Here is a 654,848-nt window from a genome sequence, read left to right as displayed (position 1 = left end):
TCGTCCTGCGACGGGCACGCCACCCGCACGATGTCGCAGCCGGACGCGGTGAGCTCCGCGATCTGCTGCAGCGTCGCGTTGACGTCCGAGGTCAGGGTCGTGGTCATGGACTGCACGGCGACCGGGCTTTCGCTGCCCACGCCCACCGTGCCGACCTTGAGCTGTCGGGTGGTGCGCCGCGGTGCGAGCACCGGCGGGGGCATCGCGGGGAGGCCGAGTGCGACCTGGGTCATCGCCGTGTCCCTTCCAAGCTGGCGGTGTGCTGTGCCGAGACGGCGCCGTACAGGGTCAGTGCGGTTCCGGCGATGGACTCCGCGGTGAGGCCGTGCTCCGCCAGGATCGCGGAGCGGTCGCCGTGGTCCAGGAACTCCTTGGGCAGCCCCAGGTTGTGCACGGGCGTGGTGACCCGCGCGTCCGTGCAGGCCTGGGCCAGCGCGGCGCCGACGCCGCCGGTGCGCACGCCGTCCTCGACGGTGAGGACCAGGCGGTGCCGCGACGCCAGGTGCACCAGGGTCTGGTTGACCGGCAGCAGCCAGCGCGGGTCGACGACCGTGACGCCGATGCCGTTGCTGGACAGCAGTTCCGCGGCCCTGATCGCCGGTGCGGCGAACACGCCGGTGGAGACGATCATGACGTCGAGCGGCTGGGACCGGCCCCGGTAGAGGATGTCCAGACCGTCCATCCGGTTGATCGCGGGGATCTCCGGACCGGCGCTCGCCTTCGGGAACCGCAGCGCGGTGGGGCCGTCCGTCGTGGCCACGGCCTCGCGCAGCAGCGCGGCGAGCTGGGTGGTGTCGCGCGGCGAGGCCACCCGCATGCCGGGCACGGTGCCGAGCAGGGCGAGGTCCCACATGCCGTGGTGGCTCGCGCCGTCGGGACCGGTGATGCCCGCGCGGTCCAGCACGAACGTCACCGGCAGGCGGTGCAGGGCCACGTCCATCAGGATCTGGTCCACCGCGCGGTTCAGGAACGTGGCGTACAGGCAGACCACCGGGTGCAGCCCGCCCATCGCGAGCCCGGCCGCACTCGTCACGGCCTGCTGCTCGGCGATCCCGACGTCGAAGACGCGGTCGGGGAACGCGGTGGCGAACTCGTGCAGCCCGACCGGGCGCAGCATCGCGGCGGTCAGCGCGACCACCTCGGGGTGCGCGGCACCGATCTCGGTCAGCTCCGCGCCGAACGACGCGGTCCACGTGGGCGATCCGCCACCGCCCGACTTGCCGGTCTCGGGGTCGATGACGCCGATGCCGTGCATGCGGTCGGCCTCGTCGGTCACCGCGTGGGCGTAGCCGCGGCCCTTCTCGGTCACGCAGTGCACGACCACCGGGCGGTTCAGCCGCACGGCCTGCCGGAACGCCTCCTCGACCGCGTCGACGTCGTGCCCGTCCACCGGGCCGAGGTAGGAGAAACCGATCTGCTCGAACAGGTTCGGCCCGGTGTGGGTGCCCCCGCGCAGCGCGGAGAGGTGCACGGCCAGGCCGCCGATGGTGGGGTCGTAGGAGCGGCCGTTGTCGTTGAGCACGACCACGACGGGGCGGTTGCCCCCGCTGATGTTGTTCAGCGCCTCCCAGGCCACGCCGCCGGTCAGCGCGCCGTCGCCGATCACCGCGACCACGTGCCGGTGGTCCTCGCCGAGGATCCGCTGCGCCTTGGCCAGGCCGTCGGCGTAGGCCAGCGACGTGGACGCGTGCGAGCTCTCCACGTGGTCGTGCGGGGACTCCTGCCGGGACGGGTAGCCGGACAGGCCGCCCGCCGCGCGCAGCGAGTCGAAGGAGTCCAGCCTGCCGGTGAGCATCTTGTGCACGTAGGCCTGGTGGCCCGTGTCGAACACGATGCGGTCGGTCGGGGAGTCGAACACCCGGTGCAGCGCGATGGTCAGCTCGACCACCCCGAGGTTCGGGCCGAGGTGACCGCCGGTGCGGCAGACCTTGTCGACCAGGAACTCCCTGATCTCGGCCGCCAGCGGGACGAGCTGGTCCGGGCTCAGCTCCTTGAGCCGATCCGGACCGGTGACGCGGGGGAGCAGGGTCATGTCCTCGCAGCCTCTCCGGTGGGAACGCCGTTAGCCGACTTCGCCGCCGCGGCCCCGCGCACGACCGGGAGGCCGAAGTGGGTCGTCTCGCGGGTGACCTCGCGCTCCTCGACGGTGACCGGGCCGAGCGCGGCAAGCGCTTCCACGACCTCGGTGACCAGTGCGGGCGGCGCGGACGCGCCCGCCGTGAGCCCGACGGTGCGCACGCCCTCCAGCCACTCCGGCCGGATGTCGGTAGCGCGGTCGATGAGCTGCGCGGGGGTGCCCTGGCGGCGGGACAGCTCCACCAGGCGGACCGAGTTGGACGAGTTCGTGGAGCCGACGACCAGCACCAGGTCGGCTTCCCCGATGATCGCGTTGAGGGCGTTCTGCCGGTTGGTGGTGGCGTAGCAGATGTCGTCCGACGACTGCTCCTGCAGCATCGGGAACTTCTGCCGCAGCGCGTCCACGGCGGCGGCGGTCTCGTCGACCGCGAGCGTGGTCTGGGTCAGGTAGGAGACCCGTTCGGGGTCGGGCAGGTCGAGGTCGCGGACGTCGTCCAGCGTGTCGACCAGGACGATCGAGTCCGGCGCCTCGCCGAGGGTGCCCTCCACCTCCTCGTGACCGGCGTGCCCGATCAGGACGACCGTGTCGCCGCGGGCGGCGAAGCGGCGGGCCTTGGCGTGGACCTTGGTGACCAGCGGGCAGGTGCCGTCGATGACGTCGAGACCGCGACCGGCGGCCTCCTCGCGCACCGCGGGGGAGACCCCGTGCGCGGAGAACACGACCGTCGCGCCGTCGGGCACCTCGTCCAGCTCCTCGACGAAGACCGCCCCCTTGCGGGCGAGGTCGTCGACCACGTAGGCGTTGTGCACGATCTGCTTGCGGACGTAGACCGGGGACGTGTGCGACCGCAGGGCCCGCTCGACGATCTCGATGGCCCGCTCGACTCCCGCGCAGAAGGACCGCGGACCGGCCAGCAGGATCCGACGCGCGCCGTCGTCCTCCGGGTGCTCGTCCGTACTCGGATTTCCCATATCGGCACGGTAGGGAGAACAACACCGTCCCCTCAACGGCCGGTTCCGCTTTCCCGAACTGTCGTGCGACTCACGCGAATTGCTTCTCGGTGAACGTTTACCGGGCATCGCGAAGGCCGATCGGCACCGCCGGGTGTCGCTAACGGGCACGAACGCGTGATTTCGCGGGACAGCGCCTTTCCTCCCCCTTGGTCCGGCCCCGGCACTCGCGTAGTCATGGACTCAGTGGTGTGCCTCGGCGACGGGAGCGCCTCAGCGACGGGAGCATCGCGGTGAACTCTGCACGCACTTACCGGGACCTGACCCAACGGACGGGTCCGGTGTCGATCGCTCGTCCCCTCGGGGTCGACAGCCTGGTCGAAGAAGGTGGGAACGGGCCAGGTGGTGGCCCGTTGCGCAAAGCGCTCGGCGTGCTCGAGGTGTTGGCGGGCGCGTCGAGGCCGCTGTCGCTGTCCGAGCTTTCGCGGATGGTGGACCTGCCGAAGTCGACGCTGCACCGGCTCATGCGCGTCCTGACCGATCTGCGCCTCGCGGTGCGGATGGAATCGAAGTCCTACGAGCTCGGCGATTACATTTTCCAGTTGGCGGCCACGCGCGATGTGGCGAAAGTCCAGAACTTCGGCCACGCCATCACCCCGTTCCTGCTGGAGCTCTTCCAGCTCACGGGAAAAATGGTGAGCGTCGCCATGCTGTCGGGCATGAAGGTGCAGCACGCGGGCACCCTCTACACCCAGGAGCACAGCAGGCTCGCGTCCGCGATGAGGAAACCGATCCCCGCCCACTGCTCGGCGGCGGGCAAGCTGCTGCTCGCGAAGACGGTGCGGCACCCGGTGAACTTCTGCGGCACCTCGCCGGTGGCCTACACCCAGTGGACCGTCACCGGGGCGGACCGGATGAAGCGCGAGTTCGAGCTGATCCGGCGCACCGGGCTGTCCTACGCCCGCAGCGAGTACATCCCGGAGCTGGTCGAGGTGGCCGCGCCGGTGCACCTGGGCAACGTCGACCCCGTGGCCGCCGTCGTGATCGGCGGCACGGTCAACCGGACCGACCTCAAGAGCGTCGGGCGGATCCTGCTGGACGCCGTCGGCTCGATCGAGGAGAAGCTCGCCGGAGCCTGCTGAGGAGGCGTCGGGTGCGCGGTCGGCCACACCTCGCCCCCCGGTACCGGCGAAGACCGGTCGTGCCCCGGACCAGCCAGGTCCGGGGCACGACCGGGTCGCTGAGCACGCCGATGGCCGTGCTCGCGCCCCGGTCGACGAACGCGATCGGCGGAAGGGAACCCCTACGCGGTCGCGGTGTCCAGCGGGCGGCCGACGAGGGAGTCGAGGATGTCCCGCGCGGCGAGACGGGCCTCGACGTCCGCGGTGATCCGGGCGCGTTCCCGCGCCAGCCCGTCGAGGAGTTCGGGGCAGCGCCCGGCGAGCACGACGGTGTCGTCGACGACGCACGGCAGGATCTCGGCGATCACCGATGTCGACAGGCCCGCCGCGAGCAGCACCCGGACGCGCCGCACGGTGACCACCGCCCGGTCGTCGTACTCGCGGTACCCGCTCGACGCGCGTCCGGGTGTCAGCAGCCCGCACTCCTCGTAGTAGCGCAGCGCCCGTGCGCTGGCGCCGGTCCGCCTGGCCAGTTCGCCGATCCTCATCCGCCGAGCCTACGACTTGACCTTCACGTCGGCGTGAAGGTTTAGCGTCCCCGCCATGACCGACCTCCCCGCTGTCACCGTCCTCGGCCTCGGCCCGATGGGGCGGGCGCTCGCCGCCGCCCTCGCCGCCTCCGGCCACCCGACCACGGTCTGGAACCGCAGTCCCGGCAAGGCCGACGGCCTCGCCGCGCGCGAGGCCGCGTCCCTCGCCGACGCCGTCCACGCCTCCCCGGTCGTGCTGGCCTGCCTGGTGGACTACGCCGCCCTCACCTCGGCGCTCGAACCGCTCCGGGCGGACTGGGGCGACCGCGTCCTCGTCAACCTCGGCAGCGGCACCCCCGCCCAGGCGCGCGCCACCACGGGCTGGGCCGCCGCCCGCGGGATCGCCTACCTGGACGGGGCGATCCTCACCCCGACCCCCACGATCGGCACCCCGGCCGCGGTGGTGCTCTGCAGCGGCGGTCCGGACGTCCACGCCGCCGCGGCGGGCACCCTCGCGTCGCTCGGCGGCACCACGACCCACCTCGGTGACGACCCCGGTCTGGCCAACGCCTACGACGTGGCGCTGCTGGACCTCTTCGCCACCGCGGTGCACGGCGTCGTCCACGCCTTCGCCCTGGCCGCCGCCGAGCACGTCCCCGCGACGGCGCTGGCCCCGTTCGCCACCGGCATCGGCGCCCTGCTCCCGGAGATGATCACCCGCTTCGCCCGGCAGCTCGACGGCGGCACCCACCCCGGTGACCGCTCGACGATCGCGTCCGCGGGATCCGCCATCCGCCACGTCACCGCCACCGCGCGGGGGCACGGCCTGGACACGGGCGCGTTGACCGCGGCCGGGGCCGTCATCGATCGCGCCATCGCCGACGGCCACGGCGCCGACGGCCTGAGCAGGCTGACCAGGACCCTGCTTGGCGCCTGATCAGGCTCACCCGTCGCCCACCGCTCCGGGATGCGCGGTAGCCGGCGAGAATCCGTTGCAACGTGGCATTCCTGCCCGTACTGGTGCCCCCTCCGCCGCCGTTAACGTCGAGCTGATCAAGAACGAGGAGGGCTGATCAGGTGATGCACGCGCAGATCGTGTTGTTCGACGGGTTCGACCCGTTGGACGTCATCGCGCCGTACGAGGTGCTCGGCGCCGGGGCGATGCTGACCGACGGGCTGCTGGAGGTGGAGCTGGTCTCGGCGGAGGGCGAGCGGGACGTGCCCAGCGGGATCGCGGCGCTGTCGTTGCGCGCGACCGGTGGGCTGGAACCGTCGCGGGCGGGCTTGGTGCTCGTGCCGGGCGCGCTGGGACGGCTGCCCGACGACGACGACGAGCCGATCGACGACGACATCCCGGTGATCCTCGGGCGCACGCTCGACACCGCGTTGCCCGCGCTGCTCAAGGAATGCCTCGACCGCGACGGCCTGACGGTGGCGACGGTGTGCGGCGGCTCGCTGGTGCTGGCGATGGCCGGTCTGATCGAGGGGCGGCCCGCGACGACCCACCACCTCGGCATGGACGTGCTGGACGCCACCGGGGCGGTGGCGGTGGACGCCCGCGTCGTGGACGACGGCGACCTGGTGACCGGCTCCAGCGTGACCTCCGGCCTGGACCTGGGGCTGTACCTGCTGGAGCGCGAGCTCGGGCCGAAGGTGGCGATCGCCGTGGAGAAGCTCATCGCGCACGAGCGGCGGGGGACCGTCTGGCGTTCCGCCGGGGCCGAGCCGACCACGGGAGCCCGCTCGTGACGGTCGCGGAGGGGACCTGGGAGCTCGTCATCGACACACCGATCGGCAAGCAGCGGGCCGAACTACTGCTGTCCACAGTGGACGGTGTGCTGCGCGGGGTGGCCCGCGACCCCAAGCACGGCGAGGAGATCACCCTCACCGACCTCGTGCTCGACGGCGACCGGCTGACCTGGGCGCAGTCCATCACCCGGCCGATGCGGCTGAACCTGACCTTCGACGTCACCCTCGAGGGCGACGCGATGGCCGGGCGCTCGAAGGCGGGGCGGCTGCCCGCGAGCAAGGTCACCGGGCGGCGCGTCGCGGCCGGGGAGTCCGGAGTGGACGGATGACGAAGCTGCTCCTCTCGATCCACGTGCTGGCCGCCATCCTCGCCGTCGGACCGGTCGCGGTGGCGGCCAGCATGTTCCCGGCGGCGGCCCGCCGCGACCCCGACCCGGACCGGCCCGCGCTCCTGGTGCTGCACCGGGTCTGCCGGGTCTACGCCGTGGTCGGGATCGTCGTCCCGGTGTTCGGTCTCGCCACGGCGAGCAGCCTCGGGGTCCTCGGTGACGCCTGGCTGCTCGTGTCGATCGGCCTGACCGCGGCGGCGGCCGCCGTGCTGGGGCTGCTCGTGCTCCCCGGCCAGCGCGACGCGTTGGCGTCCGGCGCGCCGGTCAAGCGGCTGGCCATGCACACCGGGATGTTCAACCTGCTCTGGGCGGTCGTCACCGTGCTGATGATCGTCCGCCCCGGCTCCACGACGGGGGCGTGACATGACGTCCTCCCGACAGGCGCTGCGGATCGCCGCGGCGGTCGAGCTGGTCTCGCTGGTCCTCCTGCTGACCAACCTGTTCACCGTGCACTGGCGCGGGGTGTCCTCGCTGCTCGGCCCGACCCACGGGTGCGCCTACCTGTTCGTCGTCGTGCTCGCCTTCCGCTGGGACGCGGCGACCACGCGGACGCGGCTGCTGTCGCTCGTGCCCGGTGTCGGCGGTCTGCTCGTGCTGCGGCAGCCCGCCGCCGCGCCCCCGCGCGGGGTCAGGGGCGGATGACGGTCATCGCGAACCGGCGGTTGTCCTCGGCGGCGTGCGCGACGGCCTCGTTGGCGTGGTCCAGGTCGAACTCCGCGACGTCGAACATGGCCAGGTCGAGCAGCCCGGCGCGCACCATGCGGATCAGCCGGGTGTTCGCCTCCCGCGGCCCCATCCACTGCCCGCGCACGGTCACGCTGTTGCGCATGAGCCACGGGTAGGGCAGCGCGAGGTCGTCGCCGCCGAGCATCCCGACCCCGCCCATCAGGACGACCCGGCCGTACTCGCGGACGGTCATCGCGGCGGCCCGGACCGGGGTCGTGCTCGCCGACGGCGGCAGCAGGTCCAGCACGAGGTCGACCGGGCCGGGGGCCGCGCGCTTCATCAGCTCGCGGTCGTCGGCCTCGACCCCGGTCAGCCGGACGGTCCGCACCCGCGACCCGAACCGGTGCTCCAGGTCCGCCAGCACCTTCTCGTCACGGCCGGGCGCGACCACGCACCCCGCGCCCATGGCGAGGGCGACGGCCACCCCAGCGCTGCCGAAGTTCCCGGTCGCGCCGCTGACCAGGACCGTCTCGCCGGGCCGCAGGTCGCCCGCGAGCAGGCCGCCGAACGGCACCAAGCACAGGGTGAGGGCGCTCCACCGGCCCGCGTCGGCCGGGTCGACGGGGCCGAGCGGGTGGGCGTTCTCGGTCGGGACCAGCAGCCGCTCGGCGTACGAGCCGTGCCCGTAGTGCTCCTGCAGGCGCAGGCCGCCGTCGCCGCGGGCGCTCCAGCCCTGCAACGTGATGTCCGGCGTCAGCACGTCGTCGCGCGAGCGCACGGTCGGGTCGCACAGGACCCAGTCGCCGGGGGAGAGCCGGGTCGAGTCCGGGCCGACGGCGCGCACCCGGCCCACCGCCCCGGCGCCGGGGACGACCGGCAGCGTGAGCAGGTACCGGCGCTCGCCGCTGAACACCTCGGCCGCGTAGGGCAGCACCCCGGTGGCCACGACGTCGACGACCACCTCGCCCGTGCCGAGCACGGGGTCGGGGACCTCCCGCACGGAGAGCGGCGATCCGAAGTTCTCGAGCACTGCGGCTTTCATGGTTGGTCCGTTCCTTCGTGGTGATCGGGCACGGCCATCGTGCGCGGATCGCCGGACCGCATCCAGGCCTAGTACTGTCCTAGGACTGGGCAGTGCCACCCGACGGAGGGCGAGGGCGATGACGGAGGCGATCCGCACCGGGCTGGGCGACTTCCTGCGCTCCCGGCGCGAACGGCTGACCCCGGAGGCGGTCGGGCTGCCCCCTGGCCGCAGGCGGCGCACGCCCGGCCTGCGGCGCGAGGAGGTGGCCGAGCTCGCCGACATCGGCGTGGACTGGTACGTCCGGCTGGAACAGGGCCGAACCGTGACCCCCTCGGCCACCACGGTCGACGCGCTCGCCCGCGCGCTGCGCCTGGACGAGGCGGAGAAGGCGCACCTCAGGGCGTTGGCGCGCAACGTCGCCCGACGCGGGTTCGAGCGCGAGACCGTCCCGCCGACCACCCGGCGCCTGGTCGAGAGCCTGGATCGCCCCGCCTACCTCACCGGCCGCCGCTGGGACGTGCTGGCCTGGAACACCGCGGCCGCCGAGCTGATCACGGACTTCGGGAGCCGCGCCGAGGAGGACCGCAACATCCTCGTGTACCTCCTGCTGGACCCGGCCGCGCGACGGCGCTTCGCCGAGGGGTGGGAGGGCCAGGCCAAGCACGTCGTCGCCCAGTTCCGGGCGATGTACGACCTGTGGGCGCTCGACCCGGCGTTCGTCGACCTGGCCGACCGGCTGCGCCGCGGCTGCCCCGAGTTCGAGACCTGGTGGGACCAGCACGACGTGCTCGGCGGCGGGGCGGGCCGCAAGTCGCTGCACGACCCCGTCCGGGGCGTGACGGCCTACGACTACGCCACCTTCCAGGCCAACGAGGACCCGGCGTTGAAGCTGACGATCTACACCCCGGTCGTCGACGTACCACGAACGCGGTAGCCGAAGGCCTGCGCCGGGACGATGATCTCCGGCCCGCGAACGCGGAAGCTCGACCTGTGCAACGTCGAGAGCTCGCGGAGCGGCCATGATGATCGACCTCGTCCGGCGCGACCACCCCGCGCCGAGGACGCCGCGGGTGTCGCGGGCCCTGGTCGGCCAGGCCGTCCGCTTCGGGCTGGTCGGCACCGCGTCCACGCTGGCGACCTTCGCCGCGTACGGGCTGTTCCGGTTGGTGATCCCGGCGGTGCTGGCCAACCTGCTCGCCATCGCGGCGACGACGGTCGCGAGCGCCGAGCTGCACCGCAGGGTGACGTTCTCCGGCGCGACCGCCGTGCCGGACCGGATGGCCGTGCAGAACCTGGTCAGCTGGGCCTGGTCGAGCGGGGCGACCTCGGTGGGGCTGGTGGTGCTGGGGTCGTTCGTGGTCGAGCCGACGTACGTGCAGGAGACCGCCGCCATGACCGTGATGACGGTCGTCGGCGGGGTGGCCAGGTTCGCGGCGCTGCGCTGGTGGGTGCTGGTGCCGCGGCGGTCGGTTTGACCTTCCCCCTACCGGAAGGCGGAGCGTCGGGTCCACGTCCCGACGACCGAGGGGAACCATGGACGACCGCAGCAGGACCACGATCAGCGACTCACTTGCCGGACGACGGGCACTTGTCACCGGTGGCAGCAGGGGCATGGGCGCGGCCGTCGTCGCCCGGCTCGCCGCCGCGGGGGCCACGGTGATGACCACCGCGCGCACCGCGCCCGCCGACGCCGACCCAGGGCTCTTCATCACCGCCGACGTCAGCACCGCCGAGGGCGCCGCGACCGTCGTCGAGCGGGTGACCGAGCGGTTCGGCGGGCTCGACGTCCTGGTGAACACCGTCGGCGGCTCGCACGCCGGTCCCGGCGGGTTCGCCGCGCTGTCCGACGAGCGGTGGCACGCGGAGCTGGAGACGAACCTGCTCAGCGCGGTCCGGCTCGACCGGGCGTTCCTGCCCGCGATGATCACCGCGGGCGCGGGTGCGGTGGTGCACGTGTCGTCGATCCAACGGCGGATGCCGCTGTTCGAGGCGACCCTGGGGTACGCCGCCGCGAAGGCCGCGCTCACCACGTACAGCAAGGGGCTGGCCAACGAGGTCGGTCCCAAGGGCGTGCGGGTCAACAGCGTCGCGCCGGGGTTCGTCCGGACCGACGGCGCCGACGGGTTGGTGCGGCGGATCTCCGAGGGGCGGGGGATCGACCTCGAAGCCGCGTTGCAAGAGGTGATGGACTCTCTCGGGGGTATCCCGATCGGACGTCCGGCCTCCCCCGCCGAGGCCGCGGAGCTCATCGCCTTCCTGGTGTCGGACCGGGCGGCGTCCGTCAGCGGCGCCGAGTTCGTGCTGGACGGCGGCACCCTGCCCACGGTGTAGGCGCTACAGCAGCCCGGCGTAGGTGTGCAGCAGGCGGTGCATCCGGTAGTGGCCGTTGGGGAACCGCTCCAGCAGGCCCTCGGCGTGCAGCCGGTCGAGCGCGGGCCGGACCTGCGACGGGTCGGTGCCGGTGAGCGCGGCGACCCTGGTGGCGTCGGTTTCCGCGGGACCGCGGCCGAGGTGGCGGAACACCAGCGCGGCGCTGTCCGGCAGGCGCCGGTAGGCGGTCTCGAACGCGCCGCGCACGCTGAGGTCGCCCGCGGTCAGCGTGGCCAGCGCGGTGCGCGGGGCGCGCATCTGCTCCGCCAGGTGCGCGACGGGCCAGTGCGGCCGGGTGGTCAGCCGGTTCGCCGCGATCCGCAGCGCCAGCGGCAGGCCACCGCACTGCTCGACGACCTTCTCCACCGCCTGCTCCTCGCCCACCGCCCGTGCCCGGCCGAGCACGGACTCGAACAGGCGGCGAGCGGTCGCGGGGGAGAGGCCGCCGAGGCGGATCCGGGTGACCTGGTCGAGGTCCGCCAGGTCGCGGCGGCTGGTGATCACGGTCAGGCAGCCCGGTCGGGCGGTGAGCACCCGGCGGACCTGCCCGGTGTCGACGGCGTCGTCGAGGACCAGCAGCAGCCGCTTGCCCTGCGCCAGCGAGCGGTGCAGGTCGACGCGCTCGGCGAGCGACCCCGGCAGGCCCGACTCGGGCACGCCGAGCCCGGACAGGAGCCTGCCGAGCAGGGTCTCCGGCGCGGTCGGGGTGTCGGTGGTGCCCGCCAGGTCGAGGAGGACCTGGCCGTCGGGGAAGTGCTCGGCCACGAGGTGGCCGAGGCGGATCGCGGTGGCGGACTTGCCCGTTCCCGGCGCGCCGTGCAGCAGGACGACGTGACCGGACCCGCCCGCCGCGGACCGGGCCAGACCCGCCAGCACGGACAGCTCGGCGTCGCGGCCGGTGAAGTGGCCGGTGCCCGCGGGAAGTCGCGACCACGGCGCGGACACGACCGCCCTCGGGTCGACCGGGGGCTTGGCCACCTTGTCCTTGCGGGCCACGCGCAGGAACTCGTCGCGCTCCTCCGGGCTCAGGCCCAGCGCGGCGACCAACCGGTCCAGCGTCCGCTGCTGCGGCCACCTCGCGCGGGCGCCCTCCAGGTCGCTGATCGCCCGGACGCTGACCGAGGAGAGGTCGCTCAGCTCCTCCTGCGTCAGCCCGGTCCGCTTGCGGTAGGCCGACGCCAGTGCCGCGAGCCTGGCCGGGTCGGGTTCCGTCCCGTCCGCCACGGGCCGCGCGGGTGGGCGACCGGGCGGGTTCCGGGCGGTTCCGCCGTGGGACACGGTCATCAGGACAGGGTATCGCCTGCCCGTTCGGAGCTGCGGCCGGTGAACCGCCGCGCCGGGTACAGCCGATGATCACGGCGTCCGGCGCCGTGGCAGAATCCCGCCGTCCACACGTCGACGCCCGAGGGGAGGCGATCGGCAGGCATGGTCGATCCGTCGTTCGGTGACCTGCTGAGGTTCTTCCGGCTCCGCACCGCCCTCACCCAGGACGAGCTCGCCACCCGCACCGGCGTCAGCGTCCGCTCCATCCGGGACGCCGAACGCGGCCGCGCCCGGTCGCCGCAGCGGCGGACCGTCGAGCTGCTGTCCGCCGGTCTCGGCCTGTCCGCCGACGAGGCGGCGAGCCTCGCCCGGTCGGCACGCCCCGGCCGGGAGCGGGCCGGGGAGGACGCGCCGTGCGCGGTCCCGCAGACCATCGCCGACCTCACCGGCCGTGAACCGGAGCTGGTGCTGCTCACGGCCGCGGAGCCCGCCGACTCGACGCGGGTCGTCGTCGTGCACGGGGCGCCGGGGATCGGGAAGACCACCCTGGTCGTGCACGCGGCCCACCACCTGGCCGAGCGGTTCCCCGACGGCTCGTTCTACGTCGGGATGCACGGCGTGGACGACGTGCCGCTGTCGCCCGCCGACGCGGCGCACCGGCTGATGCTCGCGCTCGGGGTGCCGCCGGAGGCCATCCCGGCCGACGCCGAGCACCGGCTGGCCCGGTACCGCTCGGTGCTCAGCGAGCGGAAGGTCCTGCTGCTGCTGGACAACCCGGCTACCGAGTCCCAGGTCCGCCCGCTGCTCGCGCACAGCCCCGGTTCGACGGTCCTGGTCAGCAGCCGCAGCACCCTGGCGGGGCTGGACGCGGACCTGCGGGTCGAGCTCGGGCTGCTGCGCCTCGACCAGGCCGTCGACCTGCTCCGCGCCATCGTCGGCGCGGACCGCGTCGCCACCGACCCCGGTGCCGCGCGGCGGGTGGCCGACCTGTGCGGCGGTGTCCCGCTGGCCGTGCGGATCGCGGGCAACCGGCTGGCCAGCAGGCCCTCGTGGCCGGTCGCCAGGCTCGCGACCGAGCTCGCCGACGAGCGGCACCGGCTCTCCGCCCTCGAGGTCGGCGACGTGCAGGTGCGCGCGGCGTTCGAGATGTCCTACCGCCAGCTCGACGCCGACGCCGCGGCGATGTTCCGCGGGCTCTCCGCGGTGCCCGGCCCGGACACCGGCGTCGAGCTCGCGGGCGTCGTCGCCGACCAGCCGCCGGAGACCGCCGAGCGGCTGCTGGAGGTCCTCGTCGACGCCAGCCTCCTCGGGGCGGGCCGGTCACCCGACCGCTACGCCTTCCACGACCTGATCCGGGTGTTCGCGATGGAACGCCTCGAACACGACGAGGGCTCCGACGAGGCCGACCGCCGCAGGCTCGCCACCGGCCGTTGGCTGCTCACCACCGCCGTCTCCGCCGCCCTGCGCTTCCACCCCACCCCACCAGCCGACGCCGTTCCCGCGCGCTTCCAGGACCTCCCGGCCGCGGCGGCCTGGCTGGCCGACGAGACCGCCAACTGGCGCGGCGCCCTCCGCACCGCGTCCCGCGCGGGCCACCACCGCCACGTCCTCGACCTGGCCACCGCCATGCACTGGTACTCCGACACCCGCGGCAGCGGCGAGCTCTGGTCGGAGGTCTTCACCGCCGGCGAGCGCGCCGCGACCGCCCTCGGCAGCGTCCGCGACCAGGCCGTCATGTTGAACTTCCTGTGCTGGACGGCCATCACCAAGCTGGGCCGCACCCGCCAGGGCCTCGCCTTCCACCACCGCGCCACCACGGCCGCCGTCGCCGCGGGCGACCTCGTCGAACAGGGCTGGGCGCAGTACTACCGCGCCGCGATCGAACGCCTGGCCGACAACCTCCCCGAGGCCCTGCGCCGGGTCGACACCGCCATCGAGCTCTTCCACCGCGCGTCCCACGAGACCGGCGAACACCTCGCGCTGTCCTACCGCGGCGTCCTGCTGCTGCGCGGCGAGCGCTACGAGGAGGCGGCCGCCGCCCAGCGCGCCGAGATCACCCACCACCGCTCCCGCACACCCCGCGGCACCGACGACCAGAACCTCGGCCTCAAGCTCTCCCGCCTAGCCGAAAGCCTGCTCCCCCTTGGCGAGCTCGACGAGGCCCTGACCGCCTTGGACGAAGCCGAACAACTCCTCCAAGACGCCAGGGCGACCACCACCCTCGCCTACGTCAGGTACCTCCGCGGCCGCGCCCTCATCCACCAGGGCAACCCCACCACCGCCCACACCTGCCTCCTCAACGCCCTCGCCGACCTCGACCACCCCTCCACCGAGGTCAAGATCCTCCTCACCCTCGCCGACCTCCACGACACCCACCCCGACACCTTCCCCGACCCCACCAACGCCAGGCACTACCGCCTCAAAGCCCTGGCTGCCGCCACCGGCGACGACACCCCAGCCATGCACCAAACCAGACACGACCTCCGCCAAACCCTCGGCCTACCCCAAACCAGCCCCGACATCGCCTGACCCAACGACGCCGGAACAAAAGGCAAGCGGCCAAGCCGGCCAGCAGCGGCAAACAAGCTGCCCAACAACGCTGGAACCAACACACAACCTGCCCAACCCCAGCTGGAAGCGAGCTGCGATCAACCCGGCCGGCAGCGGCAAACAAACCCCCAACCCCAGCTGGAAGCGAGCGGTGCTCGTCCGCTAGTGCGGTCGGCTTGACTTGGGGTTTTTGGGCTTAGACTTGCGGCGGCGGGCAGGCTCTACCACCTGCCCTTTTTCGCCCGACGAAGCCCAAAAAAGGGGCCCCAAGTCAAGCCGACCGCACCTGGGTCCGCTGCAGCGACACCCCCGGAGTCCGCTGCACCCACACCGGCCGAGACACACGACGGCAAGAACACCCCGCGAGACAACACACCCCCCACAACCCCCACCTGAGACCCACCCAAGAGCCTCACCCTCCACCGTGGACAGCGGACCCGTGCGCCAAGCCCCACCACCACACGGCGTCCCCGCTGTTGTCCCCCACCTGGAGGTCCCGATGCGCTCCCTGGCCCGCCGCCTGCTGCCGACCTTGGCCGGGGTGGTCCTTCTGACGGCGACCGGATCACCCCCCGCTTCCGCCATCCACGACGGCTACGAGGCACCGTTCCCCTTGCACCGCTTCATGGTCTCCCTCCGCTTCGCCGACGCCCCCGACGACCACTTCTGCGGCGGCACCCTCCTGGCCCCGGACATCGTGCTCACCGCGGCGCACTGCGTAGCCGAGGCGGGTGACTCCGGTGTGGTCGCCGTCGTCGGCAAGGACGTCGCGGACTGGCCCCGTGCCCGCAAGGTTCCCGTTGTCGCCCAGCGGATCCCCGCCGACTACGACCTGTCCGTGGACAACCGGGCCGACGTCGCCGTGGTCCGGCTCGCCGAACGCCAGTCCGCGCCGACCGTCCGGTTGGCCCGCGACGAGCCGTCCGCCAGGGACCGCGTGGTCACGGTCGGCTGGGGTTACACCGACGCCCCTCCCGGTTACGGGTCGCTCCCGAAGTCGTTGCGCGGCGCGGCCATGTCCGTCGACCGGGACTCGGCGTGCGGCGCGGACGTGATGTGGAACCCGCCGTCCTACGGCGCCACCTCCATCTGCGCCAAGGCGAACCGGGCCGCGGTGAACTTCGGCGACTCGGGTGGTCCGCTGCTCGTCGTCGACGGCCGGGACGGTGTCCGGCAGGTCGGGGTCGTGTCGTTGTTCTCCGACGACCCCGGCAAGCGGTACGCCTCGTTCACGTCGGTCGCGGTCGAGTCGCGGTGGATCGCCGACGCCGTGAGGTCGTTGCGGAGGAGGTGACGCGCAAGGGTATCCCGGAACCAGACCGGTTCCGGGAAGCCCTTGCGCCGTCAGGGAACCAGCAGCAGGTCCGTGCCCGCCAGGAACGGGGCGCCGTAGGGGGAGACGTCGGTGTCGAGGTCACCGGTCAGGACGGTCAGCCGCAGCGGGGTGTGGCGCGTGATCGGCGCGGTGCCCGCGGGCTGGTAGGTCACCAGCAGCGACGGGTCGGTGAGCTTGTCCAGGCGCAGCACCATGGTCGCCTCGTCGGGGTCGTCCATCGTGGTGCCGAACAGCCGCGCCGGGACCGGGGTGAAGCACAGGCCGGCCTTGAACGAGAACAGGCCGGGCCTGGTCATGTGGCCGTACAGCGCGGGATCGGTGCCCAGCGAGATGTCGGTGTGCCCCATCTCCCGAGCGGTCTGGAACGCCCGCATGTACATGGCCCGCACCAGCCGCTGCTGCCTGCTGCCCGGCGCGGTCGTGGCGAAGCGGATCAGCACCGTCGAGGTGTCCCGGCGGATCCGGCACACGCACGCGCCGACGAGGTCGTCCGCGTCGTAGGCCATCACGGCGAAGTAGTCCTCGCCCTGGGCCAGGATCTCGTCGCGCTCCATGGTTGCGTAGGGGACGCCGTGCGGCATGGCGCCGATCTGCTCCTCGTACAGCACGCCGAAGGCGTCGAACGACTGGGCGTCCAGCGGCGTCACGACCTTGGTCGCGATGCCGTGCTCCGCGACGAACCGCTGCCCGGCGCGGACGCTGCGGCGCTCCTTGCCGGAGAGCCGTTCCAGGAACGCCTCCTCCGAGGGGCCGACGGTGGCGGTCCAGGTGATCCACGACGGGTGCACCCGGAAGCCCGCCACGTGCAGCGCGTGCCAGGAGTCGGCCGGTGGGTCCACGACCCGGACCAGGTCCAGGTCGGACCTCGCCACCCAGTTCGTGTTGAGCGCCTCGTGGACGGTGACCACGCCGGTGGTCAGTCCGAGCGCGGTCGTGACGTCCATCCTTGCCTCCTCGGCAGGGAAAGGCCCCGCCGGGCGGTGGGGGTGGGCCGCCCGGCGGGACGCGAGGGGTGGATCAGGCCGCCGGGGCGCGGACGACGGCCCGCACGTCCAGCCGCTGTTCACGGGTGCCCTGGCGGGTGCGCAGCACGACGGTCGGCCGGTCGCCGTCGAGCAGGACCTGGACGGTGCGCTCGTCGGTCCACCCGGTGAACCGGAACTCGCCGTCGCCGACGTGGACGAGCCCGAACGTCGGCTTGCCGTCGACGCTGAGCACCAGCCGGTCGCCGTCGGTGGCGATGCTCGCCGGGACGTGCTGCTGCGGCTTGGTGAACTCGCCCTCGGCCTCCTCGAAGTCGGGGAAGGACAAGGGGATGTCGAACTCGCAGCCGAAGCGCTCCAGGTCGCCCTCGACCGGCACCGCGGGGCGGTTGAACAGCACGTCGTCGGCGTCGAGCGAGTCCAGGAACTCCTGCGGGAACAGCGAGAGCAGCTCGGGGGTGACCGTGGTGTCGATGACCATGTGCACGCGCTTGCGGGTGCCCGTGTTCTCCACCTGGTGCATCCGGCAGAAGTCGCCGAACCAGAACGACCCCGGCTGCCACACGTGCAGGTCGCCGTCCATCAGCAGGGTCGCGCCCGCGTTGGTGACCAGCGGGACGTGCAGGCGCAGGTTCGCCCACGGGAAGCCGATCTTGGTGTCGAAGTGCAGCTCGCTCCGCGCGCCGGGCCCGAGGGCGAGCAGCCGCACGCAGCGCAGCGGCGCCGGGATCGAGGCCAGGATCTCCGCCAGGTACGGCGCCTCGGCGACCCACTTGGTGTCGGCGAAGTCGACCAGACCGGCCCCGCCGGGGTCGGTGCGCAGCTCGCTGCCGGTGGGGCTGCGCAGCGGGAGCGCGCGCCAGTCGAAGTCGGCTTCCTCGGCCGGGCCGGTGGTCTCGAACGTCGTCTGCAACGACCACTGGTGGCGGTCGAGGACCTTCAGGTCCTCCAGCAGCTTCGCCACGTCGAACTCCGGCAGCAGCGGGACGGCGGACGGATGGCTGCCGACGTGGGCCTCGCACAGCTTGTATGGGGCGGTCATGGTGTTGGCATCTCCGGGTTCTCCTCGGTTTCCGCTTCTCCTGCCACTGTGTTGGCAGCCGGTCTCAGCGACCTCTCCGCCTCCTCTCGCCTCACCCGACGGGCTCGGGCGCGTGCGACTCCGCCCTGGTGCTCGGCAGGAGGCCCTTGGCCCGGCCCGCCGCCAGGACGAGCGCGGCGAGCAGCAGCCCGCTCAGCGCGCCCAGCACCACGAACGAGAACCGGCCGGTGATCTCGTAGAGCACGACGCCGACGATCGGGCCGATGATGTTGCCGACGTCGGAGATGAACCCGAAGAGGCCGAAGGCCTTGCCCTGGTTGGCCGACGCCGACTTCAGCTCGACGATGCCCCGCCGCGCGCTCAGGAACAGCGCCGCGTAGCCGATCATGAACACCACGAACCACGCCGCGACCGGCAGCGCGCCCGCGCTGATGGCGGTACCCGCGAGGCCCGCGGTCATGAAGCCGAGCCCGATCTGGATCATCGTGACCAGCCGCAGCCGTTCGGCGAACCGGCCGAGCAGCCACATGCCCAGGCCCGACGCCGCGAGACCGGCGACGAACACGACCGAGATCGCCGACCGGGCCGAGCTGTCCTGCGCCGAGCTGAGGTAGAGCGGCAGCACGGGTTCGAGCGCCGAGTAGATGAACGCGGTGAACATGTCCAGGCCGCCGAGCACGAGCACCCAGATCCACCACCTGGTGGCCGGGGGCGCGTCCGCGACGGGTACCGCGGTCGCGGTGTCCTCTTCGGACGGTGGCGCCGCACCGGCCGGGATGGCGGTCAGCAGGCCGAACGCGGTGGCCGCGGTGACCGCCGCGCCGATGAGGAACAGCGCCTCCAGCCCGAGCGGCGTGGCCACGCCCGCGATCAGCGGTCCGAGCAGGAACCCGGCCACCGCCGCCGAGCCGAAGTTGCCCATCATCCGGCTGGTGGAGATGTCGTAGTGCTTGCACAGCGCGGCCATCCCGGCGTAGAGCGCGGGGGAGACCAGTCCCTCGCCCACGCCCCACAGCGCGCGGCCGGCGAGCAGCGTGGCGGAGTCGCCCGCGTACGCGGTGAGCACGATGCCCGCCGTGGCGATGAGCAGGGAGATGCACGCGACCCCGTTGGCGCGCCAGCGGTCGACCCACCAGCCGCCGACCGGCTGGGCGAGCGTCTTGGTGGCCGCGAACAGCGCGAACATCAACGCGATGACCGCGGCGTTCGCGCCGACCCGCTCCTCCAGGTCGGGGACGAACGGGATGAGCACCGTGTAGGAGGCGTTGACGCTGATGACGGCGATGAGCAGCAGCGCCGCCCGGCGCTGGCCGGGGCCCATCAGGTGCCCTCGATGTAGGCCGACAGCAGGTCGTGCATGCCGTCCAGCGCCGGGACGAGGTCCGGTCGGGGTTCCGGGGCGTACACGAGCGCCCAGAGGTCGGTGCCGGTCAATCCGTGCTTCTCCTTGAACCTGTAGTTGTCGCGGCCCCACTCGATCCGGTTCATGCCGTTGTCGTAGGCCCACTTCGTGCCGCCGTACATCAGCGCCACGTACGTGCTGAGCTCCTTGAGGCCCGCGTACTCGACGCCGCCGCACATGTAGGTGACCTCGTCGCCGTGCCGGAACGCGAAGAACGCGCCCACCAGCCGGTCGTCGACCTCGGCTGCCAGCATCATCGCGCCGGGGACGCGCAGCATGGAGTCGAGCGCGTCCTCGGTGAACAGCGCGGGCCAGTCGTTCTTGTCGCTGGTGTCGACGGTCAGCGGGTAGGCGTGCCGCACCAGCTCGTGCGCGTCCGGCCCCTCGACCATCCGCACCCGCAGCCCGCGCTCCTGCGACCGGCGCAGCCGCCGCTCCACGTCGCGCTTGATCTTGTTGGGCAGCTTGGTCACGAGGTGGTCGGTGAACGTGCCGGTGACGTCGCAGCTGTAGGTCCGCTCCAGCAGCACCCTGCCCACGGGCGGTCCGACGGCGGCCAGCCAGTCCTCGACGCCCTCGCCGGTGAGGTTCGGCACGACCAGCAGCTCCGCGTCGCCGGAGGAGATCCACTCCATCGCGGTCGCGTGGGCGCCGCGGGCCAGCTCGGCGGGCACGTGCCCGCGCTTGCTGTACATCGAGTAGGTGGAGCCCGCGAAGACCACGGGCCTCCCGAACCGGCCGACCAGGTCGCACTGCACCTCGTAGCCGTGCCAGAACGGGGACATGGTCACCTCGTAGAGCGGGACCACGGACGACCCGCCCGCCACCTCCGCGCTGACGTAGGTGTGGCGGGTGCGCTGCTCGACGGGGTTGGCCTCCCACGTGCGCAACCAGCCCGCGGAGTCGTACAGGCTGCTCGCCACGACCCGGTCGGGCAGTCGATCGGACCGCAGCCAACCGGTTCCCTGGCCGATGTGTGTGACAGTCATGCCGCATACCTCCCTGGGCGAAACGTATTCAGCGCCGGTCTCAGGTCGGTCTCACGTGATTTCCGGCGTATTCCGCGCGATTGTTGAGAGTTGCGTGATAGGGAGCCCCTTTACCGTGGGGGCGTGGAGCCTACAATCGTTGTTTCGCAGGATGACCAGCCTTCTGTCGACGTGGCGACGTTCCGCCGGGCGATGGCCCAGCTGCCCGCCCCTCTGACGGTCCTGACCTGCTACGGGCCAGATGGTGAACTGATCGGGCTGACCGTCAACGCGGTCTGCTCGGTGTCGATGTCGCCGCCGCTCGTGCTGGTCTGCCTGAACCGGACCAATTTCAGCCACGACATGGTCGTGGACTCGGAACGCATTTGTCTGCACGTCCTGGAACCGGGTCAGCAGGAGCTCGCCGTGCGATTCGCCTCGCCGGTCGACCGGTTCTCCGGGCAGAACGTGCGGCACGGCGCCGTCCCCGAGTTGACCGATGTCCGGGTGCGGATCACCTGCACACCGGACGGGGTCCGCGACGGCGGTGACCACACGATCCTGCTCGGTCGGGTGGTGGAGGTCGTCAGCCCCGAGAACGGTGACGGCGGCGGTCTGGTGTGGCACCACCGCGGCCCCGCCCAGGCGATCCGCCGGGTGTCCTGAGCGGTGCGGGACACCCGGCGGGAGCCGGTCAGCTCGTGATGTCCTTGCGGGCGAACCGGCGGGCGGCCAGCACGCCGAACAGGGCCGTGTAGCCGATCGACAGCAGCACCCCGTCGGCCATGCCGGTCCAGTCGACGTCGGTGGAGAACACGTCGATCCAGGCGAACGCGTGGTGCGTCGGCAGGTAGTCGCGGGCGGCGTCCAGCGCGGTGATCGAGTCCAGGATCTGCGACAGGATCGCCGCCATCACCCCGCCGCCGACCGCGCCGAGCGGCGAGTCCAGCGACACCGACAGGAACAGCGTGAACCCGGCCATCCAGCTCAGCTGCACGACGATGTACACCGTGGCGATCACCACCGCGAGCAGGCTCTTCCCGAACGGCACCGCGTCGCCGGTGGGGCTGGTCGCGTCACCCGCGCCGTAGGCGATCACGCCCACCAGCAGCGACGTCACCGGGAACAGCACCAGCGCGAACAGCGACAGCGCCCCGGCGGCGAGCGCCTTCTGCCGCAGCAGCCGCGCTCTGGGCACCGGGATCGACAGCAGGTACTTCAGGCTCGACCAGGACGCCTCGCCGGCCACCGCGTCCCCGAAGAACACCGCCACCACCAGCGGCAGCAGGAACGAGCCCGCGACGAAGAACCCGTAGACCACGAAGTTCGGCGCGCTCACCATCGCCAGGTCGGCGAACGTGCCGCCGCGCTTGTCCGGATCCGGGTCGTCGCCCATCCCGAACGCCAGCACCAGCACCACCGGCAGCACGGCGACCAGCGCGATCAGCAGCTTGGTCCGCCTGCGCCGCAGCTGCCTGCGCAGCTCGACCCCGAGCCGGAGCGTGCGCGACGTGCGGTAGCCCGGCACCGCGTCGACGTCCTGGACCTCGCTCATGACGACCCCTCCCCGACCAGTTGCAGGAACGCGTCTTCCAGCCTCCGCCGCGGTCCGGCGCGTTCGACCGACACCCCGGCGGCCACGAGAGCCGCCACCGCGTCGCCGCACGGCACGCCGTTGAGCACCGCGTGCACCTCGTCGCCGTCGACGTCCACATCGGACACACCGGGGACGGTGTCGAGGGCGAGGGCGGCCAGGCGCGGCTGGTCGACGGTGAAGCTGGAGGCGCCGCCCGCGGAGGCGATCTCGTCGACGGTCCCGGCCGCGATCACGTGGCCGTGGTGGACGACGACCACGTGCGTCGCGGTCTGCTCGACCTCGGCGAGCAGGTGGCTCGACACCAGGACGGTGCGGCCGGTGGCCGCGTAGCGGCGCAGGACGTCGCGCATCGCGTGGATCTGCGGCGGGTCCAGGCCGTTGGCGGGCTCGTCGAGCACGAGCAGGTCCGGCAGGCCGAGCATGGCCTGGGCGATGGCCAGCCGCTGCCGCATGCCCTGGCTGTAGGTCTTCACCCTGCGGTGCACCGCGTCGCCGAGCCCGGCGATCTCCAGCGCCTCGTCGAGGTGCGCCTCGTCGTCGGGGCGGCCGGTGGCGGCCCAGTAGGTGCGCAGGTTCTCCACGCCGGACAGGTGCGGCAGGAACCCGGCGCTCTCGACGAACGACCCGATCCGCGACAGCACGGGGGCACCGGGGGAGACCAGGCTGCCGAACACCCTGATCGTGCCGCCGGTCGGGGTGATGAGGCCCATCAGCATCCGCAGCGTGGTGGTCTTGCCCGCGCCGTTGGGCCCGAGCAGGCCGAGCACCTGGCCGCGCTCGACCCGGAACGACAGCCCGTCGACCGCCGTCACGCCACCGGGGTAGGCCTTCGTGAGGCCTTCGATCACCAGCGGGGTGTCCAGCAGCTCCGGGTCGACGTCACGCCGGTGCCTGCGCCGGACGGCCGCCACCACGGCGAGCAGCGCCACGGCCGCGAGCACCGCGCCGATGCCGGCGAACTGCGCGACGGGGAGCGACGACTCGACCGGGACCGCGGGCACGACCGGCACGTCCACCGGGCCCGCCAGCGACACCCGGTAGGACGCGGGGGCGGTGGGCGTGCGGTAGGTCTGGTCCGTGGTCGCCACCGAGATCTGCAGCTCGTGGCCGTGCTCGAACGGGCGGACGATGCCCGCGAGCGCCACGTCCACCTCGACCGGCGACCCGTCCGCGGGCAGCGGCGGCAGGTGGACGGGTGCCACGGCGTTGCCCGGCAGCGTCCTGGTGCCGTTGGGGTCCTTGTCGTAGAGCTTCACGAACAACACCCCCTCGCCCGGCGGTCCGACCGCCGACACCCGCAGCCGCACGGTCGCCGCGCCCGCGGCCAGCAGCTGGGCGTCCACCGGCGGGGAGGTGAAGGTGGCCTGCTGGCCCGGCAGGTCCATGCTGAACAGCGAGGCCATCCACGGCGTCTGGCCCAGTCGCCCGTTGAGCGCGGGCATGCCGCTGATCGCGGCGGGCAGGCCGCCGGGCGGGGCGATGACGACCTGCTCGTCGCCGTCGAGCCGGAACCGCTCGCGGCGGGTGGAGCCGTGGTGCATGCCGGGGTAGGAGTCGGCGCGGACGGTGCGCACCGACGGCGTGCCCTCCGGTGTGATGCCGCCCTGCACGTCGTACTCGAAGGCGCCGAAGGGGTTCTTCCCGGTGGCCGAGAGGCGGAACCTCAGCCAGTCGACGATCCGGCCGCGCAGCTTCGCGTCGGGGTAGGCGCCGTCGTGGCCCCCGGCGAACCACACCACCTGCACGTCGCCGCCTGCCGCGCTGATCTGCCGGGCGTTGGCGTCCGCGTGGTCGAGGCCGAACAGGGTGTCCTGCTCGCCCTGGACCAGCAGCGTCGGCACCTTGATCGACGCGGTCACGGAGGAGGGGGAGAGGGTGGCCAGCAGCCGCAGCGTCCGCTCGCTCATGGTCCCGGTCGTGGCGACCTCGGTCCACGCGCGGCAGACGTCGTCGGTGAAGCGACCGCACACCGAGCCGAGGTCGGTGTCCCGCTGGGCGGCGATCGGCTCGACCCGGTCCCGCGCGGACGCCTCGGAGTCCAGGCCCATGGAGTAGAGGAAGCCGCCCCAGGAGCTCTTGAACACACCACCGGGGGCGAACGCGCCGGGAGCGGGCGTGCCGTCCGCGACGTCCTGCACCGAGGCCGCGTTGGGCAGCAGGCCCTGCGCCAGGTCGTTGTAGGTGATGACCGGGACCAGCGCGTCGATCCGCGGGTCCGTCCCGGCCAGCAGCAGCGACAGCGAACCGCCGTAGGACGCGCCGGACACCGCGATCCGCGGGTCGCCGGGCCCGTCCAGCACCACGTCCGACCGCGCGGCCAGCCGGTCGACCAGGAGCCGGGCGTCCGCGACCTCGGCGTCCGGGCCGTTCAGGCCGATCCTCCCGGAGCTGCGGCCGAACCCGCGCGCCGAGTACGACTGCACCACGAACCCGGCCTCGGCCAGCTCGCGCGCGTCGGTGTCGACGCTGTGCTTGTCGCCGCCGAACCCGTGCGCCAGCAGCACGGCGGGCGCGGGCGTGCGTTCGGGGAGGAAGAGGCTCGTCTCCAGCGACACCCGGTCCGCCGAGCCGGGTGCCGCGGGGACCTCGACGAAGCCCTCCTCGACCCGGACCGCCGACGTCGCCGGATCGCCGTGCGAGACCCACACCGCCGTCGCGCCGAGGAGCACCGCGACGACGGCACCGAGCGCGACGAGGCGGCCGCGCGACCGTGTGACCTGCCAACGGATTTTCACGCCTGCGACGCTAGGCGCGGCCCGTATCAACCGGGTCTTGCCCGGTCATCACCGGTGGCCGCCGCGGCGCGCGGCGACGCCGATGTCGACGTGGTCGCTGAACACGCCGTCGACCCCGGCGCCGAAGTAGGCCTTCAGCTCGTCGGCGAGCCTGCCGCGGTCGGCGGGGTTGGTCGACGACCGGTAGGCCGCCGGGAGGAACTCGTTCTCGGCGGCGAAGGTGTAGACGTGGACGGCGAGCCCGAGCCGGTGGGCCTGCCGCACCAGCGCGGTCGGCGCACCGAGCCTCCCGTCCTCGGTCCAGGGGATGACCATGGTCTGCTCCGCGCCCACGCCGTCGGCGTAGCGCGCGATCTCGCGCAGCCGCTCGGGCGTGACCTGGTCCGGGGTCCAGACGAGCTGGATCAGCGGCACCCGCAGCTGGGTGTCGAGCTCCTTGAGGTTGTCGACCTCGAAGGACTGCACGAACACCTTGGCGTCGCGGCGGTTCAGGCCGTTGGCGTTGAGCGTGCGCACCAGCGCGGGCTCGATCGGCAGGCCCAGGGAGGCGAAGTAGGCGGGGTGCTTGGTCTCCGGGTAGACGCCGATCGTGCGGCCGAGCTGCCGGGAGAGCCTGCGCGACAGGTCGATGACCTCCTGGAAGGTCAGGATCTGGTAGCGGCCGTCGTAGGCGGTGTTCGCGGGCCGCAGCTCGGGCAGCCCCTCCTTGGCGCGCAGGGTCTTCAGCTCGGCCAGGGTGAAGTCCTCGGTGAACCAGCCGGTCATCTCCCAGCCGTCGATGGTCTTCGTGGTCCTGCGGTCGGCGAACTCCGGGTGGTCGGCGACGTCGGTCGTCAGCCCGATCTCGTTCTCGTGCCGGGAGACCAGCACACCGTCCTTCGTGGACACCAGGTCCGGCTCGATGTAGTCCGCCCCCATCCGGGCGGCCACCTCGTAGGACGCCGCCGTGTGCTCCGGCCGGTAGCCCGCCGAGCCGCGGTGCCCGATCACCAGCGGGTTCGCCCTGCCGTCCTGGCCGTGGTGGGACGCGCCCACGACCTCGTCGGCCGCGGCCGGGACGGCGAGGCCGAAGTGGAGCAGGAGCGCGGCCGCGGTGGCCGCGGTGAGTCGCCTCGGCGACGGCATCTTCATCATGGGCTTCTCCTGGCGTGCGCTCGGATGGCGGGGATGCCGCCATCCTGTGGCGCGCACCAGGAGCGGGCAATCGGATGAGAGCCGGGCGAAGACCCGGATGATAGGACCGCTCCGTAGCGTCGCTGACGTGATCGTCCACCAGGCGGCGCGACAGTAGGGGTTCGCCACATGAAGGACTACTCCCAGCAGGTATTGGTCGGCGAAGGCGGCGACGACTACGCGAGGTACATGCGCACCGACGCCTTGCTGTCCTTGCAGCGCAAGGCCGACGAGGTCGTGCACCGCGACGAGCTGCTGTTCCAGGTCGTGCACCAGTCCACCGAGCTGTGGTTGAAGCTGGCCTGCTCCGAGGTGGCCGAGGCGGCCCACTGCGTCGGTGTGGACAACCTGGAGACCGCCATCCGCCTGCTGGGCCGGGCCTCGCTCGGCGTCGTGCTGGTCACCGACCAGCTGGAGATGATGCGGCACCTGTCCCCTTGGGACTTCCAGACCATCAGGACGGTACTGGGCCACGGTTCCGGGGCGGACTCGCCGGGGTGGCGGTCGGTGCAGCGGCACAGCCGCCACATCGGACGCGTCTTCCACGACCTGGTCCAGCGGCGCGGGATCGACCTCGCCGAGCTGTACCGCAGCAAGGTCGACAGCGCGGAGCAGCGGCTGGCCGAGGCGATGATCGACTGGGACGAGCGCATCTCGCTGTGGCGGGTGCAGCACTACAAGATGGCCACCAGGGTGATCGGCCACCAGGTCGTGGGCACCCAGGGCACGCCGGTGGACGTGCTGGCGAAGCTCATCTCGTACAAGTTCTTCCCCGAGCTGTGGGACGTCCGCACCGAGCTCACCCGGACCGGCCCGATGGCCGAACCGCCTGCGGGGCGGACATGACCGTCACCACGCGCGGCGGCGCGCTCACGGCGGCCGCCTTCCGGGCCCGGTTCCCGGTGCTGGGGCGCAAGACCCACCTGTCCAGCTGCAGCCTCGGCGCCCGGTCGGACGACCTGGACCACGCGCTGCTGCGGATGGTCGACGACATGACCGCGGGCGGCGGCGCGTGGGAGGCGTTCGAGGGCGAGTTCCGGCGGGCGCGCAAGGGTTTCGCGGACCTCATCGGTGCCCACGTCGACCAGGTCGCGCTGGTGCCCAACGCCTCCACCGGCGCCTACCAGGTCGCGTCCACTCTGGACTACACGCGGCGGTGGAAGGTCGTCAGCACCGTCGAGGAGTTCCCGTCGGTCTCGCACGTGTGGCTCGGGCAGCGCCCGCGCGGCGCGGACGTCGTGCACGCCACCGCGCCGCAGGACTACGAACGGCTGGTCGACCGGCGCACCCGGCTCGTGTCGGTGCCGCTGGTCACCTACGCGCGCGGCCACCGGATGCCGGTCGACGACGTGGTGCGCGCCGCCCGCGCGGCCGGGGCCGCGGTGTTCGTGGACGCCTACCAGGCGATCGGCGTGCACCCGGTGGACGTGGGCCTGCTGGACTGCGACTTCCTGGTCGCGGGCGCCATGAAGTACCTGCCCGGCCTGCCGGGGCTCGCCTTCCTCTACGTGCGGTCGCCCGACCTCACCGACCGCGACCCCCGGCTCACCGGCTGGTTCGGCCGGGTGGACCCGTTCGCGTTCGACCCGGCCGTCCTCGACTTTCCCAGGGCCGCGACCAGGTTCGAGACCGGCACCCCGGCGGTCCCCGCGTGCTACGCGGCGAACGCCGCCCTTGGCTTGATCGGAGCGCTCGACCTCGCGGAGGTGCGTATGCACGTGCTGCAACTGACGGAGCTGGCCGCGGACCTGCTCAGCGGCCAGGGAGAAGAGGTGCGCGCGCTGCCGTCCGAGCGGCGCGGCGCGCACATCGGCCTGGTCGACCCGGACCCCGGCGGGCTCGCCCGCCTGCTGGCCGAGCGCGACGTCTCGGTGAGCCCGCGCGGTGACGCCGTGCGGCTGTCGTTCCACTACTACAACAACACCGATGACGTGGCGGCGCTCTGCTCGGCGCTGGCCGACCTGCGCTCGTCGGCCAGAGTCGGGCGGTAGCGCCATGTCCACCGCCGAACTGAGCTCCTGGCTGCGCGCCCCGGACGTCAAGAGGTTCCCCTACGGCGCCGTGGTCCGCGAGTACCACAGCGTCGGCAAGCACTTCGTCGCACCGGAGCTGCTGGAAGTGCTCGCCGTCGTGCGCGAGCTGCTGCCCGAGCTGGGCGGCCCGTGGCCCCACGTGCAGACGCTGGCGTCGTTCCTGAGCACCGCCCTGGACAAGCCGGACAAGCGCTACGACTACCCGACCTATCTGGCGCTGCCGCTGCTGCAGCTGCCCGGCGTGGACGACCCGGTCGAGCAGGCGCCGTTCGCGCGGACCCGGTGCGACCGCCTCACCGCGCAGCTCGTCGCCGACGCGCTGGCGTTCGAGCTGTCCGCCGTGGACGGGCGGACCACGCTGCTGCCGCAGGCGCGCCCCGCGGAGGTCATGGTGGGCAAGCGCTTCCGGCACGGGCTGCGGGTGATGCTGCCCGCGCTCGCGCGGATGTCGCTGGACGCCGGGCTCACCGCCACCGAGCCCGTCGACCTCGCCCGCCAGGCGTGCGCCGCCGTGCACGGCGACATGTCCTACGCCGAGCGCCGGGCCGTGGAGCTGAGCATCCTGCCCGTCTACACGATGCACGACGAGTACCTGTTCCTGCGGGTGCTCCAGACGTTCGAGACCACGTTCGCCCTGCTGGCCACCCAGATCCGCGGCGCCGTCGCCGCACTCGGCGACGGCGAGATCGAACGGGCCGTGCACTTCATGGCGAGCTCGGAGACCGCGCTGCGCGAGTCCTCACCGCTGTTCTCGATGCTGGCGACGATGCAGGTCGAGTCGTTCCGGACGTTCCGCGACTTCACCGAGGGCGCGAGCGCCATCCAGTCGCGCAACTACAAGCTCGTCGAGTCGCTGTGCAGGCACCCCGACGCCGACCGGGTCGAGTCGGCCGCCTACCGCTCGGTGCCCGACGTGCGGGCGCGGGTGCTGGGCGACCAGCCGACGCTCGACGAGGCCTACCGGACGATGTGCGAGTCCGACGTGGTGGCCGAGGACGCCCGCAAACCGCTGGCCGACGCCATGGGCTCGTTCGCCCGCGCGATGCTGCGCTGGCGGCGGACGCACTACCGGCTGGCCGTGCGGATGCTCGGCGAGGTGCCCGGCACCGGGTACACCGAGGGCACCCCCTACCTGCGCGCTGTTCGGGACATCCCGGTCTTCCACGCGGTCGAGGCCGACGTGAAGGTCGACAACGAGACGACGGGGGCACCGTGACCACCCGATTGGACGCGCCGGTGGGGATCGTCGGCGCCGGACCCGTGGGTCTGATCACCGCGCTGCGGCTGGCCGGGCTCGGCGTGCCGAGCGTGCTGCTGGAGTCCGACCCCCACCTGGTGAAGCAGGGCTCGAAGGCGTGCCTGATCCAGGGCGACGTCCTGGAGGTGCTGGACAAGGTCGGGTGCGCGCGGACCATCGCCGAGGAGGGCGTGACGTGGACGGTCGCCCGGACCTACGTGCGCAACCAGGAGATCCGGGCCGCGGAGTACCCGCGCGGCCAGGGGTTCGGGCCGTTCGTCAACATCTCCCAGCACCGCATCGAGCAGGTGCTCGCCGAGGCGGTCGAGGCCGAGCCGCTTTGCGACCTGCGCTGGGGGCACCGGGTCACCGGCCTGGCGCAGGACGCGGACTCGGTCACCGCCAGGGTCGTCACCGAACTGGGGGAGGAGGACCTGGTCTTCACGCACCTGGTCGCCTGCGACGGTGTCCGGAGTGGACTGCGCGACCTGGTCGGCGTGGAGTGGACCGGGTACACCCACCAGGACCGGTTCCTGATCACCGACATCAAGGCCGAGCTGCCGCTGGCCAAGGAGCGGCACTTCCACTACGACCCGGTGTTCAACCCCGGCCGGCAGCTCGTGATGCACCCGCAGCCCGACGACATCTGGCGGATCGACTGGCAGCTGCCGCCCGACGCCGACATCGAGGCCGAGCGCGCCGACGGCCGGTTCGACCAGCGGGTCCGCGCGGTGATCGGCGACGTCCCGTACGAGGTCGACTGGGTCAGCACCTACCGGTTCCACCAGCGGGTCGTCGACCGGCTGCGGGTGGGGCGGGTGCTGTTCGCGGGCGACGCCGCGCACGCGCTGCCGCCCTACGGTTCGCGCGGCATGAACAGCGGCATCCAGGACGCCGACAACCTCGCGTGGAAGATCGCGCTGGTCCGCTCCGGGGTGGTCGGCGAGGAGCTGCTGGAGACCTACCACCGCGAGCGGTACGCCGCCGCGCTGGAGAACCTGCGGGTCACCGAGGCCACGATCCGGTTCATGGTGCCGCCCAACAGGCTCCGCCGGTGGACGCGGGCGGTGCTGCTGCGGCTGTCGCGGACGCTGGGGCCGGCCCGCAAGCACGTGAACAGCGGCCGGATGGCGGAGCCGTACACCTACACCGACTCGCCGCTGGTGCGGACCGGCCACCCGCTGCTGGGCGCGTTCGCCCCGGACGGGCCGGTCGTCGTCGACGGCCGGCAGACCCGGTTGCGCACGCTGCTCGGCGCCGGGTTCGTCGGCCTGGTCTTCGCCTCCGACGCCAGTGAGGCCGCGGACGTCGCGGAGGCCGCGTGGGCCAGGCCGTGGGACGTCCCCGCGCGGCTAGTGGCGGTCCTGCCGCCGGGCGCGTCGGCCGACGGGCTGAGCCCGGAGATCACCGTCGCCACCGCCGTGGACGACGCGCTGGAGGTCTACGGCACGGGGTGGTGGCTGGTCCGCCCCGACGGCCACCTCGCCGCGCGGGACGGGCTGGGCGAGTCGTTCCCGAGCGCTCTTCGAGCGTCGGCGGGCATCGTCGGGTCGGGGCTGGTCAACGAGCGCTCGGGACAGTGAAGGGACACCGGACATGGGCAACACCTACAGCAGGCGCGCGGTGATCGTGGGAGCCGGCGCCGTCGTCGCGGGGACGACGGTCGCCGCGTGCGGCGAGGTCGCCCGCACCGCCGAACCGCCGCCGTCGGGCACACCGCTCGGCTCGAAGTCGGCCATCCCGGTCGGCGGCGGCCAGATCCTCGCCGAGTCCGGCGTGGTCGTGTGCCAGCCCCAGGAGGGCGTGTTCAAGGCGTTCTCCTCGGTCTGCACGCACCGCGGCTGCGCGGTGACCAGCGTCGGCAACGGCCAGATCACCTGCGACTGCCACCACAGCACGTTCTCCATGACCGATGGTTCGGTGACCGCCGGACCCGCGAAGCAGCCGCTGCCGGAGTTCAGGCTCAAGGTCGACGGCGACGACATCCAGGCGGTGTAGCGATGAGCGTGCTCACCGAGCTCGTGGACGCCCTGCGCGGCGGAGAGGTGGAGGTCGTCGACCTCACGGCCCCGCTGTCGGAGCGGACGCCGATCATCGCCCTGCCGCCGGAGCGCGGCCAGCCGTGGCCGTTCTCCCGCGAAGTGATCAGCGACTACGACGCCGCCGGTCCGACGGTGTACTGGAACAACATCCGGCTGTCCGAGCACACCGGGACGCACTTCGACGCGCCGGTGCACTGGCTCTCCGGCAAGGGGTCGGAGGACGTCTCGGAGGTGCCGCCCGCCCGGCTGGTCGGCCCGGCCGTCGTCCTGGACCTCTCCGCGCGGGTCGCGGCCGAGCCGGACTTCCTGCTGCGCCGCGAGGACGTGGAGGCGTGGCAGGCCGAGCACGGTCCGCTGCCCGACGGCGGCTGGCTGCTCTACCGGACCGGGTGGGACGCCTACAAGGACGACCCGGAGCGGTTCCTCAACGGCGGCCACACACCCGGCGTCCACCCGGACTGCGCGCGCTGGCTGGCCGAGCGGACGCCGCTGGTCGGCATCGGCGTCGAGACGGTGGGCACCGACGCCGGGCAGGCGGGCGAGTTCGACCGGCCCTACCCGTGCCACTGGTTCTTCCACGGCGCGGGCAAGTACGGCCTCACCCAGCTGCGCAACCTGGCCCTGCTGCCGCCCACCGGCGCCGTGCTGGTGGCGGGGCCGCTGCCGATCGTGCGCGGCTCCGGCAGCCCGACCCGTGTGCTGGCCCTGGTCGAACGGCGTCGATAATGTCTCATATGGGTAGGTCCGGGCCGGACGGCCACGACATGATCGAGGTCCGCGGGGCGCGGCACAACAACCTGGCGGACGTCTCGCTGGACATCCCGAAGCGCAGGCTCACGGTGTTCACCGGCGTGTCCGGGTCGGGCAAGTCTTCGCTGGTGTTCGGCACGATCGCGGCCGAGTCGCGCAGGCTGCTCAACGAGACCTACACCGCCTACGTCCAGGGCCACCTGCCGTCGATGAGCAGGCCGGACGTCGACTCGCTGCGGAACCTGAGCGTGGCGATGGTGGTGGACCAGGAGCGGATGGGCGCGAACTCCCGCTCGACCGTCGGCACGGCCACCGACGCGCAGACCATGCTGCGGGTGGTGTTCAGCAGGCTCGGCGACCCGCACATCGGCACGTCCAGCGCGTTCAGCTTCAACACCCCCGAGGGCGCCTGCCCGGTCTGCGACGGGCACGGGTACGTCTCCGACATCGACGTGGACAAGGTCCTCGACCGGGGGAAGTCCCTCAACGAGGGCGCGATCTCGGCCCCGCACACCGGTGTCGGCTCGTGGTACTGGCAGATCATCACCGGATCGGGGTACTTCGACCCGGACAAGAAGCTGGCGGAGTTCACCGAGCAGGAGTGGGACGACCTGCTCGAACGACCGGCGACCAAGCTCAAGAAGGGCGACAGCAAGGCCACCTACGAGGGCCTGCTGGTGAAGATGCGCCGCCACTTCCTGACCAAGGACCGCGACGCGCTGCGGCCCGACCTGCGCGCGTACGTCGACAAGATCGCCACGTTCGCCCACTGCCGCGGCTGCGACGGCACCCGGCTGAACCCGGCCGCGCTGTCGTCGAGGATCGCCGGGCGCAACATCGCCGAGTGCGCGGCCATGCAGGTCGACGACCTGGCCGCGTTCGTCCGCGACCTCGACACCCCGTCGGTCGGACCGGTGCTGGCCGCGCTGTCGACCACGCTGGACTCGCTGGTCGAGATCGGGCTGGGCTACCTGAGCCTGGACCGTGAGTCGTCCACGCTGTCCGGTGGCGAGGCGCAGCGCGTGAAGACCGTGCGGCACCTGGGTTCCAGCCTCAGCGACGTGACCTACGTGTTCGACGAGCCGACCGTGGGGCTGCACCCGCACGACGTGCAGCGGATGAACGGGCTGCTGCTCCGGTTGCGGGACAACGGGAACACGGTGCTGGTGGTCGAGCACAAGCCCGAGGTCGTCGAGATCGCCGACCACGTCGTGGACCTCGGTCCCGGCGCCGGGGCGGCCGGTGGCCACGTCGGCTACACCGGCGACGTGGCCGGACTGCGGGCGTCGGACACGGTGACCGGGCGGTACCTGGACCACCGCGTGCCGCTGCGCGAGGACCCCCGCGAGCCGTCCGGGTGGCTGCCGATCACCGGCGCGTCGCTGCACAACCTCCGCGACGTGTCGGTGGACATCCCGCTGGGCGTGCTGACCGTCGTCACCGGTGTGTCCGGCGCGGGCAAGACCTCGTTGGTGCACGGCTCGTTGGGGCGTCGCGACGACGTGGTCGTGGTCGACCAGTCCGCGATCCGCGGCTCGCGGCGCAGCAACCCGGCGACCTACACCGGCATGCTCGACCCGATCCGCACGGCGTTCGCCAAGGCCAACAAGGTGAAGGCCGCGCTGTTCAGCGCCAACTCCGAGGGCGCGTGCCCGAACTGCAAGGGCCTCGGGCTCATCTACACCGACCTCGCCATGATGGCCGGGGTGTCGTCGGTGTGCGAGTACTGCGACGGCAAGCGGTACACGCCCGAGGTGCTGGCGTACACGTTGCGCGGCAAGGACATCAGCCAGGTCCTCGCCATGCCTGTCGCGCAGGCCCAGGACTTCTTCCCCTCCGGCAGGGTCCGCGCCGTCCTCGACCGCCTCGCCGACGTCGGCCTCGGCTACCTCCGCCTCGGCCAACCGCTGAACACCCTGTCCGGCGGCGAACGCCAACGCGTCAAGCTCGCCATCCACATGGCCGAGGGCGCCGCCACCTACGTCCTGGACGAACCGACCGCGGGCCTGCACCTCGCCGACGTCGACCAGCTCCTGGCCCTGCTCGACCGCCTCGTCGACGGCGGCAGCACCGTCGTCGTGGTCGAACACCACCAGGCCGTCATGGCCCACGCCGACTGGCTCGTCGACGTCGGCCCCGGCGCGGGCCACGACGGCGGCCGGATCGTGTTCACGGGCACACCCGCGGACCTGGTCGCGAACGCCGACACGCACACGGCGCAGCACCTGAAGAAGTACCTGGAGGGCTGAGCCGGTCCAATCGGCCGGAAGTGGGTTGACGCAATATTGCGGAAAACCCGCTCAGTCCAGCGGGAACGGCGCCGATGATATCTTCCGGTGATCCACGGACAACGCGAAGAAGCGCGGAGCACCCATGCCCAAGGACCACCCTCTGACTTACCGCGGCGCGTTGCGGATCCTCGGCAGTGACGACCCTTCGTGGCTCAAGGCGGTCGACCGCGCGCTGGGCGGGGTCATTCTCGCAGCTCCCGCTGTCGCCCTCTTCGGTCCGGCCGGAGTGGCCGCAGCGGTGTGGGGCGCTGTCGACCAGAAGAACCAGGCATTCACGCTGATCCAGGACACCCTCCGGGCTGTCTCCCAACGTCGCCTCAAGACCGCGGGTTACGAGCGTCGGAAGCTGGTCGCGGCCGCGCACACAGTGCTCGTGGTGACATCGTTCTTCGAGTCGCTACGGGAACGGTTGGGCAATGCTGTTTTCGACGCTCTGGCGCTCACGACTGATGAGCAGGTCGGGATGGCGTCCGGCTGGGATCGAGGGCAGGGCGAGAAGCTGGTGGACAAGCTCTACGCCGTCGACGTTCCTGCCCCGTCGGCGACTCGGGGGTTCGAGGAGAACGTCGTCGTTGTCCAGGGATGGCTGGTCGAACTTGCGGACAGAGTGGTCTCGTACTTGGAGTTGCTTGCAGCGTGGCACGGTGGTGTGGACTTCGAAGAGGTTGTGAAGACCGCCACCGTCAAGTACCGCGAGCATTACCTTCGGATGGCGTCCGACGTGCCGGAGTTCCTGATGTGGGCTTCGTTCGGAGAACATGCGGCGACCCGTGCCGAAGTGTGCGACACCCGCCACGCTCTCGCCGCCGCACTCGACCATCACGGCGCTGCCCTGATCCGGATCGAACGCCTGCTGTCCCTGGATCCACCAGCTGTCCAGTCAGTCTTACCGGACAGTCGCGTGACCATCCACCAAGCCAACACTTCCGTGCTCAACCTCTCGATCGTGCCCGATTCCCGGCCTGGCCATCGTGATGGTGCCGAGTTCCCGACCGTTGGCCAGATCTACGTAAACCCCCGTTACCGGATTTCAGGTGGGGAGATGCCCGAGGTGAAACCGTGGGACGAGAAGTGGTGGCGTGACCGTTCGGTCCGCGACGACCTGGATATGCTTCTCGCCACGCACCTCACATCAGCCGACGGCGCAGAGTGGCCACTTCTCCTGCTCGGCCATCCTGGTGCGGGTAAATCGATGCTGATGAAGGTCCTCGCCGCGCGCTTACCGGTCTCCGAGTACACGGTTGTCCGAGTGCCCTTGCGCCGTGTGGATGTCGATGCCCCGGTCTACGACCAGGTCGAACAAGCGCTGAGCGCGACCACCCACGGTCGGGTGACTTGGCCGACGCTGGTCGAGCAGAGCAAGAGCACGGTCCGGGTAGTCCTGCTCGACGGCCTTGATGAACTGCTCCAAGCGTCCTCGAACCGGCGCATGGGTTACCTCCAGGAGGTCGTCGACTTCCAGCGTCGAGAAGCGGGGATGGACCGGCCCGTTGTCGTGATCGTCACCTCGCGCACGGTCGTGGCGGACCGGGTCACCATTCCCGAGCGCTCACCGGTGGTGCGGTTGGAGGAGTTCGACGAGACCGAGGTTGCAGCGTGGCTCGACATCTGGAACGAGGTCAACCGGGCAGGTGCTCGAGCGGGTACTTTCCGACCACTGGACGTCGAGACCGCGATGACCCACCCTGACCTGGTCGAGCAGCCGCTCTTGTTGTTCATGCTGGCCCTCCATTCGGCGGATCCGAACTCGGTGAGCCTGGACGCCGACTTGTCGAAGGCCGCTCTTTACGGGCATCTGCTGGAGTCCTTCGCCCGCCGTGAGGTCACCCGCCCATTCGGAAACCGCAGCGAGGAGGACTTCGAGGAAGCGGTCGAGGACCAGATGTGGCGGCTGGGCATCGTGGCACTGGGTATGTTCAACCGGGGGCGTCACGACATCACCGAGGTTGAGCTCGAGCAGGATGCGAGGGCGTTCGCCGAGGGGGACAGCCGCGAAGCCACTGCCTCGAAGTGGACTATTGGTCAGTTTTTTTTCGTCCACTTGGCTGAGACCAACGAACACGTGCAGCGGTTGAGTGAGAAGAGCTACGAGTTCCTGCACGCCACGTTCGGCGAGTATCTCGTCGCGAGGCACCTGCTCGGCGTGGTCATCCAGCAGTTGCCGTCCGGTGGTAGGCGCCGCGACCGAAACCATGACGACCTCATGTTCGCTGCCATGTCGCACCAGCCTCTGAGCAACCGGCGAACAGTCCTCACCTTTTTGCAGGAGTTGGTAGGAGCGCTTCCGCAGGCGCAACAGGACTCCATCATTCGGATGCTTCGGGAGTTGCTACCACAACACCGGAAGCGTAATCGATCGGACAGGTTCGCTGACTACCGCCCATTGCCTACCGACCATGTGCGTGAATTGGCTGCTTACTCGGCCAACCTGGTTCTGTTGCGACTCGTGTTCGCGCCTGATGGGATGCCCCTCGATCAACTCTGGTCCAGCGACGACAACCAAGTTCAGTGGCGTTCGATGGTCGAGTTGTGGAGGGCAGGACTCGATGGTGCGAGCTGGCAGGATCTGGTGAGCTCGCTCGGCCGACACGTCGACTTGATCTTGTTAGGACTTGAGGATATCCATGAGGCGGTTGTAGCGGATGTTAGTCATGCTCGGTTGACTGGTGACATTGATTTGGTGCGTCGACTTAGATATGGCTTCGCCGTGAACGACTCTATTCTTACTTGGGCTCGATTTGATGGCCCAAAGGAGAATGTTGATCTTCTAATTAGTGGTGCACTTGACTCATCGATCCCTGGACGTATGGTAAACCTCGTACTTCCTGATGAAGTCGAAGAATCTCAAACCTGGAACAGGGCGGTAGAGATTATTGGTAGAGTACTGAAAGATCGGGGATCGCGTTTACCTTACGAGGCAATTGACCTCATAATTGGATGGGGGTTGGGGAGTGTTCCGAAAGCGCGTTTTGGGTTGCAGGTACTTCGCGAACTAGTGGTCATGCACCCGAAACTTCTGGAGAAGTATCCTGACTTGCTTGAAGATTGTCCGGCGCCTAAGGTTGCTGATAATGGGCCGGTGGGTGAACTTGGGTATGTCATTACGGTGCTGAACGAAGATCAAATTCATAGTAGTGGCCGGGGCAGTGTGATACCTGTGGAAATCGCGACTAGAGATAGTCCAGTACAACCGATCGTGCTGAGTGAGGCTCTGGAGCCTCCGCCGGGACCCGAAGGTGCTGCCGGGCGGTGACCAGGGCCGAGACCTGCTCCACGATGTGGGCCAGCGGGCTCCCGACGCCGAACACCTGGTCCACCCCCAGCGCCACCAGCTCCACCTGGTCGCGCGGCGGGATCGTGCCGCCCGCGACGACGACCACGTCGTCGAGCCCGGCGGCGCGGAAGGCGGTCATGACCTGGTCGCACTCGGCCAGGTGGTTGCCGGACAACGTGGACAGCCCCACGAGCACCGGGTCCTCCTGCTCCACGGCGGCGACGAGGTCGGCGGCGAGGGTGTGGCCGAGGTAGACGACGTCCATGCCCGCGTCGCGCAGGGCGTTGGCGACGACGATGGCGCCGCGCCAGTGGGCGTCCATGCCGAGCTTGGCGACGATCGCCTTGCGGCCCTGAAGTGCTGCTACCACAGCGGGAACTCCCATCGTCCGAGCTCGTCGCGGAACACGCGGCCGAGCTCGCCGAGCGTGACGTCGGCGTCGACGGCGGCGAGCACCGAGGGCATGGTGTTCGCGTCGGAGCGGCACGCCGACGCGACGGCGTCCAGGGCCGCGGCGGCCGCGGCCGACGACCGCCTGGACCGCACGGCCTCCAGCTGGGCGGTCTGCCGTTCCAGGGTGCCGCCGGGGAGCTCGAACAGCGCCATCTCCTCGTCGTCGCCCTCCAGGTGGGTGTTCACGCCGACCACGAGCGACTCGCCGGTCTCGATGGCCATCTGGTCGGCGTACGCGGTGCCCGCCAGCTCGGAGTGCACCCAGCCCTGCTCGGTCGCGGCCACGATCCCGCCGAGCCCGTCGACCACCCGCACCACCGAGGCCGCGCGCTCCTCCAGCGAGTCGGTGAGGTACTCGACGAGGTGGCTGCCCCCCAACGGGTCCGCGACCTTGGCCACGCCGGTCTCGTGCAGCAGCACGTACTGGGTGCGCAGCGCGGTCATGGCGGCGTGCTCGCTCGGGATGCACACGGCCTCGTCGTACCCGTTGAGGTGCAACGACTGCGTGCCACCGCACACCGCCGCGAGGCCCTGCAGCGCGCTGCGGGCGATGTTCACGTGCGCGTGCCGGGCGGCGTTGGTCACGCCCGAGGTCTGCACGTGGTAGCGGAACAGCTGGGCGCGCGGGTCGGTGACGCCGAGCTCGTCGCGGACCCAGCGGGCCCACATCCGGCGCAGCGCCCGGTACTTCGCGACCTCCTCGAAGAAGTCGTTGTGCGCGCAGAGGAAGAACGAGATCCGGGACAGCGCGGCCTCGGGCCGGTGGCCGCGCCGCACGAGCTCGCGGGCGACGGCCTGGCCGTGCGCGAGGCACAGCGCCATCTCCAGCGTCGCGTCGGCACCGGCCTCGCGGTAGTTGTACCCGCTGACGCTGACCGGGTTCCACCGCGGCAGCTCGCGCAGCGCGAAGTCCGCGAGGTCGCACGCCAGCCGGAACGACCCGGCGGGCGGCAGCGCCTCCGGGGCGATGGTGATGGCGGTCTCCATCAGGAAGTCGTTCTGGCTCGTGCCCGCCAGCCGCCGCCGGTCGAACCCCTGGCGCTCGGCGGACCGCACGAACATCGCCAGGTGGGCCACGGCGCCGATCGGCTGCGACGACACCAGCGACACGCTGACCTCGTCCAGCGGGATGGCCTTGAACAGGGCGTCGAAGTCGTCGCGCACGTCGACGGCGACCCCGCCGCGGCCGACGTCGGTGCCGGCGCGCGGCTCGTCGGAGTCGAACGCCCGCAGGCTCGGGTAGTCGAAGACGCCGTTGATGCCGGTCGATCCGCCGTCGAGCAGCATCCGGTAGCGGACGTTGGTGTCCTGCGCGGTGCCGAACCCGGCGAGCTGCCGGATCGTCCACGGCCGCTCGCGGTACATCGTGGGCCGGATCCCCCTGGTGAACGGGAAACCGCCCGGCTCGCCCAGCCGCGCGGCCAGGTCCGGGGCCACGTGGTCGGGTCCGGCGACCGGCGGGAGGGGCACGCCGCTGGCCGTGGTCATCTCCTGCGTCATGTCGTGGCACCGGTCCGTTCTCGCAGGCTGTCCAGGAGGTGGGCCACGTCGTCCGCCCGGCCCACCGGGATCCGGACGTGGTCGGCGAGCCCGACGTCGGCCAGGTCGCGCAGTCCCGGCACCGGTCCGGGCAGCCGGGCCAGCACGAAGTCCGCCGCGGACGGGAGGAACTCGATGCCCAGCTCGGTCAGGCCGCGGCACAGCAGCGCGCGGGCGGCGCGGTTGTCCGCCCTGGCCCGAGCGAGGAAGGCGGGGTTCGCCAGGGCGTCGAACGCGGCGGTCCGCGCGGGGGTGTCAGCGGTCCCGCCCCTGATCCGCCCGGCCACCGCCGGGTCGCCGATCAGGTAGCCGACCGGGACCTCGGGGAACGACCGCAGCACGCACACGTTGTGGCCGTGGGCCGCCCACCAGCGGGCGGAGGTGAAGTCGGGGCCCAGCGCGTACTCCGCGCAGGTCTCGTCGAACACGACGAGCGCGTCGTTGTACCGGGCGGCGGCGCAGATCCGGCGCACGGACTCCGCGCCGAGCACCGTCCCGGTGCGGTCGTGGGGGTTGCTCACGAACGCCAGCCCGACCCCGCGTTCGAACCGCAGGCACAGCTCCGCCGCGGGGATCCGGTAGTCGAGCAGGGGCAGCTCGTCGGCGGGGATCCCCGCGGCGGCGAGGCAGCGGGTGTGGGACGTGTGGCCGCCGACCAGGACCGGGCCGCGGGTCCTGGCCAGCCGCAGGACGAGCTCGTCGGTGCCTGCTGCCACGACGACCCGGTCCCCGTCGACGAAGTGATGGGCTGCGATGCTCTCGACTAGGCTCCTCACCAGCCGAAAGTAGCGCGGGGGCCTCTCAGCCCGGTCTCCGTGCTCAGCGGTAGCCGGTGGTGTCCGCGGGCTTGCCGGGGTCCTGCACCTCGACCATGTACCGCCACGCGTCCGGCTGGCTGCCGTCGAGGTCGGTGAACCCGTAGACCTGCGCCAGCTGCCCGCTGGACAGCGACTTCCCGTTCCACCGCGACACGTCCGGGTCGGCGGCCAGCGCGGCCACCGCGCGGCCCACGTAGGCCGGGCTCTCCGAGATCGCGAAGTGCGGCTGGAACTTCGTGGCGTCGCGCCAGTTCTCCTCGGTCACGCCGAACTCGCCGAGCATGAACTCCGAGCGCAGCCACCCCGGCGTGAGCAGCACCGCCGTGGCGCCGTGCGGGGCGACCTCGTGCGCCAGCGCGAACGCCATCCGGCTCACGGCGCCCTTGGCCAGGTCGTAGAAGAAGGAGTTGCGGTAGTTGACCGCGTTGTACTCGTCGGTCCCGTCGGTGACCTCCACGACCAGCCCGCCCGGCGACTTGATCAGCAGCGGGAGCGCGAAGTGGCTGGTGATCGCGTGCGTGTCGACCGCGAGCCGCAGCGTGTGCAGGCCGTTGTCCAGGTCGGACTCCCACACCGCCTTCTGCCACTCCATGGCGGTGGTGCCCCAGATGTCGTTCACCAGCACGTGCAGCGCGCCCTGCTCGGACCCGATCCGGTCGACGAGCTCGCGCACCTGCTCGGGCACGAGGTGGTCGACCTGCACCGGGATGCCCTCGCCGCCCGCCGCGGTGACCTGCTCGGCGGTCTCCTCGATGGTCTCCGGCCGGTTCATCTCCGACTTCTCGGAACGGGTGGTCCGGCCGGTGACGTAGACGGTCGCCCCGGCCGCGCCCAGCTGGACGGCGATGCCGCGGCCCGCGCCGCGGGTTCCGCCCGCCACCAGTGCGACTTTGCCTGCCAAAGGTCGGTTCATCGCCCGACCGTATCGGGGACCTCTCAAGTCGCGCTTGAGCCGGTCTTCGCGGGCGGGTCGCGGCTCCAGGCGTTGGCACCATCGGGTGCATGGACCAGCGGATGGTGCGCGACTACCTGGAACGCATCGGTGCGCCGATGCCCCGCGCGGCGGACCTCGAGACCCTGCGCGAACTGCACGAACGGCACCTCTACGCGGTGCCGTTCGAGAACATCTACACCCGGATGGGGACACCCGTCGAGCTCGACGAGGACGTCTACGTCGACAAGGTCGTCCGGCTGCGCCGCGGCGGTGGCTGCTACGAGCTGAACGGGGCGTTCGGCGCCCTGCTCCGCGCGCTGGGGTACCGGGTGACCCTGCTCGCCGCCGCGCCGTTCAAGCCGGACGGCGAGCCCATGTTCGCCCTCGACCACCTCGTGCTGCGGGTCGACCTGGACAGCCCGTGGATGCTCGACGTCGGGTTCGGCCAGGGCTACGTGTTCCCGCTGCGGATGGACACCGACGAGGTGCAGGCCGACCCGGCGGGGGAGTTCCGGGTGGTCGAGGCCCCCTACGGCGACGTGGACGTGCTGTTCGACGGCGCGCCGAAGTACCGGGTGGAGGCGCACCCGCGGCGGTGGTGCGACTTCCAGCCGTCCTGGGACTGGCACCACGCCTCGCCGGAGTCGTTCTGGAACACCATGGACCTGTGCTCGCTCAAGACACCCACCGGTCGGGTGACGCTGCACGGGAACCGGCTGATCACCACCGACCGGGACGGCACGACTGAGCGCCTGCTGGACGAGCGGGAGCTGCTCGACGTCTACCGCGGCACGTTCGGCATCGAGCTCGACCGCCCGCCGTCGGCGTTCCGGCGCGGACCGGACATGGCCGAGGTGATCTGACCACCGGAAAGGCCCCTGGCGGCGGTGCTCCCGCTGCCAGGGGCCTTTTCCGCGCCCGGAGGTTCACACGTTCGTGCGCACCTCTTCCTGCCGCGGCGCGGCGACGTGGGTGTCCGTCGAGCGCCGGGACCGGATGAGCAGCGCGGCCAGGATCGCGGCGACGGCGAACACGCCGCCGGTCGCGAAGCCCGCCGTCATGGACTCGCCGAACACGAACCCGTCCAGCGCCTCCGCCGGCAGGTCGGACGGCGGGTTCGCCGCGGCCGCGGCACCCGCCGTGGCGGCGACCGCCACGATGATCGCCAGCGAGAGCGACGACCCGATGTTCTGCACCGCGTTGACGACGCTGGACGCCGACCCGGAACCCTCGTCGTCGACGCCGGTGGTCGCGCGGATGGTCGCCGGGATGATCGTGAACGCCAACCCCGCCCCCACGAAGAGCAGGGGTGGCAGCACGGCGGTCCAGAAGCTGTCGCCCGCCTGCATCCTCATCAGCCACGCGTTCGAGCCCAGCAGCATCAGCGCGCCGAGCACGACCACCGTCCTGGCGCCCAGCCTCGGCTCCAGCCGCGCCGCGAGCCCGGCCGCGCCGACCATGCCGACCGACACCAGCAGGAACGCCAGCGCGACCGCCATGGCGGTGTAGCCGAGGAACATCTGCAGGTACTGGCTGAGGAAGAAGAAGATGCCGATCTGGGTGCCGGGCATGAGCAGCAGGACCAGGTAGGCGCCGACCCTCGTGCGGTCGGTGAACAGGCCGAGGTCCAGCAGCGGCTCCCTGGTGCGCTTGGTGACGAGGACGAACAGCGCGAACGCGACGACCCCGGTGGCGTAGCAGGCGATCACCGGCGCGGTGCGCCAGCCGTCACCGGTCGAGTTGGCCAGTGCGTAGACCAGCGAGACCAGGCCGACGGTCGACAGGAGCGCGCCGGGCACGTCGAAGCGCCCGGACTGGCGCGGGGTCTCCGCGACCACCGCGGGGGTGACGACCAGCAGCGCCAGGCCGATGACGCCCGCCAGCAGCATCTGCAGCTGCCACGACCCGGTGGCCCCGAGGGCTCCGGCGACGAGCAGGCCGATGGCCGCGCCCGTGCCGCCCGCGATCGTGTACACGCCGATCGCCCTGCGCCGCAGCGGTCCCTCGGAGAAGGTGTTGAGGATCAGGGCGAGCACGCACGGCGTCGCCAGCGCCGCACCGGTGCCCTGGACGGCCCGAGCGGCGATCAGCGGCCAGGCGTCGGGGGCGACGGCGCGGGACAGGCAGCCGACCGTGTAGAGCGCCATGCCCGCGATGAACACCCGGCGCTTGCCGAGGATGTCGCCGATCCGGCCGCCGAGCAGCAGCAGACCGCCGAACGGGAGGAGGTAGGCGTTGACGACCCAGCCGAGCTCGGTCTGGCTGAGCTGGAGGGCTTCGGCGATCTGGGCGAGGGAGATGTTGACGACCATCTCGTCCACCAGGATGAGTCCCCAGAAGCTCACCACGACGGCTAGGGCGACCGCCGTGCGACCCCTGATCCTGGCGGGTTGGCCCTCGGCCAACGGTTTCGCGGACATGGCGGCTCCTTCTGGGGACTCCTCGTGGCTGGGTTCAGGACGCCTCCACCCCGCTCGCCGAGTGTTCTAGCCGCACCACAGCTTGTCAAGACGATACTGCTGTCTTGACAAGCTGTGGTGCGCCCAGAGATGGCTTCGGATCGGGGTGCAGGGTGGGGACTGGCTACGCCGGCATCGGCTTCGCCGACCAGGCATCCGGCTTCGCCGGACCGGGTGCGGCGGTCACCGGGCTAGGGCGCCGGGACGATGGACATGCCGTGCTTGAACACGTTGCGCGGGTCGTAGCGCTTCTTGATGCGCTGCAGCCGCGGGTAGTTGTCCCGGTAGTACAGGGCGTGCCACGGGACGCCGGAGGTGTTCCACGCCGGGTCGAGCAGGTCGCTGTCGGCGTAGTTGATGAACGCCCCGCCGTTGATCGCGTTGGGGACGGGGACGCCGCCGGTGCTCGCGTAGACGTCGCGGTAGAGGTTGCGGACCCAGGTCATGTTGGCCTCGTCCTCCCACTCGCCGGTCCAGCCGCCCGCCGTGAAGTAGACGCGCAGGATCGAGTCGCGGTGGACGGCGGCGGTCGCGTCGGAGGGGACGCTGTTGATCTGGCCGCCGAAGCCGGTGATGTTGACCAGGGCGTTGGGGTTGGAGTAGTTCGTGTCGGTGAGGTACCGGTAGATCGTGGAGATCTGCTGGTCGGTGTAGCCCTTGCGCAGGTCGGCCGTCTTGTTCTTCTGGCGGCCCGCCGGGTCGCTGACCCAGTTGCGCGGGTCGAGCCAGGAGGTGACCTCGCCGAAGTCCGACATCGGGGGGACGCCGACGCCCGCCATGACCGCGTCGAAGTGCGCGTTCAACAGGGCCTCGCCGCCCGGTACCGTGTCCTCGACGCCCGCGAGGAGGCCGATCGTGCCCGCCGAGGCGTGGTTGGCGAAGAGGGTGCCCCACACCTTGGTGTTGGGGGAGCCCGGCGCGCTGTTCTGCTCGAACCAGGTGCAGTAGTTGCGGATCAGCTTGACGAACGCCTGCTCGGACATCGACTCCCAGGACCACATGACCATGCGGGCGCGCTGGTTGCCGGTCTTGGGCAGCAGCTTGCTCGGGTCGTTGGAGGTGACGCCGGGGGTGCGGAACCAGTAGCGGGTCGCCACGCCGAAGTTGCCGCCACCGCCGCCGGTGTGCGCCCACCACAGGTCGCGGTTCGGGTCGTTGGCCTCGCGGGTGGCGGTGACGAGCCTGGGGGTGCCGTTGGCGTCGACCGTGACGACCTCGACGGCGTGCAGGTGGTCGACGGTGATGCCGTGCCTGCGGGAGAAGAAGCCGTAGCCGCCGCCGGGGATGTGCCCGCCGACGCCGACCTCAGCGCAGCCCGTGCCGGGGATCATCAGGCCCCAGCCCTTGAACAGGGACTCGGCGACCTTGCCGATGCTGGCGCCCGGCTCCACGGCGAAGGCGCGCTTGGCCTCGTCGTAGTAGACCTCGTCCAGCTGGGACAGGTCGATGAGCGCCTTGATGTCCGGCGTGGCGGTGAAGTTCTCCATGCAGTGCCCGCCGGAGCGGACCGCGAGCCGCTTGTTGTTCGCCACGGCCTCGCCGACGGCGTCCACGACCTGCTTGGGCGTGCCGACGACCTTGGCGTAGTCGGGCGTGCCGGTGTAGCGGGTGTTGTGCGCCTGCTGGATGCTCTTGTACCGCGGGTCACCGGCCGGGATGGTGACGGGGCCGAAGGGGCCGCAGTTGCCTGCCGCGTCGGCGCTCGCGGCCGCGACCGACGTACCCGTCACCAGGCTCGCACCGCCGATCGCCGTACCTGCCAGGAATCCTCGACGGGTCAGTCCGTTCATTTCTCACCTCTGGATCACGTGGTGCCGTGGATCGATGTGCGCCGAAATGCGATCCCCTCGACCCCGGCGGCGGAATTCATTCCACTCCGCCGCCGAGATCAAGCGAGACCACCGGTTCAGCTTTTTCTCAGACCTGTTCGCTTCCCGATGGGTCAGCGCTTGAACGGCTTTCCCATGGGGAAGGGCTTGCCGCCCAGAGCGGAGTTCACGGCGCTCGCGAAGAGGTACATGCCGACGACCGGCATGACGAAGAGCGCCACGACACCGGGGTGCAGGATGAACGGGTCGCCGCCCGCGCCCGGACGGGCGATGCTGACCGCGGCGAACAGCGTGATCAGCGAGAAGTCGATGAGCACGAACAGCAGCGTGTAGACCTTCTGCAGGCGCAGCGTCGCGAAGGTCATGACGACCATCGTGACGAACCACAGCAGCAGGAAGTTGGCCTGCGCACCCCGCTGGGCGGGCTCGGGGAGCTTGCCGAACCAGTTGTTCAGCAGGCCGAGGACCAGCACGGAGAAGCTCAGCCAGAAGGTGCCGAACAGGCCGAACATCGAGGCCATGACACCTTCGTTGCGGCGGATCGCCCACGCTGCGGAGGCGAACAGCAGGCCGCTCGCGATGATCATGATCGGCAGCGGCGCGGCGAGCGTGCTGGGGATCGTGGTCTGGTTGAAGCCGGTGAGGAACAGCGCGAGCGACAGCGCCGCGATCGCGAAGGCCGGGAAGCCCAGCAGCGCGGGGCTCGCGCTGAGGGAGGTCGGCACCTCGGTCGGGGCGGGAGCGGGCGCGGTGTCGACCGCGTGCCCGTTCGTGGTCTGGGACGGGATTGCCGTTGTGGTCATGGGACTCTCCGGTTGCTCGACATCTGGCGAACCGAAAGCTAGCGCCGTCCGATATCACTTCAGTAATCTCGCGCATTCGAAAGGGTCTTGCGCGGCTCTCACGTCGGTCTTGCGGTCTTGTTCCCGTGTGCGCACCTCCAATTTACTGCCCGAGGTGGCACGCCGATAACCAGGCTGAAATGGGGGTTGTATGCGCACGCTGCTCATCGACAACCACGATTCGTACACCTACAACCTCTTCCAGTTGATGGCCGGGGTTTACGGCACGCCTCCGGTGGTGGTGACCAACGACGACGAGCGGTGGGCCACGCTCGCGGTCGACGACTTCGACGCGGTCGTCGTGTCGCCCGGCCCCGGCCACCCCGGCCGCGAGCGCGACCTCGGCGCGGTGCGGGAGCTGCTGCGGCACACGAACGTCCCGCTGCTGGGCGTGTGCCTCGGCCACCAGGCCATCGCGCTGCTCGCCGGTGCCGACGTGGTCGGTGCCCCCCAGCCGCGGCACGGGCACCTCACGCGGGTGCGGCACAACGGCGCGGGGCTGTTCGACGGGCTGCCGCAGGACTTCGTGGCGGTGCGCTACCACTCCCTGTGCGTGCCCGCGCGGGACCTGCCCCCGTCGCTGGAGCCCACGGCGTGGGCCGAGGACGGCGTCCTGATGGGGCTGCGGCACCGCGACCGGCCGATGTGGGGCGTGCAGTTCCACCCCGAGTCCATCGCCTCCGAGCACGGCGCCGCGCTGATCGAGAACTTCGGCCGGGTCGCCGCGAAGACGTTGGCGGAGCAGGGGAAGGCGCTCGGCGCGCCCCTCGTCCTGCCGACCCCCCGAACCGTCCCGGTCGCGCCTGTCGCGCCGGAACCCGCGCCCTGGCGCCTGCGGCACCGCGAGATCGGCCGCCAGGTCGACACGGCGGCGGCGTTCACCGAGCTGTTCGCCGACCTGGACCACGCGTTCTGGTTGGACAGCAGCAGGATCGAGCCCGGCCTGTCGCGGTTCTCCTTCCTCGGCGCGCCGGAGGGACCGCACGGCGAGGTGCTGACCTACCGGGTGGACGACGGCGGCGAGTCGGTGTTCGACGCGCTGCGCGCCCGGCTCGCGGAGCCCGTGGACGGCGTGCCGGACCTGCCGTTCGACCTCGCCTCCGGGTACGTCGGCTACTTCGGCTACGAGCTCAAGGGCGAGCTGGGCTCGCCGAACCGGCACCGGGCGGCCACCCCGGACGCCGTGTGGATGTCCACCACCCGACTCGTCGTCGTGGACCACGAGCTGCACCGCACCCACCTGATCGCCTTGAGCCGCACCGGCGACGACCCGTCGGCCGCCGAGTGGCTCGACGACGCCGAGCGCAGGCTCGCCGACCTGGCCCCGCTGCCGGAGCCCCGGACACCGCTGGGCCTCGGCTACGACCCCGGTCCCGGTCTGCTGCGGCACCGCCAGGAGTACCTGGACAACGTCGAGGCGTGCCAACGGCAGCTGCACGCCGGCGAGAGCTACGAGATCTGCCTGACCACCCGCACGACGCTGCCGCTGGACATGGACCCGTTGGCGCTGTACCTGGTGCAGCGCCGCACGAACCCCGCACCGCAGGCCGCCTTCCTGCGCCTGGGCGGCATCTCCGTGCTGTGCTCCTCGCCCGAGCGGTTCCTGCGGGTCACCGGCGACCGGACCGTGGAGTCCAAGCCCATCAAGGGGACCGCCGCCCGCGGCACCGACCCGGTGTCCGACGAACGGCTGCGCGCGAGCCTCACCGAGGACCCCAAGGTCCGCGCCGAGAACCTGATGATCGTCGACCTGCTGCGCAACGACCTCGGCCGGGTGTGCGAGATCGGCTCGGTGCACGTGCCGAGGTACATGGCGGTGGAGAGCTACGCGACGGTGCACCAGCTGGTGTCCACCGTGCGCGGCACGCTGCGCGAGGACGTCGACACGATCGCCTGCGTGCGGGCGTGCTTCCCCGGCGGCTCGATGACCGGGGCGCCGAAGCTGCGCACGATGGAGATCCTCGACCAGCTGGAGAGCACCCCGCGCGGCATCTTCTCCGGCTCCATCGGCTTCCTGGGCCGCAACGGGACCGCCGACCTGAACATCGTCATCCGCACGGCCGTCGCCGAGGGGAAGAGCCTGCTCATCGGCGCCGGTGGCGCCATCGTGCTCGACTCCGACCCGGCCGACGAGTTCGACGAGATGCTGCTGAAGGCGCGCGCCCCGATGCGCGGACTCGGTGTGGACCTCGGCCGGGTGGCCCCCCAACCACACCTCATGGAGACACCGCGATGACGCGCACCGGCAAGGAGTACCTCGAATCCCTGCGGGACGGCCGGGTGATCTGGCTGGACGGCGAGCAGGTCGACGACGTGACCACGCACCCCGCGTTCCGGCGGTCGCTCGGCTCGATCGCGGGCCTCTACGACCTCACCCACGACGAGCGGTACGAGGACGTGCTCACCGCGCCGCTGCCGGGGTCGACCGAGAAGATGCTGCGGGCGCACCAGATCCCGACCTCCAAGGAGGAGCTGCGGGCCAAGGGCAGGGCGTTCAAGGTGTGGTCCGAGGCGACGTTCGGCTTCTTCGGCCGCTCGCCCGACTACATGGCCTCCGCCGTCGCCGGGTTCGCCACCGTGCCGGACGTCTTCGCGGGCGGCGAGTTCGACGGGTCGGCCAACGTCGTCGCGCACTGGCGGCGGATGGCCGAGAACGACCTCTACCAGGCGCACACCCTGGTCAACCCCCAGATCGACCGCACCAAGCCGCCGTCGGAGCAGGAGGAGGACGACCTGTGCCTGCGGGTGGTGGCCGAACGCGGTGACGGGATCGTGGTGCGCGGCGCCAAGATGATCGGCACCGCGGCCGCGTTCGCCGACGAGATCCTGGTGGGCGTCACCCAGCGGATGTCGCCCGCCGAGGCCGACTACGCGCTCAGCTTCTCCGTCCAGGTCGCCACCCCCGGCGTGAAGTTCGTCAGCCGCACGTCCTACGAGGCGCGCGCGACGAGCGTGTTCGACTACCCGCTGTCCAGCCGGTTCGACGAGAACGACGCCCTGGTGGTGTTCGACAACGTCTTCGTGCCGTGGGAACGGGTCTTCGCCTACCGCGAGCCCGACAAGTGCCACCACCAGTTCTGGAAGACCCCCGCCTTCGTCAGCTTCGTGCACCACGGCGCCATCCGGCTGTGGACGAAGCTCGAGTTCCTCACCGGCGTGGCGATCCTGGTGGCGAAGGCCAACAACACCTACGACCTGCCCCCGGTGCGGATGCAGATCGGCAAGCTCATGACGTGGCTCAACACCGCGAAGGCCATCGCGGTCGCCATCGAGGACGGCGCGGAGCCGGTGCCCGGCGGCGGTGGCGCGGTGATGCCCAACCGCGAGATGTCGTGCGCGCAGCTGGCCGTCGGCCCCGACCTGTACCCGAAGGTGCTGGCCGAGATCAAGCTGCTCGCGGGCGGCGGGCTGATCCAGCTCCCGTCCTCCTTCCGCGACCTGCGCAACCCCGAGGTCGCGGGGCTGCTGGCGAAGTACGTCCGCTCGCCGGGCCACGACTCCGAGGCGCGGATCAAGCTGCTCAAGCTCGCGTGGGACGCGCTCGGCAGCGAGTTCGCCGGACGGCACGACCAGTACGAGCGCTTCTACCACGGGTCGCCGCACGTCTACCTCCCCACGATCGTCCGCGAGGGCGACCCCGACGCGTACGCGGCGCTGGCGCGCCGGTGCCTCGACGGATACGGCCTCGACGAGCTGTGACACCGCCACCACCCGAGAGGACACCGAGATGACCGCCACCGAAGTCCGGCCAGTCGCCGGCACCACCTCCACCGCCCAGTCCCGGATGCTCGCCGGGTTCCGGATCGTCATGTCGTTCCTGTTCGTCCTGCACGGCTGCATGGGCCTGTTCGGCGCCTTCGGCGGTGTCGACGGCCAGGGCGGCATGGTCTCGTTCCCGACCTGGCCGGACTTCTGGGGGTCGGCGATCCCGTTCGGCACCGGGATACTCGTGCTGCTGGGCCTGTTCACCAGACCGGCCGCCGTGCTCGCCTCCGGCGCGATGGCCTACGCCTACTTCACCGTGCACGTCCCGATGGGCGGCCTGTGGCCGCTGGCCAACGGCGGTGAGCTGGCCGCGATGTTCAGCTGGATCTTCCTGCTGATCGCCGTGTTCGGCCCCGGCTCGCTCGCACTGGACGCCGTGCTCAAGCGCCCCAAGCGGTCGTGACCGGTCCGGTACCCGGCCGCCGCGCGTGGCGGCCGGGGGCAGGTCCCGTCACCCACCGGACGCTGCTGCGCGCCTACCTCGGACCGCAGCGCGGGAGCGTCGTGGTCATGGTCGTGCTGCTGGTGGCCTCCATCCTGCTGGAGATCGCCGAGCCGCGGATCGTCGCCCACTTCATCGAGTCCGTCCAGCTCGGCCGCCCGGAGGGCGCGCTGGTCGCGATCGCGCTGCTGTTCCTGGGCGTGGCCGCGTTCCGGCAGGTCGGTAGGGTCATCGCGGCCTACGCCAGCGAGCGGGTCTCGTGGACGGCGACCAACGCCGCCCGCGAGGACCTCGCCGCGCACGTGCTCGACCTCGACCTGAGCTTCCACGAGTCGCGCTCGCCCGGCGAGCTCATCGAGCGCATCGACGGCGACGTGAACCAGGTGGCCGAGTTCTTCTCCAGCCTCATCGTGCACCTGGTCGGCAGCGTCCTGCTGGTGGTCGGCATCCTGACCGCGCTGACGTTCCTGGACTGGCGCATCGGGCTGACGTTCGCCGCGGTGACCCTGGTCGGGCTGTACGGGCTGGCCAAGGTCGCCGCGATCGCCACGGTGAAGTGGGAGGACGACCGCGAGCAGAGCGCCCGGTTCTTCGGCTACGTCAGCGAGTCCGTGCGCGCGACCGAGGACCTGCGCTCGTCCGCGGCCACCGGCCACGCGATGGCCCGGTTCCACCGGCACCTGCGGGCGTGGCTGCCGGTCAAGGTCCGCGCCGAGGGGTGGGGCAGCGCGATCTGGGTCGTGCTGTCGCTGGTGTTCACCGCCTGCATGGCGTTCGCCTTCGGCTACGGCGGGCTGTTCTACCGCAACGGCACCATCTCGTTCTCCGGCGTGTACCTCGTCGTCGCCTACGCCACCATGCTGACCACGCCCATCGAGGTGCTCCGGCTCCAGGTGCAGAACCTCCAGCAGGCGGGCGCCGCGATCCGCCGCATCGCCGAGCTGTTCGGCCACCGGTCCACCGTGCTCGACGGCACGGAGCCGTTGCCGCACGGCGCCTTGTCGGTGCGGTTCGAGCGGGTCGGCTTCGAGTACACCTCCGAGGAGACCCCGGAACCCAAGAAGATCATGCACGAGCTCTCGTTCCACGTCCCCGCAGGCGAGACGCTCGGGCTGGTCGGCCGCACCGGCGCGGGCAAGAGCACCATCGCGCACCTGCTGTCCCGCATGTACGACCCCGGCGAGGGTCGGGTGCTGCTGGGCGGCGTCGACACGCGGGAGGCCACGCTGGCCTCGCTGCGGGCCCAGGTCGGTCTCGTCACGCAGGACGTGCAGGTCTTCGACGCCTCCCTGCGCGACAACCTGACGTTCTTCGACGACACCGTGCACGACGACCGGCTGATGGCCATCCTGGACGAGCTGGAGCTGCGGCCGTGGCTGGCCACCCTGCCCGACGGGCTGTCCTCGCGGATCTCGCCGAGCACGCTGTCGGCGGGCCAGGGCCAGCTGCTCGCGCTGGCCAGGGTGTTCCTCAAGGACCCCGGCCTGATCATCCTCGACGAGCCGTCCAGCAAGCTCGACCTCGTCACCGAGGCGATGGTCGAGCGCGCGCTGGACCGGATGCTCGCCGGGCGCACCGCGATCGTCATCGCGCACCGCCTCGACACCATCCTGCGCGCCGACCGGGTCCTCGTGCTCGACGGCGGCGCGGTGGTCGAGAGCGGCGCCACCTCGGACCTGCTCGGCGACCCGGGGTCCCGGCTGGCCGAGCTCCACCGGATCGGGCAGGTGCTGCGATGAGCAAGCAGACCACCGCGGAGAAGGCGGCCGTGCCGCCGACGCTGGCGTTCCTGTGGCGGCTGATCACCTACAGCCCGTGGCGCTACCTGCTGGCGGCGTCCGGGTGGGTGGTGTTCCACCTGTGGCCGCTGCTGCCCGGTGTGCTGGGCAAGCTGCTGTTCGACGTGCTGGAGGGCCGCGCCGCGGTGGGCGTCACCGTGTGGACGGTGGTCGCGATCATCGTGGCGGGCGGGCTCGCGCGGTGCACGGCGATCATCGGGGCCACGGTGGCGTGGGCCGGGTGGTACCTGCGGGCGCGCGGGCTCGTGCAGCGCAACCTGCTGGACCGGGTGTTCAGGCTGCCGGGCGCGCAGGCGATGCCGAAGACCGTGGGCGAGAGCATCTCGACGGTCCGCGACGACAGCGACGCCATCGCGCTGATGGGCGGCTGGGGCTTCGACATGCTGGCGGGCATCATCTTCGCCGTCGGCGGGCTGGCGATCCTGCTCACCGTCGACGTGAAGATCACGATCATCGTCATGGTGCCGCTCGCGGTCGTCCTGGCGCTGGCGCAGTTCGCACGGGCACGCGCCTACCGGGTCCGCGAGCAGAGCCGCGAGGCGACGGCGAAGGTCACCGGGACGATCGGCGAGATCGTCGTGGCGGTCCGGGCGATCAAGGCCGCGGACAAGAAGAACGAGGTCGTCGACCGGCTGCGCGCCGACAACGCGGTGCGCAAGACGGCGATGATCCGCGACAAGGTGCAGAGCCTGGCGATCGACTCGGTGTTCAACAGCACCGCGAGCCTCGGCGCCGGACTCGTCCTGCTGGTGGCCGCGGGGCAGATGAGGTCCGGCGAGTTCACCACCGGCGACTTCGTGCTGTTCGCGACCTACCTCATGCAGGTGGCCGAGTACACGTACTTCATGGGCTACCTGGTCCGCACCTACCAGCAGTCCGGGGTGTCGTTCGTGCGCGCGGCCGAGCTGCTCCAGGGCGCGCCGCCGATGACGCTGGTCGACCACCACCCGCTGCACCTCAAGGCCGAACCGCCACCCGCCGACCCCGTCCCGGCGGTGGAACCGCTGCGGGAGCTGGAGATCCGGTCGCTGACGCACGTGTTCCCCGGCACCGACCGCGGGGTGCGGGACGTGTCGCTCACGATCAGACCGGGCACGGTGACCGTGGTGACCGGCGAGGTCGGGTCCGGGAAGACGACGCTGCTGCGCGGTGTGCTGGGCCTGTACGCCGCGGGGCACGGCGAGATCCGCTGGAACGGCGAGCGCGTCGAGGACCCCGGCGACTTCATGGTGCCGCCGCGGGTGGCCTACACACCGCAGAACCCGACGCTGCTCTCCGGCTCGATCAGGGAGAACGTCCTGCTCGGTCTGCCCGACGACGGCCGGGTGGAACGCGCCGTGCACACCGCCGTGCTCGGTCCGGACCTGGAGCGCTTCGACACCGGGCTGGAGACGGAGATCGGTGTGCGCGGGGTGCGCCTGTCCGGCGGCCAGGTCCAGCGCACGGCGGCCGCGCGGATGTTCGCGCGGGAGCCGTCGCTGCTGGTGATGGACGACCTGTCCAGCGCGCTCGACGTCGAGACCGAGCAGGAGCTGTGGCGGCGCATCTTCGCGACGTCGACCACGTGCCTCGCGGTCTCGCACCGGCCCGCCGTGCTGGAGCGGGCGGACCAGGTGCTGCTGCTCAAGGACGGCCGCGTGATCGCGGCGGGCCCGCTCGCCGACCTGCTGGAGTCGTCCGCGGACATGCGGATGCACTACCGGACTCCCGCCCAGACCCCACTGCCTAAGGAGTGATCACGTTGTCGCCACGGGTGATCGTCGTCGGCGCGGGGCCCACCGGCCTCGCACTGGCCGCGGAACTGGCCGAGGCCAGGATCGACTGCCACGTCCTGGAGAGGCGCGGCACGCGCGCGGAGCTGTCCCGCGCGTTCACCATGGAGCCGCGGACCATGGAGCTGCTGGACATGCGCGGGCGGGTGGAAGGGCTGCTGGAGCACGGGCGGCCGTGTCAGCACCCGCCGGTCGGCGACGAGTCCGGCTACCTGGACTACGGCCTGCTGGACACCGGCTTCCCCTACAGCCTCATCATCCCGCAGCACCGCACCGAGAGCGTGCTCCAGGACGCCGCGCAGCGGGCGGGCGCGGTGATCCGCACCGGCGTCGAGGTGCTGGCGCTGCGGCAGGACGACACCGGCGTGGAGGTCGACGTCTGCGGCCCGGACGGCACGACCACGTCCGAACGCGCCGACTACCTCGTCGGCTGCGACGGCGTGAACAGCACGATCCGGGCGGCGATCGGTGTCGACTTCGACGGCTGGAACTACGACGACTCCGTCATCATGGGCGACTGCAAGCTGCGCAACCCGCCGTCGCCACCGGACTACGCGCGGATCACCAAGCGCGGCATGGTCGCGGTGTTCCGGTTCCAGGACGACACCTACCGGGTCATCGTGTTCGACCACGAGAAGATGAAGCTGCCCGCCGACCTCCCGCTGCCGCTGGAGGACCTGCGGGAGAGCTGCACGGCCATCCTGGGGGTGGACGTCGACCCGCACGACCCCGTGTGGCTGTCCCGGTTCCGCAGCTCGCAGCGGCACGCCAAGCGCTACCGCGTCGGCCGGGTGCTGCTCGCGGGCGACGCCGCGCACACGCACATCCCGTCGGGCGGCCAAGGCCTGCAGACGGGCATCCAGGACGCGTTCAACCTCGGCTGGAAGCTGCGCGCCGAGATCGAGGGCTGGGCACCGCCGGGACTGCTCGACAGCTACGAGGCCGAGCGGTACCCGATCGCGGCGGAGACGCTGCGCAAGACCGACCTGTCGTTCCGGTTCGAGACCTCCGACGGCGTCGGCGCCCGGCTCATCCGGTGGGCGGTCATGAAGCTGGTGCGCGTCAAGGCGTTGCAGCGGATGAACCTGGAGCACCTGGCGGGCCTGACCCTGCGCTACCCCAAGGGCGAGGGCGGCCCGTGGCAGGGCAGGCGGGTGCCGGACCGGCCGACGACCCGAGGACGGCTGTTCGAGTCCTTCCGGGACGGTCGGTTCGTGCTGATCGGCGCCGGGGCGGGGGAGTGGGCCGACCGCGTGGCCGAGGTGGAGCTGACCGAGCCCCTGGCCAGGCGCTGCCCCCGTGTCGTGCTGGTGCGCCCCGACGGCTACGTCGCGTGGGCGGGCGACGAGGCGGGACCAGCCCTGGAGGCGGCGCTGCGGCGCTGGTGCGGCGAGTCCGCGCAGCGGTACGCGTCGAGAGAGGTCTGAGAGTCCCCGCGCGAAGACTCGTGGGTACGCAGAGCAACCGAAAACGTTAGGGGACGCAGCATGCAGAACTATTCCGCGGAGTCGTACGGCAACGCGATCGCTGCGGTGTTCGACATCGTCAACGACGATCCGAAGGAGGTCGCCGGCATCGTCGACTTCCTGCGCGGTTACGTCGGCGACGGTCCGGTGCTCGAACCGGGGATCGGCACCGGTCGGGTCGGCATCCCCCTGGCGGAGTCCGGCGTCGACGTCTACGGCGTCGACATCAGCAAGGAGATGGTCGAGCAGCTCAGGACCAAGCCGGGCGCGGACAAGGTCACCGTCGAGGTCGGCGACATGAACGACGTCGACTTCGGCAGGCAGTTCTCCCTGGTGTACCTCGCCCAGGGCACGTTCGGCTCGCTGCTCTACGCCGACGCGCAGCGGCAGTTCCTCCAGTCAGCGCGCAAGCAGCTCGCCCCCGGCGGCAGGCTGGTGATCGAGTCGATGGAGGTCGACGACACCCGCTTCAGCCACGACCAGTACGTCACGACGTCGCTGCTCGACGTCACGCACGTCGTGCTCAGCGCCGCGATCCGCGAGCCGGAGGCGCAGCTGCTCAGCATCCAGAACGTGCTGCTCACCCCGCACGGCATCCAGCTGTACCCGGTGAAGTTCCGCTACTACACCGCGACCGAGCTCGACGAGATGGCGGGCGAGGCGGGCCTGCGGCTGCAGGAGCGCTACTCCGACTGGGAGAAGTCCGACTACACGCCGGGCGACCTCCGGCACATCTCCGTCTACGGCACCAACTGACCTGGAAGGGAAAGCGTCGATGACCACGTCAACCACACGAGCCCGCCGCGGCCTGGCGATGATCCTCGCGGTCGGCACCGCCGCGGCGGCGATCGCCGGATGCGCGCCGAGCCGTGCCAGCACCGCGGAGAACGGGGACCAGACGGTCCTCGGCGACACCGTGGCGCTCGGGCTCGGGATGATGAAGCCCTACGTCACCACCGACAAGTCCGGCAACCCCACCGAGGTCGGCGTGCGGTTCAGCGCCGTGTCCCTGGACGGCCTGCCGCAGGGCGACACGCCCACGCACTGGATGGTCACGTTCCCCGAGGAGGCGGGCAAGACCGTCGTCAAGAACGCGATGGTCAGCTGGTACCCCAAGGGCCGCAAGCCCGCCGAGATCTTCGGCGAGCCGCAGATCGCGTTCCACTTCTACACGATCGACGGCAACGAGGCGATGACGTCCATCGACCCCAAGGGCCACCCCGACCAGGCGCGGCACCTGCTCGACCCCAAGTACGTGGCCACCGACTACATCGCCGAGCCCGGTGACCCGGTGGAGAAGACCGTGCCCGCCATGGGCCTGCACTGGCTGGACAGCAAGCGCGAGTTCGGTCCCGGCAAGTCGGAGTTCGCCGAGGTCTTCGTGCACGGGTCGTGGGACGGCAAGCAGATCTTCCTGGAGCCGCTGGCCACCCGGAAGTTCCTGCTGACCAAGCCCAACATCAACGCCCCCGTCAAGCAGCCGTCCGCGGTGCAGTCCACCGGCTACTACCCGACGGACTACACGATCCGCTACGACCAGCCCACCAACGAGTACGTCGTCGCCATCGGCAAGATGATCCCGCGGCAGGCGTCCTGACGATGGGCACCTTGTCGGACGAGGACGTGGAGCTGCTGGTCGGCATCCGGCACTTCGAGCTGGCCCTGCTGCGCGTGTTCGGAGAAGGCAAGGTGAACGGCACGACCCACACGTGCCTGGGCCAGGAGTACGTCCCGGTGGCGCTGGCGCCGCTGCTCGACGGCGACTTCGTGCTGAGCAACCACCGCGGCCACGGGCACTACCTCGCGCAGTTCCGCGACCCGGCGGGCCTGCTCGCCGAGATCACGGGGCGCGCCGGGGCGGTCTGCTCGGGCGTCGGTGGCAGCCAGCACGTCCACCGGGACGGCTTCCTGTCCACCGGCGTCCAGGGCCAGAGCCTGCCGCTCGCGGTCGGCATGGGCCTGCACTACAAGCGCACCGGGGCGAACCGGGTGGCCGCCGCCTACATCGGCGACGGCACCTGGGGCGAGGGCGCGGTGTACGAGGCGCTGAACATGGCGTCGCTGTGGCGGGTCCCGGTGCTCGTCGTGGTGGAGCACAACGGGATCGCGCAGTCCACGCCGACCACCCGGCAGCTCGCGGGCACGATCGGCGACCGGGTGCGGGCGTTCGGCGTGGACTTCACCGAGATCACCACGCACGACATCCCGGCGATCCGCTCGGAGCTCGCCCCGGTCGTCGACCGCGTCCGGCACGAGCACCGGCCCGCGGTCGTGCAGTTCACCACCCGCAGGCTCGGACCGCACAGCAAGGGCGACGACACCCGGACCGCCGAGGAGGTCGAGGCCCTGCGCGCCGCCGACTGGCACGCGGAGCTGGCGGCCGCGCTGGGCGCGCGGTTCCACGCGATCGACGAGCGGGTGCGGACCGAGGTGGACCGGGTGGTCGCCGAGGTGCAGGCGCGTCCGCCCTCGCAGTGGGCGGACCTGGTCGAGGCGGGGGTAGTCCGATGAGCGAGCTGATCAACCTGGTGGCGACCGTGCTGCGGGTGCCGGTGGACGCGGTGGACGACGACACCGGCACCGCGACCACGGCGGCGTGGAGCAGCCTGCGGCACGTGGAGATCGTCGTCGGGGTCGAGAAGACCTTCGGCGTGCGGCTGACCCCGCGCGAGGCCCGGTCGTGCCGCTCGGTGCGCGCGCTGCGCGACGTGCTGTCCGGCAAGGGGGTCACGCCGTGAGCGACCTGGCGCCCCGCGTCGTGGAGAGCCTGAACTCGGCCCTGCGGCGGCTGTTCGACGAGCGCGCGGACCTGTACCTGCTCGGCGAGGACGTCGTCGACCCGTACGGCGGCGCCTTCAAGGTGACCAAGGGCCTGTCGACGAGCCACCCGGACCGGGTGCTGTCGACGCCGTTGAGCGAGGCCGGGATCGCCGGTGTGGCGGGAGGTCTGGCGCTGTCGGGCGACCAGGTCGTGCTGGAGGCCATGTTCGGCGACTTCGCCGCGCTCATGTTCGACCAGCTCCTCAACCTCGTGTCGAAGTCCGTGACGATGTACGGCGAGCGCAAGCCGATGCGGGTGCTGGTGCGCTGCCCGGTCGGCGGCAACCGCGGGTACGGGCCGACGCACAGCCAGAGCGTGCAGAAGCACTTCATCGGCATCCCCAACCTGTCGCTGTACGAGACCACCCCGTTCCACGAGGCCTACCCGCTCGTGTCGCACGCCCTGGACCACGGGCCGTCGATGCTGTTCGAGGACAAGGTCCTCTACACCCGGCGGCTCTACCGCGACGGCGTGGTCGACGAGCACTTCCGCTTCACCCTCGTCGGCGGGGCTCCCGGCTGGGCGCACGTGACGCCGGTCGACGGCCGACCCGCCGACGTGGCACTGGTGTGCCCCGGAGGTGTGGCCCACCGCGCGGTCACGGCGGCCAACGCGCTGCGCGCGCAGGGGATCTCCGTCCACCTGCTGGTGCCGGGACGGCTGTACCCGCTGGACGTCGAGCCCGTGCTGGACCTGCTGGCCGACGCCGGTCTCGTCGTCGTCGCGGAGGAGAGCACCGCGGGTGGCACGTGGGGCTCGGACGTCGCCGCGGTCCTGCACGACCGGCTGTGGTCCAGCCTGTCCGCGCCGGTCCTGCGGCTCTCGTCGGCCGACTCGATCATCCCGACCGCCCGGCACCTGGAGGAGAGGGTCCTGCTGGGGGAGCGGCACATCGTCGACGCGGTCACCACCGCGCTGGGCACCTGCCGTCGTACCGAGGGCGCCGAGGAGGCCGTGCCCACGCCGGTGGCGTCCGGTGTCCCCGTCACGGCCCCGAAGCTCAACAACAACGACGCCACCTACCTGGTGGTGGACTGGCTGGTCGAAGACGGCGCGACCGTCGAGCCCGGCACCCCGCTGGTGGAGCTGGAGACGTCGAAGGCCATCGAGGAGATCGCGGCGGCCGACGCCGGTGTGCTGCACGTCGTCGTGCCGTCCGGGACCGAGGTCGAGGTGGGCGCGCTGCTCGCCGAGATCGGCGGCACCGGGCCGCGGGCCGCGGCGGCGCAGGAGGTCCGGGAGGTCCATGACGTCCCGGAGGTCGTCGTGCCGTCGCCGCGCAGCTACGTGCTGGACCGGGCCCAGCAGGGCACCGCCGCCGTGGTCAGCCGCGCGCACCGCGAGGTCCCGGCCGCGTTCACCGCGATCGAGGTCAGGGTGGACGCGCTGCTGGAGCGCCTGCGCAGGCTGTCCGACGAGAGCGACGCGGACGTCGGCCTGGCGGAGGCGGTGGTCAAGGCGGTCGGCACCGCGCACGCCGACTTCGGGCACCTGTTCGGCAGCCTGGTCGACGACCGCACGGTCGCGCTGACCGACACCGCCGACGTGGCCGTGACGCTGGACGCCGGGCGCGGCCTGTACACGCCGGTGGTCAGGGACTGCTCCGGCAGGTCCATTGTGGACATCTCGGACGACCTGATGGACTACCGGTTGAAGGCGTGGCGGGCGGAGTTCGCCGCGGCCGAGCTCACCGGCGCCGCGATCACGGTGTCCCTCAACACCGACGACGACGTGCTGCTGGTGCAGCCGATCGTCATGTGGCCGCAGCTGTGCATGCTGTCGGTCGGCGGGCTGCGCGAGCAGGTCGTCCTCGACGACGGCGTGCCCGTCGCCACCACCGTCGTCGTGCTCGGCCTCGCCTACGACCACCGCGTGGTCAACGGCGCCGACGCGGTGCGGTTCCTGCGTTTCGTCGCGGACGGCCTGCGCAAGCCGGACCGGCTGGAGAAGCTCGTCAGTTGACCCACGGGAGGTCTCGGTGGCTTACGGCCTGGTCGCGTTCGGCACGGCGATGGGGGAGGAGGTCGCGGTCAAGGACGTCGTGGCCGAGTACACGGAGGACGTGGAACGCGTCCTCGGCTACGGCTACGACCACGTGCACCGGGCCGCCCCCGGTGTGGGGCTGACCGACCTCGCGGTCGACGCCGGGCGCTCGGCGCTCGCCGCCGCCGGACTCGCACCCCGCGACGTGGACCTGCTGGTCCTCGCCGTCACCGACCTCACCGAGTACCTGTACTGGGACGCGGCGGCCGCGACCGCGCACGGCCTCGGCCTGCGCCGCGCCGAGGCCGTCCTGGTCGACCAGGGCTGCGTCGGCGGCGTCACCGCGTTCGACGCGGTGGCGGGCCGCTTCGCCACCCACCCCGGCTACCGGACCGCGCTGGTGATCGGCGCCAACCGCACGGTCGAGGCCTACTGGAACCGCCTGGACACGCACTCGCTGCTGTTCTCCGACGGTGCCGCCGCCACGGTCGTCACCCGCGAGTCCACGTCGTTGCGCTGGCTCGCCTCGCACGCCGAGACCGACGGCGCCTACGCCGACTTCTTCCGGATGGACATCGGCGGCGGCGCCGAGCCGTTCGCGGCCGGGTCGCCCGCACCGATGGTGCGCGACGCGTGGGACATCATGGAGCACTTCGGGTACGACTCCGAGCGGTTCGCCGCGTTCGCGGACGAGATCAACGACCGCACCGCGCGGGCCGTGCACCGCGCGTGCAAGCAGGCCCGCGTCACCGAGGAGGACCTGCGGTGGCTGGTGCTGCTCAACGACAACACGCGGGTGCTCACGGCGCAGGCCGACCTCGTCGGCGTGCCGACCGCGCGGACGAACCTGAGGTGGGCGGGCCGGAACGGGCACTTCGGCGCCGCGGACCACCTGTTCTTCCTGGCCGCGCTGCGCGAGTCCGACGAGCCCGACCCCGGTGACCTGGTGGCGCTGGCCGCGAACGGCCGCGGCATGCACTGGGCGTCGGCGATCTTCTCCTGGTAGGGCGGAACGTCGAAGAGCCCCTCCGGTCCGCGGACCGGAGGGGCTCTTCGACGTTCAGGCGCCGCCGAGGGTGCGCTGGAGGCGGGGGATGACCACCTGCTCCAGGCGTTCCGGCAGCTCCGGCAGGTGGGTCGCCAGCTCGGCCACCGTCGGGTGGTCGAACACCAGGCGCAGGTCCAGCGGCGTGCCGGTGCGGCTGGTGACCCGGCTGACCATGCGGCTGGCCAGCAGCGAGTGGCCGCCGAGGGTGAAGAAGTTGTCGTGCACGCCGACCTCGCCGCGCCCCAGCAGCTCCGCCCAGATCCCGGCGAGCAGCTTCTCGGCCGCCGTCGTGGGCGGTTCGTGCCGGGTGGGGGCGACCGGGGTCGGGTCGGGGAGCGCGTTGCGGTCCACCTTGCCGTTGGGGGTCAGCGGGAGCGCGTCGAGCTCCACCACCTGGTCGGGGACGAGGTGGTTCGGCAGCCGGGTGGCCAGCGCTTGGTTGTCGACGTTGCCCACGACGTAGGCGACGAGCCGGTCGCCCTTGACCGCCACCGCGGCGTCGCTGACGGAGTCCTGGCCCCGCAACGCGGTCTCGATCTCGCCGAGCTCGATGCGGTGGCCGCGGAGCTTGACCTGGTTGTCGGTGCGGCCCAGGTAGTCCAGGTGGCCGTCCGGCCGCCACCGCACCAGGTCGCCGGTGCGGTAGAGCCTGCCGGGACCGTGCGGGTTGGGCAGGTAGCGCTCGGCGGTGAGCGCGGGTCGGTCGTGGTAGCCGCGGGTGATCCCCAGGCCCGCCAGGTACAGCTCGCCCACGGCCCCCAGCGGGACGGGCCGCAGGGCCGCGTCGAGCACGTGGGCGCGGGTGCCGTCGACCGGGCGGCCGATGGGGGTGCGGTCGTGCGCGGGATCCGTGACGGCGTGGGTGGAGTAGGTGGTGTCCTCGCTGGGGCCGTAGAGGTTGTGCAGCGCGTGGATCACGGGGTGCGCGTGCAGCTCCCGCACCAGCTCCGGCGGGAGCGGTTCACCGGCGAGGTTCATGGTGTGCGCCCGCGGTGGGACGGCGTCGGCCGCGAGGAGTTCCCGCGCGACCGACGGGACCGTGTTCACCAGGGTGACGTGCCGGTAGTCGTCGGCGGAGTGGATGAGGTCCAGCGCGTTGTTCGGCGCCAGGGTCACCGCACCGCCGGACACCAGGGGCGCGAAGATCTCGTAGACCGACAGGTCGAAGCAGATCGACGTGGCCGCCAGCGTTTCCGCCAGGACCTCGGGTGGGAACACCCGCACGGCCCAGTCGAGCATCGCGGACGTCTGGCGGTGCTCGATCATCACGCCCTTGGGCAGTCCCGTGGAGCCGGAGGTGTAGATCGTGTACGCCAGGTCGTCCGGCCGCGCGGTCGCCACCGGTCGGGTGTCCACATCGGACAGCGCGTAGGTGTCCTCGGTGATCAGCAGAGGAGCGTTGGTGTCGTCGAGGATGAACCGGACGCGTTCGGCCGGGTAGGCGGGGTCGATCGGCACGTACGCCGCGCCCGCCTTGAGCACCCCGAGGATCGCGACGACCATCCGGCTGGTGCGCGGAAGGCGGACGCCGACCAGCGTGCCCGGCCCGATGCCCCGCTCGCGCAGGTGGTGCGCCAGGCGGTTGGCCAGCGCGTCCAGCTCGCGGTAGGTGAGCGTCGTGTCGGTCGCGCGCAACGCGATGGCGTCCGGGGTGCGGTCGACCTGGGCCTCGACCAGCTCGTGCACGCACGCGGTCGGGACGTCGGCGGGGTGGCCGGTGTCCAGCGCGGCCACCAGTTCGCGCTCGGCCGGCGTGCGGACGTCCAGTTCGGCCAACGGGGTCTGCGGGGCCGTGGCCAGGAGGTCGAGCACGAGGGTCAGCCGCTCGGCGAACAGGGCCATCGTGGAGTGGTCGAACAGGTCGGTGTTGTAGACCAGCGACCCCGTGACGGCGTCCGGCCGTTCCTCGACCTGGAGGACGAGGTCGAACTGGGTGGCGCGCACCGGCACCGGCAGCGGCCGCACGACCATCCCCGGCAGCCGGTAGGCGGGCGGCGCGCTGTTGACGGCGAGCATGACCTGGAACAGCGGGCTGCGGCTCTGGTCGCGGGCGGGCGCCAGCTCTTGGACCAGCCGTTCGAACGGCACCTCGTGCTGCTGGAGCCCCAGAACGCTCCGGTGGGTCGCCTGCAGCACCGAGGCCAGGGTGTCCCGCGGTGTCGTGCGCAGGTGCAGGGGCACGGTGTTGACCAGCAGGCCGATCAGCCCGGTCGAGTCCGGGTGGTCGCGGCCCGCGGTCGGGGTGCCGATGGTGACGCCGGGCTGGCCGGTGAGCTTGGTCAGCAGCACGCCGAGCGCGGTCGCGAGGGTGGTGAACGCGGTCGTCCCGCCGACCCCGTGCGCGGGCAGCGCCACCGGGACCGAGGCGCCGACGTGCGTCTGGTGCGGAGGTCGCGGCCGGTCGGTCGGCAGGTCGAGCGGCGTCGACCCGGCGAGGTGGTCGCGCCAGAACTCCAGGTCACCGGGATTCCGCCGCCACTGGGCGAAGTCGGTGTACTGGACGGCCGCGGGCGGTGGGGCGGGGCTCGCCGGGTCGGCGGCCAGCCTGACGTAGTGGTCGGTGACCTCGCGCAGCAGCAGGTCCACCGACCACCCGTCGGAGACCACGTGGTGCAGGCTGAGCAGCAGCACGTGCCGGTCCGGCGACGTCCGGACCACGACGGCCCGCACCAGCGGGCCGGCGGCCAGGTCGAACGGCCGCGCCGCCTCGGCCTCGACGACCGGCGCCCAGTCGGGGGTGTCGAACTCGGTCAGCCGCACCACGGGGTCCGGCGAGACGACCTGCACGACCTCCTCGTCGATCTCGCGCAACGACGTCCGCAGCGACTCGTGGCGCTCGGCGGTCGCCCGCAGGGCGGCGCGCAGGACACCGACGTCCAGCGGTCCGTCGATCTCGGCGGCGCCGGTGATGTGGTAGGCCAGGTTCGCCCGCGGGTCGAGGCGGCAGAGGAACCACAACCGCTGCTGCGCGGCCGACGCGGGCAGTACGAGCGTGCCGTCCGCCTCCGGGACCCGGTCCAGCACGGGGATCGGCTCCGGCGCGGTCGCCGTGGTCGGCAGGGCGCGGGCGAGCTCGGCGATGGTCGGGTGGTCGAAGACCAGCCGCAGCGCGACGGTGGCGCCCAGCGCCGTCGTCAGCCGGTGGGTCAGCCTGGTCGCCAGCAGCGAGTGGCCGCCGACGGTGAAGAAGTCCTCGTGCACGCCGATGCCGGGCCGGTCCAGCAGGTCCGCCCAGATCCCCGCGACCAGTTCCTCGGCCGGGGTGCTCGGCGGCGCGTGCTCGGCCGCGGCGACCGGCGTCGGGTCGGGCAGCGCCTTGCGGTCCACCTTGCCGTTGGGGGTCAACGGGAGCGCGTCGAGCACGACCACCTGGTCGGGGACGAGGTGGTTCGGCAGATGGGCGCGCAACGCCGCCGCGTCGAGGGAGCCGACCACGTAGGCGACCAGCCGGTCGTGCCGGACCGCGACGACGGCGTCGGCCACGGACTCCTGGCGGCGCAGGGCGGTCTCGACCTCGCCGAGCTCGATGCGGTGGCCGCGGATCTTGACCTGGTTGTCCGTGCGGCCCAGGTAGTCGAGCAGCCCGTCGGGCCGCCACCGCGCGAGGTCGCCCGTGCGGTAGAGCCTGCCGGGGCCGTGCGGGTTGGGGAGGTAGCGCTCGGCGGTGAGCGCGGGCCGGTCGTGGTAGCCGCGGGTGACGCCGATGCCGGACAGGTACAGCTCGCCGACCGAGCCGAGCGGCACCGGGCGCAGTTCGGAGTCCAGCACGTGGGCGCGGGTGCCGTCCACGGGGCGGCCGATGGGGGTGCGGTCGTGCGCGGGATCCGTGACGGCGTGGGTGGAGTAGGTGGTGTCCTCGCTGGGGCCGTAGAGGTTGTGCAGCGCGCGGATCACGGGGTGCGCGTGCAGGTCCCGGACGAGCTCGGGGGACAGGGCCTCACCCGCGAGGTTCATGGTGTGCGCCCGCGGTGGGATCGCGTCGGTCGCCAGGAGCTCACGGGCGACCGACGGCACGGTGTTGACGAGGGTGAGGTGCCGGTAGTCGTCGGGGGAGTGGACGAGGTCCAGCGCATCGTGCGGGGCCACCGTGATGGCACCTCCGGAGACCAGGGGCGCGAAGATCTCGTAGACCGACAGGTCGAAGCAGATCGACGTGGCCGCCAGCGTTTCCGCCAGGACCTCGGGTGGGAACACGCGGACGGCCCAGTCGAGCATGGCGGCGGTCTGGCGGTGTTCGATCATCACGCCCTTGGGGCGGCCGGTGGAGCCGGAGGTGTAGATCGTGTACGCCAGGTCGTCCGGGCTCGTGTCGACGAGCGGCCGTGCGTCCACATCGGACAGTGCGTAGGAGTCCTCGGTGATGAGGACGGGCGCGTTGGTGTCGTCGAGGATGAACCGGACGCGGTCGGCGGGGTAGGCGGGGTCGATCGGCACGTACGCCGCCCCCGCTTTGAGCACCCCGAGGATCGACGCGACCAGACGGCTGGTGCGGGGCAGGCACACGCCGACCAGGTCACCGGGTCGCACACCGAGGCCGATCAGGTGGTGCGCCAGGCGGTTGGCCAGCGCGTCCAGCTCGCGGTAGGTGAGCGTCGTGTCGGTCGCGCGCAACGCGATGGCGTTCGGGGTGCGGTCGACCTGGGCCTCGACCAGCTCGTGGACGCACGTGGTCGGGACATCGGCGGGGTGGCCGGTGTCCAGCGCGGCCACCAGTTCGCGTTCGGCGGGCGTGCGCACGTCCAGTTCGGCGAGAGTGGTGTCCGGGGCCGATGCCAGGGTCTCGACCACTCCCGCCAGGCGCTCGGCGACCAGCCGTGCGGTGGACTCGGCGAACAGGTCCGTGTTGTACGTCAGGTGCCCGGTCACCGCGCCCGGTGACTGCTCCAGGTGCAGGGACAGGTCGAACTGCGTGCCCGCGGGCGGCTCGTCGATCCGGGTGAACCGCAGGCCGGGGATGTCCAGCGACCGCGGCGGTTCGACGTTGAGCGCGAGCATGACCTGGAACAGCGGGCTGCGGCCGCGGTCGCGTTCCGGGCGCAGGTGCCGGACCAGCAGCTCGAACGGGGTGTCGCTGTGCCGGTGGGTCTCGGTGAGCTCGGCGTGCGTGTCCCGCAGCGCTTCCGCGAGCGTGGTGGCCGGCGTGGTGGTGCGGCGCAAGGGGAGGCTGTTGACCAGGAACCCGATGACGTCGGTGGTGTCGGGGTGGGTGCGGCCGGTCACCGGGATGCCGATCGTCACGTCGTGCCCGCCGGTCAGCTTGGCCAGCAGCACGGTCAGCGCGGTCGTGACGACGGCGAACGCCGTGGTGCCCGTGGTGCGCGCCAGGCTCTCGACCGTCGTGTCGGACAGCGCGATCGGGACGGCGGCGCCGTTGTGGGTCTGGTGCGGCGGTCGCGGCCGGTCGGTCGGCAGGTCGAGCGCCGCCGCCCCGGCGAGCTTCCCGGTCCAGTGCGCCAGGTCGTCGGCCGGGGTGGTCCGCTGCCAGCGCACGACGTCGCCGTACTGCATCGGCGCCGGTGCGGCGGATCCCGGTGCGCGGTAGCGGTCGGCGATCTCGCGCAGCAGCACGGTCAACGACCAGCCGTCGGCGATGGCGTGGTGCAGCGACAGTTCCAGCACGTGCTCCTCGGCGGCCTTCCGGACGATCCGCGCCCGGAACAGCGGACCCCGTTCGAGGTCGACGGCCGCGGACGTCCAGTCGGCGTCGGGGTTCCAGGTCGGGTGCACGACCTGCACGACCTCGCCGTCGACCTCCCGCAGCGTCGTGCGCAACGCCTCGTGCCGCTGGGCGGTGGCGCGCAGGGCATCCCGCAGCACCTCCACGTCCAGCGACCCGTCGATCCGGGCCGAGCCGGTGAGCTGGTAGGCGAGGTTGGCCCGCGGGTCGAGGTGGCAGAGGAACCACAGGCGCTGCTGCCCGGCGGACGCGGGCAGCGTGACCGTGCCGTCGGCGGCGGGCACGCGCGGCGCCACCGGGATGGGCGCGTAGTCCTGGAGCGCGGGCAGGTTCCTGGCCAGCTCGGCGACGGTCGGGTGGTCGAACACGAGCCGGAGCGGGACCGCGGTGCCGAGCGTCGTGGTGAGCCGGTGCGCCAGCCTGGTGGCGAGGATCGAGTGCCCGCCCGCCGCGAAGAAGTTGTCGTGCACGCCGATCGCGGGCACGTCGAGCAGCTCGCGGCAGATGTCCGCGATCAGCTGTTCGGCCGGGGTGCGGGGTGCCGTGTGGTCGTCGGAGGTGATCACGGGCGCGGGCAGCGCCTTGCGGTCGACCTTGCCGTTCGGGGTCAGCGGCAGCTCGGCCAGCGGGACGAGGTGGGTGGGGATCATGAAGTCCGGCAGGGACGCGCGGGCGTGCGCCACGAGGTCGTCCAGGTCCACCGCGCCCACGACGTGCGCGACGAGCCGTTCGCCCACCACGGTGACGACGACGTCGGTCACCAGCGGGTGTCCTCCGAGGACGGTCTCGACCTCGCCGAGCTCGACGCGGTGGCCGCGGATCTTGACCTGGTTGTCGGTGCGGCCCAGGTAGTCCAGGTTCCCGTCGGTGCGCCAGCGGACGAGGTCGCCGGTGCGGTAGAGCCTGCCGGCGCCGTGCGGGTTGGGCAGGTAGCGCTCGGCGGTGAGCGCGGGTCGGTCGTGGTAGCCGCGGGTGATCCCCAGTCCTGCCAGGTACAGCTCGCCGACCGAGCCGAGCGGCACCGGGCGCAGCTCGGAGTCCAGCACGTGGGCGCGGGTGCCGTCGACCGGCCGTCCGATCGGGGTGCGCTCGTGGGTCGGGTCGGTCACCGCGTGGGTCGAGTACGTGGTGTCCTCGCTGGGCCCGTACAGGTTGTGCAGCGCCTCGACGACCGGGTGGGCGTGCAGCTCCCGCACCAGCTCGGGGGACAGCGGTTCGCCCGCGAGGTTCATGGTGTGCGCGTGCGGTGGGACGGCGTCGGCGGCGAGCAGTTCCCGCGCCACGGAGGGGACGGTGTTGACCAGGGTGATGTGCCGGTAGTCGTCGGGGGAGTGGACGAGGTCCAGCGCGTTGTTCGGCGCCAGGGTCGCGGTGGCACCGGAGACCAGCGGCGCGAAGATCTCGTACACCGACAGGTCGAAGCAGACCGACGTGGCCGCCAGCGTTTCCGCCAGGACCTCGGGTGGGAACACGCGGACGGCCCAGTCGAGCATGGCGGCGGTCTGGCGGTGTTCGATCATCACGCCCTTGGGGCGGCCGGTGGAGCCGGAGGTGTAGATCGTGTACGCCAGGTCGTCCGGACTCGCGAGGATCGCGGGTCGGGTGTCCACATCGGACAACGCGTAGGTGTCGGACGTCAGGAGCACCGGCGCGTTCGTGTCCTCGACGATGAACCGCACGCGGTCGGCGGGGTAGGCGGGGTCGATGGGCACGTACGCCGCACCGGCCTTGAGCACCCCGAGGATCGAGACCACCAGACGGCTGGTGCGGGGCAGGCACACGCCCACCAGGTCACCGGGTCGCACACCGAGGGCGATCAGGTGGTGCGCCAGGCGGTTCGCCGCCGCGTCCAGCTCGCGGTAGGTCAGGGTCGTGTCGGTCGCGCGCAACGCCACGGCGTCCGGGGTGCGGTCGACCTGGGCCTCGACCAGCTCGTGCACGCACCGCGTCGGCACCTCGGCCGGGTGCCCGGTGTCCAGCGCGGCCACCAGTTCGCGCTCGGACGGCGTGCGCACGTCCAGTTCGGCGAGGTCGACGTCCGGGTCGTCGAGCAGTGCCGTCAGCGCCACGCCGAACCGGTCGGCCAGCAGCCGCGCGGTGGAGGCGTCGAACAGGTCGGTGTCGTAGCCGAGGAACCCGGTCAGCCCCTCGGGGGTGAGCCACAGGTACAGCTCGACGTCGTGCTGGATCGCGGCCGGGGCCATCAGCAGCGGCCGCACCGGCAGGGCGTCCATCCGGAACTCCGGCAGCCCGTCCTGGAGCACGCACATCACCCGGAACGCCGCACCGCCCACGGCCTCCAGCGGCACGTGACCGCGACCGTAGGCGCCGAGGCAGGTGTCCCGCACGGCCCGCACGAGGTCGCGCCCGGTCCGCGTCCCCGCGCTGTCGGTGCGCAGCACCAGCATGTTCACCAGCGGCCCGATCGCCCGCGGTGCCCGCTGCCGCTCGCGGGTCGTGGACGGCGACCCGATCGCGACGTCCGTCTGCCCGGACACCTTCGCCACCACCAGGTGCAGGGCGCTCAGCAGCACCATGAACGGCGTGACGCCCTCGGCCGCGGCCAGCTCCCGCACCCGCCGGACGACCGCGGGGTCCAGCGCCACGGGGACGTCGTCCGACCGGAACCGCGGCCGCGCGGGACGGGGCCGGTCGGTCGGCAGCGCGGACGGCGGCACGTCGGCCAGCCGCGCCCGCCAGTACGCCAGGTCCTGCTCCGTCACGACCGTCGAGGTCGCGGGCATCGGTTCGGCGGGTGGCAGCTCGCCGCCGGAGTAGGCGGTGGACAGCTCGGCCAGGAACACGCCCAACGACCAGCCGTCGCACACCAGGTGGTGCGCCACGACCTGGAGCACCGTCTCGTCCGCCGTCGACCACACCGCGACCCGCCACAGCGGTCCCGTCGCCAGGTCCATCGGCTCGCCCGCGCGCGCCCTGCCCGCGGCCAGCGCCGCCGTCCGGTCCTCCGCGGCGAGGACGTCGAGCGGGGAACCCTTGCCCAGCACCGGATGCCGGGCGACCACCTCGGCCAGCGCCGACCGCAGCCGGTCGAGGTCCAGCGCGCCCGGCACGGACGCCGCGAACGACAGCACGTTGACCGCCGTGCCGGGGTGGACCTGTTCGAACAGCCGCAGGCCCGCCTGCGTCGGGGTGTCGCCCGACGCGGGCGCCGGTGCCGCGCGGGTGCGCCACCGCTTGACGAGATCGCGCCCCAGGGCAGCCGGGAATTCCACGAGAAGCTCCTCCGGTGAGATCAGGCTTGTGCGGTGGCCAGCGCGCCGATCCGGTCGACGACCTCGGTGCCGGTCACGCCGTCCTCGGCCCAGCGCGCCAGCAGTCGCCCGGCCAGCTCGCGCGGTGACTGCGCTTGGAGCACGTCGCCGATGGACACCGGCAGGTCGAGCGCGTCCTCGGTGATCGCCGCGATCTCCGCGCCGCGGATCGAGTCGCCGCCGATGCCGCTCAACGTCTGGGTCGGCGCGCAGTCGTCCACGTCGCACACGGCGGCGAACACCTCGGCCAGGAACAGCTCGACCGGCTCGCGGAGGTCGGTCTCCGGTACGCGGGCCACGGTCGACACGGTCGTCCCGGTCAGCTCCCCGGCCAGGTGACGGGTGCGGGTCAGCGCCCGCTGGATCTTGCCGCTGGTGGTGCGCGGGATCGCGCCCGGCGGGCACAGCACGACGGTGTCGACCCGCGCGCCGGTGGCGGCCAGCACCCTGGCCCGGACGTCCACGGCGAGCTCGTCGAGGTCGGCGACGTCGCGCTTGGCCAGCTCCACGGCCAGCACCAGCTCCTGGTCGTCGTCGACGGTGAACGCCGCCGCCGTGGGCCGCAGCACCGGGTTGTCCAGCACCGCCGCGGCCTCGAGGTCGTGGGCGTGGTGGTTCACGCCGTGCTGGATCAGCACGTCCTTGCGGCGGCCGGTGACGAACAGGTGCCCGTCGCGCAGGTAGCCGAGGTCGCCGGTGCGCAGGTACCGCCTGCCGTCGACGTACCCGACCAGCTCGCCCTCCGGCTGCCCGGTGTCGTTGAGGTAGCCGCGGCTCACGCTCGGGCCGCTGACCCAGATCTCGCCCTCGACGCCGTCCACCGGCGTGCCCGACTCCGGGTCGGCGACCACGAGGTCGTGCCCGGCGATCACCGGGCCGCAGTCCACCCGGCCGTCGGCGTCCACGTCGTCGCCCGTCCAGTGCCCGCCGGTGACGATCAGGGTCGCCTCGGCGAGCCCGTAGCACGGCAGGAACGCCTCGGGGCTGAACCCGTTGCCCGCGAACCGGTCGGCGAACGCGGCGAGCGTGCGGGCCCGGATGGGCTCGGCCCCGTTGAACGCGAGCCGCCAGCCGCTCAGGTCGACCCCGGAGAGGTCCTTGCCCGCCGCCCGGCGCACGCACAGGTCGTAGCCGAAGTTCGGCGCACCGGTGTGCGTGACGCCCAGCTCGCCGATCTGGCGGATCCACTCCAACGGATTCTTGAGGAAATGGATCGGCGACATCAACCGCACCGGAAAACCGCCGTGCACAGGCGTGAGAATGAATCCGATCAATCCCATGTCGTGGTACGGGGGAAGCCAGGAGATCGCGCGCGTGCCCTCGTCGAGCTTGAACACCGCGCTGATCGCCTCGATATTCGCGATCAGATTCCGGTGGTCGAGCACGACCCCCTTGGGCTGGTTCGTGCTGCCCGACGTGTACTGCACGAGCGCCACGTCCTCGGGCTCCGGCAGCGCGTCCCAGGTGCCCTCCGACGGGGTGTCCTGGTCGACGGTGACGACCGGCGGCAGCGCCTCGGGCGCACCGGACGAGGTGAGCATCGCGAGCACGAACGGGTCGGCGAGCAGAGCGGTCGCCCGCGAGTCGACCAGCACCCGCTCGAACCGCTGCTTGATCCGGTCGGCCGCCCCGAACAGCGGCGGATACGTCGGAACGGCCGGTACGCCCGCCAGGAAGCAGCCGTAGACCGCGACGACGAAGTCGAGTCCCGGCGGGTACAGCAGCAGCGCCGGACCGCCACCGGACTCCTCCCGCAGCCGCCGCGCGACGCGGGTGGCGCGGTCCAGCAGCTCGCGGTAGGTCAGCGTGTCGAGCCTGCCGTCGTCGTGCAGGTACTCGAAGGCGAGGCGGTCGCCGTCGGCCGCCACGTGGTCGAGCAGGACATGCGCCAGCGTGCGTCGTGGCATCGGCGGGACTCCATTTCTCCGGGACCGCTCCGGCAAATGTAAAGACACCCCCTCTCGCCTTGTTCTCACGCACCTACCGGCGTCCTCTCACCTTTCTCTGCATGTCTTGACGCCCCCCGAGGGGTGGCTGGTAACCATTTGTCTGTGCTCGCAGCAGGAATCAATTCGGAGGTGAGTGTGGCCGACATGGGAACCCGTTGGTTGACGTCCTTCGCCGACGTGGCCGAGCCGACGTGCGAGCTGGTGTGCTTCCCCCACGCCGGGGGCGGCACGTCGGTCTTCCAGGGTTGGCAGCGGCACACCGACGCGCTGCGGGTGTCCGCGGTCCGCCTCCCCGGTCGGGAGTCCCGGCTCCGCGAACCGGCCATCGCCGACCTCGACGAGCTGGTGGCGGTGCTGGTGACCGCGCTGGCCCGGCTCACCGACCGGCCCTACGCCTTCTACGGGCACAGCATGGGCGCCCTGGTGGCCTACGAGCTCACCCGCGCCCTGCGCGCGGCCGGTCTGCCGCTGCCCGTCGGCCTGTTCGTCGCGGGCATGGACGCGCCGCAGCGGCTCGACCTCGACCGGGCCCACGACCTGCCGCGCGACGAGCTGGTGGCCTGGCTGGTCGGCGTGAACGGCCTGGACCCCGAGGTGCTGGAGTACCCGGCCCTGATCGACCTGATGCTGCCGACCATCCGCGCGGACCTCGCCGTGGTCGAGGACTACACCCACCGGCCGCAGCCCCCGCTGCCGGTGCCGCTGCACGTCCTGCGCGGCCGCGACGACGTGCAGGTCAGCGTTGAGGGCAGCGGCGGCTGGGCCGAGCTGACCTCCGCGGGCTGCGCCGTCACCGACCTCGACGGCGACCACTTCTTCGTCCAGCGGCACGAACGGCTGGTCGTCTCGCTGATCGAGGCCGACCTCGTCAAGGAAGGGGCAGGCCGATGAGCAGCTCGTCCTACGTCGGCGGCGTGAGCAGTGGGCCCGCCCGCGACTACAGCGGCTTCTTCGTCCTGCCCGCCGCGCCCGCCCAGCGGCAGCTGTGGTTCCTGTGCCAGCTCGACGCGGCGAGCAACGCCGCCTACAACGTGGTCAGCGCGGTCCGGCTGACCGGGCGGCTGGACGCCGTGCTGCTGCAACGCGCGCTCAACGAGGTCGTGGCGCGGCACGAGAGCCTGCGCACCGGCATCGGCCTGGTCGACGGCGAGCCGCGCCAGGTCGTCGTGCCGCACACGCTGGTGTCGCTGCCGGTGGTGGAGGGCGACGTGCAGGCCCACGCCCGCGAGCAGGCCGCCATCCCGTTCACCCTCGACGAGCCGCCGCTGCTGCGCGTCGTGCTGGTCCGCGAGTCCCGCGACCTGCACACGCTGGTCGTGGTCATCCACCACGTCGCCTGCGACGGCTGGTCCACCGAGATCTTCTACCGCGACCTCGCCCACGCCTACCACCGCCTGGTCGACGGCGGCACCGCGGCGCGGCCGGAACTGTCGATCCAGTACGCGGACTACGTGGCCTGGCAGGAGGAGTCGCTGACCGGCGAGCCGATGCGCGACCTCGTGGCGCACTGGCGCGGCGCGCTCTCCGGTGTCACGCCGCTCGCCCTGCCCGTCGACCGCCCGCGGGGGAGTGCGCGCCGGATGGCGGGCGGACGCCTGGAGCTGACGCTCGACGCCGCCGAGGTGGCCCGGCTCGACGCCCTGGCCGCGGACCGCTCCGCGACCCGGTTCATGGTGCTGCTGGCGGCTTTCAAGGTCGTGCTGGCCCGGATCACCGGCCAGGACGACGTCGCCGTGGGCACGCCCGTCGCGGGCAGGCACCACCCGGACGCCGAGGAGCTGATCGGCTTCTTCGCCAACACGCTCGTGCTGCGCACCCGGCTGCCGCTGGCCGAGGGGTTCGGCGAGGCCGTGGCCGCGGTCCGGCACACCTGCCTGGAGGCGTTCGCCCACCAGCGGATGCCGTTCGACCGGCTCGTGGAGGAGATGCGCCAGCCCCGCGCGCTGGACCGCAACCCGCTGTTCGACGTGATGTTCTCCTTGCAGGACAAGACGGACTTCGCCGTGGAGCTGCCCGAGCTGACCATGACGCCGGTCGAGCTGGTCACCACGTCGGCGAAGTTCGAGCTGTGGCTGACGGTCCTGCCGCACGGCGACGGCCTGTGCCTGCGCCTCGACCACGACCGCGACCTCTACGACACGGCGACCGCGCGGGCGGTGCTCGACCTCTACCGCCGGGTGCTCGCCGAGGCGGGCCGCGACCCCGACACCGCCTCCGCCACGCTGCCCAAGGTGGACGACGCCGAGCGCGCGCTCGTCGACAGCTGGTCCGCAGGTCCACAGAGGACGGTTCCCGACGGCACGGTCCTCGACCTGCTCGGCGACGTGGTGGTGCGGGACGGCGAGGCCGAGCTGTCCGCCGCCGGGCTCCGCGCCCGCGCCGCCGACCTGGCCGACCTCCTGCGCGAGGAGGGCATCGGCGGGCCCGGTGTCGTCGTGTCCACGCCGCCGGTCGCCTCCGCGGCGCTCGCGGTGGTCGCGCTGGCGGTGTTCCAGGTCGGGTCCGTGCTGTCCTACGGCGAGCGCCACACCCGTGACGGCGCCTTCGTGAAACCCCGCGGCGACGGCTGGGTGATCACCACCGGGCCGAGGTTCGACCCCGCCGACGCCACGACCCCCGGCCCGGACGACCCGGCGTGGCGGACCTCCGTCGTGTTCTCCCACCGCGCACTGGTCGCCGCGGTCACGGCGGTGGCCGACCGGCTGGGGATCACCCCCGACGACGACGTCGCGCTGCCGGCAGGCACCCGCCCGGACCCGGTGGACGTGCTGCTGGCGCTGACCTCCGCGCGGAGCCTGGTGATCGGCGACGCCCCCGAGGGCGCGGTCGTGGTGGCGGACCCGGCGACGTGGCGGAAGGCGCTCACCGAGGGCTGGACGGCCCCGGCGGGCTCCCGGCTCGTCTGCCGCGGCGCGGTCGTCGCCGACGACCTCGTGGCGATGCTCGGCCGTACCGGCCGCCCCGTCCTGGTGGGCCGCGACACCCCGTGCGCGGCCGTCCCGGTCGGGCTCGGGCCGGACAGCTCCCCGCCGGCCAACACCACCCGGCTGCTGCTCGACGACACCGGCGCCCCGGTCCCCGTCGGCACGGTCGGCGAGCTGCACCTGGCGGGCCCGGCGGTCGCGGCCACCCGCACCGGCGAGCGCTACCGCTACACCCGGCGCGGCGACCTGGAGTTCGTGGGCTACACCGACGAACGCCTGGTCGCGGGCGACCACCTCGTGGTGCCCAGCCGGATCGAGGCCGCGCTCACCGACGTGGAGGGCGTCCGGTCGGCCGCCGTCGTGGCCGGAGAGGTCGGTGGAGCCACCCGGCTCGTCGGCTGGCTCGTGCTCGACGGCGCCCTCGCCGCGGGATCGCCGCGCGAGCACGACGAGTTCGCCGCCACCGTGCGCGCCCGCGCCCTCGCGGTGCTCCCGGCCCACGAGGTGCCCGAGGCGTTCGGCGTCGTGCCCGAGCTCCCGCGACTGGCCGACGGCACCGTCGACCGGCCCGCGCTGGTGGCGCTGGCGGCGTTGCGCGGGCAGTCGCTGCTCGGCGCGGTCGACGCCACCCCGCCCCGCAACCGGGTGGAGCGCGTCGTCGTCGCGATCTTCAAGGACACGCTGCCGGTGCAGGAGTTCGGCGTCCACGCCGACTTCTTCGCGCTCGGCGGCCACTCGATGCTCGCCGCCAGGGTCATCGGCCGGGTGCGCGACCAGCTCGGCGTGCTCGTCCCGGTGCGCGACTTCTTCCGCAGGCCCACCGCGGCCGGACTCGCGGAAGCCGTGGCGGCGCTGGAGGACGACCGGGCGCGCGGCCCGGCGGACAAGGCCACCGCGCTGCGCGGCCAACTCGACGGCATGTCCGACAAGGAGGTCGAGCAGCTCCTGCGCCAGCTCGGCTGACCACCAACAGAAGGAGACGCACGCAGATGGGCATCGACGACGCCGACACGACCTTCCAGGTCGTCGTCAACGACCAGGACCAGTACTCGATCTGGTTCGCCGACCGCACTCCGCCCGCCGGGTGGTCGGCGGACGGAACCACCGGCAGCAAGCAGGAATGCCTTCAGCACATCGAGAAGGTGTGGACCGACATGCTGCCCCGCTCGGTCCGCGACCGCGTCAGCTAGTCCCCGTTCGAACCCAGACGACAGGAGTGCCCGATGAGCCAGCAGCCCGAGCTGGAATCCATGACGCCGGAGGAGAAGCGCGCGCTGCTCGCCCAGCTCCTGGACGGTTCCGCCGAGGCAACGCCCAGCAACCTCTCCCTGGAGCAGCGCAGGCTGTGGATGCTGCTCCAGCTCGACGACAGCAAGCCGTGGCAGGTCAGCACCGCGGTGCGGCTGTCCGGTGACATCGGACCCGCCGCCATGCAGCAGGCCCTGACCGCCGTCGTGCAGCGCCACGAGGTGCTGCGCACGACGTTCCGCGAGGTCGACGGCCACCCGTTGGCCACGACCGCGCCCGCGGTGACGTTGCGGCTGCCCGTCGTGGACGTCGACGCCGCCGACCTGGACGCCGAGCTGGCCCGCGTGGTCGCCTCGGACACCAAGCTGCGGTTCGACCTCGCCAAGGGCCCGCTGATCCGCGCCACGCTGCTGCGCGCGGCCGAGGACGACCACGTGCTGGTGCTGACCCTGCACCAGATGGTCGCCGACCGCCGCTCGGTCAAGCTGCTGGCCGACGAGGTGCTGACCCGCTACGCCGCGCTCGTCGACGGCACCTCCGGCGACGTGCTCGCCACCCCGGTCGACTTCCACTCGCTCGTCAGCGCCCAGCGCGACTGGGTCAACAGCGACGACGCCACCAAGGACATCGACTACTGGCGCGACCAGCTCGCCGCGCTGACCCCGCTCGGCCTGCCGACCGACCGCCCGCGTCCGCCGCTCAAGACCATCCACGGCGACGCGGTCACCGTGCCGGTACCGCGCGGCCTCACCGACGCCGTGACGGCGTACGGCACCGAGTCCGAGGTGCTGCTGTCGGCCTACCTCGCCGTGCTGTCGCGCTACTCGCAGCAGCGCGACATCGCGGTCGGCGTCGCGGTGCCCGCGTCGTGGCACTCCGACGGCGCGAGCCTGGTGGGACCGCTGGAGAACACGGTGCCGCTGCGCGTCGAGCTGGGCGACACCGACTCGCTGTCCCGCCTGGCGCCCCGCGTCGGCACGGTGCACGCCGAGGCGCTCACGCACGCCCGCCTGTCGTTCGACCGGATCGTCGAGGCCGCGCAGCCCCAGCGCGACCTCAGCCGCACCCCGCTGTTCCAGACGTTCTTCACCTTCGAGGACGAGTCCGGCTCCCGCGAGGTGCCCGGCGCCACGGCCACGCCGCTCGACCTGCCGACCACGTGGACCCCGCACGACATCGACCTGTACGCGGTGCGCCGCAACGGGGAGCTGACCCTGCGGGCGCAGTACAACACCGACCTGTTCGACCGGTCCACCGTCCTGCGGTTCCTCGGCCACGTCCTGCTGCTGCTGGAGAAGGCCGTCGCCGACCCGTCGCTGCCGCTGGCGGAGATCCCGCTGCTCACCGACCGCGAACGCGAGCAGGTCGTGGGGGAGTGGAACGGCACCCGGCTGGCGCACGACCGCGCCCGGACGCTGCACGGCCTGGTGGAGGCCGCGGCCGCCGCCAACCCGACGGGCGTCGCGCTCGCCGCGGACGGCGTCGAGCTGACCTACGCCTCGCTCGACAACCGGGCCAACGCGCTGGCCGCCGAGCTCGTCGAGGCCGGGGTGGGCACGGAGTCCCGCGTCGGTGTGCTGGTCGACCGCTCGGTGCACGCCGTCGTCGGCCTGCTGGGTGTGCTCAAGGCCGGTGGCGCGTACGTGCCGCTGGACCCGACCTACCCGGCGGACCGGCTGTCGTTCATCGTCAACGACGCGGGCATCGGCCTGTTCGTCGGTCGGCCGGAGGCGCTGGACGGCCTCCCGGCGGAGCTCGCGGGGACCGGGCGGGTCACCATCCCGACCGCCGACGGGGAGAACGTCGCGCCCACGTCCACTGTGGACAGCGGCGACCTCGCCTACGTCATCTACACCTCCGGTTCCACCGGTCGTCCCAAGGGCGTCGCCGTCGAGCACCGCTCGATCGTGCACTCCACCGCGGCCCGCGCCGCGATCGAGGGGCCCGGTCTGCCGGAGCGCTACCTCGTCCTCGCCCCGCTCACGTTCGACGCCGCCGGCGGCGGTCTGTACTGGACGCTGGGCCGCGGCGGCACGGTCGTCCTCCCGACCGACGCCGAGGTGCTCGACCCGCGGCTGCTCGGCAAGCTCATCCGCGGCCGCCGGGTGACCCACGTCGACGGCGTGCCCTCGCAGTACGCGGTGCTCCTGGAGACCGACCTCGAACCCCACGACTCGGTGGTCACCACCGTCGTCGCCGGTGAGGCGCTGCCGCCGAGCCTGGTCGCCGAGCACTACCGCCGCTCGCCGGGCACGGCCCTGTTCAACGAGTACGGCCCGACCGAGGCGTCGGTGTGGGCGTCGGTGCACCCGGTGTCCCCGGCCGACGCCAAGCTGCCGAGGGTGCCGATCGGCCGTCCGGTCCCGAACGGCCGGATCTACCTGCTGGACAAGCGGTTCAACCCGGTGCCGCCCGGCGTCCCCGGTGAGCTCTACATCGGTGGTGACGGCGTGGCCCGCGGGTACGTCAACCGCGCGGCGATGACGGCGGAGCGGTTCCTGCCGGACCCGTTCGCCACCGAGCCCGGCGCCCGGCTCTACCGCACCGGCGACCTGGCCCGCTACCAGGCCGACGGCACGATCGAGTTCCTCGGCCGCACCGACACCCAGGTCAAGATCCGCGGCTTCCGCATCGAGCTGTCCGAGATCGAGAACGTCGTCCTGCGCCACCCGCTGGTCGCCGAGGCCGTCGTCACCGTGCGGGAGGACCAGCCCGGCGTGCCGCGCCTGGTCGCCTACGTGGTGCCGGTCATCGGTCGCGTGCTCACCCAGGAGACGCTGGTCAACCACGTCATCGGCCAGGTGCCGGACTACATGGTGCCCAGCGGCTTCGTGACGCTGGAGCGGATGCCCCTCACCCGGCACGGCAAGATCGACACCGCCGCGCTGCCCGCCCCGCAGGAGATCATCGCCAGCGGGTTCGTCGAGCCCGCCAGCCAGCTGGAGGCGGGCATCGCGGAGACGTTCGCCTCCGTGCTCGGCCTCCAGCACATCAGCGCCACCGCGGACTTCTTCGCGCTGGGCGGCAACTCGCTGCTGGTGGCCAGGCTCGCCGCGCAGCTCTCCCGCGAGAACGACATCGAGCTGCCGATCGACGAGGTCTTCCGCGTCCCCACGGTGCAGGGCATCGCGCGGGTCGTCGAGACGCACCAGCGCGACCGCAACGACGTGGACAGCGCGGCGCTCTACGCGCAGCAGGTGTCCGAGCTCGTCGCCGATGTGAAGCTCGACCCGGCCATCAAGCCCGACGGGCTGCCGAGGGCGAACTGGTTCGAGCCCAAGAACGTGCTCGTCACCGGCGCCACCGGCTACCTCGGCGTGTTCATCGCGGTCGAGCTGGTCAAGCGCACCGACGCCACCGTGCACTGCCTCGTGCGCGGCGAGAGCGCCGACGCGGCGTGGGACCGGCTGGAGGAGACGTTCCGCAAGTACCGCGCGTGGGACGAGTCCTACCGCTCGCGGATCAAGGTCGTCGTCGGTGACCTCGCCAAGCCCTACCTCGGCCTGTCGAAGGAGGAGTTCGACGGCTACGCCGCCTCGCTCGACTCGATCTACCACAGCGGCGCGATCGTCAACTTCACCTACCCGTTCGAGGCGATGAAGGCCGCGAACGTGCTCGGCACCGAGGAACTGCTGCGGCTGTGCACGAACACCACCCTCAAGGTGTTCCACCTCGTGTCCAGTGTGGACGTCTTCATGGGCACCGGCGCCGCGCGGCCGTTCACCGAGGACGACCTCGGCGACCGCCCGGTCAAGGTCCCGACCGGCTACCCGCGCACGAAGTGGGTCGCCGAGAAGATCACCGTCATCGCCCGCGACCGCGGTGTCCCGGTCACGATCCAGCGCCCGTGGATGATCACCGGCCACACCAAGACCGGTGCCTCGCACGACACCGACTACCTCTACGTCTACCTCAAGGGCTTCCTCGACCTCGGGGTCCTGCCGCTCTACAACGACGTGATCAACGCCGTGCCGGTCGACTACACCGCCGAGGCGATCGTCTACACCTCGCTGCGCGAGGAGAACCTCGGCAAGAACTTCAACATCACCAACCGCGAACCCACGACGATGCAGCAGTGCTACCAGTGGCTGCGGTCGTTCGGCTACGACCTCAACGTGGTGGCCGAGGAGGAGGCCCGCAGGCAGGCGCTCGAGGTGGACGAGGACCACATCCTCTACCCGCTCACCCCGCTGCTGCGCGTGGCCTCGATGCGGCACGCGGCGCTCGACCCCGAGCTGCAGCAGCAGGTCGACCCGCTCGACGAGTGCAAGGTGCTGCTCGAGGCACTGGAGGGTTCCGGCATCGAGTGCCCGCCGGTCAACGAGCAGTGGGCGCACTCGTGCTTCCGCTTCCTCGTCGAGAACGGATACCTGCCCGCACCTCAGGACGTCGTGCGCTGAAAAGCAAGGAAGGCACGTCATGAAGGGAAATCCGACAGGAACCACCGCTCTTGAGCGGACCGTCCGCTACCTGGACCTGTCCTCCATCGACGCCAAGGACGTCGACACGCTCACCCGCAACATCGCCGCCGACCACGGGTCCAGCACCGCTCCGGCGCTGCTGGCCGCGGCGGCGGGCCTGGCCCAGCGGTTCCCGCAGAGCCTGGTCGACGAGCTGCGGGAGTTCCGGCTCACCGAGCCCGCCGCCGCACTGGTGGTGCGCGGGCTGCGCATCGACGACGCCGAGATCGGCCCGACCCCGATGGACTGGCGCGAGACGCCCGCTCCGGACCGGGCCGCGGCCCTCACGGCGCACGAGGTCTACCTGGTGCTGGTGGCCAGCCTGCTCGGCGACATCTTCGGGTGGTCGACGCTGCAGAACGGCAGGCTCCTGCACAACGTGGTGCCGATGCCGACCGAGCAGCGGGAGCAGAGCGGTCACGGCACCGTGAAACTGGAGTGGCACACCGAGGACGGGTTCCACCCGCACCGGTGCGACTACCTCCTGCTGCTCGGCGTGCGCAACCACGACGCCGTGCCGACGACCGTGTCGAGCATCGACGAGGTGGACATCGCCCCTCGGCACCGCGAGGTGCTGGCGGAGCGGCGTTTCCTCATCCGGCCCGACAACGAGCACGTCAACCGGGCCCGCGCCCTCGTGGAGGGCACGGACCAGGTGCACACCATCGAGCGGATGAAGGACAGCCCCGAACCCAGCGCGGTCCTGTTCGGCCACCCGGACTCGCCCTACCTGCGCATCGACCCGGCGTTCATGACCGCCAGGCCGGGCGACCCGGAGGCCGCGGAGGCCCTGGACGCGCTGGTGGCGGTGCTGGACGCGAACCTCACCGAGATCGCGCTGGGCGCGGGCGACCTGCTCGTCGTCGACAACTACAAGGCCGTGCACGGCCGGAGCGAGTTCCGCGCCCGGTTCGACGGCACCGACCGCTGGTTGAAGAAAGTGATCGTCACGAGGGACCTGCGCAGGTCGCGCCACTACCGGGCGGCAGCCCACGAGCGCGTCCTGCTCTGAGTCCTGACCACGGGGTGGCGCACGTGCCACCCCGTGGTCGGCTCGGCGCCGTTACGGAGGAGGAGTCCAGTGCCCGACCCTACGCACCTGACCGACCGTGCCTGGCTGGTGCTGGGCGAGCTCGACCTCACCCGCACCAGGGCCCGGCTCGCCGCGGCCCACCCGGCGCTGCGCCTTGCCGGGTACGACTTCTCCGCACCACCGCACGAGTCCACTTCGGACCTGGGCACCGACGAGCGGGCCGCGGCCTGCTGGGGTGAGCTGGTCCGGGGCGAGATGGAGGCGGCGGGGGTCGACGCCGCACCGGCTCGGCTCGCGTTGGCCCGGCTCGCCCGCGACCGGCACCTCGCCGTCGTCGTCACCAAGGGGGACCTCGATCCCGGCACCGTGCTGTCCTGGGCGCTCGACCCGGAGCAGCGGGACGTGCCCGCCCAGGCCGCGGGCGAACGCGCCCTGGCCGCGGTCCCCCCGCTCGACCTGCCCGCCGCCTTGCGGGGCGGCGGGCAGCCGTCGGGGTCGGCGAGCACCCTGCGCAGGCCGTGCGGACCGGCACCCGCCGAGTTCGCGGCCGCGCACGGGGTGTCCACCGAAGCCGTCCTGACCGCCGCGGTCGCCGTCCTGCTGGCCCGCTACCGCGGCCTGCCCGACGCGGACCTCGTGGTGTCGGCACCGGACCCGGTCCTGGTGCCGGTGCGGGTGCGGGACCACGTGCGGGCCCAGGACCTGGTCCGCACCGTCCACAACGGACTCGCGCGGGGTGTGCCCGTGGTGAGGTCGGCGGGTGCGACCGTCGCCGTCGGCCGCCACGACGACGGCAGGCCGGAGACCTTCGGGGCGTTCACCGCCACACCCGTGCACGTGTCCGACGGCCGTGCGAAGCACGAGCTGGACATCGCCCTCACCGCCGACGGCACCCTGCGCATCGACTACGACGCCGGGCTCTACGAGACGCGGGCGGTGTTCGTGGCCGCCAACCGGCTCCTCGCCGTGCTCGCCGGGATCACCGCCGACCAGCGGGTCGGCGACATCGCCGCGCTCACCCCCGAGGAGCACGACGCCGTCACGGCCTGGTCGACCGGCGAGGACCGGTCGGTCGAGGACACCTGCCTGCACACCCTGGTGGAACGGCACGCCGTCGCCACCCCGGACGCCGTCGCCGTCGTGTGCGGCGGTGTCGAGCTGACCTACGGCGAGCTGGACGCCCGCGCCAACCGGGTCGCGCACGCGCTGGGAGCCAGGGGGATCGGCACCGGTGACCTCGTCGCGGTGCTCGCCGACCGGGCCGCGGAGCCGATCGTGGCGATGCTCGGCGTGCTCAAGGCCGGTGCCGGGTACGTCCCGGTCGAGCCGTCCTACCCGGCCGAGCGGATCCGGCACGTGCTGGCCGACTCCGGCGCGCGGGTCGTGGTGGCGCACCGACCGTTCGAGGCGCCCGTCCCGGTGCTGCGGCTCGCCGACTGCGCCGGGGAGCCCGACCACGCCCCCGCGGTCGCGGTCGCGGTGGACCCCACCGACGTCGCCTACCTGATCTACACCTCCGGCTCGACCGGCGTGCCCAAGGGCGTCGCGGTGAGCCACCGGTCGATCGTCGTCTCCACGCACGCGCGGGGCGTCGGCGGAGCGCCGCCCGAGCGCGACCTGGTGACGATGCCGCTGTGCTTCGACGGCGCCGCGGGCGGGCTCTACTGGACGCTCACCGGCGGCGGCACCGTGGTGCTGCCGACCGAGGTCGAGGCGCACGACCTGCTGGCGCTGCGGGCGTTGCTGCTGCGCGCGCCGATCACCCACATCCACTCCGTGCCCTCGCACTACGGCCTCGTCCTGCAGGCCGCGGGCGGCACCGGGCTCGAACGGCTGCGGCTGGTGTCGGTCGGGGGTGAGCCGATGCCGCCGAAGCTCGTCGCGTGGCACCTGCTCGACTGCCCGGAGGCGGTGCTGCTCAACGACTACGGTCCGACCGAGTGCTCGGTGTGGGCCACCGCGCACCGGTGCGGCTTCGCCGACGCGACCGGCGGCAAGATCCCCATCGGCGGCCCGCTGCCCAACTACCGCGTCCACGTGCTCGACGGACGGCTGCGGCCCGCGCCGCCCGGCCTGCCCGGCGAGATCTACATCGGCGGCCCGGCCGTGGCCCGCGGCTACCACCGCAGGCCCGGTACGACGGCCGACCGGTTCCTGCCCGACCCGTTCGGCGCGTCGGGGGAGCGGATCTACCGCACCGGCGACCGCGGCCTGTGGTCGGCGGAGGGCGAGCTGCACATCATCGGGCGCGTCGACAACCAGGTGAAGCTGCGCGGTTTCCGGGTCGAGCTCGGCGAGATCGAGGCCGCGGTGCGTAACCACCGGTCGGTCGCGGACTGCGTCGTCACGGTGCGGACCGGCGCCAACGGCGTGGACCAGGTGATCGCGTTCGTCGCGTCGCCGGACCCCGGTCTCACCGACGGCGACCTGCGCGGCGAGGTGGCCCGGCTGCTGCCCGCCTACATGCACCCCGACCGGTTCGTGGTGCTGCCGAAGCTCCCGCGCAGCCCCAGCGGCAAGATCGACGCGCAGCTGCTGAGGACCCTCGAGGTCGAGCCGGTGCCGACGCCATGACCCTCCTCGACTCGCGGCCGCCCGGCGGCCTTGACCTCGCCGCCGTCGCCAGGGGCGACGGCCTGTACCTCGCCGACGGGGGAGACCGGCTCGACCTCACCGCCCCCGACCCGTCCTCCGAGCTGCGCACCGCCCTGGCCGCGCACCCGCTGGTCGCCCAGGTGGTCGTCCTGCGCCAGGCGGGGCGCACCGTGGCCGTGGTGGTGCCGCGCCGGGAGCCCGCCGTGGTCCCGACCCGGCCCGCGCGGATCGCCCAGCTGCTGGACCGGGTGAACCGGCTGGCGCCCCGCCGGGTGCTGCAGATCGGCATCGGCGACGTCGACCTGCCCGCCGCGCTGTCCGCGCAGTGCGAGACCTACCGGCTGGTCGACCTGTCGCTGGACCGCGTCTGCGACGTGCTCACCCGCAGGCCCGACCTGCGGCGCCGGATGCGCGTGCGGGCGATCCCGTCGGTCGGCGACCCGCTCACCACGCCGGAGGCCTACGACCTGGTGCTGGTGGACCTGGGGTCGCCGTCGCTGTCCACATTGGACTTGCCGGCGACCGTGGCAGGCTGGCTGCGGATCGTCGGCGACACCGGCGCGGTGTTCGTGGCCAACCTGCGCGACCCCAGGGTCGAGCGGCTGACCACGTGGACCCGCACCGGCCACCCGCGCACCACCCCGGACGCCGCGGGCTGGTCGCCACCGGCGCTGCTGCGCGGACTCGCGGTCGGCCACGGCATCGAGGCGCACGCGTACCCGCCGCTCGGCCCGGTCGGCGACTTCGACGTCGTGCTGCGGCACGCCGACGCCCACCCGAAGCTGCCCATGCTGCGCTGGAACCGCGAGGTGCAGTCACCGGAGCACCTGGGCAGCCTGCTCGCCGGACGCGGGGTGGAACGGGTGCGGCTGGTCGGCATCCCGCTCGCGGGCGTCGTCGACTCGGTGCTCGCCTGGCGCGCGCACGAGTCGCGCTCGGCGGCCGTCCGCTACGGCTACGGACACGGCGTGGACTGGCACGAGGTCGAGGCCATCGGCGCGGACCACGGCTACGAGGTCACCTTCGCCGCCCCGCTCACGGGCGCGGAGTACCACTTCGACGCCGTCCTCCAGCGCTCCGGCGTCGCCTCCCGCCGGGCGGCGCGCACGCACGGCGGGCTGGCGCCGAGGCTGCGGCGCTGGCTCGCCCTGCGCGCCCCCGACCTGACCGGCCCGGTCGACCTGGTCGTGCTCGACACCGGTGGGCTGGCCGGGATCGCGGGGACGACGTGACCGGGCGCACGGTCGTGGTCGGCGGCGCGGGCGCGGTCGGCGGCCTGTTCGCCCGGCTCTGCCTGCGCCGGGGTCCGGTCGTCTCGGTCGACGTCCGCCCGTGCGACGTCGAAGGGGTCGAGTCGGTGGTGGGCGACGCCCGCGTGCCGTCGGTCGCGGTGCTCGACGCGGTGAGGTCCGCCGACGTCGTGGTCCTCGCCCTGCCGGAGTCCGTCGCGCTGGTCGCGGCCGAGGCCTGCGCACAGGCCGTCGGCGCGGGCGCGCTGCTCGTGGAGACGCTGTCGGTGCAGCAGGTCGTCACCCGCGGCCTCACCGCGCTGGCGGAGGAACGCGGTGCGGAGGTGTGCGGGCTGAACCCGATGTTCGCGCCGGGCCTGGGCTTCGCGGGCAACGCGGTCGCCGCGGTCCGGGTGGTCGACGGCCCGCGCACCGCGGAGCTGCTGGACCTGGTCGCCGCCGAGGGCGCGCGGGTGGTGGGGCTGTCGGCCGAGGAGCACGACCGCACGACCGCCGTCCTCCAGGTCGCCACGCACGCCGCCGTGCTCGCCTTCGGCGCGGTCGTGGCGGACCACGGCGACCCGTCCGTCCTCATCGGACTCGCGCCGCCGCCGCACCTCACGATGCTGGCCGTGCTGGCCAGGATCACCGGCGGCAACCCGGACGTCTACTGGGACATCCAGGCCGCCAACCCGCACGCGGCCGCCGCCCGCGCCGCGCTCGGCGAGGCCGTGCTCTCGCTCGACAAGCTCGCGTCGGCCGGTGACGACACGGGCTTCCAGGACTGGGTGCGCCGGATCGAGGACGGGCTCGGCGACCACGCGCCCCGGCTGCGCGACCGGTGCGCCCGGCTGTTCGCGGACGGGCCGATCAGGGGAATGGACGGGACATGGACGAGCTGACGGTGCGCGACGCGACCAGGGACCTGCTGCGCGAGTTGGGCCTCACCACGGTGTTCGGCAACCCCGGCACCACGGAGATCGCCTTCCTCACCGACTGGCCGGACGACTTCCGCTACGTGCTGGGGCTCCAGGAGTCCGTGGTCGTCGCGATGGCCGACGGCTACGCGCACGCGGCACGCCGCCCGGTGCTGGTGAACCTGCACTCGGCGGGCGGGCTGGGGCACGGGCTGGGCCACGTGTTCACCGCCTTCCGCAACCGCACGCCGATGATCGTGGTCGCGGGCCAGCAGATGCGCACGCTGCTGCCCGACGACCCGTTCCTCGGCGCCACCGACGCGGTCGACTTCCCCAAGCCGTACGTGAAGTGGAGCTGCGAACCCGCGCGGGCGCAGGACGTCCCGGCCGCCATCGCGCGGGCCTACCACGTGGCCACGCAGGCCCCGCAGGGTCCGGTGTTCGTGTCGGTGCCGGTGGACGACTGGGACGCCGTGGCGGAGAAGCCGGTCGTGGTCCGGCCGCGCATCCCCGGCTACGCCCCGGACCCGGCCGCGCTGGACGGGCTGGTGGCCGCGCTCGACGCGAGCGCGCGGCCGGGGATCGTGGCCGGGCCCGCGGTCGACGAGGACGGCGCGGTCCCCGACCTCGTCGCGCTCGCCGAACGGCTCGGCGCGGGCGTGTGGGCGAGCGGTGTGTCCGCCCGGTGCTCGTTCCCCGAGGACCACCCGCTGTTCCGGGGATTCCTCAGCCCGGAACGCCGGGCCACGGCCGCCGCGCTGGCCGAGCACGACGTGGTCGTGGTGCTCGGCGCGCCCGCGTTCACCTACCACGTGCACCGCGGCGAGGCCGAGGTCCCGCTGCCGCCGCTGTTCCTGGTGGGCGACGACCCCGACGCGCTGGCCAGGGCGCGGGAGGGCGTCGGCGTGCGGGCCACCGCGAAGCTCGCCCTCACCGCGCTGCGCGACCGCGTGCGCGAGGCCGACCGTCCACTCCCGACCCCACCACCCCGGCCGCCGCGACCGGTCGAGACGACCCCGATCTCCGGCGGCTACGCGTACGCGACGCTCGCGGAGCTGTTGCCGGACAACGCGATCGTGGTGGAGGAGACCCCGAGCCACCGCACCCTCCTGCACGACCACCTGCCGATCACGTCCACCGACACCGGGTTCCTCACCACCGCCAGCGGCGCACTGGGCTACGGCCTGCCCGCCGCGGTCGGCGTCGCGCTCGCCCGACCGGACCGCAAGGTCGTCGCCGTCATCGGCGACGGGTCCTCGATGTACGGCATCCAGGCACTGTGGACGGCCGTGCGCGAACAGGTGCCGGTGGTGTTCGTGATCCTGGACAACGCCCAGTACTCGGCCGTGCGCACCCTCGGCGCGGCCGCGGGCGGGCGCAACATCCCCGGCGTCGACCTGGGCGGGCTCGACTTCGTCGCCCTCGCCGAGGGAATGGGCTGCCCGGCCAGGTCGGTCACCGATCCCGCCGACCTGAAGGCGGCGCTGGCCGCCGCGCTGGCCGACGACGGGCCGCACCTCGTGCACGTCCGCGTCGACCCCGACCCCCCGACGATGTACTAGCGCGTCGATTCTTTCCTGATACCGCTGCGAGAGAGCCGGAAATTACCGTGAAGAGCAGGTGGGCGCCGACAGCGCCACCGCGTGGCTCTTCGAAAACAACCCCAGCGCGACGCGGAACGGACCGTCGCCTGTCGTGTGGCGAGAGGAAGAGATATGAAGGCGGAGCTGGCGATGTTCGGCGGCAAGCCCGCGGTGCGGCCGGAGTACCGGCGGCTGGAGTGGCCGGTGGTCACGGACGCGGAGAGGGACGCCGTCCTGCGTGTGCTGGACCACCGGAAGTTCACCGTCGGCGCGAAGAACGAGCCGGAGATCCACGGCCTGGAAAGCGAATGGGCCCAGTTCTGCGGCACCCGGCACGCGGTGGCGGTGAACTCCGGCACGGTGGCGCTGGAGCTCGCCCTCACCGCACTGGGCATCCAGCCCGGTGACGAGGTGATCGTGCCCGCCCTCAGCTACGTGGCGACCGCGATGGCACCGCTCTACCAGCTGGCGATCCCGGTGTTCGTCGACATCGACCCGGTCACGTTCAACATCGACGTCACCAAGATCGAGGAGAAGATCACCAACCGGACCAGGGCCATCGTCCCGGTCCACCTCGGTGGCCTGCCCGCCGACATGGACGAGATCCGCGCGCTGGCGCGGAAGTACGACCTGCTGGTCGTCGAGGACGCCGTGCAGGCGCAGGGCGGCCAGTACCGCGGCGAGACGATCGGCTCGCTGGGCGACGTCGGCTGCTGGAGCCTCAACGTCGAGAAGAGCATCCCCACCTGCGGTGAGGGCGGCCTGATCACCACCGACAACGAGGAGGTCGCCGAACGCGTCCGCAGCCTGCGCATCCTCGGCGAGGACCTCAGCACCGAGGAGCGGCTGTACGTCTCGGCCACCCGCGGCTCCAACCTCAAGCTGAGCTCGGTGCTCGCCGCGTTCACCCGCGCGCAGCTCGACCGGTTCTGGGAGTACCAGGCCAAGCGCGACCAGAACGTCCCGGTGTTCCTCGACCGGCTCGCGCAGCTGCCCGGCATCGTCATCCCCACCGTGCCCGCGGACCGCACGCACATGTGGCACATGCTCCGCTTCCGCTTCGACCCGGAGGCCGCGGGCCTGGAGGGCGTGACGGCCGGCCGGTTCCGCCAGGCGCTGCGCCGCGCGCTGCTGGCCGAGGGCGTGCCGCTCACCCATTACCAGATCATCCCGCTGCCCGGTCAGCCCGTGTTCCAGAAGCAGGACGCCTACGGCCAGGGCTACCCGTGGTCGCTGCCGGGCACCAACCCGCAGCGCTACGACCTCGCCGACTACCCGGTGACCTGCCAGGTCATCGAGGACTCGCTGTGCCTGCGCCGGATGCACCTCAACCCCGAGGCCGGTCCCGCGCTCGCCGAGTACGCGGACGCGTTCGACCGCGTGTGGCAGCACCTCGACGTCGTCGGCAGGTTCGCCCGGTCGCTGGACTACGAGCCCCCGTGGGCCGCGGTGCCCGGCTACTCCGAGACGAAGGTGGGTGCCGCGTGACCGTGCAGACCGCGGAGGCGCCCACCGGGGCCGGTGTGGACGTCGTCGGGCTGGAACGCCGGGCGCTGGCCGTGCGGGAGCACGTGCTGGCGATCGGCGCCGGTCCGATCGGCACCCACGTCGGCGGGTCGCTGTCGGCGGCCGACATCCTGGTGGCGCTCTACTTCGACGTGCTGCGCGTGCGGCCCGACGAACCGCGGTGGAGCGGTCGCGACCACTTCCTGCTCAGCAAGGGCCACGCCAGCGCGGCGCTCTACTCGACGCTGGCCGAGCGCGGTTTCCTGCCGCGCGAGGAGCTGGCCACCTACGGGCGGTCCGAGGGCAGGCTGATGGCGCACCCCACGCTGTCCGTGCCGGGCGTGGAGTTCGCGACCGGTTCGCTGGGCCACGGGCTGTCGCTCGGCGTCGGGCTCGCGCTCGCCGCGCGCCGGGCCGTGCTGCCCAACCGGGTGTACGTCCTGCTCGGCGACGGCGAGCTCCAGGAGGGCTCGGTCTGGGAGGCGGCGATGTCCGCCGCGCACCTCGGGCTGGACAACCTCACCGCGGTCGTCGACCGCAACCGCCTGCAGATCAACGGGTCCACCGAGGACCGGATGCGGTTGGAGCCGCTGACCGACAAGTGGCGCGCGTTCGGCTGGAACGCGTCCGTCGTGGACGGTCACGACTTCGCCCGGCTGGTCCCCGCCCTGCGCTCGGCGCCGGGGTCCGGGCGGCCGACCGTGCTGGTCGCGGACACCGTGAAGGGCCGCGGCGTCCGGCACCTGGAGCACCGCAAGCAGGGGCACTTCGCGAAGCTGAGCCCCGCCGCCTACGAGCGCGCGCTCGCGGCACTGCGGGCCGCGGCATGAGCGGGGCCCTGGTCGCCGCGGCGCAGGCGCCCGCCCCGGCGCCCGCGTCCGACCGGGCCGCCTACCGGGAGACGCTGCTGGAGCTGGCCCGCGCGGACGGCCGGATCTGGTGCGTGGACTCGGACATGGGCGGGCTGGAGAAGCAGTTCGAGGCCGAGCTGCCCGACCAGTACGTGGACCTCGGCATCGCCGAGGCCAACCTGATGTCCGTCAGCGCAGCGCTGGCGAGCACCGGGATCCTGCCGTTCGTCAACACCATGGCCGCGTTCGCCTCGGCGCGGGCGCTCGAACAGGTCAAGGTCGACATCGCCTACCACGCCCTGCAGGTGCGGATCGTGGCCACGCACTCGGGCTTCTCCGCCGCGCACCTCGGGCCGACGCACCACGCCCAGCAGGACCTCGCGGTCATGCGGACCCTACCCGGCATGACCGTGATGACCCCCGCCGACGCGGGGGAGACCGCCCGCATGGTCAGGGCGGCGGCCTACCTGCCGGGACCGGTGTACATCCGGCTCGGCCGGGCCGAGACCGACCCCGTCTACCCCGACGCGGACGCGGACGCGGAGTTCACCGTCGGCCGGGCGGTGGAGCTGCGCGCCGGCGGCGACGTGACCATCGTGGCCGCCGGGTCGTACCCCGTGCTGTTCGCGCTGGAGGCCGCCGAGACCCTTGCCGCGCGGGGCGTCGAGGCCACCGTGCTGAACATGCACACCATCAAGCCCCTCGACGTGCCGGCGCTGGTCCGGGCGGCGGCCACCACCGCCGGGATCGTGACGGTCGAGGACCACTCGCTGCTCGGCGGGCTGGGGAGCGCGGTCGCCGAGGCGACCTCGCTGCACCACCCCACCCGCGTGCTGCGGGTCGGCACGGCGGACGCGTTCTGCGCCAGGCCAGGCACCCACCGCGAGCAGCTGGAGGTGGCCGGGGTCTCCCCGGACCGCGTCGTGGCCGCCGCGAGGGCCGTGGTGCGCGGCCGCCAGGAGAAGGACATCCACGCCTGACCATCCACAGTGGATGAACAGTGAGAGGAGAAGTGCGTCATGACAACCGCAACAGCGAGCACCTGCCCCGACTGCACCGAGACCGTACCGGTGCCGGACGGCCTGCGCGTCACGTCGATCGTCGTGTGCCCCGGCTGCAAGGTCGAGCTCGAGGTCATCGCCCTCGACCCGACCGAGTTCGCCCTGGCGCCGGAGATCGAGGAAGACTTCGGGGAGTAGCGGTGCTGGCCGTCCTGACGACCCGCGTCCGCCTCGAAGAGCGGATGATCTTCACCGCGCTGGAGCGGCGCGGCATCCCCTACGAGGCCGTCGACGACCGCAGCCTGGTCGTCGACCTGCAGACGGGTCCCGAGGTGCGCTACCGCGGGGTGTTCAACCGGATCATGTCGCACACGCGCAGCGTGTACGCCGCCCGCCTGTACGAGGCCGCGGGTCTTCAGGTGGTCAACTCCAGCGCGGTCATCGAGACCTGCGGGGACAAGGTCCTGACGTCGCTGGCGCTCGTCCGCGCGGGTCTGCCGACCCCGCGGACGGTGGTCGCGGTGACGCCGGACGCCGCGCTGCGCGCGATCGAGACCATCGGGTACCCGGCGGTGGTCAAACCCACCGTCGGGTCCTGGGGGCGGCTGCTGTCCAAGGTCAACGACCGGGACGCGGCCGAGACCCTCGTCGAGCACAAGCAGGCGATGCGGTCGCCCGCGCACTCGGTGTTCTACGTCCAGGAGCTCGTCGACAAGCCGGGCCGCGACATCCGGGCCATCGTGCTCGGCGACCAGGTCGTGGCGGCGGTCTACCGCCGGTCGGAGCACTGGATCACCAACACGGCGCGCGGGGCGACCACCTCGCCGTGCGAGCTGAGCCCGGACCTGGTGAAGCTCTCGCTGCGCGCCGCCGAGGCCGTCGGCGGCGGCATGCTCGCCGTCGACCTGATCGAGCGGTCGACCGGCGAGCTGCTGGTCACCGAGGTCAACCACACGATGGAGTTCCACGGCCTCGCCGAGGTGGCCGAGGTGGACGTCGCGGACCTCGTCGTGGGTCATGTCGAGGAGGTGCTGTCCGGATGAAGGCGTCGGTGATCGGCGGTGGCGGGTACATCGGCGGTGAGGTCGTCCGGTTGCTGCTCCAGCACCCGGAGGTCGAGCTGGCCCAGGTGACGTCCACCCGCCACAGCGGTCGCCCGCTGCGCGCGGTGCACCCGAACCTGCGCGACCAGAGCGACCTGACCTACGTGACCGACGACGAGGTGCGGGACTGCGACGTGGTCTTCCTCGCCATGCCGCACGGCGCGTCGATGAAGGGGGTCGACCGCTGGTCGTCGGTCGCGCCGGTCGTGGTCGACCTCAGCGCCGACTTCCGGCTGACCGACCACGCCCGCCGAGAGCGCTACTACCGGGGGCCTGCACCGGACCCGATCTGGCTCTCCCGGTTCCAGGCGGGCATCCCCGAGCTGAACCGGGAGGGCCTGCGCGGGGCGAGCCACATCGCGGTGCCCGGCTGCATGGCCAACGCCGCGATCCTCGCCCTGCACCCGCTCGCCGCGGCCGGGCTGGTCGACGGCGCGGTGCTCGTGGACGCCCGCACCGGGTCCAGCGGCGGTGGCCGCACGCCCGACGAGGGCAGCCACCACCCCGAACGCAGCGGCGCGCTGCGGATGGCCAAGCCGCACGGGCACCGGCACACCGCGGAGATCGAGCAGGCGTGCGGGGTTCCGGTGCAGATGTCGGTGACCGCGATCGAGGCCGTGCGGGGCGTGCAGGTGGCCTGCCACATCAGGCCGTCGCGGACGGTCACCGAGCGGGAGCTGTGGTCGGTCTACCGCGACGCCTACCGCGACGAGCCGTTCGTCCGGCTCGTGCGGGAGCGCTCCGCGCTGCACCGGCTGCCCGAGCCGAAGATCCTCAGCGGCACCAACTTCTGCGACATCGGGCTCGCGCTCAACTCCGCGGGCGACCACCTCGTCGTGGTCGCCGCGCTGGACAACCTGGTGAAGGGAGGTGCGGGCAATGCCGTCCACTGCCTCAACATCGCCTCCGGCTGGGACGAGACCGCTGGACTCTCCTTCGCCGGTCTCCACCCGGTCTGAGCGGTTCGTGGTCAAGGTCGGCGGCTCGCTCGGCGACGACATGTCCCGCGCGTGCGCCGACATCCGCGACCTGGTCGCGGAGGGGAGCTCCGTCGTCGTCGTGCACGGCGGCGGAGCCGAGTCCGACCGGCTCGCCGCCGAGCTGGGCCGCACCACCCGGTACCTGACCTCCGGCGGCGGCAGGCGCAGCCGGTACACCGACGCCGAGGCGCTCGACTCGCTCACGCTGGGCATGCTGGGGCGGGTCAAGCCGCCGCTGGTCGTCGAGCTGCTGCGGACGGGCGTGCGCGCGGTCGGACTGTCCGGAGTGGACGGTGGGTTGGTGACCGCGCGCCGCACCCCGCCCGCGCGGGTGGTGGTCGACGGCGTCGACCGGGTCGTGCGCGACGACCTGTCCGGGCGGATCGCCGACGTGGACCCGCACCTGCTGCGCACGCTGCTCGACGGTGGGTACGTGCCCGTGGTGTCGCCACCCGCGCTGGACCCGGAAGCGGGACCGCTCAACGTGGACGCGGACCGGTTCGCGGCGCGGCTGGCGGTCGCCCTGGGCGCGGACTGGCTGATCGTGCTGTCGAACGTGCCGGGTCTGCTGCGCGACCAGGACGACCCGGCGAGCCTGGTGGCCGAGGTCCCCTGCGACGACCTGGCCGCTCACCTCGACCTGGCCGGTGGACGGATGAAGGTGAAGCTGCGCAGCGCGGGGGAGGCGCGGCTGGCGGGTGTGCCGCACGTCGTCCTCGCGGACGGCCGGGTGCCCTCGCCGGTGCTGGCCGCCCGCGCCGGTTCCGGAACAACGTTCGTCGAAGGAGCACGATGAGCACGCGCGCCGAGACCCTGCTGCTGCGGATGGTCGGCATCCCGTCGCCGTCGGGCGAGGAGGCCGCGCTGGCCTCCTACCTGGCGGAGGTGCTGCCGGACTTCGGGTTCGAGGCCCACGTCGACGAGGTGGGCAACGTCATCGGGAGGCGCGGGGACCCGACGGCGCCGATGATCATCCTGATCGGGCACATGGACACCGTGCCGAGCCAGATCCCGGTGCGGCTGGAGGGTCCGCTGCTGCACGGGCGCGGGACGGTCGACGCGAAGGGGCCGCTGGCCGCGATGATCTGCGCGGCGGCCGAGGCCGACGTCCAGGGCGTGCAGCTGGTGGTCGCGGGTGTCGTCGAGGAGGAGACGTTCGGCCGGGGCGCCACCCACCTCGCCGAGACGTTCCGGCCGGACGCGGGGTTCGTCGGCGAGCCGAACGGCTGGGCGGGCGTGGGTATCGGCTACAAGGGCCGGGTCATGCTGCGGTTCGACGTCAGCAGGCCGTCCGTCCACACCGCCAGCCCGGAGGAGAAGGCGACCGAGGCGGGGGTGGTGTTCTGGAACAGGGTCACCGCCTACTGCGACGCCCTGTCCACCGACGACGCCAAGGCGTTCGACCGTCCGATCCCGACACTGGTGGAGATGGGCGGCTCCATCGAGGAGGCGTCGCTGACCATCTCCGTCCGGACGCCGCCGGGGTTCGACCTGGACGCGTTCGAGTCGTTCCTCGCCGAGGCCGCGGCGGACGGGGTCCTGAAGATCGAGGACCGCACGCCCGCGGTGCGCGTGGACGCCCGCGGTCTCGTCGTCCGCGCGCTGTGCGCGGGGATCCGGGCGCGCGGGGAGCGGCCGAAGCTCAAGCTCAAGACCGGCACCGCGGACCTGAACATCGTCCAACCGCGGTGGGACGTCCCGATGGCCGTCTACGGCCCCGGTGACTCCTCACTGGACCACACCGACCGCGAGCACATCGACCTCGGCGAGTACGCCACGGCGATCGACGTGCTGCGGGAGGCGTTGGAGCTGCTGGCGCAGGAGCTGACCGGGGCGGGCTGACCACTCGGGACGCGAGGACGGCGCCGGACCCCGGCGGTACGCCGGGTCCGGCGCCCTCGTGCGCCCACCAGTAGAGTCGCTTGATCGTGAGCTCCGAACACGGCCAGGCGAAGGCCATGGCCGCCGTCTTCGTCGCGATGGTCCTCTGGGGACTGGCGCCGGTGGCGACCCGGTTCCTCGTCCAGGGCTCCGACCCGATGGCGCTGATCGCCATCAGGCTCGCGATCGGGTCGGTGTGCTACGTCCCGCTCATCCCGTGGACCGGGCTCACCGAGCTCCGCTGGACCCCTCGGCAGCTCGCCGCGGTGGCGGGCTGCGCGGTGGTCGGCATCATCGCCTACAACGTCTCGATGACCTACGGCGTCCAGCACGTGGAGGCCGGTCTCGCGGGCGCGCTGCTGGCCACCGAACCCCTCTGGATCGCCCTGCTCAGCGTCGTGGTCCTCAAGCAGCCGCTGACCCGTCCCCTGCTCTGGGGCTTCGTGGTCGCGTTCGCCGGCGTGGTCACCCTGAGCGTCGGCGGAGGTGTCGCGTTCGACCCGTCGATGCTGCTCGGGGCCTCGCTCGTGCTGCTCGGGGCGTTCCTGTGGGGCGTCTACTCGGTGGCCGTCGGCCCGCTGGTGCGGCGCTTCGGCTCGTTCCGGATCAGCGCGGTCACGCTCTGGCTGGGGACGCTGCCGCTGCTCGTCGTGTTCTTCGACGAGGTGGTCGCGACGGCGCGGGAGCTGGACGCCATCGGCTGGGTGGTGCTGGCGCTCTACGGCGTGGGCGCCCACCTGGTCGGGATGCTGCTGTGGAACTACGGCCTGTCCAAGGTGCCGAGCGCGCGGGCCGGGCTGCTGCTCAACCTGTACCCCGTGGTGAGCGTGGTCGGCGGGGTGGTGCTGCTGGGCGAGGGCGTCGACCCGGTGACGCTGGTCGGGTGCGCGGTGGTGGTGTTCGGGCTGGTGCTGTCGCAGGACAACGCCGTCTCGCGAGCACTGGTGCGGCGGCGCTGATCAGGCCACGTGGTGGCCCGCGGGCAGGGCCCTGGACTGCTGGGTGGGCAGCTTGGGGCCGCGGTGGTCGCGGGCGGTGGCGAGGGTGCGCAGCCAGGGCAGGTTGGGGCGTTCCTGGGCCAGCCACAGCTCGGCGTGGTGGGTGACGTCGCGCAGCAGGCCCTGGCCGATCCGCAGCACGCCCTCCGGCGGCAACGTCGGCTGGCCGGGCGCGCCGTGCGGGTCGAGGGCGCGGTGCGCGCGGTCCTCCAGCCAGGAGAACACGTCGGCCAGGCGGTCGAGCGCGTCGATGAGCCCCGCGGCGTCCAGCTCCTGGTCGGCCCGCTGACGGGCCAGGATGCGCAGGAGCGGGTGGTACTCGTAGTGCGAGCCGCCGAGCCGGTTGCCGTCGACGACGTCGATCAGCTGGTGGTCGGCCAGCCCGTCGAGCAGGCGCTGCGCCTCGCCCTCCGACGTGCCCGCCACAGTCGCGGCGACCCACGCGGAGATGTGCGGCAGCTCCAGGATGCTCAGCGCGAGCCACAGCCGTCGTTCGGCGGGGGAGAGCCGGTCGGCGGCGGCGGTGAGGCGCGCGCCGGTGTCGAGCGAGCCGTAGGTCAGCTCGGCGACCCGCCGCTTCTCGTCGGCGAGGTGGTCGACGAACCGCTCCAGCCGGAACGTCGGCCGGGTGTGCAGGCGGGCGCCCGCGGCGCGGATGGCCAGCGGCAGGTGGCCGCACAGGCCGATGATCGCGCGCGAGCTCTCCGGCTCGCGCGACACCCGCTCGGCGCCGATGAGCCGCGACAGCAGCCGCACGGCGTCCGCGGTGTCCAGGCCGTCGACGCGCCGGGTGGTCGCCCCCGGCGTCTCGGCCATGCTCGACTGGCTCGTGCACAGCACGGCGCTGTCGCTGCCACCGGGCAGCAGGGGCTCGATCTGGGCGCTGCTCGCCGCGTCGTCGAGCAGGACCAGCAGCCGCTTGCCCGCGGTGATGCTGCGGAACAGCGTGGCCTGGTTCGCGAGGTCCGACGGGATGCTGCGCTCCGGCGTGCCCAGCGCCTGGAGGAACCCGCTCAGCACCACCTGCGGGCGCAGGGGGCTGGTGCTGCCCCTGAGGTCCGCGTGCAGCTGGCCGTCGGGGAACCGGTCCTGGGCGCGGTGCGCGGCGTGCACGGCCAGCGCGGACTTGCCGACGCCGCCGCGGCCGATCAGCGTGATGATGGGGGTGCCGCCGGTGCGGTCGCGGCGCAGCTCCTGGTCGAGCCAGTCGAGGTCGTCGGAGCGGCCGGTGAAGTCGCCGGTGTCGGCGGGCAGCTGGGCGGGGATCTTGGCGGCGTACCGGGCGCGCTGCGGCTGCGGCGAGGACACCGGGTGGCCCGCGATGATCCGCCGGTGCAGGTCCTGCAGCCGCGCGCACGGGTCGAGGCCCAGGTTGCTGACCAGGGTCGCGCGGCCCGCGCGGTAGACGGCGAGCGCGTCGGCGCGCCGGTCGGACAGGTACAGCGCGGTCATCAGCCGTCCGCGCAGCTGCTCGCGCAGCGGGTACTCGTCGACCAGCAGCCGCAGCTCGCTGACCAGCTCGCGGTGCCTGCCCATGGCCAGCTCGATGTCCAGGCACTCCTCCAGCACCGACAGCCTGCGCTCCGACCAGTACGCGGCCACGGCCTCGATGGCGGGGCTGTCCAGCTCGGCCATCGGCCGCCCCTGGAACAGCGCCAGCGCCGAGCGGTACTCCTCGACGGCACCGGCCAGGTCGCCGTCCTCGGCGCGCTCGCGGCCGCGCAGCATCGCCCGCTCGAACACCTGGGTGTCCAGGCAGCCGTCGGGCAGCCGCAGCAGGTAACCGCCGCGCGCGGTCTCGATCAGCCCGGTGCCGCCCGCCTTCTCGAAGGCGCTGCGCAGCCGCCACACGCACGTCTGGATCTGCTTGTCCGCCGTCACGGGGGGAGCGTCACCCCACACGGCGTCGATGATCCGGCCACCCGAGACGACCTTGTTCGCCTCGGTCAGCAGCAGCGCGAGAACGGTGAGTTGCCGGTTCTTCGCGAGCTGGACGACCCGGTCCGCGATGGTCACCTGCAGTGGCCCCAGAATGCGGAAAAATACGTCGTATCCGTTGTCAGGAACGTAACCCGTGCGCATGCTGCCCCCGTGTCATCGGATTGGGCACAATGGCAAGACCCGGCGGATCGGTTGCCACGGTGGACTGTTCCAGCGGTAGGTGGAGCAGAACTTGAGTCCACCTCGAGAGGCTCATCCGGTCCGGACCCCCGGACCGTCGATGATCTCGTCCTCCAGCCTGCACGCCTCGCTGATCAGCAACGACGCCAGCTCGGACATGAACTCGGGCGACACGCCGAGCGCGCGACCGCGGTCGGCGTAGGCCGCGCGCACCGCGGCGACGCGATCCGGCTGCATCATCGGAATTCCTTCGGCCTTCTTCACGAGAGCGACCTCGGAACACACGGCGAGCCGGTCGGCGATCAGGACGGCGAGCTGCTCGTCCAGGCTCTCGATCCGCTCTCGGAAAGAACGCAGAATCTCCATCGGGCGAAAGTAGGTCCCGCTACTCTCAGTGCGCTCTCCGTTCGCGACCCGTGACGACGGAGGGTGAACGGTCGGTTTCGCGGAGCTAATGCCCCGAGGGGAGGCGTGAGTGGCAAGCGTGTAGTCGGGGACCTGCGGTAATCAATCATTCCTATAGGTGTTGGGGCATTCGGCGGAGTACACTCCGCATCCGGTGCAATTTCATAGCAGGCTCGGTCGTCGGGTGTAAGACTCAAGTTCTTTAGGGCAAGACGTGCAGGAGGCTCGATGATCAGGGTGCTGCTCGCCGAGGATGTGCAAATGGTCCGCGGTGCACTGGTCGCGCTGTTGAATCTCGAGCCCGACATGGAAGTCGTCGCATCGGTCGCCAATGGTGACGAAATAATTCCCGCGGTAGGCCTGAACAAACCGGATGTAGCCGTGCTGGACATCGACCTGCCCGGAATGGACGGCCTTTCGGCGGCGGTGCAGATCCACGAGGTGGCGCCGTCCACCCGGACGCTGATCCTGACGAGCCTCGGCCGTCCGGGGACGCTGCGCAGGGCGCTGACGGCGCGGGTCAACGGGTTCATCCTGAAGGACGCCCCGATCAACCAGCTCGCGGACGCGATCCGGGGGGTGTCGGTCGGCCGGAGGGTGATCGACTCGCAGCTCGCGCTGACGGCCTGGGACGGGGACGAGTGCCCGCTGACGCCCCGTGAGCTGGAGGTCCTCCGGATGGCGGCGGACGGGGCGGACGCGATGGAGATCGCGGGGTCGCTGTACCTGTCGGTGGGGACGATCCGCAACTACCTGACGACGGTGACCATGAAGCTCGAGGCGCGCAACCGGATCGACGCGGTGCGGATCGCCCGGAAGGCCGGCTGGTTGTAGCCGGGTTCCCGCAGGTCAGTCCCGCGGTGCCAGCGGGACGGACGCGAGCAGCCGGAACACGTCGTCGTCGCGGTGGGAGCTGAAGGACCCGCCGATCTCCAGCACGCGCTCGGTCATGTTCCGCACACCGCTGCCGGTGTGGTGGTCCTGCGGGGTGTCGCGCATGCCGTCGTTGACGATGCGCAGCTCGACCGCGTCCTCCTTGCGGCACAGGGTGATCTCGCAGCGCCCGGCCTCGCTGTGCCGCAGCACGTTGGTGACGCCCTCCCGGAGCACGGTGGCCAGCACGGTCGCGGCCGGTTCCGGGATGGGGTCGGTGTGCAGCTCCATGGCTACGTCGATGCCCGCCGACCGGAGCACGGCGTCCGCCGACCGGAAGGCCTCCTCGACGGAGAGCAGGCGGTAGCCCAGGGCGACCGACCGGACGTCGACGAGGGTGCGGTGGGTGATGTCCACGATCTCCGCGAGCGACTCGCGGGCCCGGTCCGGGTGCTCGGGGAGCAGCCGGTGGGTCAGCTCGCTCTTGAGCTTGATGGCGGACAGGCCGTAGCCGAGCAGGTCGTGCAGGTCGCGGGAGACGCGGACGCGCTCCTCGGCGACGGCGGCCCGAGCCAGGTCGCCCCTGGTGGCGCTGACCTTCACGGCGACGGCCGCGAGCCAGGGCATGCCGTGCGTGACCAGCCCGGTCATCGCGGTGGCGACGGCGCAGGTGGCGGCGTCGGAGACGTCGTGCTCGGCGGCGAACCTGGCCCAGGTCGCGGCGGCGACCACGGCCGTGAACGCCGACCAGCCCGCGGCGCGCGGCAGCACGAGCAGGACGCTGCCCGCGAGCAGGCCCGGCACGCCGATCCAGGTGTGCCCCACGGCGAGCACGGGCAGGGCGACCAGAACCGCCTGGAGGGCGAGCGCGAGGTGGCCGAAGGGGAAGCCGCGGCGCGCCGAGGGGTTGCTGAAATAGCACACCTGCGCGACGGCCAATACCGCTGTGTCCGCGATGAGGAAAGCCGATCGGGTAATTCCCGGATCGAGCGAGAGCACGTGCAGGAGTTCGACGAGCGAGAGCGCGCCCACTATCGCGACAACGGACCGAATCGTTCGGCGCGCCGGTGGCACCGACACGCTGACCGCACCCGGTGGATGAGTCAATGCCGCCATGTCCACCCCCGCACACCGCCTGAGCGAATACTACGACAGGGGACGGAGGCCCCGGTCAAGGCTCTGAATCGGTCCAGCTGTGAGTAGTTTCCCATTTGTTCCGCCGATTAGTGGGCGTCGACCGGTTGTAGGGGTTCGTGATCACGCAACGCGCCGGCGCGACTACTTTCGGCAGCGGTCCTCGGGTGTGAAAGTTTCACCGTGCGGGCGGTTATCCGTTCACCGCCCGGTCGTGCCGCGGTACGTGGCGCCGACCCACCCGTCTCGGATGGACTGTCAGTGCTGGAAAAGGTGTTCCGCCGTCACACCGCTGGGGAGAGTTCCATGGAGATCAAGGTGCTGGGACCGCTGGAGGCGTCCGAGAAGGGCGCGTCCATCACGCCGAGCGCGGGCAAGCCGCGCCAGCTGCTCGCGCTGCTCGGACTGCGGGCGGGTCACGTGGTGACCGTCCCCGCCCTGATCGAGGAGCTCTGGGGCGCGACGCCCCCGCGCAGCGCGCTGACCACGCTGCAGACCTACGTGCTCCAGATCCGCAGGCGCATCGAGGCGGCGGGCACGGGCGCCGCGAAGGACGTCCTGGTGACCCGGTACGGCGGCTACCTGCTGGACGCGGGCGACGGCTACGTCGACGTGGCCCACTACGAACGGCTGGCCGGGCAGGGGCAGCGGGCCCTGGAGGAAGGCGACCTGGAGGCGGCGTCACGGCTGCTGCGCTCGGCGCTGGAGGTGTGGCGCGGCCCGGTGCTGTCCGACGTGCCGACCGGTACCCGGCTCGCCATGGAGGTGACCAGGCTCGAGGAGAGCAGGCTCGGCGCGCTGGAGGCGCAGATCGACGCGGACCTCCGGCTCGGCAGGCACCAGGCGCTGCTCGGCGACCTCTCCATGCTCACCGCGCAGCACCCGCTGCACGAGAACTTCTGCGCCCAGCACATGCTCGCGCTCTACCGCTCGGGCAGGCCGTCGCGCGCCCTGGAGGCCTACCGGACCCTGCGCGACCGGCTCGTCGACGAGCTCGGCCTCGGACCGTCGGACCGGCTCCGCGGGCTCCAGCGCGCCATCCTCCGAGCGGACCCGAACCTCACCCCGGTGCCGCAACTCGCCGGGTAGCGCGGACGTCCGGGGGTCGGTTCACCGGACGCTAGGGTGTGCGGAACGGGTGGAGGGGAACGGCCGGGATGATCAGGGTTTTGCTCGCCGAGGACATGCACATGGTCCGTGGTGCGCTGGTCGCTCTACTCGACCTCGAACCGGACATCGTCGTCGTCGCCGAGGTGGACACCGGTGATCAGATCATGCCGATGGTCCGGCGTCACGACCCCGACGTCGCGGTGATCGACGTCGACCTGCCCGTGGTGGACGGGCTGACCGTGGCGGGCACCATCCGGTCCACGATGCCGTCCGTGCGCACCCTGATGCTGACCACGCTGGCCCGCCCCGGCACGTTGCGGCGGGCGCTGGCGGCGGGGGTGGACGGGTTCATCCTCAAGGACGCGCCGCCCGCGAAGCTGGCGGCGGCGATCCGGGACGTGAACGCGGGACGGCGCGTGGTGGACAGCCAGCTGGCGCTGGCGGCGTGGGACCGCGGGGAGTGCCCGCTGACGGAGCGGGAGCTGGAAGTGCTGCGGTTGGCGGCGGACGGGACGGACGCGCCGGACATCGCGAGGCTGCTGTCGCTGTCGTCTGGGACGGTGCGGAACTACCTGACGGCTGTTGTGGCGAAGCTGGATGCGCGGAACCGGGTGGACGCGATTCGGATCGCGTTGGACGCAGGGTGGTTGTAGGGCGGGTGTTGTTGCCGAGGGTCAACCGGGTGTCGCTGTCGAGGTAGACCTGGTGTCGCTGTCGAGGGCAAACGGGGTGTCGCTACAGCGGTCTCCGGGTGCGGCCGACTTGACTTGGGGCCCCTTTTTTGGGCTTCGTCGGGCGAAAAAGGGCAGGTGGTAGAGCCTGCCCGCCGACTCATTGTAAGCCCAAAAACCCCAAGTCAAGTCGGCCGCACGGGCGGACGAGCTTGCTCGGTTTCGTTGTGGTTGGGCTGTTTGCTCGGTGGGTGCGGCCATCGGGGCGGGGGTGTGCTCGTTGTTGTGTCAGCCGGCTTACACCTGTGCCAGGGGGATTTCCGCTCTTAGGCGGTAGGTGGTGCCGTCGGGGGTGCCTGCTTGGAGGGTGCCGCCGATGTCCTTGACGCGGGCGGTGAGGTTGTGGATGCCGCTGCCGGTGCCGTCGTCCGGGTCGGTGGTGAGCAGGCCGTCGTTGGTGATCTCCATGGTGAGGCGGTCTTCGGTTACGGCGAGGGTGATTTCGCAGTTTTCGGCGTTGCTGTGGCGAAGGAGGTTGGTGACGCCTTCGCGGAGCACGGTGGCGAGGGTGGTGCGGATGGGCGGGGGGAGGTCGCAGGGGTCGAGGTGGAGGACGACGTTGACGTTGGCGGCGGCGAGGAGGGATCTGGCGGAGGTGGTTTCCTCGTCGAGGGACATCTCGCGGTAGCTGGAGGCGACGGCGCGGACGTCGGAGAGGGCCTGTCTGGAGATGGCGAGGATGCCGGACAGCTCCTGCTGGGCGCGTTCGGGGTCGCGGCAGACGACGCGGTGGGTGAGCTCGCTCTTCAGGGTGATGGCGGACAGGCTGTAGCCGAGCAGGTCGTGGAGGTCGCGGGCGAAGCGGAGGCGTTCCTTGGTGACGGCGAGGTTCGCGAGGTCGGTGCGGGCGTCGTGGAGGTCCTGGACCATGGAGCGGAGCCGGGAGAGGCCGAAGACGACGAGGCCGTGGTTGATGGTGACGAGGAAGCCGTAGCCGACGTTGATGGTGTTGCCGCCGAAGACCCAGTGGGCGCCGCCGGCGCTGACGACGGCGGCGAGGAAGACGGGGATGCCGAAGCGGGCGGGCAGGACGAGCAGGGCGGCGCCCGCGAGGAAGCCGGTGAGGCCGAGGAACGGGTTCTGGAACAGGACGATCGGCAGGTAGGTGAGCACGACCTGCAGCAGCAGCGCGAGGACGCCCAGCGGTGAGCGGACGGGGGCGGTGGGGCGGCTGAAGAAGCCGAGCATCAGGGCCAGGGAGCCGGTGACGCAGGCCCACACCACGAGCCTGCTCGGCAGGGTGAGGTGGGCGGCGAAGACGAACACGGACGTGTTGAGGGCGTAGCCGGTGAAGACCGCGGTGGTGATGAGGAAGCTGCGCCGCGGGGCCATCTCCGGGCCGCGGCGGGCCTGCTCGTGGTCGGCGGGGGGATCGTCGTCGGCGGTGTCCAGGGGGATGGAGGCGCGCAGCCGGTAGTGGTCGTCGTCCGCGTCGGCGGTGAGCGTGCCGCCGAGGGCCCGCACGCGCTGGGTGAGGTTCCCGATGCCGTTGCCGTGGTCGGTGGGCACGGCGGCGCGCACGCCGTCGTTGACGACCTCGATGTCGACCGAGCCGCCCGCGCGGGACACGGTGATGGCGCAGTGCTCGGCCTTGCTGTGCCGCAACAGGTTCGTGACGCCCTCGCGGAGCACGGTCGCGAGCACGGTGCGGACCCGCGGCGGCAGCTCGGTGTCGTCGGCCCGCACGTCCACGACGACCTCGGCGGCGGCGAGCACCGACCGGGCGGAGGACAGCTCGTCGTCCAGGGACAGCTCACGGTAGCTCGACGCGACCTCGCGGACGTCGGACAGGGCCTGCCGGGAGATCTCCAGGATCTCGCCGAGCTCCTGTTCGGCGCGCTTGGGCTGGCGCGGCACCAGGCGGTGGGTCAGCTCGCTCTTCAACGTGATCGCGGACAGGCTGAACCCGAGCAGGTCGTGCAGGTCGCGGGCGAACCGCAGCCGTTCCCGCGCCACCGCGAGGCCCGCGACCTCGCGGCGGGCCTCCTGCAGCTCGTGCACGAGCTGCCGCAGCCGGGACAGCCCGTACACGACGAGCCCGACCACGACGGTCAGGTTCACGATGTAGGCGATCTCCAGCGGGATCCCGGTCAGCCGGGCCTGGACCACCCCGGTCACGGCGGTGATCGCGGCGAACGCGACCCAGCCCGGCGTCAGCCGCAGCACCAGCAGGGCGTCGCCCGCCAGGAACCCCGGCATGCCCGTCCACGCCTCGCCGTAGAACGCCATCGGCACGAACGTCAGCAGCGCCTGCACGGTCAGCGCGGCGTAGCCGAGCCTGCCCCGGACCGCGGCGCCGGGACGGCTGAAGAAACCCAGCTGCAGCACCATCATCAGGGCGAGGCAGACACCAGCGGGGATCAGCCGGGCGGGGGTCGCGCCCTCCTCGACCACGTACTGGAAGGCGTTGACGACGAAGGCGGCGAACACGACGGCGACGACGAACAGCGCGATGCGCGGAGCGAGCCCCGTCGCTCGGTCCTCGCTGCCGCTGCTCGGCGATAACACGGTGACGAGGCGTGCTGCCACATCCGCTCCCATGCCAAGAATCCGGGACTTCGCCGCCAGGGCGGATGCTACCGGGGCCCTGTCGAAGTCCTGTCGTTTTTGCCTGTTTCCGCCACGTGCACGACACCCGCGCTCGCCAGGTACGAAACCACGTCGGAGACTACCTCACCGCGCACGCCCAGACCGCCCGTGACCTGCGCGATCGTGGTCGGACCAGCCAACAGGGCGCGAGCGATCCCGGTGGCGGGCGGCCGGTGCAGCGCCACCGTGTAGGGCAGTCCGGGGCACTCCAGCAGCTCGTCGTCGACGACGTCCCGGATCGTGGTTCCCGGCCGCACGTCGATGGTGTCCTCGACGCCGACGTGGGGGCACCGGAACACCACGTCCGGCACGACGGCGACCAGGGACAGGATCGGCCCCGCGCCGTCGTGCAGCCCCAGCGACGGCACCATGCAGCCGCCGAGGAGGTCCAGGGTCCGCCAGAGCCGCAGCCACCTCGCCCCCAACCTCCCGCTCTGCCGCCACGTGGCGAAGTCCTCGTACAGCATCGGGATGTTCTCCAGCGACACCGGACCGAGGCCCATCCGGTGCAGCGCCTCGCGCACCAGCGGACTCGAGTCCTCCAACTCGATGACACCCCATCGGCCGTGAACGGTCAGCCGCCCGTCTTCGGTGGTGCCGACGAACGTGTCCTCCAGCAGCGAGAACAGCGGTCGCCCTGAAGGGAAGTGAGATGTCACGGCGCTTCTCCATGCTCTGCCCAAGCCGCGTGGGACCGACCCCGGTCACAGGAACAGCGGGACCGGGTTGAGTTCGCCGAACGCGGCACGTCGCTCGACCCGCCCCAGGCTTACCGGTACGTCGTAGAGCCTCCCTGGAGCCAGCCTGGACCAGAAGTGCCGCATGCCCGGCACCACGACCTTGACCACGGGCAGACCGACGTCGGGGCGGGTCTGGTCGAGCACGAGCAGTTCGAGGCCCTCGGCCTCCAGGCGCGCCTGGATCGTGCGGATGTCGTCGCGCAGGTCCTCCCTCGGGGTGTAGTGGTGCTCGTCCGGGCTCACCCGCCGGCCGGGGAGCACGTGCGGCTGGTTGTCCGCGGTGGCGTCGAGCAGCCAGTTGCGCAGGTCCACGTCCATCCGGCGCCAGTCGCGGTCGGCGAGCCGGAGCACCGGCGGGACGATCTGGTTCAGCTCGGTCAACGCGCGGCGCACGGCCACCCGAGGGTCGGGATGGGCTCCGAAGCCGAACATGATGTCGTCACGCGGCCCGTCGACCCGCCGCGACACCGCGGCGGCCACCGGCACGTCCAGGTCGGCTGTCAGGTCCAGCACCCAGACCTCGCGGCCCAGCCCCGCGTACACCTCGCGGAGCCGGTCGACGAACGGGTCGGCCATGCCGTCCAGGTCGACCGACGGCATCGTGGTGCGGTTGTACCACCACAGCGCCACCGCGTCCCGCTCGACGACCTCCAGGAGTCCCTGGAGGATCGCGTCCTCGACGCTCGCGCCCGCCGCGCACCCGTTGGAGTTCGCGGTGACCGACGCCGGGGCCGGCGCGCCGTAGTAGAGGGACCCGGTGGGCAGCAGCCGGTGGCACCGGTTCGTCACCGACCACACCGGCGTCCAGTCCAGCTCGCCGCGCTCGTCGAACGGCTCGGGCACGTGCTGGAACGGGGCGTGCTCCCGGTTCCAGGTCACCCGGTTGTCGAACTGGCCGGGGTGGAAGAGCTGGAAGGTGTCCGGGTGCACGGCCTCGTCGCCCAGCGACCGGAAGCTGCCGCGCACCACGGCCTCGTCGCCGTGCCACTTCCCGCTGTAGCGCTCCAGCGCCTCGCACAGCGCGCCGACCTCGGCCTGCAACGGCGTGACGCCCTTGCCGCCGTTGTCGCACCGCAGCGTGGAGCGCAGCCCGTCGATGCCGGGAGCGTGCGCCGCGGTGTTGGTGCCGGAGCGGTAGGAGTTGAAGAACTCGTCGCCGCGCTCGTCGCGCCAGATGCCCTTCACGACCCCGGCCACCGGGCTCACCAGGTGCCGGTGCCGGTCCAGCACCTCGCGCGGCGACGCCGACCGGTGCCCGCCGCTGTCGTGCGAGGACTTGAGCCGCGACTCGATCCGCACCGGCCGCAGCGACCGCCTGCGCACGAGGTCCGCGTCGCCGCAGGCGGGGCACTGCGGCAGGGCCCGCACGTCGTGCCGGGCCACGTCCAGGTCGAGGCTGTCGAACGCCCAGATCTCCCGCTGCCCCGCGTGCCGATGGCCCGCCAGCCACTTCGCCGTCTCCAGCGCGGCGACCTCGCACGCCGCGGCGACGACCGGCGCCAACCCGACCTCGGGCCGGGCCGCCGGGCCCCGCAGACCACGCCTGGCCTGCACGTGCGCCTCGGCCGGGCGGTTCGCGACGAGCCGCGAGGCCAGGCAGTGCCAGCACGCGCCCTCGCCCGGCGTGAACACCGGACCCACCCACACCCTGGCGCCGGTCGGCTTGAGGACCAGCCACGGCGTGCCGGTCCGCCGCTGCTCCTCGTCTACCTCCGCCAGCTCCGGGGCCAGGTAGTCGTCGCAGACGACCACGGTCATCGCCGCCGGGGTCGAGGTGTCGGGGGCGACCTCGACCCCGGCGCGGCGCAGCGCGTCGACCACGCCGTCCGGTCGCGCACCGCCGACCGCGACCACCCGGACGGGGGCCGTCCGCGTGGCGGTCACGGCCGCGGCGGCGTCCAGCCCGGCGGCGTCCCAGTAGGCGAGCGCCGCCTGGTCACCCGCGTCGTCCCGGGTGCGGGTGCCGATCAGGCCGGCGGCGTCGAGGCTGGTCAGCAGCCTGCCGACCTCGTCGGCGGACACCTCGCCCGGCAGGTCCCGCAGCAGCGCGGGCAGGTCCCGCGTGCCGTCCAGCAACGCGGCCAGCAGCTCCACGTGGGGCCCCTGCAGCGCGGTCACCCCGGCCTCGGAGAACAGGTAGACCGCCTCCCCGTGGACGATCTCCGGCCGGAGGTGGCGTTTGAACCCGATGCGCTCCCGCACGGCCCCCACCGACTCAGCCGGAGACGGCGGAGAGGTCGACGGGCCCGTGGCAGTGCACGGAGAACGCGACGAAGTCGACCCCGCCGGAACCGGGCGCGCGGTCGAACTCGTAGATCACCAGCTCGGTCTCGTCGGCGGGGTCCGAGGTACCGGGGAAACGCGTGGTGGTCATTGTTCTCTCCCTCGTCAGCGGTTCAGGAAGCGCTCGCCACGATTCTTGTTCCGCCGTCGTCCCGGCCGGTAGTTACCGTCTAATGCGCGTGAATATGAACTTCTCACCCCCGCGCACAGGGTGACTTCATGCGGGGTTGGTGGTAAGCGCACTCCCATTTCCCCGCGCGGTGCGATGGACTTGTCCCAAGATCGGGGGCCGCGATCAGGAGGAGGCAAGGGCGATGCAGATCAGGATCCTGGGTCCGTTGGAGGCCGCGCGCGAGGGCCGGTCGGCGTTGCCGACAGCCGCCAAACCCCGCCAGGTGTTCGCCCTGCTCGCCCTGCGCGCGGGCCAGGTCGTCCCGGTCGCCACCCTGGCCGAGGAGCTGTGGGGCGAACGCCCGCCGCGCAGCGCCCGCACCACGTTGCAGACCTACGTCATGCAGCTGCGCAGACTGCTCGGCGACGACGCCAACGACCTCCTCGCCACCCGGTTCGGCGGCTACTTACTGGACGTCCCACCGGAGTCCGTCGACGTCCACGAGTTCGAACGCCTGGCGCGCGCCGGCAGACGCGCGGGCGACGCCGGCGACCACGAGTCCGCGGCCAGGCTGCTCCGCGGCGCGCTCGACGTCTGGCGCGGCCGCGCCCTGGTCGACGTGCCCACCGGCGAACCGCTGGCCATCGAGGTCACCCGGCTGGAGGAGAGCAGGCTCAGCGTCGTGGAGAGCCGCATCGACGCCGAGATGAGCATCGGCCGCCACCACACGCTGCTCAGCGAGCTGACCGCGCTGACCGCGAACCACCCCATGAACGAGAACCTCTGCGCCCAGTACATGATCTCGCTGTTCCACTCCGGACGGCGCTGGCAGGCGCTGGACGCGTTCACCTCCCTGCGCCAGACGCTGATCCAGGAGCTGGGCGTGGAGCCGTCGACGCGGTTGACCGATCTGCAACGGGCGATCCTGACGGCGGACATCGAGCTGGAGGGCGCGAAGGTCGTGTCGCTGCGCCAGATGCTGGCGTAGTAGTCACCACTGCTTCAGTGTCGACCGAAATAAAGCCTCGGCCGTGGTCCAGGTCGGGCCCGTCGCCGAAGCCCTCGTGCGCTGCGAACGTGGACTGTGCCGGGTGATCCCCTTCGACTGCGAAAGACTGTCCGATGTGGACGGTAAGATCGCCACGGCTACCTCGCGCCGGTCGGTGGCCTTCCCGGCGGGTGGCACGAACCTGGTGGACCGGATGAAGCTCGGCGTCGCGGAGCCGGAGCTGCCGCCGCGCGGAACCCTTTCGCTGTACCGGAAGATCTGCGACCGGGCCTCGTTCGCCTTCGCGCTCGTGTCCGTCGCTGCGGCGCTGCGGGTCGAGGACGGGGTGGTGCGGGACGTGCGGATCGCGCTCGGGGGAGTGACGCACAAACCCTGGCGGGCGCCGATCGCCGAGGCGGAGCTGCTGGGCGGTCCTGCCACGGAGGAGGCGTTCCGCCGCGCCGCCGAGCTGGAGCTGGCCGCGGCGCGTCTGTTGTCCAACAACGGGTCCAAGGTGTCGCTCGCCCGCGGCACGGCCGCCACTATCGCCAACGCCGCCCACCACACCACCGGCATCCGGGTGCGCAGGCTACCGCTGACGGTCGACCACTTCCTGACCTGACAACGGGGACAGGGCTGGTGGGAGTCGCCGCTCCCGCCAGCCCTGTCGTGTCGTGCACCGCACTGGTAGACGCCTCTCGGCGTGTGGCCACTCGTGGTGGCGTTGGGTGAGGCCCGGGGGTCCTGACCAGTGCGGCACTCGGTACAACGCCTGGGGCGTCGGGATGTTCCCGGTGCCCGGAGGAATTTCTAACGGCCGTTCGCGCGGCGGGCGGAGGTGCTGAGGAAGACGCCGGTGGGCAGGGTGGCGAGGAGGGCGCGCTTGTCGGGTTTGCCGCTGGGGGCCATCGGGACGCCGGGGACGACGGTGATGGTGGCCGGGACGGCCGCGGGGCCGAGGGCGGTGGTGACGAGGGCGCGGAGGTCGTCGGGGTCGGGGTCGCGGTCGCCCGCGCGCACCACGAACGCGTGCGCGGCCTCGCCGGTGCGTTCGTCGGGCGCGCCGACGACGTAGGCCTGGTCGACGTCCGGGTGGGCGGCGAGGGCCTGCTCGATCGGACCGGCGTAGTGGATGATCGCGTTGACTATGATCACGTCGCGGGCCCGGCCGGTGAGGTGCAGGAAGCCGCGCTCGTCGAGGGTGCCGAGGTCGCGGGTGCGGACCCAGCCGTCGCGCACGAGGTCGGCGGTCTGCTCCTCGTCGCGCCAGTAGCCCTTCAGCGCGTACGCGGTGCGGACCCAGATCTCGCCGACCACCCCGGTGGGCACCGGGTTGTCGTCGGCGTCGCGGACCTCCAGCTCGATGCCCGCCCACGGGCGTCCCACCGAGCCGAGCGCGCCGGGCCACCCGGCTACGTCGTCGGCGACGAGCATGGAGATGAGGCCGATCTCGGTCTGGCCGTAGCCCTGCCGCACGGCGGGGCCGATCCGCTCGAACGCCTCGGCCATCCGGTGCGGGGTGACGGGTGAGCCGGACACGATCAGCACGCGCAGGGTGCCCAGGTCGACGGGCCGGTCGCGCAGCACGTCGAGCACGTGGTGCAGCCGCGCGACCGTCAGCAGGCACGCGGTGACCCGCAGCTCCGGGATGACCCGAGGGAACTCGGGCAGGCCCTGGGGGATCACCGCGGTGCCACCGGACATCAGGCAGACGTGCAGGTGCTCCTGCATCACCACGCTGGTCAGCGTGCCGAACAGCAGGAACCGCCCGTACCCCGCGGCGAGCTCCTGCGCCCGCGGGTCGGTGAGCGGCCGGTGCCACCACTTCGCGCTCATGGCGGCGTAGGTGATGGCGACGCCCTTCGGGGCGCCGGTGCTGCCGCTGGTGAACGTCACCACGGCGACGTCGTCCGGGTTCCCCCGCGCCACGGGCCTTTCCGGCGTGCCTTCCAGCTCGGGGCCGAGGCGGAGCACGGTGGCGGAACCCGCCGCGGCCAGCAGGCCGGGTGTCCCGACCGCGTCGTCGACCACCAGCGCGTCCACGTCGCCCACGACGTGCGGCAGCTGGGCCGCGGTGAGGCCGGGGCGCACGCCGACGACGCGGCAGCCCATCGCGTAGGCGGCCAGGAAGACGGCGAACCCCTCCGGCGTGACGGCGGTCCCGATCGCGACCCCGCGACCGGGACCGAGACCGGCCGCCCGAAGCCCTCCGGTGTACCGGCCGACCAGGTCGAGCAGCTCGCCGCGGGTCGTCGTGCGCGAGCCGTGCTCGAACGCGATCCCTTCGGGATCCCGGTCGAGCGACTCGAGCAGCGCCCTGGGGAACACGTCATCGGTCGGGATGCCCACGTCGATCTCCGCTCGTGCCGGTGCCGTCGTCGTGGGCACTCCCTACCAGTGGGCGGTGGCCTCGGTGTGAACCGACAGGAACTCGACAGGAAATCACTCCGTTCGGTCTAGTTCCTTATCTTCTTGCCATTCTTCTTGCGTCCTCCGAATGGCTGTGATCTGGACCACACTTGCCAAATAAGGGGGTTTGCTTTAAACCTCAACCACGTCAGCTCCACGGATCGGGGATCGGAGAAACTGGTGCCAGGCGAAGAGTCGGTCGATTACCTCGTGGTGGGCGCTGGACCGGCCGGTCTGCAAGCGGCCTATTACCTCGCCCGTGCAGGCCGCAGCTACCTGGTGGTCGAATCGGGGGATTCTCCGGGCACTTTCTTCACCCGCTTCCCCCGGCACCGGAAGTTGATCTCCATCAACAAGGTGCACACCGGCTGGGACGACCCGGAGCTGCGGCTGCGCACCGACTGGAACTCGCTGCTGTCGGAGGAGGGCGCGCCGCTGTTCACCGGCTACACGCCCCGCTACTTCCCGGCGGCCGAGGACATGGTCCGCTACCTGGCCGACTTCGCGACCGCCCACGACCTGGCGGTCCGCTACGGCACGCGGATCGTCGAGATCGCCCGACCGGACGACTTCGTGGCCCGTGACCAGGACGGGAACACCTACCGGGCCAAGCGCGTGATCATGGCGACCGGCGTCTCGCTGCCGTACGTACCGGACATCGAGGGCGCCGAGCTGGCCGAGCTCTACCGCGACACCCCGGTCGACCCGGAGGACTTCACGAACCAGCGGGTGCTCATCGTCGGACGCGGCAACTCCGCGTTCGAGACCGCGGACAACCTGATCGAGACCGCGGCCGTCATCCACGTCGCCGGACCCGGCTCGCTGCGGCTGGCGTGGCAGACGCACTTCGTGGGCCACCTGCGCGCGGTCAACAACAACTTCCTGGACACCTATCAGCTCAAATCGCAGAACGCGCTGCTCGACGGGCGCATTCTCAGTATTCGATCCGATGGGGAAAGTTTCCTCGTCCGGGTGGCATTCGCCCGAGTCGACGAGGTCGTCAAGGAAATTCGCTACGACCGGGTGATCCTGGCGACCGGGTTCAGGTTCGACGCCTCCCTCTTCGCGCCTGAATGCCGACCTGAATTGACCATCAAGGACCGGTTCCCGGCTCAGACGGAGGCCTGGGAATCGGTGAACGTCCCAGGTCTGCATTTCGCGGGGACCATCACCCAGGTGCGCGACTTCAAGAAGTCGACCAGCGGTTTCATCCACGGTTTCCGCTACGGCGTGCGCGCCCTGCACCGCATCCTGGAGCAGCGCCACCACGGCGTCGCGTGGCCCACCCGCGAGCTGGCCCCGACCGCCGAGGCCGTCGCCGACGCGGTGGTCGAGCGGGTCAACCGCAGCTCCGCGCTGTGGCAGCTGTTCGGGTTCCTGTGCGACGCGGTCCTGGTCGGCGCGGACGGTTCGGTGCGCTACGCCGAGGAGGTCCCGGTGGCGCACCTCAAGGTCGCCGCCGCGAAGGGCGAGCTCGGCGACGTCGAGGCCTACCTGACGACCACCCTGGAGTACGGCGAGGACCACGACCTGGTCAACCCGTTCGACATCTCGGCCGGGCGGAACTCCCAGCAGGACACCAGCGGCCTGGACGGGCGCTACCTGCACCCGGTCGTGCGCTGGTACCGGGGCGGGGAGCTGGTGGCCGAGCACCACATCACCGAGAACCTCGAGAACGAGTGGGACAGCGAGGCCGTGCACCGCGCCCCGCTGCGCGAGTTCCTGCGCGCGCACCTGGAACGGGCCGCGGCGGGCGCACCGTGAGTCCCGGTCTGTCCGACCTGCACGACCGGGCCCGCGCCCTGCTGGACCCGGTGCACTACGACTACTTCGCGGGCGGCGCCGCCGACGAGGTCGTGCTGGGGGAGAACGAGCGCGCGTTCGGGCGGCTCGCGCTGCTGCCCCGGATCCTGCGCGGCACCCCGGTCCGCGACCTCGCGGTGGCCCTGCCCGGCGCCCGCGCGTCGATGCCGGTCGTCGTGGCGCCCACCGCGTTCCACCGCCTCGCGCATCCCGACGGCGAGCTGGCCACGGCCAGGGCGACCGCCGCCGCGGGCACGGTGCTGGTGTCCAGCATGGCCTCCACGGTCGCGGTCGGCGCCGTCGTGGCGGCGGCCAGGTCGGTCGACCCGGCCGCCGCGGTCTGGTTCCAGCTGTACCTGCAGCCCGACCCCGAGGTCACCCGGTGCCTGGTGCGCCGGGCCGAGGACGCCGGGTGCACGGCGCTCGTCGTCACCGCGGACTCGCCGGTGTTCGGCCGCCGCGAACGCGACGTCCGCAACGGCTTCGACGACCTGCCCGAGGGGTTCGCCGCGGAGAACATGCGCGACCTGCCGGGCGGACCGCCGGGCGGGACCCGCGACATCGAGATGTCGGCCGCCCTGTCCTGGGAGGACCTCGACCGCGTGCGCGCCTCGACGGCGTTGCCCGTGCTCCTCAAGGGAGTGCTCCACCCCGAGGACGCCCGGCTCGCCGTCGACCGCGGACTCGACGGGGTCGTCGTCTCCAACCACGGCGGCCGCCAGTTCGACGCCGTCCCCGCCGCCCTCGACGCGCTGCCGCGGGTGGCCGCCGCCGTCGACGGCGCGATCCCGGTGCTGCTCGACGGCGGCGTGCGGCGCGGCAGCGACGTCGCGCTCGCCCTCGCGCTCGGCGCCACGGCGGTCGGCGTCGGCCGCCCCGTGCTGTGGGGCCTGGCGGCGGACGGCGAGCAGGGCGTGCGGCAGGTGCTGGACCTGCTGCGCGACGAGTTCGACCACGCGCTGGCGCTGTGCGGCGGCCGGGACCTCGCCGACCTGACCCGCGACCTCGTCGTCACCAGGGGGACGCCGTGGTGAGCGTCGCCAAGGTGGCCGTCGCGTGCGCCGTGCTGTCCACGCCGTACTGGCTGCCGAACCGGGTGGTCGCCTTGCGCGGCAAGGTGTTCGCGCGCGTCAACGGCGACAGCGCCATGACGTTCCCCAACGACCTGGTCGGCGCCGACCGGTTCGAGGAGATCTACTCCCACCCCGCCGCGAACGGCCGCAGCCGGGGCGCGGGCCTGTCGGACCTGTTCTGGTACTGGCTCTCACCAGGACCCGAGGTCCACCAGGAGCACCTGGAGGCCGGGCCGCGCTACGACGACGTCGCGCGCTGCACGCTGCGCATCCTGTCCGGGCCCAGCGCCGAGCTGTCCGCCGCCGCGGCCCGCCGCACCGCGTCCGTGCTCGACGAGCTGGTGGCCGGGCGGGCCGCCCTGGTGCGGTTGCGGGACCTGATGATGCCGGTGTGGGCGGAGTTCCTGTACGGCCTGGTGTTCCGGGAACCGTGCCCGCCCGAGGCCCGGCGGCTCATCGTCGGTCACGCCCGCGACGTGGTGACCTCGTTGAAGTGCACCGGACCCCGGCACCTCGCCCGCCGGGCGCGGCTGACCCGCTACCTCGAACGCCGGGTGCGCGCGGGGGAGGTGGCGCACGAGCTGCCGTCGAGCCTGACGCTCCAGGAGCGGGTGCACTACCTCCAGGGCACGTTCTTCAACACCGGTGTCGTGCAGATGTCCGAGGCGATGGCGCACGTGCTGCTCGCGCTGGCGCGGCACCACGACGTGCAGGAGCGCGTCGCCGCGGACCCCGACGACGACCGGTACCTGGGCCACGTGCTGGACGAGACCTTCCGGATGTACCCGCTGTTCGGCATCGCGCACCGGATCACCACCGCCGACATCGAGGTCGACGAGCGCACCACGCTGCCGTCGGGGTCGGTGCTGTGCTTCAGCTATCCCGACTACCACGCCACCGGGTACGCCGACCCGGAGGTGTTCGACCCCTCCCGGTGGGAGCGGATGTCGGCCCGCGCGGCCCACCACATCCCGTTCGGCGTCGCGGCCAACCGGCCGTGCCCCGCGTGGCGGCTGTCCCCGCTGGTGATGCGGGCCGCCGTCCGCGAGGTGCTGGCCCGTTTCACGCTCGACTCCACCGTCTCGCACACCCGGTCCATCCCGCACGCCGCCCCGTGCCTGCTGGTCCGCCGCGACGACCCGCTGCCCGCCCACCACGTCCTGCTGGTGCGCGGGTTCCTGCGGGCGCGGGACCGGTGGGAGGACCTCTGGCGCAGCCTCCTGCAACTGGGACTGGGCACCTGGATGGTGCTCGACGCCCGGCGCGCCCGGCTCGCCGGGACCTACTTCGACGCGCAGGACGCCGAGCCGCCGCAGGTCTGCCCGGCCCACCCGACCCGAAGGGCGTGACGACCTTGTCCAACACCCAGCTGGCGCCCGCGTTCTTCCTCGCCGTCGCCGTGATCCTCGTGACGTGCCGACTCGTGGGCAGGCTGCTCCGCTCGGTCGGCCAGCCACCGGTCGTCGGCGAGATGGTCGCCGGTGTCGTCCTCGGCCCGTCGGTGCTCGGCCTGGTCGCGCCGGGCGTCGAGGCGGCGGTCTTCCCCCAGCAGCTCCGCCCGGTCCTCTACGTCGTGGGCCAGATCGGGCTGGTGGTGTTCATGTTCCAGGCCGGCTACGAGTTCCGCGTCGACCGCGTCCGCCGCGTCGCCCGGCCCGCCGCGCTGATCTCCGCCGCCGGGGTGCTCGCCCCGATGCTGCTCGGGATCGGGCTGAGCCTGCTGGCCTACAACGTGGTCGACGTGTTCGTGCCGGACGTGTCGGTGCTGGTGTCGGTGCTGTTCGTGGGCGTCACGCTGTCGATCACGGCGTTCCCCATGCTGGCCAGGATCATCACCGAGCGCGGCCTGACCGACAGCCGGTTCGGGTCGATCTCGCTGGCCTCGGGGGCGTTGGACGACGCCGTTGCGTGGGTGCTGCTCGCCGGCGTGCTGAGCATCGCCGCGGGTACCGCGGGCCCGTTCGCGATCACCGCGGGCGGCGCCGTCGTACTGGTCCTCGGCTTGGCGCTGCTGGTCCGCGGCCGCGAGCGCATCGGCGCCGTGACCGCCCGGCTCAGCCCCGACCACCTGCTGCTGATGGTCGTCGTCATGCTCTTCATGGCCTGCTGGTACACCGATGTGATCGGCCTGTACGCGGTGTTCGGCGCCTTCGCCCTCGGCGTCGTGTTCCCGCGCTCGGCCGCCGTGGACAAGGCGGTCGCCACCGTCAACCCCATCAACCTGGTGTTCCTGCCGCTGTTCTTCACCTACTCCGGCCTCAACACCGACTTCGGCCTCCTGGTCCACCCCGCCCTGCTCCTGTTCGCCCTCGCCTGCGTCCTCGCCGCCGTCCTCGGCAAGTTCGGCGCCTGCTGGCTCGCCGCCCGCCTCGCGGGGGAACCGCAGGCCGTGGCGTTGCGGGTGGGGACGCTCATGAACGCCAGGGGGTTGATGCAGCTCATCGCGATCAACGTCGGCCTGGCCGCGGGGATCGTGACCAAGGAGCTGTTCAGCGTGCTCGTCGTGGTGGCTTTGGTGACCACCGTGATGGCTACCCCGTTGCTGAGCTTCTGGGACCGCCGCGACCGCAACCGCGAGCGGGTCGTGGTGGGGGAGTCGGTGGGGGTTGCTGTGCCGGTGGAGGTGCCCGTGCTGGCGGAGGTGCCCACGCCGGTGGAGGTTTCCGTACCGGCGGAGGTTTCCGCGCCCGCGGCGGACGAGGTGCGGTGAGCGGCTTGGGGCGGTGGGTTTCTACTGACAGTGGCCGTCATGGGTGAGATGAGGGCTGGTGCCGGGTCGACGGGAGCGGGCCGGTGCCATGGCCGTCTAGTGCGCTGCGCTTCCGTCCGGGGCGGGCAGGTGCGCGCGCTGAGACTCGATCGGTCACGCGCGTTGGCACACACCGACGCCTGAGCGGATGGCAGCTTAGGTCGGCTGTGGGCGGAGGGCGTGCTGAGGTCGAAGGTGATGACGCTCAGGCCGAGTCGCCAACGGTGTGAGTCCGCCGTCCAGCCCCGGTCTGCGATGGTCTCGTTCGGGCTGGGTGGCGGGCCTCCCAGGGGTTCCTGGCCATCAGCTGCTGGAGGTGGTGAGGTGGCTGTGTCCGCCGCCGATCCGCCTTTGTGCGGGGCGTGGGCGTGCGCTGCTACTTGAGCGGTCCGGACGCGGTGGCACACACCGAGGCCTGACCGGTCAGCGGATCACGCCGGTTGCGGCCGCAGGGCGTAGTAGCCGGCGAAGGCGGTGCCGAGGCAGAGGGCGATGGCGCTGAGGCCGAGGGACCAGTGGACGCCGGTGGCGGCGCCGAGCAGGCCGACGGTGAAGCCGCTGCCTGCGCGGAGGCCGCCGGAGGACATGCCGTAGAGGCCGATGACGCGGCCGCGGTCGGCTGGTGGGGCGAGGAGTTGGACGACGGTCTGGCCGATGGACATGGAGGCCATGTTGGCGATGCCGCCCGCGAGCAGCATGAGCAGTGCGATCGGGTAGCTGGTGGTGAAGGCGAAGAAGAGGCTGGTCAGGCCGTAGACGCCGGTGCTGACGACGGCGGCGAGGACGTTGGGTTTGATGCGGCCGGTGGCCTCCAGCAGGATGCCGCCGACCACGCCGCCGACGCCGTTGGCGAACAGGAGGACGCCGTAGGTGAGGCCCGCGCCGCCGGTGCCGAGGTCGTGGGCGAAGATCGGCATGGAGGACTGGAGGGAGGCGCCGACGAAGAACGAGCCGAGGCCCGCCAGGACGATCATGCTCACCAGGGTGCGGTTGGAGCGGACGTCGCGGAACACGCGCAACGAGTCGACGACGCCGAGCCGGGCCCGTTTCACGCCCTCGTTGCGGATGTGGCCGGTGAACTTCGTGCGGAACAGGAACAGCGTCAGCGGCAGGTAGAACGCGATGTTCGCGAAGATGCCGCCGATCGGCCCCAGCCCCAGCAGCAGCGCGGAGCCGACCACGGGTCCGAAGAGGACACCGAGGCTGCGGAACGTGGCGTTGAGCCGGACCGCGCTGGGCAGCTCGTCGGGTTCGACGAAGTCGTGCAGCAGCAGCTGCTCACCGGGCCCCCAGAGCGCGCCCGCGCAGCCGTGCAGCACCAGCAGGACGCACGCGTGCCAGACCTGGAGCGTGCCGGTGAGGAACAGGACGCCCCACGCCGCGGAGACGGCCATGAACAGCACCTGCGCGGCCTGGATGAGCCTGCGGCAGTCGAAGCGGTCGGCCAGCGATCCGAAGTAGACGGAGAGGAACAGGAACGGCAGCCAGTGGCTGATCACCTGGAACCCGCTGAGCGCGGGGGAGTGGAACTTCTCCCACAGCACCCAGTACGTGATCACGTGCTCGATGTTGTCCGCCATCATCGCCAGGCCCGCGCCGAACAGGTACGGCCTGCAGTCGCGGTTCCGCAGCGCGGCGAACTTCCGCGGTCCGGTGGGCGCGGGGACGGGGTCGGCGACCACTCCCGGCTCGGGGACGTGGGCGGGAACTCCGCACGCGGCGCACATGATCGCGGTCTCCTCGGGGCTGGCGCGGGTCGGGCGGGGGCGTCACGGGACCCCCGACGACCATTCGATCACCGAGGACCCCGCGCCGGGCGGCGCTTCGCGGCCGTGTGGCCGGAAGCACAGGTCAGGACGCGCCCTTGAGGTCGACCTCCTTGGTCTCCACCGTGCCCGCCGTCCGCCCCGGCGCCGCCTGGAAGCGCCAGTACAGGTTCGTGTGCGCGATGACCTGCTCCGTGGGCGGCGCGCCCCACGCCGACTTGTCGCCCGCGGTGTGCGCGTCACCGACCAGCGTCACGTCGTAGCCCCTGGTGAACGCGCCGTGCAGGGTGGAGCGGATGCACGCGTCGGTCTCCGCGCCGACCACGACGAGCCGCCCGACCTCCAGGCCCGACAGCACCTCCTCCAGGTCGGTGGCCTCGAAGGCGTCGCCGTAGTTCTTGCCCACCAGCGGCTCGGCCTCGGCGGGCACCAGCTCGGGCACGATCCGCCACTCGTCGCTCCCGCTCACCAGCTCCTCGTCCGAGTGCTGCACCCAGACGACCGGCACGCCCTCCTGCCGCGCCCTCTCCACCAGCCCACCGATGTTCGCGACGACCGAGTCGCGCTCGTGCGCCCCCGTGACGACGCCGTTCTGCACGTCGACCACGAGCAGCGCGCTGTTCGGCCGGTTCTCGAGTGTGGTCATGACTCCCCCTGCTCGTCCTGGACTACCGCTGGTCCAAGACGGTAGACCCGGCCACCGACATTTTCCTGTCGGGGGTGGGATAAGGCCAGGTCAGGGCACCTCGATGACCACCTTGCCCACCAGGTCGCGGCCCAGCTGCGCGCGGAACGCCGCAGGCGCGTCGGAGAACGCGAACCGCCGGTGGACCACCGGGTGGACGTCGTGCCGCTCGACCGCCCCGACCACGTCCCGGTGCATCCGCGCGCTGCCGACGCCCACGCCGCGCAGCCGCACACCCCTGGACATCAGCAGCACCCCGTCCACTGCGGGGCCGTCCAGGTCGAACAGCCCGACCAGGGCGACCTCGCCCGCGGGGCGCAACGACGCCATCGACTGGTTCAGCGTGGCCGTGCCGACCACGTCGACCACCTTGTCCACCCCGCCGGACAGCTCCAGCACCGCCGCGCCCCAGTCGGGGGTCGACGTGCTGTCGACGAACCCCTTCGCCCCGAGCGCCTCCAGCTGTCGCCCCTTGTGCGCCTGGCGCATCACCGCGAACACCTCCGACCCCGCGGCGAGCGCCAGTTGCAGCGCGAACACCGACACTCCGCCGCTGCCGATGACCAGGGTCTTCGACCCGGCGCCGACCGGGTTCGCCTCGAACAGCGCGTTCCACGCGGTCACCGCCGCCACCGGCAGCGTCGCGGCCTCCGCCGAGTCCAGGTTGCGCGGCGCGCGCGCCACCTGGTCGGCGGGCAGCAGGACGTGTTCGGCCAGCACCCCGTCCTCGTCCGCCGCGCCCATGCCGAACCCCAGCGGCCCCTCCGGCACCCCGTCCTCCCAGCCCCGGAAGTGCAGGTTCGTCACGTGGTCGCCCACGGTCCAGGTGCTCACCCCCGCGCCGACCGCGTCCACCACCCCCGCGACGTCGGACAGCGGCACCAGGTCCCGGTCGGGCAGCCGGGCGAACCCGCCCGCCACGACCAGCTGGTCGCGGTAGTTCAGCGACAGCGCCTCGACCCTGACCCGCACCTCACCCGGCCCCGGCACGGGCGTCGGCACCTCCTCGAGCACGAGCCCCGAGGCGTCCGTCGCCCCTGCCGTCAGCTTCCAGCGCTTCATCGCGGTCCTCCGGAGTCGGGCGGCGCTCCGCGAGCACCGCTGCCCCGACCCTGCTGATCTTCGAGCGGGCCAACCAGATCAGGCCGGGACTGGGCACGCCATGACCAGCATCGAGGTGGGGTTTTCCGCAGGTCGTTGTGCGGTGGTCCTCATGGTGGCGCTGTCCGCCGCCCACCAGCATGGGTCGCGTGATGATCAGAAGCGCAGTGGCCGCAACGGTTCTGGCTATGTCCGGCGTGTTCCCGGTGCTGGGGGACTGGGTGGAGCAGGGGTGGGTGTCCGGTGCGCTGCTCACCGTCGAGGACCCGACGGGGGTGCGTGCGGACGCCGCGGGCGAGGCCGAGGTGGGCGGGTACTTCCGGATCGGCAGCGTGACCAAGACGTTCGTCGCGACCGTGGTCCTGCAGCTCGTGGACGAGGGGTGGGTCGGGCTGGACGACCCGGTGGGCACTTACGTGGACGGGGTGCCCAACGGTGACCGGATGACGGTCCGGCAGGTCCTCAACCACACGAGCGGGCTGTACGACTACGCGCACGAGGAGGGGATGTCGACCAACCGGTGGCGGGGCGCGGCCCGGTTCCGCGGCTACCGGCCCGAGGAGCTGCTGGCCGTGGCGGCGTCGCGGGAGCCGTACTTCGGACCGGGGCAGGGGTGGCACTACTCGAACACCAACTACGTCGTGGCCGGGATGCTGGTCGAACGGGTGACCGGGCGGACCTACGGCGACGAGGTGCGCTCACGGGTGCTGCGACCGCTGGGGCTGACCGGCACGATCGTGCCGGGCCAGTGGGCGGGACTGCCGGAACCGCACGCCCGCGGCTACACCGAGGTGGACGGCCGGGTGGTCGACGCCACGCTGATGAACCCGTCCCTGGACTGGGCGGCGGGCGAGATGATCTCCACCGCCGCCGACCTCGACCGGTTCTTCGACGCGCTCCTGGGCGGCAGGCTGACCAGCGCCGCGTCCCTCGCGGCCATGCGGCAGACCGTGCCGACCGGAACGGTCTTCGCCTACGGCCTCGGCCTGCAGCGCTTCGACCTGCCGTGCGGGCGGTCGGTGTGGGGGCACGGCGGTGAGCTGATCGGCTACCTCACCTACGCCACCCGCGCCGACGACGGACGCCGGGCCGCGCTGTCGTACAACCCGCTCGGTGACGGGCTGCCGGGGGAGGAGCTGATCGGGCTGTTCGAGTCGGTCTACTGCTGACCCGGTGCGCCGGGCACAGCCACCACACGCACGAATGTTGATCTAGCCATTCGGGGGCTGTTCCCACCGCCGTGCCGTGGTTCGCTGGAGATTCCTTGGGGTGGAGGGGAATCCATGAAGAACGTCGGGTGGTCCCGGTTGCTGGTCGTGGTCGCGGTGGTGCTCGGCATGGTGGGGGTGGTGGTGCCGGGAGCGGTGGCGGCACCCGTCCCGATCTCCGCGGCGAGCGACCCGACGGCGGAGGAGCAGGAGGCCCTGCGGCAGGTGGCTGGGGCGATCTGGACGCCGGACCTGGCGGCCGGGTGGAACATGAACACCGATGTGGCGGACGTGCTGTCCACCGCGACCGGCGAGATCCTGCGGTGCTCCGAGGCGTTCGCGCTGGTGCCCCGCCCGCCGGGCTTCCTGCCGGGGATCGTGTACCTGGTGACCTACGCCCTGCGGCTGCGGGACTACTTCCTGGTGGTGCGGGACAGCCGCACGTACCGGGCCTGCGTGGTCACGGCGGCGGCCAACTACCGGACCGCCATCGAGCTCGCGTCGATGGGCATCTGACCCCGCGGGCGGGTGTCGGCGTTACGCTCGGGGTCGTGTCCTGGACCTGACGACGCCATCCGGAGCGGTCAGCGTACTGTCCGATGTGGACGATCAAGCGTCGGAAGGGGACCTCGCCGCAGCGAGGTCCCCGATCCGCCACCGTCCTTCGTCCACGTGACCACCACGGCTTCGGTTGGTTACCACCGGTTCCGGCGAACCCTCCGCAGGGCCAGGGCCACGGCCAGCCTCATCCGCCCGTCGGGCCCCGCCACCGAGTACCCCAGGGCCTGCCCCAGCACCTCCGCCCGGTTCTGCAGCGTCGAGTGGTGCACCCCCAGCACGACCGCCGCGCTCCGCAGGCTCGGCTCGGTCACCACGGCCGTCAGGGTCGCCAGCGCCCACGGGTACATCGGCACGACCCGGTCCAACAGCGCCGTCTCGGCCACCGCCGCGGGCGAGTCGCACCCGTCGGCCAGCGCCGGGATCCCGCCCAGCGCCTCGAAGTCCACGTGCGCCGGGCCCGGTTCGTCCACGGCCGCGAACCGCAGCGCCACCCTCGCCTGCTGGTAGGACAGCGGGAGGTCCACCGGTCCCACCGCGGGGCCGGTGGCCGAGCACGTCGAGAACGGTTCGCGGTCCTGGTAGGCGGCCTCCACGACGACGTCGAAGTCGCCGATCCGCGCCCCGAGCGCCCGGCGCCCGGCGGGAACGCCGATCCCGACGGTCACCGCGAACCTGGCGTCCTCGCCCAACCCGAGGCGGCGGGCCGCGGTGGCGCGGGTGCCCTGGTCGACGGTCGGGTCCAGCAGGAGCTCCACGACGGCCGGGTCGACCGACCACGTCCGGTCCAGCGCGGCCACGACGGCGGCCGCCAGCCGGTCCACCACGACCCCGTCCAGTTCGGACCTCGCCCGGTCCACGTCGGACGTCCGCTCCAGCCACACGACGCCGTGGTGCGGCGCGGGCAGGGGCGACACGACCCCGCTGGGCTCACCGTCCACCCGGCGACCGTCCGGCAGCACCCGCACGCGCAGTCTTCGCGTCCTGTCCAGCACCCCGGCGGGACAGCCCGCGAGCACGGCCGCCGCTCTCACCGCCTTCTCCGGTCCGGCACCCGCCTCGACGAGCGCGTCGAAGTGGGCGGCGACCTGCGCCGCCGCCCCCGCGTCCGGATCCACCGACCTCGACCGCCCGGCCAGTCCACGCACTCGGGCCCCCCTTTGTCGCGACCACCCTACGACCGGGCGGCATTCGACGACCGTAGCGGCACGCGGCGGAGTTTCGGCCGGCACGTCGAAATTGTTCGGTGCCCGTTGCCGCTGCTCACCGAACTGGACCGCCACCACGCCCTCGGCCGGGAAGGCGTTGGCGTGCACGGGATTCCTCCGATGATCCCCGCACCGTGCGACTTCGGGAGCGAAAGTGGACGGAGGCCCGCCGTCGGGCGGGCCTCCGGTTCGCGCGGTCAGAGCGTGCCGGTGCGCGGGTCCCAGTCCTCCGGCAGCGCGGGCGGCACGTCCACGGTGCTCGTCACGTCCACCGTCCGCCCGGTCGCGGCCGACTCGTCGATCGACAGCATCGCGTCGAGCACGTGGTAGGCCAGCTCGCCGGACGCGCGTTCCACCGCGCCGGACCGGATCGCGCGAGCCAGCTCCAGCACGCCGGTGCCGCGGGAGGCCGAATGCCCTTGCGGCGCCAGCGTTTCCGGGTCGTCCAGGCCGGTCAGGTGCAGCGCGGTGGACCCGTCGAAAGTGTTCGGGTCCGGCAGCACGGCCGTGCCGAGCGTGCCCCCGACCTCGACGAGACCCGTGCGCGCCACCACGGCGTCGAAGCTCAGCAGCAGCTGCGCCGAACCGCCGCCGGTGAACTCCACCAACGCCATGACCGTCGTCGGCACGGTCACCGCGAACTCCGTGCCCGCGCGCGGACCCTTGGCGATCACCCTGGTGTCGCGCGCCCGGTCCGCGGTGGCGGTGACCCGCCGGACCGGACCGAACAGCTGGACCAGCGTCGTCAGGTAGTACGGCCCCATGTCCAGCAGCGGTCCGCCGCCCGCCTGGAACAGGAACTCCGGCGCCGGGTGCCACCGCTCCGGCCCCGGCGTCTGGAAGATCGCCAACGCGGTGCGCGGCTCGCCGATCCGCCCCGCCTCCACGGCCCGCCGCGCGGTCTGCAACCCCGCTCCGAGCACCGTGTCCGGCGCGCTCGCCACCCGCAGCCCCCGGTCGTGCGCGCGGTCGAGCAGCTTGCGCGCCGACTCCCGGTCCAGCGCCAGGGGTTTCTCCGTCCACACGTGCTTGCCCGCGTCCAGCGCGGCGAGGCCGACCTCGACGTGCGCGGCCGGGATCGTCAGGTTGACCACGATCTCGACCGCCGGGTCGGCCAGCAGCTCGGCCACCGCGCCCGACCCGGGCACGCCGTGCTTCGCGGCCTGGGCGGCCGCCCGCTCCACGTCCAGGTCGGCGACGGCCAGCACCCGCACGTCGGGGAAGCCGGTGAGGTTCTCCAGGTACGTGTCGCTGATGACCCCCGCGCCGATGACGCCGACGCCGACCGGACCGAGCGGCGCGCTCACCGGTCGGCCCCGTCGGAGAAGTACGCGAGGCTGGCGGCGATGCCCTCGAACACGTCGCCGTCGTAGGCGTCGAACTCGATCACGCGCAGCGCCTGGGGCGCCGCGGCGAGGACGTCGGCCACGGGCACCACGCCCCGGCCCGCCGGGAGCTGGCCGGTGCCGTCGGTCGCCAGACCGCCGTCCTTGACGTGGATCGCGTGCACCTTCGCACCGAGTCGGCGCAGCAGCGCGGGGGCGTCCTCGCCACCCGCGGTGGCCCAGTAGGTGTCGACCTCCAGCACGACGGCGGGGTCGAGCTGGTCGACGAACACCTCCAACGCGCTGCGCCCGTCGATCCGGGACTCCAGCTCCCACCAGTGGTTGTGGTAGCCGACCCGCACGCCATGCCGGGCCGCGACCGCGGCGGCCTCGTTGAGGGCGGTCGCCGTCGCGGCGACGTCGGCCGGGTCGCGCCACTTCTCGGCTCCGACGTAGGGGTCGATGACGACGCCGATGCCGCACTCGGCGGCCACCGCGAAGACCGGGTCCTGGTCGACGCCGATGAGCTGAGCGTGCGCGGTGGGCGCGGTCAGGCCGTGCTCGGGCAGGCCCTTGCGCAGGACGTCGGCGTTCTGCGTGACGCCGTACGGCTCCACCTGCGTGAAGCCGATCGCGGCGAGCCGCCGCAGGGTGTCGGTCGGGTCGGCGGCGAAGGCGTCGCGGACGGAGTACAGCTGCACGGAGAGTGTGCTCGTCATCCCCAGCTCCCTGAAGTCGAAGGTGGAGCAGCGCGTGGGAGCGCTCCCACAATTTCTACCACGCGGTAGAATTTGTCACCAGGGGTTCACCGGGAGACCGGTTCGCCGGTAACGGGGCCCTGTTGCGGGACCTGGTTCCAGTCGTGTTCCGGGATCGGTCGTCGGTGCTGTCGGGCCATCACCGGAGCAGTGGTCCAGTCGGTTTTCCCATACCGCCTACGGATGGCATCTTGTCCTTTTTCGACCCTTTGTACTCGTTGCCGGAATGGTTCACCGCGCTCGCGGTTCGCGTTGCCCCTGTTGGCGTATATCCAAAGAGGAAGAACAGGTACACGCTCGTCGGGCCGGTGTTGACCCGACGAGCCCCCAGATGGGTTCCCCCATGTCCGGGAGGGATTTGTAGGGGTTCTCCGGTGCGCCGGGGACATCCTCTGGACCAGGCATGACCGGTCGAGGCCGTCGCGGAACGGGCGGTCCGCTCCGGCATGCCTTCCCGACGTCGGGAAACTGGTCGTGAAAATTGCTGTTAATAAGTTAGGACGGACGTCTGTTGATTCGCCGGTAGCCGCGGACGGATCCTGTTTCCGTTCGTGGCAACACTTTCACCTCTAACCCGGACACGACCCTCCCTGACTGCACGGGGTCGTGTTCGCCCTGCCCGGAGGAGTTTCACCGATGGAACTGAGACGCCCACTTGTCGTGGTCGCGACCAGTGCGATGGTCGCCGCCCTGTTCACCGCGACGACCGCCGCCCAGGCGCAGCCGTCCGCCAACGCGGTCCAGACCGCCGACGTGATGGCCGTGCAGGCCGCGTCGAGCCTCGTCGCCGACCGCCCGGCCGCGCTGCACGCCAGCGAGGCGGACACCTTCGTGCAGCACGAGGTGATCTCCTCCACGAACGGCCTGAAGTACGTCCCGTACGACCGCACCTACAAGGGCCTCCCGGTCGTCGGCGGCGACTTCGTCGTCGTCACGAACTCGACCGGCCAGGTGCTCGACACCTCGGTCGCGCAGGACACCACGATCAACCTGGCCAGCACCACGCCCAAGGTGGCCAAGGCCGACGCCGAGGCCACGGCCAAGGCCCAGCTGCCCACCGTGGACAGCGTCGGCGCCGCCCAGCTCGTCACCTACGCGCTCGGCACGCCCGCGCTCGCGTGGCAGAGCACGGTCGTCGGCCGCAACGCCGAGGGCCCGAGCAAGCTCGACGTCGTCGTGGACGCCACGACCGGCAAGGTGCTCCACACGCAGGAGCACGTCATGCGCGGCACGGGTTCCAGCGCCTGGAACGGCCCGGTCACGCTGAACACCACGCACGTCGGCTCCACGTACTCCCTGAAGGACCCGACGCTGACCAACGTCAGCTGCCAGGACGCCGCGAACAACACGACGTTCAGCGGCACCGACGACGCGTGGGGCAACGGCACCGCGACCAACCGCGAGACCGGCTGCGTCGACGTCCTGTTCGCCGCGCAGACCGAGAGCAAGATGCTCACCCAGTGGTTGGGCCGCAACGGCTTCGACGGCTCGGGCGGCGGCTGGCCGATGCGCGTCGGCCTCAACGACCTGAACGCCTACTACGACGGCAGCCAGGTCCAGATCGGCCACAACCAGAACAACCAGTGGATCGGCTCCCTCGACGTCGTGGCGCACGAGCTCGGCCACGGCATCGACGACCACACCCCCGGTGGCATCTCGGGCAGCGGCACGCAGGAGTTCGTCGCGGACGTCTTCGGCGCCTCGACAGAGTCCTTCGCGAACGAGTCCGCCCCCTACGACGTGCCGGACTTCCTGGTCGGCGAGACCATCAACCTCGTCGGCAGCGGCCCGATCCGCAACATGTACAACCCCTCCGCGCTCGGGCACGCCAACTGCTACTCCAGCTCGGTCCCCGGCTCCGAGGTCCACGCGGCCGCGGGTCCCGGCAACCACTGGTACTACCTGCTGGCCAACGGCTCCAACCCGACCAACGGGCAGCCGACCAGCTCCACCTGCAACAGCTCCACGGTGACCGGTGTCGGCGTCGAGACCGCGATGAAGATCTTCTACAACGCGATGCTGATCAAGACCTCCGGCAGCTCGTACCTGAAGTACCGCACCTGGACGCTGACCGCCGCGAAGAACCTCTTCCCCGGCAGCTGCACCGAGTTCAACAAGGTCAAGGCCGCCTGGGACGCCGTCAGCGTGCCCGCCCAGTCCGCCGACCCGACCTGCTCGGCCACCGGCACCGTCACGGTGACCAGCCCCGGCAACCAGTCCACCGCCGTCGGCACCGCCGTCAGCCTGCCCCTCTCGGCCAGCGGCGGCACCGCGCCGTACACCTGGTCCGCGACCGGCCTGCCCGCCGGCCTGTCCATCAGCTCCTCCACCGGCACCATCTCCGGCACCCCGACCACCGCGGGCACCTCCAGCGTCACGGTGACCGCGAACGACTCCGCCTCGCACAGCGGCACGGCGTCGTTCAGCTGGACGGTCGGCACCACCGGCGGCTGCTCGGGCCAGAAGCTGGTCAACCCCGGCTTCGAGTCCGGCAACACCACCTGGGCCTCCTCCAGCGGTGTCATCGGCCAGTTCGGCTCCAGCGGCCAGCCGACCCACGGCGGCACCTGGAACGCCTGGATGAACGGCTACGGCTCCACCCACACCGACACGCTCTCCCAGTCGGTGGCCATCCCGGCGGGCTGCCACGCCAGCCTGACCTTCTACCTGCACATCGACTCCGCCGAGACCACCACCACGACCGCCTACGACAAGCTCACCGTCACCGGCGGCACGACCACCCTCGCCTCCTACTCCAACCTCAACAAGGCCAGCGGGTACGTCCTCAAGACCATCGACGTGTCCTCGTTCGCCGGTTCGACCCTCGCGCTGAAGTTCAGCGGCGTCGAGGACAGCTCGCTGCAGACGTCCTTCGTCGTCGACGACGGTGCGATCACGCTGAGCTGACCGACTGACAGGTGACGGAGGGGAGGCCGGGACACCCGGCCTCCCCTCCGCCGCGCCCTAGGGCGTGTGTCGAAGTCCGTGTTCGCGGTAGCCGGGCCTGAGGCGGCCCCTGGGGGCACGGCCGACTGGCCCGCATACAACAGCGGTATGCGGGCCAGTCGGCCGCACCGCCAGGAACCACCTCAGGCGCGACTCCCATCGAACGAGACTTCGACACACGCCCTAGACCCGCGGCCCTGGCGCGGAACGCGAGACCGCTCCCTCGTAGGCCCGGAAGGCCGCCGACACCTCGCTCAGGAACGCGGTGTCGCTGTCCAGGTTCCCGCCCCCGGAGATCGGCACCTCCGGTGTGCCGGGCGGGTCACCCGCGGCACGGGACCGCAGGGCGATGGCCACGGTCATCGCCTCGACGGCGACCTCAGACCGCTCCCCGGTCAGGCCGGTCAGCCGGGCGTGCTCGCGCGCCGCCTCGGCCACCTCGCGCGTCCGGTACGGCTGCAACGCCAGCAGCCCGTCGCGGATCTCGATCACCCGCCGGTACAGCCGCGGCCGCAGTCGCCGCACCACCAGCAGGTCCGGCAGGGCAGGCGGTTCGAGGGCGATCGAGGGCTCGGCCCGGTACAGCGCCGTCCACAGTGGACCGAGCCGCCGGTGCAGCCGGTAGCGGCGCGCCCACCCCGCGGCGGCGGGGATACCGGCCCCCAGCAGCACCAGCACGGTCGAGGCGGTCGGCAGCACCTTGTTCGTCACCACGGCGTGGCTGAGCGGGTAGGCGATGTCGAACCGGGAGATCGCCGTCCGCAGCACCTTGTGCACCAGGTAGAGCAGCGACCCCAGCGCGCCCGCGGCGATCAGGCGCAAGCCCAGTCGCAGCACCGGTTCCGCCGTCAACCCGGCGTAGCGCGCGCACTGCCGGGCGATCCGCACCAGTCCCGGCCCCTGCGCCACCAGGTACACGACGCAGTACTCCAGGATCCACGGCGACTGCGGCCTGAGGTCGGGCGCGAGCGCGAACATCGCGCACATCACCGCGAACCAGCCGACGACCCACCGGGCGTGCCACCGCGGACCGCGGCTCATCCCGTTCATCCGGGCCGTGAACTCCACGCCCGCCCACACCACGACCAGCATCGCCGCGTGCCCGACCAGGCGGGCCAGATCCGGAACGCCGACCGCCGCACCCGCCGCGTACACCGCCGGGGTGAGGACGGTCAGCGACACCGCGAACCCCAGCAGCACCCACCGCACCGACCGGCGCGCCCCGTCCTCGTGCCTGCGCCGGGTCAGGACCAGCGCCCACGCCAGCGCGGCGGGCCCGTACTGGCGCAGCAGCTCAGCCATGACCGTTGTCGTCCAACGCCGCCCGCAGCCGGTCGGTCAGCGAACCGGCGGGCACCTCCCGCTGCCGGATCAGCGACGCCAGCGTCTCCGCCTCCCGCTCCTCCGCGCTCGAGTACCCCGCCCGACCCAGCACCCGGCTCACCACCTCCGGGTCCAGGCCCGGCAGCAGCAGCCGGGCCTGCTCGGCGAGGCTCGTCGACACCGGGTAGTGGTCGCACAGCACGTGGCTCAGCTCGTGCAGGATGATGTGCTCCCGGTGCGGGAGCGTCGTCTCCCGCTCGTAGAACACCAGGTCCGCCGTCGTGGTGGCGACCCACATCCCGCACACGCCGGTCAGCCCCGGCATCGGGATCAACCGCATCGGCCGTCCGCGCCGCGCCGCGACCTGCTCGCACAGCGCGTGGGCGTCGAACGGCACGGGTAACGGCAGGTCGCGCAGCACCGCCGCGCACCGCTCGCGGAGGCGCCGCCCGCGCAGCGGCCTCACGGGGTGGTGTCCGGCGTGGGCTTCGGCAGTCCTTCCAGCTCCCGCACCCGGTCGACCATCTCGGTGATCGCCTCCAGGCTCTTGGGGGACAGGCCGTTGACGCGCAGGGCGATCTGCCGGATCGGCGCGTCGCGCAACGCGGTCAGCAGCGCCAGCTCGGAGTCGATGCGCTCGGTCTCGGCGTCGTCGAAGAAGTACGCGGGCGGAACGCCGAAGAAGCCCGCCAGCGCTTCGAGGTGCCGCTTGGTCGGGTTGTCGCGCAGGCCCTTGCGCAGCTGCCAGAGGTAGGTGGCCGAGATGGTCGGGCCGCCCTTGGCCCTGATCGCCTCCGCGACCTCCTCGAACGAGTACTCGCCGCCGGTGCGCGGGTGGACGGTGCGGAACAGGTGGTCCACCTTCGCGGCGAGGGTCCGCTCGCCGACGTTCTCGGGCATGCGACGAGTCTACCGCCCGCGCCAGCTCAGATGAATGTGAAAAATGCTTCTCCTCCACCCTGGTTGACGGCTGGGTTCATGTCAGCTTACGCTCGAATGGATCGCGTCAACTGAGATGAAGAGTCGACGCGGGAGGGGATGGTCAGGGGGACCAGAAGGGGATGAGGGGACCGGTGTGCCGGTCCGATCGACGCGAAGCCGGGGGGTTTCCGCGTGCGACCGGGCAGCCGTTCCCCCGCACGTGGAATTCCATTGTCACAAGGGGAGGAAAACATGTCCGTTCGAAAGCTCGGTCAAGCCGCGTTCGCGTTCGTGGGAGCCGCGATGCTGGTGATGTCCGGTACCTCCGCCGCCTCGGCGGCGGTGCGCGACGGGAACTGCCAGGCCAACGAGTTCTGCTACTACTGGTACATCGACGCCACGGAGTCGGCGTCGGACTTCACCGGCACGGTCCAGAACTACGGCACGACGCAGCCGACGTGCTACGACTTCAAGGGTCCTGGTCTGGGCAAGGGCGAGTGCATCAAGAACAACGCCATGTCGGTCTGGAACCGCACCTCCAGGACCGTGCGCGTGTACTACAACTCCTACCTGGAGGGTAGTTACCAGGACATCGGCGCGGGCTACAAGGGGAACCTGAACAGCACCCTCACGAACAACAACGCGTCCCACGAGTTCCGGTGACGCGCCGGTCCCGTTAAACGGGATTGAGTCCCGGCACCCGGTCCTCGATGACGAAGGATGCTTTGGTCGAGACCGGGGCGCCGGGTCGGGAGACGTGGTCGAGTCCGCGGAAGTCCACCCGCACCTCATCGGGTGAGAAACGGGTGCGCACATATCCGCGCCTGTTGTTGAAGTACTTGATGTGCGGGTTCTCCGCGAACCACTCCGGCGTCTCCGGGTAGACCTCGGACCCGTCGCCGCCGGACGTGATCGACGTCCCCGCGATCTCCGTGCCCGCCGTCCGCGACGCCGGGTCGTCCCAGCGCTCCTTGACCTCCGCGCCCCACGCGGCGTGCACGTCGCCGGTCAGCACGACGGCGTTGCGCACCGAGGAGAAGCCGGCGACGACCCGGTCGCGGTCGGCGGCGTAGCCGTCCCAGGCGTCCAGGTTGGTCTCCTGCACGGGGCCGGGGGTGTGGTCGTACTGGGAGAAGAACACCTGCTGGCCCAGCACGTCCCAGCGCGCCGACGAGGTCCGGAAGCCGTCCAGCAGCCACCTCTCCTGCTCGGCGCCGAGCATCGTCCTGGTGGGCTCCAGCCGTTCCGGGCAGGGTTTGATGCCGTCACCGCACGGCTGGTCGTCGCGGTACTGCCGGGTGTCGAGCATGTGGAACGTCGTGAGCCCGCCCCAGCCGACCCTCCGGTACAGCCGCAGGTCGAAGCCGCGGGGCTTGCTCCGGATCGGCATGTTCTCGTAGTAGGCCTGAGCTGCGGCCGCCCGCCGGGCCGGGAAGTCGGGCTGCGGGATCTCGGGCTTGCTGTAGTGGGAGCCCGCCCAGTTGTCGGCCACGTCGTGGTCGTCCCACACGACCGCCCACGGCGCGGCGGCGTGCGCCGCCTGGAGGTCGGCGTCGGACTTGTACTGCGCGTACCGGTGCCGGTAGTCCGCCAGCGTCACGGTCTCCGGCCCGTCCACCTCGCGGACGTTGCCGTTGGGCGCCACGTGCACGCCCTTGCGGTACTCGTACTGGTAGTCGCCGAGGTGCAGCACCAGGTCGGGCTCGTCCTCGGCGAGCCGCCGGTAGGCCGTGAAGTAGCCGTGCTCGTACTGCGCGCACGACGCGAACGCCATGGTCAGCGGCGTGGTCATCGTCCCCGGCGCCGGTGTCGTCCTGGTCCGCCCGGTCCGCGAGAGGTGGCCTCCGGTCGCGAAGCGGTAGAAGTACTCCCGGCCGGGCTCCAGGCCGCCGACCTCGACGTGCACGCTGAACCCGGACTCGGGCCGCGCCCACTGCCTGCCGCGCCGCACGACGTGGCGGAACCGCTCGTCGCGCGCCAGCTCCCAGCTCACCTCGACCACCCGCGACGGCATCCCGCCCAGCCCGTTCTCGGCCAGCGGGTAGGGCGCGAGCCGCGTCCACAGCACGACCCCGTCCGGCGTCGGGTCACCCGAGGCCACGCCGAGCGTGAACGGGTCCACCACCCGTGCCGAGCCCGCCCCCAGCGCCGTGAGCGCCACGACGCCGGTGATCAGCGCACGTCGCGTCACTGTTCCCATGTCCTCAATACGGTTCAACCGCGCCGCCGGTTCGGAAATCGGGGCTCGGGTTTCCGGGCCGCGGGTGCGCCCCCGGTGGTCCTCGGTCCGAGTGTGACGTCCCGGTTTCGCGGAGAGCGCTTTCCGATCGCCCGACCGATCATCCCGCCATTGCCGGCCGCGTTCCCGAAACCGTTCTACCGGAACGGGTTCGCCATTCCTCCTGGTAGCGCGGGCGGATTCCCCCTGCGTTCGCCCGCGTGTATCCATGGGTGTTGGATCCACTCCTGTCTGTCGTACACGAGTGGAGTCACCGTGGACCGGAGGTGCCCGGCGTGGTGGTCGGACGGACTGGTGCGGATGTCGGCGGGTGGGAGTCCGGGTGGTGGTTCGGCGGTAGGACGCTGACCGAGAGGCTGGCCTCCGGGGCCGGGACCGGGACGTCCGCCTCCGAGGACGCCGAACGCCGCGCGCGCACCCGGCTGGACCGCTGGCGGGCCGAGCACGGCGCCGGGTCGGGCGACCGCTTCACCCGGCGGCTGGCCTCGGTCGGCGTCGACGAGGACGACCTGCTGCGGCTGCTCGGGGAGCGGTCGGCGACCGGGCCGAAACCCGCCTGGGCGACCGGGGTCGAGCGCGTGGTGGACCGCGCGGTCGGGCCCGCGGCGGTGGACGGCCGGTCGTGGCGGAGCGCGTTCGCGGTCGTGGTGAAGCCGTTCGTGCAGGACGCCCGCGGCCGGGTCGCGGCCGAGGTCGCCGACCTGGGACCGGACGTCTTCGTGGACGCCGACGACGTGGTGGACCGGTTCGCCGACGCGCTGCGCCGCACCCTGGTGTGGACCTCCACCCGCGTCCTCGTGCTGGAGCTCAACGTGGCCAGGGTGACCGGCCTCCTCGACGGCGACACGCCCGAGGAGCGGTTCGCGGCGTTCGCCCGGCGCGCTGGCACCCGCGCGGGCCGCACGGCGCTGCTGACCGAGTACCCCGTGCTGGCCCGCCTGCTGTGGCAGCACTGCGACGTCACCGCCGCGGCGTTCACCGAGCTGCTGCACCGGTTCGTCGACGACCGCGCCGACATCGTCCGCGAGCTGCTCGGCGGCCGCGACCCCGGCCCGTTGGCGCGGGTGGACGTCGGCGCGGGCGACACCCACCACGACGGCAGGGCGGTCGCCGTCCTCGGTTTCGCCGACGGCACCCGCGTGGTCCACAAGCCGCGCCCCTCGGCCGTGCACCGCCACTTCAACCAGGTCCTCACGTGGCTGGGCTCGGTGCTGCCGGGCCTGGACCCGCGCACGCTCGCCGTGCTCGACCGGGGCGACTGGGCGTGGACGGAGTTCGCGGCGCACCACCAGGTGTCCGACACCGCCCAGGTCGAGCGGTTCCACCACCGGCAGGGCGCGCTGCTGGCGCTGCTGCACGTCCTGGACGTCACCGACCAGCATTTCGAGAACCTGGTGGCGTGCGGCGAGCAGCCCGTGCTGGTCGACGTGGAGACGCTGTTCCACCCCACCTGGGCGACCCGCGACCTGGCCGACGACCCCGCGGCGCGGGCGCTGGAGGCCTCGGTGCTGCGCACCGCGCTGCTGCCGCAGCCGATGACGGGCGCGAACGGCGTGCTGGACATCTCCGGCGTGGGCGGCGACAAGGGGGCGACGCTGCCCGACGACGTCGTCGGGTTCGACGGCGCGGGCACCGACCGGATGCGGCTCGTGCGCGGACCGGAGGTGCTGGGCGGAGCGGAGAACCGGCTCCGCCTCGACGGCGTGGACGTCGATCCGGGGGAGTACCTGGAGCACCTCGTCGCCGGCTTCCGCGCGGCCTACGAGGCCGTGCTGACCCACCGCGCCGACCTGCTCGCGCCCGGCGGACCGCTGGACGCGTTCGCGACCGACGTGGTCAGGGTGATCGTGCGCGACACCTCCGAGTACGTGCGCCTGCTCGACGAGTCCACCCACCCCGACGTGCTGCGCGACGCGCTCGACCGGGACCGCGTCTTCGGCCACCTGTGGTCCTCCGACGCCGACCCGGCGCGGGAGCGGCTGGTCGGCCACGAGGTCGCCGACCTCTGGGCGGGTGACGTCCCGCTGTTCACCACCACGCCCACCTCGCGCGACATCCTCACCGCGCACGGGGTCCGCGTCCCGGACGCGCTGGGGGAGACCGGCCTGGACCGGGTGCGGCGCAAGGTCGAGGCGCTGGGGGAGGCCGACCTGCGGACGCAGGAGTGGGTGATCCGCGCGTCCTTCGCCACCCGCGGCGACCGGGGCGCCCACTCGCCCCGACCGCGGCCGGGCAGGCGTCCCGCGGCGGAGCGCCCGGACCCGGACCGGTTGCTGGCCGCCGCGCGCGCGGTCGCCGGCGGCCTGCTGGCCGACGCGCACGACGACGGCGAGCGGGTCAACTGGGTCGGCCTCGAGCACGACCGGTCGTGGCGGGTCCTCCCGCTCGGCGCGAGCCCGGCTACCGGTTTCCCCGGCGTGGCCCTGTTCCTCGGGCAGCTGGCCGCGATCACGGGTGACGACCGGTGCGCGGACGTGGCACGGCGCTCGCTGCGGTCGGTGCCGTCGCTGCTGGACCGGTTCGGTTCCGCGGAGGCGGCCATGCCCACCGGGTTCGCGGGCCTGGGTGGCCTGGCCTACGCCCTCTCGCACCTCGCCGTGCTGCTGGACGACCCGGACCTGCGCGGCTGGACCGCCACGGCGGTGGAGGCGGCCGCCGCGCACGTCGGCCGCGCCGGGACGACCGACCTGATGGGCGGCACCGCCGGGTGCCTCGCCGCGATGCTCGCGGTGCACCGCACGACCGGCCTCGACTCCGCCTGGCGCACGGCGACGGCCTGCGCCGGGCTCCTGGAACGAGCGGACGAGCCGTCGACGACCGGGTTCGCCCACGGCAGCGCCGGGACGACGTGGGCGCTGTGGCGGTACGCCGTGGCCGCGAGCGGCCCGTGCCGCCGCGAGCCCGTGCTCGCCGACAGCGCGGAGGCCGACGGCGGCACGTGGTGCCGCGGGGCCTCCGGTGTCGGGCTCGCCCGCGCCGACGTCCTGGCGCTGGAACGGGACCCGCTGATGGCCGGGGCGTTCGACCGGGCCGTGGACGGCGTGCTGCGCCGCCCGGCCGCGGTCGACCACAGCCTGTGCCACGGCGAGCTGGGCACCCTGGAACTGCTCACCGCGGCGGCGGCGCGCGGGCACGAGGCCGCCGCGGCCGAGGCACCGCGCCGGATCGGCGACCTGCTGGCGGCGCTCGACCGGGACGGCCCGGTGTCGGGCACCCCGGACGCGGTGCGCACGCCGGGGCTGCTCGACGGCCTGGCCGGGATCGGGCACGGACTGCTCCGGCTCGGCTTCCCCGACCGGGTCCCGGCGGTGCTGCTCCTGGGCGCGGCCCGTCCGCCCCGCTGAAGCTCCGGGTGGGACGGCCACCCGGTCCCCGAGGCCGCGCCCGCGCGGCCGGAGAAGGAGGAAACCATGACCGCACCAGCGATCGACGTCGCCGAGACCGTCCGCCTCTGGAAGGACCCCGACGCCAGGTGGGAGCTCGACCGGGCGTCCGCACCACCCCATCCGGCGGGCGAGATCATGCTGACGCCCGCCGCCCCGGAAGGTGCGGGGCCACTGCGCATGCACGGCGTCGTGGCGGCCGACCTCCTGACGCTGACCACGTTCGGGACGCCGTCGGTGTCCGCCCCGTGCCTCGGGTACGGGCTCACCGACGACCTGGACTGACGGACCGGTGCGAGGTGGAGTGGTGGACACCCGTCGCCGCGACACCCCGCCGGATCGACGACCAGCCCGGCCGCCCCGCTGAATCCCCGGGGGTGGACGGCCACCCGGTTCGCAGGTCGCGCGTCCGCGTGACCGGAGATGGAGGAAACCATGACCGCACCGACGATCGACGTCGCCGAGACCGTCCGCCTGTGGAAGGACCCGGACGCAAGGTGGAAACTCGCCCCGGACTCCTGTCCACCCCATCCGGCGGGGGAGATGGCGCTGACGCCCGCCGGTCCGACGGGTGCCGGAGCGCTGTGCGCGTCCGGCGTCACCGCGGCCGACACCTGGACCCTGTCCACGTTCACACCGCCGTCGGTGTCCGGCCCGTGCCTCGGGTACGGGTCGTTCGCGGACGACCGGTACTGACGGACGGGTGACGGGAGCCGGGGCTCGCATGACGGCGGTAGTGGTCCCCTCGCCGCGGACGGTCGGGCGCACGGCGGAGTCGCGCGTGCTCACCACCGCGGTGGAGGACGGTTCGAGGCAGCGGGGCGGCACGGTGTTCGTGCTCGGCGAGGCGGGGATCGGGAAGTCCAGACTGGTCACCGAGGCGGCCGAGCACGCGCTGTCGCGCGGGATGCGGGTGCTGCGGGGGCGGGCGAGCGCGAGCGGCGCGCCCGCGCCGTTCCGACCGATCTCCGAGGCGCTGTTCTCGCTGACCCGCGAGAGCGGGCTGCCCACCGACCCCGAGCTGGTGCCCTACCGCCCGTCGCTGGCCCGGTTCCTGCCGGAATGGCGCGACGCCACGGCCTTCGGCGACGACGAGTCGCTGCTCGTCGTCGCCGAAGGCCTGCTGCGGCTGCTCGCCGTGCTCGGCCGGGACGTCGGGTGCCTGATCGTCCTGGAGGACCTGCACGACGCGGACGCGGAGACGCTGGCGATCGTGGACTACCTCGCCGACAACCTCGTCGGCCAGCCGGTCGTGCTGCTGACGACCGCCCGCTCCCAGGCCGGTCCGGCCTGGGAGCTGGTGCGGGGCGGCGGACGGCGGTCGGGTGTCACGGTCGTCGAGCCGGGTCGCCTCGACCCGGAGGGGGTGCGGGAGCTCGTTGCGTCCTGCCTGGGCGTGCCGTCCGACGACGTGCCCGGCGCGGCGGTGGACCGGCTGTTCCGCGACAGCGACGGCGTGCCGTTCGTCGTCGAGGAGCTGCTGGACAGCATGGTCGCCGTGGGCGGGCTCGTGCGGGACCCGGACGGCTGGTCGGTGCGCGGCGAGGGGCACACACCGGTGCCGGTGACCGTGGTCCTCAGCGTCTCGCACCGGGTCGACCGGCTCGCTCCCGAGGTCGCGGCCCTGCTGCACGTCGCGGCCGTGCTGGGCCGTCGTTTCCCGCTGTCGGTCGTGCGGGCGGTGTGCGGGCTGGAGCAGGCGGACCTGTTGCGGCACCTGCGTTCCGCGGTCGAGGCCCAGCTGGTCACCCCCGACCGCCCCGCGCCGGAGTGGTACTCGTTCCGGCACGCGCTGACCGCGGACGCGCTGCTGGCCAGGCTGGGCGCGAGCGAACGGGCCGAGCTGGCCCGGCGCGCGGCCGACGCCGTGGAGGTCGACCACCCCGGCCTGCCCGGCGAGTGGTGCACGTCGGCGGCGATCCTGCGGCTGGAGTCAGGGGACGTCGCCACCGCCGCGGGCCTGTTCGCCGAGGCGGGCCGCCGGATGCTCGCCGACGGGGCGGCGGCCACCGCCGTCGACCTGCTGCGCCGGGCGCACGACCTGCTCGCGCACGACGACGAGGAACGGGTGGCGGTGCTGGAGCTGCTGCTCAACGCCCTCGCCGAGGCGGGCCAGGTGGAGCAGGCGCTCGCCTTGGCGCCGGACCTGGACGACCCCGGCCTGAGCGTGGAGCGGCAGGCGTCGCTGCACACCGTGCTGGCGCGGGTGGCCGTGCGCGCGGGACTGTGGGCGCAGGGCGCGGAGGAGATCGCCAGCACCCGCGCGCTGCTCGGCCCGGACGTCGCGCCGCGGCTCACCGCCGAGGTCGACGTGATCGCGGCGACGTTGACCCTGGAGACGCCGGGCGCCGACCGCAGGACCGTCGCCGAACGACTGGTGCGCCGGGCCCTGCGCGACGCGGAGCAGGCGGACCTGCCGGAGGTCGCGTGCGAGGCGCTGGAGCTGCTGGGAACCCTCACCCGCCAACAGGACCTCACCGAGTCCGACGGCTACTTCACGCGCATGGCCGAGCTGGCGCACCGGCACCGGCTGCGGTCGGTGCAGCTGCGCGCGCTCGCGCGGTCCGGCGTCAACGAGAACCTGCGCTCCGGCCGCGCGGCCCGGTTGCGGCGGGCCCACCTGCAGGCGTTCCAGGTCGGCGCGATCACCGAGGGGTACCTGCTCGAGGTCAACCTGGTCATGGTCGCGGTGCTGCGCGGCGAGTTCGTCCGGGCGGCGGAGCTGGCGGACCACTGCGTGCCCGTGGTGACGAGGATGCGGCTGCGGTACTCGATCCGCTACGTCCTGATGGCGAAGGCCGCGATGTTCGCCCACCGCGGCAGGCGCTCCGGGATGACCCGCGCGCTTGCCGAGTTCGACCGGTGGGACGGCCGCGACTCGCACCAGATGCCGTTGGTGCACGGTCTTTGCGAGGCGTTCTGCGCCCTGCTGGAGGAGAACCGGCCGCAGGCGGTGCGGGCGCTCGACGACGCGATCGCGAGCGAGGCGGAGAACCCGACCAACTACGTGCTGGCGGGCCGCTACGGGCTGCGCGTCCTGCTCGGCGTCCTCGGCGGCGAGATGGGGTGGCGCGAGTACGAGGAGGCGGCAGCCGTCCCGGCCGGCGCCCTCGCCTGGAACCGCCAGTTCCTCCACCTCGCCAAAGCCGTCCTCCTCGGCCGCGCGGGCCAGTCCGCGGCCGCCGCCGCCGCGATGGTCGAACACCTCCAGATCTCCGAACCCTTCGCCATGGCCCGCCACCTCGGCCTCCGCCTTGCCGCCGAAGCCGCCATCTCCGACACCTGGGGCTCCCCCGCGAACTGGCTCCGCGAAGCCGAGACCTACTTCCACCAGGACGACGTCCCCGCCATCACCAGCGCCTGCCGGGTCCTGCTGCGCCGCGCGGGCGTCTCCGCCACCCAACACCGCAACGGCACGGCGAACCTCCCCGCCCCCATCCGCTCGATGGGCGTCACCGTCCGCGAACACGAAGTCCTCCGCCTCCTGGCCGAACGCCTCGGCAACACCGAAATCGGCAAACGCCTCTTCATCTCCCCCCGCACCGTCGAAAAACACGTAGCCAGCCTCCTGGCCAAAACCTCCCAACCCGACCGCGCCGCCCTCAACCGCTTCGCCATCGACCACGTGATCGGGGGAATGGATTGAGGGATGGGCGGAGGGGAGGACGGGGAGACGGGGGACGGAGGGGATGGGCTGAGGGAATGGATTGTGAGGGTGGGCTGAGGGGATGGGCTGTGCGGATGGACTGAGCAGACGGACCGAAGGAGAGGCCGGAGGCGAACGGCCCACGGGCGCGCCGACGACGATCGGAAGGGCTGAAAGAACAAAGTGCACTCCGATCACCAACCGAGCAAACCGCCCAACCCCAACGAAACCGAGCAAGCTCGTCCGCCCGTGCGGCCGACTTGACTTGGGGTTTTTGGGCTTACAATGAGTCGGCGGGCAGGCTCTACCACCTGCCCTTTTTCGCCCGACGAAGCCCAAAAAAGGGGCCCCAAGTCAAGTCGGCCGCACTCGAAGTCCCCCGCAGCGACACCGACCCGACCACACAGCGCACCCCGCCCCAACGAAACCATCAAGACGAACCCCCCTCCAACCACCCCACGATCAACTCCGTAGCCTCATCCGGCGCAGGCATCCCGATCCCCATCGCGTTCTCCCTCCGCCACAGCTCGAACACCGCCCGCTCCTGCGGCTCCGCGACCGTGTGCCCGTCCTCCCGCAGCGTCGTCACGTGCCGCTGCGTGGACGTCTTCTTCCACATCGTCTGGTTCATGCTCGGGAAGAACAGCGCGGGCCCGTCGCACGCCAGCAGCACCGTCTGCGCGGGTGTGCCCGCCAGGCCGAGTGCGGCCGCTGCCAGCATGTTCGCGGTGGAGGGCAGCACCACGACGCCCAGTGACCGCTTGGCGAACTCCGTCGGGTTCAGGGTCGGGTCGTCGCTGGTGTAGACCTCTTCGGCGTACCAGTCCAGCACCTCGCGCCGCAGGAACCGCTCGGCGCCGCGGGTGAGCAGCACGCGCAGGCTCAGGTCGACCTCCTGGCGCAGCCACGTCAGGTAGCCGGGCATGCCCAGGGCGGCACTCGACCCGGACACGATGATCGAAAGCGCGTCGTCTCGCATGCGCCCCACCCTGCTGCCGCGACCGGCCGCCGTGCCATGGGGGAGTGCCCCCGCATCTTCTGCGCGTCCACCCGAAGAACACGGGGGCACGGCCCCCATGGCACGGGGTCCGGTGGCCGGCAGCGTCGTCGCCGTCGCCGGCTGCTCGACCCATCCCGCCGGCCGATCAGGAGGTGAAGAACATGAAGAAGATCGCCATCCGCAAGACCGGTTCGATCAAGCTCACGTCGTCCGCGGCGGGCTACTGCTCCCCCTGTTGCTGATCCGGTGAGCGGCCGCCCCCGAGCCCCAGAACCGGGGGCGGCCTGCACCGGTACGACCTGTCACGGAGATGCGCGATGTCGGCGAGCCACCTCGAGTTCCACCCCCTGACGTTCGTCCAGGACCGGGACGGGGTCACCGTCGGCCGGTTCGACGTCGAGTCCTACGCCGTGCTGCCCGAGGACGGCGCGGCGCTGCTGCGCAGGCTGTTCGACGGGATGCCGGTCGCCGAGGCGGCCGCCTGGTACGAGGCGGAGTTCGGCGAGCCCATCGACATGGCCGACTTCGTGGAGGCGTTGCGGGAGCTGGAGTTCCTGCGCGAGGACGGTGAGGTCGTCGAGGTCGCGCCGGTGCGGTACCGGGCGTTGGGGCGGGCGGCGTTCTCACCGCCCGCCTGGCTCGGGTACGCGGCGCTGGTGACCGCGGCGGTGCTCGTCATGGTCGCCCGGCCGGAGCTGCGCCCGCACGGGTCCAGCGTGTTCTTCACGCCGTCGCTGGTCGCGGTGCAGGTGGTGCTGACGTTCACGCAGGTGCCCGCCGTGCTGTTCCACGAGTGGTTCCACGTGCTCGCGGGCAGGCGGCTCGGTGTGCCGTCGAAGCTGAACGTGAGCAGGAGGCTGTACTTCATCGTCTTCGAGACCGAGCTCAACGGCCTGCTGAGCGTCCCGAAGTCCAAGCGCTACCTGCCGTTCCTCGCCGGGGTGGTGGCCGACGTGCTGTTGTTCAGCGCGCTGACCCTCGTGGCCGCGGTCGACGACTCGGCGTGGGGCGGGCGGCTCGCGCTCGCCATCGCCTACCTGGTGCTGCTGCGGCTGGTCTGGCAGTCCTACCTGTTCCTGCGCACCGACCTGTACTACGTGCTGACCACGATGGCGGGCTGCACGAACCTGCACGAGGCGGCCTCGGCCTACCTGCGCAACCGGTTCCACCGGCTGCCCTTCGTGCGGAAGTCCACAGTGGACGACAGCGCGTTCGCCCCGCGCGACCGGCAGCTGGCGCCCTGGTTCGCGCTGACCTCCGTGGCCGGTGTCGTCTTCCTGCTGGTGACGGTGCTGCTCGCGATCGTGCCGGTGGTGCTGGAGTTCGGCGCCCGGCTGTGGACCGCCCTGTCGGGTGGCACGGCGGGCGGCGCCGGGTTCTGGGACTCCGCGGTCGCCGTGCTGCTGATCGTGGTCCAGCTCGTCCTCCTGACCCTCGTCACCGACCGTCGGACCGACCGCACGTCGACCTGACCACCCGAGAGGAATGACATGAGCGAACACCTGTGGCGGGTCGACCCACGATCCGCGCACGACGACGGTGCCGACTTCCGCGTCGACTCCCACCGGCGGCTGCGCGGCCCGTACACCGGGATGGGGACGCTGCTGCGCGAGCTGGTGCCCGACGTCCAGTCGCGGTGGCCGGACCTGGTGCGCTCGCACTCGATCGAGATCCTGTCCGCCGCCCCGGAGCTGACCGAGGCGATCGGCGCCGCGCCGGAGACGCTGACGTCGGTGGCGATCCCCAGCGAGCGGACCCGCATCTACCCGGCCAACCGCACCCGGCGGCTGGCGCACGGCGTGGTCGAGCTCCTGGAGTCCTACGCGGCACTGGCCGACCGGCACCTGGTGCTGTCGTTCACCAACGTCGACGAGGCCGACCACACCGACCAGGAGTTCCTCGCCATCGCGGTGCGCCGCGCCCGGTCGGGCCGGGTCCGGTTCGTCGTCGGCACCCGGACCGACGCCGTCGTCGAGGAGCTGGCCGAGGCCCTGCGCGCCCACGCGGACCGGGAGGACGTGGTGAACCCGCCCGCCGACGGGCCCGTGCGACCGGCCGAGGAGCTGGTGCGCGCCTTCGTCGCGGGCGACTGCACCTCCAACGACCCGCACGAGCTGGCGGCCTACGCCGAGGCCGATCCCGTTGTCGTGGCGGCACTGCACGACGCGCGGGCGGCCGAGCTGGCCGACGGCGACTGGAGCCTGCGGCTCGGCGCGCTGCTGCACCACCTCGAACACGGTGGCGACCCGACCGGCGTGGGCGGCGACGCGATGCTGGACGCGGCCAACCACTGCTTCGACATGGGCTTCTACCACTCGCTGCTGGAGTACGTGCCGCGCGGCCGGGCGATCACCGACCCGGAGGAGCAGCAGGAGCGCTACTGGCTGCTGACGACGAAGATGACCACCGGGCTGGCGTCGTTGAACCGCAGCCTGGAGAGCCTGCCGCTCTACGACGAGCTGCGCGGCCGCTACACCCTCCCGATGGTGCACATGTTCTGCTCCTACGCGATGGCGATGCTCTACACCCGCCACCACCCGCCGGAGCACAAGGACCACCACCAGGCCAAGATCCTGCTCAACAACGCCGTGGCCATCGCCTCGGTGCTGCCCGACCCCGAGCAGCGGATCTTCCAGACCGTGTTCCAGAAGAACGGGCTGGCGCTCGTCGAGACGCACCTGGACAACCTGCCGGGAGCGTTGAAGCTGGTGACCGACGGCCTGGCCCGCCTCGACCGCGAGCTGGACCCCGGCAAGCACAAGCTGCACCGCTCGGTGCTGGTGAACAACCGCTCCAAGGTCCTCGGCGCGCTGGGCCGCTACGAGGAGGCGCTGGCCGACCTCGACACCGTGATCGGGCTGGACCCCAACTACCCGGACTACTACTTCGACCGGGCCGACGTCCGGCGCAAGCTCGGCGACCCCGAGGGCGCGCTGCTCGACTACGCGACCGCGACCACCCTCACCGCGCCGTTCTACGAGCTGCACTACAACCGGGCCGACGTCCTGGTCGAGGTGGGCGACCTGGAGGGCGCGATCGCCGAGCTGGCCTACGTGGTCGACCTGGAGCCCGACCAGGTCGACGCCCGGCTCAACCTGGTGAGCCTGCTGCTGGACACCGGCGACCTCGACACCGCCGCCGTCCACCTCGCCGAGGGCCTGCGCCTGCACCCCGCCGACGCGCGGCTCGTGCACGCCAACGGCCTGCTCGCCCTCGAGACCGACGACCGGGACCTGGCCCGGAAGGAGTTCGACCGTGCGCTGGAGCTCGATCCCCACCTCGTGGCCGCGCTGGCCGACCGCGCCGGGCTCGCCCACGACGACGGTGCCCACGACGCGGCGATCCGCGACCTCACCACCGCCGTCGAGGTCGACCCCGACAACCCCGACCTGCTGTACAACAGGGGGTTCGTGCACCAGGCCGCGGGCCACCTGGCCGCCGCCGTCGACGACTACACCCGCGCGCTGGTGCTCCCCGGTGCCGACCGCGACGAGCTGCTCCGCCAGCGGTCCCTGTGCCGCGACGAGCTCGTGGACGCCCGATGACCTCCGCTGAGCTCGACCGGATCACCGGCACCGCGTTCCGCTCGTTCATGCGCGACTGGGCCACCGGCGTCGCCGTCGTCACCAGCACCCAGGGTGCGGCTCCCGTCGGCTGCACCGTGAACGCCTTCACCTCCGTCTCCCTCGACCCGCCGCTGCTGCTCGTGTCGCTGGCGCGCGGCAGCCGCACGCTGGCCGCGATCACGGCGTCGAAGGTGTTCGGGGTGAACGTGCTGGACGACCGGCAGGGGGAGCTGGCGAAGCGGTTCGCCGTGGGGACGGGGGACCGCTTCGCCGGCACGCCGCACCGGCGGGAACTGGGGGTGCCGGTGATCGAGGACGTGCTGGCCGCGGTGGTGTGCGAGGTGGAGTGGTGCGTGGTCGGGGGAGACCACGTGCTGGTGCTGGGCAGGCCGCGGTGGTGCTCGCGGGAGAGGGCGGGGGAGCCGCTGGTGTTCTTCCGCGGCGGGTGGCGGTAGGGGCCGTCCGACCAGGGCGGGTCTGGTACTCCAGGCTGATCCGGGGTGGGGGCGGAACTCGTACCATCAGCGGGTGACAGGTCTGCTGCGCTCGCTGTGGGACGAGCCCCGTCCTGCCCTGGTGCCGCCGGTGGGGTGGCGGGACCGGGTGCTGGTGGGGGTGCTGGCGGCGCTGGTGGTGGTCGAGGGGCTGTGGCGGCCGGACCTGCGGTGGCCGGTGGTCGCGACCGGTGTGGCGCTGGTGCTGGTGCCGTTGTTGTTGGTGCGGCGCAGCAGGCCGCTGCTCGCGCTGGTGGTCGCGTTCGTCGTGACGGGGCTGTCGCCGCTGCTGACCGGGGGACGGGCGGCGGAGTCGTACTCGTTGGCCTTCGTGCTGCTGCTGGTGTTCTCGGTGGCGCGCTGGGGTTCCGGGCGCGAGGTGGTGCTGGGGCTGGCGGTCGTGGTCGCGAAGGTGTCGCTGTCGGTGGTGTTCGGGCAGGTGGACGCGGGCGACGCGGGCGCGGGTTTCGTGGTGACGTTCTCGGCGGTCACGTTCGGGGCGGCGCTGCGGTACCGGGCGGGGGCGCGGGTGCGGGAGCTGGACCGGGTGAAGCTGCTCGAACGCGGGCGGCTGGCGCGGGACCTGCACGACACGGTCGCCCACCACGTCTCGGCGATCGCGATCCGGGCGCAGGCGGGCCTCGCGACCGCGCCCGCGAACCCGGACGCCGCGGTCGACGCGCTGAGGCTGATCGAGGCCGAGGCGTCGCGGGCGCTGGTCGAGATGCGCACCCTCGTGCACGTCCTGCGGCAGGACCAGGAGGCCGAGCTGGCGCCGACCCCGCGCGTGTCCGACCTCGAACGGCTCGCGACCGGCGGGTCGCGCTCCGGGCCGTCGGTCGACGTGGGGATCGACGGCGACGTCGACGACCTCCCGCCTACGGTCGGCACGGCGATCTACCGGCTCGCCCAGGAGTCGGTCACCAACGCGCGGCGGCACGCCCGGCACGCGACCCGGATCGTGGTCAGGGTCGCGGCCGACGACACGTCGGTGCGGCTGCGGGTGAGCGACGACGGCGACGCGACCACCACCCGGCCGACCGGGGAGCCGGGCTACGGGCTGATCGGCATGATCGAGCGCGCGGGCCTGCTCGGCGGCACCTGCGAGGCGGGCCCGGACCCCGACCGCGGCTGGACCGTGACCGCGGTGCTGCCCAGGGCCGGGGCGGCGGGGTGAGCGTCCGCGTGGTCGTCGCCGACGACCAGGAGATCGTCCGCACCGGGCTCACCATGATCCTGGACGCGCAGCCGGGGATCGAGGTGGTCGGCGCGGCGGGGGACGGGCTGCGGGCCGTGGAGCTGGCCGAGCGGCTGCGTCCCGACGTGTGCCTGCTCGACATCCGCATGCCCGTCCTGGACGGCATCGAGGCCACCCGGCGGCTGGCCGGGCCCACCGCGGCCGACCCGCTGGCCGTCGTCGTGATCACCACGTTCGACCTCGACGAGTACGTCTACGCGGCGCTCCGGGCGGGTGCTCGGGGCTTCCTGCTCAAGGACGCCGGTCCCGCGCTGCTGTCCCAGGCGGTGCACGCCGCGGCCGAGGGCGACGCGCTCATCGCGCCGAGCGTCACCGCCCGGCTGCTCACGGCGTTCGCCACCGGCGGCCCGGCCGCTCCGCCCGCGCAGCCGGTGGAACCCCTGACGGACCGGGAGGAGCAGGTCCTCGTGACCGTCGCGAGTGGACGGACGAACAGCGAGATCGCCGACGAGCTGTTCATCACGCTGAGCACCGTCAAGACCCACGTCGCCAGCCTCATGGCGAAGCTCGGCGCCCGCAACCGGGTCGAGATCGCCATGTGGGCCTACGAGACGAACCGCGTCCGGCGGCGCTGAGGGCACCGGCGCCGCGCCGGAAGTACTACGCCGCCCTCGGCCGTCGGTACGGCTCGGCTCCGGCCCCGCGACCGATGAGCGGGCACCACCTCCGCGGCCATGATCGGAGCTCTCCAGTCGTCGTGACCGAAGGGCCTCGCCATGACCTCCACCGGCAGACCGGGGTGGCTCGTCCCCACCGGCCTGATCCTCCTGACCGCGATCCCGGTCGGGGCAGGTGCTTTCCGCGTGTCCCAGCTGGCGGGCGGTGCCGCCGTCACACCCGACAACGCGCGGTTCTTCGCCACGCCGCTGCCCGTGGTGCTGCACATCATCGGCGCCAGCGCTTACTGCGTGCTCGGCGCCTTCCAGTTCGCCCCGGCGTTGCGGCGCGAGCACCCGCGGTGGCACCGGGTCGCCGGACGCGTGCTGGTCCCGGCCGGGCTCGTCGCGGCGCTGTCCGGGCTGTGGATGGCGCTGTTCTACCCGCTGCCCGCCTTCGACGGCGACCTCGTGAAGGTGTTCCGGCTCGTGTTCGGCACGGGCATGGTCGCGGCGCTCGTGCTGGGCTTCCGCACGGCGCGGCGGCGCGACTTCCGCGCGCACCGCGCCTGGATGATGCGCGCCTACGCCATCGGGCAGGGGGCTGGCTCGCAGGCGTTCACGCACCTGTCGTGGATGGCGGTCTTCGGTGACCCCACGGTGTTCCAGCGGGCCCTGCTGATGCTCGCGGGCTGGGTGGTCAACCTCGCGGTGGCCGAGTGGTTCATCCGCAGGCGACCCGTCCTCGTCGCCCGTCGGTCCACCGAACCCGTGACCGCCTGAGGGTTCCCGCACGCCGCCTCGACCCCGATCATGATGGCCGTGGAGCGGACGAGGAGCACGATGGAACCTGCGGCGGTCACCCAGCTGATCACCGTGGGGGCGACGCTGTGCGGCGTCGCCCTGACGCTGGCGACCAACGCCTACCTGGACCGCCGCAAGGCCCGTGACGCCCACCGGCTGGAGGCGCTGAAGGTCGCGGCGGACCACTCGAAGTGGCTGCGCGACGAGCGCGTGAAGGCCTACGCGGGGCTGTCGCTGGCCGGTGAGGAGGTCCTGCAGTTCCTGCGGGCCGAGGTGCCGGAGCTGCTCGGGTCGGGCGGTGCCGGGCAGGCGACCGCGGACGCCCGCTGGCGCGAGCTGCGGACCGCGCTGCGCAAGGCGTACAACCAGGTGTCGCTCTTCGGCGCCGAGGGGCCGCGGACCACGGCGCTGGAGATCTGGCGGGCCGCCCGCGACGGTGGGAACGCCCTGCTGCGCGACGCCGCGGCGGGCTCCGACGACCTGGGCGTCCGGACCAAGGAGGTCACGTCGCGGCTGGGCACCACGGGGGACCGGTTCCTGGACGCCTGCCGCGAGGACGTCCAGGCCGCCGTGGGGTTCGGCACGGCCCCCGCGGCGCTCCCACCCGCGTCCTGACCGGCTACCGGAACGCGGCGGCGTTGCGTTCGCACCAGGCGCGGAACGTGCCCGGTGCCCGGCCGGTGACGTTGCGGACGTCGTCGGTGAGCACGCCCGCTCGGCTCGTGCGGAACAGGGAGTACAGGTCCTCGAGCACCGGCCCCATCGCGGCGGGCGTGCCGGCGGCCACGGCGGCGTCGGCGTGCTCGCGCGGGGTGGTGTCGACGAACCGGATCGGCCTGCCGAGCACGTCGGCGAGGACGTCGACCTGCTCACGGCTGGTCAGCGCTTCGGGACCGGTCAGGATGTAGCCGCGGCCCGCGTGGCCCGGCTCGGTCAGCGCGACCGCGGCCACGGCGGCGATGTCGTCGGTGTCGACGCACGGCATCCGGCCGTCAGCGCACGGGTCGCTCACCGTGCCGGTCTCCCTGACCGAGTCCCGCCACCAGAGCGCGTTGGACATGAGGGTGTTGGGGCGCAGGAAGGTCACGTCCAGACCGGACGCGCGCAGCAGGTCCTCCTTGGCGCGGAAGAACGAGCCCATCCGCACGAGCGGTTCCAGCACGGCGCCGATCGAGGTCATCGCCACGACCCGGTCGACCCCGGCGTCGCCCATGGCGTCGATGAACGTCCCGGTCTGCTCCGGTGCGGGGTCGGCCTGCATGTGGAACACGGCCTCGACGCCCTTGGCGGCCGCGGTGATGCCCACCGGGTCGTCGAGATCCCCGACGGCGACCTCCACGCCCTCGGGGAAGCGGGCCCTGGCGGGGGCGCGGACCAGGGCGCGCACGGCGTGGCCCTGGTCGGCGAGGAGGCGGACGAGCTTGCCGCCGACGTTGCCGGTGGCGCCGATGACGAGGAACACCGGTGATCACATCCTTCGTGGTCGTGGGGAAGTGGTTCCACCGTCGCACCGCCGCGGCCCGCCGGACTGGCCCGGTCCGTCCCACCCGCCTGGCCCGGATCGGGCCAGGCAGCCCCTCGGGCGAGCGGGCATAGTCGGACGGGTGACGCAGATGAGCCTGGGCGCGGTCCTGCGGGCGTGGCGGCAACGGGTGCGGCCCGCGGACGTCGGGCTGCCCGCCGGACGAGGTGAGCGGCGGACCCCCGGCCTGCGCCGCGAGGAGCTCGCCTGGTTGGCGGGCGTCTCGCCGGACTACGTCAAGCGGCTGGAGCAGGACCGGGCGCACCCGAGCGGGGACGTCGTCCGGGCGCTGGCCCGCGCGCTGCGCGTCACCACCGAGGAGCACGACCTGATGGCCCGCCTCGCGGGCCACGCCTCCGCGCCCGGCGGCCAGGTGCCCCGGCACATCACGCCGAGCGTCCAGCGCCTCGCCGACCGGCTGGCCGACGTCCCGCTGGCCGTCTACGACGTGACGTGGACGATGCTGGCGGCCAACCGGTCGTGGGCGGCGCTGTTCGGTGACCCGGACGCGCCGAAGGGGCGTGCCCGCAACCTCGTCTGGCAGCACTTCACCGGCGCCGGGAGCCCGGTCCGCCAGGAGGACCCGGAGCTGCACGAGCGCTCGCTGGTGGCGGACCTCGGCGACGCCGTGCTGCGCTACCCCGGCGACGCGGAGCTGGTCGCGATGATCGGCGCGCTGCGCGCGACCAGCGACCGCTTCGCCGAGCTCTGGGACCAGCCCGCGGTGTCCCGGCACGGCGGGAAGCGGAAGTCGGTCGCCAACGCCGTGGTCGGCGACCTCGTCCTGGACTGCGACGTGCTGACCGTGCACGACGCCGAGCTGCGGCTCGTGGTGCTCACCGCGGCGCCGAACACCCCGGACGCCGACAAGCTCGCCGTCCTCAACGTCGTGGGGCTGCAGGACATGACCGCCCCCGACGCGTACTAGGGCGTGTGTCGAAGTCCGTGTTCGCGGTAGCCGGGCCTGAGGTGGTTCCTGGGGGCACGGCCGACTGGCCCGCATACAACAGCGGTATGCGGGCCAGTCGGCCGCACCGCCAGGAACCACCTCAGGCGCGACTCCCATCGAACGAGACTTCGACACACGCCCTAGGGTCTTCGGCGTGTCCCGTCGTGACCAGATCAGGATGAGCCAGGACGAGGTGCGCGCGTTCCTCGACGAGGAGCGCGTGGTCACCGTCGCCACCGTCAACCCGGACGGCCGGGTGCACCTCGTGCCGCTGTGGTTCGTGCGGGACGGCGACGTGGTCGAGGGGTGGACCTACGGGCGGTCGCAGAAGGTCGTCAACCTGCGCCGCAGCCCGCTGGCCACGCTCCAGGTCGAGGCGGGGGAGACCTACGACCAGCTGCGCGGCGTGTCGCTGGAGTGCGACGTCGAGCTGGTCACCGACCCGGACGAGGTCGTGCGGATCGGTCTCGCGGTGTCGACCCGCTACGGCGGCGAGCGGAGCCCCGAGCTGGAGGGGTTCGTGCGCGCCCAGGCCGCGAAGCGGGTCGGGCTGCGGTTCACCCCGACGGGCACGGCCAGCTGGGACCACCGCAAGCTCGGCGGCACCTACTGACGGGCGGCCTTCAGCGTCGCGATCGAGGCGCGGACCGTCGCCCGTAGCCGGTTCGTGCTGCCGGTCACGGTCATCTGCACGATGCCGCCGAGGATGCCGGTGACGATCGTGCCCGCCGTGGTGTCCGCGTCGAGGTCGGGGCTGATCTTGCGCGCCGACTGCATCGACCGGATCCCGGCGGCGATCGCCTGCTCCCAGGACTCCAGGAGCCCGGCCAGCACCTCCCGGATCTCCGGCGCGTCCTGGTCGAGCTGGCCCAGCAGCGCGGCCAGGCCGCAGCGCGACCCGTTCTCGTCGTAGTGCCCGAGCAGTGCCTCGGCCCACTCGTCCCACGCCCGCCAGGTCCTCGTCGTGCGCAGCCGCGCGTCCTGGTCGGCCAGGATCGTGCGCGACTCGTAGCGCGCGACGGCGATCATCATCTCCGCCTTGCCCTGCGGGAAGTAGTGGAACAGCTGGCTGTTGCTGACGTTCGCGGCGACGCGGACGCACTCCATGCGCGTGTTCGCCGCACCCCGCTCGCGCGTCACGGCCGCGGCGTACTCGACGATGCGCTCGCGGGTGGCCAAGCCCTTCGCGGTCAGTTCGCGTTCCCCTGACATGGCGCGAGACTACCACCGCTTCTGGATCGCGTGGGCCAGAACGGGATGGCAGATTCTGGACTTGACAGGCCAGAATTTCCGCGCAGACTGGACCACACAGGCCAGAATCTCTGGTCGTGCTCCAAGGAGGAGAAGCGATGTCGACAGTGGGACTCATCGGTGCGGGCAAGATCGGCTCCACCGTGGCCCGGCTCGCGGTGGCGGCGGGGCACGAGGTGGTCGTGAGCAACTCCCGCGGCCCGCACACGCTCGCCGACCTCGTCGCGGAACTCGGCCCGTCGGCTCGCGCGGGTACGCCCGCCGAGGCTGCCGCCGCCGGTGACGTCGTGGTGGTCACGGTGCCGCTGAAGGCCTACCGGGACGTCCCGGTGGAGCCGTTGGCGGGCAAGGTCGTGATCGACACCAACAACTACTACCCGCACCGCGACGGCGTGATCCCGGAGCTGGAGGACGGATCGGCGACCACCAGCGGCCTGCTCCAGGCGCACCTGGCGGGTGCGTCGGTCGTGAAGGCGTTCAACAACATCTACTACCGCCACCTCGGGTCGCTGGCCCGGCCGGCGGGCTCCGCGGACCGCAGCGCGCTGGCCATCGCCGGTGACGACGCGGAGGCCAAGAAGACGGTCACCGCCCTGTTCGACGACCTCGGCTACGACACCGTGGACGCCGGTCCGCTCGCGGAGGGGTGGCGGTACGAGCGGGACCTGCCCGCCTACTGCACGATCTACTTCGCCCCCGGCACCGCGACCGACGAGCTCGGCCTGCCCGAGGCCCAGCCGACCGACAGCGCGGCCGTGACCGCGGCGCTCGCCAAGGCCGAACGCCCGACGGGCTGACCCGTCCGTGCCGGGGTGGCCGCCCACCCCGGCACCTCAGGGCTGCGACAGCACCTCGGCGGCCTCTGCGGCACCTCGTGCACGTGCGGCACGGCGACCCCGTCCACGCCTATCGGTGTGAACCTCGCTGACGAGGTGGCACGGGGTCCGCTGCCCCCGAACCCCGCGAACACCTCCGCTTCGGAGTAGCGTTGGCCCTTCGCCCCGGACCCCGGCGTCACCGACCGAGTCGACGCACCCGCCGGGTGGGGCCGCCCTTCCGCACCGGTACCGCCGTCGGACCCGCCAGAGGATCAACGAAGCAGAGGACCGGGCAGATGTCGATGGCCGACGTGCAGCCGAGCTCACCCGAACCGGACACCACCGGTGCCGCCGAGGAGACCTGCCGGGTGTGCCCGCACCCGTGGGAGGGGCACGACAAGATCGCCAAGCGGTTCTGCACCGCCATGGGGGTCAGCGGCGACCTCCGGAAGTGCCTGTGCTCCGGCGTCTCCGCGGGCATGACCTACAGCAACTCGACCAGGGGACCGATCAGCGGCTGACCCGCCGCGCGGTATCAGGCGGGTCCACCGCACCTCCTACCTGACGTGGACCCGACCGAGGCGCACCCGGACCACCGGACGGGCGTGCTCCCGGTCCGCCCGGTCGTCCTCCCGCGCCCGCTCGACGTCGAGGTGCCGCGGCCGAGGCTGGTTCGGAGCCTCGCGGGTCGGTGGGACCGGCCGGTGACGGTCGTCGTGGCCGGGCCGGGGTTCGGGAAGACGACGGCGTTGGCGCAGGCGGTCCGGGCGAACCTGCTGGAGCCCCGCGGGGTCGACGTGTGGGTCGACTGCGCCGCGGCGCACGAGGATCCCGTGCTGCTGGCCAGGACCCTGCTCGCCGCCCTGTCCACCGAGGACCGCGTTCGGGCGGCGCCGGGGGCGCGGGACGTGGTCGGCGCACTGGTCCGGCTCGCCCCGGTCGACGTGTGCCTGGTGCTCGACGACGTGCACGAGATCCCGGCCGGGTCACCGGGGGCGCGCCTGCTCGGCGCCGTGGTCAGGGCGCTGCCCGCGACCGCGCACCTGGTGCTGTCCGGACTGGACCTGCCCGACCTCCCACTGGCCCGCCGGGAGGCGGCGGGCGAGGTGGTCCGGATCGGCGCCGACGACCTGCTGTTCACCGACGTCGAGGTCGGCGTGCTCGGGCGCAGGCTCGGCCGCGAACCGGCGCGGGCCGGTGCGGTCACGGGCTGGCCCGCGCTCGTGCGGCTGGCGTTCGCGGTCGGCCCGGCGGCGTCGTGGCGGTACGCCCGCGAGGAGGTGCTGGAGGTGCTGCCCGCCGGGCAGCGCACGGCACTGGCCGCCCTGTCCGCGCTCGGCTGCGCGGACGCCGCCGAGGTCGCCGCGGTGGCGGGCCTGCCGGTGGACCTGGCCGGGCTGGCCCGGCGCGTCCCGCTCGTCACGGCGCTCGACGACGGCAGGTACCGCGTCCACGACCTGTGGACCGAGGCGCTGACCGGCACCGCGGCCAGGACGCCGCACCTGCACCGCCGGGCCGCGGCGGTGCTGGCGGACCGCGGTGACCTGGCCCGCGCGGGCGCGGTGGCGTGCCGGGCCCAGGACTGGTCGCTGCTCGCCGAGCTGGCCGTGGAGCTGGTGAACACGACGCTGTCCGCGCTGCCCCGCGCGCTCGCCGAGCGCTGGCTGGCCGCCGTCCCGCCCGCGCTGGTGTCCGACCCCGCGTTCCTGCTGCTGCGCGCCGCCGCCGCGCACGCCACCGACTTCGCCGACCCCGGCATCGACGCCGTGCTGGACCTGGCCTGGCACGGCCTGACCGACCGGGACACCATCGCGGCGGTCGTCCTGGGCCAGGCCGTGATCACCGCGCACTCGCGGGCGGACGTCGGCCGGCTGGCCGAGCTGGCCCGTCGGGCGGACGACCTGCCCGGCGCGCCGACGGCACTGGTCCGGCTGCTGCGGCACAGCCTGGCCGCGACGCTCGCCGAAGTGGGTGGCGACCCGGAGGCCGCGCTGGCCGAGATCGTCCAGGCCCCGGTGCGGGAGGTGCCGTCGGCCGTGGCGCTGGCGACGGCGCGGTTCCACCACCACTGCCTCGACATGTGCGGGTTCGGCCGGGAGGCCGCCGAGCTGGCCGACCGGGTCGGGGCCGACTCCGACGACGAGCTGGTCCGGCTCGCCGCCCCGCTGGCGCGCTGGTTCGACGGCGACCCGTCCGGGCTGGCCCTGCTGCGCGGCGCGGCGCCTCGGACCGCCGGGACGGCGCGCGACGCGTTCGTCACGGCCGCGTTCCTGGCGGTGGTCGCCTGCTGCTGCGGGGACGCGCGGCGGCCGTGCGGGGACCAGGACGACCACGACAACCCCAGGGACGCCGCCCTCGCCTGCGCGGCGCGCGCGGCGGTCGCCGTCGCGGACGGCGACGAGTCCACCGCGGCCAAGGCCTACGCCCGGCACCTCGACCGGTGGCCGGTCGGGGACCGGTTCAACGAACGGCACCTGCGCCGGTTCCTGTCCCTGGGCCACGTCCTGGACGACCGGCTGCGGGCGTGCTGGGACGAGGCCGAGCTGGGGCCGTCGCACCGCAAGGCCAGGGACGCCGCCCGCGCCCTGCTGCGGGCGCGCGCGGACGACCTGGCCCCGGCCGCGCGGCTGCCACCGGAGCACGCGCTGTGCTTCCTGCCGCTGCCGTGGTCGGTCGAGCTGGCCGCCCGGCTCACCGCCGCGCACGACCACGCCGGTCCCCGATTGGGCCGGTGGCTGGCGGACGCCGTCGGGCCCGCCGCGCACCGGGAGTTCCGCACCGCCTGCCGCTCCACCGACAGCGCGCTCGCCACCGGCGCGGTCCGGCTGCTCGCCCTCCTGCCCACGCCACCCGAGCACCGGACCGGGGTCGACGTCGTGGGCGCGCTGCGGGTGAGGGTGGACGGCGTCGTGGTCGACGCGCCCCAACTGCGCCGGGTGCGGGTGCGGCAGCTGCTGAGCGCGCTGGTCCTGCACCCCGTGCTGACCCGCGAACGGGCGATGGACCTGCTCTGGCCGGAGCTCGCCCCGGCGGCCGCCGCCCGGAACCTGCGGGTCACCCTCACCCACCTCCGCCACCTGCTCGAACCCGGCCGCTCCGGCGGGGAGGCGAACTTCCACCTGCGCGCCGACGGCGACGCGCTCCGGCTCGTGGGGTCCGACCGGCTCTCGGTCGACCTGTGGACGTTCGACCTGCTCGACGCCCAGGCCGCCCGCGCCCGCGCCGATGGGGACCTCGACCGGGCGCGGGATCTGCTGGCGGCGGCGGTGGCGCTGTGGCGCGGCGACCCGCTACCCGACCTGCGGCCCCTACCCGACCCGGACGTGGCCATCGAGGTCGACCGGATCCGCGCGCGGCACGTGCGCCACCTGCTCGACCTCGGCGAACTCCGGCTCGTGGCGGGTGACGCGGGAGAGGCCGGCCGGTTGGCGGCGCGCGCCTTGGCGGTGGAGCCCTACGACGCCCGCGGCCACCGCTTGGCGCTCGCCGCGGCGCTCAAGGGACGTGACCCGGTGAGGCTCGCGGCGGTCCGCGACCACGTCGTGGCCGCGTTCCGGCAGCTCGGTGTGCGTCCTGATCCGGCGACCGGTCTGCTGCTCCGACAAGCGTTGTCGCCGCGTCGGTGACATCGCGGTGCTCAAGGGGTGTCTCGGCACCCGCCCAGATCCGGCGACCGGTCTGCTGCTCCGACAGGCGTCGTCCCCGCGCCGGTGACACCTCGGCGCGGGGACGGCTGCCAGAGGGCTCAGGGGCAGCTGATCCTGATCTCCGTCGTGGGGCAGGCGTCGAACCCCGGCCCGCCGTTGCCGCGGTCGCCCTCCACGTGCGGGCCGCCCGTGAGGACGTCCAGACCGTCGCCGCCGGCCATGTCGTCGTCACCGCCCTGGCCGAAGACGTGGTCGTCGCCGTCGCCGCCGCCGAGGCGGTCGTCGCCGTCCAGCCCGCAGATCACGTCGTCGCCGGCGAGGCCCCGGATGTCGTCCTCGCCCGGAGTCCCGACGATCACGTCGTCCGCGGGGACACCGCCGGGGTCGCCGAAGGTGACCATGCCGGGCGCGGCCACGACGATGGTCGCGGGCAGGCCCGCGCAGGTGGGTACCGCGGCCGGGTCGGCGGCGCCGGTCGCCACCGACCCGCCGAGGCTGAGCAGGATCGTGCCGGCGAGCACCGCCGACCGAGTGGTCAATCGCATGAGGACTCCTCCACCGATGTGCGGCGCCCCCTTGGCTGCCGCGGCACCAGCGTCCGCACCGCGCGTTAACCAGGTGCTAGCCCGGCCGCCAGCCGCGCTTGGGCTGCCTCCCCTTCGGCTGCACGGGAGCGGTCCGGGGATCGAGGTGCGGGATCGGCAGCACCACGGGGGTGCCGGGCTCGACGGTGAAGTCCGTGCCGTGGTGCGCCGCGCGCAGGGCGGCGCCGGAGATGACCCGGTAGGTCGCCTGGTCCGGCTCGACCACGACGGACAGCCTGGTGCCGCGGAAGCACATCCGGAACGCGTACCGCCGCAGCGCCGGGGGAGTCCTCGGGGCGAACGACAGCGCGCCGCGGTGGTCGCGCATCCCGCCCAGCCCGGCCACGATCGCCGTCCACGACCCGGCGAGCGAGGCGATGTGCAGGCCGTTGCGCACGTTGTCGTGCAGGTCGTGCAGGTCGGTGAACGCGGCCTCGGCCAGGTAGTCGTAGGCCAGGTCGAGGTGCCCCACCTCGGCGGCCAGCACCGCCTGCGTCCCCGCCGACAACGACGAGTCGCGGACGGTCCGCTCCTCGTAGTAGGCGAAGTTGCGCACCTTCTCCTCGGCGGTGAACGCGTCCCCGCGCAGGTGCATCGCCAGCACCAGGTCCGCCTGCTTCACGACCTGCTTGCGGTACAGGTCGAAGTACGGGTAGTGCAGCAGCAGCGGGTAGTTCTCCTCCGGCGTCGCGTCGAAGTCCCACTCCGCGTGCCGGGTGAAGTTCTCCGACTGCTGGTGCACGCCCAGGTCGGCGTCGAACGGGATCACCATCCGCTCGGCCGCGGCCCGCCACCCCGAGGCCTCCTCCTCGGTGACCCCGAGAGCCCGCGCCACGTCGGCGTGCCGGTCGGCCGCGTCCGCGGCGTCGCGCAGGTTCTGCTGCGCGATCAGGTTGGTGTAGACGTTGTTGTCCACCACCGCGGTGTACTCGTCCGGCCCGGTCACCCCGTCGACGCGGAACCCGCCGTCGCGGTCGTGGTGGCCCAGCGACGCCCACAGCCGCGCCGTCTCCACCAGCAGCTCGGTCCCGCACTCCCGCTCGAACTCGGTGTCGCCGGTCGCCGCGACGTACTGCGACGTCGCGTGCGCCACGTCGCCGGAGACGTGGAACGCCGCCGTGCCCGCGGGCCAGTACGCCGAGCACTCCGCGCCGTTGATCGACCGCCACGGGAACGCCGCGCCGCGCTGGCCGAGCACCTCGGCCCGGTCGCGGGCCTTGTCCAAAGTGGAGTGCCGCCACCGCAGGGCGTCGCGGGTCGCGTCCGGCACGGTGTAGGTCAGCACCGGCAGCACGAACGTCTCGGTGTCCCAGAACGCGTGCCCGTCGTAACCGGGCCCGGTCAGCCCCTTGCTCGGGATCGCGCGGGTCTCGCCGCGCGCCCCGGCCTGCAGGACGTGGAACAGCGCGAACCGGATCGCCTGCTGGAGCTCGTCGTCGCCCTCGACGTCGACATCCGCGACCTCCCAGAAGTCGTCGAGGAACCGGCGCTGCTCGGCCAGGAGCCCGTCCCACCCGGTCTGCCGCGCACCGGTCAGCGCCGCCTCGACCTGGGCGCGCAGCGCGGGCACCGAGCGCTGCGCCGACCACCCGTACCCGAGGTACTTGGTCAGCCGCAGCCGCCCGCCCTTCGGGACGTCGACCGCGGCGGTGAAGCGGGCGAGGTCGGCCTCGGCGCGGATGCTCGTCCGGTGGCCGTCGGAGACCTCCAGGTCGTGGTCCATCGCCGCCGCCATCCGCAGCCCCGAGCGACGGGTGTGGTGCGCCAGCACGGCGCGGGTGCCCTCGGCGGTGGCGAAGTCGCCGACCAGCGGTGACGACAGGGCCGCGGCCACCCGCGGGTCGTCGGAGCGCTGGTCGATCGGCTCGTTGGCCAGCAGGTCGGACTGCACGACCAGCTGGAGGCCGTCGTCGGGCTCGACCTCGTAGCGGATCGCGGCCACCGAGCGCCGGGTGAACGACACCAGCCGCTCGGTGCTCACCACCACCCGCCTGCCGGTCGGCGACTCCCAGCGGGTCCGCCTGCGCAGCGTGCCGGTCCGGAAGTCCAGCACCCGGTGGTGCTCCAGCGCCCGCCCGTAGCGCATGTCCAGCGGCTCGTCCTCGACCAGCAGCCGGATCACCTTGCCGTCGGTGACGTTCACGACGGTCTGGCCCGCCTCGGGGTAGCCGTAACCGGCTTCCCCGTAGGGCAGCTGGTGCTCCTCGTAGAACCCGTTGAGGTAGGTGCCCGGCAGCCCGCGCGGCTCGCCCTCCTCCAGGGTGCCGCGCATCCCGATGTGGCCGTTGGACAGCGCGAACGTGGACTCGGTGCGGACCAGCTCCGCCACGTCCAGGCCCTGCCAGGCCAGCTGCCACGGGTGGATCTCGTAGGTCACGGCTTCGGCTCCAGCAGCTCGGCGAGGTCGGCGACGACGACGTCGGCACCGTGGTCGTGCAGCGCGGCCGCCTGACCGGTCCGGTCGACGCCGACCACGTGGCCGAACCCGCCCGCGCGGCCGGCCTCGACACCGGACAGGGCGTCCTCGAACACGGCGGCCTGTGCGGGCTCGACGCCGAGCCCTCGGGCACCGGCCAGGAACGCGTCGGGGGCGGGCTTGCCGCGCAGCCCGTCTCGTTCGATCACCACGCCGTCGACCCGCACCCGGACGAACCGGCTCAGGTCCGCCGCGGCGAGCACGCGCTCGCCGTTGGCCGAGGACGTGACGACCCCGATGGCCAGCCCGGCCCGTTCCGCGGCCTCCAGGTAGCGCAGGGAACCGGGGTACGGGGTCACGCCCTGCTCGGTGATGATCTTCTCCAGCAGGTCGTTCTTGCGGGTCGCCACCGCCGTGGGGGAGTCGCCGTCCGACCCGTCCTCCGGGAGCGAGATGCCCCTGGAGTCGAGGAACCCGCGCACCCCGTCGACCCGGAGCCTGCCGTCGACGTACCGGAGGTAGTCGTCCTCGGTGAACGGCCGGAAGTCCGCGCCGTCACGGGCCCTCAGGAACTCGTCGAACGTCGCCTTCCAGGCCTTGCGGTGCAGTTCGGCGGTGTTGGTGAGCACGCCGTCCAGGTCGAACAGGCACGCCGTGATCCCGACCGGCAGTCCTACCGTCTCGCGCATTCACCCCATCATGCCCGGAGCGGACCCCGACCGCGGCTCGGGGAGATCACCGCCACGCCCTACCCCGCGACCCGGCGGATGGTCGCGATCGGGCCGATGCCGTCGATGGTGCTGACCTTCACCGGTTCCCCGGCGGTCGAGGCCTGCACGGCCATCGTGCCGTCGATCGCCATCGCGACGTGGCTCACGGTGTCGTAGTAGAGCACCAGGTCGCCCGCCCGGACCTGGCCGCGCGGGACCGGTGTGCCGACCAGCGCCTGCGCGTAGGTGGTGCGCGGGATGGACACCCCGGCGTCGGCGAACGCGGTCATCACCAGCCCGGAGCAGTCGTAGGAGTCCGGGCCGACCGCGCCCCACACGTACGGCTTGCCGACCTGGGCCAGCGCGAACCGGACGGCGTCGCCCGCCGCGCCCTCGACGAGCGGGACGTCCACGGCGGGGCCGGTGCCCGCCAGCGCCGCCCGGTCGGCGGTGGCCAACCGGTCCAGGGCGCCGCGCACGTCGTCGATCTCCCGGTCCAGGTCCGCCTTGCGCCGCTGCGCGAGGTCCGCGGCCGCCACCGCGTCGTCGGTCAGCCGTCGCGCGGTGTCGCGGTCCTCGTCGGCCTTGGCGCTGCTCGCCTCCGCGCTGGTCCTGGCGTCCACGGCCACCTGCCGCGCCGCCAGCGCGTCGTCGGCGGCCGTGCCCGCGGCGGCCACGAGCCCGCCCTGCCGCTCGGCGTAGAAGTCCATGATCATGGCGGCGTCGAGGAACTCCTCGGGGGAGTCGGCGCTGAAGATCGCGGCGAGCCCGTTGAGCCGCAGGCCCTTGAACGAGATCTCGACGATGTGGTCGACCTCGTCGCTCAGCCCGTCCGCGGTGGCGCGCGCCCGGTCGGCGGCCGAGCTCGCGAGGATCTCCGCGGCCAGCGCGTCGTCGGCGAGCCGCCGGGACCGCCCGGCCGCGGTGGTCGCCTCGTCGAGGACCGCCCGCTTGTCGACGAGGTCCTGCGCGGTGGTCAGGACGTCCTCGTTGGTCCGCGCGCTCTCCCGGCTCAGCTCCTGGTACCTGGCGCTCTCGGCGGACTGGCCGGCAGGCGGTTCGGGCTCCGCGGGCGCCGTGGGCGCGGCGGTGAGCAGGGCGACCGCGAGCGCGACGGCGATCAGCTCCACAACGGACTCGGAAATGGCATCGGCCTGCTCCTGGAAGGGGTTGTCGGAGCCCCGACGCTATTCCCGCCGCGGCCGTCGCCCCCGGTTGTCCGGATACCTTGCGGATTACTTGAGGTTCCGCGTACCTCACCCAGAGGTGTGAGCGGGAGCGTCACTCCCATGAGGACCCCGCCGGACTCCGGGATCGCCGTCGGCGCCACACCTTCGGTGGCGCGGCAGGGGAGGACGCGGACAATGGCGCCGGTGAGCGTGCCCGCGAAAGTCCTGGTGGTCGAGGACAACCCGGACGTCAGCCAGCTGATCGGGATGGCGCTCTCGGCGGCCCGGCTGGACGTGCGCTCGGTGGACGACGGCGACCGCGCGCTGGCCGCCGCGCTCGACTGGGCGCCCGACGTCGTGCTGCTCGACCTCGGCATCCCCGGACCCGACGGGATCGAGGTCTGCCGTCGGCTGCGCCGGTTCTCCAACGCCTACGTGCTGATCCTCACCGCCCGCGCCGAGGAGGTCGACAAGCTGATCGGGCTCTCGGTCGGGGCCGACGACTACCTCACCAAGCCGTTCTCGCCGCGCGAGCTGCTGGCCCGCGTGCAGGCGATGCTGCGCAGGCCGCGGGAGCTGGCGGCCCCGCCGCCGTCCGCCGCCGGGGCGCTGGAGATCGACCGGGAGGCGCGCGAGGTGCGGGTGGCGGGCGAGCCGGTGCCTCTGACGAAGATCGAGTTCGACCTGCTGGCCGCGCTGACCGAGAACGCGCGCCAGGTGCACACGCGGGACCAGCTGCGGGAACGGGTGTGGGGCGGTTCGTGGCTGGCCGACGACCACGCCGTGGACGTGCACATGTCCAACCTGCGGCGCAAGCTCGGCGCGACGGGCGAGGACGGCCTGATCACCACCGTGCGCGGCGTCGGCTACCGGTTCGTGCGGAGGGACGGGTCGTGAGGGTGCTCGTGGTTGACGACGAACCGGACACCCGCGAGGTGCTGGCGCTGAGCCTGGTCGTGTACCGCGGCTGGGACGCGCCGACCGCCGCCACGGGCGGGCTCGCGCTGGAGGTGTGCCGGTCGGGCGGGGTGGACGCGGTGCTGCTCGACGTGCACATGCCGGTCATGGACGGGCCCGCCGTGCTGGCCGCGCTGCGGGCCGACCCCCGCACCGCGCACCTGCCGGTCGTGTTCGTCACGGCGGTGGTCGACCCGGTGCTCACCGCGCGGCTGCGCGCGCTCGGGGCCGCCGCCGTGCTGGCCAAGCCGTTCGACCCGCTGCGCATCGGCGACCAGGTCGCCGCCGTGCTCGGCTGGGCGCCGCTACCACCAGGCGAGGTCGACGTCCGGCCCGGCCGCGGGCAGCGCGACCTCGAAGGCGCTGCCACCGCCGTCGGCGGGGCGGGCGCCGATGCGGCCGCCGTGCGCCTCGACGATCCCGCGGGCGATCGCGAGGCCGAGGCCCGCGCCGCCCGACCGCCGCTGACCGGGCACGTCGAACTGCACGAAGGGCTCGAAGATCTCGTCCAGCTGCCCCTGCGGGACACCGGGGCCGTCGTCGCGGACCTCGATCCGCGCCCATGACCCGACCACCCCGCAGGTCACCACCACCCGTCCGGCGGGCGGGGACACGCGCACGGCGTTGACCAGCAGGTTGGTCACCACCTGGACCAGCCGGTCGGCGTCGCCGCGCACCTCGGCGGGGTCGTCGCAGACCGCCGCCACGGCGACCCCGGCCCGTTCGGCCACGTCCCGCACGGCGTCCACGGCCTGCCGCACGACCTCGGGCAGCGCGATCGCGCCCAACCGCAGGTGCAGCTGCCCCCGGTGGGCCTGGTGCAGGTCCAGGACGTCCTGGGACAGCCGGACCAGCCGGTCGGTGTTGCGCGCCGCGATGCCCACCAGCCTGCCGACCTGCGGCGGCAGCTCGCCGAACCGGCCGGACGCGATCAGCTCCAGCGATCCGTGGATGGACGTCAGCGGCGTCCGCAGCTCGTGGCTGACCACCGACACGAAGTCGCGCCGGGCCCGTTCGGTCTCCCGCTCCCACTCGGTCGACCGCACGGCCGCGCACTCCAGCTCGACCCACGCGGCGAGCTCGCCCAGCTCCTCGCGCTGCCGCCCGGTCAGCCTGCGCGGCACCCGGTCCAGCACGCAGAGCGTGCCGACGACGTGCCCCGACGGCGCCGTGACCGGAGTACCCGCGTAGAAGCGCAGGCGCGGGCCGCCGACCACCGCCGGGTTGTCCGCGAACCGCGGGTCGACCGAGGCGTCCGGGACCTCCAGGAACCTGCCGGAGTCGACCACGCACGCGCAGAACGACAGGTCGCGCGGGGTCTCGCGGAGCGCGGTCCCGGCTTTGGACTTGGTCCACTGCCGGTCGGCGTCGACCAGCGACACCAGCGCGATCGGCACGTCGAACAGGTCCCTGGCGAGACGGGTGATCCGGTCGAAGCGGTCCTCCGGCGGCGTGTCGAGCAGGCGCAGCGCGTGCAGCGCCGCCACGCGTGCGGCCTCGTGCTCCTCCGACGACATCGCCCGCCCTTCATCGAGGTAGGTGTACCCGTGGTATCGAGCCGGTCGCGCGTTCATTACATTTTCTTCTTCCGTCGTCCACGGACGGGTGAGAAAAACTCGATCGTTCGGCCACCATCGGATCTCGGGACTGTTGGTGCAGGTAGTCGTCGTGGCTGGCATTCGGGTGGCCCTGATGTTCCTGAGGGTGAATGACGAGTTCTGGCGTGAACGGCGAATTCCGTCAAACATCGCGGTGCCTCAATTCTTCGTCAACGTTTCCCCTTTTTTGGTTCTCGATCCGCCGATTCCCGGCCGACGGGTGCGCGCCCCGACTCGTGCCGTGCCTCAATCAGGTACCGGGTATTCCTCCACGGAAGGCGTTGTCATGGACCGCGATCCTGTTCGACCCCCGAGCGGCACACCGCTCCGACGTGCGCGCTGGGGTGCGGCCGGAGGGCTGGTCACGGCGGCGGCGACGCTGTTCGCCGTCGGCCTGCTGGTGACGCCGTCCGCCTACGCCGCCACGAGCCCGGTCGGGCTGGGCACCGTCGCGAGCTACTCGGTGCTCGGCGGCCAGACGGTCACCAACACCGGGCCGAGCACCTTGCAGGGTGACCTGGGCGTCAGCCCCGGCACCGCGATCACCGGGTTCCCACCCGGCACCTCGGCCGGTGCGACGCACGCGGGCGACGCGCAGGCCGCGCAGGCCCAGTCCGACCTGGTGGTCGCCTACGACGACGCCGCCGGACGCGCGCCGACCGCGAGCATCTCCGGTGACCTGGTCGGGCAGACGCTCCCCGACGGCGTCTACAAGTCCACCGGCCCGATCGGGCTGAGCGGCACGCTGACGCTGGACGGCCAGGGCGACCCGAGCTCGGTGTTCATCTTCCAGATCGCCTCCACCCTGATCACCGCGTCGGCCAGCGCCGTCGTGCTGGTCAACGGGGCGCAGGCGTGCAACGTGTACTGGCAGGTCGGCAGCTCCGCGACGCTGGGCACCACGTCCACGTTCGTCGGCACGATCCTCGCCCTGACGTCCATCTCGGTCACCACCGGGACCGTGGTCGAGGGTCGCGCGCTGGCCCGCAACGGCCAGGTCTCCTTGGACGACAACGTCTTCACGACACCGGGCTGCGACACCACCCCGACCACCACGACCACGACGGACGTGACGACGACCGACGACACGACCACCACCACGGAACCGACCACCACGACCGACGACACGACGACGACCACCGACGGGACCACGACGACCACGGACGAGACCACCACGACGACGGACGAGACCACCACGACCACCGGCTCCAGCACCACCACCACGGACGAGACCACGACCACGACGCAGCCGACGACCACCGACGAGACCACGACCACCACAACACCGACGACGACCACCGAGCAGTCGCCGACGACCACGACGGACGAGACCACCACGACCACCGAATCCAGCACGACGACCACCGGGGCGGGCACCACCACGACCGCGCCGAGCACCACGACGAGCCGGACGAAGCCGTCGAGGACGATCCCGGAGGAGTCGACCACCTGGTCGACCACCGACACGACGACCGACGACACGACGACCACCACCGACACCGCGATCGGCTGGTACCCGCAGGACACCACCGGCGCGGGTGAGTACTGGACCGGCGGTCCCGGACCGGACGACACCTACCACACCGCGGACACGTCCGGGCTGGCGAGCACCGGGGTGAGCGGCTGGTTGCCCGCCGTGGCAGGCGTCGGCGGGCTGCTGTTCCTCACCGGTGCACTGCTGCTGGTCGTCGGCCGGGTGCGCTCACGCCGGTCGTGACCACGTCAGGGGTGGCCGACCAGCTCGACCAGGTGCCCGGAGATGGACGCGGGGTCGTTGGTCGAGAGGTTCGTCAGCACCGTGACGGACAGGTCGTCGGACGGCCGGATGGTGTTCTCGCAGCGGTAGCCCGTGACGAGACCGCCGTGGGCGTAGGTCAGGTCGGCGCCACCGCCGTGCACCTCGATGCCGTAGCCGTAGTGGACCTGGGTGCCGGGGATGTCGGCGTGCGGGCTCATCATGGCGGCCAGCGAGGTCGAGCTGATCACGCCCGGCTTGTCGGCGAGCAGGAACGCGTTCCAGCGGGCCAGGTCGCCGGTGGTGGACAGCACACCACCGGCGGCGAAGTACAGCGAGACGTCGTCCTCGCCGGGGGTGGTCCAGTCCGTGTAGCCGTTGGCGCGCGGGGACCGGACGGTGTCGTAGCCGGTGTCGCGCATGCCCAGCGGGTCGAACAGCTGCTGCCGCAGGAACGTCGCGTAGTCCACTCCGGACAGCCGCTCGACGAGCACGCCCAGCACGACGTACCCGGAGTTGCTGTACTTCCACCGGGTGCCGGGGGTGAAGTCCAGCGGCTTGCCCTTCACGTAGTCGACCAGCTCCTGGGGCACCACGTGCCGGTTCAGGAACGGCTTGGCCTCGTCCTCGCCCGCCTCGGTGTAGTTGTAGAGCCCCGAGGTGTGGGTGAGCAGCTGGTCCACGGTGATCGGCGCCCACTCCGGCGGGCAGTCCGCGAGGTGGGCGCAGACCGGGTCGGTGACCCTCAGCTTGCCCTGTTCCTGCAGCCGCAGGACGGCCGCGGCGGTGAACTGCTTGGTGAGCGACCCGATCTGGAACCGGGTGTCGGGCGTGACGGGGGTGGCCGTGCCGACGTCGGCGTTGCCGTAACCCTTGCGCAGCAGCACGTCCGCGCCTCGGCGCACCTCCACCGCGCCGCGGAACTGCTGCTCGGCGGCCATCCCGCCCAGGTACTCGTCGAGCGCCCGGCCCGCCGGGTCCACGGTCACCGGCGCGGCGGCCGGGGGAGTCGTGGACGGCGGGACCACGACCGAGGCCGACGTCGGGGGTGACGGCGTCGGTGACGACGAGGCCGACGACGGCGCGGGCGCGCTCTCCGGCGTCGAGGAGCACGCGGCCCCCGTCAACGCCACCGACAGCACCACACCGACCAGCACACCCCGGACCACGGTCACCCCTCTCGCGGAGATGACCTTATGTCACGCTCCGCACATCACGCCCTGCGGAACACCAGCAGGGCGATGTCGTCGCGCTTGCCGCCGCCGAACCGCTCCAGCAGGCCGTCGGCCAACCCGTCCAGGTCGCCGCCGTGCGACACGGCCGTGCGCAGGGACTCCATGCCCTCGTCCAGGTCGCTGTCGGACCGCTCCACGAGCCCGTCGGTGGTCAGCACGACCAGGGTGCCGTCGGGCAGCGGGAAGGACGTGGCGGGCGGGTGGGGGAGGTCGATGCCCAGCAGCGGACCGCCGACGTCGAGGAACCGAGCCCCGTCCCCGTCGACCACCAGCGGGTGGACGTGGCCCGCGTTGGCCACCTCCATCGTGCCCGCCTCGAGGTCCACGAGGACCAGGCACATCGTCGTCAGGCCGCCGCGCGGGTGGTAGCGCACGAGCATCCGGTCGAGCTTGGTCAGGATCGTCGCCGGGTTGTCGGTCTCGATCGCGTACGCCCGCAGCGCGTGGCGCACCTCGCCCATGACGGTGGCGGCCTCGATCGAGTGGCCGCACACGTCGCCGATGGCGACCAGCAGCCGCCCGTCGAGGTCGATGACCTCGTAGAAGTCGCCGCCGATCTCGGCGTTGGCCGACGCCGGGACGTAGCGGGCGACCATCGGCAGGCCCGGCAGCACCGGCAGGGCGCTGGGCAGCAGGCTGCGCTGGAGCGTCAACGCGAGCAGGTGCTCCTCGGTCAGCGCGCGCAGACCGTCGGCGGCGACCGCCGTGGCCTGGCCCAGCTGCACGAGCAGGTTGCGCTCCTCGGGCGTCTGCGCGGCGGACGCCTCGACCGCGACGCACACCGGCGGCCTGCCGAGCTTGCTGCGCGCGACCACCACCGCCGCACGCGTGCCGGGGTCCCAGGGCGGACTGTCCACGAAGGACACCTCGACGCCCTCGCCGTCGCCGAGCACCGCGGCGACCACCCCGGTGATCAGCGGGACCTCCTCGGTCCGCAGGTCCACCTCACCCGCGTCACCGGTGGTGCCCACCCGGACGTCGGAGTCGGTGACCAGCATCGCGACCGCGGCGGTGTCGAGCACGTCGGCCGCCCCGGCCGCGGCGGCGGCGACCAGCGCGTCGAACCCGTCGGCCGAGTTGATCGACAGCGTGGCCCTGGTCAGCCTGGTGAGGCGGTCGGCGAGCTGCTCGGCCAGCATCCGGGCCCGGTAGTAGCGCAGCGCGGCCTCGACCGTCGCCAGCAGCTCGCCGGGGTCGACGGGCTCGGTCAGGTAGGCGTCCGCGCCGCGGGTCAGCCCGACGGTCTTGTCCTCGGGCTCGACGTAGGTGGCGGACACGTGGATCACCGGCAGCGCGGCGGTGGCGGGGTCGGCCTTGATGATCTCGCAGACCTCGAACCCGCTCATGTCCGGCAGGTGCACGTCCAGCATGACCAGGTCGAACTCGTTCTCGCCGAGGGCGGTGAGCGCGGCGCGACCGGTGATGGCCTCGTCCACCACGTGACCGCTGCGGCGCAGCCAGCTGGCCGTGATGTACCGGCTCGCGTCGAGGTCGTCGACGACCAGGATCCTGGCCGGACCGGACCGCGAACCCCATCGGCGCCGGGGGTTGCGAGGGCTCATGACGCCGTCCTCCGTACCGCCACGTGGGCCTCCCTGATCGCCTGCCGCACCGTCCCGGCGGAGATCAGCGATCTCGTCAGCAGGGCGGCGCCCAAAGTGGACGCCGCCAGTTCCATACCCCCGATGTCACCGCCGCACACCAGGACGACGGGCACCCTCACCAGGTTGGGGTCCTGGCGCAGCACGGTCAGCACCTCGACCCCGCTCATCAGGGGCGTGTCGGCGTCGAGGAAGATCAGGTCCGGCCGGGTCCCGGTGGCCGCGCTGAGCGCCGACCGGCCGTCCTTGGCCTCCACGACGTCGTCGGCGAGCGTGTCGACCTCCGCCCGCAGCCTGCCGCGCGACTCGTCGGCGCCGTCGACCAGCAGGGCGATCCCGACGGAGGTGAGCGGGATGTCCTCGACCGTCCCGAGCGGCAGGTCCAGCACGACCTCGGTGCCCTCGCCCGGTGTGCTGCTCAGGCTCAGGTCGCCGCCGAGGATCGTGGCGAGCGTGCGGGCGTAGGACAGCCCCAGCCCGGTCCCGGCCGCCCCGGTCTGCAGGCGGTTGGGCACCTGGTGGAACTCCTCGAACACCCGGTCGTGCTGGTCGGCCGGGATGCCGATCCCGGTGTCGGCGACGACGAACCGCAGCCGGTCGCCCTCCTCGCGCACCGACAGCCGCACCTCGCCCGCCTCGGTGAACTTCAGGCCGTTGGACAGCAGGTTGCGCAGGATCCGCACCAGCATCGTCGGGTCGGTCACGAGAGCGGGCATCACCGGCAGGTCCTCGACGACCAGCTCGACCGCGTCGGTGCGGATCATGGGCCGCAGCGCGCCGCGCAGCTGGACGAACATGTAGTTGAGGTCCACCGGCGCGGGCCGGGGCCGCAGGCTGCCCGACTCGGCCTTCGCCGTGTCCAGCAGCTCGTTGACGAGCGCGAGCAGCGTCGTGCCCGAGTCGTTGATCAGGTCGACCTGCCTGCGCTGCTCGTCGGTCAGCGGGTCGGCGCCGGGCACGGCGAGCAGGCGGGTCAGGCCGACCACCGAGTTGACCGGCGTGCGCAGCTCGTGGCTGATGTTGGACCAGAACCGGGTCCTCGCCTCACCGGCCTCGCGCAGCTGGGTCGTCTTCACGTCCAGCTCGGCGTAGAGGGCGACGACACCGGTGTTGGTCTGCTCCAGCTCGTCGGACAGCTCCTTGTACAGCGCCAGGACGCCGCGGTTGGTCTCCTCGAGCTCCTCGTTGGCCCGCTCCAGCTCCCGGCGCTTCTGCTCCAGGTCCTCCAGCGTCTCCAGCAGCTCCTGGTTCTGCGCGCGCAGCTCGTCGAGCGCGTTGCCCTCGCCCGCGGCCCCCAGCTCGCGGCGGACCCCGTCGATCCCGGTCGCAGACGGGGCCAGGACGCCCGCGGGGAAGTTGCGCAGCAGCGCGACGGTGCCGGTGTGCTCGTGCTGCTCGAACCGCACGTCGTGCAGCAGCATCCGCGCGGTGTTCCAGCCGGGACCGGTCGTGGTCACCACGCCCGCCCAGCCCAGGTCGACCACGAGGGCGGGGGCGGGCTCGGTCAGCAGGGTGAACACGGCCGTGGTGACGACCGACTGCCGGACCAGCTCGCGCCCCACGTCGCTGAGCGCCGTGGCGACCCGGATCTGGTCCTGCCCGTCCAGCCCGACCGCGGCGGCCACCTGCCTGCCCTTGCCGCGGAGCTGGAACACGTCCGACTCGTCGCGGATGGTCATCCGCGTCAGGTCGGTGCGCGCTGCGTCGAGGGCCATGGTCAGCGAGTCTTCCCCACCAGGACGCAGGCGTCGTCCTTGCGCACCCCCGCGTCGCGCAGCAGGGCGCCCGCGATCACCAGCGGCGCCGCGGTCATGAGGTCGTCGTCCTGCTCCACGGTCCACCGCTCGGTGAGGCCGTCGGAGTGCATGACGACCGCGGCGCCCTCGGGCAGCGGGTAGTCGAACGCGCGGATCGTGCGCGCCTGGTACCCGGCCACACCGGGGACCGAGATCATGCCCTTCTTCTGGCCGTCGGCCAGCACGGCGCCCCCGATGTTGCCCAGTCCCGCGTACCGCACGGTCCGGCCGACCAGGTCGAGGTCGGCGACCGCGACCGCGCCGCCGCGGGTGCCGCGCAGCTCCCGGTGGATCCTCGCGACGAGGTCCTCCGGCGCGGTCGGCCCCAGCTCGCAGAACAGCCGGACGGCCGCCTGGGACGCGGTGGCGGCCAGCGGGCCGTGCCCGGAGCCGTCGCACATCATCATGACCATCCGGCCGGGGCTCCGGCGCACCGCGTAGGCGTCGCCGCAGACTTCCTCTCCGCCGATCGCGCGGGTGATCCCGGCGGCGACGTCCTCGGGGATCTCCGGCAGGTCGCCCCGGCGCGGGTGGAACCGCGCGGACAGCGCGGTGCCGCGACCGGGCCGCGAGGTGATCGCGTACCGGTCGGCCAGCCTGGCCACCGCCCCGAGCCCGACCCCGAGCGTGCCCGTGGTGGACTGCCCGTCCTGGAACGCCAGCCCCACGTCGGCGATGCCCGGACCGCTGTCCACGGCGAGCACCTCGACGGCGGCCTGGGTCGTGCCGCGCACCGACCGCACCAGCACCACGCCCTCGCGCGCGTGCTTGTGCAGGTTCGTGGCGATCTCGGTCACCGCGATGCCGACCTCGGCGATCCGCGTCGCCGGGAACGCCAACCGCTCGGCCAGCGTCGTCGCGACCCGCCGGACCCGACCGACCTCGGCGGGCTCCTCCACGCGGACCCACTCGACGTCCTCGGCCAGCGGCAGGCACGTCGCCTCGTTCAGCGCTTCCACTTGACCACCGTCACCGTGGTGCCCCGGCCGACCTCGGTGTCGAGGTCGAACTCGTCGACGAGCCGGCGCGCGCCGGACAGCCCGAGCCCCATGCCCTTGCCGCTGCTCCAGCCGTCGGCCAGCGCGAGCGTCAGGTCCGGGATGCCGGGCCCCTCGTCCTGGAACGACGCCCGGATGCCCTCGCGCCCGTTGTCGGTGACGACCTCGATGCGCGCCGAGCCCCCGCCACCGTAGACGAGCGTGTTGCGGGCCAGCTCGCTGGTCGCGGTGACCAGCTTGGTCTGGTCCACCAGCGACAGGCGCACCTGCTGGGCGTACCCGCGCACGGCTTGGCGCACCCGGACCACGTCCTCGTCCGAGACGATGGGCAGCTCTTCGGGCCCGGAGGCCGTCACGACCACTCCAGTCCGGTCGGGTCGCCCGCGGGGATCCGCCCGCTCTCCTGGCCGAGGACCCGCAGGATCCGCATGCCGCGCTCCAGGTCCAGCGCGGTGCGCACCCCGCCGAGGGTGAGCCCCAGCTCGACCAGCGTGATCGCCACGGCGGGGCGCATGCCGACGACCACGGTGTCGGCGTCGAACAGCCGCGAGATCGAGGCGATCGTGGCGAACATCCGGCCGATGAACGAGTCGACGATCTCCACCGCCGAGATGTCGATCACGACGCCGTGGGCGCCCGTGGCGCTGATCCGCTCGGCCAGGTCCTCCTGGAGCGCGAGCACGCTCTGGTCGTGGAGGTCGATCTGGATCGAGACGAGCAGCACACCACCGATCTTGAGGATCGGTACGCGTTCCATCAGCGCTTCACCCCGTCGCCGCGGCGCACCACGTCCACGCCTTCCCGGCGCAGCGCGTGCCGCAGCGCGTCGGCGAGCGTCGCCTTGGTGGCGATGTCGCCGAACTCGATGCCCAGCGCCACGATCGTCTGGGCGATCTGCGGGCGGATGCCCGAGATGGTGCACTCGGCACCCATCAGCCGGGCGGCCACGACGGTCTTGAGCAGGTGCTGCGCGACCTGGGTGTCGACCGCGAGCACCCCCGTGATGTCGATGATCGCGTGCTCGGAGCCGGTCTCGACCAGCGCCTCCAGCAGCTTCTCCATCACGACCTGCGTGCGCGCCGAGTCCAGCGTGCCGACCAGCGGCACCGCGAGCACGCCCTCCCAGAGCTTGACCACCGGCGTGGTCAGCTCCAGCAGCTGCTCGGACTGCTCCTTGATGATGCTCTCGCGGGCGCGCGAGTAGGACTCGAAGGTCCACAGGCCCAGCGCGTCCAGCAGCGAGGAGAAGCCCAGGACCTGGCGGAACAGGTCCTGGTCGTTCTGCTCGTCGACCAGCTGGAACACCGGCTCCTTCAACGCGAACACGCTCGACGCCGTCTCCGCCGGGCTGAAGTTCTGCCGCGCGCGGGTGCGCGACAGCTCCTCCAGCAGCGACCGGATCTCGGCGTAGCCGTTCCCGGACAGGTCCCGACCGTCACCGGACGCGACCGGGAGCACGGCCGTGAACAGCTCGCGGAAGTCCCGTTCGAGCTCGGCGCTGGTGGACCGCCCGCGCGTCGAGGCCGCGGCTGACTCGACCCACCTGCCGATCAGCACATCCGCGTTCTCCCGCAACAGCTCGGTCAAGCGGTGGACGTGCCCTGCTTCGCCAGCCACACAAGCCTCCTAGTAACCCTGCTTTGGGGCAGACACTAATGCCGTGCCCGGCTCGGGGTTCATGCGCCGACCGCATGGGCGCGTCCGTGCCTCGTGCGGGCGCACGAACGTGATCGCCGGTCTACGCGCAGTGACGTGCGGAGGAGGGTGCTCGCGACCGCCCGATCAGCCCAGCGGGCTCCCGTGGGTGATCGACCTGTGGGTGAAGGTCGGCCGGGTGCCGGGGCTCATCCAGTGCGCGGTCAGCTCGCTTGACGGGAAGAACTGGAGGAACCGCGAGTCGGCCTGGGACCGGTCCACGACGCACTTCTCCAGCACCAGCGAGTTGTACTGGTCGGCGGTGGTCTCCAGGGTGTTGGCGTTGAGCACGACCTCCTGCTGCCACTCGCGCGTCCACCGGCGCACGCCGGGCAGCCTGCTGTGCTCGGGCGTGAGGCATTCGGCGGCGATGGCGTTCTCGCTGCTGGCCCAGATCCCGGTGCTGGTGTTGAGCATCAGCGTCTGGTTGCCGAAAACGTGGCCGGGCGTGGGCACCACGGCCACGCCGGGGCCGAGCAGCACGCCGCCGTCGACGGCCAGGATCGCCTCGGGGCGCAGGTCCTTGAAGTGCCCCGCCTGGTACCAGGGGCGCTGCAACGGGTGCAGCTGCTGCATGGCCGCGACCTCGTCGCGCTGGACGACCAGCCGCGCGTTGGGGAAGAACGGCTCCACCCGGCGGCCCAGGTCGGCCTGCTCGGTGGTGGTGCCGACCCAGCGCCGCAGGTCCTGCGTGTGCAGGTGGTCGAACAGCAGGTAGTCGACCTCCTCCGGGCGGATGCCCAGCCGGGCCAGGTGCTCGCCGACCGACGGGTTCTCCTTCACCATCAGCTTCTCGAGCGCGTCCGGCGTCTTCTTCGCCAGCGCCTCGAAGTACGGCGTGTACCGGCCCATCTCGACGTCGCTGGGCTCGAACAGCAGCGTCCGCTTCCGGCCGTCGCTCTCGGTCCACCGGATCACCAGCATCCGGTTGGTGATCGTCAGGAACGGCGCGGGGGACAGCGCGGCCCGGAACAGCCCGAACCGCGTCGGGTACGGCAGCGTGACCAGGTCGTGCGTGGAGACGCTGTCCGGCGTGCCGCTGGAGGAGAACTCGCGGCGGAAGTCGTCGGCCCTGGTCCTGATCCACTCCAGCTTCGCGCCGGGACCACCGGTCACGGCGGACAGGTCGGCGAACGTGGTCAGCGGGATCCCGAACCCGCCCGCGTCGGCCGCGTCGGGAAGTCCGGGGAGTGCGCGGTCGGTCACTTGAGCTCCTTGCGGGCGCCGAGGAGTGCCTTGATCACGAGCAGCCAGTTCTTGGGCTTCTTGAAGTCCAGGCCGCCGATGAGCTGCTTGAGCATCGTCAGGACGTCGAAGTAGATGCGCTCGCAGACCAGCACGTCGTCCTCGAAGATGAAGTAGGCGGTCATCCGCACCTTGAACCTGCTGCCGGTCGCGGGCACCGAGCCGAACGGCCCGAGGTGCGTGCCCAGCAGGTAGAACTCGCAGATCACGGCGTCGTCGCTGTGCCGGAGCTGGATCATCTCGTGGTGCTGGTCGGGGAAGGCCGTGCGGGTGTCGGCGTAGTACCCGCGCACCGCCGCGTTGCCGTCGTGCACGACCCCGGTGGCGATCACCTCGTAGCGCGGGTGCGGGAACGTCGACAGCACGTCGTCCCACTGCTGCGCGACCTCGTCGCGGAAGTGGTCCAGCACGATCTTCTCCCGCGTCGCGCGGAGCGTATCGGTGAGCATCGTCTTGCGCTTCTCCCTGTGACTTACGCTGTAAGTAAGGAAAAACGGTCCCACTTACGCCGTAAGCTTGTCAAGGGGCCCAGTGGAGGAGGACTGATGGGGGCACGCGAACCGCTCAGCAGGGCCAGGGTCGTCACGGCCGCGCTCGCGCTGGTCGAACGGCACGGCGTGGAGGCGCTCAGCATGCGCAAGCTGGCCGCCGAGCTGGGCGTCGAGGCCATGTCGCTGTACAACCACGTGAAGAACAAGGACGACGTGCTCGACGCCATCGCCGAGGTCGTCTTCGCCGACATCGCCCTGCCCGCCCCCACCGCCGACTGGCGCACCGACGCCCTCGCCCTCGCCCACGCCTTCCGCGCCGCCGCCCTGGCCCACCCCCGGACCGCCTCGCTCAGCCTCACCAGGCAGCTCGGCTACCCCGCCCTCCCCGTCACCGAGGCCGCCCTCGCCCTCATGACCCGCGCGGGCCACGACCCGGAACAGGCCGTCCACGCCTCCCGCGCCCTGCTGGCCTACGTCATCGGCACGCTGCTGCGCGAGATCAACTCCACCACCGACCCGGACGCCCTCCGGCACACCACCCTCACCACCTCCGGCCTGCCGCACGTCACCGCGTCCGCCGCCCACCTCGCGGTCTGCCACCACGAGTCGGAGTACCGGTTCGGGCTGGAGCTGCTGCTGGACGCGGTGGCGCTGCGGGTGGCCGGGTAGGCGTTGCGGGGAGCAGCCGATTCCCGTGTGACCGCCAGGCTCCCGGCCACCTGGTGCGGACGAAGGGATCGCCGAGCAGGGCGGCGAGGTGTCTGAGGCGTTGGGGTGGACGACCGGCCGTTCACCCCTGGACTGGTCGCGGGGTCCCAGGGGATCTACTCCGGCGGCCTGCCCGGTGACCGGGGCGCTGCCACCGGCGAACGCCGTCAAGGACCTCATGTCGTCGGGATGCCGAACGCACCGGCAGGGTAGGCGCCGCGGGGACAGGGCATCATGGACGGGTGGAGTCCACTCGTGTGGATCGCTGGTTGTGGGCGGTCCGGTTGACCAAGACCCGATCGGACGCCGCCGCCGCCTGCAAGGGCGGTCACGTGCGGGTCAACGATCGGCCTGCCAAGCCTGCGACGACGGTGTCGCCGGGGGACCACGTGCGGGCCCGTGTGGGGGATACGACCCGGATCGTCGAGGTCGTCAAGGTCATCCAGAAGCGGGTCGGCGCGGCCGACGCGTCGACCTGCCTGATCGACCACACGCCGCCCCCGCCGCCGGTCACCGCGATCGCGGCTCCGGTGGCCCGGCGCGATCGCGGCGCCGGTCGTCCGACGAAGCGGGAACGCCGGGTGCTGGACAAGTTCCGCACGGGTGAGCTCTGAGCGGTCAGCCGAGGAGCGCTGCCAGCACCCGTTCGCAGCGGGCGGGGTCGATCGTGAGCCCCTGTTCCAGGCCCCACGCCCAGTAGTCGGCGCTGCGCGCGACCGTCCAGCCGAACGCCGCGCACGGGTCCAGTGCGCCGGCCTCGACGATGGTGTGCAGCAGGCGTCGGACGTCGGCGTCGGACTCCACCGAGGGGTCGTCGGCGCGGGTCCACATCAGTTCGGGCACGGAGAACTCCGGGTGGCCGCGGATCGGGCGCGGGTCGACGGCCAGCCACGGTTCGCGGGTCCCGGCCAGGACGTTGCCGTAGTGCAGGTCCGCGTGCACCAGCAGGTCGCCGCCGCCCAGTTCGGCCGCGTACCCGCGCGCGGCGTCCACCCACGCGGGTGGCACGGGGGAGTCCGGCACCAGTCGGTCGACCATGGAGGAGGCGATCTCGTCGAGACCCGGCAGCCCGGCCGGGGCGGGGACGGCGAGCCTGCGGATCAGCGCGCCAGCGACCTCGGCGGCCTCCGGCAGGGCGACGTCGTGCAGGGTGCGGTGCGAGAGCCGTTCGAGCAGCAGGGCGTCGGGCTCGGCCTCCAGCAGCCGCACGGCGCCGCGCCCGCCCCACGCGGTCAGCGCCACGGCCTCGTCGGACGCCTCGCGGCTCAGCTTGAGCACGCACGGCACGCCCGCCCGGTGCACCATGACCGCCAACCCCGAACCGCCGTGCCGGACGGCGGTGTCGTCGACCACCAGGTCCCACCGCGCGCACAACCGCTCCACCAGCTCGGGCAGCGCCGCCACCCAGCTCCGACCGGCCGCGCCGTCGACCCTGCTCCGCCACTGGGCGAACTCGGGCGGCACGACGATCACGGGCGGCCCCTCAACGGCGGCAGAAGATCGCGTCGGGCGTCCGCCCCGACCCGATCCGCCCCGTGTAGGCGACCCCGGCGACGTACTCGTCCGCCGCGCACTGCCCCTTGTAGCTGCCGTACGCGAACTCCCCGCCCGGCCCGCCGGAGGGGCGGTTGTCGCCGCGGTCGAACCACACCGTGCGGCCGGTGCGCCCCAGCGGGACCGCGGACCGGGCGCACAGCGCGGCCGAGAACGCGGCGCCGTTGACGCTGTAGCCGACCAGGTAGTGGTCGGCCGGGCACTGCGCCTTCGTGTACCCGCCCGCCCAGTCGGTGTCCACGTAGGACTCGTCGCGCACCACCACGAAGGACGTCGGTGCCGCCGCGGAACCCGTGCACAGGCCGCGGTTCCCGGTGTGGCCCAGCCCGATCACGCGCTGGCCGTCCGGGCACACCGCCTTGCGGGCGCCGGAGTTCCAGTCGCCCAGCGCGCGGGCAGCCCTGGACTGCTGGAAGTCGCCGTGGTCCAGGGTGAGCATGGACCAGCGGTCGGCGACCGGGACCTGGCCGGTCCGACCGGCCGACCCGACGAGCCGCGACCACGCCGAGGCGCGCCAGTCGTCACCGTCGTACAGGCCCATCCGGTTGCCCGCGGCGTCCCAGTGCAGCAGCGCCCACCCGTTGCCGGTGCGGTTGGTGTGGAAGCCGACCAGCGGCCAGTAGGCGAAGTCCGCGTCGGTCTCCACGAGGTAGTCCACGAACCGCTCGAACCACGCCCGCGACGCGGGGTCGGTGTTCTCCCGGCCGCCGACGCCGAACTCGCTGATCCACACGGGCGCGGTGAAGTGCGTTCCGGTCTCCGCCGAAACGTAGAACGCCTGCCGGTACAGCACGTCCCGCAGCTCGGCGGGGGAGAGGTCCTGGTAGCGCGGGTCGTGCGTCTCGCCGATGCCGGTCGCACCGGAGTGGTTGGGCCCGGTGTAGCCGTAGAAGTGCGCGGAGTAGACGAGCTTCCCGGAGTCGACCAGCGTGTGCGACAGCGTCCGGACCGGTTCCAGCGTCGGCCGCCCGTGCGGGAGGCCGTCGACCGGGATGCCCGTCCAGTTGATGCCCTCGACGATGATCAGCAGGTCCGGGTTGGCCTCCAGCTGGATCCGGTCGGCCACCAGCTGGCTCGCCCGCTCCCAGTCGTGGTCGTCGCCCCAGCCCCAGTTCGGGTCGTCCAGCACCGTGCGCCGCACCTCGTTGTACAGGTCGGCGCCGACCACCCGCTTGTTGGCGGCGTACCGGCGCGCCATGAACAGCCAGTCGTCCTGCCACCGCGCGACGGACTGGCTGGTGTTCCACCGCTCGTTGCCGTCCACGCCGCAGCACCAGCGCGAGGTGTTGGTGTGGTTGTTGAGGATCACCGCGAAGCCGCGCGCGGTCAGCCTGGCCACGACCGCGTCGTACACCTGGAGCGGGGTCTTGCCGCGCAGGTCCGGGTTGGCCGCGACGGAGGAGTCCGCCAGCGGCGTGGTGTCGTGCAGCATCTGGTTGGAGAACTGGAGCCGCACGCTGTTGAGGCCCAGCTCGGCGAAGCCGTCGATGATCGCGTCCATCGGCGCCCGGTCGAGCCCCAGCGGGATCTGGTCGGACTTCTCGCCCGCGTGGTGGTTCGCCGGGTCGTCGATGTCGCCCGACCCGTTGTAGGTGCCGCTCGCGCCGTGCCAGTTGCCGGACTTGAGCTTGAACCGGTCGCCGCGCGCGTCGACGACGTAGCGCCCGCGCGTGCTCAGCGGGCCCACCCACGACACGTCGGCGGAGGCCGTCCCGACCGCCCCGGACGGCACCGCCACGGTCCCGGCGGCCACCACGACCGCCAGCAAGACGCGAGTAAGCTTCATGTCAGGACGGTAGCCGGGTTACCCGACCGGCCGGTAGCAGCCGAACGCAGGAAGCCTCAGCCGAACACGGCCAGCGAGATCCCCGACGGGTGCTCCGGGTCGTGGAACACCTCGAACCTGGTCGGCACCGCCGCCACCGCGTCCGCGGTCGGCTGGCCGTTGCCGTGGTTGCGCGCGAACCGCGGGAACGCGCCTCCCGACACCTGCACCCTGAGCCGGTGCCCGCGCCGGAACCGGTAGGCGGTCGGGTCCAGCGCGACCTCCGCGGTGGCGATCCCGTCCCCGGTCGGCAGCCGCAGCACGCCGTCCGTGACGTTGAGCGACACGCCCTTCGCGTCCACGTCGCACAGCCGCACGAACACGTCCGCGTGCCCGGTCGAGGTGCGCACGTGCACGGTCGCCGACACCTCGCCGATTACGTCCAGGTCCCGCTCCAGCGGCATCCCGGTGTAGACGAGCACGTCCGACCGCGCCTCCACCGCCCTGTTGTCGTGCTGCTTGGCCTCGCCGGTGAGCATCGGCCCGCCGACCGTCGGCGTCGGGTCGGCCGGGTCGTAGGTGAACACGTCCGGCGTCGCCTCGCCCGGCCGCTCGTCCGCGAGCCCTCCCGCCGCCCGCAGGTGCAGGAACCGCGGCTCCGACTCCGCAGGCGGCCACTGCTCGAAGTCCAGCCAGCGGTCCGCCCGCTGCAGGAAGATCCGCACCGGTGGGCGGCGCAGCTGGACGCGGTCGTCCAGCAGGTGCGCCGCTAGCCAGGACGCCTGGTCGGCCACCATCGGCCGGAAGCTCGCGGGCTCCCCGTGCTTCCACGGCCCGACCGTCAACCGCGTCCGCGTCCCCGCGGCCTGCAACGCCTTGAAGTCGCGCAGCTGCCTGGCCAGGAACAGGTCGTACCACCCCGTGACCATGCTCGTCGGTGTCGTCAACGCGTCCAGCCCACCGCTGTGGTCCGTCTCCGCCCACGACTCCGGCGACTCGGCGTGCGTGGTCACGTCCTCCAGGAACGGCACGGGCTTGCCGATCGCCGCCACGTCCGCGTGCCGCAGCGGCAGGTGCGACATCGCCGCGCGCGTCCGCTTCGTCTGCACCGGGTTCGGCACAGCGGCGAACCGCTCCTCCTGCCGCCCGATCGTCGCCGACCAGGACAGCATGTTGTCCAACGCCAACACCCCGCCGGGGTAGAACGCCGTCGTGAACTCCGACCCCGTCACGCCGAGGCACATCGCCTCCAGCGGCGGGTCCAGGTACGGCGCCACCGCCCACTGCGTGTGCCCGAGGTAGCTGGCCCCCGCCATCGCCAACCGGCCGTCGCACCACGGCTGCTGCCGCAGCCACGCCGCGGTCGCCAGGCCGTCCTCCTTCTCCTGCCGGAACGCCCGGAACTCGCCCCCGGACCCGAACGTCCCGCGCACGCTCTGCACGACGACCTGGAAGCCCCGGCGGGCGAACACCGCCCCGAACAGCAGCCCCATCGCCCCGCGGCGCCCGTAGGGCGACCGCACCAGCACCACCGGCAGCGGCTCGGTGCCCGGCGGTCGGTACCGGTCGGCCAGCAACCGCGCCCCGTCCGGCATCGGGATCACGAGGTCCCTGGTCACCACCGGCTTCGGCACCACCGCCGCGGGCAGACCGAGGACCTTGTCAACGAGGCGATCCAGCACGGGCGCCACCTTCGCACGGTGTGACATGGGCGAACCCGAGGCTACCCGCGCCCACCACGGCTCCGCCGGGACGAGGACGGCCGGTTCACGCGAACGGGGCGGCGGCCTCGGGGGCCCGCGGCGCGACCTCCTCGCGCAGCTCCGCCGCGGCCCTGGCGACGAGCTCGGCGAGGGACGCGTCCGGGGTGACCAGCCACCGGGAGGTGGCGCGCCGGGAGATCGCGATGGCCAGGTCGATGACGAAGCGCGCCCGGCCGGGCTCGACGCCGCGGCGTTCGAGCGCGGGCGCCAGCGCGTCGGCGATGTCGGCGAGCTTGATCAGGTCGCGCTCGGCCAGCGCCGGGCTGGCGGCGATCACCGCGGCGCGGCGCAGCAGGAACTCGCGCGGGCGGTAGACCGCGTCGGCGGTGCCCAGGGCGGTGAGCAGCGCGTCGAGGGGCGTGAGGTCGGGGTCGGCGTTCTCGACCCCGGCCACGAGGTGGGCCTCGAGCTCGTCGCCCGCGTAGAGGACCTCCCGCTTGTCGGGGAAGTAGCGGTAGAAGGAGCGCTCGGTCAGGCCGGCGGTGCGCGCGATCTGGGCGACGGAGGTGCGGTCGTACCCCTGGGCCTCGAACAGGTCGAGCGCCGCCCGTTCGAGCCTGCCCCGCGCGTCGGACTCCCATCTCGGCATGCCCGACAGGATATGACAGCAGGCGCTGTCGTCGCGGTGCTAGCGTTGATGACAACATATGCTGTCATCAAAACGGAGGCCGCCGTGAAGGCACTGCAGTTCGAGCGGTTCGGATCCCCGGACGTGGTCGTGCTCCGCGAGGTCCCGGTGCCGGAGCCGGGACCCGGTCGGATCCGGGCCGCCGTGCGGGCGTGCGCCCTGAACCCGGCCGACTGGGCGCTCGTCGACGGTCTCTTCGCCGACAGCCTGGCGCCGCTGCCGCGCGGGTTCGGCCTCGACGTCGCGGGGGTCGTCGACGCGCTCGGCGAGGGCGTCACCGGGGTCGAGGTCGGCGACCGCGTGTTCGGCCCGGCCGCCTTCGACGGCCCGACCGCGGGTGCCGCCGAGTACGCGCTGCTGACGGCCTGGGCCCGCGTTCCCGACGGGCTGGCCGACGAGCAGGCCGCCGCGCTGCCGCTGGCGGCCGAGACGGCGTGGCGGGCGCTCGACGCCCTCGGCGTCCGGCCCGGCGAGCTGCTGCTCGTCCACGGCGCGGGCACCACCGTGGGGGAGGCGGCGGTGCGCCTCGCGCTGCACCGCGGTGTCCGGGTGGTCGCGACCGCCGGGTCGACGCGCGCCGCCGCGCTGGCGGAGGCGGGCGCCGCGGTCACCGGTTACGGCGACGGGATGGCCGAACGCGTCGCCGCGCTCGCCGGTGGTCGGGTCGACCGGGCGCTGGACGCGGCGCCGACCGGTGGCCGGGTGGACCGCCCCGACCAGGCGGGCCCGGCCTCCGGGGCGTTGCCGACGCTGGTCGGGCTGACCGGCGACGCCGACCACGTCGTCACCGTCTCGGACTTCGCCGCCGCGGCCGAGCTGGGCGTCCGGACCAGCACCGAGCTGCGCTTCGACGCGATGGACGAGTTCGCCCGGCTGGCGGGGGAGGGCGTGCTGGTCGTGCCGGTCGCTCGCACGTACCCGCTCGACCGGGTGCGGGAGGCGGCCGAGCTCAGCCGGTCCCGCCGGGCGGGCGGCAAGCTGGTGCTCGTGCTGTGACGCTCCGCGGGCCCGGACGTCCGGGCGCTCAGGGCGTCAGGGCCCGCCGGATCCGCTCGTACTCTGCCGCCATCGCGGGGCCGGCCAGGAAGTCGTCCAGGTCCGCGGTCTCCTGGTGGTCCACGTCCTCGATGGACCGGATCGCCAGCTCGTACAGCTCGCCCCGCCGTCCCTCCTCCAGGAAGGTCGTCCAGTGCTCGATCGCCGAGAGCACGGCGATCACCCCGCCGTCGAGGTCCTCCTCCGCGAGGATGCCCTCGTCGACCGTCGTCAGCAGCGCGCGCAGCTCGGTCGCCGTGCCCGTCAGGACGGTCGCGCGGGCCGTGGTGAGCGCCGCCCACGCCTCCTCGGTCAGCTCGTCCTCGTCGGCGTCCTCCAGCTGTTCCTCGCGCACCAGCCGGGTCACGGTGTCCTTGGCGAACGCCAGGAGGTCGTCCTCGCTCGCGGCGATGACCCGTTGCAGCACATCGTTCGCCAGCTCCGCGTAGTCCACCGGGGCACCCTAGCGCCGAGCCCGCGACGGTGAGGGGCGTTCGCCGGAATCGTCCACTCCGGACTACTCCTGTCCGGTCTCCCGGTCGGTGACCGCCAGCGTCGGCGCCGAGTCGGTGATGCCGACGACCACGTGCTGGCCGCCGCGCAGCTCCCCGGCGAGCAGGGCTCGGGACAGCCTGCGGTCCAGCTCGCGGCCGATCGTCCGGCGCAGCGGGCGGGCGCCGTGCTCGGGGGCGTAGCCGCGCGCCGCCAGCCAGTCCACCGCCTGCTCGTCGACCTCCAGCGTGATGTCCTGCTCCAGCAACCGTTCCCGCGTCTCCTCCAGCAGCAGCCCGGTGATCTGCCGCAGCTGGTCGGCGTCCAGCCCGCGGAACAGGATGATCTCGTCGAGCCGGTTGAGGAACTCGGGGCGGAAGTAGCGGCGCACGGTCGTCATCAGCGGTTCGCGCACGTCCTCCGCCGAACGGCCCGAGGACGCGGCGGCCAGCAGCTGCTCGGCGCCGATGTTGCTGGTCATGATGATCGCGGTGTTGGCGAAGTCGGCGGTGCGGCCCTGGGCGTCGGTGAGCCGTCCGGCGTCGAGCACCTGGAGCAGGGTGTTGAACACGTCGGGGTGGGCCTTCTCGATCTCGTCCAGCAGCAGCACCGAGTACGGCGTGCGGCGGACTGCGCCGGTGAGCTGGCCCGCGTCGTCGTAGCCGACGTAGCCGGGAGGGGCACCGGTCAGCCGGGTCACGGTGTGCTGTTGGGAGAACTCGCTCATGTCGAAGCGGATCAGCCGGTCGCGCGAGCCGAACAGCGCCTCGGCGAGGGCGCGCGCCACCTCGGTCTTGCCGACGCCGGTGGGACCGAGGAACAGGAACGAGCCGATCGGCCGGTTCGGGTGCTTGAGGCCCGCGCGGCCCTGCCGGACGGCGTCGGCGACCGCCTCGACGGCCTCGTCCTGGCCCACGATCCGCTGGTGCAGGTGCTCCTCCAGGTGCAGCAGGCGGTGCCGCTCGGCCTCGGTGAGCCGGGAGACCGGGATGCCGGTGCTGCGCGAGACCACCTCGGCCACGTCGTCGGCGTCCACCGTCGGCGCGTCGACCATGGCGGCGCGCGCCGTCTCCAGGTCGGCGGTCGCGCGGGCCAGCTCGTCCTCCAGGTAGAGCACGCGCCCGTCGTCGTCCTGCGCGGTGGCGGCGGCGATCTCCCGTTCGAGGTTGGCGACCCGCCGTTGCAACGGGGCCGGGTCAGGCGCCGCGGACTTCTCCCGCAGCCGCACCCGCGACCCGGCGCGGTCGACCAGGTCGACGGCCTTGTCGGGCAGGAACCGGTCGGCGATGTAGCGGGTGGACAGCTCCACGGCGGCGACGAGCGCCTCGTCGGTGACGCGCACGCCGTGGTGGCTCTCGTAGCGGCCGCGCAGTCCCCGCAGGATCTCGACGGCCTGCTCGCGCGAGGGCTCGGCGACCAGGATCGGCTGGAAGCGCCGCTCCAGCGCGGGGTCCTTCGCGATGTGGCGCCGGTAGTCCTCCACGGTGGTCGCCCCGACGACCTGGAGCCTGCCGCCGCTCAACGCGGGCTTGAGCATGTTCGCGGCGTCCATCGGCGCGCCCTCGGCACTGCCCGCGCCCACCAGCGTGTGCAGCTCGTCGATGAACAGCACCACCATCCGGTTGGCCACCGACACCTCGTCGATCACGCCCTGGAGGCGTTCCTCGAACTCGCCGCGGTACTTCGACCCGGCCACCATGCCCGCCAGGTCCAGCGAGATCAGCCGCCTGCCCTCCAGCGTGGCGGGCACCTCGCCGCCCGCCATCCGCTGCGCGATGCCCTCGACGATCGCGGTCTTGCCGACGCCGGGGTCGCCGATCAGCACCGGGTTGTTCTTGGTGCGCCGGGACAGCACCTCCAGCACCTCGTCGATCACGTCGTCGCGCCCGACCACCGGGTCCAGCAGGCCGTCGCGCGCCTCGGCGGTCAGGTCGCGGCCGAAGCTGTCGGTGCGCCTGGTCGACGACCCGGTCCGCCCCGGACCTCCCAGCCCGCCGAAGAGCCTGCCGACCAGGTCGTCCAGCGAGTCGAACCAGTCGTCAGCCATCGCGGGCCGCCTCCGCTCGTGGGGATCCGTCACCCCGATCCTCCACGGGTTCCGCACCGGCGGCCACCGTCGTGCCGCGGGGTCGGTCCCGAGCGGCGGCCAGGTGGGTGTGGGCGCACTTGCGGAACGCGGCCACGAGGCGGTCGCGGTCGTCGGCGCGGGTCGCCAGCACGACGTGGCCGGGGTCGACGCCGTGCAGCGGGACGGTGGTGAGCTCGGGCTGCAGGCGCAGCGCGCCCAGGCTCGCCGCCACGATCGCCACCGCCTGGCCCGCCGCGATGAGCTCGAGCTTGTCCTCGATGGCCTCGACGAACGGGCCGTCGGGCGCAGGCGTGCCGTCGGGGCGGGGGTCGATGCGCCAGTAGGCGTTCCACTCCGGGTCGGCCAGCCGGGGCAGCGGCTCGTCGGCGATGTCGTCCAGGGTGACCGACTCCCGGCCCGCCAGCCGGTGGTGGCGGGGGAGCAGCAGCAGCCTCGGCTCGTCGAACAGCACCTCCACGCGCAGCCGCTCGGTGCCCAGCGGCAGCCTGCACACGACGGCGTCCACCCGGTGGTCGAGCAGCGCCCCGCGCGGCTGGTCCCAGGCCAGGTGCAGGGTGTGCACGTCGGCGTCGGGGTGCGTGCGGCGCAGCTCGCGCACCGCGGGGCCCACGTCGAGGCCCGTGGTGTGGCCGATGGTGAACCGGCTGGGCCGCGCGGCGGCGCGGGTCTCGACGGCGGCCTGGGCCGCGGACCGCAGCAACGCCTTGGCGCGCGGCAGGAACACCTCGCCCGCCTCGGTGAGCAGGGTGCCCTGCGGGGTGCGGTCGAACAGGCGCGCGCCGAGCACCCGTTCGAGCTGGTGCACCTGCCTGCTCAGCGACGGCTGGGTGATGTGCAGCGCCCCGGCGGCGCGGCCGAAGTGCCGGTGCTCGGCGACGGCGGTGAAGTACCGCACCAGCCTCAGGTCGAGGTCGATCGGCGCGGGTGCTGACTCGGGCATGACGTCAGCGTAGCCGTGTGCTTTGAGCTGCGCTCATGCCTGGAACGCATTGCCGTGCGGAACAGGTATTGGACCCCGCCCCGCGGTCGGCCGCAAGGTGGGGGAGCAGCCCGCACCGCCTCCTCCGGAGGCGATGGAACCCGACACTCCACTGGAGACACCATGATCGTCATCACGACTCCCGCGGGCCAGATCGGCCGCCAGGTCCTCGACGGCGTCGTCGACCGCGGCGAGCCCGTCCGCGTGATCGCCCGCGACCCCTCCCGGCTGGCCGAGGGGGTGCGCGACCGGGTCGAGGTCGTGCGGGGGTCGCACGGCGACGCCGACGTGCTCGACCGCGCGTTCGACGGCGCCGACTCCGTGTTCTGGCTGGTCTCGGCCGACCCGCGCGCCACCAGCCCCGAGGAGGCCTACGTCGGCTTCTCCCGGCCCGCCCTCAAGGCCTTCACCCGCCACGGCGTCAGCCGGGTGGTGGGCGTCTCCGCGCTGGGCCGCGGTGTGCCCGGCAACGCCGGTCACGTGACGGCGACGCTCGCGATGGACGACGCGATCGCCGCCACGGGCGTGGCCTACCGCGCGCTCGTGCTGCCCTCGTTCATGGACAACGCCCTGCGCCAGGTCGACCGGATCCGGGACGAGGGCGTGTTCTCGCTGCCGCTGTCGGGCGACCTGAAGGCGCCGACCTGCGCCACCCGCGACATCGCCGCGGCCGCCGTCCGGCTGCTGCTCGACCACTCCTGGACCGGGACCGGCAGCGTCGCGGTGCTCGGCCCGGAGGACCTGTCCGGCGAGGACATGGCGCGGATCATGGCGGAGGTGCTCGGCAGGCCGGTGCGCTTCGAGCGGACCCCGCTCGACGTGCTGAAGCCGACGATGGTCGCTCGCGGCATGTCCGAGGCGATGGCCCAGAGCTACGTCGACATGGTGGCGGCCAAGGACAACGGCCTCGACAACGCCGAGCCGCGCACGCCGGAGTCCACCAGCCCGACCGGTTTCCGCCAGTGGTGCGAGGAGGTGCTGAAGCCCGCCGTGCTGGCGTGAGACGCGGACAGGCCGGTGGGCTGAAGCCCACCGGCCTGTCGTCGCGACCTCCGCCCGCGGCGGGATGCGGTCCACTCATCCCGCCGCGGCGGGTGTCCCGCCTGCCGTCCGAACAGGACGGTGGTGTCAGGGCCTGCCGGGCAGGCGGTAGTTGTCGCCGAGCACCTGACCGCGGTCGGGCTTGTACAGGTCGAAGCCCTTCGGGTTGCACTGCAGGCCGCCGTTGATGCAGTGGCTCACCAGCGCCGCCAGCGTGGGCACGTCCCAGGCGTTGAAGAAGTCGTAGTGCCACGAGTAGCCGCGGCCGCTCGCCAGGCGCACGGCCGACATGTCGCCGTCCACCGGGAAGGCGATCTTGAACTCGAGCATCGGCACCGGCCGGGGGTGGCTGGCCGGGCAGACCCCGTTGACCGGGTAGGCCATGTGGCTCTTGTGGTCGGCGGTGTCGAGGTCGACCCCGTTCCAGCAGCTCGGGGCCTGGTAGCGGATGTTGAGCTGGGAGCCGACCGGGCAGTTGGCCGGGAAGTCCCAGTTCTTCGAGCTGTTGCCGCACTCCCAGCCCTCGACGGCGCCGGGCGCGGTGCGGAACTGGTCCTGGGTCGCGTTCACGCTGCCGACCACGTACCGCAGCCCCTGCGGGAACGGGCGGACCGCCTGGTAGTCCAGGATGCCGGACTTGTAGTAGACGACCTGGGCGAAGTTCGGCAGGTAGGGCTGGTCGCCCTTGTAGACGGTCGGGAACCAGTACGCCGAGAGGTCGTCGGGGTTCACGCACGACGTGGCGTACGCGCCGGGCGCGAGCAGCGACGGGAGCGTCGTGCTCGCGTTGGTCGTCTTGTTGCCGATGAACGTGTGGTCGTGCGAGGCGCCGGGGAGGTTCGGCAGCACGATGGGGTCGTCGGGGGCGTGCTTGGTCACCGAGCAGTTCGTCTGGAACTCGTGGTGGGTGACGAGCGTGTCGGCCTGGGCGGTGACGCCCGAGCTGACGAGTGCGGACGCGGCCAGCATCGCGGCCACACCCGCCGAGAAGAGCGAGAGTCTGCGGATCACGGATCCTCCTGCAGGGAGAGGAGCACCGCCGGATCGCGGTGCGAACCTGGAGCGGTGGGCTTGGAGAGCGCTCTCCCACAGGATGTGACCGTCTCCTGTGCCTGTCAAGCTCGGAGAACCGCTCCTGGCGTGTTCCGGTCGTAATTTCGCAGGTAGATTGCTTGACATCTCCGACACCTCCTCGTAACACTCAGGGCTCACCGGAGAGCGCTCTCCCATCGGTCCCCGCTGCCGGGGGAACGGGTAGCTCATGCCGGCGCGGTCCCCACCCCAGGTAGGAGATGTCATGCGCACCGATCCGCCCGACGCACCCCTGCGGCGCAGGCGAACCCGTCCGCTCGCCCTGGTCGCGCTGCTGGCCGTGTTCCTCGGCTGCCTCGTGGCCACGGCGAACCCGGCCCAGGCCGCCACCCTGCTGTCCCAGGGCAAACCCGCGACGGCCTCGACGAGCGAGGGTGCGGGCACCGCTCCCGCCGCCGCCGTCGACGGCGACCTGAACACCCGCTGGAGCAGCACGTTCAGCGACCCGCAGTGGCTGCAGGTCGACCTCGGGTCCACGGCCACCATCAGCGAGGTCGTGCTGCGCTGGGAGGCGGCCTACGCCACGGCGTTCCAGATCCAGGTCTCCGACAACGCGCAGGACTGGCGCTCGGTCTACAGCACCACCACGGGCCCCGGCGGCACGCAGACCCTCGCGGTGTCCGGCAGCGGCCGGTACGTGCGGATGCTCGGCACCCAGCGCGCCAACGGCTACGGCTACTCCCTGTGGGAGTTCCAGGTCAGCGGCACGCCCGGCGGCGGGAACAACCCCGGCAACCCCGGCGGCGGACCCGGCATCACCAGGGTGACCGGCACGCAGGGCAACTGGCAGCTCTCCGTCGACGGCGCGCCCTACGTGGTCAAGGGCCTCACCTGGGGACCCCCGGTCTCCGAGGCCGCGAGCCGGATGCCCGACGTGAAGGCCATGGGCGTCAACACGATCCGCACCTGGGGCACCGACGCGGGCAGCAAGCCGCTGTTCGACGCCGCGGCCGCCAACGGCGTCAAGGTCGTCGCGGGCTTCTGGCTGCAACCGGGCGGCGGTCCCGGCAGCGGCGGCTGCGTCAACTACGTCACCGACGCCACGTACAAGGCGAACATGCTCTCCGAGATCCAGCGCTGGGTCACCGAGTACAAGGCCCACCAGGGCGTGCTGATGTGGAACGTCGGCAACGAGTCCATCCTCGGCATGCAGAACTGCTTCTCCGGCACCGAGCTGGAGAACCAGCGCAACGCCTACGCCCGCTTCGTCAACGACGCGGCCCGCGCCATCCACGCGATCGACGCGAACCACCCCGTCACCAACACCGACGCGTGGACCGGGGCGTGGCCCTACCTCAAGGCGAACGCGCCCGACCTCGACCTGTACTCGGTCAACGCCTACAACGCCGTGTGCAACGTCAGGCAGGACTGGATCAACGGCGGCTACACCAAGCCCTACATCGTCACCGAGGGCGGCCCGGCCGGTGAGTGGGAGGTCCCCAACGACGCCAACGGCGTCCCGACCGAGCCGACCGACGTGGCCAAGCGCGACGGGTACCTCCGCGCGTGGAACTGCATCACCGGCCACACCGGTGTCGCGCTGGGCGCCACGCTGTTCCACTACGGCACCGAGGGCGACTTCGGCGGCGTGTGGTTCAACCTGATCCCCAACGGCGAGAAGCGGCTGTCCTACTACGCGGTGCGGCAGATGTACGGCGGCGCGGCGGCGGCCAACACCCCGCCGGTCATCACGAACATGGCGCTGAGCCGCACCACCGACGTCCCGGCGGGCGGCACGTTCACCCTGTCCGCCAACGTGAGCGACCCCAACGGCGACCCGATCAGCTACACGATCGGGCTGAACAGCAAGTACATCAACGGCGCGGGCGGCATCATCTCCGCGGCGTTCACCGGCAACGGCCCGTTCACGGTGACCGCCCCGCAGATGCTGGGCGTGTGGAAGGTGTACCTGTACGCCAGGGACGGCAAGGGCAACATCGGCATCGAGACCAAGTCCTTCCGAGTGGTCCCGCCGCCGGTGCAGGGCACGAACATCGCGGTGGGCAAGCCGACCACGGCCTCGTCCTACCAGCAGGTCGGCGACGGCGCCCCGTACCCGCCGGAGCGGGCCACCGACGGCAACGCCACGACCCGGTGGGCCAGCGACTGGAGCGACCCGCAGTGGATCAGGGTCGACCTCGGCTCGGTCCAGACGTTCAACCACGTCCAGCTGATCTGGGAGGCGGCGTTCGGCAAGGCCTACCAGATCCAGGCCTCCGACGACGGCAACACATGGCGCGACCTGTACGCCACCACGACCGGTGACGGCGGGGCGGACGACGTCGACGTGACGGCCACGGCCCGCTACGTCCGCGTCAACGCCACCCAGCGCGGCACCGCGTGGGGCTACGCGCTCTACGAGCTCGGCGTCTACCGGCGCTGAGCGCCGGGGTGCGGCGGCTCCCGTCCCTGCGCGGGAACCGCCGCACTCCTGCCTCAGCCCAGGACGAGGAAGGTGAAGTCCTCGCGGGCCTTCGCGTCCACGGCCACCGGCAGGCGGATCCGGCCGGCGTCGACCAGGGCCCGCACCGCGGGTCGGCCGAGGCCGAACCCGGCCGTCAGCAGCTTGTCGACCCGGACGGGTGCGGGCAGCTCGAACCGGACGAGGACCTGGAGCGACACAGGTTCCCCGAGGTCGTGGAACGGCAGGTCCGTCTCCAGCTCCCACGTACCGCCCCAGTCGAGCCGGTACCCGGTCCGGCCCGCCAGCGCCGCGTCCACGGCCAGCTCCCGCACCAGCACCGGGTCGTTGGCCTCGAACCGCAGCAGCCGCTCGTGCCGCAGCGACTGGACGTGGACGCGTTCGTGGACGGGGATCTTCGACGTGCGGCCGCACCGCTCGCAGCCGATCAGCATCCAGACGTCGAGCAGCTTGCCGCTCGCGTTCACCCGGAACTTGCCCGTGGGGTGGTGGCGCGAGGTGCGGCACGACACGCAGGTCTTGACGATGGTGGGCAGGCGGAGCTCCCTGACCACCCACAGCGCTTTCCGGTCGACGGCGGTGGGCACGCGGATACCGCGTTGGTCTTCCATGGTCGTGTTCGGTCCCTCGGTGTGCGGAGGACGGCGCGGGTGTGCGTTCGACCGCGCGCCGCGGCTCCTGCGGGATCAGGTGGTGGACGGCCGCGCACGGGGGCGGGGCACGTCGGCTCGCGCGACGTCGGAGACGACGCCACGGATGTGGAGGACCGCGATGCGGACCTCGAGCGGGCACGCCGGGATCGACGAGGCGCCTAGCCCTCGTCGTCGTCCCGCACGTGCGTCACCACTCACCGGCCCATGTCGGCAGGATGCTCAACCGCGGGTCGTCGGGCAACAGGTTTTCCGGCGACGCCCACGGGCCGCACCGGTGCGGGGGTGCCATCCGGTTGTGTTCCGGCGTGGTGGCCAGGAACGCCGTCGCGACCCTCCGGTACGCAGCGGGTGGTGACATCCGTTGCGCGCCAACGGATGTCGTGCTGCCCTCACTGCTGTGCACCAAGTCCGTTGCCGGGAACGCCCCTCGGTGGAGCTGGGTCTGCTGGGCGCGGTCGACGCGAACCGGGCAGCACTGCCCGGCACGCTCGACCGCGGTGCCGGGACCCTGTTGTCCACCACGGGAGGCGCCGCCGTCGGCGCGAGCGCGCCGCGGGGCCTGACCGTCCGGCGCGGACGGTCGCGGGCGGAGCCGGGGTGAAACCGTTTGAAGCGTGGACTTTCCCGTCCGCGCGCACAACCCCTGATCCGCGGGTGGCACCCCTATATATGGGCCGGGACGTGCTTCGTCAACCCCGGAAACAACATCGGACCCCTATTCGAGATTCACCACAATGGACGCTTGTTCTCGCGCCCACCCCTGAATGTCGTCCGCCGTTGCAACATTCCAAGATCTTTCATTGACCGTGTCCGAGGCGCGGCACTAGATTCGCCGGCGATGCCTGAGCCCGCACCTGCTGACCAGCGCCGAGGGAAGTACGTGAACCCATGATCAACGAAGATCAATCCTCCAGCCGGTCGACCAGGATGACCGTGCAGCGGCTCGGCGGGCACCTGGCGAGCATCGTCATGCCGAACATCGGCGCTTTCATCGCGTGGGGATTGATCACGGCGCTGTTCATTCCCGACGGCTGGCTGCCCAATCCCACCCTGGCGCAGTTGGTCGACCCCATGGTCCGGGTCCTGCTGCCGATCCTGATCGCCTACACCGGCGGCCGGTTGGTGCACGAGCACCGCGGCGGTGTGGTCGGCGCGGTGGCCACGATCGGCATCGTGGTCGGCACCGACATCCCGATGTTCTTCGGCGCCATGATCATGGGGCCGGTCGGCGCCCTGGCGATCAAGCTGTTCGACCGCTACATCGGCCACCGGGCGTCGTCGGGCTTCAAGATGCTGGTCGACAACTTCAGCGCGGGCATCATCGGCGGCGCGCTCGCGGTGGTCAGCATGCTCAGCATCGGCCCGGCCGTCGAGGTGGCGACCAAGGCGCTGGGCAGCGGGGTGCACTGGGTGGTCGACCAGCACCTGCTGCCGCTGGTGTCGCTGATCATCGAGCCCGCGAAGGTGCTGTTCCTCAACAACGCCGTCAACCACGGCGTGCTGGCACCGCTGGGCGTCGAGGACGCGGCGGCGACCGGCAAGGCGATCCACTTCCTGCTGGAGACCAACCCCGGACCGGGTCTGGGCATCCTGCTGGCCTGCTCGCTGTTCGGCGACCGGATGACGCGGGCGACCGCCCCCGGCGCGATCATCATCCACTTCCTCGGCGGCATCCACGAGATCTACTTCCCGTACGTGCTGGCCGCGCCGCGGCTGATCCTCGCCGCGATCGCGGGCGGCGCGACGGGCGTGTTCGTGTTCAACGCCACCGGAGCCGGCCTCATCGCCACGCCGTCGCCGGGCAGCATCATCGCGCTGATGGCCGTCACCCCCAGGGGCGGCTACCTGCCGGTGATCGCCGGGGTGGCCGCCGCGGCGATCGTGTCGTTCGTCGTGGCCGCCGCGCTGCTGAAGTTCGGCCGGGGCAAGGACGACGACGTGGAGAGCGGGGGACGGGTCACCGCGCACGCCGCCCCGCAGGCGGTAAGCCGTTGACCGGCACGACCGGGGAAGACGACGGCGCGGCGACGCGATGAGCAAGCGCGCGAAGAAACCCAAGTTCCACCCGCTGGCCTTCGGCGGGTGGCCCGACTACCAGCAGTGGGCCGACAACGACTTCCGCCCCTGCCCGCAGCAGCAGTCCCGACCGGAGCCCGAGCCGGAGCCGGAACCCGAGCCGACGCCCCCGCCGACGCCGGAGCCGCCCGTCCGCCGCCCGCACCTGTTCGAGGCGTTCGCCAAGACCAAGTCGCCCGTCGACCGCCCGCCTCCCGGCCTGCCCGTCGAACCCGAACCGCCCTCCGAGTGGAACGCGTTCACCAAGACGAACCTGGAACCGGTGTGGGGCGCCTTCACCGAGGAGCCGGTCGAGCCGCCCGCCCCGGTGCTGCCGCCGCGCCCGCCCGCTGCGGAGGACTCGTGGGAGGCCTTCACCGCGGTGAACCTCGAACCGGTCGTGGACCGACCGCGCCCCGAACCCAGCAGGCCGCCGGGTGGCGCGACCGACTCGGACGCCGTGTGGGCCGACGACGACCTGGTGGTGCGGCCCTACATCCGCACGCACGGCCGGGTCAACCAGGGCCACGACCTGCGCTTGGAGACCATGCTGTCGGTCACCAGGCTGCACGAGCGCGAGCCGGGCAACCCCGGCATCACCGCGGACACAGCCCTGATCTGCAACCTGTGCGTGAACGCGCCGCAGTCGGTCGCGGAGGTGTCGGCCTACCTCAACGCCCCGCTCGGCGTCGCGCGCGTGCTCATCGCCGACGCCATCGAGGCGGGCCTGATCGTGGTCGACCAGCATCCGTCCACCGTGGACACCAGGCCGAGCCGCGAGCTGCTCGAACGGGTCCGCGAAGGCCTGCTCCGGATGGCCTGACCGCCGTTCAGCGCACGACGACCAGGTACAGGCCGTAGACGATGACCGCGGTGCAGGCCAGGAAGCACAGCGCGGACGTCGCCGTCGCCGCGCCCGCCGGACGCCGCTCGGCCACCGCGCTGCTCCGGCGGTCCAGCGCGACGATCCCCAGCGAGAACAGCACGACCATCCCGACGGCCGCGGTCAGCGCGACGAGGAAGACCCCGCCCAGTGCGCTCCAGTTCACGTGCACGGTCGGCTCCTCGCTCAGACGGTGGCGTGCGCGGGCACGTCGTTGACGTTGTGCGCGCCCACGGGGTCGCGGCGCGAGGCGGCGTAGCACCCGGCGGCGACCGCGACGGCGGCGAGCGCCACCACGATCGTGCCGACGGTGCCCTGCGCGGCCAGCTCACCGGCCAGCGCGCCCACGACGGCCGCGGCGGGGAGGGTGAGCAGCCAGGCGACCGCCATCCGCCCGGCCACGCCCCAGCGCACCTCGGCCAGCCGCTTGCCGACCCCGGCGCCGATCACGCCGCCGGAGCAGACGTGCGTCGTGGACAGCGCGAAGCCCAGCTGAGACGAGGTGAGGATGACGGCGGCGGCGCTGGTCTCGGCGGAGAACCCCTGCGGGCTCTCGATGTCGGTGATGCCCTTGCCCATCGTGCGGATGATCCGCCAGCCGCCGAGGTAGGTGCCCAGCGCGATGGCGGAGCCCGCCGAGATGATCACCCACAGCGGCGGCCGCGCGCCCGCGGGCAGCGACCCGGCGGTGATCAGCGTCAGCGTGATGACGCCCATGGTCTTCTGCGCGTCGTTGGTTCCGTGGGCCAGCGACACCAGCGACGCCGACGCGATCTGGCCGATCCGGAACCCGCGGGTGCGCGAGTCGCCGGGCGCGCGGCGGGTGATCGTGTAGGCGAAGTAGGTGGCGATCGCGGCCACCACGCCCGCGATCAGCGGCGAGGCGACCGCCGGGACCAGCACCTTCTCCACCACCGTGGTGAACCGGACCGCGTCCGCGCCGGAGGCCACCCAGGTCGCGCCGATCAGGCCGCCGAACAGGGCGTGCGACGAGCTGGACGGCAGGCCGAGCAGCCACGTCGCCAGGTTCCACACCACCGCCCCGACCAGGCCGCCGAAGATGATCGCCGGACTGATCCTGCTCTCGTCGACGATCCCGCTGGAGATCGTCTTGGCGACCTCGATCGACAGGAACGCCCCCGCCAGGTTGAGCACCGCCGACATGCCCACCGCGACCTTGGGTTTCAGCGCCCCGGTCGCGATGGAGGTGGCCATCGCGTTGGCCGTGTCGTGGAACCCGTTGGTGAAGTCGAAAGCCAGGGCGGTCACCACGACCACCAGGACGATCACCGAGACGTCCATCGCGCCCTCCTCCGTCGGCGGTGGGGTTGCCCCGAAGGTACGAGCCGAATCCGAACAACGGGTGAACTCCCGTGGGTGGGCGGATTTCAGCCGCTGTGCGGCTGCTGTTCGGCGGGACGTCGACCGCGCGGCAGCCGGACCCGACAGGCTGGCCCCCCACCTACCGCGCACCGGGAGGCACCACCACCATGGCCGACACCCCGACCGTCGGGCGCCGCACCGTCCTGCAGGCCGCGTTCACCGCACCCGCGGTCGCCGCCCTGACGGCCACGACCGCCCCCGAGGCGTCCGCCCGGACCTCGCCCCGCGACCCGGACGACCCCCGCTTCACGATCGCGGTGCTCCCGGACACCCAGTACCTCCTCGACGAGGGCGGCTCCGACCCGGAACCGGTCCGGCACACCCTGCGCGCGCTGCTCCAGCGCCCGGACGTGGTGTTCCTGGCCCACCTGGGCGACGTCACCGAGCACGGCACCGAGAGCGAGATGCGCACCGCCGACGCGGTGTTCCGCACGATCGACGGCCGGATGCCCTACAGCGTGCTGGCGGGCAACCACGACGTGCCGGGCGGCACCGACGACCAGCGCGCCGCCACCCCGTACTCGCGCACGTTCCCGCCCGGCCGGTTCTCCCGGATGGGGACCTCCGCCGGCTTCGACGCCAAGGGCTACAACAGCTTCCACGTCATCCGCGCGGGTGGGCGGCAGTGGCTGCTGCTGGCGCTGGACTGGCGCGTGTCCGACCAGGGGATCCGCTGGGCCCAGCAGGTGATCGACCGGCACCCGACCCTGCCGGTCGTGCTCACCACGCACGACCTCGTCTCCGCCGACGACGGCGACGCGGTGCTGTCCGAGCACGGCAGGCGCCTGTGGGACGGCCTGGTCCGCCGCAACGACCAGGTCTTCCTCACCCTCAACGGGCACTACTGGCCGCCGGGGCGCACCACCCTGACCAACGACCACGGCAACGCCGTGCACCTGCACATCACCAACTACCAGGACCGCTACTACGGCGGCGCGGGCATGGTCCGCTTCTACACCTTCGACCTCGCGCGCGGCGTGATCGACGTCGAGACGTGCTCGCCGTGGCTGCTGACCCGCGGTTCCACGGTGCCCGAGGTCGAGACGGCCCGGCTGACCGGGGACGCCGACCGGTTCTCCGTGCCGATCGACTTCCGCGCCCGCTTCGCGGGGTTCGCCCCGCCCGCGCTGCCCGCGGCGCGACCCGCGTCCGCGGTGCTGGTCAAGGACACCGCGGCCTACTGGCGCTTCGACGCCGACGGCCTGCGCGCCGCGGGCACCGACGGCGGCCCGGTGGCACCCGGCAGCGTCGCCCGCGACCTGACCGGCCGCGGCAACGACCTCACCGTCGAGCTCATCGGCGCGGCGGGTCCCGAGGTGCTGACCTGGTCCGCCGACCACCACGACACCGCGCCCGCGCACGCGAGCCTCCGCTTCGGCGGCGGGCACGGCCCCGACCGCGGCGCGATCCTGCGGGCGGCCCCGAAAGCCCCGGTCAACAGCGCGCGGTTCGAGTCCGGCTACACCATCGAGACGTTCCTCAAGCTGCCCGAGCCGTTCGAGGGCGACCACGCGTTCATGGGGGTGCTGAGCTGGGAGGGCCGCAGCGGCGACGCGGGCAAGTCCAGCGGCTGGTCCCCGGAGGAGCCGACGTGCAGCCTCAACGTCTCCGGTGAGCGCTTCCTCCAGTTCGTCGTCTACCCCGTCCCCACCGACGCCGACCCCACCTCGTGGAGCCACGCCGTCCCGACCGGCCGGTGGACCCACGTCGCGGTGGTCAACGACGGCAGGCGCACCACGATGTACGTGGACGGCGCGAAGATCTCCCGCAACGCCTCCGAGGAGTCCAAGGGCATCTCCACGCTGGGCAAGCCGTTCGTCATCGGTGCCACCCAGTTCGCCCTGCGGTACGGGCACGGGTTCTACGGCTGGATCGGCGACACCCGCATCGTGGCCCGCGCCCTCCGACCGGCCGAGTTCCTGACGGCGGTGCCTGGCCGGTAGCCGCCCGTCGCGGACGGGTGTCCACAAAGGACAGGGTCATGGCGGCTCCCCGGCACCGGGGGCCGCCGTGGCCCCGACCCGTCGACGGGCCTCCGCGCGGACCGGACCGCTGTAGGCTCGGACCACGTGATCACCGACTTCCTGCTGGACCACTCGGACCTGGTGCCCGTGATGGCGGTCCTGGTCGTCGCCGTCTGCTGCGCACTGGGCTACCTGCTCGTCCGCACCCGGCGTTCGGACGCCGCGCCGGTCCTGTGGATCCTCGCGGTGCTGTCCGCCATCCCGCTCGTCGCGGTCACCCTCGTCCCCACCGGCATCCGCGCGGACGACGGCGTCCTCTGCGCGGTCCAGCTGTTCCTGCCGACGTCGGGCAGCGTGGAGCTGCTGGCCAACATCGCCCTGTTCCTCCCGCTGGTCCTCTTCGCCGCGCTGGCCTCCCGCCGACCGCTGCTCGTGGTCCTGGTGGCCGTGGTCGGGTCGTTCGCGATCGAGGCCGTGCAGGCCGTGCTGCCCGTGATCGGGCGCAGGTGCGACACCGAGGACTGGGCGATGAACACCGTCGGCATCCTGGTCGCGGGCGTGCTGGCCCGCATCGTGCTCGTGTTCGCGCGCTCCGCCGAGCGGTGACGAAGCGGTCCCGGCGGCCGGCGGGCACCGGATCGCGGGTCGACCGGCGGTGGGTGATGCTGGGCGGATGTTCGAGAACTTCGAGTCCAGGCTCGTGGAGGTGGACGACGCCACCGTCTTCACCCGGTTCGGCGGCGAGGGGCCGCCGGTGCTGCTGGTGCACGGCCACCCCCGGACCTCGGCGACCTGGCACCGGGTCGCGCCGCTGCTGGTGCGGGCGGGGTTCGCGGTCGTCTGCCCGGACCTGCGCGGGTACGGGCGGTCGCGCGGACCCGCGTTCACCGCGGACCACGCGGGCTACTCGAAGCGGGTGGTGGCGGGGGACCTGGTGGCGGTGATGCGGGCGCTGGGGCACGAGCGGTTCCTGCTCGCCGGGCACGACCGCGGCGGTGCGGTGGCGCTGCGGCTGGTGCTCGACCACCCGGGGGCGGTGCGGCGGGTGGCGTTCCTGGACTGCCTGCCGGTCAGCGAGCACCTCTCGCGCATCACGGCGCGGTTCGCGACGCAGTGGTGGCACTGGTTCTTCTTCGCCCAGCCCGACGTCCCGGAGCGGGTCATCAACGCCGACCCGGACGCCTGGTACCGCGGCGACCCGGAGGTCATGGGCCGGGAGAACCACGACGAGTGGCGCGCGGCGACGCGGCGGCCGGAGGTGGTGCGGGCGATGCTGGAGGACTACCGGGCGGGCCTGTCGATCGACCGGTTCCACGAGGAGGCCGACCGCGCGGCCGGGGTGCGGATCGGGTGCCCGGCACTGGTGCTGTGGTCGTTGCGCGACGACCTGGAGGACCTCTACGGCGACCCGCTGCGGATCTGGCGGGACTGGGCGCCGGACGTGCGCGGGCACGGGATCGACTCGGGGCACCACGTGGCGGAGGAGGCGCCGGACGCACTGGCGGCCGACCTGGCGGGGTTCTTCCGGGACGGGTCCTGACGGCGGCTCACGCCGAGTCCCACCAGCGCAGGACGCGGGTGCCGTAGAAGGTCAGCCACCTCGACGGCTCGCCCGCGGGCACCTCGACGTCGAACCACACCCGGCCCGGCTGGACCTCGCCCTGCGACCAGGTGCCGTCCGCCTGGCGGGCCGCCCGCACCACGGCGATCGCGTCGGCGACGCGCGGGTCCGGCGGGGTGCCGTCGAACAGCGTCGCGCGGCGGAAGTACTCGGTGGCGTTGAGCGCGTTGTAGGCCCAGCGCATCGGGTAGGCGAAGCGGGTCACCCACGGCCCCACCAGCTCACCGGTCGACAGCCGGTGCAGCAGGTCCCGTTCGAGCAGGTACTCCTCGCCGGACCGCCGGGCGGCGCGCGACGCCTCCGTGCCGCCGGTGGTGGTCTCGTCGTCCAGCAGCGCCTTCAGCGCGTTGAGGGTGGAGTGGAACGACGACCGGGTCGAGCCCTCGACCCACTCGCAGTTCCAGCCGCCGTCGGGCAGCCGGTGCTCCACGAACCACTCGACGTTCGAGGTCACGTCGACGCCGAGCCACAGTCCGTTCGAGACCGTCCACGAGTTGATGCAGCAGTCGACCTCGCCACCCCAGTAGGGCAGGTCGTCGTACTCCCAGCGGCAGTTCTCGTCCAGCAGCTCGGCCGTGCGCCGCCCGTGCAGGACGGCGGCGTCGAGTCCCCACTCCCGCAACGAGTTGAGCGTCCACGTCGTGGCCGTCCACGGCTGCCCGTCCTCCTCGGGCTCGTCGGGGGAGGGGGCCGGGAAGAACGCGCCGCCCGCCCACTGGCCGTCCGGGTCCTGCAACGCCAGCAGCCGCGCGCCGAACCCCTCGGTCGCCACCCGCGCCCGCGTCGCCTCCCACACCTCCGGCGGCGCGCCCACCAGGTCGCGCTCGACCTGCCAGCGCAACGCGGGGTCGGAGTCGAGCAGCCACGTGGTCAGGTCGCCGGAAACCATCCGGCGACTCTAGACCGCGCGGCACCGGATCTCATCCCGAACGGACCACGTGCGGCAGTGCCGCCGGGCGTTCCCGGCCTCGGTCGAGGTGCGGGTCGACGAGGTCGCGCCGGTCGAAGATGCCACGCCCGCCTCCCGCGCTGATCCTCCGATGGAGCCCTTTACCGCTGCCTCAGGTTCGCCTAGTCTCAGTGTGACTAGCGGAGGTGCCGCCGTGACTCTCGCCGACCACGCGCCGATCGGCTCGGTCGTGCACGAGGGCGACCGGGTCCTGTGCCACGTGTGCGGACGCTGGTTCAAGTCCGTCCTGGCCCACCTGCGCGCGCACGGCACGGACGACCTCGCCTACCGCGAGGAGTTCGGGCTGGAGCGCACCGCGCCGCTGGAGGGCGTGGGCACCCGGCAACGCCGGGCCGACGCGCTGCGCAGGCGCCGGGCGAGCGACCCGCTCGTCCGCGCGTGGTGCGAGGAGGGCGAGGACCGCGCCAGGTCCGGCGTGCTGACCGAGGCCGCCGCGCAGGCCGCGCGCGGCCGCAAGCACCCCGAACAACGCCGCCGCAAGACGTTGCGGGCGCTCGCCGCGATCTCCCCGCAGGCGCGCAACGAGGGCATCCGGCGGCACGCGCTCGTCCGGCTCCGCACCGTCGCCGCGAAGGCCGCCGCCGAGCTGGGGTTCCCCGACATCGGCGCGCTGGTCGCCGACCGGGTCCTGGCCGGGCGCAGCCTGGCCGCGATCAGCCGCGAGGCCGGGCTGCACAAGGACTGGCTCTCCCGCCACCTGCGCTCCGTCGACCCCGGCACGGCGGACGCGATCGCCGAGCACGCCCGCGTCCGGCGGCTGGACGCCCCGTGGCTGCCGGTGCTGGCCGGCCTCGGGTTCGACGGCGTGCCGGAGTACCTGCGCGACCGCCACCTGCGGCACGCCCGCTCGGTGCAGGCCATCGCCGCCGAGACCGGCCTGAGCCGTTCCGCCGTGCAGACCGCGCTCGCCAGGCACGGCCTCGCCCGCGTCACCCACGCGACCACCCGCCGCCTGGTCCAGGACCGGGCGGACGGCGTGGCCGCCCGGTTCGGCTTCCCGGACGTCACCGCCTACCTCGCCGACCGCCGCGCGTCGGGCCTGAGCTGGAAGTCCATCGCCGCCGAGTGCGGCCAGTCGCAGTCCTGGGTGCGCAGGCGCGCGGGCCTGATCCGCTGATGGCCGCGAACCGCCGTCGGTTCGGCTCGATCCTCTGCGCCGCAACGGTTGCCGCACCCGCCGGTCGGTGGCCCGCGTCAGCTGATCGGGTACGTGCCCCGACTTCTCGCCTGCCGCCCCAGCACGTGGTGGTGCCCGCGTGTGCGGTGCGCACACCCGTGATCATCGACGCACCTGCGGCGGCGGGCGGAAACCGTTGGGCCACAAGCGATCCGGAAGCGACGTACGCTGCGGGGGCAAGCGACGACGATCCCGAGGAGAGCACGTGCGACTGTCCACCCGCAACCAGCTGACCGGAACCGTGGCCTCGATCAAGGACGGCGCGGTGATGGCCGTGGTGACCGTGGACCTGGACGGCGGGCAGCAGGTGACCGCGTCGATCACCATGGACGCCGTGGCGGACCTCGGCCTCCAGGTCGGCCAACCCGTGACGGCGCTGGTGAAGTCGACCGAGGTCATGATCGGCGTCGAGTAGCTAGCCCATCGGGTAGGCGCGGCCGATCCAGACCTCCGCCTCCTCGCGGGTGACGTGCTCGGGCACGTACGGGCCCGAGCCGACGACGACGCCGAGCGCGAACAGCAGCTCGGCGTGCTCCTGGGAGTGCACGCCGTACGCGCCGACCTTGATGCCCAGCTCCTCGGCCCGTTCGACCAGCTGGCGGACGTTGCGCCGGGCCCACTCCGGCGGTTCGTCGACGTCGAGCACGTCGACGATCGCGCCGACCAGCATCACTGCGGGGGCCGGGACCCCCAGCGCGGGCACCAGTTCCAGGTCGGTGAGGCCGGTGACGTTGAGGATGAACAGCACGCCGAGCCCCGCCAGGTGGCCGATCGACTCGATCAGGTCACCGCGCTCGTCCAGCAGCGACGGGCTGTCGGTGCACAGCATGAGGTGGCGCGGGTCGAGGCCGTTGCGGTCGAGCTCCGCCCGCACGATGCCGACCAGGTCGCCGTCGATCGCCATCCGCTGCGGCAGGGTCAGGCACACCATCGGCGCGTCCGAGCCGAACCTGGCCCGCCAGTCCGCCGTCGTGCGCAGCGCCTCGGCGAGCAGGTACCGGCCGAGCGGCACGGTGAGCCCGGTGGTCTCGGCCAGCGGGTAGAACACGTCCGAGCGCAGGCGGCCCAGCTCGGGGTGGTCCCAGCGCAGCGCGGCGTTGAGCGAGGTCACGATCCGGGCGTCCGGCAGGACGACGTGCGGCTGGTAGGCCACCGACATCTCGCCGCCGGCCATCGCCCCCGCGATCGCGGAGGCGAGCCGGTAGCGCTCGCGGGCCGCCTGGTCCGCGGCCGGGTCGAACAGCACCCACTGCGCCTTGCCGAGCTCCTTCGCCCGGTGCAGCGCCACTTCCGCGGACCGCATCAGGTCCGTGTGCGCGGGGCCGGGCAGGTCGGCCAGCACGATGCCGACGCTCGCGCTCACCCCGACCCCGATGCCGTCGTCCACGTGGACCGGCTTGGCCAGCTCGGCGATCGCGCGTTCGGCCAGGTCCACCACCGTCGTCGACGTGAGCTCGCCGCGCAGCGCCACGGCGAACACGTCCCCGTACAACCGCGCGAGGAACGCCCCGTGGTCGGTGAACACCGTCCGCAACGCCCCCGCGACCCCGCGCAGCACGAGCTCCGCCGCCTCCGTGCCGAGCCCGTCGCTGACGACCTTGAAACCGTCGATGTCCAGGTGCAGCAAGGCGATCTGCTCCGCGGTGCCGGTACCCGTCATGGCTTCCAGCTTGGAGCGGAAGTGCGCGGCGTTCGGCAGGCCGGTCACCGAGTCGTGCAGGCTCTGGTACTCGAACGTCTCCTGGAGCAGCCGCAGCTCGTGCATGTCCTCGAACATGAAGACCGGCGCCCCGTCCGGGAGCCTCGTGACCGACATCCGCACGCGCCTCGTCGTGTCGTCGGCACCACCGATCTCGATGTCGTCGAGCACCGGACTCCCCGCCGAGAGCTCGTCCAACGCCTCCCGCAACCCGGCCCGATCCCCTTCGGCGGCCCCGACTCCGCTGACGTGCCTCCCGAGCACCCCGCCCTCGTCCGCCTGCCCCGCCAACCTCAGGAACGCCGGGTTGACCGCCGTGACCACCCCGGCGGGGTCGGTCAGCACCACGGCCGTCGGGCAGTCCCGGTACAACGCCGTGAACCGGTCGTCGACACCGCGGACGGTCTGCTCCCCGATCTCCTTCGCGAGCCGGACGACCATCGTCTCCAGCTCGGCGCCCCCGGAGCCCCTCAGGGCCGCTGCCCACCGGCGGGCGAACTCCAGCAGATCCGGTGCCACCTCAGGCTCCGGCACGCTTCACCTCTTCGCCCGTGGCGACTGTTCCGGGCCTGCGGTCGCGCAACGACAGCACAGCGATGTTAGGCCGAACGGCGGACACCGGATTGAACCACGTCAATGAAAGGGCTGTCGATCGCCCAACAGTGTGCCTGCGGCGCCTTATTTACTTGCGGAGTCGAGATCACGTGGAATGTGACTGGTGGGCTGATGTGCGCTTTTCGCTGCCGTTAAAGGATGTCCACGTTGGACAGGTGAGGTGAATCCGCAATTTTCGTATTTGCCTGCAAATCATTATTCGCGTGACGGCGAATCCCGGTCCGCGTGCGCGGCCGCCGCGAGACGGGCGGCGGTGACGTCGCCGTCGTGGATCGCGGCGAAGATCCGCGCGTGCGCCTCGTCGCGACTGCTCGCAGGCTCGGGGTGGAGGTCGGCGTAGCGGAGGGCGGCGACGGCGCAGTGGTGCAGGTCGCCGAGCAGCGGGTTGGCGGAGGCGGCGAAGACGGTGGTGTGGAAGACGTCCAGCGAGACCTCGGTCCGGCCGGTTGCGGCGCGGTAGGCGGACGTCCAGCACGGCTGCCGCGGCGCGGCGAGGGCGGCGCGGAGGACGGCGAGGTGCTCGTCGGTGCAGTGGGCGGCGGCCAGGCCGGTGGCCTCGACCTCCAGGGCGCGGCGGAGCCCGAGGGTCTGCTCGACGGGCTGGTCGCGCAGGTGGTCGCGCAGGACGGCGTCGACGGCGCTGCGGGCCCGGACGAAGGTGCCGCGGCCGCGGGCGCTCTCCAGCACCCCGTTGGCGGACATGGTCCTGATGGCCTGGCGCACGACCGCGCGGCCGAGACCCAGGGTCTCGATCAGCTCCTCCTGGCTGGGGATCCGGGAGTCCAGCGGCCACTCACCGGACTCGACGCGCCTGGTGATCCACTCGACGGCCTCTTCGAAGCCCGCCCGTTTCGGCGGCATGTGGTCCGGTGCCCTTCGCGCCCGAGGAGTCGGTCCGGCTCGGCGCCGTCGACCTGCCACACGACTGTAGAAGACCGGGGTGTCGGCTTGTCAAGTGGCGCACCGCCGACGGGGGAGGGTCAGTCGAGCTTGCCGAGCAGGTCCCGCAGCAGCCGCTCGTCCTTCTCGCTCAACGACCCGACGAACCGGGTGAGCACGGAGGCGTGGTCCGGGTCGCTGTCGAGCAGCCTGCCCATCCGCCACGCCACGAGGGCGGACGGCTCGGCGACGGCGGAGTAGCGGTAGGCGCGCCCGTCGCGGACGCGGGTCGCCATCTCCTTGTCGTGCAACCTGGTCAGCGTGGTGACGACGGTGCTGTAGGACAGCGACCCCGACGGGTCCAGCAGGTCGCGGACCTCGGCGGGGGTCAACGCGGAGTCGCTGGCGCCGAGCACCGTGAGGACCTCGGCGGCCAGTGCGCCGGGCTGGCGCCTGGACCGCGCGCCCTCGTCGTCGGTGGTGCCGCCGTCGCTCACGGGCGGAATGGTACAGATCGACACCACCCGCACGGGACGCCCCGCGACGGAGGACACTGTTGTCCCAGACCGAAGGGAGCGGGATGTTCGACCACTTCGCCTGGTCCGTCCTGGCGACTCCGCTGCTCGTGGTGCTCGGGGCGCACCTGCTGGCCGACCGGCTCCGCCCCGAACCGGCGCTCCGGGTGGTCGCCTGGTCGGCGGTGGTCGCGGCGGCCGCGAGCACGGTGACGCTGCTGCTCTTCGCGGTGAAGGCGCTGGTGGAGGTGCCCGCCGTGGCCGCGCTGGGCGGGTGGTCCGCCGAGACGGTCGCCGCCGACACCGCGGGGGTGCCCTGGGTGTCGTGGTTCTCGCTGGCGTGGGTGCCGCCTGCCGCGCTGATGGCCGCCTGGCGGTGGCGCGGCCGTCGCGCCGCCCTGCGCGAGGCCCGGTCCGCGGTCGACCGCCTCGAACCGCGGGGCGACCTGGTGACCGTGGCCGACGACCGGGTCGCCGCGTTCGCGCTGCCCGGTCTGCCGCGGCGGATCGTGGTGACCACCGGGATGCTGTCCGTCCTGGACGAACGCCAGCGCGGCGCCCTGATCGCGCACGAGCGCGCCCACCTGCACGGCGGCCACCACCGGCTCGTCTGGCTCACCCGGCTGGCCGCCACCGTCCAGCCCCTGCTCTGGCCGGTGGCCCACCAGGTCGCCTACCTGGTCGAGCGGGTCGCCGACGAGTCCGCGGCGGCGGAGGTGGGCGACCGCCGCCACGTCGCCCGCGCCATCGGCGTCGCCGCGCTGGCCGCCAAGGCCGACCGCGGCCCGCTCGGCGCCCTGATGGCACTGGGCTCCTCGCCGGGCACCGTGCCCCGCCGCGTCTCGGCCCTGATGGCGCCGCGCCGCCGCCTCGGCTGGCCGGGCGTCCTGCTGGTGCTGCTGGCGGTGGCCACGGTGGTGTGGACGGCCGAGGGCGCCCGCGACCTCCAGGAGCTGCTGGAACTGGCCTCGACCACCGGGCGCTAGGTTGTGGTGCCGGGGGTGACCAGCCCGCTCTCGTAGGCGGCGATCACGGCCTGCGCGCGGCTGCGCAGCCCGAGCTTGCCCATCAGGTTCTTGACGTGCGTCTTCACCGTGGACTCGCTGAGCACCAGGCGGTGGGCGATCTGGGCGTTGTCGAGGCCGAGCGCGACCAGGCGCAGCACCTCGACCTCGCGGGCGGTCAGCCCGGCCAGGCCGTCGCGGTCCGGGAGCTTCGTCCGGTGGTGCAGGGCGTAGGTCTCCACGAGCCGGTGGGTGACGGCCGGGCTGATGAGCACGTCGCCCGCGGCCACCGCGCGCACGGCGGCGATGATCCGCAGCGGCGGCGTCTCCTTGAGCAGGAACCCGGCGGCGCCCGCGCCCAGCGCGCGGTAGACGTACTCGTCGAGGTCGAACGTGGTCAGGATCAGGATCCGCGGCGACGGGTCGGTGACCGCCGCGAGGATCCGCTCGGTGGCCGCGATCCCGTCGAGCACCGGCATGCGGATGTCCATGACCACCACGTCCGGGCGGGTGGCGACCGCGAGGTCCACCGCCTGCGCGCCGTGCTCGGCCTCGCCGACGACCTCCAGGCCCTCCGCGGTCCCGATCAGCGCGGTCAGCCCGGCGCGCAGCAGCGCCTGGTCGTCGGCGACCAGGACGCGCGTGGTCACGGGGTCTCCTCGCAGGGCAGGCGCAGCAGCACGGCGAAGCCGCCCTCCGGACGCGGTCCGGCGTCCAGGACCCCGCCGTACAGCTCGGTCCGCTCGCGCATCCCGGCGATGCCGCGCGGAGTGGTCGCGCCGCGGTGCGCGGACGGCCCGTGCCCGTCGTCGACGACCTCCAGCGTCAGCACCTGCTCCCTGTAGTCCAGCCGCACCCTGGCCTCGGCGGGTCCGGCGTGCTTGAGCACGTTGGTGAGCGACTCCTGCGCGACGCGGTAGGCGCACAGGTCGAGGCCCGGCGGCAACGCGCGCCGCCTGCCGGTCACCGCGAGGTCCACCCGCAGCCCGGTCTCCCGCAGCCTGGCCACGAGTCCCTCCAGTTCGGACAGTCCCGGCTGGGGGCGCAGGCCCTCGGGTGCCTCCGGGCGCAGCACGGTCAGCAGGCGGCGCATCTCCGCCAGCGCCTCGCGGCTGGTCCCGCCGACGGCGGCCATGGCCTTGCGGGCCGTCTCCTGGTCGCTGGTCAGCACGTGCTCGGCCAGACCGGACTGGAGGGAGATGACGGACATGTGGTGGGCCATGATGTCGTGCAGCTCGTGGGCGATCCGGACCCGTTCGTCCGCGACGGCGGTCGCGGCCCGCTCCGCCAGCCGCTCCACCCGCTGCGACCAGCGCTTGGTGCTCTCCCCGAGCAGGCACATGGTCACGCACTGCACGACGGCGGCGGCCAGTCCCGGCCAGCCGTCGGCGGTCCCGACCACGGTCGAGTAGACGGTGACCAGCGCCAGCAGGACGACCGCCAGCGCGACCGCGGTACTCGGCCACGGCCGGAGCTGCGCGACGGAGAACAGCCCGACCACGGCACCGACCCCGCTGTCGGGGAAGTCGCCGTAGCCCAGGAGCACGAAGGAGATCAGCGCGGCGCACATCACCAGGGTGACGGTCAGCGGGGCCCGCTGGCGCAGCGCGATCGGCGCGACGCTCAGCGCGGCCAGCGGGTAGGCCTGCCAGTCGACGGCGGAGTCCAGGGCGGCCGTGGAGACGGCCGTCAGCACCACCGCGAGCACCACGTCCGCCCGGACCGAACGGATCATCGGGAGCACCGGCCCACCGTAGCCGCGCGGTCCCGGCCCGTCGCCAACCCGTGGACTGATCCCGCCTACCCCGGCTGGGGTAGGCGGAGTTCCCACCCAGGACGATGTCGGACCGCCCGTCCGCGGCCCTAGCGTCGCCGCCGTTCGATCCACCGGAACGGGAGAAGTCATGATGAAGGCGGGAATCGCACTGCTGGCGCTGTCGGGGATGGTGGTGCCGCAGGTCGCGACGGCGGCGCCGCGGCCGCGGCCCGACCGGGCGGTGCTGCAGCAGGACGCCGACCAGCTGCTGGAGATGGGCGCGCCGGGTGTGCTGGTCGAGCTGACCACCCCCGGCGGCTCGGCGAAGGTCCGCTCCGGGTACGGGGACGTCGAGGCGCGCACGCCCGTGCCGTGGGACGCGCGCTTCCGGATCGGCAGCTCCACCAAGACGTTCACCGCGACGGTCGTGCTCCAGCTGGTCGGCGAGGGCCGACTGTCCCTGGAGGACACCGTGGACCGGTGGCTGCCCGGTGTGGTCACCGGTAACGGCAACGACGGCACCAGGATCACGGTGCGGCAGCTGCTCCAGCACACCAGCGGTGTGCCGGACTACCTGGGCTCCGCGGCGATGGCGTTCCTGGGCAGCGAGGAGGGCTTCCTGGCCAACCGCTTCCGCGACTTCGGCGAGGCCGAGCTGGTGGGCATGGCCATGACCCTCCCGCCGACCTTCGCGCCCGGCGCCGACTGGTCCTACTCCAACACCAACTACGTCCTCGCCGGGATGATCGTCAAGCGGGTCACCGGCCACGACTGGGCCACCGAGGTGCGCAGGCGGATCATCGAGCCGCTGCACCTCGACGACACCTACGCGCCGACCGCCCTGCCGCTCGTCCTCGGGCCGCACGCCAAGGGGTACACGCGCTTCGCCCCGGACGGCCCGGCGGTCGACGCCACCGCGTTCTCCCCGTCCTGGGCGGGCGCGGCCGGTGCGGTCGTCAGCGACACGGCCGACCTGTCCACGTTCCTGCGCGCACTGCTCGGCGGACGGCTGCTGCGCCCCGCGCAGCTCGCGGAGATGCAGAAGACCGTCGCGGCACCGGAGTTCCAACGGGCCTGGCCGGGCGCGCGCTACGGGCTCGGCCTGGCGTGGATCCCGACGACCTGCGGCGGCTACTGGTCGCACGGCGGCGACGTCCCCGGTTTCCGGACCCGCAACGGGGTGACCGCCGACGGCAGGACGAGCGTGGTCATCTCGATGAACGCCGACCCGATCGTGCCGCTGGAGGGGACGCCTCCGCCGCGGCACGACGAGTCGGTCGAGCTGATCGAGCACGCGTTCTGCGGCACGCCCTGACCGCGCGCCCCGGCTGGTCGCTCGCCGCGACCAGCCGGGCGGGACGCGGCGCACTGACGGGGGTGCGCGACGGCACCGTCCCATGTGGACGACCGAGCCCGCTCCACGACCCAAACCAAAAACATGCTACTTGCTACAGCGATCTGACGGTCGAGCCGCGCGGTCGTGGTGGGCGGTGGTCCACTCCGAGTGGCCGCGTGCGCTATTCGGAACCCAGGGCGAATTCCTCGCCGCCCGCGTTCCACCACCGGGAATAGAGTGCGCTGCGGTGCGTGCGGTGCAAATATCCGGTGATGAATCCGGAGTGCACCCGGTCGATCACATCGGCGAGCGCGGAGGTCTCCGGCCACACCAAAACCAGGCGCCGGTGCAGTGGATTCCCGGCGAGCGGTTTGACCACGATTCCGGCGACGTCGTGGATCGCAGGGTGGACGCCCGCGACGGTGTTCTCCGACCGGACGAGCTCCAGCGCGGTGGCGAGGTCGGCGCCGAAGTGGGCGAACCTGGGCGTGAAGCCCGCGGCCTCGCAGGTGAGCTGGAACGTCGAGCGCGGACCGCCGACCGACTCCTCCGGCATGGTCCACCACTCGCCGGACAGGTCGGTCAGGTCCAGCTCGGAGCGGTCGGCGAGCCGGTGTCCGGCGGGCAGCGCGACGAAGACGGGTTCGGTCAGCAGGGGTCTCCGGTGCACGCCGAAGGGGAGCTGCGGCGGTGTCCTGGCGAACTCCGCCATGACCGCGAGATCCAGCTTCTCGGTGCGCACGTGGTCCATCACGGCTTCTCCGGTCCGTTCCATCTGCGTCGTGATGTCCTGTTCCGGCAACACTTCCCGCACCGCGGACACCAGCTGCGGGATGAGCGCCCCGGTCACGCCGCCGAGCTGGATGGACGCGGGCTGCGACCGCTCGGCGATCTTGCGCGCGGTCGCGCACAGGTCGTCGAACTTGTCGACGACCTCCTGCGCGCGCAGCACGACGTGTTCGCCGAGGTCGGTCAGCGCCACCCCGTTGGGCGCCCGCACGAACAGCTGCCCGCCGAACGTCCGCTCGATCCTCCTCAGCTGGGCGGTGAGGCCCGGTTGCGCGATCTTCAGCGACGTGGCCGCCCTCCTGATGCTGCCCGCCGCCGCGACGGCCAGCACGACGTGGAGGTGACGAAGTTCTAATCGCACCGGATCACCCTATTGCATTCGATCCGGTCGGAGTGGACCAAATGGATTGGGGAATTGCTCCGATGGGCCGCAAAGGAGTGTCGAATGGGGGCTATAACTGCCGGGTTATCACCCCCTGATACTGCCTCGTCCTGCTTTTTTCTGGTCTCCTTGGAATTGACCGAATAAAGGAGCGGTACAGCGTGACCCACACCCGTAAAGCGCTGAGGCTGCGGCGGTTGTCGCGGCCCCGCGACGGAAAATACCTGTTCGTACCACTGGACCACAGCGTTTCGGACGGTCCGGTCGTTCCCAACCAGCGATGGGAAGGTCTGATCGGTGCGCTCGTCGCGGGCGGGGCCGACGCGATCGTCGTCCACAAGGGCCGCGTCCGGCTGATCGACCCGGTCGTGCTCGGCGACTGCGCCCTGGTCGTCCACCTCAGCGCGGGTACGGCGCACGCCGCCGACACCAACGCCAAGGTGCTGGTCGGCGACGTCGAGGAGGCGCTGCGCCTGGGCGCGGACGCGGTGAGCGTGCACGTGAACATCGGCTCGGACACCGAGGAGCGGCAGCTCGCCGACCTCGGCACCGTCGCGGCGTCCTGCGACCGGTGGAACGTGCCGCTGATCGCGATGGTCTACGCCCGCGGCCCGCGGGTGGCCGACCCGTACGACCCGGTGCTGCTGTCGCACGTGGTCAACATCGCCGCCGACCTCGGCGCGGACATCGTGAAGACCTCGATGGCCCTGCCGATCGGCCGGATGGCCGACGTCATCGCGAACTGCCCCATCCCGGTGCTCGCCGCGGGTGGTCCGGTGGACGCCGCCGACCCGGTCGGCTACGCCGCGGCGGCCATGCGGGCGGGCTGCGCCGGACTCGCCATCGGCCGCCGCGTCTTCACCGACCCCGCGCCCCGCAGCCTCGTCGCCGGGCTCGTCTCCGCAGTCCACCAGGGCGCCGTCCACCGCGGCGTCCACACCGACCACCCCATCACGACCACGACAGGTGCCGCGTGAAATTCGCTTGGATCGACGTCAGACAGGTTCCCCACGACCGGCTCGAAGGTGTCGTCGACGCCGCCGTGCACGCCCGCGTGCGCGGCGTGGTGGCGGCCGACCCGGCCGTGCTCGCGCCGTTGCCGCCCACGGTGACCCGCGTGCTGCTGCTCCCCGACGGCACACCGCCGCCCGAGGACGCGCAGGGCGCCGTGGTGGCGCAGGTCGTGCACGACGAGGACGGCTTGCACGCGCTGAGCGGCACCGGCCGGGCCGCGTTCGTGGAGGTGCGCGACGACCGCACGCTCCGCCTCGCGTGCCTGGCGGCGGTGAAGCTGCCGCACACCGTCGTCAGCTTCACCGACCCCACCAAGATCCCGCTGGAGATCGTGATCGCCGCGGCCGACCGCGCCGAGGGCGAGCTGATCTGCGTGTGCGCCGACCTCGAGGAGGTCGGGATCGTGCTCGACGTCCTGGAGCACGGCTCCGACGGCGTCATGCTGGCCCCGCGCAACGCCGACGACGTGTTCGGCGTGCAGCGGCTGATGGAGGCGACCACCCCGCCGCTGGAGCTGACCACGCTGACCGTGGAGTCGGTGGTGCACAGCGGCCTCGGCGACCGGGTGTGCGTCGACACCTGCACCCACTTCGAGGAGGACGAGGGCATCCTCGTCGGCTCCTTCTCCACCGGTTTCGTGCTGTGCTGCAGCGAGACGCACCCGTTGCCGTACATGCCGACCCGGCCGTTCCGGGTCAACGCGGGCGCCCTGCACTCCTACGTGATGGGGCCGGACAACCGCACGAACTACCTCAGCGAGCTGCGTTCCGGCGGCACCGTCCTCGCGGTCAACGCCGAGGGCAGGACGCGCCGGGTCGTCGTCGGGAGGGCCAAGCTCGAGTCCCGCCCGCTGCTCACGATCACCGCGCACTCGCCCGAGGGCGTCCAGGTGAGCCTGATCGTGCAGGACGACTGGCACGTCCGGGTGCTCGGCCCCGGCGGCAAGGTCCTCAACGTCACCGAGCTGGAGAGCGGCCACGAGCTGCTCGGCTACGTGGCGACCGACCAGCGGCACGTGGGCTACCCCATCGGCGAGTTCTGCAGGGAGAGCTGATGGGCGCCCTGATCGAGGACCTGGTCGCGGACCTGCTCGCCAAGGGCGCCGACGACGCCCCGTTCGCGACCCACCAGCACACCGTCACCCGCGGCGGGCTGCGCGTGGCCGTCGCCGCCGCGGCGGAGGCGTTCGCCGCCTCGGGCGTGCGCTCGGCCAGCACGGTGGCGCTCCAGGTGCCGTCGAGCTTCACCCAGCTCGAAGCGCTGCTCGCGCTCTGGACGCTCGGCGCCCAGGTCATGCTCGTCGACCCCCGCCTGGCCCCGGCCGAGCTGGACGCCCTGCGCGAGCGCTGCCGCCCGCAGTTCGTCGTCAGGGCGGCAGCCGTCGGCCGACCCGTCCCGCCGTTCCGCGAGCGCTACGAGCTGCTGACCGAGCCGAGCGCGGGCGGCCGCGCCGCCACGACCGACCACCGCCTGGTGCAGTTCAGCTCCGGCTCGACCGGCCTGCCCAAGGTCATCGGGCGCACCGCCGACTCGCTGCGCGCCGAGGTCGACGTCCTCAACGCCTGCCCGGACCTGCCGCGGGCGGGGGAGAAGGTCCTGCTGCTCAGCTCCACCTCGCACAGCTTCGGCCTCGCGTTCGGCCTGCTGCGCTCCCTCGACGTCGGCGTCCACCTCGTGTTCTCCGCGCAGCGCTCGGGCCGCGACATGATCGGCACGGCGGCGTCGCACGAGGTCGTGATGATCACCGGCATGCCGGTGCACCACGACGCGATGGCACGCGTCGAGGACCCGCCTCCGCTGCCCGCGCTGCGCTGCGTGCTCTCCGGCGGCGAACTGATCAAGCACGACGTCGAACAGGCCTTCACCGCCCGCTACGGCCTCCCGGTCGGACAGGGCTACGGCACCACCGAGACCGGCATCCTCACCATGGACGTCACCGGCCGCACCCGCCCCACCGTCGGCCCCGTCTGCACGGGCATCCGCCTGCGCGTCCGCGACGGCCAGGTCGAGGTCGGCCTCGACCGCTCCCCGTACCTCAGCGAACCCGAACAGGTCCGCTACGAGAGCGGCTGGTGGCGCACCGGCGACCGCGGCGAACTCCGCCCCGACGGCTCACTGCACCTGCAAGGCCGCGCCGACTCCCTCGTCATCGTCGGCGGCTACAAGGTCGACCTCCTCGAAATCGAAGCCACCCTCCGCCTCCACCCGCTCGTCGACGATGCCATCGTCATCCACGACAACACCGTCGAGGCCTACGTAGCCACCTCCTCGACCGCCCTCGACCACACAACCGTCGCCCACTGGTGCGAACAACGCCTGGCCGACTTCAAACAACCCACCGTCTTCCGCGTCCTCCCCACCCTTCCCCGCACCCCCAACGGCAAACTGGTCCGCGACCGCTCCGTACTCGCAGACACGCACTAACCCAAACAGGGCCCGCGGCAACAGACACACAAGCGGCCAACGACTCTGGAAGCAGCAGACAAGCGGCCCAGCAATGCTGGCAACGGCAGACAAGCCGCCCTACCCAGCAATGCTGGAAGCGAGCGGTGCTCGTCCGCTAGTGCGGTCGGCTTGACTTGGGGTTTTTGGGCTTAAAATTGGTCGGCGGGCAGGCTCTACCACCTGCCCTTTTTCGCCCGACGAAGCCCAAAAAAGGGGCCCCAAGTCAAGCCGACCGCACCCGGAGACAGCTGTAGCGATACCCCCCCGGATGCCACCGCAGCGACCCCCCGGAGACCACGGACAGCGACACCGAGCGACACCCCCACCATCACCCACAAGCCACCCGGTACAACCTCCCCACGTCCACCGCCCCCACAGGCACCCCGAACCCCTCCAACACCCCCGCGAAATCCTCCACCGTCCCCAACCCCACCTCTCTCTCCCCATCCGGCCCGTTCGAGTACAGCTTCGCCCCGACCACCGTCAGCACGTACCCGTCGTGCGGCCGCTGCACCACCAGCCTCCGCACGAACGACGACTCCGGGTCGGTCGACTGCCGCTGGTGGTGCGGCTCGAACCACTCCAGCGTCCGGGGTTCCTCCCGCAGCAGGTATCCCGGTAACCGCCCGAACCGGTGCAGCCCCACCCACCACTCGTCGTCGCGCGCCACCTCGAACTCGAACCCGGCGCGTTCGTACCGCCCGACGCACAGCGGCAGCGGTTCCACGAACCCCTGTCCCAGCCCCACGTCGGCGACCCACGTCCCTCCGTCGACCCGCACCAGCAGTGCCACGTGGTTGCCCCACAGCGGTTGTTCCGCGTCCCGCGGCCCGATCGCCGCGCACGCCAGCGTCACGTCGAACCCCAGCGCCTCCAGCAGCGCGCCGAACGCCGTGTTCAGCTCGTAGCAGTAGCCGCCGCGCCGCCGGGCCACCACCTTGTCCAGGATCGCCGCCCGGTCCAGCGGGACGACCGCGTCCAGGTGCACGTCGAGGTTCTCGAACGGCACGGTGGCCAGGTGCGCCCGGTGCAGTGCCCGCAGTGTCCCCGCGCTCGGTGTCAGGTCGCCGCGGTAGCCGATCCTCTCCAGGTAGGTGTCGACTTCGAGGGTCGTCGTCGCGTGGGCGTAGGCGTGGGTCGTCATGCCGGGAAGCCTAGAAGTCGATCACGTGCCGAGCCGTCCCTGGTGCCGGAACGACAGCAGCACGATGAACGCCCCGCTCAGCGCGGTGCGGCCGTAGATGAGCGTGACCGGCTCCAACGCCTCCGGCGCGCACAGCTCGGAGAGCACCAGCCCGCCGTAGCCGACCAGCAGCGCGATGCCGAACCTCCGCGCGTGGTCCCAGCGGCGCGCCATCACGATCCCCAGGAACCCGGTGCAGAAGCGCAGCAGCTTGCCGGACGTGTCGAAGGGGAACAGCGGGTAGAACACCGTCACGACGTGGAAGACCCCGATCAGGAACACCGCCCACTGGAGCCTCCCGAACCGCTCCACCAGCTTCTTCTGCTTCCGCACGCGGACCTCGGCCATGACCCCACCTCGCGGTTCGCCCGCACCTGTCCCGTTCGGACGGCCAGGCGCTCCGGCTCCTCGGTTACCCCTACCGGTCAACGACGACGCCACCCGCCAGGGCTACCACCATGGTGGCGAACCGTCCTTCCACCACGATCCGCGACGGGCACGTCCGTCCTGTTCGGACGGACCGCCAGTCTCACCCGCCGACGACGACTCCGCCGCCCGAACCGGTGCCGAGCGCCGTGCGGCCGGTCCGGTCCGGTAGGTCCTCGGGCGGCCGACGGGCGCTCGGGCCGTTCAGCATCCCGAAGTCGGGGGATCGGGATGAGTGCTCGCGTGGGTAGGTTCTCCCGGTGACCGCGGAACCGAACGTCCTCAGGGGTCTCCGGCCGCCGGTGGTGGTGGTCGCGCTGCTCGCCGTCTTGGTGGCGCTCGGCGCGTTGTCGCTGCTGGCGTTCCGCCCGCCTGCCGCCGCCCCGGCGGACGTGGCGGCGACGGAGTTCTCGGCGGCCCGCGTGGAGGATGACCTGCGGGAGATCGCCCAACGGCCGCACCCGCTGGGGACGGCCGACCACGAGCGGGTGCGCGACCACGTGGTCGGGGCGGCGCGCGCGGCCGGGGCGGAGGTGCGGGTCGAGTCCGGGGAGGTCGTGCGGACCGAGGCCGGGAAGCCCGCGAGGGTGGCGGTGGCGGAGAACGTGGTCGCGACGGTGGCGGGCCGGGAGCCGGGGCTCAGCGGGGGGAAGGCGCTGCTGCTGGTGTCGCACTACGACTCGGTGCCGACCGGGCCCGGTGCCGCCGACGACGGGGCGGCGGTGGCGTCGATGCTGGAGGCGATCCGGGTCCTCAAGGCGTCCGGCGGGGTGCGCAACGACGTCGTGTTCCTGTTCACCGACGGTGAGGAGCTGGGCTCGATCGGGGCACGACTGTTCGTGCGGCAGCACCGGGTCGCCGAGTTCGGCGCGGTGCTGAACTGGGAGGCGCGCGGCAGCAGCGGGCCGGTGGTGATGTTCGAGACGAGCACCGCCAACGCGGGGCTGGTGGACGCGTTCGCGGGCGCGAGCAGCAGGCCCATCGCGAACTCGCTGGCCTACGAGGTCTACCGGCGGATGCCGAACTACACCGACTTCACCGTGTTCCGGGACGCGGGCGCCACCGGGCTGAACGCGGCGTTCATCGAGGGCCTGCACGACTACCACTCGCCGAACGACGGCGTCGACGCGCTGGACCGCGACACCGTGCAGCACCACGGCGAGAGCATGACCGGGATGGTCCGCGCGCTGGGCGAGCAGGACCTGCGGCAGCTCGACGGCCGGACCGCCGTCTACTTCGACCTGTTCGGCCGGGTCCTCGTGCACTACCCGGTGTGGGTGGCGCTGGTGCTCGCCGCGCTGTCCGTGCTGGCACTGGTGGTGCTGGTCGTGCTGGGCGTCCGTCGTGGCCGGGCGCGGCCCGGCGGCCTGGCGGTCGTCGCGGGCACCGCCTTCGGGGCCGTGGTCGGCACGGCCGCGCTGTGCTTCGGGCTCTGGTGGCTGCTCACCCTGGTGCGCCCCGGTCTGGTGGCCCTCCCGCTGTCCGAGCCCTACGACCGGGGGTGGTTCCTCGCGGCGTTCACGGTGGTCGCCGTCGCCGTGCTCCTGCTGGTCGCGAGGCTGGTCCGCCGTCGCAGGACCGCGGAGGTGCTCGCGGGCGGCCTGCTGCTGATGGCGGTCCTGCTGGTCGCCGTCGCGGTCGTCGTGCCCGGCGCCACCTACCTGTTCCAGTGGCCGCTGCTCGCCGGACTGCCCGCGCTCCGGTGGGCCGTCCGCCACGACACCGGGAACGCGCCGCTCGCCGCCGTGGCCCCCGCCGTGACGGCCGTGCTGTTCGCGCCGGTCGTCTCGACGCTGACGGTCGCGCTGGGCGTGAAGTACGCCGGTGTCGCGATGGCCATCGCGGTGCTCGCGGGCGCGCTGGTCCTGCCGTTGTTCGCCGCACTGCCCCGACCGGGACTCCTCGCCGCGACGGCGTCGGTCGTGGCACTGGCGCTGTTCACGACCAGCGTCCTCGTCTCGGGCTTCGACCGCCGCGAGCCCCGCCCGGACGGGCTGCTCTACCTGCGCGACGCGGCCACCGGCCGGTCGGTGTGGATCACCGGCGACGCCGAGCCCGACGAGTGGACCGGGCGCGTGCTGGGCGAGGCGCCGGAGAGGCTGTCGGTGGCAAAGGACTTCCCGGTGCTCAAGGACCCCGTCCTGCGCGCCCCCGCCCCCGCGCTGGACCTGCCCGCACCCACCGCGACCGCGCTCGCCGACACCACCGCCGACGGCGTCCGCACGCTCCGGTTCCGGGTGGACTCGCCGCGCCGGGGCTGGCGCGTCCAGGTCTCCATGCCGCGCGACGTCGTGCGGGCCTGCGTCGTCGCGGGCCAGCGGGTCGAGTCCGCGGCGGCGAGCTTCCCGGTGAACCTCGTGTTCGAGTTCTACGGCGCCTCGGACGGCGCCGAGCTCACCTGCGAGGCGGACGCGGGCGCGCGGATCCCGGTCGACGTCGCCGACTTCTCCATCGGGCTCCCCGCCGAGGTCGCCGCACTGGTCGGCCCACGACCGGAGGACACGATCCAGGTGCCCTCCGGCTACCGGGTGGTCGACGCGGCCGTCGTGCACCAGGTCGTGCGGCTCTAGGTCGTGTTCTCCAGCTCGTCGGAGGACGGCGTTCGCGGAGCGGTCTCGACGGGCGCGGGGCGCCGGGTGAGCACGATGCCGCCGATCACGACCGCGCCGCCGAGGAACGTGTGCCACCCGACCGGCTCGCCCAGCAGCACCGCGCCCAGCGCGGTCGACCACAGCGGCGTCACGTAGGTGACCGAGGCGGCGAGCGTGGGGCCGGCCTCGCGGATCAGGTCGAGGTTGATCACGTACGCGTACCCCGTGCCCACCGCGCCCAGCACCACCAGCGCCAGCACGGCGTGCGCGCCCGGCCACGCGAGCGTGCCGGAGAGGACGGGTGCGGCGAGTCCCAGTTGGACGGTGGCGCAGGTCATCTGCAGCGCGGACAGCGCGCTCGCCCGGTGCGGCCCGCCGGAGAAGAACCGCCGCGTGTAGGCGAACCCGGCGCCGTAGCACGTGGTGGCGGCCAGGCAGGCCAGTCCGCCCACCAGCACGTCGCCGTCCAGGCCGCGCCACACCCCGAGCAGCACGAGCACGCCCGCGAAGCCGAGCAGCAGCCCGGCCAGCCTGGTCCGGGTCACCCGCTCACCCGGCACGACCAGCAGCGTGAACGCCAGCGTCGTCAACGGCGTCGTTGCGTTCAGCACGCCCGCCAGCACCGAGTCCACCTTCGACTCGCCGAAGGCGAGCAGCGTGAACGGCACCGTGTTGAGCAGCACCGCGACCACCGCCGCGTGCCCCCACGTGCGCCGGTCGCGCGGCACCGCCGCCCCCTGCGCCGCGCAGATCGCCCACAGCGCCAGCGCCCCGAACAGGCAGCGGGCCAACGCCACCTGCACCGGCGGCACGCCGGCGTCGACGGCCACCTTGATCAACGCGAAGCTGCTGCCCCAGATCGCGGACAGCAGCACGAACCTCCCGGTGGATCCCACGGCGCGAGCATCACCCGGCGGTGCATCATGAGTCCAACAAGTACCGACCGATCGAGCATGAGAGTCGCTCATGGCACTGAACCTCGCCCAGCTGCGCGCCTTCCTCGCCGTCGTCGACGAGGGCGGGTTCGGCGCGGCCGCCGACGCCCTCGGCCTCACCCAGTCCGCCGTCTCGCACGCGGTCGCCGCGCTCGAACGCACGCTCGGCCACCCCGTGGTGTCCCGGCGCGGACCCGCGGCGCCCACGGCGTTCGGCGACGAGGTCCTGGCGCACGCCCGCGCCGCCGTGGCCGCGTCCGCCGCGATCACCGACCTGGCCGAACGCAGGCACGGCGGCGCGCGCGGCACGGTCCGGTTCGCCGCGCCGCCGACCGTGTGCCAGGGCCTGCTGCCCGACCTCCTGGCCCGGTGGCGGGTGGAGCTGCCGAACGTGCGGGTCCGGGTGTTCGAGGGGGAGGACGACGAGGTCGCCGAGTGGCTGGCCGGTGGCACGGTCGACGCCGCGGTGCTGGTCGACCCGCCGCCCGGCGCGGGCGTCCAGGTCTGCGAGGACGCCTTCCACGCCCTGCTGCGCACCGACCACCCGCTGGCCGGGCTGCCGGAGGTGGACGTGGTGGACCTGGCCGACGACCCGTTCCTGCTGTCGCGCGGCGGCTGCGAGCGGCACGTGCGGCAGGCTCACGCGGGCCACCCGTTCACGCCCCGGCACCGGGTGCGCGAGCTGGCCACGCTGCTCGCCATGGTCGGCTCCGGCGTGGGCGTGTCGATCGTGCCCGGCCTGGTGGCCACGATGCTGCCGCCCGGCCTGGTGATGGTCCCGCTGCGCTACCGGGTGGTGCGCAGGCTCGTCCTGAGCGGCCCGGCCGGGCGCGAGTGGCACCCGGCCGTGACGGCGCTGGTGGACTCGGCCCGAGCCGCCTGACCCGGCGGGGCCGTCACTTCTCGAGCGCGACCACGTCCGCCTCGGCGACCGCGGCCGCGGCGGGCTCCTCGGCCCGCACCGCCGCGATGCCGCCGAGGATCAGCACCCCGCCCGCGAGCTGCAGCGGCGAGAGCTCCTCGCCCAGCAGGAACCACGCGAACAGCGACGCGAACACGACCTCGAGCAGCCCGACGAACGACGCGAGCCGCGACCCGAGCAGTCCGGAGGCGGTGATCCCGGTGGCGTAGGCCAGCGCCGTCCCGACCACCGCGACGACCAGCAGCGGCACCCACCACGGCGCCGAGGACCCGAACACCGGCAGCTCGCCGAACGCTGCGGTGAACGGCAGCACGCCGCTCGCGCCGACCAGGGCGAGCAGCACGCTCGCCAGCAGCAGCCCCGACCCGGCGAGCGCGACCGGTGCCAGCCCGTCGGCGGGCCGGGCGGCGATCACGAAGTACAGCGCGCACCCGACGGCCGCGCCGAACGCGAGGAGCAGGCCGAGCGGGTCCACGACCTGGATCGCGCCGGGCCCGATCACCAGCACCAGGCCGCCGACCGCGAGCACCGACCCGACCAGCACGGTCGGCCGCGGCGCCCGCCGGGTGACCGCCCAGGTGAAGCCGACCAGGATGAGGGGAGCGAGGTACTCGACGAGCAGCGCCGTCGACACCGGGATGCGCCGGATGGCGGCGAAGTAGAGGACCTGCGTGATCGCCACGCCGATCACGCCCATGCCGAGGACCCGCCACCGCGCCCGCCACAGCGCGTCCCACCGGCCGCGCAGCGAGACCAGCGTGAACGGCAGCAGCACCAGTCCCGCCGTCAGCGCGCGGGCCGTGACCGCGGCGGTGGGGGACCAGCCCGCCGCCAGCAGCGGTTTGACGAACACGCCGGACGTTCCGAAGGAGACGGCGGAGATCCCCGCCGCGACCAGACCCGCGTATCTCGACGAGAACCTCATGCGTCTCTCCAGGGCCGGACGATGTCATGGGCTAACCTGACTGATGGTCCTGACGCTAGAACCGCCCGAGTGAGGAGTCAAATTGCATTTTGCCCCTGACACGGAGGACTCGCTGGCGATCGTCGTCGTGCTCTGCAACACCGATCCCGGTGCCTCCCGCAGCGGTGCCGACGAGCTCGCCACCGTGGAGCAGCTGGCCGACCTGCTGGCCGGTTACCCCTACACCGGGCGCATCGACCACGACGAGGCCGAGCTCCAGGACGTCCGGCGCACCCGCGACCTGCTGCGGCGGGTGTGGACGCTGGAGCGCGACGAGGCCGTGGTGGCCGTCAACCGGATGCTGCGGGACGCCAAGGCGCTGCCCTACCTCACCCGGCACGACGGCCTGGACTGGCACATGCACGCGACCGCCCCCGAGGCGCCGCTCGCGGAGCGGATCCGGGTCGAGTCCGCGCTCGCGCTCATGGACGTGATCCGGATGAACGAGACCGGCAGGCTCCGGGTGTGCGAGGCCGACGACTGCACCGGCCTCCTGCTCGACCTCTCCCGCAACGCCCTCAAGCGCTTCTGCTGCGTCCGGTGCGGCAACCGGATGAACATGATCGCGTTCCGGGAGCGCAAGGCGGGCGCGAACTGAGCGGGCCGCGCGACGGCTCGGCCGCTCTTGAAGAGACCCGCGTCGCGACCGCTCGCGGTTCGTGGTGGTTGGGGGCTCGCTAAGTGGGAGTCGTACCCCTCTAATGCTCCAACGATCGCCACCATCCGTGCACGTAGACCGAAAGATCCTCAATTCCGAACGCTGTCGGTAACATTTTCGACCGGATTAGTCACTCCGCCGTGGAAGAACTAGGCGGAAGGGGGGTGATCATAGGTACTGTCCGTGTTGATTTTCGGGTGATCAGACTGGGAGGTTTCGAGGGTGAACATCGAGCAAGCGTTGCGCGACGCGATGTCGGTCGAGGGTGCGGTAGGGGTGTCGCTGGTCGACTACGACAGCGGCATGACCCTCGGCACCCAGGGCGGCAACACGCTGCTCGACCTCGAGGTCGCGGGCGCGGGCAACACCGAGGTGGTGCGCGCCAAGATGCGGACCATCGCCGCGTTGCAGCTCGACGACCAGATCGAGGACATCCTCATCACGCTCCAGCGCCAGTACCACCTCATCCGCCCGCTGGCCGCGCACGGCACCCAGATGTTCCTGTACCTGGTCCTGGACCGCTCGCGCGCCAACCTCGCACTGGCCCGCCACCATCTCCGCGCCGTCGAGCGGAACCTGGTCGTATGACCGGGGCGAGGGGGAACAGGGTCGAGATCCGGCTGAGCGACCCCGGCGCCCTGACCGAACTGCTGGGCAAGGTCCGCTCCGAGGTCGACGGCATCGACGGCGTGGTCGTCACCAGCCGCGACGGTCTCGTCTTAGCCTCCGACCTCAACGTCTCCACCGCGCGCGCCGGCGAGGTCGCCTCGCAGGTGGCCGCGATGGCCTCCGTCTCCGCGGGCGTGGGCCACCGCTTCGTCCAGTCCTCCGAACTGGGCCGCCTCCAGGGCGTCCTCATGGAGGGTGACCGCGGCTGCATCGGAGTCCACCCGCTCAGCGCCACCCTGCTGCTGGTCATCCTGGGCACGCCCGGCACCGCGATGGGCCGCTTCACCGTCGCCACCAAGCGCGCCACCGCCATCCTGCTCGCACCCGACACGGACTAGGGCACCAGCGCTCGGACGCCCTGTCCGACGGCGAAGCCGAGGATGCTTTGTCGGGCGAAGCCCGATGCCCGAGTCCGGCGAAGTCGGATGCCGGCGAAGCCGGACCTACCCTCTGGCCCCCGATCCGAAGCCCGCTCTCGCTTCGTCCTGGCTTGTCAAGATGACTTTATCGTCTTGACAAGCCAGGACGAAGTGCCAGAGACAATCGGCGAGCGGGGGGCGTTTCGCCTTGTGCTCTACCCCCTACGACACCAACCCGGACCGATAAGCCAGCACCACGGCCTGCACCCGGTCCCGGAGATCCAGCTTCGTCAGGATCCGCGACACGTACGTCTTCACCGTCTCCGGGCTCAGCACCATCGCCTCGGCGATCTCCGCGTTCGACAGCCCTTCGGCGATCAGCGTGAGCACTTCGCGCTCCCGCCGGGCAAGCGCTTCCACCGCCCCGGCCGCCGCGATTCCGGGTTTCAACCGGTCCGCGTACCGCCCGATCAGGTCCCGTGTCACGGCCGGCGCCAGCAGCGACTCGCCGCGCGCGATCGTCCGGATCCCGTTCACCAGCTCCAACGGCGGCGAGTCCTTCAGCAGGAACCCGCTCGCCCCGGCCCGCAGCGCTTCGTACACGTAGTGGTCGACGTTGAACGTCGTCACCATCAGCACCCGCAACGGCGTCGCCGCTCCGGGGCCGGCCAGCCGCCGCGTCGCCTCGATCCCGTTCAGCAACGGCATCTGGATGTCCATGACGACCACGTCCGGCCGCAACCGCTCACCGGACTCGACCGCGTCGACCCCGTTGTCGGCCTCTCCCACCACCTCCATGTCCGGCTGCGCGGAGAAGATGGCCGAGTACCCGGCCCTCACGAGTGCCTGGTCCTCGCAGATCAGCACGCGGATGGGTGCTGCGGTCACGTGTCGCTCCCCAGGGGTATGCGGGCGCGCACGCCGAACCCGCCGTCGGGCTGTCCGGCCGCCGTCAGCTCTCCGCCGAGCAGCGTCACGCGTTCGCGCAGGCCGCTGAGCCCGCGCCCACCGCTGGGCAGCCCCGGCCCCGCGGTGGCGGGACCGGCGGTGGTGACCTCGATGCCGACCCACTCGGCTCCGCGGTCGACACGCACGGCGGTCGGCTTGCCGTGGGCGTACTTCAGGGCGTTGGTGAGCGACTCCTGCACCACCCGGTACACGGCCAGCTCCACCCCGACGGCCATCGGTCGGGGGTCGCCGCTCTCGGTGAGCTCGACCGGCTGACCGGACTGCCTCGCCTGCTCGACCAGGTCCTGCGGGCTGCCGAGCGAGGCCTTGCGCGTGGTCGACTCGCCGGTCGCCTCCAGCACGCCGAGCAGGTAGCGCAGCTCGGTCATGGCGCGCCTGCCGGTGCCGCTGATCGAGACGAGGCCTTCGACGACGCGGTCCGGGGCGGTGTCGAGCTGGAACTGGGCGGCGTCGGCCTGCACGACCATCGCGGTCACGTGGTGCGTCACGACGTCGTGCAGCTCGCGGGCGATCCGGGACCGCTCGGCGGCGGTCGCGAGCTCGGCGGTGAGCCTGCGCCGTTCGGCTTCCTGCGCCCGCCACCGGCGCATCCGCCAGCCCGCCAGCCACAGGACCGCGAGCACCAGGTACAGCACGGCGAAGTCGACGAGCTCCTGCGGTGAGCCGAGGACGTGCAGCACCACCGCGAGCACGACGTAGGCCCCGGTCGCCGCCAAGGCCAGCACACCCCGCATGCGCGGCTGGTGGGCGCCGACTGCGTACAAAGCCAGGTACAGCCCCACACCCGCGATCGACGACGGGTAGCCGACGGCCTGGTACACCGAGAAGGCCACCGCCACCACGGCGAGGCACACCGCGGGCAGCCGGGTCCGCAGCACCAGCGGCAGGGTCTGCGCGAGCAGGAGCACGACCCCGAACGCGTCGAGCCGGTGGCGGGGCAGGTCGCCGAACTCCACCCCGGCCGGGTCGAAGGCGGGGACGAACGGCAGCACCGCGATCAGCAGGGCGAGCAGGCCGTCCTTCACGTCGGTGTTCCACGCGCGCCACCGGTCGGCGAGAGGGCGCAGCCGCTCCAACATCGCGTTCACGGGCCGAACCCTATCGCCGTCCACGTCCGGGGTAACTCGTACGGGTGACAAGTGCGTCGGCGGAGTGTCCACCCGGAGGGGATGACCGCCGACGCCCCGTCAGGTACCCAGCGAGAACCGTTGCGCCGCAGTGGTGTTGCAGTCCCACACCCGCAGGCGGTCGCCCTGCTTGGCGGCCCCGTCGGGGTCGTCCAGGCACCGGCCGGACCGCGGGTTCTGCAGGGTGCCGTCGGCACGGCTGACCCACGTCTGGGAGGTGGTCCCGTTGCAGTCCCACAGCTGGACCGGCGTCCCGTTGGCGGTGTCGCCGTTGGTCACGTCCAGGCACTTGCCCAACGTGCGCAGCGTCCGGTCGCCGGGGGCCGACCAGCGCTGGGCGTCGCTGGAGTTGCAGCCGTACAGCTGGACGCCCGTGCCGGACGCGGGGTCCGCGTTCGCCACGTCGACGCAGTTGCCGCCGGGACCGGTGACGGCGGTCGGCGGGAACCTCCACACCTGGCCCGCCGCACCGGAGCAGTCCTGGATCCGCAGCGCCGTGCCCGCGGCGGTACCCGCGACGTCGAGGCACCGGCCGGACGCCGGGTTCACCAGCGTGCCGTCCGAACCCAGCCGCCAGGTCTGCGCACCGGTCGAGTTGCACGTGTAGAGCTGCACGGCGGTCCCGTTCGCGGTCGCGCCACCGGCCACGTCGAGGCACTTGTCGAGCACCCGGACCGCCCCACCCGCGGGCGGCACGACCTGCTGGCCCGCGGACTGGTCGCAGGCCGCCACCTCGACCGGGGTCCCGTCGGCCGACGCCCCGCCGCGCGCGGCCAGGCAGAGCCCGCCCGCGCCGGACACCTGACCGGACTTGGGGTTGGCGGTCGCGCTGCCGGACAGCGCCACGGTGTGCGCGGCGCCGACCGGCAGGCTCGCCGTCGTCACGGTCACCGTGCGGCTGTCGGCGTTGTAGGACCACGCCGTCTCCGGCAGCCGGGTCCCGTCCACCGACACCGACGTGGGCGCGGCGGAGTTGGTGAGCCGCACCGTGTACGCCCGCGCGGAGGCGGCGCCGGGGAACGTCCCGGTGGTCGCGCCCACGGTCAGCGTGCGGTTGCCGTTGTTCCAGCCGATCGGTGTGCTGGTGGACTGGCCGGACTGGTAGCCCGCACCCTCGCCCGCGTCCTGGTACAGCGAGAACGTGCCGTCGGCGCCCGCCCCGACGGTCAGCGTGAGCTGGGTCAGCGGTTGCGCCTTCTGGTTGGCAACGTAGTCGGTGCGGGTCGGCAGGATGCCGCCCGACCTGATCAGGACCGGCATGGTGGACAGCGACTTGGTGATGGTCGTGGTGGTCGGCCCGGTGTAGCTGGTGCCGGTGAAGTAGTCGGTCCACGTGCCCGGCGGGATCCACGCGGACACCGACCCGTTGCCCGCCGAGTCGTTCGGCGTGGTGATCGGTGCGACCAGCACGTTGTCGCCGTACAGGTACTCCTGCGGGTGGGTGTAGGCGTCGTTCTGGGCCGGGTAGTCCAGGTACAGCGGCCGGGTGATGGGTACGCCGGTCGTGTTCGCCTGCCGTGCCGACGTGTAGGTGTAGGGCACCAGGGACTCGCGCAGCCGCAGGAACCGCTCCGCGCTCGCCGCGGCCGCGCCCGTGTAGTTCCAGGGCAGCCGGTCGCCGTGGTCGGAGTGCAGCCGGTCGACGGGCTGGAACGTGCCGAGCTGCACCCAGCGCGCGTACAGGTCGTCGGGCAGGTGTCCGCCGTGGAAGCTGCCGATGTCGTGGCTGATGTTGCTCAGCCCCGCCGCCGCCTCGTCCGGCGTGAACCGGGCCTCGAACGCCAGCATGGCCCAGGAGTCCGGGGTGTCACCGGTGAACTGGAGGCTGTTGCGCTTCTCCGACCACGGGCCGATGGGGTAGCTGCTGTGGATGCCGCCCTGCTCGGCGCCGCCGATCCGGGAGAACGCGAACCCGCGCAGGCCGCGCGCGGTGGCCTCGTCGGCGTAGGCCTGGTTGATCAGGTTGTCCGCGGCGACGTGCGGGTCGGACGACCGCGACCCGCCGCAGCTGGTGCAGTAGTCGAGCCACCAGGCCCGGACCCCCTGCTGGTTGAACTGCTTGTGCAGGTCCAGGTAGGACTTCAGGTGCGCCGGGTTGCTCCAGTCCCAGCGGTAGTTCCCGCCCCCGTCGGAGGGCAGGCCGCCCGCGGTCGTGTTGGTGGCGGCGAACCTCGGGTCGTTGCCCGCGATGGAGGGGTGCACGTTCAGCGACACCGACAGGCCCTGCTGGGCGGTCCAGTCCATGAACGACTGCGGGTTGGGGAACAGGTTCTGGTTCCAGTTCCAGCCGTTCCACTGGGTCGGCGACTTCCAGTCCGTGTCGACCACGAGCCAGTCGATCGGCACCTGGTGCGAGCGGAACGCGGGCAGCAGGGTGTTCTGGTAGTCGGCGGTGCTGTAGCCGAAGTAGCGGGAGTACCAGACGCCGTAGGCGGACTGGGGGAGCAGCGCGGTGGGGCCGACGAGGGTGTTGAGGTCGGACAGCCCCTGCTTGTAGTCCTGCCCGTACCCGAACAGGTAGCCGTCCTGGTAGGGCTGGGTGCCGTGCGACCGGCGGACCGTGGTCGTGCGGTCGGTGTTGAGCACCGGGGTGCGGGTGTCGTCGAGCAGGTACCAGCCGTCGCGGTCCAGGAAACCGGGGTGCTGCCCGGTCGGGACGGCCTCGGGGTTGTCCAGCGACCGGTCCCAGCCGCCCAGGGTGTTCGTCGGGCCCGCGCCGTAACCGGTGGCGAGCAGCGTCCGGTCGGCCGCGGGGTAGGCGGCGCCGGTCGGGGTGACCGCGATGCTGTCGATGTTGACGTTGCCCGAGGCCCCCGAGTCCATGCCGACCCGGACCGAGTGCGTGCCCGCGCCGAGGGTCACGGTCGCCGACGCGGTGGACCACGTGTCCCAGGAACCGGTGACGGGCAAGGAGATCGTCGGTCCGGCGGCACCGTCCACGGAGGTCGACAGCGTCCTGGTCACCGACTGGTTGTCGCCGCCGACCGCGTTGGCGTAGCGCACGGACAGCCGGTAGCTGCCCGCCGACGGCACGGCCGACACGTCGTGGACCAGGTTCGACCCGGTGGCGGTCAGCCCGGCGACGAACCCGGAGCCGGTGAAGTCGCGGTGGTCGTACGCCGTGGACGCGGACCCGGTGAGCAGGCCGGTCTCCGCCTCGCACGCCGTGCCGAACGCGCAGTACGACGGGAACGCCGGTGCCCCGGTCACCCCGGTCGCGGCGAGCTTGACCGACGTGTTGGCCGCGGTGAACGGTCCGCTGCCCTGCCGGTAGCGCAGGGTCAGGCCCGCGGTGCGGATCTCGCGGTAGCCGTCGACGACCGCGGTCGTGAACGCCGGGACCGGCGTGGACCGGTTGGTGGCGGTGAACGTCGTCGCGTCCAGGAACACGTCGTCGCCCGCGTACTCCATGCGCACCAGCGTCGGCGTGAGGACCTGGAACCGCGCGTGGCCGTCGGTGACGACGTTGGACGCCGCCTGGGCGTTCGCGTGCGCCGGGAGGGAGGCCACCACCGCCGCGGCGGTGACCGCGACCACGACGGCGATCGATTTCCAGGGATGGGATCGCGGCAAGGGACACCTCGGGGGATTCGGCGCTGAATCGATGATGGCGGGCATCACGAATCTGGCGATTGTCCGGTGGACAGCGCAGCCGCCGAACGCACCAATGTGGCGAAGTCGCAGCGTGGTGGCGGTTTGGTGTCGGTGAGCCCTTTGTCGTTTTTGTCGAGGAACCAGGTCACGCGAATGTGCGCAGGAATGCGCGCAACGCCCGCCGGTAGGGCGCCACGGTGGTCAGGTCCGCGTACTCGTCGGGACCGTGCTGGCCATTTCCGCCGATACCGAAGATGACCGCGTCGACGCCCCGCTGGAAGTAGAAGCGGCTGTCGGCGGCCCCGTGCTTGCGCAGGAGGTCACCGGAGTGGCCCTGGGCGCGGGCGGCGGCCCGCAGGGCGATGACGTCGGGGTTGTCCGGGTCGGCGCGGTGCGGGGGCTCAAGGCTGTCGACCACCGCGGTGACGCCCGGTGGGCACAGCGCGGTGAGGTGGGCGGCGACCTCGTCGGCGGTCCTGCCGGTGAAGTCCGGGTCGTCCGCGGGGAAGCGGATGTCGAGCCAGGCGGTGGCGTCGGCGGGGACCTGGTTGAGGGCCTGGTTGTCCGTCGCGACGCGGGCGAGGTTCACCGTCGTCCGCCACGCCTCCTCGGTCGCCACCGGGTACGCGGCCAGGACCGCGTCGACGGCTCGCGACAGCTTGAGCAGGGCGTTGTCGCCCAGCCACTGGTAGGCGCTGTGCCCGGCCAGCCCGGTGGCGCGCAGTCGCGCGGTGGCGATGCCCTTGGACTCGGTCACCACCCGCAGTCCGCTGTGCTCGCCGATGACGACGAACTCGCCGGTGACCCCCTGCGCCAGCTGGTGCGCGGTCCCGTCGCGGCCGCCCACCTCCTCGTCGGTGACCAGTTGCAGGGCGATCGGCAGGGTCGTGGCCAGCTCGCGGAACACCAGTGCCTGCACCAGCGCGGACAGCTTCATGTCCTGGGTGCCGCGGCCGATCAGGCGGTCGCCCTCCCGTCGCGGCCGGAACTGGTCGTCCGTGCCGGGGACCACGTCCAGGTGGGCGTTGAGGATCACCCGGAACGGCCGTCGCCCGCCCGCGTGCACCAGCGCGCTGGGCTTGCCGTTCGACTCGAACCGCTCGACCACGAGACCGGGACCGACCACGTCCAGCACGAGGTCGAGCGCCCGGTGCAGGTCGTCCGGGCGGTCCGCGGTCGAGCGGATCGCGAGCAGTTCCTCGGCCAGTGGCAGGAAGTCCATGTCCGCCATGCTGCCCGGTCCCGCGCGGATCCGGAACCGTCCTCAGTGGACGGACAGGGCGGCGAACAGCCGGGTGTCCAGGTCGGCCAGGTGGTCGTGGCCGTACGGGCCGCGCTCCAGGCCGTCCAGCAGCACCCGCGGCAGGTCCTGCGCGACCTCGGCTGAGCGGGACCCGGCGGCCAGCGCGATGGTCGCCACGGTGTCCACGTCCCCGGTGAACGCCACGCACGTCCGCAGCAGCCCGCTCATCGACGTGGCCGACGCCAGCGCCGTGACGGCCGCGCGGGCGCTCATCAGCCCCTTCGACCCGACCGGGCCGGACCACGGCGTCGCCCAGTCGCCGGAGGGGAGCAGCCCGTCGAGCCAGCGCCCGACCTCCGCGACGGGGCCGAGGGCGAAGTGGCAGTAGTGCACCGCGAGCGCGGCGGCCCGCGCGGCCTCGACGCCGTCGGGGGTGTCGTGCGTGATGCGGGCCTGCACGGCGGTGGTGCGCAGGACCTCGTCGACCGAGGGCAGCAGACCGACCGGCGCGGCGCGCATCGCGGCGCCGCTCTTGTCGCTGTCGGGCCGGATCCGGTCGAGCAGCGCGGCCCCGTCGGGCAGCTGGGGGAGCAGCGCCTGGAACCCCCTGGCGTACCCGGCGCGCGGGTCGCGGTGGAAGGCGCGGACGAACGCGTCGGCGAACCGGGCCGCCGTCCACGGCCCGTCGGACGCCAGCACCTCGGCCACCGCGATGCTCATCTGGGTGTCGTCGGTGTAGCGGCCGGGGAGCAGGTCGGGGTGCACGGGGTTGCCCACGTAGCCCCGCAAGGTGTTGTGCGCCAGCACGAACCCCGGATCCGCGTACTCGAACCCGGCTCCGTACGCGTCGCCAACGGCGAGTTCCACCAGCATCCGCCGATGCTCCCACACCACCGCGGCTAGTCGATCATGTCCTCGGTGGCCTGCCTGCCCGCCGTGGTGGCCCGGCGCAGGAAGTCGGCGATCACGTCGAGCTCGGCGGGGGCGTAGTCGGCGCAGATCCCGTCCAGCGCCGTGTTCATGCCGTCGTAGTGCCGGTACATCTCGGCGTTGCGGTCGGGCAGCATCCGCACGACGACGGCCCGGCGGTCGGCGGGGTCGCGGTCGCGGGTTACCCAGCCGCCGCGTTCGAGCCGGTCGAGGATGCCGGTCAGCGTGGCGGGGTGCAGACCCGCGCGCCTGGCGAGGGCGGTGGGGTTGAGCGGACCGTGCCGGGAGACCAGGTCGAGGCAGTCGAGGTCGACGTCCTTCAGCTCGACCTTCGCGCCCACCTGGTGGTTGAGCAGGGCGAGCTGGACGCGCAGGTCGCGCAGCGACTCCTTGATCGCGACCGTCGACCGCCCGCGGCCGATCGATCCCTCTGGTGCTTTGAAACTCATATGATATCGTCCTCGTAGAATATGGGCTGCGAAACACTAAGATACTCGACCACGGGGGACACGGATGAGGATCATCGTTTTCGGCGCCACCGGCGGCGTCGGCGGGCACGTCGTGCGGCAGGCGCTCGACGCGGGCCACCAGGTCACGGCGGTCGTGCGCGACCCGGACCGCTTCGCCCCGCGGCACCCGGCGCTGTCCGTGCTGACCGCGCCCGACCTGTCGGCGCCGCCCGCGCTCGACCCGTGCGACGCCGTCCTGTCCGGTGTCGGCCCGCGCGGCCGCAAGGAGGGGCCCGTCGCCTCCACCGCTGTCCGCGGCATCCTGCGCGCCATGGCCGCCGCCGACGTCCGACGGCTGGTCGCGGTCAGCGCCGCCCCGGTCGGACCGGTGCCGGAGGACGAGACGTTCCTGAACCGGCGTGTGCTGCTGCCGTTCATCGGCGCGGTGCTGCGGGACGTGTACACCGACCTCGCCGCCATGGAGCGGGCGATGCGGGACAGCGGCGTGGAGTGGACGGCCGTGCGGCCGCCGAAGCTGGTGGACAAGCCGGTGACCGGTCGGTACCGCAGGGTCGTCGGCGGCAACCCCCGCGGCGGCTACTCGATCTCCCGCGCCGACACCGCGCACGCGATGCTCGCCGCGCTCGACGACCCGGCGACGGTCCGGCAGGCGGTGGGCGTGGCCTACTGAGATGGGGCCGAGGAGCTTTGTCCGGTATGGGATCCGGTGCGTCGAGGGGCGGCGGCCGAGTGGCTGCGGGCCGGTTGGCGGAGTCGGGTGGCGGGATATTTACAACGTTGTACCAACGATGTAAGAACTGGTTGAACGCTCCCTGCACCGTTCTCGGCGCGGCCGCCCGCTCCTGCCGGAAAGGCCATCCCATGCCCGAATCGAATCCCCTGTCCCGCCGCACCCTGCTCGGCTGGGCGGGTGGGGCGGTCGTCGCGGCCGCCGCACCCGGCTGGCTCCCCACTTGGGCTGAGGCGGCACCCGCCGACGTCGGCGCGCTGGGCACCTACGACCCGCTGCGCCCACCCGCGACGCCGCTGTTCGTCCGCTCGCCGTACCTGAGCACGTGGCAGGCGTCGAACGAGCTGGTCGGCAGCTGGTCGTCGTTCTGGAACGGCCGCACGACCGCCCTGTGCGGGATCGCCAGGATCGACGGCACGGCGTACCTGTTCGCCGGGAACCCCGCGCTGCCGTCCGGGCCCGCGCTGACCCGGATGACCCAGGCCTCCCTGCGGGTCACGGCCACCCGGTCGATCTACACGTTCACCGGCGGCGGCGTGACGCTGACCGCCACGTTCTTCTCACCCGTCGCGCCGGAGGACCTGCGCCGCCAGTCGGTGCCGTTCGGCTACCTGACCATCACCGCGGCCAGCACCGACGGCCGCGCGCACACCGTGGACCTGCACGTCGACGCGTCGGCGGAGTGGGTGCACGGCGACAGCGCCACGCCGGTGACCTGGGCGCAGCGGCAGACCGGCTCGACGACCGCCCTGACCGCCACCCCCGCGAACCCCGGCGTGCTCGCGGAGAACAACGAGCAGGCGAGCTGGGGCACGCTCGTGGTGGCCGCCTCGTCCGGCTCTGGGCTGACCTGGCAGATCGGCCAGGACACGCTGGTGCGCGCCGCCTCCGCGGGCCAAGGCGTGCTGTCGAACAGCTCCGACACCGCGCAGCCCCGGCCGATCAACGACCGGTGGCCGGTGCTGGCGCTGAACAAGAACCTCGGCACGGTCGCCGCGGGCGCGACCTCGGCGCCGTTCACCATCGCCGTCGGGCACGTGCGGACGCCGGCCGTGAGCTACCTCGGCACGCAGCTGGCGCCGTGGTGGACGCGGCAGTGGACGACCTGGCCGGACATGGTCGACTGGTTCCTGGCCGACTACTCCTCGGCGCTCACCGCGGCGACGGCGCTCGACCAGAAGGTGCACGACGACGCGGTGCGCGTGGGCGGCGAGCACTACGCGGCGCTGTGCGCGCTCGCGCTGCGGCAGGCGTTCGGCGGCACCGAGCTGGTCGACCGCGGCGGCTCGCCGTGGGCGTTCCTGAAGGAGATCTCCTCCAACGGCAACATGTCCACGATCGACGTCACCTACCCGGCGTTCCCGGCCTACCTGCACTTCGCGCCGAACTACCTGCGGCTGCTGCTGGAACCGCACTTCGACTACGTCGAGCGCGGCGGTTGGCCGAAGGAGTTCGCGCACCACGACCTCGGGTTCCACTACCCGGTCGCCACCGGGCACAACGACGGCGACGAGGAGGACATGCCGGTCGAGGAGTCGGCGAACATGCTGATCATGTCCGCCGCGCTCGTGCAGAAGCTGCCCGCGGCCGACGCGCGCGCGTTCGCGACCGCGCACCAGGTGGTGCTGCGCCGGTGGGCCGAGTACCTGGTGGCCAACGCGCTCGACCCCGGTTTCCAGAACCAGACCGACGACTTCACCGGGTTCATCGCGCACAGCGCGAACCTGGCGCTCAAGGGGATCGTCGGCATCGGCGCGATGGGGATCGTGTCCGCCGTGCTCGGCAACACCGCCGACGTCCAGCGGTACCGGTCGATCTCGCGCAGCTACGCCAGCCAGTGGGTGACCCTCGCGCAGGACTCGTCGAACCAGCACCTCAAGCTCGCCTACGACCAGGCGGGCACGTGGAGCCTGAAGTACAACGGGTTCGCCGACAAGCTGCTCGGGCTCGACCTGGTGCCGACGGGCGTGGCCGGGCAGGAGGCTGCCTGGTACCAGGCGCGCGCCGGGCACTTCGGCGTGCTGCTCGACCCGCGCAACAACTACACCAAGGGCGACTGGGAGCTGTGGACGGCGGCCTGGCTGTCCGACCGGACCGGCGTGCGCGACGCGCTGGTCGAAGGCGTCTACGCCTTCGCGAACGAGACGCCGCAACGGGTCCCGTTCAGCGACTGGTACGTCGTCGGCGACGGCACCCAGCGCGGGTTCACCGCCAGGCCGGTCGTGGGCGGCACGTTCGCGCTCGTGGTGAGCCCCGCGACCTCGGTCGTGGTGTGGGCGCGGATCCAGAACCAGAACTCCGGCAAGGTGCTGGCCGTGTCCGGGACGTCGCTGGCCGACTCCGCCGAGGTCACCCAGTGGGCCGACAACGGCACCACCGACCACGTGTGGACGGTGGTGGACAACGGCGACGGCACCGTGCGGATCGCCAACCGCAACAGCGGCAAGGTGCTCGCCGTGCAGAACCAGAGCGTGGCCGACGGCGCGCACGTGCAGCAGTACCGCGACAACGGCACACCCGACCACCTGTGGCGGATCGTCGACGCGGGCGGCGGCTGGTCGAAGATCGTGAACGTGCGCAGCGGCAAGGTGCTGGCCGTGGACCAGGCGTCCAAGGCGGACGGTGCGCAGATCACGCAGTGGGCCGACAACGGCACGACCGACCACCTGTGGAAGTTCATCTGACCCACCACCCCGGAGCCGGGCCGCTGCCTGGCTCCGGGGGTGACGTGGAGGCGGGTCAGGCGGGGATGGTGTACCCGAGCTCGGCCAGCGCCGCCTCGGCCGCCTGCTGGTCCTGCGCGTAGGTGCCGCCGGAGACGCCGAGCCCGCCGATCACCTCGCCGTCGACCACGACGGGGTAGCCGCCGCCCACCGCCACCACCCGCGGGTGGTGCTGGAGCGGCGCGATCCGCGGGTCGGCCACGTAGTCGTTCCACACGTGGGTCGGGGTGCGGAACGCCACCGCGGTCCACGCCTTGTCCACCGCCACCTCGGCGGGCAGGAACGGCACGTCGTCGGTGCGCTCGAACGCCTTCAGGTGCCCGCCGGGGTCGGTCACGGCCACCGCGACGCCGAAGCCGATCTCCCGCGCCGCCCTCCGGACGGCCTCGACGAGCTCGACCGCCGCGGCCCGGCCGATCGAGGAGGTCGCGACGGCCCGCTGCTCGGTGCCCACGGTCAGCTCAGCCCGGACGCGGGCGTGGGGACCACGCGGGTGATGACGGACTTCTCCCGGATCAGCAGTTCCCCCACCACCGGACTGATCTCGTCCTTCCACCGGCCGCTCTCGTACACCGCGGCCGTCGCCTCCGCGAAGTGCTCCTCGTCGGCGAACCGGCGGATCCACACGTAACCGTCGGGGTCGTCGGCGTCCACGAACGAGGCGATCACCTCCATCCCGGCCGACGCCTGGAACGGGATGACCACGTCCTCCATGTAGCGCACCCACTCGTCACGGCGGCCGGGGCTGGTCTGGTAGCGGCGGATCTCGTAGAACACGGCTGGTCCTTCGAAGCCTGGAGGCGCCTTGGCACGGCTGTCCTCTTGACCCCACCGACGCTATCCGCGAGGCCCTGGTTACCCGCAAGGGCGACTGCTTCCCCGAGGGAAGTGCTCAGCCCGCCTCGGGTGCGACCGTGACGACCGCTGCGCCGCGCGCGGTGAACTCGTCGACCAGGCGGGGGTCGGCGCGGTCGTCGGTGACGAGCGTCCAGCGGGATGGCATGCGGACCCAGGAGTGGAACGGGCTGCGGCCGAGCTTCTCGGCGTGCGCGAGCACGTACACCTCGTTCGCGCGGCGCATCATCAGCTCCTTCAGCCTGGTCTGCTGCAGGTCCGCCTCGCACAGCCCGTTGTCCGGGGTGACGCCGTCCGCGCCGAGGTACACGCGGTCGAACGTCATGCGTTCCAGCGCCGCCTCGGTCAACGGCCCCACGAAACCCTGGCTCAGGTGTCGCAGGGTGCCGCCCAGGCACTCCACGTGCACCGACTCCGACCCGGCCAGCTCCGTCAACGCCGTCAGCCCGGTCGTGGCGACGGTCAGCTGAGGCACGTCGCGCAGCTCGCGGGCCAGCGCGCCCACGGTCGTGCCGGCGTCGAGCAGGATCGTCTCGCCGGAGCTGATCTCCGCCGCGGCCCACCGGGCCATGGCGGTCTTCTCCGCGAACGCCTCCTGCGTGCGCTGGCGCAGCGACGGCTCGGGGTGCGCGAGCAGCGCCATCGCGCCGCCGTAGGTCCGCGCCACCCGGCCCTCGTCGGTGAGCCGGGCGAGGTCGCGCCGGATCGTCGACGCGGTCACCTCGAACGTGTCGGCCAGTTCGTCCACACTGGCCAGACCGGTCGTGGTCGCCAGCCGGACGATCTCGTCCCGCCGGTCCCGCGTCCGCATCCCCGCCATGCGCTGCCTCCGGTGCTGTCGTGGTGTGCGAACAGTATCGTCAGGCGCCCGCGGGGCTGGGCGACATGCGCGCGGCCTGGTGCAGCGCCTCGATCATGCTGCGGATGTCCGCCACGCCCTTGCCCGCGATGTCGAACGCCGTGCCGTGGTCGACCGACGTGCGGATCACCGGCAGGCCGACGGTGATGTTGACGCCCGCCTCGATGCCCAGCACCTTCACCGGGCCGTGGCCCTGGTCGTGGTACATCGCGACGATCAGGTCGTAGTCGCCCCGGCCCGCCAGGAAGAACGCTGTGTCGGCGGGCAGCGGGCCGCGCGCGTCGATGCCGTCGGCCTGGAGCACCTCGATGGCGGGGGTGATCTTCTCGGCCTCCTCGCCCTGGCCGAACAGGCCGTTCTCGCCCGCGTGCGGGTTGATCGCGCACACGCCGATCCTCGGCTCCGGCACGCCCGCGCGGACCAGCGCCTCGTGGCCGCGCCGCACGGTCCGCTCGACCAGGCCGGGCTCGATCTTGCGCACGGCGTCGACGAGCCCGATGTGCGTGGTCACGTGGATGACCTTGACCCTCGGCGTCGACAGCATCATCGACACCTCCTCGGTCCCGGTCAGGTGCGCCAGCAGCTCGGTGTGGCCGGGGTAGACGTGGCCGCCCGCGTGCAGCGCCTCCTTGTTCAGCGGCGCCGTGCAGATGCCCTGCACCGTGCCCGCCATCGCCAGCTCGGAGGCGACCCGGATGTAGTGGAACGCCGCGTCGCCCGCGACCGCGGACAGCTCGCCCCACTGGAGGTCGGCGGGCAGCAGGCCGAGGTCGATCACGTTGACCCGGCCGGGGGTGAACACGGCGTCCTGGACGGACTCCACGGCGACCACGTCGGCGGTCACGCCCAGCGCCTCCGCGCCCAGCCGCAGCCGTGCCGCGTCGCCGATCACGACCGGGCGGCACTCGGTGGCCAGGCCCTCGTCCAGCAGCGCGCCGACGACGACCTCCGGGCCGATGCCCGCGCCGTCGCCCATGGTGACCGCGATGAACGGGCGGGTGTCGGGACTGGTGGTGCTCACGTGGGTTCCTCCGTGGAGTGCGGCCGCGATGGCGGTGAGGGAGTCGGGCGCGCCGAAGCTGCCCGGCCTGGTGACGACGCGACGGCCGTCGGGGGTGGTGCTCAGCACCGCGCCGTGGTGCCCGGCGAGGGCCCCGTGGACGGTGAGCCGGGTGACGCCGAGCCGGTCGAGCACGGCGCGGGCGGTCTCGCCGCCGGTCAGGACGAGGTCGGCGGTGCTCTGCCAGGCGGCCTCGAAGGCGGCCTCGTCGGCGAGCGCGGCCAGGTTCCCGGTCGCCGTGGTGAGGACGGTGGCGATGGTGCCCGCCGCCCGCAGGTGCTCGACCTGCGCGCCGGCCGCCGCCGTGCCGACGACGACCAGTACGGCCGCGCCGCGCTCCGGGATGGCGGTGGAGGGCCCGTCGCCCAGCGCCTCGGCGAGCCCGGCCGAGCCGACCAGCACCGCGCCCACAGCGGTTCCGGCGGCCGCGACCAGGGACAGGTCGGCGTCGGTCTCCGCGTCGCACACGGCGACGGCCCCCGTTGCGCGGATCGCGCACAACCGCGCGAGGAGGTCCGGGGCGCGCACTTCGGCCAGGGACACCACCTCGGTGGCCCGGGGCAGCACCTCGGCGATCGACCTCGGTGGCGGAGTCGGCTCCACCCGCCACGCGTCCGTCTCGTGCAGCGGCACGCCGTCCAGGTGCACGACACCGTCGCGCACGACCCGGCCGAGCCGGGGGAGCGCCGGGCACACGACGGCGAAGCCGCCCGCCCCGCGCACGGCGGCGGCCACGTGCCCGCGCAGCTGGGAGTCGACCTTCACGAACACCTGCCGGGCCGCCCCGAGCGCGGTGACGGCGCGGGTGGTGGCCGCCTCGGCGGCGTCGGCGGGTCCGGAGCGCGTGTCGAGGTCCACGACGATCACGTCCCGGTCATCGGGGGGACACGACGGGTCAATCCCGAGCAGCACCAAACTGCGCGTTGTGCGCATACCCATCGCGGCGGCCACCTCGGCCGCCCCGGACAGATCATCAGCAACAACAAGGATCTTTGTCACGTCAACCGCACCTCCTCGACCTGAAGGATTGCACAGAACGCGCCAAAATGGCCAGAGGACTTGCGCGAAACGTGCAGAACGTGTCAGTGTGGCTCGGGTAACACCGGTGCACCTCGGCAGCGTCAGGCCGCAGCGGCGCCGCACCCCCTCCCGAGCACTGTGAGAGGTCGACGATGACCCGATCCGGACGCGGCCCGGAGCTCTCCCGCCGCACCCTGCTGAGATGGGGTGCGATCGCGGGCGCCGGAGTGACGCTGGGCCCGCTGCTGAACGCCTGCGCCGGTCCGACCGGGACCCCCGGCCCCGGCACGCTGACCCTCGCGCTCAACCGCTCGCTGGTCAGCCTGGACAACAAGCTGAACCAGTTCGACGCCGCCGTCACCGTCCAGCGCGGCGTGCGGCAGGGCCTGACGAGGGTCGGCCAGGACCTCAAGCCCGAGCTCGTGCTGGCCGACCGGTTCGAGCTCACCGCTCCCACCGAATGGACGGTGCACCTCCGCGACGGGGTGCGCTACTCGGACGGCTCGCCGGTCACCGTGCAGGACGTCGCGACCGCGCTGGAGATGTACCAGCAGGTCAACGGGTCGTTCATCGCCGGCTTCTTCTCCGAGTTCCCCGAGGTCGTCCCCGGTGCCGACGGCACGTTCGTGCTGCGCACCCAGCGCCCGGTCCCCGTGCTCGACTACCTCATGGCCAACATCCTGGTCACGCCCTCGGCCGCCAACCGGCCCGAGGAGCTGCAGGACGGCGTCGGCTCCGGCCCGTACGTGGTGCGCTCGGGCAACCGGGGCACCGGCAACTACGCGCTGGCGGTGAACGAGAACTACTGGGGTCCGAAGCCGCGCGTGCCGGGCGTGCAGGTCCGGTTCGTGCCGGAGGAGTCCAGCCGGGTCGTGTCGCTGCGCAGCGGCGAGGTCGACGTGATCGACTCGATCACCCCCGACTCCGCCGACCAGCTCGCGGGCCTGCCCGGCGTGCGGATCACCCGCACCCCGAGCACCCGGATCAACCAGCTCTTCTACAACTTCCGCAAGCCGCAGGGCCATCCGTTGGCCGACCCGGAGGTGCGCGAGGCCCTGACCTACGCCATCGACGGCCGGTCGCTCGTGCAGGACGTGCTGGTCGGCTCGGTCAGCCAGGCGGACGGCGTCGTGCCGACCGGCCTGGAGGGCGCGGTCAAGACGGGGGAGTACGTCTACGACCCGAAGCAGGCCAAGCAGCGGTTGGACGCCCTGGGCGTGCGCGACCTGGAACTGAAGATCATCTGGGAGAGCGGCGAGTTCGCCAGCGACACCTCCGTCATGGAGGCCGTCCTCCAGATGCTCGGCCAGGTCGGCGTCCGCGCCACGCTCCAGCAGTTCGAGCCCGGCGGCGACATCCTGTCGTGGCGGCAGGGCAAGGCGGGCGACTGGGACGTGCTCGGCAACGGCTTCTCCAGCCCCACCGGCCTGGCCGTGAGCATCCTCCAGGGCATGTACGCGGGCACCCCGGAGAAGGAGCAGACCCGCGACACCTACCAGGGCTACGTGGTCCCCGCGATCGCCGCGCAGATCGCCGACGCCTCCGCCGAACCCGACGCCGCCCGCCGCGCGCGGTTGCTCAGCGACGCGCAGAAGGCCGTGTGGGCGACCTGGCCGTGCCTGTGGGCGTTCGTGCCGAACGCCGTCCTCGCCAGCCGCGACCGGGTCGGCGACATCTCGCTGGGCCCGACCAACTCCTACGACCTCGCGTCCGCGCGACTGGAGGGCTGACCGGTGGGGTCCTACCTGCTCAAGCGGCTCGGTCAGAGCGTCCTCACGGTGTTCCTGACGATCTCCACCGTCTTCGTGCTGATCCGCCTCGCTCCCGGCGACCCGGCCGCCGCCTACGCCGGTCCGCTCGCCACCACCGAGGACCTGGCGAGGATCCGCGCCGCCTTCGGGCTCGACCGGTCCGTGGTCGAGCAGTACCTGCTGTTCCTCAAGGGCATCCTGACCGGCGACCTCGGCACGAGCTACTCGTTCCGCTCGCCCGCGCTGGACGTGGTGCTGGAACGGCTGCCGTTCACCATCACCCTGGCGCTCGCGGCCATCCTGATCACCACGGTCGTGGCCGTGCCGCTGGGCGTGTGGATGGCCCGCCGCGCCGACACGACCCGCGAACTCGGCGCGAACGTCGTCACGATCGCCGGTCAGTCCATGCCGGACTTCTGGAGCGGCATCATGCTGCTCACGGTGTTCGCGGTGCTGGTGCCGGTGCTCCCGGCGTCCGGCTTCGCGACCTGGGGCGGCCTGGTGCTACCCGCCGTCACGGTCGCCATCCTCCAGATCGCGCTCATCTCGCGGCTCGTGCGCAGCGAGATGGCGAAGAACCTCACCGCCCCCTACCTCACGGTCGCCCGCTCGCGCGGGGTGTCGGAACGGGCGCTGGTGTGGCGGTACGCGATGACCAACTCGTCGATCCCCGTCGTCACCGCGCTGGGCACGCGGTTCGCGTCCATGCTGAACGGCGTGGTCGTCGTGGAGGTCGTGTTCGCCTGGCCGGGGGTCGGCTCGCTGGTGGTGCGCGCGCTGGAGACGCGCGACTACCCGCTGATCCAGGCCACCGTCCTGGTCACGGCGGCGCTCGCCGTCACCGTCCAACTCCTGGTCGACCTCGCCTACCCGCTGCTCGACCCGCGGGTGCGCCTCGGGAAGAAGGTGTCCGCGTGAGCACCACCCACCCCGGACCGGCCCGCGTGCGGCGGTCCGAGCCCAGACCCAGCGCCGTCACCGCGAAGCACCTCGCTCGCGCCAAGGTCACCCGGCAGCGCCGGGGTTCCCGGCTCAAGCTGTGGGCCGGACTGGTCTGCACGCTGCTCGTCGTCATCCCGGTGGCGCTGGCCCGCGTTCTGCCGCTGCCCGGCCCTGACCAGCAGGACCTGGCCAGCCGTCGCCTCGCGCCGCTGGTCGACGGCCACCTGTTCGGCACCGACCAGCTCGGCCGCGACCTGCTGTCCCGCGTCCTGCACGGCGGGCAGGTGTCGCTGCTGGTCGGCCTGCTCGCCGTCGTGGTGTCCGGCGTGATCGGCGTCGTGCTCGGCGCGTCCGCGGGCTACTTCGGCGGCTGGGTGGACACGGTCGTGTCGCGGCTGCTGGAAGCGCAGCTGTCGTTGCCCCTGCTGATGATGCTGCTGCTCGTGGTCGCCCTGTTCGGGCCGTCCATCCCGGTCATCACGTTCGTCATCGCCATCGCGCAGTGGCCCGAGGTCGCCCGGCTGACCCGCTCGCTCGTGCTGGTGGAGCGGGAGAAGCCCTACGTGGCCGCGGCCCGTGTGCTGGGGCTGCACCGGTTCGCGATCCTGCTGCGCCACGTGCTGCCCAACGTCGTGAAGCAGGCCAGCCTCGTGGTGCTCCTGCTGCTCGCGCAGGCGGTGCTGCTGGAGAGCGCGCTGTCCTACCTGGGTGCCGGTCCGCAACGGCCGTTCGCCACCTGGGGCCGGATCATCTCCGACGGGCAGGACTACATCACCACCTCGTGGTGGATGGTCACGCTGCCCGGCCTCGTCATCGTCGCCCTCGTCGTGGGCGTGAACCTGCTGGGCGACGGTCTGCGCGACCGCGCGCGCCGGCGGAAGGTGAGCACCCCGTGACCGCCGCGCTGCTGGACGTCGAGGACCTCCAGGTCGAGCTGATCACGGCGGGCGGCGTGATCCGCGCCGTGGACGGCGTCAGCTTCTCCATCGCCGAGGGCGAGACCGTGACCGTCATCGGCGAGTCCGGCTCGGGCAAGTCGACCACCGCGATGGCCGTGCTCGGCCTGCTGCCGGACGACCTGGCCGTGCTGTCGGGCTCGGTCCGCTTCGGTGGAACGGACGTGGTCGCCGATCCCCGTGCCCTGCACGAGGTGCGCGGCCGGACGGTGTCGCTCATCCCGCAGGACCCGATGACCGCGCTGAGCCCCGTGCACACGATCGGGCGGCAGCTCGGGGAAGCCGTGCGGCTGCGCAAGCCGGAGCTGACCAAGCGCGCCGCCGAGGCCCGCGCGGTGGAGCTGCTGGACCTGGTGCACGTGCCGCGCGCCGCCGAGCAGCTCGGCCGCTACCCGCACCAGCTCTCCGGCGGGATGCTGCAACGCGTGCTGATCGCCATCGCCCTGGCGGGGGAGCCGAGGCTGCTGGTCGCGGACGAGCCGACCAGCGCGCTGGACGTGACCGTGCAGGCCGGGATCCTGGCGCTGCTGCTGGAACTCCAGGAGAGCACGGGCATCGGCATCCTGATGATCACCCACGACCTGGGCGTCGCCCGGCTGGTGTCCGACCGCATCCACGTGATGCGCGACGGGCGGTTCGTCGAGTCCGGCGAGGTCGAGGCCGTCGTGGACCACCCGACCCACGAGTACACCCGCAAGCTGCTGGCCGCGGTGCCCGTGCTGGGGCCGTGGGACGAGGACGTCGCCGGAGGAGAACGATGACCGCACCGCTGCTCGACGTCCGCGACCTCGTGGTGGAGTACCACGTGCGCGGCGGCTCGTTCCGCGCGGTCGACCACGTCAGCTTCACCGTCCACAAGGGACGCACGCTGGCGATCGTCGGCGAGTCCGGCTGCGGCAAGTCCACCATCGCCTCGGCGATCGTCCGGCTGCTCAAGCCCAGCTCCGGGCAGATCCTGCTGGACGGCACGGACATCGCGGGCCTGTCGGAACGCCGGATGCGGCCGCTGCGCTCGAGGGTGCAGATGGTGTTCCAGGACCCGTATGCCTCGCTCGACCCGCACCTGAGCGCGCAGGACATCGTCGCGGAACCCCTGCGGCTGCGCGGTGTGGGTTCCGCGGCCGACCGGCGGGCCAGGGCCGCCGAGCTGATCGACCGGGTCGGTCTGCCGTCCAGCGCGCTGGAACGGCGGCCCGCGGAGTTCTCCGGCGGCCAGCGCCAGCGCATCGGCATCGCGCGGGCGTTGGCGAGCAGCCCGGAGCTGCTGGTGTGCGACGAGGCCACCAGCGCGCTGGACGTGTCGGTGCAGGCGCAGGTGCTGGCGCTGCTGGAGGACCTCCAGCGGGACACGGGCCTGACGTGCATCGTCATCTCGCACAACCTGGGCGTGGTGCGGCGGATCAGCGCGGACGTCGTGGTGATGAAGGCGGGCCGGGTCGTCGAGTCCGGCCCCACCGCCGACGTGCTGGCCGCGCCGAAGGAGCCGTACACCCGCGCGCTGCGCCGGGCCGCGCTCGACCCCACCGCGATGACCGGCCGCAAGCCGCGGTCGTTCGTCACCGCCCGAGAGGAGGTCCCCGCGTGAGCTTCGCCCTGTCCCGGCTGGTGCTGGGCACGATGACCTTCGGCGACACCGTCGACCCCGACGGCGCCCGCCGGATGGTGGACGCGGCGCTGGACGCCGGGATCACCGGGATCGACACCGCGAACGGCTACGCGGGCGGCGCGTCGGAGGAGATCCTGCGCGACCTGCTGCCCGGTCGTCGGGACCGGGTCGTGCTGGCCACCAAGGCGGGCATCCCGCACCCCGACGCCGAAGGCGACAGCCCGTTGTCCGCCGCCGGCCTCCGCAGGTCGCTCCAGGGCAGCCTCCGCCGCCTGGGCGTCGACCACGTCGACCTGTTCTACCTCCACCAGCCGGACCGGGCCGCGCCCCTCGCGGAGACGGTCGCCGAGCTGGGCAAGCTCGTGGCTGAAGGCCTGGTCTCCGCCATCGGGGTGTCCAACTTCGCCGCGTGGCGGATCGCGGACCTCAACCGCGAGTGCGACGCTCAAGGTGTGCCCCGACCCGTTGCCGCGCAACAGCTCTACAACCTGCTGGCCAGGCGGGTCGAGGACGAGTACCTGGAGTTCGCCCGCGTGACCGGGCTGCTCACGGTCGTCTACAACCCGCTCGGCGGCGGCCTGCTCACCGGCAGGCACACGTTCGCCGAACGGCCCACCGAGGGCCGGTTCGGCGACTCCCGGCTGGCCGCCATGTACACCGAGCGCTACTGGGACGACCGGCTGTTCGCCGCCGTGTCCGCGCTGTCGGACGTGGCCGCCGGCGCCGGGATCCCGTTGACCGAGCTGTCGCTGCGGTGGCTGCTCAGCCAGGAGGACGTGGGGTCGGTGCTGCTGGGCGGCTCCCGCGTCGAGCACCTGGTGGCCAACGTCGAGGCCGCCTCCGCCGGGCCGCTGCCCGCCGACGTGCTGGCCGCCTGCGACTCGGTCGGGGCCGCCCTGCGTGGTCCCATGCCCGCCTACAACCGCTGAGAACACCGGAGGAGTGGAATGTCCGCGAGCGAGTTCGCCCGCAAGATCCGCGCCCGTGAACGAGTCGTCGGCTACTGGTGCGTGCTCGACGCGCCGGTGGCGACCGAGCGGCTGGCGCGGCTGGGGTACGACTACGTGTGCCTGGACGGTCAGCACGGCCTGCTCGGCTACTCGGGTCTGCTGAGCGGGCTGACCGCGATCGACGCGGGCGGCACGGCCACCGGGCTGGTCAGGGTGGAGGCCAACGACCCCACGCCCATCGGCCGTGCCCTGGACGCCGGGGCGGGCGGCGTGATCGTGCCGCTGGTCGACACCGCCGCCGACGCGGCCGCCGCCGTGACCTCGGCGAAGTACGGGCCGGAGGGCAGGCGGTCCTACGGTCCCATGCGGTCCGCGCTGCGCATCGGCCCCGTTCCCGCCGAGGCCAACGCCGCCACGGTGGTCCTGGTGATGATCGAGACCGCGCAGGGCCTGGCCAACGTCGAGGAGATCTGCGCGACGCCCGGCCTGGACGGCGTGTACGTCGGCCCGTCCGACCTGATGCTCGCCCTCGGCGGCTCCCGGCCGGGCGACCCGGCGCTGGCCACCGAGTTCGAGGCCGCGCTGACCCGCGTCCGCGAGGCCGCCGCGGCGGCCGGGATCGCCGCGGGCATCCACACCATGGACGGAGCGAGCGCCGCGAAGCGGCTGGCCGAGGGGTACACGTTCGCCTCGATCTCCTCGGACCTGACCCACCTGGAGGACAGCGCCGCCGCCCACCTCGCCGCGTCGCGGGGCGAGTCGTGAGCGTGTCGACCGCCTTCGACGGGGTCCTGCGCACCCGCGCCGACGACCCCGAACGGCGGGACGCGATGCTGCCCGCGACCGCCGTGCAGAACCACGCCGCGAACCTCGCGACGCTGCCCGGCGGCGACCTGGGTTGCGTGTGGTTCGGCGGCACCCAGGAGGGCGTGCCGGACATCAGCGTGTGGTTCTCCCGGCTCCCGGTCGGCGGCGACACGTGGTCCGCGCCGGTCCGGCTGTCCGACGACGGCACCCGGTCCGAGCAGAACCCGGTCCTGTTCCCCGTACCCGGCGGCGGCGTCTGGCTGCTGTGGACGGCCCAGGTCGCGGGCAACCAGGACACCGCCGAGGTGCGCCGCCGGACCTCCGCGGACGGCGGCCGCACCTGGGGGCCGACCACGACGCTGTTCCCGGCCACCCCCACCGGCGGGGTGTTCGTGCGCCAGCCGGTCGTCGTCCTCGGCTCGGGGCGGTGGCTGCTGCCGGTGTTCCACTGCGTGTCGGTGCCCGGCCGCAAGTGGGTGGGGGACCGCGACACCAGCGCCGTGCTCGTGTCCGACGACGCGGGGGAGACCTGGTTCGAGGTCGCCGTGCCGGAGAGCACCGGGCTCGTGCACATGAACGTCGTGCCGCTGCCGGACGGGACGCTCGCCGCGTTCTACCGCAGCAGGTTCGCCGACTTCGTGCACCGCTCGACGTCCACCGACGACGGTGCGACGTGGACCCCGCCGCGGCCGGTGCCCGACCTGCCCAACAACAACTCCTCGATCCAGGTCGTCCGGCTGGCCGACGACCGGCTCGCGGCCGTGTTCAACGACAGCAGCGCCCGCGACGCCACCGAGCGCAGGCTCTCGCTGTACGACGAGATCGACGACGACGGGCTGGCCGACCGGGCGGCGCCCACCGAGGAGTTCGGGACGGCGTTCTGGGGAGCGCCCCGCGCGCCGATGACCCTCGCGCTGTCCTCGGACGGCGGGGTCACCTGGCCGGTGCGGCGGAACCTGGAGGTCGGCGACGGCTACTGCCTGACCAACAACTCCCGCGACGGCCTGAACCGCGAGCTCTCCTACCCCGCGGTCCACCAGGCCGCGGACGGCTCGCTCGACATCGCGTTCACCTACTTCCGGCAGACCATCGAGCACGTCCGCGTGCCGGTGTCCTGGGTCCGGTGACCCGGCACGCCCTGGTCACCGGTGTCAGCTCCGGCATCGGCCTGGCGACCGCGCGCAGGCTGCTCGACGACGGCTGGGCGGTCTCCGGGCTCAGCCGGGGCGAACCGCCGCTGGGCCACGAGCGGCTCACCTGGCGGGCGACGGACCTCGGCGACCCCGAGGTGCTGCGCGCCACCGTCCTCGACCTGCCCGCCGCCGACGCCGTCGTGCACGCTGCGGGCCTGCAGCGCACCGCCCGGCTGGGGCAGCTGTCCACACGGGACGGTGCCGACATGTGGCGGGTGCACGTGGAGGCGGCCTCGGTGCTGGTCGACGCGGCGGTGGACCGGATGCCGCGGGGAGCCCGCGTGGTGCTGGTCGGCAGCCGCACGATGACCGGCGTGCCGGGCAAGAGCCAGTACGCGGCCACCAAGGCGGCGCTGGTGGGGATGGCGCGGTCGTGGGCGGCGGAGCTGGTGGGGCGGGCGATCACCGTCAACGTGGTGGCGCCCGGCCCGACCGACACCCCGATGCTGCGCGACCCCGGCCGGGCCGCCACTCCCGTCCGGCTGCCGCCGATGGGTGCGCTGGTCGACCCGGCCGAGATCGCGGGGACGGTGTCGTTCCTGCTGGGCCCGGACGCCCGGAGCATCACCGGGCAGACCCTCGTCGTGTGCGCTGGAACGTCACTGGGGTTGTGATTGCTTCAGTGTTAACCGAAGCTAACTGATCGGTGGGCGGACGTTGGTGACGAACTTGCCGAGGGTGTTGCCGCGTTCGGCGAAGTTCAGCACGACGAACGTGCCGTTCTTGCCCTGCGACAGCCCGACGCCGACCTTCGTCGACGACTGCCAGACCAGCGCCGTGAAGTGCAGGACGGTGTAGTCGACGTTGCTCGACGTGTACTCCTTGGCGTAGTTGTAGCCGCGCGACTCGTTGTACCAGTCGTCGACCGCGGCGGTGCCGACGGTCGACGTCGGTTTGCTCTTCGCCGTTGTCTTGTACATGTTCTCGCCGTACTTGTTGTCCGGCCGGTGCTGGAACGAGTCCGTCGTCTGGAGCCGGTCCGCCCAGTCCTGGGCGGTCGCGGTGACCGCCGGGTCGAGCGTCAACGGTGCCGCGCCGTGCTTGGCGCGGTACTTGTTGACCAGCGCGACGGTCGTGGCGATCGGGTCGACCGCCGCGGCGGCGGGGGCGACGGCGGTGGTGGCGAGGACGGTCGCGGCGAGGAACGTCGTGAGTGCGGTGCGCATGGCTGGGGAGCTCTCCGTTCTGGTTGTTCGGGTGTCCGTTCCGGACGGTGGTCGCGCCCGGTCAGCAGAGGCGGCGCAGGATCGAGCCGGACGTGCCCGCCAGCGAGACGGAGTCCACCTGCTCGTTGCGCTCGTTCTCGTGCGTGGTGCCCAGGTCGATCCGGGTCTCGGCGCTGGCGGTCGGGTTCGTGTTCACCACGACCGTGCCGCAGGCGAAGTCGCGGCGCAGCAGGTTCGCGCCCACCGAGCGGTACGGACCCTGGGGAGACCCGAGGTCCCACCCGTACTCGGGGTGGACCGGGGCCGCGTCGCCGTAGTCGTCGGTGGCGTTCGCCTCCGCGATGGCCGTCTTGTCGCCCGCCACGAGGAAGTAGCTGGCCAGGGCGTAGCGGAACGCGCGGTCGTCACCGGCCGAGACGTGCGGCTGGACCCAGGTGATCTTGCCCCTGGCCTCGTCCGACACGATCTGGTCGGTCTGGCTGCTCCACCCGTCGGGTGCCTCGGGCAGCAGGTCCGAGCTGCCGAACGCGAGCCACCACTCGTCGAAACCGCCGTCGAGGTGCTCGGTGTAGGCGTCCCAGGTGCCGGGGTGCAGCCTGGCGTTGGCCAGGTTCGCCACCGTCAGCAGGCCCGCGTCGGTGAACCGGTGGCGGGTGTTCGCGAGCATCGACTTGTACGCCGACTGCATCGACTCGTCGGTCGGTCGGGCCGTCGGGCACACTCCCTCGTGGTAGGTGTCGCAGGCGAACAGCGCGTTGTCCATCAGGACCCCGTCGAACCCGCCCGCTTTCGCGTTCCGGACGACGTTGTCGGCCCAGCGGTCCTGGTAGCCGGTGTTGCCGACGTCCATCTGCCAGTGCCCGGCGTACCCGCTGTACTCGAACCGGTTGCCGTCCGGTCCTTGCAGGAACCAGTCGGGGTGGCCTTTGTCCGCGTCGCAGAACCCGACGCCCGTCGGGAGGTCCGGCTCGTCGGCGCCGTCCTTGCAGGCGTAGCTGCGCGTGGACGACAGGTCCTTGTAGACGAACACCTTGACGTCGGGGTTGGCGTTCTTGAACTTGCCCACCAGTCCGCTTTCCCACGAGTTGAGGACGATGTAGGAACGCGTCTTGGCGTGGTCGGTGATGGCCTGGTCGGTGATCTGCGTGCCGTCCAGGTGCAGCCAGAACGACTGCGCCTTGCCGGGGTCGGTGCTGATGGCGGCGGTGCCCGCCGTGGTGGCGACGGCCACCCCGGTCGCGGCGAGCACCATCGCGGTGATGGCGGCCGTCGTGCGCGGAAGTGGTGACCTCCGCGCTCGGACGGCCGTGGAGTCTGCTTTCCCTGACTCGGGATCCATGGGGAATCTCCTTGCGGGTCGGCGGAAGGGTGTTCCGACCAGCGGGTGCCCGATGGCGAGATTGGGGCAAACAGGTGATCTTGCCGAGTACCCGTGAGGGGGAATCCCGCAGGTGAAACCGCATTTCTACGGAATTGTCGGGGTCAGTTCCAAACATTTTTTTCCACGGAGTCACTCCGCGATGGTCGGCGCCTTGCGCGACCATTCGCGGGCATCGACCTCCCCGGCGATGAACCGGGCGACATCGGTGCGGCTCACCTTCCAGCCGCCTTTCGGGGTCACGCCGTCCTGGACGCGGTAGTCGCCGGTCGGCGGTTTGTCCTGGAGGTGGGAGGGGCGGACGAACGTCCAGTCCAGCCCGCTGTCCCGGAAGGTCGACTCCATCAGCCGCATGTCGGCGTACAGGTCCTCGGCGAGCGGCCGCAGGACGGTGCGGTACCAGAACCCGAAGTTCGGGTCGTCGCGGCGCACACCGCCGGACGTGATGGCGATGACCCGTCCGACACCGGCGGACCCCATGGCCGCGACCAGGGCGCGGGCACCCTCGGAGTACAGGCCGAGCGGACGGCGGCCGGACGGGCCGATCGCGCAGACCACGACGTCGTGGCCCGCGACGGCCGCGCGCACGCTGTCGGGGTCGCGCACGTCCGCTCGCACGACCGGGACTCGTGCCGGGAACTCCGTCGGGGTGCGCACGGCGGCGGTGACGTGGTGGCCCGCGGCCAGTGCCTCCGCGACGACGAGCCGTCCGGTGCGGCCCGCGGCCCCGAAGACGACGACCTCGCTCATGACGGTTCTCCTGACGGGGTGCGGGGGAGGAGGGTGACGAGCGCCGCGCTGAGCAGGCACGTCGCGGTGACGACGAGGGCTCCGACGGCGAGGCCGGAGGGGGCGGTGGCGAAGAACGCGGTGCCCAGGACGGCGACGCCCAGCGCACTGGCGAGCTGCTGGACCGCGTTGAGCGCGCCGGACGCGCTGCCGACCTCGGCGGGGTCGGCGGCGGTGAAGATCGTCTGCGTCAGCGTGCCGAACAGCAGGCCGAGACCGAGACCCACGACCAGGCTCGGTGTCAGCAGTGTCCACACCGGGAGGTCGGAGGTCGCCACCAAGGCCAGGCCGAGCGTGCCGAGGGCCTCGACGCCGAGGCCCAGGTGCAGCACCGACCGGCCGAGCCGAGCCGCGAGCCCCGGCGCGACTACCGAGCTGAGGGCGATGCCCACGGCGACCGGCGCGAGTGCCAGCGCGGCCTGGAGGGCGGAGTACCCGAGGTCGAGCTGGAGGTGCAGCGACAGCACGAGCAGCAGGCCGCCGACACCGGAGAAGAAGGCCACGGCCACGACCAGCCCGCCGACGAACGCGCGCTTGCGCAGCAGGCTCGGCACCAGGATCGGCGCGGGGCTGGTGCGCTGCCGCCCGCCGAGGGCGAGGAACGCCGCGACCCCGGCCGCCGGCGACGCGAAGGCCCACCACGGCCAGCCCGCCTCCCGGCCCTGGATCAGGGGGTACACGAGGAGGGCTGAGCCCGCGGCGACCAGGACCGCGCCGACCGGGTCGATCCGGACGGTCGCGTCGCCGGGGTCGGCGGGCATCCACCGCAGCGCGCCCGCGACGGTCAGCGCGCCGAGCGGGACGTTGACGAGGAAGACCAGCCGCCAGTCCAGGCCCGCGAGGTCGAGCGCGATGAGGCCGCCCGCGAGGATCGGCCCGCCGATCGCGGCGAGCCCCATCACCGGTCCGAACACCGCGAACGCCCGGCCGCGCTCGCGTTCGTCGAAGACCGAGGCCAGCACGCCGAAGCCCTGCGGGATCATCAGCGCGCCGAGCGCGCCCTGCGCGACCCTGGCCGAGATCAGCACGGCGGGGGTGGGGGCGAGGGCGCACACCGCCGAGGCGAGGGTGAAGCCGACGGCGCCGACCACGAAGAGCCGCCGCCTGCCCCAGCGGTCGCCGAGGCGGCCGCCGACGACCAGCAGCACGCCGAAGGCGAGCGCGTAGCCGGCGGTGAGCCACTGCAGCGCCGCCGGGCCGCCGCCCAGACCCGCGCGGACCGAGGGCGCGGCCACGTTCATCACGGTCGAGTCGAGCAGGTCGAGGACGTCGGCGAGCATCACCACGACGAGGACGCGCCACCGTCGGGGATCGGGCGGTGCCGCCGCCGGAGCGGCCTGAGGTGTGGTCATCGGTGTCTCCAGGGTCGCCGAACACCGTTCGGGCCGAACGGTGTTCGCCACGAACAGTGCACCGGGCGAATGGTGTTCGTCAAGTAGGATTCCCGGCATGCCCAGCAGCCCCCGCACCAGTCCGGCGAAAGCCCCGCTCAGCCGCGACGCCATCGTCGCGACGACCCTCGCCCTGGTCGACGAGCTGGGCTTCGGGGTGGTGAGCATGCGCAGGGTCGCCCAGGCGCTCGACACCGGACCGGCGTCGCTCTACGTCTACGTCCGCGACCGGGACGAGCTGATGGCGCTCGCGCACGACCTCGCGGTGGCCCCCGTCGAGCTGCCCGGCGAGTCCGACGGGGACTGGCGCGCCCGCCTCGAACTGCTGGTGGACCGGATCGTCGACGCGCTCGGCTCCCACGACGACATCGCGTCCGTCGGCCTGACCGACGTGCCGGTCGGGCCGCAGACGCTGCGCGTCACCGAGGAGATGCTGCGCCTGCTGAGGGTGGGCGGGATCGACGACGCGGCCTGCGCCTGGGCGGCGGACCTGCTCGGCCAGTACATCGCGTCGTCGGCGCTGGAGAAGGCGGCGCGGCTGCGCGCCCAACGGGACCTGGCGCGCGCTGACGCCACCGGGTGCGCCTCAGAGGAGGCCATGTCGGAGGCGTTCTCGGCGCGCTTGGACGTCGTGTACCGCTCGCTGCCCGCCGACCGGTACCCCACGATCGCCGTGCTGGCCCCGTTGTTGACCGGTGGTCACGGCGGTTCGCGCGCGGCGTGGAAGCTCCGCGTGATCATCGACGGGCTGCTGGCCCAGGACCCGGCGCTTCGATGACCTGGTCGCCTTGCACCTGGTAAGCCCAACGGACGACATGTGCGGTCCGGATCCCGGCGCGGTGACGCGCACCGGCGGCCGGAGGAGTCCGATGCCGTCCGTTCCGGCGGTGGATGGGCTGGCGCGATGGAGGTCGAGCGCCGGGAAAGCCCGCGCGACGAGCGGAAGAGGCTGATCCGCGCCCCGTCTGCTCGACGCGGCGGTCATGGTGTTCGCCGAGAAGTCGGTCATCACCACCACGATGGACGACATCGCGAAGGCTGCCAGGGTGACCGTGTACGCGCACTTCCCCGGCGAGGGCGACGTGGTCCGGGCGCTGTCGGAACGCGTGTACGAGGTGCCGGAGCGCACCTGCTCCGAGCCGGCCGCCCTCCCGGCGTGGACCCGCCCGGTGGTCCGGGCGTGGCTCGACGACGTCGTGGTGCTGTGGCGGGAGATCGCCCCGATCCTCCGCGTGGTGCGGGTCGCCGGTTTCGTGCAGGCGCGGATCCGCTACGTCGAGGAGCACGAGCGGTTCGCGCGCCTGCTCACCGGCGACCTCCGGCGCTGGGACGGCGAACCAGGGCCGCGCGCCCAGCAGCGCGCCCTGATGGCCCTGGTCCACGTCGAGTCGACGCTGACCGCGTGGATCGCCGCCGAACTGCCGCTGGGACCGTCGGGTCCGCCGGACCTGCCGGCCGACTCGCTCCGCCATCTGCTCGCCCCGGCGGTCCAGGACTAGCGACGCCCGTGCGCACGGCGGTCCGCCCGTTACGCCCGCGGGTTCGACCTCCCGCCGGCGGCGGGCACCACCGGCTCAGTCGCGGGCGAGGCCGCGGAGCAGCGGTAGGTAGACCTGGTCGACCAGCTCGGCGATGGTCTCGTCGGTGATGGAGCCCCCGTTGATCAGGGCCTCGTTGCGGATCAGGTCGATGGGCAGGCGGCCCGCCCGGTGGGTCAGCTCGACGGGCGGGTGCTCGCCGCGCTCGACGGCCCGTTGCAGGACCGTCCCCACGACCTTGCCGAACGGGGCGTTGACCAGCCGGTCGCGCATCAGCGCGGCGACCTCGGGGTGCCGGAAGGTCTCCGTCATGACGCCCGCGATCATCTCGTTCATCATGCCGTCGACGCGGCGGGCGATCTTGGTGAACAGGATGACGAGGTCACCGCGGAGCGACCCGGTGTCGGGGGAGGGCGGCCGCACCGGGGCCCGGCTGCCCCAGGCCGCGAGCACGAGCTCGGCGCGGTTGGGCCAGCGCCGGTAGATCACGGGTTTGCTCGTCCCGGCGCGCGCGGCGACCGACTCGATGGTGAGCCGGGCGTAGCCCACGTCGTTGAGCTCCGCCCAGGCGGCGTCCAGGATGGCCTTCTCCAGCTCCACCCCTCGGCGGCGCGTCCTCGTCTCCGGCACCCTGCCCCTTAAAGCACTTGGCGTATCTTATGGGGGTAGTCTACGGTACCGGCTGTTAGATACGGCGAGTTTCTTCTGTGGGGGCTTCGTTGCTGTACCGCCTGTTGCTGACCTACCTGCGCCCGTACCGGCGCGAACTCTCGATAGTGGTCGTGCTCCAGCTCATCGGCACGGTCGCGTCGCTGTACCTGCCCAGCCTCAACGCCGACGTCATCGACTTCGGCGTGGCCAAGGGCGACAGCGGCTACATCGTCTCCACCGGCGGGTGGATGCTCACCGTCACGCTGGTGCAGATCCTCTGCTCCTGCGGCGCGGTGTACTACGCCTCGCGCAGCGCCATGGCGTTCGGCCGCGACGTCCGGTCGGCGATCTTCCACCGGGTCGGGGAGTTCTCCGCCCGCGAGGTCGCCTCGTTCGGCCCGCCGTCGCTGATCACCCGCACCACCAACGACGTGCAGCAGGTGCAGCTGCTGGTCGTGCTCGCGTGCACGATGCTGGTGACCGCGCCGATCACGTGCGTGGCGGGCATCGTGCTGGCGCTCAACGAGGACGCGAGCCTGTCCTGGCTGCTGCTGGTCTGCGTGCCCGCGCTGCTCGTGGCCATCGGGACGATCGTGTCCCGGATGGTCCCGCAGTTCCGCAGGATGCAGGTGCGCATCGACCGCGTGAACCGCGTGCTGCGCGAGCAGCTCACCGGCATCCGGGTGGTGCGCGCGTTCGTCCGCGAGCCCGCGGAGACCCGCCGGTTCGCCGAGGCCAACACCGACCTCACCGACACCGCGCTGCGCGTCGGCAGGCTCCAGGCGCTGATCTTCCCGACCGTCGTGCTGATCCTCAACGCCTCCAGCGTTGCGGTGCTGTGGTTCGGGGCCCACCAGGTCGACGCGGGGGAGACCCGGATCGGCTCGATGACCGCGTTCCTCAACTACCTGATGCAGATCCTGATGTCGGTGATGATGGCGACGTTCATCTCCACGATGATCCCGCGCGCCTCGGTGTGCGCCGAGCGGATCAAGGAGGTGCTGGACACCGACTCGTCGGTGGTCCCGCCGACGTCCCCGGTGCGGGAGCTGACCAAGCACGCCGAGCTGGAGTTCCGCGGCGCCGGGTTCCGCTACCCCGGCGCGGCCGAGCCCGTGCTGCGCGACATCTCCTTCCGGGTGGAGGCGGGTACGACCACCGCGATCGTCGGCAGCACCGGAGCGGGCAAGACGACGCTGACGTCGCTGATCCCGCGGCTGATCGACGTGACCGACGGCAGCGTCCTGGTCGACGGCGTGGACGTGCGCGAGCTGGACCCCGAGGCGCTGTGGAGCAGGGTCGGCCTGGTGCCGCAGCGGCCGTACCTGTTCACCGGCACCGTCGCGAGCAACCTGCGCTACGGCAACCCGGACGCCACCGACGAGGACCTGTGGTGGGCGCTGGAGATCGCCCAGGCCCGCGACTTCGTCGAGGACATGCCCGACGGCCTGGAGGCGCCGATCTCGCAGGGCGGCACGAACGTCTCCGGCGGCCAGCGGCAACGGCTGTGCATCGCCCGCGCGCTGGTGCGCCGCCCGGAGATCTACCTGTTCGACGACTCGTTCTCCGCGCTCGACCTGGCCACCGACGCGCGGCTGCGCGCGGCGATGCGGCCGCACACCAGGAAGTCCGCCGTGCTCGTGGTCGCCCAGCGGGTGACCACGGTGCTCGACGCCGACCAGATCATCGTGCTGGACGCCGGTTCGGTCGTCGGCGCGGGCACCCACCACGAGCTGCTCGAGTCCTGCCTGACCTACCAGGAGATCGTGCAGTCCCAGCTGACCCCGGAGCAGGCGGCATGAGCGCCACCACGACCACCAGCCCACGCCCGCAGCCGTCCCCGATGGGCCGGGGCATGCCCGGCATGGGCATGCCCGTCGGCAAGGCGAAGACCTTCGGACCGTCGGCCAAGCGGCTGGCGGGCCGGATGCACCCGGAGCGGTTCTGGTTCGCCGTCGTCGTCCTGCTCGGCGTCACCAGCGTCGCGTTCGCCGTCGCCGGACCGAAGATCCTCGGGCACGCCACCGACATCATCTTCGACGGCGTCATCGGCCGGGCGCGCGGCGTCCCCGGCGCGGGCATCGACTTCGGCGCGCTCGCGGACGTCCTGCTGTGGGTGTTGGGGCTGTACCTGACGTCCGCGCTGTTCAGCTGGGCGCAGGGCCGCATCCTCAACGGCGTCGTGCAGCGGGTCGTGTTCAAGCTGCGCGAGGACGTGGAGGCGAAGCTGCACCGCCTGCCGCTGCGCTACTTCGACGGCCAGCCGCGCGGTGAGCTGCTGTCCAGGGCCACCAACGACATCGACAACGTCTCCACCACCGTCCAGCAGACCCTGAGCCAGCTGCTCACCTCGCTGCTGACCGTGATCGGCGTGCTGGTCATGATGGTGACGATCTCCCCGCTGCTCGCGCTCATCGCGCTCGCGGTGATCCCGCTGTCGGTGTTCGTCACCGCCCGCATCGGCAAGCGGTCGCAGAAGCTGTTCATGGAGCAGTGGAAGCAGACCGGTGTCCTCAACGCGCACATCGAGGAGTCCTTCACCGGCCACCAGGTCGTGAAGGTGTTCGGACGGCAGAAGGAGTCCGAGGAGGAGTTCCGCCGCCGCAACGACGCCCTGTTCGGCGCGGCGCTGGGCGCCCAGTTCATCTCCGGCCTGATCATGCCCGCGATGATGTTCCTGTCCAACATCAGCTACGTCGTCGTCGCGGTCGTCGGCGGCCTGCGGATCACGTCGGGCTCCATGAGCCTGGGCGAGGTGCAGGCGTTCCTGCAGTACTCGCGCCAGTTCACCCAGCCGCTCACCCAGGTCGCCTCGATGGCGAACCTGATGCAGTCCGGTGTCGCCTCGGCCGAACGCATCTTCGAGCTCCTCGACGCCGAGGAGCAGTCCCCGGACCCCGCCGACGCCTCGTTGCCCGCGCAACGCCGCGGCCGCGTCGAGTTCGAGGACGTCAGCTTCTCCTACCGCCCCGAGCAGCCGCTCATCGAACACCTGTCGCTGGTCGCCGAACCCGGCCAGACCGTCGCCATCGTCGGGCCCACCGGCGCGGGCAAGACCACCCTCGTCAACCTCGTCATGCGCTTCTACGAGCTCGACGCGGGCCGCATCACCCTCGACGGCGTGGACATCACCAGGCTCCGCCGGGAGGACCTGCGGTCCCAGATCGGCATGGTCCTCCAGGACACCTGGCTCTTCGGCGGCACCATCCGCGACAACATCGCCTACGGCAGGCCGGAGGCGACGGAGGAGCAGATCCTCGACGCCGCCAAGGCCACCTTCGTGGACCGCTTCGTCCGCACCCTGCCCGACGGCTACGACACGGTCATCGACGAGGAGGGCACCAACGTCAGCGCGGGGGAGAAGCAGCTGCTGACGATCGCCCGCGCGTTCCTGGCCAGCCCGTCGCTGCTCATCCTCGACGAGGCCACCAGCTCCGTGGACACCCGCACGGAGTCGTTGGTGCAGCACGCGATGGCCGCCCTGCGGTCCTCGCGCACCAGCTTCGTCATCGCGCACCGGCTGTCCACGATCCGCGACGCCGACCTCATCCTGGTGATGGAGTCGGGCCGGATCGTGGAACAGGGCACGCACGAGGAGCTGCTGGAGGCAGGCGGTGCCTACCACCGCCTCTACTCCGCCCAGTTCGCCGCCACCACCACCTGAGCGAGCGGGGCGGGGCCGGTCCCGCGACCGGCCCCGCCCCGCCGACAGGTGAGCTCAGGGCACCATCCACGACAACACCGGCGCCGACTGCAGGAACACCAGCACGCACATCAGCGCCAGGAACACCACGCTCCACAGCAGGACCCTGCGGAACAGGTCCCCTTCCTTCCCGGACATCCCCACCGCGGCCGCCGCGATCGCCAGGTTCTGCGGGCTGACCATCTTGCCCAGCACCCCGCCGGACGAGTTCGCCGCGGCCATCAGCACCGGGCTCAGCCCCGCCTGCTGGGCGGCCGCCACCTGGAGCGCGCCGAACAGCGAGTTGGACGACGTGTCGGACCCGGTCACCGCCACCCCGATCCACCCGAGGATCGGCGACAGCACGGCGAAGAACGCGCCCGCGCCCGCCATCCAGGTCCCCAGCGTCGCGGTCTGGCCGCTGGCGTTCATCACGTACGCGAGCGCCAGCACGGCCATCACGGTCAGGATCGCCGCCGCCAGCTGCCGGTAGGTCTCCAGGTAGGCCGACCACGCCCGCCGCGCGCTGATCCCGATCAACGGGATCGTCACCAGCCCGGCGACGATCAGCAGCGAGCCCGCCGCGCCCAGCCAGTCGAACTTGAACAGCGGCAGCGTCGACGGCTTGCCGCTCGCGGTCAGCAGGTGCAGACCGGGCCAGGCGAACGTCCCGGTGGCACTCGCGAGCGCACTCTTGACCACGGGGATCTGGGCGAGGGCGAACACCGCGATGATCACGCCGTACGGCGCGTACGCCCGGAACACCTCACGCGACGAGTCGCGCTTGTCCTCGGTGGACTCCGCGGGGTCCGACGTGGCCGGGGTGTCCGACGTACCCGCGCCACCCGCCGGCACCGCCTCGACGTAGGTGTGCGCCGGGTGCCACACCCGCAGCAGCAGCACGGTCGCCGCCGCGCTCACCAGCGCTGCCACGATGTCGGTCAGCGGCGCGCTGAAGTAGTTCGACGTCGCGAACTGGGCCAGCGCGAACGTCACCCCGCAGACCGCGGTGGCGGGCACCGTCTGCCGCACCCCGCGCGTGCCGTCGATGATGAGCACCAGCGCCATCGGCACGAACACGCCGAGCAGCGGCGTCTGCCTGCCGACCATCGCGGAGAGGTCCTGCATCGGCAGGCCGGTCACCGTCGCCAGCGTTGTGATCGGCGTGGCCAGCGCGCCGAACGCGACCGGCGCGGTGTTCGCCACGAGCGCCACGGTCGCGGCCTTCAGCGGCCGGAAACCCAGTGCTATCAACATGACGCTGGTGATCGCGACCGGCGTGCCGAACCCGGCCAGCGCCTCCAGCAGCGCTCCGAAGCAGAACGCGATGATGACGCCCTGGATCCGCTGGTCGTCGCTGACGCGCGCGAAGGACCGCCGCAGCACGTCGAAGTGCCCCGTCCGGACGGTCATGTTGTAGATCCAGATCGCGTTGATGACGATCCAGAGGATCGGGAAGAACCCGAACGCCGCGCCCTCGGAGGCCGCCAGCAGCGCCTGGCCGACGGGCATGGGGTAGACGAACACCGCGACCAGGACGGCGATCAGCAGGGACAGCAGCGCGGCGAGCCACGCTCTCATCCGGACCACGCCGAGCAGCAGGAACAGGGCGACGAGGGGCAGGGCGGCGAACAGGGCGGTCAGGCCTAGCGAACCCGATACGGCGTCGAGGACAGGCTGGTACACGTGCTCCTCCTCGCTGAGGAACCACAGGGAACCGCTTTCCCGTGACGCTAGGGGTGTGGCGCTCCGTGGTCAACAGAGCGCGCACCGCGCCGCTCCACTCCCGACGCCGGGCCCCGGACACGCGCGACGGCCCGGACCCGCCGCGGGTCGGGGCCGTCAGCACGAGGAGGTGTCACCGACCGCGCAGCCGAGGCGCCACCAGGCCGGTGACGGCGAGGGCCGCCAGCGCGACGCCGCACACGAGGGCGATCATCGGGAAGATCGCCACGCCGTTGCCCGACACCATCTGCATGGTGGTGGTGACGACGATGAGGACACCGAAGACCAGGCTGATCCAGCAGGCGGTGGCCGTGTTCGGGATGACGTGCCACCGGGTGTCGCTGCGCATGGGTACCTCCAGGCCGTGATGATCAATTGCCGACCTGGAGTAGCCCGCGGTCGCCATCGGTAAACCCGATGGCACATCCTCGCCTTCCCGCACTTCGGTGCGGAGCGCGCCGGCCCGGGCGGGTCGACGCGGGGAGGGTGTGCTCCGGCGACCGGTCGCGCCAGGACGGCGGCACGGCTTTTCCGTGCCGTGCAAGGGCATGGCACCCCCCGGTGTCCGATGTGGACTCCGGTTCGGGCGGGCGCCAGGAGCGGCGGGTCGCTCAGCCGCGTTCGGCGTACTCCGGCAGGTGGTGGGCGACCTCGTCCGGCGACGGCATCCGGGCGATCTCCCGAGCGACGGCCCGTGCCGCGTCCCGGTGGTCGGGCTCCCCGCGCGGCAGCAGGCGCGCGACGTGGTCGGCCACGGTCTCCGCGCTCACCTTGTCGGCGAGCAGCCGCAGCGCGGCCCCCGAGGCGACCAGCGCGTCGGCGTTCGCGAACTGGTCGGCCCCCTGCGGCAGGACCAGCTGCGGCGCGCCGACGGCGAGCGCGCCGAGCGTGGTGCCGCTCCCGCCGTGGTGCACGACCACGTCGACGTGCGGCAGCAGGTCGGCCTGCGGGACCCAGGGCTCCGCGGTGACGTTGTGCGGCAGGGCGCCGAGCTCTTCCGGGCGCACCCGGCCGAGGGCGACCAGGACGTGCGCGTCCAGCTTGGCCAGTCCCGCGATGGCGGTGGTGAGCAGGTCCGCCGTGCCGAAGGCGGTGCCGAGGGTGAGGTACACCAGCGGCCGCGACGAGGGCGGTGTCCACACCGCGGGCGGCGAGTACGGCACCGGACGCAGCTCGACGCGGGTCTCGGTGGCGATGAAGTCCTTGTCCTGCAACGACGGCGGGCAGATGTCCAGGTGCGCCTTGCCGGGCGCGCCGGTGTGCCCGGTCGGCAGCTCCAGGCCGATGCCCGCGGGGAACAGCCTGCCGAAACCGTGCCAGATCCCGGGGATCCCGGCCCGGTGCGCGGCGACGGCGGCACCCGGCAGGCCCCACTCGTGGACGACCAGGTCGGGCTTCAGCCTGGCCAGCTCGGGCTCCAGGTCCTCGGCGTAGATCTCGTAGAAGGAGTCGGCGGGGCGGAACGGCTTCAGGCCGTGCGTCGCGAGCGGCCCGTGCACCGCGTCCCCGGCCGCGAAGTGCACCTCGTGCCCGGCGTCCAGCGCGGCGAGGGCCAGGGGGATCAGCGGGTAGGTGTGACCGACCGAGGCGAGACTGGCGAACAACACGCGCATGCCGGCGAGCCTAGTGAGGTGACCACGACCCCTTGCCGGGGAGTTCCGTCGTCGAGGGATCGGCTGGGCCCGGAAATGCCCGCCGGGGATCGTGGTCACCGCACTGGGGCAGTCGGCTCCGGCCTCCGGTGGGAACCTGGAGGACATGGACACGATGCTCGCGTGGCACGTCGACCGGCCGGGGCCGATGGCCGGTCGTCCGCTGCACGCCCGCCGCGACCCCGTGCCGGAGCCGTCGGCGGACGAGCTGCTGGTGCGGGTGCTGGTGTGCGGGGTGTGCCGGACCGACCTGCACGTCACCGAAGGCGACCTGCCGGTGCACCGGCCGGGGGTCACGCCGGGGCACGAGGTCGTCGGCGAGGTGGTGACGAGCGGGTCGGCGGACTTCGCCGCCGGCGACCGCGTCGGCATCGCGTGGCTGCGCCGGACCTGCGGGACGTGCCGGTACTGCCTGCGCGGCGCGGAGAACCTGTGCCCGGACTCGCGGTACACCGGCTGGGACGAGCACGGCGGCTACGCCGAGTACGCCGTGGTGCCCGCGGCCTACGCCCACCACCTCCCCGGCGGCTACACCGACGGCGAGCTGGCGCCGCTGCTGTGCGCCGGGATCATCGGGTACCGGGCGCTGGAACGCGCCGAGCTGCCCGTCGGCGGGCGGCTGGGCGTCTACGGGTTCGGCGGCAGCGCGCACCTGGCCGCACAGGTCGCCATGGCCCGCGGCGCGGTCGTGCACGTGATGACCCGCAGCCCCGAGGCCGGGGAGCTGGCGCTGGACCTCGGGGTCGCGTCCGTGACCGGCGCGGGCGACCCGCCGCCGGAACCGCTCGACGCGGCGATCCTCTTCGCACCGGTGGGCACGCTCGTGCCGCCCGCGCTGGCGGCGCTGGACCGCGGCGGCACCCTCGCCATCGCGGGCATCCACCTCAGCGACATCCCGTCGCTGGACTACCAGCGGCACCTGTTCCAGGAGCGCCAGGTCCGCAGCGTCACGTCGAACACCCGCGAGGACGCGCGCGGGTTCCTCGCCTTCGCCGCGGACCACCACCTGCGCGTGAGCACCCGGCCGTACCCGCTCGACCAGGCCGACACCGCGCTCGCCGACCTGGCTGCCGACCGCGTCACCGGGGCCGCCGTGCTGGTGGTGTGAGGCTCAGCCGCTGTGCGTGCTGCCGCTGCGGTAGTCGGTGTAGGTGTAGGGGTTGTCCAGCACCTCGCGGGTCGGGATGTCCGGGTTCATCCCCTTCGCCCAGGCCTCCTCGCCCAGCGTGGACCTGAGGTGGTCGACGGTGTCCTCCACCTTCGCGCGCACGGCGCCGAGGTCGACGCCGACCAGCCTGCCGTCGGACTTCACGACGCGGCCGTTCACCACGACCGTGTGCACGTCGGCGCGCTGCGCCTGGAACGCGATGTGGCCGTAGGGGTTGAGCAGCGGGAACGACACGGGGGAGTGGTCGTTCTTGATGAGCACGAGGTCGGCCTTCTTGCCCACCTCGACGCTGCCGAGCTCCGACTCGCGGCCCAGCGCGCGGGCACCCCCGAGGGTCGCCCACTCCACCACCTGCTGGGCGCGCAGCGACGAGTGCGTGACGGTGTCGCCCTTCGCCTGCGCCTCCAGGTGCTCGCGGGAGCGGTCGGCGCCGAGCGTGGACCGCATGGCGGAGAACAGGTCGCCGCTCCACCACACCGAGGTGTCCATCGACAGCGACACGGGGATGCCGTGCGCGCGCAGGGCCCAGGTGGGCGGGTAGCCCTGGCCCGCGCTCTGCTCGCTCTCGGTCGACACCGAGACGGAGCCGCCGGTCGCGGCGATGCGGTGGTAGGAGTCGGCCGACAGGGACGCGCCGTGGACGTAGACGGTCTCCGGGGTCATGAAGCCGTGGTCGTGCATGAGCCGGATGCTGTCGTCGCCGGTGGCGCCCCAGACACCCGCGTGGGTGGTGACCGGGACGCCCAGCTCGCGGGCCACCTCGAACGCGGGCTTCTCCGGGAACGCCGGGTCGCCGGTGACGTCGAAGGCCAGCTGGAAGCCGAGCAGGCCGTCGCCGCCCATGTGCCGGGCGGCGAAGTCGCGGAACTCGGGCGTGCCGGTCCAGTTCGCCGGGGCGTCCTGGATGTTGCCGTAGGCCAGCACGAACCGGCCGGGCACGGCCCGCAGGGCCTCGACGGCGGCCTCGGCGTGCTGGGTGGTCTGGAGGCCGTGCGACCAGTCGACGGTCGTCGTGACACCCGCGTCGAGCGCCTCGGCCGCGCCGAGCAGGTTGCCCGCGTGGATGTCCTCCGGCCGGAAGACCTTGCCCCACTCCAGGTAGTACCAGACGAAGTACTGGGTCAGCGTCCAGTCGGCGCCGTAGCCGCGCATCGCCGTCTGCCACATGTGCCGGTGGGTGTCGATCATGCCGGGCATCACGACGCCGCCGGACGCGTCGATCTCGACGGTCCCCTCGGGCACCGACAGCGCGGGGCCGACGGCGGCGATCCTGTCCCCGACCACGAGCACGTCGTGGTCGGTGAGCACATCGTGCGCGGCGTTCACGGTGAGCACCGTGCCGCCCCGGAACACGACCGGTCGGCTCGACACCTCGTCGGATGGCTGCGGCATCGTCGTCGCTCCCTCACTGTCCGGACAACTGTCCGACCAACGGTCAACGGGTTGTGCCGGTCACTCTGAACCTCTGCCCGACCAGTGTCAATGACGGCCGCCGACTCGGTGGTGAACGGCTCGCGGTTCACCTCGTCCGCCTCGCGGACAGCGGGGGTTACGCTGACCCGGACCAGCAGGAGGGGAGGCGCGTGGTGCCACGTGAGGGAACGGGTCCGGACTTCATCGAGGCGCTCGCGCGCGGGCTGGAGGTCATCGCGGTCTTCCGGCCGGGCTGCCCGGTGATGACGCTCGCCGAGGTGGCCTCCGCCGCGGGCCTCGCCCGGCCGACCGCGCGCCGGATCCTGCTGACGCTGGAGGAGCTGGGCTACGTGCGGGCGGCCGACCGCGGCTACTCGCTGACCCCGCGGGTGCTCGAGCTCGGCGTGGCCTACGTGCGGTCGATGGGCCTGTGGGACGTGGCGAGGCCGCACCTGGAGAGGCTGGTCGAGCGGACCGACGAGTCGTGCTCGATCGCCCAGCTCGACGGCTCGGACATCGTCTACGTGGCCAGGGTCGCCGTGCCCAAGATCGTGTCGCTCGCGGTGCAGATCGGTACCCGGTTCCCGGCGCTGCCGACGTCGCTGGGCAAGGTGCAGCTGGCCGCGCTGCCGCCCGACGAGCTGGAACGGGTGCTCGCCGAGCCGACCCGCTCCGGCCTGGTCCCGCGCTGGCGGCCCGACCGCGCCGAGCGCGACGCCGCGCTGCGCGAGGTGCGCGCACGCGGCTGGGCGCTGACCGACGAGCAGCTCACGCTGGGCATCCGCTCGGTCGCCGCACCGGTCCGCGACGGGTCCGGTCGCGTCATCGCGGGCGTGAACGTGAACTGCCACGCCGCCGAGACCTCGGTGGAGTACCTGGTCGAGCACCACCTGCCGCTGTTGCTCCAGGCCGCGGGGGAGATCAGCGCGGACTTCGCGCGGCTGGAGACCGTCCCGCACGTGACGGTGTCCTCGGCCTGACCCGAGCCTTGACGCACCGGGGAGGCGGTGCGCACAATCCGTCCAGCGGACGTGTGTCCGCAGGACGGCGGGAATGGCTGCATGGTCGAGACCGAACTGCCGGGGAAGTCCGCGGGACCGCTGGCCGGGGTCCTGGTCGCCGACTTCTCCCGGATCCTCGCCGGGCCCTACGCCACGATGCTGCTCGCCGACATGGGCGCCTCGGTGGTCAAGGTCGAGGGCCCGAAGGGCGACGACACCCGAACGTGGACGCCACCGGTCCGCGACGGCGTGTCCACCTACTACCTGGGGATCAACCGCGGGAAGCGGTCCATCGCACTGGACCTGCGCGACGAGGCCGACGTCGAGGTGGCCCGCGAGCTGGCCCGGCGCGCGGACGTGGTGATCGAGAACCTCAAGCCCGGCGGCATGGCCAAGTACGGGCTGGACTTCGAGGCGGTCCGCGCGACCAACCCCGGCGTCGTCTACGCCTCCATCAGCGGGTTCGGCTCCGGCGCGGGCAAGGACGTGCCCGGCTACGACCTGATGGTGCAGGCCATGTCCGGGCTGATGAGCCTCACCGGCGACCCCGACGGCCCGCCGTTCCGGGCCGGGATCTCGGTGTTCGACGTGATGGCGGGCAACCATGCCACGATCGGCGTGCTGGCCGCGCTGCGGCACCGCGACGCCACTGGCGAGGGCCAGCACGTGGAGGTCAACCTGCTCTCGTCGGCGTTGACCGGGCTGGTCAACCACAGCTCCGCCTACGTCGCGGCGGGCGTGGTCCCGTTCCGGATGGGCAACGCGCACCCGAGCGTCTTCCCCTACGAGGCGCTGCCGACCGCGGACAACGACCTGATCGTCACCGCCGCCAACGACGGCCAGTTCCGCAAGCTGTGCGAGGTGCTCGGCATCCCCGAGGTCGCCGACGACCCGCGCTACGCCCGCAACGCCGACCGCACCGAACGCCGCGACGAGCTGCGCCCCGTGCTGGTCGAACGGCTCCGGACCAGGGGTGCGCTGGAGTGGTTCGACCTGCTCGTGGCGGCCGGTGTGCCGTGCGGGCCGATCAACACCATCGACGGCGGCTTCGCGATGGCCGAGCGGTTCGAGCTGGACCCGGTCGTCGTCGTGGGCGAGGGCGACCGCGCGGTGCCGACCACCCGGCACCCCATCCGGTTCTCGGCGACGCCGGTCGGCTACGAGCTGCCGCCACCGCTGCTCGACGAGCACGGCGAGGAGCTGCGGACGTGGCTGGCGAAGGGCGAGGACGCGTGACCTACCCGACGGCGCTGGGCGCCTCCAGCCTGAAGACGATCACGCTGCTCGGCCAGGACCTCGCCGACGACGTCATGGGCAGCGTCGGGTTCGGCGAGCTGGCCTTCTGGCTGGCCACCCAGCGCAGGCCGACCCCCGGCGAGACCAGGGTGTTCGAGGCCGTGCTGGCCGCACTGGCCGACCACGGGTTCACGCCCACGGCGATCGTGACCCGGCTGACCTACCTGTCCGCGCCGGACTCCGTGCAGGGCGCGCTCGCCGCGGGTCTGCTCGGCGGCGGCTCGCGCTTCCTCGGCGTGACCGAGGACTGCGGCCGGTTCCTGCACGACGTGCTGTCCGGAGTGGACGGTGGCCTGCCGACCGACGACGAGGGGTGGGACGCCCTCGCGCTGACCGCCGTGCGCGACCAGCGGGAGAAGGGGAGGTTCGTCCCCGGACTCGGCCACCACGTGCACAAGGAGGGCGACCCGCGCACACCCCGGCTGTTCGCGATCGCCGCCGAGGAAGGTGTGCGGGGTCCGCACCTCGCGCTGTTCGCCGCCATCGGCCGCGTCCACCCGCAGGTGCTCGGCAAGACGTTGCCCCTCAACGGCGCGGGCACCTGCGGCGCGGCGCTGGCCGACCTCGGGCTGCCGCTGGAGCTGCTGCGGGCGTTCGCGCTGCTGGCCCGCACGGCCGGGCTCATCGGGCAGCTCGCGGAGGAGATCCGCCACCCCGTCGGCAACGACATCTTCCTGTCGGTCGACCTCAACAACGCATCCGTCCCACCGGATCCCCAGTCACCCGAGTCGAGCACCGGAGGTCGGCATGGCTGAACTGGTCGCGGTCATCGCGTCCACGCACCACCCGTTCTACTACCGCGCCAGCACGTCGACGGGGGAGGACCGGCCGCCGTTCGCCGATGAGTGGGTGCGCAAGGTCGAGGCGTTCCGCGAGACGCTCACCAAGGCGCGGCCCGACGTGCTCGTGATGGTGGGCTCGGACCACTTCCACCAGCTGTGGCTGGACAACATGCCGCAGTTCCTGGTCGGCAAGGCGCCGTTCTACGACGCGAACTGGGCGAACGAGGAACGCGAGTTCGGGCTGCCGAGGATGGTCCTCAAGGGGCAGGAGGACCTGTCGGCGTACGTGCTGCGCGAGGGCCTGGACGCCGGGTTCGACCTGGCGTTCTCCAACGAGCTGCGGATCGACCACTCGATCACGTGCCCGATCATCACGCTGCGGCCCGAGGCCGACCTGCCGATCGTTCCCGTCTACACCAACATCTTCGCACCGCCGCTGCCGCAGCCGAAGCGGTTCGTGCAGCTCGGGCGGACCATCCGCGAGCTGATCGAGTCCTGGCCGTCGGACCAGCGGGTCGCCGTCATCGGCACCGGGCACCTGTCGCTGGAGCTGGGCGGGCCGCGGCAGTTCGGTCCGCACGGGCCGGACCCGGAGTTCGACCGCAAGGCCGTCGAGTGGATCGCGGGCGGTGACATCGAGCAGTGCCTGGCCGAGGTCAGCCTGGAGAGCCTGCACCTGCCGGGCAACGCCACCCACGGGTTCATGGACTTCATGCTGATGATGGGCGTGGCGGGCGACGGCCGGAAGGCCGACTACGTCGACACCTACGACCTGTTCCACACGATGGAGGCCTACTTCACCTGGTACCCCGAGGGCGGTGCGCGATGAGCAAGTACCTGCTGGACAAGTTCCTCTACACCGTGGACCGGGACCAGGACCTCGTGGAGCGCTACCGCGAGGACCCCGTGGGCACGGTGGAGTGGTGGGAGGCGGAGTACGCGAACCGGATCCTCAACTGCGTGGACGACGAGCGGTCCACGTGGCTCGCCTTCGAGGAGGCCGAGCGCGAGGCGCTGCGGACGCACGACTACCCGGCGCTGTTCGCGATGGGGGCGCACCCGTTCCTGACGCTGACGCTGTTCATCGCGATGTTCGAACGGGACCACGAGGGGCTCGGGTTCCAGCTGGAGTACGCGCGGAGGCTGGCGCACGTGGAGATGCCCTACCCGGACATCAGCACGTGAGCATGCGGGCGGCGGAGATCAGGCTGCCGGGGGTGGCGCCGGTGGTGGTGGACCGGGAGGTCCCCCGCGCCGGGGACGGCGAGGTTGTGGTCGAGGTCGTGGCCGCGCCGGTGACGCCGTTGGACGTGCTGTGCGCGGGCGGCAAGTCGTACTTCGGGGTGCCGCGGACGCCCTACGTGCCAGGGGTGCAAGGGGTCGGCACGGTCGACGGGCGCCTGGTGTGGTTCCCGACCTCGGCGGGGATGGAACCGGGCGACGGGAGCATGGCCGGCGCGGCGGTGGCCCGTCGGTCGGATCTCGTGGAGCTGCCCGACGGGGTGGACCCGGTGCTGGTGGCCGCCGCCGGGTTGTCCGCTGTCGCCGCGCACATGGCGATGACGTGGCGCGGGGAGCTGGTGGCGGGGGAGCAGGTCGTGGTGCTTGGCGCGGGAGGGGTCGTCGGGCAGGCGGCTGTTCAGCTGGCGAGGCTCGCGGGTGCGCGGAGGGTGGTGGCGGCTGCTCGGTCGGCGGAGGCGCGGACTCGGGCTGCGGCGGCTGGGGCGGATGCGGTGGTGGCGCTCGACACGTCGGATCACATGGAGCTGGTGGGGCGGTTCCTGGCGGCGTGTGACGGGGCGGCGGATCTGGTTTTGGATCCGTTGTTCGGGGTGCCGGCCGCTGCTGCGGCTCACACGTTGAGGGCTGGGGGGCGGATGGTGACCCTGGGGGCCAGCGCGGGGAGGACGTGTCCGTTGGACGCGGCGGTGTTGTACGGGCGGTCGTTGAGGTTGTTGGGGTATACGAACAAGGAGCTGACGGGGGCGCAGCAAGGGGAGGCCGTGGGGGTGGTGGCCGGGGCTGTGGCGCGGGGGGAGCTGGTGGTGGCGCATGAGGTGGTGGAGCTGGGGGAGGTGACGGGGGCTTGGGAGAGGCAGGAGGCGGGGGTGGTTCGGGGGAGGGTTGTGCTGGTGCCTTGAGGGGGTGGGTAGTTGGTGGAGTTCGGTTCCTGCCCTCTCACTCTTGGTGCAGGCCAGTTTCTGCCCTCTCGTCCCTGGGAAGCCCGGCCCCTGTTCCTTTCCGCCCTTGGGGAAGCCCAGTCCCCGTTCTTCCCACCGCGCGAAGCTCAGCCCCGTCCCTCCCGGCGCGAAGCCCAGCCCCCGGCGCGCGATTGTCTCAATGCCTTGCCCTAGTTTGTCAAGATGATAAAGCCATCTTGACAAACTAGGGCAAGGCAGGAGGGCGCTGTGGATCGGGGGCGGAGGGGAAGTCTGGCTTCGCCAGCATCAGGCTGCGCCTGACTCAGGCATCCTCGCTGCGCGTCGGACAAGGCCCCAGGCGCTTCGCGCCGGATGCGCGCTGGCGGGCTTCGCCCATTGGCGGTCCGTGCTCGCTGCGCATCGGGTTGGGGGGTGGCTGTGGCTGTGGAGCCTTGGAGAGGCTCCACAGCCAACTGGCCTGGTTAGGCGGGGATTACGAGGTCCTGGCCGACGCTGATGAGGTCGGGGTTGGAGATGCCGTTGGCGTCGGCGATGCGCTGGTACTGGTTGCCGTCGCCGTAGACCTTCTCGGCGATGGCCCACAGGGTGTCGCCGGGGTCGACGGTCCAGTGCTGCTCGGCCGGGGCGGCGGGGGCGGCTTCGGCGGCGGGGGCGGGGGCCTCGGTGGGGGCGGGGGCCTGGGTCTGGGTGGGGCGGGGGTTGTCGGTGTTGGTGCCCGACGCCCAGGTGCTGGAGCCGTTCGAGTTGTAGACGACCAGGTTGCGGTCGGACTGCAGCACGAGGCGGGAGCCGGGGTTGCCGCTGGAGTCGCTCGCCCAGGCGACGTTGCCGGAGGCGGTGTAGAGGACGAAGTTGCCGTCGTCCTGCAGGGTGGCGCTGGTCGCGCCGGAACCGTTGGTGCCGGTCGCCCAGACGACGTCGCTGCCGTCCTTCAGCACCAGGTTGCCGTCGTCCTGCAGAGCGAGCACGTACCCGTTCTCGGAGTCGAGCTGCTGGCCGACGGCGAGGTTCTGCCCTGCCTGCAAGGTGTCCACGTGGTAAGCCTCTTCCGGGAGTTGATCAACAACGAACCGCGGTGACCTTACCGCCATTCGGAGCACGCCGCGCGTCGACATCCGGTCGTCCGACGACCGGGTGCACGCCTGGGCTGGTTCGTCTTCGGTAGGTCGGAATTGTTGACAATCTTGTCGGGTGATGGCCTAGATTTCGTCGGTGACGACCTCGAAGCCCGTGACGGTGGCCGTGCTCGGACTCGGCGAGGCGGGCGGTGCGATCGCCCGTGACCTCGTGGCCGCTGGTGCCGCGGTCCGCGCCTACGACCCGGCCGTGTCCGCGCCGGACGGCACGACCGCGGCGGTGGACGAGGCCGACGCGGTGACCGGTGCCGATCTCGTGCTCAGCGTGAACAGCGCGCAGGCGTCCGTCGACGCGCTGCGTGCGGGTGTCGCGGCGGTCGGTGCGGGTCTGTGGGCCGACCTGAACACCGCCTCACCCGGTACGAAGGTTCGGCTCGCCGAGATCGCCGGAGAGCGTGGTGTCGCGTTCGCCGACGTCGCGATCATGGCCCCGGTGCCCGGTCGTGGGCTGCGCACACCGATGAGCGCTAGCGGTCCCGGCGCTGTCGAGGTGGCGCGGATCCTGACGGCGTTGGGCGCGTCGGTCGAGGTGCTCGACGGCCCCGCCGGGCTCGCCGCCCAGCGCAAGCTGCTGCGCAGCGTCTTCTTCAAGGGCCTCGCCGCGGCCGTCGTCGAAGCGCTCGCAGCCGGCCGCGCCGCCGGCTGCGAGAACTGGCTGCGCGACAACATCGTCGACGAGCTGACCCGCGCCGACGCGTCCACGGTCGACCGGCTCGTCACCGGCACCCACCAGCACGCCGTCCGCCGCGCCCACGAGATGGCCGCCGCCACCGAAATGCTCACCGACCTCGGCATCGACCCCACCATCTCCACCGCCACCCACACCCTGCTCACCCGCCTGTCCGTCACACCGCCCGGAACACCCAGCACCCCATGAGCACGAACCGCAGGAGCCCCACCACCGCACTCGCCACCACCAGCACCACGACCTCGTCCGCCGCACCCCCACCCACCAGCCCCACCGCGCCGGACGTCACCCCCACCCCGAGCCCGGTCACCACCAGGCTCTTGAGATGCCCCACCACCCCGACCGCCCCCACCCCGAACGTCACCCGCCCGTTCACCACCGTCCCCGTCACCGTGGTCACCCCGGTCGCCACCACGCTCGCCACCACGGCAGGCAACGCCATCCGCAACACCAGGTAGAGCACCAGGAACAACCCCGTGTTCACCACCCCGACAACCGCGAACCGCACCAGCCCCCGCGTCCACGCCCGAACCTGCGCGACGGGCACGACTCCCACTCCAGACGCGATGACGACCATGCCCCGAACCCTGCACCCCCACCCTCGCCACCCCCTGTGCGCTCCCTGTGGGTCGGCTGTGCGATCTCGGGTGTCCGAACTAGCCGGTGACGTGCCGCTGGACCGTGATGTAGTTCCAGCACTGGTTGTACTCGACGAACAGCAGCGTGACGTACTCGAGGAAAGTGCTCCGGGTCAACAGTTCCCGCGCCGCGGGCACCCTCCTGGCCAGCGCCGCCGGTGCCCTGCCGTGCAGGGCCGTCGCGAGCCACCGCGCCTTGTTCGCGTGGTCCAGCGGATCGCACCCGTCCAGCGCCGCCTCCAGCACCCGGAGCAGCGCCCAGGTGTAGTGCTCGACGTCGTCGGTCGCGTCCAGGTGGTGCAGGTTGGTCTCCCGGACGAGCGGGTGCAGGGCCAGGGCGTGGGACCTCAGCGACTTGTCGTGGTGGCTGTCGACCAGGCCGAAGTCGGCCAGGATGTGCAGCAGTTCCAGCAGTTCCTCCGGCGTGAGACCGTCGAACGCCGGGATCGACCGCATCGCCCGCGCGTCGAGCAGGTCGTAGTGGATCGAGGCCTGGGAGAAGCAGGCGAGGAACCGCAGCAGGGACCGGGCCCGCAGATGTCCTTGGCGGGCTCCGAGGGCGAGGGCGACCTCGGACATGCCGGCGTTCAGCTGCGCGGCGTCCGAGGCGGAGATCCACCAGACGAGCGTGTTGTCCCGCGCGGCGAGGCGTGCGGCTTCGAGCGCGAGCGTCGTCTTGCCGAAACCACCGCCGCCGTGCAGCACGAGCGCGTGACCGGACGGGTTCGCGAGCTCCCGTTCCAGCACGTCGAGGAGGTCACCACGCCCGTGGACCTGCTTGGTCCGGCCCGTCGGCGGTTCCGTCGAGATCAGGCCGAGCCGGTCGTCCGCGACGGGTGCCGCGACGTTGACGATGTCGCGCCCCGCCTGCTGCACGACGCTGTGTCCGACGGCGGTGGCGACCTGCCGGTCGACCTGGTCCGAGGACGGTAAGTGGTCACCTGGAGCCATCGGCGAACGCTACCGGTTGGCTCGCGGTGGCGAGGGGCGATCGCTCCGGAAGATCACCCCAACACGAACGGCAGCCTCGCGGCCAGTGCGCCGAGCTCCGCCGCCTCCGCACCACTCGCCACCCGCCGCCCCGTCCCCACCAGCAGCACATCCCGATCGGCCCAAGACGCCGGGAACGCCTCCCCGGCGATCGCCTCCAACGCCCGCCGCGACCAAGCCAGTCCCTCGACGGTCGGACCGGCGACGTCGGGGAGGTGGGTGGTCAGGTCGAGGTGGTGCAGCGTGGACTCGAGGACGTAGGCCGACAGGTAGTCGGCTGCCGTGAGCACCTGCCCGCGAGTTCCCACGTGGAGGGTGGGGTCGGCGAGGGAGGCGGCGCGGGTGGCGGCGGAGCCGAGGTCGTCGAGGTGGAACTGGAGCAGGGTGGGGTCCTGGTAGGCGGCTGCGAGCCGGACGGTGAGGGCGTCGAGGGGGTCGTCGCCGGTGGGTGGGGTGGTGCTGAGCTCCCAGTAGGTGAGCGCGTCGCGGGTCGGTGGGCTGTCGGCCGGGGTGGCGAGGGTGATGAGGACGTCCTGGGCGTCGATCACCAGGTGGCACACGAGGTCGCGGACGAGCCAGCCGGTGCAGCCGGACGGTCGGGCGAACGCGTCGGCGGGGAGGTCGGCGACGGCGGCGAGCAAAGCCTTCCAAGAACTGGAGAAGAGGTCCACGAGGGCAAGCTAGCAAGAGCGCGTGGGCAATTAGTCCGAATGCGGCGGGAAGATCAAGGTAGCCTCGGTCCGTGTCACCGGATTGGGGAGCACGCTCGGTCGGGCGCGCTGATGACGTGGATCTGCTCGAGACCCTGTGGGGGCACTGGCATGCCGTCGGACTCGCGCTGGCGGACGCCGAGTGGGCCACGGCGTCGGGGCTCGGCGACTGGACCGTGCGCGAGCTGTACGCCCACGTCGGGCGGGGCGTGACGACGACGGCGGGTCTGGTGGCGAGCGAGGCCGAGCCGGAGCTGGCGGACGCGGCGTCGTACTTCCGGGCGTTGCGCGGGCTCGGGGCGAAGGGCGCGGAGCAGGTCGCCGCGGCGGCGCGGGACTGGGCCGCCGCAAGGGACGCGGACGCGCTGGTGGGCGACTTCGACGGACCCGCGGCCAAGGTGCTGGCGGACGTGCGGGCGACCGGGACCGGTGTGGTGACGACGATCGCGGGCGCGATGCGGATGAGCGACTACGCGCTCACGCGGGTGCTGGAGGCGACGGTGCACCTGCTCGACCTCCTCGCCGTGGTGCCCGGTGCGGTGGAGGTGCCCGAGCCCGCGCTGCGGCGCGCGGTCGACGTGCTGGCCGACCTCACGCCGCCCGCCGGGTTCATCGCGCTGGCCACCGGGCGCCCGTCGGGTGCCGTGTTCCCGGTCCTGACCTGAGGGGCGTCCACATGTCACTGCTGCCGGGGGTCGGGGACCTGTCCGAACGGGCGCGCTGGCACCTGGGCGGCCTGCTCACGATCAAGGTGGCCGCCGCCGACAGCGACGGGGCGATCTCGGTGGTCGAGGAGCGCGCCCTGCGCGGGTACGCGACGCCGCCGCACGTGCACGGCCGCGAGGACGAGACGCTCTACGTCATCGAGGGCGAGGTGGAGTACGTCGTCGACGGCAGGCCCGGCGTCGTCACGTCCGGCGAAGGGGTGTTCCTGCCACGGGGTCTGGCGCACAACTTCCGGGTGGCCTCCGCCGAGGCGCACTTCCTGGTGATCATCACGCCCGGCGGGTTCGAGGAGTTCTTCCAGCAGGTCAGCCCGCCCGCGCTGGCGGAAAGGCCGCCGGGGGAACAGGACCACCCGCACACCGACCCCGCGCTGGTGGTCACCGCCGCCGGTGTGCTGGGCACGACGGTGTTCCGGGGCAGCGAGGCCGTCGTGGTCGCCGCGGCGACGGCGGTCACGACCTCGACCGACCCCGTCGAGCTGGCCCGCGCCTACCGCGTCGTCGAGAACGCCGTGGCCGGACCCGTGCCCGCACCGCTGGACACCGTCGCCGACCTCCTGCTCCAGGCCGCCCGCCGGGTGGCGCAGAACCCGTTGCACGCCAGGGCTTTGCTCCTGCTCGGCATCCTCGCCGAAGGCGAAGACCCGGCGCGCCAACGGGTGCACGACGCCGCCCCCGAGCTCGTGCGGCTGGTCCGACCGGGAGCGCCGCCCGCGGTCGCGCTCGCGTCCACCTACCTCCTGGCGCACTTCCCGGAGCACGGCCAGGCCGTCCGCGAGGCCCTGGAACCGCTGGGGCTGAACGAATCCGACTGGTTGCGGCTGCTGCGCTGCCTGGACGCGCCGGACGCGACGCGGATCGGCCGCGTGTGGCCGACACCGACGGTGTGGCGGCTCGACGACGCCGAACGCGAGCTCGACCGGACGTGGCGGGCGACGCTGCGGCTGGACGAGTCGGACGCCGCGGAGCTGTGGGAGTCCGAGACGACGGCGCTGCTGGCGTACATGGGTGCCAAGGCCGAGAACGCCGTGACGGGGAGCGACCGTGCTTGATCTGCTCGACACGAGGTTCCACGACGCCTTCGCGTGCCCGACCTGCCACGGTCCGCTGACCGCCGCGGCCGACGGCCTCGGCTGCCCGGTGTGCCAGCGCGACTACACGGCTGCCGCCGGGTACGTCGACTTCGCGCCGGAGATCAGGATGAAGCAGGGCCTCGGCCCGTTCTACATGCAGGATCCCTTGCACATCACCAGGTACGAGCCCGCGACGCGGGACGCGTTCCTCGACGTCATGGGCGAGAACTGGGGCCGCGACCTGACCCCGGAGCTGGAGGACGACTACCTGCGGGCGAACCTCGGCCCCGCCGACGGGCTCGTGCTCGACCTCGCCTGCGGTTCCGGCCGCTGGACCCGCACCCTCATGCGGCACCTCGGCGGCACGCGCGTCGTCGGGCTGGACCTCAGCATCGCCATGATCGACGTCATCCGCGCCGAGCTGCCGGACCTGTGCGTCGTGCGCGGGACGGCGCTCCAGCTGCCGTTCGCCGACGGCTCGCTCGGCGCCGTCAACTGCTCCAACGCCCTGCAACTGCTGCCGGACCCCCGTTCCGTCCTCCGCGAGGCGGCTCGTTGCCTGCGACCGGGCGGCCTGTTCACCGCCTTCACGTTCCGCCGCGCCGACCGCCCCGCCTACCGCTACTTCCAGCGCAGGCACGAGCGGACCTTCAACGTGCGCGCGTTCGCCACCACCGAGCTGGTCACCTGGCTCACCGCCGCGGGCCTGGAGCTCGTCGACCTCCGCACCCCCGCGGGCATGCTGCTGCTCACCGCGCGCCGCACGGCCTGACCGACCCCGGCAGGGTGTGGATAGGGGTCTTCGACGCGACTGATACTCGGTCCATGGACGAGATCAAGATCGGTGATGTCACGGTCACGCGGGTCGAGGAGACGCACGGGCCGGTGGGCATGACGCCGGAGCAGTTCTTCCCCGGTTCGCCGGAGCGCGCGTGGGCCGAGCACCGGGAGGTGCTGGTACCGGACCACCTCGGCGCGGACGACGGCATCGTGCGCGTCGCGATGCAGACGTGGCTGCTGCGCAGCGAGGGCAGGACCATCCTGGTCGACACCGGGGTGGGCAACGACAAGACGCGGCCCGCGGTCGAGGGCTGGGACCACCTGCGGACGGACTACCTCGGGAACCTGGAGCGGTCCGGGGTGCGGCCGGAGGACGTGGACCTGGTGGTGAACACGCACCTGCACGTCGACCACGTCGGCTGGAACACCCGGCTGCGCGACGGCGTCTGGGAGCCGACGTTCCCGAACGCCACCTACCTGGTGCCGAAGGCGGACTTCGAGTTCTGGAACCCGGCGAACAACTCCGCGATCGCGGGCGGTGTCAACGAGAACGTGTTCGAGGACAGCGTCGCGCCCGTGCACGCCAACGGGCAGGTGCTGCTGTGGGAGGACAGCCACGTGATCGACGCGAACCTCCGGTTGGAGGCGGCTCCCGGTCACACGCCGGGGTCCAGCGTGGTCAAGCTGGCGTCCGGTTCGGAGCGTGCCCTGTTCGCGGGCGACCTCGTGCACACCCCGTTGCAGGTGTTCGAACCCGGCCACAACAGCTGCTTCTGCGAGGACGCCGAAGGGGCGCGCCGCACGAGGGGCGCGCTGCTCGGCTGGGCGGCGGACCACCACGCGCTGGTGCTGCCCGCGCACTTCGGTGGACACAGCGCGCTGCACGTCGAACGCCGGGGCGCGGCGTTCGCCATCGCGGCCTGGGCGCCGTTCACCCGGTACTGAACGACCACCCACCCGCGGCCGGGGGTGGACCTGCCCGGCGGGGACACGGCGCGCGTCCGACCGGGACCGGCGGCGGCCCTGTGCGATGCTCTGCGCGATGACCGAGCCGCCCCACCTGGTCGGCACCCGGACCGCGACGTCCCTGGTGGCGGACGTGCTGGCGCGCGTACCGGAGCTGACCGACGCCCTCGTGCGGACCATCCAGGAGCAGAACCCCGGCTACCGTAGGGCGAACGTCGTGCCCCGGCACGACCTCTGGCGCTCGTGCCACGACAACCTGGTCAGGGTGCTGCAGCTGGTCTCGCGGTCGGCGGGGCCCGACGACGGGACCCCCGACGGCGAGGTGTTCGACGCCGCCCGTGCGACCGGGCGGCTGCGGGCGCGGCAGCGGATGCCGCTCGACGACGTCCTGCGGTCGTTCCGGCTGGGCGGCAGGCTCGTCTGGGAGGCGCTGATCGACGAGGCGCGCACCGACGAGCGGACCGACCCCGACGACCTGCTCGACCTCGCGTCGTGGGTGTGGGCGGTGGTGGACGAGACGTCCGCGCAGGTCGCGATCGCCTACCACGCGGCGGAACGCGAGCTGGTGCGCGTCGACGAGCAGCGCCGGGCCGCGCTGTGGGAGGGCCTGCTGCACGGTCGCGCGAAGGACCTGGCGTTCGCGCACCAGGTCGCGCACGGCATCGGCGTGCCGGTCCACGGGCCGTACGCGGTCGTGGTCCTCGACAGCGGCGACCAGCCCGCCGGTGACGAGCTGGAACGCCGGTTGGCGGGCCTCGGCGTCACGTCGGTGTGGCAGGTCCGCGCGAACACCCTCGTCGGGCTGCTCGCGGTCGGCGGGAGCGCGCTGGACGCCGTCCTGGCCCTGTTGCGGGACAACCCGACCGCGCCCGCCGGGCTGTCGATGGCCGTCCCCGGACTGGCCGAAGTGGACGTCGCCCACCGGCAGGCGGTGCTGGCCCGCGACACCGTGCCGCCCGGCCGGGTGGAGGCGGCGGCGCTCGCGGAGCGGCTGCCGGAGGCGCTGCTGCTCGGCTCGCCGGACCTGGCGCGGGCGCTGATCGACCGCCGCCTCGGCCCGCTGCTCAGGATCCCGGTGGCCGAGCGCAGGCAGCTGCTGGACACGCTGGCCGCGTGGCTGGCCACCGGCGGTTCGATCAACCGGACCGCGACCGCCGTGCACTGCCACCGCAACACGGTGATCAACCGGCTGCGCCGGGTCGAGTCCAGCACCGGGCTCGACCTGGCCGACACCAGCGCGCACCTGGAGCTGTCGCTGGCCCTCAAGGCGTCCTGGCTGCTCCCTCCCGGCCCGCTCGCCTGATCCGGTGACTGTGCACTTCGCACAGTCCGAGTAGGCCAAACGTAGGCATGGCGTTCCTTCTCGTGGCGGGTGTGACGTGACACACTCCGGGCTCGACAGCTCCGCACCGCCACCGGACAACCACCCAGAGTGCCGCCTGCGAGGACACCCATGGCAGAACAACGACGTTCGCCCCAAGCCCCACCCGAGGACCCGACCCGCCGCCGCTTCCTCGGCTACCTGCTCGCGGCCCCGACCCTCGCCGTAGGCGTGACCTGGGCGGATGCCGTCTTCGGCGCCGACGAGGCCGAGGCGGCCATCCCGTCGCCGCCGCAGCCGGAGAACCTCTTCGACCTGGGCGACCTGCAGAACCTGGCCGCGCTGCCCACGTCCGGCCTGATCGGCGTACAGGTCAACGAGGACGGCACCGCCTCGTTCGCCCTGCACCGGACGGAGGTGGGCCAGGGCATCACGACCGCGGTCGCCATGATGATCGCCGAAGAGCTCGACCTGCCGATCGACAAGGTGCACATCACCCTCGCCGACGCGCGGCCCGAACTGCTCATGAACCAGCTCACCGGCGGCTCGAACTCGGTCCGCAGCATCTTCACCCCGGTCCGCACCGCCTCCGCCCTGGCCCGCCAGCAGCTCAGGCGCACCGCCGCGGCCCAGTGGGGCGTGCCGGAGGGCGAGGTGACCACGAACGACGGCGTGCTCGCGCACCGCAGCGGCCGGACCGCGACGTACGGGTCGCTCGCGAAGGCCGCGGCCAGCGACCGGACCGTCCAGGTGTCCGTGACGCTCAAGGCCGTGACCGACTTCAAGGTCCTCGGCAAGCCGCAGAACCGGATCGACGCGCACGACATCGTCACCGGCCGCAAGCGCTTCGGCCTCGACCTCCAGGTGCCGGACGCGAAGCCGTGCATGGTGCGCAGGCCACCGACGATCAACGGCACCGTGCGGACCGTGCGCAACGCGGCCGCCGTCAAGGCGATGCCCGGCATCACCGACGTGGCCGTGGTCAAGTACGGCGTCGCGGTGCGCGGCGAGACGTTCGGCCAGTGCATCGACGGCCTGCGCGCGCTCGACGTCGACTGGAACCCCGGTACGGTCGCGGGCGAGTCGGACGCCACCGTGCTGGCGAAGCTGAAGCAGGCGCAGCTCCCGCTCGTGGCCCCCGCGCTCGGCGCGCTGTCCGTGGACGCCGAGTTCACCTTCGCCTTCGCCAGCAACGCGCCGCTGGAACCGGACAACGCGATCGCCGACGTGCGGTCCGACCGCGCCGAGATCTGGTCGACGCTGAAGGTGCCGATCGACGCCAAGCAGGACATCGCCGTCCAGCTGGGACTGCCCGCGGACAAGGTGGTCGTCCACGTCGTGCCCGGCGGCGGCTCGTTCGGCAGGCACCTGTTCCACGACGTCGCCGCCGAGGCCGCGGAGATCTCGCAGAAGATGGGCAAGCCGGTCAAGCTGTCCTGGACGCGCACCGACGACTTCCGGCAGGGCCGCACGCACCCGATGTGCGTGTCGCGGGTGCGGGCCACGCACCTGCTCGGCAACGTGCTGACCTACGAGCAGCGGCACGTCAGCTCGGAGACCAGCTTCAGCCACGGCCTCGGCGAGATGATCACGTCCACCGCGGCCTCGCTGCCGATCGCGGGCAACTACTCGTTCGCCCAGACGATCTTCCTGCTCACCCAGTCCGTGCCCTACGACTTCGGCGTCACCACGCAGCTGCTCAACGAGGTGCCGCTGAGGTTCAACACCGGCAGCATGCGCAACATCTACTCGCCCAACGTGGTCTGCGCGCGGGAGCTGGTCGTTGACCGGCTGGCCGCGAAGCTCGGCAAGGACCCGATCGCGTTCCGCCGCGAGTTCCTCAAGGACGACCGGCTGCGCGCCGTGCTGGACGAGGCGGTCGCCGTCGGCCAGTGGGGGAGGGCGCTGCCGAAGGGCGTGGCGCAGGGAATCGGTCTGCACACCGAGTACCGCGGCGCGGTGGCGGTGCTCGTGGAGGTCGACTGCCGACCGGAGACGGTGAACCGGCCGATCCGGGACGGCGTCACCGGACCGAGGGTGACCAGGGCGACCGTCGTGGTCGACGCCGGTCTGCCGCTCAACCCGCGCGGGCTGGACGCGCAGATGATCGGCGGCCTGAACGACGGCATCGCGCTCGCGCTGACGTCGAGCCTGCACATCAAGGACGGCATCCCGCTGGAAGGCAGCTGGGACAACTACTTCTACACCCGGCAGTGGAACACGCCGCCGGACGTGCGGGTGGTCGTCATGCCTCCGACGACCGGGAACCCCAGCGGTGCCGGGGAGATCGCGGTCGCCGCGGCCTTCGCCGCCGTCGCGACCGCCTACGGCAGGGCCACCGGCACGATGCCGACCAGCTTCCCGATCAACCACTCGACGCTGTCGTTCGAGCCGTTCCCCCTGCAGCCCTCCACCCCGGCCTCGCCGACCGACGGCCTCGACACCGCGTTCTGAGGAGCTTCCCTTGGCACAGCACACCTTCGTCCTCAACGGCGCGCGCGTGACCGTGGAGGTCGCGGACGACGTGCGGCTCCTCTGGGTGCTGCGCGACATCCTCGGCGTCACCGGCCCGAAGTACGGGTGCGGCCTGAACGTCTGCAAGTCCTGCACGTCCCACATCAACGGCAAGGCCTTCAACCCGTGCTCGGTCCCGGTGTCGAAGATCAAGGAGACCGACGAGATCACCACGATCGAGGGCCTGCCCGCCACCGTCGGCCGCGACCTGCACCCGATGCAGGAGGCGTGGCTGGAGGAGGACGTCTCGCAGTGCGGCTACTGCCAGCCAGGCCAGATCATGGCCGCGGTGGCGCTGGTGCGCAAGGCCAAGGCGGAGGGTCGCCAGATCACCGACGCGGACCTGGACGGTCTGCGCAACATCTGCCGCTGCGGCACGTACTCGCGCATCCGCACGGCGATCAAGAAGGGGGCCGCCCGGATGTGACCCGGCCGCGCCGGGTCACCGCGCCAGGCGTTCGAACCGGAACGGCGCCAGGACGTCGTCGTGGGGTTCGCCGAGCACCTCGGCGGCGACCAGGTCGCCCGCGTGCACGCTCAGGGTGGCACCGCTGTGCGAGACGGCGAAGTGGAAGTTGGGCAGGTCGGGCGCGCGGCCCAGCACGGGGAGGCCGTCGGAGGGGATGGGGCGTTCGCCGACCCGGACCGACTCCACGGTGACGGCGGCCAGTCCGGGGTAGAGGGCGCGACCCGCGGCCAGCACCTCCTCGACGGCCGACCGCTCCACAGTGGTCTCGCCGGTGTCGGCCACGCGCACGGCGTCGTCGCTCTCGTGCGTGTGCAACAACAGTCGACCGGCACCGTCGGGGCGGAGGTGCACGCGCGGGGCGTGGACCACCCGCGACACCCACACCGGGGCGGGTGAGGTGTAGATCAGCGCGCCGTTGACGTTGCGCATGGGCAGGTCCAGCCCGGCCAGCTCGGCGATCCGGCCCGCCTGGGGACCGGCGCAGTTCACGACGGCGTCCGCGCGCAGCTCCCTCCCGGAGGCGAGCCGCACGGCGCGGACCTCGCCCCCGGCGGTGTCCAGTGCGGTGACGGCGTCGTCGCGGACCAGCTCGGCGCCGCCGGTGGCCACCGTGGCGAGCAGGTGGGCGATCAGCCGGGTCGGCTCGATCCACCCTTCGCGGGGGAAGTGGGCGATGCCGTCGTCGGGCAGCTCGGCCGGGTCCATGTCGGGCTCCAGGCGCAGGACCTCCGCGCGGTCGAGCCAGCGCGCCTCGTACCCGTAGTCCAGGACGCCCTCGACCTTGCGGCGCAGCGCCTCCCGCTCGCCGTCGTCGTCGGCCCACTCCAGGTTGCCGCCCTCGTGGTACCAGTCGGCGCCCGGCACGCCGGCGGCGAGCGCGCGGTGCGCGTCCATGCCCGCGACGCACAGGTCGTGGTAGGTCCGGGGCTGCTTTCCGCAGGAGTTGGTCCACGAGAACGTCGCACCGGACGTGCCGCTCGCGGGCGCCGCGGCGTCCACGACGGTGACGCGGGCGCCCCGCCGGGTGAGCGAGGCCGTGACCGACGCGCCGTAGAGACCGGCTCCGATGACGACCACGTGTTCGGCCATGAGGAATCGTCACCTTTCCGTCGCTGCTCGCAACCTAGGCAACGCCGGCCCGAGGCGGCAATCCCCCGCGCGGACCTGTCGATCGGCTGTCGGCCGCGGGCGTCCTCTTCCCGTGCGCCGTATCGTCGCCGTTAGTCGACTTGATCGGTGGTGGTCGTGGCGGGTGTCCGGTCTCGCGGGCTCTGGCGGTGGGCGGTCGTCGTCTCGGCGGCCGTCCTCGTGCTTGGTGTGCCGGTGGTCGTGACGGCCGTGACGGAGCCGACCGGGACCGTGGAGGCGACCGGGCTGCGCGAGCGGGTCGTCCGGTCCGCCGACGTGCCCTACCAGGGCGTCTCGGTGGTCCAGGGGGCGCTGCCGCTGCCTGAGCTGCCGAAGCTGGAGGACGTGTCCAGGCTGCTCACCGGGGTGACGACGGTGCGCAGCTGGTACCGCTCACCGGACCGGTGGCGGTTCGACGTGGTGTCCACGGCGGGGGAGCGCGACACCTACCGGACCCCCGACGGCGAGTTCGTCTGGGACTACGGCGCCGACCAGGTCACCCGGCTGGTCGGGACGGCGCCGGTGCGGCTGCCGCGCGCCGGTGACCTCCTCCCGCCGGACCTGGCCCGCAGGCTGCTGGCGACCGCGTCGGGTGACGTCGTGACGGCGCTGGACGCCCGGTCGGTCGCCGGTCGGCGCGCTGACGGGCTGCGGCTCGTGCCCGCGGACCCGGCCACCACGATCGGCCAGGTCGACGTGTGGGCCGACAGCGGGACCGGGGTGCCCCTCCGGGTCGAGGTCACGCCCCGCGGCGCCGCGCGACCGATCCTGGTGACCGCGTTCGACCGCTTCACGCCCGGACCGCCCGACGACGGCGTGCTGGTCCCCGACGTCGGCCGGAGCTCCGGGTACGCCGTGGTCGAGGCGCCGGACATCGCGGGCGCGCTCGGCTTCCTCGGCGGTGACCCGCCGCAGACGAGCCTGGCGGGCAGGCCGCTGCGCGAGGCCGACGGGGCCGGGGTGCGCGGGGTCGGTGTGTACGGCACGGGGCTGTCGTCGTTCGTCGCGTTGCCGGTGCCGCGCGACGTGGGCGCGCAGGCCGCGGATGCCGGGGCCAAGGCCGGCGGCGGTGACGTGACGGTGCCGAACGGCCGGATCGTGTCGCTGTCGGTGTCGCCGCTGTCGGTCGTCATCGCCAGGTCCGCGGTCGCCCGCCGCTGGTACCTGCTGGTCGGCATGGTGGACACGAGCGTGCTGCGGACCGCCGCGACCGAGCTCATCGCACTGCCCCGGCGCGGCCGGTGATCAGGACCCGAGGGCTGACCAAGCGGTTCGGCCGGATCGTCGCCGTGGACTCGGTCGACCTCGACGTGGCCGAGGGCGACCGGTTCGGCTTCCTCGGCCCCAACGGCTCGGGCAAGACCACGCTCGTGCGGATGCTGCTCGGGCTCGTGCACGCGACGGCGGGCGAGATCGAGGTGCTCGGCAAGTCGATGCCCCGCAACGCGGCGAAGGTGCTGCCGCAGGTCGGTGCCATGGTCGAAGGGCCGGGCGCGTACCCGCACCTGTCGGGACGGCGCAACCTGGCGATGTTCGACGCGGCGGGCCCCGGTGGTGGTCGCCGCGGGCGTGCCGACCGGGTCGAGTCCGCGCTGGCGCAGGTCGGCCTGTCCGGTGTGGACCGCCGTCCGGTGTCGGCCTACTCGTTGGGCATGCGGCAACGGCTCGGTCTGGCCGCCGCCCTGCTGCGCGCGCCCCGGCTGCTGATCCTCGACGAGCCCACGAACGGCCTGGACCCCAAGGGCATCCGCGAGATCCGGGACCTGCTGGTCGCGCTGAACGAGGCGGGCACCACCGTGTTCCTGTCCAGCCACCTGCTCGCCGAGGTCGAGCAGCTGTGCACCCGCGTGGCCGTCGTGGACCGCGGCCGGATGGTGCTCCAGGACTCGCTGGCCGCGCTGCTCGCGCCGACCGGCCACGTCCTGGTGCGCAGCCCCGACGCCGCGCAGGTCGTGGCGCTGCTGGACGGGCAGGTGGTCGCGCGCGACGGCGACCGGCTCGTGGTGCGGCACGCCGACGTGGCCGGGCTGAACGCCGACCTGGTCGGGCGGGGGCTGCGGGTGTCGGGCATCGAGGCCGAACGGCGGACCCTGGAGCAGGTCGTGCTGGACTCGACGGGTGCCAGCGGTGACCGGATCGACGGCCCGACGGGTGGTGAGGACCGGTGATCGCGATGTCCACGGTCGACTGCGGTGACCGGATCTCCCGAGGCGGTGACGGGTGATCGGGGTCGAGCTGCGGAAGCTGGCGCTGCGGCCGCGGGTATGGTTGAGCATCGGGCTGCTGTGCCTGCTGCCCGCGCTGGTCGCGGTGCTGCTGTCGGTGTCCGACCTGGCGCCGCCGCCGGGGCAGGGCGGGGCGTTCCTGTCCGCGGTGCTGCGCAACGGGGCGCTGTACCCGGCCGCGGCGTTGGCGATGGTGCTGCCGGTGTTCCTGCCGCTGGCGGTGGCGGTGTTCGCGGGGGACGCGATCGCGGGCGAGGCCGCCACGGGGACGTTGCGGTACCTGCTGGTCCGGCCGGTCGCCCGGCCGCGCGTGCTGGTGGCGAAGCTGGTGGCGCTGGCCGTGTTCACCGTGCTGGCGGTGCTGGTCGTCGCGGTCACGTCGCTGGTCGTGGGGCTCGTGCTGTTCGGCACCGGTGCCGAGGCGGTGGGGCAGGCGAGCGCCGCCACGTCGTTGTCGGGCATCGACCTGTCACCGGGTGAGCTGGCCGTGCGGATGGCGGCCGCGATCGGCTACATCGTGGTGTCGATGGTGGGGTTCGGCAGCATCGCGCTGTTCTTCTCCACGCTGTCCGACTCGGCGATCGGCGCGGCGCTGGCGGCGCTCGCGGTGCTGATCGCCAGCTCGATCATGGAGACCCTCCAGGCCGCCGCCGCGATCAAGCCGTACCTGCCGACGAACTACTGGCTGTCCTGGATCGACTTCTTCCGCGACCCCGTGTTCTGGGACAACATCGACAAGGGCCTGCTGCTCCAGGCGGGCTACATCGTGCTGTTCTTCGGCGCGGCCTGGGCCAACTTCGCCTCCAAGGACATCACCAGCTAACGCGCGCACCCGGTCGGCGTCCGGTCCACGGGCTCGGCGTCGGTGAGGGCGCGCACCACGAGCCCGGTGACGGCCGGGTCCGTCGGCAGCTGCGAGTGCGCGACGACCGCGCCCGGGCACAGCTGCTGGAGCGCGACGTTCACCGCCCCGGTCAGCCGCGCGGAGTCCGGCGGACGCACCGTCGTGTCGTCGTCGGTCCAGATCGACAGCCACGGCAGGGCATCAGGGATCGGCCGCCGGTCGACCTCCGTCAACAGCGTGCTGCCCGGCGTGAGCTGCGTGCACGCCACCGGACACGCCCCCGGCACCAGGAGCCCGCCCTCACCGGCCAGCGCGGTGCCGTGCAGCGGCGAACCGAGCGTCACCACCCGCCGCGCGGCACGGGCGGTGTCGTGCTCGGCCAGCCACAGCCGCACCACGACCCCGCCCGCCGAGTACCCGACCAGGTCCACCGACGGCGCGCCGTCGTCGACGGCCGCCCGGACCGCGTCGTCCAGCACCGCGGCCTGCGCCCGCAGGTCCCCGGTCCCGTCACCGGGCAACGCCACCACGACCGCACTGCGCCCGGCCGCCCGCACCCGCTCGGCCAACCCGGCCAACGAGTCCCGGTTCCCGCCGTACCCCGGCACCAACAACACCGGCCCCGGCCGATCCTGCGCCGCCGTCGGAATCGCACCCCCACGGGTGAGCACCACCCCGATCCCGACGGCGCCCACCAGCACCAGCACACCGAGCCCGACCATGAGCCTGCGCCGAGGCGCACTGAGCGCCGACCACCAACCCCGCATCACCCCATCGTGCCCCGAACCGGGCCGACGGCGCCGGTTTCCACGTGGTCAACTACGAGGAGCGCGCAAGGGCGTCCCGAACACGACGGGCCCGCCACGGGTATCCGTAGTCGTCGTACAGCCTGGCGGCGTCCTGCAGGCATCGGTTCGACTCGTCTCGGTGGCCAAGGTTCTCCAGCGACACAGCGAGCGTTTCCAGCGGTCCGGCCATGATTTCCGCCAAGTTGCCGTACGTGTCTCCGGCAGAGATCGCTTCGCTGCACAGGTCGGCCGCCAGGCGGAATCGCCCCAAGCCGTTCCAGGCGCGGGCGAATTGGTGCAGTGCGGGTCCCTTACCGATCAGGTCACCTGAGCGATGGCGCAGAACAAGACTGCGGTCCCCGTGGACGAGTGCATCTTCATAGAGGTGCAGGCTGTTATGTGCGGCGGCAAGATTACATTCGACCACTGCTTCGGTTCTGCCTGTGTCGACCCCTCGGCTAAGAGGTAGAGCTTCGGTCAGGTACTCCAGTGCATCTTCAAACCTCTCCTGTTCGATGCACAAGTAGCCGAGCTCGTTCAGCGTCATCGCAGGATAGTGGTTATCGTCAAGGTCGCGAGCGAGCAGCAGGCCATGATTAAGGATAGCGAATGCCTCGGACCACCGTCGCATATTGATGAACGTCTCGCCGAGCATGATGCAAAAGCAGGTTTCGGCAACTTGGTCCCCGGTCTGACGTGCAGCCGACAACCCCACCGCTAGAGCTTCATGTTGTTCCTTCCAGGCGCCCTTTGCGACGAGAAAGCGCGCGCCTTCGGCTAAATGCGCGGACAATTTGTGCATTCTGCACTTGGCGGCTTTGCGTAATGCCGAGAGAAGTGCGGGCTCCTCTATGTTCAACCATCGCAGTGCCTGCACGCTATCAGGTGCTGGCATCGGGTTCTGCGGGACGGGTATGCGAAGAGGCAATCTGGTGTGAGCAGGGAAGACCGCTGCGTCGTATACCCAGGCGGTGTGGGTGTACCAGTTGAGTAATGATTTCACTGCGAGCTCGCGCTCGATAGTGATGTCGTAGCGATGAGCCAGATCTGCTGCGTAGGCGCGCAACAGATCGTGGAATTTGTATCTGTTCAGGGCGCATTGTTCAATCAGGTGGACGTTTGTGAGGTCCTCCAAGAGGAGGTGTGCCGTGGGCAGATCTAGTTCGGCTACCGCTGCGGCCGCGTGCACACTGATCTCCGGTCCGACGTGGAGACCCAATCGTCGGAACATTCGTGCTTGATCGGGTCGTAGCTTCTCGTACGACCGATCGAATACCGCGCGCAACGCCGCTCGTTCATCGTTGCCACGACTCAGTACTCCGAGACGTTGGTGGTCGTCCTCCAACTCGCTCACGACGTCTGCGAAGGTGTAGTGCTCGTGGACGGTCACCCGCCCAGCGGCGATCCGCAGTGCCAGTGGCAGCCGTGCACATAGCCGGACGAGGTCAGTGACAGCTTTCGGTTCTGCCTTCGTGCGTGGCTCTCCTGCGATACTTTCCACCAGTCTGCGGGCCTCGTGCTCGCTCAAGACATCGAGGGTAAGTCGGTGAGCCGACTCGGTGACCACCAGACCGGTCAGGCTGTCCCGACTGGTCACCACGACCACGCACCCTGCGACGCCGGGAAGCAGTGGGCGTACTTGGTCGGCACTGCGCGCGTTGTCCAGAACGAGGAGGAGCCGCCGACCTGCCAGCAACGACCGGAATGCACTGGCCTTGGCCTCGACTCCGACGGGCATCCGTTCCGCCTGAGTACCCAATGCGCGGAGAAAGCTCTCGAGCACTTCGTCCGATGTCGCCGGTTCACCAGGTCCGTAGCCACGTAGATTCGCGTAGAGGGTGCCGTCGGGGAAGTGGTGTTCCACCGCATGCCCCCAGTGCAAGGCGAGTGCGGTCTTCCCGATCCCCGCGGTCCCGTCGACAGCGGATATCACCACTGAGGCGGCACCACTGTTGCCAGCGCCGTTGGGAAGTAGAGCTGACAAGGCCGCAAGGTGTTCCCCGCGGCCGATGAAGTCGCGGACCGCGAGCGGCAACTGCCGTGGCGGGCGTTCCCGCTGGTGGACCGGCGCCAGCGTTACTTGGTGGATCACTCCCGCCTGCACCACTGGTCCGCCTGCGACGCCGTCGAATTCGTTAGCCACTCCCGGTGTGTCGGCCACAGTCCCAGTTTTGTGGTTTTTGCGGTGGTCGGCACCGCAATGCTGGGCTACTTCACCCTCGTAGCCCAGCATCAGCGGCGCCGGTCAAGCCCCCGCGGGCTTGCCCGATCGTGCCTCCTGAGCGCTCAGCGGTCGGATGGTCAGCGTGTACTCGTAGTCGACGTCCTGCTGCACCTGGCTGCGTTCCCGCACCGGGTTGGGCGTGTCGCCGACGCCGGTGACGGCGTGGCTGGCGTGCAGGGTGGACCAGCCGTTGTTGCGCTGGAGCTGGAACGGGTAGGCGGCGCGGTCGAGGTCGTCGTACGGGGTGACGCTCACGTCCGCGGCGCCGCCGACGAGCAGGCCGCCGGTGCGGCCGTCGGTGAGCAGGGCCCACCGGCTGTCGGTGTGGTTGCCGTAGTCCTGCGGCCGGTAGTAGTCCACGTACTGCTCGTCCACCGTGCTGGAGTGCACGCCGATCGGCGTGCCGTCCTTGCGGTCGACGTAGCTCTCCGCCTCGCGGCCGTACCAGGAGAACCGGTCGTACTGGTCCGGCACGGCCAGCGAGACGCCGATGCGCGGCAGGTAGGGCAGCGTGCGCACGGAGCCCTGCGGTGACACCTTGTGCCCCAGGCTGAGGGTGCCGGACCGGTCGACCGCGTAGGTCATGGTCTGGTCGAACCAGGCCCCGGTCACGTCGGGCGCGGCGACGCGGCTGTCCACGACCACCCGGACACCCGCGGCGCCGTCGGGTTCGACGCGGACTCCGGTGACGGTGGCCGCGAGCCGGTCGAGCCCGGCCCGCCGCCAGTCCTCGCCCTCGGCGCGGCCCCACGCCCACGTCTCGTTGCTGATCGGGGGTCGCCACGCGTCGAGCTTCGGCCCGCCCGCGAGCAGCTCCTCGCCACGCACCTTGATCGACGACAGCGAGCCGCCCGCCTTGTCCACCGTGTACACGACGTCGCCCACCGACGCGGTCACGGACGCCTCGCCGTCGTCGGTGACGACGTCGTTCGACGGGCGCTCCGAGTCCAGACCGGGCACCTTGGTCCCGCCCAGCGCGAACTGGTCGTGCGCCAGCACGTGCCCGGCGGGCACCATCGACGCGGCCCTCCTGGTCACCGCCTCGACGGTGAGGAACCGCTCGCGGTCACCGGCGTTGACCGGGATCCGCGGCGTGGTGGTGCCGGTCGAGTCGGCCGCGACCCGCAGCGGCTCCTGGCCACGCGCCACCACCCGCGACCCCTCGGTGACCTTCCACCGCAGGAGCAGGTCGTCGGTGCCGGTGAACTGCCGCTCGTTGCGCACCGACACCACGCCGTCGGCGTAGCCGAACCGCAACGGCTGCTGCACCCACGCCAGCTGCGCGGTCTCGGGCTGCGCGAAGCGGTCGGCGCCGACCAGACCGTCCAGACCGGACATGCCGGATCCGTAGGACAGGTGCGTGCCGACGGTCTCCGCCCCGTCGAGGTCCAGTGCGAGCAGCGCACCGCCGACCGGCTCGGGAGCGTTCAGCTCGGCGGGCGTGAGCGGGCGGTCGTAGATCCGGACGTCGTCGACCACCCCGTGCGACATCCGCCCGACGTTGCTCGGGTCGTTCCACGACGTCTCGAAGTCGCGGCCGATGTTCACGTCGGCCGAGGAGGCGTCGATGGTCCCGCTGAACGCCGTGCTGCCGACCTCGCGGCCGTCGATGTACATCCGCAGCGCGGCCCCGTCGTAGGTGCCGCTGACCCGGTGCCAGTTGTCGTAGAAGTCGGCGGGCACCTGGGCCTGCACCACGCGCCACGTTCCACTGTGGACGAAGAACTCCAGGGTGTTCTCCGTCTTCATCTTCAACGTGTACTGGTGGTCGCCCTTGCTGATGATCCGGAAGTCACCGGTCCACTTGGCGGGCTTCACCCAGGCGTCCAGGGTGAGCGCCTTGCCGGTGAGGTCCAGCCTGCGGTCGCGGTACACCTCGACGAAGTCGTCCAGCCCGGACAACGAGATCGCCTTGCCGCGATGGCCCTCGACGAACTCGGGCGCGCCGGTCAGGTGCGCGGAGATGTCGTTGCCGGACGTGTCCGGCGTGATCCGCACCGGCTGCCGGATGCTCTGCTCGGCCCAGTCCCAGATGAACCCGCCCTGCGTGGCCGGGTTCGCGCGGATGATGTCCCAGAACTCCCGGAAGTTGCCGAGGCTGTTGCCCATCGCGTGCGCGTACTCGCCGAAGATCAGCGGCTTGGTGGTCGACTTGGCCTGCTCGGCGAACCGCTCCGGCGACGGGTAGCGCGGCCCCCACACGTCGGCGTACGGCGCGTCGCCGTCGGGGTTGTTGGACTGGTGGTACACCGGTCGCGTCGGCTCGTTGGCCTCCAGCCACTCGGCCATCGAGAAGTGGTGCGCGCCCAGTCCGGCCTCGTTGCCGGTGTCCCACATGAAGACGCTCGGGTGGTTCTTGTCCCGTTCGACCATGCCGACGAACCGGTCGAGGAACGCGTCGCGCCACTCCGGCTGGTTCGCCTCGCACCAGCTCGCGCAGTTCTCGTGGTCGTGGGTCTCGATGTCGACCTCGTCGTCGACCCAGATCCCGTTCCGGTCGGCCAGGTCGTAGAAGTACGGGTCCGACGGGTAGTGCGAGGTGCGCACCGCGTTGACGTTGAGCTGCTTCATCAGCGCGACGTCGCGCTCCTGCGCGGGCTTCGGCACGTGCCTGCCGTGGTCGGGGTCGGTCTCGGCCCGGTTCACGCCCTTGAACAGCACCCGCTCGCCGTTGACCAGCAGCTGCTTGTCGCGGATCTCGATCTCGCGGAAACCGACCGTCTCACTGGTGATGTGCGTGGTCCGCCCGTCGGGGCCGGTGAGGGTGAGCACGACGGTGTGCAGGTTCGGCGTCTCGTCGGTCCACTTGGCCGGGTTGCGCACGGGCATGGTGAGCTGGACGTCGGTCCTGGGACCGGTCACGTCCGCCGTCCCGCTGGCCGAGGCGATCTCGTGGCCCCGCGCGTCGCGCAGGCTCGCGGTGACGCGGTGCACGCCGGTCGCGCCACCGGGCTTGTGGCCGAGCTCGACGGCCGCGGACAGCGTCGCGTCGGTGTACGCGGCGTCCAGGTCGGTCCGCAGCGTCACGTCCTCGACGTAGGTCGCCGGGGTGGAGCGCAGCGAGACCGAGCGGAAGATGCCCGCGTACCGCCACTGGTCGTAGTCCTCCAGGTACGAGCCCGCGCCCCACCGGTGCACCTGCACGGCGACCCGGTTGTGGCCGGGCCGCAGCGCCCGCGAGATGTCGAACTCGGCGGGCGTGTAGCCGCCCTGGTCGTAGCCGATGTACCGGCCGTTGACCCAGACGAAGTAGCCGGACGTGACACCCTCGAAGCGGAGCACGGACGTCCGCTGCGTCCAGCCCGCCGGGAGGTCGAAGTCCCTGGTGTAGGCGCCGGTCGGGTTGATGTCGCGGGGCACGTGCGGCGGGTCGTCCGGCTGGATCTCGGTGGCGATGTTGCGGAAGACCGGGTGGTCCAGGCCGTCGGTCTGCCACGTGTGCGGCACCGACACGGTCCGCCACGCAGAGGTGTCGTAGCTGTCGGCGTAGAACCCGGCGGGCACCTCCTCCGGCGTCTTGGCCATCGCGATCTTCCACTGCCCGTCCAGCGGCAGCGCGTACGGCGTCCGCTCCTCGCTCCGCGCGGCCGAGCCGACGTCGGCGTAGGGGAGCAGGGACGCGTGCGGCGGCTCCTGGCCCTCGGAGACCCGCGTCGGGTCCTCAAGGTAGGAGTAGACGTCGCCCGGTGACTCGGCGACCGCGGCCGCCGATCCCACCCCGCCGAGCGACCCCGTCGACAACACCAGCACCAGCAGTAGAACGCCAAGGCGCGACAACCCGAACCTCCACAGTGGACTCACGGGACCGGACGGGCCCCGTGTCCTGCCGACGTACACCTCACGGGCGCGGAAGGACGTGTCCGCGGAGGGCCCCGGCGCCCCTGCGCGTGGTCGGCGTCCACGACCGGGAGACGACCTCGGTTGAGCGGCACGGTCAGGTTCCTCCCACGCGGCATCGGCGGTGCGGCACGACGTGGCGGTGTCGGGCTCCGGTCACCTCCACCGTGGGTCAGGTGTCGGTGACGCGGGGTAGCGCCCGACCGACGTTATGAGGGCCGGCCGCTCGCGTCAACGGGCGGATGCGGACAGGATGCGCCGCGGACAGGACAAGATCCCGACCGGTGTCCGGTCAGAGCGCGTCGAACCTGCGGGGGTGCGACTTCTCGACCTCGGGCAACGCGTCGACCACGCTGCGCAGGTGCGCGCGCATGGCCGCCTCGGCGGCCACCGGGTCCGCGGCGCACACCGCGTCGACGATCGCCAGGTGCTCGGGCAGCGACACGGCGGGCCTGCCGGGGTGCATGGCGAGCCGGAACTGGCGGCGGACGTTCTGGCCGCGCAGCCGGGCGAGCACCGTGCGCGCGGTCGCCTGGCCGCTGATGGTCATGACCAGCTCGTGCAGCCGCTTGTTGAGGTCGGAGTAGCCGAACATGTCACCCGCGGCCACCGCGTCCCGCATCGACGCGGCGATCCCGCGCAGCGCGACCCGGTCCTCCTCGGTGGCGCGTTCGGCGGCCTTGGCCGCGCACAGGCCCTCGAGCGCCATCCTGACCTCGGTGATCTCGACGGCCTCGGCGAGCGACACCTCGCGGACGCGGGCGCCGCGGTTGGGGATCCGTTCGACCAGGCCCTCGCTCGCCAGCTCCAGCAGAGCGTCGCGGACGCTCGCGCGGTTGACGCCGTACCGCTCGGACAGCTCCGCCTCGACCATCCGCTGGTTGGGCGCGAACTCGCCGCCGGTGACGGCGTCGCGGATAGCGTCGACGACCCGTGGCGACCGACCCCGCCCGGTCTCGTCCGGACCCGCTGCCGTCACCTGCCCACACCCCCACCCGAGATCGTCGACAATCCTGTCCTCGATGATAGCCGCCCTGGTACCGGTGCTGATCACCCTCGCGCCGCCGCGGCTGGGTTGAGCCCGCTTCCTCGACGCGCGGCCCGTAGCAGGGGGAGTCGCCGGGGCGGACGACGACAAGCGGGTCGGGGTCCGGCGGGCCCACAGCGGCGTTCGGGTAGCGGGTCCACTGAGGACCCGCCCTCAGGCCCTCCACTCCGGGGCGAGCACCGACCAGATCTCCACGTCGTGCCGCTCGCCCCGGTACGGGTAGCTCTCCCGCAGCACGCCCTCCTTCGTCATCCCCAGCCGCTCGGCCACGGCGATGCTGGCGCTGTTCGTCGACACCACCTGCCACTCGACGCGGTGGACGCCGCGTTCCCCGACGGCCCAGTCGATGATCAGCCGGGCCGCCCTGGTGACCAGGCCGCGGCCCACCGCCGAGGGTTCGAGCCAGACGCCGACCTCGGCGTTGCCGAGCGCGACGTCCATCGTCCGGAACAGGACTCCGCCGACCAGGGTGCCGTCCGTCCAGATGCCGTAGATCCGGCCGGTGTCGGCGGCGGCCTTGTCGGCGTAGGACTGGAGGTACGCGCGGCTGGACGCGAGGTCGGTGACGCGGTCGGCGAGCGTGATGTGCCGTCCGATGAACTCCCGCCCGCGGTCCATGTGCGCCAGGAACTCCTCGGCCCGCCACGGTTCCAGCGGACGCAGCACCGCGCCGTCGTCGCCAAGGGACATGGTGAACATTCGCACCCTCCACGGTCGAAACCGGCCTCCGGCGCGATCCTCGCACGCCGATCACCGGTCGATCACCCGGATTCCCGGCGAAACGCGGGTCCACTGTGGAGGTACGCACCGAGCGGTGCACCTGTGTCCACCGGGGCGGCCGTGTGATTCCCGACGGTGGAATGCGCTCATCGGGCCTGGTGGTGCGATCATGTCGCGGTGAGCGGCGACCTCCAGCAGTCCGAGCGTTGCACGGCGGCCCGTCCGGTCGTCGTGCCCGGTGTCCGGCCCGAGCGGTGGTCGAGGTGAACAGACCGATCGAGACCTCGCCCACCGGTACCGGCCACGGTTTCCCCTACGTGCCCGGAGCGATCGGCTGGGTCGTCCACGTCGTGTCGGCCGTCCCCGGTGCCGCGTTCTGGCGCGGTGTGGACGTGGGCGACGGCAAGGTCGTCGGCCCGCTGGAGGGCGCGATGTACTGGCCCGCCCGCCGGGGCGTCTACACCGACCTCGCCACGATCTTCGGCACCCCCGCGGCCGCCGCGGCGGCGGGCTTCGTGCCGATGGAGCTCTCCCAGAACGGCTGAGCCCGACACCGGCACGGGCTCTCCCATATGTTGGGTCGCATGAGCGCACCCCACACCCGCGCGGTCGTCTTCGGCGGCGGCGGTCCGGTAGGAATCGCCTGGCAGCTGGGTCTGGCCACCGGCCTGGCCGCCCACGACGTCGCCCTGCGCGAGGCGGACGCGGTGATCGGCACCTCCGCGGGTGCCGCCACCGGAGCCGCCGTGACCGCCGGTCTCGACCTCGGCGCCATCGTCACCGCCATGGCTGCCGCACTCCCGCTGCCCCGCGACCGCCCGTTCGACCTGGCCGCCATGCAGGCGGCCTTCCTCGACGCGACGACCTCGTCCCCCGACGCCCCGCTGGCGGCGATCGGGAAGCTCGCCCTCGATGCCGACACGGTCCCCGAGGACGACTTCGTCGGCCACGAGCCGTTCGTCCGCTACCACGGCGTGGCCTGGCCGCCCGCGTTCGCGTGCACCGGCATCGACGCCACCACGGGCGAGCCCCGCGTGTGGACGGCCGCCGACAAGGCGGACCTGGACCGCGCCGTGGCCGCGAGCTGCGCCGTGCCGACCCTGTTCCCGCCGGTGACGGTCGGCGGCACCCGGTACGTCGACGGCGGCATGGCCTCGCCGCTCAACGTCCACGTCGCCGCTGGTCACGCCAGGGTGCTGGTCGTGTCGTGCATGACCCTGACCCTCGTCGGCGGTGACCTGGCGGCCGCTCTCGACGCCTCCACCTCGCGTCAGCTGGCCGAGATCGAGGCGTTGCGCGGCACCGGGGCCGAGGTCGTCGTCCTGCAGCCCGACCAGGCGTTCCTCGAGCTCAGCGGCTGGGGCCTGCACCTGCTCGACACCTCGCGGGTGGGCGCCGCCTACGAGCTCGGCCAGGCGCTCGGCGCGGCCCGCGCGTCGGACATCGCGGAGCAGTGGGCCTCGGCCTGACTCACCGCAGGACGCGGCGAGCGTGCTCGCGCACGCCAGCGACCAGGTCCACCCGGCCGTCGGAGAGCACCCACTGGAGCTGGAGGCCGTCGCTGACCGCGACGCACTCGCGGGCGAGCGCGTCGCAGTCGGTGCCGGCCGCCAGCTCACCGCGCCGGACGCACCGGGTGAAGACGGCGGCGAGGCTGTCGACGGCGGTGCGGTACCGCTCGGCGAACACGGCGTGCGCGGGGCTGGACGGGTCGGCGGCCTCGGCGGAGGCGAGCACGAACAGCTCGATCAGGCCCGGCTGCCGCAGGAAGCGCTCGGCCGTGCCCGCCATCCGGTCGAACACGGCCTCCACCGACGCGTCCTCGTCCAACTCAGCCCACCACTGCGCCGTGGTGGCGATGCGGTGTTCGGCCACGGCCAGCAGCAGGTGCTTCTTGGACGGGAAGTGGTGCAGCAGGCCGCCCTCGGTCAGATCCGCGTCGGCGGCGATCCGGGCGAGCGACGTGCGGTGGTACCCGTCCTCGGCGAACCGCGCGGCCGCCACCTCGACGATGCGGTCGCGGCGCTGCCTGCCCGCGGCGTAGCTCCCCGTCCTGCGTGGCACACGCCGACCCTATCCGAAAACCTTGTACCCTCGGTTTTCAGGTTCGCGGCTCCGAGGAGTCCCCATGACCGACCCGCCCACCCGGTTGAGGCTCGACCACCCGGCGCGCGGCTCCTGGTGGCTGCCCGCCGGGACGGTGGTCCAGCGCGCGTACGAGGTGCGGCTGCTCGACGCCGACGAGGTCGTCTGGACGTCCGGCCGCCGCGAGGGCGCCGGGTCGGTGCTGGTCGACCTGGGTGTCGAGCGGCGCGGCTGTTCGTGGCAGGTGAAGGTGTGGACCGACCTGGGGGAGAGCGCCTGGTCGGAGCCCGCCCCGTGGCCGGTCGACGCGCTGCCCGCCGTGCTCGGCACGGCGACCTGGATCGAGCCGCACGAGCCCGTCGTCCCCGCGCCCGGCGAACGGCCCGCCTACCGGCTGCGCCACGAGTTCACCCTGGACCGGCCGGTCACGGCGGCGACGGCGTGGGTCACCGCGCACGGGATCTACGAGCTGTTCGTCAACGGGACGCGCGTCGGCGACCTGGAGCTGACCCCCGGCTTCACCGCCTACCGGAGCCGGTTGCAGGTCCAGCCGCACGACGTCGCCGACCTCCTGCACGTCGGTACCAACGCCGTGGAGCTGCTGCTGTCCGACGGCTGGTTCCGCGGCAGGCACGGGTTCGAGCGGACCGCGAACGGCTTCGGCGACCGGGTCGCCGCGCTGCTGGCGCTGGAGGTCGTGCACGACGGCGGCACCACCGCGGTCACCACCGGGCCGGGCTGGCGGTCGCGACCCAGCCGGATCACCGCCGCGGACCTGATGGACGGCCAGCGCGTCGACCTCAGCGCGCCCGAGGCCGACTGGCAGCCCGCACGGCCGGTCGACGGCGGTCTCTACGCCGACCGCGACCGGCTCGTGCTCTCGATCGCGCCGCCGGTCCGGCGGATCGAGGAGCTCACCCCGACCGCCCTCACCCTGGTGGCGGGCGGCGGCGTCGTGGTCGACTTCGGCCAGAACGTCAACGGCTGGGTCCGGCTGACCGACCTCGGCCCGGCGGGCACGACGCTCACCCTCACGCACGGCGAGCACGTCGACGTCGACGGCCGGGTCACCACCGACCACCTGCGCGCGTTCGACTTCGCCACCGGGCGGCTCCTGCCCGCGGGCCAGGTCGACGAGGTCGTCTCCGCCGGGCGCCCCGGCGAGGTGTTCGAGCCCCGGCACACCACCCACGGCTTCCGGTACGTGCAGGTCGACGGACACCCCGGCCCGCTCGGCGCGACGGACGTGACCGCGGTGGTCGTGCACACCGACCTGGCCGAGACCGGGTGGTTCGGCTGCGACGACGACCGGCTCAACGCCCTGCACGACGCGGCGGTGTGGAGCCTGCGGGACAACGCCTGCGACATCCCCACCGACTGCCCGCAGCGCGAGCGGTCCGGGTTCACCGGCGACTGGCAGGTCCACGTCGCCACCGCGGCCCTCACCCACGACGTGGCCGGGTTCTCCGACAAGTGGCTGCGCGACCTCGCGGCCGACCAGTGGCCCGACGGGCGGGTCACCACCGTGACACCGAACCCGGCGGGCGCCGGACCGTCCGGCAGGGCGTTCCAGGACGCCATGGAGGGATCGGCGGGCTGGGGTGACGCGGCGGTGCTCGTGCCGTGGGAGCTGTGGCGCGCCTACGGCGACGCGACCCTGGTCGACCGGCAGTACGACTCCATGGTCCGCTGGGTCGACTACGCCGCGACGGCCGCGCACGACGGTCGCGACCCCGACCGGGTCGGCGCACCGGCACCGCACGAGCGGTACCTGTGGGACACCGGCGGCCACTTCGGCGAGTGGCTGGAACCCGGCGAGACCCCGAACCCCGACCCGCGGGTGGACCACGGCATCGTGGCCACCGCCTACCTGGCCCGCTCGGCGGAGCTGCTCGGCCGCATGTCCGTCCTGGTGGGACGGTCGCCGGACCGCTACCGCGAGCTGGCGGCCGCCGTCCGGGACGCCTGGCGGCGGGAGTACCTCGGACCCGACGGCACGATCGCGGTTCCCAGCCAGGCCAACCACGTGCGGGCCCTGGCGTTCGACCTCGTGCCCGACGACCTGCGCGCGACCGTGGCGAAGCGGCTGGCCGACTCCGCGTGCCAGGGCCTGGGCACGGGCTTCCTGTCGACGGGGCTCCTGCTGCCCGCGTTGGCGGACAACGGACACCTCGACGTGGCCTACCGCGTGCTGATGTCCACCGGCGTCCCGTCGTGGCTGGGCATGATCGCCCAAGGGGCCACCACGATCTGGGAGCGGTGGGACGGCGTGGACGCCGCGGGCGCGCGCGGCTCGCTCAACCACTGCAGCAAGGGCGCGGTGATCTCGTTCCTGCACACCCACATCGCGGGCATCCGCCTCCCGGAGGACCCCGGACCCGACGAGGCGGGCTACCGGCGGTTCGTGGTCGCACCCCAGCCGGGCGGCGGTCTGCGCGCGGCCGAGGCCGAGCACCACAGTCCGTACGGCCCGATCCGCAGCGCCTGGCGGATCGGCGCCGACGGCTTCCGGCTCGCCGTGGACGTGCCGCCCGGTACCCGCGCCGAGATCCGGCTGCCCAACGGCCGGGTCGACGAGGTCCGGGCGGGTCACCACGTCGTCGAGAGCTCCCGCGTGGCCCGGTAGTGGTCAGCGGAACCGGGTGCGCAGCTCGCCGATCCCCTCCACGCGGCTGACCAGCACGTCGTCGGCGGTCAGGTAGCGCGGCGGGGTCATCCGGTTGCCGACGCCCGCCGGGGTGCCGGTGAAGACCAGGTCACCGGGCAGCAGCGGGCACACCGCCGAGAGTCGTGCGACCAGCTCGGCCACGGTGAAGATCATGTCCTTGGTGCGCGCCCGCTGCACCACTCCGTCGTTGAGCAGGCAGGTGATCTCCAGGTCGTCGGGGTCGCCCAGCTCGTCCGGGGTCACCAGCGCCGGACCGGTGGGGCCGAAACCGGGGAACGACTTGCCCAGCGAGAACTGCGGGGGAGTGCCGAGCAGCTGCACCCGGCGCTCGGACAGGTCCTGGCCGACGGTGAGCCCGGCGACGTGGTCCCACGCGTCCGCGGCGGCGATCCGGTGGCCCGCGACCCCGACGACCACCACCAGCTCCACCTCCCAGTCGACCCGGTCGCCGGGCAGCTCGACCACCGCGTCCGGCCCCGTGACGCAGGTGGGGAACTTGGTGAACACCAACGGGTCTGCGGGCGGGCGGTAGCCGGCCTCGGCGGCGTGCGGCGGGTAGTTCAGCGCCACGGCGAACACCTGGCGCGGACGCGGGACGGGCGCGTCGAGGTCGCGGGCGTCGAACGGGGTCGGGTCCAGGTCCGCGGAGGCCGCCCACTCGCGGAACGCCGTCCACTCCGCGAGGACGTCCATCGGGTCCGGGCCGAACGGGCCCGCGGTGGCGATGTCGACGGCACCGCCTTCCACCAGGAGCACGGCGCGGCCGGCCAGCGTGGCGAGGCGCACGCGCTCAGACCCACTGGTCGGCGGTCGGCGGCTCGGTGCCGTAGGCGTCCTGCCACGAGACGACCGGGTTGCGCAGCACACCCAGCCCCTCGATCTCGGCCTCCACCACGTCACCGGGCTTGAGGTAGTTGGCGAACGGGTCCTCCGTGCTCGCCGCGACCCCGGCCACGGTGCCGGTGGTGACGATGTCGCCCGCGCTGTACACCTGCGGCGAGTGGTAGGCCACGAGCTGCGGGATCGACACGGACATGCGACCGGTGTCGGACTTCTGCCGCACCTGCCCGTTGACGCGCAGCTCCATGTCGAGGTCGTGCGGGTCGTCGACCTCGTCGGCGGTGAGGATGTACGGGCCGATCGGGCAGAACGTGTCGATGGCCTTGGAGAAGGAGAACACGCCGGACTCCATCTCGCGGCGCTGGATGTCGCGGGCGGTGATGTCGTTGAACACCAGGTACCCCGCGATGTGCTCGACCGCCTGCTCGGCGGAGAAGAACTTGCCGGGCCTGCCGATCACCACCGCCAGCTCCAGCTCGTAGTCGAGCTCCCCGGTCAGGTGCGACGGGTACACGACCGGCTCGTCGGGACCGATGATCGCGTCCACGTTCTGGAAGAACACGATCCCCTTGTTCACCGGGTGCGACCAGTTCACCCGGACCAGGTCCTCGTGGTGCTCGCGGAAGTTCCCTGCCGTGTGGAAGAACTTCTTCGGCACGATCGGGGCCCGCAGCCGCACGTCGGCCAGCGCGAACCGCCGACCGGTCTCCGGCACGTCCTGCCCGCGTTCGAAGAACTCGCGCGTCGACGCGGTGTCGAGCTCGACGACCTGGTCGTCCACGATCCGGCCGACCAGGTCGTCGTCGAAGGTCACAAGCTTCATGGGTGTCCACTCTCGGCTGGGGGGCTGACCCGGAAGACCCGCAACTGGAGTGCGAGCGTCGCGTAGTAGCCCACCAGAGCGGTCAGCTCGAAGACCATCCGGTTGCCAATGGTTGAAACGGCCTCGGCGTAGGCCGCGTCGTCCAGGTCCTCCTCCCGCAGCAGCGCGAACACCACGTCCAGGGCGCACCGCTCGGCGTCGTCGGCGAGGTCGGACGGCATGGTGAACGCGCGCAGCGCGGCGAGCTGGTCCTCGGACACGCCCGCGTCCCGCGCGATCGGCTCGTGGCCGTGCCGCTCGAACGCCGAGTCCCACTTGCCCGCCACGGCCAGGATCGCGAGCTCGCGCACCCGGACGTCCAGCGTCGTCTCGTACCGGATGGCCGCGCCGAGGCCCTGGAGGGCGTGGCCGAGCGGTGGCGCGACGAGCATGGCGTTGAACGGGCCGTTCAACCGCCCGTCGTCGTCGGTCAGCCGGAACCGCTGCGGGCCCCGCGCACGGGGGCCGCCGGTGATGGTGTCGTAGAGGGCGCGCTGGTCCGCGTCGAGGTCGGCGGGCACGGGGCGGGGGAGCCTGGTCATGCGGGCCATCCCAGCAGGACCCGACCGGAACCGCTCACCTCTGCCAACCAATGGAACGGCCGGTGCGCCCCGGACGTGGCCGGACCTACCGTCGGGGCCCAGGTGGAAGGGGAGTGCCAGGTGGACCGGTTCGGGTTGCGGGGACGGACCGCGCTGGTCGCGGGGGCCGGTGGCATCGGTGCCGCCGCCGCGACCGCGCTCGCCGAGGCGGGGGCGTCCGTGGTGGTCGCCGACGTCGACGAACAGCGGCTCGCCGCGCTGGCGGGGGTCGTCCCGCTGCACGCCGACCTGACCACCGCCGACGGCAGCCGCGAGTGCGTCGGGAAGGCGGCCGCGATCCTGGGCGGGCTGGACGTGTTCGTGCACGCCGTCGGCACCAACGACCGGCGTCCCGTCCTGGACACCCCGGACGACGTGTGGGAGCGGATCGTCGCGCTCAACCTGGGCAGCGCGTTCTGGACCGGCCGGGCCGCCGGGGAGCTGATGGTGCGGGCGGGCTACGGCCGCGTCGTGTACCTCTCGTCGGTGTCCGGGCAGCTCGCCCACGCGAACCACGCTCCCTACGCCGCCAGCAAGGGCGGCGTGAACCAGCTGCTCCGGGTCATGGCCCGCGAGTGGGCCCCCTCCGGGGTCACGGTCAACGCGGTCGCGCCCGGCTACACCGAGACCGACCTGACCCGCCACCACCTCGACCTCCCCGGCGTGCGCGAGGAGCTGACCTCCCTGGTCCCCGCGGGCCGCCTGGGCACCGTCGACGACCTCGTCGGCCCGATCCTGTTCCTCTGCTCGGCCTGGTCGTCGTTCGTCACGGGACACGTCCTGTACGCCGACGGCGGCCGCACCCTCGTCTAAGGAGTCCGTGTGACCATCCCCAGCCGCTTCGCGGGCAAGACCGTCCTGGTCACCGGCGCGGGCACCGGGTTCGGCGCGGAGATCGCCGTGCGCGCCGCCCAAGAGGGCGCCGACGTCGCGGTCCACTACCGCGGGTCGAAAGCGGGCGCGGAGCGGACCGCCGAGCGCGTGGAGAACGAGGGCCGCAAGGCGTTCCTGGTGCAGGCCGACATCGCCGACTGGGCGCAGGTCAAAAGGATGGCCGACGAGGTGTGGAGCCACTTCGGCCGGGTCGACGTGCTGGTCAACAACGTCGGCGACGTCGCCCGCGAGCAGATGTCCTGGCGCGATGTCACCGAGGAGTCGATCGACCACGTCCTGGCCGTGGACATCAAGGGCACGATGCTGTGCACGCACGAGCTCGGCTCCAGGATGGTCGAGGCGGGCGGCGGCTCGATCGTCAACATCGGGTCCACGGTGGTCGTGCGCGGCAGCGCCCGCGCGCCGCAGTACGCCGCCGCCAAGTACGGGATCATCGGCCTCACCAAGTCGTACGCGCACGCCCTCGCCCCGACCGTGCGGGTCAACGTCTTCGCGCCCGGCTTCATCGAGACCGAGGCGACGCTCGGCAGGCAGGACTGGCGGTCCGGCCGCGGCGAGCAGCTGCGGAACAGCACCCCGCTCGGCCGCGTCCCGCGGCCCGAGCAGCTGGCCGGGGCTGCGCTGTTCCTGGCCACCGAGGACGCCGACCACGTCACCGGGAGCTTCCTGGTGGCCGACGGCGGCTACAACATGGTCGGCGCGTGACCTGCCGGGCATGATCACGACGACGTGGTGGAACGGGGAACCATGAGCCAGGACAACGGGCGGGTGCTGTTCACGGGTGGTCGCGTGTTCGACGGCACGGGCTCGCCCGCCGTGCCCGCGGACGTGGTGGTGCGCGGCGACCGGGTCGAGAGCGTGCGCCCCGGCGGCGGCACCGAACCCGAGCCGGGCGACCGGGTGGTCGACTGCCGCGGTGCGACGGTCATGCCGGGGATGGTGGAGTCGCACTCGCACCTGACGTTCCCGTCGGCCGTCGGGCATCTCGACCCGTCGTTCAACCCGCCGCTGGACGTCAGCTTCTTCCACCGCATGCCGACGCCCGACGAGCACCTGGCCATCGCCGAGCGCAACGCGGCCATCCTGCTGGACCAGGGCTTCACCAGCGCGTACTCCGCGGGCTCGCTGACGCCCGTGCCCACCGAGATCGTGCTGCGCGACCGCATCGCGTCCGGTGCCACGCCCGGTCCGCGGATGCGGGCGGCGTCGTTCGAGCGGGACAACAACCCGGTGCGGATGGGGCCGGACGGCCCGAAGCCGCAGCGGACCGGGCCGGACGCGGTGCGGGAGTTCGTCCGCGAGCAGGCCGCGCTCGGGTTCGACAGCGTCAAGCTGCTGATGAGCAACGACGACGTGTTCTTCGAGGGCGGCTCGATGGTCACCCAGTACAGTCCCGAGGAGGCCGCCGCGGCGGGGGAGCAGGCCCGCGAGTCCGGCGTGTGGCTCAACTGCCACGCCCAGTCGCCGGAGTCCGTCAAGCTGGCCGCCCGCAACGGCTTCCGGTCCATCTACCACTGCTCCTACGCCGACGCCGAGGCCATCGACCTGCTGGAGGAGCGCAAGGACTCGGTCTTCCTCTCGCCCGCGGTCGGCATCATGTGGGCGAACGTCCACGAGGGAGCCGAGTTCGGCATCGACGCGGCGATGGCGGAGAGGATGGGGTCGGTGGCCTCGCTCGCCGCGATGCGGGAGCTGTACCCGGAGCTGCGCAAGCGAGGCCTGCGCGTGCTGCCCGGCGGCGACTACGGGTTCCCCAACAACCCGATCGGCCGCAACGCCCGCGACCTGGAGCTGTTCGTGGAGCTGTTCGGCTACTCGCCCGCGGAGGCGTTGCGCGCCACCACGTTCTACGGTGGTCAGGTGATGGACCTGCCGGTGGGCCTGCTGGCACCCGACTACCTCGCCGACGTGCTGGTGGTGCGCGGCGACCCGACGGAGGACGTGACCCTGGTGCAGGACAAGGACAACCTGTTGGCGATCATGCAGGGCGGCCGGTTCCACAAGCAGGCCGCGTGACCGACCGCGACGTCGTCTATCGCGAGCCGACCGGCTTCCGCCCCCTGGCGCTGGACCTGCACCTGCCGGTCGGCGAACCGGTGGCCACGATCGTGTACCTGCACGGCGGGGGCTGGCGGCGCGGCTCGCGCCGTCAGCCCCCGCCGGTGCTCGGGGAGTTCTACGAGGGCTTGGCGGACAACGGGTTCGCGGTCGCCGCGGCGGACTACCGGCTCAGCGCCGAGGCGTGCTTCCCGGCGCAGCTGGACGACGTGCGCGCGGCCGTCGAGTGGGTCCGCGGGCGGCTCGCGGGCCCGGTCCACCTGTGGGGCGAGTCCGCGGGTGGGCACCTGGCCCTGCTGGCGGCGCTCGACGGCGGCTCCGTGGACGGCGTGGTGGCCTGGTACCCGGTGACCGACCTGCTCGGGCTGCCCGCCGACCGCGCGGCGTTGGGCGTGGACGACCAGAGCGGCCCGGACTCGCGGGAGGCGCTGCTGCTCGGTGCGCCCGCGCACGACGTACCGGACCTGGCGCACGCCGCCGCCCCGTTGACGTTCGTCCGCCCGGACGCGCCGCCGATCCTGCTCCAGCACGGTGACGCCGACACCACGGTGCCCCCGGCGCAGAGCGTCCGGCTGGCGGACGCCCTGCGCGCGGTCGGCGCCCCGGTGGAGCTGGACCTCGTTCCCGGTGCGAAGCACGTGTGGAGGGGAGCGGCGGACGTGCCCGCGATCGTGCGCCGGTCGGTCGACTTCCTGCGCGGCGCCGTCACCCGGTGACCGCTTCCGCCATCAGGTCAAGGGCCCGCCCCACCGGTCCGATCGCGGACGGCAGGTTCAGGAAGCCGTGCAGCATCGACCGGACCCGCACGTACCGGACGTCCACGCCCGCCTTCGCCAGCTGCCCGACGAACACCTCGCCGGAGCCGCGCAGGTCGTCGTACTCGGCGGTGAGCAGCAGCGTCGGGCACAGGCCCTCCAACGAGGCCAGGCCCGGCATCGCGTAGCCGTCGGCGCCGCTGACGGGGCCGCCGAGGTAGTTCGCCGTGATCGCGCGGACCTCGTGCGGCGGGAAGTGCAGGATCGGCGGGACCTCGGCCATCCGCGCGGTCAGCGACGGCGCCGGGTGCGGGAGCTCGGGGTGCAGCACGGGGTAGACCAGCACCAGGCTCGCGGGCGTCCAGTCGTCCTCGTCGCGCACCCGCAGTGCCGCACCCGTGGCCAGGTTCCCGCCCGCGCTGGCCCCGCCGACGTGCACGCGATCCACGCCGAGGTCGGACGCGTGGTCGCGGACCCAGCGCACCGCGGCCACGACGTCGTCGAGCGGCACGGGGTAGGAGACGCCGCCGTTCGCCAGCCGGTAGTCCACGCCCACCACGACCGCGCCCGCCCTGGTCACCAGCTCGCGGGCCACCCAGTCGGCCTCCGGCATGTCCAGGTCGCCCATCCGGAACGCGCCGCCGTGCAGCCACACCACGCACGGCCGGTCGCCCTCGGCGTTCTCGGGCGAGTAGATCCGGACCGGCACGGGACCGTGCGGGCCGGGCACCGAGTCGGCGCGGGTGGGCACGACCGGAGGCGGACCGCCCACGGCCGGCCGGTTGAACTCGGCGAACCGGTCCCGGTAGGCGGGGTCGACCAGCAGCTGCTCGAATGAGGACGCGCCCTCGAGGAGCGGGAACTTGCCCGCCACGGCGGGGTGGATCGGCATCGGGTCAGCCTTTCTGGGGTTCGCTCGTCCGCGGGCGCCAGTCGAGCGCTTCGACGGAGTGGCCGAGCGGGAAGACCGGGTCGCGGGTACCGCCCGGCAGGTCCTCGGGATGGGCCTCGACGGCGGCCATGGACCGGGGCAGCTCGAACGGCAGCCGCCCCTCCGGCCGTGCCCGCCCGAACACCACGTCGAGCACGGCCTCGTCCGCCGCGCCGAAGTCGGCGAGCAGCGCGGCCGCGTGCCCGGCGAGCTCGGGGATGACGGCGGGGCGGTCCAGGAACAGGTCGACGACCGTCGGCACGGTGGCGGCGAGCGCGCACAGGTGCTCACGCCGGTCGTCCGGCAGGTCGAGCCTCCCCTGGTGGAAGAACGCCTCGGGCAGCCGTTGCCGCGGCTCGTAGGGTGCGTCGAGGCGGACCAGGGCGACATCGGCGTCCTCCGGGTGGTCGACCACTGTTGTGTACCGCTCGGCGGTCGCCCGGTCGACCCCCTCGACGTAGAGCCTGATCCCCTCCGCGAGCGGCAGCACTCCGTCGTTGGCGAGCAGCACCATCGACCGGCGCTGCGCCGCCTCGCCCGCCGCGACGAAGTCCGCGCGCCCCACCGTCGCGACCGCGTTCCCCTCGTCCACGTACGGGTTCTCGAACAGCCCCAACCGGAACAGCAGGGTCAGCACCCGCCGCACCGACTCGTCGACCCGCCCTTGCGCGACCCTCCCGGCCGCGACCAGGTCGGTGACCACCTCGGGGCACCACTCACCGCCGAACTGGTCGACTCCCGCGTCGAGCAGCAACGCCGCCCGGTCGACCCGATCCAGGTGCTCCACGCCCCACGCCCGCGCGGGCCACACCGTGCCGTCGGCCAGGGTCGCGTCGGTGAGCACGCCGAAGTCCGTGCACACCAGGCCGTCGTAGCCCTCGTCGCGGCGCAGCAGCCCGGCGACCACCTTCGGGTCGAACGCGAACCCGACCCCGGCGAGGCCGTCCACCCCGACCGGTCGCCCGTAGTAGGGCATCACGGCGGCGACCCCGGCGTGCAGCGACGGCCGGAACCGCGACAGGTGCAGGTCGAACCGCCCAGCCGGGTACACCTGGTCCTTGCCGGACGCGAAGTGCGCGTCCTCGCCACCCGCCTGCGGCCCCGCGCCCGGCCAGTGCTTGACCATGCTCGCGACGGCGTCCGGGCCGAGGTCGTCGCCCTGCAGGCCCGCCACGTACGCGCCCGCCAGCGCGCCGACCACGTCCGGGTCGGCGCCGAACGTGCCCGCGGTGCGGCACCAGCGCGGTTCGCTGGCCAGGTCGGCCATCGGGTGCAGCGCCATCCGGATGCCGACCGCGGTGTACTCGGCGCGGATCACCCGAGCGAAGTCGCGCACCAGGTCCGCGTCGCCGAGAGCGCCGAACCCCAGCGGCTCCGGCCACCGCGAGCAACCGCCGGAGGGCACGGACGTCAGGGGGTTCTCGTTGGCCGAGTGCCGCGGGTCCGACGACACCAGCACCGGGATGCCGAGCATGCTCCGCGCGGCCAGCGCCTGCACCTCGTTGTGCCAGCGGGCCAACGGTCCGGCCGCGACCGGTGCCATCAGGGTGAGGCAGCGCAGGTGCAGGTCGCGCACGGCGTGCGTCGTCGGCGCGGTCGGCAGCAACGTCCTCGGCTCGTCGACGAGGCCGCCGTCCGGTGCCACCGCGACCGGCGCGTGGCACAGCAGCCCGGCCTTCTCGGCCGGTGTCATCCGGCCGAGGAGGTCCGTGACGCGGTCCGCGACGGGCAGGGCGGCGTCGTGGTAGGGGAGCATCACTTCGCCTTGCGGATCGGCAGGATCAGCACCGCTCCGAGCAGACCCGCGACCGCGCCGAACGTGAACAGCGCCGCGAAGTTCTGCGGTGCCTCGGCGGTGGCGCTGACCGACAGGATCGCGGGCGCCAGCGCGGGAACGATCGAGGCGGGCAGGGTGTTCGCGATGTTCATCAGGCCGAGGTCCTTCGCCGGGTTGGCCGGGTCCGGGAGGATCTGCGTCACCAGCGCGATGTCGACCGCGAAGTACACGCCCTGACCGAGCCCGACCACGCCCATCGCCACCAGGAACACCGGGAACGAGCCCGCGAACGCCGCCAGCAGCAGACCCGCGGCGAAGATCAGCGCCGCCGTGACCACGAACGGCTTGCGCCGCCCGACCCGGTCGGACACCTTCCCGGCGGCCGGGGCGAACAGCAGCGCGGCGGCCGTGAGCACCAGCGTGGACAGGAAGACCGCTCCCGCGACCTCCGCCGGAGCGAAGTGCAGCACGATGATCAGGTAGAAGGCCTGGTACGCCTGGATCGCCGCGACCCCGAGGAAGATCAGCAGACGGCTCAGCCACGCCCAGGCGAAGTCCCTGTCGCGCAACGGGTTCACCCAGAACGTGCCCAACAGCTCCCGCGCGCCGAACGGCGGCCGCTCGGCCGCGGCCAGCCTGCGGTCGGGCAGCACCGCGGCGAGCAGCACGCAGCCGACGACGCCGACGGCGGCGGGCAGCAGGATCATCGCGGGCAGGTTCGGCGAGACCAGCTGCGCGATGAACAGCCCGACCACCGCGCCGACCGGCAGGCTCAGCCCCACGATCGCCGACGCCGGTCCCCGCCGGTGCGGCGCCAGCTGGTCCGGGATCACCGCCGTCACGGCGACGATCGCCGAGCTGAACCCCACCGCCGTCACGACCCCCGCGGCCGTCAACCCGAACGTGCCCGCGGCCAGCAGTTGCCCTACCGACCCGACCGCGACGAGCACCGCGCCCAGCAGCAGGAACGGCCTCCGCCTGCCCAGCCGCGAGGTCGTGCGGTCGCTGATCCGGCCCAGCACCGGGAACGCGACGAGCGAGAACAACGCGCCCACACCGGCCACGATGGACACGATCGTCGTCGCGCCCTCGGGGTCGATAGCGGTCGCCTTGATCGACAGGGTCAGGACGAGCGGCACCAGGTTCGCCATCGCGGCACCGATCGCCGCGAAACCCAGGAAGAACAGGAACCCCACCTGGGGCTGCGGCCAGGCCGTGTCATCGGCGGTCGTCGTGGAGGCGGCAGTCGTGGAGGCGGTCGTTGTGGAGTCGGTCGGGTCGGTGTGGTCGGGGTGGTCCGCGCCGGAGAGGAAAGTACTCATCGTTGGGCACCTTTCGCATCGCGGTCGGCGACCGGACGTGCCGTGGTTCGTCGCCTGACTTGCGGGAAGGATGGGCGGCGAGGCGGGGTACGGTCAGCGGTGATGCCAACCAATGGAAAATCCCCGCCCCAGGAGGCCGACCAACCACCTCCTGTCCGCGTCCGCGGCCGCCGCCCGGCACACGGCGAACCGGTCGTCGACCGGGCGCTGTCGTTGTTGGCCGCGTTCGACGCCGACCACCGCACGCTCACCTTGGGCGAACTGAGCCGCCGCGCCGACATGCCCCCCAGCTCCGCCCTGCGGTTGGCCACCAGGCTGGTGGGCTGGGGCGCCCTGGAACGCGACCCCGCGGGCCGCTACTGCGTCGGCCTGCGCCTGTTGGAGGTCGCCACCCTCGCCCCACGCGGCCACGGCCTCCGCCAGGTCGCCCTGCCGTTCATGCACGACCTCGCCGAGGTCACCCGCCAACACGTCCAGCTCGCCGTCCGCGACGGCATGCAGGCCATGCTCGTAGAACGCCTCTCCGCCCCCCAAGCCGCCCCCGTCGACTACCGCATCGGCGGCCGACTGCCCCTCCACTCCACCGGCGTCGGCCTCGCCCTACTCGCCTTCGCCCCACGCGAAGTACAAGAGGATTTGCTCGCCAAACCCGTCTACAGCGAACCCGACAACCACCTCATCACCCCCGACTTCCTCCGCCGAACGCTGGCCGAGGTACGACGGGAACGACTGGCCATCTTCCGCCGGGTGGAGGAAGCGGAGACCATCGTGTCGGTGGCCGCCCCGGTGTTCGGGAAGGACGACGAGGTGGTCGGAGTGCTGGGTGTGTTGGTACCCAAGCGAGTCGCGCAGCCACGACGGTTGGGCCTGGCGGTGCAGACCGCCGCACGAAGCATCTCGCGAGAACTAGGCGCACGACGCTCGTCCGACTCGCAGGCTTAAGCCCGCACAGCCTGAACGCACCGATGCCACGAACAGCACCATGCACCAGTACTACAAGACAGCGACCCCGCCGGGGGAGAGCCCGGCGGGGCGCGGTGCACGGGCCAACCGGCTCCGTGCGGAAGCCCCGTCGCGCGCGGGCCGAGACCTGGTCGGGTGGGCCATCGTGCTGCGGGCTGGGGCACTGACTCGGTCCCCCGATAGTCCGCCGATCAAACAACCACAGCAACCGATTTTCCTTCCACAGCCACCCTTCCCACCGCGCCCGACCCCTCGCCTCACCCCGCTCCTCACCGCGCCCGACCGCTCACCGCGCCCGACCGCTCACCCCGCCCCGCCCCCACTCCTCACCGCGCCCCTCACCCGTTCCCGCCGATCACCTCACCCCGCACCCGTTCCCGCCAATCACCTCACCCCGCACCCGTTCCCGCCGATCACCTCACGCCCCACCCCCTCCCGCCAATCACCTCACCCCTCAACCCCTCCTGTCGATCACCTCACCCCACACCACCACTCGCCCGTCACCCGCCCACCCGCCACTCGCCCACCCCGCCTGCCTAACCGCGCCTCACCCAGTCCCACCTCTCCCTCCGACCCCACTCCGCATCTCCCGCCCCCGACCTGCCCGCTTCGCATACCAGCCTCTTGTCACCCACCTCGCTCGTCTGCCTTCGCAGCCCGACACCGTGCCGCCCGCCCCGATCTCCACCTCACCTGCCCGGCCTCACTTACCCGGCCTCACCTGCCCGGCCTCACCTGCCCGGCCATGCGTACCCGGCTGAGGTCGCGCCGTTCACCCCCGTTCGCCTGGCTGCCTGGCCTCGTGTCCCCTGCCATGCGTGTCCGGCCTGATGTCATGCCGTTCCCCCCACCTTTCGCCGTGGCTGCCTGGCCTTGTGTCGCCTACCTAGGCGTCCGCCCTGGCAGCCCGACGCCGGGTTGCCCACCCCGATCGATCCACCTCGCCACCCCGATCTCGCCTGCCCGGCCCGACGCATGCCCCTCACCCCCCCCGTCCGCCCCAGGCTGTCTAGCCTCATGTCTCCCGCCTCGCCAGCGGCCTGGTGCCGCCCGCTCAGCTAGGCCACTCGGCTGCCCGGCTTCGTGACGCCTGGCCTTGTTTCCCCCTACTGCCCAGGTTCGTCCTGCCCTTCCCGGTTCTCCCCGCTCTCGCTGCCCGACTTCGAACTGTTCAGCCCAGTTCCGCCTGCCTCACCGCCCGCCCGTCTGCCTCACCCGCCCGACTTGCGCCACCAAGCCTGGTTCGTCCATCCCGCCCCGAACACCCCGTGGAACGGGGTGGAACAGGACTGGAACGCCTTAGAGGTGAGGCACTGCAGGAGGGGAGTGGGCATGGGGTCGTTGGTGGGCGCGAGAGCGTTGTGGGGGAGGGATCGGCGTGGATGAGGGGGTAGAGCCGCGGGGGCGGGGTGCGGTGCGGTTGATCTTCGAGTTCGCGGAGCGGGGGCTGCGGATGTTGTCGAACGAGCCGGTGGACGTGCTGGTGCCGCCGACGGACCGGCTGGACGGGTACGAGGACCACCTGGGGGTGTGGGTGGAGGTGTGCGATGTGGACGGTCGCGCACTGCACCGGCGGGTGCTGCCGTCGGACCTGGGGGAGACGGTGGAGGTGTTCGGCGACGCGTCGGGGCCGTCGTTGCGGCGGGCGCCGGTGAGCAGGGCGAGGGGGAGCTTCGCCGTGCTGGTGCCGGATCTGGAGCAGGCGGACCACCTGTCGTTCATGAGCGGGCTCGGTGCCGCCGCGGTGCGGGCAGAGGGCGCGACGGCGACCGAGCTGGCCCGGTTCCCGCTGGGACGCGGGGGTGCGTCGTGACGACCAAGGACGGCAGGGTCGTCGGGACCACCAAGGTTGTGGACGCGGGCGACCCGGCGACGCGGTGGAACCTGGTGGTGATGGGCGACGGGTACCGGGAGGCGGAGCTCACCCAGTACGCCGCGGACGTGAAGTCGTTCACGGACAAGCTCCTGACCTCCGCTCCGTTCTCCACGCTGAGGCAGGCGATCAACGTGTTCCGGGTCGACGTCGCGTCGACCGACAGCGGCGCCGACGACCCGACGCTGTGCGGTGGCACGGGGGCGACACCCGCCACGTACTTCGACTCGACGTTCTGCTCGGACAAGATCGACCGGCTGCTGGTGGTGAACAACAACACCGCGTTCGAGGTCGCCCGCGCCCAGGTGCCGCAATGGCACATGATCATCGTGGTGGTGAACTCGACGAAGTACGGCGGGTCCGGCGGGGGAGTGGCGGTGTACTCGCTGGCGACCGACGCGGAGGAGATCGCCCTGCACGAGATGGGGCACACCGCGTTCGGGCTCGCCGACGAGTACGAGTACCTCCTGGGTTGCGGCAAGGAGACCGACCACAACCAGCACCCGGCGGGGGAGCCCGCGCAGGCGAACGTGACCACCACGATCGACCGGGCGGCCCTCAAGTGGCGGGACCTCGTCGCGTCGTCGACCCCGCTGCCGACGACGTCGAACCCCGACTGCTCGAAGTGCGACCCGAGGACGAGCCCGCCCACCGGGTTGCCGGCCAACGCGGTGGGCGCGTTCGAAGGCGCGGACCACTTCCACTGCGGCGCCTTCCGCCCGCAGTTCACCTGTCGGATGCGCGAGCTGGACAAGCCGTACTGCGCGGTCTGCACCCGGCGGATCCGCCAGGTGCTCAACCCGTTCCTCCCCTTGGTGGCGGAGACCACCGGCAGGCTGTCGTTCCTGCGCGTGCACGACCGGGGCACCGGGTTCGGCCCGCCGTCGGACTTCCTCGACGTCGAGGTCGTCGTCCGGCTCGACACCGAGCCCGGCCGGGCCTTCGGGTTCCAGTTGCGCGACGACGGCAACGAGGGCGCGCGCAAGGGCATGCTCGACACCCTGCGCACCGCCTTCGCGCGCAACCACCCGGTCCGGCTGGACTACCGGCGCACCGGCATCGACAACGGCGTCCTCATCAGGGTCGCCGACCTCCCCTGAAGTGTTGAAGGAGATGGACATGGCACTGCTGCAGACCACTGGGAAGCTCACTTTCCTTCGTGTGCACGACGTCGGCGGCGGCTTCGGCCCGCCGACCGACTTCCTCGACACCGAGGCGATCCTCAAGCTCAACACGGAGCCCAACCGGGCGATGGGGTTCCAGCTCCGCAACGACGGCAACCGGCCCGTCCGGCAGGGCATGCTCGACCTGCTGCGCGACGCGTTCAACAACAACTGGACCGTCTCGGTCGACTACAACCTCGACGCCGGCAGGCAGAACGGGGTCGCGATCCGGGTGGCCCTGGTCAAGTAGCAGAGCGCCACCCACCAAGCCCGGCCGCGGCCCCCGACGCGGTCGGGCGTCCGCGTGCCTTGGGCCTGCCAAGTAGTCACCACGACCACTCGTATCGATCACACCGACCCGAACCGTGGTCGGACAGCGGACAGTCAGCCCGTCGTACGAGGGTTGCAACGACATGGTGTCCGCCGAGGCCGCACTCGACCGCGTGGCGTTGTCCGGAGGTTCGGCGGTTGAACGCGGGTGGGCGCCCATCCCGCGATCCACGCTAGGCACAGCGTCCGGCTGCGCCGCCTCCATCCGATCAGACCGACGACCCAACCATTCAGTTCCTACCCGCCACCGGATCGCACCGATGACGTGACGGCGCTCCCGACCGGGTCTTTCCCGTCGCTGCCCGGATCCGGCGATGGTTACGACGCCGCTCATCGCTGATCCCGTTGATGTCACCTCCTCGTCGTCGTGCGGGAGAGGTCGGCCGCGCCGATGACGCCCGCGAGCACACCGAGGGACGCTGGCCGGATCGGGATCCGTCTTCGGGGTGGGGTCACCGTTGCCGCGGAGGCGGCGGCGTGCACGAAAGGCTGGAACAGCGGATCGCTCCCCAGTCCGCCGCCGAGCAGCACCAAGGCGGAATCGAGGACCGCCGTCAGCACCACGATGCCGTGGACCAGATGGGTCGCCACCTCGGCGACCGCGGCGGCCGCCACCACGTCACCCGCGCTCGCTGCCCGGAGGACGTCGCGTCCGGCGGTCTCGGTGTACCAGCCCGCCACCTGCGCGGCGCGGTGCAGTGCCCGTCCGCTGGCGTACTGCTCCCAGCAGCCGCTCGACCCGCACTCGCACGCCCGGCCGCCGGGGTGCAGGGGGAGGTGGCCGACCTCGCCTCCCGCGCCGGAGACCCCGCGCACCACCCGGCCGTCGACGACCACGCCGCCACCGATCCCGGTCCCGACGGTGACGAGCACGAGCGAGTCCCCTTGCCCGTGGCCGCCGAAGCGGTGCTCGGCCCATGCGGCGGCGCTCGCGTCGTTGTCGACGTGCAGGGCGACCGACGGAGGTAGTCGAGGGCGGAGAGCGCCGAGCAGGTCCAGGTCGCGCCAGCCCAGGTTCGACGCCGCCGCGACGACCCCGGTCCGCGGGTCGACCCCACCTGGCACGACGAGACCCACGGACGTCACCGGATGCGCGGTCCGGTACTCGTCGATGATCCCGGTGATCTGGTCGACGACCGCCTGGCCCGATCCCGCGGTAGGGGTGGTGGTGACCTCGGCCGCGCTGCCGTCGAGGCCGACCAGCCCGGCCGCGATCTTGGTGCCGCCCACGTCGAGTCCCAGTGCGCTCATGATGGCCACCTTCCGGTTTTCGGTTTCGTTCGTGTTGACACGGATGCTTTCGATTTGGTTGACTAGTGGCACGAAACAGGAAACAAGCGAAGCTGTCAAGGGGGATGTTCGGATGACACCGGAAGGAGGGGACATGGCGGACACCGTTCGGGTGGCCCTGATCGGCTGCGGTCGGATCGCCCAGGTGGCGCACCTGCCCGCCCTCGAGAAGGCGGACGGCATCGACCTCGTCGCGGTCTGCGACCCGAGCGGGGGCGTGGCCCGCGCGGTGGCTCGGCGCTACGGCGTGCCGTCGGCGCACACCGACCAGCGGGAGGTGTTCACCGATCCATCGGTCGACGCGGTGATCGTCGCCGCGCCCGACCGGTTCCACCACTCGATCGCCGCTGAGGCGCTGGCGGCCGGAAAGCATGTCCTGGTGGAGAAACCGCTCGCCTCGACGGTCGCGGAGGCGGAGGCCTTGGCCGACCTCGTCGACCGGACAGGACTGGTGCTCCAGGTCGGCGCCATGAAGAGGCACGACCAGGGTGTGCGGTTCGCCGGGCGGTTCGTGGCCGAACGCCTCGGCGAGGTGCGCTCGTTCAACGCTTGGTACCGCATCGGCGACCTGCGTCCAGGCATCGAGGCGACGTTGTTCCCGCACGTCCACGCGGACTTGGCGGCCCGCCAGGTGGAGGCGGGGTTCAAGGCGGACCGCCGCCGCTACCTGCTTGCCACCCATGGCGCGCACGTCTTCGACACGGTCCGCTACCTGCTCGGCGACGTCTCCAGCGTGGTCGCCCGGCACCGCGAGGACGGCAAGGACCAGACCTGGCAGGCCCTGCTGACCACGGCGGCAGGGGCGGTCGGCACCATCAGCATCACCGTCGACGTGCCCGGCGTGCCGACCGAGGGCATCGAGGTGTTCGGCTCCGCGGGCACGGTCCGGGTCGACACCCACTTCCCGTTCTACCGTCGCGCCTCCACCGTGCACGCCTATGCCGACGGCCTCACGACGGTCCCGGAGCTCACCGACGGAGACGCCTACGAACGGCAGCTCGAGGCGTTCGCCCGCACGATCCGGGACGGCGGCTCGCCGGTCCCGGACGTGCACGACGGAGTCCGTGCGATCCGGCTCATCGAGGCCACGGCGGCGGCCGTCGAGTCCGGCGCGGAGGTGAAGCTGTGAGCGCCACCGACCTCGCTCCTCGGCTGGGGATCTTCGCCCGCACGTTCCGTCGTGAGACCCCGGCGGAGGTCGCGGCCGCCGTAGCCGGAGCCGGTTATGCCTTGGCGCATTGGAACTTCGCCGCTGTCGGACTGTCCACACTGGCCGCCGATGTCGAGGACGTCCGGTTCCCCGAGGTGCGGGCCGCCTTCGACGCGGAAGGACTGGCCATCCCCAGCGTGTCGGCGACCTTCAACGCGATTCACCCCGACACCGACCTGCGTGAGCGGCAGACCAGGCAGGCGGTTCGGCTGATCGGTCTGGTCGGTGAGCTGGGCGCGGACGTCGTCACGTTGTGCACCGGTACCCGCGATCCGGACAACATGTGGCGAGCCCACCCCGACAACGCCGCTCCGGAAGCCTGGGCCCATCTGCGACGCACACTTGACCCGTTGCTGGAGGCCGCTCGCAGCGCGGGCGTCCGGCTCGGGGTGGAGCCGGAGCGCGGCAACGTGATCCGGGACGGCCCGGCGGCCGCACGGTTGCTGGAGGAGCTGGGTGTCGACGCGCCGGTCGGCATCGTGCTCGACCCGGCGAACCTGCTCACCCCGTTGACGGTGGGGAGACAGGACGAGGTCATCGGCGAGGCGATCGATTTGTTCGGTGGGCGCGTGATCGGCGTGCAGGCCAAGGACGTCGTCGAGTCCGGCTACTCCGCGGCGGGTGCGGGGCTGATGGATTACCCGGCGCTGTTCGCCCAGTTGGCCGCGGTCGCCCCGGTTCCGGTGATCGTCCAGGACGCGTCCGAAGCCGATGCGGCCCGCGTGCACGCCGACCTGCTCCGCTGGCACTCTGAGGCGGGTGTCCGATGAAGCCGTCGATCGCGTACGAGGTCACCGGGGCCGGTCCGCCGGTGCTGCTTCTCCACGGTCTCGGCGGGGATAGGCGGCAGGCGCTGGGGTTGCTGCCGGACGGCTTTGAGGCGACCCGGATCGCGCCGGACCTGCCCGGTCACGGCGACACCGACCTGGTCGCGGGTGAGCCGGTCACGTTCGCCGGGTTCGCCGGCTTGGTGGCGGATCTCCTGGATGCCTTGCGGCCTCGGGGGAAGCTGGCGGTGGTCGGGGTTTCGATGGGGGCGGGGATCGCTGTGGCGCTGGCGGTGGCCCGGCCGGATCTGGTCGAGCGGTTGGTGCTGGTGCGACCGGCGTGGCTCGACGTGCGTCCGGCGCCGAACCTCGCTCCGTTCCGGCAGATCGCGCGGCTGCTGGAGACCCATGGTGCCGAGGCGGGGCGGGAGGCGTTCGTGCGCACGCCCGAGTACCGGGCGGTGGAAGCCGCGGCACCGGCGATGGCCATGTCGCTGGTCGGACAGTTCGGTCGTCCGGACGCGGTTGGGCGGGCTGGGGTACTCGATGCCCTGCCGAACGACTTGCCGTTGGCCGAACGGGACGCCTATGCGGGTCTAGGGGTGGACACCGTCGTGATCGCCGCCCCCGATGACCCGGTGCACCCGGAGTCGGCGGCCAGGACGCTGGCCGACTGGATTCCCGGCGCTCGGTTGGTGGGCGTTCCGCGCAAGATGCCGGATCCCGCGGAACACCAGTCGGCCGTCCAGCGGGAGGTTGCCGCGGCGTTGTGTCGTGGCCGGACAAGGGGAGGAGGGTAACTACAGTGTCGACCATGCCCAAGGAGCAGCCCGTCTTCGCCGAGGAGCGGCGGCAGCGGATCGCCGATGTCGTCGCGGCCCAAGGCCGGGTGCGGTTGGCCGAGCTCGTCGAGTCGCTCGGCGTGACGGAACCGACCATCCGCAAGGACCTCGACGAGTTGCAGCGTCGGCAGCTGCTCCGGCGTACGCACGGTGGCGCGATCGCGTACCACGGGCGGATCGAGGTGAACGTGCACGACCGGGGGCAGCGCCACCGGGATGCCAAGGAGCTGATCGCGCAGGCGTGCCGGGACGAGATCGTGCCCGGCGAGTCGGTGTTCCTCGACTCCGGGACGACGGTGGAGGGGATCGCGAGCGGGCTCGACCACCTCGACGTCAACGTCCTCACCAACGCGCTCGGCGTGGCGAACCTGGTGGCGGACCGGCCGGGTGTCCGGCACACCCTGATCGGTGGTCAGATCAGGCCGCTCGGGGGTTCGCTGGTGGGTCCGGTCGCGTTGGACAACCTGACCCGCTTCACGGTCGACATCGCGTTCGTCGGGGCGAGTGGGCTTACCGAGGACGGCATCAGCGTCGCCGACGTGTCCGAGGCGCAGATCAAGCGGACCGTCATCGACCGGGCTCGGCGGGTGGTGGTTCCGATGGACAGCAGCAAGTTCGGCACGAGCGACTTCGTGACGGTGTGCTCACTGGACCGGGTGGACATGATCGTCACCGAGCGAGCTACCGACGACGTGACGCGGTGGTGCCAGGAGCACGACGTCGACCTGCAGGTGGTGGAGGGGTGACAGCTGCGGAGTGAGGAGCGGGTGACCAGCGCTGAATGAGCGGCCGAGTGCAAGGACCTTTAGGCCTCCTATCAAAATGCGTGGAGGCGCCGGTAGCAGATCAGCACGCAGGCCAGCTCAGGGAACGCTTGGTGGATGTCGGCACGGCGTTCCCAGCGGATGCGTAGCCGTGCTTGCCGCGTACCGGCGGGATCGCGTCGACCAGGGGTAGTAGTTGCGTGATGTCGTGCCTGTTGCCAGCGGTGAGGATCACCGCCAGCGGGATGCCTTCACCGTCGGTGATCAGGTGGTGCTTGGAGCCGGCACGTCCGCGGTCGACCGGGCTCGGGCCGATACACGGCTTCTTTTTAGCGCCCTCACGTGGGAGGAGTCCACGACCGCGCGGGACCAGTCGATCCGGTCGGCCTCGCGGAGTTCGGTGAGCATGACCTCGTGCAGGCGTTGCCAGACTCCGGCCTCGCTCCAGTCCCGCAGTCGCCGCCAGCAGGTCATGTCCGATCCGAACCCCACCCCCTGGGGTAGGTGCTCCCAGGGGGTGGGGTGTGCAGGAGGAACAGGATGCCTTGCAGGCACAGACGATCCGGTAATCGCTTCCGGCCGGGGTTGCGGGTCTGGCGTGGTGGCACCGGGATCAGTGGTTCGACCAGGTCCCATAACTCGTCATCGACCAGCCACGGCTTCGGCACCTCCGCCACATCGGAGGGGTGACGTCCCCGCTCAAGGAGTTCGTCTGCCGATCACCCCATTAGGTCAGGCGGGTCAGGCTACTGCTCGGCCTAGGCGGTCGCGGACGGCCAGCCAGTCTTCGTCGTCTGGTGGGGTGAGGACGGCGATGGTGTGGACGCCGCTTTCGTCGAGGCGGTGCAGGGCGGCGTAGAGCTCGGTGCCGTAGCCGCTGGGGTCGGCGGGGAGCAGTTCGACGCGTGTGTCCTGGTTGATGGTGTCGTTCACGGGGAGGTGGGTGAGGATTCCGAGCTGAGGGCCCAGGTGGCGCAGTGCCGCGGTGTCGAGGGTGGGCACGAGGACGACGCGGGCGCGCGGTGCGTAGTGGCGTTTGCCCATGCCGGGGGACAGGACCGGTCCTGGGGCGGGGGTGCTTTCCTCGGGGACGTCGATGTCGCCCACAGCGGCGCGGATGTCCGCCACGGACAGGGCGCCGGGGCGGAGGAGGCGGGGGGTGCCGTGGCTGACGTCGACCACGGTGGACTCTAGGCCGAACTGGCAGCGGCCTCCGTCGAGGACCATGGGGACGTCGGGGAGGCTGCGGACGACGTGGTCGGCGCTGGTCGGGGAGAGGCCTTCGGAGCGGTTGGCGCTGGGCGCGGCCAAGGGCAGGCCGGATGCTTCGAGCAGTGCCAGTGCGACGGGATGCGCGGGTACGCGGATCGCGACCGTGGGCGACCCGGCGCTGACGAACCCCGGTACGTGGTCGGCGCGGTCCACGACCAGCGTGAGCGGGCCCGGCCAGAAGCGGCGGGCGAGTTCGGCGGCGGTGTCGGGCCAGGTCGCGGCGAGGGTGCGGGCCATGTCGGCGTCGGCGACGTGCACGATCAGCGGGTTCCAGGAGGGGCGGCCCTTCAGCCGGTACACCTCCGAGATCGCTGTCTCGGACAAGGCGTTCGCGCCGAGGCCGTAGACGGTCTCCGTGGGGAACGCGCACACCTGGTCGGCCTTCAGCAGCGCGACGGCCGCGTCCAGGCCGTCGGCGTCCGGTAGCACGATCTGAGCCGTTCGCATCGCCCGCACCTCTGACTGTCCCTCCGGTTCTTGCCTGACAAGCATTTACCGCCGGCACGACCCAGAGCAAATCCGGAGCCGACGAACGCCCTCTGGGGCGGTGGTCGAACGAAAGGAGGACACCGGTCCTGTTCCACCGGTCGACTACGCCCTCGGGGGCGACTACGCCTTCAAGTAGGCGAGGACCGCGAGGACTCGGCGGTGGCCGGCGTCCGTGGTGGGCAGTCCGAGCTTGGTGAAGATGTTGCCGATGTGCTTGTGGACCGCGCCGTCGCTGACGACCAGAATGGCGCCGATGGTGGTGTTCGAGTGGCCCTCGGCCATCAGTCCGAGCACCTCGCGCTCGCGCGGGGTGAGGGCTTGCAGGGGGTCGTCGGCGCGGCGGCGGACGAGCAGCTGGGCGACGACCTCGGGGTCCATCGCGGTGCCGCCCGCGGCGACGCGGTTGAGGGCTTCGAGGAAGTCGGCGACCTTGCCGACCCGTTCCTTGAGCAGGTACCCGACACCGCCGGTGCCGTCGGCCAGCAGCTCGGTCGCGTAGCTCTCCTCGACGTGCGCCGACAGCACGAGCACCGGCAGGCCGGGCTGGCGCTTGCGGGCCTCGACGGCGGCGCGCAGGCCCTCGTCGCGGAACGTCGGGGGCATCCGGACGTCGACGAGCACGACGTCCGGGCGGTCGGCCTCGATGGCGGCGAGCAGGTCGTCGGGGTTGTCGACGGCGGTGACGACCTCGATGCCCTCGGCCCGCAGCAGGTGTGTGAGGCCCTCCCGCAGGAGGGCGTCGTCCTCGGCGATCACGATGCGCACAGGTCATAATCCCGTAGGGATGTCCACCCGCATCACAGTGGGGCCACCCGGAGGGCTGTCGATCGAGGTCGTGCCGTCGAACGCGGCGACCCGGCGCCGGATTCCGACCAGTCCGCTGCCGCCCGCTTCGTCGGCACCGCCGTGGCCGTCGTCGGTGATCTCGACGACGAGCACGCCGCTTTCCTCGCGCAGGCTCACCGTGATCCGCTCGGCGCCGCTGTGCTTCACGGCGTTGGTGAGGGCCTCGGCCACCACGAAGTAGGCGGCAGCCTCCACGGCGGCGGGCATGCGGGCCAGCGGTCGCTCGTCGTAGGTGCACGGGATCGTGCAGTGCGCCGCCAGCGAGGCGACCGCGCCGGACAGGCCGCGGTCGACGAGCACTGGTGGGTAGATGTTGCGCACGACCTCGCGCAGCTCGGCCAGGGCGGTGGTGGCGGCGTTCTGCGCGGTGTGCACCATGGTCAGCGCCGACGCGGGGTCGCGGGCGATGGCGCGCTCTACCATGCCGAGGTGCATGACCACCGCGACGAGGCGGTTCTGGGTGCCGTCGTGCAGGTTGCGCTCGATGCGCCGCAGCTCGGTGCCGTGCGCCTCCAGTGCGGCCGCGCGCGTCTCGGTGACCTCGGCGAGGCGTTCGGCGAGCGACTGCCTGGACGGCGAGAGCCGGGTGGCGCTGGAGCGCGCGAACCAGCGGGCGAGCGGCGGCACGACGAGCAGACCTCCCACGCCGTAGCCGACGGCCGTGGCCACGGCGTAGAGCGAGTCGCCCCACGAGGCGATCAGGACGTCCAGCGTCGTGCGGGTCTCGGGGAAGATCCACCAGAACCCGGCGATCACGAGGTTCTGGAGCACGCCGGTCGCCGACGAGAGCGCCACGCACCCGACCAGCAGGCCGACGATGCCCTGGAACAGCAGCCACTTGAGCTCGGCGCGGGCTTCGCGGCTGGCCAGCACCGCCGCGAGGTCGTCCCCCGCGACCGGTGGTGGCGGCGGGATCTTGGTGGCTAGAAAGCGCCCGGTGCGTTCGCGCTCGCGTGCGGCGATCCGCCGGGCGATCGCGACGAGGCGGGGGAGCAGCGGCAGCGCGACGACCGTCGTCACGCACAGGAGCATGGCGATCAGCAGGAAGAAGGCTTGGAAGCCCGCGAGCGCGGTGAGCGCGAGGAACGCCCACGCCTTCGGCCACTGCCGGGCTGGAGCCGGGTCGGTCACGGTGACTGCTCCTAGGTGGAACGGGTGGAGGGCCGGAAGGGGAACATGGTGGCACGCGCGGACATCAGGCCCCCTCAAGTGCCCGCCGGTGCGGAACGTCGGCCACGGCCGCAAGCACGGGCGTGAGTGCCGACGTGGCCATGGCCACGGGCACGGGTGTGGGCACGGGTGTGGGCACGGGCACGGGTGCGGCCACAGGTGCGAGTGTGACCACGGGCGCGGGCGCGAGTACCGGCGCCGCGAGTACCGGCGCCGCGAGTACCGGCGCCGCGAGTACCGGCGCCGCGAGTACCGGCGCCGCGAGTACCGGCGCCGCGAGTACCGGCGCGGTGCCGGTTGGGGAGGCGGTGCCGGTTGGGGAGGCGGTGCCGGTTGGGGAGGCGGTGCCGGTTGGGGAGGCGGTGCCGGTTGGGGAGGCGGTGCCGGTTGGGGAGGCGGTGCCGGTTGGGGAGGCGGTGCCGGTTGGGGAGGCGGTGCCGGTTGGGGAGGCGGTGCCGGTTGGGGAGCCGGTGGGGGACGTGGTCGGCGTGCGGCCGGGCCTGCTTCTGGCGGGGGTGGTGACCCAAAGGGGTGTCGGGTTGGGGGTGGTGAAGGGCGGTGGGGGGTGGGGGGGCTTGTGGGGTGTGCGAGCGGCGAGGGGTGGCGGGGGCATGGTTCAACGGTAGGAGTCGATCTTGGGTGGGTCATTGGAGCCAAGGGCCGTCCTCGTGGTGGAGTCCGCTCCACCGCCGGTCGTGTCCAGCGTGGCCTCGCGAGTGGCGGCATGATCACTGAAAAGCTAAAAGTTTCGGTATTTGCTTCGCAACAGTTCCGCGTGGGTAGCGGTCAATCGAGACGTGGGGTGGAGATCGACAACAGCGCGGTGAGAACGTTCTCCTACGTGCGTTTTCCTGCTGTTTCCCGGTGTCGACGAAGGGCTTCCGGTGGGTTGTAGAAGGACCGGTCGATCCAACGTTCGGTGGTACTCCGCCTACGTTGGGTGTCTAGATCGGTCCGGTTGCGGGCTTGCGAGGCCTATATGTTTCGGTCGATACTCCGGCGGCACGGATCCTTCACCCCGACCCACCTGGTGAACCCCACAGGTGCTCTGCAGAAGGTGCCAAAACATGAAGCTGACAACGAGGTCAGTGTCACGGGCGTTACTCGTCTCGACCCTGGTGGTCGCCAGTGCAGGTGCGACCCTGCTGTTGGCCACGTCCGCCAGCGCGGGCACCACACTGGGTGCCTCGGCCGCGGAGAGCGGTCGGTACTTCGGTACGGCGGTCGCGGCGAACAAGCTCTCGGACTCGACCTACGTGGGAATCCTGAACCGCGAGTTCACCATGGTGACGCCCGAGAACGAGATGAAGATCGACGCGACGGAGCCGAACCAGGGGCAGTTCTCCTACGGCAACGGCGATCGGATCGTCTCGCACGCGAAGGGCCAGGGGATGCGGGTGCGTGGGCACACGCTGGCGTGGCACTCGCAGCAGCCGGGGTGGATGCAGAACATGAGCGGCAGCGCGCTGCGCTCGGCGATGCTCAACCACGTGACGCAGGTGGCCACGCACTACAAGGGCCAGCTGTACGCGTGGGACGTGGTGAACGAGGCGTTCGCCGACGGCGGCGGTGGCGGTCGGCGCGACTCGAACCTCCAGCGGACCGGCAACGACTGGATCGAGGCGGCGTTCCGGGCCGCGCGGGCGGCGGACCCGGACACGAAGCTCTGCTACAACGACTACAACACCGACGACTGGGGCCAGGCCAAGACCCAGGCGGTCTACAGCATGGTCCGCGACTTCAAGTCCCGCGGTGTGCCGATCGACTGCGTCGGCTTCCAGTCGCACTTCAACAACAACAGCCCGGTGCCGTCCAACTACCAGACCACGTTGTCCAGCTTCGCCGCGCTCGGCGTGGACGTGCAGATCACCGAGCTGGACATCGAGGGCTCCGGCTCGACGCAGGCCGCGTTGTACCAGCGCGTCGTGCAGGCGTGCATGGCTGTCGCGCGCTGCAACGGCATCACCGTGTGGGGCATCCGCGACAGCGACTCGTGGCGCTCCTCGGGCACGCCGCTGCTGTTCGACGGCTCCGGCAACAAGAAGGCCGCCTACACGTCGGCGCTGAACGCCCTCAACAGCGGTGGTGGCACCACGACGACGACCACCACCACGACCACCACGACCACGACTCCGCCGAATCCGGGTAGCGGCTGCACCGCCTCGGTGTCGCTCGACTCGTGGGCGGAGGGGTTCGTCGCCACGGTGAGGGTGACGGCCGGGTCGTCGGCCATCAGCTCGTGGACGGTGACCCTCACCCTGCCGTCGGGCGCGACGGTCACCAGTGCGTGGAACGCTAACCACAGCGGCAACACCGGCACCACGCAGTGGACGAACGTCAGCTACAACGGTCAGGTCGGGGCGGGTCAGTCCACCCAGTTCGGCTTCCAGGGGTCGGGGTCCGGTTCCGGCATCACGTCGAGCTGCTCCGCCTCCTGATCCGACGAGCCCCTTGGGGCTCATGGCGTTCCACGTCGTGGCGGCCGCCACCTGCCCGACGTGGACGGGAAAACCCGGTGGGCCGGAGCGTCGCGCTCCGGCCCACCGGGTCCGTTTATCCTTGCCGCGCCGGTGTTACGGCGTCGGGTACTTCACGATGTAGACCGGCGTACCGCTCTTCGCGGCGTCCGCCGCGTCGCCCACGCCGTTGACGACGTGGTCGATCGTGCCCGCGCTGAGGTTGACCGTCATGATGTGGTTCAGCACCACGCCGGGGGTCTTGGGCACCTCGAACCCGTTCTCCGTGTGGATGGACGGGTTGTTCTGGTTGAACACGTACGCGCCACCGCCGTAGAGGGTGTGCGTCTTGACGCGGTTGCCGACCTTGTACGCGGCGTAGCCCTCGACGTTCCCGTTCATCCAGTCGGCCTGGGTGGGCGGGTCGTAGGGGAGCTCGTTCTGGTACAGGATCGTGGTGCCCTTGTCGCCGTTCCAGATGGTGTTGTACTGCTGGAAGTGCTCGACGAACAGGCCCGTCGCGGTGACGTGGTCGCCGTTGACGACGACGCCGTTGCGGCCGGTGTTGGTGTTCCAGCGCTGGGTGTCGGTGAAGCCCTCGACGCCGTGGTCGGCCCGCCACACCCAGGTGTGGTCGATGAGCACGTTGTCGCTGTTGACCTCCAGCGCGGTGTCGACCTTGCCGACGTGCGGTCCGCCGACGCGGAAGTACACGTCCGACAGCGTGGTCGGGTTGGCCGAGGAGCTCCAGCCCCAGCCGTTCTTCTTGCCCACGCGCAGCAGGACCGGCGACTTCTGCAGGCCCGCGTCGACCGTCACGCCCGCGATGACGACACCGGGGACGTCCGCGACGTCGAGCGGGATCGAGCCCTGGGTGGCGGTCAGCGTGGCGTGCCCGAGGCCGAGCACGACGGTGTTGGGGCGCTTGACCTCGATGCTCCGCGCGATGTCGTAGACGCCGGGCGTGAGCAGCAGGTTCTTGCCGCGGTCGAGCTGGTTGTTGATGTCGCGCACCGAGTCGCCCGGCTTCGCGACGTAGAAGTCGCTCAGCGGGACCGTACGGCCCTGCGTCAGTCCGGCCGACCACGAGGTGCCGCTGGTGTTCTTCCTGGCCGCGGGCACGCGCACGTTGTACTTGCCCTTGGCGTCGACGAACAGGTACGGCTTCTCGCGGCTCACCGGGGTGGTGTCGACCGTGGTGTAGGGCGGGTCCGGGAACGCCGAGTCGTCAGGAGCGCCGACGACGCCGGAGAAGACCTGGTTCCACACGCCGTTGGACCAGCTCGCGACCTCGCTGTTGCGGGTCAGCCACTGCTGCTGCGAGCCGTTGGTGGTCGCGGGCAGCTTGGAGTCGGCGATGAAGCCGCCGCTGGCGTACTGCGGACCGGCGGTGCAGTAGTCCATCAGCGACAGGCCGCCGCCGGTGATGTTGAGCCGGCGCAGCGACACCGCCTGCGAGACGGCCCAGAAGTTCGCCGTGGACCGGCAGCCGTCCTGGCCCGCCGCGTTGACGTTGATCGTCAGGTTCGACAGCGTGCGCCAGAAGTTGACCAGTGCGAGGCAGTTGCCCGTGCCGCCGTCGGCGAGGCAGCGGTTGTAGACCTCGACCTTGCCGTTGATGACGACGTCGGTCGGGGCGGCGCCCAGGCCCGCGATCTCGGTGTAGTAGCCCACCTTGATCTGCAGCGGGTGCTCGGCCGTGCCGTAGGAGCCGGGCTTGAAGAGGTAGGCGTAGCGCTCCGTGCCCATCTCGTTGTCGACCTGCTTGGTGTAGGTCGCGTCGAGCTTCGCCTGGATCTCGGCGACCGGCGTGCTCGGGTCGAAGACGGTGACGTTCGCCCCGAGATCGGGGGTGGTCGGGCGCGCAGGCGTGTTCGGTGCGGCCGTCGCGGTGGTCGCGGCGGCGACCAGGACGACGAGGCTGAGCGAGAACAGCCTGCCGAGTCTCCGGCGGCCGGGGCGGCCACCTGCTCTGTGGCGCATGATCATCATCGACCTGCCTGTTCGAGTGGCGGAAGTGGGGAGGACCGTCAGCGGTAGGTCTGAGAGCGCTCCCATCGAGTCGGACATGTTGTACCCCGCGAACCGGTTCCGCGCCATGACCAGCGGGGTGTCCTACGGACGTTTCCTGTGGTCGGCGACCGCCGGGTGTTCGGGCGGCGCGGCGCGGCACGCGGGAGGAGGATCGGGAGGGACCCCGACACAGGAAGGCACTGCCTTGGGCAAGATCTGGTTCATCACCGGTACCTCCCGCGGTTTCGGCCGGGAGTGGGCGGAGGCGGCGCTGGAGCGCGGCGACCGCGTCACGGCCACCGCCCGCGACGTCGACACGCTCAAGCCGCTGCTCGACGAGTTCGGCGACGCGGTGCTGCCGCTGGCACTGGACGTGACGGACAAGGCCGCCGTCGACGCCGCCGTCGCCAGGGCGCACGAGCACTTCGGACGGCTGGACGTGGTGGTCAACAACGCCGGGTACGGGCTGTTCGGCACCATCGAGGAGGTGTCCGAGCAGCAGGCGCGCGACCAGATCGAGACGAACCTCTTCGGCGCGCTGTGGGTGACCAAGGCGGCCGTGCCGATCATGCGCGGGCAGGGCAGCGGCCACATCATCCAGGTCTCCTCCATCGGCGGCATCTCGGCGTTCCCGAACATCGGGCTCTACCACGCGTCCAAGTGGGGGCTGGAGGGCTTCAGCCAGGCACTGGCCGCGGAGGTGGCGCCGTTCGGCGTCAAGGTGACCGTGGTCGAGCCGACCGGGTACAGCACCGACTGGGCGGGCTCGTCGGCCGTCCACGCCGACCCCATCGACGTGTACGACGACGCCCGCGCGGCCCGCAAGGCCAGGACCAGGCCCGGCATGGTCGGCGACCCGACCGCCACCCGCGCCGCGATCCTCGCGGTCGTGGACGCCGAGGAGCCGCCGCTGCGGATCTTCTTCGGCCGCGGACTGCTGGACCGGGCGCGCGCGGAGTACGAGGGTCGGCTGTCGGTGTGGGAGGCGTGGAACGACGTCTCCGAGGCGGCCCACGGCACGCCGGAGGGCTGACCGGACGCCCGTCGATGATGTTGGATGCGTGGGGTGACCACTTTCGCGATCGTGGGTTCCGGGTGGCGTGCCGAGTACTTCTGGCGGCTCGCCGCCGCTCTGGACGGCGTCACGTGCGTCGGCGTGGTGTCCCGCCGACCACGTGACCTGCCGGTGCCGGTGTACCCGTCGCTGGACGAGTGCCTGGCGGGTGCCCGCCCCGACTTCGTGGTGACGGCCGTGCCCTGGTCGGTGACGCCCGGACTGGTCGTGGACCTGGTCGGACGCGGGGTCCCGGTGCTCGCCGAGACCCCGCCCGCGCCGGACCTGGCCGGGCTGCGGGAGCTGTGGGCGAAGGTCGGGGGCAGCGGGTTGGTGCAGGTCGCCGAGCAGTACACCCGGATGCCCGCGCACGCGGCGCGGATCGCGCTGGTGCGGTCGGGGGCCGTCGGCGACCCGACCCGCGTGGACGTGTCGTCCACGCACCAGTACCACGCGGTGTCGTTGATCCGGACGCTGCTGGGGGTGGGGCGGGGACCGGCGCGGGTGCGGGCGGTGCGGACGACCGCGCCGCTGGCGGATCCGATCCAGCGGGACGGGTGGGCGGATCCGGTCGAGGTCAAGCGGGCGACCACGACCATCGCGACGATCGAGTTCGACGGTGGCGGGTTCGGGGTCTACGACTTCACCGACAACCAGTGGCACAACCAGCTGCTGACGCGGCGGTTGCTGGTGCGCGGCACGTCGGGTGAGCTGAGGGACCACGAGGTGGTGCGGCTGGCGGGGGAGCGCACGATCGTGCGGTCGGAGGTCGTCCGGCGCCAGACCGGGTACGACCTGGACCTCGACGGGTTCGACACGGACCACATCACGTTCGGCGACGAGGTGCTGTACCGGAACCCTTACCAGGGGCAGCGGTGGAACGACGAGGAGATCGCCATCGCCACGCTGCTGGAGGACACCGCCGCCTGGGTCGCCGACTCGGGGCCCGAGCCGTACCCGCTCGCCGACGGCGTCCACGACCACCGCGTCGCGCTGGCGATCGGGGACGCCGCCGACTCGGACGCCCCGGTTGACGTAGGGGACGAACCCTGGCGCTAGTCCGCCGAACGGCCCTGGGAGAAGAAGTCGAGCAGCGCCTCCAGAAGCGCGTCCGGTGCCTCCTCGGGGACGTAGTGGCCGGAGCCGGGGATGACCAGGCCGGTGACGTCGGTGGCGACAGCTCGCATGGTCTGCTCGACGGAGGCGCCGGAGGCCCGTTCGGCGCCGATGGCGAGCACGGGCATGGGGAGCCGGGTGCGTTGGCGGTCCAGGATCTGGGGAGTGCTGTGCTGGTCGCGGTAGTACTCGAAGCTCGCGTGCCGGGCGGCGGGGTCGCGCAGGACGTCCACGTAGACGTCGACCGCCTCCCGCGGGATCGAGGTCGGGGTGGCGGCCTTGGAGGCGAACTGGTGGCCGAAGTAGACCTCCTCGCGGCCCGCGACCATGCGGTCGTTGATGTCGGCGAGCCGGTTGAACGCGAAGTGCCACAGGTACTCGTTGGCCGCGGGGTCCATCAGCAGCGGGGGTGACGGGGAGACGCCGGGGAGGATCGCCTCGGCCACGGCGAGCCGGGTGACGCGGTCCGGGTGGTCGGCGGCGAGGACGTAGGCGACCATCATGCCGACGTCGTAGCCCGCGATGGCGTAGTGCTCGTGGCCGAGGGCGGCCATCAGGCCCGCCATGTCGGAGGCGAGCGTGGCGGCGTCGTAGCCGGTGGCGGGTTTGTCGCTGGCGCCCTGGCCGCGGAGGTCGGCCGCGATCACGGTGAAGTGCTCGGCCAGGTCCGGCATGAGCAGGCGCCAGCCGTACCAGAACTGGGGCCAGCCCGGCAGCAGGAGCAGCGGTGGGCCGTCGCCGCCGACGACCGCGTGCACGGTGGTGCCGTCGACGGGCACGTACTCGCTGCGGAACCGGTCGGTGAAGCCCGCCGGGAGGTGCGGGACGCCGGTCACGTCGTGGGCCATGGGGGTTCTCCGTCTCGACTGAGCGGATAGTTCATCCGATAACGGTCGAACCGTAGCACGGGAGCGGATAGTTCATCCTTTAGGTTGGAGTATCCGCTCCCGGTACGATGGCGGCGTGCCGTCGAGCCGAGTGTCCGAACCGCCGCGCAGGGCGGACTCGCTGCGCATCAGGGCCCGCCTGCTCGACGAGGCGCGGGTGATGCTGGCCGAGGGCGGGGTTCCGCTGCAGCTCAACGACCTGGCCCGGCGGGCGGGGGTCGGGGTCGGGACGGTCTACCGGCACTTCGCGACCAGCCAGGCGCTGGTCGAGGCGTTGGCGGTGCTGCGCTTCGAGGGCCTGCTGGAGGTGGCGCGGCGCGCGGCCGACGAGCCGGACCCGTGGGTCGGGATCGAGGCGGTGCTGCGCGAGCAGGTCCGGCTGGAGATGGAGTACGCCGAGGTGCGCGAGGTGCTCGCGACGACCTACGACACCCACCCGGAGACCTCCGCGGCCAAGGCGGAGCTGATGGGGATCACCGAAGGGCTGCTGGTCGCGGCCCGTGCCGCCGGGGTCGTCCGGGCGGACCTCGGCGCGAGCGACCTGCGCAGGCTGATGTGCGGCATCGGATACGCGGTGACGATCTCCGACGGCGGCAACCCCGCACTCGGGGAGCTGTACCTGCGGGTCCTGTGCGACGGCATCAGGGTGACGCGGACCTGACCCGCTTCGCCCCGTTGACCCAGGGGCGCGCTTAGACTTCTCCGCTCCGACCTCCAGGGGGCTGCGATGGCCGTGCACAGCGACGAGTTCTTCCGGATCGTGGACGCGCTGGTCGAGGTGCGGCGTGCGCAGGGGGAGCAGTACACGTCCTTCGCGGTGCGGGGGAAGCGGTTCGGCTACCACTGGCCGCGCACGCGGACCGTCGGTCTGAAGCAGACGCTGTCCGAGCAGCAGGCGCTGGTGTCGGAGCGGCCGGACGTGTTCGAGGTGCAGTTCACCTCCGGCGGGTTCGGCTGGGTGGTGGTCTACCTGGACGGCGTCGAGGCCGACGAGCTGGCCGAGCTGGTCTTCGAGGCGTGGCGGTTGTCCGCTCCGGAGGAACTGGTCGCCGAGGTGCCCGATTGGGCGCAGGGCGGCCGGTAATCGGCGTTTGTTCGCGATTCACCGGAAATGCGGCCGTACCGGTGGATTGTTTCACGGGTGGAAACCGTAGAATTGCGGTTTCGAGAACGTGTGAACGTCCGATCCGCGACTATGGGCGAATCGGGTGGCAGAGGTGTCCTCGCTGGTGGCGCCACTAGTGGGGATGCATCCGCACGTGCGGAGCCGTATGATCAGCACGACGGGGTCCGGTTCTGGTACGAAAAAGTCATTCGCCCGCCGATGGATATTCCACGCTGACACTTGCGCGGTCCGGTTGTCGGTCGTCGCCGGTGAACTGTTCGTTAGAGTCTCCGTTTTCGCCGAATGTCGTGGAGGAGGGGTCCGTGACCGCGTTGTCGGGGGCCGCCGCCGCGTACGACGACGCGCTGGTGGCCGGTGACGCGGCCGGCGCGGTGGCGTTGGTCCAGGGGCTGGTCGCCGAGGGCGCCGACCCGCTGGCGGTGCTGGTCGAGGTCATCGGCGCGTGCCAGCGCGCGGTCGGCGACCGCTGGGAGTGCGGCCGCTGGACCGTGGGGCAGGAGCACGCCGCGACCGCCGTGGCGATCTCGGCGACCGGCGTGGTGGCCCGGCTGGCCGACCACGTGCCGGTGACCAAGGGGCGGGTCGTGGTCGCCTGCGCGCAGCGGGAGTGGCACACGCTTTCGGCGATGATCGTCAGCACCGCGATGCGGCTGCTCGGCTGGGACACGGTCACGCTCGGCGCGGGGACGGCGCCCGCGCGGCTGGCCCACTGCCTGGACAACGCCCGCGTGGACGTCACGGCGATCAGCTGCACGGTCCTCGGCGCGCTGCCCGCGGCCAGGAGGCTGATCGAGGTGAGCACCGCGGCGGGGATCCCCACCCTCGTCGGGGGTGCGGCGTTCGGCGCCGACGCCCGGCGCGCCCTCGCGCTCGGGGCGACGGCGTGGGCGTCCGACGTGTACTCGGCCGAGGCCCTGCTGGACTCGTTGGCGGGCACGGTGCCGAAGGCGGTCGTCCCCGCGGGGCGCCGGGTGGCGGAGCAGTCGGCGATCGAGCTGCGCCACCACGGCCTCGTCGAGGCGGTCAAGGGTCGGTGGTCGGCCACGGCGACGCACACCGCCTCCGACGTCGGCGACCGGGACCGGTTCTCGACCGCTTGCGACGGCGTGCTGCGCCAGGCCCTGCACTCGGTCGGGGCCACGCTGCTGACCGGGGACGTGCGGTCGATCCCGGTCACCGCGGCCTGGGTCGACCGGGTGCTGACGGCCCGCGGCGCGAAGACCCGGCAGACCGCCGAGCTGGGCGGTCTGCTCGCGGACGCGCTGCACGAGTTCCCCGCCGCGCGGGACCTCGTGGTGCGGCACTGGGCGGAGGACCTGGTCCTCAACGGGGGATGCGCGCAGTAGTCCGCGGGTCATCGTCGACCGATAGCAGCGAGGCTGTGACCTTGCGTTACGCCGAGAACATCCGTTCAGTTAAGTCAGTCGCTTGACTCAGGTCGGTGGACGCGGTTGGCTTGAGGCGTCGGAGATCGATGCTGAGGAGGCTTCGCGGTGGCACGGAACGACGCTGACCAGGTGTTGGACTACCCGATCCCGGTCTCGGAGGCGCTGGAGCCGCCCGCCGAGTGGGCCGAGCTGCGCCAAGGCTGCCCGATCGCGAAGGTGAAGCTGCCCAGCGGTGACCAGGCGTCGCTGCTCACCCGGTACGAGGACGTCAAGCAGGTGCTGGCCGACCCCCGGTTCCGCAGGCGCCTCGACGCTCCGGACGCGGCGCGCATCGCCGCCAACGAGTCCGGCGGGGTGTTCAACGGGTCGATGGGGAAGGCCATGCGCGAGGAGACCCACCAGCAGTGGCGGCGCATGGTGGGCAAGTGGTTCACCGCCAAGCGGATGACCGCCCTGCGGCCCGCCATCGAGGCGATGGTCGAGCGCCTGGTCGACGACATGGAGCGCGTCGGCGGCCCGGTCGACCTGGTCGCGAGCCTCGGTTTCCCGCTGCCCGTGTGGGTCATCTGCGACATGCTCGGCGTGCCGGAGTCCGACCGGGACAGGTTCGCCCACTGGTCGAACACGCTGCTGAGCCTCACCCGGTACACGCAGGCCGAGATCGACGAGGCGCAGGCGGACTTCGCCGCGTACATGTCGGCGCACATCGCCGCCACCCGCGCGCGGCCGGGGGACGACCTGATCAGCGAGCTGATCGCGTCGGCCGCCGAGGCCGGTGCGGTCATGCCGGACGAGGCGCTGCTGGCCACCTCGCAGGGCCTGCTGGTCGCCGGGCACGAGACGACCGCGAACATGATCGGCAAGATGGTCTCGATGCTGCTGGCCGACCGCGACCGCTGGGAACGGCTGCTGGCCGACCGCTCGCTGGTGCGCACGGCCGTCGAGGAGGCGCTGCGGCTGGACGCCAACCCCGGCTTCGGCATCCCGCGCTACATCACCGAGGACGCCGAGATCGCCGGTACGCGGGTGCCGGGCGGGACGACCGTGGTGTGCAGCCTGGCGTCGGCCAACCGCGACGAGGCCGCGTTCGACGACGCCGCCGAGATGGACCTGGGACGCAGCCCGAACACGCACCTCGCCTTCGGCGCGGGCGCGCACTCATGCCTGGGCCAGTCGTTGGCGCGCACCGAGCTGCAGGCCGTGCTCGACGTGCTGCTGCGCAGGCTGCCCGCGCTGGACCTCGCCGTCCCCGTCGAGGAGCTGCGACGGGTCGACGGGCTGGTCATCGGGGGGCTGCGCGAAGTCCCCGTGCGGTGGTGAGGGCGGGTCGCGCCGAACAGGCGGGGCACACGCAGGAGCTGATCCTGACGGCGGCGGAACGGCTCTTCGCCGAGCAGGGCGTGTCCTCGGTGTCCAACCGCCAGGTCGGCGAGGCGGCGGGGCAGGGCAACAACTTCGCCGTCGGCTACCACTTCGGCTCCAAGGCGGACCTGGTGCGCGCCATCGTGCGCAGGCACGCCGAGCCGATGGACCTGCTGCGCGCGCGGATGCTGGCCGGGATCGGCGACAGCGTCGAGGTGCGCGACTGGGTCGGCTGCCTGGTCCGCCCGTTCACCGAGCACCTGGCCGTGGTGGGCAGCCCCACCTGGTACGCGCGGTTCGGCGCCCAGGTCATGACGGACCCGGTGCTGCGCCGGATCATCATCGACGACGCGCTCGGCACGGAGCTGATGCGGCGGATCCTCGACGGGCTCGACCGCTGCCTGCCGTCGCTGCCGCCACCGGTCCGCGCCGAACGCGGCGACATGGCCCGCAACCTCATGTCCCACACCTGCGCCGAGCGCGAACGTGCCCTCGCGGAGGGGACACCCACGCCCAGGGCGAGCTGGGACGACACGGCCACCGGCCTGATCGACGCGATCGTCGGGCTGTGGCTGGCACCGGTCACCGCCACCGGGGCGTGACCGGGACGACCGAGAGCGGACGGGCACCCGCCCGTCGTGCGGAGGAGAGCGACACGTGAAGATCACTGTGGACGAGGACAAGTGCTGCGGTGCGGGGTCCTGCGTCCTGTCCGCGCCCGAGGTGTTCGACCAGCGCGACGAGGACGGCGTGGTGGTGCTGCTCGACCCCGAACCGGCCGAGGAGCTGCACGACGCCGTGCGCGAGGCGGCGCAGGTGTGCCCGGCGGCGGCCATCGTGCTGAGCGGTACGGCGTGACCGCGCCCGCCCGCGTCCTGGTCGTCGGCGCGTCCGCGGCCGGCCTCGCCACGGCGGAGGCGTTGCGCCGCAAGGGGTACGACGGCGAGCTGACCCTGCTCGGCGACGAGCCGCACGTGCCCTACGACCGCCCGCCGTTGTCCAAGCAGGTGCTCGGTGGTGCTTGGGCGCCCGAGCGCGCACACCTCCGCGCGACGGAGGTTCTCAGCGCGCTGGACGCCCGGTTCGTCCTCGGTGACGCGGCCGTGTCGCTGGACGTGCCCTCGCGCACCGTCGGCACCGCCTCCGGGGCGACCCTGCGGGCGGACGCGGTCGTGCTGGCGACCGGTGTGCGGCCGCGCACCCTGCCCGACCAGGCCGGGCTCGCCGGGGTGCACGTGCTGCGCACCCTGGACGACGCACTCGGGCTGCGCGCGGACCTCCTGGCGGGTGGACGACTCGTGGTCGTCGGCGACGGTGTGCTCGGCGCCGAGGTCGCGGCCACGGCGCGGGCGATGGGCGTCGGGGTGACGCTGGCCGGGCCGCAGCGGGCGCCGTTGGAGATGCAGCTCGGACCGCTGGTCTCGGGGCTGCTCGCCGAGCTGCACACCGGGCAGGGCGTGGACCTGCGCCTCGGCGTGGGGGTGACCGGGCTGGTCGGGACGGGCGGCCGCGTCACCGGTGTCCGCTTGGCCGACGACGAGGTGCTGCCCGCCGACGTGGTCGTCGTGGCGCTCGGCGCGGTCCCGGCCACGGAGTGGCTCGCGGGCAGCGGGCTGCGGGTGGACAACGGCGTCGTGTGCGACGCCCACTGCCGTGCGGCGGACGGGGTCTACGCCGTCGGCGACGTCGCGCGGTGGCACCACGACCGGCTGGACTCGTTGCTGCGCCTGGAGAACCGCACCAACGCGACGGAACAGGCCGTCGTCGTCGCGGACAACGTGATGGGCGCGGACCGCCGGTACGTGCCGGTGCCGTACTTCTGGACCGACCAGTTCGACGCCAAGCTCCAGATCCACGGGGTGCTGCCCGCCGACGCCGACGTGGCGGTCGTCGAGGGCTCCGTGCGGGCCCGCCGCTTCGTCGCGCTCTACCACCGCGACGGCGAGGTCACCGGGGTGCTGGGCTGGAACATGGCCAAGCAGTCCCGGCTGCACCGGCAGCGGCACCTGGTGGAGCTCAAGGACCTCGCCGGGTCGCACGTGACCGCCGCCGAGGTGGAGAAGGCGGACTTCTAGGTCCTGCGGGGTTCAACAACGCCGGGGCGGCCGTCCCGCCCAGCCGGGTCGTCGACGTCTCCGAAACCGACTTCGACCTCGTGACCACGGTCAACTACAAGGGTGTCTTCTTCGCGGTGGCCGCCGAGGTGCGGGCCATCCTCGCCACGGCGGGCGCGGGCGCGATCGTGAACAACAGCAGCACCGGCAGCCTGCACGCCAACCCCGGTCTGCCCGCCTACGGGGCGGCGAAGCGAGCGGTCAACAGCCTCACCGAGACCGCCGCGGTCGAGTACGGCCCCATGGGATCCGCGTCAACGCGATCGCGCCGGGCCTCACCCTGACGCCGATGGTGCTGGCGTGGCAGGAGGCCGTGCCCGACATCGTCGCGCAGGGCAACGCGAGGACCCCGCTGGGCCGTCCCGCCGAACCGGTCGAGATCGCCGAGGCCGCCGCCTGGCGCTCAGCGACCGCGCGTCCTACGTGACGGGCGCGGTCCTACCGTGACCGGCGGCGAGGGCGTCTAGCCGTCGATCCGGAGCACGCCGATCGGCTGGGCGGGCGGCAGGACGGCGTGGCAGGCCAGCGCGGCTGGACGCAGGTCGTCGGACAGGCGCCGGACGTCGGGGACCGTGCCGCCGGCGCGGACGATGCCGTCCCACGCCAGGCGGTCGGTGGTCTCCTCGATCCCGGAGAGCAGGCGCTTGCCGTCGTCGCTGGTGGTCAGGTCCCCGTGGAGCAGGCCGCGCTCCACCAGCCCGGCCGCCGCGGCCGACCACTCGTCGTCGCTCCACCCGCGTGCGGCCTGCAGGACCACGCGCTCCAGGTCGACCCCGGCGCGCAGCACCAGCGACTCGATGCCGGTCAGCCCGGCCGCGAGCAGGGCGGCCACGTGGCCGTCGCCGCGGTGCTCGCGCAGGATCGTGGTGGCCAGCCACAGCCGCTGGAGCGGGTCCTCGGGGCGGGGGAGCGCGTGGTTGGCGGCGGCCAGCACCCGGCCGTCGCACGGCAATGCGGACGCGAGCGACCAGAGGTCGTCCGCGAGCCGGTCGTGGGAGCCGTCGGGGAGCAGTTCTTCCAACGCCCGCGCGGACCCCTCGTGCCGGGCGGCCAGCACCGCGGCGGGGGAGGCGCGGTCCCAGACGTCGGGCAGGGCGCGTGCGGTCATCCACGTCGAGAAGCCGAAGAACGACGCGCGCACCGGGGCCTCGCCCACCGGGCCCAACGGTGCCGACCGCTGCGCGAAGTACCCGCGCCAGAACCCGCGCAGGCCCGCGTCCTCCAGTGCGGCGAGCGCCGCGGGGTGGAAGTAGACGACCGCGTGCACCGACTCGAACCGCGCCCACAGCCGACGGGCCAGCGCGGGACCTTCCTCGTCCGTCATGCGCCGATGATGCCGTACGGAGGGCGGTCGCCCGTACTGGTGCGCAGGGTGCCCGACTGGTTACGTTGGGCTCACCCCATCCCCCGACGTCGTGGGAGTCGGCACATGAGCGCGCGGAACGGCACCGCCAAGTCCCGTTGGTCGAAGGTCGTCACGGCGGTGCTGGCACTCGTCGTGGTGTCGCCGCCCGTCCCCGCGTCGGCGCACCCCGGCGGGCTCACGCCGGTGGTCTTCGTGCACGGCCAGCAGGGCTCGGCGCAGCAGTGGCAGTCCAACGCGAAGCGGTTCTCCACCAACGGGTACCCGGACCGGCTGCTGCACGCCTACGAGTACGACACCAGCGTGGCGGACAACGCCGCCGCGGTGACCGGGCTCGACGGGTTCATCGCCGACGTGCTGGCCCGCACCGGGGCGTCCTCGGTCGACGTGATCGCCCACTCCCGCGGCACGTCGGTGGTGCACGACTACCTCGCCACGCCGGAACGCGCGGCGCTGGTGCGCAGGTACGTCAACGTCGACGGGCGGTCCAGCGCCACACCGCCCGGAGGCGTGCCGACGCTCGCGCTCTGGGGGAGCCTGCAGCCCAACGGGTCCATCGGCGGCGCGACCAACGTGTACCTGACCTCGTTGGGGCACACCGAGACCACGACGTCGGCCGAGGGCTTCGCGCACATCCACCGCTTCCTGCGCGGCAGGCCCGCGGCCACCACCGCCGTGCGGCCCGAACCGCCGGGCCGCGTCGTGATCGCCGGGCGGGCGCTGTACTTCCCGCAGAACGAGCCGGTCGCGGGGACCTTGCAGGTGTGGGAGGTCGACGACCGCACCGGTGCCCGACGCGGGCCTGTCCGGCACACCGTCCAGGTCGCTCCGGACGGGGCGTTCGGACCGCTGGAGGTCAACGGCCGCAAGCACTACGAGCTGGTGCTCCGGCGCGAGGGGCAGCTGACCTACCACTACTACTTCGAGCCGTTCGAGCGCTCCGACCGGTTCCTGCGCCTCCAGGTGTCGCGCCCCGGCGGGATCGCCGACTACATCGACAAGTGCCCGACCCACAGCGCGGTCACCGTCGTGCGCAACCGGGAGTGGTGGGCCGACCAGCCGGACCAGGCCGACGACGACCGGCTGGAGCTCGACGGCGTCGACGTCCTCGGGCCCGCGATCGCGCCCCGCGCACGGCAGGTCGTGGCCGCGTTCGTCTTCGACGACAACTGCGACCTCGCGTCCACGCCGGGGGTCCCGCTGCCGCCGTTCAGCGCGCTGCCGTTCCTGACCGGTGTCGACACCTACCTGCCCGCCCAGCCCGACGCCGGCGGCACGATCCGGGTCACCGAGGTCGTGCGCGGTTCCGGTGGCCGGTCGCGCACGGTCGCCGCGCGGAACTGGCCGTCGGACGCGCACGTGGTCACGGTGCAGTTCAAGGACTACCTGGACCGCGCCTTCGGCCGGTGAGCCTCAGGCGGAGGCGGCGACCGGGAGGTCGGTGTCCCAGGCGAAGCCGGTCAGCCCGAGCACCCGCGCGGACGCCCGGCTGGGGGAGACGATCCACACCCGGTGGCCGGTCCGGCCCAGCAGCACGTTCAGCCTGGCCATGAACGCCAGCCCGGCGCAGCTGAGGAACGTCACCCCGGCGAGGTCGACCACGACGTGGGTGGGGGTGCGCCCGGAGAGCTCCGCGTAGGCGGCGTCGAACTGCGGGTCGGTGTCCATGTCGACCTCGCCGGTCATGGCGACACGGGGGAGGTCCTCGTCGAAGGAGCACCGGACCCGTCCGGTCGGTAGCACGTCCTCGGTCAGCAGCAAGGTCCCGCGCCACCTTCGGTTGTGGGTCGACGCCATCGTTGCACCACGACAAACGTCCTGTCGTCAGTATGCACGCCGGATCGGTGAATCTCCAACGGTTTCGCCTGAAGTTCACCTGAAGCTCGAACGGTTCCGACGTCGTGCCAGGTCAGGGCTCAGGACGTTTGTCGGAGGACAAACATCGTGACTCAGGCGTGTTGTTCCCACGGCTCGTCGGCGCCCGCCGACCTGACCGCGTCGTTGAACTCCGACAGGCCCGTGAGCAGTGCTTCCCGGCCGTCGGGCGACATGTCCGCCAGGATCCGGGCCAACGCCTGGTGCCGGTTGCGGCCGATCTCCGCCAGCAGCGCCCGACCGTCCCTGGTCAGCGCGAGCATCACCTCGCGCCGGTTGTGCACGCTGGCCGCGCGGGTCAGCAGCCCGGCCGCCTGGAGGCGGTCGCACAGCCTGCTCGCCGACGACGGGATGGCGTCCAGCTCCGCGGCGAGACCGTTGAGGTTGATCTGCCCGTGCCGCTCGACGATCGCCAACGCCTGCATCTGGGAAGGGGAAACCCTGGTCCTCGACGTCTGCTGGGTGCGGTCCCACAGCGCGGTCAGCACCTCCGCGGCGGACTCCACGGCCGAGGACACGTCCGCTGTGCGCGGACCTCGCCGGTGGCTGCTCGTCATTCCACTACCTTGTCACCTCGGCGCCGATCGGAACAGCCCGGTGCGGCGTGTCGACACTTGTCGTCGGTGCGGGTCCGTAGGGTCGGCCCGCCGTGCACGACGGCGACCGCGCGGACGTGCCGCGCGGCCAGGACCTGGAGGCCGATGAATGAGCGCCACCGACGATCCGCCGGTCCGTGCGGAACGGGCGCTGCGGGACAGCCCGCCGCACGCGCTGCTGGACGTGCTGCGCGCCGCCCTCCAGGCCGACTTCGGCGCGACGGACTCCGAGCTGCTGCTGGCCGACTACCGGCTCAGCGTGCTGCAACCGGTGACCAGGCTGCCGCACACCGCCGCCCCGATGCCGATCAGGACGAGCACCGCGGGCCGCGCGTTCACCGCGCAGCAGACCCTGCTGGAGCCGGTGCACGGGGACGGCGTGACGGCGTACCTGCCGGTGGCCGTGCGCGGTGACCGGCTCGGCGTGCTCGCGGTGACGCTGCCGGACGTGCCCGGCGACGGGGCCAGACGGGCGCTGGCCGACCTGGCCACGGCGCTCGGGCACGAGCTCGTCGTGGCGGAGCGCGACACCGACCTCTACCTCCAGGCGCGGCGGCGCGAGCGGCTGAGCCTGGCCGCCGAGATGCAGTGGCAGCTGCTGCCGGGGCGCGGCTGCTCGCGCGACGAGTACTCGCTGGGCGGCCAGCTCGAACCCGCGTACACGATAGGGGGCGACAACTTCGACTGGAGCGCGTCGGCAGACCACCTCACCGTGACGGTGTCCAACGGCATGGGCAGCGGCATCCGGGCCGCGCTGCTCACCAACCTCGCCATCAGCGCCCTGCGCAACGCCCGGCGGGCCGGGCTGGGCCTGGTGGACCAGGCCTGCCTGGCCGACCAGGCCGTCTACGCCCAGTACGGCGGCGCGGAGCACGTGGCGACCCTGCTGCTGCGCTTCGAGCTGTCCACCGGCCGGGTGGCCGTGGTCGACGCCGGGTCGCCGCACCTGCTGCGGCTGCGCGACGGCGAGGTCCAGCTGGTGCCGTTCGAGGAGCAGATGCCGCTCGGGATGTTCGAGAGCACCGACTACCAGGAGCAGGACTTCCAGGTGGAGCCGGGCGACCGGCTGGTCGTCGTCAGCGACGGCGTGCACACCGCGCGCTCGCCCAGCGGCGGCGAGTACGGCGCGACCAACCTGGACCGGATCATCCGCGACTCGCGCTACCTGCCCGCCCCGGAGGCGGCGCGGGCGATCATCACCGAGCTGCTGGACTACCACGAGGGCAACGACCTGCTCGACGACGCCGTGGTCGTGTGCCTGGACTGGACCGGCGCGAAGGCCTGACCGCCGCGGAGCTGGACCGGCGCGGGCGCTGTGTGTTCAACGGGTCCGCACCGGTCCAGCCGGTCCGCCGGAGCGGTCCTGCCGTGCGATGTTGCTCCAACGTGCGCGCACGGCAAGCGTGGTCTACCCAACCGGGATGGCGCGTACACGTGCGTCCGCGGATTGCTTCGGGAGTCCGGTCGCCGAGGGGTGGCCGCGTCCGCCCCATTACGATCACCCACCCCGACCGCGGGCGACGACCGTGCCCGAAGGTCATCGCGAACGCATGGGGGGAACAGTGGAGCACGACGCGCGGTGCACCGGTGAGCAGCTGGAGGCCGAGGGCGAGGTCGCGATCGCGCGGCTGCTGCTGGCCGACGGCGACCTGGAGCACTCCGCCCGGCACCTGTCCGACGCGCTGGCGCACGACCCCGGACTCGCGGACACCTACGAGGCGCTGAGCGAGCTCGCGGCGCGCGTCGGCGGCCCGCGGCGGGCGCTGGCGCTGTTCGACCTGGACACCCCCTACAGCGGGACCGTCGCGGGCTACGCGCACCTGAGCGCGGCCGCGGGGGAGTGGGACGAGGCGGTGCGGCTGCTGGTGCTGGTGGCCGCGCAGGAGCCGGACCGGGCGTGGCTCGACGTCGCCTGGCTGCGCGGGCCCGGCCTGGCCGAGCTGGTGTCGCCCGAGGTGCTGGTGGGCTCGGTGCTGCACCTGGCCTCGGTGCTGCCCGACCCCGTCCACGACGACGTCCGCGAGGCGCTGTCGCCGTTGCTGGAGCTGCTGCGCGAGTCCGTCGCGCTGCACCGGGACGAGGCGAGGCTGCTCTGGAGCGCCTCGACCTTCGCCCGTCGACTCGGCGCGGTGGACGAGGCGGTCGAGTGGGCTCGGCGGTCGTTCGAGGTCGAGCCCAGCCACGAGGCCGCGGTGATGACGGGGTACGCCCTGCGCGCCGCAGGGCGGATGGACGAGGCGCTGCGGGTGTGGCAGGACGAGGCCGAGCGGACGCCGGAGGACCTGGGCCTGCACATCGACATCTCCGACCTGCTGGTCCGCGAGGGCCAGCTGGAGCGAGCGCTGGTGTGGGCGGAACGCGCGGCGGCGGCCGACCCCGAGCACCCCAAGGCCGGGCCCGCGGCCGACGCCGTCCGGTACCGGATCGACGGGGACGTGCGGCACCTCCTGGCGCTGGCCGGGTCCGACCTGCCGTACGCCGCGGAGGAGCTGGCCGACGTGAGCTGGGACAGCCCGGTGCTGGGCCGCGCCCCCGGCCAGACCGAGGCCACCACGAACTCGCTCGTCCAGCTGCTGGAACGGGCGGAGCCGTCACCGGACCTGGAGGTCGTGCTCACGGTGTCCGCTGTGGAGCCGCCCAGCGCCGTGCTGGCGCTGCACCAGGCGTTCCCGAAGGCGACCGTCGTGTTCGAGACCGTCCCGGACCCGGACCCGCGCCTGCCCAAGTACGAGGTCGCGCACGCGGTCTGGGTCTACGACGACGCGGTCGCGCGCCCCGCGGTGCCGCCACCCCCGCCGGAGGCGGCCGAGGCGGTGCGCCGGATCGCGTCGTTCCGCTGGGAGAGCCTGCCCGCGCTGTACGACGCGACCGTCGTGCTGTCGGCGGTGGACCCCCTCGACCTGCTCGGCACCCTGGTCCACCCGCCCGCGACACCGGACACCGAGTTCGGCGCCGTGATGGCCCGGCACGCCCCGAACCTGTGGCTGAGCGCCGTGCAGGTCGCCGCGTGCCTGGGCGTCGCGCACCACGCCGTGGACGAGCCGTGGGAGACCTCGCGCAGGCGGGAGATCCTGCTGGACCTCCTGCACGGCGTGGAGGACTGGGTGAACGTCGCCGCCGGGATCGCGCTCGTCGCCACGGCGTGGGTCGTGCCGGAGACGTGGCAGGACGTCAAGCACCACGTCGTCACGCGCATGGTCGACGCCGTGCGGGCAGGCCAGGAGCGGCAGGTGTCCATCCTCGGTCCGCTGTGCGAGCTGGTCCTGGTCACGCCCGAGGCCGACGACGACTTCACCTCGCTGGCGCGGGACGTGCTGTCCACGCTGGACGGCTGACCGTCACGTCCCGGCGTCGGCGACCGCCCGCGCCACCACCGCCATGGTGGCGCGGGCCCGGACCGGGTCCTCGGTGAGGAAGTAGTGGTCCACACCGGGAGTCCGGTGGTGCACGACCGGGACTCCCGCGCGGCGCAGGCGGTCGGCGTACCGCTCGCCGTCCTCGCGCAGGGCGTCCCGTTCCGCGGTCAGCACGACCGCGGGCGGGAGCCCGGACAGGTCCGGCGCGAGCACCGGCGAGGCGTACGGGTGCGAACGCGTTGCGGCGTCGGGGAAGTAGACCCGCCGCACCATCCGCCGCAGCTCGGGGGAGATCATCCCCGGACCGGCGTCGGGCACCTCGCCCGCCAGGTCGAGAGCGGGCACGCCGAGCACCTGGAGCACCGGCCGGAACGACCCGCTGTCACGGGCCTGCAGGCACACCGACGCGGCCAGCCCGCCACCCGAGGAGAACCCGCCGACGGAGATCCTGTCCTTGTCCAGCACCAGGTCGTCACCACCCGTCGCGGCCCACGCCGCGACGTCGTGGCACTGGTGCTGCGCCACCGGGTAGGCCACGTACGGCCCGGTGCGGAAGTCGACGTTGAGCACCACGACCCGCGCGGTGGCCGCGAGGTAGCGGCACCACCAGTCGTCCATGCCGGGGTGGCGCATCAGCCACGCGCCGCCGTGGAAGTGGACGTGCGCGGGCGCCCCGGCGCCGAGCCCCGGCGGCCGGTACACGTGCACCGGCACCTTCCCGTGCCTCGTCGGCACCCGGACCACCCGCGGTCGCGGCAGATCGGTGCCCGCGAAGCGCAGGCTGTCGCCGTACCGGACGGTCCACCGCGCGGTGGCGTGCATGAGCATCGCCCGCAGCCGGTCGTCGAGTCGCACGACAGGTCTTCGTGCGGGACCGGCACATCGGATCGGTCGAAGAGGTGTTTTCCGCGCGGCTACGGGGTACCACCACCATGATCGCGTCGTGGGACGCGGACGCACACACACCAGACCGGGAGTCGACATGCCTTGGGTTCGGGCACACCGCCGTCGCGTGCCGCACAGCTGGTTCAGGACCACCAGGGTCGAGAGCCACCACCGCAGCCGTCCCGGCAGCAAGGCCATCATCGGGCTGGTGATCGCTTTCGCCGTGATCCTTCTGCTGATCGCCATCTTCTAGTGCCCGACCACCCGCCCACGTCGGCGGGGACCACGACTTCGCCGGTGCCGCGGGAACGTTCCGCGGCACCGGCTTTCGTCGTGCCGGACCCGTTCGTGACCTGTTCGTGACCCGCCGGGTGCAACGGAGGGGTCCTCGCGGGCACCTGACCGTTGTGACCAGTGAGACGACGCCGGACGTGGCGGACAGGGCGGTCGGCGCGGCCGACCCACCGGACCCCGTGCTGTGGAGCCGGGGTGACCGGGAGTCGTTCGGCGTGCTCTTCGAACGGCACGTCGAGTCCGTGTGGAACCACGCCTACCGCCTGACCGGCTCCTGGGAGCAGGCGCACGACGTCACGTCGGCGACCTTCCTGACCGCGTGGCGCACCCGCGCCGAGGTGACCCTGGTCCGGGACAGCGCGCTGCCGCTGCTGTACACGATGGCGGGCAACGTCGTGCGCACCGCGCACCGCGGTCTGGCCCGGCGTTCCCGGCTGCTGCGCAGGATCCCGGCACCACCGCCCGTCGACGACCACGCCGAGGCGGTGGTGCGCCGGATCGACAGCGAGACCAGGCTGCGCGAGGTGGTCGACGCCGTACGGCGGCTGCCGTCGGCGCAGCGCGACGTCGCCGAGCTCTGCCTGCTGGGCGATCTCCCCGTCGCCGAGGTCGCGCTGCACCTCGGGATCGCGGAGGCGACGGTCCGCTCCCACCTCTCCCGCGCCCGTGCCCGCCTGCGCAGCCTGTCGGAGGAAAGCCAGTGAACATCGACATCCCACCCCGGCGCGCGCTGCCCGCCGACTTGCGCGAGCACCTTCGCGCGGAGTTCGAGCAGGGCGTCGACGAGCGGCCGCGGCGGCCGGTGCGGGTCCCGGTCGTCGCCGCGGCGGCGGCCGTGGTCCTGTTGGCGGGCACGGTGTTCGTGCTGCGGCAGATGCCCGACGCCGAGACCCCCGCGGCCGTCCCCCCGGCGTTCGACCCGGTGACCGTGAACATCGCCCTGGACCGCTGCTGGAACGCGGTGCGCGACGGCGGCGCGGCCGACCGCTTCCCGGACCGCTCCCGGTGGACGCCCTCGTTCTCCGTCGGCGACGCCCAGCTGGGCGTGGTCGCGGCCCGAGCCGATGGCAGGCCGTTCTTCTGCCAGACCACGCCGACCACGGCGACGGTGTCCGACCCGGCCGCCGCGCCGGACACCGGTGTCGCGGCCGTCCTGGCCAGCCGCGAGGGCGTCGTGGCTGGGGTGCTGGACGCGGGCCGCGACGCGCTCTCGTTGGAGGGCAAGGGTGTGCACGGCAGCGCCGCGGTGACCGCGGTGGTCGGCGACCGCATGTTCGTCGCGCTGACCGGGATCAACCCGACCGGGACCACGTTCACCTCCGGCGACAAGGCGGTCGACCAGCCGCTCGCGGCACCGCCGCCACCCGCGGCCGCCGTCCGCGACCACCCCGACGGCCCGGCACCCGACCGCGCCTCGGAGACGGGCCGGATGCTCGGCGACTGCCTGTCCCGCTCGGCGAACCCGGTGCTGGACCCGGACTCCTACCAGCCCGTGCTCACCATCGCCCACCCCGGCGGCACCCTGGTCATCGGCCGGACGGCGAGCACCCTGGCCGCCTGCGGGCCGAAGGGCGCCGTGGTCAGGACGACCATCGCGCCGCTCGTCGAGAGCGGGGCGGTCATGCCCGACCTCCTCGTGGACGTCGGGGGCGGCAGGCAGGTCCTCGGCGGCGAGATCGGTGACAGCAGCATGGTCGTCGCCACCGCCGAGCTGGGCTTCGCCGGGGGGCAGACGCGGCAGGCCGCCGTGGCGGGCCGCATCTTCGCCGTCCTCGTCCCGGAGGGCGTTCACCTGGACCCGGAGTCCAGCGCGGTGCACGTCGTCCTGCGCGGTGCGAACGGCGGCGTGCTGCTGGAGGGCGACTGGGCGCTGCGGAGGTGACCGGGTCGCGCGCGGCGGTGTCCGGCCGCCACGCGCGACCGCGTCGTCAGGCGGACGCCCCCGCGTGGTCGGACTTGCGGGTCTTGAGGCCGAGGTCCGCGGTGGGGGTGCGGAAGGTCTCGCGGCCGGTGGCCACGGCGATGACGTTGACCAGGCAGAGCACCGCGGTGAAGACGGCGACACCGACCCAGTTGGCGCTCTTGTCACCCGCGATGGCGGCGGAGATGGTCGGGGTGAAACCCGCGACGGCGAAACCGATCTGGGTGCCGATGGCCATCCCGGACAGGCGGACCCTCGCGGTGAACATCTCGCCGTAGAACGACGGCCAGACGGCGTTGGTGGCGCTGTAGACGACGCCGAACAGCAGAATGCCGACGACGAAGACGAGCGTGTAGTCGGCCGAGGAGATGGCGCCCAGGTAGGCGAAGATCAGGACGGCGCAGCCCAGCGATCCGCCGATGAACACCGGCTTGCGGCCGACGCGGTCGGCCAGCCGCGCCCAGAGCGGGATGGCGCCCAGCGCGACGACGTTGGCGAGCACGCCGACCCACAGCATCGGGGTCCTGGCCAGCCCGGCGGAGTTGACCGCGTAGGACAGCGCGTAGACGGTGAAGATCGTGCTGACGGAGGCGATCACGGCGGCCGCGACCACCCGCAGGACGTCGGCCCAGTGGTCGCGGAACAGGATGGTGACCGGCAGCTTGGCAGGTCCTTGCCCGGCGACCTCGTGCTCGAAGACCGGTGTCTCGTCGAGCTTGCGGCGGATCACGAACCCGACCACGACGACGATCGCGCTGGCCCAGAAGGGGATCCGCCACCCCCACGACAGCAGTTGGTCCTGGGGGAGCGCGGCGATCGGCAGGAACACCGCCGTGGCCAGGATCTGACCGGCCTGGGTGCCGCTGAGGGTGAAGCTCGTGTAGTACGCGCGCCGGTCGTCGGGGGCGTGCTCCAGGCTCATCGAGTTCGCGCCCGCCTGCTCACCCGCGGCGGAGAGCCCTTGCAGCAACCGGGTCGCGACCAGCAGGACCGGCGCGGTGACGCCGATGCCGTCGTAGGTCGGCAGGCAGCCGATCAGGAACGTCGAGAAACCCATGAGCAGCAACGTGGACACCAGCACGCGCTTGCGGCCGAACCGGTCGCCGACGTGCCCGAGGAACACCGCGCCGACCGGGCGGGCGAGGTAGCCGACGCCGAACGTCGCCAGCGCCAGCAGCGTGCCCGTGGCCGGGTTCGACGACGGGAAGAAGATCTTGCCGAAGACGAGGGCCGCGGCGGTGCCGTAGATGAAGAAGTCGTAGTACTCCAGCGCGCTCCCGATCCACGCGGCGACGGCCGCCTTGCGCGGTTTGCCGGTCGGGGGCGGGGGACCGGCGGTGTGAGCGGTCACGAAGGGCTCCTCTGCTGGTGCTCCGTTGCATGAACAGGGATTCGGGTGATGACCGGCTACGTACGTACTAGATAGTTAATAGCGCAGATGGTGAGGACTCGACACGGTCGTGTCAAGGGCTCAGCGGGTGGTCAGGTAGCTCACGAGCAGGTCGCCGACCATCCGCCGGTGGTGCTCGCGGCGGGCGGGGTCCAGCATGTCCCGGCCGAAGATCGCGTGGAACGTGTGCCGGTTGGCGATGCGGAACACGCAGAACGAGCTGATCGCCATGTGCACGTCCAGCGCGTCGACGTCGTCGCGGAAGTACCCGGCCGCGCGGCCCCGGTCGAGGATGCGGGTGAGCACGTCCAGCGCGGGGTTGGCCAGCCCGGCCAGCTCGGTCGACCGCGCGATGTGCTCGGCGCGGTGGATGTTCTCGATGCTGACCAGCCGCACGAAGTCCGGGTGCGACTCGTGGTGGTCGAAGGTGAGCTCGGCGAGCTGGCGCAGCGCGTCGATCGGGTCCAGGTGCTCGACGTCGAGCTCCCGCTCGATGGCCCGGATGACCGCGTAGGCCCGTTCGAGGACCTCGACGAACAGCTGCTCCTTGCCGCCGAAGTAGTAGTAGATCATCCGCTTGGTCGTGCGAGTCTTCGCGGCGATCTCGTCCACCCGCGCGCCGTCGTAACCCTTGTCGGCGAACTCCCGCGCGGACACGGCGAGGATCTCGGCCCTGGTGCGCTCGGCGTCCCGCGAGCGGTCGACTGAGGCGGTCGACGCCTCCTCGGACGGCAGTGCGGTCACGGACTTCCTTCCTCACCGCGGGTGGTGACCCCACTCTAGGCGGCCCCTTCCGCAGGTCGCCCGTCGTGGGGTACAACTAACTCACCAGTTCGTACATTAGGTCGGGAGGCGATCCGTGGCCCACACCCCGTTCCCCGACGCGGTCCGCGAGCACGCGGGCCGGTCGCGCGGCGCACTGCTGGTCGCGCTGGTCGGGTCGGGCATCGGACCGTCGCTGAGCCCGGCGCTGCACGAGCGCGAGGCCGAACGCGCGGGCCTGCCCTACCGGTACCGCCGGATCGACCTCGACGAGTGGGGCCTGCCGCCCGAGGCCGTCGGCGACGTCGTGGCCGTCACGCGCGACGCCGGGTACCGCGGCCTGAACATCACCCACCCGTGCAAGCAGGAGGTGCTGGCGCACCTGGACGGGCTGTCCGCGGACGCCGAGGCGCTCGGGGCGGTCAACACCGTGGTGTTCACCGACGGCAGGGCCGTCGGCCACAACACCGACTGGTCCGGGTTCACCCGCGGCCTCGCCGAGGGGATGCCGGGCGTGCGCCTGGACTCGGTCGTCCTGCTGGGCGCCGGTGGTGCCGGCGCGGCGGTCGCGCACGGGCTGCTCACCCAGGGCGCCGGGACCGTGCGGATCTTCGACCTGGACCGGCACCGCGGCGAGGACCTGGAGGCGTCGCTGGCCGCCCGGTTCGGCGGCGGTCGCGCCACCGCCGGGCACGGGGACGACCAGCTCGCGCGGGCGGTGCACGCCGCCGACGGCCTCGTGCACGCCACCCCGACCGGGATGGCCGCGCACCCCGGCCTCCCGCTGCCCGCGGACCTGCTGCGGCCCGACCTCTGGGTCGCCGACGTCGTCTACCGGCCGCTCGACACCGAGCTGGTCACCACCGCGGCGGCCGCGGGCTGCCGGGTGCTCGACGGCGGCCGGATGGCCGTGTTCCAGGCCGCCGAGGCGTTCCGCCTGTTCACCGGCACCGAGCCCGACACCGGCCGGATGCTGCGCCACTTCGACGTCCTCGCGAGGGATCCGGGGCAGGAGTCCGATGTCCGCTGACCGCCGCCTCGGGATCGCGACCGTGTGCCTGTCCGGCACGCTGGAGGACAAGCTCGCCGCCGCCGCGGCCGCCGGGTTCGACGGCGTGGAGCTCTTCGAGAACGACCTGGTCGCCTCGCCGTGGTCACCGGAGCGGGTGCGCGGGGCGTGCGCGGACCTCGGCCTGACGATCGACCTCTACCAGCCGTTCCGCGACTTCGAGGCGGTGCCGCCGGACGTGCTCGCGCGCAACCTGAGGCGGGCCGAGCTGAAGTTCGACGTGATGCGCCGCCTCGGGGCCGACACCGTCCTGGTCTGCTCCTCGGTGTCGCCGGACACCGTGGACGACGACGAGCTGGCCGCCGAGCAGCTGCACGCGCTGGCCGCACGGGCCGCCGAACACGGCATCCGGGTGGCCTACGAAGCCCTGGCGTGGGGCCGGTTCGTCAACACCTACGACCGGTCGTGGCGGATCGTGCGCGCCGCCGACCACCCCGCGCTCGGCGTGTGCCTGGACAGCTTCCACGTGCTGTCCAGGGACGTCGACCCGGTCGCGATCCGGACGATCCCTGGCGAGAAGGTGTTCTTCCTGCAGCTGGCCGACGCGCCGAGGCTGCGGATGGACGTGCTCCAGTGGAGCCGCCACCACCGGCTGTTCCCCGGCCAGGGCGCGTTCGACCTCAGGGGTTTCGTCGGCCACGTGCTCGCCACCGGCTACTCGGGCCCGTTGTCGCTGGAGGTGTTCAACGACGTCTTCCGGCAGTCCGAGCCGCGCGCGGCGGCGGTCGACGCGATGCGGTCGCTGCTGCTGCTCCAGGAGGCGCCGGACACCGCGCTCCCGTTGGCGGGCCACGCTTTCACCGAGCTCGACGTGGACGACGTCACGGCGCCGCGGGTGGAGGCCGCGCTCACCGGGCTGGGGTTCGCGCCCTCCGGTCGGCACCGGACCAAGCCAGTGCGGCTGTGGCGGCAGGGCGAGGCGCGGATCGTGCTGAACCACCGCGACCCCTCCGGCGGCGGCAGGGTGGCGGTCAGCGCGGTCGCCGTGGCGGGCGCGGACCCCGCCGGATCCGCCGAGCGCGCGGAGGCGTTCCTCGCCGCGCCGGTCGGGTCGGCCGCGGTCGCCGCGCCGGACGGCACCTCGGTGATCTTCTGCCGCGACGACCTCGGCTGGCTCGCCGACTTCACCGCCGAGGAGGTGGGCGAGGACTCCGGAGCCGGGCTCCTGGACACCGACCACGTCGGCCTCACCGAGCCGTTCGACCGCTTCGACCAGGCGGCCCTGTTCTACCGCGCCGTGCTGGGGCTCGAACCCGACGACGTCGCGGAGTTCGCCGCGCCGTTCGGCCTGGTGCGCAGCCGCCCGGTCGTGGACCGCGCGCGGCACGTCCGGATCGCACTGGACTCGGCGCTCGTGCGGCGCGGGACCTGGGGGCCGGACGTGCGCGAGCCGCAGCACGTCGCCTTCCGCAGCGCGGACGCCCTGGCCAGCGCCAGGCGGATGCGCGAGCTGGGCGCGCCCCTGCTGGACATCCCGGCCAACTACTACGACGACCTCGACGCCCGCCTCGCCCTACCCCCGGAGCTGCTCGCCGACCTGCGGGAGCTGTCGGTGCTCTACGACCGCGACGAGCACGGCGAGTTCCTGCACTTCTTCACCGAGGTGCTCGGCGACCGGGTGTTCTTCGAGGTGGTGCAGCGGGTCGGCGGGTACGCGGGCTACGGCGCCGTCAACGCGCCCGTCACGATGGCCGCGCACCGGGGTCGGCGGCTGGCCGGGCGGTAGCCGCAGGGTGGCGGTCCTTCGCCGCGTTCCGCCGCCGAGCCGCTGGTACGTTCGGGCGATGGCCGAAGTGGTGACCAGCGGCGCCGTGGCACGAACGGTGGAAGACCTGTCCGGACCGCGGGGCCTGCCCGTGGTGGGCAACCTGCCCGCGCTCGTCCGGGGTGGCAGGCCGCACCGGACGCTGGAGGAGTGGTGCGACCGCTTCGGGCCCACCTTCCGGATGAGCATGGGCCGCACGCCCGCGGTGGTGACCGCCGACCCGGCGGTCATCGCCCGCATCCACCGGCAGCGGCCGGACGACTTCCAGCGCAGCGCGCACGTGTCCGGGGTGATCGACGAGCTCGGCGGGCACGGCGTGTTCACCGCCGAGGGCGACGAGTGGCGCAGGCTGCGCAAGATGGCGACGCAGGCGCTGAACATGGCGTACCTGCGGCAGTACTTCTCCACCATCACGCTGGTGACCGACCGGCTCAAGCGGCGGTGGGACGCGGCCGCCGAGTCCGGGCGCGCGGTCGACGTCCTGGACGACCTGATGCGCTACACCCTCGACGTGACCTCGGGTCTGGCGATGGGGCACGACCTCAACTCGCTGGAGCAGACCGGCGACGGGCTGCACCGCAGGCTGCCGCTGCTGTTCCCCGAGATCGGCCGCCGGATCAACGCGCCCGTGCCGTACAGGCGGCGGGTCAGGCTGCCGCGCGACCGCAGGCTCGACGCCACGGTCCGCGAGATCGACGCGCTCGTCCGGGACAGGTTCGCCGAGGCCGCCCGCAGGATGGAGGGCGGCGGCGAGCCCGCGAACTTCCTGGAGGCCCTGGTCGCGCCGCTGGAGGGCGAGTCGCCGATCACCCACGACGAGGTCTTCGGCAACGTGCTGACGATGCTCCTCGCGGGCGAGGACACCACGTCGTCGACCGCGGCCTGGGCGGTGCACTACCTGGCCGGGCACCCGGAGGCGCAGCGCCGGGTCCGCGCCGAGGCCGACGAGGTGCTGGGGGAGCACGCCTTCCCACCCGATCCCGCCGCCGTCGGCAGGATGAAGTACGCCGAGGCGGTCGTCACCGAGGCGCAGCGGCTGCGACCGGTCGCCCCCTACATCGCCACCCAGCCGCTGCACGACGTGACCTTCGAGACGGAGCAGGGTCCGCTGCTCGTCGAGAAGGGCACCCCGATCTTCTCGCTGCACGCCTACGGGGCCCGGCGGGACACCGTCCGCTTCCCCGACCCGGAGGCGTTCCGCCCCGAGCGGTGGCTGGAGGGCGCGCTGCCGCCGGAGTCCTTGCCGTTCGCGCCGTTCGGGGGCGGCCCGCGGTTCTGCCCCGGCCGCAACCTCGCCGTCGTGGAGGCGACCATCGTCGTCGCCACCGCCTGCCGGGGCTTCGACCTCGAGCCCGACCACTCCGCGGGGCCGGTGGGGGAGCGGGCGTCGTTCACCGCCTTCCCGGTGAACCTGCGGGTCCGGTTGTCCGCGCGTCGCTAGCCCGCGGCACGAGACCTGCGCGGCGGCCCAGGTCTAGGGCCGCCGCGCGCGGTGTTCGCGTTGTCGGGCAAGAGCTTCCGAACGCGCCACCGCGCACCACCAGGCGGTGCGCGGTGGCGCGTCCGTCAGTCCGGGCGCAGGCCGTGCCGTCGGTCGCCGAGCACGATCTCGCACACGCGGGCCTCGATCGAGGCGGAGAACGGGACGTCCGTCGTGGTCACGGGCGGTTCCGGTGCCATGGTCATCACCTCCGGGACCATCGTGCGGCAGTCGACCCGGTTTTGGCACGGAAGCTTGCCGGTTCGGCAAAGGGCGGCCGCCCTGTCGGACGACCGCCCTGCCGAGCAGGCTCGGGATCAGCCGCAGGTGACCGTGGCGTCGGCCCAGTCCACGTGGTCGTACCTGGCGCCGTCCGTCGTGGGCAGCGCGGCCAGCTTCACGTACTCCTGGCCGGTCACGTTGACCGAGATCCGCTTGGGCCCGTCCGTCCCGCGCACGGTCGTGGCGGCGAGCTGGCCGCTGCTCGCCCACACCTCCATCGACGCGCTGCCGCTGTCGCCGACCTCGTCGTCGACGCCGACCCACGCCTGGAAGCTCGTGCACCTGCCCGCGAGGTAGTAGCGCACCTCGCTGCGGGCGTGCGTGCCGATGCCGCGCGCGTAGGTCGTGCCGCCGATCGTGAGCGTGCGGCCGTCACCACCCGCCGCCTCGCCGTTGCTGCGGTCGATCTCCACCGGCCCCCACGCGCCCGAGGCCATGCTCGCCTTGAGCGCCGACACCTGCGTGGTGCCCGCTGGGGGAGCAGTGAACGTGCCGGTCCTGGCGACCCGGTAGACCACGGTGGCGTGCGCCGGGACCGACGCGCTGATCGAGCCGGACGTCGTGGTGACCGCCTTGGACCAGAGGTCCGTCAGCCGGTAGGACGTGGCGTTGCCGAGCCCGGCCGCGGTGGTGGTCGTGCCGATGGTCGCCGTCGAGCCGGTCTCGTTGAACAGCGCCACCGCCGCGTCGCCGTTGTCCAGCGGCTTCACCAGCACGTGCAACCCGTTGGCGTTGCTGATCTCCGCGGCCTGCACGCCGAGGGAGTCCTGGTCCAGGGCGATCACGTCGCGGTTGGTGAGGATCGAGTACGTCGCCGCGCTGGCGGTGCGCAGGTCGGAGCCGATCAGCAGCGGCGCGTTCATCATCGACCACAGGGTGAAGTGGCTGCGGTACTCGGTGTCGGTCATGCCGCCGTTGCCGACCTCCAGCATGTCCGGGTCGTTCCACGCCCCGCGCTGGGAGTCCGTCGACCGAGCCGCGTTGGACTTGAAGATGCCGAGCATGCTGCCGTAGTTGTCCTCGATGTCACCCGTGGTGCGCCAGCTGTTGCCCACGGTCTGCGCCCAGTCCCACGGCGCGTTCTGCCCCCACTCGCAGATCGAGAACAGGATGGGCCTGCCGGTGTTGCGCAGGGCGTCGCGCATGGCCGTGTACCGCTGCTGCGCGCTCTGCCCGAGGTGGTCGCCGCAGTTGTCGTACTTCAGGTAGTCCACGCCCCAGGAGGCGAACAGGTTCGCGTCCTGCTGCTCGTGCCCGATGCCGCCGGGGAACCCCTGCGAGTCGCACGTCGCCGTGCCCGCGCTGGTGTACAGCCCGAACTTCAGCCCCTTGCCGTGCACGTAGTCCGCGACCGCTTTGATCCCGTTGGGGAACCTGGTCCGGTTCGGCACCAGGTTGCCGCTCGAGTCCCGGCTCGACTCGGCCCAGCAGTCGTCGATGTTGACGTAGCTGTACCCGGCGTCCTTCAGGCCGCGGGACACGAAGATGTCGGCGATGCCGCGCACCATCTGGTCGTTGAACTCGGCGCGGCAGTGGGTGGAGTTCCAGTTGTTGAAGCCCATCGCGGGTGTCTGCGCGAGGCCGTTGTCCAGTGCCGCCGCGGGAGGGGCTGTCGCGACGGACCAGGTCATCGTGGTGAGCAGGGCGAGTACGGCCGAGCCGAGCGCTGTACGACGCTTCGTTGCGTGGTTCATGCAGCCCCAATCCTTCGGGATCGAACAACAACAATCAGAAGACGGCGGAGAATCATCGGACCTCAACATCGATCACCCGGTCAAGGGTCATCCGGATGGTTTTCCGCCGCCGGTTTCCGATCGCGGTGCCGTTGGGGCTCTTGGTGGTGAACGGAACCGGCGGGCAGGCGAACCGGAAACGCGCCAGGTCCACCGGGCCGGTGGTGTCGACCACCTCGCACGCACGGGCCGGCCGACGTCGAGGTCAGCCAGGTGGCCCGGCGTGAGGCGACCGCGTGCCGAGCGATGATCGGCATCGGGTCGTAGCCTGCCACTTGGCGGGTGCGACGCGGGAAGGTGCGGGTGCGGTCATGGGGACAGCGGCGGGAGAGCCGGTCGGAGCGCCCACCGGTGGTTCGCGCCGCACCGAGGCGCTGTTCCGGACGGCGATGCTCGTCAAGGGCGTCGACGGCGCCGCCGAGCTGTTGGGGGCGGTGTTCCTGCTCCTGGTGCCCGGTGCCGCCGTGCACCGGCTGGTCGCCGACATCCTCGCCCACGACCTGCTCGGCCCGCCCGACGGGACGCTGGCCCGGCACCTGTCGACCGCGGCCGACGAGTTCACCTCGGGGCGGCCGACGTTCGCGGTCGTCTACCTCGCCCTGCACGGGATCGTGAAGCTCGGGCTCGTCGCTGCGCTGCTGCGCAAGTGGCTGCCCGCCTACCCGATCGCCGTGGTGGTGCTGGGGCTGTTCGTGGTCTACGAGCTGTACCGGGCGGTGCGCACGGGCTCGCTGGTGCTGCCGTTCCTGGCCGCGCTCGACATCGCGGTAATCGTGGTGGTGGTGCGCGAGTACCGGTCCGCCAAGCCGCGCCGGTGACCGCCGACCACTGGGACGTCGTCGCCCGGTTCGGCCGCCACCACGGGGCCGCCGGGCTCGCGATGGTGTTGGCCCTGCTGGCCGCGGTGCTGTTCGCGGTCGCCTCGGTCGCCCAGCAGCGGGCCGCGAGCACGGTGCCGGACGACGACCTCGGCGGCCTGCGGCTGATCCGGGCGCTGGTCCGCCACCCGTCGTGGTGGGTCGGGACGCTCAGCGACGTCGGCGCCTACGCCGCCCAGGCCGCCGCGCTCGGGTTCGGCTCGCTGCTGCTCGTGCAGCCGCTGCTGGTCACCACGCTGCTGGTCGCGCTGCCGCTGGGGGCGCGGTGGGCGGGACGGCGGCTGCGCCGCGCCGACTGGTGGTGGGCGGTGCTGCTGGTCGTGGCGCTGGCGGTGTTCGTGGTCGTGGGCGAGCCGACGGCGGGCCGCGACCGCGCCTCGCCTGCGCACTGGCTGCCCGCCGGGGTGGTGGTCGGTGTCGTGCTGGTGTGCTGCCTGGTCGGTGCTTCCCGCCACCGCGGGGCCAGGGCCGCGCTGATGGCGGTGGCCACCGCGGTCGCCTACGGCTTCACCGCCGCGCTGACCAAGGGCGTGGTCGACCTGCTCGGCCACGGGCCGGTCGCCCTGGTCACCCACTGGGAGACCTACGGCCTGGTGATCGCCGCGGTGGGCGGGACCCTGTTGCAGCAGAACGCCTTCCAGGCCGGCGACCTCGCGGCGTCGCTGCCGATCGTGACCGTGGGCGAGCCCGTGGTGGCCGTCGTCCTCGGGGTGGCCGTGCTGGACGAGCACCTGCGGGTGCACGGTGCCCAGTGGCTGCTGATCGGCGTGCTCGTCACCGCCATGGTGCTCGCGACCGTGGCGCTGAGCCGGTCGGCCGTGGACGTGCCGCGGCCCCACGCCGCACCGCGGTGAGCGTGCTCAGCCCTGGCGCCACAGCTGGTTGGCGGCCCCCGCGCAGGTCCAGATGATGATCGGCGTCCCGAAGGCCGTGTCCGCGTTGAAGACGTCGAAGCACAGCCCGGACTGCGTGCCCGCGATGACGCCGTTCGCCCGGAGCGTCCACTTCTGGGCCGCCCCGCCGTTGCAGTCGAAGATCTCCAGGGGCGTCCCCGCCTGGGTGCCCGCCTCCTTGGGCTGCAGGCACTTGGTGACGTACACCCTGATCTCGCCCGCGGCGGTGAAGTCGAACCGCTGGTTCTCCCCGCCGTTGCAGTCGAAGACGGTGATCCCCGTGCCGTTGTCGGTCGCCTTGTTCGGCACGTCCAGGCACAGGTTCGACGCCTGGGAGACGAGCGGCCTGCCCGAGGCGGGCAGTGCGGGCGGGGACGGCTGACCGGTGGTGGTCTTCGGCGCGGACGTCGTGGTCTTGGCGGCGTCGGAGGTCTTGGCCGGGCTGCCGCTGGTCGAGGGGCCCGCCGCGACCGCGGAGGACTTCTGGTGGTCGAGGTAGAGGAACGTGCCGCCGCCGATCACCACCAGCACGGCCAGCGCCGCGGCGACGGTCGCGACCGTCCACCGCCGTCGACGCCTGCCCGCCTCCGGCGCGGACGGCGGCAGGGAGACCTGCGAGGTCAGCAGGTCACCGAGGCCCACCATCATGGTGGGGGCGGGGGAGGCGTGCCGGTCCAGCTGGGTGAGCTGCTCGGCGCACTCGGCCATCGTGGGTCTGACCGCCGGGTCGAGCGCCAGCATCCTGGCGAGCAGCGGGGTGAGCACGCCCGCCCGTTCCGGCGGTCGCACCGTCCCGGCGGCGGCGCGGTACATCTGGGCGATCGGGTTGTCGGTCAGGCCGAACGGCGGCATGCCCTCGACCGCGCTGTAGAGCGTGGCGCCGAGCGAGAACACGTCCGACGGGTAGCTGCCCTCGGCGCCCCTGGCGACCTCCGGGGCGAAGTACGCCGGGGTGCCCGCGTACCGGCCGGTGGCCGTGGCGTTGACGTCGTCCAGCGCGCGGGAGATGCCGAAGTCGGTGATCTTCACCGTGCCGTCGTCGCCCAGGAGCACGTTGCCGGGCTTGATGTCGCGGTGCAGCACCGACGCCCGGTGCGCGGAGGTCAGCGCGGTGGCCAGCTGGGAGCCGATGCGCACCACGTTGGCCACGGTCAGCGGCCCGCTCTCCGCGATCACCGCGGACAGGCTTTTGGACGGCAGGTACTCCATGATCAGCCACGGCTGGCCGTCGTGCTCGACGACGTCGTGGACGGTGATCGCGTTGGGGTGGTGCAGCCGCGCGGCGATCCGCGCCTCGCGCCGGGCCCGTCGCCGGGCGTCCTCGGCCTGCTTGTCGTCCAGGTGGGACGGCAGCAGCAGCTCCTTCACCGCGACCACGCGTTCCAGCTTCTGGTCGACCGCTCGCCAGACGCGCCCCATGGCACCGGCGCCGAGCTGCTCCTGCAACGCGTAGCGCCCGGCTATCCACCGGTCCTGCTGTGCCACTGAGGACTCCTGGGTACCTGCTTGCGGGTGACGGTGCAGCGATGCTAGTGGAGTCGCACCCGAATGCCCCGGACCAGGTGGTGCGGTCCTGTTGAGACGGCGACAACGCGTCGTCCCCACGGGAAGTCAGTGCGCGGCGCCCGGATGCGCCTGCAGCACGGACCACACGGTCTTGCCGGGCCCACCGTCCACAGCGGGACGGACACCCCAGGACAGGGACAGCTCCCGCACGAGCAGCAGACCGCGGCCCCGCCGCAGGTCGGACGAGTGCGGGCGCACCACCGGTACGGCGTCGCGGTCGCCGTCGGTGACCTCCACCCGCACACCGCACCCCTCGCGGCCCACCCGCAGCCTGCGCGGGGACGCCGTGTGCTGGTAGGCGTTCGCGACCAGCTCGCCCATCACCAGCAGGACGTCGGCCAGCGAGTCGGGGTGCAGGGCGGCGCCGAGGTGCCGCCGCACACCGGCCCGCGCCGACCGCAGGTCCGGGCGCGGGCCGAGGTCGCACTCCCAGGGCAGCACGACCAGCGCCAGCGCGTCCTGCGCCTCGGTGACCAGCAGCGCGACGGCCTCGTGCAGCGGACCGCTGAGCAGCGGCGGTCCGCCCGACGGCATCGGCTCGAAGGGGTTCATCACCCGGTGTTCGGGCGAACCGGCCGAACGGATCGGAATCACCCGACATCCGCCCCCGACGAGCACGACCGGTTCGTCCTCGTGCGAACGTGGGTGGGCAGCGCAGTCGACACGACAAGGGGACCCATGCCGCGCAACGGCCACCTGATCACCCGACGGACGTTGGTGCTCGGCGGTCTGGGCACCGTGCTCGCGGGGTGCGCCGCGAGTCCGGAGCCGACCGCCCCCGGCTCGTCGGGTGCTGCCGCATCGACGTCGGCGCGCCAGGCCACCGCCACGGCGGACCTCACCGCGCTGGAGGCCGGGCTCGGCGGCCGGATCGGGGTGCACGCGGTGGACACCGGCACCGGGACGACGGTGGCGCACCGGGCCGACGAGCGGTTCCTGATGTGCTCCACGCACAAGGCGCTGGTCGCCGCGGCGGTCCTGCGCACCGGCGTGGACCTGGACCGGCTGGTCCGCTACGACGAGTCGGAACTGCTGTCCTACGCCCCGGTCACCTCCCAGCACGTCGCCGACGGCATGACCGTCGCCGCGCTCTGCGAGGCCGCCATCACCCGCAGCGACAACACCGCCGACAACCTGCTGCTGGAGATCCTGGGCGGACCGCAGGCCGTGACGGCGTTCGTCCGGACCCTCGGCGACGACGTGACCCGCCTGGACCGGGTCGAGCCCGACCTCAACGTCGGCGCTCCCGGCGACGAGCGCGACACCTCCACGCCCGCGCGGATGGTCGCGGACCTGCGCGAGCTCGTCCTGGACGACGGGCTCGACCCGGCAGGCCGCGACCGGCTCACCGGCTGGCTGACGGCCAACACCACCGGGGACGACCTGATCCGCGCCGGGCTGCCCGCCGGGTGGCGGGTCGGCGACAAGACCGGCTCAGGTGCCGCGGGCGAGGTCAACGACATCGCGGTCGTGTGGCCGCCCGGCCGGGCCCCGTGGGTCGTGGCGGTCTACGCCGTGCCGACCGACCCGAAGTCCACGGCCGTGCGGGCCGCGGTCGCCTCGGCGAGCAGGATCGTGACGGCCGCCCTGACCTGATGGCTCCGCTGCGGCGTTCGTCGCCGCCGCGTTGGGCCGTGAGGACGTCCGGTCGCTTCGGGTTCCCGCCGTCGGCGTACACCGGCGGTGCGCGGGTCCCGGTACCCGCTTGGCCGAACGACCCGGCGGCCGCCGGGGACACCCGGTCCGGTGGAAGTGACCAAGCCAGGGGCCGTCCGCCGCGGGGCGGGGGACTCGTGGTCGGCCCGAGCGGTGGGACGGCGTTCTCGCTGTGCGCGACCGGAGTCGGCCGACCGGGTGCACGGGCCCGCGTCGCGGACAACGCGTCGGAGGGCACCGTCGCCGCGGCCAGGACGCCCGGATCGACGCGGTCGACACCCAGCCCGACCCGCCGTCGTGGTGCCTGGACCGGATCGACCAGCGCGGCCTGCCACTGGACGCGAGCTGCACCTACCCGACGACCGCCGCGACCGTGCACGCCTACATCGTCGACACCGGCATCCGCACCACCCACGGCACCTTCGGCGGCCGGGCCACCTGGGGCTACAACGCGGTCGAGGGCAACAACACCGACCGCAACGGACACGGCACGCACGTCGCGAGCACGGTCGGCGGCGCCCAGCACGGCGTGGCCAAGTCCGTGCGACTGGTCGCGGTGAAGGTGTTGCACTGCGCGGGATCGGGCACGTTCGCCCAGGCGATCAGCGGCGTCGACCGGGTCACCGGCAACGCCGTGAAACCCGCCGTCGCGAACATGAGCCTCGGCGCCGTGGCCTCGGCCGCGACCGCCCCGCTGGAGGCCGCGCTGGTGGACGACGCGAGCGCCGACAAGATCCCCGACACCGGAGCCGGGTCGCCGAACCGCCTGCTGCACCCGGGTTCCGGGCCGTCCGCACCGGGCACGGTGGACGTGGTGCGCCACCTCGGCGGCGACGACCACCTCACGTCGACGGCGGGCGCTCCCGCGGGGTACCAGCGCGAGGGCGGTCTCGGCCTGGCCTGCTCGACGCAGGTCGCGCTCGGCCCGCTGGGCCACTTCCTCGACGGGGCCTCGGGAACGGCGCCGAGCGGGCCGCTGTACCGGTGCGTGGTCCGCGGCACCGGCGACCACATGGAGTCGGTCGACCCGAACCGCGAGGGGCAGATCTCCGAAGGCGTACTGGGACACCCCGCGCTGACGGGGCGTCGTCGTGGGCCGGACCGGTCGGGGGACGGCCCACGGCGGCGAACCCGTCCGGATCCGGCCGGACCGCCGCCCGCGCCGCGGCTAGGGCGTGTGTCGAAGTCCGTGTTCGCGGTAGCCGGGCCTGAGGCGGCCCCTGGGGGCACGGCCGACTGGCCCGCATACAACAGCGGTATGCGGACCAGTCGGCCGCACCGCCAGGAACCACCTCAGGCGCGACTCCCATCGAACGAGACTTCGAAACACGCCCTAGCGTGGCGGGATGCTGGACAGCGATATCGACCTGCGCGCCCTGCGGTACTTCGTCGCGGTGGCCGAGGAGGGCAACTTCACCAGGGCCGCCGCGCGGCTGTCCATGTCGCAGCCGCCGCTGTCGCGGGCGATCCGCGACCTGGAGGACGTGATCGGCGGCCCGCTGTTCGTGCGCGGGTACCGCAGCGTGGACCTGACCCCGGCGGGCCGGGTGCTGCTGGAATCGGTGCACGACGTCGAGGCGGGGATGCGCCGGGCGTTGACCCTCACCCGCCGGGCGATGGCCGCGCAGCCGCTCCGCCTGGCGTGCAAGGGATGCGACGCCCCGCTGCTGGTCGACCTCGTGGCGCGGCACAACGAACGCCACCCCGAGGCACCCGCCGAGGCCGTCGTCACCGGGTCGGACTCGCACGCCCAGCGGCTGCGGGACGGGTCGCTCGACCTGGCGCTGCTCAGGGACGGCTTCGACACCACCGGCCTCGACAGCGAACCGCTGCGCGAGGAGCCCGTCGTGGTGCTGCTGCCCGCCCGGCACCCGTTGGCGCGGCGCGAGGTCCTGTGCGCGGAGGACATCGCGGACGAGCCGGTGGTGTCCTTCGTGGACGACCTGTCGCGGTTGCTCGCCGCCGTGGCGCTGGGCAAGGGGGTCGCGGTGCTGTCCACGACGATCGGCGCGGCCCTGTCCGGCAGCGGGAGCGTGGTCGCTGTGCCCGCGACCGGCCTGCCCACCAGCGTCGTGCACGTCGTGTGGGCCGAGCGGTCCACGTCCGCCGCGGTCGCCGCGTTCGTGCGGACGGCGGTCGAGTCGGTCTCGGCGTCCGCGGGGGTATAGCGCGATACCGAGTCGATCCTTCTGCCCGCGCGGAGTCGCTGGTGTGGTCAAGAGGTCGAAACCACGACCACACCAGGAGTTCCCACCATGCACGTCTTCCTCACCGGCGGCAGCGGTTACGTCGGCCGCGCGCTGCTCACCAGGCTGGTCGCCGACGGCCACCGGGTGTCGGCGCTCGCCCGCTCGGACGCCGCCGCCGCACGGGTCGCCCCGGCGGGCGCCTACGTCGTCCGGGGCGACCTCGCCGACCTGGCCGTGCTGCGCGCGGCGGCGGCCGACGCGGACGTCGTCGTGCACACCGCCGTCGACTACACCGACCCGGACATGGGACCGCTGGAGGAGAAGGCGCTCGACGCGCTGCTGGGCCACGGCCGGGTCGTCTACACCAGCAGCACGCTGGTCTACGGCGACACCGGCGACCGGCGGGCCACCGAGGACGCGCCCGTGGCGGCGGACGGCGTGCAACCGTTCAAAGTGGACGGTGAACGCCGGGTGCTCGCCGAGGGCGGTCTCGTGCTGAGGCCCGGACTCGTGTTCGGCGACGGCGGGTCGTCGATGATCGGCGGGATGCTGGCGGGCGCGCGGGAGTCCGGCACCAGCACGTACGTCGGCGACGGCGCGAACGCGTGGTCGGCCGTGCACGTGGGCGACCTCGTCGAGCTGTACGCCCTGGTGCTCGCCCGACCGCTGGAGGGCGTGGTGCTCAACGCGGTCGCCCACCCCGCCCCGACGATGCTGGAGCTCGCGACGGCCGTGGGGGAGGCGACCGGGACACCCGCGGTGTCGGTCCCGGTGGAGCGGGCCAGGGAGACGATGGGGGCGTTCGCCGACCAGCTGACCCGCTCCCTCGTCGTGGACTCCTCGCGCGCGACGGCACTGGTCGGCTGGCGGCCGCAGGGCCCCGGCCTGCTGGAGGACATCACCACCGGGTCGTACGCGGCGCTGTGACGGGGGTTCGGTGCCGGGGGGACGCACCACCCCCGGCACCGGGGCTCACAGCCGGATCGACTTCTTGTTCATGAACTCCTCGATCCCGAGCGCGCCGAGCTCGCGGCCCATCCCGGAGCGCTTGATCCCGCCGAACGGCACGTCCGCGACGGACCCGCCCGCCCGGTTCAGGTAGACCATCCCCGCCTCGATCCGGTCGGCGACCGCCCGCCCCCGCACCGGGTCGGTGCCGAACACCGAGGCGCCCAGCCCGAACGGCGAGTCGTTGGCGATCGCGATCGCCTCCTCCTCGGTCTCCGCCCGGAACACCAGCACCACCGGGCCGAAGATCTCCTCGTGGTAGGCGTCCATGTCCGGGGTCACGTCGGTCAGGACGGTGGCCTCCAGGTAGGCGCCGGGACCGATCCGGTTGCCGCCGGTGCGCAGCGTCGCGCCCTGGCGGACTGCGGTCGCGACCTGGGCGGCGACCTCGTCGGCCGCGGTCGCGGACGCCAGCGGCGGCAGCGTCGTCGCCGGGTCCGCCGGGTCGCCGGGCTGGTAGTGGGCCGAGACGTGCTTGGTCAGCCGGTCGACGAAGTCGTCGTACAGGTCGGCCAGCACGATCATCCGCTTCGGCGCGTTGCACGACTGCCCGCAGTTGCGCATCCGGGCCGTCGCGGTGGCCTTCACCGTCTCGTCCAGGTCGTGGGTGTCCAGGACGATCAGCGGGTCGGACCCGCCCAGCTCCAGCACGCACCTCTTGAGGTTGCGGCCCGCCTCCGCGGCCACCGAGACGCCCGCCTGCTCGCTGCCGGTGAGCGAGACGCCCTGGAGCCGCGGGTCCGCGAGCATCCACGGGACCTGCCTGCTCGACGCGAACACGTTCACGTAGGCGTCCTCCGGTACACCCGCGTCGTGCAGCAGCCGCTCGATCGCGGCGGCCGAGCGCGGGCAGATCGAGGCGTGCTTGAGCAGGATCGTGTTGCCCAGCACCAGGTTCGGCGCCACGAACCGGGCGACCTGGTAGCAGGGGAAGTTCCACGGCATCACGCCGAGCAGCGCGCCGATCGGCTCCTTGCGGATGACGGCGTCGCCGCTCCTGCTCCTGATCGGCACGTCCGCGAGCAGCGCGGGGCCGTTGGTGGCGTAGTACTCGAAGATGTCGACGACGATGCCGATCTCGCCGCGTCCCTCGTTGATCCGCTTGCCCATTTCCGACGTCATGATCGCGGCCAGCTCGTCCGCCCGTTCGGCGAACAGCTCCGCGGCTCGCGCGACGACCGCGACCCGTTCGGTCAGGGGGGTGCGGCGCCAGGACTCGTAACCGCGGTGGACTCGGCCGATGGCGTCGCGGACCTCCTCGTCGGTGGCGTTGGGGAGTTCCTCGAGCAGCTCACCCGTGGTCGGGTCGGTGACTGAGTACATGGGGGTGGGGGCCTCCGTTCCCTGCGGCACCGTGCCGGGGACACTGAGTGTAGTTGACAGAATACTGTATACACTAGTGCGGATACCGACTTGGGCGCAGTCGGAGTGGGTGGTGCGACCGGCCGGGGTGCGCGCGTCGGTGCTCGACGGGCGTGAGGTGTGGATCGGTCTGTCTACCTGCGGTGATGCGGTGCCGCCCGATTGGTCCGTATTTCTCTGAACCGACCGGGCGGTCCATCCGTAGTCGTGTGCAGGAGCCCCAGGAGGTTGTACATGCGCGCCCGTTTGCTCGTTGCGTTGGTCGGTTTCGCCGTGCTGGTGTCAGGTTGCTCGATCGCGAGCGGCACCGCGGCCACACAGGCGGGCGCCAACGACACAGACATCCGTTTCCTGTGGGACATGGTTCCGCACCACAAGCAGACGCTGCAGATCAGCGGCCTGGTGCGCAGCCGGTCCAAGAACCCCGAGGTGATCAAGGTCGCCGACGCGATCACCGCGGAGGGGACGTCCGAGATCGACAAGATGAACGGTTGGCTGTCCGAGTGGAAGGTGGCGGTCGCCGACTCGGGCCACCAGGCGCACGAGATGGTGGTGTCCCCCAAGGACGTCGACCAGCTCAGCGGCTACAACGGCGCCGACTTCGACAAGCAGTGGGCCGCGCTGATGGGACGGCACCTGCGCGACGGCGTGCAGATGGCGGAGGCCGTCAGCACCGGCGGCACCCACCAGGGTGTGCGCGCGCTGTCGAAGGAGATGATCACCGTGCAGAACGGGCTCATCGCCGATCTCGACAAGGCCTGACGAGACACAGCACAGCCCGACGGTGGCCGCCGAGCAGATCCCGGCGGCCACCGTTCCGCTGTCGTGGACCGGGCCCGACCCGCTCGTCGGGGCAGGAGGTCACGCCGGGGACGGAGGTGGCCGCTGCCCCGAGGGGTAGTCGCGGCTCAGCAGCCCGGACAAGGTGGACGCCCAGGTTGCCGACCACCCGACCCGGTGGCACCCTGGGGGAAGACCGCGGGCGGACCGCGGTTCCATGCCGCCCCAGACCCCGGCGCGCTGTCCGGCGCGACCCAGGAGTCTGCGGTGTCCACCTTCGAAAGCCAAGCGGTGCCCGCGAGACGGGGCAGTGACTTCGCCGAGTTGTCCCGAGCCGTCGCGGATGCGGGGTTGCTCGACCGCCGCACCGCCTACTACGTCGTCAGGATCGCCCTCAACCTGCTCGCCTTCGCCGGTGGTTGGGTCGCGTTCTTCCTCGTCGGCGACACGTGGTGGCAGCTGTTCACCGCGGCGTTCCTCGCGTTTATGTGCACCCAGCTCGCGTTCATCGGCCACGACGCGGGGCACAAGCAGATCTTCCGCACCCGGCGGCCCAACGACGTGGTCGGCTACGCGCACGCGGGTCTGGTCGGGATGAGCTACGGCTGGTGGGTCGGCAAGCACAACCGCCACCACGCCAACCCGAACCACGAGGACGAGGACCCCGACGTCGACATCCGGGCGTTGGCGTTCACGGTGGGCCAGGGTGCCGCGAAGCGCGGGTTCCTGCGGTGGACGGCGAAGCACCAGGCGTTCCTGTTCTTCCCCATGCTGCTGCTGGAGGGGTTCGACCTGCACCTGTCGGGGATCACCGCGGTGTGGAAGGGGGCGGTGAAGGCGCGGCTGGTCGAGGCCGGGTCGCTGGTGGTGCACCTGGCCGCCTACCTGACGGCGGTGTTCGTCGTGCTGTCCCCGGTGACCGGGATCGTGTTCGTGCTGGTGCACCAGGGGTTGTGGGGCTTGTACATGGGGTGCTCGTTCGCCCCGAACCACAAGGGGATGCCCACGCTGGTTGCCGGGCACACGTTGGACTTCCTGCGCAAGCAGGTGCTCACGTCGCGCAACGTGCGCGGTGGGCCCGTGGTGGACTTCGCCCTGGGAGGGCTGAACTACCAGATCGAGCACCACCTGTTCCCGAGCATGCCCCGACCGAGCCTGAGGCACGCGCAGGTGATCGTCAGGGAGTTCTGCGCGGAGCGGGGGATCGACTACGCCCAGTGCGGGTGGGTCGCTTCGTACGGGTACGTGCTGCGGCACCTGCACGCCGTCGGGGCGCCGCTCCGCGCGGCGGTACCGCCCGCCGCCGGGTAGCCGACGCCTTGGCGCGTCAGGAGGTCGTCGTCCTCCGCGTGTTCGGGCGGACGCGGTCGCGGCGGTGGGCGCCGGTCGGGCGCAGGGCGTCGATGCGGGCGGTGAGGCCGTCGGAGCGACCGCGTTGGCGGGAGACGACCTTGCCCAGCAGCAGGAGCCTGGCCGTGGTGCGGACGGAGTCGAGGCGTTCGCAGAGGTCGACCGCCTGGTGGCCCACCGCCGTGCCGTGTTCGGGGTGGCCGGACACGAGCAGCGCCGTGGACAGCGAGATCAGGCACATGGCCTTGCTGCGGACCATGTCGGGGCCGTAGCCCTTCGCCGCCGCGGAGAGCTCCGGCACGGCGAGGTCGGCGAACCTGGGGTCGACGGTCTGCGCGAGTTCGGTGTGGACGGTGCCGGTGATGGAGAGCAGGTCGGTGGTGGTGAGGAAGGCGGCCCAGCCGGGTGCCTCCTCGGGGTCGGCGCGGGCGAACTCGTCGGCCGCCTGGGCGAGCAGCGCCTGCGTCTCCTCCCGCGCACCCATGCGGGCCTGGGCCCAGGCCTGGTTCGCGCACAGGATGGCCATGGCGTGGGGCGACCCGCAGGCCGCGGCGGCCCGCGTGCCGCGCTGGAACTCGGTGGAGGCGCGGCCGATGGCACCGTGGTGCAGGTAGACGCGGCCAAGGCGGTAGCGCACGTCGGCGGTGAGCGCGTCGTCGCCGCCCGCGCCCGCCAGTTCGAGCGCGCGGCCGAACTGGCGGAGGGCGTCGTCGTGCAGGCCGGTGTCGAAGCACACCCAGCCCGCCAGGTTGTGCAGGTCGGCGACGGCCCGGCGCATGCGGGTGGCGACCTCGGCGGAGGCCGGGACGCGGAGGAGGGCGTCGGCCATGGGCAGGGCGCCCACGACCGTGTCGACGCAGTGCCCGCCGCCGTGTCTGCCGTCCACGGTCCGCAGGATCCTGGTGGCGTTCTCGACGGCGTCGACATCGGCCACGCCGACCCTCGGACGGGTGGCCGGTGAACGGGGGACAGGGCTGGGCGCCGACATGGACAAACCCCTCCGGTGCGCGGAAGCCGATCTAGCTGCTGTCCGCCGCGGACCGGGCGAACCCGCGTCCCTCATCGTGCCACGGCCTTGCCGGGCAACGGGGTTGTCGAGCCCACTACTGCAGGTGATCACCCCTGGTGTCGCCGCGCCTGGTGGTCCGGGGCCCACGAGGAGGGCCATGGCCCCGGCGACATCGGGTGATGGTCGTGTCGTCGCCGTCACCGCCGCGTCAGGAACGCGTCAACGGGTTCGGCGCGGGTGTCAAGGACGCGTCAGGGAAGCCCCGAACGGCTGATCGGGGGGCGCACGCTCCGTGTGCGGCCGCCGTCGGGGCGGCCCTGAGCCCCAGTGGGGAGAGGAGCACCGCAGATGGCCGACCTGGCCTACGCCTTGCTGCTGGTCGGGGTGTTCGCGCTGATGGCGCTGACGCTCCGCGGTCTGGAGCGGTTGTGAACGGCACCGGGGTCGTGGCGAACGTCGTGGCGGGAGTGCTCGCCCTGCTGGTGATCGTCTACCTGTTCGTCGCGCTGATCAGGCCGGAGAAGTTCTGATGTCACCCACTCTCGCCGGCCTGCTGCAGGCCGGCCTGCTGATCGCCGCGCTGGCGGCCGTGCACCGGCCGCTCGGCGACTACCTGGCCAGGGTGTTCAGCACCCCGGAGCACACCCGCGCGGAGACGGCGCTGTACCGGCTCGTCCGGGTTGACCCGGACGCCGAGCAGCGCTGGGGCACCTACGCGCAGGGCGTGCTCGGCTTCTCGTTCGTGTCGGTCGTCCTGCTCTACCTGCTGCAACGGCTGCAACCCCTGCTGCCGTTCGACTTCGGCCGCGGCGCGGTGCCGCCGGGGATGGCGTTCAACAACGCCGCGAGCTTCGTGTCCAACACGAACTGGCAGTCCTACGTGCCCGAGGTCGTGATGGGGCACGCCGTGCAGATGGTCGGCCTGACCGTGCAGAACTTCGTCTCCGCCGCGGTGGGCCTCGCGGTCGCGATGGCGCTGGTGCGCGGGTTCATCCGGTCCAGGACCGACCGGCTGGGCAACTTCTGGGTCGACCTGGTCCGCGGCACGCTGCGGGTCCTGCTGCCCATGGCGTTCGTGTCCGCGGTCGCGCTGCTCGCGCTCGGCGTGGTGATGAGCCTGCGGTCCGGGGTGACCGTGGTCGGCCCCGACGGGGTCTCGCACACCATCGCGCTGGCTCCGGCGGCGAGCCAGGAGGCGATCAAGATGCTCGGCACGAACGGCGGCGGCATCTTCAACGCGAACTCGGCGCACCCGTTCGAGAACCCCAACTCGTGGACCAACCTGCTGGAGATCTTCCTGCTGATGGCCATCCCGGTGTCGCTCACCCGCGCGTTCGGCACGCTGGTCGGCAACCGCAGGCAGGGGTACGTGCTGCTCAGCGTGATGGGCGTGCTGTGGGCGGGCATGCTCGGGGTCATCTGGTGGGCCGAGGCCCACGGCCTGCGCCCGCTGGAGGGCAAGGAGACCCGCTTCGGCGTCGCCGGGTCGGCGCTGTTCGCCGACTCGACCACCGGCACGTCCACGGGCGCGGTCAACTCCATGCACGACAGCTTCAGCGGCCTCGGCGGCGGAGGGACCCTGCTGAACATGCTGTTCGGCGAGATGACGCCCGGCGGTGTCGGCACCGGCCTCTACAGCATCCTGGTGATGGCCGTCATCGCGATGTTCCTGGCCGGGCTCATGGTCGGCCGCACGCCCGAGTACCTGGGCAAGAAGCTCGGCAAGCGCGAGGTGACCGCCGCGGCGGTGTCGATCCTGGCCATGCCCACGGTGCTGCTGCTCGGCGCGGGCATCGCGCTGGTGCTGCCCGGCGAGGTCGACAAGGCGCTGAACAACCCCGGCGCGCACGGGCTGTCGGAGGTGCTCTACGCCTACGCGTCGGCGTCGAACAACAACGGCAGCGCGTTCGCGGGCATCACCGTCACCAGCGACTGGTTCCAGTCCTCGCTCGGCGTCTGCATGCTGCTCGGCCGGTTCATCCCGATCGTGGCCGTGCTCGCGCTGGCCGGGTCGCTGGCCGCCCAGCGGAAGGTCCCGGAGTCGGCGGGCACGCTGCCCACCACCGGACCGCTGTTCGCCACGCTGCTCGGCGGCAGCGTCGTGCTGGTCGCCGCGCTCACCTTCATCCCCGCTCTCGCACTCGGTCCCATCGCGGAGGCACTGCTGTGACCACCACAACCCACCATCCACAGCGGACTCCCCAGGACGCGCCCGCCGCGGCCGCGGCGACCCGGCAGGTCGGCGGGGGAGTGTTCAGCCCCCGGCAGCTGCTGACCTCGCTCCCGGACGCGCTGCGCAAGTTCGACCCGCGCCACCAGCTCCGCAACCCGGTCATGTTCGTCGTCTGGGTCGGGTCCGTGCTGGTCACGGTGTTCGCGATCGGGGACCCCAGCGGGTTCTCCATCGGGGTCGCGGCGTGGCTGTGGTTCACGGTGCTGTTCGCGAACCTGGCCGAGGCCGTCGCCGAGGGGCGGGGCAAGGCGCAGGCGGAGTCGTTGCGGCGCACCAAGACCGACGCCGTCGCCCGCAGGCTCGTCGACGGTGTCGAGGAGCGCGTCGCGGGCACCGAACTGCGGATCGGCGACCTCGTCGTGGTCGAGGCGGGCGAGGTGATCCCCGGCGACGGCGACGTGGTCGAGGGCATCGCCACGGTCGACGAGTCGGCGATCACCGGTGAGTCCGCCCCGGTGATCCGCGAGTCCGGCGGCGACCGGTGCGCGGTGACCGGCGGCACGACCGTGCTGTCGGACCGGGTGGTCGTGCGGGTCACCACCAAGCCGGGCGAGTCGTTCGTGGACCGGATGATCGCGCTGGTCGAGGGCGCGCAACGGCAGAAGACGCCGAACGAGATCGCGTTGACGATCCTGCTGTCCACGTTGACGATCATCTTCCTGCTCGCCGTCGTGGCCCTGCAGCCGATGGCCGCCTACTCGGGCAGCGCCCAGTCGGTGATCGTGCTGACCGCGCTGCTGGTCTGCCTCATCCCGACCACGATCGGCGCGCTGCTGTCCGCGATCGGCATCGCGGGCATGGACCGGCTCGTGCAGCGCAACGTGCTGGCGACCTCGGGCAAGGCGGTCGAGGCCGCGGGGGACATCGACACGCTGCTGCTGGACAAGACCGGCACGATCACCTTCGGCAACCGCCGCGCCACCGAGCTCGTCGCGGTCGGCGGCACGACACCGGAGGAGCTCGCCGCCGCGGTCCGGCTGTCCAGCCTGGCCGACGGCACGCCCGAGGGCCGCAGCATCGTCGAGCTGTGCGCGGAGCGGTTCGGCCTGTCCGCCGAGCCGACCGACCACGAGAAGACCGGCGAGTTCGTGGAGTTCAGCGCGAACACCCGGATGAGCGGCATCGACCTCGGCGACCTGTCGGTCCGCAAGGGCGCGGCCGGCGCGGTGCGGGCCTGGGTCGCGGAGAACGGCGGCGAGGTGTCCAGCGAGGTCGGGCCCGTCGTCGACGAGATCAGCGCACAGGGCGGCACTCCGCTCGTGGTCGCCGAGATCCGCGGCGGCGTGGCGTCCGTGCGCGGTGTGGTCCGACTGTCCGATGTGGTCAAACCCGGCATGCGGGAGCGGTTCGCCGAGCTGCGGGCCATGGGCATCAGGACCGTCATGGTGACGGGCGACAACCCGTTGACCGCCAAGGCGATCGCGGACGAGGCGGGCGTGGACGACTTCCTCGCCGAGGCCAAGCCCGAGGACAAGATGGCCCTGATCCGCCAGGAGCAGGAGGGCGGCAAGCTCGTCGCGATGACCGGCGACGGCACCAACGACGCCCCCGCGCTGGCCCAGTCCGACGTCGGCGTCGCGATGAACACCGGCACGTCCGCCGCCAAGGAGGCGGGCAACATGGTCGACCTGGACTCGGACCCGACCAAGCTGATCGAGATCGTGGAGATCGGCAAGCAGCTGCTGATCACCAGGGGAGCGCTGACCACGTTCAGCGTGGCCAACGACCTCGCGAAGTACTTCGCGATCCTGCCCGCCATGTTCGCCGGGATCTACCCGCAGCTCGACAAGCTCAACATCATGCACCTGGCCACGCCGCAGTCGGCGATCCTCTCGGCGGTGATCTTCAACGCGCTGATCATCGTGGTGCTGATCCCGTTGGCGCTGCGGGGAGTCCGGTACCGGCCCTCCAGCGCCTCGGCGCTGCTGCGGCGCAACCTGCTGGTCTACGGCCTCGGCGGCGTCGTGACGCCGTTCGCCGGGATCTGGCTGGTCGACCTGCTCGTCCGTCTCGTCCCTGGAATCGGGTAGCCGTGAACAACCTCGTCAAGCAGTCCCTCGCCGGTCTGCGCGTCCTGCTGGTCCTCACCGTGGTCACCGGTGTCCTCTACCCGCTCGCGGTGTGGGGCGTCGGTCGGATCCCCGGCCTCGAGGCCAACGCCGAAGGTTCCGTCATCACCCGGAACGGCCAGGCCGTGGGCTCGTCGCTGATCGGCGTCGACCCGGTCGCGGCCGACCCGGCCAACGACCCGTGGTTCCACAACCGGCCCTCCGCGCTGGCGAAGGACCCCCTGGGCCCCGGCGACCCGTCGTCCTCGTTGGGCAGCAACAAGTCCGCGGTGAACTCCGACTACGACGCCGTGGTCGCCGAACGCCGGACCCTGGTCGCCCGGCGCGAGGGCGTCGCGCCCGACCAGGTGCCCTCGGACGCGGTCACCGCGTCGGCCTCCGGCCTCGACCCGCAGATCAGCCCGGCCTACGCCGAGCTGCAGGTGGCCCGCGTCGCACGGGTGACCGGCCTGCCGGTCGACCGGGTCCGCGCACTGGTCGCCGAGCACACCACCGGCCGGGGCCTCGGCGTCCTCGGCGACCCGGCGGTGGACGTCCTGGAGCTGAACCTCGCCGTCCAAGCGGCGGGCTGACGTCCTCCCGGCCCGCGGCGGGACCGCGGGCCGGGGTCCCGCCTCAGATCTTGACGACGATCTTGCCCTGGGTGCGCGCCTGCTCGGCCAGCGCGTGCGCCTCGGCGATGCGGTCGAGCGGGAACTCCTCGGCGATGTGCGGGGTGTAGGCACCGCGCGCGCCCAGCTCGGCGGCCTCGACCAGGATGGCGGAGTCGTTCTCTGCGTTGACGAGCCGCACGCCCAGCGCCGAGGAGTTGACGAAGTCGGCGACCGTGACGACCCGGTCGGCGCTGCCCGCGATCGCCACCAGGTCGGCGAGCGACCCGGACGCGGCCGCGTCCAGCACCACGTCCACCCCGCCGGGTGCGAGCGCCGCCACGCGCTCCGCCAGACCGTCACCGTACGTGGTCGGCAGTGCGCCCAGCTTGGTCAGGAAGCCGTGCTTCGGCTCGCTCGCGGTCCCGATCACCGTCGCCCCGCGGGCCACCGCGATCGCCACCGCGGCACTGCCCACGCCGCCCGCCGCACCCTCGACCAGCACCGTCTTCCCGCTCAGCTCACCCAGCGCGTTGAGCCCGCGGGCGGCGGTCACGTAGACCAGCGCCGCCGCACCCGCCTGCGCCATGCTCCACCCGGCGGGCACCGGCGCCCACGCCGACAGCACGGTGAACTCCGCGCTCCCGCCGAACACCCCGCCCAGCCCGAACACCTCGTCACCAGCGGAGACCCCGGTCACGCCCTCGCCGACCTCGTCGACGACCCCAGCGGCGTCCCGCCCCGGAATCGCCGGGAACTCGACCTCCAGCATGCCCTTGGCGGCACCGGAGCGGACCTTCCAGTCGATCGGGTTGACGCTGGCCACCGCCGTGCGGACACGAACCTCACCCGGCCCCGCGTGCGGTTCCGGGGCGTCCTCGACGACCAGGACGTCCGCGGTGCCGTAGTCGTGGAAGCGTGCTGCGCGCATGGGTGTTCTCCTCTGGTGCAAGTCTCGGTTGGTTTCCGCAGAAAGTAACCTAAGGTCAAACTCCTTTCCGCGTCAAACGACGCCGTGGTAGGTTCGCCCCGATGACCAGCCAGACGCCCCCGGAAGCGCTCAACCCCGCCGAGTTGAGCGCTTGGACGTCGTTGCTCGGCACCGTCATCTGGCTCCCCGCCGCCCTCGACACCCACATGCAACGCGAGACCGGCCTCAGCCACAGCGAGTACCAGGTCCTCTGGTGGCTCTCGGTCAGCGACGGCGGCACCCGTCGCATGGGCGACCTGGCCGACACCGCCAGCGTCACCGCCTCCCACCTCTCCCGCATCGCCACCCGCATGGAGAAGCGCGGGTGGATCGGCCGGAGACCGGACAGCGCGGACGGCCGCCAGACCATCGCCTACCTGACCGACAGCGGCTGGGCCAAGGTCGCCGTCTGCCAACCGCACTACACGACCGCCCTGCGCGCCCTCGTCTTCGACCGCCTTGACCCCACCCAGCTGACCCAGCTGGAAACGATCATGACCGGCATCCTGACCCCCTTGAAACCCTGCTGCACCCCCGCGAACCGGGCTGCTTCCTCGGAGGGGTAGGTCGGGTCTGGTCGGCTGGTCCTCGACACGGGTATCGCTACAGCGGACCCAGCCAGGTGCGACCACAACGGCACCGAGCTCGCTCGTCCGCCGTGCGGCCGACTTGACTTGGGGTTTTTGGGCTTAAACTTGCGTCGGCGGGCAGGCTCTACCACCTGCCCTTTTTCGCCCGACGAAGCCCAAAAAAGGGGCCCCAAGTCAAGTCGGCCGCACCCGGAGACAGCTGTAGCGACACTCCGCTTTGACCTCAGCCGCAGCAACACCCCGCTTTGACCTCAGCCGCAGCAATACCCCCGTGAATCCGGGGCCAGTACTTACCGAGATCCCACCACCGGCAGCACCGCCCACACGGTCTTCCCACCGCCGTCCACCCGCACACCCCACGACGTGGCCAGCTCCACCAGCACCTGCACGCCGCGCCCGCCCCACACCAGGTCCGACGCGGCCATCGCGGTCGGGTGGTCCGGGTCCGCGTCCTCGACCTCCAGCAACACCCCGAACCCCGTGTGCGCGATCCGCAGCTCTACCGGGCGGGTCGTGTGCTCGTAGGCGTTGCCGATCAGCTCGCCCGCCACCAGCAGCACGTCCACGAGCGTGTGCACGTCGAACCGCTCGGACAGCACTCCCCTGATCCACCGCCGCACGTCCCGGCGGTCCGGTCGTCCGGTCAGCGACATGCGGCCGAGTGGTGTACCGGTTCTGGAGTCGTTGACGAAACCGGTCACGGGGAGCCTCGAATCGGTGGTGCGTGGACGTCATCCCGAGTACACCGCAGGTTCGCCTCTGGTTCAACCACCCGTTGGCCTGACCGGGTTCCTCCCGCGTACCTCCACATGGGCCGGTCGCGGCGGCGGTTGCGATACTGGCGTTCGTGTCCTCCCTCGGTCTGCGGTTCATCGGCCACTCCACCACCCGGCTGGAGCTGGCGGGGCGGGTCGTGCTGACCGATCCCGTGCTCACCGACCGGGTGTCCGCGTTGACCCGGCAGACGGCGCCGAGCACGGCGGCGGACCGGGCGGACGTGGACCTGGTGCTGCTGTCGCACCTGCACGGCGACCACGTGCACCTGCCGTCGTTGCGCCTGCTGGGCCGGGACGTCCGGGTGGTGGTGCCGCGCGGTGCGGGGGAGTGGCTGCGGTCGAAGGGGTTCCGGCGGGTGGACGAGCTGGCGCCGGGTGAGGAGCTGGTGGACGGCGACCTGCGGGTCACGGGTGTGCCCGCGGCGCACTCGGGTCACCGCTGGGGCCCGCGGTCGACCCGCGGTCCGCAGGCGGTGGCGATGGGGCACCTCGTCGAAGGCGCCGGGGTCCGCGTGTACGCGGCGGGCGACACGGACCTGTTCCCCGCCATGGGGGAGCTCGCGGGCGTCGACATCGCGCTGCTGCCGGTGTGGGGGTGGGGTCCGACGCTCGGGCCCGGTCACCTGACGCCGTCGCGCGCGGCCGACGCGGTGGGGCTGCTCAAGCCGCGGGTGGCCGTGCCGGTGCACTGGGGCACGCTCGCGCCGGCCGGTCTGGCCCGCGCGCCGGGCAAGGCCGGTGCGCGGATGCGGCGGCTGCTGGTCGACCCGCCGGAGGAGTTCGCCGCCGCCGTGGCCGCGGCGGGCTCGCCGACCCGTGTGCTCGTCACCCCGCCGGGCTCCGACGTGGCCCTGCCCGACACCGTCCGGGACCCCAGAGGATGAGCGCGTTGGCAGTGGACTGGGCGAACCCGTCGACCATCGGCTACCCGGTCCTCTTCGGCGGTGTGCTGCTCGGCTCCGTCGTGCCGGTCGTGCCGACCGGCGCCGTCGTCGGCGCCGCCGCGGCGATCGCCGTCAGCACCGACCGGTTGGACCTGGTGCTGGTCGTGCTGCTGGCGACGGTCGGGTCGCTGATCGGCGACCTCATCACGTTCGCCGCCGCGCGGGGAGGCAGCACCGCGCTGCTGCGCTGGTTCTCCCGCAGGCAGTCGGAGGACAAGCTCGCGGCCGCGCGCGAGCGGTTCACCAGGCAGGGGTGGCTGGTGGTGGTGATCGGCCGGATGGTTCCGGCGGGCCGCATCCCCGTGCTGCTCGCGGCGGGCGCGCTCGGCTACCCGTGGCGGCGGCTGGTCCCCGCGGCCGCCGCGGCCTGCCTGCTGTGGTCGGTCGCCTACTCCGCGCTCGGCGTGGTCAGCGGCGGTCTGTTCGACCACCCCGTCGTCGCCACGCTCATCGCGACCGTCCTCGTCCTGGTCGTCACGGCGCTGACCGCGCTGGTGGCCCGGTACCGGGAACGCGGTCGTGCCAAGGCCTCCGTCGAGAAGGACGCACCATGACAGCGGTGGAGGACACCGGCGCCGGACGGCTGCTGCGCGGCGGACGACTGGTCGCCCGGCTGCTGCTGGTGTGGGTGCTGGTGGCCGTCGAGCTGCACGTGCTCGACGTGTGGCTGGCCGACTTCGCCCTGCCGCTGTGGTGGCAGCCGACGGTGTTCGCCCTGCTCTACGGCGTGTTGAGCGCCGTGGTGTGGCCGCTGGTGCTGCGGGTCGCGCTGCCCGTGGCGATCTTCACGCTCGGCATCGGCTCGTTGCTGCTGCTCGGCGCGGGGCTGCTCGCGCTGTCGTTCGTGGTGCCCGGTGTGGTGGTCGCGAACCTGCGCACGGCGGTGCTCGTGGTGGTCGCGGTGTCGGCGGTGGGCGCGCTGGTCAGCAGCTTGCTGTCGATCGACGAGGACGAGCTGTTCTTCCGCCGCGCCGCCCGCAGGTTCCGCCGGGCCGAGGACGGCGGCGAGGAGCTGCCGCCGGGTGTGCTGCTGCTGCAGATCGACGGGCTCGGCTACGACACCGTGCGCCGGGCCGTCCGCGACGGCGACCTGCCCACGTTCGCGGCCTGGCTGGCCGAGGGCAGCCACGTGCTGACCGACTGGCACTGCGACTGGAGCTCGCAGACCGGTGCGAGCGTGTGCGGGCTGCTGCACGGGTCCAACGAGGACATCCTCGGGTTCCGCTGGTACGAGAAGGACCGCGACCACGTCATGGCGTGCGCGCACCCGGCCGACGCCGCGGAGATCGAGCGGCGGCACTCCGACGGCCGCGGCCTGCTCGCTGGTGGTGGCGCCGCGCGCAGCGGCCTGTTCACCGGCGACGCCGACCACACCAGCCTCACGATGAGCGCCGTCCCGCTGCTCACCCCCGCCCGGCGCCGGGCCCGCAACGCCGACGGGTACTACACCTACTTCGCCAACCCGGTGAACCTCGTGCGGACGGTCGGCGCGGCCGTCGTCGACATCCTGCGCGAGGTGTCCGCGTCGGCCCGCCAGCGCCGCGCCGACGTGCGGCCGAGGGTGAAGCGCGGCGGCTTCTACCCGTTCGCGCGGTCGGCCACCACGGTGATCACCCGAGACCTGGTGGTGTCGGCGATCATCGGCGACATGCTGGCGGCGCGGCCGGTGGTGTACGCGGACTTCCTCGGCTACGACGAGGTAGCCCACCACACCGGCATCGAGCGGTACGACGCGCTGGCCGTGGTCCGGGCGATCGACCAGCAGATCGGCAGGCTGCACCGGGCGAGCAGGCTCGCGCCGCGCCCGTACCGGCTCGTCGTGCTGTCCGACCACGGCGTCACGCAGGGGTGGGCGTTCACCGACCGGTTCGGCGAGTCGATCGAGGCGCTGGTCGGCCGGTTGTGCGGCGCCGAACCGCGCAAGGGGGAGCGCGGGCACGCCAAGCCCACCACCCCGTGGCAGCTGGGACCCGCGCTCGCCGAGGCGTCCTCCGGCGGCGGCCCGATCGCCCGCCGCCTGCGCGCCCGCGCCGGCCGCTCACCCGACCACCTGCACCGCACCCCCGAGGGCGCACCCGGCGCCGTCGCCCGCGCCGCGCCCGGCGTGGTCGTGGTCGTGTCCGGCCACGTGGCGATGGTGTCGTTCACCGAGCACGAGGGCCGGGTCGACCTGGAGACCGTCGAACGCGAGTTCCCCGACCTCCTGCCCGCCCTCGTCGACCACCCCGGCGTCGGCTTCGTCCTCGTCCGCAGCTCCGAGTCCGGCCCCGTCGTGCTCGGCCGCGACGGCGTCCACCGCCTCGCCACCGGCTCGGTCACCGGCGACGACCCGCTCACCGACTACGGCCCCCACGCCGCCGACCTCATCCGCCGCACGGACGGCTTCGCCCACTGCCCGGACCTGCTCATCAACAGCCGCTACTCCCCGTCCACCGACGACGCCTCCCCGTTCGAACCGCACGTCGGCTCCCACGGCGGCCTCGGCGGCGGCCAGTCCCGCGGCTTCCTCGTCCACCCCGCCGACCTCCCGCCCACCGGCGAGATCATCGGCGCCGAGGCCCTGCACCACGTCATCCGCTCCTGGCTCACCCACCTCGGCCACCCCGAACCCGCGCCGGCCCAGGCGGAGGGCCGGGTGGCGGCGGACCGGTGACCGGCTGTCCCGGCAGCGGGCTCGCCAGGCCTGCGCCGGCCGTGTTGAATCGTTCCCCGGATCGGACGGAGGACACGGCGTGGCGGACGAGCGGGACTGGGACGGTGCGAAGGAGCGGTTCGTCGCGGAGGCGCGGGAGGCCGCGGTGGAGAACCCGACGCCCAGCGAGGACCACTCGCCGCCGGGAAGTCCGCTGGTCCGGCAGTTCACGACGTTGACGCGGTCGTTGCTGGACGCGTCGACGGTCGGCGAGGCGCTGGAGCGGGTCGTGGCGGCGGCGGTGGCGGTGATCCCGGCGGTCGACGTGGCGAGCGTGACGATGCGGGCGCCGGACGGGGCGTTCCACACGCCGGTGCAGACCGACGAGCTGGCGTTGGAGCTCGACCAGGTCCAGTACTCCAGCGGCGAGGGGCCGTGCGTGGACGCCGCGAGGATGCCGGGGCCCGCGCTGGCCTACAGCGACGACCTCGCGGTGGATCCGCACTGGCCGGTCTTCGGGCCCGCGGCGGCGGCGCGGGGCATGGGGTCGCTGCTGTCGACGACGGTGCTGCCGAACGTGAAGCCGCCGCAGCTGTCGGGCGCGTTGAACCTCTACTCCCGCGAGCGCCACGGCTTCACCTCCGCCGACCGCGACACCGCGCTGCTCCTCGCCACCCACGCGACGCTCGCGCTGACCGCCACGACGGCGTTGACCAACGCGGAGCTGAAGGCGGCCGAGCTGCGCAAGGCGATCGACTCGCGGGACGTCATCGGGCAGGCGAAGGGGATCCTGATGCACCGGCGCGGGATCACCGCGGACGAGGCGTTCGACATCCTGCGCCGGACCTCGCAGAACCTCAACGTGAAGCTCGCGGACCTCGCGGGAACGTTGGCGTCGCGGCACACCGAGGTCGACCTCCCCTGAGGATCTCCCCGGAAGATCGATGACGCTGGGTGATCGACTGAGGCGCCCGCGCCGCCTTGAGGACACTTTCGGGCTCATCCGGATCGTCGAGAGGTAGTGCTTCCGTATGGAGCAGACCGTGCAGCGCTGCCATGCGGGTGCACGTGCAGATGCACAGCGACAGGTGACTGTGGAGTGACCTAGACTCACCGACCGTGCGCAGCCAACAGATGGACCTCTTGCCACACCGGTCGTCGACCACGCTCCTGTCCGCCCCGGACCGCGACCCGATCGCGGTGTTGGCGCAGGCCGTCGCCGCCGCGATCACCGACCTGCGCGACGCCCCGACGTCCGGCGCCGGGGCCGGTGCGGCGGTGGACGAGATGCTGATGCGGTTCACCGCGGCCATGTCGCCGGTCCGCGCCCGGATCGCCGAGCTGACCGCCGCGGAGCCGGGAGGGCAGCTGGTGGTCGTGATCGGCTACCTGTCCAAGGCCTTCACCCAGGCCGCCGCGGGTGACGTCCGGGCTACCCGCGCGGCGCTCATCGCGGCCAGCGTCGCACTCCTGCGGCTGACCGACGCCGAGCACGACGCGGGCGGCCCCGACCTGCCGCACTGGCGGTTCTGACCCGTCCTACGGGGCCCAGCGCCGCACGAAGGCGAGCGACACGTCGCAGACCTCGCGCCAGCCGTGGTCGATGACCAGGCTGTGCCCGCGACCCGCCATCGTGACCGCCTCGGTGTGGCCGGTGTTCTTCCGCTGCTTCTCGTAGATCGCGTTGGTGATCGCCGGGGGAGCGGTGTTGTCCTTCTCGCCCGACATGACGAGCATCGGTCCGCGCTCGGGGTTGCGGTAGTCGGCCTTCGCCTCGGTCCACGGGTTGAGGTTCGCGGTCGCCGCCTGGAACAGCGGCGCCCCGGAAGCCGGCACGGCGAACTCCTCGTACAGCGCCCGCGCCTCGTCCTCGTCCACGGCGTTGGTGAACGCGAACCGGAACTGGTCGTAGGTCAGCGGCACGGCCCGGTGGTGGTTGAGCGGGTTGCCCAGCACCGGCGCGGCGGCGCGCAACGCGGACACCGGTAGCGGCAGCACACCGCGGAACGGGGCCGCGTCGATCGCGACGGTGGCCGCGGACAGCCCCCGGCCCGCGACGATCTGCGCGAGCAGACCGCCGAACGAGTGCCCGACGACCGCCGGTTTGCGGTCCAGCTTCCCGATGACCGCCGTGTAGTGGTCGGCGACCTGCCCGACGGTCTTGCCCGCGAACACCTCCGGGTTCGCGTTGGCCTCCTCGACGGTGTCCGGGTCGTCCGGCCAGCCGGGCGCGACCGGGGCGTAGCCCGCGTCGGCGAACACCGCGGCCCAGCGGTCCCAGCTGCTCGGCAGCAGCCAGAGGCCGTGGATGAACACGACGGGCGTCAGGCCGCTCGCGTTGGCCCGGTCGACCTGCTCCTCCGCGCCGGCGGGTGGCTGCGGGCTGCTGGACATGGCACTCCTCGTTGTGGTGACGATGTTGTGGTGACGACCAAAGCGGGCTCACGGCGGTACGCCGGCCCGGCCACGCGCTTCCGCTTGTGGCACAACAAGCATGGTGATCGGAACCGGCCTTCGCCATGGTGGTGGTGTCGAACTCGGCCGGTCGTGCTTTGTCATCCGTGCCAAAGTACGGTCGTGCGATGACGACGCGAGGCCGAGCCCGGCGACGGCGGCTGGTCGCCGCGCTGGCCGCCGACGCCGACCCGTTCGGCGAGCGGATCCTGACGCGGCTGCGCGCCGAGATCCCGGTGTACGGCGAACGCGGCGCGGACGACCTGCTCCCGGCGATACTCACCAGCCGGGCGTGGATCCTGGAACCACTGGAGGAGGGGCGGGCGTTCACCGCCGCCGAGCTGGAGGCGTTCAGCTCCTACGGCGAGGTGCGCGCCCGCCAGGGCATCCCGGCCGAGGACATGCTCCGCGCGTGGCGGCTGTCCATCCGCGAGTTCTTCGACGACATGGTCGACGCGGGCCGCGCGCTGCGGATGGCCGACGGCGCCCTGCTGGAGCTGACCCGCGACCTGCTCGCCACCACCGACGCCGCGATCCTCGCGTTCAGCCAGGGCCACCACCGCGCCGAGATGGAGCTGGCCCGCCAGGAGGAGCACCGCCGCACCGACTTCGTGCGCGGCGTCCTGCTCGCCGGGCTGGGCGCGACGGCGATCCGCCAGCAGGCGCCGCGGTACGGGTTGGACCCGGACCGCGAGTACTACGCGGTCCGCGCGCGCCCGGCGGCGGAGACGCCGATGACCGTGGTCGAGCGGCTGCTGGGGTTCCGGGCGCACGGCGGCCCGGCCCACGGGATGGTGGCGCTGGTCGACGGCGACGTCGCCGGGTTCGTCGACCGGATGACCGCGGACGCGACGAGCGCGGTGGTCGGCGTCGGCGCGCCCGCCCGGCTGGACCGGCTCGCGCCCGCGTTCCACCGGGCCACCCGCGCACTGGCCACCGCCACGGCGTTCGGCCTGACCGGCGTGCACGACCTCGGCGGCCTGGGGGTGCTGCCCGCCGTGCTGGCCGACGTGGACGTGAGCGACGAGCTCGCCCGCCGCTACCTGCGGCCGCTGGGGGACGGCGAGGCAGCGAGGTCGATCCTCGACACCGTCCGGCGCTACCTGTCCTCGGGCAGGCGCGCGGACGTGACCGCGCGGGAGATGTCCGTGCACCACAACACGGTGCGCTACCGGGTGCGCCGGTACGAGGAGCTCGCGGAGGTCGACCTGCGCGACCCCGACCGGGCCCTGGAGGTGTGGTGGGCGCTCCAGCACGCCCGCCTCGGCGAGCGCCCCGGACGGCGCTGAGGCCGTCCGGGGCGCGGCCGGGCTACTTGCGCCCGATCGCGACGTTGTCGAACGCCGCGGCGGTGTTGTAGACGCGGACACCCGTGGCACCGGTGGTGTACGAGGTGTCCGTGACGGTGATCTTCGGCGCGGCCAGGTCGTTGACGAACACCTTGATCGACGACCCGACCGCCTCGACCCGGAGGTGGTAGCGGGTGCCGGGCGTGATCGTCATGGGCACCGAGGCCAGCGGCGTCCAGTTGTTCGCGGCCTTGCCGAGGACGACCCGGCCCGACGCGCTGATCCCGGCGTAGTAGCCCCGGTAGCCGTCCACGCCGGTGTTCGGCTGGGACGCCCGGAACACGACCCCGCTGTCCCCGGCCGCGGACGTCGTGGTGACGTCGGCGTCGTAGGTCAGGTTCGCGAAGTTGTCGTCCAGCAACGCCTTGCCGCCGAAGGAGGAGGTGGTGGAGTACTGGCCAGCGCGCGCCGTCCAGGTGCCGCCGTAGGTCGTCCAGCCGATGGCGTTGTCGTCGCCGAAGTCGTCCTTGACCTGCATGGTCACCGGCTGGATCTTGCCGTCGGCGGAGAAGTACATCCGGTCGTAGGCCAGCTGCCGGTCGTTCGCGCCGGACTTGCTCAGCGGCCTGCGGTGGTAGAGGATGTACCAGATCTCCGTGCCGGGGATGTTGAGCACGGAGTTGTGCCCCGACCCGACCGCGACCTCGGAGTCCTGGGTCAGCACCTTGTCCACCTTGGTGAACGGTCCCGTCGCCGTGTCGGACATCGCGTAGGACACCGAGTAGTTCGGGCCGGTCCAGCCGCCCTCGGACCACATCAGGTAGTACTTGCCGTTCCGCTTGAACATCTGCGGACCCTCGGTGTAGTTCGCGGGCGTGATCTCCCTGAACGTGCTGCCGTCGGCGAACGTGCCCAGGCTGGTCATGTCGGCGTTGAGCTTGGCGATGTTCGCGTGGCCCCAGCCGCCGTAGTAGATGTAGGCCTGCCCGTCGGAGTCGATGAACACGTCCTGGTCGATGGGCTGCGCGCCGTTGACGAACTGGCCGATCAGCGGCTTGCCGATCGCGTCGACGTACGGGCCCTCCGGCCGGTCGGCGACCGCGACGCCGATGCCTCCGGTCTCGGAGTTGCTCTGGATGTCGTTGGCGCCGAAGTACAGGTAGTACCTGCCGTTGCGCTGCACGGGCGCGGGAGCCCAGACGGCCTTGTGCGCCCACGAGACGTTCGCGGTGGTCAGCACGTTCGGGTGCTTGGTCCAGTGGACGAGGTCGGTGGAGGAGAAGGCGTCCAGGTACGTCTGCTCCTCGTAGACCCGCGACGAGGTGGGGTACACCCAGTACGCGCCGCCGTAGACGGCGACGTCGGGGTCGGCGTACCACCCGTCGACGAAGGGGTTGCCCGCCTCCGAGGTCGAGTAGTCGGGCACGCCCGCCGCGGGCGCCGCGCCGGACGGGGGAGCCGCGAGTGCGCTCACGACCAGCGCGGCGGCGACGGTGGACAGCAGGGCTTTGCGGGTGAACCGACGTCGGTTCGAGGACATGGGCAGCTCCAGTGCAGGGGCCGGGCTCCGCGTCACGGAGGATTTGCAACGTTGTAAATCCTCGTCGATCAGAGCACGCCCGCGCGGGGACTGTCCAGGGGTCACCGCAAGCTCGGCTCGATCCGGACAACCGTCGGATCACCCGACGGGGCGCCATCCGAGCGCCGGGCCGAGCTTGGTGGCGATGTCGGTGAGGATCTGCACGTAGTCGTCGTGCCCGAAGGTGAACGGCAGCGCGAACGCCACCTCGTGGACCTGCCGGAACCCGGCGTGCGCGTAGAGGCGTTCGGCGATCTCGTCGGACGTGCCCACCAGGTCCTGGGCGAACATCATCCGCGCCGGACCCTGCGGCGACGCGGTGCGCGGCGTGCGCTTCTCCGCGTACGCCAGGTACTTCTCGCGCTGCTCGGCCGTGGCGCTGTCGGTCGGGATGACCACGAGGCCCTGCGACACGCGGGCGCGCTCGCCGTCGGGGTGGTGCGCGCGGAACTCCTCGACGTGCGACAGCTGGATCTCGGCGAAGTCCTCCGACTCCTCGGCCTTCACCACGCTGCTGGTCAGGAAGTTCATCCCGTTCTCACCGGCCCACCGGGCCGAGCGGAGGCTGGCGCCGCCGTACCAGAGGCGCTTGCCCAGTCCGGGGGACTGCGGCTGGACCCGGTCGGAGAACACCTCGAACCCCTGCACACCCGCGGAGTCCGCCGCCCGCTCGCCGCGCACGAAGTCCAGCAGCCGCTTCACCCGGTCGTAGCCGAAGTCCTCGACGTCGGCGGTGTCCGGGTAGAGGGCGTCCTTCACGGTCTCGTACCGCATCGGCGGGCCGACGCTGACGCCGGGGTTGAGCCGCCCGCCGGACAGGACGTCCACCGTCGCCAGGTCCTCGGCGAGCCGCAGCGGGTTCTCCCAGCCCAGCGGGATGACCGCCGTCCCCAGCTCGATGCGGCTGGTGCGCTGCGACGCCGCCGCGAGCACCGCGACCGGCGAGGAGATGCCGTACTGGAGGTGCCGGTGGCGCACCCACGCGCTGTCGAACCCGAGCTGTTCGCCCAGCGCGATGATGTCCAACGTGGACTCGTGCCCGCGTCGGGGGTCGGCCTCGTCGAACAGGCCGATGGTGAGGAAGCCCAGCTTCCGCAACGGTTCCGAGGACAGCGGCACGGGTTCCTCCAACGTCGGCGCGACTGCGATTGTGGCACCAGGACGGCCCGGCGGCCCGGCCGTCCCAGTCCGCGAACACGTGACCGCGGCCACGTTCCTCCCGCTCAGCGGAAGTTGACGAGTTTTCCGCTGAGCGGGAGAACAGCCGTCCCCAGGGTGATCGAAATCCGTAGCGTTCGTGGTGTCCGGAACACACCGGACCGACCCCCGAAGGACCCACATGAGCGAGCAGGACGTTCTCGCCGCGGTCCGCGCACTGGCCCCGGCGGTGCGCGCCCGCGCCCACGAGGCCGAGGCCCTGTGCCGCGTGCCGGACGCGACGATCAAGGAGCTGGCGACCGTCGGTCTGTTCCGGCTCGTCCAGCCCCGGCTGCACGGCGGGCTCGCCGCCGACCCCGCCGTGTTCCTCGACTGCATCCGCGAGCTGGCCCGCGCCTGCGGCTCGACCGGGTGGGTGATCGGGGTGTTCGGCTGCAACACCTGGCAGCTGTCGCTGTACGACCCGCGGGCGCAGGAGGACGTCTGGGGCGTCGACCGCGACGCCCGGATCTGCTCGTCGATCGCCCCGGTCGGTCAGGTCGCCCGCGTCGAGGGCGGCTACCGGCTCAACGGGCGGTGGGGGTTCTCCTCGGGCTCCGACCACGCCGACTGGGTGATGCTCGGCGGGATGGTGCGCGACGACGACGGGAAACCGGTGGAGATGCGGCACTTCCTGCTGCCCCGCACCGACTACGCCGTCGACCGGGTCTGGGACACCGTCGGCCTGCGCGGTACCGGCAGCAACGACGTGGTCGTCGAGAACGCGTTCGTGCCCGCCCACCGCACGATCGGCGCGGAGCAGATCGCGTCGCGGATCCGGCCCGGTCACGCCGTGAACCCGGAACCGCTCTACCGGCTGCCGATGGGCTCGGTGTTCACCTCCACCATCTCCACCCCCATCGTCGGCATGGCCGAGGCGGCCTACCAGGGCTACCTCGACGCCACCCGCGACCGCATCAAGGTCGCCGGGATGTCCAGGGCGGCCGAGGACCCGTTCACGCAGGCCCGCGTCGGCCGCGCGGCCAGCGACATCGACGCGGCCTGGCTGCAGCTCGTCCGCAACATCTCCGACCTGTACGACTGCGCCAAGCGCGGCGAGGACCCGCCGATGGGGCTGCGCACCCGGCTGCGGCGCGACCAGGTGCTCGCCACCGAACGCTCGGTCGCCGCGGTGGACCTGCTGGTGGAGAGCGCGGGCGGCGGCGCGATGCGCACCGGCGACAACGTGCTCCAGCGCGCGTGGCGCGACGTGCACAACGGCCGCGGCCACGTCGCCAACGACCCGGAACGGGCACTGGTCCTGTTCGGGCGCAACGAGTTCGGCTTCGACGTGTCGGACCTCATGCTGTGAACCCCCACCCAGGAGACGAGATGCCCAGTCGGAGGAACCGATGCGCCAGTTCGCCCGGCCACGCCGGATCGACCAGTCGGAGTTCCGCGCCACCATGGGCCGGTTCGCGTCGGGACTCACCGTCGTGGCGTCGCTCGACGAGGCGGGCCTGCCCGCCGGACTGACCTGCCAGTCGTTCTCCTCGCTGTCCGTGGACCCGCAGCTGGTCCTGGTGTGCGTGGGGGAAGGCTCCACCAGCTGGTCGCGCGTCGAGCGCACCGGCCGGTTCTCGGTCAGCATCCTCGCCGAGGACCAGCAGGACGTCTGCGTCGCGCTGAGCAGGCCGGGGCCCGCCAAGTTCGACGGGGTCGGCTGGCACGCCACCGGGCACGGGACCGTGCGCGTCGACGGCGCGCTGGCCGCGATCGACTGCCGGATCGACGCCGTGCACCGGGCCGGTGACCACCTCGTGGTCGTCGGCGAGGTGCTCGACCTGGCCGTCCGCGAGGACGGCTCACCACTGCTGTACTTCCGCGGCGGCTACGCCAAGGCGACGTGCTCTTCGAGGGCGACCGCATAACCGCGGTCGCCGCCCACAAGGTCGCCCACCGCCTCGCACAATCCGGCCTACCAACCCACCCCAAGCCCATACCCGCGTAGCACCACCAAGCGGGCAAGCAAAAGTCCTTACCCACAAAGGAAACAAGCGACCAACGACGCTGGCAGCGAACACAAATCTCCCAACGACGCGAGAACAAAGGACAAGCCGCCCTACCCAGCGACGCTGGAAGCGAGCGGTGCTCGTCCGCTCGGCGGTCGCTTAACGACGCTGGAAGCGAGCATGCTCGTCCGCTTGTGCGGTCGGCTTGACTTGGGGTTTTTGGGCTTAAAATTGGTCGGCGGGCAGGCTCTACCACCTGCCCTTTTTCGCCCGACGAAGCCCAAAAAAGGGGCCCCAAGTCAAGCCGACCGCACCGCCCACGGCTGTAGCGACACCCCGCTTCGACCTCGGCACCGCCCCCCTGACAACCACCGCAGCAACACCCGCTGTCGACCACCCAGACCCGACGTCAACACACACCAGCACCCCACCCCCCGATACCCTCACCCCGCCAACTCCCGGGGGAGGGCCCATGTCAAAAGACCCGTCAACCGCTCCACCACTCCTGGTCAAGGCGACCCGCATCCTCAACGCCTTCGAGGGCCAGCGCTCCACCCTCACCCTCACCGACGTCGTCCGGCATTCGGGCCTCTCCCAGACCACCGTCCACCGCCTCATGGACCAGCTCGTCGGCGTCGGCTGGCTCGAGCGCGAGGGCCGCAAGTACCGCCTGGGCCTGCGCCTCCTCGAACTGGGTGCTTTCGCCTCCCACCACAACCGCCTGCGCCGCGCCGCCCTCCCGCAGATGATCGCGCTGCACCAGGAGACCGGTCACTGGGTCCACCTGTTCGTGCTCGACGGCCCGGAAGTCGTGTGCCTGGAGCAGATCGGCGACCCGCGCGAGTCCATCCCGCCGTTCCAGGTCGGTGGCAGGCTGCCCGCGCACTGCACGGCGTCGGGCAAGGTGCTGCTCGGGTTCGGCGGCGCTGGTGTCGAGCCGCACGTCGCGGGTGAACACGCGGCCCGGACCCGCCGCACCATCACCCGCGTCGACTCGTTGCGGACCGAGCTGGCGTCCGTGCGGGACGCGGGTGTCGCCTTCGACCGCGGTGAGTGCTTCCACGACGTGACGTGCGTGGCGGCACCGCTGCGCGGCGGTGGTCGGGCGTTGGCGGCGATCTCGGTCTCGCGGTTGGCCGGGTACGCCGACCTGAGCCGCTTGGCGCCGCGGGTCACCGCGTGCACCCGGCGGGTGTGGGCGTCGATGTTCGGCGCGGGCCGCCGGGTCGAGTCGACCCCGGCGGAACCCGTCGCGGCCGACGACTCCGAGAGCCTCCGCTCCTGGTTGCGGTTCAGCGAGTGGGGCTGAACGCGCACAGGGCCCGCCCGATCAGGCGGGCCACAGCGGCCATCCCGGCTTCGTTCGGGTGGTAGCCCACCCGGCCCGTGGGCGCGTACTTCTCGATCCACGGCCGGTCGGCGCACGCGTGGTGCCAGGCGCCGGCCGCGGCGGCGTCGACCAGCGTCGCCCCGGTCTGGGCGGCGGCCTGCCGGGTGGCGGCGGCGAGCCTGCTCGCCAGACCGCGTTCGAACGCCAGGTCGTCGGCGTCGAGCGGGACGCCGGTGCACGCGTCGCCCGTGCCGGGGACGATGGTGAGGTAGTCCACCACCAGCACGCGGGCGTCCGGCGCCCGGTCGTGGACGGCATTCACGACGTTCTTGATCCGCTCGCCGACGACGTCGAGCTTGCGGTCGATGTCGTCGCGGTCCACGGTGCCGCAGTTCTCCGGTGTGGCGCCGTGGCGGCAGGACAGGGCGCCGATGCTGCCCAGGTAGTTCACGTCGTTGCCGCCGATCGTGACGGAGACCAGGTCGGCGTCGGCGGTGACCGCCTCGACCTGCGGCGGCAGCCCGTTCTGCCGGTTGGTCAGGACGTCGGCGGTGGTGGCGCCGCCGCAGGTGACGTCGGTCAGCTCCATCGCGTGCTCGCGGGCGACCAGGCTCGCGTAGTTGTTCGTCGACCGGCCGCAGGCGGCCGGTGTGCCGGGCTGGGGTGACGGGATGCCGGGTCCGGCGGCGAACGAGCTGCCCAGCGCCACGTACTTGAGCCCGGCGGGGATCGAGGCCTCCGCCGCGTGGGCGGGCTGGGCCGAGAGCACCAGCGCGGCCGCGGCCACCGCGACACCCCAGCGACGACCTGTTGGCAGGACACCCATGTCCACACTCCGTTCGAGCGACCGGTTGGCGGCGGCGGCTCAACAGGAGTCAACGGCAGATCTGTTCGCTCTTACGCGGTTCCGTTGATTCCTGTTGGCAACAGTGGCACGGCCGTCGAGGTGGATCAAGGGTGTGCCGGTGCGGTGGCGGTTCGCGCGCCGCCACCGCACCAGCGGGCCACGGGCACCGGCGCGGGTGCCCCTGGTCCGTCAGGGGGTCATGCGTTCGGGTCGAACGGGATCGCGGCGGGCTTCGCCTTCGCGAGCGCCCCCTTGAACGAGCCCTCGCGCAGGTCGAGCTGGGCGGAGCCGAAGTCGGCCGACGTGAGCTTGTCGCGCAGGCCCGCCGGGTAGTTGTCCCAGCCCACCAGCGGCGGGAACTGCCACGTGCCCTTGTGGTTCTCCGGCTGCTCGGTGAAGCTCGCGAGCCGGAAGCAGTGCGTCGACGCCCCGTCCTTGTGGTAGATGACCTTGGGGTGCGTCCCCGTCTCGTCCCAGGCGACCTGGGAGCGCGAGTAGGTGTTGTACTTGCCGTGCGCGGAGGTCGACACGTACTGCGCGGTGCCGTTCTGCACCCACACCACCACGTGCTCCCAGTCGTGCCGGTGCCCGCCGAGCCCGGACCCCGCCACCGCCTGGTCCTTCTCGAAGTACAGCCCGTAGAGGTAGCCGCACCACCCGTTGTTGCACTTCACCCGCGAGTACGCGTTGGTGTTGTCCAGGTCCCACGAGTCGTGGCAGCTGCCGTTGACCGCCCCGGTCGTCTTCAGCCCCGGCGCGATCGTCCCGTCGCGGCCGATGGCCGGGGTGGGGTAGCAGCCGTCGCCGTCGTAGTCGAAGGCGGGCTCGAAGGTCCGGTCCTCCCACGGTGCGCTCCAGTCCAGCGCCTGCGGCGGGTCGGCCAGCGCGATGCCGGGGATCGCCGCCATCATCGCGACCGTCGTGCCGATCACGGCCGCCACCTTGCCGAACCGCCCGCGCCCTGCGGCGGAGGGCGTGCGCTCCACCCGTGCCCTGGTTGTCACTGCGTGCACGTGCTCTCCTCGGGGATCTCTCGCGCGGTCACCGGGCGGCGTCGGTGGGCTGTGGACACCTCAGTACCAATGTGAGGCCCGTCACCGGAACAAACATGAAGAAGTGTCGCGAAAATGAGATCAAACGCAGGTGACGGCCCGACGGCCTCCCCGTGAACGCGCGCACCCCGGCGGATCAACGTTCTCATCGGAAAAGTGCTCATCAGGTGAGCACTTCACCGGTCACGCTGGTGCCATGACGACGAACCCCCTCCTCGTGACCTCCACCTCCGACTGGCGCCGGTGGCTGTCGGCCCACCACGACTCCGACCGCGAGGTGTGGCTGGTCATCCCGCACAAGACGAGCACGAAGACCGGCCCCCGCTACGCCGAGGCGATCGAGCACGCCCTGTGCTTCGGCTGGATCGACAGCCACGCCCGCAAGCACGACGACGACAGCTCCCTGCTCCGCTTCACCCCGCGCAGCCCGCGCGGCACCTGGAGCGCCGTCAACCGCGAACGCGCCACCCGCATGGAATCCCTCGGCCTCATGACCACCCACGGCCGCGCCCTGGTCGACCTGGCCAAGTCCACCGGCACCTGGCAGGTCCTCCCCGACGACGACACCACCGTCCCCACCGACCTCCAGGAACAGCTCGCCCGGAACACCACCGCCACCACCAACTTCCACGCCTTCCCACCGTCGTCCAAGCGCCTGATCCTGCAGTGGGTGGCCACCGCCAAGAAGCCGGAGACGCGGCGCCGCCGGATCGACCGGACGGTCGAACTGGCCGCGCTCGGCATCCGCGCCAACCACCCCGGTGTGCGTCTGCGCGACATCGCGGGTGGCGCCTCTGCCGCGACTTGTCAGTGAGGTGGGCCGAGGTTCCGGGTCTTGTTCGGCATACCCGGCTACGCCAAGTGCTGGCGGGGCCGGGTGCTGACCTTCCGGTGGGGGCGGTTACCGGGGCGATGCGGGTGTGAGTGCTACGGGTGGGCTGTGCCGGACATGCGCAGGGGGTCGACCGACCCGGACGGCGGGTGCGCCGCGGTAGAAACGCCTAGGTGAGCCGGTGTGTTCACGTGCGGCGGAAGTGTCGCGATCTTCAGCTCCTTCAACGCTCTGGGACAAGGTGTTCTCCGGGCCAGTTCGACGGCGTGCTCGAAGCACTGCATGTAAGTGCGCTCGCCTCGAATCTTGCGTTCGGCCTCGATGTACGGCCTCAGGGCAACCCATGCGCGTCGTGTCCGGTAGTTGTAAAAGGCGGTCACTGCCGTATCGTCCACGGCTTTGATCAATATCAGGAAACCGAGTGACTCGAAGAACTCGCACACTGCTATCACGTGGCGCCTGGACTCGGGTGGGAGCAAGAAGGTGCCGACTTCCGGGCTGTCGCGGCTGTTCAACTGGTGGACGACGTAGTGCTCGCTGTCTTGGTATCCGGTGTCCGACAGGTGCTTGAGCATCATGTCGACGACCGCCGTCGAGTTGTTCGCCGCCCGTAGGGTTCGTACTTGGCTCAACGTGAGGAGAACTGTTGCGAGCAGTGATCCAACGGATATGGATACCGCGATCAGGTTGAGGATGGTGGTCAGGTTTCCGGCTCCCACGGGACTCTCCCAGGCGTGCGCGACTCAAGATCCTGACATCGTCCTGCATGCATTGGAGCTCACGGGTTTCGTCACCTCGTTGCCTCCGGCCTTTCGCCTGCCCGGAGGTAGCGGTGATGGTGAGTGACCCTGTTGACGACGCCGAACGGGCGCGTGGTTCCTCCCGGCGTGGACGGTCGAGCTGGCGGCGCTCGGCATCCGCGCCAACCACCCCGGCACGACGATGGCGACTTCTTGCCGTTCGGCGACCTCGTCCTAGATCGACGGGCCGGTTTTGTCGGACCGCACCTCTAGCGTCGGGCGTTCCCGATCGACAACGGAGATCCGCGCATGCGCAAGCTGGTGTTGCCCGACGAGGACAGGTTCGAGATTCCGGAGGTGTGGCGGGTGACGTTGCATCCGCGTCGTGGTGGGCTGCCCGGACCTGATCGCCCCGTCCCGTCGGATGCCGCCGGGCGGTTCCGGGAGTGGTTGACGTCGGAGCACGTGGTCGACGTGCGGGCGGCGGCGGTGCCGCCGGGGCGTGGTGTGGTGCTTGATCCGGAGCTGTTCGCGGAGGGCACGCGGTACCTGGAGGGGTGGCTGGGGTCGGGTTCTGAAGGGGACGAGCCGACGCCGAGGGCTGCCGCCGTTGGGGTGCTGATGACCTTGGCGTACGCCAGGCCGGGGAGTGATGTGGCCTTCCCGGCGGTGGACGCCTGGATCGCCCGGTACGGCGTGGTGTTCGCGGCGCGGGTGGTGGCGGAGCTGGCAGGTTTGGTCAAGGAGGGGAGCAGCGGGTTCTGGACCCACGACCCCGCCCACCCCGACTACAGCATCTCCTGGCTGTCGGAGGACCTGGCCTCCCTCTACGCCACCGCCAACGCCGTCCGCACCCGCCTGGCCGCGGCGACCGACGACGAGTACGAGCAGGCGGTCCGGGCACTGGCCGGGTACCGAACCTCGCCCGAGCAGCGGATCGTCATCTCCTACCTGGTGCCGACCGAGGTGGCCTGGGTCGACGAGGACTGCGCCGCCGACAGGCCGGACACCCGTGCGCTGCGCGGGTTGCTCGTGCTCGCCGCGAGCACACTGCGGCACCTGGAGCGCCTCCACCGGCGGGTCGGGGACCGGCTCCTCGGCTACCACCGCACCGACGTCGTGGGCACCGTGCTGGAGGGTGTCGGTCCCGCCGCCGCACCGATCCTGGTCGAGCCGTTCTACCGCGACCTGCTCAAGCTGGGCGACGAGTGGCGGTCGGGCAGCAGGCTGGGCCCCGACGGTGCCCGGCTGCTCGCGGCGACCCCGACCGACGAGGCGTTCCGACTGCTCTGCCGGGCGGCCATCGGCGCGGAGCGGGCCAGGCCGGGGATGCTGCTGAAGTCCGGTGCGCTGACCCGCTTCCCCGTGCGGGCGCTGAGGGTCCTGCACGAGCTGGAGTCGGCACCGCCGTCGACGCACGAGAACAAGCACTGGAAACGGCGGGACGTGTCCAACCCGGACGAACCGGCGATCTACGCCGACCTGCTGGCCAGGCAGGTGCTGGCCGATCCGCGCCTGCCCGCCGCCGCGGCCGACCTGCTGCCCGCCGAGGTGCGCCAACGGGTTGAGGGGATCGTGGCGACCGGGGGAGCGGGCTCGGGCGCCGGCCTCGCCGGGTTGCTGGACCGCCACCACGGGATGGGCTACCTCAAGCACCTCGACTGCGCCGACGACGAGAAGCGCGCGATCGGCGCGTTGGCCACGATCCGGGCCGACGACGCGTTCGCCCTCCTGGTGGACCGGGTCGACCGCGACCACGTCCGCCCCGCCCTGCTGACCGCCGCCAAGCGCGACCCCGCCCGCGCCCTGCGGGTGCTGCTCGCCAAGGACGACGGGGGAACGGTCGCGGAACTGCTGCACAACCACGTGCTCGCCTACCCGGACGCGGTCGCGGAGGTCGAGCCGGCGCTCGACGAGCGGGCACGCGCCAGGCTCGCGGCGATCACGCCCGCGTCCGACGTGGCGGCTGCCGGGGGCGCGACCCCCGACGTCCTCGCCGGACCGCCGCGGGGCAGCGGCGGCAAGGCGATGCGGGTCCCCGAGCTGCCCGACTGGCTCGTGCTGCCCTCCCTGCCCGCCGTGGCCTTGCGGGACGGCGGCGAACCGCTGTCCCCGGACGCGGTGCGCGCGTTGTGCGTGCTGCTCGCGGTGTCGAAGGTCGCGGAGCCCCACGCCGCGGTCGCGCGGGTGCGTGCGCTGTGCGAGCCGCACGACCTCGCCGCGTTCGCCTGGGCGGTCTTCCGCCAGTGGCGGGCGGCGCACTACCCGCCGAAGAGCGCGCTGGCCATGGTCGCGCTGGCGCTGCTGGGCGACGACAGCGTCGTGGCCGGGCTGGCGGAGCTGTTCCCGTCGTGGGCGAAGGGCAGCAGCGGTCGGGTGCGAACGGGGATGGACGTGCTCGCCGCCATCGGGACCGAAGGGGCGCTGCGGGAGCTGCACCGGTTGGCGCGCAAGGCGAAGACCAAGGGGTTCCGGCGGCTGGCCGAGCAGCGCCTCGCCGACGTCGCGCGCGCCCGCGGGCTGAGCCCGGAGGAGCTGGCCGACCGGCTCGTGCCGACCCTGGGCCTCGACGCCGACGGCCGGACGACCCTCGACTACGGACCGCGGCACGTCGTCGTCGGCTTCGACCCGCAGTTCGCCCCGTTCCTGGCCGACCAGCACGGCAAGCGGCTCACCCGGATGCCCCGCCCGGCGGCCACCGACGACGCGGAGCTGGCGGCCGCGGCCGTCAAGCGGTACGCGGCGCTGAAGAAGGAGGTGCTGACCGTCGTCAAGGAGCGGACCGCCGCCATCGAGGTGGCGATGGTCGCGGGACGGCGGTGGAGCGAACCGGACTTCCGGCGGCTGTTCGTGGAGCACCCCCTGGTGTGGCGGCTGGCGCACCGGCTGCTCTGGGCCGCCTTCGACGAGCACGGCGCCGTGGTGACGACCTTCCGCCCGGCCGAGGACCGCACGTTCGCCGACCTCGACGACAAGACCGTGGAGATCCCCCCGACCGCGACCGTCGGGGTGGCGCACCCGTGGCACTTCGCCGCGGACCGCGACGAGTGGGCGACGGTGTTCACCGACTACGAGATCATCCAGCCGTTCCCCCAGGTGGGCCGCGAACTGCTCACCCTGCCCGAGTCCGATGTGGACCAGACCGAGCTGACCCGGTTCGCGGGCGGGAAGGTGGAGAGCCGCAAGATGTGGGTGCTGGCCGCGCGGGGTTGGGAGTTCAGCGACGACCACACCTCGCTGGCGCGGGACTGGCCCGGCGGCCGGGTCGTCGAGCTCGGGTTCCGCGGGTACTCGTTCCACGACCCCGACGCGTCGGACCAGCTGACCAGGGTCCGGGTGGTCACGGCGCACGGCCAGGGTATCGGCCGGTCGACCTTCGGCGACCTCGACCCGATCGCGGCCTCGGAGGTCCTCCGCGACGTGGAGTACCTGGTGTCCTGACCCGACCGGACCGCCGGTCCACGGGCACCCGTGGACCGGCGGACCGGGTCAGAACGCGCGCCTGTCCCCGCTGCGCGCGTCGTCGTGGGCGAGGTGCGGGGTGTAGACGCCCGAACGCGCCGTGCGCCGCCACGGCCGGGCCGGGTCGTCCGGGTCCTTGCGCAGGTCCGCGACCACGAGTGCCCGCTCCCCGTCACGGGGACCGCGGGCGACCCACTGCCCGTCCGGGGAGATCACGCCGGACGGGGCGTTGGCCGAGTCCTGCGCGGGCCCGGAGTAGCCCACCCAGAAGCTGTTGGTCGCCGCGTGCGCCCGCGCCTCCAGCGCGAAGACGTCCCCGACGTCCGCCTTGCCCGGTCCCGCCGTGGAGAACAGGACGCAGTCGACGTCGAGCCGCTCGTACTCGAGGAACACCTCGGGGAAGTGGACCTCCATGCCCAGCGCCAGCCCGAACCGCATGCCGTCGGCCTCGAACGTGACCGGCGCCGACCCCGGCGTGTACATGTGCGTGATCTTGGTGTTCGACAGCAGCCGCTCGTCGTAGCGCGTGGCCACCCGGCCGCGGTCGGAGATCACGTACAGGCTGTTGTGCGGACGTCGCGGCTCCGTCAGCCGGTGCACCGCGCCGAGGACGACCCAGAGCCCCAGCTCCCCGGCCAGCTCCGCCGTGGCGGCCAGCTCCCGCCGGTGCACGTCCCAGTCGAACCGGTCCCAGCGGGCGGGGCCGACCCGGTCGGGGCCGTCGGCGGACATGACGTGCTTGTGGGGTGAGCACATCGCGCCCTCGGGGAAGTGCACGACCCGCGCGCCCGCGTCGTGCGCCTCGCGCAGCAGCGCCCGCACGTCACCGCCGCTCGCGCGCAGCTCGTCGCCGTCACCGGGGTTCTGGCGCAGGCGGGTCTGCGCGACCGCCAGCCGCAGGGTCTTCGTCTCCGACATGTCGTCTCCTGGTGGAGTCGGTCGGAAGTGCCGGAGCGCGGCGGTGTAGGACTCGCCGGTTCTGGCCGCGCGGGCACGCACCCTGCGCTTGAGGTTCCTGTTCGCCGTCACTTCTGGCCTTCCGCGCCTCGAACGGCGTCCCCCAGCGACCACCACGTCCGAGACCGGACAGGCCAGGACAGCGACCCGAGACGAGAAGTCCCTTTGCCTCCGCGGTGGACCGCGCTGGGGGCGGTCGGTGGAGGTTCGGCGTGGGCCCCGCCGTGCGACCGACGATAACACGGTCGCACGGCGGGACGTCGGTGTCAGCGGGTCGTGCAGAGGGTGCCGTTGAGCCGGAACGAGGTCGGCGGCACGTTCGGCCCCTGGTAGGCGCCGACGAACCCGGTGCTCGTCGTGGCGCCGGGGGCGATGACCCGGTTGTCGCTGTTGCTCGCGCCCTGCACGGTGGTGCCGGTCTGGGTCCACGTGCCGCTCCAGCCGCTGCTGACCTGCTGCCACGTGGTGGGCCAGTCGAACGCCAGCGTCCACGTGTCCACCGGGGTGGTGCCGGTGTTGGTGATGTCGACGCTGCCCACGTAGCCGTTGCCCCAGTCGTTGGTGTCCGCGAACGCCACCGCGCAGGTCGACGTGGCCGGGGTGGCGGTGGTGAAGGCGACCGGGGGAGAGGACCACGAGACGCGGCCCGCGCTGTCGCGGGCTACCACGTTCACCGTGTACCGCGTGCCGGGAGTGAGGTTGTGGACGGTGAAGGACGAGCCCGTGGTCTCGCCCCACTGCTGGGTCGTGGTGCCGACCTGGCGGTGGACCTCGTACTTCACCCCCGCGGCGGTCGGCGTCCACGAGATCGTGGCCTCGCGGTCGGTGACCGCGGACGCCGTGGGCCGGGAGGGCGTGGCGGGCAGGGCGGTGGAGGTCTTGGGGCGCAGGACGAGCGTGGTCAACGAGTAGGGCGGGAGCGTCGCCGACCCGCTGACGCCCGTGGTGGTCGTGATGGCGGTGGCGCCGTTGGTGTAGCTCAGGACCTGGGCGCCCGCGGCCGGGGTGAAGCCCGCGTAGTCCAGGGCGACCGTCTTCGCGGCGTCGGGATCCTGGTTGAGCAGCAGGACCGCAAGCCCGCCGTCGCGCTTGCGGGTGGCGTGCACCTTGACCAGCGGGTCGGACGCGGAGGCGTGGACGAACTGGTCGCCGGGTCCGGCGAACCTCGACGTCATCGTCAGCGCGTGGTACGGCGCGAACGGGGTGTTGAGCGGGGGTTCGCAGGTCGTCCCGTCGGCCAGGCACTGCGCGCTCGACAGCAGGCCGAAGTCGGCGTAGTCGGGCTGCCCCGCGACGGTGGAGAAGCTGGTCGGTCCGTTGTGGACGTTCCACCAGTCGACGGTGAACACGCCGTTCTCCAGCAGGGTCGCGTAGGCGTCCGCCGCGAACAGCGCGCCCGGCTGGGTGTTCATCCCGTAGGAGGTGTTGACCTCGGTCAGCGAGAGGGGCAGGTCCTTGTGCGCGTACCGGGCCGCCTGCTCGCGGGCCAGCCGCACGAAGTCGGCGACCCGGTCGGTCTTGGACAGCGACTCGGGACCGGTCGACCCGGTCGGGTACCAGTGCAGGATCCCGAAGTCGACGACCGGGCCCGCGATCGACAGCACGACCTGGTTCCACGAGCCCGCGTCACCGCTCGCCGTGATCCCGTCCGGCCAGTCGCCCGGCGTGGTCAGCACCGCGCCGATCCTGATCGTCGGGTCCACGGCCTTCATCGCCTCTGCGTACTGCTTGACGAGGGTCGCGTACTCGGCCGGGGTCTTCTCGGGGTGGTTGTCGGCTTCCCAGGACGAGCCGTAGTGGCCGTTGCCGTAGATCTCGTTGCCGATCTCCCAGTACTTCACGCCGTAGTGCTTCTCGACGTTGGCGTAGCGGACCCAGTCGGCGGCCTCCTGCGGTGTGCCGGTGCCGTAGTTGGCGGTGACGATCGGCTTGGCCCCGGCGCGCTGGGCGCCCGCCATGAAGTGGTCGAAGTCGGTGTTCGGGGCGACGTAGCCACCGGGCGCCGTGTGGTCACGCCAGTGGTAGATGTCGGAGTAGGAGCCGCCGGGGTAGCGCAGTGCCTGCACCCCCGCGCCCTTCATCAGGTCGGCGACCTCGGGGGTGCCGAGGGTCGTGTCCCAGATGGCGTGGTTGGCGCCGACAGCGGTGTCGCCGACGGTCTCCAGCCCGGCACGGGCGTTGACGGTGACGCTCACGCCGGGGTCGGCGCTCGCCCCCGTCGTCGGTACCAGGAGTTGCGCCGTGACCAGTGCCAGGGCGGGCAGAACCGCGAGACGTGTGCGCATCGTCGAATGTCCTCGTTGACAGGAGCGGCGTCTGGGAGCGCTCCCAGACTGGGGTTCGGCGAGGTGGCTGTCAATCGCCACGACGGGCTAGTGGGACTGGAATCGGGGCCGTGACCTGCGCGGACACGGCCCCGATCCCGGTCGGCGTCACTTCTGGGTGATGTCGGACGCCTGGTAGAGGCAGTTGACGCCGTCCGCGCCGGAGCCGATCTTCGTCGGCTCCTCGCCCTTCGGCGCGCCCTTGTACTTGTCGCAGATCGACGTGGTGCCGTAGACGGTGATCCGGGAGAACCGGGCGGTGTCGCCCCAGTTGGTGTTGATGCCCGCGAGCACCTTCGTGGACCGCGCGGTCACGCCGTCCATGACCACGTTGCGCTTGTAGGAGGTCGTGCAGTTGCCGCACGCCCGGTAGAGCTTGCCGGAGCTGTGCACCTGGAAGTTGCGGATGGTCACGGTGCCCGCGCCGTTGTGCTGGAACACCTTGTCGGCGGCCGACTTCGCGCCGCCGCCGTCCACCAGGTAGGTGGCCGACGAGCTGGGGCTCAGGAACGTGGCGGCGTCCTCGCCGACGTCGTTCCACCACACGTTGCGGATCGTGCACGAGCCCAGGCAGTGGATGCCGTCGCCCGCCGGCGCGTCCAGGAACACGTTCTGGATGGTGCCGCCGTTGGCGACCTCGAACATCGGGTCCTGGCTCTCGCCCTGGCCGCCGTCGCCGATGCCGTAGTAGCGCTTCATGCCGCCGTCGAAGAACGTGCCCGCGTTGACGGTGGTCGTCTGGTGCACGCTGCCGGTGTCGGACGGCCACGCCCCGCTGCCGTCACCGCTGCCGCCGCCCGGCTGGGTCGTCGTGGTCGTCGTCGTGGTGGTCGTGGTCGGCCCGCTCCCGCCACCCGCGACGGTGAACGCCCACTGCTTGGTGGCCGCGCTGTCGCAGGAGTTGGTCTGCACGAGCGCGCCCGCCGAGGTGGAGTTGTCCTTGAGGTTCAGGCACTTGCCGCCGTTGGTGTCGACGACGCGGTAGCCGCTCCCGCTCTCGGTCAGCGACCAGACCTGGCCCGCGGCACCGGTGCACGACTCCTGCTCGACCGCCTTGCCCGCGGAGGTCGAGGCGTCCCGGACGCCGACGCACAGGCCGCTGGCCACCGACGTGATCCGGAACCCGCCACCGACCGCCGTCAGCGCCCACTTCTGGCCAGCGCCGCTGCCGCACGCCGCCTGCTGGAGCTGCACGCCGGCGGCGGTGCTCGCCCCCGGCACGTCGAGGCAGAGTCCGCTGCCCGAGTTCGAGACCGCGTACGTCCCGGCGCCGACGGCCGCCTCGGCGGGCGAGGCGACCGGCAGGGCGGCGAGGGTGGCCGCCAGCGCGGTGGCGCTCGCGGCCGCCGCGGCGGCCAGTCGCCACCGCGTGCCGCGCGGCCTCCGGGTGCCTGGTGGTCGATCGGACGTGCCCATGGCGTCTCCACTTCCCGACGTCCCGCGATTCCGAGACTGGCGTTCGGCCCATTGTGAGAAATGTTCCGGCGAATCCCGTGAGCGCACCGCGGGACGATCGTGGAAATGCCGTCGGAGGTGACGCCTCGTGCCCGTCCGCGCCGGAAACCGCTTTCCGGTCGGACTGTAGATGTCGCGTAACCGGCTGGTCAACGGCCGTTTTCGCGCCTGTTCGACATCATCGGTGTCGAATTCGATCGAACGCACAGGTAGAGCGACGAGGCCATTGGTCGACGTCCGGATTCTTTCGGGGAAAGGCGATTGCGAGCGGTCATGTCCGTGAACAGGGATGGCGGGTTGCGGTCACATTCGTGAACGACCGAGGGGCCCGAGCGTCTTTGCGCCGTCTGATACCTAGCGCTACTATGCATCGCAGAGCTAGGTACAACACGGGTGGAGGTCGCGTGAAAGTCGCGAAGGATCTGGTGGCCGCCTCGGCGACGCCGATGGTGCTGGGCATCCTGGCCGAGGCGGACAGCTACGGCTACGCCATCCTCAGGAGGATCAACGAGCTGTCGGGGGGAGAGCTCGACTGGACCGAGGGGTTGCTGTACCCGCTGCTGCACCGGCTCGAACGGCTCGGCCACGTGGAGTCCAGCTGGCAGTCGGTCGCGGGGGAGCGGCGCCGCAAGTACTACAGCGTCACCCGCAGCGGCCTGGCCGAGCTGGCCGAGCAGCGGCGCCAGTGGGCCACGGTCGTGGACGCGCTGAAGGAGATCTGGAACGGCGCGGGCGGCAGCCCGTCCGTCGCGTTGGGGGGATTCGCATGAGCGAGGACCGGCAGGACGGGCTGGAGGCGCAGTTCTCCCAGTGGCGCCACTACGTCCAGCGCCGCAAGGAGCTCCGGACGTCCGACGCGGACGAGCTCGAGGACCACCTGCGCGGGTCCGTCGACGAGCTGGTCGGCGTCGGCCTGCACGCCGACGAGGCGTTCCTGGTCGCGGTGAAGCGCATGGGGAGCCTGGACGACCTGTCCCGAGAGTTCGCCAGGGAGCACTCGGAACGGCTGTGGAAGCAGCTCGTGCTGTCCGGTGACACCGACGGCCCGGCACGGGACACCCCGCGTTCGCGGCGCGACCTGTTCGCGATGATCGCCTGCGCCGCGGGGGCGGCGCTGACCGTCAAGATGCCGGAGATCCTCGGCAAGAGCTTCGAGGACGACCCCGCGTTCTACGGGACCAACGTCGCCCTGCTCGTGCTGCCCTGGCTGGCGGGCTTCCTCGCGTGGCGCCGTCGGGCGAGCCGGGCGGTGGTCGCGGTGCTGGTGGGGCTGTTCGCGGTCGGTGCCGTGGCGGCCAACGCCTACCCGCTGGCGGACGAGTCCCAGTCGCTGGTGCTGACCGGGATCCACCTCGCCATCGCGCTGTGGTTCGTGGTCGGCATCGCCTACGTCTCCGACGACCTGCGCGCGCCACGCCGTCGGATGGACTTCGTCCGCTTCACCGGCGAGTGCTTCATCTACTACGTCCTCATCGCCCTCGGCGGGGGAGTGCTGGTCGCGTTCCTCTTCGGGACCTTCGCGGCCATCGGGATCACGCCGGACACCTTCGTCGGCCAGTGGCTCGTCCCCTGCGGCGCCGCGGCCGCGTCCGTGGTGGCGGGCTGGCTCGTCGAGGCCAAGCAGAGCGTCGTGGAGAACATCGCCCCGGTGCTCACCCGGCTGTTCACGCCGCTGTTCACCGCGGTGCTGCTCGCCTTCCTCGTCGCGCTCGCCGTGACCAGCGGCGCCATCGACGTCGAGCGGGAGGCGCTGATCCTGTTCGACCTGCTGCTCGTCGTGGTGCTGGCGCTGCTGCTCTACTCGATCTCGGCCCGCGACCCGCAGGCCCCGCCCGGCCTGTTCGACAAGCTCCAGCTCGCCCTCGTGGTGAGCGCGCTCGTCATCGACGTGCTGGTGCTGCTGGAGATCACCGGGCGGATCACCGAGTTCGGCACCACGCCGAACAAGGCCGCGGCGCTCGGGGAGAACGTCATCCTGCTGGCCAACCTCGCCTGGTCGGCCTGGCTGGTGTTGGGCATGGTCCGCCGCCGCACGCCGTTCGCGGCGGTCGAGCGCTGGCAGACCGCGTACCTCCCGGTGTTCGCCGGGTGGGCCTGGGTCGTGGCCCTGGTGTTCCCCCCGCTGTTCGGCTACGTCTGATCGGAGGCGGTCGCCCCCGGCGCGGAGGAGTCCGGCGCGGAGGAGTCCGATGTGGACGAGTCCGGTGTGGACGGAGCCGGGTCGGGGGCGGTCGCCGGGGTCTGCTGCAGGGTCGCCAGCGCGTCGAGGGTGTCGGCGAAGGCCGCCGGGTCCGGCGCCGGGGTGCGCGCCCAGGCGACCAGCTTGGGGAGGTCCTTCGCCGACTTCGGGTCGAGCATGACCTTCTGCAGTCCGTTGCGGACGACGGTGATCACGCCGGTGACCGCACTGGCGAGCTCGGCGTCGCCGACGAGCCGGGCGGACTCGCGCAGCCTGCGCAGGCGGGGGACGGCGAGCGGCGGGTCCTGCTTCATCTCCGCCGCGGTCCAGGTGGCGACGAGCCTGCGGTGCACGGTCCTCGGCATCGCGGGCGCGCCGTCGAGCTCCAGGGAGCCGAGCACGTCGACGAGGGCGACGGTCTTGTCGCTGTCCGGTGTGCTGTAGGCGCTCCACGGTCCCAGCGGACCCGCGAGGCGGTGGCGGCGGTCGTCGTGACCGGTGAGGGTGAGCACGACCGTGCTCACCTCCGCGGGCAGGTACGGGGCCACCACGCCGATCGCCGTCACCACCTTCGCGTCACGGGGCAGCGCCGCCTCGACGGTCAGCACGGCGCCGTCGACCGCGGCGGAGTCGACCCGCCAGCCCCAGAGGCGGAGCCCGACCTCGGTCGTCGCCTCGACGTCCAGGCCGAGCAGGTCGAGGCCGCGCGGGTCGGACAGGTCGGCCCTGTCCTGCGCCACCGCGGCGATCAGGCCGGTGTACCCGGCGTGCACGGCCTCGACGGCCGCGATGAGCTGGTCGACGGTGTCCGCGGAGCCTTCGGTGTCGGCCGCGGCGGTGTCCTCGGCGCGGAGGGTGCCGTAGGCGGTGTCCGACCGGACCGCCTCGAGCACGGTCGCCAGCCGCCTGCCGAGGCTGTCCGCCAAGCCGCGGGCCAGGTCCGGCAGCGCGGGGTCGTCCGGTGCGGAGACGGCCCGCAGGGCGGCGGTGATCACCTTGCCGGACATCAGGTGGTCGTGCGCCTCGGCCAGGTCCGCCCGGACGTTCGGGTCGGCCAGCAGCGCGCCCAGGCGTTCGGGGGAGGAGCGGAACGCGGTGTAGGCCGTCCGCACGGCCTCGTCGAAGGACACCTCGTCGAACACGACCCGTGCGGGCAGTCCCAGCGCCAGCAGCTGGACGCCGATCCCGGTCAGCCGCGGCATCGGCTCGCCGACGGCGGCCTCGACGGCGGCCCACCCGCGGTCGTCCCAGACCAGCGGGTCCGTGCTGCCGGTCATCCGGCTCGCCAACGCCGTGAACCCCGTCAGCGCGGCCAGGTCCGAGGTGGGGTCGGCGTCGAGGAGCGCCTGCGCGGCCTCCAGCTCGGCGATGCGCGGCGCGAGCCGGTCGACGTCCCCGGCCGGGTCCTCGGCGGGGTCGAGCAGGTCCCGCACGGCCGCGAGGACCTCGTCCGCCGTCTCGCCGACCGCGCGCACGACCCCCGTCCACGGCCTGCGCCGCGGCAGGTCGCGCACGGCGGCCGCCAGCTCGTCGAGCTCGGCGGTCAACCGCCGCGCCGCCTCGTCGTCGACGGGCTTGCGGAGGTCGTCCGACACCCCGCGCGCGACCGCGGTGACCCGCCGCAGCAGCCCGCCCAGCTCGTCCTTCGACCCGACGACTACCGCACTCCCAGAGCTGTGTTCCACGCGGACATCATGCTGCACCGGCTCATCGGGCCCGCGCGTCGGTCGCCGCGGCGGCGGCGTAGCGGCGGGCCAGCAGGGCGAAGGCCTCCTTGAGCTCGGGCGGCCCGACGACCTCGACGTCGGCGTCGAACCGGCCGAGGGAGGCGGCCAGCGCGGGCCACGACCAGGAGCCCACGGCCAGCCGGCAGCGGTCGGGGCCGAGCGCTTCCACGACGCCGTCGCGGGTGTGGTCGGACACCGCGGCGGCGGGCAGGTCGAGGATCACCTCACCCCGGCACGGCCAGTCGGCGGAGCTGTCGGAGCCGCGGAACCTGGCCGCCACGAAGGTGGCCACGTCGCCACCGGGCAGCTCGCGCGGCGTGAAGCGGGGGCCGGTCGGGACGCGCGGGGCGACCCGGTCGGCGCGGAACGTGCGCCAGTCGTCGCGCTCGAGGTCCCAGGCCACGAGGTACCAGCGCCCGCCCCAGGTTACGACGTGGTGCGGCTCCACCCGGCGCGGTGGCCGCGGCTCGCCGTCGTCCGGTCCGGGGTAGTCGAAGCGCAGCACCTCCCGCGCGTGGACGGCGGCGCTGAGCGCCATCAGCACGCCGCTGTCGACCTTCGGTTCCGGCCGGGACGACGGCCGCTCGACGGTGGTGAACCGGAGGGAGTCGATGCGGCGGCGCAGCCGGTCGGGCATGACCTGCCGCACCGTGTTCAACGCCCGCGCCGCGGCCTCCTCGATGCCCGCGCCGCTGGTGGTGGCGATCTGCAGCGCGATGGCCAGCGCGACGGCCTGGTCGTCGTCGAACAGCAGCGGGGGCAGTTCCGTGCCCGCTTCGAGCCGGTACCCGCCGTCCGGCCCCTTGAACGCCGCGATGGGGTAGCCGAGCTCGCGCAGCCGGTCGACGTCGCGGCGCACCGTGCGCGGGCTGATGTCCAGCCGCTCGGCCAGCACCGCCCCCGGCCAGTCGCGGCGCGTCTGGAGCAGCGAGAGCAACGAGAGCAGTCGCGCTGAGGTCTTCGGCATGTCCGCCATTGTGCATCGGAGTCGCGGACACTACCTGTCCTCTACGTCTGCGACTGTGGTCACGTACCAGCCGACGACACCACCACGAGGGGTTCGACCACCATGACCACCAGCACGCCCACCACCGTCCTCGACGCCGAGCTGACCGACCTGCTCGCCGCCCTGGCCACCGCCCGCGCGGGCCTCGTCCGGGCCGTCGACGGCCTCAGCGACGAGCAGGCGGGGCTGACCCCCACGGCCAGCGCGCTCTGCCTCGGCGGCCTGGTCAAGCACGTCGCCTCCATGGAGCAGGCCTGGCTGCGCTTCGCGGTCGAGGGGCCGTCCGCGATGAGCTTCGACCTGCCCGAGGGCGTCACGTGGGCCGACTTCACCGCGGGCACCGCGCGCGAGTTCCCGCAGTGGGCGATCGACCACCAGGCGGAGTTCCGGATGCTGCCCGACGACACCCTGGACGGCATCCTCGCGCGCTACCGGGACGTCGCCGCCCGCACCGAGGAGGTCGCCGCCACCCTCACCGACCTGTCGGCGACCCACCCGTTGCCGGAGGTGCCCTGGAACGAGCCGGGCGCGGTCCGCAGCGTGCGCGGAGTGTTCGCACACCTGATCATCGAGACGGCCCGGCACGCCGGGCACGCGGACATCCTGCGCGAGTCGATCGACGGCCGGACGTCCTTCTGACCGGGTCCACCACGAACAGGGGAACGAGCACACCGTGAAGATGCGCGAACTGGGGCGGACCGGGATCAAGGTCAGCCCCTACTGCCTGGGCACCATGATGCTCGGCCAAGCGGGCAACGCCGACCGCGACGACTGCGCCCGGATCGTCCACCGGGCGCTGGACGCGGGGATCAACTTCGTCGACACCGCCGACGTGTACTCCGGCAGCGAGTCGGAGGAGATCCTGGGCGCGGCGCTGAAGGGCCGGCGCGACGACGTCGTGCTGGCGACCAAGGTCAACGGTTCGATGGGGGACGACCCCAACCGCGGCGGCAGCTCGCGGCGGTGGATCACCACCGCGGTCGAGGACTCGCTGCGGCGGCTGGGGACCGACCGCATCGACCTCTACCAGGTCCACCACCCCGACCCGAGCACCGACATCGAGGAGACCCTCTCGGCGCTGACCGACCTCGTGCGCGCGGGCAAGGTGCGGGCCATCGGGTCGTCGAACCTGCCGGTGTCGGAGATCGTCGAGGCCCAGTGGGTCGCTGACCGGCGCGGGCTGCAGCGCTTCCGCACCGAACAGCCCACCTACTCCGTCCTCAACCGCGGCATCGAACGCGAGATCCTGCCGACGTGCCGCAGGTACGGCATGGGCGTGCTGGTGTGGAGCCCGCTGGCGTCGGGCATGCTCACCGGCCGCTACCGCAAGGGGCAGGAACGGCCGCGGAACCCCCGGATGCACTGGGTCTCCCGGCACCTGACCGACGAGCGCAAGCTCGACGCCGTCGAGCAGCTCATCCCGCTGGCGCGGGAGGCGGGCCTGTCGCTGACGCACCTGGCGATGGCGTTCACCATCGCCCACCCCGGTGTCACCTCGGCCATCATCGGGCCGCGGACCGCCGAGCAGCTGGAGGACATCCTGGCGGGTGCCGGGACCGTCCTCGACGACGAGGTCCTCGACGCGATCGACCGGATCGTGGAGCCGGGGACCGACCTCGGCCCGATCGACGTGTCCTACACCCCGCCCGAGATCACCCGCACGGAGCTGCGCCGCCGTCCGGCCGGGGAGCGCGTCGCGGCATGACCGTTCTCGGCACCCGTGCCCTCAACCGCGCCACGCTGGCCAGGCAGCTGCTGCTCGACCGCTCCGACCTGCCGGTGCTCGACGCCGTCGCGCACGTCGGCGGGCTGCAGGCCCAGGAACCGCAGGAACCGTTCGCCGGGCTGTGGTCGCGGCTGCGCGCCTTCGACCCGGCGGTGCTCTCGGACCTGCTGGTCGGGCGGAGCGTCGTGCGGACGCACCTCATGCGCCGCACCGTGCACCTGCTCACCGCCGCCGACGCCCTGGCCTGGCGGTCCCGCCACGACGCGATGCTGCTGCAACGGGTGCTGGGCGTCTACCGCCGCGAGCTCGACGGGGTCGACCTCGCCGAGCTCGCGGCGGCGGCACGGGCCGTGCTCGCCGACGGTGAACCGCGCACCATGTCGGAGATCGCGCGGGCGCTGGCCGAGCGGTGGCCCGCGCCGGGGACGCGGGCGTTGGGGGAGGTGGTGGTCGCGGCCCTCGTCCCGGTGGCGCAGCTGCCACCGCGAGGGCTGTGGCGGACGAAGGCGGGCGCGCGCTACCTCCCGTTCCCGGCATGGCTGGGGCGTGAGGTCGACCCCTTGCCCCCGGACGCCTCCGACCCCGTCGGCCAGGTGCTGGTCCGGCGGTACCTGGCCGCTTTCGGGCCCGCCGCCTCGGCCGACCTGCGGGCGTGGTGCGGTCTCGCCGGACTGCCCGCCGCGGTGGCCGCGGTGCGCGGCGAGCTCGTCGCCTTCCGCGACGAGCGCGGCCGTGAGCTGCTCGACCTCCCCGACGCGCCCCGCCCCGACCCGGACACCCCGGCGCCGGTGCGGTTCCTGCCCGCGTTCGACAACGCGGTCCTCGGTTACCAGGACCGCGGCCGGATCATCGACGACGCCCACCGCGGCCTGTCGGTCGCGGCTACCCGCTTCGTCCTGGTCGACGGCCGCGTCTCGGCGACGTGGACGGTCACCGACGACACAGTGGCCGTCACGCCACTGCGCCCGCTGTCCCGAGCCGAACGCGCCGCCGTCACCGAGGAAGGCGCGGGCTTGGCGTCGTTCCTGTCCGAAGGGGACGGCGACCGGGTGCGGATCGACGCGTTGTCGGGCTGACCGGGGGTATGTCCATTGAGGACATGCGGGCGAGATCATCGCCGGGTGGGTGGCCGACCACGGTGGTCGACCACCCACTCCGCTGTCAGGTCCTCCTACCGCGGCGCTTGGTGACCATGAACAGGCCCGCGCCCGCGCCGAGGAGCAGGACACCCACGGCGACGATCGTGCCGAGGCCTCCCAGCCCGGTGAACGCCAGGCCTCCGGGACTCGGTGGCTCCTGTGCCGACGGCGCCTCCGGTGGGGACGACTCCGTCGACGGCGTCGACGGTTCCGTCGAGGAGTCCGGCGGAGCGCTGGTGGTCGTCGTGGTGGGTGAAGCGCGTTCGGGGAACTGCAGCGACTCCAGCGGTCGGACGTCGATGCCCACGACGGCCTCGGACGAGCGACCGCGGCTGTCGGTCACCACCAGGCGGACCTCGACCGGCCCTGGTGCCGTGTAGGTGTGGGTGGAGGTTCCTTCTTCTCCTGACTGGTCGACGGTGCCGTCGTTGTCGGCGTCGAAGGCGTACGTGGCCCCGGTCCCGCTGTAGGTCGACGCGAGACCGGACAGGACCGTCTTGTTGCCGACGACGACGGTGTCCGCGGCCCTCAGCCGTGCGACGGGCGCGGTCGTCGCGTCCTCCACGGTCTGGACGATGCTCTTCGAGACCTCGTCGGGTGAGCCGATCGGGAACGTGGCCCCGCCCGTCGCCGCCGAGATCGGTGCCATCTGGGCGCTGAGACCGGAGTCGGCGGACAACGCGTAGACCGCCACCGCCGGGATCTTGTCGCCCGGTGCCGCGGCGACGCGTGCTTCCGCCTCCGGTGCCGCGGGAGCCTCGGAGGGCGGCGACTGCTGCTGGCCGGGAGCGTCCGGAGCTGCCGCGGCCGCGCGTGCCGCGGCGCCCACGGTCGGGGGCAGCGCGGGCATCGGCGCGATGCCCTTCGCGATGTCGGCGACCCCGGAGGCGGTCAGCCCGGTCACCGGCTCCGGGTCGTGCGCCGGTGCGTCGCCGAGCACGATGAGCGCGCGCGAAGCCGACCGGTCCCAGTCCGCGCCGAGTGCGGTGACCAGGCCGCTGTACACCGCTTCCGGCGTGTCGCCGCCTCCGTCCGCCACGAGCCCGCGCAGGCCGGTCTCGAACGAGGCGAAGTCGTCGGTCAACGGGACCACCGTGCGGGCGACGTAGCCGTCGCCGTGGTCGCGGTACTCGACCAGCCCCACCCGTGCGTGCGGCGTCGCGGCGCGCAGGGCGTCCGCGGTGGCCTTGGCGCTGTTCACGGCCGCGGTGAGGTAGGGCGTCATCGACCCGGTCGTGTCGATGGCGAACATCAGGTCGGCGGGCCCCGTGCCGGAGCTGTCCGGCGGTGGGGGTGTGGTGGTGGCGGTCTCGGCCATGTCGCGAAGCGCGCCTGCGAGCTGCGTGAGCTCCTCGTCCGTGCCGCCGTAGTTCGTGTGCGGCCCGAAATCGCCCACCGGGGGCCAGTTGAGCTCGTAGTCGCAGACCGGGTCGTCCTCGTGGCAGAACAGGTGCAGCGGGACGGGCAGGTCGTAGAACGGGTCGCTGCTCGCCTTCCCGTCCTGCTTGATCAGCTGCCGGTACATCCCGTCGCCGTTCGCGCCGGATCCCGTGACTCCGCGGGCATCGGGCTTCTGGGCCGGGTCGCCGACGCCGAACACCCCGGCGATCCAGCCCGGTGGGAGGTCTTCGGCCACCTCACGAGCCGCGATCACGCCCTGCGAGTACCCGGCGAGGACGAACCGCGTCCCCGTCTCGGCGCATTCCGCGCGGCGCTTGTGGATGTAGCCGCTGCCGAACAGGCGTCCGTACTCGACCGAGTCGAACAGGTCCTGGTCCTCGTCCGCGTACTCCGCGGCGGGAATGGCGGGGTAGGGGACGCCGTACACCGGAACGTCGGCCAGGGTGTAGCCGCTGGACGAAGCGAGTCCGCGCGCCTTCTCGATGATTCTCTGCAACGTCGGCCCGGACAGACCGTTCGAGCGGTCCCCGTCGTCAGCGCTGTCCTCGCCGCTTCCGCGAAAGCTCACGACCTCGACCTTCGCGCACGCGGCCGGCTGGGCGTGACCTGCTGGTGCGGTCAACGCCCCGGACGCCAGCGCGAAAAGCCCTGCCGTGAGAAGCGCGACGGTCCGCTGTGGACCCCTCACCGATAACGATCTTCTTCCGGGCGGCGTTTCCATGTCTGGCACATAGGCGCCGGGTGCCGCTTCGTTACACGGCGGGCATTCGCGTCCGCGTTTATCGCCTGGGGTGGTGCGCGGTGCATGTCCTTAACAAATTCACCCGATAGTGGTGTTAACCGTCGGTTGGTGACGGGCGATAGGGGGAGTGCGGTGTGGTCGAATACCGGCGGTCGCGGGTCTTCGGTGCCTTGCTGGGCAGGGGAGGGTTTTATGTTCATCTCCGCCGTCTACGTCCGCTTCTTCCGCTCCTTCAACTACGACTACCTGAGAAAAACTCACGAAGGGTTCAGTCCGTACCCGTGGGACGTGCTCCCAGGCGATCTGAAGTACCCGTTCGTCAAAGTCGACCTCGAAAAGTCGGTCACGACAGTAGTGGGCGCCAACGAGTCCGGGAAGAGCCAGTTGCTGCACGCGATCAAGTGCGCCCTCACCGGAAACGACATCGGACTTGGCGACTTCTGCCGGTACTCGCAGTTCTTCGCCGTGGACGACAACATGTCCCCGCCGGACTTCGGTCTGGAACTGTCCGGGCTCGATGCCGAGGAGAGGTCGGCGGTGAGCAAGGCGCTCAAGGCGAAGCTCCCGGCGATGAGCGAGCGGTTCTGCCTGTTCCGGTTCGGAGGTCGGCCACCTGTTGTTTTCATCCCGGACCAGGAAGACTGGCGACAGGTTGAGGTGAAGAGTCGGGAGGTGTTGGACGCACTCCTGCCCAAGTCGTTCGAGATCGACTCCAACGTGGCACTTCCGGACAGCGTCCCACTCCACTACCTGGCTGAAGATGAACACTCCTTCCGCACTGCACCTCGCAGACTTCGGCGAGGCTTCATCCGGAAAGTGATGGACAACGCGGCTGAGTGGTTCGGTCAGCAACCCGAGGCCCAACAGGCTCGGCATCCGGCTGAGGGTGCGTTCAACGAAGCGAACAAGTCCTCGGAGGAACACGAGAAGCAACTGCGGCTGGCCGACAAACTGCTGCTCGAAGTGGCCGGTGTGAGTCGGACGGCGTTCGCGCAGCTCTTGGCGGCGGTGGACGACGATGACGACGGCTACGCCAACGGAGTGGTCGCGCAGATCAACAAGAGGCTCGCCGCGAAGCTCAACCTCACCAAGTGGTGGTCACAGGACCACCACTTCCAACTACTGCTTACCTTGCGCGACCAAGACCTCGTCTTCACGATCCGGGACCGCACCGGCACCGAGTACTCCGCAGGGGAGCGCAGCATGGGGCTGCGGTACTTCCTGAGCTACTTCATCCAGTACCAGTCGCACGACAAGCCCGAAGCGGGTAAGTGCGAGATCCTGCTCATGGACGAGCCCGATGCCTACCTGTCCAGCGCGGGCCAGCAGGACCTCCTGCGCATCTTCGAGGACTTCGCCAACCCCGAGGACCCGCAACGCACTCCGTGTCAGGTCGTCTACGTCACCCACTCACCGTTCTTGATCGACAAGAACCACGGTGAGCGCATCCGGGTGCTCGAGAAGGGCGAAGGAGACGAAGGTACCCGAGTCGTGCGCAACGCGGTCCAGAACCACTACGAGCCGCTGCGGTCCGCCTTCGGCAGCTTCGTCGCCGAGACCACCTTCATCAGCAACTGCAACCTCATGCTGGAAGGACAGGCCGACCAGGTGCTGATCGCCGGGATGTCCGCGCGGCTGCGGCGTATCGACCCGGATCCGCTGACCAACATCGACCTCAACGCCGTCACCCTCGTACCCGCGGGCGGTGCGGGCAATGTTCCCTATCTCGTCTACCTCGCTCGTGGCCGCGATGTCGAGAAGCCCGCCGTGATCGTCCTGCTCGACAGCGACGAGGCGGGCGATGCAGCGGTTGGTGACCTAGAGCAAGGCCACCGGGGCAAGCGGTTGATCGACAAGAAGTTCGTTCTCCAACTAGGAGATCTCCACTCCGGCGAGATCCCCACAGGCAACCCCGCAGGCCTCGCCGCGATCGAGGACCTGGTTCCCCTTGAGGTGGCTGTCCAGGCTGTGAGGAAGTACGGTGCGGCCTTCCTGTCGCCGGACAAGGCCGCGCAACTCAAGGCACTCACAGTCGATGACGTGGTGTACGAACCCCAGGCCGATACCCATCAGGCTCTGCAGAAGGCTGCCAGGGGCAAGGTGCCCGACCTCGGCCTGGCCAAGGTCGGCTTCGCCCGATGCGTGCTGGACGTTGTCAACAACGAACTTCCCGTTGAGGAAGCTCACACGGTTGACGCCAACTTTCGGGCGTTGTTCACCGAGTTGGGCAGGCTCCAACGCGAGGCCATGCGTGAGTTCACCGCTGACAAGACCGGTACCAAGGTCAAGCGACTCAAGGACTCCTTCCTGCTCGACCACCCCGACACCGCTACCAAGGCCCAGGCGGCGATGTTGTTGGAAGAGGTCACCGCAAGCCTGGACAATTCCGCTGACGCGGATGACCTCCGCAACCACATGCTGCGCATCAAGCGGAACCACCAACTCGACGGCAGGACAAGCGACTCGATCGCCAACTACCCGGGGTTCAAAGAGGATCTGGCGAAGCTCGCCTACGCGCTTGTGAACGACGTCCAGGTCGACTCGAAGACATAGGTCTCGCCAGCTGACGAAGGTCGGAGATGCCAGTCGAGGAGTTCGGCGCGGCTTGCGTATTGGACCACCATGCGCCGCATCTACGCGAAGGCATCGCCTTGCGCCGCAGTGCCAGTGTTCTTCGCAGCCCGGTGAAGGGTGTCGAGGTATGCGGCGGCATTCGGGTGCGGGTGGTCCTGGGCGCCGTGGCGGTGCAGGTCGAGCACGCCGCCGGGGTGCAGGCGCACGGTCGTGGTCGCCTGTCGGGGTACGTCGGTCGTGTGGTCGGGGAGGAAGGTGGTGTCGAGGACGGGGGTGGTCGGGGCGAACATGGTGGTGGCCTCGGCGGTCGTGGCGGCGGGCGGGTGGCCGGTGGTGTTGGCGCTGCTGACGTACAGCAGGGGGAACCGGTCCAGCAGCGGGCGCAGCGGGGACCACCGGGCGCCGAACAGGAGTGCCCAGCCGTCCTTGCTCGCCGGGGCCAGCCACGCGGGGACGTCGGGGCGGAGGGGGAGCAGGAGGGTGAGGAGGTCGTCGGTGAGCAGGCGGCGGGCGAACGCGACGAGGTCACCGTCGAGGTCGAGCGAGGGGACGAGGGTGTCCCAGGTGTCGTCGTGGTGCGCCCACAGGGCGACCGGCTGGTCGGCCGGGCGGGCCTTGGCGGTGTTCACTGTGTCGGGACGGGTGCCTGTCACCACGCGGGTCAGCGGTGCTGGGTTGGGCAGGACCACCGCGCGGCCCGCGTCGAGTGCGCGGCAGGCGCCGTCCAGGTCGACCGCGCCGCCGTCGGTCACGGCGCGTCCCGCCCGGCGGTGAGCACGTCGAGGTGGTCGGCGAAGGCCTGGTCCTCGACGACGGCCCGGCCGGTGCGGTAGGCGCGCTCCTTCACCCAGTGCATCGCGGACCTGGCCTGCTCGCGGTCCAGGTCGTGGCCCAGGCGCGCGGCCACGGCCGTGACGACGCGGGCGCTGGCCAGGTGGGTGAGCACCACGCTCGGCTCGATCCCCAGCAGCGCCGACGGGTCGAAGGGCTGGAACAGCTCCGGGTGCACGAACGGGGTGCCGGTCGAGATCGTGCCCACCCCGGTGCCGACGATCGGCGTGGTCACCGTGAGCGGCACGCCGGTGTGCGCCGAGACCGCGCGGGTGATCGCGGGCAGCCGCGTGAGGTCCGGCACCGACCACCACAGCGACGGGCCGTCGGGCGACCCGAGCACGTCGGCGGCCCGCGCGGGGTCCCCGCCCAGCAGGAACAGCAGCTGCTCGGTGGCCACCATGCCCGAGCGCTCCGCGACGCCCAGCCACGAGCTGGACAGGACCCGCACCCCCGTGGCCGCGGCCTGCAACGTGTTGGCCAGGCCGAGGCCCAGGTCGTTGTGCAGGTGCGAGCCGAGCACCACCCCGTCGTCGGCCTGGTCCGCGACGTCGGTGAACATGGCCGTGGTCTCCGCGGGCAGCTGGCACCCGACCGTGTCGGCGAGGACGACGGTGCCCGCGCCCGCGCTCGTCACGATGTTGGCGTAGTCGGCCATCAGCGCGTGGTCGGCTCGCGAGGCGTCTGCCAGGCACACGTCGACGGCCACCGCGTCGTCGGTGTCGCGGGCCAGCGCGACCAGGCCGACGCCGTCGTCGAGCGCCTCGCGGGCCGTGCGGTGGACCATCACCCGCGCCATCGCCTCCGAGGCGGGCACCACCACCATGATCCGGGCGTGCGCGCTGCCCTTGACCGAGGCGAGCGCCTGCCGCACGTCAGCCTCCGTGCCCCGGCACACCGCGGCGACGCTGACCGCGCCCTCCGCCTCGGCCGCGACGCGGCGCACCGCCTCGAACTCCTGCTCGCACACCGCGGGGAACCCGGCCGCGAACACCACGTGCCGCGGACCGTCGTCACCGAAGATCCGCCCCTGCGCACGGGCCAGCTCGACCCGGAACCCCGCGTCCATCAGCGTCTTGCCCTGGGCACCGTCGCGCGCAGACTCCTCCCACAGCACGACCCGACCCGCCAGGGCCGACTCACGGACCACGTCCACGCGCAACTCCGAATCCATTGTCGTCAACCTTCAGCGGCAATGTTCACCATAAAGAGTGACGCGTTTATTGCCTGATTCATTTGCCGGACGGAACCCTACCCGACGGGATGCGGAGGTCATCGATTGTTCGACATGTCCGATGTCGCTCGTGAATGCGCGCTGTGGTCCCGGTGAATTCTTCGTGATCACCACCGATTCGACGTTCCCGCCACCTGGAGGCCAAGGAAGTCGAGGTCGTGTCGTCCCAGCCGGACGACGGCCTAGTCGGTGAAGTAGGTCCCGTCCCGCAGGTCGTCCAGCAGCGACCGGTGGGTGGGCTCCCACCCCAGTCGCGCCCTGGTGGCCGCGCCGGAGGTCGGGTTGTCCGCACCGATGAACGGGGCGAGGAAGCCGTAGCGGGCCTTGACCTCGCTCGGCGGCAGGGCCACGGCGGGCAGGTGCAGTCGCCTGCCGATCGCGGTGGCGATGTCGACGACCGGGACGCCCTCCTCGGCGATCGCGTGGTGGCGCGACCCCGCGTCGCCCTTCTCCAACGCCTGCACGAACAGGCGGGCGGCGTCGAGGCGGTGCACGGCGGGCCAGCGGTTGGTGCCGTCGCCGGCGTAGCCGACGCCTCCGTGCTTGCGGGCGGCGCCGATCATCTGCGGCAGGAAGCCCGCGCGGTCGCCGTCGCCGTGGACGACCGGCGGCAGGCGCACCACGGACGTGCGGACGCCGCGTGCCGCGAGGTCGCGCATGGTGCGTTCGGCGGCGCCGCGCGGGCCGCCGACGGACGCGGGGTCGACCTCGTCGTCCTCGGTGCCGAGGCGGCCCGCCGCGAGGGCCATGGTGCCGAACGCCGCCACGAACGGCCGGTCGGGCCCTCTGAGCGAGGTCGCGGTCGCGTTGATGGCACCGAGGTCCGCGGCCAGCGCGGCGGCGAGGAACCTGCCGCCGATGTCGCGCGGGCTGCCGCCGAGCAGCACGCGGAACCGGGTACCGAGGCCGGCGTGCGAGAACGCGTGGAAGAACGCGGTGTGGACGGCCCCGTCGGCCTGGGCGGCGCCCGAGCGCAGGCTGTCCAGGTCCTCGGTCGAGCCGCGGTGCGGTGTCGCGCCCGCGGCGGTGAGCGACTCGGCTGCCGCGTCGGAACGGGCGAGGCCCAGCACCTCGTGGCCGTTCGCGACCAGCTCCGCGACGACCGCCGAACCGATGAACCCGGTGGCGCCGGTGACGAAAACGCGCATGATCCTGACCTCCGTCGGACCGGGTCCTCCTCCGCGAGCCGCGGAGGTGATGACACCCGGTGTCCTCATGAACGTAGCAGTGATGACACCCGGTGTCGACACGACTAGGATGGGTCGCATGCCGCGATGGGGTCCCGACGCCGACAACAGGCTCTACCTGTCCGCGATGGAGCTGATCTTCGAACGGGGGTACGACGCGGTCACCGTCGCGGAGATCGCCGAGCACGCCGGGCTGAAGAAGCGCTCGTTCTTCCGGCACTTCGCGGACAAGCGCGAGGTGATGTTCGCGGGCGCGGCCGACTTCGAGAAGGCCGTCGTCGACGCCGTGCGCGCGGCGCCGCGGGCGGTGCGGCCGGTCGACGCCGTGATGACCGCGCTGGCCGACGCGGGCGCCGGGCTGACTAAGTGGGGCGAGCCCGTGCGTCAGCGCCAGCGCGTCGTGGCGACCTCGATCGAGCTGCGGGAGCGCGAGCTGATCAAGTTCGACTCGCTGGCGTCCGCCGTCGCCGAGGCGCTGGGGGAGCGCGAGGTCGACGACTTGACCGCGATCCTCGTGGCCAAGGCGGGTGTCGCCGCGCTCGCGACCGCGTTCCAGCAGTGGGTGGACGCGGGTGGTCCCGCCGACTTCCCGGAGCTCATGGCCGAGGCGCACCGACGGCTGCGGGCGGCTCTGTGCGACGGTCCCTGACCGCTCGCCGACGGCGCAGCAGGGCCGGAACCCACGGCACCGCACCGAGAACGGCCAGCAGCGCCAGCAACGGCGCCCGCCACCACGACGACACGCCCGGTGCGGGCGCCGCCGCCTGCGACACCCACGGCCGCGCCGTCTTCGACCACGCCAGGAACGCGTCGCCGATCGGCAGCAGCCCGAACGCGTACCGCTTCGTCCACGGCGTGTCGACCGGCAGGGCCAGCAGTTCGGCGTAGTTCGCCAGCGCCCCGGCCAGCCGGTCGTCGCCGTGCACCTGCGCCGCGCCGATCGCCACCGCCGAGGCCGACAGGCTCACGCCGAGGGGGAGCGGCCCGGAGTCCACGTCGGCCGGACCGTCCACACCGACCGGGTACTCCCGGACGGCCGGGCCGAGGCCCAGCGGCGAGATGACGTACAGGTCGCGGAAGCGCTGGTACTGCTCGCGCGCGAAGTCCGGGTCGATCTCCGGCAGGAACCGCTGCACCAGGCTCTGCGAACTGCCCCTGGCCATCTCGGCGGGCATACCGGTGCCGGGGTCGACCCGGTGGGGGAGCAGCCCGGTGCGCGGGTCGAGCCGCTCGCCCACCTCGCGGACCCAGCGCTGGACCGTCGGGCCGAACCGCGCGGGCAGGAGGGAGTCGTGCAGCCGCAACGACGCCATCGCCACCGTCGAGTCCACCGGCCACGCCTGACCGGGGTACGCCTCCAGGTAGGGCGAGGTCGAGCCGTCGAACGCCGCACCGAGCGCCGCCGAGTCCTCGACGAACCGCGCCAGCTCACCCGGATCACGCCGCTCGGCCGGTTGCAGCCCCAACACCCCGCCGCGCACCCAGTTCGTCCACCCGCGCTGGAAGACCCCGTACGGCGGAACGAGATCCGCGTTGAACGGCGCCCGCCCGGCCGGGGACTCCAGGTGCCCCAACGCGAACCGGGCCTCCCGCAACGCCGAGTCCCGCTCGTCCGCGGGCCGCCGCATCCCGATCTCGACCCAGCTCAGCCCGTACAGCGCGTTCAGGAAGAAGTACCCCTCCGGGAACAGCCCCTGCGCCTCCTCGCCCGCCCCGCCGTCCAGCGCCGCCCGCAGGAACTCCAGCTGTCGCCGAACCCCGATCGGCTCGTCGGACGTCCCCGCGGTGGCCGGCACCACCAGCCGCACCGCGCCGAGCAGCGCGCACGCGCTGACCAGGACGGCCAGCAGCCGCCGTGACCAGCGCACGACCTGGCGGGCGGTCGGTGCTCGTCCGGGCATCGGGTGATCTTAGGAGGGGCCGGTGGGGATCCAGTGATGACACGCGATGTCATGCGCGTGTAGCCTCATGACATCGCGTGTCGTCACTGGGGCGGCACCGGTCTGGTCGAGTGGAGCCGAGTGATGAGCACCGAGGTCTGGATTCTGGGCGGCACCGGCCGCAGCGGCAGGGCTGTCGCGGGGGAGCTGGTGCGAAGAGGTGTCACTCCGGTGCTGGTCGGCCGCGACGCCGCCCGCCTCACCGCCACCGCCGCCGAGTACGGCGCCGCCCGCACGGTGGTCGCGGGCACCGTCGCCGAGATGGCCACCGAGATCCGCCGCCGACAGCCCGCCGTCGTCATCAACACCATTGGCCCGTTCACCACCACGGCGGCCCCGATCATCCAGGCCTGCCTGCCGGGCAGCCACTACATCGACCTCGCCAACGACCTGGCCGCCCTGACCGTCGTCTTCGGCTTCGACACCGCCGCCACCGCCGCGGGCCGCACCCTCGTCACGGGTGCGGGCTTCGGCGTCACCGCAACCGAAAGCGTCGTCGTCAAGCTCTGCGAGAACCGCCCCGCACCGGACTCGGTGCGCGTCAACATGGTGCCCTCACTGGGCATGGAGGCCGGCACCGTGGGCGAGGCCCTCGCCGCCACCCTCCTGGACGGCCTGCCCGGCGTCCCCGGCGGCGGCCGCTACGACGGTCGCCGCTACCTCAACGGCCGCCTCGTGAAATCCCGAATCGGCTCCGACCGGGAGAACCTGCGACTCCCCGACGGCACCCACGTCACCACCGCCAGCATCCCCCTGGGCGAACTCATGGCCGCCCACCACGCCAGCGGCGCCCCCACCGTCACCTCCGCCTCCAGCGAATTCCCCAGCTCCCCCTTGATCCGAGCCGTCCTCCCCATCGCCACCGCACTTCTCACGATCACCCCGATCCGCACCTACGCCAAACGCAAACTCGCCACCACCAAAACCCCCGCCCGCCCCCGCCCCCGTCCCCACTCCTGGGGCCACGCCCGCCTCCACTGGAACGACGGCACCACCCTCGAAGGCTGGCTCAAACTGGGCGACGCCCAAACCTTCACCGGCGCCATCCCCGCCGAACTGGCCCACCGCCTACTGACCACCCCGGCAAAACCCGGCTCCCACACCCCAGCCGCCCTCTACGGCCCCACCCTGGCCGAAGCCTGCGGCGCCGAGTACCTCATCACCACCTAGCAAACACAACGGCAAGACTGCAACCAGTCCAACGCGTAGCGAGCACGCCACCCCACCACGATGGGCGCAGCCCGCCAGCGCGCATCCGGCGCGGAGCGCCTGGGGCCTCGTCGGCGCCAGCCGATGCCCTGTCCGCCGCGAAGCGCGGATGCCTGGTCCGACGGCGCAGCCGAGGATGCTTGAGTCAGGCGCAGCCTGATGCTGGCGAAGCCAGACTTCCCCTCTGCCCCCGATCCACAGCGCCCTCCTGCCCGATCTTCGTTGTCAAGATGGCTTTATCGTCTTGACAACGAAGATCGGGCATTGAGACAATCGCGCGCCGGGGGCCGGGCTTCGCATCAACGTGCACGCACCAACGCATGCACATCACCCTTCGGCCTCCACCTCCCTGACCTCCACAACATCCACCCCTTCCCCACCCGACTCATCCGCGTACACCATCAACGTCGACCCCCCGAGCGCCAACACGATCCCCACCACCCCGTACACCGTCGGCAGCGTCTGATAAGCGATCAACGACAGCACGATCGTCAGCACCGGCGCCAACGCGTTCGTCACCGGCGCCACGATCGTCGCCTTGCCCCTAGACAGCGCCATCACCAGGAACAGCGCCCCCACCGCGTTCAGCAGCTGCGTCCCCAGTGTCAACGCCGGGGCCTGCCAGGGCGCCCCGCTGGGAAATCCGCCCATCATCACCCACGCCACCGGTACCAGCAGCAACCCGCTGATGGTCATCCACGCGAACGTGGTGGCGTCGTTGACCCCCACGTTCGCCGCCTTCTTCATGAAGTACGCCTGCACTCCCCAGGCCACCATCACGATCAACGCCAACACCAGCCATGAGCCCCCGGCGACGTCCCCCGACCCGCTGGTGACGCTGAACAGCACGATGGAGACCAGCGCGGCGACCAGTCCGACGGTGGCCAGCCGGCTGATCCTCTCCCGCAGGATCACCACGGCCATCAGCACCGTGATGGCGGGCGAGATCGAGATCAACGGGAAGATCAGGTACGCGGGCCCCGAGCTCAACGCCTTGAAGAGCACCAGCTGCCCGCCGGCTCCGGTGAGCCCCACGACCAACCCGTACACCGCCGCCACCGGCCGCCGGTCCAGCCGCTGCCCCCGCAGTGCGAAGTACGCGGGGATCAGCATCGTGAACGCCCAGAGGATGTACACCATCTCGTTGGGGTATCCGTACAACGAGGTGGGCGCTCCCGAGAACGCCCCCCAGACACCCCAGAACAGCACCAGCAGCCCCGCGTAGGGGATCCAGCGTGCGGTCGACACCGGCGTGCGGTCACTCATCACTGCCTCCAAGGGCCACGGTCGTAGCGTGCGCTTGCAGCGAGTCGACGATCTCCGCGCTCAGCGGGCTGCCCGCCAGGCGCGCGGCGTGGAGCGCGGCCCCGAGGACCGGGGGGAGCAGCGGGTCGCGCAGGTCGACGCCCGCGTCGGCGAGGTGGTCGCGGAACGAGGCGCGGACCTCGGCGGAGGCGAAGACGCCGCCGGACCAGGAGACCGGGACGACGTCACCCGCCGCGTAGCCGAGCTGGGCGGTGGTGGCCTTCACCAGGCCCGCCAACGCCTTCCCGGCGTCGCGGAGGATTCCGGCGCACACCTCGTCGCCGTCCGCGGCGGCCTCGGTGACCACCCGTGCGAGCGCCGCGATCCTGGCCCGGTCGCCCTGCCAGCGGTTGAGCACCACGTCCACGAGGTCGAGGTCGGCGGCGAGTCCCAAGTGGACGGACAGCTTCCCGCGCAGCGGGCCGACGGGCAGCCTGCCGTCGGACATCTTCGCGAACGCGGCCAGCCCGCGGATGGCGATCCAGTAGGCCGACCCCTCGTCGTCGAACAGCTCGCCCCAGCCGCCGACGCGCAGCCCGCGGCCGTCGTGCTCGCCGTAGGTCATGGACCCGGTGCCCGCGATGACGTTGACGCCGTCGACGGCGCCCAGCGACCCGGCCCAGCCCGCGACCATGTCGTTGTCGCAGCCGTACCGCCGGTGCCCGAGGACGCGTTCCGGGATCCCGTCGAGGGTCTCGACGTCGGCGCTGACCTCGCCGTAGCCCGGCAGCGCGAAGAACGCGTGGGTGATCCGGTCGGGGGCGATCCCGGCCTGCCCGCACACGGTGTCGATGCCGTTGCGCAGCACCTGCTCGACGAGGTCGATGCTCTGCCCGAGGTAGTAGCAGCTGGCGGCCAGCCCGCTGGCCAGCAGCGTCCCGTCGTCGGTCAGCAGCGCGAACGCGGTCTTGGTGCCACCGCCGTCGACCCCGAGGAACACCTTGGCGTCGGTTCCCGGCGAGGTCGGTTCACTGGTCGAGCCCATGGATGGTGACTCCCTTCACGACGCGGTTGACCTCGTTGGCCGGGAACGGGTTGTCCGGGTCGAGGCCCAGCGCGAGCGACTGCGCCAAGGCGATGTGCTGCGCCACCAGCAGGAGCACGGGCGCGACGGCGGCGTCGGGCAGGTGGCCCAGCGCGGGGAACGACCAGCTCTCCTCGTCGGCGTCGCCGAGGCAGCCGACCGACAGCACCCGCTCGGCGGGCAGCGTCCCGCGCAGCTCGCGGACGATGTCGAGGTCGTAGCGGCGGGTGTACGGGTCGTTGGACAGGTACACGACGACCAGCGTGGTGTCGGTGAGCACGGACTTGGGGCCGTGCCGGAACCCTAGCGGCGAGTCGAAGTAGCTCACGACCCGGCCCGCCGTCAGCTCGATGAGCTTGAGCGCCGACTCGCGGGCCACCCCGCCGAGCGGTCCGCTGCCGAGGTACACGACCCGGTCCGTGCCGTCCTCCGCCAGCGCGCGGGCCCGCTTCTCCAGGTCCGGCAACGCATCCGCGGCCGCGTCGGCCAGCAGACCGGTGTCGCCCTCCCCGTCGAGGATCGTCCACGCGGCCACGAGCATGCACGTGACGCTGGAGGTCATCGCGAACCCGCGGTCGTTGGTGCCCGCGGGCATCAGCAGCGCCAGGCTGCGCTCACGCCCCGCCTCGCCGCCGAAGCTCCGGTACAGCCCGCCGTCGGGGTTGCACGTCAGCACCAGGTGGTGGCAGTCGGTCAGCAGCTCGTCGGCGAGCCGGACCGCCGCCAGCGACTCCGGGCTGTCCCCGGAGCGGGCGAAGGAGACCAGCAGCGTCGGCACGTCCTCGGCCAGGTACTCGCGCGGGTTGCCGACCAGGTCCGTGGTCGCCACCGCGTCCACCCGCAGGCGCAGCGTCCGCGCCAGTCCGGGCGCCAGGATCTGCCCCGCGAACGCCGACGTGCCCGCGCCCGTGAGCACGATCCTCAGGTCGTCGCGAGCCAGCAGCGGCTCCAGGAACCCGTCGACCCGCGACCGGTGGGCGTCCAGGTAGGAGGCGAGCTCGCGCCAGACATCGGGCTGCTGCGCGATTTCCCGCGCTGTCCACAGCGCGGCCGCGTCGGCGTCAGGGGGAGGAGAGGCGACAACGGCGCGGGGATCCGACATGTCGCGAGACGGTAGGGAGGCGCAGTCCGGTCTGCAATGGGAATGCTACTGGTATCATACCGGTATGCCCGGCCCCGAGCGGAGTCTGCGACCGTTGGAGCTCCCGCGCGGAGCCCTGGACCCGGACTCGGTCCCGCTCTACGAACGCGCGGCGCTCTGGCTGTGGGACGACCTCCGCGTCAGCGGCGCCCGCATCGGCGACCGCCTTCCGTCCGAGCGGATCCTGTCCGACCGCTACGACGTCTCCCGCGTCACCTTGCGCTCCGCCCTCGCCCTGCTAGCCGAACACGGCGCCGTCCAAGCGGCCCCTTCGCGCGGCTGGTTCATCGCGGGCGACGTCACCAGTCCGACTTCCGCCGCCCGTGTCGAGGGCTTCGCCGACCACGCCCAGAAGCACCGCATCCCCACCAGCACCAAGATGCTCCTGTCCCGCGTCCGCCCCTGCACCGTCCGCGAGGCGCAGCGGCTGCGGATCGCCCCCGGCGAGGACCTGTTCGAGATGCGAAGACTCCGCTACGCCAACGGACTCGTCGTCGTCCTCGAACACAACCGCCTACCGCTCGCCCTGTGCCCCGTCCTCGCCGACACCGACTTCACCCACGCCTCGCTGTACGCCACCCTGCTCACCGCCGACCCACCCCAGATCCCCCGCCGCGCCGAGTACGCCGTCGAGGCCCGCCCGCCGAACCGCGAGGAACGCCGCGCCCTCGAACTCGAAGGCACCTCCGTCCCCGTCCTCATGGCCCGCCAGTTCACCTACAGCCAGCACGGCTACCCACTCGAACTCACCGACCAGGCCTACCGCGGCGACCGCTACCAGTTCCGCGCCACCATCACCTGACTACGGCACAGCGGGCGTCGCCTGGCACTCCGGCGGAATGCACGTCCCGAACGACGTCAACACCCAGAACAACAACCACATCGCACACCCGAGGATGAACGGCAACAACACCACCACCAACGGATACCCCACCACCGGCACCGCGACCGCCACCACCCGCCGCCCAGCAGCAGACACCCCCCGAAACCCCTTGCTCACCAACGCAAGGACGACCAACACCCCCACAACCCCCACAAACCCCCAGGCAAAGACCAAGAAAACAAGGGTCTCAGACACCCACGCCACCCCAGCGAACATCCACCCAAGATCCCAGAACACCCCACCCCCAAACCCGATCCGCACCCCACGCAACCCCGACCCGAACAACACCAACAACCCGAACACACCCGCCGCAACCACAGCCAAGACCAACGTCATCCACCCATCGGCCCGCTCCCACGTTCCCTGCTGCCGCACCATAAAACCGCCCCACCACCTACCCGCCCACCCCAACCCCCAACTCATACCCCCCAACCCCTCACCCGACAAGCCACCGCCCCCACCCGGCAAAGCCGCCACCCACCTCCGACGCGCAGCGAGAACCCCACCCCGTCGGGCGCAGCCCGCCAGCGCGCATCCGGCGCGAAGCGCCTGGGGCCTTGTCGGCGTCAGCCGATGCCTTGTCGAGCGAAGCTCGATGCCTGGTCCAACGGCGAAGCCGAGGATGCTTGAGTCGAGCGGAGCTCGATGCTGGCGAAGCCAGACTTCCCCTCTGCCCCCGATCCACAGCGCCCTCCTGCTTGATCTTGCTTGTCAAGACAGCTCTATCGTCTTGACAAGCAAGATCAAGCATTGAGACAATCGCGCGCCGGGGGCTGGGCTTCCCCAGGGGTGGGAGGGCAGGGCCGGGCCTCCCCAGAGGGTGGGAGGATCAAAAACCGGACCTGCGGGGGCCGGAACCGAGCCTCACCAAAACCCCCTACCTCCCCACCCCCAACGCCCGAGCCATCCCCTCCAACTCCCCCCTCAACTCCTCCACATCCCCAACCCCCACACACCCCGTGAACACCTCCACGTACAACGACTCCACCAAAGGCACATCCACCGCCACCCCCGACCTCGGCAGATCCACCATCTTCAAATAGTCACCCTCACCCATCCCCGCATTCCTCCGCACCCGGCTCTCCACCCCATCCGCCACCTGCTCCGACACCCCACTCCCCACGATCTTCAGATGCAGGTCCACCACATCCGGCGACGGCCCCAGCAGGTAGTTGTTCCGATCGCACCGCCACGTCACGTACTCCGCCCGCACCCCCGGCAGCGCCTCGTACCCCGTCATCTTCTTCGTCAACGTCCGCAACGCCTCCACCGTCGCCGCCGTCGAGTTCTCCTTCTGCACCGTCGACTGGTCCGTCAGCTGGATCCCGGACCACCCCGCCACCAGCACCCACAACGCCAGCCCGGCGGCGAGCAACCCACCTCCGACTCCCATCCGGGGGGAGAAGTCCCGCGCCCGGCTGTCCCCCGTGAGCCCGTACCGGGGTTCGAGGTCCGGTCGTGCCGTCCGCAACGCCCGCACCACCTGGTCGTGCCCGGTGGACTCGCGCCACCGCAGCCGGGCCCGCCCGTTCTCGGTGTCGATCTCCAGGACCTCCCGGTCGAACGACCCGGCGGGCATCACGGCCACGACCAGCCCGACCACCAGCGACGTGGGGAGCCAGAAGGCCAACCAGAACGGCTTCGCCGACACGTCCCCGAGCCGGATCCCCGTCACGGCCTCGAACCGGATCCGCTGCCGCAGCAGCACGATCCCGCCCTCCTCGACGTCCGCGTACCTCGGCCACTGCTTCCCGAGCCAGACCGCCACCACCACGACCAGCACGTCCGCCGCGGTCATGAACCAGAAGAACGACCGCTCGGGCGTGATCAGGATCCCCCACCCGTGCCACAGCGCCAGCACCGCGGCGACACCCGCGACTCCCCACACCCGCAACGCCGCGTTGGACAACCGGATCCTCGTCGTCTGGCTCACGCCTGTACGACGCGGGCGCCGAGCACCCAGTTCCGACCGAACCCGGTACCCGGCACCGGGTTCGCCCGGAAGGACGAGTCGCCGACGACCGGAGCCGCGAGGTGCCGGTGCCCGCGCGGCAGGGCGAGGTCCCGTCGTCGGTTCCGCAAGGCCTGGACCCCCGACACCGTCGGTTATGCTGGTCCCGGCGTCGCGCCGATCGAGCTTCAGGCTCTCGGCTTCCCGCGACCGGGCGAACGACACGGCCCCGCCGAATCCCCACCTCCACCGCCAGGGCGGTGCGAGCCGTCCTGCCCACCCGACGCAGGAGACCGCCATGCCCAAGTACGTCCTCACCGGCACCCCCGGAGCCGGGAAGACCTCCGTCCTCCGCCTGCTGGAGACCACGGGGCACACCGTCGTCGAGGAGGCCGCGACGGACGCCATCGCACTCGCCCACGCGCTGGGCCGCGAGGACCCGTGGCAGGACCGCACCTTCATCGACGCGGTGCTCGCCCTGCAACGACGGCGGCAGGACGCCGTCCCCGCGACCACACCCCACACCGTGTTCTTCGACCGCTCACCGGTCTGCACCCTGGCGCTGAGCCGCTACCTGGGCTTCCCGACCTCACCCCTGCTCGCCCGCGAGGTCGACCGGGTCGTCGCCGAGGGCGTGTACGAGCAGACGGCGTTCCTGGTCCGCAACCAGGGGTTCGTGCGGCGCACCGCGGCCCGGCGGATCAGCATGGAGGACTCGCTCGTCTTCGAGCGGGTGCACGAGCGGACCTACCGCGAGCTGGGCTTCGACCTCGTCGAGGTGCCCGCGGGTCCGCTGGCCGACCGCGCCGCGCTGGTGTGCCGGACCGTCGAGCGGCTACGCCGGTGACCCGAGCGCCGTGCGGATCGCGGCGAAGATCCGGTCCACGTCCTCGGCGCCGGTGCGCCAGTTGCTGACCGCGGCGCGCAGCGCGGGCTGTCCCTTGTAGACGGTGGGTGTCAGGAACACCTCCCCGGTGTCGCGGACCGCCTCCACCGCGGCCGTCGCGTCGCCGGGTACGGCGAAGCAGACCACGTTGAGCCGCACCGGTGCCAGCAGGCGGACGCCGGGGATCGTCTCCAGCAGCCCGCCGAGCCGTCGGGCCGCGGCGATGTCGCGTTCCACGATGTCGCGGTGGCCGTCGGCGCCGTAGGCGGTCAGCGAGAACCACGCCGCCAACGCCCGCAGCCGCCGGGAGTTCTCCGGGGTCAGGTGGAACAGGTCCGGGTCGTCGGTGGGGACGCCGAGGTAGGCGGCGGAGTTCTGGAACACGGCCACCTGGAGGTCGCGGCGACGGGTGAACTGGACGGCCGCGTCGTAGGGCACGTTGAGCCACTTGTGCAGGTCCAGGCACACCGAGTCGGCGAGGTCCAGACCGTCGACGAGGTGGGCGTGCTCCGGCGACAGCGCGGCGAACCCGCCGAACGCGGCGTCGACGTGCAGCCAGAACGGGAACTCGTCGCGCAGGGCCGCGACCGCCCGCAGGTCGTCGAAGTCCACCGTGTTCACCGTGCCCGCGTTCGCCACCACGATCGCCGGTCGCCCTCCCAACCCGGCCAGCGCCTCGCGCAGCCGCGCCACGTCGACCGCCTCGCGGTCGGGGACGACGTCCACCAGCCTCATGCGGGACCGGCCGATCCCCAGCATCGACAACGCCTTGTACACGCTCGAATGCGGCGCCCCGGACAGGACGACGACGTCGCCGAGCGCCCCGACCCCGTCGTCCGCGACGGACACCCCGAGCCGCTCGCCCAGCCACTCCCGCGCGATCGCGAGACCGACGAAGCTGGACATCGTCGCGCCGGTGACGAAAGTGCCGCTGTGCGCCTCGGACAGGCCGACCAGCTCGCGCAGCCAGCGGACCGTCTCACGCTCCAGATCCACCGCGCTGGACTCACCCGAGGTCGCGTTCTGGTCGAACGTGCTGGTCAACCAGTCCCCGGCGATCGAGGCGGGCGTGGCGCCGCCGGTGACGAAACCGAGGTAGCGCGGTCCCGCGCTGCCGGAGAAGCCGGGCTCCCAGCGCTGCGCGAACCTGGCCAGCGCGCCGTCGAAGCCGACACCGTCCACGGGCAGCGGGTCCGGGGCGGAGGTGGTGGGGCCGTGGGCCACCGGGCGCTCGTCGAGCCCGGCCAGCGCCCGCACGGCGAAGGACCGGGTCGACTCCAGCACCGCGGGCAGCGACGCGAGGTCGTGACTGAGTCGGGGGTGCACGGCGTCGACCGTAGGTGGCCGCGTTCCCCGGCGTCTCGGTCCAATCCGCCGAAACTGGCCCTGGAACGCGGCACCCGTGCCTCCCGTCAGGAGCCGTCGCGCAGGTCGGACAGCCGCTCGCCGGTGAAGCGGATCCGGTCGAAGGTCACCGGGCAGCCCTCGCCGGTGGGGGACTGGACCTCGAAGCCGACGCGGTGGTCGGCCACCGCGTCGCCGAGGGTGAACACCCGCACCAGCTGCCACGTCTTGCCGTCGGTGGAGGCGTGGTAGGCGTAGACGCGGTCGAGGCGCGAGACCCGGAGCCACACGGTGTTCTCGGGCACGACGAAGGCGTTGGCGTCGTCGGACACGCCCTTGGTGACCACGGACACGACCATCGGCTCCGACGCGGGGGAGAACTCGAAGCAGAACTTGGCCCAGGTGAGCTCGTCCTGCCACAGCACCAGCACCCCGGCGTCGTACTGCGACCGGAAGTCCACCGCGACCCGCGCGCTGAGCTGGAAGTCGCCCTCGGGCGGCACGCCGACCAGCATCGCCGCGTTGAGCAACGACTCGGCGTCGGGGGAGTCGTCGCCCGCCGGGTTGACGTAGAGGTCGGTGTGCGCGGGGGCGGTGGCGAGCACCGCGCCGGTCGGCTCGTCGTACCGCCAGACCCCCTCGTGCGAAGGGCTGGTGGGGAAGGGCAGTCCTGGTACGTCCAGGGTGTCGCTCATCGGTGGGTCTCCTCGTGGTTCCGGGTCTCCCGCCACGCTCCCACGACCGGGCGCACCGGGCACACGGCCGTCCCGGTCGGCGTCGCACCGCCGACCGGGACGCCCGCGGTCAGCCCGGCGCCACCGCCCGGCCGGTCTGCGGCGAGATCATGCCCGCGCACAGCCCGCGGCTCGCCAGCCCCTGGGCGATCCGCGGGATCGCGGCGCGCGTGTTGGCGGGCCAGTCGTGCATGAGGATGACCTGGCCGTTGGTGAGCCGCGCGTTGGCCGCCACGATCGCGTCGGTGCTCGCCCCGTTCCAGTCCTGCGAGTCGACGTCCCAGATGATCTGGGTCAGGCCGTACTTGGCCAGCACGGTCCGCAGCGTCGCGTTGGTCTCGCCGTAGGGCGGGCGGAACAGCCTCGGCGTGCCACCGCCCGCGTTCGCGATCGCCTGCTGGGTCCGGGAGACCTCCGAGTCGATCTGCGCCTGGCTCTGCTGCACCAGGTGCGGGTGGGTGTAGCTGTGGTTGCCGACCCACATGCCCGCCTGGACCTGGGCGCGGACCTGGGACGGGTTGGAGGCGGCGTACTGGCCCTCGTTGAACATCGTGGCCCGCAGCCCGCTCTGCCGCAGAGCGGTGAGCAGGGCGGGGGTGCTGCCCGACGGGCCGTCGTCGAACGTCAGCCCGACGTAGCCGTTGCACGCGGCGGCGTGCGCCGGTGCGGCCGTGACGGCGCTCGCCACGACCATCGCCGCGGCGGCCAGTCCGGTGAGCAGTGGACGGGTGGATCGCATGCGGGTTCGCTCCTTCAGCCTCGCTGGTGGGTCGGCGGTCTCCCGCGGACGGGAGACCGCCGTTCAGGGTCGAGTGCCGTCGCGGAGGGCGACGACCGTCCCGGCAGGCGGGAGGGTCACTTCACCGTGATGTTGGAGTTGCCGCTGCTCTGGTAGCCCTCGGTCGCGAGGATCATGTAGTAGTTGAAGCTGCCGAGCCGCATCCCGACCCGCGACCAGGCGTCGAAGTGGTTGCCGGTGGTGATGGTGCCGCCGGTCTTCTTCTGCTGCCGGACGCTCCAGAACTGGGGGAACGTCTTGTTGTTCCCCTCGATCGACGGGGCGTTGTACCGCATCGTCTGGTAGATGTCGTAGGTGCCGCCGTCGGTGGTCACCGTGCCCTTGTAGGTGCCGGTGGGCCGGTAGGTGCCCCAGTTGTCGACGACGTAGTACTCGACGAGCGGGTTGGACGTCCAGCCGTAGAGCGCCAGGTAGCCGTTGCCGGACGGGTTGAAGCTGCCCGAGTACGTCACGGTCCGCCGCGAGCCGTTGCTCCAGCCCTTGCCGCCGACGAAGTTCCCGGTGTTGGTCCACTGGGTGCTGTAGTTGCCGCCCGACCCGAGGGTGATGCAGGCGGACCCGCCGCCGTCGCTCCACCACGAGTAGTAGTAGCCGTTGTGGGTCCCGGTCGAGTTCGAGCAGGTGGCGGTGGCGCCCACGTCGGCGGCACCGGCCGCGCCCGGCAGCAGCGCCATCACCAGTGCGGCGCACGCACCGCCGGCCAACATCCTGATGCGGCCGCGCCTGCGGCCCTTGGGCAGGGCAAGGACGTCGGTCATCGTGTTCCTCCTCGTTGAGGGTTGACGCGGCGGCGGGGCAGCGTGGGACGACCCGGAGGGGTTGTGGTGGGTGGCCGATGACGGCCTCCGCGCGTCGGCGTCGCACGACGCTGCGGGGTCGCCGGTCGTCGTGCGCTCGACGACCGGACGGCCGGGCCTCCTCGGGTGGCCCGGATCGACGTGGCTGAACCTGTCGACACCGACAGTGTTGGCGCGACTCCGCGCGGTTGTCAATATGTTTCGGGAATGTTTCGGAAACTATCCGCCGTGGGTAGTCCGGTAAAAGTGTTGAGCCTGAACGGATGTCGTGGTCAGGACGCTCCAGTCGGTCTGCGCTGCTGAATCGATCGATCAGATTCGGGGATCGACACTGTCGAAAGTTTCGAGACGATCATGTCGGAATGGGGTCCACAATGGACTACTCGCCGTCACGGCCGCCGGGGGCGGTGCCGGGCCTCGGCGTCGTCGAGCAGGGCGTCCAGGGCCGCCTTCGCCTCCACGGCGGTGGTTCCGGTCGCGGCGCGCCACGTCCTGATCGCCCCGAGCCGGTCGCCCGCACGGGCCTGGGCCACGGCGGTCCTGGCGTGCGGCGGTTGACCGGGCAGCCGCGCCGGGACGGGGCGGCCGCGCGGCTCGCCCGCGCGGCCCGTGGGGTCGTGCTCGTCGACCGCGGCGTGCAGGTCGCCCATCGGACGGCGGTCCGGCGGCGCGGAGCGGACCGCCGTCAGCTCCCACCCGATCCCGGCCCGGTCCTCGTCCGGGGCGACACCCAGCAGCGCCGGGTCGTCGAGCAGCAGGCAGACGTTGCCCACGACCTCGTGCTGCATCGCCCGCACCACGTCGGTGAGGTCGTCCGGGTCCACCCCGCGGGCCAGGATCCGGTGCAGGGCGGCGGCCGTCGGGTGCTCCGGGACGGCGCCGGGCGGCGTGCCGCGCGACCACGACTCGACCCACGCCGGGGTGCCGTCCACCTCGTCGTCCTCGTCGACGACCAGGCGCCACAGCTCGGCCAGGAACCGGGACCGCGCGTGCCGCGGCCAGTCGTCGTCGGTCATCGGCCGATCCTGGCACGGGTCAGCGGGCGAACGCCCCTCCGGCCCCGAAGGCCAGCTTCGCGAAGCGCTCGCCCATGCGCTGGTGCGTGGCGGCGTCGGGGTGCAGCCGGTCGGGCAGCGGCAGCTCGGCGTGGTCCGCCTCGCCGTAGAGCGCCAGCCCGTCGAGGTGGTGCAGGTGCGGGTCGTCGGCGGCCCGCTGCGCCGTGATCCGGGCGAGCTCCTGGCGGATCGCGGTGAGCGTGAGCTTCCCGGCCGCGCGCTCCGCGGGGTCGCCGGTGGCCCGGAACCGCACCGTCCCGGCCCGGACGGCCTCCAGGTCGAACGCGCCGGGACCGGGCGTGTCCTCGTGGATGGGGCACAGGACGGGGGAGATGACCAGCAGCGGCGTGGTCGGGTGCCCGTCGCGGATGGTGTCGAGGAACCCGTGCACCGCGGGGCCGAAGGCGCGCAGCCGCATGAGGTCGGCGTTGACCACGTTGATGCCGATCTTGACGCTGATCAGGTCGGCCGGGGTGTCCCGCATGGCGCGGGCGGTGAACGGGTCGAGCAGCGCGCTCCCGCCCAGTCCGAGGTTGACCAGCTCGACACCGCCGAGCGAGGCGGCCAGCGCGGGCCAGGTCGTGCTGGGGCTCGCGGCGTTGGAACCGTGGCTGATCGAGCTGCCGTGGTGCAGCCACACCCGGCGGCCCCGGTCCGGCACGGGCTCGACCGGCGCGTCCGTGCGCAGCCCGACCAGCTCGGTGCGCTCGTTGTGCGGCAACCAGATCGCGACGTCCTTGGCGTCGGGGGAGAGGCCGGTGAACCGCAGCGTGTCCACGGGCCCCGACCGGGTCTCGACGGCTCCGGTCGCCATGTCCACGGTCCGCGCGTCACCACCCGTCGCACTGGCCTGGGCGACCAGTCGGCCGTCGACGAGCAGGTCGTAGACCCCGGCCGGGCGCGGCGGGAAACCGAGGAGGTCCACCGTGGTCCGGAACACGTCCAGCTCGATCGCGGTCGCGCTGGTGCGGAAGGAGAGCCGCACACCCGAGGGCTGGGACTCCGCGGAGGCCAGCTGCGGGTCGGCGCACTGCGCGCGGGCGCGGGCGGGCAGCCGGTGCGGCAGCAGGCCGTGCTCGGTGCGCTCCAGGTCGGCGGCGCCGCGCAGGACGTCCTCGGTGATGGGCGTGGTGGTCCAGTGGTTCATGTGGACAGCTTGTCAACCGCGTTCCGGGCGCGCACGTCCATTTCCGCCACGTCGCGGGGCCGCGCTCCGGTGGCGCGACGGGAAAGGGCGGCCACCCCGTCACCGGGATGGCCGCCCTCGCCGATCAGTCCTCTGTGGTCACTCGCGGCAGGTCTTGCCCCGGTTGATGCAGTTGACCAGGCGGTTCATGATGCTCTGCGACATCACGTTCGCGAAGTCGTCGTGGTCGCTGACCGGGTTGTGGCTCTCGGTCGGGAACGAGTCGACCTTGTACTGGCCCTTGCGCTGGATGTCCCTGGGGATGTTGTAGGTCAGGGTGATGCGCAGCTGCGGGACGGCCTTGAAGCCCTGGCCGCACTTGCCGGTGTTGGGGTCGGGGAACACGATGTGCGTCCGGTGGTTCGCGGAGTCGGTGTTCTTGCCGTCCCAGCAGCTCGGGAAGTCGTGGATGCGCTTGACCTTCGCGCCCCGCGGGCAGATCGGGTACTGCTTGATCTGCACCTTGTCCTCGAAGCCGGAGCAGGTCCACGAGTCGCGGGCGTTCTTGGTGCCGTTGATGGAGATCTTCGCGTCGCCGTAGAGCACGCGGAGGAACTTCGGCATCGCGGTGACCTTGCCGACCGGGCTGCCGCGGAAGGTGATCTCCGCCTTCTCCGGGCGCTGGATCACACCGTCGTTGCCGGGGAGCTCGTTGTTCTCGTTCTCCTCCTCCTGCGCGGGAGGAGTCTGCGCGGGCGGGGTCTCGCTGTTCTCGGAACCGTCCGGGATCGGGGCGGGGTTGTTGCCGTCCTTGATGCCGCACTGGTCAAGGCCCTTGAGCGCGTCGATCTGCTTCTGCAGGTCGGCGATCTGGTCCTGGAGCTTCTTCAGCTCTTCGATGATCTTGTCGAGGGCCGCCTTGCGCTGGTCCTCCAGCGGGTCGAGCACCTCGGCGGCCTTGGCGGGCGCCACCACGGCCTTGTCGTTCACCTTGGGGGCGTCCACGGTCTCCGCGGCGAGCTTCTTGTCCGCGTCGTCGGCGACCTTGTCCACCTTGTCGAGCTGCTTGGACACCTCGGGAACGGCCGCGTCGGGCACGTCCTCCAGCTTGCTGGCGATGTCGGGGCAGGCGACCCGCGGCGCCGCCTGGTCCTTCTTGTCCTCGGCGGCCTGCGCCTTGCGCTCCTCCACCTTGGCGGGCGGGTTCGCGGTCTGCGTCGCGGTCTCCGGGAGCGCGGCCGCGGAGTCGTCGTTGGCCGCCACGTCCTTGTCGATCGCGGCCTTGTCGTCGACCTTGGGCGCGTTCTGGTCGACCTTGTTCTCGGCCTCCTCGTCGGCCGTGTCGATCCTGATCACCGGCCAGAAGTAGGCCGACTTGTCGCCGTTGCGGCACGTCGTGCCCGCGGCGAGGAGGCTCTTGTCGTTCGACTTCGCGTTCGTCGACAGGTTGCCGACGTAGTCGTGCAGGTGCTGCGCGCCGTTCTCGACGCCGGGAGCGGCGATGAAGTTGTCACCGTTGAAGTGACCGTTCCTGTTGGTGCCGCAGTTGACGGTGAACGTGCCCTTGGAGGCGTTGCCCTGCTTGTTCACCGCCTTGACGTTCGGCTTCACCTTCGTGATGTCGACGAACAGCGACTTGTCCACACCGTCGGCGTAAGCCTCGTCGTCGCCGGTGGTCGTCACGACGACCACCGCACCGGCGGCGATCGCCACGGCTGCTCCCAGCGTGGCCAGCTTCGTTCTGCGCGAGATGTGGTGACGTCCACCTGTCCGGGTCATGCGATGCCCACCTCTGTCGTCGTGGTACTGCCGAGGACGGCGTTCGAGGCCGGCTCAACCGGGCATACGCACGAGCGACGCGACGACCCTCAAACGAGTTCAGGGCGTTATCGATTCGTTACCTTAGGGTTGGCTGAAAACCGACCTGGGCGGACGTCCCGGTGCGACCGTGCGGTCTGCGTTCGGGCACGTCATCCCTTGTGCGCCAACAGAGGGAGCAGCACTTCGTCGACGAGCCGGTGTCGAGCCGCGGTGTCGGGAGCGGTGCCGTCGAGCACGATGGACAGGAACACCTGCGCCACGGCCAGTCCGAGCACGGCGGGCGCGCTCGCGGACCTCACCTCCTCGCCGCGGGCGGCGGCCCGTCGGCAGATCTCGGCGGCGGTCCGGTCGGAGGCGCCGAGGATCTGCGCGCGGACGAGCTCGCGCAGCGCCGGGTCCACGCGGATCGCGCCCAGCAGTCCCAGCAGCGAGGGGCCGCGCTCGCCGACGAGCGCGCGGGCGATCCCCTCGACGGAGACGAGGAGGTCGCCGCGCAGCGTGCCCGTGTCGGCGATGTGCAGGGCGTCGCCCTCGGCGTGGCGGCGCAGCGCCTCGGCGACCAGCTCGGTCTTGCCGGGCCACTTGCGGTAGATCGTCATCTTCGACGCCTTGGCCCGCGCCGCGATGCCGTCCATGGTGACGCGCTCGTACCCGATGTCGGCGATCAGCTCGATCGCGGCGGCCAGGATCGCGTCCTCGCGCGCCTTGCCGCGCAGGGGTGATGGTGCTTGGTCGCTGCCCACTGCTGCTCTCCTCGACTTGTGTACTGTACGGTATCGTACAGTACGAGGCGTTCGACGCCCTCCCGGTTCGTTGAGGAGAAGCATCCATGACCGACCAGATCCACCCCTTCACGCTCTCGATCCCCGAAGACCGGCTCGCCGACCTGCGGGAACGCCTGCGGCTCACGCGCTGGCCCGATCGGGAGACGGTCGACGACACCGGGCAGGGGCCGCGGCTGGAGAAGATCCAGGCCCTGAGCCGGTACTGGGGGAGCGACTACGACTGGCGGCGGTGCGAGGACCTGCTGAACGGCTTCGGCCAGTTCCGCACGGTCGTCGACGGCGTCGACGTCCACTTCCTGCACGTCCGCTCGCCCGAGCCGGACGCGTTCCCGCTGCTCATGACCCACGGCTGGCCGGGGTCGGTGCTCGAGTTCCGCAAGGTGGTCGGCCCGCTCACCGACCCCGCCGCGCACGGCGGCGACCCGCGCACGGCGTTCCACCTCGTCATCCCGACGATGCCGGGCTTCGGGTTCTCCGGGAAGCCGACCGGGCCGGGCTGGACGCTCGCGCGCACCGCCGACGCGTGGATCGAGCTGATGGACCGCCTCGGCTACGACCGCTGGGGCGCCCAGGGCGGTGACCTCGGTGCCGGGGTCACCGACGAGATCGGCCGGAAAGCGCCTCCCGGATGCGTCGGCCTGCACCTGAACTTCGCGATGTTCTTCCCCACGCCGCGGGAACGGGCCGAGGCCACGCCGGACGAGCAGGCGATGCTCGACAGCGCCGACTACTTCTGGGACAACCTCTCCGGCTACGCCAAGGAGCAGTCCACCCGACCGCAGACCATCGGCTACTCCCTGGCGGACTCGCCGGTGGGCCAGGCGGCGTGGATCTACGCGATGTTCCAGGACACGTGCGGCACCCCCGGCGACGCCGAGGCGTCGTTCACGCACGACGAGCTCCTGGACGACATCATGCTGTACTGGCTGCCGAACACCGGCGCGTCCTCCGCCAGGACCTACTGGGAGATGGCCCGCGCCCGCGCGGCGGGTCCGCCCGCGGGCCCGATCGCGCTGCCCACCGCGTTCACCATGGCGCCGCGGGAGCACGTGCGGAAGTCCCGGCGCTGGGTCGAACGCCGCTACTCCGACGTCGTCCGCTTCACCGAGCCGGACGTGGGCGGCCACTTCCTCGCCCTCGAACAGCCCGACCTCTTCACGGCCGAGGTGCGAGCCGCCTTCGCCGCCTTGCGCTGACCACGTCCAGGACGTCCACCACGGAAAGCGACCCGACATGACCAACCTGCCAGACGGACTGCTCGCCCTGCTGCACCGGCCGAGCCCCTGCTTCATCTCCACGACCATGCCCGACGGCTCGCCGCACCTCACCCAGACGTGGGTCGACACCGACGGCGACCACATCCTCGTCAACTCCGTGCAGGGCTACCGGAAGGTGCGCAACATCGAGCGCGACCCCCGCGTGGCCGTCAGCGTGTGCGACCCCGACGACACGTCGAGCTACTACGGCGTGCGCGGACGGGTCGTCTCCGCCACCACCGAGGGCGCGGCCGAGAACATCGAGAAGCTGGCCATGAAGTACATCGGCGCCCCCTACCCGTGGTTCGGCGGGCGGGACCAGGTGCGGGTGCTCCTCGCGATCGCCGTGGACAAGGTCGTGCACGCACCGCGGGAGCTGTCGTGACCGTGCTGCCCTCCGGTGCCGCCGCGAGCGTCCCGTACGTCTCCGGTCCGGCGGACTCCCCGGCCTACTGGCACGTGGGCACCTACTGGCGCGTGCTCGCCGACAGCGCGCAGACCGACGGCAGGTCGTGCACCTTCGACGAGCTGTGCCCGCACGGGCTCGTCGCCCCGCCGCACGTCCACGACCACGAGGAGGAGGCGTTCTTCGTGCTGGAGGGCGACTTCGTGTTCACCGTGGGGGAGAAGGAGGTCGAGGCCGGGCCGGGGAGCTACGTCTACCTGCCGCCGGGCGTCCGGCACGGGTTCCGCGTCGAGTCCGAGATGGGCAGGCTCTACAACACGCTCACGCCGGGCGGGTTCGAACGGGAGATCATCGACCACGGCGTCGCGGCCGAACGGGTCGCCATGCCGCCACCGGGAACCAGTGCCGTGCCGTTGTGGCTGCGGCTGCGGCCGGCCCGTCCACCCGCGCCCTGGGATCCGGAGTGGACGGACGTGTGACCGGATCCGCCTGTCGCGCCTAGAGGTCGGGACGGCGGCCGTGGACGGGGCTGACCGACTCCAGGGCCGCGCCGACGCGCAGGACGGTGGGCTCGTGGTACCAGCGTGAGACGACCTGCACACCGATCGGCAGGTTCCCGGCGGAGGTGCCGAACGGCAGGGCCATCGCGGGGAGGCCGGTGAGGTTGAACGGGACCGTGGCGCGCATGATGCCGTGCGCGGGCACGGTCACCCCGTCGACCTCGAACCTCGACAGGGCGTGCGGCGGGGCCGGGATCGGGCACACCGGGCACAGCAGCACGTCGTAGCGCTCGAAGAACGCGGCGAACGCGGAACCGAGCAGCTCGACCCGGTGCCGCGCCTCGAGGAGGTCGGCCGGCGACACCTCGGGTGCGTCGACCGCCCGCCGGACCGCCTTGTGCAGCCCGGCCTCGCGACCGGCGACGACCCGCCGGAAGTACGGCCCGACCTCGGCGGCGAACAGCACCGCGCTCAACGCCGTTCCGTCCACGTCCTCCAGGCCGACCGGCGCGGCGGCCTCGACGACGCATCCCAGGTGCCGCAGGGCATCGGCGGCGGCCTCCACGGTCGCGGCCACCTCCCGGTCGACCGGTCCGAACGCGGGCGAGGTCGCCCAGGCCACCCGCAGCCCGGCCAGGTCGGTCGGCGCGTCGGCGGTCGACGGCGAGTGCCGCACCTCGCCGTCGACACCGTCGGGCCCGGCGAGGATCGGGAACACGGCCGCGATGTCCCGCACGCCACGGGCCATCGGACCCACGTGCCAGTACCGGTGCGGCACCTCGGGCCAGTGCCCGGTGATCGGTATCCGGCCCCGTGTCGCCTTCAGCGCCACGATCCCGGTGTCGTGGGCGGGGCCGCGCACCGAGATGGCCACGTCGCTGCCCAGTCCCAGCGGCGACATCCCGGCCGCGATCGCGGCCGACTCGCCACCGCTGGAGCCGCCGGGCGTCCGCTCGGCGTCCCACGGGTTCAGGGTCCTGCCGACGAGCGGGTTGTCCGTCTCGGTCCAGTAGGAGAACTCCGGCAGGTTGGTCTTGGCCAACGGGATCCCGCCCGCCGCCCGCAGGCGTGCGACCGCCGTCGCGTCCACCTCGGCGACGTTGTCCCGGAACAGCGCCGACCCGCGCGTGCTCACCACCCCGGCCACGTCCAGCGAGTCCTTGACCGTGAACGGCACCCCGTGCAACGGCCCCAAGTCCGCTCCCGCCGCCACGGCCTCGTCCGCCGCGGCCGCCGCGGCGAGCGCCTCGTCGGCGAGCACCGCCACGAAGGCGTTCAGCCTCGGGTTGACGCTCTCGATGCGGTCCAGGTGCGCCCGCACCACCCGCACCGCGGACACCTCGCGGGTGCGGACCAGCCGGGTCAGCTCGACCGCGTCGAGGTGGTGGAGCTCGTTCTCGTCCATCGCCGGACATCCTTCCACCGCAAGCGATCAGTCCACCCGGCGCAGCCCCGCGACCAGGACCCGGACCATCCGCCGCACGTCGTAGCGCTCGCTCTTGCCCGCACCCGCGCAGAGCCCGCCGACCCCCAGCATCAGATCGGAGGCGTCCTGGTCGGGCTCGATCTCCCCGGCACGGGTGGCGGCCTCGACCAGGTCGGTGCACACCGGCACCAGGCGTTCGAGGAAGTACGAGTGCAGCGGGTCGAAGCACGGGTCCTCGGACTGCAGCGCGGTCGCGAGGCCCTGCTTGGTGACCACGAAGTCCACGAACAGGTCGATCCACCGCCCCAGCGCCTCGTACGGACTGGCGCTCCCGGCCGACAGCACCGGACCGGCCTCCACCAGGTTCTCCACCTGGTGCCGGTACACCGCCACGATCAGGTCCGCCCGCGTCGGGAAGTGCCGGTAGATCGTCGCCGTCCCCACACCTGCCTTCGCCGCGATCGTCCGCAACGGCGCCTCCACACCCGCCGTCACGAACACCGCCGCCGCCGCGTCCAGCAGCGTCTTCTCGTTGCGCCGGGCGTCCGCGCGCTTCGGCACCGCCTGCTTCCCGCCGTCGTCCACCGCAACCACCCTCCCGCACCCGACCTTGCCAACCGGGACAGTGTCCCATATGTTAATCGGGACAGTGTCCCGTTTCTCCGCTAAGGCGGTCCGGGGCGTTCTACATGGACGGAGTGAAGATCATTTCCACATACCTGCTGGTACACGGCGCCTGGCACAGCGGCCGGGCCTGGGACCGGGTCGTGCCCTTGCTGGAGCGGGCCGGTCACCAGGTGTTCGCACCTTCGCTCACCGGCTACGGCGACAAGGCGCACCTGCTCAGCCCCGACGTCGGCCTCGACACCCACGCCGCCGACGTCGTCGACCTCATCACCGAACACGACCTGACCGACGTCGTCCTCGTCGGCCACAGCTACGCGGGCCTGGTCATCTCCTCCGCCGCGAACCGCGTCCCCGACCGGATCGCGGAGCTCGTCTACCTCGACGCCATGGTCCCCGAGCACGGCGAAACCGCCGCCGACATCATGCCCATCACCCACACCCTCATCGACCAGGCGTTGAAGTCGGACAGCGGCTGGCGCGTCCCCCCGCTCCCGGAACTACCACCACCAGCAGGTCACTTCGGCGTCACCGACCCCGCAGACCTCGCCTGGCTCCACACCATGCTCTCGGACCAGTCGGTCCTCAGCCTCCAACAACCGGTCCACCTGGACAACCCGGCAACCACCAGGATCCCCCGCACCCACATCCACTGCACCGTCGGCAAAGTCGACGGCATCAACCGCCGCCCAGTCCCCACAACCCAACCGAACGGCACCCCAGCCCAAATCTGGGAACTCCACACCGGCCACGACTGCATGATCACCACACCAACCGAACTGGCAGACCTACTGCTCAAGCTCGGCTAGTCAACTAGTCAAACGGCCGGCAGCGCCGGCACCTCCAGTCCGACGCGCAGCGAGGACGCTCTGTCCGACGCGCAGCGAGCACGCCCTGTCCGACGTACAGCGAGCGCGCCAACCCCCTCCCCGTCGGGCGCAGCCCGCCGGCGCGCATCCGGCGCGAAGCGCCTGGGGCCTTGTCCGCAGCGGAGCAAGGATGCCTGAGTCAGGCGAAGCCTGATGCCTGAGTCGGACGGAGTCCGATGCTGGCGAAGCCAGACTTCCCCTCTGCCCCCGATAAACAGCGCCCTCCTGCCTTGCCCCCCTTTGTCAAGACAGCTTCACCGTCTTGACAAAGGGGGGCAAGGCATTGAGACAATCGCGCACCGGGGGCCGGGCTTCGCTCTTCCCCTAAACCCCCACACCCACAAAGATCAGAGCGTCCGCTCCAACCTCTGCGCCATCAACTTGATGAACCGAGCCGGATCCCCCAGCTCCCCGCCCTCAGCCAACAACGCCATCCCGTACAACAGCTCCGCCGTCTCCGACAGCCCTTCGTCCCCGGCCCGTTCCCCGAACGCCGCCCTCAACCCGCTCACCAGCGGATGCGTCGGGTTCAGCTCCAGGATCCTCTTCACCTTGGGCATCTCCTGCCCGGACGCCCGGTACATCTTCTCCAACGTGGGCGTGATGTCGTGCGCGTCGCCCACGATGCACGCGGGGGAGGTCGTCAACCGGGTCGACAGCCGCACCTCCTTCACGTCCTCCGCCAGCGCCGTCGTCATCCACGCCAGCAGGTCCGCGAAGTCCTTCTTCGCCTCGGCGGCCTTCTCGTCGTCCTTCTCGTCGAGGTCCACCTCGCCCTTGGCGATCGACTGGAACTGCTTCCCGTCGAACCCCGACACCGCTTCAACCCACATCTCGTCGATGGGGTCGGTGAGCACCAGGACCTCGTACCCCTTGGCCTGGAAGGCCTCCATGTGCGGCGAGTTCTCGATGATCGTGCGCGACTCGCCGGTCAGGTAGTAGATGTCGGTCTGGCCGTCCTTCATCCGCGCCACGTAGTCCTTCAACGTGGTGGGCGCCTCGGCGTCGTGGGTCGAGGCGAAGGAGGAGATCTCCAGGATCGACTCGCGGTTGTCGACGTCGTCGAGCAGGCCTTCCTTGACGGCGGCGCCGAACGCGCTCCAGAACGTCGTGTACCGCTCGCCACCCTCCTCGGCCATCATCGACTTGACCGTGGTCAGCACCTTCTTCACCAGGCGCTTGCGGATCATCCGGATCTGCCGGTCCTGCTGGAGGATCTCGCGCGACACGTTGAGCGACAGGTCCTGCGCGTCGACGACGCCCTTGATGAACCGCAGGTACTCCGGCATCAGGGCTTCGCAGTCGTCCATGATGAACACGCGCTTGACGTAGAGCTGGACGCCGCGCTTGCGCTCGCGCATGAACAGGTCCAGGGGTGCCTGGGCCGGGATGAACAGCAGCGCCTGGTACTCGAAGGTGCCTTCCGCCTGCATGCGGAAGGTCTCGAGCGGGTCGTTCCAGTCGTGGCTGATGTGCTTGTAGAACTCGTTGTACTCGGACTGCTCGACCTCGCTCTGCGAGCGGGCCCAGAGCGCCTTCATCGAGTTCACGGTCTCGAGCTCGTCGCCGTCCTCCGACGAGGCCATCTTGACCGGCCAGGTGATGAAGTCGGAGTAGCGCTTGACGATCTCGCGGACCTTGCGGGCCGAGGTGTAGTCGAACAGGTGGTCGTCGGTGTCCGCGGGCTTGAGGTGCAGCGTCACCGAGGTGCCCTGGGGCGCGTCCTCGGCGGGCTCGATGGTGTAGGTGCCCTCGCCGTCGGACTCCCAGCGCACGCCCTCGGTCGAGCCCGCGCGCCGGGTGACCAGGGTGACCCGGTCGGCGACCATGAAGCTCGAGTAGAAGCCGACGCCGAACTGGCCGATCAGGTCCTGCGAGCCCGCGGCGTCCTTGGACTCCTTCAGCTTGCGCAGGAACTCCGCCGTGCCGGACTTCGCGATCGTGCCGATGAGGCTCACGACGTCGTTGCGGCTCATCCCGATGCCGTTGTCGCGCACGGTCAGCGTGCGCGCGTCCTGGTCGATGGCGATCTCGACGTGGAGGTCGTCGGTGTCCGCTTCCAGGTCCTTGTCCCGGAAGGCCTCGAGGCGCAGCTTGTCCAGCGCGTCGGAGGCGTTCGAGACGAGTTCCCGCAGGAAGACGTCCTTGTTCGAGTAGATCGAGTGGATCATCAGCTGGAGGAGCTGGCGCGCCTCGGACTGGAACTCGAATGTCTGGGTCGACGTGGTCACGTTCGGCGATGTTACCGAAGGCCCCGCGCGCGGGTGGGGAGTCCCCGCCACTACGCGCCCGTGTCACCCGGTGGGTGGAAGTCGTCCGGTCGGCAAGGCAACCGAGGGGTGCTCACGAGCGTGGGTGGGGGTGATCGACATCGTCGGTCGACTGGGGGCGGACCACCGTGGTCCGGCCGGAAGGAGACGAGAATGAGGATCGCCAAGACCGCCATCGCCGTCGGGCTCGCCACGGGCGTGCTGCTCGGTGGTGCGGCCCAGGCGCAGGCGCAGGACGAGGTGGCGGCGAAGAGCTGGTTCTACCGCGTCACGACGTGGCACGACGCGACCGTCCGGTCCTGCCCGGCGACGGCGTGCGCGGTGGACCAGGAGTTCCCGCTGATGGCCGCGGGCAAGACCAACACCGCGTCGTGCTGGCTGCACGGCGAGACGGTCACCGACCTCGGCTACACCAACGACGTGTGGGTGAAGCTGGAGCGCGGCGACAACGTGGCCAAGTACGTCAGCGCCGTCTACCTCGTGGGCGACGAGTACGGCAACATCCCGGCCGACTCGGTCTGCGCGCCCTGATGGGCCGCGGCCCCCGGTCCCCCACGGACCGGGGGCCGCACCACGGTTCCGGTGGAATACGCGGTGTCCACTGTGGACGTCCACTGCGCGCCGCTCTGGTCGGGCCGGGTGAAGTTCCCGATTCGCCCCTCGGGGCCGCGACGGGATGGGTAAGCTGGGCAACGGGTTCAACAGTGAGCTCTCCGCAGACCCAGTGTCCCAGGAGTACCGCCATGACCGGACCTTCGCTCCCGCTCGCCCCCGTGGGGCACGCGCTGACCATCCGGGTCGTGCGCGGCCGCCGCAGTGCGATCGTCCGCGTCGACGGCGAGTTCGGCATCGACTCCGCGCAGCGCCTCGGCCGTGAGCTGTGGGACCTGTGCGAGCGCTTCCCCTTCGTCGTCGTCGACTGCGAGGGCCTCACGTTCCTCGGCTCCGCCGGGTTGACGGTCCTGCTCAAGGTCGGCATCGACGCCCGCGAACGCAGGCACGAGCTGCGCTTCGTCATCACCAAGCCCGCGGTTCTCGCGGTGCTGCGCGTCTCGAAGGCCGACACGGTGCTGTCGGTGTTCTCGTCGATGAACGACGCACTGGCCGACTAGTGCGCGCATTCGGTGCAGTGCGGGCCGCCAAGTGGTCCAACTCCGGGATATAACGCGGATTTCGGGATTATTGGGCGCTCGAACGGGTACTAGGTGATCAAGTTGTACCCCCACCTGGAGGACCCGATGAACCGGCGTACCACGGCCGTCGTGGCCGCACTGGCCTTCCTGCTCGGCGGGTGCGCCGAGCTGAACGACCTCGGCGGTGCCCTGCCCTCCGGTTCCGGCACGGGAGCCTCGGTGGCGGTGGACCGGGTTCCGGAAGGGACACCGGATGCCCCGACCGCCCGCACGCAGCTCACCCAGCTCCCGGCCGGTGGTCTCGGCAAGATGGACGGCTACGAGCGCGACTGCGACGGTGGCGCCGCCTGCGTGTTCGGCCGCCCGTGGCAGGACGTCGACGGCGACGGCTGCGACCAGCGCAGCCAGGTGCTCGCCAGGGACATGACCGACGTGGTGCGCAAGAACGACCGCTGCGCGGTCACCTCCGGCACGCTGCAGGACCCCTACACGGGGGAGACGATCACCAGCACGTCGAAGATCCAGATCGACCACGTGGTGCCGTTGGCCGACATGTGGCGCAGCGGGGCCGCGGCCTGGCCCGCGGAGCGCCGCACGGCCGCCGCGAACGACCTGCGCAACCTGCTTGCGGTGCAGGGCAAGGCGAACCAGTCCAAGAGCGACAAGACGCCCGACGAGTGGATGCCGCCGAACGCGGCCTACGCGTGCCAGTACGCGCGGATCTACGTCGGGGTGAAGACGGTCTACGCGATGTCCGTCACCGACGCGGAGCGCGCGGCGCTGGACAAGTCGCTGGCGACCTGCGGCTGAGCCGCGGTCAGCTGCCCGACCGGGTCGCGCCCAGCTGGGTCAGGAGCTCGATGTTCGTGCGGGTCTTGCGCAGGCCGTCGAGCAGGGTCTCGACCGACTGGAGGTTGTCGCGGCCGTCCAGCGCCCGGCGCAGGGTGCGGGTGACTGCCAGCTCCTCGGGTGACATCAGCAGCTCCTCCTTGCGGGTGCCGGACTGCTCGACGTCCACGGCCGGGAAGACGCGCTTGCCCGCGATCCTGCGGTCGAGCTTCAGCTCGGCGTTGCCGGTGCCCTTGTACTCCTCGAAGATCAGGGTGTCGCCCGCCGACCCGGTCTCCACCAGCGCGGTGGCGAAGATGGTCAGCGAGCCGCCGTCCTCGATGTTGCGCGCCGCGCCGAGGAAGCGCTTGGGCGGCAGCAGGGAACCGGAGTCCACGCCGCCGGACAGGGTGCGGCCGGACGCGGGGGCGGCGAGGTTGTAGGCGCGGCCGAGCCGGGTGAGGGAGTCGAGCAGCACCACGACGTCCTCACCGGCCTCCACGAGCCGCTTGGCGCGCTCGATGGCCAGTTCGGCGATGGCGACGTGGTCGGTGGGGGACTGGTCGAACGTGGACGCGATCACCTCGCCGGGCGCCGAGCGCCGCATGTCGGTGACCTCCTCCGGCCGTTCGCCGACCAGCACGACCATCAGGTGGCACTCGGGGTTGTTCTTGCCGATCGCGTGCGCGATCGCTTGCAGCACAGAGGTCTTGCCCGCCTTGGGCGGCGCGACGATCAGCGCGCGCTGGCCCTTGCCGACCGGCATGACCAGGTCGATCACGCGGGTGGTGAGCGAGCCGGGCCCCGTCTCCAGGCGCAGCCGCTCGGTCGGGTGCACGGGCACCAGGTCGGCGAAGGCCTTGCGGGACAACGCCCGCGCGGCCTCGACGCCGTTGACGGTGTCGACCCGCGCCAGCTGGGCGGACCTGCGCCGCTTCTCGTCGGAACGCGGACGGGCCGCGCCGGTCACGTGGTCGCCGCGGCGCAGGCCGTGCTTCTTGGCGATCTGGGTGGACACGACGGCGTCCGCCGGGCCGGGCAGGTAGCCCGACGTGCGGATGAACGTGGAGTCGCCGCGCACGTCGACGATGCCGCTGACGGGGGTGAGCTCCTCGACCACGACGGTGGTCGGCTTCTCGAGCAGGGTGGTGTTGTTCACGGGAAGTCCTTTCGGGGCAACGATGTCGTTGCGCGGCCGCTTCGTCGAGCGGCGGGGTGGTGTGGTCTTTCGCAGGAGGGAGGCGGGCCGCGGACAGGGGCGGCACACCGGGTCCGTTCGGCACGCGGACGTCGTGGACGACGAGTGCGGCCGGGAGGACCTTCGGAAATCCTCGCGGGAGGCTGGGCCATCATCCGCTGGGATTGCGGCTCAGTGTAGAGGTTTCCGCGCCGGTTGGCAACAAGGACTTTCCAGGCGGTCGGAGATTCCACGTCCGTTGGCACATTCCCGGTTCTCGGGTGGAATTCCGCGCAGGCGGCCGAAGTTGTGCGGCCGTTCGGCCCCATACCGGTTTCGGGTGGGAAGCCACGGGTACCGCTGGGTTGGCCAAGACCACCGCCGAACGGGGCCATCCGACCGGGACTCACCGTCGGGCCTTCGGTGGAAATCCCCTCAGCAGGAGGTACTTCGTGACGTCCGCATCGACCACCGCTCGTTCCGCACTGCTCGGTTCGCTCGCCGCCGGCGCCCTGGCGCTCGCGATGAGCGCACCCGCCACCGCGGCACCGCAGCAGGCGGACTCGGCGGGCACCCTCGCCGCACCGTGCGTCGAGAAGGTCGCCGTCGTGAACAACGGCGGCTTCACGATCAAGTTCGCGGTCAGCACCCGCGAGGGCTCGCTGACCCCCGGTACCGACGTGTACCCGATCAACCAGTCGCGGACGATCGACCTGACCGCGACCGACCTCACCGAGGGCGTCGACGTGCGCCCGATCGTCGAGGCGACCGCCGGCGACACCGTGCCGGGCAACACCTTCGTGTCGTACTGCGCGAACGGGCAGACGGCGACCTACACCGCGAGCGGCACCACGCTGGACTACACCGTGACGCTCATCGGGTGACCTGAACCGACCGGTCGAACCGGGGTCGGATCCACCACGGGTGGGTCCGACCCCGGACCCGTTGGGGCACAACGGGTCTCAACCGCACAGTCCGCTTCGGACAGTCCTACGCGGACTCGGTCCGGTCCACCAGGACGCGGCTGAGCAGCACGGTGACCAGGCCCGCGAACACCACGCTGAGCAGCCCGACCCGCAGTCCGGCGAGGTCGGCGACCAGGCCCACGATCGGCGGGGACAGCAGGAACCCGACGCGCAGCAGCCAGCTCACGACGGTCAGCCCGACCCCGCTTGGCAGGCCCGGCACCTCGTCGGCGCTGTGCATGGCGGCGGGCACGAGGGTGGCGACACCCAGGCCCGCCAACGCGAACCCGGCCAGCGCGGTCCCGACCGTGGGCACCGCCAGCGCCAGCCCCATGCCGACGGCGGCGAAGGCGCCGCCCGCGCGGACCACGGTCCGCTGGCCGAACCGGTCGACGGCGCGGTCGCCGGTGAGCCGTCCGATGGTCATCGCCACCTGGAGGGCGACGAACGCGAGACCCGCGGTGGCGGCGCTGGTGCGCAGGTCGCCGCTCAGGTAGATCGCGCCCCACGAGGAGCCCGCGTCCTCCACCAACGCCCCGCAGGCCGCCAGGATTCCCAACGCGGCCAGCACCTTCACGGCGGGCCCGGTGAACGCCCGCAGACCGGCCGGGGTGACCACGTCGGCCTCCTCGGTCCGCTCGGCGTCGTCGTGGCCGGGCAGCAGGAACCGGTAGGCGACCGCGGCGACCAGGCTGAACAGCCCGGCTGACACGCCGAGGTGCAGCGCGAGCGGCACGTGCAGCCCGGCGGCCGCGGAGCCCATGAGCCCGCCCAGCACCGCCCCGATGCTCCACACGCCGTGGTAGGAGTTCACGATCGACCGGCCGTAGAGCCGCTGCACGCGCAGCCCGTGCACGTTCTGGGCCACGTCGACGACCGCGTCCAGCGCGCCCACCACGAACAGGGCCGCGGCCAGCACGACCCAGTTCGGCGCCAGCGGGATGAGCAGCGTGCTCGCGGCGAGCAGCACGATGCCGGGCGCGGCCACCCGCGCGGACCGGAACCGCCGGATCGCGGTGGCCGCGAGCAGCCCCGCGACCAGCGCGCCGAGCGGGAACCCGGCGAGCGCGGTGCCGAGGACGGCGTTGCTGAGCCCGAGGCTCGCCTTGACCTCGGGGTAGCGCGGGACCACGTTGGCGAACAGCGCGCCGTTGGTCAGGAACAGGGCGGCGACCGCGGCCCGCGCGAGGCGCAGGCGGCGGTCGGGTGCGGTCCCCGTGGGGGCGGCGGTGGACATGGCGGATCCCGTCGTGGCAGTGGCAGGGTCGGTCAGCGGAGGAAGCGGTGCAGCGCGGCGCGGATCTGCTCGGCCGTCATCGGGTCGGTCGACAGGGCGCTGTGCAGGACCAGCCCCTCGACCAGGGCGTCCAGCTCGCGGGCCGTCGTGGGGTCGAAGTGCCGTTCCAGCGCCTGGCGACTGCGGCGCATCCACGTCTGGGTGACGGCCCGCAACGCGGGGATCCTCACCGCCGCCACGTACAGCTCGACGCTGAGCACGATGTCGGTGCCCGCGCCGAGCAGATCGGCGGACACGTGCCGCACGACGGACTCGATGGCCGCCACCCGGTCGGGCGCCTCGCGCATCCGCTCCTCGAAGACGAGGGCGACCGAGTCGGCGTGCCGGGTGAACGCCTCGGCCAGCAGCTCGTCCAGCGACGTGAAGTGGTAGGTCGTCGACCCGAGCGGCACGTCGGCCACCCGTGCGACCTCGCGGTGCGACACACCCGCCACGCCCTTCTCCGCGATCACCGCGAGGGCGGCGTCGATCAGCCGGTCGCGCCGGTCCGGATCGTGCCGCCGCGCCCGCCTGGGCGTCGCCGCGGTGCTGGTAGGGGGCATGCGCACGAGCGTACGCATGGTTGCGTACGGCTGTACGCATGACGTGGCGCGGGGGACAATGGCCGTAACGCGGGCGGTCCGGTCGACGACAGCACGTTGCCGGCGTCGTGGACCGCCCGGCCCGCGCGGGCGGCGTTTCCGGGGGTGGGGCACGGGTGGTGTCGGTGCGGGGGGAGCTGGCCGCGTACCTGCGGCGTACCGAGGGCAGGCTGGTGCTCGTCGCGGCGTCCTCCGCGGTCGCCGCGCTGCTGGTGGGAGTGGTCGGGGTGACGGCCGTGCACGGCCGCCAGGACCAGCTCGACGAGGCCGTGGACCGCAGGGTCGCGCTGGCCGCGGCGGCGCTCGACGTCTACCGCGACCTCGCCGACGCCGACGCGTACTCGCTCAACGCGGTCCTCGTCGGCCCGCAGCAGGCGCCCGACCTGCAGAAGCGGTTCCGGCAGGACGTCTTCGACGCGGCCGACGCGCTGCGCGTCGCCTCGGCTCGGGATCCCGAAGGCACGTCGTCGGCGAAGGTGCGGGAGCTGACCGACCTGCTGCCCGAGTACGTCCGCCTGGTCGAGGTCGGGTGGAGCAACGCCCGGACCAACCAGCCGGTGGGCACCTCCTACCTGTCGCAGGCCTCCTTCCTGGTCCGCGGTCGCATCCTCGTGGTCGCCGACGACCTGCAGCGCGAGCAGACCGAGGCGCTCAAGGCCGCCCAGGTGTCCGCGGGGTCGCCGACCTGGGCGGTGTTCGCGGTGGGCGTGCTCGCGCTCGGGGTCCTGCTGCTGGCCCACCGGTTCGTGGCGCGCCGCACCCGGCGGCGGTTCAACGTCGGCCTCGCCGCCTCCGCCGCGCTGGTCCTGGTCGCCATGGTCTGGCTCGCCACCGCCTCGGCGTTCACGGCGGGCCACGCGAGCGACAGCGTCCGCGAGCTCGACGAGCTGGTCGCCCCGCTGGCGAAGGCCCGCAACGAGGGCAGGCTGGCCGACGGCGACGAGGCGCGGATGCTCATCTTCCCGAAGGCGGACGACGTCAGGAGGCTCCGGGGCGCGCTCGAGTCCGCCGCGTCGGGGATCGACGGAGCCGCGGAGCAGGCGCCGCCGGGGGAGGAGCGCGACCAGGTCAGGAGGGCGGGCGACGCGCTGCGCTCCTGGCGCGCCCACGACGACCTGCTGCTCGAACCCCGGCTGTCGCCACCGACCTACGAGGAGACCGCGGTGTTGATCACCCGACCGGCGGACGACCAGACCACGACCTACGCCCAGCAGGTCGACGAGCACCTCAGCGCGGCGATCCGCTTGCACACCAAGCACTCCGTGGCCTCCGCGGTGTCCGCGCGGGGATCGATGGCCGGGGTGGACGTGGTGCTCGCCGTCCTGCTGACGGCCGCCGCCGCGGCCGCCGTGGCCGGGCTGTGGCCCAGGATCGCGGAGTACTACCGATGAGGGCCGCCACCAGGGCGTCGACGGCCGTCGTGGCGGTGCTCGCCTGCCTCGCCGCGTGCGCCGCGCCGACGCCGCCGCTACGCGAGGACCGGCCCGCGCCCGTGATCCTGCCCCAGGGCTACGCGAGCGAGGCCGTCCACCCGCCGGAGCCCGCCAAGTGCGTCAGCAACGCCGACGCCGGGCTGAGCCTCAACCCCGCGGCGCTGCTGCACGCCCCCGACGGCACGCCGACCGGGCCGAAGCTGGCCGAGATCAGGGAGCGCGGGCGGCTGACCGTGGGGGTCAGCCAGACGACCCCGCTGAGCAGCAGGCGCGACCTGGCCACCGGCGAGATGGAGGGGTTCGAGGTCGACATCGCCAAGGGGATCGCGCGCGGGCTCTTCGGCGTCGACGACGCGTCCAGGCTCTCGCTGGTCACCGTGCCGACCGACCGCCGCCTGTTCACCTTGGACACCACCGAGAACCGGGCGGCGCGCGCCGATGACGAGAACCTGCGCGACATCCCCTCGGTCGACATGGTGATCGCGGACGTGAGCGTCACCTGCGGCCGCGTGGACACCTACGGGCTGAAGTACTCCGCGCCCTACCTGGCCACCAACACCGGCCTCATGGTGCGGGACAAGGGGGAGCGGATCGACGAGCCGAAGGACCTCGTGGGCCGGAAGGTGTGCTCGGGCGCCGGGACGACGAACATCGACGAGATCCTCGACATCCGCGACGACCAGCGCGCGCACGGCCTGCCCGAGGTCATTCCGGTGTCCACTTCGGACACCAGTGACTGCCTGATGCTGCTGCAGCAGGGACTGGTCGACGCCATCTACACCGACGTGCTGATCCTGGAGGGCTTCCACACCCAGGACCCCGGCACGGTCGTGCTCGGCTACCGCAACAAGGAGAGCAGGGTCGGCGTCGCCATGGCCAAGCAGGACGACGACCTCATCAGGTTCGTCAACGAGGTGCTGGAGGGCATGCGCGCGAACGGGAGCATGGAGCGCTCGCGGGACAGGTGGTACCCCGACCCCGCCACCCGGCCGAAGCTCCTCGCCGCCACCTACGTCGACTGACCGCGCTCACTCCTCCACGACGTCCTCCTCCACGGGCACGTCGTCGCGGCGCCACTTGAGCTTGACCTCGAACTGGCCCTGCACCCCGGTGCGGGCGATGACCGCGCCCACCTCCGCGTCGAGCTTGATGCCGAACTTCAGCTCGACCTCGTCGGGCGCGCGGGTCATGGAGGTGAACTCGGCGAGCGCGGCGGCCGCGGCGTCGCGGACCTGGCCGACCGCGTTCTCGAAGGTCACCCTGGCCTCCTCGAGCAGCTTGCCCGGCCGGTTGGCCCTGGCGACACCCGCGGACCCGTCGACCTCCACCAGCACGGTTCCGCCGCCCGCGAGGGCGAACTTGGCGAGTTCCAGGTCGGTCCGTCCGGTCATGGCGTGCTCCTCGTCGAAGGTCGGGGGTGTGTCCCGGTCACGGTGCGGACAGCCGGTGGCCGCAGGCGCCGCAGAACGCCGAGCCCGCGGGCCACGTCCGGTGGCAGTCCGGGCACACCACGTCCGGCGCGGACGGCGTGGCGGCGGGGGAGCGCACCGGCGGGGTCGACGACAGGCCGTCCGGGCTCATGCTCGACACCACCGACCCCACCGCCGCCGACAGCAGGTCGCCCGCGAGCGGCCTCTCCTTGACCCGCACCACACCGCCCGACGGGTCGCCGACGACGTCGACCAGCCGCAGCAGCCGGACGAGCACCTTCTCGTTGCCCAGCTGGGTGGCCAGCGCCACCGCCCTGCCCCACTCGGCCGCCGCCGTGGCGACGTCGCCCGCGTCGTGGGCGTCGCAGCCGTTGCGCACGGCCTCTCCCAGCTCGATCTGGTCGGTGTAGTGCGCCACCTTCGGGTCGAGCACGCTGGAGAGCTTCAGGTCGTCGGTCCAGTGCGCGAACACCACCTGCGGGTCGCACGCCTGCTCGAACCCGGTCGCCCCCGGCCTGCGCAGCTCGAGGTCCACCCGGCCGACCCGGATGTCGCGGTCCGGCTCGACGTCGGAGGAGTCGACGGTGAGCCGGAGGTGGTACTCGCGGCTCTCTGCGCCCCACGACCCGGTGGTGAACGCCGTCGTGCGCGCCTGCACCTGTTCGCCCGCCAGGTCGGCCTCGGTGGGGAAGGTCTGGCGGAGGAAGTCCAAGCGGGACAACGAGGTCGTCCGCACGACCACCCGCACCTCGGGCACGAGCTTGCCCATGGCCGACATCGTCATCGCCTCGAAGTCGCCCGCCAGGTCCGCGGGCCTGCGCACCGCGTCGGCCGTCCCGTGCAGCGCCTCGGCGATGCGCAGCAGCTGGCGCGGCTGCCAGTCCTCGCCGATGCCGCGCGAGTCGCAGGTGAACACCGGGGCGCACCGGGCCAGCTCGGCGTCGAGCACCTCGTCGGACTCGCCGTTCTGGCCATCGGTCAGCATGATCACGTGCCGCACGGCCGTCGGGTGCCCGGCCAGCAGCCGCCGGGCCAGCCCGAGCCACACGCCCATGCTCGTCCCGCCGTCGGCGGTCAGTCCGCCCACGGCCCGCTTCGCGGCGTCACGGGTCGCCCTGTCCGCCGCGACCAGCCCCGGCCTGGCCGGGTAGACCATCCGCGCGGCGTGGGTGCCCTCCACCACGGCGAACAGCGCGCCGTCGCGCAGCGCGTCGATCGCCACCCGCGTCGCCCGCTGCGCGGCGGTGATCTTCGTCGGCGGGTTGGCCATCGAGCCCGAGCAGTCGATGGCGATCACCTGCGCCACCTCGGGCGCGGCGGCGGCCCCGACCGCGCCGGTCGCCGTCACGGTGAGCACGGCGTGCATCTCGTCGTCCTCCGTGGACAGGTAGCGGTTCTGGCTCACCGCGAGGCTGAAACCGGGCAGGTCGTCCACGTCGTCGCCTCCACTCGGGCTCATCGGAACGTCACCGGGCGGAACTGGTTGGCCAGGTCCACGAGGTCGGAGCGGTAGGCGCGCGAGTCGGCCTGCCTGGCCAGGGCCCGGTAGGAGCGTTCGAGGCGGCCCCGCAGCTCCGCCTCGTCCGCGTCGCCGCCCTCGACCAGCCGCACGCCCAGCGCGGCCTCCTGCACGACCGCCTCCAACCGGGTGCGCGACTCGCCGGTCGGCGCCCCGCCGTCGAGGTACAGCTCCGCCAGCCCGTGTTCGGCGGCCCGCAGGTCCTCCGCCGACGGCCGGTCACCGCCGTCGAGGATCCCGCTGAGCACCCGCACGGTCGCGATCCGCGCGGCGTCGTAGTGCCGCGACTCCGCGGGCGTCTCCTCCAGCAGCGCCACGGCTCCCGCCCGGTCACCGCGTGCGAGCCGGACGCGCGCCAGGCCGAAGGCCGCGCTGACCACCGTCCGGTCCCGGCGCCACACCGCCGTGTAGAGGGCTTCGGCGCGGGGCAGGTCGCGGTCGTGCTCGGCGCAGAACGCCAGCGCCAGCTTCGGCGCCTCCTCGCCGGGCAGGGCGGCGTACACGTCGTCGAAGGCCTTCTTGGCCACCGCCGACTCCTCCGCCGCCAGCGCCAGCAGGCCCTCGTGCCACCGCAGCCGCCAGTCGGTGTCGTTCCCGACCAGGTCACGCGCCCGCGCCAGGCTCTCGGCGGCGGTGTCGCGGTCGGCCAGGGCCAGAGCCACCCGGCACCGGGCCAGCGACACCTCGGCCGTCCGGGGATCCGCCTTCTCCAGCTTGTCCAGCAACCGGTGCGCGTCGTCCGCGGCCGTCGCGGTCAGGAAGTCGGCCGCCTCGTCGTCCGGCGACACCACGGGCACCGGCAGGCCGACCGCCACCGCGCCCGGCGCGGGACGCCCGTCGTCGAGGTCCGCGTCCGTCAGCGGCACCCCGCTGGGCCGGTCGATCCACCGCCGCAGCGGCGGCACCGCCCCGAGCCCGGCGTCCAGCAGGGTCGCGGTGTGGGTGAACAGGGTCGACCGGTCCGGGCGGGCCACGCCGTCGCGCAACGACGCGATCTCGCGCAGCACCCCGCGCAGCTGCTCGGCCATGTCCGCCGCCGAGGCGAACCGGCGCTCCGGGTCGACGTGCTTGGCACGCGCGCAGGCCCGGCGGAACGACTCGATCCCCACCTCCACCCGGCGCTGCCCGGCGAGGTCGTGCTGGCCGGTCCGGTCGGCGGTGGCCAGGTACAGCTGGTGCAGGGTCTCGCCGAGGGTGTGCAGGTCCGATCCCACGGTCAGCCCGCGCTGGGCGATCTCGGCCTCGGGGACCTGGAACCCGCGGGTGCCGACCACCTTGCCCGCCCGGTCGCCGATCCGGCGCACCGCGCCCAGGTCGATCAGCTTGACCCGGTTGCCGCGCTCGCCGTGCCGACCGGACCGGATGATCACGTTGTCCGGCTTGAGGTCGCAGTAGAGCAGGCCGCGCTCGTGCAGGTACTCGAACGCCGACAGCAGCTGCAGGCCGCAGGTGATCACGTGCTCGGTCCGCAGCGGCGCGCCCAGCGGCAGCAGGCCGTGCCGCGACTGCTCGGCCACCTCGCTGAGCACCAGGCCGTCGACGTACTCCATCACGATGTAGGCGCGCGGCGTGCCGGTGCGCGCGTCGGGGTGCATGACGAAGTTGAAGATCCGCACGATGTTCGGGTGGTCGATCGTGGTGAGCGCCTGCCGCTCGGCGGTGGCCAGGTCGGCGTCGCCGACGTCGATCAGCCCCTTGAGCACCACCGGGTTGTCGTCGAGCCGGGTGTCCAGCGCGAGGTAGATCCAGCCCAGGCCGCCGCGGGCGATGCAGCCCACGACCCTGTACTGGTCGCCGACCACGTCGTCGGGCTCCAGGCTGGGCAGGAACGAGAACGCGGTGCCGCACGCCAGGCAGAACCCCGACCCCAGCGACGGCAGCGCCACCAGGTTCGGGCAGTCCGGGTTGGCGCAGCGGCGCACCCGGTCGGGCACCTGGGGGTCGTGCAGGATGCGGCTGGACGGGTCGGGGAAGTCGAACACCGGCAGCGACAGCGGGTCGCCGGTGCGGGACCGCCTGCTGCTCGCGGCCGACAGCGCCGCCCCGGCGGCCGTGGAGGAGGGCCGGGCAGGCGGCGCGGTCTCCGGCGCGCGCCCGCAGTAGTCGCAGAACCCCGTCTCGTCGATCGTGCCGGTGCAGCGCGGTCTCGCGCACGCCGTCGTCATCGGCGGTCTCCCTTCGCCAGCGCCTCGCGCACGGCGTCCTGGTAGGCGCGCAGCGCGGCGTGCGCGGCGGCCTGGTCGACGGTCTCGGCGGTCAGCAGTCCGTGCGCCCTGCGGTAGGCCGCCGCGAGGCCGATGTCCTCGACCAGACCCGCGTCGAACGCCTTCGCCTTCCACGCCTCCAGCAGGCCGCGGTCGGCGGCCACGGCGGCGGAGCGCCGAGCCGTCCGCCCGACCTCGCGTTCGGCGCTGGCGACGGCCCGTTCGAACGCGGTCAACCGGTTCGCGACCAGCGCGGAGTGCGCGGCCGCCGCCTTGCGCAGCGCGGTCAGCCGCAGCCGCAGCACGGTCGAGTGGGTGTCCGACGACCCGAGCGGGCGCGGTCCCTCCCGCCGGGCGACCGCGGTGATCCGGTCGGCCAGCCGGTCCAGCCTGCCTGCGATGGTGTCGTCGGCCAGCGACTTGGCCGCGGCCAGGCCCGCCGACCCGTCCTGGCGGAACCCGAGCACCAGCCGGGCCCCGCTGTCCACCAGCGGCTTGAGCACGTCGTCGACCAGCGCCTCCGGCTCGTCGGCCTCGTCCACGCCGTCCACCACGATCGTCATCGGCGGCGTGCCCTCGCGCACCCGTTCACCGGGCGTGCTCGACGCGCCGACCGCCAGCCCGGCGCGGTCCACGATGCGCCGCGACACCTCGTCGACGGTCCGCCCGGCCACGTCCAGCGCCAGGTCGACACCCCGCACGCCTGCCTCGGTGGCAGTCCGGCGGGTGGACTCGGCGACCGCGCGCCGCACCACGTCGAGGTCCGGCCCGACCAGGATCAGCACGGCCGCGGCGGCGTCCCGGCCGAGCAGCCAGTCGACCAGCTCCCGCGTCGGCCCGTTGCCGTCGCCGTGCCCCGCGGGCGCGGTGAAGATCGGGTCGATCCCGCTGTCGCCCACGGCCCACTCGGACGCGAACGGCAGGTGCGCGGTGATCGCGTCGACCGGCAGCATCCACGACAGCCCCGCGGTGTCGTCGGTGTACTCGCTGACGACGATGCCGAGCACCTCCCCGGTGGCGTCGTCGGCGACCCCCGAGCCGCTGAACCCGGCCCGCACCCGCTGCTCGCCCTCGGAGCGCCGGTTCATCTGCCACCACTCGACACCCGCGCGGCCCGCCAGCGTCATCCGGGCCCAGACGCCGATCTCCAGCCCGCGGCCCTGCGGGTAGCCCAGCGCGTGCACCGGCCGGTCCCAGGTCGGCATCGCCCGGCGCAGGGTCGCGCCCAGGCCCGCCCGCTGCGGGGTGGCCAGCCGCAGCACGGCCACGTCACCGCGCTCGTCCTCGCCGGGCGGCACGCACATCCCGTCCACGACGGCGGCGTCCGAGCTCGGCACGCCGTCGAGCCCCACGAGGTCGACCGCCAGCTCCTCGGCGGCCAGGGCGACGTGCGCGCAGGTGAGCACGTGCAGGCGGTCGAGCAGCACCCCCGCGCCGAGCACCGGTCCGTGCGGCGACCGGTCCCGCACCCGGACCCGCCACGGTTCGTCGCCGTAGGCGAACGGACCGGACCGGCCTCGACCAACGATCATCCACGGACGATAGGGGAACCCGTCGGGCCTTCGACCGCCTTCGTCGACCCGACGCCCGTTCGGACTAGCCCGACCATCGGGGCGCATTCCGGCACCGTTCTTCGGCGATCCCGGTCACCTGCGCCGATAGCATTTCCCCGTGTCCTCGTGCGGATTCCTGAATCGGTCGGCAGGAGAAGTCCGCAGCTATGCGGGAGCGCTATCGGGAAATGGTGGTTCAGACGCCGATCGCGAGCACGACCACGTCGTCGTCCGCCTGGCCCGCGGCGTTCAACCGGGCGATGAGGCTGTCGACCACGTCCCGCGGCGGCTTGCCCGCCAGGGCCGCCAGCTGCTCGCACAACGCCTCGACGGAGTCGTCGTAGTCGACGTCGCGGCGTTCCACGAGGCCGTCGGTGTGCAGCACCACCGTGCTGCCCGGTTCGAGGACCACGTGGTGGTCGGCGCGCGGACCGGTGCCGAACTCGGGGAAGCCGAACAGCATGCCGTGGCCGCCGAGCAGCGAGACCGAGCCGTCCGGCGCCACCAGGATCGGCTCGGGGTGCCCGGCGTTGGTGTAGGTCAGGTCCCAGCGGCCGGAACCGTCGTCGTGCGGGGTGAGGCGCAGGTGCACGAGGGTGCCGTGGGCGGGGACCGGGATGCCGGCGAGCGCGGACTCCAGCGAGTCCACGGCCGCGCCCGGCCCGGTGCCCGGCAGGCACCACGCCGCCTGGCGCAGCATGCTGCGGACCTGCCCCATCAGGGTGGACGCGTGCACGTCGTGGCCGGTGATGTCGCCGACGGTCACGGCCAGCGTGCCGCTCGGGAGCCGGATGGCGTCGTACCAGTCGCCGCCGACGGCCTCGTCGATCGCCGAGGGCAGGTAGTGCGCCGCCATCGCCAGACCGGGCACCTCCGGCAGCTCGGTGAGCATCGCCTCCTGAAGCTCGCGGGCGACCCCGGCGCGGTGCTCCAGCAGGCGGATCCGCTCCAGCGCCTGCGCCGTGTACGCGGCGATCGTCGTGATCACCTCGCGCTCGCCGGTCTCCAGCAGGTGCGCGGAGTCCCAGCCGAACAACAGCACCCCGAGGATCTCCCGCATGCCGACCAGGGGAGCGCACACCACCGCGTGCAGCCCCATCCGGTGGTACAGCTCGACCGTCCACGGCGTGAAGTCCTCGGCGATCGACTCCGGGTCGGGGTACCAGAGCAGCCTGCGCTCGCGGACCGCCTTCGCCGTGGCCAGCGGCGCGTCGACGGTGTAGCGCTGCACGCCGTCCTCGCCGTCCACCGGCCACCGCTGGTCGACGACCCGGCGCATTCCGCCGTCCTTCTCCAGCACGACGAGGCCGACGTAGGTCGGGGCGTCGTCACCGGACACCAGGTCGCTGACCTGGTGCCGGACGTGTTCGAGGTTCCGGGCGCTGGCCAGCGCCTGCGCGGCGGTGAGCAGGATCCGGGTGCGCTCGTGCGACAGCTCCAACTGCGTGGACAGCTCGTGGGCGCGGACGCGCTCCCTGCCGCGGTGGCGGGTCGCGAGCCGCAGCCGCAGCTCCGTCGTGCACATCGCGGCCAGGTCGGCCAGCGTGGCCAGCTCGTCCTCGGTCCACTGCCGGGGCACGGTGTCGATCGCGCACAGCGACCCGAGCACCTGCCCGTCACCGGTGGTCAGCGGCATCCCGGCGTAGGCGACGACACCCAGCTCGGAGATGGCCAGGTTGCCCCGCACCCGCTCGGACTCCCGCGCGTCCTCGAGCACCAGCGACTCACCGCTGGTCACCACGTGCTGGCAGAAGGAGTGCGACAGCGGCGTCCGCCGCCGGGACGCCCACGGCTCGGGCAGCCCCACCATGCCGGGGAACACCTGCCGGTCGGGCTCGACCAGCGACACCAGCGCCACCGGGACCCGCAGCTGCACCCGGACCATGGCGACGAACCGCTCCATCACCGAGTCCGACGCCATGCCCAGGCCGGTGTCCCGCAGCGCCCGCACCCGCGCCGGGTCGCACAGGACCGAGGACGCCGTGTCGACCACCGGACGAGCGGACTGGTCCCGCACTCGAGGTCTCCGCTCGGGTTCCGGCGCCGGGAGGTCCGGCGCGGACACCCACGATAGATCGCCCGCGTGACGGTCCGGACACGACACGGGCGGGGAGGCCCCCGCCCGCGCCCGCCGGGTCAGAGCTTGACCGGGTAGACCGGCGCCGGGACGTCGACCTTGATCCGGTTCTCGATGAAGATGCCGTGCCAGAGCATGAACACCAGCACCGCCCAGAGCTGGCGGCTGCGGTCCATCGGACCCGTCCGGTGCTCCTCCAGCAGCGCGTACACGGCGCTCTTGCTCAGCAGCGACTCGGTCCGCGAGTCGGCGATGATGCCGCGCGCCCAGTCGTACATCTCGTCCTGGAGCCAGTGCCTGATCGGCACCGGGAACCCGAGCTTGGGCCGGTTCAGCACGTGCGGCGGGATGATCTTGGCCAGGGCCCGGCGCAGCGCGTACTTCGTGGTGCCCTCGGTGAGCTTCTGGTCGGTCGGGATGTCGGCGGCGACCTTGAACACCTCGGCGTCCAGGAACGGCACCCGCAGCTCCAGCGAGTTCGCCATGGTCACCTTGTCGGCCTTGGCGAGGATGTCGCCGCGCAGCCAGGTGAACAGGTCGACGTGCTGCATCCTGGCCACCGGGTCCCAGTCGCGCGAGACCTCGTACCAGGGCGCGGTCACGTCCTTGAAGCCGACGTGCTCCTCGTAGTCCCGCAGCACCGCGCGCAGCTGGTCGTTGCTGAAGTTGCGGGCGTTGCCGTAGTAGCGGTCCTCCAGCCGCAGCGCGCCGCGCCGCAGCAGGTCCTTGCCGCGGGTGCCCTCGGGGATCTTGGTCGACACCCTGCCCATGAGCTTGCGCACGCCGCCGGGGACCTTCTCGAACGGCGCCAGCGAGATCGGCTCGTGGTAGATCGTGTACCCGCCGAACAGCTCGTCCGCGCCCTCACCGGACAGCACCGCCTTGACGTGCTTGCGGGCCTCCCGCGCGATGAACCACAGCGGCACCAGCGCCGGGTCGGCCACCGGGTCGTCGAGGTACCAGATGATCAGCGGCAGCGCGTCCATCATCTCCTGCGGCGACACGACCCTGACCACGTGCCGCACGCCGATCGCCGCCGCCGTCTCGGCCGCGACGTCCACCTCCGAGTAGCCCTCGCGCTCGAACCCGGAGGTGAACGCGATCAGGTTCGGGTTGTGCTGCTTGGCCAGCGTCGCCGTCGCGGTGGAGTCGATGCCGCCGGACAGGAACGCGCCGACCGTGACGTCCGGGTCGGAGATCATGTGCTTGGCCACCGAGTCGCGCATCACGTCGGCGATGCGCTCGTAGAGCGCCTCCGCCTGCGCCGGGCCGTGGACCGGGGTCGTGGTGAACACCGGGTTGAAGTACCGCCTGAACTCGACCTTCCCGCCGGGCCGCACGAAGAACGACGTGCCCGACTCCACCCGGCGGATGCCCGCGTGCATCGACTCCGGCTCCGGCACGTACTGCAGCACCATGTAGTGCTGCAACGCCTTGCGGTCCAGCTCCTCGCGCACGCCCAGCGTGCGCGCCAGCTCCAGCAGGCTCTTCTTCTCGCTGGAGAACGCCACCCCGCCGAGACCGGCCGAGTAGTACAGCGGCTTGATGCCGAACGGGTCGCGCGCGCCGAACACGACCTTCTCCTGCGCGTCCCAGATCATGAACGCGAACATCCCGCGCAGCTTCTCCACCGCGGCGGGCCCGTAGTGGTGGTAGGCGGCGACGATCGCCTCGCCGTCACCCTCGGTGCGGAAGCTCGTGCCGAACACGCGGGCCAGCTCCAGGCGCAGCTCGCGGTAGTTGTAGATCTCGCCGTTGAAGTTCATCGTGTAGCGCGTCGGCGCCTCCGGCGGCCCCCACACCAGCGGCTGGTGCGAGTGCTCCAGGTCGATGAACGCGAGCCGGTTGAAGCCGTACACGACCTCCGCGTCGGCCCACGTGTCCGACTCGTCCGGACCGCGGTGCCGCTGGCAGCGCAGCGCTTCCGCGACGGCGTCCCGCGCGGCTACCGCGTCGGCTTCGGTCGCGCAGATCAGTCCAAGCAGGCCGCACACGTGTCGTTCACACCTCTGGTTCGGGAAGGTCCGGGTTTCGCCCAACACCCAACCATGTCCGGTCGCGGTGCAGGCACCGACCCGCACTACGGTCAGCGGGGTGACCGGATCCGTTGACGAGGACTTCCTGCGCGCGTTCCACGACAGCAGGCCCGGCGAGCAGTCGGCGAGCGTCGAGGCGAGCCGCACCACCACCGGGCGGACCAGCTACGAGGAGTTCGCCGACCTGGTGCCCGACGCCCGGCGGGTGCTCGACCTGGGCTGCGCCGACGGCGGTCTGCTGGAGGTCCTGGCCCGGCGCGGCGCCGACGTGCTGGCGGGCGTCGACCTGTCGGAGGCCGAGCTCGGGCTCGCCCGCCGACGTCCCGCGCTGGCGGGCGCCGACCTGCGCCTTGGCCGGGCCCAGGAGCTCCCGTTCGCCGACGCGAGCTTCGACGCGGTGTTCTCGCACATGGCGTTCATGCTGATGACCGACGTGGAACAGGTGGTCGCCGAGGTGGCGCGGGTCCTGGAGCCCGGCGGCGCGTTCTCGGTCGCCGTCGGCGGCGGCGCGGTGGAAGGGGAGGCGATGGAGCTCTTCCTCTCGCTGGCCGTGCCGTTCTTCCGGGCCGCGGGCACCATGCCGCGGTTGGGCGACCGCCGGTCCCGCACCCGCGAGGGCCTGGACGGACTGCTGGGACCGGCGGGGTTCGCGCCGGTGACGTGGGAGCCCGTCGTGATCGACATGGGCGGCCCGCCCGAGCACGTGTGGGACCGGATGACCGGGTCGTTCTACGACATGGTCGTGCTGGGTGCCGACCAGGTGGCCGACCTGCGTGCCTCGTTCCTGGACTCGGTGCGGGCGCAGGCGTCCGGCGGACGGGTGCCGTGCGGCATGCGGGTCGTCCACGCGACCACTCGACTAGCCACCTGACCTGCGCCGACGAGAAATTGTCGGACCTCTGGGCGACAATCGGCGGATGGAGAAACCAGAGGTCGTGTCCGCGCCGGACTGGCAGCGGGCGCGCGACGAGCTGCTCACGGCTGAAAAGGAAGTCACCCGCGCCCAGGACGCGCTGGCCGCGCGACGGCGGCGGTTGCCGATGGTCGAGTTCGACGGCGGTTACGAGTTCGAGGCGCCCGAGGGCAAGCGGACGCTGCTCGACCTGTTCGACGGGCGCGACCAGCTGGTCGTCTACCAGTTCATGGACATCGGCCCGGACGCCTTCTGCGGCGGCTGCACGGCGTTGACCGACAACGTCCCGGTGACCGCGCTGCCCGCGCTGGCCGACCTGGGGGTGACCTGGGTGACGGTGTCGAACATGCCGCTTGCCCAGATCCGGGAGTACAAGGAGCGTAGGGGCTGGACGCTGCCGTTCGTGTCGTCCCGCGGCTCGACCTTCGCCGACGACTGCGGGGCGGGCGGCGGTTTCATGCTCACCGTCTTCCTGCGCGACGGCGACCGTGTCTACCGCACCTACAACACCACGCAACGCGGTGTCGACCGCCTGCTGTTCGGCAACAGCGTCCTCGACCTCACGCCCTACGGGCGGCAGCAGGACTGGGAGGACTCGCCCGCGGGCTGGCCGCAGCACCCGACCTACGGCTGAACGCCGGTCAGGGCGGGATCGTCCGTTCGGTGGTCCTGGACGCGGTCAGGATGGGAGGCTTGATCCACACTCGACGACAGGACCACTCGTGCTCGACCACGTGATCATCCGCAAGACGCTGCGCGTTCCCCGGTCGGAGGCCCCCGCGGGCGACGGCGCGGCCGTCGCGCGGCAGCTGGACGCCGTGCTGGCCGGTGTCGGCTTCACCGCCACCCGCGAACTGCTGGACCACGTGTCCGGCCTGGAACCGGGCGCGGCGATGGACCTCGCCGTGCGGGCGATCGGTGCCGTGCGCGGCCTGGTCGGCGACCACGTGGAGCACAACGCGTACTTCCTGGACTTCCCGAACGGCGTCCCGGACACCGTCGAGTTCTGGGTGAGCTGCCTGCGCGAGCTGGTCGGGCGCCCCGTCGACGTGTTGCCGGGCGTGGTGAACCTGCTCGACCTGCCGACCTACGGCCGCTACCGGCACACCTTCGCCGAGCTGCTGGCCGCGCACGACGAGCTGGTCGCGTCGGCGGAGGACCGGGTCACCGTCCTGCACCTGGGCGACACCCTGGCCGAGGAGACGAGTGCGCTCTACCTGCGGCTGGCCGGGAGCCCGACGCCGCTGGGCGAGGGGGACCTCGACCTGCTGGCCGAGCTGGCGCGGACGTGCCTGGACGGCGCCCAGCCGAAGGCGGTGCCCGTGCGGGAGAACCGCGCGGTCGTCAACGCCGCACGGATGGCCGGGGGCCGCGAACCCGTCGCGGTGGACACCGTGACGGACGTGCTGCGCCTGGCCTGCCGGCTCAGCGGCGGCGACGTCAGCCTGGCCACCCCCACCCGCTTCCGCAGCTTCCGCCGCCGCGAACGGCGCGTCCTGCTCGGCGCGCTGGACCGGGTCGTCGACGGCGGCGAGGCCAAGCTTGGTGACGTCGCCCGGCACGCTGGCCCGTGGAAGCGCCTCGGCGAGGGCCTGCACCCGCACGAGTACCCGCGCTTCCCGCACGCCGCTGAGGTGTTCGCCGTCGCCCGCGGTGAGCGGACCGCCCGGTCGCTGGCGGGCCGTGCCGAGGAGGCGTTCTACGCGGGCGACGTGGGCAGGGCCGCGGAGATCCTCGCCGTCGCGCCCGGCATGCTCTTGCGCTCGCTGGACCGCTTGCTGCGCCGGTCGACGGAACCGTCCGAAGTGGACTCGGTGCTCGCCGCGGTGGAGTCCGTCATCGGCTCGGTCTCCGGCCGGGTGCTGTGCTCGGTGCGCGAACACCTCGCCAACCGCACGACGCCGGACCTCGCCCGCGTCTTCGCCACCCGCGGCCGCCGGGCCTGGGTCGCCGACGACAACCGCGACCCGCTACCACCCGAGGTGGTCGCCCGCGCGGCCGCGCTCATCGACGGCGAGCTCACCACCAGGCTGCCCACCTACGCCCATCTCGTCGTCGACCCGGCCATGCTGGACGTCGCGCTCCCGTTGTCCGGCAAGGCCTCCGAGGACGGCTTCGCCGTGCTGCCCCGCGGCTCCCGCTCCCGGATCGACCCCGAAGCGGGCGAGGTGCTGCGCTTCTTCACCTACTGGCGCGAGACCGCGCGCCGCACCGACTTCGACCTCTCGGCCCTCCTGCTGGACGAGGACTTCGGCTACGTCGGCCACGTCGCCTGGACCAACCTCGCCCACGACGGCGCCGTGCACTCCGGCGACATCACCGAGTCCGCCGACGGCGCCACCGAGTTCATCGACATCCCGCTGTCCACCATCGACGCGCATTGCCTGGTACCGCAGGTCAACGTCTACTCGGGCGAGGGCTTCGACGACGTCGCCGAGTCCACGTTCGGCTGGATGACCCGCGGTCCCGCCCAGGCGGGCGCACCCTTCGACCCCCGCACCGTCCGCGCCCGCTCGACCCTCCGCGGCCCCGGCCGAGTGGCGCTCCCCATCGCCTTCACCCGCGACCCCGACGGCTCCTGGTCCGCCACCTGGCTGCACCTCCACCTGCCCGGCGACCCCGCGTTCAACCAGGTGGAGGGCAACCACCTCAACACCACCCTCCTCGCCAAGGCCATCCTCGCCCGCCGCTACCTCACCACCACCCACCTGCTCGACCTGCTGCGCGCGAAAGGCGTCCCCACGACCACCTGGACGCCGACCCTCCACCTCGACGTCCCGGTCACCTACCTGGGCCTCCACCCACCGGACGACCTCCCCGAGGGGTCGACCACCCTCACCCCCGACCAGCTGATCCCCGACTAGCGCGGGGCTCGACCCGTGCCGAGCGGACTTCGCCTCGGGGGTGCGGTGCGGTCGACGTGCACGTCGTGGCCGATCGGCGTCCGCTACCAGCGTTCGACGGGGTACCCGCGGTCGGCGGGCGGTTCGTAGGAGGTCGGCCAGTAGTCGGTGACGCGGGTGATCAGCCCGTCCTCGGACAGGTCCAGCCACACGCAGGCGTCCATGGCCTCGTCGCCGACCCGCGCGTCGACCCACAGCGCCGCGTGCCTGCCGTCGGCGACGACGCGACGTGCGCGCAGGTGCCAGTCGCCGGGGTACTCCTGGTTGAACCGGAGGAACGTCGGCCTCCCGTGGAAGCGTTCCCTGGTCTGGGGCATCTCGTACACCACGTGCTCGTCGAGGAGGGCGCTCAGGCCGTCCCAGTCGCGCCGCTCGGTGCGGTCCACGTACTCCTGAGCGATCCGGCGGGTTCGCGAGGTCTCGTCCATGGCGGCACGGTAGCGCCCGGCACCGACAGTTCCGGTCGGGTGGGTGGAACGACTGGTGGGGACCGAGTCCGCGGTCGGTCCGGGTCGGCTGGAAACCCTTCGACGACGTTCGAAGGACACTCCCCGGTCGTGGTGGTCCCGAAATACTCCCCGCCTTGCACACCAATCTCCGAGGGGGAGACATGAGGAAATCGTTGTGCGTGCTGTTCGCCGCGGCCCTGGCGCTGTTGTCGTTCATGGGGACCGCGTCGGCGGCGGGCGGGAAGACCGAGATCGAGGTCGGCGCGGTGGTGCAGCACGACGTCTCGGCGCAGGCCCTGTCGTGCGGGGCGGGCAACATGTGCGCGTGGCCGGTCGCTGACGGCAGCAGCAGCCGCTGCAGCTGGAGAGACGCCGACACGGACTGGCAGAGCGGGTCCGTCACGTGTTCCTGGTCGGGGTCCAACGCGGTGCGGGCCGTCGAGAACGCGGGGACCAGCACGTCCTACGCCAGGGTGTGCCTGTACCCCGGCGCGAACTACTCCGGCGACATCGCCTACTACGTCGTCCGGGGCGCGGAAGCGCCGAACTTCCCGAACGTGCTGATCCGCTCCCACAAGTGGGTCACGGGCAACACGTGCTGGTAACCACCTGACGCCCGAGGGCCATCCGACGGAGTCCGGAACGGACGCCCGCCGCGGTGGCCCTCGGGCCCAGCGGACGGGCGCACGGTCGAGCACCCCGACACCTGCCCCTGCCCGACCCCTGGGTACGCTCGTCCCACGAGGCAATGCGGGAGCTTCCTTCTTCCTTTCCAGGCATCTAGCCCCCGCCCTCTCCTCACCCGAGGCCCGCTCCGGCGGGCCTTTCGGCTGTCACCCCTTCGCCAGCACCGCTTCGGCCTGATACCCCGACTCCGCGCCGAACGCGGCCGTCCCCAACGTCAACCGCACCACCGGCTCGGGGCCGCTGAGGTCGAACGTGCCGCCGATGCGCGACGACGCCGCCAGAGTCCCCTCACCGGACGTCCTGCCGCCCGCCAGCACGAACACCGGCGCCGCGCCCGTCACGGTGCCCGTGACGGGGAACAGGTCGTCCCGCGACCCCGGCGGGTCGTAGACGAACCGCCCTCCGTCACGGGCCTCGACCACGAACACCGCCTGGGCGAACCGCTCGCGCGCCGAGCCCCGCAGATCCGGCGCGCCGGTCGTCGCCGTGAACGACACGACCGTCCGCACCGTGTACCGCACGCCCGGCACGTCCGGCCGGGTCGGTCGTCCGCTGTCGCCCGCGGGGTCCAGTGGTGAGGACACCAGCGCGTCCGGGTCGTCGGAGACGAGCGCGGCGGTGAACGTGGCGGTGACGGTGCCGCGCGTGCTGAGCCCGACGACCACCTCCAGCCCCTGCAGGCTCACCGTGCCCTCCAGCCGGGCCGCCGAGGCCCGGAAGCGCACGTCGCCGCCGGTGGGGCGGTACGCGCCGGACAGCTCGCCGGACGTCGCGGTGAACGCGTTGAGCTGGTCCTCCGGTGTCGGCGGGTCCACCGGGACCAGCACGTGCTCGCCGTCGGTCTCGCGCACCTCGGCCACGGACTGGTCCGTCCGCTTGCCGAAGCACCTGCCGCTGGTGCCGAACCAGATCGCGCCCGGCTTGGGCGAACCCCACGGGTCGCCCACCTTCAGGCACCACTGGTAGGGCAGGCCGTCGGTGGCGGCGCGCACCCGGAGCTCTCCCTGGAGCTCGAACGGGTCTCCGCCGATCGCGCTGCCGCGCACGGTCACCGTGTACGCACCGAGCCGGACCCGTTCCACGGGCGCCGGGCCGTCCGAGCGCAACGCGACGACGACCGAGGCCACCGATGCCGCCGCCGCGACCGCGACCACCAGCCCCACGACCCACGTGGCGCGCGGCGACCAGCCGGTGATCGTGGTGTGGTCGCCGGTGACCACGTGCCCGCCGACGCTGCCCCGCACGCTCACCGCCCGGTCCCCGGAGACCGGTGTGCCGTCGTCCGGTTCGGCCCGGCGCAGCGCGGCGAGCCCGATCGCCACGCCCGCGACGCCGAACACCACCGCGGCGAACCCGCCGAGCACGCTCGACGCGCTGTCGGCGTCGGCCAACGACCGCCCGGACAGGTACCACGCCCAGACGCCCAGGCCCGCGCAGAGGAGCACGAGCACCAGCGCGGCCGCGAGCCTTCGTCGTCGGGTCACCCGGTGCCTCCTCGTGTCGACGGCACCCTGGACGTCGCACGCGGCCGGTGATCGTTACGGCCGCCGACCGGCCGCCTCGAAGACCTCCTCCGTCACGGTGCCGTCGTCGTCGGAGTCGTAGTCCGCGACGATCCGCCACCGACCTCCGGACTTGCGGCTGAACGTGTGGAAACGGCCGTGCAGCAGCTTGTCCTCGGCGCCGGGCCGGGTCGCGGTGATCCGGAAGACCCCGCGCTCACTGGCCGGCCCGCCCGCCGCGATCCGCTCGGTGAACCGGAGCTCGATCCCCAGCCCGCCACCGCTCCCGGCGACCGCCGCGAACCACTCGCGCGTCCCCCGCGCGTACTCGTCGAATCGAACCCCGTCACCGCCTTCGCCGGTCCACCCGCCCGGATCAGGTCGGGGTCGTACACCGCCAGGAACGCCTCCGCGTCCAATGCCCGGTAGGCCTCGCGGAACGGCCCCCACACCTCGCGGTCGATCTCGTCCTCGTCCATGCCCGCACTCCCAAGACGTGTGGTGCCGCAGCCGCACCACGCTATCGGCGCAGCGCGAACAGGTGGACACATCGACCGAACGGGTCGACTATTCGTCGTCGCCTTGACTGCCCGGTGGCGGCCGCGATCTCTTGACCGCATGGCCGACCAGCGAACCAGCGACGCCGACGGCGGCGTCGACCCGAGGGGCGTGCGGTTCTCGGCCGCGATGACGAGCGCCGTCCTGACCCTCGGCCTGCTCACCGCCAGCCCGCGCGTGCTGCTCGCCCAGGCCGCCCTGTTCGCCTTGTGCGCCGCCTTCGGCCTCCGGGTGAACCCCTACGGCGCCGCCTACCGCCGCACCGTCCGCCCCCACCTCACCGCCCCGCCCGTGCTCGCCGCCGAGGCCCCGCTCCGCTTCGCCCAGGCCGTCGGCTGCGCCTTCGCCCTGATCGGCGCCCTCGGGTACGCCTCGGGCGTCACCGCCATCGGCGTCGCGGCCACCGCCTGCGCACTGGCCGCCGCCCTCCTCAACGCCGTGTTCGGCGTCTGCGTCGGCTGCCACTGCTATCCCGTGGTGGCACGGATCCGCGGCACGCTGACCAGGGCCTAGGTCGTCGGCGCGCAGCAGGTCTCGTGGTGGCGGACGGTGCTGCTGGTCGCGGGTGTCGCGATCGCCTGGTGATCCTGCCGCTGGTCCTGGTCGCGGTGTTCACCGCCGTGGGTCTGCTGGTCAACCTCGCCGCGCGCTTCTGGCCCGTGGCGGTCTACCACGCGCTCGTCGTCCCGCCGCTCGTGCTGCTCCGGGGGCCGCAGCCGGACCGTTCGCCGCGCGTGCTGGGGATCCTGCTCGTGGTGGTGGGCTTCGTGTTCGACCTCCTCGCCACGTGACCCCGCCGTCCACCGGGCGGACGGCGGGGTCACGTGGGTCAGGGGCGCCAGGTGTCGTTGAGGGTGGTGGGTGCGGTGGCGGTGCGGTTGGCGCCGCTCTCCCAGGTCACGGAGCCGTTGGACTCCTTGCGGATGTACTTGTACTGGAACGCGGTACCGCTGGGCAGTGGCACGGACGCCCGCCACACCGGGTAGGTCGCCGAGGACAGCGGGATCGCCGACGCGGGGTTCCAGGAGCCGAGTGCGGGGTTGTCGCCGACGACGAAGACGTTCTGGCCCAACGAGGTCGTGGCGTTGACGGCGAACGCGGCCGCGCTCGTGCCGGGGTCGGTGCCACCGCCGCCGGTGGCGCCCACGTGCAGGGCGATGGCGTCGCCCGCGCCGACGGTGGCGGTGAACTGGCCGTTGGAGCCGACGGCGTAGGACACCGCGCAGCCGTCGCGCTGCACGTCGCAGTAGTTCCCGGCGGGCAGGGAGGTCTGGAACGCGCGGGTGAGCGCGGTGGTCTCCTTGTTGATGGCCACGAACCCCTTGGCGCCGCGGCCGAACGCGATCGCGTTGTTGCCGTTGTCCCACCAGTTCGTCACCGCCGTGCCCGCCACCGCGTTGCGGAAGCCGACCATGTTCGCGATCTGCGGCCACTTGTGCTGGCACTTCCAGCCGTTGGAGTAGCACGCCGCCGCGGCGGGAGCGCCCGCGTCGTTGTCGGAGAACTCGTAGCCCGAGTACACCTGCGGTGCGCCGTAGGGCCACGCCAGCATGAACACGTTGGCCAGCGTGTAGGTCGAACCGTCCTTGTAGGACAGCGTCGACCCGTTGCGCTCGGTGTCCCAGTTGTCCACGAACGACCGCGCCTGGTTACCGGGCAGGTACCCCCAGGACTGGCCGAAGTTGCTGAGGTAGGAGAGCTTCTCGCTGCCGAAGACGCGTTTGACGTCGGTGGCGTAGCGGAACTCGTCCACGTCGCCGGTCCCGGTGTACTCGCCGGGCTGCACGGCCTCGCCGGCGCCGTAGATGACCTCCTGGACCCAGAACACGCCGGTGTTGCCGAGCTTGGACTTGATGGCGGACAGGTCGGCGGCGGCGATGTGCTTGGCGGCGTCGACGCGGAATCCGTCCACGCCCATGGAGACGAGGTTGTTGAGGTAGGCGGCGATCGTGCTGCGGACGTAGTCGCTGCCGGTGTTCAGGTCCGACAGGCCGACCAGTTCGCAGTTCTGCACGTTGTCGCGGTTGCGGTAGTCGCTGATGCTGGTGCGGCAGGAGTGGAAGTCCTGGTCGGCGTAGTAGCCGGGGTAGCTGTACTTCGAGTAGTTCGTGCCGCCGGTCCCGGTGCCGGAGCCCGCGGCCATGTGGTTGACCACGGCGTCGGCGATCACCTTCACCCCGGCGGCGTGGCAGGTGCTCACCATGGTGCGGAACTGCGACTCGGTGCCGAGCCGTCCGGCGATGCGGTAGCTAACGGGCTGGTAGGAGGTCCACCACTGGGAGCCCTGGATGTGCTCGGTCGCGGGGGAGACCTCGACGAAGCCGTAGCCCTTCGGGCCCAGGACGGTGGTGCACTCGGTCGCGACCCGGTCGAACGACCACTGGAACAGGGTGGCGGTGACGTCCTTGGAGCCGGGCGGGGTGGCGGTGGCGGGGACCGGTGAGGACAGGGGGCTCACCAGGAGGGTTGTCAGCAGCGCTGTGATGGCCGACAGCGCCCGGCGTTTGGCGGGGACCACGGTGTCTCCTCTGTGCAGGGTGTGCTCCACGTCATACCAGCTGCCGTGGTTGCTGAAAACGTCTGCAACACCTTTCACGCACTTCGGTCGCACCGGTTCGGCGAAGCGGACCAACGGACGGCCGTTCGGTGACCGAAGGCATCCGGGGCGCCGGTGCGGGACGTGACGACCGAAGGGCTCACCCGCCCGTAGAGTCACCCGGTGTGACAGCTCGGCTCAGTGACATCGCGACCCAGGCAGGCGTCAGCGAGGCGACCGTCAGCCGGGTGGTCAACGGCAAGGCGGGCGTCTCGCCGTCGACCAGGCAGGCCGTCGTCGCCGCGATGGACATCCTCGGCTACGAACGACCCCCCAAGCTGCGGCAACGCAGCCAGGGGCTGATCGGACTGATCATCCCCGAGCTGACCAACCCGATCTTCCCGGTGTTCGCCCAGGTGATCGAACGGGTGCTGACCAGGGAGGGGTTCACCCCCGTGCTGTGCACCCAGACCCCCGGCGGCTCGTCGGAGGACCAGTTGACCGAACTGCTCGTCGACCGCGGTGTCACGGGCATCGTGTTCGTCGCCGGGCTGCACGCCGACACCACCGCGGACATGGACCGCTACGTGAAGCTGGCCGGTCGCGGGGTGCCGTTCGTCATGGTCAACGGCTACACCGACCGGGTGTCCGCGCCGTTCGTGTCGGTCGACCACCGCACCGCCGCCCGGCTCGCCGTCTCGCACCTCGTGGAGCTCGGCCACGAGCGGATCGGCCTCGCCGTCGGCCCCCGCCGGTACGTGCCGACCCAGCGCATGGTCGAGGGCTTCCTGCTGGCCAGACCGGAGTCCGCCGACCTGGTCGAGCACTCCCTGTTCACCGTCGAAGGCGGCCAGGCCGCGGGCACGGCGCTGCTCGCCAAGGACTGCACGGCGATCGTGTGCGGCAGCGACCTGATGGCCTTCGGCGCCATCCGCGCCGCCCGCCACCGCGACCTCCGCGTGCCGCGCGACGTGTCGGTCGTCGGTTTCGACGACTCACCGCTGATCGTCTTCACCGACCCACCCCTCACCACCCTGCGCCAGCCCGTCGACGCCATGGGCCAGGCCGCCGTGCACGCGCTGCTGGAGGAGATCGGCGGCACCCCCGCCCCGCACGCCGAGTTCGTGTTCCAACCGGAGCTCGTCGTCCGCGGCTCCACAGGCGCCCGGCCGAGGTAGCCCTGGGCAAGGCGGCACCAAGTCCACGGCCGGTGGCGGGCGTGGGGGTGGGTGGTGTCGTAGCGTCGTGGTGGCGACGGCGGGCGGGGGAGGACATGCGGCAGCGGATCGACCACGCGCTCACGCTGGTCCTGGCGGTGGCGTGCGGGCTGACCGTGGCGAACCTGTACTACTCGCAGCCGCTGCTCGACCTGATCGCGGGCTCGTTCGGCGTCAGCCAGGGGGCGGCCACGGTCGTGGTGACGGTGACCCAGGCCGGGTACGCGGTCGGGTTGCTGTTCCTGCTGCCGCTCGGCGACCTGGTCGAGAGCCGCACGCTGGCGACCCGAACCCTGGTCGCGACGGCCGTCGCGCTGCTGCTCACGGCGGTGTCGCCGGTGTTCGGGATGTTCCTCGCGGTGTCCGTGCTGGTCGGGATCACCTCGGTCGTGGCGCAGGTGCTCGTGCCGCTCGCGGCCGACCTCGCCCCGCCCGAGCTGCGCGGGCGGTCGGTCGGGAGGGTCATGGGTGGGCTGCTGGTGGGCATCCTGCTGGCCCGCACGGTGTCGAGCCTGGTCGCCGACCTGCTCGGCTGGCGGGCGATCTACCTCATCTCCGCGGCCTTCATGCTCGTGCTGGCCGTCGTGCTGAGCCGGATGGTGCCGCGACGCCGACCCGGCCACACCGCGGGCTACCGGTCGCTGCTCGCGAGCATGGCCGCGCTCGTCCGCGAGGAACCCGTCCTGCGGCGCCGCGCGCTGTGCCAGGCGACGATGTTCGGTGCGTTCACCGCGTTCTGGACGGCCATCGCCTACGAGCTCATCGACGAGCACGGTTTCAGCCAGGGGCAGATCGCGGTCTTCGCCCTCATCGGCGCGGGCGGGGCGATCGCGGCGCCGCTGGGCGGCCGGTTCGCCGACCGGGGGCACGGCCGCGCGCTCAGCGGCGTGGCGCTGCTGCTCGGCGCGCTCACGCTGCTCGCCGCCGGGATCGGGCACCGCAGCGTGGTGCTGCTCGCGGTGGCCGGGGTGCTGCTCGACTTCGCCGTGCAGTGCCACCAGGTGCTCAGCCAGCACGAGGTGTTCGCCCTGCGCGCCGACGCGCGCGCCCGCGTCAACACCGTCTACATGACCACGATCTTCGTCGGCGGCGCGGTGTCCTCGGCCGCCACCGGCGTCGTGCACGAGGCCTACGGCTGGACCGGGGTCTGCGTGTTCGGCGCCGCCCTGCCGCTCCTCGGCCTGGCGCTGTGGGCGCACGGCGTGCGCGCGGCCAAGCGCGCCGGTCAAGGCACGGTGAGCACGATCTTGCCGCGGGCGTGACCGGACGCGCTCAGCTCGTGGGCCTCGGCGCCCGCCGCCAACGGCAGCACCGCGTGCAGCGGCACGGTGAACCGGCCTTCGGTGGCCAACGCGGCCGCCACGGCCAGTCCCTCGTACGCCGGGGCGTCGCCACCGGGGCCGGTGTGCGAGAGCGCGACGCCGTGCCGCGCCGCGGCGAAGTCGGAGATCGTGACGACGTGGTCCGGGGTCCCGGCGATCGCGACCAGGTCCGGCACCGACCCCGAGCCCGCGATGTCGAGCACCGCGTCCACACCACCGGGCGCGAGCGCGGCGACCCGCTCGACCAGCCCCGGCCCGTACGTCGTCGGCACGGCGCCCAGCCCCGCGAGGAACCCGTGGTTGCGATCGCTCGCCGTGCCGATCACGGTGGCGCCGCGCGCGACCGCGAGCTGCACGGCGACCGTGCCCACACCACCCGCGGCGCCCTCGACCAGCAGCGTCGTGCCCGCCGCGACCCCGAGCCGGTCCAGGGTCCTGGTCGCGGTCTCCACACTGGTGGCCGCGCCGCCCGCCTCCTCCCAGCTCAACGCGTCGGGCTTGGCCGCCCACGCCTTGAGCACGGCGAACTCCGCGGCCGCTCCGCCCAGCCGGGCGATGTCGACCAGCCCGAACACCGCGTCGCCGACCGCGACTCCCGTGACGCCCTCGCCGACCTCGTCCACCACACCGGAGGCGTCCACACCGGGGATGTGCGGCCACGCGAGCGGCGGACGCCCCTCCGGCAGGCCCGAGCGGACCTTCGCGTCGACCGGCGTGACTCCGGTCGCGCGGACCGCGATCCGGACCTCGCCGGGGCCCGCGTGCGGCTCGACCGCCTCGCCCACCGAGAGCACACCGGGCGGACCGAACTCCGAGTACTGCAGTGCGAACACGCCGACACCTCACCGACAACGGGAATGGAAGGGAATGACCCGACGCTAACATCGGAAGTGAACGGTCCGGCGGGGTCAGCGGGAAGTGAGGAAGATGAGCGTCGATTCTTCTCGGATGTCGACCGGGGCTGGTGATCCGGAATTGCGCGTGGACGCCAGGAACAACCGGGACCGCATCCTGGAGGTCGCCCGCACGACGTTCGCCGAATCGGGGCTCGACGTGCCCATGAAGGTGATCGCCCGACGTTCCGGGGTCGCCGTCGCCACCCTCTACCGCCGGTTCCCGACCAAGGAAGCCCTGATGGCGGCCGCGTTCGAGGAACAGGTGGCCGCCTGCGCCGCGGTCGTCGACGAGGCGCTCGCCGAACCGGACGCCTGGCGCGCGTTCGCGTTGGTGGTCGAGAAGGCGTGCGCCATGCACGTCCTGTTCGGCGGGTTCACCGCCGAGTTCCTCTCGGTGTTCCCGCGCGCGGTCGATTTCCGGGGAGAACGCGAGCACAACGCGCGGGGTTTCGCCGAAATCGTCCGGAGGGCGAAGGAAAGCGGCCGACTGCGCGCCGACTTCACCACCGACGACCTCAAGCTGCTGCTCATGGCCAACGGCGGCATCGCCGCGGCCACCCCCGAGGCGGTGCGGGCGTCGTCACGCCGACTGGTCGCCCTGCTGCTGCGCTCGCTGCGCGCCGACCCCGGCGACCCACCTGCGCGGTTGCCGTCCGCGAGCCCGCTCGAGCTGTACCCCACCGCCTGACCCCACCACGCGCCCGCGCAGCACGGCGGGCCCGACCCGGCGCAGCAGGTCCACCTTCGGCAACCGCACGCCGTGCCGCAGCGCACCGGCGCCCAGCCGGTCGACCTCGTCGAAGTAGGCCTCGTGCACCGCGATGCCCGCGGTCACGAACGGCCGGGCGCGCGCCGGGAGGTCGTCCACCACGACCGCGGCCTCCCGTTGCAGCTCCCGGACCCGGTCGACCTGGAACCGCACCAGGTCGTCGAGCGCGGCACCCGACCCGCCACCGGTCAGCTCGGCGCGGGTCACCCCGAACCGCTCCAGGTCCTCCAGCGGCAGGTACACCCGCCCCGCGGGCAGGTCGACGGCGAGGTCGCGCAGGACGTCGACGAACTGGAACACCTCACCCAGCTGCGAGACCAGCCGGTCGCGCTCGGCGTCGGCCCGCATGAGCAGCCGCATCCCCAGCACCGCGGGCACCCCGCCGACCCCCGCGGTGAACCGCCGCAGGTCCGCGAAGGTCGCGAACTCGGCCGCACCGGTGTTGTCGTCGCGGGTCGCGGCCAGGAACCGCTCGAACAGCCCGATCTCCAGCCCGTGCACGCCCGCGCTGTGCACCAGGGCCGCCCGCAACGGGTGCGCGCTGCGCCCGGAGCGCAGCTCGGCCAGGCTCGCGGCGGACCACCGCGCGAACGCCCGCTCGCGCAGCACCGGGTCGCCGTCGTCGGCCACGGTGTCGCTGACGGTGAAGAACGCGTAGAGCGCGTGCGCGTGCGGCCGGGCCGACGGCGGCAGGAACAGCCGCGTCGCCAGGTAGGTCGGGCGGTCGGCCATCGCGTGCACCCGGCGGCACAGCGCGTAGGACCCGCTCAGCCCGCCCTCGGCGCCGGTCACCGGGCGGCCGTCGCGGCGCGGCGGGCCATCGCCCGGTCGAACGCGGCCGCCGCGGCGGCCAGCGCGACGAACAGGACCGCGACGACGACGCAGTTGAGCAGCACCGCCGGGTAGCCGAGCACCCGCACGTCCAGGAACGGGTACGGGTAGAAGTCGGAGATCGGCCCCCGCACGAGCGTGAACACCAGCCACGCCAACGGGTACAGCAGCGACAGCCCCACCACGCGGACGCCGGTGTCCACGTGCGGCCCGAACAGCAGCCAGCCCACGACGCACAGCAGCGGCGAGGCGGTGTGCAGCAGGAAGTCGGCCAGCGCGGCGTACCCCTCCAGCTCCTGGAGGTCCGCCAGCGCGAGGTGGAAGACGACACCGGTCACCGCGATGCCGACCAGCCCGGCGAGCCGGAAGACCCGGAACACCGTGGACGGCCGGTCCGGGTCCACGGCGAGCTGCGCGGAGGTGACGCCCACGATCACGTTGGACAGCACCGTGAAGAAGCAGAAGATGTTGAGCACCCGGCCGGCTGGCGTGTCGAAGTGACCGCCGGTGCCGGTGGCCGAGACGACCACCTGGACGGCGAGGCCGACCAGGACGACCGCCGCGCCCACGCCGAACCAGATCCGGGAGATCGTGCGCTTGTCCACGGCCGCAACCTAATCCGGATCCGCGCGGCGGCAACCCGACGCGCGCGCGGCGACCGGAGAACCAGCCGTTGGTGGAGCTCAGCGCACCCCGTCGAGCAGCGCGATGCCGGGGTTGCAGTCGGCCGCCACCACCCGCCTGCCGTCGGCGGTCGGTTCCACCAGCAGGAAGGCCGTCACCGGCAGCTCCTGCAGGGACTTCGGCTCCACCGCGTACTCGTAGACCCGCGAGGTGGTCTCGCTGCGGCTGGTGGACTCCGACTCGGACCTGCTCATCGTGTCCGACGAGGACGTGAGCGTCGTGGTCGCGTTCCACCGGTCGATGGCGCCGGGCCCCGCACCCGGCCACGCCGGGCGGACGGGCCACTCGGTCTCGCCCTCGGTGTGCGCCACCCCGCGGGTGATCGTCCGGCCGACCTGGTCGGTGAGCCGGTCGCGCACGAACCGGTGCTCGCGGCCGATGAGGTCGGCCGCGCGGATCGCGTCCGCCGCCGTGCCCGGCCGCATGACGATCGTGGCGTCGGCGGAGTCGCCCAGCAGCGACTCCGAGTCCGCGTCCAGCCGCCGCGACAGCAGCACCAGGGTCATCCCGGACCGCTGCGCCTGCCGGGTGACCGAGCGCAGCGACCGCGCGTCGAACGCCTCCACCCCGGCCAGCACCAGCAGGGCGGGCCGCCGGTGGCGCAGGTCCCGCAGCAACCGGTGGAACACGACGGCGTCGAGCAGCTCCTTGCGGTCCTCGTTCCCGCCGCCCGTCGACAGCACGCTCAACCCGCTGTCGCGCCACAGCACCTCCGCGGCCGCGGCCTCCGGCGAGTCGACCACCGAGAGCAGGTCCAGCAGCCCGGCCAGGTGCGCGAGCCGCGTCCGCGACTGCTCGCCCGCGCCCACCACGGCGACCGCGGCGGTGAGCCGGTCGACCTCGTGCGCCGCCAGCGCGCCGCCGCCGGGCTCGCCCGCCAGCACCCGCAGCCCGGCCGCGATCCGGCCGAACGACCAGGGCCCGTCCACCGCCTCCAGCACGACGGTGAGCAGCCGCAGGTGCAGCACCCGCCGCTCCAGCCGGTCGGCCGACCGGTCCGGTTCGGACACCGCCAGCAGCTCGGCCGTCTCGTCGACCGGGAGCCCACCCAGGACGTCGGGCCGCGTCCCGTGCGGGATCCCCGCGTCCAGCACCGGGATCCCGCGCTGCCCGGCCAGGTGCGCCAGCTCCGCGGCCACGCCCTCCTCGGTGAAGTCGGCCACCGCGACGACCCCTCCGCGCCCGAGGTAGGAGCTGCCGACGGTGGTGAGCAGGCCCGCCCAGCAGTCCCGCGGCGTCCCGCCGAACACGAAGACCCGCCGGGGGTCGCCCAGCGTCAGGGTCCGCCACGACCCCGCCGCCTCCAGCGCCCTGCGCTCGGCCCGGTCGTGCTCGGCGACCCGGACCTCCCAGGCGCGGTACTCCGCGTCGTACCGGTCGCGCGCCACCCGCCGCCGCCACCACGCCCGCAGCTCCGGCGACCACCCCAGCACACCGACGAACCCCAGCAGCACCAGGAAGAACAGGCCGAACGCGACCAGCACGGACGGGTAGGCGTGGCCTACCACCAGCAGGCCGAGCACCGCGGCCGCGAGGCCGAGCACGACCTTCGCGAGGCAGCCCGCGGCCTTGCGCGCCCCCGTGCCCAGCGGCTCCGACGGCTCCTCCCACTCCGGCGGGGAGTCCGCCTCGGGGTGCGGCCGCGGGTCCTGGGACAACGGCTCCCAGCCCCACCGCTCCACCGGGACGAACAGGGAGTCGGCCAACCGTCGATCCACAACGCCTCCACCGGAATCCGACGTGACTGGGTCCCCGTCACGACAGCCCCGGCAATCTACTGAACACCGCCGCCTCGGCACCGGGAATCGGCCGAAGGCGGTGTGGACCGGAGCCCAGCCGCACCCGCTGCCCCCAGCGCGGGGGTAGAGCCAGCTACACCCCCAAGTGGGCAGCGGAGTGGATCGTCCACGACGCCGTCCGTCCATAGCGTTCTCCCCGTACCCGACGACCGAGGACGTGACCGATGCACACCGACACCCGCGACCCAGTGATCGCACCACCCGACATCGCCGTGCGCCTGGAAGGCGTGTCGAAGGTGTACGACGCCGGGGCGGCACCCGTGACCGCGCTGCGAGACGTCTCGCTGGCCATCCCCAAGCGGTCCTTCACCGCCGTCATGGGCCCGTCCGGCTCCGGCAAGAGCACGCTGCTGCAGTGCGCGGCCGGTCTCGACCGGCCGAGCGCGGGCCGGGTCACCCTGGGCGGCACGGACATCTCCGCGCTGAAGGCCAAGCAGCTCACCGTGTTCCGGCGCGACCACATCGGGTTCGTGTTCCAGGCCTACAACCTGCTGCCGCACCTCACGGTCGCGCGCAACATCACGCTGCCGCTGCTGCTCGGCGGGCACGCCGTGGACAAGGCGTGGTTCGACCACGTCGTCTCCGCCGTCGGGCTGGCCGACCTGACCGGGCGCAGCCCGCTGGAGCTCTCCGGCGGCCAGCAGCAGCGCGCCGCCATCGCCAGGGCCCTGATCACCAAGCCGGACGCGGTATTCGGTGACGAGCCGACCGGCGCGCTCGACTCGCGCACCGGCCGCCAGGTGCTGGAGCTGTTGCGGCACACCGCGACCCACCTCCGGCAGACCGTGGTGATGGTGACGCACGACCCGGTCGCCGCGTCCTACGCCGACCGCGTGCTGTTCCTCGCCGACGGGCAGCTCGTCGGCTCGCTGGAGCGCCCCACCGCGCAGGCCGTCGTCGACCGCATGTCGAGCCTGGGGGAGTGGTGACCATGTGGGGCCTCGCCTTCGCCGCCATCCGGCACAACCGCGGCGGGTTCGCCGGGGTCTTCGTCGCCGTGTTCTTCGCCGCCGCCCTGATCACCGGGCTCGGCGTGCTGCTGGAGTCCGGGTTCCGCGGCGGCGTCGCACCGCAGCGCTACCTCGCCGCCGAGGTCGTCGTCGGAGGGCAGCAGGCGCTGCCCGTCCCCGGCGACGTGGCGCAGCCGTTCACCGAACGCGTCATGCTCCCCGCCGACGCGGTCGGCAAGGTCGGTGCCGTCGCCGGTGTGCGGCAGGCCGTCGGGGACATCACCGTGCCCATGACGACCGAGACCCACACCCCCGTGGAGGTGCACGGCTGGAGCTCGGCCGCGCTCACCCCGTACTCGCTCACCGCGGGCGCGCTGCCCGCCCGTGACGGCGAGGTCGTGGTGGACGGGTCGTTCGGCGTGGCACCCGGCGCGGAGGTGCGCCTGTCCTACGGCGGCGTGCCGAGCGCCTACAAGGTCGTGGGTGTCGCCTCGTCCGGGGGCAGCCGGGTCGCGACCGCGTTCCTCAGCGACCAGGCCGCCACGGCGCTGTGGTCGCACCCCGACCGCGTCGGCGCGGTGGGCGTGCTCCCGCAGCCGGGGACCGACCCGGCGACCCTGGCGGCCGCGATCAGCCGCGCGGTGCCGGGCGTGGAGGTCTACACCGGTGCCGACCGCGGCGAGGTCGAGTCGCTCGACTCCTTCGGCGCCCGCACCCAGCTGATGGCGCTCAGCGCCTCGTTCGCCGGTGTCGCGCTGCTCATCGCCGTGTTCGTGGTGGCCAGCACGCTGTCGCTGTCGGTCGGGCAGCGCCGCCGCGAGTTCGCCCTGCTCCGCGCCGTGGGCACGCTGCCGCGGCAGATCCACGGGATGATCGGCCGCGAGGTGCGGGTGGTCGCCGGGCTCGCCGCCCTGCTCGGCGTCGCCCCCGGCTACCTGCTCGCCGGGGTGCTCGGCTCCCAGTTCTCCGGAGCGGGCGTGATGCCCGCGGACTTCGCCCTCGCCTACAGCCCGCTGCCGGGGCTCGCCGCCGTCGTGCTGAGCGTGGCCACGGCCGCGGGTGCCGCCGCGGTCGCCGCCCGCCGCCCGGCCCGCATCGACCCGATCGACGCCATCCGCGAGTCCGGCGTGGAGACCCCCAAGCTGGGCAAGGGGCGGGTCGTGACCGGCGTCGTGCTGGCAGGCATCGGCCTGGTGGCCTCGCTCGCCCCACTGCTGCTGCCCGGACTGGTCGGCCTGACCGCCGTCGGCGCCGCGGCATTGCTGCTGATCATCGCCGTCGGCCTGGTCGGGCCCCGGCTCGTGGAGCTGTTCCTCGGCTTGCTCGGTCCGCTGCTGCGCGTCGGCACCTCACCCGCGGGCGTCCTGGCCGAGGCCAGCATCCGCGGCTACACCCGCAGGCTGTCCGCGGCCGTCGTGCCGCTGGCGCTGGCCATCACCTTCGGCAGCGTCCAGCTGTTCATGCCCACGACCATCGCCGCCGAGGCCGCGACCCAGTCGCGCGACGGCATCACCGCCGACTACCTCGTCGCCGCACCGGGTTCGGGGTTGTCCCAGGACCTCGCGGCCAAGGTCGCCGCCGTGCCCGGTGTGACGGCCGCGGACCCGGTCATCCGCTCCAGCGCCGTGGTGACCACACCGATGTTCGAGGACGAGGTGCTGGTCGAGCAGTACGCCCTCCAGGGCGTCGACCCGAAGTCCCGCACGCTCGACCTGCGGGTGCAGGAGGGATCGTTGGAACGGCTGTCCGAACCGGACACCGTGGCGCTCAGCACGACCGTCGCGTCCTCCATGGACGCCAAGGTGGGCAAGGAGGTCACGTTCCACCTCGGTGACGGCACCGAGCTGACGGCCACCGTCGTCGCCGTCTACGGCCGCGGGCTCGGGTTCGGCGACCTCACGCTGTCGGCCGAGGCGCTGCGCCCGCACACCACCACCGGCCTGGCGGACTACCTGCTGGTGTCGTCCACTCCGGACGCCCGCGCCGGAGTCGAGCAGCTGGGGCTGGCTGTCCAGGACACCAGCGTGCCCGCGGGCAGCGGCGAGCGCGACACCCAGTCGTGGGTGAACCTGATCGCCCTGCTGGTGATCCTCGGGTACGTCGCCCTGTCCGTGGTCAACACGCTGGTCATGGCCACCGTCGGTCGGCGGCGCGAGTTCACCCTCCTGCGGCTCATCGGCACCACCGACCGGCAGATCCGCCGGATGACGCTCATCGAGTCGCTGGTGGCCGTGGTGATCGCGGTGGTGGTCGGGACCGTCACCGCCATCCCGCCCCTGGTCGGGTTCGCGCTCGGCGTGTCCGGCCAGCCCGTCCCGACCATCTCCCCGCTGGCCTACCTCGTGATCGTCGGAGCCACCGCCGTCCTGGGCGTCGTGTCCATCCGGGTCCCGACCCGAACGGCCCTGCGCGTGCCCCTGGCCCCGTGATGTGCGACGGGATCCCGGTGGCGGGCTGCCCGGCATGCGCCTGGCGGCCCGCCACCGAGCCCGGCCACGAGGCGGCCGCGCCGGCCGACGGGCACCGGGCGGGCAAGGAGTCGAGGCGCATGTCGTTACCGGATCCCGGCCGTGAGGTCCTCGGGGCCGAGGTCGGGCGCTGCGGTGAGTCGTGATCTTGTGGTTGAACGGGACGTTCGGGGCTGGCAAGACCACCACCGCCCGTGAGCTGGTCCGGGTGGTGCCGGGGGCGCGGATCTTCTACTCGGAGCACGTGGGGGAGCTGCCGGGCCACGTGCTGACGGAGCCGGTGGAGGACCTCACGACGGGCGTGCCCGTGGAGAAGGTCGCGCAGGGGATCGTGGACCGGTTCGAGGTGGGCTGGTCCGACGGGCGAAGCCGGTGCGGGGTGGGCACCGGCCTCGCCCAAGGCAGCGTCCCGGTCACCGCGCCAGGCGCACCGGGAAGCGCTGGACGTCCTGTTCGGAGCCGACCCAGCCGGTGGCCCGCAACCACTCCTCGAACCCCAGGAGGCCGGGGTGCAGGGCTCGCAGGGACGGCAGGTCGCGGTCGAGGGCGACGAGGTCGCGGGTCTGGAAGAACTCGAACATGGCGGCGAGGTCGTGTCCGAAGTCGGGGACGGACGAGCGGAGCACGTCGAGGGGGACCGGGACGTAGGCGGCGGGGGTGCCGGTGACGCGTTCGAACGCGGCGGCGATCTCGGGGCCGGTCAGGCTGTCGGCGGCGATGGCGAGGTCGCGGGACTCCCCGGTGTGCCAGTGGTCGAAGGTGTGGGCGGCGAACCAGGCGATGTCGTCCAGGCCGATCAACGGGTACCGGCCCTCGCCCAGCGGGATTCCGAACAACAGCCCGTCGCGGCCGTCGGGCAGGGTGCCGGGCTGAGGAGCCAGTCGCAGCTGGAAGTTCTCGAAGTAGGGCGCGGTCGTGAGCACGGAGACGTGGTGGGTGTACCAGCCGTCGGACTCCTTGCGCATCATCTCGTCGGACCGCCGCAGCCCGATGTAGGACGCGACGGCGCCCTTGCTGTCGTAGTGCGGCACCGGCACCGCGCCGCCGGTGAGCTGCGCGGCGAAGTCGAGGGACGACCAGATGAAGCGGTCGACCCCCGCGGCGCGGGCGGCTTCGAGCAGCGCCACGCCCTGGTCGTACTCGCCGGTGACGGCGCCGGTGGAGAAGAAGTCGGTGTTGCAGAAGACGCGGTCGGTCGACTCCATGGCCGTCCGCACGCCCGCGATGTCGTTCACGTCGCCGCGGACCATCCGCACCCGGCCGCCGCCGACGTCGAGCAGCCCGAGGGCCTGCGGGGAGCCGGGGTCGCGGGTGAGGACGTGGACGGCGTCGGAGGTGGACTCCAGCAGGCGGAGCACGACCCGGCCGCCCATAGCGCCGGTGCCGCCGATGACAAGGACGTCGCTCATGGTGAAGTGGTGTTCCCTTCGTGGTGCCGCGTGGTCGCGAGCACGTGCTCGGCGACCCGTTGGTGGGTGGTGACCCAGACGTCGTCGCCCGCGAGGCGGATCGACGCGAGGATCCGGTCGAACATGGCGGCCTGCGCGGGCCTTCCCCCGACGTGCGCGTGCACGGTGAGGTTCAGGATCCCGGTACCGGGGGCGTCGAGCAGGTGCTCCAGGAGGTCCAGGTGGACGTCGCGGTAGGTCCGCGGGCCGGCCGCCGCGCCGCGGACGTCGCTGAAGTCGCTGTGCATGATCGCGACGAGTGGTCCGTGCGCGGTGCGCAGCACGTGGGGCAGCTCGCGGTCGTTGTGGTCGCCCGACCACGTGAAACCGTGCTCCGCCAACAGGTCCGCGGTCCGCGGCGAGGCCGTCGCACGAGGACTCAGCCAGCCGGTGGGGCGGTGCCCGGTGACCCCGTGCAGGACGTCGACGGACCGGACGAGGTTCGCCCGCTCCTCGTCGGCGTCCAGGCACGCGGGCACGACGTCCTGCGCGTACGAGTGCGCCGCGACCTCGTGCCCGGCGTCGGCGACCGCGCGCACCGCGTCCGGGAAGCGCTCGGCGACCAGGCCGTTCACGCCGAAGGTCGCCGTGACGCCCCGCCGGTCCAGCAGGTCGAGCAGCCGCCACACGCCGGTGGTGGCGCCGTACTCCGACCACGACGCGCTGTGCGAGTCGGGGACACCGGGCAACGGCCACGCGGCCGCCATCGGCGCGTACGACGGCCAGTGGCCCTCGGACCACAGCTCGACCGCCGCGGTGATCATGACCGCGACCTTCCGGCCGCCGGGCCACGTCAGTTCGGGTGGATCCACGAGGTGTCTCCTGTCGGTGTGCGGGTCAGAGGTAGACGGACTTGAGCTGCTGGTAGCCGGCGAGACCCTCGGGTCCCAGCTCACGGCCGAGGCCGCTGGCCTTCACCCCGCCGAACGGGGCGACCGGGTCGGTCATGTAGTGGTTGACGCCGAAGGACCCCGTGCGCACCCGGCGCGCGATCTCCAGGCCGTGCTCGGCGTCGCGGGTCCACACCGACCCGCCGAGGCCGTAGTCGGAGTCGTTGGCCAGCCGGACCGCGTCCCGCTCGTCCTCGTAGGGGATGACGACCAGGACCGGGCCGAAGATCTCCTCCTGCGCGATGACCTGCTTGTTGTCGACGTCGGCGAACACCGTGGGCTCCACGTACCACCCGCGGTCCAGGTGGGCGGGGCGACCGCCGCCCGCCGTCAGCCGGGAGCCCTCGGCCCTGCCCTTGGCGATGTAGCCCTCCACGCGCTCGCGCTGCCGTTCGCTCGCGAGTGGACCGACGTGCGTGCCGGGGTCCAGCGGGTCCCCGACGGTCAACGACGAGGCGAGCGCCGACATCGCGTCCACGACGTCGTCGTACCGACTGCGTGGCGCGAGGATCCGGGTGCTCGCGAAGCAGGCCTGGCCGTTGTTCAGCAGCGTCGCGGCGACGAGCTCCTGCCTGATCGCCTCGGAGTCCAGGTCGGCGTCCTCCAGCACGATCGCCGCCGACTTCCCGCCCAGCTCTAGGGAAACGGGCCGCAGCAGCCGTCCGCACACCTCCGCGATCGACCGGCCCGCCGCGCTGGAGCCGGTGAACGACACCTTGTCGACGCCCGGATGGCCGACGAGGTAAGCGCCTGCCTCGCGACCCGCCGGGACGACGTTGACGACGCCCGCGGGCACACCGGCCTCGACGACCGCCTCCGCGAACAGCACCGCGTCGAGCGCGGTCTCGGGGGAGGGCTTGATGACCAGCGTCGCCCCCGCGGCGAGCGCGGGGGCGTACTTGCCCGCGGCCAGCGTCTGCGGGGCGTTCCACGGCGTGATCGCCGCGACGACGCCGACCGGCTCGCGCCGCACCAGCACCGGGCGGCCGAGCAGGCCGTCGCGGTGCTCCTCGACCGGGGCCTCGGTGACGAGGTCCGCGTAGTAGCGCAACAACGTGCTCGGCACGGTGCCTTCGAGACCCAGCGAGAGCGTGATGGGCATGCCGTTCTCGCTGCTGACCAGCCGGGTGATCTCCTCGCGGCGGGCGTCGAGCGCGTCGGCGAGGCGGCGCATCACCGCGGCGCGGTCCCGCGGGGCCCAGCCCGACCAGCCGTCGGGGTCGTCGAACGCGCGCCGGGCGGCCGCGACGGCGGCGTCGACGTCGGCCTCCATCCCCTCGGGTGAGGTGCCGAGCACCTCCCCGGTGCTCGCGCCGATGACGGTGGAGCGGTGCGCCGAACTCGCCGGAACCCACTCGCCGCCGATGAGGAACGTGTCGTGATCCAGTGCCATGAGGACACTCTCGCGGGCTCCGGCCGCCCGCGTAATTGACCTGAAAGACAACATTGGTGACAATCGGGCCATGCCCCACCGCGTAGCCGTCCTCGCCCTGGACGGGGTCAAACCGTTCGACCTCGGCATCCCGGCCCAGGTGCTCGGGCACGCCTTCGACGCGGCGGACAAGCCCCTCTACGAGGTCGTGACCTGCTCGTTGGGCGGCCGACCGGTGCGGACCAACCAGGACTTCACCATCGACATCCGCAACGACGAGTCGGTGCTGCGCACCGCGGACACCGTCGTCATCGCCACCCAGGACCGCGACGCCGACCTGCCCGGACCCGGCGGGCTGGGGGAGGAGCTGGCCGCCGCGCTCGCGGGCATCGCCCCGACCGCCCGCGTGGTCAGCCTGTGCACGTCGGCGTTCGTCCTCGCGGCCTCCGGGATGCTCGACGGGCAGAGCGCCACGACCCACTGGGCGATGTGCGACGAGTTCGCCCGCCGCTTCCCGCTGGTCGACGTGAACCCGAACGTCCTGTTCGTCGACAACGGCCGCGTTCTCACCTCGGCGGGCGCGGCGGCGGGCATCGACCTGTGCCTGCACCTCGTGCGCCGCGACCACGGGGCCGCCGCGGCCAACGCCACGGCACGCCGGTGCGTGGTCGCGCCGTGGCGGGAGGGCGGGCAGGCGCAGTTCATCGACCGGCCGCTGCCCGACCACGGCGACGCCTCGACCTCGGCCACCCGCCAGTGGGCGCTGCAACGGCTGTCCGAGCCGCTGACCCTCGCCGACCTGGCCCGGCACGCGAGCATGAGCGTCCGCACCCTGACCCGGCGGTTCCGCGACGAGGTGGGGCAGAGCCCGCAGCAGTGGGTGGTCCAGCGGCGGGTGGACCGCGCCCGTCAGCTGCTGGAGTCGACCGGGCTCAGCATCGGCGAGGTCGCCCGCGAGGCCGGGTTCGGCGACCCCCTGCTGCTGCGCAGGCACCTGCGCACCCACGTCGGACTCACGCCGAACGCCTACCGGCAGGCGTACTCGGCCACCTCACCCGGTGTCGGCGAACCGGTGCACGAATGACGGCGGCGGCGCAGGCCGGGTCGCGACCGCCAGGTAGCGGTCGACGTAGTACATCGAGAGCACCGCACCGCTGTTCGTCCACGCCACCGCGAGGGTCGGCGTGGCGAACACCGCGGCGAGGAGCAACCACCCGAACGGAGTCGCGTCCAGCGGAAAGGGCCCGACGCGGAGCCAGGTCAGCGGTACGGCCGAGGAGATGGCGAGGGTGGACAGCCGCACGGGCGCCAGGACCCTGAACGTCCGCCCCCCTTCCCCGTGCAGGAGGTCGCGGGACCGGACGACCGCCTGGCGGATGCCCAGCCGCTCCAGCACGAGCGCCGGGACCGCCAGCACACCAGGGGGCGCCACACCCCCGACCAGGCTGACCGGCAGCAGCCAACCGCACAGGGCGGACAGCCCCAGCAGCCGCCAGGCCACCGGCTTGAGCTCCGCGCGCAGGTCCGCGAACCGGACGTCGTGGCCCACGACCACGCGCGCGAACACCAGGGACGTGCAGCCCACGGTGAACCAGCGGCCCACCGACCACACCACGACCGTCAGCGCGAGCCCCGCGAAGACACCGGGCGTCGAGCCGAACACCGGCCACAGGACCGTCCAGAGGACGAGCAGCAGCACGTGGACCACCGCCGAGGTGGTGGAGGAGATCGCCAGGAACGAGCCGCGCGCCCAGCCGAGGACCCGCGCGGCGCGCATCCCCACCTCGCGTTCGGTCAGGGGGCGCACCACCGCCCCGGCGGGTGGCGGCGCCGGGAACACCGGTCTGGACCCGGCAGGCACGACGACCGACGCCATCGGCCGCACCCGCTGGGGCTCCGGCGGGGTCCAGCCCCGCGTGCCCCCGGATAAGTCGTGGTCGTCCACCCGCATGTACCGCCCCCCCGGTTCGACCTGCGCCCAGCGTAGCGGTCAAGCCCTCCTTCCGGGTGACTTCGCGGCGGAAGTCCAGCGGTACCAACGGGATGGGAGTGGTCCTAGGGTCGGGTGGATGACGCTGGAGCAGTACGTGGCGGGGTTGAACCGCAAGCGGGTCGTGGCCGGTGTGCTGTTCCGGGACGCCACCGGTCGGGTGCTGCTGGTGGAGCCGTCCTACAAGCCGGACTGGGAGATCCCCGGCGGCGCCGGCGAGGAGGGGGAGCCGCCGTGGGTGACGGCGACCCGCGAGGTCCGGGAGGAGATGGACCTGGTGTGGACCACGGGGGCGCTGCTGGTGGTCGACCACGTGCCCGCGCGGCAGGGGTGGGACGAGGGGGTGGCGTTCGTCTTCGACGGCGGCCTGCTGACGGAGGCGGACGTGGCCGCGCTCTCGTTCCCCGACGGGGAGATCGTCTCCGCCAGGCTGTGCGACGACACCGAGGTCCGGTCGCTGGTGAGACCCCTGCTGGCAGACCGGATCGCCGCCGCGCTGCACGCGGTCGACGCGGGCGCGCCGTCGTTGTGCGAGCAGGGCCGCCGGGTCGGCTGACCTCAGCCGACGTCGAACCGGTCCGCGAAGCGCTCGGCGAACAGGGTCAGGCCCTTGCGCTCGGACACCGTCTTCGCGGTCACCGCGACGATCGCGCCCTCGTGCGGGATCTGGCCCGCGCCGCCGTGCGGGCCGAGCGGCAGCAGGATCCGGCGGACCGGGTCCGGCGCGTACACCGCGGTCGGCTCCTCGCCTGCGAGCTGGGCCCTGATGTTCGCCGCCACGACCTCCGCGTGCTGCATCGCGTAGCTCGCCATCTTCGGCTCCGGGACGTCGGTGACGTCGCCGAGCGCGTAGACGTGCTCGTAGCCCACGACGTTCAGCCGCTCGGTGACGGGGACCGCGCCCCGTCCGGTGAGCGGGGTGAGCCCGCCGTCGGCGAGGTGGTCGCTGTTGGTGCGGACCCCGAACGCGCGGAACCAGATGTCCGCCACGACCTCCTCACCGGTGTCGGTGGTGACCGCGAAGCGCCCGGCCCTGCCCGGTTCCGTCGGCGGCGGCGCGACCAGACCGGTGCCCAGCCGCAGGTCGACGCCGAGCCCGTCGAGCTGGCGGAGCAGGTCGGCGCGCACCTCGGGCAGCAGACCGGGCACCATCCGCTCGTCCCGGTCGACGACGACCACGTGCTTGTCCGGCCAGACGTCCTTGATCTCCCCGGCCAGCTCCAGACCGACCGGGCCCGCGCCGAGGACCAGCACGCGGTCGGCGCCCGCCAGCTCCTCGTGCGTCTTGCGCAGGTCCTCCACCGCCTCGGCGGTGCTCAGGGCCGCGGGCCTGGGCTTGGCCGGGTAGGGGTAGCCGGACCCGGTGGCCAGCACCAGGTAGTCGGCGTCGACGCGCCCGCCCGACGCGAGCACGACGCCCTTCGGGTCCACCGAGACGGCCAGGTCGCGGACGAACCGCCCCCGGCGCAGCAGCGCGTCGAACGGGAAGAAGACGTTGGCCGCCCATTCGGGCCTGGTCAGCGCCCGCAGCGACCCGGCGGCGTTGACGAACGCCTCCCGCGGGTCGATCAGGACGACGTCGGTCTCGTCGTCCAGCGCCTTGGCGATCATCGAGCCGCCGTAGCCGCCACCGACCACTACCACCGTGTGGTTCATCGAAGTGCTCCCCGGACATGGAAAGTTCGCAACACGAACCAGACTGGTTCGTACTGCGAACCGTAGTAGTTCGTGCCACGAACTACAAGTGCGCGGGTGCTACCTCGGGGAGTCGTCGGCCTCCATGAAGATCGCCGACACGTCGTGGTCGTCCACGACCCGTGCGAGCAGGTCGGTGAGCGTCTCCAGCTCGGCGGCGCTCAGCGAGCCCGGCAGCTGCTCGATCCGCCGGTGGGTCTCGGTGTAGAACCGCTCGGCGAGCTCGCCGCCGTGCGGGGTGAGCGCCACCCGCACGGCGCGGGAGTCGTCCGGGTCCGGCTCGCGCCGGACCAGGCCGCCGCGCTCGGTCCGGTCGACCAGGCCGGTGACGCTCGACTTGGCCAGGCCCAGCACCGTGCCCAGCTCCGTCATCCCGTACGGCCGCCCGCGCAGGATGCTCAGCAGCTGGCCCTGCTGGGGGGTGACGCCGAACTCGCGCCCCGACCGCGCGTAGGCCGCGTTCACCAGGAAAGCGGACCTGATCAGAGCGGTCGTGAAGCCCATCCGGCCGTTTTGTCTGCCCACCGGGGGAGCATACCGCCGGGCCCGGCTCAGCCCCGGTCGGTGACGATGGCGGTCAGGCGCGCCACGGACGCCGCGGTGGACGCCGTCCCGTCGAGCACGACCTCGGCCGCGGTCGGCGGTTCGTAGTCCTGCCCGATCCCGGTCATCGTCGCCAGCACGCCCGCGTTCGCCTTGGCGTACAAGCCCTTCGGGTCGCGCCGCACGCACTCGGCCAGCGGCGTGTCCACCCACACCTCGACGAAGTCCTCCGGTGCGAACAGCGCCCGCGCCGCCGCCCGGTCGGCCCGGAACGGGGAGACGAGGGCGACGACGACCACGAGGCCCGCGTCCAGCATGAGGCGCGCCACCTCGGCGACCCTGCGGACGTTCTCCGCGCGGTCCCCGGGGGCGAACCCGAGGTCGGCGTTGAGCCCGCCGCGCACGTTGTCGCCGTCCAGCACGTAGGTGTGCACGCCGAGCGCCCGCAGCCTGCGCTCCACCGCGTCGGCGATCGTGGACTTGCCCGCACCGGACAACCCGGTGAGCCACAACACCTTCGCGCGCTGGCCCTTGAGCCGCTCACGGGACGCGCGGTCGACGGCGTAGTCCTGCGGCACGACGTCGCCGGGGTGCTGCGGCGCCACCACCATCCCGGCGGCGACGGTGTCCTTGGTGAGCCGGTCCACCAGCAGGAAGCACCCGGTGTCGCGGCTGTCGGCGTAGGAGTCGACGAACACCGGGGACGCGGTCGTCACGGTGACCGTGCCGATGTCGTTGACGGACAACGTCTCCGCGCTCGTCGTCCGTCCATTGCGGACGTCCAGCAGGCCGTGCGGTCCGGTCACCGTCGCGGACACCACGCGCGGCCCCGCCAGCATGAGGTAGTCGCCACCGGAGTCGAACGGCCGCGCGCCGGTCCACACCACGGTCGCGAGCAGCTCCGTGCTCGGCGGCGGGGCCTGGCGGCCGGTGAGCAGGTCGCCGCGCCGCACGTCCACGTCGTCGGCCAGCTCCACGGTGACCGGTGTGCCTGGCTCGGCGCGGTCGAGGTCGCCGTCCGGTCCGACGACCCGGCGGATGGTCGTGACCACTCCGGACCCGGCCACCGACACCTCGTCGCCGCGGCTCAGCGCCGCGCCCACGACCGTGCCCGCCGGTCCGCGGAACCGGTCGCCGCGGATGACGTACTGCACCGGGAGCCGGGTCTCGACGGACCGCCGCCGTGCGCCCGGCCGCCACCGGACCAGCACGTCGAGCAGCGTCGGCCCGTCGTGCCACGGCATGTTCGGCGACGCGAAGGCCACGTTGTCCCCGCCCACCGCGCTGACCGGCACGACGTGGACCTCCTCGGCCCCCAGGTCGCGCGCCACCGTCCGCACCTGCTCCGCGAGCCGGTCGAACACCGCCTGGTCGTAGCCGACGGCGTCGAGCTTGTTGACCGCCACCACGACGGACCGCACGCCCATCGTGACGCAGACCGCGAGGTGCCGGTAGGTCCCCGGCCGCACGCCCAGCTCCGCGTCGACGAGCAGCACGGCCAGGTCGGCCGTCGACGCGGCGACCGCCATGTTCGCGCCGTACTGGTCGTGCCCCGGCGCGTCCGCGATCACCAGCCTGCGGCCGCCGGGCAGGTCCGAGTAGCGGTAGGCCACGTCGATCGTGATGCCCTGCTCGTGCTCGGCGGCCAGCCCGTCGGTGATCAGCGAGTAGTCGATCTCGCCCGCGGGCACCACCGACCCGCCCCGCCGCAGGTGCCTCGCCTGTTCGAGGTGGTCGAGCGGGACGCTGTCGGTGTCGGCCAGCAGCCTGCCGATCAGCGTGGACTTGCCGTCGTCCACCGAACCGCACGCCACGATCCGCAGCACCGCGCCCATCAGAAGTACCCCTCCGACTTCTTGCTCTCCATGGACGAACCGCCCTCGCCGTCGATCAGCCGCCCCGCCCGTTCCGAGCGCCGGTCCACCCGCATCTCGTCGATCAGCTCGTCGAGCGTCGTGGCCTTGGACTCGACGGCCGCGGTGAGCGGGTAGCAGCCCAGTGTGCGGAACCGGACCCAGCGGTGGTCGGGCTCCTCGCCCGGCCGCAACGGGAACCGGTCGTCGTCGACCATCAGCAGCGCGCCGTCGCGCTCGACCACCGGCCGGGGCTCGGCCAGGTAGAGCGGGACGACGGGGATCTCCTCGCGGCGGATGTAGCGCCACACGTCCATCTCGGTCCAGTTCGACAACGGGAACACCCGCACCGACTGGCCCTCGTTGAGCTCGGTGTTGCTCCACCGCCAGAACTCCGGGCGCTGCCTGCGCGGGTCCCACTGGTGACCGGGCTCGCGCAGCGAGAAGATCCGCTCCTTCGCCCGCGACCGCTCCTCGTCGCGCCGCGCCCCGCCGATCGCGGCGTCGAAGCCGTGCTCGTCGAGCGCCGCGCGCAGCGCCACGGTCTTCATCAGGCGGGTGTACTCGTGCGTGCCGTGGGTGAACGGCGTTACACCCGCCTCGTGCGCCTGGGTGTTGGTGCGCACGATCAGGTCGAGCCCGAGCCGACGCGCGGTGGCGTCGCGGAACTCGATCATCTCGTGGAACTTCCAGCGGGTGTCCACGTGCAGCAGCGGGAACGGCAGGCGTCCCGGCCGGAACGCCTTCCTGGCCAGGTGCAGCAGCACGGAGGAGTCCTTGCCCACCGAGTAGAGCAGCACCGGTCGGCGGAACGCCCCCGCGGTCTCGCGCAGCACGTGGATCGCCTCGGCCTCGAGTGCGTCGAGCACGGCAGTCTCGGTGTCGGTCGACTTGGGATTCATGCCCCCGCCCCGCTAACTTGGGTTTGTCGGTCAACTTTGTGCGAGATTAGGCATGGCCGCGGGAGCCGTCCACGGTGTGGCAGGCACACCCGTCGAAGCCTGTCGCCCTTGTGGCACAACGTGTTCACGTGCCGTGGACGGAAGTTGACGTCCTCACCGGGGACGCGTACCGGGGGACCTGGATAATCGGTCGCATGCGCATCTCCGCCAAGGTCGACTACGCCGTGCGCGCCATGGCGGAGCTGGCCGCCGTGCCGCCGGGGGAGCTGGCGCGGGCGGAGGACGTCGCGGGCGCGCAGGACATCCCGGTGGCGTTCCTGCTCACGATCCTCAACGACCTCAAGGCCGCGCACCTGGTCCGCGGTCACCGCGGCCGAGGGGGCGGCTACTCGCTGGCCCGTCCCGCCGCCGAGATCACCGTGGCCGACGTGGCCCGCGCGATCGACGGTCCGCTGGCCCGCGTCCGCGACGGTGGGCTGAAGGACCTGGGGTACACCGGTCCGGCCACCGCGCTGCTGGACGTCTGGATGGCCGTCCGCACGAGCCTGCGCTCGGTCCTGGAGAACGTCACCCTCGCCGACCTCGTCGCCGAACGCCTGCCGCCCGCGATCACCGCCATGGCGGCGGAGTACCGCACCGACGAGCAACGCCGGGGGCGATGACAGCAGGTCTTCGTGCAACCGCTCGCCACGAGCGGTTGCACGAGGGCGGTCAGCCCAGGCTCGCGGGCGGTTTGATGTTGCCCAGCAGGTTCACGTCGTGGCTCCGGCCGTCGAAGCCCAGGGGAGCGGCCGGGGCGAAGACCATGCCCGCCCCGCGCAGCGCCTTGACCCGCTGGAGCGCCATCAGCCGACCCGCGTCCCGCAGCCCGACGAGGGCGTCCGACCGGGTCGTCTGGCCCGCGTGCTGGCGGTAGAGCCAGGTGACGGCCTGCTCGTTCCAGCCGTCACCCAGCTCGGACAGCGCCGCGAAGGCGACCAGGTCGTCGTCCACCGGTGAGGAAGCCCAACCCCCGACGGCCCGCAGCGAGTCGGTCCGCACCAGCAGACCCGCGCAGTGCACGGGCCAGTTGCCGCCGTGGGCCTCGGCCCACGCGTTGGCCTCGCCCGCCTTCACCAGCCCGAAGGGGAGCGCGGAGTCCCAGGCCTTGCGGGTGCCGTCGGGCAGCAGGTCGTCCGCCGCGCCGACGGCCCAGTGGATCTCGTGGCGCTCGAACGCGGCCAGCAGCGTCGCCAGCGCGCCGGGGAGCAGCACGTCGTCGTGGTCGAGGACCTGCACCAGCCGGCCCCTCGCCCGCGTTAGCGCGAGGTTGCGGGTGGCGCTGATCCCGAGTTGGACCCCGTTGGCGCCGTACCGGGCGTTCGGGACGTCGTGGAAGAACGCCTCCAGGGACGGGTCCGCCCCGTCCTCCTGGACGACCCACTCGACGTCCCAGCCCGCGGGCAGGACCTGCGCCCGCACGCCGTCCGCGGTGGCGGGCAGGAAGTCCGACTTGGGGGCGTACGCGGCGGTGATGATCGAGATCGTCGGCAACGCTCACCCTCCACGGCGTACAGGACCGACGGGAAGCCTTACCGGCCACCACGTCCCGGCCAGCCTGGCACAGCCCGTGCGGGCGCGCTAACCGGCCTGGTCGGCCGCCGTGGCGAGCTTCGACTCGATCCTGATCACCAGCTCCGCGATCGACGCGGTGGCGAACATGTCCATGACGGTGAGCTGCACCGGGTAGCGCGCCTTGAGCCTGCTGACCGCCTTCATGGCCAGCAGCGAGTCGCCGCCGATGTCGAAGAAGTTCTCCTCCAGGTCCGGGTCGTCGTAGCCCAGCAGCGCGCCGACCACCTCCGCCACACCGGACTCGACCGGCGACCGGCGGCGGGCCACCGGCGCGTTCTCCGGCAGCGCGGGCAGGGCGTTGCGGTCGACCTTGCCGCTCGGGGTGTGCGGCAGCGCCGCGAGCGGCGCCCACCTGGCCGGGACCAGGTGCGCGGGCAGCCGCCGCGCCACCGACTCGCGCACGGCCGCCACGTCCACGTCCTGCGGTGCCAGGTACGCGACGAGCATGCCGTCGCGCACCACCACGACCGCATCCGCCACGGCCGGGTGCGCGGTCACCGCCGCCGCCACCTCGGCCGGTTCGACGCGGTAGCCGCGCACCTTCACCTGGTCGTCCGACCGGCCCGCGTACTCCAGCACGCCGTCCGCGCGGAACCGGGCCAGGTCGCCGGTCCGGTACATCCGCGCGCCCGGCACCGCCGCGTACGGGTCGGGGACGAACCGCTCCGCCGTCTGCCGGGGCGCGTCGCGGTAGCCGCGGGTGACCTGCGCGCCGCCGACCCACAGGTCGCCGTGCACGCCCACCGGGACCGGCCGCAGGGCCGCGTCGAGCACCCGTGCCGTCGTGTTGGCCACCGGGGTGCCGATCGGCACGACCCCGTCGGCGAGGTCACCGGCCCGCGTCGCGAACCACGTGCACCCGACCGTCGTCTCGGTCGGGCCGTACTCGTTGACGACGATCGTGTCCGGCGCGTGCTCCCTCCAGGTGGCCAGCACCGGGCCGTGCAGCTGCTCGCCGCCGACCACGAGGTGGTCCGCGGCCGTCGCGACCTGGTCCGGGCTGAGCGCCTGGTCGAGCACCGCCAGGTGCGACGGCGTCAGCTTGACCAGCCCGAACCCGCCCCGGCCCGCGAGCCCCACCAGGTTCTCCGCGCTGCGCCCGTCCCCGCCGCAGACGACCGGCTCACCCGCCGCCCACACCGGGAACACCGAGGTGACCGGCAGGTCGAACGCCATCGAGGAGTACAGCGGGGCGCCCGCACCGCGCGTGGACCGGTAGGCCTCCCGCGCCCAGGTCGTGTAGTTCACGATGTTGCGGTGCTCGACCTGCACGCCCTTGGGGGTGCCGGTCGACCCGGACGTGAAGACCACGTAGGCCAGCGCGCCCGCGGGGAGCCGAAGCCCGAGGTCGTGGTCGGAGTGCACCGCGATGGTCGGGTCGCCCGTCAGCACCTGCGGTACGTCCACATCGGACAGTCGGCTGCCGGTCACCACGAGCCGCGCGGACGCGGCGGCCAGCAGCGCGGACCGCCGCAGCGGTGGGTCGTCCGGGTCGAGCGGCAGGTACGCGGCACCGGCCTTGAGGACCGCGAGCAGCGCGGTCAGCAGGGCGGGACCGTCGCGCAGCACCACGCCGACGACGTCCTCCGCCTCGACCCCGCGCATGACCAGCTGCCGGGCCAGCCGGTTCGCGGAGGCGTTCAGCTCGCGGAACGTCGTGCTCCGCCCGTCCGCGGCGACGACCGCCACCGCGTCGGGGCTGGTGCGGGCGACCCGTTCGACGATCTCGTGCAGCAGCAGGGTTCCGGGGTCGGTGTGCGGCCCGGTGGCGAAGGCGCTCAGCTCCCGCCGCTCGTCGTCGGTGAGCACGGGGAGTTCGGCGACGGGGCGGTCGGTGGTCGTGACGGCGGCCAGCAGGGTCCGGAACCCGCGGGCGACCCGGTCTGCGGTCGCCCGGTCGTACAGCGCGGTGGCGTACTCGACCTCGCCGATCACGGTGCCGTCCGGCTGCCGCACCAGGTCCAGCAGCAGGTCGAACTTGGCGGTGCGGCGGGGGACCGGCAGCCGCCGCGCCGCGGCGCCCGCGACGTCGGGCACGGGCGGGTCCGCGACGGTGTAGCTGAACGACACGTCGAACAGCGGGTTGTCGCCGAGCGACCGGCCCGGCGCGACCCGGTCCACGACCCGGTCGAACGGCACGTCCTGGTGCTCCAGCGCGTCGAGCACGGCCACCCGCGTCCGGTCCAGGAGCTCGGCGAACGTCGGGTTCCCGCCGGTGTCCGTGCGGACCACCACGACGTTCGCGAAGTACCCGACCAGCCCGGCGAGCCCGGCGTGCGGCCTGCCCGAGGTCGGGGTGCCGACCACGACGTCGTGGCCGCCCGAGTACCGGGCGAGCACCGCCTGGAACGCCGCCAGGTGCAGCACGAAGCCCGTCACGCCGTGCGCCGACCCCAGCTCGTCCAGCCGTGCCACCACGTCGGCGGGCACGGTGAAGGAGACCGCGGCGCCGTCGTGGTCGCGGACCTCGGGGCGGGGGCGGTCGGTGGGCAGCCGCGCCCGGTCCTGGTCGGCGAGCGCGTGCTGCCAGTGGTCGAGCTGCGCGGCGGCCTCGGGCGAGCCGAGCCAGGTCCGCTGCCACGCCGCGAAGTCCCGGTACCGGGCCGTGAGCGCGGTGTCCGGTGTGGACGCCAGCTCGGCCGCGAACACGTCGAGGGACAGGCCGTCGCAGGCGATGTGGTGGATGGACACGACCAGCACGTGGTCGTCGTCGGCGAGCCGGAGCAGGTGCGCGCGGAACGGCGGCTCGTCGGCGAGGTCGAAGGGCCGCTTCGGCTCCGCGGCGAGGAGGTCGGCCACCGCGTCCGGCGAGTCCGCGGTGGACAGCGTGAACGGCTCGTCCGGCACCGGGTCGAGCACGGGCGCGGGTTCCCCGTCCACCACGGGGAACCGGGTCCGCAGCGGCTCGTGCCGCTCCAGCACCGCGCGCAGCCGCTCCCGCAGCACGGCCGGGTCGAGCGGGCCGCGCAGGCGCACCGCCCACGGCTCCACGTACGGGTCGTCCCCAGGAGCGAGCTGGTGCAGGAACCACAGCGCGCGCTGGCCGGACGTCGTCAGCGGCGGACCGGCGTCCGCGCCGACGAGACCGGTCGCACCGCGCCGGGGGAGCGCGGCGACCGCGCCGACCGTCCGGGCCCGCAGCACGTCCGCCACCGACGGCGCCGCCCCGGTCGCCTCGCGCAGCGCCGACACCAGCCGGACGGCGGCGAGCGAGTCGACGCCGAGCGCGACGAGGTCGTCGGCCGTCCCGAGACCGGCGAGGCCGAGCACGTCCTCGCAGACCCGTGCCACCAGCGCCTCGTCCTCGGTCGTCGGCGGCGCATAGGGCGCCCGCCGGGACGGGTCGGGCAGCGCGCCGCGGTCGACCTTCCCGTTGCTGTTGAGCGGGAACTCGCTCAACCAGGCGAAGTCCGAGGGCACCATGTAGTCCGGCAGCACCGCGCGCAGGTGCGCGACCAGGTCGTCGGCCGCGACCGCGGCACCGGTCAGGTATCCGACCAGCCGGGTCCCGCCGGCGGGCGTCGCCCTCGGGTGGACGACCGCCGCCCGCACCCGCGGGTGCGCGGCCAGCCGGGCCTCGATCTCGCCGAGCTCGACCCGGTGCCCGTTGATCTTCACCTGGTGGTCGGCCCGGCCGAGGAGCTCCACCCGGCCGTCCGCCAGCACCCGGCCCAGGTCACCGGTCCGGTACCAGCGCGCACCACCCGGCGCGGGCACGAACCGGGTGGCCGTCAGCGCAGCCCGACCGGGGTAGCCGTCGGCGAGCCCGGAACCCGCGATGCAGACCTCGCCCACCCTGCCGGGCTCGGCCGGGGCGAAGGTGTCGTCGAGGACCACGACCCGTTCGCCCGCGAGGTCCGCCCAGTCGGTGAGCACGCCGTCCGGACCCAGCCGGGAGACCGCGGACCAGATCGTCGTCTCGGTCGGGCCGTACAGGTCCCACACCGGGGACCCGATGCGCGCCAACCGGTCCGCGAGGTCGGCGGGCATCGCCTCGCCACCGCACCACACCCGGAACCCCGGCGGCGGCGACCACCCGTCGTCCAGCAGCAGCCGCCACGTCGCGGGCGTCGCCTGCAGCACCGTCGCGCCGTCGGCCAGCAACCCGGCCAGCCGGGTCGGGTCCACCGCGTCCTCGCGGCCCGCCACCACGACCGCGCCGCCCACCAGCAGCGGCAGGAACAGCTCGACGACCGAGATGTCGAACGCCGCCGTCGTCACCGCCACCAGCACGTCGTCCGCGCCGAAGCCGGGGCGCTCCACCAGCGCCGCCAGCGTCGCCGACACCGCGGCGTGCCGGACCGCGACGCCCTTCGGCCGCCCGGTGGAGCCCGAGGTGTACATCAGGTAGGCCAGCCCGGCGGCCGACGCCCGTGACGGCAGCGGTTCGGCGGACGGCAGGGCGTCGAGCAGCGCTTTGTCCACAGTGGACGAAGCGGTCGCGGTCGCGCTGGGCGCGTCGGTCACCACCAGCGAGGCGCCGGAGTCCCCGAGCACGTGGGCGATCCGCTCGGCCGGGTGGCCGGGGTCGACCGGAAGGTAAGCCGCACCCGCCCGCCACACCGCGAGCAGGACGACGACCAGGTCCACGCCGCGCTCCAGGCACACGCCGACCACATGACCGGGACCGACCCCGCGCGCGGCCAGTCCGCCGGCCACCCGCGAGACCCGGTCGTCCAGCTCGGCGTAGGTCAGCGCGCGGATGCGGTCGCGCACGGCGACGGAGTCCGGCCGCCGGGCGGCGACCTCGGCGAGCCGGTCGGGCACGGGACTGGCGTTCGTCATCGGGATCCGTTCGGGTTCGGCGGTGTGCACAGCGGTCGTGGGCCGCTCACGCCGTCGTGGCGTCCGCCGCCCACGCGGGCGGGTCGACCACCTCGAGCACGGCGCAGCCGTAGCTGAAGCCGACTCCGCTGGCGCACAGCGCGATCAGGTCGCCGGGGCGCACGGCCCCGGTCTCGGTGAGGTGGGTCAGGCCGCCGAACTGGTTGGTGGAACCGAGGTGTCCCACCGTGCGGCCCCAGTCCCAGGTCGTCCGCGACTCGTCGACGCCGAGGCTCTCGTGCACCTCGTGGTCGACCATGTTCGCGCCGATGTTCGGGAACACCCAGCGCGCCACGTCCTCCGCCTTGGCGTCGGCGTCGGCGAGCGCCTGCGCCACGCACTCCTGTTCGAGCGCGGACATCGACCGCAGCATCGGCAACAGCCGCTTGCGGTGGGCCATCAGGAACGCGCGCCGGTCGGGGAAGTCCGCCGGGTCCAGCGGTGTCGTGGTCGTGAACCTGCCGTCACCCAGCACCGAGGTCGACAGCAGCCGCAGCGGGCCGGGGCCGTTGCGCAGCACGACGGCCGACGCGCCGTCGCCGTCCACGCCGCCGGGGTCGAGGCGGTACCGGTTCACGCCGGGGCCGCCGTGCCGGTCCGAGGTCGTCACGAGCGCCGCCGTGCCGGGACCGGTCGCGGTCAGATACGCCGCCGAGAGCTGGAGCGCGGCCAAGGCGCCGTTGCACATCTGCCGCACGTCGACGGTGAACACGGGGTGGGGGAGCGTCTTGCCCTGCACGTAGGCGGCCGGGACCACGTCGTCCGGTCCTTGCGGCGTGCTGCCGGTGTGGGCGTGCAGGACGACGGACATCGGATCCACAGTGGACCGTTCGAGGGCGAGGGTGCCCGCCCGCACGGCCATCTCCACCGGGTGCGCGTCCTCCGCCGAGGACACCGACGCGTAGTCGTGCGCCGCGGCGAGCTCGTCGTCGTAGCGCCCGTCGGCCACCGCCAGCGAGACGTTCTCGATGTCGCCCACCGCCAACGCGCTGGACATCACGTGGATACCGGTCCACCGCAACCCGAACCCCCTTTGCCCCCAAAGGTTGTGGAGAGTGGCGCCGACCCTACCCGACGTGCGGGCGTTCCGGGTCCGGGCGGACCGCGCGGCCCGTGCCGCGCGCTCGCCTTGACAGGCAAGGGAAGCGGTCCTACGTTCCTGGGTGAACCGAACCGTGCCGACCGCGACCACGGACGGCGCCGGTTCACTCCTAGCAAAGGGAAGTCGCATGGTTCTCTCGCAGCTGGTGGACGCCGACGAACTCAAGGCCATGTCGCCCGAGGAGCTGCGCGACATGCTCGCCAACCTCGACGACGACGTCATCTACGCCGAGGACGAGGACGGCGGCGAGGGCACGGAGCTGACGGCGGCCAAGCCGGAGGCGTGACGCGCCCCGCGACCGCACCCCCGAGGGCGTTCCCGAGCGGTGTGCAACTGCCCTGACCGGGCAGTTGCACACCGCTCGTCGTGTTCCACGGCCCCGCCCGCGACGACTCCGGCCCGGACCCCGCCACCACGTGCACGCGTTGCCGCGTGGGAGCGGCCGCCGCTACGGTCCGCGGTGATCCACGCCGCCGCGGTCGGCCGCGTGCGCGGAAGTCCTCCCACAGCCACGACCGGCCGACGTGCGCGACGACGAGTACCGAGTGCGGGGAGCATGTGATGGAAGACCGGCCCGAGGCCCGGTCCGGCGCACGGCGGGCACTGGCGCGGACGTTGTCGCCGTTCTCGCTGCGGGCGTTCCGGATCCTGTGGACCGGGCACGCCGTCTCCGCCGCGGGTGGCGGGATGACCCGGATCGCGCTCGTGTTCTCCGTGCTGGCGGTCGGCGGCACGGTCACCGACATCGGCCTGGTGATGGCAGGCCAGGTGGGCGCGCAGGTCGTCTTCACGCTGGTCGGCGGGGTCTGGGGCGACCGGCTGCGCCGCGAGCTGGTGATGCTGACCTCCGACGTGATCCGCGCGGCCGTGCAGGCCGTCCTCGCGGTGCTCCTGCTGACCGGGCAGGCGCACGTCTGGCACCTGGCCGCGGGCGCCGTCGTCTTCGGCTCCGCGCAGGCGTTCTTCGGGCCCGCCTCCAGCGGCCTGATGGCCGAGATCGTGCCCCCGGACCAGCTCCAGCGCGCCAACGCGCTGATGTCGTCCTGCTACAGCTTCTTCAACGTGGTCAGCCCCGCCCTCGCCGGGCTCGCCATCGCGCTCGTCGGTCCCGGCCTGGTGCTGGCGATCGACGCGGTCACCTTCGTGGTGAGCGCCGTCTTCCTCGGGATGCTGCGGCTGGCCCCGCGCACGGTCGAGGTCACCGGGTCGTTCTGGGCCGACCTGCGCGAGGGCTGGTCGGAGCTGGCCGCGCGCAAGTGGCTCTGCCTCAACCTGGTCGCGCACATGTTCCAGAACCTGGCCGTGGTGGCCTACTTCGTGCTCGGCCCGGTCATCGCCGACCAGTCGCTGGGCGGCCCGTCGGCGTGGGGCTTCATCGCCGCGAGCATGGCTGTGGGCGCGATCACCGGCGGTGTCGTGGCACTGCGGGTGGAGCCGTCCCGGCCGCTGCTCGCGGGCAACCTGGCGTTCGCGCTGACCGCACTGCCGCTGCTGGCCCTCGCGGTTCCGATGCCGCTGGTGGTGGTCGCGGTGGCCGCGTTCGTCAGCGGCGTGGGCGGCATGTTCCTCGACGCCCTCTGGCGGGCCTCGATGCAGCAGCTGATCCCCGGACCGGTGCTGTCCAGGGTCGAGTCCTATGACTGGCTGATCTCCACGGTTGCGGCGCCGATCGGACTGGCACTGGTGGGTCCGCTGGCCATCCGGACCGGCAACACGTCCACCCTGGTGCTCGCCGCCGCGCTCATCATCGTCCCGCTCGGCCTCACCGCGCTCGTGCCGGGCATCCGCGCGGTGCGCAGGCTGTCCGATGGCCGGATCGTCGGACCGGGGCAGGAGACCAGGCCCGCTCTCGAACCGCAGCCCGTGGCCGACTGAGGACCCCAGCGGTGACCGACGGAGGACGAGGAACCATGACCGACGACCAGCGCAAGTGGGTGCGCCGCTACCGGTCCGCGCCGGACGCGGCGGTCCGGCTGGTGTGCCTGCCGCACGCCGGCGGGGGAGCCAGCTACTACCGGCCGATGGCGATGGCGCTGTCCCCCGCGGTCGAGGTGCTGGCCGTGCAGTACCCCGGCAGGCAGGACCGCGCGGGCGAGCCGTTCGTCGCCGACTTCGCCGAGCTGGTCGAGCGCACGTTCGCCGCCGTGCTGCCCGCGCTGGGCCGGCCGGTGGCGCTGTTCGGGCACAGCATGGGCTCGCTGGTGGCGTTCGAGGTGGCCAAGCGCATGGAGGCCGAGGGGATCGCGCCGCGGGTGCTGTTCGCGTCGAGCAAGCGACCGCCGGGGCAGGCCGACCCCGAGCTCCCGCACACCGCGACCGACCGGGAGCTGATCGCGGACATCGCCGCGCTCAACGGCACCGAGGAGCGGTTGCTGGACAACGCCGACATCCGCGAGCTGTTCCTGCCCGTGCTGCGCGCCGACCTCAAGGCGCTGGAGGGCTACCGGCCCGACGGCCGACCGGTGGCGTGCCCGGTCGTGGCCCTCACGGGTGACGACGACGACCGGGTCCCGGTCGCCGACGCGGCGGGCTGGGAACGGCACACCACCGGCCGGTTCGACCTGGAGGTCTTCCCCGGCGGGCACTTCTACCTCACCGGCCAGTGGGACGGCGTCGGCTCGGTGATCACCGAGCACCTGCGCGCGGCCGTGCCGACGGGGTGAGGGTCAGGACCCCGCCTTGGAGGTCCGCTCGCCCTCACGGGCACGGGCGGTCAGGGCGAGCGCCAGCTCGTCCCACGCGCTTGCGCACTGGCGCGCGACCTTGGCCAGGATGTGCGCGGTGTGCGGTGGGAGGGCGTCGATGACGTTCTCGCCCTCGCCCGGCCGCACGACCTTGGAGAAGAACCAGCGGGCCGCAGAGCGCCCCGCCACGGTCTGCCGCACCGACGGGTCCTGGCTCAGCCAGCGCAGCGCGGTGTCCACCGTGGGCGTGGGCACGTCTTTCGAGGAGCCCAGTTCGGGCAGCACCGGCGGCTCCACGGCCTCGGGTGGCGGCTCCGACTCCAGCTGCTGGCGGACCCGGCGGACGGTGTTCGGCGAGACGCCCGCCTCCTTGGCCAGCTGGCGCAACGAGGCCGACGGCGACCTGCGGATCATCTGCCGCACCCGCTCGCGCCCCGCGCCGGGGTCCACCGGTCTGAGCCTGCCGTCCAGCCCGGTGCGCTTGGCCTCCGGCGGTTCCCGGCCCGCCGTCCTGCGCCGGATGTCCGCCACCGTCGCGGCGCTGAGCCCCGCGACCGACGCGACGGCCCGGTCCGACCAGTTCGGGTAGGACCGGGCGATCTCGGTGGCCGCGGCGACCCGGTCGGCGTGCGTCAACGGCATGCCGTGCGCGATGTTGGCCCGCACGGCCATCGCGAACGCCTCGCGCTCGTCACCGTCGAAGAACCGCGAGCGGATCGTCCGGTCGCCGCGGAGCCTGGCCGCCGCCACCCGGTGCGTGCCGTCGATGATCCGCATCGACTGGCGGTGCACCAGGATCGGCGGCAGCGGCTCCTGCGCCTGCGCCAGCACCCGGACGTGGTCGGGGCTGTGGCCCTCCAGCCGCGGCGACCGCGAGGTGCGCAACGAGTCGAGGGGCAGGTCGTGGACTTCCCCCTGTTGCGTCACGGGGTCGCCGTTCTGCGAGGCCACGGAAGACTTCCAATCACCGGCTCACCACCGGACTCGACATCGGTTCGACGGGCATCGGGCTCACCCGGCCCGTTCGAGCACCACGCGCGTGGACTCCGCGAGGATCTCGAGCCCCTCGGCCAGCTCCGCGTCGGAGACCGTCAGCGGCGGCAGCAGCTTCACGACCTCGTCGTGCGGACCGGAGGTCTCCACCAGCAGGCCCCGTGCGAACGCCTCGGCGGACACCTCGTCGGCCAGCCCCGCGCCGACCACGAGCCCCTGGACGAGGCCGCGGCCGCGGGCGGACAGGTCCGCTCCCGCGTTGGCGTCGACGATGCCCTGCAGCGCGTCCCCGACCCGTTCGCCCTTGGCGCGCGTGGACTTCTCCAGCGCGTCGTCGGTCCAGTAGGTGCGCAGCGCCTCGGTCGCGGTGACGAACGCGGTGTTCACGCCGCGGAACGTGCCGCTGTGCGCGCCCGGCCGCCACACGTCCAGCTCCGGCCGCACCAGGGTCAGCGCGAGCGGCAGCCCGTACCCGCTGATCGACTTCGACAGGCACACCAGGTCCGGCACGATCCCCGCGTCCTCGAAGCTGAAGAACGGACCCGTGCGGCCGCAGCCCATCTGCACGTCGTCGACGATCAGCAGGATCTCGTGGCGCTTGCACAGGTCCGCGACCGCGCGCAGCCACTCCGGGCTCGCCACGTTCACCCCGCCCTCGCCCTGCACCGTCTCCACGATCACCGCGGCCGGGCGGTCCAGCCCGCTGCCGGGGTCGGCCAGCAGCCGGGCCAGGTAGTCCGGCGCGTGCCGCCCGTCGTAGCCGTCGAACGGCATCGGGGTCGCGCCGGTGAGCGGCAGGCCCGCGGCGCGGCGGTGCTGGGAGTTGCCGGTGACCGACAGCGTGCCGAGCGTCGCGCCGTGGAAGGAGTTGGTGAAGTGCACGACCCCGCTGCGGCCGGTGACCGTGCGGGCCAGCTTCAGCGCGGCCTCGACCGCGTTGGCGCCGCCGGGGCCGGGGAACACGACCTTGTGGTCCATGCCCCGCGGCCTGAGCACCACCTCGGCCAGCGCCTCCAGCAGGTCGCGCCGGGCCGTGGTGAACATGTCCAGGGCGTGGGTGACGCCGTCGTTCCCGACGTAGTCGAGCAGGACCTTCTTCAGGGTCGGGTTGTTGTGCCCGTAGTTCAGCGCGCCCGCTCCGGCGAAGAAGTCGAGGTAGCGCCCGCCGTCCTCGGTGTGCAGGTGGCTGCCGGTGGCACGGGAGAAGACGACCGGCCAGCGCCTGCTGTAGGACCGCACGTTCGACTCGTGCTGTTCGAAGATGCTCAACGGAGACCGATTTCGCTAGGAGATGTAGGAGTAGTAGGAGCGCAGACCCGGCAGCACCACGCCCCGCGGCAGACCGGCGACCACGCCGAGCGCGAACAGCAGGTTGTAGCGCAGGTTGCGCAGCGGCATGCCCTGGCGCACGGCGGTGATGCCCCGCAGCGCGCTCGCGCGGTCGTGCCAGTCGATGTTGAACGACACCGACGCGCTCAACGAGGTGACCTTGTGCAGCGTGCCGGGCGGCATGTAGAAGATGTCGCCCGCCTCGACGTCGCAGGTCAGCACCGTCGCGTCGGCGAAGGCCGGATGGCGTTCGAGGTCCGGCGCCTCCGGGTCGACCGAGGCCCACCGCCAGCTGTGCGTGTAGCACTTGTCGCGCTCGGCGTCGGCCACCATGACGAACCGCTTCGACCCGTGCACCTGGAAGAACAGGTTGTGGGTGAGCAGCGTGTCGAAGTGCAGCGGCGTCAGCGCGCGCGAGGGCCCGACGAAGAACTGCGTGAACTTCCACCACTCCTGGCGGAAGAACGGCGGGAAGTACTCGACCGGGAACGGTTCCAGGTCGCGGCGCAGCTCCGGCAGCATCGTCAGCAGCGGCACGTCGTGCAGGTAGCCGGGCGGGTCGCCGGGGTCGTCGACCGCGGCGGCCTTGGCCTCCCACTCCGAGAGCTCGCGGGCGTAGTCGGCGAGCCGGACCACGCCGGTGCGGCCCTCGGAGACCGTGCCGACCTTGATGCGCACCTCCTGGTCGGGTGCCACCGCGCCGAGGTGGTCCGCCGACCAGGTGGACACCGCCGGCATGTCGGCGACCGCGCCGCGCATCACCACCGGCTTGCGCCCGGCGTACTCGGCGCGGAACTCCTCCGGGCTGAGCTCGGTCCGCACGTCCACGGGAACCGGAGTCGGGCGGGCCGTCGACGTCACTGACTTCTCCTCACGTCGTCCGCGTCGACCTGGCGCACGCGGGCAGGGGCGACCGGCACCGCCCGTCCTCGCGGCACGGGACGTGCTCGCTCGGGACGGGTCGGTCGCGGTGGTTGGCCACTCGGGCCGGTGCGGTCGGCAGCCGCGGCGCGGAGCCGACCGGCGCCCGCGACGTGCTGTGCGGTGTCCACTTCGGACACCGCGGTCGTACCCGTTCGGGTTGTGCCCGTGCGCGGCATCTCGAGGACGTGGATGCACGGCAGGCAGGAACTCGTCGTCAAGCTGGACCCCCAAGTCTCCGCTCCGACATCGGCGACCGTACACGCTCCCCGACGGATAGGGGAATGGTGATCTTGTTGCGACCACAGGGAGTTGGGTGCGCGGGACCGTCCGACTGCGACCGTCCCGAGGCGAGCCGCGCGCTGGTCGGTGGGCGTCCGCCCACCCGTGCGCGCGGTGCGCCGCGACGGCGCTGCGGGAAGCCGTAGCCTTGACAGTTCCGCGGCTCGCGAACTAGCTTGGGATGCATTGAGCCATGGGCAAACTGGGTTCGACCGGCCGTCTGGGGAGGCTGCGGTTGAAATCCGCCGGCGGACCCTGCCCGTGGCACGTCCTCAATCGCTGCGGGGTCGGAAACGGCCGTATGGAGGATCTCGGAACTGATGTTCGACGACGAGAGCGCCGAATACCTGGTCGTGGTCAACGGCGAGGAGCAGTACTCGATCTGGCCCGCCGGGCGCGAGCTGCCCGTCGGCTGGACGGCCGAAGGCGGGTCGCGCTCGCGCGAGGAGTGCCTCGACCACATCGAGCGGGTCTGGACGGACATGCGGCCCAAGAGCGTGCGCGAGGCGCTGGAGAACGCCGGAACCGTTGCCGCGCAAGGAAGTCGTATGGTCCTGTCGCAGCTGGTGGACGCCGACGAGCTGAAGGCGATGTCGCCCGAGGAGCTGCGCGACATGCTCGCCAACCTCGACGACGACGTCATCTACAGCGAGGACGAGGAAGCCGTCGAACCCACGCCGGGCACCGACAAGGCCTAGTGCGGCGACCGCGATCCCACCGGGTTCCCCTCCGCCCAGGCCCCTTACCACCGGCCGGGCGCGGGCGCGACCCGTGGACCGCCCGTGCGGCGGATTTCCGCGAAGAGTGGTAGTGGTCGTCCCGGAAACGGGTCGGACCGGTCCGGCACCGCGTCGACCGCGCATCCCGCGGTCGACCCGTGCGCGCCGTTGATCTCGTAGTTGTGGAGCATCCCCTTTTGTCGTCCCACCTGAGCGGCACGGCGCAGAGCGGTACGACGGGCGCAGGCCCGGACCCCGTCTCCGCCGTGGTCGACCACGTCTTCGAGCGGTACCCGCAGGTCGGCAGGCGGGCGGGCCGCCACGACCTCGACGCCCGGCTGCCGGACGTCGTCCCCGACTCACCGTCCGATGTGGATGGTCTGCTGGCGAGGCTGTCCGCTCGCCTCGACGCGCTCCCCGAGGACGCGGACCCCGAGGTGCGCGCGGACCTCGCCACCGCGGCGGGCGTGCTCGCCGACGAGCGGTTCCGCGTGGTCGAGCGCGGCAGGCCCCACCGCGGGCCCGGCGACTGGCTCGCCGAGACCGGCGTGCACGTCTACCTGCGCGGCGACTACGCGCCCTTGGAGGAGCGCGTCGCGGCGCTGACGAGCCACCTCGCGCAGCTCCCGGACTTCCTCGCCGCCGCGGCGGGCACCCTTGGTGCCGAACTGCCCGCGGGCGAGCGGATCAGCGGCGTGGAGAACGCCAAGGCGCAGGCGGTGTCCATTCCGGACCTCGTCGCCCGGCTCGTCGCGGACCGACCGGAGCTGGCCGGCGGTCCGCTCCCGGACCTGGCGGGCGCGGCGGGTGCCGCGTGCGCCGACTTCGCCGCCGCGGTCGCGGCCACCAAGCCGGTGCGCGCCGTCCTCGGCCCCGAGCTGCTGGCCGCCCACCTGGCGGCCGCCGAGGGGATCGACGTCCCGGTGGACGAGCTGCTCGCCGAGGTGGAGGCCGAGGTCGTCGGCCTGGTCGCCCGCCTGGACGCGCTGGCCACCCGGTTGGGCGCGCGGAACCGGCCGGAGCTGCACGAGCTGCTGAGCGCCAGGGTCCCGGAGGGTTCCGTGGTCGCCGCGCTGACCGGGATAGTCGAGCGGCTGCGCGGGTTCTGGACCGAGCAGGACGTCGTCACCGTCACCAGCGCGCAGGGGCTCGACATCCGCCCCGCGCGCGACCGGTCGACCTCCGCGGCGGTCGGCTTCGACATCGGCGGCCCGCTGGAGGCGGTGCCGCAGCCGCACGTGCTGCACGTGCCGGAGCCCCGCGACCCGGCGGCGCTGCGCGACTACCTCAACGAGCCGATGCTCGAGATGATCGCCGTGCACGAGGTCTTCCCCGGCCACTACCTGCACCACGAGGCCACCGCCGGTGCCGCGGGCCTGATCCGCCGGTGCGTGCCGTGGTTCCCCGGCACCACCGAGGGGTGGGCGCACTACACCGAGGAGCTGGCGATCGAGCGCGGGCTGGCCGAAGGGCGCCCGCTCGTCGAGGTCGCCGCCCTGCGGTTCGCGCTGGAGGCGGCCACCCGCGCCCTAGCCTTCCTGTCCGTCCACTCCGGACGGAGCGGGTTCGGCCCCGCCGTGCTGCGCGCGGTCGAGCTGTGCGGCTGGTCGCCGGAACGCGCGACCCGCGAGGTGCTCGCCGTGGTCGCCGACCCGCACAACGCCATGTACACCATCGGCAAGCTGCACATCCGCCGGTGGCGCGAGCTGTCCGGCGCCGGCGCTTCGACCGCCGACCTGAAGGCCTTCCACGACAGGGTGACGCGCTGCGGCAGCGCGCCGCTGTCCGCAGTGCGGCGCTACTACCTCGACGGCCAGCCCGTCGCGGCCGCATCCGCAACCGAGTAAGGAGAACCCGTGACCAAGACGACGGCCGACGTGATGTCCCCTGTCGAGTTCCCCGCGGACTACTGGGTGACCGTCCCAGGTGGACCTTTCACGATGGGCTCCGATGACTCGCGCGAGGACGGCAAGCTCAGCGCCTCCGGACCCGCGCACACCGTCGACGTGCCGGAGTTCCACATCGCCCGCCGCCTGGTGACCGTGCGCGAGTGGGCCCGGTTCGCCGCCGAGACCGGCTACGAGACCACCGCCGAGAAGGCGGGCAAGAGCTGGGTGTGGATCGGTGACCCGGCCGTCGTCGTCCCCGACCAGGACCACCTGTGGAAGGTGGTCGACGGCGCTTCCTGGCGTACCCCGCGCGGCCCGGAGTCCTCGGTGGAGGGCAAGGAGGACCACCCGGTGACGCACGTCAGCTACCAGGACTGCCTCGCCTACTGCGAGTGGTCCGGCACCCGGCTGCCCAACGAGGCCGAGTGGGAGAAGACCGCCCGCGGCACCGACGGCCGCATCTACCCGTGGGGCGACGAGGACCCGACCGCCGAGCACTGCAACCACACCATGAACGTCGGCGACACCACCCCGGTCGGCGCCTACCCGAAGTCGTCGGGCCCCTACGGCGTCGACGACCTCGCGGGCAACGTGTGGGAGCTGATGTCCAACGGCTACCACAAGTACCCGTTCGACGAGAACAAGCCCGCCAAGGTCATCAAGACCAGGGAGGGCAAGATCGCGCTCGGCGTGATCCGCGGCGGTTCCTTCTACAACAACTGCGACCCCCGCGGCTGCGCGGCGTGGGTGCGGATCTACAACCTGCCCGACTACAGCTGCCACGACATGGGCTTCCGCGTCTGCTCCCGCTGAGGACGACGACAGGAGGACGCCGAGGACCTGGGGGGCGGATGGCACGGATCGACGCAACGCTGCTGGACCGGGCGGACGCGCTGCTGCGCGAGCTGCCCGTCACCCGTGTCGTCCGCCTGCCCCACCCCGGCATCCGGCTCCACGCCAAGATGGAGTCGGAGAACCGCACCGGCAGCTCCAAGGACCGCGCGGCGATCTGGATCCTGCGCGAGGCCGTGCGGCGCGGGGAGATCACCAGGGACACCACCGTGGTCGAGTCCTCGTCCGGCAACTTCGCGCTCTCCCTCGCGTCCTTCCTCGACGCGCTGGGCGTGCCGTTCGTGCCGGTGCTGGACCCGAACGTCAACGCGGCCACCGAGCGGACGCTGCGGCGGCTGTGCGCGCGGGTGGAGAAGGTCACCGAGCCCGACGGCACGGGCGGCTACCTGCTGAGCAGGCTCGCGCGGGTGGCCCGGCTGCGGGCCGAGCTGCCGGACGTGTACTGGCCCGACCAGTACGCCAACCCCGACGGCGCGCGCGGCCACTACGAGCTGACGGCGGGGGAGCTGCTCGCCGACCTCGGGCGGATCGACTACCTGTTCGTCGGTGTCGGCACGGGTGCGACGATCAACGGGCTGTCGCGCAGGCTCGGCGTGGCGCGCCCGGACGCCAAGGTGGTGGCCGTCGACGTCGACGGGTCGGCGATCTTCGGCGCCCCACCGGCCAGGCGGCTCATCCCCGGCATCGGGTCGAGCATCCGGCCGCCGCTGGTCGACACCGCCCGCATCGGCGAGGTCCTCGTGCTGTCCGAAGTGGACGAGGTGGCCGGGTGCCGGGCCCTGCTGCGCGAGCACGGGATCTACGCGGGCGGCTCGACGGGCTGCGTCTACGCCGCCATCACCCAGTACTTCGCCGGGCGCACCGGCCCGGAACCGGTCGTGGCGTTCCTGTGCGCCGACGGCGGCGAACCGTACGCCGACACGGTCTACGCCGACGGCTGGGTCGCCGAACACCTCACACCGGTCGTGACCAAGGGAGCAAACGCGTGACGACAAGCGTGTGGACGCCGCCGCCCGCCGACGAGGCCGGGCTGACCCAGTGGCTGCACGGCCGCGACCCCGTCCAGCGGGACGCGGGCGGGGGCTGGCACGTCTTCGGCTACCCCGAGGTCAAGGAGGTGCTCGGCAACCACGGCGCGTTCTCCAACAACGTCGTGCGCCCGGTGCCCGACGACTCGCCGATGCGGCTCTACCGCACCGGGAACCTGACCTGGATGGACCCGCCGCGGCACCGGCAGCTGCGGGCGCTGGTGAACCAGGCGTTCACCGCGCGCTACGTGGCCGGGCTCGAACCGATGGTCCGCGAGACCGTCGGGACGTTCATGTCGGTGATCCGCGGCCGCTCCGAGGTCGCCTACGTCGACGAGTTCGCCTCGCCGATCGTCGCCACGGCCATCGCGCGCATGCTCGGCATCCCCGACAAGGGGCACCAGCTCTTCCGGGAGTGGTCCAAGAACCTCCTCGCGCTGGCCGACCCGAGCGTGGAGCAGAACGGCCTGCAGAAGGTGCTGACCCAGACCCAGATCGCGGAGGCGTACCTGCACCGCTTCATCGCCAGGCGGCGCGCCGCGCCGACCGACGACCTGACGAGCGGGCTCATCGCGTCCGAAGTGGACGGTGAACGCCTCGGCGACGACGAGATCGCCGGACTGGTCGCGCTGCTGATGTCCACCGGGCAGGCCACGACCATGACGCTGACCAACGCGGTCATCGTCCTGTCCCAGCACCCGCGGGCGCTCGCCGAGCTGCGGGAGCGGCCCGAGCTGCTCGACAGCGCGACCGAGGAGATCATGCGGTTCCGCAACCAGACCACCAGGGTGGACCGGAAGACCACGCGGGAGGTCGTCGTCGGCGGCCACGTGATCCCGGCGGGCCAGCAGGTCGCCGTCTGGTTCGCGGCGGCCAACCGCGACCCGCGGGTCTTCGCCGACCCGGACGTGTTCGACATCGCGCGCTCGCCCAACCCGCACATCGCGTTCGGGCACGGCATCCACTTCTGCCTCGGCGCTCCGCTGGCCCGGATGGAGATCCGGATCGCGCTGCGGATGCTGCTCGACTCCACCACCGGCTTCTCGGTCGACCCGGCGGGCACCCGCCTGCTCGACCCGCGGCTGATGTTCGGCGCCAGCGAGGCGGCCGTCCGGTTCGACTGGCGGGAGGCGGCATGACCGGGTTCACGAGGGGCGGGCTGTTCGGCAGGCTCACCGAGCACGCCGGGAACACCCCCGACAAGGTGGCGCTGTCGATCGCGCCCGTCGGCGGCGGCGACCGCGTCGACCTGACCTACGCGGGCCTGCGCGCGCGGTCGCTCGCCGTGGCCCGCGCGCTGACCGACAAGGTGCGCGCGGGCGACCGGGTGCTGCTGCTGTTCCCCACGGCCCCCGAGTTCGCGCCCGCGTTCCTCGGCTGCCTCGCCGCGGGCGTGATCGCCGTGCCCGTGCCGCTGCCCCTGGACGAGGGCGCGCGGCGGCGGGTGCTCAACGTCGCGCGGGACTGCGACATCTCCCTGGTCGTCTCCCTGTCCTTCCTGCACGACCTGCTGCTGGCAGGTGACGAGGAGCTGCGCGGGTTCGCCTCGGCGCAGGACTGGCTGCTCGTCGACCAGCTCGGGGTCGGTGACGACGACGGCGCCGGGCTGCCCGTCGCGGCGGCCGAGGACGTCGCGTTCCTCCAGTACACCTCGGGTTCCACCAGCACCCCGCGCGGTGTGGTCGTGACCCACGGCGCGCTCATGCACAACGAGGCCGCGATCCAGCGCTCGTTCGGCGTCACGCCGGACTCCACGATCGTCAGCTGGCTGCCGCTGCACCACGACATGGGTCTGATCGGCGCCATGCTCCAGCCCGTGCACACCGGCGGCAAGGGCGTGATCCTCGACCCGCTGTCGTTCGTGCGCCGCCCGGCGAGCTGGCTGGAGACGATCAGCGCCGAGCGCGCGGACATCAGCGGCGGCCCGAACTTCGCCTACGACCTGTGCGTGCGCAAGATGGGCGAGCAGGAGAAGGCCGGGCTCGACCTGTCGTCGTGGCGGGTCGCGTTCAACGGCGCCGCCCAGGTCTACCCGCGCACCCTGCGCGCGTTCACCGAGGCCTTCCAGGGCAACGGCTTCCGCTCCGAGGCGCACCTGCCCTGCTACGGCCTCGCCGAGGCGACGCTGCTCGTGACCACGGTCGCGCCCACCGTCTCGCGCACCTTCGACGAGGGCCGCGAGCTGGTGGCCTACCGGATGCCCGAGCACGCCGACGTGCGGGTGTTCGACCGCGAGACCGACACCGAGGTCGACGCCGGGCAGGTCGGCGAGATCGTCGTGTCGGGCGGGAGCAACGGCGCCGGTTACTGGGGAGGGGCGGCGTTCGGGCCGTTCCTGCGCACCGGCGACCTCGGCTTCCGCGACGGCGACGAGCTGTTCGTCGTCGGCCGCGGCAAGGACCTGGTCGTCCAGCGGGGCCGCAACATCTACCCCGAGGACCTGGAGGCCGACGCGGGTACCTGCGACCCCGACGTCCGGCCCGGTCGGACCGCCGTGTTCGGCGTCGAGGACGACGGCGACGAAGCGGTCGTGGTGTGCCAGGAGCTGCGCGCGGGAGCACCGCCCGAGCGGTACCGCGAGATCGCCGGGCGGGTGCGGGCCACGCTGTCCCGCGTCCACGGCGTCACCGCGCGGACGGTGCTGCTGGTGCCGCCGAGCACCATCACCAAGACCTCCAGCGGCAAGGTCCAGCGGTACGCCGCCCGGCAGCGCCACCTCGACGGCGCGTTGCCGGTCCTGCTCGACGACACCCTCACCGGCCGCACGTCCTCGCTCACCGAACGCCTGGCCACCGACTCGCTGACGGCCGCGCTGTGCGCGCACCTCGGGGACGTGCTCGGCCTGTCCGAACCGCCGTCACCCGACACGTCGTTGGCCGAGCTGGGTGCCGACTCGCTCACCGCCGCGCGGCTGCGCCACGACCTGGAGGACGCGCTCGGCGTCGAGCTGGCACCCACGGTGGCGCTGCGGGCCGACTCGATCGCCGACCTCGCCGCCGTGGCGGCCGCCGCTTCCCCGAGCACCCGCACCGGCGGCGCGGTCGACGGCTACGAGCTCAACCCCGCCCAGCTCGCGCTGTGGTTCCTGCACCGCGCGGTCCCCGACAGCGGCGACTACAACGTCACCCGCGCGTTCCGGGTCACCGGCACCGTCGACCCCGCCGCGTTCCGCGTCGCGCTGTCCGCGGTCGTCGCCCGGCACCCGAGCCTGCGGCTCGCGGTGACCACTGTGGACGGTTCCCCGCGTGCCGCGCTCCGCGATGAGTCCGATGTGGACGTCGAGGAGGTCGACGCCCGGTCGTGGGACGAGGTCCGCCGGGCCGAGTGGTACCAGGACTTCGCGACCCGCCCGTTCGACCTCGCCGGGGGCACGCCGCTGCGGGCCGCCCTGCTCCGCGGCACCGACGACTGGGTGTTCGCCCTGTCGCTGCACCACATCGTGTGCGACGTGTCGTCGTTCGCGATCGTCGTGGCCGACCTCGCGGCCGAGCTGTCCGGCGAACCGCCCGCACCGCGACCCGCGCTGTCCCCGGTGCGGCGGACGGTGGGCCGGGAGGCCGGGCTCGCCGACTTCTGGCGGGCCGAGCTGGACGGCGAGCTGCCCGCGTTGCGGCTGCCCGACCTCGGCGAACCGGAGCCCGACGCGGCCCGCGAGTCGCTGTCGTTCCGGGTGGACGGCACCCGGCTGGCCGAGTTCGCCCGCGAGCGCGGGCTGACCCTGCACAACGTGCTGCTGGCCGCCTACCAGGTGCTGCTGCACCGGCTGACCGGCCAGGCCGACCTCATCGTCGGCGTGCCGACCGCCGGGCGCACCGACCGCGCCCTGGCCGAGTGGGTGGGCTACCTGGTCAACGTCGTGCCCGTCCGCTCCACCTACCGGTCGGACCGGCCGTTCGCCGAGTTCGCCGCGGGCACCCACGTCCACCTCTTGGACGTGCTCGACCACGCGGACCTGCCGCTGGCCGACATCGTCCGGCTGCGCAACCCCGACCGCGAGCACGCGAAGGCCTCGCTGTTCCAGGCCATGTTCACCTGCTACACCACCGCGCTGCCCGGCGGACCGGACGCGGCGGGCGTGGTGATGGGCGACGAGGACGCCGCGCTGCCCGCCGGCGCCGCGACCCTGCACGGCCACCCGGTGCCCGACCACACCACGCAGTCCGACCTCGGCCTGAACGCGGCCGTGCGCGGGGACGTGCTGGACCTCCAGCTGCAGTACGACCCCGCCGTGGTCTCCCGCGCGCAGGTCGAGCAGGTGGCGGGCACGCTCGCGACGCTGCTGGCCGGGATCGGCGACCGCCCTGGTGCCCTGGTGCGGGAACTGCCCCTGCTCACCGCCGACGTGGCCGCCGTCCTCGTCGACCGCGGCATCGGCCCCGACGTGCTGCGGCCCGGCAACTACCTGGACTCCTTCGAGGAGTGGGTGGACCGCACGCCCGACGCCGTGGCCGCCGACGACGGCCGGGTGCGGCTGACCTACGCGGAGCTGGACGCGCGCGCCAACCACGTGGCGCACCGGCTGCTGGCCGCGGGCGTCGGCGTCGACCGCGCCGTCGTGATGAGCGCGGACCGGTCGGTCGACTACCTGGTCGCCGTCATCGGACTGCACAAGGCCGACGGCGCCTACGTGCCGATCAGCCCGCGCGAGGCACCCCGCCGCGCCGAGGCGATGGTGGACGCGGTCGACCCGGCGGCGGTCATCGCCACCCCGTCCGGCCGCGGCCTGTTCGGCGACCGCGAGGTGTTCGACCTCGCCGAGCTGGCCTCCGGGACGAGCACCGAACGCCCGTCGCGGATCTGCCCGGACCACGCCGCGTCGACGATCATCCACACCTCCGGCTCGACCGGTGTCCCGAAGGCCGCCGTCTCCACGAACTACGGCGTCACCAACCACATGTGGCAGATGGCCGAGCACTTCGGCCTCACCGACGCCGACTGCGTGGCGCAGACCGCGCCCGTGTCCTTCGACATCTCGGTGTGGCAGCTGCTGACCCCGATCATGGTCGGCGGCCGGGTGCGGATCGTGCCCGAGCCGGACTCCCAGTCACCCGCGAGCCTGCTGCGCGCGACGGTCGACGGCGGCGTGACGATGCTGGAGCTGGTGCCGTCCAACATCATGGCGCTGCTGGACGCGGGCCTGGGCGAGGACCACGGGGCGCTGCGGGTGATGCTGTCCACGGGCGAGACGCTGACCCACGACGTGCTGCGGCGCTGGGTCCGCGAGCTGCCCGCGATCCCCGTGCACAACGCCTACGGGCCCGCCGAGTGCACCGACGACGTCACCGCCGGGCTGTGCGCGGCCGGGCCGGACGGCCCGATGACCACGTCGGTCGGCAAGCCGCTGGCCAACACCACCGTGCACGTCCTGGACGAGACCCTCGTGCCGGTGCCGCCCGGTGTGGTCGGTCTGCTGCACGTCGGCGGCGGCGCGGTAGGCCGCGGCTACCGCGGCAACCCCCGGCGCACGGCCCAGATGTTCGTGCCCGACCCGTACGCGACCACGCCCGGCGGACGGCTCTACCGCACCGGCGACCTCGGCCGCGTCAACGCCGACGAGGACGTGGAGTTCCTCGGGCGGGCCGACACCCAGATCAAGATCCGCGGCCAGCGCATCGAGGCCGGTGAGGTCGAGTCCGCACTGCGCGAGTGCCCCGACGTTGTCGAGGCGGCGGTGAAGGTCCACCACGGACCCGCGGGCGCGTCGCTGGTCGGCTACGTGGCCCGGCCGGGCACCCCGGCGGGGGAGCGGGCGCAGGTCCTCGGGATCGACGATGACGAGCGGTTCCGCGCCCTGCTGGCCGAGCTGCTGCCGCGGCACATGATCCCCACGATCATCGCCGCGGTCCCCGTGCTGCCCCGGTCGAAGAACGGCAAGGTCGACTACCGGTCGCTCGACTTCGCGGCACCCGAGGCGTCCGCGACCACTGGGAACGACCTGGACGACCCGCTCGCCGCGACGGTCCGGTCGCTCTGGGCCGGACTGCTGGAGCGGGACGCCGTCGGCTGGGACGACAGCTTCTTCCAGCTGGGCGGGCACTCGCTGCTCGCGCTCGCCCTGATCGACCGGGTCAACCAGCTGCTCGACGTGCGGCTGGTGGTCGACGCGGTGTTCGCCAACCCGCGGCTGCGCGACTTCGTCGCGGCCGTGCGCAGGGCCGACCCGGCGACGGCGGGTCGTGCGTCCACCGCGGACCACGCGCCCGTGGACCCGACCCGGCCGGTGCCCGCGAGTGCCGCGCAGCAGCGGTTCTGGTTCCTGCACGAGATCGACCCCGGCAGGCCGACCTACAACATGCCCGGTGTGCTGCGGCTGCGCGGCGCGCTGGACGAGGAGGCGCTGGAGACCGCGCTGCGGGCCGCGCTCGCCGCGCATCCCGTGCTGCTGGCCAGGTTCACCACCGACGGGGGCGAGCTCACCTGGACCGCGCGGCCCGCCGAGGAGTTCGAGCTGGACCGCGTGGACCTGCGCGGCCCGGTCGCGGAGTTCGGCGAGGAGGTCTTCGACCAGCTGGTCGCCGACGAGGCGGACGTGGTCGCGGACCTGCGCCAGGAGCTGCCCTTCCGCGCCCTGCTGGCCAGGCTGGGCGACCGCGACTGGGGCCTGTTCGTGACGATCGACCACATCGTCTGCGACGGCTGGTCGCTCACGGTGTTCCTCACCGACATGGCCGACCGGTACGACCGGCTCACCTCCGGCCGACCGCTCCCGGCGGCCGTGCCCGCCTACGGGTTCGCCGACTACTGCCACGACGAGCGGTCCTGGTGGGCCGGTCGCGACCGCGGCGAGCTGGCCGCGCTCTGGCGGGACGTCACCGGTCGCCCGGCCGCGCGGTCCCCGCTGCCGGACCGGGCGGTGCCGCCGACCCCCGGTGGGGCCGAGGCCGCCAAGCACGTCGACCTGCTCGACGCCGAGCCTGCCGCCGCGGTGCGCGACCTGGCGGGCCGCACCGGTGCCACGCCGTACATGGTGTTCGCGACCGCGCTGGCGGCGCTGACCCACAGCGGCGGCTCCGAGCGCGAGCTGGTCATGCTCGGCACGCTGATCGCCCAGCGCGACCGGCCGGAGTGGCGGCAGGTCGTCGGGCCGCTGCTCAACGTCTCGGTGCTCGCCGTGGACGTGGCGCCCGCGGAACCGGTCGCCACGGCACTGGCGGGCGTCCGCGACGCCGCGCTGCGCGCCTACCGCTCGGCGAACGTGCCGTTCCAGGACCTCGTGCCGCTGCTCACGCCCGCGCCGGGCGGTGACGGCGCCCCGTTCGACGTGATGCTCGTGATGCAGCCACCCGGCCGACCCGTCGAGCTGGCGGGCCTCGACCTGGAGCTGACCGACCTGGACACCGGCGCGGCCCCGTACCCGCTGCTGGTCGACATCGAGGCCCGCGACGACGGCTACCAGGTCTCCTACCGCTACCGCACGGAGCGGTTCGACGCGGAGGGGGTCGCGGACCTGGCCCGCCGGGTGCGCACCACCCTGCGCGCCCTGACCACCGCGGCCGACGTCCCGCTGGCCGACCTGCTGCCGACCGCCGACGTGCTGCCCGCCGAGAGGAGCTGACCATGCCGGATCCGGTCGTCGGCGACGTGCTGTCCCAGTTCGGCGCCTGCCTGGCCGCGACGCCGGACGCGCCCGCGGTGGTGGCTGACGGTGTGAGCAGCAGCTACGCCGAGCTGGACGCGGCGGCGCGGGGGCACGCGGCGGCGTTGCGCGCCGCGGGTGCCGGGCCGGAGTCCGTGGTGGCGCTGGTCGCCGACCGCGGCCCCGGCTACGTCGGCATGGTGCTCGGCGTCCTGTTCGCGGGCGCCGCCTTCGTGCCGCTGGAGCCGAGCGTGCCGGTCCGCCGGGCGCACCGGATGTGCCGGACCGCGGGCGTGCGGCACCTGCTCGTCGCACCGGGGCACGACGAGCACGCCGGGCAGGTCGCCGCCGGGCTCGACGCGGCGGAGGTCGTCCACGGCGGGGAGCCGGGCCACCTGGTCCCCGTGCCGGACCGGCCGAGGACCGGGCTGGCGTACGTGATCTTCACGTCCGGCTCGACCGGGACGCCCAAGGGCGCGATGGTCGCCGACGGCGGCATGGACAACCACATCGCGGCCAAGGTGGCGGACCTCCACCTCGGTGCCGCCGACGTCGTCGGGCTCACCGCGCCGCTGTCGTTCGACATCTCGGTGTGGCAGGCGCTGACCGCGCTCACCGTCGGCGGGCGGGTCGCGGTGGCCTCGCCGCTCACCATCTCCGAGCCCGCCGAGCTGGTGGCGTGGGTGCGCGCGCACGGCGTCACGATCCTGGAGATCGTCCCGTCGTTCCTCGCCGTGCTCACCGCCCAGCTCGCCCGCGACGAGGACCTGCGCGCCGGGCTCGCGTCGCTGCGCTACCTCGTGGCCACCGGCGAGGCGCTGCCCGGTCGGGTCGCACAGCGCTGGTACGAGCACAACCCGGACATCCCGATCGTCAACGCCTACGGCCCCACCGAGTGCTCCGACGACGTGACGCACCACGTGGTGACGGCTCAGGAGAGCGCGGCCCGCCCGTGGCCGTCGATCGGCCGGGAGGTGCTGAACACCACCTTGCACGTGGTCGGCGAGGACGGTCGGGTGGTGCCGGACGGCACCGAGGGCGAGCTGTTCGTCGGCGGTCACGGCGTGGGCCGCGGCTACATCGGCGACCCGGTCCGCACCGCGCTCGCGTTCGTGCCCGACTGGTTCTCCGGCACGCCGGGTGCGCGCCTGTACCGCACCGGCGACCGCGCGAGCCGCGCCGCCGACGGGACCGTCGACTTCCACGGCAGGCGCGACCGGCAGGTCAAGATCCGCGGCCACCGCGTCGAGCTGGGCGACGTGGAGGCGGAGCTGCTGCGCGTGCCCGGTGTCGGGGCGGCCGCGTGCGTGTACACGGCGGGCAGGCTGCGCGCGTTCGTGACACTGGACGCCGGGTCCGCGTCGGGCGCGGACGTGCTGGTGGCCGTGCAGGAGTCCGCGCCGCGCTACCTCGTGCCGCACGAGGTCTCGGTGCTGGACCGGATGCCCACCAACACCTCTGGCAAGATCGACTACCGCGCGCTCGACACCGGGACCACGACGGCCGGGGTGCCGGTGTCCACATCGGACACGGCCGCCGCCACGCTCGACGAGGTGCGCGCCGTCGTCGCCGAAGCCCTGGGCGTCGCCTCGATCGGCCCCGACGACGACTTCTTCACCGCGGGCGGCGACTCGTTGACCGCGATGACCATGGTCTCCGCCGCCCGCCACCGGTTCGCCGCCGCGGGCACGTCGCTGCGGGCGTTCCTGGCCACGCCGACACCGCGCGGCCTGCTCGCCGCGGTCGAGGCCGCCGTCCACGCCCCGGTGGAGCCCGAGCACCCCAGGTCGGTCGGCGCGCTGTCCTCCGGCCAGGAGCGGCTGTGGTTCTTCGAGCAGCTGCACCGCAAGAAGGCGCCGAACCTGCTCATCCTGTCGCTCGACCTGCACGGGCGGCTCGACCTCGACGCGCTGCGCCACGCGCTCGCCGCGGTCGTCGCCCGGCACGAACCGCTGCGCACCGTCTTCACCCAGGAGCGCGGTGTCCCGAAGGCGGCCGTGTGGCCGAAGGCCGAGATCGCGCTGGAGGTCGTGGACGACACGGCCGACGGCTTCGGGATCTCCGCCCGCACCGCCGAGCCACCGCTGATGAGCGTCCGCCTCGGCAGGGTCGCCGACGACCACCACGTCCTCACGCTGGCCATGCACCACCTGGTCGCCGACGGGTGGTCGCTGGAGGTGCTCAAGCAGGACATCGCCGAGCACTACCGGCGGTGGCTCGCGGGCGACACCGACGTCGAGCTGCCCGGCACCTCGTTCTCCCGGTACGTCGACGCCGAACGCGAGTGGCTCGCCGGACCGGATGCCGAGGACTGCACGCGCTACTGGACCGACCAGCTCGACGGCGCCCCGCCGTCGATCGACCTTCCGTTGGACCGGCCGCGGCCCGCGAAGCCCGCGTTCGTCACCGACCACGTGGTGGCCCACCTGACCGAGGCCGAGACCAAGGCGGTCGCCGAGGCCGCCCGCGCCCGCGGCGCGACCCCGTTCATGGCGGTGCTCGCCTCGTCCTACGTGGTGCTGCGCGACGCCGCGTCCACAACGGACCTGGTGCTGGGCATCGACTCGGTGAACCGGTCGTGGCCGGGCAGCGAGGAGCTGGTCGGCACGTTCGTCAACCAGCTGCCGGTCCGGCTCGCGCCGGGCGACGCGCCGACGTTCGGCGAACTGCTCGACCTGGCGCGGCGGCAGGTGCTCGGCGCTCAGGAGCATGACCGGCTGCCGTTCCACAAGCTCGTCGCGGCGGTGAACCCGCCCCGCCAGGCGGGCCGGTTCCCGCTGTTCCAGGTCAAGGTCACCCACCAGGGCGCGTGGCGCACGGGCACGTCCTTGCCGGACCTGGAGGTCGTGCCGCGCGAGCTGGCCGACCCGGTGATGGACCTAGACCTGACCGTCGACGTCTCCGGCGAGAACGACCGGTTGCGCCTGGAGGTCCTGTTCTGGCCCGAGGTCCTGGACGCGACGACCGTCGACGGCTGGGCGCGGGCGCTGGCCGACGTGCTGCGCGCGGGCGCGGCGAACCCCGATGTGGCGCTGCCCGCTCACGGCAGCGGTGAGAGGTGAGTGGAATGGACACCCGGAGCGCGACCGAGCAGGTCACCGGACCGACCACGGCTACCGAGGAGCAGGTGGCCGAGGTCTGGCGGGACCTGCTCGGGCTGGACGCGGTCGCCGTCGACGAGGACTTCTTCGAGCTGGGCGGCCACTCGATGCTCGCCGTTCAGGTGATCTTCCGACTGGCCGAGCTGACCGGTGTCGAGCTGGAGCTGGAGGACTTCTTCGAGCTCGGCACGGTCACCGAGGTCGCGGCCGAGCTGGACCGGCTGCGCGCGGACGGTCGACCGGCAGGCGAGCCGGTTTTCGAGGGGGAGCTGTGAGCGCAGCTTGCGGAGCGAACCATCAGATACAGCGCGGAGTTCGCCTTACGACCGTGGCGAGCCATCAGATTCAGCGCGGAGTTCGCCTGGTGACCGTGGCGAACCATCAGGTGCAGCGCGGAGTTCGCCTGGTGACCGTGGCGGATCATCAAGCACAGCCTGGGAAAGCAGCGGACCATCGGGTGCTGGTCGGAAGTGGGAGGCGGTCGTGACCGCTCAGGACCTGTTGCGGCGCTTGGACGACCTCGGTGTCGCGCTCACCCTGGCCGACGACCGCATCCGCTACCGCGGCCGGGGTGACGCGTTGCCCGCGGACCTGCTCGCGGAGATGAAGTCCCACCGCGACGAGCTGGTCGACCTGCTCGCCCGGCGGGAGCGGCTGGCCTGGCCGCCCGCGCCGGGCGACGAGCCCGTCGGCCCGTTGACGGCCGCGCAGCGGTCGCTGTGGGCGACCACGTACTTCGCCGAGGACGGCACCTACAACCTGTCCGGCGGGCTGCGGTTGCGCGGCGCGCTCGACCTCGCCGCGTTCACCGCCGCGCTGCGCGACGTCCACGACCGGCACCCGTCGTTGCGCACGGTCTTCCCGGTGGCGCAGGGCGAACCGCGGCAGCGGGTGCTCGCCTCGGTCGAGCCGCCGCTGGAGGTCGTCGACACACCGGACCTGGCCTCGTGCCTGGCCGAGTGCGCCCGTGTCGCGGACCTGCCGCTGCCGCTGGACTCCGCGCCGCCGGTGGCGATGCGCCTGTTCCGGCTCGCACCCGACGACCACGTGTTCTTCTTCGTGCTGCACCACGTCATCGCCGACGGCTCGTCGTTCGGCCCGCTGCTCGACGACCTCGCCCGCTGCTACGGCAGCCGGGTCACGGGGTCCGAGCCGGACGTCGGCGCGCCGCCGGTGGACATGGTCGACCACGCCCGCTGGGAGAACGACCGGCTCGCCTACGCCGACCTCGCGCCCGTGCGCCGGTACTGGCGGGAACGCCTCGACGACGCCTCGCTCGGCGCGCTGCCGCTTCCCCCGCCGCTGACCGCCGCCGACGGCGCCCGTGCCGCGGCGCACCGCGTGGTCGTGCCCGCCGACACCACCGCCGCCGTGCGCGGCCTCGCCGAGAGCGGCCGGTCGAGCGTCTTCACCGTCGTCGCCACCGCGATCGCCGTCGCGCTGTCCCGCTACGCGGGCCGCACCGACCTGGTGGTGGGCATGCCGGTGTCCCGTCGCGACCGCCCCGGCCTGGAACGCGTCGTCGGCCTGCTGCTGGACATGGCGCCCGTGCGGCTCGACGTCGGCGACGCCCCGTTCGCCGACCTCGTCCGGCGCACCAGGACCTCCGTGCTGGGCGCTGTCCGCAACGCGCCCGTGCCGTCCGACGTGGCGGGCTCGCGCGCGACGTTCAACGTCCTGCTCACCGACATCGGCACCGAGCTGCCCGCGCCCGTGTTCGCCGGACTCGCGGTCGAGCACGTCGAGGTGCCGCAGGTCGGTGCCAAGTACGACCTGAACTTCCTGGTCCGCGACGACGGCGACACGCTCACCGTGGACGTCGAGGCCGACCGGAAGGCCGTGGCCGACGCGGATGTCGCGGCCATCACCGCCACCGCCCTCGCCGTGCTGACGGCCGCCGTCGCTGACCCGACCGCCCCGGTCACCCGGCTCGCCGTCGGCGCGTTCGGCGTGGCCGCGCCCGGTGCGGTCGCCGAGCCCGACCGGGTGCCGCGCGCCGACGAGTCGTTGACCGGCCGCCTCGCGGAGGTCGCCCGCACGCGCGGGGACGCCGTGGCCGTCACCGGCCCCGACGGCGTGCTGTCCTACGCGGACCTCCAGACCGGGGTCGAGGCGACGGCGGGCGGTCTGCGCGCCCGCGGTGTCGAGGCGGGCGACGTCGTCGCGGTGTCGTTGCCGCGCGGCCTGGACCTCGTCGTCGCCATCCTCGGCGTGATGGCCTCCGGCGCGGCCTCCCTCGTGCTGCACGAGTCGTGGCCGACGGCGCGGGTGACCGACGTGCTGACCGACTCGGGCGCCAAGCTCACCGTCACCGAGGACGCCGCCGTGCCGGGGGAGCGGGCCACGCTCGCCGAGCTGGCCGCGGACACGGCGCCGCTCGCCCACGTGCCCGCGCACGCCGCCGCCTACGTGATCTACACCTCCGGTTCCACCGGCCGCCCCAAGGGCGTGCGGGTCACCCACCGCAACGTGCTCAGCCTGCTCGACGCCACCGCGGACGGGTACGGCCTCGGCCCGGACGACGTGTGGACCCTGTTCCACGCCTGCTCGTTCGACGTGTCCATGTACGAGATGTTCGGGTGCCTGCTGCACGGCGGGAAGCTCGTCGTGGTCCCGCGGCTGACCACCTGGGAGCCGGAGGAGTTCGCCGAGCTGTGCGCCCGCGAGCGGGTGACCGTGCTCAGCCAGACGCCGTCCGCGCTGACCGTCATGCTGCCCGCCCTCGCCGCGCGCCCCGACGCCACCGAGCACATCCGGTACGTGCTGTTCGCGGGCGAGGCATTGGACCGGAGCCTGGTCGAGCGCTGGTACTCCGCCGTCGGGGACCGCACCCAGCTGGTGAACATGTACGGCATCACCGAGACCACGGTGCACGCCTCGTGGCGGTTGCTGCGCGCCGACGACGTGCGGACCGCGGAGTCGGACATCGGCACACCGCTGCCCGGCACCGCGCTGCACGTGCTGCACGACGACGGGACGCCGGTGGCCGACCGGTGCGTCGGGGAGATCTACGTCGGCGGCCCGCAGGTCAGCGACGGCTACCTGGGCAGGCCGCGGGAGACCGCGCTGCGGTTCCTGCCGGACCCGTTCGGCGACGTGCCCGGCGCCCGCCTGTACCGCTCGGGCGACCTCGCCCGGCGCAACGGCACCACGCTGGCCTACCTCGGCCGCCGCGACCGGCAGGTGCAGGTCAACGGGTTCCGGGTGGAGCTGGCCGAGATCGAGGCCGCGTTCTCCGCCCGGCCCGGTGTCGCCGCGGCCGGGGCCGCCGTCACGGGCGACGACAGCGGCGCCCACCTGGTGGTCGTCGTCGTCCCGTCCGCCGGTGCCGAGCCCGACCCCGCGGAACTGCTCGCCGCCGTGCGCACGACGCTGCCCCGCTACATGGTGCCGCGCACGGTCGTCGTGGTGGACGAGCTCCCCTTGACCACCAACGGGAAGCTCGACCGCGCGGCCGTGGTCGCCGCCACCGCGGGCACGACCACGGCGGCGCCCGCGGGTGCCGCCGTCCCGACCGGTGCGCGGGAGTCCGTGCTGCTGGAGGTGTTCCGCGAGGTGCTGGCCGACCCCGCAGTCACCACCGGCACCGACTTCTTCGACGGCGGCGGCGACTCGATGCGGGCCATCCGCCTGGTCGGCCTCGCCAAGGACCGCGGTCTCGGCCTGACCGTGCAGGACGTCTACGCCGCGCCGACGGTCGCCGGGCTCGCGCCGCTGGCCACCGAGGAGGGCGGCACCACGACCTCCCGCGAGCCGTTCTCGTTGCTGCCCAGGGGGACCGCGTTCCCACCGGACGTCGTCGACGCCTACCCGATGACCGCCATGCAGTCCGGGATGATCTACCACCAGGAGATCGCCCCCGGCGCCCGCGTCTACCACATCATGCTGAGCTACCGGGTCCGCGGCGTGATGGACCCGGTCGCGTTCCGCGCCGCCGCGCAGGCCGTGACCGACGCGCATCCCGTGCTGCGCACCAGCTTCGACCTCGCCAACGACCTCGGGCCGGTGCAGCGCGTGCACACCGGGGTCACCGTGCCGGTCGAGGTCGAGGACCTCACCCGGCTCGGCGCCGACGAGCAGCGGGAGCGGATCCGGCAGGTCGTGGCGCGCGAGACCGCCACGGACTTCGACCTGTCCGCGCCGCCGCTGCTGCGGCTCGTCGTGCTCACCACGTCCGACGAGGACTACCAGCTGATCTTCACCCACCACCACGCCATCCTCGACGGCTGGTCGGTGAACGTCTTCTTCGAGGACCTCCAGGCCCAGTACCGCGCACTGCTCGCCGAGGGCACGGTCACGGGCGTCCCCCGGCCGCGCACCGCGTTCGGCGACTACGTGGCGCTGGAGCTGGAGGCCGTGCGCGACGAGGGGCACCGGGAGTTCTGGGCGGCCCGCACGGCCACGCGGGCCCGGCTGATCGCGCCGGACCGGTCCGGCGCTCCGATCATGCGCAGGCACCACGTGTCGTTCACCGGGCAGCTCGAACCGCTGCGCGCCACCGCCGCCCGGCTGGGCGTGTCGGTGAAGGCGCTGCTGTGCGCGTCGCACCTGCGCGTCGTGTCCTGGCTGACCGGCTCCGACGACGTGGCCACCAGCACGGTGTTCTCGTGCAGGCCGGAGGACCGCGACTCCGACCGCATCCTGGGCCTGTTCCTCAACCAGCTGCCGCTGCGCGTCGCGCTCGCCGACCAGACGTGGGCGGAGCTGGCGGTGCGGGTGCACGAGGAGGAGCAGGAGATGATGCGGCACCGCTGGTACCCGAACGCGGCGATGCAGACCGCGCACGGCACCGCGCCGATGTTCGACTCCGGCTTCAACTTCACCGACTACCACAACACGCGGCAGCTGGTCCGCGACGGCAGCCTGGAGCTCCTGGACGCCGAGGAGCTGGAGTCCACGCACTACGCGTTCAGCTCCGCGTTCACCATCGACGTCCGCGACCACGAGCTGCGGCTGCTGATGGAGTACGACTCGGCGGCGCTGCCGGAGAGCACGCTGGTGCTGGCGGCGGAGGTGCACCGCAGGGTGGTCGCCGCGATCGTCGCGGACGCCGGACGTCACTTCCGCGAGACCCCGCTGCCCGGCATCGCCGACCTGGCCCGGCTGCTGGCCTCCGGCCAGGCCCCGGCCCCGGTCGGTCCGGCGCCGGTCCCGGTCGCGCCCGAGCCCGTCATCCCCGCGGTGCCGTCCGGTTCCCGGCTGGAGGCGAGCGTCCGGGAGGTGTGGACCGAGGTCCTCGGGGTCGCCGACATCGACGCCACGACACCGTTCTTCGACGCGGGCGGCGACTCGCTCACCGCCATGCAGGTGGTCAGCAGGCTGCGCGCCCGGCACGGCGCCCTGTCGATGCGCGCCTTCATGGCCCAACCCACGATCGCGGGCCTGGCGAACGCCCTGGACGGCGCCGCGGAGTCGGCACCGGCGGCAGCGGTGCCGACCGCGCCCGACACGGCGGCGCGCTACCCGCTTTCCCTGGCGCAGCGCCAGATGTGGGACATCGCCTCCCAGCTGCCCGGCGTCGGGCTGTTCGGCATGGCGGGCGCCCTGCGCGCGGACGGGCCGCTCGACCTCGACGTGCTGCGGCGGACCTTCGCCGAGCTGGTGACCCGGCACGAGGCCCTGCGCACCCGGTTCGAGGACACCGGCGAAGGACCGGTCCAGGTGGTCGAGCCGCGCGCCACGATCACCGTGGACGTGCGGGACCACACAGCCGACGAGCACCCCGTCCGCGGCTGCGAGAAGCTCATGGCCGCCGCCGCGCGGGAGGAGCTGCCGCTGGACCGGGCACCGCTCGTGCGCGTGGTCGTGCACCGGCTCGCCGCCGACCGGCACGTGGTCTTCCTGAACATCCACCACATCGTGTGCGACGGCTGGTCGCTCACGCTGCTGCTGTCCGACGCGGCCCGGATCTACCGGGAGATCGCCGCCGACGGCGCTCCCGCTCTCCGGCCGGTTCCACGCGGCAGCGGCTGGCTCGCACAGGACCGGACCGACTGGCTCGCCACCGACGAGGCGGCCCGGCAGCGGGCGTTCTGGCTCGACCGGCTCAGCCCGCCGTGGTCGGCGCTCGCCGACGCGCCCGGCAGCCGGTTCGCCGAGCTGGGCACCGCGTCGTTCGTGCAACGACTGAGGTCGGCGTCGACCGGCGCGACGCTCCCGGCCGACGACGTGCGCGCGGTCCGCGACGCCGCCCGCGGGCACGGCATGACGGTGTTCATGCTCGTGCTCGGCGCCTACGCGGCGACGCTGCGGGCGTGGAGCGGGCAGGAGGACATCCGGGTCGCCACCATGCTCGCCAACCGCGTCGAACCAGGCCTGGAGGAGGTCGTGGGGCTCGTCGCGAACACGGTCGTGCTGCGCCTGCGGCTGGACGACACCGACCCGGTCGCGGTCAGCGCGCAGGCCCGCGAGGTGTGCGTCGCGGCGTTCGAGAACCAGGAGCTGCCGTTCGAGGACGTGCTCGCCGAGATCCGCGACCGGCACCCGGCCTCGGGACCGGTGTTCGAGGCGATGCTCGTCGCGCAGGAGGAGACCGCCACCGTCGTCCCCGACGACGGGCTCGTGTTCGCGCCCTACCAGTCCGAGCGCAACGTGCTGGGCGCGCGGATCGCGGCCACCGCGTCGGACTTCGTCCTCGGCATCGCGCCGATCGACGGCGAGCTGCTCTTCGAGCTGCGCTACAAGCCGGCGACCACGTCCAAGGAGCTCGCCACCGAGCTGCTCACCGCGGTCACCGCCACCGTGCGGGCCACCGCGGCGGCCCTGCTGGAAGCCCGGTGACGGCTTGTCCGGCCCACCGGCCGCGGGTGCGCAGGCTGTGGCTGCTGCCCACGGCGCGGGTGGCGGGCGCCGCGGGCGTGGCCGCGGTGGCGCTCGCGGGAGGTCTGCTCGCCTGGCCGTGGGCCTCGGCCGCCGCGGTGGCCGTGGGCGCGGCGGGGATCGGCGGCTACGTGCACCGCCACCGCGGCCGGGTCGCGGTCGAACGGCGGATGCTGCGCGCCCTCACCTCCTCGGTGCCGGGCTGCCCCGGTGACGTCGAGGTGCCCGGCCTGAGCGCGCCGGTGACCGTCGGCACCACCGGCCAGGGCGTCACCCGGATCACCGCGGGGTCCTACCTCGACGCGGTCCGCGCGCTCGGCCACGCGATGGGCCGGGACCGCGGTTTCCAGCTGGACCTCATGCGCCGCACCGGGAGCGGCAGGCTCGCCGAGGTGTGGGGCCGCACCGCACTGCCGTCGGACACCACGTTCCGCGGGCTCGGCCTCGCCGCCGCCGCCCGCACCGCCGCGGAACGGCTCGCCGAGCCGGAACGCGAGCTGCTGACCGCGTTCGCCGACGGCGTCAACGCCGCCTTCGCCAAGGCGACCCCGTTCGAGTGCCGGTTCCTGGCCTACCGGCCGCGGCCGTGGCGGGTGGAGGACAGCGTGCTGGTCGCGCTCGTGCTGTTCCACTCGCTGTCCTGGAACGAGCAGGCCAAACGGGCCGAGGCGGTCGTGCGCCGCGCGCTGCCCGCACCCGTGGCCGACTTCCTCCTGGCGGGCGGCGGGGACGAGCTCCCGGCCGACCTGGCCCGGCACCGCGGCGACTCCGGCGATCCCGACCTCGTCGCGCTCGACCGGGCGGTCGCGGGCTCCAACAGCTGGGTCACCACGGGGGAGGAGCCGCTGCTCGCCTGCGACCTGCACCTGTCGCTCGGCCTGCCGAACCTGCTCTACGAGGTCGACCTGGCGTGGCCCGGCACCCGGCTGCGCGGACTGGCAGGCACAGGCTTGCCGGTCGTGCTCACCGGCACCAACGGGCGCATCGCCTGGGGCGTCACGAACCTCACCGCCGACGTGCTCGACCTCGTCCCCGCCGGGCAGGACGGCCTGCGCACCCGCACCGAGACCATCCGCGTCCGCGGGCAACGTCCGACCGCGGTGGACATCACCACCGACGGGACGATGCCCGTCCCGGAAACCCCGCTGTGCGGCGAGAAGATCGCCGTCCGCTGGGCGGGCCACGACCCCCGTGCCGCCGACCTCCGGTTCCACCGCCTCGCCCACGCCGCGGACGTCGGCGAGGCCGTCGCGGTCCTCGACGACGCGCACGGCGTCGCCCTCAACGTCCTGGTCGTCGACCGGGAGCGGATGGCGCACCTGGCGACCGGCCTGCTGCCGCGCCGCCCGGCGGGCACACCGCGCACCGACCCCGCCGACGGCCACCTGACCGGGCCGCAACGCCCGCGGGTCGTCGACCCGGCGGACGGGATCCTGGTGTCCGCCAACGACGCAGCCCTGCCCGAGGACGAGTTCCGGATCGGGCTCGACCTCGACCCCGGCCACCGCGCCCGCCGCATCCGCGCCGTCCTCACCGCGACCGGACACCCGGACGCGGCGGCCATGACCGCGTTGCAGCACGACATCAGCGCCGAGCTGCACCTGGCCTACCGCGACCTCGCCGTCGCCGCGCTCCCGCCCGCCGACCCGACCCGGACCCTGCTGGAGGGCTGGGACGGCACCGCGTCGACCGACTCCCGCGCCTTCGGCGTCCTCGTGCGCCTGCGCGGTCTGCTCGCGCAGCGCGTGCTCGCGCCCTACCTCGCCGTCTGCCGCGAGCACGACCCGGCGTTCCGCTTCACCCTCCGCGACCTCGACCGGCCGCTGCTCGCGATCCTGCGCGCCCGCGACACCGCGCTGCTGCCCGCCGGGACCACCGACGTGGACGCCTTCGTCGCCGACTGCGTGACGGCCGTGCTGCGCGACCGGCAGGAGAAGTGGGGGAAGCTGAACCGGGTCGGGCTCCGGCACCCGCTCGTCGCGCTCGCGCCGTGGGCGGACGCCCTGCTCGGCATCCGGCCCCGGCCGCAGGCGGGGATGCTGCACAGCGTCCGCACCGCCGTCGCCGGGTTCGGCGCGGCCGGGCGGGTGGTGCTCACCCCGGACGACCTCGTCACCACCGAGCTGCCCGCCGGCCAGTCCGGCCACCCGCTGAGCCCGCACTACGCCGACCGCCACGCCCGCTGGGCGAGCCTGCCCCCGTTCCGGGAACGGACCCGCCGCGCGGGCTGCGACCACGTGCTCCGCCCACCGGACGGGGGCTCGGCTCAGCCTTGACCCGGTTCCGCGGGCTCCTCGGCCCACTCGCCGAAGTCCCGGCGGATCTCGGCCAGCAGCGCCTCCGGCGCGGAGAGGAACTCGAAGTGCCCGCCCTCCAGCTCGACGGACCGGCAGTCGGCCGAGGTGTCCTGCCAGCCGCCCATGAGCTTCGTGGGGATCTCGACGTCGTCGGTCCAGCCGATCGCCGTGATCCCCGCGGGGATCGTGACGTGACCGGGGGAGTAGCGCTTGTTCGCCTCGACGTCGTTGACGAGCACCTCCAGCCCCATCTCGACGAGCGACCCGGTCGGCTTGCCGCCGAGGTTGGTGATGATGTGGCCGAGCTCGGTGCGCAGCCCGTCGCGGTCCAGCTCCAGCAGCCTGCCGTACGGGCCGTCGTGCGGGGCCACCTGCCCCGAGACGAAAACCCTGGTGGGCAGCGGGAGTCCGGCCGCGGCGAGCTGCCGGGTCACCTCCACGCCGGGGAGCGCCCCGCTGCAGTGCCCGAAGAACGCGAACGGCTTGTCGAGATGCGGCCGGAGGTGTTCGATGAGCCCTTCGGCCATGGTCTCGTAGGTCCCGTAGTGCGGCTCGGCGATCCTGTTCTGCCGGGCCGGTGGCTGGACCAGGCAGACGTCGACCGCACCGATGCGCCGCGGCCACGCCTGGTACATCGAGGCGCCGCACCCCGAGTAGGGGAACAGGAAGAGGCGCGCACGGGCGTCCGGGTCGGGACGGCGCAGGAGCCATCGCGGCGGCTTCTTCCGGCGGGGCGGCGGAGTGCTCATGCGGACGACCGTAGAGGACGGTGGTCGGGCACATCAAGGCCGTGGTTTCCCTTGTCCCACAGCGAGAACGGACGTGTCCATGCCTGACTCCACCGCCCCGCTGCGCTACCTCGACGGCGCCACCGTCGCGTCGCTGTGCGCGCGGATCGACCCGCTCGACGTGGTCACCGAGGCGTTCCTCGCCGTCCGCGCGGGCCGCTCGGGTGTGGCGGCCGAGGCGGCGCTGCGCTGGACCGCGCCGGACGGGACGGCCGCCCGCAGCCTGATCCTGCCCGCGCGGCACGAGGACGTCTACGGCTGCAAGATCATCAACGCCTGCCTGGGCAACGCGGAGCGCGGCCTGCCCCGTGCCGCCGGGCTGATCCTGTTGTACGACCGGGAGACCGCCGCACCGGTGTGCGTCATGGAGGGCGCGCACATCAGCGCGCTGCGCACCGCCGCGGTCTCGGTGGCGGCGCTGCGGGCGATCCGCCCGCTGTCCACCGTGGACCGGGTGGCGCTGCTGGGCTGCGGCCGCCAGGCGCGCACCCACCTGGAGCTGTTGGCCGCCAACGGCGCGGTGGAGTCCGTGGTCGCCTACGACCTGCTGCCCGACCGGGCCGCGGCGTTCGCCGAGGAGCTGCGCGAGTCGCTGCCGGAGGTCAAGGTCGAGGTCGTCACCGACCCGGAACCTGCCGTCCGGTCGGCGCCGGTGAGCATCGCCACCACGACCACCACGACCTCCTACGTGCCGCTGGACTGGCTACCCCAGGGGTCGGTCTTCCTCAACGTGTCGCTGGACGACGCCGCCGAGGACGTGCTCCTGGGTGCGGAGCACCTGTTCGTCGACGACTGGCTGCTGGTCAGCGAGGACGACACCCGCCTGCTCGGACGGCTGGCCAAGGCGGGCCGCGTGAGCGCGCCCGGTGCCACGGCGCCCGGCGCCCGCCAGGTCGACGCCGACCTGGCCGCGTTGCTGTCCGGCGGGTACTCCCGTCCGATCGCCGCCACCGACCGGACGGTCGTCAACCCGTTCGGGATGGGCGTCCACGACGTGGCCCTGGCGTCCCGCGTGCTCACCGCCGCGAGCGACACCGACACGGGTACGCTCCTGCCCCGCTGACCGGCCCGCGGCGGACGTCGAGGTGTGCAACTGCTCGCGCCGAGCGGCTGCACACCTCCCCGCCATGCCCCGGACAACGCCGTCGCACGCCCCCGCGCGGGTGTGCCGGGCGAGGGCTGAGCAGGCTGGTGCGCCGAGGAATCGCGGTGCTACAACTGGCCTTGTGTCCACTCGCGCCGCGCACAGCACCGGTCCACAGCGTCGCCGGGACGGGGAGGAACCACTCGTTCGCACGGGGACGACCGAGGTGGAGGAAGGTTCGCGGTGGTGACGGACGCGAGGTTCGCGACCCTGGCCATCCGCGGGTCCTACGACCACGCGGAGTCGGCGAACCACCGCGGCTCCCTGAGCGAGCCCGCCTACCTGACGACGGCCCAGCACTTCGAGTCCACGGAGGCGATGTTCGCCGCCGCGGGCGACGAACGCGACGACTGGGTCTACGCCCGCCGGGGCAACCCGACGGTGCGGTACCTGGAGAGCACCGTCGCCGCGCTGGAGGGCTACCAGGTCGACGCGGGGGTGAGCGCCACCACCACCGGGACGGGGATGGCCGCGATAACCCTTGCCACGTCCGCCTTCCTGTCCAGGTCCGTCGGCGCGCACCCGAACTTCGTCTCCTCGTCGGCGTGCTACGGGTCGACCACGATGGTCTTCAACAACCGCTACGGCGACGAACGCGGTGTGGACGTCCGCTGGGTCGACGACCCCCTGTCCATCGAGGACTGGGCGCGGCGCATCGACGACGACACCCGGTTCCTCTACGCCGAGTCCCCGTCGAACCCCACCGTGCAGCTCGTGGACATCCCCGCTCTCGGCGCGCTCGCGCGGGAGGCGGGTGTCCCGCTCATCATCGACTCGACCCTGGCGACACCCGCGCTGGTGCGCCCGCTCGGGCTCGGCGCCGACGTGGTGGTGCACTCGCTCACCAAGGCCGCCGGGGCCAGCGGCCGCAGCATGGGCGGCGTCGTGGTCGCCCGGCACGACCTCCGGCTGCGGGCGCAGCCCGAGGAGCTGACCGCCGACTTCGCGGGCTACCTGCGCAGCGGTCCGTTGCGGGACATGGGATCCGTGCTGAGCCCGTTCAACGCGTGGACCATCCTCGCCGACATCCGCGAGCTGCGCGGGAGGGTGGACGCAATGTCCGCCGGCGCACTGCGCGTCGCCCGGCACCTCGAGGCGTCCGACAAGGTGGCCGAGGTCTTCTACCCCGGACTGGAGACCCACCGCTCGCACGGCATCGCCAAGCGGGACATGTGGTTGGTCGACAGCGACGCGGACGGCGGGCCCGCGGAGAACAGGTTCGGGTTCCTGCTGTGCTTCCGGCCCAAGGGCGGTGTCGAGGCGGCGTACGGGATCCTGGACCACTTCGACCTGATCTGGCGGGCGAACAACCTCGGCCAGGTGAAGAGCACGGCGACGATCCCCGCGACCACGACCCACAAGCAGGTCGGGGACGCGAAGCCCGGCAAGGCGCCGGTGCCCCCGGACATGATCAGGGTGAGCATCGGCCTCGAACACCTCGACGACCTCGTCGAGGATCTGGACCAGGCCCTGGAGAAGTCGTGAGCGCGACCGGACCGGTCCGCGCCCGACAGCTCCGATGAACCGGGGCGGCGGCCGTGACCGAGCTGAGTCCGAAGGGGGAGCAGCGCAGGATGGAAGCTGAGCTGGCCAACGCGTACCGCACGCGGGTGGTCCTGGTGTCGCCACCGCGCACCGGGTCGACCGCGGTGGCGCGGCTGCTGTGGCAGCACTCGATGATCACGCACCACTGCCACGAGCCCTTCGAGGCGTGCTACTGGGGCGACGGGGGCACCGCGTCGGTCGAGAGCTGCCTGCGGCAGCCCATGGTCGTCGACACGGGGGAGCGGGTCGCGCTCGCCGACGTGGCACCGGGAAGCGGCCTGCTGGTGAAGGAGATGAGCTTCCAGCTCAGCGCCGCCCAGTTCGAGCAGCTGACCAGGATCGCCACCGCGCCGCCGGTCTTCGTGATGTCGGACCCCCGGCTGTCGACGACGTCGCGGCTGCGCATCGTGCGCGAGCTGTCCGGGACGAGCACCTTCCCGCCGTTCGAGAGCGGCTGGCAGTCGTTGCACGAGCAGCTGGAGTTCTGCCGCCGACGGGACATCCCCTACGTGCTCGTCGACTCCGACGACCTGCGGGCCGACCCGACCGGCATGACGACCGCGCTCACCGCCGCCGTCGGGCTCCCGCCCGCGGACGGCCTGGAGGAGTGGGTGCCGCGTCCCGGCCTGCAGCTGTGCTCGCCCGAGGTCGGCGCGCTGATGAGCGAGGTGCGGCGGTCCGACGACCCGTTCTACCGGAAGGTCCTGGGCAGCACCGGGATCCAGCCGCGGGGAGACGTCGACTGGGACCGGGAGGACGCGGCGATCTCCGCCGCGGGACTGGCCGACGACGTGGCGAAGTGGCTCGACCGCTACCAGGAGATGCGGGCGGACCCGGCACTGGTCGCCGGTCCCCGCGGGAAACAGGAGAACAATGCGCACGCGGTATGACGAACGCCGGGTGACGGCGCGACCGACCGGTACGGGCGCGGCCCCGACGTGCGTCGGGCAGGGCTCATGACGGCACGGACCACCGGCCAGGCACCCGAGCGCGTCGACCTGCTCGGCATCGGCTTCGGCCCCGCCAACCTGTCGCTCGCCATCGCGCTGCAGGAGGACTCGCCGCGCACGACCGCCTTCTTCCTGGAGGCCGAGAGCGACCCGGTGTGGCAGGGAGGTCTGCTGCTGGACGGGTCCAACATGCAGAACCACCCCAACCGCGACCTCGTGACGCTGCGGAACCCGAGGAGCCACTACAGCTTCCTCAACTACCTCTTCGAGGAGGGCAGGCTGGTCGAGCACCTCAACCTGCCCATGGAGTTCCCGCTGCGCAAGGAGTACGCGCACTACATCAAGTGGGCCACCAACCAGTTCCACGCGCAGGCCGAGTTCGGCGCGCGGGTGACCGGCATCGAGATCGCCGAGGTCGACGGCACGCCCGAGTACGTGGCGACCTGCTCGGACGGCACCCGGTACCGCGGCCTCGCACTGGTGCTGGGCACCGGGCGCACGCCGTTCGTGCCGCGCCCGTTCGACGCCCTGGACTCGCCGCGGGTCTGCCACCTCACCCGGTACCTGCACACCGTGCGCCCGCTGGAGCAGGACCCGCCGGAGTCGATCGCCGTCATCGGCGGCAGCCAGAGCGCCGTCGAGATCGTGCTGGACCTCGCGAAGCGGTTCCCGAGGGCGCGGATCGTCAACTACGTCCGCAAGTTCGGCCTGCCGATCAAGGACACCAGCCCGTTCAGCGAGGAGGGGTTCTTCCCCTCGTTCACGGACTACTACTTCAAGGCGAGCCGGTCGAGCAAGAACGTGCTCGACGCCTACATGCGGCCCACCAACTACTCGTCGAGCGACCCCGACGTGCTGCACGAGCTCTACGCGCTCATCTACGAGCAGCGCCTCGACCGGGAGCAGCGGATCTTCGTGCAGGGCAACAGCGAGGTCGTCGCGGCCGAGGTCGACGGCGACGGCGTGCGGTTCGAGGTCGAGGAGGTCCACACCAAGGACGTCGTGACCGACCGGGCCGACCTGGTGGTGCTGGCGACCGGCTTCCGCGACCTGGGCCCGAACCCGAACCAGGAGCCGTACCCCGCGCTGCTGGAGGGCGTCGTCGACCGGTTCCGGTTCGACGGCGACGGCTACCTGGACGTGGAGGCGGACTACAGCCTGCGGCCGCACGACGACAGCACACCACCGCTGTTCCTCAACGGCCTGTGCGAGTCCAGCCACGGCATCGGGGACGCCGGGTCGTTCAGCCTGCTCTCGCTGCGCGCCGCGACGATCCGGGACGGGCTGCACAAGCGGGGGATCTCATGACCACGACGAGCCGGGACACCGGAGCGGCGACCGACAGACGGGGGCACCTGATGACTGCTGGGGAGTGGCGGAACGCGACCATCACCGACCTGTTCGACGAGCAGGTCCGGCGTCGCCCCGACGCGGTCGCCCTGCGGTTCGACGGCGTCGACATGACCTACGCCGAGCTCGACCGGCGGGCCGACCTGCTCGGCAGGCACCTGCGTTCGCTCGGCGTCGTCACCGAGAGCCCCGTCGGGGTGTTCATCGAGCGCTCGTTCGAGATGGTGGTCGCGCTCGTGGCCATCCTCAAGGCCGGCGGCGCGTACCTGCCGCTGCACCCGACCGAGGCGCCGGACCGGTTCCGCGACATGCTCCAGCAGGCGGGCACCCGCGTGCTGCTCACCCACGGCAGGCTGGCCGACCGGGTCCCCGAGATCGACGCGACCGTGGTGAACCTCGACGGCGGCATCGAGGAGGTCGTCCTGGACGGGCCGCTCGAGCCCGGCACGGGACCGGACAACCTGGCTTACGTCTGCTACACCTCGGGCTCGACCGGCAGGCCCAAGGGCGTGGCCGTGCGGCACCGCGGCGTCGTGCGCCTGGTCCAGTCCGACGACTACGCCTCGCTCACCTCCGACGAGACGTTCCTGCAGCTGTGCTGGCTGACCTTCGACCCGTCCGCGTTCGAGATCTGGGGGTCCCTGCTCAACGGCGCCCGACTGGTCGTCTACCGGCCCGGTCCGCTGTCGCTGGACGACCTCGCCGAGACCATCGTCCGCGAGCGGATCACCACCCTCTGGATGACGACCGGCCTGTTCCACCGCATGGTCGACACCCAGCTGGAGAGCTTCCGCGGCCTGCGCCAGATGCTCGCGGGCGGCGACGCGCTCTCGCCGACGCACATCAACAACCTCCTCACCGCCTACCCGGACCTGTTGGTGGTCAACGGGTACGGGCCCACCGAGGACACCTGCTTCACCAGCTGCCACGCCATGACCGACCTCGTGGGCGACACCGTCCCCATCGGCAGGGCGGTCACCGACACGCGCCTCTACGTCCTCGACGAGAACCTCCAGCCGGTGCCCGACGGCGAGTGGGGTCTGCTCTACACCAGCGGCAGCGGTCTGGCCCGCGGCTACATCGGCCGCCCGCGGATCACCGCCGAGCGGTTCCTGCCCGACCCGTTCCACGCGGGCGAGCGGATGTACAGCATCGGCGACGTCGTCCGGCTCAACGACAAGGGCGTGCTGGAGTTCCGCGGCCGGATCGACGACCAGGTGAAGATCAACGGCTACCGGGTGGAGCTCGGCGAGGTCGCGGCCGTGCTGACCGGTCTGCCGGAGCTCAAGGAGGCGGTGGTCCTCGCCCGCGAGGACGTGATGCCGGGCCGCAAGGTGCTGGTCGCCTACGTCATGCCCGTCGGCGAGAACGAGCGGCTCGTCCAGGAGCTGCGGGTGGCGCTGCACGACAAGCTGCCGAGGTACATGCACCCGTCGGTGATCATCGAGCTGGACGCGTTCCCGCTCACCCGCGGCTCCAAGATCGACCGCCGCGCGCTGCCCGCCCCCGACCGGCAGCCCCGGCTCGTGGACAACGACTACGAGGCGCCGCGCACGCCGCTGGAAGGGCTGCTCGCGGACCTGCTGGCCGACGCGCTCGCGCTCCAGGAGGTCGGCGTCCACGACGACTTCTTCGAGCTCGGCGGCGACTCCCTGGTCGCCACCGACCTGCTCGCCCAGATCCGCGCCGTGCTGGGCGTCGAGCTGCGGGCGGTGCTGTTCTTCGAGGACGCCACGGTCGCCGGGCTGGCCGAGATGGTCGAGAGCACCTCGCCCGGACTGGTCGGCGCGGGCACCGAGTAGCGCCCGGTCCCGCGGTGGGCCGTTGAGGAACGATCGTTCTTGACTGATCGTTCCTCAACGGCCTACTGTCATGCCCATGGGCAGACCGAGGGCGTTCGACGAGGACGAGGCGGTGCGCGCCGCCGTGGGGCTGTTCGGCGGGCGCGCCTACGACGGGGTGTCGGTCGACGACCTCGTCAACCACCTCGGCGTGCACCGCAACAGCCTGTACAAGACGTTCGGCAGCAAGCGCGGCCTCTACCTGGTCGCGCTGCGCCGCCACCTGGCCGACGACGTCGGCCCCCTGGTCGACGCGCTCGCCGCGGCTCCGGACGTCGCGACCGCGCTGCGCCTCATGGCGGACGCCGACCTCGGCCTGCTGCTGCTCGCGGCGGTCGACCGCGCCCCGGCCGACGACGAGGTCGCCACCGAGGTGACCTCGGCGCTGGCCGCCCTCGACCAGGCGGTCGCCGCCGCGCTCGGCGTCCCCGCCGACCTGGCGTCCGCCATCACCGCCGCCGCACTGGGCCTGCGCCTGCGCGGCGACCCCGAGGAGGCGGGTGCCGCACTGGCCCGACGCCTCGATCCCACCACCTGACAAGGAAGACCGACATGGCACTGGTCCGCATCGAGGGCGACGACCTCGTCGTCGTCATCGAGGGTCTCGACAAGCTCTGGGCGCTCAAGAGCAGCCTCACCATCCCGTTGGCCAACGTCCGCGGCGCCACCGCGGACCCCGGTATCGCCAGTGAGCCCAAGGGGCTGCGCGCCCCCGGCACCCACGCTCCCGGCGTGATCACCGCGGGCACCTTCCACCTCGACGGCGAGCGCGTCTTCTGGGACGTCAAGGACCCGTCGAAGGCCGTCGTGGTCGAGCTCGCCGACGAGCGCTACGCCCGCCTGGTCGTGCAGGTCGACGACCCGCGCGCCACCGTGGCGCTGGTCGAGAACGCCCTGCGCTGAGAGGACTGCACCGATGATCCCCCACCCCGCCGCCCTCGCGCTGGCACTGGTCGTCACGGCCGCGGCCCCGGCGGAGGCGACACCCGACCCGGTTCCCGCCGCCGACCGCGAGGTCGTCTTCACCGTCGACGGGACCACGACGTACGGCACCCTGCACGTCCCCGCGCACCGGGCGGGGCAGCGGCTGTCCGCCGCCTTGCTGCTGCCGGGCAGCGGCCCCACCGACCGCGACGGCGACCAGCCGCCCGCGCTCACGCCGAACACCCTGGCGCACCTGGCCGAGGCGTTCGACCGCGACCGGGTCGCCACGCTGCGGTTCGACAAGTACGGCACCGGCCGCACCGGGCTCGGCGCCTACCAGGACCACCCGGAGGCGATCGACTACCCGGCGTTCGTCCGCCAGGCCGCGGCCGCCTACGAGGTGCTGCGCGACCAGCCGGAGACCGACCCGCGGGCGCTGCTCGTCGTCGGGCACAGCGAGGGCGCGATGACCGCCCTGCTGCTCGGCGGCACCGTCCACCCGCGTCCGGCGGGCCTGGGACTGCTGCAACCGCAGGCGATCCGCCTGCTCGACCTGGTCGCGCTGCAGCTGCACGCCCAGATCGCCGAAGCGGCCCGACAGGGCCTGCTCACCCCCGAGCAGCAGCACGCGATCGACACCGCGGTCGACGCCGCCGTCGCCGCGGTGCGCGACCACCGCCCGGTCGACCCGTCCGGGCTGCCACCCGCCGTCGCCCAGCTGTTCCAGGCGTTCCAGGGCACGAGCGCCCGGTTCGTGGACAGCGACGACGCCGTGTACCCGCCGGACACCGCCGCGGCACTGCGGCCGCGCACGAGGGTGCTGCTGACCTGCGGCACGAACGACGTCCAGGTTCCTTGCGCCACAACGGACGCCCTCACCGACGCCCTGCGCCGCGCGCACGTCGGCGGACCGGGCCGGGTGCCGCTGTCCGGAGTGGACCACCTGCTGCACGACGCCGACCACCAGGACGCCCTGGCACCGGCCGTGCTCGACGCCCTGCACCGGTTCGCGGGGCGCTGAGGTCAGCCCGCGCCGGACCCCGCGGAAGTCGAGTTTCCAGCTCCGGCAAGGCATCGAGACCGTCGAACGGCCGCCGCGGTCACCCACCGAGGCTCGCTGTGCAGGTGTCGGGCTCCGGAGGGCGAACACCGCGGAGTCGGTCGCGACCACCAGCGCGCCGGATCGCCCGGTCCGACCGCGACGGCACACCGCACGGGGCGGTGGGCACCGGAGGAGGAGGTGGTGTCGACCCGACCCGCGCGGCGGGCGGGTCCGGTGGCCGCCGGAGGCGGGCGGGAACTCGCTTGGTGGACAGGGCTTGTGGCTGTCGGAGCCGGGTGGGGACTTGCTCGGCGGGCAAGGCCCGTGGTCGCCGGAGCCGCAGCGGGACCCGCGCGACGGGCCGGGCGCCGTGGTGCCGGGCGCCCGCTGCCTGACCGAGCCGCCTTGTGGGCGCGCGGTCCGCGGGAACCCGGCAGCGGGCATCCGCCGGCCGTCAGCGGCAGGTCGCCGGGGGCGCGGTCACCCGCCGGTGTCGCGCCGAGGCTCGCTGCGCAGGGCGTTGAGGCCACCGCGGGCGTCCTCCAGGACGATCTGCTCGGCGGCCGTCGAGTCGCCCGCGCGCAGGGCGTGGACGAGGGCGCGGTGGCTGGCGTAGCGGTCCTGGCCGAACTCCTTGTCGGCGGCGACGTGCTCCAGCAGCCGCGTCCGGCGTTCGGCGGGGGAGAAGACCCTGGTCTGGTCGAGCAGGCGGACCAGGACGGCGTTGGCGGCGCAGGCGTTCACGCCGTCGTTGAACCGCTGCATGGTGTCGAACAGCGCGTCGAGGTGCTTCTCGATCGGCTTGCCGTCGTCGTGCCGCCTGCGGATGACGATGTGCAGGTCGTCGGCCTCGTCGAGGATCGCGTCGAGCCGGTCGAGCTGGTCGGGGGTGGCGTGCCGGGCGGCGAACCTGGCGACCAGGCCGCGCAGGCCGATCTCGACCTCGGCCAGGTCCTGGCGCGCGGTGTCGCCGATGGTGGCGACGACGACCGTGCGCGGGCCGGTGCGTTCGATGAGCCCGTCCTGCTCCAGCCGCCGGATGGCCTCGCGCACGGGGGTGGGGCTGACGGACAGGCGCTCGGCGAGCCCGCGTTCGGTGATCTTCTCGCCGGGACGGAGCTCGCCCGACCCGATCGCGTCGCGGACCGCGCGGTAGGAGCGGTCGGCCAGCGTGTCGTTGGTGAGCGTGCTCAGGGTGTCCCGTGACATGCCGCCCAGAGTAGACCACGTGCGATTGTTTGGGTCATAAGAAACTTTTGACAATCTTGCTATAGCATCTTACGGTGTGCCGCACGCCACTCCAGGCGTCACCCTGACTCATCCGACTCCACCGAAGGATCACGCATGACGTCGGTAACCACACCCGTGAACCGCGCGGCGGCGCGCGGGATCACGTTCTACTGCGCCCTCGCGGTGTTCGCGCAGGAGTCGATGTGGACCTTCTACGACACGCAGGTCCCGCCGCTGCTGCGCGAACACGTCGGCAGCGCCGCGGTCGTCGGTCTCCTGATGGGCATGGACAACCTGTTCGGCATCTTCATCCAGCCGTGGATGGGGAACCGGTCGGACAACACCCGGACCAGGTGGGGGCGGCGCATGCCCTACATCGCCGTGGTGATGCCCCTGTCGGCCCTGCTCTTCCTGCTCATCCCGCTCGCCTGGTCGTTCGCGTCGCTGGTCGCGGTGATGTTCCTGTTCGCCTTGGTGGGCAACAGCTTCAAGCCCGTCGTAGAGTCCCTGATGCCCGACTTCATCGAGCCCGAACGCCGCAGCCGCGGCAACGCGGCCGTCAAGATCGCCTCCGGGCTCACGACCATCACGTCGGCGGTCATCAGCGTCCTGCTGGTCGACAGCCACCCCACGCTCGCCTTCACCGTCCCCTCCGGGATCGCCTTCATCGCGGTGGCCGTGCTGGTGTGGCGGGTGCGCGACAACCGGTCCAGGGCCTACCAGGCCGCGCTCGTCGAGGACGCCGCCGACGTCCGGCACGCCGCCGACAACCCCGAGGCGCCCGTCGCCACCGGGGTCCGCATGCGCCAGATCGTGCTCGGCATCCTCCGCGACGTCGACCGCAGCAGGCTGTTCCTGCTGGCCTCCGTGCTGCTCTTCGGCGGCGCCTACGCGGCCTCGCGCGCGCTCATCACGCCCTATGGCATGGAGACCATCGGCATGTCCCGCGGCGACGCCGGCGGGCTCACGCTGCCCGCCGGGGTCGCGTTCCTGGTCGCCGCCTACCCCGCCGCGCTGCTGGCGGAGCGGATCGGGCGGCTGCGCACGATGGCGATCGGCATGGCGGTCTTCGCCGCGGCGATGGTCCTGGCGACCGCGGTGCCGACGGCGACCGCGACGATGGTCGCGCTGGGCATGGCCGGCCTGGGCGCCTCCGGGTTCGTGATCAACGCCGCCGTGGTGCTGTGGAACCTGGCCCCCTCGATGCGCGTGATCGGCACCTACACCGGGCTGTACACGGTGACCTGGCAGCTGGGCGGGCTGGTCGGTCCCGCGGCCGTCGGCGGCATGGTCGACATCACCGGCTGGCGCTTCATGCTGCTCGACGCCGGTCTGCTCGCCGCACTCGCGGTGGCCGCGGTCCTGCGGATCCAGGCGTTGGCGCGCCGTCGCACCGACGGCGTCGGAAAGGTGCTGTGACGATGTCCCTGGTCCTGATCACCACCGACCACCTGCTGCACGACGAGGAGGTCGAGTCCCTGCTCACCGCGGCCGGACACCGGATCCGCCACCTCCCCCACACCGGCGCGCGCGACGTCGACGAGCTCGTCGCGGCGCTGGACGACGTGGAGGGCGCGATCATCGCCAACGAGCCCATGACGGCCGACGTCCTCGGCCGGGCTTACTCGTTGCGGGCACTGGTCCGCTCGGGGGTCGGCTACGACTCGGTCGACGTCGACGCCGCCACCCGGCTGGGCATCTCGGTCAGCAACCTGCCCGGCGTCAACAGCAACGCGGTCGCCGAGTACACCCTGGCCCTGCTGCTCGCCGCCGCCCGCGGCCTGGTGCCGGGCGCGCTCGGCGTCGCCGGGGGCCGTTGGCCGCGGGAGGGCGGTCGCGAACTGCGCGGCTCGACCCTGGGACTGGTCGGCTACGGCGCCTCGGCACGCGTGGTCGCCGGGCTGGCGCGCGCCTTCGGGATGACGGTGCTGTGCACGACGTCCGTGCCCGAGGCGGAGCGGACGGACCCGTCCGTGCGGTTCGTCGACCTGGGGACGCTGCTGCGCGAGTCGGACCACGTCTCGCTGCACACCGCCCTCACCCCGCGCACCCGGCACCTGGTCGACGCCGAGGCGTTCGCGCTGATGAAGCCGACCGCCGTGCTGGTCAACACCGCGCGCGGTGGGCTCGTGGACGAGGCGGCGCTGGTCGAGGCCGTGACCACCGGGCGGATCGCGGGCGCCCAGCTCGACGTCGTGGACGTCGAGCCGCTGCCCGCCGGCAGCCCGCTGCGCGGGGTGGACGGCATCACCGTGTACTCGCACATGGCGGGCCAGACCGCGGACTCGCGGCGGGCCGCGGCGGTCGGTGCCGCTCGTGAGCTCGTCGCCGCGCTCGACGGGGAGCCGCGGTCGTCGCTCAACGCCGACCTGATCGCGGCCCAGCTGAGGTCGCGCGGATGGGGCGCGGCCCTCGACGGCACCCTGGGAGCGACGTAGGCCACCCGTCGGGAGGACCAGGTGTCCCTTCCGCGTGTTATGCTATAGCAAAAGTCAAAACTGACTCATCTAGTACTCGGGGAGCATGAATGAGCAAGTCGGACGAGGCGGTCGACGAAGTCCGGATCCTGGTGCCCTCGGGCATGCTGGGGGCGGGCTTCGACGTGGCCGCCATCGAGCGGGGACTGGCCCTCGGGGCCCACGTCATCGCGGTCGACGGCGGGTCCACCGACTCCGGGCCCTACTACCTGGGCACGGGGACGCCCAAGACGGCGACCGCGGCGGTGGCCCGCGACCTGCGGATCCTGCTCGGCGCGGCCGCGAAGGCCCACATCCCGCTCATCGTCGGGTCCTGCGGCACGAGCGGCACCGACTCGGGCGTGGACTGGGTCGCGAAGGTGGTGGAGAACATCCTCGCCGAGGACGGGCTCGACCTCACCGTCGCGACGATCTACAGCGAGCAGACGGCCGAGGACCTCGTGCGGCACCTCGACGCGGGCCGCGTCCACCCGCTCGCGCCGATGGGGGAGCTGCGGGCGGAGACGCTGGAGAGCTGCACCCACATCGTCGGGATGATGGGCCACGAGCCGATCGTCGCCGCGCTCCAAGCGGGCGCGGATGTCGTCCTGGCCGGGCGCGCGACCGACACCGCCGTCGCCGCCGCCTACCCGTTGATGATGGGCATGCCCGCCGGGCCCACCTGGCACGCGTCGAAGGTCGTCGAGTGCGGTGGCCAGTGCACCACCAACCCGCGCTCCGGCAGCGTGTTCGCCACGATCGACCGCACCGGGTTCATCATCGAGTCGCTCGACGAGTCCGTGTCCTGCACGCCGCACTCGGTGGCCGCGCACATGCTCTACGAGACCGCGAACCCGTTCCGGATGCGCGAACCGGCGGGCACGCTCGACGTCACCGACGCCGTGTACACCGCGCTGGACGACCGGAGGGTCCGCGTGGAGGGCTCGCGGTTCGAGGTGGCCGACCAGTACACGGTGAAGCTGGAGGGTTCCCGGATCACCGGCTTCGAGACCATGTCGTTCACCGCGATCCGCGACCCGCTGATCCTCAAGGACATCGAGGGCTGGGCCGTGTTCCTCCGGCAGGTCCTCACCGGCCGGGTGACCCAGACCCTCGGCCTGGAGCCCGCCGACTACGCCTTCGACATCCGCCTGTACGGCCACAACGCCGTCCTCGGGCACCTCGACCCGGCCACCACGCCGCCGCGCGAGGTCGGCGTGATGCTGCTCGTCCAGGCGGCCGACCAGGCGACCGCGACCGCGGTGGCCAAGGTCGCCAACCCGCTGATGCTCCACCTGCCCGCGATGGACATGGACTACCTGCCCAGCCTGGCGTTCGCCACCTCGCCCGCGGAGGTCGAGCGCGGCGCCGCCTACGAGTTCGTCCTGAACCACGTGGTCGACAGCGACGTCCCCACCAGCATGTTCCGCACCAGCATCCGGAAGGCCGCCGCCCATGTCTGACACCCGACCCACCCTCGGCGACCTGGCCCTCGAGGTCCGCTCGAAGAACGCGGGCCCGTTCTGGGTCACCATCGAGCTGTTCATGCGCGACGAGGCGGGCTACGCGGCCGCCGCCGACGAGGACCTGATCAACGAGGACGTCGTCGCCAGGCTCTACGACGTGCCCGCCGACGGCGTGCAGATCTTCCGCATCCCGTCGCTGAAGGTCGTGAAGATCTCCTACCCGCGCCCGATCAGCCAGGGCAGCCTGTTCGACCGCGACATCCACGCGGGCCAGCACCACGTGCCGCTGGCCGTCCTCGTTCCCTGACGCACCACGGGTGGTGTTCCCGGCCGGTCCGGGAACACCACCCCGACGAGGAGGATCGTGTTCTCCCGCTCCAAGGCCGTCCTGTCCTGGGCGCTCGTCGTCCTCACCACGGCCGGGTCCGCCCTCCTGCTCACCTGGCTGCGGGTGCCCGCGGCGCTGCTGTTCGCGGGAGTCCTGGGCGGACTGGCGGCGTCGCTCACCGGCCGCCGCGAACCGCGGCCCACCCGGTTCGCGGGCGCGGTGGCCCAAGGCGTGCTCGGCGCCTCGATCGGCGCGATGGCCAACCGGACGATGCTGGCCGAGGTGGCGGGGCACTGGCTCCCGATCCTCGTCGTGGTGACCACCACGCTGGTCGTCAGCATCGGCGTCGGCCAGGTCCTGCGCCTCCTGCCGACGGTCTCCGGCCGCACCGCGGTGTTCTCGTCGGTGGCCGGGGGAGCGGTCGGGTTCATCACCGGCGCGCGCGAGGCGGGCGCCGACGAGCACGTCGTGATGGTCGTCCAGTACCTGCGCGTGCTGCTCATCCTCGTGTCCATGCCCGCCGTGGTGCTGTGGCTCGACCCCGGCACGCGGGCGGTCGGCGACCAGGTGTCCGCGAGCCCGGCGAAGACCGCGCTGTTCGGCGTCCTCGCCGTGGCCGCCGGTCTGCTGCTGACCCGGCTGCTGCCCTTCGCCGGGGCGGGGCTGGTCTGGCCCATGCTCGCGGCGTTCGGGCTGGCGTCGAGCGGCCTGTTCGAGCACCCCTCGGTACCCGCCCCGGCGCTCGGCGTCGTGTTCCTGGTGATCGGCCTCCAGGTCGGGTTCTCCCTGTCGGTGGCCAAGATCCGCGCCGTGGTGAAGGTGCTCCCGCTGGCCGGGGTGCAGATCGTGGCGACCGTCGCGGGCTGCGCGCTGATCGGGTACGCCGTCAGCCGCGTCACGACCATGAGCGCCTACGACGCCTACCTGGCGTCCACGCCGGGCGGCCTGTCGGCGGTGCTCGGGCTGTCGCTGGCGACCGACTCCAACACGCCGCTGGTGATGGCCTTCCAGGTCACCCGGCTGATGGTCTCGCTGCTCCTGCTGCCGCTGTTCGCCTCGGTCGGCCGCCGCGACACCTGACCGCCTCCCCGGTGGCGCGAGGACGACGGCCCGGCGGCGGGATTCCGCCACCGGGCCGTCCACGTCGATCCGCGAGGGTGGTGCGGTCAGTCGAACAGATCGGGCTCGGTGCGGGAGATCTGGTCGAACAGCGGCTGGAACTGGAACCAGCCCGCCAGCTCGTACCCGACCTGCCCGTGGGTCAGCTTCGCGCTCTCCGGGCTGATCAGCCCGGTGTTCCCCGCGGCCTTCGCGACCAGCTGCGCCTGCGCCGAGCGCTCCATGGTGATGAACCACCACGCCGCCGAGTCCACGGTGGACCCGACCGTGAGCAGCCCGTGGTTGCGCAGGATCACCGCCTTGTTCGAGCCGAGCGCGGCGGCCAGCTTGCGGCCCTCCTCCGTGTCGTTGACCACGCCCGTGTAGTCCTCGAACACCGAGTGGTCGTCGTAGAACGCGCACGCGTCCTGGGTCAGCGGCTCCAGGACCTGGTCGGTGGACGACAGGGCCTTGCCGTAGAGGGAGTGGCTGTGCGCCGCGCCCACCGCGTCCGGACGGGCCTTGTGCACCTCGGAGTGGATGGCGAACGCGGCCCGGTTGACGTGGTACCGGCCCCGCACCACGTTGCCGTCGTGGTCGACCAGCAGCAGGTCGCTCACCTTGACGTGCTTGAACGACATGCCGAACGGGTTGACCCAGAAGTGGTCGGGGAACTCGGGGTCGCGCGCGGTGATGTGCCCCGCCACGCCCTCCTCGAACCCGAACCGGCCGAACAGCCGCAACGCGCCCGCCAGCCGTTCCTTGCGGTGGCGGCGCTCCCGCGCCGGGTCGTCGAACTCCGGGGGACGGCGCAGGACCAGCTCCTCCGGTGGGATCGGCTTGAGGTCGTCGAGGGTCAGCGGCTCCCGGTCAGTGCTCATCGGGTCGTGTCCTTCCGAGGTGCGGAGGTGTCCGGTGTGGACGGTGGGGTCGGTGGGTCACCAGTGGCCGATCGCGTCGAGCACGAGATCGGTGAACTCCTTGGTGGAGGCCGTGCCGCCCAGGTCGCGGGTGCGGACCGGCGTCGTGGCGAGGACGTGGGTGAAGGACCCGTACACCTCGGCGGCGGCCTCGGGGTGGCCCAGGTGGTCGAGCATCATCGAGGCGCACCAGATCGCGCCGAGCGGGTTGGCCACGCCCTGCCCCGCGATGTCCGGCGCGGAGCCGTGCACCGGCTCGAACATCGACGGGAAGTCCCGCTCCGGGTTCAGGTTCGCCGCGGGCGCGATGCCGATGCCGCCCGCCACGGCCGCCGCGAGGTCGCTGAGGATGTCGCCGAACAGGTTCGACGCCACGATCACGTCGAAGCGGCCGGGATCCAGCACGATCTTCGCGACGAGCGCGTCGATGTGCTCCTGCCGCCACGCCACACCGGGGTGGCGGGTGGCCCGCTCGGCGACGAGCTCGTCCCAGAACGGCATGGTGTGCACGATGCCGTTGGACTTGGTGGCCGAGACCAGGTCCTTGCCGCGGCGGCCCGCGAGGGTGAACGCGTACTCCAGGACGCGCTCGACGCCCGGCCGGGTGAACACCGCCTCCTGGATCGCCATCTCGTCCGGGAAGCCCCGGTTGAGCCGCCCGCCGACCTCGGAGTACTCGCCCTCCACGTTCTCCCGGACGACCACGAAGTCCACGTCCGGCGCGTTGGCCAGCGGTCCGGGCACACCGTCGAGGATCCTGATCGGGCGGAGGTTGACGTACTGGCGGAACCGCCTGCGGACGGGGATCAGCAGCCCCCACAGCGACACGTGGTCGGGGGTGCCCGGCCAGCCGACGGCGCCGAGCAGGATCGCGTCGTGGTGCCGGATCCGGTCCAGGCCGTCGGCGGGCATCATCGCGCCCTCGGCGGCGTACCGCTCGCAGGACCAGTCGAACGGGTCGTAGTCGAAGCCGATCCCGTGCCGGGCGCCGACGGCGTCGAGCACCGCGCACGCCGGGGGCAGCACCTCCCGGCCGATGCCGTCTCCGGGGACGAGGGCGATCCGGTAGCGCTTGGTCATGCCCACCATTGAACGACCGAGGACGGGTGGGCGTCCAAGACCGAACCGTGGGCCGATCGATAGGCTCAGCCTCTCAGTCCCGTGCGACCTCCAGGAACGCCGCGGCCGCCGGGGTGGGCCGCGTCCCGGGCACCACCAGGGCCACGTGCAGGCTCTCGTCGACCGCCAGCGGCCGCACCACCAGCCCCGCCGCCTCGGCCAGCGGCCGCCACGAGTCCGCCACCACCGCCACCCCGACCCCCGCCAGCACCAGCGGCAGCAGCGCCTCCCGCTGCTCCACCCGCACCACGACCCGGCAGTCGGTCGCGGCCAGCACCGCGTCCGCCGCCCGCCGCATCCCCGTCCCCGGCTGCCCCACCACCAGCCCGAGCCCCCGCAGCTCCTCCGGCCGCACCGGCTCGGTGCCCGCGGGAAGGTCGTCCGGGGTCCGCGCGACCAGCACGAACCGCTGCACCTCCAGCGGCACCACCCGCAGCCCGGTCTCCCGCAACGGCCCGTTCGGCACCGCGACCACCCCGACCTCGGCCACCCCGTCCCGGACCGCCCCGCACACGTCCTCCGGCCGCGCGGCCGTCGTCACCCCGACCTCCACACCGGGGTGGCGGCTCAGGAACCCGCCGATCAGCCCCGCCAACGGGCTCACCGCCTGCGACGGCATCGACGAGATCGACAACCGCCCGCCCCGCAGCCCGTCCACGGCCCGCACGGTCGCCTTCGCCACGTCCAACGACCGCACGAGCTCCCGCGCGGGCCCCACCAACGCCTGCCCCGCCGCGTTCAGCACCAACCGGCGGCCGGTCCGGTGGAACAGCTCGCACCCCAGCTCCCGCTCCAGCTTCCGCAAGGCCTGCGACACCGACGGCTGCGCCACGTGCAGCCGCACCGCCGCCTGGTGCACGCTGTCCGCGTCGACCACCGCGAGGAAGTACCGCATCTGCCGGACGTCCATCCACGCTCCCGTGAGGCACCAGGGTCTATAACCAAAAACTATCAGCAGCCGATCGCCGTCGGCGGAGCGTGAGCGGGCCGGTACCGCCCGTGCGCGCTCCTGACCTCGAACGGGTGCGCCGCGGCGCAGGTGAGGCGGACTGTCGGTGGGCGCGGGTAGCGTCTCGCGCCGTGAACGCTCGGGAACGCATCCAGGAACTCGCCGACCGGATCGTCGTGCTGCGCGACGCCTACTACCGCGGCTCGCCGTTGGTGGCCGACGCCGAGTACGACGTGGTCGAGGACGAGCTGCGCGGGCTCGTCGAGGCGAACCCGGAGCTGGCGCCGGATCCGAACCCGTTGGAGCAGGTGGGGGCGCCGGGGGTGCTGCACGCGCCGGTCCGGCACTCGCGGCCGATGCTGTCGCTGGAGAAGGCGACCAGGCCGGAGCAGGTGACGGCGTTCTTCGACCGGTTCCCCGGCCAGCCGGTGGTGGTGATGCCGAAGCTGGACGGGCTGTCGCTGGCGCTGGTGTACGAGAACGGGCGTCTGTCCCGTGCGGTGACGCGCGGGGACGGGACGACCGGGGACGACGTGACCCCGCTGGTCAAGGCCCTGACCGACGGGGTGCCCGCGCGGGTGGACGCGCCCGGCCGGGTGGAGGTGCGCGGCGAGGCGGTGATGCTGCGGTCGACGTTCGCCGCCTACAACGCCGCGCACCCGGACAAGCCGCTGATCAACCCGCGCAACGCGGCCGCGGGCACGCTGCGCGCCAAGGACCCGGCCACGGTGGCGGAGCGGCGGCTGCAGTTCTTCGCCTTCGACCTGGACACCGACCCCGACGCCGCCGAGACCGACCTGGACGGCGCGCTGCGCACGCTCGGGTTCGCCGCGGCGGACATGCGGCACTGCGCCACCGCGGAGGCCGCGCAGGAGGTGATCGGGACGATCGAGGGGCAGCGCAACGACCTCGACTACGACCTGGACGGCGCCGTGCTCCGGCTGGCCGACCGCAGCGCGTACGCCGCCGCGGGCACCCGTTCCAGCTCGCCGCGCGGGGCGTTGGCGTTCAAGTTCGCGGCCGAGGAGAAGACCACGGTGCTGGCCGACGTGGTCTGGGACGTGGGCAAGACCGGCAAGATCGCCCCGGTCGCGTGGCTGGAGCCGGTGTTCGTGGGCGGCACGACGGTCACCCGCGCCACCCTGGCCAACCAGGAGGTCATCCGCGCCCGCGGCATCCGGATCGGCGACACGGTGCTGGTGCGCCGCGCGGGTGACGTGATCCCGTTCGTGGCGGGTGTGCTGGACGCCTCCAAGCGCACGGGGGAGGAGCGGGAGATCGTGCCGCCCAGCGAGTGCCCGTCGTGCGCGCAGCCGCTGACCGAGCAGGGCAACAGCCGGGAGCTGTTCTGCACCAACGTGGCCTGCCCCGCGCAGACCGTGCGCAGGCTCATCCACTGGGCCTCCCGCGCGGCGGCGGACATCGACGCGATCGGCGGGGTGTGGATCGAGCGGCTGGCCGAGGCCGGGATCCTGGAGCACCCCTCGGACTTCTACTCGCTGACCAAGGACCAGCTGCTGGAGTTCGACCGCATCGGCGAGGTCTCGGCCGCGCGGATGGTCGAGTCGATCGACACCAGCCGCCGGGTCGGTCTGCGCCGCGCGCTGATCGGCCTGGCGATCCCGATGGCCTCGGAGGGCACGGCGACCCGGCTGTGCCGCGCGGGCTTCGGCTCGCTGGAGCAGGTGGCCGACTCCGCCGTGGACGACCTGGTGGCCGTCGAGGACATCGGCCCGAAGGTCGCCGCCTCGCTGGTCGAGCACCTCACCCGGCTGCGCCCCGAGCTGGAACGGCTGCGCGAGCGCGGTGTGTCGCTGGACGTGCGCGAGGAGGACCTCCCGCCGGTCGTCGCGGCGGGTGCCCCGCTGGCGGGCAAGACGGTGGTGGTCACCGGCGCGATCAGCGACCCGCGCTCCGGCGAGAAGGTCGCCCGGCCGACGTTCCAACGCCTGTGCGAGAAAGCGGGCGCGACCACGGCGTCGTCGGTGTCGGCGAACACGGACCTGCTCATCACCGGGGCGGACGTCGGCGCGAGCAAGCTGACCAAGGCGGAGAAGCTCGGCGTCGAGGTCGTCGACCAGGGCGTGGTCTGGCAGCAGCTGATCGCGGCGGGCATCGCCTAGACCGGCGCGGACGCCCGTCCGAGAGAACTCCCGACCGTCCTGTCGAATCCGGGGCCTCCCGTTCGACGCGCTGGTGGGAACACCCCGACACCGGATCCAAGGAGACCCCAGATGCGCTCGCTCATCGTCACCGAGTTCCTGTCCCTCGACGGCGTCGTCGACTCGCCGGGTGGTGGCGCCCACCCGCACGCGGGCTGGACGTTCAAGGACGTCGAGTTCGACATGGCGGCGTACGAGATCAAGGGCCGGGAGCAGCAGGAGGCCTCCGCGATGCTGATCGGCCGGGTCAGCTACGACGAGTTCGCCCCCGTCTGGCCGAAGATGGAGGAGTTCGCCGAGTACAACGCGATGCCGAAGTACGTCGTGTCCTCCACCCTCACCGACCCGGAGTGGAACAACACCACCGTCCTGCGCTCGCTCGACGAGGTCGCCGAGCTGAAGAAGGCCGACGGCGGCCCGATCCTCGTGCACGGCAGCCCTACCCTCGCCAGGGGCCTGGCCGCCGCGGGCCTGGTCGACCGCTACCACCTGCTGACCTTCCCCGTCGTGCTGGGCGGCGGCAAGCGGCTGTTCGCCACGGACGGCGCGGAGAAGCAGAAGCTGAAGCTGGTCGAGCACGCCGCGTTCGGCAACGGCGTCCAGCTCTCGGTCTTCGACGTCGAGGGCTGAGGACCCGGCCGGTCGCCCAGCTCCGGCTGGACGACCGGCCGGGCGGTCACCGGGCTACGACCAGTCGCCGGTGAGCACCGGCGACGTGTAGGTCTTGACGACGGTGTTGGTGTCGGTGTCGGTCAAGGTGAGGACGGCGACGACCTCGTCCGGGCCCTCGTCCTCGTTGAGCCAGGCACCGGGCACGGCGCGGTCGAAGTCGCCGCCGAGCCCGAACTCGTCGCTCGCCACCAGCAGGGTCGTCGGGAGGGCGAAGAGGAACTCGCCGGGCCGCCCGTTGTCCCACCCGCGGATCCACACGGTGAACGGGTCGCCCACGTCGTCGATGAACTCCTGGGCCTCCGCCCCGCTCATGTAGGCGTCGATGCCGACGTGGATGGCGAAGGTGTTGTTGCCGAGCCCGTTGATCGCCAGGCACACGTTGGCGTCCTTCGCGCCCGAGCACACCTGGGCGGCCGAGGCCGTGCCCGCCGTCGCGCCGATGGCGCCGACGATCATCGCGATGGCCAGCAGGGCCCGCAGCACTCGGCGCTTGGCGCTGCCTCGCCGGGTCCGCTCCACCCCGGTCATCAGGTCGATGGTCATGCCGTCTCCTCCTGTACGCGCACTCCGGAACCGTCCCCGACGCGAAGCTCGTGACCTGTTCGGGAGACGGGCACCACGGCGGCGCGGCGTCGTGGGACACCCACCGTCGCAGGAGCCGTCGACAACCCGTCGACAGTCGACCGACACCTCCACGACCGCCGGCCGTCCCGCTGCGGGGGGACGACCGGCGGTCGTGTCGTCGGCTTACGGCCAGTTGCCGACGAGCTGGTTCGACACGAAGTTCTTCGTGACGGTGTTGGTGTCGGTGTCGGTCAGCGTGACCACCGCGACGATCTCGTCCGTCCCGCTGTCCTCGTTGAGCGACGTGGCGGGCACGACGAGCTCGAAGTCGCCGCTGAGGCCGGACTCGTCGCTCGCGCCGATGGCGGTCATCGGGAGGCTGAACAGGAACTCGTTGGGACCGTTGTCGTTGCCGCGGATCCAGACGGTGAACGGGTCGCCCGCGTCGTCGATGTACTCCTGGGCGTCCGCCCGGCTGATGTGCACGTCGATGCCCACGTGCACGCGGAAGTTGCCGTTGCCGACCCCGTCGATCCACAGGCACAGGTTGGCGTCGGTCGCGCCGGTGCAGGTCTGCGCCGCCGACGCGGTGCCCGCCGTCGTGCCGACGGCGCCGACGACCATCGAGAGGGCGACCAGGGACTGGAGCAGGCGGTGCTTGGCGCGACGGCGCGGGGGCTCGGCGACGACGGTCGGATCGGTGGTCATGTCGATCTCCTCCTGGACGTGCACTCCGTTGCGTCCCCCGTGGCGGGCTCACCACCCGCCAGGGCGACAGGCGCCGCGGCCGTGCGGCGCCGTGGGATTCACCGTGGCAGGGGCCGTCGACAACCCGTCGACAGTTGATCGACACCGCTGACCAGGGCCGCGGCGACATGTCCGGTCCGTCCTCGTGGACAGACGTATCTGGAGATCATGAGGCTTGCTCATGTCAGTGACGGGCTAGGTCGACGGCGGTGCGGGCGGTGGTGGGTTTTGGTGGAGCCGGAACGCGGACGGTGGACCCTCGGGGTCCTCGGGCCCCTGCAGGCCGCTGTGGACGGTCGGGTGGTCGCGGAGCTGGGCGGGCCGCGGCTGCGGGTGGTGCTGGCACTGCTGGGGGCCAACACCGGTCGCCCGGTGAGCGTGGTGGCGCTGGTGGAGGCGTTGTGGGGTGAGCACGCCCCGTCGGACGCGGCTCGCACGACGCGCACGTACGTGTCCCGGCTGCGCCGCACGCTGCTGCGCGCCGACGAGGGCGCCGACGACCTGATCGAGACGCGCCCGCCGGGGTACGCGCTGCGGTGGGACCCGGACACCGTGGACTCGGTGCGGTTCGAACGGCTGGCCGTCGCCGGACGACAGGCCCTCGACGCCGGGCTGCCCACGGTCGCCACCGACCGGCTGACCGCCGCGCTGGGGATGTGGCGCGGCGAGGCCTACGGCGAGTTCGCCCACGTCACCGCTCTTCAGGCCGAGGGCGAACGGCTCGAACGGCTGCGGCTGACCGCCGTGCAGGACCGGATCGACGCGGACCTGGCGACCGGGATGGGCGAGGCGCTGATCGCCGAGCTGGAGGGCCTGATCGGTCGGCACCCCGCCCACGAGAGGCTGTGGGGCCAGCTGATGACGGCGCTCTACCGGGCCGGGCGGCAGGCCGACGCGCTGAAGGCGTTCCGCCGGGCCCGCGAGGTCCTGGCCGAGGAGGCGGGCCTGGAGCCGTCGCCGGGACTGATCGAGATCCAGCGGCGGGTGCTGGCCCAGGACGCCCGGCTGCTGCCCGACCACACGCCAGCGCCCGCCGTCGCTCCGGCCACCCGGCCCGCGCAGCTCCCGCCCGCCGTGCGCACGTTCGCGGGCCGCGACCGCGAGCTGGCCGACCTGGACGCCGTCCTGCCGGCGGCGTCCGGGCCCGCGGGCGTGGTGGTGGTGTCCGGGACCGCCGGTGTCGGCAAGACCGCGCTGGCCGTGCACTGGGCGCACCGGGTGGCGGACCGGTTCCCGGACGGGCAGTTCTACGTGGACCTGCGCGGCTTCGACCCGGCCGGTGCGTCGGCGCTGCACCCGTCGGACGCGTTGCGCGGGTTCCTGGAAGCGCTCGGCGTCCCGGTGGCCGGCCTCCCGGTCGAGCAGGACGGGCTGTCCGGCCGGTACCGCAGCGCGCTGGCGGGCAAGCGGGTGCTGGTGGTGCTGGACAACGCGGGCGACGTCGGACAGGTCCGCCCGCTGCTGCCGGGGTCGCCCGGCTGCCTGGTGGTCGTGACCAGCCGCCACGAGCTCACCCCGCTGGTCGCCGTCGAGGGCGCGCACCCGCTCTTCCTGGACCTGCTGCCCGCGGCGGAGGCGCGGGACCTGCTGGCCCGCAGGCTCGGCCGGGACCGGGTGGTGGGGGAGCCCGCCGCGGTCGAGGCGATCATCGCGGGCTGTGCGCGGCTGCCGCTGGCGCTGGCCGTCGTCGCCGCCAGGGCCGCGTCACGTCCGGCGTTCCGGCTCGCCGCCGTGGCCGCCCAGCTGCGCGACGCCGCGGGCGTGCTGGACGCCCTGCGCGGCGGTGACCGCACCACCGACGTCCGGGCCGTGTTCTCCTGGTCCTACCGCGCGTTGAGCCCGTCGGCCGCCCGGCTGTTCCGCCTGCTGGGCCTGCACCCCGGCCCCGACGTCGGGACCGCGGCCGCGGCCAGCCTCGCGGGCGTCGCGGAACGGCGGGCGCGCGAGCAGCTGGACGAGCTGGCCACGGCCAACCTGCTCACCGAGCACGCGCCGGGCCGGTACACCTCGCACGACCTGCTGCGCGCCTACGCCACCGAGCTCGTCGACGCCGACGACCGGCCGACCGCGGCCCTGCACCGGCTGCTGGAGCACTACCTGCACACCGCCCGCACCGCGGCCCTGCTGCTGCACCCGCACCGCGTCCGCCCGCTCACCCAGGGCCCGCCGGGCCCCGGTGTCACCACGGTCCGCCTCACCGACGTCGGACGGGCGCTGGCCTGGTTCACCGCCGAGCACCCCGTGCTGCTGACCGCCGTCGACCAGGCCGTGGCGGGCGGATCCGACACCCACGCCTACCAGCTGGCGTGGTCCCTCGCGACGTACCTGGAACGGCAGGGCCACTGGCACGACCTCGCCGCCACCCAGCACACCGCCGTGGGCGCGGCGCGCAGGCTGGGCGACCGGGCGGCCGAGGCGCACGCCCGCGGCAGCCTCGCGGGCGCCGACGTGCGGCTCGGCCGGTTCCCCGACGCCCACACCCACCTGCGGTACGCGCTCGACCTGTTCGCCCTCCTCGGCGACCGCGCGGGCCAGGCCCACACCCACCTCGACCTCGGCTGGACGTTCGAACGCCAAGCCCGCCACACCCACGCCCTCCACCACGCCGAACACGCCCTGGAGTTGTTCCGGGCGACCGGCGACCGCGACGGCGAGGCCAGGGCGCTCAACCAGGTCGGCTGGTGCCACGCCCAGCTCGACGACCACCAGCAAGCCCTCACCCGCTGCCGCCAAGCCCTCGCCCTGCACCAGGAGCTCGGCGACCGCGCGGGCGAGGCCCACACCTGGGACAGCCTCGGCTACGCCTACCACCACCTCGGCTCCCACACCCGCGCCACCCACTGCTACCACCGCGCCCTCGACCTGTTCCGCGTCCTGGGTGACCGCTACAACGAGGCGGGCACCCTCACCCACCTCGGCGACATCCACGCCGACGCGGGCGACCACGCCACCGCCCACACCACCTGGCACCTCGCCCTGTCCATCCTCGGCGAACTGGACCGCCCCACCACCACCCCCGTCACCCAGCTCCCCATCCGTCACACCGCAACGCCCCAACCCGCGTTCGTCGACCCACCGGCGTGCTGAGGGGGCGTCAGGGCCGGGTCGACACGGAGTCGACGGAGAAGCAGGTGTCCGCCGCGATCGCGGCGATGACGACCTCGGTGGCCGGATCGCCACCGCTCGACGCACGCAGCAGCTCCCACTGGCCCTGCTTGCCGCTGCTGCCCCGGAGCGAGGTGGAGCCGCCGTCGCCGATGCCGACCCCGACCCGTCCGCGTTCGACGTACACCCAGACCTCGACCACCGCTTCGGTCGGCCCGACACCGACCTTGGTGGCGAAGTACTGGAAGACCTCGTTGGAGGGCTGCGTCGTGCACAGGCGGAGCATCTGGCCACCACCGGGCCCGGTACTGGGAACCAGTTCGGTGGTCGTGGTGCCGCCGTTGGAGTTGTTGTAGACCGCCCAGTCGGCCGCCGCCGACTTGCCACCCGCGGGCTTGCCCGGCGCACCACCGGTCACCGAGGTGGGCCCGGTACCGGACGGCTCGTCGAACCCGGCGTTCCTGACCAGACCCGTCCCTCCATCGGGGACGGTCTGCCCGGCGGTGGGGTCGGCGCCGGACGCGACCGTGTCCGGTGCCGGGACGCCGACTTCGGCGGACGGCACGTCGGACGGAGCCTGTGCGCCACTGGAGGCGGTGGCACTCGCCGAACCCGTCGAGCTGGACGGGATCGCCGCTCCGGGGAGGAGCGGGAGCGACGCGTTCCTGGTTCCCGTCACGGCGTTCGTCGTCGGGGCCGCGTCGGTCTGGGAGTCGGCGGACTGCGACCCGAGCACGGCCGCGCCGCAGACCGCGAGCGCGGCCGTCCCGAGCGCGGCGGCGCGGACCAGTACCGGCGTGCCCTGGACGACGCTGGTGATGTTCACCATCGCGGGTGATCCCGAGAAGCGCGCCGCGGCGTTGGCCATCAGGTGGCGCAGGTGCTCGCCCGCGCCGCCGGAACCGGCCTCGGCGACATCGGTGACGCCCTGCGCCTCGGGAACGGCGGACGGGTCGCGTGCACCGTCCACGACGGTGCCGACACCGTTCTCGGCGCTCATGGCGGCGGCGGAGGTGAGCCTGAGCGCCTCTTCCAGCTGCCGGTCGGCGGCCCTCCGAATGGCCAGCGCTTTCCGGAAGTACAGCTCGTCCGCGCTGGAACCGCCTTGCCGGGCCGCGAGGAGCCCCAGCCTGAGCACGCGGTCACCGCGGTCCCACCACAGCGACGGCAGCAGCCTGGCCGACGTGATGCGCGCGAGGTGGACCGCGCTCCGGTGCTCGTGCTCCTCCAGCATCCGGCGCAGCACGCCCTCGACCACGGCCAGCTCCGCGACGACCTGCCCTGACGTCGCCTCCTCGGCGATCCACCCGGTGATCTGGTCGAACAGGACCGTCACGTCCTCGTCTTCCAACGGGGACACCACGCCCGCCACGTTGTGCGCCACCCGGTAGCGCCCGGCTTCGTGCAGGACCAGCCTGCGGTCCACGAGCTCGGTCGCGCCGTCGAGTGCCGGTTCCGCGGTCGTGCGGAGCAGTTCCTCGCCCCAGGACAGCTCCGGGAAGACCAGCAGGGTGCGCAACAGGGCTGAGGCGGGTTCTCCCGCCGTGGCCAGCAATCGGGGGACGATGAAATGCGCTCCGTCGGCGCCGTGGTGCTCGGACAACGCGTTTCGAGGTGCTGCGCGGACGGCGGCACCGATCTGCACGAGTTCGGTGGGGTTGCCGTCGCAGCGGACCCGTATCCGCTCCACCTGCAGCTGTTCCTCGTCCGTGAGGCGCCTTCCCAGCTCGTTCTTCATCAGTTTCCCGGCAGCTTTCGCCGAAAGGCCGCCAAGCGGCAACGGCCTCGACAAAGGGGAGAGCACGGCAGTGCGGGAGGAGATGACGAAGACGCTCTCCGGCATCGCGTCGAGCAGGACGCCCAGCTGGGTGGGTGACCAGTCGACGCCGTCGAGCACCACCAGGGCGTGGAGCGTGCCGAGGAAGCGCAGGGCGGCGGCGCTCTTGGCGTTGGTGCACCGCAAGGCCAGGTCCCGGAGGACTTCTTTCGGGTTCGCGCCCTGCACGGTGGGCCACAGCAGACCGGCGCAGTCCGGGACCGCGTCGGCCGACAGCACCCGTTCGACAGCCGCGTGCTGGAGGAAGGACGTCTTGCCGATTCCGGCTGGTCCGCAGATCAGCACGTGGTGCCGGGAAGCCAGCCTCTCCCGCAGCTCGGCGAGCTGACCACGCCTGCCCACCAGGGTCCCGCGCTGGGCCCATCGCGCGGTCCGGGGCAGAGGACGGATCTCCAGCGGTTCGCGGGACGTCAACAGCCTGTGCACGTTGTCGGCCAGCGCGCGGAGAACACCCTGGTTGCTGACTTTGACGTTCATGACCGCTGCCTGGATGGCGGTGCCCGTGATGTGCTCGATGTGGTTGGACACCGAACCCGAGGTGTGCTTTTCGTCGAACGGCGTTTCCGACACCGTGTCTCTCCTGTGAGAAGCGGAGGAACGTGGAGATCTCCCCTTGGTGGTCCCCGACATCGGCGGAAGAATACCCACAGGACAAGTGCGGATGTGTGCTTTGTGCGATAACCATATTTTTGCGGAAATGGTGACGCCGGTTGTGCGTCTCGGTGTCGAAAATGGTGCTTTGCGGCGTTTTGTTGCTGTTGTGCGTGAGGAAGACCAGGGGGTACCGGTTTCCTCCGGGCGCGTGACTTCTGTTGGTCGACGTCGAGGCCCTGGGCGCGGCGGTGCCGCGCGAGGTCCCTGGCGTGTGGTGGCAGCGCGTCCACCGGGATCCCGAGCTGGAGCGGATCGAGCCCGGTCAGATGATCACCGTGCACCACTCCGGCGGGCGGTGGTGGAACCGCGACCCGGAGTCCGGATCCGGCCCGCGGGAAGGTTGCGGCGCAAGGGTTCCAGGGGTCTGCGGTACACGGTGCAGCCCCACCGGGAACGCCCGCGCCACACCCGGCCGGTCAAGCCACCGCCCGCTGTCTGGTGGGTTCACGTGGTCGGCGGGCTGCTCAGCGCCGCCCGCGGCCACTTCATCGTCGACGCGCCGCTGGTCATCGTCGGCATGTTCGTCCTCGTCACGTTCGTGTGGGCCTGGACCGCGCCCGCACCGGAGGACTACTGAGCCAGCGCGACGGCCCGCATCCCGCTGTCACCGACCATGGCGAGCATGTCCGGGTGGACGGGGCGCCAGCCCAGCTCGGCCCGCGCACGTGGCGCGCGGACGCGGCTGGACGCGGAGAGGATCAGTGCGCCGAACTCGCCCCACACCCCGACGGCCTCCTCCGCGGTGAGCCCGCGGGTGGGGCGGTCCAGGTCGGCGGCGACGGCCTGCGCGATCCACCGGGTGGGCGTCTCACCGGCCACCGCGTGGTAGAGCGCCCCGGCGGTCCCCTTCTCCAGCGCGAGCCCGAATAGCCTTGCCACGTCGTCGATGTGCACGTGCGAGTAGGTGTTCAGGCCCTGGCCGACGTAGCACGCGGCACCGGTCGCGGCGACCGACCGGTAGATCATCGACACGTGCCCGTGCTCGCCCGGACCCCAGACCATCCCCGGCCGCACGACCACCGCCCGCACCCGCCGACCGGCCGCCGCCCGGACCAGGTCCTCGACGGCGAGCCGTTCCGCGGCCAGCGGCTCCACCGTGAACGGGTCGTCCTCGGCGAAGCTGTCCTCGCTCCAGGCGCCTCCGGTGCGCTGGAGGAGGACGCCGCTGCCGGAGGTGAACACGAACGCCTTCCCGGTGCCCGCCACCGCGTCGAGCAGCTCGGCGACGACGAGCCCTTCCCGCGGTGCGTCGAGCTGGGCGGCGAACACCACCGCGTCCGACCGTCCGGCGGCCCGCGCCACGTCGGCCAGCCCCTCGTCCAGGTCGCCGCGCAACGCCGTGACTCCCCACCGCCGCAAGGTTTCCGCCGCGCTGTCGGTGCGGGCCAGGCCGGTGACCCGGTGGCCGGACGCGGCGAGGTGCCGCGCGACACCACCGCCGACGAACCCGGTGGCGCCGACGACGAGGACGTTCACGAGGTACCCGCGAGGAACGAGCGCAGGACGTCCAGGAACCACTCGGGCGCCTCCTCGGCCACGAAGTGGCCGGTGGGCGCGACGAGACCGGTGAGGTCGTCGACGTGGGGCCGCAGCGCCTTGCTGGTCTGGTCGCCCACGGAGTCGCGCCCGCCGATGGACAGCACCGGCATGGTCAACCGGCGGGTCGCCAGCGCGGCCCGGTTCTCCCGGCCGTCGTCCAGCAGCGTGCGGTAGTGCCCGAAGCCGCCGCGCAGCCGGTCACGGCCCTGGTAGACGCGGGCGTAGAAGGCAAGCTCTTCCTCGGTGAACGTCGACGGCGCGCTGCGGGCGCCGAACGTCGCCTTGACGAACTCCAGCTCGTGGCCGTCCATCAGCATCTCGGGGACGACCGGGGCCATGAAGAACCCGAAGTGCCACGAGCCGCCGGTGACGACGTTCATCGACTCCTCCAGGTCCACCCCCGGCAGGAAGGCGTCGAGCAGTACCAGGGCCGCGACGTCCTCGGGGCGGTAGAGCGCCCAGGCGAACGCGACCATGCTGCCGATGTCGTGCCCGACGACGACCGCGGGACCCGACAGGCCCAGGGCGTCGAGCAGGCCGTGCAGGTCGTTCGCCTGGTCGCTCTTGGCGTAGCCGTCCTCGGGCAGGTCGCTGGCCCCGGTGCCGCGCAGGTCCGGGACGACGACGGTGTGGTGCTCGGCGAGGGCGGGCATGACCTTCGCCCACGCGCGGCCGGTCTGCGGCCAGCCGTGCAGCAGGACCATCAACGGCCCCTGTCCGCCGACGGCCGCGGAGAACCGGACACCCCCGACCTCGGCCGTGCGGACGTCGAAACCGGAGGGGAGCCAGGCGTAGAGGGCGGTGTCCTGCACCGTGTCGGTCATGGTCGAACTCCTTGTGGTCGCAGGGGGTGGCACGGGTCAGGCGGGCAGCGCGCTGAGCTCGCCGCCGCTGGCGACGACGACGGTGCCGTTGACGTAGGCGCTGGCGTCGTCGACGAGGAACCGGACGACCGCCGCGATCTCCTCGGGCTCCCCGATCCGGCCGCGCAGGTTGGCGCGGCCCAGCATCCCGACGTTCTCGCCGAGCATGGCCGTGGTCCCCGCCGTCCGGACCGGACCGGGGGAGACGGCGTTGACCCGGACACCGCTGGGGCCGAACTCCGTGGCCCACGCGCGGGTCAGCAGCTCGACCGCGGCCTTGGACGCGCCGTACGCGCCGCCGATCGGCGCCGGGGACGTCGCCGCCGTCGAGGTGACCGTGACGATGGACCCGTGGCCGCGGCGGGCCATGGCGGGGGCGAGCGCCTGGACGAGCAGGAAGGGCGCGCGGCTGTTGACGGCGAACTGGAGGTCGAAGCTCTCCGCGGTCGTGTCCGGGGTGCTGGTGAGCGCGTAGACGCCCGCGTTGTTGACCAGGACGTCGACCTCGCCCGCCGTACGGGCCAGTGCCAGCACCTCGTCGGTGTCCGCGAGGTCGGCGGTGACGAAGCGGGCGGATCCGCCCAGCGCCTGGATCTCCTTGACGAGCAGCGCGCCCCGTTCCGGGTCGCGGCCGTGGGCGACCACGTCGATGCCGTCGGCCGCCAGCTGGAGCGCGACGGCGCGGCCGATACCGGCGGTCGCGCCGGTGACGAGGGCGGTGCGGGTGGTGGTCATGGTGGGTCGGCCTCACTTTCTGGGTTGTTCTGTCCAGAAACGTAGCCACGAATTCTGGATTGCGCAACCCAGTCTCAGGTAGGCTGGTGACCGTGACCGAGGAGCCGAAGCCGCGTCGCCTGACCCCCAAGGGGCGGGCCACCAGGGACCGCATCGTCGAGGCCGCGACCGAGCTGATCGCCCGCAACGGCGTGGCGGGCACGGGCATCGAGGACGTGCGGGCGGCGGCCGGGGTGAGCGGGTCGCAGCTGTACCACTACTTCGACAGCAAGCAGGCGCTGATCAGGGCGGTCATCACCAGGCAGGCGGACTCGGTGCTCCAGCCCGGTGAGCCGCGGGTGACGGCGCTGGACAGCTTCGAGGCGCTGCGCGCGTGGGCCGACGCGGCCATCGAACGGCAGGTGGAGACCGGCTGCCGAGGCGACTGCAACCTCGGCTCGCTCGCGGGTGAGCTGAGCGTGCGGGACGAGGAGTCCCGCAGCGACATCGCGAACGGCTTCCTGCGCTGGAAGGACCTCGTCCTCGACGGGCTGCGGGCCATGCGCGACCGCGGGGAGCTGCGCGCCGACGCCGACCTCGAAGAGCTGGCGCTGTCGCTGCTCTCGGCGTTGCAGGGCGGCGTCCTGCTCTCGCAGACGATGCTCCAGGTCCGTCCACTGGAGGCGTCGATGAACGCCGCCCTCGCCTACATCCACTCGTTCGCGGTGGACGCCGTCGGCTAGCCTTCGGCGGTGGTCCCGGTGGACATCGCCCGCGCGCCCGTCGCTCGGGGCAACGGCCGGTGGCCCTGCTTGGCCCGCTGCACCAGCTCGTAGACCCGGTTGCGGGCCGCGGCGAACGCGGGGGAGGAGCGGGTGCGCAGCTGGTCGCGCGCGGTCGGCAGGTCGACGCGGACGTCCTCCAGCACGACCGTCGGCCGGTTGGACAGCACCAGCACGCGCTGTCCCAGGTAGACGGCCTCGTCGATGTCGTGGGTGACGAACAGGACGGTGACGCCGAGGTCCTGCCACAGGTCGCGCACCAGGTCCTCGAGCTCGGCCCGCGTCTGCGCGTCCACCGACGCGAACGGCTCGTCCATCAGCAGCACGCTGGGCTCGTAGGCGACCGCGCGGGCGATGGCCACCCGCTGCTGCATGCCGCCCGACAGCTGCCACGGGTGGGCGTCGGCGCTGTCGCACAGCCCGACGGCGGCCAGCGCGGCGTCGACCTTGGCGGCGCGGGTGGGGCGGTCGAGCCCCTTCTCCTTCAACGGCAGCCCGACGTTCCCGCGGACCGTGAGCCAGGGGAACAGGCTGCGCCCGTACTCCTGGAACACCACGGCCATGCCCGCGGGTGGCCCGGTGACCGGCACGCCGTCGAGGTGGACGGTGCCGCCGGAGCTGTCCAGGAGTCCGGCGACGCACCGCAGCAGGGTGGTCTTGCCCGCGCCGGACGGGCCGACGACGCAGACGAGCTCACCCCGGTCGACGCGGAAGGTGAGGTCCCGCACGGCTTCCACGTCGCGGCCGTGGCCGTCGTAGGTCTTGGCCAGGTTCCGGACGTCCAGGGCGGTGGTGCTCACGTCGTCACACTTCCCGTTCGGCCTGGCGCAGACCGCGGTACCAGGCCAGGGTTCGGTGCTCGACGAGCCGGAAGAGGCCCGAGAGGGCGACTCCGAGCAGGCCGAGCAGGATGATGCCGGTCCACATCTGGGGGATGGCGAAACCGCGCTGGAACCGCACGACGGCCGCGCCGAGCCCGCGGTCGGCGCCGAACAGCTCGCTGATGACCATGAGGATCACGCCGACGGACAGGGCTTGGCGGGCACCGGCGGCGATGCGCGGGCTGGACCCGCGCAGCACCACCTGGCGCAGGGTGGTCAGGCGGCCGAGGCGGTAGGAGCGGGCGGTGTCGCGCAGCACCTCGTCCAGCGACCGCACGCCTTCGACGGTGTTGAGCAGGATCGGCCACAGGCAGCCGAGCGCGATGGTGACGACCTTGGTGGTCGACCCGGTGTAGCCCGCGAACAGCGCGATCACGGGGACCAGCACCGGCGGCGGGATGGCCCGGAGGAACTCCAGCACGGGCTCGCAGAGCGCGCGCAGCACGCGGTCGGAGCCGATCGCGACCCCCGCGGCCACGCCGACGACCAGCGCGACCAGGTACCCGGCGGTGAGCCGGGCGAGGCTGGGCAGCACGTCGTGCGCGATGGGGTCGGCCGTCCACGTCGTCGGGAAGGCCGCGACGATCGCGGACAGCGGTGGCCAGAAGAAGCTCGTGCTGCCCGCCGACAGCACCCACCACGTCGCCACCAGCACGACGGGCAGGCCGAGCGCGACCAGTGCGCGGCGGGTCACAGGTCCCTCCGGACCGAGGTGTGCCACCGCAGCGCGCGCCGTTCGACGAAGCGGGCGGAGGTGTTGACGGCGACGCCGAGGAGTCCGACGACGATGACGAGCGCGTAGGTCTGGGTGACGGCGCCCGAGCTCTGGGCCACGCCGATCGAACGGCCGAGGCCGGGCACGCCGATGATCAGCTCGGCGGTGACCTCCAGGATGAGCGCCACCGACGCGGCCAGCCGGAACCCCGTGACCACGTAGGGCAGGGCGGTCGGCCAGACGACCGCGCGGACGACGGTCCACCGGGAGAACCGGTAGGAGCGCGCCGTGTCGCGCACGACCGGGTCGACGTCCGCGACGCCGTAGAGCACCTGCACGAGCACCTGCCAGAACGCCGCGTACACCACCAGGACCAGCGCCGACTCCGGCCTGCTGCCGTGGACCAGCACCACCAGCGGGATCAGGGCGACCGACGGGATGGGGCGCAGGAACTCGATGGTGGACGCGGTGACGGCCCGCAGGAACCCGACGCCGCCGATCACCACCCCGACCACGACCCCGGCGACCACCGCGAGCGCCAAGCCCAGTGCCCAGCCGCCGAGCGTCTGCCCGGCGGCCACCCAGAACTCCGCGAGCCGGAGCTGGTGGCCGAGCTCCCCGAGCATGGCGGTGGCGGGCGGCAGGAACCGGCCGTCGACCAGGCCCAGCCGCGGCAGCGCCTCCACCACGGCGACCAGCAGCGCCAGGCCGAGCACCCCGAGGGCGGGTTCGGGGATCCGCCCGCGGGAGGCGCGGGGCGCGGTGACCGCTCCCGTCACGGCAGCAGGGTGCCGAGGTCGGGCTGCTTGGTGATCAGCCCGTCCCGCAGGGCGAGGTCGGCCAGGCGCTGCACCGGCCCGCGGTCGATCGTGGCGGGCCACTTCGGCAGCACGAGGTCCTTCTGCACCGCGAAGTCAATCTTCGTGTAGGTGGGGAGGATCGCGCGGGCCTCGTCCGGGTGCGCCGTGGCGTACTCCATGGACCTGTTCATCGCCGCGGTGAACGAGGCGACCGCCTTGGGGTTCTGCGCGGCGTAGGTCCGCGAGGTGAAGTACATCCCGACGGTCAGTCCGGGGTCGGTGGCCGCGTAGTTGGAGACGACCTGGCGGTCGGCCTGGCCTGCGGCGATGGTCAGGAACGGCTCGACCACCTGGCCCGCGTCCACGTCGCCCCTGGCCACGGCCGCCACGATGTCCGGGAACGCGAGCTCGACGTACCGGATGGTGGACGGGTCGCCGCCCGCGTCGCGGACGACCTGGTTGACCGTGGTGGTGTTGATGTTCTTCAGGGTGTTCACGGCCACCCGCTTGCCCGCGAGGTCCGCCGCGCTCTTGATCGGGCTGTCGGCCTTGACCACCACACCGCCGAAGTCCTTGCCCTGCTCGCCGGTGGAGGCCACGCCGGAGGTGACCACCTTCAGCGGCAGGCCCTGCGAGGAGGCCAGCAGCAGCGACGTGGTGTTGCTGAAGCCGAACTGGTACTGCCCGCTGACGACGCCGGGGACGATGGCCGCGCCGCCCTGCGCGGTCTCGAGGCTCACGTCGAGCCCTTCGGCGGCGAAGAAGCCCTGCTTGATGCCCAGGTGGACGGGGGCGACGTCGACGATCGGGATCACGCCGACCTTCACCGCGGTCGTCCCGGACGCCGACTCGCCGCCGGGCGCGGCCGAGCCGCAGGCGCTCGTGACCAGGACCGCCGACGCGACCAGGAGGGCGGCCAGGCCGCGCCGTCGCGCCGGTCGGACGGGGGGAACGGGTGGGAACACGGTGGTCCTCCTTGGACGGAGCGCGCGCCGACGAGCGCTGGTGAGGCCGTCGGAGGCGACCGTACCCAGATTGTCAACAATTGTGAAGACAATCTTGACCGCAATGTGCGTGCGGCGTAGACAGTGACCGGAGAGCCGCCCACCCCGAGTGAGGAAGACCGATGACCACCGCCGTCCCGACCACGCCGCTGCCGAGCTGAGGCGCGCATGGCACCCCACTACGTCGTCCGGCACGTCGACCGGGCCGACCCGGAGACCGTCGCCGCACTCCGCGAGGCCGGTGTCGCCGCGGTCCACGAGGCCGCGGGCCGCACCGGCCTGCTCGGCCCCGCCGTCCGGGCGCGCCAGAGCGGCACCGCGATCGCGGGCTCGGCCATCACGGTGTCCTGCCATCCGGGGGACAACCTGATGATCCACGCCGCCGTCGAGGTGTGCCGACCCGGTGACGTGCTGGTCGTGACCACGACCTCGCGGTCGACCGACGGCATGTTCGGCGACCTGCTGGCGACCTCGCTGGTGGCCCGCGGCGTCGTCGGCCTCGTCATCGACGCGGGGGTCCGCGACCTGGCGGCGTTGCGGGGGATGGGCTTCCCGGTGTGGTCGCGGGCCGTGCACGCGCAGGGCACGGTGAAGGCCAGCCCCGGTTCGGTCAACGTCCCCGTCGTCGCCGACGGCCGGGTCGTGCGGCCGGGTGACGTCGTCGTCGCCGACGACGACGGTGTCCTGGCCCTGCCGGTGGCCGCCGCGCCCGACGTGGCGGCCGCGGCGGCGAAGCGGCTGGCCGGGGAGGCCGCCAAGCGCGCCGAGCTGGCGGGCGGCACCCTCGGGATCGACCTGTACGGCCTGCGCCCGCTGCTCGCCGACCTCGGCGTGACCTACGTCGACCGGCTGCCGACGTGAGCGCCGACGGGATCCGCTGCATGCAGATGCGCGGCGGCAGCTCGAAGGGCGCGTACTTCCTGGCCGCCGACCTGCCCGCGGACCCGGCCGAGCGCGACGACCTCCTGCTGCGGGTCATGGGCTCGCCGGACGCGCGCCAGGTCGACGGGATCGGCGGCGGGCACCCGTTGACCAGCAAGGTGGCGGTGGTCTCGCCGTCCGCGGACGCCGACGTCGACTACCTGTTCCTCCAGGTCGTGCCCGACCGGGCGGTCGTGACCGACGCCCAGACCTGCGGGAACCTGCTCGCGGGCGTCGGGCCGTTCGCGATCGAGCGGGGCCTGGTCCCGGTCTCCGGCGGGACCACCGACGTCCGGATCCGCATCGTGAACCCCGTGCCGAGCCTCGTCGTCGCGACGGTGTCGACCCCCGGCGGCCGCGTGGCCTACGACGGCGACACCGCCGTGGCGGGCACGCCGTTCCCCGCCGCGCCGGTCCACCTGGAGTTCCCCGGCGGCGACGCGCCCGTCTTCCCCACGGGCGGCCTCGTCGACCGGTTCGCGGGTGTCGACGTCACCTGCGTGCACGCGGGCATGCCCGTGGTGCTGGTCCGGGCGGCCGACCTCGGCGTCGAGGGCACCGAGCCGCCGGACGTGCTCGAAGCCGACGACCGGCTCCGCGCCGCGGTGGAGGCCATCCGACTGGAGGCCGGTCCGGCGATGGGGCTCGGCGACGTCCGGGACACCACCGTCCCCAAGATCACCATCGTGTCGGAGTCCCGCCGCGGCGGCACCGTGACCACCCGGACGTTCATCCCGCACCGCGTGCACACCGCGATCGGCGTCCTCGGCGCCGTGTCGGTCGCAGCGGGGGTGCTCACGCCCGGCACCGTCGCGAACCCGGTCACCGCGGTCGACCCGGTGCGGGTCGAGCACCCGACCGGGTACTTCGACGTGTCCGTCGACCTCGACGGCGACGGCGCGGACACCCGTCTGCTCCGCAGCGCCGTCGTCCGCACGGCCCGCAAGCTGTCCGACGGCCTCGTGTGGCCGCGACCGGGAAAGGCGACCGGATGACCCCCGCGCACGACCCCGACCGCAGGCGCGACATCGCCCACGTCGGACCGGTCGAACTGCTCACCCCCGTCCTGGAGGAGTCCCGCGACTGCTTCGTGGACGTGCTGGGGCTGCGGGAGGTGCACCGCGACGACACCTCGGTCTACCTGCACACCTGGGACGACTACCAGTCGTGGACCGTCCGCCTCGTGCAGCGCGACACCGCGGGTGTCGGCCGCACCTACCTGCGCGCCGCCAGCCCGCAGGCCGTCGACCGGCTGCGCGCGGGGATCGACGCCGCGGGCCTCGGTCGAGGCGTGACCTCGGACGTGCGCGGTCTGGGCGAGGTGTACCTGTTCGCCGATCCCGACGGCCACGAGATGGGGCTGTACTGGGACGTCGACTGGTACCGGGCCGACGACACCGACCGGCCCGCGCTCAAGAACCAGGCGGCGGCCTACCCCGGCCGGGGCGCGAACCTGCGCCGCCTCGACCACGTCAACCACCTGACCGCCGACGTGCCGTCGACCTCGGCGTTCCTGCGGGACGTGCTGGGCGCGCGCTGCACCGAGCAGATCGTGAAGGACGACGGCAGCCCGCAGGCCGTCTGGTACTCCGTGGGAGACAAGACCTACGACCTCGTGCACACCGAGGACTGGACCGGCCACTCCGGACGGCTGCACCACCTCGCGTTCGCCACCGACACCCGCGAGGAGATCCTCCGGGCCGCGGACGTGTGCCTCGACGCGGGCGTGCACATCGAGACCGGGCCGCACAAGCACGCCATCCAGCAGACGTTCTTCCTCTACGTCTGGGAACCGGGCGGCAACCGGATCGAGATCTGCAACGCGGGCGCCCGGCTGGTCCTGGCGCCCGACTGGAAGACGATCAGCTGGAACCGCGAGGAGCGGGCGAAGGGGCAGGCGTGGGGGCTCAAGACCATCGACACGTTCCACACCCACGGCACGCCGGTCGTGCCGCCGCCGGAGTCGTGACAGCGGTGGGGTACGGGGGAACGCCCGACGGAGTACGGGACCGGGGGACCGCGTCGTGATCATCGACTGCCACGGCCACTACACGACCGCGCCCGCCGCGCACACGGCCTGGCGCACGGCCCAGCAGGAGGCCTTCGACGCCGGTCGACGGCCTCCGGCCTACCCCGCGATCCCCGACGACGAGATCCGCGAGTCGGTCGAGGGCGGCCAGGTCCGCCTCATGGCCGAGCGCGGTGTGGACCTCACCTTGTTCTCGCCGCGGGCCTCGGCGATGGGCCACCACTTCGGCGACGAGGAGGTCAGCACCGCGTGGGCGCGCGCCTGCAACGACCTCATCGCCCGCGTGGTCGGGCTCTACACGGACAAGTTCGTCGGCGTGTGCCAGCTCCCGCAGTCGCCCGGCGTGCCGATCGCGCACGCCGTGGCCGAGCTGCGGCGCTGCGTCGAGGAGCTGGGGTTCGTGGGCTGCAACCTCAACCCCGACCCGAGCGGCGGGCACTGGACGTCGGCACCGCTGACCGACACGGGCTGGTACCCGTTCTACGAGGCCATGGTGGAGCTGGACGTGCCCGCGATGGTGCACGTGTCCGCCGTGACCAACCCCAACTTCCACGCCACCGGCTCGCACTACCTCAACGCAGGCACCACGGCGTTCATGCAGCTGCTGCAGGCCGACCTGTTCCGCGACCTCCCCGACCTCCGGCTGGTCATCCCGCACGGCGGGGGAGCGGTGCCCTACCACTGGGGCCGGTTCCGGGGGCTGGCCGACATGCTCGGCAGGCCGCCGCTGGCGGAGTCGGTGCTGGGCAACGTCTTCTTCGACACCTGCGTCTACCACCAGCCGGGGATCGACCTCCTGTTCGACGTCATCGGCGCGGACAACGTCCTGTTCGGGTCCGAGGTGATCGGTGCCGTGCGCGGGGTCGACCCGGAGACCGGCCACCACTTCGACGACACCCGCCGCTACGTCGAGGCGACCGGGCTGGGACCGCGGGACCTGCGGAAGGTCTTCGAAGGCAACGCCCGCCGCGTCTACCCGCGACTGGGCGCCCTGCTCGACGCCCGCGGGTGACCGCCGCAACCCCCTGTGATCACGGGACTGGACCCCGGTGCCCGTCGTCCGACGGACGCCGCCGCGCGAAGAGGCTCACCCCCACCTCCGCGGCACGTTCCCGCCACCCTGGTGTCACGTGGTGACATCAGGTGCTAGCGTGATGTCGCGGCGAGACATCAAAGTGGTGCCGCGCCGCGGCGCAGGGAGGCGTGCACAGGATGAGCAGGGAACAACGCGCGAAGGTCGACGCCGTCTTGAGGGAGCCGCGACCGGCACCCCGCACGGTGCAGGAGATGCGCGCGGGCTTCGCCGCCAGGCAGGCGCGGAGCGCCGTCCCCGAGGCGATCACCACGTCCGCGACGACGCTCGGCGATCGCCGAGCCCTCGTGGTCGAGCCCGCGCGGGGGCGGCGTCCGGGGACGATCCTGTACTTCCACGGGGGTGCCTGGACGCTCGGCTCGCCGGAGACGTCGCTGTCGCTGACCGGCAACCTCGTGACCCGCTCGGGTGCGCGGGCGCTGTCGCTCGACTACCGCCTGGCCCCGGAGCACCCGTTCCCGGCGGCGGTCGACGACTGCCTGGAGGCCTACCGGGCGCTGCTCGACAGCGGTGAGGACCCCGCGCGGATCGCACTCGCGGGCGACTCGGCCGGGGGCAGCCTCGCCGTCACGACCCTGCTCCGGGCCAGGGAGCGCGGTCTACCGACCCCGGCGGCCGTCGCCGCCTTCTCGCCGGGCCTCGACCTCACGTTGAGCGGCGGGAGCATGGACGCCAAGCACGGGGTCGACCCGCTCTTCACCCGTGAGGCCCTCGCGGCCGTCTTCGCCGGGTACTGCCCCGGCCAGGACCCGCTGGACCCGCTGCTGAGCCCCGCCCTGACCGCCGACCTCACCGGGTTCCCGCCCACGTTGCTCCAGGTGGGCGGCAACGAGGTCCTGCTGGACGACTCGACCCGGATGGCGGCCCGCGCGGTCGCCGCGGGCGTTGACGTGGTCCTCGACGTCACCGCCGACGTGCCCCACGTCTTCCAGTTCTTCGCGGGAGTCCTCGACGAGGCCGACCAGGCGCTCGACCGCGCGGCGCTCTTCCTCCGCCAGCACCTCGACGGCTGAGCCGACCCGACCGCTGGCACGCACCCGAACGACAACGGAAAGCAGGACTGACATGGCACGGCTGTCGATCGTCGGACCGGACCAGGGCGAGGTCATCGAGCTCGGGGGCTCGCGGCTGCGCGTCCTCGAGGACGGCTCCACCACCGACCACCGCCTCGGGGTGATCGAGCTGACCCTCGCGCCGCACAGCGAGGGGCCACCGCAACACCGGCACTCCCAGCACGACGAGGGCTTCTACGTCATCTCGGGCACCGTCCGGTTCACCGTCGGCGACGAGGTCCACGACGCGACCGCCGGGGCGATGGCGATGGTGCCCCCAGGGGTGCCGCACACCTTCGGCAACCCCGGCGACGAGCCCGCGGTCATGGTCTCGACCGTCACCCCGGACTTCTACATCCGCTACTTCGAGGAGATCCGCGACTGGATCGCCTCCGGCAGGCCGATGACCCACGAGGCCCAGATCGGGATGATGGCGGGCTACGCCACCGTGCCGTCGACCGAACACGGCCCCGAGGCCGGGTGACGCGGAGTACCCGGCGGCCGTCCTGACCAGCCAGGGGTCGGCTAGGCGAGCGCCCCGGCCACGGTGGCGAGGCGCAGCTTGGTCTCGTCCGGGCTGTCCGGGGCGGTGGTCATGATGACGATCTTGTGGTGGGAGTCGCCGTCGGTCAGCATGTCGCAGTCGATCGCGACCGGGCCGACGGACGGGTGGTGGATGGTCTTGTGGTCCTCGCGGTGGGAGGACACCCTGCCCGCCGCCCACAGCTCGGCGAACCGCTCGTTGCCCGTGGTGAGGTCGTGCACCAGCGCGGCCAGCCTGGGGTCGCGGGGGAAGCGGCCGGTGGCCCGGCGCAGGTCGGACACCACGGCGGCGTCGGTGGTGGTGCGGTCGGACTCGGTCACCGGCCACCGCGCGAGCTGGGGTGGGCCGCTGTCGACCGGGAAGCGGTCGCGGGCGAAGTTGCGCCGTCGCGGCGGTGTCGACGACGGGTCGCCGAGCAGGGCGGCCCAGGCGCGGTTCCACCAGATCAGCTGCCAGTCGGCCGCGAACACGGCGACCGCGACGTCGCCGAGCCTGCCGAGCACGCGGTGCACACCGGGCGTGATGTGGTCGGAGATCACGTCGTCGGCGGGCGGGACGAGACGGGCGAGGCGGTACAGGTGGTCGCGTTCGTCGCCGGTCAGCTGCAGGGCGCGCGCCAGGGACGCGACGACCTGAGCGGAGGGGGAGGTGGCGCGGCCCTGCTCCAGGCGGACGACGTAGTCGACCGACAGGCCCGCGAGGTCGGCCAGCTCCTCGCGGCGCAGCCCGGTCGTGCGGCGCGACCGGCCGACCGGCAGCGCGGCGGCGGACGGGGGCAGCCGGTCCCGCCAGGTGCGGATGGTCGCGCCCAGCCCGGCCGACGGTGTCGTGGTCACGGCCCCATTCTCCCCGCCCGGCCCGCGCGCCGGGTGGTACCGCCATTCCTACCGTCGAGCCGTCCCTGGCCGGGGGACGCGGGCGGGACGAGCATCGGTCCCATGACGACCACCTTCATCACCGGAGCGAACAAGGGGCTCGGCCGCGAGACCGCCCGCCGTCTCGTCGGGCTCGGCCACACCGTGCTGCTCGGAGCCCGCGACCCCGAACAGGGCGCGAAGGCCGCCGCGGAGCTCGGCGCGCGCTTCGTCCCCATCGACGTGACCGACGACGCGTCCGTCGCCGCGGCGGCCGCGGACGTCGCCGCGCACGAGGGCTCGATCGACGTCCTGGTCAACAACGCGGGCGTCCACGGCCCGTTCGGCGACGCGGGCGCCCTGACCGGGGCCGACGCCCTGGGCGTGTTCGACGTCAACGTCGCGGGCGTGGTCCGGACGACCACCGCGTTCCTGCCGCTGCTGCGCCGGTCGGCGGACCCGGTCATCGTCAACGTCAGCAGCGGCATGGGCTCGCTCGCCCACACCCACGACCCCGAGCGCTCCGAGTCCACGGTGGTCGTACCGCTCTACACCGCGTCGAAGGCGGCGCTCACGATGCTGACCACCCAGTACGCCAAGGCTCTGCCCGACATCCGGGTCAACGCCGCCGACCCCGGCTACACCGCGACCGACATCAACGGCAACAGCGGTCCGCAGACCGTCACCGAGGGCACCGACGCCATCGTCGGCCTGGCCACCGAGGGACCCGGCGCCGGCTCCGGCCGGTTCGTCGACCGGACCGGCGAGATCAGCTGGTCCTGAGCCCCGTCAGGCGGTCCCCTTCACGGTGAAGCCCGCCCGCAGCAGGCCCGCGTCGCGGGAGGAGGGGCCGACCAGCAGCGTGAAGTCGCCCGGCTCCACCACCCGGCGACCGGTCGCGTCCACGATGGAGCAGTCGGCGACCGGGACGTCGAGGGGCACCACCGCGGACTCGCCCGGCGCCAGGTCGACCTGGTGGAACGCCTTGAGCTCCTTCCCGGTCCAGCTGGCGGACGTGACGTTGTCGCTGACGTACACCTGCACGGTCTCCCGGACGGGCCGCCCACCGGCGTTGCGCACGGTCACGGTCGCCCGGACGTGGTCGCCCGCACCCAGGACGGAGCTGTCCACGGCCAGGTCGGAGTACTCGACCTCGGTGTAGGACAGACCCTCGCCGAAGGCGAACGCCGGGTCCTGAGTGTGGTCGGCGTAGCGGACGCCGTGCTGGCCGCGCACCTGGTTGTAGTAGGTGGGCTGCTGGCCGACGTGCCGGGCGAAGGAGATGGGCAGCCGCCCGCTGGGCTCGACCAGGCCGAGCAGCACCTCGGCGACCGCCCGGCCGCCCTGCATGCCGGGGTTGGCCACCCAGAGCAGCGCGGCGGCGTCCAGCGCCGAGGACGGCAGCACCAGCGGCTTGGAGGCCAGCAGCACCACGACCAGCGGAGTTCCGGTCGCGGCGAGGGCGTCGAGCAGGGCGTTCTGGCCGCCGACCAGGTCGAGCGTGGCGGTGGAACGGCCCTCGCCGACCAGCTCGATCCGGTCGCCGACGACGGCGACCACGAAGTCCGCGTCGCGCGCCGCGGCCACGGCCTCGGCGATCAGCGCCTCGTCCGGCGCCCGCGGCACGACCACCTGAGGTCGCGGCTGGCCGTCGGGGAACGTGTCGCCCTCGGGGTCGGGGACCAGGTCGAGGATGCCCGCGCCGGGCGCGTGGACCACCTCCCACCCGTCCGGCACGAGGCCGCGCAGGCCGTCGAGCACGGTGGTGATCATGTCGCGCGGGTGGCCGTCGGGCAGCCAGTCGACCTGCCCCGAGGAGCCCGCCCAGTCGCCGAGCTGCGTCTGGGCGTCGTCGGCCAGCGGGCCGACCACCGCGACCCGGCGGCCGCCACCGGTCTCCGGCCGCCACGGGAGCAGGCCGTCGTTGCGCAGCAGCACGAGGGAGCGGCGCGCGACTTCCAGGTTGAGCGCGGCGTGGTCCGGGTGGTTGACGACGGCCCGCTGCCGCTCCGGGTCGGGCTGCCTCGGGTTCTCGAACAGGCCCAGCTCGAACTTCAGCGTCAGGACGCGACCCACCGCCTGGTCCACGTCGGCCTCGTCGAGCAGGCCGAGCTCGACGGCGTCCAGCGCGCCCTCGAAGAACCGGGGCGTCGTCATGATCATGTCGTTGCCCGCCTTGACCGCGGCCGCGGCGGCGTGCGTCAGGTCCGGCTGCACCCGCTGCTCCCAGACCATGCGGCCGACGTTGTCCCAGTCGGTCACCAGCGTGCCGGTGTATCCCCACTCGCCGCGCAGCACCTCGTCCAGCAGCCACGAGTTCACCGTGATCGGGACGCCGTCGGTGGTCTGGTAGCCGAGCATGAACGTGCGGCAGCCCTCGCGGGCGACCCGCTCGAACGGCGGCAGGAACCACGAGCGCAGCTTGCGGCGCGACAGGTCGGCCTCGCTGGCGTCGCGGCCGCCCTGCGTCTCGGAGTACCCGGCGAAGTGCTTGGCGGTGGCCAGGATCGCCGTCGGGTCGGCGAGGCCGTCGCCCTGGTAGCCGCGCACCATCGCCGAGGCGAGCTCGCCGATGAGCACCGGGTCCTCGCCGAACGTCTCGTTGATCCGACCCCACCGCAGGTCGCGCGCGATGCACAGCACGGGGGAGAACGTCCAGTGCACGCCCGTCGCGGCGACCTCGACCGCGGTGGTCCGCGCCACCCGTTCGACCAGCTCGGGGTTCCACGTCGCGGCCATGCCCAGCTGGGTGGGGAAGATCGTCGCGCCCTCGTGGAAGGAGTGGCCGTGGATGCAGTCCTCGGCGACCAGCAGCGGGATGCGCAGGCGGGTGCGGGCGGTCAGCTCGTGGGCGCGCAGCACGCGCTCCGGCGAGGTGTGCAGGATCGAGCCCGCGTGCTTGTCCAGCACGTGGGCCTCGAGGTCCTCCCGCGAGTCCAGCTGCGTCATCTGCCCGACCTTCTCCGGCAGGGTCATGCGCCCCAGCAGGTCGGCGACGCGCTCCCCGACCGGTCGGGTGGCGTCGCGGAACGGCAGGTCGTGGTCCATGTGTTCTCCGGGGATGTCGGGGCCGCGGTGGCGGTGTCGCCGCGGGTCGTGCGTACGGGGTCGGGGGCGGGCGGGGTCACGGCATCCCGACCAGTGTGGACGTGCCTGCGGGCGGCGCCCACCTCGGACGGGGTCCGCGGGCGCGGGTCGAGGACGGCGGGAAGGTCCCGAGCACGAGCGACCCGACGGCGATGCCGACGACCCCGAGGGGCGTCGTCACGAAGCGATCCGCACTGCGGCTCCAGGTCGTCGGCCGGGGACTGAATCACCTTGAGAGCGCTCCCACGATAACGTGAGAGCGCTCCCATAAGCTAGCGGAAACCTGGGGACAACGTACCCAAGGCCGGGCCGGCGTGTTCACGCCGCACGCCCGGCGGCCTGCTTCACCGGGTGGCGGAACTGGCCCACTCCGGACGGCTTCCGCCGCGTAAATTGGCCTCATGACCGATGATCACGCGCCACCGCGCCCACGGGAGGGCGACGGCGCGCCCGGCCCGCCGGGGGAGTTCCGCGGTCGCCGGTCGCCCGAGGGCGGGTGGACCGGTCGGCGGACCGCGGCCCTGGTCGGCGCGCTGCTGCTGGTCGTCGGATCGCTCCTCACGGCCGCCGGGTCGTTGGGGTTCTGGGTCGACGCGACCCAGCGCGACGCCGACGGTTTCCTCGGCGCGGGCTCGAAGTCGTTCCGCACCAGTGGTTACGCGCTCTCGTTCGGCCCGGTCGACATGCGCTGGACCGACGTCGGGGTCCCCATCGGGCAGGACTGGCTCGGGGTCGTCGAGCTGCGGGTCGACCACGACGTGTTCGTCGGCATCGGGACGGCCGACGACGTGGCCGACTACCTCACCGGCGTGGACTACGACGAGCTGCGGCTGGACGGGACCGCGATCGGCCGCCAGCACCAGGACGGCGGTCCGGCGCCCAGCGAGCCCGCCGCGCGGCCGATCTGGGTCGCCTACGGCACGGGAACGGCGTCGTGGCAGGCGGAGGAGGGGAAGTGGGCCGTGGCGGTGCTGAACGCGGACGGCTCGCGCGTGGTCGACACCCGGCTGTCCGCGCGGGCGTCGGTGCCCGCCCTGCGCCCGGCCTCGGCGGTGCTCGTGCTCGGCGGGATCCTCGCCCTGGCACTGGGCGGCGCCGTTCTGCTGCTGACCGCGGTGCACCCGACGCGCCGGGTTCCGGTTGTCGCGTCTGGGCATCCGCCACGACCGGAACCGGACGGCGTGGCCGCGGACGGTGACGCGGTGCCTGCCCCCACCGGCTGGGAGAGACCCGGTCCGGCCGACGACGATCGCATGTGGAGGGACGAGGCGTAGGCCGCGCGCGTTGGGGTGCAAGGACTCCCGACGCGCGTCCCCTCGCCACCCGGCGGGCGGCGAGGGGACGCGGGGTTCAGCGCAGGTAGGACGCGCCGTTGAGGTCGAGCACCGTGCCGCTGGCCCACTGAGCCTCCGGCGAGGCGAGCCAGGCGATCGCGGCACCGATCTCCGCGGCGCTCGCCACGCGGCCGAACGGGTGCTGGGCGAGGATCGCGCCGCGCTCCGGGCCGTCGAGCAGCTCCTCGGTGAGGTCGGTGATCGTGAAACCGGGCGCCACGGCGGCGACGCCGATGCCGTGCGGCGCCAGCGCGACCGCCATGGACTGGGCGAACGCGTGCATCCCCGCCTTGCTCGCGCCGTACGCGGAGACCACGGGCTCACCGCGGTAGGCGCCGCGCGAGCCGACCATGACGATCGACGCGCCCGCCGGGCCCTCCGGCCGGTGCAGCAGGTGGTCCACCACGCACCAGGTGGCGTTGGCCGTGCCGACCAGGTTGACGTCCAGCGTGCGCCGCCACACGGCCTGCCAGTCGGCGTAGGACGTCTCCGCGACGGGGTGCTCGACGTGCAGGGCCGCGTTGTTGACCAGCACGTCGACCCCGCCGAGCACGGCGACCGCCTGGTCGACCATCTTGGCCACCTGCTCGGGGTCGGCCAGGTCGGCCACGACCACGGTGTGGCCGTCGCCGGACAGGCTCGCCACCACGGCCTCGGCGGCCTCCACGTCGGCGCGGGCGTGCACGGCGACCGCGGCACCACGGGCGGCCAGCGCCGCGGCGGCCGCGGCGCCGATGCCGGCGGGGCGCGACGCCCCGGTGACCAGGACCCGTCGACGGCTCACAGGCCGCTCCTCTCCAGTACCCCGCGGATGCGCTCCGCGGCCGTCGCCACGTCGGCGAAGCGGGTGGACAGCGGTGCCGGCGTCAGCCGCAGCCGGTCGGGCACCGAGTAGTCGACGAAGACCCCGTTCTCCGCCAGCAGCGGCACGAGCTGCGCCGAACGCGGGTGCCCGTAGGTGACGTGGGCGCCGCGCCGGGCGGGGTCGACCGGGCTCGCCAGCCGCAGCCCGGTCGGCTCCAGCAGCTCCTGGAGGTAGCCGGTCAGCGCGACGCTCTTGGCGCGCAACGCCTCCAGCCCGGCCTCGGCGATCACCGCCAGGCCCGCCTCGATCGCCACCGCGGACAGGATCGGCGGGCTGCCGGTCAGGAACCGCCGGATCGTCGGGTCCGCCTCGTAGTCGCCGCGCATCGCCAGCTGCTCGCGGTGCCCGTACCAGCCGTGGATCGGCTGGGCCAGCACCGTGTGCAGGTCGCGCCGCACGTAGAGGAACGCGGGCGCGCCGGGACCGGCGAACAGGTGCTTGTAGGTGGAGCCGACCGCGAGGTCCGCGCCGTTCGCGGCCAGGTCGACCGGGACGGCCCCGGCCGCGTGGCTCAGGTCCCACAGCACCAGCGCGCCCGCCGCGTGCGCGATCTCCTGCACCTCGGCGATGTCGAACAGGGCCCCGCTGCGGCAGGACACGAGCGACAGCGACACCAGCGCGACGTCGTCGTCCACCGCCTCGCGCAGCAGGTCCAGGTCCAGACCCCGGTCCGGGTCGGTGTGCAGCCTGCGCAGGGTGCCGCCGCGCTCGGCCGCGACCCCGGCCAGCACGTACTGGTCGGTGGGGAAGTTGTCGTCGTCGGTGACGATCGCGCGGCGGCCCGGATCCGCGTCCAGCACCGCGGCCGCCAGCTTGTACAGGTTCACGCTGGTGCAGTCGCCGACGACCACCTCGCCGGGGTGCGCGCCGAGCGCGACCTCCGCGACCCGGTCGCCCATCCGCTCGCACATGTCGAACCACGTGGTGCGCGCCCCGGCCAGGCCGTCGCCCCACTCGGCGCGGACCACGTGGTCCACGATCCCGGCGGTGGCGGTGGGCAGCCTGCCCAGGGAGCCGCCGTTGAGGTACACCGCGTCCCCCGGCGTGGGGTGGAACCGGTCGCGCAGGTGCGCGAGCGGATCCGCGGCGTCCCGCAGCGCGGCGTCGTTCCCGATCACGGTCACAGCGACCCCCTCGCGGTCCACAGCTCCGGGAAGAACCGGTGCTCGTTGATCCGGCGCAGCCAGGCGACACCGGTGGTGCCGCCCGTGCCCGGCTTCGTGCCGATGATCCGCTCGACGACCAGCAGGTGCACCGACCGCCAGCGGCAGACGGCCTCCGCGACGTCCATCAGCCCCTCGGCGAGCAGGAACAGCTCGTCGGCCGGGCCGCCGTCGCGGTACACCTCCGCCCAGGCCCGCTCGACCTCCGGGCAGTGCGCCTCCGGCTGGGAGAAGTCGCGCTCCAGCACCTCGCGCGGGACGCGGGCCCCGCGCCTGGCGAGCAGCGCGACCGCCGCGTCGTAGACGCCGGGCTCGCGCAGCGCCCGCTCCACCTGCTCGCGCACGTGCGGGACGTTGCGGTGCGGGCGCGAGAGCGACCCGACCTTGTTGCCCAGCACGTACTCGACCATCCGGTACATGTACGACTGGAACCCCGACGCCTGGCCGAGGTGGTCGCGGAAGCCGTTGAACTCCGTCGGCGCCAGGGTGCCCAGCACGTCCCAGCTGCCCACCAGCAGCTCGACGACCCGGCGGACCCGGCGCAGCGCCCACACCGCGCCGGGCACGTCGTCGGCGTCGAGCAGGCCGCGCACCCGGACCAGCTCCTCGTACACGAGCTTGAACAGCAGCTCCTTGACCTGGCCGAGGACGTAGAAGGTCAGCTCGGCGGGCTCGCCGGACCTCGGGTGCTGCAACGAGAGCAGCACGTCGATGCTCTGGTAGTCGATGTAGGGCGTGCTGGTGCCGGGGAAGTCGAGCACCGGGTCGCCCCGCGTGGCGGCCGCGAGCTCCTCCCGCTGCGCGTTGCTCCCGGTACCCAGGTCCGGCGGTGTGTGCGTCACTCGGCTCCCCAGCGTCGACAGGCCCGTGCGAACAACGCGGCGAACAACGGCTCGGGCACGGCGCCTTTCGCATAGCGCTTGCCGTACCGGCGCGCGTAATGCGCGAACCACCCCGGATCGGAGTCCAGGAATAGGACGTCGTGAAATGCGACGTGCCGCAGCGCGAACAGCGGGACCGGTGATTTCGACACCGGGAAATCCGGGTTGCGCGCCGACGGCTCGTCGCATTCGGCGTGGAACTGGCCGAGCATCAGGCCGCGGCGGACGAGATCGGGTTTGGTGATCCGGTGCGCCTCGTCGAGCAGGTGCGCCCGATCACCCGCCAGGTCCGGCAGCACCACCACGAGCGCGTGCAGGATCTTGTTGGCGGAAGCCCATGCGATCCCGTCGAAGTGCTCCACCATGCGTCCGATCAGCGCGACCACGTCGTCGACGTCCGCGTCGTCGTCCATCCGCCATTCTTCCACCCGCAAGCAGTCGGCTCTCTGCGACGGTTCGACGAATGGGCACACCGCGCCCGTCCTGCCGATTGCGTCGTGTGGTTGCGTGAGATAGTCCCTAAACCACTTCTGAGCAGCATCGAGAGCCCACGAGGAAACTCCCTGAACCATTTTTCCTCCCCCAGGAAACGGTCTTTCACCTCCACCATAGCGCGGCAAGAAGTCGTTGACAGGTCCGATCAGGTGAAGCTCGCTCATCCCCCGAGGGGTATACCGCGAGTGCGATACCACCGATGACCCGACCGTTCGGAGGTGGAATATAGGGGTCAGCCGACGCGGTAGCCGACCCCGCGGACGGTGTGCACCACGGGCGGCTCGTGGAGCTTGCGGCGCAGCTGGCCGACCAGCACGTCCAGCACGTTGGACGACGGGTCCAGGTGCTCGTCCCACGCGTGCCGGATGAGGTCGTCGCGCGGTACCACCCGACCGGCGTTGGCCAGCAGCAGCTCCAGCACCAGGAACTGCTTGTGCGTCACGGTCAGCAGCACGCCGCCGCGCCGCACCTCCCGCCTGCCCTGGTCCAGCTCCACGTCGCCGTGCCGCAGCACCGCGGGGCTGCCGATCGGCCCGCGCCTGCACAGGCCGCGCACCCGCGCCACCAGCTCGTCGATCTCGAACGGCTTCACCAGGTAGTCGTCGCCGACCGCCAGCCCCTCCACCCGCTGCCCCAAGCCGCCGAGCGCGGTCAGGAACAGCACCGGCAGGTCGAACCCCGTGCGGCGCCGGGCCGCCACGTACCCCAGGGCGTCACCGCCGGGGACCATCCGGTCGAACACCGCGCAGTCGTAGGAGTTGACCGCCAGCGTCTCGTCCGCGCCCGCCAGGTCCCGAGCCACGTCGACCGCGAACCCGTTGCCCCGCAGGGACACCGCCACCGCGAGCCGCAGGTCCTCGTCGTCCTCGGTCACCAGGATCCGCACGGGGCCCACCGTAGTGCGCCACGACGGCCACCCGCCCGCTAGGTTCCGGTGCCATGCGGGTGATGGTGGTCGAGGACGACGAGGACATCCGGGTCGCGGTCGCGGGGGAGCTGCGCGGCGCGGGCCTGGAGGTCGACACCGCGGGCGACCTCGCGGGCGCGGGCGAGGCGTTGGCGCACAACGGTTACGACTGCGTCGTGTTCGACCGCGTGCTCCCCGACGGCGATGCGATCGACCACGTGCGGACCCGGCGCCGCGACGGCTGGGCGGTCCCCGTCCTGTTCCTCACCGCCCGCGACTCGGTCGCCGACCGGCTGGCGGGCTTCGCGCACGGCGGCGACGACTACCTGGTGAAGCCGTTCGCCAACGCCGAGCTGGCCGCGCGGGTGCTGGCGCTGTGCCGCCGCTCGGGCAGCGGCAGACCGCCGGTGCTGCGCCACGCCGACCTGGAGGTGGACTGCGCCCGCCGCGAGGTGCGCCGTGCCGGGGTGCTGCTCACGCTGAGCGGCAAGGAGTTCGCCGTCCTGGAGTACCTCGCCGCGCACGCCGGGCGCGCGGTCGCCAGGGGGGATCTGATCGAGCACTGCTGGGACACCGAGTCCGACCCGATGGCCAACGTCGTCGACGTGGTCGTGGTGCGGTTGCGGCGCAAGCTGCGGGAGCCAGGGCTCATCCACACCGTCGTCGGCTACGGCTACCGGCTGGGCACGACGTGAGCGCCGCCCGGCTGCGCGGGCTGCGCTGGCTGCTCACCGTGCTGTTCACCACCATGAACACCGCGGGCCTGCTGGTGCTGGCGGTCCTCGTCGTCCGCGAGGACGCCGAGCAGGGCGCCGAACGGCTCGACGCCGACCTGCACCGCGTCACCGCCGTGGCCAGCAGGCTGGTCGACTACCGGCAGTCGCTGGTCACCACGGACCTCGTCGCCGACCCGGTGAACCGGGAGTGCCCGCAGTTCGTGATCCTTCCCGGCGGCGCGCCCGGCGAGTTCCGCGGCCACGTCAGCGAGCGGACCTGCGTGGTCGCCGACCTCGGCGTCCTGAGCGCGCTGGCGACCAGGGCCGTCCAGGAGGGCACGACCATCGCGGGCACCAAGGACGACCTGCGGGTGCGCGCGGAACCCCTGCGCACCAACGACGGCGCCGTCGTCGGCGCGATCGTCGCCGTCTCCGACCTCGGCCCGGAGCGGTCCCGCCACCTCGGCGTGCTGTGGACCGTCGTCGCCGGGTGCGCGGTGCTCGTGCTGGCGCTCGGCGTCGCCGGGCACGTGCTGTCCGGCCGCGCCATCCGCCCGGCCGCGGCGGCGCTGGAGCAGCAGGAGGTGCTGCTCGCCGAGACCGCGCACGACCTGAGGACCCCGGTCGCGGCGCTGCGCGCACTGGCCGAGACCGCGTTGCGACATCCCGACCAGCACGCCGAACTGCTGCCGCGCACGGTCCGGCTCGCCGGGCGGATGGGCGGCATCATCGACGGGCTGCTGGTGCGGGCCAGGCTCGCCGCCGGTGTCGAGCAGCTCGCGATCCAACCGGTGTGGCTGGACCAGCTGGTGGCGGGCGTGGTCGAGGAGACACCCGCGCACGGCGCCCAGGTCACCGTCACCACCTCGCCGACCAAGGTCGACGTCGACCCGAACCTGGTGCAGCGCGCGGTCGGCAACCTGCTGGCCAACGCCCTGCGCCACGGCCGAAGGCCCGACGGCGAGGCGATCGTGCACATCACCGTCGCCGACGGCCGCGTCACGGTGGCCGACCACGGCCTCGGCATCGACGCCGCCGCGGCGGAGGAGGCGTTCGACCGGTTCACCGGCAGCGGCGGGTCCTCCGGGCTCGGCCTGTCGATCGTGCGGTGGGTCGCGCTGGCCCACGGCGGCTCGCTGCGCGTGTTCAACGCCGAGGAGGGCGGCGCGATCTTCGAGCTGAGCCTGCCGGTCAGCGGACGGTGACCGTCTCCCACGGCCGCAGGGTCACCCAGTCGCCGTCCAACCGGTAGGCGAGGTAGTAGGTGTAGACGCCCGGAGCGGGGAAAGCCCGCCGCAGCGTGATGTCCCGCGCCGTGGTGTCGAGCGCTTGCCCCGCCAGCTCGGGGAAGTCGTAGGACGTGCCGCCCGCGTCCTGCGCCCGCACGGTCAGCGCGCGCGGGGTGATCGGCCGGTCGGCGACCAGGTCCAGGTGCACGACGACGTCCTGGCCCGCCTTGGGCAACGGGGGGTCCAAGCGCAGCGAGCCCGCGATCGCGGGGCGTGGCGGGAGCGCGCCGACGGTGACGTCGGGGTCGTCGGCGAGCACCACGACGGCGGCGACGACCGCGACCAACACCGCGGCGCACAACAGGAATCGGCGTCGTACCAAAGCTGGACCGTTTCTGTATCGGGTGTCCTACGCTACGGGGCCGAACACCAGGGGGTCGAGTCCGATGCACATCTCCGCCAAGTGGCGTGGTCGTGCGCCGGTCGCCGTGCTGACCGCGCTCTGCGTCGTCGCGGTCGGCGTCGCGGTCAGCGGCTCCGCGGGCGTGCCCGGCCTCGACTTCCTCGAATCGGGGCACTGGGTGCTCAACGGGCCGCTCGCCACGGTGTTCCACGTCGACGGTGCCACCAAGCAGGTCGACGCCGAGGTGCCGGTGCCCGGCGCCGAACCCGGAAGCGCGGTGGTGCAGGGCGGTACCAGCGGGTACGTCATCGGCGGCGGCAAGATCACCGAGTTCGGCGAGTCGACGCTGCGGGTCGAGGGCACCACCGACGCGCCGGGCGACGAGATGCCGGTGGACGTGGAGGCCGACGGCGGCCCGTACCTGGTGTTCCGGGACATGGGCGTCGTCGTACGGCTCGGCGAGGAGCACGTCCGGGTGCCGCTCGGCGGCAAGCTCGGCAACCCCGTCGCCACCGCCGACGGCACGCTGTGGCTGCACCGCCTCGACACCGGCGACCTGTGCCAGCTGCCGAAGGGCACGACCGTCCCGTCCTGCGCCGCCTCGGCCCCGGCGGGCCACGCGGGCGGGCTGACCGTCGTGGGCGGCAAGCCGCTGTTCGTGGACACGACGGCGGACACCATGCAGCTGCTGGAGGGCGGCGGACTCGGCCGCGCGCAGCCGCTGGGCACCGACGTGCCGGAGGCGACCAGGGTGGCCTCCGCCGACGTCGACGGCCGCGTGTCGATCCTCGACCCGGCGGGCACGCTCTACCTGGTGGACACCGCACCGCTGGTCGGTGACCGGCCCGCCACCAAGAACGTCGTGGTGCGGCTGGACGAGGGGCAGTACACCGGCCCGGAGACCACCGGGTCGACGGTGGCGCTGCTCGACCACAAGACCGGGACGCTGGTGACCTACGACAGCGCGGGCACCAAGCGGGAGAGCAAGGCCGTGCCGCAGGAGGGCGGCACGCCCCGGCTGACCAAGGCCGAGGACTCGCGGGTCTACGTCGAGGGCGGCGAAGGCCGCAACGTCCTGGTCGTGGACCCCGGCGGCGAGGTGAGCGAGGTGCCCGTCGTCGGGACGCCGACCACCACCCCGTCGACCGAGCCGACCACCACCGAACAGCCGGTGCCGACGTCGGAGACCCGGACGCAGGAGCAGGAACCGCCCGCCCCACCGGACCCGACCACCGGGGTGACGACCGGGCGCACCACCCAGGAGCAGCCTCCGCCGGTCGTGGCCGCGGGTCCGCCGGGCGCGCCCGGCGGGGTCGGCGCGACGGCCGGGAACGGCTCGGTGGTGGTCAGCTGGGGCACCGCCGTCGACAACGGCGCGGCGGTAACCGCTTACCACGTGACCTGGAACGGCGGGAGCCTCGACGTGGCGGCGGGCGACCGCTCCGCCGAGGTCACCGGGCTGGCCAACGGCACCGGCTACACCTTCACCGTCGTCGCGGAGAACCGGGTCGGCCGCGGTCCCGGCGCCTCCGCCTCGGCGACGCCGAAGTCGGTGCCCACCATCACCGTCTCGCGCGGCGCGTCCACGACCACCGACACCTGCCACGCGCCGGACTGCGCGTTCCCCTACATCGAGCTGCGCGGTTTCGCGCCGAACACCGCGTACAAGATCGACCCCTTCGCCAGCGACTGGGGCCGGACCAACATCGGCGCCGAGCTGACCACCGACGGGTCGGGCACGCTGATCGTGGACGACCGGTTCCCGTTCAGCGGCCACGACCAGACGTTCTGGGTGACCGCGGGCGGCGTCGAGTCGAACCACTACTTCTGGGAGAAGCGTTGACCCCGCCCAAGTCGACCCTGGTGTACCAGGCGATCGCCGACAACGTGCAGCGCGTCGTGCGCGGCAAGCCCGACGTGGTCCGCCTGGCGGTGGCCGCCCTGCTGGCCGAGGGGCACCTGCTGCTCGAGGACGTGCCGGGGCTGGGCAAGACGACGCTGGCGCGGTGCGTGGCCCGCAGCGTCGGCGGCTCGTGGAACCGCATCCAGTTCACCCCCGACCTGCTGCCCGGTGACGTCACCGGCGTGATGGTCTACCACCAGAACGCCGAGCGGTTCGAGTTCCACCCCGGCGGGATCTTCGCCAACGTGGTGCTGGCCGACGAGATCAACCGCGGCACGCCGAAGACGCAGTCGGCGCTGCTGGAGGTGATGTCCGAGCGCCGGGCCACGGTCGACTCGGTGGTGCACGAGGTGCCGCGCCCGTTCCTGGTGGTGGCGACGCAGAACCCGATCGAGATGGAGGGCACCTACCGGCTGCCGGAGGCCCAGCTCGACCGGTTCCTCATGCGGCTGTCCGTCGGCTACCCCGACCTGTCGTCGGAGGTGCTCGTGGTGATGAGCGACTGCGCGCAGGTGAGCCCGGACGACCTGTCCCCGGTCGTCGGCATCCCCGAGCTGGAGGCGGCCATCGCCGAGGTGCGGGCGTCGCACATCGACCTGGCGGTGTGCGAGTACGCCGTCCGGATCGCGGCGGGCACCCGCGAGCACTCGGCCGTCCGGTGGGGCGCGAGCCCGCGCGGCAGCATCGCGCTGGTGCGCGCCGCGCAGGCCATCGCCGCGACCGACGGCAGGCTGTTCGTGACCCCGGACGACATCAAGGCCGTGGCCGAACCCGTGCTCGCGCACCGGCTCGTGCTCACCCCGGACGCCGAGCTCGGCCGACGGCAGCCCGCCTCCGTGGTGGCGGAGGTGCTCGCCGCGGTCGCCGTGCCGGCCACCGCCGGATGAGGCCGCCGCGGCCGACCCCGCGCGGCGTCGCCGTGCTCGTCGTCGCGGTGCTGTGCGGCGGCGCGGGCCTGCGGTGGGGCTACCCGGTCTTCCTCGCCCTGGCCGGTCTCCTGGCAGGCGCGCTCGTCGCGGCACTGGCCACCGCCGCCCGTCGCCCCGACGTGGACGTCCGCCGGGCCGTCCACCCCGACCGGGTGGAACGCGGCAGGCCCGCGCTCGCCCGGCTCGACGTCCGCCGCGCCGGCGGCGGGTTCACCGCCCGCGACCGGTGCGGGCCGCACGTGCGGCGGATCGTCGTGCGCTCCGACGCCGTGCACCGCTACGAGCTGCCGACCACCGAACGCGGCCGGATGACCGTGGGGCCGCTGGTGGTGGAGAAGTCCGACCCGCTGGGGCTGGCGCGCTGCCTGGTCGACACCGGTGGCACGGCCACGCTGTGGGTGCACCCGCGTCGACACCCGGCGCGCCCGTTCTCCTTGGGGCACCGGAGGTTCCACCACGAGGGCGCCACTTCGGACCGGTCGCCGCACGGGTCGCTGGACCTGCGCGAGGTGCGCGAGTACGTGCCCGGCGACGAGGTCCGGCTCGTGCACTGGAAGGCGACCGCGCGCACCGGCCGGATGATGGTGCGCGACTACGCCGACCCCGACCGGCCCCGGTTCGCGCTGCTGCTGGACACCCGCAACGCCCGCGCGTTCGAGGAGGCCGTCGAGGTGGCCGCGTCCCTGCTGCACGCCGGTGCCGTCGCGGGCCACGACTGCAGGCTGCTCACCACGTGCGGGGTGGACGTGACCGCGCGCGGCGGCGAGTCCGCGGCGCGGCGGCTGCTCGACGAGCTGTGCGTGCTCGTGGTGCGCCCCGGCTCGGTGCCGCCCCGACCGCGCGGAGGACTGGTCGTCGTCACGGCGGGCCCGCTCGACTCGATCGCGCCGCTGCGACCGGATGTCGTGTTCTCCCTTGGTTCACCGGGTGACGTCGTCGGCGCGCGGGTGGTCCGGGAGTCCGAGGCCGCGGACGCGGTGTCGCGGTGGAACGAGGTGACCACGTGACACGGGTCGCGGCCGTCTTCCTGGCCGCCGCGGTGGCGGGGCTGCTGTTCGTGCCGGTGTTCGGGCTCTGGCCGTTGGCGCTGGTGCTCGCCGCCTGCGCGGTGCCCGCCCTCGTGGTCGCGGTGTGGTGTCCGTGGGCGGCGTGGCGGCCGGTCCTGGTCGCGCTCGCCGGGCTGGTGGGGCTGCTCGCCGCGGTCCGCCCGGCCGACCCGGTCGGGGCGCTCGTCGCGGGCGCGACGCAGGCGTGGCGGGAGGTGCTGCAGTCGACCTGGCCCGTGCGCCCGGACCCGGAGGTCGTGGTCTTCGTGCCGCTGCTGGTACTGGCCGCGTCGGTGTTCGGCGTCGAGCTGCTGCACCGGGTGCGCGCCCCGCTCGTGGCGCTGCTGCCCGCGTTGGCAGTGGTGGGGCTGAGCCAGACCTACGCGGCCGCGGACGGCGCGACCGCGATCGTCGCGGCCGTGGCGTTCGCCGCGTGCGGTGCCGTCCTGGTCGCCGACGGGGTCCCGTGGGCGGCGGTGGCGCTGGGCGTGGTCGGCGCCGTCCTGCTGGGACTCGTCCCGGCCGGACCGGCGTTCTCCTTGCGCGACAACGAGTCCGCGCCACTGGCGTCGGCCAGGGTGGCCAGTCCGCTCAGCGAGGTCGCCGCACGGCTGGGCTCCCCGGACACCCCGCTGTTCGAGTACACCTCGGAGCGGCCGGTCGACCGCTGGCCCATCGCAGTCCTCGACGAGTTCGACGGTGTCGAGTGGACGCCCGGCGGGAACCTGCGCCGGATGGGCGCCGGACTGCCGCCCGGCGACGGCGTGACCGTCCCGACCGGCACGCGGTCGGCCTCGGTCCGCCTGCGCGGACTGGGCCCGCCGTGGCTGCCCAGCCAGGACTGGCCCGCCACCGTGACCGGCGTCGACCCGCTGGTCGCGCCTGGACGCGGCACCCTGCTCGCCGAACAGCCGGTCGACTCCTACGAGCTGACCTGGTGGGAGCCCGCCGTCGACGCCTCGACCCTGGCGGGCGCGGCGATCGACCCGGATGCCGCGGGCGGGCTCGGCGGGGTGGGCGAGGTGCCGCCGGACGTGACGGTGCTGGCGGACCAGGCGGTCGGCGGCATGCGGTCGTCGTTCCGGGCGGCCCTGGTGCTGGAGCGGTTCCTGCGCGACAACTACCGGCTCGTGGACTCGGGGACGTTGCCGGTCGGGCACGGCTGGCCGCAGCTGGGTCGGTTCCTGCTCCGGGACAAGCAGGGGACCAGCGAGCAGTTCGCGGCCGCCTACGTCGCGCTGGCCCGCCTGCGCGGCATCCCGGCCCGGCTCGTGGTCGGCTTCTCCGGCAGGAACTCCCTGGTGCGCAACGGGGACGCGCTGGCCTGGCCGGAGGTCGCCGTGGCGGGCGTCGGCTGGGTGGCGCTGGACCCGACCGGTTCGGTGCGGACCTCCGCCTCCGGAGGGCTCACCGAGGCCACCGGCGAGGCCCGCGAGCAGCTGCCGCCCGCGGCCCGGCTGGCCGAGCCGCTGCTGCCGCCGGACCCGCCGCCCGCTGGGACGGGTGCGGGGGTGCCGTGGTCGCTGGTGCTGTGGGTGGTCGTCGTTGCCGTGCTCGGCTGGCTGGTCGCGGTGCCGTCGTGGGTGGTGCTGCGCACGTGGCGGCGCAGGCGGTCCGGGACGGTGGCGGACGCCGTCGCCGAGGTCCGGGACCGCCTGCGCGCCGTCGGTGTGCCGGTGACGTCCGCGATGACCGTGCGGGACATGGCACTGCTCGCGCCCGGACCTCCGACCGCGGAGGCGTTGGCGCGCTTGGCGACGGCGGTCGACACCACGCTGTGGTCCGGCTCGGGCGTCGACGCGCGGGAGGAGGCCTGGCAGGCGGTGCGGGCACTGCGCGCGGAGCTCGCGCGGCGGGCGGTGCCGGACCGGCTGCGCGCCGCGGTCCGGTACGGCTACCGCGCGCAGGTCGCGCCGCGGATGCCCGTCGGCGCGCTGACGTAGACCTGCTTGCCGTCGGTGCCCTGGACCTCGAAGCAGTACCGGAGACCGGGCTCGACCGGGATGTCGAGCGCGGGCTCGCTCAGCTCCGCGGACTTGGTGAGGGGCCTGCCCTCCGGCGCGGTGACCACGAGGTACACCAGGCCTGCCGGGGTGCCGCGCCAGGTGAGCCGCACGTGGTCGGTGCCGTCGCTGACCTCCACCCTGTCGATCCCCGCGGCGCCCATCGTCGGCGCGGCGGGGGAGGGCGGAGGCGGGGTGTCGCGCAGCAGCAGGAACGGGGCGGCGGCGAACAGGCCCAACGCCGTCGCGATCCCGACCACCAGCCCCAGCCTGCCGTGCTCCGCCTTGGGTTCCGGCTTCGCCTCGGCGACCGGGACCCGCGCCCGGTGGTCCGCGAGCACCCGGTCGCCGGGGTCCTTCGCCAACAGCGTGCGCACCATCTCCCGCACGCTCGCCGGCACGTCGGGCCGGTCCACCTCGGGCACCGGCTCGGCCAGCACCCGCAGCACGTGCTCGTCCGGCCGTTCGCCCAGCCGGGCCGGGTAGGGGGCGCGGCCGGTGCAGGCGAAGAACAGCACCGCCCCCAGCCCGTAGAGGTCGGTGCGGGCGTCGCGGACGGCGTCGCCCACGGTCTCCGGCGCGGCGAACCCCGCCGACGGCTCGGCCGGGAAAGCCCCGCGCAGCACCAGACCACCATCGGCCAGCACCGGCTCGCCGCTCGCCCGGAACAGCACGTTGCCCGGCGTCACCCCGCCGTGCACCAGCCCGGCCGCGTGCGCCGCCGCCAACGCCCGGCCCAGCCGTCCGGCGACGTCGACCACGTCGTCGGCCTCCAGCACGCCTTCCCGGCGCACCCGACCGACCAGCGAGTCCGGGCACAGCTCCGCCCGCACCACCACCCGCCCGTCCCGCATCTCCTCCACGCCGTCGACCGCGGCCGTGGCCGGAACCCCTTGCCACGCCGCGATCTCCTGCTCCAGCCGCGCGCGGGTGCGGCGGTCGAGCGGGCCGGGGAACACCTTGAGCACCCGCGTGCCCGACGCGTACACCTCCGCCACCGGGCCGGTGGCGAGCGGCACCGGGTCTTCGTCCGAGGTCACCATCGCGGTGCCCATTCTGGCGCACCCGGCCCGGATCGGGGCACGGCTACCTCCTCGTGGCGGCCGTGCCCCGCAGGGCGGACGTCATCCCTCGCCCAGCCGGGTCGACACCTCGTCGAGCTGGGCCCACAGTGCCTTGACGAAGTCCTTCTCCACGCCGAACCGGGTGGAGAACTCCCAGTCCTCCACGGCGTCGACGGCCTCGTTGATCGAGTTCATGAGCGCGTGCACCTCGTCCAGCCCGAGCGAGACGACGGCCCGGTCGTGCTGCACCTCGACGACATCCATTGAGCATCCTCACTTCAGGTTCAGGAAGTACTGCCTGCCCTGGGTCGGCGCGAAGGCCGAACCCCCGTCGGGCGCGCGGGGGTTCCTGATCACCACCACACCGTCGTGCCAGTATGCGGTCCTGCCGTTGGACAACGGTCGCGACTCACCCTGGACGATCGTGTTCTCGACGACCTTGGCGAAGTCGTCGCGCGAGTGGACACCCCGGAACTCGCCCCGCTCGACCACGTGCTTGGGGTACGCGTGGCCGCCCGCGATCTCCTGCCCCGCCAGCCTGGCCCGCAGCCGCACCCCGTCGACGACGTTGCCGTTCGGCCGGTCCGGCTGCTGCCTGCTCTGGTTCGGCCCCGCCGCGGGCGGAGGGCCCTGCGGCGGCGTGGTGTTCGCCCTGGCGGCCGGTGCTCCGACCTTCGCGCCCGTTCCCGGCTGGGTCTGCGGACGCGGCGCGACGGCCGGGCGGGGCTCCGGTACCGGTGGGGGCGGAGGACTTCCCTTGGGGAGGAGCCCGGTCGGCGGGCCCTTCAGGCTCGGGATCGGTGCCGCCAGCCCCTGCACGACGAGCTGCCGCTGGGCGTCCTCCGCGTCGGCGGGTTGGATGCCGCTGTTGGCCACGGCGGCGGCGACCTCGAGGGAGAAGTCGTCACCGCACTCCACGGCGGAGTGAACGCACAGGTCCGCGATGTTCTCCGCGGTCTTCCAGCCCAGGTAACCGGGTCGTGCGGCGTCGCACTCGCCGGTCGGGCAGGACTTGGCGTCGGACTGGGCCTTCTCGCTCAGCAGCGGGATCAGCTGCTCCTGCGCGGGCGCGTCCTGGCCGATCCGGAAGTTGTTGAGGCTGACCTCGCCGGTCCTGGGGTTGGTCACCCGGCTGACGGCCGGGGCCACGAGCTCGACCACCAGCCCGGTCCGCTCGCCGACGGGCCTGCCCGCCTGCGAGTCGTTGTAGTCCACCTGCGCCTGCGCGGCACGGGCCAGCTCCCGCTGCCGCGCCTGACGGGCCTTCTCCTGCCGTTGGCCGTTGGCCTGCTGCTGCCCCTCCAACCGCACCACCTCGGCCCGCGCGTCCTCGGCGCGCTTCTGCGTCGCCTCGAACGCCCGCGCCGACCCCTTGGGCCCGCTGTCCCGCACCGCACCCAGCTGGTCTGCCTTCTGCTTCGCGGTGGCGATCTGCCGGTCCAACCCGCTTCCGGGCGCTCCACCACGCTGGCTCTCCGCGTAGGCCGCCCGCGCGGACGCCGTCCGCTTCAGGTCCTGCGTTGCCTTCTCGGTCTGTTGCTGCTTCTGCTTGCGCTGGGCTGTACCGGGCGGACCACCGCGCTGGGACTCCGCGTAGGCGGCTCGTGCGGGTGCGGTCTTCTGGAGCTCGGCGGTCTTGCGCTTCTTGTCCTGGTACTGCCGCTCGGTCTTGGCCTGCCGCTCGGCGTCCGCCTCGGCCCGGCGCAGGGACTGGGGGAGTGGTGTCGTGGTGGCCTTGGGAGTGGTCTTCTTCGGTTTGGTGGTGGCCTTTTTGGCTGTGGTGCCGGGTGGGCCGCCGCGTTGGGATTCGGTGTAGGCGGTTCGTGCTGGTGCGGTTTTCTGGAGTTCGGCGGTTGTGCGTTTCTTGTCCTGGTACTGCTGGTCGGTCTTGGCTTGGCGTTGGGCGTCGGCTTCGGCGCGCTTGACGGGCTGGGGGAGTGGCTTGGGGGCCGTTTTGGGGCGTGTTGTGGTGGTTTTGGGTTTGGTGGTGGCTTTTTTGGCTGTGGTGCCGGGTGGGCCGCCGCGTTGGGATTCGGTGTAGGCGGTTCGTGCTGGTGCGGTTTTCTGGAGTTCGGCGGTTGTGCGTTTCTTGTCCTGGTACTGCTGGTCGGTCTTGGCCTGCCGTTGGGCGTCCGCTTCGGCGCGCTTGACGGACTGGGGGACCTTGGCGGGTGCGGGTCTGGGCGCTGGCTTGGGCTTGGCGATGGTGCTGGTCTTGGGGGTGGCCTTCGGCTTGCGCTTGGCCTGGGTGGCCGGTTTCGCTGTGACGGGTGGCTGTATGAGAGCGGCCCGTTTCAGCGGGGCGGCGGGCGCCTTCTTGGTGACGGGCTTCGGCTTGGCGGCGGTCTTCTTGACCACCGGTTTCGGTTTGGCCGCGGTGGTCTTCTTCGCCACGGGCTTCGGTTTGGTGGTCTTCTTGGCCACCGGCTTGGGTTTGACCGCGATCTTGGGCTTCACCACCCGCTTCGCCGCGGGTTTCGGGGCCGCCTTGGGGACCACCGCGGGCGGCTTCACCGCCGGTGGTTTCGCCGCCGCGTCGGCGTCCTGGGCGCCCAGCACCCCGAACGCCACGGTCAGGAAGCCGCCGGACGCCGCGTACAGCGCCGCCCGGCGCATCCACGCCTTTCGTGTCGTCACCTGCTCCTACCCCTCTTCCTCGCCATGCCCGCGGTGGTGGAACCCGATACCGAGCGACCTCCCCATCAGCCCGCCGAACACCCCCGCGGCCAGTCCGGCCACGAGTGCGGCGGGCAGGTCCAGCACCAGCGCGGGGATCACGCCCGCCACGAGCGCGGTGGCGATCCCGGCGACGTCGCCCACCGCACGCCTTGTCGGCCGGTCCTCGTCGTCGGGCTCCGGTTCGGCCGGGGCGGGCTCCCGCGCTTCCGGTTCCCACGAGCCCTCGGGGAGCACCACGTAGTAGGAGCCGTAGGGGTCGGCTTCGAGGTCGTCGGTCGGCTCGTACTCGTCCAACGGCCGCAGCTGTCGCGCACCCATGGCCGGGTCAGCCGTGCGAGCCCTGGATGGTCAGCTTCTTGCCGGACTTGTGCTTGTCCTGGTGCTTGCTCTCGTGGTGCTGCTCGATCCGCTTCGCCATGTCCGGCGACGTCTTCCTCGTCAGCACCGGCGCCACCGCGGGCTTCGGCCTCGCGGGCGGCTTGGGCTTCTCGACCTCCTTCTTGATCTTCTGCACCTCGGCCTTCTTCACGGCCAGGTCCTTCTTCGCCGAGGCCAGCTCGGCCTCCTCGCGCTTGACCTTCTTCCTCGCCTCGTCCTCCGCGCCCATCGCCTTCTTCAGCGCCGGGTCGGTGTGGGTCTTCGCGGGCTTGGGAGCAGGCTTGGGCGCGGACTTCGGAGCGTGCTTGACGGCCTTCGGCTTCGCCGGTGTCCGGTGGACGACCTTCTGCACCTTCGGCTTCACCGCGTGACCCACGACATCGGCCACAGGTGGGGTCGCGACGGGCTCCACCTCGGGGGCCGCGGCGGGCATGTCGTCGGGGACCTCGACCGACTGCGCCACAGGCCGAACCGCGACCTCGGCGACGGGTTCCGCCACGGGCGCGGGCTCGACGGCCACGGGTGCGGGCTCGACGACCGGTGCCGGTTCGGGAACCTGAACCTCCGGCTGCGGAGCGGGCGGCACCTCCTTCGGAGACGACGTCAGCGGAGGCGACGACAGCGGCGGCGTCGTCGCGGTTGTCGTGGGTTTGACCGACGCCGCCTGCGCGGGTTTGTCGGCCTCGTCGCCCGCCAGGACGTTCACGGCGGTAGCCCCGATCGCCGCGGTCATCAGCCCTGCGACGCCGTAGAGCGCCGCCCGGCGCAGGTTGCCCGGTTGTTCCATCGTCCCCACCTCGGTAGTCGCGCCTTCGGGACGACGACGGTCGCGCGACCGCGTCCAGCGCCCGTACAACGGCGGTGTACCGACGCCCCGCGCGGCTGGATCGCGGCTGCACCGGCCGTGCGTACGGTGGCCGCCATGCTGTTCCGCGTACTCGGCCCGCTGGAGGTCCGCCACGTCGACGGCCGCGCGGCCGACGTGCCCGCGGGCGTCGCGCGGCGGGTGCTGTCCGCGCTCCTGGTGCGCCCCAACACCTGGGTCGGCGTCGACAGCCTGGCCGAGGCCGTCTGGCCGGACCGGGACGTGGCGTCACCGGCCGACGTGCTCTGGGAGTGCGTCCACCGCCTGCGCAGGCTCACCCCGCTCTACGACGGCACGTCGGCGCGCATCGACAGCCAACGCGGCAAGCACAGGCTCAACATCGGCGAGGGCGAGCTGGACAGCGTCGTCTTCGAGCAGCTGGTCGACGACGGCCGCGCCGTGCTGGACGCCGACCCGCACGTGGCCGCGCGCTGCTTCCGCGCCGCCGCGGGACTCTGGCGCGGCACGCCGTTCACGCAGCTGCGCACCTACCACAGCAGGTTCGAGGCGGCCCGGCTCGCGCGGCTGCGCTGGGAGGCGCTGGACGAGCTGGTCGACGCCCTGGAGCTGCTCGGCGAGGTCGCCGACGCGGTGGTGCTCCTCCAGTCGCTGCTCGTGGAGGAGCCGACGCGGGAACGCACCTGGCTCCGGCTGGTCGAGGTGCTCACCCGCGCGGACCGCCCCGTCGAGGCCGAGGCGGCGTTCCGCAAGGCGGTGCGCGTGGCCGGGACGGCGCTGAGCCCGGCATGACCGGCGAGGACTTCGACCTGATCGGCACCGGACCGGTGGCGACCGTCTACGGCGGCCTGTACCTGGCGCTGAAGGTGTTCCCCTCGGCGGCGCCACCGGACGCGCTCGACGCGGCCGAGCGGGAACGGGCGGCGCTGGACGCCATCCGCGACACCGCCCCGATCCTGCCGGTGGACGACGTGCTGGAGCTGCCCGACGGCAGGACCGCGCTGCAGATGGAGCTGTGCTCGCTCTCGCTCGCGGAACTGGTGGCAGGCAGCGGTGAGCTCTTGGTCGCCGACGCCGTCGCGGTGGGCCTAGCCGTGGCCACGGCGGTGGCGGCCGCGCACCGGGCGGGGGTCGTGCACGGCGGCCTGTCCCCGTACAACGTGCTGTTCCACCCGTCGGGCGCGCCGGTGGTGGCGGACTTCGGCGTGGCGCTGCGCCGCGCGTTCCCCGTCGAACAGCCGACCCCGTACACCGCGCCGGAGACCGCGCGGGACGGGACGATGGACGAGCGGTCGGACCTGTACGGGCTCGGCGGCGTGCTGCACCTCGCGCTGACCGGGCACCCGCCGTCCGAGGGCGGCGAGCCACCGCCCGAGCTGGCCAGGCTCGTGACCCGCCTGCTGGCGCCGGATCCGGCCGACCGTCCGTCCACATCGGACGTCGTGGTCCGGCAGCTGACCGCGCTCGGGGAACAGGATCCGCCAAAGCCGCCCCGCGTCGAGCCCCCGCCCGTCACCTCCGGACCCGTCGCGCGACCGCGGTCGCGGGTCGGCTCCGGCGTGGTCACGGGTCTGCTGGCCGGAGGTGCCGTGCTGGTCGCGCTGCCGTTCCTCCTGCGCGCCACCCTCGCCACCCCCTCCTCGGCCGCCCCGGCACCCACTCCCACCGTTGCGTCCTCCGCCCGGTCGATCCCGCTCACCCTGGACGACCCCGTCGACCACGGCACCTACGTCGACCTGTCCTGGCAGGGGGAGGACGGGCTCGCGTTCGCCGTCGTCGTCGCCGCCGACGACCGGAAACCGGAGGTGCGCGTGGCCCAGCGCAACCGCACGATGCGCGTCGAGGTCGAGGAGGGCCGCGAGTACTGCTTCCAGGTGCAGGCCACCGACGGCACCCTGGTGGTCGAGAGCGCGCCGAAGGCCATCCGGGGCGCCGCCTGCAAGTCCTGACCGGCCTGTCATCGGATCCTCATGTACCGGGTGTGACGGTGGTGGCGTGCTGTCGACGACCACGGACACCGGAGGTGGGGACGTGCTGTTCCGCGTGCTCGGCCCGCTCGAGACGGGCGCCGAGCCCCGGCGGTGGGGTGCCCGCAAGCCCGCCGCGCTGCTGGCCGCCCTGCTGCTCGACGCGGGCGAGTGGGTGAGCTGCGACCGGCTGGTCGACGTGGTCTGGTCCGACCGGACACCACCCGCGTCTGCGGAGTCGAACGTCAAGACCTACGTCTGGCAGATCCGCAAGTCGTTGTGCGACAGCGGAACCCGGATCGAGGGCAGACCGGGTGCCTACCGCGTGCGGGTCGCCGCGGGCGAGCTGGACGTGGACTGCTTCAAGGAACGCGCCCGGCTCGCGCGCCGGGCCATGGCCGACGGCGACCCGGCACGAGCGGTCGACCACCTGACCGCGGCGCTGGAGTTGTGGCGCGGCAGGCCGTTCGCCGAGCTGACCGGCGCGGTGGCGGCGCCCGTCGTGGCCGAGCTCGACGAGCTGCGGTGGGAGGTGCGCGAGACGCTCGCGGACGGGTTGACGGCACTGGGCCGCCTCCGCGAGGCCGTCGCGCTGCTGCGCGAGCTCACCGCGGCCGACCCGCTGCGCGAGGGGCCGTGGACGCGGCTGGTCCGGGTGCTGCTCCACGACGGGCGGCGCGGCGAGGCGCTGGCCGCCTACGAGCGCGCGCGGACGGCCATCGCCGAGGAGCTGGGCGTCGACCCCGGACGTGACCTGGTCCAGGCGCACCGGCTGGCGTTGGGCGAGGACCAGCCGCGCCGGGCCGCGCGCCGCGACCTGCCGCGCGCCGTCCCGGACTTCACCGGTCGCGCGGACGAGGTGGCCAGGGTGGTGCGGCTGAGCCGCACCAGCGCGACCTGCGTGCCGGTCGTGGTGGTCGAGGGCCCGGCAGGCATCGGCAAGACCGCGTTCGCCGTGCACGCCGCGCACCGGATCGCCGAGGCGTTCCCCGACGGCCAGCTCTACGTCGACCTGCGCGGTGCCGACCTCCTGGTCCGCCTGCTGCACCGGCTCGGCGTCCACGACGTCCCTGCCGACCCGGAGGACCGGGCGGCGGCGTGGCGCGCCGAGCTGGCCGGTCGGCGCCTGCTGCTGGTGCTCGACGGCGCCACGAGCGCCGAGCAGGTGGAGCCGCTGCTGCCGGGCAGCCCCGGCTGCATGGTGCTCGTCACGGCCGAGTCCCGCCTGCACCTCGACGCCGTCGAGACCGTCACCCTGGCACCGTTGTCCGCGGCGGAGTCCGCCACCCTGTTCCGGACCGGAGCGCCGGACGCGCCCGACGACGTCGTGCGCGAGGTGACCCGGTTCGCCCACGGCGTGCCCGCCGCCGTCCGCAAGGCGCTCGAAGACGGTCCACAAAGGACTGGTGTTGCCCCGTTGTCGCAGGCCCTCCGGCTCAGCCGCCCAGCTTGAGCGCGCGGCGCACGTCGTCGACGTAGGCCTCGGGCTGCTCCCAGGCCGCGAAGTGCCCGCCCGCCGGGTGTTCCACGTACTCGCGCACGTTCAGGAACACCTCGGCGTAGCTCCGCGGCTCCGGCTTGAGGTCGCGCGGGAACACCGAGAGCACGGTCGGCGTGTCGATCCGGCCCGCGGGGGTGGCGGGTTCGACGTAGGTGGCGAACGAGGTGCCGATCGCGCCGGAGACCCAGTACGCGGTGACCCAGGTGAGGAGCTCGTCGGTGGTGAACGCCGAGTCGTCGGACCAGGACTCCAGCTTCTCCACGATCCACGCCGCGAGACCCGCGGGCGAGTCGCCGAGGCCGACGGCGAGCGTGTTCGGCCGCGTCGACTGCACCGCGATGTACCCGCCCTCCGACCGGAACCACTGCGCCGACCTGGCCAGGTAGGCCGCCGCGTCGGGCGCGAGCGCCGCCGGGTCCGCGGTGAAAGCCCGCCACGGCGCGACGTTCGTGAGGTGCAGGGCGGCGACCCGATCCGGGTGCTCGGCCGCGATGATCTCCGCGACGGCGCCGCCCACGTCACCGCCGGACAGCGTGTAGCGCGGGTGGCCCAGCTCCTCCAGGGCGTCCGCGACGATCCCGGCCATCCGGTTGACCGACATGCCGGGACCGGTGGACGGGGCCGCGAACGGGAAGCCCGGCAGCGCGGGTACCACCACGTGCGCGTCCGCGAGCAACGGCAGGACGCGCTCGAACCGCAGCACCGAGTCCGGCCAGCCGTGCAGGAGCACGACGACCGGGGCGTCGGGGTCGGCGGCCCGCTGGTGGACCACCCGCAGGTCGGTGTCGCCCGCCCGCACCACCACCCAGGGGAGAGTGTCGATGCGGCGCGTGTGCACGCCCCAGTCGTACCCGTCCGCCCAGCGGTCGAGCAGGTCGTCCAGGCGTCGGCCGCCGATGCCGCGCGTCGCGTCGTCGTCCCACGGGATCGTGACGCGCCGCGTCCGCCGGAGTCGTTCCTTCAGATCGTCCATGTGCATCACCGTACACATGATGTGTATGCTCGTACACATGACTTCCCGCAACGCGGCCGCCACCCGGCAACGGATCCTGGAGCACGCGCGGACCCAGTTCGCCCAGCACGGGTTCGCGGCGGTCGCGGTCAAGGGCGTGGCCGACGCGGCGGGCGTGTCGCCCAACCTCATCACCCGCTACTTCGGCGGCAAGGACGGCCTCTTCCTGGCCGCGACCAAGGTGGAGATCCCGGTCACCGACTCCTTCGACGGCGCCCCCTCCGCGCTGGGCGAACGCCTCGCGGCGAGCATCGTCCAACGCTGGTTCGGTGCACCTGGCGAGGACCCGCTGCTCGTGCTGCAACGCGCGTCCGGCGAACGCCCGGAGGCCGCGGAGGCACTGGCCGCCTTCCTCGACGCGAACTCGTTGGAGCCGCTGCACCACTACCTGCGCGACAACGGCCTGGCCGACGCCGAGGCCTACCGACGAGCCGCCGCCATCGACGCCTTCGTCCTCGGCGTCTCCACCCGCCGCCGCGTACTGCGCTCCGAACTCGGCACCCCCACCGACCTCCAAGCTTGGCTGGCGACCACCATCCAGCGCCTCGCCGACGGGTGAGGTGTCCATGGACCTGATCGGGTGTTGGGCGACAAGGCCTGTTCCCCTCGCCGCGATGACTTCTCAAACAAGCCCTGAACTTGTTGTTTGAGGAACCAGGCGGGTCAGTGGCGTGAAGGCGATCCGGAGATCCTTGTGGTGCTGGACACCGGGTACGACACGCCGCGCATTGCCTATCTGCTCGGTGATCTGCCGGTGCTCGTTCTGGGCCGGATGCGGGCGCATCGTGTGCTGCGCTGTCCGGCGCCACGACGACTGGCCGGCATCAATGGACGGCCGCCCGAACGCGGTGGCGAGTTCGTATTCGGTGACCCTGCCATCTGGGGTGACGAACATGTGGTGACCAGCACGGATACCCGTTTCTACGGGATGGCGACCGTCCGGGCCCGGAATCGGTCGCCATCCGGCTGACCAGCCGTTGCACTTGAGCTGACCACGACGGGCCGTTGCCGATTGTCGAGGGCACCGTGATCCGGTTGCGGGTGGAGCACCTAGCGGCGGGGTTGCCAAACCGGCCTGGTTGTTGTGCTCCGGCGTTGACGCCCAACCGAGGACATCGACCGTCGGGCCCGAGAAATCGTGTTGTTGCGCAACGCTTCGACGTCGGATTCATCCTGGCCACCGGGCAGGCCTCTGCATGACCGGCGCAACACAAGGAGGGTGCCAGACCACGCTGAACTGCTTGAACGACAAGCTAACCGCGATCGGCGACTCGTCGCAGGACGTCGGCGATGGCGGCGGGGTGGGTGAGGTGCGGGTGTTCTCCGGCGCCGGGGACGATCGTCACCTTCGCCAGGCCCACGTCGCCGGTGGGCGGGTTCCCGGTGACGATGTGGACGCGCTCGGTCGTGGTGAGCAGGTCGCGGAGGGTGGTGAGTTCGGTGGGGTGGTGGGCCGCGCGGAGCCATCGGGCGGTGCGGCGGGCGACGCCGGGTCTGGGGGAGGTGCGCTTGAGCGTGAACGCGTGCGGTGGCCGTGGGTGTTCGGTTCGGAGGAAGTGCGGGGAGATCAGGACGAGTGCGGAGAAGTGGTCGGGATGTGTTGCGGCGCAACGGAGTGCGATGGTCGCGGACGTCGAGTGGGTGACGAGCACGGGGCGGGTTCGCGCGGGTGCCAGCAGGTCGGTGAGCCAGGCGGACGGGGTGGTCGTCGTGGGGCTCGACCGGCCGAGACCCGGTAGGTCGGGGACGAGTGCGGGACGGTCGTCCAGCTCGCGCAGCAGTGCCTGCCAGGACTCGCCGTCGAAGGGAGGTCCGGGCAGCAGCACGAAGTCCGGGGTGGCGCGGTCGCCTGCGAGGTAGGTGCGGGAACCGGCCACCTCGTGGAAACCGCCCGGCAGCACCGGTGCCGCGGCGCCGAAGTCGTTGGCCACCAAGCGATCCGCCCAACGGCGCAGCGCCGTCTCGACGGGCGGTGGTCGCAGTCCGGCGGCCGCGGCGACCTTGTCGGCGGAGGTCGTGTCGTAGCGGTCCTCGGTGAGGAAGGCCAGCGTCTCGGGGTTGGCTCCGGTCACCGCGGCGGGGAGGCGGCGGACCAGGGCGACCGGTACCTGTCGACGGGGTGCGGGCACACCGAGGTGCGCGGCGAGCAGGCGGACCAGGTCGGGGAGCTCCGGGGTGTCCTGGTCCAGCACCCAGTGCAGGCCGCCCGGCTCGGGGTCGTGCTCGGGGATCGCGGCCAGGAACGCCGCGAAGTGGTCGACGGCCACCACGGGCACGAACGTGCGCGGCGTCCCCGGCAGCACGGGGAGCCTCCCGTTCCACAGGTCGCGGACCAGCTCGGCCAGACCGATGTACTGGCCGGTCTCGCCCGTGGTCGAGTGGCCGATCACGCTGCTCGGGTTCACCACGGTCAACGGGACGCCCGCCTCCGCCGCCACGACCCGCACGGCCGCGTCCGACTCCACCTTGGACCCCTCGTAGGCCCCCTTGTCCCGGTACAGCCGCGCCAGCTCGGCCTCCGGGAGCGGGTAGCGCGCCGGACCGAGGCCGACCCGGTAGCCCGACACGTGCACCAGCCGGTTCAACGACCTCCGGGTCGCGGCCCAGCGCAGGACGTCGAGGGCACCCTCGACGTTGACCGCCCTCGCCTCCTCGCGGCGCAGCCCGAACCGGTAGAAGCCCGCGACGTCGAACACGTCCCGCACGTCGGCGAGCAGCCGGTCGTCGGCCGCGCCCAGCCCCACGGCCGCGCCCGCCGTGACGTCACCGGTCACCACCCGGAACCGCTCGGCCGCCGCCCCGTGGTCGCGCAGCCAGGCACGCAGCTCGTCACCCCGGCCGCCCCGGACGACCGCGGCGACCGCACGGCCCTGGTCCAGCAGTCGCAGTACCGTCCACCGGCCGAGGAAACCGGTCGCGCCGAACACCACGGCGTCCGGCGAGTGGGTCGTGGGGGCTTCCATCCAAGTCCTCTCTAGACCGATCTACATATTCTGAGCACAGCGCACAACGGCGGCGACTTCCGGACCGATCAGGCGTCGAGCAGCCGCGCGATGCGGCGGCCGACCTGCTCCACCGGGACCCGGCTGCGCCCGGCGCGCGCCAGCACCAGCGCGCCCTCGACCAGGGCGAGCACCGTCGCCGCGAGGTCGTCCGCCTCGGCGGACCCGTGGCCGTCGACCCGTAGGGCGTCGGCCAGCGCCCGCTGCCAGCCCGCGTAGACGCCGCCGCACAGCGCCTGGAGGTCGTCGTTGGTCGCGGCGACCTCCAGCGCCACCGTCGCCACCGGGCACCCCTTGGTGAAGTCCGCGGCCACCATCCGGTCGGCCAGCGCGTCCAGCAGTCCCAGCACGAGGTCCTTCGACGTGGGTGTCCCGGCGACCAGGTCGGCCACGACGTCGTCGACCTCCCGGCCCGCCGCGGTGATCGCCGCGCCGACCAGCTGGTCCTTGCCGCCGGGGAAGTGGTGGTACAGCGAGCCCCGCGGGGCGTCGGCCAGCGCCAGCACCTCGTTCAGCCCGGTGCCGTGGTAGCCCTTCGCCTCCACCAGCGTCCGGGCCGCGCCGACCAGTCGGGCCCGTGTCTCGTCACCCTTCACCGCCATGCGGAGAAAGTAGACCGGTCTGCATAATCCTGTCCAGTCGAGGTCACTCCCGAGCGAGCACGGACTCCACGTCCTCGGCGACGGCCAGCAGCCGCGCGTCGTCGAAGACCGGCCCTTCCAGGCACATCCCCACCGGCAGCCCGTCCGCCGTCGTGCCCGCGGGCAGCGACACCATCGGCACCCCGGCCACCGTGCCCGGCCCGGTGTTGCGGGTGACCGTCGCGAACGTCGGCACCGCCCGGCCGCCCAGGACGATCGCGGCGTCCTCGCCGATCAACGGCGCCGCCACCGGCACGGTCGGTCCGACCAGGACGTCGACGCCGCCGAACACCTCGGCGTACCCGCGGCGCAGCCGCAGCCCGGCCGCCCGTGCGGCCCGGTAGCGCTCGGCGGGGATGGGGGAGGTGAGCATGAGCTCCAGCAGGCCGCGCACGTCCGGCGACGCCGTCCCCGCCACGATCTCCTCGAACGCCCGCCCGAGCCGCGCCACCAGCAGGCGCGGCGCCTCGTACAGCACCAGCTCGATACCGGGACCGGCACCCACCGCGAGGTCGTCGGGCACGTCCACCTCGACGAGCACCGCACCGGCCTCCGCCAACCGCGACAGCGCCCGGCGGGAGACCTCGTCGACCTCCGGGTCCACGTCCTCGTACCGGCTGCGCGGCACCCCGACCCGCAGCCCCTCGACCCCGCCGCCCGCCGGACCGGGCACGCTGGTGACCAGCTCGTCGAGGAACCGGACGTCCGCGACGGTCCGCGCGTGCAGACCGGCGGTGTCGCGGCTGGAGGAGATGGCCACCAGCCCGTCACCCGGATACCGGCCGGTCGACGGGCGGAACCCGACGACACCGCAGAACGACGCCGGGATCGTGACCGAGCCGCCGGTGTCGGTGCCCAGTCCGAACGGGACGACCCCGAGCGCGACCCCGACCGCGCTGCCACCGCTGGACCCGCCCGCGGACCGCGCCGGGTCGGCCGGGTTGCGCACCGGCCCGTAGGCGGTGTTGTTGCCGGTGATGCCCAACGCGAGCTCGTGCATGTTCGTCTTGCCGACCACGACACCGCCCGCGTCCCGCAGCACGGCCACCACCCCGGCGTCCACCTCGGCCGGGGCCTCGGGCACCAGTGGGCTCCCCGCGGTCGTGGTGAACCCCGCCGCGTCGATGTTGTCCTTGACCGAGAACGGGATCCCGGCGAGCGGACCGTCCCCTGTGGACGGCGACACGGCCACGCGGACCCAGTCGCCGTGGGCGGACTCCTCGGCCATGGCGACGCACTCGTCGACCCGTTCCGCGCGCTCGACCGGGTCGAGGCCGCGCCACTGCCGCAAGGAGAGCGCCCGCGGATCGCCGTCCATGTCCGTCCTCCTGCTCGTCGCCGTGCCGGTGAACGTAGGCAGGGGCGGACGGGGTGGTCAACGACGTCGTGGTGATGTCCGGATTTACCCCCGCGCAACCGCTCGGGTCCCGGCGTCGCCCAGCGCGCGCAGGACCGTCGACGTCAGGGCGCGCAGCCAGGCGTGCGCGTGGTCGCCGTCGTAGCGCTGGTGCCACGCCAGGTACAGCGGCACCGCGGGCATCTCGACCGGGATCGGCGACGTCGTCAGCCCGAGGTCCGCCAGCAGTCCACCGCACGCGCGCTCGGCCACCACCGTCAGGAAGTCCCCGCGCCGCACCAGCTGCATCGCGGCCAGCGCGGTGGGCGCGGCCGCGACGACCGTCCGGCGCAGGCCGTGCCGCTCCAGCACGTCGTCCACGGGGTCGCGCAGCCTGCCGCGCCGCGACACCGTGATGTGCTCGGCCTCGGCGTAGCCCTGCGCGGTCAACGGCCTGTCCGCCAACGGGTGGTCCGCGCGCAGGACCACGACGAGGCGGTCGAGGCCGACGAGCTCGCGGCTGATCTCGGGCAGCTGGGGCTCGCCCGCGCTCGCCTCCAGGTCGACGTGGCCGCGCCGCAGGTCGTCGGTGTCGAAGCTGGGCTCGACCAGGAACCGCAGCCGCACGCCCGGCGCCTGCGCGCGCACCAGGGCGAGCAGCTCCGCGCCGACGGCGGTGGTGATCGAGTCGTGCCACCGCAGGGTGAACACGCGGTCGAGCGAGCCCAGGTCGACCTCGCGCTCGGGGGAGAGCACCGCCTGCGCCTGGTGCACGAGCGCGTGCACCTGCTCGCGGATCGCCGTCGCGTGCGGGGTCGGGGTCATCGTGCGGCCGGTGCGCACCAGGATCTGGTCGCCGGTCGCCCGCCGGATGCGGCCCAGCGTGCGGCTCATCGCGGGCGCCGACAGGTGCAGCCGGTCCGCCGCGCCCGTGACGCTGCCCTCCTCCAGCAGTGCGTCCAGCGCTGTGAGCAGGTTCAAATCCAGTTGCATGGCGGTAAACCTAGCATGAGCAAGCATGCACTTGCCGTTATGTCCCACGGTCCATACGTTTGTCGTACGGGCAGCGCCGAGCCGCCCGGCACGACACCGAGTGGAACGAGGAAACCCATGTCCGACAACGAGAACACGACCGCCGCCGACACCGCTCTGCTCAAGGAGGTCGTGGCCGTCGTCGAAGCCGCCGGGGCGCTGCTGAAGGAGCGGTTCACCACCGAGCCGCCGAACCTGGACACCCTCGACGAGGTCGTCGCCGCGATCCACGCCAACGACGACGCCGTCCTGGAGCTGCTCAAGGCCCCGCTGCTCGCCGTCCGCCCCGGCTCCGGCTGGGTGGAGGACGAGCTCGGCGGCGGCGAGCTGCCGCCCGGCGAGTGGTGGGTCACCGACCCCGCCGAGGGCAACATCAACCACATCCACGGCCTGACCGACTGGGGCGTCACGGCCACCCTGGTCCGCGACAACCGCCCCGTGCTCACCGTCGTGCACCTCCCGCTGGCGGACACCACCTACACCGCCGTCGCGGGCGGCGGCGCACACCAGGACGGCGTGCCGCTGCGCCCGTCGGCGAAGAAGTCCCTGGACGCCTCCATGGCGGGCACCGGCCAGGCCCGGCCGGGGGAGAGCGCCGAGACGTTCCGCCGCATCGGCGAGTCGGTGACCACGATGCTGAACACCGGCCTGGTCGTGCGGGTGTCGGTGCCCGCCACCCTCCAGCTCATCCACGTCGCCGCGGGCCGGATGGACGTGTTCTGGCAGTTCAGCGACGTCCGGTCCGGCCTGGTCGCGGGCGTGCTGCTGGTGTCGGAGGCGGGCGGCTCGGTGACCGACGTGCACGGCAGGCCGTGGGACCTGGCCAGCTCGGACGTGCTGGCCACCGCGCCCGGCCTGCACGACGCCGCGGTGCGGGCCCTCTCGACCATCCGCTGACCGCCCGCCCTCAGCACGATCCCCACCCCTCACCCCAGGAGCAGAAGTGAAGCTGACCATCCTCGCCGCGTCCGGTGCCACCGGCCTCGAGCTCACCCGCCAGGCGCTGGAGCGCGGGCACGACGTCACCACGATCTCGCGCGACCCGAACCGCGTCGCCGTCCCGGACCACGCCAGGCTCACCAAGGTCGCCGCCGACATCCGGGACCCGGACTCGCTGGCGCGGGCTCTGCTCGACAGCACCACCGTCCTGTCCGGACTCGGCATCGCGAAGGGCGAGCGGCCGGGTGTGCTCACCGAGGGCGCCAACGGGCTCGTGCGGGCCAGGCTGGAGCGGATCATCTGGCTGGGCGCGTTCGGCACGGGCGCCACGGCGGACGCGGCGGGCGCGTTCACCAGGACCCTGCTCAAGGTGTTCCTCAAGGCGGACCTGGAGGACAAGATCGCCTCCGACACGGCCGTGCTGGCCGCCGGTGGCACCGTCTTCCACGCCGGTCCGCTGTCCAACGGCCCGGTGAGCCCCGACCGCCGCACCCTCACTCCGGAGCAGACCCCGCGCCGCTTCTTCCCCGCCGGTGTCAGCCGCGCGACCGTGGCCGCGGCGATGCTCGACGAGGCCGAGTCCGCCCGGTTCCCCGGCCGGACGGTCGTCCCCGTCGAGCGGTGACCCCCGCGGTCAGCCGGGGGTGACGGGGGTCCGGATCCCGGACCGGGCCTCGATCACCTCCCCGGCCAGGAACACCGCGTGCTCGTCGAAGGCGCGCCCGATGACCTGCACCCCCATCGGCGCACCGGCACCGCGCACCACCGGCACCCCGAGCGCCGGAAGGCCCAGCACCGGCACCGCCATGCTGGGCCATTGGTGCGCCATCAGCTCGGCGGTGCGGTCGGCGGACAGCACGTCCGCGCCCACCGGGAACGGCGGCTCGCCCGACATGGGCGTCACGATGAGCGGGTAGTCGGCCATCAGCGTCGAGACCTCGCGGCGCAGCATCCCGCGGCGCGCGTACCCGGCCACGAAGCGCGCGAGGTCCACCGAGCCGAACTCCTGCCGGTACACCTCGTACATCAGCTCGAAGAACCGCCCGATGCCCGGCTCCCCGACCCGGCGCACCTCGTCGGTGAACCCGATGTCGAACTCGGTGAGCGCGAGCTCCCACCACAGCCGCGCCGCCTCGCCGAGCTGCGGCACGGCCACCTCCTCCACCCGGTAGCCCGCGTCGGTGAGCCACCGGCACGCCTGCTCCGCCACCCGCACCGACTCGGGTGTGCTGGTGCCCGCCAGCCCGGCCCCGCCCACCCCGGTGACCAGCGCGACCCGCACCGGCCCGGTCAAGGGCGGCAGGCGGGTGCCGGGCGGGACGGCCGTGGCGTCACGGGGGTCGGGGGAGCGCATCGCCTCCAGCCCCAGGCGCAGGTCGTCCACGGTGCGGGCCAGCGGGCCCTGCGCCACGAACGCCTGCGCGGCCATCGCCGGGTCGTGGGTCACCGACCCGGCCCAGCCCGGTACGACCCCCTTCGTGGGTCGGATGCCGACGACACCGCAGCACACCGCCGGGTACCGGATGGACCCGCCGATGTCGTTGCCCTGCGCCAGGGCCGACATGCCCGTCGCCACCGCGGCCGCGGCACCACCGCTGGACCCGCCCGCCGTGACACCGGGGTCCCACGGGTTGGCGGTGGCGCCGTAGAACTCGCTCTCGGTGGCCCAGCGCGTGGCGAACGGCGGGCAGTTGGTGCGCCCCAACGGGATCGCGCCCGCCCGCAGCCAGCTCGTCACCTGCGGGTCGGACTCGGTGGCCACGCGGTCGGTGTAGGCGCCCACGCCCTCGGTCGTGGGCAGACCGGCCACGTTCGTGTTGACCTTGAACGTCACCGGCACGCCGTGCAGCGGCCCGACCGGCTCCCCGGCGCGCACCCGGTCGTCGGCCACCTTCGCGGCGGCCAGCGCCCCGTCCTCGTGCAGCTCCACCAGCGCGTTGACCGCCGGGTCGACCTCGGCGACGCGCCCGAGCACCGACTCGGCGGCCTGCACCGCGGTGAACTCGCCGGTGCGGACGCCGTGCGCTACCGCGCGGGCGGACAGCTCCCAGATCTCCATGGTCGTGCTCCTCCTGCCTGTAGAAGACTTGTGCTCACCTGCGGACCCGGCCCCACGGCTTGAAGACCGACAGCACCATGGCGAAGGTCAGCAGCACCATGGCGGTCGTGGCGAGGAACGAGACGAACCAGATGTCCTGCAACGGCTGCTCGCCGGTGGAGAGCTCGGTGATCGGGCCGAGGAACGCCAGCAGCAGCACGCAAGCGACGACGTTCAGCACCAGCTTCACCGCGACCCACCGGTAGCGGACCAGACCCCACTTCGTCGCCAGGCCCAGCAGCACACCGGTGACCAGGCAGACGATGCCGGCCACGAGCCCGGCGAGCAGCAGGGGGACGACGAAGTAGTCCGCGAGCGCCTGGTACACGGCGGTCCGGTCGTCGCCGGAGCGCGCCCAGCCGATCGCCACCAGCACGGTGGAGATCACGTCGACGCCGATCCACGCGCCCGAGGACACGACGTGCGCGACCAGGACGGTCTTGCGCAGCTTGGTCGGGAGCGGCCAGAACACCCGGTTCGGCTGGGCGGTCCTGGGGCGGGCAGTGGTGGTGGTGCTCATGGAAGTCCTTGTCTGCTAAGGGGAACGGGTCAGGAACGGACAAGTCCGGTCTGGTAGGCCACGACTACGAGCTGGGCGCGGTCGCGGGCCTGGAGCTTGGTCATCGCCCGGTTGACGTGGGTCTTGACGGTCAGCGGCGAGACGAAGAGCTTGAGGGCGATCTCGTCGTTGGACATGCCGTGCGCGGCCAGCGCGACCACCTCGCGTTCGCGCTGGGTCAACGGGTCCAGGCGTTCCGGGGCGATCGGGCCGGTGGTGCGCTGGGCCAGGAACCGGCCGATCAGGGCCCGCGTCGCCTTGGGGGACAACAGCGCGTCGCCCTGCGCGACGGTGCGGATCGCGGCCTGCAGCTCGGCGGGGTCGACCCCCTTGCCGAGGAAGCCGCTGGCCCCCGCGTGCAGGGCCTGCGCCACGTACTCGTCGATCTCGAACGTGGTCACCACCAGCACCTTCACGCCCGCGAGGCCCTCGTCCGCGGTGATCCGGCGGGTCGCCTCCAGACCGTCGAGCCCCGGCATCCGGATGTCCATCAGCACGACGTCCGCGCGGGTCGTGCGCAGCAGGTGGAGCGCCTCCAGCCCGTCGGCCGCCTCGCCCACCACCTCCAGGTCGGGCTCGGAGTCGACGAGCACGCGGAACCCGGCGCGGATGAGCGCCTGGTCGTCGGCGAGCAGGACGCGGATGGTCATGGTTGCTTCCCCAGTGGCAGGGTGACGTGGACGTGGAACAGGTCGTCGCGGTCGAGCCCGGCGCACATCGAGCCGCCGACGGCGCCCGCCCGCTCCCGCATGCCGACCAGGCCGAGCCCGGTCCCGACCGCGCGCGGACGGGTGCCGAGCGCGTTCACGACCTCCAGGGAGAGGTCGGTCGGCGTGTAGGCCACCGACAGGTGCGCGACGTCGGTGCCGTACCGGTGGGCGTTGGTCAGCGCCTCCTGCACGACCCGGTAGGCGACCAGGTCGACCGTGGCGGGCAGCTCGCGGACCTCGCCGCTGGAGGTCCACCGCAGCCGCAGCCCCGACGCGCGGAACGTCTCGACCAGCGAGCCCAGCCGCGCGAGACCGGGGACGGGCTCGGTGGGCGTGTCTGACTCCTCCGGCCTGCGCAGCACGCCGAGCAGTCCGCGCAGCTCGTCCAGCACGGCCCGGCTGGACCGGCGGACGTGGGCCAGCGCGTCCGCCGCCTCGGTGGGCCGCGAGCCGATCAGGTGCTCGGCGACCCCGGCCTGTACGTTGATCACCGAGATGTGGTGCGCCACCACGTCGTGCAGCTCGCGGGCGATGTGCAGCCGCTCCTCGACCACCTGCCGCCGGGCTTCTTCCTCGCGGGACCGCTCGGCCCGCACGGCCCGTTCCTCGATGGCCGCGATGAACGCCCGGCGGCTGCGGATCGCCTCGCCCACCGCGGCCGCCATGCCGACCAGCGCGAACCGGCCCAGGTTCTCCCAGGTGAGGCCGGGAGGCGCGGCCAGCAGCGCGGCGGCGTCGACCACCAGCAGCACACCGGGCAGCACGGCCCGGCGGGCCGTCCACCGGTCGGTGTGGACCGCCACCGTGTACGCGGCCGCCGCCAGCGGGACCAGGAACGGCTCCAGGTCCGCGCCGAGCAGGATCGCCGGGAGCACCCCGAGCGCGGTGACCGCCACCGTGACCAGCGGCCACCGACGGCGCACCGCCAGCGAGCCGACGACCAGCGCCAGCAGGCCGAGCACCGCCGGGGTCCGCACGTCCAGCGCCGTCTCCGGGCCGTCGGCGGCGCTCACCGCGTAGAGCACCGCCGCACCGAGGGCGTCCACGGCGGTCGGACGCCTCCGCGCCAACGCCCGGACCTTCCCCACCGCGGACACCCCGGTTACGCGTCGCGGCGGTGCAGCAGCACCGCGGCGAGGATCAGCGGGACGACGACCCAGACGGCGAACACCGCGACACCCGTGGAGGCCGTGAGCAGCCCCGGAGCGGGGACTACGGTGGTGAACGCCTCGGCCGCCCTGGAAGGCAGGTACTTCAACGCGTCGTCCCGCCAGGACGCGGGGAGCAGCAGGCCGCCGAGTCCCGGCGCGAGGAACACCAGGACGACCAGCGTGGAGATCGCGCCCGCCGTGTTGCGCATGACCGCGCCCAGCGCGACCCCGATGACGGTGACCCCGGTCATCGTCGCGGCCGACCCGAACAACGCCGCCAGGACGCCGGGATCGCCGAGCCGAGCGGTGGGCAGGCCCGCGTTGCCCATGACCAGCTGACCGCTGAGGAACACCGCGAACGCGCTCGCCAGCATGGTCGGGAACACCGCGCCGACCACCACGGCCACCTTGCCTGCGAGCACCGGGAGCCGTGACGGCACACCGGTCAGCGTGGACCTGATCATGCCGGTCGAGTACTCACCGGACACCACCAGCACACCCAGCACGCCGATCACCAGCTGCGCGAACATGACACCGCTCAACGTGATGCCGGTCGGGTCGGTCACCCCGTTCGCGCCGTCGGAGTCGCTGCCGACCGTGGAGGCGAAGATCAGGCCGGTCACCAGCATCATCAGCGCCGCGCCCAGCACCGTCAGGCCGCTGGAGCGCACCGAGCGCAGCTTCACCCACTCGCTGCGCAGCACACCGCCGAAACCCAGCCGGTGCACGGGTTTCGTGGCCGCGGGGGAGCCGAGGGCGGTTGTCGTGGTGCCCATCAGGCCACCTCCCCGAGCGAGGCGGTCGTGCCCTGGTACTCGACGGCGTCGCGGGTCAGCTCCGTGTAGGCCTCCTCCAACGAGGCCTGCTGGGGAGTGAGCTCGTACAACGGGATCCCCGCCTCCAGGGCGCGCGTCCCGATGTCCTCCGAGGACAGTCCAACCACGTCGACCACCCCGCCGCCGACGGACGTGATCCGCACGCCGTCACCGCGCAGCGCGGCGACCAGCTCGGTCGTGCGCGGCGAGCGGACGTGCACCCCGCGCTTGGCCGACGCGATCAGGTCCGCCACCGGGATGTCCGCGATCAGCCGCCCCCGGCCGACCACGACCAGGTGTTCGGCGGTCAACGCCATCTCGCTCATCAGGTGCGAGGACACGAACACCGTCCGCCCCTCGGCGGCGAGGTCCTTGAGCAGGTGCCGGATCCACTTGATGCCGTCGGGGTCCAGGCCGTTGACCGGCTCGTCCAGCACCACCGTGTGCGGGTCGCCCAGCAGCGCGACCGCGATGCCCAGCCGCTGGCCCATGCCGAGCGAGAAGTTGCCCACCCGCTTCCTCGCCACCTCCGTGAGACCAACGGTGTCCAGGACCTCGTCCACCCGCCTGGCGCCGATCCCGTGCGTCGCGCCGAGGGCCAGCAGGTGGTCGCGCGCCGACCGGCCGGGGTGCACGGCGCGTGCCTCCAGCAGCACGCCGATCTCCTGCAACGGGGCCCGGTGCTCGCGGTACGGCCTGCCGTTGACCTTCGCGGTGCCCCACGAGGGCGTGTCCAGGCCGACGAGCATCCGCATGGTCGTCGACTTGCCCGCCCCGTTCGGGCCGAGGAACCCGGTCACCGCGCCGGGCTCGACGGTGAACGTGAGCCCGTCGACCGCGGTCTTCGGCCCGTACCGCTTGGTGAGGTTCTCCACCTCGATCATCATTTCTCCTCAAGGGCTCGTGGTGTCCCTCAAGAATGGCCATTTCGAGGTTCGGGATCGTCATACCGGCGCAGGTGTCCGCACTACCACGATCGCAGTATAGGCAGGAAAGTGCTGGTAGAGGCACTGCATGTCGTTGCGTTGCGGTAATCCGAGGATTAGCTCGGACGCACTTGCGGTATTTCTCGCACGTCCCTAAATTCGGTGAATTTCGCGATGGGTCGGCCGTGGGTGCAATGCGAATTCGCGACCTGCGGAAACGCGGCTCAGTTCTCCGGGGGTGCGCCGAGCGCGGTGTCGAGCAGGCGGACCAGGGCGGCGAGCTGCTCGTGGTCCAGGTTCGCGAACGGCGTCCGCTCCAGCGTCTCCCGCATCACCTCGGCCCGCACGCGGACCCCGTCCTCGGTCAGGACGAGCACGCGCGAACGGCGGTCGGCCGGGTCCACGGCCCGTTCCGCGAGTCCCTTCGCGACGAGCTGGCCCGCCACGAAAGTGAGGTTCGGCGCGTTGCAGTAGAGCCGCTCGGCCATCACCTTCATCGACGGCGGGGGCTCGGCGGGGTCGATGGCCCACAGCGCGTGCGCGGTCGCGTGCGTGAGGCCGTGCCGGGCGAGGACGTCGAGGACCAGGTCGCCGGTGCGCAGGAAGACCTCGTGGTTGAGGCGCACCGCGCGCTCGACGTCCGACCCGTCCATGCCGGTCAGTCTACCCACGTGCTTCGAGACTTGAAGCTGTTACAGTCGCCAGGTGCTTCGAGGCTCGAAGTATCAGTCGAGGGGAGACACCGATGGTGGCGTTGCACGACCCGCTGGCGCTGCGCAGCGGCTCGGTCCTGCCGAACCGGATCGCCAAGGCGGCGATGGAGGAGAACCTGGCGGGCGCGGGCCAGGTCCCCGACGACGACCTCGTCGCGCTGTACCGGCGCTGGGGGAGCGGCGGGGGCGGTCTGCTGATCACCGGCCACGTCATGGTCGACGCGCGCGCCGCGGCCCAGCCCGCCGACGTCGTCCTGGAGGCCACGACGGACCTGGAGCCGTTCCGCCGCTGGGCCGCGGCGGCCAAGGCGGGCGGCGCGCGGGTGTGGATGCAGGTCAACCACCCCGGCCGGGTCGTCCAGAAGGACATGGCGACCCTCACCTGGTCCGCCTCCGACGTGCCGATCGGCGCCGGGGCGCTGTCGTCGATGTTCCCGCGCCCCAGGGCGATGGGGGAGCGGGAGATCGCCGAGGCGGTCGCCCGGTTCGCGACGACGGCCGCGCGCGCCGAGGCCGCCGGGTTCGACGGCGTCGAGGTGCACGCCGCCCACGGCTACCTCATCTCGCAGTTCCTCTCGCCCAACACCAACCTGCGCACGGACGACTGGGGTGGACCGCTGGCCAACCGGGCGCGCTTCCTGCTGGCCGTGGTCGACGCCGTCCGCGCGGCCGTGTCACCGGGCTTCGCCGTCGCGGTCAAGCTCAACTCCGCGGACTTCCAGCGCGGCGGCTTCGACGTCGACGACGCCCGCGAGGTCATCGGCCTGCTCGGCGACCACGCCGTCGACCTGGTCGAGCTCTCCGGCGGCAGCATCGAGAGCCTGGCCACCTCCGGCACCCCCTCCGACGGCAGCACCCTCGCCCGCGAGGCCTTCTTCCTGGAGTTCGCCGACCGCCTCCTGGGCACGGCCCCGATGCCGCTCATGCTCACCGGCGGCATCCGGCGGCGCGCGGTCGCCCAGCGCGTCCTCGACAGCGGAGTCGCCCTCGTCGGCGTGGCGACCGCACTGGCCATGGCACCTGACCTGCCCGCCCGCTGGCTCGCGGGCCACGAGGACGCCGCACCGCACCCGCGGTCCAGGATCCGGCACAAGGCCATCGCCGCGGCGGGCACCCAGGCCCTCGCCCTCCGGCAGCTCACCCGCCTCGCCGCGGGCCGCGACGGCGTCACCCGCCTGCCCGCGACGGCGGCACTGCTGCTGAGCCGCCTGCTCCGCGCGCGGGCCCGCCGTCGCTACCACGCCTGGCTGGCCGCGCACCCGGCCGCGGTTCCGGCGCAGGCGGGTGAGGGGCGTCGGTGACCCGGTGCGGTGACCACGATCCCCGGCGGGCGCGGTCGCCTCGCTAGCGGAGGGTGGCGATGCCGGCCAGGAAGATGTCGACGCCCGCCAGGAACTGCTCGCGGTCGTCGTGCTCGCGCAGGTGCGCCGCCGCCTTGTGCACGAACGGGTACCGGTCCGGGTCGAGTCGCGACCACCGCGCGGCGACGTCGCCGAGGAACGCCGACCGGGCCGCCTCGCCGCCGTCGCGGGCCGCGGCGTTCGCGGCGTTCTGCCCGGCGACGCCGAGGACGTAGTTCACCAGCGCGCCCGCCGCGTCGAAGAGCGACCGCTCGGGGACCCCGAGCGCGTCCAACAGCCCGCCGACGCTCTCGTAGACCTCCAGCAGCGCGGGCATCGACGGCTCGCGCGAGAGCTGGGCGCCGACCCACGGGTGCGCGTCGATCGCGTCGAACAGCCCCGACGCCACGGCGCGCAGGGCCTCCCGCGGGTCGGCGTCGACGACCACGCCGGTCATCACCCGCGAGACGACGTCGTCGGTGGCCGCCGCGAGCAGGTCGCCCTTGTTCTCGACGTGGTGGTAGATCGCCCCGTACCCGGTGCTCAGCCGGGTGGTGAGGGCGCGCAGGGTCAGCGCGGACTCGCCGCGCTCGTCGAGGAGGTCGGCCGCGGCCTTGACGATCAGCTCCTTGGACAGCCCGTCCGAGCGTCGCGGGGTCCGCTGGGTCTTCTTCGCCATGGCGCCATCATGACACGTGTGGATCGGCGATCCAAAAAGGGTGCTAGCGTGTTGGAGCGACGATCCAACAACGTCCCGGAGGACCACCATGACGACACCGGTCACGATCATCGGAGCAGGCCTCGGCGGCCTCGTGCTGGCCCGCGTCCTGCACCTGCACGGCATCCCGGTCGAGGTCCACGAGGCGGACCCCGCGCCGAGCACGCGCCGCCAGGGCGGACTGCTCGACATCCACCCGTGGAACGGCCAACGGGCGCTGGAGGCCGCGGGCCTGCTCGACGGGTTCCGCGGGCTCGTCCTGGAGGGCCGGGAGTCCTACCGGGTCCTCGACCGGGAGGGGACCGTCCTGCTCGACCGCCCCGACGACGGCACGGGCGTGCGCCCCGAGGTGCAGCGCGGCGAGCTGCGGCAGCTGCTGCTCGACTCGCTCCCGCCGGGCACCGTCCGCTGGGGGCGCAAGGCCATCGGCGCGCGGACCCTCGGCGAGGGCCGTCACGAGGTGCGCTTCGCCGACGGCACCACGGCCGCCACGAGCCTGCTCGTCGGCGCGGACGGCGCGTGGTCGCGGGTCCGCCCGCTGCTCTCCGTCGCCACCCCCGACTACATCGGCGTCACGGCCGTCGAGACCTTCCTGCTCGACGCCGACACCCGTCACCCCGCGACCGCCAAGGCGGTCGGCGCCGGGTCGCTCTTCGCGCTCGCGCCGGGCAGGGGACTGCTGGCCCACCGGGAGACCGGCGGGACCCTGCACAGCTACGCGCAACTGCTGGCACCACCGGACTGGCTCGCCGACGTCGACCCCGCCGACGCCGCGACCGTGACCGCGCGGGTCGCCGCGGAGTTCGACGGCTGGGCGCCCGAGCTCACCGCGCTGGTCACCGCGAGCGACACGCCGCCGGTCCTGCGCCGCCTCCACACGCTCCCCGCCGGCCACCGCTGGGACCGCGTGCCGGGCGTGACCCTGCTCGGCGACGCCGCCCACCTCATGCCGCCCAACGGCGAGGGCGCCAACCTGGCCATGCTCGACGGCGCCGAGCTCGGGCAGGCCGTCGCCGCCCACCCCGACGACGTGGAGACCGCGCTCGGCGGGTACGAGCAGGCCATGCTCGCCCGCGCGGCCGCCGAGGCGGCGGACGAGGACGTCTATGCGATCATGCTCGGCGACGACGCTCCCCGCGGCATGGTCGCCATGATGACCGCGGGCTCATGACCCGGAGCAGGTCGTCGGCCACCGCGGACCTTTTCCGCCGCACTGGCCAATACCTGCCACACGGGTGAGGTCCGGTGCAACCGGACAGGTGCGCCGGGCGTCTTCACCGGCAACAGGAGCCCTACCGGGCAGGATCGTCAGAAGGTTTCCCAGTGAGCAAGATCATGCCGTTGATCGCGGTGGTGCTGTCCGTGGTGCTCGTGGCCTGCACCCGTGCCCCCTCCCACCCGACGGCGCGGCCCGCCGACCAGCCGCAGGCGGGCTCGCCGACGACCACCACGACCCAGCCGACGGCCCTTCCCGGCCCCGGTGGCGTGGTGGTCCCGGTGTTCGCCCAGCCCTACCCGTTCGGCACGCCCCAGGCGACCGTCCCCCCGACCACCGACGGGCTCGCCCCCGTGGTCCGCCACGTCGAGACCGACAAGCCGTACGTGTTCATCACCATGGACGACGGCGCTGTGCGCCACCCGCAGGCCCTCGAGCTCATCCGCCTGTCCGGCGTCCGCCCCACCCTGTTCCTCAACACCCGCTACGCCGAGGGCCACAACGACTACTTCAAGCCCTTCCAGACCCAGGTCAACGCCTCCGTGCAGGCGCACACCGCCACCCACCCCAACCTCTCCGGCAAGCCGTACGCCGCGCAGAAGCAGGAGATCTGCGGCAACGCCGACTTCCTCGGCCACGAGTTCGGCACCCGCCCGACCCTGTTCCGCCCGCCGTTCGGGAACTTCGACCTCAACACCCGCAAGGCCGCCGCCGACTGCGGCATGAGCGCCGTGGTCCTGTGGACCGCCACCGTCAACGACGGCGTCGTGCAGTTCCAGGCCGGAGCCAAGCTCAACGCGGGCGACATCGTGCTCATGCACTTCCGCGAGACCTTCCCCGCCGACTACCTGGCGTTCCTCAACCGCGCCCGCCAGGACGGCCTCACCCCGGTCGTCCTCGACGACTTCCTGTCCAGCACGCCGCCCCAGCACTGACCGGCGCCTTGACCTCGATCTAGGTCGAGGTCATAGCGTCGCCCGCATGACACGCCCACCGATGCAACCTCCTGCCAGTCAGCCGATCGGGTTCTGGTCGATCCGCGCGGGTGAGGCCATCCGCACCCGCATCCGCGCCGCACTCCAGGAGATCGACGTCACCCAGTCCGAGTGGTGGGTGCTCCACCAGCTGTCGCGCGGTCCCGACGGCGTCGACCGCACCACCGTCGTCGACACCGTCGGCCCGAACGACACCCCGGCCGTCATCGAGTCGACGATCGAGACGGCCATCGCCAAGGGGTGGATCCACGCCGAGGGCGGCCGGCTGCGGCTGTCGGCCGTGGGGACCGAACGGTTCGAGGCCGCCGTGGAAGTGCAGAAGGTGCTGCAGGACGAACGGATGCAGGGCATCAGCGTCGAGGACTACGAGACCACCATCACCGTGCTGCAGCGCACCATCGTCAACGTCGGCGGCGACGCCTGGCACTGGTGATCCCAGCCACGGTCCACTGTGGACCGTTCGGTCCTACTTCTTCGGCTTGACGGTGACCGGCACCTCGATGAGCAGCGGGTTCACCGAGTCCGTGGTGGCGGTGATCGTCCCGTTCCCCGCCTTGGGGCCCGCGAGCAGGCGGAAGACGAACGTCACGGAGTCGCCCGGCGCGAGCTCCTGCGGTGCCGTGCAGACCACCGTGCCCTTGCCCGCGGGGCAGCCGACGGTGCGGGTCGCCCCGTCGAGCCCGACCAGGCTCCCGCGCCGCAGGTTGTTGCCCGGTCCCACGACGTGGATGTCGTCGGGCAGCGACATCGTCATCGTCGGCGGCGGCGCGGGCGCCGTGCCGGTGTTGCGGATGGTCAACGGGAAGTCGGTGGGCGGACCGCCGGTGGACATCGTGAACCCGTCGGGCCCGGTCGAGGTGAGCACGGGGGTGGCGGCGGCCGTGCCCGAGGGTGCCGCGGAAGTCGGTTCGGTCGTGGACGTGGTGGGCTGCGTGGTGGTCGTCGCGGCGGGAGCGGACGAAGTGGTCTGCCCGGTCGGTGAAGTGGTCTGGACGGTGGTGGTGGTCGACACCGGTGGCTGGGCGACGGTCGCGGGTGCGTCCGGGACGTCCACTCCCGCTCCGATGGCGACCGCGAGCAGTGCCGCCGACGCCGCCGCGCCAAGCCATTGGGGCGTCGAGACACCGAGCGACACCACCGCACCCGCCTTGCCCGAGCCCGCGGCCAGGTAACCGGCCGTGCCGACACCGAGGACCAGAGGTGCGACGACACCGCGCAACGCCCCGTTGACGTCGGCCAGCTCGGCGGTCAGCGCCCGACAGGCGGCGCACCCGTCCAGGTGCGCCTCGACCTGAGCCGTGTCGCGCTTGGGCAGCCCGCCACGCGTCCAGGCACCCAGCTTGGCGGCCGTGGCGGTGCAGCGCTCCGACGGGTTCCGTTCCACGTGCGCTTGCAGGTACGCCTTCCGCAGCCCTTCACGGGCCCGGTAGGCCAACGCCGACACGCCGTTCGCGGTCAGCCCCAGCAGCGGGGCGACCTGCGCGGGCGTCTGACCCTCGATCTCGGTGTGCCACAACACCGTCTGCCAGTTCTCCGGGAGGCTCGCGAACGCCCGCGCGGCCAACGACTGGTCGAGCCGCGCCACCGCCGTGTCGTGGAACGGCAGGCTCGTGCTCGCCGCGACGCTCGGCAGCGCCTCCACGTCCTCGACCAGGTCGAGCCTGCGCTCCCGCCGCGTCCTGTCGTAAGCGGTGTGGCGCAACGCGGTCAACAGGTACGCGCGGAACGCCGAATCGGGGCCACCGCCCGTCCGCAGCACCGAGAGGACCTTGGCGAAGGCCTCCGACACCAGGTCGTCCGCCTCCATCGGGGACCTGGCCAGCTGACGGGCCAGGTTGCGGGCCGCGGCGACGTGCCGCGCGTACAGCTCCCCGTACGCGCCGGTCGTCCCGCCCCGCACCGCGGCGACCAGGTCCGCGTCCGACGGCGGGTGGTCGGTGGTCCCGGCGCCAGGCGCGCCGACCAGAGCGCGGTCGAGCTCGGCCCGCGCCGCCGTCGCGTCGCCGGTCCGCAACCGCCGTAAGTCACCTTCACCCAGACGCCCGATCACCGGTCGCCCCCTTCCGGATGTCGTGTGGGTCGCGACCTTATCCAGTCCGCCGCTCGTGCTTCCGGCGCCCACCTCGTACCGGACGGCCTCGTCGGGCGGCGAGGTCGTCCCGCGGGTGTCGACGCGCGGTGCACCACCTGTTCGACCGGCGTTGAACAGTCTGATCGCGTTCGGTACACAGGACCCGTGACGAGGGAAGTCGTGGTCGGGGTGCTGGGAAACCTGGAAGTCCGCGTGGGCGACGTGCCGGTGCCGGTCGGGCACGCCCGGCAGAGGTCGGTGCTGGCGGTGCTGTCGACCGAGGTCGACCGGGTGGTGGGGCTGGACCTGTTGATCGACCGGATCTGGGGCGGGCGGTCGCCGGGGCGGTCGCGGTCGGTGGTGCGGACCTACGTGTCCAACCTGCGTCGGGCCCTGGACTCGACCGGCATCACGATCACGTGGCAGGGCAACGGTTACCGGTTGACCACGGACCTCGACGCCGTGGACCTGCACCGCTTTCGCAGCCTGCTCGGCAGTGCCCGCGCAAGTGACGACCCGCGGCGCGCGCTGGAGCTGGCGGACGAGGCGCTGGCGTTGTGGCGGGGTGAGCCGCTGGCCGAGCTGGACACCCCGTGGGCGCGCACCGTGCGGGAGCAGCTGCACCTGGAACTGACCGCCGCCAGGGTCGACCGCGCCGACTGGGCGCTGGAGTGCGGCCGGCACGGCGACCTGCTGCCCGAGCTGACCACGCGGGCCGCCGAGCAACCGTTGGACGAACGCACCGCCGGGCAGGTGATGCTGGCGCTGTACCGGACCGGCAGGCAGGCCAACGCGCTGGAGCACTACCAGCACACCCGGCGGCTGCTGGCCGAGGAGCTGGGCGTCGATCCGGGACCCGCGCTCCAGCGACTGCACCAGCGCATCCTCACCGCCGACCCGACGCTCACCCCCGCGGCACCTCCCCGACGGACCGTCCGCACCGTGGCGCCCCGCCAGTTGCCCGCTCCGCCCGCGCTGTTCGTCGGCCGCCGTGACGAGCTGGACCGGCTCGACTCCGCGCTGGACGCGTCGGACACCCCGTCCACGGTCGTGATCTCCGCGCTGGCGGGCGCGGGCGGGATCGGCAAGACCTGGCTGGCGCTGCACTGGGCGCACCGCAACGTGGACCGGTTCCCCGACGGGCAGCTGTTCGTCGACCTGCGCGGCTTCAGCCCCGACGGCGAACCCCTCGACCCCGGCGCCGCGGTGCGCGGCTTCCTCGACGCGCTCGGCGTCGACCCCGGCGGCCTGCCCACGGACCTCGACGCGCAGGCCGCGCTGTACCGCAGCCTGGTCGCGGACAAGCGGATGCTCGTGGTGCTGGACAACGCCGCCACCGTCGACCAGGTGGTCCCGCTGCTGCCGGGCACCCCGACCTGCACGGTGCTGGTCACCGGCCGCACCAGGCTGGCGTCGTTGGTGGACCGCCACGGCGCCGCCCACGTGCAACTGGACGTCCTCACCGACGCCGAGGCCCGCCAACTGCTGACCAGGCGGCTGGGCGCGGCCCGGATCGACGCCGAGCCCGAGGCCGTCGACGAGCTGGTCGAGCTGTGCGGCCGCTACCCGCTGGCGTTGGCGATCACGGCCCGCCACGCCTCCTTCCGACCACAGGGCCCGCTGGCCGAGTTCGCCGCCGAACTGCGCGACCTGGGGCTGGACGTGCTCGACAACGACGACCCCGCCGCCAGCCTGCCCGCGGTGCTGTCGTGGTCCCTGCACGGCTTGACCACCGAGCTGCGGGAGGCGTTCGCGCTGCTGGCCGTCGCCCCCGGACCGGACATCGACCTGCCCGCCGCCACGTCCCTCACCGGCTTGTCCGCGGTGCGGACCCGCAAAGCCCTGCACGCCTTGGAGGACCGCTCCTTGCTCGACCGGCGCCCGCACGGTCGTCACGCGATGCACGACCTCGTCCGCGCCTACGCCGCCACTCTCGTCCAGGACCTGCCCGAGCCCGTGCGGCGCGCGGCGCTGGAGCGGGTGGTGGACTTCTACCTGCACACCGCCCACACCGCCGACCGCCACCTGAACCCCCACCGCGCCCCGATCCGGCTCGACCCACCGGCCACCGGCACCCACCCCCACCCGTTGCCCGACTACCCGGCGGCGCTGGCGTGGCTGGGCTCCCACCACCCGCACCTGCTGGCCGCCCAGCACACCGCCGCCACCCACGCCCGCCACCAGACCGTGTGGCACCTCGCCTGGTCCCTGAACACGTTCCACCAGTTGCGCGGGCTCCACCACGACGACCTGGAGGTGTGGCAGGCGGCCGCCGACGCCGCCGCCCACCTGCCCGACTCCACCACCCACCCCCACATCCTCCGGCTCCTCGGCCGCGCCCACTCCGAACTGGGACAGCAAGAGCAGGCCGTCACCCACCTCCACCACGCCCTGGACCTGGCCGCACACCAGGAGAACCCCGCCCAGCAGGCCTTCACCCACCTCGCCCTCGCCCAGGTCTGGGAGCGGCGGCGGGACGACCGCCAAGCCCTCGACCACGCCCACCACGCCCTGGACCTCTTCCGCTCCTGCGGCCAGCCGGTGGGGGAGGCCATCGCCCTCAACACCATGGGCTGGACCGCCGCCCGCATGGGCGACCACGACACCGCCCGCGACCACTGCCGGGCCGCCCTCGCCCTGCACCGCCACCACGACGACCCCGGCGGCGAGGCGCACACCCTGGACAGCCTGGGCTTCATCGACCACCACACCGGCCGCCACCACGACGCCATCGCCCACTACCAGCAGGCCCTCACCCTGTTCCGCACCCTCGACAACACCACCGAGGCCGCCGACACCCTCAGCCACCTGGGCCACCCCCACGCCGCCCTCGGCAACCACGAGCAGGCCCGAGCGGTGTGGACCGAAGCCCTTGAGCTGTACCGCGAACAGGGCCGCGACACCGACGCCGACCAAGTGCGGCAACAACTTGACGACCTGGACAAGGCCGCCGCCGGTCGGGACGTCACCTGAGCCGGCGGCCGCTCCGGGTCACGCCCAGGCCGTGGTGGGCGAGGTGGACGTCCAGCAGCCGCGCGAGGACAACGGCCTCGTCGGACCGCATCAGGTGCCCACCGGAAGCGCTTTCCCCGTTACCTCCAGCACCCCGCTTGGCCACCAGCGACGTCCAGTCGTGCCTGCCTGGTCCGGCGGACGTGCGCAGCAGCTGCCGGCAGCGGCCCGGCACATGACCCCTGTGTGCCGGACCGTTGCCGTCAGCGCTGGTCCGCCGCGCCGAGTTCCCGAGCGCTCGGATCGCTCATCAGCCCTGGTGCAGGGAAGCCTCGATGAGCTTGCCGTTCCTCGGCGGTGAGCTGAAGGTGTCCTTGTTGCCCTTGGGGCAAGCCCGGTTGCTCTCCCACGTGCTGCCGTCGGCGTACAGGGCGGTGACCCACCCGCACTTGCCGTCGGCCACGGTGTCCTTGACCCACCCCTCGATCCAGATCTGGCTGGAGTTGCAGCGGACCGTCCACTTGGCCTCCGCGCCGCCGGTGTTCCCGCTACCGCTGGAACCGCACGTGGCCATGATCGTCACCGGGCTGCCGGCACCGACCGGCCCGCTGGTCGACGCGGGCGTGAAGCTGGCCGCCGCGCTCACCAGCGCCGCCGTGAGGTACACCTTCTCGAGCATCGAGTACATGTCAGTTGCCTCCGTTGTGTTCGCCGTGACCACCAGGTGCGGGGGTCGACTACGGCGTGTCCCCACTGTGTGCCGCCGTCCTCGTGAATCTGCCGCGTTTCCCAACAATCGCCTGCTCAGTGCTGGTATCACCGTTCGCGGGAACGTCGCGCGCGGGAACTCGTGACTGGGGAACCGACAGGTGGAATTCGTTCTTCTGGGTGGGATAGAGGTGCTGGTCGAGGGCTGTGCCCTGGATCTGGGGCCTGCTCGGCAGCGTTGCGTGCTGGCCGCGCTGGCGGTGGACGCGGGCCGGGTGGTTCCGGTGGATCGGTTGGTACAACGGGTTTGGGGAGACCGCCCGCCACAGCGGGCCAGGGCGACGTTGCTGAACTACTTGTCGCGCTTGCGCTTCCTGCTCGTGGACCCGAACACCGACGCCCGGAAGACGGTCATCGCCAGGCGTTCCGGTGGCTACGCGCTGGACGTCGAGCGCTCCGCGGTCGACCTGTTCCGGTTCCGCGAGCTGTGCGTCCGCGCCCGCGCCGGTGACGACCGGCAGGCGGTGCGGTTGCTCCAGCAGGCGCTGGAACTGTGGCGTGGAGAGGCGCTGACCGGAATCGCGGGGGACTGGGCCGCGGTCGAACGAGACCGGTTGCACGACCAGCACCTGGCCGCCGAGTGCGACCTGACCGACGTCCGGTTGCGCCTCGGGCACGGTGAGGACCTGGTGGCCCCGCTGTCCGCCCGCACCGCGCAACGGCCTCTGGACGAGCACGTGGCGGCTCAGCTCATGCTGGCCCTGCACCGCGCCGGACGCACCTCCGACGCCTTGGCCCACTACCGGCGGCTGCGCGACCGGCTGGTCGACGAACTGGGCACCGAACCCGGCACCGCACTGCGGGACCTGCATCGGCGCATCCTCGACGCCGACCCCTCCCTGCTGCCGCACCCGGTCACGACCGGGGACAGCTCGGCGGTGGTGGTGCCGGTGCCCCGGCAGCTTCCCGCGCCGCCACCGTCCTTCACCGGTCGCGGTACCGAACTGGCACGCCTGGACGAGGTGCTGGGGGCTCAGCCGGACAAGGACGCGCCACCGCCTGGGACCGGCACGACGGTGATGATCTCCGCGATCGGCGGTGCAGGTGGGATCGGCAAGACCTGCCTGGCCCTGGCGTGGGCGCACCGGAACACCGAGCGGTTCCCCGACGGGCAGCTGTTCACCGACCTGCGCGGCTTCGACCCCACCGAGCAGCCGGTCACCCCCGACGCCGCCCTGTTCGGGTTCCTCACCGCACTGGGCGTCGTCCCGGACCGGATTCCCACCGACCCGCACGCCAGATCAGCTCTGTACCGGAGCCTGGTCGCCGGCAGGCGGATGCTGGTGGTGCTGGACAACGCCGCCACCGCCGACCAGGTCGTCCCGCTCCTGCCGGGCAGCCCGACCTGCGGCGTGCTGGTCACCGGCCGCACCGGACTCGCCTCCCTGATCGACCGGCACGGCGCCCACCACCTGAAACTGGACGTGCTCACCCGACACGAGGCCACCGCGCTGCTGTCCGCGCGCCTGGGCACGAGCCGCACGACGGCGGAGCCCGACGCGGTCGACGAGCTGGTCGAACTGGGCGGCGGCTACCCGCTGGCCTTGTCGATCACCGCCCGCAACGCCGTCACCCGCCCCGGCATCCCGCTCGCCGAAGTCGCCGCCGAGCTGCGCGAGCTCGGCCTGGAGACGCTCGACCACAACACCGACCCCACGGCCAGCCTGCCCACCGTGCTGTCCTGGTCCCTGCGCCGCCTCACCGACGAACAGCGCGCCGTGTTCGCCCTCCTGGGCATCGCCCCCGGCCCCGACACCACCCTGCCCGCCGTGGCCGCCCTCACTGACCTGCCTCCGGCCCGCGCACGCAAAGCGTTGACAGCACTGGAAGAGGCGTCCCTGCTCGAACGACGACCAGGCGGCCGGTACGCGATGCACGACCTGGTCCGCGCCTACGCCGCCACCACAGGCCACGAACTGCCCGAGGACATGCGGAAGGCGGCGTTGGTGCGGGTGGTGGACTTCCACCTGCACACCGCCTTCGCCGCCGACCGCCTCCTGAACCCCCACGGTCCACTCCTGCGGCCCAACCCGCCCGCGCCCGGCGTCCACCCACACCCCCTGCCCGACGCCGGGGTCGCACTCGCCTGGCTGGAGACCGAGCACGCCACCCTTCTCGCCACCCAGCGTGCCGCCGCCGCCCTCGGCCGCCACGACGTGGTCTGGCACTTCACCTGGGCGCTGGACACCTTCCACCTCAGACGAGGGCACCTGCGCGACGCGCTCGCCGGATGGAGAGCCGCCCTGGATGCCGCTGTCCACCTCCCCGACCCCACCATCCGCAGCCGCACCCACCGCAGCCTCGGCAACATCTGCTCTGTGTCGGACCTGCACGAAGAGGCGACGAAGCACCTGGAACAGGCGCTCGACCTCGCCACGCGCGACCACAACACCGCCGAACAAGCGCACACCCACGAGGCGCTCGCGGCTGCCTGGGCGCGACAGGGTGACGACCGGCAGGCCCTGGACAACGCCCGGCACGCCCTCGACCTCTACCGCGCTCTCGGCCAGCCATCGTGGGAGGCCGACGCCCTCAACCAAGTGGGCTGGTACGCCGCCCGCCTGGGTGCCCTCGACATCGCCCGAGACCATTGCCAGGCCGCACTCACCCTGCACCGGCAGCACGACAACCCGGACGGCGAGGCAGCGACCCTGGACAGCCTCGGGTTCATCGCCCACCGCACCGGCGAACACCTGGGGGCCATCGATCGCTACCACCAGTCCCTCGCGTTGTACCGCACCCTCGGCAACACCTACGAGATCGCCGACACCCTCGACAACCTCGGCCACCCCCACGCAGCACTGGGAGAACACACCCAGGCTCGCGAGACATGGCAGGAAGCACTGGACCTGTACCGCGAACAGGGTCGCGACGAAGACGTCGAGCGCGTCCGCAGGCAACTCGGCGACCTCGTCAAGGCCACCGGCGTCGAACGGTCAGACTGATTCCTCGCTATTGCAACTAATTGGCAGTAGGTTCGGTGTGCCGCACAGCAGGAGGGACCGGACATGGCCGAACCCGAGGTGGACCGGATCGTCGCGCGGACGTGGGTCGAGAGGTGGGATCGTCAGCAGGAGCGGTACATCGCGGATCGCGAGGAGCGGTTCCGGGTGATCGGAGACGTCGTCGCGCACGTCTGCCGGGACGTCGCGGCGCCGGTCGTGGCGGATCTCGGGTGCGGACCCGGATCGTTGACGACCCGGCTGCACGAGCGGTTGCCGTCGGCGCGGGTGGTGGGGGTGGACGTGGATCCGCTGCTGCTCGCGCTCGCCCGCGCGACCCGGCCTGACGGGGCGGCGGTGGAGTACGTGCGCGCGGAGCTGGGGTCGCCGGGTTGGGTGGACGCGCTGGGTGTCGGGGCCAAGTGGGACGCGGCGGTGTCGACCACGGCGCTGCACTGGCTCGACCCCGAACGCCTGGCGGGTGTCTACGCGGACCTCGCCACGGTCCTGCGCCCCGGCGGGGTCTTCGTCAACGGTGACCACCTGCCCGACGAGCAGCCCGCGGTGCGCGAGCTGGCCGTGGTCGTCCGGGACCGGCGGGCCGAACGGGCCGGGGTGGTGGACAACGAGGAGTGGGCGGCCTGGTGGACCGGCGTCCGAGCCGACCCGGACCTGGCGGAGGTGCTGACCCCGGACGAGCTGCGCGGCACGAGCAGTGGTCACGGGAACGGCCTGAGCGCGCGCTGGCACCGGGAAGCGCTGCTGCGCGCCGGTTTCGGCGAGGTGGGGGTGCTCTGGCAGGCCGGTGACGACCACGTGCTGGTCGCCGTGCGCTGACCCGGATGGAGTGGCCGGAACTCGCCGGGAACCAAACGGGGACCGCGGACGACTACTGGGTCACGTTCACTCCGCTCCCTGCATGAGGTGCTCCATGTCCGCTCCCGCACTCGAGGTCGACAGAACCGACGAGTCGACCCGTCCGGACCGACTGTCGGTGGTGCCCCTGCTGCGCAGGCTCCACTTCTACGCCGGTCTGCTCGTCGGCCCCTTCCTGCTGGTGGCCGCGATCTCCGGCATGCTGTTCTCGCTGGCGCCGCAGATCGACTCCGTGCTCTACGGCGACGTCCTGGCGGTGTCCTCGGCCGAGGGGACGCCGCGCCCGCTGGCCGAGCAGGTCGCGGCGGCCAGGGCCGACCTGCCGGACGGGACCGTCACCAGCGTGCTGGTCGCCGAGGACCCCGACGCCACGACCCGCGTGGTGTTCGCGGTGCCGGGCATGGCCGAGGAGTACAGCAAGACCGTCTACGTGGACCCCTACACCGCGCGGGTGCGGGGGCAGCTCACCACCTGGTTCGGCTCCACGCCCGCGACCACCTGGCTGGACAACCTGCACAGCAACCTGAACCTGGGGGTGCCGGGCACGCTGTACTCGGAGCTGGCGGCGAGCTGGCTGTGGGTGATCTCGTTGGGAGGACTGGTCTTGTGGCTGGGCCGCCGGCGGAACGCGCGACGGCGGGTGAGGGCGCTGCTGGTGCCGGAGAAGGGCGCCAAGGGCGTGCGCCGGACCCGGTCGTGGCACGCGAGCATCGGCGTGTGGGTGCTGCTCGGCGCTTTGTTCCTGTCGGCCACCGGGCTGACCTGGTCGACGTACGCGGGGGAGAACTTCACCGCGGCGCTGACGGCGCTGGACGCGAAGGCGCCGGTGCTCGACACCGCGCTGCCGGGCGGTGGGGCGGCGGCCAGCGGGTCCGGTGAGCACGCCGAGCACGGCGGCACCACGGGGTCGACCGGTCCGGTCGACCCGCTGGCGTTCGACCGGGTGCTCGACACCGCGCGGGGCGCGGGACTGGACGGGCCGCTGGAGATCACCACGCCCGCGGAGCCGGGGACCGCGTGGTCGGCCGCCCAGGTCGACAACACCTGGCCGATCCGGCTCGACAAGGTCGCGGTCGACCCGGCGGGTTCGACGATCACCGCCCGGTCGGACTGGTCGGACCGCCCGTTCCTGGCGAAGCTGTCGTCGTTGGGCATCCAGGCGCACATGGGTGTGCTGTTCGGCGTGGCCAACCAGGCCGTGCTCTTCCTGCTGGCCGCGTCGATCCTGACGATGATCGTGCTCGGCTACCGGATGTGGTGGCAGCGCCGCCCCACCCGCGCCGACCGCCGGGCGCCGTTCGGCTCGGCGCCCAAGCGGGGGACGTGGTCGCGGCTGCCGCTGTGGTTCGTGATCCCGGCCCCGCTGGTGCTGATCGCGATCGGCCTGGCGATCCCGCTGCTGGGGATCAGCCTGCTCGCGTTCCTGGCTCTCGACGGCGTGATCGGCCTGGTCCGCTCGCGCGCCAAGCCGTCGGCGGAGGAGGTCACGGCCAGCTGAGCAGGACCTTGCTCGACGCGGCGGGGTCGGCGGCCCCGGCGAGCGCCGCCTCCGCGTCGGCGGGGGAGTACTCGGCCGAGACGATCGGCGCGAACAGCGACCGGTGGGCGGCGATGGTCGACAACGCGTCGGCCATCCCGCCCGCGAACCGGCTGGACCCGGTGACGGTGAGTTCGCGCGTCACGGCCAGGTGGAACGGCGCGGTGACACCGGACGAGGGCAGCTGGCCGGTCTGCACCAGCGTGCCGCCGGGCCGCAGCGCCCGCAGCGCGCCTGCCAGTGCGGCGGGGGAGCCCGCGGACTCGAACGCCACGTCCACGGGCGGGAGGTCTTCTCCGGCGGGCACGGCACGCGTGGCCCCGACCCGCAGGGCGAGGTCGAGCGGGCGGGGGAACAGGTCCGTCACGACGACCTCGGCGGCTCCGCCCAGGTGCGCCAGCGCCACCGTCAGCAGCCCGATCGGACCCGCGCCGGTGACCAGCACGCTCAGCCCGTCGAGTCCGCCGGTGAGCCGGGTCAGGGCGTGCCGGGCCACTGAGGCGGGCTCGGCCAGCGCGGCCGTGCGCAGGTCGAGACCGTCCGGCACGGGCGTGAGCCGGGCGGTGGGGACGACGAGCCGTTCGGCGAACCCGCCCTGGGTGTGCGGGCGGCGGGCGGCGCTGCCCAGGTAGCGCAGCTCCGGGCACAGGTTCGCCCGGCCGTTCGCGCAGTGCGGGCACACGCCGCACGTCTGCGCCGGGTGGACCGCCACGGGCGTGCCCACCGGTGGCCCTGACCCGTCGGCGGCGGCGTGCCGGACGGTGCCGACGACCTCGTGGCCGAGCACCATCGGGTCGCGCAGCACCGACTCGCCGACCTCGCCGCGCTGCCAGTAGTGCACGTCCGAGCCGCAGATCCCGCCGTGGGCGACGTCGACCACGGCGTCGCCGGGACCGGGCTCGACCTCCGGCCACTCGCGCGGGTCCAGCCGTCCGGGGCCGAGCACGGTCAGGGCGCGGCCCACCGGGATGACCGCCACTCAGATCACCGCCGTCAGGCCGCCGTCGACGTACACGACCTGGCCGTTCACGAAGTCCGACGCGGCCGAGGCCAGCCACACGGCGGGGCCCGTGACGTCCTCGACCTCGCCCCAGCGACCGGCGGGCGTGCGGGAGGTGATCCACGCGGAGAACTCCGCGTCCCCGACGAGGCTCGCGTTGAGGTCGGTGTCGAGGTAGCCCGGCGCCAGCCCGTTGACCTGCACGCCGCTGCGCGCCCACTCCGCGCACATGGACCGGGTGAGCCCGCCTAGGCCGCTCTTGGCCGCCGCGTACGGCGCGGTGGTGGGCCGGACCAGGTGGTTCTGCACCGAGCAGACGTTGATGATCTTGCCGCTGCCCCTGGCGACCATGCCGCGCGCGACCGTGCGCCCGACGATGAACGCGCTGGTCAGGTCGACGTCCACGACCTTGCGCCAGTCGGCGACGGGGATCTCGGTCAGCGGCCCGCGGATCTGGATGCCCGCGTTGTTGACCAGGATGTCCGGGCACCCGTGCTCGGCGGTCAGCTCGGCGACGGCGGCTTCGACGGCCGCCTCGTCGGTCACGTCGAACGCGCTGGTCAGCACGTTGCCCGGCGCCGAGAGCGTGCGCAGCTCGGCCGCGGCGGGCTCCAACCGGTCGGCGTCCGGGCAGTTCAGGACGACGCGGGCGCCCGCGATCAGGTAGGCGCGCGCGATGGCGTGGCCGATGCCGCGCCGCGAGCCGGTGACCAGCGCGAGCTTGCCGGTCAGGTCGAAGGACGTCATGTCAGTGCTTCCCCTTGTCGTCGCCCAGGACCTCGACCCGCGCCGCCCGCACGAGCGCCCGCGACACGGTTTCGGCCCGTGCCGCGTCGCCGCTCGCGACGGCGTCGACCAGGTCGTGGTGCCGCTCCAGCGAGGCGGCGGTGTCGTCGCTGAACAACCGGTGGCCCGAGTACCGGGCGTGCAGCGTGGCCAGCACGGTCTGCACGAGCTGGCTGAGCACGTCGTTGCGGGCCCCGCGCAGCAGGGCCTCGTGGAACGCGGTGTCGGCCGCGGCGAACCCGCGCGGGTCGGTCGCCCGGAACGCCGCCTCCATCCGGGTCAGGTGCTCGCGCAGGGCCGCGGCCGTGGACCCGTCGTCGTTCGCCGCCGCGCGCTGGGCGGCCACCGGCTCCAGCGCCTCCCGCAGCGTGATCAGCTCGTCGAGCTGGCGCAGGGCGTCGGGACCCTCGTCGCGCCAGGCGATCACCCTCGGGTCCAGCAGGTCCCACGACGACACCGGCAGCACCGTCGTGCCCACCCGCTGCCGCGCCTCCACCATGCCCAGCCCGGTGAGGGTGCGCACGACCTCGCGGACGACCGACCTGGACACGCCGTGGTCGCGCTCGATCGCCTCGGTGGACAGCACCGAGCCGGGCGGGATCCCGCCGTCGGCGATGCGGCTGCCCAGGGCGTCGACGACTCGGGCGTGCAGGCCGGAGCCTGCGCGGTCACGCAGAGGGTTCACAGAGCCTCCAGTTTAAGTATGATTAATCATACTCTAGCGAAGGGGCTGGTATGCGCATCACGGAGGTCGAGTCGTTCCAGGTGGCTCCCCGCTGGATGTTCGTGAAGGTGTCGACCGACGCCGGGGTGTGCGGGTGGGGCGAGGGAGGCCTGGAGGGGTACGCCGACGTGACCGGGGCGGCGGTCGCGGCGCTGGCCGAGCAGCTCGTGGGCACCGACCCCCGCCGGATCGAGGACCACTGGCAGCGGCTCACCAAGAGCGGGTTCTACCGCGGCGGCCCGGTCCTGTCCTCCGCCGTCGCCGCCCTGGACCAGGCGTTGTGGGACGTCGTCGGACGGCTGCACGGCGTGCCGGTGCACGAGCTGCTCGGCGGCCACGTGCGCGACCGCGTCCGGGTCTACGGCTGGATCGGCGGCGACTCCCCGGACGACGTGGCCGCCGCCGCGGGCGCGCAGCGCGCAGCCGGGATGACCGCCGTGAAGATGAACGCCACCGCCGTGTTCCCGCCGATCCCGACCGCGGCGGACGTCGCCGCCGTCGTCGAGCGGGCCGGGCAGGTCAGGGCGGCGCTCGGCGACGACCGCGACTTCGCCGTCGACTTCCACGGCCGGGTCGGATCCGCCGCCGCGCCCCGGCTGGTGGAGGCGCTCGAACCGCTGGCGCCGCTGTTCGTCGAGGAACCGGTGCTGCCCGGCCACAACCACACCAACCTGCGCCGGATCGTGGAGGCCACGACGACCCCGATCGCCACCGGCGAGCGGCTGTTCTCCCGCACGGACTTCCTGCCCGTGCTCCAGGCCGGGGTGCGCGTCGTGCAGCCCGACCTCGCCCACGCCGGCGGGATCTCCGAGGTCAGGCGCATCGCCGCGCTCGCCGAGGCGTTCGACGCGGTCCTGGCACCGCACTGCCCCCTGGGGCCGCTCGCGCTGGCGGCGTGCCTGCAGGTCGACTTCGCGACGCCCAACTTCCTCATCCAGGAGCAGTCGCTGGGCATCCACTACAACCGCACGGCCGAGCTGCTCGACCACGTGGCAAACCCGGAGGTCTTCACCTTCACCGACGGGTACGTGGCCCGGCCGACGGGGCCGGGGCTGGGCGTGGAGATCGACGAGGGCTCGGTGCGGCGTGCCCACGAGCGCGGCGGGCAGTGGCGGACGCCGACCTGGAACCACCCCGACGAGTCTTTCGCGGAATGGTGATGTGCACAGGGCGCAACAAAGGAGGCGAATACCGGTGGAAATCTTGACTGCCATCGGGGTCCCGCGCACTGTTCGCTCCAGCGTGCTCAATTCGCACAAGGGTGTGCGCGTGGTGCAACAAAGGAGTTCGACATGATCTGGAGTCGCGTCCGCACAACCGCCACGGCCATCGGCGCCGTGACGATCCTCCTGCTCGCGGGGTGCACGTCGGCAGCCGACGACGCGACCCGCGACGCCGGGGCCGCCACCGCGGACCTGGAGGGCACCACCGAGTTCAACGACGCGAAGCTCGGGGAGCTGGCCGGGGCGGTCGAGACCGCGCTCAAGGGCAAGGACGTCGGCGCCGTCCGGGTCGCCATGGTGATCAACAGCCCGTCGGCCTACTGGGCCGAAGGGCGCACCGGGATGGAGAACGCGGCCAGGAAGTTGGGTGTCAAGGCCGACTTCCAGGCTCCGGCGGGTGGTGACCTCAACACCCAGCTGTCCATTCTGGACACCCTGCGGGCCGACAAGGTCGACGGCTACACCGTCTCGGCGGTCGACCCGGCGGCGGTGCGCGGACCGGTCGGCGCGGCGCAGGACGCGGGCATCGGCGTGGTCGCGATCGACTCGCCGCTGACCGGCACGCCCAAGCCGACGGTGTACCTCGGGACGCCGAACACCGAGGCCGGTCGGCAGGCCGGGGAGGCGATGAGGAAATTGCTCGGCGGATCCGGGAAGGTCGCCATTCTGACCGGTTCCCTGACCGCCGCGAATGCGACCCAGCGCATCGCCGGATTCACCAAGGCACTGCAGGGGAGTGGAATCGAAATCGTCGACACGCTCAACGACGACGCCGATCCCTCGAAAGCGCTCTCGAATGCGCAGACCGCGCTCCAGGCGAATCCCGACCTCACCGGGATCTACACCGTCTGGTCCTACGACGGCCCCGCCGCGGGCCAGGCCGTGAAGGCCGCGGGCAAGTCCGGGAAGGTGAAGGTCGTCGCCGACGACGCCGAGCCCAAGACCGTGGGGTTCGTCCGCGACGGCACCGTCCAGGCGATGGTCCTGCAACGCCCTTACCAGCAGGGATACCTCGGCGTGTACCTGCTCGCGGCGATGAAGGTGCTCGGCGAGGAGGCCACGGCGGCGCTGCTGAAGCCCTACCTGGAGGACCAGGACGGTGCCACGACGCTCAGCTCCGGCATCGGCCTGGTGACCGCCAAGAACCTGTCCACCTACCTCGACGACCTGAAGAAGCTGGGCGTGACCTCGTGAGGGGGCTGGTCGAGGCCACCGGGCTGCGCAAGACCTACGGCACCGTCGAGGTGCTGCACGTCGACCGGCTGTCCCTGGCCGCCGGGCAGGTGGTCGCGCTGCTCGGTGAGAACGGGGCGGGCAAGTCCACCCTGGTCCGCGTCCTCACCGGTGCCACGGCGGCCGACGCCGGGCACGTCGAGCTGGGCGGCCGGGAGCTGCGCAACGGCGACCCGGCGCACGCCCAGGAGCTGGGCGTCGCGACGGTGTCGCAGGAGTTCCCGCTGGTCGGTGAGATGTCGGCGGCCGAGAACCTGATGCTCGGCCGCCGGGCGGGCTCCGGGCGGGTGGTCTTCGACCGCCGGGCGACCGAACGCGCCGCGCGCGAGGTGCTGGGCCTGATCGGCGCGGACGTGCCGCTCGACCAGCCGGTCTCTCGGCTGTCGGTCGCGCAGCAGCAGCTCGTGGAGATCGCCAAGGCGCTCGGCCGCGACCCGAAGGTGCTGGTGCTGGACGAGCCCACGTCCGCGCTCGGACCGGTCGAGTCGCGCCGGGTGCTGCGGGTGGCCAGGGACCTCGCCGCTCAGGGCCGGGCGGTGATCTTCATCGGGCACCGGCTCGACGAGGTCCGCGAGATCGCCGACCGGGTGCTGGTGATGCGCAACGGGCGGCTGGTCGCCGACCTCACGCCCGAGCGGGCCACCACCGAGGCGATGATCCGCGCGATGGCGGGCGACGAGGCCGACGTCCTCGTGGAGGGCGACCCGCCACCGCCGGGCGACGGACCCGTGCTCACCGTGCGCGGGCTGGAGGCGGCCGGGATCGGTCCGCTCGACCTCGACGTCGGCCGCGGCGAGATCGTCGGTGTCGCCGGGCTCATGGGGTCCGGGCGCAGCAGGCTGGTCCACGCGCTGATGGGCGCGGTGCGCACCACCGGCGGCACGATGACCCTGGCCGGGAAGCCCTACGCGCCACGACATCCCGCCGATGCCGTGCGCGCGGGTGTCGGCCTGGTGCCCGAGGACCGCAAGCGGCAGTCGTTGCTGCCCTTCGCCCCGGTCCGCTGGAACATCTCGCTGGCCGCCCTCCCGCGCATCGCCCGCCGCTCGTGGCTCGACCCGCGCGCGGAACGCTCGTTCACCGACGGGGTGCGCCGGTCGGTGAAGGTCCGCTGCGCCACGCAGGAACAGCCCATCGGCACGCTGTCCGGCGGCAACCAGCAGCGGGCGGTGTTCGGCCGCTGGTTCGCGACCGAGCCGAGGCTGCTGCTGCTCGACGAGCCCACCCGCGGCGTGGACGTGGGCGCGAAGGCCGAGATCTACCACCTCGTCGAGTCGTTCGCCGCCCGCGGCACGGCCGTCGTCATCGCCTCCTCCGAGCTGGAGGAGCTGATGCGGCTGGCCCACCGCACCGCCGTGCTCGCGGGCGGGCGGCTCGTCACCACGATCCCGCGGTCCGGCTACAGCAAGCACGCGCTGATGACGGCGGCGAACTCGGAAGGGGTGGCATCGTGACCCCGCTGCGGACCGAGGTCCCGCCGGTGGAGGTCGCGCTCGGCGGCACTTTCCTGCGCGGCAAGGAGATCGGCGTCGTCGGTGCCGTGGTGGTGGTCTTCGCCGTCTTCGCGCTGGCCAACGGCAACTTCGCCGGCGTGTCGAACCTGCAGACGATGGGCGTGGACCTGGCCCAGTACGGGCTGCTCGCGCTCGGCGTCAGCTTCGTCATCATCACCGGCGGCATCGACCTGTCCGTCGGGTCCGTGGTGGCGCTGTCCGGCGTGTGGTCGGCCTGGCTCAACGTCCACGCGGGCCTGCCCGACGTGCTCGCCATCGCACTGGCCCTGGTCACCGGTGCGGTGATCGGCGTCCTGCACGGCCTGTCGGTCACGGTGCTCGGCGTGCCGCCGTTCGTGACGACCCTGGTCACGCTCGTGGCGGCCCGCGGCGCGGCGCTCGCGCTCACCGAGGGCTTCCCGATCGACGGCGTCGGCTCGGTCTTCACCAGCATCGCGCAGTACCGGCTCGCGGGCGTCCCCGTGCCCACGCTGCTGTTCGTCGGCGCGTGCGTGGTGGCGTGGCTGTTCCTCGAACGCACCTACCAGGGCCGCCAGCTCTACGCGGTCGGCGGCAACGCCGAGGCCGCCCGGCTCGCGGGCATCCGCACCCGGCGCCGGGTGGTCCTCGCCTACGTCGTGAGCAGCACGTGCGCCGCCGCCGTCGGCGTGCTGGTGACGGCCAGGCTGACGGTCGGGCAGCCCAGCATCGCCACCGGGTGGGAGCTCAACGCCATCGCCGCGGCGGTCATCGGCGGGGTCGGCCTCGCGGGTGGCGTCGGCCGGGTCCTCGGGGTCGCGTTCGGCGCGATCCTGCTGGTCTGCATCAACAACGGCCTGGTGATCCTGCACGTCTCGCCCTACTACCAGCAGATCGTGCTCGGCGCGGTGCTCGCGGTCGCCGTCGTGACCGACCGGCTGCGCTCCCGCGGGTCCGAACGGGACCGGCGATGATCCTGGGGAGGAAGCCCGTGAAGCGATACCTGGTCGCCGCGCTCGTGGCGGCACTGGCCGCGGCCGCGGTCTCCGCCACGACCGCGACCGCCGCGGCGGAGACCACCTACACCCTCGTCGAGGCCACGAGCGGGAACGTCCTGGGTGCCACCAGGTCCGGGAACGACCCCGCGATGACCGTCGACCCGTACACGGGCGACCGCCGCCAGCTGTGGCGCGTGGTCGACCTCGGCGACGGCTTCCGCCGGATCGTCAACGACGGCAACGGGAAGTCGCTGTCGACGGTGGACGGCGGCTCCGGGGACGGCGCGGTCGTGCACCTGTGGGACTACCTCGGGAGCTACCCGGACCAGCAGTGGCGGATCGACGACGCGGGCGGCGGCACCGTCACGGTCGCCAACCGGGGTACCGGTGGGCGGCTGCTGTCCACAAAGGACGGCAGTACGGCGGCGGGGACCGAGGCGCGGCTGTGGAGCCGGACCACCGGACGCGCCGGGCAGACGTGGAAGCTGGTGCCCACGGCACTGGTCCGCGAGGTGGTCGTGCACGCCGACGACGTCGTGGGCCAGGTCCCGCGCACCCACGTCGCCGCGGGGCTGGAGGACGTCAACCACGAGGTCTACGGCGGCATCTACAGCCAGCTGGTGTTCGGCGAGGCGTTCGCGGAACCGGCCTACGACGCCGGGGTGAGCGGGATGTGGCGGGCGACCTCGACCGGCGGCGCCCGCGGCGAGTACGCGCTGGACACCACGAGCCCGTTCAAGGGCGGGCAGTCCCAGCGGATCCGGTTCGCCACCGGAACCGGCACCGTCGGCGTGGAGAACCGGGGCCTCAACCGCCAGGGGATCGGCTTGGTGGCCGGGAAGCCGTACGAGGGGACGATCGCGCTGCGCACCGACCGGCCGGTGGGCGTCGCACTGCAGAACGGCGACGGCAGCCGGACCTACGCCCGTACCGCGATCAGCCCGTCGGGCAACGGGTGGCGCACCTCGACGTTCACCCTGACCCCGACCACGACCGACGCGCACGCGCGGCTCGTGGTCGAGCTGGCCGGGCCCGGCACGGCCGACGTCGGCTACGTGTTCCTCGAACCCGGTGCGTGGGGCCGCTTCCAGGGCCAGCACGTGCGCAAGGACGTGGCCGACGCGATGGTGCGGCAGGGCCTCAAGGCCATCCGGTTCGGCGGCTGCGCCAACAGCGGCTGCGGCGACGTCTCCGAGTACCGCTGGAAGGCGATGATCGGCGACCCCGTGCGGCGGCCGGTGACCAAGGGCTTCTGGTACCCCTACGAGTCCAACGGCTGGGGCGTCTTCGAGTTCCTCCGGCTCGGTGAGGCGATGGGGATCGAGGCCGTGCCGTCGCTGAACATCGACGAGACGCCGCAGGACGTCGCCGACCTGCTCCAGTACCTCTACGGCCCGGCGGGCTCGATCTGGGGCGCGCGCCGCGTCGCCGACGGGCACCCGGCGCCGTACGCGGTGCGGCGGCTCCAGCTGGGCAACGAGAATGCCGTCGACGAGGCGTACTGGCGGAAGTTCAAGGCGCTCGCGGACGTGGTGTGGTCCTACGACCCGACGATCCGGCTCGTCGTGGGCGACTTCTCCTACAGCGACGTGATCACCGACCCGTTCCACTTCACCGGCGGCGGCAAGGTGGACACCCTGGCCGCGCACCAGAAGATCCTCGACCTGTCCAAGGCCTACGGCGCGGTGGTCGACTTCGACATCCACCTCTGGACGCAGCAGACCGACGGCGTCGAGTCGCAGATCCGCGCGCTGGACAGCTACGTCGACCAGCTCGGCCGGATCAGCCCCGGCGCGGACTACCACGTGGTGGTGTTCGAGCTGAACGCCGACCGGCACGACCTGGCCCGCGCGCTGGCCAACGCCTACGCCATCAACGCGTTGCAGCGCAGGCCGAAGGTGGACGTGGTGTCCTCGGCCAACGCCCTGCAGGTCGACGGGCAGAACGACAACGGGTGGAACCAGGGGCTGGTGTTCCTGAACCAGAACCAGGTGTGGGGCCAGCCGCCCTACTACGTGCACCGGATGAAGGCGGCCTCCTGGCAGCCCGGTGTGGCGCGGACCGACGTCACGGGCGGCGACGGGCTGTTCAACGTGACCGCGCTGGTCTCCGCCGACGGGAACGGGCTGTCGGTCGACGTCGTCAACGCTACGGCCGAGCCGCTGACCTACACCCTGCGCCTGGACGGGTTCCGCGCCGACACCGCCGCGGTGTCCACATTGGATGGTCGGCCGAACGCCGTGAACACCGCGGGCAACCCGGAGAACGTGGTGCCGCACGACTCCACCGCCCAGCTCACCGGCGGGACCGCGCTGACCTACACGTTCCCGGCCAACTCGTACACGTCGCTGCGCTTGCGCGGCTAGGAACCCCAGGGGAGGAACGAGATGCGGACCCACCAGGCCGACGTGGTCCTCGACGCCCGCGCCGAGCACGCCGAGGGACCCCTGTGGGACGACGTGCGCCAGGAGCTGCTGTGGGTGGACCTGTACGCGGGGCTCGTGCACCGCGCCGGGTGGCTGCCCGACGCGCTCGGCCCCGTGACCACCCACGCCGTCGGGCAGCCGGTCGGCGCGGTCGTGCCGTGCGCCGAACCCGAGGACGGGTGGGTCGTCGCGAGCGAGCTGGGGTTCGCCCGGCTCGGCGTCGACGGCTCCGTGCGGACGGTGGCCGAACCCGAGCGGGTGCACGGCGGCCGCACCCGGATGAACGACGGGTGCTGCGACCCGCGCGGCCGGATGTGGGCGGGCAGCATGGCCCACGACCGCGCACCGGGCGCCGGGTCGCTCTACCGACTGGACGGCGAGCGCGCCCACCACGTGCTCGGCGGCGTGACCATCTCCAACGGGATCGCCTGGCGCGGCCCGGACGCGTTCCACTACGTCGACACGCCCACCCAGCGCGTCGACCTGGTCCGGGTCGACCCGGACGGGCGGCTGGCCGGCCGGGAGACGGCGTTCGGGGTCGACCCGGCGCTCGGCGCTCCCGACGGCATGACCGCCGACGCCGAGGGCTGCCTGTGGGTGGCCCTGTGGGGCGGGTCGGCGGTGGTGCGGTTCAGCCCGACCGGTGAGGTGCTGGCACGGGTCGACGTGCCCGCCACGCAGGTCAGCAGCTGCTGCTTCGGCGGCCCCGACCTGTCGGTGCTGTTCGTCACGACCTCGCAGGAGGGCTTCACACCGGAGCGGTCGGCCGCGGAACCGCACGCGGGCAAGGTCTTCGCGGTCCGCACGGACGTCACCGGGCTGCCCGCCGACAGGTTCCGACCGGAAGGGAGCGGCTCGTGACCCGGATCGCCCTGGTGGGGTGCGGGGCCATGGGCGCGATCGTGGCCGGGTCCGTCTACTCCGGACCGGACGCGCCGAGGCTCGTTGCGGCCGTGGACCCCGACCCGGCGCGGGCCGGTCGGGTCGCGGAGGTGACCGGGGCGGCGGCGTTCACGTCGTTGGCCGAGGCCCGCCGGGCCACGGGCGCCACCGCCGTGGACGTCCGCGTGCCGCACCACCTGCACGCGGAGGTCGTCCTGGAGGCGCTGGAGGCCGGGTGCCACGTGCTGGTCGAGAAGCCGCTCGCCACCACGCTGCCGGACGCCCGGCGGATGGTGGCGGTCGCGGCGGAGGGCGGGCTCGTCCTCGCGGTGGCCGAGAACTACCCGCACTTGCGGGCAGTGCTCGACGCGCGGGCGGCGCTCGACGCCGGGGAGGTCGGCGACGTGCTCGCCGTCCTGGCCACCCGCGCCTACCGCGTGGACGGCGTGTGGGTGCGCGACGGCTGGCGCCGGGGCACGGGACCGTCCAGCGGCATCCTGCTCGACCAGGGGACGCACCAGGCCAGCCTGGTCCGCATGCTGGGCGGCCCGGTGGAGGCCGTGTCGGCGCACCCGGCCGGGGGGAAGGCCGCCGACGCCGTGGCGCTGACCCTGCGGCTGGCGAGCGGTGTCGTCGCGCAGTCGCTGCTGACCTGGGCCAGTCCCGGACCCGCCGCGCAGGTCGAGGCGACCGTGGTGGGCACCGGCGGGCGGCTCGACGTCGTGGTCGACTACGACGGCGACGCGGGAGGGTGCGGGCTCTGGACGCCCGACGGCGCCGCGAGCCGGGGCGCCGAGAACTACTACGACAGCCACCGGCTGATCGTGGACGACTGGCTCCGCGCGATCGACGCGGGCGGCGAGGCGGTCGTGCCGGGTCGGGAGGGGTTCGCCGACCTCGCGGTCGTCCTGGCCGCGACCGAGTCGCTGCGCCGGGACGGCGTCCTCGTCGCGGTGGCGCGGGCATGAGCGGGCCGGACGCCGTGTGCCTCGGCGAGAGCATGGCGCAGCTCTTGCCCGCCGACGGCCGGTCGCTGCGGGCCGCGGGGAGCTTCGTGCTCACCACGGCGGGCGCGGAGTCGAACGTGGCGCAGGGGCTCGCGCTGCTGGGCAGCACGGTCGCGTGGGTCAGCCTGGTCGGCGACGACGCGCTGGGCTCGCGGGTGCTCGACGACGTCTCAGCCGCCGGGGTCGACGTGTCGCTGACCCACCGCCTCGACCGGGGGCGCACCGGGTTCTTCCTCAAGGACCCGGCCGCGGACGGCTCGCGGGTCACCTACTACCGCGACGGCTCGGCCGCGTCGCAGCTGTCCCGCGCCGACGTGGACCGCGCGCTCGCCGCCCGCCCGCGGCACCTGCACCTGTCGGGTGTCACGCCCGCGCTGTCGGCGTCGTGCCGGGACGCCGTCGGGTACGCGCTCGCCGGAGACCACAGGGTGTCGACCAGCTTCGACGTCAACCACCGCCCGGTGCTCTGGGCGGACCGCGCCGAGGCCGCCCGGACCCTGCGCGACCTGGCACGGCGGGCCGACGTGGTGTTCGTCGGGCTCGACGAGGCCGCCGCGCTGTGGGGCACCACGACCCCGGAGCAGGTGCGCGACCTGCTGGCCGACCCGGCGGCCGTGGTCGTCAAGGACGGCGCGGTCGACGCGACCGCGTTCACCGCGGACGGCCGGTTCACCGAGCCCGCGCTGCCGGTCGACGTCGTGGAACCGGTCGGCGCGGGCGACGCGTTCGCCGCGGGCTGGCTGCACGGGATGCTGGTCGGCCTGCCGCACCCGGCCCGGCTGCGCCTCGGGCACCTGATGGCCCAGAGCGCCCTCACGTCGTTGTCCGACCACGTCACGACCACCCGACCGCCAGCCGACCTGGTCCGCGAGGCGGACCGGGCCACGGCAGCAGGGAGCTGACATGTCCCAGTCCGTCGACCGGGCCGCCGCGATCCTCGACGCCTGCGCGCCCGGCCCGCAGCGCCTCACCCACCTCGCCGAGCTGCTCGGCGTGCACCGCTCCACGGTGCTGCGGCTGCTCCAGACCCTCGAACGGCACCGGCTCGTCCGCAGGCTCGACGACCTCACCTGGACCATCGGCTACGGGCTGATCGGCCTGGCCGTGGAGACCCTCGACCGGATGGACCTGCGCACCGCCGCGCGGCCCCGGCTGGAGCGGCTGGGGCAGGAGATCGGGCACACCATCCACCTCGCCCAGCTCGACGGGCACGACATCGTCTACGTCGACAAGGTGGAGGGGCGCGGTGCCGTGCGGATGGCGTCCCGCATCGGCGCCCCCGTCCAGGTGCACACCGCGGGCGTGGCCAAGGCGATCCTCGCCGGACTGCCGCCCGACCGGTGCGAGGCGGTGCTGGCCTCGGCGACGTTCGAGCGGTTCACCGACTCGACCATCACCGGCCGCGCCGAGTTCGCCGCCGAGCTGGCCAAGGTCCGCAAGCAGGGGTACGCCGTCGACGACGGCGAGTACGAGAGCTACCTCGCGTGCGTGGCGGTCCCGGTGCGCGACGGCGGCGGTGCCATCCGCGCGGGCGTGTCGATCACGGCGCTGTGCGCGATCGAACGGCTGGAGAAGCTGCGCCGCCACCTGCCGCGGCTGTGGACGGTGGCGTCGGAGATCTCCCAGGAGTTGGGCTGGACCGGGCCCGCGGGGGTGGGGCGCAGTGCGGGCTGACCCGTTCACCACCCACCTGGACCGCCTGCCCGTGCTGGTGATCCTGCGCGGCCACGACCCCACGACGACCGTGCGGCTGTGCGAGCACGCGGCGTCGCTCGGCGTCGGGCTGGTCGAGGTCCCGTGGCACGGCGAGGAGTCCCGGGCGTCCCTGACCGCCGCGCTGGACTGGGCGCGCGACCGGCCGGGGGTGCTGGTGGGCGCGGGCACCGTGACGGGTGTGGACGTGCTGCGCGCGGTGCACGCGCTCGGCGTCGCGTTCACCGTCGCCCCCGGCTTCGACGCGGGCGTGGTCGAGGCCGCCGCCGTGCTGGGCGTCGCGCACCTGCCCGGTGTCGCCACCGGCACCGAGGTGTCCGCCGCACTGGCCGCCGGGTGCGTGTGGCAGAAGGCGTTCCCGGCCTCGGTGCTCACGCCCGCGTGGTTCACCGCGCTGCGCGGCCCGTTCCCCGGGGTGCGCTTCGTCGCGACCGGCGGCGTGGACGCCGGCAACGCCGCCGACTTCCTGCGCGCGGGTGCCAGTGCCGTCGCGCTGGGCAGCGCTTTCAGCACCGCCGACCCGGCGGTCATCAGATCCCTCGCCGACTGACCCACCAGAGAACCGGAGACGACGATGTCCCACCCCTCCCGCCGAGCCTTCCTCGGCGCGGGCGCCGCCACCGTGGCGGGCCTGCACCTCGGCCTCCCGACCGCCACCGCGACCGCCGCTCCCACCGCCAGGGCCGGGCAGGAGGTGCTGCGCGACGACTTCGGCCCCGTCGCGGGCTGGCAGCGGCAGGGCGTGGTGCTCCAGCAGTCCCTGCCCTGGGAGACCTCGCTGCTGCAGGACCCGTGCCTGGTGTACAACCAGGGCGGCGGTCCGCGGTTCAAGATGTGGTACGGCTCCCTGTACTACGTCGGCTACGCGACCAGCGAGGACGGCCGCACGTGGACCAAGGCCGCGGACCCGGTGCTGGTGCGCTCGCTGGACTCCGACCGCAACAACCTGAACCAGCCCAGCGTCGTGTACCTCGACGGCACGTGGCACATGACGTACTTCGGCATCGACGGCGCGGGCAAGGGCCGGGTGCACTACGCGACGGCGTCCGCGCCCGGCGGCCCCTGGACCAAGCGCGGTGTCGTGCTGGAGTCGACGATGCCGTGGGAGGACGACTACGTCTACAACTCCTCGCTGCTCTACGACGCGGCCGAGCGGACGTGGAAGATCTGGTACACGGCGGGCAAGATCGCCTCGGCGGGCGGCGAGCCCGAGTACATCTGCTACGCCACCGCGAAGAACCCCGCGGGTCCGTGGACCAAGCACCCGGCCAACCCCGTCGTGCGGCCCATGCGCGACGGCGGCTGGGCGTCGCTGGGCATCGGCGGGCCGAACGTCCGGCGCACCGCCGACGGCGGGTACGAGATGCGCGTGGTCGGCTGGCAGGCCGACTACCCGTCACGCGGCGGCAAGCTGCTCTCGCGCGACGGGGTGAAGTGGGAGCTGACCCGTGCCGCCCACGAGCTCGACCTCGGCGTGGCAGGCGGGCCGGAGGACTCGATGGTCTACCGGCAGTTCGTGGTCCGGCACGCGGGCGCCGACCACGTGTTCTACAACGCCAAGAACAACAGGCCGGGGTGGAACGAGACGATCGAGCTGGCGATCTGGCGGGACGCCCAGCAGATCGTGGACCCGGCGAAGTGGACCATGACGCAGGGGTGGGCGATCCCCAGCGGCGCGTCGTTCACCGTGGCGGGCAACCGGGCCACGACGCTGGGCAACGGTGTCGCGGGGTCGCCGCAGACGTTGCAGGGCAACGTGGTGGTCCCGGCGCTGGACTACGAGGTGTCCGCCGACGTGACGCCCACCAGCACCGCCGTCGCCGACCGCGACACCGTCCTGCTGGCCCGCTGCACCGGCCGGGACAGCTACTACTACGCGGGCATCGCCTCGTGGGGCAACGAGTACGCGATCGGCGTCGTCGCCGACGGGGTGAACACCAGGATCGCCGGGGTCGGCAGCGCCTCCTCCATCACCCCCGGCACCACGCACCGGCTCCGCTTCGCGTTGACCGGTTCGGCGCTGGCGCTCTACGACGGCGACCGGCTGGTGCTGTCGGCGGTGGACCCGACCCTGATCCCGCCGACCAGCTACGTGGGCCTGCAGTGCTCGACGCCCACGGGCCGCTCGTCCTTCGGCGCCGTGTCGGTGCGGCTGGCGGGTGGTCGGCGGCGGTGACCGGCCGACTGCTCCGATCGTGGCCAGTATTGGACTGGACCACGTCGGGGTGACCATGATGTCGGGGGCGGTCGTCGACACCAGGGGAGAGAACGTGCGCAAGCTCGTCGCGGCAGTGGGAGTACCGGTGGCGGCCCTGGCCCTGTGCGTCGCGGTGGCGCCGGGGCCCGCGACCGCGCGGCCGGAGGTCGGCGGGCACTCCCGCGGCGGCGAGTGCCGGACCCCGTCGATCGACCTGCTCCAGCAGTGGCTGGCCAGCGGGGAGGGCGCCACCGTGCCCGCGACCGGCAGCCTGCTCACGCCCGTGGGCCGGGAGCACGGGCACGGGGTCGAGTACGCGGCGAAGGTGTCGTTCCTCGGCGCCGAGTGGCACGTCGCCGTCGTCTGGCTGGGCAACCGGTTCGAGGCCCAGGCAGACCTGTCGCGCTCGGCCGGGTTCTGGCTGACCTACAGCGCCACCGACGACCTGTACGTGCAGCTGCGCCCGGCGTCGCACTGGAGCGGCGGGGACAAGTGGCTCGCCAGGGTGCCCGCCACCGGCGGCCGGACGGTGACCAGGTTCTACAGCTTCCGGCCGGACGCGTGGACGACGCTGCCGGAGCTCGGCACGCCCGCCTACTCCTTCGACTCGGCGCTGCGGGAGGCGCGCGGGCTCGTCTTCGTCGGCAAGACCGCCAACGACGTCGAGTTCCGCGGCCTGCGCGTGCACGGCTACCGCCCGCCCTGCCTGTGACCGCTCCCGGCGGAAGCCGGCGTGCGGACGGCGGGACATGGCGCCGGCGACCAAGTCGCGGTCGTCGAGTTGTCGCCGACGACGAACACAGCCGTCCGGTTCGTTCCTAGCATCATCCCGCATGAGCGACCTGCACGATGTTCACGGCTGGCTCGACGAGCGGCTTCCGTCGCTGTTGCGCGAGCACGACGTTCCGGGTGCGGCGTGGGCCGTGCTGCAGGGCGGCCAGGTGGTCGACGGTGCCGCGGGCCTGCTGAGCAAAGCGACCGGCGTGGAGGCGACCGCCGACTCGGTGTTCCAGATCGGGTCCGTCACGAAGCTGTGGACCAGCACCCTGGTGCTGCAGCTCGTCGACGAGGGCGTGGTCGGGCTGGACGAGCCGGTCCGGACCCACCTGCCGGAGTTCCGGGTGGCGGACGAGGACGCGGCCGGGCGGATCACCGTGCGGCACCTGCTGAGCCACACGGCCGGGTTCGAGGGCGACATCTTCACCGACACCGGGATCGGCGACGACTGCCTCGAGAAGTACGTCGCGACGCTGCACGAGGTGCCGCAGCTGTTCCCGCCCGGCGAGCGGTTCTCCTACAACAACGCGGGCTTCTGCGTCCTCGGCAGGCTCGTGGAGGTGCTGCGCGGCAAGCCGTACGACGTGTGCCTGCGCGAGCACCTGATCGCCCGGCTGGGGCTCACCCACGCGGCGACCGGCCCGTACGAGGCGATCATGTTCCGGGCCGCGGTCGGTCACATCCAGGAGGAGCAGGGCGGCGCGTACGTGCCCGCCCCGATCTGGGCCATGGCGCGGTCGAACGCCCCCGCGGGCTCGATGCTCGCGATGCGGCCGCGCGACCTGGTCGCGTTCGCCCGCATGCACCTGGAGGACGGCCTGGCCGCCGACGGCACCCAGGTGCTCGCGCCCGGCACCGCGGCCAGGATGCACGGCCGCGAGGTGGACCTGCCGGACCTCGGCCTCATGGGGACGTCGTGGGGGCTCGGGTTCGAGCGGTTCGACACCCCGGACGGGACGATCATCGGGCACGACGGCACCACCATCGGGCAGAACGCGTTCCTGCGGATCGTGCCCGAGGCCGGGCTGGCCATCGCCCTGCTGACCAATGGCGGCGACACCGTCTCGCTCTACCACGACGTCGTCGGCCACGTGCTCGCCGAGCTCACCGACGTCGCGCTGCCCGCGCTGCCCAAGCCGCCGTCCGAACCGGAGCCGATCGACGCCGAGCGCTTCCTCGGCACCTACTCGGCGGAGGTCTTCGACCTGACCGTCAGCCAGGACGCCGACCGCCGGATCTGGATCGAGCAGATCCCCAAGGGCGCCCTCGTCGAGATGGGCGGCAAGGTCGAGCGGTCCGAGCTCGTCCACTACCGCGACGACATGCTGATCCCGCTCGAGGCCGACCGCGGGATGCACATGCCGCACGCCTTCCTCGGCGACGACGGCACCGGTCACGCGCTCTACCTGCACCTCGGTCGCGCCGTGCGGCGCGCCGGTGCCTGACACACCCACCACCTGCACAAACCCGCTCAACGCACGGAACGGAACCGCCATGAAGCGGACCACAACGGGCATCCACGCCCTGTCCCTCTGCCTCGCCGCCGCCGTGCTCGCCGGCTGCGGGGGCACCTCGACCGGCGGCGGCAAGGCCGAGTTCGTCGACGGCGGCACGTTCACGCTGGCGACGTCGTCGGACCCCGGCAACCTCGACCCCCAGATGGGGGCGGGCACCACGCTGTTCACCGTCTCCCAGTTCGCCTACGACCCGCTGGTCAGCGTCGACGGCAAGACGGGCGAGATCAAGTCCGGGCTCGCGAAGTCCTGGGACGTCAAGGGCACGACGATCACGCTCACGCTGAACGCCGACATCACGTGCTCCGACGGCGCGAAGCTGACCGCCACCGACGTGGCCCGCAACCTCGACTTCGTCGCGGACCCGGCCAGCAAGAGCCCGTTCACGGGCACGTTCTTCCCCGCGGGCGCCAAGTCGGTGGCCGACGACGCGGCGGCCACGGTGACGGTCACGCTCGCCGCGCCCGCGCCGTTCGTCCTCAACGGACTGGCGAACCTGCCGATGGTCTGCCCGGCCGGGATGGCCGACCGCACCACGCTCAAGACCGCCACCGCGGGCACCGGTCCGTACAAGCTGACCGAGGCGGCGCCGGGCGACCACTACACCTACACGGTCCGCGACGGCTACAAGTGGGGCCCCGACGGCGCCACCACGGCGACCAAGGGCCTGCCGAAGACGGTCGTGGTCAAGGTCGTGCAGAACGAGACGACGGCGGCGAACCTGCTGCTGTCCGGCGGCCTGAACGCCGCGCAGGTGTCCGGACCCGACGCCGACCGGCTGGCGAAGTCCGGGCTGTACTCCACCGAGACCCCGGCCCTGGTGGGGGAGCAGTGGTACAACCACGGCGAGGGCCGGGTCACCAGCGACCCGAAGGTCCGCAAGGCGCTGACCCAGGCGCTCGACCTCGCCCAGCTGCGCAAGGTCCTCACCTCCGACCAGGGCGGCCCGGCGACGACGCTGGCCGCGAACGAGCCGGTCGCCTGCACCGGGGACTCGGTGTCGAAGGCGCTGCCCGCGTTCGACGCGAAGGCGGCGGCCGCGCTGCTCGACGAGGCCGGGTGGAAGGCGGGTGCCGATGGCAAGCGCACCAAGGACGGCAAGCCGCTGTCGCTGGTCTTCCTGTACCAGAACAACAACGGCAGCGCGGGTGACGCGGCGGCCGAGCTCGCGGTGCAGCAGTGGAAGGCGGTCGGCGTCGACGCCACCGCGCGCAGCCAGGACGAGACCACGTTGACCAGCACCATCTTCGGTGCGGGCGACTGGGACGTCACCTGGGTCTCGCTCAACGTCAGCAGCCCCGACCAGCTCGTGCCGTTCCTGTCCGGTCCGGCGGCCCCCGCGGGGACGAACTTCTCCGCGATCTCCGACCCGGAGTACGACAAGGCGGTCACCGCGGCCATGGCCGTCCCCGGTGTCGAGGGGTGCTCCGGGTGGCTCGCCGCTGAGTCCGGCCTGATCGCCAAGTCGGAGATCGTGCCGTTCGCCAGCAAGTCCGTGCGGACGTTCGGCAAGGGCGCGGAGTTCCAGACACCGGGCCTGCTCATCCCGACGAGCATCCGCGTGCTCGCGAAGTAGCGGAGGGAGGTGGACATGGCGATGAGCCTGACAGCCGAGAGCCCGACCGCGGGCCCAGCGGTGCCGGGGGAACGTCCGTGGGCGCGGTTCGCGCTCCGGCGCCTGGGGCGGCTGCTGGTCTCGCTCTGGGTACTGGTGACGGCGTCCTTCGCCATGATCCACCTCATCCCCGGCGACCCGGTCCGCGGCGCGCTCGGCCCCACCGCCCCGGTGGAGCTGGTCGAGGCGCGCAGGCACGCGCTGGGACTGGACGACCCGCTGGCCACCCAGTACCTGCACTACCTGAAGGGCCTGTTCACGGGAGACCTCGGCACGTCGATCTCCTCCCAGCTGCCGGTGTCCGACGTGGTCGCGCAGCGGCTGCCCGCCACGCTGTCGCTGGCCGTGCTCGCGTTCCTGGGCGCGGTGCTCGTGGCGATCCCGCTGGGCGTGGTCATGGGCGTGCTGACCCGGCGCGGCCACGGCAGGCGCACCGAGCTCGCGTTCACCACGACCAGCGTGTTCGTCGCGACCGTGCCGGACTTCCTGATCGGGGTCGCGCTGATCTACGTGTTCGGCATCCGGCTCGGGTGGTTCCCGGTGGCGGGCGACGAGACGGCGTCGGCCTACGTGCTCCCGGTGTTCTCGCTGGCGATCGGGCCCGCGGCGATCCTGGCCAGGATCGTCCGGGTCGAGATGGTCGGCGTGCTGGAGGCGGACTTCGTCCGCACCGCCCGCGCCAAGCGGCTCCCGGCCAGGACCGTCTACCTGGGACACGCGCTGCCCAACGCCGTCACCGCGGCGCTGACGCTGGGCGGTCTCCTGCTGGGGGCGATGGTGGCGGGCACCGTGCTGGTGGAGAACGTCTTCGCCTGGCCGGGCCTCGGCAGCACGATCGTGCAGTCCATCCTCACCAAGGACTACCCGGTCGTGCAGGCGATCGTCCTCGTGTACGGCGTGGGCGTGCTGGTCACGAACCTCGTCGTGGACGTCGCGCTCGCCGTGCTCGACCCCCGTTCGAAGATCCGGGAGGACTGAGGAGATGCAAGGACGCTGGTCACGGGTCGTCCGCACCCCGCTGGGCCTCACCGCGACCGTGTTCGTGGTCGCGCTGCTCGCACTGGCCTGCCTCGGCCCGGTCCTCTGGGGCGCCGACGCGGACGTCGTCGACACCGACAACATCCTGGCGGCGCCGTCGGGTGAGCACTGGGCCGGGACGGACAACCTCGGCCGGGACATCCTGCTGCGGGTCCTCGTGGCCTGCCGGCTGTCGATGCTGCTCGCCCTGATGGCGATCGTGCTCGCGGTGGTGGTCGGCCTGCTGCTCGGCGCGGCGCCGTTCGTGCTCGGCAGGCGCACCGGGAGGCTGGTGACGGCCGCGGTCAACATCGCCGTCGCCTTCCCCGGAATCCTGCTGGCGCTGTTCTTCGCGGTCGTGTTCGGCGCGGGCGCGACCGGCGCGGTGATGGCCATCGGCCTGGCGGGCGCCCCCGCGTTCGCCAGGCTCACCCAGACCCTGGTGGCCGGGATCGCGGCGCGCGACTACATCGCGGCGGCCAGGATGGCCGGGGTCGGCCGGGTCCGGATCCTGTTCCGCCACGTGCTGCCGAACATCGCCGAACCGCTCGTGGTCAACGCGACCATCGGCGCGGGCAACGCGCTGCTGTCCTTCGCCGGCCTGTCCTTCCTCGGCCTCGGCGTCCAGTCGCCCTCCTACGACTGGGGCCGCCTGCTCTACGACGGCATCGCCGCCATCTACGTGAACGCGGCCGCCGCGCTCACCCCCGGCGCGGCCGTCCTGGTGGCAGGACTGGCGTTCAACCTCTTCGGCGAGTCCGTCGCGAAAGGACTCGGCGTCTCCGTCGGCGTCGGCCTGCGCACGGTCGCGACGACGCGCGCCGTCGTGGCGGCCGAACCGGAGGCCGCGGCGCACGACGACGAGGACGTCCCCGAGCCGTCGTCGGACGTGGTGCTCGACGTCCGCGACCTGGAGGTCACCTTCCCCGGCCCGGCGGGTCCGGTCCGGCTGGTCCGCGGCGTCTCCTTCGAGGTGCGCCGCGGCGAGGCGGTCGGCATCGTCGGCGAGTCGGGGTCGGGCAAGTCCATGACGGCGCTGGCGATCACCCGGCTCGTCGCCGACCACGGCCGGGTCGACGCCACCCGGCTCGACCTGCTGGGCACCGACCTGCTGGCACCGGACACCGCGGTGCGCCGCCGGATGCTGGGCACCTCGCTGGCCATGGTGTTCCAGGACCCGATGACCTCGTTCAACCCCACCCGCCGCATCGGCGCCCAGCTGGCGGAGGTCGCCACCCACCACCAGGGCATGACGCGCCGCGAGGCGACCGCCCGCGCGGTGGACCGGCTGACCGCCGTGCGCATCCCGGACGCGGCCACCCGCGTGAGGCAGTACCCGCACGAGTTCTCCGGCGGGATGCGCCAGCGGGCGATGATCGGCATGGGCCTGATGGGCAAGCCGTCGCTGATCGTCGCGGACGAGCCCACCACCGCGCTCGACGTGACCGTGCAGCAGCAGGTGCTCGACCTGCTCACCGCGATCCGCGAGGCCGACGACGTGGCGCTGGTGCTGATCAGCCACGACGTCACGGTGGTCGGCGAGGTCTGCGACCGGGTGATGGTGATGTACGCGGGCCGGGTCGTCGAGGACCTGCCCGCCGCCGACCTGGCCACCGCGGCCCGGCACCCCTACACACGGGCGCTGGTCGAGGCCGTGCCCGACATGGCGACCGACCTGACCCGGCCGCTCGCGACCATCCCCGGCCGCCCGGTCAGCCCCGCCGACGCCCCGGTCGGCTGCGCCTACGCCGACCGGTGCCCGCTCGCCGACGCCCGCTGCCGCGCGGAGGACCCGCCGCTGGTGGCCGACTCGGGTCGGCACCGGGTGGCGTGCTGGCACGCGGGCGAACCGCTGCCGCCCGTCCGGATGACCGACGACCTGGTGGAGACGGTGGAGTCCCTGTGAGCGAGCTGCGGTTCGACGACGTGACGGTCCGCTACGGCAAGGCCACCGCCGTGGACGGGGTGAGCCTGACCGTGCCGGAGGGGGAGGTGGTCGGCCTCGTCGGCGAGTCCGGCTCCGGCAAGTCCACGCTCGCGCGGGCCGCCGTCGGCCTGGCCCCGTTGAGCGGCGGCCGGATCACCCTCGGCGGCGCGCCGGTGCCGACCCGCGGCAGGCCGCGCCCGTTGCAGATGGTGTTCCAGGACCCGTACTCCTCGCTCGACCCGCGGATGACCGTCGGCGAGAGCGTGACCGAGGCGATGCCGCCGGGCGGTACCCGCGCCGAACGGCGGGCGGAGGTCGAGCGGCTGCTGGAGCTGGTGCACCTCGACCCGGCGTGCGCGGGCAACGTCCCGTCGCGGCTCTCCGGCGGGCAGCGGCAGCGGGTCGCGTTCGCGCGCGCCCTGGCCGCCCGCCCGCGGGTGGTCATCGCCGACGAGATCACCTCCGCGCTGGACGTCTCGGTCCAGGGCGCGGTGCTCAACCTGGTCCGCGAGCTCCAGCGCGACCTCGGCCTCACGATCCTGTTCATCTCCCACAACCTCGCGGTGGTCCGCTACGTCGCCTCGCACGTCGCCGTGATGCGCGACGGCCGGATCGTCGAGCAGGGACCCGCCGAGCGGGTGCTCACCGAGCCCGCCCACGACTACACCCGCGAGCTGCTCGCCGCCGTGCCAGGACGATCCACGCCAAGGAGCCAGCGATGACCCGTCGGATGCGCGTCGAGGACCTCACCGACCTCGTGGTCCCCTCGCAGCCCGCGCTGTCGCCCGACGGGAGCCGGATCGCCTACGCCCTGCGGACCCCGGACGTCGAAGGGGACCGCTACACCGACGAGCTGTGGCTGGTCGGCACCGACGGCGACGCGCCCCGCAGGCTGACCTCCGGTCCGGCCGACGCGGCGCCCGCCTGGTCCCCGGACGGCACCCGGCTCGCCTTCCTCCGCGACGGCCAGGTCGCCGTCGTCGGCGTGCCGGGCGGCGAGCCCGAGCAGGTGACGGACCTGCCGCTCGGGGCGGGTGCGCCGCGCTGGAGCCCGGACGGGCGCAGGCTCGCGTTCACCGCGCCGGTCGACCCGACCGGTGGCGCGAAGGGGCCGATGGTCTCCGACGGCATCGACTACCAGACCGACTCCCTCGGTATGTTCGGGCAGGTCCGCACGCAGGTGCACGTCCTCGACCCCGGCAGCCGCGAGCTCCGGCAGCTCACCGACGGGCCGCACGGCGCGGGCGCCCCGGCCTGGTCGCCGGACGGCACGACGCTGGCGTTCACCCGGCCGTCCGGACCCGACAGCGACCTGCGCCACCGCGTCCCGGTGCACCTCCTGGAGGTCGACGATCCGCACGCCCGGCCGAAGGTGCTCGCCTTCGCCGACGGGGTGGCGTCCACGGTCGGCTGGGTGGAGGACGGGTCCGCGCTGCTCGTGGTCGGCTGGGCGGGCGACCCGGTCGCCCACGCCCACCTCCACCGCGTCGCCGTGGTCGGCGGTGAGGTCACCGACCTGTCGGCCGCGGTGGACCGCAACGTGATGCCGGGAGCCACGGCGTACCCCGGCGGCCTGCCGCACGAGCACGGCGGCCGGGTCTGGTTCTGCCTGCGCGACCACGGCTGCACGCACCTCTGGTCGGTCGCCGCCGACGGCACCGACGCCCGCCCGGTCCTCGACGGCGCGGGCCGGGTCGTGTCCGGGCTGTCGGTGGCAGGCACCCTCGGCGCGGTCGCGCTCACCACGCCCACCTCGTTCGGCGAGATCGCGGTCGTCGACCTGGGGACCGGCGCGGAGAGGGTGCTCACCGACCACGGTGCCGCGCTGTCCGGAGTGGACACCTACCCCCGCGAGGAGCGGTGGTTCACCATCTCCGACGGCACCGAGGTGCAGGCGTGGCTCATACACGACCCCGCCCGCCGCGGCCCCCGCCCGGTCCTGCTCGACGTGCACGGCGGCCCGCACAACGCGTGGAACGGCGCGGCCGACGAGATCCACCTCTACCACCAGGAGCTGGTCGCCCGCGGCTGGGCCGTGCTGCTGGTCAACCCGCGCGGCAGCGACGGGTACGGGGAGGCCTTCTACGACGGCGTCCGCGGCGCGTGGGGTGTCGCGGACGCCGCCGACTTCCTGGAGCCGCTGGACCGGCTGGTCGCCGACGGGTTCGCCGACCCGGAGCGGCTCGCGGTCGCCGGGTACAGCTACGGCGGGTTCATGACGTGCTGGCTGACCGGCCACGACGACCGGTTCGCCGCGGCCGTGGCGGGCGGCACGGTCAGCGACCTGGTGAGCATGGGCGGCTCCAGCGACGACAGCCACTTCCTCAGCGCCTACGAGCTCGAGGGCACGCCGTGGCAGCAGCCGGAGCGCTACGCCGCCATGTCACCGCTCACCCGCGTCGCCGACGTCCGCACGCCGACCCTCCTGCTGCACGGCGCGGACGACCTGACGTGCCCGCTCGGCCAGGCCCAGCAGTGGCACACCGCGCTGCGCGAGCAGGGCGTCCCGACCCGGCTGGTCGTCTACCCGGACGCCTCGCACGCGTTCATCCTGCTCGGCCCGCCGTCGCAGCGGCTCGACTTCAACCACCGGGTGCTCGACTGGCTGGAGCGCCACACCGAGCGCGGCGGACGGGCCCGGATCGACGCCGCGCACTGGCGGCGCCGGCTGGCCCGGCTCGCCGAGCGGCACCGGGTGCCCGGCGCGCAGCTCGGCATCCTGCGGCTCGGCTCGGGGGAGTCCGACGACGAGCTGGTCGAGGCCGCGCACGGCGTGCTGAACGTCCGCACCGGCGCCCCGGTCGGCACCGACTCGCTGTTCCAGATCGGCTCGATCACCAAGGTGTGGACGGCGACCGTCGTGATGGCGCTGGTCGACGAGGGGAAGCTCGACCTCGACACGCCGGTCGTCGACGTGCTGCCGGAGCTGCGGCTCGCCGACGCGGAGATCACGAAGTCGGTCACCCTCCGGCACCTGCTCAACCACACCAGCGGCATCGACGGCGACGTGTTCACCGACACCGGCCGCGGCGACGACTGCCTGGAGCGCTACGTCGACGTGCTCGGCGAGGCCGGGCAGAACCACCCGGTGGGCGCGACCTGGTCCTACTGCAACTCCGGCTACGCGCTGCTGGGCCGGGTGGTCGAGAAGGTCACCGGGCAGACCTGGGACCAGGCCATGCGCGAGCGGCTGTTCACGCCGCTCGGGCTCGCGCACACCGTGACGCTCCCCGAGGAGGCGCTGCTGTTCGCCGCCGCGGTCGGCCACGACGAGCGCGACGGCGAACCGGTCCCGGCACCGGCGTGGGGGCTGCCCCGCTCGATCGGACCGGCCGGGCTGGTCACCTCCACCGTCGCCGACGTGCTCGCGTTCGCGCGCATGCACCTGCTCGGTGGCGTCGCGGCCGACGGCACCGAGGTGCTGAGCGCCCAGAGCGTCGCGGCGATGACGTCGCACCAGGCCGACCTGCCGGACAAGCTGTCGCTCGGCGACTCGTGGGGACTCGGCTGGATCCGGTTCGGCTGGGACGGCCAGCGGCTGTTCGGCCACGACGGCAACACGCTCGGCCAGGCGGCGTTCCTGCGGGTGCTGCCCGAGCAGGGCCTGGCCGTGGTGCTGCTGACCAACGGCGGCCACACCCGCGACCTGTACGAGGACCTCTACCGCGAGATCTTCGCCGAGGTCGCCGACGTCGCGGTGCCCCGGCCGTTCGCGCCGCCGGAGGAGCCGGTGGAGGTCGACGCGACCCCGTTCGTCGGGGTCTACGAGCGGGCCGCCGTGCGGATGGACGTCGAGAACGGCCCCGACGGCCCGCGGCTGCGGACCACGGTCACCGGCCCGATCGCGGCCCTGCTGCCCGACCCGGTCGAGGAGCACCCGCTGGTCCCGGTCGGCCCGGCGCTGTTCGCGGTCAAGCCGCCGGAGGCCGAGACGTGGGCGCCGGTCACCTTCTACGAGCTGCCGACCGGCGAGCGGTACGTGCACTTCGGGGTGCGGGCGACACCGCGGGTGTCCTGACACCGGTGCCCCGACCACCACTTCGACGAACTGAGGAGCGATGAACCTCGTGACCGACATGAACGCGGCGGTGCGGCCGGAGCTGGACCAGGCCGTGCACACCGCCGCCGTCGCGGCGCGGGCCGCCGGTGTCTCGGTCCGCGACCTCGCGCACCTCGCGGAGCTGAACCAGGTGGTGGGCCTGTTCGCCACCATCTGGGGACGGGTCGCGAACCCGCCGGTGACGATCGAGCTGCTGCGCGCGTTCACCAAGGCGGGCAACTACGTGGCGGGCGCGTTCTCCGGCGACCTGCTGGTCGGGGCCTGCGTGGGCTTCGTCCACGCCCCGGCGGGCGACGCGCTGCACAGCCACATCGCGGGGGTGTCCGGGGCCGCCGCCGGGCGCAGCGTCGGGTTCGCGCTCAAGCTGCACCAGCGGGCGTGGGCGTTGGAGCGCGGCCTGTCCGAGATCGCCTGGACGTTCGACCCGCTGGTGGCGCGCAACGCCTACTTCAACCTGGTCAAGCTGGGCGCGCGGCCCGCGGAGTACCTGACGAACTTCTACGGCCCGATGGTCGACGCCATCAACGGCGACCAGGACTCCGACCGGCTCCTGGTGCGCTGGCCGCTGCGCGACCGGGCGGTCGTCCTGGCCAGCACCGGCGACGCCGTGGGCACCGTCGCCGCGGACGAGCTGGCGGCTGGGGCGGTGGTGGCGGTCGGCGTGGGCGAGGACGGCGGTCCGGTGCCCGGCGTGCTCGACGGCGAGACCTCGTTGGTGGCCGTGCCCCCGGACGTCGAGGGGCTGCGGTCGGCCGACCCCGTGCTGGCGGGCCGCTGGCGGCTCGCCGTGCGCGAGGCGCTGACCGGGCTGGTCGAGCGCGGCGGCCGGATCGACGGGTTCGACCGGGCGGGCTGGTACGTCGTGCGCAGGCAGCCGTGACAGGTGCTTCGTCGGATCCCACGAACCGCGCGCCGGGATCCGGTGGGATCCGACTAGCGGGCTGATCGACTCCGCCCTAACGTGGATCCATGCAGCACTCCGGCACCGCGCACGCCCGCGGGAGTCTGGGCCGGGTGGTCGAGCACCTGGGCGCGACCCTGCTCGACCTGGTGCACGGCGACCTCGACCGGCCGGGGGACATCAGCGGCGTCGTCATCCACGACCCGCTCGACCAGCCCGTGCTCTCGCCCCACGCGCTCGTGCTCGGCGTCGGGGTCGAGGACCCCGGCCAGGTCGCCGCGCTGCTGCGCTCGCTCGGGCGCCAGCGCGCCGCCGCGCTCGTCCTGCGGGCACCGGTCCCGCTCACCGACGAGGTGCGCGCCGCGGCCGACGAGTCGGGGGTGGCCGTGCTCGGGCTGAGCCGGGGCGCGCCGTGGAGCCACCTCAGCGAGATGCTGCGCTCCGTGCTCGCCGACGGCGACGTCCGCGTGGACCAGGCGGAGTCACTGGGCGGCCTGCCCGCGGGCGACCTGTTCGCGGTCGCCAACGCGATCGCGTCGCTGCTCGACGCGCCGATCACCATCGAGGACCGCAACTCCCGGATACTGGCCTTCTCCGGCCGCCAGGACGAGGCCGACCCGTCGCGGGTCGAGACCATCCTGGGCCGCCAGGTGCCCGAACGGCTCTCCCGGATCCTCCGCGAGCGCGGGGTCTTCCGGGAGCTCTTCCGCGGCGACCGGCCCGTGACCATCGGGCCTATCCCCGACGGCAAGGGCGGCTTCACGCTGCCGCGCGTCGCCATCGCCGTGCGCGCCGGGGACGAGGTGCTCGGCTCGATCTGGGCGGCCGTGCCCGGTCGGCTCAGCGCCGAGCGCACCGAGGCCCTGCGCGAGTCGGCCAAGCTCGTGGCGCTGCACCTGCTCCGCTTCCGCGCGGGCGCCGACGTGCAGCGGCGGGTGCGGGCGGACCTGCTCAGCTCGGCCCTGGAGGGCGGCGCGGGCGCGGGGGAGGCGTTGGAACGGCTCGGACTGGCGGGCCGGTCGCTGCTGGTGCTCGGCGTGGCGCTGGACGACCGCGACCGCGACGACTCCGACAGCGCGGCCGTCGTGCACGACCGGCAGCGGCTCGGCGACGCGTTCGCCCTGCACCTGGCCGCGATCCACCCGAGGTCGGCGGCCGCGGCGATCGGCGACGTCGTCTACGGCCTGCTGCCGCTGACCGGTGCCGCCGACAAGGCGGGGAGCCGCGCGGAGCGGACCCTCCAGGACTTCCTCGACCGGGTCGGCGACCGGCTGCCCGCGGTCGCCGCCGTCGGACCGGTCGCGCTCAGCCTCTCCGGTGTCGCCCACAGCCGCTCGTGCGTCGACCGCGTGCTGCGGGTGCTGCGCGAGGGGCCCGCGCACCGGCGGATCGGCAGCCTGGACGAGCTGCAGGGCGAGGCGCTGGTCGTGGAGCTGCGGGACCTCGCCGCCGCCCGCGGCGACGAGCCGACCGGGGCGCTGGCGCGGCTGATCGACTACGACCGCAGGCACCACGGCTGCCTGGTCGAGACCCTGCGGGCCTGGCTGGACTCCTTCGGCGACGTCGTCGCGGCCGCCGAGTCCGTCTTCGTGCACCAGAACACCTTCCGCTACCGGCTGCGCCGGGTCGCCGAGGTGGGCGGCGTCGACCTGGGTGACCCCGACCAGCGCTTCGCCGCGATGCTGCAGCTGCGCGTGGTCCGCGTCGGGTCGACCCTCGAACCGCCGATCGACGGCTGAGGCCCGCGTCGATACGTTCGGCT

General features: G+C 72.6%; 554 protein-coding genes and 6 pseudogenes. 312 read left to right on the top strand and 248 right to left on the bottom strand.

The features are described from left to right. From CLV43_RS10135 to CLV43_RS10125, 3 genes are all read right to left on the bottom strand, one after another. Positions 1-233 (bottom strand): flavodoxin-dependent (E)-4-hydroxy-3-methylbut-2-enyl-diphosphate synthase (locus CLV43_RS10135; protein ID WP_170155776.1); only part of this gene is annotated, 233 nt, incomplete at its 3' end. Then, entirely contained in the window at positions 230-2,032 is a 1,803-nt protein-coding gene (locus CLV43_RS10130; RefSeq protein WP_106186771.1) for a 1-deoxy-D-xylulose-5-phosphate synthase, read from the bottom strand. The genes CLV43_RS10135 and CLV43_RS10130, both read right to left, overlap by 4 nt. Continuing rightward, the gene (locus CLV43_RS10125; protein ID WP_106186770.1) at positions 2,029-3,048 is read right to left on the bottom strand and encodes a 4-hydroxy-3-methylbut-2-enyl diphosphate reductase; all 1,020 of its coding nucleotides are present in this window, start codon (positions 3,046-3,048) and stop codon (positions 2,029-2,031) included. The genes CLV43_RS10130 and CLV43_RS10125 overlap by 4 nt, the downstream gene beginning before the upstream one ends. Positions 3,049-3,440: 392 nt before the next feature. Between CLV43_RS10125 and CLV43_RS10120 the strand changes: the two genes are divergently transcribed. Beyond that, entirely contained in the window at positions 3,441-4,169 is a 729-nt protein-coding gene (locus tag CLV43_RS10120; protein WP_245886241.1) for an IclR family transcriptional regulator, read from the top strand. Positions 4,170-4,330: 161 nt separating this feature from the next. On the opposite strand, the gene CLV43_RS10115 is transcribed toward CLV43_RS10120, so the two are convergent. Then, a complete protein-coding gene (locus CLV43_RS10115; RefSeq protein WP_106186769.1) occupies positions 4,331-4,696 on the bottom strand; it encodes a MerR family transcriptional regulator in 366 nt (121 codons plus the stop codon). A gap of 55 nt (positions 4,697-4,751) precedes the next feature. Here CLV43_RS10115 and CLV43_RS10110 point away from each other — a divergent pair, with 55 nt between their 5' ends. From CLV43_RS10110 to CLV43_RS10090, 5 genes are all read left to right on the top strand, one after another. Then, entirely contained in the window at positions 4,752-5,615 is an 864-nt protein-coding gene (locus CLV43_RS10110; RefSeq protein WP_106186768.1) for an NAD(P)-dependent oxidoreductase, read from the top strand. Between the two features lie 143 nt (positions 5,616-5,758). Then, on the top strand, positions 5,759-6,427 hold the full coding sequence (locus tag CLV43_RS10105) for a DJ-1/PfpI family protein (RefSeq protein ID WP_106186767.1): 669 nt from the start codon (positions 5,759-5,761) through the stop codon (positions 6,425-6,427). Then, positions 6,424-6,756, top strand: a complete 333-nt coding sequence (locus tag CLV43_RS10100; protein WP_106186766.1) for a hypothetical protein — start codon at positions 6,424-6,426, stop codon at positions 6,754-6,756. The genes CLV43_RS10105 and CLV43_RS10100 overlap by 4 nt, the downstream gene beginning before the upstream one ends. Then, on the top strand, positions 6,753-7,178 hold the full coding sequence (locus CLV43_RS10095) for a hypothetical protein (RefSeq protein WP_106186765.1): 426 nt from the start codon (positions 6,753-6,755) through the stop codon (positions 7,176-7,178). The genes CLV43_RS10100 and CLV43_RS10095 overlap by 4 nt, the downstream gene beginning before the upstream one ends. Before the next feature lies 1 nt (position 7,179). Beyond that, complete coding sequence (locus CLV43_RS10090) at positions 7,180-7,458, top strand: DUF3817 domain-containing protein (RefSeq protein ID WP_106186764.1); 279 nt, start codon at positions 7,180-7,182, stop codon at positions 7,456-7,458. On the opposite strand, the gene CLV43_RS10085 is transcribed toward CLV43_RS10090, so the two are convergent. Further along, on the bottom strand, positions 7,445-8,524 hold the full coding sequence (locus CLV43_RS10085) for an alcohol dehydrogenase catalytic domain-containing protein (protein WP_106186763.1): 1,080 nt from the start codon (positions 8,522-8,524) through the stop codon (positions 7,445-7,447). The two genes, CLV43_RS10090 and CLV43_RS10085, sit on opposite strands and share 14 nt — an antisense overlap. 118 nt (positions 8,525-8,642) lie before the next feature. Here CLV43_RS10085 and CLV43_RS10080 point away from each other — a divergent pair, with 118 nt between their 5' ends. The 3 genes from CLV43_RS10080 to CLV43_RS10070 all read left to right on the top strand — a co-directional run bounded on the left by CLV43_RS10080 (position 8,643) and on the right by CLV43_RS10070 (position 10,837). Next, positions 8,643-9,440 (top strand): helix-turn-helix transcriptional regulator, encoded by a 798-nt coding sequence (locus CLV43_RS10080; RefSeq protein WP_106186762.1) that lies wholly within the window; start codon positions 8,643-8,645, stop codon positions 9,438-9,440. Between the two features lie 85 nt (positions 9,441-9,525). After that, positions 9,526-9,981 (top strand): GtrA family protein, encoded by a 456-nt coding sequence (locus CLV43_RS10075; RefSeq protein WP_106186761.1) that lies wholly within the window; start codon positions 9,526-9,528, stop codon positions 9,979-9,981. 58 nt (positions 9,982-10,039) lie between these two features. Continuing rightward, positions 10,040-10,837, top strand: a complete 798-nt coding sequence (locus CLV43_RS10070; protein ID WP_106186760.1) for an SDR family oxidoreductase — start codon at positions 10,040-10,042, stop codon at positions 10,835-10,837. Positions 10,838-10,840: 3 nt separating this feature from the next. On the opposite strand, the gene CLV43_RS10065 is transcribed toward CLV43_RS10070, so the two are convergent. After that, positions 10,841-12,160, bottom strand: coding sequence for a helix-turn-helix domain-containing protein (locus CLV43_RS10065; RefSeq protein ID WP_106186759.1), 1,320 nt, complete (start codon positions 12,158-12,160; stop codon positions 10,841-10,843). Between the two features lie 141 nt (positions 12,161-12,301). Here CLV43_RS10065 and CLV43_RS10060 point away from each other — a divergent pair, with 141 nt between their 5' ends. Together CLV43_RS10060 and CLV43_RS10055 are read left to right on the top strand one after the other, a co-directional pair. After that, complete coding sequence (locus CLV43_RS10060; protein ID WP_106186758.1) at positions 12,302-14,668, top strand: ATP-binding protein; 2,367 nt, start codon at positions 12,302-12,304, stop codon at positions 14,666-14,668. A gap of 520 nt (positions 14,669-15,188) precedes the next feature. After that, a complete protein-coding gene (locus tag CLV43_RS10055; protein WP_106186757.1) occupies positions 15,189-15,983 on the top strand; it encodes a S1 family peptidase in 795 nt (264 codons plus the stop codon). A 50-nt stretch (positions 15,984-16,033) separates the two neighbouring features. On the opposite strand, the gene CLV43_RS10050 is transcribed toward CLV43_RS10055, so the two are convergent. From CLV43_RS10050 to CLV43_RS10035, 4 genes are all read right to left on the bottom strand, one after another. Further along, the gene (locus CLV43_RS10050) at positions 16,034-16,969 is read right to left on the bottom strand and encodes a GNAT family N-acetyltransferase (RefSeq protein ID WP_106186756.1); all 936 of its coding nucleotides are present in this window, start codon (positions 16,967-16,969) and stop codon (positions 16,034-16,036) included. 73 nt (positions 16,970-17,042) lie between these two features. Further along, complete coding sequence (locus tag CLV43_RS10045) at positions 17,043-18,050, bottom strand: aspartyl/asparaginyl beta-hydroxylase domain-containing protein (protein ID WP_106186755.1); 1,008 nt, start codon at positions 18,048-18,050, stop codon at positions 17,043-17,045. A 91-nt stretch (positions 18,051-18,141) separates the two neighbouring features. Further along, complete coding sequence (locus CLV43_RS10040) at positions 18,142-19,371, bottom strand: MFS transporter (RefSeq protein WP_106186754.1); 1,230 nt, start codon at positions 19,369-19,371, stop codon at positions 18,142-18,144. After that, entirely contained in the window at positions 19,371-20,441 is a 1,071-nt protein-coding gene (locus tag CLV43_RS10035) for a GNAT family N-acetyltransferase (protein WP_106186753.1), read from the bottom strand. Before CLV43_RS10035 ends, CLV43_RS10040 begins: the two co-directional genes overlap by 1 nt. A 171-nt stretch (positions 20,442-20,612) precedes the next feature. Between CLV43_RS10035 and CLV43_RS10030 the strand changes: the two genes are divergently transcribed. Beyond that, complete coding sequence (locus CLV43_RS10030; RefSeq protein ID WP_106186752.1) at positions 20,613-21,086, top strand: flavin reductase family protein; 474 nt, start codon at positions 20,613-20,615, stop codon at positions 21,084-21,086. A 28-nt stretch (positions 21,087-21,114) separates the two neighbouring features. Here the strand turns inward: CLV43_RS10030 and CLV43_RS10025 are convergent, their stop codons facing one another. From CLV43_RS10025 to CLV43_RS10015, 3 genes are read right to left on the bottom strand one after another with little or no spacing between them, the layout of a single operon-like run. Then, entirely contained in the window at positions 21,115-21,975 is an 861-nt protein-coding gene (locus CLV43_RS10025) for an ABC transporter permease (protein WP_106186751.1), read from the bottom strand. Continuing rightward, the gene (locus CLV43_RS10020; RefSeq protein WP_106186750.1) at positions 21,972-24,752 is read right to left on the bottom strand and encodes an alpha/beta fold hydrolase; all 2,781 of its coding nucleotides are present in this window, start codon (positions 24,750-24,752) and stop codon (positions 21,972-21,974) included. Before CLV43_RS10020 ends, CLV43_RS10025 begins: the two co-directional genes overlap by 4 nt. Positions 24,753-24,800: 48 nt before the next feature. Continuing rightward, complete coding sequence (locus CLV43_RS10015; RefSeq protein ID WP_425445739.1) at positions 24,801-25,877, bottom strand: glycerophosphodiester phosphodiesterase; 1,077 nt, start codon at positions 25,875-25,877, stop codon at positions 24,801-24,803. A gap of 177 nt (positions 25,878-26,054) precedes the next feature. Here CLV43_RS10015 and CLV43_RS10010 point away from each other — a divergent pair, with 177 nt between their 5' ends. The 8 genes from CLV43_RS10010 to CLV43_RS09975 all read left to right on the top strand — a co-directional run bounded on the left by CLV43_RS10010 (position 26,055) and on the right by CLV43_RS09975 (position 37,531). Then, positions 26,055-26,771 carry a tryptophan 2,3-dioxygenase family protein gene (locus CLV43_RS10010; protein WP_106186749.1) on the top strand — a complete coding sequence of 239 codons (717 nt, stop codon included), beginning with the start codon at positions 26,055-26,057 and terminating at the stop codon, positions 26,769-26,771. After that, complete coding sequence (locus CLV43_RS10005) at positions 26,768-27,916, top strand: aminotransferase class V-fold PLP-dependent enzyme (RefSeq protein WP_106186748.1); 1,149 nt, start codon at positions 26,768-26,770, stop codon at positions 27,914-27,916. Before CLV43_RS10010 ends, CLV43_RS10005 begins: the two co-directional genes overlap by 4 nt. 4 nt (positions 27,917-27,920) lie before the next feature. Continuing rightward, a complete protein-coding gene (locus CLV43_RS10000; RefSeq protein ID WP_106186747.1) occupies positions 27,921-29,174 on the top strand; it encodes a tryptophan 2,3-dioxygenase in 1,254 nt (417 codons plus the stop codon). Then, the gene (locus tag CLV43_RS09995) at positions 29,171-30,778 is read left to right on the top strand and encodes an FAD-dependent monooxygenase (protein ID WP_211304295.1); all 1,608 of its coding nucleotides are present in this window, start codon (positions 29,171-29,173) and stop codon (positions 30,776-30,778) included. The genes CLV43_RS10000 and CLV43_RS09995 overlap by 4 nt, the downstream gene beginning before the upstream one ends. Positions 30,779-30,791: 13 nt before the next feature. After that, positions 30,792-31,193, top strand: coding sequence for a Rieske (2Fe-2S) protein (locus CLV43_RS09990; protein ID WP_106186746.1), 402 nt, complete (start codon positions 30,792-30,794; stop codon positions 31,191-31,193). A gap of 2 nt (positions 31,194-31,195) precedes the next feature. Then, positions 31,196-31,963 (top strand): cyclase family protein, encoded by a 768-nt coding sequence (locus tag CLV43_RS09985; protein WP_106186745.1) that lies wholly within the window; start codon positions 31,196-31,198, stop codon positions 31,961-31,963. A gap of 8 nt (positions 31,964-31,971) precedes the next feature. Continuing rightward, positions 31,972-34,236 carry an ATP-binding cassette domain-containing protein gene (locus CLV43_RS09980; RefSeq protein ID WP_106186744.1) on the top strand — a complete coding sequence of 755 codons (2,265 nt, stop codon included), beginning with the start codon at positions 31,972-31,974 and terminating at the stop codon, positions 34,234-34,236. Between the two features lie 124 nt (positions 34,237-34,360). Further along, entirely contained in the window at positions 34,361-37,531 is a 3,171-nt protein-coding gene (locus CLV43_RS09975) for an NACHT domain-containing protein (RefSeq protein ID WP_106186743.1), read from the top strand. Here the strand turns inward: CLV43_RS09975 and CLV43_RS09970 are convergent. Genes CLV43_RS09970 through CLV43_RS09955 form a run of 4 tightly spaced genes read right to left on the bottom strand, consistent with a single transcriptional unit; the run spans position 37,449 to position 41,275 of the window. Further along, positions 37,449-37,922, bottom strand: a complete 474-nt coding sequence (locus CLV43_RS09970) for a cobalamin B12-binding domain-containing protein (RefSeq protein WP_245886240.1) — start codon at positions 37,920-37,922, stop codon at positions 37,449-37,451. The genes CLV43_RS09975 and CLV43_RS09970 overlap by 83 nt on opposite strands. Further along, the gene (locus CLV43_RS09965) at positions 37,916-39,505 is read right to left on the bottom strand and encodes a methylmalonyl-CoA mutase family protein (protein ID WP_106186741.1); all 1,590 of its coding nucleotides are present in this window, start codon (positions 39,503-39,505) and stop codon (positions 37,916-37,918) included. Before CLV43_RS09965 ends, CLV43_RS09970 begins: the two co-directional genes overlap by 7 nt. Then, positions 39,502-40,320 carry an aminotransferase class I/II-fold pyridoxal phosphate-dependent enzyme gene (locus CLV43_RS09960; protein WP_170155775.1) on the bottom strand — a complete coding sequence of 273 codons (819 nt, stop codon included), beginning with the start codon at positions 40,318-40,320 and terminating at the stop codon, positions 39,502-39,504. Before CLV43_RS09960 ends, CLV43_RS09965 begins: the two co-directional genes overlap by 4 nt. A 43-nt stretch (positions 40,321-40,363) precedes the next feature. Beyond that, on the bottom strand, positions 40,364-41,275 hold the full coding sequence (locus tag CLV43_RS09955) for an SDR family oxidoreductase (protein WP_106186739.1): 912 nt from the start codon (positions 41,273-41,275) through the stop codon (positions 40,364-40,366). Between the two features lie 89 nt (positions 41,276-41,364). On the opposite strand from CLV43_RS09955, the gene CLV43_RS09950 reads away from it, so the two are divergent. Beyond that, entirely contained in the window at positions 41,365-42,159 is a 795-nt protein-coding gene (locus tag CLV43_RS09950; protein WP_106186738.1) for an arylamine N-acetyltransferase family protein, read from the top strand. Between the two features lie 63 nt (positions 42,160-42,222). On the opposite strand, the gene CLV43_RS09945 is transcribed toward CLV43_RS09950, so the two are convergent. From CLV43_RS09945 to CLV43_RS09935, 3 genes are all read right to left on the bottom strand, one after another. Further along, the gene (locus CLV43_RS09945; protein WP_106186737.1) at positions 42,223-43,716 is read right to left on the bottom strand and encodes an MFS transporter; all 1,494 of its coding nucleotides are present in this window, start codon (positions 43,714-43,716) and stop codon (positions 42,223-42,225) included. A 230-nt stretch (positions 43,717-43,946) separates the two neighbouring features. Next, entirely contained in the window at positions 43,947-45,545 is a 1,599-nt protein-coding gene (locus tag CLV43_RS09940; RefSeq protein WP_106186736.1) for an FAD-binding oxidoreductase, read from the bottom strand. Between the two features lie 152 nt (positions 45,546-45,697). Continuing rightward, positions 45,698-46,387, bottom strand: coding sequence for a GPR1/FUN34/YaaH family transporter (locus tag CLV43_RS09935; RefSeq protein ID WP_106186735.1), 690 nt, complete (start codon positions 46,385-46,387; stop codon positions 45,698-45,700). Positions 46,388-46,577: 190 nt separating this feature from the next. Here CLV43_RS09935 and pabB point away from each other — a divergent pair, with 190 nt between their 5' ends. Genes pabB through CLV43_RS09875 form a run of 12 tightly spaced genes read left to right on the top strand, consistent with a single transcriptional unit; the run spans position 46,578 to position 61,480 of the window. Beyond that, entirely contained in the window at positions 46,578-48,662 is a 2,085-nt protein-coding gene (gene pabB, locus CLV43_RS09930) for an aminodeoxychorismate synthase component I (RefSeq protein ID WP_106186734.1), read from the top strand. Further along, entirely contained in the window at positions 48,659-50,125 is a 1,467-nt protein-coding gene (locus tag CLV43_RS09925; RefSeq protein WP_106186733.1) for a 4-hydroxyphenylacetate 3-hydroxylase family protein, read from the top strand. Before pabB ends, CLV43_RS09925 begins: the two co-directional genes overlap by 4 nt. 28 nt (positions 50,126-50,153) lie before the next feature. After that, on the top strand, positions 50,154-50,594 hold the full coding sequence (locus CLV43_RS09920; protein ID WP_106186732.1) for a DoxX family protein: 441 nt from the start codon (positions 50,154-50,156) through the stop codon (positions 50,592-50,594). Continuing rightward, positions 50,591-52,372: an ABC transporter ATP-binding protein gene (locus tag CLV43_RS09915; protein ID WP_106186731.1), complete on the top strand. Its 1,782-nt coding sequence runs from the start codon at positions 50,591-50,593 to the stop codon at positions 52,370-52,372. Before CLV43_RS09920 ends, CLV43_RS09915 begins: the two co-directional genes overlap by 4 nt. Beyond that, positions 52,369-54,168, top strand: a complete 1,800-nt coding sequence (locus tag CLV43_RS09910) for an ABC transporter ATP-binding protein (protein WP_106186730.1) — start codon at positions 52,369-52,371, stop codon at positions 54,166-54,168. Before CLV43_RS09915 ends, CLV43_RS09910 begins: the two co-directional genes overlap by 4 nt. 5 nt (positions 54,169-54,173) lie before the next feature. Beyond that, positions 54,174-55,631 carry an FAD-dependent monooxygenase gene (locus CLV43_RS09905; RefSeq protein WP_211304294.1) on the top strand — a complete coding sequence of 486 codons (1,458 nt, stop codon included), beginning with the start codon at positions 54,174-54,176 and terminating at the stop codon, positions 55,629-55,631. A gap of 60 nt (positions 55,632-55,691) precedes the next feature. Further along, positions 55,692-56,426: a class I SAM-dependent methyltransferase gene (locus CLV43_RS09900; protein ID WP_106186729.1), complete on the top strand. Its 735-nt coding sequence runs from the start codon at positions 55,692-55,694 to the stop codon at positions 56,424-56,426. A gap of 19 nt (positions 56,427-56,445) precedes the next feature. Further along, positions 56,446-57,267: a DUF5602 domain-containing protein gene (locus tag CLV43_RS09895; RefSeq protein WP_146174713.1), complete on the top strand. Its 822-nt coding sequence runs from the start codon at positions 56,446-56,448 to the stop codon at positions 57,265-57,267. A gap of 2 nt (positions 57,268-57,269) precedes the next feature. Further along, positions 57,270-58,181, top strand: a complete 912-nt coding sequence (locus tag CLV43_RS09890; protein ID WP_106186727.1) for a thiamine pyrophosphate-dependent dehydrogenase E1 component subunit alpha — start codon at positions 57,270-57,272, stop codon at positions 58,179-58,181. Continuing rightward, positions 58,178-58,408: an acyl carrier protein gene (locus CLV43_RS09885; RefSeq protein ID WP_106186726.1), complete on the top strand. Its 231-nt coding sequence runs from the start codon at positions 58,178-58,180 to the stop codon at positions 58,406-58,408. Before CLV43_RS09890 ends, CLV43_RS09885 begins: the two co-directional genes overlap by 4 nt. Continuing rightward, positions 58,405-60,453, top strand: coding sequence for a 2-oxo acid dehydrogenase subunit E2 (locus CLV43_RS09880; RefSeq protein ID WP_211304293.1), 2,049 nt, complete (start codon positions 58,405-58,407; stop codon positions 60,451-60,453). The genes CLV43_RS09885 and CLV43_RS09880 overlap by 4 nt, the downstream gene beginning before the upstream one ends. 16 nt (positions 60,454-60,469) lie before the next feature. Beyond that, positions 60,470-61,480 (top strand): 3-oxoacyl-ACP synthase III family protein, encoded by a 1,011-nt coding sequence (locus CLV43_RS09875; protein ID WP_106186725.1) that lies wholly within the window; start codon positions 60,470-60,472, stop codon positions 61,478-61,480. A gap of 54 nt (positions 61,481-61,534) precedes the next feature. Here the strand turns inward: CLV43_RS09875 and CLV43_RS09870 are convergent, their stop codons facing one another. Then, positions 61,535-70,432, bottom strand: coding sequence for a non-ribosomal peptide synthetase (locus tag CLV43_RS09870; RefSeq protein WP_106186724.1), 8,898 nt, complete (start codon positions 70,430-70,432; stop codon positions 61,535-61,537). Positions 70,433-70,452: 20 nt separating this feature from the next. Then, on the bottom strand, positions 70,453-72,378 hold the full coding sequence (locus CLV43_RS09865; RefSeq protein WP_106186723.1) for an AMP-binding protein: 1,926 nt from the start codon (positions 72,376-72,378) through the stop codon (positions 70,453-70,455). 186 nt (positions 72,379-72,564) lie between these two features. Here CLV43_RS09865 and CLV43_RS09860 point away from each other — a divergent pair, with 186 nt between their 5' ends. The 18 genes from CLV43_RS09860 (at position 72,565) to CLV43_RS09780 (ending at position 96,690) form a co-directional block, all read left to right on the top strand. Then, on the top strand, positions 72,565-73,311 hold the full coding sequence (locus CLV43_RS09860) for a thioesterase II family protein (RefSeq protein ID WP_106186866.1): 747 nt from the start codon (positions 72,565-72,567) through the stop codon (positions 73,309-73,311). Then, a complete protein-coding gene (locus CLV43_RS09855) occupies positions 73,308-76,307 on the top strand; it encodes a condensation domain-containing protein (RefSeq protein ID WP_106186722.1) in 3,000 nt (999 codons plus the stop codon). Before CLV43_RS09860 ends, CLV43_RS09855 begins: the two co-directional genes overlap by 4 nt. Positions 76,308-76,333: 26 nt before the next feature. Then, positions 76,334-76,534: an MbtH family protein gene (locus CLV43_RS09850; protein ID WP_106186721.1), complete on the top strand. Its 201-nt coding sequence runs from the start codon at positions 76,334-76,336 to the stop codon at positions 76,532-76,534. Positions 76,535-76,567: 33 nt separating this feature from the next. Next, entirely contained in the window at positions 76,568-80,992 is a 4,425-nt protein-coding gene (locus tag CLV43_RS09845; protein WP_106186720.1) for a non-ribosomal peptide synthetase, read from the top strand. Between the two features lie 19 nt (positions 80,993-81,011). Further along, positions 81,012-82,064, top strand: coding sequence for a guanitoxin biosynthesis L-enduracididine beta-hydroxylase GntD (gntD, locus tag CLV43_RS09840; RefSeq protein WP_106186719.1), 1,053 nt, complete (start codon positions 81,012-81,014; stop codon positions 82,062-82,064). 69 nt (positions 82,065-82,133) lie between these two features. Further along, the gene (locus CLV43_RS09835; protein WP_106186718.1) at positions 82,134-84,659 is read left to right on the top strand and encodes a non-ribosomal peptide synthetase; all 2,526 of its coding nucleotides are present in this window, start codon (positions 82,134-82,136) and stop codon (positions 84,657-84,659) included. Continuing rightward, the gene (locus CLV43_RS47700; RefSeq protein ID WP_170155774.1) at positions 84,656-85,912 is read left to right on the top strand and encodes a hypothetical protein; all 1,257 of its coding nucleotides are present in this window, start codon (positions 84,656-84,658) and stop codon (positions 85,910-85,912) included. Before CLV43_RS09835 ends, CLV43_RS47700 begins: the two co-directional genes overlap by 4 nt. Next, entirely contained in the window at positions 85,909-86,811 is a 903-nt protein-coding gene (locus CLV43_RS47040; protein ID WP_170155773.1) for a prephenate dehydrogenase dimerization domain-containing protein, read from the top strand. The genes CLV43_RS47700 and CLV43_RS47040 overlap by 4 nt, the downstream gene beginning before the upstream one ends. Beyond that, positions 86,799-88,388 (top strand): benzoylformate decarboxylase, encoded by a 1,590-nt coding sequence (mdlC, locus tag CLV43_RS09825; protein ID WP_106186717.1) that lies wholly within the window; start codon positions 86,799-86,801, stop codon positions 88,386-88,388. The genes CLV43_RS47040 and mdlC overlap by 13 nt, the downstream gene beginning before the upstream one ends. A gap of 153 nt (positions 88,389-88,541) precedes the next feature. Then, positions 88,542-89,897: a DegT/DnrJ/EryC1/StrS family aminotransferase gene (locus CLV43_RS09820; protein ID WP_170155772.1), complete on the top strand. Its 1,356-nt coding sequence runs from the start codon at positions 88,542-88,544 to the stop codon at positions 89,895-89,897. Further along, the gene (locus CLV43_RS09815; RefSeq protein WP_245886239.1) at positions 89,894-90,745 is read left to right on the top strand and encodes a transketolase; all 852 of its coding nucleotides are present in this window, start codon (positions 89,894-89,896) and stop codon (positions 90,743-90,745) included. Before CLV43_RS09820 ends, CLV43_RS09815 begins: the two co-directional genes overlap by 4 nt. Next, entirely contained in the window at positions 90,742-91,746 is a 1,005-nt protein-coding gene (locus CLV43_RS09810) for a transketolase family protein (RefSeq protein WP_106186716.1), read from the top strand. Before CLV43_RS09815 ends, CLV43_RS09810 begins: the two co-directional genes overlap by 4 nt. A 39-nt stretch (positions 91,747-91,785) precedes the next feature. Continuing rightward, positions 91,786-91,965, top strand: coding sequence for a lysine biosynthesis protein LysW (locus tag CLV43_RS09805; RefSeq protein ID WP_106186715.1), 180 nt, complete (start codon positions 91,786-91,788; stop codon positions 91,963-91,965). A gap of 2 nt (positions 91,966-91,967) precedes the next feature. Continuing rightward, a complete protein-coding gene (gene lysX / locus CLV43_RS09800; RefSeq protein WP_245886238.1) occupies positions 91,968-92,810 on the top strand; it encodes a lysine biosynthesis protein LysX in 843 nt (280 codons plus the stop codon). Next, on the top strand, positions 92,807-93,829 hold the full coding sequence (gene argC, locus CLV43_RS09795) for an N-acetyl-gamma-glutamyl-phosphate reductase (protein ID WP_106186714.1): 1,023 nt from the start codon (positions 92,807-92,809) through the stop codon (positions 93,827-93,829). The genes lysX and argC overlap by 4 nt, the downstream gene beginning before the upstream one ends. A 7-nt stretch (positions 93,830-93,836) precedes the next feature. After that, positions 93,837-94,646: a [LysW]-aminoadipate kinase gene (locus tag CLV43_RS09790; protein WP_106186713.1), complete on the top strand. Its 810-nt coding sequence runs from the start codon at positions 93,837-93,839 to the stop codon at positions 94,644-94,646. After that, positions 94,643-95,692 carry a [LysW]-lysine hydrolase gene (locus CLV43_RS09785; RefSeq protein ID WP_106186712.1) on the top strand — a complete coding sequence of 350 codons (1,050 nt, stop codon included), beginning with the start codon at positions 94,643-94,645 and terminating at the stop codon, positions 95,690-95,692. Before CLV43_RS09790 ends, CLV43_RS09785 begins: the two co-directional genes overlap by 4 nt. 86 nt (positions 95,693-95,778) lie before the next feature. Beyond that, the gene (locus CLV43_RS09780) at positions 95,779-96,690 is read left to right on the top strand and encodes a DMT family transporter (protein WP_146174712.1); all 912 of its coding nucleotides are present in this window, start codon (positions 95,779-95,781) and stop codon (positions 96,688-96,690) included. Here CLV43_RS09780 and CLV43_RS09775 read toward each other — a convergent pair whose 3' ends face one another. Together CLV43_RS09775 and CLV43_RS09770 are read right to left on the bottom strand one after the other, a co-directional pair. Next, positions 96,691-98,745: an AfsR/SARP family transcriptional regulator gene (locus CLV43_RS09775; RefSeq protein WP_170155771.1), complete on the bottom strand. Its 2,055-nt coding sequence runs from the start codon at positions 98,743-98,745 to the stop codon at positions 96,691-96,693. It lies immediately after the preceding gene. Between the two features lie 177 nt (positions 98,746-98,922). After that, the gene (locus CLV43_RS09770) at positions 98,923-99,216 is read right to left on the bottom strand and encodes a chorismate mutase (RefSeq protein WP_106186709.1); all 294 of its coding nucleotides are present in this window, start codon (positions 99,214-99,216) and stop codon (positions 98,923-98,925) included. A gap of 267 nt (positions 99,217-99,483) precedes the next feature. Here CLV43_RS09770 and CLV43_RS09765 point away from each other — a divergent pair, with 267 nt between their 5' ends. Then, complete coding sequence (locus CLV43_RS09765; protein WP_106186708.1) at positions 99,484-100,089, top strand: response regulator transcription factor; 606 nt, start codon at positions 99,484-99,486, stop codon at positions 100,087-100,089. A gap of 15 nt (positions 100,090-100,104) precedes the next feature. Here CLV43_RS09765 and CLV43_RS09760 read toward each other — a convergent pair whose 3' ends face one another. Then, positions 100,105-101,160, bottom strand: a complete 1,056-nt coding sequence (locus tag CLV43_RS09760; protein WP_170155770.1) for a sensor histidine kinase — start codon at positions 101,158-101,160, stop codon at positions 100,105-100,107. Between the two features lie 408 nt (positions 101,161-101,568). Here CLV43_RS09760 and CLV43_RS09755 point away from each other — a divergent pair, with 408 nt between their 5' ends. Together CLV43_RS09755 and CLV43_RS09750 are read left to right on the top strand one after the other, a co-directional pair. Continuing rightward, on the top strand, positions 101,569-102,351 hold the full coding sequence (locus CLV43_RS09755) for an AfsR/SARP family transcriptional regulator (RefSeq protein WP_106186706.1): 783 nt from the start codon (positions 101,569-101,571) through the stop codon (positions 102,349-102,351). Positions 102,352-102,419: 68 nt separating this feature from the next. Next, positions 102,420-103,025, top strand: coding sequence for a response regulator transcription factor (locus CLV43_RS09750; protein ID WP_106186705.1), 606 nt, complete (start codon positions 102,420-102,422; stop codon positions 103,023-103,025). A gap of 315 nt (positions 103,026-103,340) precedes the next feature. Here CLV43_RS09750 and CLV43_RS09745 read toward each other — a convergent pair whose 3' ends face one another. From CLV43_RS09745 to CLV43_RS47695, 4 genes are read right to left on the bottom strand one after another with little or no spacing between them, the layout of a single operon-like run. After that, the gene (locus CLV43_RS09745; RefSeq protein ID WP_170155769.1) at positions 103,341-105,632 is read right to left on the bottom strand and encodes a sensor histidine kinase; all 2,292 of its coding nucleotides are present in this window, start codon (positions 105,630-105,632) and stop codon (positions 103,341-103,343) included. Positions 105,633-105,679: 47 nt separating this feature from the next. Next, positions 105,680-106,351, bottom strand: a complete 672-nt coding sequence (locus CLV43_RS09740) for a hypothetical protein (protein WP_106186703.1) — start codon at positions 106,349-106,351, stop codon at positions 105,680-105,682. A 45-nt stretch (positions 106,352-106,396) separates the two neighbouring features. Beyond that, the gene (locus tag CLV43_RS09735) at positions 106,397-108,634 is read right to left on the bottom strand and encodes a TOMM precursor leader peptide-binding protein (RefSeq protein ID WP_245886237.1); all 2,238 of its coding nucleotides are present in this window, start codon (positions 108,632-108,634) and stop codon (positions 106,397-106,399) included. A gap of 13 nt (positions 108,635-108,647) precedes the next feature. Beyond that, positions 108,648-108,806, bottom strand: coding sequence for a hypothetical protein (locus CLV43_RS47695; RefSeq protein WP_170155768.1), 159 nt, complete (start codon positions 108,804-108,806; stop codon positions 108,648-108,650). Between the two features lie 223 nt (positions 108,807-109,029). Between CLV43_RS47695 and CLV43_RS09730 the strand changes: the two genes are divergently transcribed. Together CLV43_RS09730 and CLV43_RS09725 are read left to right on the top strand one after the other, a co-directional pair. Then, positions 109,030-109,815: an AfsR/SARP family transcriptional regulator gene (locus tag CLV43_RS09730; RefSeq protein ID WP_106186701.1), complete on the top strand. Its 786-nt coding sequence runs from the start codon at positions 109,030-109,032 to the stop codon at positions 109,813-109,815. 136 nt (positions 109,816-109,951) lie between these two features. Continuing rightward, complete coding sequence (locus CLV43_RS09725; RefSeq protein ID WP_425445734.1) at positions 109,952-110,437, top strand: FAD binding domain-containing protein; 486 nt, start codon at positions 109,952-109,954, stop codon at positions 110,435-110,437. 188 nt (positions 110,438-110,625) lie between these two features. Here CLV43_RS09725 and CLV43_RS09720 read toward each other — a convergent pair whose 3' ends face one another. Next, entirely contained in the window at positions 110,626-112,164 is a 1,539-nt protein-coding gene (locus CLV43_RS09720; RefSeq protein WP_245886236.1) for a class I adenylate-forming enzyme family protein, read from the bottom strand. A 240-nt stretch (positions 112,165-112,404) separates the two neighbouring features. Here CLV43_RS09720 and CLV43_RS09715 point away from each other — a divergent pair, with 240 nt between their 5' ends. The 4 genes from CLV43_RS09715 to CLV43_RS09700 are packed head-to-tail and all read left to right on the top strand — an operon-like array spanning position 112,405 to position 117,810. Next, positions 112,405-113,988, top strand: coding sequence for an NAD(P)-binding domain-containing protein (locus CLV43_RS09715; RefSeq protein ID WP_106186700.1), 1,584 nt, complete (start codon positions 112,405-112,407; stop codon positions 113,986-113,988). Next, the gene (locus tag CLV43_RS09710) at positions 113,985-115,061 is read left to right on the top strand and encodes an alpha-hydroxy acid oxidase (protein WP_106186699.1); all 1,077 of its coding nucleotides are present in this window, start codon (positions 113,985-113,987) and stop codon (positions 115,059-115,061) included. Before CLV43_RS09715 ends, CLV43_RS09710 begins: the two co-directional genes overlap by 4 nt. Next, the gene (locus CLV43_RS09705) at positions 115,058-116,449 is read left to right on the top strand and encodes a cytochrome P450 (RefSeq protein ID WP_211304292.1); all 1,392 of its coding nucleotides are present in this window, start codon (positions 115,058-115,060) and stop codon (positions 116,447-116,449) included. Before CLV43_RS09710 ends, CLV43_RS09705 begins: the two co-directional genes overlap by 4 nt. Beyond that, positions 116,446-117,810, top strand: coding sequence for a cation:proton antiporter (locus tag CLV43_RS09700; protein WP_245886235.1), 1,365 nt, complete (start codon positions 116,446-116,448; stop codon positions 117,808-117,810). Before CLV43_RS09705 ends, CLV43_RS09700 begins: the two co-directional genes overlap by 4 nt. A 470-nt stretch (positions 117,811-118,280) precedes the next feature. On the opposite strand, the gene CLV43_RS09695 is transcribed toward CLV43_RS09700, so the two are convergent. The 3 genes from CLV43_RS09695 to CLV43_RS09685 all read right to left on the bottom strand — a co-directional run bounded on the left by CLV43_RS09695 (position 118,281) and on the right by CLV43_RS09685 (position 121,362). Next, positions 118,281-119,576 carry an MFS transporter gene (locus CLV43_RS09695; protein WP_106186698.1) on the bottom strand — a complete coding sequence of 432 codons (1,296 nt, stop codon included), beginning with the start codon at positions 119,574-119,576 and terminating at the stop codon, positions 118,281-118,283. 124 nt (positions 119,577-119,700) lie between these two features. After that, positions 119,701-120,261 (bottom strand): isochorismatase family protein, encoded by a 561-nt coding sequence (locus tag CLV43_RS09690; RefSeq protein ID WP_106186697.1) that lies wholly within the window; start codon positions 120,259-120,261, stop codon positions 119,701-119,703. A 90-nt stretch (positions 120,262-120,351) separates the two neighbouring features. Then, complete coding sequence (locus tag CLV43_RS09685; protein WP_106186696.1) at positions 120,352-121,362, bottom strand: zinc-dependent alcohol dehydrogenase family protein; 1,011 nt, start codon at positions 121,360-121,362, stop codon at positions 120,352-120,354. A gap of 227 nt (positions 121,363-121,589) precedes the next feature. Here CLV43_RS09685 and CLV43_RS09680 point away from each other — a divergent pair, with 227 nt between their 5' ends. Both CLV43_RS09680 and CLV43_RS09675 read left to right on the top strand, forming a co-directional pair. Continuing rightward, positions 121,590-122,570 (top strand): serine hydrolase domain-containing protein, encoded by a 981-nt coding sequence (locus CLV43_RS09680; protein ID WP_106186695.1) that lies wholly within the window; start codon positions 121,590-121,592, stop codon positions 122,568-122,570. Between the two features lie 114 nt (positions 122,571-122,684). Continuing rightward, positions 122,685-123,125: a hypothetical protein gene (locus CLV43_RS09675; protein WP_106186694.1), complete on the top strand. Its 441-nt coding sequence runs from the start codon at positions 122,685-122,687 to the stop codon at positions 123,123-123,125. Positions 123,126-123,304: 179 nt separating this feature from the next. On the opposite strand, the gene CLV43_RS09670 is transcribed toward CLV43_RS09675, so the two are convergent. From CLV43_RS09670 to CLV43_RS09660, 3 genes are all read right to left on the bottom strand, one after another. After that, entirely contained in the window at positions 123,305-124,315 is a 1,011-nt protein-coding gene (locus tag CLV43_RS09670; RefSeq protein WP_106186693.1) for a helix-turn-helix domain-containing protein, read from the bottom strand. Positions 124,316-124,572: 257 nt separating this feature from the next. Further along, positions 124,573-125,682: a Gfo/Idh/MocA family protein gene (locus CLV43_RS09665; protein ID WP_106186692.1), complete on the bottom strand. Its 1,110-nt coding sequence runs from the start codon at positions 125,680-125,682 to the stop codon at positions 124,573-124,575. After that, on the bottom strand, positions 125,679-126,419 hold the full coding sequence (locus tag CLV43_RS09660; RefSeq protein ID WP_106186691.1) for a sugar phosphate isomerase/epimerase family protein: 741 nt from the start codon (positions 126,417-126,419) through the stop codon (positions 125,679-125,681). Before CLV43_RS09660 ends, CLV43_RS09665 begins: the two co-directional genes overlap by 4 nt. A gap of 675 nt (positions 126,420-127,094) precedes the next feature. On the opposite strand from CLV43_RS09660, the gene CLV43_RS09655 reads away from it, so the two are divergent. Beyond that, positions 127,095-129,365, top strand: coding sequence for a M4 family metallopeptidase (locus CLV43_RS09655; protein ID WP_106186690.1), 2,271 nt, complete (start codon positions 127,095-127,097; stop codon positions 129,363-129,365). A 222-nt stretch (positions 129,366-129,587) separates the two neighbouring features. On the opposite strand, the gene CLV43_RS09650 is transcribed toward CLV43_RS09655, so the two are convergent. The 3 genes from CLV43_RS09650 to CLV43_RS09640 are packed head-to-tail and all read right to left on the bottom strand — an operon-like array spanning position 129,588 to position 131,627. Then, on the bottom strand, positions 129,588-130,706 hold the full coding sequence (locus tag CLV43_RS09650; RefSeq protein WP_106186689.1) for an MAB_1171c family putative transporter: 1,119 nt from the start codon (positions 130,704-130,706) through the stop codon (positions 129,588-129,590). After that, the gene (locus CLV43_RS09645; protein ID WP_245886234.1) at positions 130,699-131,193 is read right to left on the bottom strand and encodes a hypothetical protein; all 495 of its coding nucleotides are present in this window, start codon (positions 131,191-131,193) and stop codon (positions 130,699-130,701) included. The genes CLV43_RS09650 and CLV43_RS09645 overlap by 8 nt, the downstream gene beginning before the upstream one ends. Continuing rightward, positions 131,190-131,627, bottom strand: a complete 438-nt coding sequence (locus CLV43_RS09640; RefSeq protein WP_106186688.1) for a helix-turn-helix domain-containing protein — start codon at positions 131,625-131,627, stop codon at positions 131,190-131,192. The genes CLV43_RS09645 and CLV43_RS09640 overlap by 4 nt, the downstream gene beginning before the upstream one ends. Positions 131,628-131,900: 273 nt before the next feature. Here CLV43_RS09640 and CLV43_RS09635 point away from each other — a divergent pair, with 273 nt between their 5' ends. Then, complete coding sequence (locus tag CLV43_RS09635; RefSeq protein WP_106186687.1) at positions 131,901-132,311, top strand: peptidase inhibitor family I36 protein; 411 nt, start codon at positions 131,901-131,903, stop codon at positions 132,309-132,311. Positions 132,312-132,324: 13 nt separating this feature from the next. Here CLV43_RS09635 and CLV43_RS09630 read toward each other — a convergent pair whose 3' ends face one another. Continuing rightward, positions 132,325-133,848, bottom strand: a complete 1,524-nt coding sequence (locus CLV43_RS09630) for an alkaline phosphatase D family protein (protein WP_106186686.1) — start codon at positions 133,846-133,848, stop codon at positions 132,325-132,327. 314 nt (positions 133,849-134,162) lie between these two features. Here CLV43_RS09630 and CLV43_RS09625 point away from each other — a divergent pair, with 314 nt between their 5' ends. The 4 genes from CLV43_RS09625 (at position 134,163) to CLV43_RS09610 (ending at position 140,916) form a co-directional block, all read left to right on the top strand. Then, positions 134,163-137,231 carry a type 2 lanthipeptide synthetase LanM family protein gene (locus tag CLV43_RS09625; protein WP_170155767.1) on the top strand — a complete coding sequence of 1,023 codons (3,069 nt, stop codon included), beginning with the start codon at positions 134,163-134,165 and terminating at the stop codon, positions 137,229-137,231. A 66-nt stretch (positions 137,232-137,297) separates the two neighbouring features. Continuing rightward, positions 137,298-137,555 carry a hypothetical protein gene (locus CLV43_RS09620; RefSeq protein WP_106186684.1) on the top strand — a complete coding sequence of 86 codons (258 nt, stop codon included), beginning with the start codon at positions 137,298-137,300 and terminating at the stop codon, positions 137,553-137,555. 150 nt (positions 137,556-137,705) lie between these two features. Beyond that, positions 137,706-137,966: a mersacidin/lichenicidin family type 2 lantibiotic gene (locus tag CLV43_RS09615; protein WP_106186683.1), complete on the top strand. Its 261-nt coding sequence runs from the start codon at positions 137,706-137,708 to the stop codon at positions 137,964-137,966. 28 nt (positions 137,967-137,994) lie between these two features. Continuing rightward, positions 137,995-140,916, top strand: a complete 2,922-nt coding sequence (locus CLV43_RS09610; RefSeq protein ID WP_106186682.1) for a helix-turn-helix transcriptional regulator — start codon at positions 137,995-137,997, stop codon at positions 140,914-140,916. Between the two features lie 430 nt (positions 140,917-141,346). On the opposite strand, the gene CLV43_RS09605 is transcribed toward CLV43_RS09610, so the two are convergent. Then, on the bottom strand, positions 141,347-141,895 hold the full coding sequence (locus CLV43_RS09605) for a flavoprotein (protein ID WP_211304290.1): 549 nt from the start codon (positions 141,893-141,895) through the stop codon (positions 141,347-141,349). 338 nt (positions 141,896-142,233) lie between these two features. Here CLV43_RS09605 and CLV43_RS09600 point away from each other — a divergent pair, with 338 nt between their 5' ends. The 7 genes from CLV43_RS09600 to CLV43_RS09570 all read left to right on the top strand — a co-directional run bounded on the left by CLV43_RS09600 (position 142,234) and on the right by CLV43_RS09570 (position 149,249). Beyond that, a complete protein-coding gene (locus CLV43_RS09600; protein ID WP_106186681.1) occupies positions 142,234-143,388 on the top strand; it encodes a hypothetical protein in 1,155 nt (384 codons plus the stop codon). 18 nt (positions 143,389-143,406) lie between these two features. Next, positions 143,407-145,461, top strand: a complete 2,055-nt coding sequence (locus CLV43_RS09595; protein ID WP_106186680.1) for a tetratricopeptide repeat protein — start codon at positions 143,407-143,409, stop codon at positions 145,459-145,461. Beyond that, complete coding sequence (locus tag CLV43_RS09590; protein WP_106186679.1) at positions 145,458-145,937, top strand: flavin reductase family protein; 480 nt, start codon at positions 145,458-145,460, stop codon at positions 145,935-145,937. Before CLV43_RS09595 ends, CLV43_RS09590 begins: the two co-directional genes overlap by 4 nt. Positions 145,938-146,010: 73 nt before the next feature. Beyond that, entirely contained in the window at positions 146,011-147,153 is a 1,143-nt protein-coding gene (locus CLV43_RS09585; RefSeq protein WP_106186678.1) for a sensor histidine kinase, read from the top strand. Continuing rightward, positions 147,150-147,809 (top strand): response regulator, encoded by a 660-nt coding sequence (locus CLV43_RS09580; RefSeq protein ID WP_106186677.1) that lies wholly within the window; start codon positions 147,150-147,152, stop codon positions 147,807-147,809. Before CLV43_RS09585 ends, CLV43_RS09580 begins: the two co-directional genes overlap by 4 nt. Before the next feature lie 141 nt (positions 147,810-147,950). Beyond that, positions 147,951-148,613 (top strand): DUF2306 domain-containing protein, encoded by a 663-nt coding sequence (locus tag CLV43_RS09575; protein WP_106186676.1) that lies wholly within the window; start codon positions 147,951-147,953, stop codon positions 148,611-148,613. A 60-nt stretch (positions 148,614-148,673) separates the two neighbouring features. After that, positions 148,674-149,249: a hypothetical protein gene (locus CLV43_RS09570; protein WP_106186675.1), complete on the top strand. Its 576-nt coding sequence runs from the start codon at positions 148,674-148,676 to the stop codon at positions 149,247-149,249. A 4-nt stretch (positions 149,250-149,253) separates the two neighbouring features. On the opposite strand, the gene CLV43_RS09565 is transcribed toward CLV43_RS09570, so the two are convergent. Then, positions 149,254-150,096 carry an NAD(P)H-binding protein gene (locus CLV43_RS09565; RefSeq protein ID WP_106186674.1) on the bottom strand — a complete coding sequence of 281 codons (843 nt, stop codon included), beginning with the start codon at positions 150,094-150,096 and terminating at the stop codon, positions 149,254-149,256. Between the two features lie 151 nt (positions 150,097-150,247). On the opposite strand from CLV43_RS09565, the gene CLV43_RS09560 reads away from it, so the two are divergent. Then, positions 150,248-151,084: a helix-turn-helix domain-containing protein gene (locus CLV43_RS09560; protein ID WP_106186673.1), complete on the top strand. Its 837-nt coding sequence runs from the start codon at positions 150,248-150,250 to the stop codon at positions 151,082-151,084. Positions 151,085-151,259: 175 nt separating this feature from the next. Next, entirely contained in the window at positions 151,260-151,718 is a 459-nt protein-coding gene (locus tag CLV43_RS09555; protein WP_106186672.1) for a TIGR03618 family F420-dependent PPOX class oxidoreductase, read from the top strand. Here the strand turns inward: CLV43_RS09555 and CLV43_RS09550 are convergent. Beyond that, positions 151,712-152,317 carry a TetR/AcrR family transcriptional regulator gene (locus tag CLV43_RS09550; RefSeq protein WP_106186671.1) on the bottom strand — a complete coding sequence of 202 codons (606 nt, stop codon included), beginning with the start codon at positions 152,315-152,317 and terminating at the stop codon, positions 151,712-151,714. The genes CLV43_RS09555 and CLV43_RS09550 overlap by 7 nt on opposite strands. A 137-nt stretch (positions 152,318-152,454) precedes the next feature. Here CLV43_RS09550 and CLV43_RS09545 point away from each other — a divergent pair, with 137 nt between their 5' ends. The 3 genes from CLV43_RS09545 to CLV43_RS09535 all read left to right on the top strand — a co-directional run bounded on the left by CLV43_RS09545 (position 152,455) and on the right by CLV43_RS09535 (position 156,800). Next, positions 152,455-153,153, top strand: coding sequence for an NADPH-dependent F420 reductase (locus CLV43_RS09545; protein ID WP_106186670.1), 699 nt, complete (start codon positions 152,455-152,457; stop codon positions 153,151-153,153). Between the two features lie 317 nt (positions 153,154-153,470). Further along, positions 153,471-153,695 carry an RGCVC family protein gene (locus CLV43_RS09540; RefSeq protein ID WP_106186669.1) on the top strand — a complete coding sequence of 75 codons (225 nt, stop codon included), beginning with the start codon at positions 153,471-153,473 and terminating at the stop codon, positions 153,693-153,695. A gap of 45 nt (positions 153,696-153,740) precedes the next feature. Next, on the top strand, positions 153,741-156,800 hold the full coding sequence (locus tag CLV43_RS09535; RefSeq protein ID WP_106186668.1) for an AfsR/SARP family transcriptional regulator: 3,060 nt from the start codon (positions 153,741-153,743) through the stop codon (positions 156,798-156,800). 119 nt (positions 156,801-156,919) lie between these two features. Here the strand turns inward: CLV43_RS09535 and CLV43_RS09530 are convergent, their stop codons facing one another. From CLV43_RS09530 to CLV43_RS09515, 4 genes are all read right to left on the bottom strand, one after another. Continuing rightward, complete coding sequence (locus CLV43_RS09530) at positions 156,920-157,366, bottom strand: hypothetical protein (protein WP_146174709.1); 447 nt, start codon at positions 157,364-157,366, stop codon at positions 156,920-156,922. A gap of 76 nt (positions 157,367-157,442) precedes the next feature. Continuing rightward, positions 157,443-159,782, bottom strand: coding sequence for a glycoside hydrolase family 65 protein (locus CLV43_RS09525; RefSeq protein ID WP_106186666.1), 2,340 nt, complete (start codon positions 159,780-159,782; stop codon positions 157,443-157,445). After that, a complete protein-coding gene (locus CLV43_RS09520) occupies positions 159,779-160,510 on the bottom strand; it encodes an HAD family hydrolase (protein WP_106186665.1) in 732 nt (243 codons plus the stop codon). The genes CLV43_RS09525 and CLV43_RS09520 overlap by 4 nt, the downstream gene beginning before the upstream one ends. Positions 160,511-160,569: 59 nt before the next feature. Next, positions 160,570-161,661, bottom strand: coding sequence for a C40 family peptidase (locus tag CLV43_RS09515; RefSeq protein ID WP_106186664.1), 1,092 nt, complete (start codon positions 161,659-161,661; stop codon positions 160,570-160,572). Between the two features lie 159 nt (positions 161,662-161,820). On the opposite strand from CLV43_RS09515, the gene CLV43_RS09510 reads away from it, so the two are divergent. Then, entirely contained in the window at positions 161,821-162,597 is a 777-nt protein-coding gene (locus tag CLV43_RS09510; RefSeq protein ID WP_245886233.1) for a response regulator transcription factor, read from the top strand. Continuing rightward, positions 162,594-162,917: pseudogene (locus CLV43_RS49195) on the top strand (response regulator); the annotation flags it as partial. The gene CLV43_RS09510 and the pseudogene CLV43_RS49195, both read left to right, overlap by 4 nt. Before the next feature lie 45 nt (positions 162,918-162,962). On the opposite strand, the gene CLV43_RS09500 reads toward CLV43_RS49195, so the two are convergent. Next, positions 162,963-164,231 carry a GAF domain-containing sensor histidine kinase gene (locus CLV43_RS09500; RefSeq protein ID WP_245886232.1) on the bottom strand — a complete coding sequence of 423 codons (1,269 nt, stop codon included), beginning with the start codon at positions 164,229-164,231 and terminating at the stop codon, positions 162,963-162,965. A 310-nt stretch (positions 164,232-164,541) separates the two neighbouring features. Here CLV43_RS09500 and CLV43_RS09495 point away from each other — a divergent pair, with 310 nt between their 5' ends. Further along, positions 164,542-165,972 (top strand): ice-binding family protein, encoded by a 1,431-nt coding sequence (locus CLV43_RS09495; protein WP_106186662.1) that lies wholly within the window; start codon positions 164,542-164,544, stop codon positions 165,970-165,972. A 5-nt stretch (positions 165,973-165,977) separates the two neighbouring features. On the opposite strand, the gene CLV43_RS09490 is transcribed toward CLV43_RS09495, so the two are convergent. The 9 genes from CLV43_RS09490 to CLV43_RS09450 form a co-directional block, all read right to left on the bottom strand. Continuing rightward, entirely contained in the window at positions 165,978-167,159 is a 1,182-nt protein-coding gene (locus CLV43_RS09490; protein ID WP_146174708.1) for a serine hydrolase domain-containing protein, read from the bottom strand. 44 nt (positions 167,160-167,203) lie between these two features. Beyond that, positions 167,204-168,787: a fused response regulator/phosphatase gene (locus CLV43_RS09485; protein ID WP_106186660.1), complete on the bottom strand. Its 1,584-nt coding sequence runs from the start codon at positions 168,785-168,787 to the stop codon at positions 167,204-167,206. Next, the gene (locus tag CLV43_RS09480; protein ID WP_106186659.1) at positions 168,784-170,541 is read right to left on the bottom strand and encodes an ATP-binding response regulator; all 1,758 of its coding nucleotides are present in this window, start codon (positions 170,539-170,541) and stop codon (positions 168,784-168,786) included. Before CLV43_RS09480 ends, CLV43_RS09485 begins: the two co-directional genes overlap by 4 nt. Positions 170,542-170,543: 2 nt before the next feature. Beyond that, positions 170,544-171,581, bottom strand: coding sequence for an ATP-binding SpoIIE family protein phosphatase (locus tag CLV43_RS09475; RefSeq protein ID WP_106186658.1), 1,038 nt, complete (start codon positions 171,579-171,581; stop codon positions 170,544-170,546). Further along, positions 171,569-171,976, bottom strand: coding sequence for an anti-sigma regulatory factor (locus CLV43_RS09470; RefSeq protein ID WP_106186855.1), 408 nt, complete (start codon positions 171,974-171,976; stop codon positions 171,569-171,571). Before CLV43_RS09470 ends, CLV43_RS09475 begins: the two co-directional genes overlap by 13 nt. Next, a complete protein-coding gene (locus CLV43_RS09465) occupies positions 171,973-172,377 on the bottom strand; it encodes an STAS domain-containing protein (protein WP_211304289.1) in 405 nt (134 codons plus the stop codon). The genes CLV43_RS09470 and CLV43_RS09465 overlap by 4 nt, the downstream gene beginning before the upstream one ends. Further along, positions 172,377-173,237, bottom strand: coding sequence for an STAS domain-containing protein (locus tag CLV43_RS09460; RefSeq protein ID WP_106186657.1), 861 nt, complete (start codon positions 173,235-173,237; stop codon positions 172,377-172,379). Before CLV43_RS09460 ends, CLV43_RS09465 begins: the two co-directional genes overlap by 1 nt. Before the next feature lie 165 nt (positions 173,238-173,402). Then, complete coding sequence (locus CLV43_RS09455) at positions 173,403-174,521, bottom strand: MBL fold metallo-hydrolase (protein ID WP_211304288.1); 1,119 nt, start codon at positions 174,519-174,521, stop codon at positions 173,403-173,405. Continuing rightward, the gene (locus tag CLV43_RS09450; protein WP_106186656.1) at positions 174,518-175,009 is read right to left on the bottom strand and encodes an ester cyclase; all 492 of its coding nucleotides are present in this window, start codon (positions 175,007-175,009) and stop codon (positions 174,518-174,520) included. Before CLV43_RS09450 ends, CLV43_RS09455 begins: the two co-directional genes overlap by 4 nt. 96 nt (positions 175,010-175,105) lie before the next feature. Between CLV43_RS09450 and CLV43_RS09445 the strand changes: the two genes are divergently transcribed. Together CLV43_RS09445 and CLV43_RS09440 are read left to right on the top strand one after the other, a co-directional pair. Then, positions 175,106-175,720, top strand: coding sequence for a TetR/AcrR family transcriptional regulator C-terminal domain-containing protein (locus CLV43_RS09445; protein ID WP_106186655.1), 615 nt, complete (start codon positions 175,106-175,108; stop codon positions 175,718-175,720). Between the two features lie 281 nt (positions 175,721-176,001). Further along, the gene (locus CLV43_RS09440; protein ID WP_106186654.1) at positions 176,002-176,373 is read left to right on the top strand and encodes an RNA-binding S4 domain-containing protein; all 372 of its coding nucleotides are present in this window, start codon (positions 176,002-176,004) and stop codon (positions 176,371-176,373) included. Between the two features lie 4 nt (positions 176,374-176,377). Here CLV43_RS09440 and CLV43_RS09435 read toward each other — a convergent pair whose 3' ends face one another. From CLV43_RS09435 to CLV43_RS09420, 4 genes are all read right to left on the bottom strand, one after another. After that, positions 176,378-177,232: an aminoglycoside phosphotransferase family protein gene (locus CLV43_RS09435; RefSeq protein ID WP_106186653.1), complete on the bottom strand. Its 855-nt coding sequence runs from the start codon at positions 177,230-177,232 to the stop codon at positions 176,378-176,380. A gap of 10 nt (positions 177,233-177,242) precedes the next feature. Continuing rightward, on the bottom strand, positions 177,243-179,099 hold the full coding sequence (locus CLV43_RS09430) for a glycoside hydrolase family 5 protein (protein WP_106186652.1): 1,857 nt from the start codon (positions 179,097-179,099) through the stop codon (positions 177,243-177,245). Positions 179,100-179,155: 56 nt separating this feature from the next. Next, positions 179,156-180,760, bottom strand: coding sequence for a CocE/NonD family hydrolase (locus CLV43_RS09425; RefSeq protein WP_106186651.1), 1,605 nt, complete (start codon positions 180,758-180,760; stop codon positions 179,156-179,158). An 85-nt stretch (positions 180,761-180,845) separates the two neighbouring features. After that, positions 180,846-181,430 carry a TetR/AcrR family transcriptional regulator gene (locus CLV43_RS09420; RefSeq protein WP_106186650.1) on the bottom strand — a complete coding sequence of 195 codons (585 nt, stop codon included), beginning with the start codon at positions 181,428-181,430 and terminating at the stop codon, positions 180,846-180,848. 84 nt (positions 181,431-181,514) lie between these two features. On the opposite strand from CLV43_RS09420, the gene CLV43_RS09415 reads away from it, so the two are divergent. Beyond that, complete coding sequence (locus CLV43_RS09415; protein WP_106186649.1) at positions 181,515-182,465, top strand: NADP-dependent oxidoreductase; 951 nt, start codon at positions 181,515-181,517, stop codon at positions 182,463-182,465. Between the two features lie 28 nt (positions 182,466-182,493). Here the strand turns inward: CLV43_RS09415 and CLV43_RS09410 are convergent, their stop codons facing one another. From CLV43_RS09410 to CLV43_RS09400, 3 genes are all read right to left on the bottom strand, one after another. Then, a complete protein-coding gene (locus CLV43_RS09410; protein ID WP_106186648.1) occupies positions 182,494-182,958 on the bottom strand; it encodes a hypothetical protein in 465 nt (154 codons plus the stop codon). 63 nt (positions 182,959-183,021) lie between these two features. Next, entirely contained in the window at positions 183,022-185,043 is a 2,022-nt protein-coding gene (locus CLV43_RS09405) for an ATP-dependent Clp protease ATP-binding subunit (protein WP_106186852.1), read from the bottom strand. Next, complete coding sequence (locus CLV43_RS09400; RefSeq protein ID WP_106186647.1) at positions 185,036-186,025, bottom strand: LysR family transcriptional regulator; 990 nt, start codon at positions 186,023-186,025, stop codon at positions 185,036-185,038. Before CLV43_RS09400 ends, CLV43_RS09405 begins: the two co-directional genes overlap by 8 nt. Positions 186,026-186,187: 162 nt before the next feature. Here CLV43_RS09400 and CLV43_RS09395 point away from each other — a divergent pair, with 162 nt between their 5' ends. Continuing rightward, positions 186,188-187,066, top strand: a complete 879-nt coding sequence (locus CLV43_RS09395) for an NmrA family NAD(P)-binding protein (RefSeq protein ID WP_106186646.1) — start codon at positions 186,188-186,190, stop codon at positions 187,064-187,066. 126 nt (positions 187,067-187,192) lie between these two features. Here the strand turns inward: CLV43_RS09395 and CLV43_RS09390 are convergent, their stop codons facing one another. Further along, positions 187,193-188,116 carry a DUF1996 domain-containing protein gene (locus CLV43_RS09390; protein ID WP_245886231.1) on the bottom strand — a complete coding sequence of 308 codons (924 nt, stop codon included), beginning with the start codon at positions 188,114-188,116 and terminating at the stop codon, positions 187,193-187,195. A gap of 286 nt (positions 188,117-188,402) precedes the next feature. Between CLV43_RS09390 and CLV43_RS09385 the strand changes: the two genes are divergently transcribed. Continuing rightward, positions 188,403-190,580, top strand: a complete 2,178-nt coding sequence (locus CLV43_RS09385; RefSeq protein WP_106186645.1) for a discoidin domain-containing protein — start codon at positions 188,403-188,405, stop codon at positions 190,578-190,580. Between the two features lie 53 nt (positions 190,581-190,633). Here the strand turns inward: CLV43_RS09385 and CLV43_RS09380 are convergent, their stop codons facing one another. Next, positions 190,634-191,230, bottom strand: coding sequence for a DUF1062 domain-containing protein (locus CLV43_RS09380; RefSeq protein ID WP_106186644.1), 597 nt, complete (start codon positions 191,228-191,230; stop codon positions 190,634-190,636). A gap of 439 nt (positions 191,231-191,669) precedes the next feature. Here CLV43_RS09380 and CLV43_RS47035 point away from each other — a divergent pair, with 439 nt between their 5' ends. From CLV43_RS47035 to CLV43_RS09370, 3 genes are all read left to right on the top strand, one after another. Continuing rightward, the gene (locus CLV43_RS47035) at positions 191,670-191,873 is read left to right on the top strand and encodes a hypothetical protein (protein WP_146174707.1); all 204 of its coding nucleotides are present in this window, start codon (positions 191,670-191,672) and stop codon (positions 191,871-191,873) included. Between the two features lie 287 nt (positions 191,874-192,160). After that, a complete protein-coding gene (gene mtlA / locus CLV43_RS09375; RefSeq protein ID WP_106186643.1) occupies positions 192,161-193,267 on the top strand; it encodes a mannitol-specific PTS transporter subunit IIC in 1,107 nt (368 codons plus the stop codon). Positions 193,268-193,304: 37 nt separating this feature from the next. Then, positions 193,305-194,150 carry a DUF742 domain-containing protein gene (locus CLV43_RS09370; protein ID WP_106186642.1) on the top strand — a complete coding sequence of 282 codons (846 nt, stop codon included), beginning with the start codon at positions 193,305-193,307 and terminating at the stop codon, positions 194,148-194,150. Between the two features lie 7 nt (positions 194,151-194,157). On the opposite strand, the gene CLV43_RS09365 is transcribed toward CLV43_RS09370, so the two are convergent. Next, positions 194,158-194,382, bottom strand: a complete 225-nt coding sequence (locus CLV43_RS09365) for a hypothetical protein (RefSeq protein WP_106186641.1) — start codon at positions 194,380-194,382, stop codon at positions 194,158-194,160. A gap of 14 nt (positions 194,383-194,396) precedes the next feature. Further along, entirely contained in the window at positions 194,397-195,512 is a 1,116-nt protein-coding gene (locus CLV43_RS09360) for an inorganic phosphate transporter (protein ID WP_106186640.1), read from the bottom strand. A 95-nt stretch (positions 195,513-195,607) separates the two neighbouring features. Between CLV43_RS09360 and CLV43_RS09355 the strand changes: the two genes are divergently transcribed. From CLV43_RS09355 to CLV43_RS09345, 3 genes are all read left to right on the top strand, one after another. Beyond that, a complete protein-coding gene (locus tag CLV43_RS09355) occupies positions 195,608-197,536 on the top strand; it encodes a LamG-like jellyroll fold domain-containing protein (protein WP_245886230.1) in 1,929 nt (642 codons plus the stop codon). Positions 197,537-197,662: 126 nt separating this feature from the next. Continuing rightward, positions 197,663-198,163, top strand: a complete 501-nt coding sequence (locus CLV43_RS09350) for a VanZ family protein (protein ID WP_106186639.1) — start codon at positions 197,663-197,665, stop codon at positions 198,161-198,163. A 67-nt stretch (positions 198,164-198,230) separates the two neighbouring features. Further along, positions 198,231-199,097 carry an alpha/beta fold hydrolase gene (locus tag CLV43_RS09345; protein WP_106186638.1) on the top strand — a complete coding sequence of 289 codons (867 nt, stop codon included), beginning with the start codon at positions 198,231-198,233 and terminating at the stop codon, positions 199,095-199,097. A 7-nt stretch (positions 199,098-199,104) separates the two neighbouring features. On the opposite strand, the gene CLV43_RS09340 is transcribed toward CLV43_RS09345, so the two are convergent. Continuing rightward, a complete protein-coding gene (locus CLV43_RS09340) occupies positions 199,105-200,067 on the bottom strand; it encodes a squalene cyclase (RefSeq protein ID WP_106186637.1) in 963 nt (320 codons plus the stop codon). 214 nt (positions 200,068-200,281) lie between these two features. Here CLV43_RS09340 and CLV43_RS09335 point away from each other — a divergent pair, with 214 nt between their 5' ends. Then, entirely contained in the window at positions 200,282-201,265 is a 984-nt protein-coding gene (locus CLV43_RS09335) for a MucR family transcriptional regulator (RefSeq protein ID WP_170155766.1), read from the top strand. Between the two features lie 265 nt (positions 201,266-201,530). Further along, the gene (locus tag CLV43_RS09330; RefSeq protein ID WP_106186635.1) at positions 201,531-201,740 is read left to right on the top strand and encodes a TOBE domain-containing protein; all 210 of its coding nucleotides are present in this window, start codon (positions 201,531-201,533) and stop codon (positions 201,738-201,740) included. Here CLV43_RS09330 and CLV43_RS09325 read toward each other — a convergent pair whose 3' ends face one another. From CLV43_RS09325 to CLV43_RS09315, 3 genes are all read right to left on the bottom strand, one after another. Continuing rightward, complete coding sequence (locus tag CLV43_RS09325; protein ID WP_146174705.1) at positions 201,741-203,558, bottom strand: diguanylate cyclase domain-containing protein; 1,818 nt, start codon at positions 203,556-203,558, stop codon at positions 201,741-201,743. Positions 203,559-203,834: 276 nt separating this feature from the next. Further along, positions 203,835-204,500 (bottom strand): FadR/GntR family transcriptional regulator, encoded by a 666-nt coding sequence (locus CLV43_RS09320; protein ID WP_106186633.1) that lies wholly within the window; start codon positions 204,498-204,500, stop codon positions 203,835-203,837. A 119-nt stretch (positions 204,501-204,619) separates the two neighbouring features. Then, positions 204,620-205,015, bottom strand: coding sequence for a BlaI/MecI/CopY family transcriptional regulator (locus CLV43_RS09315; RefSeq protein WP_106186632.1), 396 nt, complete (start codon positions 205,013-205,015; stop codon positions 204,620-204,622). A gap of 59 nt (positions 205,016-205,074) precedes the next feature. On the opposite strand from CLV43_RS09315, the gene CLV43_RS09310 reads away from it, so the two are divergent. Further along, positions 205,075-206,019 (top strand): M56 family metallopeptidase, encoded by a 945-nt coding sequence (locus CLV43_RS09310; protein WP_146174704.1) that lies wholly within the window; start codon positions 205,075-205,077, stop codon positions 206,017-206,019. Here the strand turns inward: CLV43_RS09310 and CLV43_RS48430 are convergent. Next, positions 206,016-206,687, bottom strand: coding sequence for a response regulator (locus CLV43_RS48430; protein ID WP_106186630.1), 672 nt, complete (start codon positions 206,685-206,687; stop codon positions 206,016-206,018). The genes CLV43_RS09310 and CLV43_RS48430 overlap by 4 nt on opposite strands. Then, the gene (locus CLV43_RS48425) at positions 206,684-207,772 is read right to left on the bottom strand and encodes a sensor histidine kinase (protein ID WP_106186849.1); all 1,089 of its coding nucleotides are present in this window, start codon (positions 207,770-207,772) and stop codon (positions 206,684-206,686) included. The genes CLV43_RS48430 and CLV43_RS48425 overlap by 4 nt, the downstream gene beginning before the upstream one ends. Before the next feature lie 169 nt (positions 207,773-207,941). Between CLV43_RS48425 and CLV43_RS09295 the strand changes: the two genes are divergently transcribed. After that, positions 207,942-209,108, top strand: coding sequence for a serine hydrolase domain-containing protein (locus CLV43_RS09295; RefSeq protein ID WP_106186629.1), 1,167 nt, complete (start codon positions 207,942-207,944; stop codon positions 209,106-209,108). Positions 209,109-209,310: 202 nt separating this feature from the next. Here the strand turns inward: CLV43_RS09295 and CLV43_RS09290 are convergent, their stop codons facing one another. Next, on the bottom strand, positions 209,311-210,279 hold the full coding sequence (locus CLV43_RS09290; RefSeq protein WP_106186628.1) for a LysR family transcriptional regulator: 969 nt from the start codon (positions 210,277-210,279) through the stop codon (positions 209,311-209,313). 182 nt (positions 210,280-210,461) lie between these two features. On the opposite strand from CLV43_RS09290, the gene CLV43_RS09285 reads away from it, so the two are divergent. From CLV43_RS09285 to CLV43_RS09275, 3 genes are read left to right on the top strand one after another with little or no spacing between them, the layout of a single operon-like run. Then, the gene (locus CLV43_RS09285) at positions 210,462-211,277 is read left to right on the top strand and encodes a 2-amino-3,7-dideoxy-D-threo-hept-6-ulosonate synthase (RefSeq protein WP_106186627.1); all 816 of its coding nucleotides are present in this window, start codon (positions 210,462-210,464) and stop codon (positions 211,275-211,277) included. Next, positions 211,274-212,368, top strand: a complete 1,095-nt coding sequence (locus CLV43_RS09280; RefSeq protein ID WP_106186626.1) for a 3-dehydroquinate synthase II family protein — start codon at positions 211,274-211,276, stop codon at positions 212,366-212,368. The genes CLV43_RS09285 and CLV43_RS09280 overlap by 4 nt, the downstream gene beginning before the upstream one ends. Beyond that, positions 212,368-213,738: a class I adenylate-forming enzyme family protein gene (locus tag CLV43_RS09275; RefSeq protein ID WP_106186625.1), complete on the top strand. Its 1,371-nt coding sequence runs from the start codon at positions 212,368-212,370 to the stop codon at positions 213,736-213,738. Before CLV43_RS09280 ends, CLV43_RS09275 begins: the two co-directional genes overlap by 1 nt. A 349-nt stretch (positions 213,739-214,087) precedes the next feature. Here the strand turns inward: CLV43_RS09275 and CLV43_RS09270 are convergent, their stop codons facing one another. Both CLV43_RS09270 and CLV43_RS09265 read right to left on the bottom strand, forming a co-directional pair. Beyond that, positions 214,088-214,903, bottom strand: coding sequence for an arylamine N-acetyltransferase family protein (locus tag CLV43_RS09270; protein WP_106186624.1), 816 nt, complete (start codon positions 214,901-214,903; stop codon positions 214,088-214,090). Positions 214,904-214,924: 21 nt separating this feature from the next. After that, positions 214,925-215,290: a hypothetical protein gene (locus CLV43_RS09265; protein WP_106186623.1), complete on the bottom strand. Its 366-nt coding sequence runs from the start codon at positions 215,288-215,290 to the stop codon at positions 214,925-214,927. A 338-nt stretch (positions 215,291-215,628) separates the two neighbouring features. Between CLV43_RS09265 and CLV43_RS09260 the strand changes: the two genes are divergently transcribed. Further along, positions 215,629-217,938, top strand: coding sequence for a M20/M25/M40 family metallo-hydrolase (locus tag CLV43_RS09260; protein ID WP_106186622.1), 2,310 nt, complete (start codon positions 215,629-215,631; stop codon positions 217,936-217,938). On the opposite strand, the gene CLV43_RS09255 is transcribed toward CLV43_RS09260, so the two are convergent. Beyond that, positions 217,935-218,855: a DMT family transporter gene (locus tag CLV43_RS09255; protein WP_245886229.1), complete on the bottom strand. Its 921-nt coding sequence runs from the start codon at positions 218,853-218,855 to the stop codon at positions 217,935-217,937. The genes CLV43_RS09260 and CLV43_RS09255 overlap by 4 nt on opposite strands. 70 nt (positions 218,856-218,925) lie before the next feature. Here CLV43_RS09255 and CLV43_RS09250 point away from each other — a divergent pair, with 70 nt between their 5' ends. Then, positions 218,926-219,777, top strand: coding sequence for a LysR family transcriptional regulator (locus tag CLV43_RS09250; protein ID WP_106186620.1), 852 nt, complete (start codon positions 218,926-218,928; stop codon positions 219,775-219,777). A gap of 13 nt (positions 219,778-219,790) precedes the next feature. On the opposite strand, the gene CLV43_RS09245 is transcribed toward CLV43_RS09250, so the two are convergent. Then, a complete protein-coding gene (locus CLV43_RS09245) occupies positions 219,791-220,741 on the bottom strand; it encodes an EamA family transporter (protein ID WP_106186619.1) in 951 nt (316 codons plus the stop codon). 82 nt (positions 220,742-220,823) lie between these two features. Here CLV43_RS09245 and CLV43_RS09240 point away from each other — a divergent pair, with 82 nt between their 5' ends. From CLV43_RS09240 to CLV43_RS09230, 3 genes are all read left to right on the top strand, one after another. After that, complete coding sequence (locus CLV43_RS09240; protein WP_106186618.1) at positions 220,824-221,378, top strand: CGNR zinc finger domain-containing protein; 555 nt, start codon at positions 220,824-220,826, stop codon at positions 221,376-221,378. A 282-nt stretch (positions 221,379-221,660) separates the two neighbouring features. Next, positions 221,661-222,026: a hypothetical protein gene (locus CLV43_RS09235; RefSeq protein ID WP_106186617.1), complete on the top strand. Its 366-nt coding sequence runs from the start codon at positions 221,661-221,663 to the stop codon at positions 222,024-222,026. Beyond that, the gene (locus tag CLV43_RS09230; protein ID WP_106186616.1) at positions 222,023-222,445 is read left to right on the top strand and encodes a roadblock/LC7 domain-containing protein; all 423 of its coding nucleotides are present in this window, start codon (positions 222,023-222,025) and stop codon (positions 222,443-222,445) included. The genes CLV43_RS09235 and CLV43_RS09230 overlap by 4 nt, the downstream gene beginning before the upstream one ends. 243 nt (positions 222,446-222,688) lie before the next feature. On the opposite strand, the gene CLV43_RS09225 is transcribed toward CLV43_RS09230, so the two are convergent. From CLV43_RS09225 to CLV43_RS09200, 6 genes are all read right to left on the bottom strand, one after another. Continuing rightward, positions 222,689-223,354: a response regulator transcription factor gene (locus CLV43_RS09225; RefSeq protein WP_106186615.1), complete on the bottom strand. Its 666-nt coding sequence runs from the start codon at positions 223,352-223,354 to the stop codon at positions 222,689-222,691. Continuing rightward, complete coding sequence (locus tag CLV43_RS09220; RefSeq protein ID WP_106186848.1) at positions 223,351-224,514, bottom strand: sensor histidine kinase; 1,164 nt, start codon at positions 224,512-224,514, stop codon at positions 223,351-223,353. Before CLV43_RS09220 ends, CLV43_RS09225 begins: the two co-directional genes overlap by 4 nt. A gap of 108 nt (positions 224,515-224,622) precedes the next feature. Then, positions 224,623-228,135, bottom strand: a complete 3,513-nt coding sequence (locus CLV43_RS09215) for a ricin-type beta-trefoil lectin domain protein (RefSeq protein ID WP_245886228.1) — start codon at positions 228,133-228,135, stop codon at positions 224,623-224,625. Positions 228,136-228,301: 166 nt separating this feature from the next. Next, complete coding sequence (locus CLV43_RS09210) at positions 228,302-229,378, bottom strand: M20 family metallopeptidase (RefSeq protein ID WP_245886227.1); 1,077 nt, start codon at positions 229,376-229,378, stop codon at positions 228,302-228,304. A gap of 42 nt (positions 229,379-229,420) precedes the next feature. Next, complete coding sequence (locus CLV43_RS09205; RefSeq protein WP_106186847.1) at positions 229,421-230,272, bottom strand: ADP-ribosylglycohydrolase family protein; 852 nt, start codon at positions 230,270-230,272, stop codon at positions 229,421-229,423. Positions 230,273-230,298: 26 nt separating this feature from the next. Then, a complete protein-coding gene (locus CLV43_RS09200) occupies positions 230,299-230,778 on the bottom strand; it encodes a MarR family winged helix-turn-helix transcriptional regulator (protein WP_106186612.1) in 480 nt (159 codons plus the stop codon). Positions 230,779-230,842: 64 nt separating this feature from the next. Here CLV43_RS09200 and CLV43_RS09195 point away from each other — a divergent pair, with 64 nt between their 5' ends. Together CLV43_RS09195 and CLV43_RS09190 are read left to right on the top strand one after the other, a co-directional pair. Beyond that, the gene (locus tag CLV43_RS09195) at positions 230,843-231,469 is read left to right on the top strand and encodes an NAD(P)-dependent oxidoreductase (RefSeq protein ID WP_106186611.1); all 627 of its coding nucleotides are present in this window, start codon (positions 230,843-230,845) and stop codon (positions 231,467-231,469) included. A gap of 191 nt (positions 231,470-231,660) precedes the next feature. After that, complete coding sequence (locus tag CLV43_RS09190; protein ID WP_106186610.1) at positions 231,661-234,213, top strand: glutaminase domain-containing protein; 2,553 nt, start codon at positions 231,661-231,663, stop codon at positions 234,211-234,213. 55 nt (positions 234,214-234,268) lie between these two features. On the opposite strand, the gene CLV43_RS09185 is transcribed toward CLV43_RS09190, so the two are convergent. From CLV43_RS09185 to pdxA, 4 genes are all read right to left on the bottom strand, one after another. Next, on the bottom strand, positions 234,269-234,706 hold the full coding sequence (locus tag CLV43_RS09185; protein ID WP_211304286.1) for a GlcG/HbpS family heme-binding protein: 438 nt from the start codon (positions 234,704-234,706) through the stop codon (positions 234,269-234,271). A 2-nt stretch (positions 234,707-234,708) separates the two neighbouring features. Continuing rightward, positions 234,709-235,029: an NIPSNAP family protein gene (locus CLV43_RS09180; RefSeq protein WP_106186609.1), complete on the bottom strand. Its 321-nt coding sequence runs from the start codon at positions 235,027-235,029 to the stop codon at positions 234,709-234,711. Between the two features lie 115 nt (positions 235,030-235,144). Continuing rightward, positions 235,145-235,927, bottom strand: coding sequence for a DeoR/GlpR family DNA-binding transcription regulator (locus CLV43_RS09175; RefSeq protein WP_106186608.1), 783 nt, complete (start codon positions 235,925-235,927; stop codon positions 235,145-235,147). Between the two features lie 40 nt (positions 235,928-235,967). Continuing rightward, positions 235,968-238,025 (bottom strand): 4-hydroxythreonine-4-phosphate dehydrogenase PdxA, encoded by a 2,058-nt coding sequence (gene pdxA, locus CLV43_RS09170; RefSeq protein ID WP_106186607.1) that lies wholly within the window; start codon positions 238,023-238,025, stop codon positions 235,968-235,970. Between the two features lie 173 nt (positions 238,026-238,198). Here pdxA and CLV43_RS09165 point away from each other — a divergent pair, with 173 nt between their 5' ends. The 9 genes from CLV43_RS09165 to CLV43_RS09125 are packed head-to-tail and all read left to right on the top strand — an operon-like array spanning position 238,199 to position 246,865. Continuing rightward, positions 238,199-239,776 carry an ABC transporter substrate-binding protein gene (locus CLV43_RS09165; RefSeq protein ID WP_106186606.1) on the top strand — a complete coding sequence of 526 codons (1,578 nt, stop codon included), beginning with the start codon at positions 238,199-238,201 and terminating at the stop codon, positions 239,774-239,776. Between the two features lie 3 nt (positions 239,777-239,779). Continuing rightward, positions 239,780-240,715: an ABC transporter permease gene (locus CLV43_RS09160; RefSeq protein WP_106186605.1), complete on the top strand. Its 936-nt coding sequence runs from the start codon at positions 239,780-239,782 to the stop codon at positions 240,713-240,715. After that, positions 240,712-241,635: an ABC transporter permease gene (locus CLV43_RS09155; protein WP_106186604.1), complete on the top strand. Its 924-nt coding sequence runs from the start codon at positions 240,712-240,714 to the stop codon at positions 241,633-241,635. The genes CLV43_RS09160 and CLV43_RS09155 overlap by 4 nt, the downstream gene beginning before the upstream one ends. Continuing rightward, positions 241,632-242,456, top strand: a complete 825-nt coding sequence (locus CLV43_RS09150) for an ABC transporter ATP-binding protein (protein WP_106186603.1) — start codon at positions 241,632-241,634, stop codon at positions 242,454-242,456. The genes CLV43_RS09155 and CLV43_RS09150 overlap by 4 nt, the downstream gene beginning before the upstream one ends. Next, on the top strand, positions 242,453-243,280 hold the full coding sequence (locus CLV43_RS09145) for an ATP-binding cassette domain-containing protein (RefSeq protein ID WP_106186602.1): 828 nt from the start codon (positions 242,453-242,455) through the stop codon (positions 243,278-243,280). The genes CLV43_RS09150 and CLV43_RS09145 overlap by 4 nt, the downstream gene beginning before the upstream one ends. Next, positions 243,277-244,230: an aldo/keto reductase gene (locus CLV43_RS09140; protein WP_245886226.1), complete on the top strand. Its 954-nt coding sequence runs from the start codon at positions 243,277-243,279 to the stop codon at positions 244,228-244,230. The genes CLV43_RS09145 and CLV43_RS09140 overlap by 4 nt, the downstream gene beginning before the upstream one ends. Positions 244,231-244,248: 18 nt before the next feature. Further along, positions 244,249-245,016: an HpcH/HpaI aldolase family protein gene (locus CLV43_RS09135; RefSeq protein WP_106186601.1), complete on the top strand. Its 768-nt coding sequence runs from the start codon at positions 244,249-244,251 to the stop codon at positions 245,014-245,016. Next, positions 245,013-246,185 carry a sialidase family protein gene (locus CLV43_RS09130; protein ID WP_245886225.1) on the top strand — a complete coding sequence of 391 codons (1,173 nt, stop codon included), beginning with the start codon at positions 245,013-245,015 and terminating at the stop codon, positions 246,183-246,185. Before CLV43_RS09135 ends, CLV43_RS09130 begins: the two co-directional genes overlap by 4 nt. Further along, on the top strand, positions 246,182-246,865 hold the full coding sequence (locus tag CLV43_RS09125) for an SDR family NAD(P)-dependent oxidoreductase (protein ID WP_211304285.1): 684 nt from the start codon (positions 246,182-246,184) through the stop codon (positions 246,863-246,865). Before CLV43_RS09130 ends, CLV43_RS09125 begins: the two co-directional genes overlap by 4 nt. 21 nt (positions 246,866-246,886) lie before the next feature. Here the strand turns inward: CLV43_RS09125 and CLV43_RS09120 are convergent, their stop codons facing one another. From CLV43_RS09120 to CLV43_RS09105, 4 genes are all read right to left on the bottom strand, one after another. Further along, positions 246,887-247,417, bottom strand: a complete 531-nt coding sequence (locus CLV43_RS09120) for a CAP family protein (protein WP_106186600.1) — start codon at positions 247,415-247,417, stop codon at positions 246,887-246,889. A gap of 61 nt (positions 247,418-247,478) precedes the next feature. Then, a complete protein-coding gene (locus CLV43_RS09115) occupies positions 247,479-248,756 on the bottom strand; it encodes a putative glycoside hydrolase (protein ID WP_146174703.1) in 1,278 nt (425 codons plus the stop codon). Between the two features lie 171 nt (positions 248,757-248,927). Then, positions 248,928-249,545, bottom strand: a complete 618-nt coding sequence (locus CLV43_RS09110; RefSeq protein ID WP_106186598.1) for an NAD(P)-dependent oxidoreductase — start codon at positions 249,543-249,545, stop codon at positions 248,928-248,930. Continuing rightward, the gene (locus tag CLV43_RS09105; protein ID WP_106186597.1) at positions 249,542-250,936 is read right to left on the bottom strand and encodes an MFS transporter; all 1,395 of its coding nucleotides are present in this window, start codon (positions 250,934-250,936) and stop codon (positions 249,542-249,544) included. The genes CLV43_RS09110 and CLV43_RS09105 overlap by 4 nt, the downstream gene beginning before the upstream one ends. Positions 250,937-251,033: 97 nt before the next feature. Between CLV43_RS09105 and CLV43_RS09100 the strand changes: the two genes are divergently transcribed. Next, on the top strand, positions 251,034-251,753 hold the full coding sequence (locus CLV43_RS09100; protein ID WP_106186596.1) for a TetR/AcrR family transcriptional regulator: 720 nt from the start codon (positions 251,034-251,036) through the stop codon (positions 251,751-251,753). A 187-nt stretch (positions 251,754-251,940) separates the two neighbouring features. Further along, positions 251,941-252,474 carry a TetR/AcrR family transcriptional regulator gene (locus CLV43_RS09095; protein WP_281262149.1) on the top strand — a complete coding sequence of 178 codons (534 nt, stop codon included), beginning with the start codon at positions 251,941-251,943 and terminating at the stop codon, positions 252,472-252,474. 75 nt (positions 252,475-252,549) lie between these two features. Here CLV43_RS09095 and CLV43_RS09090 read toward each other — a convergent pair whose 3' ends face one another. Continuing rightward, positions 252,550-253,143: a TetR/AcrR family transcriptional regulator gene (locus CLV43_RS09090; RefSeq protein WP_106186594.1), complete on the bottom strand. Its 594-nt coding sequence runs from the start codon at positions 253,141-253,143 to the stop codon at positions 252,550-252,552. An 89-nt stretch (positions 253,144-253,232) separates the two neighbouring features. On the opposite strand from CLV43_RS09090, the gene CLV43_RS09085 reads away from it, so the two are divergent. Both CLV43_RS09085 and CLV43_RS09080 read left to right on the top strand, forming a co-directional pair. Then, positions 253,233-254,966 (top strand): ABC transporter ATP-binding protein, encoded by a 1,734-nt coding sequence (locus CLV43_RS09085; protein WP_170155765.1) that lies wholly within the window; start codon positions 253,233-253,235, stop codon positions 254,964-254,966. Next, positions 254,963-256,828 carry an ABC transporter ATP-binding protein gene (locus CLV43_RS09080; RefSeq protein ID WP_106186593.1) on the top strand — a complete coding sequence of 622 codons (1,866 nt, stop codon included), beginning with the start codon at positions 254,963-254,965 and terminating at the stop codon, positions 256,826-256,828. The genes CLV43_RS09085 and CLV43_RS09080 overlap by 4 nt, the downstream gene beginning before the upstream one ends. Positions 256,829-256,882: 54 nt before the next feature. Here CLV43_RS09080 and CLV43_RS09075 read toward each other — a convergent pair whose 3' ends face one another. The 3 genes from CLV43_RS09075 to CLV43_RS09065 form a co-directional block, all read right to left on the bottom strand. Continuing rightward, positions 256,883-258,532, bottom strand: coding sequence for an L-lactate permease (locus CLV43_RS09075; RefSeq protein WP_106186592.1), 1,650 nt, complete (start codon positions 258,530-258,532; stop codon positions 256,883-256,885). 172 nt (positions 258,533-258,704) lie between these two features. After that, positions 258,705-258,920, bottom strand: coding sequence for a hypothetical protein (locus CLV43_RS09070; RefSeq protein ID WP_106186591.1), 216 nt, complete (start codon positions 258,918-258,920; stop codon positions 258,705-258,707). Between the two features lie 262 nt (positions 258,921-259,182). Further along, positions 259,183-260,184: a glycosyltransferase gene (locus CLV43_RS09065; RefSeq protein ID WP_106186590.1), complete on the bottom strand. Its 1,002-nt coding sequence runs from the start codon at positions 260,182-260,184 to the stop codon at positions 259,183-259,185. A 154-nt stretch (positions 260,185-260,338) separates the two neighbouring features. Between CLV43_RS09065 and CLV43_RS09060 the strand changes: the two genes are divergently transcribed. Next, positions 260,339-261,331, top strand: coding sequence for a zinc-binding alcohol dehydrogenase family protein (locus CLV43_RS09060; RefSeq protein WP_106186841.1), 993 nt, complete (start codon positions 260,339-260,341; stop codon positions 261,329-261,331). 3 nt (positions 261,332-261,334) lie between these two features. Here CLV43_RS09060 and CLV43_RS09055 read toward each other — a convergent pair whose 3' ends face one another. Then, entirely contained in the window at positions 261,335-262,783 is a 1,449-nt protein-coding gene (locus CLV43_RS09055) for an amidohydrolase family protein (RefSeq protein ID WP_106186589.1), read from the bottom strand. Between the two features lie 194 nt (positions 262,784-262,977). Between CLV43_RS09055 and CLV43_RS09050 the strand changes: the two genes are divergently transcribed. From CLV43_RS09050 to CLV43_RS09025, 6 genes are all read left to right on the top strand, one after another. Next, positions 262,978-263,784: an IclR family transcriptional regulator domain-containing protein gene (locus CLV43_RS09050; RefSeq protein ID WP_106186840.1), complete on the top strand. Its 807-nt coding sequence runs from the start codon at positions 262,978-262,980 to the stop codon at positions 263,782-263,784. A gap of 81 nt (positions 263,785-263,865) precedes the next feature. Further along, positions 263,866-265,041, top strand: coding sequence for a CaiB/BaiF CoA transferase family protein (locus CLV43_RS09045; protein WP_106186588.1), 1,176 nt, complete (start codon positions 263,866-263,868; stop codon positions 265,039-265,041). After that, positions 265,038-265,856 carry a citryl-CoA lyase gene (locus CLV43_RS09040; protein ID WP_106186587.1) on the top strand — a complete coding sequence of 273 codons (819 nt, stop codon included), beginning with the start codon at positions 265,038-265,040 and terminating at the stop codon, positions 265,854-265,856. Before CLV43_RS09045 ends, CLV43_RS09040 begins: the two co-directional genes overlap by 4 nt. Continuing rightward, the gene (locus tag CLV43_RS09035; RefSeq protein ID WP_106186586.1) at positions 265,849-266,712 is read left to right on the top strand and encodes a DODA-type extradiol aromatic ring-opening family dioxygenase; all 864 of its coding nucleotides are present in this window, start codon (positions 265,849-265,851) and stop codon (positions 266,710-266,712) included. The genes CLV43_RS09040 and CLV43_RS09035 overlap by 8 nt, the downstream gene beginning before the upstream one ends. Next, positions 266,709-267,068 (top strand): hypothetical protein, encoded by a 360-nt coding sequence (locus CLV43_RS09030; RefSeq protein ID WP_106186585.1) that lies wholly within the window; start codon positions 266,709-266,711, stop codon positions 267,066-267,068. The genes CLV43_RS09035 and CLV43_RS09030 overlap by 4 nt, the downstream gene beginning before the upstream one ends. Before the next feature lie 2 nt (positions 267,069-267,070). Further along, positions 267,071-268,024, top strand: a complete 954-nt coding sequence (locus CLV43_RS09025) for a zinc-binding dehydrogenase (RefSeq protein ID WP_106186584.1) — start codon at positions 267,071-267,073, stop codon at positions 268,022-268,024. A gap of 482 nt (positions 268,025-268,506) precedes the next feature. Here CLV43_RS09025 and CLV43_RS50010 read toward each other — a convergent pair whose 3' ends face one another. Continuing rightward, a complete protein-coding gene (locus tag CLV43_RS50010; protein WP_211304284.1) occupies positions 268,507-269,079 on the bottom strand; it encodes a LysM peptidoglycan-binding domain-containing protein in 573 nt (190 codons plus the stop codon). 178 nt (positions 269,080-269,257) lie between these two features. On the opposite strand from CLV43_RS50010, the gene CLV43_RS09015 reads away from it, so the two are divergent. Further along, on the top strand, positions 269,258-270,058 hold the full coding sequence (locus tag CLV43_RS09015) for an NAD(P)-dependent oxidoreductase (RefSeq protein WP_106186582.1): 801 nt from the start codon (positions 269,258-269,260) through the stop codon (positions 270,056-270,058). Here CLV43_RS09015 and CLV43_RS09010 read toward each other — a convergent pair. From CLV43_RS09010 to CLV43_RS09000, 3 genes are all read right to left on the bottom strand, one after another. After that, on the bottom strand, positions 270,027-270,446 hold the full coding sequence (locus CLV43_RS09010; protein WP_106186581.1) for a GtrA family protein: 420 nt from the start codon (positions 270,444-270,446) through the stop codon (positions 270,027-270,029). The genes CLV43_RS09015 and CLV43_RS09010 overlap by 32 nt on opposite strands. Positions 270,447-270,525: 79 nt before the next feature. Then, complete coding sequence (locus CLV43_RS09005) at positions 270,526-271,458, bottom strand: hypothetical protein (RefSeq protein WP_106186580.1); 933 nt, start codon at positions 271,456-271,458, stop codon at positions 270,526-270,528. 53 nt (positions 271,459-271,511) lie between these two features. Further along, positions 271,512-272,168, bottom strand: a complete 657-nt coding sequence (locus CLV43_RS09000) for a maleylpyruvate isomerase N-terminal domain-containing protein (protein WP_106186579.1) — start codon at positions 272,166-272,168, stop codon at positions 271,512-271,514. A gap of 116 nt (positions 272,169-272,284) precedes the next feature. Here CLV43_RS09000 and CLV43_RS08995 point away from each other — a divergent pair, with 116 nt between their 5' ends. The 7 genes from CLV43_RS08995 (at position 272,285) to CLV43_RS08965 (ending at position 280,013) form a co-directional block, all read left to right on the top strand. Further along, positions 272,285-272,872, top strand: a complete 588-nt coding sequence (locus CLV43_RS08995) for a maleylpyruvate isomerase N-terminal domain-containing protein (protein ID WP_170155764.1) — start codon at positions 272,285-272,287, stop codon at positions 272,870-272,872. 11 nt (positions 272,873-272,883) lie between these two features. Then, positions 272,884-273,984: a cupin domain-containing protein gene (locus tag CLV43_RS08990; protein ID WP_106186577.1), complete on the top strand. Its 1,101-nt coding sequence runs from the start codon at positions 272,884-272,886 to the stop codon at positions 273,982-273,984. Next, complete coding sequence (locus tag CLV43_RS08985; RefSeq protein WP_106186576.1) at positions 273,977-274,777, top strand: class I SAM-dependent methyltransferase; 801 nt, start codon at positions 273,977-273,979, stop codon at positions 274,775-274,777. The genes CLV43_RS08990 and CLV43_RS08985 overlap by 8 nt, the downstream gene beginning before the upstream one ends. A 53-nt stretch (positions 274,778-274,830) precedes the next feature. After that, on the top strand, positions 274,831-275,730 hold the full coding sequence (locus tag CLV43_RS08980; protein ID WP_106186575.1) for an MBL fold metallo-hydrolase: 900 nt from the start codon (positions 274,831-274,833) through the stop codon (positions 275,728-275,730). A gap of 97 nt (positions 275,731-275,827) precedes the next feature. Continuing rightward, positions 275,828-277,054 (top strand): PucR family transcriptional regulator, encoded by a 1,227-nt coding sequence (locus CLV43_RS08975; RefSeq protein ID WP_106186839.1) that lies wholly within the window; start codon positions 275,828-275,830, stop codon positions 277,052-277,054. Positions 277,055-277,204: 150 nt separating this feature from the next. Continuing rightward, positions 277,205-279,526, top strand: a complete 2,322-nt coding sequence (locus CLV43_RS08970) for a molybdopterin cofactor-binding domain-containing protein (protein ID WP_106186574.1) — start codon at positions 277,205-277,207, stop codon at positions 279,524-279,526. A 10-nt stretch (positions 279,527-279,536) separates the two neighbouring features. Continuing rightward, complete coding sequence (locus CLV43_RS08965) at positions 279,537-280,013, top strand: (2Fe-2S)-binding protein (RefSeq protein ID WP_106186573.1); 477 nt, start codon at positions 279,537-279,539, stop codon at positions 280,011-280,013. A gap of 15 nt (positions 280,014-280,028) precedes the next feature. On the opposite strand, the gene CLV43_RS08960 is transcribed toward CLV43_RS08965, so the two are convergent. Next, positions 280,029-281,144, bottom strand: a complete 1,116-nt coding sequence (locus CLV43_RS08960) for an NAD(P)/FAD-dependent oxidoreductase (RefSeq protein WP_106186572.1) — start codon at positions 281,142-281,144, stop codon at positions 280,029-280,031. Positions 281,145-281,291: 147 nt separating this feature from the next. Here CLV43_RS08960 and CLV43_RS08950 point away from each other — a divergent pair, with 147 nt between their 5' ends. Genes CLV43_RS08950 through CLV43_RS08940 form a run of 3 tightly spaced genes read left to right on the top strand, consistent with a single transcriptional unit; the run spans position 281,292 to position 284,231 of the window. Beyond that, positions 281,292-282,428, top strand: a complete 1,137-nt coding sequence (locus tag CLV43_RS08950) for a LolA-like protein (RefSeq protein ID WP_170155763.1) — start codon at positions 281,292-281,294, stop codon at positions 282,426-282,428. Next, complete coding sequence (locus CLV43_RS08945) at positions 282,425-283,351, top strand: ABC transporter ATP-binding protein (protein ID WP_106186569.1); 927 nt, start codon at positions 282,425-282,427, stop codon at positions 283,349-283,351. Before CLV43_RS08950 ends, CLV43_RS08945 begins: the two co-directional genes overlap by 4 nt. Positions 283,352-283,403: 52 nt before the next feature. Beyond that, positions 283,404-284,231 (top strand): ABC transporter permease, encoded by an 828-nt coding sequence (locus tag CLV43_RS08940; RefSeq protein ID WP_106186568.1) that lies wholly within the window; start codon positions 283,404-283,406, stop codon positions 284,229-284,231. Here CLV43_RS08940 and CLV43_RS08935 read toward each other — a convergent pair. From CLV43_RS08935 to CLV43_RS08915, 5 genes are all read right to left on the bottom strand, one after another. Further along, a complete protein-coding gene (locus CLV43_RS08935; protein WP_106186567.1) occupies positions 284,228-285,019 on the bottom strand; it encodes an alpha/beta hydrolase in 792 nt (263 codons plus the stop codon). The genes CLV43_RS08940 and CLV43_RS08935 overlap by 4 nt on opposite strands. Before the next feature lie 52 nt (positions 285,020-285,071). Further along, positions 285,072-287,273 (bottom strand): ATP-binding protein, encoded by a 2,202-nt coding sequence (locus tag CLV43_RS08930; RefSeq protein ID WP_106186566.1) that lies wholly within the window; start codon positions 287,271-287,273, stop codon positions 285,072-285,074. Positions 287,274-287,285: 12 nt separating this feature from the next. Beyond that, entirely contained in the window at positions 287,286-291,041 is a 3,756-nt protein-coding gene (locus tag CLV43_RS08925) for a glycoside hydrolase family 2 TIM barrel-domain containing protein (protein ID WP_106186565.1), read from the bottom strand. Between the two features lie 352 nt (positions 291,042-291,393). Next, the gene (locus CLV43_RS08920; protein ID WP_245886224.1) at positions 291,394-292,080 is read right to left on the bottom strand and encodes a GntR family transcriptional regulator; all 687 of its coding nucleotides are present in this window, start codon (positions 292,078-292,080) and stop codon (positions 291,394-291,396) included. A 222-nt stretch (positions 292,081-292,302) separates the two neighbouring features. After that, on the bottom strand, positions 292,303-292,848 hold the full coding sequence (locus CLV43_RS08915) for a GNAT family N-acetyltransferase (RefSeq protein WP_106186564.1): 546 nt from the start codon (positions 292,846-292,848) through the stop codon (positions 292,303-292,305). Positions 292,849-293,132: 284 nt separating this feature from the next. On the opposite strand from CLV43_RS08915, the gene CLV43_RS08910 reads away from it, so the two are divergent. After that, positions 293,133-293,414 carry a hypothetical protein gene (locus tag CLV43_RS08910; RefSeq protein WP_146174702.1) on the top strand — a complete coding sequence of 94 codons (282 nt, stop codon included), beginning with the start codon at positions 293,133-293,135 and terminating at the stop codon, positions 293,412-293,414. Between the two features lie 39 nt (positions 293,415-293,453). After that, positions 293,454-294,338: a patatin-like phospholipase family protein gene (locus CLV43_RS08905; RefSeq protein ID WP_170155762.1), complete on the top strand. Its 885-nt coding sequence runs from the start codon at positions 293,454-293,456 to the stop codon at positions 294,336-294,338. 1 nt (position 294,339) lies between these two features. On the opposite strand, the gene CLV43_RS08900 is transcribed toward CLV43_RS08905, so the two are convergent. Then, the gene (locus CLV43_RS08900) at positions 294,340-294,933 is read right to left on the bottom strand and encodes a TetR/AcrR family transcriptional regulator (protein WP_106186561.1); all 594 of its coding nucleotides are present in this window, start codon (positions 294,931-294,933) and stop codon (positions 294,340-294,342) included. 64 nt (positions 294,934-294,997) lie between these two features. On the opposite strand from CLV43_RS08900, the gene CLV43_RS08895 reads away from it, so the two are divergent. Beyond that, positions 294,998-297,580: a family 78 glycoside hydrolase catalytic domain gene (locus CLV43_RS08895; protein WP_106186560.1), complete on the top strand. Its 2,583-nt coding sequence runs from the start codon at positions 294,998-295,000 to the stop codon at positions 297,578-297,580. 3 nt (positions 297,581-297,583) lie between these two features. Here the strand turns inward: CLV43_RS08895 and CLV43_RS08890 are convergent, their stop codons facing one another. The 3 genes from CLV43_RS08890 to CLV43_RS08880 are packed head-to-tail and all read right to left on the bottom strand — an operon-like array spanning position 297,584 to position 299,866. Then, the gene (locus CLV43_RS08890) at positions 297,584-298,408 is read right to left on the bottom strand and encodes a fumarylacetoacetate hydrolase family protein (protein WP_106186559.1); all 825 of its coding nucleotides are present in this window, start codon (positions 298,406-298,408) and stop codon (positions 297,584-297,586) included. Positions 298,409-298,412: 4 nt separating this feature from the next. After that, positions 298,413-299,285, bottom strand: coding sequence for a fumarylacetoacetate hydrolase family protein (locus CLV43_RS08885; protein WP_106186558.1), 873 nt, complete (start codon positions 299,283-299,285; stop codon positions 298,413-298,415). Then, positions 299,282-299,866, bottom strand: coding sequence for a carboxymuconolactone decarboxylase family protein (locus CLV43_RS08880; protein ID WP_106186838.1), 585 nt, complete (start codon positions 299,864-299,866; stop codon positions 299,282-299,284). The genes CLV43_RS08885 and CLV43_RS08880 overlap by 4 nt, the downstream gene beginning before the upstream one ends. Before the next feature lie 120 nt (positions 299,867-299,986). Between CLV43_RS08880 and CLV43_RS08875 the strand changes: the two genes are divergently transcribed. From CLV43_RS08875 to CLV43_RS08860, 4 genes are read left to right on the top strand one after another with little or no spacing between them, the layout of a single operon-like run. Then, entirely contained in the window at positions 299,987-300,718 is a 732-nt protein-coding gene (locus CLV43_RS08875) for an SDR family NAD(P)-dependent oxidoreductase (RefSeq protein ID WP_211304283.1), read from the top strand. 9 nt (positions 300,719-300,727) lie between these two features. Then, entirely contained in the window at positions 300,728-301,504 is a 777-nt protein-coding gene (locus tag CLV43_RS08870; RefSeq protein WP_106186557.1) for an SDR family NAD(P)-dependent oxidoreductase, read from the top strand. A 42-nt stretch (positions 301,505-301,546) separates the two neighbouring features. Further along, a complete protein-coding gene (locus CLV43_RS08865) occupies positions 301,547-302,815 on the top strand; it encodes an amidohydrolase family protein (protein WP_106186556.1) in 1,269 nt (422 codons plus the stop codon). Beyond that, positions 302,812-303,573, top strand: coding sequence for an alpha/beta hydrolase (locus CLV43_RS08860; RefSeq protein WP_106186555.1), 762 nt, complete (start codon positions 302,812-302,814; stop codon positions 303,571-303,573). Before CLV43_RS08865 ends, CLV43_RS08860 begins: the two co-directional genes overlap by 4 nt. Here CLV43_RS08860 and CLV43_RS08855 read toward each other — a convergent pair. From CLV43_RS08855 to CLV43_RS08845, 3 genes are read right to left on the bottom strand one after another with little or no spacing between them, the layout of a single operon-like run. Continuing rightward, on the bottom strand, positions 303,563-304,504 hold the full coding sequence (locus CLV43_RS08855) for an alpha/beta hydrolase (RefSeq protein WP_106186554.1): 942 nt from the start codon (positions 304,502-304,504) through the stop codon (positions 303,563-303,565). The two genes, CLV43_RS08860 and CLV43_RS08855, sit on opposite strands and share 11 nt — an antisense overlap. Before the next feature lie 4 nt (positions 304,505-304,508). Then, entirely contained in the window at positions 304,509-306,299 is a 1,791-nt protein-coding gene (locus tag CLV43_RS08850; protein WP_106186836.1) for a glycoside hydrolase family 3 protein, read from the bottom strand. Further along, on the bottom strand, positions 306,299-307,642 hold the full coding sequence (locus CLV43_RS08845) for an MFS transporter (protein WP_106186553.1): 1,344 nt from the start codon (positions 307,640-307,642) through the stop codon (positions 306,299-306,301). The genes CLV43_RS08850 and CLV43_RS08845 overlap by 1 nt, the downstream gene beginning before the upstream one ends. 102 nt (positions 307,643-307,744) lie before the next feature. Here CLV43_RS08845 and CLV43_RS08840 point away from each other — a divergent pair, with 102 nt between their 5' ends. The 4 genes from CLV43_RS08840 to CLV43_RS08825 all read left to right on the top strand — a co-directional run bounded on the left by CLV43_RS08840 (position 307,745) and on the right by CLV43_RS08825 (position 311,891). Beyond that, positions 307,745-308,584, top strand: a complete 840-nt coding sequence (locus tag CLV43_RS08840) for an IclR family transcriptional regulator (protein ID WP_106186835.1) — start codon at positions 307,745-307,747, stop codon at positions 308,582-308,584. Positions 308,585-309,983: 1,399 nt separating this feature from the next. After that, complete coding sequence (locus CLV43_RS08835; protein WP_146174701.1) at positions 309,984-310,418, top strand: hypothetical protein; 435 nt, start codon at positions 309,984-309,986, stop codon at positions 310,416-310,418. Further along, positions 310,415-311,578 (top strand): M64 family metallopeptidase, encoded by a 1,164-nt coding sequence (locus CLV43_RS08830; protein WP_106186551.1) that lies wholly within the window; start codon positions 310,415-310,417, stop codon positions 311,576-311,578. Before CLV43_RS08835 ends, CLV43_RS08830 begins: the two co-directional genes overlap by 4 nt. 19 nt (positions 311,579-311,597) lie before the next feature. Further along, entirely contained in the window at positions 311,598-311,891 is a 294-nt protein-coding gene (locus tag CLV43_RS08825) for a hypothetical protein (RefSeq protein ID WP_146174700.1), read from the top strand. A 431-nt stretch (positions 311,892-312,322) separates the two neighbouring features. On the opposite strand, the gene CLV43_RS08820 is transcribed toward CLV43_RS08825, so the two are convergent. Further along, a complete protein-coding gene (locus tag CLV43_RS08820) occupies positions 312,323-313,222 on the bottom strand; it encodes an ROK family protein (RefSeq protein WP_170155761.1) in 900 nt (299 codons plus the stop codon). A 133-nt stretch (positions 313,223-313,355) separates the two neighbouring features. Here CLV43_RS08820 and CLV43_RS08815 point away from each other — a divergent pair, with 133 nt between their 5' ends. The 4 genes from CLV43_RS08815 to CLV43_RS08800 are packed head-to-tail and all read left to right on the top strand — an operon-like array spanning position 313,356 to position 316,826. Further along, positions 313,356-314,390 (top strand): Gfo/Idh/MocA family protein, encoded by a 1,035-nt coding sequence (locus CLV43_RS08815; RefSeq protein ID WP_170155760.1) that lies wholly within the window; start codon positions 313,356-313,358, stop codon positions 314,388-314,390. After that, a complete protein-coding gene (locus CLV43_RS47025; protein WP_146174699.1) occupies positions 314,387-315,241 on the top strand; it encodes a sugar phosphate isomerase/epimerase family protein in 855 nt (284 codons plus the stop codon). Before CLV43_RS08815 ends, CLV43_RS47025 begins: the two co-directional genes overlap by 4 nt. Then, positions 315,238-316,038 (top strand): alpha/beta fold hydrolase, encoded by an 801-nt coding sequence (locus CLV43_RS08805; RefSeq protein WP_106186547.1) that lies wholly within the window; start codon positions 315,238-315,240, stop codon positions 316,036-316,038. The genes CLV43_RS47025 and CLV43_RS08805 overlap by 4 nt, the downstream gene beginning before the upstream one ends. Positions 316,039-316,052: 14 nt before the next feature. Continuing rightward, positions 316,053-316,826: a DeoR/GlpR family DNA-binding transcription regulator gene (locus tag CLV43_RS08800; RefSeq protein WP_146174698.1), complete on the top strand. Its 774-nt coding sequence runs from the start codon at positions 316,053-316,055 to the stop codon at positions 316,824-316,826. Positions 316,827-316,897: 71 nt separating this feature from the next. Here the strand turns inward: CLV43_RS08800 and CLV43_RS08795 are convergent. The 4 genes and pseudogenes from CLV43_RS08795 to CLV43_RS47685 form a co-directional block, all read right to left on the bottom strand. Beyond that, positions 316,898-317,497: pseudogene (locus tag CLV43_RS08795) on the bottom strand (IS5 family transposase). 88 nt (positions 317,498-317,585) lie between these two features. Then, positions 317,586-318,563, bottom strand: coding sequence for an L-threonylcarbamoyladenylate synthase (locus tag CLV43_RS08790; protein ID WP_106186545.1), 978 nt, complete (start codon positions 318,561-318,563; stop codon positions 317,586-317,588). Positions 318,564-318,725: 162 nt separating this feature from the next. After that, positions 318,726-319,370, bottom strand: a complete 645-nt coding sequence (locus tag CLV43_RS08785) for a response regulator transcription factor (protein WP_106186544.1) — start codon at positions 319,368-319,370, stop codon at positions 318,726-318,728. A gap of 3 nt (positions 319,371-319,373) precedes the next feature. Beyond that, positions 319,374-320,582 (bottom strand): sensor histidine kinase, encoded by a 1,209-nt coding sequence (locus tag CLV43_RS47685; protein ID WP_170155759.1) that lies wholly within the window; start codon positions 320,580-320,582, stop codon positions 319,374-319,376. 1,106 nt (positions 320,583-321,688) lie between these two features. On the opposite strand from CLV43_RS47685, the gene CLV43_RS08765 reads away from it, so the two are divergent. Next, entirely contained in the window at positions 321,689-323,059 is a 1,371-nt protein-coding gene (locus tag CLV43_RS08765; protein ID WP_106186543.1) for a glycoside hydrolase family 10 protein, read from the top strand. Positions 323,060-323,194: 135 nt separating this feature from the next. On the opposite strand, the gene CLV43_RS08760 is transcribed toward CLV43_RS08765, so the two are convergent. Then, positions 323,195-325,060 carry an adenylyl cyclase gene (locus tag CLV43_RS08760; protein ID WP_106186832.1) on the bottom strand — a complete coding sequence of 622 codons (1,866 nt, stop codon included), beginning with the start codon at positions 325,058-325,060 and terminating at the stop codon, positions 323,195-323,197. Between the two features lie 235 nt (positions 325,061-325,295). Here CLV43_RS08760 and CLV43_RS08755 point away from each other — a divergent pair, with 235 nt between their 5' ends. Both CLV43_RS08755 and CLV43_RS08750 read left to right on the top strand, forming a co-directional pair. Then, positions 325,296-326,123, top strand: coding sequence for an SDR family oxidoreductase (locus tag CLV43_RS08755; RefSeq protein ID WP_245886223.1), 828 nt, complete (start codon positions 325,296-325,298; stop codon positions 326,121-326,123). 33 nt (positions 326,124-326,156) lie between these two features. Next, positions 326,157-327,203 (top strand): Gfo/Idh/MocA family protein, encoded by a 1,047-nt coding sequence (locus CLV43_RS08750; RefSeq protein ID WP_211304282.1) that lies wholly within the window; start codon positions 326,157-326,159, stop codon positions 327,201-327,203. Here CLV43_RS08750 and CLV43_RS08745 read toward each other — a convergent pair. After that, on the bottom strand, positions 327,200-328,108 hold the full coding sequence (locus tag CLV43_RS08745; RefSeq protein WP_106186541.1) for an alpha/beta fold hydrolase: 909 nt from the start codon (positions 328,106-328,108) through the stop codon (positions 327,200-327,202). The two genes, CLV43_RS08750 and CLV43_RS08745, sit on opposite strands and share 4 nt — an antisense overlap. A 115-nt stretch (positions 328,109-328,223) precedes the next feature. Between CLV43_RS08745 and CLV43_RS08740 the strand changes: the two genes are divergently transcribed. From CLV43_RS08740 to CLV43_RS08705, 8 genes and pseudogenes are all read left to right on the top strand, one after another. After that, complete coding sequence (locus CLV43_RS08740) at positions 328,224-328,808, top strand: TetR/AcrR family transcriptional regulator (RefSeq protein ID WP_146174696.1); 585 nt, start codon at positions 328,224-328,226, stop codon at positions 328,806-328,808. A 66-nt stretch (positions 328,809-328,874) separates the two neighbouring features. Further along, complete coding sequence (locus CLV43_RS08735) at positions 328,875-329,231, top strand: MmcQ/YjbR family DNA-binding protein (protein WP_106186539.1); 357 nt, start codon at positions 328,875-328,877, stop codon at positions 329,229-329,231. 344 nt (positions 329,232-329,575) lie between these two features. Continuing rightward, entirely contained in the window at positions 329,576-330,619 is a 1,044-nt protein-coding gene (locus CLV43_RS08730; protein WP_146174695.1) for a cobalamin B12-binding domain-containing protein, read from the top strand. 147 nt (positions 330,620-330,766) lie between these two features. Continuing rightward, the gene (locus tag CLV43_RS08725; RefSeq protein ID WP_106186537.1) at positions 330,767-331,981 is read left to right on the top strand and encodes a cytochrome P450; all 1,215 of its coding nucleotides are present in this window, start codon (positions 330,767-330,769) and stop codon (positions 331,979-331,981) included. Further along, positions 331,978-332,625, top strand: coding sequence for a TetR/AcrR family transcriptional regulator (locus tag CLV43_RS08720; protein WP_245886222.1), 648 nt, complete (start codon positions 331,978-331,980; stop codon positions 332,623-332,625). The genes CLV43_RS08725 and CLV43_RS08720 overlap by 4 nt, the downstream gene beginning before the upstream one ends. Positions 332,626-332,680: 55 nt before the next feature. Then, positions 332,681-332,881, top strand: coding sequence for a ferredoxin (locus CLV43_RS08715; protein ID WP_106186535.1), 201 nt, complete (start codon positions 332,681-332,683; stop codon positions 332,879-332,881). Then, on the top strand, positions 332,878-334,098 hold the full coding sequence (locus tag CLV43_RS08710; RefSeq protein ID WP_106186534.1) for an NAD(P)/FAD-dependent oxidoreductase: 1,221 nt from the start codon (positions 332,878-332,880) through the stop codon (positions 334,096-334,098). Before CLV43_RS08715 ends, CLV43_RS08710 begins: the two co-directional genes overlap by 4 nt. Beyond that, positions 333,987-334,564, top strand: a pseudogene (locus CLV43_RS08705) (SDR family NAD(P)-dependent oxidoreductase). The gene CLV43_RS08710 and the pseudogene CLV43_RS08705 overlap by 112 nt, the downstream one beginning before the upstream one ends. A 36-nt stretch (positions 334,565-334,600) precedes the next feature. Here the strand turns inward: CLV43_RS08705 and CLV43_RS08700 are convergent. Then, on the bottom strand, positions 334,601-335,461 hold the full coding sequence (locus CLV43_RS08700) for an SCO6745 family protein (RefSeq protein WP_106186533.1): 861 nt from the start codon (positions 335,459-335,461) through the stop codon (positions 334,601-334,603). Between the two features lie 105 nt (positions 335,462-335,566). Here CLV43_RS08700 and CLV43_RS08695 point away from each other — a divergent pair, with 105 nt between their 5' ends. Then, positions 335,567-336,910: an alpha/beta hydrolase gene (locus CLV43_RS08695; RefSeq protein WP_170155757.1), complete on the top strand. Its 1,344-nt coding sequence runs from the start codon at positions 335,567-335,569 to the stop codon at positions 336,908-336,910. A 3-nt stretch (positions 336,911-336,913) separates the two neighbouring features. Here the strand turns inward: CLV43_RS08695 and CLV43_RS08690 are convergent, their stop codons facing one another. Together CLV43_RS08690 and CLV43_RS08685 are read right to left on the bottom strand one after the other, a co-directional pair. Beyond that, a complete protein-coding gene (locus tag CLV43_RS08690; RefSeq protein ID WP_170155756.1) occupies positions 336,914-337,261 on the bottom strand; it encodes an STAS domain-containing protein in 348 nt (115 codons plus the stop codon). 188 nt (positions 337,262-337,449) lie between these two features. Beyond that, positions 337,450-337,932 (bottom strand): MarR family winged helix-turn-helix transcriptional regulator, encoded by a 483-nt coding sequence (locus CLV43_RS08685; protein WP_106186530.1) that lies wholly within the window; start codon positions 337,930-337,932, stop codon positions 337,450-337,452. A 148-nt stretch (positions 337,933-338,080) separates the two neighbouring features. Between CLV43_RS08685 and CLV43_RS08680 the strand changes: the two genes are divergently transcribed. Further along, a complete protein-coding gene (locus tag CLV43_RS08680) occupies positions 338,081-339,256 on the top strand; it encodes a PP2C family protein-serine/threonine phosphatase (RefSeq protein WP_106186529.1) in 1,176 nt (391 codons plus the stop codon). A gap of 265 nt (positions 339,257-339,521) precedes the next feature. Continuing rightward, positions 339,522-341,306, top strand: a complete 1,785-nt coding sequence (locus CLV43_RS08675; protein ID WP_146174694.1) for a tetratricopeptide repeat protein — start codon at positions 339,522-339,524, stop codon at positions 341,304-341,306. Positions 341,307-341,309: 3 nt separating this feature from the next. Here CLV43_RS08675 and CLV43_RS08670 read toward each other — a convergent pair whose 3' ends face one another. Beyond that, positions 341,310-342,182, bottom strand: a complete 873-nt coding sequence (locus tag CLV43_RS08670; protein WP_245886220.1) for an alpha/beta hydrolase — start codon at positions 342,180-342,182, stop codon at positions 341,310-341,312. A gap of 127 nt (positions 342,183-342,309) precedes the next feature. On the opposite strand from CLV43_RS08670, the gene CLV43_RS47675 reads away from it, so the two are divergent. From CLV43_RS47675 to CLV43_RS08660, 3 genes are all read left to right on the top strand, one after another. Further along, positions 342,310-342,465 (top strand): hypothetical protein, encoded by a 156-nt coding sequence (locus CLV43_RS47675; protein WP_170155755.1) that lies wholly within the window; start codon positions 342,310-342,312, stop codon positions 342,463-342,465. Positions 342,466-342,619: 154 nt separating this feature from the next. After that, entirely contained in the window at positions 342,620-343,210 is a 591-nt protein-coding gene (locus CLV43_RS08665) for an RNA polymerase sigma factor (protein ID WP_425445733.1), read from the top strand. Further along, on the top strand, positions 343,207-344,388 hold the full coding sequence (locus CLV43_RS08660) for a hypothetical protein (protein ID WP_106186526.1): 1,182 nt from the start codon (positions 343,207-343,209) through the stop codon (positions 344,386-344,388). Before CLV43_RS08665 ends, CLV43_RS08660 begins: the two co-directional genes overlap by 4 nt. Before the next feature lie 46 nt (positions 344,389-344,434). Here CLV43_RS08660 and CLV43_RS08655 read toward each other — a convergent pair whose 3' ends face one another. After that, positions 344,435-345,778 carry an MFS transporter gene (locus CLV43_RS08655; protein WP_106186525.1) on the bottom strand — a complete coding sequence of 448 codons (1,344 nt, stop codon included), beginning with the start codon at positions 345,776-345,778 and terminating at the stop codon, positions 344,435-344,437. Positions 345,779-345,898: 120 nt separating this feature from the next. Continuing rightward, positions 345,899-346,561 (bottom strand): TetR/AcrR family transcriptional regulator, encoded by a 663-nt coding sequence (locus tag CLV43_RS08650; RefSeq protein WP_211304281.1) that lies wholly within the window; start codon positions 346,559-346,561, stop codon positions 345,899-345,901. Positions 346,562-346,736: 175 nt separating this feature from the next. Here CLV43_RS08650 and CLV43_RS08645 point away from each other — a divergent pair, with 175 nt between their 5' ends. Genes CLV43_RS08645 through CLV43_RS08635 form a run of 3 tightly spaced genes read left to right on the top strand, consistent with a single transcriptional unit; the run spans position 346,737 to position 350,854 of the window. After that, positions 346,737-347,609 (top strand): shikimate dehydrogenase, encoded by an 873-nt coding sequence (locus CLV43_RS08645; protein WP_425445738.1) that lies wholly within the window; start codon positions 346,737-346,739, stop codon positions 347,607-347,609. Further along, positions 347,599-349,374: a sugar phosphate isomerase/epimerase and 4-hydroxyphenylpyruvate domain-containing protein gene (locus CLV43_RS08640; RefSeq protein WP_106186523.1), complete on the top strand. Its 1,776-nt coding sequence runs from the start codon at positions 347,599-347,601 to the stop codon at positions 349,372-349,374. The genes CLV43_RS08645 and CLV43_RS08640 overlap by 11 nt, the downstream gene beginning before the upstream one ends. Positions 349,375-349,432: 58 nt before the next feature. Next, positions 349,433-350,854, top strand: coding sequence for a cytochrome P450 (locus CLV43_RS08635; RefSeq protein ID WP_106186522.1), 1,422 nt, complete (start codon positions 349,433-349,435; stop codon positions 350,852-350,854). 356 nt (positions 350,855-351,210) lie between these two features. Here CLV43_RS08635 and CLV43_RS08630 read toward each other — a convergent pair whose 3' ends face one another. Together CLV43_RS08630 and CLV43_RS47670 are read right to left on the bottom strand one after the other, a co-directional pair. Then, entirely contained in the window at positions 351,211-352,869 is a 1,659-nt protein-coding gene (locus CLV43_RS08630) for an NPCBM/NEW2 domain-containing protein (protein ID WP_106186521.1), read from the bottom strand. Positions 352,870-352,921: 52 nt separating this feature from the next. Then, positions 352,922-353,083 (bottom strand): hypothetical protein, encoded by a 162-nt coding sequence (locus CLV43_RS47670; RefSeq protein ID WP_170155754.1) that lies wholly within the window; start codon positions 353,081-353,083, stop codon positions 352,922-352,924. A gap of 136 nt (positions 353,084-353,219) precedes the next feature. On the opposite strand from CLV43_RS47670, the gene CLV43_RS08625 reads away from it, so the two are divergent. Continuing rightward, positions 353,220-353,726: a DUF2127 domain-containing protein gene (locus CLV43_RS08625; RefSeq protein WP_106186520.1), complete on the top strand. Its 507-nt coding sequence runs from the start codon at positions 353,220-353,222 to the stop codon at positions 353,724-353,726. Continuing rightward, positions 353,723-354,640, top strand: a complete 918-nt coding sequence (locus CLV43_RS08620; RefSeq protein ID WP_245886219.1) for a DMT family transporter — start codon at positions 353,723-353,725, stop codon at positions 354,638-354,640. Before CLV43_RS08625 ends, CLV43_RS08620 begins: the two co-directional genes overlap by 4 nt. A gap of 6 nt (positions 354,641-354,646) precedes the next feature. Here CLV43_RS08620 and CLV43_RS47665 read toward each other — a convergent pair whose 3' ends face one another. Together CLV43_RS47665 and CLV43_RS08610 are read right to left on the bottom strand one after the other, a co-directional pair. Continuing rightward, the gene (locus tag CLV43_RS47665) at positions 354,647-356,164 is read right to left on the bottom strand and encodes a serine/threonine protein kinase (RefSeq protein ID WP_170155753.1); all 1,518 of its coding nucleotides are present in this window, start codon (positions 356,162-356,164) and stop codon (positions 354,647-354,649) included. Positions 356,165-356,290: 126 nt separating this feature from the next. Further along, positions 356,291-356,797 (bottom strand): ATP-binding protein, encoded by a 507-nt coding sequence (locus CLV43_RS08610; protein ID WP_146174693.1) that lies wholly within the window; start codon positions 356,795-356,797, stop codon positions 356,291-356,293. A gap of 126 nt (positions 356,798-356,923) precedes the next feature. Here CLV43_RS08610 and bla point away from each other — a divergent pair, with 126 nt between their 5' ends. The 4 genes and pseudogenes from bla to CLV43_RS08590 all read left to right on the top strand — a co-directional run bounded on the left by bla (position 356,924) and on the right by CLV43_RS08590 (position 361,017). Continuing rightward, positions 356,924-357,841, top strand: coding sequence for a class A beta-lactamase (gene bla, locus CLV43_RS08605; RefSeq protein WP_106186518.1), 918 nt, complete (start codon positions 356,924-356,926; stop codon positions 357,839-357,841). 232 nt (positions 357,842-358,073) lie between these two features. Continuing rightward, positions 358,074-358,523: pseudogene (locus CLV43_RS08600) on the top strand (S8 family serine peptidase); the annotation flags it as partial. A 724-nt stretch (positions 358,524-359,247) separates the two neighbouring features. Further along, positions 359,248-360,069 (top strand): LysR family transcriptional regulator, encoded by an 822-nt coding sequence (locus tag CLV43_RS08595; protein WP_106186517.1) that lies wholly within the window; start codon positions 359,248-359,250, stop codon positions 360,067-360,069. Between the two features lie 87 nt (positions 360,070-360,156). Beyond that, on the top strand, positions 360,157-361,017 hold the full coding sequence (locus tag CLV43_RS08590) for an NAD-dependent epimerase/dehydratase family protein (RefSeq protein ID WP_106186516.1): 861 nt from the start codon (positions 360,157-360,159) through the stop codon (positions 361,015-361,017). A 45-nt stretch (positions 361,018-361,062) separates the two neighbouring features. Here the strand turns inward: CLV43_RS08590 and CLV43_RS08585 are convergent, their stop codons facing one another. Then, entirely contained in the window at positions 361,063-362,421 is a 1,359-nt protein-coding gene (locus CLV43_RS08585; protein WP_106186515.1) for an NAD-dependent succinate-semialdehyde dehydrogenase, read from the bottom strand. Between the two features lie 273 nt (positions 362,422-362,694). On the opposite strand from CLV43_RS08585, the gene CLV43_RS08580 reads away from it, so the two are divergent. Both CLV43_RS08580 and CLV43_RS08575 read left to right on the top strand, forming a co-directional pair. Then, positions 362,695-363,222, top strand: coding sequence for a DUF305 domain-containing protein (locus CLV43_RS08580; protein ID WP_106186514.1), 528 nt, complete (start codon positions 362,695-362,697; stop codon positions 363,220-363,222). 285 nt (positions 363,223-363,507) lie between these two features. Beyond that, a complete protein-coding gene (locus CLV43_RS08575; RefSeq protein ID WP_170155751.1) occupies positions 363,508-364,551 on the top strand; it encodes a fatty acid desaturase family protein in 1,044 nt (347 codons plus the stop codon). Positions 364,552-364,567: 16 nt separating this feature from the next. On the opposite strand, the gene CLV43_RS08570 is transcribed toward CLV43_RS08575, so the two are convergent. Next, on the bottom strand, positions 364,568-365,758 hold the full coding sequence (locus CLV43_RS08570; RefSeq protein ID WP_483887665.1) for a tetratricopeptide repeat protein: 1,191 nt from the start codon (positions 365,756-365,758) through the stop codon (positions 364,568-364,570). Positions 365,759-366,027: 269 nt separating this feature from the next. Between CLV43_RS08570 and kdpF the strand changes: the two genes are divergently transcribed. Genes kdpF through kdpC form a run of 4 tightly spaced genes read left to right on the top strand, consistent with a single transcriptional unit; the run spans position 366,028 to position 370,473 of the window. After that, a complete protein-coding gene (gene kdpF, locus CLV43_RS08565; RefSeq protein ID WP_106186512.1) occupies positions 366,028-366,129 on the top strand; it encodes a K(+)-transporting ATPase subunit F in 102 nt (33 codons plus the stop codon). Continuing rightward, positions 366,129-367,769 carry a potassium-transporting ATPase subunit KdpA gene (kdpA, locus tag CLV43_RS08560; protein ID WP_106186511.1) on the top strand — a complete coding sequence of 547 codons (1,641 nt, stop codon included), beginning with the start codon at positions 366,129-366,131 and terminating at the stop codon, positions 367,767-367,769. Before kdpF ends, kdpA begins: the two co-directional genes overlap by 1 nt. Further along, positions 367,766-369,862 carry a potassium-transporting ATPase subunit KdpB gene (gene kdpB, locus CLV43_RS08555; protein WP_106186510.1) on the top strand — a complete coding sequence of 699 codons (2,097 nt, stop codon included), beginning with the start codon at positions 367,766-367,768 and terminating at the stop codon, positions 369,860-369,862. The genes kdpA and kdpB overlap by 4 nt, the downstream gene beginning before the upstream one ends. Before the next feature lie 2 nt (positions 369,863-369,864). Then, positions 369,865-370,473: a K(+)-transporting ATPase subunit C gene (gene kdpC, locus CLV43_RS08550; RefSeq protein WP_106186509.1), complete on the top strand. Its 609-nt coding sequence runs from the start codon at positions 369,865-369,867 to the stop codon at positions 370,471-370,473. Positions 370,474-370,516: 43 nt separating this feature from the next. On the opposite strand, the gene CLV43_RS08545 is transcribed toward kdpC, so the two are convergent. After that, positions 370,517-371,422, bottom strand: coding sequence for an NADP-dependent oxidoreductase (locus CLV43_RS08545; RefSeq protein ID WP_106186508.1), 906 nt, complete (start codon positions 371,420-371,422; stop codon positions 370,517-370,519). Between the two features lie 101 nt (positions 371,423-371,523). Between CLV43_RS08545 and CLV43_RS08540 the strand changes: the two genes are divergently transcribed. Further along, positions 371,524-372,027, top strand: a complete 504-nt coding sequence (locus CLV43_RS08540) for a MarR family winged helix-turn-helix transcriptional regulator (protein WP_106186507.1) — start codon at positions 371,524-371,526, stop codon at positions 372,025-372,027. 314 nt (positions 372,028-372,341) lie between these two features. Here the strand turns inward: CLV43_RS08540 and CLV43_RS08535 are convergent, their stop codons facing one another. Beyond that, on the bottom strand, positions 372,342-372,752 hold the full coding sequence (locus tag CLV43_RS08535) for an ATP-binding protein (protein WP_146174692.1): 411 nt from the start codon (positions 372,750-372,752) through the stop codon (positions 372,342-372,344). 146 nt (positions 372,753-372,898) lie between these two features. Between CLV43_RS08535 and CLV43_RS08530 the strand changes: the two genes are divergently transcribed. The 5 genes from CLV43_RS08530 to CLV43_RS08510 all read left to right on the top strand — a co-directional run bounded on the left by CLV43_RS08530 (position 372,899) and on the right by CLV43_RS08510 (position 377,936). Beyond that, positions 372,899-373,711: an MBL fold metallo-hydrolase gene (locus CLV43_RS08530; RefSeq protein WP_106186505.1), complete on the top strand. Its 813-nt coding sequence runs from the start codon at positions 372,899-372,901 to the stop codon at positions 373,709-373,711. Beyond that, positions 373,708-374,325, top strand: a complete 618-nt coding sequence (locus tag CLV43_RS08525; RefSeq protein WP_342749756.1) for a DedA family protein — start codon at positions 373,708-373,710, stop codon at positions 374,323-374,325. The genes CLV43_RS08530 and CLV43_RS08525 overlap by 4 nt, the downstream gene beginning before the upstream one ends. Further along, positions 374,322-376,424 (top strand): phage holin family protein, encoded by a 2,103-nt coding sequence (locus tag CLV43_RS08520; RefSeq protein WP_106186503.1) that lies wholly within the window; start codon positions 374,322-374,324, stop codon positions 376,422-376,424. The genes CLV43_RS08525 and CLV43_RS08520 overlap by 4 nt, the downstream gene beginning before the upstream one ends. A gap of 79 nt (positions 376,425-376,503) precedes the next feature. Further along, positions 376,504-377,328, top strand: coding sequence for an ANTAR domain-containing protein (locus CLV43_RS08515; protein WP_106186502.1), 825 nt, complete (start codon positions 376,504-376,506; stop codon positions 377,326-377,328). A gap of 194 nt (positions 377,329-377,522) precedes the next feature. Further along, positions 377,523-377,936 (top strand): hypothetical protein, encoded by a 414-nt coding sequence (locus CLV43_RS08510; protein WP_170155750.1) that lies wholly within the window; start codon positions 377,523-377,525, stop codon positions 377,934-377,936. Between the two features lie 6 nt (positions 377,937-377,942). Here the strand turns inward: CLV43_RS08510 and CLV43_RS08505 are convergent, their stop codons facing one another. Further along, entirely contained in the window at positions 377,943-378,797 is an 855-nt protein-coding gene (locus CLV43_RS08505) for an alpha/beta hydrolase (protein ID WP_106186500.1), read from the bottom strand. Between the two features lie 188 nt (positions 378,798-378,985). Between CLV43_RS08505 and CLV43_RS08500 the strand changes: the two genes are divergently transcribed. Next, the gene (locus CLV43_RS08500) at positions 378,986-380,146 is read left to right on the top strand and encodes a PucR family transcriptional regulator (RefSeq protein WP_106186499.1); all 1,161 of its coding nucleotides are present in this window, start codon (positions 378,986-378,988) and stop codon (positions 380,144-380,146) included. A gap of 22 nt (positions 380,147-380,168) precedes the next feature. Here the strand turns inward: CLV43_RS08500 and CLV43_RS08495 are convergent, their stop codons facing one another. Beyond that, complete coding sequence (locus CLV43_RS08495) at positions 380,169-381,686, bottom strand: family 43 glycosylhydrolase (protein ID WP_106186498.1); 1,518 nt, start codon at positions 381,684-381,686, stop codon at positions 380,169-380,171. A gap of 138 nt (positions 381,687-381,824) precedes the next feature. After that, a complete protein-coding gene (locus tag CLV43_RS08490; RefSeq protein ID WP_106186497.1) occupies positions 381,825-382,844 on the bottom strand; it encodes an LLM class flavin-dependent oxidoreductase in 1,020 nt (339 codons plus the stop codon). Between the two features lie 220 nt (positions 382,845-383,064). On the opposite strand from CLV43_RS08490, the gene hsaA reads away from it, so the two are divergent. The 3 genes from hsaA (at position 383,065) to CLV43_RS08475 (ending at position 386,183) form a co-directional block, all read left to right on the top strand. Next, positions 383,065-384,234 (top strand): 3-hydroxy-9,10-secoandrosta-1,3,5(10)-triene-9,17-dione monooxygenase oxygenase subunit, encoded by a 1,170-nt coding sequence (gene hsaA / locus CLV43_RS08485; protein WP_106186496.1) that lies wholly within the window; start codon positions 383,065-383,067, stop codon positions 384,232-384,234. A 40-nt stretch (positions 384,235-384,274) separates the two neighbouring features. After that, positions 384,275-384,793: a flavin reductase family protein gene (locus CLV43_RS08480; protein ID WP_106186495.1), complete on the top strand. Its 519-nt coding sequence runs from the start codon at positions 384,275-384,277 to the stop codon at positions 384,791-384,793. Positions 384,794-385,346: 553 nt separating this feature from the next. Next, positions 385,347-386,183 carry an IclR family transcriptional regulator gene (locus CLV43_RS08475; protein WP_106186494.1) on the top strand — a complete coding sequence of 279 codons (837 nt, stop codon included), beginning with the start codon at positions 385,347-385,349 and terminating at the stop codon, positions 386,181-386,183. Here the strand turns inward: CLV43_RS08475 and CLV43_RS08470 are convergent. Next, the gene (locus CLV43_RS08470; protein ID WP_106186493.1) at positions 386,167-387,030 is read right to left on the bottom strand and encodes an SGNH/GDSL hydrolase family protein; all 864 of its coding nucleotides are present in this window, start codon (positions 387,028-387,030) and stop codon (positions 386,167-386,169) included. The two genes, CLV43_RS08475 and CLV43_RS08470, sit on opposite strands and share 17 nt — an antisense overlap. A 218-nt stretch (positions 387,031-387,248) precedes the next feature. Then, positions 387,249-387,962: an NPP1 family protein gene (locus CLV43_RS08465; protein ID WP_106186826.1), complete on the bottom strand. Its 714-nt coding sequence runs from the start codon at positions 387,960-387,962 to the stop codon at positions 387,249-387,251. 337 nt (positions 387,963-388,299) lie between these two features. Between CLV43_RS08465 and CLV43_RS08460 the strand changes: the two genes are divergently transcribed. Continuing rightward, positions 388,300-388,917, top strand: coding sequence for a YdeI/OmpD-associated family protein (locus CLV43_RS08460; protein WP_106186492.1), 618 nt, complete (start codon positions 388,300-388,302; stop codon positions 388,915-388,917). A gap of 113 nt (positions 388,918-389,030) precedes the next feature. Here the strand turns inward: CLV43_RS08460 and CLV43_RS08455 are convergent, their stop codons facing one another. Then, positions 389,031-389,654 (bottom strand): DUF4760 domain-containing protein, encoded by a 624-nt coding sequence (locus CLV43_RS08455; RefSeq protein WP_146174691.1) that lies wholly within the window; start codon positions 389,652-389,654, stop codon positions 389,031-389,033. Positions 389,655-389,984: 330 nt separating this feature from the next. Here CLV43_RS08455 and CLV43_RS08450 point away from each other — a divergent pair, with 330 nt between their 5' ends. Further along, on the top strand, positions 389,985-393,116 hold the full coding sequence (locus tag CLV43_RS08450) for a DUF4132 domain-containing protein (protein WP_106186490.1): 3,132 nt from the start codon (positions 389,985-389,987) through the stop codon (positions 393,114-393,116). A 48-nt stretch (positions 393,117-393,164) separates the two neighbouring features. On the opposite strand, the gene CLV43_RS08445 is transcribed toward CLV43_RS08450, so the two are convergent. The 3 genes from CLV43_RS08445 to CLV43_RS08435 form a co-directional block, all read right to left on the bottom strand. After that, complete coding sequence (locus CLV43_RS08445; protein WP_245886218.1) at positions 393,165-394,055, bottom strand: carbon-nitrogen hydrolase family protein; 891 nt, start codon at positions 394,053-394,055, stop codon at positions 393,165-393,167. 305 nt (positions 394,056-394,360) lie between these two features. After that, complete coding sequence (locus CLV43_RS08440; RefSeq protein ID WP_106186488.1) at positions 394,361-396,379, bottom strand: cellulose binding domain-containing protein; 2,019 nt, start codon at positions 396,377-396,379, stop codon at positions 394,361-394,363. Between the two features lie 147 nt (positions 396,380-396,526). Then, positions 396,527-397,834, bottom strand: a complete 1,308-nt coding sequence (locus CLV43_RS08435; protein ID WP_106186487.1) for a pectate lyase — start codon at positions 397,832-397,834, stop codon at positions 396,527-396,529. Positions 397,835-398,277: 443 nt separating this feature from the next. On the opposite strand from CLV43_RS08435, the gene CLV43_RS08430 reads away from it, so the two are divergent. Both CLV43_RS08430 and CLV43_RS08425 read left to right on the top strand, forming a co-directional pair. Then, positions 398,278-398,643, top strand: coding sequence for a PadR family transcriptional regulator (locus CLV43_RS08430; RefSeq protein ID WP_106186486.1), 366 nt, complete (start codon positions 398,278-398,280; stop codon positions 398,641-398,643). Beyond that, a complete protein-coding gene (locus tag CLV43_RS08425) occupies positions 398,640-400,013 on the top strand; it encodes a permease prefix domain 1-containing protein (protein WP_106186485.1) in 1,374 nt (457 codons plus the stop codon). The genes CLV43_RS08430 and CLV43_RS08425 overlap by 4 nt, the downstream gene beginning before the upstream one ends. Here the strand turns inward: CLV43_RS08425 and CLV43_RS08420 are convergent. Both CLV43_RS08420 and CLV43_RS08415 read right to left on the bottom strand, forming a co-directional pair. Further along, positions 400,004-401,737: a hypothetical protein gene (locus CLV43_RS08420; protein ID WP_106186484.1), complete on the bottom strand. Its 1,734-nt coding sequence runs from the start codon at positions 401,735-401,737 to the stop codon at positions 400,004-400,006. The genes CLV43_RS08425 and CLV43_RS08420 overlap by 10 nt on opposite strands. Positions 401,738-401,759: 22 nt before the next feature. Then, a complete protein-coding gene (locus CLV43_RS08415; RefSeq protein ID WP_106186825.1) occupies positions 401,760-402,746 on the bottom strand; it encodes a helix-turn-helix transcriptional regulator in 987 nt (328 codons plus the stop codon). 102 nt (positions 402,747-402,848) lie between these two features. On the opposite strand from CLV43_RS08415, the gene CLV43_RS08410 reads away from it, so the two are divergent. From CLV43_RS08410 to CLV43_RS08400, 3 genes are read left to right on the top strand one after another with little or no spacing between them, the layout of a single operon-like run. Then, complete coding sequence (locus CLV43_RS08410; RefSeq protein ID WP_106186483.1) at positions 402,849-403,424, top strand: DinB family protein; 576 nt, start codon at positions 402,849-402,851, stop codon at positions 403,422-403,424. Positions 403,425-403,458: 34 nt separating this feature from the next. Next, positions 403,459-404,490 (top strand): aldo/keto reductase, encoded by a 1,032-nt coding sequence (locus CLV43_RS08405; RefSeq protein ID WP_106186482.1) that lies wholly within the window; start codon positions 403,459-403,461, stop codon positions 404,488-404,490. Then, entirely contained in the window at positions 404,487-405,587 is a 1,101-nt protein-coding gene (locus tag CLV43_RS08400) for a winged helix DNA-binding domain-containing protein (protein ID WP_106186481.1), read from the top strand. The genes CLV43_RS08405 and CLV43_RS08400 overlap by 4 nt, the downstream gene beginning before the upstream one ends. A gap of 85 nt (positions 405,588-405,672) precedes the next feature. Here CLV43_RS08400 and CLV43_RS08395 read toward each other — a convergent pair whose 3' ends face one another. Beyond that, positions 405,673-407,772: a VWA domain-containing protein gene (locus tag CLV43_RS08395; protein ID WP_106186480.1), complete on the bottom strand. Its 2,100-nt coding sequence runs from the start codon at positions 407,770-407,772 to the stop codon at positions 405,673-405,675. 213 nt (positions 407,773-407,985) lie between these two features. Between CLV43_RS08395 and CLV43_RS08390 the strand changes: the two genes are divergently transcribed. Next, positions 407,986-410,346: an AAA family ATPase gene (locus tag CLV43_RS08390; protein ID WP_170155748.1), complete on the top strand. Its 2,361-nt coding sequence runs from the start codon at positions 407,986-407,988 to the stop codon at positions 410,344-410,346. Between the two features lie 80 nt (positions 410,347-410,426). Here the strand turns inward: CLV43_RS08390 and CLV43_RS08385 are convergent, their stop codons facing one another. From CLV43_RS08385 to CLV43_RS08375, 3 genes are all read right to left on the bottom strand, one after another. Next, on the bottom strand, positions 410,427-411,119 hold the full coding sequence (locus CLV43_RS08385; protein ID WP_106186478.1) for a hypothetical protein: 693 nt from the start codon (positions 411,117-411,119) through the stop codon (positions 410,427-410,429). Further along, complete coding sequence (locus CLV43_RS08380) at positions 411,116-412,354, bottom strand: 2-isopropylmalate synthase (protein ID WP_245886217.1); 1,239 nt, start codon at positions 412,352-412,354, stop codon at positions 411,116-411,118. Before CLV43_RS08380 ends, CLV43_RS08385 begins: the two co-directional genes overlap by 4 nt. A gap of 260 nt (positions 412,355-412,614) precedes the next feature. Further along, positions 412,615-413,580 (bottom strand): SDR family oxidoreductase, encoded by a 966-nt coding sequence (locus tag CLV43_RS08375; protein WP_106186476.1) that lies wholly within the window; start codon positions 413,578-413,580, stop codon positions 412,615-412,617. 118 nt (positions 413,581-413,698) lie between these two features. Between CLV43_RS08375 and CLV43_RS08370 the strand changes: the two genes are divergently transcribed. Then, the gene (locus tag CLV43_RS08370; protein ID WP_106186824.1) at positions 413,699-414,268 is read left to right on the top strand and encodes a TetR/AcrR family transcriptional regulator; all 570 of its coding nucleotides are present in this window, start codon (positions 413,699-413,701) and stop codon (positions 414,266-414,268) included. Here the strand turns inward: CLV43_RS08370 and CLV43_RS08365 are convergent. Next, a complete protein-coding gene (locus tag CLV43_RS08365; RefSeq protein WP_106186475.1) occupies positions 414,216-415,520 on the bottom strand; it encodes a hypothetical protein in 1,305 nt (434 codons plus the stop codon). The genes CLV43_RS08370 and CLV43_RS08365 overlap by 53 nt on opposite strands. Before the next feature lie 123 nt (positions 415,521-415,643). Here CLV43_RS08365 and CLV43_RS50005 point away from each other — a divergent pair, with 123 nt between their 5' ends. Next, a complete protein-coding gene (locus tag CLV43_RS50005) occupies positions 415,644-416,729 on the top strand; it encodes a saccharopine dehydrogenase family protein (RefSeq protein WP_106186474.1) in 1,086 nt (361 codons plus the stop codon). A gap of 366 nt (positions 416,730-417,095) precedes the next feature. Here CLV43_RS50005 and CLV43_RS08355 read toward each other — a convergent pair whose 3' ends face one another. The 3 genes from CLV43_RS08355 to CLV43_RS08345 are packed head-to-tail and all read right to left on the bottom strand — an operon-like array spanning position 417,096 to position 420,199. Further along, positions 417,096-418,034, bottom strand: a complete 939-nt coding sequence (locus tag CLV43_RS08355) for a DMT family transporter (RefSeq protein WP_106186473.1) — start codon at positions 418,032-418,034, stop codon at positions 417,096-417,098. Further along, positions 418,027-419,058 (bottom strand): N-acetylglucosamine kinase, encoded by a 1,032-nt coding sequence (locus CLV43_RS08350; protein ID WP_245886216.1) that lies wholly within the window; start codon positions 419,056-419,058, stop codon positions 418,027-418,029. The genes CLV43_RS08355 and CLV43_RS08350 overlap by 8 nt, the downstream gene beginning before the upstream one ends. Then, on the bottom strand, positions 419,042-420,199 hold the full coding sequence (locus tag CLV43_RS08345; protein ID WP_106186472.1) for an SIS domain-containing protein: 1,158 nt from the start codon (positions 420,197-420,199) through the stop codon (positions 419,042-419,044). Before CLV43_RS08345 ends, CLV43_RS08350 begins: the two co-directional genes overlap by 17 nt. A gap of 64 nt (positions 420,200-420,263) precedes the next feature. Here CLV43_RS08345 and CLV43_RS08340 point away from each other — a divergent pair, with 64 nt between their 5' ends. After that, complete coding sequence (locus CLV43_RS08340) at positions 420,264-421,040, top strand: GntR family transcriptional regulator (protein ID WP_106186471.1); 777 nt, start codon at positions 420,264-420,266, stop codon at positions 421,038-421,040. Here CLV43_RS08340 and CLV43_RS08335 read toward each other — a convergent pair whose 3' ends face one another. From CLV43_RS08335 to CLV43_RS47660, 3 genes are all read right to left on the bottom strand, one after another. Continuing rightward, on the bottom strand, positions 421,041-421,457 hold the full coding sequence (locus tag CLV43_RS08335; RefSeq protein WP_146174690.1) for a hypothetical protein: 417 nt from the start codon (positions 421,455-421,457) through the stop codon (positions 421,041-421,043). 541 nt (positions 421,458-421,998) lie between these two features. Further along, positions 421,999-423,054: a hypothetical protein gene (locus CLV43_RS08325; RefSeq protein ID WP_106186468.1), complete on the bottom strand. Its 1,056-nt coding sequence runs from the start codon at positions 423,052-423,054 to the stop codon at positions 421,999-422,001. After that, positions 423,051-423,203: a hypothetical protein gene (locus tag CLV43_RS47660; RefSeq protein WP_170155747.1), complete on the bottom strand. Its 153-nt coding sequence runs from the start codon at positions 423,201-423,203 to the stop codon at positions 423,051-423,053. The genes CLV43_RS08325 and CLV43_RS47660 overlap by 4 nt, the downstream gene beginning before the upstream one ends. A 167-nt stretch (positions 423,204-423,370) precedes the next feature. On the opposite strand from CLV43_RS47660, the gene CLV43_RS08320 reads away from it, so the two are divergent. Continuing rightward, positions 423,371-423,919 carry an AAA family ATPase gene (locus tag CLV43_RS08320; RefSeq protein WP_106186467.1) on the top strand — a complete coding sequence of 183 codons (549 nt, stop codon included), beginning with the start codon at positions 423,371-423,373 and terminating at the stop codon, positions 423,917-423,919. Here the strand turns inward: CLV43_RS08320 and CLV43_RS08315 are convergent. From CLV43_RS08315 to CLV43_RS08280, 8 genes are all read right to left on the bottom strand, one after another. Then, on the bottom strand, positions 423,908-425,284 hold the full coding sequence (locus tag CLV43_RS08315) for a pyridoxal phosphate-dependent decarboxylase family protein (RefSeq protein ID WP_106186466.1): 1,377 nt from the start codon (positions 425,282-425,284) through the stop codon (positions 423,908-423,910). The genes CLV43_RS08320 and CLV43_RS08315 overlap by 12 nt on opposite strands. An 86-nt stretch (positions 425,285-425,370) precedes the next feature. Next, positions 425,371-425,997 (bottom strand): DUF1349 domain-containing protein, encoded by a 627-nt coding sequence (locus tag CLV43_RS08310; RefSeq protein WP_106186465.1) that lies wholly within the window; start codon positions 425,995-425,997, stop codon positions 425,371-425,373. 109 nt (positions 425,998-426,106) lie between these two features. Continuing rightward, positions 426,107-426,775: a polysaccharide deacetylase family protein gene (locus CLV43_RS08305; protein ID WP_106186464.1), complete on the bottom strand. Its 669-nt coding sequence runs from the start codon at positions 426,773-426,775 to the stop codon at positions 426,107-426,109. A gap of 116 nt (positions 426,776-426,891) precedes the next feature. After that, the gene (locus CLV43_RS08300; RefSeq protein WP_106186463.1) at positions 426,892-427,593 is read right to left on the bottom strand and encodes a glycoside hydrolase family 11 protein; all 702 of its coding nucleotides are present in this window, start codon (positions 427,591-427,593) and stop codon (positions 426,892-426,894) included. Between the two features lie 428 nt (positions 427,594-428,021). After that, positions 428,022-428,648, bottom strand: coding sequence for a hypothetical protein (locus tag CLV43_RS08295; protein WP_106186462.1), 627 nt, complete (start codon positions 428,646-428,648; stop codon positions 428,022-428,024). Positions 428,649-428,667: 19 nt separating this feature from the next. Beyond that, positions 428,668-429,834 (bottom strand): GDSL-type esterase/lipase family protein, encoded by a 1,167-nt coding sequence (locus CLV43_RS08290; protein ID WP_106186461.1) that lies wholly within the window; start codon positions 429,832-429,834, stop codon positions 428,668-428,670. 138 nt (positions 429,835-429,972) lie between these two features. After that, positions 429,973-431,592, bottom strand: coding sequence for a DUF1996 domain-containing protein (locus CLV43_RS08285; protein ID WP_106186460.1), 1,620 nt, complete (start codon positions 431,590-431,592; stop codon positions 429,973-429,975). 191 nt (positions 431,593-431,783) lie between these two features. Then, positions 431,784-432,377 (bottom strand): TetR/AcrR family transcriptional regulator, encoded by a 594-nt coding sequence (locus CLV43_RS08280; RefSeq protein ID WP_170155746.1) that lies wholly within the window; start codon positions 432,375-432,377, stop codon positions 431,784-431,786. 86 nt (positions 432,378-432,463) lie between these two features. Here CLV43_RS08280 and CLV43_RS08275 point away from each other — a divergent pair, with 86 nt between their 5' ends. Genes CLV43_RS08275 through CLV43_RS08265 form a run of 3 tightly spaced genes read left to right on the top strand, consistent with a single transcriptional unit; the run spans position 432,464 to position 434,560 of the window. Next, positions 432,464-433,615: an epoxide hydrolase family protein gene (locus CLV43_RS08275; RefSeq protein WP_106186458.1), complete on the top strand. Its 1,152-nt coding sequence runs from the start codon at positions 432,464-432,466 to the stop codon at positions 433,613-433,615. Between the two features lie 37 nt (positions 433,616-433,652). Next, entirely contained in the window at positions 433,653-434,060 is a 408-nt protein-coding gene (locus tag CLV43_RS08270) for a TIGR03618 family F420-dependent PPOX class oxidoreductase (protein ID WP_106186457.1), read from the top strand. Continuing rightward, entirely contained in the window at positions 434,057-434,560 is a 504-nt protein-coding gene (locus CLV43_RS08265; RefSeq protein WP_170155745.1) for a cupin domain-containing protein, read from the top strand. Before CLV43_RS08270 ends, CLV43_RS08265 begins: the two co-directional genes overlap by 4 nt. Positions 434,561-434,579: 19 nt before the next feature. On the opposite strand, the gene CLV43_RS08260 is transcribed toward CLV43_RS08265, so the two are convergent. Continuing rightward, positions 434,580-435,986: an amidase gene (locus CLV43_RS08260; protein ID WP_106186455.1), complete on the bottom strand. Its 1,407-nt coding sequence runs from the start codon at positions 435,984-435,986 to the stop codon at positions 434,580-434,582. Between the two features lie 27 nt (positions 435,987-436,013). Beyond that, the gene (locus CLV43_RS08255) at positions 436,014-436,592 is read right to left on the bottom strand and encodes a TetR/AcrR family transcriptional regulator (protein WP_106186454.1); all 579 of its coding nucleotides are present in this window, start codon (positions 436,590-436,592) and stop codon (positions 436,014-436,016) included. Positions 436,593-436,696: 104 nt separating this feature from the next. Here CLV43_RS08255 and CLV43_RS08250 point away from each other — a divergent pair, with 104 nt between their 5' ends. Further along, positions 436,697-437,440, top strand: coding sequence for an alpha/beta hydrolase (locus CLV43_RS08250; RefSeq protein WP_245886215.1), 744 nt, complete (start codon positions 436,697-436,699; stop codon positions 437,438-437,440). Between the two features lie 407 nt (positions 437,441-437,847). Here CLV43_RS08250 and htpG read toward each other — a convergent pair whose 3' ends face one another. Further along, complete coding sequence (gene htpG, locus CLV43_RS08245) at positions 437,848-439,731, bottom strand: molecular chaperone HtpG (protein WP_106186453.1); 1,884 nt, start codon at positions 439,729-439,731, stop codon at positions 437,848-437,850. Between the two features lie 192 nt (positions 439,732-439,923). Here htpG and CLV43_RS08240 point away from each other — a divergent pair, with 192 nt between their 5' ends. The 3 genes from CLV43_RS08240 to CLV43_RS08230 all read left to right on the top strand — a co-directional run bounded on the left by CLV43_RS08240 (position 439,924) and on the right by CLV43_RS08230 (position 441,713). Further along, the gene (locus tag CLV43_RS08240; RefSeq protein ID WP_106186452.1) at positions 439,924-440,301 is read left to right on the top strand and encodes a hypothetical protein; all 378 of its coding nucleotides are present in this window, start codon (positions 439,924-439,926) and stop codon (positions 440,299-440,301) included. A gap of 212 nt (positions 440,302-440,513) precedes the next feature. After that, positions 440,514-440,882, top strand: coding sequence for an STAS domain-containing protein (locus CLV43_RS47655; RefSeq protein WP_170155744.1), 369 nt, complete (start codon positions 440,514-440,516; stop codon positions 440,880-440,882). Between the two features lie 126 nt (positions 440,883-441,008). Further along, complete coding sequence (locus CLV43_RS08230; protein ID WP_146174689.1) at positions 441,009-441,713, top strand: HNH endonuclease family protein; 705 nt, start codon at positions 441,009-441,011, stop codon at positions 441,711-441,713. Positions 441,714-441,720: 7 nt separating this feature from the next. On the opposite strand, the pseudogene rho reads toward CLV43_RS08230, so the two are convergent. After that, positions 441,721-442,839, bottom strand: a pseudogene (rho, locus tag CLV43_RS08225) (transcription termination factor Rho); the annotation flags it as partial. Positions 442,840-443,360: 521 nt separating this feature from the next. Between rho and CLV43_RS08220 the strand changes: the two are divergent. Further along, on the top strand, positions 443,361-443,792 hold the full coding sequence (locus CLV43_RS08220; RefSeq protein WP_211304280.1) for a hypothetical protein: 432 nt from the start codon (positions 443,361-443,363) through the stop codon (positions 443,790-443,792). A gap of 106 nt (positions 443,793-443,898) precedes the next feature. On the opposite strand, the gene CLV43_RS08215 is transcribed toward CLV43_RS08220, so the two are convergent. Continuing rightward, positions 443,899-445,110, bottom strand: a complete 1,212-nt coding sequence (locus CLV43_RS08215; protein WP_106186448.1) for an MFS transporter — start codon at positions 445,108-445,110, stop codon at positions 443,899-443,901. A 32-nt stretch (positions 445,111-445,142) separates the two neighbouring features. Continuing rightward, positions 445,143-445,712 carry a TetR/AcrR family transcriptional regulator gene (locus CLV43_RS08210; protein WP_106186447.1) on the bottom strand — a complete coding sequence of 190 codons (570 nt, stop codon included), beginning with the start codon at positions 445,710-445,712 and terminating at the stop codon, positions 445,143-445,145. 155 nt (positions 445,713-445,867) lie between these two features. Here CLV43_RS08210 and CLV43_RS08205 point away from each other — a divergent pair, with 155 nt between their 5' ends. Both CLV43_RS08205 and CLV43_RS08200 read left to right on the top strand, forming a co-directional pair. Further along, positions 445,868-447,142: a hypothetical protein gene (locus tag CLV43_RS08205; protein WP_106186446.1), complete on the top strand. Its 1,275-nt coding sequence runs from the start codon at positions 445,868-445,870 to the stop codon at positions 447,140-447,142. Next, complete coding sequence (locus tag CLV43_RS08200) at positions 447,139-448,206, top strand: transporter substrate-binding domain-containing protein (RefSeq protein WP_106186445.1); 1,068 nt, start codon at positions 447,139-447,141, stop codon at positions 448,204-448,206. Before CLV43_RS08205 ends, CLV43_RS08200 begins: the two co-directional genes overlap by 4 nt. A 6-nt stretch (positions 448,207-448,212) precedes the next feature. Here the strand turns inward: CLV43_RS08200 and CLV43_RS08195 are convergent, their stop codons facing one another. The 6 genes from CLV43_RS08195 to asnB all read right to left on the bottom strand — a co-directional run bounded on the left by CLV43_RS08195 (position 448,213) and on the right by asnB (position 457,961). Continuing rightward, the gene (locus CLV43_RS08195; protein WP_106186444.1) at positions 448,213-448,575 is read right to left on the bottom strand and encodes a CU044_2847 family protein; all 363 of its coding nucleotides are present in this window, start codon (positions 448,573-448,575) and stop codon (positions 448,213-448,215) included. Between the two features lie 37 nt (positions 448,576-448,612). After that, complete coding sequence (locus CLV43_RS08190) at positions 448,613-450,073, bottom strand: VWA domain-containing protein (RefSeq protein ID WP_106186443.1); 1,461 nt, start codon at positions 450,071-450,073, stop codon at positions 448,613-448,615. Then, the gene (locus tag CLV43_RS50000) at positions 450,070-452,298 is read right to left on the bottom strand and encodes a serine/threonine-protein kinase (protein WP_106186442.1); all 2,229 of its coding nucleotides are present in this window, start codon (positions 452,296-452,298) and stop codon (positions 450,070-450,072) included. The genes CLV43_RS08190 and CLV43_RS50000 overlap by 4 nt, the downstream gene beginning before the upstream one ends. Next, positions 452,295-453,869, bottom strand: a complete 1,575-nt coding sequence (locus CLV43_RS08180; protein WP_170155743.1) for a S1 family peptidase — start codon at positions 453,867-453,869, stop codon at positions 452,295-452,297. Before CLV43_RS08180 ends, CLV43_RS50000 begins: the two co-directional genes overlap by 4 nt. 217 nt (positions 453,870-454,086) lie before the next feature. Further along, positions 454,087-455,907 (bottom strand): SpoIIE family protein phosphatase, encoded by a 1,821-nt coding sequence (locus CLV43_RS08175; RefSeq protein WP_146174688.1) that lies wholly within the window; start codon positions 455,905-455,907, stop codon positions 454,087-454,089. A 119-nt stretch (positions 455,908-456,026) separates the two neighbouring features. Further along, positions 456,027-457,961, bottom strand: a complete 1,935-nt coding sequence (gene asnB, locus CLV43_RS08170) for an asparagine synthase (glutamine-hydrolyzing) (protein WP_106186439.1) — start codon at positions 457,959-457,961, stop codon at positions 456,027-456,029. A gap of 100 nt (positions 457,962-458,061) precedes the next feature. On the opposite strand from asnB, the gene CLV43_RS08165 reads away from it, so the two are divergent. From CLV43_RS08165 to CLV43_RS08155, 3 genes are all read left to right on the top strand, one after another. Further along, positions 458,062-458,874 (top strand): class I SAM-dependent methyltransferase, encoded by an 813-nt coding sequence (locus CLV43_RS08165; RefSeq protein WP_106186438.1) that lies wholly within the window; start codon positions 458,062-458,064, stop codon positions 458,872-458,874. 46 nt (positions 458,875-458,920) lie between these two features. Beyond that, positions 458,921-459,550 (top strand): DUF899 family protein, encoded by a 630-nt coding sequence (locus CLV43_RS08160; RefSeq protein ID WP_106186437.1) that lies wholly within the window; start codon positions 458,921-458,923, stop codon positions 459,548-459,550. 88 nt (positions 459,551-459,638) lie between these two features. After that, on the top strand, positions 459,639-461,780 hold the full coding sequence (locus tag CLV43_RS08155; protein WP_106186436.1) for a TerD family protein: 2,142 nt from the start codon (positions 459,639-459,641) through the stop codon (positions 461,778-461,780). A gap of 83 nt (positions 461,781-461,863) precedes the next feature. On the opposite strand, the gene CLV43_RS08150 is transcribed toward CLV43_RS08155, so the two are convergent. Beyond that, on the bottom strand, positions 461,864-462,247 hold the full coding sequence (locus tag CLV43_RS08150; protein WP_106186435.1) for a nuclear transport factor 2 family protein: 384 nt from the start codon (positions 462,245-462,247) through the stop codon (positions 461,864-461,866). Positions 462,248-462,429: 182 nt separating this feature from the next. On the opposite strand from CLV43_RS08150, the gene CLV43_RS08145 reads away from it, so the two are divergent. After that, positions 462,430-462,873 carry a peptidase inhibitor family I36 protein gene (locus CLV43_RS08145; protein WP_106186434.1) on the top strand — a complete coding sequence of 148 codons (444 nt, stop codon included), beginning with the start codon at positions 462,430-462,432 and terminating at the stop codon, positions 462,871-462,873. 228 nt (positions 462,874-463,101) lie between these two features. On the opposite strand, the gene CLV43_RS08140 is transcribed toward CLV43_RS08145, so the two are convergent. Continuing rightward, positions 463,102-464,439, bottom strand: a complete 1,338-nt coding sequence (locus tag CLV43_RS08140; protein ID WP_106186433.1) for a hypothetical protein — start codon at positions 464,437-464,439, stop codon at positions 463,102-463,104. A gap of 54 nt (positions 464,440-464,493) precedes the next feature. Beyond that, complete coding sequence (locus CLV43_RS08135; RefSeq protein WP_106186432.1) at positions 464,494-464,907, bottom strand: Cif family virulence factor; 414 nt, start codon at positions 464,905-464,907, stop codon at positions 464,494-464,496. Between the two features lie 168 nt (positions 464,908-465,075). Here CLV43_RS08135 and CLV43_RS08130 point away from each other — a divergent pair, with 168 nt between their 5' ends. Both CLV43_RS08130 and CLV43_RS08125 read left to right on the top strand, forming a co-directional pair. Beyond that, positions 465,076-465,528: a DUF4395 domain-containing protein gene (locus CLV43_RS08130; protein ID WP_106186431.1), complete on the top strand. Its 453-nt coding sequence runs from the start codon at positions 465,076-465,078 to the stop codon at positions 465,526-465,528. A 68-nt stretch (positions 465,529-465,596) separates the two neighbouring features. Continuing rightward, entirely contained in the window at positions 465,597-465,806 is a 210-nt protein-coding gene (locus CLV43_RS08125; protein WP_106186430.1) for a hypothetical protein, read from the top strand. Between the two features lie 38 nt (positions 465,807-465,844). On the opposite strand, the gene CLV43_RS08120 is transcribed toward CLV43_RS08125, so the two are convergent. Then, a complete protein-coding gene (locus tag CLV43_RS08120; RefSeq protein WP_211304279.1) occupies positions 465,845-467,533 on the bottom strand; it encodes a carbohydrate-binding module family 20 domain-containing protein in 1,689 nt (562 codons plus the stop codon). 203 nt (positions 467,534-467,736) lie between these two features. On the opposite strand from CLV43_RS08120, the gene CLV43_RS08115 reads away from it, so the two are divergent. After that, positions 467,737-468,729 (top strand): LacI family DNA-binding transcriptional regulator, encoded by a 993-nt coding sequence (locus tag CLV43_RS08115; RefSeq protein ID WP_106186429.1) that lies wholly within the window; start codon positions 467,737-467,739, stop codon positions 468,727-468,729. A 95-nt stretch (positions 468,730-468,824) separates the two neighbouring features. Further along, positions 468,825-470,030, top strand: coding sequence for an MFS transporter (locus CLV43_RS08110; RefSeq protein ID WP_106186428.1), 1,206 nt, complete (start codon positions 468,825-468,827; stop codon positions 470,028-470,030). Here CLV43_RS08110 and CLV43_RS08105 read toward each other — a convergent pair. Then, the gene (locus CLV43_RS08105; protein ID WP_106186427.1) at positions 469,994-470,923 is read right to left on the bottom strand and encodes an NADP-dependent oxidoreductase; all 930 of its coding nucleotides are present in this window, start codon (positions 470,921-470,923) and stop codon (positions 469,994-469,996) included. The two genes, CLV43_RS08110 and CLV43_RS08105, sit on opposite strands and share 37 nt — an antisense overlap. A gap of 148 nt (positions 470,924-471,071) precedes the next feature. Here CLV43_RS08105 and CLV43_RS08100 point away from each other — a divergent pair, with 148 nt between their 5' ends. Continuing rightward, the gene (locus tag CLV43_RS08100) at positions 471,072-471,674 is read left to right on the top strand and encodes a TetR/AcrR family transcriptional regulator (protein ID WP_245886214.1); all 603 of its coding nucleotides are present in this window, start codon (positions 471,072-471,074) and stop codon (positions 471,672-471,674) included. Here the strand turns inward: CLV43_RS08100 and CLV43_RS08095 are convergent. From CLV43_RS08095 to CLV43_RS08085, 3 genes are all read right to left on the bottom strand, one after another. Beyond that, the gene (locus CLV43_RS08095) at positions 471,567-472,547 is read right to left on the bottom strand and encodes a phytoene/squalene synthase family protein (protein ID WP_106186425.1); all 981 of its coding nucleotides are present in this window, start codon (positions 472,545-472,547) and stop codon (positions 471,567-471,569) included. The genes CLV43_RS08100 and CLV43_RS08095 overlap by 108 nt on opposite strands. Beyond that, positions 472,544-473,191 carry a Pr6Pr family membrane protein gene (locus CLV43_RS08090; RefSeq protein ID WP_106186424.1) on the bottom strand — a complete coding sequence of 216 codons (648 nt, stop codon included), beginning with the start codon at positions 473,189-473,191 and terminating at the stop codon, positions 472,544-472,546. Before CLV43_RS08090 ends, CLV43_RS08095 begins: the two co-directional genes overlap by 4 nt. 78 nt (positions 473,192-473,269) lie before the next feature. Continuing rightward, complete coding sequence (locus CLV43_RS08085) at positions 473,270-474,988, bottom strand: hypothetical protein (RefSeq protein WP_146174687.1); 1,719 nt, start codon at positions 474,986-474,988, stop codon at positions 473,270-473,272. A 245-nt stretch (positions 474,989-475,233) separates the two neighbouring features. On the opposite strand from CLV43_RS08085, the gene CLV43_RS08080 reads away from it, so the two are divergent. Beyond that, positions 475,234-475,998, top strand: a complete 765-nt coding sequence (locus CLV43_RS08080) for an ABC transporter ATP-binding protein (RefSeq protein ID WP_106186422.1) — start codon at positions 475,234-475,236, stop codon at positions 475,996-475,998. A gap of 2 nt (positions 475,999-476,000) precedes the next feature. Beyond that, on the top strand, positions 476,001-478,448 hold the full coding sequence (locus tag CLV43_RS08075) for an ABC transporter permease (RefSeq protein WP_106186819.1): 2,448 nt from the start codon (positions 476,001-476,003) through the stop codon (positions 478,446-478,448). A gap of 452 nt (positions 478,449-478,900) precedes the next feature. On the opposite strand, the gene CLV43_RS08060 is transcribed toward CLV43_RS08075, so the two are convergent. From CLV43_RS08060 to CLV43_RS08050, 3 genes are read right to left on the bottom strand one after another with little or no spacing between them, the layout of a single operon-like run. Continuing rightward, positions 478,901-479,896, bottom strand: a complete 996-nt coding sequence (locus tag CLV43_RS08060; RefSeq protein ID WP_106186420.1) for an NmrA family NAD(P)-binding protein — start codon at positions 479,894-479,896, stop codon at positions 478,901-478,903. Next, positions 479,893-480,747, bottom strand: coding sequence for a polysaccharide deacetylase family protein (locus CLV43_RS08055; protein ID WP_245886213.1), 855 nt, complete (start codon positions 480,745-480,747; stop codon positions 479,893-479,895). The genes CLV43_RS08060 and CLV43_RS08055 overlap by 4 nt, the downstream gene beginning before the upstream one ends. A gap of 25 nt (positions 480,748-480,772) precedes the next feature. After that, positions 480,773-482,218, bottom strand: a complete 1,446-nt coding sequence (locus CLV43_RS08050) for an aldehyde dehydrogenase (protein ID WP_106186419.1) — start codon at positions 482,216-482,218, stop codon at positions 480,773-480,775. Between the two features lie 70 nt (positions 482,219-482,288). On the opposite strand from CLV43_RS08050, the gene CLV43_RS08045 reads away from it, so the two are divergent. Beyond that, complete coding sequence (locus CLV43_RS08045; RefSeq protein WP_106186418.1) at positions 482,289-483,281, top strand: GlxA family transcriptional regulator; 993 nt, start codon at positions 482,289-482,291, stop codon at positions 483,279-483,281. Here the strand turns inward: CLV43_RS08045 and CLV43_RS08040 are convergent. Continuing rightward, positions 483,249-484,073, bottom strand: a complete 825-nt coding sequence (locus CLV43_RS08040) for a hypothetical protein (protein ID WP_106186417.1) — start codon at positions 484,071-484,073, stop codon at positions 483,249-483,251. The two genes, CLV43_RS08045 and CLV43_RS08040, sit on opposite strands and share 33 nt — an antisense overlap. 193 nt (positions 484,074-484,266) lie before the next feature. Here CLV43_RS08040 and CLV43_RS08035 point away from each other — a divergent pair, with 193 nt between their 5' ends. Beyond that, positions 484,267-484,743, top strand: coding sequence for an NUDIX domain-containing protein (locus CLV43_RS08035; RefSeq protein WP_106186416.1), 477 nt, complete (start codon positions 484,267-484,269; stop codon positions 484,741-484,743). Positions 484,744-484,745: 2 nt separating this feature from the next. On the opposite strand, the gene CLV43_RS08030 is transcribed toward CLV43_RS08035, so the two are convergent. From CLV43_RS08030 to cysD, 4 genes are all read right to left on the bottom strand, one after another. Then, positions 484,746-485,843 (bottom strand): NAD(P)/FAD-dependent oxidoreductase, encoded by a 1,098-nt coding sequence (locus tag CLV43_RS08030; RefSeq protein WP_106186415.1) that lies wholly within the window; start codon positions 485,841-485,843, stop codon positions 484,746-484,748. A 99-nt stretch (positions 485,844-485,942) separates the two neighbouring features. After that, positions 485,943-486,407, bottom strand: a complete 465-nt coding sequence (locus tag CLV43_RS08025; protein ID WP_342749754.1) for a MarR family winged helix-turn-helix transcriptional regulator — start codon at positions 486,405-486,407, stop codon at positions 485,943-485,945. 26 nt (positions 486,408-486,433) lie between these two features. Beyond that, on the bottom strand, positions 486,434-488,260 hold the full coding sequence (gene cysC, locus CLV43_RS08020; RefSeq protein ID WP_106186413.1) for an adenylyl-sulfate kinase: 1,827 nt from the start codon (positions 488,258-488,260) through the stop codon (positions 486,434-486,436). Further along, positions 488,260-489,180, bottom strand: coding sequence for a sulfate adenylyltransferase subunit CysD (cysD, locus tag CLV43_RS08015; RefSeq protein WP_106186412.1), 921 nt, complete (start codon positions 489,178-489,180; stop codon positions 488,260-488,262). The genes cysC and cysD overlap by 1 nt, the downstream gene beginning before the upstream one ends. A 194-nt stretch (positions 489,181-489,374) precedes the next feature. Between cysD and CLV43_RS08010 the strand changes: the two genes are divergently transcribed. Next, positions 489,375-489,842, top strand: coding sequence for an RrF2 family transcriptional regulator (locus tag CLV43_RS08010; RefSeq protein WP_106186411.1), 468 nt, complete (start codon positions 489,375-489,377; stop codon positions 489,840-489,842). 49 nt (positions 489,843-489,891) lie between these two features. On the opposite strand, the gene CLV43_RS08005 is transcribed toward CLV43_RS08010, so the two are convergent. The 3 genes from CLV43_RS08005 to CLV43_RS07995 form a co-directional block, all read right to left on the bottom strand. Next, on the bottom strand, positions 489,892-490,713 hold the full coding sequence (locus CLV43_RS08005; protein WP_106186410.1) for a glycosyltransferase family 2 protein: 822 nt from the start codon (positions 490,711-490,713) through the stop codon (positions 489,892-489,894). Between the two features lie 87 nt (positions 490,714-490,800). Then, entirely contained in the window at positions 490,801-495,579 is a 4,779-nt protein-coding gene (locus CLV43_RS08000; RefSeq protein ID WP_146174686.1) for a non-ribosomal peptide synthetase, read from the bottom strand. Positions 495,580-495,625: 46 nt separating this feature from the next. Next, positions 495,626-496,639: a ketoacyl-ACP synthase III family protein gene (locus tag CLV43_RS07995; protein ID WP_170155742.1), complete on the bottom strand. Its 1,014-nt coding sequence runs from the start codon at positions 496,637-496,639 to the stop codon at positions 495,626-495,628. Between the two features lie 208 nt (positions 496,640-496,847). Between CLV43_RS07995 and CLV43_RS47650 the strand changes: the two genes are divergently transcribed. The 3 genes from CLV43_RS47650 (at position 496,848) to CLV43_RS07985 (ending at position 499,383) form a co-directional block, all read left to right on the top strand. Beyond that, positions 496,848-497,006 (top strand): hypothetical protein, encoded by a 159-nt coding sequence (locus CLV43_RS47650; protein WP_170155741.1) that lies wholly within the window; start codon positions 496,848-496,850, stop codon positions 497,004-497,006. A 275-nt stretch (positions 497,007-497,281) separates the two neighbouring features. Beyond that, positions 497,282-498,595, top strand: a complete 1,314-nt coding sequence (locus tag CLV43_RS07990; RefSeq protein ID WP_106186407.1) for an MFS transporter — start codon at positions 497,282-497,284, stop codon at positions 498,593-498,595. Between the two features lie 35 nt (positions 498,596-498,630). Then, positions 498,631-499,383 carry a thioesterase II family protein gene (locus CLV43_RS07985; RefSeq protein ID WP_106186406.1) on the top strand — a complete coding sequence of 251 codons (753 nt, stop codon included), beginning with the start codon at positions 498,631-498,633 and terminating at the stop codon, positions 499,381-499,383. 3 nt (positions 499,384-499,386) lie between these two features. On the opposite strand, the gene CLV43_RS07980 is transcribed toward CLV43_RS07985, so the two are convergent. Genes CLV43_RS07980 through CLV43_RS07970 form a run of 3 tightly spaced genes read right to left on the bottom strand, consistent with a single transcriptional unit; the run spans position 499,387 to position 502,587 of the window. Continuing rightward, positions 499,387-500,355, bottom strand: a complete 969-nt coding sequence (locus CLV43_RS07980) for a ParB/RepB/Spo0J family partition protein (protein ID WP_106186405.1) — start codon at positions 500,353-500,355, stop codon at positions 499,387-499,389. A gap of 60 nt (positions 500,356-500,415) precedes the next feature. Further along, complete coding sequence (gene ectB, locus CLV43_RS07975; RefSeq protein WP_106186404.1) at positions 500,416-501,666, bottom strand: diaminobutyrate--2-oxoglutarate transaminase; 1,251 nt, start codon at positions 501,664-501,666, stop codon at positions 500,416-500,418. A gap of 15 nt (positions 501,667-501,681) precedes the next feature. Next, positions 501,682-502,587 (bottom strand): cupin-like domain-containing protein, encoded by a 906-nt coding sequence (locus CLV43_RS07970; protein ID WP_146174685.1) that lies wholly within the window; start codon positions 502,585-502,587, stop codon positions 501,682-501,684. A gap of 662 nt (positions 502,588-503,249) precedes the next feature. On the opposite strand from CLV43_RS07970, the gene CLV43_RS50315 reads away from it, so the two are divergent. The 10 genes from CLV43_RS50315 to CLV43_RS07920 all read left to right on the top strand — a co-directional run bounded on the left by CLV43_RS50315 (position 503,250) and on the right by CLV43_RS07920 (position 527,189). Then, a complete protein-coding gene (locus tag CLV43_RS50315) occupies positions 503,250-503,627 on the top strand; it encodes an MbtH family protein (RefSeq protein WP_106186402.1) in 378 nt (125 codons plus the stop codon). Positions 503,628-503,845: 218 nt separating this feature from the next. After that, positions 503,846-505,495, top strand: a complete 1,650-nt coding sequence (locus CLV43_RS07960) for a DUF885 family protein (protein WP_170155740.1) — start codon at positions 503,846-503,848, stop codon at positions 505,493-505,495. A gap of 9 nt (positions 505,496-505,504) precedes the next feature. After that, on the top strand, positions 505,505-506,350 hold the full coding sequence (locus CLV43_RS07955; RefSeq protein ID WP_106186400.1) for a formylglycine-generating enzyme family protein: 846 nt from the start codon (positions 505,505-505,507) through the stop codon (positions 506,348-506,350). Between the two features lie 38 nt (positions 506,351-506,388). Continuing rightward, entirely contained in the window at positions 506,389-507,378 is a 990-nt protein-coding gene (locus CLV43_RS07950) for a pyridoxal-phosphate dependent enzyme (protein ID WP_106186399.1), read from the top strand. Further along, positions 507,375-508,556, top strand: a complete 1,182-nt coding sequence (locus CLV43_RS07945) for a cytochrome P450 (RefSeq protein WP_170155739.1) — start codon at positions 507,375-507,377, stop codon at positions 508,554-508,556. Before CLV43_RS07950 ends, CLV43_RS07945 begins: the two co-directional genes overlap by 4 nt. Further along, complete coding sequence (locus CLV43_RS07940) at positions 508,553-514,972, top strand: non-ribosomal peptide synthetase (RefSeq protein WP_106186397.1); 6,420 nt, start codon at positions 508,553-508,555, stop codon at positions 514,970-514,972. Before CLV43_RS07945 ends, CLV43_RS07940 begins: the two co-directional genes overlap by 4 nt. Before the next feature lie 2 nt (positions 514,973-514,974). Further along, entirely contained in the window at positions 514,975-518,055 is a 3,081-nt protein-coding gene (locus CLV43_RS07935) for a non-ribosomal peptide synthetase (RefSeq protein ID WP_106186396.1), read from the top strand. Between the two features lie 5 nt (positions 518,056-518,060). Then, complete coding sequence (locus tag CLV43_RS07930; RefSeq protein WP_106186395.1) at positions 518,061-518,369, top strand: phosphopantetheine-binding protein; 309 nt, start codon at positions 518,061-518,063, stop codon at positions 518,367-518,369. Between the two features lie 208 nt (positions 518,370-518,577). Continuing rightward, a complete protein-coding gene (locus CLV43_RS07925) occupies positions 518,578-524,874 on the top strand; it encodes a non-ribosomal peptide synthetase (RefSeq protein ID WP_106186394.1) in 6,297 nt (2,098 codons plus the stop codon). Next, positions 524,871-527,189, top strand: coding sequence for a penicillin acylase family protein (locus CLV43_RS07920; protein ID WP_146174684.1), 2,319 nt, complete (start codon positions 524,871-524,873; stop codon positions 527,187-527,189). Before CLV43_RS07925 ends, CLV43_RS07920 begins: the two co-directional genes overlap by 4 nt. Here CLV43_RS07920 and CLV43_RS07915 read toward each other — a convergent pair. After that, positions 527,180-527,959, bottom strand: a complete 780-nt coding sequence (locus tag CLV43_RS07915; RefSeq protein ID WP_106186392.1) for a thioesterase II family protein — start codon at positions 527,957-527,959, stop codon at positions 527,180-527,182. The genes CLV43_RS07920 and CLV43_RS07915 overlap by 10 nt on opposite strands. Before the next feature lie 79 nt (positions 527,960-528,038). Here CLV43_RS07915 and CLV43_RS07910 point away from each other — a divergent pair, with 79 nt between their 5' ends. From CLV43_RS07910 to CLV43_RS07875, 8 genes are all read left to right on the top strand, one after another. Continuing rightward, complete coding sequence (locus CLV43_RS07910; protein WP_106186391.1) at positions 528,039-529,061, top strand: ornithine cyclodeaminase; 1,023 nt, start codon at positions 528,039-528,041, stop codon at positions 529,059-529,061. A gap of 267 nt (positions 529,062-529,328) precedes the next feature. Beyond that, entirely contained in the window at positions 529,329-530,627 is a 1,299-nt protein-coding gene (locus CLV43_RS07905) for a trans-sulfuration enzyme family protein (protein WP_170155738.1), read from the top strand. An 89-nt stretch (positions 530,628-530,716) separates the two neighbouring features. Continuing rightward, positions 530,717-531,577, top strand: a complete 861-nt coding sequence (locus CLV43_RS07900) for a hypothetical protein (protein ID WP_146174683.1) — start codon at positions 530,717-530,719, stop codon at positions 531,575-531,577. Between the two features lie 66 nt (positions 531,578-531,643). After that, positions 531,644-532,945 (top strand): SidA/IucD/PvdA family monooxygenase, encoded by a 1,302-nt coding sequence (locus CLV43_RS07895; RefSeq protein ID WP_106186388.1) that lies wholly within the window; start codon positions 531,644-531,646, stop codon positions 532,943-532,945. Positions 532,946-532,995: 50 nt separating this feature from the next. Then, positions 532,996-534,789, top strand: a complete 1,794-nt coding sequence (locus CLV43_RS07890) for a non-ribosomal peptide synthetase (RefSeq protein WP_170155737.1) — start codon at positions 532,996-532,998, stop codon at positions 534,787-534,789. A 76-nt stretch (positions 534,790-534,865) separates the two neighbouring features. Beyond that, positions 534,866-535,366, top strand: coding sequence for a TetR/AcrR family transcriptional regulator (locus tag CLV43_RS07885; RefSeq protein WP_106186386.1), 501 nt, complete (start codon positions 534,866-534,868; stop codon positions 535,364-535,366). A 14-nt stretch (positions 535,367-535,380) separates the two neighbouring features. Beyond that, entirely contained in the window at positions 535,381-535,731 is a 351-nt protein-coding gene (locus CLV43_RS07880) for a hypothetical protein (protein WP_106186385.1), read from the top strand. 13 nt (positions 535,732-535,744) lie between these two features. Then, positions 535,745-536,773: an alpha/beta hydrolase family protein gene (locus tag CLV43_RS07875; protein ID WP_106186384.1), complete on the top strand. Its 1,029-nt coding sequence runs from the start codon at positions 535,745-535,747 to the stop codon at positions 536,771-536,773. 501 nt (positions 536,774-537,274) lie between these two features. Here CLV43_RS07875 and CLV43_RS07870 read toward each other — a convergent pair. Next, positions 537,275-538,003, bottom strand: a complete 729-nt coding sequence (locus CLV43_RS07870; protein ID WP_106186383.1) for a GntR family transcriptional regulator — start codon at positions 538,001-538,003, stop codon at positions 537,275-537,277. Positions 538,004-538,138: 135 nt separating this feature from the next. Between CLV43_RS07870 and CLV43_RS07865 the strand changes: the two genes are divergently transcribed. The 5 genes from CLV43_RS07865 (at position 538,139) to CLV43_RS07845 (ending at position 543,354) form a co-directional block, all read left to right on the top strand. Continuing rightward, positions 538,139-539,443: an MFS transporter gene (locus CLV43_RS07865; protein ID WP_106186382.1), complete on the top strand. Its 1,305-nt coding sequence runs from the start codon at positions 538,139-538,141 to the stop codon at positions 539,441-539,443. A gap of 2 nt (positions 539,444-539,445) precedes the next feature. Further along, positions 539,446-540,462: an NAD(P)-dependent oxidoreductase gene (locus CLV43_RS07860; RefSeq protein ID WP_106186381.1), complete on the top strand. Its 1,017-nt coding sequence runs from the start codon at positions 539,446-539,448 to the stop codon at positions 540,460-540,462. An 89-nt stretch (positions 540,463-540,551) separates the two neighbouring features. Beyond that, positions 540,552-541,943: an acyclic terpene utilization AtuA family protein gene (locus CLV43_RS07855; RefSeq protein WP_106186380.1), complete on the top strand. Its 1,392-nt coding sequence runs from the start codon at positions 540,552-540,554 to the stop codon at positions 541,941-541,943. After that, positions 541,936-542,253 carry a DUF4387 domain-containing protein gene (locus tag CLV43_RS07850; protein ID WP_106186379.1) on the top strand — a complete coding sequence of 106 codons (318 nt, stop codon included), beginning with the start codon at positions 541,936-541,938 and terminating at the stop codon, positions 542,251-542,253. Before CLV43_RS07855 ends, CLV43_RS07850 begins: the two co-directional genes overlap by 8 nt. 57 nt (positions 542,254-542,310) lie before the next feature. Further along, positions 542,311-543,354: an AbrB family transcriptional regulator gene (locus tag CLV43_RS07845; protein WP_170155736.1), complete on the top strand. Its 1,044-nt coding sequence runs from the start codon at positions 542,311-542,313 to the stop codon at positions 543,352-543,354. Positions 543,355-543,440: 86 nt separating this feature from the next. Here the strand turns inward: CLV43_RS07845 and CLV43_RS07840 are convergent, their stop codons facing one another. The 3 genes from CLV43_RS07840 to CLV43_RS07830 form a co-directional block, all read right to left on the bottom strand. Further along, entirely contained in the window at positions 543,441-544,253 is an 813-nt protein-coding gene (locus CLV43_RS07840) for a class II aldolase/adducin family protein (RefSeq protein WP_106186377.1), read from the bottom strand. A gap of 57 nt (positions 544,254-544,310) precedes the next feature. Then, a complete protein-coding gene (locus CLV43_RS07835; RefSeq protein ID WP_425445732.1) occupies positions 544,311-545,381 on the bottom strand; it encodes a tartrate dehydrogenase in 1,071 nt (356 codons plus the stop codon). Positions 545,382-545,445: 64 nt separating this feature from the next. Next, positions 545,446-546,321 (bottom strand): LysR family transcriptional regulator, encoded by an 876-nt coding sequence (locus tag CLV43_RS07830; RefSeq protein WP_106186376.1) that lies wholly within the window; start codon positions 546,319-546,321, stop codon positions 545,446-545,448. Positions 546,322-546,491: 170 nt separating this feature from the next. Here CLV43_RS07830 and ligA point away from each other — a divergent pair, with 170 nt between their 5' ends. Both ligA and CLV43_RS07820 read left to right on the top strand, forming a co-directional pair. Then, complete coding sequence (ligA, locus tag CLV43_RS07825) at positions 546,492-548,483, top strand: NAD-dependent DNA ligase LigA (protein ID WP_106186375.1); 1,992 nt, start codon at positions 546,492-546,494, stop codon at positions 548,481-548,483. Between the two features lie 111 nt (positions 548,484-548,594). Continuing rightward, positions 548,595-549,152: a dihydrofolate reductase family protein gene (locus CLV43_RS07820; protein WP_106186374.1), complete on the top strand. Its 558-nt coding sequence runs from the start codon at positions 548,595-548,597 to the stop codon at positions 549,150-549,152. A gap of 54 nt (positions 549,153-549,206) precedes the next feature. Here the strand turns inward: CLV43_RS07820 and CLV43_RS07815 are convergent, their stop codons facing one another. Together CLV43_RS07815 and CLV43_RS07810 are read right to left on the bottom strand one after the other, a co-directional pair. After that, positions 549,207-549,737, bottom strand: a complete 531-nt coding sequence (locus CLV43_RS07815; RefSeq protein ID WP_106186373.1) for a hypothetical protein — start codon at positions 549,735-549,737, stop codon at positions 549,207-549,209. Between the two features lie 204 nt (positions 549,738-549,941). Continuing rightward, on the bottom strand, positions 549,942-550,466 hold the full coding sequence (locus CLV43_RS07810; RefSeq protein WP_146174682.1) for a hypothetical protein: 525 nt from the start codon (positions 550,464-550,466) through the stop codon (positions 549,942-549,944). 270 nt (positions 550,467-550,736) lie between these two features. Between CLV43_RS07810 and CLV43_RS07805 the strand changes: the two genes are divergently transcribed. Next, positions 550,737-553,592, top strand: coding sequence for an AfsR/SARP family transcriptional regulator (locus tag CLV43_RS07805; RefSeq protein WP_170155735.1), 2,856 nt, complete (start codon positions 550,737-550,739; stop codon positions 553,590-553,592). 7 nt (positions 553,593-553,599) lie between these two features. Here the strand turns inward: CLV43_RS07805 and CLV43_RS07800 are convergent, their stop codons facing one another. Then, positions 553,600-556,017 carry an ATP-binding protein gene (locus tag CLV43_RS07800; RefSeq protein ID WP_106186370.1) on the bottom strand — a complete coding sequence of 806 codons (2,418 nt, stop codon included), beginning with the start codon at positions 556,015-556,017 and terminating at the stop codon, positions 553,600-553,602. Between the two features lie 532 nt (positions 556,018-556,549). Here CLV43_RS07800 and CLV43_RS49995 point away from each other — a divergent pair. Continuing rightward, the gene (locus CLV43_RS49995) at positions 556,550-556,678 is read left to right on the top strand and encodes a hypothetical protein (protein ID WP_281262147.1); all 129 of its coding nucleotides are present in this window, start codon (positions 556,550-556,552) and stop codon (positions 556,676-556,678) included. Here CLV43_RS49995 and CLV43_RS07795 read toward each other — a convergent pair. The 3 genes from CLV43_RS07795 to CLV43_RS07785 are packed head-to-tail and all read right to left on the bottom strand — an operon-like array spanning position 556,672 to position 559,238. Continuing rightward, positions 556,672-557,577: an NAD-dependent epimerase/dehydratase family protein gene (locus tag CLV43_RS07795; RefSeq protein ID WP_106186369.1), complete on the bottom strand. Its 906-nt coding sequence runs from the start codon at positions 557,575-557,577 to the stop codon at positions 556,672-556,674. The genes CLV43_RS49995 and CLV43_RS07795 overlap by 7 nt on opposite strands. Next, positions 557,574-558,464: an alpha/beta fold hydrolase gene (locus tag CLV43_RS07790; protein ID WP_106186368.1), complete on the bottom strand. Its 891-nt coding sequence runs from the start codon at positions 558,462-558,464 to the stop codon at positions 557,574-557,576. Before CLV43_RS07790 ends, CLV43_RS07795 begins: the two co-directional genes overlap by 4 nt. Positions 558,465-558,500: 36 nt before the next feature. Further along, positions 558,501-559,238 carry an SDR family NAD(P)-dependent oxidoreductase gene (locus CLV43_RS07785; RefSeq protein ID WP_106186367.1) on the bottom strand — a complete coding sequence of 246 codons (738 nt, stop codon included), beginning with the start codon at positions 559,236-559,238 and terminating at the stop codon, positions 558,501-558,503. 92 nt (positions 559,239-559,330) lie between these two features. Here CLV43_RS07785 and CLV43_RS07780 point away from each other — a divergent pair, with 92 nt between their 5' ends. Further along, positions 559,331-559,960, top strand: a complete 630-nt coding sequence (locus CLV43_RS07780) for a TetR/AcrR family transcriptional regulator (RefSeq protein ID WP_245886212.1) — start codon at positions 559,331-559,333, stop codon at positions 559,958-559,960. Here CLV43_RS07780 and CLV43_RS07775 read toward each other — a convergent pair. From CLV43_RS07775 to CLV43_RS07760, 4 genes are read right to left on the bottom strand one after another with little or no spacing between them, the layout of a single operon-like run. Further along, the gene (locus CLV43_RS07775; RefSeq protein WP_106186366.1) at positions 559,957-560,799 is read right to left on the bottom strand and encodes an ABC transporter ATP-binding protein; all 843 of its coding nucleotides are present in this window, start codon (positions 560,797-560,799) and stop codon (positions 559,957-559,959) included. The genes CLV43_RS07780 and CLV43_RS07775 overlap by 4 nt on opposite strands. A gap of 4 nt (positions 560,800-560,803) precedes the next feature. After that, a complete protein-coding gene (locus CLV43_RS07770; protein ID WP_106186365.1) occupies positions 560,804-561,574 on the bottom strand; it encodes an ABC transporter permease in 771 nt (256 codons plus the stop codon). After that, the gene (locus CLV43_RS07765; RefSeq protein WP_245886211.1) at positions 561,571-562,374 is read right to left on the bottom strand and encodes an ABC transporter permease; all 804 of its coding nucleotides are present in this window, start codon (positions 562,372-562,374) and stop codon (positions 561,571-561,573) included. Before CLV43_RS07765 ends, CLV43_RS07770 begins: the two co-directional genes overlap by 4 nt. Then, complete coding sequence (locus CLV43_RS07760) at positions 562,371-563,360, bottom strand: ABC transporter substrate-binding protein (protein ID WP_106186364.1); 990 nt, start codon at positions 563,358-563,360, stop codon at positions 562,371-562,373. The genes CLV43_RS07765 and CLV43_RS07760 overlap by 4 nt, the downstream gene beginning before the upstream one ends. 207 nt (positions 563,361-563,567) lie before the next feature. Here CLV43_RS07760 and CLV43_RS07755 point away from each other — a divergent pair, with 207 nt between their 5' ends. The 6 genes from CLV43_RS07755 to CLV43_RS07730 all read left to right on the top strand — a co-directional run bounded on the left by CLV43_RS07755 (position 563,568) and on the right by CLV43_RS07730 (position 568,978). Then, a complete protein-coding gene (locus CLV43_RS07755; protein ID WP_106186363.1) occupies positions 563,568-564,260 on the top strand; it encodes a 4-carboxy-4-hydroxy-2-oxoadipate aldolase/oxaloacetate decarboxylase in 693 nt (230 codons plus the stop codon). Then, on the top strand, positions 564,257-565,315 hold the full coding sequence (locus CLV43_RS07750; RefSeq protein WP_245886210.1) for a PrpF domain-containing protein: 1,059 nt from the start codon (positions 564,257-564,259) through the stop codon (positions 565,313-565,315). The genes CLV43_RS07755 and CLV43_RS07750 overlap by 4 nt, the downstream gene beginning before the upstream one ends. Further along, complete coding sequence (locus CLV43_RS07745) at positions 565,312-566,289, top strand: VOC family protein (protein WP_170155734.1); 978 nt, start codon at positions 565,312-565,314, stop codon at positions 566,287-566,289. The genes CLV43_RS07750 and CLV43_RS07745 overlap by 4 nt, the downstream gene beginning before the upstream one ends. Positions 566,290-566,344: 55 nt before the next feature. Then, on the top strand, positions 566,345-567,361 hold the full coding sequence (locus tag CLV43_RS07740; protein WP_106186361.1) for an amidohydrolase family protein: 1,017 nt from the start codon (positions 566,345-566,347) through the stop codon (positions 567,359-567,361). A 200-nt stretch (positions 567,362-567,561) separates the two neighbouring features. Then, the gene (locus CLV43_RS07735) at positions 567,562-568,455 is read left to right on the top strand and encodes an alpha/beta hydrolase (RefSeq protein ID WP_106186360.1); all 894 of its coding nucleotides are present in this window, start codon (positions 567,562-567,564) and stop codon (positions 568,453-568,455) included. A gap of 52 nt (positions 568,456-568,507) precedes the next feature. Next, a complete protein-coding gene (locus tag CLV43_RS07730; RefSeq protein ID WP_106186359.1) occupies positions 568,508-568,978 on the top strand; it encodes a cupin domain-containing protein in 471 nt (156 codons plus the stop codon). A 41-nt stretch (positions 568,979-569,019) separates the two neighbouring features. Here CLV43_RS07730 and CLV43_RS07725 read toward each other — a convergent pair whose 3' ends face one another. Then, positions 569,020-569,874, bottom strand: coding sequence for a helix-turn-helix transcriptional regulator (locus tag CLV43_RS07725; RefSeq protein WP_106186358.1), 855 nt, complete (start codon positions 569,872-569,874; stop codon positions 569,020-569,022). Between the two features lie 102 nt (positions 569,875-569,976). On the opposite strand from CLV43_RS07725, the gene CLV43_RS07720 reads away from it, so the two are divergent. After that, positions 569,977-570,675, top strand: a complete 699-nt coding sequence (locus CLV43_RS07720) for an SDR family NAD(P)-dependent oxidoreductase (RefSeq protein WP_106186357.1) — start codon at positions 569,977-569,979, stop codon at positions 570,673-570,675. 6 nt (positions 570,676-570,681) lie between these two features. On the opposite strand, the gene CLV43_RS07715 is transcribed toward CLV43_RS07720, so the two are convergent. Both CLV43_RS07715 and CLV43_RS47645 read right to left on the bottom strand, forming a co-directional pair. Beyond that, a complete protein-coding gene (locus CLV43_RS07715) occupies positions 570,682-572,940 on the bottom strand; it encodes an exo-beta-d-1,3/1,6-glucosidase (RefSeq protein WP_106186356.1) in 2,259 nt (752 codons plus the stop codon). Positions 572,941-573,016: 76 nt separating this feature from the next. Further along, positions 573,017-573,160, bottom strand: a complete 144-nt coding sequence (locus tag CLV43_RS47645) for a hypothetical protein (protein WP_170155733.1) — start codon at positions 573,158-573,160, stop codon at positions 573,017-573,019. Between the two features lie 220 nt (positions 573,161-573,380). On the opposite strand from CLV43_RS47645, the gene CLV43_RS07710 reads away from it, so the two are divergent. Beyond that, positions 573,381-574,253 (top strand): hypothetical protein, encoded by an 873-nt coding sequence (locus CLV43_RS07710; RefSeq protein ID WP_106186355.1) that lies wholly within the window; start codon positions 573,381-573,383, stop codon positions 574,251-574,253. 76 nt (positions 574,254-574,329) lie between these two features. Here CLV43_RS07710 and CLV43_RS07705 read toward each other — a convergent pair whose 3' ends face one another. The 5 genes from CLV43_RS07705 to CLV43_RS07690 all read right to left on the bottom strand — a co-directional run bounded on the left by CLV43_RS07705 (position 574,330) and on the right by CLV43_RS07690 (position 578,603). Continuing rightward, positions 574,330-575,097, bottom strand: a complete 768-nt coding sequence (locus tag CLV43_RS07705) for an SDR family NAD(P)-dependent oxidoreductase (protein WP_106186354.1) — start codon at positions 575,095-575,097, stop codon at positions 574,330-574,332. Next, complete coding sequence (locus CLV43_RS07700; protein WP_106186814.1) at positions 575,094-576,302, bottom strand: kynureninase; 1,209 nt, start codon at positions 576,300-576,302, stop codon at positions 575,094-575,096. The genes CLV43_RS07705 and CLV43_RS07700 overlap by 4 nt, the downstream gene beginning before the upstream one ends. Next, positions 576,299-577,183: a tryptophan 2,3-dioxygenase gene (locus CLV43_RS07695; protein WP_245886209.1), complete on the bottom strand. Its 885-nt coding sequence runs from the start codon at positions 577,181-577,183 to the stop codon at positions 576,299-576,301. Before CLV43_RS07695 ends, CLV43_RS07700 begins: the two co-directional genes overlap by 4 nt. Beyond that, positions 577,180-577,794 carry a DUF6875 domain-containing protein gene (locus tag CLV43_RS49140; protein ID WP_342749759.1) on the bottom strand — a complete coding sequence of 205 codons (615 nt, stop codon included), beginning with the start codon at positions 577,792-577,794 and terminating at the stop codon, positions 577,180-577,182. Before CLV43_RS49140 ends, CLV43_RS07695 begins: the two co-directional genes overlap by 4 nt. A gap of 155 nt (positions 577,795-577,949) precedes the next feature. After that, entirely contained in the window at positions 577,950-578,603 is a 654-nt protein-coding gene (locus CLV43_RS07690; RefSeq protein WP_106186352.1) for a response regulator transcription factor, read from the bottom strand. 53 nt (positions 578,604-578,656) lie between these two features. Here CLV43_RS07690 and CLV43_RS07685 point away from each other — a divergent pair, with 53 nt between their 5' ends. Together CLV43_RS07685 and CLV43_RS07680 are read left to right on the top strand one after the other, a co-directional pair. Next, positions 578,657-579,319: a response regulator transcription factor gene (locus CLV43_RS07685; RefSeq protein WP_211304277.1), complete on the top strand. Its 663-nt coding sequence runs from the start codon at positions 578,657-578,659 to the stop codon at positions 579,317-579,319. Beyond that, complete coding sequence (locus CLV43_RS07680; RefSeq protein ID WP_425445731.1) at positions 579,316-580,545, top strand: sensor histidine kinase; 1,230 nt, start codon at positions 579,316-579,318, stop codon at positions 580,543-580,545. Before CLV43_RS07685 ends, CLV43_RS07680 begins: the two co-directional genes overlap by 4 nt. Here CLV43_RS07680 and CLV43_RS07675 read toward each other — a convergent pair. After that, entirely contained in the window at positions 580,532-580,951 is a 420-nt protein-coding gene (locus CLV43_RS07675; protein WP_146174680.1) for a hypothetical protein, read from the bottom strand. The genes CLV43_RS07680 and CLV43_RS07675 overlap by 14 nt on opposite strands. Positions 580,952-581,015: 64 nt before the next feature. On the opposite strand from CLV43_RS07675, the gene CLV43_RS07670 reads away from it, so the two are divergent. Genes CLV43_RS07670 through CLV43_RS07655 form a run of 4 tightly spaced genes read left to right on the top strand, consistent with a single transcriptional unit; the run spans position 581,016 to position 586,793 of the window. Continuing rightward, complete coding sequence (locus tag CLV43_RS07670) at positions 581,016-582,815, top strand: fibronectin type III domain-containing protein (protein WP_106186350.1); 1,800 nt, start codon at positions 581,016-581,018, stop codon at positions 582,813-582,815. After that, positions 582,812-583,762 carry an AAA family ATPase gene (locus CLV43_RS07665; protein WP_106186349.1) on the top strand — a complete coding sequence of 317 codons (951 nt, stop codon included), beginning with the start codon at positions 582,812-582,814 and terminating at the stop codon, positions 583,760-583,762. The genes CLV43_RS07670 and CLV43_RS07665 overlap by 4 nt, the downstream gene beginning before the upstream one ends. Next, positions 583,759-584,811 carry a DUF58 domain-containing protein gene (locus tag CLV43_RS07660; RefSeq protein ID WP_106186348.1) on the top strand — a complete coding sequence of 351 codons (1,053 nt, stop codon included), beginning with the start codon at positions 583,759-583,761 and terminating at the stop codon, positions 584,809-584,811. The genes CLV43_RS07665 and CLV43_RS07660 overlap by 4 nt, the downstream gene beginning before the upstream one ends. Next, entirely contained in the window at positions 584,808-586,793 is a 1,986-nt protein-coding gene (locus tag CLV43_RS07655; RefSeq protein ID WP_106186347.1) for a transglutaminase domain-containing protein, read from the top strand. Before CLV43_RS07660 ends, CLV43_RS07655 begins: the two co-directional genes overlap by 4 nt. Here the strand turns inward: CLV43_RS07655 and CLV43_RS07650 are convergent. From CLV43_RS07650 to CLV43_RS07630, 5 genes are all read right to left on the bottom strand, one after another. Beyond that, on the bottom strand, positions 586,745-587,908 hold the full coding sequence (locus tag CLV43_RS07650) for a protein kinase domain-containing protein (RefSeq protein WP_106186346.1): 1,164 nt from the start codon (positions 587,906-587,908) through the stop codon (positions 586,745-586,747). The two genes, CLV43_RS07655 and CLV43_RS07650, sit on opposite strands and share 49 nt — an antisense overlap. Positions 587,909-587,977: 69 nt before the next feature. Further along, positions 587,978-588,181, bottom strand: coding sequence for a hypothetical protein (locus tag CLV43_RS07645; protein WP_106186345.1), 204 nt, complete (start codon positions 588,179-588,181; stop codon positions 587,978-587,980). Between the two features lie 9 nt (positions 588,182-588,190). Continuing rightward, the gene (locus CLV43_RS07640; protein ID WP_146174679.1) at positions 588,191-590,554 is read right to left on the bottom strand and encodes a hypothetical protein; all 2,364 of its coding nucleotides are present in this window, start codon (positions 590,552-590,554) and stop codon (positions 588,191-588,193) included. Positions 590,555-590,560: 6 nt separating this feature from the next. Continuing rightward, a complete protein-coding gene (locus tag CLV43_RS07635; RefSeq protein WP_106186343.1) occupies positions 590,561-590,914 on the bottom strand; it encodes a hypothetical protein in 354 nt (117 codons plus the stop codon). Positions 590,915-590,921: 7 nt separating this feature from the next. Beyond that, a complete protein-coding gene (locus CLV43_RS07630; RefSeq protein ID WP_106186342.1) occupies positions 590,922-591,761 on the bottom strand; it encodes a hypothetical protein in 840 nt (279 codons plus the stop codon). A gap of 135 nt (positions 591,762-591,896) precedes the next feature. Between CLV43_RS07630 and CLV43_RS07625 the strand changes: the two genes are divergently transcribed. From CLV43_RS07625 to CLV43_RS07615, 3 genes are read left to right on the top strand one after another with little or no spacing between them, the layout of a single operon-like run. Beyond that, entirely contained in the window at positions 591,897-592,589 is a 693-nt protein-coding gene (locus tag CLV43_RS07625; protein WP_146174678.1) for an AfsR/SARP family transcriptional regulator, read from the top strand. Continuing rightward, a complete protein-coding gene (locus tag CLV43_RS07620) occupies positions 592,586-593,746 on the top strand; it encodes a protein kinase domain-containing protein (RefSeq protein WP_106186340.1) in 1,161 nt (386 codons plus the stop codon). Before CLV43_RS07625 ends, CLV43_RS07620 begins: the two co-directional genes overlap by 4 nt. 46 nt (positions 593,747-593,792) lie before the next feature. After that, positions 593,793-595,217 carry an AfsR/SARP family transcriptional regulator gene (locus CLV43_RS07615; RefSeq protein WP_170155732.1) on the top strand — a complete coding sequence of 475 codons (1,425 nt, stop codon included), beginning with the start codon at positions 593,793-593,795 and terminating at the stop codon, positions 595,215-595,217. Here the strand turns inward: CLV43_RS07615 and CLV43_RS07610 are convergent. After that, on the bottom strand, positions 595,201-596,256 hold the full coding sequence (locus CLV43_RS07610) for an epoxide hydrolase family protein (protein WP_106186338.1): 1,056 nt from the start codon (positions 596,254-596,256) through the stop codon (positions 595,201-595,203). The genes CLV43_RS07615 and CLV43_RS07610 overlap by 17 nt on opposite strands. A gap of 19 nt (positions 596,257-596,275) precedes the next feature. On the opposite strand from CLV43_RS07610, the gene CLV43_RS07605 reads away from it, so the two are divergent. Together CLV43_RS07605 and CLV43_RS07600 are read left to right on the top strand one after the other, a co-directional pair. Beyond that, on the top strand, positions 596,276-596,836 hold the full coding sequence (locus CLV43_RS07605) for a TetR/AcrR family transcriptional regulator (RefSeq protein ID WP_106186337.1): 561 nt from the start codon (positions 596,276-596,278) through the stop codon (positions 596,834-596,836). Between the two features lie 87 nt (positions 596,837-596,923). Beyond that, complete coding sequence (locus CLV43_RS07600) at positions 596,924-597,247, top strand: transposase (protein WP_106186336.1); 324 nt, start codon at positions 596,924-596,926, stop codon at positions 597,245-597,247. A 283-nt stretch (positions 597,248-597,530) separates the two neighbouring features. Here CLV43_RS07600 and CLV43_RS07595 read toward each other — a convergent pair whose 3' ends face one another. The 4 genes from CLV43_RS07595 to CLV43_RS07580 all read right to left on the bottom strand — a co-directional run bounded on the left by CLV43_RS07595 (position 597,531) and on the right by CLV43_RS07580 (position 602,249). Then, the gene (locus CLV43_RS07595) at positions 597,531-599,240 is read right to left on the bottom strand and encodes an alpha/beta fold hydrolase (protein ID WP_106186335.1); all 1,710 of its coding nucleotides are present in this window, start codon (positions 599,238-599,240) and stop codon (positions 597,531-597,533) included. Positions 599,241-599,308: 68 nt separating this feature from the next. Beyond that, a complete protein-coding gene (locus tag CLV43_RS07590; RefSeq protein ID WP_106186334.1) occupies positions 599,309-599,881 on the bottom strand; it encodes a TetR/AcrR family transcriptional regulator in 573 nt (190 codons plus the stop codon). 43 nt (positions 599,882-599,924) lie between these two features. Further along, on the bottom strand, positions 599,925-601,238 hold the full coding sequence (locus tag CLV43_RS07585; protein ID WP_106186333.1) for an amidase family protein: 1,314 nt from the start codon (positions 601,236-601,238) through the stop codon (positions 599,925-599,927). Between the two features lie 84 nt (positions 601,239-601,322). Continuing rightward, entirely contained in the window at positions 601,323-602,249 is a 927-nt protein-coding gene (locus CLV43_RS07580; protein WP_106186332.1) for a LysR family transcriptional regulator, read from the bottom strand. 117 nt (positions 602,250-602,366) lie between these two features. Here CLV43_RS07580 and CLV43_RS07575 point away from each other — a divergent pair, with 117 nt between their 5' ends. Next, the gene (locus tag CLV43_RS07575; protein WP_106186331.1) at positions 602,367-603,185 is read left to right on the top strand and encodes an inositol monophosphatase family protein; all 819 of its coding nucleotides are present in this window, start codon (positions 602,367-602,369) and stop codon (positions 603,183-603,185) included. A 46-nt stretch (positions 603,186-603,231) separates the two neighbouring features. Continuing rightward, entirely contained in the window at positions 603,232-603,852 is a 621-nt protein-coding gene (locus CLV43_RS07570; protein ID WP_106186330.1) for an NAD(P)-dependent oxidoreductase, read from the top strand. A 9-nt stretch (positions 603,853-603,861) separates the two neighbouring features. On the opposite strand, the gene CLV43_RS07565 is transcribed toward CLV43_RS07570, so the two are convergent. The 7 genes from CLV43_RS07565 to CLV43_RS07535 all read right to left on the bottom strand — a co-directional run bounded on the left by CLV43_RS07565 (position 603,862) and on the right by CLV43_RS07535 (position 610,139). Continuing rightward, positions 603,862-605,286: an amidase gene (locus CLV43_RS07565; RefSeq protein WP_106186329.1), complete on the bottom strand. Its 1,425-nt coding sequence runs from the start codon at positions 605,284-605,286 to the stop codon at positions 603,862-603,864. Between the two features lie 34 nt (positions 605,287-605,320). Continuing rightward, complete coding sequence (locus CLV43_RS07560; protein WP_245886206.1) at positions 605,321-605,845, bottom strand: hypothetical protein; 525 nt, start codon at positions 605,843-605,845, stop codon at positions 605,321-605,323. A 29-nt stretch (positions 605,846-605,874) separates the two neighbouring features. Continuing rightward, complete coding sequence (locus tag CLV43_RS07555; RefSeq protein ID WP_106186328.1) at positions 605,875-606,534, bottom strand: response regulator transcription factor; 660 nt, start codon at positions 606,532-606,534, stop codon at positions 605,875-605,877. Continuing rightward, entirely contained in the window at positions 606,531-607,682 is a 1,152-nt protein-coding gene (locus tag CLV43_RS07550; protein ID WP_146174677.1) for a sensor histidine kinase, read from the bottom strand. Before CLV43_RS07550 ends, CLV43_RS07555 begins: the two co-directional genes overlap by 4 nt. Positions 607,683-607,696: 14 nt before the next feature. After that, positions 607,697-608,521 (bottom strand): ABC transporter permease, encoded by an 825-nt coding sequence (locus CLV43_RS07545; protein ID WP_106186326.1) that lies wholly within the window; start codon positions 608,519-608,521, stop codon positions 607,697-607,699. Then, positions 608,521-609,444: an ABC transporter ATP-binding protein gene (locus CLV43_RS07540; RefSeq protein ID WP_106186810.1), complete on the bottom strand. Its 924-nt coding sequence runs from the start codon at positions 609,442-609,444 to the stop codon at positions 608,521-608,523. Before CLV43_RS07540 ends, CLV43_RS07545 begins: the two co-directional genes overlap by 1 nt. Before the next feature lie 266 nt (positions 609,445-609,710). Beyond that, positions 609,711-610,139 (bottom strand): MarR family winged helix-turn-helix transcriptional regulator, encoded by a 429-nt coding sequence (locus CLV43_RS07535; protein ID WP_106186325.1) that lies wholly within the window; start codon positions 610,137-610,139, stop codon positions 609,711-609,713. A 92-nt stretch (positions 610,140-610,231) separates the two neighbouring features. Between CLV43_RS07535 and CLV43_RS07530 the strand changes: the two genes are divergently transcribed. Next, a complete protein-coding gene (locus tag CLV43_RS07530; RefSeq protein ID WP_106186324.1) occupies positions 610,232-611,500 on the top strand; it encodes an oxidoreductase in 1,269 nt (422 codons plus the stop codon). A 43-nt stretch (positions 611,501-611,543) separates the two neighbouring features. On the opposite strand, the gene CLV43_RS07525 is transcribed toward CLV43_RS07530, so the two are convergent. Then, the gene (locus CLV43_RS07525) at positions 611,544-612,218 is read right to left on the bottom strand and encodes a TetR/AcrR family transcriptional regulator (protein ID WP_106186323.1); all 675 of its coding nucleotides are present in this window, start codon (positions 612,216-612,218) and stop codon (positions 611,544-611,546) included. Positions 612,219-612,306: 88 nt separating this feature from the next. Between CLV43_RS07525 and CLV43_RS07520 the strand changes: the two genes are divergently transcribed. The 3 genes from CLV43_RS07520 (at position 612,307) to CLV43_RS07510 (ending at position 614,901) form a co-directional block, all read left to right on the top strand. Continuing rightward, positions 612,307-613,428: an FAD-dependent oxidoreductase gene (locus CLV43_RS07520; RefSeq protein WP_106186322.1), complete on the top strand. Its 1,122-nt coding sequence runs from the start codon at positions 612,307-612,309 to the stop codon at positions 613,426-613,428. Between the two features lie 152 nt (positions 613,429-613,580). Continuing rightward, entirely contained in the window at positions 613,581-614,408 is an 828-nt protein-coding gene (locus tag CLV43_RS07515; protein WP_245886205.1) for a polysaccharide deacetylase family protein, read from the top strand. A 46-nt stretch (positions 614,409-614,454) separates the two neighbouring features. Then, positions 614,455-614,901: a MarR family winged helix-turn-helix transcriptional regulator gene (locus tag CLV43_RS07510; RefSeq protein WP_106186321.1), complete on the top strand. Its 447-nt coding sequence runs from the start codon at positions 614,455-614,457 to the stop codon at positions 614,899-614,901. Positions 614,902-614,934: 33 nt separating this feature from the next. Here the strand turns inward: CLV43_RS07510 and CLV43_RS47015 are convergent, their stop codons facing one another. Next, on the bottom strand, positions 614,935-616,482 hold the full coding sequence (locus CLV43_RS47015; protein WP_170155731.1) for a sigma-70 family RNA polymerase sigma factor: 1,548 nt from the start codon (positions 616,480-616,482) through the stop codon (positions 614,935-614,937). A gap of 222 nt (positions 616,483-616,704) precedes the next feature. Here CLV43_RS47015 and CLV43_RS07490 point away from each other — a divergent pair, with 222 nt between their 5' ends. Further along, entirely contained in the window at positions 616,705-619,512 is a 2,808-nt protein-coding gene (locus tag CLV43_RS07490; protein ID WP_106186318.1) for an AfsR/SARP family transcriptional regulator, read from the top strand. Here the strand turns inward: CLV43_RS07490 and CLV43_RS47010 are convergent. Beyond that, positions 619,505-619,726, bottom strand: coding sequence for a hypothetical protein (locus CLV43_RS47010; protein WP_146174675.1), 222 nt, complete (start codon positions 619,724-619,726; stop codon positions 619,505-619,507). The two genes, CLV43_RS07490 and CLV43_RS47010, sit on opposite strands and share 8 nt — an antisense overlap. A 75-nt stretch (positions 619,727-619,801) precedes the next feature. Next, entirely contained in the window at positions 619,802-620,179 is a 378-nt protein-coding gene (locus CLV43_RS07485) for a hypothetical protein (protein ID WP_106186317.1), read from the bottom strand. A 181-nt stretch (positions 620,180-620,360) separates the two neighbouring features. Between CLV43_RS07485 and CLV43_RS07480 the strand changes: the two genes are divergently transcribed. From CLV43_RS07480 to CLV43_RS07470, 3 genes are all read left to right on the top strand, one after another. Next, a complete protein-coding gene (locus tag CLV43_RS07480) occupies positions 620,361-623,204 on the top strand; it encodes an AfsR/SARP family transcriptional regulator (protein WP_106186316.1) in 2,844 nt (947 codons plus the stop codon). 63 nt (positions 623,205-623,267) lie between these two features. After that, positions 623,268-624,038, top strand: coding sequence for a class I SAM-dependent methyltransferase (locus CLV43_RS07475; protein WP_170155730.1), 771 nt, complete (start codon positions 623,268-623,270; stop codon positions 624,036-624,038). Between the two features lie 94 nt (positions 624,039-624,132). After that, positions 624,133-625,575, top strand: coding sequence for a PepSY-associated TM helix domain-containing protein (locus tag CLV43_RS07470; RefSeq protein WP_211304276.1), 1,443 nt, complete (start codon positions 624,133-624,135; stop codon positions 625,573-625,575). Here the strand turns inward: CLV43_RS07470 and CLV43_RS07465 are convergent. The 3 genes from CLV43_RS07465 to CLV43_RS07455 are packed head-to-tail and all read right to left on the bottom strand — an operon-like array spanning position 625,562 to position 628,085. After that, complete coding sequence (locus CLV43_RS07465; protein ID WP_211304275.1) at positions 625,562-626,593, bottom strand: alcohol dehydrogenase catalytic domain-containing protein; 1,032 nt, start codon at positions 626,591-626,593, stop codon at positions 625,562-625,564. The genes CLV43_RS07470 and CLV43_RS07465 overlap by 14 nt on opposite strands. After that, positions 626,594-627,361, bottom strand: a complete 768-nt coding sequence (locus tag CLV43_RS07460; protein ID WP_106186314.1) for an SDR family oxidoreductase — start codon at positions 627,359-627,361, stop codon at positions 626,594-626,596. It abuts the gene before it with no gap. 1 nt (position 627,362) lies between these two features. Beyond that, complete coding sequence (locus tag CLV43_RS07455; protein WP_106186313.1) at positions 627,363-628,085, bottom strand: FadR/GntR family transcriptional regulator; 723 nt, start codon at positions 628,083-628,085, stop codon at positions 627,363-627,365. A gap of 50 nt (positions 628,086-628,135) precedes the next feature. Between CLV43_RS07455 and dgoD the strand changes: the two genes are divergently transcribed. From dgoD to CLV43_RS07355, 20 genes and pseudogenes are all read left to right on the top strand, one after another. Further along, positions 628,136-629,284, top strand: coding sequence for a galactonate dehydratase (dgoD, locus tag CLV43_RS07450; protein ID WP_106186312.1), 1,149 nt, complete (start codon positions 628,136-628,138; stop codon positions 629,282-629,284). Between the two features lie 132 nt (positions 629,285-629,416). Beyond that, the gene (locus tag CLV43_RS07445; RefSeq protein ID WP_106186311.1) at positions 629,417-630,541 is read left to right on the top strand and encodes a substrate-binding domain-containing protein; all 1,125 of its coding nucleotides are present in this window, start codon (positions 629,417-629,419) and stop codon (positions 630,539-630,541) included. Then, the gene (locus CLV43_RS07440) at positions 630,538-632,034 is read left to right on the top strand and encodes a sugar ABC transporter ATP-binding protein (RefSeq protein ID WP_106186310.1); all 1,497 of its coding nucleotides are present in this window, start codon (positions 630,538-630,540) and stop codon (positions 632,032-632,034) included. Before CLV43_RS07445 ends, CLV43_RS07440 begins: the two co-directional genes overlap by 4 nt. Further along, a complete protein-coding gene (locus tag CLV43_RS07435) occupies positions 632,031-633,026 on the top strand; it encodes an ABC transporter permease (RefSeq protein WP_106186309.1) in 996 nt (331 codons plus the stop codon). Before CLV43_RS07440 ends, CLV43_RS07435 begins: the two co-directional genes overlap by 4 nt. 17 nt (positions 633,027-633,043) lie before the next feature. Then, positions 633,044-635,416 carry an RICIN domain-containing protein gene (locus CLV43_RS07430; RefSeq protein WP_170155729.1) on the top strand — a complete coding sequence of 791 codons (2,373 nt, stop codon included), beginning with the start codon at positions 633,044-633,046 and terminating at the stop codon, positions 635,414-635,416. A 21-nt stretch (positions 635,417-635,437) separates the two neighbouring features. Then, on the top strand, positions 635,438-636,337 hold the full coding sequence (locus CLV43_RS07425; RefSeq protein ID WP_106186307.1) for an SMP-30/gluconolactonase/LRE family protein: 900 nt from the start codon (positions 635,438-635,440) through the stop codon (positions 636,335-636,337). Beyond that, positions 636,334-637,326 (top strand): Gfo/Idh/MocA family protein, encoded by a 993-nt coding sequence (locus tag CLV43_RS07420; protein ID WP_106186306.1) that lies wholly within the window; start codon positions 636,334-636,336, stop codon positions 637,324-637,326. Before CLV43_RS07425 ends, CLV43_RS07420 begins: the two co-directional genes overlap by 4 nt. Then, complete coding sequence (locus tag CLV43_RS07415; protein ID WP_106186305.1) at positions 637,323-638,267, top strand: sugar kinase; 945 nt, start codon at positions 637,323-637,325, stop codon at positions 638,265-638,267. Before CLV43_RS07420 ends, CLV43_RS07415 begins: the two co-directional genes overlap by 4 nt. Before the next feature lies 1 nt (position 638,268). Beyond that, complete coding sequence (locus tag CLV43_RS07410) at positions 638,269-639,039, top strand: IclR family transcriptional regulator (protein ID WP_106186304.1); 771 nt, start codon at positions 638,269-638,271, stop codon at positions 639,037-639,039. Then, positions 639,029-639,628, top strand: a complete 600-nt coding sequence (locus CLV43_RS07405) for a bifunctional 4-hydroxy-2-oxoglutarate aldolase/2-dehydro-3-deoxy-phosphogluconate aldolase (protein ID WP_106186303.1) — start codon at positions 639,029-639,031, stop codon at positions 639,626-639,628. The genes CLV43_RS07410 and CLV43_RS07405 overlap by 11 nt, the downstream gene beginning before the upstream one ends. Positions 639,629-639,652: 24 nt before the next feature. Continuing rightward, complete coding sequence (locus CLV43_RS07400) at positions 639,653-641,254, top strand: glycoside hydrolase family protein (protein ID WP_106186302.1); 1,602 nt, start codon at positions 639,653-639,655, stop codon at positions 641,252-641,254. A gap of 55 nt (positions 641,255-641,309) precedes the next feature. After that, positions 641,310-641,987: a hypothetical protein gene (locus tag CLV43_RS07395; protein ID WP_425445737.1), complete on the top strand. Its 678-nt coding sequence runs from the start codon at positions 641,310-641,312 to the stop codon at positions 641,985-641,987. Positions 641,988-642,108: 121 nt separating this feature from the next. Continuing rightward, a complete protein-coding gene (locus tag CLV43_RS07390) occupies positions 642,109-643,497 on the top strand; it encodes a serine hydrolase domain-containing protein (RefSeq protein ID WP_106186301.1) in 1,389 nt (462 codons plus the stop codon). Positions 643,498-643,546: 49 nt separating this feature from the next. Further along, positions 643,547-645,142: an ABC transporter substrate-binding protein gene (locus CLV43_RS07385; RefSeq protein WP_106186300.1), complete on the top strand. Its 1,596-nt coding sequence runs from the start codon at positions 643,547-643,549 to the stop codon at positions 645,140-645,142. A 21-nt stretch (positions 645,143-645,163) separates the two neighbouring features. After that, positions 645,164-646,159 (top strand): ABC transporter permease, encoded by a 996-nt coding sequence (locus tag CLV43_RS07380; protein ID WP_106186805.1) that lies wholly within the window; start codon positions 645,164-645,166, stop codon positions 646,157-646,159. 4 nt (positions 646,160-646,163) lie between these two features. After that, positions 646,164-648,104, top strand: a complete 1,941-nt coding sequence (locus tag CLV43_RS07375; RefSeq protein ID WP_106186299.1) for a dipeptide/oligopeptide/nickel ABC transporter permease/ATP-binding protein — start codon at positions 646,164-646,166, stop codon at positions 648,102-648,104. Beyond that, positions 648,101-648,817, top strand: a pseudogene (locus CLV43_RS07370) (ABC transporter ATP-binding protein); the annotation flags it as partial. The gene CLV43_RS07375 and the pseudogene CLV43_RS07370, both read left to right, overlap by 4 nt. 26 nt (positions 648,818-648,843) lie before the next feature. Continuing rightward, on the top strand, positions 648,844-652,143 hold the full coding sequence (locus tag CLV43_RS07365; protein ID WP_106186297.1) for a serine hydrolase: 3,300 nt from the start codon (positions 648,844-648,846) through the stop codon (positions 652,141-652,143). 40 nt (positions 652,144-652,183) lie between these two features. Next, entirely contained in the window at positions 652,184-653,065 is an 882-nt protein-coding gene (locus CLV43_RS07360) for a GNAT family N-acetyltransferase (RefSeq protein ID WP_211304274.1), read from the top strand. Between the two features lie 89 nt (positions 653,066-653,154). Continuing rightward, positions 653,155-654,825, top strand: a complete 1,671-nt coding sequence (locus CLV43_RS07355; RefSeq protein WP_106186296.1) for a helix-turn-helix domain-containing protein — start codon at positions 653,155-653,157, stop codon at positions 654,823-654,825. Positions 654,826-654,848: the final 23 nt, after the last annotated feature.

The organism is Umezawaea tangerina (genome assembly GCF_003002815.1).
Classification (GTDB): Bacteria; Actinomycetota; Actinomycetes; order Mycobacteriales; family Pseudonocardiaceae; genus Umezawaea; species Umezawaea tangerina.
Note: the sequence above shows the minus strand (reverse complement) of the source record. Positions and strands in the feature narration are given on the sequence as shown.

Bases quoted from the DNA above. Each gene is read 5' to 3' on its own strand.
- CLV43_RS10130 (WP_106186771.1), bottom strand. From the start codon at position 2,032: ATGACCCTGCTCCCCCGCGTCACCGGTCCGGATCGGCTCAAGGAGCTG.
- CLV43_RS10125 (WP_106186770.1), bottom strand. From the start codon at position 3,048: ATGGGAAATCCGAGTACGGACGAGCACCCGGAGGACGACGGCGCGCGT.
- CLV43_RS10115 (WP_106186769.1), bottom strand. From the start codon at position 4,696: ATGAGGATCGGCGAACTGGCCAGGCGGACCGGCGCCAGCGCACGGGCG.
- CLV43_RS10110 (WP_106186768.1), top strand. From the start codon at position 4,752: ATGACCGACCTCCCCGCTGTCACCGTCCTCGGCCTCGGCCCGATGGGG.
- CLV43_RS10105 (WP_106186767.1), top strand. From the start codon at position 5,759: ATGCACGCGCAGATCGTGTTGTTCGACGGGTTCGACCCGTTGGACGTC.
- CLV43_RS10095 (WP_106186765.1), top strand. From the start codon at position 6,753: ATGACGAAGCTGCTCCTCTCGATCCACGTGCTGGCCGCCATCCTCGCC.
- CLV43_RS10090 (WP_106186764.1), top strand. From the start codon at position 7,180: ATGACGTCCTCCCGACAGGCGCTGCGGATCGCCGCGGCGGTCGAGCTG.
- CLV43_RS10085 (WP_106186763.1), bottom strand. From the start codon at position 8,524: ATGAAAGCCGCAGTGCTCGAGAACTTCGGATCGCCGCTCTCCGTGCGG.
- CLV43_RS10080 (WP_106186762.1), top strand. From the start codon at position 8,643: ATGACGGAGGCGATCCGCACCGGGCTGGGCGACTTCCTGCGCTCCCGG.
- CLV43_RS10075 (WP_106186761.1), top strand. From the start codon at position 9,526: ATGATGATCGACCTCGTCCGGCGCGACCACCCCGCGCCGAGGACGCCG.
- CLV43_RS10070 (WP_106186760.1), top strand. From the start codon at position 10,040: ATGGACGACCGCAGCAGGACCACGATCAGCGACTCACTTGCCGGACGA.
- CLV43_RS10065 (WP_106186759.1), bottom strand. From the start codon at position 12,160: ATGACCGTGTCCCACGGCGGAACCGCCCGGAACCCGCCCGGTCGCCCA.
- CLV43_RS10060 (WP_106186758.1), top strand. From the start codon at position 12,302: ATGGTCGATCCGTCGTTCGGTGACCTGCTGAGGTTCTTCCGGCTCCGC.
- CLV43_RS10055 (WP_106186757.1), top strand. From the start codon at position 15,189: ATGCGCTCCCTGGCCCGCCGCCTGCTGCCGACCTTGGCCGGGGTGGTC.
- CLV43_RS10050 (WP_106186756.1), bottom strand. From the start codon at position 16,969: ATGGACGTCACGACCGCGCTCGGACTGACCACCGGCGTGGTCACCGTC.
- CLV43_RS10045 (WP_106186755.1), bottom strand. From the start codon at position 18,050: ATGACCGCCCCATACAAGCTGTGCGAGGCCCACGTCGGCAGCCATCCG.
- CLV43_RS10040 (WP_106186754.1), bottom strand. From the start codon at position 19,371: ATGGGCCCCGGCCAGCGCCGGGCGGCGCTGCTGCTCATCGCCGTCATC.
- CLV43_RS10035 (WP_106186753.1), bottom strand. From the start codon at position 20,441: ATGACTGTCACACACATCGGCCAGGGAACCGGTTGGCTGCGGTCCGAT.
- CLV43_RS10025 (WP_106186751.1), bottom strand. From the start codon at position 21,975: ATGAGCGAGGTCCAGGACGTCGACGCGGTGCCGGGCTACCGCACGTCG.
- CLV43_RS10015 (WP_425445739.1), bottom strand. From the start codon at position 25,877: ATGCCGTCGCCGAGGCGACTCACCGCGGCCACCGCGGCCGCGCTCCTG.
- CLV43_RS10010 (WP_106186749.1), top strand. From the start codon at position 26,055: ATGAAGGACTACTCCCAGCAGGTATTGGTCGGCGAAGGCGGCGACGAC.
- CLV43_RS10005 (WP_106186748.1), top strand. From the start codon at position 26,768: ATGACCGTCACCACGCGCGGCGGCGCGCTCACGGCGGCCGCCTTCCGG.
- CLV43_RS10000 (WP_106186747.1), top strand. From the start codon at position 27,921: ATGTCCACCGCCGAACTGAGCTCCTGGCTGCGCGCCCCGGACGTCAAG.
- CLV43_RS09990 (WP_106186746.1), top strand. From the start codon at position 30,792: ATGGGCAACACCTACAGCAGGCGCGCGGTGATCGTGGGAGCCGGCGCC.
- CLV43_RS09985 (WP_106186745.1), top strand. From the start codon at position 31,196: ATGAGCGTGCTCACCGAGCTCGTGGACGCCCTGCGCGGCGGAGAGGTG.
- CLV43_RS09980 (WP_106186744.1), top strand. From the start codon at position 31,972: ATGGGTAGGTCCGGGCCGGACGGCCACGACATGATCGAGGTCCGCGGG.
- CLV43_RS09975 (WP_106186743.1), top strand. From the start codon at position 34,361: ATGCCCAAGGACCACCCTCTGACTTACCGCGGCGCGTTGCGGATCCTC.
- CLV43_RS09965 (WP_106186741.1), bottom strand. From the start codon at position 39,505: ATGACGCAGGAGATGACCACGGCCAGCGGCGTGCCCCTCCCGCCGGTC.
- CLV43_RS09955 (WP_106186739.1), bottom strand. From the start codon at position 41,275: ATGAACCGACCTTTGGCAGGCAAAGTCGCACTGGTGGCGGGCGGAACC.
- CLV43_RS09950 (WP_106186738.1), top strand. From the start codon at position 41,365: ATGGACCAGCGGATGGTGCGCGACTACCTGGAACGCATCGGTGCGCCG.
- CLV43_RS09945 (WP_106186737.1), bottom strand. From the start codon at position 43,716: ATGTCCGCGAAACCGTTGGCCGAGGGCCAACCCGCCAGGATCAGGGGT.
- CLV43_RS09940 (WP_106186736.1), bottom strand. From the start codon at position 45,545: ATGAACGGACTGACCCGTCGAGGATTCCTGGCAGGTACGGCGATCGGC.
- CLV43_RS09935 (WP_106186735.1), bottom strand. From the start codon at position 46,387: ATGACCACAACGGCAATCCCGTCCCAGACCACGAACGGGCACGCGGTC.
- pabB (WP_106186734.1), top strand. From the start codon at position 46,578: ATGCGCACGCTGCTCATCGACAACCACGATTCGTACACCTACAACCTC.
- CLV43_RS09925 (WP_106186733.1), top strand. From the start codon at position 48,659: ATGACGCGCACCGGCAAGGAGTACCTCGAATCCCTGCGGGACGGCCGG.
- CLV43_RS09920 (WP_106186732.1), top strand. From the start codon at position 50,154: ATGACCGCCACCGAAGTCCGGCCAGTCGCCGGCACCACCTCCACCGCC.
- CLV43_RS09910 (WP_106186730.1), top strand. From the start codon at position 52,369: ATGAGCAAGCAGACCACCGCGGAGAAGGCGGCCGTGCCGCCGACGCTG.
- CLV43_RS09900 (WP_106186729.1), top strand. From the start codon at position 55,692: ATGCAGAACTATTCCGCGGAGTCGTACGGCAACGCGATCGCTGCGGTG.
- CLV43_RS09895 (WP_146174713.1), top strand. From the start codon at position 56,446: ATGACCACGTCAACCACACGAGCCCGCCGCGGCCTGGCGATGATCCTC.
- CLV43_RS09890 (WP_106186727.1), top strand. From the start codon at position 57,270: ATGGGCACCTTGTCGGACGAGGACGTGGAGCTGCTGGTCGGCATCCGG.
- CLV43_RS09885 (WP_106186726.1), top strand. From the start codon at position 58,178: ATGAGCGAGCTGATCAACCTGGTGGCGACCGTGCTGCGGGTGCCGGTG.
- CLV43_RS09865 (WP_106186723.1), bottom strand. From the start codon at position 72,378: ATGCCACGACGCACGCTGGCGCATGTCCTGCTCGACCACGTGGCGGCC.
- CLV43_RS09860 (WP_106186866.1), top strand. From the start codon at position 72,565: ATGGGAACCCGTTGGTTGACGTCCTTCGCCGACGTGGCCGAGCCGACG.
- CLV43_RS09855 (WP_106186722.1), top strand. From the start codon at position 73,308: ATGAGCAGCTCGTCCTACGTCGGCGGCGTGAGCAGTGGGCCCGCCCGC.
- CLV43_RS09850 (WP_106186721.1), top strand. From the start codon at position 76,334: ATGGGCATCGACGACGCCGACACGACCTTCCAGGTCGTCGTCAACGAC.
- CLV43_RS09845 (WP_106186720.1), top strand. From the start codon at position 76,568: ATGAGCCAGCAGCCCGAGCTGGAATCCATGACGCCGGAGGAGAAGCGC.
- gntD (WP_106186719.1), top strand. From the start codon at position 81,012: ATGAAGGGAAATCCGACAGGAACCACCGCTCTTGAGCGGACCGTCCGC.
- CLV43_RS47700 (WP_170155774.1), top strand. From the start codon at position 84,656: ATGACCCTCCTCGACTCGCGGCCGCCCGGCGGCCTTGACCTCGCCGCC.
- mdlC (WP_106186717.1), top strand. From the start codon at position 86,799: ATGGACGAGCTGACGGTGCGCGACGCGACCAGGGACCTGCTGCGCGAG.
- CLV43_RS09820 (WP_170155772.1), top strand. From the start codon at position 88,542: ATGAAGGCGGAGCTGGCGATGTTCGGCGGCAAGCCCGCGGTGCGGCCG.
- CLV43_RS09810 (WP_106186716.1), top strand. From the start codon at position 90,742: ATGAGCGGGGCCCTGGTCGCCGCGGCGCAGGCGCCCGCCCCGGCGCCC.
- CLV43_RS09805 (WP_106186715.1), top strand. From the start codon at position 91,786: ATGACAACCGCAACAGCGAGCACCTGCCCCGACTGCACCGAGACCGTA.
- argC (WP_106186714.1), top strand. From the start codon at position 92,807: ATGAAGGCGTCGGTGATCGGCGGTGGCGGGTACATCGGCGGTGAGGTC.
- CLV43_RS09785 (WP_106186712.1), top strand. From the start codon at position 94,643: ATGAGCACGCGCGCCGAGACCCTGCTGCTGCGGATGGTCGGCATCCCG.
- CLV43_RS09770 (WP_106186709.1), bottom strand. From the start codon at position 99,216: ATGGAGATTCTGCGTTCTTTCCGAGAGCGGATCGAGAGCCTGGACGAG.
- CLV43_RS09765 (WP_106186708.1), top strand. From the start codon at position 99,484: ATGATCAGGGTGCTGCTCGCCGAGGATGTGCAAATGGTCCGCGGTGCA.
- CLV43_RS09755 (WP_106186706.1), top strand. From the start codon at position 101,569: ATGGAGATCAAGGTGCTGGGACCGCTGGAGGCGTCCGAGAAGGGCGCG.
- CLV43_RS09750 (WP_106186705.1), top strand. From the start codon at position 102,420: ATGATCAGGGTTTTGCTCGCCGAGGACATGCACATGGTCCGTGGTGCG.
- CLV43_RS47695 (WP_170155768.1), bottom strand. From the start codon at position 108,806: ATGACCACCACGCGTTTCCCCGGTACCTCGGACCCCGCCGACGAGACC.
- CLV43_RS09730 (WP_106186701.1), top strand. From the start codon at position 109,030: ATGCAGATCAGGATCCTGGGTCCGTTGGAGGCCGCGCGCGAGGGCCGG.
- CLV43_RS09695 (WP_106186698.1), bottom strand. From the start codon at position 119,576: ATGTGCGCCGCGTGCGGAGTTCCCGCCCACGTCCCCGAGCCGGGAGTG.
- CLV43_RS09690 (WP_106186697.1), bottom strand. From the start codon at position 120,261: ATGACCACACTCGAGAACCGGCCGAACAGCGCGCTGCTCGTGGTCGAC.
- CLV43_RS09685 (WP_106186696.1), bottom strand. From the start codon at position 121,362: ATGAAGCGCTGGAAGCTGACGGCAGGGGCGACGGACGCCTCGGGGCTC.
- CLV43_RS09680 (WP_106186695.1), top strand. From the start codon at position 121,590: ATGTCCGGCGTGTTCCCGGTGCTGGGGGACTGGGTGGAGCAGGGGTGG.
- CLV43_RS09675 (WP_106186694.1), top strand. From the start codon at position 122,685: ATGAAGAACGTCGGGTGGTCCCGGTTGCTGGTCGTGGTCGCGGTGGTG.
- CLV43_RS09660 (WP_106186691.1), bottom strand. From the start codon at position 126,419: ATGACGAGCACACTCTCCGTGCAGCTGTACTCCGTCCGCGACGCCTTC.
- CLV43_RS09655 (WP_106186690.1), top strand. From the start codon at position 127,095: ATGGAACTGAGACGCCCACTTGTCGTGGTCGCGACCAGTGCGATGGTC.
- CLV43_RS09650 (WP_106186689.1), bottom strand. From the start codon at position 130,706: ATGGCTGAGCTGCTGCGCCAGTACGGGCCCGCCGCGCTGGCGTGGGCG.
- CLV43_RS09640 (WP_106186688.1), bottom strand. From the start codon at position 131,627: ATGCCCGAGAACGTCGGCGAGCGGACCCTCGCCGCGAAGGTGGACCAC.
- CLV43_RS09635 (WP_106186687.1), top strand. From the start codon at position 131,901: ATGTCCGTTCGAAAGCTCGGTCAAGCCGCGTTCGCGTTCGTGGGAGCC.
- CLV43_RS09630 (WP_106186686.1), bottom strand. From the start codon at position 133,848: ATGGGAACAGTGACGCGACGTGCGCTGATCACCGGCGTCGTGGCGCTC.
- CLV43_RS09620 (WP_106186684.1), top strand. From the start codon at position 137,298: ATGACCGCACCAGCGATCGACGTCGCCGAGACCGTCCGCCTCTGGAAG.
- CLV43_RS09615 (WP_106186683.1), top strand. From the start codon at position 137,706: ATGACCGCACCGACGATCGACGTCGCCGAGACCGTCCGCCTGTGGAAG.
- CLV43_RS09610 (WP_106186682.1), top strand. From the start codon at position 137,995: ATGACGGCGGTAGTGGTCCCCTCGCCGCGGACGGTCGGGCGCACGGCG.
- CLV43_RS09605 (WP_211304290.1), bottom strand. From the start codon at position 141,895: ATGCGAGACGACGCGCTTTCGATCATCGTGTCCGGGTCGAGTGCCGCC.
- CLV43_RS09600 (WP_106186681.1), top strand. From the start codon at position 142,234: ATGTCGGCGAGCCACCTCGAGTTCCACCCCCTGACGTTCGTCCAGGAC.
- CLV43_RS09595 (WP_106186680.1), top strand. From the start codon at position 143,407: ATGAGCGAACACCTGTGGCGGGTCGACCCACGATCCGCGCACGACGAC.
- CLV43_RS09590 (WP_106186679.1), top strand. From the start codon at position 145,458: ATGACCTCCGCTGAGCTCGACCGGATCACCGGCACCGCGTTCCGCTCG.
- CLV43_RS09575 (WP_106186676.1), top strand. From the start codon at position 147,951: ATGACCTCCACCGGCAGACCGGGGTGGCTCGTCCCCACCGGCCTGATC.
- CLV43_RS09570 (WP_106186675.1), top strand. From the start codon at position 148,674: ATGGAACCTGCGGCGGTCACCCAGCTGATCACCGTGGGGGCGACGCTG.
- CLV43_RS09560 (WP_106186673.1), top strand. From the start codon at position 150,248: ATGAGCCTGGGCGCGGTCCTGCGGGCGTGGCGGCAACGGGTGCGGCCC.
- CLV43_RS09550 (WP_106186671.1), bottom strand. From the start codon at position 152,317: ATGTCAGGGGAACGCGAACTGACCGCGAAGGGCTTGGCCACCCGCGAG.
- CLV43_RS09545 (WP_106186670.1), top strand. From the start codon at position 152,455: ATGTCGACAGTGGGACTCATCGGTGCGGGCAAGATCGGCTCCACCGTG.
- CLV43_RS09540 (WP_106186669.1), top strand. From the start codon at position 153,471: ATGTCGATGGCCGACGTGCAGCCGAGCTCACCCGAACCGGACACCACC.
- CLV43_RS09530 (WP_146174709.1), bottom strand. From the start codon at position 157,366: ATGCGATTGACCACTCGGTCGGCGGTGCTCGCCGGCACGATCCTGCTC.
- CLV43_RS09520 (WP_106186665.1), bottom strand. From the start codon at position 160,510: ATGCGCGAGACGGTAGGACTGCCGGTCGGGATCACGGCGTGCCTGTTC.
- CLV43_RS09510 (WP_245886233.1), top strand. From the start codon at position 161,821: ATGAGGACCCCGCCGGACTCCGGGATCGCCGTCGGCGCCACACCTTCG.
- CLV43_RS09500 (WP_245886232.1), bottom strand. From the start codon at position 164,231: ATGAACGCGCGACCGGCTCGATACCACGGGTACACCTACCTCGATGAA.
- CLV43_RS09495 (WP_106186662.1), top strand. From the start codon at position 164,542: ATGGACCGCGATCCTGTTCGACCCCCGAGCGGCACACCGCTCCGACGT.
- CLV43_RS09485 (WP_106186660.1), bottom strand. From the start codon at position 168,787: ATGAGCCCTCGCAACCCCCGGCGCCGATGGGGTTCGCGGTCCGGTCCG.
- CLV43_RS09480 (WP_106186659.1), bottom strand. From the start codon at position 170,541: ATGGCCCTCGACGCAGCGCGCACCGACCTGACGCGGATGACCATCCGC.
- CLV43_RS09465 (WP_211304289.1), bottom strand. From the start codon at position 172,377: ATGGAACGCGTACCGATCCTCAAGATCGGTGGTGTGCTGCTCGTCTCG.
- CLV43_RS09450 (WP_106186656.1), bottom strand. From the start codon at position 175,009: ATGCTCACCGATACGCTCCGCGCGACGCGGGAGAAGATCGTGCTGGAC.
- CLV43_RS09445 (WP_106186655.1), top strand. From the start codon at position 175,106: ATGGGGGCACGCGAACCGCTCAGCAGGGCCAGGGTCGTCACGGCCGCG.
- CLV43_RS09430 (WP_106186652.1), bottom strand. From the start codon at position 179,099: ATGAAGCTTACTCGCGTCTTGCTGGCGGTCGTGGTGGCCGCCGGGACC.
- CLV43_RS09420 (WP_106186650.1), bottom strand. From the start codon at position 181,430: ATGCCGAGATGGGAGTCCGACGCGCGGGGCAGGCTCGAACGGGCGGCG.
- CLV43_RS09405 (WP_106186852.1), bottom strand. From the start codon at position 185,043: ATGGCTGACGACTGGTTCGACTCGCTGGACGACCTGGTCGGCAGGCTC.
- CLV43_RS09400 (WP_106186647.1), bottom strand. From the start codon at position 186,025: ATGCCCGAGTCAGCACCCGCGCCGATCGACCTCGACCTGAGGCTGGTG.
- CLV43_RS09395 (WP_106186646.1), top strand. From the start codon at position 186,188: ATGATCGTCATCACGACTCCCGCGGGCCAGATCGGCCGCCAGGTCCTC.
- CLV43_RS09385 (WP_106186645.1), top strand. From the start codon at position 188,403: ATGCGCACCGATCCGCCCGACGCACCCCTGCGGCGCAGGCGAACCCGT.
- CLV43_RS09380 (WP_106186644.1), bottom strand. From the start codon at position 191,230: ATGGAAGACCAACGCGGTATCCGCGTGCCCACCGCCGTCGACCGGAAA.
- mtlA (WP_106186643.1), top strand. From the start codon at position 192,161: ATGATCAACGAAGATCAATCCTCCAGCCGGTCGACCAGGATGACCGTG.
- CLV43_RS09370 (WP_106186642.1), top strand. From the start codon at position 193,305: ATGAGCAAGCGCGCGAAGAAACCCAAGTTCCACCCGCTGGCCTTCGGC.
- CLV43_RS09360 (WP_106186640.1), bottom strand. From the start codon at position 195,512: ATGGACGTCTCGGTGATCGTCCTGGTGGTCGTGGTGACCGCCCTGGCT.
- CLV43_RS09345 (WP_106186638.1), top strand. From the start codon at position 198,231: ATGTTCGAGAACTTCGAGTCCAGGCTCGTGGAGGTGGACGACGCCACC.
- CLV43_RS09340 (WP_106186637.1), bottom strand. From the start codon at position 200,067: ATGGTTTCCGGCGACCTGACCACGTGGCTGCTCGACTCCGACCCCGCG.
- CLV43_RS09320 (WP_106186633.1), bottom strand. From the start codon at position 204,500: ATGCCGCCGAAACGGGCGGGCTTCGAAGAGGCCGTCGAGTGGATCACC.
- CLV43_RS48425 (WP_106186849.1), bottom strand. From the start codon at position 207,772: ATGATCCGTTCGGTCCGGGCGGACGTGGTGCTCGCGGTGGTGCTGACG.
- CLV43_RS09295 (WP_106186629.1), top strand. From the start codon at position 207,942: ATGATGAAGGCGGGAATCGCACTGCTGGCGCTGTCGGGGATGGTGGTG.
- CLV43_RS09275 (WP_106186625.1), top strand. From the start codon at position 212,368: ATGGGCGCCCTGATCGAGGACCTGGTCGCGGACCTGCTCGCCAAGGGC.
- CLV43_RS09270 (WP_106186624.1), bottom strand. From the start codon at position 214,903: ATGACGACCCACGCCTACGCCCACGCGACGACGACCCTCGAAGTCGAC.
- CLV43_RS09265 (WP_106186623.1), bottom strand. From the start codon at position 215,290: ATGGCCGAGGTCCGCGTGCGGAAGCAGAAGAAGCTGGTGGAGCGGTTC.
- CLV43_RS09250 (WP_106186620.1), top strand. From the start codon at position 218,926: ATGGCACTGAACCTCGCCCAGCTGCGCGCCTTCCTCGCCGTCGTCGAC.
- CLV43_RS09245 (WP_106186619.1), bottom strand. From the start codon at position 220,741: ATGAGGTTCTCGTCGAGATACGCGGGTCTGGTCGCGGCGGGGATCTCC.
- CLV43_RS09230 (WP_106186616.1), top strand. From the start codon at position 222,023: ATGACCGGGGCGAGGGGGAACAGGGTCGAGATCCGGCTGAGCGACCCC.
- CLV43_RS09220 (WP_106186848.1), bottom strand. From the start codon at position 224,514: ATGTTGGAGCGGCTGCGCCCTCTCGCCGACCGGTGGCGCGCGTGGAAC.
- CLV43_RS09210 (WP_245886227.1), bottom strand. From the start codon at position 229,378: ATGGACTTCCTGCCACTGGCCGAGGAACTGCTCGCGATCCGCTCGACC.
- CLV43_RS09205 (WP_106186847.1), bottom strand. From the start codon at position 230,272: ATGCTGGTGGAACTCGCCGTTGGCGACGCGTACGGAGCCGGGTTCGAG.
- CLV43_RS09200 (WP_106186612.1), bottom strand. From the start codon at position 230,778: ATGAGTTTCAAAGCACCAGAGGGATCGATCGGCCGCGGGCGGTCGACG.
- CLV43_RS09195 (WP_106186611.1), top strand. From the start codon at position 230,843: ATGAGGATCATCGTTTTCGGCGCCACCGGCGGCGTCGGCGGGCACGTC.
- CLV43_RS09190 (WP_106186610.1), top strand. From the start codon at position 231,661: ATGCCCGAATCGAATCCCCTGTCCCGCCGCACCCTGCTCGGCTGGGCG.
- CLV43_RS09175 (WP_106186608.1), bottom strand. From the start codon at position 235,927: ATGGCGGGGATGCGGACGCGGGACCGGCGGGACGAGATCGTCCGGCTG.
- CLV43_RS09165 (WP_106186606.1), top strand. From the start codon at position 238,199: ATGACCCGATCCGGACGCGGCCCGGAGCTCTCCCGCCGCACCCTGCTG.
- CLV43_RS09145 (WP_106186602.1), top strand. From the start codon at position 242,453: ATGACCGCACCGCTGCTCGACGTCCGCGACCTCGTGGTGGAGTACCAC.
- CLV43_RS09135 (WP_106186601.1), top strand. From the start codon at position 244,249: ATGTCCGCGAGCGAGTTCGCCCGCAAGATCCGCGCCCGTGAACGAGTC.
- CLV43_RS09120 (WP_106186600.1), bottom strand. From the start codon at position 247,417: ATGCGCACCGCACTCACGACGTTCCTCGCCGCGACCGTCCTCGCCACC.
- CLV43_RS09115 (WP_146174703.1), bottom strand. From the start codon at position 248,756: ATGGATCCCGAGTCAGGGAAAGCAGACTCCACGGCCGTCCGAGCGCGG.
- CLV43_RS09110 (WP_106186598.1), bottom strand. From the start codon at position 249,545: ATGAGCGAGGTCGTCGTCTTCGGGGCCGCGGGCCGCACCGGACGGCTC.
- CLV43_RS09105 (WP_106186597.1), bottom strand. From the start codon at position 250,936: ATGACCACACCTCAGGCCGCTCCGGCGGCGGCACCGCCCGATCCCCGA.
- CLV43_RS09100 (WP_106186596.1), top strand. From the start codon at position 251,034: ATGCCCAGCAGCCCCCGCACCAGTCCGGCGAAAGCCCCGCTCAGCCGC.
- CLV43_RS09080 (WP_106186593.1), top strand. From the start codon at position 254,963: ATGAGCGCCACCACGACCACCAGCCCACGCCCGCAGCCGTCCCCGATG.
- CLV43_RS09070 (WP_106186591.1), bottom strand. From the start codon at position 258,920: ATGCGCAGCGACACCCGGTGGCACGTCATCCCGAACACGGCCACCGCC.
- CLV43_RS09065 (WP_106186590.1), bottom strand. From the start codon at position 260,184: ATGCGCGTGTTGTTCGCCAGTCTCGCCTCGGTCGGTCACACCTACCCG.
- CLV43_RS09060 (WP_106186841.1), top strand. From the start codon at position 260,339: ATGCTCGCGTGGCACGTCGACCGGCCGGGGCCGATGGCCGGTCGTCCG.
- CLV43_RS09055 (WP_106186589.1), bottom strand. From the start codon at position 262,783: ATGCCGCAGCCATCCGACGAGGTGTCGAGCCGACCGGTCGTGTTCCGG.
- CLV43_RS09045 (WP_106186588.1), top strand. From the start codon at position 263,866: ATGGTCGAGACCGAACTGCCGGGGAAGTCCGCGGGACCGCTGGCCGGG.
- CLV43_RS09035 (WP_106186586.1), top strand. From the start codon at position 265,849: ATGGCTGAACTGGTCGCGGTCATCGCGTCCACGCACCACCCGTTCTAC.
- CLV43_RS09030 (WP_106186585.1), top strand. From the start codon at position 266,709: ATGAGCAAGTACCTGCTGGACAAGTTCCTCTACACCGTGGACCGGGAC.
- CLV43_RS09025 (WP_106186584.1), top strand. From the start codon at position 267,071: ATGCGGGCGGCGGAGATCAGGCTGCCGGGGGTGGCGCCGGTGGTGGTG.
- CLV43_RS09010 (WP_106186581.1), bottom strand. From the start codon at position 270,446: ATGGTCGTCATCGCGTCTGGAGTGGGAGTCGTGCCCGTCGCGCAGGTT.
- CLV43_RS09005 (WP_106186580.1), bottom strand. From the start codon at position 271,458: ATGGCTCCAGGTGACCACTTACCGTCCTCGGACCAGGTCGACCGGCAG.
- CLV43_RS08990 (WP_106186577.1), top strand. From the start codon at position 272,884: ATGTCACTGCTGCCGGGGGTCGGGGACCTGTCCGAACGGGCGCGCTGG.
- CLV43_RS08980 (WP_106186575.1), top strand. From the start codon at position 274,831: ATGGACGAGATCAAGATCGGTGATGTCACGGTCACGCGGGTCGAGGAG.
- CLV43_RS08975 (WP_106186839.1), top strand. From the start codon at position 275,828: ATGACCGAGCCGCCCCACCTGGTCGGCACCCGGACCGCGACGTCCCTG.
- CLV43_RS08970 (WP_106186574.1), top strand. From the start codon at position 277,205: ATGGCAGAACAACGACGTTCGCCCCAAGCCCCACCCGAGGACCCGACC.
- CLV43_RS08960 (WP_106186572.1), bottom strand. From the start codon at position 281,144: ATGGCCGAACACGTGGTCGTCATCGGAGCCGGTCTCTACGGCGCGTCG.
- CLV43_RS08935 (WP_106186567.1), bottom strand. From the start codon at position 285,019: ATGCGGGGTTGGTGGTCGGCGCTCAGTGCGCCTCGGCGCAGGCTCATG.
- CLV43_RS08930 (WP_106186566.1), bottom strand. From the start codon at position 287,273: ATGCTGGGCTACGAGGGTGAAGTAGCCCAGCATTGCGGTGCCGACCAC.
- CLV43_RS08915 (WP_106186564.1), bottom strand. From the start codon at position 292,848: ATGTTCACCATGTCCCTTGGCGACGACGGCGCGGTGCTGCGTCCGCTG.
- CLV43_RS08905 (WP_170155762.1), top strand. From the start codon at position 293,454: ATGAGCGCACCCCACACCCGCGCGGTCGTCTTCGGCGGCGGCGGTCCG.
- CLV43_RS08895 (WP_106186560.1), top strand. From the start codon at position 294,998: ATGACCGACCCGCCCACCCGGTTGAGGCTCGACCACCCGGCGCGCGGC.
- CLV43_RS08885 (WP_106186558.1), bottom strand. From the start codon at position 299,285: ATGAAGCTTGTGACCTTCGACGACGACCTGGTCGGCCGGATCGTGGAC.
- CLV43_RS08880 (WP_106186838.1), bottom strand. From the start codon at position 299,866: ATGACCAGGCTCCCCCGCCCCGTGCCCGCCGACCTCGACGCGGACCAG.
- CLV43_RS08865 (WP_106186556.1), top strand. From the start codon at position 301,547: ATGAGCCAGGACAACGGGCGGGTGCTGTTCACGGGTGGTCGCGTGTTC.
- CLV43_RS08855 (WP_106186554.1), bottom strand. From the start codon at position 304,504: ATGCCGATCCACCCCGCCGTGGCGGGCAAGTTCCCGCTCCTCGAGGGC.
- CLV43_RS08850 (WP_106186836.1), bottom strand. From the start codon at position 306,299: ATGCTCCCCTACCACGACGCCGCCCTGCCCGTCGCGGACCGCGTCACG.
- CLV43_RS08845 (WP_106186553.1), bottom strand. From the start codon at position 307,642: ATGAGTACTTTCCTCTCCGGCGCGGACCACCCCGACCACACCGACCCG.
- CLV43_RS08840 (WP_106186835.1), top strand. From the start codon at position 307,745: ATGCCAACCAATGGAAAATCCCCGCCCCAGGAGGCCGACCAACCACCT.
- CLV43_RS08825 (WP_146174700.1), top strand. From the start codon at position 311,598: ATGGCACTGCTGCAGACCACTGGGAAGCTCACTTTCCTTCGTGTGCAC.
- CLV43_RS08820 (WP_170155761.1), bottom strand. From the start codon at position 313,222: ATGAGCGCACTGGGACTCGACGTGGGCGGCACCAAGATCGCGGCCGGG.
- CLV43_RS08815 (WP_170155760.1), top strand. From the start codon at position 313,356: ATGGCGGACACCGTTCGGGTGGCCCTGATCGGCTGCGGTCGGATCGCC.
- CLV43_RS08805 (WP_106186547.1), top strand. From the start codon at position 315,238: ATGAAGCCGTCGATCGCGTACGAGGTCACCGGGGCCGGTCCGCCGGTG.
- CLV43_RS08800 (WP_146174698.1), top strand. From the start codon at position 316,053: ATGCCCAAGGAGCAGCCCGTCTTCGCCGAGGAGCGGCGGCAGCGGATC.
- CLV43_RS08790 (WP_106186545.1), bottom strand. From the start codon at position 318,563: ATGCGAACGGCTCAGATCGTGCTACCGGACGCCGACGGCCTGGACGCG.
- CLV43_RS08765 (WP_106186543.1), top strand. From the start codon at position 321,689: ATGAAGCTGACAACGAGGTCAGTGTCACGGGCGTTACTCGTCTCGACC.
- CLV43_RS08760 (WP_106186832.1), bottom strand. From the start codon at position 325,060: ATGCGCCACAGAGCAGGTGGCCGCCCCGGCCGCCGGAGACTCGGCAGG.
- CLV43_RS08745 (WP_106186541.1), bottom strand. From the start codon at position 328,108: ATGGCCCACGACGTGACCGGCGTCCCGCACCTCCCGGCGGGCTTCACC.
- CLV43_RS08735 (WP_106186539.1), top strand. From the start codon at position 328,875: ATGGCCGTGCACAGCGACGAGTTCTTCCGGATCGTGGACGCGCTGGTC.
- CLV43_RS08700 (WP_106186533.1), bottom strand. From the start codon at position 335,461: ATGACGGACGAGGAAGGTCCCGCGCTGGCCCGTCGGCTGTGGGCGCGG.
- CLV43_RS08695 (WP_170155757.1), top strand. From the start codon at position 335,567: ATGAGCGCGCGGAACGGCACCGCCAAGTCCCGTTGGTCGAAGGTCGTC.
- CLV43_RS08685 (WP_106186530.1), bottom strand. From the start codon at position 337,932: ATGACGAGCAGCCACCGGCGAGGTCCGCGCACAGCGGACGTGTCCTCG.
- CLV43_RS08680 (WP_106186529.1), top strand. From the start codon at position 338,081: ATGAGCGCCACCGACGATCCGCCGGTCCGTGCGGAACGGGCGCTGCGG.
- CLV43_RS08675 (WP_146174694.1), top strand. From the start codon at position 339,522: ATGGGGGGAACAGTGGAGCACGACGCGCGGTGCACCGGTGAGCAGCTG.
- CLV43_RS47675 (WP_170155755.1), top strand. From the start codon at position 342,310: ATGCCTTGGGTTCGGGCACACCGCCGTCGCGTGCCGCACAGCTGGTTC.
- CLV43_RS08640 (WP_106186523.1), top strand. From the start codon at position 347,599: ATGTCCGCTGACCGCCGCCTCGGGATCGCGACCGTGTGCCTGTCCGGC.
- CLV43_RS08635 (WP_106186522.1), top strand. From the start codon at position 349,433: ATGGCCGAAGTGGTGACCAGCGGCGCCGTGGCACGAACGGTGGAAGAC.
- CLV43_RS08630 (WP_106186521.1), bottom strand. From the start codon at position 352,869: ATGAACCACGCAACGAAGCGTCGTACAGCGCTCGGCTCGGCCGTACTC.
- CLV43_RS08625 (WP_106186520.1), top strand. From the start codon at position 353,220: ATGGGGACAGCGGCGGGAGAGCCGGTCGGAGCGCCCACCGGTGGTTCG.
- CLV43_RS08610 (WP_146174693.1), bottom strand. From the start codon at position 356,797: ATGAACCCCTTCGAGCCGATGCCGTCGGGCGGACCGCCGCTGCTCAGC.
- bla (WP_106186518.1), top strand. From the start codon at position 356,924: ATGCCGCGCAACGGCCACCTGATCACCCGACGGACGTTGGTGCTCGGC.
- CLV43_RS08595 (WP_106186517.1), top strand. From the start codon at position 359,248: ATGCTGGACAGCGATATCGACCTGCGCGCCCTGCGGTACTTCGTCGCG.
- CLV43_RS08590 (WP_106186516.1), top strand. From the start codon at position 360,157: ATGCACGTCTTCCTCACCGGCGGCAGCGGTTACGTCGGCCGCGCGCTG.
- CLV43_RS08585 (WP_106186515.1), bottom strand. From the start codon at position 362,421: ATGTACTCAGTCACCGACCCGACCACGGGTGAGCTGCTCGAGGAACTC.
- CLV43_RS08580 (WP_106186514.1), top strand. From the start codon at position 362,695: ATGCGCGCCCGTTTGCTCGTTGCGTTGGTCGGTTTCGCCGTGCTGGTG.
- CLV43_RS08570 (WP_483887665.1), bottom strand. From the start codon at position 365,758: ATGGCCCTCCTCGTGGGCCCCGGACCACCAGGCGCGGCGACACCAGGG.
- kdpA (WP_106186511.1), top strand. From the start codon at position 366,129: ATGTCACCCACTCTCGCCGGCCTGCTGCAGGCCGGCCTGCTGATCGCC.
- CLV43_RS08545 (WP_106186508.1), bottom strand. From the start codon at position 371,422: ATGCGCGCAGCACGCTTCCACGACTACGGCACCGCGGACGTCCTGGTC.
- CLV43_RS08540 (WP_106186507.1), top strand. From the start codon at position 371,524: ATGACCAGCCAGACGCCCCCGGAAGCGCTCAACCCCGCCGAGTTGAGC.
- CLV43_RS08525 (WP_342749756.1), top strand. From the start codon at position 373,708: ATGAGCGCGTTGGCAGTGGACTGGGCGAACCCGTCGACCATCGGCTAC.
- CLV43_RS08520 (WP_106186503.1), top strand. From the start codon at position 374,322: ATGACAGCGGTGGAGGACACCGGCGCCGGACGGCTGCTGCGCGGCGGA.
- CLV43_RS08505 (WP_106186500.1), bottom strand. From the start codon at position 378,797: ATGTCCAGCAGCCCGCAGCCACCCGCCGGCGCGGAGGAGCAGGTCGAC.
- CLV43_RS08500 (WP_106186499.1), top strand. From the start codon at position 378,986: ATGACGACGCGAGGCCGAGCCCGGCGACGGCGGCTGGTCGCCGCGCTG.
- CLV43_RS08495 (WP_106186498.1), bottom strand. From the start codon at position 381,686: ATGTCCTCGAACCGACGTCGGTTCACCCGCAAAGCCCTGCTGTCCACC.
- hsaA (WP_106186496.1), top strand. From the start codon at position 383,065: ATGAGCGAGCAGGACGTTCTCGCCGCGGTCCGCGCACTGGCCCCGGCG.
- CLV43_RS08480 (WP_106186495.1), top strand. From the start codon at position 384,275: ATGCGCCAGTTCGCCCGGCCACGCCGGATCGACCAGTCGGAGTTCCGC.
- CLV43_RS08475 (WP_106186494.1), top strand. From the start codon at position 385,347: ATGTCAAAAGACCCGTCAACCGCTCCACCACTCCTGGTCAAGGCGACC.
- CLV43_RS08470 (WP_106186493.1), bottom strand. From the start codon at position 387,030: ATGGGTGTCCTGCCAACAGGTCGTCGCTGGGGTGTCGCGGTGGCCGCG.
- CLV43_RS08465 (WP_106186826.1), bottom strand. From the start codon at position 387,962: ATGATGGCGGCGATCCCCGGCATCGCGCTGGCCGACCCGCCGCAGGCG.
- CLV43_RS08460 (WP_106186492.1), top strand. From the start codon at position 388,300: ATGACGACGAACCCCCTCCTCGTGACCTCCACCTCCGACTGGCGCCGG.
- CLV43_RS08450 (WP_106186490.1), top strand. From the start codon at position 389,985: ATGCGCAAGCTGGTGTTGCCCGACGAGGACAGGTTCGAGATTCCGGAG.
- CLV43_RS08445 (WP_245886218.1), bottom strand. From the start codon at position 394,055: ATGTCGGAGACGAAGACCCTGCGGCTGGCGGTCGCGCAGACCCGCCTG.
- CLV43_RS08440 (WP_106186488.1), bottom strand. From the start codon at position 396,379: ATGCGCACACGTCTCGCGGTTCTGCCCGCCCTGGCACTGGTCACGGCG.
- CLV43_RS08435 (WP_106186487.1), bottom strand. From the start codon at position 397,834: ATGGGCACGTCCGATCGACCACCAGGCACCCGGAGGCCGCGCGGCACG.
- CLV43_RS08425 (WP_106186485.1), top strand. From the start codon at position 398,640: ATGAGCGAGGACCGGCAGGACGGGCTGGAGGCGCAGTTCTCCCAGTGG.
- CLV43_RS08415 (WP_106186825.1), bottom strand. From the start codon at position 402,746: ATGCCGAAGACCTCAGCGCGACTGCTCTCGTTGCTCTCGCTGCTCCAG.
- CLV43_RS08410 (WP_106186483.1), top strand. From the start codon at position 402,849: ATGACCACCAGCACGCCCACCACCGTCCTCGACGCCGAGCTGACCGAC.
- CLV43_RS08400 (WP_106186481.1), top strand. From the start codon at position 404,487: ATGACCGTTCTCGGCACCCGTGCCCTCAACCGCGCCACGCTGGCCAGG.
- CLV43_RS08395 (WP_106186480.1), bottom strand. From the start codon at position 407,772: ATGGAAACGCCGCCCGGAAGAAGATCGTTATCGGTGAGGGGTCCACAG.
- CLV43_RS08390 (WP_170155748.1), top strand. From the start codon at position 407,986: ATGTTCATCTCCGCCGTCTACGTCCGCTTCTTCCGCTCCTTCAACTAC.
- CLV43_RS08375 (WP_106186476.1), bottom strand. From the start codon at position 413,580: ATGCGCGTTTTCGTCACCGGCGCCACCGGGTTCATCGGTTCGGCGGTC.
- CLV43_RS08370 (WP_106186824.1), top strand. From the start codon at position 413,699: ATGCCGCGATGGGGTCCCGACGCCGACAACAGGCTCTACCTGTCCGCG.
- CLV43_RS08365 (WP_106186475.1), bottom strand. From the start codon at position 415,520: ATGCCCGGACGAGCACCGACCGCCCGCCAGGTCGTGCGCTGGTCACGG.
- CLV43_RS50005 (WP_106186474.1), top strand. From the start codon at position 415,644: ATGAGCACCGAGGTCTGGATTCTGGGCGGCACCGGCCGCAGCGGCAGG.
- CLV43_RS08355 (WP_106186473.1), bottom strand. From the start codon at position 418,034: ATGAGTGACCGCACGCCGGTGTCGACCGCACGCTGGATCCCCTACGCG.
- CLV43_RS08350 (WP_245886216.1), bottom strand. From the start codon at position 419,058: ATGGGCTCGACCAGTGAACCGACCTCGCCGGGAACCGACGCCAAGGTG.
- CLV43_RS08345 (WP_106186472.1), bottom strand. From the start codon at position 420,199: ATGTCGGATCCCCGCGCCGTTGTCGCCTCTCCTCCCCCTGACGCCGAC.
- CLV43_RS08340 (WP_106186471.1), top strand. From the start codon at position 420,264: ATGCCCGGCCCCGAGCGGAGTCTGCGACCGTTGGAGCTCCCGCGCGGA.
- CLV43_RS08335 (WP_146174690.1), bottom strand. From the start codon at position 421,457: ATGACGTTGGTCTTGGCTGTGGTTGCGGCGGGTGTGTTCGGGTTGTTG.
- CLV43_RS08320 (WP_106186467.1), top strand. From the start codon at position 423,371: ATGCCCAAGTACGTCCTCACCGGCACCCCCGGAGCCGGGAAGACCTCC.
- CLV43_RS08310 (WP_106186465.1), bottom strand. From the start codon at position 425,997: ATGAGCGACACCCTGGACGTACCAGGACTGCCCTTCCCCACCAGCCCT.
- CLV43_RS08305 (WP_106186464.1), bottom strand. From the start codon at position 426,775: ATGCGATCCACCCGTCCACTGCTCACCGGACTGGCCGCCGCGGCGATG.
- CLV43_RS08300 (WP_106186463.1), bottom strand. From the start codon at position 427,593: ATGACCGACGTCCTTGCCCTGCCCAAGGGCCGCAGGCGCGGCCGCATC.
- CLV43_RS08295 (WP_106186462.1), bottom strand. From the start codon at position 428,648: ATGACCGACGACGACTGGCCGCGGCACGCGCGGTCCCGGTTCCTGGCC.
- CLV43_RS08290 (WP_106186461.1), bottom strand. From the start codon at position 429,834: ATGAACCACTGGACCACCACGCCCATCACCGAGGACGTCCTGCGCGGC.
- CLV43_RS08285 (WP_106186460.1), bottom strand. From the start codon at position 431,592: ATGACCCGGACAGGTGGACGTCACCACATCTCGCGCAGAACGAAGCTG.
- CLV43_RS08275 (WP_106186458.1), top strand. From the start codon at position 432,464: ATGACCGACCAGATCCACCCCTTCACGCTCTCGATCCCCGAAGACCGG.
- CLV43_RS08270 (WP_106186457.1), top strand. From the start codon at position 433,653: ATGACCAACCTGCCAGACGGACTGCTCGCCCTGCTGCACCGGCCGAGC.
- CLV43_RS08260 (WP_106186455.1), bottom strand. From the start codon at position 435,986: ATGGACGAGAACGAGCTCCACCACCTCGACGCGGTCGAGCTGACCCGG.
- CLV43_RS08250 (WP_245886215.1), top strand. From the start codon at position 436,697: ATGGACGGAGTGAAGATCATTTCCACATACCTGCTGGTACACGGCGCC.
- CLV43_RS08240 (WP_106186452.1), top strand. From the start codon at position 439,924: ATGAGGATCGCCAAGACCGCCATCGCCGTCGGGCTCGCCACGGGCGTG.
- CLV43_RS47655 (WP_170155744.1), top strand. From the start codon at position 440,514: ATGACCGGACCTTCGCTCCCGCTCGCCCCCGTGGGGCACGCGCTGACC.
- CLV43_RS08230 (WP_146174689.1), top strand. From the start codon at position 441,009: ATGAACCGGCGTACCACGGCCGTCGTGGCCGCACTGGCCTTCCTGCTC.
- CLV43_RS08215 (WP_106186448.1), bottom strand. From the start codon at position 445,110: ATGTCCACCGCCGCCCCCACGGGGACCGCACCCGACCGCCGCCTGCGC.
- CLV43_RS08210 (WP_106186447.1), bottom strand. From the start codon at position 445,712: ATGCCCCCTACCAGCACCGCGGCGACGCCCAGGCGGGCGCGGCGGCAC.
- CLV43_RS08200 (WP_106186445.1), top strand. From the start codon at position 447,139: ATGAGGGCCGCCACCAGGGCGTCGACGGCCGTCGTGGCGGTGCTCGCC.
- CLV43_RS08195 (WP_106186444.1), bottom strand. From the start codon at position 448,575: ATGACCGGACGGACCGACCTGGAACTCGCCAAGTTCGCCCTCGCGGGC.
- CLV43_RS08190 (WP_106186443.1), bottom strand. From the start codon at position 450,073: ATGAGCCCGAGTGGAGGCGACGACGTGGACGACCTGCCCGGTTTCAGC.
- CLV43_RS50000 (WP_106186442.1), bottom strand. From the start codon at position 452,298: ATGACGACGGCGTGCGCGAGACCGCGCTGCACCGGCACGATCGACGAG.
- CLV43_RS08180 (WP_170155743.1), bottom strand. From the start codon at position 453,869: ATGATCGTTGGTCGAGGCCGGTCCGGTCCGTTCGCCTACGGCGACGAA.
- CLV43_RS08160 (WP_106186437.1), top strand. From the start codon at position 458,921: ATGGAGAAACCAGAGGTCGTGTCCGCGCCGGACTGGCAGCGGGCGCGC.
- CLV43_RS08150 (WP_106186435.1), bottom strand. From the start codon at position 462,247: ATGGACGAGACCTCGCGAACCCGCCGGATCGCTCAGGAGTACGTGGAC.
- CLV43_RS08145 (WP_106186434.1), top strand. From the start codon at position 462,430: ATGAGGAAATCGTTGTGCGTGCTGTTCGCCGCGGCCCTGGCGCTGTTG.
- CLV43_RS08130 (WP_106186431.1), top strand. From the start codon at position 465,076: ATGGCCGACCAGCGAACCAGCGACGCCGACGGCGGCGTCGACCCGAGG.
- CLV43_RS08110 (WP_106186428.1), top strand. From the start codon at position 468,825: ATGCGGCAGCGGATCGACCACGCGCTCACGCTGGTCCTGGCGGTGGCG.
- CLV43_RS08080 (WP_106186422.1), top strand. From the start codon at position 475,234: ATGCACACCGACACCCGCGACCCAGTGATCGCACCACCCGACATCGCC.
- CLV43_RS08075 (WP_106186819.1), top strand. From the start codon at position 476,001: ATGTGGGGCCTCGCCTTCGCCGCCATCCGGCACAACCGCGGCGGGTTC.
- CLV43_RS08060 (WP_106186420.1), bottom strand. From the start codon at position 479,896: ATGAGCGACGTCCTTGTCATCGGCGGCACCGGCGCTATGGGCGGCCGG.
- CLV43_RS08050 (WP_106186419.1), bottom strand. From the start codon at position 482,218: ATGGCACTGGATCACGACACGTTCCTCATCGGCGGCGAGTGGGTTCCG.
- CLV43_RS08045 (WP_106186418.1), top strand. From the start codon at position 482,289: ATGCCCCACCGCGTAGCCGTCCTCGCCCTGGACGGGGTCAAACCGTTC.
- CLV43_RS08040 (WP_106186417.1), bottom strand. From the start codon at position 484,073: ATGGCGTCGGTCGTCGTGCCTGCCGGGTCCAGACCGGTGTTCCCGGCG.
- CLV43_RS08035 (WP_106186416.1), top strand. From the start codon at position 484,267: ATGACGCTGGAGCAGTACGTGGCGGGGTTGAACCGCAAGCGGGTCGTG.
- CLV43_RS08030 (WP_106186415.1), bottom strand. From the start codon at position 485,843: ATGAACCACACGGTGGTAGTGGTCGGTGGCGGCTACGGCGGCTCGATG.
- cysC (WP_106186413.1), bottom strand. From the start codon at position 488,260: ATGGGCGCGGTGCTGCGGATCGTGGCGTGCGGTTCGGTGGACGACGGC.
- cysD (WP_106186412.1), bottom strand. From the start codon at position 489,180: ATGAATCCCAAGTCGACCGACACCGAGACTGCCGTGCTCGACGCACTC.
- CLV43_RS08010 (WP_106186411.1), top strand. From the start codon at position 489,375: ATGCGCATCTCCGCCAAGGTCGACTACGCCGTGCGCGCCATGGCGGAG.
- CLV43_RS08000 (WP_146174686.1), bottom strand. From the start codon at position 495,579: ATGACGAACGCCAGTCCCGTGCCCGACCGGCTCGCCGAGGTCGCCGCC.
- CLV43_RS47650 (WP_170155741.1), top strand. From the start codon at position 496,848: ATGGTTCTCTCGCAGCTGGTGGACGCCGACGAACTCAAGGCCATGTCG.
- CLV43_RS07990 (WP_106186407.1), top strand. From the start codon at position 497,282: ATGGAAGACCGGCCCGAGGCCCGGTCCGGCGCACGGCGGGCACTGGCG.
- CLV43_RS07985 (WP_106186406.1), top strand. From the start codon at position 498,631: ATGACCGACGACCAGCGCAAGTGGGTGCGCCGCTACCGGTCCGCGCCG.
- CLV43_RS50315 (WP_106186402.1), top strand. From the start codon at position 503,250: ATGTTCGACGACGAGAGCGCCGAATACCTGGTCGTGGTCAACGGCGAG.
- CLV43_RS07950 (WP_106186399.1), top strand. From the start codon at position 506,389: ATGGCACGGATCGACGCAACGCTGCTGGACCGGGCGGACGCGCTGCTG.
- CLV43_RS07940 (WP_106186397.1), top strand. From the start codon at position 508,553: ATGACCGGGTTCACGAGGGGCGGGCTGTTCGGCAGGCTCACCGAGCAC.
- CLV43_RS07935 (WP_106186396.1), top strand. From the start codon at position 514,975: ATGCCGGATCCGGTCGTCGGCGACGTGCTGTCCCAGTTCGGCGCCTGC.
- CLV43_RS07930 (WP_106186395.1), top strand. From the start codon at position 518,061: ATGGACACCCGGAGCGCGACCGAGCAGGTCACCGGACCGACCACGGCT.
- CLV43_RS07915 (WP_106186392.1), bottom strand. From the start codon at position 527,959: ATGAGCACTCCGCCGCCCCGCCGGAAGAAGCCGCCGCGATGGCTCCTG.
- CLV43_RS07910 (WP_106186391.1), top strand. From the start codon at position 528,039: ATGCCTGACTCCACCGCCCCGCTGCGCTACCTCGACGGCGCCACCGTC.
- CLV43_RS07900 (WP_146174683.1), top strand. From the start codon at position 530,717: ATGGAAGCTGAGCTGGCCAACGCGTACCGCACGCGGGTGGTCCTGGTG.
- CLV43_RS07895 (WP_106186388.1), top strand. From the start codon at position 531,644: ATGACGGCACGGACCACCGGCCAGGCACCCGAGCGCGTCGACCTGCTC.
- CLV43_RS07890 (WP_170155737.1), top strand. From the start codon at position 532,996: ATGACTGCTGGGGAGTGGCGGAACGCGACCATCACCGACCTGTTCGAC.
- CLV43_RS07885 (WP_106186386.1), top strand. From the start codon at position 534,866: ATGGGCAGACCGAGGGCGTTCGACGAGGACGAGGCGGTGCGCGCCGCC.
- CLV43_RS07880 (WP_106186385.1), top strand. From the start codon at position 535,381: ATGGCACTGGTCCGCATCGAGGGCGACGACCTCGTCGTCGTCATCGAG.
- CLV43_RS07875 (WP_106186384.1), top strand. From the start codon at position 535,745: ATGATCCCCCACCCCGCCGCCCTCGCGCTGGCACTGGTCGTCACGGCC.
- CLV43_RS07870 (WP_106186383.1), bottom strand. From the start codon at position 538,003: ATGTCACGGGACACCCTGAGCACGCTCACCAACGACACGCTGGCCGAC.
- CLV43_RS07865 (WP_106186382.1), top strand. From the start codon at position 538,139: ATGACGTCGGTAACCACACCCGTGAACCGCGCGGCGGCGCGCGGGATC.
- CLV43_RS07860 (WP_106186381.1), top strand. From the start codon at position 539,446: ATGTCCCTGGTCCTGATCACCACCGACCACCTGCTGCACGACGAGGAG.
- CLV43_RS07855 (WP_106186380.1), top strand. From the start codon at position 540,552: ATGAGCAAGTCGGACGAGGCGGTCGACGAAGTCCGGATCCTGGTGCCC.
- CLV43_RS07850 (WP_106186379.1), top strand. From the start codon at position 541,936: ATGTCTGACACCCGACCCACCCTCGGCGACCTGGCCCTCGAGGTCCGC.
- CLV43_RS07840 (WP_106186377.1), bottom strand. From the start codon at position 544,253: ATGAGCACTGACCGGGAGCCGCTGACCCTCGACGACCTCAAGCCGATC.
- CLV43_RS07835 (WP_425445732.1), bottom strand. From the start codon at position 545,381: ATGGTGGGCATGACCAAGCGCTACCGGATCGCCCTCGTCCCCGGAGAC.
- CLV43_RS07830 (WP_106186376.1), bottom strand. From the start codon at position 546,321: ATGGACGTCCGGCAGATGCGGTACTTCCTCGCGGTGGTCGACGCGGAC.
- CLV43_RS07820 (WP_106186374.1), top strand. From the start codon at position 548,595: ATGCGCTCGCTCATCGTCACCGAGTTCCTGTCCCTCGACGGCGTCGTC.
- CLV43_RS07815 (WP_106186373.1), bottom strand. From the start codon at position 549,737: ATGACCATCGACCTGATGACCGGGGTGGAGCGGACCCGGCGAGGCAGC.
- CLV43_RS07810 (WP_146174682.1), bottom strand. From the start codon at position 550,466: ATGACCACCGATCCGACCGTCGTCGCCGAGCCCCCGCGCCGTCGCGCC.
- CLV43_RS07790 (WP_106186368.1), bottom strand. From the start codon at position 558,464: ATGACCGACACGGTGCAGGACACCGCCCTCTACGCCTGGCTCCCCTCC.
- CLV43_RS07785 (WP_106186367.1), bottom strand. From the start codon at position 559,238: ATGACCACCACCCGCACCGCCCTCGTCACCGGCGCGACCGCCGGTATC.
- CLV43_RS07755 (WP_106186363.1), top strand. From the start codon at position 563,568: ATGGCACCCCACTACGTCGTCCGGCACGTCGACCGGGCCGACCCGGAG.
- CLV43_RS07745 (WP_170155734.1), top strand. From the start codon at position 565,312: ATGACCCCCGCGCACGACCCCGACCGCAGGCGCGACATCGCCCACGTC.
- CLV43_RS07735 (WP_106186360.1), top strand. From the start codon at position 567,562: ATGAGCAGGGAACAACGCGCGAAGGTCGACGCCGTCTTGAGGGAGCCG.
- CLV43_RS07730 (WP_106186359.1), top strand. From the start codon at position 568,508: ATGGCACGGCTGTCGATCGTCGGACCGGACCAGGGCGAGGTCATCGAG.
- CLV43_RS07720 (WP_106186357.1), top strand. From the start codon at position 569,977: ATGACGACCACCTTCATCACCGGAGCGAACAAGGGGCTCGGCCGCGAG.
- CLV43_RS07715 (WP_106186356.1), bottom strand. From the start codon at position 572,940: ATGGACCACGACCTGCCGTTCCGCGACGCCACCCGACCGGTCGGGGAG.
- CLV43_RS07710 (WP_106186355.1), top strand. From the start codon at position 573,381: ATGACCGATGATCACGCGCCACCGCGCCCACGGGAGGGCGACGGCGCG.
- CLV43_RS49140 (WP_342749759.1), bottom strand. From the start codon at position 577,794: ATGGTTCAGGGAGTTTCCTCGTGGGCTCTCGATGCTGCTCAGAAGTGG.
- CLV43_RS07685 (WP_211304277.1), top strand. From the start codon at position 578,657: ATGCGGGTGATGGTGGTCGAGGACGACGAGGACATCCGGGTCGCGGTC.
- CLV43_RS07670 (WP_106186350.1), top strand. From the start codon at position 581,016: ATGCACATCTCCGCCAAGTGGCGTGGTCGTGCGCCGGTCGCCGTGCTG.
- CLV43_RS07660 (WP_106186348.1), top strand. From the start codon at position 583,759: ATGAGGCCGCCGCGGCCGACCCCGCGCGGCGTCGCCGTGCTCGTCGTC.
- CLV43_RS07650 (WP_106186346.1), bottom strand. From the start codon at position 587,908: ATGGGCACCGCGATGGTGACCTCGGACGAAGACCCGGTGCCGCTCGCC.
- CLV43_RS07645 (WP_106186345.1), bottom strand. From the start codon at position 588,181: ATGGATGTCGTCGAGGTGCAGCACGACCGGGCCGTCGTCTCGCTCGGG.
- CLV43_RS07635 (WP_106186343.1), bottom strand. From the start codon at position 590,914: ATGGGTGCGCGACAGCTGCGGCCGTTGGACGAGTACGAGCCGACCGAC.
- CLV43_RS07630 (WP_106186342.1), bottom strand. From the start codon at position 591,761: ATGGAACAACCGGGCAACCTGCGCCGGGCGGCGCTCTACGGCGTCGCA.
- CLV43_RS07625 (WP_146174678.1), top strand. From the start codon at position 591,897: ATGCTGTTCCGCGTACTCGGCCCGCTGGAGGTCCGCCACGTCGACGGC.
- CLV43_RS07620 (WP_106186340.1), top strand. From the start codon at position 592,586: ATGACCGGCGAGGACTTCGACCTGATCGGCACCGGACCGGTGGCGACC.
- CLV43_RS07610 (WP_106186338.1), bottom strand. From the start codon at position 596,256: ATGTGTACGGTGATGCACATGGACGATCTGAAGGAACGACTCCGGCGG.
- CLV43_RS07605 (WP_106186337.1), top strand. From the start codon at position 596,276: ATGACTTCCCGCAACGCGGCCGCCACCCGGCAACGGATCCTGGAGCAC.
- CLV43_RS07595 (WP_106186335.1), bottom strand. From the start codon at position 599,240: ATGGAAGCCCCCACGACCCACTCGCCGGACGCCGTGGTGTTCGGCGCG.
- CLV43_RS07590 (WP_106186334.1), bottom strand. From the start codon at position 599,881: ATGGCGGTGAAGGGTGACGAGACACGGGCCCGACTGGTCGGCGCGGCC.
- CLV43_RS07585 (WP_106186333.1), bottom strand. From the start codon at position 601,238: ATGGACGGCGATCCGCGGGCGCTCTCCTTGCGGCAGTGGCGCGGCCTC.
- CLV43_RS07580 (WP_106186332.1), bottom strand. From the start codon at position 602,249: ATGCAACTGGATTTGAACCTGCTCACAGCGCTGGACGCACTGCTGGAG.
- CLV43_RS07575 (WP_106186331.1), top strand. From the start codon at position 602,367: ATGTCCGACAACGAGAACACGACCGCCGCCGACACCGCTCTGCTCAAG.
- CLV43_RS07565 (WP_106186329.1), bottom strand. From the start codon at position 605,286: ATGGAGATCTGGGAGCTGTCCGCCCGCGCGGTAGCGCACGGCGTCCGC.
- CLV43_RS07560 (WP_245886206.1), bottom strand. From the start codon at position 605,845: ATGAGCACCACCACCACTGCCCGCCCCAGGACCGCCCAGCCGAACCGG.
- CLV43_RS07555 (WP_106186328.1), bottom strand. From the start codon at position 606,534: ATGACCATCCGCGTCCTGCTCGCCGACGACCAGGCGCTCATCCGCGCC.
- CLV43_RS07545 (WP_106186326.1), bottom strand. From the start codon at position 608,521: ATGGGCACCACGACAACCGCCCTCGGCTCCCCCGCGGCCACGAAACCC.
- CLV43_RS07540 (WP_106186810.1), bottom strand. From the start codon at position 609,444: ATGATCGAGGTGGAGAACCTCACCAAGCGGTACGGGCCGAAGACCGCG.
- CLV43_RS07535 (WP_106186325.1), bottom strand. From the start codon at position 610,139: ATGGACGGGTCGGACGTCGAGCGCGCGGTGCGCCTCAACCACGAGGTC.
- CLV43_RS07530 (WP_106186324.1), top strand. From the start codon at position 610,232: ATGGTGGCGTTGCACGACCCGCTGGCGCTGCGCAGCGGCTCGGTCCTG.
- CLV43_RS07525 (WP_106186323.1), bottom strand. From the start codon at position 612,218: ATGGCGAAGAAGACCCAGCGGACCCCGCGACGCTCGGACGGGCTGTCC.
- CLV43_RS07520 (WP_106186322.1), top strand. From the start codon at position 612,307: ATGACGACACCGGTCACGATCATCGGAGCAGGCCTCGGCGGCCTCGTG.
- CLV43_RS07510 (WP_106186321.1), top strand. From the start codon at position 614,455: ATGACACGCCCACCGATGCAACCTCCTGCCAGTCAGCCGATCGGGTTC.
- CLV43_RS07485 (WP_106186317.1), bottom strand. From the start codon at position 620,179: ATGTACTCGATGCTCGAGAAGGTGTACCTCACGGCGGCGCTGGTGAGC.
- CLV43_RS07475 (WP_170155730.1), top strand. From the start codon at position 623,268: ATGGCCGAACCCGAGGTGGACCGGATCGTCGCGCGGACGTGGGTCGAG.
- CLV43_RS07470 (WP_211304276.1), top strand. From the start codon at position 624,133: ATGTCCGCTCCCGCACTCGAGGTCGACAGAACCGACGAGTCGACCCGT.
- CLV43_RS07460 (WP_106186314.1), bottom strand. From the start codon at position 627,361: ATGACGTCCTTCGACCTGACCGGCAAGCTCGCGCTGGTCACCGGCTCG.
- dgoD (WP_106186312.1), top strand. From the start codon at position 628,136: ATGCGCATCACGGAGGTCGAGTCGTTCCAGGTGGCTCCCCGCTGGATG.
- CLV43_RS07445 (WP_106186311.1), top strand. From the start codon at position 629,417: ATGATCTGGAGTCGCGTCCGCACAACCGCCACGGCCATCGGCGCCGTG.
- CLV43_RS07425 (WP_106186307.1), top strand. From the start codon at position 635,438: ATGCGGACCCACCAGGCCGACGTGGTCCTCGACGCCCGCGCCGAGCAC.
- CLV43_RS07415 (WP_106186305.1), top strand. From the start codon at position 637,323: ATGAGCGGGCCGGACGCCGTGTGCCTCGGCGAGAGCATGGCGCAGCTC.
- CLV43_RS07410 (WP_106186304.1), top strand. From the start codon at position 638,269: ATGTCCCAGTCCGTCGACCGGGCCGCCGCGATCCTCGACGCCTGCGCG.
- CLV43_RS07400 (WP_106186302.1), top strand. From the start codon at position 639,653: ATGTCCCACCCCTCCCGCCGAGCCTTCCTCGGCGCGGGCGCCGCCACC.
- CLV43_RS07395 (WP_425445737.1), top strand. From the start codon at position 641,310: ATGATGTCGGGGGCGGTCGTCGACACCAGGGGAGAGAACGTGCGCAAG.
- CLV43_RS07390 (WP_106186301.1), top strand. From the start codon at position 642,109: ATGAGCGACCTGCACGATGTTCACGGCTGGCTCGACGAGCGGCTTCCG.
- CLV43_RS07385 (WP_106186300.1), top strand. From the start codon at position 643,547: ATGAAGCGGACCACAACGGGCATCCACGCCCTGTCCCTCTGCCTCGCC.
- CLV43_RS07380 (WP_106186805.1), top strand. From the start codon at position 645,164: ATGAGCCTGACAGCCGAGAGCCCGACCGCGGGCCCAGCGGTGCCGGGG.
- CLV43_RS07375 (WP_106186299.1), top strand. From the start codon at position 646,164: ATGCAAGGACGCTGGTCACGGGTCGTCCGCACCCCGCTGGGCCTCACC.
- CLV43_RS07365 (WP_106186297.1), top strand. From the start codon at position 648,844: ATGACCCGTCGGATGCGCGTCGAGGACCTCACCGACCTCGTGGTCCCC.
- CLV43_RS07360 (WP_211304274.1), top strand. From the start codon at position 652,184: ATGAACCTCGTGACCGACATGAACGCGGCGGTGCGGCCGGAGCTGGAC.
- CLV43_RS07355 (WP_106186296.1), top strand. From the start codon at position 653,155: ATGCAGCACTCCGGCACCGCGCACGCCCGCGGGAGTCTGGGCCGGGTG.